Source organism: Bacillus sp. SCT118 (genome assembly GCF_058566435.1).
The window spans coordinates 1,210,761-2,133,506 of sequence record NZ_CP191225.1; the positions used below are offsets into that span (position 1 = coordinate 1,210,761).

A 922,746-nucleotide genomic window follows, 5' to 3' on the forward strand; every position below is an offset into this window, starting at 1 on the left:
TGAAGAGAAAACAGAAAGTGAAATTTTCATCAAGCAGGTAATGGTGGAAGGGATTATCGGTGTTCAATCCGGAAAAAACCCGCGCAACCTTGAAAGCCAGCTGGTCGTTTTCAGCTCACGGGAAGAATGGCAGAAGCAGCCAAAACAAGTAAAAACAAAAAAGGGATCTGTACATGAAGCTTAGAAGAGAACGTTTTGAAAGAAGGAATGGAAGCGGAAAAAACAGTCAATCTTCGTCCAGCTGGATGGTAACCTTTACAGATCTGATCACTTTGATCCTTGTGTTCTTTATTTTACTCTTTTCGATGTCCCAAATCGATCTGCAAAAATTCAAAGCGGCAGTGGACTCGATCCAGAAGGAAGGCAACGGGCTTCAGCCGGACCAAACATCCATAGAAAAAAAGAATACATCCCCATCTGATACGAAGAAGCAAGAGGATCAGCAGGATCAGCTTCTCAAGAAAGTAAATACATATATAAAAGACAATCATTTGAAGGCCCAAATGACAGCCAAACGGGATGAACGCGGTGTCGTGCTCGTTCTTCAGGAGGCTGTGCTGTTTGATACAGGTGAGGCAAAGGTGCTGAAAAATGCCGAAACACTTCTTCACCAAATTGCCGTTCTTCTTCAAACAATTCCAAATGACATTCAGGTGGAGGGGCATACAGACAGCCGAAACATTTCGACATACCGATACCCGTCGAATTGGGAGCTATCAGCAGCACGGGCGAGTGGAGTTATTCAATACTTCACGTCTAAAGAGAAGCTTCCCTCCAAGCGCTTTATTGCTGTCGGTTATGCGGATACAAAGCCGGTAAAGGATAACAAGACAAATGAACACATGAAGGAAAATCGGCGTGTGGAAATAGTGATTAAAAAATCAAAAACGACCTCTTCGTAAAGGTCGTTTTTTACTTTGTTCTTTGCTGTTCAGAACGTATCGCATATAATGCTTTGCTGACAGTTTGGGCATTTTTTTCTGTAATTTCAGGCTTGCGGGGAATCGGAGGATATAAATCAGCCGGATCGCTCCAGCTCGACGGAAGGGCCACGGGGCATTGTTTTTGCCATTTAGCAATCCATTCCGGCGGGATCTCGTGTCCCGGATCAATTCCCTTCATTTCAAGCCATATTCTGGCCCAGGCGCGGGGCACGACACGCCAAATATCATATCCGCCGCCTCCGACTGCAATCCATTTCCCTCCGCAATATTGATGAGCCAAAGTGTGTGCAAGACGGGGGATTTCTTCGTATATATTGATTGTTGCTGATAAATGCGTCAGCGGATCGTAGTAATGGGCATCGGCGCCGTTTTGGCTGATAATGACATCAGGCTCGAAATACGCGGCGACTTCTGAAGCTGCTGTCCGGTAAGCCTCAAGAAAAGAATCATCCTCTGTAAAAGCGTCAAGCGGGATATTAAAGGAATAGCCATATCCTTTTCCGCTGCCTTTTTCTTGGATCTGGCCGGTTCCAGGGAATAAATACCTTCCTGTTTCATGAATGGACAGCGTGCATACGTCAGGATTATCGTAAAATGTAAATTGCACACCGTCCCCGTGGTGGGCGTCCGTATCAATATAAAGCACTCTGGCGCTATATTTTTTCTGGATATATTGAATCGCCACAGCGCTGTCGTTGTATATGCAGAATCCTGATGCTCTCCCGCGAAAGCCATGATGAAGCCCTCCACCAAGGTTTGCCGCATGCAGGGCTTGTCCTGACATGACCCAGTCTGCGGCCGTTAAAGTGCCGCCGACCAAGAGGGATGCCGCTTCGTGCATGCCGGCAAAGACGGGTGTGTCTTCAGTGCCGAGCCCGTAGCTTTCTCCTTCTTCAGCGGGAAGCTTTCCGGCGCCCGCAAGCTTTACGGCCTGAATGTAATCGTCCGTGTGGACAAGGGAAAGCTCCTCTTCTGAAGCGAGTCTGGGGGTGACAATGTCTCCATCATCAAAGGCATTGATCATCTTAAGCAAATCATATGTTAACAGAACCCGCTGCTGATTAAAGGGATGCTCCTGATGAAACATATAGGTTTGGTAGGATGGAGAATAGATAAATACACTGTCTCTCATAGCAGATCCCTTTGCTCTGACGGCCATACGACGTGGTGTCCATTTCTTTGTAATGCCTGCAAAAACGGCAGCGGATTCATCGTTTTTACACGGAAGACAAGCACTTTTACACCGGGATCGTCATGCGGATAAACAAGCACGCTTAATATTTTCACTTGAAGGTCTTGGCAAAGACTGCTGATCTCAGCGAGGCTTTTGGTGATGTCGTTTACTTTTATCTCAATTTGCGATCCCGGCTGGTCAGCGCCTGTCAATTTGACAAACGTCCGCAGCAAATCGGTTTTTGTTAAAATGCCTATTAATTTTTGATGGTGTACCACTGGAAGGCAGCCGATGCCATGCTCGTAGAACACGGCTGATATTTCTTCGACAAAATCTAACGGATGGGCGCAGACAACATCTTTTTTCATAATTGAATCTACGCTTCGTGTGAGAAATAGGCTTCGTTTGTTTTCTTCAAAAATACTCGGGCTGGCCTGTTTCATGTCTCTGTCTGTAATCATGCCGATCACGTGTCGTTCTTCATCTACAACAGGCAGATGCCTGATATGGAATTCCTTCAATTTGCATATTGCTGTTTCAAGCGTATCCGTCTTCGTTAATGTAATGACATCTCTTTTCATGATTTGCTCAACAATCATTATTTTTTCCCCTTTGCCAGTGTCAGTTAATACATATAACGATGATAAAAACGGAGCCTGTCAAATTGCTCAATTGATTCTTGGCTGACGTTTTTTCCGATGCGGGCCATCAGACAGTTTGCAGGGTGGGAGCTGATCTCCGGCTCATCCGTTGCAAACCAGACCAATCCGCCTGCATTCATCATCTTTTCCATGATCTTTCTGTATTCCCACACATCTTTTTTCATCCCTTTTAAATCCCAATGCCAGTAATATTCTGTCGTCATCACAATGTAGTTTTCCATTTGTTCATCCATCATGCTGACGGTCAGGAGCGTCTTTCCGACAGCGCATCCCCGATAGTCCGGTGCTACTTCGATGGCTCCGAGCTCAATCAAATCCTCCATATTTCCTTCAGACCATCTTTCGAGCGGGTCAGGATATAAATACGTGACATAGCCGACAATGGTTCGGCCGTCTCTGGCAATAATAATGCGCCCTTCGGGAAGGCCTGCAATGTCGACTAGCGCTTCATGCTGCTCGCGAGGCGGACGAAATGCGGTTAAATCTTTATGAAACTCATAACCTGCCAAATCCTCTGGAGAGACAGGCCCTTCTATCAGTAAAGAGCCGGTTGCTGTTTTGATGTTTGCTGAATGGTATGTTTTATGATGTTCCACTAATTCACCGTCCCATCAATTCTTATAAAAATACATGCCTTCTTTAAGAATACCAAATTATAAAGCGTTTTCAACATGGTTTATATTTTAAAAATTGAGAAGAATATGAATATATACTATAATAATTGTGACAACTTCAGCAAAGGGGGATGTTTGGGCATGAATTTGAAAGCGTTACCAGCAATAGAGGGGGATCATAACTTAAAAAACTATGAAGAAACGTACCGGCATTTTGATTGGGCCGAGGCAGAGAAACATTTCTCTTGGCATGAGACAGGGAAACTGAATGCGGCGTATGAAGCGATTGACCGCCATGCCGAATCGTTTCGAAAAAACAAAGTAGCGCTTTATTATAAAGACGCAAAAAGGGATGAAAAATACACATTTAAAGAAATGAAGGAAGAATCAAACAGAGCCGGGAATGTGCTGAGACGGTATGGAAATGTGGAAAAAGGGGACCGCGTTTTTATTTTTATGCCGAGATCACCCGAGCTTTATTTTATTATGCTTGGTGCAATCAAAATTGGCGCTATCGCCGGGCCGCTGTTCGAAGCATTTATGGAGGGAGCGGTGAAAGACCGGCTTGAAAACAGTGAGGCAAAGGTTGTTGTCACAACGCCTGAGCTGCTGGAGAGAATACCGGTAGACAAACTGCCTCACTTGCAGCATGTCTTCGTAGTCGGGGGAGAGGCTGAGAGCGGCACGAATATCATCAATTATGATGAAGCAGCGAAACAGGAAAGCACAAGACTGGATATCGAATGGATGGATAAAAAAGACGGCTTTCTGCTTCACTATACATCAGGTTCCACTGGTACGCCAAAGGGCGTGCTGCATGTCCATGAAGCGATGATTCAGCAATATCAAACAGGAAAGTGGGTCCTTGATTTAAAGGAAGAAGACATTTATTGGTGCACGGCTGATCCAGGCTGGGTGACAGGTACGGTATATGGCATTTTTGCACCGTGGCTGAACGGAGCGACAAATGTCATCGTCGGCGGACGTTTCAGCCCGGAAAACTGGTATGGAACGATTGAACAGCTTGGCGTCAATGTCTGGTACAGCGCGCCGACCGCTTTTCGGATGCTGATGGGAGCGGGAGATGAAATGGCTGCGAAATATGATCTAACTTCACTACGGCATGTGCTCAGTGTCGGTGAGCCGCTAAATCCGGAAGTCATCAGATGGGGACATAAAGTTTTTAACAAACGAATTCATGATACATGGTGGATGACCGAAACGGGCAGTCAGCTCATCTGCAACTATCCTTGCATGGATATTAAACCGGGTTCAATGGGTAAGCCGATTCCAGGAGTGGAGGCAGCGATCGTTGACAATCAAGGCAACGAGCTACCGCCATACCGAATGGGCAATCTCGCCATCAAAAAGGGCTGGCCTTCCATGATGCATACCATTTGGAATAACGCTGAAAAGTATGAATCGTATTTCATGCCGGGCGGCTGGTATGTGTCTGGGGATTCTGCTTACATGGATGAAGAGGGATACTTTTGGTTCCAAGGCAGAGTTGATGACGTCATCATGACCTCCGGTGAGCGCGTCGGCCCATTTGAAGTGGAAAGCAAGCTTGTCGAACATCCGGCTATTGCAGAAGCAGGCGTAATCGGAAAGCCTGACCCGGTGCGTGGAGAAATCATTAAAGCCTTTATTGCACTCAGGGAAGGATTTGAGCCGTCTGATAAACTGAAAGAAGAGATCCGCCTATTTGTAAAGCAGGGTCTTGCAGCCCATGCGGCTCCGCGTGAGATCGAATTTAAAGATAAGCTTCCGAAAACCCGAAGCGGAAAGATCATGAGGCGCGTGCTGAAGGCATGGGAGCTTAATCTGCCGGCTGGAGATCTGTCAACAATGGAGGATTAAAAGGCGGCGTTGACACAGGATTTTATTTATGTTAAAAATGATATAGCTTCATATGAAAAGGTAAAGATTGAGACAAGTAGAATATCCTTACGTTCCAGAGAGCTGATGGCCGGTGAAAATCAGCACAGACGGATATATCGAATACACTCATGAACCGCTTTTGCAAACAAAGCCGGCCAGGCTTTCAGTAGTGAAAGAACGGACCTGATCCGTTATCAGGCAAAGTGATAAGACGAATGTTTGCATTCTCTTATTAGTAGGGTGGTACCGCGATAATCAATCGTCCCTTCGTGTAAACGAAGGGGCGTTTTTTATTTTAATCAAAAAAGGAGCTTTATCTTATGACTAACTTACTTGAAGACTTATCCTTCCGCGGATTGATTCAGCAAATGACAGATGAAGAAGGGTTAAATAAACAGCTGAATGAAGAAAAAATCCGCTTGTACTCAGGCTTTGACCCGACAGCAGACAGCTTGCATATCGGACACCTGCTGCCTATTTTAACACTTCGCCGTTTTCAGCTTGCAGGGCATCATCCGATTGCGCTTGTGGGCGGCGCGACGGGCCTCATCGGTGATCCAAGCGGAAAAAAAGCAGAGCGTACATTAAACACTGCTGACATCGTATCCGAATGGTCCCAAAAAATCAAAAACCAGCTGTCCAGATTTCTAGATTTTGAAGCAGCAGAAAACCCAGCTGTCATCGCGAACAACTTTGACTGGATCGGCAAAATGAATGTGATCGATTTCCTTCGTGACGTTGGTAAAAATTTCGGCATCAATTACATGCTGGCAAAAGATACGGTCAGCTCAAGAATTGAATCCGGCATCTCGTACACAGAATTCAGCTACATGATTCTTCAATCTTATGATTTCTTAAATCTTTACAGAGACAAAAACTGTAAACTGCAAATCGGCGGAAGCGATCAGTGGGGCAATATCACAGCGGGTCTTGAACTGATCAGAAAATCAGAAGAAGAAGGAGCAAAAGCGTTCGGCCTAACGATTCCGCTTGTCACAAAAGCAGACGGCACGAAGTTCGGAAAAACGGAAGGCGGCGCGATCTGGCTTGATAAAGAAAAAACATCGCCATATGAATTCTATCAATTCTGGATCAACACAGACGACCGTGACGTTGTCAAATACTTGAAATACTTTACGTTCCTTTCAAAAGAGGAAATTGAAGCATACGCTGAAAAAACAGAAACGGCGCCAGAAAAACGTGAAGCACAAAAACGCCTGGCAGAAGAAGTGACATCACTAGTTCACGGACGCGAGGCGCTGGAGCAAGCCATCAACATCTCCCAAGCGCTGTTCAGCGGCAATATTAAAGAGCTTTCTGCTCAAGACGTAAAAGTAGGCTTTAAAGATGTTCCTTCTATGGAAGCTGACAGCACCCAAGAGCTTTCACTTGTAGATGTGTTGGTGCAATCTAAATTATCTCCTTCTAAACGCCAAGCGCGTGAAGACATTCAAAACGGAGCTGTTTACATTAACGGTGAACGCCAGACGGAAATAAATTATACCCTATCAGCTGAAGACCGTATCGAAAATCAATTTACTGTTCTGCGCCGCGGGAAGAAAAAATACTTCCTTGTGACGTATAAATAAGAAAAAGATCCTTTGCCACTGAAGGCAAAGGATCTTTTTGTTTACCGCATAGGAATGAAAGGAAAAGAGTATATTAGATAGGGCAAACACGACCAATCACCACCTTTTAAATGAAAGGAGCGCTAAAGCGTGAATCTCATGTGTACGATTGCAAAAGAACGGCTGCAGCGGGATTATTGGGAGCAGCAGGCGCAGGATAGTGTTGGCCAGCAAGAGGCAAAAGACAAAATAGACGATAAAAAAACCCCGACCGCATAGCGGCAGGGGTTTTTAAAACGATTAACGAGAGTAGAACTCAACGATAAGCGCTTCGTTAATTTCCGGAGCAAGTTCAGAACGCTCAGGAAGACGAGTGAAAGTACCTTCAAGCTTTTCAGCGTCGAAAGTAAGGTATTCAGGAACGAAGTTGTTCACTTCAACAGATTCTTTGATGATAGAAAGGTTTCTTGATTTTTCGCGAACACCGATTGTTTGACCAGGTTTCACTAGGTAAGACGGGATATCAACGCGGCTTCCGTCTACAAGAATGTGACCGTGGTTAACCAATTGGCGAGCTTGACGGCGAGTACGTGCTAAACCTAGCTTGTACACAACGTTATCAAGACGAGAATCTAAAAGAATCATGAAGTTTTCACCGTGTTTACCAGCTAGTTTGCCAGCTTTGTCAAACAAAGTGCGGAATTGACGTTCGTTTACACCGTACATGTGACGAAGCTTTTGCTTTTCTTGCAATTGCAAACCGTATTCTGATAATTTTTTACGTTGTCCTGGGCCGTGTGGACCTGGAGCGTAAGGGCGTTTTTCTAATTCTTTTCCTGTACCGCTAAGAGAGATTCCTAGACGGCGAGACAGTTTCCAAGATGGACCTGTATAGCGAGCCATAATGTGACTCCTCCTTTGGTTTTATTTTTGTGGAAAATAAAAACCGTCTGCTCTATTCGACCATGCACATTTTGTTTTCATGTATCCTCGCTCCAGCAGCAGAGAGTTACACGATACACCTTATTGATAAGGAACAAAATGAAAACATAGAAGCTGAACAAAAAGGCTGCAATATTTCACACAAAGGTCATTATATAATTTATTTGTTTTGAAGTCAACCATTCCTCCATTATTGCTTCACCGTTTATGATATAATAAACAAAAATTAGTGGTAAACTTTTAGGTGATAAAAACATGGTAGAACAAACTAAAGATCAATTATCCGCCTTTCATTATCATATGCTCGATTTTTTATTAACCAAATCTGAAAAAGTCACATTCACCGACTCTTTAATATGGCTGACTTCGGCTATTCAAACCTATTTTTCAACCCTTTGTGTTTCGCTTACACCGTCATCATCAGACTTTGTGACAAAACTGGCAGATGGTGAAGCGCGTTTTTCCGCTTCAAAAATAAACGCTTCATGTTATCTGATTGAGGACGGCTCCGGCAGGCGTTTCCATCTTGCGTGCAGGCAGGATGAAGAGATTCCTGAAGGGCTTCCGGACGTGGTTGCTTCATTTTTAAACCAGTCGATGAAACAGGAAAGACTCTATAACAAAACGATCTACCAAAAAAAGATATACAAAATGACGGAGCTGTTCCATTCACTGCTTGATCAGACAGATGTGCTGAAGCAGCTTTTAGAAAGCTTGACCAGCACATTTTCTCTTTTTGAGTTTTCTTTATTTATATCGCACGATCAAGACCAATGTTTAGGGATTCCTGCAAAAGAGCTGTATATGGAAGGGGAAAAATCCGATTCCTTTGCGCTCAAAGTGTATTTGTCCGGGGACATTTTGCGGAAAAATGAATCTGCCGCCTATATTCCGATCAAAGGACAGCAGGGCACATACGGGGTGTTGAAGGCTGAGGGAACGGGTGACAGCTTTCTTACTGATGCCTGCCTTGATGAAATGTCGCTGTTAGCAAACGCCGCGGGAAAAGCGTTTGAAAATGCCCAGCTCTACGAACAATCCAAAGCAAGCATCGCAAATTTGGAATTGATTAATGAAACATCACGCCGCCTGAATCAGCGGCTGACACTGACTGATACAATGAATGATCTGGCTGTGAGAATGGCAGAATCGTTTCAGGCAGAAGAAGTGGGATTTTTTCATATAGACCATTTTGAAAACCTAACATTGCTCCCAGGCAGCACAGCATTTTTTAAAGAAGCGAAGCCGTCAGATTTTTATAATGAGCTGAAAGAAAAGCTGTATGAAGGTGAAAAAGGGGTTTTCATCGGGAATGGCCAGTCTGTTTTTGGGAAGGCGGGGTACGGCTCGCTGATGGCTGCTCCGATGATTCAAAACGACCGGCTTCTAGGTTTTGCGGTTTTATTGAAACAGGAGCTGTACGCTTTTACATTTGAAATGTACAAGCTGTTTCAGGCGCTGATTCATCACGCGACACTGGCTGTAACCAATTCAATGCTCCGCGACCGCCTTGAGCATCTCGTGAAAACAGATCAGCTGACTGAACTGTATTCACGAGCGTATTTAGATGAAAAAATTCAATACAGCATGAAAATCCACCAAAAGGGTGTTTTTATTCTTGTTGATATTGATAATTTTAAGAATGTAAATGATACGTACGGCCATCAGACTGGGGACGAGATTTTAATTCAAGTCGCTTCAGTGATTAAAAGCAACATCCGAAAGCATGATGTCGGTGCCCGCTGGGGAGGCGAGGAGCTGGCGATTTATTTGCCAAATGTGCCGGTTGCAGTGGGGAAACGGATTACCGAGCGACTGGTTTATGCGGTCAGAAAAAATACGAAACCCGAGGTAACCATTTCCTGCGGTATATCCTGCTGGACGACAGAAACAAAAAAGTCGCTGAAAGAGCTTGTGCATGAGGCAGATGAAGCGCTCTACAGCGCGAAACGGAGCGGGAAAAACCGTTTGATGATTCATGACTCAATAAAATAAAAAAAGCCCAAAACGATATCAGTTTTGGGCTTTTATATTACTGAGCTAACGCTTTTTCTAGCGTTTCGGCAAATTGAGTTAAGTATTTTTCATCAATTTCGTCGAAACGGTTTTTCACTGGGCTGTCGATGTCCAAGACGCCGACAATTTTTCCGTCTACACGAATCGGAAGCACAATTTCTGATTGAGACGCTGCATCGCAGGCGATATGTCCAGGAAACGCGTTTACATCCTCAACACGTTCCACTTTTCCGTTTGCGTACGCTGTGCCGCAAACCCCTCTGCCGAAAGGAATCCGAACACATGCCGGCAGGCCTTGGAACGGACCTAACACAAGCTGTCCATCCTCTTCTTTGGCAAAATAGAAACCCGCCCAGTTGACTTCAGGCAGCGAATGATACAGCAGCGCTGAGGCATTTGCATAGTTAGCTATTTGGTCTGTTTCGTCTTCGGTCATGGCTTCGAGCTGTTTTAGCAGAAGCTGATAGTCTTTTTCTTTATCTCCAGATTGTTTTTCGACATGGAACATGGAAAACCCTCACTTTTTCTATAATATAAAACAAAGTTCCGGCTTTTCTGCCGGCATTTGTCGATAAGTTCTTACAGGAACAGCGGCTTTCTGCTTGAATAGTATCAAGAGGAAGGAGTGAGCCGTATGAAAGTAAGCACCAAAGACAAAATTATTGAATCTGCTGTCATGCTTTTTAACCAAAAAGGATTTTCTGGCACGTCTGTCCGTGAAATCGCAAAGTCAGCTGATGTAAATGTTGCGCACATCTCCTACTATTTTAAAGGCAAAGGAGGCTTGATGGAACACTTAGTTTCAGAGTTTTACGAAGGCTACAGCAAAACGCTTGAAACAGCGGCAAGCAATATCTCTTCTCAAAGCACGCAGGAACATCTTCTTCAATTGGTTTTCGATATTTTATCCTATCAGCATAATCATCGTCAATTAACTCGTTTTGTCTACCGGGAAGTTACAATTGACTCCACATTAATCAGGGAAATTATGTCGACATATCTAATGAAGGAAAAGTATATCTTTCAGCTGATCATTGAGGAAGGAGAAAAACAGCGTGAATATTTAACGCTGCCGCTGCCTCATTTTATTCTCCAATTAAAATCTCTCTTGATGATGCCCTATCTCCAGCCTCAATATATTTCAGAAGTACTCTACATGCAGCCGCACGAGCCGTATTTTTATAAAATGTATTTTGAAGAAATCAAGATTTGGATCAGAAGCGTCTTCCGGACAGGAGACGTGGCGCTCACCAATTAGCACCGTTCCAAAAACGCCTCATACGCATATCCGACATCTCCCGCTTGATGGGCATCTGACCCAAACACAAGCGGGATCTTCTTTTGCTTCGCTTTATTCAGCATCCAATCCTCGATATAAATACCGCCAGCGTAAGTTTTTCTTAAGCCGGAAGTATTGAAGTCGAGCTCCATTCCGTTTTCTTCAATGGCATTCAGGCACAGGGAAACGAGGCCGCGAATATGCTCGGACATGCTGTATGGAAACAGCTTGATGAATTTTTGGACGAGTGTGATGTGACCGACTCTTTTTGGCTTATAAACGCCGAGAGATGCTACAATGGAAGAATAGATACTCCGGTAATATTGTTCGTATACAGCTTCAATGCTTCCGCAGGCTGAAATTAGCTCTTTGAAGGTATGCTCGTCATAATCAAGGCATAGATAGGAAGAGTCTGTGCGCAAAAAATGAACGGATAAGATGCTGTCATCTAAATATGGCCCGTATGTGTCCAGGAATAATGTAATTTCGTCTTCAAATTCAGCGATATAATCGACTTCAAGCCCTGTCCGTATGCTAAGCTGTCCGCGATATTCTTTTTTTAATCCGGAAATTTCATTGATATAGCGTTCCAAAGAAGCTTGCGCCATCGCGCTGTCTTTCAGCGGCGTGGGATCGGTAAAAGAGGGCGGCAATGGGGCGTGTTCGGTAAAAGTAATCGATTCAAACCCTTTTTTTAAGGCTTCTTCTGCATATTGTCTGAGTGTGTCATTGGAGCCGTGAGGGCAAAATGGTGTGTGAATATGTCCGTCTCGCTTTTGCATTGATGTCACCCCATGAAAAAATAGTCAAATCCTGCCGATTTTGCACAAAAAGTTTTTGATTTCTGGTCAAAAAATGTTTGTTACATGGTATCATAATAACAATGAAAACGACAGTTTTTCTCAATACATATCCTGAAATCTTTCTGAATAAATAAAACACCCTGACAGATTAAGGTAAACAGCAAGGGGGCTCATTATGGAGTTTGTCATTGGATTATTAATTGTACTGCTTGCGCTGTTTGCGGCAGGCTACTTTTTCAGGAAAAAAATCTACGCCGAAATCGACCGGCTGGAATCGTGGAAGATTGAAATTCTGAATCGGTCGATCGTGGAAGAAATGTCTAAAATAAAACATTTAAAAATGACGGGTCAGACAGAAGAGTTCTTTGAGAAGTGGCGTGAAGAATGGGATGAGATTGTCACAGCCCACATGCCGAAAGTTGAAGAGCTCCTTTATGATGCCGAGGAAAATGCAGACAAATACCGGTTTAAAAAGGCCAATCAAGTGCTCGTTCATATCGACGACCTGCTGACAGCGGCTGAATCAAGCATTGAAAAGATTCTTCGGGAAATCAGCGATCTTGTCACAAGTGAGGAAAAGAGCCGTGAAGAGATTGAACAGGTGAGGGAGCGCTATTCGAAATCTCGAAAAAACCTGCTGGCTTACAGCCACCTTTACGGGGAGCTTTATGACAGCCTTGAAAAGGATCTGGACGAAATTTGGAGCGGCATCAAACAATTTGAAGAAGAAACAGAAGGCGGAAACTATATTACTGCAAGAAAAGTACTGCTTGAGCAGGACCGCAATCTTGAGCGGCTTCAGTCATACATCGATGACGTGCCGAAGCTGTTAGCTGATTGTAAGCAAACGGTGCCTGGCCAGATTGCTAAGCTCAAGGACGGCTATGCCGAGATGAAAGAAAAAGGGTACAAGCTTGAGCATATCCAGCTTGATAAGGAATTAGAAAATCTGTCAAACCAGCTGAAACGAGCGGAACATGTCCTGATGACTGAGCTGGATATTGATGAAGCGTCCGCTATCCTGCAGCTCATTGACGAAAATATTCAATCTGTTTATCAGCAGCTGGAGGGCGAAGTTGAAGCTGGTCAATCCGTACTAAGCAAAATGCCTGAATTGATTATTGCTTACGACAAGCTTAAAGAAGAGAAAGAGCATACGAAGGCGGAAACTGAGCTGGTGAAGGAAAGCTACAGGCTGACAGCCGGTGAGCTCGGCAAACAGCAGGCTTTTGAAAAGCGCCTTGATGAAATTGGGAAGTTGCTATCATCCGTTAAAGATAAGCTTGATGCAGAGCATGTCGCCTACTCACTTTTAGTAGAAGAAGTTGCTTCAATAGAGAAGCAAATTGAAGAAGTGAAAAAAGAGCATGACGAGTATCGTGAAAATCTGCAAGCGCTGAGAAAAGAAGAGCTTCAGGCGAGGGAGACGCTCAGCAATTTGAAAAAAACAATTTCTGAGACAGCAAGACTGCTGAAGAATAGCAACATTCCAGGCATTCCGAGCCATATTCAAGAGATGCTGGAGAACGCGCATCATCATATTCAAGAAACGGTCAATCAACTAAACGAACTTCCATTAAATATGGAAGAAGCCGGAGCCCATTTGAAGCAAGCAGAAGATATCGTCAACAGGGCAAGCCGGGAATCAGAGGAACTTGTCGAGCAGGTCATCCTCATTGAAAAAATCATTCAGTTCGGAAACCGGTTCAGAAGCCAGAATCATATTTTATCTGAACAGCTGAAAGAAGCGGAAAGACGTTTTTATGCTTTTGATTATGACGACTCTTATGAAATTGCAGCTGCCGCTGTAGAAAAGGCTGCGCCAGGTGCAGTAGAAAAAATCAAAGCTGATATATCCGCTTAGATAATCACGACCATGAAAAAGAGCCCGCAGTGTAATGAGCAGGCTCTTTTTTTTCATTACAAAACGCCTGCGCAATAACGCAGGCGTTCTGTGACATTAACTTATTTCATTAAGCTGTTTGGATGGTCCGATGAATAAGGTAAGCACATAGCCGATAACCGCTCCGACGATTCCTGGAAGCACCCAGCCGATGCCGAGGCTGTAAAGAGGAAGATTCGCATTTAGAAACACATCTAAAGATCCAAGTGAAAAACCGGCTGCTTTGATACCGTCTAAAATACTGAAAAGTCCTGTACCGATCAAGCATGCGATGTACACTTCGCGTCTTTCTTTAAAGATCTTATCGATGAAGGAAAGAACGATAATGACAATGGCAAGCGGATAGATAGCTGATAAAATAGGAACAGAAAACGCGATAATTTGCGCGAGTCCGAAATTCGCAATGATCAAGCTGAATAACGTGACAATCGTAACGACAATTTTATATGATAATGCCGGAATAAGTTTTGAAAAATATTGGCCGCAAGATGTGACAAGGCCGATGCTTGTTGTTAAACATGCGACTGTAATCGCTGCTCCGAGTACGATGTTGCCTAATGAACCGAATAAATAATGGGAAGACGCAGATAAAATTTTAGCTCCTTCACCAACAGGACCAATGGCATTTGTGCTTGTTGCACCTAAATAAGCAAGGGATACATAAATGAAAGTCAGGCCTAAAGCGGCAATCACACCTGCTTTAATGCAGGCTGCAGCAAGAGCTTTAGACTGTGTAACGCCTTTGCTTTTTACAGCATTTACAACGACAACGCCAAATACAATTGAAGCAAGTGCGTCCATTGTTTTATAGCCTTCTAAAAATCCTTTAAAAACCGGTGTTCCTTTATATGCTTCTGTCACGGCGCCCAATCCGCCCATCGGCGTGAAGATGGCTTTGAGAACAATGATTAAAATAATTGTGAATTTGATGGGAGTCAGAATTTTTCCGACTCGATCCACAACCTTAGATGGGTTTAACGCTAAATAGTACGTAACGCCGAAAAAGATAAGTGTAAATATTAATAAAGAAAGTCTTTCTGGTACGCCAGTCAAAAACGGAACAGCGCCAATTTCATATGAAACAGTTCCTGTTCTCGGGATGGCGAATAATGGTCCGATTGATAAATAAAGCACGACAGTAAAGATTGTGCCGAAAACAGGGTGCGCTTTGTCAGCAAGGCCTTTAGCGTCCTTACCGGTTAATGCGATGGCGATAATGCCAAGAAGCGGCAGGCCTACCCCTGTCAGTAAAAATCCGCCGATGGCCTTCCAGACGTTGTGTCCGGCTGCTTGTCCAAGTTCCGGCGGATAAATCATATTTCCTGCTCCAAAGAATAACGCAAATAGCATGAAACCAATAATAATGGTATCTTTGACAGGCAGTGAGTGTTTCATGAAAAAAATCCTCCTAATAATTATGTTAAAATATTCTGTCAATTAATTGTCAGATAATATGACGAAACGAACAAATCTTATTATATGGTAAAAAAATTAGAAGTCAATACTAGTTTTTCGTAATTTTCTATTAAATTTTGTTATGGTAACATAAATATCATACCTTGTACCGCTTTCATAAAGGAGTAAAAAAGATGATATATTTAGATAATAGTTCAACGACGAAGCCTTACGATGAAGTCTTGAACGTATATGAACAGACAAGCAGCCGATACTTTGGCAATCCTTCATCTTTGCACCGATATGGAGCCGAAACGGAACAGCTGCTTCAAGCAGCCAAAAATCAAATCAAAAGGTCCTTAGGCCTAAAAAAATATGATATTGTATTTACGTCAGGCGCCACAGAAGCCAATAATGCGGCTTTAAAAGGAGCGGCTTTGTCAAAGATAAAAACAGGCAAACATATCATTGCCACTTCTATTGAACATCCATCTGTTACGGAATCGTTAGAACAGCTGAAAGAGTTGTTCGGGTTTGATATCACTTATCTTTCTGTGAATGAAGACGGATTTGTTTCTATTGAAGAACTAAAAGCAGCCATCCGTCCCGATACCGTGCTTGTCAGCATGATGCATGTGAACAATGAAGTCGGTTCCGTCCAGCCGATTGAAGCGGCAGGAGAAGTGCTGAAAGAGCACTCGAACATTTTGTTTCACGTCGATTATGTGCAGGGCATCTATAAAGTGCCCTTGGCAATTGAAAAGGCCGGCATTGATCTATGTTCAATTTCGGGGCATAAATTTCACGGCCTAAAGGGGACAGGCGCACTTATTGTAAAAGAAGGAACACGCCTTATTCCGCTCATAACGGGAGGCTCTCAGCAAAAAGGCATACGGGCCGGAACAGAACATACTGCTGGTGCGGTTTCGCTTGCCAAGGCCATTAATCTTGCCTCTGCTGATTTTGACACACGGCTTGACACGATGACTGCCACAAAGGAATTGTTTATGAAAAGGCTGAGTGAAATTGAGGGCGTCGTTATCAACACGCCTCAAATGAATAGCGCGCCGCACATTATTAATTTCTCTGTACCGGGGATTAAAGCGGAAGTGCTTTTACACATGCTTGAGGAACAGGATATATTCGTCTCCACAACATCGGCTTGCTCGGCAAAAGAACATAAGCCCAGTAAAGTTCTCTTAGAGATGGGCAAAGGAGAGCAGATTGCCGGAAGCAGCATCAGAATCAGTTTAAATTACAGCCAGACAAGCGATGTGGCAGATCCGTTTATGAACGCGCTTCGACCTGGCATCAAAAAATTAAGGAAAATGATGAGGTAGAAACATGAATTACGATCATATATTAATTCGTTTTGGGGAAATTTCGACCAAAGGCAAAAACAGAAAAAGCTTTATTGAGCGCTTAAAACAAAACATCAGACTCGTTTTGAAAGACTATCCGAATTTAAAATACTTTTCCAACAGGGATCGTATGACGATTACATTAAATGGAGAGGATCCTGAGGCTCTTTTTCCTCATTTAAAGCAAGTGTTTGGGATTCAAAGCTTCAGCCTGGCAATTAAATGTGACAGCCGCCTTGATGATATTAAGGCAACCGCACTAAAGGCCATCAAAGATCAATATAAACCAGGTGATACGTTTAAAGTCGCGACAAAGAGAGCGTATAAGCAATTTGAATTAGATACAAACCAGATGAACGCTGAAATCGGCGGCCATATTTTGCGAAATACAGAAGGATTGACGGTCGATGTTCGCAACCCAGACATCCCGCTCAGAATCGAAATCAGGGAAGAAGCAACATTTTTGACAATTCGTGATGAAAAAGGTGCAGGCGGGCTGCCAGTTGGTTCAGCAGGAAAAGCGATGCTGATGCTTTCTGGCGGCTTTGACAGCCCTGTGGCCGGTTTTTATGCGATGAAACGGGGATTGTCGGTAGAAGCTGTTCATTTCTTCAGCCCGCCATACACGAGTGAGCGCGCAAAGCAAAAGGTAATGGATCTGGCGAAATGTCTGTCCCGTTTTGGGGGAAGCATGACACTTCATATTGTTCCATTTACAAAAACGCAAGAGCTCATCCAAAAACAAATTCCTGAAAATTACACAATGACGGCAACCCGCCGCCTCATGCTTCAGATCGCCGACAGAATCAGAGAAAAGAGAAACGGGCTTGCCATTATTACGGGAGAAAGCCTCGGTCAGGTAGCGAGCCAAACGCTTGAAAGCATGTATGCAATTAATGCGGTGACGTCAACACCGATTTTGCGTCCGTTAATCGCCATGGACAAAACAGAAATCATCGAAAAATCACGGGAAATTGGCACATATGAGACAAGCATTCAGCCGTTTGAAGACTGCTGCACGATCTTTACACCGCCAAGCCCGAAAACACGCCCTAAAAAAGAGAAAATTGAACACTTTGAAAGCTTTGTTGATTTCGAGCCGTATATTCAAGAAGCGGTAGATAACATTGAGACAATGACCCTGTATAGCGAACAAGAAGCTAACGATAAATTCGATGAACTCTTTTAAATCAATTTTCAGCTCCTGTATACAATTACCAAAGTTTTTCTGAATGAAGCCATGTGTTTTGACACATTCTATACTCACAAGGAGGTGAGACACATGGCTAACAATAACTCAGGTAACAGCAACAACCTTTTAGTACCAGGAGCTGCTCAAGCGATCGACCAAATGAAATTAGAAATCGCTTCTGAATTCGGTGTAAACCTTGGAGCAGACACAACTTCTCGCGCTAACGGTTCTGTTGGAGGAGAGATCACAAAACGTCTTGTATCTTTTGCTCAACAAAACATGGGCGGAGGACAATTCTAATTTACAATTTCACATAATGGCTTAGGAGTGGGGGTATCCCCACTCCTTTTCATTTTTTACATATAAAAAAGGACCAGCGGCCTATAAAATCTATGTTTACAGAGGTTGCTTTTAGGCATATCCTTACGGAAAGAGCCTGTATTTATGTATAATGGGTGGAGAAAGTGAGGAGTTGTTCGTGTTAAAACGTGAAGATTTAATTGCCCCTATGCAATATAATTTAGTGAATGAAATGGAAAAGTTCAGTGCCGCTGGACAAAAAACCGCTCTTCTGTGGGAGGACGAGTCGGGCAAGCAAGAATCTTGGTCGTATGAAAAGCTGATGGAAGAAACAAATAAAATCGGAGCGGCCTTAGCTGATCTTGGATTTAAAAAGGGAGACAAGCTGATTGTAATGGTTCCGCGGGTGCTTGAAGCCTATGCTGTTTATTTGGCTATCCTGAAATCAGGAATGGTTGTCATTCCGTGCTCCGAAATGCTTCGCGCGAAAGATCTTGAATACCGGATTGAACATGCAGAGGTAAAAGGCGCCATCGTCTACTCAAAATTTATTGGCGCTTTCCGGGATGTCAGTACGGCTGATAAACTGATTACACTGTCTATTGGTGAAAATGATGCCGGCTGGAAAAACCTCTTATCAATTGAAGCGGACGGAAGCCAATTTAAAACAGCTGACACAACAAGAGATGATATGGCTTTCTTATCTTATACATCCGGGACAACAGGTCAGCCGAAAGGTGTTGTACATACACATGGATGGGCATTTGCTCATTTAAAAACTTCTGCCGGCGCTTGGCTTGATATTTCTGAAAAGGATATCGTCTGGGCAACTGCTGCCCCTGGCTGGCAAAAGTGGGTATGGAGTCCATTTTTAGCGGTGCTTGGCAGCGGAGCAACCGGTTTTGTGTACCACGGCAGATTCAAAGCAGAAAAATATCTAGAGCTTTTAAATCGCTACAAAATCAATGTTTTCTGCTGCACGCCGACAGAATACCGCTTAATGGCGAAGGTTGAAGGCTTGGACCGCTTTGATCTTTCTGCCCTGCACAGCGCTGTTTCCGCAGGTGAGCCGCTCAACCGTGAAGTCATTGATGTTTTCCAAAAGCACTTTGGCATTAAGGTACGGGACGGATATGGCCAAACAGAAAGCACGCTTTTGGTTGGTGTTTTGAAGGATACGCCTATTAAACCGGGAAGCATGGGAAAACCAACACCGGGAAATCAGGTGGAGATCATAAATGAAGACGGTGAAATCTGCAAACCTGGTGAGGTTGGCGATATCGCTGTTCACCTCAGTACGCCTGCGCTCTTTAAAGAGTATTTTAAAGATCCGGAAAGAATGAAAACACAAATTCGCGGCGATTATTTCCTAACGGGAGACAGAGCAAGAAAAGATGAGGAAGGTTACTTCTGGTTTGAAAGCCGAAATGACGATATTATTATCAGCTCCGGCTATACGATCGGGCCTTTCGAGGTGGAAGACGCGCTTGTTAAGCACCCAGAAGTAAAAGAATGTGCTGTTGTCGCAAGCCCTGATGAAATCAGAGGCTCCATCGTAAAGGCGTATGTAGTCCTGCAAAATCATGAAAAACGCAGTGATGAGCTTGTCAAAATGCTGCAAAACCATGTGAAGACGATTACCGCTCCATACAAATATCCTAGAGAAATTGAATTTGTGGAAAGCCTGCCGAAAACGGCTTCTGCAAAAATAAGACGAGTGGAATTAAGAAGACGTGAAGAACAGCTCAAAGCCAATAAAAAGGCGTAAAGAAAGAGAGTGAACGTGAATGAAGGCGATATGGCACGGCGGTTTCATTTATACGATGCTCAAAGAAGGTGATCGGACTGAGGCAGTTTATGTTGAGGATGGTGTCATAAAAGGCACCGGCAGCTATGAACGTTTGAAGGAAAAGTACGGGTCGCCGGAAACAGAAGAAATCAGCCTGAACGGAGCAGTGATGTTCCCCGGTTTTGTTGACAGCCATCTACATTTGATCGGCCACGGTGAGAAACAGCTTCAGCTCGATCTATCCGCACTGACGTCGAAAGATGCAATTTTACAGGCTGCGAAGGAAAGAGAGCGGCAGCTTCCTAAAAACGATTGGCTCATTGGAGAGGGCTGGAATGAAAATCAGTTTGAGACACCTGACTACTTGACTAAGCATGATCTTGATCGCCTGTTTCCTGACAGGCCCGTCTTGCTCAAGCGTATATGCCGGCATGCAATAGCTGTCAATTCTGCGGCTCTTCAAGCAGCGGGAATTTCAAGAAATACCCCTGACCCTGACGGCGGAGTCATTGTAAAAGATGCAAATGGAGAGCCGACCGGACTCCTGTTTGATAAGGCGCAGGATTTGATTCTGAAGGCTGTCCCGCCAGTCTCCCAGCACTATGTTGATGAGGCATTAACGGCTGCAATAAAGGATTGCTGGACAAAAGGCCTGACGGGCGGCCATTCGGAAGACTTGTCCTATTATGGTGATGTTTCGGTGCCGTTGAAAGCTTATGAGAAAGCTGCCGCTGGCGGAAAGTATCCGTTCCGCTGCCATTTGCTCGTTCATCATGAAGCGGTCGATCGATGGGAGCAGCTGGAGAAACCGTCCGGCCCGTATGTGGAGTTTGGTGCGATGAAAATCTTTGCGGACGGGGCGCTTGGCGGGCGAACGGCTTTATTGAAGGAACCATATCAGGATGATCCATCAACAAATGGTGTTCAGGTTCATGATGACAAAACCCTTGGCCGGCTCATTCGCAAAGCGAGAGAAAAAGGGATGGAGGTTGCTGTTCATGCAATCGGTGATCTTGCTTTTGAAAAAGTGCTGAACGCAATAGAAAAGCATCCGCCCAAAAACGGCCGGCATGATCGGCTTATTCATGCCCAAGTGCTTGATAACGAATTAATCGAGAGAGCAGCACGCATGCCGATCGCACTTGACCTTCAGCCGCACTTCGTTGCAAGCGACTTTCCGTGGGTCATTGACCGTCTCGGAAAAGACCGGATGAAGACTGCATTTGCCTGGAAAACTCTCATATCTAAAGGCATTTTATGCGCTGGTGGTTCAGATGCCCCGATTGAGCCTGTTGACCCGCTTCTAGGGATACAGTCCGCGGTTCTCAGGAAAAGCAGTCATGAGCAAAACGGGCCAAGCTATAATGAAAGTGAATGTTTACCTGTATATGAAGCGATAAAGCTTTATACAGAAGGTAGCGCCGGTATCATTTATAAAGAGAAGTCACGCGGAAAAATTGCGGAAGGCTATGACGCGGATTTTACAGTTCTCAGTGGTGATCCGTTTGCCATTGACCCCGCACAGCTTCATCTTTTAGATATTAAAAAAACCGTGATTAACGGCCAGATTGTATATGAGAAATCGTAAAAGGACAGGCAGCTGCCTGTCCTTTTAGTTTCTATAAAAAAGTACGCTTCACTTTTTCCCAAAATGAATTGTCCTTTAGTTTGACTGTTTTGATTTGCTTATTAGACAGTTTGATTTCGATCGTTTTCACATTTCTCGTGCTGAGTGCTTCATTGTCTAAGCCAATGATTGGGTGTTCGTTGCCGTCCTGCACCACACGAAGGGTCAGCTTTCGGTCAGAGCTGAGGACAAATGGCGAGCCGAGTGTCCGGTAGGTGTTATTGTTAAGAGAAGCAAGCTCAGATACCTGCATGCATGGGAGCAGCGGATCAACAACCGCTCCTGCAACAGACTTGTTATAGGCGGTGCTGCCTGTAGGCGTTGAGATGATCATTCCGTCACCTCTAAACGTTTCAAAGTGGAGATCATCAATCAGCACGTCCATCACAAAGGTTTTAATGATGCTTGAACGGATGGAAACCTCGTTTAAGCAATGAAAAGGACTGGCGTTATCCACTGTCACTTCAATCAGCGGATATTTTCTGACTTCAATTTGTTCAAACGTCATAGCATCGACCATTTTTTCACGCTCATCACTATGAAAGTCGCAATATAAATGAGCTTTCCCCTTTTTGGTAATGCCGACGTACAAGCAGTCGTCACGAAAATTTGTCTTTCTGACTGCCTGCAAAAATGTGCCGTCCCCGCCAATGCTAGCGATAATATTGGCGTCTGAGTGCTGGTTCACAACGGTAAATCCATGCTCTTCAGCCAATTGTGTTAACGAGCGGGCTTGTTCGTTTGTTTCCTGATCCTGTTTGTGAAAAAAATAAACATTACGGCGTTGATCGGTCATATCCCATTTCCCCTTTGCTGTCATATTTAAGTTTTTCTGCCATCCAGTATTTGTGATAAAATACCTTTGGCCATAAGTGTACCACGTTTGCCGGCAGCCCGTTAAGCCGGAGCTTTCTCATGAAGTGAAACATTTTTCATATTGAATCGTATAATGAGAGAGTTTAGGAAAAAGGAGGAGAAAAAATGAATGCAAAAAGATGGATTGCATTAGTGATTGCTCTGGGGATTTTCGGCGTGTCTATTATCGTCAGCATCTCTATGAGTTTCTTTGAAAGCGTCAAAGGCGCTCAAACGGATCTCACATCACTGACGGATGAATCGCAGGAAAAGACGCTGGAAAACGGCAGTCTCTCAAGTAAAATTGCCGTATTAGAGGTCAGCGGCACCATTCAGGATAATGGGGACTCAAGCAGTCTGCTTGGTGCAGACGGATATAACCACAGAACGTTCTTAAAAAACCTTGAGCGCGCAAAAGATGACAAGACGGTCAAAGGTATCGTTCTGAAGGTGAATTCTCCGGGTGGCGGAGTGTATGAAAGTGCTGAAATACATAAGAAACTGGAAGAAATCAAGAAAGAAACTAAAAAACCGATTTACGTGTCAATGGGTTCGATGGCAGCATCAGGAGGCTATTACATCTCAACAGCGGCTGATAAGATTTTTGCGACACCGGAAACCCTGACTGGGTCACTCGGCGTCATTATGGAAAGCGTCAATTATTCAAAGCTTGCCGATAAGCTTGGCATTTCTTTTGAAACGATTAAGAGCGGGGCCCATAAGGACATTATGTCTCCTTCCCGTGAGATGACGAAAGAAGAAAAAAACATCATGCAATCGATGGTTGATAATTCGTATGAAGGCTTTGTTGATGTCATTTCAAAAGGGCGCAGCATGCCGAAAGCAGAGGTAAAGAAAATTGCGGACGGCCGCGTGTATGACGGACGGCAGGCAAAAAAACTGAACCTCGTTGATGAGCTTGGTTTTTATGAGGATACCATTACGGCGATGAAAAAGGATCACAAGGATTTGAAAAACGCCTCTGTCATTTCTTATGAGGAAAGCTTCGGATTAGGCTCACTGTTTTCCATGGGCGCGAACAAAATGTTTAAAAGTGAAATTGATTTTTTGAATATGAGAGAAATTCTATCGCAATCCGGTTCGCCGAGAATGATGTATCTCTATGCGAAGTAGGAGGGAACAATAATGGACGCGACATATGAAGAGTTAGAGCGCAATGACATCAAAGGCCCGCAAGAAGCGGAGCAGCTGACACATGCCTATGCTGGCTTTTGGGTTCGTTTCTGGGCTTTCCTGCTTGATTGGCTCGTGATATGGGGATTAAACCATTTGCTCGTTTCTCCCCTCTTTACCGTATTGGATCTGCCGAAAACATCCGGCATGTTTACCTTCTCGGCTTACAGTGTGACAACGCTTATTGTGTATCTTGCCTACTTCGCACTAATGACTAAATACTTCAGGCAGACGCTTGGTAAAATGGTGTTCGGCCTCAAAGTGGTTTCTGTGAAGCAAGTTAGCAAGCTGACATGGAGTACAGTGATTTTTCGTGAAGTGGTTGGACGGTATATTGATAAGATTTGGATTTTATATATCGTTGTTGCTTTTTCACCTACAAAACAAGGGATTCATGATTACATCGCGGATACCACCGTGGTGCATGAAAAATTATACCGCAAATAACCGATAACCCGGACCTCTGTCCGGGTTTATTTTTTTAGGAATTGGCGATAATGCTCCTAGAGGAAGTGAAGAATATGGTGTATGTACTGACAGCCATTCTTATTCTCATAGGGATCGTACTGCTTCTCAGAATGAAAATCCATGTCGCGCTGGAGTATCTTCATGCCGCTGATAATGACAAATTGACTTTGAAGATTACGGCGCTGTTTGGCCTTATAAGGATCAAAAAAACAATCCCGGCGATTAAGGTGAACAAAGAAGACGGAACAGTGGATATCAAACAAAAAACTGAATCTAAAATGAAAAAAAGCAGCGGAAAGAAAAAAATTACACAAAACGATGTGCAGCAAAGCATTAATAAAATCGAAATGCTTTTGCATCAGGTCACCAGACTGCGGAAAATCAGCGCGTCTTTTCTCGCGCATTTACATATCACAAAACTAGAATGGGTTACAGTAATCGGAATTCAGGACGCGGCAGTGACAGGTGTGTTAACAGGTGCTGTATGGGGTGTGAAGGGCGGTATCGCAGCAATGCTCTACGACCACCTGGACTTTGTGAATAAACCTGTCTATGAGGTGATCCCGTCGTTTCAAGTCCCTGTTTCCAAGACCCATTTTCAGTGTATATTCTTTTTTCGCTTTGGACATGCTATGCTTGCAGCTTTCAAATTCGTCAAATACGGACGGGAGCTATCCGTATTAAAGAAGAATCCGTCGGCTAGAATGACTTCAAAGAATGATTCATCAGTTTAAGGAGGAAGCGTATATGGCAGACCATCCCATCCAAGGTTTAATGAAAACCGCAATGGAAAACTTGAAGGAAATGATTGATGTTAACACCATCATCGGAGATCCAGTAGAAACGCCTGATGGAAGTGTGATTTTAACTGTTTCTAAAGTTGGATTCGGATTCGCCGCAGGCGGAAGCGAGTTTGGCGGAAAGCCGGCCGAAAAGAAATCGGAAGACGATGAGACAAGAGAACAGAAACTTCCTTTCGGAGGCGGAAGCGGGGGCGGTGTGTCCATTACGCCGATCGCGTTTTTAATTGTCGGATCGTCAGGCATCAGAATGCTTCATTTAGATGAAAATACCCATTTAATAGAGAAAATTTTAGACGCAGCCCCTCAAACACTCGAACGCATCCAGCAAATGTTCAAGAAAAATAACAAGAACCAAGGCCAGGGCCAAAATCAAAACCAAATGAACAATATGAATTATTAAAAAAAGGTTAACTGCGCTGGCCGCAGTTAACTTTTTTTTGGCATAAACTTTGCAGTTTGCAGGAAACTTTACTATGATAGAGACATACATACAAAAGGGAGGAATTATAATGGCTGAAATTACATTCAAAGGCGGTCCGGTTACACTTGTCGGACAAGAAGTGAAGGTAGGAGATCAAGCTCCTGATTTCACAGTGCTGACTAACAGCCTTGAAGAAAAATCGTTAGCTGACATGAAAGGAAAGGTAACGATTATTTCTGTTATCCCTTCAATTGATACAGGTGTTTGTGATGCACAAACACGCCGTTTTAACGAAGAAGCTGCAAAGCTTGGAGATGTCAACGTCTACACAATCAGTGCAGACCTTCCATTTGCGCAAGCGCGCTGGTGCGGCGCTAACGGAATTGACAAAGTGGAAACACTGTCTGACCACAGAGATATGTCATTTGGCGAAGCGTTCGGTGTGTATATTAAAGAACTTCGTCTGCTTGCGCGTTCCGTATTTGTCCTTGATGAGAACGGAAAAGTCGTTTACGCTGAATATGTAAGCGAAGCAACAAACCACCCGAACTATGAAAAGCCAATTGAGGCTGCTAAGGCATTAGTGAAGTAAGCAGGGAAAAAAGCTCCAGGCTGCCGCCGGAGCTTTTTTTATGGCAAGGAGGAACACAATATGGAAAAAGACCATGTAGGTGCGGTGTATGAGCTGTTAAACGAAGCCGCGATTATGATAAAGAATGAATTGCAGATTTCATATATAGAGGCGCTGGCCGAAGCAGGAGAAATGTATTTTCTTGAAAAAACGGATCAGCTGAAACTGCCTGCTGATCAGAAAACCAAACAACTTCAGGCTCTGCTTGAAAAAGCGGAATTCGGCACGTATGAGCATGAGTGGGTACGCAAGGCTTTTCAGCTTGCCGTCCTTAAAGGAATGAAAGATATCTCCCATCCAAACAGACAAATGACGCCGGATACGATTGGGCTTTTCATCAGCTATTTGGTGAATAAGTTTATGGCGGACAAAAAGGAACTGGCCATTCTTGATCCAGCCTTGGGAACTGGGAACCTTCTGTTTACCGTGCTGAACCAGCTGTCTGAAAAAACGGCAAACAGCTTTGGCATTGAAATTGATGATGTGCTCTTGAAGATCGCCTATGCCCAAGCGAACCTTCTGAAAAAAGAGCTTGAGCTTTTTCACCAGGACAGCCTTGAGCCGTTGTTTATCGATCCAGTTGACACGGTCATTTGTGATCTGCCAGTCGGCTATTATCCGAATGACGAAGGAGCAGAAGCGTTTGAGCTCAAAGCTGACGAAGGCCATTCCTTCGCTCATCATCTGTTTATTGAACAGAGCGTCAAGCATACCAAACCAGGCGGCTACTTATTTTTTATGATTCCGAATCATTTGTTTGAGAGCTCCCAAAGCGGCAAGCTGAAACAGTTTTTCAAAGATAAGGTTCATATCAACGCACTGTTGCAGCTGCCAAAATCTATTTTTAAAGACGAAGCGCATGCCAAAAGCATCCTTGTGCTTCAGAAACAAGGAGAGAATACGAAATCGCCGGGGCAAATTCTGCTTGCGAATCTTCCGTCTTTCTCCAATCAAAAGGCGATGCTTGATATGATGGCTCAATTTGATGAATGGTTTAAAAAAGAAAAGTAAGTGTTTTAAAAGCAGCTTAGGCAGCCCTATGAGGTCGATGCCTAAGCTGCTTTTATTTGACCGGACTTGACGAATTGAATCCAGCTTTGAAACACAAAATACAGAGGGAAAAACCGCAAATTGTAAGCGTTCATCAATACAAAACTTATAGGGAATGTGTCTGAAAATAACGACTTCTTATTGTAAGCGTTATCAATACGCAAGTTGACTTGAAAAGCCGACATGACAATGTTTAAATGGAAAAGTCAGATATTTTTCGGAGAAGATGTTGATATTCACCGGGAAAAAAGTACGAAAAACGAAGTTGTTGATACAGAGTATAAAGGAGCGTCAATCATGTCCAAAATTATTGCAATTAACGCAGGAAGCTCGTCTTTGAAATTTCAGCTTTTCGAAATGCCTTCAGAAACCGTTTTAACGAAGGGTTTAGTTGAACGAATCGGTATCGCCGACAGCGTATTCACAATTTCTGTGAACGGCGAAAAAAATACAGAAGTAACTGATATTCCGGATCATGCGGTAGCTGTTAAAATGCTGCTGAATAAGTTGACGGAATTCGGCATTATTAAAGACTTGAATGAAATTGACGGAATTGGCCATCGTGTCGTTCACGGCGGAGAGAAATTCAGCGATTCTGTTTTATTAACGGATGAAACCATTAAGGAAATCGAAGATATTTCTGAATTGGCACCGCTTCACAATCCGGCAAATATCGTTGGAATTAAAGCGTTCAAAGAAGTGCTTCCAAATGTTCCTGCGGTAGCTGTATTTGATACGGCATTCCACCAAACAATGCCTGAGCAGTCTTACCTGTACAGCTTGCCGTATGAATACTATGAAAAATTCGGCATCCGTAAATACGGCTTCCACGGCACTTCACATAAATATGTAACTGAGCGTGCGGCAGAGCTTCTCGGCCGTCCGTTAAAAGACTTGCGCCTGATTTCCTGCCACCTTGGAAACGGAGCAAGTATTGCCGCTGTTGAAGGCGGAAAATCAATTGACACATCCATGGGCTTTACGCCGCTGGCCGGTGTAGCAATGGGCACACGCTCTGGAAACATCGACCCTGCCCTGATTCCATACATCATGGAGAAAACAGGCCAAACGGCTGACGAAGTATTGAATACATTAAACAAAAAAAGCGGACTGCTCGGCATTTCCGGTTTCTCAAGCGATCTTCGTGACATCGTTGAAGCAACGAAAGAAGGAAATGAGCGCGCGGAAACGGCTCTTGAAGTATTCGCAAGCAGAATCCACAAATACATCGGTTCTTACGCTGCAAGAATGAGCGGTGTCGATGCGATCATCTTTACTGCCGGTATCGGTGAAAACAGTGTGGAAGTCAGAGAACGCGTTCTTCGCGGTTTAGAATTCATGGGCGTATACTGGGATCCTGCGCTTAATAACGTGCGCGGCGAGGAAGCTTTCATCAGCTATCCGCATTCTCCGGTAAAAGTCATGATCATTCCGACTGATGAAGAAGTCATGATTGCGCGCGACGTTGTTCGTTTAGCAAAATAAATCGCATGAAAGCACATTCTCTTGAATGTGCTTTTTTGTTGATGCATGATAGTGACAGACAGAAAACATAAAAGAGGTGGGCCAATGAGCGTTCAAGAGCATAAACAAGAAGCTCCCGATATCGTTCGGTGCAAAGTGATTACTGTCAGTGACACGAGGACAGAGGAAACCGATAAAAGCGGCAAGCTGATGATCTCATTTTTAGAAGAAGCCGGTCATCATATTGCTGCATATGAAATTGTAAAAGACGAAAAGGATGCTTTGCAGCGGTCAGTGCTTGCGGGCTGCATGGATGAACAGACAGACGCGGTACTCTTAAACGGAGGGACAGGCATAGCAGATCGGGATGTCACAATTGAAGCCATTACGCCGCTGTTTTCGAAAGAACTGCCCGGCTTTGGAGAAATATTCAGGATGCTGAGTTATACAGAGGATATCGGCTCTGCCGCAATCATGTCGAGAGCAGCTGCCGGCGTCATTCAGCATACCGCTGTTTTCTCAACGCCAGGCTCAAGCGGCGCGGTAAAGCTGGCAATGAATAAGCTGATTATTCCCGAACTTGCACATGTGGTCAGAGAAATCAGAAAAGACAAGTAAATGAATAAATACTACGAAACTTCACCTGAAATTTAGGTGAAGTTTTTTTTATAAAAGGCTTGAAAAAACGAAACGTACTTGTTAAAGTGTATACATACAAAATGTATTTTTATTAAATATAATTTATTTTTATACAAAATAGTAACACGGTTGAGAGGGGATTATTATCATGTCAGAACAGAAAAAAGTCGTATTAGCATACTCAGGAGGTCTTGATACTTCCGTCGCAATAAAATGGCTTCAGGAGCAAGGATATAATGTAATCGCCTGCTGCCTGGATGTCGGTGAGGGCAAAGATTTGGCATTTGTTCAGCAGAAAGCGCTTGAAGTCGGCGCGACAAACTCCTACGTGATCGATGCAAAAGAAGAATTTGCACAGGACTACGCGCTTATTTCTTTGCAGGCCCACACGATGTATGAAGGAAAATACCCGCTTGTTTCGGCATTATCTCGACCGCTGATCGCGAAAAAACTGGTTGAAATTGCGGAAAAAGAAGATGCACAGGCGATTGCCCACGGATGCACAGGGAAAGGAAATGACCAGGTTCGTTTTGAAGTCTCCATTAAATCATTAAACCCTGATCTTGAAGTCATCGCGCCGGTTCGCGAATGGCAGTGGTCACGTGAAGAAGAAATTGAATATGCGGCTAGCCGCGGCATTCCGATTCCGATCAATCTTGACAGCCCGTATTCTATCGACCAAAACCTCTGGGGACGCGCCAATGAGTGCGGCATTTTAGAAGATCCATGGGCGGCGCCGCCAGAAGGTGCATACGATTTAACAGCTCCGCTGGAAAAAACGCCGGACACGCCGGAAGTGATTGAAATTGCATTTGAACAGGGCGTGCCTGTCTCCATTGACGGTGTTTCCTACTCGCTTTCTGAGCTGATCTTGAAGCTGAATGAAATGGCGGGCGCGCATGGTGTCGGACGTATCGACCACGTGGAAAACCGCCTCGTCGGCATTAAATCCCGGGAAGTATACGAATGCCCTGGTGCGATGACACTGATCAAAGCGCATAAAGAATTAGAAGATTTGACACTGGTGAAAGAGGTAGCCCACTTTAAACCGATCATCGAGCAAAAAATGTCAGAAATCATTTATAACGGCTTATGGTTCTCGCCGTTAAAAGACGCGCTGCACGCTTTCTTAAAAGAAACGCAAAAGCATGTCACAGGCATTGTCCGCGTGAAGCTGTTTAAAGGCCATGCAATTGTAGAAGGACGTAAATCGGAATACTCTCTATATGATGAAAAACTTGCAACATATACAAAAGACGATGCATTTGATCACCATGCAGCAATCGGATTTATCGAGCTTTGGGGACTTCCGACAAAAGTGAACAGCATCGTGAAAAAGAAGGAGCAGATTAAAGCATGAAGAAGCTTTGGGGAGGCCGATTTCAAAAAACACCGGAAAAATGGGTCGACGAGTTCGGCGCGTCCATATCATTTGACCAAAATTTAGTTGCTGAAGACATTACAGGGTCTCTCGCACATGCTGCCATGCTGAAAAAATGCGGTATTCTGACAGCAGAAGAAGAGCTGAAAATCCGAGAGGGCCTGAATACCCTTTTGCAAAAAGCAGAGGAGGGAGCATTGGAATTCTCAGTCGATTATGAGGATATTCATTTGAACATTGAGAAAATGCTCATTGACGAAATCGGTCCTCTTGGCGGCAAGCTGCATACCGGCAGAAGCCGGAATGACCAGGTGGCGACTGACATGCATTTATATTTGAAGAATCATGTCGGCCACATCATCGAGCTGATTGAGGCATTCCAAAGTGCGCTGATTGAAAAGGCGGAAGCGAACGTTGAAGCGATTCTGCCGGGCTACACACATCTGCAGCGCGCCCAGCCGATTTCATTCGCTCACCATCTGCTTGCGTATTTCTGGATGCTTGAGCGCGACAAGGAGCGTTTTCAGGATTCAATGAAGCGGATTAACAAATCTCCGCTCGGCTGCGGGGCGCTCGCGGGAACAACCTTCCCAATCGACCGTGATTATTCAGCGGAACTGCTCGGCTTTGATGCCATTTATGAAAACAGCTTGGACGGCGTCAGTGACAGAGACTTCATTTTGGAGTTTTTAAGCAACAGCAGTATGCTGATGATGCACCTATCCCGTCTCGCTGAAGAAATCATTTTATGGTGCTCGCAGGAGTTTAAATTCATCGAGCTTGACGATACGTACGCAACAGGAAGCAGCATGATGCCGCAAAAGAAAAATCCTGATATGGCGGAGCTGATCCGCGGCAAAACAGGACGCGTATACGGCGATATGATGGGACTGTTTACGATCATGAAAGGACTTCCGCTCGCTTACAACAAAGATCTGCAGGAAGACAAAGAGGGCATGTTTGACACGGTGAAAACGGTGGAGGGCAGCCTGCAAATCTTCACAGGCATGATCCAAACAATGACTGTAAACAAAGACGTCATGAAGCAAGCGACAAAACAAGACTTTTCAAACGCGACGGAACTGGCCGATTATTTAGCTAAAAAAGGAATGCCGTTCAGAGAAGCGCATGAAGTGGTCGGGAAACTTGTGTACACATGCATCGAAAGAGGGATCTATTTAAGCGATATGCCGTTTGGCGATTTTCAGCAGGCGAGCACACTATTCGAAGAAGATATTTACACTGTATTAGACCCTTACTACGCAGTTGAAAAAAGAATGAGCGCCGGGGGCACCGGATTCAAACAGGTAAAGCAGGCGCTTGAAAAAGCGAAAGCTTGCGTGGCAGCAGGAGTTTGTTAAAATTTCCTTCATAAAATCCCGTCATTATAGCCAACCTACCTCTATAATGATGGGAGGCAGAATGATGAAAAAAGAACCGGAACGCTATATTTATGATGAACAAGAAAGCCAGGAGACAACAAGGCTCATTTCAGAAGCATATCAAAGCGGTTATGTCGATATGCCTGATCAGGAGTCTTCATCTCCTGCAGAATAAGCTGTCTGTACAGGCAGCTTTTTTTGTATGCCAAAGTGTAAAAAGTGATATTGCAAGCCTTTTATAGTAAAGTAGAAGAAGAAACACTTTATTGAAAGCGGCGACGTTGCTTTGGGAGGTATTCATGTGCGACATGCTTTAATTACTGCCGGTTCGAAGGGTTTAGGCCGCAAAGTGACTGAAACGTTGCTTGCAAAGGGGTATTCAGTAACAGTCAATTACAGACAGGATGAGGAGGCAGTCGGCCGCCTGAAGGAAGCCTGTCCCGATTGTCTTGACCGGCTGCAATTTGTAAAAGGTGATGTCACCAAAAAAGAAGATCTGCTGCGTATTGCAGAGGCTGCCTTAAACCGCTTCGGAAGGATCGACTTTTTGATTAACAACGCGGGACCATACATATTTGAACGTAAAAAGTTAGCCGATTATACTGATGATGAATGGTATGGCATGCTGGAAGGAAATTTAAGCGCCGTCTTTCATTTATTCAAAGCGGTTATTCCTATTATGAGAAAACAGCAATTTGGACGCATCATTACGTACGGATTCCAAGGTGCGGCTCACGCGCCCGGCTGGCTTCACCGATCGGCATTTGGCGCTGCGAAAGTGGGCTTGGCTTCTTTGACGAAGACAATTGCCATTGAAGAAGCCGAATTCGGCATAACCGCCAACATGGTTTGCCCGGGAGACATTGTCGGCGACATGAAAGAAGCATCGATAGAGGAAGCCAGAATGCGAATCGGCAAAGAAAAAACGCCGATAGGAAGATCCGGTACAGGCGAGGATATCGCCCGGATTATCGCTTTCTTGTGTGAGGAGAACTCAGACCTTGTGACAGGGACTGTTATTGAAGCCACCGGAGGCCTCAATGTCATTAACAAGAATCAAACAACATAAGTTTTTCAGCTTTTTAAAAAGGGAAAATAAAAAAATCAAAATCATGTGACGAGGTGAAAGAAATGAAAGTGACATATCACGGACATTCTGTAATCACAGTGGAAACGAAGGACCATCATATTATTTTTGATCCGTTTTTAACAGGGAATTCATTAACGGATATAAAGCCGGAGGATGTAAAAGCGGATGTCATCTTACTAACGCACGGCCACAATGACCATGTCGGTGATACTGAACAAATCGCCAAGCAAAATAACGCGTTGGTTATAGCCCCAAACGAGCTCGCTGTGTACTTAGGCTGGAAAGGCTTGAATGTTCATCCAATGCATATTGGCGGCTCCCGCCAGTTCGATTTTGGAAAAGTGAAGCTCACACAGGCCTTTCATGGATCAGCCATCACAGATGAAGAAAACAAAACGATCACTTACACAGGCATGCCTGCCGGTATTTTGCTGACTGTAGAAGATAAAACGATTTTCCACGCGGGCGATACGGCTCTTTTCTCTGATATGAAACTCATTGGCGAATTGAATCATATCGACCTTGCTTTCCTGCCGATTGGCGATAACTTTACGATGGGGCCTGAAGACGCCAAGCTTGCCGCTGAATGGCTGCGCGCAAAACAGGTCGTGCCGGTGCATTACAATACATTCCCGGTCATCGAACAAGACCCAGAAGCATTCGCTGACAGCCTGCCGGGCGGAGTCGGCAAAGTCATGTCGGTCGGTGAGACGATCGAGCTTTAAACCGTGAAACCATCTCCTGATGAATCAGGAGGTGGTTTTTATTTTTTCAGTTATCCTGTAATGGTCTTATTAGAGGTTCCTTCCAATTCTTTGCTGTGCTGCTGAAAACGTTTGGTTATCCGGGCGATTAAGTCCTTCGTGGCGCGGTCAAAATGATTTTCTTTTTGATTTGTCAACAGCCCTATGGGCGGGGTGATATCCAGGTTCAGAATTGGAATGACTTTAGTGCCGTTGAACGGTTTAGAATGTGCAGTGCTGGTAAAGATTGAAATTCCGATGTTTTCACGTACGTAATATTCATGTGACATGCTGCTTGTGAGCTCCATTTTTTTGTAGCGATTCCCGAGTTCTCTATGTAAGTGCTGTTCAATTTGTAAGCGAATGGGGCAATTGGCGGGCGTAAATATGAAGCGCTCTTCTGCTAAATCAGACAAATGGACAGCCTTCTTCTCAGCGAGCGGATGTTGATCAGATACAATCACATTTAATGTGTCATAAAAAAATGGATGGTAGTAATTTTCAAGAATCAGCTCCGGCTCGCCGCAGACTGCAAAATCAATCGTCCCGTCTAAAAGCTTTTGACTGCAGGTATTGGCGTCATCAACCTTGATATTAACCGTTATCTTTGGGTAGTCCTTTAAGAAATCCTTTAAAATCTCGGGGAATATCAGACTGGCGGTTGGCTCTGAAACCCCTATGTTGATAATGCCTGCCTCTTCTTCCTTTAAGTCGGAGAGGTTGTGTTTAAGCGCCTCGTATTGCATCAAAAGATCTCCTGTTCGTTCATAAAAAAGTTTCCCTGCTTTTGTCAACTGCAGGTTTTTTCCTCTTTCAAACAGCAGTACGCCTAAATCCTGCTCTAATTGCTTCATACGCATCGATATCGTCGGCTGCGAGTAGTTGAGTATTTCTGCAGCTTTATAGAAGCTTCCAAATTTTACAATCGTATGAAACGTTTTGATTGAGCGTAACTCCAATGTGCTCCCTCCTGTTTTTCATCATTAAAAATACTGAAGTGAAGGTTTACTTTTTTTGATTAGTCAAAGATCAGAGTATGCTTTATAGTATAAATAATAAAAGCTTAGTAAACAAATAGGAATTATATATTTTGAGAAGAGGAGTGACAAAAATGAGTGAGGATATTTTTCGACTGGCAACTGTTGAAGATGCATCGGAGCTGTTGAAACTGGTTAACAGCGCATTTCAGCCCATTCGGCAGCTGGATATTGATTGGCCATCCACGAGAGCTGATATCCAAATGGTATCAGAAAATATTGAACATCATTCAGCGATTGTGCTGGAGCGGGATGGGAAGCTGATTTCAACGATTACAATCAGGTTCCCGTGGGAGAGTGAGACGCCTCCTTCAAAATATCCGTTTGTGTGGTGGTTTGCGACACTGCCGGAATATAAAGGGCAAGGCGCCGGAAGTAAGCTGCTTACGTATGTTGAAGAAAAAGTGCTTCGAGATATGCTGAAGGCTCCTGCGCTGACACTCGGCACATCGGCGCGCAAGCATCCTTGGCTTGCTGACATGTACAGAAGGAGAGGGTATGAAGTGTATTTTGAGCAGGAAAAAGACGGGGACATAGGTGTGATGATGCACAAGGTTTTGATTCCGGAACGATTTAACCCAACGCTTTTAGGTGCGCCCAGCTGGGCATGATGTGAGGCAGCCTATGAATAAGCGTAAAGGATTGGTTTTGCTGCTGTCAGTGTTTGCATTACTTGGCGGGGGATGTTCGCAAACAAATAACAAAACAGATCGTCAGGCTCAAACGGTCATAGTCGGCACTGGAACAGATTTTCCGAATATTGCGTTTTTAAATGAAAAAGGCGATTTGACCGGGTATGACATTGAAGTGATGAAAGCCATCGATAAGGAGTTGCCTCAATATACATTTGAATTTAAAACGATGGATTTCTCAAATTTGCTGACGAGTCTCGGAAATAAAAAAATTGATGTGATTGCGCACAATATGGCCAAAAATAAAGAACGAGAAAAGCGTTTTTTGTATCATAAAGTCCCATATAACTACTCGCCGATGTACATCACGGTGAAAGAGGATAATCACAAGATTCATACATTAAAAGACTTACACGGAAAAACAGTCATAGTTGGCGCCACGTCAAATGCGGCAGATTATATTACAAAGTACAACAAAACGCACGGCAGCCCGATTCATTTGAGATATGCGGGACAGGGAAGCAATGACACCGCCAATCAAATTGAAACCGGGCGCGCAGATGCAACAATAGCTACACCGTTTGCCGTCGATTTTCAGAATAAAACGCACGCCTTCCGCCAAAAGACAGTCGGTGACGTGTTATTAGATACCGAGGTGTACTTTATGTTTAATAAAGGCAGCCAAACCTTGGCGGATGACACGGATCAAGCGATTAAAAAGCTGGAGAAAAACGGAACGCTAAAAAAACTAAGCCGAAAATGGCTCGGGGCAGATTATTCAAAATCAAGTTTTGAAAAATAAATGGGGCGATGAGATGAAAACGAAAGCAGCATTCATGGCAATATTATTTTCGCTTATAACAGTTCTGTCAGCTTGCGGTGCAGGCAGTCAAACGACGGGAGCCGGGCAAAAGAAGGTACAGACGATCACGGTCGGAACTGGAACCCAATTTCCGAATATTTGCTTTATCGATGAAAAAGGCGATTTAACCGGTTATGATGTCGAACTGATCAAAGAGCTTGATAAGCGCCTGCCACATTATAAATTTACATTTAAAACGATGGAATTTTCCAACCTGCTTGTCAGCCTCGGACAGCATAAAGTCGATATCGTGGCACATCAAATGGAGAAAAGCAAAGAGCGTAAGAAAAAATTTCTGTTTAACAAGGTTCCTTACAACCATTTTCCTTTAAAAATTACTGTGCTTCAAAATAACGATACGATCCGTGGAATTGAAGACTTAAAAGGAAAACGGGTGATTACGAGTGCAACCTCCAACGGAGCGCTTGTACTGAAAAAATGGAATGAGGATAATGGACGGCCGTTTGAGATTGCCTATGAGGGCCAAGGCGCAAATGAGACTGCGAATCAGCTGAAATCGGGGCGTGCGGACGCAACGATCTCAACGCCTTTTGCAGTAGACTTTCAAAACAAGACGAGCGCTATTAAAGAAAAAACCGTCGGTCATGTGCTTTCAAATGCTAAAGTGTATTTTATGTTTAACAAAAATGAACAAACGTTAAGTGACGATATTGATAAAGCCTTACAGGAAATCATTGATGACGGAACGCTGAAAAGGCTCAGTTTGAAATGGCTTGGTGACGACTATTCCAAAGAGCAGTATTAGGTAAAAAGAGAGGGAGCAGTGATGGAAAAAGCGTTTGATATGAACATGATTGGAGATTTTGTGCCGACGTTAACCGCTTATTTACCGGTTACATTATACATTTTAACACTGTCCTTGCTTTTCGGTTTTGTATTAGGACTCTTTCTGGCACTGCCCCGCATCTACAATATGCCAATTGTAAATCAATTGGCAAAAGTGTATATCTCATTTTTCAGGGGAACGCCTATCATGGTGCAGCTTTTCATCGTGTTTTACGGAATCCCGGCGCTTACGGGGCTTATCGGGATTGATACAACAAAAATGGACCCGTTTTATGCTGCTGTCGCAACCTACGCGTTAAGCAATGCAGCGGCAGCCGCAGAAATCATTCGAGCGGGGGTGGGCAGTGTAGATAAAGGCCAAACGGAAGCGGCGTACAGTATTGGCTTAAGCGGTAGTCAGGCCTTCAGGCGAATCGTTCTGCCCCAGGCACTTGTCCAAGCGTTTCCGAATATGGGAAACATGGTGATCAGTTCTTTAAAAGATACATCTCTAGCTTTTTCAATAGGTGTTATGGATATGTCCGGAAGGGGCCAAACACTGATTACCTCAAGCAACCATTCTCTTGAAGTTTACATTGCGCTATCCATTGTTTATTATGCTGTAGCGATTTTATTCGAATGGTTCTTTCGAGTGGCAGAAAAACGAATCAAGAAGAATCAAACAAGGATTGTTACTGTTTTTGACATGAACATACATTGATATATTTCTTCGGATGAGGGGGGAGAAGATTGCAATTTGACTTTCCGTTTATCGTTTCCGCCATGAAAGAAATGGTAAAGACCATTCCTCTGACATTGATGATGGCTGTTTTGCCGATTGTGTTTGGATTTCTCGTGGCTCTTGGAAATATAATTGTTAGAATTTTTAGAATTAAGGGCTTGGTGGCTTGCTCAAGGTTTTATGTGTCTTTCTTTCGAAGTACACCTGCAATTCTTCACATTATGTTGATTTATTTAGGGATACCGCCTGTTGCAGATCAAGTCAGCAGTTTTTTTCATCTCGGCTGGTCCGCCAATGAGATACCGGTCTCCATGTTTGTCATCATAGCCTTGTCTTTAACTGCCGGAGCTTATCTGACAGAAATCATCCGGTCGGGCATTCTGGCGATGGATACCGGACAGGTCGAAGCGGCTTATTCAATCGGCTTGACACACAGCCAAACCTTTCGGCGTGTAATATTGCCGCAGGCGTTGATGGTTTCCATCCCAAACTTCACAAATTTGGGTATCGGCTTTTTGCATACCACCTCTATCGCGGCTATAGTGGCTGTCCCAGAGATTACAGGGACGGCGACTATCGTTGCTTCTGATAATTATGCATTTTTAGAAGCGTTTATCGGAGCAGCGATTATCTATTGGGTGCTGACTCTTATCCTAGAATCCGTAAATGGAGTATTAGAGAGAAAGGCAGCCAGATTTCAAGGAGGCACTTTATGATTGAGATTAAGAATATCCATAAACAGTTTGGCATCCACCATGTATTAAAAGGGATAAATCTCACGGTACGCAAGGGAGAAGTTGTGACGATTATCGGGCCGAGCGGATCAGGGAAAACCACCTTTTTACGGTGCCTGAATTTATTAGAACGTCCAGACGAAGGGATCATTTCTATACATGACAAAGTGATTAATTGCAGCTTTCCGTCCAAAAAAGAGGTTCACTGGCTCAGAAAACAGACGGCAATGGTATTTCAGCAATACCACCTGTTTGCTCACAAAACGGTAATTGAAAATGTCATGGAGGGCTTGACGATTGCCCGGAAAATGAGAAAACAAGACGCGTATGCCGTAGCGGAAAATGAACTGAGAAAGGTCGGGCTTCAAGATAAATTGAACGCTTATCCGAGTCAGTTATCGGGAGGACAAAAGCAGAGGGTCGGGATAGCAAGGGCGCTTGCCATTCATCCTGATGTGCTGCTGTTCGATGAGCCGACGGCAGCGCTTGACCCGGAGCTGGTCGGTGAAGTGCTTGAGGTAATGCTGGAAATCGTGAAAACCGGAGCCACCATGATTGTTGTTACACATGAAATGGAGTTTGCAAGAAGGGTCTCTGATCAAGTTGTTTTTATGGATGAAGGAGTCATTGTTGAGCAAGGAACCCCGGAGGAAGTCTTCCGCCATACCAAAAAAGACAGAACGAGGCAGTTTCTCCTCCGTGTTTCGCCGGAATATTTATTTGAACCAAAAGAACACATAAAGGAGCCGGTGATATGATCCGCTTAAGTATTTTAGACCAAAGCTTGATTGGTGAAGGGGAGACAGCAGCTGATACATTACAGCATACAGTGAAATTGGCGCAAATGGCTGAAGAGTGTGGATATTACCGATTTTGGGTGGCCGAACATCACAATAATGATGAGATTGCAGGGTCTGCACCCGAGGTTCTTTTAGGCTATCTTGCTGCAAGCACAAGAAAAATTCGTTTAGCATCAGGCGGAGTGATGCTGCAGCATTACAGCTCCTATAAAGTAGCGGAGCAATTCCATCTTCTATCAGCGTTAGCTCCCGGCCGTATAGATCTTGGAGTGGGCAAAGCGCCCGGCGGGTTTCAGCTGTCCACAGACGCGCTGCAGGCTGAATATAAAAAACCGGTGCGTCAGTTTGATGAAAAACTGGAGGAGCTTACTCATTTCGTTCGGGATGATTTTCCTGATACCCACCGCTATGCTGCATTGCGTCCTAGGCCGCAGGTTGATCGGAAGCCGGGTATTTTTCTATTGGGAGGAAGCGCAGAGAGTGCCATTTCGGCTGCAAAACTGGGAATCTCTTTTGTCTTTGCTTACTTTATTAACGGTGAAGAGGAAGTGCTGAAGGAAGCCCGCCGAGCATTTGACGCGCATCTCCCGCCAGGATCTGAGGCTGAATTTCATCTTGCCCCCGCTGTTTTTGCGGCACATACAAAAGAAGAAGCGGAAAAACATATTGTGTCGCGTGAATCGATAAAAGTGGTTTTGAAAGACGGGCGTAAGGTCAACGTCGGTTCCCGCGAACAGGCTGAGGCCTATCTGGAAAACGTCACAGAGCCCTATGACATCATCGTGCAAAAAACCGGGATTATTGCCGGAACAAAGGAAGAAGTGGCAGAAGAATTAACACGTTTATCAGGCACATACAAAATCAATGATTTTGTTATTTTTACACCGATCAAAAATGCTGAAGAAAAACAGCTGTCTTATCAGCTGCTGAGCGATGCAGTTTTAGCTGCAAAACGTTAAGGAGGGACAGAAGAATGAGTGATGTTTTGAACATTGTGGTTTGGAGTAAAAAAGGCTGTTCGTATTGTGAAGAAGTCAAGAATTATTTGAATGAAAAAGGGTTCCCGTTCCAAAATATCGATGTTTCAGAAAAAGAAAAGCTTAGAGATATTTTACAGGTGAAATATGGGGTACGCCATGTGCCTGTGGTTGAAATCGGGCGCGGCAATCACTATCAAGGGATAACTGAAATCGGCATTGAACACCTTGATCTTGCACTTGCGAATTATATCCAAAGATAAAGGAGGCAAAAAGATGACACGTTCAGATTTTATTCAGTTTGGAGCCATGATTCACGGTGTTGGGGGAACAACTGACGGCTGGCGTCATCCCGATATTGATCCCTCGGCCAGCACGAATATTGAATTTTACATGAAAAAGGCGCAAACAGCCGAAAAAGGCTTGTTTAGTTTTATTTTCATTGCAGACGGCTTATTTATTTCTGAAAAATCGATTCCTCATTTTTTAAACCGTTTTGAACCGATCACCATTTTATCTGCGCTGGCATCAGTTACCAAAAATATTGGTTTAGTAGGGACGTTCTCTACATCTTTTACTGAGCCATTCACTATCTCCAGACAATTGATGTCGCTGGACCATATCAGCGGGGGCAGGGCAGGCTGGAATCTTGTTACTTCTCCGCAGGAAGGAGCGGCGCGCAACCATAGTAAGTCTAATTTGCCAGAACATACTGAACGTTACGCGATCGCACAGGAGCATTTGGATGTTGTGCGCGGGCTGTGGAATTCCTGGGAGCATGACGCATTTATACACAATAAGAAAACAGGGCAGTTTTTCGATCCGGCGAAGCTTCATCGCCTGAATCATAAAGGAAAGTATTTTCAAGTAGAGGGGCCCTTGAATATCGGGCGCTCTAAGCAGGGAGAGCCTGTAGTGTTTCAAGCGGGTTCATCAGAAACAGGCCGGCAGTTTGCTGCTAAAAACGCGGATGCGATTTTTACCCATTCCAATTCATTAGAAGAGACAAAAGCGTTTTATGCGGATGTGAAAAGCCGAGCTGTTGATGAAGGGCGTGATCCTTCAAGTGTGCGGATTTTTCCAGGGATCAGCCCGATTGTGGCAGATACGGAAGAAGAGGCGGAAAAGAAGTATCGTGAGTTTGCAGAATTGATACCGATTGAAAATGCTGTTACTTATTTGGCCCGTTTTTTTGATGATTATGATCTGAGTGTTTACCCGTTGGATGAGCCATTTCCCGATATTGGCGATGTGGGAAAGAATGCGTTTCAAAGCACAACAGACCGGATTAAGAGAGAAGCAAAAGCCAGAAATCTGTCATTGCGGGAGGTAGCACAGGAAATGGCTTTTCCACGGCCTCTATTTATCGGCACACCAGAGCGTGTCGCATCCTTAATTGAAACTTGGTTCAACGCTGAGGCGGCGGATGGGTTTATCATTGGGTCGGATATACCGGGAACACTTGATGCTTTTGTAGAAAAGGTGATTCCGATTCTTCAAGAAAGAGGGCTTTATCGTCAAGATTATCGCGGCGGGACATTGCGGGAAAATCTCGGTCTTGGCATTCCGCAGCATCAATCCGTTTTACATTCATCACATCAATAGGTTTCGTCTGATCGAATGCGGAAGCTGAGAGGGGAGGCTGACTTTTTTTACGATCATTGCCGGTACGGTTGTGAAAGGAAAACAATTAGGCAGAACGCTTGGATTCCCCACGGCAAATGTAGATGCAAAAATGCATGGGCTGCGTAATGGAGTTTATGGAGTTCTGGCGACAGTCAATCATCAATTTCATTTAGGGGTTATGAATATCGGTGTGAAACCGACGGTGGGCTCTAACCTTAAAAGGACATTGGAGATTTTTTTGTTTGACTTTCATAGAGACATCTATGGAGAAAAAATCGAATGCAGCATTCTCTTTAAAATTAGAGAAGAAAGAAGGTTTGATTCTTTGGAGTCTTTAACAAAGCAAATTAAAAAGGATATTTCGTGCGTTGCAAAACGCTTTGAGCTGATTGGGATTATGGCACCGAACAAAAAAGAAAGCCTGCTTTCCCATCAGGAGTTAAATCTTCCGGATCTCTGCTTTTACAAGAAGTGTAACAACCTATATGGCATCAACCGAGGCGTATACAATGTTATTGATAACTGGTTTTTTGAGTACGGAATTACACAAGTAGCTTACAGGCGCATTTATATTTTATCTTTTTTAAGCTTTTTGAAAGAAGATAATCCGAAAGTTTCCAGCAAGTATATAAGATTTGGGGCGGGCGGTCTTGCTGATAAATTGAACCGATTTATTTCATCTTATGTTGAAGAGTCTGAAGAAAATATATTGGGATAGGGAAAGGAGCGGAACATATGTCTTTGGATTATTGGAGAAATATAGAAGGCTCCTATCCATATCAGACTACAGGAAATGACATCCTGAAGTTGAAAGAGGAGTATAATCCCGTAAATTTCTCAACGCTAGAAAAGCAGCTCATCGGCATTCGCCGGCACTTGCACCAATATCCTGAACTGTCAAAAGAAGAATTTGAAACAACTGCTTTTATAAAAAAATGCCTTAAAGAAAAGGGGATACAGATTCGCCCTACTGCTCTAAAAACGGGTGTGTTCGCAGACATAGCAGGGGAGTCAGAAGGTCCGGCGATTGCTTTGAGGGCTGATATTGACGCCTTGCCAATTGAAGAAAAAACAGGATTGCCTTATGCGTCTAAACATAAAGGAATCATGCATGCGTGCGGTCATGATTTTCATACGGCAGCGCTTCTTGGTGCGGCCTTTTTATTGAAGGAAAATCAAGACAGTCTGAAAGGGAAGATTCGTTTATTATTTCAGCCGGCAGAGGAAGCGGGTGCCGGCGCTGCAAAAGTGATAGAGGACGGCCAACTGGATGGCATTGGTGCGGTTATTGGACTTCACAATAAACCGGATATCGCGGTTGGGACTGTAGGGTTAAAAACAGGCCCGCTTATGGCTGCTGTTGACCGATTTAAAGTAGAGATAGAAGGGAAAGGCGCTCATGCAGCATTGCCGCATAATGGTTTTGATCCAATTGTCGGCGCCTCTCAGCTTATTGTCGCCCTGCAAACGATTGTAAGCAGAAATGTAAACCCGCTGCAAAGCGCGATTTTAACCATAGGGAAAATCAACGGTGGCAGCACTTGGAATGTCATTCCGGATACAGTTGTCATTGAGGGCACTGTTCGTACATTTGATTCAGAGGTTCGTGATCAAGTGAAACAGCGTTTTTTGGCAGTCACAGAGCAGATTTCTGTCGCTTTCTCGTTAAAGGCAAATGTGAAGTGGCATTCCGGACCGCCGCCGCTTTGTAATGATGAGGAAATTACGGGGCTGGTGCGAGACGCTGCGCATAAAGCGAAACTTCAAGTCATTGATCCCGCCCCATCAACCGCGGGGGAAGATTTTGCTTATTATCTTGAGCATATTCCGGGATCCTTTGCGTTTTTTGGAACAGACGGTGATCATGATTGGCACCACCCTGCATTTACAATTGATGAAACTGCCATTATCAAAGCCTCTTATTTTTTATATGAAAGCGCCAAGAGATTGTTAGATTCGAATGAAGAATCAAAAATATCTGATTGATATAGATGGGGTGTTCTGATGAAGAAATTAATCGTTTTTGCATTTATTGGTCTATTGTCGCAGTTAATAGACGGTTCGTTAGGTATGGCTTATGGGGTTACCTCAACTTCTTTGTTATTGGCGTTTGGCATCACACCTGCTGTGGCTTCGGCTTCTGTCCATTTAGCGGAAGTCGTAACGACTGCCGCATCGGGAGTGTCGCATATTAAATTTGGCAATGTTGACAAACAAACCGTTTATCAGCTTGTCATTCCCGGCTCTATAGGCGCTTTTTTAGGCGCGGCATTCCTCAGCCATTTACCTGGAGATGTAGCGAAACCCTATATTTCTTTGTTTTTGCTCCTTCTGGGCGGATATGTATTGATCAGGTTTTTATTTCAATATAAACCGGCTCTTGAGAAGAAGCATGTGCCGTTAAACCGAAAACAATCCATCCCATTGGGAGTGATCGCTGGTTTTGCAGATGCCACAGGCGGAGGCGGCTGGGGACCGGTGACCACTCCGATTTTATTATCCCGCAAAGGCTTGAGCCCGAGGAAAGTTGTCGGGACTGTAGACACAAGTGAATTTGCCATCGCCGTATCTGCAACTGCCGGTTTTCTTATTTCATTAGGATGGGAGGACGTCAATTGGCTATGGGTGTTTTCACTAATGGCCGGTGGAATTATTGCTGCCCCTATCGCAGCATGGCTGGTGCAGAAGTTTCATCCGCAATTGATGGGTGTGCTTGTAGGAGGATTTATTATTCTGGTAAATGCCAGAACATTAATAAATGAATGGATCGCAAACACAGCTGTTTATCCATTGATCTATACGGCCATAGGGGCGATATGGCTATCCGCAGTTTTATTTGTTTTATCTAAAATAGGGAATCGAAATATTGTTAAGACAGCGGTTGATGTCCATTTAAAAGAAAAATAAAGGTTTTTCCGCTTTACGATGTAAAAGGAATCACGAGGGCCTTGCGCTTGACTGGAACGAAATCAACGCTGTAAGAAGCCGGTCGGGCTTCTTTTTTATTTTCCAGCCTCATTGCGTATAAATCCTTTGAAACCTTATAATAAAAACAAGAAGACTGTCCTTAGAGGTGAAAGGCTTGGCAACGAAGCATGAACAAATTTTAACGTATATCGATTCACTGCCTGTCGGTGAAAAAATTTCTGTCCGAAGAATTGCAAAGGAAATGAAAGTAAGCGAAGGAACCGCGTACAGAGCGATCAAGGAAGCAGAGAATAAAGGGTTTGTCAGCACGATTGAACGTGTGGGCACAATCAGAATTGAACAAAAGAAAAAAGAGAACATTGAAAAGCTTACCTATGCAGAGGTTGTAAATGTTATAGACGGACAAGTGCTCGGAGGCAGGGCAGGGCTCCATAAGACCTTGAATAAATTCGTCATCGGCGCGATGGAGCTTGACGCGATGATGCGTTACACCGCAGCGGGGAATCTTTTGATTGTCGGAAACAGAATCAATGCACACAGGCAGGCGCTTGAAGCGGGTGCGGCCGTATTGGTGACCGGGGGCTTTAACACGGATGACAGCATTGTGCAGCTGGCAGATGAGCTTGAACTGCCGATTTTATCCACGAGCTATGACACCTTTACAGTTGCCGCGATGATTAACCGGGCAATTTATGACCAGCTGATCAAAAAAGAAATTGTTTTGGTGGAGGACATCCTAACACCTGCTGACCGCACGGTATATCTTTCGCCTAAGGATAAACTTGAAAAATGGTATGAGAAAAATTTTGAAACGGGGCACGGCCGCTTCCCGGTTGTCGACGATCAAATGAAAATCCATGGCATTCTGACATCAAAAGATATTGCTGGCCATGACCGAAATGCATCTATAGAAAAAGTCATGACCAAAAATCCCGTCACGGTTATTGGGAAAACATCTGTCGCTTCAGCTGCGCAAATGATGGTATGGGAAGGGATCGAAGTGCTTCCCGTCACTGACGGCCACCAAAAACTCATCGGCATGATCAGCCGCCAAGACGTATTGAAAGCTCTTCAAATGATTCAAAAGCAGCCGCAGGTCGGGGAGAAGCTTGATGATATCGTTTCAAGGGGGTTTAAAGATGAGGGTGATGATAAAGAAGATCGAACGGTTTACGAGTATGAAGTCACGCCGCAAATGACAAATCAGCTTGGAACCATTTCTTATGGCGTATTTACGACTATTTTGACGCAAGCGGCAAACCGATTTTTGCGCTCGAAAAAACGCGGCGAACTCGTCATAGAGAGCATCACCATTTTCTTTTTGAAGCCTGTGCAGATGGAATCAGTCATCGAAGTCAAACCTCGCATCTTGGAGGCCGGCAGAAAGTTTGGGAAAATGGAAGTGGAAGTGCACAGCCAAGGTCATATCGTGTCTAAAGCGATGCTGATGGTTCAGCTGATGGAAAGAAGCTAAGGGACGTTCAGGCGCCCCTTACGCGTGATCTCTTTCAGCTTCTTTGGCGTGAAGGGGATTGTAATGCCTAAAGGCTTTATAACCTGCCCAAGCGCTTCCTGCTCCTATGACGATAAAGATACCGCCGATTACTAACGTTAATACTGAATGGAATAATATCATTTGGTTAAGCCCGTAGAACAGGACTAGTGACCCTAAGGCCATGCTTGATTTTGCTGAACATATTTCTTTTGCCAAAGATGGCTTTGCCCGTACGCCTTTTACTTTATAGTACACATAAAAGCAGGCTGAAAGCCCAATCAAAAAAACAAGAACCAGCATAAATGAAATCCTCCATCGTAAAAGTTTACAAACCCATTTTATACAAAAACGGGCTTGGTTTTGACGTTATTTTTCTTTTCCGTCGGCAGAGAATGTGATTTAATGAATAAAAACAATAAAGGAGTATCAAATGAAAACAGAATTGATCAGAACCATATCATTATATGACACGATTATCTTACATAGACATGTGCGTCCTGATCCGGATGCCTACGGATCACAGTGCGGGCTTACGGAAATCCTGCGTGAAACATATCCTGAAAAAAATATTTTTGCGGTCGGCACGCCTGAACCGTCCCTCTCTTTCTTATATTCCCTCGATGAGGTGGACAATGAAACATATGAAGGCGCACTTGTCATTGTCTGCGATACGGCAAATCAGGAAAGAATCGACGATCAGCGTTATCCTTCAGGCGCCAAACTAATGAAAATCGACCACCATCCGAACGAAGATCCATACGGTGACCTTCTCTGGGTCGATACAAGCGCCAGCTCAGTAAGTGAAATGATTTACGAGCTGTATTTAGAAGGAAAAGAGCACGGCTGGAAGCTGAATACGAAAGCGGCAGAGCTGATCTACGCCGGCATTGTTGGAGATACCGGACGCTTTTTATTTCCGAATACCACGGAAAAAACATTAAAATATGCAGGCGAGCTCATTCAGTATCCATTCTCTTCCTCAGAGTTATTTAATCAATTGTATGAAACAAAACTGAATGTGGTGAAGCTTAACGGCTTTATCTTTCAAAATGTGTCTTTGTCCGAAAACGGGGCGGCTTCTGTTTTCATCAAAAAGGATACGCTTGAAAAATTCGGCACAACGGCTTCTGAAGCGTCGCAGCTTGTCGGGACGCTTGGCAATATCTCAGGTATTCGCGCCTGGGTGTTTTTCGTAGAAGAAGACGATCAAATCAGAGTCAGATTCCGTTCGAAGGGGCCTGTCATTAACGGACTTGCCCGGAAATATAACGGCGGAGGGCATCCGTTAGCTTCAGGCGCCTCTATTTACAGCTGGGATGAAGCTGATCGGATTTTAGCTGATCTGGAAACATTATGTAAAGAACACGAGTAGAGGGGAGACCCTCTCTCTTAGTGTTCATCTGTGACGGGGATGAACCAGCAGCCGAAATCAGTAAGGTCCTCGTAGACTTGGAGATTGTGTGATTGAAGTTCTTTTTTGATGAGGGAAGCGAGTGAGTTTGTTTCGGCATATGCAGAAAAACCTTGTCTGAGACGGGCTGCTTGATCTTTTGCTAACTGACGGTCACTGTAAACCTCCATTTCCCTTCCTCCTTCCTTTCGCCATTAAGCCTCACATATAGTTTATAAAAAAGAATGGGAAAAAGCGACAGAAGTTTGGAGAATTTGAAAAAAATCCATAATTATGTGGCGAAAGATATTTCAAGTTCCACTGTCAGCCTCGTATAAATAATCAATTCTCTGACGGTTGCCTCGTATTTTTTCTCATTGATCATATAGACTTTATTTTCAATTGTCCGCTTCAAGAGATCCTTTGTTTGATAGACGCTCTCTATGTCTTTTGTAATCACCTCTGAAATATCATCCTTTACATGCTCCTCGAATTTCGTTTTATCCGGCTGTGATATTTTATATTTATCCCCATTCAACAATTTGACGCTGACGCTTTGAATCAGCAGTTTTCTTTTATTATCTTCATTCAGTTTATGGAGGTCTTCCTGATAGATCGAAATTTGATTGTTCAAGTCTTTTACATGCTCTTTTTGCTTTTCGATGAGGCTGACCTGCTCCTCTTGGAATGTTCCGTAAGTAAACAGGAAAAAGAACCAGCTGATTACGGCCCCGCACATCATTCCCGCGAAAAAACGCTGCCATCCCGGTTTTTTGTAATGCTGGGGGACCCTCATGAAGAAAGATGCTCCTGGGTCAGCCATGATATAATAAGCCAGCCGCTTTGCGCGCCTCCCATGGCCGAAATAATTAAAAGAAGCTGTTTAAAGATATCTCTCGTATTGCCTTCGAGTATGCCGCGTTCAAAGCTGTATACCGCATCAAAGGTGCCTCCGATAGCTGCGACAAGCGCCCATATTTTTAACCGGTTGGCAAGCTTTGTAATGGCTGTAAGCGGGGGTTCGCCTGCCAAGTATGCTCCGAGCCCTCCAATGAGTGCGCCCCCGATCAGCACCCCTAACGCAATGAAGTAGCTATTGATAAAATTCACCATAAATCCTGCTTCCTGATCCATCTTTATCACCTCACCTTTTATATCATATTGAGCTTTCAGGACAAGTATGATGATGAGTCAAAAAAGAACATTTGTTTCTTTTGGAAACCGGCCTTATAATGAAGGAAGAAATGGATCGTAATGAGAAAGAGGTGATAGCATGTCTTTTGTTCACCTGCAAGTGCATAGCGGGTATAGCCTGCTAAACAGCGCCGCGGCTGTGGAAGAGCTCGTCAGTGAAGCTGACAGGCTCGGATATGCGTCTTTGGCGCTGACAGATGATCATGTCATGTACGGAGCTATTCAATTTTATAAAGCTTGCAAGGCGAGAGGGATCAACCCAATAATCGGTTTGACGGCTTCTGTTTTTACAGATGACAGCGAGCTTGAAGCATACCCGCTCGTCCTGCTGGCAAAATCAAATACAGGCTATCAAAACCTGCTGAAAATCAGCAGCGTTCTGCAATCTAAATCAAAAGGCGGACTGAAGCCGAAATGGCTTCACAGTTATCGAGAAGGGATTATCGCAATAACGCCCGGCGAAAAAGGATATATTGAAACGCTTCTTGAAGGAGGGCTGTTCGAACAGGCTGCTCAAGCCTCGCTGGAATTTCAGTCTATATTCGGAAAGGGAGCTTTTTATTTCTCCTATCAGCCTTTTAAAGGGAATCAAGTCTTGTCTGAGCAGATTCTAAAGCTGTCAGAAGAAACGGGTATCCCTGTTACGGCCACAGGCGATGTGCATTACATAAGGAAGGAAGATAAGGCTGCCTACCGTTGTTTGAAAGCGATTAAAGCGGGGGAAAAACTGACGGATGCACCCGCTGAAGATTTGCCTGATCTCGATTTGAAACCACTCGTAGAAATGCAAAACATTTATCGAGAGCATCCCGAGGCACTGCAAGCTTCTGTAGAGATCGCGGAACAATGCCGGGTTGACGTCAGTCTCGGGCAGACCCGTCTACCGTCTTTTCCGACCCCAGACGGAACGTCCGCTGATGATTATTTAACGGATATCTGTATGGAGGGACTCCGCAGCCGTTTCGGCAAGCCTGATGAACGATACCTTCGCCGTCTTCAATATGAGCTTGATGTCATCAAGCGGATGAAGTTCAGCGATTACTTTCTGATCGTGTGGGATTTTATGAAGCACGCCCATGAAAAAGGGATTGTTACAGGACCGGGAAGGGGTTCTGCGGCAGGTTCTCTTGTGGCATATGTCCTGTATATCACAGATGTTGACCCGATTAAGCATCACCTTCTGTTTGAAAGATTTTTAAATCCCGAACGCGTCAGCATGCCGGATATTGATATTGACTTTCCCGATACTAGAAGGGATGAAGTCATTCAATATGTTCAGCAGAAATACGGTGCAATGCACGTCGCACAGATTATCACCTTTGGAACACTTGCGGCAAAGGCGGCGCTCCGGGACGTCGGCAGAGTATTCGGCGTCAGCCCGAAGGAGGCAGATCAGCTTGCAAAACTCATTCCTTCAAGACCGGGCATGACGCTGGATGAAGCGAGACAGCAGTCACCGCAGCTGGATAAGCGGCTTCGGGAGTCAAGCCTGCTTCAGCAAGTCTATTCAATTGCCCGGAAAATAGAAGGGCTGCCAAGGCATGCATCAACCCACGCAGCGGGCGTTGTCCTGAGTGAAGAACCGTTAACAGATGTTGTTCCGCTTCAAGAAGGGCATGAAGGGATCTATTTAACGCAATACGCGATGGACCATCTTGAAGACTTGGGCCTTTTAAAAATGGATTTCTTAGGTTTGAGGAACCTGACACTTATTGAATCCATCACTTCAATGATTGAAAAAGAAGAAAATATTAAAATAGATCTTTCAAGTATTTCCTACAGCGATGACAAAACGTTCTCCTTGCTGTCAAAAGGGGATACGACAGGCATTTTCCAGCTTGAATCTGCAGGGATGAGAAGCGTCTTGAAACGGCTGAAACCTTCAGGCCTAGAAGATATTGTGGCGGTCAATGCACTGTACCGGCCGGGTCCGATGGAAAATATTCCGTTATTTATCGACCGTAAACACGGCCGGGCGCCTGTTCACTATCCTCATGAAGATTTAAGGAGCATTTTGGAAGATACATATGGCGTCATTGTGTATCAGGAACAAATTATGATGATTGCTTCCCGTATGGCGGGGTTTTCTTTAGGCGAAGCGGACCTATTGAGAAGGGCGGTCAGCAAAAAGAAAAAAGAAATCCTGGACAGAGAGCGAAGCCATTTTGTTGAAGGGTGCTTAAAAAAGGAGTATTCTGTAGACACTGCAAATGAGGTCTACGATTTAATCGTCAAATTCGCAAACTATGGCTTTAACCGAAGCCATGCGGTGGCATACAGCATGATCGGGTGCCAGCTTGCGTATTTGAAAGCTCATTATCCGTTATATTTTATGTGCGGATTGCTGACAAGCGTCATTGGCAATGAGGATAAAATCTCTCAATATCTTTACGAAGCAAAGGGGAGCGGGATTCGTATCCTTCCTCCGTCAGTGAATAAAAGCAGTTTTCCGTTTACAGTTGAAAACGGATCTGTCAGATACAGCCTCCGCGCGATAAAAAGTGTAGGCGTCTCAGCAGTCAAAGATATATATAAAGCAAGAAAAGAGAAACCATTTGAAGATCTTTTCGATTTCTGCTTTCGGGTGCCGTCAAAAAGCGTAAATCGCAAAATGCTTGAAGCACTTATCTTTTCTGGTGCGATGGACGAATTCGGCCAAAACCGGGCCACGCTGCTCGCATCCATTGATGTTGCTTTGGAACATGCTGAGCTATTCGCCGCGGACGATGACCAAATGGGATTGTTTTTAGATGAATCGTTTTCAATTAAGCCGAAGTATGTGGAAACGGAAGAGCTTCCGCTAGTGGATTTACTTGCATTTGAAAAGGAAACGCTCGGCATTTATTTTTCAAATCATCCGCTCTCCGCCTTCCGAAAACAGCTCACTGCGCATGGAGCAGTCTCCATTCTGCAGGCTCAGCGGGCAGTCAAAAGGCAGCTTTCACTAGGCGTTCTGCTGTCGAAGATCAAAACGATTCGGACGAAAACAGGTCAAAACATGGCGTTTTTAACGCTCAGTGATGAAACCGGCGAGATGGAAGCCGTAGTCTTCCCTGAACAATTCAGACAGCTTTCACCCGTTTTAAGAGAAGGCGCTCTTTTGTTCACAGCGGGGAAATGCGAAGTAAGACAAGATAAGATTCAATTCATCATGTCCCGGGCAGAATTATTAGAAAATATGGATGCAGAAAAAGCGCCATCGGTTTATATAAAAATAGAAAGCAGTCAGCACAGCCAGGAGATCCTGGCAAAGATTAAGCGCATTTTGCTGGAGCATAAAGGGGAAACAGGCGTTTATCTCTATTATGAAAGGCAAAAACAGACGATTAAGCTACCTGAGTCGTTCCATATCAATGCAGATCACCAGGTGTTATATCGCTTAAAAGAGCTGTTGGGTCAAAAAAACGTCGTTTTAAAACAGTGGTAACGATTCGCTTTTTGTTATACAATTGGAGCAATTATGTGATCCTGTTTAAATATTCAGATAGATTTACTCCGCAGAATGCAGCAATCAACGCAGCAGTATACGAATCAAAAAATATCCATAAGGAGTGTTTAGGAGAATGTCATTAAGAGAAGAAGCATTACACCTGCATAAAGTCAACCAGGGGAAACTGGAGTCTAAATCAAAAGTAGAGGTCAGAAATGCGAAAGATCTAAGCCTCGCTTATTCTCCGGGTGTTGCAGAACCGTGTAAGGATATTCATGAAGACATTAACAAAGTATATGATTATACAATGAAGGGGAACATGGTAGCAGTTGTAACTGACGGTACAGCTGTGCTTGGCCTTGGAAACATCGGCCCTGAAGCGGCGCTTCCTGTTATGGAAGGGAAAGCAGTTCTTTTCAAAAGCTTTGCGGGCGTAGATGCGTTCCCGATTGCTTTAAACACAAACGATGTTGATAAAATCGTTGAAACTGTAAAATTGCTGGAACCGACATTTGGCGGCGTCAACCTTGAAGATATTGCAGCGCCAAACTGCTTTATCATTGAAGAGCGCCTCAAAAAAGAAACAAACATCCCGGTTTTCCATGATGATCAGCACGGTACTGCCATTGTAACCGTAGCAGGTCTTGTGAACGCGCTGAAACTGTCTGGAAAATCCATGTCATCCATTAAAGTTGTCGCAAACGGCGCGGGTGCGGCTGGCATTGCGATTATCAAGCTTCTTCATCATTATGGCGTTCGCGACATTGTGATGTGCGATTCCAAAGGGGCCATTTATGAAGGGCGCCCGAACGGCATGAACGATGTCAAAAATGAAGTGGCGAAGTTCACGAACCAAGATCGCAAAGACGGTTCTCTGAAAGATGTCATCGTTGATGCTGACGTATTTATCGGTGTCTCTGTAGCAGGCGCGTTAACAAAAGAAATGGTTCAAAGCATGGCAAAAGATCCAATTATCTTTGCAATGGCAAATCCAAATCCGGAAATCATGCCGGAAGATGCGCGTGAAGCCGGAGCAAGCGTTATCGGAACTGGCCGTTCTGATTTCCCGAACCAAGTAAACAATGTTCTTGCATTCCCTGGTATTTTCCGCGGAGCGCTTGATGTGCGTGCCACTCATATTAACGAGGAAATGAAAATCGCAGCGGTTGAAGCCATTGCTTCACTGGTTTCAGAAGATGAGCTTAGCGCAGACTATGTCATCCCTGCACCGTTTGATAAACGTGTTGCGCCTGCTGTTGCGAAGGCTGTGGCAAAAGCTGCGATGGAAACAGGTGTTGCAAGAATCACTGTTGACCCTGAGGAAGTCGCAGAAAAAACAAGAAAACTTACGATTATTGGTGAATAATTAATTCATTCCAAAAATGGCAGCGCGTTGGCGGAGACCGGCGCGCTGTTCTCAAGTTAAACTGACGGCTGAAATTTTTTTAGGGGGTTAGCCTTAAAAAAATTTCAGCCGGGTTTAACATTATTTTTGAATGCGCTGTCAACCTTGTCGTTTCAACACCTTATCTGATTTCATACAAGCCTTTCCGAGCACGTCATCGAATAAAAAGTTGTCGAATTGAGGATGACAGCGTTTGACAAAAAAAGTACAATAGTTTCGGTAAAGTTATTAGCAAGTCTATCTGTTTGATGACATGCGGTGAAGAGAACCCTTCACAAAAGGGAGGTAATCATTTGTTAAAGGATATATTCACGAAAAAGAAAAAGTATGCTTCCGTACCATCTGATCAAGCGAAGCACGATGTTCCGGAAGGCATTATGACAAAATGTCCTAAGTGTAAAAAAATCATGCTCACTAAAGAGTTGGATAAAAATATGCGGGTATGCATGAACTGCGATTATCATTTCCCAATGAACGCAAAACAGCGTATCGAAAGCTTGATGGATGAACAATCCTTTGAGGAATTCAATCAGGGAATGCTCTCGGAAAATCCACTTGGTTTCCCGGGATATCTGGAAAAGCTTGAAAAAGATCGCGAGAAAACATCCTTAAACGAGGCTGTTGTGACAGGCAAGGGCACCATCGGCGGACACCCGGCTGTTGTCGCCGTCATGGACTCTTCATTCAGAATGGGCAGCATGGGTTCAGTCGTCGGTGAAAAAATCACGCTTGCGATTGAAAAAGCAAAAGCTGATAAAGTTCCGTTTATTATTTTTACGGCTTCAGGCGGCGCTAGAATGCAGGAAGGCGTATTAAGTTTGATGCAGATGGCTAAGACAAGCTCTGCGTTAAAACTGTTCAGTGAAGAGCAGGGTCTTATTATTTCAGTAATGACGCATCCGACTACCGGAGGCGTATCAGCAAGCTTTGCATCCCTTGGCGATTACAATTTCGCTGAGCCTGGCGCGCTGATCGGTTTTGCCGGAAGACGGATTATTGAACAGACAATAGGAGAAAAACTGCCTGAGGACTTCCAAACGGCTGAATTTTTATTAAAACATGGACAGCTTGATGCGGTTATTCATCGCGACGATATGAAAAAAACGTTAGAAAATCTGCTGGATATGCATCAAACAGGAGGTGACATTGAGTGGCTCCAAGATTAGAATTTGAAAAACCGGTGATTGAACTGCAATCCAAAATCGCCGAACTAAAAAAATTCACCCAAGATTCCGATATGGATCTAAGTGCGGAAATCGAACGGCTCGAAGACCGTCTCGCTAAGCTTCAGGATGATATTTACAAAAATCTGAAGCCATGGGACCGGGTTCAAATTGCGCGTCTGGCGGACCGTCCGACAACTCTTGATTATATCGAACACCTGTTTACCGACTTTTTTGAATGTCACGGAGACAGAGCGTACGGGGACGATGAAGCCATTGTTGGCGGGATTGCGAAGTTCCACGGCCTCCCTGTAACGGTAATCGGGCATCAGCGCGGCAAAGACACGAAGGAAAACCTAGTCCGCAATTTTGGGATGCCGCATCCTGAAGGCTACAGAAAAGCGCTTCGTCTGATGAAACAGGCTGACAAATTTAACAGACCGATTATCTGTTTTATTGATACGAAGGGGGCATACCCTGGAAGAGCAGCTGAAGAAAGAGGACAAAGTGAAGCTATTGCCAAAAACCTGTTTGAGATGGCCGGCCTTCGAGTGCCTGTTATCTGCATCGTCATCGGTGAAGGCGGAAGCGGCGGAGCCCTTGGTCTGGGAGTAGGCAATCACTTGCATATGCTGGAAAACTCTACTTATTCTGTTATTTCTCCGGAAGGTGCCGCGGCACTTTTATGGAAGGACTCCAGTCTTGCTAAAAAAGCAGCAGAAACAATGAAAATCACTGCGCCGGATTTAAAAGAATTAGGTATTATAGATCATATGATTAAAGAAGTAAAAGGCGGAGCGCACCATGATGTGAAGCTGCAGGCCAGCTATATGGACGAAACCCTTAAACAATCGTTAAAAACTTTGCTGAAGCTGAGCGAAGAAGAATTAGTTCAGCAGCGCTATGAAAAATATAAAGCAATTGGCAAAGTCTCGGTTGAAGATCAATATATCGGGGTAAACTAAATAAACGTGAAGCCTTTGGCTCACGTTTATTTTTTGTGACATTCCTTAAATTTTATTTAAAAACAATTTATTTAATTGTATAATAGGTAAGGTTTCATAGGGAGGATGGAGATCCCTTTTCATTGTTTTTAGGGCAATGATCATGTTATGTTTAATCATATATGTTGCTGAGGTGAATGGAGAATGAAACGTATAGGGGTATTAACGAGCGGCGGGGATTCCCCGGGAATGAACGCAGCAGTTCGCGCAGTAGTCAGAAAGGCGATCTATCATGACGTTGAAGTTTACGGTATTTACAACGGATACGCGGGATTGATCAGCGGAAAGATTGAAAAGCTTGAACTCGGATCAGTAGGCGATATTATACATCGTGGAGGAACTAAGCTTTATACGGCAAGGTGTCCTGAATTCAAAACAGTTGAAGGCCGTGAAAAAGGGATAGAAAACTTGAAGAAGCTTGGTATTGAAGGCCTTGTTGTTATCGGCGGAGACGGTTCATATATGGGTGCGAAAAAATTAACGGAACACGGGTTTCCATGTGTAGGTGTACCGGGTACAATCGATAATGACATTCCGGGCACTGATTTTACAATCGGTTTCGATACAGCTTTAAATACAGTAATTGACGCAATTGATAAGATTCGCGATACAGCGACTTCTCATGAACGTACATATGTAATCGAAGTAATGGGCCGTCATGCCGGCGATATTGCATTGTGGGCCGGTCTTGCAGGGGGCGCGGAATCGATCTTAATCCCTGAGGCAGACTATGACATGCACGAAATCATTGCTCGCTTAAAACGCGGCCACGAACGCGGCAAGAAACACAGTATTATTATTGTTGCCGAAGGTGTAGGCAGCGGTGTTGAATTCGGGAAACGCATCGAAGAAGAAACAAACCTTGAAACTAGGGTATCTGTATTGGGCCATATCCAGCGCGGAGGTTCTCCGAGTGCTGCTGACCGTGTGTTAGCAAGCCGTCTCGGCGCATATGCAGTTGAACTGCTGCTTGAAGGAAAAGGCGGACGCTGTGTAGGTATACAAAACAATAAGCTTGTAGACCATGATATTATAGAAATACTGGAGACAAAACACACAGTTGAGCAAAACATGTATCAGCTTTCAAAAGAACTGTCTATCTAATGTGCAGCTGAAGGCTGAAGATTTCAGAAGGAAGTGAACCAAATGAGAAAAACTAAAATTGTTTGTACCATCGGTCCGGCAAGTGAAAGTATTGAAATGCTTACGAAATTAATGGAGTCAGGAATGAACGTGGCTCGATTAAACTTTTCTCACGGAGATTTTGAGGAGCACGGTGCAAGAATTAAAAATATCCGCGAAGCAAGCAAAAAACTTGGCAAGAACGTTGGTATTCTGCTTGATACAAAAGGTCCTGAAATCCGCACACATACAATGGAAAACGGCGGTATTGAGCTTGAAACAGGCAAAGAGCTTATCATTTCAATGGACGAGGTTGTAGGAACAACAGATAAAATTTCAGTGACATATGAAGGTTTAGTCCATGACGTTGAACAAGGTTCAACGATTCTGTTAGATGACGGCCTTATTGGTCTTGAGGTACTTGATGTAGATGCCGCTAAACGCGAAATCAAAACAAAAGTATTAAACAACGGAACACTCAAAAATAAAAAAGGTGTTAACGTACCGGGCGTAAGTGTCAATCTTCCGGGTATTACTGAAAAAGATGCGCGAGACATCGTTTTCGGTATTGAGCAAGGAGTAGACTTCATCGCACCATCTTTCATTCGACGTTCCACGGACGTGCTCGAAATCCGTGAGCTTCTTGAAGAGCACAACGCTCAGGATATTCAAATCATCCCTAAAATCGAAAACCAAGAGGGCGTTGACAACATCGATGCAATTCTCGAAGTGTCTGACGGCTTAATGGTTGCACGCGGAGACTTAGGTGTGGAAATTCCAGCTGAAGAAGTGCCGCTTGTGCAAAAAGAACTGATCAAAAAATGCAACGCGCTGGGCAAACCTGTTATTACAGCAACACAAATGCTTGACAGCATGCAGCGCAACCCGCGTCCGACTCGTGCGGAAGCAAGTGACGTTGCAAACGCGATCTTCGACGGAACAGATGCGATCATGCTATCTGGTGAAACTGCTGCCGGAAGCTATCCGGTTGAAGCAGTTCAAACAATGCATAACATCGCGTCCCGTTCTGAAGAAGCTTTAAATTATAAAGAAATTCTCTCAAAACGCAGAGATCAAGTGGGCATGACAATTACAGACGCAATTGGACAATCTGTCGCGCATACGGCGATTAACCTGAATGCTGCTGCGATTGTAACGCCGACAGAAAGCGGCCATACAGCACGTATGATTGCAAAATACCGTCCGCAGGCTCCGATTGTTGCGGTTACTGTAAATGACTCTATTTCCAGAAAGCTTGCCCTCGTATCTGGCGTATTCGCAGAAAGCGGCCAAAATGCGAGCTCAACAGATGAGATGCTTGAGGATGCTGTCCAAAAATCATTGAACAGCGGAATTGTAAAACACGGCGATCTTATCGTTATTACAGCAGGCACTGTCGGTGAGTCCGGCACTACGAACTTAATGAAGGTTCATACTGTCGGCGATATCATCGCTAAAGGGCAAGGCATTGGACGCAAATCAGCTTACGGTCCGGTTGTCGTTGCACAAAATGCAAAAGAAGCTGAGCAAAAAATGACGGACGGTGCGGTACTTGTTACCAAAAGCACTGACCGTGATATGATTGCATCCCTTGAAAAAGCGTCTGCTCTTATTACAGAAGAAGGCGGCTTGACTAGCCATGCTGCGGTAGTCGGATTAAGCCTTGGCATCCCGGTTATCGTGGGTCTGGAAAATGCGACATCTATTTTGACAGATGGCCAGGATATTACAGTTGACGCTTCCAGAGGCGCAGTCTATCAAGGCCGTGCGAGCGTTCTTTAATTACAGGTGAAAACGGAAGGGGAATCCCTTCCTTTTCTCTTTATCATGCCTTTTGTTGAACAGAACGTGTTACACGTGTGGGGGGCTTGGATATGAGATTTTTGTTTTTGCTTTTTATTGTGTTTCCGGCAATAGAAATCGGCATATTCCTGTTTTTAGGCAAGCTGATTGGCATTTTGCCGACAGTTTTATTCATGATTCTGACGGGCATTATCGGCGCAGCAGCTGCAAAAAAACAAGGAACCGAAGTGTATTATAAGGTTCAGCGTGATCTTCAATATGGCAAAATGCCGGGGGAAGCGATTGCTGACGGTCTGTGCATTTTCATCGGCGGTCTATTGCTGATGCTTCCGGGCTTTTTATCAGATTTGGCCGGCGCCTGTCTTCTTATCCCGTTTACCCGCGGCTGGTGTAAGCCGATTCTGTTCAAATGGCTGAGAGGAATGTCGAAGAATAAGCGGATCATCTTCAAATAAAAAAACGGCAGCCATGTAAAAACGGCTGCCGTTTTATTTTTGCTGAACGGTGATATAGGACCATATCTCTTTTAATGCGCCTGTCGTGATGAAAGCTTGGATGATGACGAGAACAGCAGGTCCTGCAATCAGTCCTAAAAACCCGAATAATTTAAAGCCGGCAAACAGGGCGATGAGCGTTGCCAGCGGATCGATCCCGATAGATTTACTTAGTATCTTGGGTTCTGTCAGCTGCCGCTGAATAAGAACGATGAGGTACAGGATACCAATTCCGATCGCTTGGGGCAGCTGGCCCGTAATCGATAAATACAAAATCCAGGGTACAAATACGGAGCCGGCACCTAAGTAAGGGAGAAGATCTACAAGCCCGATTAAAAAAGCGATTGTTGCGGCGTGTTCAACCTTTAAGAGAGAAAGGCCGATAAATACAATCACCATCGTGATGAAAACGAGGACGGCTTGTGCTTTGATAAAACCAGTCATTGCTTTTTTTAATTCGCTGCTGATCGCTTTGCTGTTAGCTGTCACACGATCTGGCAGAATTAAAACAAGCATGGCTTTCAGCTTATGCCAATCCTTTGTCATAAAAAAGGTTGCCAGAAGAGAAAAAATCAGAACCGCCGCCGTATTGGGAAGAAGAGCGAAAAATCTCGGGATCATCTCTAGAATGTGGGACAGCAGGAGCCCGGCATTTTTAGCGGCAGAATCACCGAGTGTCTGGATATGAGTGACGATGGAAGCCTGCTGGTTCGTTTCCAATTCTTGAAACAAAAGAGTTAACTCGTTATAGAGCGGCTGAATATGAGTTGTAAACAATTTTTCGCAATATGAAATAAACGTGCTGATATGCGGAGGCAGCGTTTTTGCTAGATAGGCTGTTCCCGTTACGATTTCGGCTACCAGAATGGTGAGCACACCGAAGGCTGCGAACAGAAAAAAAGCAAGAACGCCCAGAACATTTATCGTTCGGGGGAATCCTGTCACTTTGTCCAAATAATCGACAACAGGATGAATCACTGATGAAAGAATAAGGGCGATCAGGAACGGATAAGTTAACGGAAACGAATAATAGGCCGCAGCTATCGACCCTGCGGTCATTGATATGACAAAGAGGGTTCTGAAAAAAATAGTGATATAAGATTGATTCACGAAAACGGTCCTCCTCTCGTCAGCATGTCCTATTTTTTATATGTATTCACGCTGTTGCTGAATATGAATACATTCATCTTAAAGGAGGGATGGCATGTGTTTACACAAGCGAATTTATTTTTAATTTTACTCTTGGCCATCGCACTTATCGCAAAAAACCAATCATTGCTCTTTGCTGTATCCGTCCTTTTGATCATCAAAATCGTTGGACTTGATCAGAAATTATTCCCGACCATCCAGTCAAAAGGCATTAACTGGGGTGTGACCATTATTACCATCGCCGTTCTTGTCCCGATTGCCACGGGAGAAATCGGATTTAAGCAGCTTGGAGAAGCAATGCGGTCTTCCTACGCATGGATCGCCCTTGGAGCGGGGATCGCAGTGGCGCTGATTGCAAAAAACGGCCTGACCCTGCTTGAAAATGATCCGCATATTACAACTGCTCTCGTGATCGGGACCATTCTTGCAGTCGCGCTTTTTGGAGGAGTTGCGGTGGGACCGCTGATCGGAGCGGGGATTGCTTATTTAGCTATGCAGATCGTAAAACTGTTCACTTCATAAAAAAAAAGCGGCCTTAAAGCCGCTTTTTTTTGTATGCAAAAACCCGCAAATAAAGGCGTTTTTTCGGGGAAATCACAGAATGAAAAAAAAAATTATAGGTAAACATTTAACAAATGTCTGATTATTGTTTATAATGAGAATAGGCTTAAACTTAAATAAGCTTATAAGAATTTGTTATGTTCTTTCATAAGCAAAGGGTTTTAGTACCAGCAGCCAGTAAAATGTAAGCATTTTCTTTTTGGGGGAGAGAAATACTTGCATCGTGCTTTTTAAGTAAGCCTCATGTTTTTACAACACTCTTAAAGGGGAAATTTATTGAAAAGGAGATGTTATATATGACAGCGACACGCGGTCTTGAAGGGGTTGTAGCAACAACATCATCTGTTAGTTCTATTATTGATGATACCCTTACATATGTGGGGTATGATATCGATGATTTGACAGAGAATGCAAGTTTTGAAGAAATCATCTACTTGCTTTGGCATCTAAGGCTGCCAAACAAAAAAGAGCTTGAAGAGTTAAAGCAGCAGCTTGCAAAGGAAGCTGCCGTTCCGCAAGAAATTATTGAGCACTTCAAATCTTATTCCCTCGAAAATGTTCATCCCATGGCTGCTCTTCGGACAGCAATTTCATTACTAGGCCTGCTAGACAGCGAGGCTGATACCATGAACCCGGAAGCCAACTACAGAAAGGCGATCCGCCTTCAGGCAAAGGTGCCTGGCCTGGTTGCAGCGTTTTCCAGAATTCGCAAGGGTCTTGAGCCTGTTGAACCGAGAGAAGATTACGGTATTGCGGAGAATTTTCTTTACACATTAAACGGTGAAGAGCCTTCACCAATTGAAGTTGAAGCCTTCAACAAAGCATTGATTTTACATGCTGACCATGAGCTGAACGCGTCAACGTTCACAGCGAGGGTCTGCGTCGCAACACTTTCTGACATCTATTCAGGCATTACTGCAGCAATCGGCGCGCTGAAAGGGCCTCTTCACGGCGGAGCGAATGAAGGCGTTATGAAAATGCTGACAGAAATCGGTGAAGTGGAAAATGCTGAGCCGTACATCCGCGCTAAACTTGAAAAGAAAGAAAAAATCATGGGATTCGGCCACCGTGTGTATAAGCATGGTGATCCGCGCGCGAAGCATCTGAAAGAAATGAGCAAGCGCCTGACCAACCTGACAGGCGAAAGCAAATGGTATGAGATGTCGATTCTTATAGAAGACATCGTCACATCAGAGAAAAAGCTTCCGCCTAACGTTGATTTCTATTCGGCTTCTGTATATCACAGCCTCGGTATTGACCATGATTTGTTTACACCGATTTTTGCTGTAAGCAGAATGTCCGGCTGGCTAGCTCATATTCTTGAGCAGTATGACAACAACCGTCTGATCCGCCCGCGTGCAGATTACACAGGCCCTGACAAACAAAAATTCGTTCCGATTGAAGAAAGAGCCTAAAGAACCATTGGAGGCTGGCTTGCGTCAATGAGGTTAGCCTCTTGTTCAGAACATCAAAATTGGGTTACACTTTAAATTGAATGTTGGGAAAAATCATTTTGTTTTCTATTTAAGAAAAATAAAATGTTTTCTAAATATGAATTACATACTGGGAGGTTTTTATTGTGGCACAAGGTGAAAAAATTACAGTCTCTAACGGAGTATTAAACGTACCAAACAACCCGATTATCCCATTTATCGAAGGAGACGGAACCGGTCCTGATATTTGGAACGCGGCTTCGAAGGTTTTGGAAGCAGCAGTAGAAAAAGCATACAAAGGCGAAAAGAAAATTACATGGAAAGAAGTTTACGCCGGAGAAAAGGCTTATAATAAAACAGGTGAGTGGCTCCCTGCTGAAACATTAGATGTGATCCGCGAATATTTCATCGCGATTAAAGGCCCGTTAACGACACCTGTCGGCGGCGGTATCCGTTCTTTGAACGTAGCGCTCAGACAAGAGCTTGACCTATTCGTCTGCTTAAGACCTGTAAGATACTTTACTGGAGTGCCGTCACCGGTAAAACGCCCTGAAGATACTGATATGGTCATCTTCCGTGAAAATACAGAAGATATTTACGCAGGCATCGAGTATGCAAAAGGCTCTGAAGAAGTGCAAAAGCTTATCAGCTTCCTTCAAAATGAGTTAAACGTCAACAAAATCCGTTTCCCTGAGACATCAGGTATCGGCATTAAGCCTGTTTCAGAAGAAGGAACAAGCCGCTTGGTCAGAGCTGCCATTGATTATGCGATCGAGCATGGCCGCAAATCTGTAACGCTTGTTCACAAAGGAAACATCATGAAGTTCACAGAAGGCGCCTTCAAAAACTGGGGCTATGAACTTGCTGAAAAAGAATACGGAGATAAAGTCTTCACATGGGCTCAATATGACCGCATTGCTGAAGAAGAAGGAAAAGACGCTGCCAACAAAGCGCAAAGCGAAGCGGAAGCAGCAGGAAAAATCATTATCAAAGACAGCATTGCTGACATTTTCCTTCAGCAGATCTTAACGCGTCCAAACGAGTTTGATGTCGTTGCGACAATGAACTTGAACGGAGATTACATTTCTGATGCTCTTGCTGCGCAAGTCGGCGGAATCGGCATTGCTCCTGGAGCGAACATCAACTACGAAACAGGACATGCGATTTTCGAGGCGACGCACGGAACGGCTCCTAAATATGCAGGCCTTGATAAAGTAAACCCATCTTCAGTTATTCTTTCAGGCGTTCTGCTTCTTGAGCATTTAGGATGGAACGAAGCGGCTGATTTGGTTATCAAATCTATGGAAAAAACAATCGCTTCCAAAGTCGTAACTTACGATTTTGCTAGATTAATGGACGGGGCGACTGAAGTGAAATGTTCAGAGTTCGGAGAAGAACTGATCAAAAACATGGACTAAGCAAGGAAAAAGCCTAAAACTAGCCATAAAGGAGAAGAGAGACATGGGAAATACTCGTAAAAAAGTTTCTGTTATCGGAGCAGGTTTTACCGGAGCTACAACTGCATTTTTAATCGCTCAAAAAGAGCTGGCAGACGTTGTTCTTGTTGACATTCCGCAATTGGAGAACCCGACAAAGGGAAAAGCGCTTGATATGCTTGAAGCAAGCCCAGTTCAAGGTTTTGACGCAAAAATTACGGGAACATCTAATTACGAGGATACAGCTGGCTCTGACATTGTTGTCATTACAGCCGGTATCGCAAGAAAACCTGGTATGAGCAGAGATGATCTGGTCTCTACAAACGAAAAGATTATGAGAAGCGTTACGCGGGAAATCGTGAAATATTCTCCTGACTCTATTATTGTGGTGCTGACAAATCCTGTTGATGCAATGACATACGCGGTGTACAAAGAATCAGGCTTCCCTAAAGAGCGTGTAATCGGCCAGTCCGGTGTGCTTGATACGGCAAGATTCAGAACATTTGTGGCAGAGGAATTAAACCTGTCAGTGAAAGATGTGACTGGTTTCGTACTCGGCGGACACGGTGACGATATGGTGCCGCTTGTGCGTTATTCTTATGCTGGCGGTATCCCGCTTGAAACTCTTATTCCGAAAGAACGGATTGACGCAATTGTGGAGCGCACTAGAAAAGGCGGAGGCGAAATCGTGAATCTTCTTGGAAACGGAAGCGCGTATTATGCGCCTGCGGCTTCTCTGACAGAAATGGTCGAAGCGATCTTGAAAGATCAGCGCCGCGTCCTTCCTACAATTGCTTATCTTGAAGGGGAATACGGCTATGAAGGCATCTACCTTGGTGTTCCTACAATTGTAGGCGGCAACGGTCTTGAGCAAATCATTGAACTTGAACTGACAGACTATGAAAGAGCGCAGCTGAATAAATCAGTTGAATCTGTCAAAAATGTCATGAAAGTATTATCCTAATAAAAAGAGAGAAAGGCTTGCTTAATACAGCCTTTCTCTTTTTACTATAAATGAAAGCGTTATCATGCACATCTATATTTCTTTTAAAAATGATGTAAAAGGCGAATTGTCGGAATGTCCTGCTTTCGCTAAAATAAAATCATGAAACATGTTAAGATGACATAAAATAGAGAAATAGGATGTCGGGGAATTATAATACTGGAGGCACAGCATGAACAAGAAAATTTTAGTTGTGGATGATGAAGAATCTATTGTTACTCTTTTACAGTACAATTTGGAACGGTCAGGCTATGATGTCATTACCGCCTCGGATGGGGAAGAAGCACTCAAAAAAGCGGAAACAGAGAAGCCTGATTTGATTGTGCTTGATGTGATGCTTCCAAAATTGGACGGAATCGAAGTATGCAAGCAGCTGAGACAGCAAAAACTGATGTTTCCCATTTTAATGCTGACAGCGAAGGATGAGGAATTCGACAAAGTATTAGGGCTTGAGCTCGGTGCTGATGATTATATGACCAAGCCGTTCAGTCCAAGGGAAGTAAATGCGAGAGTAAAAGCGATTTTAAGGCGTTCGGAAATGGCTGCGCCCTCTAGTGAGATGAAGAATGATGAAATGGAAGGCCAGATCGTAATTGGCGATCTGAAAATCCTGCCTGATCATTATGAAGCGTACTTTAAAGAAAGTCAGCTTGAACTGACACCGAAAGAATTCGAACTGCTGCTCTATTTAGGCAGACATAAAGGCAGAGTTCTGACGAGAGACCTGTTGCTGAGCGCAGTCTGGAATTATGATTTTGCCGGAGATACGAGAATTGTTGATGTGCACATCAGCCATCTTCGCGACAAAATTGAAAACAATACCAAAAAACCGATCTACATTAAAACGATTAGGGGATTGGGGTATAAACTGGAGGAGCCAAAAATGAATGAATAAATACCGTGTGCGCCTTTTTTCTGTATTCGTTGTCTGTATGATTCTGGTGTTTTGTGTCCTCGGGCTGTTTTTACAGCAGCTTTTTGAAACATCTGATCAAAGGAAAGCAGAGGAACACATTGAAAAAGAAGCAAAATACTTGGCTTCGCTTCTTGATGCCGGCAATCTGAATGATCAAGCAAATGAGAAAATCATTAAAGATGCAGGCGGCGCGCTTGATGTGAGCGCATCCGTTATCGATACAGACGGCAAGGTGCTGTATGGGTCAAACGGGAGAGCGGCTGATTCCCAAAAGGTGCAGGCGCTTGTTTCTGGCCATGAGGGGATTCTGTCAACAACAGATAACAAGCTTTATTACGGACTTTCACTTAGAAGCGAAGGTGAAAAAACAGGATATGTGCTGCTTTCCGCCTCTGGAAAAAGCGACGGCTTAAAAGGCGAATTGTGGGGGATGCTGACGGCCAGTCTTTGTACCGCATTTATCGTCATTGTTTATTTTTATTCCAGCATGACCTCACGTTATAAAAGGTCAATTGAGTCAGCCACAAATGTAGCCACAGAACTCTCTAAGGGCAACTACGATGCACGGACATACGGCGGCTATATTAGGCGTTCTGATAAGCTAGGACATGCGATGAACAGCCTTGCCATTGATCTGATGGAAATGACGCGAACGCAGGAAATGCAGCGGGATCGGCTGCTGACAGTCATTGAAAACATTGGCTCCGGGCTGATTATGATCGACGGAAGAGGCTTTATTAATCTCGTAAACAGGTCTTACGCCAAGCAGTTTCATATCAATCCGAATCATATGCTGCGCCGTCTTTATCACGATGCATTTGAACATGAAGAAGTGATCCAGCTTGTCGAAGACATTTTTATGACGGAGACAAAGAAATGCAAGCTGTTAAGACTGCCGATCAAAATAGAACGGCGTTATTTTGAAGTGGACGGCGTTCCGATTATGGGGCCGGACGATGAATGGAAAGGAATTGTGCTTGTTTTCCATGACATGACGGAAACAAAGAAATTAGAGCAGATGAGGAAGGATTTTGTGGCCAATGTTTCTCATGAGCTGAAAACGCCGATTACGTCTATAAAAGGGTTTACGGAGACGTTATTGGACGGGGCGATGGAGGATAAAGAGGCGCTTTCTGAATTTCTCTCTATTATTCTTAAGGAAAGCGAAAGGCTTCAGTCTTTGGTTCAGGATTTGCTCGATCTCTCAAAAATCGAGCAGCAAAATTTCACGCTCAGTATCGAAACGTTTGATCCGGCCAAAATGCTTGGTGAGATTGAAACGCTTCTGAAGCATAAGGCGGATGAGAAAGGCATCTCCTTGCAACTGAATGTCCCGAAAGACCCTCAATATGTATCTGGTGACCCGTACAGGCTGAAACAGGTATTTCTTAATCTCGTAAACAATGCGTTAACCTACACGCCTGAGGGGGGCTCCGTGGCTATCAATGTAAAGCCCAGAGAAAAAGACATTCAGATTGAGGTTGCCGATTCTGGAATCGGAATTCAGAAAGAAGAAATTCCGCGCATCTTTGAACGCTTTTACCGCGTAGATAAAGACAGAAGCAGGAATTCGGGCGGAACAGGGCTGGGCCTTGCGATTGTCAAGCATTTAATAGAGGCTCATGAAGGGAAAATTGATGTCACAAGCGAGCCTGGACGGGGAACTGTCTTTACCGTGACGTTGAAACGGGCCGCTGAAAAGTCCGCCTAATGTTTACAAAGGTTTAACAATATCTTCATGCACTGTTAAACCTATGCTGGTAGGATGTAGTAGAACCCCTTCATCCAAGGAGCCAATTTTGACGGCGGGAACCTATTTGTGTTCCCGTCCTTTTTTGTGTCTTCTCTTATAGTTCACGTATTTTCCTTTCAAATTGAACTTTGTTAAAATAAGAGGAGCTAATGACTATGTAAGAGATGAATGGAAGCCTGAGGCTTCTTAGGAGGAAATTGAATGACGGAACGAAAAAAATTAGTGCTTGTAGACGGAAACAGTCTGGCTTACCGGGCGTTTTTTGCATTGCCGCTGTTAAGCAATGATAAAGGTGTTCATACGAATGCTGTATACGGCTTTGCGATGATTTTGATGAAAATGCTTGAGGATGAAAAACCGACGCACATGCTGGTTGCGTTTGATGCCGGGAAAACAACATTTCGTCACGGCACATTTAAAGAATATAAAGGCGGCAGACAGAAAACTCCGCCTGAGCTTTCCGAACAAATGCCGTTTATCCGCGAGCTGCTGGATGCCTACCAGATCAGCCGCTATGAACTGGAACAATATGAAGCGGATGATATTATCGGCACACTGGCCAAATCGGCTGAAAAAGACGGATTTGAAGTTAAGGTTTTCTCAGGGGATAAGGATTTAACCCAGCTGGCAACGGACAAAACGACAGTTGCCATTACGAGAAAGGGAATTACCGACGTTGAATTTTACACACCGGAGCATGTCAAAGAGAAATATGGGCTTACGCCTGAACAAATCATTGACATGAAGGGTCTGATGGGCGATTCCTCAGATAATATTCCGGGTGTGCCCGGCGTCGGAGAAAAGACTGCGATTAAGCTTTTAAAACAATTTGATTCCGTTGAAAAGCTGCTGGAGTCCATTGACGAGGTGAGCGGAAAGAAATTGAAGGAAAAGCTTGAGGAGTTTAAGGATCAAGCATTGATGAGCAAGGAGCTTGCGACAATTATGACAGATGCTCCGATTGAGGTATCTGTTTCCGCTCTGGAATATCAAGGCTTTAATCGTGAACAGGTCATTGCCATCTTTAAAGATCTTGGCTTCAACACGCTTCTTGAACGGCTTGGAGAAGACAGTGCAGAAGCAGAACAGGATCAATCGTTGGAAGACATTAATGTCAAAACAGTCACAGACGTGACAAGCGATATATTGGTTTCTCCATCCGCATTTGTCGTTGAACAGATTGGCGATAATTATCATGAAGAGCCGATTCTCGGATTTTCGATCGTAAATGAAACGGGAGCTTATTTCATTCCGAAAGACATTGCCGTTGAGTCTGAGGTGTTTAAAGAATGGGTGGAAAATGACGATCAGAAGAAATGGGTCTTCGACAGCAAGCGGGCTGTTGTCGCTTTGCGCTGGCAGGGCATTGAGCTGAAAGGAGCCGAGTTTGATACGCTCCTTGCGGCTTATATCATCAACCCGGGCAATTCATATGACGACGTTGCGAGTGTGGCTAAGGATTACGGCCTGCATATCGTTTCAAGTGATGAATCAGTTTATGGAAAAGGAGCAAAACGAGCAGTGCCGTCAGAAGACGTACTGTCTGAGCACCTTGGCCGAAAAGCGTTAGCGATTCAAAGCCTTCGGGAAAAGCTCGTTCAGGAGCTGGAAAACAACGACCAGCTTGAACTGTTTGAAGAGCTGGAAATGCCTCTTGCGCTTATTCTCGGCGAAATGGAATCAACTGGCGTCAAGGTCGATGTTGACCGTTTAAAACGGATGGGTGAAGAACTGGGTGCGAAGCTGAAGGAATATGAAGAAAAAATCCATGAGATTGCGGGAGAGCCGTTTAACATCAATTCTCCGAAGCAGCTAGGCGTCATCTTATTTGAAAAGATCGGTCTTCCTGTCGTAAAGAAAACGAAAACAGGCTATTCTACGTCTGCCGATGTGCTTGAAAAGCTGGCTGACAAGCATGATATTGTCGACTATATTTTACAGTACAGACAAATTGGCAAGCTTCAATCAACATATATCGAAGGGCTTTTAAAGGTGACGAGACCGGATTCGCATAAAGTGCACACGCGATTTAACCAGGCCTTAACGCAAACTGGCCGTCTCAGCTCGACTGATCCGAACCTGCAAAACATTCCGATCAGGCTTGAGGAAGGGCGGAAAATTCGCCAAGCTTTTGTGCCGTCTGAAAAAGACTGGCTCATTTTTGCAGCCGATTATTCACAAATCGAGCTGCGGGTGCTTGCCCATATTTCAAAGGATGAAAATCTGATCGAAGCTTTTACAAATGATATGGATATTCACACGAAAACGGCAATGGATGTGTTCCATGTCGCTAAGGATGAAGTGACATCTGCGATGAGACGCCAGGCGAAAGCGGTCAACTTTGGCATTGTTTACGGGATCAGCGATTACGGTCTGTCACAGAACCTCGGCATTACTCGGAAGGAAGCGGGAGCATTTATCGACCGCTATCTGGAAAGCTTCCAAGGCGTAAAAGCGTACATGGAAGATTCAGTACAGGAAGCGAAACAAAAAGGATACGTAACAACGCTTATGCATCGCCGCCGCTACATCCCTGAGCTGACGAGCCGGAACTTTAATATCCGAAGTTTTGCGGAGCGGACGGCCATGAATACGCCGATTCAAGGAAGCGCCGCTGATATTATCAAAAAAGCCATGATTGACATGGCTGCCAAGCTGAAAGAAAAACAGTTGAAAGCAAGGCTTCTGCTTCAAGTACACGATGAATTGATTTTTGAGGCGCCAAAGGAAGAAATTGAAATTCTTGAAAAGCTTGTTCCTGAAGTGATGGAGCATGCGCTTGCATTAGATGTGCCGTTAAAGGTGGACTTTGCATCAGGCCCATCTTGGTACGATGCGAAATAAACAGAGATAGGAAGTGATGGATGTGCCGGAATTACCAGAGGTTGAGACAGTCCGGCGCACTCTGACCGGGCTTGTAAAGGGAAAAACAATCAAATCGGTAGAGATCAGATGGCCGAATATCATCAAACGGCCTGCCGAACCGGAGGAATTTGCGCGAAAACTAGCAGGAGAAACGATACAGTCCATCGGAAGACGGGGAAAGTTTTTACTGTTTCATTTAGATCATTATGTTATGGTTTCTCACCTTCGAATGGAAGGAAAATACGGTCTTCATCAAGCCGAGGAGCCTGACGATAAACACGTGCATGTCATATTCACGATGACGGATGGAACCCAGCTTCGGTACAGGGATGTGCGGAAATTTGGAACCATGCACTTATTTAAACCGGGAGAAGAAGCGGGCGAGCTCCCGCTTTCTCAGTTAGGTCCGGAGCCGGATGCAGAAGAATTTACGAGTGCGTATTTAAAAGAACGGCTTGCGAAAACAAACCGCGCTGTCAAAACTGCCCTACTGGATCAAAAAACGGTAGTTGGACTAGGGAACATTTATGTGGATGAGGCTCTTTTCAGAGCGGGTGTCCATCCCGAGACAAAAGCAAATCAATTATCAGATAAAATAATCAAAACCCTTCACGCTGAAATCAAAAACACTCTGCAGGAGGCGATTGATGCGGGCGGAAGCACAGTCCGTTCATATATCAACTCCCAAGGGGAAATCGGAATGTTCCAGCTGCAGCATTTTGTGTACGGAAAAAAAGACGAGCCATGCAAAAATTGCGGCACGATGATTTCGAAAATTGTCGTTGGAGGAAGAGGCACGCACTTTTGCGCAAAGTGCCAGAAAAAAAAGTAGCATAATGCTTCATCGTCCAAGCTGTCGGTGCATATATCAGTAACTCTGTAATGGAGGATGCCATTTTCGAAACACGGATTTTTCACTTTCCCATATATATGATTGTGATGAATCCCGGGCATTTCACATCTGATACAAGAGCACCAACAGAAAGGAAGAAACGGATATGCAAATGGTTTCTATACTGCTGCTGGCGTTGGCTGTCAGCTTGGACAGTTTTTCAGTCGGATTTACGTACGGATTGAGAAAAATGAAAATACCGTTTAAAGCGATTTTGGTTATCGCCTGCTGTTCCGGTGCTGTCATGTTTATATCCATGCTGATCGGAAGTTTTCTCACGAAGTTTTTTCCTGTATATGTGACGGAGAAGCTTGGCGGTTTGATATTGGTTGGAATCGGTGCGTGGGTTCTGTATCAATTTTTCAAACCGGCAAAAGATAAAGAATACCTCTTGCATGAAAAAACACTGCTTAATTTAGAGGTTCGGTCATTAGGGATTGTGATTCATATTTTGAGAAAACCCATGAGTGCGGATATCGACAAATCGGGTGTGATCAATGGAATTGAGGCGGTCTTATTGGGATTTGCCTTATCGATTGATGCCTTTGGAGCAGGTATAGGCGCAGCCATTCTCGGTTTTTCACCGATTGTGATGAGCATTGCCGTGGCAATCATGAGCTCGCTGTTTGTATCAATTGGAATCAATGCCGGCCATTTTCTGTCTAAGTGGAAATGGATCGATAAAATGGCGTTTTTGCCGGGGCTTCTATTAATCACGATTGGGCTCTGGAAATTGTAAAAAGGAGTGGATCTCTTGACCTTAGTCATTGGTTTAACGGGAGGAATAGCTAGCGGCAAAAGCACGGTAGCCAATATGCTGATTGAAAAAGGAATAACAGTTATAGATGCAGATATCATTGCAAAACAAGCGGTAGAAAAAGGGATGCCGGCCTACCGGCAAATCATTGACGAATTCGGTGAAGACATTCTGCTCCCAAATGGCGATATAGATCGGAAAAAGCTTGGGGCACTGGTATTTACAAATGAACAAAAGCGTCTCGCTTTAAATGCAATTGTTCATCCCGCAGTCAGGCAGGAAATGCTCAATCGCCGTGATGAAGCCGTTGCAAATCGGGAGACATTTGTTGTATTGGATATCCCGCTATTGTTCGAAAGCAAATTGGAATCATTGGTTGATAAAATTATTGTGGTCAGTGTGACAAAAGAGCTTCAACTGGAACGTCTGATGAAGCGCAATCAGCTGACGGAAGAAGAAGCAGTCAGCCGTATCCGCTCTCAAATGCCCTTAGAGGAAAAAACTGCAAGAGCAGATCAAGTCATTGATAACAGCGGCACGCTTGAAGAGACCAAAAGGCAGCTTGATGAAATCATGAACAGCTGGGCATAATCAAAAAACACCGTTCATATTGAACGGTGTTTTTTTGCCATTAAAAATCAAAGTTGTCCGGATCAGGACCGACGCGCAAGTTTTCATTCAGTGCATCGATTCGGTTCATGTCATCCTGCGTTAATTCAAAGTCAAATACGCTTGCATTTTCTTTAATGCGGTGTTCCTTCGTTGATTTAGGAATCGTAATGATGCCATGCTGCAGATCCCAGCGCAAAATAATTTGTGCGACAGATTTATTATATGTTTGAGCGATGTCAGCCAATACAGGATGATCCAGCAGCTGCCCCTGCATTAAAGGTGACCAAGCCTCCATCTGGATGCCCTGATTTTGGCAGTATCTTATCAACTCTTTTTGTGTAAGGCGCGGGTGAAATTCCACTTGGTTAATCATAGGCTTAATTTCAGCTGCCGTCATCAGATCTTCAAGATGGTGAATTTGGAAGTTGCTTACGCCAATCGCTTTGATACGGCCTTCTTTATACAGCGTTTCAAGCGCTCTCCAAGCTTCTTTATACTTTCCTTCTACAGGCCAGTGGATGAGGTATAGATCCAAATAATCCAGACCGAGTTTGGACAGGCTTGTTTCAAACGCGGCGAGTGTTTCCTCGTAGCCTAAATCCGCATTCCATACTTTCGATGTGATAAACAGATCATCTCTTGAAATGCCTGCTTCTTCAATGCCTTCCCGAATCCCTTCTCCGACTCCAGCTTCATTTCCATAGATTGCTGCAGTATCAATACTGCGGTACCCGTGAACAATGGCAGTTTTAACTGCGTTTATCAGTTCAGATCCTTCTTCCACTTGGAACACGCCGAGGCCGAACCAAGGCATTTCCACCCCATTATGAAGTGTTGCTTTTGCTTGTAAATGTGTTGTCATGATCATTTCCTCCTTTAAAATTGTCAGGCTTCCTGCCGATCTCGTTTTTCCATCAAGCGGCTCCAGCCTGTTAAAATGACTGCACCGACCACCATTAATCCGCCTATCCAAGCGGTATGAATCAATCCGATTGAATCGGTGATCACACCGCCAAGGTATGACCCAAGCGCGATCCCTGCATTAAAAGCAGCGATATTCATCGCGGATGCGACGTCAACTGCACTCGGGACAAAACGCTCAGCCAGCATGACGACATACACCTGAAGGCCGGGCACGTTCATAAAGGCCAGCAATCCCATACAGAGAATGGTAATGAGCCCAGCTGCTTGATACGGGGCTGTAAATGTCAGTACGAATAGAACAATTGCCTGTACGATAAACATATAGAATAAAGCGGCGATCGGATTTCGGTTTGACAGCTTTCCGCCAATCATATTGCCGATAGCAATAGCTATTCCGTATCCGAGCAGAATCACTGCAACAGTCCCGGCTTTGAAGCCTGTTACTTCCTGAAGCAGGGGAGACAGATACGTGAACACAACGAATGTTCCTCCGTATCCAAGCGCTGTAATGACAAATAAAAGCAATAACCGGCTGTTTGTCACAAGCTTCAATTGATCCCGCATCGTTGTTTTCGTCCCTTTTCGTAATTTGGACGGTACAAGAATGCCATTTGTAATGAAAGCAATGATTCCGACGGCGATAATGACCATAAAGGCGAAACGCCAGCCAAACTGCTGGCCGATAAATGTCCCAAAAGGAACTCCGGTTACAGTTGCCACAGTGAGGCCAGTAAACATAATTGAAATCGCGCTAGCCCTTTTATCTTCCGGGACAATATCCGCTGCGATTGTCGAACCGATCGACATAAACACACCGTGCGAAAATGCCGATATTACACGTGCAGCTAGTAAAATCCCGATGCTTGAAGCGGTTGCTGCCATCGTATTACCGGCAATAAAAATAAACATGATCCAAAGCAATAGTGTCTTACGTGACATGCTTGAGGTCAATGAAGTTAATATAGGTGCCCCAAATGTAACGCCGAGCGCATAAAGGGAAACGGTCAATCCTGCTGTCGTGACTGGAATATCCAGGTCATCAGCAATGAGCGGCAAAAGGCCGACACTGATAAATTCAGTTGTCCCTATTGCGAATGCACTTACGGCCAAAGCTAGTAGTGCAGGAATACTGCTTTTATTGGCTGAAGTCATGATGTTCCTCCTTTGTAAGATGTGTTGTATGATTGAAATTCTGCCGAGTAAGCTATATAAATAAAAAAGAGCAGATTCAAATCAGCCGGCAAATGTGATTATGAAACATATCGTTAAGAAATAAAAGTACGTACTTTTAAGTGCTATAGTCACTTTTTGGTGCCTGTGAGGAGAATGGATTGTATGGAGAAGAAAAAATATAACATTTCTGTTGAAGCGACCCTTGAAGTGATTGGAGGGAAATGGAAATGCGTCATTTTATGCCATCTAACGCACGGAAAAAAACGCACAAGTGAATTAAAACGCCTAATGCCCAATATCACGCAAAAAATGCTGACTCAGCAGCTGCGCGAGCTGGAAGCGGACGGTGTCATTAACCGAATCGTATATAATCAAGTTCCTCCCAAAGTGGAATACGAGCTCAGCGAATACGGCCGCAGCTTAGAAGGAATTTTAGATATGCTGTGTGCTTGGGGAGCGAATCATATTAACAGAGTGTACGGGGATACATTTTCTGTGCTAGAAGAAAGTGTGCTCAATGATAAGTTAAAACAGGAATCATAAAGCATGAGGGCAGTCAGTGCGGAGCGCTGGCTGCTTTTTGGTTCTTACGCCTGATATTCTGTGCAAGAAAACATAAGATGCATCATAAATTAGCGTTATAATCGTTGATTTTTATCAATATGTACTGGCGAATTTGTTTTAATGTGTTATACTAATTTTAGATAGTAACAAATTAGGATGGCATAATTGATAAGGGGTGTCCAACATGAAGGTAAAAGTAGCGATCAACGGGTTTGGAAGAATCGGAAGAATGGTTTTTAGAAAAGCGATGTTAGACGATCAAATTCAAGTAGTGGCCATTAACGCCAGCTATTCCGCAGAAACGCTGGCTCATTTAATAAAGTATGACACAATTCACGGCAGATACGATAAAGAGGTTGTGGCTGGTGAAGACAGCCTGATCGTAAATGGAAAGAAAGTGCTTTTGTTAAACAGCCGTGATCCAAAACAGCTGCCTTGGCGGGAATATGATATTGACATAGTCGTCGAAGCAACAGGGAAGTTTAATGCTAAAGATAAAGCGATGGGCCATATAGAAGCAGGCGCAAAAAAAGTGATTTTGACCGCTCCGGGAAAAAATGAAGACGTTACCATTGTGATGGGCGTAAATGAGGACCAATTCGACGCAGAGCGCCATGTCATTATTTCAAATGCGTCATGCACGACAAATTGCCTTGCGCCTGTTGTAAAAGTGCTGGATGAAGAGTTTGGCATTGAGAGCGGTCTGATGACTACAGTTCATGCGTATACGAATGACCAAAAAAATATTGATAACCCGCACAAAGATTTGCGCCGGGCGCGGGCTTGCGGTGAATCCATCATTCCGACGACAACAGGAGCGGCAAAGGCGCTTTCGCTTGTGCTGCCGCATCTGAAAGGAAAACTTCACGGCCTCGCCTTGCGTGTCCCTGTTCCGAACGTCTCATTGGTTGATCTCGTTGTTGATCTGAAAACGGATGTTACGGCTGAAGAAGTAAACGAGGCATTTAAACGCGCTGCCAAAACGTCGATGTACGGTGTACTTGATTACTCAGATGAACCGCTCGTTTCGACTGATTATAATACGAATCCGCATTCAGCGGTCATTGACGGGCTTACAACAATGGTAATGGAAGACAGGAAAGTAAAGGTGCTGGCGTGGTATGACAACGAATGGGGCTACTCCTGCAGAGTTGTTGATCTGATCCGCCATGTAGCGGCACGAATGAAACATCCGTCTGCTGTATAAAATAAGGTCATGGACACATTTTAAAGAAAAAACCCTTAACAACATATTTCTGAAAAAACGCACCTTGCAAATTAGACTTAAACACAGTATACTATTTTTCGTGAACTTCTTGCTTGAGACTGTTTCGGAATTACTTAAAGGGTTAGGACCTCTCCGGACTAACTTTCCCCCGTGGTAAATGGCCGACCCAGTTGTTGGAATTTCACTTTTTAATTCTTGTTAAGGGGGGTCCATGACTATGGAAACAATGGGGCGTCACGTTATCTCCGAGCTATGGGGATGCGATTTTGATAAGCTGAATGACATGGATTTTATTGAAAAAACGTTTGTAAATGCTGCTCTAAAATCAGGTGCTGAGGTGCGCGAGGTTGCATTTCACAAATTTGCACCGCAAGGCGTAAGCGGAGTTGTGATTATTTCTGAATCACACTTAACGATTCACAGTTTTCCTGAGCACGGATATGCGAGCATTGATGTTTATACTTGTGGAGACTTAGATCCTAATGTCGCTGCTGATTACATTGCAGAGGCATTACATGCTGATACAAGAGAAAACATTGAAATACCAAGAGGAATGGGGCCTGTGCAGATTAAACAGGCGCAAGCGAAAGTACTATAAAGTAAATTGCGAACACAAAGGGAGCTGAAGCTAGAAAGCCATTATGCGCTTTTTAGCTTATGCTCCTTTTATTTTTATAAAGAAACGAGAGTGTCAGCTTTTTCTTTTTTCATTTTTTTTGTAAAATAAGAAGGAGATTTTCACAAACCACCTAATGCTAAAGAAACAAATTTAACACCGGCTCTCCCGACAGATGCTGTCACATCTATTTTTAAAAGGCGGAGGCTGCCGAAAATACATTGCAGGGAACGATATAGTTGGGAGCTGATTTTATTGAAATGTCCTTCATGCCAGCATAACGGAACACGAGTCCTTGATTCACGGCCTGTGGATGACGGAAAGTCGATTCGCCGAAGACGCGAGTGCGAATCCTGCCACTACCGGTTTACGACCTTTGAGAAAGTGGAGGAAACCCCGCTCATCGTCGTGAAAAAAGAAGGTGTGCGTGAGGAATTCAGCAGAGAAAAAATGCTGCGCGGTCTCATAAAAGCATGTGAAAAAAGGCCTGTTTCACTCAAAACGCTTGAAGACATGTGCTTTGATATTGAAAAAGAGCTTCGCAATCAAGGCTGCTCCGAGGTGAAGAGTGAGCTCGTCGGAGAAATGGTCATGGACCGGCTGGCTAAGATTGACGAAGTCGCATATGTGCGGTTCGCGTCCGTCTATCGGCAGTTTAAAGATATAAACGTCTTTATCGATGAATTAAAAGACTTAATAAAGAAAGAGCGTTAAAAGAGCTAAGAGGATTCTTCTAGCTCTTTTCTCATGTGCAAAATTGGCATTTGATAGATATAAGAAACGGTGTAAAATGAAAGGTAGAAACAAATTCGGAAGGTTTGAGAATGTATGGCTGACTATTGGAAAGATGTACTGCCTGTAGACCCGTATGTGGTTAAAAGCAGATCGATGCTGCAGGATATCGACAGACAAATTATTACACAACTGTACCAGCCCTTAATCGGCCCTGTTGCATTCTCTCTTTATATGACATTGTGGGGAGAGCTTGAACAAAACCGTCTGTGGGGCGGAGAGTCCACACATAGACAGCTGATGGGGATGACACAGTCCAACTTAAAAACGATCCATCAGGAACAGGGGAAGCTCGAGGGCATCGGATTGCTGAAAGTATATATGAAAGAATCCGAGCGGCAGGAGCGCCTCTTTATATATGAACTCCTTCCGCCGCTCAGACCAAATGAATTTTTTGAAGACGGAATGCTGAATGTTTTTCTGTATAATAGAGTCGGAAAAACGAAATATCAGCAATTAAAACAATTTTTTACGCACCCGGCCATTACAGAAGATGCGAAGGACATTACGCGGCCGTTTAATCACGCGTTTGAATCGCTGCAGCCGAGTGAATGGAAGCTCACATCCGATATGGAGGAAACGGTAAGGCTTGCCGAGGGGTCCGAGTATACTTCTGTCGGACAGTCTCCGTCCTACACCATAACGGAGGATGTGTTTGATTTTGATTTGTTTTTAGCGGGACTTTCTGAGACGATGATACCGAGAAAAGCGATGACCCAGCAGGTGCGTGACACAATCAAAAAGCTTTCTTATCTGTACGGAATTGACCCTTTGCAAATGCAAAATGTTGTGATGAGCGCAATTGATGAGCGTGACGTCATTACGACGGAGGCATTAAGAAAAGCGGCGAGCGACTGGTATCAAATTGAAAGAAACGGACAGCTGCCTGATTTGGTGGAAAAAACACAGCCGGTGCATCTGCGTGAAGGCGAAAAACCGGCAGAAGAGGATTCTCTAGATGGGAAGCTGATCGCATTGCTGGAGGCGATTTCTCCGAAGAAGCTTCTGCAGGACATTGCTGACGGAACAGAGCCGTCAAAAGCTGATCTGAAGATCATAGAAGAAATTATGTTCGAACAGAAGCTCGAGCCAGGCGTCACAAATGTGTTAATTTATTATGTCATGCTGAAAACCGACATGAAGCTGTCGAAAAACTATATTCAAAAAATCGCTTCGCATTGGGCACGCAAAAAGGTAAAAACGGTCAGGGAAGCGATGAAGCTCGCAATAGAAGAAAACCGCCAGTATCTTGAATGGGCTGAAGGAAAAACAAAGTCTTCGAAACGAAACCAAAAAGTGATTCGTGAAGAAAAGCTTCCTGATTGGATGACAGAAAAGGAAACAGCGTCTGATTCAGAATCCGGACAGCAGAAGCTGCATCCGCAGGATTTGGAAGAACAGAAGAAAAAGATGATGGAAGAAATGCAAAAACTGAAAAAATACTCTGCCTATTAAAGACAGAGATGCGGGGTGAAGGAATAGATGGAACCAATCGGCCGTTCCCTGCAGGGCGTAACCGGCAGGCCGGATTTCCAAAAACGTCTTGAACAAATGAAGGAAAAAGTCATGAAAGATCAAGATGTTCAAGCATTTTTAAAGGAAAACGAAGAAGTGATTGACCAAAAAATGATCGAAAAGAGTTTAAATAAGCTTTATGAATATATCGAACAAAGCAAGAATTGCTCCTATTGTTCGGAAGATGAAAACTGCAACAATTTGTTGGAGGGCTACCATCCGAAGCTTGTTGTCAATGGGCGGTCTATAGATATCGAGTATTATGAATGTCCAGTCAAACGGAAGCTCGACCAGCAGAAGAAACAAAAGTCTCTTATGAAAAGCATGTATATCCAGCAGGATCTTCTCGGAGCGACGTTCCAGCAAGTTGATATCAGTGACCCGAGCAGGCTCGCGATGTTTCAGCATGTTACAGACTTCCTGAAAAGCTATAATGAGACGGGAAAAGGGAAAGGATTATATTTATACGGGAAATTCGGGGTAGGAAAAACGTTTATGCTCGCTGCGATTGCCAATGAGCTGGCGGAAAAAGAGTATTCCTCCATGATTGTCTATGTGCCTGAATTTGTGAGAGAGCTTAAGAATTCGCTGCAAGACCAGACATTGGAAGAGAAGCTCAATATGGTAAAGACCACACCCGTATTGATGCTTGATGACATCGGAGCAGAATCAATGACAAGCTGGGTAAGGGATGAAGTCATCGGAACGGTGCTTCAGCACAGAATGTCCCAGCAGCTGCCTACTTTCTTTTCTTCTAATTTCTCACCTGACGAGCTGAAGCATCATTTTACGTATTCGCAAAGGGGGGAAAAGGAAGAAGTAAAAGCGGCAAGATTAATGGAGCGGATATTATATTTGGCTGCTCCGATCCGCCTTGACGGAGAAAACCGCCGCCATCCGTAACTGCTGCGGTTCAAAGGGGAAGGAACTGAGGGTATGAATCGAAAAACCGCTTTTAAATGGCTGGCAGTGCTGGCAGGTGCAGGTTTAATCTTTTGGGGAAATAAAATATATTTGAATGTATCGCCGAAAGAGATCAGGGTATGGGTATTGTCGTTCGGAGTCTTTGCACCTCTGATGTTTATCGGGATATCCATCGTCAGGCCACTTGTTTTATTTCCGGTGTCTGTTATATCAATAGCTGGCGGACTTGCGTTTGGCCCGCTTCTCGGCACGTTTTATACGTTATTCGGTTCGATGTGCGCCTCAGCTGTTTCGTTTTTTGCGGCAGGTTTGTTTGCGGCGAAAAAGAACGGGCATTACGAAAGGCTTGAAGCCATACAGAAGCAAATGGAGGATAACGGATTTTTCTATATCTTTCTTTTGAGAATCCTGCCGATCAATTTTGATTTCGTCAGCTATGCGGCAGGCCTTTCCAATGTCAAAGCGCTGCCGTATTTTGCGGCGACGGCTGTAGGAATCATCCCTGGGACCATTGCGCTGAATGTTCTGGGAGCAAGCTTTTTGACTGGCAATCTGCCAGCTTTCTTTCTTGTCCTCGCTCTATATATCGTGTTTATCTCGCTGCCATTTATCTTCAGAAAGAAAATGCAAAACTTGTTTCAGGAATCAAATTAAGATTTGCCAATGACCTTTACGTCTATTTTAAAAACATCCCCCATATACTTTTAACAGATGCCGTAAGGGGGGACAAACATGCTTGAAATAATCTTTGAAGATGACCATGATGCAGCCGCTTTTTTACATCTCATTCAGCATTCGGACGATCGGAACAATATCATTGTCCGTGAAGGCATACGAAAAATCGGGATTGAAAAAGCGAATCCGGCTTTTCCTATTCAGCGTTTTATGGAGCCGATTCTGGTCAAATTTTTTTTGGAATGCAAAGAAGACGAGCATATGCTGTCATTGATTGAGGAAACGTATTGTTTCACGGACCAGGATGAACAGCAGCAAATCCTTCAGCTCGCACACAGTATTATTGAAGGTGAAGCAGACGATCTTCCGTTTGAGCCGCTGAAGCTTTCACGGAAACAATCAATTTTGGATGAACTCCAAACGATCTGTTTAGAGGAAGGAGTATTTTACATTCGCTCCTTTCAGACCTTCCGACTTGGATCATACTATAAGCAGCTGAGAGATATTACAGAAGCAGCGATTGATGAATATAAGATGGAACAGGAATATCAAAACTTTATTCAAACACTCAGAGACTATGTAAACGCCAAACAGCCGCGAATCAAAAAAGTGCATATTGTCCATGATGGTTCCTTTACATTATGGGAGCTGCGCTATGTGCCGGAACGGGAAAAAATGAAATACATAGACAGGAGATTTGTCCGGGATCATCCTATGTATATTGATTCTCATTTGCTCGCGCCGCTGATTTCTATTGCGCCTGATGAAGTCGTGCTTTATACCGACCAGCCCGAGCACATGATGGCAAGGACCATTCAAAACGTATTTCAAGAGAGAGTGGAAATGCTCCCGCTGCACGCTTTTTCAGATGCAGAAATACCGGTGAAGCACTCGGAAGGATGAGGGCCGGCAGCCTGTTTATATAAGGCTGTCGGTTTAAAAAAGGAAACGCGATCGTGTTGATTTTTTGGATTGAACAATTTATAATACATAGGAGATTAAGAAAGACACACGTATTGATAAGGACACGAAGGAATGATACCGGCTCAAAGAGAGGGAAGCCCTGGCTGCAAGCTTCCCAGCTAAGGACCATTCGCTTTACCGCCTTTGAACTTCAGCTGTGAACCTCTTGAAAAGGAACAGTAATGGCTGACGGGAACTCCCGTTACAGAGCTTAGAGCCGCAGGTGCCGTGTATTGGCTTTGCGGAAAAAAGGGTGGAACCACGATTCCGTTTATTCAACCTCGTCCCTTTCATAGGGGGCGGGGTTTTTATATGCAAAAAAAGGAGTGACAAAGATGTCAGATATGGTAAAAATCACATTTCCTGATGGAGCAGTCAAGGAGTTTGCGAAAGGAACAACAACAGAAGATATCGCGGCATCCATCAGTCCGGGATTAAAGAAAAAATCATTAGCCGGAAAACTGAACGGAAAAGAAATCGATTTGAGAACGCCGATCAATGAAGACGGTACAGTGGAAATCATTACAGAAGGCTCAGAAGAAGGTCTTCAAATTATGCGCCACAGTACGGCTCACTTGCTGGCTCAAGCGATTAAACGCATCTACAAGGATGTTAAATTCGGCGTCGGTCCGGTTATCGAAAACGGGTTTTACTACGATGTAGAAATGGACGAAGCGATTACACCGGAGGATCTGCCGAAAATCGAGAAAGAAATGAAAAAAATCGTTAATGCGAACCTTCCGATCGTTCGAAAAGAAGTCAGCCGTGAAGAAGCGAAAGCCCGTTTTGCGGAAATCGGCGACGACCTGAAGCTTGAACTATTGGATGCGATTCCTGAAGGAGAAACCGTTTCGATCTATGAGCAAGGCGAATTCTTTGACCTGTGCCGTGGCGTCCATGTTCCTTCAACCGGAAAAATCAAAGAATTTAAGCTGTTAAGCCTTGCTGGCGCATACTGGCGCGGCGACAGCAAAAACCAAATGCTTCAGCGCGTATATGGTACAGCTTTCTTCAAAAAAGCTGATCTTGAAGAGCATCTTCGTATGCTAGAAGAAGCGAAAGAACGCGACCACAGAAAGCTCGGCAAAGAATTAAAGCTGTTCGCGAACTCTCAAAAAGTCGGACAAGGCCTGCCGCTTTGGCTGCCAAAAGGCGCGACAATCCGCCGCGTCATCGAGCGTTACATTGTCGATAAAGAAATCAGCCTCGGCTATGAGCACGTATACACACCTGTGCTTGGCAGCAAAGAGCTGTATGAAACATCAGGGCATTGGGACCATTATCAGGAAGGCATGTTCCCTCCGATGGAAATGGACAATGAAACACTTGTATTGCGTCCGATGAACTGTCCGCACCATATGATGATTTACAAACAAGACATTCACAGTTATCGCGAGCTTCCGATTCGTATTGCGGAGCTTGGAACGATGCACCGCTATGAAATGTCAGGTGCGCTGTCAGGACTTCAACGGGTACGCGGAATGACGTTAAATGATGCACACATCTTTGTGCGCCCGGATCAAATTAAGGATGAGTTTATCCGTACAGTCCGTTTAATCCAGGATGTATATGAAGACTTCGGTTTAAGTGATTACACATTCCGTCTGTCTTACCGCGATCCGGAAGATACAGAGAAATATTTTGATGACGATGAAATGTGGAACAAAGCGCAATCCATGCTGAAAGAGGCAATGGACGAAATCGGCCACGACTATTACGAAGCAGAAGGTGAAGCGGCATTCTACGGCCCTAAACTTGATGTTCAGGTGAAAACTGCGATCGGAAAAGAAGAAACACTGTCTACGGTTCAGCTTGATTTCTTATTGCCGGAACGTTTCGACCTGACATACATCGGTGAGGACGGCAAGCAGCACCGTCCGGTTGTCATTCACAGAGGTGTCGTTTCAACAATGGAACGCTTTGTTGCCTTCTTAATCGAAGAACACAAAGGCGCGCTGCCGACATGGCTTGCGCCGGTTCAGTTCCAAGTCATCCCGGTTTCTCCGGCTGTGCATTTAGACTACGCGAAAAAAGTGCAGGAACGCCTGCAGCGTGAAGGCCTGCGTGTTGAAGTCGACAGCCGCGATGAAAAAATCGGCTACAAAATCCGTGAAGCGCAAATGCAAAAAATCCCGTACATGCTGGTGGTCGGTGACCAAGAAGCAGAAAACGGAGCGGTAAACGTGCGTAAATACGGAGAACAGAACTCTGAAACCATTTCACTTGATGAGTTTGTGAAAAAGGCAGTAGCTGAAGCGAAAAAATAAAATAAAAAGCATGATCTCATTGAAGAGATCATGCTTTTTTATTTCTCTAATATAGGAAACAAATCATGAAGGCTGCTGATGATGTAATCAGGCGTTACGTCAGTTTCGTTTTTCTTATCCGTCCGGTTGATCCAAACGGTTTTGATTCCGGCTCTTGAAGCGCCTAAAATATCAGTATTCAAATTATCGCCGACCATGATGGCATCGTCTTTTTCAATATTCATCAGCTTAAGGCAGTGTTCAAAAATTGAAACATCCGGCTTGCCCTTGCCGAATGCGCCCGAGATGACGATTTCATTGAAGTAAGGAGCGAGCTCAGGTACGCCGGCAAGCTTCTCCTTTTGCAGACTCGGATCGCCATTTGTCAAAAGCAATAATTCATACTTGCCTTTTAATTGATCGAGTACAGCAAAAGTTTCATCATATACAAACGGGCGTTTTCTACGCTCTGCCGCAAAAAACTCTCCCAAGTATTCGCCATATGCAGGATCATCGATCCCAAGCGCTTTCAGTCCGTTTGTCCATGCATTTCTTCTGTACTCCGGCACAATCTTGTTCAGCTTTTGAAAGCCTTCACTGATTGGCTCTGAGAAATTGGACCACAATCCTTCAAACGGGTTAATGCCGATCATCACTGTATATGGATACGTCTCATATGACATGTACAATTCTCTCGCAGCTTCGCGAACAGCTGCTTCGAATTCCTCAGGGGCAAGGCCATATTTTTTCTCCGCCTGTAAGCAAGTTTCTGCAAATGTTGTTCTGACGCTTTTCTCGTCCCAAAGTAGTGTATCATCTAAATCAAAAAATACGGCTTTCATGATCTTCTCCTCTGCTTCAGATTCAAATCTTTCTGCCAAAAGGCTCATGTTTTATTTTACAATAGATAAAAGCCTTGTGAAATATGTTTTCAGACGATTTTAAAAAAACAGTCAGCCGTAAAACGAAAACATGCTAGAATGAAAACGGAAAGAACAGGTGACATGAATGATTCATTTAATGATTATGATGCTGGAGAGAGTGGGGATTATTGTTATATTAGGGTTCATTCTCGCCCATACGAAACTTTTCAGACAAGCTCTTCAGAATCAGGACGGCTATAAAGGAAAAGCGATTTTAATTTCTATTTTTTCTCTTTTCAGCATCATCAGCAATTATACAGGCATCGAAATTCAAAGAAATATGATTGTAAACAATGACTGGGTGTTTACGATAGATCCATCGGGCTCTATCGCGAATACCCGTATTTTGGGCGTGGAAATCGGGGGCCTTCTCGGAGGTCCGTTTGTAGGGGCTGGGATCGGCATACTGGCGGGCCTGCATCGTTTTTCACTCGGTGGCAGCACGGCCTTAAGCTGTGCCGTATCATCTATTTTAGCGGGTGTTCTTGCAGGCTTGATCGGCAGGTATTTTACGAAGCGATATCGAATGCCGACACCGCGCATCGCCGCTCTTGTGGGAATCGGCATGGAGTCACTGCAAATGATCATTATTTTGCTGATGGCAAAGCCGTTCAGTGACGCTTGGGAGCTTGTCAGCATGATCGGAATTCCGATGATACTCATCAATGGAACAGGCAGTTTTATTTTTCTGTCTATTATTCAAGCGATCATTCGCAAGGAAGAACAGGCAAGGGCTCTCGAAACGCATCGAGTGCTGACGATTGCTGATCAGACACTTCCATTTTTTCGCCAAGGATTAAATGAAAACTCCTGTAAAAGTGTAGCGGCTATTATCCATAAGCTGACAGGAACAGATGCGGTGTCTCTCACTGACAAAGAAAAGATCCTTGCGCATGTCGGTGCGGGAATGGATCACCACATCCCATCGAAAAGCTTGATCACCGGCCTGTCCAAAAAGGTGATTAAAACAGGGCATATTATGAAGGCGATTTCGCAGGAAGAGATTGAATGCACGCATGCTGAATGCCCTTTGCACGCTGCAATTGTCCTGCCGCTGACATCGAACGGCAATACAATCGGCACCTTAAAAATGTACTTTAAAAGCCCGGCAGGCCTGAGTCAGGTAGAGGAGGAACTTGCCGAGGGGCTGGCCATGCTGTTTTCAACACAGCTTGAGCTTGGGGAAGCAGAGCTGCAAAGCAAACTTCTCAAGGATGCTGAAATTAAAGCGCTTCAAGCACAGGTGAATCCGCATTTTTTATTTAATGCGATCAACACGATTTCTGCGCTATGCCGTACAGATGTTGAAAAAACCCGTAAGCTCCTATTGCAGCTCAGTGTTTATTTTCGTTCAAACCTTCAAGGAGCGAGACAGCTGCTGATTCCGCTCTCAAAGGAGCTGAACCATCTTAACGCCTATTTGTCATTAGAACAGGCGCGTTTTCCCGGGAAATATAAAATTGAGCTTAATATCGACAGCAGACTGGAGCAGATTGATATCCCTCCGTTTGTTTTGCAGGTGCTTGTCGAGAACGCGCTTCGGCACGCGTTTCCGAAAAAACAAGACATATGCAAGGTTACAGTCTGTGTCTTATCTGATGATGCATCCGTCTATATGAAGGTGGCGGATAACGGACGCGGAATTCCGCCGGACGTCTTGTCGGAACTGGGAAAGAAACCGTTTCCGTCTAAGGAGGGAACCGGTACAGCGCTTTATAACCTAAATCAGCGGCTGATCGGTTTATTCGGACAGCAGGCTGCACTGCATATCAGCAGTGAGGTTCATAAAGGGACAGAGGTTTCCTTTCAAGTGCCAATGCAACAGATGAAAGAGGGAGAAGAACATGCTCAGGGTGTTAATAGTTGATGATGAGATGCTGGCAAGAGATGAACTGGCTTACTTGCTTAAGCGGACCAATGAGGAAATGGAAATCAATGAAGCGGAAAATATCGAATCCGCTTTTGACCAAATGATGGATCAAAAACCTGATTTGCTGTTTTTAGATGTTGATTTATCCGGAGAAAACGGTTTTGATATCGCAAAGCGATTGAAAAAAATGAAGCATCCTCCTGCTGTTGTGTTTGCGACAGCGTATGACCAGTATGCGCTCAAAGCGTTTGAGGTGGACGCTCTTGATTATTTAACCAAGCCTTTCGATGAAGAAAGAATTCAGCAAACGCTGAAAAAATATAAAAAAGTCAATCGGGATATTGTAGAAACAGAGCAAAACAGCCATGCTGGCCAGCACAAGCTCGCGCTATCTGTGGGGGAATCGATTGTGATTGTGGATACGAAGGACATTATCTATGCCGGAACAGAAGATGGTCATGTCAATGTAAAAACCTTCGATCATTCTTATACGGTCAGCGATACACTCGTTGTGATTGAGAAAAAGCTGCCGGATTCTGATTTTATCCGCGTCCATCGGAGCTTTGTCGTGAATACCGAATATATTAAAGAAATTCAGCCATGGTTTAATTCAACGTATAATCTGATCATGAAAGACGGATCGAAAATACCGGTCAGCCGGACATATGCGAAGGAATTGAAAAAGCTGCTCCATATTTGATGGGCGGCTTTTTGCATTTCAGCCATTTGATTCTGCAACTCAGACCCGCTATTCGGCAAGTTATCTTGTAAGCGCTTTATAACAGGGAATTCTTATTTATAATGAGGGTACCAAAGAGAAAGAGGTGAAGAAAATGAGTGCTAAAAAAGTGTACGGGTTTTTAACACAAGCATTTATTTTTGCCGTCATTATGCTGGTTTCGAATATGATTGCCGCTATTGTCCCAATACCTATCCCGGCATCGGTTGTAGGGTTGGTCTTATTATTTCTCCTATTATGTTTGAAAGTCATTAAACTGGAACAAGTGGAAACGCTCGGAACGTCTTTAACCTCTCTGATCGGATTTTTATTTGTTCCGTCAGGTATATCTGTTATGAATTCGCTTGGTGTGATGCAGCAATACGGCCTGCAAATTGTTCTTGTCATTCTGCTCGCAACGATTATTTTGCTGGGGGCTACGGGATTGTTTTCTCAGCTGATTCTTTCGCTGAGCGGAAAACGCAAAACCGCAGCGGACATGAAAACAAAAACAGTGCAAAGCCCGCAGAACAATAACGAACTCGTTCACCATTAAGGGAAACAGGAGGTTCTTCACATGGAAAGCACAATGAGTCCTTATTTTGGGATTGTCGTATCACTTGCTGCATTCGGCATCGGCACCTTTTTATTTAAGAAAACGAAAGGCTTCTTCCTTTTCACTCCTTTGTTTGTTGCCATGGTGCTGGGGATCGCATTTTTAAAAATCGGCGGTTTTTCCTACGCGGATTATAATAACGGGGGAGAGATCATTAAGTTTTTCCTTGAACCGGCAACGATCGCATTTGCAATTCCTTTGTACAAACAAAGAGATAAGCTTAAAAAATACTGGTGGCAAATCATGGCCTCCATTATTGCCGGCTCTATCTGCTCTGTCACGATTGTTTATTTGCTCGCTAAAGGCATTCATCTCGATTCGGCCGTAATGAAAAGCATGCTTCCGCAGGCGGCTACAACGGCAATTGCGCTTCCTTTATCAAAAGGCATCGGGGGCATCAGCGACATCACAGCCTTTGCGGTCATCTTTAACGCTGTCATCGTATATGCGCTCGGAGCATTGTTCTTGAAGGTGTTTAAAGTGAAAAATCCGATTTCTAAAGGATTGGCTCTTGGAACATCCGGACATGCACTTGGTGTAGCGGTCGGGATTGAGATGGGAGAAGTTGAAGCTGCTATGGCAAGCATTGCTGTTGTCGTAGTAGGAGTGGTAACGGTTCTGGTCATCCCAGTGTTCGTGCAGCTGATCGGAGGATAAGCCAAGGCTGAATGCCATGGCTTTTTTTATTTTATGGTGCGTCTTCGGGATCGATATACCCTTGTTTAATGCCCCATTCTACTTGATCGTCATGCCACTTTTTTCGTTCTTCATAACCATAACCATCGTCATCAGGAAGCTCTGAAGCTGGCTGTTGAATGGTTTTATCTGTCTGACTCGAGGAAGATGGTGGATTTTTACTATTAGATGAGGGTGCCTCGGTCTGCTGCCGTTGTGCCTGTGATTGCCGCTTTTTCTCAGCGTTCGCTTTCTGCTCTTTTTGGATTGCTGCCTGCCGCTGTCTTTCAAGTTCAGCTTGTCTTTCCGCTTCCGCTAATCGCTGTCTCTCTGCCGCCTGCTGCTCTGCTAATCTCTGTCTCTCAGCTTTTTCCTCCTGCTGTTTCTTTCGTTTCGCCTCCCGTTCTTTTTCAAGCTTTTTCTCGGCGGCGATTTGTCTTTGCTTTTCAGCTTCTTCTTTTGCCTTCCGTTTTCCTAACTCAGTAGCGAGTGGACTCTCGAACTTCATGTCTAATGAAACGGGTTTTAGTTTTTTTAGCTCTTTCTCCAGCTCCTTTTGAGGAAATGCTGCAGTTGTCTTAACAGTTTCGACTTTTGATTCGGAAGATGTGCTGCTATTCGAGCAACCGGTTAATATCAATGTGAAAAATAAAGCAAGCTGTATCAGTTTGTTCATGTGTCAGGCTCCCTTCTGCTTCTTATATCGGTCAGAGATTAACTTTGTTTTACATTTCTTCCTGTCGGTGGTTTTGTTGTAAATTGCGAAATAAGGGGGAATGGTTGGCTCTTTGCATTCTGGGTGGGGATGAAAGATTTTCTTTTTCTCTCTTGCGCTCATAGAAAACCCATGTTACAATGTAAAAGTTGTTCCGGATAAGTCGTCCTTGACTAAAGATCCGGTATTGTGTAGAATAGTTATTGAATTGAATATAAATCACAAGCAGAAGCACCCGCTTCTCACCTGATTGACACATGCATGTAGTTGGCAGGTTGACCGTACATTTTTATTGATACAGATGTTCGTAGTGTGGGTGTTTTATAATGCCCACACTTTTTGTTTGCCTGCAAAATGCATTCAAAATGAGTTGTGAATCAATTCGAAGAAACTATGGAGGTGGCTCATTATTAGCAAAGATCAATTGGTTAATGAGGGTATCCGTGCACGTGAGGTCCGTTTAATCGGACAAAATGGCGACCAGCTTGGAATCAAGTCCCGTCAGGAAGCACTTGAAATCGCCGGCCGCGCAAATCTTGACCTTGTGTTAGTTGCAGCGAATGCAAAACCGCCTGTCTGCCGAATCATGGACTACGGTAAGTTCCGATTTGAGCAGCAGAAAAAGGAAAAAGAAGCACGCAAGAATCAAAAAATCATTAACTTAAAAGAAGTTCGGTTAAGTCCGACAATCGATGAGCATGACTTTAACACGAAATTGCGCAATGCGATTAAATTCCTTGAAAAAGGCGATAAAGTGAAAGCTTCTATCCGCTTTAAAGGACGCGCAATCACTCATAAAGAAATCGGTCAGCGTGTATTAGACCGTTTCTCCGAAGCATGTGCTGAGGTTGCGACAGTCGAAACAAAACCAAAAATGGACGGCCGCAGCATGTTCTTAATGCTCGCACCGAAAAACGAAAAGCAATAAGGAGGAAATCCCATGCCAAAAATGAAAACTCACCGCGGATCTGCTAAACGTTTTAAAAAGACAGGTTCTGGGAAGTTAAAACGTTCTCACGCGTACACAAGTCACTTATTCGCCAACAAATCTCAAAAGCAAAAGCGTAAGCTTCGCAAGAGTGCTGTTGTAAGCGCAGGAGACTTCAAACGTATCAAACAAATGCTTGCTAACATCAAGTAATCGGATAAGGAACAATTAGGAGGGAAATTCAATGCCAAGAGTAAAAGGCGGAACTGTTACACGTAAGCGTCGTAAAAAGGTTCTTAAATTAGCAAAAGGTTATTTCGGTTCAAAACATACATTATACAAAGTAGCTAACCAGCAGGTCATGAAATCTGGAAACTATGCTTTCCGTGACCGTCGTCAGAAAAAACGTGATTTCCGTAAACTTTGGATCACTCGTATCAACGCAGCTGCTCGCATGAACGGCCTTTCTTACAGCCGTTTAATGCACGGTCTTAAGCTTTCTGGTATCGAAGTAAACCGTAAAATGCTTGCTGATCTTGCTGTAAACGATCTTACTGCATTCAATCAGCTTGCTGATGCTGCTAAAGCTCAATTAAACAAGTAATCATATAGAGCCGCTCTCCAGCAGAGCGGCTTTTTCTATATAAAGGATGAGGCAACATGATTATTGCAGCTTATTTGGTGTTAATTAATCTGTGCGGTTTTTGGGTGATGGGCATTGACAAACGCAAAGCGCAGCAGCACAAGTGGAGAATTTCTGAAGACCGGCTGTGGCTGATAGCCATCGTGTTTGGAGCGCTCGGTGTCTGGCTTGGCATGCAAACCTTCAGACATAAAACGAAACACGCTTCTTTTAAGTATGGAGTACCGCTTCTTCTGGTAATTGAAGCGATTCTCATCGCTATTTACTATAGCCCGTTTGATTTATAAAAAGCAGAAAAGCGTTTAACGCTCTTCTGCTTTTTTTGCGAGTTTAATGGGCTGGTCCCAGTCAATCTTACAATTTGGATATCGTTCCAGCACTTTTTCTTCAATGTTCTCAAAATCTTTTGCAGAGAAATGTTTCAGCTTCTCAGGAGATTCTGTCCAGACAAAGATCGTGTGAATAAACAGCGGATGATCCTTGGAAGGAATATGCTTTTCTCCCTCAAAAAGCACGCCTTTATACGTCAGCTGAAAATTCTTCCGGGTATTGTTTTGTTCATCAATAATATAAAAATGTTCTTTTGATTGGGCCAGCTTAAGCCTTCTCTTAGGATTCGCGACATATTTGACCACGGCATAAATACAATAAGCAAAAAGTGCAAGCAAAATAATCCTTAGAACCATGACAAACATTGTGTGAAGGCACCTCCCTTATTGTGATGATCTGATGTAATACGAAAAGCATAGAAAAAGGTTTCACTTTTTCTAAAAGAAAGCTGTAAAAACATATACCCGATTTTCAAGTGAAATAGTCGTATGGTTAGCGCCATGTTTTGTATAATAAGAATGCAGGACTGATGAAGGAGGGTTTGGAACATGGCAAAATTAGATGAAACATTGACCATGCTGAAAGATTTAACAGATGCAAAAGGCATACCGGGCAATGAAAGAGAAGTAAGGCAAGTGATGAAATCATACATAGAACCATTTGCTGATGAGGTGACAACAGATCGCCTGGGCAGTTTAATTGCCAAAAAAACTGGTGCAGAAAACGGCCCGAAAATTATGATCGCCGGACATTTGGATGAAGTCGGCTTTATGGTGACACAAATCACAGATAAAGGCTTTATCCGTTTTCAAACCGTTGGCGGCTGGTGGGCTCAGGTTATGCTTGCCCAGCGCGTCACCATTGTCACAAAAAAAGGAGAAATCACAGGGGTTATCGGATCTAAGCCGCCTCATATTTTGTCTCCTGAAGCAAGAAAAAAATCAGTGGAAATAAAAGACATGTTTATTGATATCGGAGCTTCAAGCCGGGAAGAAGCCTTGGAGTGGGGTGTACTTCCGGGAGATATGATCGTTCCGCATTTTGAATTTACGGTCATGAACAATGAAAAATTCCTACTCGCAAAGGCCTGGGACAACCGCATCGGCTGTGCGATTGCAATTGATGTGTTAAGAAACTTACAAAACACAGACCATCCAAATATAGTGTATGGCGTCGGAACCGTGCAGGAGGAAGTCGGCCTGAGGGGAGCGAAAACGGCTGCACACACCATTCAGCCTGATATTGCGTTTGGTGTTGATGTAGGGATAGCAGGAGACACGCCTGGCATTTCCGAGAAGGAAGCGCAGAGCAAAATGGGCAAAGGCCCGCAGATTATCGTTTACGATGCATCCATGGTCTCTCACAAAGGTTTGCGCGATGCAGTTGTAGCCACTGCGGAGGAAGCCGGCATTCCGTACCAATTTGATGCCATTGCCGGCGGCGGAACTGATTCGGGTGCCATCCATTTGACGGCAAATGGCGTTCCTGCGCTGTCCATTACTATTGCAACCCGCTACATTCATACGCACGCGGCCATGCTGCATCGTGATGATTATGAAAACGCGGTAAAGTTAATTACAGAAGTCATTAAGAAGTTAGACCGAAAAACGGTTGACGAAATTACGTACCGATAAAAAGATACGGAAGAATCCGCCTATTGAGGCGGATTCTATTTTTTTGTCTGTACAAATTACAGCATAGTGACTACAATAAAGAGGATACCGAAAATTTCCTGAACATGACGATATACGAGACGCAGCTCGATTTGACAGGAAGGGAGGGTAAACAATCTAATTTGTAAGCGCTCTCTAATATAAAGGAGGTTGAACAACATTGAAAAAGAAAAAAACATGGAAACGCTTCTTACACTTTTCGAGTGCCGCTCTGGCTGCAGGTTTGATATTCACTTCCGCTGCTCCTGCAGAGGCAGCATTTTGGGGTGCATCCAATGAGCTCCTTCATGATCCGACTATGATTAAAGAGGGGAGCTCATGGTATGCGCTTGGAACAGGGCTTACAGAAGAACGGGGACTGCGGGTGTTGAAGTCTTCAGACGCTAAAAATTGGACCGTACAAAAATCCATTTTTAGCACACCGCTATCGTGGTGGTCCAATTATGTGCCGAATTACGAGCCAAACCAATGGGCGCCGGACATCCAATACTATAACGGAAAGTACTGGCTGTATTATTCTGTTTCTACTTTTGGAAGCAATACATCTGCCATTGGCCTGGCATCTTCCACAAGCATTAGTTCGGGGAGCTGGAAGGACGAGGGCTTGGTGATTCGTTCGACAAGCTCAAATAATTATAACGCCATTGATCCGGAGCTGACATTCGACAAGGATGGCAACCCGTGGCTCGCGTTTGGCTCGTTTTGGACCGGCATTAAGCTGACCAAGCTTGATAAGAATACGATGAAGCCTACTGGCTCGCTCTATTCGATTGCAGCCAGACCGAATAATGGCGATGCCTTAGAAGCTCCTACTCTTACGTATCAAAATGGTTACTACTATTTAATGGTTTCATTTGATAAATGCTGTGCTGGAGTGAACAGTACGTACAAAATTGCTTACGGAAGATCTAAAAACATTACAGGCCCTTATCTTGATAAAAGCGGAAAAAGCATGCTCGAAGGCGGAGGCACCATTTTGGATTCGGGCAATGACCAATGGAAAGGACCTGGAGGCCAGGATATTGTAAATGGAAACATTCTTGTTCGCCATGCCTATGATGCCAATAACAACGGCATTCCGAAGCTTCTTATCAATGATTTGAATTGGAGCTCGGGCTGGCCGTCCTATTGAATCAAAAAGCCGGGGGGAGAGCCCGGCTTTTTTTAAAAGAAAAGATTGACAGTATAATAGTCAATTACTATAATGAAATTGTTCGTACAAATATTTATTTATAGGTTTATTATCTATCATTAGTACGTATCTTTTATAATTGAAAGCGTTTTATTTTATGAGAAAGGGGCAGTTTACATGCTTCAGACAAAGGATTATGAATTCTGGTTTGTGACAGGAAGCCAGCACCTATACGGGGAAGAGACGCTGGAACTGGTAGATCAGCATGCTAAAAGCATTTGTGAGGGGCTCAGCGGGGTTTCTTCCAGATATAAAATCACTCATAAGCCCGTCGTCACTTCACCGGAAACCATCAGAGAGCTGTTAAGAGAAGCGGAGTACAGTGAGACATGCGCTGGCATCATTACATGGATGCACACATTTTCCCCTGCAAAAATGTGGATAGAAGGCCTTTCCTCTTATCAAAAACCGCTTATGCATTTGCATACCCAATATAATCGCGATATCCCGTGGGGTACGATTGACATGGATTTTATGAACAGCAACCAATCCGCACATGGCGATCGAGAGTACGGTTACATCAACTCGAGAATGGGGCTTAGCCGAAAAGTCATTGCCGGCTATTGGGATGATGAAGAAGTGAAAAAAGAAATGTCCCAGTGGATGGATACGGCGGCTGCATTAAATGAAAGCAGACATATTAAGGTTGCCAGATTTGGAGATAACATGCGTCATGTCGCGGTAACGGACGGAGACAAGGTGGGAGCGCATATTCAATTTGGCTGGCAGGTTGACGGATATGGCATCGGGGATCTCGTTGAAGTGATGGATCGCATTACGGACGACGAGGTTGACACGCTTTATGCGGAGTATGACAGACTATATGTGGTCAGTGAGGAAACAAAACGTGACGAAGCAAAGGTAGCGTCCATTAAAGAACAGGCGAAAATTGAACTTGGCTTAACCGCTTTTCTTGAGCAAGGCGGATACACAGCGTTTACGACATCGTTTGAAGTGCTGCACGGAATGAAACAGCTGCCGGGACTTGCCGTTCAGCGCCTGATGGAGAAAGGCTACGGGTTTGCCGGTGAAGGAGATTGGAAGACAGCGGCCCTTGTACGGATGATGAAAATCATGGCTAAAGGAAAAAGAACTTCCTTCATGGAAGATTACACGTACCATTTTGAACCGGGAAATGAAATGATTCTGGGCTCTCACATGCTTGAAGTGTGTCCGACTGTCGCTTTGGATCAGCCGAAAATCGAGGTTCATCCGCTTTCGATTGGCGGCAAAGAAGACCCTGCGCGTTTTGTATTTAAAGGCATCAGCGGTTCTGCCATTCAAGCTAGCATTGTTGATATTGGCGGGCGTTTCCGCCTTGTGCTGAATGAAGTCAACGGCCAGGAAATTGAAAAAGACATGCCGAATTTACCGGTTGCCCGTGTTCTCTGGAAGCCGGAGCCGTCATTGAAAACAGCAGCGGAGGCATGGATTTTAGCCGGCGGTGCACACCATACCTGCCTGTCTTATGAACTGACAGCGGAGCAAATGCTTGATTGGGCGGAAATGGCGGGGATCGAAAGTGTTCTCATTTCCCGTGATACGACAATTCATAAACTGAAACACGAGTTAAAATGGAACGAGGCGCTTTACCGGCTTCAAAAGTAGAGGGGGATGTCACATGGCTTACACAATAGGGGTTGATTTTGGAACTTTATCAGGAAGAGCGGTGCTCGTTCATGTCCAAACAGGGGAGGAACTTGCGGCTGCTGTAAAAGAATACAGGCATGCTGTCATTGATACCATCCTTCCAAAAACGGGTCAAAAGCTGCCGCGCGACTGGGCGCTGCAGCACCCTGCTGATTACCTCGAAGTCTTGGAAACAACCATTCCGTCTTTACTCGAACAGACGGGCGTTGAACCGAAAGACATTATCGGGATTGGAATTGATTTCACGGCATGTACGATCCTTCCTATTGACAGCAGCGGGCAGCCGTTATGCATGCTGCCTGAATATGAAGAGGAGCCGCACAGCTATGTGAAGCTCTGGAAGCATCATGCGGCCCAAAAACATGCTGATCGGCTCAATCAAATCGCGGAAGAAGAAGGAGAGGCTTTTTTACAGCGGTACGGAGGAAAAATTTCATCAGAATGGATGATTCCAAAGGTCATGCAAATTGCCGAGGAAGCGCCTCACATTTATGAAGCGGCTGACCGGATCATCGAGGCTGCAGACTGGATCGTGTACCAGCTGTGCGGCTCGCTCAAGCGAAGCAATTGTACCGCAGGGTATAAAGCGATGTGGAGTGAAAAAGCGGGGTATCCGTCAGATGATTTCTTTGAGAAATTAAATCCTTCAATGAAAACGATTACAAAGGACAAATTGTCAGGTTCTATTCATTCAGTAGGAGAAAAAGCCGGCAGTCTGACTGAAAAAATGGCAAAGCTGACAGGGCTTCTCCCGGGAACGGCTGTTGCGGTTGCCAATGTGGACGCTCATGTTTCCGTACCGGCGGTCGGCATTACAGAGCCAGGGAAAATGCTGATGATTATGGGAACCTCAACGTGCCATGTTCTTCTTGGTGAAGAGGTGCATATCGTTCCAGGTATGTGCGGCGTTGTGGACAACGGAATTCTCCCGGGCTATGCGGGATATGAAGCCGGGCAGTCCTGTGTCGGCGATCATTTTGACTGGTTTGTGAAAACATGTGTCCCGCCAGCTTATCAAGAGGAAGCAAAGGAAAAAAACATTGGCGTTCATGAGCTGCTGAGTGAGAAAGCAAACCATCAAGCGCCAGGTGAAAGCGGCCTGCTTGCTTTAGATTGGTGGAATGGAAACCGTTCAACTCTTGTTGATGCAGATTTAACAGGGATGCTGCTTGGAATGACACTGCTGACGAAGCCTGAAGAGATTTATAGAGCGTTAGTTGAAGCGACAGCTTACGGAACCCGGATGATTATCGAAACATTCAAAGAAAGCGGTGTTCCGATTGAGGAACTGTTCGCAGCCGGCGGAATAGCTGAGAAAAACCCGTTTGTCATGCAGATTTATGCGGATGTGACAAACATGGACATTAAAATCTCTGGTTCACCGCAAGCCCCAGCCTTAGGATCTGCCATTTTCGGCGCGCTTGCAGCAGGCAAAGAAAAAGGCGGCTACGATGACATCAAAGAGGCAGCGGCGAACATGGGAAAACTGAAAGATATAACTTATTCGCCAAATGCCGAAAACGCCGCGGTTTATGAAAAATTGTACGCTGAATATAAAGAGCTGGTTCATTATTTCGGAAAAGAAAACCATGTCATGAAGCGGCTGAAAACGATCAAAAATCTTCAATTTTCATCTGCCGCCAAAAAGAATTGATAAAGGGTGATGGAGCATGCTTGAAACATTAAAAAAGGAAGTGCTGACTGCCAACCTGAAGCTTCAAGAGCATCAGCTGGTAACCTTTACGTGGGGAAATGTCAGTGGCATTGACCGTGAAAAAGAAAGAATTGTCATCAAACCTAGCGGAGTCGAATACAGCGACCTTACAGCAGATGACTTGGTTGTTTTGAACCTTGATGGAGAGGTCGTCGAAGGCTCGCTTAAGCCTTCTTCAGATACACCTACCCATGTTTATTTATATAAAGCCTTTCCGAATATCGGGGGAATTGTCCATACCCATTCTCAATGGGCGACAAGCTGGGCGCAATCGGGCAGAGACATCCCTCCGTTAGGCACGACCCATGCTGATTATTTTGACAGTGCGATTCCATGTACTCGAGAAATGTACGATGAAGAAATCATTCATGACTACGAACTGAATACAGGAAAAGTCATAGCGGAAACCTTTCAGCATCATAACTACGAACAGGTGCCGGGTGTGCTTGTGAATAATCACGGACCGTTCTGCTGGGGCACTGACGCCTTAAATGCCATTCATAACGCAGTTGTATTAGAAACGGTTGCCGAAATGGCCTATCACTCCATTATGCTGAACAAGGATGTAACCCCAATCAATACAGTCCTGCATGAAAAGCATTTTTATCGAAAACACGGAGCAAATGCGTATTATGGCCAGTCATGATACGCCTGTGTCACCGGCTGGCATTCTGATTGACTTGGACGGTACTGTATTCAGAGGAAATGAGTTGATCGAAGGAGCAAGAGAAGCGATCAAAACGCTTAGGAGAATGGGAAAGAAAATCGCCTTTTTAAGCAACCGGGGGAATATCTCCCGTGCCATGTGCAGAAAAAAACTTCTTGGCGCGGGGATTGAAACGGACGTAAACGACATTGTTCTGTCATCAAGCGTGACAGCGGCTTTTCTGAAAAAACATTATCGTTTTTCAAAGGTATGGGTGCTTGGGGAGCAAGGCTTGGTTGACGAGCTGAGGCTGGCCGGTGTGCAGAACGCGAACGAACCGAAGGAAGCGGATTGGCTCGTGATCTCCCTTCATGAAACGCTCACATACGAAGATTTAAATCAAGCCTTTCAAGCGGCTGCCGGCGGCGCTCGTATTATTGCTACAAACAAAGACCGCTCTTTTCCGAACGAAGACGGAAATGCCATTGATGTGGCTGGAATGATTGGGGCGATAGAGGCTTCCGCACAAGCGAAGACTGAACTTGTTGTCGGTAAGCCGTCATGGCTGATGGCGGAGGCTGCCTGTACAGCAATGGGGCTGTCCGCACATGAATGCATGATTATAGGAGACAGCATTGAATCTGACATTGCGATGGGGAAGCTTTATGGCATGAAAAGCGCCTTAGTGCTTACTGGTTCTGCGAAACAGGGCGAACAGCGTTTGTACACACCAGATTATGTGCTGGATTCTATTAAGGATGTAACCAAATTGGCTGAGGAGGGGATTCTGATATGAATCGTATCGCAGCTGACGTTCAGCGTGCTTTTGAACACGCCGGAGAAAAGACGTTTCCTATAAAAGTTGAAGAAATTGTTCTCGGTAAACAAGCAGCTGATTCGCTTTTGAATTATGTAAAACGAAAAAACAATAAACATATTGTCCTTGTCTGCGACGCGAATACACACCGCATTGCAGGAATTGATCTGGAAAATCAGCTAAATCAAGAAGGATTTCAGGCCGAGTGCCTGATCATTCCAGAAAATGAAGCCGGAGATGTGACAGCTGATGAACGATCGCTCATTCATGTGCTGATCCATACGAAACAAACAACGGATGTCATGATCGCAGTTGGTTCGGGCACGATTCATGATATCGTCCGCTTTGCGGCGTTTCAAAGAGATTTGCCGTTTATTTCTTATCCGACTGCTCCATCTGTAGACGGTTTTACATCAGCAGGGGCGCCGATTATTTTATACGGTACGAAAACAACCATTCAAACGAAGGCCCCTTCTGCACTGTTCGCTGATCTGGATCTATTAAAAGCCGCACCCCAGTCAATGGTGGCGGCTGGGTTTGGTGACATGCTCGGTAAAATAACGTCTTTAGCAGATTGGGAAATATCCCGGCATCTTGCCGGCGAGCCTTATTCGCCAGCAGGAGCTAAGATTGTTCAGGAGGCGCTTGCTGCCTGCATTGAACACACAGAAGACATTGCGATGAAAACGGAAACAGGCATACAGGTTTTGATGGAGTCTTTAATCGTATCGGGGCTTGTCATGCTGGCATTAGATCATTCCCGCCCGGCATCAGGCGGAGAACATCATATTTCACATTGGATTGAGATGGAATTAATGGAGAAAAAACGGCCACAGATTCTTCATGGGGCAAAGGTGGGCTGTGCAGCTGTTTTATTAACTGACACATACAGAAAGCTTGCTAAGGATGACGGGCTGAACGAATTTTCACCGAGCTGGCGGCAAGCCATCCAATCGGCTTATCAAACTCTCCCGGAAGGAGAAGTGCTGGCTGATTGGCTGAGATCAGCCGGAGGCCCTGCGTATTTTGACGAAATCGGTGTCGGGCAGGATTCCGTCAAGAATGCCTTCAGACACGCGCACACCTTAAGAGACCGCTGCACCGGATTAAGAATCATTAATGAAAACAAAACGCTGATCAACCATGGTCTATATGAATAGCCCGCACCTCGAATGGAAGGGGTAACGCAGATGAAAAAAATGACTGTCTGTTTTCTTGTGCTCATGATGCTGCTGACATTAGTCATTGCTGGGTGTTCAGCAGAAAGATCATCCGGGAAGTCGGGTGAAACCGAGCTGACCTTTTGGACATTTAACGGACTTCATGAGCAGTTCTATGTAGAAATGGTGAAGGAATGGAATGAAAAATATCCTGACCGCAAAATTAAGCTGAATACGGTCGTTTATCCGTATGGACAAATGCACGATAACTTGTCTATCTCCTTAATTGCAGGAGAAGGCGTCCCTGATATTGCCGATGTCGAATTGGCCCGTTTTTCAAACTTTTTGAAGGGCTCTGACATACCGCTTGCCGACTTGACTCCGCTGATTGAAAAGGACCGCGATAAATTCGTTGAGGCGCGGCTTACCCTGTACAGCAAAAACGGCAAGCTTTACGGACTCGATACGCATGTAGGAACAACAGTCATGTTTTATAACATGGATGTTATGAAGAAAGCCGGCGTCAATCCTGACAATATTAAAACATGGGATGATTACCATAAAGCCGGACAGAAAGTGCGCAAAGTGACCGGGAAGCCGATGGGAACGGTGGAAACAAATGATTCCGGAACGTTCTTATCTATGATTTCACAGCAAAACTCAGGCTATTTTGATAAAAACGGCAAGCTGATCCTCAATAATGACACCAACGTAAAAACACTTCAATATTTAAAAGACATGATCAATGATAAAACGATGATTCCTGCGCCGGGCGGCGGGCATCACAGTGAAGAATACTACGGCTTTATGAACCAAGGAGGAGCTGCTTCAGTCCTCATGCCGATTTGGTATATGGGAAGATTTATCGATTATATGCCTGATCTGAAAGGGAAGATTGCCATCAGGCCGCTCCCGGCATGGAAAGAGGGAGGCGACCGCTCGGCAGGTTTGGGCGGTACGGCAACCGTTGTGCCGAAGCAAGCCAAGCATGTTGAGTTAGCAAAAGAGTTTTTAGCCTTTGCGAAGGGCTCTAAAGAAGGAAACAAAAAGCTCTGGAGCGTACTTGGGTTTGACCCGCTTCGCTGGGATGTTTGGAGCTCCAAGGAATTGAAAGAGAAAAACAAATACACGGATTACTTCCAAAACGGAACAGGCATTTTTTCCGTGCTGCTCGATATCAAGGATGAAATCAATCCGATTTATTTACATGAGGATTTTGCCAAGGCTTCAGACCTTGTCAACAGAAGCGTGTTGTTCGACGCACTTAAATCTCAGCAAAAAACGCCTAAACAGGCCTTGGACAGAGCGGCAGGTGAACTGAAACAGAAATAGAATCCCATTCAAAAAGTGAAAGCGGGGAGGTTCTCATGAAACCTGTGAAAACAGGAACGGTTCATCCCGTTCCTTCAGCTGCGAAACAATCAGGCTGGCGAGATCTATTTTATTCAAAAAAAGCGGCGCCCTATCTGTTTACAGCGCCATTCGTTTTATCCTTTCTCGTATTTTTTCTATACCCCATCATTAGTGTCTTCATCATGAGCTTCCAAAGAATTTTGCCGGGAGAGGTGTCCTTTGTCGGATTGACTAATTATACAGCGCTAAACAACCCGACGTTCTATACCGCCCTTTGGAATACGCTGGAATACACCTTTTGGACGCTGATCGTGCTGATTCCTGTCCCATTGCTTCTGGCCATATTCCTGAATTCAAAGCTGGTCAAATTTAGAAATATATTTAAATCAGCGCTATTCATCCCGGCATTGACCTCCACCATTGTAGCGGGGATCATTTTTCGGCTGATCTTCGGAGAAATGGAAACGTCCCTGGCTAATTCCATCCTACTCAAACTCGGCTTATCACCTCAGAACTGGATGAACAATGAACATACCGGCATGTTTTTGATGGTGCTGCTTGCTTCGTGGAGATGGATGGGAATCAACATCCTTTACTTTTTAGCCGGTTTGCAAAATGTGCCGAAAGAGCTGTACGAAGCCGCTGATATAGACGGCGCGAATACAATGAAAAAATTTCTGCACATCACGCTGCCGTTTCTTAAGCCTGTAACTGTATATGTGCTGACCATCAGCATCATCGGCGGCTTCAGGATGTTTGAGGAAAGCTACGTCCTTTGGCAGAATAATTCCCCGGGTAATATTGGCCTGACGCTTGTCGGATATTTGTATCAGCAGGGGCTTGCCTACAACGAAATGGGGTACGGAGCGGCCATCGGCATCGTGCTTTTGATTGTGATCCTTGTTGTCAGCCTGATTTCATTAAAGCTGTCAGGCTCGTTTAAGGGGGAGGGATAAATGTTGCGGCACAGTCCTCAGTTCAGCGTTTATAGAATTGCGCTAACCCTGTTTTTTATCATGCTGAGCCTATTGTATCTTTTTCCGATTTTCTGTTTGCTTTTAGGATCATTAAAGCCGTCATCTGAGCTTTTGCGTGTGGGGCTCAATCTTGACATTGATCCTAAAGTAATGAGTCTTGATAATTATACATTTCTGTTTAACGGCGGAAGCATTTATTTCAAATGGTTTTTTAACAGTCTTGTACTTGGGCTTTTCACAACCGTGCTCACCCTGTTTTTTTCTTCGATGATCGGGTACGGGCTTGCGGTTTATGATTTTAAGGGCAGAAACATCATCTTTGTTCTTGTGCTGATTATCATGATGGTTCCGCTGGAAGTGATGATGCTTCCACTGTTTAAGCTTACCGTCGGACTGCACTTGATCGATTCATATACGGGTGTCATATTGCCGTTTATCGTTTCACCTGTTGCCGTTTTCTTTTTCAGGCAATATGCTCTTGGCCTTCCAAGAGATCTGCTGGACTCTGCAAGAATGGACGGCTGTACGGAATTCGGCATCTTTTTCAGGATTATGGCACCGCTGATGAAACCGGCTTTCGGCGCGATGATTATCCTTCAGTCCTTAAACAGCTGGAACAACTTCTTGTGGCCGCTGATTGTGCTTCGGTCGAAAGAAATGTTTACGCTTCCAATAGGGCTGTCCAGCTTGCTGAGCCCTTATGGAAATAATTACGACATGCTTATATCCGGCTCAGTATTTGCGATTTTGCCGGTGATTATCATTTTCTTGTTTTTCCAAAAGTACTTTATCTCCGGCCTGACGGTAGGGGGAGTCAAAGGTTAATGAAGGAGGAAACGTGTGATGAAAAAAGCGCGAATGATTGTAGACAAAGAATATAAAATCGGTGAAGTAGATAAACGAATTTATGGCTCGTTTATCGAACATATGGGTCGTGCGGTATATGAAGGCATATACGAGCCTGATCACCCTGAAGCGGATGAAGATGGGTTTAGAAAAGATGTTCAGTCGCTGATCAAAGAATTACAGGTTCCCATCATCCGCTATCCGGGCGGAAACTTTTTATCCGGATACAACTGGGAGGACGGTGTCGGACCAGTCGAAAACCGCCCGAGACGGCTTGACTTGGCATGGCAAACGACAGAAACCAATGAAGTGGGAACAAATGAATTTTTATCTTGGGCAAAAAAGGTGAACACTGAGGTCAATATGGCCGTCAACCTTGGTACAAGAGGCATAGATGCCGCCCGTAATCTCGTTGAATATTGCAACCATCCGAAAGGCTCTTACTGGAGTGATTTAAGAAGATCGCATGGCTATGAACAGCCGTATGGCATCAAAACATGGTGCTTAGGAAACGAAATGGATGGACCGTGGCAGATCGGCCACAAAACAGCTGATGAATACGGACGGCTAGCCGCAGAGACGGCAAAGGTCATGAAATGGGTTGATCCATCAATTGAACTTGTTGCCTGCGGCAGCTCAAACAGCGGCATGCCGACCTTTATCGATTGGGAAGCGAAGGTGCTGGAGCATACGTACGAGCATGTTGACTATATCTCTCTTCACACCTACTACGGAAACCGGGATAACAATCTGCCAAACTACTTGGCCCGTTCTATGGATCTGGATCATTTTATCAAATCAGTCGCAGCGACCTGTGACTATGTAAAAGCGAAAACACGCAGCAAGAAAACAATCAATCTTTCTCTGGATGAATGGAACGTCTGGTACCACTCAAATGAGGCTGATAAAAAAGTTGAGCCGTGGATCACTGCGCGTCCGATTTTAGAGGATATTTACAATTTTGAAGATGCCTTATTAGTCGGCTCTCTGCTCATTACGATGCTGCAGCACGCAGACCGTGTGAAAATTGCGTGTCTTGCACAGCTTGTCAATGTCATCGCGCCGATCATGACGGAAAAAGGCGGAGAAGCATGGAGACAGCCGATTTTCTATCCATACATGCATGCTTCTGTTTACGGAAGGGGCGAGTCACTGAAACCGCTTATTTCTTCTCCGAAGTACGACTGTTCTGATTTCACTGATGTGCCATATGTTGATGCTGCTGTTGTGTACTCTGAAGAGGAAGAAACACTCACTATTTTTGCGGTAAACAAGGCTGAGGATCAGATGGAGACGGAGATTTCGCTCAGAGGCTTTGAATCCTACCAAATCGCAGAACACATCGTACTTGAGCATCAGGATATCAAAGCGACAAACCAGCATAACAGAAAAAATGTCGTCCCGCATTCCAACGGAACATCGTCTGTCAGTGAAAATGGCTTAACTGCTCATTTCACGCCGCTTTCCTGGAATGTGATCCGCCTGAAAAAACAGTCATAAGAGAAGCTTGGCCGGAGATTTCTCTCCGGCTTGTCTTTCAACTGCCACGAGCCGGCCCGTTCAAGCCGGCTTTTTGTATAGGAAAAAATGACCGCTTTTCACCATGAAATTGTGATATATTTATGAAAAACAGCAAAGGGGATGGGAGAAAATGAATGCGGTTACAATTGTGATAGCATCAATGTGTATTTTGGCTATTGCCTATCGTTTATACGGAACATTTATGATGGTGAAGGTTCTCAAAGTGAATGATGACAAGCCAACACCTGCTCATGCGCTTGAGGATGGGAAAGACTATGTGCCTACAAATAAATGGGTTTCGTTCGGCCACCACTTTGCTGCGATCGCAGCGGCCGGGCCGTTGGTCGGACCCATTCTGGCGGCGCAGTTTGGCTATTTGCCGGGATTATTGTGGCTGTTAATCGGGGCGGTAATTGGGGGAGCCGTCCATGATATTGTGGTGTTGTTTGCATCGATGCGCAAAAACGGAAAATCGCTGTCAGAAGTGGCGAAGGATGAGCTTGGCCCTGTTGCAGGATTTTGTACAGGACTGTCCATGCTGTTTATCATCACGATCACAATGGCGGGCCTGTCGATGGTTGTCTTGCATGCGCTTGAACGTAATCCATGGGGAACATTTGCGGTAGGGATTACGATTCCGATTGCGATGGGTGTGGGCTTATTTTATAAGAAAACGGGAAATTTAAAGCTCGCTTCAACGGTCGGCTTTCTCTTTTTAATGGCAGGAGTCTTTATTGGTCCATGGGTACAGACTACCGCGCTCGGTGACTTTTTAATGCTAGATACGAAAACGCTTGCAATCGCGCTTCCTGTTTATGCGTTTTTTGCGGCTGCGCTTCCCGTTTGGCTGCTTCTTGCTCCGCGTGATTATTTAAGCAGCTTTATGAAAATCGGTGTTTTTATCGCTTTGATTGTTGGTGTGTTTGTCGTCAATCCGTCCATTCCGTTCCCTGCATTTACAGAATTCGTAAAAGGCGGCGGGCCGGTGCTGGCAGGACCTGTCTGGCCGTTCATCTCAATAACTATTGCCTGCGGGGCGATCTCTGGGTTCCATGCCTTTGTCGGTTCAGGAACGACACCGAAAATGCTGAATAAATGGAGTGACATGAAGCCGGTTGCGTTTGGCGCAATGCTTGTTGAGTGTCTTGTCGGCATCATGGCGCTGATTGCAGCGACCGCTTTACAGCCTGCTGATTACTTTGCGATTAACAGCACGCCTGAGGTTTTCCGTACGCTTGGCATGAATGTCGTACATTTGCCTGAATTGAGCAGGGAAATCGGTTTGGACTTAGAAGGAAGAACAGGGGGAGCCGTCACACTTGCGGTGGGAATGACTTATATTTTTACCGGAATGCCGTTTTTCAGCCAGTTGGCCTCATACTTTTTCCAATTTGTCATTATGTTTGAAGCGGTATTTATTTTAACAGCGATTGACGCCGGCACACGCGTGGCCCGTTATTTGATCCAGGATTTCTTCGGGGAGGTGTATAAACCGCTGAAGAAAACAGACTGGATTCCGGGCTCTGTATTTGCCAGCGCGCTTGCCTGTTTGATGTGGGGGTACTTGCTGTATTCAGGAGATATCGGTTCCATTTGGGCGCTGTTCGGCGTTTCTAATCAGCTGATGGCTTCAGTGGGGCTGATTATCGGAGCGACCATCGTGCTGAAAATCGCTGATAAACGCCGGTACATTCTGACTTGCCTTATCCCGCTTGCCTACTTATATGTCACTGTCAATTATGCGGGCTATTGGATGGTGCGCAATGTGTATCTCAATCCTGAAGCAGCAGGATATAGTGTATTGAATGGCGTATTATCTATCATCATGCTGGTGTTAGGCTTCATTATTATCGTGGCGGCTGTGAAAAAATGGGCGCAGATGTGGAAAGATCCGAGCTTAAGGATGGAAGCGTCTATACCGGGCTAGAAGGACTATTGAAAATGCTGAGGGGGTTGGCAATGAATCTATCAATGAAATATCTTATTCTATACGTATCGGACAGCAAGCGGGCTATTCATTTTTACCGGGATATTTTAGGACTGCCGATTCGTGCTGAACACGGAACGTATATCGAATTTGATACAGGGTCTACGATATTGGCGCTTAATACGCGGGAAAGCGCCAGAGACATCACGGCGCTGGACATTCCGGATACATCTGCTTCAAACACATTTGAAATCGGGTTTGTTACTGAAAATGTAGAAGCGGTCATCAAAAGGATGAGAGAACAAGGCGTATCGATTATCGGGGAGCCGAAAGTGAAACCATGGGGGCAGACGGTCGCCTATATCGCTGATCCGGATGGACATTATATCGAAATTTGCAGTCCGATGGAATAACGCACAAAAGCCCAAAACAATTTCTGTTTTGGGCTTTCTCATGATGTTTTGTGCCCGGCTGCTTCCAATAGCAGATCAGCCAGGTGAACGGCTCTGACTTTACCGCTTAGTCCTTCGCGTTCAATCCCGAGCTTCATCTGCAGCAGGCAGCCGGGATTTGCTGTTACAATGAGGATCGCTTCGGTTGCTTTGACGGCAGCCATTTTGCTGTCCAGTATTTTCATAGACATTTCAGCTTCGACGATGTTGTAAATTCCCGCTGACCCGCAGCAGCTGTCTGCTTTCTCCATTTCTTTGAATTCCGCCCCTTTGATGCTTTTAAGAAGCTGGCGGGGCTCAAGCGACGTATGCATTACATTTCTTAGGTGGCATGAATCTTGGTAGGTAACGACCTGAGGTGTCTCGAGCGCTAAGTCCATTTGATGGAAATCGAGTTCAACCAAAACGGAAGAAAAATCCTTCAGCTTTTGAACAAAAGCGGCGGCTCGCTCCGACCATTCCGGGTCATCCTTCAGCAAATGATCATATTCGGTAAGAAAGGCTCCGCATCCTCCTGCGTTTGTAATGACTGCATCCACGTCTAATGCTTCGAAAGCTTCGAAAGCAGCGATATTTTGTTTCGCGAGCTCTTTCCCTGTGTTTTTTTCACCGCTGTGTCCATGAAGCGCCCCGCAGCAAGCCTGTTCAGGCGGAATGACAATGTCGCAGCCTGCCAGCTGTAAAAGCTTCAATGTGGCGTTATTGGTCGGTAAAAACATTGTATCCATTAAGCAGCCGGAAAAAAAGGCAACCCGCTTTTTCATGGGGCCAATGGACGGCAGGAAACGCGGCCGATGTTTCATGTCTTTGCTTTTAGGAACATCAGGAAGAACGGCTTCCATCGTCTGCAAATGCTCAGGCAGGACCCGAAGCATGCCTGATTTTCGCACAGCGGTTTGCAGTCCTGACCGCTGATACAAACCGATAAGGCTTACAGCTGATCGCATGCGGTTTTGGTGCGGAAACAGCTCGTGAAAAGCCGTCTTTCGCATGACACGTGCGCCGAGCGAGTGTTTTTTGTTTTGGTGGATAATATCTCTGGCTTCCTCAAGCAGCTGTCCGTATTTCACGCCTGACGGGCATACAGGTTCACAGGCGCGGCAGCCGAGGCAAAGTGACAGCGACCGTTCGACATCTTCATCCGGTTCAATCATACCGTCGGCTACGGCTTTCATTAAGGCGATACGCCCACGCGGAGAGTGTGTTTCCTGAAATCCCGATTCGATATAGGTCGGACAGGAAGGAAGACAGAAGCCGCAACGCATACAATTCAAAAGCTCGCCTTCATCCATGCGCTCTTTAAACTCATTTTGGATCTGTTTCATTTCTTTTTCTGTTGTCATCTTTCCGCCACCACACGTTTTCTGGCATCTTTCGCAAACACTTTGCCCGGATTTAATATGTTCCGGGGGTCAAATGCCGCTTTCAACGCTTTCATCGCATCAACGCCTTCTTTTTTCAGCTTCATTTCCAAGTAAGGCGCTTTCATTGCCCCGACTCCGTGCTCTCCGGTTATCGTGCCGCCAAGTTCAATCGCTTTCTCAAAAATCTCGGCAAAGGCCTGTTCGACACGTTCCATCTCATCTTGATCTCTTATATCTGTCGTGCATGTCGGATGGAGGTTCCCGTCTCCCGCATGGCCAAAGGTGCAGATGGAAATATCATATTTAGCAGCAATATGATTAATCGCTTTAACCATATTGGCGATTTCTGAGCGAGGAACGGTCGCATCCTCTAAAATCGTCGTCGGCTTGAGACGGGCAAGGGCAGAAAGTGCAGAGCGCCGTGCTTCAGTCAGGGTGAATGCTTCCTCCTCCGTTTGTGCGGTCTGAACGGAAACGGCCTCGCCTTTTTTGCAAATCGCCTCAATCTTTTCCATATCCCGTGCCACGATTTCAAACGGTCCGTCTTGCTCAATTAATAGAACCGCCTTTGCGTTTGTCGGAAGTCCGATTTTGGCATAATCCTCAATCACCAATAGTGTAGGCTGATCGAGAAATTCAAGCGTGGCGGGTATAATTTTTGCGGCAATAATGTCCGATACCGTTTGAGCAGCGGCATCGATATTTTCATATAGGGCAAGCAGCGTCTTTTTTGTTTCAGGCTTTGGAACGAGCTTGACGATTGCCTCTGTCACAATGCCGAGTGTTCCTTCTGAGCCGACAAAAAGACGTGTGAGATCGTATCCGGCCACATCCTTTGCGAGTTTTCCGCCGGTGCGGATGATGTCACCATTTGCGAGCACAACCTCCAGTCCAATAACATAGTCGCGGGTGACGCCGTATTTTAATCCGCGGAGCCCGCCGGAATTTTCATTGATGTTTCCGCCCATGGTTGATATTTTCATAGAACTCGGGTCAGGCGGATAAAACAAACCTTTGCTTTCAACCGCGCGGATCATATCCAGCGTAATGACGCCCGGCTGAACTGTGGCAGTTAAATTTTCTTCATCAATCTCAAGAATCTGGTTCATGTGCTTAAAGAGAAGCACAAGTCCGCCTTCAGTCGGGCACGTGCCGCCGCACAGGTTTGTCCCTGATCCTCTTGGAACGATCGGCACTCGATGTTCGCTGCAAATTGTTAAAATGCGTGATACTTCATCAGTATTCCTCGGAGCAATCACGGCATCAGGCATAGACTGATACTGAGGCGTCGCATCATATGAATAGACGAGACGGCCGGCAGTCGAGTCATCAAAGTTTTCTGGTCCGGAGACCCGAATCAGCTGCTCCTTTACATCCTTGGTGATCATTTTACCCATCCCCCTGTCAAAAAACGCTTTCAATCTATTGTAAAAGAAAAAAAGCAAAGCCTTCCATGGAGAAACATACAAAAAATGAAACTGAAACTCTCTCTATTTTGTGTCTTGATCTAAAAAATAGAGGGCGACGTACATCGTGACGATGTCCTCGGTACGGTCAAAACGTAAACCCGTCAGCTGTTCAGCCTTAGCCAGACGATATCGCAATGTATTGATATGAATATGCATATCTTCTGCGGTTTGTTTCAAAGACAAATCGAGATGAAAGAAAGTCCGTAACGTATTCATAAGTTCCTGATGCTCTAGCGCCTCTCCTAATACTCTTTGCGGAAATTCGTTTCGGGTTCCCGGGCTGATCTCCGTCAGACACATATCAAGCTTCAGATCCTCTTCAAATATGGGCGTTTTTCGCTTAAGGCTGACAGCCAGCGCTTTTTCCGCTTGCTCGTATGAATCTGTCAGGCTGGAGCTTGCGACGGCCCTTCCGGCGCCAGCTGCTGTATATTGGCTGCTTGCGGTATTGGCAAACGAACAAATGTGAAGGATCTTCCGTAAAAGCTGATCCCTTTGTTCATGCTGCGGCACTTCATGATTAATCAAAATCCGTTCATTTCCCCACCTGATGAACAAATCCGCAGGGTACGAGGATTTCCAGCTGCGTGCCATTTGTTCAATATCATGACGTGACCACTCATACCCCTGAATCAGAATCATTTGGCGCCGGGAGGAAAGGTCAACACCAAGAAGCTGAGCTTTCTCAAGAAAACTGGGAGACCACTCCTTTAATTGCAGCCAATCGATCATAAAGGACTCCAGCATTCTCTCACGCCACTGGGATTGCTCTAAATGCCGCGATTCCTTAATGAACAGCTCTGTCATTTTTCGAAGCAGTTCTCCGAATGGCTGAATCTCTGCAGGCTCACCTGTCAGCCCGAAGACGGCGATCACATCATGGTCAAAAAATACAGGGAGGTTTATGCCTGCTTTCACTCCTTTTAACCTTGTTTCATCTTCTCTTGTAATAATCACGCTGCGTCTTTCTTTTGCGCAGATAAGCGCTCCCTCATGAAATTGTCCGACACGCTCATCGTTTGTGCCTGCCATAATAAGACCGTCCGTGTTTACAATAATGACTTCACGTTCGTACATTTTTTTAACTTCAGCAATAATTTTTTTCGCTAATAACGGCTGTAAAAACATGGCGTTCCCCCTCATCATGTTTTTATTATATAAGAAAAAAACCGGGCGCTGTCACCCGGTTTCATGTCTTATTCGGCGGGTTTTAATCCGTCTTCAAGCGTTTTCAGCATTTCGTTTTTCTCACTTTCAGATGCGTGCTGCCAAATGACTTCGAATAAAACGCCGAGCCCTGGAAGCATTTTTTCTTCACCGCTTTGAATCGCATCTACGATTGTATGCTCAAGCTGCTCCTGATTATTGCCGGTGACATTGGAGATGACGGCATGACGTAAATTAAGATCCATGTAAAACGCTCCTTTTTCTAAAATGTAATACGTATATTCTAACCCTGCACCTGGTTTATTATGTGCTGTTCTTGCGATATAATAACATCATGTTAAAAAAAGGAGCGCCACATAGACAGTGAAACAAATAGAATCGGCAAAAAACCAAAAAGTGAAGGATTGGAAAAAGCTTCACACAAAAAAAGAACGAACAAAAACAAATACATTTCTGATAGAGGGAGAACACCTCGTTGAAGAGGCGTTGAAAAGCCCGGGCATTGTGAAAGAAATCCTTGTAAAGGATGAAACGAAGATTCCTTCAGATCTTGAGACTGGTATCCAGTGCTATACGCTGAGTGAAGATGCGTTTTCAGCTGTGACTGAAACCGAAACGCCGCAGCAGATTGCCGCTGTGTGCCATATGCCTGAAGAAAAGCTGGCAACGGCACGCAAGGTGCTGCTGATTGACGCTGTTCAAGATCCGGGAAACCTTGGCACAATGATTCGAACGGCTGATGCGGCCGGTTTGGATGCGGTTGTACTCGGTGACGGCACGGCGGACGCCTTTAACGGAAAAACACTGCGATCTGCTCAAGGATCTCACTTCCATATTCCTGTTGTGAGAAGAAACCTGCCTTCATATGTGGACGAATTGAAGGCAGAGGGCGTAAAAGTATACGGCACGGCGCTGCAAAACGGAGCGCCTTATCAGGAGATTCCTCAGTCTGAATCCTTTGCGCTCATTGTAGGAAATGAAGGTGCAGGTGTGGATGCTGCATTGCTGGAAAAAACGGATTTGAACCTATACGTGCCGCTTTACGGACAGGCTGAATCACTAAACGTTGCGGTTGCGGCTGCCATCCTCGTGTATCACTTGCGAGGATAGTGTTGCGCCAAGCGTTGGATTTCTCTATAATAGAACATAATATTTCAAAAACCGTGACAGAGGACCTCAATTTCTGATCAACTGCTTTCCAGGGAGAAAATGCCGCTGACTGAGAGCATTTTTAACGCAGCCGGAAATTGGCTTCACCTCTTGAGTTGTCGCCGGGACCGCGTACACTGCGCGTAAAGGTGAACCGGAATCTGATTCCGTTATGTCAATGAAGCTGACGACAGCATCAGTCTGTCTGAAATAAGGGTGGTACCGCGGCCACAACTCGTCCCTTGTACAAGGGACGGGTTTTTTTTATTTTCCAAAGACATATGACGGTTTGTTTACATAAAAGGAGGATGCAAAATGGAAGAAAAGCTAAAACAGCTGGAACAAGAAGCTTTAGAACAAGTAGAAGCGGCAAGCTCATTGAAGGTTGTCAATGATATTCGGGTGCAATATCTCGGAAAAAAAGGGCCGATTACAGAAGTGCTGCGCGGAATGGGCAAGCTTTCTGCTGAGGAACGTCCAAAAATGGGGGCGCTCGCGAACGAAGTAAGGGAGCGTATTGCCAATGCGATTGCTGACAAAAACGAGAAGCTTGAAGAAGAGGAAATGAAGCAGAAGCTTGCAGGACAGACAATTGACGTCACGCTGCCGGGGAACCCTGTTGCAGTCGGCGGCCGCCATCCGCTCACTGTTGTCATTGAAGAAATTGAAGATTTATTTATCGGTATGGGCTACACAGTCGAGGAAGGGCCAGAGGTTGAAACGGATTACTACAACTTCGAATCGCTCAATCTTCCGAAAGAACACCCTGCGCGCGATATGCAGGACAGCTTTTACATCACAGAGGAGAATTTGATGAGAACGCAAACTTCTCCTGTCCAAACACGGACGATGGAAAAGCATGAAGGCAAAGGTCCCGTTAAAATCATTTGCCCGGGTAAAGTATATCGCCGTGATAACGATGATGCGACGCACTCTCACCAATTTATGCAAATTGAAGGGCTTGTCGTTGACAAAAACATCAGCATGAGTGATTTAAAAGGAACGCTTGAACTCGTTGCGAAAAAAATGTTCGGGCAAGACCGTGAAATCAGACTCCGCCCAAGCTTCTTCCCGTTTACTGAGCCTTCAGTAGAAGTGGATGTGACATGCTTTAAATGCGGTGGAAACGGCTGCTCAGTATGTAAAGGAACAGGCTGGATTGAAATCCTCGGTGCCGGAATGGTTCACCCGAACGTGCTTAAAATGGCTGGCTTTGATCCGAAGGAATATCAGGGCTTCGCATTCGGAATGGGTGTTGAGCGCATCGCCATGCTGAAATACGGCATTGATGATATCCGCCACTTCTATACAAACGATGTCAGATTTATTTCGCAGTTTAAACAGGCGTAAGAGGAGGATGCAAGGATGTTTGTTTCTTATAAATGGTTAGAGGATTATGTTGATTTAAAAGGCATGGACCCGGCTGTTCTTGCTGAAAAAATTACAAGAGCCGGTATTGAGGTTGAAGGAATTGAATACAAAGGAGAAGGCATCAAAGGCGTTGTCATCGGCCATGTGCTGGAGCGCGAGCAGCACCCGAATGCTGATAAGCTGAATAAGTGCCTTGTGGATATCGGTGCTGAAGCCCCTGTACAAATCATTTGCGGCGCGCCGAATGTGGATAAGGGACAAAAAGTCGCGGTTGCAACTGTCGGAGCGGTGCTGCCGGGCAATTTCAAAATCAAAAAAGCCAAGCTTCGCGGTGAAGAATCAAATGGCATGATCTGTTCCTTACAGGAGCTTGGTATCGAAAGCAAACTTGTGGCGAAGGAGTATGCAGAAGGCATTTTCGTATTCCCTAATGACGCTGAAACAGGAAGCGATGCCTTAGCGGCTTTACAGCTTGACGATGCGATTCTTGAGCTGGGTTTAACGCCAAACCGCGCGGATGCCATGAACATGCTTGGTGTTGCTTACGAGGTTGCCGCGATTTTAGACACTGAGGTAAAGCTTCCGCAAACGGATTACCCGGCTGCTTCAGAACAAGCGTCTGATTACATTGCAGTCAAAATTGAAGATCAAGAAGCGAACCCGCTGTACACTGCAAAAATCATTAAAAATGTCACGATTGCTCCATCACCGCTTTGGATGCAGACAAAGCTGATGAATGCAGGCATTCGTCCGCACAACAACGTCGTTGACATCACAAATTTTGTCCTGTTGGAATACGGACAGCCGCTTCATGCGTTTGATTATGACAGATTTGGCTCTAAGGAAGTCGTAGTAAGAAAAGCAGCTGAGAATGAAATGCTCGTCACTCTTGATGATCAAGAACGTAAGCTGTCCGCCGATCACCTTGTCATTACAAACGGAACGAAAGCGCAGGCTGTTGCGGGTGTCATGGGAGGAGCAGAGTCAGAGGTTCAGGAAGATACGAAAACGATTTTGCTTGAGGCTGCGTATTTCAATGGGCAGACGGTTCGCAAGGCTTCCAAAGACCTTGGTTTGAGAAGTGAATCAAGCGTAAGATTTGAAAAAGGAATTGATCCGGCGCGCGTACGTCTTGCAGCAGAACGGGCTGCGCAGCTGATCCATCTGTATGCCGGCGGTGAGGTGCTTGCTGGAACAGTTGAGGAAGATCACCTGACAATCGAAGCAAATAACATTCACGTATCTGCTGACAAAGTGAGCAGCGTTCTAGGCCTGACGATCAGTAAAGAAGAACTGATCAGCATTTATAAACGTCTCGGTTTTACGGTCGGTGAAGCGGGTGAACTTCTCGTTGTGACTGTCCCATCACGCCGCGGCGACATTACAATAGAAGAGGATTTAATCGAAGAAGCGGCAAGACTGTACGGCTACGATAACATTCCGTCTACGCTTCCTGAGACAGCGGGAACTACAGGCGGATTAACGCCATACCAGGCAAAACGCCGTAAAGTCAGACGCTTCCTTGAAGGCGCAGGCTTATCACAAGCCATCACTTACTCACTGACAAATGAGAAGAAAGCGGCAGCGTTTGCGATTGAAAAATCACTGAATACTGTGCTTGCGCTTCCAATGAGTGAAGAAAGAAGCATTCTCAGACACAGTCTTGTTCCGAATCTGCTTGATTCTGTTTCTTACAACCTTGCGAGGCAGACTGACTCAGTTGCACTGTACGAAGTCGGCTCCGTTTTCCTGACGAAGGAAGAGGACACAAAACCTGTTGAAACAGAACGCGTAGCAGGAGCTGTTACCGGATTATGGCGCAAGCAGCTATGGCAGGGTGAAAAGAAACCAGTTGATTTCTTTGTTGTCAAAGGAATTGTGGAAGGGCTGTTAGACAAACTCAACGTCCTAGACAGAATTGAATTTGTACAGTCTGAACGCAAACAGCTGCATCCGGGCAGAACAGCGAACATTTTATTGAATGGTTCTCTGATCGGCTTCATCGGCCAAGTCCATCCTTCATTGGAAAAAGAACTGGATATAAAGGAAACATACGTATTTGAGCTCGATCTTCATGCGTTGCTCGCAGCAGAAACAGCACCGCTTGTTTACAAGGCGATTCCGAAATATCCGTCTGTGACACGTGATATCGCCCTTGTAACAGATAAAACCGTCACAAGCGGCCAGCTTGAGAGCGTCATTAAAGAGGCTGGCGGCAAGCTTCTGAAAGAGGTAACTGTCTTTGACGTATACGAAGGCGAACATATGGAGGAAGGCAAGAAGTCAGTCGCTTTCTCACTCCAGTATGTCAACCCTGAACAAACACTGACTGAAGAAGAAGTGACAAAGGCGCACAGCAAAGTGCTGAAAGCGTTAGAAGACACATATCAAGCTGTTTTAAGAGGCTGATAAAAAAGCTTGCAGAGAAATCTGCAAGCTCAGCGTGTCGGCAACCCCCCGCATTCGTTGTCAGGTCTGCGCGTTGGTGCTCACGAATGAGAACATTCGCTGTGCTCCAATGCTCGCCTTTCCTAGACTTCTAGGGTTTTCAATCACGCTGAAAAGATGAAAAAAGCTTGCAGAGAAATCTGCAAGCTTTTTTCTATGAACGTTTTTTATCAGCAAGGCGCTGCGCTTTTTGCGTATTGGCGAAATGGAGTTTTGTAAAGGTTCTGAGTGCAGATGCCCCTTTTTTGAGGATCAGCTTGGCGGCCGCTTCATCGACGTGCGGACCGGCCCCTTTTGGAAGCGTCATTCCTGCCTCGCGTGATAGTTTATCCATTTCCATTAAAAACGAATATCTTGCAATGATTGAAGCAGCGGCGACAGCCAGGTGAATGCCTTCAGCTTTTGTGCTAAAATAGGTCCGCTCCTTCACAATGTCTCTGCCCTTTAAATGATTGAAGTAGACGCCTGGCTCAGCGAATTGGTCAATCAAAATGGCTTCAGGCTTTACTCCATCCAATTTTCTTAATAAATGGGTGATCGCTTGATTGTGCAGCAAAGCTTTCATTTTCCCTTGGCTCATGCCTTTTTCCTGCATGCTGTTATACTTTTCATTCTTTAAAACCAGCAGGCTATATGGAATAGTTTTGATCAGGTTTCGGGCAATCTCGATGATTTGCGGATCTTTTAAATCTTTAGAATCCTTAACACCGAGTTCCTTCATTAAAGGAAGCATGGTTTTGTCGACGTACGCACATACAACCGTCATTGGGCCAAAGTAATCTCCGGTTCCGACTTCGTCAGAACCGATAACAGACATTCCGGCGATATCTGCCGGAGGGGCATAGCGGGGATCAGCCGGCTTTTTGGCCGTTTTCTTCTTTTCCTGAGGCTCCGCTGTTCCCCAGCGCGCGGATTCTGCCGCTGCGTTTTTGCCTTGAAACAAGACCTTGCCTGATTTATATGCTGTAATGGTACAGCCGGGCGGTTTCGCCTGAAAAACGGCTCCCTGCGGAACAGAGGCTGTAAGCGAACCACTGTATGTCATTTTCATTTGGTCAATAGCAGACAACGATACTTTTATCACTGAATGGGACACGTAATAATCTCCTTTTTTTACACTTTTCGCTGTATATACCAGTGTATCATAACAGCGGGAGGCTCGTCTTTCCATTCATTTAATAAACGTGTTATGATAAGAACTAGGATTCTCGCGGAATGGAGGAGAAACGTTGTCTGACGGCAAAAAAACAAAAACAACCGTTGACATTTACGGCCAGCACTTCACGATTGTCGGTGAAGAAAGCAGAGCCCATATGAGGTATGTCGCCGGAATTGTTGATGATAAAATGAGAGAAATCAATGAAAAAAATCCATACCTTGATATAAATAAACTTGCAGTGCTGACAGCGGTAAATGTGGTGCACGATTATGTCAAATTACAAGAGAAATGTGAAAAACTGGAGCGTCAGCTTAAAGAAAAGGATTGAACAACTATGCTAGATATCATCATCTTAATCTTGCTCCTGATGGGGACTTTACTGGGGTTAAAACGCGGTTTTATCCTGCAGTTTATCCGCTTGACGAGCTTTATTTTATCAATTGCCTTTGCGGCTTTATTCTATAAAAACGTGGCACCGCATTTACATTGGATTCCCGCACCCGATTTTTCAGCGGGACAGCCGGCTCTTTCTTTTTTTACGGGGAATTTGGAAGCAGCGTACTATAATGCGATTGCGTTTATCGTTTTATTTATCATTGCTAAAATCTTACTGAGAATCATCGGCTCGTTCCTGAGTATTGTAGCCGGCATTCCGGTGATTAAACAAATCAACCAGATGCTGGGAGCCGTTCTCGGTTTTCTAGAAGTCTATTTATTTACATTTGTGCTGCTGTATGTCGCATCCGTTCTGCCGGTAGATGCACTGCAGCAAATGATGGGGCAATCGTCTCTCGCAAATGTGATCATTAACCATACACCGTACTTGTCAGGGCTTTTACAAGAGCTGTGGACACAGTACGGGGCATAAAAAAACTTCTCTTGTCCGGAGAAGTTTTTTTCAAGTATGATGGAAACATATGTGAACGTCTGGGGGTTATGATATGCATAAAAAAGATATTATCCGGCTGCTTGAAACCATTGCAGTCTATATGGAACTCAAAGGGGACAACCCGTTTAAAGTATCCGCCTTCCGAAAAGCGGCGGCAGCCCTGGAACAGGACGACCGAAGCTTATCAGAAATGGACGATATGATGTCGCTGTCCGGCATTGGAAAAGGAACGTACAGCGTCATTAAAGAGTATATAGATGAAGGAAAGTCAAGCACGCTCGAATCGCTTCAGAAAGAAGTGCCGGAAGGACTCGTGCCTTTATTGAAGCTGCCGGGGCTCGGCGGCAAAAAAATCGCAAAGCTGTATAAAGAGCTCGGCGTACACGATGCAGAATCTCTGAAGGAAGCCTGTGAGCAGCAAAAGGTCCAGGGTCTTGCGGGCTTCGGCAAAAAATCGGAAGAAAAAATATTACAGGCGCTCGGGGAAGCCGGAAAACAGCCTGAACGGTTCCCGATCGGCTACGCCCTCCGGATCGCGCGGGAAATTGAGGAGCATCTTTCTCAATTTACGCATATCATCAAATTTTCTCGTGCCGGAAGTCTCCGCAGAGCGCGGGAAACGGTGAAGGATCTGGATTATATCATTGCTACAGATCATCCGGCTGAAGTAAGAGAGCAGCTTCTTGAGCTGCCAAACATCAAAAGCGTGATCGCAAGCGGAGATACGAAGGTGTCCGTCATCCTTTCCTTTGAATATGAAACAAGCGTCGATTTCCGTCTTGTGACGGAAGAGCAGTTTCCGACAACACTCCATCATTTTACGGGATCAAAGGATCACAATATTAAAATGCGCCAAATCGCCAAAGAACGCGGCGAGCGGATCAGTGAATACGGCGTTGAGACAGTTGAAACCGGAGAGATCAAAACATTTCCGAGTGAACGTGAATTTTATGCGCACTTCGGCCTGCCGCTGATTCCGCCGGAAATTCGTGAAAGCGGACAGGAAGTGGAAACCTACAGCGACAGCATTGAACTGATAGAACCCGGGCAAATCAAAGGTGATCTCCACATGCACTCAACGTGGAGCGATGGTGCATTTTCGATCAGAGAGATGGCTGAAGCCTGCATCAAAAAAGGCTATCAATACATGGCGATCACCGATCACTCACAATATTTAAAGGTCGCCAACGGGCTTACTGCAGAAAGACTTAAGCAGCAGGCAAAAGAAATTGACGCACTGAATGCAGAGTTTGAAAACTTCCGTATTTTGAAAGGCGTTGAGATGGATATCCTGCCTGACGGTACGCTCGATTATGATGACGATGTGCTTGCGGAAATGGATATCGTTATTGCATCGATTCATTCCAGTTTTAATCAGCCGGAACACGTGATTATGAAACGGCTTGAGACGGCACTGACAAACAAGCATGTTGACATTATCGCACACCCGACCGGGCGCCTTATCGGCAGACGGGCCGGTTACGAAATCGATATTGATCAGCTGATTGAGCTTGCGAGGAAAACAAATACGGCGCTTGAACTCAACGCCAACCCTGCGCGCCTTGATCTGCGCACAGAGCATTTAATGAAAGCAAACGAACAAGGGGTTACATTGGTGATTAATACTGATGCCCATAATATTGAGATGTTAGACGATATGAAAACTGGCGTTACTGCCGCGCGCAAAGGATGGACGGAAACGAAAAACGTTCTGAATGCCCGGTCGCTTAAAGACGTAGAGGCATTTCTGAAGCGCAACGATTAAGTAAGGAGGCTCACACAATCGTGCAGCAAAAAGTATTATCAGCTCTTGAATTTCATAAAGTGAAAGAACAGGTTATTGGGCATGCCGCTTCATCGCTCGGAAAAGAAATGCTTCTCGAGCTTAAGCCTTCTGCTTCTATAGACGAAATCAAAAAACAGCTTGATGAAGTAGACGAAGCTTCTGACATTATCCGGCTGAGAGGCCAAGCGCCATTTGGCGGCCTTGTAGATATCAGAGGAGCGTTAAGACGGGCGGAAATCGGCAGCGTTCTCAGTCCTTCTGAATTCACTGAAATCTCAGGCCTGCTTTATGCAGTTAAACAAATGAAACATTTTATCACCCAAATGGCTGAAGACGGTGTCGACATTCCGCTGATCCATCAGCATGCTGAACAGCTTATCACGCTGTCCGATTTAGAGCGGGACATTAATTCCTGCATTGATGATCACGGAGAAGTGCTTGATCATGCATCGGAAACATTAAGAGGAATCCGCACACAGCTCAGAACACTCGAATCAAGAGTCAGAGACCGGTTAGAGTCGATGCTGCGTTCCTCTTCCGCTTCGAAAATGCTGTCTGATACGATTGTTACGATTCGGAATGACCGCTTTGTGATCCCGGTCAAACAGGAGTACAGATCCAGCTATGGAGGAATTGTGCACGACACCTCATCCTCTGGTGCGACACTATTCATTGAACCGCAGGCGATTGTAGATATGAACAATTCCCTTCAGCAGGCGAAAGTGAAAGAAAAGCAAGAAATTGAACGGATTTTGCGTGTGCTGACAGAGAAAACGGCAGAGCATACAGAGGAGCTATTTCTAGATTTGCAAGTGCTGCAGACGCTTGACTTTATTTTTGCAAAAGCTAGATATGCAAAAGCGGTTAAAGCGACAAAACCGATTATGAACGACACCGGCTTTATCCGTTTGAAAAAAGCCCGCCATCCATTGCTTCCGCCTGACCAGGTTGTTGCCAATGACATCGAGCTTGGCCGCGATTTTTCAACCATTGTCATCACAGGGCCAAACACCGGGGGGAAAACAGTCACCCTTAAAACGTTAGGCCTGCTAACCTTAATGGCGCAATCAGGTCTTCATATCCCGGCAGATGAAGGGTCAGAAGCGGCAGTATTTGAGCACGTATTCGCTGATATCGGTGATGAACAGTCGATTGAGCAAAGTTTAAGTACGTTCTCATCCCATATGGTGAACATTGTCGGCATTTTAGAACAGGTCAATGAAAACAGCCTTGTGCTTTTCGATGAACTTGGTGCAGGGACAGATCCGCAGGAGGGGGCGGCCCTCGCCATGAGCATCTTGGATGACGTGCATCGCACCAATGCACGAGTGTTAGCTACGACGCATTATCCGGAATTGAAGGCGTACGGCTATAACAGAGAAGGCGTCATGAATGCCAGCGTTGAATTTGACATTGAAACGCTGTCACCGACCTATAAACTTTTAATTGGTGTGCCGGGTCGAAGCAATGCTTTCGAAATTTCAAAACGCCTCGGGCTTCCGGACCATATCATCGGGCAGGCGAAGTCAGAAATGACGGCCGAGCATAACGAAGTCGATACGATGATTGCGTCGCTGGAACAAAGCAAAAAACGTGCGGAAGAAGAGCTTTCTGAGACAGAATCAATCAGAAAAGAAGCGGAAAAACTGCATAAAGAGCTGCAGCAGCAAATCATCGAGCTTAACAGCAAAAAAGACAAAATGCTTGAAGAGGCAGAACAGCAGGCTGCTGAAAAAGTAAAAGCGGCAATAAAAGAAGCCGAGGACATTATTCATGAATTGCGCTCCATAAAAGAAGAACACAAATCCTTCAAGGATCACGAGCTGATTAACGCGAAGAAACGGTTAGAAGGCGCTATGCCGGCTTTTGAAAAGTCCAAGAAACCGGAAAAGCCAAAAGCGCAAAAACGCGACTTTAAGCCTGGTGACGAGGTGAAAGTCCTCACTTTCGGGCAAAAAGGAACATTGCTCGAAAAAACAGGCGGCAATGAATGGAATGTTCAAATCGGTATTTTAAAGATGAAAGTAAAAGAAAAAGATCTGGAGTTTATCAAATCAGCTCCGGAGCCAAAAAAAGAAAAAATCATTACAGCGGTCAAGGGAAAGGACTATCACGTATCGCTTGAACTTGATCTCCGCGGCGAACGCTATGAAAATGCCCTCAGCCGGGTTGAAAAATACTTGGATGATGCGGTGTTAGCCGGATATCCAAGAGTGTCAATCATCCACGGAAAAGGAACCGGCGCTTTAAGAAAAGGCGTACAGGATCTTCTGAAAAACCACCGCAGCGTCAAAAGTTCCCGTTTCGGTGAAGCAGGTGAGGGAGGATCAGGCGTTACGGTTGTTGAACTAAAATAAAAGGGAGTATGGCCATGAGTGATTTTTGGGAAAACGAGCTTGTGGAAATCGCGGCATATTACAGTGTCGCGGTTCTCTGCCTCGTCCTCTTTTTGACTGTGTTTGAGCTGGTGACGGCTTATAAAAACTGGGAAGAGATTCAAAAAGGAAATCTTGCGGTGGCAATGGCGACCGGCGGAAAAATTTTGGGAATCGCAAACGTATTTCAGCATTCCATCTCCCAGCATAATTCGCTGCTGCAAATGATCGGCTGGGGCGTTTACGGGTTTGTTATGCTTCTGATCAGTTACTTTATTTTTGAGTTTTTGACTCCGCGGTTTAAAATTGATCAGGAAATCGAAAATGATAACCGGGCTGTCGGCTTTATTTCATTTGTCATTTCTGTCGGGCTTTCATTTGTGGTGGCAGCCGGAATATAAGGGGACGGAGAATAGATGGAAAAGCTTGCGAAAATACTGCTCGCCGCGGCGGGAATCTTTTTGTTAATTGGTCTTATATATCTGTTCATATTATGAGAAAAAGAAAGATTTACCTTTCTTTTTCTTTTTTTTGCCGTCCATCTGCTATAATGATAAGGTGGATCTCTAAAATCGAAAGGGGAGGTTTTATGCAGTCTCAAAAGCCGTGGCTTGCCGAGTATCCCAACGATATCCCGCATGAGCTTCCATTGCCGAATAAAACCCTGCAATCCATCCTGACAGACTCCGCCGCACGATTCCCTGATAAAACCGCAATATCGTTTTATGGAAAAAAACTCACCTTTCATGACATTCTGACGGATGCTCTTAAACTTGCAGCTTTTTTGCAGTGCAATGGCCTGCAAAAAGGAGACAGAGTGGCTGTTATGCTGCCCAATTGCCCGCAAACAGTGATTTCTTATTATGGCGTCTTGTTTGCCGGTGGCATCGTGGTGCAGACGAATCCGCTTTATACCGAGCATGAGCTTGAATACCAGCTTAGAGATGCTCAGGTAAGTGTGATCATCACCTTAGATTTGCTTTTCCCGAAGGCAATAAAAATGAAAACGTTATCAATAGTCGACCAGATTTTGATAACCAGCGTAAAAGACTATTTGCCTTTTCCGAAGAATATTCTTTACCCGCTGACGCAAAAACAAAAAGTGCATATCGATTTTGACAAAACAGCTAACATTCACACGTTTGCTTCCAGTATGAAGCAGGAAAAAACTGAACTCCTGACAATCCCGAAGATCGATCCTGAGCATGATATCGCTGTCCTCCAGTATACCGGAGGAACAACCGGAGCTCCAAAAGGGGTCATGCTCACGCACCAAAATATTTTGGCAAATACTGAAATGTGCGCCGCTTGGATGTATGACGTGAAAGAAGGCGCTGAAAAAGTGCTGGGCATCGTCCCGTTTTTTCATGTTTACGGACTGACGGCAGTCATGAACTATTCGATTAAACTAGGCTTCGAAATGATTCTTCTTCCTAAGTTTGATCCGCTCGAAACACTTAAAATCATCGACAAACACAAACCAACGCTCTTTCCTGGCGCACCGACAATTTACATTGGCCTTTTGCATCACCCCGAATTGCAGCATTATGATCTGTCATCCATTAAAAGCTGTCTTAGCGGATCAGCCGCGCTCCCCGTGGAGGTAAAGCAGAAATTTGAAAAGGTGACTGGCGGAAAGCTTGTGGAAGGCTATGGTTTGTCTGAGGCATCCCCAGTGACGCACGCTAACTTTATCTGGGGAAAAAACAAGCCGGGCAGTATCGGCTGTCCTTGGCCGAGTACGGACGCCGCGATCTATTCTGAAGAGACGGGTGAGCTTGCCGCTCCGTATGAGCATGGAGAAATCATTGTAAAAGGTCCGCAAGTCATGAAAGGATACTGGAATAAACCAGAGGAAACCGCAGCAGTGCTGAGAGATGGCTGGCTGTTCACCGGGGACATGGGCTATATGGATGAAGAAGGCTTTTTCTATATTGCTGACAGGAAGAAGGATATCATCATTGCCGGCGGTTACAATATTTACCCGCGTGAGGTAGAAGAAGCGCTTTATGAACATGAAGCCATCCAGGAAATTGTTGTCGCAGGCGTTCCCGATTCTTACAGGGGAGAAACAGTAAAAGCATTTGTAGTATTAAAGAAAGGCGCAAAAGCCGATACAGAAGAACTGGACACTTTTGCGAGATCACGTCTAGCTCCCTATAAGGTGCCCAAAGCCTATGAGTTCAGAAAAGAGCTGCCGAAAACGGCGGTGGGGAAAATTTTAAGAAGGCGTTTACTTGAAGAAGAAGCCGAAAATCATCATATCAAATAAAAAAGAGAACTCCTATGAATAAACTTGACAAACCTGAAAATCCTTCTTATCATGAAATTATGAATGAATAGTCATTCATTTTTATAGGGAGGAACGATGAACATTGAAGCAAAAACGGCCAAAGTATATGCAGATTATTGATGCAGCAGTAGAAGTCATTGCAGAAAACGGCTACCACCAGTCACAGGTATCCAAAATTGCCAAACAAGCCGGAGTAGCGGACGGCACCATCTATCTCTATTTTAAAAACAAAGAAGATATTTTAATTTCTCTTTTCAAAGAAAAAATGGGTCAATTTATTGAGCGGATGGAAGAGGACATTAAAGAAAAAGCAACAGCGAAAGAGAAATTGGCGCTTGTGATTTCAAAGCATTTTTCCCTTTTAGCGGGTGACCATAATCTCGCAATTGTCACGCAGCTCGAGCTCCGCCAATCCAACTTGGAGCTGCGCCAAAAAATCAACGAAATATTAAAAGGCTACTTAAATATTTTGGATGGCATTTTGACGGAAGGTATACAATCAGGCGAATTAAAAGAAGGCCTCGACGTCCGCCTCGCCCGGCAGATGATTTTTGGAACGATTGACGAAACCGTGACAACTTGGGTGATGAATGACCAAAAGTACGATCTCGCTGCGCTTTCAGACAGCGTTTTAGAATTATTGGTGTCTGGAATTCATAATAAGTAAAGGAGTTCTGTCCTATGAATGCAATATCACTGGCAGTTGATCAATTTGTGGCAGTTTTGACGATTCACAATCCGCCGGCAAATGCACTTTCCAGCCGGATATTAGAAGAGCTGTCTTCCTGTCTTGATCAATGTGAGACAGATGCAGGCGTACGAAGCATTATCATTCACGGCGAGGGAAGATTTTTCTCAGCCGGCGCTGATATTAAAGAATTTACATCGCTTAAAGGCAACGAGGATTCCTCACTGCTGGCTGAGCGCGGCCAGCAGCTGATGGAAAGAATCGAAAGCTTTCCAAAACCGATTATCGCGGCGATTCACGGCGCTGCTCTTGGAGGCGGGCTGGAGCTGGCGATGGCTTGTCATATCAGAATCGCGGCAGAAGACGCCAAGCTGGGGCTCCCGGAGCTTAATCTCGGTATCATTCCGGGTTTTGCGGGGACACAGCGCCTTCCGAGATATGTCGGTACAGCCAAAGCACTAGAGCTCATCGGATCAGGAGAACCGATATCCGGAAAAGAAGCGCTTGATCTCGGACTTGTCTCAATTGGAGCGAAAGATGAGGCAGAAGTGATTGAAAAAGCAAAAGCACTTGCCGCTAAGTTTGCAGAGAAAAGCCCGCAAACGCTGGCATCTTTGCTTGAACTTCTTTATTCCAACAAGGTGTATTCCTATGAAGGCAGCTTAAAGCTTGAAGCAAAGCGATTTGGGGAAGCATTTGAGTCAGAGGACGCCAAGGAAGGCATCCAGGCATTTCTCGAAAAAAGAAAGCCTCAGTTCAAAGGCGAATAAAAGGGGATATGATCATGAATCTATTTGTACTGATGAAACGGACGTTTGACACAGAAGAAAAAATCGTCATTGAAACAGGAAAGATTCAGGATGACGGAGCGGAATGGATCATTAATCCATATGATGAGTACGCGATAGAAGAAGCCATCCAGCTGAAGGAAAAGCATGGCGGCACGATCACCGCCGTCACGGTCGGCGGTGAAGAAGCGGAGAAAGAATTGCGTACGGCGCTTGCCATGGGTTGTGACCAAGCTGTTTTAATCAACATAGAAGATGATCTCGAAGAACCCGACCAATATTCCATTTCTCAAGTTTTATACCACTATATGAAGGATCAGGAGTTTGATTTGATTCTCGGCGGAAATGTTGCCATTGACGGAGGATCAGGACAAGTGGCGCCTCGGCTTGCCGAGCTACTGAACATTCCGTGTATCACTACGATCACCAAACTCGAAATCAACGGCACTGATGCAGAAGCAGAAAGGGACGTCGAAGGGGATGTTGAAAAAATCAAAACGACGCTCCCATTGCTTGTCACAGCTCAGCAGGGCTTAAACGAGCCGCGCTATCCATCGCTTCCGGGAATTATGAAGGCTAAGAAAAAGCCGCTTGAAGAGCTTGAACTTGATGATCTTGACCTGGACGAAGAGGATGCTGAACCAAAGCTGAAAACCATTGAGCGTTTTCTGCCGCCGAAAAAAGAAGCCGGGAAGCTTCTCCAAGGTGAGCCTGCTGAACAGGCAAAAGAGCTTGTCTCATTGCTCCGCAGCGAAGCTAAAGTCATTTAAAGCTTGGACATTCAAAGAAACAGGGGGATGTTAGAATGGGAAAAAAAGTGATCGTGCTTGGAGAAATACGCGATGGGGAATTGCGGAATGTCACCTTTGAAGCAATAGCTGCAGGAAGAACCATTTCAGGAGATGGAGAAGTCATCGGTGTTCTCATCGGTGAAAATGTACAAAGCATTGCACAAGAGCTTATTCATTACGGAGCAGATAAAGTTCTTACCGCTGAGGACCCGAAGCTGAAAACATACACGGCAGACGGGTACAGTCAGGTCATGAGAGGTGTTATCGAGCAAGAAAATCCTGATTCAGTCATCTTCGGGCATACGGCAATGGGCAAGGATCTTTCACCGAAGCTTGCTGCCCGGCTGCAAACAGGCTTAATTTCTGATGCTATAGATGTAAGCGTTACCGGAGGAAATGTTGTGTTCACACGGCCGATTTACTCGGGGAAAGCTTTTGAACGCGTCATTTCAACCGATCCGATGATCTTTGCAACAATTCGCCCCAATAACATTCAAGCTTCAGAAAAAGACACCAGCAGATCGGGGAGCATCGAAAGCATTGATGTTTCTCTTACTGACCTCCGCACTGTTATCCAAGAGGTCGTGAAAAAAACGGCGGACGGTGTTGATCTCTCCGAAGCGAAAATTATCGTTGCGGGCGGCCGAGGAGTCAAAAGTAAGGATGGATTTCAGCCGCTGCAGGAGCTTGCAGAGGTGCTAGGGGCCGCAGTCGGGGCTTCTCGCGGGGCATGTGACGCTGATTATTGCGATTACGCTCTCCAAATCGGGCAGACCGGGAAAGTCGTTACTCCGGATTTGTACATTGCATGTGGCATTTCCGGCGCCATCCAGCATTTGGCAGGCATGTCAAACAGCAAGGTGATCGTCGCCATCAATAAAGACCCCGAAGCCGATATCTTTAAAATAGCGGATTACGGCATCGTCGGTGATTTATTTGAAGTTGTCCCGTTATTAACTGAGGAATTCAAACAATTGAATATACACTCATAAAGGAAATCCCGGACTTTAAAAGTTCGGGATTTTTTCATATTTATAAATACATACGTACAAATATAAAAAACAATAGAAAATGTCGTTGACATGTACGAACATATATAATATGGTTACTTTAAAAGCGCTTACATTCATGCTGACTCCTCAGGCAAAAGACAGATCACATATTTGACTGTGGTGCTTTTCATATCCGTATGAAAGGAATGATCAGAGGCATGTCTGAACATCAAGCAGTGATTCAAACAGATATCGTAAAAGGAACCATTAACAAAAATATATACGGTCATTTTGCTGAGCATTTAGGAAGAGGGATTTATGAGGGAATCTGGGTCGGAACGGACTCAGACATCCCCAATATCAACGGGATACGAAAGGACGTGCTGGAGGCGCTCAAACAGCTGCACATTCCTGTCCTCAGATGGCCGGGCGGGTGTTTTGCGGACGAATACCATTGGGCAAACGGTGTCGGTGACCGTAAGACAATGCTGAACACTCACTGGGGCGGTACAATTGAATCAAATGAATTCGGAACGCATGAATTTATGATGCTTTGCGAGCTGCTTGAATGCGAGCCATATATTTGCGGCAATGTCGGAAGCGGAACCGTTCAGGAAATGGCGGAGTGGATTGAGTATATGACATTTGAAGAAGGCACGCCGATGTCAGACTGGAGAAAACAAAATGGAAGAGAAGAGCCTTGGAAGCTGAAATATTTCGGCGTGGGCAATGAAAACTGGGGCTGCGGCGGCAACATGCATCCCGAATACTACGCAGATCTGTACCGGCGTTTTCAGACTTATGTCCGCAATTACAGCGGGAATGACATTTATAAAATTGCCGGCGGCGCAAATGTGGATGATTTTAATTGGACGGATGTGCTTATGAAAAAAGCCGCTGGCCTGATGGACGGGTTGAGTCTTCATTATTACACGATTCCGGGGGATTTTTGGAAGGGCAAAGGATCAGCCACAGAATTCACGGAAGATGAATGGTTTATTACGATGAAAAAAGCCAAATACATCGATGAATTGATTCAAAAACACGGCACGATTATGGACCGGTATGATCCGGAGCAGCGGGTCGGGCTGATTATTGATGAATGGGGCACGTGGTTTGATCCCGAGCCAGGCACGAATCCCGGTTTCTTATATCAGCAAAATACCATTCGTGATGCGCTGGTGGCGGCTTCTCATTTCCACATCTTCCATCAGCATTGCCGCCGGGTGCAAATGGCCAATATCGCCCAAACGGTCAACGTTCTTCAAGCAATGATTTTGACTGAGGGAGAGCGGATGCTTTTGACACCGACGTACCATGTATTCAATATGTTTAAGGTGCACCAGGACGCTTCTCTTTTAGCCACAGAGACAATGTCTGCCGACTATGAATGGAACGGTGAAACGCTTCCGCAAATCAGCATTTCAGCGTCGAAACAAGCTGAAGGCGATATCAATATCACAATTTGCAACATCGATCACCAAAACAAAGCGGAGGCGGAAATCGAGCTGAGGGGCCTACACAAGGCAGCGGACCATTCCGGAGTCATTCTTACGGCAGAAAAAATGAATGCGCATAACACGTTTGACGATCCTCATCATGTCAAACCGGAATCCTTCAGACAATACACGCTCAGCAAAAACAAATTGAAAGTAAAACTCCCGCCAATGTCAGTCGTCTTACTTACGCTGCGTGCTGATTCTTAATTGCGCAAGAGCGCCGGAGCTTCATGCCGGCGCTCTTTTTCAGGTTTTAAAACAGCTCCGGCCGGGCATGGTAAAGTACATGACAGTGAAGAGGAGATGTGATCTTATGCTTCGTACCATTTTAATGATTATTGGGGCAATTGTAGTGATCGGGGCCATTATCAGATTTGTGTTTTAAAAAAAGAGCATATCCCATTCAACCATATAAAAATGAGTAAACCGGCTGTGATCAGGAAAAAATAATTTGTAAGCATTAAAATAGCGTGAACGAATGGGAGATGCTATACTAAAAATCATCATTTCACATTGGAGGAATTCAATAATGGCTATCGTAAAAGCAACTGATCAATCTTTCTCAGCTGAAACAAGCGAAGGCGTCGTACTGGCAGACTTCTGGGCTCCTTGGTGCGGACCTTGTAAAATGATTGCACCTGTTCTTGAAGAATTGGATCAAGAAATGGGAGACAAACTGAAAATCGTAAAAATCGATGTAGATGAAAACCAAGAAACTGCCGGAAAATACGGCGTTATGAGCATCCCGACTCTTCTTGTGTTAAAAGACGGCGAAGTAGTTGAAACTTCAGTCGGCTTCAAACCAAAAGAAGCGCTTCAAGAGCTTGTAAACAAACATCTTTAATTTTCCGCTGCTTACATGCCAGAGCGATTCCGATTGAGGGATCGCTTTTTTTATTCGCCAATTGTGAATCATAGAGAAAAACAAACGTTCGTGTTAAACTGGGAATAAAGGATTAAACATAAGGAAGGGTAACATATGAACAAACAACTGAAAGAAAAACTCGCCCTCCTTCCTGATCAACCGGGTTGTTATCTCATGAAGGACCGGCAGCAGACTGTGATCTACGTAGGGAAAGCAAAAGTGCTGAAAAACAGAGTACGCTCCTACTTCACCGGCTCTCACGACGCGAAAACCCAAAGGCTTGTGACGGAAATCGAGGATTTTGAATATATCGTGACGTCCTCCAATCTTGAAGCGCTTATTTTAGAAATGAATCTGATCAAAAAGCATGATCCGAAATACAACGTCATGCTCAAAGACGACAAAACCTATCCTTTCATAAAACTCACCCATGAACGCCACCCAAGGCTGATTGTCACCCGCAATGTCAAAAAAGACAAAGGGCGCTATTTCGGGCCGTATCCGAATGTACAGGCAGCAAGGGAGACAAAAAAACTGCTCGACCGTCTGTACCCTCTCAGAAAATGCTCCAAGCTCCCGGACAGAGTGTGCCTTTACTATCATCTGGGCCAATGCCTCGCTCCGTGCGTAAAGGATATTTCCGAAGAGACGAACAGAGAGCTGGTTGAAAGCATTACACGTTTCTTAAGGGGCGGCTATAATGAGGTCAAAAAAGATCTTGAAGAGAAAATGCATGAAGCTGCTGAGAATCTTGAGTTTGAACGAGCAAAAGAGCTTCGTGACCAAATTGCCCATATTGAATCAACGATGGAAAAACAAAAAATGACGATGAACGATCTAGTCGACCGTGATGTATTCGCGTACGCGTACGATAAGGGCTGGATGTGCGTGCAGGTTTTTTTCATCCGCCAAGGAAAGCTCATTGAACGCGATGTCAGCATGTTCCCGCTTTATCAGGAAGCTGATGAAGAGTTCCTCACGTTCATCGGGCAGTTCTATTCAAAAAACAACCACTTCCTTCCGAAGGAGATTTTAGTTCCGGACAGCGTAGATCAATCCATGATCGAGCAGCTGCTGGAAACAAACGTTCACCAGCCGAAGAAAGGCCCGAAAAAAGAACTGCTCATGCTGGCCCATAAAAATGCGAAAATCGCATTGAAAGAAAAATTCTCTTTAATCGAACGGGACGAGGAGCGTTCAATCGGGGCTGTGCAGAAACTAGGTGAGGCATTAAATATTTATACGCCGCACAGAATTGAAGCGTTTGATAACTCAAACATACAGGGGACAAACCCGGTTTCCGCGATGATTGTGTTTATCGACGGCAAACCATACAAAAAGGAATACCGCAAATATAAAATCAAAACTGTTACAGGGCCGGATGATTACGGTTCTATGAGAGAGGTTGTCAGAAGACGCTATACGAGAGTGCTTCGTGAGAATCTGCCGCTGCCCGATCTGATCATCATTGACGGAGGAAAAGGGCAGATCAACGCAGCAAGGGATGTCATTGAAAATGAACTCGGCTTGGATATCCCGATCGCCGGTTTAGCGAAAGATGAAAAACACAGAACCTCAAATTTACTGATCGGTGAGCCGCTGGAGGCGGTGTATCTGGAACGAAACAGCCAGGAATTTTACCTCCTGCAGCGCATTCAGGACGAGGTGCACCGTTTTGCAATCAGTTTTCACAGGCAAATCCGCGGAAAAAGCGCGTTTCAATCCGTTTTGGACGACATCCCGGGTATCGGAGAGAAAAGAAAGAAAATGCTGTTAAAGCATTTCGGTTCCGTTAAAAAAATGAAGGAAGCAAGCCTTGAGGACATCAAAAAAGCCGGTGTTCCCGCAGCGGCGGCTCAGCTCCTTTACGACAAATTGCAAAAATAATGTTGTCCTTTTAAATAAGATCTGATAAAATGTGAACTAATTTCATAGTTAGATCGTGTTATATGGTGAAGATAGAGGTGCGAACTTCAAGAGTATGCCTTTGGAGAAAGATGGATTCTGTGAAAAAGGCTGAAAGGGGAGCGTCGCCGAAGCAAATAAAACCCCATCGGTATTATTTGCTGGCCGTGCATTGAATAAATGTAAGGCTGTCAAGAAATCATTTTCTTGGAGGGCTATCTCGTTGTTCATAATCATTCATGATGATTAATTGATAAGCAATGAGAGTATTCCTCTCATTGCTTTTTTTATTGTGGACAAAGCGCTCTTTCTCCTCACCCGCACGAACCAAAATGTAAAGGGTGGTAATACATGGGTCTTATTGTACAAAAATTCGGAGGCACTTCCGTCGGCTCAGTCGAAAAAATTCAAAATGCGGCAAACCGCGCAATTGCAGAAAAACAGAAAGGCCATCAAGTCGTTATCGTCGTTTCAGCAATGGGAAAATCCACTGACGAATTGGTCAGCCTTGCAAAAGCTATTTCTGACCAGCCGAGCAAACGTGAAATGGATATGCTGCTGGCGACAGGCGAGCAGGTCACGATTTCACTCCTTTCAATGGCATTGCAGGAAAAAGGCTATGACGCTGTGTCTTATACTGGCTGGCAGGCGGGAATCCGTACGGAGGCCATTCACGGAAACGCCAGAATTACAGATATCGACACTTCGGTTTTAGCAGACCAGCTTGAAAAAGGAAGAATTGTCATTGTTGCAGGATTCCAAGGCATGACAGAGGATTGTGAAATTACGACATTGGGCCGGGGCGGTTCAGATACAACAGCAGTTGCTTTGGCTGCCGCTTTAAAAGCTGATAAATGTGACATATACACAGACGTGCCAGGCGTGTTTACAACCGATCCGCGCTATGTGAAATCAGCGAGAAAACTTGCGGGCATCTCATACGATGAAATGCTTGAGCTTGCCAATTTAGGCGCCGGTGTTCTTCATCCGAGAGCAGTTGAGTTCGCGAAAAATTACCAAGTGCCGTTAGAAGTGCGTTCAAGTACAGAAACCGAAGCGGGAACATTAATTGAGGAGGAATCATCCATGGAACAGAATTTAATTGTCAGAGGCATTGCATTTGAAGATCAAATCACAAGAGTAACCATTTACGGGCTGACTAGCGGCCTGACAACTTTGTCTACTATTTTTACAACACTTGCCAAAAGAAACATAAACGTAGATATCATTATCCAAACGCAGGCCGAGGACAAGACTGGAATTTCCTTCTCTGTCAAAACAGAAGATGCAGACCAAACCGTTGCGGTGCTTGAAGAGTATAAAGACGCGCTGGAATTTGAGAAAATCGAGACAGAAAGCAAATTGGCTAAAGTATCCATTGTTGGATCCGGCATGGTCTCAAATCCTGGTGTAGCGGCTGAAATGTTTGCTGTACTGGCGCAAAAAAACATTTTAATCAAAATGGTCAGCACTTCTGAAATCAAAGTGTCAACAGTCGTAAGCGAAAATGACATGGTGAAAGCAGTCGAGTCGCTTCACGATGCATTTGAGCTTTCAAAACACCCTTCAGCTGTGTAATGACAATCAAAAAGGCGGGACTATGCAGTCACCGCCTTTTTGATTACACTGGGTCTTTCATATCCCATTTCACAGTCAGAACCACTTTATCGGCTCTCTTTTTCACTTGTTCATATGATTCGGCAATCTGATCATTCATCAATTGAATTTGTTCAGCGATAAAACCAGCCTCCAGCTGAAAGCAAGGTTCTTTCTGATGTTTAAGCCGGTTGGAAATGATCGGCCCTTCAAGTTCAAATTCAAGCTCCTGTTTTTTAGCGCTTACGTTGGTGAGGGTTCCCCAGCCCGCTTCTTCAAAGAAGGCCGGAAATTCCTCCCATGATTCAAGAGGAAACTTACGGGCGAGATGTTTTCCTGCCCAATACATCATGGAAGAGTAATCTTGGCCAAGCATATCTGGGAGAACGATCTCTCGTATTAGTTCGTAGGCATAGGCGTTCATTTCAATTTCTTTTAGGTTGTCAATAGATGCTTCAAATTTAGACTTCATATCTGTCTCCCCTCTCTCCTGCGTATATTATAGCTCAAACAGGGGGGAGGATTACAGAATGATCCTGTAATTCTTATGAAAAATTAAGCAAGAAATATATATTGATAAAATAAAATTTTTCAATCAACTAATCAATTCGGAAAATTATAATTTATGTACGCGTTTTCTTGACGCCCTTTTGAGGGAGGAGTAAAATGAAATTGTCAATAAATCTTAATAAAGTGCTTACAATTGAAAGAAGTGGGGGAAGAGATTTAGCACATTTCGCACTTATCAAACAGGGGGTAAAGTAATGTCTGGGAACAGAGAGTTTTATTTTCGAAGATTGCATTCCTTGCTTGGCGTCATACCGGTCGGCATCTTTCTTATTCAGCATTTAGTCGTCAACCAGTTTGCCGCAAGGGGCGCTGAAGCATTCAATAGCGCTGCTCATTTTATGGATAGTCTGCCTTTCAGGTATGCCTTGGAAATTTTTATTATCTTCTTACCATTAATTTATCATGCAGTTTATGGTGTGTACATAGCGTTTACTGCGAAAAATAACGCAGGCCAATACAGCTACATGAGAAACTGGCTATTCGTCCTGCAGCGTGTAACCGGTATCATCACCCTCATTTTCGTCAGCTGGCACGTGTGGGAAACCCGCATTGCTGCACAAATGGGCGCTGAGGTCAATTTCGACATGATGGCGAATATTTTGAGCTCTCCGGCTATGCTTGGTTTTTACATTGTCGGTGTTTTATCAACAATTTTCCACTTCTCGAACGGTTTATGGTCTTTCGCTGTTACATGGGGCATCACGGTAACGCCTCGTTCTCAAAGAATTTCGACATACGTTACGCTGATTATTTTTGTTGCACTGTCATACGTAGGCTTAAAAGCGATTTTTGCATTTGTTTAAGAGTACTAGATTACTAGAGGGAGAGGGGCTATCATGAGTCAATCAAGCATTATCGTAGTCGGCGGGGGTCTTGCCGGCCTCATGGCGACAATTAAAGCAGCGGAATCAGGAATGGCGGTTAAGCTGTTTTCCATTGTTCCTGTCAAACGTTCTCATTCGGTTTGTGCGCAAGGTGGCATAAACGGAGCGGTCAATACAAAAGGGGAAGGTGACTCTCCGTGGGAACATTTTGATGACACGGTATACGGGGGAGACTTTCTTGCCAACCAGCCGCCGGTCAAGGCGATGTGTGAAGCGGCGCCTTCTATCATCCACTTATTAGACCGGATGGGCGTCATGTTTAACCGGACGCCTGAAGGCCTGCTTGATTTCCGCCGATTCGGGGGTACACAGCACCACAGAACTGCTTATGCTGGTGCGACGACGGGACAGCAGCTGCTTTACGCACTGGACGAGCAAGTCCGCAGATACGAAGTTGCGGGTCTGGTCACAAAATACGAAGGCTGGGAATTCCTTGGCGCTGTTTTAGATGATGACAGAACCTGCCGCGGAATTGTTGCACAAAACCTGACAAACATGCAAATTGAATCCTTCCGTTCAGACGCTGTCATTATGGCGACGGGCGGACCGGGAATCATTTTTGGAAAATCAACGAACTCCATGATTAATACAGGATCTGCTGCATCAATCGTTTATCAGCAGGGAGCGTATTATGCAAACGGAGAATTCATTCAAATCCACCCGACAGCCATACCGGGCGATGACAAACTAAGACTGATGAGTGAATCAGCGCGTGGAGAAGGCGGGCGCGTGTGGACATATAAAGACGGCAAACCGTGGTATTTCCTGGAGGAAAAATATCCGGCATACGGAAACCTGGTGCCGCGTGATATTGCGACACGCGAAATATTTGATGTGTGTGTGAACCAGAAGCTCGGCATTAACGGTGAAAACATGGTATATCTCGATCTGTCTCATAAAGATCCGAAAGAGCTTGATATTAAGCTTGGCGGCATCATTGAGATTTATGAGAAATTCATGGGAGACGACCCGCGGAAGCTTCCAATGAAAATCTTCCCGGCGGTCCATTATTCTATGGGCGGTTTATGGGTGGATTACGATCAAATGACAAACATCCCTGGACTGTTTGCGGCTGGGGAATGTGATTATTCTATGCACGGCGGCAACCGCTTGGGAGCGAACTCCCTGCTGTCTGCGATTTACGGAGGCATGGTGGCCGGACCGAATGCGGTGAAATATGTAAACGGCTTAGAATCTTCAGCGGAAGACATGTCTTCATCCCTATTCGACGCTCATGTTAAGAAAGAAGAAGAAAAATGGGCTGATATTATGAGTATGGACGGAACCGAAAATGCCTATGTTCTTCACAAAGAGCTCGGTGAGTGGATGACGGCGAACGTAACGGTTGTCCGCCATAATGACAAGCTTTTGAAAACGGATGACAAAATTCAGGAGTTAATGGAGCGCTTCAAAAAGATCAACATCAATGACACGACAAAATGGAGCAACCAGGGAGCGATGTTCACACGCCAGTTCTCGAACATGCTTCAGCTTGCGAGGGTGATTACCCTTGGCGCATACAACCGTAATGAAAGCCGGGGCGCCCATTATAAACCAGATTATCCTGAACGTAATGATGACGAATGGCTCAAAACAACAATGGCTAAACATGTAAGCCCGTATGAAGCGCCGGAATTTGAGTATCAGGATGTCGATGTATCACTGATAACGCCTCGGAAACGGGATTACTCGAAGAAGAAGGTGGCGAAATAATCATGATTGAACAAAAAACCATACGATTTATTATCACACGTCAAGATACAGCCGACAGCACGCCTTACGATGAAGAATTTGAGATTCCATACCGCCCGAATCTGAACGTCATTTCCGCTCTGATGGAAATCCGCCGGAATCCGGTTAATGTCAAAGGTGAGAAGACAACCCCTGTCACATGGGATATGAACTGTCTTGAGGAAGTATGCGGCGCATGTTCAATGGTCATAAACGGAAAACCCCGCCAGTCTTGTACGGCGCTTATCGACCAGCTTGAACAGCCGATCCGTTTAAAACCAATGAAAACATTCCCAGTCGTTCGTGATTTGCAGGTTGATCGCAGCAGAATGTTTGATTCATTGAAAAAAGTAAAAGCGTGGATACCGATTGACGGTACGTACGATTTAGGACCGGGGCCGAGAATGCCGGAAAAACGCCGTCAATGGGCATATGAATTATCAAAATGCATGACATGCGGCGTCTGCCTCGAAGCTTGCCCGAATGTGAACAGCAAATCGAAGTTCATGGGGCCTGCACCGATGTCGCAAGTCCGCCTGTTTAACGCACATCCGACAGGCGCCATGAATAAATCTGAACGATTAGAAGCATTAATGGATGAAGGCGGTCTTGCAGATTGCGGCAACTCGCAAAACTGTGTTCAATCCTGTCCAAAGGGGATTCCGCTTACCACTTCGATTGCAGCCTTGAATAGAGATACAAACTTACAAGCGTTCCGCAATTTCTTCGGAAGCGACAGAGTATAAGAAGAAAAAACCTCTTCCGCATGGGAGAGGTTTTTTTAAACAATAAGGAGATGAAAAAAGATGAAGCTTCCCGCTTATATTGATATGCCGTTTCAAGAATGGAAAACATCCTTTTCTTTTTTCAATGAGGTATCCGTAAGATTTTCCGAGACAGACATGTTTGGGCATATGAATAATGTAACCCCTTTTATATATTTTGAGGAGGCGCGGATTTCTTATTTTAAGAAGCTGAATATGATGAGTGAAAACAAACAGACCATGACAGTCGTGGCAAGCCAGCAATGCGATTATTTGCGCCAAGTCATGCCTTATGAAGAGTTGCGTATCTATGTGAAAACAAGCGCAGTCGGCAGTTCATCTCTTACCTTGCACTATCTCGGAGAGAACCTCGAAGGCGAGCCCTGCTTCACCGGGACAGTCGTGATGGTTCAAGTCTCAAAGGAAAGCGGCAAGGCTGTCAGCTGGACGGATGAGGAGAAAGAAACGCTTCTTCATACACGATAAACTAATTATCTTGTAAACGTCACCTCCTGCGCCCTTCTTACATATGATATCTCGACTATATCAAAACCCATTCGTTTCTGATTCGCTCTCACCTTAGCAAGGAGGGTTACAATACTTGAAGGAGAAAGAATTTCAATCGAAGCCGCTGCTAACGAAAAGAGAAAGAGAAGTGTTCGAATTGCTCGTTCAAGATAAGACAACAAAGGAGATTGCAAGCGAGCTATTTATCAGTGAGAAAACCGTTCGAAACCATATTTCAAATGCCATGCAGAAATTGGGTGTGAAAGGGCGTTCGCAAGCCGTTGTTGAGCTTCTTAGAATGGGTGAGCTAGAGCTTTAATCCTTGCCGGTATTCCTTCTTTTAAGAAGGAGCCGGTTATTGCTGTTTGTTGGAACATTCGAAACCATATTTGGAATGCTGTGCAAAACGTAGGCAAGTCATAAAATACATTTTATTACTTGATGTTGTTTGACTAAAGTCCTCTATTTCTCTCCTGCGAGTCTTGCATTTTCTTCAAAAAAGAAGGAAAATAGACACGGAACGCTTTTGTGCGTAAGAGATCCTTGAGTGAGGGATGGACAAATGACATCAAAACCTTTGGAGCATGTTGCGGATATTGAAAAGTCACTCCGCCACATTGCCGCGATCATTAAGCAAAAAGGACGAGAAATCCTTAACCAATATGCGATTACGCCGCCGCAATTTGTCGGCTTGCAATGGCTTTATGAATTAGGAGATATGACAATCGGTGAATTATCGGGCAAAATGTATCTGGCATGCAGCACGACAACGGACTTAATCGACCGCATGCAAAAAAATGAGCTTGTTGAGCGGGTCAAGGACCCGGCGGACAGACGTGTTGTCCGGATACATCTGCTGCCTGAAGGAGAACGTATTATCCAAGAGGTCATTACAAAAAGACAGGAATATCTGCGTGATATGTTCGAATCGTTTACAGATGAAGAAATAGCCATCTTCGAAAAATCTTTGATGAAACTGCAGCATGAAATGAAGAGAAAATGAGGCGATTTTGTTGGAACAACCAATAGGAGTCATTGATTCCGGGGTTGGCGGTTTAACCGTTGCGAAGGAAATCATGAGACAGCTACCTAAAGAAAATATTATCTACGTCGGGGATACGAAACGGTGTCCTTATGGGCCGCGCCCTGAAGAAGAGGTGCTTCAATATACGTGGGAGCTGACGAATTATTTACTCGAAAACCACCATATCAAAATGCTCGTGATCGCCTGTAATACAGCAACAGCGATCGCATTGGATGACATCCAGCGAAGCGTCGGTATACCGGTGGTCGGAGTGATTCAGCCTGGTGCGAGAGCAGCGATAAAAGTGACGGATAATCAGCATATCGGTGTCATCGGCACAGAGAATACGATTAAGAGCAATGCGTACGAAGAGGCGCTTTTGGCATTAAATCCTGATCTGAAGGTTGAAAACCTTGCCTGCCCGCTGCTTGTGCCTTTTGTGGAAAGCGGGAAGTTTCTTGACAAAACAGCAGACGAGATTGTCAAAACCTCGCTGTATCCGTTAAAAGATACATCGATTGATTCGCTGATTTTAGGCTGCACCCACTATCCCATTTTGAAAGAAGCCATTCAAAGATATATGGGAGAACACGTTAACATTATTTCGTCCGGCGATGAAACAGCCCGGGAAGTCAGCACGATTCTCTCGTATAAAGGGCTGCTGAACCAGTCTGCGAATGCCCCGGATCATCAGTTCTTGACAACAGGAGCGCGTGATCAGTTTGCGAAAATCGCAGACGATTGGTTTGGGCATGAGGTGGGCCATGTGGAATGTATCTCACTGCAAGAACCGATTAGAAGATAGTTTTCCCCGCAACGGTATGTTGCGGGTTTTTTTCTGTTTTGCCGGAATTCTTCGGTCTATTTCCTAAAGAGGCTCGTATACATAATAGTACAAACATCCTTAGGAGGGAAAAGTATGCTGAAAAAAGGACCTGCAGTCATTGGTGCCACTTGTCTCACCTCTGCCTTGCTTTTATCCGGATGCGGTTTGTTTCAATCTGATAAGGCAGCCGAGGAAATTGATCCGCCTCAAGACGTTACATTCGTGAACGATGAAGCGGGTGCCAATTCAAATACAACAGCAGCCAAAAAAACAGAAAGTGAAAAAAGCGATACCGCAAAAGCGGATCAAGCCTCATCTACTGTTATGAGGGAGCTTTATCTCATTGATAAAAACGGGTATGTTGTTGCGCAAACGCTGCCTCTTCCTAAAAGTGAGAGCACGGCTAAACAAGCGCTTGAATACCTCGTACAGGGCGGGCCTGTGTCTGAAATTCTTCCGAATGGCTTCAGAGCTGTATTGCCGGCTGACACCACCGTTAACGTTGACATCAAAAAAGATGGAACCGCGATAGCTGATTTCTCTAATGAGTTCAAAAATTATAAGAAAGAAGACGAACAGAAAATCGTTCAATCTGTGACGTGGACGCTGACGCAATTTAGTTCGATAGATAAAGTGAAGCTGAGAATAAACGGGCATGAACTGAAGGAGATGCCTGTAGGAGGGACGCCGATCTCAGATGATTTAAGCCGCAAAGACGGCATTAATTTGGAAACAGCCGGTGTAAATGATCTCACTGCTACCCATCCGCTGACAGTCTACTACTTGGCGGAAAACGAAGACAGTGAATACTACGTGCCGGTGACCAAACGAATCGACAATTCGGAAAAAGACGACATCACGGCAGCCATCAATGAATTGGCTAAAGGGCCAAGCAAGGTGAGCGGGCTGTTAACAGACTTCAGTGAAGATGTAAAGCTGGTCAGCAAACCGAAAATCAAAGACGGGCGCGTGACGTTGGATTTCAATCAATCTATATTCGGCAGCGCCGATGAGAAGACGAAAATGATTTCTTCAGAAGTGCTGAACAGCATTGTGCTGACGTTAACGGAGCAGCCGGATGTAAAAAGCGTCTCTGTTAAAGTGAACGGAAAATCAGAGCTTGTAAATGAAAAAGGCGAAAAGCTCACAGAACCGGTCTCCAGACCTTCTCAAGTGAATACGGGTAGTTTTTAAATTGGGATTTTTGATATACTAGAAAGAAAGAGGTTAGCGTTCCGGCTGCCTCTTTCTTTATTCAATTCCGGGACAAAAATGGTTTATGTACATACAATCGGAGGTAAAACATGAGACATGACGGAAGACAACACGATGAGCTGCGTCCAATCACATTCGATTTGGATTTTATCAGCCATCCGGAAGGTTCTGTTCTAATAACAGCGGGAAATACAAAGGTAATCTGCAACGCGTCTGTTGAGGACCGCGTACCGCCGTTTTTGCGGGGCGGAGGGAAAGGCTGGATTACAGCAGAGTACAGCATGTTGCCGCGGGCAACAAACCAAAGAACAATCAGAGAATCTTCTAAGGGGAAAATTTCCGGCAGAACAATGGAGATCCAACGCCTGATCGGCCGCGCGCTTCGAGCTGTTGTAGATCTGGAAAAGCTCGGTGAACGGACGATTTGGATTGACTGTGATGTCATTCAAGCTGACGGAGGAACTAGAACAGCTTCCATTACAGGCGCATTTCTTGCTATGGCGATTGCGATTGGCAAGCTGATCAAAGCAGGAACAATCAAGACAAATCCGATCACTGATTTTCTTGCTGCAATCTCTGTTGGAATTGATAAGGAACAGGGAATTTTGTTAGATTTAAATTATGAAGAAGATTCCTCCGCTGAAGTTGACATGAATGTCATCATGACAGGCAGCGGCCGTTTTGTGGAACTGCAGGGAACCGGGGAAGAGGCGACTTTTTCAAGAGAGGATCTGAACGGTCTTCTGGGTCTTGCGGAAAAAGGAATTCAAGAGCTGATTGACAAGCAAAAAGAAGTGCTGGGTGATTCTCTGCCAGAACTGAAATAAAGACAGAAAGGCTTGATCATCATGAAAGAAGCAATTATTGCGACACATAATCCGGGAAAAGTGAAGGAATTCAAAGAAATTCTTGAGCCAAGAGGCTATGATGTCAAATCTTTAGCTGAAATTGGATTCACAGAAGAAATTGAAGAAACAGGCCATACATTTGAAGAAAATGCCATTCTGAAAGCGGAAGCTGTTGCCAAAGCAGTGAACAAAATGGTGATTGCGGACGACTCCGGTCTATCAATCGATAATCTTGGCGGCAGACCCGGGGTTTATTCAGCCCGCTATGCAGGGGAACAGAAAGACGACCAGGCAAATATCGAAAAAGTGCTCAGCGAGCTGAAAGGTATCGAAAAAGAACAGCGCACCGCCCGTTTCCGCTGCGCACTGGCCGTGAGTATTCCCGGTGAGGAAACAAAAACAGTCGAAGGCCATGTTGAAGGGTATATTGCCGAAGAACCGAGAGGAGAATATGGCTTTGGCTATGACCCAATCTTTATCGTGAAAGATAAAGATAAGACAATGGCTGAACTGACAAGTGATGAAAAAAATAAAATCAGCCATAGGGCTGACGCGCTTAAAAAGCTGTCTAAGCTTTTGGAGGCATAAGGAGGAAGCTTGTACATGAACGTGCTGATTATCAGTGACAGCCATGGGCTTGAAGAAGAACTCCAAACCATTGCGAAACGGCATGAGGCAGAAGTTGATCTCATGATTCATTGCGGGGACTCTGAGCTTGAAACGAGGCATCCTGCATTGGAGCCTTATGCGGTTGTAAAAGGCAATTGCGATTTTGCCGGCGATTTTAAGGACGAGCTTCTACTGACTGCCGGTTCAAGAAAAATACTGGTCACACACGGCCACCTTCACGGTATAAAACAGACCTTGTTAAACGTATACTATCGTGCAGAGGAGCTCGGAGCGGATATTATCTGCTTCGGGCATTCGCACATCGCGGGAAGCGAAGTGCTGCGGGGCAAACTGATGATTAACCCAGGCAGCATCCGGCTTCCGAGGGTGCGCAGGACAGAAAGCTATGCTATACTGACATTAGAAAATGATGCTGCGACAGTCCGTTTTTACGACCAAGCAGGCAATGAAATTGAGGATCTGCAAAACCGAGTCACACTATGAAAATGTCATGAGGAAGAAAATTTTCTTCCTCATGAAAAAAATTCTAAAAAACCGTTGACTTATTATTGCATCCCATATATAATAAATCTTGTCGCTGATAGTTAAAGCGAAAAACAAAAAAACAAAAAACAAAACGTGTCCCAGTAGCTCAGCTGGATAGAGCAACGGCCTTCTAAGCCGTCGGTCGGGAGTTCGAATCTCTCCTGGGACGTACCAAAAGAAAAACCTCAAATCCATTTAGGATTTGAGGTTTTTTGTTGTCGTCTTATGATTTTCATTTGTTATTTAACGGATCATCATCCAAGCCGTCAACTTTTCCGTCTTTATTCAGACGAGGTTCTTCTTTTTTCACAGTTTCAGAAATATGTTCATTTTCTTCAACAGTGCGTTTACCGACAACCACTTCATCAGTGACAACTGGTTTTTTAGTCACTTCCAGCTTTTCCTCAACGATTGGCACTCTGATTTCTTCCGAATCGTTGACGGGAGAAGCATCCGTTTTATTTTCATCCACTGGACGGCGTTCGACATAAATTTCATCATGTCTCACCGGGATGTCCATATCTCTTTTTTCTGTTTTCACTTCTTTTCCTATTTCTACTTCGCCGGTTTGAACGTCTTCCTTATCGACTTTAAGCTGTTCTTCTCGGAGCGGCATCGTTTTTTCTTCTTTCGTTGTATAATCCAATTCATTTGTGCTTGAAAAGCCGCCTGAAAGGGCATTGCCGTTATCAATAGGAGCAATTACATCTGCATCTGTATCGACGGCCACCAGAAGTTTTCCGTCATCCAAATCTTCTTGATACTTGTCTATGTCCTCAGTTTTAATATCCAAGTCGGATAATGCTTTGCTGTGTGTAGCAGTATCATCCATTGTGAAATAATCTTTCAGTTTATCGAAAAAAGATTCAGATTCGTCCTGATGTGCATCGATAGCTTGATTGACTTCTGTTCCTGTACGTGACTCCAAATAATCTGTATCTCGCCGGCTTGTCACAACAGAAATGTCATCAGAATCATAGCCTTTTGTGAGTAAGCCTTCAATCGCTGCGATGGTTTCCTGCGGGGTATCGTATACACCAACTATGCTTTTCATATCAATCTCCTCCTTTATGAATTTGCATGATATCGTTCATGTCGTTTGTAATTCCCGCTGTTCTTTGAATTAAACAAAATTAAAAACATTGGCGTGTATCATAAAGGTGAAAAATGTGTGAATATAAAAAAAGATAGATAAGACAGACCTTCCCCTGCACCTATCTATCCTTATAAAGCAGTCTCACAATTCCTTCGTCATAAACACACTGTTTGGATCTTCAACATAGTCTGCAAACGGTTCACAGTACTGAAAATCGAAGCTTTCATACAACTTTCTTGCCGGCTCAAATGAAGCCATTGAACCCGTTTCTAAGCTTAACCGCTCATAGCCTCGCTTTCCAGCTTCTTCAATGATATGCTGGAGAATTTGTTTGGCAACGCCTTTTCTTAAATGTGATGCAGATGTTCGCATTGATTTGATTTCTCCGTGCCGGCTGTCCAGTTCTTTTAGCGCTCCGCAACCGGCTAGTTCATCACCCTCCCATGCACTCCAAAATGTTATTCCAGGGCCTCTTAGTTTCTCTAAACCTAAGGCATGGATGCTTTCCGGCGGGGACATAAGCGTCATGCTATGTAAATGCTCATTCGCCAGTGAAACCACCTGATGTCCAGTTAAATCATCTATTTTTATATACATTTTATTCCTCCTCAAACATTCATCTTAATCATATTCCATCCTGTTTCCAACTATAAAGACAGAAAATCTGACAGTATTGAAGCACTTTTGGAATGTATGAGTTGCAGAAGATGCTTGAAAGAAAAAAAGGCCGAAATCGTTGTTCGGCCCTTGTAGTTTTCTTTAATATCTAAAGCCTCCATGCACACCGGCTGTTCCGCTGAACCCGCCGACGTGTGTCGCCGGAATACTGAACCCGCCGCTATGGCCGCTGAAGCCAGTGCCTGAAAATTGCTGCCCGAAAAAATCTGAAGTGTATGGATAAGAGGAGTACATAGCAGAGGGAGTGGTCAACGGGCTATATGCCTGGCTGAACGGCTGTCCGTATCCGTAGCCTCCAAATGGCTGATGGCTTTGCTGGTAAAAGGCAGGGACAGCAGGATAGTACTGCTGCGGAAAGCTCGGGAAGCTTGGAAAGCCTGCAGGGAATCCTTGCATGTCTGCTAATGATTTATTCATCGTATCACCTTTTCTTTGCAAGATACCATTAATGTATGCCGGGGAATAATAGGGGTGCCTATCCGAAATTGAAATGGATTGCAATATGATCTGTCAGACTCAATCCATATACGAACCGTAGCGTGTTATAAAATCTTACATGTTTATATAAAATTAAATAATTCTGGTGTATTGTTGATAGATTAATAAAAAAATTATAAAAACTTTTAACATTTGCGATTCCTTTTGTACCAATCATGAAAGCGTATACAATATAGATTGATTAATCAAAATTGTCTAATAATTTTAAAAAATGCTGTTGACACTGCGTCCAAAGCGGCGTAATATGAGTTCAACAAAAGATAAACGCAAGCTTCACAAGCGAAAATCATCGCAGTATGATTCTAAAAAAATGAAAAACAAACGACCTTCTTGAACAGCTGGAAAGCCGTTCCGAAGGCTGAATATGAAAAGCGCAGATGAGGATAAGTAGCCTTGAAAAAGCTTTCCACAGAGAACCGGGGTAGCTGAGAACCGGCGAAGCTTTACAAGGTGAACTCGCCTCAGAGTGCCAGTCTGAAATGACAGTAGGACTTGGCCGGGTGAACTTGATTCACTCGTTACTAAAGCGGATAGAAATATCCATGAGACGGCCGATTAACAGGCCGTAAACAAGGGTGGTACCGCGGAAAGAAAAGCCTTTTCGCCCCTTTTAGCTATCGCAGTTACTGCGCGGCTGATTGTGGGCGGAAGGGCTTTTTTTATTGAATAATCAGCTATCTAGCTAATGAAAAGATGATCTTTAAAGGATGAAAATCCAAAAGGAGGAACTAAAATGGGGACTAATGTACAGGTGGATTCAGCATCTGCCAAATGTACACAGACGATGAGCGGAGCATTAATGCTGATTGAATCATTAAAAAAAGAGAAAGTAGAAATGATCTTCGGTTATCCGGGCGGGGCTGTGCTTCCGATTTACGATAAGCTATACAATTCAGGGTTGGTACATATCCTTCCCCGTCACGAACAAGGCGCAATTCATGCAGCGGAGGGATACGCAAGAGTCTCTGGAAAACCGGGTGTCGTCATTGCCACGTCAGGACCGGGAGCGACAAACCTTGTTACAGGCCTTGCTGATGCCATGATTGATTCATTGCCATTAGTCGTCTTTACAGGGCAGGTAGCAACCTCTGTAATCGGGAGCGATGCATTTCAGGAAGCGGACATTTTAGGGATTACGATGCCAGTAACAAAACACAGCTACCAGGTTCGCCAGCCGGAAGATCTGCCGCGCATCATTAAAGAAGCGTTCCATATTGCAACAACTGGAAGACCCGGACCTGTATTGATTGATATTCCGAAAGATGTAGCAACAATTGAAGGAGAATTCAGCTACGATCATGAGATGAATCTCCCGGGATACCAGCCGACAACAGAGCCGAATTATTTGCAGATCCGCAAGCTTGTGGAAGCCGTGAGCAGTGCGAAAAAACCGGTGATCCTGGCGGGTGCGGGCGTACTGCACGGAAAAGCGTCAGAAGAATTAAAAAATTATGCTGAACAGCAGCAAATCCCTGTGGCACACACCCTTTTGGGACTCGGAGGCTTCCCGGCTGACCATCCGCTTTTCCTAGGGATGGCGGGAATGCATGGTACTTATACAGCCAATATGGCCCTTCATGAATGTGATCTATTAATCAGTATCGGCGCCCGTTTTGATGACCGTGTCACAGGAAACCTGAAACACTTTGCCAGAAACGCAAAGATTGCCCACATCGATATTGATCCAGCTGAAATCGGAAAAATCATGAAAACACAGATTCCTGTAGTCGGAGACAGCAAAATTGTCCTGCAGGAGCTGATCAAACAAGACGGCAAACAAAGCGATTCAAGCGAATGGAAAAAACAGCTCGCCGAATGGAAAGAAGAGTATCCGCTCTGGTATGTAGATAATGAAGAAGAAGGTTTTAAACCTCAGAAATTGATTGAATATATTCATCAATTTACAAAAGGAGAGGCCATTGTCGCAACGGATGTAGGCCAGCATCAAATGTGGTCAGCGCAATTTTATCCGTTCCAAAAAGCAGATAAATGGGTCACGTCAGGCGGACTTGGAACGATGGGATTCGGTCTTCCGGCGGCGATCGGCGCACAGCTGGCCGAAAAAGATGCTACTGTGGTCGCGGTTGTCGGAGACGGCGGATTCCAAATGACGCTTCAAGAACTCGATGTTATTCGCGAATTAAATCTTCCGGTTAAGGTAGTGATTTTAAATAACGCTTGTCTCGGAATGGTCAGACAGTGGCAAGAAATTTTCTATGAAGAACGTTATTCAGAATCTAAATTCGCTTCTCAGCCTGACTTCGTCAAATTGTCCGAAGCGTACGGCATTAAAGGCATCAGAATTTCATCAGAAGCGGAAGCAAAGGAAAAGCTGGAAGAGGCATTAACATCAAGAGAACCTGTTGTCATTGATGTGCGGGTTGCCAGCGAAGAAAAAGTATTCCCGATGGTGGCTCCGGGGAAAGGGCTGCATGAAATGGTGGGGGTGAAACCTTGAAAAGAATTATCACATTGACTGTGGTGAACCGCTCCGGAGTGTTAAACCGGATCACAGGTCTATTCACAAAAAGGCATTACAACATTGAAAGCATTACAGTTGGACACACAGAAACAGCCGGCGTTTCCAGAATCACCTTCGTCGTTCACGTTGAAGGAGAAAATGATGTTGAACAGTTAACGAAACAGCTCAACAAACAGATTGATGTGCTGAAAGTCACAGACATCACAAATCAATCGATTGTCCAGAGGGAGCTGGCCTTAATCAAGGTTGTCTCCGCACCTTCAACGAGAACAGAGATTAATGGAATCATAGAACCGTTTAGAGCCTCTGTCGTTGATGTCAGCAGAGACAGCATCGTTGTTCAGGTGACAGGTGAATCTAACAAAATTGAAGCGCTTATTGAATTATTAAAACCTTATGGCATTAAAGAAATCGCGAGAACAGGTACAACGGCTTTTGCGAGGGGAACCCAGCAAAAGGCGTCATCCAATAAAACAATATCTATTGTATAAAACATAACAAGGGAGAGATTAAAATGGTAAAAGTATATTATAACGGTGATATCAAAGAGAACGTATTGACTGGAAAAACAGTAGCGGTTATCGGGTACGGTTCGCAAGGTCACGCACATGCCCTGAACCTTAAAGAAAGCGGAGTAGACGTGATCGTCGGTGTTAGACAAGGAAAATCTTTCACTCAAGCCCAAGAAGACGGACATAAAGTATTTTCAGTAAAAGAAGCGGCAGCCCAAGCCGAAATCATCATGGTTCTGCTTCCGGATGAGCAGCAGCAAAAAGTATACGAAGCTGAAATCAAAGATGAATTGACAGCAGGAAAATCATTAGTATTCGCTCATGGATTTAACGTGCATTTCCATCAAATTGTTCCTCCGGCGGATGTAGATGTATTCTTAGTGGCGCCTAAAGGCCCGGGACACTTGGTCAGAAGAACATATGAGCAAGGAGCTGGCGTACCTGCATTGTTCGCAATCTATCAAGATGTGACTGGAGAAGCAAGAGACAAAGCCCTCGCTTATGCTAAAGGAATCGGCGGCGCAAGAGCGGGCGTACTAGAAACGACATTTAAAGAAGAAACAGAAACAGATTTGTTCGGTGAGCAAGCAGTTCTTTGCGGCGGATTAAGCGCGCTTGTCAAAGCAGGATTTGAAACATTAACTGAAGCAGGTTATCAGCCTGAACTTGCATACTTCGAGTGTCTTCATGAGCTGAAATTAATCGTAGACCTTATGTACGAAGAAGGACTTGCAGGAATGAGATATTCAATCTCTGACACAGCACAGTGGGGAGATTTCGTATCAGGCCCTCGCGTTGTGGACGCTAAAGTAAAAGAATCTATGAAAGAAGTATTAAAAGATATCCAAAACGGTACATTCGCAAAAGAGTGGATCGTCGAAAACCAAGTAAACCGTCCTCGTTTCAACGCTATCAATGCAAGCGAGAACGAACATCAAATCGAAGTAGTGGGAAGAAAGCTTCGTGAAATGATGCCGTTTGTGAAACAAGGCAAGAAGAAGGAAGCGGTGGTCTCCGTTGCGCAAAATTAATTTTTTCGATACGACGCTTCGTGATGGTGAACAGTCCCCTGGAGTGAACTTGAATACACAGGAGAAACTTGCCATAGCTAAGCAGCTCGAAAGACTCGGGGCAGATATCATTGAAGCGGGATTTCCCGCTTCGTCCCGAGGTGACTTTTTAGCTGTTCAGGAAATCGCAAGAACCATTAAAAATTGTTCAGTAACTGGTCTGGCCCGTTGTGTAAAAGGTGATATTGATGCTGCTTGGGAAGCGTTAAAAGAAGGTTCTCACCCGAGAATTCATGTTTTTATCGCCACATCGGACATTCATTTGAAGCACAAGCTGAAAATGACACGTGAGCAAGTCATTGAAAGAGCGGTTGAAATGGTGAAATACGCAAAAGAACGTTTTCCGATTGTGCAATGGTCAGCTGAAGATGCCTGCCGCACTGAACTGCCGTTTCTAGCAGAAATCGTCGAGAAAGTGATTGACGCAGGCGCCAGTGTTATCAATCTTCCAGACACTGTCGGCTACCTGGCCCCGGCGGAATACGGAAATATCTTTAAATATATGAAGGAAAACGTTCCGAACATTCACAAAGCAAAGCTTTCAGCCCACTGTCATGATGATTTAGGAATGGCAGTCGCAAACTCTCTTGCTGCGATTGAAAATGGCGCTGATCAAATCGAATGCGCTGTGAATGGGATCGGTGAAAGAGCCGGAAACGCAGCATTAGAGGAAATTGCCGTAGCCCTCCATACCAGAAAAGATTTCTACCAAGTCGAAACAGGTATTACACTAAACGAGATTAAGAGAACAAGTGATTTAGTAAGCAAACTGACAGGCATGGCTGTCCCGCGCAACAAAGCGGTTGTTGGAGATAATGCATTTGCTCATGAATCAGGCATCCATCAGGACGGCTTTTTAAAAGAAAAATCGACTTATGAAATTATTTCACCGGAGCTTGTCGGCGTAACCGCAGATGCGCTTGTCCTAGGTAAACATTCCGGACGCCACGCATTTAAAGACCGGCTGACTGCTTTAGGATTCCAATTTGACAGTGAAGAGATTAATAAATTCTTTACGATGTTCAAAGAGTTGACTGAGAAGAAAAAAGAAATCACTGATGAGGATCTTGTTTCTCTTATTTTAGAAGAAAAAGTAACAGATCGCAAGATTGGGTATGAATTTCTTTCTCTGCAAGTACATTACGGAACAAGTCAGGTCCCTACGGCTACTCTTTCTTTGAAAAATCAAGAAAACGCAGAGTTTATTCAGGAAGCTGCAACTGGAGCTGGAAGCGTGGAAGCAATCTACAATACGCTTGAGCGCTGCATCGATAAGGATTTGGAGCTCTTAGACTACCGCATTCAGTCTAACAGAAAAGGCGAAGATGCATTTGCCCAGGTGTATGTAAGAGTTTTGGTGAACGGAAAAGAATCAGCAGGGCGGGGCATAGCGCAAGACGTATTAGAAGCATCAGCGAAAGCCTATTTGAACGCAGTCAACCGTCAATTGGTTTTCCAGTCGAATATGAGCGGATTGAAAAACCACACAGCTGTCGGATCATAAAAGAAAGGAGAACGGTTAACTTGAAGAAACGTATTGCTCTATTGCCCGGAGACGGGATCGGCCCTGAAGTATTAGAATCAGCGACAGACGTACTGAAAAGTGTTGCCGAACGCTTTAACCATGAATTTGAATTTGAATATGGCCTGATTGGAGGGGCGGCTATTGATGAACATCATAACCCCCTCCCGGAGGAAACCGTTGCTGCTTGTAAAAATGCAGACGCGATATTGCTTGGTGCTGTCGGCGGACCGAAATGGGATCAAAATCCTTCGGAACTGAGACCGGAAAAAGGGCTGCTCAGCATCAGAAAACAGCTTGATTTGTTTGCGAATTTGCGGCCTGTGAAGGTATTTGAAAGCCTTTCTGACGCTTCGCCTTTGAAAAAAGAATATATAGATAATGTTGATTTCGTTATCGTTCGTGAGCTCACAGGCGGCTTGTATTTCGGCCAGCCGAGCAAACGCTATGTAAACACTAAAGGTGAGCAGGAAGCAGTAGATACACTGTTTTATAAGCGAACGGAAATTGAACGAGTGATCAGAGAGGGCTTCAAAATGGCGGCAGCCAGAAAAGGCAAAGTGACCTCTGTAGATAAAGCGAATGTTCTTGAATCAAGCCGGCTGTGGCGTGAAGTGGCTGAGGACGTTGCACAAGAGTTTCCTGATGTGAAGCTTGAGCACATGCTTGTGGATAACGCGGCCATGCAGCTAATTTATGCACCGAATCAATTTGATGTCGTGGTGACTGAAAATATGTTCGGTGATATTTTAAGCGATGAAGCGTCCATGCTTACAGGCTCGCTCGGAATGCTCCCGTCAGCCAGCCTATCAAGCTCTGGTCTTCATCTGTTTGAACCTGTTCATGGCTCCGCGCCTGATATTGCCGGTAAAGGGATGGCAAATCCGTTCGCAGCCATATTGTCAGCGGCAATGCTTTTGAGAACATCTTTCGGGCTTGAAGAGGAAGCGAAAGCTGTAGAAGATGCGGTAAACAAAGTCTTGGCTTCCGGAAAAAGAACAAGAGACTTGGCACGGGGTGAAGAGTTCAGCAGCACTCAGGCCATTACAGAGGAAGTTAAGGCAGCAATCATGAGTGAAAATACAATTTCTAATGTGTGACAGCTTACGTTAAGCGGTCTTAGCTCTAGGTAGAGGGAGGAAATAAAAGATGATGCCTCGAACAATCATCGAAAAGATTTGGGATCAGCATATTGTAAAACATGGTGAGGGAAAGCCGGATCTTCTCTATATTGATTTGCACCTCATTCATGAGGTGACGTCTCCTCAGGCATTTGAAGGCTTGAGACAAAAGGGAAGAAAGGTCAGAAGACCCCAAAATACATTTGCGACAATGGACCACAACATCCCGACTGTCAATCGTTTTGAGATAAAGGATGAAGTTGCGAAACGCCAGGTAACGGCGCTTGAAAGAAACTGTGAGGAATTTGGCGTGCGCCTTGCCGATCTTCACAGTGTGGATCAAGGGATTGTTCATGTCGTCGGCCCTGAACTGGGCTTAACGCTTCCAGGGAAAACGATTGTGTGCGGTGACAGTCATACATCAACACATGGCGCTTTCGGCGCTCTTGCATTTGGAATCGGGACGAGTGAAGTTGAACATGTCCTTTCCACACAGACACTTTGGCAGCAACGTCCAAAAACACTTGAAGTGCGCGTAGATGGAACGCTTCAAAAAGGGGTAACGGCAAAGGATGTCATCCTTGCTGTCATCGGCAAATACGGTGTGAAATTCGGCACGGGCTACGTCATTGAATACACTGGGGAAGTATTCAGAAATATGACGATGGATGAACGAATGACTGTTTGTAACATGTCAATTGAAGCAGGAGCAAGAGCTGGTTTGATTGCACCTGACGAGGTGACGTTTGAATATTGCAAAAACCGCAAGTACACGCCAAAAGGCGAAGAATTTGACAAGGCCGTAGAGGAATGGAAGGCGCTGCGCACAGACCCGGGCGCTGTTTACGATAAATCTATCGTCCTTGACGGCAACAAAATTTCCCCTATGGTGACATGGGGCATTAACCCGGGAATGGTTCTTCCTGTCGATTCTGAAGTTCCTGCGCCGGAAAGCTTTTCTGCAGAAGATGACAAAAAAGAAGCGATTCGCGCTTATGAATATATGGGACTCACTCCTCATCAGAAAATTGAAGACATTAAAGTGGAGCACGTATTTATCGGTTCCTGCACGAATTCCCGCATGACTGACCTTCGCCAGGCTGCTGATATGATCAAGGGGAAGAAGGTAGCTGACAGCGTAAGGGCCATCGTCGTGCCCGGATCCCAAAGCGTGAAGCTTCAGGCTGAAAAAGAAGGGCTTGACCAGATTTTCTTGGAAGCTGGATTTGAATGGAGAGAGTCAGGCTGCAGCATGTGTTTGAGTATGAATAATGATGTTGTTCCTGAGGGAGAGCGCTGTGCATCAACCTCTAACCGCAACTTTGAGGGCAGACAAGGAAAAGGTGCAAGAACACATCTCGTCAGCCCGGCAATGGCTGCGATGGCTGCCATTCACGGACACTTCGTTGATGTCAGAAAGTTTTATCAGGAAAAAACAGTTGTGTAAGGAGTGCGCGAGATGGAACCTTTGAAATCACATACGGGGAAAGCGGCCGTATTAAATCGGATCAATGTGGATACAGACCAGATTATTCCTAAGCAATTTTTGAAGAGGATTGAAAGAACAGGCTACGGGCGTTTTGCATTCTTTGACTGGAGATATGATGCGAATGGTGAACCGAACCCTGAATTTGAATTAAACCAGCCTGTTTATCAAGGAGCTTCCATTTTAATAGCGGGGGAAAACTTCGGCTGCGGGTCATCGCGTGAACACGCTCCGTGGGCACTTGATGATTATGGGTTTAAAGTTATCATTGCACCGTCATTTGCTGATATTTTCCATCAGAACTGCTTTAAAAACGGCATGCTTCCGATCCGCATGCCATATGACAATTGGAAACAGCTTGTCGGCCAGTATGAAAACAAGTCATTGCAAATGACTGTTGACCTTGAAAATCAGCTGATTCATGACAGTGAAGGCAATCAAATTTCATTTGAAGTTGATCCGCATTGGAAAGAGATGCTGATCAACGGATATGATGAAATTTCATTAACGCTGCTGCTGGAGGATGAAATCAAGCAATTTGAATCACAAAGAAGCTCTTGGCTTCAAGCCTGAAAAAGCGGCCGGTATTTGTCCGGCGGCTTTTTTTGCCTAATGAAACCTTTCAATTCTTGTGTTTGTTCACAGGTGTTGATACACTTGAACAAAATAAATACCTGAAAGGAATATAGGTATGACGCATGACAAGAAGAACGCAAAAATTATTCCTTTTCCTCATCTGAAAGACCGCCTTGTGGAAAAAGGGATGTCATCACTAAAGGAAAAAAAGTATCAAGAAGCGCTTGAACTGTTTTCAGAAGCGATGAAATATGATGATACTGAATCCGATCTTCACTTAGGGATGGCCATCTGCTTTTTAGAACTGGGCGAGCTGGAAGAGGCAAAAAGCGTGTGCGAGAAGATGCTCAAAGAAGGTTATGGCCATTATTTTACGGTTTTGCAGGTGTACATGACCATCTTAATTCAGCTCAAAAAATATGAAGAAGTCAAAAGCACCATTGAAGCCGTTTTGGAAGAAAATCAGCTGCCGGCAGAAAGCGCCGAGCAATTTTATAAGCTGCTGGATTTCAGCCGGAAAATGACCGATCCGGATCGTGAGGACGAGGCTTGGGCCGAAGAATATGAGGATACAATTGACACCGAGAAAGTGCTGGCAAGCCCTGAGGAGCAAATGAATCTCATTCATTCCTTAAAAGACCGTAACGTAGCAAAGTATACAGGATTGCTCAAAACAATTCTCCAAGACCCCTCAGCCCATCCGATTATCAAAACGATGATTGTCATGCTGTTGGCTGAGCATGAGTACAGTAAACCTGTGCACATTAGTAAATTTGGCGAGTCGTTGACAATTGAACCGTCTGAGATTGTTCCGCCTGATGCCGCCCCGATTCTGCACCGTGTTCTCAGGGTGCTGGATGAGACACTTGGAAATGAAAATCCAACCTTATATGCGGCAGTAGAAGAATTGTGGAGAAGACATTTGTACGTTTTATATCCGTTCCAGCCGAAATTGCTGTCGGCTGACCTTTGGGCGGCTGCCCTTCATAAAGTCGGTTACGAGATGCACGGGATTGAAATTGAAAGCGAAGAACTTCATATGATGTATGAATTTACAGACAGAGAACTCGATGAAGCTTGCACAATGTTAAAAGATATTGAAGAAATTTCTTATTTGTAAATCGCGCCATATAGTTGAAAGCGCTATGTGTTATGTTATAATATAGTGGTTGTATTTGTGTATAACGGGTTATAAGAAATACGGTTGGACAGGCTTTGCAGTTCATTATTAACATCTATACATAATGATTCTGATCTTTGGCAGCTTTGTTTTTGTTGGACGAAGCCGAATGATTGCTTTAGAATGGAAGACCGACACAACCTGAATAGATTTTTGGAGGGAAACACATGTCTGTAAAATGGGAAAAACAAGAAGGCAACGAAGGCGTTTTAACGGTTGAAGTTGATGCTGAAACGTTTAAAACAGCACTTGATGATGCATTTAAAAAAGTAGTAAAACAAGTTTCAATTCCTGGATTCCGTAAAGGTAAAATTCCTCGCGGATTATTCGAACAGCGCTTTGGCGTAGAAGCTCTTTACCAAGATGCTTTGGATATTCTTCTTCCTGTAGAATACCCTAAAGCGGTTGAAGAAGCTGGAATCGAGCCTGTAGACCGTCCTGAAATCGATGTTGAAAAAATCGAAAAAGGCGAAAGCTTAATCTTCACTGCGAAAGTAACAGTAAAACCTGAAGTGAAGCTTGGCGAATACAAAGGTCTGGGCATTGAAAAAGACGACACAACTGTAACTGACGAAGATGTTCAAAACGAACTAAAAGCCCTTCAAGAGCGTCAAGCTGAGCTTGTTGTAAAAGAAGAAGGCGCCGTTGAAGAAGGAAACACAGTTGTTCTTGATTTCGAAGGATTCGTTGACGGCGAAGCTTTCGAAGGCGGAAAAGCTGAAAACTACTCTCTTGAAGTAGGATCTGGCTCATTCATCCCTGGCTTCGAAGATCAGTTAGTTGGTCTTGAAGCAGGCGCTGAAAAGGATGTTGAAGTGACATTCCCAGAAGAATACCACGCTGAAGAGCTTGCAGGCAAACCAGCTGTGTTTAAAGTGAAAATTCACGAAATCAAAGCGAAAGAGCTTCCTGAGCTTAACGATGAATTCGCAAAAGATATCGATGAAGAAGTGGAAACACTTGCTGAATTAACTGAAAAAACAAAGAAACGTCTGGAAGAAGCAAAAGAAAACGAAGCTGACGCTAAATTACGTGAAGAGCTTGTTCTGAAAGCTTCTGAAAATGCTGAAATCGACGTTCCGCAAGCAATGGTCGACACTGAGCTTGACCGCATGCTGAAAGAATTCGAACAGCGTCTGCAAATGCAAGGCATGAACCTTGAGCTTTACACTCAATTCTCAGGTCAAGATGAAGCTGCGCTTAAAGAGCAAATGAAAGAAGATGCTGAAAAACGCGTAAAATCTAACCTGACTCTTGAGGCGATTGCGAAAGCGGAAAACCTTGAAGTATCAGATGAGGAAGTTGATGCTGAGCTTACTAAAATGGCTGAAGCATACAACATGCCTGTTGAAAATATTAAACAAGCCATCGGTTCTACTGACGCGATGAAAGAAGATTTAAAAGTTCGCAAAGCAATTGATTTTCTTGTAGAAAACCGTTAATATGGTGCATAATAATAGTACTAATAAAACAGGGCGCGAATCATTCGTGCCTTGTTTTGTACAATTATGAGTTATCTCTTTTTCTTGGGGCAATATAGTTAATGCAGGGCTGTTTTTTGTCATACATATAGAATGTGCAAGTCAGAAACACATTGTTACCGTCTTTTTGGAAAGTATGGTAAAATGCAATACATACTCGTTCGTTTCAAGAATCATTTTCTTTTGCTCTGCCGGTAAAAGAAAAAGTGAGACAAGATTAAGGGGTGAAAGAATGTTTAAATTTAACGAGGAAAAAGGACAATTAAAATGCTCGTTCTGTGGAAAAACACAAGATCAGGTTCGTAAGCTTGTAGCTGGACCTGGTGTATATATATGTGACGAATGTATCGAACTCTGCACTGAAATTGTAGAGGAAGAACTCGGAACAGAAGAAGAAGTAGAATTTAAAGACGTACCAAAGCCTCAGGAAATTCGTGAAATTTTGAATGAATATGTCATCGGCCAAGATCAAGCGAAGAAATCACTTGCTGTGGCTGTGTATAACCACTATAAGCGCATTAACTCTAACAGCAAAGTTGATGATGTTGAGCTTTCAAAAAGTAATATTTCATTAATCGGCCCTACGGGAAGCGGTAAAACCCTTCTGGCGCAAACATTGGCTCGCATTTTAAATGTGCCGTTTGCGATTGCAGACGCTACATCTTTGACTGAAGCTGGATACGTGGGTGAAGATGTAGAGAATATTCTCTTGAAGCTCATCCAAGCTGCTGATTATGATGTGGAAAAAGCCGAAAAAGGCATTATCTATATTGATGAAATCGATAAAGTGGCTAGAAAATCTGAAAACCCGTCTATCACACGTGATGTGTCAGGTGAGGGTGTACAGCAGGCATTGCTTAAAATTCTTGAGGGTACAGTGGCAAGCGTACCGCCTCAAGGTGGACGTAAGCATCCTCATCAAGAATTCATTCAAATTGACACAACAAATATTTTGTTCATTTGCGGCGGAGCTTTCGATGGTATCGAACAAATCATCAAACGCCGTTTAGGCCAAAAAGTGATTGGATTCGGTGCCGACAATAAAGCTGCTGATCTTGAGAAAGAAGACCTTCTTTCAAAAGTGCTTCCTGAAGATTTGCTCCGTTTCGGGTTAATTCCTGAATTTATCGGACGTCTTCCGGTTATTGCAAGCCTTGAAAAGCTTGACGAAGAAGCATTGGTTGCGATCTTAACAAAACCGAAAAACGCTCTTGTTAAGCAATTCAAGAAAATGCTTGAGCTTGACAACGTTGAGCTTGAGTTTGAAGAAGAAGCGCTTTCTGAAATTGCTAAAAAAGCAATTGAACGCAAGACTGGAGCACGCGGACTCCGTTCCATCATTGAAGGCATCATGCTTGATGTGATGTTTGAGCTGCCTTCTCGTGATGACATTGAAAAATGTGTAATCACCGGGGCAACTGTGACACACGGAGAGCCTCCTCGCCTCTTATTAAAAGACGGCACTGAGGTAAGCCAAGATAAAACATCTGCATAAAGATAAGTACAAACCTCCTGAGTGGTAACACTCAGGAGGTTTTTTTGCATGCAACTCTTCTGGAAAAACGTTTATTCCCGTCTTCTATGGGAGATACTAGCAATCAGAGGAATGAATTGGATACATAAATTGTTTTTCAGGAGGGACCACCATGAGTTGGACAGGGATCGCGTTATTTATTCAGCTGTTTTTTGGGATCATCATCGGTTTGTATTTTTGGAATTTGCTTAAAAATCAAAGGACACAAAAGGTCACGATAGATAAAGAATCAAAGAAGGAAATGGAGCAGCTTCGGAAAATGCGCGCTATCAGCTTGTCCGAGCCATTATCTGAGAAGGTCCGCCCCAAAAGCTTTAAAGATATCGTCGGACAGGAAGACGGCATTAAAGCATTAAAGGCGGCTTTATGCGGGCCAAATCCTCAGCATGTGATTGTCTATGGGCCACCGGGAGTTGGGAAAACGGCTGCTGCGCGGCTTGTGTTGGAAGAAGCAAAAAAACATAAACAATCACCGTTTAAAGAGCAGGCTGTCTTTGTGGAACTCGATGCGACAACAGCCCGTTTTGATGAAAGAGGAATTGCCGATCCGCTCATTGGCTCTGTCCATGACCCTATATACCAAGGGGCCGGAGCGATGGGACAGGCTGGGATTCCGCAGCCGAAGCAGGGAGCTGTCACCCATGCCCATGGCGGTGTGCTGTTTATTGATGAAATAGGGGAGCTGCATCCTATTCAAATGAATAAAATGCTGAAGGTGCTTGAGGACAGAAAAGTCTTTTTAGACAGTGCGTATTACAGTGAGGAAAATACACAAATTCCGAATCATATTCATGATATTTTTCAAAATGGGCTGCCGGCTGATTTTCGCTTGATTGGCGCGACCACGAGAATGCCAAACGAAATTCCGCCAGCTATCAGGTCCCGCTGTTTGGAGGTTTTTTTCCGCGAGCTTGAAAAGGACGAGTTGAAAACGGTTGCTAAAACAGCAGCTGATAAAATTGAAAAAAATATCTCCGAAGAGGGCCTGGATCTTTTGACCAGCTACACACGGAACGGGCGGGAAGCCGTCAATATGATTCAAATCGCAGCGGGGATGGCTGTAACGGAGAATCGGAAGGACATTACGATTGAGGATATTGAATGGGTCATTCACTCCAGTCAGCTTACTCCAAAGCACGAGCAAAAAATCGGTGTTGAACCACAGGTTGGCATTGTAAATGGGCTTGCAGTCTACGGGCCTAACAGCGGATCGCTTCTGGAAATCGAAGTGAGTGTAACCTCGGCTCAAGATAAAGGATCAATTAACATCACAGGAATAGCTGAAGAAGAAAGCATCGGCAGCCAATCAAAATCAATCAGACGAAAAAGCATGGCGAAGGGTTCGGTTGAAAATGTATTAACCGTGCTCCGGACAATGGGAATGAAGCCTTCTGATTATGATATTCACATCAATTTCCCAGGAGGGATTCCAATTGATGGGCCGTCAGCAGGCATTGCGATGGCGGCGGGGATTTTCTCGGCGATACACAAAATTCCTATTGACAATACCGTTGCGATGACGGGCGAAATCAGCCTGAACGGTCTTGTGAAACCCATCGGAGGCGTCATTCCGAAAATAAAAGCGGCCAAGCAGTCCGGTGCGAAAAAGGTGATTATCCCATATGAAAATCAGCAGGCGATCTTAAAGCAGATTGACGGGATCAAGATTATTGCAGTGAAGACTTTCCAGGAAGTGCTTGATGAAATTTTAGTGAATCCGCCAACGGAACAAAAACCGTTTCATATTGAAATCAATAAAGAATCTGTTTAAACCCTATTTTGATAATAGGGTTTTTTTCATGAAGGACATCTTTTCCTTTTTCATATCAGAAAGAAAGGGTATACTACGAGGAGACTGTTTTATAGAAAATGGAACCATGCCGTTTATTGTACAAGGATGAAAAAGTTGTATTATAATGGTTCATACTAAAGTCACGGAGGTGTCAGTCACATGGCAGAAGAATTAAAACGCAGCATCCCGCTCCTCCCTTTAAGAGGTTTATTAGTGTACCCGACGATGGTTTTGCATTTAGATGTAGGACGTGACAAGTCGGTTCAGGCTCTTGAACAGGCAATGATGCATGATCATATGATATTTTTAGCCACTCAGCAGGATATTTCGATAGACGAACCTGGTGAAGACGAGATTTTCACTGTCGGCACCTATACAAAAATTAAGCAAATGCTGAAGCTTCCGAACGGTACGATTCGTGTGTTGGTGGAGGGCCTCAAGCGCGCCCATATCGTCAAATACAATGAACACGAGGATTACACGTCGGTAGACATTCAACTTATTCATGAAGATGATTCAAAAGATACAGAAGACGAAGCATTGATGCGGACTTTGCTAGACCACTTTGATCAGTACATAAAAATTTCTAAAAAAATCTCGGCCGAAACGTACGCCGCGGTTACTGATATCGAAGAGCCGGGGAGAATGGCAGACATCGTTGCTTCTCATCTGCCCCTTAAACTAAAGGATAAGCAGGATATTTTAGAAACGGCTGATGTCAAAGACAGGCTGAACAAGGTCATTGATTTTATTAATAATGAAAAAGAAGTGCTGGAGATTGAGAAAAAAATCGGCCAGCGTGTCAAACGTTCGATGGAGCGTACGCAGAAGGAATACTACTTGCGTGAACAAATGAAGGCGATCCAAAAAGAGCTTGGCGATAAAGAAGGCAAAACTGGCGAAGTTCAGACACTGACGGAAAAAATCGAAGAAGCAGGCATGCCTGAGCATGTGAAGGAAACAGCGCTTAAAGAATTGAACAGATATGAAAAAATTCCGTCAAGTTCTGCGGAAAGCTCCGTGATCCGCAACTATATCGACTGGCTGGTTGCTCTTCCATGGACGGATGAAACAGATGATAAGCTTGATTTGAAAGAAGCAGGACGTCTCTTGGACGAAGAGCACCACGGGCTTGAAAAAGTAAAAGAACGTATTTTAGAATATTTGGCTGTCCAGAAGCTGACCAAATCCCTGAAAGGCCCGATTCTCTGTTTGGCAGGACCTCCGGGTGTCGGAAAAACGTCTTTAGCCAAATCAATTGCAAAAAGCTTGGGACGCAAATTCGTCAGAATCTCACTCGGAGGAGTACGGGACGAATCAGAGATACGCGGACACAGACGGACCTATGTCGGAGCAATGCCTGGACGTATTATTCAAGGGATGAAAAAAGCGGGCAAGCTGAATCCGGTCTTCTTATTAGACGAAATTGACAAAATGTCATCTGATTTTAGAGGAGACCCATCATCCGCTATGCTTGAAGTGCTTGATCCAGAGCAAAACAGCAGCTTCAGTGATCACTATATTGAAGAAACCTTTGATTTATCCAAAGTGCTGTTTATCGCAACGGCGAACAATTTGGCCACAATCCCGGGCCCGCTCAGAGACAGAATGGAAATTATTAATATCGCAGGCTACACAGAAATAGAAAAACTTGAAATCGTAAAGGATCACTTGCTCCCAAAGCAAATCAAAGAACACGGGCTGAAGAAAAGCAACCTGCAGCTGCGTGATCAGGCGATTCTTGATATTATCCGCTACTATACGAGAGAAGCTGGTGTGAGAAGCCTTGAACGCCAGCTTGCCGCGATTTGCCGTAAAGCTGCAAAAGCCATTGTTGCTGAAGAGCGAAAACGGATTACGGTTACTGAGAAGAACCTTCAAGACTTTATCGGAAAACGTATTTTCAGATATGGACAAGCTGAAACAGAGGATCAGGTTGGTGTAGTGACAGGGCTTGCTTATACAACCGTTGGCGGAGATACGCTGTCGATTGAAGTATCGCTTTCTCCGGGGAAAGGGAAATTAATCCTGACAGGAAAGCTCGGAGATGTTATGAGAGAGTCAGCTCAGGCTGCATTCAGCTATGTGCGATCCAAAACAGAAGAACTTGGCATTGAACCTGACTTTCATGAGAAGTATGATATTCATATACATGTACCAGAGGGTGCGGTGCCAAAAGATGGTCCGTCAGCCGGTATTACGATGGCAACAGCGCTTGTTTCTGCTTTAACGGGACGGGCGGTTTCGCGTGAAGTCGGCATGACTGGGGAAATCACGCTTCGCGGGCGCGTGCTGCCGATCGGCGGCTTGAAGGAAAAAGCGCTTGGTGCACATAGAGCGGGATTAACGACCATTATTGCGCCTAAAGATAATGAAAAAGATATAGAGGATATTCCGGAAAGCGTCAGGGAGGGGCTGACATTTATATTGGCGTCCCACTTAGACGAGGTTTTGGAACATGCCTTAGTAGGAGAGAAGAAATGAAAGTCACAAAGTCAGAAATCGTGATCAGTGCAGTAAAACCGGAACAGTACCCTGAAGGGGGGCTTCCGGAAATCGCATTGGCCGGAAGATCGAACGTAGGCAAATCGTCTTTTATCAATTCATTAATCAATCGCAAAAATCTTGCGAGAACGTCATCAAAGCCAGGAAAAACACAAACGCTTAATTTCTATATTATCAATGATGAGCTGCATTTTGTGGATGTGCCGGGCTACGGTTTTGCCAAAGTGTCAAAGTCTGAGCGTGAAGCATGGGGCAGAATGATTGAAACCTACATCACGACACGCGAGGAATTAAAAGCTGTGGTGCAGATCGTTGATTTGCGGCATGCGCCATCTAATGATGATGTACAGATGTATGAATTCTTAAAGTATTACGGCATTCCTGTTATTGTTATCGCTACAAAGGCGGATAAAATCCCGAAAGGCAAATGGGACAAACACGCAAAGGTTGTCCGACAAACATTAAATATTGATCCGGAAGACGAGCTGATTCTCTTTTCCTCAGAAACGAAAAAGGGAAAAGACGAAGCTTGGGGAGCGATCAAAAAAATGATAAACCGGTAGAGAATCCTCTACCGGTTTTATTTATCGTATAGATTTTTTTCGTTTTATCAATAATAACAATAAACTGATTCCAATAAAGACAAACGGCCAATACTCCTTCAGAAGCGCTGTTGGAATATGCGCAGACTCAAGCCATGCCATAATTTGTTTAAAAAAGTACAAAAACAGGGAAAAACAAATCATCGACACAGCTTCATATACATATTCTTTTTTTTGAACGGCTGAAACGAGAAGTGAGAAGCCGATCATAAAGAGGAGCATTTCAAAATCATCCGGCCACCATACCCATTTCGGCTTGGCAAAAAAGTGTAAACCGATCCCGAAGAGAAGTAAACCAATAAAAAAATGAGGTGTAACGGCTTCTTTTTTTCCTTGATATACAAAGGCTGCGCCTAACAGCATGAGGAGAACAGGCCATTGATCCTGCCCTGAAAACAGTTCGGCTTGGCCGCTTTCTAGCCATGCATATACAGAAGCGGCAAGCAGCAGACAAGGGAATAAAATTGATTTTTGTTTCATGCATATCACCTTCTTGTTTTTTAGAGCTGATGTGTAGTAAATTTCTGCTGTTTTTGGTATTGTCAATAGGAATGCTTCTTTTCCCTGAAGCTTTTTCTAATATAGCATAAGAATTTTAAAATCTGTTCACATTTTGTGAAAGAAACTATGTTATAATTATTATAAATAATGAGTTCTATGTTAGAATGATTATAAATTAAGATTCGGTGTTGGGGGTGTAATTAGAGCGATGCATATACTTGTTGTGGGAGTAGATTATAAATCCGCCCCTATTGAGATACGTGAAAAAGTAAGTTTTCAGCCGAATGAGCTGGCAGAAGCAATGGTGCAGCTGAAAGAAGAGAAAAGCATTCTTGAAAACATCATTGTCTCAACCTGCAACCGCACTGAAATTTATGCGGTAGTCGACCAGCTCCATACCGGCCGTTATTATATAAAAAAGTTTTTAGCTGATTGGTTTCAATTAAGCAAAGAAGAGCTGTCACCGTTCTTAACGTTTTATGAGAGCGATGCCGCTGTTGAGCATTTATTCCGTGTAGCCTGCGGACTTGACTCTATGGTGATTGGCGAAACGCAGATTCTCGGACAGGTACGCGACAGCTTTAAAACAGCTCAGCAAGAAAAAACGATCGGGACTATTTTTAATGAGCTGTTTAAGCAGGCGGTTACAGTGGGCAAACGGACTCACGCCGAAACAGACATTGGCTCAAATGCGGTGTCAGTAAGCTATGCTGCAGTTGAACTTGCTAAAAAAATCTTCGGGAATCTTTCAAGCAAGCACATATTGATTCTCGGTGCGGGAAAAATGGGCGAGCTTGCTGCGGAAAACCTGCACGGACAGGGAATCGGCAAGGTCACTGTCATTAACCGAACATACTTGAAAGCGAAGGAGCTTGCAGACCGTTTCTCAGGTGAAGCGAGAAGCTTGAATCAGCTTGAAAGCGCGCTTGCGGAGGCTGATATTTTAATCAGTTCAACCGGTGCAAGTGAATTTGTCGTGTCCAAAGAGATGATGGAAAACGCGAATAAGCTTCGCAAGGGACGTCCGCTGTTTATGGTCGACATTGCCGTGCCTAGAGATCTTGATCCGGCGCTGAATGATCTTGAAGGTGTTTTTCTTTATGATATCGACGATCTGGAAGGCATTGTAGAAGCGAACATGAAAGAACGGAGAGAAACAGCTGAAAAAGTTGAACTGTTAATTGAAGAAACCATTGTGGAATTTAAACAATGGATGAATACACTTGGTGTTGTGCCGGTTATTTCTGCATTGCGCGAAAAGGCGCTTGCCATCCAGTCAGAAACGATGGACAGCATTGAGCGTAAGCTGCCTCACTTAAGCACAAGAGAGAAAAAACTGTTGAACAAACACACCAAAAGTATTATTAACCAAATGCTTCGTGATCCGATTTTAAAGGTGAAAGAGCTTGCGGCAGATGCTGATTCTGAAGAAAAGCTTGCGTTGTTTATGCAGATTTTTGATATTGAAGAAGCTGCGGGCCGTCAAATGATGAAAACCGTTGAAAGCAGCCAGAAGGTCCACTCTTTTAAGAAGGCTGAATCAAAAGCGGGCTTTAGCCCACTTGTAAGTGAGTGAAAGCTGAATGATTGATACTGCAATGGCAAGACTTAATGAGGGGACAATCGTCATTTACGCGTTAAGTGTACTCTTTTATTTTATAGATTTTCTTCAACACAACCGGAAGGCTGGAAAAATGGCCTTCTGGTTGCTTTCTATTGTCTGGACTCTGCAAACCGTGTATTTGGCCTATTTTATGTGGGTGACGGGGCGGTTTCCGGTATTAAATGTGACGGAGGCGCTTTATTTTTATGCCTGGGTGCTTGTCACGCTGTCACTTGTACTGACAAAGCTTTTACGTGTTGACTTTATCGTGTTTTTTACAAATGTTATAGGATTTTCTATGATCGCCATTCACACATTTTCACCGACAGAGCAGCAGTCAGCTGCTTTTTCCGGGCAGCTTGTATCCGAGCTTTTGGTGATCCATATTACAATGGCGATTCTTTCATACGGCGCTTTTTCCCTTTCTTTCGTTTTTTCTGTGCTATATATGTTTCAATATCATCTGCTGAAAAAGAAAAAGTGGGGAAAATGGCTGTTGAGAATAGAAGATTTATCTAAGCTTGATTATATGGCGTATGTTTTAAATGTCATTGGGGTTCCGATGCTGCTGCTGAGTTTGATTCTCGGCGTCATTTGGGCATATGTCTCACTAGAAACGCTGTATTGGTTTGACGCCAAAGTGCTTGGTTCGTTTGTCGTCCTGCTGCTGTACAGCTATTATCTATATATCAGGCTGATTAAAGAGCTGCAAGGAAAGGTCGCTGCACTGTGGAATACGGCTTGTTTTCTGGTGCTGATGATCAATTATTTCCTGCTTGGAAGCCTGTCGCAATTCCATTGGTTCAGTTAAACGATGTCCCAAGCAGATTCGGGAGGAAAGAAATGATGAGAACGATTAAAGTAGGTTCCAGACGAAGCAAACTCGCTATGACTCAAACAAAATGGGTTATTCAAAAACTGAAGGAAATCAATCCTTTGTTTGCTTTTGAAATTAAAGAGATCGTGACAAAGGGCGACCGGATTGTCGATGTTACACTCTCAAAAGTGGGTGGAAAAGGGCTGTTTGTCAAAGAAATTGAACAGGCGCTTTTAAACGAAGAGATTGATATGGCAGTGCACAGCATGAAGGACATGCCTGCTGTTTTGCCTGAAGGCCTTGTGATCGGCTGTATTCCTGAACGGGAAGATCCTCGTGATGCCCTTATTTCAAAGAATCGCGTAAAGCTTTCAGAAATGAAGGAAGGTGCTGTCATTGGCACAAGCAGTTTAAGAAGAAGCGCGCAGCTTTTGATTGAGCGCCCTGACCTTACAATTAAATGGATTAGAGGTAATATAGATACAAGACTTCAAAAGCTGGAAACAGAGGATTATGACGCGATTATTTTAGCGGCTGCCGGCCTTTCTAGAATGGGTTGGAAGCAAGATGTCGTAACCGAATTCCTAGAGCCTGAGCGCTGTTTGCCTGCTGTGGGGCAGGGAGCACTGGCGATTGAGTGCCGAGAATCGGATGAAGAGCTGTTGGCGTTGTTTTCTCAGTTTACAGATGAATATACAAAACGGACTGTCTTAGCGGAACGTGCTTTTTTAAACGCGATGGAGGGCGGCTGCCAGGTTCCGATCGCGGGCTACTCCGTGTTAAATGGACAGGATGAAATTGAAATGACAGGTCTTGTCGCTTCACCTGACGGCAAAATCATTTTTAAAGAAACCGTCACCGGAAACGATCCGGAGGAAGTAGGAAAGCGCTGTGCCGCTCTTATGGCTGACAAAGGAGCAAAAGATTTAATTGATCGTGTAAAACGGGAGCTTGATGAGGATGGAAAATGATTTTCCGTTGAAAGGAAAAACAGTGCTTGTCACCCGGAATAAGGCACAGGCAACATCATTTCAGCAAAAAGTGGAGGCGCTTGGCGGTAAAGCGGTTTTAACCTCTTTGATTACGTTTCGCCGCGCTTTGCCGAATGATGTTGCGGAACAAGTAAGAGAGGATCTTGCCGCGCCAGGCTGGCTTGTTTTTACAAGTGTGAACGGGGCAGACTTCTTTTTTTCTTATCTGAAGGAAAATCAGCTTATTCTCCCTGCGCATAAAAAAATTGCAGCCGTCGGTGAAAAAACCGCCCGCCGTTTAAAAACGCATAACGTATCGGTTGATGTGATGCCACAGGAGTATATTGCTGAACAATTGGCTGACGCTCTTAAGCAGCATGCTGAACCGGGGGAGCCCATTACCGTGATGAAAGGGAATTTGTCACGTGATGTGATAAAACAAGAGCTTGTCCCGCTCGGTTTTGAAGTAAAGGAATGGGTTCTCTACGAAACGATTCCGGATGAAGAAGGCATTGAGGCACTGAAAGACGCTGCGGGTCAATATTCCTTTGACTATGTAACATTTACGAGTTCATCAACCGTACATACGTTTATGCATGTCTTGGGAGAAGAATTAAAAAAGTGGAAGGCGAATGGGACGGCCTGTATCAGCATTGGGCCTTTAACAAGTGATGCCCTTCTGACGTACGGCATCACATCGCATACGCCTGATACATTTACAATAGATGGCATGCTTGAGTTAATGTGCAGCATGTCAAGAGAGGAAGAGAGAATATGAGTCAATCATTTAATAGACACCGCCGCCTGCGGACATCAAAAGCAATGAGAGAAATGGTAAAGGAAACACGTTTGCATCCATCAGATTTTATTTATCCGATTTTTGTCGTTGAAGGTCTGGAAGGCAAAAAAGCTGTTCCGTCAATGCCTGATGTTTACCATGTATCATTAGATTTATTGAAGGATGAAGTAGCGGAGCTGGTCAAACTGGGCATTCAATCTGTTATCGTGTTCGGCATCCCGGAAGAAAAAGATGATTGCGGAACACAAGCGTACCATGATCACGGAATTGTCCAAAAAGCCATCACAGAAATTAAAGAACACTTCCCTGAAATGGTTGTTGTCGCTGACACGTGCCTGTGCGAATATACAGACCACGGCCATTGCGGACTTGTCAAAGACGGGGTCATCCTCAATGATGAATCGCTGGAGCTTTTGGCGCAGACAGCTGTCAGCCAAGCGAAAGCAGGTGCGGATATCATTGCGCCATCAAACATGATGGACGGATTTGTTACAGTGATCAGAGAAGCACTTGATAAAGAAGGATTCGTCAATATTCCCATCATGTCTTACGCTGTGAAATATTCTAGCGAGTTTTACGGTCCGTTCCGTGATGCAGCAAACAGCACACCGCAATTCGGAGACCGCAAAACATATCAGATGGACCCTGCCAACCGTATGGAGGCACTCCGCGAAGCACAATCAGATGTCGAGGAAGGCGCGGACTTTTTGATTGTCAAACCTTCGCTTTCTTATATGGATATCATGCGTGACGTAAAAAATGAGTTTACTTTGCCGCTCGTCGCTTATAATGTAAGCGGAGAGTATTCAATGGTGAAGGCTGCAGCGCAGAACGGCTGGATCAAAGAAAAAGAAATTGTGTTGGAAATTTTGACAAGCATGAAGCGCGCGGGTGCCGACCTGATTATTACGTATCATGCGAAAGACGCAGCGAAATGGCTTGCGGAGTAATTTTATTCAGTTGACAGGAGTTGAGGCAGATGAGAAGCTATGAAAAATCAAAAACGGCTTTTAAAGAAGCGCAAAAACTCATGCCGGGCGGTGTGAACAGTCCCGTTCGCGCATTTAAATCGGTAGACATGGACCCGATTTTTATGGAACGCGGAAAAGGCTCGAAAATCTTTGATATTGACGGGAATGAATATATTGACTACGTCTTGTCATGGGGGCCTTTAATTTTAGGACATACAAATGACCGTGTCGTAGAAAGTCTCAAAAAAGTGGCTGAATACGGGACAAGCTTCGGTGCTCCGACTGAAGTGGAAAATGAACTGGCTAAGCTCGTCATTGATCGTGTGCCATCTGTAGAAATTGTACGAATGGTAAGCTCCGGAACAGAGGCTACAATGAGTGCCCTCCGTTTGGCAAGGGGCTATACAGGGCGCAACAAGATTTTAAAATTTGAGGGCTGCTACCACGGGCACGGCGATTCTCTCTTGATTAAAGCTGGTTCAGGTGTTGCCACTCTCGGTCTGCCTGACAGCCCGGGGGTGCCTGAAGGCATTGCGAAAAACACCATCACCGTTCCGTACAATGATTTAGAAAGTGTAAAGCTTGCTTTCCAGCAATTCGGTGAAGACATTGCGGGAGTCATTGTAGAGCCAGTTGCCGGAAATATGGGTGTTGTTCCGCCGCAAGAAGGTTTCCTGCAGGGTCTGCGTGATATCACTGAGCAGTACGGCTCCCTGCTGATTTTTGATGAAGTGATGACAGGCTTCCGGGTCGATTATAACTGCGCTCAAGGCTACTTCGGCGTAACGCCTGATCTGACTTGTTTAGGAAAAGTAATTGGGGGCGGACTTCCTGTCGGGGCCTATGGCGGAAAGGCAGAAATCATGGAGCAGATCGCTCCAAGCGGTCCGATCTATCAAGCTGGTACATTGTCAGGCAACCCGCTTGCAATGACGGCTGGCTTAGAGACATTGAAACAGCTGACACCTGATTCCTACAAGAATTTCATCAAAAAAGGCGACAGACTGGAAGAAGGAATTTCAAAAGCCGCCGAGGCACATGGCATTCCGCATACCTTTAACCGTGCAGGTTCGATGATCGGTTTCTTCTTTACAAACGAACCAGTCATCAATTATGAAACAGCGAAATCATCTGATTTGAAGCTGTTCGCAAGCTATTATAAAGGGATGGCAAATGAAGGGGTATTCCTTCCGCCATCACAATTCGAAGGTCTTTTCCTCTCAACGGCCCATACTGATGAAGATATTGAAAACACAATCCAGGCAGCTGAGAAAGTATTTGCTGAGATCAGCCGCAGATAAGAGTGAAAACCGGTATCAAGGACTACTTGTGCCGGTTTTTTCGTGCTCTCCCACTCATATTTTCTCCAGTTCATACATACACCTTTAGTGACATCTAATTTTAAGGATTAGATGAAAGGAGGATATGAACTTGCCGCAAAATCATCGATTGCAATTTTCTGTAGAAGAATCGATCTGTTTCCAAAAAGGACAGGAAGTTTCTGAACTGCTTTCTATTTCATTAGATCCTGATATTAGGGTTCAGGAAGTAAATGATTATGTATCAATCATAGGATCGCTTGAACTTACAGGTGAGTACAACATAGATCAAAACAAACATACCGAAGAGATTTATACAGATAAGCGGTTTGTTGAACAAGTTAGAAAGAGAGAGGATGGAAGTGCGGAACTGACTCACTGTTTTCCTGTGGATATTACCATTCCGAAAAATAAAGTGAGCCATTTACAGGATGTCTTCGTCTTTATTGACGCATTTGACTATCAATTGACGGATTCGCGCATTTTAACAATTCAAGCTGATTTAGCGATCGAAGGGCTTCTGGACGATACGCAAGACAAAGAGCAGGAGATACCTTTATATGAAGCTCCTGCGGCATTCAGGGAGGAAGAGCTTTCAGAGCCGCCGGCACATAGTGTAGTAGAAGAACCGGGTGCATCATCGGCAGAGGAAGCAGTTCTTCAGCATGAACCGCCAGCCGAACCGCCAGAACTTTTTATCTCGAAAGCGGGGCTCCGTGAAGAACTGGAGACAGAAAAAGCAAAATCTGAGCCGCCTGAATCGGTTGCTTCAGAACCAGAGGCCAGAGAAGATGTGAAAGAGGAAGAAGAGTCAGAAGAGCTTGCTGTGCCGGAAACGGAAGTTCGTGCTGAATCGGAAACAGAAGAATCTGAGCCAGAACCTGATCCTTCAGAAATAGAGATTCAAGAGATCGTTAAAGCAAAAAAAGAAACGGCAGAGCCGGCAGCTGCAATAGCGGATGTTCGTGAAGAAGCAGACGCTCCAGCGGAGACTGAGCTTCGTGAACACGCTGGAGCAGAAGAATCGCCTGCTTTGGAAGCTGAGCTTCATTCAGAGACTGTGATTGCTGAGGAAAAAACGGAAACAACAGTGTCTCCCAATCATGAATATGCGCTGCGCCAAGAGGCTCAAAATGAAGAAGCAGCTCAATCGGATCAGGCTGATCCTGCGCTTTGCCAAGAAGAGGCGGAACCGGATGAAGCTTTGGAGAGTGTATCAGAGGCCGCTCTCTCCGTAGAAGATAGCAGAGAAACAGCTTCAGCTGTATATGTGGAGAATGACAAAGCCGATTTACATTTCCATTTCAACCAAAAAACAAGCTCGGAGGAGGCATCTCAAGAAGAATTGCCTGAACCGGCATACCGTACCTTCCTGCCTGAACAAGAAGAGGAGGATTCTTTTTATTCAGCGCCTAAGCTGCTGGAGGAGGAAGAACAAGAGGAAGAGAGCTTCGAAATTGAAGTGAGAAAAACACCATCAGCTGAAGAGCCTAAGGAAGAAACACCTTTTCAATCCTTCCAGCTGCCTGAATCTTCTGAGACTGAAAGGAAGGAAACGGATGCTGTTCCTAGGGTTGCTCCTGCTGCTGAAACGAAGGAACCTCAAACAAAGGAAAGTGATAATTCTCTTTATTTAACCAAACTCTTTACAAAAGAAGCGGATGAGTTTTCAAGAATGAAAATTTGTATTGTGCAGCAGGAAGATACGATCGAGCGTTTATGCGAACGGTATGAAATTACATCCCAGCAGCTGATCAGGATGAATTCTTTAGCCTTGGATGATGAATTAAAAGCAGGACAGATTCTCTATATTCCTCAATATAAAAATAGCCATGCGTAAACCGTAAGTGATCGGAAAATGTGGTGAATGAAATGGAAGATACCCAATCGGTTCTTCAGGAATACGGACTGACTGCTCAATTTATTGAGCCTGTCAGTCCTCTTGTTTGGAAAGTGTATACAGACTACGGCATATTTGCCCTGAAAAAATTGAAAGAGGGTCGCGGCAAGCATTTTACAGATCATATGGTGGCGATTGAGGAAAAAGGCTTTCGTTCATTCGTTCCCGTTTACAGAACAAATAGCGGTGAGTTTTTCTCAGCAGGCATACAATACGGAGATACCTACTATTTAATGCCTTGGCTCCAATTTGACCAAGAGGAAGAGCGGGATCAGAAGCATGCTTATTTATTTAGAGAAACAGCCCGTCTTCACGAGAGAACCGCGCAGGAACTAAAGGTTAGACGTGATGAGATTGAACGTTATTACGGGCAAACGAAAAAAAAGTGGGAACAAGATAAAATTTTCTATGAGCAGTTTGTGGATAGAGCGGAGAAGGAGTGGTACCTTTCTCCTTTTGAACTCCAGGCCATAACCTATTTTTCAGAAACCATTTCCGCGGTGAATTTTGCGCTGGAACGGTTGGAGGACTGGTATGAGTCTGCAAAGGAAAAGGACGTTTCAAGGGTTGTAATGAACCACGGCAGCCTGTCTATACACCATTTTCTGTATAATGATGCCGGGACCGGATATTTTACAAACTTCGAAAGAGCATCTGTCGGTCCGCCGCAAAACGACCTGCTCGGCTTTTATACAAAAATGTTCAGAGGCTTTCCGAAAGCTTGTCCGGAATGCGTCGAATGGTTTTATGGATATACGAAATCATTCCCTTTGCGTGAAGCGGAAGTCAGCCTTTTTCTCAGCTATATGGCATATCCGGCAGCCATGTACAAGGTGCTGAACGGTTATCAAACTGGGAAAAGACAGCATGAAAAAGAGGAATGTACACAATTATTAAAGGCTTATTGGCAAATGAAAAATATAGAGCCGTTTGTGATGAAAATCCATCAGATTGAACAAGAGAAAAAATTTCAGGCTGAAAACGAGTCCACGTCTTAATGGCGCGGACTTGTTTGTTTATATCCATTCTAAATGAAGGGCGCAAGCTAAAAAGATTAGGATTGCGAGCAGCAAAACATCAAAGGTTGTCGGAAAGAAAATGGTTCTGATTCCTTGAAAAATCGTAATGGGAATAATCACTTGTGCGGATACAAGCCGAATTTGCCTTACCCATGGCGGCAGCGAATAAGAGCTGAAACGTTTCTTCACGGTGCATCCTCCTCTACGCATTTACAAGTATCATATGTAAACTTGGGCAATAGGTGCCTGCCCATCTGTATAGAAAGCGGTGTTTTTGGAAAAGATGATTGACGAATCAAAAACACTTTTACTATAATAAAGAACATAAATAATGTATACAATGAGCTGATAAATACACCTGCTTAGAACGGGAAGAGTACAAAAAAGGCGCATGCAGAGAGAGAAGCCGTTTGCTGAAAGGCTTCTTATGTTGTCTGATTGGAAGGTCGCCCGGGAGCATAATTTCTTGAAAGAAGAGTAGAGAAATTCGGGAAACACCCGTTATCCGTTATAAGTGCATGAACTGATAGAGTTCATGAAAAAAGGTGGTACCGCGAAAGAGCTTTTCGTCCTTTTACAGGGATGAAGAGCTCTTTTTTCGTTCTCAGCCATTTTTAAACATGCTGGAGGGTTATGATGGAAACGAATGAACAAACAATGCCGACGAAATATGATCCGGCAGCGGTTGAAAAAGACCGATATGATTTTTGGCTAAAAGGCAAATTTTTTGAAGCGGGCAGTGACCAGACAAAAGAGCCATACTCTGTTGTCATCCCGCCGCCAAACGTAACAGGAAGACTTCACCTTGGCCACGCATGGGACACAACGCTGCAAGACATTGTAACAAGAATGAAACGCATGCAGGGCTATGATGTGCTGTGGCTTCCAGGCATGGACCACGCCGGCATCGCGACACAGGCTAAAGTGGAGGCGAAACTTCGTGAAGAAGGCAAATCTCGCTACGATTTAGGCCGTGAAAAATTCCTCGAAGAAACGTGGAAGTGGAAGGAAGAATATGCTGACTTTATTCGCAGCCAGTGGGCGAAATTAGGTCTTGGCCTAGATTATTCCCGTGAACGTTTTACGCTGGATGAAGGCTTGAGCAAAGCGGTAAGGGAAGTATTCGTTAAGCTTTATGAAAAAGGCCTGATCTACAGAGGCGAATATATTATTAACTGGGACCCAGCGACAAAAACAGCCCTATCCGACATTGAGGTGATTTACAAGGATGTTAAAGGCGCGTTCTATCATATGAGCTATCCGCTTGCTGACGGTTCAGGCTCAATTGAAATTGCGACGACACGTCCTGAAACAATGCTCGGTGATACAGCTGTTGCCGTTCACCCTGAAGACGAGCGCTATAAACACCTTATCGGAAAAACGGTGATCCTGCCGATTGTAAATCGTGAAATTCCGATTGTCGGTGATGACTATGTTGATATGGAATTTGGTTCAGGTGCCGTGAAAATTACGCCTGCTCATGATCCGAACGACTTCGAGCTTGGCAACCGCCACAATTTAGAACGCATTCTTGTCATGAATGAAGATGGCACGATGAATGAAAATGCGCTGCAATATCAAGGTATGGATCGTTTTGAATGCCGCAAAAAGCTCGTAAAAGATTTACAGGAGGCGGGAGTTCTCTTCAAGATCGAGGATCATATGCACTCTGTCGGCCATAGTGAACGAAGCGGGGCTGTTGTGGAGCCTTATCTTTCTACACAATGGTTTGTGCGCATGCAGCCGCTTGCTGATGCAGCGATTGAGTTGCAAAAGAAAGAAGAAAAGGTCAACTTTGTGCCTGACCGTTTCGAAAAAACGTATTTACACTGGATGGAAAACATTCGCGACTGGTGTATCTCCCGTCAATTGTGGTGGGGCCATCGTATTCCTGCCTGGTATCATAAAGAAACAGGCGAGCTATATGTCGGGCTTGAAGCGCCGGAAGACAGCGAAATTTGGGAACAGGATACAGACGTACTGGATACATGGTTCAGTTCTGCGCTATGGCCTTTCTCCACAATGGGCTGGCCTGATGTAACGGCTGAAGACTTTAAACGCTACTATCCGACAGATGTTCTCGTGACAGGGTACGATATCATTTTCTTCTGGGTATCACGCATGATTTTCCAAGGCATTGAATTTACAGGCGAGCGCCCGTTCAAAGATGTTTTAATCCACGGCTTAATCCGTGACGAGCAAGGCCGGAAAATGAGTAAATCTCTTGGCAACGGTGTCGACCCGATGGATGTGATTGACAAGTACGGAGCCGATTCTCTGCGTTATTTCCTTGCGACTGGAAGCTCTCCTGGCCAGGATCTGCGCTTCAGCTATGAAAAAGTGGAATCGACCTGGAATTTTGCCAATAAAATTTGGAATGCCTCCCGTTTTGCATTAATGAATATGGATGGCATGACGTACGATGAGCTTGATCTGTCAGGCGAAAAGTCAGTCGCTGACAAGTGGATTTTAACGCGATTAAATGAAACGATCGAGCACGTGACCCAGCTTGCTGACCGATATGAATTTGGTGAAGTAGGACGCCATTTATATAACTTTATCTGGGATGATTTCTGTGATTGGTATATTGAAATGGCGAAGCTTCCGCTTTATGGAGAAGACGAAGCGGCTAAGAAAACTACCCGTTCCATCCTTGCTTACGTACTTGATCAAACGATGCGTCTGCTCCATCCGTTTATGCCATTCTTAACGGAGGAAATTTGGCAGCACCTTCCTCACCAAGGGGAATCGATTACAGTAAGTCAATGGCCTGTAGTAGTGCCGGAGCATACCGATACTGAAGCGGCAGCTGACATGAAGCTTCTTGTTGAGCTGATCCGTTCTGTGCGTAATATCCGCAGTGAAGTCAATACGCCAATGAGCAAGCAGGTTGAACTATATATTAAAACAAGCACAGACGAAATAGCGGCCCGCCTCGAAGCGAACCGTTCATATGTTGAACGTTTTACGAATCCGAGCGTGCTTAAAATCGGCACCGATATTGAGGCTGTTGATAAGGCGATGACGGCCGTTGTCTCAGGAGCAGAGGTTATTCTTCCGCTTGAAGGCTTAATCAATATTGATGAAGAAATTGCCCGTCTGCAAAAAGAATTTGATAAACTGACAAAAGAAGTTGAGCGTGTCCAAAAGAAACTTGGAAATGAAGGATTTATGAAAAAAGCGCCTGCACACGTAATTGATGAAGAACGTGAAAAAGAAAAAGATTATGTGGCGAAGCGTGACGCTGTTCAAAAACGAATGGCTGAGCTGAAGGGTTAATGAAAAGCCGGGGCGGTTTCTAGAGAAACCGCCTTGTCTTATAAAAGAGGGGATTATCATTGTTTACTGCATATCAAGATGCGCGCAGCTGGATTCACGGGAGGCTGAAATTCGGGGTGAAGCCCGGACTTGGCCGAATGAAACAGCTGATGGCGCGGTTAGGACATCCTGAAAAAAAAATCCGGGCGTTCCACGTCGCAGGAACAAACGGTAAAGGATCAACTGTCGCTTTTATCCGTTCTATGCTGCAGGAAGCCGGATATACGGTTGGAACATTTACATCACCTTATATTATTACGTTTAATGAACGGATCAGCGTAAACGGGATACCGATTTCAGATGAGGAATGGACAGCACTTGTCAATCAAATGAAACCGCACGTTGAAGCCCTTGATCAAACGGAATACGGACAGCCGACAGAATTTGAAATTATGACAGCTTGTGCATTTTTATATTTCGCAGAGTTTCATAAGGTCGATTTTGTTATTTTTGAAACAGGTCTGGGCGGTAGATTCGATTCTACTAATGTGGTTGAACCGCTCTTAACTGTGATTACAAGCATCGGACACGATCATATGAACATTTTGGGAAACACCATTGAAGAAATTGCAGGAGAAAAGGCCGGTATTATTAAAGAAGGTATTCCAATCGTTACAGCAGTTACCCAGCCGGAAGCTTTACAGGTCATCCGCCATGAAGCTCAACGGCATGCTGCGCCGTTCCAGTCATTGCATGATGCATGTGTTATTTTCAATGAAGAGGCTCTGCCTGCAGGAGAACAGTTTTCATTCAAAACGGAAGAGAAATGCTATGAAGATATTCGGACATCTCTGATTGGCACCCATCAAAGACAAAATGCTGCTTTGTCCATTTTGGCAGCGGAGTGGCTCAATAAGGAGAATATTGCCCATATCAGTGACGAAGCGTTAAGGAGAGGGCTTGTGAATGCTGCTTGGCCGGGACGGTTAGAGCTTGTTCAGGAGCATCCTCCGGTATATTTAGACGGTGCGCATAACGAAGAAGGTGTCGAAAAGCTGGCGGAAACGATGAAGCAGCGTTTCGCCAATTCACGCATTTCTGTGGTGTTTAGCGCGTTAAAGGACAAACCGTATCAGAACATGATTAAAAGACTGGAAATCATTGCTCATGCGATTCATTTTGCTTCTTTTGATTTCCCGCGTGCTTCTCTTGCAAAAGATCTCTATGATGCAAGTGAAATCAGCAATAAAAGCTGGAGTGAAGATCCAGACGATGTGATCAAATTCATAGAAAGTAAAAAGGGCTCAAATGAAATTGTGCTGATTACCGGATCTCTTTACTTTATTTCTGACATTCGCAAAAGGTTGAAATAAAAGCATCCGGCTCCGGCAGAATCAAAAAAAGATTCTGCCGTTTTTTTTATGTGTAAAATTGAATATCCCCAATTGGAGCTCAGGATGCTCATTTTGCTACAATCCATACCAGAACTCAATGAGTAAAGGTGTGTTGTCTATGCTATCCATTCTTTTTATCTTCGGGCTTATCCTTGGTTCTTTTTACTATACGGCCGGGTGCCGTATCCCCTTACATCTATCTATTATTGCGCCCCGTTCATCATGCCCGTTTTGCCGGCGGACATTAACTCCTGCAGAATTAATTCCCATCCTGTCATTCCTAATTCAAAAAGGTAAATGTAAAAGCTGCGGGCATATGATTTCTTTTATGTATCCCGCAGCAGAGCTTGTGACAGCGTGTTTATTTGCCGCCGCAGGAATACGCTTTGGCACGTCGCTGGAACTGTTTCCCGCTCTGGTGTTTATCTCTCTTCTCATTATTGTTGCAGTGACAGATCTTCATTTTATGCTGATTCCAAATCGAATATTGATTTTCTTTCTTCCCTTTTTGGCGGCCGCGAGATTGATTTCTCCGCTTGATTCCTGGTATGCAGGCCTGTTAGGTGCGGCAGCCGGATTTCTATTTCTGGCTGTAATTGCCGCAATCACCCATGGAGGAGTAGGGGGAGGAGATATTAAATTATTTGCGGTGATTGGCTTTGTGCTTGGTGTGAAGATGCTGGCAGCTGCCTTTTTCTTTTCTGTTTTGATAGGTGCATTATATGGAGCGGCAGCTGTTCTGACTGGTAGACTCGCTAAAAGGCAGCCGCTTCCCTTCGCCCCCGCTATAGCCGCAGGGAGCATTTTAGCCTATTTATACGGTGACTCTATCATTTCTTTTTATATCAAAATGGCATTGGGCTGACTGCTGAAAAATTTGACGAACGTTTTTTGGACAAGGCGACAAAAGTCTTGTTCTTTTTTTCTTTGCCTGTGCTAAAGTGTGTAGCATGAAAAGCCGACAAGAACGGTCAAGCAAATGAAGGGAGGAAGCGGAATTGAAAAAAAGAAAGAATAAAAAAAACAGTAAAGCCGCAGAAAAAGCCCTCAAGGTGACGATTAATGGAAAAGAAGAGACGGTTTACGAACAAGAGACACCAGATACAGAGGCAGATAAAAGCATGACATTCTCAAATTGGGAGGAAAAAAGACAGGCAGAACAAGAGGTTGCGGCATCCCAGGAACATCCTGATGAAGATGAATTTAATTGGGATTCCGAGGAGGACAAGGTGTTTAAAGAGGACCCCAAAGTTGTTCCTCCTTATCAAAAGAAAAAAACAAAGTCTTATGCAAAAGGAAAGACCGGGACTGCCAAACCAGTAAAAAGAGTGGCTGCGACGATTGCCTTCGCGGCTGTCATTGGCACTGGATTAGGGCTATTCGCGTTAAGCATATCGGGGAATAAAGAAGCGTCAGCACCGGCCTCTTTAGAGGATTCTCTGGGCAGCCAAACGGCAAAAGCCGGAGATACTTCTGCTGATAAACAAACCTCAGGCGCAGAAAAACAAGCAGCACAAACTGAAGGTACATACAAAACATACGCTGTGCAAGCCGGGAAATTTTCAAATGAAAAGGGTGCCGAAACGTTAACAGAACAATTGACCGAAAAGGGTTATTCCGCCGTGTCACTGTCAAAGGATGACGGGTATACGTATGTCATCGCGGGCTTAGCCAGTGATAAGAATGTCTCACAGCAGTTAGGACAGGTTTTAATCGACAGTGATTTTGAAGCCTGGGGAGGCAAGGAGCTTTCCTTATCAATAGAGTCAGATATGACAGATACTTTTAAGGAAACAGCGGAGCTTGCAGCAAAGGCGATTCTCGGTGAAGACATTACAAAAGCGAGTGTAGAGAAAATAGAAAAGTCGCTTGGTGAAACAAAAGCGTCAGAAACAGGAGAGAAAAAAGCGATTTTGCAGGCTTTAAAGGAATTAGAGGATCCAAGTGCTGAAGCCGGGTGGAAGGCTCAGCAGGAGCTGTTAGCCGTCGTAAAATAAGAGATAGTGCCCTGAGCCTTCGTCCTTTAGTGACAGGCTTTTTTTATTTTGTCATGAAAAAGTTATTTTTCTGAAATTGTGACAAGCCTCGTGATTTGGTAGGATAAACGAGTATCTTTTTTTCTTAAGCAAACCCTGAAAGGATGACGAACATGACAAAACCGCTAATACTTGCATCACAATCTCCGCGCAGGAAAGAACTCCTCGATCTTCTCCAGCTGCCCTACTCCATTATTGTCAGTGAAGTAGAAGAAAAATTAAATCGAAACTTTTCACCAGAAGAAAACGTCCAATGGTTGGCAAAACAAAAAGCTAAGGCTGTAGCTGATCTCCACCCGCATGCAATCGTTATCGGTGCTGATACAATGGTATGCCTTGACGGCGAATGTCTTGGCAAACCGCAGGATCAAGAAGAAGCTGCTTCTATGCTGCGGAGGCTTTCAGGCCGAAGTCACTCAGTAATAACCGCGGTCAGCATTCAAGCTGAAAATCACAGCGAGACTTTTTATGATAAGACAGAAGTTGCGTTTTGGTCCCTCAGTGAAGAAGAGATTTGGACGTATATTGAAACAAAAGAGCCGATGGATAAAGCAGGTGCATACGGCATCCAAGGAAGAGGCGCGCTTTTTGTAAAGAAAATAGACGGAGATTATTATTCAGTCATGGGCCTTCCTATATCAAAAACAATGAGAGCTCTTCGCCATTTTGATATAAGGGCATGACGGTTCTATAAACGGGAAGGGAAAGAAAAGGAGTGCTTGGTCATACACGATCTGCCATTAAAACTCAAAGATTTCCCAATCAAAGAAAAGCCAAGAGAACGGCTTCTGAAAGTCGGAGCCGAGAACTTAGCGAACCATGAACTTTTGGCTATATTATTGCGGACAGGGACTAAACACGAATCTGTTTTGGACCTGTCAAACCGGCTGCTGCGCTCATTTGATGGGCTGCGTCTGCTCAAGGAAGCATCGGTTGAAGAGCTGTCAAGCATCCCGGGAATCGGTATGGTAAAAGCGATTCAAATACTGGCTGCAGTTGAGCTTGGAAGCCGGATTCATAAATTAGCCAACGAAGAACATTTCGTTATTCGCTCCCCGGAAGACGGCGCTAATCTTGTCATGGAGGATATGCGCTTTTTAACCCAGGAGCATTTTGTCTGTTTATACTTAAATACAAAAAATCAAGTCATCCATAAACGCACCATATTTATCGGAAGCCTGAATTCATCTATTGTCCACCCGCGAGAGGTGTTTAAAGAAGCGTTTAAACGATCTGCCGCTTCCTTTATTTGTGTTCATAATCATCCTTCTGGAGATCCGACACCGAGCAGGGAAGATATTGAAGTGACAAGACGGCTGTTTGAATGCGGAAACCTGATTGGCATCGAGCTGCTTGACCATTTGGTGATCGGGGATAAAAAATTTGTGAGTTTAAAGGAAAAAGGATATTTGTAACACTTTTTTTTTCGTCGAATTAAGCTATAATAGAGTTTATGAGTTTTTCCCTTTAGGGTATTTTTGCTTTAAGAAAGGAAGATACATACATATGTTTGGAATTGGTGCTAGAGACCTTGGTATAGATCTTGGAACTGCGAATACGCTTGTTTTTGTAAAAGGAAAAGGAATTGTTGTGAGAGAGCCGTCAGTTGTCGCTTTGCAGACGGATACGAAATCGATTGTCGCTGTCGGAAATGATGCGAAAAATATGATTGGACGGACACCGGGCAACGTGGTGGCTCTTCGCCCGATGAAAGACGGCGTTATCGCTGATTATGAAACAACGGCGACGATGATGAAATATTACATCAATCAGGCCATAAAAAATAAAGGCATGTTTGCCAGAAAACCATATGTAATGGTATGTGTCCCATCAGGCATTACAGCTGTTGAAGAACGCGCTGTTATCGATGCGACAAGACAGGCTGGAGCGCGTGACGCGTATCCGATTGAAGAGCCTTTTGCCGCAGCAATCGGAGCCAATCTGCCAGTTTGGGAACCAACTGGAAGCATGGTTGTTGATATCGGGGGCGGTACGACAGAAGTTGCGATTATTTCCCTCGGAGGCATTGTAACGTCTCAGTCAATCCGTGTAGCCGGTGATGAGATGGATGACGCGATTATCAACTACATCAGAAAAACGTACAACCTGATGATCGGTGACCGTACGGCTGAAGCGATTAAAATGGAAATCGGATCTGCAGAAGCTCCTGAAGAATCCGACAACATGGAAATCCGCGGACGCGATTTGCTCACAGGTCTGCCGAAAACAATTGAAATTACAGGAAAAGAGATTTCTAATGCTCTACGCGACACTGTATCTACAATTGTCGAAGCAGTGAAGAGCACACTCGAAAAAACACCGCCTGAGCTTGCAGCAGATATCATGGACAGAGGTATAGTGTTAACCGGCGGCGGAGCGCTTTTGCGCAATTTGGACAAAGTCATCAGCGAAGAAACGAAAATGCCGGTCCTTATCGCCGAAGATCCGCTTGATTGTGTAGCGATCGGAACAGGGAAAGCACTGGAGCACATCCATCTTTTCAAAGGGAAAACTAGATAATCGGGAGTTCAATAGAAGAGGTGTAACACGATGCCGAATAAGCGGTTAATGCTATTACTTCTGTGTATTATCATATTGGTGGCTATGATTGGATTTTCGCTGAAGGGCGGCCGCAATACCACCTGGCCTGAGAAAGTGATCGGCGATACGACGGGAGTATTTCAAAATATTTTTCATACGCCTGCCGAATTTTTTGCAGGAATATTTGAGAACATCAATGATTTAAAAAACACATACAAAGAAAACGAGCGTCTAAGAGAAAAGCTTGACGGACAGACACAATATGAAGCCAAGCTTCAAGAGCTTGAAGAAGAAAACAAATCCTTGCGAGACGAGCTTGGCCATGTCAAATCGATTAAAGATTACAAGCCGATTTTAGCAACGGTCATCGCCAGAAGCCCTGATAATTGGGCGAAACAGGTCACCATTAACAAGGGGACTCAGCAAAACGTAGCGAAAGATATGGCCGTTACAAACGAAAAAGGCGCATTAATCGGCAAGATCAAAAGTTCCGGACTTAATAATTTTACGTCTACTGTTCAGCTTTTAAGCGATACTGACCGCAATAACAGAGTCGCGACGAAAATTTCCGGAAAAAAAGGAAGCAAAGGCTACGGCTTGATCGAAGGATATGACAAAGAGAAAAAACGTCTTAAGATGACAATTATTGAGCGTAAGGATAAACAAGACGTGAAAAAAGGCGATCTTATTGAAACATCAGGGACAGGCGGTGTTTTCCCAGAAGGGCTGACAATCGGTGAAGTGACTGATATCGAGTCAGATTCCTATGGACTAACGAAGGTTGCTTATGTAAAACCTGCTGCTGACCTTACCGATTTAAATAATGTGATCGTTGTTAACCGTGACGTGCCGACTGTCGATACAGAGGAGGAAGGATCGTGAAACGTTTCCTTCTCCCTTTCGTTATGATGCTTGTTTTTTCTGCGGAAAGCATTTTTACAGATTTGGTGCATTTTCCTTTCGTTACAGATGACCAAGTGCTCGCCCCGCGTTTTTTGATGCTTGTATTGATATTCATGTCGGCTTTTATCAACCAAAAACACGCGATGATTTACGGATTTATTTTTGGTTTTCTATATGACATGAACTATACAAGTCTATTAGGCGTTTACATGTTTGGTTTTGCAGGGTTATGCTATTTGGCTTCAAAAGCGTTTAAAGTGTTGCATACAAACGCATTTGTAGTGATATTGATAGCAGTTCTGGCTGTCTGTCTGCTCGAATTTTACGTATTCGGCATTCAGTCTTTGATTCATAAAGACATTATGACGTTTAACGGATTTGTGCTTGACCGGTTTATACCGACAATTTTATTAAATATTGCAGCAGCTCTTATTCTTGTTCTGCCATTTAGATTGTTTTTTATGAGTCTAAAGAAAGAATTGAGAGATGAGTAAAAAGGATTTTATCTTTTTTTGACGAAATGAGTATGTTGTTGAGGTGAATATTGTGAAGACCAAAAAGCAGCAATATGTAACAATAAAAGGAACAAAGAATGGACTAACATTGCATCTGGATGATGCGTGTTCTTTTGATGAGCTTCTCGATGGTCTTCAGAATATGCTGTCAATTGAACAATATACCGATGGAAAAGGCCAGAAAATCAGCGTTCATGTTAAGCTGGGAAATCGCTTTTTATATAAGGAGCAAGAGGAACAGCTGACCGAATTGATTGCGTCAAAGAAAGATTTGTTTGTTCATTCTATTGACAGTGAAGTCATTACTAAAAAAGAAGCACAGCAGATAAGAGAGGAAGCCGAAATTATTTCTGTTTCAAAAATTGTCCGTTCAGGCCAAGTGCTGCAGGTAAAAGGCGACTTGCTCCTGATCGGTGACGTGAATCCCGGCGGAACAGTCAGGGCCGGAGGGAACATTTTTGTTCTGGGCTCACTGAAAGGAATCGCGCATGCCGGATTTAATGGAAATAATCAAGCGGTCATCGCCGCCTCTGAAATGCTTCCGACACAATTAAGAATCAATCATGTGTTAAATCGCTCCCCAGACCACATTCAAAAAGGGAACGAAATGGAATGTGCTTATTTAGATACAGACGGAAATATGGTCATTGAACGCCTTCAACATTTGGCTCATTTAAGACCTGATCTAACAAGGCTTGAGGGAGGAATGTGAATTGGGTGAGGCTATCGTAATAACTTCGGGAAAAGGCGGAGTAGGTAAGACAACAACATCTGCGAACCTCGGTACCGCCTTAGCCATTTTAGGGAAGCGCGTATGCTTAGTAGATACTGATATAGGACTGCGCAACCTTGATGTTGTAATGGGTCTTGAAAATAGAATTATTTACGATCTGGTAGACGTTGTAGAGGGCAGATGCAAAATGCATCAGGCGCTCGTAAAAGACAAACGTTTCGATGATCTGCTCTATTTAATGCCCGCTGCTCAAACGAGCGATAAGACAGCTGTTGCTCCTGAACAAATTAAAAACATGGTCCAAGAGCTTAAACAGGAATTTGACTATGTCATCATAGACTGTCCTGCCGGAATCGAGCAAGGGTACAAAAATGCCGTTTCCGGAGCTGATAAAGCGATTGTGGTCACTACGCCTGAAATCTCAGCTGTTCGTGATGCTGACCGTATTATAGGACTGCTGGAGCAAGAGGAAAATATTGAACCGCCGCGGCTCGTTGTTAACAGAATCAGAAATCACCTGATGAAAAACGGTGATACGATGGATATCGACGAAATCGTACAGCATTTGTCGATCGATTTGCTAGGAATCGTGGCTGATGATGATGAAGTCATCAAAGCTTCCAACCATGGTGAACCGATTGCGATGGACCCGAAAAACCGCGCTTCTATTGCCTATCGCAATATTGCCCGCCGCATCTTAGGTGAATCTGTTCCTTTACAGGTGCTTGAAGAGCAAAACAAAGGAATGATGGCTAAGATTAAGTCATTTTTCGGAGTAAGATCTTAATGTGATAGAATCAAAGAGAAGAATCTGACAAAGCAAATGCTATGTCAGGTTTTTTTGTTTTTGCCTGCTTTGTTCTTGACTAAACCGAATATTTGCCATGGACAAGACATATGATGTACAAACCCAACGAATGCAAAGGATGATGGCAATGAGTCACAGAGCAGATGAAATCAGAAAACGATTAGAGAAAAGAAGAAAGCAGCTTTCCGGCTCAAAACGTTTCTCTACTCAGACAGTTTCTGAAAAGCAGAAACCCCCGTCCTGGGTGATGGTAACGGATCAGGAAAAGCATGGAACACTTCCGGTCTACGAAGATAACATGCCAACATTCAACGGAAAACACCCATTGGTGAAAACAGATTCAATTATCCTGAAATGTCTTCTGTCGGCCTGCCTTGTTCTCGTTTCAGCTATAGCCTATAAAACAAACATTGGACCCGTCAGTCAGATTAAACCCGCCGTAGCCAAAACCTTTGAAACTGAATTTCAATTTGCCTCAGCAAGCCATTGGTTCGAAACCAAATTCGGAAATCCGCTTGCTTTCCTGGCTCCTGAACACAAAAATAAGGAACAGCAGATTGAAGTAGGCAAAGATCTGATCGCGCCTGCATCCGGGAAAGTACAGCAGGATTTTCAGGACAATGGGGAAGGAATTAAAGTCGAAACAAGCAGCGATAAGATTGATAGTGTAAAAGAAGGCTATGTGGTTGAAGTCAGCAAAGACAGCCAGACGGGACTGACGGTTAAGGTGCAGCATGCTGACAACACCTATAGTATTTATGGCGAGCTCAAAGATGTGGATGTTGCTTTATATGATTTTGTTGATAAAGGCAAAAAGCTCGGTTCGATTAAGCTTGATGATCATAATAAAGGGGTCTATTATTTTGCCATGAAAGACGGCGATAAATTTATTGATCCGATTCAGGTGATTTCATTTGAATAAATGGCTCGACCTTATCTTAAAGATCCATGTGCATCCTTTTCTTTGGATTATCGCGGCATTGGGCTTGCTCACAGGCCATATGAAAGCATTATTATGTCTGCTCCTGATTGTATTGATTCATGAGCTGGGGCATGCTGCTCTGGCCGTGTTTTTTTCTTGGAGAATCAAGCGTGTTTTTTTGCTGCCGTTTGGGGGAACGGTCGAAGTGGAAGAGCACGGGAATCGGCCGTTAAAGGAAGAGTTTGCGGTTATTATTGCCGGCCCTCTTCAGCACATCTGGCTTCAGTTTGCCGCCTGGATGCTTGCAGAAGTCTCAGTGATTCATCAGCATACCTTTGAACTCTTCACCTTTTATAATCTTTCTATCTTATTTGTCAATTTACTGCCGATCTGGCCGCTGGATGGAGGAAAACTGTTATTTTTGTTGTTTTCCAAACAGCTGCCTTTTCAAAAGGCTCACCGGCTTAATCTAAAAACGTCGCTCTGCTTCTGCCTGTTGCTCGGGTGCTGGGTTTTATTCGTGATTCCTCTGCAAATCAGCGCATGGGTTTTGTTTGTCTTTCTGGCTGTTTCCTTGTTTGAGGAATATCGGCAAAGGCACTATACCCATGTGAGATTTCTCCTCGAAAGGTATTACGGAAAAAACAGGGAGCTTGAGAAACTTCTGCCGCTGACAGTAAGGGCGGAGGATAAAGTCTATCATGTGATGGCCGAGTTCAAACGTGGCTGTAAGCATCCGATTATTATAGAAAAATCAGGCCAAAAGCTCAGCCAGCTTGACGAGAATGAAGTGCTGCACGCTTACTTTGCCGATAAGCGGACGAATTCTTCCATGGAGGAACTGCTGCTGCCCTACTAAAACTGATTGACAAACGCCTTGTATTTTGGTATATTTTTTAATGTTATGGATGTAGCACCATTGCTACAACCGCTCAGTACAGGTGTTAAGAGCTTTTACAGCCCCCTGGTATCTGGCGAGTCTTAGTCTAATAGGAGGTGCAGAGAATGTACGCAATCATTAAAACAGGCGGTAAACAAATCAAAGTTGAAGAAGGCCAAACTGTTTACATCGAAAAACTTGCTGCTGAAGCAGGTGAAACAGTTACTTTTGAAGACGTTTTGTTTGTTGGCGGAGACAACGTGAAAGTCGGCAACCCTACAGTTGAAGGCGCAACAGTAACGGCTAAAGTTGAAAAACAAGGCCGCGCGAAAAAAATCACTGTTTTCAGATACAAACCAAAGAAAAACGTTCATAAAAAACAAGGTCATCGTCAGCCTTACACTAAAGTGACGATCGAAAAAATCAACGCGTAAGCATGATTCAGGCAACAATCAGAAGGTCTCATGATAAAGGCATATTGTCTTTTGAAATGACGGGCCATGCGAATTTTGCTGAACATGGACAAGATCTTGTTTGTGCCGGAGTGACAGCCGTTGTGTTTGGAGCCGTTAACGCGGTCATTGTGCTCGCGGGCTTCGAGCCGCTTCTTGATATAGGGGAGGACGGGGGTTATTTTTATTTTGAATTCCCTGAATCTCTTGATCCAGAGGCACGCCAAAAAGCTCAGCTGCTGATTGAAGGCATGATTGTTTCGCTGGAGACAATCGAACGGGATTACAAAGACAACTTGCGTGTGACCACAAACATAATATAGGAGGTGAGCTACATGCTTAGATTAGATCTTCAGTTTTTCGCTTCTAAAAAAGGAGTAGGTTCTACAAAGAACGGACGTGACTCTGAGGCTAAACGTTTAGGTGCTAAACGTGCTGACGGTCAATTCGTAACAGGCGGTTCTATCCTTTACCGTCAACGCGGAACAAAAATTTACCCAGGTGAAAACGTGGGCCGCGGCGGAGATGACACTCTATTTGCGAAAATCGACGGAACTGTTAAATTCGAACGTTTCGGCCGTGACCGCAAAAAAGTGAGCGTATATCCTGTAGCTCAATAATGATTCAAAAAACTCCGGTCGATGATGACTGGAGTTTTTTTTGCAATATGCGGAGTAAACACCTAGAATGAAATGCAGAGTATGTGCGAGCAGACCCCGCCAAGAATGAGAATAAACATCTCAAACCCACTGGATATGTTCCCCAAGCAGTAATACATAAAATGTTCTGCCTGGCTGCAAATCAACCAAAGCCAGAAAAAAGGAACATGATATTTCTGGGAAAAACAATTGTTTTTCTAACAAAGCCTTCTCTGTTATAATTCATAATACACACTTATACAGACTCCTAAATAAGAAATTAAATGATTGGGAGTGCGAAAATGAAGGATGTTTCAAAAAATCAAGAAGAAAATATAAGCGACGACACGGCATTAACAAACGAACTGATTCATCTGCTTGGCCATTCCCGGCATGATTGGATGAATAAGCTGCAGCTGATTAAAGGAAACTTAAGCTTGCAGAAGTATGACCGCGTCTTTGAAATGATTGAAGAAATGGTTATAGACGCAAAGCACGAATCAAAGCTCTCAAACCTGAAAACACCGCATTTGGCGTTTGATTTTCTTACGTTTAATTGGAAAACCCATTATATGACGCTTGAATATGAAGTTCTCGGAGAAATTAAGGATTTGTCGGCTTATGATCAAAAGCTGGCGAAACTGATGAGAAAGCTGTTTCATCTGTTTGATCAAGCAGTCAGCAGAGAGAGTGAAAATCATTTAACGGTTTCGCTTCAAACAGATCATCCTGACAGACAGCTGATTCTGTACCTTGATTTTCACGGCGCCTTTGCCGATCCATCTGCTTTTAATGATATTCGGCAGAATGGATATGAGGACATTGATATCATGCGTTTTGAAATCACGAGTCACGAATGTCTGATTGAAATTGGGTTGGACTAGCGGAGTTTTTAACGGTTTAGAACGGAGGACATTATGTTTGTAGATCAGGTCAAAGTATATGTAAAAGGCGGCGACGGCGGCAACGGTATGGTTGCGTTTCGCCGTGAAAAATATGTGCCGAAAGGCGGCCCTGCCGGCGGTGACGGAGGAAAGGGAGGAGACGTCGTTTTTGAAGTAGATGAAGGTCTCCGCACCCTGATGGATTTTAGATACAAAAAACACTTTAAAGCGATTCGCGGCGAGCATGGCATGTCCAAAAACCAGCACGGACGAAATGCTGATGATATGGTCATTAAAGTTCCGCCGGGCACCGTTGTGACAGACGATGATACGAAACAGGTCATCGCTGATTTAACAGAGCACGGACAGCGGGCTGTCATTGCAAGAGGCGGAAGAGGCGGAAGAGGAAATAGCCGCTTTGCTACACCGGCTAATCCCGCGCCTCAGCTTTCAGAAAACGGCGAGCCGGGAAAAGAACGCTACATTGTTCTTGAATTAAAAGTGCTTGCAGATGTCGGACTTGTCGGGTTCCCGAGTGTGGGAAAATCGACTTTGCTGTCTGTTGTCTCATCTGCAAAACCGAAAATTGCGGACTATCACTTTACAACGCTTGTCCCGAATCTCGGCATGGTTGAAACGGATGACGGACGCAGCTTTGTCATGGCTGATTTGCCAGGACTGATTGAAGGCGCACACCAAGGCGTCGGACTGGGCCACCAGTTTTTGCGCCATATTGAACGGACGAGGGTTATTGTTCACGTCATTGACATGTCGGGCTTAGAGGGCCGCGATCCGTATGAGGATTATCTTACGATTAACCAGGAGCTGAGCGAGTACAATCTGCGTCTCACTGAGCGTCCGCAAATTATCGTTGCAAATAAAATGGACATGCCGGAGGCTGCGGAAAATCTCGAAGCCTTTAAAGAAAAGCTGACGGATGATTATCCGGTATTCCCGATCAGTGCGGTGACAAGAGAAGGTCTGCGTGAGCTTCTGTTTGAGGTTGCCAATCAGCTTGAGAACACACCGGAATTCCCGCTGTATGACGAGGAAGAGCTTACACAAAACCGTGTCATGTACACGATGGAAAATGAAGAAGTGCCATTTAACATTACACGCGATCCAGACGGTGTATTTGTGCTTTCAGGAGACAGCCTTGAGCGGTTATTCAAGATGACTGATTTCTCACGTGATGAATCGGTTAAACGGTTTGCAAGACAGATGCGCGGAATGGGTGTTGATGAAGCACTCAGAGAACGCGGAGCCAAGGATGGAGATATAATCAGGCTTCTGGAATTTGAATTTGAATTTATTGATTAATGAATGTTGGCTGAAAAGAGAGCCTGGTGTCAGGCTCTCTATTTTAAAGGGGGGATGCAAATGAAAGAGGAGACATTTTATCTTGTCCGTGAAGATGTATTGCCCGATGCAATGAGAAAAACATTAGAAGTCAAAAAGCTGCTTGATCGAAAAAAAGCAGATTCAGTAGCAGATGCCGTTCAAAAGGTCGATTTAAGCAGAAGTGCGTTTTATAAATACAGGGATGCTGTTTTTCCATTCTACACCATGGTAAAAGAACAAATTATCACACTTTTCTTTCATTTGGAGGATAGGTCAGGTGCGTTATCTCAGCTTCTTCAGGCGGTAGCTGATTCTGGAAGCAACGTTCTTTCCATTCACCAGACCATTCCGCTTCAAGGCAGAGCAAATGTGACACTGTCTATCAGTACGTCGGCAATGGAAGAAGACATTCATACATTAATGAATAAGCTCAGGAAGTTTGATTTTGTAGAAAAGGTTGAAATATTAGGTTCAGGTGCATAAGGGAGAGAAAATCGTCATGAAAGTCGGTTATTTAGGTCCAGCAGCTACATTTACACATCTAGCAGTCAGTTCTTGTTTTCAAAACGGCGCCGAACATGTTGCTTACCGCACCATTCCGGAGTGTATAGATGCAACCGTTGCAGGCGAAGTTGATTTTGCTTTTGTTCCTTTGGAAAATGCATTAGAAGGATCTGTTAATCTAACAATAGACTATTTAATACATGAACAGCCCTTGCCAATCGTGGGTGAAATGACGTTGCCGATTCATCAGCACTTGCTCGTCCATCCCTCTAGAGAGAATGCATGGAAAGAGCTCGACAAAATTTACTCGCATTCACACGCGATTGCGCAATGCCATAAATTTCTCCATCGCCATTTTCCTTCCGTTCCATATGAATACGCCAATTCTACCGGGGCGGCAGCAAAGTTTGTCAGTGACCATCCCGAGCTGAATATCGGGGTCATTGCCAATGATATGGCAGCTTCTACATACGAATTAAAAATCGTGAAACGGGATATACAGGATTATAGGGACAATCATACAAGATTTGTTATTCTATCTCCTGATGAAAACATATCTTTTGAAGTGAATTCAAAATTGAGCTCTAGGCCCAAAACGACCTTAATGGTCATGCTGCCGCAGGATGATCAGTCCGGGGCGCTGCATAGAGTGCTGTCTGCATTTTCTTGGAGAAATTTAAACCTGTCAAAAATTGAGTCACGTCCGACTAAAACCGGATTAGGCCATTATTTCTTTATTATTGATATTGAGAAAGCGTTTGATGATGTATTGATTCCAGGGGCCATGCAGGAGCTTGAAGCGCTCGGCTGCAAAGTGAGGCTTCTGGGTGCATACCAGTCTTACCAATTATAAAAAAGCCCTCTAGAGGGCTTTTTTAGTCTTTAATTAAAATGCCGGCTTCTTCGAGGGCTTGGCAGGCTTGATCGATGCGATGTTCATCAGGTGCTGTCAGTGTATGCAGGTGCACGCCGTCGGTCAGCTGTGATAAGTAGGCAGCATTCGTAGAATTGATTTTTTTGATGAAATGGCTAACTTCCTTCCGGGTGCCTACTTGGATGGCTGCAGTTAAATCTCCGTATACGGGATGCTCGATTTTTACGTCTTTTACTGTAACGCCTTCGTCGACGATGAGCTGCAGTTCCTCTTCTGTCCGTTCAGGACCGTGCATACATGCTATGATTCTTTCTGCCTGCTGGTGCTGCTGAGCGGCTGCATCCATGTATACATATCCTTGGCTTGTGGCGATAATCGGTACATTTTTCGCTTTCAAGAGGGATATATCCTGTACAATAACCTGTCTTGAAACGTTCGCTTTTTTTGCGAGTTCTCCTCCTGTCAGCGGTGATTTAGATTCCTTTAGCCACAGAAGAAGCTGGTCACGCCTGTTGGCGCCCATTAGCTTTAATTCTTCGGTCAATATCGAATTCTCCTTTCTTTTGTTCCCAAAGCACTGTAAACGTATGTAATAACTGTTCCAGCTGTTCAGCTGTTGTATGCCTGCCAAAAGAGATGCGGATAAATTGCAGAGCTTCTTGTTCGGTTTTTCTTAATGCTTTCATTGTTTCAGACGGACCGTGGTAACCTACAGAACAAGCGCTGCCGGTTGAAATGCAAATATTACTCCGATTACATTCTAACATAACATATTGTCCTTCAAATGAGTGAAAAAAACACCCTATAATATGCGGAAGACATTCTGCTTGCGAAGTGTCTGCCGCAAGGGTTACAGGGAGAGACCGAATACGGATTTGGTCTAGAAAGTAAGTTCTTAATGCCTCATTGCGGGATATCTGTTTTTCCATTTCGCTTACGATCAATTCTGCAGCGGCAGTGAAGGCACCGATCCCGGGAACATTTACGGTGCCGGCTCTGAATCCGTATTCGTGAGTAGTCAGAGGATAAACGGGTTTCCAAGGGACATCCGGTCGGATATAGACCGCCCCTACTCCTTTAGGACCGTGGATTTTATGGCTGGACATTGAGAGTGCATCTACTCCCAGATTTTTTGTATTGATCGGGATCTTTCCAAACGTTTGAACAGCGTCGCAATGAAGAAGAATCCCCTTATTATGCAGGTATGAAGACAGGCGTTGAATGGGCTGAATGATCCCGGTTTCAGAATTTGCATGCTGAATAGATACAAGGCCTGTTTCCGGCCGGATATGGGCTAGTAATATTTCCTCGGTAATAAGCCCGTATTCATTCGGTTCAATGACTGTTACATCATATCCCTGCTGTTCCAAAAAAGCAGCACAATTATGAATGGACTGATGCTCCATGGCAGTCGTAATAAAATGTCTTTTCGTTTTTGGCAGACCGTTTAGCAATGATTGAATGGCCAGAAAGTTGGATTCAGTGCCGCCGCTTGTAAAATAGATGCCGCTTGCTTCTCCGCCAATGATGTTGGCGATTTTTTTACGGCAGTACTCCAGTATGTGCTTTGCTTTTCCTCCTGCATCATGCAGGCTGCTGGCATTTCCGTACACATCCATACTAAGCTTCTGATATACGGTAAGGGCTTCCTCACAAATAGGCGTTGTCGCTGCATAATCTAAATAAATCATCCGGTCTTCCTCCATCCGTTCTCCATAAAAAACTCTTGAGTTTATTTTATCCTTGTGTAAATATAGGTGTCAAGACAGGTGTAAATAACAGGAGGATGGCATATGTCTAAAAAGACGATTGCAGTCATCGGTTCAGGGGCGGCGGCACTTTCCTTAGCTGCAGCTTTCCCGCCATCATACGAAGTGACTGTTATCACAAAAAAAAGCGTCAAAAACAGCAATTCTGTCTATGCACAAGGCGGGATTGCTGCGGCCTATGCAAAAGATGACTCGATTGAAGCCCATCTGGAGGATACGTTATACGCAGGGTGCGGCCATAATAATCTAGCTATTGCAGCAGACGTTTTACATGATGGAAAAATGATGGTTCAAAGCCTATTGGAGCGTGGATTTCCATTCGACCGCAATGAACGAGGCGGTGTTTGTCTTGGAAGAGAAGGGGCCCACTCATACAACCGCATATTTCATGCAGGCGGAGACGCAACAGGCAGGCTGCTTATCGATTATTTGCTCAAAGGGATCAACAGCAAAATCAAGTTAATCGAGAATGAAATGGCAGCAGATTTGCTTATAGAGGACGGACGATGTATCGGCGTCATGACAAAAGACAGCAAAGGGCGGCTCAAGGTAAGGCACGCAGACGAAGTTGTGCTGGCTGCCGGCGGCTGTGGAAACCTGTTTCTTCACCATACGAATGATCCTACTGTCACAGGTGACGGTCTTTCTCTGGCTTACCGGGCCGGGGCGGAATTAACGGATTTGGAGTTTACTCAATTTCACCCGACACTGCTTGTGAAAAATGGTGTTTCCTACGGGCTTGTTTCAGAAGCTGTCAGAGGGGAAGGCGGATGTTTAGTAGACGAAAACGGCCGCAGGATTATGGCTGAACGGCATCCCTTAGGTGACCTGGCTCCAAGAGATATTGTCTCACGGGTTATTCACGAAGAAATGGCAAAAGGAAATCGCGTTTATATAGACTTCAGTGCGATTTCTGATTTTGAGACACGTTTCCCTACCATCACCGCCATTTGTGAAACAGCAGGGGTTGATATTCACAGCGGAAAAATTCCTGTTGCTCCGGGAATGCATTTCTTAATGGGAGGTGTTTCAGTTAATCGCTGGGGAGAAACGACAGTGCCGGGACTTTATGCGATTGGCGAGACAGCATGCTCCGGTTTACATGGAGCAAACAGGCTTGCAAGCAATTCTTTATTGGAAGCGCTGGTATTTGGAAAAAGGGCAGCAGAGCATATTATCCAAAAACCGGTTTATAACAGGCAATATCAATCAAGGCTAGAAACCAGTGTTGTCTACGAGGTGCCGGATATAGAGGTGCATGAACTGCAAAGCAAAATGACAAGCCACATGTCTATTCTGCGGGAACAAAGCAGTTTGATTGAGCTTAGCATCTGGCTTCATACGCTGCCTTTTCAGGAAGTGAATGTGAAGGATATCACAATTCGGCAGATGGAACTTTCTCATCTATGGCAAACTGCAAAGCTGATGACATTTTCTGCGCTTTTGCGGGAGGAAAGCAGAGGGGCTCACTTCCGCACCGATTTTCCTCATGCTGAGGTGAGCTGGCAAGGAAGACAAATTGTCCATACAAAAAAAGGAACGAAGATCAGAAAAAACGGGGGGATTTGGAACAATGAATCATTTACAGCTGAAAAAATTACTGAATCACTTTTTTCTTGAGGATATTGGGACAGGGGATCTTACATCGCAGTCTATTTTTGGAGAACAGAGCTGTGAAGCAGAGATTGTTGCAAAGTCAGAGGGTATCTTTGCAGGAGCAGCGATCATAAAAGAAGGCTTTTCGTTATTGGACGAAAGTGTTCGAACCATATTACGCAAATCAGATGGGGACATGTTGCATAAAGGTGAAGTGATTGCCGAGTTACAAGGTCCCGCAGCTGCGCTCCTTTCAGGAGAGCGGGTCGTATTAAATCTTATTCAGAGGCTGTCAGGAATTGCGACAATGACAAGAGAGGCTGTTCGTTGTCTGGATGATGAACAGATTAAAATTTGTGACACGAGAAAAACAACACCGGGGCTCAGAATGCTGGAGAAATATGCTGTCAGAGCCGGCGGCGGGTATAATCATCGATTCGGTTTGTATGACGGCATCATGATTAAAGATAATCATATCGCAGCATGCGGCTCTATTTTAGAGGCGTGCAAAAAAGCCCGTCAGGCCGCAGGGCACATGGCAAATATCGAGGTGGAAATTGAAACGGAGGAACAGCTGCGGGAAGCAATTGCAGCTGGCGCGGATGTTATTATGTTTGACAACTGTCCGCCTGATACGGTCCGTCATTTTGCAAAGCTCACACCGGATCATATAAAAACTGAAGCCTCCGGCGGGATTACGTTAGAATCTTTGCCTGCTTTTAAAGGGACGGGTGTGAATTATATTTCATTAGGATTTTTGACTCATTCCGTCAAAAGTTTAGATATCAGCATGGATGTTCCGTTATCAAATGAATCTGTGGAGGAATGCCGTTATGTCAATTCTTGATGTGATCAAACAATCGAATGATATGATGCCCGAAAGTTATAAAGAACTATCGAGAAAGGATATGGAAACGCGCGTTGCCGCCATTAAGAAAAAGTTCGGCAGCAGGCTCTTTATACCAGGCCATCATTATCAAAAGGATGAAGTGATACAATTTGCTGACCAAACAGGCGACTCCCTGCAATTGGCCCAAGTAGCGGAAAAAAACAAAGAAGCGGATTATATCGTATTTTGCGGCGTTCACTTTATGGCAGAAACCGCCGATATGCTGACAAGCGAGCAGCAAACGGTCGTCCTGCCAGATATGAGAGCTGGATGTTCTATGGCTGACATGGCTGACATGCAGCAGACCAATAGGGCATGGAAGAAGCTTCAGCATATATTTGGAGATACGATCATACCTTTAACTTATGTGAACTCCACTGCGGAGATCAAGGCATTCGTCGGAAAGCATGGCGGAGCAACTGTGACTTCTTCGAATGCGAAAAAAGTGCTTGAATGGGCGTTTACACAGAAAAAAAGAATTTTATTTTTGCCTGATCAGCATTTAGGGAGAAATACGGCTTATGATCTGGGCATTGCGCTTGAAGATATGGCTGTGTGGGACCCGATGAAAGATGAATTAGTAGCTGAATCCGGGCATACGAATGTGAAAGTGATTTTGTGGAAAGGGCATTGCTCTGTTCACGAGAAATTCACCACTAAAAATATCCATGATATGAGAGAGCGAGACCCCGACATTCAAATCATTGTGCACCCGGAATGCTCACACGAAGTCGTGACACTAAGCGATGATAACGGATCAACGAAATATATTATCGACACAATCAACCAGGCTCCGGCGGGAAGCAAGTGGGCAATCGGGACAGAAATGAATCTTGTTCAGCGGATCATTCACGAGCATACAGATAAACAAATTGAATCACTCAACCCTGACATGTGCCCTTGCCTGACAATGAACCGAATTGATTTGCCGCATTTGTTGTGGTCGTTGGAACAAATTGAAAAAGGAGAACCTTCAGGCGTCATCAAGGTGCCAAAAGCCATTCAGGAAGATGCACTCCTTGCCCTGAATCGAATGCTTTCGATCACGTAGATCAGAAATATTTTCCCTTCCTGTACTCATAACTTCTTTTGTTCAGTCATATGTTGTGAAGAAACATATTGTAATCACAGCTGAACTGTTCACGTTTTGCATAGGAGGGGAAAACGTTGAAAATCCATATCGTTCAAAAAGGCGATTCGCTCTGGAAAATAGCTGAAAAGTACGGAGTCGATGTTGAGGAAGTGAAAAAACTCAATACACAGCTTAGCAATCCAGACTTAATCATGCCTGGAATGAAAATAAAAGTGCCGTCAGAAGGAGTCCCGGTCAGAAAAGAGCCAAAAGCGGGCAAAAGTCCTGCGGCCGGGAGTGTGAAGCAAGAACATCCGTATGCGAAAGAGAAGCCTAAATCCGTTGTCGATGTAGAAGACACAAAGCCGAAAGAAAAGAAGTCCATGCCGTATGTCCCGCCGATGCCTAATTTGCAGGAAAATGTGTACCCTGAAGCTGATGTGAACGATTATTATGATATGAAACAGCTTTTCCAGCCTTGGTCGCCTCCTAAACCGGAGGAGCCGAAAAAACATCATGACGGAAATATGGATCATATGTATCATATGCAAGACCAATTTCCACAACAGGAGGCTATGAGTAATATGGAAAATGCAAATTATCCGAATATGCCTAATATGCCAAAGGCGCCAGAGGTAGGCGGTGTAGAAGAAGAAAACGTTCATCACACAGTTCCGAATATGCCGGCTGTTCAGCCTTATTATCATTATCCGGCTCATTTCGTACCGTGTCCGGTGCCTGTTTCGCCAATTCTTCCAGGATCAGGGTTATGCTATCCGTACTATCCGGCACAAGCTTATCCAATGCATCCGATGCATGGATACCAGCCAGGCTTTGTATCGCCTCAGTATGACCCGGGTTATGAAAACCAGCATCATGAAAACAGCCATCATGGACATTACGGTTCATACGGTGCGCCGCAATACGCATCTCCGGCTTATGGATCTCCGTATGGACATATGCCGTATGGCCCTTATTACGGCACTCCCCAAGTAATGGGAGCATACCAGCCTGCTGCGGCTCATGGTTACATGCCATACAAAGATCATGACGACTGCGGCTGTGACGGTGATCATCAGCCATATTTCTCTGCGCCTGGCCATTCGGGAATGGGAGCTTATGGAAGCCCTAATATGCCATATGGCACAGCTAACCCAAATCCAAACCCATATTCGGCAGGAGTTTCTATGCCAATGACGAACCAGCCTTCTGTAAACCAAATGTTTGGCCGGCCAGAAGAAGAAAATGAGTGATCGTTCGGAACGATGTAAATCGTTCCTTTTTTTGTTTTCAAGCAGATCACTGCCAAATGGAGAGAACTGACACGCTTAACATGCCCCCCATACGCACATGATAAAAGCGAGCAAACATGCTCAATTCGTCCACGGGGGGTTTTTCCATTGGGTAAAAAAATGACGATCGCTAGCCTGATTCTAATGACAGCCGGCTTAACAGCATGCGGAGCAAACGATAATGCTATGAATGATACGCGCAATAACGGCAATACCCGTCCAATCGGATATTATACAAATGAAAATGACGCCGATAGACAGGGAGACGGAATCGACCACGATGGTCCTGTTTCTGAATTAATGGAGGATCAGAACGACGGTAACCGAAACACCACGAATGTAAATAACCGTGACCGTGTTACCGCTGACGATCGTGTTCCTTTGGCAACTGACGGAACATATAACAACACGAATAACCGAAACATGAATCGGAATGCAGCGAACAACGGGTATGACAACCAAGAAAACAGAAGACTGGCTGCAAAAATTGCCAACCGTGTGAAACAAGTGAAAAACGTCAATGACACACAAGTTATGGTATCGGATGACCGAGTAGTTATCGCAGTCAAAAGCCACAGAGAGTTCACAAAGTCTGACAGAGATAATGTCGTAAAAGCAGCGCGCAACTATGCAAATGGCCGTGATGTCCAGGTATCAACAGATAAAGGGCTGTTCAGAAAACTTCATAAAATGAACAACCGCTAGGAAGGAAGGGCTGCCGGAAGTGATATTCGGCAGCCTTTTTCTTTGCATCAGCGAACAATTCCCATTAAAGTGTACATAGAAAATGTAAAAGAAGGTGAAAACATGGCAGGCCATTCCAAGTGGAAAAACATTCAAAAAAGAAAAAATGCACAGGATGCAAAGCGCGGGAAAATATTTATGAAGCTGGCAAAAGAAATCTATGTGGCAGCGAAAGAAGGCGGAGCGGATCCAGAAGCAAATTCAGCATTGCGTCTTGTCATCGAAAAAGCAAAAGGCGCCAATATGCCAAATGAAAATATAGATCGGGCCATTAAAAAAGCTGCGGGAGGCCAAGACGGAAGCAGCTATGAAGAAATCACCTATGAAGGCTACGGCCCTTCAGGGATTGCCGTCATGGTTGAATGCGTAACAGATAATAAAAACCGAACGGCGTCAAATGTGCGAACAGCCTTTAATAAAAATGGCGGAAGTCTGGGAGAAAGCGGATGTGTAGCCTTTTTATTTGAACGAAAGGGGTTCATTACGATAGACTGTACTGAACGGCAAATAGAAGAAGATGAGCTCATGCTTGATGTGCTTGAAGCAGGAGGAGAAGAGCTGCGAATTGAAGAAGACCTATATGAGGTTTTCACAGAGCCTGAGCATTTTGAAGAGGTGAAAACAGCCCTCGAATCGAAATATCTAATTTCTTCGGCGGAGGTGACCATGCTTCCCAATACCTATGCAGAAGCCGATGATCAGGCTGTTGAGAAGCTGGAAACATTAATAGACGTCCTTGAAGAGGACGATGATGTTCAAGAAGTGTATACAAACTATCGTTCATAAAAAACCGGCACGAGGTCATATCGGGCCGGTTTTAGTATGTTCAGGAGACACGTTCACTTTCATGAGTGTATTCTTTCTCCCAGAAATCAGCGTTTTTGATACCCAGCGCTTTTGGATCAAAGACCGGGTCTAAGCCCTGCTTCTTTTGGCGCTCATAATCCTTTAAAGCAAGAAGCGCCGGCTTGTTAAGCAGCACAATGGCAATGACGTTCAGCCATACCATAATGCCAAGCCCTGCATCCCCTAATGCCCAAGCAAGTGAAGCTGTTTTCACAGTACCATAGAACGTGGCGGCTAAAATAATCAGTTTTAAGCCAAGCATTGCCCATTTGCTTTCTCTGCCTCGTGCTAAATAGGCGATATTTGTTTCTGCGATGTAGTAATACGCCATAATTGTTGTAAAAGCGAAGAAGAATAAAGCGATGGCAACAAAGCCTGCACCGAATCCGGGAAGAACACTGTCAATTGCCGCTTGTGTGAAACCAGGTCCTGCTTCTACGCCTTTAAGCTGGTGAACGATAAAGGAACCATCTGCGGCCTGGGTATTATACATGCCGGTAAACAAGATCATGAAAGCTGTAGCGGAGCATACAAACAAGGTGTCAATATAAACAGAAAATGCCTGAACCAGTCCCTGCTTGACCGGATGAGAAACTTCTGCAGCAGCTGCCGGATGCGGGCCTGTTCCCTGGCCGGCTTCGTTTGAGTAAATGCCACGTTTAACGCCCCAGGAAATCGCCATGCCGATCAAGCCGCCAAAAGCGGAATCCAATGCAAAAGCACTTTTGAATATTAATGAGATCACAGCAGGCAATTCAGACACATTCATGACAATAATAATCAAAGACAGCAGGATATATCCAATGGCCATAAATGGAACAATCATTTGCGCCGCATTGGCAATTCGTTTGACGCCGCCAAAAATAATAAACCCTAATAATAAAACCAGACCACACCCTGTGACGAAAGGAGAAATGCCGAATGCATTTTGGATCCCAGCCGCAATGGAGTTGGACTGTACGCCCGGCATTAGAAAGGCCATTGCAATAAGGGCAGCAGCGGCAAATAAGACGGCAAACCACTTAATGCCTAAGCCTTTTTCTATATAATAAGCAGGACCGCCCCGATATTGACCGTCTTGTTTCACTTTGTAAATTTGAGCAAGCGTTGATTCTACAAAGGCACTCGCCGCCCCGATAAAGGCAATCGCCCACATCCAGAACACTGCACCGGGTCCGCCGAATGCAATTGCTGTCGCCACTCCCGCGATGTTTCCTGTGCCCACACGGCCGGACAGCGCAATCGATAACGCTTGGAAAGATGAAACGCCGGCTTCAGAGCTCTTGCCTTTGAACATCTGAACAATCATTTCTTTTAAATGTCGGACTTGTAAAAAACGGGTCATAATTGAAAAGGCGAATCCAATTCCCAATAAAATATAAATGACGGGCGTACTCCATAAGACCGCATTCAAACTAGCAACAAAATCTGCCATCAAGCTTCCCCCTCACTTCAAATTCGAATACATGTATAAAAAGGATTTTGGTCTAATCGAACTATTTCTACAATCGATTTGTCACATTATATGACCTGTAATTATCAATAAGAAGAGGAAGGGAAAAAGAAAAAACGCGGCGTATCGACTACGCTGCGTTTTTCTACAGAGGCAAACTTATGGCAATTGTTATAAAATTCTTTAGCAACAAATAGCCTAGTTCAGTCAAACCGTATATAAAGGATAAAGCAATCACAAAATGATTAAAATGCTTTTCATCATTTGTTCCGTTCATCTTATTCATGTTTCATCACCTCACTGACGCCTGCGGCGGTTCTTCTCGGATCCAATGATCATCTTTTCGCCAATCATACGTTTCATCAGTATCGAGATGTAAAGTCTGATTGCCGATTTTCACTGTATTGTGATTGATCCACGTCACTGCTGGGCGGCTGTCCGGGTAATTCCAGTAGATTGTTCTCTTGACAAGTGTTTTTTCATTTACAAGTTCACCTCTGGCTGCATCTAAGCTCAAGGTGTTTTCGGATACATAAGTGTTTAACGTATAGCTGCCGTCCGGCGATTCAACCGATTGGACGAGATTGCCTTTCGGAACGTTTTTTAGTGAAAATAACATCCAATAGATGGCGCCGCCGAAGAAGACCAGCAGGGCAAACATAATAAGCGGGATGTTGCTGCGTCTCTTAATGTGACTCTCTCCCTTTTTTTCTCTCATTTTACCATATATCGGATTCATATGATCTTTACATTTCTTTAAAATTACCTCAATAAAGCGATGATATGATGAAATAAAGCCAATAAAGGGTGGGGGGAGACAGAAATGGAAAAAACGTATTGTCATTCCGGCGAGAAGGACCCAGAAGCGGTCTACTTAACTGTGAGAGGCTATCGAATTAAGCTGTCGCCTGAACAAATGAAACTGATTTCTGCCGTCAGAAAGTAAAAAATACATGATAAAGGCAGCCGCTTGTGCGGCTGCCTTTTTGATTTAAGAATATTTTCTTTTCCGCTGTGCGAAATGCTTTTGAAACCAATCTTTCTTATATAAAAATGCGATGATCTCCAGCCAAAAACCCGGAATCTTTTTGGGGAATATCGGTTTTTTGTAGAGTGCATCATATGCGGATTTTAAGTCGTCCCACTGCGTGCATGTTTTTGTCTGCTCAAATCTCGCAACATCAATCACCCGCACCGCCCCGGTTTCTGTCAATATCAAATTCCGCAAATGAATATCTGACGGGTTCAGTCCGGCTGCCCGGGCGTCAGAAAGCGCTTCTTCAACCTGCTGAATCATGTCATCACTGATTGCAATGCCTTTCTTCAGACAGTTATAAAAGGTTTCACCTTTAATATATTCCATGAGAATAAATGAATCGCCAGTTTCGTAAATGTCAGGATAGAATGCGGACCCGGCTAATTTTTCATAGATCGCTGCTTCTTTGACTGCTGTCGCTTGATATTCCGGAAAAAATACTTTCAGCGCCATTTTTCGACCGCCTTCTGTTAAGGCAAACACATAGGCGCTTCTTCCCTTGCCGATTAGTGTTAATTCCTCGGATTTCTCTTTGACTTTATCAAATCTGCTGTTCTTGCGGTATATGACGGAATGGGCCAGTGCCTCTGCTTTTGTCAGCATTTCATTCACCTTCTTTGCTCTATTTTATGCAGCTGTTTATAGGAAAATCATAAACTGTTCAGGAAAAAGAGCCTAATTCTAGTGTATCTGGTCTTGAAGAAGAAGGCTACTTATAAGCATGAATTGTGATAAAAGAGACATAGAACGTTTAATTTCCATTCTTGAAAAGCGCTTACAAATGGGATAGTATTAATTTTAAATAAAGCGCTTTCGTGAATGATCAAGGGGGAAGAAGCCATGACAAAACAGATTGTGACAGGGATTATCGGTGCAGGCCGCATCGGCAAACTTCATGTTCAAAATATAAGCCGGATTCCTCACATGAAAATAAAAGCAGTCTCTGACATTCAGGCAAGCCGTATAAAAAGCTGGGCCGACAGTAATCAGATTGAATACATAACCTCTGATTATCGTGATTTATTACATGATCCTGATATTGATGCTATTTTTATTTGCTCTCCTACAGCCGTACATGCACAGATGATCAAAGAAGCAGCCGAGGCGAAAAAGCATATATTTTGTGAGAAGCCCGTTAGTTTCTCTCTGGACGAAACGAGTGAAGCGCTTGCGGCTGTCCGGAAACACGGGGTAACACTTCAAGTCGGATTTAACCGCCGCTTTGATCCTCATTTTAAGAAAATCAAAACGATTGTTGAAAATGGTGAAATCGGTACACCTCATTTATTAAGAATCACGTCCCGGGACCCAGAACCCCCGAATATAGATTATGTCCGTACGTCAGGCGGATTGTTTATGGATATGTCGATCCATGATTTTGATATGGCCAGATATATTATGGGAAGCGAAGTGACGGAAGTGTATGCCAAAGGGGCGGCTTTGGTGAATCCTTCTTTTGCGGAGCTGGGTGATATTGATACAGCTGTTATTACACTGACTTTTGAAAACGGTGCCATGGCTGTGATTGATAACAGCCGCCAAGCTGTGTACGGATATGACCAGCGGGTTGAGGTTTTCGGGACGAAAGGCTCTGCAGCGGCTGACAATAGCAGGCCGACAACGGTTGAGGTGTCAACAGCTGATTTTGTGATGAAGGATAAACCGCATTTCTTTTTCCTTGAACGCTATAAGGATGCATATGAGGAGGAGATTCTCCGTTTTGCAGAAGCGATCGGCACAAACCAGGAGACTCCCTGCACCGGCAATGACGGTTTACAGGCCGGAAGGATCGCCAGAGCAGCACAGCAATCGCTTGCTTTTGGCATGCCTGTCAGCATTGAGCACACTGAAAAAATCGCTTTTTAATCTAACAGGATTACAATTCAGCAAGCTTGGGTATATACTCCATTGATACTTTAAGTAGGCGGTGGAGAAAATGAATACAGTACATGCTAAAGGAAATGTTTTGAACAAAATCGGAATTCCTTCTCACATGGTTTGGGGTTATATTGGCGTTGTCATCTTTATGGTTGGAGACGGCCTCGAGCAAGGCTGGCTGTCTCCTTTTCTCGTTGATCATGGTCTCAGTATGCAGCAATCCGCATCGTTATTTACCATGTACGGCATTGCTGTCACCATCTCAGCTTGGCTTTCAGGAACGTTTGTCCAAACTTGGGGGCCGAGAAAAACGATGACTGTCGGATTGCTTGCATTTATCCTCGGTTCGGCCGCTTTTATCGGCTGGGCGATTCCTCATATGTATTATCCGGCTCTCTTGGGCAGCTATGCTCTTAGAGGCTTGGGATATCCGCTGTTTGCATACTCTTTTCTCGTATGGGTGTCATACAGCACCTCTCAAAATATTCTCGGCAAAGCCGTCGGCTGGTTTTGGTTTATGTTTACGTGCGGCCTTAACGTGCTCGGCCCGTTCTATTCCAGCTATGCAGTTCCGGCCTTTGGAGAAATCAATACGCTTTGGAGCGCTTTACTGTTTGTGGCGGCAGGCGGAATTCTTGCCTTATTTTTTAACAAAGATAAATTTACTCCGATACAAAAACAAGATCAGCCGAAATGGAAAGAACTGTCGAAGGCATTTACGATTATGTTTGAAAACCCAAAGGTAGGCATCGGCGGAGTGGTCAAGACGATTAATGCGATAGGACAATTTGGATTTGCCATCTTTCTTCCTACTTATTTAGCACGATACGGGTATTCGGTTTCGGAATGGCTGCAAATATGGGGGACGCTGTTTTTTGTGAATATTGTGTTTAATATCATTTTCGGTGCAGTCGGAGATAGACTTGGCTGGCGCAATACGGTCATGTGGTTTGGCGGTGTCGGATGCGGTATTTTTACGCTGGCGCTGTATTACACGCCTCAGCTGATCGGGCATCAGTATTGGGTGCTCATGATTATCGCCTGCTGCTACGGCGCGGCTTTAGCAGGGTACGTTCCATTAAGCGCGCTTTTGCCGACGCTTGCACCTGATAATAAAGGTGCTGCCATGTCAGTGTTGAATTTGGGATCTGGTTTATGTGCGTTTATCGCGCCGGGCATCGTGAGTCTTTTCATTGGGCCGCTCGGTGCAGGCGGCGTGATTTGGATCTTTGCGGCATTGTATTTTTTCAGTGCCTTTCTGACGCGATTCTTGACAATTTCTGAGCAAAGCACAGGTGTGTATACGGAGGAACGGTTTGTCAGGGAAAATGTGCAGACAAATTTTGATAAAACGGTTAAGCAGTAGCCTCTTTGGTCAAACTAATCATAAACGTGTGCAAAGAGGTGTAGAGGGTGAAACGATTCAGCACGGCGTATCTTTTGCTGGGCATTCTTTGCTCAGCGGCAGTATTTTTAATAGGAGCTCCTTCCCGCGCACTTGGCGCGGAAGTGGAGCACTATGAGCCGCTGCAGGTGCATGTGCAGCTTGAAAAGGTGTATTTGGACGGCGATGTCAGCATTGAGCATAAGCATGAAAAAGTGTTTTCTATGGATGATTTTTGGGCAGCTTATGCCGGATGGACGCTTGTGGAACAAAAAAAGGGATATGTGCTCTTCCGGAAGCAAATGGACGATATTTCTCCGCTCAGCAAGGTCAACGGGTATATCGGTGTATCGGATAATGGAGTGATTTCCACTTTTCATGGGCGGCCTGAGCCAGCTTCCGAACCAATTCAGTCTTTTTTTCAAATTGATTTAGAAAGGCTGGAAAGCCATATGCAAAAAAATCTGCTGAAAGGCATTCCATTTCGGACAAAAGCGGAGTTTGAGGATGTCATCGAACATATGAAGACATACAGCGGGTAGCGTCCGCTGATTGAAGACATGTATTCATGTCTTTTTTTTCGTGAAAGAATGAGAGAGAAGCGAACATATGTTAACTTTTCTATAAGACTTTGGCTGTTTTTATGGTACAATGAAGAACAGTCAAAGAGGTGAATTTGCGTGATTGAATTTGTTAAAGGGACGATTGATTATGTATCTCCCCAATATATTGTCATAGAGAACGGCGGCATCGGCTATCAGATTTTCACGCCGAATCCGTTTATATATAAGGAGAGAAGCCAAGAAACGATTTTTACATACCATCATATCAGAGAGGATGCTTTTTCGCTTTACGGTTTTTCAACAAGAGAGGAGAAGGCGCTCTTTACAAAGCTGTTAAACGTGACCGGAATTGGCCCGAAAGGAGCACTTGCCATCTTGGGCTCGGGTGATCCCGGAGCGGTCATCCAAGCAATTGAAAATGAGGATGAAGCTTTTTTGGTCAAGTTTCCTGGAGTAGGAAAGAAAACCGCACGCCAGATTATTCTAGATTTAAAAGGAAAGCTGGCAGATGTTGTGCCTGAAATGATTGAAAATCTGTTTAATCATGAAGAAAGGCTTGAAAAGCAAACAGCGGAAACGGCTCTTGAAGAAGCACTTGAAGCCCTCAGGGTTCTCGGATATGCTGAAAAAGAAATCAAAAAGGTGCTTCCTCACCTTAAAGAAGAAATTGGGCTGACAACAGACCAATATGTGAAAAAAGCATTACAAAAACTATTAAAGTAAGGTGATGTTCATGGATGAACGGCTCGTCTCAAGTGAAGCAGACAACCATGAATCAGTGATAGAGCAAAGCCTGAGGCCGCAAAATCTGGCACAGTATATCGGGCAGCATAAGGTAAAAGAAAATTTGCGCGTGTTTATAGATGCGGCGAAAATGAGACAGGAGACGCTGGATCATGTTCTTCTGTACGGGCCGCCCGGACTCGGAAAAACAACGCTTGCTTCCATTGTAGCCAATGAAATGGGAGTGGAATTGCGGACGACATCAGGGCCTGCGATTGAAAGGCCTGGTGATTTGGCTGCTATATTAACGGCGCTGGAACCGGGAGATGTATTATTTATTGATGAAATACATAGGCTGCACAGATCGATCGAAGAGGTGCTTTATCCTGCAATGGAAGACTTTTGCCTGGACATTGTGATTGGCAAAGGCCCATCTGCCCGCTCGGTTCGGCTCGACCTTCCGCCTTTTACGCTGGTGGGAGCCACGACGAGGGTGGGGCTTTTGACGGCTCCTTTAAGAGACAGATTCGGCGTGATGTCTCGCCTTGAGTACTATACACAAGAAGAACTGGCGGATATTGTCACAAGAACCGCTGATGTATTCGAGGTTGAGATTGATAAACCGTCGGCTCTTGAAATTGCAAGAAGATCGAGAGGGACGCCCCGCGTGGCGAACCGCCTGCTGAGAAGGGTGCGCGATTTCGCCCAAGTGCTGGGTGACAGCAGGATTACGGAAGACATTTCTCAGAATGCGCTGGAGCGGCTTCAGGTTGACCGCCTCGGTTTGGATCATATTGATCATAAGCTGCTGATGGGCATGATCGAAAAATTCAACGGCGGCCCAGTAGGCCTTGATACGATTTCAGCTACCATCGGCGAGGAATCGCATACGATTGAAGACGTATATGAACCATATCTGCTGCAAATTGGATTTATACAAAGAACGCCGCGTGGAAGGATCGTGACACCGGCCGTTTATCATCATTTCCAAATGGAGGCTCCCCGATATGACTGAATTTCCTAAGATCATTATGATTCTTGGTGCTGTTTTGCTTATTATCGGAGCAGTTTTGCATTTTGTCGGCAAGATGCCGGGAGATATTTTTGTAAAAAAAGGAAATGTCACGTTTTTCTTCCCGGTTGTCATTTGTATTATTATAAGTGTGGTATTATCAATTTTGCTTAATCTTTTTGGCAGAATGAAATAACAAAAGACTAGAATAAAGGTGAAATCATCATGAAAGTCGATTTATTTGATTTTGAACTACCAGAACGTTTAATTGCACAAGTACCGTTGGAGCAGCGTGATGCTTCAAGGCTGATGGTGCTCGATAAACATACAGGAGAGCTTACTGACAGCTCGTTTAAACACATTATCAGCTTCTTTAACGAAGGCGATTGTCTTGTCCTGAACAATACCCGGGTGCTGCCTGCGCGGTTATTCGGCACAAAAGAGGATACCGGCGCGAAAGTGGAACTTCTTTTGTTGAAACAGGAAACCGGTGATAAATGGGAAACACTTGCCAAACCGGCGAAACGGGTGAAAAAAGGAACTGTTGTCACATTTGGAGACGGAAGATTGAAGGCAATCTGCACGGAAGAGCTTGAGCACGGCGGCAGAAAGATGGAATTTCAATATGACGGTATTTTCTACGAGGTGCTCGAATCCCTTGGAGAGATGCCGCTCCCTCCATATATCAAAGAACAGCTTGATGACAAAGAGCGCTACCAGACAGTGTATTCAAAAGAAATCGGCTCTGCTGCTGCGCCTACAGCTGGCCTTCACTTCACGGAAGAAATCTTACAGCAGCTGAAAGACAAAGGCGTGCAAATTGAGTTCATCACACTCCACGTAGGCCTTGGAACGTTTCGCCCTGTGAGTGCCGATGAAGTGGAAGAGCATAATATGCATGCAGAGTTTTATCAAATGTCAGAAGAAACGGCTGCAGCCTTAAACAAAGTAAGAGAAAATGGCGGCAGAATCATTTCTGTCGGCACGACCTCGACACGCACGCTTGAGACGATTGCCGGGGAACATGACGGGGAATTTAAAGCATCAAGCGGCTGGACATCTATTTTTATTTATCCGGGCTATGAATTTAAAGCCATTGACGGAATGATTACAAACTTCCATTTGCCGAAATCGTCATTGATTATGCTGGTCAGCGCGCTTGCTGGAAGAGAAAACATTCTGCGTGCCTATAACCATGCAGTGGAAGAGGAATACCGTTTCTTCAGCTTCGGAGACGCGATGCTGATTATATAATTTGAGAACAGGAGGCCTCATCAAAAGTGGCTGAACAACCAATACGCTATGAATTTATAAAAGAATGCAAACAAACAGGAGCGCGGCTGGGCAAAGTGCATACGCCTCACGGCTCCTTCGAAACGCCGGTTTTTATGCCGGTCGGCACACTGGCGACAGTCAAAACAATGTCGCCTGAAGAGCTGAAAGCAATGGATGCAGGCATCATTTTGAGCAACACTTATCATCTATGGCTTCGTCCGGGCCAAGACATTGTCAAAGAAGCGGGCGGGCTCCATAAATTTATGAACTGGGACCGCGCAATTTTAACCGATTCAGGCGGTTTTCAGGTCTTTTCTTTAAGCAAGTTTCGTAATATAGAGGAAGAGGGTGTCCATTTCCGCAATCATCTAAATGGAGACAAGCTGTTTTTATCTCCGGAAAAAGCGATGGAGATCCAAAACGCACTCGGCTCTGATATTATGATGGCGTTTGATGAATGCCCGCCATACCCGGCGGAGTACGACTACATGAAGAGGTCAGTTGAACGGACAAGCCGTTGGGCGGAACGTTGCCTGAATGCCCACAATCGTCAGGATGAACAAGGGCTGTTTGGTATTGTACAAGGCGGAGAATATGAAGATCTGCGGACACAAAGTGCGAAGGACTTGATTTCCCTTGATTTTCCGGGATATGCTATAGGCGGATTGTCTGTAGGTGAACCGAAGGATGTCATGAACCGTGTACTCGAATTTACAACACCGCTCTTGCCGAAGGATAAACCGAGATATCTGATGGGAGTAGGTTCTCCGGATGCACTGATCGACGGAGCGATCCGCGGGGTCGATATGTTTGACTGTGTGCTGCCTACACGGATTGCAAGAAACGGCACAGTGTTTACTGCTGAAGGACGACTCAATATGAAAAATGCGAAATTTGAAAGAGACTTCCGTCCGATTGATGAAGAGTGTGATTGCTATACATGTAAAAACTACACTCGCGCGTACATTAGGCACTTGATTCGCTGCAATGAAACATTCGGCCTTCGATTAACAACTTACCATAACCTTCATTTTCTGTTACACTTAATGGAGCAGGTAAGACAGGCTATTCGCGAGGATCGTCTGGGTGATTTCAGAGAAGAGTTCTTTGAGCGTTACGGCTATAACAAGCCAAATGCGAAAAGCTTCTAAATAAACATAACAGGCTTACAGAAAGGGGTGAAAATGATGACTGGCACTTTAGGTACATTGGTTCCTATTATTTTAATGTTTGCGGTCCTTTACTTCTTGCTGATTCGTCCTCAGCAAAAGCAGCAAAAGGCTGTACGCCAAATGCAAGAGGAACTGAAAAAAGGCGATTCAGTAGTGACAATCGGGGGATTGCACGGTACTGTTGACTCTATCGACGAAAGCAAAGTCGTAATTAAGACTGGTGATAACACACGTCTTACGTTCGACCGCCGCGCGATCAGAGAAGTTTCTGCTGCTGAATAACAGCAGGAGCTATACATAGCAAACAAAAAAGAGCGGGCAAGTGAGCCCGCTCTTTTTTATGTGGAAGACCTGTTTCCCCTCATATTCACGCCGAAAATCCCGCCCAGCATGCACACCCCTAAAAATCCCAGATGGAAGATCAGCTGTTCTGCTGTAAATGTCTTTCCGAATCCTAAATACTGAAACAATAAGATAATCAGAGAAAAACTTAAGGCAGTCAATGCTCCAATCATCCAGCCTCTTTCCTTGCCTTTCCCGCCTGAAATGAACCCGCCGATAAATAAAGAGAGAAATGAGATAGCTGTGATCAGCCAGTTAAATGATGATTCTTCCAGCGAGGTTGCGGTCAATAAAAGTGAAACCGTCAAACTTGTCAGGAGCATGGCTGCAAATATGGCGATTAAGCCGTAAAGAATGCCTTTTCCAACTTGTTTCGTCTCCTCCATGATTGTCTCCTTTCTGCCTGTATTAAAAGGCTTCTGTTCTTTTTGCACAAAGCCGTCAGACATGCTGATGGCTCGTCTTTGTAAAAATGTATTCCCTTATCCCATGAATTAGACGTAAAAGCTTTGTGAAATGCAATCGGTTTTTCTTACATAAATTGATCATTTTGTTGCAACCTATAATGAGTTGGAGGTGCATGATGGAAGAGCTTCTCACTATTGCGTTTCGCACAGTCGTATTGTATTTTGTGATATTGATCATTTTTCGTCTCATGGGCAAGCGGGAGATCGGAGAGCTTAGTATATTAGATCTCGTTGTCTTTATCATGATGGCTGAAATTGCCGTTTTAGCCATAGAAAACGTAGACGATCATCTATTTCATACCATTTTGCCAATGCTTGTATTAATGATCATTCAAGTGACTTTGGCATACTTTTCTTTAAAAAACCGAAAAGTCCGCCAGCTTCTTGACGGTAAGCCGACCATAATTATCAAATATGGAAAAATTGACGAAGACGCCATGAAATCACAGCGTTATAATTTTGATGATTTAATGGTTCAGCTCAGAGAAAATAGCATCGACAGAGTAGCTGACGTATCATTTGCTATTTTAGAGCCGTCGGGCAAACTGACTATTGTTAAGAAAGAAAACAGCGGAGAGCATCGACAGCTCGAAATGCCGCTCATTATAGACGGCTTCATTCAAACAGAAAACCTGTCCAGAATCAGTAAAGATAAAAAATGGCTGCTCGAAAGTTTGCAAAAACACGGATACACAAACCCTTCAGATATTTCTTTTTGCTCGTTTACAGACGGAGAATTATTTATTGATGAAAAAGATGGGCACCGCCCGTAACCGTTATCGGACGATTAGACGTCCGATAATGGGAATGCGGCGAAGCTCATCTTTTTTAATTAAACGGAAAACGAGCAGGAGGATTATATAAATGGCGGCGCTCACCGCAATCCATCCGGCTAGATTGACAGCCTCAGATGCTCCAAAGCTTATATATTGTTTGATGGCGGAGCTGATAAATCCGCAAATTACAATAACAGCGAAGCTGAGCGCATACTCCTTGATTTTGATGCTGATCGGCAGCACTTTGCTTACGGTTGCTGCGTGCAATAGCGTGACGAGCACCATGCCTGTCACAATGGCTAATGCCGCGCCCATAATGCCAAGAGAAGGCCTTGTGGCAAGGACAAAAATAAGGCCTGTTTTGACAAGCGCTCCGATTAAGCTGTTCATCATCGCAGCTCCAGCCAAATTAAGCGCCTGCAGCACAGCTTGAAGCGGGCCTTGGAAATAATAAAGCAGAAAAAATGGGGCCATTACTTTTATAAATACAGCTGCGCCTGAGGAACCGTACATCACTCTCATCAGCTCATCTGCAAATACAAATAAAATAACAACTGAAATGCCTCCGCTGAGCAGACAGAGACGCATCGCCTGTTCCAAGCGGTATTCCACCACCTGCAATTTTTTCTGCTCCATTCCTTCACTGATCGCAGGAACAAGCGCGGTCGACAAAGAATATGTAATAAAGCTGGGCAGAGTCAGCAGCGTCATGGCAAAGCCGGTCAGTTCCCCGTATTGCTTTGTTGCGGCAACTGTTGCCACACCGGCGATGGCAAGGCTTTGAGCGACGACGATTGGCTCGAAAAACCAAGAGAGGTTTCCGATAAAGCGGCTCCCGGTTGTTGGAAGTGACACGCTCATTAATTGGGTAAAGGTTTGTTTTCCGTTTTTAATTGACTGGAAAAAATGCTTTCTGATTTTAATTGTCTTTTTATACTTAAAGCAAACGAATAAATAAAGAAGTGATGCCAGCTCCCCTGCCACTGAGGATAGCATTGCCCCCGCTGCAGCATATTCAATTCCGTAAGGGAGAAAAATCGTTGTGCAGACAGCCACGAGTGAAATGCGGACAACCTGTTCAAGGACTTGTGACATAGCAAGCGGGTTCATATTTTGTTTTCCTTGAAAGTATCCCCTCAGCACACTCGATATAGCAATAATCGGCACAACCGGCGTAATGGCCAAGAGCGGATACAGTGTTCGCTTATCTGTCAGCATCGTTTCAGCCATAACCGGGGCGAAAAACAGAAACAGCGGTGTAAAGATGAGGCTGAGCACTCCCGTAATGGTCAGAGACATGACTAAAATATTTTTCGTTTTTTGATGATCTCCGCGCGCACTAGCTTCAGCGACTAGCTTGCTGATCGCGACCGGCAGACCGAATTGAGTTAATGTAGTGGCCAAGAAGAAGGTGGGCGCTGCCATCATGTAAAGCCCGACTCCTTCTTCACCGATAAAACGGGCGATAACCACCCGGTTGACAAACCCGAGCATTCTTGTAACCATTCCTGCTGCGATAAGGATAAGAGTGCCCTTTAAAAACGTCTGTTTCGCCATTTTTACCCCCTGCCTTCTCAAACTACCTGGAATCATATACAATAAAGATATGCGTATATATCGTCCAAGCATGACAAGTCTTCTTGAAAAACAATAAAAAAGGAGCGTGGAATTCGTGGAGAAGCATCCAGCCGATCTATATAAAGACCACGTCAGGCCGTTTCTTTACAGCAAACTGGAAGAGTTTAAGATTCTCGGGTATGATGATGTTGAACTCGAAAGTTTGTGGTCATACTTAACAGATAAGAAGTGGAAAAAGAAAACGGAACTGAACATTTATGAACTGGCGAGTGATATTTTATCAGTGAAAATTGGCGAATTTATGAACTATGCAACCGTTGAGTCATTTAAAACGTCTAATTGGCTGGGCAGTGAAGAGGGCCAGGAAGCATTGGAAGAACTGCTGAGATAGCAGGTTGATTCGCACAGGTTTAAGGGAGGATATACATAATGAAAAAAGGACGCTTGATTGCGTTTTTCCTTTTCGTTCTATTGATCGGCACGGGCTTGGGCTACTTTACGAAGCCTGCCGCTAACAATATTACGTTAGGATTGGATTTGCAAGGCGGATTTGAGGTGCTGTATGATGTACAGCCTGTAAAAAAAGGTGACAAAATCACAAAAGACGTTCTGGTCAGCACAGTAGAGGCATTGAACCGCCGGGCCAATGTTCTCGGTGTCAGCGAACCGAACATCCAAATTGAAGGGAATAACCGGATTCGCGTTCAGCTCGCTGGTGTGACAAACCAAAACAGAGCGCGTGAAATTTTGGCGACTGAAGCGCAGCTTTCTTTCAGAGATGCAAATGATAAGGAACTGTTAAACGGTGCTGATCTAGTCGAAAACGGCGCTAAACAAACTTATGACAGCACAACAAATGAGCCAATTGTCACGATTAAGCTGAAAGACGCTGATAAATTTGGTGAAGTGACCAAGAAGGTCATGAAAATGGCGCCAAACAACCAGCTTGTCATTTGGCTGGATTATGATAAAGGTGATTCCTTTAAGAAAGAAGTTCAAAAAGAGCATCCTAAATTTGTATCCGCTCCAAATGTAAGTCAGGAGCTAAATACAACTGATGTAAAAATTGAAGGTCATTTCACAGCTCAAGAAGCAAAAGATTTAGCCAGCATTTTAAACGCAGGCGCACTTCCTGTGAAACTGACTGAAAAGTATTCGACATCAGTAGGCGCACAATTCGGCCAGCAGGCTCTCCATGATACGGTGTTTGCCGGTATTGTCGGTATTGCAATTATTTTCTTATTTATGCTTTTCTATTACCGTCTGCCGGGATTAATCGCGGTGATTACGCTATCTGTTTATATCTACATTACACTCCAGATCTTTGACTGGATGAATGCCGTACTCACGCTTCCGGGAATTGCCGCTCTCATTTTAGGTGTCGGGATGGCTGTTGACGCCAACATTATTACCTATGAGCGGATTAAAGAAGAGCTCAAGCTAGGAAAGTCAGTCCGCTCTGCCTTCCGTTCAGGAAACAGACGGTCATTTGCGACGATTTTTGATGCGAATATTACAACCATTATTGCAGCGGTTGTGCTCTTTATCTTTGGGACAAGCTCTGTTAAAGGGTTTGCGACAATGCTGATCCTATCGATTTTGACAAGCTTTATCACTGCCGTTTTCTTATCGAGATTTCTCCTCGCTCTCCTTGTGGAAAGCAGATGGCTTGATCGGAAAAAAGGCTGGTTTGGTGTCAATAAGAAACATATCATGGATATTCAGGATACGGATGAAAATACAGAGCCGCATACGCCATTCCAAAAATGGGATTTCACGAGCAAACGCAAATACTTCTTTATTTTCTCCAGTGCAGTCACGGTTGCCGGGATTATTATCCTGCTTGTGTTCAGGCTGAATCTTGGCATTGACTTTGCTAGCGGTGCACGGATTGAAGTACAAAGCGACCATAAGCTGACGACAGAGCAAGTTGAGAAGGATTTTGAATCTCTGGGTATGGACCCTGATACTGTAGTTCTGTCAGGCGAAAAGAGCAATATCGGTGTTGCCCGTTTTGTCGGGGTGCCAGATAAAGAAACCATAGCAAAAGTAAAAACGTATTTTAAAGACAAATACGGATCAGAGCCAAATGTCAGCACAGTTTCACCGACAGTCGGTAAGGAGCTGGCAAGAAATGCGCTGTACGCAGTTGCTATAGCTTCTATTGGCATCATTATTTACGTTTCAATCCGATTCGAATACAAAATGGCGATTGCTGCCATCGCTTCATTGCTATATGACGCATTCTTTATCGTCACGTTCTTCAGTATTACAAGGCTTGAGGTAGATGTTACGTTCATCGCGGCCATCTTGACGATAATCGGGTATTCCATTAACGATACAATCGTTACATTTGACAGGGTCCGCGAGCATATGAAAAAGCGTAAGCCGAAAACATTTGCCGATCTGAACCATATAGTAAACCTGAGCCTGCAGCAAACCTTTACACGTTCAATTAACACTGTATTAACTGTTGTGATTGTTGTTGTGACATTGCTGATCTTTGGAGCATCTTCTATTACTAACTTCTCAATTGCTTTATTGGTCGGGCTGTTAACAGGCGTTTATTCTTCTCTATACATTGCCGCACAAATTTGGCTTGCATGGAAAGGAAGAGAACTGAAAAAAGATTCGGCGCAATAAAAAATATCAGGCTGTCCTCTGCAGGGCAGCCTGTTTTTTGAAGTTTCATTGAACTTAAAATAGACATTTGCTATAATGACATACGCTTACATTTAAACATATATATGGTGTTAAAAGTGTTTATGACTGGTTTTCAGATATGTAGGAGGGTTTATATATGAGGGTTCGCGAATCAGAGCTGCCGGGCATAGGACAAAAAGTTGAAATGATTACTAGAAACCGTGATAAAATTTCAATTATCATTCATCATGACGGACGGAGAGAGCTTTACTATTTTGACGAAAACGACCATGAGGAATGTGTTGCCTCCGTGCAGTTTGATGACGCTGAAGCAAGGCAAATGTCTGCAATTCTTGGCGGAATGGCCTATAAACCGAAAGCATTAGAACAGGTCGAGTCAGCCCTTGATGATTTGATTATAGAGTGGTGTAAAGCAGAGGCGGGAGCGCCTGCTATTCATCAGACGATTGGTGAGTTGAATGTGGGTCAGGAATATCATGTGACGGTCATTGCAATTATTAAGAAGAATCAGGATAAACAACTGAATCCGAGCTCTGAAACAGTCATTGACGAAGGCGATACACTTGTGATTTCCGGTGAGGGAACCGGACTGAAGAGGCTGATCCGGGAAAAATTAACAGCAAAGGGGGCTTAACCTAGTGTTAAGCCATGTTTAAAACCAGTCTTGATGGGGAAAGTTACCTCAATAAGAAGTTTGGGGGAAAAGAGAATGAATAAACAATGGACCATTATTTTCGCACTTATTTTCACCTTAATTGTCGCTATTTTCGCAGTCATTAATGTTCGATCCGTAGAAGTTGATTACCTGTTTGGAAGATCAGAATGGCCGCTCATTCTTGTTATTTTGGGCTCAGTTTTAATGGGAGCGCTGATCGTATTTTCTGTCGGCATTTTTCAGGTAATGAAATTGAAGCGGGAAATAAAAATCTTGCGGAAAGAAAATAGAACGGCAATACATAAACAAGAGGATACTCATCTTGCTGATCAGACTGACACACAGGATGCATCAGCCATGATTGAGAAAAAAGACTAGTTTTCGAATATTATTTGAAACCCCTCAGCCTGCTCTAGTATAATAGGGTGGTTGAGGGGTGAATTTATGTTAGCGTCAAAAATGCGATGGGAAATCCAGCGACCAGATCAGGATAAGGTCAAATCACTCACAGAACAATTGCATATAACACCTCTTGTTGCGTCCCTGCTTGTAAAAAGAGGCTTTGATACGGCAGAAAGCGCTAGGCTGTTTTTACATACAAAGGATGCCGATTTTTATGATCCTTTTGAAATGAAAGGCATGAAAGAAGCGGCAGATCGAATAAAACAGTCGATTTCACAACAAGAAAAGATTATGATATATGGCGATTATGACGCCGATGGGGTTACAAGTACGTCAGTTATGCTTCACACGCTGCAAAAACTGTCGGCTCAAGTTGATTTTTATATACCTGACCGTTTTAAAGAAGGATATGGACCTAATGAACAGGCGTTTCGTTCGATTAAAGAACGGGGCTTCTCTTTGATCATTACGGTTGATACAGGAATTGCCGCTGTGCATGAAGCGAAGGTGGCAAAGGAACTTGGACTGGATGTCATCATTACCGATCATCATGAACCGGGACCGGAGCTTCCAGATGTCCATACGATCGTCCACCCGAAGCAGCCTGGCTGCACTTACCCGTTTAAGGAGCTTGCCGGGGTTGGAGTCGCGTTTAAGCTTGCCCACGCTTTATTGGGTGAACTTCCTGATGAACTGCTTGACCTGGCGGCTATCGGCACCATTGCCGATCTAGTCCCGCTGCATGACGAAAACAGATTAATTGCAACACTAGGACTTGAAAGGCTTCGACGGACAAATCGGCTCGGCTTAAAAGAGCTGATTAAGCTGTCAGGCGGAGACATCGGAGAAGCGAACGAAGAAACTGTCGGATTTCAGCTCGCACCAAGGCTGAATGCCGTTGGAAGAATCGAACAGGCGGATCCCGCTGTTCATTTGCTTATGTCAGAGGATTCGTTTGAAGCGGAAGAGCTTGCCGCAGAAATTGACCAGCTGAACAAAGAGCGCCAAAAAATGGTCAGCAAAATGACGGATGAAGCGATTGAAATGGTTGAACAGCAAGGGCTCGATCAAACTGCAATTGTCGTGGCCAAAGCCGGATGGAACCCGGGAGTCGTCGGGATTGTGGCTTCAAAGCTTGTGGACCGTTTCTACCGACCGGCCATTGTTCTTGGCATTGATGAAGAAAAGGGAATCGCTAAAGGTTCGGCCCGAAGCATCAGAGGATTTAATTTATTTGAGAGCCTTTCTGAATGCAGAGATATTCTTCCTCATTTCGGCGGCCATCCAATGGCTGCGGGGATGACGCTGAAAGCCGAAGATGTGCCGGATTTGCGAAGCAGGCTGAATGAAATAGCGGACAATACGCTTACGGAAGAGGATTTTATTCCCGTACAGGAAGTCGACCTTGTCTGCGGCGTCGAAGACATTACAGTTGAAAGCATCGCAGAAATGAACATGCTGTCTCCTTTTGGCATGCTGAACCCGAAACCGCACGTTCTCGTAGAAAACGCAGTACTGGAAGATGTCCGCAAGATAGGGGCAAATAAAACTCATGTCAAAATGACGATCAGAAACGAGTCGTCCCAGCTTGATTGCGTTGGTTTTAATAAAGGCGAGCTTGAAGAAGGCATCGTACCGGGTTCAAGAATTTCCATTGTCGGTGAGATGTCAATCAACGAATGGAACAATCGAAAAAAGCCGCAGCTTATGATAAAGGATGCCGCTGTTTCTGAATGGCAGCTGTTTGATTTAAGGGGAAAACGGACGTGGGAAGACACAGTTTCCGCCCTTCCATCTGCTAAACGGGCCATTGTCTCTTTCAAAGAAGACTCAACAACATTACTTCAAACTGAAGACCTTCGCCGAGAAGTGCACGTCATCAGTTCTAAAGATCAAGCAAAGGCGTTTGACCTCGATGGTGCATATATTGTATTACTGGATCCGCCGCCTTCGCTGGACATGCTCGCACGTTTGCTGGAGGGCAAAGCGCCTGAGCGGATATATTTTATTTTTCTTAATCATGAGGACCACTTCTTATCAACTTTTCCCGCAAGAGACCACTTTAAATGGTATTATGCGTTCTTGCTGAAAAGAGGCGCTTTTGACGTGAAAAAACACGGTTCAGAGCTTGCAAAACATAAAGGATGGTCCGTTGAAACAATCAATTTCATGACAAAGGTGTTTTTTGATCTCGGTTTTGTTAAAATAGAGAATGGTGTGCTGTCTGTTGTGAGCGGAGCAAAGAAACGCGACTTAACAGACTCACAAACATATCAGGCGAAACAGCAGCTGATGGAACTGGATCAAAAGCTGAATTATTCTTCTGCTGAAGAGCTGAAGGAATGGCTGAATAAGCTGATGAAACAAGATTCAGAGGCTTATGAAAGTACGAGGAGGACATAAAACAGATGGATTTAAAACAATACGTAACAATTGTACCGGATTACCCGAAAGAGGGCGTGCAATTTAAAGATATTACGACACTGATGGATAAAGGCGATGTATACCGCTATGCCACAGATCAAATTGTTGAATATGCGAAAGAAAAGCAAATTGATTTGGTCGTTGGCCCTGAAGCACGCGGCTTTATTATCGGCTGTCCCGTTGCTTACGCGCTTGGCGTAGGTTTTGCGCCGGTCCGCAAAGAAGGCAAGTTGCCTCGTGAAGTAATCAAAGTGGATTATGGCTTGGAATACGGAAAAGACGTATTAACGATCCACAAAGATGCGATTAAGCCTGGTCAGCGTGTGCTTATTACAGATGACCTGCTTGCGACAGGCGGCACAATTGAAGCGACAATCAAACTTGTTGAAGAACTTGGCGGCGTTGTTGCTGGTATCGCTTTCTTAATCGAGCTTTCTTACCTTGACGGCAGAAATAAGCTGGAAAATTACGACATCTTAACATTGATGAAATACTAAGGATAACCGCATAACGAAAAAGCACTCCATGTCAGGGTGCTTTTTTCCTATTGTTTTGCATTTATTTTATATAATATTTGGCTATTTGAACTTCTGCTCTTTACATCTTTCGTTTTTTTCTTGATAATAAACTACAATACAGTTTACATTTTAAAAAAGGTGATTCCATGGCGAACGAACAAGTATTGACTGCCGAGCAAGTTATAGATAAAGCGCGCAGCTATCTATCTGATGAGCATATCGCATTTGTCGAAAAAGCATATCTGTACGCTGAAGATGCTCATCGCGAGCAATACCGCAAATCGGGCGAGCCATATATTATTCATCCGATTCAGGTTGCGGGGATTCTCGTTGATCTTGAAATGGACCCTTCCACAATCGCGGGCGGATTTTTGCACGATGTCGTGGAAGATACAGATGTGACGCTCGATGACCTGAAAGAAGCATTTTCCGAAGAAGTGGCAATGCTTGTAGACGGCGTAACGAAACTCGGCAAAATTAAATATAAATCTCAAGAGGAACAGCAGGCGGAAAATCATCGCAAAATGTTTGTCGCTATGGCTCAAGATATCAGGGTCATATTGATCAAGCTGGCGGATCGTCTTCACAATATGCGGACACTGAAACATCTGCCTCAGGAAAAACAGCGGAGAATCTCCAATGAAACGCTGGAAATTTTTGCTCCTTTGGCGCATCGTCTCGGGATTTCAAAAATTAAGTGGGAATTGGAAGATACGGCGCTCCGTTATTTGAACCCTCAGCAATATTACAGAATTGTCAACCTCATGAAGAAGAAACGTGCGGAACGTGAGCTTTATGTCGATGAGGTTGTCAATGAAGTGAAGAAACGTGTCGAAGAAGTAAATATCAAGGCTGACTTCTCGGGACGCCCGAAACATATTTACAGCATTTATCGAAAAATGGTGCTGCAAAATAAGCAATTCAATGAAATTTACGATTTGCTGGCTGTCCGTATTCTTGTGAATAGCATAAAGGATTGCTACGCGGTGCTTGGCATCATTCACACATGCTGGAAACCGATGCCCGGCAGATTCAAAGATTATATCGCAATGCCGAAGCCGAATATGTATCAATCGCTTCATACAACGGTTATTGGGCCTAAAGGTGATCCGCTTGAAGTGCAGATCCGCACCTTTGAAATGCATGAAATAGCGGAATACGGGGTTGCGGCTCACTGGGCTTATAAAGAAGGGAAAGCAGCCACTGAAGGTGCAACCTTTGAGAAAAAGCTTTCTTGGTTCCGTGAAATTTTAGAATTTCAAAATGAATCGACAGATGCAGAAGAATTTATGGAATCGCTCAAAATTGATTTGTTCTCTGATATGGTGTATGTCTTTACCCCAAAAGGAGATGTGATCGAGCTTCCGTCAGGTTCTGTTCCGATTGATTTTTCTTACCGGATTCACTCTGAAATCGGCAATAAAACAATCGGTGCCAAAGTAAACGGAAAAATGGTTACGCTTGACCATAAGCTTCGGACAGGTGATATCGTTGAAATTCTCACCTCTAAGCATTCCTACGGCCCGAGCCAGGATTGGGTGAAGCTTGCCCAAACATCCCAAGCGAAGCATAAGATCCGTCAATTCTTTAAGAAACAGCGGCGTGAAGAAAATGTCGAAAAAGGCCGTGAACTGGTCGAAAAAGAAATTAAAAACCTGGATTTTGAATTGAAGGATGTTTTAACGCCGGAGAATATTCAAAAGGTTGCTGACAAATTTAATTTCTCAAATGAAGAGGATATGTACGCGGCGGTCGGTTACAACGGCATCACAGCTCTGCAGGTGGCGAACCGCCTAACAGAAAAAGAGAGAAAGCAGCGCGATCAGGAAGAACAGGAAAAGATCGTTCAGGAAGTTACTGGGGAACCTAAGCCATATCCGCAAGGAAGAAAACGGGAAGCTGGCGTTCGTGTCAAGGGCATCGACAACCTCCTTGTCCGTTTATCAAAATGCTGCAATCCTGTGCCAGGTGATGATATTGTCGGCTTTATCACAAAAGGCAGAGGGGTTTCGGTCCATCGCGAAGACTGTCCGAATGTCAAAACGAATGAAGCCCAAGAGCGGCTGATACCGGTAGAGTGGGAACATGAGTCACAGGTTCAAAAGCGCAAGGAATACAATGTTGAGATAGAGATTCTTGGGTATGACCGCCGCGGATTGCTGAACGAGGTACTCCAGGCAGTGAATGAAACGAAAACCAATATTTCATCTGTCTCTGGCAAATCGGATCGCAATAAAGTGGCAACCATCCATATGGCGATTTTTATCCAGAATATCAATCACTTGCACAAAGTCGTCGAGCGTATTAAACAGATTAGAGATATCTACTCTGTGCGCCGCGTCATGAACTAAAGGGGTTAGAAAATGAGATTAGTTGTTCAGCGAGTAACAGAAGCAAGCGTTACAGTGGACGAAGAGGTCGTCGGCCAAATTGGACAAGGCCTCATGGTGCTGGTCGGCATCACTCATGATGATACAGAAGATGATGCAGTTTATTTAGCCGATAAAGTTGTCAATCTCCGTATTTTCGATGACAGTGAAGGAAAAATGAATCTGTCTCTTGTAGATATAGGAGGAGAGATTTTATCCGTCTCACAGTTTACGCTTTATGGAGATACGAAAAAAGGGCGCCGGCCGAACTACATGAACGCGGCCAAACCTGATAAAGCTTTAGGTCTTTATGAAAAATGGAATGACCTGCTTCGTGAAAAAGGAATCAAAGTGGAGACCGGAACGTTTGGAGCAATGATGGATGTACAGCTTACAAACTCCGGACCGGTCACGCTCATTATGGATTCAAAATAAAAAAAGCTGCCAAAAGGCAGCTTTTTTTATTGGAAGTATTTCTCTAATCCGCTTTCGATCCCATCTGTTACTTTTTCCTGGTATGAATTGCTATGTACAATGGCTTCTTCCTGCGGATGGCTTACATATCCCAGCTCATACAGCATAGCGGGCTGTCTGTTTTCCCGGAGCACATAATAATCTCCGAATAATACGCCGCGGTCTGGAATGGAAGAACGCTTCACTACTTCTGAGTGGACATCTGATGCGAGTTCCTGATCTTTGGCAGGACTGTAGTAATATGCAGTACTGCCTCTTGTAGAGGTATCCGCATAGCTGTCATAATGAATGCTGATAAAGGCGTCAGCGTTGCGGTAGTGAGACGTAGAGACCCGTGACTGCAGGCTGACAAAGGTATCATCCTGGCGTGTCACATATACATCCGCTCCAGCCGATCTAAGTTTGCTGGCGAGCAGTTTTGCCGTTTTGATCGTCAGGTTTTTCTCGAATTTCCCCGAATACCCGATCGTTCCGCTGTCTTTTCCTCCATGTCCCGGGTCAACAATAATCGTTTTATTGTTTAGAGAGCCGTTTCCAGACGGGGAATCAGAGACTGGCGGTTCACCTGCTTCTTCTGCGCTTTTAGACGTTTGGACCACCCAATTGGCTACATAAGCAGTCTGCCCGTTATCAAGCTTTATTTCATACCAGCTTCCCTTTGAACCGGTAATGGTGTATGAATCTCCTTTGGCAGCACGCTCAACGATCGAAGCTGATGTTGACGCATCACTTCTTAGATTCGTTCCTCCGTACATGATATAGGCTTTTTTAGCGGAGGATGAGCTGCCGGCAGTTGCTGAATCATCAGCTGGAACAGAACTAGTCAAAAGGTAATGGCTTGCAACCCAGCCTTTTAGCCCGTTCACCTCAATGTGAGCCCAGCCATTTTTCTCGTTGAGAACCGTCAGTTTCGTTCCGCGATCAAGTTTTGTTATAATTGCCGCGTCATGTGAGGCGGAGGCTCTTACATTTAGCGAAGAAACACCGACTGTGCCCGTCGTTGACGCACCGGAATCCTCGGTTTGGTCACTCTCATCAGACGCTGAACTGCTGCCTCCTGACGTGACATATTCAGATGATACCCATCCGGTGGCACTGTGATAGGATATCTTGATCCAGCCCGAATCTTTATCAATGACAGATGCTTGGCTGCCTTGCGGGAATTTGCCGATGACTTCGTAGGAAGTGCCCGGACCGCTTCTCATCCGCAGATCGGGGTCTGTTGATGTCACAGTGCCACTGCTTCCTGAGGAGCTTGTGTTGGCCTGGTCTTCCTTTGTAATAAGCCAGGAGACTACCCAGCCCTTTTCTCCGGAACCAAGCTGTATCTGCACCCAGTCTCCATCTTCCTTTAAAATCGGATAGCGTTCTCCCTTTTTTACTTCCGCTGTAATGCCGTAGCTAAGCCCAGGGCCGCTTCTGACGTTCATTTCATCTGTTGCGATGACCGCTTCTCCTTGAGCAGCTGTAACGGATGAAAAGGTCGGGAATAGCGCTGCGGTGAAAATAATACATACAATAAGGACAAAGTATTTCTTGTTCATTGTGTCCTCCTTTCTGATGATCATTAAAAAAGCATTCTTGTTTAATATCGTAAAGTCCTTTCTGATTTTTAAATAAAAATAAAATGATTTGTTTATACTAAGCGTAAATACAATCAAAAAGGTGTGCAAATCATGAAATATCATCCAAAAATGGGACGTGCATTTCACGACGGTGAAGCGAATCTGCATTACAGCGATCACGCAGATCCCGATACGACTGGTTATCTTACGGAAACAGCATCTGAATTTGGTCTTATGTCCAAAGAAGCAGCGCTGAGGAAAAACAACCGGAATAAAGCTTGACAGAGAACCCCAATCCCATTATTATAATAGAAATTGAGTACATAGCAAATGATGAAAGATTTGAACCAATAATGGAGAAGAGTAGGTCAGATTGCATGATTAGAGAGGAACCCGCCCCAGGCTGAAAGCGGATCCCATTGCGTCTTTCTCGAAACAACACTCCGGAGGTTTCCTGCTGAACGCGTGAATAACGTCATTAGGCAGTGAACGTGAACCTGCGTTAAAGGATCGAGCGGGAATATGAACGTATTCCAACTAGGGTGGCACCACGGGTATAACTCTCGTCCCTACTATCATGTATAGTAGGGGCGGGAGTTTTTTCATTTTCATCATTAACGATCATTGGATATTTTATAAGGAATACATAAGGAGGTCTACCTATGGGATATAACATTCCGAGAGGAACACAGGATATTCTGCCTGGAGAATCAGATCGCTGGCAGTATGTTGAACAAATTATGAGAGACACTTGCCGCACTTATCAATATAAAGAAATCCGCACACCGATTTTTGAGCATACAGAACTGTTTGCCAGAGGCGTCGGAGAATCAACAGATATCGTACAAAAAGAAATGTATACCTTCGAGGACCGCAAAGGCAGAAGCCTGACGCTTCGTCCGGAGGGAACAGCTGCTACGGTTCGCGCTTTTAATGAAAACAAGCTGTTCGCAAATCCTGTACAGCCGACAAAGCTTTATTATGTCGGGCCGATGTTCCGTTATGAACGTCCTCAGACGGGCCGTTACCGCCAGTTTTATCAGTTTGGAATTGAAGCGATTGGTTCGAAAGACCCTGCAATCGACGCTGAAGTAATGGCGCTTGCGATGAGTATTTATCAAAAAGCGGGTCTGCAAAACGTTAAGCTTGTCATAAACAGTCTCGGCGATCAAGATAGCCGCAAAAGCTACAGAGAAGCGCTCGTGAAACACTTCGAGCCTCGCATCGAAGAATTTTGTTCAGACTGCCAGTCACGGCTGCACACGAACCCGCTTAGAATCTTGGACTGCAAAAAAGACCGAGATCATGAGCTGATGAAATCAGCGCCTTCAATTTTGACGTATTTAAACGATGAATCGGCCGCTTATTTTGAAAAAGTGAAACAATACTTAAATGATCTGGGCATTTCGTATGAAATCGATCCGAACCTTGTGAGAGGGCTGGATTATTACAACCACACCGCATTTGAAATTATGAGCAATGCGGAGGGCTTCGGCGCGATTACGACACTTGCCGGCGGCGGACGCTACGACGGGCTTGTCGAACAGATCGGCGGACCTGAAGCACCGGGCATCGGATTTGCGATGAGCATCGAACGCTTGCTTGCCGCAATTGATGCTGAAAAACGAGAGCTGCCTGTTGATAAGGGAATCGACTGCTATATCGTCACACTCGGCGAAAAAGCAAAGGATTATTCTGTTTCATTGGTGTACAAACTGAGAGAAGCAGGCATTTCCAGTGAAATCGATTATGAAAATAAGAAAATGAAAGGCCAGTTTAAAACAGCTGATCGCTTAAATGCCAGATTTATTGCGATTTTGGGTGAAGATGAGCTTGCCCAAAACAAAATCAATGTAAAGGATGCACAGACGGGCGAACAGATTGAAGTGGCACTTGATGAATTTATACATGTGATGAAGGCAAACCAAAAGGGATAAGGAGTGAAACGCATTGTTTGGAAGAACATATTATTGCGGTGATATAACTGAAAAAGCAATTGGCGAATCTGTAACGCTGAAAGGCTGGGTCCAAAAAAGACGAGACCTCGGCGGATTGATTTTTATTGACTTGCGTGACCGTACGGGCATTGTTCAAGTCGTTTTTAACCCTGATGTGTCAAAAGAAGCGCTTGCTATTGCGGAAGGCATCAGAAATGAATACGTGCTTGATATTCAAGGAAAAGTGGTGGCGCGTGAAGAGGGAACAGTTAATCCGAATTTGAAAACAGGCGCGATCGAAATACATGCTGATGGAGTGAACGTATTAAATGCTGCAAAGACACCTCCATTTGCGATTTCTGATCAAGCAGAAGAAGTGTCAGAGGACGTTCGTTTAAAACACCGTTACTTAGATTTGCGCAGACCGGCTATGTTCCAGACGATGCAGCTGCGCCATAACGTGACGAAAGCTGTTCGCAGCTTTTTAGATGAAAATGGGTTTCTTGATATTGAAACGCCGATTTTAACAGGAAGCACGCCTGAAGGCGCACGTGACTACTTGGTGCCGAGCCGTGTGCACGAAGGTGAGTTCTACGCGCTGCCGCAGTCCCCGCAGCTATTTAAACAGCTTCTGATGGTATCAGGCATTGAACGATATTATCAAATTGCCCGCTGTTTCCGCGATGAAGACTTGCGTGCGGACCGTCAGCCTGAGTTTACGCAAATTGATATTGAAATGTCCTTTATGAGCCAGGAAGACATTATGTCATTGGCTGAGGAGATGATGGCAAAGGTTATGCGTGAAACAAAAGGTGAGGAACTTAAGCTTCCTCTTCCTCGAATGACGTATGACGAAGCAATGAACAAGTACGGTTCTGATAAACCGGATACGCGTTTTGACATGCTTTTGACGGATGTGTCTGACATTGTAAAGGATACGGAATTTAAAGTGTTCTCATCAGCTGTAGCAAACGGCGGCGTGGTTAAAGCCATCAACGTAAAAGGCGGTGCCGGCGATTACTCCAGAAAAGACATCGACGCTCTTGGCGCTTTTGCTGCAAACTACGGGGCAAAAGGGCTTGCCTGGGTGAAGGTTGAGGCAGACGGAGTGAAAGGCCCGATCGCTAAATTCTTTGATGAAGAAAAGCAGTCTAAGCTGATTGAAGCACTTGATGCTGCTGAAGGCGATTTGCTGCTGTTCGGAGCGGATCAATTCGAAGTTGTGGCCGCATCACTCGGCGCCCTGCGCTTAAAGCTTGGGAAAGAACGCGGGCTGATTGACGAAAAATTGTTCAATTTCTTATGGGTCATCGACTGGCCGCTATTAGAGCATGATCCGGAAGAAGGCCGTTTTTACGCAGCGCACCATCCGTTCACAATGCCTGTCCGGGAAGACCTTGAGCTGATTGAAACAGCGCCTGAAGACATGAAAGCACAAGCTTATGACCTCGTCTTAAACGGCTATGAGCTTGGCGGCGGTTCAATCCGTATTTTTGAAAAGGATATTCAGGAAAAAATGTTTGCGCTTCTCGGCTTCTCACCGGAAGAAGCGGCTGAACAGTTCGGATTCCTGCTGGAAGCATTTGAATACGGCGCTCCTCCGCATGGCGGAATCGCACTCGGTTTAGACCGTCTCGTTATGCTTCTCGCTGGACGTACGAACCTGAGAGATACGATTGCATTCCCGAAAACGGCAAGTGCAAGCTGCCTGATGACAGAAGCGCCGGGAGAAGTAAGTGACGCCCAGCTTGACGAGCTTCATCTTTCTATCAAGAAAAAAGTTAAGAACTGATTGGGCAGTTCGATTCTTGAAAATCAAAATCGTCTGTGATATGATTTTGACAAGTTAAATAAAGTCCTGATGTGTTAGTTGTACACCTAGTTTTGACCGAACATTTTTTTGACTTGGGAGCCCGCATTTTTAAATGGCGTACATGCCTCTTTTCATTCGGTAAAGAGGACTTACAAGATTTAAAAGAGGGCACCCACCTGCTGAGAGCGGGTTCAAAACAAAGGAAAGCTGCAACGGCACTATTGGGACTTTATTTTTTGTGCGCAGAAAAAACGGCTGCTCATGGATCAGCCATTTTATAGATGAAACCAGAATACGAATGTGGAGTGAGGTTCTTGTTACACCAGTTTTCACGCAATGAATTAGCTATCGGAAAAGAAGGCCTTGAAACGCTGAAAAACAGCACAGTTGCTGTGCTTGGAGTCGGGGGAGTTGGGTCGTTCGCGGCGGAAGCTCTCGCGCGGTCAGGCGTCGGCCGCATTCTGCTTGTCGACAAAGATGATGTCGACATTACAAATGTAAACCGTCAGCTTCACGCGCTGCTTTCAACTGTCGGACAGCCGAAAGTTGATTTAATGAAGGCGCGGATCGCAGACATTAACCCGGAGTGTGAAGTGATCGCGTTAAAAATGTTCTATACGGAGGAAACGTATGAGCAGTTTTTTGATTATGATCTTGACTATGTCATTGATGCGTCAGACACCATTTATTATAAAATTCATTTAATGAAGGAATGTCTGAAACGGGATATTCCGCTCATCTCCAGCATGGGTGCAGCAAATAAAACGGATCCGACACGCTTCCAAATCGCTGATATCTCAAAAACGCACACTGATCCAATTGCGAAGGTCGTTCGTACGAAATTACGCAAAGAGGGGATCAAAAAAGGTGTTCAAGTGATTTTCTCTGATGAAAGCCCGATTGTCATTCGGGAAGATGTCAGAAAAGAAGTGGGAAATGACGAAGCGAAAATCCGTAAAGCAAAAATGCCACCTTCCTCTAATGCTTTTGTGCCGTCAGTTGCAGGTTTGATTATGGGCGGACATGTTGTCATGGATCTTTTGAAAGACATTGAAATCAAACGTGTGAAGGATAAATAATGCATAAAAACAGCCTTGATGATCAAGGCTGTTTTTGTTTTATTTTCTTTTCATTAAATTATCGTACACCTGCTTTAAGGCGGATTCGAATTTTCCTGTCTGTTTCGGCTTATAGTATTGCTTATTTTTCAGAGGATCAGGGAGGTATTGTTGTTCGACCCAACCGTTGTCGTAATTGTGCGGGTATTTATAGTCGATTCCTCTTCCTAATTCCTGAGCCCCTTTATAATGCGCGTCTTTTAAATGCTTCGGGACATCACCAATTTTTCCGGCTCTGATATCTGCCAGGGCCTCATCGATTGCCAGAATGGCAGAGTTTGATTTCGGTGAGAGGCAAAGCTCAATAACTGCGTTGGCCAGCGGGATTCGCGCTTCAGGAAACCCGACTCGCTCAGCGGTCTGAATAGCGTTCAGCACTCTAGGGCCGGCTTGCGGGCTTGCTAAACCGATATCTTCATAGGCGATAACAAGCAATCGTCTTGCGATGCTCTCCAGATCACCGGCTTCAATTAATCTAGCCAAATAGTGGAGAGCAGCGTTGGCATCAGAGCCACGTATCGATTTTTGAAAAGCGGACAGTACATCATAATGCGCGTCACCATCTTTATCGTGAGAAAAGCTTTTTTTCTGCAAGCATTCTTCCGCGGTTTCTAATGTAATGTGAATTTCACCGTCTGCTGACTCCTTCGTTGACAACACGGCAAGCTCAAGCGCATTTAAAGCGGAGCGGACATCTCCTCCGCATCCGTGGGCGAAATGCTCCATCGCCTGATCATCAATGGATACAGAATAGGTGCCAAGGCCCCGATGTTCATCATGGAGCGCACGTTCCAGTGCCTGTTTAATCAGATCGGGTGTTAACGGCTCAAGCTCAAAAATCTGGGTCCGGCTTCTGATCGCCGGATTAATGGCATGATACGGGTTAGCTGTGGTTGCTCCGATCAAAATGATCATCCCGTTTTCCAAATAGGGTAATAGAAAATCCTGTTTTCCTTTATCCAGCCTGTGGACTTCATCCAGAATCAAAATCACTTGGCCGGACATCTTGGCTTCCTGGGCTACAATTTCCATATCTTTTTTATTGTTAATGACAGCATTCAGCTTTCGAAAAGCAATACTTGTTGAACCGGCGATTGCTGTTGCGATTGATGTTTTTCCAATTCCGGGCGGCCCGTACAAAATCATGGATGACAAATGTTTTGCCTGGACCATTCTGCCAATAATTTTATCTTCAGCCACCAGATGCTGCTGGCCGATAATATCCTCTATTTTTGTCGGACGCATCCGATATGCCAATGGCTTCATCTATCATCTCTCCTTACTTAATTACAGGGTAACGGAAAACCGTACATTAGAAAAGGGGAAAGGCCCCTTTCCTTCTGCCTCAATGAAAATTCGCTGAAGGTATGTTATAATAACAGTTGGTCTATAAGATAATAAACGGACGAAACATATAGAAATTACCATTATAAATGTGGAAAATCATGAAATAACAGAGGTGTTCATGTTGAAAATATCAACTAAGGGAAGATACGGGCTCACCATTATGATCGAGCTTGCAAAAAAGCACGGTGAAGGCCCGACTTCATTAAAAAGCATCGCACAGACGAATAATTTGTCCGAGCATTATTTGGAGCAGCTGGTATCGCCGCTCAGAAATGCCGGTTTAGTGAAAAGCATCAGAGGCGCATATGGCGGATATGTATTAGGCAGTGAGCCGGATGCCATTACCGCGGGAGATATTATCCGTGTGCTTGAGGGGCCGATCAGCCCTGTTGAAGTGCTGGAAGATGAGGAGCCTGCCAAGCGTGAGCTCTGGATTCGCATCCGGGATGCTGTAAAAGAGGTTTTAGACAGTACGACATTAGAGGATCTTGCCAGCTATACAGACGGAGAGCAAGAAGCTTATATGTTCTATATTTAGATCAGAGGTGTAAACATAATGGAACGGATTTATTTAGATCATGCCGCAACGTCTCCGATGGATGAGCGCGTGCTGGAAAAAATGATACCGCACTTCTCCGGCAGTTTCGGTAATCCATCCAGTATTCATTCATTTGGCAGAGAATCTCGAAAATGGGTGGATGAAGCAAGAGCGCAGATCGCAGCAGAAATCGGAGCGGCAGAGCAGGAGATCATTTTTACAAGCGGGGGAACGGAAGCTGATAACTTGGCGATCATGGGAACCGCACTTGCAAGAAAAGATCTTGGCAGACATATCATCACAACAAAAATTGAGCATCACGCCGTGCTTCACACATGTGAAAAACTTGAGGAAGACGGATTTGACATAACGTATCTGGACGTTGACCAAAATGGAAGAGTCAGTGCAAAACAGGTGAAAGAAGCACTGCGTGATGATACAATCCTTGTGACAGTGATGTATGGAAATAATGAAGTTGGAACAGTGCAGCCGATCGAAGAAATCGGTGAGCTGTTAAAGGAACACAAAGCTTATTTTCATACCGATGCTGTTCAGGCATTCGGGTTGCTGCCAATTGATGTGAAAAACAGCCATATTGACCTTCTGTCTGTTTCCGGGCACAAGCTCAACGGGCCAAAAGGGACAGGCTTTTTATATGCTAGTAAAGATGTGAAGCTTTCACCGCTTTTATTCGGAGGAGAGCAAGAAAGAAAACGCCGTGCCGGAACGGAAAATGTTCCAGGCATTGTCGGGCTGAAAGAAGCGATTAAGCTGTCAAGTGAAGAACGGGACGAAAAAAACGAGAAGTATCAATCGTTTAAAGCAATCTTTGCCGACACGCTTAGAGATGCAGGTGTGTCATTCGAGATCAACGGGGACAAAGAGCATAGTCTGCCGCATGTTCTGAATCTTTATTTCCCCGGTGTGTCAGTGGAAGCCCTGCTGGTCAATCTTGATATGGAGGGTGTCGCTGTCTCCAGCGGTTCAGCGTGCACGGCCGGTTCAGTCCTGCCGTCACATGTTCTGACTGCTATGTTCGGAGAAGAGAGTGACCGGCTGACGTCCTCTATTCGAATCAGCTTCGGCCTCGGCAATACGGCTGAGCAAGTGAAAACTGCTGCCAAACATGTGGCCGACGTTGTCAAACGGCTGACACAATAAGGCGGCTTAGTAATTGGAGTGAATGAAATGGAAAAACGGCCGGAGGATACAAGAGTCGTCGTCGGCATGTCCGGCGGAGTAGACTCATCTGTGGCGGCCCTGCTGTTAAAAGAACAGGGCTATGATGTAATCGGAATCTTTATGAAAAACTGGGATGATACGGACGAAAACGGTTTTTGCACGGCGACAGAGGATTATGAAGATGTGATCCGCGTCTGCAACCAAATCGGAATTCCGTATTATGCCGTAAACTTTGAAAAGCAATATTATGAGAAGGTATTTCAATACTTCCTTGATGAATATAAAGCAGGCAGAACACCAAACCCGGATGTACTGTGCAACAAAGAAATTAAATTCAAGGCCTTTTTGGAGCATGCATTGTCACTTGGCGCCGACTATTTAGCGACTGGCCACTATGCAAGAGTAGACAGAAGCGGCGGAAAAGTCAGAATGCTGCGCGGCATTGATGAAAACAAGGATCAAACGTACTTCTTGAATCAGCTGACAGAAGATACGCTGAGCAAAGTCATGTTTCCGATCGGCGAACTTCAAAAAAGCCGTGTGCGTGAAATCGCCAAAGAAGCAGAACTTGCAACGGCGACGAAAAAAGACAGTACAGGCATCTGCTTTATCGGCGAACGCAACTTCAAAACGTTTCTCAGCCAATATCTCCCTGCACAGCCGGGCGATATGATGACGATGGACGGCGAAGTAAAAGGCCGCCACGACGGGTTGATGTATTACACGATCGGACAGCGTCACGGCCTTGGCATCGGCGGAAGCGGCGAGCCGTGGTTTGCGGTAGGCAAAGATCTTGAAAAGAACATCCTCTACGTGGATCAAGGGTTCCATAACCCGCTTTTATATTCTGACAAAATCACAGCAACAAATATCAGCTGGGTGCGTTCGGATATCATGAAGGGCAAAGAGATTTCCTGCACGGCTAAATTCCGTTACCGCCAAGAAGATCATAAAGTAACGGTGCGCATGACTGGCGAGGGTGAAGCGGAAGTCATCTTTGATGAACAAGTCCGCGCTGTAACGCCGGGACAAGCCGTTGTCTTCTATGACGGCGAAGAATGTCTTGGCGGCGGGACAATTGATGATGTGTACAAAGACGGAACAAAATTGTGGTACGTATAAAAGATGAAAAACCTCAACACTGAGTTGGGGTTTTTTAATGAAAGGAAGATGATCGGTGGATTATAATCAACTCGGTATAGAGGCGATGCAGGAAGGCGATTACGAGAAAGCGGCAGAGGCATTTACAAAAGCGATTGAAGAAAATAAAGAAGACGCGATTCCGTATATCAATTTTGCCAACCTGCTTTCATCCGTAAACGAGCTGGAACGAGCGCTTGCGTTTTATGATAAAGCGCTTGAATTAGACAGTAGCGCAGCCACTGCTTATTATGGAGCAGGAAATGTCTATGTTGTAAAAGAAATGTACAAAGAAGCCAAAGACATGTTTGAAAAAGCGCTACGTGCGGGGATGGAAAACGGTGACCTGTTTTACATGCTCGGAACGGTACTTGTCAAGCTCGAACAGCCTAAGCTTGCACTGCCATATTTACAAAGAGCGGTCGAACTGAATGAAAACGATACGGAAGCGCGTTTTCAATTCGGGATGTGCTTAGCCAACGAGGGCATGCTGGACGAAGCGCTCAGCCAATTCGCAGCTGTGACAGAGCAAGACCCGGGGCATGCAGATGCATTTTATAATGCCGGTGTCGCTTATGCTTATAAAGAAAACCGAGAAAAAGCGCTGGAAATGCTGGACAAGGCAATCGATATCCAGCCAGATCATATGCTTGCGCTTCATGCTAAAAAACTGATTGATCCATCATAACAGGCACAGGAGGAGGAACAGCTCGTGCAGCAGCATCCGGATCAGCTTAAACTGGAGGAAGAGCCCTATTTAAAAGGGACAGTCAACACAGTCATCTATCATAATGACACCAATTTATATACGGTTCTGAAAGTGAAAGTCACAGAGACCTCCGAAGCCATTGAAGATAAAGCCGTATCCGTGACGGGCTACTTCCCTGCGCTTCAAGAAGAAGAGACCTACACGTTTTACGGAAAGATCGTAACCCATCCAAAATTCGGGCTCCAATTTCAGGCGGAGCATTTCAAAAAAGAGATACCGACGACTAAGGAAGGCATCATTCAATATTTATCGAGTGATTTATTCGAGGGAATCGGCAAAAAAACTGCTGAAGAAATTGTGAAAAAGCTGGGCGACAGCGCCATTAATAAAATATTGGCTGACGCTTCAGTGCTTTATGATGTTCCCAGACTCTCAAAAAAGAAAGCCGACACGCTGGCTGGCGCATTGCAGCGGCATCAGGGACTGGAGCAAATCATGATTTCCTTGAATCAGTTTGGTTTTGGCCCGCAGCTGTCTATGAAAATCTATCAAGCCTATGAATCCGAGACGCTTGAAAAGATTCAGGAAAATCCTTATCAGCTTGTGAAGGATGTAGAAGGCATCGGGTTTGGGAAAGCGGATGAGCTGGGTAGCAGAATGGGTCTTTCGGGTAATCATCCTGAGCGGGTAAAAGCTGCTATTTTGTACACGCTTGAAACGACTTGTCTGTCAGAGGGGCACACGTACATAGAAACGGAACAGCTGATCATTGACACCCAATCTCTGTTAAACCAGTCAGCAAGGGAAGGGCAGCGCATCACAGAAATGGATGCCGCTAACGCGATTATTGCCCTTGGAGAAAATAAAGACATTGTCATAGAAGATGGCCGCTGTTATTTTCCATCGCTGTTTTACGCAGAACAAAACGTTGCAAAGCGTGTGAAACATATCGCTAGCCAAACCGAATATGAGAACCAGTTTCCCGAATCAGAGTTTTTGCTCGCGTTGGGAGAACTGGAAGAACGGATGAACGTTCAGTATGCCCCCAGCCAGAAGGAAGCGATTCAAAAAGCCCTTTCCTCGCCGATGCTTCTTTTAACAGGCGGTCCGGGAACAGGGAAAACGACGGTAATCAGAGGGATTGTCGAGCTCTATGGAGAGCTTCACGGTGTGTCACTAGACCCGTCAGCTTATAAAAAGGATGAAGCTTTTCCGATTGTTTTGGCCGCTCCGACAGGGAGAGCAGCAAAACGGATGAGTGAATCAACGGGACTCCCTGCAGTCACGATACACAGGCTGCTTGGCTGGAACGGCGCTGAAGGCTTTACTCATACAGAGGATCAGCCGATCGAAGGGAAGCTGTTAATTATCGATGAAGCTAGTATGCTTGATATATGGCTGGCGAACCATTTGTTCAAGGCGATCCCTGATCATATACAAATCATCATTGTCGGAGACGAAGACCAGCTGCCTTCCGTCGGTCCGGGACAAGTGCTCAGAGACCTGCTGGCATCCCAGGTGATTCCGACTGTGAGACTGACAGACATCTATCGTCAGGCGGAGGGGTCATCAATCGTCGAGCTTGCCCACCAGATGAAAAATGGATTGCTGCCGAACAATTTGACTGCCCCGACAAAGGACCGTTCCTTTATTCGCTGCGGAGGCTCGCAAATTAAAGAAGTTGTTGAGAAGGTTGTCGCCAATGCATTGAAAAAAGGCTATACGGCAAAGGACATTCAGGTCCTCGCTCCGATGTACAGAGGAAAAGCCGGCATCAATGAATTGAATGTGATGCTGCAGGACATTTTAAATCCTCCTAAAGAAAAACGGAGAGAATTGAAGTTCGGGGATGTTGTCTACAGAACCGGAGATAAAATTTTGCAGCTTGTCAATCAGCCGGAAAACAATGTGTTCAACGGAGATATTGGCGAAATCACGTCGATATTTTATGCAAAGGAAAATACAGAAAAAGAAGACATGGCCGTCGTTTCTTTTGACGGCAATGAAATGACATTTACGAAAAAAGATTTTAATCAATTTACCCATGCGTATTGCTGTTCTATTCATAAATCGCAGGGAAGTGAATTTCCGATTGTGGTTTTGCCTGTTGTGAAAGGCTATTATAGAATGCTCAGAAGAAACCTTCTTTATACCGCGATTACAAGAGCGAAGAAATTTCTCATTTTATGCGGGGAAGAGGAGGCGCTGGAGTGGGGCGTGAAAAATAATGATGCAACTGTCAGACAGACCTCCTTGAAAAACAGGCTGTCCGTACAGGTTGAGGAAATGGATGCCGAGCTTGAAGCTTTGCAAAAAGAGCTCCCGTTCAGCGTACACGACGCCAACATTGGCATGGAAGGCATTACACCATTCGATTTTATGAAAGAAGAACAGCAATAAAATGCTCCCGTGCAAGCGGGAGTTTTTTCATTTGCAGTGGAATTGATTTCATCGTATGAGTCTAAGGCGCAAAGCAAAACCTAAGCCTGTTCAACAAAAGGTGGTTGATCACACTTTGAGAACATGCCATGAAGTAGAAGGATTCCCAGTATACTCAGAACGAACTTCTTGTTATCTCGGGGCAATTTCTGATATTTGTTTTTCTATGAAGGGAGATTGTCTCGGGTTTATTCTTGCACAAAAACGCTTTTTGCATCATCATCATGCGCTATTACGGGCGTGTGATATCTCTTTCATTCTTGATGACCGCATATTGGCTTCGGTCAGTTCAGAACAGCTTCTGCCTCTTCCGAAAACATGCTTCACATACGAGCAGATGAAGATGAAGCTTGTGAAATCGCAAGAGGGGGATATATTGGGGATGCTGGAAGATGTATACTTTTGTTTGGACAGGGGCATAATCGTAGCATATGAACTCTCGGACGGTTTCTTTTCTGACCTGGCGGGAAGCAAGCGCCAGATCCAAAGAGCGGATTCGCTTGTCGAGGTGCGGAAAGACGAGATCGTTCTGAACGGATAGAGGTGTGAGGTATGCTTATATGCCCGAATTGCAAAAGTAAGGATATCGGCAAAATCGGCGTGAACCAATATTATTGCTGGGGCTGTTTTATTGAACTGACAGTGGCGAAAGGGAAGATTGCAACTCATCAGGTGGAAGAAGACGGAACGTTAAGCAGCTTGGATGATTTGTTTTCTGAGGATGAACGCAGCATCAATTTTTAATCATGAAAGGAGATGCGCAGGATGAATCGGACGATGACTTCTCTTTTGGCAATGGGAGCCGGAGCTCTCGTGTACCGAATGGCGACTCAATCTGACATGCTGAATAATCGAAGCATGAAGCGGATGAGAAGAAGAATTACGAAAATGTTTTAATGCAAAAAGGATACTCTCCAAAGAGTATCCTTTTCTATGTTTGCCGGACCTCGAGGCGTCTTGCTGCGAGTGAAAGGCTGTAGTTGACTGCGAAATACATAAGGGCCGCAAGTAAAAAGATCGGGAAAAAATAACTGCCGTCTGCGCTTTGGCCGTTAATAATTTGCGCGTTGTGAATCAGTTCAGGCAGGGCGATCACAACAGCGAGCGATGTATCTTTTAATAAAGAAATAAACTGGCTTACGATGGGCGGAACCATGCGGCGAAGCGCTTGCGGCATGACGATAAAGAACAGGGTCTGTGTATAGCTCAGCCCGGAGGAGCGGGCCGCTTCAATTTGTCCTTTGTCAATTGATTTCAGTCCGCTTCGGATAATTTCAGATAGCATAGCGGATTCAAAAATCGTTAGTGCTGTAATTGCAGCAGCTGTAATTTCAAGCTTAATACCAATTTCCGGAAGGGCAAAAAACGTAAAGAAAATAATTAACAGCAAGGGGAGGTTTCTGATCGTTTCAACGAGAACCGCAATCAATTGAGAAAGAACGGGAACTTTCGCATAACGCAGGGTGCCTGCGATTAAACCGAAGAAAAAGCTCAGAATGATGGAGATGAAAGCAACGTACAAGGTGACGAGAAAGCCATCCCATAAAAACGCTAAATGCTCCTGTGAATAAGCACCGATGAAATCCAATGTAACTCACTCCTTATCAATAACTTTTTTCCAGCCGTTTTTCCAGATAGTTAACACCGATGCTAAGCGGAATCGTCAGCACTAAGTAAAAAAGCGCCACAAAAATATAAACATCAAATACAACGAGTGTGCTCGACGAAACTAAATCGGCTTGGTACATAAGATCCAATCCGGCCACAACCCCAAGAATCGAAGAGTTTTTGACTAAGTTTAAAAATTGATTGCCTAAAGGCGGAATGACGATTTTGATTGCCTGCGGCAAAATGATATGGAGCATGGCTTGGCTGTAGGTAAAGCCTGACGAGCGTGCCGCTTCCATCTGCCCTTTTGAAACAGACTGGATGCCTGCTCTGATGGCTTCAGCGATAAACGCAGAGGTATAAATGGTGAGAGCAACCGTTCCCGCTTGAAAACCGTCAAGCCTCAGGCCTGCGTTTGGAAGTCCGAAATAGAAAACAAAGGTAATTAAAAGAAGAGGGATGTTGCGGATGAACTCTACATATGCGGTCCCGAGCCATTGCAGCGGCTTAAAGACTGTTATTCTCATAACCGCTACAGCAACGCCGAGGACAAAACTGCCGGCCAGCGCGATAACACTTGCGAGCAAGGTATGGTAAAAACCGTCCATATACATGTCAAAGTTATCGAAAAGAATTGACACATTCATCAGCCTATTCACTCCTTATCAAATTGGGATGAGCATCGCCTGCTCATCCCGGGATGGTTGTTATTCAGCTGGGTCTTCTTTAATCCATTTTTTATAAATTTCATCGTATCTGCCATCCGACTTCATCTTTTTAAGTGAAGCGTTGATTTCTTTCGCGAGAGCCGATTGCCCTTTTTTCACGGCGATCCCGTAAGGCTCATCTGTAAAAGGCTTTCCTGTTAATTGATAATTTTTATTTTCATCAGCCATTCCATATAAAATCGCATTATCTGTGGTGAGGGCATCGCCTTGCCCCGATTTAAGGGCTGTAAAGGCTTCTGCGTAGTTTTCAAATTCTAAAACCGATGCTTCAGGCGCCTTTTCACGAATGTTTTGAGAGGAGGTGGAGCCTTTTACTGCAAGAACTTTTGAGCCTTTGCCAAGATTCTCGACACTCTTGATTTTGCTGCCTTTTTTCACGAGAAGCGATTGCCCGGCCTCGAAATAGACATCAGAAAAGTCAACTTCCTTTTTTCGTTCATCAGTGATCGTCATTGTGGCGACAATGGCGTCGATATCCCCGTTTTGCAGCATAGGAATCCTTGTTTTTGAGGTGACCTCTTTAAATTCAGCTTTTTTCTCATCACCTAAAATGTCTTTAGCGATTTGTTTGGCAATATCAATATCAAAACCCTCAATCTCACCTGAGCTTGGATTTTTAAGACCGAACAGTCGAGTGTCCGTTTTTACGCCGAAGACAATTTTGTCATTGTCTTTAATGGCTGCTAGCGTATCTTTTTTGCTCTCCTTTGAGGCTTCTCCATTTGATCCCTTGCTGCCGCAAGCGGCAAGCAAGATGACAGCGAATAAAGAAATCAATGCTAAAGAAAAAATCTTTTTCATACAAGCTCCCCCATTTCTGTTTTAATGATTTAAAATACGGCTTAAGAATAAGCGGGCCCGTTCTTCCTTCGGGTTCGCGTAAAACTCAGCCGGCACTGCTTCTTCTAAAATTTTTCCTTCGTCAATGAAGACAATCCGGTCGGCAACTTCTTTGGCAAACCCCATTTCGTGTGTCACGACAACCATTGTCATGCCTTCTTTGGCGAGAGTTTTCATGACATCTAGCACCTCACCGATCATTTCAGGATCAAGTGCTGATGTCGGCTCGTCAAACAGCATGACCTCCGGCTTCATCGCCAGTCCTCTTGCGATGGCAACACGCTGCTGCTGCCCGCCGGAAAGCTGGGAAGGATAGGCGTCAGCCTTGTCTGGGATGCCGACTTTTTCAAGATAGTACCGCGCCGTTTCCTTTGCTTGTTCAGGTGATTGTCTAAGCACTTTTACCGGAGCCAGCATGATGTTCTGCAGCACTGTTTTATGCGGATATAAATGAAAGTGCTGAAACACCATCCCGATATTCCGCCGCACTTGATTGATATCAGTTTTTCTGTCGTTAATGGCGGTGCCGTTTACTGTGAGCACTCCCTCATTGATCGTCTCAAGTTTGTTGATGCATCTGAGCAATGTGCTTTTACCGGAACCGGATGGGCCGATGATAACAACGACTTCCCCTTTTTCGATTTGAAGATTAATTTGTTTTAACGCGTGAAAATCTCCGTAATGCTTGTTTACATTTTGAAATGTGATCATCGCAATCCTCCTATCAGAAATTTGACTAAAAAGTATACATGAAATCAAACTTTTCTGAAAATTAAATACGGAAAAATGTCCGTGACTTCTGGCTGACTAAAGAAACATAAAGAATAATTCCGTGTAAACCTCAAAAGATATAGGTGAGGTGAAAGCAGATGCTCCAAAAACCGGTGCAGCTTTTGTTGTGGGTGGCTATTTGTTTGCTGGTTCTGTTAACAGTCTATGTCTTTTTTATGCTTGATATGTTATGGTCACCCTTTTGGCTCGTCATAAAAACGATCTTTATTCCCTTGATCATTTCTATTTTTATATCTTATTTATTGCTTCCGGTCACGGAATGGCTGCATAGCAAAGGATTGCCTAGGACTTTGAGCATCTTGGTCATTTATGTTCTTTTTTTTGGCGGGATTGGCTGGGCGTTGTATAAAGGGGTGCCTGTTTTAATCGTGCAGCTGACGGATTTGTCAGAAAATATACCCATGTTTGCCGAAACGTATAACGGGCTTCTTCTTCATGTGCATAACCATACGGATGACTGGCCTGATGGTATGCATCACCGTATAGATAAAATGATCCGCCAGACGGAGGCGTTTTTTGCGGGAACGATCGAGGGTGCGATCAGCGGGATCCGCAATGTGCTTGATTACTTCTTAATTGCTGCAACAATCCCTTTTCTCGTGTTTTATATGGTGAAGGACATTGAGTTAATGAAAAAGACAGTATGGTACTTGACTCCGAAGTCGTGGAGAAAGCGGGGCAGCGCCTTTTTGCGGGATGTGGATGATTCGCTTGGCGATTATATCCGCGGCCAGCTTTTGGTCTGCTTGATTCTTGGCGTGATTGCAGGCATTTCGTTCTGGGTATTTGGGCTTCCATATCCGCTGATACTCGGCCTTATCTCTGGAGTAACGAATGTCATCCCGTATTTTGGCCCTTTCATCGGAGCTGTTCCTGCGTTGTTAATTGCGATGACGATCTCAGTCAAGGCTGTTCTTGTTGTGGTGATTACGGTGTTTATTCTGCAGTTTATGGAAGGAAATATCCTCAGTCCGTTCATTGTCGGCAGAAGCCTTAAAATGCATCCGGTCGTTATCATGCTTGCGCTCCTTGCCGGAGGGGAGCTTGCGGGAATCGTCGGGATGATTCTGGCTGTTCCTTCGACGGCTGTTTTAAAAGTAATGATGATCCATTTTTTGCGGATGAGGACGGAGCATTGACATCGGCGTGCCGCTTGTCTATAATTTCTCGTAGAATACATACGAATCTCGAGTGACGGATCTGAGTACGCCGAAGCCCTGTTAAAGAGAGAAGCTCCATAAGCTGAAAGGAGCTTTATCAGAAGATCGGAGGAAGCTAATCCTGAGTGCAGTTAATCACTGCCGCTTATCCTGCGTTACAGGGTTAAAGGTGACGGGCGCATGAATGCCCGTAATCAGGGTGGTACCGCGAGACAGCTCTCGTCCCTGTGTAAACGTTGGTTTGCATAGGGGGAGGGCTTTTTTGCTGTCACTGAAGAGAATTTCGATTTTTATAGAGGAGGAAATACAATGAAACACTTAACTTCTGCGGAAGTGCGTCAAATGTTTTTGGATTTCTTTAAAGAAAAAGGACATGCGGTAGAGCCAAGCGCGTCATTAGTGCCTCATGAGGATCCTTCACTGCTTTGGATCAACAGCGGTGTTGCGACGCTGAAAAAATATTTTGACGGCCGTGTCGTGCCGGAAAATCCAAGAATCGTAAACGCTCAAAAAGCGATCAGAACAAATGATATAGAAAATGTAGGTAAAACTGCGCGCCATCACACTTTCTTTGAAATGCTCGGAAACTTTTCCATCGGCGATTATTTCAAAGAAGAAGCCATTACATGGGCTTGGGAGTTTTTAACGAGCGACAAGTGGATTGGCTTCGACAAAGAGCTTCTCTCTGTTACGGTTCATCCTGAAGATGAAGAGGCATATGAGTTTTGGGCAAAAAAAATCGGTATTCCTGAAGAAAGAATTATCCGTCTGGAAGGGAACTTCTGGGATATCGGTGAAGGGCCGAGCGGACCGAATACGGAAATCTTTTACGACCGCGGTGAAGCATACGGTAATGATCCAGAAGATCCGGAGCTTTACCCAGGCGGGGAAAACGACCGTTACCTGGAAGTATGGAACCTTGTGTTCTCAGAGTTCAACCATAACCCTGACGGCACGTACACACCGCTTCCTAAGAAAAACATTGATACAGGCATGGGTCTTGAAAGAATGGTATCTGTCATCCAGAATGTTCCGACAAACTTTGACACCGATTTGTTTATTCCGATCATTAAAGCAACAGAATCGATTTCTGGTGAAACATATGGCAAAGACAATGTGAAAGACACTGCGTTTAAAGTGATTGCTGACCATATCAGAACGGTTGCCTTTGCTGTCAGTGACGGTGCGCTGCCGTCAAATGAAGGCCGCGGCTATGTATTAAGACGCTTATTACGCCGTGCTGTGCGTTATGCCAAAACGATCAACATCCATCGTCCGTTCATGTTTGATTTAGTGCCGGTTGTCGCAGAAATCATGGCTGATTTCTATCCTGAAGTGAAAGAGAAAGCGGATTTCATCGCAAAAGTCATTAAAACCGAGGAAGAACGCTTCCATGAGACCCTTAATGAAGGGCTTGCGATCCTGTCAGAAATGATCAAAAAAGAAAAAGACAAGGGCAGCAGCGTTATCTCAGGTGCTGATGTGTTTAAACTGTATGATACGTATGGATTCCCGGTTGAATTGACTGAAGAATACGCAGAAGACGAGAACATGACGGTTGACCATGAGGGCTTTGAGGAGGAAATGAACCAGCAGCGTGAACGGGCAAGAAACGCCCGCCAGGATGTCGGCAGCATGCAGGTGCAGGGCGGCGCACTGCGCGACGTAACAGATGAAAGCACATTTGTCGGCTACTCTCAAACCAAAGCTGATGCCAATATCATTGTGCTTCTTCAGGACGGCCAATTAATCGAAGAGGCTCATGAAGGAGAAAGCGTTCAAATCATTCTTGATGAAACACCGTTCTATGCAGAAAGCGGCGGCCAAATCGGCGATAAAGGCTATCTCCGAAACGAGCAGGCAGTTGTAAGAATTAAAGATGTTCAAAAAGCGCCGAACGGCCAGCATGTGCATGAAGGTGTTGTGGAGAGCGGTACTGTTCAAAAAGGCCTGCATGTTACGGCTGAAGTTGAAGACCATATGAGAAGCGGCGTCATTAAAAACCACACGGCAACGCATTTATTGCATCAGGCTCTAAAAGACGTTCTTGGAACTCATGTCAATCAGGCGGGCTCTCTTGTAACGGAAAACCGTCTTCGTTTTGATTTCTCGCACTTTGGCCAAGTGACAAAAGAAGAGCTCGAACAAATTGAAAGAATCGTAAACGAAAAGATCTGGGCGAGCATCCCGGTCAGCATTGATTTGAAACCGATCGCTGAAGCAAAAGAAATGGGTGCGATGGCACTGTTCGGCGAAAAATATGGCGATATTGTCCGTGTCGTTCAAGTTGGAGATTACAGCTTAGAGCTGTGCGGCGGCTGCCATGTCAGAAATACAGCAGAAATCGGCTTGTTTAAAATCGTTTCTGAATCTGGAATCGGAGCAGGCACAAGACGGATTGAAGCTGTAACGGGACAAGGCGCTTACGTCGAAATGAACAGCCAGATTTCTGTATTGAAAGAGGCTGCTGACGAGCTGAAAACAAATATCAAAGAAGTGCCGAAACGGGTCGCGGCTCTGCAGGCTGAACTGAAGGAAGCACAAAGAGAAAATGAATCTCTTCTTGCAAAACTAGGCAACGTGGAAGCAGGAGCAATCCTGTCGAAAGTAAAAGAAGTTGACGGCGTAAACGTGCTTGCGGAAAAAGTAAATGCAAAAGACATGAATCATCTCCGCACAATGGTCGATGAACTCAAAGCAAAGCTTGGCTCTGCGGTGATCGTGCTTGGTGCGGTACAAAACGATAAAGTTAATATCTCTGTCGGAGTCACAAAGGACCTCATCGACAAAGGCCTTCACGCTGGCAAGCTGGTTAAACAAGCTGCGGAAGTTTGCGGCGGAGGCGGCGGAGGCCGTCCGGACATGGCGCAGGCAGGCGGCAAACAGCCGGAAAAATTAGAAGAAGCTTTGGCTTCTGTAGAAGATTGGGTGAAATCCGTTTTATAATTCGCCCATGTAGTGTAGAATGATGGTAAGATTAGGACCCCAGGCTGAACTTTGCCTGCGAATTTGGGAAAGAGGTGCAAAACGGTGAGCTCGTTTGATAAAACGATGAAATTTAATTTCTCCGATGATTCTGCTGAGACTAACGTAAATGAGGTGCTGATTACAGTGTATGACGCGCTTCAGGAAAAGGGCTACAATCCAATCAACCAGATTGTCGGATACTTGCTGTCAGGTGATCCCGCTTATATTCCTAGGCATCGTGACGCTCGCAATTTAATTCGCAAACTTGAAAGAGACGAATTAATCGAGGAATTGGTGAAGTCTTATTTAGAACAGCATAAAGAGGCGTAAATAAAGAATGAGAATATTAGGACTCGATTTAGGAACCAAAACACTCGGTGTAGCTCTAAGCGATGAAATGGGCTGGACTGCTCAAGGCATTGAGACCATAAAGATAAATGAAGCAGAAGGCGATTATGGTTTATCCCGTTTATCTGAACTGATAAAGGACTATACTATAGATAAAATCGTGCTCGGCTTTCCTAAGAACATGAACGGAACAGTCGGCCCGAGAGGCGAAGCCAGCCAAACATTTGCGAAAGTGCTTGAAACAACGTACAATGTTCCTGTTGAGCTGTGGGACGAGCGTCTTACCACAATGGCGGCTGAAAAAATGCTGATTGCAGCTGACGTCAGCAGGCAGAAACGAAAAAAAGTCATTGATAAAATGGCGGCTGTTATGATTTTACAAGGATATCTTGACAGCTTAAATTAAAGCCAGAGGTGAAGAAAATGGAACACGGCGAAAAAAATATTACAATTGTTGACGATCAAGGAAATGAACAGCTTTGTGAAGTGCTGTTTACATTTGAAAACGAAGAGTTTGGCAAGTCTTATGTCTTGTACTATCCAATCGAATCAAAAGATGACGAAGAAGTAGAAATTCTTGCTTCCAGCTTCACGCCAAACGAAGACGGTGAAAACGGTGAGCTATTCCCGATTGAAACTGACGAAGAATGGGATATGATCGAAGAAACACTAAACACATTCTTAGCGGACGAAGACGAAGAATAAAACATCGCGCCAAACCAAAGCCGGAGCTATACTGCTCCGGTTTTTTTCTGCTTTATGCAGGCCTCTTTTTGTAATAAATTGCCGAAATACAATGAATCATGTAGTATAAGAGCTGATGGGAGGAGACCTAATGTATATCAATCAGCAAAAAAAATCGTTTTTTAATAAAAAAAGAATCATACTGTCTTCCATTGTTGTGCTGTTTCTCATCATTGGCGGGGCATTTTTATATGGGAAATCATTACTTGAACCTGTTGAAAAAGACAGTAAAACGACAGTTAATATTAACATTCCGAGCGGTTCGTCTGTTTCAGCCATCGCATCGATATTAAAGAAAAATGATGTCATAAAAAGCGAGAAGGCGTTTCAGTACTATGTGAAATATAAAGGTGCTTCCGGGTTTCAGGCCGGATTCTACCATCTGAATAAAGGTATGGATTTAGATGCCATTATTCAGAAGCTGACAAGCGGGGCTACAGGCTACGCTTTTCAAATCACAGTGACTGAGGGAGCACAGCTGACCCAAATCGCGGCTGCTATTGCTGATGAAACAAAATACTCTAAAAAACAAGTCATAGCGAAGCTGGACGATGAAACATTTATCAATCAGCTGAAGAAAGAATTCCCGGACACTGTGACAAATGATGTTTTCAATAAAAACATTAAGCACCCGCTTGAAGGGTACCTATTCCCGGCTACATACCCTTTTAACGATCCGGACACATCACTTGAAGACATTATCAAGGCAATGATAAAGCAGACAAATTCTTATGTGGAAACATATAAATCAGAAATGAAGAAAAACAAACTTTCTGTGCATAAGCTGCTGACGATGGCTTCTTTGATAGAAGAAGAAGCGACTGAAAAAGCCGACCGCCACAAAATTGCGAGCGTCTTTTATAACCGCCTGAAAAAGAAAATGCCGCTCCAAACAGATCCGACCGTGCTGTACGCGGCAGGCAAGCATAAAGATCGGGTTTTTTATAAGGATCTGGAAATCGATTCACCATACAATACGTATAAAAACACAGGGCTGACGCCAGGTCCGATTGCCAATGCCGGCATGTCGTCATGGGAAGCGGCGCTGCATCCGGATAAAACGGACTATCTGTATTTCTTGGCCAAATCAAATGGTGAGGTCGTATTTACAAAAACGCTAAAAGAGCATAATAAAGCAAAAGAAAAATACATTTCCTCAAAAAATGAGAAATAAAAGGAGAGCAAAAAGCTCTCCTTTTGTTCGCTTTCCGCAAGGTTTTATGATAAAATATATCGGGTTGTTTACCGATGTATCATGATGTATTCAGAGAGTGTCCTGCGCATAAGACTGGGGCACTCCTTTTTAGAACGGGAGGCTGTTTGTAGTGACTGACCGGTATGAACAAATAAATGACTATATAGAAGCATTATTAAAGCCTCGGCCGGATAACGTGAAGAAGCTTGAAGCATATGCAGAAGAACATCATGTCCCGATCATGGAAAAAGCGGGCATGGAGGTGCTGCTTCAAATTTTGTCTGTGAAACAGCCGAAAAAAATACTAGAAATCGGAACGGCCATTGGTTATTCAGCTATTCGAATGGCGCTGGAGCTGCCGTCTGCTGAAATATATACAATTGAACGCAATGAGAAACGGCATGAAGAAGCGGTAAACAATATCAAGGAATTTCAGCTTGATGACCGGATTCATGTTTTTTACGGAGATGCGCTTGAATTAGCCGACGCCGTTCATGTAACTGCGCCTTACGATGTCATTTTTATTGATGCTGCAAAAGGTCAGTATCAAAACTTTTTTCATTTATATGAACCGATGCTTTCACCGGACGGGGTGATTATAACAGACAACGTGCTGTTTAAAGGTCTGGTGGCAGAGGATTACAGCAAAATAGAACCGAAGAGAAGGCGCAGGCTTGTAACAAAAATTGATGAATATAATCATTGGCTGATGAATCATCCGGATTATCAAACTGCGATTATTCCTGTCGGAGACGGACTTGCGATTAGTAAAAAGAAGAGGTGAACGTCATGAAAAAACCAGAGCTCTTAGTGACGCCGACGAGTACAGCGGACATTTTGCCGCTCATACAGGCGGGGGCAACTGCGTTTTTAGTTGGGGAACAGAGATACGGCTTGAGATTAGCCGGAGAATTTTCTCGTGAAGATATAACAAAAGCCGTAGAGATTGCTCACAAAGAAGGGGCAAAAGTATACGTTGCTGTAAATGCAATTTTCCATAACGATAAAGTGGGTGAGCTTGGCGAATATCTGGCTTTCTTGGCAGAAGCCGGTGTCGATGCAGCGGTATTCGGCGATCCTGCCGTGCTGATGGCTGCCCGTGAATCTGCGCCTGCTCTGAAGCTTCATTGGAGCACAGAAACGACAGGCACCAACTATTATACATGCAACTACTGGGGACGCAAGGGTGCGGCGCGTTCTGTGCTTGCCAGAGAATTAAACATGGACAGCATTGTTGAGATTAAAGAAAATGCTGAAGTCGAAATTGAAATCCAGGTGCACGGAATGACGTGCATGTTCCAATCGAAGCGTTCTTTGATTGGAAACTATTTTGAATATCAGGGCAAAGTCATGGACATTGAAAGAAAGAAAAAAGAATCAGGCATGTTTTTGCACGATAAAGAACGTGATAATAAATATCCGATTTTCGAAGATGAAAACGGCACTCACATCATGAGCCCGAACGATGTGTGCATCATTGATGAGCTCGAGGAATTGATAGATGCCGGAATTGATTCTTTCAAGATCGACGGTGTTTTGAAAACGTCTGAATATCTAATAGAAGTCACCAAAATGTACAGAGAAGCAATTGATTTGTGCGTGGAAAACCGTGACGAATACGAAGCGAAAAAAGAAGACTGGATCGAACGCATTGAAAGCATCCAGCCAGTAAACAGAAAAATTGATACCGGATTCTTCTTCAAGGAAACGGTTTATTAATCAAAAGGAGGTTAAGCTATGACTGCCGTAAATGATAATATATCCACAATCGTTAATGGAAAGCGTGTGATTACGAAAAAGCCGGAGCTTCTCGCACCTGCGGGTAATCTTGAAAAGCTGAAAATCGCTGTTCATTACGGAGCGGACGCGGTCTTTATCGGGGGACAGGAATACGGGCTGCGCTCGAATGCCGATAACTTTACGATCGAAGAAATTGCAGAAGGCGTTGAATTCGCAAAGAAATATGGCGCGAAGATCTACGTAACAACGAATATTTTCGCTCATAATGAAAACATGGACGGGCTTGAAGACTATTTAAAAGCGCTTGGAGACGCCAACGTTGCCGGTATTATTGTGGCAGATCCGCTTATTATTGAAACATGCCGCAGAGTGGCGCCGAATGTTGAGGTTCACTTGAGCACACAGCAGTCTCTTTCAAACTGGAAGGCTGTCCAGTTCTGGAAGGAAGAAGGTCTCGACCGCGTCGTGCTGGCACGTGAAACAAGCGCTCTTGAAATCAGAGAAATGAAAGAAAAGGTAGATATCGAAATCGAATCCTTCATTCATGGCGCAATGTGTATTGCATATTCCGGCCGCTGCGTGCTAAGCAATCACATGACAGCGCGGGATTCCAATCGCGGAGGCTGCTGCCAGTCATGCCGCTGGGATTATGATCTCTATCAAACAGACGGTGCCAACGCCGTTGCTTTGTATGGTGAAGAAGATGCACCATTTGCGATGAGCCCGAAAGATTTGAAGCTGATTGAATCCATTCCAAAAATGATTGAAATGGGGATCGACAGCTTAAAGATTGAAGGCCGCATGAAATCCATTCACTATGTAGCAACTGTTGTCAGCGTATACCGCAAAGTAATCGATGCTTATTGCGCTGATCCAGAGAACTTTGTGATTCAAAAAGAATGGCTTGAAGAGCTTGATAAGTGCGCCAACAGGGACACTGCGACTGCTTTCTTTGAGGGAACGCCAGGCTATGAAGAGCAAATGTTCGGCGAACACGCCAAGAAAACGACATATGATTTTGTCGGCTTAGTGCTGAATTATGATGAAGATACACAAATGGTCACGCTTCAGCAGCGCAATTTCTTCAAAAAAGGCGACGAAGTGGAATTTTTCGGTCCAGAAATCGAAAACTTTACACATACGATTGAAACCATTTGGGACGAAGACGGAAATGAGCTAGATGCTGCCCGCCATCCCCTGCAAATTGTCAAATTCAAACTAGACAAAAAGATTTATCCGAGCAACATGATGAGAAAGGGGAAGTAACAGCCCATGGGTAAGAATCCAGTAGTCATTGGAATCGCAGGAGGTTCCGGTTCAGGAAAAACGAGTGTCACACGGTCCATTTATGAACAGTTTAAAGGACACTCGATTTTAATGATCCAGCAGGACCTTTATTATAAAGACCAAAGCCATCTTCCGTTTGAAGAAAGGCTGAACACAAACTATGATCATCCGCTTGCGTTTGATAATGACTATTTAATCGAGCATATTCAGGATCTATTGAATTACCGCCCGATTGAAAAGCCGATTTATGACTATAAGCTTCACACACGTTCAGAAGAAACGGTTCACGTAGAGCCAAAGGATGTTATTATCCTTGAAGGCATTCTTGTTCTTGAAGACAAAAGGCTTCGTGATCTGATGGATATCAAGCTTTACGTTGATACGGACGCTGACTTGCGTATCATCAGACGGATTATGAGAGATATTAATGAGCGCGGACGCTCTATTGATTCTGTCATTGAACAATATGTGTCAGTGGTCCGTCCGATGCATAACCAATTCGTCGAGCCGACGAAACGATACGCTGATATTATTATCCCGGAAGGCGGTCAGAATCACGTCGCAATTGATCTGATGGTCACAAAAATTCAAACCATTCTTGAACAAAACGCGATTTTGTAATACCATAGCATAGACATAAATAACTCTGACCATATTATGTATAGGCAGGAAGGGAATGTGCGAATTCCCTTCTTTCCCTGTTTATAAACGCGAAATATTTGCAGAACGACAAGATTCAGTTTAAGATAAACAGTACCTATATGGGAGAGAAGAACGAGGACTGCCCTGTGTTCTCATTCTTGTATTTTTTAGTTTATGCTCTCATACATAATCGAAGATGTTGAGGGACAACCAGAAGGAGTGAAGGGACATGGCACAAGAGAAAGTTTTTCCTATGACTGCAGAAGGAAAACAAAAACTTGAACAAGAATTAGAATATTTGAAAACGGTTAAACGAAAAGAAGTAGTAGAGCGCATCAAAATTGCGAGAAGCTTCGGAGACCTTTCCGAGAACTCTGAATACGATTCAGCGAAAGAAGAGCAGGCATTTGTAGAGGGCCGCGTGACGACTCTTGAAAATATGATTCGCAATGCGAAAATCATTGAAGATGACGGCGGCTCTAACGTTGTCGGTTTGGGTAAAACCGTCACTTTCGTCGAACTGCCTGACGGTGACGAAGAATCATATACGATCGTCGGAAGCGCGGAAGCTGACCCGTTTGAAGGGAAAATCTCAAACGATTCACCGATCGCAAAAAGCCTCTTGGGCAAAAAAGTAGATGAAGAAGTCACAGTACAAACACCGGGCGGAGAAATGCTCGTGAAAATTGTGAAAATTTCATAATATCTGTTTAGCAGCGAAACACCTCGTCCACAATGTGGGTGAGGTGTTTTTTTATGAAGATATCGAAACGAATGAAGCTGGCAGTCATCGCTTTTTTGATTGTATTTTTTCTGCTTCTGCTGAGGCTTGCAGAAATCCAGCTGTTTTTCACAGAATCATTTTCTAAAAAGAAAATTAATTTGATTCAAGAAAGTGTGAAACAGCGGACGGAGGAAGTGCTCATTTCAGATGGAAGAGGCTCTTTTTTAGATCGAAACGGGCGGGCGCTGACAGGACAAAGCGAGCCTGCGGTTGTTTTGTTCCCTTTTCTGCTGACGCAGGATTGGCCGATCAAAAAAGTTGCGGACATCCTCGGCATGTCTGAAGATGATTTGCGCCAGACACTAGGTAAGGCAAAAAAACCGGTCATTTTGCAGCAAAAGAAAATCAAAACACTTTCAAAACAATCTATCACAAAAATCAATTCTTTGAAATATCCCGGCATTTACGGCGTATATATGGAGAATGAAGACGAGCCCAGCCTTGCTTCACATACCATAGGGAGCACGAACCAAGATCCGGCGCTGCTTCGCAAGAAATATCCTGACAAGGAGAGCCTTCCGATTACAACAGAAATCGGAACAACCGGTTTAGAACGGACATTTGACGAGTTTTTGCTTCCGGAACAAGACACAAAGCTTTTATATCATGTGGACGGAAAAGGAAACCCTTTGTTTGGCATGGACGTCAAATATACAGCTGAAGCCAATACATTTTATCCGCTCCAGGTCAAAACAACGATCGATCAAAGCATTCAAAATGTGATGGAGGAGGTATTGGATGAACAGGGGCTGAAAAAGGGAGGAGCTGTGCTGCTGGACATCGAAAATAGCAGTGTTCTGGGAATTGTAAGCAAACCAGATGCGGATGTGTCCCGGCAAAACACACTTCAAAATTATATGCTGACGCCAATCTATCCCGGATCAGTTTTTAAAACAGTCATTGCCGCAGCTGCAATCGAAAATAATATGGTGAAGCCTAGTCAAACCTTTAATTGCAATTTAAATCTGTACGGGGAGCCGGGGGACGACAAAGGAACCTTGTCTTTTGATGAAAGTTTTGCCCAAAGCTGTAATTACACATTTACGAGCCTTGCAGAACAATTAATGAAAAAAGACAGCTCGGTTATTGAAGATATGTCCGAGAAGCTGGCTCTCACTGATCGGGCAGGCTGGGAGGGAAAACTGTACCACGAAACCGATTTCCGCCAGCTGTATAACGAAAAAAGCGGCGTGATTTGGGGGGATGAAAAAGACAAATCAGTCAAAAAAGCCATTGCGCAAACAGCAATCGGGCAGAAAAATGTAAAGGTAACGCCGCTGGAGGTAGCCAATATGATGGCGACAATCGCCCGCGGCGGAGAAAAACGGCAGGTGAAAATTGCCGAACAAATTGAGTATAAGAACGGCACAACGCTCGTTACGTTTAAAGATCAGAAGCTCAAAGGGGAAACGATAGACAAATATACGTCACAGCAGCTTCAAAAAATACTGCGGCGGGTGGTAGAATCTCCTTCCGGAACGGGCAGAAGGTTTCAAGATCTTCCGTATACTGTAGCAGGGAAGTCGGGCACAGCTCAGACAGGCAAGCTTTCAAAAGAGAAGGAAACACTCTATGAAAAATGGTTTGCCGGATATTTTCCCGCGGATAAGCCGAAATACGCTCTGGTTGTTTTACACATGGATACACCGGGAGATAAGGCTCTGACAAATTCGGTGTTTTATGATATTGTTAAAAAAGTACACGAAATTGAAATCAATCAGAAATAGAACAACTTCTCAGCACATGTTAAAATATATGCTGAGCCAAGAGGGATAAAGGAGTGCAGAATTATTGAGCAATAATCAATCTCGTTATGAAAATCGTGATAAACGCAGAAAAGCCAATTTAGTGCTTAACATTTTAATCGCAATCGTATCCATACTAATTGTCGTAGTAGCAGCGAATCTCTTCATTAACAGTCCTTCTAGCAAAGATGTCAGCAAGGATTCTGAAACGGCGCAAAAACAGGAATCTCCGGCTTCAGGAAAGACTGAAAAGAAATCGGATGAGGATATAAAAGACAGCAAGAAAGATACATCTGACAGCGAAAAGGATTCTGAGAAGTCTTCTGACTCTGATTCCAAAAAAGATGATTCTTCTTCTAAAAAAGATGACTCTGATTCAGATTCAAGCTCAGATTCAGCCGGTGACGGGCTTAAAGATGCAAAAGTAACAGAAGGCGGCTCATCGAACGATGTGGAAAAAACGTATGAAAATCCTGACTGGAAAGCAGTCGGAACTGAGCAGACTGGCGAGCATGCCGCTACTTATGATTCAAGCTCACAAGACTGGGCTGAGATGCTGAAAGCCATCTCGTACGCAACTGGTGTCTCAACAGATAACATGACGGTGCTCTGGCTTGGAAATAACGGCAGCCCTCAGGATGCCAAAGGCAAAATTTTGGACAAGGCGACTGGGAATAAATATCAAGTCACGATTACATGGGTCGATGAAAAAGGCTGGAAGCCGACAAAAGTAGAAAAGCTAAAATAAACAAAAGCAGCCGGATTACAACCGGCTGCTTTTGTTTTAGGCTTCAGCTGCGAAATGAACCACCGCGCTGTACAATATTCGTCCTTCTGCCACAGCAGTTTGGTGTGAAACAGATTTCACCCGGAGCATGATGGCTTTATTGTTTTCAATTTGTGTATTGATTTTCTTTTCAAGCTCCTGCAATGAAGCCGCTTCAAAAAATTCCACTTTGTCTTTAATCAGATCTAATTGAAAATTCATGTCTTGACCCTCCAGCTTTCACAAGTCATATGAAGTATAAGCTTTTTTGCGGTCAATGCGCAATATGAGATGGCATTAAATACACAAAGTGTTTTAGTACCTGCTTTTCAGAAGATGTGGTATTATAGGAACTGTTCCATCATTAATTCATAGTATGCTTATAGGAATTATTAAATATGGAGTGTGACAAATATGGGACGTGAATTTATCCCTCTCTTTGAAGATTGGGCAGCAACTTATGATCAAACAGTACAAGGTTTAGATATTCAGTATAAAGAAGCGTTCAGAGGCTACGATCATATCCTTGATGCCATCGTCAGCAAATCTGGAACTCATGTGTTAGAATTTGGCCCGGGGACCGGGAATTTGACAGCTAAGCTGCTCGATGCAGGCAAAACTGTATTTGGAATCGAACCTTCTCCAGCAATGCGTAAACTGGCTTCTGACAAGCTTTCAGGCAGGACGGAAATCGTTGATGGAGACTTCCTGACATTCCCTGAGCCGCCATTTCAGGCTGATACAATTGTCAGTTCATATGCTTTTCATCATTTGACTGACGAAGAAAAGCGGGCTGCCATAAAGCAATATGGCAAATACCTTCACTTGCATGATAAAATAGTGTTTGCCGATACCGTCTTTGAAGATGCGCAAGCGTATCAACAGGCTATCGATAAAGCCCGTTCTCAAGGCTTCTATCAGCTTGCAAATGATTTAGAGACAGAGCATTATCCTACATTGGATGCGTTGAAAGAAATGTTTACAGCTGAAGGTTTTGCAGTCCGATTCACTCAGCAAAACGACTTCGTGTGGATAATGGAGGCGATCAAACGGTAAAGTGAAGGGAATGTGAATAGATGAGACTAGCAGTCATCGGAGCAATGGAAGAGGAAGTTACCATCCTAAGAAACAAACTTGAAAATGCAAAAACAGAAACGATCGCACACTGTGAATTTACAACAGGCGAATATGAAGGAACTGAAGTGATTCTTTTAAAATCAGGAATTGGAAAAGTAAATGCTGCTATCAGCACGACGCTTCTGCTTGACCGTTACAAGCCTGATTATGTCATTAACACAGGCTCAGCCGGCGGATTTCATCATACATTGAATGTAGGAGATGTCGTCATTTCCACTGATGTTCGCCACCATGATGTAGACGTAACGGCTTTTGACTATGAATACGGCCAAGTGCCGGGCCTTCCGGCTGCTTATGCGGCGGATGAAAAGCTGATCAGCATCACTGAAGAAGCGGTATCTGAACTCGACGGTATTCAGGTTGCAAAAGGAACGATTGCAACAGGCGATTCTTTCATGAACGATCCGAAGCGGGTTGAAGAGGTGCGTGCGAGATTTTCTGATCTGTACGCGGTTGAAATGGAGGCTGCGGCAGTGGCTCAAGTGTGCCATCAATTTAAAACGCCGTTTGTCGTCATCAGAGCGTTATCTGATATCGCAGGAAAAGAATCACATGTTTCATTTGACCAATTTTTAGAGCAGGCGGCTGTCCATTCAACAGAGCTTGTGTTAAAGGTGATCAAACGAATTCATTAAAACGGGGAGAACGTTCTCCTCCGTTTTTCCTAAAAACAACCTCTATTAAGGAGGAGGACATATATGACAGTGATTACGGACATTACCGAGCTGATTGGGAATACACCGCTTCTCCGCTTGAAGAACTTTGATGTTCCAGAAGGAGTCGCGGTGTATGCCAAGCTTGAAATGATGAATCCCGGGGGTAGCATCAAAGACAGACTGGGAGATATGCTGATTCGTGATGCGCTCGATTCAGGCAAGGTGAAACCCGGCGGAGTGATTATAGAAGCTACGGCAGGCAATACAGGGATCGGCCTTGCGCTAAGTGCCAGAAAATATGGGTTGAAAGCGATTTTCTGTGTCCCTGAACATTTCAGCAGAGAGAAACAGCAAATTATGCAAGCGCTTGGCGCATCAATCATTCATACACCGCGTCAAGACGGAATGCAGGGCGCCATTCAAAAAGCCATTCAGCTGGAGACTGAAATTGAAAATTCTTATTGCGTTTTGCAATTTAAAAACCGAGTAAATCCATCGACTTACTATAAGACGCTTGGACCTGAAATGTGGGAAGCGCTTGACGGGAATATTCATACATTTGTCGCAGGGGCAGGATCAGGGGGCACGTTCGCAGGAACAGCTTCCTTCTTAAAAGAAAAAAATCCAGCAGTCAAAACGGTGATTGTTGAACCGGAGGGCTCGATTTTAAACGGAGGGGAACCCCACGCTCATAAAACAGAGGGCATCGGCATGGAGTTTATCCCTGATTATATGAATAAGAGCCACTTTGACGAGATCTACACCGTAACGGATGAGAATGCGTTTAGACTTGTGAAAGAAGCGGCAGAAAAAGAAGGACTGCTGATCGGAAGCTCTTCAGGTGCAGCGCTTTATGCAGCATTGGAGGAAGCGAAAAAAGCATCTGCTGGAACTAACATTGTCACAGTATTTCCTGACAGCAGCGATCGATATATCAGCAAACAAATATACGAAGGAGGCATCTGATATGAAGAAAAAAACATTGATGATACATGGCGGAATCACAGGTGATGAGAAAACAGGCGCAGTTTCCGTGCCGATTTATCAAGTAAGCACGTACAAGCAGCCGAAAGCAGGGCAGCATACAGGCTACGAGTATTCAAGAACGGCCAATCCGACTCGAACCGCTCTCGAAGCACTTGTGACAGAACTGGAAAGCGGGGAAGCAGGCTATGCGTTCAGCTCAGGAATGGCTGCCATTACAGCGGTTATGATGCTGTTTAACAGCGGAGATCATGTCGTGTTGACTGATGATGTGTACGGCGGAACATACCGCGTGATGACAAAGGTGCTTAACCGTCTTGGCATTGAATCAACATTTGTCGATACGAGCAGCAGAGAAGAAGTTGAAAAAGCGATTCGCCCTAATACAAAAGCCATTTATATTGAAACACCGACAAACCCGTTGCTCAAAATCACCGACTTGACGCTCATGGCTGATATCGCAAAAAAAGCGGGTGTTCTGCTTATTGTAGACAATACCTTTTACACTCCTTATTTTCAGCAGCCGCTTACTTTAGGCGCTGATATCGTACTTCACAGTGCGACAAAATATCTTGGCGGACACAGTGATGTCGTCGGAGGTTTAGTTGTGACAGCTTCGAAAGAGCTTGGAGAAGAGCTGCATTTTGTGCAAAACTCCACAGGCGGCGTGCTTGGCCCTCAAGATTCCTGGCTGTTAATGAGAGGAATCAAAACGTTGGGACTCAGAATGGAAGCGATCGATCAAAATGCGCGGAAAATCGCAAGCTTTCTTGAGAATCACCCTGCTGTCCAAACGTTATATTATCCTGGTTCTTCAAATCATCCCGAACATGAGCTTGCAAAAACGCAAGGATCTGGCTTCGGCGGCATGATCTCCTTTGATATTGGCAGTGAAGAACGGGTTGATGCGTTTTTAGGAAATCTGAAACTGTTTACCATTGCTGAAAGCCTGGGGGCGGTTGAAAGCTTAATTTCTGTTCCTGCAAGAATGACACATGCTTCTATTCCGAGAGAACGCCGGCTTGAGCTCGGCATTACGGACGGCTTGATCAGAATTTCTGTAGGAATTGAAGATGCGGAAGACTTGTTGGAAGATATCGGCCAAGCGCTTGAAAATATATAACAAATGGATAGAATTGCTTTCTCTGTAAGCCGCCGGATTATATTATAATAGTCGTATACTATGAATCTGGCAGGTGATTCTTTTGAACAAAAATAGAATGAAATCTTTAAAAGAAGACTACAAGCATTTTGCTTTTACATTGCTTGCAGTCAGCACTTTTTTATATATAGGCGCAGTTCTCCCTGATCAAGGCTTAACATTAGGCCAGAAATCGACGATGTTTTTAGCGGATTGCTTATTTTTAGCCGGTGCCTTCTTTTGCGCTGACCGTTCACTTATTTACAAGAAGCGTTTGGAAGAAGCCGACGAATAAAAAAACAGCCATCATCAGCGATGGCTGTTTTTCTGTTATTTTTCTCGAAGTTCTTTTCCCATGCCTTTTAAAAACTGAAGGCCGAAGCCGACGGCTCTGTTGATGTCAGGATCGTTCATTGCTTTTAACAGGTCGAGAATCCCGACTTTCTTGTCTTCTTTTAAAAAGCTTTGTGCCTGTTCAGTCCCAGCCATTACGCTTTCTAAAAGCTTTGCTGTAAACTCAGGATCGGCTTTTGTCAATGCGCCTCCGGCGGCCATCATCGTGTTGATGAGGTTGGTGACAGGCTCGCGGGAAACTTGGCCAAGCGCAATCTTGGCAATGTCTTCCTTCGCTCTGAGCATGCTTGTTGCCGCGTCAAAAATTCCAAGATCATTGAGTTCATTCATTAACGTCATCGTTTTAGAGACGGCGTCCTCATTTTCCGCCAGCAGCTCTTTCAGTTCTTCTATTTTTTCAAGCTTAATTTGCTCAGCTGTTTTTGTTTCTTTTTTGATCGTCGTAATCGGAGTGGCCATTCGTTTTCCTCCTATCGTTTAATCAGTCAGATGGACATAGCCAGGACGGTTCCATTTTCTTTCTGCTTCGACTCCGTTTTGCGGATGCCGTTTTTTGTTGCGCGGATTTGTTTTTGGAAGCGGCGCTGTTTCACAGCCGCCAAGCACTTCCATGCGGACCTTTGTCTGTTTATAAGCAGGCGTGTTCGTCCGTTTATCAGCTGCAGGGCCCGTCAAGAAGTTAATCGCTGACTCCTTGTCTGTCGAGTTCATTGGCAGATAGAGTTCATTTTTCCGTACCCGGTCTGTGATCAGCGCGTTCAATTTGACTGCTCCGAACGGAGAAACGAGCCGTACAAGCGAACCGTCACAAACACCTCGCTCTTGTGCAAGCTCAGGTGAGATCTCAACGAATACATTCGGCACTTTCGCTTGGATGCCTTTCGATTTATTTGTCATGTTTCCTTCGTGGAAATGCTCCAGCATCCGGCCGTTATTGATATGAAGGTCGTATTCCTCCGGAAATGCCGCTGGCTCGGTCCAATCAGAAAGGGCAAAGCGGGCTTTTTTGTCAGGGAAATTAAATCCGTCTTCATACAGAAGCGGTGTGCTTTCACCTGTGAAGCTGCCCCATAGGAAGCTGTTCCAGCCTTCAAGCACCTCATAGCTTGCTTTGGCAAACAGAGGAGAAAGACTCGCCATTTCAGAGAAAATGTCACTTGGATGGCTGTAAGTCCAATTCGCTCCTAAACGGTTTGCCACCTCTTGAATAATCCACCAGTCCGGTTTTGCGTCACCAAGCGTCGGAAGCGCCTGATACAATCGCTGGACACGGCGTTCTGTGTTGGTAAATGTTCCGTCTTTTTCAAGTGAAGGAGTGGCCGGCAAGACGACATCGGCATATTGAGCTGTTCTTGACAGGAAGATGTCCTGTACCACGAAGAAATCAAGGCTTGATAAAATATCATGCACATGGTTCGCGTTTGAATCGACCAGTGCCATATCCTCACCGACAAGATACATAGCTTTCATTTTTCCTTCTTCAATGGCATGAAGCATTTGAATATTATCTAAACCAGGCTTTCCATCTATCTCGACACCATATGCCTCTTCAAATTTAGCGCGGGCTTTGTCATCTGTAATATGCTGATATCCCGGCAGCCAGCCAGGCAATGTTCCCATATCACATGCTCCTTGCACGTTATTGTGTCCGCGCAGAGGATAAGCGCCGGCACCTGGACGGCGATAGTTGCCCGTAGCGAGAAGCAGGTTTGAAATGGCTGCTGATGTATCAGATCCGCCTGTATTTTGTGTGACACCCATTCCCCAAAGGACACAAGTGCCGTCAGCATCACGAATCATTTCAGCAATTTGAATGATGTTTTCTTTTGAAAGGCCTGTGATGCGTTCTGCATAATCAAGCGTATACGTTTTAAGGGTTTCTTTATAATCTTCAAAGTAATTGACGTTCTCCTCAATAAACGCCTGATCGTGCCAGCCTTGGTCGATCATATATTTCGTAACAGCCATCAGCCAAACTTGGTCTGTGCCTTGTTTAGGGCTGATGAACAGATCAGATCGCTCAGCCATCTCATTTTTACGCAGGTCGGCCACAATCAGTTTTTGACCGTGGAGCTTGTGTGCCCGTTTGACGCGTGTTGCGAGCACCGGGTGTCCTTCCGCCGGATTGGCACCGACAATGATGACGAGGCCTGCTTTGGCGATATCTTTAATCGTGCCGGCGTCACCGCCCATGCCGACAGTGCGGAACAATCCGTCTGTAGCAGGAGACTGGCAGTAGCGTGAGCAGTTATCGACGTTGTTTGTTTCAAATACCTGACGCGCTAGTTTTTGAATGACGTAGTTTTCTTCATTCGTAATTTTAGAAGAAGAAATAAACCCGACAGAGCCTTTACCGTACTGCTCTTTGATTGATCCTAATCTGCTTGCGACAAGATCGAGGGCTTCTTCCCAAGAAGATTCCACAAAGGCTCCGTTTTTACGGATTAAAGGCTTTGTGATCCGTTCTTTTGAATTGACGAAATCCCAGCCGAATTTCCCTTTGACACATGTGGAAATCGCGTTAACCGGAGCATCAGAAACAGGCTGGATCTTTAAAATATCCCGTCCTTTTGTCCATACTTCAAATGAACACCCGACACCGCAGAACGTACATACAGTTTTAGTTTTTTTCGTTCTTGTTTCACGCATTGCCGCTTCGACTTCAGAAATGGCAAAAATGCTGCCATACCCCGGTTCAACATTTTTCACGAGATCAATCATCGGTTCCATGACGTCCTCTTTAATGCCTGTCATAAAACCAGCCTGCCCGAGCATTGATTTTTCCATCAGTGCATTACATGGACATACTGTTACACACTGACCGCAGCTGACACAGGAAGATTCATTGATCGAAACTCCCTCATCCCAAATGACGCGAGGGCGTTCGCGTTCCCAGTCGATTGAGAGTGTTTCATTTACCTGAAGGTTTTGACAGACCTCAACACACTGGCCGCAGGCAATACATTGGTTTGGATCATAGCGGTAAAAAGGATGAGACATATCAACCGCGCAAGAAGGATCTTCTTTTGGCGTATATGGGTATTTTTGATGCTCGATCCCCATCATTTCCGCTGTATTATGCAGCGTACAGTTTCCATTGTTGTTATCGCAAACTGTACAATACAGCAAATGATTTTCAAGAAGGCGGTCCATCGCTTCGGTTTGCGCTTCTTTCACTCGATTTCCTGAAAGATCAATAGACATCCCGTTTTCTGCAACCGTCGCGCATGAACGAACCAGCTTGCCGTTTGCCTCTACTATGCAAGTATCACAAGTTTGAATCGGGTCAACCTCTGGTACGTGGCAAATCTGCGGGTACTCAATTCCGTTTTCATTTAAAATATCTAAAATTGTGGCCCCTGCTCGTGCTTGAATTTCTGTTCCGTCTACACGGACACTGATCGACTTAACGTCCATCATATTCATATTCCCCTCCATCTTTCTTTCAAGAAGTCAAAAAAAGCCATGTATAGATACACCTGCCCTTAATTCTAAGAAGGTGTAAACACACATGGCGGAATAGTTCACTAGCAAGTCTTACTAACAGACCAATCCTTGATTTTTATAAAACGATAGACTCATAACAAGATCCTATTACAAATCCATCAACACTGCTTTTATTATAATGTGATATTTATTATAATACAATATGGCAGGAAAATTTTAACCAAGTGAAATGTCCTGAGGGGAACCGGGAAAAGCCTTTATAAGGCAATATCGGAAGGGGTAATCAGCATGTCTAAAAAAATTCATGAATTCAATGATATTATTCGAAAACTTCGTAAAGAATTGTTCGGAAAAGGGCCTGAGAGAATTCATACTGTATTTGTAGAAAACATGGCAGTTTCAACACTATACGGAAATCTGAGTGCAAGCGAGCAGTTTATCGCCCGCACGCCTGAAGGAAGAGAGATGGTACATGCGGCCCGGACAAGCCTAATTCAAGACCTTTATTCCAAACAAACACCGGAAGGAATGGAGGAACTCATGGGAGCTAAGCTAGTCCATTTGTTTTCTGATATTAAAATTGAGGAAAACATAGCTGTATCTGTATTTGTTTTTGACCGAAAAATAGATGAGCAAAAAGAAGTTCTGCAAAGCTAGTATATTTGTCATTGACACAAATTTGTCACATTTGTTATGATGTTGCTACAGTTATAGAAGGCTAAAGCAATGGAATGTATGCACGAACTGTATATATTCTCTTTCAATATCTTATATACTGCTTGATATTGTTGTATGGGTATGCATACAAGTTAGGCAGCATTCAAACGCCTGGTTTGACACAGGTTATTTGAGTGCTGCCTTTTTTATTGCCTTTCTTGCATAACTGTGAGAAAAGAAGAAGTAATGGAGGCGTTTAATTATGGCTTTTCGAAAACCGGATGAAATAGCGGAAGCAGCAATTGAAGCAGGGATGAAAAAAATAAAGCTCCCGCTGCCGTCACTGCTTGTGCTGGGGTTTTTAGGCGGTGCATTTATCGCGCTTGGGTATTTGCTTGATATCAGGGTAATCGGCGATCTTCCGAAAGAATGGGGGAGCCTGTCCAGTTTGATTGGTGCAGCAGTATTTCCAGTCGGCCTGATCCTTGTCGTTCTCGCTGGCGCTGAACTGATCACAGGCAATATGATGTCAGTTGCGATGGCGTTATTTTCGAGAAAAATATCAGTAAAAGAGTTAGCGATTAACTGGGGAATCGTCACAATTATGAACTTAATCGGCGCATTGTTTGTTGCTTACTTTTTCGGGCATTTGGTTGGATTAACTGAAACAGGTCCTTATTTAGAAAAAACGATTGCCGTTGCCCAAGGAAAGCTTGATATGAGCTTTGGCAAGGTTCTCATTTCCGCCATCGGCTGTAACTGGCTTGTATGTCTTGCAGTGTGGCTTTCTTTCGGCGCCCAAGACGCAGCAGGAAAAATCCTTGGCATCTGGTTCCCAATCATGGCTTTTGTGGCTATCGGATTTCAGCACGTTGTCGCCAACATGTTTGTGATTCCTGCTGCCATTTTTGCAGGCTCATTCACGTGGGGGCAGTTCATCGGAAACATCATTCCGGCTTTTATCGGTAATGTCATCGGCGGAGCTGTATTTGTGGGTCTCATTTATTTTATTGCATATCATAAGAAAGACCGCTCCAGAAAAGAAATGAAGCAGGTGTCATGACCAACGGGCAAATCCATTCGATGATTTGCACAATTTCCGTCCATTTTTAGAAAAAGATGTTTACAAAATGGAATTTGGTGGATATACTTACAAAGTAAGAAAAAAGCAAAGGAGGCTGAACCAAAATGACAATGAGACAACGACGTCAACCTGTACGTGATACACATGTAAAAGTTCATGGTTTATTCAGCCTGTGGAAGAGTTCGTGTCCTTCCTTAACCGATGCTTATCGCACGCATTAAATTCGGAATAGTCGGACATACGCAACTCCCCGCAGGCAGTAGAGGCATTGGTGTCTTCTTTTGTCTGCGGTTTTTATTTGCCCGCAGCAGAAGGGGTGTGCCGCGGGTTATTTCGCTTGTGCGGACTTTGAAAGGGGGTGAGCGATATGACGATTAACCTATTCTTTTTAACGTTAACGCTTAAAAAACGGTTTAAAAGCCTGGAAGAACTCGAACGAGAACAGCAGATTGAGCAGATTTATGATGAAATGAAAGAGTCTCAGTTAAAGCATCTTTATTTAACAAACTGGCGCTAAAAGCAACGAAAAAAACTGAAGGGGGAATGGCATATGCTTAGAATGGAATTATTGATGCATTATACAATGGAGAAGGACCAAGTTTAGCGAAACAGCTGTCAAGAAAATGCCTGCCTGCATACAATAAATCAACGTTACTGTGAGGCAGGTGATGGCATGATGAACGATTATCAAAAAAGGCTGCCGTCGATTGGCCATGGTTATGCGTCCATGCCGCATTCCTTCAAACATGGTTATGGAAATCCATTCCGACAGCAGAGGCTGATGGCAATGCAGCAGCAAAGGCTGTATGTATTCCCTTATCATTGGCATTAGAAAGAGGGCAGAAAACATTTTGTTTTCTGCTTTTTTTGCGGAAAAAAATGAAAAAGTTTAGTTCTATTGAAACATTTTTCAATACATTGCCGTCTAGTTGGTACCTTCCTTCACTTTTAGAATGAAGATGATGTTTATTTTTTGAATATAATAAATAAACATAGGAAACCAAAAGCAGGTGTTTAAAATGCTAGAAAATAGACTCTATAAACGATCGGATTTTTGGAAATTATTTTCTCGGAAATATAAGCTAACCAAAACAATTGAGCATATGATGATTGACTCTATAGATATACAAGGAAATGACAGAATTTTAGAAATTGGAATTGGAAATGGCACTGTCTTTAAAAGCATAACCAAGAAACTAGAAAAGGGAAGCCTAAAAAGCATTGATCCTTCAAAACGAAAGGTAAGACAGATATCACGTGCGAATCGAAAGAACATGGGGAACGGGGAGGTTTGTCATGGCTATCCAGAGGACATTCCCTTTGATGACCGTACCTTTAATAAAGTCTTTTCTTTACATACGGTTCAAAGCTGCACCGATATTAGGCTTGCATTAAGAGAAATTTACAGGGTGCTTCAAATTGACGGCCGGTTTTATATCAGTATTGACACAAATACCGGTGAAAAAGAGAAAACGTATATTCAACTGCTGAAAGACCAGCATTTCAGGGATCTTTCTGTTATCCGGCGTGATTCCTGTCTATGTATTGTGGCTGTTAAATAAAAAATTTCTCGGGAAATATATCCAAGATCCTCGCTTTAGGATTTGGGTATATTTTCTTAATTTTTTATTTTTTGCATATACTTTATATTAAAAAAAGTTTTTTTCATATAAACTTATAACAGAAGAAAGAACAAAGAGGTGATTTCAGACAGGGCAGACATTCTTTGTGAACAAAAGGAATGAATATTCATTCCGCAAACGAATCGGAGGTTGTCAGATTACATGTTATCCGCATCCAGCAGTAAATACGACATGATTATGAAAGCGTCGGTCTCACTTTTTACGGAAAGGGGTTTTGACGCTACCACTATTCCTATGATAGCTGAACGTGCTCATGTAGGGACAGGAACGATCTATCGTTATTTTGACAGCAAAGAAACACTCGTCAACGTACTGTTTCAAGAAAGCATCCAGCGATTTACGGAAAAACTGAAGCAAGACGTTTCAGAATTGCCTGTCAGAGAAGGCTTTCACCACGTATTTTGCTGTCTCGTTCAGTTTACGAAAGAGAGCGACTATGCGCTTTTTTTTCTTGAAACCAAAAAAGATGCTCATTACTTAAATCATACAAGCAAAAAAATGATAGAAAATCTGACTCAAATGCTTGATGACTATTTTAATAAGGGAAAAGCGGAAGGCGTGATTCGCAACCTGCCCTCTAATGTGTTAATTGCGATTGTATTAGGGGCGTTTCTCAAGATATATCAGCTCGTCCAAACAGGTGATATAGAGATGGACACTGATTTAATTACTGAATTGGAACAATGCTGCTGGGACGCCATTAAGCTTCATTCATCACAAAAATAAGGAAAGGGAGATGTTAATGAAACAGGCAAGCGCAATACCTCAGCCCAAAACATACGGACCTTTAAAAAATCTTCCGCATCTGGAAAAAGAACAGCTTTCTCAATCCTTATGGCGGATAGCTGATGAATTGGGACCGATTTTCCGTTTTGATTTTCCGGGAGTATCCAGTGTTTTTGTCTCGGGCCACAATCTTGTGGCTGAAGTATGTGATGAAAGCCGCTTCGACAAGAACCTTGGCAAAGGCTTGCAAAAGGTGCGCGAGTTCGGGGGAGATGGCTTATTTACAAGCTGGACGCACGAACCGAACTGGCAAAAAGCCCACCGCATTTTGCTGCCGAGTTTTAGTCAAAAAGCGATGAAAGGCTATCATTCTATGATGCTGGATATCGCAACCCAGCTGATTCAAAAGTGGAGCCGCTTAAACCCTAATGAAGAAATTGATGTAGCGGACGATATGACACGTCTGACGCTTGATACGATTGGGTTATGCGGGTTTAACTATCGATTCAACAGCTTTTACCGTGATTCACAGCATCCGTTTATCACCAGTATGCTCCGTGCCTTAAAAGAGGCGATGAATCAATCGAAAAGACTGGGCCTGCAAGATAAAATGATGGTGAAAACGAAGCTGCAGTTCCAAAAGGATATAGAAGTCATGAACTCCCTGGTTGATAGAATGATAGCGGAGCGAAAGGCGAATCCGGATGAAGACATTAAGGATCTCTTGTCTCTCATGCTTTATGCCAAAGATCCAGTAACGGGTGAAACGCTGGATGACGAAAACATTCGATACCAAATCATCACATTTTTAATTGCTGGACATGAGACAACAAGCGGGTTGCTTTCCTTTGCGATTTATTGTCTGCTTACACATCCGGAAAAACTGAAAAAAGCTCAGGAGGAAGCGGATCGCGTGTTAACAGATGACACGCCTGAATATAAACAAATCCAGCAGCTCAAATACATTCGGATGGTTTTAAATGAAACCCTCAGACTGTATCCAACAGCTCCGGCTTTTTCTCTATATGCGAAGGAGGATACTGTTCTAGGCGGGGAATATCCGATCAGTAAAGGGCAGCCAGTCACTGTTTTAATTCCAAAACTGCACCGGGATCAAAACGCTTGGGGACCGGATGCGGAAGATTTCCGTCCGGAACGGTTTGAGGATCCTTCAAGTATCCCTCACCATGCGTATAAGCCGTTTGGAAACGGACAGCGCGCTTGTATTGGCATGCAGTTTGCTCTTCAAGAAGCGACAATGGTTCTCGGTCTTGTATTAAAGCATTTTGAATTGATAAACCATACTGGCTATGAACTAAAAATCAAAGAAGCATTAACGATCAAGCCGGATGATTTTAAAATTACTGTGAAACCGCGGAAAACAGCGGCAATCAATGTACAGAGAAAAGAACAGGCAGACATCAAAGCAGAAACAAAGCCAAAAGAAACCAAACCTATACACGGCACACCTTTACTCGTTCTTTACGGTTCAAACCTTGGGACAGCTGAGGGAATAGCCGGTGAACTGGCTGCTCAAGGCCGCCAGATGGGCTTTGCAGCTGAAACGGCTCCGCTTGATGATTATATCGGCAAGCTCCCTGAAGAAGGGGCAGTCGTCATTGTAACGGCTTCTTATAATGGGGCGCCGCCTGATAATGCTGCCGGCTTTGTAGAGTGGCTGAAAGAGCTTAAGGAAGGCCAATTGAAAGGTGTTTCCTATGCGGTATTCGGCTGCGGGAACCGGAGCTGGGCCAGCACGTATCAGCGGATTCCCCGCCTGATTGATGACATGATGAAAGCAAAGGGGGCATCGCGTTTAACAGAGATTGGGGAAGGTGACGCCGCCGATGATTTTGAAAGCCATCGCGAGTCTTGGGAAAACCGCTTCTGGAAGGAAACGATGGACGCATTTGATATTAACGAAATAGCCCAGAAAGAAGACAGGCCTTCATTATCGATTACTTTTCTCAGTGAGACGACGGAAACGCCGGTTGCTAAAGCATATGGCGCGTTTGAAGGGGTAGTGTTAGAGAATCGAGAACTCCAGACAGCTGACAGCACGCGTTCAACCCGCCATATTGAATTGGAAATTCCGGCTGGTAAAACATATAAAGAAGGCGATCATATCGGAATCATGCCGAAGAACAGCAGGGAGCTTGTTCAGCGGGTTCTCAGCCGATTCGGTTTGCAGTCCAATCATGTGATAAAAGTAAGCGGAAGCGCTCATATGGCTCATCTGCCGATGGATCGGCCGATAAAAGTAGTGGATTTATTGTCGTCCTATGTAGAGCTGCAGGAACCGGCATCAAGGCTTCAGCTTCGGGAGCTGGCCTCTTATACAGTTTGTCCGCCGCATCAAAAAGAGCTGGAACAGCTCGTTTCAGATGATGGCATTTACAAAGAGCAGGTACTTGCAAAACGTCTTACCATGCTTGATTTTTTAGAGGATTATCCTGCTTGCGAAATGCCGTTTGAACGGTTTTTAGCACTTTTGCCATCACTAAAACCGAGATACTATTCCATTTCAAGCTCACCGAAAGTTCATGCAAATATCGTGAGCATGACGGTAGGAGTTGTGAAAGCCTCAGCATGGAGCGGCCGAGGTGAATACCGGGGTGTCGCCTCTAATTATTTAGCAGAATTGAATACAGGTGATGCAGCAGCCTGTTTCATTCGTACTCCGCAGTCCGGATTCCAAATGCCGGATGAGTCTGAAACGCCTATGATTATGGTCGGGCCGGGCACAGGAATTGCGCCATTCAGGGGCTTTATTCAGGCAAGATCGGTTTTGAAGAAGGAAGGAAGCACCCTTGGTGAAGCACTTTTATACTTCGGCTGCCGCCGCCCGGACCATGACGACCTTTACAGAGAAGAGCTGGATCAAGCGGAACAGGACGGTTTGGTCACAATCCGCCGATGCTACTCGCGCGTCGAAAACGAACCAAAAGAATATGTCCAGCACTTGCTCAAGCAAGATACGCAGAAATTGATGACACTCATTGAAAAAGGGGCTCATATTTACGTATGCGGTGATGGATCGCAAATGGCTCCTGATGTAGAGAAAACTTTGCGATTGGCGTATGAAGCTGAAAAAGGAGCAAGTCAGGAAGAATCAGCTGAATGGCTGCAAAAGCTGCAAGATCAAAAACGTTATGTAAAAGACGTTTGGACAGGAATGTAAAACATAAAATCCCGCCAATCTGATTGGCGGGATTGCTTTGCATGTGAGAAAACCGGCACGATAATGAAATCTACTGAAAAGGATGTTATAGGGAGTATCGCGCCGGTCTTATTGTTAATATCGGCAAACAGGGACGAAAGTTTATGTTTTTTGCCTTATTTTTAAAAATAAATAGTCTTAAAGTCTCGTTTATTGCAATTTTAACATCATTTTTTTGCATTTTATCTTGTGATTCCTCGAGATCAGTCATCTGTTGAAGATTGATGCTTGAATTGCTGTTCCACATGCTTACGGTAATGAAAGTCATGAATCAGCCGGATCGTGGGCCTGATTAACAGCAGCAAGCTTCCGATCGCAAACAGCCAAATCCCTGCCGACATTAATCGGTCATAAAAAAAGAAAAAGCTCCCGACGAGAAACAAAGCACCAATAATAAAATCGTTTACTGTATAAAGAATCTTATATCGTTTTTTGAAAAAAAGCTCATATCGTTTCAGCTCTTTTTGGATGTCACGTTCTTCATTTACTGTCACCATCATCCCTCCATTCTATTTTGGCTTACCCTTACGTAAACGGAATGTAAACATAAGGGCTGCCTTGCTGAAAGGAGACATAATCAACGATTTTAAGCAGTTAGAATACTCTTCTGTTTGAATGTTTAGTTATAGTCGCAAGATCTTCCTTCAAAAACCAGAGGCAATTAGTAAAAAAGAGATCCCATAGAATCTCTTTTTTTACGATTTCATCGCCTGAACAATAAGAGCAGTCAAAGTTTTTGCCCCTTTAGGAATCAAGTGAACACCATCAGGGGTAAAATATTCTGGATGCTGAAGAGCTTCTGTATGCCAGTCAACTAACGTAACATTTTGATGTGCGCTTGCCTGGTGTTGTAAAGACTCATTAACCTTGCTTTCCCATTGGCGGGGAACCCGTGTATTGACAAGATAGATATGAGCTTTTGAGAAAGATTGAAGCAGTTGTTCGATTTGGCTGTTTGTAAAGTAGCCATTGGTTCCAAGCTCAATGATGACAGCCTTGTTCGGCTGATTAAAAGACTTGTACTCCCTTGCGAGTTCCAAAGCTTGAGACATTTGTCTTCCTACCTTTCCATCAATCGTCACATTTGAAAATGACTGACGCAGGTGTGAAGAAATATCAAGCATGACGGAATCTCCTATAGCTAAAACTTCTTTCGCAGTGTCTGCTGGTTTTTTCTGCTGTTGGGATTGCGTGTCTTTCTTTTTATGAGTCTCTTGCCCACTATCTTTGTTTTCCTTTTGACGTTGATCCGATTCTGTTGTCTTTTGTTCAGGATAGTGTTTTTTATTTGCTGCAGCGTTCTTTTTATCCCCAGAAGCCTGGCTGGAGTCAGCATTTGTTTCTTGTGAGCTATAGGTCCATTTGGTAGGGTGCTTTTGCTCGCCGGCTAGCCCTGACAGCCCGCCTGCAAAAATAAGTATAGCGAAAATAATGAAACCAATTGACAGTTTGCTGATGACAGATGTCGTTTTCCATTCCTTGATTCTATGTATAAAAACACGGCGGAAAAATGACCTAAACCCCTGTGTCCGTATCGGCTTCTCAATAAAATGATAGGAAAGCTCGGCAAGTATACATGTCAAAATGACCTTTAGCACGATATGCCAAAAAACAGGGTTTCCGATTTCTTGAACTGGCGTGCTTAACACAATAACAGGGTAATGCCAAAGATAAATTCCGTAAGACCTCGTTCCAAGCCACCGAAGCGGCCTCCATGAAAGCAGATTGCCTAAAAAGCTGCTCGGATGGCAAACACATGCAATAAGGATTGCGGCAGTCACGCTAATGAATAGCATTCCGCCTCTGTAAAGAAAAGGCTCGTATTCATCTGTGAAATAGACACACAACACTAAAATACAAAATGCCGAAAATTCAGTGGCGTGCAAAGTGTGCTTCAGTTTGCTTGGCAGCCTGTTGGAAGACAGCCTTTTCATCGGCCATACCAAAGCCAAGGCACATCCGATGAGAAGTCCAAACGAACGAGTGTCTGTGCCATAGTAAACGCGGCTCGGATCTCCGCCAGGTTCATACAGTACGCTCATCATCACGGCTGAACAAAGCGCAAGCAATGATATCACCGCAGCCAATCTGGCGCGGCTTTTCATTATGTACATTCCAACAACTAAGAACATCGGCCATATGATATAAAATTGTTCTTCAATCGCCAGCGACCAAAGGTTTTTTAGAGGTGATGGGGAACCGAAACTATCAAAATATGATAGCTTGTGAAAAATAAACCACCAATTGCTCATATAAAAGAGAGAAGAGATCGCATCTCCACGTAGAGTGTGCAATAGTTCTCGATCAAACAATACGACCCACACAACAGTGGAAAAGATCATAAGGTACGCTGCCGGCAGAAGCCGCCGAATGCGGCGCACCCAAAAGTCCCGAAAATCAAGATTGATATCATTTCCATATGCCGGTAATAGAATAGATGTAATCAAATATCCGGATAAAACAAAAAAGATATCAACTCCGATAAAACCTCCGTTAGCCCAATTGAAATTTAGATGATAAGCGATAACTGACAGGACGGCGAAAGCGCGAAGGCCATCAAGTCCAGGGATGTATCGATGATGCTGTGTCTTGTGATACATGGGTATTCCTCCAATAGTATGCAAATATTCTCGTTGTTTTTGATAGCGAGGTTACGACCTCGAATAGAGAAGAGAGAAAACATCCATGATCTTAGATGGATGTTTTTATTTTATCGAATATAACGTTCTCCCACGAGCAAGTTTGAAATGACGCTGGTTGGAATTGTAAACTCGGTAACGCCCATATAGCCGGGGGCGACTTCATATTCGTCAAATGAGATCACAAGTTTATGGTCTTCAGTAATGTAAAACGTCTGATCAGGAAGAATCGTTTTGAACGGTTCTGCATCTTCGTCAGTGAGCCAATATATTTTATTTGGATCTTCCTTCATTTGCTGTTTCATTTGTTCTTTGATGTTTTGACTGATGACTTTGATATAGCGCTCATCTTTGAATAAGCTTTTTAATGTAAGTAAAATATCATTCTTTTTGTCAATTGTAATATAACGGCTTTGTGTGTAGGAAGATGCTTGTGTTTTTTCAATATTGCGCCGGATAGAGAGTAAATCTGGCGTGTCTGTGACCGTCTCGTAATCACTGTAGATGCTGAGATGCCCTTTTTTGTTTTTGGATGTGGACTGTATAAACTCTTTATACAGCTGCTGGCTTTCTTTCAAGTATTTCTGGTTAATGCTGTTTTCAAGCTCTTTATTAGAAAGCCCGGACAAAGCAGGTGTTTTGACATCAATGCTTGATTGGTCTTTTTCCTCTTTGATTTCAATAAAGGTGATCGCTTTGACGATTTTGCCGATGACAGGGATCTTTGACATAGCCTGAGCAGCGTCAGGGTTGATATTAACAAGCGCAGTGAATAAAATAGCTGCAGCGATTGCTGCTGATGTCGGCCACATGACGATTCTTTTCTTTTTTGGTTCTTGCTGAAGGGCTTTTTCAACAATGATATCCAATTCTTTAGGAATCTGAACATTTTTATATTCTTCTCTTAATTGCTGTAATCTCTTATCCATTAAGAAAGATCCTCCTTCGTCAACTGAATGCGCATCAGCTTCAATGCTCTGTATAGGCGCGTTTTGACGGTATTCGTGTTTTCTCCTGTAATTTCCGCAATTTCTTCTAATTTGAGGTCTTCAAAAAAGCGTAAAATAATAATGGTTTTATAGCGGTACGGCAATTCGTCAAGCGCTTCATGGAGATCAGTATCCTTGTAATGGTCTTCCTTTCCTTTGCTTAAAAATTCTATCGTTTCGTCGTCCATCACTCTTATCTTTTTTTGTTTGCGCAAAAAATCAATGGCTGTCCGTACTAAAATTTTATAAAACCAGCTTTTTATCGTCTCAGGGTTTCTGACCGTTTCAACTGAGCTCAGCGCTTTTTTTATAGATTCCTGAACAATATCTAATGCGTCATCTTGATTTTTTACATAACTGAAAGCCAACCTGTAGAAATCTTGCTTATGGTCAGTTATACATGTGACAAGCAACGCTTTTGTTGTTTGTTTTTTCTTCATTGCAATAAAGGGCTCCTTTTTGAATATACGTATATCGTAGGCTGTTACCTAGGATAGACGCGGCAGGATGAAAAATAGTTTGCGCAGAATTGCATTTTTTTAAAAGAGAGAAGTAAATCAGCAAGGGGGAGTTTTATGCATAAAAAAACACGGCTTGTTTTGTACAAGCCATGTTTTTGGGGTAAGAGATGCGAAACATTATTCCAAATAATGTTTTTTGAAATCTGAATGGATAGAAAATTTACGGCGCAACTGGATGAGATTTTTCCCGAAGCTCTCTTCTAAAAGCTCTCTATGCTTTTTCAGAATTTCCATGAGGTACAGATCATGAATGATCACTTCAGTAATAGGCATGACTAAACCTACATGCATCGTCCATGCAGCACGGCTGTCGTTGCCAAGTGAGACAATGCCCGCTACTACTTCTGAATCATCTCCGCTATAGACAAGCCACCGTCCGTCATACTCTTCTGTAATTTCACTGCTCATATCATGAAGGTAAACATTGGCAAAATCAGATACGATGTCTCCGTACGCAATAATGGTGACAATAACGCCTTGATCTGCCGCATGTTTGAGCTCTGATTCTATCTCCTCAAAATCCTCTTTCCATATTTCTAAGAGGATTCTTTTTTTGGCAGATAAGATACAAGCCTTCACCTTTTCAAGAATTTCACTGCGGCCGGTGATATTCCAGATGTTTTCCCGGTCATTTGCGGTCTCCTCGAACTTTTCAAAATATTTCTCAGCCTGATCAAAATGCTCTTCCGCTTTGAGCCGGCGGTTTTTAATCAGTTCTTTTGCGGGGACTGGAACATACTGAGGCGTATTTCCATGACTGACAAAAACATCTCCCCTTATGACAAGGCTTTCCAAGACTTCATAAATTTTAGAACGGGGAACTCCGGATTTTTTGGCAACGGCATAGCCTGTTAAAGGTGATTCTTGCAATAATGCCAAATACGCTTTCGATTCATATTCTGTAAAATTGAGGTTTTTTAAAATGTCTAACATATTTTCTTTCATATATCCTCCAATATAAAGAGCAATCGCTGCCTTTGTAATCGCTATTTTAACAAACCATATTGATTTATTCCAAACTGATTGATACACTTTTATAAGTAGTTACTTTTGTAGTCACTAAATTATTGAGGGGATTTTTTAAAGGGGGAGAGAACAGTGCACAGCTTACTCGCATACATACCAATCGCTGCCATGATGGTTATCATGCCGGGGGCAGATACGATGCTTGTGATGAAAAATACGCTTAGGTATGGTCCGAAAGCCGGCCGTTATAACATTCTCGGATTGGCAACAGGACTTTCCTTTTGGACGGTGATTGCCATTTTAGGGTTATCAGTGGTGATCGCAAAGTCAGTGATTCTTTTCACAACGATCAAATATTTGGGAGCGGCATACTTAATTTATTTAGGTGTAAAAAGTTTTTTTGCTAAAAGTATGTTTTCGTTAGATGACATGCAATCCCAAGCAAAAAATATGGCAAGTTCTCCGAAACGGTATTATAAAACTTCCTTTATGCAGGGTTCACTCAGTAACATTCTCAATCCTAAAACTGTTTTGGTGTATGTTACAATCATGCCCCAATTTATCAATTTGAACGGAAATATAAACCAGCAGCTCATCATTTTAGCTTTAATCCTAACCTTATTAGCGGTGTTGTGGTTTCTGTTTCTTGTTTATATTATTGATTACGCGAAAAAATGGATGAAAAACTCGAAGTTCCAGAAAGTGTTTCAAAAAATTACCGGAATAATATTAGTAGGTTTCGGCATCAAAACTGGTTTGAGTTAACACTTAAATGAAGTGAATGAAATTTGAAACCAAAGTTTAATTTAGTGTTTGGCCCTATAAAAAAGACAAGGGAGTGAGTATCCCTTGTCTTTTTTTTTATTTCATCTTATGTCCTCTGCGGGTTTGCACCTTATACAAAATAATCAATAAAACAAACCAGACCGGGGTTACAAACAAAGCAATACGTGTATCATTCGCCAGTGCCAATATGACAAGAATGAACGCGAGAAATGCAAGTGTTAAATAGTTGGATAATGGGTAAAAAGGCATTTTAAATTTGTTTGCTTTCGCTTCATGCTGCCTTGTTTTTCGATATTTCAAATGGCAAATCACCGTGATGCCCCAAATAAAAATGAAGCATATTGTAGAAACACTTGTAATCAGTGTGAAGACTTGCTCGGGCATTAAATAATTCAGACTAACGCCAATCAGAATGGCGACGGATGAAAAGAACAGCGCATTGCTTGGCACGTTAGAAGAAGTTAATTTCTTTAATAGTCCAGGTGCGTGATGATCCTTTGCAAGTGAATAGACCATTCGGCTTGTGCTGAATAAAGCACTATTTGCAGCTGACGCGGCTGATGTTAATACAACAAAATTGATCAAACTGGCAGCCACAACGATGCCTACTGCAGAGAAGACCTGAACAAATGGGCTTTCGTTTGGATTCAACACATTCCAAGGATAGATACACATAATCACGAAAAGTGCGCCAACATAAAAAAGTAAAATCCGGACAGGGATTTGATTGATGGCTTTAGGGATCACTTTTTGGGGATTTTCTGTTTCACCTGCTGTCAGCCCAACAAGTTCAATACCCACGAAAGCGAAGACGACCATTTGGAACGATAGGATAAACCCATGCCATCCATTTGGGAACATGCCGCCGTGGCTCCAAAGGTTGGTGAGGCTGGCAGGGCCGGAAGCTGCGGAAAAACCTTTCGCAATCAGGAAAATACCAGTTACGATCAGAGCCAGTATGGCAATGACTTTGATCAATGCAAACCAAAATTCTAATTCTCCGAAAAGTTTAACGGTGGCAAGGTTCATGATCAGCAGGATAATAAGCGCAAGAAGACCCGGCAGCCATTGAGGCACATCGGGAAGCCAATATTGCGTATAAATGCCAACCGCCGTTAAATCAGCCATCGCGAGGGAAATCCAACAGAACCAGTAGGTCCACCCAGTGATAAACGCTGCCATGTTTCCTAAATAGTCCCTTACAAAATCAACAAAAGAGTGGTATCCCGCATTTGATAAGAGCAGTTCTCCGAGCGAACGCATAATGAAAAAGCAAAATACGCCGGTGATCAAGTAAGCAAATAAAATGGATGGTCCTGCAAAATGGATGGATTTACCTGAACCTAAAAATAAACCTGTACCGATTGCACCCCCAATCGCCATTAATTGTATATGCCTGTTTTTAAGGCCTCTAGACAATTTCTGTTGCTGGCCAAAATTGTCTTTGCTAGAATTGCCTATCAATTTTATTTTCCTCCAGTAATAAAAAGATGAGTAAAGTTTTATCGGATATTATAACATTTAAAAGAATAGATACTTTTATTTTTAAATTTTAAAACTATTTTAAGTGCTGTTACATGTCTTCTGGCTCTATTTTTCACTCGTGATTCTACCTGAATAGCAGAGTAAAACAGGAAAGTCATTTGGACAATCTGACAGACTAGATCGGTAACGATTTGTATAATTGCATACCCACTATGATTGAGGCCTGCAGGGGGGATCAAATCGAGAGAATCGAAGATAAAGTTTTTAAGCTTACAGATTCCTTAACCTTCAAGGTGGATTGCAAAAATGACGAAGTTTTGCAAATTGTAATACTGCGGCGGTCACATAGAGTGTCCGTCTTTTTAGTTGTGAACGAACTTAAGGGGTTATATTTGGGTAATTTGTCATGATCTATAAGATTCATTTTTTGTCATTGATGATTTTGACATCATTACATTCCCCGAGAATGATAAACTGTTTACTGATTATTACTTTTGAAGGGGACTGGCCATCCAGAACTGAGCATCTATCATACTAATATGAGATGCAAATGATTCAAAATGTAAACATATACGCATAAAAGCCAGCTTTGTCAATCTGCTATAGAGACCTTTTTAAACGTGTATCAGCAGATAATCTCAACGCGGACTATAAAGTTTCGAAATATTCTTGTTAATGGCTTATCTAATAAGGACAAAGGATGATAGACGTGAGAAGAATAGATAAAATATACCATCAGCTCAAGCATAATTTTCATGATTCAACCTTAGATCATCTTTTAAAAATACAAGGGAATTCAGCAAAGGAGATTGCCGAGCAGCTGAAAATGGAGCGGTCCAATGTCAGCTTTGAATTGAACAATCTCGTCCGGTCCAAAAAGGTCATCAAAATTAAAACGTTTCCTGTAAGATACATCCCAGTCGAGATAGCAGAAAAATTATTCAACAAGAAATGGGATACAGAGATGATGGAAGTGAAAGACCTTCAGGCGTTTTCCGAAAATTCAAAGCAAAATCATCAACACATTTCCACGAATCCCCTAGAGCTTATGATAGGGGCAAAAGGGAGTTTGAAGAAAGCGATCTCCCAGGCAAAAGCAGCTGTCTTTTATCCGCCGAACGGTCTGCATATGCTCCTCCTAGGGCCGACTGGTTCCGGTAAATCCCTTTTTGCGAACCGAATTTACCAGTTTGCCATTTACTCTGACATATTGAAGGCCGGCGCACCATTTATTACATTTAACTGTGCAGACTACTACAACAACCCTCAATTATTGCTTTCTCAATTATTCGGACACAAAAAAGGTTCATTTACAGGTGCTGCCGAGGATAAGGCAGGTTTAGTCGAACAAGCCAATGGGGGCATTCTTTTTATGGATGAAATCCACCGTCTCCCTCCCGAGGGACAAGAAATGCTGTTTTATTTTATTGACAGCGGTTCTTATAACAGGCTTGGAGAATCTGAACATAAACGAACATCGAATGTATTGTTTATTTGTGCGACTACAGAAAATCCGAGTTCTGCACTATTGAAAACATTTTTGCGAAGAATCCCAATGACCATTCATATTCCTTCGCTTGAAGAACGATCGCTTAAAGAAAGAGTAGATTTGACGACGTTTTTATTAGGGAAAGAAGCAGAGCGAATTAAGAAGAATCTGAGTGTGCATATCGATGTCTATAATGCGCTTATTCATTCTGCGAAATTTGGGAATGTCGGACAGCTGAAATCAAATGTCCAGTTAGTTTGCGCACACGGATTTTTGCATAACCTTGACAGAAATGAGGTTATTGAACTGACTGTTCGCGATCTGCCTGATGAAATCAAGCAAGAATGGATGTCCAGCAGCAAAAACATGCAAAGAAGCAAAGCCATTTCTGAATATGTCAATATTACAACGATTATCTCTCCGATTGTAGAAGATGAAACAACAAAAATTGACGAGGACCTCTCATTTAACTTATATCATTTGATTGAGGAAAAAGTGAAAACGCTTATGAAAGAAGGTTTATCCAAAAAGGATATTAACCAATACATCTTGACTGATGTCCATTTGCATGTCAGAAGTTTTTTTCATCATCAAGCTTTTCAAAAAGACAACCTGCTGACATTCGTTGAAGATGACGTGATTCAAATGACAAAACAGTTAAAAGAAATAGCTGAACATGAGCTGGATTGCACATTTGACCGTAAGTTTATTTATTTCTTGAGTATGCATATTGACGCATTTTTAAAGCGAGGAAAGCAAATTGATGTTTTGAATACACAGGAGACGGATGAAATTCGTGACACTCATGTGAAAGAATATCGGGTGGCGATGATTTTTAAAGATAAAATTCAGGAATATTTTAAAGTGGCTATTCCTGAAATAGAAGTCATCTACTTAACGATGTTAATCCATTCCATCAAATCGTTAAAGGAGAACAAAAGAGTCGGAATTATCGTGGCTGCTCATGGAAACAGCACGGCGAGTTCAATGGTTGAAGTTGCGACAGAACTGCTAGGGAGCACGCCGATTGCAGCAGTTGACATGCCGCTTTCTGTTTCACCTTCGGACATTATTGAATGCGTAGCAGAAAAAATGAAACAGGTTGATGAAGGTGAAGGTGTTTTAATGCTGGTAGACATGGGGTCGCTTGCAATGCTGGAAAGCAGGCTGGAGGAAAAGACAGGAATTTCCATTAAAACGATCAGCAATGTTACGACTTCAATGGTGCTGGATGCTGTCAGAAAGGTCAACTATTTGAATTTAAATTTGCATGCGATCTATCAATCGGTCACGAAGGATTTTATCGAGTTGTGGGAGCGTCAGCCAGCGGCACCCGGCAAAAAGAAGGCATTGGTATCCATCTGCACGACGGGCAGCGGAACGGCCAAAAAGCTGGAAGACATTCTAACCACGATCGTAAACAAGGCCTCCGATACCCCGATTCACATATTGACCGTATCATCGATTAAGCTGGCCAACAGCATAAAAGAAATCGAAAAAGAGTATGAAATCCTTGCGACAGTCGGAACGAAAGACCCTAAAATCAATGCTCCGCATGTATCTTTAGAAGTGTTAATTGAAGGTGAGGGAGAGAAGCTGATTCAACAGGCGATTACAAAAGGAAGCATCCCCTTGAGCAATGGATTGAACGAAGCAAATATGATTGTCAGGGAGCTTTGCGAGGATAGTCTGAAAAAATACCTTGTCTTCTTGAATCCTCATCATGTGATCGAAATGTTATTGGAGTGGCTGCAAACCGTTCAAGATGAGCTGGGAGTCATTTTCAATAATGCGGTTTTGATCAAAGTCATTATGCACACGGCTTTCGCCTTTGAAAGGGTAATTAAGCAGAATCCGATCGCTTTCTCGGAGGAAGAAGAGATCAATGATCAGCTGAAGGAAATGGTGTACGTGACAGAGCGGACATTAGCCCCTTATGAAGAAAAGCTCGGACTTCGCATAAGTGATGATGAAAAATTATTTATAGCCGCCATATTTGCTGAAGAAGTGCATGGTCAGCTGTTTTAAAAATAGTTTTTTTATATGAACCTGTATTAAATGGAACACCATTTTAATACAGGTTTATTTTTTTCGTTTTAAGTGTTTCAACAACAAATTGCTATTGGCTGAAATAACAATGAAAACGCTTAACACAACTGTGTTGGCACGATCCTTGCATTATATATGGATGTACAAAACAGGAAAGGAGCAATAGATATGATTTCAGTTATTATCAGCGGTCATGGAGATTTCCCCATAGCATTAAAAGAATCTTCAGGGATGATATTCGGTGAAGAAAATAACCTGATTGCAGTGCCGTTTTTTAAAGGGGAAGGAATACAAACGTTGCAAGAAAAATATCATCAGGCGCTCAAGGATATCCCGGAAGAACATGAAGTGCTTTTTTTAGTCGATATTTTTGGAGGGACGCCATATAACGCGGCAGCTTCCTTTATTGCTGAGGATCAAAGAATGGATATGGCAGCCGGCGTAAACCTGCCGATTCTGCTGGAGGTATTAAGCCTGAGAGAACATCTGGCTCTCAAAGATTTGCTGAACAACTTAAAAGCAATGAGTCAGCAAAGCTTTCAAGTGTGCAGTGAACATTTAGAAAAAGTAAAAACAGCCAATCAAGATACAAGAGAGGATGAATTATGATGAACATTGTGTTAGCAAGAATTGATGACCGCTTTATTCACGGCCAAATCCTGACAAGGTGGATAAAAGTCCATGCAGCCGACCGAATCATCGTTGTCTCCGACGATATTGCTCAGGACGAAATGAGAAAAACGCTGATCCTTTCTGTTGCGCCTTCAAATGTAAAGGCGAGTGCCGTCTCGGTTTCTAAAATGGCAAAAGCATTTCATAGTCCGCGCTACGAAGGGGTAACGGCAATGCTCCTGTTTGAAAATCCGTCCGATATTGTATCTCTTATAGAAGCAGGTGTACCGATCAAAACCGTAAACGTGGGGGGAATGCGTTTTGAAAATCATCGCAGGCAAATCACAAAATCAGTCAGTGTCACAGAACAAGATATAAAGGCATTTGAAACATTAAGTGACAAGGGCGTGAAACTGGAATTGAGGCAGCTGCCTTCAGATGCCAGTGAGGATTTTGTACAGATTTTACGGAACGTAACAAAATAATCAAGGGGATGAGAATATGTCTTCATTACAAATTATTTTGTTGTTAATCATTGCAGCAATCACCGGAATCGCAAGTGTATTGGATGAAGGGCAGACACACCGGCCGCTTGTGGCCTGTACGTTAGTTGGCTTGGTGCTCGGGGACTTAAAAACGGGAATTATTCTTGGAGGCACACTGGAGCTGATGGCGCTCGGCTGGATGAACGTCGGGCTTGCCATGGCACCTGATACAGCGATCGCCTCTGTCATCTCAACCATTTTAGTTATTACCGCTGATCAGGGAATTGGCGAAGGGATTGCTGTCGCTGTTGCTTTAGCAGCTGCGGGTCAGGCGCTGACGATTTTTGTTCGGACGATCACTGTCTTTTTCATCCACCGCGCTGATCAATATGCAAAAGCGGGAAATATAAAAGGAATTGAAATTATGCATATTACCGCGATGGTGTTTCAAGCTTTGCGCGTCATGATTCCTACATTGATTGTTGCTTTGATTAGTGTCAGCGCTGTTCAGGCGTTCCTGGGAAATATTCCTGATGTCATTACAAAAGGACTGCAAATAGGCGGAGGCATTATTGTAGTTGTCGGGTATGCCATGGTGATCAATATGATGAATATTCCTTATTTAAAGCCATTTTTCTATATTGGTTTCTTATTAGCGGCGTTTACCGATTTTAACTTAGTGGGATTTGGAGCCCTTGGTCTCTGTCTGGCGCTTTTATACCAGCAGGTGATGCAAAAACAAAGCGCTCACGGAGTAGTCGCGGCCGCATCAGACAGTGGCAGTGTTGCTGTTTATGATGACGATGATGATGATCTTGATGCCTAAACGATGAGGGGGGAAGAAAAATGGAGAAAGAAAAACGATTAACGAAAAAAGAAATTTTCAGCATGTTTATTCGTTCAAATTTTTTACTCGGTTCCTTTAACTTCGAACGTGTGCAGGCAATGGGATATTGTTATGTCATGATACCGGCGATCAAAAAATTGTACGGTCCCGGAGCGAAAAGAAACGAAGCCTTGCAGCGGCATTTGGAATGGTTTAATACACATCCGTGGCTGACAGCGCCTATATTTGGCGTGACGGCAGCCATGGAAGAAGAAATGGCGAACAATAAAGGAATTGACGGAAAAGCGATAAGCGGAATGAAAATCGGTTTGATGGGACCAATAGCGGGCGTAGGCGACCCGATTTTCTGGGGAACGATTCGTCCTGTCTTAGCTGCGCTAGGAGCCTCCCTTGCTTTAGGAGGAAACATTGCCGGTCCTTTGCTATTCTTTTTCTTGCTGAATGCCATAAGATTAAGCACAAAATATTACGGATTAAAGTATGGCTATGTGAAAGGAATGGAGATTCTTCAGGATTTAGCGGGGAATCGCATTCAAAAGCTTACAGAGGGCGCTTCGATTCTCGGATTATTTGTTATGGGGGCTCTCGTGTCCAAATGGACCACCATCAACATTCCAATCGTTGTATCCAGGATTAAGGATGAAAGCGGAAAAGTAGATGTTCAAACTGTACAAAACGTGTTAGACAGCATTATGCCGGGTGCGCTGCCTCTCGGATTAACGTTATTGGTGGCATGGATGCTTCGCAAAGGGGTGAATCCTCTTCTCATTATTTGCGGCATCTTTGTCATCGGGATTCTCGGGTATTGGGCTGGATTCTTAGCATAAGCTGTGTGAAGGAAAAAGAGAGAAACTGCAGCAGTCTTTTCATATATAAATCATTCGGATAACAGCGAAACAGAGGAGAATTGCCAGAAACGGACCAGCTTGCTTAGCAGTCTCTCTTGAAAGTGTTCAAACATGAAGAGAGGAGCGAAGGAACAAATGAAAAAGAGACTTATTCAAGTCATGATCATGTTCACCCTGCTGTTGACTATGGCATTTTCGGCAGATGCAGCCGATTCAAGCTACTATGATGAGGATTACCGTCCTCAATATCACTTCACACCGGAGGCAAACTGGATGAATGACCCAAACGGAATGGTATATTATGCCGGGGAATATCACTTGTTCTATCAATACCATCCATACGGGCTTCAGTGGGGGCCCATGCATTGGGGGCATGCCGTCAGCAAAGATTTGGTTACATGGGAACACCTTCCTGTTGCGCTGTATCCGGATGAAAAAGGCACGATCTTTTCTGGAAGCGCAGTTGTAGATAAAAATAACACAAGCGGTTTTCAAACAGGCAAAGAGAGGCCGCTTGTGGCCATTTATACACAGGATCGGGAAGGCCATCAAGTGCAAAGTATTGCCTATAGCAACGACAAAGGAAGAACATGGACGAAATACGCTGGCAACCCTGTCATTCCAAACCCGGGTAAAAAAGATTTTCGCGATCCAAAAGTCTTTTGGTATGAGAAAGAAAAAAAGTGGGTAATGGTGCTTGCGGCCGGTGACCGAATCCTCATTTATACATCAAAAAATCTGAAGCAGTGGACGTATGCAAGTGAATTTGGACAGGGTCAAGGAAGCCACGGGGGAGTATGGGAATGCCCGGATTTATTTGAGCTTCCGGTAGACGGCAATCCGAATCAAAAGAAATGGGTCATGCAGGTCAGTGTCGGAAACGGAGCGGTCTCGGGAGGATCAGGCATGCAATATTTTGTAGGGGACTTTGATGGAACTCATTTTAAAAATGAAAACCCGTCAAACAAAGTTCTCTGGACGGATTACGGCAGAGACTTTTATGCCGCTGTATCCTGGTCCGATATTCCAGCCACAGATAGTCGGAGACTATGGTTAGGGTGGATGAGCAATTGGCAATATGCGAATGATGTTCCGACATCCCCATGGAGAAGTGCAACGTCCATTCCAAGAGAGTTAAAATTGAAAGCGTTTACCGAAGGGGTTAGAGTGGTCCAAACACCAGTGAAAGAGCTGGAAACCATTCGCGGGACCTCTAAGAAGTGGAGGAATCTGACCATATCGCCTGCAAGTCATAATGTGTTAGCAGGGCAATCTGGAGATGCCTATGAAATAAATGCAGAATTTAAAGTAAGCCCTGGTTCATCTGCTGAATTTGGTTTTAAGGTCCGAACAGGTGAAAATCAATTTACGAAGGTCGGCTATGACCGAAGGAACGCCAAATTGTTCGTTGACCGGAGCGAGTCGGGCAACAACACCTTTAATCCGGCCTTTAACACCGGAAAAGAAACAGCCCCATTGAAGCCGGTAAATGGGAAGGTTAAGATGCGCATTTTTGTTGACCGCTCCTCGGTTGAAGTATTTGGGAATGACGGAAAGCAGGTCATAACGGATATCATTCTCCCAGACCGATCAAGCAAAGGGCTTGAATTATATGCTGGAAATGGCGGTGTAAAGGTAAAATCTTTAACCATACACCCTTTAAAAAAGGTATGGGGAACGTCACCTTTTATGTCCAATATGACTGGCTGGACGACTGTAAATGGCACGTGGGCCGACACGATTGAGGGGAAACAAGGGAGGTCGGACGGAGATTCCTTTATCTTGTCTTCAGCATCCGGGTCAGACTTCACTTATGAATCTGATATCACCATTAAGGATGGAAACGGAAGAGGGGCAGGAGCACTAATGTTTCGCTCTGACCAAGATGCCAAAAACGGTTATCTTGCCAATGTGGACGCGAAGCATGACCTGGTGAAATTCTTTAAATTTGAGAACGGTGCTGCTTCTGTCATTGCTGAATACAAAACACCGATAGACGTTAATAAAAAGTATCATCTGAAAACAGAGGCCGAGGGCGATCGCTTTAAAATCTATTTAGATGATCGTCTTGTGATTGATGCAAATGATTCCGCATTTTCAGAAGGCCAATTTGGCTTGAATGTGTGGGACGCGACTGCTGTCTTTCAGAATGTAAAGAAGGAGTCTTAATTTTAAAAAAGGCACAGACCCGAACAGTCTGTGCCTTCTCGTTATTTTAACAAATTTAAAGATTCGCGGTTAAATGCTTCCAAATCATCAGGTGTTCTGCTTGTGACAATGTTGTGGCTGACGACTACTTCTGCATCTTTGTAGTTTGCACCGGCATTGATTAAATCTTTGCGGATGCTGCGGTAGCCTGTGATATCTTTGCCTTTTAGAAGATCCGTATCAATCAGTACTTGCGGGCCGTGGCAAATTGCGAAAACAGGTTTTTTGTTTTCGACAAATGCTTTTGCGAATTCACCCGGACGGTCATCTGCACGAAGCAAATCCGGAGAGAATCCCCCAGGAATTAAAAGTGCATCAAAGTCACTTGCATCCACATCAGAGATGGCTTTGTCAATCTTTACTTTCTCGCCATGCTTACCGGTCACTTCTTTGCCGGCTTCCAAATCGATAGCCACAACACTGTAGCCAGCTTCTTCGTATGCTTTTACCGGACTTGTATATTCGATGTCTTCGAATTGGTCTGTAACAAGAACTGCAATTTTTTTGCTCATAAAAAACCCTCCTAATAACTCTCTATTCATAGAATAACAGGAAGATTGACCGGCCTTCAAAATATTTGCTTAACCAGATCGTTTTTCGTGAGTTTCAATAAAAGCGGGTCAGCCCATATAAGGACTTACCTATTACAATGTGGAAATATCAATCACAAATCGATAACGGACATCGCTTCGGAGGATACGTTCGTATGCTTCGTCCACTTGGTCAGCTCGGATGACTTCGATTTTAGGTTCGATGCCATGCTCAGCTGCGAAATCCAGCATCTCTTGAGTTTCTTGAATTCCGCCGACTAGAGAACCTGCAATGCTGCGGCGCCCCATGATTAGGGAAAACACACTGTATGTGTCCGGCTTGGCAGGAGCTCCAACGTTTACAAGTGTCCCGTCTATACGAAGCATTGATAAATAGGCATCCACATCAAGATTCGCCGATACCGTATTTAAGATCACATCAAAACGCCCGGCCAATGCAGTGAATGTAGCTGGATCACTTGTTGCAAAGTAATGATTTGCACCGAGTTCCAGAGCTTCTTCTTTCTTATTCATGGAACGGCTCAGGACGGTTACCTCTGCACCCATCGCATGTGCAAATTGAATCGCCAAATGTCCAAGGCCACCCACGCCTACAATCGCAACCTTTTTACCAGGGCCAACATTCCAGTGTTTCAGCGGGGAATACGTTGTGATACCTGCACACAACAGCGGACTGGCAACATCCATTTCCAAACGGTCTGGTATGCGAACAACAAATCTGTCAGTGACAACGATTTTTTGGCTGTACCCGCCATAAGTGGGGTTTCCGTCGTAGTCTACTGAGTTATAAGTTTGAACAACACCCTTCGTGCAGAATTGTTCCTCTCCGTTGAGACAGTATTCGCATTCTCCGCAAGAGTCAACAAAACAGCCGACACCAACGCGGTCTCCGACAGCAAACTTGGTGACTTCTGCTCCAACGGCTGTTACGACACCGGCTATTTCATGTCCTGGCACCATTGGGAAGATGCCACCGCCCCATTCATCAAAAGCACTATGAATGTCTGAATGGCAAATACCGCTGAATTTAATATCGATTAAGACATCGTGCGGCCGTAATTCTCTTCGCTCAATCGTCGTTTGTTCAAATTTGGCTTTTGCATGTGACACGCTTAATACACGGGTTTGATGTTGATTACACATATGAACCTATCCTTTCTTCATCATAAGTGTTGTAAATAAAAACATGCACTTATTTATGTTTTATGGTGTCTTCAACATAACGATAAACCTTAAAGTCTGCTTTAAGGCAAGGGTTTTTTTAAAATAACATTTAAAATGAACCTGATTTATAAGGTGAGCTACAGTCAGCAATTGACGCAGAAACTGTAATCATGCTGCGATCCCGGGGTGAAAGTTCTTCCTCTCTTGCCCAAATGTCACCGAATAGAACATCATCATGAAGTTCAGCAAACTTTGGCGCAAATTCTCCTAATTGTTCTCTTCCGGCAGTTTGTTTATTTGCCATTCAGCAATCCCTCCATCTAAACTGTTTTTATTGCATGGAGAAGTATAGAGCTTAAAGTGTGCTTTAAGGCAAGTCCCGAATATATAAACCCAGATTCAGCAGCTAACCACTTGTTTTGAGCTTGACTTAAAGTTAACTTTAAGTGTTACCTTCACAACATGCAGGATAGAGAGGTGAAGATCATGAATATTGCGCAGGTGGCAAAGCAGTTTGGCCTGACAGCCGCAACACTCCGTTATTACGAACGTGTAGGATTAATCCCGCCTGTAAAACGAAAAGACAGCGGCATTCGCGACTATGATGAAGAAGATATCAAATGGATTGAATTCATTAAATGCATGCGAAATGCGGGACTATCGATAGAAGCGCTAATTGAATATACAACATTATTTACCGAAGGTGACCGTACGGTAGAAGCTCGAAAAAATATCCTGTCTGACGAACGACAGCGGCTGATAGAGAAGCGGAAAGAAATTGATGAAACAATTAAGAGATTAGACACAAAAATTAAAGATTATGATGGGAAATTGCGCGAAAATGAGGCAAAGCTCAAAAGCAGGCCTAAAACGGAAAGTCTTCACGGATCAGTGGAGCAAAGAAGGTAGCATTCTTTGCGTGTGAAGAGGGCAGGTTAAAGTTTTCTCCATCAAGAAATCGCATAAAAAGAGGTGGTTACGATTCCTTATTTGGATTGGAGAATTTGCAAACATTATCGGAGAACAGATGGAGAAATGCGGTTAATCTATTTACGGTCATAGGACCCGAACAACAGTGCTCATTTTGAAGCTGAGGAACAGTTGTGCCCAATCAATACTGTTCCTCAGCAAATCACTCATTGTATGTTAAAGGGTTGGCAATTGAATGGCTGTATCAATATTTTTTAAATGTAGCTTGACTTGTTCGTCTGTGTTCCAAGGATGGTACCAGCCTTTTTCCATCATATAGCTTGAGAGTTGTTCGTGCATATCGAGTGCTTCTTCCAAATGACGGACAAGGACCTCCTTCACTTCAGGCGTTCCGGCTTCAGTTGCTGCCATCGCATAATTTCTGACTCCGTTTTTTGCTGCAATTAATAAGTCCATAGCAATGATTTGGTCTGTTAGAACATTCATGCCGGTCAGATATTCAATGATAGGATTCATTATTCAATCATCTCCTCATTCATGCTTTGCATTAGATAAAATAGAGGCGAATTCCTGCAGCTGCCGTGTGGTGATGTCAACGTCTTGCTGCATGATTTCTTTAAGCTTCGGATCAGATACCAGTGCTTTCATTGTTTTAGATTTCGTCAAACAAAGTGTCTTGAAAGCAGTCATTTCCTGAACCTCAAGCACTTCATGTAAGGCGTATCCCATTTCTGTAACCTCCGTTTTTTTAAGGTTTTAACACAACTTTTATACAATCATCCATTTTGGAATCAAAAATGTCATAGCCATGCTTGGCTTCACTAAGCGGTAGGACATGGCTGACAACATCTCCCGGATCAATTTTGCCTGTCGATACTAGTTCAAACATGTACGGCATATAGTGGATCACCGGAGCCTGTCCAGAGCGTATGTTGACGTTTCGCTGCATAATATCTCCTAACGGAAAACCGTTATATCTGCCTCCATACACACCTGTAATTTGTATGGTTCCTCCTTTGCGAACAGCTTGGGAAGCAATGACCAATGCACTCATCGTTCCGCCATGAAGCTTTAATCCGCTGGCAAGGAACTCGAGATCGCTCATTTTACCATCCATCCCAACAGCGTCAATGACTACATCCGCTCCGCCTTTCGTGATTTCCTTTAAATAATTCCCTGTATTCTCATGGTCTTCAAAATTAACGATTTCTACTTTGTTTGTACGTTTCGCATGCTGTAAGCGATAGTTTACATAGTCAACTGCTATGACGCGTTTTGCGCCTTTTAGCCAACAAAACTTTTGAGCAAACAGGCCGACTGGTCCGCAGCCGAGAACGATAACAGTATCGCCGTCTTTTACACCGGCATTGTCCACACTCCAAAAGCCGGTGGTCATGGCATCGGCAATCACGCTTAATTTCTCATCGGGTTCCTCACAAGATTCAGGGATTTTAAAATGGGTAAAATTCGCAAATGGCACTCTTAAATATTCAGCTTGCCCGCCTGGATAACCGCCAGTTTGCCCTGAATAACCGAAATAAGCACCCATTTCTCCGTTGTCATTCGATTGATCACATTGGCTTTCCAGCTGGTTTTTACAAAAAAAACATTCACCGCAGGCGATCGTAAAAGGGATAATGACGCGGTCTCCTTTTTTTAACTTTGTAACCCTTGGCCCAACTTCTTCAACAATTCCCATCGGTTCATGGCCAATGACATAGTCTTCTTGCATATTAGGAATGAATCCATGGATTAAGTGTAAATCTGATCCGCAAATGGCTGTACTGGTGACTTTGATAATCATGTCATCGGATTTTTCAATCTTTGGATCGGGGACATCTTTGACAACAACATTTTTAATGCCTTGATACGTTACTGCCTTCATGCTTAAAACCTCCAGTGTTAGTGTTCATCAGGTGTCCGGTCAAACATCCCTTTGCGATTTGTTTCATCAGGAAAGAGGTTCATATTGCCGACCATGATCGTGTTTTTTGCAGAGAGCTGATCCAGCTTATACTGTTCGCTCAGCTCATATGGATGGAACCATTTTTTGCTGATCATCAGTTCCGTAATCTCTTGGTGCATCGCAATTCCTTGCATCAGCTGTTTCCGCAGCAAGGCTCTTACATCTGGTGAAGCGGTTTCTGTCAAAGCTACAGCAGTATTCCTTACGCCTTCCTTAGCTCGTATAAGAAAATCCATCGCGAATGTAGTGTCTGCTAGTTCAGGCACATTCAGCGAATTAATGGGGTCTAAATGATCATTATTCAAAGAGGCTTACCTTCCTTTCAATTGATGATTGGCGTTGGGCGGCTTTGAGGGACAGGGGCCTGAAATGAGGCACGCTCATACACCGCCTGTAATTCAGTAAGGTCTTGAATGGATTGCTGCACATCTTTTTGCATCAAGTCCTTCAGTTCTTGGTCAAACACAAGCCCTTGCATTAACTTTGATTTCGCTATACAAAGTGTTTTAAAGTTCACGATTTCATGTAAGTCAACAGCCTCATGAGCTGCCAATGTTTGATGATCCATATTGATGTAACCTCCTTTTATCAACGTTACATTTCCCGAAATGACGTTGAAGCATACAGAAAGTACACTCGGTATCATTTTTTGTTTTAAGAATCGCTGTTTTTGCTCGTTAGCGTACATTTCTTATGACATGGAATAAACGGCACTTAAATCTGAAATAAGGTGAAGTATGGAAATTTATTTATGTAAACTTGACATAGTGCTGTCAGGTTTCCTTTTGTATCATTAAATTGGATGACCAGTAAAAAGTATGGTTTTATAGGAGGCACTCGATATGAAGCTGTTACAAATTAGACTTTTGGTGAATGATTTTAAGAAAAGCGTCGAGTTTTACAAAGATTCATTAGGACTTCCAATAAGTTGGTTAGAGAATGAAATGGAATATGCACTCTTTGATAATGGGGAAACGAAAATAGAGCTTTTATCTCGAGAAACGATGGCTGAAATCGTTGGAGAGGAAAAAAAGTCCTTGGAAGGAGAAGCTCAATCAAAATTTTTGCTTCAGTTTAAGGTAGAAGATGTTGATAAAACATATGACGATTTACACGAAAAAGGAGTTAAATGTGTGAATAAACCGCATGATCGCAAGGAATGGAGTGCCCGAGTTGCTCACTTCAGAGATCCTGATCATAATCTGATTGAAATATATAAAATGTTATGATTTTTCGACTCGCAAAATCATAGAATAACGTTTGATAACGTACCTCATCATTTTTATACGCCCTGGTAAAAGAAAGCAAAGTCATAATAGGTTGCGGACACTGAACTTGCAGCATTTACGCTGATTTGTTTGGTGTCCGTTTTTGATTGGTGAAAAAGGTGGAGTATCCATGAATCGAGGAGAAGCGTGGATACAAGGAAGCAGTACACTGATTGAGTTAATTGGTGGGCACGAAGCCGCTTAATCCATGTCCTTTTTCCTGATTGTCAATCGTGATTACCGACTGGAGAAATGATTAAGAGCCAAATGTAACACACCATCAATATCAAGCCTGAATACCATTTATTTTGTATCCTTAATTGTCGAAAACATAGGAATAATTCCACTTTTGAAAGATCTAGTTTATGGTACATTGATAAATATATGGGAGGGGAGGGGGCATGGTATCTGAAAGTAAATCCTTAACTGGATGTAAGAAAGTCAAACGTACGGCATTTATAAGGGGAGGGTATAAGGTGAATAAGTTAAAGAGGCTAAGTATGCTAACGGTGATGATTGCATCTGTGTTCATTTTTTCTAGCCATGCACTTGCAGCTCAGTATTATACGGTTTCAACAAGCAGCGGTGCTCCTGTCAATATGCGCAGCGGCCCAGGTACAAGTTGGGGAATTGTAACGACCATTCCGAGTGGAACCCGCATCCCGATCTATTGCTACAAAACCGGTACAACTGTAACTGGAAAGTATGGAACGAGTAATATTTGGAATTACACAGAGCGGACGCTTGCCAGCGGGGAGATCGTTCCTGGATTTGTCTCTGATACATATATGTATACAGGCTCAGACGGTCCGGTTGTTCCTAAATGCAGCTGGTAGCCTATGTTCTATCGTTTCTTAAAATGAAGGAATTGAAGAAAGAGGGATGACATTGACTAAACTGAAAATGCTGAGTATGTTAACCGTTATGATTGCATCATTATTCATTTTTTCCAGTCAGGCACTTGCCGTTCAGTACTTTACTGTCTCAACAAGCAGCGGTGCGCCTGTCAATATGCGCAGCGGTCCTGGTACAAATTATCCTATTATGCTTTCCATTCCGAGCGGCTCCCGTGTTCCTTATTATTGTTACGCTTATGGAACGACTGTTACAGGGAAGTATGGAACGAGTAATATCTGGGACCAAATCCAGTGGAAAGATTCCCGGGGTGTCGTGAATATTGGATATGTTTCTGACACATATGTGTACACAGGTTCAGACGGCCCTGTCGGTTACAAATGCAATTAGCTAAATACTCCGTACAATAGAATCTCTTCTTAAGGGCCTATCTAGGACGAACCATACCAACAACAATAGTTGGTATGGTTTTTGCTGCGATGAAGTCTTCCATACCTGCATTTGTAGTGATTTTCAAAAGAGATTCATGATGTTAGACACTGGTTGTTGTTGAGGCCAAAATAACGAGCCGCTTTAGAGTTGTATCTAATGGTATAAAATACGGAATTAAGATAGGAAATAATCAATAGGAGAACGTAATGTACAAACCTATTTTTCGATGAAATCCCTAATATCACTTTGGTTAAACATCTCACATTGCGTTCTCGTTAGTGAAAAGTTCTTTTTACGCTTCGTGAAATCTTCTCCAATTCCATAGTTAGTTTTATCTGTCCTATTATGAAAATTTTAATCAATCCTTAACACGTATGTTTCTATTCTTTTTCTAACATGTCGTGTAACCTCTCAGAAAATTTTTTATGATGCATTGTGTACCCCGTATGATTTCCGGGGAATTCAACCAATTCTGTTTCCAATAGTTCCGCTAGGGCGTTCGCGCAACGATAAGGAAAAAGCTCCCGAGAAGCACTTCCGCCAGCTGGGAGTACCTTCATCGGTGAAGATGTAAACACAGTTTTTAATGCTTCGAAATCTAATGTATAGCTGAGAATTCCTTGAATTTCATACTCAGTGAAATACGTTGAATTTCCGAGAAGCCGCTTTGTCAGCACAGCCTTTGATTGTTCGTCTGTCTCTAATCTTGACATTAACTTAATGACTTCACTTCGATGATTTTTCTTAAGGTCTTCCATAAATTGCTCGGCTTGTTTCAGCTCATTTCCATGCAGAAGCTGCAATAAGATTGGTTCGTGTGGGATCATGACATGTACTTGTTCGGGATGGCGTATGCACAGATCAAGCCCGATAACAGCCCCGGAGCTGCTTCCAAATACGTATGCCGGCTTATTGGTGATTTTGGCTAGAAGACGGTGAGCATCGTCACTGTGTGTTTCCACACGGTAATCCTCAATCTGATTGGCGAGATTGCTGCGGGAATGGCCGCGGCGATCATAAGTAACAACCGTGTACCAGTTAGCCAGATGATTGGCAACATGATGGAACTTGTCGGCATCACCGCCTCCGCCGTGGACCAAAAGAATGATGGGACCTGAGCCACGCACCTGATAGTGGATGTTCGCGCCGGGTACTTGCAACGTTCCATTGTTTATCGTCATTTGTAGGACCTTCCTTTCTTCTCATCTCCCTTAACTTTACTCAATTGGCCAATTGTATCATATGCAGGAATTAACTAAGAAACAAACCCGCCATATAAAAAGCACTGATTATATTTCATCAGTGCTTCCGTTTTGTTTATTTAGAGTAGACAATTTTTTTTATTGTTTCATCAGAGAGGTGATATTCATCAGATAATTGATGAATGGTTTTGCCGTTTTTAAATGCTTTTTTAATAGAAGCGTTTCTGTCATCGATCAGCTTTCTTGTTCCTGAACACGCACCCCATTTTTGATGAGAGGATTCAGGTTTAGGGATATATATTGTTTTTCCTTGAACATACTTTTGAATTTCCGATATCAGCTTTTCAGGTAAAATAGCGGTTGCTTTTACATATGCCATTTCTGCCAGCTCCTTATTTTTTTATGTCAAATAAGGTGCAAAGCCACTATATCAGAAAAGCTTACTTGGGCGATCTTTTAGAAAGTCTACCCCATGCAAAGTATCGCCTTCCCAATAATAGGCTTTGCATGGGACGTTGCGGAATCTGGCATTCTCATCTTGCTTGCCATTTACATCACCTCCCTAACGATTTTCGATGATCATTTCCATTATAAAATAGAGTAAAGCCTTATGGCATCTTGTTAATTAAAGTTGAAGCAGTATGAAAATCAAGGGACCTTCCAAGTGAGAGGGGCTAAGGCTGATTGGCAATCAAAAGAGTAAGATTCAAGCTATATTACTTTAGGTTCAAAATATTGACAAATTGATGTATTTTCAACAATAGGGCAGTCTCTTCATGTATACTGAGTCTGTATTTACAATATTTAGAAAGGGGAAGTGCAATGAAAATCAGTATGCAAACAGCAGATTTTTGGAAAAAAACAGCGATCTCATTACTTGTTTTCACCATGTTTTTTACCCTGATGATGAGCGAAACGGTTTTTGCGGCGGGACTGAATAAAGATCAAAAGCGCCGGGCGGAACAGCTGACAAGTATCTTTGAAAACGGCACAACGGAGATCCAATATGGATATGTAGAGCGATTGGATGACGGGCGAGGCTATACATGCGGACGGGCAGGCTTTACAACGGCTACCGGGGATGCATTGGAAGTAGTGGAAGTATACACAAAGGCAGTTCCGAATAACAAACTGAAAAAGTATCTGCCTGAATTGCGCCGTCTGGCCAAGGAAGAAAGCGATGATACAAGCAATCTCAAGGGATTCGCTTCTGCCTGGAAGTCGCTTGCGAATGATAAGGAATTTCGCGCCGCCCAAGACAAAGTAAATGACCATTTGTATTATCAGCCTGCCATGAAACGATCGGATAATGCCGGACTAAAAACAGCATTGGCAAGAGCTGTGATGTACGATACGGTTATTCAGCATGGCGATGGTGATGACCCTGACTCTTTTTATGCCTTGATTAAACGTACGAACAAAAAAGCGGGCGGATCACCTAAAGACGGAATAGACGAGAAGAAGTGGTTAAATAAATTCTTGGACGTACGCTATGACGATCTGATGAATCCGGCCAATCATGACACCCGTGACGAATGGAGAGAATCAGTTGCCCGTGTGGACGTGCTTCGCTCTATCGCCAAGGAGAACAACTATAATCTAAACGGACCAATTCATGTTCGTTCAAACGAGTACGGTAATTTCGTAATCAAATAAGCATTAAATGAATAAAGCGGCAGCATTTTTGTCGATGTTTAGCCAGCATTTTCAGCATGATGCGGAAAAGACAAGAGACAAACAAGCTCTTGTCTTTCCTAATATGATAGTTCAGTATAAATATTTAAGAAAAATGTCAGTATTGAGTAATGTATCACCAGGCGTATGCCTCAGGTGTCTCTCCTCCGGGTCCGGGAAAGATATTATTTAACATGCGGAGAATCTCCTCATCCAGACTGATTTCAACGGCTTTAATCGTATCACGCAGCTGCTCAACCGTTCGTGGCCCGATGATCGGAGCAGTTAAAACTGGATTTGCCAGCACCCATGCCAAAGCCACATTTGCTTCTTTTTCTCCTAGTTCTTTGCATAAATCTGAAAATTTCTCGAGTTGCAAACGATGTTTTTCAATTAAATCTGCTCTTTTTGCTGTACGAGTTCCGGCATTGCTTTTCAATGCCTTCCCGCCAAGAAGCCCTCCTGCAAGGGGACTCCACGCCACTACTCCTAAACCAAGATCCCGTGCAGCCGGCAGCACTTCCATCTCAGCTGTTCGTTCTAATAAACTATACTTGTGCTGTTCAGTGACGAGTCCCATGAATCGCCGTTTTTCAGCTTCAGCTTGCGCTTTAACTAAATGCCAGCCTGCAAAGTTACTGGATCCAATATAGTCTACTTTGCCGGAGCGAACCTGAGTCTCAAAAGCTTCCCATATCTCATCCCACGGTGTCCGCCTATCGATATGATGCATTTGGTACAATTCGATATGATCTGTCTGAAGCCGTTTCAGTGATCCTTCCAGATGACGTCTGATTTTGTATAGAGACAAGCCCCTCATATCATTTGGTCCGTCATTCGGATCAGAAATCGGTTCATATACTTTTGTCGCCAGAACAACTTTCTCGCGGCGCTGTCCTCCTTGTGCAAACCATTTTCCAATGATGCTCTCTGTCAATCCTGCGTTTTCGCCCCAGCCGTAAATATTGGCAGTATCAAAAAATTGAATGCCGTTATCAAGCGCTTCATCCATGATACGGAACGCAGTCTTTTCGTCTGTATCAACTCCAAAATTCATCGTGCCTAAACATAAACGGCTCACCCGCAATCCTGTCCTCCCTAAATAGGTATACTCCACAACAAACCTCTCCTTTATCATTATTTTTTGCAACAGCTGCAATACAATTGATTCAACAATTGTTTCGCTCTTTGTTACGATTAAAAAGACGAAGCAAATGTAAAACAGACGCAAAATTATAGGAGATTTTTTCAAATGAATATAGAGGATCTATGGGATCAATTTCATCAGCCGTTAAAAACATATATTTCACATAGGGTTAACGATCAATCTAACGTTGATGATCTCTTGCAAATCGTATTTATGAAAATACAAGTGCATCTCCCAAATCTGATCGATGAACAAAAGATCGACAGCTGGATTTATCGGATCACTAGAAATACGATTATTGATTTTTACCGTACAAAAAAAACAAGCGAAATATTGCCTGATGTTCTACATTTTAATGACAGTGCAGAGGAAGAAAATTTCACCAAGGAAGCAGCTGTGTGTATTCGATCGACCATCAAACGGTTGCCTGAAAAGTATCGAGAGGCGCTCGAGTTAACTGAATTTCAGGGGTTATCACAAAAAGAGTTGAGTGAAAAGCTCGGCATTTCTTACTCGGGAGCAAAATCAAGGGTACAACGCGGACGGGGAAAATTAAAACAGCTGCTTGAGGGGTGCTGTCATATTGAAGCGGATCGATATGGAAATATCGTAGACTTTCGCATTTTAAAGGAATAACTGATGAACATAGTCAGTTATTCCTTTAAAATAGGCCATCCGCATGAAAAGCATTTTCCCTTTGATGTTTGCAAGAGATGCATGTATAATATAAATCGTAATGTTTTCGATTTAATAAAAAAGGAGTGTTGGAATGAACATTTTATTTTCAAAGCGGCTAGGCATATTAACGATTGGTTCATTACTAGTTTTGGCAGGATGTCAGACTTCCGGTTCTTCTGCAGGTGAGTCTAATCAAACAACATCATCCTCAGCAGTTGAAGAAGACTCTTCCAAAACGCAAGAGCAAACATCTGACAGTCATACACACGAACATTCTCACGATCATAGTCATGCGCATGATGAAGAAACAGAAAAAATATATGAAGGCTATTTTAAAAACAGCCAAGTAAAGGATCGCTTACTTTCTGATTGGGAAGGAGATTGGCAATCTGTATATCCATACCTGCAAGATGGTACTCTTGACGAAGTGTTTTCATATAAATCAGAATACGAAGGCGGCAAGACAGCTGAAGAATATAAAGAGTATTATAAAAAAGGCTATCAAACAGATGTTGACCGTATTGTAATCCAGAAAGATACTGTAACGTTCTTCAAAAATGGAAAAGAATATTCTGGTAAGTATACGTATGACGGATACGAAATTCTAACCTATGATGCGGGCAATAGAGGGGTAAGATACATATTCAAACTAGCTAAAAAAGCAGAAGGGCTGCCTCAGTATATTCAGTTTAGTGATCATAGTATTTACCCGACTAAAGCTAGTCATTACCATCTCTATTGGGGGGACGACCGTGAAGCTTTACTTGATGAAGTCAAAAACTGGCCTACCTACTACCCGTCAAAAATGGATGGACACGATATTGCCCATGAGATGATGGCTCATTAAATGATGATTACTCTATGAAAGTTGTTCTGCCATAGCCATTTTTTTCTGTGGAGAATTGATAGAATGGGTAAAAAACTGATTGAGACCATTCAGGATCCGCCACATTATTGTGACGTGCATACCTTGAGTTCATCCCACATGAAGAGTAGAAGAAACCTATTTCAAAATAAAATCATTGGATGTATGGCAGTGGATTCCGCTTGAAATCTATAGGCTTATACAAAGCAAAAAAGAGACCCAAAGACCGCAAAGCTTCTTCAAGAAAGCTTTGCGGTCTTTTATATGATTCATCTCACCATAAAAAGGTATTTCAACTTTCTCTTTTGATCGACAATAGTCCATAAAGAGAAGAACATTTCCCTCACAAAGAAGTCGTGGCAGTAATCTCCATAGGTGTGTTTGCATGGCCCCACTTTAATGGTTTTGTTTAAATCTAATAAAAACAGACGCCATAAAGATTTCTTATGGCGTCTGATGGATATGAGGTAAGGTGTGTTCTTAATAGCCACCAAAGAAAGATGTCCCAACGATGATTAATAGGATGAATAGAACTACAATTAATGGAAATGACCTCATAACATCACCTTCCTTAAAAGAGGATAGTACATGATATGCAGATCGAGCTTATTCGATAGTGATACTAGTTTAATTGATGTAAAAATATTTTTTAGCCTAAGGCTGGACTGCTAACTGATCTATATTAGTTATGGGATCATACTTATCATTTTGGAATGAATCCGTTTCAAAGTGATGTGTTGTTCTCGGCCAATCGCTGGCTAATCTTCCTGATGCAATCGAGCTATATGAAGACATCCCTCTTTTATGGAATTACACCCAAAACTTCTCTCTCTTGCAGACCCTTAATCATTTGACTTGCATATCGAGCGTAAGCATGCCTCATCTAATAATAAAGTGCACCATCTGCCATTTGTTTTAACATTTTTAAGACAGTGATGCACACCTTTTGCGTTGAGCAAATGGAACAGGTTCAGAAGGGGCGAGCTGCTTCTTACTTTACCCAGATAAAAGACGGAGATAGACGGCATGTACCGAAGCTAACTGAAAGTTAAATTGAAATGAAAAAAGGGGCATGTTAAGCCCCCTTTAAGACTATCGAGAGCTTCTCAATAGCCTAACGCATTGTATGTTTAACATGTTTTAATTTTTCACAACGGATAAACTGACACTGTTGCCTGAGACAGTTACTTTTGCGAAGTCTTGTGTATCAATTACAGGTGTTATTGCTTTGTTGTCGATGGTGATGTTTGTAAAAGATGTTGAAAAATTTGATTTGATAGATTGGCGTGAACCTGTTGTTGCAACTGTAGCGAGCGCTTTCCATTTTGAGATGGAGCCGACATTTGTTTTGCTGATTTCTGAAATGAGACGGCCGTTGTATCCCGCATTGTTCGTGCCCCAGTATGTAGCGCGGGTATTGCCGTTAAGGTTTTTGTAGATGGTAAGTTGTACGGTGCTGCCGGGACGGAAGCCTTTCGTATTCGTGAATTGGCTTCCTCCTTCGAGGTACTGAACCTGATCCTGCCCTTTTGAACCAACTTTCATATATGGTTTCCATACATTATATTTATCACTGTACTGAAACCCGATATCGGATTCTGTGCCTCCGCTAAAGCCAGAGTAGATGTAGGCTGTCCCATTTGAAACCTGAATGGAGCTAGGAAGCTGGATTTTCGTAACAAAAATTGCACCAGTGCTGTTCAAGTAAGCCCTCCCGCCGATTCCATCAGTTAGCTGTGATGCAGCTTCTGCGGTTTTTGGGCTAATAATACCCGGCACATCTACTGCACATGTGCCAAAAAGCACAGTTGCCGTAAGCGCACCCGCAAGCAGTCCTTTTTTCATCATCATTATTTCCCCCTATTATTATAATTAAAAAACGCTATCATCTTGTATTATAAAACATTATGAAAATAATTCCATAATTAACATGCAAATAGACACAGGATTTACACATTATGACTTTTTATATCTGGCAAACGGTCGATTCGCAATCTCGAAAAATGTCCTGTGAAGTGTACATGTTACGATAACTTTTCAATCGATACTTGTGCTTTATTGAAATAGAAAAGCTATAGAGATGGGGGAGAAATAAGAGGGGAAAGAGCGAAAACACTGTAATCAGAGATGTGTGCATAACTCAATTGTATGTTAGAAAAAAAGTGGGCTTTTTAAGCCCGCTTCTTAGTTCATGTTTCCCTTCAGGAGACTGTCTTTTTCATTTACATTGGATAACAAACCCGAGAATTCATACTTCTCTCTTTTGTAAATTTACTGAAAAATTGTTTATAACCAGAGCCCCTTACATTCAATGTCCAACATGACTCTTTTGAGTTTCATCTAATATTTCAAACAATCTTTTGTACTTTGATATGACTTCTTGGTCTACAATTTTATGGCCAGAATTGAAAAAGGTGATTGAGCCCGATCCTTTACCAAGCTGATTACGATCTGCAAGAACTTTTTTCAACTGTTTTGCAGTACCGACACTGCCTGAAATAATATCAACTTTTATCCCAAACAGTTTTTCAAAACTGTTTTTGAAAAACGGAAAATGAGTGCATCCTAACACAATCGTTCCGTATTGTTTCAAATCAAAAGAAGATAGTTCGTTCTTTAGATATTTAATGATTTTGTCTTCACTAAAATCAAAGTTCTCAGCAAATTCAACTAGTCCTGGAAGAGCTAAGCAATCAACAAGGTCATGGTGATCAATTTCTTTAACTAGATTATGAAATTTCTCTTCTTTAAGCGTCAAATTAGTAGCAACTACGAGAACTCTTTTTCTTTCCTCTGTACATTTATTTATAGCAGGCTTTACAGCGGGTTCGATTCCGATTATCGGAAAGTCGAAGTTTCTCCGAAGATCCTCTATCGCAATGCTAGTAGCTGTATTACACGCAATAACAAGAGCTTTGATATTTTGACTGGCCAGGAATTCAGCTGCATTGAAAATATATTCTTTAACTTTACCCTTTGATTTTTCACCGTATGGAACGTTTAACGTATCTGCATAAAAAATGTAATCTTCATAAGGAAGAACTTTTATGGCCTCATACAATACAGTCATGCCACCAATTCCAGAATCTAAAAATCCTATTTTCATCACTTCTCACGCTTTCTGTCTCATTCTTTTTTTATCATATGACTTTATATCATCTGAATCAAACGAAAAACAACCATTTTACTATTCGAATGTAATATGGGAGCTATCGATTTTTCGAATAGCTAGCAAAACTTGAGAAGAGGAGATAAGATCGAAATGTTGGTGATGTATTGTGGTTGTGGTGAAATCATTAAGATCGCATCGTATCAATGGGATGATTGATAACCCGAATCAATTAGCTTTGAAAATGTAGGAGTATTGAGATTTCCAGAGTCAGAGGATGAAATTACGAAAAAAAAGCAAACTGCCTGTCGAAGTTTGCTTTTTGCTCTATCAATGAGGTGCGCCTATATTTTTATATCCTCTTGGCAAAGCTGATTTAAAAGCTGCTTAACCGACATTTCCTCAGTCAATGACCGTATCCCTTGACCTGCCCATAAAGACATCTGATCATGGTTATTTTGAAGTGAAGCCTTCTGTCTCATTGCCTTCGTTAGTGTATTTTGATAAGGGTACGGAAGGGTTTGTGTCTCAAACTGTTCTTTTTCTTCCATCCATTTATTTACGATTCCTCTGGCCTCTTTACCTGAAAATAATGTCGTAAGCTTTGTATCTGCTTCGTTTGCTTCTAGTATTTTCTGTTTATGTACTGGATGTGCGTTACTCTCGTGACAAATTAAAAAGGCAGAACCGATTTGAGCTCCTTGGGCTCCAAGGGTTAAAGCTGCTTTTACTCCTCTGTGGTCCATAATTCCACCAGCAGCTATGACAGGTATGCTCAGTGCATCTGCTGCTTGTGGAATCAGAGCCATTAAACCTACGGCAGATTCACCTTTGGAAGGTAAGAATGCTCCGCGATGTCCACCGGCTTCACTTCCTTGAAGGACTACTATATCCATTCCCCGTTCTTCCATTAACAATGCTTCTTCTACTGTTGAAGCGGTTCCTATTAAACAGCATCCAGCGGTTTTTAGCTCCTTTACTGCGTCTTCAGGCGGCAGATCAAAAGTGAATGAGCAAGCCTTAACCTTGTATTTTAAAATAAGATCAATTTTTTGATAGAAGTCATCCCACTCTTCTTGTACAGATGTGAATTGATTTACTTGATTAGCTAACGGTATGTTTTCTTTCCACTTTTTAATCTGATCTTTTGGTGGCATCTCTAGACCTAGCGGAACAAACACATTAATTTGAAAAGGAGCGTCTGTCAGCTCAAACATTTCTTTTATTTGTTGTTCTAGCAGGTCTGGTGTAAGATACCCCGATGCTAAGCTGCCAAGAGCACCTTGATTCGAAACTGCAGATGCAAGTCGGGGCTTTGTAATACCGCCAGCCATTGGAGCTTGAATAATCGGTTTTGTTAAGGAAAACTTCTTCATAAATTCATTCATACCGAATCCCCCCATTTAGACATGATTTTTGAAAAAAGTGTCATTTTAAAATTTACTCAAAAACTCGTATTCGCTTAAATATATCGTTTTCCTTCTTTTTGTCAATCTCTCATACCAGTTAACATGACGATAAAGCAGGGGGGGATTAAAGTGTGTCAAAGATAGTGTCGTCCCATGGCGGCTCTACAAAAAACTGAATATTTATGTAGTCCTTCATAGTTGATATCTTATTTTGAGATGTCTTGCATCTTAATTTTGAATGATATATAGGAGAACTTCATGTAAAATAAAGCTTAGAAGAATACATCACATTCAAGAGTAAAAAAATCTATAAGACGTACAGATCAATATTCGGTTTTACAGTTAGATATTAAGGCTGAAACGGAGGAACATGTAATGCGAAGTGAGCAGGAAATGATGGACATTTTCTTGGACTTTGCTTTGAACGATGAGAGAATCCGATTGGTCACTTTGGAAGGGGCGCGTACAAACAGAAATATCCCTCCTGACAACTTCCAAGATTATGACATCTCGTATTTTGTAACTGATGTAGATTCTTTTAAAGAAAATGATCAGTGGCTCGAAATCTTTGGGAAGCGCATTATGATGCAAAAACCAGAAGATATGGAGCTTTTTCCTCCCGAATTAGGTAATTGGTTTTCATACATCATTCTTTTTGAGGATGGCAACAAATTAGATCTAACCCTTATTCCAATTCGTGAAGCAGAAGATTATTTTGCTAATAACGATGGTTTGGTTCAGGTCTTGCTCGATAAGGATTCGTTCATCAACTATAAAGTGACCCCAAATGATCGCCAATACTGGATGAAAAAGCCGACTGCAAGGGAATTTGATGATTGCTGTAATGAGTTCTGGATGGTTTCGACTTACGTAGTAAAAGGACTAGCAAGAAATGAAATCCTTTTTGCCATTGACCATTTAAATGAAATTGTACGTCCTAATTTATTGAGAATGATGGCCTGGCATATCGCATCTCAGAAAGGGTATTCATTTAGTATGGGGAAGAACTATAAATTTATGAAACGGTACCTTTCAAATAAAGAATGGGAGGAACTCATGTCTACATATTCTGTGAATGGGTATCAGGAAATGTGGAAGTCTTTATTTACTTGCTATGCATTATTTAGAAAGTATTCAAAAGCTGTATCAGAAAGTCTTGCATATCAGTATCCTGATTACGATGAAGGCATCACTAAGTATACGGAAGGTATTTATTGCTCAGTAAAGTGATAAGAATATAGGATTGTCTTCATATGATATTTGATTCTCGCTGACAATGGAGACCAAGGAGTCACCATGTTTGTAAAAAGATGCGTAAATCATTACGTTTAAGAATGTCTACGCATTTTACTATGATTATTCTTGTCCAAAATTTTTGTTCTTTTTAACGAAAAGAGGCATTATAATTAACCTATAGGTACATTGAAAAAACAAAAGAATAAAAAGGAGGATTTTTGTGTTTCAAACCTTAGACCATTTTTTGAAATCTTGGGAGTTCGAAGCAGATGCTACACAGAAACTATTAAATAGTCTAACTGATGAATCACTTAAACAAGAAATAACTTCACAAAATTGGACTCTAGGCCGTATTGCTTGGCATACTGTTGCTGCCATTCGCATCATTACCTCAAACACAGACTTAACGTTCCATGCCCCAGCTGAAGATTATCCTGTTCCAACTTCAGCTCAGTTTATAGCTGACAGCTATCATCAAGCCAGTAATGCATTTGTACAAGCATTAAAAACCCAATGGACTGACCATACACTTCAAGAATGTATCAACTTTATCGGACAACAATTGCCTAATGGTTCACTTTTGATGTTTTTAATTCAACATCAAAATCACCATCGAGGACAAATGACTGTTCTTATGAGACAAGCAGGTTTAACTGTTCCAGGTATTTATGGTCCAGCAAAAGAAGAATGGGCAAAATTTGGTTTGGAAGCCCCGAAAATGTAATCAACCTTTTTATAAAAAAGTTACGCTATGACAACATATAAGAAGATGTTTTGATCTATCTTTTTTCAAAACATGTTCTTTTTTTGTTCGTTTACCAATGATAAGAACATATTCGAATCATTTTTATTCCAAACACTTCAAATGACAACGTTCTTCCGCTTTATTGTTGGCCTATTCCCAACGATGTAAGTATAATTTTTAATGCTGTCAAATCTTCTAGATACACATATCTATAGATTCCTCTCTAACAAAACCCCCACTTTTTCTGCCATCACTCGAGGTGGGTAAGGCATTTCGTTTTTCAACCACCATTCGACTAATCCTACGTATGCATTTGCAACAAATTCAGCAACGATCTATGGTTCAGAAATTCCAATGAAACATTCAGGTGTTGCTCAATTTGGAATAGAAGCAGCTGCGCCAAAAGGAGAAAGAGTCTAGCTGAGTTGCAACAAATGGATATAAGAGAGGAACGTCTTCTCAAAAGGGAAGGCAGATTATTACTGTAATTCATACAATGAGTAAAGCCTCCCAGCGATAAGCGAGGTCAACATTCAGCTTTTATGGTATATTCATTACTTCGTTCGACAAATTCTGCAAATTGTAGACAACTTCCTGATTATTTGGATAATTAACTGGATAGGAGGGGAAAAGTTGTCATATTTCATTATACTTATCATCGTTCTATTAATCGGAGCATTGGTAACAGCAGCAGTCGGTATCATCTCTTCAAAAGTAGAGGTAATCTCGCCGAAAACTACAATAGAATCTAAAGAGGAAGAACAGAAAAGTTTTTATACGCTGAAATAAAGCAGAGAAAGAGCATCTCCTACGGGGGTGTTTTTTATAGAGGAGTTGGAAAAACTGAATCAGACTAATTTACTTTTAAGATTCACCCTTGAAATCGCTGCACTAATCTCCTTAGGGGTGTTTGCTTGGATAAGCTTTAATGGTTATTTTAAATATGTTTTAACTTTGGTTTTACCTATTGCAGTTATGATTGTCTGGTCTGTATTTGCAGTACCTAATGATCCTAGTCGAAGTGGACAAACTGTAATAGCTGTAAAAGGGATAACAAGGTTAGTTATTGAATTATTGATCTTTGCAATGGCTGTTGCAGCGCTTTATTTTAGTCATTTAAAACCAGTTGGTATTGTCTTTTTATGTCTAATAATACTCCACTACATCTTTTCAGCTGAGCGTATCAAATGGCTTCTAAATCAATAGTTTCTAATTTCGGCACTCGTTATTAGAGTGCTTTTTATCATTCTCTGTAGAGCCAGTGATTCTCAGATTAGATTATTGAAGGTTAACGGCTTGGGCACAGTTGCAGTTTAGAACGCATTTTCCAATAAAGAGGGCGCTTATTTGAAATTCATCATTAAACAATTGTACAAAAGTAAAATTTGTATTTAAAATGTAGTAATAAATAGAAATTCTACGTAGGAGGCTATCTTGTGGAAGAAAAGAAAAAAGCTTTAATCATTGTGGATGTGCAAAAAGCCTTTGATGATAAAAAATGGGGGGAACGAAATAACGTAAAGGCGGAAGAAAACATTAGTAAAATACTAAAATTATGGAGAGAAAAAGGATGGACAGTCATATACATACAACACACTTCTGATAAACCTCATTCTTTATTCCATCCAAAGAATGAAGGGTTTGCGATAAAGGAAATAGTTAAGCCTATGGATGAAGAAGTCATTATAACCAAGACAGTAAATAGCAGCTTTATTGGAACGAATTTAGAAGAATTCTTAAAATTAAATGAAATAACAACTGTAGTCATAACTGGTTTAACCACGCCTCACTGTGTATCAACAACCACAAGAATGAGTGGTAATTTAGGGTTTGATACATACCTGATTTCAGATGCAACAGCAGCCTTCGGAATGAGAGACCAAAATGATACATATTATGATGCGGCGACTATTCATAATATATCTCTAGCTACATTGCATGATGAATTTGCCACAATATTGACAACTGATCAATTAATAAATGATTTTATAAAAACTCACTGATGAAAAACATTTTGCACAGTAAAACGGCAGGCGCCTTTCCAATAGGAAGGGCGCTTTAATTCGCCTGCTTTACTTGCTCAAAGGAGATGTATCAATGTTTCTTTATCGACAAGCAAGGGCAGATGAATGAAGCAAAGTGGCAAAGCTATTCCATGAATCTTTCAATCAATATCCTTTTATGGATTTACTCGTAAAACGCGAAAAAAAGATCATTCATTTATTTTTCAAATGCATAAAGTACTGACAAGAGCATATTTTAAAAAGCATTTCTTTTTTGTTGACATTCAGAATGGTGAAATTGTTGTTGCCGCTCTATTAAAAACATCGTGATAAACCCGACATTAACTTGATCGATTATATAGCAGCAGGGGGGGAACATTAATCAAAATGAGGCTAAAAAAATCTTCCAAATCCTTAAAAGAGCCGGCATGGTATTTAGAAGTATTAGGAGTTTCGCCATTTTATCAAGGAAAGAGTTTGGGCAGCAAAATGATTAATGACTGTCTGATATCTTTTATTTCAAAATGCGGGGGCGGCATTTTGGCACTTATCATGAATAATGATCTCAATAGATCATTTTACAAATCGTACTGATTTTATATTTAAAGATTAACATAACCTTTCATAAAGATGGAGGTCGAATGAATGTCTTCAAAAGAAAAAAATAGTGTAACCATTTTGACGGAAAGTCAATTGTCTTCGAGAGCATTTAAAGATGAAGCGTATGAATTTTATAAAGAATTGCGAAAATCACAGCCTCTCTACCCATTATCTTTAGGAGCTCTGGGGAAAGGCTGGCTCATATCGAGATATGATGATGCAATACATTTATTAAAGAATGAAAAATTAAAGAAAAACTATGAAAATGTAATAACCGCAAAAGAAGAGAACCGTCCTGTTCTGTTGAAGAATGAAGAGCCTTTAACAAAGCATATGCTTAATTCAGATCCCCCGGATCACAATCGTTTGCGAACTCTTGTTCAGAAAGCATTTACTCATCGGATGATTCTGCAGTTGGAAGACAAAATCCAACATATAGCAGATTCTTTATTGGATAAAGTACAACCCAACAAACTCATGAACCTAGTAGACGATTATGCGTTTCCTTTGCCGATTATCGTGATAAGTGAAATGCTTGGCATTCCCCTAGAAGATCGTCAAAAATTCAGAGTGTGGTCGCAAGTAATTATTGATTTTTCAGATGCCCCTGAAAGACTTCAGGAGAATGACCACTTGTTGGGAGAATTTGTTGAATATCTGGAATCCTTAGTTCGCAAAAAAAGGAGCGAACCTTCAGGAGATTTAATCAGTGCATTAATTCAAGCGGAAAGTGAAGGCGCACAATTAAGTACAGAAGAATTGTACTCGATGATTATGCTGCTTATCGTTGCAGGTCATGAAACAACCGTAAACTTAATCACCAATATGACATATGCTCTGATGTGTCACGGTGATCAATTTGAAAAGCTCCGCCAGCAGCCGGACCTGATGAATTCAGCCATAGAAGAAGCATTGCGGTTTCACAGCCCTGTTGAGTTAACGACTATTCGCTGGACGGCTGAACCGTTTATACTGCATGGGCAGGAGATTAAACGGAAAGACGTGATCATCATTTCTTTAGCATCAGCAAACCGTGATGAAAAGATATTTCCAAATGCCGACATATTTGATATTGAAAGAAAGAACAACCGCCATATTGCTTTTGGCCATGGCAATCATTTTTGCCTTGGTGCACAGCTAGCCCGTTTAGAAGCAAAGATTGCGATTTCCACCTTATTACGCCGCTGTCCAAATATACAGTTAAAAGGCGAAAAGGAACAAATGAAATGGAAAGGGAATTTTCTGATGAGAGCACTCGAAGAACTGCCGCTTAGTTTTTAATTTTTTGGGGGATATGTGATTTTCAAACATATCTCGTTTTACTCCTCAAATTAGATTAAACGATAGTAAAAGCTGTAACATAAAAATTTGATATGATAGCTTTTCAAAAACAAAGTTTAGCATTATTTATGCCTACCGGGCATGAAAATGTCTTGCAAACACCAATAGTTTCCCCCTATCGGTGTTTTTTATTTGTTTTCAGCCTCATTTGGACAAACAGCTGTTACATAGAAAACGTTTGTTAAGATAAAATAATGGAGGGCATAGTTTCTGATGAGAAAAATAATGATAGATGGAAAAGACTTTGAAAATATAGAAGTTTTACATGATGTTTTAAAAGATAAACTAGACTTCCCAAACTACTATGGGAGAAATTTAGACGCTTTATGGGATTGTCTGACAGGGTGGGGGATTTGCCGCTCACTTTAGTCTTGATACATTTTGAGTTCAGCAATACATTTTTAGGTTCATACGCTGATGATGTATTAGAAGTTTTACAAGAGGCTCAAGAGGAACTAAAGGACGAGTTTAAAATAATAATAGAGTAGACCTTCTTTTCTGATTTTTTGGAATTGAATACATAGGCCAGCAATAGATATTCCATGTTATTCCTAGGAGGGACATGCATTTTTTTATTGTGGTTTACATAATTCTCCCATGACTTCTTTCTGATGTAAGTTAATTTAATTATGAGTTAATCGAGAGTAATTTTATTCTGTAAATAATCATTTAGAAGGATTTAAATTTAAATAATATTTGATTAACGAATAAAAATTCGTTATGATTTAAATCATATGAAATATAATTCTATTGAAGGTATTGGGGGTTATGAAATGGGTATTACGCTTGACGAAACTGATAAGGCCATTTTAAGAGAATTGCAGGAAGATGCTTCAATATCAAATTTAAATTTATCTAAGAAAATTGGGCTTTCACCATCAGCTTGCCTTGCAAGAACAAAGAACCTATTAGAAGCAGGTATAATTAAAAAGTTTACGACTATTGTTGATGAGAAAAAACTTGGAATCGAAGTCACAGCACTAGCTCTCATCAACTTATCACCTTTAAATAGGGAGACAATTCATTCATTTTTAGAGGATATAAACAAATTCCCACAGGTTCAAGAATGCTACACACTCACAGGAAGCCATGACTATATGCTTAAGATTGTGGCGAAGGACATGGAGAGTTATCGGAATTTTATCATTGATTCATTAATGCAGAACCCTGCTATTAGTGGAGTTGACACAAGCATTGTGATGAGTACAGAAAAAAGAACTGTCAGTGTGCCAATTGATGAAATGTAGGAGGTTGTTGATTTGAATAAAAATAAAGAATCGTTACATTTAAGCTCTCCTGCTATAAATACTCATATGAATAAGAGAAGTCAAATATGGGCTGCATTTCGTTCTGCATTCCCATATACAATTCCGATTTTTGCGGGGTTTTTGTTTTTGGGGATAGCTTATGGAATCTTTATGCATTCTTTGGGATTTAGCGCAATCTATCCAATCATCATGAGTTTTATGATATTTGCGGGCTCAATGGAGTTTGTTGCAGCGAATTTTTTACTTGGTGCGTTCAACCCTATGAATGCTCTTTTTTTGACGTTAATGGTCAATGCCCGGCATTTGTTTTATGGAATTTCCATGTTGGATAAGTACAAGGGGACTGGAAAGAAAAAGCTTTATCTGATTTTCGGAATGTGCGATGAATCATTTTCTATTAATTATACCGCTAATGTTCCGGCGAATGTTGACAAGGGCTGGTTTATGTTTTTTGTGACACTGCTTAATCATTTATATTGGGTCGCGGGGGCAGCGATAGGAGGTATTTTTGGGTCGTACGTGAAGTTTAATACCGAAGGGCTTGATTTTGTGATGACTGCTCTGTTTATTGTGATATTCATAGAACAATGGATGAAAGAGAAAAAGCATTACAGTGCTCTCACAGGGCTTGGACTTTCAGTAGCCAGTCTTATCCTTTTTGGCGGAAACCAATTTATTATTCCTGCTATGCTCGCCATTTTAGGGGTACTGACTGTTCTGAGAAAACCATTGGAGAAAGCTGAGGTTTCCGTATGACGATGACTATGATGCAGCAAATGATTACCATTGCAATGGTCGTGCTTGGAACAATGCTGACACGGTTCCTTCCATTCATGATTTTCCCGTCTGGCAAACCGACACCGAAATATGTACAGTATCTTGGTAAAGTGCTGCCATCAGCGGTAATCGGGCTTTTGGTCATTTATTGTTTAAAAGATGTGAGTCTGCTTTCTGGAAGTCATGGTATTCCTGAATTGGTTGGGGCAGCTGCAGTTGTACTGCTTCACTTGTGGAAGAAAAATATGCTTCTTTCCATAGCGGGGGGAACCGTTGTTTATATGGTTTTGGTGCAATTGGTTTTTTAACCGATATCAGAAACTATCAACATGATCATGCTTTTTATTGAACTTGATAAAAATATATAAACTGACACAAGCTTATTTTGGAATCAACACTGTGCCAGTGCAAATAGCATCTGTAATGTTTCCTGGCTATTCAAGAAGTGTCTACTTTAATCGGAGGATGTATAATGTCAAAAAAAGTGTCTGCTTCCTATATCATCATTATAGGATTAATGCTATTTGCATTGTTTTTTGGAGCAGGAAATCTCATTTTTCCGCCTATGCTTGGTCAAATGGCTGGGAAAAATGTATGGATCGCTAATGCAGGTTTCTTAGTGACCGGAGTTGGATTGCCATTACTGGCTATAACAGCATTTGTTTTTTCGGGTAAACAAAACTTACAGTCGTTAGCCAGCCGTGTTCACCCGGTGTTTGGCATTGTATTTACGACGATTCTCTATTTGGCAATCGGGCCTTTTTTCGCTATCCCGAGATCAGGAAACGTATCGTTTGAAATTGGGGTAAAACCTTTTTTATCAAATGATGCAGGCCCTGTCTCATTGATCATATTTACAATATTATTTTTCGCATTGGCATGCTTGTTATCACTTAATCCTTCAAAAATCATTGATATAGTTGGAAAATTTTTGACGCCAATTAAGCTGACATTTATCGGATTGCTTGTAGTGGTAGCTCTTATTCGCCCAATTGGAACCATTCAAGCACCATCAAAAGGGTACACATCACAAGCGTTTTTTAAAGGATTTCAGGAAGGATACCTCACTCTGGATGCCCTTGTAGCATTTGTTTTTGGAATTATCATTGTGAATGCATTGAAAGAACAAGGAGCTTCTACCAAAAAACAGCTGATGGTTGTTTGTGCAAAAGCAGCCGCGATTGCAGCTGTACTCTTAGCAGTTATGTATACAGCCCTTTCCTATATGGGGGCTTCCAGCGTTGAAGAACTGGGGATTTTAGAAAATGGAGCAGAGGTTTTGGCTAAGGTTTCATCCTATTATTTTGGATCTTATGGTTCAATCTTATTGGGCTTAATGATTACAGTGGCGTGTCTGACGACAAGTGTCGGACTGATCACAGCGTGTTCTTCATTTTTTCATGAATTATTTCCGAACATTTCTTATAAAAAAATTGCTGTCGTTTTATCAGTGTTTAGTACGCTTGTCGCAAATATAGGATTAACCCAGCTCATTAAGGTGTCAATGCCTGTCTTACTGACGATGTATCCTATCGCAATTTCCTTAATATTTTTAACGTTTTTGCATTCTGTATTTAAAGGGAAGACAGAAGTGTATCAAGGCAGTTTATTATTCGCATTCATCATCAGCTTATTTGACGGTTTGAAGGAGGCGGGAATAAAAATTGAAGTTGTGAATCATATTTTCACTCAGATTCTTCCTATGTATAACATAGGGCTGGGGTGGCTCATTCCAGCTATTGCAGGCGGAATATGCGGCTATATACTGAGTATATTCCGAGCAAAAACAAGTTGATCAATCAACAGCAATATCACTCAGATCTGCAGGAAGGATAAAGTGCTTGTTCGCCGGTTGCATTGCTTATTAAATGTGTTCAACTAAATTTACAATCATCCTTCCTCTTGCTTCGCCTCTTCGTAAGGTAGGAAGAACATCCGGTAATTGATCAAGGAGTTTACAACCACGAATACTATTCGAAATACGAGAAAGACCTCTCCCTAGCAAAGGCGTTAAACCCAAACGTATTAATAGCTTTGGAAATTACAATGAGCCCTTTAACTGTAGAGAGGGGTGGTCCTGTTCGGCTTGTTGTTTCCGGCTATTATGGAACTAATTCTACAAAATGGCTGACTCATTTGACTGTTTCAGGTTCCCGAAGCAACAGTGCTTTCACTGCCAAATATTATGTTGACTGAGAAGTAGTAGATGGACAACTAAAAGAGTCACCGGTATGGGCTGTTAGCCCAAACAGTATTATTGTACATCCGCAGAATGGACAATTGGTTAAACTCGAAGAGATTGATATTTTCGGTTGGGCATGGGCAGAACATCCAATTGTAACAGTTGAAGTATCCACTGATGGAGGAGAGAGTTGGAAAGAAGCTCAAGTTAAAGGTCGTAAGAGTGTTGAGTGGCAGAAATTCTCTTTCCGTCGGCACCCGAAATCTGTAGGTGAATATTTAATAGTTGTGAGAGCGATTGACTCTTTAGGAAATAGTTAGCCTTTAACTTCAAGACGCAACCAAGTGTCTAGGGCAATGATCTTCGTTCAAAATTCTTTGAATGAGGAAAATCTACATTCTAATGTCGACTAGGTTTCACAATTCAGAGTGCAAAATCACGAAGAAAAAGCAAACTACATACCGAAGTTTGCTTTTTTGCTCTATACAAACAATGAGATGCGCCTATATTTTTATATCAGACAACTGATCAGAGGTATTTTGAGGCGAAGCCTGCCTTCCATCCATTTATTTACGATTAATCTGGCCTCTTTACCTGAAAATGATCCCTCATATGCGTTAAAAAAGCAGATAAAGCAGGGGTAATTAAAGTGTCTTTCCGCCTTATAAACATGGTTGATACGAAAGAATATTTGTCAGAGATAGTGTGGCTGCGGATGCGGCCTTCTTTTTCATGCGAAGCAATGATTGAACGAGGCAGCAGTGAAATCCCCAAGCCGGCGCTTACACAGCCAATGATCGCTTCAAGTATGCCAAATTCCATTAATTTTATAGGTAATAAACCTTCTTCTTGCAGGATATGATTGAGCTTTGCTCTGTAAGAGCATCCTTCACGGAATACAAGCATTGTTTGTGTTTGAACATCCTGAATGGAAGAAATCACAGGGTGTGAAGCGCTTGTAACAAGAACCATCTCTTCATCCAATACCTTTTCTTGAACTAAATCAGGGTGTTCAATAGGCCCTGAAATAAAAGCGCCGTTTAACTCATAATGTAAAACTGCTTGTATTTGTTGTTCCGTAGGACCGGTTACTAGGTTCAAATCAACATTTGGATAGAGGTTATTATAATGTGCAAGGAGTTGAGGAAGCCAAACTGCAGCTGTTGTTTCCATTGATCCTATACGCAGTGGCCCAGAAGGCGCGGATGATTCGCCCATGGCTGCTCTAGCTTCTTCAATCGTATGTAGAATTTTCTCTGAGTAAGAAACAAGAATTTGCCCTGGGGGAGTAAGTGTGATTCCTCGACTATGGCGATAGAATAATTTTGTCTGTAAATCGTTTTCTAGTTGTTGTATCTTATTCGTTACATTCGATTGTGCATAATTTAAAGTCTGAGCAGCCTTGGAAATACTGCCTTCACGAGCAGTAGTGAGAAAAACCTGTAACAACTGAATATTCATGTAGTCCTCCATAGTTGATATCTGATTTTGAGATGTCTTCCATCTTAATTTTGAATTATATATGATAGCAGAGCTTCATGTAAACTAAAGCTTAGAAGAATAAATGATTTCTAGAGTAAGTGATAAGGTTATTTCAAAAAATGGTTAATTACTCGAAGTTGATTCTGTATATTGCCTATGGAAATACACATCATAACATAGGCTTGACTAACAACAGAATGAAGGGGTTATTGGAAAATTATTTTATTCTAATGTAGTAAGAATAAAAATGAACACATTTTATAGCAGCTGCTTGGAAATAGCTGACACATAACGAATGAAATTAAAAAGACTGTTGTAGTAGAAGGAGGAAATTTTATGCCATTACTTCGTTTTGACTTAATAGAAGGGCGAGATCAATCAAGTTTGAAAAAACTTTTAGATGTCGCTCACAATGTTGTAGTAGAGGCTTTTGATGTGCCTCAACAAGACCGTTATCAAATTGTTCATGAACATCCAGAAAATCATATGATTATTGAGGATACTGGGTTAGGATTTAACCGAACTAAAAATCTTGTTGTTCTTTCAGTTACAAGTAAATCCCGACCAAAAGAGAAGAAACAAAAATTTTACAGGCTGTTAGCCGAAAGACTGGAATCGGAGTGTGGTATCGCATCAACTGATTTAATTGTATCTATTGTTGAAAATGATAATGCTGACTGGAGTTTTGGACTTGGTGAGGCCCAATTTTTAACAGGTAAATTGTAGTTGAATACTACTTTCAAATGCTTGATTGAAGAAAAGGATAGAGAAACTAGGTTAGCGGAGCAAACCATGGGTTTGCTCCGCTTTTTTATGTTTATAAGAGAATAATTAAGGAGGTATTGTGGATTTCTATAAAAAATATTTTGACATTTCAGTAAAGAGCAGATATATTTATATATGAACACATGCTCATATATAAATATTATTTGCACCATGTTAGAATGCTTCATAACAGATTTGAAATAATAAATACATATGTATCAATAAACTTTAGTTAAGGAGGAGTTTTTTATGGGGCACAATCATAGTCACAATCATAATGAAGGAGCAAATAAAAAGGTTTTATTGATCTCTTTTATCATGATTACAGGTTATATGATAATAGAAGCTATAGGTGGATTTTTAACAAATAGTCTGGCGCTTTTATCAGATGCAGGCCATATGCTGAGTGATTCAATTTCATTAATGGTTGCCCTGATTGCTTTTACATTAGCTGAAAAAAAGGCAAATCACAATAAGACATTCGGCTATAAACGATTTGAGATTCTTGCAGCTGTGATAAACGGTGCTGCCCTAATTCTTATTTCTCTTTATATCATTTATGAAGCAATCGAACGCTTCTCTAATCCACCAAAAGTAGCAACAACCGGCATGCTTACAATTAGTATCATCGGGTTAGTTGTGAATCTATTGGTCGCTTGGATTATGATGAGTGGCGGAGATACAAAGAATAATCTGAATATAAGAGGAGCTTATTTACATGTAATAAGCGATATGCTCGGCTCTGTAGGTGCCATTTTAGCAGCCATACTTATCATCTTCTTTGGATGGGGCTGGGCAGACCCATTGGCTAGTATCATTGTGGCTATTCTTGTTCTAAGAAGCGGTTACAATGTGACTAAAGATTCCATTCACATATTAATGGAAGGAACTCCAGAAAATATCGATGTCTCTGATATCATTCGAACAATTGAAGGGACAGAGGGAATTCAAAACATTCATGATTTACACATATGGTCTATCACAAGTGGATTGAATGCTCTTTCTTGCCACGCAGTTGTTGACGATCAACTGACCATTTCAGAAAGTGAAAATATTTTACGCAAAATTGAACATGAACTTGAGCATAAAGGCATTACGCACGTAACCATTCAAATGGAAACCGAAGCGCATAATCACGACAATGCGATCCTTTGTCAGGCCAAAATGGAGAAGCCGCATGACCACCATCACCATTAAATTTTTTATCTAACTTTATAGTGAGGAGATCAACTAGCATTTTGCAGATTCTGTCTACTGACAATTTGAAATTGGCGGGGTGATAATGTGTACGACACTATAGTAATCGGGGCTGGTCAAGCAGGGATCTCGATAGGATATTATCTTAAGCAGTCCGATCAAAAGTTTATCATTTTGGATAAAAGTCATGAGGTGGGGGAGAGCTGGAAAGATCGGTATGACTCATTAGTTTTATTTACTTCTCGAATGTATAGCTCTTTGCCTGGAATGCATCTTGAAGGAGAAAAACATGGATTTCCTTCAAAAAATGAAATTGTTGCTTATCTAAAGAAGTACGTTAAAAAATTTGAAATTCCAATCCAATTACGGACAGAAGTAATAAGTGTCCTAAAAATAAAGAATCATTTCTTAATAAAAACAAATCGGGAAGAATATCAAACGAAGAATCTTGTCATTGCTACAGGTCCTTTTCATACCCCTAATATTCCATCAATATCAAAGGATTTAGCTGATGATATTAATCAACTACACTCATCACAATATAAGAATTCAAAACAATTGGCATATGGAAATGTACTAGTAGTTGGTGGTGGGAATAGTGGTGCTCAGATAGCTGTTGAATTATCCAAAGAAAGAGTTACATATTTAGCCTCTAGTAATAAACTAGTTTATTTCCCTTTAATGATCGGAAAAAGAAGCATCTTTTGGTGGTTTGATAAATTAGGAGTTTTAAATATAAGTCATACATCAATAGTAGGCAAATTCATTCAAAAGAAAGGTGATCCAATATTTGGGCATGAATTAAAACATGCAATAAAACAGAAGGAGATCATCTTAAAAAAAAGAGTCATTGCCGGAAAGCAAAATGAAATCATTTTTAAAGATTCATCTACATTAGAAGTAAACAATATTATTTGGGCTACGGGTTTTAGGAATCCCCTATGTTGGATAAATATAAAAGGTGTTTTGAATAAAGAAGGCCGAATCATACATCATAGAGGTGTTTCACCTGTAGAAGGATTGTACTTTATAGGTTTGCCTTGGCAGCATAAGCGAGGTTCAGCGTTGCTTCAAGGCGTAGGAAATGATGCTGAATACATTGTAAAACAAATGAACGGTGAATAAACGAAGCAGAGCAGTAACTCACATGTTTACTGCTCTATTTTATTGTGAATAAGGGTAGCGAAGTGGAGATGCGCCTTCTCTTTTATTTAAGAAGGTAGAACATAGAAAGAGAAAAAGCACTTTAAGACATACTCATATTTTTATGTTCAACAATGGTCTTAAGGAGGCTGCGCATTGAATTTGTCAGGTATGCATCTTTATGGCGTATAAAGATTGTTGAGATACAGCTGTCTTTCTCAGGTAATGGGTGACAATAAACCTTACCTTGTGCAGCAAGATGCATAACAGCAGATTCCGGTACCACTGTTATACCGAGTCCAAGTGCAACACTATTTAAGATTGTCTCCAGGATGTTAAACTCCATCATTCTGTTTGGGAGCACGCCTTCATCTTTGAGCCATTGTTCAAGCCTAGACCGATACCCGCACCCCTGATTAAAAACAAGAATCGGAGTCGTTGAAAAATCCTCTATATTAAACGTTTTGTTACTGGTTACAAGAGTAAGTTTTTCAGTATAAACATCATACTGTTCCAGAATAGAATGTTTCAAAGGGCCTGAAATAAAAGCTCCGTCTAATTCGTGATTCATGACCTTTTTAATAAGTTCCTCTGTTAGACCAGCCTGCAATGATAAATCCACATTAGGATACTTTTTATAATAGGAAGCTATGATGGTCGGCAGTATCCTCACTGTTTCCACTGTACCGATTTTTAATATTCCAGACGGTATATCAGTATCTAGAAAGACTTGCTCCAGTTCTTCAACATCTTTCAAAATTTTGTTAACGTATTCAATCATTTTTCGGCCCTCTGGGCTTAGTGAAACCCCTTTTTTATGGCGATTGAAAAGAGGTGTTTTGAGCTCATTCTCTAATTGCTTAATCCGCGCAGTTACATTAGATTGTACATAATTTAACTCTTTTGCAGCACCGGTAATACTCTTGTGATGGGCTACGCATTTGAAAATTTGTAAGTCTCGCAGTTCCATGAAGATCCCCCCTTCATTAAAGTATCATTATTAATGATGTTTTTCATCACTTTTGTTCATTTTACTTGATGCTTACTTCTTTTTATAATTCTCATTGTAATTTTAAAGAAAAGGAGGGGAATTCAATGAAAAAAGGTCAATTATTCATTGGTGCCCTTACATGTTTAGTAGCAAGTATGTCTTGGGGCGCGATGTTTCCAGTTGCAGATCATGCATTAGAATTTATTGATCCGTTTTATTTTTCATTTATTCGCTACGGTGTGGTAACGATTATGTTAGTGATTTTATTATTGGTGAGAGAAGGAAAAAAATCATTTCATTTAGAGGGTAAAGCAAAATGGATCATTTTATTTGGGGTGATGGCGTTTACTGTATACAATGTTCTTATTTTTTTAGGTCAAAGGTTGATGGGGAAGTCTGGAATTATGACAGCATCCATTGCCGAGGCACTCATGCCGATGCTTTCAATTGTTATTCTATGGGGATATAAACATGTGAAACCTAAAAAATACACAATGATCAGTATATTGATTGCCTTTTTGGGGGCTTCGATGGTCATAACCAAAGGTAATATAAGTTTCTTTTTTTCATTAGGGGATCATCTATTCTCGCTACTCTTTATATTAATTGGTGTTTTAGGATGGGTTGTCTACACAATGGGGGGACAGTTATTCCAAGAGTGGTCCACACTTCGTTATTCAACATTGACATGTTTACTCGGCACAGCTATAACAGGAATCATGACAGCTATACTTACCGCGCAAGGTTACGTGTCGGTACCGAGTATTAAAGTGATTGCAGCAATTAAGTATGATTTTTTATTTATGATTACTTTACCAGGTATCATAGCGCTCCTTGGTTGGAACTATGGCATTAAAATCCTATCATCCATTAATGGGATTTTATTTATTAACTTTGTCCCCATTACTACATTGTTAATCATGGTGATCAAAGGATATAACATAACTGCATTTGATATAGTAGGAACACTGTTTGTGATTATTGGACTCATTTTAAATAACATATATCAGCGTAAGGAAGATTATAAGCAGGTATTACAAAAAGAAAAAACAAATTTGACTATCACTTAGACGGTGGGGGATTTAAAATGTTTGAAGGTTTATTGTTTTTTATTTCAGCTGGAATTGTCTGTGAACTTGCTGCAATTAATAGAAATGGCCGCAAAAATATAAAGCAACAGGCGGAATTGATTCAAATTTTAAAAGAAAACCTTAATAAAGACATTAAATAAATCAAGACGGTTGGATATTATTGAAACACACCAGAAAATTCAGGTGTGTTTTTATTTTGCTTTTTATTTTAAGTCTTAAAACGTCACCAATCGCTAGTTGAATACTATGGGAACCACTCTCCATACGGAAAAGATGATTATTTACATCATTCAGAGTTGATTTTAGGCTCTTTTGAACTTATAATGTTACATATACTGTTTTTTGTTTATTCAGAAAAAACGGACGTTATAAAAATAAAAGAAAATATTTACATCGGAGGTGTACGCCTTACTAGGTAAGGCAAATCATTGACAACCATTAACCTTATCATCTTTACTCTTTTAATTGTCTTAACAGCATTTTTTGTTGCGACTGAATTTGCGATAGTAAAGATCAGGTCATCAAAAATTGACCAACTCATATTAGAGGGAAAAAAAGGTGCCGTATCAGCCAAAAAGGTCATTACTCATTTGGACGAATATTTGTCAGCTTGTCAATTAGGGATCACGGTTACAGCGTTGGGAATTGGCTGGGTTGGAGAATCGACTTTTGAAGTGATTTTGCACCCCTTATTTGTTCATTTTCATGTAAGTGAAACAGTCTCACATGTATTGATCTTAGTGATCGCTTTTGTGATGGCGACTTTTTTGCATGTTGTAGTTGGAGAACTTGCTCCTAAAACACTCGCTATCCAAAAAGCGGAAACCATCACTCTTTTGACTGCAAAGCCAATTATTTGGTTTTACCGCATCCTGTTCCCTTTTATATGGTTTTTAAATGGTTCAGCCCGGTTTATAGTAGGACTCTTCGGTTTGAAACCTGCATCAGAACATGAACTTGCTCATTCTGAAGAAGAACTGCGCATCTTACTGTCTGAAAGCTATAAGAGCGGTGAAATCAATAAAAATGAGTTGAAATATGTAAATAATATTTTTGAATTTGATGAAAGAATCGCCAAAGAAATTATGATTCCGAGAAGAGAGATCGTAGCGATTTCTAGTGAGGATTCTTATGAAACTATTGTTAAGACCATTAAGACAGAGAGCTATACAAGGTACCCCGTCCTAAATGGAGATAAAGATTCAATCATTGGTTTTATCAATGCTAAAGAGTTCTTGTCAGCTTATATTGACACAGACCAGAAGATAAAAGAGAATTTCAAGTTAGAAAATCATATCAATCCTGTTATCCATGTTATTGAATCCGTTCCAATTCATGATTTATTGGTAAAAATGCAAAAAGAGCGAACACATATCGCTATTCTTGTGGATGAATATGGCGGCACTTCAGGTTTAGTCACTGCTGAAGATATTCTTGAAGAAATTGTTGGGGAAATCAGAGATGAATTTGATGAAGATGAAGTGCCTGATATTAGAAAAGTAAATGATAATCACTATATCTTAGATTCGAAAGTGCTCATTGAGGATGTAAATGATTTATTGGGAACGACGTTAGCAAGTGACGAAGTGGATACAATAGGCGGCTGGTTTATGACTCAACAAATAGACGCTGCAGTTGGGTCCGTTATAGAAGCCGATGGGTATATTTTTAAAGTGCACAAAACAGTTGGCCGGCATATTAATTATTTAGAAATTGTCCGGAAAAAAGAATAACATCTGGATAAAACACATGAGATTTTGACTAATAAGATGCTTAAAGCCTGAGATGAAAATTTCATCCAGGCTTTTTTAAACAATGATCTTGCAGTTTAAGCAGGTAATCATTATCGAGGTTCAAACGTTTCTCAGCAAACAAGGAGGCTTGGATATCTATAGCTCTTTTACCATTACCTTCTCGCCATTAAAGTCGAGTTCACCATTAAATCGAAAACCAAACCTTTGATAAAGGCGTAGAGCATGAATATTATTTTCAAATATACTCAAATAAATTCTCTTGCATTTATATAGCTCAGCAAGGTGCTGAATGAGGGCTTTAAGCATTTTCTTCCCTAATCCTTTTCCCTGATAGCGTTCGTCAATAAAAAATCGGTCAAGCCAGATTCGTCCATTTTTATTATCTTCATCATACTCTGGAAACAATCCATACATTGCAAAACCGACTAGATCTCCTTCATAGTAAAGCCCGACAGGTTTATAATAGTGACATTCTTTTGCATCCTCTAAACATACTTTTGTAGATTCAATATATGATAATTGATTCTGGCTGACATGCAGATCAAGAATTGCAGCACGATTATCATCAGTTACTGCTTTTATGTTTATACTCATACTACCTTCTCCTTTTTTCTTAACCCGGTATCCTGATATTGCTAAAACTATATTCATGTCAAGCAACATGTAGCCTATCAAATTAAGTACCTTTTCTTATTGTGCCTAACCAGGGGCATTCCCTGCATCCAAATGACTTGACTTTATAGAAAATGAATTAATTCAAAGCTGCAGCATCATTCTTTTTTTCTTTCCAAACCATTGTAAGACCAAGGCCGACAATCATAACGAAACCTGCAAAAAGGAAAGGATAATGAATGTTAAGATCAAATAGTATACCGCCTAAAGCAGGTCCAAATATATTTCCCAGGCTGGTGTATGTGGAGTTCATGCCTGCTGCGAAACCCTGCTGGTTACCGGCCATATTGGATAAATGAGCGGTTAAGGCCGGGCGTAGCAAATCGAACGCCAGAAAAATAAAACAAGTTACAAGCAAAACAGTTAAAAATCCTGACATAACAGTAGACACGAAAGCCAAGATCGCTCCGGTTATTAAGCACAGCTGAATCATTCTTTTCTCTCCAAGTTTGTTGACCAATTTCCCGAATAGTAAAACTTGAATAACTACCGCAACAATGGAACTTATCGTAATAATGGTTGCGATATCTTTTGGTGTGAAGCCAAATTTATGATCAGAAAACAAGCTGAATACCGTTTCATAAGCTGATAAACCAAAAGCCATTACAAAGACGATAATAAATGCAATGAAATAGACAGGATGAATGGATCTCTTCAAGTCTTTAATGAAATTTGATTCCTTTGTATGAGATGAGAGTTGATGGCGTTCTTCTATCGACAATGACTCTTTTAGTATAAAAACGGAAGTGACAGCTGCTATTAACGCGATGGCGGAGGCGAAGAAAAACGGCATGCGGATACCAAAGCCGGCAATAAATCCTCCCGCACCAGGCCCAATAATAAAGCCTGTGCTAATTGCAGCAGAAACATACCCCATAGCCTTTGACCTTTCCTTTAGGGTTGTAATATCAGCTACATATGCTGTTACCGCGGGCATGATAAAAGCCGCACTTATACCACCCAATATCCTCGAGAAATAAAATATTGAAACATGGGTCCCTAATCCGAAAATCAACTCAGATAAACTGAATATAAGCAACCCGAGAATAATCATTTTTTTTCTGCCAAATCGGTCAACCCACCTACCTGCAAAAGGTGACGCAATTAACTGAGAAATGGAAAAAGCCGCAACAAGATAACCCATTGTGCTGCCGGATAAATGCATGATTTTCATAAAAGAAGGCATAACTGGAATGATTAAACCGATACCAAGAAATACTACGAAGATGTTGCTTAATAGTATAATGAATATCGTTTTTTGCTCATTTATTGATTTTTTCATCTGAATTCCCCTTTAACTCAATTGAACCCTTTTTACCTATCCTTTTCGCTTGAAGCTTTTTTCAAGTACAATCAAATCATAAGGTATATGGTTACCGTATAGTCAAGGAGGTTTTTATGAGCGAAGATGTTAAGAAGTATTTCACAACAGGGGAGTTTTCGAAGCTCTGCCGTGTAAAAAAACAAACCTTATTTCATTATGATGAGATTGGTCTTTTCTCGCCGGAAATAAAAAAAGAAAATGGGTATAGATATTATTCCTATCATCAATTTGAGATTTTTCAAGTCATCAGTCTATTTAAAGAGCTTGGGGTTCCATTAAAAGAAATAAAGTGTCTAATAAAAGGAAAAACACCAGACAAGATCCTGCATGTTCTAAAAGAAAAGTCTATTGAGATTGATAAAAAAATAAATGAGCTTATGCAGTTGCAAACGATCTTACAAACAAAAGTGACGCTTACAGAACAAGCACTTGAGACTGATTTTTCCTCAATTTCTTTTGAATATTTAAATGAAGAAACATTCATGTTAAGCCGAAAAACATTAAACTTACCGGAACGAAAATATGTGGCAGCCATTTCAGAACTCATTCATGAAGTTCAGCAATATGAATTAGATGAAGGATATCCGATAGGCGGAATCTTTGCACGGGAACAAATCTTAGAAAAAGACTTCTACAATTACAGTTACTTTTATATAAAAGTAAAAGATGGGGCAGAGAACATAAATTATCATGTACGGCCAAAGGGCCTGTATGCAGTTGGATATGAAATAGGCGGAAATACTGAAGAGGCATACCGGAGAATCATTGAGTTCATTGAAAAGAATGGAATGCAAATAGGGCAAAATGCATATGAGGAATATATGCTGGATGAGATGGTAGTTGACGGGTATGAAAATACATATGCCAAAATCCTCCTTCAAGTTAAAGAGGTGTAAGATTACGAGATTTTCATATGGAAAAAGCTTCTATAGTATGCCCAAAAAAGAATATAAACTGGTTTACTAAAAACGAGCCCACAGCCGAACTTCAAAACTGCACCATTGAGTAAAAAGCAATGACAACCTGTAATTATTTATAAATTATTAAAATGTCTAGTGAAAGGGGCAAGGAGAATAAAATGGACTTCAAAGGGGCTTAATCATGAAAATGAATTATAAAATGAAAGAAGTTCAAAGAAAATACCAAAATGGATTGTGAAACGCGGGGCTTGCTTGTTGGTGGGGGTTAAATATCAATAACAAGTTGGTAAAAGGTTAATGATGGTGCCAATTTTATTCATCTGTTATGTTTTATTTTTAAATCCTGAAATTATACTTGAAGAGCAATGTCCTATTAAGCCTTACAGCCAAAGGGGAGGACATTTTATTTATTTTTAAAGAGTGCATTAATTACTGAATTTAAAGACATAAGGAAAATAAAATAGTAATCTAGTATGGAAATTCAGTTATCTTCTAAAAAAGATATTGATATTTATTCCAACTCTGTGGTATTTAATTGTTGTCAATATTCTTAAAAGGAGTTGGAATAATGAACAAATTTTTCTTGGCTCTCTTTTTATTTGTAATCACTTCTGTTAGCACGGTTTCAACAGCAAATGCAGCTGTAATCGATCATGATAAAGTTGTGGGTTTTAGAGAGGTGGTGCCTACCACTGTTACTCAAAAAGCGGCGAAACGTTTTCAACCATATCTAAAGGTTTATAGCGGCTGTGTGCCTTTTCCTGCAGTAGATGCGCAAGGTAATACAAGTGGCGGTTTAGAGCCGACTGGAGCGCCTGAAGGACATTGCAGCAAAAATACTGGACAAGTATATTCACGTTCTGCATGGTACAATGGGGTTTGGGCAATCATGTATTCTTGGTATTTTCCTAAAGATGAAGCCTCTCCAAGCTTAGGTCACAGACATGACTGGGAAGGAATCGTTGTATGGATTGATAATCCAGCGAATCAAAATCCAAAGGTTTTATCAATTGCATATTCCGGACATGGAAAATTCACAAATGTAGCACCAAGCGGAACCAACATGAAAGATGGCACTCATCCTTTGATTGCCTATGACAGCACGTGGCCACTTAACCACGAATTGATGATGAGCGATCGTGTTGTAGGTGGAACTCAACCGTTGATCGGTTGGGATGATTTAACTCCTGCCGCAAGGAATGCATTAAATACAGCAGATTTCGGTAAAGCAAACGTTCCTTTTAATGATAGTAATTTCACCAACAATTTAAAGAAAGCTTGGTTTAAATAAAAATTCATAATTCTAAATTGAGAAGAGTCCTTACTAAAAGAAGGGCTCTTTTTTCTCCTTACTTCAAGACGACATTTATGGACCGAAAACAAAAGCAAAACTTAAATCCCTAATAAAAGAGAAGCCCTTCTTGTTATGAGAAGGACTTTCCACATATATAATATGATTCCTTAAATTTTGCTTTCTGCAAATTCTGCCTTAGTTTTTTGTTATTTACTTAAAATCAGCTAGAGACAAAGTTCATTCTATTCAAGTTTGTTCATTAACTCTGTGAATGAATCACAAACATAGCTAATGGAACTTTCCTTATCTTCATAAGCGATGTCATGATCCCAAAATACAATAGAAGGACTTTTGAGTCCTTTTCTAAAATCGAAGCAGATTTCATTGCCAAACACATCATCGGCAATCGGTTTTACTTTATCTGGCATTCTGCCGTCTCAATAACGATTAGAAACGTTAACTATATATGACTCACTTTCTTTATGGAAGCTATGTAAGTATCCAAATGCAATTCCTTCCCTATCTTCAAGATCAAAAGTTTCAGGAGAGGGGGTAGCACCAGAATAGGTTTTGACATATTCTAAATAATCTTTTGGGAACTTTACTTGTAACGTTTTCTACTTCAATAATTTCCTCGTTACTAACAGGATGCTCTCCGAAATCCCATTCAACCATATGAATCCCGCCTTGATCTGTAACATCCTTCTTTATGTAACAAGAGGGTGTTGATTTTTCTAATCTTTAAATATATCTGGAATTTTTTCTCACCATATTAATAGCAATTCTCTAAATTGATTAGTTTCAATTGAGTTTTCATAGGGTTCTTCTTCCTAAAAGAGGTTTCAACAATTGCCACATCTTTTTTGATTAGAACACTTGTAGCATTTAACTCAATCTCAAAATCTTCATATATCCCTTCTGAAACCTTCTCAATGTAATCTATATACTCGTTGGCTTGTTCTTCTGTAGTGATGTTTTCAATAAAGTCAGAGAAAATACTGATTTCTTCTGGCAATACTATTCCTAAATCACCAAATGGATCTTCTTCAAATTTATATGAATACTTCATATGTTATTTCACCTTAAATATTATTATTTATATAACGGATAAGCAGTTTTATTTATACCTTAATATCATACTTTTCCTTAATTCTTTTCATGTAGTTCTCTACCTCGGGTTTATTTTCTGGGTGTCGTTCTACATATTGACCAACAATTTCATTTAAATATTTATAGAAATTTTCGTAATCTAATATGACTTCTTCATCTTCCGCGACTGCTGGGTAATCGAAATAAAAAGCTATACCCTCATCTCCAAAGTAATCTTCTTCCCACTTTTCGTAGTCATCAGCAAATACACACCAGACATTCTCTATACCATAACCCTCTCCGTTGGAGAATTTCTCTAAAATGCGTAAAAAACGTTCATCACCCATAACTTGAAAAAAATAGTTAATTAAATCTTTGTTTTTATTATCCATTTCACTTTCACTCCGAATTATTTAATCATTTAAGGTAGGGAAAAAATTTGTTATTTCTCCAGTAGCTTCATCAATATAACCTTCAAACTTGAGACCATTTTTAGCGTATCCAGTTACTTTTCTCCCGACTACTTCACCATTTTTCATTGCTTCTTCTCCCCACTGCAACATTTGTTCGTTTGAGATCTTCTCGGGATCATAAACTGTCTTTGGAGTACGGACTTTTTTCAGTTCTCCAGATTTGATATTTCCTTCTCTATCTAATGCAGGTAAACCATATTCAATTTCATAGATACCATCAATTGTGGGGTGTTCTCTTTTTGAAATTATACAACTCTCTAAATCCCAACCTTTATCAATAAATGCCTTTTCAAAATTCTGTAGATTGTGACCGCCGACAATTCCTTTATTTTTCTTTCTAACTATATCTTCTACCTCAACTAAATGGGTATCATAACCTTGCCTAAAAGTAACATTTATTTTGTGAAAAGCATTATTTTTTTCTTCTTCAATTATACTTTTTAACAGTGGTGTGTTTTTAACGTTATGAGTATTCTCAACATCTTGTGCAATTCCTACAAGTGCAGGTTCATATCTGTTTTTAAAAAAGGGATTAATAAGGTTGTTTCCTTTTGTAATTCCTTTATTCACATGAGAAGCTGCTGTTCCACCGTCAACCACTTTACCCACTTTTGAGAGCTTAGTAGTGGTTTGCACTGCAGCACCTGCACCTTTTGGACCAACGATATTACCGACCGCATAACTGATATAATGTGCTCTTGTATATGCATCGCCATTTATCATTTTATCATTCCATGAATCGACGATGTTTGTCCAAATTATTTTAGGGTAGGAGGGGACACTTAAGACTGTTGTAATTGTTTTTGCAAGTTTTAGTTCCATAGGGAGCTGTGAAAATTCCCATGCGCCTACAACCAAGTCCTTGATGCCATATATCGTATCATCAATCGCATCGTTAAGCCCATCATTAACCCCATCGATGATATCCAATGCCGTTTTACCTGCATTGATTACACTTTCACCGACGGACTTCAGCTGTTTTGCTTGTTCTAGCTGCACCACATACTGTAACTGTGCAGGTTCAAGGTTCTCATACCCGATCTTCTTCGCAATTTCTAAATACTCATCCGGATCTGAGACACCATTCGCAAGCTTTTTCTTTAAGTCTTTTATCTCGCGTTCCTTCGCTTCTTCTTTCTTGATCTTCAAATAAGCTTCTGTACGTTTCTCAATATCGCCCTTTTTCTTATGTATATCACTCTCACGGTACGCCTTGGCGTTGTAGTGAAGAGGTGTAGCGTTTTTGCCTTTGCCCGTTGCTTCTTGGAGCTTTTGAAAATCTGACTTGATGAATTGTTCATTTGGTACTGACATAGCATATTCTGTCAGTAAGTCCTCGTCAAGATCACCTAGTTTTTCAATTGTTTTTTTGCGTTTGTCATTAGCATCCGCAAGCTCATCCTTGAAGGTTTCTGTTGAAAACAGGTCGAGCGGAAGGATGTCGTCAATGTCATTTAGGATATCTTTCATGGCTTTTTTCTGTTCAGACATGATGGATTTGGATTTTTTATGGGCGTTAGCCAGTTCATGTTCTAAAAAAGACTCTTCAATATAAGCATCAGACAAGCCTTTGTCCTCGACAGCTCCGGCAATGCTGTTAAAAAATGCGATCTTCATGTCAATGTAGTCGATCCATTGATCAGTGACACCTACATGATCGTGATAGAATGCTTTAATGTTATTAGCGCCTTTACCTGAGAATTCGCTGTCGTCCAGTTCAGCGACGCTTTGTAAAGCTTTTCTCAAGTTGACCATTTGCGTCCTTAGTTCTTTATATTCTTTGGCGCGGTCTGTAGCTTCAGACATAAGTGTTTTAGCTTCAAAGACTTTCATAATCATACCCTTTCATTTAATTATATATCAAAATATTACCATGGAAGAAAGAGGAAACGAACCTAAAATTAACTTGATTGATCATATCAAAGATAGCGAATAAAAAGTTTGCGGTTTTTTTGCGGTCTGAACACTTTTTGGAAATGTTAGAATATTACATAAAAAGACATAAAAGGAGGGGTCCTGTGAATCTGGTTTTATCATCGTCAGAAGTTGGCGTAAAGATCAATGAATGGTATAAAATGATACGTCAATTTAGTGTCCCGGATGCAGAGATTTTAAAGGCAGAGGTCGAGCAAGAAATCCAACGGATGGAGGAAGATGAGTATTTACTCATTTACTTCTCCCTAATGAAATTCCGTCATCAGCTCATGTTAGATTATTTGGAACCCGTAACAACACGTATAAGACCAACTATTGAGGAACTTCTTGAAAAAATTGAGACTTCAAATAAAGGCATATCTGGCCTGTTATCGTATTATTCTCTATTTTTCAGAGGGATGTACGAGTTTGATAAGAAGCAATACATGAAAGCTATCTACTATTATAGAGAAGCCGAAAAGCAGCTTATACATGTCCCAGATGAGATCGAAAGGGCAGAGTTTCATTTTAAGTTAGCTGAAGCATATTATGGTATGAAGCAAAGTCATGTGTCTATGCATCACGTTAAACAAGCATTGGATATTTATAATCAATATGAACTTTATAAGGTGCGAAAAGTTCAATGTATGTTTGTTATCTCAGGGAATTATACTGATTTTAAACATTACGAAAAAAGTCAGCCGCATCTTGAAAAGGCATTAGAGTTATCTAGGGAATTGAATAACAAAAGGTTGATTAGTTCTGCACTATATAATTTAGGCACTAATTTTGCTGACAGTGGTGATTACGAGCAGGCGGAAGTATACATAAAGCAAGCAGTGGAGATTACAGAAAAAGAAAAGCTCACAAACTTGCCACATTCTTTATTTTCTTATGCAAAAATCCTTTTTAAACAAGGAAAAATGAATGAGGCTATCCAAGTAAGTAAGAAAGGTTTGTCAGCAGCTCTTTATCAAGGTGATGAGCTTTTCGCAAAATTACAGGGATATTTAAAAGCTCTTTATGTCGATGCAGTGGACCAACAAGGTGTTAATCAAACAATAGAATACTTAGAAAAAAATAAGAACTATTCATATATTGAAGACATTGCCTGTGAGACCGCAGCTGCTTACGCAAACTCAAAAGAATTTGAAACATCCTATGTATATCATCAGAAAATGCTTGAGACTCAAACACAAATTCAAAGGGGAGAATGCCTGTATGACTTTTAAAAAGAAGGTATGCCTAATCCTGGGTTTGTCACTTGTTTTAGTGTGTGGTTTCGGATCCAACTTAACAGAAGATCAAACTCAAAACACATTTCATATTGCCTCTGATCGTTTTCAAACTTGATAATATTACATTCAACCTCCTTCAGAAATGGAGGTTTTTTTATTTGATATTAACAGAAACAATGGAATCAAATGCTACATAAATAGTATCCCCTTTTAAATCCTTGAGGCATAACCTTATTTTTTGGGGAGAGAAAAAGGCAATAGTGCACCGCAAATTAAATTTTCGGTGAGACCACAATAGCTTTTTGGTTCTCATGGAAAATCTCTCAATGGGGATTTAAGTGTTTTTGCTAATTAGCTCATTAAAAAAGCACTTAGTAGCTGAAGAAAGTGCTTCTAATGGTGGTTTCGGAATAGCTTAGAGTTTGAATCTTTTCTTCATGTGATAAATGGTTAATTTTAAAACTTGTTGAATCAGGATGCAAAGAGTAACAAGTCAAAGATATATAAGAAAGTTTTAAGGAGATTAGAATATTCTAATCTCCTTAAGCATCGACCATTTTTTTTGCAATTAGCTTAAAATCTTTTTCACTTATCTCAAAATGTCCAAATCGAAAAGAATACCCCCAACGCTGCTCGTCATTAATGAAAGAAAGCTTTGGGATTAATGGGCGTATCGGTGTTTCTGTGGAATGAATAAAACTTATTTTTCTCCGGAAAGGTTTGAAGTCATCTCCCATTTCAAACTGAAAAATATGATTATCTACTACTTTGCCTAAAGCAGTAAATTTTTGATGTGGGGTGCTTTCCTTAAAATTCATCTTGGGGGAGTAATAAATAATCCAATCACCAGTATTCATCTTTTTTAAAGGTGCCTCTTTGCCATGACAAAGTTGAGCAAAACCACCTTGGACAGCTCTCATTACATGATCTTGAGAAGCAACCCCAATCCAGTATCTTTTATCTTGCACTAAGTCAACACCCACAATTATCAGGTATATTATTGCCTTGATCTGAGTTTGTGACAGGAAAGTTCATTTCTTTCCATGCTGCAATACCACCGGTTAATTCTTTGACTTTATATCCATTTTCTAATAAAAACTTAGCAACTTTGGCAGCTGTATTGCACCATACATCCCAACAGTAAACAATAATTTCTTTATCCTTTGGTATTTCATTTAAACGAGATTGCAGTTCTTGTTCAGGAATAGCATTAGCATCCTTAATTGTTACACTCCTTACATGAGTTGGACCGTTTCTGACATCGATTAAGAAGTATTTCTCGGGACTCATTTGCTTCGCTTTTAAATAATCCATAGGGCTTATCGTTGCTTCGAGACGTGCATTAAAATAATCGAGAGCATGCATATTATGAAACCTCCTGTTTTTTATAGTGACTTCCAAATCTTAATAAGAAAATCTTTGAATAATTGTCTTTCTTGTTGATTTAAAGGATCTAATACTTCTAATTCCGTCTTCGTTAAAAACTCCCAGCGCGAATCCAATACATCGTTACCCTTTTCCGTAATTTTAAGGCTATAGGATCTTCTGTCATTAGGATTTTTTGTTCTCTCAACAAATCCTAAAGTTTCGAGATGGTCGATATGACCTACCATAGTAGTCCGATCTATTTGCAGATTTTCAGAAATATCTTTTTGTGATGAGTAAGGGTTTCCTTTGATAAACAATAGAACTCCGTATTGTCTAGCATTAATCTCATAGGGGTTAAGCCCTTCAGCAAATTTACTTTCCATTCGTTGAAGAACTTTTCCGAGTAAAAAACCGTAAGATTGATTCCATATCTCCAATTAAGTTTGCACCTCCTATTAATCAGTTTAACATATAATCAGTTTAACTGATTATTTTTCGGGACACAAGGTTTAAGTTCAATTTTATAAAAGTGTGTCTAACAGGAATTGTCTATTTAAGTAGTAGTATTTATACATTTGGCTTTTTTAATAGATATGCCACCAACAACACGTTATTGCACATATAAATAAGAAGCAACTACTAAGGCAGATTCTTCTCTCTTTTAACACCATATCCAATCAGCCTCAAATGTAATATAATGTTGCCAAACCATATTGGTTGTGGCACCGAGGAGGAAATGATAGGTGGTTTATTTCGTAGCATTTTTTTGTTTTGCTATTACACTGCATAATATTGAGGAAGCTATTTGGTTACCTGAATGGTCACAACAATCTTCAAAGTTTCAAAAGCCAGTAACCTCAAATGAATTTCATTTTGCTGTCAGTGTTATAACTATGTTGGCTTATTTATCTGCATTTGGTTTTTTATATATGCCAGAATCAGATATTGCAAAATGGATTTTCATTGGCTTTCTAGGTTCTATGGTTATCAACGCTATTTTTCCACATCTTATCGCAACTGTTGTAATGAAAAAGTATGCACCTGGACTTCTTACGGGCTTATTGCTTAACATTCCAGTAAACTCATTAGTTATTTATCAAATGTTTTTAAAGAATTTGATTGTATGGAAGGAGTTAATAATATCTACGTTGGTTGTAGGAATTATTTTATTAGCACTTATTCCATTATTATTTAAAGTTGGTGATACAGTATCTCCTTAATGAGTTTAAATTGGTAAGGATTGAGGAAAAAGGTGGGAATTTTCTAAATAAGGGATTATTCTGTTATATCGGATTTCTACAAAACAATGTCTTAAGTCATCATTGATTTTGGTGCCCAATTAGTTGCCCTGAATTCATGAAAAAGGATAAAATAGTTGTAAATAAAGTTACTATTTTAAAATTAGAATCAATTCATTATCGTAAAAGCAATAATAACTACTCGGCGAAGAAAGGATAATCAGTCAAATGAAAACATTAGTTATCGTTATACACCCTAATTTGGAAACGTCTGTTGTCAACAAAACCTGGATGAATCGTTTAAAGCAAGAGAATGACATTACGGTTCATGACCTGTACGGTGAATACCCTAATTTTATCATTGATGTAGAAAAAGAGCAGCAGCTCCTGTTAGATCATGAGCGTATCGTTTTTCAGTTCCCAATGTATTGGTATAGCAGTCCCGCGTTACTCAAACAATGGGAAGATGATGTGTTAACACATGGCTGGGCTTATGGAACTGGAGGAACTAAATTGCATGGAAAAGAACTACTCTTAGCTATCTCCTTAGGCGCACAGGAATCTGATTATCAAGCAGGCGGAGAATATAATATCACGATCAGCGAGCTTATCAGACCGTTTCAAGTCACTGCTAACTATATAGGAATGCGTTTTCTTCCTGCGTTTACACAATATGGGACACTTCATCTTTCAAAAGAAGATGTTAAGAACAGTGCGGAGAGATTGGTTGACTATCTTAAAGCCGAGCATTAATCCGGTATTCGCGAGGGAAGCTGAAACAAATTATGTGTTATGAAAATAAGGGTTTGTGACAGATTTTAATAAACTTAATTTCAAAAGTTACATCGAATACTTAATTCAGAGGGGCATAGAGCGAGGGCTTAAAATTAATTAAAGCAGGGCAATGAGTACGTATTTCTTAATGAAATGTAGAGTTCCTTGGTCTCTAATAGGTGCCCGATTTGTGCCCAGAATTCTGAAAAATGATGAAAATAAGTATAAATAAAATAAACAGATGCTTTGAATAAAAGCTTTTGTAACTCATGATATGTTTTTACTATGTTGAGGGACTAGTGGGCGTGGTATATGTCAGAAAAGAAACCGATGATTCAAACCATCGGTTTTTTTATTTGTTTTCATACTCATTGAAAATCACCTCATTAGGACAAACAGTTATTACATAGCATTACCCAAGGGGTGATGCATTTTATGAAGGTGATAATTATCGAGGGACCGCAAGCTGACAAATGCATGAACGATTGCTATCATTATTTAATAAAACTTTATAGGAAGGAGATCCAGGGTGATAACAATATACCGAGGAACAAGTGATCAAGGGATCGAGCATCGACAGCCAGATCGAGGCCTGCATAAAGAAAGCAGAGACTAAGGATGTGCTGAAGTATGCCGATGAAGGATTTTATGTGGAGCTTTTAGAACGTCCGGCTTTGAATGCTTGAGGTAGGGAGTTTATCAGCGATGAAAAAATGATTTTCATATTCTTCCGCTTTTCCTTCTCTGCCCGATAAAACTCATGAAACATCTTCATCAGCGCCCGCTTTTTAATCCGCGATACATAGCTGCGTGAGATACCGAGTTCTTTGGCAATCTCTCGCTGCGTTTTTCCTTCTTCAAATCAAGTCCAAACCGCCCGACAATCACTACCTTCTCACGGTCATCTAAAATGTCAATGTATTGTTTCACTTTTTCAAGCTCGATATTGAGCTGGATCGTATCTATCACGTCTTCGTTTTCTGATTTCAAAACGTCAATCAGGCTTATTTCATTCCCTTCCTTATCCTGCCCGATCGGATCGTGAAGGGAGACGTCTTTTTTTGTTTTTTTCAATGCGCGCAAATGCATGAGGATTTCATTATTCATTACAAAAGGGGGGGTGCATAAATTTCCCGTAACAGTTTGACTAAATAAATGTTGAGTCAGTTTCCTGTAATAAATGCTTAAACGGTTCTTAGCGAATGAAGGGGATACCTTAAATAACCAAGCTGCATTTTCAATTGCATGTGATTGTATGTACGAAAGATTAATATTACGCAACATGAAAGTTGGAATGCAAAGGTGATATGTAAAATAATTGGACTGCCACTCTAAATAATCAGTCCAGGTTGCGGGCATAGTTTTTTTATCGCCTTCATGTCTATATATATGGCAAAATTCATGAGCGAAATCGTACCATTGTTCAGTTCGGTTTTTTCGGCTGTCCAAGCGTATATTATAAATGCCGCTGGGCTTAAGTGCGAAGCTTGTAACAGGTTTAAACGAAAGCCTGATATCTAATGACTCAGCAATCCGTTCAAAATTAATTTGTTCAGGTTCTGTAATATCAATCTTTCTGTATAAGTTTTCAATCCAATCCTCTAAATGACTGTTTGTATACCTCAAGATAAAAAACCTCCTTAAAGACGACAATCTAAAAATTAAATTCGTTTAAATATTATAGGGAAATCAAGACTTTTTTTATAGGAAAAAGCGTCTAAGGAGATGGAATATGAATCCGTTTGATAATGGCTGTTTTCGTAAGTATGATGATTTTAACACGCATCTGGATTTCTCTAGAAAAGTAAAGGTCTTTAGGGATTTATGTCAAAATAATAGTAAGTACCTTATGCGACAAACAGGGAGTTTGGTTGCTTAATAAGGAGGGGGAAGTATGAAAAAAAATATTCACATATTGGGAGCCTCTGGTGTCGGAACTTCAACATTGGGTGCTGCATTGTCAAAGTGTTTGCCTCATACGCATCTTGATACTGATAATTACTATTGGTTAGATAAATTAACTAAAAAAAGAGAAATTCCTGAAAGAAGAAAGTTGCTTGAAAAAGACTTAACAATAAATGAGAAATGGATTCTTTCTGGTGCAGTGTGTGGCTGGGGCGATAATCTAAAAAGTTATTTTGACCTTGTCGTCTTCTTATGGATTCCACAGGAAATACGGCTTGAGAGATTAAGGCATAGGGAATTTCAGCGTTATGGAAATGAAGTGTTAGCCGGTGGCAGTAAATATGAACAATCAAAAGCATTTTTAGAGTGGGCTTCTTTATATGATAATGCTGGAATGGAAGTTAGAAGTAAAGCTTTGCATGAACATTGGATGGAAGATTTATCTTGTCCAGTGTTAAAAATTGAAGGCGATTGCTCAGTCAATGAAAGAGTTGACCGTGTCTTGGATTTTTTGAATTCTAATTAAACTAACGGCTAGTGATTGAAAAAGAAGAACACGCAGCAGATTCGCTTGCTCTTGTTGGGGGCAAGTGTTGACAACCCTATTACTGGTTTAATTAAAGAAGGAGTATAAAACCTGTATCAAAGATGTTACTAGATATCTACGACACAGGTTTTATATTTAGGTAACTAATGTTCTTATATTTAACTTTGCATTTTTTTATTCTGCAATAGTTGATTCTATTTCTGTTTTCAATTTTTCAAACCACTCTAAATTAACCAAGTGATGTGAACGGGAATTTTCGTTCATACGGCGAAAGTAATCGATTGTGCCGGGAATTTCTTGAGTGATGGACAGGTATTCATCAAGGAGCTCGATTCGAGTTTTAGTCTGATCGATTTGTGATTGGATCAGATCCAGTAATTTATTTTTGTCGAATTCATCGGCAAAGAGTAACGCCCCATAAAATTGCAGGTTCACATATTCCGATTTGGTGCCGTATTTGATCATTAATTTTTCGAATTCTGCCCTTCCCGAATCTGTGACTTTGTAGTTACGGATTTCACGCCCGCTGGTTGAGGGTTTTTGCTGAATCTGTTCAATAAAGCACTTTTCTTCAAGTTGCTGAAGATTGTAATAAAATGAACCTTTCGTGAAGTTAACAATGTATTTGTAATGACGCTTTTCCATTAAGGCCAGAAGTTCATAGCCGTGAGCTCCGGGGTTTTGGATTAGCAAGCCAAGGATAAGTAAGGGAATCATGGTTTCATCACCTTCGCCATCCGCGCCTCAAATTCCGCGTACGTAATTTTACCCGAAGCCAAATCCATACTATGAAGGTAAATCTGTTCTGTTTTAGAATAGTCACCATTCACTTTCAGCGATTGCTCCTCTCCCGAAATGGGTTTCAGGATATGGTGCTTTTTCGAAAAAGCCTCGAAATAGCGGTAACCGAATTTGCGTTGTGAAGCTGCGTCTAAATGAATGCCATCAGGATTCGCAGTCAAACCTGCTGCAGTAACAAAATAACAATTCTGTTGTTCATTAGCAAAACGCAGCAATTGTTCATTAACCTGTCGAAATTCAGTCGCGTGCTGTCCAAAACCGGTCTTTCCAAGAAAGTCACCAAGCCCTCCAATAATCAACGGTACCTCATCAAGTTCCAACTCGTTTCTTAGCGTCTCGATGATAAGGGTTAATTTCTCGTAATAAGTTTCATGTAGCGAACGATAACTGTCACTCTCACCTTGGTGCCAAAGGATTCCACAAATTTGACTGGACCGGAGGGCGAAGCGGGCTTCGGACAAAGCATGCTGAAAAAGGATGCCTTCCGGATGCCAGTCATTCAATGAACTGCCACCTTCCGCACAAGGGATCAAGCCAATTTCTTCATCGGGATGAGCTTTCGACCATGCATCTGCAAAAGATGCCGCCAGGCCAACGCCGGAAACCGGACGGTCGTAATTAATCGGCTCTGTCATCATCTGCCACTGTCCATTGCGCAGCATTTTTATTTTTTCATTATAGATAGGGTCTACTTCATTCAAAAATCCACGGCCCGCCATATTCGACTGCCCCAACATTAAAAAAGACTTTATCATCTCATTTTTCACTTCTGTACATTAATATTTTAGTCTAATTAGACTATAGTCAATTCAGTTTGTCTTGTAAAGTTTTTAACAAGGTTTTATTTTTTTATTAGTATGTATGAACAACAAACTAACATTGAAAATTTGGTGGATGTATTTGAGAAATAGCAAGTTCTTTTGCTTTTTCTTATCCAACTATCGGGGGCTTTCGTTCAATAACGATCTTCCACAATCGGGCAAGTGAATTGAAGTTCTGGGGTAAATCATTATCGGGAACAAAAAGAGCCCTTAGAGGACAGAAAGTGGATGACGGAACATTTGCCATTAGCACAAAAGGGAAATCTGAAGCCCGGTCTTTTGATATTACCGGCTTTAAAGAAATCGTTAGGGAGCTTACAGCTTTAACAAATGGAAACTTTTCAGTTAGAGGGACGGCCGTCTCATAAGATCCGGCTGTCCTTTTTTAATTGCCTCGGAGGAGGTGACTAGAAATGGAGGAGACAAGTTTGTTTATCAATTTTGAAACATTAGATTTTGCAAGAGTATATTTATTTGGAGGGGTGAAGTACCTTGATTTACTTCTAGTTCTTAGCATAATTGACGTTTTAACAGGAGTAATTAAGGCATGGAAATTCAAGAAACTGCGAAGCCGAAGCGCATGGTTTGGCTATGTCCGCAAGCTACTCAATTTCTTTGCGGCCATTTTAGCAAACGTTATTGATACAGTACTCAATTTGAACGGTGTCTTAACCTTTGGTACCGTTCTTTTTTATATTGCTAATGAAGGCTTATCAATAACTGAAAATTTAGCACAGATCGGTGTTAAAATCCCTTCAACGATAATAGATCGATTACAAACAATTGAGAACGAAAAAGAACAGAGTAAGAATAACGCAGACAAAGCTGCTGGCTAAGCCAGTGGCTTTTTTTATTACACAGACAGAAGGAGAGAGGATATATGGCCATTAAAGTTGTAAAGAATTTAGTCTCTAAATCAAAGTATGGATTGAAATGTCCTAACCCTATGAAAGCTGATATATCACTATTCACAACACTGCAAATGATGCTTCAGCAGCCAATGAAATTTCATATATGAAGAATAACTCTAGCTCAACAGCTTTCACTTTGCAGTAGACGATAAACAAGTCATTCAAGGAATTCCAACTAATCGAAATGAATGGCACACAGGAGATGGAACAAACGGTACAGGGAATCGTAAGTCGATTGGTGTCGAAATTTGTTATAGCAAGTCAGGAGGGTCACGATATAAGGCAGCGGAAAACCTCGCTATTAAGTTTGTGGCGCAGCTACTTAAAGAACGGGGATGGGGCGTTGATCGTGTCCATAAGCACCAAGACTGGAACGGTAAGTATTGTCCACATCGTATTTTGTCAGATGGAATCAAGTTAAGGCTGCCATTGAAAAAGAATTAAAGACGCTAGGTGGAAAAACAAGCTCAAGCAAAACAAGTGCAACCAAAAAGAAAACAAACTCAATCAGCAAAAAAACGTCATATGCGCTACCTTTCGGTATTTTTAAAGTGAAGAACCCAATGATGAGAGGGGAAAGGGTAACACAAATTCAAAAAGCACTGGCAGCTCTATATTTCTACCCGGACAAAGGGGCGAAAAATAACGGCATTGATGGCGTTTATGGTCCGAAAACAGCAAATGCAGTCAAGCGATTCCAGTCAGTGAATGGTCTGACTGCTGATGGCATTTATGGTCCTAAGACAAAAGCGAAAATTGAAGAGAAATTGAAGGATAACAGAAATTGAAAATACCCTTTATAATCCTATTGTGTCAAATTTATGAAGTTTAATCCGGGTGGGAGGATTTGTTAAATGAAGAGAAGTATTATTACAGTGACTTAAATTTAAAAGGGGGAAATGTGAAATGAAAAAGTCGTTAGTATCAATGTTTTTTGTTCTGATTTTAATGTTTACTGCTATGGGAAGTGCTTCAGCCTATGAATTTAAAGGTATGCTGCCTCTTAATGACAAGGTAAGTGGATCTTTTGCTGATGCTGCTGCTGCTAAAGAAGGGCATGAGTGGCAATTCCATCCAGGATCAGCTACAAAAGTAAAGTTTTATTTGTCCAAAGATAGTACAACAACTCCGTTAAAAGTTAGTATTTACAAAACGGATGTAAATGGTGGTGGGACAACTTTTGTGAATTCTTATGATTCCTCAGAATTATCGAAACATACTATTGCAGTCAGTAAAAGCTATACTTATAGCATAAGGGTTGCTGGATATAGTACTGCAAAAACTGGCGGATCATACACATTAGAAAGTTCTGTAATTCAGTGAACAAAAGGGAGCGATGGCTCCCTTTTAAAGTTACTACATTAGGGTAAACAGCAGGAACAATGATTCCTCGTTTGCTATTGTTCTCGTCAAGAATGTACCAACCGCCTCGATATGTAAAACCCTTCTTTATGTAGGAAGGGTTTTAATTTTATTCAACCTTTAAATATATCTGGAATCTTATCTCGCCATATTAATAGCAATTCTATAAATTGATCGGTTTCAATTGAGTTTTCATAGGGCTCTTCTATCCTAAAAGAGTTTTCAACAATTGTCACATCTTTCTTGATGAGAACACTTGTAGCATTTAACTCAATCTCAAAATCTTCATATATCCCTTCTGAAACCTTCTCAATGTAATCTATATACTCGTTGGCTTGTTCTTCTGTAGCGATGTTTTCAATGAAATCAGAGAAAATACTGATTTCTTCTGGCAATACTGTTCCTAAATCACCAAATGGATCTTCTTTAAATTTGTATGAATATTTCATATGTTATTTTTTTTATAACGGATAGCAGTTAACGCTTTCTCCTCAAAAAGAAAGGGGAAAGGTCTTATCCGTTTATTCTTCGTATAGTTTATTAACCAACTCTGTAAATGAATCACATATATGACTCAAAGCTTTATCAGGATCTTCATATGCAATCTCGTGATCCCAGAAAACTACGGACGGATTCTCTTTGTTCAGACGATAATCGAAGCAGATTTCGTTACCAAAAGAATCACATGCAAAAGGAACTATCCCAGGAAGCATCCTTCCATCCTGGTAATCTTCAAAGACCTCTAAAATAAAACTTGAACTATCTTCAGTTAAACCATGTAATCGATTAAAAACCTCGCCTTTTGTATTTTCAAAGTCAAATATCTTTTTACTTGGGCGCGCCCCATTGTTGTTTAATATAGTTGTAATGTAGTCGTTTGGAAACTTAATATCTAATGCCTTTTCGACTTTTTTAACAGTTGTTTCCCCAATTGGCTCTTCGCAAATCTCCACTCTGTCATATTGACCAACTCCTATCTGTTCTTACTTCCTCCACCTCAAAGGTGTCGGCCTCCTGTATGGCCTGTTTTCCGATGCACCTTTTGGTCAACTAATTGCATTCTCCCTGGATCTTGGTGATGGTGCCAAGTATAACCGTCTGGTGTTTCACCTGCTTTTATCATTTTGATTTGAAGGTCATTGAATTGATTTTTAAGTAAAGGATCTTTAAAATTCATCTTGGGGGAGTAATAAATAATCCAATCACCAGTATTCATCTTTTTTAAAGGTGCCTCTTTGCCATGACAAAGTTGAGCAAAACCACCTTGGACAGCTCTCATTACATGATCTCGAGAAGCAACCCCAATCCAGTATCTTTTATCTTGCACTAAGTCAACACCCACAATTATCAGGTATGTTATTGCCTTGATCTGAGTTTGTGATAGGAAAGTTCATTTCTTTCCATGCTGCAATACCACCGGTCAATTCTTTGACTTTATATCCATGTTCTAATAAAAACTTAGCAACTTTGGCAGCTGTATTGCACCAGACATCCCAACAGTTAGAAGTTCAATTGAATCACATTAAAAAGACGATCAGATTTTTTAAAATGACATTTACTACAACAGAAAATTGTATTGTTGTAAAGCACCCGTTACTTTAAGTACATTTATTCACAAAGTAATCTTTTTTACAGGTCATTTAGTGGTAGCCCCAGGAAAATGCGAATTTACAACGTTAATCAAATTCAAACATAAAAAAGTCGAATTCCCTGTCCTTTAAGGAAAACGACTTTTTTATACGACTTCTTCAAGTAAATCCCCATTAACCTTTTTTGGTGACTATTTGTAATCTCTGCGCATGAAATTATACCTGTGCTAGCCCGCCATCTACGAACAATTCAACACCCGTCAAGTAACTGCTTTCGTCTGAAGCAAGGAAAGATACAGCGTTTGCTACTTCTTCTGGTGTCCCAACTTTTCCAGCTGGAACAGTATTTCTGGTATTTTCCATTGTTCCTTCAAGTGCATCACCAAAAAGCTCATCGTATGCAGGTGTAAGAATAACTCCTGGACTAACCACATTTACACGGATTTCAGTACCTTTTAGGTCAAGAATCCAGTTGCGAACTAGTGCTCTTAAAGCTGCTTTAGATGCTCCATATACACTAAACGCTGGGTTGCCAATTGATCCAGCAGTAGAGCCCGTTACAATAATAGAACCTACTTTGTCCGGGAATAGTGATAACGCTTTTTGAACAGTAAAGATGGTTCCTTTAACGTTAATGTCGAACGTTCTATCAACCTGCTCTTCAGTAATTTCACCTAATGGAAGGAAGTTGCCGATCCCTGCATTAGCAAAAAGAATGTCCAACTTACCTTTTTCCTGCTTTATAATGTCATATAGTTTGTCTAAGTCTTCAAGCTTAGAAATATCACTTTGAACACCGGTTACGTTCTTGCCAATTTGGTTAACAGCTTTATCAAGTTCGTTTTGTCTACGTCCTGTGATATAAACATATGCACCTTCGTTTACAAACTTTTGTGCTGTAGCAAGACCAATTCCACTTGTTCCACCCGTTACAAGCGCTATTTTACCTTCAAATTTACCCATACTTAACACTCCTTTAGAATTAATATTATTTTATGTCTAGTACCTTTAAGTACTTGAAGAACAACTTACAAGATATAGTATCCTTCAGTAAGCACATTATCGGAAGTACCCACTTTTTTGTGATATAGTAACTAAAAAGTAATAAATGTGGAATGGAGAGCTTTAGACATGAAAACATTTAGCTGTGGGTTTGAAGTGACAAAGGAAGTTATTGGCGGAAAATGGAAAGGCCTTGTATTATACTTTTTAATGAATGGACCAAAGAGAACGAGTGAATTAAAGCGCATTATCCCAAATATAACTCAGAAAATGCTGATTCAAACACTTAGAGAGCTTGAAGCCAGTGGACTTGTGAGCAGAAAGATGTATAATCAAGTACCGCCGAAGGTTGAATATTCATCCACTGAACTTGGAGAATCTCTTAAACCTATCTTGCAGGAGCTCTGTCAATGGGGAGTGCATTATGCGGAGCAAGAGTATGCAGAAGGTGAATATGAAATTGTACAACCAGAACAAGTTTATTAAAGATAATATAATTTCATAGAGATCTAAAGGTATTAGTCATCTTAATCAATACCTTCATAATAAGGTTTAGGAATACTTGAACGCACTATCAAGATATAATATACATAATGTAATACAGCTTTACCTAAAACACGGAGGACTACTTTAGATTAGATGAATCTTATTATTATTTTAACTTACTTAATTACTATAGTATTTGTAGTTTGGTATCTGATATATTTTCTAAAATTACAAAAAGAGAAAAGTGGGCGTGGTATATGTCAGAAAAGAAACCGATGATTCAAAGGGGGACTGACCCCTGTTTTTGAGACAGGGATCAAAACACTTTTTAAACATCAACTCTCTGCGGCATCTCGCCGTGTTCAATTGTTTAGTCCTTTTTTTTCATAATCTTTACAAATCTGAAAAAGTCATCATCATTCGGCAGGGGCTTGTCATCTTCGCGTCCATTGCGATGCATATGCGGATCAGAGTGATGTTCATTGTAGAACTCTACGATATGAAATCCACACTTATTCACATAGAAGTTGATATTTCGCTTTTCGAAATAAGGTGTCACGGTTTCCCAAAGCACAGTATCCGGATACTGTGCTTCAATGGCTTTCCAAGCAGAAAGACCAATCCCTTGGCTGTGATATTCTGGAGATACATAGAATAAATCTAGCGAATTATGATGTGTTTCGCTGTTGATACGTACTACTGCACCACCGACATTCTTACCATCCTGAAGAATATGATATACCACTGCTCCGGGAGCATTGAAAGACTCCTGAACATCATTGTCCGATGGAATCGGCCCATCTTCGCAATCACCGAACGCTTCAATCACGGCGATCGCAAAGGCTTCTTGTAATTTTTTTTGGAATTCTGGCAGATCAGATTCCTTTGCTAGTTCCAGAATAACTTTTGGTTCCTTTTTTGTTTTCATGATTGTTCACTCCCTCAGTTGCTGAAATATCGAGTTCAGTCGTTCAGTAAAACATTCGAGCTGCTCTGCGAGGCCTTTTCACAAAAAAGTGATTCCATCGCTCTTTCTTCCGCGGTAAATTTGGCGTTAAAATACTTCAAAAGCTTTCTCCTGTCTTTTTGTATGATTCTTTTTCTTTGTTTCATTGGAAAACAAGCTGCATGTAACCCTAATTTACTATCGTTCACTACCGTATTAAGTGTCGTATGCGGGATTTGTCATCATTCTCGAATTTTTTCTGCGAAAAGTTACAAAAATAGTCGAAAGCGCCTTTGACTATGAACATGCGTAAAAGATTCAATTTAGATTCGATCATGAGCAATGCACATTGAGTAAACTCTGGTGGATTTATTAGCCCAAAGAAGCCTAAATGATATAAAAATAACTAGTCCATATATCAAATCTGTCCGTTTAATGCCCGCTCCATTCAACAACACTAATTTGACATGCAATCTGTGCAAGGGGGTTATTTCTGAATAGATTTTTCCGAATGCAGCGGAGTTGCTTTAGGACTCCCGTTTACTTTGCCGTACGTCAGCTTGCGCCATACTAATTCCATCGGACCGTACCTAAACCGTTTCAACCACAATGTACTAAAGCTCATAAGCACGAAGTACACGGCCAGACTGAACATGAACGTGCCGGCGGATTGAATATGATCCGCAAGCCCGAATCCGTACCTGAGGAACAGAACTGTTCCAATGATAGAGTGAAGCAGATAACAGGTCAATGACATCCGTCCGACTTTGGTGAATATCATCATAGGGCCTCGCAGCTGAGGAACGTATAGAAACAGCATTGCAAAAGTGCTCATATAAAACATACTTCCGGTTAAGCCGCCATTTTGACCCAAGACAGAGGAAATGTCCTTCCACAGCATATTCTCAGAAAGATTAAACATGTCTAGTAATATACTGCTTTGTGTTATTAGAAAAGCGATTGTGCTAATGATCCAGATACGCTTCCATATAGGCTTTTTCGCTTCCATGTCTTTGAAAAATTCCATCTTAACAAAGTACACGCCCAGCAGAAACATGAGAAACATGGAATAGATCATAGAGAAAGAGCCAGCAGCCATCGTGACCATATCTGTCCACCGAGTGCTGATGGATTCCATGTAGGTAAGGCTGCTGTGGCTAAACAAAGTAAACTCTGAAAAATTCGGGTTTTTTGACCCTGCAGTATTGATGACATTGTACAACATTGTGAAAACAGGAGTCAGGAATTGAAGCACGATAAGTGCGATAATCCATCTAAGCACCGTTTTGGCCGTGCGTTTATAGAAGGCGAGTAACAGGAAGCCACTTACGGCGTAAAAGGCCAATATGTCACCGACCCAAACAAATGTGATGTGCAAAATGCCAAATCCCAACAGGATAGATAACCTGCGGGCAAACAGCTTGTTGGGACTATCTACCTTCTGCGCGGCTCGATCCATAAAGATCATAAACCCGACTCCGAACAGGAAGGAGAATAACGTAACGAATTTCCCTTCGGCAAACCAGGAAACCAGCTTATGCAGTACGTCATTGGAGGCCATTTCGAATCCCTTTACTGAATCTACGATCAGAAAATAATTGACAATAATAATGCCAAGCAAGGCAAATCCGCGTACGATGTCCAGAAAATGAACCCGTTCCCGCAGACTCACCGGTTGCCCGCGTCCTTCTTTTTGTACAATCATATCAATACTCCTTTCCCATTTATCACGGCAATGTGTAGTGCGGATCTGAAAAACTTGAGTCTTACAATGGATAAATATAAAGACCGAATCTTAACAATTTATGAAGAGTCATCATTTTTTTTAAAAAATGCGACAAATTTGTGGCGAGCATCAACTTTCATAAATTGTTAAGATTTACGTAGTATCTTATAACGTACTTATTACTATGAACGATATATAGTAAGGACACACGAGAAATAACAACAAGAATCATGAGGTGAGAGAGACATGACCCATCAAATATTAGTCGTAGAGGATGATGAGGATATTGGTGATCTTTTGGAGGAATCCCTTACACGTGCAGGCTACGAGGTGCTAAGAGCCAAGGATGGAAAGCGAGCATTGCAACTTGTGAATGACTCGCTTGATTTGGTTATTTTGGATATTATGATGCCAGGCATTTCGGGAATTGAAACATGTCAGCACATCAGGAAATCCTCTAACGTCCCGATTCTGTTTCTGACGGCCAGATCGAGTACACTCGATAAAACTGAGGGATTACTCGCCGGCGGCGATGATTATATGACTAAACCATTCTCGGAAGAGGAACTTCACGCTAGAGTGATTGCTCAATTACGCAGATATACTATCTATCAGGAAAAGAAGGAACAGGAAGAAACATTTCTTATCGGGGGCAAACTAAGAGTGAGCGAAGAATTTAATGAGGTGTGGAAAGAGGAGAAGCAAATCAAGTTGTCAGATCTGGAGTATCGTATCCTGAAACTTCTGATGAGCAAACGCAACAAAATATTTTCTGCCCAAAATATATATGAGAGTGTGTGGGGACAGCCTTACTTTTACTGTTCCAACAATACGGTGATGGTGCATATTCGGAAGCTGCGCTCCAAAATTGAGGATGATCCGGCACGTCCGGTTTATATAAAAACTGAATGGGGAAGAGGATATCGATTTGGTGCATCGTAAATTTACGCTAACTAAAAAACTGGCTTTGCTGATCGTGGTTGCTGCGATTGTGAGTGGTGTGATCTTTCTGACGTTGCAAAAGATCACAGATGACCTGATCGAGGGATATCTGAGTTCGGAAGAGTATTATCACGAGGAGTCAGCAAGATACATTCAAAAATTCAGCAAGTACGTTTCAGAAAATGAGTTGTCTACATCAGATAGAAAAGCGTTTGGCGAGTGGGTCAAAAAAGAAAATTACATTAACCTCACCATATTCAAGGATCAGGAGCTGCAATATGATTCTATTTATTCCGAATCGGATTATGGAAAGGAAAAGCTGACTCAGTACGCTCAAAATCATTCACATCCTGTCAAGTTTAGCGATGGTGAAGGACGAGTCATTATCGACGGTTTCTACTCTTCCCGATATTATGATCTGGCCTTCGCATTGGATTTGCTCGGGGCAACCCTCATCTTTTTAATCATTGTTCTCTTCGGAATTCGCCAAAGTCTTCGCTACCTTAAAACGATTCACCAAGAGATTCATATTCTTGAAGGGGGCGAACTGGACTACGAGATGACGATAAAAGGGCATGATGAATTAGCGATGATTGCAAAGAGCATTGAGGATCTGCGGAAAGCTTTCCTGGATAAACTTAAAGCTATCGAGGAATTGCAAGCTGAGAGCCGCAGCCTGGTTACCGAAATGTCGCACGATATGCGCACACCGCTGACGTCGCTGATCATGAATCTGGAGTTTGCCAAAAAAGAGGGAGGCGAAGCGGGTACCAGCAAAGATCGGTATGTAGCCAATGCTTATGGTAAAGCACTGCAATTAAAAAGCTTGTCTGACAATCTGTTTGCGTATTTCCTGCTGGACAAGGAATATGAGGCCGATCTGGAGACCGTTGCAGTGAAAGAAGTGATCTACGATCTAATATCAGATCAGATTGCTATCCTTCATCAGGAGCATTTTCGGGTCCATATTTCAGGCGAGCTGCCGGAAACCTATATTAACGTGAATTTGGAGGAGCTTGGTCGTGTATTTGATAATGTGATGTCAAACTTATTGAAATACGCAGATCCGGAAGAAGAAATCAGCATCACGTTTGTATCGGATCAAGAGATATTTGAGATCCATGTTAGCAATACGATTAAACTTGCAGATATAACACCGGAAAGCAACGGACTCGGTGAAAGAAGCATTGCGCGAATGATGTCCCGCATGCAGGGACAGTTTCACAGTATACAAAAGAATTCTAAGTACTACATTGTGCTACGATTTTGGAACACCAAGATGTAGGCTGAGAATAAAAACCACGAATATATTGAAATAGGAGACAACATGATGAGATTTTCTAACAAATTCAAAAAGGTGCCTTACCTGTTACAAGCGCTTCTCAATGTCTGTCTGTTCTTCCTGGCGTTAGCCTTAAGCGCACTTCTGATCAGCGAGACTTGGTACATTGTGCTATTCGTATACAAGTCACTGTTCAACAAAGTGGACAGCTATTATGAGATGCTTGGAGAACTGCTTATATTCTTCATGTACTTTGAGTTCATTGCTTTGATTATCAAATATTTTAAATCAGACTTTCATTTTCCGCTTCGCTACTTCATTTATATTGGCATCACAGCTGTCATTCGTTTGATTATCATCGATCATGATCAGGCGATCTCAACGTTCTGGTGGGCGATGGCCATTCTTGCAATGATTTGTGGATTCTTTATTGCCAATAGACGAAATTCTGTTGTTGAACATTAATAAATTAGTTCGCTTTATGCCGATACGCCGCCGAAATGTCCTAATTGTGAAAGGGAACTGGTACAGATTTTTATAAGTCTATCTGTTTAACAGCTCAGAAATCTGTAGTGGATCAAATTGAATCGTGGTTGTAAGTGGATATCTGAATGTATTTATTGGCTGCTTTAACAGACATGTCCCGATGAAATAGCATTAACTGTCTGGAGATGAAAATCGCTTCTTTATTTTACAAGGAAGAGGTTAAAATCTTAATAAATAAGATGATAAAGTTAGGATGGACGTTTATTGGTTTTTGTCACCATTTTTTACCACAATTGATATAAACGTATAGAAATGATAACAAATAAATATAGAGTGTGTAATGAAAATAAGCTTTCATAACCAATGAGCTAGATTTACTATATTGAGGGCCCAGTGATATAGAAAACAGATCGATGGTTCAAACCATCGGTTTTTTTATTTGTTTTCATACTCATTGAAAATCACCTCATTAGGACAAACAGTTATTACGCAGCATTACCCAAGGGGGTGATGCATTTTATGAAGGTAATAATTATCGAGAGACCGCAAGCTGACAAATGCATGAACGATTGTTATCATTATTTAATAAAACTTTATAGGAAGGAGATCCAGGGTGATAGCAATATACCGAGGAACAAGCGATCAAGGGATCGAGCATCGACAGCCAGTTCGAGGCCTGTATAAAGAAAGCAGGGACTAAGGATGTGCTGAAGTATGCCGATGAAGGATTTTCTGGGGAGCTTTTAGAACGTCCGGCTTTGAATCGCTTGAGGGAGGATGCAGGCAAAGGACTTATAAGTCATTTGTTACGATCAGACCGTCTTTCTCGGAGAGCTTATCAGCGATGAAAAAAATGATTTTCATAACTCTTTCAAATAGAGAAAGCCGGAATATGAGATCCGGCCTCTTCTGCATTATTTCCCCTTCGCCTTCTTCCGCTTTTCCTTCTCAGCCCGATAAAACTCATGAAACATCTTCATCAGCGCCCTCTTTTCAATCCGCGATACATAGCTGCGCGAGATCCCGAGTTCTTTGGCAATCTCTCGCTGCGTTTTTTCCTTCTTCAAATCAAGTCCAAACCGCCCGACAATCACTTCCTTCTCACGGTCATCTAGAATGTCAATGTATTGTTTCACTTTTTCAAGCTCCATATTGAGCTGGATCGTATCTATCACGTCTTCGTTTTCTGATTTCAAAACGTCAATCAGGCTTATTTCATTCCCTTCCTTATCCTGCCCGATCGGATCGTGAAGGGAGACGTCTTTTTTTGTTTTTTTCAATGCGCGCAAATGCATGAGGATTTCATTTTCAATACACCTCGCAGCATACGTCGCCAGCTTTGTCCCTTTTCCGGCGGAATAGCTTTCAATACCTTTAATAAGCCCGATCGTTCCGATGGAGATTAAGTCCTCTGCATCCTCACCTGTATTTTCAAACTTTTTCACAATATGGGCGACCAAGCGAAGATTATGCTCAATCAGCATGTTTCTGGCATGTTCATCCCCTTTAGCCATGAGCTCTAAGTATTTTTTTTCTTCGCTGCTTGAGAGCGGTTGTGGAAAGGCATTGTTTTTCACGTAAGATACTAAAAAGACAAGCTCTTTAACAACAAAGCCGAGCGCTGCGAAAACACCTGTCACCATCGTCACCTCCACAAAAGTATGTAGGCAAAAGCCTATATGTAAATGTATGTGACCGGGAGGCTGTCTGTGTCTGTACCGGGAAATTTCTCGCGGGGGAGTCCGGCTTTTGTAAGCAGCATACGAACTTCAAATGTTAAAAATAATCTTTATTAAGCGCCCATACACTGAAATGAACAAAGGTATGGGGGGATGGGAATGAAAAAATGGATGGCAGGCCTGTTTCTTGCTGCAGCAGTTCTTCTTTGTTTAATGGTTCCGCAACAGATCCAAGGCGCATCTTCGTATGACAAAGTGTTATATTTTCCGCTGTCTCGTTATCCGGAAACCGGCAGTCATATTAGAGATGCGATTGCAGAGGGACATCCAGATATTTGTACCATTGACAGAGATGGAGCAGACAAAAGGCGGGAGGAATCTTTAAAGGGAATCCCGACCAAGCCGGGCTATGACCGGGATGAGTGGCCGATGGCGGTCTGTGAGGAAGGCGGCGCAGGGGCTGATGTCCGATATGTGACGCCTTCTGATAATCGCGGCGCCGGCTCGTGGGTAGGGAATCAAATGAGCAGCTATCCTGACGGCACCAGAGTGCTGTTTATTGTGCAGTAGTAAAGAAGAGGCTCTTTCTTGAGCCTCTGTTGTTACAATCCTTCGCCGTGCTGAATTTTCGGGGGATAGGGTTCTGCTTTTCGCCAATATTGGCGTGTGCCTTCGTCCCGTACAACGATGCCCAGCTGTGCCAGTTCGAGACGGAATTCTTCAATATCGTCTTTTTCTTCGTCCTGCAGCGCTTTGTGACGAGCTTTTAATAAGGCATGGGCGCCTTGTGATAGGTCTGGTGCATCAGGAATCCATCGGCGAAATCGATCTTTAAACGGATCACCATCTGTTGCCCATTCGTAATGATGCTGTCTAAAGGCCTTCTCAACGTTTACTGGTTTTTCATCAATTTCTTCCCGTACCAATTCATATCCGGCTGTTCCCAGGAGGACAAGCCGTTTGTGATCCATAAATACAAAAGCGATGTCATCGGAATGAATTGTTTGCACTTTTTTTCCTTTGATGAATTCCACTGTGTGATCTGTAATTTTGACAGACAGCAGCATTGCAATAACAGAATGAGCGAACCAAATCCCCGCACACATACCGAGAAGAGCAGTGATAAATGCAGCTGTAGATCCCTGAAAAGAGGTGATGAGCCGAAGCGGTCCTTCAAGAGGGATCCAGGGGAGGGATAATGCCCATTTCGCAATCTGCGGGATAAAATACCCGATTGCAAAACCGATGATTGCAAGTGCAGCGTATAAAAAGGATACAGCGGTTTTCGTAACTCCAATAAGAGTATGAGATTGATTCTGCAACATGTCACCTTCTTTTTACTGAAAAAATCGAATTCCTTCCCATATTTTAACTTAAACTGATGGTAAATCAAGGATAAAGTGATAATTATGGATATAAAGAGATTCAGTAATAGAACTGGCAGGCGCAGTCGGTCATGAAAAATAAAATTTACATGCGTAGACGATGTAAGCCCCATTTGTTTTCAGCGTATCACAATACAATCCAAAGGGAACATAAAGAGTGAAGGCTTTTTAGACAATCAGGAGGAACAGATATGAAAATCGGATTAATCGGCTTAGGGAAAATGGGCATAAACATAGGAAAGCAATTCATTGACCGCAATCATCAAGCGGTTGGATATGATGTAAATCAAGCGGCTGTTGATGAACTGAAAGCATACGGGGCTGAGGGGACAACGAATCTTAAAGAGTTAATTTCTTTATTAGACCCGCCGCGTATCCTATGGGTTATGATACCGCATGGTATTGTCGATGCTGTTTTGCGTGATGTATCACCTTTATTAAGTAAAGGCGATATGATTATCGAAGCTGGAAACTCTCATTATAAAGAATCAATTCGCCGCTACAATCAAATGAAAGAAGCGGGTATCCATTATCTCGATGCCGGAACGTCGGGCGGAATGGAAGGCGCACGGCATGGAGCCTGTTTTATGGTGGGGGGCGATCATGAAGCATGGGAGATTGTGGAACCGCTTTTTCGTGATACCGCCGTCGAAAATGGTTATCTATACGCTGGTGAAGCGGGAAGCGGACATTTTTTAAAAATGATCCATAATGGAATTGAGTATGGAATGATGGCCGCGATTGGTGAAGGATTTGAAGTGCTTGAAAACAGCCAATTTGATTTTGACTATGAGAAGGTTGCCAGAGTGTGGAATCATGGTTCTGTCATTCGTTCTTGGCTTATGGGACTGACTGAGCGAGCTTTCTCTAAGGATGCGAAACTGGATCAGATCAAGGGCATTATGCATTCCTCAGGTGAAGGAAAATGGACGGTGGAAACCGCGCTTGATCTGCAGACGGCAACTCCGGTCATCGCCATGTCACTGATGATGAGATACCGTTCTTTAACAGACGATACGTTTACAGGAAAGGTGGTCGCTGCGCTTCGAAATGAATTTGGAGGCCATGCGACAGAAAAAAAGTAAGGGGGCCAACAAGCCTCCTTACTTTTTTGGCACCTTCAGAAGATGAGGGAACTTTTTATAAATGACCACCATGATGATCAGAATATATGCACCGTAAATGCTGATAGACAATAATTTATTGCTGGTGAAATTGGCACCTGCAATAGTGACAACAACAATATTGGGGATTTTCCCTATTAAAGACGCAAAGAAAAAAACATGCCAGCGAACCTGGCTCAGCCCGCAGATCACGTTCATTACAAGTGAAGGTATGACAGGTATCAGCCTTCCTAATAAAACAGCGGTAAAAGCGTTTTTGTTGAAGGAAGCCTCGTAGCTTTGTATGGCAGGATAGGCCTGAACTTTTTTTCTGGCCCAATCTCTAAAACTGTACCTGGCGAGAAAAAACAGCAATATTGTACCAAGCATTGAGCCGGTCAGTGTAATCCAAATTCCATTTGCAGTCCAGAACACTGCGCCGTTTAAAGCAGCAACCAAAGCAAACGGCACTATTGGGAAAAAAACATCGGCAGCAATCAGCAGCATACTAAATAAAACGGAAAACATCCCTCCTGCTTTGATTGCATCAAGCCAAGCTTCTTTCTGAAAAAAACCGACTGCAATGATAGCAATAATCACAAGTATACCTATTACTTTTTTTAACATGTCTATGGTCACTCCCAACTTAGGTGATGTCAGGAGCCAAAACCTCCGTCATCTAAATTAGTATAACTGTTGCCATTTCAGCGGTTCAACTGAAAACCAGGTTAAGAACACAATTCTTTTTTACCTCATAAAAAAGGCTGTCCATCTCTCTGTTTTCTGCATTCTTAATAATAGGGAGGGATAGAAATGGTAACCATAAAAAAGGATTTTATACCGCTATCAAATGATAATCGTCCTGGCTATTCGATGACGCCTGCTTATATTACGGTGCATAATACAGCGAATACAGCAAAAGGCGCTGATGCGAAAATGCACGCCAATTTTGTGAAAAACCCGAGCACATCCGAAAGCTGGCATTTTACAGTTGACGATTCAGTCATTTATCAGCATCTCCCGATAGATGAAAACGGCTGGCATGCGGGAGACGGTACAAACGGGACAGGAAATCGCAAATCGATCGGGATTGAAATCTGCGAAAATGCTGATGGCGATTTTGAAAAAGCAACATCAAATGCCCAGTGGCTGATCAGAAAGCTGATGAAGGAAAACAATATTCCGTTAAATCGTGTTGTTCCCCACAAAAAATGGTCTGGGAAAGAATGTCCGCGGAAACTCTTGAACCACTGGAACTCTTTTATAAACGGAATTTCTTCCTCGGATACACCTCCAAAAGAATCTTCACCATCATATCCCCTGCCGTCTGGGGTTATAAAGCTCACTTCGCCTTATCGAAAGGGCACAAACATTCTCCAGCTGCAAAAGGCTTTAGCTGCACTTCACTTTTACCCTGATAAGGGAGCCAAAAACAATGGCATAGATGGAGTTTACGGACCGAAAACAGCGAATGCCGTCAAGCGTTTTCAGCTCATGAACGGATTAACTGCAGACGGGATTTATGGGCCAAAAACAAAGGCCAGGCTTAAATCGAAGTTAAAGTAAATGCAGGATTTAACGGATAACCTGTTTCCGGTGCGGATTCAGGTTATTTTCTTTTCTTTGGTTTGTGTGTTTTTCAGATTGGAAAGAAGGGAATTTTAAAAAATCATCAGCTGCGCCGCAATGAAAGCAGAATGATATTCACTGAGAGGGACACGTTAACTATAGGAAAAAACAGTGATAGCGAAAAACTCTTCATTGAACGAAGAGAAACAGAGGTATAACATTAAGGTGAGGCTTTTGGGGGTGTAAAAATGAAACATTTTATCATCCTTTTCCTTCTGCTGTTCGTTACAGCAGGATGCGAGGGAAGGGGATACGAAGACGTTGTAGCATTTGGTGACAGCAATACGCGTGGTTCTAACTGGGATTATCGCGATTATCCAAAAGCACAGCAGTGGGTCAATATATTAAAAACAGCTGAGCGCGGTAACCTTGATATACTCAATGCGGGAATCGGCGGACAGACGACAGAGGATGCCCGTCTCCGATTTCAGACAGATGTGCTGGATCAAAAACCGAAGTATTTGTTTATTATGTTCGGCACCAATGACGCTGCCATACTGACTGAGGGGAAACCGAGAGTGTCGAAGCAGCGTTTTAGAGAAAATCTGGTTTATTTTATTGAAGAAAGCAGAAAACACGGGATCAAGCCTATCTTAATGACGTGTATCCCAATTATAGAAGGTAATGGGAAGCATCATCTGTTTTACTATTCCAGATACCAAGCAGCTGCTTTTGAACCAAAAGGCGGAGCAAGGAAATGGCACAACTCATATAACGATATTACAAGAGATGTGTCGAAGCGCCTGGATGTCCCTCTTGTAGATAACTGGAAGCATTTTATAGAAGCAGACGGCGGAAAAGCAACTGATGAAGCGCTTATCCAATCTGGTTTAATAGATCCTTCTGGAAATCATATGACACCTAAAGGGGCAAGGATCGTATATGAAGGAATACAAGATGGGCAGATCCTGCAGCGTTGAGCCGGACAACCGCCTAGTCCGATTTATTTCTCCTACATAGGCTGTTATAAAACCTTATTAAGGAGGCGCTTCACATGTATGGCGCAGGCAGAGCATATGGATACGCTTTTATTGTTGTTTTAGTTGTTGTTCTCCTGGTTGTGGGCGGGATATACTGGTTAGCATAATAACCGGCCCTTTAAAACACCTCTTTTTAGGGGTGTTTTTTGCTGAAAATAGTAGTAAAGCGCGCAGCCAAAGTGATATAATATCAGTCATCTGAGTAAAAAAAGGAAATACGCCCGGAAAAAATAGACAAATTCCTATTAAGAAGATACGGAAATAATATGTCCGAGCGATCTTCTTTTTATTTCGTTTTCAATTAACTCGATAAAGTCACGGTTTAAATTCATTTCGGTGGCTTTGAAATAAGATTCTATTAGTAATTCATCAGACAGTTTTCTCATGCTAGGAACCCAATTAATGGGAGAGGCACCTCCTTAAAAGTTGGAATCATTCATGATTTTAACGCATACAATGATAAGTTGCGTTCATCTGAGGTTGAAGTTATCTTTAATCTACCATGAAATGCATATAAGAACAATCGTTCTGTTATCCACACCAAAAAGTGGATAACTTGTGAGTATCGTGTTTATAATTTGTCTAAAGAGTGATGTAATAAGAGTGGATAGTGTGTGTAAATTTATCCACACCTGGTGAAGAAACCCAATTTTTGTCGAAATTTTTTTGCTCAGTTTTTCTTTAGGCGCAAGTTCGATTTTTTTCGACAATCATTTTGAGAGAAAGAAAAAGGGAAGGGTGCGGGTTTTGTTAAAAAAGTTTTTTTTACCTGACGAGTTTGTAAAAAATATTTTTCATATTACACCTGAGAAATTAAAGGAACGAAATGTAAAAGGAATTATTACTGACCTGGATAATACGCTTGTTGAATGGGACAGACCGAACGCGACACCGCGATTGATCGAGTGGTTTGAAGAAATGAAGGAACACGGCATTAAAGTGACAATTGTCTCTAATAATAATGAAAGAAGAGTGAAACTTTTCTCAGAACCGCTTGGAATCCCATTCATCTATAAAGCAAGAAAACCGATGGGTAAAGCCTTTAATAGAGCGGTGCGCAATATGGAGCTAAAAAAAGAGGACTGCGTTGTCATCGGAGACCAGCTGCTGACCGATGTACTCGGGGGAAACCGAAACGGCTACCATACGATTTTGGTCGTGCCAGTCGCTTCCTCTGACGGATTCATTACGCGCTTTAACCGCCAGGTCGAACGCAGAATACTGAGTGCTCTCAAACGAAAAGGGCACATTCAGTGGGAGGAGTAAGAAATGGAAAAGGTTGTTTGTATCGGGTGCGGAGTTACGATCCAAACCGAGGACAAAACAGGTTTGGGGTACGCGCCGCCTGCATCACTTACGAAAGAAAATGTGATTTGCCAGCGTTGCTTCAGACTGAAAAACTATAATGAAATACAAGATGTCTCCTTAACTGATGATGATTTTTTAAACATTCTTCACGGTATTGGAGAAACGGACTCTCTTGTCGTAAAAATTGTTGATATTTTTGATTTTAACGGCAGCTGGATTAATGGGCTGCAGCGCTTGGTGGGGGGAAACCCTATCTTATTAGTTGGCAATAAAGCGGATATTTTGCCTAAGTCACTGAAAAGAGAGCGTCTGATCCAATGGATGAAGCGTGAAGCGAAAGAGCTTGGCTTAAAACCGGTTGACGTATTTTTGGTCAGTGCGGGACGCGGCCAGGGAATCAGAGAAGTAATTGACGCGATTGAGCATTACCGCAACGGAAAAGACGTCTATGTTGTCGGATGTACAAATGTAGGAAAGTCAACCTTTATTAACCGGATTATTAAAGAAGTGTCAGGTGAAGAAGATATTATTACAACATCCCAATTTCCTGGCACAACCCTTGATGCGATTGAAATCCCGCTGGATGACGGTTCATCGCTTTATGATACACCGGGAATTATCAACAACCATCAAATGGCGCATTATGTCAATAAAAAGGATCTGAAAATATTATCTCCTAAAAAGGAGCTGAAGCCTCGCACATTCCAGCTTAATGATCAGCAAACACTGTATTTTGGCGGACTTGCAAGGTTTGATTATGTGTCTGGGGAAAGATCTCCTTTTATTTGCTATATGCCGAATGAGCTGATGATTCATAGAACAAAACTTGAAAATGCAGACGCGCTTTATGAAAAGCATGCAGGGGAATTGCTCACACCTCCGGGTAAAGATGAAATGGATGAGTTTCCGGAATTGGTCGCCCATACGTTTACGATAAAAGACAAAAAGACAGATATCGTTTTCTCTGGGTTAGGCTGGGTTACTGTCCATGACGCCGATAAAAAGGTAACTGCATACGCTCCAAAAGGCGTTCATGTATTTGTTCGGCGTTCATTAATTTAAGAAAAGGGGAGAGGAGTATGAAAAAGCTGTACGGGGTTATCGGAAATCCGATTGGCCATTCTATGTCACCTGATATTCATAACGCATCATTGAAAGACCTCGGGCTTGACGGACATTATCATGCCTTCAAGGTAGAAGAGAATGATCTGGAGAATGCGGTAAAAGGAATAAGAGCTCTAGGCGTACAAGGAATCAATGTGACTGTTCCGCACAAGGTTTCCATTATGGATTATCTGGATCATATTGATGAGAGTGCAAAAGTGCTCGGTGCCGTAAACACGGTCAGAAGAGAGGGAGATAAGCTTGTCGGATACAATACCGATGGGGAAGGCTTCGTGAAGTCATTAATGAAGGTATTAGACAAGCCCATCTCTGAACTGTCATTCTTAATGATCGGCGCTGGCGGAGCGGCGAGAGCCATTTTTACAACAATTGTCCGAAATACCCCGAAAAAATTTGATATTTGCAACCGGACGTTAGAAAAAGCAAAGCGGCTTACAGAAGCTACTCCCTCGTTTCACAATAAAGAAGTATTAAGCATAAAAGAAGCAGAAGAACGTCTTGAGCAGTATGATGTTATCATCCATACAACGTCTGTGGGCATGTATCCGAACGTGGACGATGTGCCGCTTTCATTACAGCGTGCCGCGAGCAGTGCCGTCGTATGTGATATCGTGTATAATCCAATACAGACGGCCCTTTTAAAAGAAGCAAGCCAAAAAGGCTTGAAAACACTTGACGGTGTGGGCATGTTTGTTGAACAGGCAGCATTGTCTTTCCAATTGTGGACTGGACAAGAGCCTGATATTGAAAAAATGAGATCCATTGTAATAGGAAAATTAGGAGGAACAGAATGTTAACAGGTAAACAAAAACGTTTTTTGCGTTCAAAAGCGCATCATTTAACGCCGATTTTTCAAGTAGGTAAAGGCGGAGTAAACGACAACATGATTAAACAAATTGCTGAGGCGCTTGAAGCGAGAGAGCTGATTAAAGTCAGCGTGCTTCAGAATTGCGAAGAGGATAAAAACGATGTAGCGGAAGCTCTTGTAAAAGGAAGCCGCTCTCAATTGGTGCAGACAATCGGCAATACGATTGTGTTATATAAGGAATCAAAGGAAAATAAACAAATCGAGCTTCCTTAAAGGTGGTTGAAATGAAGAAAATCGGAATTTTCGGAGGCACGTTTGACCCTCCGCATAATGGTCACCTTTTAATGGCGAATGAGGTGCTGTACCAAGCGGGGCTTGATGAAATTTGGTTTATGCCTAATCAAATTCCGCCGCATAAACAGAACGAAGACTATACCGACAGCTTTCATCGCGTGGAAATGCTAAAGCTTGCAATTCAATCTAATCCGTCCTTTAAGCTGGAGCTTGTTGAAATGGAAAGAGAAGGACCGTCATATACCTTTGATACCGTTTCTTTACTGAAGCAGCGTTATCCAAATGATCAGCTGTTCTTTATTATCGGTGCTGATATGATTGAATATTTGCCGAAATGGTATAAGCTGGACGAGCTGCTGAACCTCATTCAATTTATTGGCGTAAAGCGCCCCGGTTTTCATGTTGAAACCCCTTATCCGCTTCTCTTTGCAGACGTTCCGGAATTTGAGGTATCATCAACTATGATAAGGGAACGGTTTAAAAGCAAGAAGCCCACTGACTACTTAATCCCTGATAAAGTGAAGAAGTATGTAGAGGAGAATGGTTTATATGAATCGTGAGGAGGCACTTGCATGCGTGAAGCAGCAATTGACCGAACACCGATATATCCATACGGTTGGCGTGATGAACACGGCGATCGAACTTGCGGAGCGTTTTGGAGCCGATTCTAAAAAAGCGGAAACAGCGGCAATCTTTCATGATTACGCCAAATTCCGCCCTAAAGAAGAAATGAAACAAATTATTGCGCGCGAAAAAATGCCTGCGCATTTATTGGATCATAATCCGGAGCTCTGGCACGCTCCGGTCGGCGCTTATTTGGTCCAAAGAGAGGCAGGGGTTCAAGATGAAGACATTCTTGACGCCATTAGGTATCATACCTCAGGGCGCCCCGGCATGTCACTTTTAGAAAAAGTCATTTACGTTGCCGATTACATTGAGCCAAACCGGGCATTTCCCGGTGTCGATGAGGTGCGTAAGCTTGCTGAGACAGATTTGAATCAAGCGCTGATTCAGTCCATTAAAAATACAATGGTTTTTCTTATGAAAAAAAATCAACCGGTTTTTCCAGACACATTTTTAACGTATAACTGGCTTGTGTCTGGCAGCTGAACAGGAGGAATTTGTGAATGAACCAAAAGTCCATTTTAAAGATCGCAGCTGCGGCTTGCGACGATAAACGGGCAGAGGATATTTTAGCACTGGATATGGAAGGTATTTCTCTGGTTGCTGATTATTTTCTGATCTGCCACGGAAATTCAGATAAACAGGTACAGGCGATTGCCCGTGAAATCAAGGATCAGGCTGATGAAAACGGCATTCAAGTCAAAAAGATGGAAGGCTTTGATGAAGCAAGATGGGTTCTCGTTGATCTAGGCGATGTGATTGTCCATGTCTTCCATAAGGACGAAAGAAGCTACTACAACCTTGAAAAGCTGTGGGGAGACGCTCCGCTCGCAGATCTTGATCTTGGAATGAATCAATGATTTATCAAGGCTTTGCAAGCGTGTATGACGAGTTAATGTCACACGCGCCTTACGATCAATGGACAAAATGGATTGAAGCATCTCTCCCGGAAAAAGGCCGTATTCTCGATCTGGCATGCGGCACGGGGGAAATCTCCATCCGGCTTGCCGAAAAAGGCTTCGAGGTTACAGGCATCGATCTCAGCGAAGAGATGCTTTCTTTCGCCCAGCAAAAGGTATCGAGTAGCCAGCCTATTTTATTTCTTCAGCAGGATATGAGAGAGATTACCGGCTTTGACGGTCAGTTTGACGCTGTTGTGATATGCTGTGACTCATTAAATTATTTAAAAACAAAAAATGATGTGATCGAAACCTTTAAAAGTGTATTTCGGGTATTAAAGCCTGAAGGCATTTTGCTGTTTGATGTTCATTCATCTTATAAAATTGCGGAAGTCTTTCCGGATAGCACATTTGCTGACCAGGACGAAGATATCAGCTATATTTGGCAGAGCTTTGCCGGAAGTGACGAGCTTTCTGTCATTCATGATATGTCGTTTTTTGTGTGGAACGGAGAAGCGTATGATCGTTTTGATGAGACACACGAGCAAAGAACGTTCCCGGTGGAAGAGTACGAAGAAATGCTTAAGAACTGCGGCTTTCAGCTCCATCGCGTGACAGCTGATTTTACGGATACCGAGCCATCAGCACAATCAGAACGACTATTTTTCAAGGCACAGAAATCAAAAACCATCGTTTCCTAAAACGATGGTTTTTTAAAATGCTTTTTTATGCTTTTGCAGTACAGACGAAAGTATGACATACTCGTCTACACATGAAACTGCTTTTTCACTGCGGAAATATCCTCCTCGTACTTCATATGAGTATTTTGAAATACCCGGTGAAACATATCCTGCACACCGCTTTCCAGCGCTTTAATGCCTTCTCCTGTTACACCGCCTTTAACGCAAACCTTTTCCTGTAATGCAGGCAGGGTATACAATTCGGTTTCTAACAGTTTTCCCATTCCGACAAGCATTTCCTTACACATCAAAATCGCGTCCTGTTTAGACACTGATGTTTCCGAAACAGCTGCATCTATAAACCGCTGAATCAGATAGCTCATAAAAGCGGGGCCGCAGCTTACGATGTCTGATGCAACCCTCGTGATGTCACTTTCAATTTGCAGCGGATGAGAGATATGCTGCATCAGCTCATTGATTTTCGCTTTTGCAGATTCGCCGCAGCTTGTGCCGAAAGTGACGAGAGAAACACCTGCCAGCGCTCTGTTCGTAATACTTGGGATCACTCGTGCCACTTGACACGGCACATATTGTTCGAGCTGTTCGGTTTGAACGGGGCTTGTAATTGAAATGAGAATATGATCTTTTCTTAAATAAGGTAGCGCTCTTGCCAGTAAAGGATATATATCAAGCGGCTTAACACAAATAAAAATCATCTCATTTTCAGAAACGAGCTTTTCGAGACTTTCGGTAACGTTGATGCTGTTGTAGCGGTTTTTTATGTGCAACGCTTTTTCAATTGTGCGGTTTGTGATTGTCATGTTTGAGGGATCGGCCGCTTTTGATTCAATAAATGATTCGATAAGGATCGTACCCATATTTCCTGTGCCGATAAAGCCTATCTTCAATGGTTTCCCCTCCTTTGAGCTTTTATCCTCTAAACCATATGTGTTATGAAAATAAAATATGACGAAAGTGGGGAACATGCACGATGAATTGGTTGAATCAGCATAAGAAAGCAATTGTTTTAGCGGCTTCTGCGGCTGTTTTCACAGCGATTATGATCTTTCTGGCCACAGGGAAAAATAAAGACCTGGTGAAGCAAGCTATACCAACAGAGACAGAAAATACAGTGGTAAAGCAGGAAGCAAACAACGACGAGTCAAGCGAAACAATTGTGATAGACATCAAAGGTGCTGTTCAGCATCCTGGCGTTTATGAAATGCGAACAGGGGACAGAGTATCTCAGGCAATTGAGAAAGCGGGCGGGACCAGTGAACAAGCAGACGAAGCGCAAGTAAATTTGGCGGAGATTTTGCAGGACGGGACAGTGGTGTACATCCCGAAAAAGGGAGAGGAAACAGCAGTGCAGCAAGGTGGCGGAGGGTCTGTCCAAAGCGATGGAGGGAAGGGAGCGCTGGTGAATATCAATACAGCAACCTTAGAGGAGTTACAAGGCATCTCAGGGGTGGGGCCATCCAAAGCTGAAGCTATTATTGCATACCGGGAAGAAAACGGGCGTTTCCAAACAATTGAAGATATCACTAAGGTTTCAGGAATAGGTGAAAAGTCATTTGAGAAAATAAAGTCCTCCATTACAGTAAAGTGATTTGACGGTCATGCATTATGATAGGTAAACTAAAGGTCAGGCAACACAACATTTGGAGGGAACAACGTGGAACGAATTTCATGGAATCAATACTTTATGGCTCAAAGCCATTTATTGGCGCTGCGCAGCACATGTCCGAGATTATCTGTCGGCGCTACTATAGTCAGAGACAAACGCATGATAGCAGGAGGCTACAACGGGTCAATCGCGGGCGGCGTACATTGTGCAGATGAAGGATGCTTAATGATAGATGATCATTGCGCAAGAACCATTCACGCTGAAATGAATGCGATTCTTCAATGCTCTAAGTTTGGGGTGCCGACTGATGGAGCGGAGATTTATGTGACGCATTATCCGTGCATTCAATGCTGCAAATCTATTATTCAAGCTGGTATCAAAACGGTTTATTATGCTGAGGATTACAAAACACATCCGTATGCGCAGGAATTATTTGAACAGGCGGGTGTAACTGTTGAACAGGTTGAACTCGATGAAATGATCGTTGATCTGAAAAACAGAGAAAAGCTTTCATTTGTAGCGGGTCTTATAGGGAAATTGGCCGATGCCGGTTTAGCGGAGGAAGAATTGAAAAAGATACATGAACAGGCGAATACACTTTTCACGAGCTACGTGTGATGAATGCGTAATTCGCGATTGTTATTGCCTATGGCGGCAGCTTCGGCAACGGCTGGAATTACTGCCGCCGCTTATTTCCCCGCTATTTTTCTTTTCATCCTCTTTCTCCTCATCATTTTAATCAAAACGAGGCACGCTTTTCTTATTATTGTTTGTTTCTTCTCTTTTATATTGTTTTTTGTACTGTATGCAGTCACAGATTCTCAGAATGTCTCTTCCTATCGGCAGGGAACTTATCAATTCAAGGCAGTGATTGACAATATTCCTAAAATTGACGGCGACCGTATGTCTATGATGGTTGAGACACCTGATAAGGAAAAATGGGCTGCTGCGTATCGCATTCAGTCTGCTGGTGAAAAAGAACAGCTGTTATACATAGAACCAGGAATGTCATGTGAGTTGACTGGTACATTGGAAGAACCGAATCACGCAACTGTGCCGGGTGCATTTGATTATAACGAGTATCTTTATCGGCAGCATATTCATTGGAACTACTCTGTCACGTCTATCCAAAACTGCAGCGAACCTGAAAATTTCAAGTACAAGGTGCTCAGCTTGAGAAAACATATCATATCATTCACAAACAGCCTTCTGCCTCCTGATTCGGCAGGGATTGTACAGGCACTTACAGTTGGTGACAGATTTTATGTGGAAGATGAAGTGCTTACTGCGTATCAAAAGCTTGGTGTTGTCCATCTCTTGGCAATATCAGGGCTCCACGTGGGGATTTTGACAGCAGGTTTGTTTTATATCATGATACGCCTTGGTATAACAAGAGAAAAGGCGTCAATTCTGTTGCTGTTATTTCTGCCGCTCTATGTGATGTTGACCGGCGCTGCTTCTTCAGTGCTACGCGCCGCTCTCATGTCGGGTGTTTACTTAGCTGGAAGCCTTGTCAAATGGCGTGTCCACTCTGCAACTGCAATTTGCCTTTCATACATCGTCCTTCTGCTCTTCAATCCTTATCATCTCTTTGAAGCCGGTTTTCAGCTATCGTTCGCCGTCAGTTTTTCTTTAATTCTATCCTCTTCTATTTTTCAGCAGGTTAAAACCTCCTTGGGGCAGCTGACAATTGTATCACTCATCGCTCAGCTGGGCTCGCTTCCGATTCTCCTATATCATTTTCATAAGTTTTCTATCATCAGCGTACCGATGAATATGTTGATGGTACCATTTTATACCTTCTGTATTTTGCCGGGAGCTGTAGCAGGTGTTCTTCTATTAAGTCTTTCCGCTTCGTTTGGGAGATTGTTTTTCAGCTGGTTTGATTTATTGATAAGCTGGACCAATAGGCTAATCACAAACATTGCTGATGTTGATGTATTCACGATTATGATCGCACATCCTGCACCTGTTTTGCTTTTTTTATTCACGGTCACGATCCTCCTATTGCTTATGGCGATTGAAAAACGCTCCTTGTCGCAGTTGATGGTAACTGGAGGCATTTGCTGCACGGTGCTGTTTCTGCTCTTTATATATCCGTGTCTTAGTTCCGAAGGAGAAGTGGATATGATAGATATTGGACAGGGTGACAGCATGTTTGTAGGTGCTCCGCATCAGCGGGGTCGTGTCTTAATTGATACCGGCGGCACTTTGTCTTACTCGTCAGAGCCTTGGCGCGAAAAACAGCATCCGTTTTCACTGGGGGAAAAGGTGCTGATTCCGTTTTTAACTGCTAAGGGAATCAAACAGCTTGACGCTTTAATTCTGACGCACGCTGACCAAGATCATATCGGAGAGGCGGAGACTCTGCTGAAGTATCATAAAGTAAAGCGCCTCGTGATTCCGAAAGGGTTCGTTTCTGAACCTAAAGATGAGAAAGTGCTGCAGACAGCCAGAGAAGAGGGAGTGACAATTGAAGAGGTGAAGCGAGGCGATGTATTGCAAATAAAGGATTTGCAGTTCCATGTACTGTCACCTGAAGCACCTGATCCGGCAAGCAAAAATAATTCCTCTCTCGTTCTGTGGATGGAGACGGGCGGTATGAGCTGGATCTTGACGGGTGATCTGGAGAAAGAAGGGGAACAGGAGGTGATGGACGTGTTTCCAAATATTAAAGCAGATGTCTTAAAGGTGGGGCACCATGGGAGCAAAGGCTCTACCGGTGAAGAATTCACCCAACAGCTTCAGCCGGAAACGGCCATTATCTCAGCTGGGAAAAACAATCGGTACCATCATCCTCATCAAGAAGTTCTGCAACTATTACAGAGACATTCTATCCGCGTGCTGCGAACAGATCAAAACGGAACGATCCAATATAGATACAAAAACAGAGGTGGAACCTTTTCTGTCTATCCTCCATATGATACATCAGATATAACAGAGACGAACTAAAAAAGACTGCCGAGAAATCAGCAGCCCGGGCAGTCGCTGTTATGAACCAACTAGGTGAATAACCGTTGCCATGACAAACAAGAAGGCGAAAAATCCGAAGGACACAACAAAACCAACAGCTGAATCTACAGCATCATTTCGTTTGCTTTGAACGTTTTTTTCAAAATCATTCAACTTTATCCCTCCTGACTGATTTAAGTATAATGGAATTGTTTTGAAAAATCTAGAAGCTAAGGTAACGTTTTCTGTTCTGGTGATTATCGCCTTTTTACAAGCTGTCCCGGGGGCTTGCGAACAGGCGTTTAATATAAATGGGGAAGCAGCAGTCAGGCTTCCTCTTTACTATTTTGCAAACTCAATTTAGGATAGAAGGGGATGATGAAAGAGAGGAAGTCGTACAACAATGGTATTTGATGTGTGGAAAAGCCTGAAAAAAGGAGATGTCCATCCGGTTTATTGTTTATACGGAAAAGAGACATATCTGCTGCAAGAAACCGTCAGCAGGATCAGACAGACGGTCGTTGATCAGGAGACAAAGGATTTCAATCTGTCCGTTTTTGATCTGGAAGAGGACCCGCTGGATCAAGCAATTGCAGATGCTGAAACGTTTCCGTTTATGGGGGAGCGGCGTCTTGTCATCTTGAAAAATCCATATTTTTTAACAGGTGAAAAGAAAAAAGAAAAAATTGAGCACAACGTCAGTGCGCTTGAATCATATATACAATCACCTGCGCCTTACACAGTCTTTGTCCTGCTTGCTCCGTATGAAAAGCTTGATGAGCGGAAAAAGCTGACGAAAGCGTTAAAGAAGCACGCGTTTATGATGGAGGCGAAGGAATTAAACGCAAAGGAAACGACGGACTTTACTGTCAACCTTGCAAAAACAGAGCAGAAAACAATCGGCACGGAAGCGGCGGAGCATTTGGTTCTGCTTGTGAACGGGCATCTGTCATCGATTTTTCAGGAGATTCAAAAGCTCTGCACGTTTATTGGAGATCGTGAAGAAATTACGCTGGATGATGTGAAAATGCTTGTTGCTAGAAGCCTTGAACAAAATATTTTTGAGCTGATCAATAAAATCGTCAACAGAAAACGAACAGAGAGTCTGCAAATTTTTTATGATTTGCTTAAACAAAATGAAGAACCGATCAAAATTATGGCGCTGATTTCGAACCAGTTCCGGCTGATTCTGCAGACAAAGTACTTCGCGGAACAGGGATACGGACAAAAACAAATCGCTTCTAATCTAAAAGTTCACCCATTTCGGGTAAAGCTGGCGATGGATCAAGCAAGGCTTTTTTCAGAGGAGGAGCTCCGTTCAATTATTGAACAGCTTGCCGTCATGGACTATGAGATGAAAACCGGGAAAAAGGACAAGCAGCTCCTGCTCGAACTGTTCCTTTTACAGCTGTTAAAAAGAAATGAAAAAAACGATCCCCATTATTGAGGATCGTTTTTATATTATGCAGAAAGTCCGTTCACTTTTTTCGCTAGTCTTGATTTGTATCGAGCTGCGGTATTTTTGTGTACAAGACCTGTTTTCACTGCTTTATCAATACGTTTAGCTGCTTCAGTAAGAGCAGTTTTCGCTTTGTCAGCTTCGTTGTTGGCAACAGAAGCTTCAACTTGTTTGATTGCAGTACGCATAGCAGATTTGATTGTCGCGTTATGAACGCGGCGTTCGTTGTTTGTTTTTGTACGTTTAATCGCTGATTTAATGTTTGGCATGTGTTTCACCTCCTAAGATACAACCTGTAGCACAGTGTCTTAAGGTTAAATCTTCTTCACAATAGAACAAATTGTATTCTATCAAACACACCTTTAGATTGCAATATAAATGTAAAGTATTTTTCATTGAAGGTTCTCTTTTTAGCATGATTCATTCAGCAAATGGCAACAATATAGGTACTTAATGTGAAGGAGGCCCCTGTATGAAAAAGAGTGAGCTGGATGTGAATCAGTATTTGATACGGACCGATTTGGCAGTAGAAACGAAGGAAGCAATGGCCAATCAGCAGGCTGTGCCGACAAAAGAAATTAAAGGCTTTATTGAAAAAGAGCGTGATCACGGCGGCATTAAAATCCGCACAGTTGATGTTACAAAGGAAGGCGCAGAGCTTTCGGGAAAAAAAGAAGGGCGCTATTTAACGCTTGAAGCACAGGGAATCAGGGAGAATGATTCGGAAATGCAGGAGAAGGTCTCTGCTGTCTTTGCGGAGGAATTCTCAGCTTTTCTTGAAAACCTTAATATCTCAAAAGATGCGAGCTGTTTGATCGTTGGGCTCGGCAACTGGAACGTGACACCTGACGCGCTTGGACCGATGGCAGTAGAAAATCTGTTGGTAACAAGGCACTTGTTTAAGCTTCAGCCGGAAAACGTACAGGAGGGGTACAGGCCTGTCAGTGCATTTGCACCGGGTGTAATGGGGATAACAGGAATCGAAACAAGTGACATTATTAAAGGTGTGATTGAGCAATCGAAGCCTGATTTTGTCATCGCCATTGATGCGTTGGCGGCGCGGGCGGTGGAAAGGGTCAACACAACCATTCAAATATCGGATACAGGCATTCACCCGGGATCTGGAGTGGGGAATAAACGAAAAGATTTAAGCAAAGACACGCTTGGTGTTCCGGTGATTGCTATCGGTGTTCCGACAGTAGTTGATGCCGTGACAATTGCCAGTGACACGGTGGACTACATATTAAAACATTTTGGCAGAGAAATGAAGGATAACAGGCCATCAAGATCGCTTGTTCCGGCAGGCATGACGTTTGGGAAAAAGAAAGTGCTCACTGAAGAAGATCTTCCCGATCAAAAGCAGCGCCAATCGTTCCTAGGGATTGTCGGAACCCTTCAAGAAGATGAAAAACGGCAGCTCATTCACGAGGTGCTTTCGCCTTTAGGGCACAACTTAATGGTTACGCCGAAGGAAGTCGATTCATTTATCGACGATATGGCAAATGTTTTAGCGAACGGATTAAACACAGCGCTTCATGAAAAAGTGTCACAAGAAAACAAAGGCTCCTACAATCACTAAACAGTTCTACTTCCTCTAGCTTGTTCATAGAGTAATTACTAGACAAGCGCTGGAGGGATTCAATGAGAAATAAACGCAGAAACAGACAAATTGTTGTTGCGGTAAATGGAGGGAAAGCGGTAAAAGCCATCTTTCTATTTATCGTAAGCCTTATCGTGATTTTTGTTCTATCCGGTGTGCTGACGTCTCTCCGGCCGGAACTTAGGCCGTCGTATGACTCTTTTTATGGGATTGCTGAAGAATTGCCGGGTGACGTGTTTGCACACTTGCTGCGGATGGAAAACCATTATTTCGCTTCTGACCTCTCTCAAACAGACAGCTCATTTCATCTTTCTCGTCTTTCTTTAAAGCTGGCGACGAGCATTAACCTCGAAGATCCGCGGAGCTTTCTCGGTCGGGAGCTGCCGGGGTTTGCACAATTTGATACCGAGATTTTGTTAGCTGGACAAGGGACGGATTATACGAATATGCCTGCGGAATCGCCGCCGCCGTCTAAGGTGATGGAGGAAGAAAGAGAAGCGAATTTGGCAGAGATTGAAAAACAGCAAACGCAATCAGATAATGCGCAAAAAGATCCGCCCAAACAAACAACAGGTGATAAAAAGGTCGTGTTTATCTATCACACGCACAATACGGAATCATATCTCCCTCTATTAAAAGGCGAGACCGATCCTGACATGGCGCGCCATTCTAAAGCCAACGTCACGCTTGTAGGAGATATGTTCGGACAAGCGCTTGAATCCCAGGGAATCGGAGCCACAGTGAATAAAACCGATATACAGTCAAAATTGAATAAAAAAGGCTTAAACTATGCCAGGTCCTACGATGAATCAAGGCCGGTCGTGAAAGACGCCCTCGCTTCAAACAAAAATCTGCAATATATCATTGACATCCACAGAGACTCACGGCGCAAAAAAGACACAACCGCAACGATTAAAGGAAAAAGCTATGCCAGGGTAGCCTTTGTCGTCGGGAAAAAAAGCAAAAACTTCGAAGAAAACTATAAAATTGCGAGTGAGCTTCATAAACTGATGGAGAAAAAATACCCCGGACTTAGCACAGGTGTCTTTTCCAAAGGCTCGCCAGGCGATAATGGTGTTTACAATCAGGATTTAACCGATAGAGCGCTTTTGCTCGAGTTTGGCGGGGTAGATAATAATCTCGAAGAGCTGCAGCGTGCGGCTAACGCGGCCGCGGACGTATTCAGCGAAATGTACTGGGATGCTGAAAAGGTCAACGCAGCGAGCGGGGAGACGAAAAAACAATAAGAAATAGGTGGTTGATTTGATTGCATATTTTGGAAAATGCTTACTGCTTGTCACGATCATGTTTTTAGGCGTGCTGTTCGGCATGCAGCAGGCAAACAACGGGATGCTGAGTATGAAAGGCTATCATGATCCTTCACTGAAGGGGGCGTTTACGCTCACCGACGGAAAAGATAATGAAAAAGAAGCCTCAATCCTAGGAGAAACAGTCACGGCAAAAGATTTAGAAGAAAAACAAAAAGAGCTGGAAAAGGTGGAGACCTTCAATATGTTTTCGAAAGCCGGAAAAGCGCTTTCAGACACCGTAACCAATACTGCCCAGTCAATGTATGAATGGATACGGGATATGAATCAATAAGTACGTGAAAGAGAAAAGCAGCCCAGATATGACAGGGAACTTTTCTCTTTCTTGTTTTACATTGAATCTTTACAATCCTATTGATATAATCTAAGCTAGTGTATTTTGCGTTTAATAGTAGGAGTGATAGATTGTGACAGATAAAGAAAAGCGTTTAGAGAGGCAATCGAGAATACGGAATTTCTCTATCATTGCCCATATTGACCACGGAAAATCGACCTTAGCGGATCGTATTTTAGAAAAAACGTCGGCAATCACTCAACGAGAAATGAAAGAACAATTGCTCGATTCTATGGATCTTGAACGTGAGCGGGGCATAACCATTAAATTAAACTCTGTTCAGCTTAAATATAAAGCAAAAGACGGAGAAGAATATATCTTTCATCTAATCGATACGCCGGGACACGTCGACTTCACGTATGAAGTATCCCGAAGCCTTGCTGCCTGCGAGGGAGCGATTCTTGTCGTGGATGCAGCCCAGGGGATTGAAGCGCAGACGCTCGCCAATGTCTACTTAGCGCTTGACAACGATCTTGAAATCCTTCCGGTCATCAATAAAATCGACCTTCCGAGCGCCGAGCCTGAACGTGTGCGCCAAGAGGTAGAAGACGTTATCGGCCTTGACGCATCAGAAGCCGTGCTTGCTTCGGCAAAAGCCGGTATCGGGATTGAGGAGATTTTAGAACAAATCGTAGAAAAGGTGCCAGCTCCGACCGGAGATCCGGAGGCACCGCTCAAAGCGCTGATTTTCGACTCGCTTTATGACGCCTACCGCGGTGTCGTGGCTTATATCAGAGTCGTTGAAGGAACGGTAAAGCCGGGACAAAAAATCAAAATGATGGCAACCGGCAAAGAATTCGAAGTAACAGAGGTGGGCGTGTTCACGCCGAAAGCAACTCCGACAAATGAACTGACGGTCGGTGATGTAGGCTTCCTGACTGCCTCAATCAAAAATGTCGGTGACACACGTGTCGGTGATACAATAACGAGCGCTGCCAATCCTGCAGAAGAAGCGCTGCCGGGATACCGCAAGCTAAACCCGATGGTGTACTGTGGTTTGTATCCAATTGATACAGCGAAGTATAATGATTTAAGGGAAGCTCTTGAAAAGCTTGAGCTGAATGATTCCTCCCTTCAATATGAAGCGGAAACTTCGCAAGCGCTTGGATTCGGGTTCCGCTGCGGATTTTTAGGCATGCTTCACATGGAGATCATTCAGGAGCGAATTGAGCGTGAGTTCAACATCGACCTGATTACGACAGCGCCAAGCGTTATCTATGACGTGTATATGACAGACGGCGAAAAGGTCGTTGTCGACAACCCGTCCAACATGCCGGATCCTCAAAAGATCGAACGGGTTGAGGAGCCATACGTAAAAGCGACGATGATGGTGCCGAATGACTATGTCGGCGCTGTAATGGAGCTTTGCCAAGGAAAACGCGGCAATTTTATTGATATGCAGTATTTAGACGCAAACCGTGTCAGCATCATTTATGATATGCCATTAGCGGAAATCGTATATGAGTTTTTTGATCAGCTGAAATCAAGCACTAAAGGCTATGCGTCCTTTGATTATGAACTGATCGGCTACAAACCGTCCAAGCTTGTGAAAATGGACATTATGCTGAATGGTGAAAAAATCGATGCCCTTTCCTTTATCGTGCATCGTGATTACGCATATGAACGCGGAAAAGTGATCGTTGAAAAACTGAAAGAACTCATTCCGCGCCAGCAGTTTGAAGTTCCGGTACAAGCCGCAATCGGCCAGAAAATCGTTGCCCGCTCCACCATAAAAGCAATGCGTAAAAACGTATTGGCTAAATGTTACGGAGGGGACATCTCACGTAAACGGAAACTTCTTGAAAAACAAAAAGAAGGAAAACGCCGGATGAAGCAGGTCGGCTCAGTTGAAGTGCCGCAAGAAGCATTTATGGCAGTTCTGAAAATGGACGACAGTCCGAAAAAACAATAGAAGCCGCCGCAGTCTTGTACTGCGGCTTCTTTCTGTAAAGAAGGTGAATCCGTTGAAATCAGCTTATATCCATATTCCATTTTGTGAGCATATTTGCCACTACTGCGATTTCAATAAATATTTTATTCAAAGTCAGCCAGTCGACGAGTATTTAAACGCACTCGAACAGGAAATGATAAATACAATAGCAAAAACTGGGCAGCCTGATCTTAAAACAATCTTTATCGGAGGAGGCACGCCAACCTCCCTGTCTGAGGAACAGCTCAAAAAGCTGATGGACATGATCAACCGTGTGCTGAAGGCCTCAAGCGACTTATCGGAATTTGCGGTTGAAGCGAATCCGGACGACTTGTCCGCAGAGAAATTAAAAATATTAAAAGAAGCAGGCGTCAATCGCCTCAGCTTTGGTGTGCAAACGTTCGAAGACGATCTGTTAGAAAAAATCGGCCGAGTGCACAAGCAAAAAGATGTATTCACCTCTTTTGAAAGAGCGCGGGAAATCGGTTTTGAGAATATCAGTCTTGATCTCATGTTCGGGCTTCCGGGGCAAACCCTCAAGCATCTGGAACATTCCATAAACACTGCTTTATCACTGGATGCCGAGCATTATTCCGTTTACTCCCTTATTGTAGAACCGAAAACGGTATTTTATAATTTGATGCAAAAAGGGCGGCTTCATCTTCCGCCGCAGGAGCAGGAAGCTGAAATGTATGAAATGGTGATGAGCCAGATGGAAGCTCACGGCATTCATCAATATGAAATCAGCAACTTTGCTAAGGCAGGCATGGAATCTAAGCACAATCTAACGTATTGGAGCAACGAACAATATTTCGGTTTCGGAGCCGGCGCTCACGGATATATCGGCGGCACACGAACAGTGAACGTCGGACCTGTTAAGCATTACATTGACCTGATAGCTGAAAAGGGTTTTCCGTACAGAGATACACATGAAGTGACAACAGAAGAACAGATTGAAGAAGAAATGTTTTTAGGTTTGAGAAAAACAGCCGGTGTCAGCAAAAAACGATTCGCAGAAAAATACGGCCGTTCCCTGGATGGACTTTTCCCAAGCGTATTAAAAGACCTCACTGAAAAAGGGCTGATTCACAATTCGGAGTCTGCCGTTTATTTGACTCATCAAGGGAAATTATTAGGCAATGAAGTTTTTGGCGCTTTTTTGGGTGAGTTATAATTGACATTTTTCTTGTGGTTTGATACTTTTGTTATAGAATTAGCACTCGCTTATTGAGAGTGCTAACAGAGGTGATGATGATGTTAACAAATCGTCAGCTGCTGATCCTTCAGGTTATAATCAACGATTTTATTAAATCGGCACAGCCGGTGGGATCAAGAACTCTTTCGAAAAAAGATGAAATCACATTTAGCTCTGCAACAATAAGAAACGAGATGGCTGACTTGGAGGAATTGGGCTTTATTGAAAAAACCCATTCATCCTCAGGACGTGTTCCGTCAGAAAAAGGGTATCGGTACTATGTTGACCATTTGCTGTCACCCGTCAAACTGACGAAAAGCGACCTGGACCAAATCCACTCGATCTTCAAAGAGAAAATTTTCGAGCTGGAGAAGACAGTTCAAAAATCAGCGCAAATTTTGTCCGATCTGACGAATTACACATCCATCGTACTCGGGCCGAAGCTGAGTGAGAATTACCTTAAACAGATTCAAATCATTCCGATTCAGCCTGATATGGCGGTAGCGATTCTCGTTACCAATACGGGGCATGTGGAAAACAAAACGATTAACTTTCCGACCAAAATGGATCTGTCTGATATTGAAAAACTGGTAAATATACTGAACGACCGTTTAAGCGGCGTTCCAATGGATGAACTGAATGAGCGCATATTTAAGGAAGTTGTCATGTACCTAAGACAGCACATTAAAAACTATGACAATATACTCGACGCGCTTCGTTCAACCTTTCATTCCACAAATCACGTTGAAAAGTTGTTTTTTGGCGGGAAAATCAATATGCTGAACCAGCCTGAGTTCCATGATATCACCCGAGTTCGGTCGCTCCTTTCATTAATTGAGAAAGAACAGGATGTTTTAAAGCTGGTTCAATCCCCGCACACGGGAATTTCGATTAAAATCGGAAAAGAAAACGACTATGAAGAGATGGAAAATTGCAGTCTGATTACGGCTTCTTATTCCGTAGACCAGAAGCAGATCGGCTCAATTGCGATCATCGGCCCGACCCGCATGAATTATTCCAGGGTTGTCAGCCTGCTTCAGCACGTGACTTCGGACTTGTCAAAAGCATTAACAAGTCTGTATGATGAATAAGGGAATTTTGGCAAATTTTATCGAAGGGCAGCACCTGTCCTTCTCCTTACACTTTGAGGGAGGTGAACACAATGTCAGAAGAAAAACAAACCGTTGAACAAAACGAAACAGAAGAGCAAGAAATCATTGAAGAACAAGCTGCCGCTGATGAACAGCAGGAAGAAACAAATGAAAGCGAACTTCTTCAAAACCAAATTAACGAATTGCAAGGTTTGCTTGAGGAAAAAGAAAACAAACTTTTGCGTGTTCAAGCAGACTTTGAAAACTATAAACGACGCAGCCGTTTAGAGATGGAAGCGTCCCAAAAATACCGTTCTCAAAATATCGTGACTGATTTGCTGCCGGCTCTTGACAGCTTTGAACGAGCGCTTCAGGTTGAAGCCGACAATGAACAGACGAAAAGTTTGCTCCAGGGAATGGAAATGGTCCACCGTCAGCTCGTAGAAGCCTTGAAAAAAGAAGGCGTCGAAGCCATCGAAGCTGTAGGGCAGGAATTTGATCCTAATCTGCACCAAGCTGTTATGCAGGCTGAAGACGAAAACTACGGCTCCAACATTGTTGTTGAGGAAATGCAAAAAGGCTATAAGCTGAAGGATCGCGTCATTCGCCCTTCCATGGTCAAAGTGAATCAATAATTACATAGCAGGAGGTTATTCAAGTGAGTAAAGTTATCGGAATCGACTTAGGAACAACAAACTCATGTGTGGCAGTGCTTGAAGGCGGCGAGCCTAAAGTGATTGCTAACGCTGAAGGAAACCGCACAACGCCATCAGTTGTTGCGTTTAAAAACGGCGAACGTCAAGTAGGGGAAGTGGCTAAACGCCAATCTATTACAAACCCTAACACAATTATGTCAGTCAAACGTCATATGGGTACTGATTATAAAGTGGAAATTGAAGGAAAGGATTACACTCCACAAGAAGTGTCTGCTATCATCCTTCAACACCTTAAATCATACGCTGAAAGCTATCTTGGCGAAACAGTATCAAAAGCAGTTATCACAGTTCCTGCATACTTTAACGATGCTGAGCGTCAAGCAACAAAAGACGCTGGTAAAATTGCAGGTCTTGAAGTAGAACGTATCATCAACGAGCCAACTGCAGCAGCGCTTGCATACGGACTTGATAAAACAGATGAAGATCAAACGATCCTAGTATACGACCTTGGCGGCGGTACATTCGACGTTTCCATCCTTGAGCTTGGCGACGGTGTATTCGAAGTTCGTTCAACTGCCGGCGACAACCGTCTGGGCGGGGACGATTTTGACCAAGTTATTATCGATCATCTTGTGTCTGAATTCAAAAAAGAAAACGGCATTGATTTATCAAAAGACAAAATGGCGCTTCAGCGTTTGAAAGACGCAGCTGAAAAAGCGAAAAAAGATCTTTCCGGCGTATCTTCTACGCAAATTTCTTTACCGTTTATCACAGCTGGAGAAGCAGGACCGCTTCACCTTGAACTTACATTAACTCGCGCTAAATTCGAAGAGCTTTCTTCTCATTTAGTAGAGCGCACAATGGGTCCTGTCCGTCAAGCGCTTCAAGATGCAGGACTTTCTGCAAGCGAAATCGACAAAGTCATCCTTGTCGGCGGATCAACTCGTATCCCTGCCGTACAAGAAGCAATCAAAAAAGAAACTGGAAAAGAAGCGCATAAAGGCGTAAACCCGGATGAAGTTGTAGCGCTTGGTGCTGCAATTCAGGGCGGCGTTATCACAGGTGACGTAAAAGACGTTGTTCTTCTTGACGTTACACCGCTTTCTCTCGGTATCGAAACAATGGGCGGCGTGTTTACAAAACTGATCGACCGCAACACGACGATCCCGACAAGCAAATCTCAAGTGTTCTCAACTGCTGCTGATAACCAAACAGCTGTTGATATCCATGTTCTTCAAGGTGAGCGCCCAATGTCTGCCGACAACAAAACACTCGGCCGCTTCCAGCTTACTGATATCCCGCCAGCACCGCGCGGCGTGCCTCAAATCGAAGTTTCTTTCGATATTGACAAAAACGGTATCGTAAACGTAAGAGCAAAAGACTTAGGCACAGGAAAAGAACAAAACATTACAATCAAATCTTCTTCAGGTCTTTCAGATGAAGAGATCGAACGCATGGTTAAAGAAGCGGAAGAAAATGCTGACGCTGATGCGAAGAAAAAAGAAGAAATCGAAGTCCGCAACGAAGCAGATCAGCTTGTTTTCCAAACTGAGAAAACATTAAAAGATCTTGAAGGCAAAGTGGATGAAGAACAAGTGAAAAAAGCCAACGATGCCAAAGACGCTTTAAAAGCAGCGATTGAGAAAAACGAATTTGAAGAGATCAAAGCGAAAAAAGATGAGCTTCAAACAATCGTTCAAGAGCTTTCTATGAAGCTTTATGAAGAAGCCGCTAAAGCACAGCAAGCTCAAGGCGGAGCAAACGCTGAAGGCAAAGCGGATGACAACGTTGTCGACGCTGAATACGAAGAAGTAAACGACGACCAAAACAAAAAATAAGTTCTTTTTAGGGTCAGTCCCGCTTCAGGAGCTGACCGAAAAGAACACATTTCATAATCTGATTCAATGATTAGAAAGTCAAAGTCAGGCATCTCTTGGCTTTGACTTTTTTTCTTGCCCGGGATAAAAGGAATTGAAAAATCATAATTCAAAATGATACAATCTAATTTATGTGAGAAATTCGGGAGAGTGAAGCGAGATGAGTAAGCGTGATTACTATGAAGTGCTGGGAGTAAGTAAGAGCGCTTCAAAGGATGAAATTAAAAAAGCTTATCGGAAGCTGTCAAAAAAATATCATCCTGATATTAACAAAGAAGCCGGATCAGATGAAAAATTTAAAGAGGTAAAAGAAGCGTACGAAACGCTGTCAGATGACCAAAAACGAGCGCATTACGATCAATTTGGTCACACTGATCCTAACCAAGGCTTCGGCGGCGGAGGTTTTGGCGGCGGCGATTTCGGCGGTTTTGGTTTCGATGATATTTTCTCAAGTATTTTCGGCGGAGGCACAAGACGAAGAGATCCAAATGCTCCGCGCCAGGGTGCTGATTTACAGTATACGATGACCCTGTCGTTTGAGGATGCGGCTTTCGGTAAAGAAACAACCATCGAAATTCCCCGCGAGGAAACGTGCGAAACATGTAAAGGCTCAGGCGCGAAACCTGGAACAAATCCAGAAACATGCTCCCACTGCGGAGGCTCCGGCCAGTTAAACGTGGAGCAAAATACACCGTTTGGAAAAGTCGTTAACAGACGGGTCTGCCACCACTGTGAAGGTACAGGCAAAATCATTAAAAACAAATGTGCGGACTGCGGCGGCAAAGGAAAAATCAAAAAACGCAAGAAAATCAACGTGACAATTCCAGCCGGTGTAGATGACGGGCAGCAGCTTCGTCTCTCGGGACAGGGTGAACCAGGAATAAACGGCGGCCCTGCCGGGGATTTATTTGTCGTGTTCCATGTACGCGCACACGAGTTCTTCGAGCGTGACGGCGATGATATTTACTGTGAAATGCCGTTAACGTTTGCTCAGGCTGCTCTTGGAGATGAGGTAGAAGTGCCGACGCTGCATGGAAAAGTGAAATTGAAAATTCCGGCCGGTACACAAACAGGAACGAAATTCAGATTAAGAGGCAAAGGCGTTCAAAATGTCAGAGGCTATGGACAGGGTGACCAGCATATCGTCGTCCGCGTCGTTACGCCGACAAATCTGACTGATAAACAAAAAGACATTATCCGCGAATTTGCCGAAGTCAGCGGAAACCTGCCTGACGAACAGGAAATGAGTTTCTTTGACAAGGTAAAACGCGCGTTTAAAGGCGATTAATTATTGGATGAGGAGTTGGTAGTTTTGAAATGGTCCGAATTAAGCATTCACACAACACATGAAGCGGTCGAACCTATCTCAAATATATTGCATGAAGCTGGTGCAAGTGGGGTTGTGATAGAGGACCCGCTTGATTTAATTAAAGAACGTGAGAATGTGTACGGGGAAATCTACCAGCTCGACCCCAATGATTACCCAGATGAGGGTGTCATTGTCAAAGCATATCTGCCTGTTAACAGTTTTCTGGGCGAAACTGTAGACGGCATTAAAGAAACGATTAATAATCTCCTTCTTTACAATATTGATTTGGGCAGAAACCACATCACTATTTCTGAAGTAAATGAAGAAGAGTGGGCGACTGCCTGGAAAAAGTATTATCATCCTGTGAAAATTTCTGAAAAGTTTACAATTGTGCCGACGTGGGAGGAATATACGCCGGTCCATACTGATGAACTGATTATTGAAATGGACCCGGGAATGGCTTTCGGCACAGGGACACATCCGACAACCGTACTCTGCATTCAGGCGCTTGAACGCTTTGTGCAAAAGGGTGATAAGGTGATTGATGTCGGCACTGGTTCGGGAATTTTAAGTATTGCGGCTGCAATGCTTGAGGCTGAATCGGTTCATGCCTACGATCTTGATCCCGTGGCTGTAGAAAGTGCACGCCTCAATCTCAAGCTGAACAAAGTCAGCGATATTGCTCAAGTGAAGCAAAACAATTTGTTAGACGGGATTGAAGGGGAACATGATGTGATTGTGGCCAACATTTTGGCTGAAGTCATTCTTCGCTTTACTTCACAAGCGTACAGCCTGTTAAAAGAAGGCGGCCACTTTATTACGTCAGGAATCATCGGTCATAAAAAACAAGAAGTAAAAGAAGCACTGGAACAAGCTGGCTTTACCATTGTAGAAATCCTTTCAATGGAAGATTGGGTCAGCATTATTGCGAAAAAATAACAGTTAGTAGGTGTCACAGCGTATGCAACGATATTTTATCGAGCTCACGAAGCAGCAAATAGAGGAAGCGCCGGCTTTTTCGATTACCGGCGAAGATGTTCATCATATTGTGAACGTGATGAGAATGAATGAGGGAGATCAGATTATCTGCTGCTCTCAAGACGGCTTCGAGGCAAAATGTGAACTTCAATCTGTTTCCAAAGATAAAGTGTCCTGCCTTGTGATAGAATGGACGAATGAAAACAGAGAGCTTCCGATAAAGGTCTATATTGCGAGCGGCCTTCCGAAAGGAGATAAGCTTGAATGGATTATCCAAAAGGGGACTGAGCTCGGAGCTCATGCCTTTATTCCTTTCCAAGCCGCGCGTTCTGTTGTCAAGCTGGATGACAAAAAGGCAAAGAAAAAGCGGGAAAGATGGACGAAAATTGCAAAGGAAGCGGCTGAGCAATCGTACCGTAACGAAGTGCCGCGAGTGATGGATGTCCATTCTTTTCAGCAGCTTCTTCAAAGGATGCAGGATTTCGATAAATGTGTCGTTGCATACGAGGAGTCATCGAAGCAAGGGGAAATAAGCGCATTCAGCGCGATTGTAAGCAGCCTTCCGAAAGGATCATCTCTATTGATCGTATTTGGTCCCGAAGGCGGTTTAACAGAAGCGGAGGTTGAACGGCTCACAGAGCAAGACGGTGTGACGTGCGGCCTTGGACCGAGAATTTTAAGGACAGAAACCGCTCCGCTATACGCGTTAAGCGCGATTTCTTATCAAACAGAGTTATTAAGAGGTGATCAGTAATGGCAACTGTTGCTTTCCATACGCTTGGCTGTAAAGTCAACCATTATGAAACAGAAGCAATCTGGCAGCTTTTCAAAGAAGCGGGCTATGAAAGAAGAGATTTTGAACAAACAGCTGATGTATATGTCATTAATACATGTACGGTTACAAATACGGGAGATAAAAAAAGCCGCCAAGTGATCAGACGCGCCATTCGTCAAAATCCTGACGGTGTCATCTGTGTCACAGGCTGCTACGCGCAAACCTCACCTGCTGAGATTATGGCGATCCCCGGTGTCGACATTGTAGTCGGAACACAGGACCGTGAAAAAATGCTTGGCTACATTGACCAATACCGAGAAGAACGCCAGCCGATTAATGGCGTCAGCAACATCATGAAAGCAAGAGTATATGAAGAGCTTGATGTGCCTGCTTTCACGGACCGGACAAGAGCGTCATTGAAAATACAGGAGGGCTGCAATAATTTCTGCACATTCTGTATCATTCCGTGGGCGAGAGGCCTGCTCCGCTCCCGCGACCCTGAAGAAGTCATTAAACAAGCGCAGCAGCTTGTCGATGCCGGATATAAGGAAATTGTTCTTACGGGTATTCATACAGGCGGCTACGGCGAAGATATGAAAGATTACAACTTCGCGAAGCTTTTGAGCGAATTAGACACCCGTGTGGAAGGCGTGAAACGGATCAGAATTTCTTCAATCGAAGCCAGCCAAATCACTGACGAAGTGATCGAGGTCTTAGACCGCTCAGATAAGATAGTGAATCATCTGCATATTCCTATCCAATCCGGATCAAACACAGTGCTTAAACGGATGAGACGCAAATATACAATGGAATTCTTTGCAGACCGTTTAAATAAATTGAAAAAAGCACTGCCAGGCTTAGCTGTTACTTCTGATGTCATCGTCGGGTTCCCTGGAGAAACAGAAGAAGAATTTATGGAAACCTATAACTTTATTAAAGAACATAAATTCTCTGAACTGCATGTTTTCCCTTACAGTAAGCGTACAGGAACACCAGCTGCGCGAATGGAAGACCAAGTGGATGAAAACGTGAAAAACGAACGTGTGCACCGCCTGATTGCTCTTTCTGACCAGCTTGCAAAAGAATACGCTTCTCAGTATGAAAATGAAGTGCTTGAGATTATCCCTGAGGAAGCGTTTAAGGAAACAGAAGAAGAAAATATGTTTGTCGGTTACACAGACAATTATATGAAGGTTGTTTTCAAAGGTACGGAAGATATGATCGGCAAAATCGTAAAAGTCAAAATCCTAAAAGCAGGTTATCCTTACAACGAAGGACAGTTTGTCCGTGTGGTTGAGGATGAAATAACTGAACACATGCGTTTGTCTTCTTAACCTAAAAAATCGGTGCATTAAAATGTACCGGTTTTTTTATTTAGCCGGGATAAGAAAGTGAATCAATCGGTAAAACAAGTTTGTAAGCGGAAGGAATAAAAGAGCTGTTACTACATTAAATAAAAGACTGAAATGAGCAATCCTTTGGGTAGGATCGGGTGATAAATGCTCTACAAAGCCGGTCGCTGCGGTCAGAAAAGGCAATACTAGAGCCACCCCTAGCACGTTAAATACCACATGGGCATACGCTGTCTGTTTCGCCGCATATCCGCCGGATACAGCAGCCATGACAGCTGTAATGCATGTCCCGATATTGGATCCGAGTACGACGCTCATCGCCTGTGTCAGTCCGATAATCCCTTCATTCATAAAACTCATCAAAATGCCGATACAGACAGAACTGGAGTGAATGATGGCAGTTAACACCATCCCGATGAGCAAAGCGGACCAGTTTGAATCGTTAACATGGTATAGAACGTCGGCTCCCGTTTTCAGCTTCGTCAGCGGCCCGGCAAGGTGGCTGAATCCGCTGATGCAAAAGAAGATGATGCCCAGTCCAAGGAAGCTTGTTCCCAGCTGTTTCAAAGGATACCTGCCAGTCAGAAAAAACAATAAACCTCCTATTAAAAGAACCCAAATCAAAATATCCATTTTGATAGCAATAAATTCAGTTGTAAAAGTAGAGCCAACATTCGTCCCCAGAATCATCGGTATCGTCCGCTTAAAAGAAAGAACGCCCGCACTTACAAAGCCGATGACAATGACCATAAAGGCTGAACTGCTCTGAAGTATCCCCGTAAATACAATGCTGATAAGAAACGCTTTTAACGGATGGTCCGTAAATAAAAGCAAACGATCTTCAATTTTTGAGTACGCCATAGAAATTAAGCCTTTTCGAAGCATGTTCATGCCTGCGAGAAAGAATAATATAAGAGCAGTAAAGCTAATCAGAATTAACATCCTATTCACCAACCCCTTTCTATCATTATATAGACAGGCAGTCGCACTCATGACGGAAAAGTGAACTCACTTAGTTGACCTGACTGATGGCTTATATTATAATGTCAAAGTACATGTTTATATGTGTAACTTAAAGGTAGTCGATTGGTGTATTCGGAGGGAGGGAAAGAGAATGTCAAAAACGGTCGTTAGAAAAAACGAATCGCTTGAAGATGCTCTTCGTCGCTTCAAACGCAGTGTATCAAAGACAGGTACTTTGCAAGAAGCAAGAAAGCGTGAATTTTATGAAAAACCTAGCGTAAAGCGCAAGAAAAAGTCTGAAGCTGCTAGAAAACGCAAATTCTAAAAGAGGGTGGATTTATGAGTCTTCTTGAGCGTCTCAACCAGGATATGAAGCTGTATATGAAAAACCGTGAGAAAGACAAACTGACTGTCGTTCGAATGGTTAAGGCTTCACTTCAAAATGAAGCAATTAAGCTTAAGAAAGACAGTTTGACCGAGGATGAGGAACTCACTGTCCTTTCTCGTGAACTTAAGCAACGTAAAGACTCCCTCCAGGAATTTTCAAACGCTAATCGTTTAGATTTAGTAGATAAAGTTCAAAAAGAGCTGGACATTTTAGAAGTTTATTTACCTGAGCAGCTGTCAGAAGAAGAGCTGCGTACAATCGTAAATGAAACCATCGCGGAGGTCGGTGCGAGCTCAAAAGCGGACATGGGCAAAGTGATGGGGGCAATTATGCCTAAAGTAAAAGGTAAAGCTGACGGAAGTTTAATTAATAAGCTTGTGAGCAGTCAACTGTCTTAAATGGCAAAGAAAAGGACATCTTTCTAAGAGAGATGTCTTTTTTTATACATAAAAAAATGAAACCTTTGATACATTTGTTACGTATGAAGAGAAGGCACTTATTATAAAAGGAAGGAGGGATACACCGCCCTTGCTTCAAATCAAAGGATTCCGTGCTGCTCTTTTGAGTATATTTTTGCTTTCTTTATTAGGCGTACAACTGAACGCAAAAGCAGAAAAACAAACTGTTTATGTGATTCCGGTTGAAAAAAATGTCGAACAGGGTCTCGCCTCGTTTTTGTCCCGTTCGTTACAAGACGCAAAGGATGCACATGCAGACCATATTATTCTTGATATCAATACCCCGGGGGGATTGGTCAAATCTGCTATTGATATGGCCGATTTGATAACCGAAAGCGAGATCCCCGTAACTGCATATGTCAACAAACGCGCGTTGTCTGCTGGTGCATATATTGCACTGCAAGCAGATCACATTTATATGGCGCCTGGCGGAAAAATGGGAGCCGCCGCGATTGTTGATGGCCAAGGCAATGCCGCTGACCAAAAAGCTCAATCACTTTGGCTGGCAGAGATGGAAGATGCCGCAGTGAAAAATAACCGCGATCCAAAATATGCGCTCGCAATGGCTGACCCGGATATAGATGCCAAGGAAGTCGGCGCGCCTAAGGGAGATCTGCTGACACTTAACGCAGACAAGGCAATTGAGGTAGGCTATTCAGAAGGCACTGCTGACAATTTGTCCACGCTCGTAAAGAAGCTTGGGTTCGAAAAAGCGCAGATCAGCTACGCAAAGGAGAGCTTTGCGGAAAAGACGGCAAGGTGGCTGACGAATCCGGTCATTGTCCCTATTCTGCTGACAATCGCTTTTTTAGGTCTGACGGTGGAGCTTTTTTCACCGGGTGTCGGCCTCCCTGGAACGGCTGGACTTATTGCGTTATTGCTGTTCTTTTACGGGCATCTTGCAGCCGGCCTTGCCGGGTATGAGACGGTTCTCCTCTTTATAGCAGGGGTGATCCTCATCCTGCTTGAGATTTTTCTTCCCGGAGGAATCATTGGATTACTGGGCTTGGGAGCGATTATTGCGAGCCTGTTTTTAGCCGCGGGGAGCTTCACTGTCATGGCGGTTTCTCTCTTGATCGCCTCAGCTGTTTCGATTACAGCTTTTATTTTACTGACAAGGGTGTTGGGAAAGCGTATGAAATTCTTTAAGAAATTGATATTAAATGATTCTACAAATACGGAGAGCGGCTACGTTTCAAATCAAACGCGCACGGACTTAATGGGAAAAGTGGGTATAACCTTTACACCGCTGCGTCCTTCCGGTACCGTCATTATTGATGATGAACGCCTTGACGTCGTTTCAGAGGGATCGTTTACAGAAAAAGATAAGAAAGTAAAGGTGATTAAAGTAGAAGGCTCCCGCATTGTCGTGCGAGAAATTTAAACAGAAACGAGGAGAATAGATATGGATCCATCAACACTTATGATTCTGGCTATTATCGTAGTAGGGATCATTGTTTTAGCTGTATTTTTTACATTTGTGCCTGTGATGCTATGGATTTCAGCATTAGCAGCCGGAGTTAGAATCAGCATTTTCACTCTTGTAGGGATGAGGCTTCGCCGCGTCATTCCGAATCGGGTTGTTAACCCGCTGATTAAAGCGCATAAAGCCGGACTCGACGTTGGAACAAACCAGCTTGAAAGCCACTATCTTGCCGGAGGAAACGTTGACAGAGTTGTCAATGCTCTGATCGCTGCTCAGCGAGCCAACATTGAACTCACATTCGAACGCTGTGCTGCTATTGATCTTGCCGGCCGTGACGTATTGGAAGCCGTGCAGATGAGTGTTAACCCTAAGGTGATTGAAACACCATTTATTGCCGGTGTTGCCATGGACGGGATTGAAATGAAAGCGAAAGCGAGAATCACAGTAAGAGCGAATATCGAACGCCTCGTCGGGGGAGCAGGGGAAGAAACCATTGTAGCCCGTGTCGGCGAAGGGATTGTCTCTACAATCGGTTCATCAGATAATCATAAAAAAGTGCTTGAAAACCCTGATATGATTTCTCAGACAGTCCTTGGAAAAGGATTGGACTCAGGAACTGCGTTTGAAATTCTCTCAATTGATATTGCAGATGTAGATATCGGCAAAAACATCGGTGCAATTTTACAAACCGATCAGGCCGAGGCTGATAAAAACATCGCGCAGGCAAAAGCGGAAGAACGACGTGCGATGGCTGTCGCTCAAGAACAGGAAATGCGCGCCCGCGTAGAAGAAATGCGCGCGAAAGTGGTAGAAGCCGAAGCGGAAGTGCCGCTTGCGATGGCAGAAGCTTTACGTGAAGGGAATATTGGCGTCATGGACTACATGAATATCAAAAACATCGATGCTGACACAGAAATGCGTGATTCATTCGGCAAACTGACGAAAGATTCGTCTGATGAAGACCGCAAATCATAATCTCTCTAAGAAGGGAGAACTCTGATGGAAGATATACTGACCAATCCGCTTATTATTGCAGCGATTATCGGAATCATTTCTGCGATTTTCGGCAAAAAGAACAAAGAAGAAAAGCAAAACAGCCAAAAAAGAAAAAAACCTCAACACGTGCAATCTGCTTCTCCTCAAAAGAAGCAGTCAAAAGAAGACGCCCCTGCACCTATCCCTAACCGTATGGAACAGGCAAGACGGGAAGCGGAAGAAAGACGCAGGGAAACAGCAAGAAACTTGAAAGGGCTGGAACGAGATCTTGCTGCTGCCAAACAAAAAACAGTATACACAAAACAAAAAATGCTTCAGGTGAATAAAGACACTGTCGTACAGGGGATCGTTCTAGGAGAGGTGTTCGGACCTCCACGGGCGAAAAAACCTCACCGTACGATGCGCCCAGCCCGTAAAAATTAAAGTGTTAGAACCTCCTTTCAAATCATACATATGAGATGAAAGGGGGTTCTTTTTGTATGGGGCAAAGAAAGAATCGTATGAAAGCTTGGCTGACAAGAGCATTGGAAATTCCCCCGGACGTTATGATGGATCTGCCGAGGATTACAATGGTTGGCAGACTTCATATCTACATAGAAAACCACAGAGGTCTTTTGCTTTTCAGTGAGAATGAAGTGAGGCTGATGCTGAAGCAGGGCCAGTGCATCATATCTGGTAAAAATTTTGTCATCAAGGCGATTCTTCCGGAAGAGATACTTTTGGAGGGTACGATTGATGTCGTTCGATATGTTGAGTCATAAAGCCGAGGGGGAAATGTTGTGAAAAATAAATGGCTGTCTTTTTTTTCGGGTAAGGTCCAGCTTGAATTGACGGGAAGAGGGATTGAGCGGCTCCTTAATGAATGCACAAGACAGGGGATTCCGGTCTTTCATGTCAAAAAAAAGAAAGAAGCCGTATCGTTATATATACAGCTTCAGGATGTACATGCCTTTCGGCGGGTGAGAAGTAAATTTAAATGTAAAGCCCGATTTATCAATCGGAAGGGTTTTCCCTTCCTGTTGCTGAAATCAAAGCTGAATATAGGGTTTACGATCGGTTTTGCGATTTTTTTCATCCTTTTGTTTTTGCTGTCCAATATGGTGTGGAAAATTGATGTGACAGGCGCTAAGCCTGAAACAGAACATCAAATGAGGCAGCATCTTAATGAAATCGGCGTCAAAAAGGGCCGTCTGCAGTTTTTAATGATGTCGCCCGAAAAAATACAGAAATCATTAACCAATGGAATAGACAATATCACTTGGGTCGGAGTTGATCTGAAGGGGACGACCATTCACATGAAAGTTGTGGAGAAAAATGAGCCCGAAAAAGAAAAGTATGTTAGCCCGCGCAATATTGTCGCCAAAAAGAAAGCAACCATTACGAGAATGTTTGTGCAAAAAGGACAGCCCATGGCTGCCATACACGATCATGTTGAAGAGGGTCAGCTGCTTGTTTCGGGACTGATCGGCAGCGAAGACCATCAGCAAGAAGTTGCCTCAAAAGCAGAAATTTACGGAGAAACCTGGTATAGATCAGAAGTGACAGTCCCGCTTGAAACATTATTTAACGTCTATACGGGCAAAGTAAGGACAAAGCACAAGCTTTCTTTTGGTTCTTTGGCAATCCCGATCTGGGGGATGACGTTTAAAAAAGAGGAATTGAAGCATCCAAAAACAGAACAAGAAAAGCATTCGCTTCATTTTCTCGGATTTAAGCTCCCTGTATCCTATGTCAAAGAGCAAACGAGAGAAAGTGAAGAGGCTTTACGAAAATATACGAAAGAAGAAGCAGTTCAAGAAGGCATTAAATTGGGTAAACAGGATGTAGAGGATAAAATAGGCGAAAACGGCGAGGTGAAAAGTGAAAAAGTTTTGCACCAGACTGTTGAGAATGGTAAAGTAAAGTTGATTATTCTCTACCAAGTTATAGAAGATATCGTTCAAACCACACCTATTGTCAGGGAGACTGAAGAATGACAGAACATTTACTTGCGATGAATCAAAAACTGAAAAACCCGGACGAGGCGCTTTCACTCTTCGGGAACCAAGATTCTTTTTTGAAATTGATGGAGAAAGATCTGAATGTAAATATCATTACGCGCGGCGAGACGATTTATGTTTCAGGCGATGATGAATCGTTTCAGATTGCAGACAGGCTGCTGGGATCGCTCCTCGCTTTAATTCGCAAGGGGATAGAGATCTCTGAACGTGATGTGATTTACGCCATCAAAATGGCAAAGAAGAATGAACTTGAATACTTTGAAAGCATGTATGAAGAAGAAATTACAAAAAACGCAAAAGGCAAATCAATCCGTGTAAAAACAATGGGGCAGCGGGAATACGTGGCCGCTATGAAGCGGAATGACCTTGTATTCGGCATTGGTCCGGCGGGAACCGGGAAAACGTACCTGGCTGTCGTAAAAGCAGTCCATGCTTTAAAAAACGGACATATCAAAAAAATCATTTTAACAAGACCTGCCGTGGAAGCTGGTGAAAGCCTTGGTTTTCTCCCAGGTGACCTAAAAGAAAAAGTAGATCCTTATTTGCGCCCGCTGTATGACGCTCTCCATGATGTGCTTGGGGCAGATCATACAGAACGTCTGATGGAAAGAGGCATCATTGAAATTGCTCCGCTCGCATATATGAGGGGACGGACGCTCGATGATGCTTATGTTATACTTGATGAAGCACAGAATACCACGCCTGCTCAAATGAAAATGTTTTTGACGAGACTGGGTTTTGGCTCTAAAATGATCATTACAGGTGACGTTAGCCAAATTGATCTGCCGAAAGGCGTCAAATCGGGACTTGCAGTAGCGAAGGAGATGCTGAAAGGAATAGACGGCATTTCTATGATTGAGCTAGACCAGACAGACGTGGTCAGACATCCGCTTGTTGCGAAAATTATTGAAGCATACGATAAGCAAAATTAATGCTGAATGACCCGATCGCGCGTTATCGGGTCATTTTTATGATTGCTTATGGGCTTGATGTTTCAAGAGGAGGTTCTTGTGTTGAAAAAGAAGGCTAAGACCAAAAGCAGCTCAAAAAAATGGAGCAGTTTTAAAAATGCCCGCTCCATGCATGTACTGCTGTATCTTCTGCTGGCTGCCATTATGTTTGCTTTGCTCTTTGTACATGTTAAGCCGGAAACACTTGATTTAGACCTGTTTTCAGTCAGCGACAAGACCATTTACGCTCCGGCAACCGTAGAAGATCAAAAAGCCACAGAGGAAAAAAAGCAAGCCGCTGAGGACGCGGTTGAAGATCAATATACATTAAAAAAAGAATATACAGACAATCGGATTGACCTTGTGTCATCAATATTCGACAGTATTAGTGAAGTGAAAAAATCATCGGAAGAAGGCAGCAAATCACCATCGGAAAAATCAATGGTCAAATCCGTAAAGGATAAATTGACGTCAGATGTGAATGATTCCATATCCGAGGATTCCATCAAGACATTGCTGAAAGCAGACAGTGAAGACTTTTCTTTTGTCAGAGATACGGTCATTACCGCAGTAAATACGGTCATGAGCAGTGAAATCCCTTCGGATAAACTATCTGATGCAAAGGATAAGGTAGAAAAAGAGCTAAAGAGCAATTCTATTCCGTCTAAATACTTGGGAGCCGCGACAGAAATCGGGCGTTTTGCTATTATTCCGAATTACGTCTTCGATCCGAAAGCAACAGAGGCAAAACGGCAGGAAGCCTCAGATAATGTCCAGCAGGTTCAAATCAAACAGGGACAAGTGCTCGTGGAAGAAAATGACCTCATTGATCGGGAAGTGTACAGGAAACTTGAGCTGACCGGGTTATTAAATAACTCAAATCTCTTTAAACCGATCAGCGGGCTATTGATTATGATCGGACTTTTCATTGCAACACTTGTATATTATTTTGAAAAACAGAAACAAAATCTGAAGTTTAAAAATCAATCCATTCTGTTATTCTCGATTATCACAACACTTTTGCTTGTGATCATGGAGGTTGTCAGTTTGTTTCAGAAGATGGAGTATAATAATATCGGCTATCTGGTCCCCATTGCGGCCGGCGCCATCTTAATCAAACTGCTGATGAATGAACGCATTGCCATTTTGGGAAGTATCATTCTTGCGATTTGCGGAAGTATGATGTTTAATCAGGGTGTGACAGGAACATTCAATTATGTCATAGGGATTTATTATTTGATCAGCGGCATTTCAGGTGTATTATTTTTAGGAAAACACAATGCAAGATCAAAGATTTTGCAGACCGGACTTTTCGTGGCGTTTATTAATATGGTTGTCGTTCTATCCTTATTATTGATCCAGAACACTGCGCTATCGGGTCTTGAAATCGGCACGTTAATGCTCATGGGGGTTGTGTCGGGGTTTGCTTCATCTGTATTGATCATCGGCCTGATGCCGTTTTTTGAGACGGGCTTTGGCATTTTATCCACCATGAGGCTGCTCGAGCTGTCTAATCCTAACCATCCGCTATTGCGCAAAATACTGACGGAAACACCAGGTACATATCATCACAGTGTAATGGTTGCCAATTTATCAGAGGCAGCCTGTGAAGCGGTTGGGGCTAATGGTTTGCTTGCAAGAGTCGGCGCATATTATCACGATCTCGGAAAAACAAAGCGCCCGCAATATTTTATTGAAAACCAAATGAATATTGACAATCCGCATGACAAGCTGTCACCTCAGTTGAGTAAAAATATTATTATCTCGCATACGACAGACGGTGCGAATATGCTGAGAAGCTATAAATTTCCGAAAGAGCTTGTCGATATTGCTGAGCAACATCATGGAACCTCGCTTTTAAAGTTTTTTTACTATAAAGCGAAGGAAAAAGGCGACCAGATTACAGAGGAAGAGTTCCGTTATCCGGGGCCGAAGCCGCAGTCAAAGGAAGCCGCAATTATATCAGTGGCCGACAGTGTTGAAGCGGCCGTCAGATCCATGCATAATCCCAATCCTGAACGAATTGAAAAGCTTGTCCGGGGTATTATATCCGATAAGCTTCAGGACGGACAGTTCAGTGAGTGCGATTTGACATTTAAAGAGCTGGATACAATCGCAAAAACGCTCTGTGCAACATTAAAAGGAATTTTCCACTCCCGGATTGAATATCCGGAGGCTACTAAGAAGGTGAAATAGATGAGTTTACTGATTGATATCGTTGATGAAACAGGAAGCGTCTCAGAAGAGATGCTCAAAGAAGTAGAAAATCTGCTTCAATTTGCCGCTGAGCGTGAAGGCGTTCAGGATCAGGCTGAAGTTTCTGTCACGATTGTTTCCAATGATGACATACATCAGATTAACAAAGAATACCGGGGAAAGGATGCTCCGACAGATGTCATCTCATTTGCTCTTGAAGAAGAGGGAGAAGGCGAGATCGAAATCGTGGGCGCTGAAATGCCTCCGGTTTTAGGTGATATTATCATTAGTGCCGATCGCACAAGAGAGCAGGCAGAGGAGTATAATCATTCTTTTAAAAGAGAGCTCGGATTTCTAGCTGTACACGGATTTCTGCACCTTTTAGGATATGACCATATGACGAAAGAGGAAGAAGAGGAGATGTTTACTAAGCAAAAGGAATTGCTGGACGCTTATGGACTCAAAAGATCATAGAAATGAGCTGAAGCGATTCTTCAAAAGCTTCGTGCATGCAGGCCGGGGCATCTGGGAAACAGCGCGGACGGAGCGGAATTTCCAATTTCATGCCGCAGCCGCCTGCGCTGTTCTCATTTGCGGCTTCCTTGTAGAGCTCAGCATGATTGAGTGGATGATTATATTCCTTTTGATTGGCGGTATGTTTTCGCTTGAGCTTTTAAATACAGCCATTGAACATACGGTTGATTTAATAACTGACAAACATCACCCTCTTGCTAAAGCGGCCAAGGACGCTGCCGCCGGGGCTGTTTGCGTTTTTGCCGTGATTTCGTGTATCATTGGTTTACTTATTTTTTTGCCAAAGCTGTAATGGCTGAAAATTCTTACATTTATTTTACATTTTTAGAAATGGGCGTGAAAAAAAGCGCGCGATTATGTAAAATATAAAGTGATAGCGGTACCATTATAGGTAAGAGAGGAATGTACACATGAACAGACAAGAATTAATAACAGAAGCTTTAAAAGCGCGTGATATGGCATATGCGCCGTATTCCAAATTCCAAGTAGGAGCCGCTCTTCTTACCAAGGATGGAAAAGTGTACAGAGGCTGCAACATTGAGAACGCGGCATACAGCATGTGCAATTGCGCCGAGCGTACGGCTTTATTTAAAGCTGTTTCTGAAGGGGATACAGAGTTTCAGATGCTGGCCGTTGCGGCTGACACCCCTGGACCGGTATCTCCGTGCGGAGCCTGCCGCCAGGTGATTTCTGAGCTTTGCACAAAAGACGTTATTGTCGTACTAACTAATTTACAAGGACAAATAAAAGAAATGACTGTGGAAGAATTATTGCCAGGCGCATTTTCATCGGAGGATTTACATGACGAACGAAAGCTTTAAATCAGGATTTGTATCCATTATTGGAAGACCAAACGTAGGAAAATCTACATTTTTGAACAGAGTCATTGGACAAAAAATCGCGATCATGAGCGATAAGCCCCAAACGACGAGAAACAAGGTGCAAGGAGTACTGACGACAGGCACATCACAAACCATTTTTATTGACACACCAGGGATTCATAAACCTAAGCATAAACTTGGGGACTTTATGATGAAAGTGGCGCAAAATACATTAAAAGAAGTCGATTTGATCTTGTTTATGATCAATGCTGAGGAAGGCTACGGGAAGGGCGACGAATTTATCATTGAGAAATTGCAGACGATGTCTACGCCTGTATTCTTAATCGTAAACAAAATTGATAAAATTCATCCCGACCAATTGCTTCTGCTAATTGACGAATACCGCAAACGTTATCCTTTTAAGGAAATTGTTCCGATTTCTGCTTTAGAAGGAAATAACATCGAAACATTGCTCGCTCAGATTGAAGCGTATTTGCCGGAAGGGCCGCAATTCTATCCGAGTGACCAGGTAACTGACCACCCTGAACGATTTATCATTTCTGAATTAATCAGGGAAAAGGTGCTGCATTTGACGAGAGAAGAAATCCCGCACAGCATTGCGGTGGCCATCGAATCCATCAAAGGGCAGGACAACGGTTCTGTGCACGTAGCGGCAACGATTGTGGTCGAGCGGGATTCCCAGAAAGGCATCGTGATCGGTAAAAAAGGAAGCCTTCTAAAAGAGGTTGGAAAAAGAGCGAGAGCGGATATTGAAGCACTGTTGGGCTCCCGTGTCTACCTTGAATTGTGGGTGAAAGTGCAGAAAGACTGGCGTAATAAAATGTCCCAGCTTCGCGATTTTGGCTTTAAAGAGGACGAATATTAATCTCTTGCTGTGTGTGTCATTATCTCACAGGAACAGGGATACATTAGCAAATTTTGTTTAACATGAAATGGAGGACATCTGGTCAAGATAAAGGTAAGAATTTGGAGTTTAGGTAAGCTAGTTTAACTACAGAAAGGTGGGTTTCTTGTGTTGAATTTTACCTGGAACGTATTTTCTCAAACAGGAAATGTTGATACGTATCTTCTTTTTAAAGAACTGGAAAAAGAGAACATGGAAAGACCCGAAGAACTAGAAGATGAGCTAGCCCGATTTGATTATCCAATTTTATAAACCTCTTGGCCGCTCCTGCTTGAGGAAGGTGCGGAAATGCTGACAAAATGTGAAGGAATCGTTCTTCGCACAAATGATTACGGAGAGACGAATAAAATCGTAACTTTATTGACAAGAGAACACGGAAAAATAGGTGTTATGGCACGAGGCGCCAAAAAACCGAACAGCCGTTTATCAGCAGTCAGCCAGCCCTTTTTGTATGGTTCTTTCTTAATGCAAAAAACATCGGGCCTCGGAACGCTTCAGCAGGGGGAAATGATCCTCAGCATGAGAGGCATCAGGGAAGACTTGTTTTTAACAGCATATGCTGCCTATATTGCTGAGTTAGTCGACAGAGGCACAGAAGAAAAAAAGTCAAATCCTTATTTATTTGAATTCATACTAGAATCATTAAAACAGCTGAATGAAGGAACAGATCCGGATGTTATCACCTTCATTGTTCAAATGAAGATGCTCGGTGTCATGGGCCTGTATCCTGAGCTGAATCATTGTGTACATTGTAAAAGCCAAGACGGAACCTTTCATTTCTCTGTTCGTGATAATGGTTTTATATGCCACCGCTGTTTTGAAAAAGATCCTTACAGGATACCGATTAAACCGCAAACGGCAAGGCTGTTAAGACTCTTTTACTATTTTGATCTGTCGAGACTCGGCAATGTGTCCTTAAAAGAGGAAACAAAAGCTGAATTAAAGCAAGTGATTGATTTATATTACGAAGAATATTCGGGATTGTATTTAAAATCAAAGCGCTTTTTAGATCAAATGGAAAGCATGAAACATCTTATGGGTGAAAACAAAAGTTGACATTTGGTCCATCTTTTTATATGATCATTTATTATAAAATATGTTGCAGTGAGAGAAAGAAGTACTTGCGTTTACCTCATGAAAGCGACCTTAGGGCGGTGTAAGCTAAGGATGAGCACGCAACGAAAGGCATTCTTGAGCAATTTTAAAAAAAGAGGCTGGGATTTTGTTCTCAGCAACTAGGGTGGAACCGCGGGAGAACTCTCGTCCCTATGTTTGCGGCTGGCAAGCATAGAGACGGGAGTTTTTTGGTTGCTGCCGCAGTCAACTTATGAAAGAAAAGTGGAGGTGCTTGAAATGAATATTCAAGACATGATTCTAACCTTGCAAAAGCATTGGTCCAGTCAGGGCTGTGTGCTTATGCAGGCTTACGATGTAGAAAAAGGAGCCGGCACGATGAGCCCGTATACATTTTTGCGCAGTATCGGCCCTGAACCGTGGAAAGTGGCTTATGTAGAGCCTTCCAGACGTCCTGCAGACGGCCGCTACGGGGAGAACCCGAACAGACTGTATCAACATCATCAGTTTCAGGTCATTATTAAACCGTCTCCTGATAACATTCAAGAGTTGTATTTGGATTCCTTGCGTGCTCTTGGAATTGATCCGCTTGAGCACGATATTCGCTTTGTTGAAGACAACTGGGAGAATCCGTCTTTAGGCTGCGCGGGTCTAGGCTGGGAAGTTTGGCTTGACGGAATGGAAATAACACAATTTACGTATTTCCAGCAGGTCGGGGGATTAGAGTGTAAACCCGTTTCTGTAGAGATTACGTATGGAATTGAGCGTCTCGCGTCTTATATCCAGGATAAAGAAAACGTGTTTGACTTGGAATGGACGTCAGGGTTTACAGTAAAAGATTTATTCATGATGGCCGAATATGAGCATTCTGTTTATACGTTTGAAACATCAGACGTCGATATGCTGTTCCAATTGTTCAGCACATATGAAAAAGAAGCGATCAAGCAAATGGATAACGGACTTGTTCATCCAGCATATGACTATGTGCTGAAATGCTCGCACACCTTCAATCTGCTTGACGCCAAAGGTGCGATCTCTGTTACCGAGCGGACGGGCTATATCGCAAGAGTGCGGAATTTAGCTAGAAAAGTAGCAAAAACCTATTATGAGGAACGAGAAAAACTAGGGTTCCCAATGCTTAAAGGGGAGGGTTCTTCTCATGAGTAAACAGGATTTACTTTTAGAGATCGGATTAGAGGAAATGCCGGCGCGCTTTTTGAATGAAAGCATGGTTCAGCTTGGCGACAAGCTGACAGGCTGGCTTAAAGAAAAAAATATTACTCACGGTGAAGTGAAACTATTCAATACACCGAGACGTCTTGCTGTGTTCGTTAAGGATGTCGCAGAAAAGCAGGATGATATAAAAGAAGAAGCAAAAGGGCCTGCGAAAAAAATTGCCCTTGATGCGGACGGGAACTGGACAAAAGCGGCAATCGGCTTTTCAAAAGGCCAAGGCGCGAATGTGGAAGACCTGTACATCAAAGAAGTAAAAGGCATAGAGTATGTATTCGTGCAAAAATTCCAAGCTGGCCAAGAAACGAAGTCGCTTCTGCCAGAATTGAGCGGTTTAATTACAAGCTTGCATTTCCCGAAAAACATGCGCTGGGGAAATGAAGATTTGCGTTATATCCGACCGATCAAATGGATTGTCGCATTATTTGGACAGGATGTCATTCCATTTTCGATCACAAACGTTGAGTCTGGACGGACAACACAGGGACACCGTTTCCTCGGACATGAAGTGTCAATTGAATCACCTTCAGCTTATGAAGAGCAGCTGAAAGAACAGCATGTTATTGCTGATCCTAGCGTCCGAAAGCAAATGATTCAATCTCAGCTGGAAACAATGGCTGATGAAAACAATTGGAGCATTCCAGTTGACGAAGACCTTCTTGATGAAGTGAATCATTTAGTAGAATACCCGACAGCTCTTTACGGTTCATTTGAATCCGAGTTTCTGTCAATTCCTGAAGAAGTGCTTGTCACGACAATGAAAGAGCATCAGCGCTACTTCCCTGTCAAAGACAAAAACGGTGACCTGCTGCCTCACTTTATCACAGTCCGAAACGGCAACAGCCACGCGATTGAAAATGTGGCCCGAGGCAATGAAAAAGTGCTGCGCGCACGTTTATCTGATGCTTCATTCTTCTACAAGGAAGATCAGAAACTAAACATTGATGCAAATGTGAAGAAGCTTGAAAATATCGTTTTCCATGAAGAGCTTGGTTCTCTTGCTGATAAGGTTAGAAGAGTCACATCAATCGCAGAGAAACTTGCCGTTCGTCTTCAGGCTGATGAAGATACATTAAAACATGTGAAGCGGGCTGCTGAAATTTCTAAATTCGACCTTGTGACGCATATGATATATGAATTCCCTGAACTTCAAGGAATTATGGGCGAAAAGTATGCGAGAATGCTTGGCGAAGATGAAGCTGTGGCTGCGGCAGTCAATGAACATTATATGCCTAGATCAGCGGGCGGAGAAACACCTTCTACTTTCACCGGAGCTGTTGTAGCAATGGCGGATAAGCTTGACACAATCGCTTCATTCTTCTCTATCGGCGTAATTCCGACCGGTTCCCAGGACCCTTACGGACTGCGCCGCCAAGCAAGCGGTATTGTTGCGATTCTTCTTGACCGCAACTGGGGAATTTCATTTGAAGAGCTGCTTACTTTCGTACAAACCGATAAAGAAAATGAACTGCTGGATTTCTTCACTCAGCGCTTGAAATATGTCTTGAATGCTGAACAAATCAGACATGATGTCATTGACGCCGTGCTGGAAAGCTCTGAGCTTGAGCCGTACTCTGCGCTGCATAAAGCACAAGTACTGGAGCAAAAGCTTGGTGCACCTGGTTTTAAGGAAACAGCCGAAGCGTTAGGCCGAGTGATCTCTATCAGCAAAAAAGGAGTCCGCGGAGACATTCAGCCTGATCTGTTTGAAAATGAATACGAAGCAAAACTGTTTGATGCCTACCAAACAGCGAAGCAAAATCTGCAGGAAAACTTCAGCAAAAAAGATTATGAGGCGGCGCTTGCTTCACTTGCAGCCTTAAAAGAACCGATCGATGCTTACTTCGATCATACAATGGTTATAGCGGATAATGAGTCATTAAAGGCAAATCGTTTAGCGCAAATGGTAAGCTTGGCGGATGAGATCAAGTCCTTTGCGAATATGAATGCCCTTATTGTAAAATAAAGAGAGAAAAGGCGGTTGCTGTGTGATCGGTAATCGTCTTTTCCCCATTTATAAGTTTTTTGTTTGATTACAAGATATTTACGTTATAATATGGATTATTATTTCTTTACATAGCTATGAAGTGAAAAGGTGGTGAGTACGATCGAACTAAATAAACGGCAAGAACATATTTTGCAGATTGTAAAAGAAAACGGGCCGATTACAGGGGAGCATATTGCAGAAAAGCTGAACCTAACCAGGGCGACATTGCGCCCGGATTTAGCCATACTCACCATGTCAGGATTCCTCGAGGCGCGCCCGAGAGTCGGTTATTTCTATACGGGAAAAACCGGCACGCAGCTTTTGGCGGATAAACTCAAAAAGCTTCAGGTGAAAGACTTTCAATCTATCCCCGTAGTGATTCACGAAAACGTTTCTGTGTACGATGCGATTTGCACCATGTTTTTAGAAGATGTAGGTACTCTGTTTGTGGTGGACCGCGATGCTGTTTTAGTCGGGGTGCTTTCACGAAAAGACTTGCTCAGAGCGAGCATTGGCCAGCAGGAGCTTACATCGGTCCCTGTTCACATCATCATGACAAGGATGCCGAACATTACGGTGTGCAGACGCGAGGATTATGTGATGGACATTGCAAAGCACTTAATAGAAAAACAAATTGATGCACTTCCTGTCATCAAAGACACCGATAAAGGCTTTGAAGTGATCGGCAGAGTGACAAAAACAAATATGACCAAAATACTTGTCAGTTTATCTGAAAATGAAATCCTATAAGATTGCAAACTAACGGGGGGATAATATGAATAACCGCATCATCTATGTTGTATCGGATTCCGTCGGTGAAACGGCTGAATTGGTAGTAAAAGCAGCACTCAGCCAATTTAACGGATCGGCGGATGATACTCATGTAAGAAGAATTCCTTATGTTGAAGATATAGGCACTATCAATGAAGTGATTTCACTTGCAAAGGCAGACGGGGGCATTATCTGTTTTACACTCGTGGTGCCCGAAATCAGAGAATATTTGATAGCCGAAGCGGAAAAAGCAAATGTTTTATATTATGATATTATCGGCCCGTTGATTGATAAAATGGAAACAGCCTACGGTTTAACAGCGAAATACGAACCGGGGCGGGTGCGCCAGCTTGATGAAGATTATTTCAAAAAAGTGGAGGCCATCGAGTTTGCAGTTAAATACGATGATGGACGTGATCCAAGAGGGATTTTAAAAGCTGATATCGTTTTGATCGGCGTGTCAAGAACGTCTAAAACACCGCTGTCTCAATATCTCGCACACAAACGCCTGAAGGTTGCCAATGTTCCGATTGTACCGGAGGTTGATCCGCCGGAAGAACTCTTTAACGTTGATCCGAAAAAATGCATCGGTTTAAAGATTAGCCCTGATAAACTGAATCATATCAGAAAAGAACGCTTAAAATCACTCGGGCTTAATGATAAAGCGATTTATGCAAATATCAATAGAATCAAAGAGGAACTCGAGTATTTTGAAAAGATTGTGGATCGGATCGGCTGCCAGGTTGTTGATGTTTCAAATAAAGCGGTTGAGGAAACAGCAAATATTATCCATCATCTCAAAACAAAAAACATATAACTCAGGACGCTCTATCCTGGGTTTTTGGCTGTGCCAAAAGGGAATAATGAAAAACAATAGCATCTTTGTGAAGTTTGTATTATAATAAAAAATTGTGATAAAATGATTAATTTTAGGTTTAAGGATCGTGTGATACGAATAAACTATTATGGGTAAGATGTCAAGAATTTCTCCCGGAAATTTTTCGACAAATTCATATACATCCACAATAATAAAGGATGTGCGATTTTGCTTGCTTTTATGCAGGAGTTTAATGGAGGGATGGAGAATTACTCTTCTTAATGAACAAGAAAAGACGATTTTTGTCGATGCTGATGCTTGTCCGGTAAAAGATGAAATTTTACAAACAGCATCCGAGTATGAAGTTCAAGTTCTTTTTGTCGCTTCATTTGAACATTATCAGCTTTCCAGAAGCAATGAAGAAAAATGGAAGTATGTTGATCCTCATAAAGAAGCTGCTGATTTATATATTGCAAATCACGTAAAACCGGGAGATATCGTTGTGACGCAGGACATCGGATTAGCATCTCTGCTGTTGAACAGAAATGTCTCTGTTATGTCGGAAAGAGGTCGTCTTTACAAAGAAGATGCGATTGATTTTGCTCTAGAGGGCCGTCATTTTTCCGGCAAACAAAGAAGAAAAGGCGTATATGCCAAAGGGCCTAAAAAATTGAATAAAGAAGATCGAGAACGATTTATTACACTGCTGCAAAAAATCCTGTCGAACGATGAAGGGATTTTGCACTAAAGCATCGAATAATGTACGACGGAGTGTTATAAGATGGGAAATCGGATACCAGATGAAATTGTGGATCAGGTGCAAAAGTCGGCAGATATCGTTGAAGTCATAGGTGATTATGTTCAATTAAAGAAGCAAGGCCGAAACTACTTTGGACTCTGTCCTTTTCATGGAGAAAGCACACCTTCGTTTTCCGTATCGCCCGACAAACAGATTTTTCATTGCTTTGGCTGCGGAGCGGGCGGCAATGTTTTCTCTTTTTTAAGGCAGATGGAAGGCTATTCTTTTGCCGAGTCGGTTTCTCACCTTGCTGACAAATACCAAATTGATTTTCCAGATGATATAACAGTCCATTCCGGAGCCCGGCCAGAGTCTTCTGGAGAACAAAAAATGGCTGAGGCACATGAGCTCCTGAAGAAATTTTACCATCATTTGTTAATAAATACAAAAGAAGGTCAAGAGGCACTGGATTATCTGCTTTCTAGGGGCTTTACGAAAGAGCTGATTGATGAATTTCAGATTGGCTATGCTCTTGATTCTTGGGACTTTATCACGAAATTCCTTGTAAAGAGGGGATTTAGTGAGGCGCAAATGGAAAAAGCGGGTCTCCTGATCAGACGCGAAGACGGAAGCGGATATTTCGACCGCTTCAGAAACCGTGTCATGTTTCCGATCCATGATCATCACGGGGCTGTTGTTGCTTTCTCAGGCAGGGCTCTTGGCAGCCAGCAGCCTAAGTATATGAACAGTCCTGAAACCCCGCTCTTTCATAAAAGTAAACTGCTTTACAATTTTTATAAGGCCCGCCTTCATATCAGAAAGCAGGAAAGAGCAGTCTTATTTGAAGGGTTTGCTGATGTCATATCGGCCGTAAGCTCGGGTGTAAAAGAAAGCATAGCCACGATGGGAACGTCTCTTACAGATGATCATGTCAAGATCCTGAGAAGAAACGTCGAAGAAATCATTCTTTGCTATGACTCTGATAAAGCCGGTTATGAAGCCACCTTAAAAGCTTCGGAGCTTCTGCAAAAAAAAGGCTGCAAAGTCAGAGTTGCAATGATTCCTGACGGATTGGACCCTGATGATTACATCAAAAAATTCGGCGGGGAAAAATTTAAAAACGACATTATTGACGCCAGTGTCACCGTAATGGCGTTCAAAATGCAATTTTTCCGAAAAGGAAAGAACCTGTCCGATGAAGGCGACCGACTAGCTTACATTAAAGACGTACTGAAAGAAATCAGCACGCTTTCAGGGTCTCTAGAGCAGGAAGTCTATGTAAAGCAGCTTGCTTCAGAGTTTTCGCTTTCACAGGAGTCTTTAACTGAGCAGCTGTCTGTTTTCAGCAAGCAAAACAAACCAGCTGACAATAGCGGTGAAACAAAAATGCGGCGAGCGCATCTGACGACAAAAGCAAGGCAAAAACGTTTGCGTCCGGCGTATGAAAATGCAGAAAGGCTGTTACTCGCTCACATGCTTCGAGATCGGAGCGTCATCAAAAAAGTGATTGACCGGGTAGGGTTTCAATTTAATATTGATGAGCACCGGGCATTAGCCGCCTATCTTTATGCTTTTTATGAAGAGGGAGCCGAGCTGACGCCTCAGCATCTGATGGCCAGGGTGACGGATGATCATATAAGCCAGCTCTTGTCTGATATATTAATGCTTCAGGTTAATCAAGAGCTTAGCGAAGCCGAGTTATCAGATTATGTAAAAAAAGTGTTGAATCAAAGAAATTGGTCAATGATAAAAGAAAAAGAGGCGGAAAGAGCCGAAGCCGAAAGGCAAAAAGATTTTTTAAGAGCTGCTTCTCTGGCTCAAGAAATCGTTACATTGAACCGATCTTTAAAATAACTGGAGAACTGATGAGGAGCATTTATTGGCAATGATTCCTTGCGGAGGAGCAAATAGATCGCTTAACCTCATCATGAATTGTCATTTCATTATTCGCACATTGTTAAAGGCAGTTCACATAGAAAACGCCTGAATGGACCGAATAAGAATCATACCGCTTATAGAATTCGTTGCAAGCTTTGGAAGGAGGGATCCATAATGGCTGATAAACAAACCCACGAGACAGAATTAACATTCGACCAAGTAAAAGAGCAATTAACAGAGTCAGGTAAAAAACGTGGCGTTTTGACATATGAAGAAATTGCTGAGCGTATGTCCAGCTTTGAAATTGAATCAGACCAAATGGATGAGTATTATGAATTTTTAGGTGAACAAGGTGTTGAATTAATTAGTGAGAATGAAGAAACAGAAGATCCTAATATTCAGCAGCTTGCCAAAGCCGAAGAAGAATTTGACCTTAATGACCTAAGTGTACCGCCTGGCGTTAAAATCAATGACCCAGTTCGTATGTATTTAAAGGAAATCGGTCGGGTTAACCTTCTTTCTGCAAAAGAAGAAATCGCCTACGCTCAAAAGATTGAAGAAGGTGACGAAGAATCTAAACGCAGATTGGCTGAAGCGAACCTGCGGCTTGTTGTCAGTATCGCAAAACGGTATGTCGGACGCGGTATGCTGTTCCTTGACCTGATCCAGGAAGGAAACATGGGACTGATGAAAGCCGTTGAAAAATTTGATTATCGCAAAGGTTATAAATTCAGTACGTATGCTACGTGGTGGATCAGACAGGCGATTACACGCGCCATTGCCGATCAGGCGAGAACGATCCGGATTCCCGTTCATATGGTTGAAACCATTAATAAATTAATCCGTGTGCAGCGTCAATTACTGCAAGACTTAGGCAGAGAACCAACACCTGAAGAAATTGCGGAAGATATGGATTTAACGCCTGAAAAAGTACGCGAAATCTTAAAGATTGCTCAAGAACCAGTATCGCTGGAAACACCAATCGGTGAAGAGGATGACTCGCACCTTGGTGATTTCATTGAAGACCAAGAAGCAACTTCACCTTCTGACCACGCCGCATACGAGCTATTGAAAGAGCAGCTGGAAGATGTGCTTGATACGTTAACTGATCGTGAAGAAAATGTATTGCGTCTTCGATTCGGTCTTGATGACGGCCGTACAAGAACATTAGAAGAGGTCGGCAAAGTATTTGGAGTAACGAGAGAGCGTATTCGACAAATCGAAGCCAAAGCGTTGCGGAAACTAAGACATCCTAGCAGAAGTAAACGTTTGAAAGATTTCCTCGAATAAGATGGAACGGGTCTTGAAGATCCGTTCTTCTTTTTTTAAAAAGATATATGGATAATATGCCTTTATTTTACTGAAAAATGATGTCATTTGCAAATGGACATTGTGGTGAAAAATTTCAAAATCTAATTCCATATTTTCTATTGTAAGCGTATACAATACATTATACAATAGAATAAAAAGGATATTAGAGATTTAGGCATGTTTCTATTCAATTTTGTATAAAGTGTGAATAAAAAACTTTTGTATAGCAATCCATTTACTTTTTGTAAAAATAAGTTAGAATTAGAAGTGTTTACATAGGGGGAAGGATCAAAAAGGGGGAAGGGAAATGAAATGGAACCCGCTTATTCCATTTTTGCTGATCGCTGTTTTAGGAATTGGTCTAACTTTCTTTTTATCAGTAAAAGGACTTGATGACTCTCGGGAGATTGCGAGCGGAGGAGAAAGCAAATCTGCTGAAAAGAAAGATGCAAACGCTTCACCAGAAGAAATTTACAAGGCAAACTGCATCGCATGCCACGGTGAAAATTATGAAGGTGTTTCGGGTCCTAGCTTAAAAGGTGTAGGGGATAAGAAAGATGTCGCTGAAATTAAAACAAAGATCGAAAAAGGCGGTAATGGAATGCCTTCCGGTCTTGTTCCGGCCGATAAGCTGGATGATATGGCAGAGTGGGTGTCAAAAATTAAATAAAAGAACCATTTTTCTCTTTATACATTCACAGGCCGCCGAGATGTTCTCGACAGCCTTTTATTTTTGACTGCCGCGTGCAGACCCGCATCAAAAGAAATAATCTCAAAATCATTTGCTTCAGCTTGGATTCCGGGCTGATTTTTTATATGATAGTAAAGGAAAAAATGATTGAGAAAAGTTGTGATGACAAGTGAACGAATTAAAATTATCTAAACGATTGCAAACAGTAGCGGAGTACATACCGAATGGAGCGGTGATGGCCGATATCGGCTCTGATCACGCATACCTTCCTTGTTATGCGGTGCTGAATCATAAAGCCAGCGGGGCGATTGCCGGAGAAATAACAGACGGCCCATTTTTGTCTGCAAAGCGGCAGGTTGAAAAATCAGGCTTAAACTCGCACATTTCTGTAAGGCAGGGAGACGGACTGGAAGTGATTAAAAAAGGTGAAGCTGATGCCATTACGATTGCCGGAATGGGCGGGGCTTTGATCGCTCACATTTTAGAAGCGGGCAAAGACAAATTAACGGGGAAGGAACGGCTCATTTTACAGCCGAATATTCATGCTGTTCATATCAGGGAGTGGCTTTATAAAGAAGGATATGCGCTGATAGATGAGGTAATCCTTGAAGAGGACGGAAAGTGCTATGAGGTGCTGGTAGCAGAAGCGGGAGACAGGGATGCGGCTTATGACGGTATTTCTTTATCAGCCGGGATGCTCGTCGGCCCTTTCTTGGCAAAAGAAAAAAATGCTGTCTTTTTGAAAAAGTGGACACAAGAGCTTCAGCACACTCAAAGCATTTATGAACAGATTAGCCAAGCGGCGGATACAGAGCAAAACAAACAAAAATTAAAGGAGCTCTCCGATCGAATGGAGTTGTTAAAGGAGGTAATCGATCATGGCTAAAAGTGTAAATGGGCAGCAGATCATCCAGCTGTTTGAACAATTTTCCCCGAAAGCCTATGCGGTTGAAGGAGATAAAATCGGCCTGCAAATCGGCACTTTAAACAAACCAATTAAAAATGTGATGGTTACACTTGATGTGTTAGAGAGCGTTATCGATGAAGCGATTGAAAAAGAGGTTGACTTGATTATTGCACATCATCCTCCTATTTTCCGGCCGCTAAAGCATATTTCAACAGATCAGCCTGCCGGAAGGTTAATTGAAAAGTGTTTGAAGCATGATATTGCTGTTTATGCAGCTCATACAAATTTAGACGTTGCGGACGGCGGCGTGAATGATTTGCTTGCTGAAGCATTAGAGCTGAGTGAGACGGAAGTGCTGGCACCTACTTATACGGATCCTCTGAAAAAGCTGGCAGTATACGTGCCGAAGGAATATGAAGAGCAGGTCAGAGCCGCGCTCGGAAATGCGGGGGCCGGCCATATCGGTGAATACAGCCATTGCGCGTTTTCATCTGAAGGGATCGGCAGCTTTAAGCCATTGGATGGAGCCAAGCCTTTTATCGGTGAAGTGGGAGAGCTTGAGCTTGTTCATGAAGTAAGACTTGAGACTGTATTTCCTAAAAGCATCGAAAAAGCTGTTATCAATGCAATGATAAAAAGCCATCCATATGAAGAAGTCGCTTACGATATCTATCCTGTCGAACAGACTCCCGCCGAAAAAGGGCTCGGCCGTGTCGGAACCCTTAAAAATGAGATGACGCTCAAGGAATTCGCTTTATTTGTGAAAGACAAGCTTGACGTCAATGGTGTCAGAATGGTGGGGGATGCTGACAGCATGGTGAAAAAGGTAGCTGTTCTTGGAGGAGATGGAAACAAGTATATTCATCATGCAAAACGAAAGGGAGCCGATGTTTACGTCACAGGGGATTTATACTTCCATGTGGCCCATGATGCGATGATGCTTGGCCTAAATGTGGTTGATCCGGGCCATTACGCGGAAAAAATCATGAAAGAAGGCGTCACGGGAAAACTGACATCAATGTGTAATGATAAAAAGTTTGACGTGAATATCTTTGTTTCTGAAACAGATACAAATCCATTTACATTTCTATAAAAAAACTGAGGCTTTTACAGCCTCAGTTTTTTGCTTTTACTTTTGGAAGTATTTTTTTGAGCGGTATATTATGTTCAGTTGTCCAAGTTGATGGATCTTCGTGATCAAACTGCTCTAAAAAGCGAATGACTTCTTTTGTGATCGGCGTCGGTGTTGAAGCTCCCGCTGTAACTGCAACGGTATTAACGCCTTTCAGCCATTCGAGCTTCAGTTCGCTTAAGTCGCCGATCCGGTATGCTTTTGTCCCGGCTATTTCCTCTGACACTTGAGCAAGCCTATTTGAATTGTTGCTTTTCGGGTCTCCGACAACGATTGTTAAGTCCGCTTTTTTTGCCTGCTCTGATACAGCTTCCTGCCGCACTTGAGTAGCGAGGCAAATCTCTTGGTGATATTCGACATGAGGATATTTTTCTTTGACAAGCTCCATAATGTCGTGAACATCCCATTGAGACATTGTTGTTTGATTCGTCACGATTAACTTCTCTGCTTGGATATCAAGGTTCTTTACATCTTCTTCTGTTTCAACTAAGTGAACGATCTCTGGCGCTACGCCAACGGCTCCCTCAGGCTCTGGATGCCCTTTTTTGCCGATATAGATCACGTGATATCCTTTTTCTTTCATCTCTAAGATTAGATTATGAGTTTTCGTCACATCCGGACATGTAGCATCAATTGCGACTAACCCTTTTTCTTCTGCGATTCTTCTGACTTCGGGAGAAACACCGTGCGCAGTGAAAATGACAGTTCCTTTGTCAACCTGCTTTAAGATGTCCAGACGGTTAGAGCCGTCCAATGTAAAAATCCCTTCCTCTTCAAACGCATCAGTGACGTGTTTATTATGAACAATCATCCCGAGTATATAGATGGGTCTTGGCAAGCTTTTATCTAGTGACGCATTTTTGGCAATGACCATAGCATCAACAACACCATAGCAATAGCCGCGCGGTGAAATTTTAATTACGTCCATTTTCGGTTGTCCTCCAATACTGAAGTGAGTAAAGGCAATATAAAAAGCCGTAATCAAACGGCTCTATTCTTGCATTCTTCTGATCTCATTATAGCCAATCTCACTTCAGATATCAAAGAATGTTAAATATATAATCTCGGTTTTGAACTGCCTGATGTTCTTTTCGGAGCAGGAGAGGCAGCTTCCTTTTTCTTCGGGGCAGATGTTTTTGATTCTTGTTCTTTATTGTCAGTTGTTTTAGATTTCTTTGGGAGAGAAGAACTTTTTGGTTTTGATTTTTTGTTCCCATCTGAGGTTTTTGTTTCAGTCTCTTTTTCTGATGATTCTTCTGAAACGGATTGTTTTTCACTTTCCTCATTGGCCTCTGTCTCAGTTTCATCACTTTTACTTAATTGGCTGTACAGCTTCATCATTGCTGGCAGATTGCGGACTAATGGGCCGTACTGCTGGATCATAGGGGTGACTTGCTGCGCCATGCCGAGTACTTTTTGCACATTTCCAAGCATACTGGATAATGATGCAGGATTGGCGATATTTTGAATGCCTTGCAGGCCAGCACCTCCGCTCGCTACGGCACCTGCTCCTGGAATTCCAGGAACTCCGGCGCTGCCAGCGCCTCCTCCGCCGGGTAGGAACCTTGACAGCATTCCTTTTAAGCCTCCGCCTGCACCTGCACCTGCACCATTTCTCGCTCCGGCATTTGCCTGAGGAAGAAATTGTCCGGCTTGCTGAAAACCTTGCTGCTGTGCTCCAAATGAAGGTCCTCGCATATTAGGCGGTCTTCTGCCCATCATTCGCTGATTTGGCATGGGGCGGGGCGGTCCGGGCTGTGGGTAATTTCTCATTGGCTGCTGCGGTGAAAACATACTTGTACCTCCTTTCAGCTCTCTCTGCTATTAGAATATGCATGGGCTGCGGTATTTGCTTTACATAACTGAATAAAACAAACGCCTTGCAAACGTGGTGTTTTTAAGCAAAATCGGGTATAATGTGATGATGGACACATAATGTGCCGCTTTAAGGAGCTGGGAAAAATGAAAGAAACGAAATTTGAACTTTATGAATTGAAACCATTTATTATAGATGCAGTACATCGCCTTGGTTTTTACGAACCGACTGATATCCAGAAAAGGCTGATTCCTGCAGTGTTAAAAAAAGAAAGCGTCATCGGCCAGTCTCAGACGGGTACCGGAAAGACTCACGCTTATTTACTGCCTTTATTAAACAAAATCGATCCTGCTAAGGATGTCGTTCAGGTAGTCATTACGGCTCCGACAAGAGAGCTAGCCAACCAGATTTATCAGGAAGCGCTTAAAATCACACAAGGTGAGGAAGGCAGTCAGATTCGCTCGAAATGTTTTATCGGAGGCACTGATAAACAAAAATCAATTGATAAATTGAAAATACAGCCGCATCTTGTTGTCGGTACACCCGGACGGATTGCTGACTTGATCAAAGAACAGGCGTTAAGTGTTCATAAAGCGGAATCTCTTGTTATTGATGAAGCGGATTTAATGCTGGACATGGGATTCCTTGCAGATGTAGATTACATCGGTTCCCGCATGCCTGAGGATCTGCAAATGCTTGTGTTCTCAGCGACCATACCGGAAAAGCTGAAACCATTTTTGAAGAAATACATGGAAAATCCGAAATACGCCCATGTGGAGCCAAAACAGGTGACTGCTGCGAAAATCGAGCATATCCTTATTCCTTCGAAACATCGTGACAAGGACAAGCTCCTTTTTGACATCATGTCGCATCTGAATCCATACCTGGGGATTGTGTTTGCCAACACGAAAAATACGGCTGACCATATTGCCCAGTATCTGACTGGCAAAGGCATGAAAATCGGCTTGCTGCACGGCGGATTAACACCACGTGAGCGGAAAAAAGTCATGAAGCAGATCAATGATTTGGAATTCACTTATGTCATTGCAACTGACCTTGCCGCAAGAGGTATTGATATTAAAGGTGTCAGCCATGTTATCAACTATGAGCTGCCGGATGATCTCGATTTCTATGTTCACCGTGTGGGCAGAACGGCTCGTGCCGGCTCATCAGGACAAGCGATGACCATTTATGAACTTACTGATGAGGATGCATTAGTAAGACTTGAAAAAATGGGCATCGAATTTGATTACTTAGAGCTTGAAAAGGGCGAATGGAAAAAAGGCGATGACCGTCAGCGCCGCAAAAAGCGTAAAAAAACGCCGAATGAAGCGGATGAAATTGCTCATCGTCTCGTGAAAAAGCCTAAGAAGGTTAAGCCTGGGTATAAAAAGAAAATGAGCTATGAGATGGAGAAAATCAAGAAAAAACAGAGAAGAAACCAATCTAAGAAAAGAAAGTAGGGGAACCTGTTGTTGAGAATAGGCTCACACGTCTCTATGAGCGGAAAACATATGCTTCTGGCTGCAAGCCAGGAAGCAGTCTCTTATGGGGCGAATACGTTTATGATCTATACAGGCGCACCGCAAAATACGCGCCGAAAGAAAATTGAAGACTTAAATATAGAAGCAGGCCGGGCACATATGCAAGAAAACGGCATTGACGAGATTATCGTACACGCGCCTTATATTATTAATATTGGCAACACGACAAATCCGTCCACTTTTGAGCTGGGTGTTGATTTTCTTCGTTCAGAAATTGAACGGACAGCGGCCATCGGAGCGAAGCAAATTGTCCTTCATCCTGGCGCTCACGTAGGGGCAGGAGCTGAAGCCGGCATCAAAAAAATTATTGAAGGCTTAAATGAAGTGATTGATCCGAATCAAAATGTCCAGATTGCATTAGAAACAATGGCTGGAAAAGGATCAGAATGCGGCAGAAGCTTTGAGGAGCTTGCACTGATTATCGAAGGCGTTACACACAATGAGCAGCTGTCAGTGTGCTTTGATACATGCCATACACATGATGCCGGGTATAACATTGTTGAAGACTTTGACGGAGTGCTGAATGAGTTCGATAAAATCATTGGCATTGACCGTATTAAAGTGCTTCATATCAATGACAGCAAAAATGTCAAAGGTGCGAGAAAAGACCGCCATGAAAATATTGGCTTTGGTGAAATTGGTTTTGACGCACTGCAATATGTTGTTCACCATGAGCAGTTAAAAGACATTCCAAAAATTCTTGAAACACCATATGTCGGTGAAGATAAAAAGAACAAAAAACCGCCATACCGTTTTGAGATTGAAATGCTGAAAGAAAAACAATTTGATGATACATTGCTCGAAAAGATTTTACAGCAATAAAAAATGGGGGATAACACCCCCATTTTTTAGCTTGTAAATTGTTTGAATAGTTCATTAACTGTTTGAGCTGTTTCTTTCGATGTAATCGTCTCTACTTGTTTCAGCAGCCGCATTCGTTCACTTTCATTAAAGATGTTTACATTTTTCCCGTATAACAGGTTCGCTACTTCAACGGCCTGTGACCTTGTTAAGCTGATTCCGTATTGTTTTGAGTACTTCAGCAAATCGTCAGCAGTAGCCTGATTAAGCCGCTGTAAAATAATTCTTTGAAATAAAATCATCGGTCATTCCACCTCCAGACTTAATGTATGGGCAAATCAGTAAAATGTGTCAGTGTTTAATGGTAAAATAGATTTATAATGTATTTAAAATAGTTATTGCAGGAAAGGAGATTTTATGACCCCAACAAAACAACATAAGAAAGAAACATTTACCCATTTTATTTTCAGGGTCTTTATGATTCTGGTAGGAGCTGCATCTGCGGCTGTAAGTATTGAATTATTTTTAATCCCCAATGATTTTATTGATGGCGGGATTATCGGTGTATCACTTATTTTAGACCACCTCTTTATGTCAAACCCCTTTCTGAATTTCGCTTTTTTCGTTGTCATATTAAATATTCCTTTTATGATCTTCGGATATAAATATATCGGTAAGACCTTTCTAGTCTCTACGTTTATAGGGATTGTCGGGCTTGCCGTTATTGAATCCTCACTTCACCATGTAGAAGCCATTACAACCCAGCCTATTTTGGCTACTGTGTTCGGAGGTCTTTTACTCGGCTTTGGCGTCGGGCTTGTTATTCGAAACGGAGGTTCAATGGATGGTACAGAAATTCTCGGTATTTTGCTGACCAAAAAACTCCCGTTTTCAGTAGGTGAGTTCGTTATGTTCATCAATGTGTTCATTTTCATTTGGGCAGTTTTTGTGTTCGGTCCTGAGCAAGCGATGTACTCATTCATGACTTATTATATTGCGATGAAAACGATTGATGCCGTGATCCAAGGGCTTGATGAAACAAAAGCTGTCATTATTGTGTCTGAGCAGTATGATGAGATTTCCGACGCGATTTTGCACCGTCTTGGTCGGGGCACAACGAAGCTGAAGGGGAAAGGCGGGTATACGGACGAAGAAAAAGACGTAATTTACGCGGTTGTCACAAGGCTGGAAGTGACAAAGCTCAAATCGATCGTGTTTGAAGTTGATCAAAATGCATTCATAACAATTATGAATACTCATGAAACGAGAGGCGGAAAATTCAAAAACGCAATCCACTAGGCTTTCATTTACTTTTATTCATTTTATGGGTATAATTTTATCTGCAGTAAAGACAATGGCTTGCTGGACAGACAGCTGCCATTTTCTTTTTCATACATGTGATACGTTCTTAAGCAAAGCGAAAAGGGGGACCCTTCATGAACGTACAAGAAGCGCTGAACCTATTAAAAGAAAACGGATATAAATATACAAACAAACGGGAGGATATGCTGCAGCTTTTTGCTGATTCAGACAGATATCTTACCGCTAAAAACGTACTGTCTGCACTGAATGATGATTATCCAGGCTTAAGCTTTGATACAATCTACAGAAATCTTTCTTTATATGAAGAACTTGGGATTTTGGAAACAACTGAGCTGTCCGGTGAAAAGCTCTTCCGATTTAAGTGTTCATTCACCCATCACCACCATCATTTTATTTGTCTTGCCTGCGGCAAAACAAAGGAAATTGAATCATGTCCGATGGACAAGCTTTGTGATGATTTAGATGGCTATCAGGTCAGCGGGCATAAATTTGAGATTTACGGCACATGCCCTGATTGTACAGCGGAAAACCAAGAAAACACTACTGGGTAAAATGCGTATATATGAAAAAGGGGCCCGGTTTGGGCTCCTTTTTCAGTTATTGACACGTATAAAGTGATGCTTGTTGTTGTTCATCCATTGAACGGCTTCTAGCCAGTTGTTTACTCTGATGATGTTTGAATCAATCGGAAGCTGATTATAAGGTGAATTGAACAAAATCACCGGTATCCCGGCTTCTTTCGCAATCATCATGGCGTTCCCGTGATGATCCTCAAAAAACAGGTCAATGTTACGATTCTTGACCGCTTCAACTTTGTGATGACCGCCAACGAGTTCGATGTGGTCATAATGAATGTTTTGTCTGTCAAACCATTCATAGGTAATATCAGTTAAATGAGTCCGTCTCGCTGTAATATAAATAAGCTTGTGCTCCTCTTTGAGAAGATCAAGTGACTGTTTCGCATGCTGTGCAAGCAATGCTTCCTTATATATGATCGCTTCATTTTGATTCATCCAATCCCAAAATTCTTCCTGGGTAATGTTTAACAGCTTTGTTAAATCATAATCCGTCATATCGTTTAATGAAATGGAAAGATTAAACGAACGGTTCAAATAAGGGACGAATGTATCCTGAGCCGTGATTGTGCCGTCAATATCTATTCCTAAGCGTAACATGCCCACACTCCTTCAGTTTCATCCCTTCAAGTGTAACATAAACAATTGACATTAACAGAAAAGTTTAGCAAACATGAATCAGGCAAAATGGATCAAACTATAAAAGCTCCTTTAATAAAACAGAAGGGGGAATTGAAGGTGGCAAACGATTACGAAAAGCGTGATAACAACAGTTACTATGTTGATCATGGATCTGAAGGGACAAATATTACCCGCGACAATGACGGTTTTTTTGAGGAAACAGCTGCTGAAATCGCAGAGCCTTATCGTGCTGCTGACCGCAGCAATGACCAAGACAATGATCGCAGCGGCGGCAATGTCAATGAAGGACGGGGAATAGGATATATCGCTTTAGCCTTGTCCATCATTTCATTGTTTGTACTGCCTGTTTTATTGGGAGCTGCTGGTATTATTGTCGGCTATATCGCAAGAAGAAGAGGTGCTCAAGGCCTTGGAGCCTGGGCAATGGGTATCGGTGTCGTTTCATTAGTGCTTGGAATATTTATTATTCCATTTTTCTAACACAAAAAAGCTTGACGGGTTCCCGTCAAGCTTTTTGTGTTTCTTCTTTTAATTTTGCTTTTTCAGCTTCAAGTTTTGCGTAGTGTTCCTCAGCAAGAATGTCAATTTCTTTTTTGAGTTCTTCTACCATCGTTTCCTCTGGAACCTTACGGACAATTTTCCCTTTCCGGAACAGCAGTCCTTCACCGCGTGCGCCGGCGATTCCAATATCAGCTTCTCTCGCTTCACCAGGTCCGTTTACAGCGCAGCCGAGAACAGCAACTTTAATCGGCGCTTTTATCTTAGAAATATACTCTTCCACTTCATTGGCAATGCTGATTAGATCAATCTCAATACGGCCGCAAGTCGGACATGAGATGAGCGTGGCAGCATTGGAGGCTAAGCCGAAAGATTTCAGAAGCTCCCTTGCTACTTTTACCTCTTCTACAGGGTCTGCGCTTAGTGAAATGCGCATGGTGTTCCCGATGCCTTTGCTTAAAATGGCGCCGAGTCCTGCTGCGCTCTTTACTGTGCCGGCAAACAGCGTTCCTGACTCGGTGATCCCGAGGTGAAGCGGGTAGTCAAACGCTTTCGCCGCTTTTTCATAAGCCTCGATTGCAAGGTTCACGTCAGAGGCCTTCATGCTGACAATAATATCGTGAAAATCAAGATCCTCAAGAATTTTAATGTGATGAAGTGCGCTTTCTACCATTCCATCGGCAGTCGGATAACCGTATTTTTCTAAAATGCGTTTTTCCAATGAACCGGCGTTTACTCCGATTCTGATCGGAATGCCTTTGTCTTTGGCCGCTTTAACAACCGCTTCAACTTTTTCGCGTCGGCCGATGTTGCCGGGGTTGATGCGGATTTTATCTGCGCCGCCTTCAATGGCTTTCAACGCAAGTTTATAATCGAAATGTATGTCAACAACGAGAGGAATGGAAATGCGCTTTTTAATATCCGCAATGGCGTTTGCTGCCCGTTCATCCGGACATGCTACCCGAACGATTTGGCATCCGGCTTCAGCCAAACGGTTAATTTCCGCAACCGTTGCTTCTACATCATGTGTTTTTGTTGTTGTCATGCTTTGGATGACAACTTCATTGTTGCCGCCTATTGTTAAAGGTCCCACTTTGACGGGACGAGTTTTTGTACGATGTGTGATTTCACTCACTTGCAATCGCTCCTTAATTGTAGTTGCCGCTTCTAGATATAACAATTCTAGTATGGTTTATGTGAATTTATTTTACAAATTACATTGTAACAGTGTCTTCGCCGAACTGACAAGAAATTAACGTTAAATTAAGGGTAGACCGGGAATTTGTACGCTGTTCCCGCTTGAATGGCATTGGCTTTCACATTTGGATTCAGTGCTTCAAAATCCTTTACAATGTCATCCGGAGAACCTGCTGATCCGACTATCGACATAACCGTATCACCCGGCTTTACCTTCACCGTTTTATAAGCCGGTTCTTGTGCAGCCGTTTTTGCTGATGCTTCATAGACAGGGAGGTCCTGAATGGGTATGGTTCCAATTTTAAGGTCATAAAAAAGAATAAAAAGAATAAAAACAATGCTGCATACTAAGGTGAGACGCTTCATCGCTTTTCCTCCCGCATACGAAATTTTATACCATAGTATGCTTGTCCATTTCGATTCATGACAAAAGAAAAGAGACTGCGAATGCAGCCTCGGTTTATACAGCAGCTTTTTTGGACGGAATCTCTTTTAAAACGAGAAACAGGATGACAAAATTGACGAACCAGTTCAGCAAAAATTCACTTGGTACGGTTGCTTCTAATGCCCGCATGATTGTAAAGAATACAGTTGAAAGGGTGATGGAATAAGCAGAAAGCTTCCAGAGCTGATGATAGGATAAATGTTTTTTCTGCGAATTCTTAATGATTAACCCGATAAGCGCTAAAAACGATACTTCAATAAATTTTCCTGCTGCTGTTACGAGAAAAATAAGAGCTGAGAGAACAGTGACAATCATCGCTTTATTTTGGTTTAACCCTGCAATGACATCTTTTTTCTGTAACTCTGACGGCATCATTGAGTAAGACATTTCTTGGGCTTGTCCGTCAATGGCCAAAACAAATTTGTTCTGAAGGATGCCGATCGCGTTTTGCTTTGCTTCAATTTGTTCAGTGCCATAGGAGTCTGTCGGATCGAACACGATAACGAAACCATTTGCTTGAGATTCCGTGGCTTTTTTCTCATCCGTTTGAAGTTTGCCGTTTGAAATTGTGAAATCAGGGAAATCTTTGTTTAAAACAGTTTTAAAGCCGTTCATTGATTTTACGGTCCCTGTACTTACATAATAAGCGGTAGGGATTGCAAACAGGACAGAGAGCAAAAATACATAAAGAATCGCTTTTCCGATTCCTTGAAATCTTGTTTTTGCAATATCACGGGGAGAGTATGTACTTTTAATGAAAAGCTGAAACACATTCACTATCTTCACTTCCTAGCTAAACTAATATATGTTGCTTATTGTATCGTTGCATGCGTGTGAATACAAGGAAGACATGAAGAAGACAGAGTAAAATGGGAGGATGGAAGCTATGGATATGTTGTATTGGCTGTTGATTGCAGCGGTTTTTATCATTGCCTTTATCGGGCTGGTGTATCCTGTTATTCCGAGCGTAGTATTTATTGTTGCCGGATTTGTATTGTACGGATTTTTATTTTCATTCAGTCCGTATTCTTATATGTTCTGGCTTGTTGAGGCAGTTTTTGCCGCAGTATTATTCGCAGCAGATTACGTGTCGAATCTGCTTGGAGTAAAAAGGTTCGGAGGAAGCAAAGCTGCCATATGGGGAAGCACGATCGGTTTATTAGTCGGGCCTTTTGTCATTCCGGTTGCAGGGATCATATTGGGTCCGTTTATCGGGGCTGTTTGCGCAGAACTTATCGTCCATCAGAAGGACTTAAAGTCAGCGTTTAAAATTGGCCTCGGCTCACTCATTGGTTTTTTAACAGGGGTTATTGCCAAGGGCATCATACAGCTTTTGATGATCGGATACTTTTTATGGACGGTCCTATAAGAAATGCTGGCGGCAGGTTTAATGGGGCAGATTATCGGTTAAAGTGAAGTATGTCCGCTGAAATGAGCCAAATCGTGAGCTTTTTCATTGATTACAAAGCATTCTTTTGTTACATTGAATGAAGAAAGGCTCGCTGTGAAGCGGCATTTCAGTACATATATACTAAGGAGGAATTATCATGGCTTACGAACTTCCAGAATTACCTTATGCGTACGATGCTTTAGAACCGCATATCGACAAGGAAACTATGACTATTCACCATACGAAACACCACAACACATACGTGACAAATTTAAACAAAGCGGTTGAAGGAAACACTGCTCTTGCCAACAAATCAGTTGAAGAGCTTGTTGCAGATCTTGATTCTGTTCCTGAAAACATCCGCACTGCAGTCCGCAACAACGGCGGCGGACACGCGAACCACAAATTATTCTGGACACTTTTATCTCCAAACGGCGGAGGCGAACCGACTGGCGCGCTTGCTGAAGAGATCAACAGTGTATTTGGAAGCTTTGACAAATTCAAAGAGCAATTCGCAGCAGCTGCAGCTGGACGCTTCGGTTCTGGCTGGGCATGGCTTGTTGTGAACAACGGTAAACTTGAAATCACAAGCACGCCAAACCAAGATTCTCCGCTTTCAGAAGGCAAAACGCCTATCTTAGGTCTTGACGTTTGGGAGCATGCTTACTACCTTAACTATCAAAACCGCCGTCCTGATTACATTTCAGCTTTCTGGAATGTTGTAAACTGGGACGAAGTGGCTCGTCTATACAGCGAAGCAAAATAATGGCACAAACAAGGTCCTCATTATGGGACCTTGTTTTTTTATGTCTTCTTTTTACATATCTCGGTTTGAGTGAGACAGACTAAGGGATAGTAAAGGGGAGTCAGTAATGAGCAAACTAAAAAAAGTGATAGGCGATGTAGACGTAAACAAAGGGTTACTCTTTCTGCTGACCATTGGCGGGCTTTACTCGCTGGGAATTGCACTGTCCAATACATTTGTTAATGTGTATCTTTGGAAGCAGTCAGGGAAATTTATTGATTTGGCGATATATAATTTATCCATTGTGACAATGCAGCCGATAACCTTTTATTTGGCTGGACGGTTAGCCAAAAAAATAGACAGGGTATTTATTTTAAGGTTCGGCGTCATTTTTTTAGCTGCCTTTTATTTAAGTGTGCTTTTAGCCGGAGAAACGGCGGCCAGCCGCCTCGTGCTAATAGGCGCGGTGCTCGGAGTGGGCTATGGCTTTTATTGGCTAGCGTTTAACGTGCTGACCTTTGAAATAACAGAGCCGGATACGCGAGACTTTTTCAACGGGTTTATGGGCATTCTGTCTTCCTCTGCAGGAATGATCGGCCCGATTGTAGCCGGATTCGTGATCTCAAGGCTTGAAAATAATACGGGTTATACAGTGATTTTCAGTCTCTCCCTCAGTTTATTTGCCCTGGCTGTCGTGATGAGCTTTTTCTTAAAACGGAGAGAATCAAAGGGCCGTTTTATGCTGAGCAAAGTATTTGGAGAGCGCCATAGCAATATGAATTGGCGGAGAATCACGAATGCGCATTTTTTTCAGGGTTTGAGAGAAGGGATTTTTGTCTTTTTAATCAGTGTGTTTGTATTTATTGAGACAAACAGCGAACTTGCTCTCGGTACATTCGGTCTTGTCAATTCAGCTGTTTCCTTCTTTGCCTACTACTTTGCATCCAGGCTGATTAAGAAAAAGGCAAGAAAAAAATCGATTTTGCTGGGCGGACTTATTTTGTATGGCGCGCTGTTTTTGATTTTGTTTCATATGAGCTTTTCGACATTATTAACGTACGGCGTTTTTATTGCCATCGGCTATCCTCTGTTGCTTGTGCCATATGTATCACTTACATATGATGTGATAGGGCGGGCGAGGCATGCAAGAAAAGCAAGAATTGAATATATCGTGCTTAGAGAAATGTTCTTGAACGCCGGCAGAATTGTTTCCATTTTGTGCTTTCTCCTGATCGTGGCCCTTCTGAAAGAGGATGTGGGAATTCCTTTGTCACTTGCGATATTGGGTATAGGACATCCTTTGATTTATTACTTTGTCAAGGATATCCGTTTTAAGGAGAAAGAAGGGGAAAATGAAACCATGGAAGAAGACGGCCAAAAACGGGTAACAGAACCGACCCTGTTAAAAGGCGAGAGATAATTTTTTTGCCAAAAAGGGGTTATCTGTAGAAAAAAGTCGAAAAAACCTTTAAAATGAAAACTGGCACTCTTACTTGAGTGTCTTTTCTTTCTGTAAATAGAAAAGGTGATGTTATGAGGAGAAATAAACCAAAAAAGCAAAATCATAAAGAGAAAAAGAAGTCGCTTCCGATCCGGCTGAATATTTTATTTTTAGCTGCCTTTGTTATATTTACCTGGATTATTGTGGAACTGGGCATCAAGCAGATCGTGCAAGGCGATGATTACAAAAACCAAGCGAATAAGCAGGAACAAAGTGAAGTCAGCTCAGCGGTACCACGCGGGAAAATTTATGATCGAAACTTTAATGCCATTGTGACAAATAAGGCTTTAAATGCAATCACATACACGAGATCTAAATCGACCACGCAAGAACAGCGCTTAAAGATCGCAAAAAAGCTGTCTGACATGATCAAAGTCGATACAAAAAAAGTAACAGAACGGGATAAAAAAGATTATTGGATTTTGACTAGACCGAAAGAAGCGAAAAAGCTCATTAGCTCTAAAGAAAGACAGCAGGTTGAAGACAAAAAAATATCCGATGACGATTTATACCAGCTTCAGCTAAAACGGATTACTGATAAGCAGCTGAATGAATTAACGGATAAAGATATGCAGATCCTCGCTATCAAAAGACAGATGGATTCGGGCTATGCATTGACCCCTCAATATATCAAAAACGAAGATGTATCAGCGAAGGAAATGGCAGTGGTAAGTGAACATTTAGACGAACTGCCAGGTGTTGATGTCACGTCCGATTGGGAACGTGAATATCCGTATAAAAACCTTCTTCGCTCAGTGCTCGGAAGTGTTTCCAGCTCTAATGAAGGGTTGCCGTCCAACTTGCTCGACCATTATCTGTCGCTTGGCTACAGCCGTAATGACAGGGTCGGAAAAAGCTATTTGGAATACCAATATGAAAGCCTTCTGCAGGGCCAAAAAGCCAAAGTCGAAAATATCACAGATTCAAACGGCAATGTCACGGGAACAAAAACGGTATCTGAAGGCAAAGCCGGTAAAGATCTCGTGCTTACGATTGACATTGATTTGCAAAAAGAAGTGGAAAAAATCATTGAGAAGAACCTCAAATCTGCTAAAGCAAGACCAAGCACGCAATTGTTAGACCGTGCATTCGTTGTCATGATGGACCCAAGAAACGGTGAAGTGCTTTCAATGGCGGGCAAGCAGATTAAACAAGAAAATGGGAAATATAAAATTGATGATTACGCTTTAGGTACAATGACGTCATCTTATGCCATGGGATCAGCGGTCAAAGGCGCAACAGTCTTGACAGGCCTTCAAACCGGAGCTATTAATCTGAATACTGTTTTTCAAGATGAACCATTGTATATCGGCAGTCAGGATAAACGCGGTAAAAAGTCATGGACTAACTTAGGACCGGTCAATATTCAAAGAGCCTTAGAGCAGTCTTCCAACGTATTTATGTTTAAAACTGCGATCGCGCTCGGAAAAGGTGAATATAAACCGCACCAGGCTTTACCGATTGATACGACGGCCTTTGATACGTTCCGTAATTACTTCAGCCAATTTGGACTGGGTGTCAAAACTGGAATTGATCTTCCGAATGAAATGACAGGCTATAAAGGAACAGACAGATTGACGGGATTCTTGCTTGACTATGCGATCGGCCAATACGACACGTATACACCGCTGGAACTCGCGCAATACGTATCAACGATTGCAAACGGCGGATATCGCTTAAAGCCTCAGCTTGTAAAGGAAGTCAGAGAACCTGATGCTAAAAGAGGGATCGGTGCTGTCGTACAATCCGTTCAGCCGGAAGTGCTGAATAAAATCGACATGAAGAGTGAATACATTAAAGAGGTTCAGGCCGGATTCAGACGGGTGATGACAAAAGGGACAGCTGCCAGCCAATTTGCTTCAGCGTCATATCAGCCTGCCGGTAAAACAGGAACAGCACAATCGTTCTATGATGGACCTGATAAATCAAAAACAGGAACATCGACTTATAATACGACACTTGTCGCCTATGCACCGGCTGATAATCCTGAGATTGCAATCTCTGTAGTAGTCCCTTGGGCTTATATTGATTACAGCGCTAAATATACCATTACAAACGAAATCGGCAGGGAAGTAATGGATAAATATTTTGAGCTGAAATCGAAGCAGGACAAAGAAGATACTCAGCAAAAGAATAAAGACAAAATTGAAGAAAATGCAGAAAACACAACGTCTTCTGATAACTAAAAAGAAACGCTCACATGATGTGGGCGTTTTTTTTATACAAAAAAACGCACTGATTTACAAAACCTTAACATTCGGTTCAAACCCTTTTTACATAGAACCTTTACTCTATACGTGTAGGACAAATTACACATTATACGCAGGGGGAATTCAGGAAATGAAAAAAAACAAATTGATGCTTATGCTTCTGATGGCTGCTTTTATGATGATTGCAGCTGCATGCGGAAATGCAGGAGAAAGTAAAAAATCGAATAGCGATTCTGCAAAAGGAGAAGAAAAGGCATCAGGTTCTTTAACCATTTCTGGTTCATCGGCTATGCAGCCACTAGTACTTGCAGCCGCGGAAAAATTTATGGAAGAAAACCCTGATGCTGATATACAGGTACAAGCTGGCGGTTCTGGAACAGGGCTTTCTCAAGTCTCTGAAGGTGCTGTTCAGATCGGGAATTCAGACGTTTTTGCTGAAGAAAAAGAAGGCATCGATGCAAAAGCGCTTGTCGATCATCAAGTCGCTGTAGTTGGTATGGCAGCAGCTGTAAACCCTGATGCTGGTGTGAAGGATATTTCAAAAGAAGAATTGAAAAAAATCTTCACTGGCAAAATTAAAAACTGGAAAGAGCTCGGCGGCAAAGACCAAAAGATTACACTTGTAAACCGTCCTGATTCTTCTGGCACACGTGCTACATTTGTGAAATATGCGCTTGACGGAGCGGAGCCTGCAGAAGGCATTACTGAAGATTCCTCCAACACGGTGAAAAAGATCATTGCTGATACTCCGGGAGCGATTGGATATCTTGCATTCTCATATTTAACAGATGACAAAGTAACTGCTCTATCTATTGACGGTGTTAAACCTGAAGCGAAAAATGTAGCAACTGGCGAGTATCCGATCTGGGCTTATCAGCATTCTTATACAAAAGGTGAAGCGACAGGTTTAGCTAAAGAATTTCTTGATTATCTAAAGAGTGAAGACATTCAAAAAAGCATTGTTACTGACCAAGGCTACATTCCGGTTACTGATATGAAAGTGACACGCGATGCCAACGGGAAGCAAAGCTGATCTTAATAAAAAGAGGAGTGCGGGGACAACCGTTTCTCCTCTTAACACATTCATAGGAGTGTAAAACAATGATAAACAATAGAGAAAATATGTCTGTGAGCGAGCGTCTAATCAGCTCAAGGCAAAATCGGCAATTGGATGAAGTTCGGGGAAGAATGATTGTGACAGCATGTGCGCTGATTATGATTGCGGCATCTGTTGCAATCACCATTTTCCTCGGCGTGAAGGGGCTGCAATCTTTTCTTGTAAATGGTGTAAGCCCAATTGAATTCTTAACGAGCTTAAATTGGAATCCTACAGATAGTGATCCGAAATACGGAGTGCTGCCATTTATTTTTGGCTCATTTGCAGTAACGATTCTTTCTGCTCTAATCGCTGCGCCGCTTGGCATTGCAGGTGCGATTTTTATGACAGAGATTGCCCCGAATTGGGGAAAGAAAGTGCTGCAGCCGGTAATTGAGCTTTTAGTCGGTATTCCATCTGTTGTTTATGGATTCATAGGTCTTACAGTATTGGTGCCGTTTATCGCCCAGTTCAAATCGAGCGGAACAGGGCACAGTTTATTGGCGGGAACGATTGTCCTTTCCGTCATGATTCTGCCGACGATCACATCGATTTCTGCTGATGCAATGGCTTCTCTTCCGAAGAGTTTACGAGAGGGTTCTTACGCGCTTGGTGCGACAAGATGGCAGACGATCAGAAAAGTACTTGTGCCTGCAGCTTTTCCAACATTGATGACAGCTGTTGTGTTAGGCATGGCTCGGGCGTTCGGCGAAGCTTTGGCTGTTCAGATGGTCATTGGAAATACAAGAGTATTGCCGGAAAGCCTGTTTGACACTGCGGGAACGCTGACAACGATCATCACGCTGAATATGGGCCACACCACATACGGAAGCGTTGAAAACAATACGCTTTGGTCAATGGGGCTTGTGCTTCTGGTGATGTCATTCTTGTTCATCCTGCTTATTCGCTACTTGTCATCTAGGAGGAAAGTGTAATGAACCGCAAAATAACAGATAAACTGGCGACCGGAATGTTTGGTTTGTGTGCAGCCATTATCGCTGCCATTTTAGTAGGTTTGTTTTCCTATATTATTATAAACGGTGTTTCTCAGCTCAGTTTTCAATTTATTACAACAAAATCGAGCGCCATTGCAGCTGGAGGAGGCATACGAGATCAGCTGTTTAACTCCTTTTATATTTTGTTTATTACAATGCTGATTACAATCCCGCTCGGTGTGGGCGGCGGAGTCTTCATGGCTGAGTACGCGCCTAATAACAAAGTGACTGACTTCATCAGAACATGTATAGAGGTGCTTTCATCTCTTCCGTCTATTGTCATTGGGATGTTTGGATTATTGATGTTTGTCAACTTAACAGGCTGGGGATATACGATCATAGGCGGGGCGCTTGCGTTAACTGTTTTTAACCTTCCTGTCATGGTGCGTGTGACAGAAGACGCGATCCGTTCAGTCCCTAAAGATCTGAAGGAAGCCTCTCTCGCTTTAGGTGTATCACGCTGGCATACCGTAAAAACGGTTTTGATTCCAAGTGCGATTCCTTCTATTATCACAGGAGCAATTTTAGCGTCAGGAAGGGTGTTCGGGGAAGCGGCCGCATTATTATTTACGGCAGGCCTGACAACACCGCGTCTTAATTTTACGGAGTGGAACCCGTTTTCGGAAACATCACCGCTTAATATTTTCAGGCCCGCTGAAACACTTGCGGTCCACATTTGGAACGTCAATACACAAGGAATGATTCCGGATGCTGAAGCGATTGCCAACGGTGGTTCTGCCGTGCTGGTGATTTCTGTTCTTGTGTTTAATCTCGCAGCGAGATGGCTTGGCACGATGATCTACAAAAAGCTTACGGCTAATTAGAACGGAAAGAGGCGAAAAACATGTCTGAACAAATGGTAAAAGAAAAACCTGAGCGAGCTGTTATTGTTCCGAAGCAGAACCACGTGCTTGAAGTCAAAGATCTGTCTATTTTTTACGGAAATAAACAAGCGGTTCATCATGTAAACATGGATATTGAAAAGAATGCGGTGACTGCTTTAATTGGGCCGTCGGGATGCGGAAAATCCACTTTTTTGAGAAATATTAACCGAATGAACGATTTAATTCCATCTGCAAGAGCGGAAGGTGAAATCCTTTATGAGGGATTAAATATATTGGGCGGCAATATTAACGTTGTCAGCTTGAGAAGAGAAATCGGAATGGTTTTCCAAAAACCAAATCCATTTCCGAAATCGATCTATGCGAATATCACACATGCATTGAAATATGCCGGAGAGCGGAATAAAGCCGTTTTAGATGAAATTGTGGAAGAAAGTTTAACAAAAGCAGCGCTCTGGGATGAGGTGAAGGATCGTTTACATTCATCAGCACTCTCGTTATCCGGCGGCCAGCAGCAGCGTTTATGCATCGCGAGAACGCTTGCGATGAAGCCGGCTGTTCTTCTGCTTGATGAACCAGCTTCAGCGCTTGATCCGATTTCAAATGCAAAAATAGAGGAATTAATTACAGGATTGAAAAGAGAATACTCAATTATTATTGTCACGCACAATATGCAGCAGGCTCTGCGGGTTTCTGACCGGACGGCATTCTTTTTAAACGGAGAGCTTGTAGAGTACGGACAGACCGAACAGATTTTCACGAGTCCGAAAAAGCAAAAGACAGAGGATTATATTAACGGGAAATTCGGATAGGAGGGCGGCAATGAGTATTGCTACCGAAGCTGTAATGAAACAGGAAGTCTATCAAGTCAATGGAATGAACTTATGGTATGGACAGCATCATGCTTTAAAAAATATCAATTTGAGCATTTATGAAAATGAGGTTACGGCGATTATCGGGCCATCCGGATGCGGGAAATCGACCTTTATCAAGACATTGAATTTAATGATTCAAATGACGCCGAATGTAAAGCTTGCAGGTGAGCTGAACTATAATGGCAGCAACATTTTAAAGGATAAAGTGGACATCGTGGATTTGCGAAAAAATATCGGCATGGTATTCCAAAAAGGGAATCCGTTTCCGCAATCTATTTTTGATAATGTGGCTTACGGACCGAGAGTCCACGGCACCAAAAATAAAAAGAAGCTTCAAGAAATTGTGGAAAAGTCATTAAAAGACGTGGCATTATGGGATGAGGTGAAGGATCGATTGCATACGTCCGCTCTTTCGCTGTCAGGGGGCCAGCAGCAGCGTCTTTGCATCGCCAGAGCACTTGCGACCAATCCTGATATTTTGTTGATGGATGAACCGACATCTGCACTAGATCCAATCTCAACGAGAAAAATTGAAGAACTCATTCTAGAGCTGAAAAATAAATACACAATTGTCATTGTCACGCATAACATGCAGCAGGCAGCAAGGGTTTCTGATCAAACCGCCTTTTTCTACATGGGCGAGCTTGTTGAATGCGACAATACGAATAAAATGTTCTCTAACCCGAAGGACCAAAGAACGCTCGATTACATTTCAGGAAAGTTTGGATGAAAAAAAACAGGCTGAGTCAGCCTGTTTTTTTATCGTGTTAACGTTTTTACGATCTTTTTGAAACTCATGTCTGATTTTACTTTAAACTCGCCGGCACGAATTTCTTTGTGATAGCCGGCATCAATGACATAGTCATTAAAGTCTTGAGCCGAAGAGATAATGCCCTCTTTTTCAAGAATAGCAGATACATCCGCAGTGCTCATGCCATCTTTAATTTTGAGCTTGTACGTTTTGACTTTGTCTGTTTTCGTGTCTGAGCTGCTGTCATCGGTCAACGATTTCTCTTTTGAATCAAGAAGTTTTTGATATTCATCACGGTTCACAGAAACCATTTTTTTAGAATCAAGGTAATTGTTCACGTCTTGTTCAGTTACTGTTTTATTATCTTTTACAGCAGCGGCCTGGTCTTCGTCAGTCAGATAAAAAACAGCTGCAAGAACGGCTGTCGCTAAAATGATGCCGCCAGCAAATGCCTGAATGCCCCGTTTTGTCATACGAGCACCTTCTCATTATCTTTGATAATCGTATTCACGTCTTCCACTGATACATGCTCAGCTTTAGCAATCGCTTCAGCTGACATACCGTTATTATATTTAGAAAGTATTTGTTTAGCGATTTTTTGATTGATGTCGTTCTGCTTTGATTTGCGAATGACAAGGTTTGTTTCCAGTAATTCTTCCTCAAGCACTGTCATTTTCTTTTTGAGCTTGTAAATTTCCTGCATCGCAGAAAGCTGCAGTGTTTCGAGCTCCTGTTCTACATCTTTCATCGGGTCTCTTTGAGAATATGAGAATGCAATTAGCGCTATACTGACGATAAACAACGCAATAATAGCAATTTCCACGTTTCATCACCTTCTATTCTTTTTTTATCCTTCTTTTTTATACCATAAAACCAATAGTTTCTAAAGGAATTCGCGAAAAAAACGAGATTTTGTCGAGAAATCTTTCTTTGCTTCTTCTTTATGTAATGGTTTAATAGGAACACGAAGTGAACGATTGGAAAGGAGAATGTTAGGAGTCCATGGATAAACACCCATTTCCCTATAATATACGACATAAGCTTTCCTTTTTTAGGGACACATTCGACATGATCATTCAAAACGCTCACACCTTGACCGTAAGCTGGGAAATCTCAGAAGAAACAATGCGGCTGGCTGAAGCGGTCCTTTTCGAAAAAACGCAGGATATGATAAAAGAATTGCGCATTGTCATCAAAAGAAAAGACATTGAAGCTGTCAGGACAAAACGCACAACGTATGATAAAGGCGAATGGACGATTAGACAGGCGGCTGGTGATGCTGTATATCGGGCTGAATACAGAATTGTGAATTCAATGAATGTCTCTCTCAAGCTTGCCGGTACAGACGACATCTATCTTGATGAAAATGGGATTCGTCATATAAGCAGCTTTCAGATTGAGGAAGCGCACACCAGATGGGAGGAGCAATTTTCTGCATACACCTGTTATGGGAGAGGGGAGAGAGAACGGTGAACATTCTCATGCTTTCACCCGAACATCCCGATGAGCCGAAAAGTGGGCTCGGTGTGCATTTAAACCGCCTCATTTCCTATTTAAACCCTCAAATCAACATTACGGTTTGTACTCCGAGCGGGCAGCTGTTTTCGTATGCGAAGTTTGAAGATTACATAGCTGATGCTAACTTTACAATGGTTCGCCATGTGTTATCACGCAATGAACGCTTTGATCTGATTCATGCCCATGATGACACAACAGCCCCTGCCGCCCAGTATTTGAAACAACGGCTTGGTCTTCCGCTTGCTGCGACAATCCACGGCCTTGAAAGCGAAAGGAAGAAGGTGTGCCGAGAAGCCCCACACCCATACAGGCTCAAGACCGAACGGCTCCTTATTGAATCCGCTGATGCATTGATCGTATTAAGCACATTTATGAAGCGGTCTCTTGATAAGGCGGCACATAAAAAATTAACCGTTATCCCGAGTCCTGTATCGATGGAGGAAGAGAAGGGGAAAATCCCAAGAAGCATGAATAGAAGATTTCTCTTTTCATATGGAAGGTTTGTTCCGGAAAAAGGATTTTCGCAGCTGTTAAAGGTGTTTGCCATCTTGAAGCAGCGTCAGCCTGACCTCTATCTTGTGCTGGCTGGGGAGGGGCCGTCGCTGTCCTGCTATGAGAAATTGGCTGCGGCATATAACCTGAAGGATCGCGTCATGTTCCTGCCGTTTCTCAATAGGAAAGACATCAGAACGTTACTGTCTCAATGTGAAATGGCTGTTTTCCCTAGTTCTTATGAACCGTTTGGGCTTGCCGCGCAAGAAAGCATGGAACAAGGTGTGCTGACTGTCGTTTCTCAGTCGGGTGGTTTTTGTGATTATGCCGTTCATGACAAAACGGCAATCATCGCTGATTTTACGCTCGTACAGGAAGCGGCTGATCTGCTGGACAGTTTTTTTAAAGACCGGGAAAAAGCCCGCCGGATAAAAGAAGCTGGCAGACAACAAGTGTTCAAGCTCCACCACCCCCGACTCATTATGTCATCATATTTGCAGCTTTATGAGCGTATCTTCAATAATTCAGCAATTCATTGAAAAACAGCCTAGCATTCCGTCCATTATAGTGGTATTATATATAAGTCTGAATAAGTAAATGATTTTAGTTTGGAGGGAAAATAATGCGCGTTAATATTACTTTGGCTTGCACTGAATGTGGTGAGCGTAACTATATTTCTAAAAAGAACAAACGCAACAATCCAGACCGCGTTGAATTTAAAAAATATTGCCCACGTGATAAAAAATCTACGTTACACCGTGAAACAAAATAACAGCCTTGCTGTTTGAGGTGTAAGAAAAAAGCCAGAGCTTTGAAAAAGGTTCTGGCTTTTTTTCTATTCCGAGGGGGATGAGAGATGAAATCACAATTAAGAAAAAAGACGCTGGAGGCACTGTCTGCTTTATCAAATGAAGATCTGCTTCAAAAAACGGAACGTATGTATAAGTACTTGTTTTCTCTGCCGGAGTGGCAAAATGCCGGCACCATTGCCGTCACTATTTCCAGAGGATTAGAGATACCGACGCGTCCTGTCATTGAGCAGGCTTGGGAAGAAGGGAAACAAGTTTGCATCCCAAAATGCCATCCGGACACGAAGAAAATGCAATTTCGCACATATCAGACCGATGATCAGCTCGAAACCGTTTACGCCGGACTGCTCGAGCCGGTAATTGAAAAAACAAAAGAAGTAAACCCATCACAAATTGACTTGATGATCGTTCCAGGTGTTTGTTTTGATGTTAACGGGTTTAGGGTCGGCTTTGGAGGCGGCTATTATGATCGCTATTTAAGTGAATATGAAGGGAAGACAGTCTCTTTGCTTTTGGAGTGCCAGTTGTTTGCGCACGTACCCAGTCTGCCGCATGACATCCCGGTACATAAGCTGATAACAGAGGATCGGATTATTTCTTGTTTTTCATAACTTTCATGTCCCTTATTCGAGAATAAATAAGGTAGAATAACAAACCCTATTGGCAGGAGGGATATAATGAAAAAACTTTTGATATATGCCATTTTCGCGGTTTCTGCCGTCATGTTTTATCAAAATCGCTACCGTCTTATGAATACTGTACTCAGCCAGCCAGGAATCAGGCGGTCTTTTATCCATTTGTTTTTAAGAATTCCATTTATCCGCAATAAGTTTATACAGCAAGCTTTCTAAAATCCCGTGAAAAACGGGATTTTTTGCTTTCAGTAGGCGTTTCGGAGCGCCAGCTGTTATAATGAAAAAAAACTATTGGAGCGGTAAACATGTTTTTGCTGGAGTATACATATTGGAAAATTGCGGCGCACCTGGTGAATAGCGGGTATGGCGTCATACAAGCCGGTGAGTCAGATGAAATATGGCTGGAAGCTCCGGACAAGTCCTCTCATGATCTAGTTCGTCTATATAAGCACGATCTTGATTTCCGTCAAGAAATGGTTAGAGACATCGAAGAGCAGGCCGAACGAGTAGAACGAGTCAGACATCAATTGGGCAGACGAAGGATGAAGCTGCTGAATGTGTTTTTTTCAACGGAAGCCCCTGTTGATGACTGGGAAGAGATTGCAAAAAAAACTTTTGAGAAGGGAACTGTGTCAGTTGAGCCGGCAATCGTTAGAGGAACGATGCTTCGAGATGATCTTCAAGCGGTTTTTCCATCATTTCGTACAGAAGATTGTACAGAGGAACACATTTCGTTTGAAGACTCGCAAATGGCGCGAGAACGCTTCCTTTCGCTAGTGCTGAAACAAGAAGAACAGAGAAAAACTGAAGCGGCGGTTTTTCAAAACGGAAAACCGATTTTTACATATTTATTTATTGCGCTTCAGATCCTGATGTTTTTCTTGCTCGAAATAAACGGAGGCAGCACTAATACGGAGACGCTGGTCGCTTTTGGAGCAAAAGAAAACAGCCTGATTGCACAAGGAGAATGGTGGCGGCTTCTGACACCCATTGTGCTTCACATCGGCATAGCGCATTTAGCTTTTAATACGCTGGCTTTATGGTCGGTTGGTACAGCGGTTGAGCGGATGTATGGATCGGGCAGGTTTTTGCTGATTTATCTGGCTGCTGGCATTACGGGTTCGATTGCGAGTTTTGTGTTCAGCCCGTATCCTTCGGCAGGCGCATCAGGAGCCATATTCGGATGCTTAGGCGCATTACTGTATGTTGCTTTGTCTAATCGAAAAATGTTTTTAAGAACCATAGGGACCAATATTATTGTCATTATTATCATCAATCTGGGCTTTGGTTTTGCGGTTTCGAATATTGATAATTCAGGACATATCGGCGGCTTGATTGGCGGCTTTTTCGCTGCAGCAGCATTGGGGTTGCCCAAAGCCAGAGCCTTTGGAAAAAGATTGTTGTCAGCGGTTTTGCTGATTGCTTTGGCTGCCGGATTTTTATATTACGGATTGCATTCGCCTTCACACCAGGAGTCAGCGCTGATTCAGCAGGCAAGCGAGCTGTATCAGGAAGGAAAGTATGAAGAAGTAACAGAATTGCTGAACGGAGAAGCAGAACAAAAAGATGCCTCTGCCGATCTTTTGAAAATTCTTGCTGTATCTGATATTAAAATCGGCGAATATGATCAGGCGGTTTCCCTTTTGGAACTAGCAGTGAAAAAAGAACCTAAAGACCATGCCTCATATTACAATTTAGCCTTATTGTATGTGGAAAAAAATGAGCTTGCACAAGCAGAAAAGGCTATCAGGCTGGCTTTAAAATTGGAGCCGAAGGAGCAGCGCTACAAGGAGCTTCAGCAACAAATTGAAAACAATAAAGAATCATAAAGGTGGAATATGGAAAGGAGGCTGGCTTTTTTGTCAGCGTTTTCTTCTTGACTGACCGCTTCCTTATGAATACGCTTATGATAGTTAAGTTCAAGAAATGGTGAGGAAAATGAATACATTTTATGATGTGCAGCAGCTGTTAAAAACGTTTGGCCACATTGTTTATTTTGGAGACAGAGAGCTTGAAATTGAGTTTATGCTGGATGAATTAAAGGAATTATACATGAACCACATGATTGAAAAGGAGCAGTGGGCCAGAGCGGCAGCTGTCCTTCGAAAAGAATTGGAACAAACAAAAAACGGAAGAGATTTTTATAAAGGCTAAGGTGATAAAAATGGACGAGATATGGTTTGCGGGCATTGACCTGGGAGGAACGACGATTAAACTCGCTTTTATTAATCAATATGGCGAAATTCAGCATAAGTGGGAAGTTCCGACTGATAAAACCGGCGACACGATTACTGTCACAATTGCAAAAACAATCGACAGCAAGCTGGATGAGCTGCAAAAACCGAAGCACATCATCAAATACATCGGAATGGGTGCACCAGGCCCTGTAGATATGGCGGCAGGAGTTGTTTATGAAACAGTAAATCTAGGGTGGAAAAATTATGCTTTAAAAAACCATCTGGAGACAGAAACCGGCATCCCAGCTGTTATAGAAAATGACGCGAATATTGCTGCGCTCGGGGAAATGTGGAAGGGAGCGGGTGATGGCGCAAAAGACGTCATTCTCGTGACGCTTGGCACAGGAGTTGGCGGCGGCATCATTGCAAATGGTGAAATTGTACATGGCATAAATGGCGCCGGCGGAGAAATCGGCCATATTTGCAGCATCCCTGAAGGCGGAGCGCCCTGCAACTGCGGCAAAACGGGCTGTATCGAAACAATTGCTTCAGCAACCGGAATTGTAAGAATTGCAAAAGAAAAAATAGCAAATGCTAAAAAGACGACACGTTTAAAAGCAACCGAACAATTGTCAGCGCGGGATGTGTTTGAAGCGGCGGGTGAAAATGATGAAATTGCCCTTGAGGTGGTTGATTATGTAGCCAAGCACCTTGGTTTGGTGCTCGGAAATTTGGCAAGCTCGCTTAATCCATCCAAAATCGTTCTTGGCGGCGGCGTATCGAGAGCCGGAGAACTGCTGAGATCAAAAGTTGAGAAAACATTCCGCAAATGCGCGTTTCCGCGGGCGGCCCAAGCTGCTGATATTTCAATCGCAGCACTTGGAAATGATGCCGGCGTTATCGGAGGCGCTTGGATCGCTAAAAATGAATGGCTGAAACATCAAAATTGTTAAAATTGTGTAAATGAAATTGATTTTTTGTTGTGCTCAGGTTAAGATTTAATTTGATGTGTTAATGAGAATGTTGGGAATAGACTGATTTTTTGAGCGTGCTGCATAGGAGGTTGAAATGCGAAAAACGTTTTTTTCGAAGATTTCATTTATGCTGATTGCCATTTTATTGATGTGGCTGAAAACGTATGCTGTTTACAAAACCAGTTTTCATATTAAAATCGACAATCTAACACAGGAATTTATTCTGTTTATCAACCCATTGAGTTTTTTGTTGCTTATTTTTGGCCTCAGCCTGTTTTTAAAAGGCAAAAACAGAAATCGCTACATTATCGCGATGAGCTGTCTTGTCACGTTTGTATTGCTGGCAAATATGGTTTTTTACCGTTTTTACAATGATTTCTTAACAATCCCTGTTCTTTTTCAAACGAGCAATATGGGTGATCTCGGAAGCAGCATCGGAACACTTCTTGAGCCGACAGACCTCCTATTAGCTGTAGATATTGCGGTTTTAATATGGCTTCACATCCGGCAAAAAGCTTTTCAATCGGACATTCCCTCAACGAAAAATGAACGGGCGGCTTATTTTTTGTTCGTTGCTTCTGTTTATTTCTTCAACCTGGGCTTGTCTGAGGCGGAAAGACCTCAGCTATTGACACGCTCATTTGACAGAGAAATGCTTGTTAAAAACATTAGCCTGTTTAATTTTCATATTTATGATGGCGTTCTTCAGTCAAAGCAATCTGCACAGAGAGCGTTGGCAGACAGCAACAGCCTGACGGAAATTGAAAACTACGTAACCGCTAATGCGAAGGATGCCAACAAACGCTTATTCGGCGCTGCAAAAGGAAGGAACGTCATTCTCGTATCCTTAGAGTCGACGCAAAGCTTCGTGATTAATGAAAAATTGAATGGAGAAGAAATCACGCCTTTTCTGAATGACTTTATAAAACAGAGCTACAACTTTAATAATGTTTACCACCAAACAGGCCAGGGGAAAACCTCGGATTCTGAATTTATCGTGGACAATTCACTGTATCCGCTTGGACGAGGTGCCGTGTTTTTTACGAATGCGGGCAATCAATATATGGCCGCTCCTGAAATTTTGAAAAACAGCGGATACTATTCAGCGGTGCTCCACGCTAATAATAAGAGCTTTTGGAATCGTGATTTAATGTACGACTCATTTGGAAATGATTCGTTTTTTGATATTAACTCGTATGATGTAACTGACGAAAATTCAGTCGGCTGGGGACTGAAGGATAAAGAGTTTTTTGAGCAGTCTTCAGAGCTGATGAAAAATCTGCCTCAGCCGTTTTACTCGAGGCTGATTACACTGACGAACCACTTCCCGTTTGATCTTGATGAAGAGGATCAATTGATTGATGAATATGATTCAAGCAGCCAGACGCTAAATAAATATTTTCCGACAGTGCGTTATCAGGATGAGGCGCTAAAACGGTTTATCGAAAAGCTGAAGGAAGACGGATTATACGACAACTCTGTTATTGTATTATATGGTGACCATTATGGTATATCAGAAAACCATAATGAAGCGATGGGGCAGTTTTTAGGAAAAGAAATAACCCCATTTGAAGAGGTACAGCTCCAAAAAGTGCCGCTGGTCATTCATATTCCGGGTATTACTGATAAAAAGCCGCAAACCATTGAAACAGTAGGCGGGCAGATTGATATCAGGCCGACGCTGATGAATCTTTTAGGGATTGATACGAAAGATCAAATTCAATTCGGCAACGATCTGCTTTCAGACGAAAAACTGGACTTTACGGTGCTCCGGGACGGGAGTTTTATCACAGATCAGGTTGTTTATACAGACGGTGCGTGTTATGACAAAGAGACGGGAAAACCGTTAGAAGAGACAAAACAATGTGAAGCATTTGCTGATAAAGCAAAACAGGAGCTATCACTTTCTGATGAAATCATTTATGGGGATTTGTTGCGATTTTATGACCAGAAAAGGCTGGACAATTCGTCAAAACGGAAAGAAAAACAAATGCTTGATCAGGCATCGTAATCACAATGTCTCCCGCGTCAAAGTGAGCGGGAGGCTTTCTTTTTTTAAATACGCTGTCATATAGTAACAAAAAAGGGGGATGATGATGGCGTTTATTACGGTGAAACCTGCGATCAAGAACAATTTGGCCAGAGTGGCGAAAGAACTGAAGATAGACGAGGAATTGCTTAAAAGTGCAAATCGCTCCGAACAAAAACATCAATTGTATTGCCCTGGTTATGTGATAGAGGAGCATAGCGGCAAAGAGCTTCAAACCATTCAGGACATAAAGCGCTTTTTACAGCCTCGGCAGCTGGAACTTTCTGATAGCTGGATTGAGCAAGAGAAAATCTATGATGATTCAGCTGTTGAAAAGGAAATAAAGAAGATTATTGATGTTTTTCCGTTTGTCTCATGCCGGGAAATTGGCCGTTCTGTACTCGGCAGGCCTATCTGGGAGCTGAAGGCTGGTGGGGAGCATGCCGTAAAAAAGGTCCATATGAACGCGTCATTTCATGCGAATGAGTGGATTACAACGTCTGTCCTGCTAAAATGGTTTAAGGAATACTGTATGTCATTATGCTGCAATTCGCCTTTCTTTGGCTTTTCTCCCATAAAGCTGTTTAACAGCACATCCTTATCCCTCGTTCCTTTTGTCAATCCGGATGGCGTTGATCTTGTTTTAAACGGATCAGAAGTCATGGGAGCCAGAAGAGATGAGCTCGAAAGGCTAAATGAACATCGTCCGAATTTTAATGAATGGAAGGCGAATATAAACGGGGTTGATTTAAATAAACAATTTCCATCATTATGGGAAATTGAAAAATACCGAAAACCGACAGCACCCAGCTACCGCGATTTTCCGGGAATCTCTCCACTTACGGAGCCGGAATCTATTGCGATGTACCGGCTGATCACGGAGAATCCGCCTGACAGACTGCTGGCTCTTCATACTCAAGGAGAAGAAATTTATTGGGGCTATAAAGGCCTTGAGCCTGAGGAATCTGCTGCCGTCATAAAGGATTTTGAGGAGTTAAGCGGGAACATTTATAAGGGAGTAAGGGATATAGACAGCTATGCTGGATTTCGTGATTGGTTTATTCACCATTATTTTAAGGAAGGGTATACGGTGGAACTTGGAAAAGGCCAAAATCCTTTGCCGTTTCAGCAGTTTTCACACATATATAACGCCACAAACGGCATCTTGTGGAGGGCGTTATTTTTTCATGAGTAACTGAAACTTTTTCTTTTTTCTGCCGAAGCAAATATGAGAGAATAAAGATGATCGGAGGGGAATGCTGATGAGATCAGTTTGTTTTATTCTGCTGACGGTATTGCTGTTTAGTCTATCGGCATGCGAACCATCTCATCAGCAGCAAAAACAGGCATCGGCGGCAAAAGATGAGAAAAAAGACATCATACCGCTTTCCGCGGAAAAAGCGGATGGGGCGGAAGGCTGGCTGAATAACAGCACAATATTATATACTGCGTCTAATCCGACGAAAACAGAGCTTTTTGCGTACCGCATCTTTACAGGCAAAGCGAAAAAGCTCTATCAAACGGATGGTCAAATCGTTGATGTTCAAATCAATGCGAGGGAGCAGATGATTCTGCTGCAAATCACACATAGCCAAAAGACGGCAGTGGTTTTGCTTAATGCAGAAGGGGAGACGCTTTACGAAAAAGATTACGAAACGTATGAGCTTGAGGCTGCTTGGAATCAGTATGATCCTTATCAAATGATGGTTACGGAATTCAATGAGAACTGGGATTTCCATACATATCAGGTGAATGCTAAAAAAGACGAATCTTTCTTAAGTCCAGTACAGGTTCCGTTCATTCATTGGACATCCAAAAATACATTTGATTATGTAAAAGAGGGAAGAGACGATAAAGCAGGGCCTTTATATACGTTCGATACAGCTTCTAAGACGGAACAGAAGCTTGAGGATGACGTTCTATTCTTCGATTCTTTCCATCAAATGAGTTTTACTGTCAAATCAGCTTCCGGAGGAAAAGGGACGTATCAGTTTAAAACGCCGCAATCAACATCACCTGTTACAGCGAAATGGCCGCTCCAAGCGAAATATACAAGTTTGGCTCCAATGGAGTATGACTATGATGAAGCAGAAGGCCTGTTTTATACATTCAAACAAAGCGGCGATGCATATAAGCTCGCAGCAGTTAATGTAGCATCGGGAGAGACAAAAGATCTTGTGTCTCTGCGGGAAATGGAGCCGATTCAAATATCTCCGAACGGGAAATATGCGTTATACGGCTTTCATTTTGAGCAAATTATTTTATTGAAATCACATGAAACGAAGCAACTTATCATTGATCAAAAGGAGATGGAATAACGATGGCTATCGCAGATGTAACCATTATCCCAATCGGTACGGAAACACCCAGTGTCAGTGCTTACGTAGCCGATGTGCAAAAGATATTAGAAGGATATCAAGCAGAAGGGAAAATCAAATATCAGCTGACACCGATGAATACGCTGATCGAGGGAGAACTCAGTGACCTTTTTGCAGTCATTCAGGCAATTCACGAAGCGCCATTTCAAAAAGGATTGCACAGAGTGGCAACGAATATCCGTATCGATGACAGGCGTGACAAAAAAACGACGCTTGAGAGCAAAATAGAAAGTGTCAATAAACATTTACAGCCATAAAAATAAACCTGTATCCGATCGGATACAGGTTTTAATGTGCGGTTGGATACCCGCTGTTTATTACGGTCATCACGGTAAACCATCCAAAGACAAATAAGGTGGCACCGGCTAATAAAAACCCGAGTATATTTTTATTTCTAACAGAACGCAAGACTCCCCATAAAGCGAAAAGAGCGACAAGGCCGAAAATCACGACAAGTAACATAACACAGCCCCCTTTACATTGAAAAACCTGCAATTCTTTCCAGTTTTATTCTACCTGTTTTTTATAGGTTTGTCGATAGCGTTTTCAATGCGATTGTTTGAATCTTTTTTAAAAAAACCTCATAATAAGAGCATAAAAAAGAAAGAGGTGATAATAGTGAAATGGAGACGAATGCCAGTAGGGCCGATTCAAGCGAACGCATATTTTCTTATCAGTGATGATCAATGCCTGATTTTTGATCCGGGCGGCGAGGGACATAAAGTCAATCAATACATAAAAGAAAAAGGGCTGACGCCTTTAGCCATTTTACTTACACATGCCCATTTTGACCATATTGGGGCGCTTGATGAAGTGAGAGAAAAATGGGATATCCCTGTTTACCTGCATCAAAATGAAAAAAATTGGCTTACGGATGCTTCTTTAAACGGCTCCGGCATGCTGCGAGGGATAGAAGTCACAGCTAAGCCTGCAGATCATCTAATTGAAGGTGACGGTGAGTTGAATATCGGGCCGTTTCATTTGGAAACATTATTTACGCCGGGACATTCACCAGGCAGTGTGTCTTACTACATGAAAGATGCAGACTTGGTCATCTCCGGTGATGTTTTGTTCCAAGGCGGTATAGGACGTACGGATTTAATAGGCGGCGATCAAGAGACGCTGCTGACGTCCATTCATGAAAAACTGCTTACGCTTCCGGAACACACGCTGGTGTTAAGCGGCCATGGACCTGAAACAGACGTACTGACTGAGCAGGACCAAAATCCGTTTTTAAATGGTTTTTCATTGTAAAAAAAGAGACAAACCGATAAGGTTTGTCTCTTTCTGCATTTAATGGCCTCCGCCGCCGGGCACCATAATAAAAATTGAGTAATATGTAAAGCCGGCGAAGAAAATTGTTAAATAAGCGCCAAAAATATAAATATACATGCGTTCGGTTAAGTTCAAATACGATAGAAACACAAATAAGATCGTCTGTCCAAAAAATAAAAGGGAAGCATCTTTCATATCACCTAAATAAAACATGACTGCAAAAATTCCCGTCCAAAATCCTAACACCCGGAACATGCGATTCATTTTTATCCCCTCCCGAGAGTCCCTCTGACTGTTATTATAATAGATCACACCTAGAAATGTAAACATTTTCATTATTAATATACAAATGGAATTTGTCCCTTTGATTGTGTTTTCTATTGTATGAATGTTTTTTAAAAAATAATCCGAAAAAAGTTCTGTAAATGGTTTAAATGAAAAATGATCCGGGTAGTTATTCTACAAAGAGATGGTTAACTGAGGAGGAAAAAACGAATGGAACAACAATTAACTTTTTACTCATATCCAAGCTGCACGTCATGCCGAAAAACAAAACATTGGCTTAAAGCACATCAAATTGAATTTAACGAACGGCACTTATTCAGAGAAACCCCGACAAGAGAAGAATTAAAGTACATTTTATCGTTAACGACAGAAGGAATTGATGAAATTTTGGCGACAAGAAGCCAGACTTTCAAAAATTTAAATTTAAACATTGAAGAAATGACGGTAAATGAGGTGCTGGAACTTTTAATCGAGAAGCCGAAGCTTTTGCGACGCCCGATTCTAGTAGACAACAAAAAGCTGGTGATTGGTTATAACCCGGGAGAACTGTTGAAGTTATCGAAGAAGAAAACGGTTCATCAATCTGCATGATGAAAAACCGAAGATCCGCTGATTTATACGAATCAGCTTATCTTCGGTTTTTCACCTGTTCAGAAACTGGGCTAGCTGGATTCGAACCAACGATCACGGAGTCAAAGTCCATTGCCTTACCGCTTGGCTATAGCCCATTGAATGTAAACATAGTATGTGTAAAGGCAGACGCGTTATACATATATAGCGTACATTTTTCAAAAACAGGAGGTAACTCATTAAGATGATAGCTCTTGATCAGCACTTAACAGAGCACAAAGAAGATATCACGCAACAATGGCTGGAAGTTTGTACGTCAAAAGGCAGCTGGCTGTATTCAGCGAAAGATCAGCAAAAACTAGAACAAAAGTTAAAAGACCAGCATGAATTATTGGTGACCATCGTAGCAAAATCCCTTAGAAAAGAAGACGTAGAGGATGAGCTCAACCGGTGGTCTCTTCAATGCGCCAGAGACCGTGCCGTTCATGAAGTGACGGTAACAGAAAGTGTCGGCCAGTTTAACACCTTCAGGCATATCATGTTTGAATGGATTCAGAAATTCAGCGAAGCTTCTTCTCAAGACATCAGCATTCAGGATTTTTATGAGTGGAGCCGGATCTTGAATCAAAACATTGATGAGATCATCGAAGTGTTTACGGAAGAATATCACCAGGTGACCATGATACAATTAAACGCGCAAAAAGAAATGATTAATGAATTGAGTGCGCCGATTATGCCGATTACTGATGGAATTGGGATTCTTCCGCTTGTCGGTGAGATTGATACGTACAGAGCGAGGACGATTTTGGAGTCTGTGCTGGAGCAGTGCTCAGCGTTAAAGCTCTCGTATTTATTTTTAGATATTTCGGGCGTTCCTATCGTTGATACCATGGTAGCCTATCAAATTTTTAAAGTGATTGACAGCACCAAATTGCTCGGCATTGAGACGATTATTTCAGGAATCAGGCCGGAAATTGCCCAAACTGTCGTGAAGCTGGGTCTAGATTTTTCGAATGTGAAAACCGAGCAAAGTCTTGCTAAAGCCCTGGCCAATAAAGGGTTTAAAATAAAAGAGTGTTGATGCCTTTGCCATGTTGATCTTGAAAGATAGCAGCTGAACAGCCTTTCACGGGCTATTCAGCTTTTTTAACTTCTATAAATAAAATGTGATGGCTGTTGATGTCTTTTACCTTAAAAGAGTAGCCATCATATTCTATGGTACTTTCAGGCTCAGCGTCTATGTTTTGTGTCAAAAACCAGCCGCCCAAGGTGTCTACTTCTGCGTCTGATAAATCGGTTCCAAGCAGGCTGTTAACATCGCTGATTAATAATTTTGCATTTAACAAGTAGTGATCCTTTCCAAGTTCGCGGATATGAGGCACTTCATCCGCATCAAATTCATCACGGATTTCTCCTACAATTTCCTCGATAATATCTTCGACAGTGACCAAACCGGACGTCCCGCCATATTCATCTATGAGGATCGCCATATGAGTGCGTTCCTTTTGCATTTTCAGCAATAGTTTATAAATAGGAATCGTCTCAATGACATGGATAACGGGCTGTACGAAAGGTTCAATTTGATGCTTCTTGATTGAAAAATCTTTCGTCAGCATGGAAAACAGCACTTCTTTCATATTAATCACGCCAATGACGTTATCTTTATCCTCTCTTACAACCGGGTACCGGGTATATTTTGTTTGCTTGACTGTTTCCTGAAGATTTGAAATGGAGTCTTCATCTAGTGACAAACTAACCATTTCATTTCGCGGCACCATAATTTCCTTTGCCATTCGTTTATCAAAGGTGAAGATATTATTCATGTACTTTAATTCACTTTTTCTGATCTCGCCGCTTTTATAGCTTTCAGCCAATAGGACCCGAAGTTCTTCCTCTGTATAAGCCAGCTCGTGCTCTGATGCCGGCTTCAGCCCAAACACTCCTGTAATCAATCGGGCAGAGTGGTTCAACAGCCAAATGAATGGAAACATGATCTTATAAAACCAAATAAGCGGTTTAGCGAACAACAAGGTAATGCTTTCTGCTTTTTGAATGGCGAAACTCTTTGGCGCCAGTTCCCCAATAACGACATTTAAATACGTAACCGCTAAAAATGCGATGACGAGTGAAAGCAGGTGGGTAAGCGATTCATTTAAGCCTGCTTTATGAAAAAGCGGTCGAAGCAGAGTTTGCACAGTCGGTTCCCCAAGCCATCCCAGTCCTAAAGCTGCGACTGTGATGCCTAACTGACAGGCTGATAAATATTCATCAAGGTGAGTGATGACATGCTTTGCCGCTTTAGCACCTTTCTTTCCTTTTGCGACAAGCTGATCAATTTTGGACCGCCGCACTTTTACGATTGAAAATTCTACGGCAACAAAAAATCCTGTTAACAAAATGAGAATAGCGACTGCTAGTAAATTGACAAATTCCAAAACAACTGCCTTCTCCAAGGAAGGCATGCACCTCCCTTTTCCGATGTCTTTCTACATTCCATACCACCTGAAAATGCTCATAAAACATGTGTTGAAGCGGCAGACTGGTTTAGTGACGCGGTTATTGGGCAATTAAAGAATAAAGAACAAAAGTTTGGAGGATCTTGACATGAAGGCACATACAGGAAAGGATTGGTTTTGGTACCAAATGGGGCCTCAAGAAAGAAGTAAGGCAAGGGATCTAATCCATTTTTCTCACTGGCCTCAGTGTGAAAAGTGGTTTGAAAATAACCATCACGTTAATTTTTTGAGAGTAGATACAACTGAGACGGAAAATGAAGCGGTATTTGGGTCGATTGTTTATGATCAGGGGCTTGGTGAAGAAAAAGACCATACTGTTTTTCACTTTTATATCACCAGACAATATTTTTTTACAATCAACTTTGACTTTTCGATTTTGAGAGAGATTAAAGGAAAAGAAGTTGTCCGGCAAATGGAAAGAGCGGACAATGCGATAGAGGGGTTTTTAATTCTTCTCGGCGAGCTAATGAATGCGTATTTAATCGGTGTTGATGAATTTGAAGTAAAGCTGAGAAAGCTTAGATGGCAGATTAAAGACGACAATAGCAAAAGCATTTTAAACCGCGTCCATCTCCTGCGCCATGAACTGATGATTTGGAAAAACTTGATATTAAGCGCTAAAAAAATTGAAATGGCGTTGAAAGAAACCTTTTTACCTCAAAATGAAGAGAAAAAGGATTATCAGCGGACACAACTGAAAATTGACAGGGGATTTACATACATCAGCGAATTTGAAGGAGAGCTTAACAATCTGCTGCATTCAGAGGAAGTCATTACCTCACATAGGGGGAATGAAATTGTAAAAGCACTGACCATTTTCACGACGCTTTTTACGCCGATTACAGCTCTGGGTGCCTTATGGGGGATGAACTTTTCAGTGATGCCGGAACTGAATTGGAAATACGGATATCTCTTTTCTCTCTTATTGATTGTCACATCTACAGTTCTGATCTACCTCTATTTGAGGAAAAAAGGCTGGACGGGAGATATGCTGCAGGAACGGAAGAAGAAAAAGAAACCTCGGAAAAGGCGGACTCTATAGGATGTTTCATATTTTGTGCAGCGTGCCCCGCTTTTTCACCAGACATATCAGGGTGACCGGATACGATGTCAAGGCGCTTATGGCAGAGCATTAAATCCACAGTTTATCGATTCTTGAAAATGACCAAATGACCGGTATTGTTGCATTAGGCGACCTTTCCGTTGAAAAAGATACTGGTCAAAAAGCGAAAACAGCATAATGAAAATGGAATCAAGCAGGCATGGTGACCATGTCTGCTTTTTTATTATTGGGAAAATTGTAATGAAAGGGGCACATTCAGTTGAAAGTTTTTTTCTTGCCAGAAAGAATTGGTTTTTCAGCATATAACATCTCACAAAATCACGTTTTCCCTGTTTGATTACCGTTTCTTCTTTTTCTACAATATGCGTTGAAAGGAGAGGGAATCAAATTGGATTCAATAGAAAAGGTAAGCAAAAACTTGATTGAAGAGGCATATCTAACAAAGGCTTCTGATATTCACATCGTGCCGAGGGAGCGGGACGCTATCATTCATTTTCGTGTCGATCATGCCTTGCTGAAAAAAAGGGACATGAAAAAAGAAGAGTGCGTAAGGCTGATTTCACATTTTAAATTTCTTTCAGCAATGGATATAGGTGAAAGGCGAAAGCCGCAAAACGGTTCGCTTACGTTAAAGCTGAAAGAGGGAAATGTTCATTTAAGAATGTCAACGCTGCCCACAATTAATGAAGAAAGCCTCGTGATCAGAGTGATGCCCCAATACAATATCCCTTCGATTGATAAATTGTCGCTATTTCCGAAGACAGGAGCCACATTACTCTCATTTTTAAAACATTCCCATGGCATGCTCATTTTTACCGGGCCGACTGGTTCAGGGAAGACTACCACATTATACTCTCTCGTTCAATATGCAAAAAAACACTTTAATCGAAATATTGTCACATTAGAGGACCCTGTTGAAACAAGGGACGAAGATGTTCTTCAGGTTCAGGTGAATGAAAAAGCCGGTGTAACTTATTCCGCAGGTCTGAAAGCAATTTTGCGCCATGATCCCGATATGATTATTTTAGGTGAGATCAGAGACGCGGAAACAGCTGAAATTGCGGTGCGGGCAGCGATGACGGGACATCTGGTACTGACGAGCCTTCATACGAGAGACGCAAAGGGCGCAATTTACAGACTGCTTGAATTCGGTATCAATATGAATGAAATCGAACAGACTGTCATTGCAATAGCGGCTCAGCGCTTAGTTGATTTGGCTTGCCCGTTTTGTGAAAACGGATGTTCATCAGTGTATTGCCGCCAGTCACGAAATACCAGGAGAGCTAGCGTTTATGAGCTTCTTTACGGGAAAAATCTTCAGCAATGTATCCAGGAGGCAAAAGGAAATCATGCAAATTACCAATATCAAACGCTTCGTCAAATTATCAGAAAAGGAATTGCGCTCGGCTATATAACGACAAACAACTATGACCGGTGGGTTTATCATGAAAAAGATTAGAAAAGTCTGGTCGTTAAAGGATCAAGCCAGGTTATTAAAGCGGCTTGGTGAAATGACTGCGGGCGGATATACGCTTCTGGATGGATTACGCCTGATGGAACTTCAGATGAATAAGAGGCAGGCTGCTGACTTGACTGATACGGTCACTTGTTTGAGGGAAGGGGCTCCGTTTTATCAAGTACTAAAGAGTTTGTCATTTCATAAGGAAGCCGTAGGTATTTGTTATTTTGCTGAAACACATGGTGAACTGCCCGCTTCCATGATCCAGAGCGGAGAGCTGCTGGAACGAAAAATTGCACAGTCAGACCAGCTGAAAAGAGTGCTGCGCTATCCGCTTTTCCTCATTTTTACGGTCGCTGTCATGTTTTATATGTTACAGTCCATCATCATTCCTCAGTTTTCCGGTATCTATCAATCGATGAATATGGAAACCTCACGTTCAACCGATATGCTTTTTGCTTTTTTTCAGCATATTGATCTTGTGCTCATTTTGTTGGCTCTTTTTACAGCAGGTATCGGGATTTATTATTGGCTTGTGTTTAAGAAAAAATCACCTGCCCGGCAAATGCTGATTTGTGTCAGGATTCCTTTGATTGGAAAGCTTGTCAAGCTGTTTAACAGCTACTTTTTTTCTTTGCAGCTAAGCAGCCTTTTAAAATCGGGCCTCTCAATTTATGACAGCCTTAATGCATTTAAACATCAAACGTTTCTCCCTTTCTACCGCTGCGAGGCTGAACAATTGATTGAACGGCTAAAAGCCGGTGAGTCAATTGAAGCCGCTATTTGTGGAAGCCCTTTTTATGAAGTTGATTTTTCAAAAGTCATATCTCACGGCCAGCTGAGCGGCCGATTGGATCGAGAGCTTTTCACATACAGTCAGTTCATATTGCAGCGGCTGGAACACAAAGCGCAAAAATGGACAGGCATCCTTCAGCCGATGATTTATGGATTTGTTGCAGCGATGATCTTACTTGTGTATTTATCTATGCTTGTGCCTATGTATCAGATGATGAATCAAATGTGAAAGGAAGAGGCTGATGAATGAGAAAGGATTTACACTTGTTGAAATGTTAATTGTGCTCTTTATTATTTCGATCTTGCTTTTAATTACGATACCGAACGTCACGAAACATAATCAAACCATTCAAAAAAAGGGCTGTGAAGGCCTACAAAACATGGTTAAGGCACAAATGACCGCATTTGAGCTTGATCATGAAGGACAAACTCCGAGCCTTGCCGATTTACAGTCAGAGGGCTATGTGAAAAAGGATGCTGTCTGTCCAAATGGGAAGCACATTATCATCACCGGCGGAGAAGTTAAGGTTGAACATTAAATTAAACGAGGAGGAGGGGTTTACCCTTTTAGAAAGTTTGCTTGTGTTAAGCCTTGCCTCTATCCTCCTGGTGGCCGTCTTCACTACACTTCCTCCTGCTTATGACAATACAGCTGTCCGACAGGCAGCAAGGCAGCTGAAAAATGATATTATGCTCACACAGCAGACTGCTATTTCCCGTCAACAAAGAACAAAAATTCTCTTTCATAAAAAAGAATATCAATTAGTCATTGGTGATACGGTCATTGAACGTCCGTATGCAACGGGACTATCTATAGAACTGCTGACATTAAAAGACCGTTTGGAATTTAATGAGAAAGGGCACCCGAATGCAGGCGGAAAAATACGAGTAAATGGCCATGCCGTTTATGACATAACAGTTTATCTAGGGAGCGGGAGAGTCAATGTGGAGAGAAAATAAAGGTTTTTCTACAATAGAAACAATGTCAGCGCTAAGCCTGTGGCTGTTTGTGCTGCTGACAGTCGTCCCCTTGTGGGACAAGCTGATGTCTGATGAAAAAATGGCGGAATCACGAGAAATTGGCTATCAGATGATGAATGAGAGCATTAGCAAATATGTCATGAGTGGTGAAGGAGCCGCGTCAAAAACGATTACAAAGAACAATCATATCTATGCAATGAAGTGGAAGGAGGAGGGTGAATATCAAAACGTATGTATCAAAGCCACAGCTTATAAAGAAAAATCATATTGCCTCAGCATCCTGCAGACAGAATGGCTACACGCTTCTTAACGTATTATTTTCGCTCTCAGTCTTTTTGCTCATATCAGGATCGTTAGCTGCGATTTTCCATCTGTTTTTGTCTCGACAGCAGGAACATGACGGTTTCACACAGCAAGAATGGATGATTTCGATAGAACAGATGATGAATGAATGCAAGGAGTCACAGGCAGTTAAGACAGCCGAGGATGGGAGCGTGTTAATCTGCACCAATCTTTCCGGACAAGACATCCGTTTTGACATTTATCACTCAATGATAAGAAAAAGAGTGGATGGCAAAGGGCATGTTCCGATTTTAGATCATATTACTGCCATGAAAGCTGATATTGAAAATGGTGTTGTTTTGCTGAAAATTGAGAGTGAGGACCAAAAAGTGTATCAAACTGCTTTTCCAGTCTATTCGTATTTAGGAGGGGGGTGAATGTACCGTACAAGAGGGTTTATTTATCCAGCTGTTCTTTTTGTGTCAGCGCTTGTGCTGTTAATCGTGAACTTTGCTGCTGCTCAATATATTTCACGCTGCATGTTTGAGAAGGAAACAAAAGAGTTATACATAGGAGAGAACTTGCTTCAAAATGGGGTGCTTCTTTCGATTCGGCATGTTCTAGAGGAACGGAAAGGCCAGGAGGGTACGCAGCAATTTCCATATGGACGGGTTTCTTATTACATTCATGATACATCGATAAAAGAACAAAAAGAAATCAACTTAAGAGTGTCAACGGAGTCGGGAACAGAAAGAACTGCACAGATCGTGTTTGATCAAAAACAGAAAAAACTGCTGAGATGGACAGAATAAAACAGTGTAAAGGGTATAAAAAAAGTCATGTGAGACAACACTTCATAATAATTGAATGATGAGGTGATCACGTGAAAACGAATGATTATGTTAAATATATGACGCAGCAATTTGTCAAATATATAGATACTCCGAGAGATGAGCGAAAAGAACGAAAAGAGGTGCGGAAAGAAACAAAAACGCCTGTTTCCCAGCAGTGGTTCGGTATTTTACCCTATGGCTTCCGACTTTGGCTGAAACGGAAAAAATAACCGCAAATAAACGAATAAGGTCCTTCAAAAAATGGAGGACCTTATTGATATTCTTCTAATATGGCAATTTTATTGACCTTTTGGCTATAAGGATCAAATGAAATCGTCACAAAAACGCCGAATTCTTTTGACCCTTCCCTCAGAGTTAAATGGTATTGCTTCACTGCTTCATCTTTTCTTTTACGGTCCCATACTTTTTGTTTGAACAGTACCTGTGCGAGCGGGTACCTTTTTTTTGCTTCTTTTACAGCAATCTCTTCCCATTTGGACATGTGGCGGGCGGTTACAAGCGGTATTTCTTCTGCGTGAGCGGCTGTGGTGCCAAAGACGAGAAGAGGTAGACAAATCACACATTGTTTGATCATCATGCTGTCACCCTTTCTTTATTTATTATTACCAAATAATAATTGGATATGCATTTAAATTCTCACATAACAATCCCAAAAATTTCAAAAAATGAAAAGATGAGCAATACTGAGCAAGACTTTGTAATATGACGAAAACATTCTTTTAAACGAACAAAATGAGCGATTTCGGTGTTTTAAAATCTATAAATCGTTGATTATACTCTACTTGTGCGGTTCTTTAAAGAGAACGACTGTCATATCAAGTTACAGTGTTTTACAGGAGGTAAGATATGTTTCGATTGTTTCACAATCAGCAAAAGACGAAGACGAAACTGAAAGTTCTGCTTATCTTTCAGCTTTCAGTCATTTTCAGTCTGACTGCCGCAATATGCTTACAATTTTCCGATGATACAAGCGCTGCTTTTCATGATATTGAAACATTTGATTTCTCACTTCAAACGTGTAAAGACTTTCAGCATACAGATAAAAACTGCCATTATGATAAACGCTGGGATCAAAGTGATTTGCACATATCAGATCAAACAGATACGAAAGGCACTGTATGCTCACCTTTCGCCTTATTTGCTGTGCTCGAAAATACAGGTGAGAAACTTAAGAAATCAAAGTGGAAGTGGGAGCTTCATAAGCTTAAAAATGCCCGCAAACCGTTAGAGGATGGGAACGTGATCGAAAAAGGATTTGTCTCCAATCAAATTGGCGATTCACTTTATAAAATTGAGACGAAGAAAAAAAAGAAACCCGGCATTTATGCATTTAAAGTATATAAACCGGCAGGCTACCCGGCAAACGGCAGTACATTTGAGTGGTCGGAGCCTATGACGCTTGCAAAATGCGATGAAAAACCGACAGTCCCTAAAAAAGAAACAAAGTCGGACGTCAAAAAGGAGAATGAAACAACACAAAAGGATATACAGGAAAAAACAATGAAAGAAGAAACATCTCAAGAAGCTGTAACCAAAGAAAATGAAACTCAATCAGACCAGAAGGAAAGCGGGGAAGAGGATGAAAAAAGCAATGAAGCTGATCAGTAATATTTTATACGTGATCATCTTTACTCTTATTATTGTGCTGACACTTGTCGTGATTTCAACACGTTCATCCGGGGGAGAGCCGGCGGTGTTTGGGTATACGCTGAAATCAGTTCTGTCAGGTTCGATGGAGCCGGAGTTCAATACAGGTTCCTTAATATTGGTAAAAGAAATCGCTGATGTGAAAGAGCTCCAAAAAGGAGACGTTATTACATTTATGCAGGATGCAAATACGGCAGTCACCCACAGAATAGTTGACATAACAAAGCAAGAAGACCATTTGTTATTTAAAACAAAAGGTGATAATAATGCAGCAGCTGATTCAGCCCCTGTATCGGACGAAAATGTTCGCGCGCAATACACAGGTTTTCAGCTTCCATATGCAGGCTATATGCTTCATTTTGCCAGCCAGCCGATTGGAACGGCTGTATTATTGATTGTTCCCGGCGTGATGCTGTTAGTGTACGCTTTTGTGACGATCAGCAGCGCCATTAGAGAAATTGAAAGAAAGACAAAAGCCTTGGAAACAGATACAAAGGACAGCACCATGTCTACTTAACTTCAGTTGTAAACCTGGCAACAGGTTTCGATATAAAATCATTCAATAAAAGGGGAGTTTACCATGGGTATGAAAAAGAAATTGAGTTTAGGAGTTGCTTCTGCAGCACTAGGATTAGCTTTAGTTGGAGGAGGAACATGGGCAGCATTTAACGACATTAAATCAAAGGATGCTACTTTTGCATCAGGTACGCTTGATTTATCTGCTAAAGAGAATTCAGCGAGTGTGAACCTATCAAATCTAAAGCCGGGAGATAAGTTGACAAAGGATTTCCAATTTGAAAATAACGGATCACTTGCGATCAAAGAAGTTTTAATGGCGCTTAATTATGGAGATTTTAAAGCAAACGGCGGCAGCAATACATCTCCAGAAGATTTCCTCAGCCAGTTTGAAGTGACATTGTTGACAGTTGGAAAAGAGGGCGGCAATGGTTACCCGAAAAACATTATTTTAGATGATGCCAACCTTAAAGACTTGTATTTGATGTCTGCTAAAAATGATGCAGCGGCTACTGAAAAAATCAAAAAACAAATTGACCCTAAATTCTTAAATGCAAGCGGTAAAGTCAATGTAGCAACAATTGACGGTAAAACCGCTCCTGAATATGATGGTGTTCCAAAAACACCAACTGACTTCGATCAGGTTCAAATGGAAATCCAATTCAAAGATGATAAAACAAAAGATGAAAATGGGCTTATGGTTCAAAATAAATATCAAGGCAACTCCATTAAGCTTCAATTCTCGTTCGAAGCTACACAGTGGAACGGCTTGACAATCAAAAAGGACCATACTGATAAAGACGGTTATGTGAAAGAAAATGAAAAAGCGCACAGCGAGGATAAAAATTAATAACAGCCATAAAAAGAGACGGCCCAGTATTCATATACTGGGCCGTCTCGATGTTTATTGACAAAAGAGGAGTTAGTGCCTCTGCTCAGGCACTACTCCTCTTTTTGAGATTTTCTCCATTTTTGATAATCTAAAAATTCACGAAATTGTTTTTTCGATACCCCGGATGTCATCGCATCGCGAACCAATTTCTCCCATTCACTATCTAATTGACCATCGTATTCGGTTTCATGTTTCTCATCGAGCAAAGTATGAACCGAGACGTCCAGAACAGCGGAGACTTTTTCGAGAAATTGAATGGAGGGGTTCGTTTGTAGATTTCGTTCTATTGAGCTTAAATAAGACTTCGCTACCCCAGCTTTTTCAGCTAGTTCTGATAGTGAGTAGCCTTTTTCTTTACGGTATTGTTTAATACGCTGGCCAATCAATGTCATCACCTTCCTTGTGATATTATAGCACATTCAGAAAGGATTTACGGTATGACTTCTGGCTGCCGGACCAGGATGAGCAGACTTTTTGTTTAAAAGTAAATATTTTCGTATTTCTTCCGGGCTGATATTTGCCTCTTTGGCTTCCACCATTAATTCAACCCATTCTTGATCCAATTCAAAGTGCTCTTGTTTTGCATTCTTCATGCAGTTTCTCCTCCTAAAATACTTGTTTATGTATTTCAGCCAGTCCGGCCATGACTTATTGTATGCTTCATTAGTCTCTGGAAGTCATTTGCCATTAAATCGCCAGAATTTTTTTCCAATATACCTTTATTATAATCGTATTTTCTCAAAAAAAACGAGAATGATGTCGAATGGTAAAAAAGTTAGCTTGAAATATTATTTTGCAGATAAAACAATCCGCCATTTTCAATTTCAACTGATATCTTTGGTTGATACAAGGTTTTCAGCGCCTGTTTTTCTAGATGGTATTCTTCTGGTTTTTCTTCTATATGCTCGTAAAACTTATCAAGCAATGTCATATCATTCTTCCACCTGTTAACCGCCTGTTCCGCCCAGTCGGACGGCTCCTGCATAGCGGATTTTGAAATATAGTTTTCCATACGCTTAAGTCCGCTTTCTGGTTTGATCATAGGTGAAATGGTGAAGCAATAGTCACATATTTGAGACGTCAGTGAAAACTGGGTCAGCTTGCTTTGAAAATCTTCAATTATCGTTCCAGAGACTAGGTGAAGACCTAGTGACAATAACTTATCCTTTTTCATGTCGGACTGGTATGAAATCGTGACATTTATACCAAGCCAAGGCTGAAGTGGGACTTTAGCTCCGGCTGATTCAATTTTCTCATACATTCTGGTAAATCTCCCATTTTGTTTAACAGCTTTAAATATTTGAAAAAGACGCGGGGCCCCAAAATATATAAATTCACCATCTAGGTCTTTTGGTGCATTTTCTTTATCTGTAATAAAAGTGATTTTCATTGGATTCGGATCACCGCCTGTCTTCTCGCGCCAATGCCAGTAGAAAGGGCGGTTCATGATTTGTTTGTCCATTTCAACTGTAAGCTGCACTGTCATATAGCCTAAGCCTTGATCGACGATTTGGCAGCTGTTTGCTTGAAAAAAACGCAGCAGAAAATCGTGAACCTCTTGCTGTCTCACTAATAAAACCTCCTTACAGGCTAAGATCCTCTTTTTTCAGCAGGCAGCTGTTTTTTATAAGACAAAAATGAGGTTAAGTTATCCATTTTTATTTTCATTTCTTCTTCTGTTGCTGAGTGATACAAAATGTCATGAAGGTGCTCTTCAAAATTGTTCACTTGAATTTTCGTTAAAATATCATCAAGTTCACCGACCACTTTTTCAAACAAATGAATTTTTTCATATAAAAGCTTTAGAATATGCTCTTCCACCGTATGTTTTGTCGCCATGTTATAAATATGCACGTCACGCTCCTGCCCGAGTCTGTGAATTCTTCCGATTCTTTGCTCAAGTCGCATCGGGTTCCATGGCAGGTCATAGTTGATCATGTGATTGCAAAATTGCAGGTTAATCCCCTCACCGCCTGCTTCAGTTGCAATAAGGACTTGGATTTTTCCGCGGAAAAGATCCTTCATCCAGTCTTTTTTTCCACGTTTAAATCCGCCTCTAAACGGCACAGAACTGATGCCGTTTTGCTGAAGAAACCACTGCAGATAAATCTGGGTTGCACGGTATTCTGTAAAAATGATGACCTTATCGTCGATCTTTTTGATCAAGTCAACAACTTGAAGCGCTTTAGAGTTTTGTGTCACTTGATTGATGCGATCTATTAAAACTGAAATCGTATCCTCATCAATGGCAGGTGCTTGTTTCTCTTTTTGATCAAGCATCTTTTTCAGCGTCATATACACCGCTTCTCTGCTCGAACAGCATTCTCTTTGCAAGGTCATAATCGAGAACATGCTGGCTGGTTTATTGATACTTTCCTTCAAGCGAGAAATTTCATCATAAAGCGCCTGCTCTGATGGAGAAAGTTGAATCGGCACTGTTTCAACATGGCGCTGTTTCCAATTCAGCCCTGTATCATGCCGCCTGTTACGGATCATGACTTTATTCACAAGATCTTTTAAATGTTCATGCGTTTCTAAACTGGATTTCTTCTTGGCGAACTCCTCCTGAAAGTGATTCTGACTGCCTAAATGGCCGGGTTTTAATAAGGACACCAAATTGAAAATCTCTTCGATACGGTTCTGGATTGGCGTTGCGGTAAGAAGCAGGCAATATTTTTTTACGAGATTCCGGACAAATTCATAGTTCTTCGTTTTGCTATTTTTCAGTTTGTGTGCCTCATCAATAATGACAAGATCATATGGGATAGACAGAACGATTTCTCGATGGGGCGAACGCTTCGCGGTGTCTATTGATGAGACGACAATATCGCATTGCTCCCACACATAGCTTTTCTTTTGTTCAACAGCCGGAATCAAAAATTTTTCCTGAAGCTCTTTGACCCATTGTGACACAAGGGAAGCGGGCACAAGGATCAAAATTTTTTTTGCTAACCCGCGAATCATATATTCTTTTAGAATCAGTCCTGCTTCAACCGTTTTCCCGAGACCAACCTCATCTGCTAAAATTGCTTTCCCGTTCATTTTTTCAACCACTTTTTGCGCCACTTCAAGCTGGTGGGGGAGCGGCGTAAAGGAAGGCAGATATAAAGGAGCCCGTAAGCCTTCAAACTCTGGAATTGCTAATGTTTTCTGGATTTCTGCAGAGAGCTTGTACAGTTCCCAGTTTGCCCAAGGGCCATCGTTTTTCAGTCTTTCAGCAAATTCTTCAGGCCATTTTGCATCGTAGATCATTTCTGTATTCATTGCTTTGAAACCGCCTTTCTTATTCTTCGATTCTTAAGATGAATAATATAAGAAAAATCTGCCCAAATTGCTGTTGCCCAGCATATAGTGATGATGGTAGGATATGAGTATGTATTTGATGTAAGATATTGCTATAGTATGTCCATAACAGCATGAAAATATGAGCGAATGACAGCAAGGGGAGAGACCTGACCGAAAACCTCGGGATACAGGCGCCGAAGGAGCAAACTGCGGAGTGAATCTCTCAGGCAAAAGAACTCTTGCTCGACGCAACTCTGGAGAGTGTTTGTGCGGATGCGCAAACCACCAAAGGGGACGTCTTTGCGTATGCAAAGTAAACTTTCAGGTGCCAGGACAGAGAACCTTCATTTTACATGAGGTGTTTCTCTGTCCTTTTTTGTATGTTTTTTAGCTGCGCCGTTGAAAAAGGGGAGGAATTAGATGCTGAAAAGAACGCCGTTATTTGACCTGTATAAGGAATATGGAGGAAAAACGATTGATTTCGGAGGCTGGGAGCTTCCTGTTCAATTTTCTTCTATAAAAAAAGAACACGAGGCTGTCCGAACTGCAGCCGGTTTGTTTGATGTATCTCATATGGGAGAAGTCGAAGTGTCAGGGAACGACTGTCTGTCTTTTTTGCAAAGATTGATGACAAATGATGTTTCCGCGTTAACGCCAGGCCGTGCTCAATATACAGCGATGTGTTACCCGGATGGCGGAACCGTCGATGATTTGCTTATCTATCAAAAAGGAGAGAACCGCTATCTGCTTGTCATTAATGCTTCTAATATAGATAAAGACTTGGCTTGGATGAAAGAACATGCAGCAGGTGATGTGCAGATTGACAATCAGTCAGACCAAATCGCGCTCTTGGCTGTACAGGGACCGAAAGCAGAAGCGATCTTGAAAAATCTGACAGATGCAGATGTGTCTGCATTAAAGCCGTTTGCGTTTATTGATGAAGCCGATATCAGCGGACGCAAAGCACTTATTTCACGCACTGGCTATACGGGAGAAGACGGGTATGAAATTTACTGCCGCAGTGATGATGCTATGCATATTTGGGAAAAAATTATCGATGCAGGGGATGCATACGGATTGATTCCATGCGGTCTCGGTGCACGTGATACACTCCGGTTTGAAGCGAAGCTCCCGCTCTACGGTCAGGAGCTGACCCGGGATATTACACCGATTGAAGCAGGTATAGGCTTTGCTGTAAAGCACAAAAAGGAGTCTGACTTTTTTGGTAAGTCAGTATTGAGTGAACAAAAAGAAAACGGAGCAAAGCGCAAACTTGTCGGTCTCGAAATGATTGAAAAAGGGATACCGCGGCACGGATATGAGGTTTTCCAAAATGGCAGGTCTGTCGGAAAGGTGACAACCGGCACGCAGTCACCGACATTAGGGAAAAACGTCGGCCTTGCCTTAATTGATTCGGAAACGAGTGAGATCGGGACTGTTGTAGATGTAGAGATTCGCAAAAAATTAGTGAAAGCAAAAGTTGTCAAAACACCATTTTATAAACGCTAATATTTTTTCTTGGAGAGAGGAGACAACACATGAAGCACCGTTATTTGCCCGCAACAGAAGAGGATAAACAGGAGATGCTTGCCACTATCGGCGTAAGCAGCATCGATGATTTATTTGCTGATATACCGGAAAACGTCAAATATAAAAAAGAGTATCAAATCAAAAAAGCGAAATCAGAAACAGAATTAACAAGAGAACTGACAAAGCTGGCCTCTAAAAATCGTGATACCGTTCAATACGCTTCTTTCTTAGGAGCGGGTGTATATGACCACTATCAGCCTGTCATTGTGGATCATGTCATTTCGCGCTCTGAGTTTTATACCGCATATACGCCTTATCAGCCAGAGATTTCACAAGGAGAGCTCCAGGCTATTTTTGAATTCCAAACGATGATCTGTGAACTGACAGGCATGGATATCGCCAACTCCTCGATGTATGACGGCGGAACAGCCTTGGCAGAAGCAGCAATGCTTGCTTCAGGCCACACGAAAAAGAAAAAAATCGTTGTGTCAAAAACCGTGCATCCTGAATCGCGAGAGGTGCTGAAAACGTACGCAAAAGGTCAGTATATTGATGTTGTTGAAGTACCCGCTGCGGATGGCGTTACGGATCTTGATGCATTGCGCCAAACCGTTTGCGAGAACACAGCCGCAGTGATCGTTCAGTACCCGAATTTTTTCGGCCGGATCGAGCCGCTAAAGGATATTGAGCCTATCGCTCATCAAGGGAAATCCATGTTTATTGTTTCAGCCAACCCGCTGGCGCTAGGTCTTCTCACTCCGCCGGGCAAGTTTCAGTCTGATATCGTCGTCGGTGATGCGCAGCCTTTCGGCATTCCTTCAGCGTACGGCGGCCCGCATTGCGGCTTTTTTGCCGTTACTAAAAAATTAATGAGAAAGGTGCCGGGCCGTCTCGTCGGACAAACGGAAGACGAAAACGGAAAAAGAGGCTTTGTGCTTACCCTGCAAGCCAGGGAGCAGCATATCCGCCGGGATAAAGCAACATCAAATATATGCTCGAACCAAGCTTTAAATGCGCTGGCAGCATCAGTGGCCATGACTGCTCTCGGAAAAAACGGCGTAAAAGATATAGCCCGCCAAAATCTCTTAAAAGCCAACTATGCAAAGCAAGAAGCAAAAAAAGCAGGCCTTACCGTTATGTTTGACGGGCCGATGTTTAATGAATTTGTCATCAAACTGGATGAGCCGGTGAGAGCTGTGAACAAGCGTTTGCTGGCAAAAGGCATGATTGGCGGATATGATCTTGGGCTGACGTATCCGGAGCTGGACTGCCATATGCTGATTGCTGTAACGGAGCTGAGAACAAAAGAAGAAATTGACGCACTCATTCAGGAATTGGGGGATCGCCATGAGTAATCAGGACCAGGCACTTATTTTTGAACTTTCAAGAGAAGGCCGAATCGGCTATAGTCTGCCGGAGCTCGATGTACCGGAAATCGAATTGGGGCACCTCTTGTCAGACACCTATATTCGTGACGAAGACGCAGCGCTGCCGGAGGTTTCAGAGCTGGACATCATGCGCCATTATACAGCGCTGTCCAAACGCAATCACGGGGTGGATTCCGGTTTTTATCCTCTCGGTTCTTGTACGATGAAATACAATCCGAAAATCAATGAAAAAATCGCGCGTATACCTGGTTTTGCTGCGATTCATCCCCTTCAGGATGAAGACACGGTGCAAGGCGCATTAGAACTTTTATATGATTTAAGCAAGCACCTTGAAGAAATAACGGGAATGGATGAGGTTACGCTTCAGCCTGCTGCCGGAGCGCACGGCGAATGGACGGGGCTGATGATGATCCGTGCCTATCATGAAGCTTGCGGGGATTTCAAGCGGACGAAGGTCATTGTCCCTGATTCCGCGCACGGGACGAATCCTGCATCAGCGACAGTAGCAGGCTTTGAAACCGTTACGGTGAAATCGAATGAAAATGGGCTTGTTGATTTAGAGGATTTAAAAAGAGCAGTGAATGAAGAAACTGCAGCTCTTATGCTGACGAATCCAAACACGCTCGGCTTGTTTGAGGAGCAGATTACAGAGATGGCGGAAATTGTACACCAAGCGGGGGGGAAACTGTATTATGACGGCGCTAATTTAAATGCTGTTTTAAGCAAAGCGAGACCTGGTGATATGGGATTTGACGTGGTGCACCTCAACCTGCATAAAACATTCACAGGCCCTCATGGCGGCGGAGGCCCCGGCTCAGGCCCTGTCGGCGTAAAACAAGATCTGATTCCTTATTTGCCAAAGCCAGTTATAGTCAAAAAAGAAGGGCGCTTTACGTTTGATTATGACCGCCCTCATGCGATCGGCCGTGTGAAGCCGTATTACGGCAACTTTGGCATTAATGTGAGAGCGTATACGTATATTCGCTCCATGGGGCCTGACGGATTAAAGGCTGTTACTGAGAACGCAGTGTTAAACGCCAATTATATGATGAGAAAGCTCGCGCCTTATTACGATCTTCCGTTTGACCGCCATTGCAAGCATGAATTTGTATTATCAGGGAAGCGGCAGAAAAAGCTGGGAGTGCGTACGCTTGATATTGCAAAACGGCTCCTTGATTTCGGCTATCATCCGCCGACGATTTATTTCCCGCTTAATGTTGAAGAATGCATCATGATCGAGCCGACAGAGACAGAATCAAAGGAAACACTGGATGCGTTTATTGATGCTATGATTCAAATCGCAAAAGAAGCGGAGGAGAATCCGGAGCTTGTTCAGGAGGCCCCGCATACAACGATTGTAAAAAGAATGGATGAAACAAAAGCGGCGAGACACCCGGTGCTCAGATACGAGGCGGTAGAAAGATAAATAAAAACAGCTGTCTACCAGACAGCTGTTTGCTTTATTTCTTCGCTTTAATCTTTCCGCCCCATTTTTTAAAGCCGCCTTTTAGGTTGTAAATCTCAGTGCAGCCGTTTTTGCGCAGGGTTTGTGCCGCGCGTCCGCTGCGGACACTGTTTTGGCAGTACAGGTAAACAGGCTTGTCCGTACGGATCTCATTTTTTCTCTGTTTCAGCTGGGAAAGCGGGATGTTGCGGGCGCCTAAAATATGTCCGCCCTCAAACTCATTTGGTTCACGAACGTCAATAAGCTGCGCTTTGCGGTAACCCGCGCGGAATTCTTCTTCGGTAAGTGTTTTCATAATTCGCTGCTGATAGACATATGAAGCAATCATATAGATGATAAACGCAGCAAAAATAATCAAAACGATCATATTAGACAATGTGATTCTACTCCTTTAGCATATAAAATCAAAACCCTGCTTCATAAAACAAGGTCATAGAGCCGTTTTCGACAAATACTATTATAGTAAAGCACAGCGTGATTGTCATCTATAATGGAACTAAAATATTTTTCATTTTCCCGACAGTTTGATAAACTGATTCTATTAAAACGGTAAGGAAGGTCTTAAAATGCAAAAAGAAACTTGGCGGTTTATAGACTCAGGCAATGCAAGTCCTGCATTCAATATGGCGCTTGATGAAGCGCTTTTATATTGGCACAGCGAAAAGAAAATCCCCCCGGTTATCCGTTTTTACGGCTGGAATCCGGCGACACTTTCTGTAGGGTATTTTCAAAATATTAAAAAGGAAATCAATTTTGAAGCAGTACATAAATATAATCTCGGATTCGTCAGACGCCCGACCGGCGGGAGAGGTGTGCTGCACGATCAGGAACTGACATACAGCGTAATTGTTTCGGAAGAGCACCCCGAGATGCCGGCGACTGTTACTGAGGCTTACCGGGTTATTTCAGAAGGCATACTTCAAGGCTTTAGAAATCTCGGTCTGGACGCTTACTTTGCCATCCCGAGAACTGAAAAAGAAAAAGAAAGCTTAAAAAATCCGCGGTCATCTGTTTGTTTTGACGCGCCTTCGTGGTATGAGCTAGTAGTTGAGGGGCGCAAGGTGGCGGGAAGCGCGCAAACGAGACAAAAAGGCGTGATTCTTCAGCATGGCTCCATTCTGCTTGATTTGGATGAGGACAAGCTGTTCGATCTGTTCTTATATCCGAGTGAAAGAGTAAGAGAACGGATGCAGCGCAATTTCAAAAATAAAGCGGTTGCCATTAATGAACTCACTGAAAAGCGGGTGACGATGGATGAGGCTCGTAAAGCCTTTAAAGAAGGATTTGAAACAGGTCTTAACATTCATTTGGAGCCATATGAACTTTCTCAGGAAGAGCTTGATTTTGTTCATCACTTGGCTGAAACAAAGTACGCTTCAGATGAATGGAATTATAAGCGGTAAACAGGGCTTTTGACCCGCGGAGCATCCTTGTTTTTTCAAGTTCATTAGTGTAAACTTGTAATGGTTTATAAAGTTAAGGTGCTTTTTGGGAGGGTTTCGATGACAACACCAAGTATGGAAGATTATATTGAACAGATTTATATGCTGATTGAAGAAAAAGGATATGCACGAGTTTCCGATATCGCGGAAGCATTGGCAGTCCATCCCTCCTCTGTAACAAAAATGGTTCAAAAACTAGATAAAGACGAATATTTAATTTATGAAAAATATCGCGGTCTCGTGTTAACGTCTAAAGGGAAAAAAATAGGCAAACGGCTGGTATACAGACATGAATTGCTTGAGCAGTTTTTAAGAATCATTGGTGTTGATGAAGAGAAAATATATAACGATGTCGAAGGAATCGAACATCATTTAAGCTGGAACAGTATTGATCGCATCGGGGATCTTGTTCAATATTTTGAAGAAGATGATGCCCGTAAAAAAGATCTGAAATCAATCCAAAAGAAAACAGAACATCATAATCAGTAAAAAGGCGGTCTCGAAGGAGGCCGTCTTTTTTGATACGCTGACGCCACCCGTCATTCGTTGGTCTATTTCTTCGCGTGTTTTCTTAAAATGGTAATAAACGATCGGATGGAGGGGGAGGGAAGAGATGTATATTGACGGTGTGTTTTCCGGCGGAGGAGTAAAAGGCATTGCGCTCGCAGGCGCTTATGAAGTGCTTGAGGAAAAAGGCTTCCGCTTTAGAAGAGTTGCGGGTACAAGCGCCGGCGCCATTATTGCCGCTTTCATTGCGTCAGGTTACACCAGTAAGGAAATCCACGCTTTAATTGAAGAAGTGGACGGAGAGAAATTGCTGGACCAGAGGTACTCATTTCTCCCCTTAAAGATGCTCCAGTGGGTGTCCATCTATTGGCGTCTTGGCTTATACAAAGGCGATACGATAGAAAAATGGATTGCTGATCTGTTAAGAGCGAAAGGCATAAGGGTTTTCGGCGATTTGCAGAAAGGGTCTCTGCGCCTTATTGCTTCTGATCTGACAAACGGCACCATGATTGTTTTGCCGGACGATTTGGCCCGTTACGGGTTAAATCCTGATATGTTCCCGGTTGCCAGAGCGGTCAGAATGAGCTGCAGCATTCCGTATTTCTTTGAACCGATAAAATTAAAAACGGACACAGGCACCGCCACGGTTGTCGACGGAGGCGTGTTAAGCAATTTTCCAATCTGGCTGTTTTCAAAGGAAAGAAAGCGCCCTGTGATCGGTGTCACGCTTGCGCCGCGTGAAAGAGAGCGTCCGAAAAAAAATATCCGCAACGCTTTTGAACTGTTCGGCGCCCTGTTTGAAACGATGAAGGATGCTCATGACGCAAGGCACATTGCGTCACGCTATGAACAAAATATTATTTTTCTCCCTGTCGATGACGTAATGGCCACTGATTTTCATTTAACACAACAAAAAAAACTAGCCCTGATTGAGCTAGGTAAAAGACGGACAGAGCTGTTTTTAAAGCAGTGGACCTATTAAAAAAGCGCTCTGTTTTTCTTTTTATTTTTTTTCCCTTCTATAACAGTCAGCTGAGTCTGGCTTTTTTTCTTGAGAATCATCGGCTTAGGCTTGCTGGCGCTCGGAACGCTTCGCAGGTGGCTGACACGTCCCTTATGTCCGGCGCGGTGTTTTGCTTTTTGTTCTTTCATCCGGCGCCGCGATTGTTTCGCCGCTTTTTTGAAGGCTGCTCCTTCGCTGCCCGCATTTCGATTCATTACATATTTCACAATAAAATAAATAATGATACCTGCCACAATGACGGTTACCGCCATTTTTGCCATTTCTCCGGGATTGGTTACCAGCACATAGAGGAAACCGAACGCTCCCAGCGCAATTAATACAGCAATAATAGGTTGTACACGATGATTCATAACTGTCCACCTCCGAAAGTAATAGCAGGGCAACGGATTTTAGATGACGTTGTGAGAAGGCTTCTGATTTTGCTCAGACAATGCTTCGAGTCTGAGAAGTTCGTTAAAGCTTTCGATGGCAACTTCAACCTGTTCATCCTTAGGTTCCTTTGTGGTTAACAGCTGAAGCCAAAGACCCGGGTATCCAAGTAATTTCAGACCGGGAATGTCACGCACTTTGTTTGTCAGCTGCAGAACTTCAAAGGATATACCAAGCACGACCGGTATCAGTGCGACACGATCTATAACACGCAGCCAAAGCGGATCTGTCGGAACGAGCAAATAAACAAACATGCCGACAATAATCGTAAATAAAATAAAGCTTGATCCGCAGCGGTAATGAAGCCGAGATTGGTTTTGGACATTCTCCACAGTAATTGGCAAATTCTGTTCATAACAGTTTATGACTTTATGTTCGGCTCCATGATATTGAAACACTCTTTTAATAAGCGGTGTCATGGACAAAAAATAGATGTAACCGAGCAGCAAAATCAACTTAAACAGGCTTTCAACCGCGATTTGCGCCGTGTCCGAGGAAAAAATCGGCCTTGTCAGTTCAGCTAAGAAAACTGGAACCAATGTAAATACGAATTTACTGAACAAAAATGATAGGACGCCTATAACTGCGAGGCTGAGATACATAGACAGCCCGGAGGATTTTTTTTCTTCCTGCTCAAGTGTCTCGTCTTCAGATGGATCGAGCCCGTAACGTTCGCTTGAAAAATTCAAATGCTTTGTGCCGTTTGCACTCGCTTCGATAATGGCCGCGATCCCCCGTAAAAACGGTATCTTTTTCACGATGTTCAGTTTCGGGTTGTGTTTGCGTGGAAGCTTAAAAAAGTCAATGCTTCCATCCGTTCTTCTGATGGCTGTAACGTAATGATGCTTTCCGCCAAACATAACGCCTTCCACAACAGCCTGCCCGCCGTAAGCGGGCGGAACTTTATGTTTTGACATATTATCAACCTGCCTATTTCTTTAGGATTGCTAACCATTTCCTTTCACTCTATTGTACAGGAAACAGCGCTAAACCTCTAGATTGACAGGCTGAAAAAATTGCCATAGCCTTGCTTTTTCTACATGCATTATACCCGTTATTTTCAAATTTTACTCGCAGCTGTCAAAAAGTGTGAGCTTTTTTATTGACATTTCATTTTTTGGGCACACTTTAACTGGAGGTGCCATGATGACAAGCGAAAAAGATACAGAACAAAATGAAGAATTGAATGAGAAGCAACAGCCGCCTGTTTCAATGGCCGGCAGGGTGGCGGCAACAGGTTTTTGCGGAGGCGTACTTTGGAGTTTCGTTGCTTATATCGCATATTTGTTCCATTTTTCCGAAATCAGCCCGAATATGATATTGCAGCCGTTTGTGCTCGGAGAGTGGAAAAAACATGGGCTGGGAACGGTAATCAGCATCATTTTGATTGGAGTAATTTCAATTGGCGCAGCGTTTCTTTATTTTCTTCTATTGAAACGTTTAAAAACAATGTGGCCGGGTATTTTATACGGCTTGGTGCTTTGGCTGCTCGTGTTTTTTGTTTTTAATCCGATTTTTCCAGATGTGCGCACGGTGACCGAACTGACATCAGATACAATTATTACGACCATTTGCATTTATTTGCTTTACGGGCTGTTTGTCGGGTATTCCATTTCATTTGAATACAATGAGCTGAATTCGGAAAAGCTTGCACGTGCGCTGGGAATGCATAGAGAATAGTGTATAATCCTTTTCCAGTATGATAAAATGTTCACGAGAAGTGAACATTTTTTACATGAGAAACCCTCGCGAAAAGGAGAGATTATGTGCCTCATTTTTTGATTTTGAACGGACCGAATGTTAACCGGCTGGGGAAGCGTGAGCCTGAAGTATTCGGCCGCCAGACACTGACCGATATTGAAACAGATCTTTTTCAGTTTGCTGAAGCCTTACATATCCAGCTCACTTTCTTCCAGTCTAATCACGAAGGTGATTTGATAGATGCGATACATGAGGCTGAGGAGCAATACAGCGGGATTGTTCTGAACCCTGGCGCCCTGAGTCATTACAGCTATGCGATCAGGGATGCTGTTTCAAGTATCAGTCTTCCTGTGGTAGAGGTGCATTTATCAAACTTATACGCCAGGGAAGAATTCAGGCATCAGTCGGTTATCGCTCCTGTTGCGAAAGGGCAGATTGTCGGTCTTGGAGCTGAAGGCTACAAGCTTGCTGTTCGCTACTTATTAAGCCAGCAAGGGGGAGAATCAAGATGAAGCTAGAGAAATTAAGAAACCTGTTTGGACAGCTGGGAATTGACGGCATGCTGATTACAAGCAGCACGAATGTACGCTATATGACAGGGTTTACAGGTTCAGCGGGTTTGGCTGTTATATCGGGTGACAAAGCAGCGTTTATTACGGATTTTCGTTATACTGAGCAGGCGAAGGTTCAGGTAAAGGGTTTTGAGATCATTGAACATGGCGGCAGCCTGATTCAGACCACTGCCGACACTGTTGAATCGTTTGGCATCAAGCGTCTCGGCTTTGAACAGAACAGCTTGACATATGGCACTTACGCTTCATACAGCGCCGTTATCAGTGATGCCGAATTAGTGCCTGTGGCTGAATCCGTGGAAAAGTTGCGCTTGATTAAGTCTAGTGAAGAGATTAAGATATTAGAGGAAGCTGCGAAGATTGCAGATGATGCCTTCAGACATATCTTGACGTTTATGAAACCCGGCATTTCTGAAATCGCTGTTGCCAATGAGCTGGAGTTTTATATGAGAAGCCAGGGAGCAGACAGCTCTTCTTTTGATATGATTGTCGCCTCAGGCCTTCGTTCAAGCCTTCCGCACGGTGTGGCCAGTGACAAACTGATTGAAAGCGGAGACCTTGTTACGCTTGATTTTGGCGCTTATTATAAAGGATATTGTTCTGATATTACCCGGACGGTCGCTGTAGGTCAGCCCAGTGATCAATTGAAGGAGATCTATCAGGTTGTATTTGATGCTCAGGCGCTCGGCGTCGCACATATTAAGCCGGGAATGACAGGAAAAGAGGCTGACGCCCTCACAAGGGATCATATTGCTGCAAAAGGCTACGGTGACTATTTCGGCCATTCAACCGGGCACGGGCTCGGCATGGAAGTTCATGAATCGCCGGGATTATCCGTCAGATCTTCAGCTATCCTTGAACCGGGTATGGTGGTCACAGTGGAGCCGGGCATTTACATACCAGAAACAGGCGGTGTCCGCATTGAAGATGACATCGTGATTACAGAAAACGGCAACCGGACAATCACCCATTCCCCAAAAGAACTTATTATTTTGTGATTGGAATATAGGAGGACATTAAACATGATTTCAGTTAACGATTTCCGTACAGGATTAACAATTGAAGTAGATGGCGGCATTTGGCGCGTCGTTGACTTCCAGCACGTAAAACCTGGAAAAGGTGCGGCATTTGTCCGCTCTAAACTCCGCAACCTTCGCACTGGCGCGATTCAGGAAAAAACATTCCGCGCTGGTGAAAAAGTAGCGAAAGCGCAAATCGAAACCAAAACAATGCAATATCTATATGCAAACGGAGATCAGCACGTATTTATGGATACTTCTTCCTATGAGCAGCTTGAACTGAGCGCAACTCAAATCGAAGAAGAATTAAAATACCTGCTAGAAAACATGTCTGTGCATATCATGATGTACCAGGATGAAACACTTGGTATCGAACTTCCAAACACAGTTGAGCTGAAAGTTGTTGAAACTGAACCTGGTATTAAAGGTGATACAGCGTCAGGCGGTACAAAACCTGCGAAAACTGAAACCGGGCTTGTTGTAAACGTGCCGTTCTTTGTGAATGAAGGCGACACACTTGTTGTCAATACATCAGACGGTTCTTACGTTTCAAGAGCATAGAAAGAAAAAAGAAGTCTGTTCCCAAATGGGAGCAGGCTTTTTTTGTGCCCAAAAACAGAATCTTTCTTTTATACGAAAATGACAAGACTACTTCAGCAAGCTAGAGCATATCATATAAAAAAATGGGAGGTTGGGAGAGTGCTATGAAATTTTTACTTGGAAATATCAATTCTACTGTTTTAACAATGGCGGGATTACGAGTTTTATCCTCTATGATTGAGCTGACGGCAGCAATTGTCATGCTTGTGACCAACGATGTCCGGAAGGCGGTTGTGGTTAACAGCATTCTCGCTATTGTCGGTCCGTTGATTTTTATCATTACGATGACTGTCGGAATCTACCAAATTGCAGGGCAGCTTTCGTATGCAAAGCTGATTCTGATTTTTACGGGTGTTGTTTTGATTTTGGCGGGTGTTCATAAATAAAGAGAGGCTTGTCATAAAGTCTGCCTCACATCATACATTTTAAAGAAGCCAATCGGTAGAAAGGAGGAGGCTCTGTTGAATGAAATCGCTGAGGTTCTCCCTGAATCCATGAAAAACGCCCTTTCTGAAATACCGGAACAACAATGGCTGGAAATCGAAGAAGTCAGAATTCGGATCAACCGTCCTGTTGAATTGATTCGAAGAGGACAACCTGTTTATTTGTCCTATGCGGGCACGGCCGAGGATGCTCATCTGATCCTGAGCCGGCTCAGCAACTATAGTATGTATACACTAGAAGAAGAGCTGAAGAAAGGGTATGTCACGATCAGAGGCGGCCACAGAGTCGGACTGGCGGGCAGAGTCATTACGGAAAACGGAGGTGTGAAAGGCCTCCGTGACATCGCATCTTTTAATATACGAATTGCCCGGCAAAAGCTGGGGATTGCGGAGCCGCTGCTTCCATACTTATATCAAAACAGCTGGCTGAATACGCTGATTATCGGACCGCCCCAAACAGGCAAAACAACACTTCTCCGGGACCTTGCGAGGCTCTCAAGCACCGGCAAAAAAAACATGCTGCCCGTAAAGACAGGAATCGTCGATGAACGGTCAGAAATTGCCGGATGTCTTCGCGGCATTCCGCAGCATCAATTTGGTCAGAGAATTGACGTGTTAGACGCCTGTCCAAAAGCTGAAGGGCTGATGATGATGATTCGATCCATGAGCCCTGAGGTGATGATTGTCGATGAAATCGGGCGTATGGAAGATACAGATGCACTTCTGGAGGCACTGCATGCTGGTGTTTCAGTAATCGTATCAGCGCATGGCTGGAGCATATCCGACCTGATGAAGCGGCCTTCATTGAAGCGTTTGTGGGAAGAAAGAGCCTTTGACCGCTATTTGGAATTATCAAGAGCAAAAGGGCCGGGCACAGTGAGCCAAATTTATGACAAAGACGGAAATGTGCTGTCTAGGACGACGGGCGTGAAAACATGCTGAAGCTGCTGGGCGCTGTATTCATTGTGGTAGCGACAACATGGACAGGTTTTGAGATGGCGAAGATTTATACAGAACGGCCGCGGCAAATCCGCCAGCTGCGTGCGGCGCTTCAATCCCTCGAGGCTGAAATCATGTACGGCCATACACCGCTTCATACTGCTTCACAGCAGATTGCCAAACAGCTCGCACAGCCTGTTTCAGCTCTTTTTTCCGCATTCAGTGATCAGCTGGACAAGGGAAGTGATTCCGCGAAAACGGCGTGGGAGCAAAGCTTAAAGAAGGTATGGGACACCCTGTCTTTGAAAAAAAGCGAATACGAAGTACTGAAGCAGTTTGGCGAGACGCTCGGGATTCATGATCGAATCTCTCAGCAAAAGCACATCAAGCTGGCGCTGACACATTTGGAAGCCTCGGAAGCGGATGCTGAGCAGGCGCAAGCGAAAAATGAAAAGATGATAAAAAGTTTGGGCTTTTTAGCGGGCTTGTTACTCATTCTTCTATTGATGTAAACGTGAGGGGAGCAAAAATAAAATGGGAGTAGACGTGAATGTCATATTTCAAATCGCCGGAGTGGGAATCGTGGTCGCTTTTTTACACACGATATTGGATCAGATGGGCAAGAAAGAATACGCTCAGTGGGTGACGCTGTTAGGTTTTATCTATATTTTATTTATGGTCGCCACGATTGTAGATGACCTATTTAAAAAGATAAAAGCTGTGTTTTTATTCCAAGGATAGGGGGGCTTGCAGATTGACATTGTTCAAATTGTAGGTTTAGGGCTGATCGCCACCTTCCTTTCTTTAATTGTAAAAGAACAAAAGCCGACTTTTGCGTTTTTAATCGTCGTTTTTGCCGGATGTGCCATTTTTCTTTATTTGGTAGACCAAATCTACGACATTATTCGAATGATAGAAAAAATTGCGATTAATGCAAATGTCAACATGGTCTATGTTGAAACCATTTTAAAGATCATCGGAATCGCCTATATTGCTGAATTCGGGGCACAGCTCACAAAAGATGCCGGTCAAGGAGCCATCGCCTCGAAAATAGAATTGGCGGGGAAAATTTTAATACTCGTTATGGCTGTGCCTATTTTAACCGTCATTATCGAAACGATTCTCGGACTTATACCTTCTATGTCATAACCGAAAGGAGGCGGTAGATTGAAGCGCTTTCAATGGGTTTTGCTTTTGGCCGTCCTGATCATAGCAGGCCGTGCAGAAATTGTACAAGCAGCTGGTAATGCAGAACAAACGGAAGACCATGCTGAAACAGCCGAGCAATTAGCGGAAAGGACAGCAGCCTCGCTTGAAACAGATAAGATCGGGGAATTTTGGAATGACATTATGACAGAATACGGCGGACTGCTGCCGGAAAGCCAAAAAGGCAGCTTAATGGAGTTTATCAATGGCGATAAATCATTCTCACCGCAAGAATGGCTGAAAGCTCTCTTTTCTTATTTGTTTCATGAAGTGCTTGCCAACGGAAAGCTGCTGGGCACATTGATTTTGCTCACGATTTTTTGCGTCATTCTGCAGCTTCTGCAAAATGCTTTTCAGCAAAGCACCGTCAGTAAGGTCGCTTACTCAATTGTGTACATGGTGCTGATTATTCTTGCTCTTAATAGCTTTCATGTGGCAATTAACTATGCAACTGAGGCGATTCAGACGATGACCAGCTTTATCCTGGCGCTCATTCCGCTCCTCTTGGCGCTTTTGGCTTCCTCAGGCGGAGCTGTATCTGCTGCCTTCTTTCATCCTGTTATCCTCTTTCTGATGAACACGAGCGGTCTCTTGATTCAGAATATCGTCATGCCGCTGATTTTTTTATCAGCGATTCTGAGCATTGTCAGCACGATGACCGAACAATACAAAGTAACGCAGCTGGCCAACCTGCTCAGAAATATCGCCATCGGAGCACTGGCTGTTTTTCTTACCATCTTTCTCGGCGTCATCTCTGTTCAGGGAGCCTCGGCTGCAGTGACAGACGGCATTACGCTCAGGACGGCTAAATTTATAACGGGAAATTTTATTCCTGTGCTTGGCCGAATGTTCACAGACGCAACAGATACAGTAATCAGCGCCTCTTTACTGCTGAAAAATACGGTAGGGATTCTCGGTGTTGCTATTTTGATCTGTATCGCGGCATTTCCGGCAATCAAAGTGCTTTCCCTCGCTTTTATTTATAAGCTGGCAGCCGCGATTCTTCAGCCGCTTGGAGGCGGGCCCGTCATCACCTGCCTCGACGTCATCAGCAAAAGCGTCATTTATATTTTTGCAGCTCTCGCCATTGTGTCTCTCATGTTTTTTTTAAGCCTTACTGTCATAATCACAGCCGGAAACCTCACGATGATGATGAAATGAAGGAGGCAGGCGAATGAGTTTTTTAACGGAATGGCTTACCACCATCGTGTTGTTTATCCTATTTGCAATTGTGATTGATATGCTGCTGCCGAGCTCCAGCATGCAAAAGTACGCAAAAATGGTAGTCAGCCTGCTCTTGATTGTCGTCATGCTTACGCCGATTTTTAAACTTTTCAAGACAGACCCCGAAGTCATCTTTGAATATCTCACAAAAAACGGGCAGTCAGAGTCTGCCGACATAAAAAATCAAATCAATTCAAAAAAAATAGAAATACAAGCTTCCCAGCGCGCATATATTCTAGAAGAAATGGCTGTCCAACTAAAAAAGAAAGCGGAGGAGAGATTCAGTCATGATGAATATAAAGTAGGCCGCATCAAACTCACGGCAGGAGAAAAGGTAGATTCAGAAGAGGATATTAAAACAATCAGCGTGTATATGGCCCCGTCTTCTGAAAAAACGGTCCAAACGGTCGCGCCGGTCCACATTGATACAGATCATGCATACGTAACGAAAGAAGCAGCCGAACAAAAAGAAGCCAAACAGATACAAACGCAGCTCGCGGACATTTGGGAAATCGGAAGTGAGAAAATTACGGTTCATATGGAAGGCGGGGAGAATGTCGGCAATGAATAAAAACGGATTATGGAATGTATTGAAAAAGCAGTTTCTTCCGGGACAAACGAAGGACGGCGAAAAGCCGAAGCTGACCAAATATCATTACTTTCTATTCGTTTTTGTTCTCGGAGTTTCCTTTATGCTTGTCAGCCAGCTGTTTTCTTCACCTGAGAAAACAGAAAACGCCAAAACGATAACGGCCGTATCATCGCAACATTCCGCAGACAGCAAAGAGAAAACAGCTGAAGTGTTTAAAGCCTCAAAATCTGATAAACCTAAAGACTCGATCGATGACTATGAAAAAGAATACGAAAATCAGCTGAAAGAAATTCTTGAAACAATCATTGGTGTGGACGATGTCTCGGTTGTCGTGAACGTAGATGCAACGTCGCTGAAAGTATACGAAAAAAACAAATCAAACAAAAATACAACCACTGAAGAAACTGACAAAGAAGGCGGAACAAGAAGCGTTACAGACCAAACATCGGAGGAAGAAATCGTCATGATCAAAAACGGCGATAAAGAAACACCTGTCGTCGTCCAAACGAAAAAACCTGATATACGCGGTGTACTCGTTGTTGCTCAAGGAGTGGACAACGTTCAAATAAAACAAACCATTATCGAAGCGGTGACACGGGTCCTGGATGTTCCAAGCCACCGGGTTGCGGTTGCCCCTAAAAAAATAAAGGAGGATTCATAAATGCTTAAAAAACAAACCGTTTGGCTATTAACAATGCTCAGTCTTGTCGTGGTGTTAAGCGTCTACTATATCATGTCGCCGGAAAGCAAAAACGCCGTGCAGATGCAAAGTGAAAAAAGCGCGTCTGACAGCGGAGAGGTCGCAACTGAAAAAGCGCCTGCCAAGCAAGACACGAAGGAAAAAAGCGGTACAGAAACTGAAAAAGGAAAAGAAGATGGAACAAAGGGAACGAAAGATTCATCAGCAGACAAGGAAACATCCGCTGAAGCCAGTGAAAAAGGAACTGTTGTTACGGAAACAGCCGATGATGATTTGTTTACGACGTACCGTCTTGATTTAGAAGATGCCAGAAGCAAAGAAAGAGAAGAGCTGAATGCCATTGTGTCAAGCGATGATGCAACAGCCAAGGAGAAAAGTGAAGCATACGATAAAATGACGGCTCTCAGTGAAGTGGAAGGAACAGAAAAACAGCTGGAAACGCTGATTAAAACACAAGGTTACGAGGATGCGCTCGTTAATGCTGAAGGAGATAAAATCAATATTACAGTCAAATCAGACAAACACTCCAAATCGAAGGCGACAGCCATTATAGACCTTGTCGCAAAAGAAATCAAAACAATGAAAGATGTCGCTGTCACATTTGAACCATCCAAGTAAGAAAGAGGAAAAAGAAGCCCGCTAAACAAGCGGGCTTTTTGCGTTGCTGTCATATTAGAGTTGAATTCAAAAGTCCGCTCCTGTAAGATGAACATAGTATGTACTTTTAGTAGTAACCTATAAAAAAAGAAATTTCATACATAGGAGTGCGATTGAATGTTAAATATCAAAGAAATCCACGAGCTGATTAAAGCAATTGACGAGTCTACAATTGACGAATTCGTATATGAAAATGAAGGTGTATCCTTAAAACTGAAAAAACACGAAGCAGGCACGGTTCAAGTCATGCAGCAGGCACCGGCAGCACCTGTACAAGCACAGGCTCCGCAGGCAGTTCAGCCGCAAGCGCAGCAAGCAGCGGCACCTGCCCAAGAAGCACCAAAACAAGATGAGAATCTGCATAAAATCACTTCACCAATGGTAGGAACATTTTATGCTTCTTCATCACCGGAAGCTGGCCCGTATGTAACAGCCGGTTCAAAAGTAAATGAAAACACAGTTGTCTGCATTGTAGAAGCGATGAAGCTTTTCAACGAAATCGAAGCAGAAGTGAAAGGCGAAATCGTTGAAGTATTAGTAGAAAACGGCCAGCTGGTCGAATACGGACAACCTCTATTTCTTGTAAAAGCGGAGTAAGGAGACTTAACATGATTAAAAAGCTATTGATCGCCAACAGAGGAGAAATTGCTGTCAGAATCATCAGAGCCTGCAGAGAGCTCGGAATTGAGACTGTCGCTGTTTATTCAGAAGCTGATAAAGATGCCCTTCATGTTCAAATGGCCGATGAAGCTTTTTGTATCGGACCGAAAGCATCAAAAGACAGCTATTTAAACGTTACAAATATTGTGAGTGTTGCAAAGCTGACTGGCACGGACGCCATTCATCCGGGATACGGATTTTTAGCTGAAAATGCTGATTTCGCTGAATTATGTGAAGAAGTTAATGTCACGTTTGTCGGTCCGAGCGCTGACGCCATTTCAAAAATGGGAACAAAAGACGTTGCGCGGGAAACGATGAAACAGGCCGGCGTGCCAATCGTACCGGGTTCACAGGGAATTATAGAAAATGTGGAAGAAGCGGTTTCGCTTGCTAATGAAATTGGGTATCCTGTAATTATAAAAGCCACCGCAGGCGGAGGCGGAAAAGGAATTAGGGTTGCCCGCACTGAAGAGGAACTGATTAATGGCATTAAGATTACACAGCAGGAAGCGGCAACTGCATTTGGGAATCCAGGTGTATACATCGAAAAATACATAGAAGATTTTCGCCATGTTGAGATCCAAGTGCTTGCTGATAACTACGGAAATACGATTCATTTGGGCGAACGCGACTGCTCGATCCAAAGACGCCTGCAAAAGCTTTTGGAAGAATCACCATCTCCTGCCCTTGATTCAGAAATCAGGGAGCAAATGGGAGATGCAGCGGTAAAGGCTGCAAAAGCGGTTGGCTATACAGGTGCTGGAACAGTTGAATTTATCTATGACTACAATGAACAGCGCTATTACTTCATGGAAATGAACACGAGAATTCAGGTAGAGCACCCAGTCACAGAAATGGTGACGGGAACTGACCTGATCAAGGAACAAATCAAAGTGGCATCAGGAATGGAACTGAGCCTCAAGCAAGAAGATGTTGAATTTGAAGGCTGGGCAATCGAATGCCGAATCAACGCAGAAAACCCAAGTAAAAATTTCATGCCGTCACCTGGTGAAATTAAAATGTACCTGCCTCCTGGCGGTCTTGGTGTCCGTGTCGATTCAGCTGCGTACCCTGGCTATTCCATCCCACCGTACTATGACAGCATGATTGCAAAGGTAATCACATACGGAAAAACGAGGGATGAAGCGATTGCTCGCATGAAGCGCGCATTGGGCGAATTCGTCATCGAAGGCATTGAGACAACAATCCCTTTCCATTTAAAACTGCTTGAACACGAAACATTTGTGAGCGGAGAGTTTAATACGAAATTTTTAGAAACATATGATGTAATGGGCTCATAATTTTTACGGAGGTGAATTGAATGAAAGACAACAGCTTGCTTAAAATGGATCACGAAGATACGCATTTGGGTAAGGTTGAGATTGCACCGGAGGTCATTGAGGTCATTGCCGGCATTGCAGCATCAGAAGTTGATGGTGTTGCCGAAATGCGCGGAAACTTTGCGACAGGCGTCGTCGAGCGTTTTGGCAAAGTGAATCATGGCAAAGGTGTCAAAGTCGACCTGGCGGATGACGGAATTACGATCGATGTATACTGTGTCGTTACATTTGGCGTTTCGATTCCGAAAGTTGCAGCATCCGTTCAGGAAAACATTCGTCAAACCTTATTAAATATGACGTCTCTTTCGATTAACGAGATCAATATTCACATCGTCGGCATTCAATTTGACACAAAAGCCCAAGAAGTCCAAATCGACGAAGAAATGTAAATGGCTTAACACGAAACCAAGGGGAGGGCGGCCCTTTGGTTTTTTTACACGTTACCCTTTATTTCAAAGCATGAAGAAAGCCGGCTTAAATAGCCGAGTTTCTTCATGATCGTGAAATCCGAATGATCATATTAAGGTGTGTGAAAATATTCGGTAATAGGGTAAAAAAACCTTGATTTCAATATGCGGATACGAAAAAAATATGTTATGATCTCTTTGTGGCTTAACGACAAGCGGATAAAGAGGATCAAAGGAGAAAGAAAATGAAAAGAAGAACAGCAAGAGAAAAAGCTTTGCAGGCACTATTTCAAATTGATGTCAGCGATATTGCAGTGAATGAAGCCATAGAACACGCACTGGATGAAGAAAAAACAGATCCTTTCTTTGAACAGCTTGTACACGGGGTATTGGAACACCAAGACCAGCTGGATGAAATGATCTCCAAGCATCTGGTGAATTGGAAGCTCGATCGGATTGCCAATGTTGACCGTGCGATTTTGCGCTTGGCAGCATATGAAATGGCATATGCCGAAGACATTCCGGTGAATGTCTCCATGAACGAAGCGATTGAGCTGGCAAAACGGTTTGGTGATGACAAAGCGACAAAGTTTGTAAACGGGGTTCTTTCTAACATTAAATCTGATATTGAACAATCATAGGAGGAAAGAAAATGACTGCAACAATCATCGACGGAAAAGAAACGGCTAGAGAAAAACGCGAACAATTGGCAAAAGAGGTAGAAGAGCTTAAAAAGCAAGGCGTCACTCCCGGACTGGCGGTTATATTGATTGGAGATGACCCTGCTTCTCACTCTTACGTGCGAGGAAAGAAAAAAGCAGCAGAAACAATGGGAATGAATTTCAAGCTCGATCAATTTGACAGCAGCCTCACAGAAGCTGAACTGCTTTCCGTTATTGATCAATATAACCAAGACCCTGAGTTTCATGGCATTCTCGTTCAGCTTCCGCTCCCAGACCATATTTCTGAAAAAGCGGTGATCGAACGTATCTCTCCTGATAAAGATGTAGACGGTTTTCATCCGTTAAACGTAGGGAAAATGCTGCTTGGCGAAGATACGTTTCTTCCTTGCACGCCTCATGGAATTGTTGAGCTTTTGAAGAAAACCAATATTGACCTTTCCGGTAAAGAGGTTGTTGTAGTCGGCCGAAGCAACATTGTCGGCAAACCTGTCGGCCAGCTTTTATTAAATGAAAACGCGACGGTTACTTACTGTCATTCAAGAACAGAAAATATTACTGAACATACGAAAAAAGCGGACATCCTGGTGGTGGCAGTCGGCAGAGCCAACTTCATCAGTGCAGACCAGATCAAAGAGGGCGCTGTTGTCATTGACGTTGGCGTTAACCGTCTGGAAAACGGAAAGCTTTGCGGAGACGTTGAATTTGAAGGGGCGAAGGAAAAAGCGTCCTTCATCACGCCGGTTCCGGGCGGAGTAGGTCCGATGACCATCACGATGCTTGCGCATAATACTGTTAAATCTGCGAAACGTACGTTATCATAGATAATTGGAGATATTCACAGGCGAAATGTTTACCCGCCTTGAATATGAGCACGATACCCGCTTCTTCAGGCTCCTAAAGCCAGGGCGGGTTTTCTTTAGTTATGGTGCAGGAATGCTTAGGAGAGGAGTTTTTAGACATGGGTGAAGCAGCGTATGTGACCGTCTCAGCGCTGACAAAGTATATAAAACGAAAATTCGATGTAGATCCTCACCTTGAAAATATTTGGATTAAAGGCGAATTGTCGAATGTAAAGATACACACACGAGGGCATATTTATTTCACTTTAAAAGACGAAAACGCAAGAATGCAGTCGGTGATGTTCGCGAGACAAAGCGAGCGTCTGCCTTTTAAACCTGAAAACGGAATGAAAGTGCTGGTAAGAGGCGGAATTTCCGTATATGAACCGAGCGGAAACTATCAATTATATGCCAAAGAAATGCAGCCTGACGGGGTTGGAGCGCTTTATTTAGCGTACGAAGAATTAAAAAAGAAGCTTGCCGGAGAAGGTTTATTTGACGACCGCTACAAAAAACAAATCCCCGCATTTCCAGCCACAATCGGGGTTGTGACATCTCCAACGGGTGCCGCTGTCAGAGACGTTATTACAACTCTAAAAAGAAGATATCCCCTTGTAAAAGTCATTGTTCTTCCAGCGCTCGTACAAGGTGAAAATGCGAGCAGATCCATCGTTACGCGCATTGAAGAGGCAAATGAAAAAGAGATTTGCGACGTATTAATTGTCGGGAGAGGCGGCGGTTCGATAGAAGAACTGTGGGCGTTCAATGAAGAAATTGTAGCACGCGCCATCTTTGCTTCCAATATTCCGATTATATCGGCAGTCGGACATGAGACGGATTTTACGATCAGTGATTTTGTCGCCGATATCAGAGCCGCGACGCCGACAGGAGCAGCTGAGATTGCTGTGCCTCATACCACTGATTTAATCGAACGGACAAAAACAGCGGAAGTCAGAATGACAAGAGCAATGCAGCAGCATCTCGGCCAGAAAAAAGAACGGATTCAAACGCTGCAATCGTCCTATGCCTTTCGTTTTCCAAAGCGTTTGTATGCGCAAAAAGAGCAGCAGTTTGACCTCGCGTACCAGCAGTTTCAAGCACAGCTGACCGCTCTTTTAGATCGGAAAAGCAGACAGCTGGAGCGTGAAACGTACAGATTAGAGGCACTGCATCCTCATGAACAGCTGAAACAAGCGAGAACACGATACCAGGAACAAACAAATCAGCTGAGAAAAAATATGAATATCCAAATGAAGCAGCTGCATTCCCAATTTCAAACCGTTCTTGGCAAGCTGAATGCACTAAGTCCTCTTCAAGTGATGGAAAGAGGATACAGCTTGGCTTATAAAGAAGATAAACTCATTAAAAGTGTCAGTCAGATAGAAGAGCAGGACCGGCTTGAAGTCAAGCTGAAGGATGGCGTGCTGACCTGTGAAGTATTAGAAAAGAGAGGGGAAGAAAAATGACAGACGTGAAAAAAAATGAAAACATGACATTTGAAGAGGCGATGAAAGGGCTTGAGAGCATCGTATCAAAGCTTGAAGAGGGAGATGTGCCTCTAGAGCAAGCCATTAACTATTTCCAAGAAGGCATGGCTCTGTCAAAAATGTGCCATGAAAAGCTGCAAAAAGTCGAAAAGCAAATGGATTTCATTTTAAAAGAAGACGGCGAACTGGCACCTTTCAGTGTTCAGGAGGAAGACGAAGGTGACAAATAAATTAACGAGCTTTCTGGCGGACCGGAAAAAAACAATTGAAAATCAGCTTTCTGTCTATACAGAAAAGCTGGATATGCCGGACTCATTAAAGAAATCTATGCTGTATTCTCTAGAGGCCGGCGGAAAGCGGTTGCGGCCTCTGATTGTACTGGCTGTTTTAAACGCATATGGAAAAAGCGAAAAAGACGGCATTCCGGTCGGCTGTGCTGTCGAAATGATTCACACGTATTCGTTAATTCACGATGATCTTCCATGCATGGATGATGACGATTTGCGCCGCGGGAAGCCGACAAACCATAAAGTGTTTGGTGAAGCGACGGCAGTATTAGCGGGTGACGGGCTGCTCACAGAAAGCTTTAAGCTGATTACCTCCCACGTGTCAGACGAGGTGTCAGCAGAAAAGCGCCTGCGGCTTGTGAATGAACTGATTTCAGCGGCAGGCACCGAAGGCATGGTCGGTGGGCAAGTAGCTGATATGGAAGCGGAAAACCGACAAGTCACGCTTGAAGAGCTCGAATCCATTCATGAACGGAAAACTGCCAAGCTCCTTGGCTTTTGTGTAATCGCTGGTGCTATTTTGGCTGATGCGCCTGAGGAAGACATTGAAACACTGCGTACCTTCAGCAGCCACATTGGAATCGGATTTCAAATCAGAGACGATATTTTAGATTTAGAAGGCAGTGAAGAGAAAATCGGCAAACGTGTCGGCTCGGATACCACAAATGACAAATCGACATACCCGTCGCTTCTTTCATTGGAAGGGGCCAAACATAAATTGGATGTTCATATAAAAGAGGCGAAGCGATTGATCGGCGGACTCTCTCTTCAAAAAGACCTTTTATATGAGCTTTGTGATTTAATTGCGGCAAGAGATCACTAAAACGATCCTAATTTGAAGCGGCTGCACGAGATATGGTAAAATGTAAGCAGTTTATATGAAAAATGAAAAGGAAAAGCGCGTTTGTCTTTTTTTATGTCTGAGATTATTGTCAGCTCGGCATGCAAAAGACATGTATCATTGCAGAAATTCATGCTGAAAGTGAGTTGATCCGCTTTGGATCTTTTATCAATACAGGACCCGTCGTTTTTAAAAAACATGTCCATTGATGAATTAGAGAAATTAAGTGATGAAATCCGTCAGTTTTTAATTACAAGTTTATCCGCTTCCGGCGGCCACATCGGCCCAAACTTAGGTGTCGTAGAGCTTACTATTGCTCTGCATAAGGAATTTAACAGCCCGAAAGACAAATTTTTATGGGATGTAGGCCATCAATCGTATGTCCATAAGCTGCTGACAGGACGCGGAAAAGAATTTGCGACGCTTCGCCAGTACAAAGGGCTTTGCGGATTTCCAAAGCGGAGTGAAAGCGAGCACGATGTTTGGGAAACCGGGCACAGCTCGACTTCTCTGTCAGGCGCGATGGGAATGGCAGCTGCCCGTGATATTAAAGGAACGGATGAATATATTATTCCGATCATTGGTGACGGCGCGCTGACCGGCGGAATGGCGCTCGAAGCCCTTAACCACATCGGCGACGAGAAAAAAGACATGATTGTCATCCTTAATGATAATGAAATGAGTATTGCGCCGAATGTCGGTGCCATTCACTCTATGCTCGGACGGCTCCGTACTGCGGGGAAATACCAGTGGGTCAAAGATGAGCTTGAATACTTATTTAAAAAGATTCCGGCAGTTGGGGGCAAGCTTGCCGCCACGGCGGAACGGGTCAAAGACAGCCTGAAATACATGCTCGTCTCCGGAATGTTTTTCGAGGAGCTCGGTTTTACGTATTTGGGCCCAGTGGACGGACATTCTTATCATGAGCTGATTGAGAATCTTCAATACGCCAAAAAAACGAAAGGCCCTGTTCTTCTGCACGTCATCACGAAAAAAGGGAAGGGGTACAAACCGGCTGAGACCGATACGATTGGGACATGGCATGGTACCGGACCATATAAAATTAATACCGGCGACTTTGTAAAGCCGAAAGCCGCAGCTCCTTCGTGGAGCGGCCTTGTCAGCGGAACTGTGCAGCGAATGGCGCGCGAGGACGGACGCATTGTAGCCATTACGCCGGCTATGCCTGTCGGTTCAAAGCTTGAAGGTTTCGCAAAGGAATTCCCTGACCGGATGTTCGACGTAGGAATCGCAGAACAGCATGCCGCAACGATGGCGGCAGCTATGGCAATGCAGGGTATGAAGCCGTTTTTGGCGATTTACTCAACCTTCCTGCAAAGGGCATATGACCAAGTTGTTCATGACATCTGCCGCCAAAACGCCAATGTGTTTATTGGAATTGACCGTGCAGGACTCGTCGGCGCTGATGGAGAGACACATCAAGGCGTGTTTGATATTGCGTTTATGCGCCACATTCCAAACATGGTCTTAATGATGCCGAAAGACGAAAATGAAGGCCAGCACATGGTTCATACAGCACTTAGCTATGACGAAGGCCCGATAGCGATGCGTTTTCCGCGCGGAAACGGACTCGGCGTAAAAATGGATGAACAGTTGAAAACGATTCCGATCGGTACGTGGGAGGTGCTGCGTCCAGGGAACGATGCTGTCATCTTAACATTCGGCACAACAATCGAAATGGCGATTGAAGCAGCCGAAGAGCTGCAGAAAGAAGGCCTTTCCGTGCGCGTGGTGAATGCGCGTTTTATTAAGCCGATTGATGAAAAGATGATGAAGAGTATCCTAAAAGAAGGCTTGCCAATTTTAACAATTGAAGAAGCGGTCTTAGAAGGCGGTTTCGGAAGCTCGATTTTAGAATTCGCTCATGATCAAGGTGAATATCATACTCCGATCGACAGAATGGGTATACCTGATCGGTTTATTGAACACGGAAGCGTAACGGCGCTTCTTGAGGAAATTGGACTGACAAAACAGCAGGTGGCAAATCGTATTAGATTACTGATGCCGCCAAAGACACACAAAGGAATTGGATCATGACGTCAAAGAAAGAACGATTAGATGTATTATTAGTGGAAAGAGGGCTGGCGGAAACGCGTGAAAAAGCCAAAAGAGCCATTATGGCGGGGATCGTCTATTCAAACGAAAACCGCTTGGACAAGCCTGGAGAAAAAATTGATCGCGACCTTCCGCTAACAGTCAAAGGAAACCCACTGAAGTATGTGAGCAGGGGCGGCTTAAAGCTCGAAAAAGCGCTGAAGGAATTTCCCGTCTCTGTCAAAGATAAAATTATGATTGATATTGGCTCCTCCACCGGCGGTTTTACGGACTGCGCTTTGCAAAATGGAGCTAAACAGTCATACGCTGTGGATGTAGGCTATAATCAGCTTGCGTGGAAGCTTAGACAGGATGAACGGGTCGTCGTGATGGAACGGACGAACTTTCGTTATGCAACACCGGCAGACTTTACAAAGGGCATGCCGGAGTTTGCCACAATTGATGTGTCCTTTATTTCACTGCGGCTCATCCTGCCTGTCCTAAGGACTTTACTCGTACCGGGTAGCGACTGCATGGCTCTAGTTAAGCCTCAGTTTGAAGCGGGACGGGAATCCGTCGGCAAAAAAGGGATTGTCAGAGATCCTAAAGTGCATGCTGATGTGCTCAAGCGAATGATCAGTTTTTCTGCCGCTGAAGGCTATATCTGTAAAGGCTTGTCATTTTCTCCAATCACGGGAGGAGACGGAAATATTGAGTTTCTCCTTCATTTGCATTGGCCGGGAGAGGGACAGGAAGGCCAGGAGCTGCCGGAAGAAGAGATCATGCGCGTTGTAGAAGAAGCACATAAGACGTTAAAAGAAAAAAAAGCAGATGTACCGGAATAATAGGGCGCTATTATTCCTTTTTTCTGCATTCATGTACAATGTGCAGAGAATCATATAACATAAAAGAACAGATAAGCTTGGAAATAGAGGTGCTTACATGAACAAAGGCCAGAGGCATATTAAAATCAGAGAGATCATTACAAGCAATGAAATCGAAACGCAGGATGAATTGGTCGACATGCTAAAGCAGGATGGATACAAAGTAACGCAGGCCACGGTATCACGGGATATTAAAGAACTTCACCTTGTAAAAGTGCCTACAAATAATGGTTCTTATAAATACAGTCTTCCGGCGGACCAGCGTTTCAATCCGCTGTCTAAGCTAAAGCGGGCATTGATGGACGCATTTGTGAAAATAGACTCTGCAAGCCATATGATCGTACTGAAAACGATGCCGGGCAATGCTCAGGCAATCGGGGCGCTGATGGACAATTTGGACTGGGATGAAATTATGGGAACCATTTGCGGAGATGACACGATTTTAATTATTTGCCGGACTCCTGGAGATACAGACGGTGTAAAAAACAGGCTGCTTGAACTGCTGTAACAGAAAATCTAACAAAGATAAGAGGTGTAATGCTGTTTGTTAGCTGAACTATCGATTAAAAACTTTGCCATTATTGAGGAACTGACGGTTTCTTTTGAACGCGGGCTTACGGTTTTAACAGGAGAAACCGGAGCCGGCAAATCCATTATCATAGATGCCATTTCTCTTTTAGTCGGAGGCCGCGGATCATCTGAATTTGTTAGATATGGGGAAGCAAAAGCCGAACTTGAAGGGCTGTTTCTGTTGGAGAGCGGCCATCCCGTTTTAGACGTATGCGCTGAGCAGGGAATCGACGTTTCAGACGAAATGATCGTCATGAGAAGGGATATCAGCACGAGCGGGAAAAGCGTTTGCCGTGTCAATGGCAAGCTTGTCACGATTGCTTCGCTAAGAGAGATCGGCAGGCTTTTATTAGATATTCACGGACAGCACGATAACCAGCTGTTAATGGAAGACGAAAATCATCTCCAGCTTTTGGACAAGTTTGCCGGGGCCGAAGTGGAAAGCGCGCTCAAAACGTATCAGGAAGGGTACCAGCGGTATATGAAGCTGCTCAAAAAGCTTAAGCAGCTTTCTGAAAGCGAACAGGAAATGGCCCATCGCCTTGATCTTATTCAATTTCAGCTCGAAGAAATCGAATCGGCAAAGCTTGAGCTTAACGAAGATGAACAGCTCCAAGAAGAGCGCCAGCAAATTTCAAACTTTGAGAAGATATATGAGTCGCTGCAAAATGCATATAACGCGCTTCGCAGTGAGCAGGGCGGATTGGACTGGGTCGGAATGGCATCAGCGCAGCTAGAAGATATATCTGATATTAACGAACCGCTGAAAAAAATGTCTGAAAGTGTTTCGAACTCCTACTATTTGCTTGAGGATGCCACATTTCAGATGAGAAATATGCTGGATGAGCTTGAATTTGATCCGGAACGCCTGAACTATATTGAGACGCGACTTAATGAAATCAAACAGCTGAAACGAAAATATGGTGCCACTGTTGAAGACATTTTGGAATATGCTTCTAAAATTGAAGAAGAGATTGACCAAATTGAAAACAGGGACAGCCACCTTCAAAGCTTGAAAAAGGAGCTTGACTCCGTCGGCAAAGATGTCGCAGTGGAAGCGGCAAATGTGTCACAAATCCGAAAAACATGGGCGAAAAAGCTGGCTGATGAGATTCATCGGGAATTAAAAAGCCTGTACATGGAAAAATCAACTTTTGATACGGAATTTAAGGTCAGAACAGCGTCACGCAATGAAGAGGCTCCGCTTGTTAACGGCCAGCCCGTTCAGCTGACTGAACAAGGGATTGACCTGGTGAAGTTTTTAATTTCAACCAATACAGGCGAGCCGCTGAAATCTCTTTCAAAAGTCGCTTCAGGTGGAGAGCTGTCACGGGTGATGCTTGCCATAAAAAGCATTTTTTCCTCACAACAGGATGTGACATCGATCATTTTTGATGAGGTTGATACCGGTGTAAGCGGGAGGGTCGCACAGGCAATCGCTGAGAAGATCCATAAGGTGTCAATAGGATCACAAGTGCTTTGTATTACACACCTCCCTCAGGTGGCTGCCATGGCCGATACGCATCTTTATATTGCGAAGGAGTTAAAAGACGGCAGAACGACGACACGTGTCAAGCCGCTCTCTAAGCAGGAAAAGGTAGCGGAAATCGGGCGCATGATTGCAGGTGTCGAAGTAACCGATTTAACGAAACGCCATGCGAAAGAACTTTTAAAACAAGCGGATCAAGTCAAAACAACTGGGTAAGCTGCGTGAGAAGCGCAGCTTATTTTTTTCGTGCACATCCATTCGTTCATCAGTATATCCAATGTTTTTCTTCATATGACAGTTATAAATAAGCCGTCAGAAGGCAAAATTAAATGATGTAGCAGCAAGTCATAAAGAAGGTGTGGGATAGGAGCGAGGAGAGTGAAGTAGTGAATGCCCGATAACATCAGAAAAGCAGTAGGTTTAATTCTCCTTGTTTCGTTATTAAGTGTAGGTTTATGCAAACCGCTAAAAGAATATTTACTGATTCCAACGCAAATGAGAGTATTTGAAACCCAAACACAAGCGATTGAAACGAGTTTATCGGTAAACGCTCAGACATCAGAATCCTCAGAAGCGTTTACAGTAAAGAAAGATCCGCATGAAATCAAGGTGACGGGCAAAAAATCTGGTGAGTCAGAATTAGTATACGATCTTGCCGGATTTCCAATTAAAAAAACAAAAGTGCACGTTCTTCCTGATTTAAAAGTTATACCTGGCGGACAATCAATCGGCGTAAAACTTCATTCCGTCGGTGTTCTTGTCGTCGGATTTCATCAAATCAATACAAGTGAAGGCAAAAAATCTCCGGGAGAAACGGCCGGAATTGAAGCGGGCGACATCATTATTGAGATGAATGGACAGAAAATTGAAAAAATGAATGATGTAGCCCCATTTATTCAAAAGGCTGGGAAAACTGGTGAATCTTTAGACTTACTGATCAAACGTGATAAACAGAAAATCAAAACGAAGCTGATCCCAGAAAAGGATGAAGGAGAAGGCAAATACAGAATCGGGTTATATATCAGAGATTCTGCTGCCGGCATCGGCACTATGACCTTTTATGAACCGAAAACAAAAAAATACGGAGCACTTGGCCACGTGATTTCCGATATGGACACAAAGAAACCAATTGTAGTGGAGAATGGAGAAATCGTTAAATCCACTGTAACATCAATTGAAAAAGGGACAGGCGGTAATCCGGGAGAAAAACTGGCGCGATTTTCCTCAGAACGCAAAACGATCGGGGATATTAACAGAAACAGCCCATTTGGGATTTTCGGCACGCTGCATCAGCCGATTCAAAACAACATATCAGATCAAGCACTGCCGGTTGCGTTTTCTACCGAAGTCAAAAAAGGACCGGCTGAAATTTTAACGGTTATTGATGATGACAAAGTAGAAAAATTCGATATTGAAATCGTCAGCACAACGCCGCAAAAATTCCCTGCGACAAAAGGAATGGTGTTGAAAATTACCGATCCAAGGCTTTTGAAAGAAACAGGAGGCATCGTACAGGGGATGAGCGGAAGCCCGATCATTCAAAATGGAAAAGTGATCGGCGCTGTCACCCATGTGTTTGTAAATGACCCGACAAGCGGCTACGGTGTTCATATTGAATGGATGCTGTCAGAAGCAGGAATCGATATTTACGGAAAAGAAAAAGCAAGCTGACTGCCGGAGTTTCCGGCAGTTTTTTATTTTGATCCCTCTTCACTTCTCAGAATACATACGGTAAAATATACAAAAGAAGATTTTTCGACAAATTCACGTTTCCTTGTTTGTCAAATTTCATTTTTAGTCGAAAAACATAGAATAACAAAGATATGCCACTAATATTGGGGATTATGATTTTTTTAGAGGGTATATAGCGGTTTTGTCGAATGTAAACATGTAGCAAGGGTGAATCCTGTTAACTACATTTGGGGAGGAAGAAACGTGGAGAAAATTAAAGTTTGTGTTGCTGATGATAATCGAGAGCTGGTAAGCCTGTTAAGTGAATATATAGAAGGACAGGAAGACATGGAAGTGATCGGCGTTGCTTATAACGGACAGGAATGCCTGTCGTTGTTTAAAGAAAAAGATCCCGATGTGCTCGTATTAGATATTATTATGCCGCATTTAGACGGACTTGCGGTTTTAGAGAGGCTGAGGGAATCAGATCTCAAAAAACAGCCGAATGTCATTATGCTGACAGCCTTTGGACAGGAAGATGTCACGAAAAAGGCCGTCGATTTAGGCGCGTCCTACTTTATTCTCAAACCGTTTGATATGGAAAACCTTGTCGGCCATATCCGCCAGGTCAGCGGAAATGCCAGCAGTGTGACGCATCGTGCGCCATCATCGCAAAGCAGTATTATACGCAGCAGCCAGCCTGAACCAAAGAAGAAAAATCTCGACGCGAGCATCACAAGCATTATCCATGAAATCGGCGTCCCAGCCCATATTAAAGGCTATCTCTATCTGCGCGAAGCAATCTCAATGGTATACAATGACATCGAATTGCTCGGCAGCATTACAAAAGTCCTCTATCCGGACATCGCCAAAAAATTCAACACAACCGCAAGCCGTGTAGAAAGAGCGATCCGCCATGCAATTGAAGTGGCATGGAGCAGAGGAAACATTGATTCCATTTCCTCGTTGTTCGGTTATACTGTCAGCATGACAAAAGCTAAACCGACAAATTCGGAATTCATTGCAATGGTTGCGGATAAGCTGAGATTAGAACATAAGGCTTCTTAAACATGAGCTTATTAAGTGGTCATTAAATCAAACGTCTTTTATTTATTAGTTTGCGCTGATAAATAGGAGGCGTTTTGTTTTGGGGACATTTGTTAGTATGGGAGAAGAATAGTAAGTATCCGCATATAGTAAAGGATAGGTTTGAAAAGTAAGGAAAGCAAATGGGGGTATTACCTGCACTCTTGGTCCATTCATACATCTTATAGGATCACGAAGCATGATCGACTCTAGATGTTTCCGTTATAAAATGAAACCTTTCTCCTGCAAAATCGTAAGTAAGGCGTATTCATGTAAAAAGGAGACGTACGAATGAAAAAGAAAAAAGTAAGAAAGCGTGAGGGGTTTTTCCTAGATTTTCTTTTCGAAGTAGGTGGGGAGCTCTTTCTTTTGCTGTTTAGATGTGTACATAAACTATTTATATAAAGGGAAAAAAGACTGCCGAATCGGTACGGCAGTCTTTGCATATTAATCTTTATAAGGCACCCAGCCTGGCGTGTTCACAATTGCTTGCCATAGCGGTTCAGGCAAATGATATTTTTCTTTATCTGTGCCTTTGATCACTGTTTCGATTTGCTTTTCACGGCCTTCTTTTACTTTTACCGTCCAGTCAGGGTCAACTAGAATTTCGCGTCCCATAGCGACTAGCGGAATACCGTTTTCGATGACGGCAAGCGCGTCATCAGCGGAATGGATGGAACCGACGGCGATCAGCGGCACTTTGTTTCCGACACGTTCATTCAATAAGTCCATGCGTGTGCGAGTCGGATCTGCACCGCGGCGCGCTTTTGAGTTCACGTCCATCAGTGAGATATGAAGATAATCCAATTCTTTATCCCCTAAAGCATCAACAAGCGTATAAGTTTCAGTCATTGTCAATCCCGGTGTCTCAGGTTCTTCCGGAGACAGACGGTATCCGACTAGGAACGCACCCTTCGCATGTTCTGAAGCGGCTTTTTTCACTTCATCGACAATAGCGAGCGGGAAGGCTAATCGTTTTTCATCGCTTCCTCCCCAGCGATCCGTGCGCTGATTGGTTTTCGGAGAATAAAACTGCTGAATCAAGTAGCCGTTTGCCCCGTGAATTTCGACACCGTCAAAGCCGGCTTCAATGGCGCGTCTTGTCGCTTCTCCAAACGCCTTTACAATGTTTTCCACTTCTTCTTCTTTTAATGCGCGAGCAATTTGTTTGCCGTTATCAAACACGTCACTTGGCCCCACAACATCCTGTTGAGGAACGAGCTCAGACGGGCATTCGATGCCGCCGTGATGAATTTGTACAACGGCTTTAGCGCCTTGTGCCTGAATGGCTTGTGCTAATTTTTTTAAACCTGGAATGTTGGAATCGTCATGGATGGCCGGCTGCCCGGGGAATGCTTTTCCGTCCGGTGTAACATTTGCGCAGGCTGTAATCACCATTCCCATCTCTTTTGAACGGGGGATGATGTAGTCGAGCTCCGCTTCAGATATTGTACCGTCTTTATTAGAAGCGTAATGAGTCATCGGTGCTACCGCGATCCGGTTGTCGATTGTAACGCCGCTTTTAAACGTAAATGGTTCAAACAGTGGCTTATACTTAGGATTCATTTGATCATCTTCTTTCGTTTGGATTCGCACATATTCTAGCCTATATGTAAAAATTAATGCAATTGATCTGCTTTACCGACTGAATATCTTGAATGCAGAGTGATGTTTTCGCCGCTCTTTTTCGGGACCTTTGTAGCCGCCGCTGATTTGGTGGCCGATGGAGCATGTGATGACAGCTGCCGCCAGCAGCAGAACGAATTTTTTCATGGCTTTAACTTCTTTCAATAAAGTAAATATCCTTTAAAAGGTTACGCTTGGCTGACCCACCCGTCAAACGATTTGCTCACCCTATTCTCAAATTTTTTAAAATGAATAAAAAGTTGCTTCTTTCCGCTAATTTTTTCTAATTGGCGCCTCAATTAGAGCCATCCTCATAGACAAATCTGCTCGTTATCTTTCTAACAACAGGAAATGATCGGGTCGTATAGCCCTTTTGAAAATCATGGAACTTGCTCGCCTGCATTCGCGTTGTCTTTACAAATTCGCCATTCTGGTCAAAGATAAAAGCCAAACATCAGGAAGAGGTGGTCATGTGAAACAAGCGGTTCCTTTGCTGTTTACTGCGCTCTTTCTTTCGGGGTGCAGTGTTGCAAGTGCGGATGACTCAGTGCCAAGGTTTACCGAAGAGGGAAAATACATTGGCTCGGCTGATCCTCATACGATTGCGGTTTCTCTTAATGGAGAAGAAACCATGATACAAGTTCCGAAGGATAAACGTGATGAATGTGAATCACTGCCAGATCAGACACATGTCCTGGTGAAATATACAAAGAAGGATAATGGAACTTTACAGCTGGAAGATATTCAGCTGCGAAAGAACTCGTCATAAAAAGACCGGAGGGAGTAAGTTGAGAATGTTATGGAGGAGCTTGGCGCTGTGCGGATTGGCTTTGACGCTCGCGCCTTGTGCACAGGCAGCAGAGCCGATAGAAGGGAAAACGGTGTATATTGATGCCGGACACGGCGGTGAAGATAGTGGAGCGGTCGGAAACGGGCTCTTTGAAAAGGATATTAATTTGGCTGTCTCAGAGCATGTGACAGACAAACTAAAAGAGGAGGGAGCCAATCCTGTTGCATCCCGGTCTGACGATCATTTTCTGACCTTGGAGGAAAGAGTGGCTAAGGCAAGTGCCAATCAGGCTGACCTTTTTGTCAGCATTCATGTGAATTCTGGGGTTGCTTCAGCTTCAGGAACAGAAACGTATTTTCAATCTGATTATGAAGGGGAGAACAGCCGGCGTCTGGCATCCGATATTCAGTCAGAGCTCGTTTCTTCCTTACAAACGAGAGACAGGGGCGTGAAAGAATCAGACTTTTACGTCATTACATATTCACAAATGCCAAGCGTGTTGGCGGAGCTTGGGTTTATCACTAACAGCTCTGATGCGGACAAGCTGGGAAGTGAAGAATACCAGCAAAAGGCCGCAGATGCGATTGTCAACGGCATTGATTCTTATTATGATCAGTAGATTGCCTTAATCCTAGAGTGGAGCCGACAAAATAAGTATAATGGAGAAAACTTTAGGGTTTGAGGTGAAACGATGACAAAGATTTTTGCCCACCGGGGGGCATCAGGTCAATTTCCCGAAAATACAATGCTTGCATTTGAAAAAGGAATTGAAGCCGGAGCAGATGGGATAGAGCTTGATGTACAGCTGACGAAAGACGGACGCATTGTTGTGATTCATGATGAAAGACTTAACCGCACGACATCACTTAAAGGATTCGTGAAGGATACAACCTATGATGAGGTAAAGACTGCGAATGCGGCCGCTGGTCACGATCAAGCGTACAGCGATATAAAAGTGCCGCTGCTAGAAGATGTGCTCTCGTGGGCGGTAAAAAAGGATTTTCTCATCAACATTGAATTAAAAAACAGCGTGATCCGCTATGAGGGAATGGAAGAAAAAGTGCTGGAGGCAGTGAAGCGTTTCAATGTAGAGGAGAGAGTCATCCTATCCACCTTTAATCATGACAGCTTGGCGCTATGCGCCCGGCTTGCGCCCCATATCGAACGGGCGGTATTAACTTCAGATGTGCTTTATCAGGCAGATCGATATATCGCGTCTATTCCGGCTTCCGGCTATCACCCGAAGTTAAACAGCCCAGGGGTCACAGATGAAGTGCTGAAGAAAATGAGAAACAGTTCGATTAAGGTAAGGCCGTATACAGTCAATCGTCCGGAAGATATGAAGCGTCTCATTGAAGCGGGAGCAGACGGCATGTTTACCGACTTTCCAGAAAAGGCTGCGGCATTGCTGAAAAATGAATAGTTGTTTAGAAGGAGGCTGTTTGACGCAGCCTTCTTTTTTCATTCATTCATGCCCGTTTCAAAGCATACATTCATAGAAGACAACTAGAAATTGTAAGCGCTGTCTATCTTCTGAATGAGGTGAAACCATGAGGAAAACAGTCATTGTAAGTGCTGCAAGAACGCCATTTGGCAAATTCGGCGGAGTATTGAAAGAGGTGAAAGCTGCTGAGCTTGGGGGCATTGTGATGAAGGAGGCGCTGCAACGGGCTGGAGTCTCTGGAGATGATGTAGAAGGAAACGTTATGGGCATGGTTGTCCAGGCCGGCTCAGGGCAGATACCTTCCCGTCAAGCTGCCCGTCTGGCGGGAATGCCTTGGAGTGTGCCGTCAGAAACACTGAATAAAGTCTGCGCTTCCGGCCTTCGCGCTGTCACTTTATGTGATCAAATGATTCGGGCGCAGGATGCGGACATACTTGTTGCCGGGGGAATGGAAAGCATGAGCAATATCCCGTATGCCGTTCCCGCCGGGCGCTGGGGAGCACGGATGGGGGACGGCGAGCTTAGGGACTTAATGGTGTATGACGGATTAACGTGCGCGTTTGACGAGGTGCACATGGCTATTCACGGAAATACAGCGGCCAAGGATTATGCAATCTCACGAAGAGAGCAGGACGAATGGGCGTTGAGAAGTCACGCAAGGGCAGCTAAGGCAGCCGATGAAGGGAAGTTTCAGGATGAAATTGTTCCCGTCAACTGGATCGGTCGAAAAGGAAAACCAAACGTTGTTCATAAAGATGAAGCGATTCGCCGTGACACAAGTCTGGATCAGCTCGCGAAACTTGCTCCGATTTATGCAAGTGACGGTTCTATCACAGCCGGCAATGCTCCTGGGGTCAATGACGGAGCCGGCGCGTTTGTGCTGATGTCTGAGGAAAAAGCTGCTGAGCTTGACAAACGGCCTCTGGCTACAATTCTTGGTTTTTCAACTGTGGGAATGCCAGCGCACGAGCTGGCGGCAGCGCCGGGGTTTGCAATTAACAAGCTCCTGAAAAAGAACGGTTTAACTGTCCAAGATATTGACTTGTTTGAAGTAAATGAAGCTTTTGCTTCAGTTGTTTTGACATGTGAAAAAATCGTAGGTTTCGATCTTGAAAAAGTAAATGTAAATGGCGGTGCGATCGCGCTCGGCCACCCGATCGGCGCGAGCGGGGCAAGAATTCTCATGACGCTTGTTTATGAATTAAAGCGACGGGGAGGGGGTCTGGGCGTTGCCGCTATTTGCAGCGGGGCAGCACAGGGAGACGCCGTCTTAGTGCAGGTTCATTAAAACATGATGAAAAAGGGGATTTGAATGGAAATCAAACAAATCATGGTAGCTGGCGCAGGTCAGATGGGAAGCGGAATTGCTCAAACAGCTGCCGACGCGGGCTTTTATGTACGGATGTACGATGTGAATAAAGAGGCTGCGGAGGCAGGATTGAAACGGCTGAAGAAACAGCTGGCCCGTGATGCTGAGAAAGGAAAAAGGACCGAGACGGAAGTGAAGAGCGTAATCAGCCGCATTTCGATTTCTCAAACGCTTGAGGAGGCAGAGCATGCGGACATTGTGATTGAGGCTATCGCAGAAAACATGGCGGCAAAAACTGAGATGTTTAAAACACTTGATCGCATGTGCCCGCCTCATACGATTTTGGCCAGCAATACATCTTCCTTGCCTATTACAGAAATCGCTGCTGTAACAAACCGTCCTCAACGGGTTATTGGCATGCATTTTATGAATCCCGTCCCTGTAATGAAGCTGGTTGAAGTGATTCGCGGCTTGGCTACATCAGAAGAAACGGCCTTAGATGTTATGGCATTAGCGGAAAAGATGGGGAAAACAGCGGTAGAAGTCAATGATTTTCCTGGGTTTGTTTCCAACCGTGTGCTTCTTCCAATGATTAATGAAGCCATCTATTGCGTGTATGAGGGAGTGGCGAAGCCGGAGGCGATAGACGAAGTGATGAAGCTGGGCATGAATCATCCGATGGGGCCGCTTGCATTAGCGGATTTTATCGGACTGGATACGTGTTTATCAATTATGGAAGTTCTTCACTCAGGCCTTGGCGATTCCAAATACCGTCCTTGCCCGCTGCTCCGCAAGTATGTCAAAGCAGGCTGGCTTGGCAAAAAGAGCGGACGCGGTTTTTATGACTATGAGGAGAGAACTTCCTGAAGTCTATTCCATCCGGGGGTGGCCGAGTTGCATGTAACCCAAGAGCAAGTCATGATGCGAAAAATGGTGCGTGATTTTGCACGAAAAGAAATTGCTCCTGCTGCGGAAATCATGGAGAAAACGGACGAATTTCCCTTTCAGCTGATCAAAAAAATGGGCGAACACGGCCTGATGGGAATACCGGTGCCGGAACAATACGGCGGTGCCGGGGCGGACGTTGTTTCTTATATTTTGGCGATTCATGAGATTTCTAGAATCAGCGCGGCTGTCGGCGTGATTCTCTCCGTTCATACCTCAGTCGGCACAAATCCGATTCTGTATTTCGGAAACGAAGAACAGAAGATGAAATATATACCAAAGCTCGCGTCAGGAGACCATTTGGGCGCATTTGCACTAACGGAGCCTCACTCGGGGTCGGATGCCGGGAGCCTTCGCACAACAGCAATCAAAAAGAACGGCAAATATCTATTAAACGGATCGAAAATATTCATAACGAATGGCGGAGCAGCTGATATCTATATCACATTTGCTTTAACAGCTCCAGATCAAGGCAGGCACGGGATTTCGGCTTTTATTGTTGAAAAAAACACACCCGGTTTTACCGTTGGAAAAAAAGAAAGAAAGCTGGGGCTTTATGGTTCCAATACTACGGAACTGATTTTTGATAATGCAGAAGTGCCTGAAGCCAATTTGCTTGGCAAAGAGGGGGATGGCTTTCACATTGCTATGGCGAATTTAAATGTCGGCCGGATCGGCATTGCGGCACAGGCGCTCGGAATTGCAGAGGCGGCTCTTGAGCATGCCGTTAATTATGCGAAGCAGCGAGTGCAATTTGGAAGACCGATCGCAGCCAATCAAGCCATTTCATTTAAGCTGGCTGATATGGCGACTAGGGCTGAGGCGGCAAGACATCTTGTCTACCACGCTGCAGACCTCCATAACCGTGGCCTAAATTGTGGAAAAGAAGCGTCTATGGCTAAACAATTTGCTTCCGATGCAGCCGTGAAGGCGGCGTTAGACGCCGTTCAAATTTATGGGGGATATGGCTATATGAAGGATTATCCGGTTGAGCGCTTGCTTCGCGATGCAAAGGTGACGCAAATCTATGAAGGGACGAATGAGATTCAAAGACTGATTATTTCCAAGTATTTGCTTGGCGGAACCTGATAGACAAAAAACGCAAAAACGGAGGTTGAGGATATGGAGAAGAAACAGCAATATTCTCCAGGGTTGGACGGTGTGATTGCGGCAGAAACTCATATTTCTTATCTTGACACCCAGTCCAGCCAGATTTTGATACGAGGCTATGATTTAATAGAACTTTCTGAAACAAAAAGCTACCTGGAGCTTGTCCATTTATTGCTGGAGGGCAGGCTGCCAGAAGAAAGTGAAATGGAGACGCTGGAACATAAAATAAACAGTGCCTCAAGCCTGCCTGCTGATCATCTCCGTCTGCTTGAGCTGCTCCCTGAGGACACTCATCCAATGGATAGTCTGCGTACCGGCCTGTCGGCACTTGCTGGCTATGATCGGCAAATTGATGATCGGTCTCCTTCCGCAAACAAAGAACGCGCCTATCAGCTTCTTGGGAAAATGCCTGCCCTCACTGCTGCCAGCTACAGGATCATTAATAAGAAAGAGCCGATTCTTCCGCTTCAAACCCTATCCTACAGTGCGAATTTTCTATACATGATGACAGGGAAACTGCCGTCTTCATTGGAAGAACAGATTTTTGACCGGTCGCTCGTCCTGTACAGTGAGCATGAGATGCCGAATTCAACCTTTGCGGCCAGGGTCATTGCATCTACACATTCAGATCTTTATGGGGCTTTGACTGGGGCTGTCGCTTCCCTGAAAGGGAATCTTCACGGAGGAGCAAACGAAGCTGTGATGTATTTGCTTTTGGAGGCAAAAACGACATCTGATTTTGAGCAGCTTCTGCAAACAAAACTGAAAAGAAAAGAAAAAATCATGGGCTTCGGCCACCGGGTGTATATGAAAAAAATGGACCCGAGAGCACTCATGATGAAAGAGGCGCTGCAGCAATTATGCGATAAAGCCGGTGACCATCGTTTATATGAGATGTGCGAAGCGGGTGAGCGGCTGATGGAGAAGGAAAAAGGGCTTTACCCGAATTTGGATTACTATGCTGCCCCAGTGTATTGGATGCTCGGCATACCGATTCCTTTATATACGCCGGTCTTTTTCAGCGCGAGAACGTCCGGTTTATGCGCTCATGTGATCGAACAGCATGCCAATAATCGGCTCTTCCGTCCCCGTGTCAGTTACATGGGCCCGCGATATCAAACAAAATCATGAAAGGAGCTGGTAGAATGCCGAAAACGGATCGTGTTATCGAAGAAATCACAGACTATGTGCTTGAAAAAGAGATTACAAGTGCCGAAGCGTATACAACAGCGGGGCATGTATTACTGGATACCCTGGGCTGCGGGATCTTGGCGCTACGGTATCCGGAATGCACAAAGCTGCTTGGCCCGATTGTTCCAGGAACGACTGTGCCGAATGGAAGCAAAGTGCCGGGAACGTCATATGTTCTCGATCCTGTGAGGGCAGCGTTTAATATCGGCTGCATGATTCGCTGGCTCGATTACAACGATACGTGGCTGGCGGCGGAGTGGGGGCATCCATCCGATAACTTGGGAGGAATCCTTGCCGCTGCTGATTATGTATCAAGAGTGAGGCTGTCTGAAGGAAAAGAGCCGTTAACGGTACGCGACGTACTTGAGATGATGATCAAAGCGCACGAGATTCAAGGTGTGGTGGCGTTAGAAAACAGCTTAAATCGAGTTGGCCTTGACCATGTGCTGTTTGTCAAAGTTGCGACAACCGCTGTTGCGGCAAAGCTTTTGGGCGGCGGAAGAGAAGAAATCAAAAATGCGCTTTCGAATGCATGGATTGACAATGCAGCATTGAGGACATACCGCCATTCACCGAATACAGGCTCGCGTAAATCATGGGCGGCAGGAGATGCAACGAGCAGAGGTGTTCATTTGGCGCTGATGTCGTTAAAAGGGGAAATGGGTTATCCGACAGCCCTGAGTGCACCGGGTTGGGGGTTCCAAGACGTTTTATTCAATAAGAAAGAGATCAAGCTTGCCCGACCGCTCGACGCTTATGTCATGGAAAATGTGTTATTTAAAGTGTCTTATCCTGCGGAATTTCACGCCCAGACAGCGGCGGAGTGCGCCGTCATTCTTCACCCGCAGGTAAAGAACCGGATTGACGAGATTGACCGAGTTGTCATCAGAACGCATGAATCCGCTATCCGAATCATTGATAAAAAAGGCCCGCTCCACAATCCGGCAGACCGTGATCACTGCCTCCAATACATTACAGCAATCGGTTTGCTTTTTGGTGATATCACCGCACAGCATTATGAAGCTGAAACAGCGAGTGATCCGAGAATAGATAATCTTCGTGATAAAATGGAAGTGACTGAAAATAAAACATATACCGAGGATTATTTGAAACCTGATAAACGTTCCATCTCAAATGCCGTTCAGGTTCATTTTAAAGACGGAACGAGCACGGAAATGGTGGAATGTGAGTTTCCCCTCGGCCATCGTTTTCGAAGAGAGGAAGCAGTGCCGAAACTGCTGGAAAAGTTTTCTGACAATCTCAAAACCCATTTTCCTGATAAACAGCACAAACACATTTATGAGCGCTGTACCAGCTATGAGACATTACAAACGATGCGCGTAAATGAATTCGTAGACATGTTCTGCATGTAAAAGGGGGATTTGTTTCATGTCGTGGATCGTCAATAAGCAATCGTCACAAGAGGAGCTTGCCGGGCGTTTCCGCAAGCTGATGTCAGCACCGGACATTCTTCAAATTCCCGGCGCCCATGACGGGATGGCCGCTTTGCTTGCGAAAGAAGCCGGTTTTTCTGCTATTTATTTGTCCGGTGCTGCCTATACAGCCAGCAGGGGGCTGCCTGATTTAGGGATCATCACATCGGCAGAGATAGCTGAACGGGCCAAAGATCTTGTGCGTGCAGCTGATCTGCCTCTGCTTGTGGATATCGATACGGGATTTGGCGGTGTCTTAAATGCCGCCCGAACAGCCCGGGAGATGCTTGAAGCCAGGGTAGCAGCCGTTCAAATAGAAGACCAGCAGCTCCCAAAAAAATGCGGACATTTAAATGGCAAACAGCTAGTTCCGATAAAGGAAATGGCGCAAAAAATAAAAGCCATTAAACAAACGGCACCCTCCCTTATTGTTGTTGCCCGTACTGATGCCAGGGCGCAGGAAGGGCTTGATGCCGCAATAAAACGTTCAGAGGCTTACATTGAGGCGGGAGCGGACGCAATTTTCCCGGAAGCGCTACAGGCGGAGAATGAATTCCGCCAGTTTGCTGAGCGTATCCCCGTTCCGCTCCTTGCGAATATGACTGAATTTGGGAAAACGCCGTATTATCGTGCCGATGAATTCGAAGATATGGGGTTTCACATGGTGATATATCCTGTCACCTCGCTTCGGGCGGCGGCAAAAGCTTGTGAGCGGATGTTTGGTTTGATGAAGGAGCACGGGTCACAAAAAGAAGGACTTCAAGATATGCAGACACGAAAAGAACTGTACGATACGATTTCTTATTATGATTATGAAGCGTTAGACAAAACGATTGCCAAGACCGTTTTGCCTGACGAATAGTGCAACAAAAAAGCCGGAGCATTCTCCGGCTTTTTTTCAGCTATCGTTTTCTGAATCGCGGGCTGACTTGATTGCGTTTTCTGTCTCTGTATAAAATGAACCCGGCCAGCACATAGAGGCCGATCGCAAAAAAGATGAATCCTGACAACCCTTGGAGCCAAAGAGCTGAAAATGGCTTGATTGTATGGCCGAAAAGTGTATCTCTCATCAGTTTAATGCCTAAAGCAGAAATAGCCCCGGGGATGACTAATATTAAAAGCGCAAGAAGTCGGCTCATCTTCAGAAAACCCCTTTATCTTTTCATTTCCTTTATTGTCCAGCGGAAAAAATATTTTGTCAAGAGAAGAAAACGTGGTAACATAGGGTTGTGCAAATTATTGCAACGGAATAAATAGGTGTGCAAATTTTTTCATACAAAGGGGTATCGGGATGCAAAAGGTACTGATAGTAGGTGCCGGCAAAAGGGGAACGGCGTTATTACATATTCTGATTAAAACAGCCATCATAGATATCATTGCCGTAGTTGACAAAGACCCCGAGGCGCCGGGATTGAAAGAAGCAGAACAGTATGGGATTGCCGTTTCATCTGATTGGAAACCTTACATACAACAAAAACCGGATATCGTCATTCATACCACCGGCGATCAAGCCGTGTTTGACGAGCTCCTTCAAAAAAAGCATAAAGATACCATTGTCATGCCGGGAAAAATGGCATACATCGTTTTTCAGCTGATGGAAGAAAAGCAGCACCTGATTCAAATGCTAAAAGAGCAAACCTATAAATATGACAGAATTTTTAATTCCACCCATGATGGAATGATTTTTATTGATATCAATGAAGAAATCATTCTCTTTAACCATATGGCCGAAAAAATGGTCGGGAAAAAACGTGAGGAAGTCATTGGGCGCCCAATAAAAGAAGTGATTCCGAGCACTAAGATGCCGCGGATTTTAAAAACAAGAGTGCCTGAATACAACCAGAAGCAGCTGTTAGGCGATCATTTGCAAATTGTGACCACAAGACTGCCGATTATTGATGAAGGCGGACGTCTGCTCGGGGCTCTTTGTGTGTTTAAAGATATCACTGATGCGGTCGAGCTGGCAGAGGAAGTGACCAACTTAAAGCAGGTCCGTACGATGCTGGAGGCAATTATTCAATCCTCCGATGAGGCGATTTCTGTCGTTGATGAAAACGGCATCGGCCTGCTAATCAATAAAGCGTATACGAAAATGACGGGGCTTTCTGAAAAAGAAGTCATCGGCAAGCCTGCAAACACTGATATTTCCGAAGGCGAAAGCATGCATTTAAAGGTGCTTGAAACAAGACGTCCTGTCCGCGGTGTCAGAATGAAGGTCGGCCCGAATGAAAAAGAGGTCATCGTTAATGTAGCACCAGTGATTGTGGACGGGATTTTGAAAGGCAGCGTCGGCGTGATTCACGATGTTTCCGAAATTAAAATGCTGACAGCGGAGCTTAATCGCGCCAGACAAATTATTCGCACGCTTGAAGCGAAATACACGTTTGACGACATTATCGGCAAAAGCGAGCAAATGCTGGTTGCGCTTGAGCAGGCGAAGCTCGGTGCGAAAACACCGGCAACCATCTTGCTGCGCGGGGAATCAGGAACAGGAAAAGAACTGTTCGCCCATGCCATCCATAACGAAAGCGACCGGAAATACAATAAATTTATTCGCGTGAATTGTGCAGCCCTTTCTGAAAACCTGCTCGAATCAGAATTGTTCGGCTATGAGGATGGTGCGTTTTCAGGAGCGAAGCGCGGCGGTAAAAAGGGTTTATTTGAGGAAGCAAATAACGGCAGTATTTTCTTAGATGAAATCGGTGAACTGACACAAAATATGCAGGCCAAATTGCTACGCGTCCTTCAAGAAAAGGAAATCGTCAGAGTGGGCGGCACGAAAGCGATCCCTGTCAACGTCAGAGTGATCGCGGCAACAAATGTAAATATTGAAAAGGCGATGGCGGATGGAAAGTTTCGCGAAGACCTGTATTACCGGATCAACCGCTATCCCATCTCCATTCCGCCTTTGCGTCAGCGGTTGGAGGACATTGAAGCACTAAGCGTCAGACTTATCCAAAAGATCAACCGGGATTACGGCAGGAATGTAAAAGGGCTCTCGCAGCAAGCCTTGCGCGCCTTATCTGCTTACCATTGGCCTGGGAATGTCCGCGAGCTTGAAAATGTCCTTGGACGAGCCATGATTTTTCTCAATCCGCATATGGAATGGATTGAAAAAGATCATTTGCCTATATTTGAACTTGAGCAAAAAGAAAATGACACAGATCAGGGGACAGGTTTTGATTTTCCGGATATTGAAGGGGAAAAGCTGTCTGTCGCAGTAGAAAAATTTGAAGCGCATTTGATCCAGCAAACGCTCGAAAAGCATCATTTTAACCGGACAAAAACAGCGAAAGCCCTCGGTGTCAGCATTCGGAATTTATATTACAAAATGGATAAATATGGCCTTGCAAATGAAGGCATGCAATAATTTGCAGAATAAACGCAAACATCTGCACGAATGTTTCAATATATCTGGTGTGACAGCACCCTTAAGAGCTGGCACGGAACTTGCATAATAAAAGGCGGAGTCGAAACAAGAAAGGTGGTAGCAGATGAAGCTGAAAGATTTAATCGGCAAAGCGTCGATGCACAAAAACAAGACTATTGCGGTTGCTCATGCTGAGGATGAGGAAGTGATCCGGGCTGTAAAGCTGGCTGCCGAGCACCTATCCGCCCGTTTCTTGTTAACGGGCGACAGCAAAAAACTGAACGAGCTGACATCATCCATGCAAGGGCATCAAGTGGAAATCGTCCATGCCGATACACCTGAGGAGTCGGCGAAATTAGCGGTTCGTGCTGTACATCATAAAACAGCGGACGTTTTAATGAAAGGGAATGTGCCGACTTCTGTTTTGCTTAAAGCGGTATTGAACAGACAGGAGGGGCTTCGGTCATCAAGTGTCCTTTCCCACGTGGCTGTGTTTGATATACCGGATTTTGACAGAATGATGTTTGTAACAGATTCGGCAATGAATATTGCCCCTTCGCTGGAAGAGCTTCGGCAGATTTTGCAAAATGCAGTTCATGTGGCCCATGCAGTAGGGAACAATATGCCAAAAGCAGCTGCTCTGGCAGCGGTTGAAACGGTGAACCCAAAAATGGAAGCGACCGTGAATGCAGCTGCTCTAGCTCAAATGTACAAAAGGGGCCAGATCAAAGGCTGCATTGTTGATGGACCGCTTGCTTTGGATAACGCAGTTTCACAAATTGCCGCGGCCCAGAAAAAAATTTCGGGAGACGTAGCGGGCAACGCAGATATCCTTCTCGTCCCAACAATTGAGGCCGGCAATATTTTATATAAATCACTGATTTATTTTGCCAAGGCCAGCGTGGCGGCTGTCATTACAGGAGCAAAAGCACCGATTGCTTTAACAAGCAGAGCGGACTCTGCTGAAAATAAACTGTATTCCATTGCGCTGGCAATATGCGCATCTGAAGAATACACACATTAGGAGGAACGAACATGGAACTTTTTAAATATATGGAGAAATACGATTACGAACAATTGGTATTCTGCCAGGATGAACAATCTGGATTAAAAGCGATTATCGCGATTCATGATACAACGCTTGGTCCGGCGCTTGGCGGAACGAGAATGTGGACATATGAAAATGAAGAAGCGGCAATTGAAGATGCGCTCAGATTGGCTAGAGGCATGACCTATAAGAACGCGGCGGCAGGCTTAAACCTTGGCGGCGGAAAAACAGTCATTATCGGCGATCCGCGCAAAGACAAAAATGAAGAAATGTTCCGCGCGTTTGGCCGCTATATTCAAGGGCTGAACGGCAGATACATCACGGCTGAAGATGTGGGTACAACGGTCGAGGATATGGATATCATTCATGATGAGACAGACTATGTCACAGGCATTTCTCCTGCTTTCGGCTCTTCTGGAAATCCTTCTCCAGTCACAGCGTACGGGGTGTATAGAGGAATGAAGGCAGCAGCTAAAGCTGCTTTCGGAACCGACTCTCTTGAAGGAAAAACCATTGCTGTACAGGGTGTTGGGAACGTAGCCTATAACCTTTGCCGCCACCTGCATGAAGAAGGAGCAAACTTAATCGTTACGGATATCAACAAACAATCTGTACAGCGTGCAGTTGAAGATTTTGGCGCCCGTGCTGTAGATCCTGATGACATTTATTCACAAGACTGCGATATTTATGCGCCGTGTGCCCTTGGTGCGACTATTAACGACGACACCATTAAACAGCTGAAGGCGAAAGTGATCGCAGGTGCGGCTAACAACCAATTAAAAGAAACCCGCCATGGTGATCAAATTCACGAAATGGGCATCGTTTATGCACCGGATTACGTGATTAACGCGGGCGGTGTTATCAACGTGGCAGATGAGCTTTACGGCTATAATGCAGAACGTGCATTGAAAAAAGTCGAAGGCATTTACGGCAATATCGAGCGTGTACTTGAAATTTCTCAGCGTGACGGCATTCCTGCATATTTAGCGGCTGACCGCTTAGCAGAGGAACGGATTGAACGCATGCGCCGCTCAAGAAGCCAGTTTTTGCAAAACGGCCACAGTGTATTAAGCAGACGTTAAGAAATTGATCTGGAGGTTATGAAAGTGCTACATGACGAAAAACGCATTCTCACAATTAATCCAGGCTCAACTTCAACGAAAATCGGTGTTTTTCATAACGAAAGAAGCATTTTTGAAAAAACATTGAGACACAACATAGAAGAGCTGCAGCGATTTGACCGAATTATTGATCAGTATGAATTTCGTAAAAACCATATTCTCGAAACGCTTCATGAACAGGGAATCAATATCTCAAAGTTTGATGCAGTCTGCGCAAGAGGCGGCCTTCTTCGGCCAATTGAAGGCGGGACCTACGTAGTGAATGATGAAATGATTGAGGACTTGAAAAGCGGTTACGCCGGTCAGCATGCTTCTAATCTCGGCGGCATTATCGCGAGGGAAATCGCTGACGGCCTGAATATCCCTTCGTATATCGTCGACCCTGTTGTCGTAGACGAAATGTCAGTGCTTGCGAAAGTTTCAGGCATGCCTGAAATTGAACGGAAAAGCATTTTCCATGCGTTAAACCAAAAAGCTGTCGCTCGTAAAGCGGCAGCCTCCCTTGGCAAACGATATGAGAACATGAAAATGATTATTACCCATATGGGCGGAGGTATTACAATTGGCGTCCATGACCGCGGGCGAGTGGTAGATGTCAATAACGGCCTACACGGCGAGGGACCATTCAGTCCTGAACGAGCAGGAACAGTGCCTGCGGGAGATCTTGTTGATCTATGTTTTTCAGGGGAATATACAAAAGAAGAAATCATGAAAAAGCTTGTTGGCACCGGCGGACTTTTAGGCTATCTCGGTACAAATGATGCAGTAAAAGTGGAACAGATGATTCAAGGGGGCGATGGAAAAGCCCGCTTCATTTATGATGCCATGGCATATCAGGTAGCAAAGGAAATCGGGGCAGCCAGCGCGGCGTTAAAAGGCGAAGTTGAAGCGATTGTGCTGACGGGAGGCCTTGCGTACGGCAAAAGCTTTGTTTCTGCTATCAGATCATACATAGATTGGATTTCAGACGTTTTAGTCTATCCGGGTGAAAATGAACTGCAGTCTCTTGCCCAAGGGGCGCTCAGAGTATTGCAGGGCGAAGAGCAATCCAAACAATATCGTATTGAATAGACAGACAGGAGTGAGTCACCATGGCAACTGAGTATGACGTAGTCATTCTGGGCGGCGGTACCGGCGGTTATGTTGCGGCCATCAGAGCCGCTCAGCTCGGCTTAAAAACAGCCGTTGTGGAAAAGGAAAAACTCGGGGGAACATGTCTGCATAAAGGCTGTATCCCGAGTAAAGCGCTGCTTAGAAGCGCAGAGGTATACCGGACAGCTCGTGAAGCCGATCAATTCGGGGTGGAAACGGCTGGCGTGTCCCTCAACTTTGAAAAAGTGCAGCAGCGTAAGCAAGCCGTTGTTGATAAGCTTGCAGCGGGTGTAAATCATTTAATGAAAAAAGGAAAAATTGACGTATACACCGGATATGGACGTATCCTTGGACCGTCAATCTTCTCTCCGCTGCCGGGAACAATTTCTGTTGAGCGGGGAAATGGCGAAGAAAATGACATGCTGATCCCGAAACAAGTGATCATTGCAACAGGATCAAGACCGAGAATGCTTCCGGGTCTTGAAGCGGACGGTAAGTCTGTACTGACTTCAGATGAGGCGCTCCAAATGGAGGAGCTGCCACAATCAATCATCATCGTCGGCGGAGGTGTTATCGGTATCGAATGGGCGTCTATGCTTCATGATTTTGGTGTGAAGGTAACGGTTATTGAATACGCGGATCGCATATTGCCGACTGAAGATCTAGAGATTTCAAAAGAAATGGAAAGTCTTCTTAAGAAAAAAGGCATCCAGTTCATAACAGGGGCAAAAGTGCTGCCTGACACAATGACAAAAACATCAGACGATATCAGCATACAAGCGGAAAAAGACGGAGAAACCGTTACCTACTCTGCTGAGAAAATGCTTGTTTCCATCGGCAGACAGGCAAATATCGAAGGCATCGGCCTAGAGAACACCGATATTGTTACTGAAAATGGCATGATTTCAGTCAATGAAAGCTGCCAAACGAAGGAATCTCATATTTATGCAATCGGAGACGTAATCGGTGGCCTGCAGTTAGCTCACGTTGCTTCACATGAGGGAATTATTGCTGTTGAGCATTTTGCAGGTCTCAATCCGCATCCGCTTGATCCGACGCTTGTGCCGAAGTGCATTTACTCAAGCCCTGAAGCTGCCAGTGTCGGCTTAACCGAAGACGAAGCAAAGGCGAACGGGCATAATGTCAAAATCGGCAAGTTCCCATTTATGGCGATTGGAAAAGCGCTTGTATACGGTGAAAGCGACGGTTTTGTCAAAATCGTGGCGGACCGAGATACAGATGATATTCTCGGCGTTCATATGATCGGCCCGCATGTCACCGACATGATTTCTGAAGCGGGTCTTGCCAAAGTGCTGGACGCAACGCCGTGGGAGGTCGGGCAAACGATTCACCCGCATCCAACGCTTTCTGAAGCAATTGGAGAAGCAGCGCTTGCCGCAGATGGCAAAGCCATTCATTTTTAAAAGCATAAAGGAGGGGCTTGAATGAGTACAAACCGACATCAAGCACTAGGGCTGACTGATCAGGAAGCCGTTGATATGTATAGAACCATGCTGTTAGCAAGAAAAATCGATGAAAGAATGTGGCTGTTAAACCGTTCTGGCAAAATTCCATTTGTAATCTCTTGTCAAGGGCAGGAAGCAGCACAGGTGGGAGCGGCTTTCGCACTTGACCGTGAAATGGATTATGTATTGCCGTACTACAGAGACATGGGTGTCGTGCTCGCGTTTGGCATGACAGCAAAGGACTTAATGATGTCCGGGTTTGCAAAAGCAGCAGATCCGAACTCAGGAGGCCGCCAGATGCCGGGACATTTCGGACAAAAGAAAAACCGCATTGTGACGGGATCATCTCCGGTTACAACGCAAGTGCCGCACGCAGTCGGTATTGCGCTTGCGGGACGTATGGAGAAAAAGGATATCGCAGCCTTTGTTACATTTGGGGAAGGGTCTTCAAACCAAGGCGATTTCCACGAAGGGGCAAACTTTGCCGCTGTCCATAAGCTGCCGGTTATTTTCATGTGTGAAAACAACAAATACGCAATCTCAGTGCCTTACGATAAGCAAGTCGCATGTGAGAACATTTCCGACCGTGCCATAGGCTATGGGATGCCTGGCGTAACTGTGAATGGAAATGATCCGCTGGAAGTTTATCAAGCGGTCAAAGAAGCACGCGAAAGGGCACGCAGAGGAGAAGGCCCGACATTAATTGAAACGATTTCTTACCGCCTTACACCACATTCCAGTGATGACGATGACAGCAGCTACAGAGGCCGTGAAGAAGTAGAGGAAGCGAAAAAAAGTGATCCCTTGCTTACTTATCAAGCTTACTTAAAGGAAACAGGCCTGCTGTCCGATGAGATAGAACAAACCATGCTGGATGAAATTATGGCAATCGTAAATGAAGCGACGGATGAAGCGGAGAACGCCCCATATGCAGCTCCTGAGTCAGCGCTTGATTATGTGTATGCGAAGTAGGGAGGAAGAACAAATGTCAGTAATGTCATATATTGATGCAATCAATTTGGCGATGAAAGAAGAAATGGAACGAGATTCTCGCGTTTTCGTCCTTGGGGAAGATGTAGGAAGAAAAGGCGGTGTGTTTAAAGCAACAGCCGGACTCTATGAACAATTTGGGGAAGAGCGCGTTATGGATACGCCGCTTGCTGAATCTGCGATCGCAGGAGTCGGTATCGGAGCGGCAATGTACGGAATGAGACCGATTGCTGAAATGCAGTTTGCTGATTTCATTATGCCGGCAGTCAACCAAATTATTTCTGAGGCGGCTAAAATCCGCTACCGCAGCAACAATGACTGGAGCTGTCCGATTGTCGTCAGAGCGCCATACGGCGGAGGCGTGCACGGAGCCCTGTATCATTCTCAATCAGTCGAAGCAATTTTCGCCAACCAGCCCGGACTGAAAATTGTCATGCCATCAACACCATATGACGCCAAGGGTCTATTAAAAGCCGCAGTTCGTGACGAAGACCCAGTGCTGTTTTTTGAGCACAAGCGGGCGTACCGTCTGATAAAGGGAGAGGTTCCGGCTGATGATTATGTCCTGCCAATCGGCAAGGCTGACGTAAAACGGGAAGGCGACGACATCACAGTGATCACATACGGCCTGTGTGTCCACTTCGCCTTACAAGCTGCAGAACGTCTCGAAAAAGATGGCATTTCAGCGCATGTGGTGGATTTAAGAACAGTTTACCCGCTTGATAAAGAAGCCATCATCGAAGCTGCGTCCAAAACTGGAAAGGTTCTTTTGGTTACAGAAGATACAAAAGAAGGCAGCATCATGAGCGAAGTAGCCGCAATTATATCCGAGCATTGTCTGTTCGACTTAGACGCGCCGATCAAACGGCTTGCAGGTCCTGATATTCCGGCTATGCCTTATGCGCCGACAATGGAAAAATACTTTATGGTCAACCCTGATAAAGTGGAAGCGGCGATGAGAGAATTAGCGGAGTTTTAAAGACGTAAGGGAGGATACAATCATGGCAATTGAACAAATGACGATGCCGCAGCTTGGAGAAAGCGTAACAGAGGGGACGATCAGCAAATGGCTTGTCGCCCCCGGTGATAAAGTGAACAAATACGATCCAATCGCGGAAGTCATGACAGATAAGGTAAATGCAGAGGTTCCGTCTTCTTTTACTGGTACGATAACAGAGCTTGTGGGAGAAGAAGGCCAAACCCTGCAAGTCGGAGAAGTGATTTGCAAAATTGAAACAGAAGGCGCGAATCCGGCTGAACAAAAACAAGAACAGCCAGCTGCTTCAAAAGCAGCTGAGACGCCTGCTGCAAAAAGTGCCGAAGCAGCTGATCAGCCCAATAAAAAGCGCTACTCGCCAGCTGTACTCCGTTTGGCCGGAGAGCATGGCATTGATCTTGAACAAGTAACAGGAACAGGTGCCGGCGGGCGCATCACACGAAAAGACATTCAGCGCTTAATTGAAACAGGCGGCGTGCAAGAACAGAATCCTGAGGAGCCGAAAACAGCAGCTCCTGCACCGAAGTCTGCATCAAAACCTGAGCCAAAAGAAGAGACGTCATATCCTGCGTCTGCAGCCGGTGATAAAGAAATCCCTGTCACAGGTGTAAGAAAAGCAATTGCTTCCAATATGAAACGCAGCAAAACAGAAATTCCGCATGCTTGGACGATGATGGAAGTCGACGTCACAAATATGGTTGCATATCGCAATAGTATAAAAGATTCCTTTAAGAAGACAGAAGGCTTTAATTTAACGTTCTTCGCCTTTTTTGTAAAAGCGGTCGCTCAGGCGTTAAAAGAATTCCCGCAAATGAATAGCATGTGGGCGGGGGACAAAATTATTCAGAAAAAGGATATCAATATTTCAATTGCAGTTGCCACAGAGGATTCTTTATTTGTTCCGGTGATTAAAAACGCTGATGAAAAAACAATTAAAGGCATTGCGAAAGAAATTACCGGTCTTGCCAAAAAAGTAAGAGACGGAAAACTCACTGCAGATGACATGCAGGGAGGCACGTTTACCGTCAACAACACAGGTTCGTTCGGCTCTGTTCAGTCAATGGGCATTATCAACTACCCTCATGCTGCGATTCTTCAAGTAGAATCCATCGTCAAACGCCCGGTTGTCATGGAGAATGGCATGATTGCTGTCAGAGACATGGTTAATCTGTGTCTGTCCTTAGATCACAGAGTGCTTGACGGTCTCGTGTGCGGACGATTCCTGGGACGTGTGAAACAAATTTTAGAATCGATTGACGAGAAGACATCTGTTTACTAAATAAGCAAAAAGAGCATTTTTTGAAGTTTTGTTTCAAAAAATGCTCTTTTACTATTATTCAGCGATTCGTATTTTCATTTCGACACGATATTCTTCTTGTTTTTTCGGGGAGTAATGAATCGGTATGATTAACTCGTAAACATCACTGACTACTGTTAATTGGCAGTCCGCGATATATTTGATAAGCTTCTGTAAGTTGAGAAAATAATGTTCAGGCGAAAAATTATACGCGATACACGCATACCTCCCTTTAGGGATTGTTGTGATTTCCATATCCGGCGTAATTGATGAAATCTGTTTATTCGTCAATACAGGCGTGAAAATATGACGGTAAGTCATTTCATCAATGCTGGTGTAGGGCTGAAAAGAGAAAGTAGCGCCGTAGCTATTGTTCGTAAATCCATCTGCTGACTCGATAAATTTTTTTAATTTGCTGTAGGAGGCGTTGAGCACGTTTTCAGGCCCGATTCCTTCTGCCTCTGTCCGAATAATCCGTGTTTCTTCTTCATCTAAAACAAACACCTCACCGAGCGCGGGATATTCCATCTGCCGTTTCATCCTCTTTTTCACCAATGAAATGGTTTGCTCCAGTGCTGATAAAAAGTCTAATTTCTCCCTGATTTGCCTTTCCTGCTCGGTATAAAAAGCAAACAGTTCTTCCATCTCTAAGTCCTGTGCTTTTTTCATTTCCTCTAAAGGTGTGCCGATATATTTCAATGATTTGATCAAATCCAGATGAATGAGCTGAGAATCTGTATAATAGCGGTAGCTGGTATCCGGGTCGACGTAGGCTGGTTTAAATAAATCAATTTTATCGTAATAACGGAGCGCTTTAATCGACACGTTTGCCAGTTTTGAAACTTCCCCAATTGAGTAATACGATTCCTTCATGCCATCACTCCTTCTATCCTCAGTATAAAGAAGAAGCGCGTTCTTTGCAGTACACAAAGAATGCGCTTCTTATCACGTGCTGGCTTTAAGATGTGCAGGCGCTTTCCAAGCAATGGTCAGTGCAATCCCTATGGCTAAGGTGACCGTTGCAAAGTAGAAGGGATAGTTTACATCAATATCGAACAGCATTCCGCCGATAATAGGCCCGAATACATTGCCGATACTTGTAAACATTGAATTCATACCGCCGGCAAACCCTTGTTCATTTCCCGCAATCTTTGACAGGTAAGTCGTTACCGCAGGCCGCATGAGATCAAATCCGACAAATACGGTGACTGTAACCAGCAGAATCGCAACATATGAATGTACCGTTGTCAGCAAGAATACCAGACTCGTCGAGAGAATTAAGCTGTACCGAATTAAATGGATTTCGCCAAACCATCTTGTGAAGCGGTCGAATAAGACGACTTGCGTAATGGCGCCAACAATCGCTCCTCCTGTAATCATAATGGCAATGTCGCTGGCCGTAAAACCGAATTTATGATCCACGAATAATGCAAATAAAGATTCAAATGATGCTAAACCAAAAGACGAAATCAAGATAATGAGAAAAGCTATGAAATACATGGGGGCAAAAATCCGTTTAAAGCCTGTCTTCTGCCCTTTTATTTCCTGGTTTTCAGGGTTTCGTCCCGGCTCGCGCAGCGTGAGGATTGATAAAATGGCTGCTATCAGTGCAAAAGCTGCCGCAAAGAAAAAAGGCAGCCGGGAATGGACTTCTGCTAAAAATCCCCCGATGCCGGGGCCGATAATAAATCCTGTTGAAATGGCGGCTGACATATAACCGAGCGCTTTTGGACGTGTTTTAATGGTCGTGATATCTGCGATAAAAGCCGTGACCCCGGGCATAATGAAGGCTGCGCTGATACCGCCAAGCATACGGGAGATAAATAACATCTCAACTGTTTTTCCAATGCCGAATAAAAACTCCGACACACTAAAGAACAACAGGCCGATCACGATCATGATCTTGCGCCCGAAGCGATCAACCCATCGTCCGGCTATTGGTGAGACAATGAGCTGTGTAATAGCGAAGCAGGCAACCATATAGCCGACCGCGGTCCCCGATAAATGCAATTCATTCATAATGGTCGGCGTTACTGGAATCACAAGCCCTATCCCCAAAAAAGCAATAAATAAATTGGTTAATAATATAGTTAAGGTAATATTTTTCTTCTCCATATGACTTCCCCTTTTTCAAGTGTGTATCCCTTATACTGTAAGACCTCCTCCTAGGGGAGAGTCAACGGATTTGCAAAATCTTTCTAAAGCCTTATGACAGTTATTCATTTGCGGGAACAAGCATGTCGATATGCTGCGGCAGGACCTGAATGACTGCGGGTGTATGTGTATAAACTTCTCCATCCATATCCGCCTTTTTGGCAGTGTCTGTTTCAATCTCGATACGGGAGGCCTGGACATAGGACAGCTCTCCGGTAAAACGATCAATTGAGCCCTGTTCCATGCTCATCAGCTCCCGCAGCGCGGTGAGGTTGGTGTTGCGGCATATGAGAACATCAAGTAAGCCGTCTTCAATACTGGCATCGGGCAGAGGAATTCGATTCGTTCCAATGTATTGGCCATTCATCACAAGCAGCATAACGGCTTCTTCTTTAATTTCTTCTCCATCAATTTTTAATGTCATCGGAAACGATGCAGCGGATGAGACGGTTCGCAATGCACTTGTAAAATAGCTGATTTTTCCCAATAATGCTTTTTCCGTTTCGTTGATTTGATTCGACGTTTCTGCAATTAAGCCGATCCCCCAGAAATTCAAAAAATAACGGTCATTCATCTGACATACGTCTACGCTGGTTTTTTTTCCTGACATAAGTGCTTCCGCGGCCTTTGCAAGATTTTGAGGGATGCCAAGCACTCTTGAAAAGTCATTGCATGTGCCGCCGGGCAAAATTCCGACAGCGGGTTTTCTTTCTAGAGCGCTGATAGCATTTATGCATTGATGGATCGTGCCGTCGCCGCCGAGAATGAAGACGGTGTCGACAGAATCATCAATGGATTGGCAAAAATGATACGCATCATCCTTTTTCTTTGTCTGCTTAATAATCACCTCATCTAAATGGTGAGATAAAACCGGCACCACAGCACCAAGTGCTTTTTCTATATTTTTGTTGCCGGCATTTCCGTTATGAATCAGTAACGCTTTCCGGTGGCTCATATACAACTGCTCCTTTATTTTACTTCTGGTTATATAATCCCCTTTTTCTGTAAGCAGTAAACGAAGAGCAAAAAAAGTGCACGGCGAAGCAAAGTCATTTGCCGATATGGACGTTTCCTTGCTATCATAAGAACAGATGATGAAAAAGGAGAGGTCTTCATTGAACATGGACTTTAATTTATTTATGAATGATATTGTCCGCCAAGCGAGACAAGAAATAACAGCTGCCGGATACACCGAGCTTAAAACAGCCGAAGAGGTGGATGAGGCACTTACGAAAAAAGGAACGACGCTCGTCATGGTAAACTCTGTTTGCGGATGCGCCGGAGGAATTGCAAGACCGGCAGCCTACCATTCCGTTCACTATGATAAAAGACCTGATCAGCTCGTCACCGTTTTTGCCGGACAGGATAAAGAAGCGACAGCGCGTGCGCGTGACTATTTTGAAGGTTATCCGCCATCTTCTCCGTCCTTTGCGATTTTGAAAGACGGAAAGATCATGAAAATGGTAGAGCGCCATGAAATTGAAGGCCACGAGCCGATGGCCGTAGTGGCAAAGCTGCAGGAAGCCTTTGAAGAATATTGTGAAGAAGTATAAGACGAACAACCCGGATGCCCAAGCGGCCCGGGTTTTTTTGTGCATAAATTTCCAAGGGTATATGAATAAATATTAAAAGATTATTCAATCGGATTGTACAGTGATTTTATTTTTATCTAGTAATATCAAAAAGAGATCACTGGAAAGATAAGCTTGAAGATAATTTTTAAAAATAGTATTGCATAAAAATAAGAAACTGTTTAAAATACAAATTAACGAATAAATATTCAAATACACCAAAAGTAATGAATACGGGGGAAATGGATCATGAAAAAATGGCTCTTATTACTTGTAGCTGCCTGCATTACCTTTGCATTATCTGCTTGCGGCTCAAGCAATTCAGGATCAGAAGGCGGCAAGAAAAAATTAATTATGGGTACTTCCGCGGATTACAAACCGTTTGAATATAAAGAAGGCGATAATATTGTCGGCTTTGATGTAGAGTTGGCAAAATCTCTGGCGAAGAAGGCAGGCTATGAAATTGAAGTGCAGGATATGGACTTCAACAGCTTAATTACAGCGCTTAAATCAAAACAGGTGGATCTCGTTCTGTCAGGAATGACACCAACGCCTGAGCGTAAAAAACAAGTTGATTTTTCAGATGTGTATTATACAGCGAACCATATGATTGTCAGCAAAAAAGACAGCGGCATTCAATCTTTGAAAGACCTGAAAGGAAAAACAGTTGGCGTTCAGCTTGGCTCTATTCAGGAAGAGAAGGGGAAAGAGCTTTCTCCGGAATATGGTTTTAAAACAGAAGACCGCAACAGAATTTCTGATTTGGTGCAGGAAATCAAATCTGACCGCTTCGATGCCGCGATTATTGAAGACATTGTTGCAGAAGGGTATTTCAAATCAAATGATGACCTGCAAGGCTTTGTGATTCCTGATGCGAAAGCGGAAGAAGCCGGTTCAGCAATTGCTTTCAGAAAGGACAGTGAACTGACAGACAAATTCAATAAAGCGCTCAAGGAAATGGAAGATAACGGAGAGCTTGAGAAATTGAAGAAAAAATGGTTCACTGGCGAGAAGTAAAAAAAGCGGCTCAACTTTTTCGTTGAGTCTTTTTATTGAATAGGAAATCTTTTTTCCTGTAAGAAAAGGAGACAAAGGCTATGAATTTGGATTTTTCAGCAACGATCCCCCAAATTCCTTTTATATTAGAAGGCTTGGCAATTACATTAAAAATTGTTGTTGTATCTGCTATTATCGGACTTATACTCGGTATTGTGCTAAGCTTATGCAAGATCAGCACATTCCGCCCGTTTATCTGGATCGCTGATTTTTATACATCAGTGTTCCGAGGCACGCCTTTAGTGCTGCAGCTTATGATTGTCTATTTTGGCCTTCCTCAGCTGCTCGGATTTCAAATTGACCAGTTTTGGGCTGCGGTTGTCGCATTGTCTTTGAATTCCGCCGCTTATGTATCGGAAATTATCAGAGCCGGAATCAATGCCATTGATAAAGGGCAAAAAGAAGCTGCTGTTGCTCTCGGAGTCCCGTATGGAAAAATGATGAAGGATCTGCTGCTGCCGCAGGCCTTCAAAAATATATCACCTGCAATTGTGAATGAATTAATTACGTTAACAAAAGAATCGGCGATCGTCACCGTCATCGGGCTTGGTGATGTCATGAGACGCGCATATCAAGCTGGCGCCGCCACTTACAATTACCTTGAGCCGCTCATTATCGCGGGATTGATTTATTATGTGCTTGTCCTGATTTTAACGTTTATCGGCAAGGCTGTAGAAAGGAAGCTGAAATCCAATGATTAAGGTTGAAAAGCTGTCAAAATCATTTGGGAAACACGAAGTATTAAAAAACATTTCAACAACAATCGCTGAGGGTGAGGTTGTGGCCGTGATCGGTCCTTCAGGCTCAGGCAAATCAACGTTCCTACGCTGTTTAAACCTGTTGGAAAAGCCTAACGGCGGAACCATTACAATAAAAGACACAGAGATTACGAAGCCGAAAACCAACACATTAAAGGTCCGGGAAAACATCGGGATGGTTTTTCAGCATTTTCATCTCTTTCCGCACAAAACGGTTCTCGAAAACATCATGTACGCGCCTGTCAATGTAAAAAAAGAATCAAAACAGGCTGCACAGGAGAAAGCTGAGGACCTGCTCCGCAAAGTTGGTTTGTTTGAAAAGCGAAATGACTATCCAAACCGTTTGTCTGGCGGACAAAAACAGCGTGTCGCGATTGCCAGGGCTCTTGCGATGAATCCGGACATCATGCTGTTTGACGAGCCGACATCTGCCCTTGATCCGGAGATGGTCAAAGAAGTGCTACAGGTGATGAAAGAGCTGGTCGAAACCGGCATGACCATGGTGATTGTCACACATGAAATGGGCTTCGCAAAAGAAGTGGCAGACCGTGTGCTGTTTATGGACCAAGGAATGATTGTCGAAGACGGCAATCCGAAGGAATTTTTTATGTCGCCAAAATCCAAAAGAGCGCAGGACTTTTTAGAGAAAATATTATAGAATATAAAAAAGAAGAAGGCTGGCCGCCTCTTCTTTTTTATTGAAGAAACAAATAGAAATGGAGTCCGACATGTTTAAAATTGGTTACCGCACAATAAAGACCGCGCTTGGAACAGCTTTGGCTATTTATATAAGCCAGTTATTGCATTTGCAAAACTTCGCATCAGCAGGAATCATCACCATTTTGTGCATACAAATCACACAAAAACGGTCGCTTCAGGCCTCATGGGCCCGCTTTGCGGCATGCTGTCTGGCAATTGTTTTTTCTTATCTCTTTTTCGAGCTTATTGGCTACCACCCGTTTGTGATCGGAGCGCTTCTTTTGATATTCATTCCGATAACGGTTCTGTTAAAAATTAACGAGGGTATTGTCACCAGTTCCGTTATTATCCTTCATTTATACATGTCCGGCGGCATTACGCTTGCTTTCATCTGGAATGAAGTTCAGCTGATTACGGTTGGCATCGGCGTCGCTCTATTGATGAACTTGTATATGCCTAGTCTTGATCGGAAACTGATTGCCTACCGCAAAAAGATAGAGGATAACTTTGCTGTCATTTTTGCAGAAATCGAACGGTATTTGTTAACTGGTGAGCAAGATTGGTCAGGAAAAGAAATTCCGGAAACGCACCAGCTCATTACGGAGGCTAAAAACCTGGCATATCGAGATGTGCAAAACCACATTTTGCGTTACGAAAATCTGCATTATCATTATTTTAAAATGAGAGAAAAGCAATTTGAAATTATCGAACGCCTTCTCCCTAAAGTGACATCGATCTCCATTACGGTAGATCAGGGAAAAATGATCGCTGAATTTATTCATGATTTGCGGGAGGCGATACACCCTGGGAATACAGCGTACAAATTTCTGAAAAGACTTGCTGACATGAGAAAAGAATTTGAGGAGATGCCGCTTCCGGCGACTAGAGAGGAATTTGAAGCGAGGGCCGCTCTCTTCCATCTTCTCGGCGAAATGGAACAATATTTAGTGATTAAAAGTTATTTTAAAGGAATAAAAGCGCAAAAATCACTCGGATGATTCGCATGAGCTCTTCCTTCATTGGTCAACCTAATGAAAAAGGAGGAGCTTATGCGTTTTTTCTTATGTTCGATTTTTATGATGATTTCACCGATTTGGCCTCTCGGCGAAAATCCGTTGCCGGGTGATCCGTATGTTATTGTCAACAAGCGAACAAATGAACTTGCTGTTATCCTCGACAACAAAGTAGAAGGCGTGTATAGTGTGGCGACTGGAAAAACAGATGATTTGACGCCTGAAGGAGAGTTTTCGGTAACGGTAAAAGCGGAAAATCCTTACTACAGAAAGAAAAATATTGAAGGGGGATCTCCTGACAACCCGCTTGGGGCCAGATGGATCGGATTTGACGCGAAAGGAACGGACGGGCGGATTTATGGAATTCATGGGACAAACCGAGAGGAATCAGTAGGAAAATTTGTGTCTAACGGCTGTATACGTATGCATAACGATGAGGTCGTTCATTTGTTTCAAACGATACCAGTAGGAACGAGAGTGCTGATCACGGACGACAACCGCTCTTTTGAGGAGATTGCCATCGAGCATAAAGCTCTGATAAAAAAGCAGGATATTCCCATTGAATAAGGCGCCTGCTTTTTTATCGTTATAGAAACATGACGATTCCTGAGAGTACAGTTGAAAGAATAAAAACTCCCAAAATCACGATCAAAACGCTTTTCATCAGTTTTTGAGACATGATTTTCACTCCTTAAACAATCTGTCTATATTTTAGCGCGTTTTGAATGGGCGGACAAGCGATATCTATTAGCGAAAGCAGGGATGCAAATGAACAGGCTTGACCATATCGGGATAGCCGTTTTTTCGATAAAAGATGCAAGAAGCTTTTATGAAAATGTATTGGGGCTTGCATTTCTTCATCAAGAAACGGTTGAAGAGCAAAAGGTGAATGTTGCTTTTTTTCAAGCGGGTAGCGTCAAACTTGAGCTGATAGAGCCGTTGACAGCTGACAGCCCCGTCCGTTTATTTTTGGAGAAGAAAGGGCAGGGACTGCATCATATTGCGTTTTTGTGCAACGGCCTATCTGAACAGCTTCAAGCATTGTCTGACCGGCATGTTCAATTGATTGACAGGTATCCAAGACAGGGGGCAAATGGGAAAAAGATCGCGTTTATTTCCCCTCGGGAAACAAACGGTGTTCTTGTAGAGCTTTGTGAACCGAAAGGAGACCAACACAATGAACATGAATGAGCACATGGATCATTTATACACGAAACGCAAGCAGGCAGAAGAAGGCGGAGGACAGGAAAAGCTGGCTCAGCAGCGGCAAAAGGGCAAGCTCACTGCTCGGGAAAGGATCATATTTCTTCTAGATCAGGACAGCTTTATCGAATTACATCCCTTCATGGAAAGTCAAGTGCTAACAAGAGAACAGCGCATGTTAGGGGATGGGGTCGTGACAGGGTACGGCACAATTGACGGCCGCTCAGTTTATGTATTTGCACAAGACTTCACAGTGTTCGGAGGGGCGCTTGGCGAAACCCATGCCAGGAAAATCTGCGCTTTGATGGATCTGGCAGCAAAAAATAAAGCGCCGATTATCGGGCTGAATGACTCAGGTGGTGCGAGAATTCAAGAGGGTGTGGTATCATTAGATGGATACGGTCACATATTTTACCGAAACGTCTTATATTCCGGAGTCATTCCGCAAATATCGGTTATTTTAGGGCCGTGCGCTGGAGGCGCTGTATATTCTCCGGCACTCACAGATTTTATATTTATGGCTGAACAGACCGGCCGGATGTTTATTACCGGCCCGAAGGTGATTGAAAAAGTGACAGGGGAACAGGTTGATGCGGAGAGCTTAGGCGGAGCGGGGATACATAATGCCGTCAGCGGAAACGCCCACTTTTCCGGGCATACGGAGAAGGAGGTTCTGACAGGGGTGAGAAAACTGCTGTCTTATTTGCCGCTGAATGGCCGGACAACAGAGCCGAAGCTAGAGAAAGAGGCGTCCAGACCGTTATTAAACCATCTTGTCCCTGCTGATACGACAAAGCCTTATGATGTTCGGAAGGTGATTAGGGAGCTGGCCGACCCGCAGTCTTTTTTTGAGATTCAGCCATTTTTTGCGAAGAACATTGTCATTGGGTTTGCAAGGCTGGGTGAAAAAGCAATCGGCATCGTGGCGAGCCAGCCGAAGCATCTGGCGGGAAGCCTGACGATTGACGCTGCTGATAAAGCAGCAAGGTTCATCCGTTTTTGTGATGCATTTGATATCCCGCTATTGACTGTCGAAGATGTCCCAGGGTTTCTGCCGGGTATTCAGCAAGAGCACAATGGAATCATCAGGCATGGAGCAAAATTATTGTTTGCTTATGCTGAAGCGACTGTCCCAAAAGTCACACTCATCATTAGAAAAGCGTACGGCGGCGCCTATGTGGCCATGAACAGCAAAGCGATCGGAGCGGACCTTGTGTTTGCATGGCCGAATGCTGAAATCGCAGTGATGGGTCCAGAAGGTGCGGCATCGATTTTGTATGAAAAGGAAATCAAAGCTTCAGCTGACCCGCAAAAGACGAAACGCGAAAAAACAGCTGAATACAAAAAGCAAAACGCCGGCCCATACAAAGCGGCCGCTTGTGGAATGGTCGATGACATCATTTTGCCGGAAGAATCAAGGGGAAGACTGATACAAGCTTTTCATATGCTTGCACATAAGACAGAAGAGAGACCGAAAAAAAAGCACGGTAACATACCGCTTTAATATGGAGGGACTTACAAATGGTGAATGAAAAACGCCTGCTGGAAGAATTTTTAGAGCTTGTCCAAATTGATTCAGAAACAAAGCACGAAGCTGAAATCTGCAAAGTGCTGAAACAAAAATTTTCTGATTTAGGTGTGGACGTTAAAGAAGACGATACAATGGATATCACGGGCCACGGAGCCGGTAATCTGATTTGCACGCTAAAAGGGACAAAACAAACAGATACGATCTATTTTACATCTCATATGGACACAGTTGTACCCGGAAACGGCGTAAAACCAGTTGTAGAGAACGGTTACGTCAAAACTGACGGCACGACGATTTTAGGCGCTGATGATAAAGCGGGATTGGCTGCAATGTTTGAGGCGATTAAGGTGCTGAAAGAAGAAAACATTGAACACGGCACGATTGAATTCATCATCACAGTAGGGGAAGAATCGGGTCTGATCGGAGCGAAGGCTCTTGACCGTTCTATGATCACTGCATCCTACGGCTATGCTCTTGATTCAGACGGAAAAGTCGGAAATATCATTGTGGCCGCGCCGACACAGGCGAAGGTAAGAGCGGCAATTTTCGGGAAAACCGCTCACGCCGGGGTTGAACCTGAAAAAGGTATTTCAGCGATTACAATCGCTAGCAAAGCCATCTCAAAAATGCCATTGGGACGTATCGATGAAGAAACAACAGCTAATATCGGCCGGTTTGAAGGCGGCACACAGACAAACATTGTGTGCGACGAAGTTCATATTCTTGCTGAAGCGCGCTCTTTAGTTCCTGAGAAAATGGAAGCTCAGGTTCAAAAAATGAAAGCTGCTTTTGAAGAGGCAGCTGCTGATATGGGCGGACGCGCAGAAGTCGAAATTGAGGTTATGTATCCGGGCTTTAAATATCAAGACGGCGACCAAGTTGTTGAAATCGCGAAAAAAGCGGCTGCTAAAATCGGACGTCCAAGCGAGCTGCAAACGAGCGGCGGCGGAAGCGACGCGAACGTAATCGCTGGTCATGGCATTCCGACGGTCAATCTAGCTGTCGGTTATGAGCAAATCCATACAAAAAATGAAAAAATGCCGATCGAAGAGCTCGTTAAAACGGCAGAAATGGTTGTTGCCATTATTGAAGAGGCGGCAAAATAAAAAAGAAAACCCGAGTGCGATTTCCCGCATCGGGTTTTTTTAACTACTCCATTTCCTAAGCGGCCAAAATAACACATCCTGTTTTTTAGCGTAATGAAGCAAGGGGTCTGACTCTGGCAATGTAATGCCGTGAGCATCAGCCACCGTATTGACGGAAAACTCGGCCTCGGCATGTTGCAGCAGCCAAGGATGATGATGGATGTCTTCGTAATAGAGTTTATTGCGATAAGTGGTGTAGAGCCTGTATCGTTCTGTCAGCCAGTAATCGAGCGAATCCTTTTCTGCTGTAAAAGGCGCTGAAATGGGCCGGTATGCGGCGTGGAATGCTGCTTCTTTGTCATTTTTCCGCTTGCTGACATAGTCAATGCGATCACCGTTTTTTTCGGCTTTCATATCCGCGTAAAAATAAGGCAGATGAAAGAATGTGCGAGCGCCAAGGACCGCCAGCCGATGATCGGCATCTAAGCTGAAAAAATAAATGCCGGGCTTGCCTTTATACGTGACATAGGTGCGGAGGTTAAGCTCAGGAAATGCACGCGCACCGGGAATGGCAGGAAGATAACGCGCCCTCAGGTTCGTGAGCATAAAGGGAAGCATGCTGATCCAAGCTTGACCGTTATATGTATCTAATTCTAAAGCGGACGGTACCAAAGCGCGAAGGATAGAAACATCAACAGGCCAGTGAGCAAATAAGACATCATTCCAGGTTTGTCTCATGATCCAGATTCCTTCAGGTATAGAAATGTTTTTTTGCTGAAAGTGTTCCGTCAACGTATATGCTCCTTTCGGTTGGAGGTGAGTAAAGGTATTCCCGATTTCCTTCTTTTTAAACGATACGGCTGTTTTTTAGGATGGCCATTTCTGCTTCAGCCATGATAAACAAGACTGTTTGGTATGCTTTGCAAGTAACAAAAAAACAACCCCGGCTTTTCGCGCGGGGTTGCTTTTTTATTTCACCGGCTCAGTAAGAGCGGCTGTTTTTTTACTTTTATGATGCGTCATCTGAAGGACGATGTTTTGCACTGTCAAAAACAGTCCGCTTGTAAACCAGTACAGCGGAAGGGCTGCCGGAACATTAAGCGAGAAAATCGTCATCATCACTGGGAAGATGAACACCATCAATTTTGCGGATTGCTGTGCCGCAGGGTTTTGCGGGACAGCGGAATATTTCGCGCTCAGTTTTTGAGCGACATAGGCCTGGATAAAGTACATTGCTCCCGCACTAAGAGACACGAGAATGTCAGATTGTCCTAAACTGAACCATAAAAACGAGTGTGACGCAATTTCAGGTGTAGAGCGAATCGCGTAATAAAGCCCAATCATAATCGGAAACTGAATCAGCATTGGGAGGCATCCCATAGCAAGCGGATTGATGTTGTTCTCTTGATACAGCTTCATCATTTCCATTTGCAGCTCTTTTTGTTTTTCAGGGTCCTTCGTTTTTTTCAATTTGGCCTGAATGCTGTCAACCTGAGGTTTAATAACGGCCATTTTCTCTTGGAACACGCGCTGTTTTTTGAACTGATTAACAAACAAAGGCAGCACAACCATACGCACAATAATGGTTACGAGAATAATAGAGAGTCCGTATTCACCGTGAAACAGCCCGGCAACACCCTTAAGCAGAGCGGAAAACGGTTCGATTAAATAGTCGTGGAAAAAACCGACGTTGCTGAGGCCTCCCACCTGATTAGTCGCGGCAAATGCAGCATTGCCCGAGCATAATACGATCAAAAAGATACCCATAGCCAAAAGTTTTTGATATGTTTTTAACAATTTGTTCTCCTCCTTTTTATAAATGCGGTTTATAAAAGAAGAGAACTGGCGTCTTCATCATCGTTCACAGGCGAATTCATGCGGAAGACTTTACGTATCCAAGTTGTAATGCGATGATATATAATAATAAGAAAGTCTGTTCGGTTAATGTGAAAGACCGTCTGATGTTCATCTGTTCGTTTTGATTTCCATTGCTCGCCGGCACGGCACTCTCGTAAGAGGAATGCAATCCCGATTGCCGTCAGAGTCGGAAGAATAATTGTGAAAAAATCGACTAAGAATAAAACGTCATTTATCGATTCCACAAACATTGTCATCACATCCATTCAATACCTTCATTTTACTATATGTACAAGCCGTTGTCTAATGAACGAAAAGGAGATTTATTTATGCTGGGAAAGGGCCGAATTATTTTCCATATTGATATGAATAGTTTTTACGCATCGGTGGAAATGGCATATGACCCGGCTCTCCGAGGGAAGCCGGTTGCAGTTGCCGGAAACGTAAAGGAGCGAAAGGGCATCGTGGTGACATGCAGCTACGAAGCAAGAGCGCGCGGCGTCAAAACAACGATGCCGGTTTGGCAAGCGAAGCGCCATTGCCCTGAACTTATCGTTCTTCCGCCGAATTTTGACCGATATAGAAGCTCTTCAAGAGCGATGTTTACCATTCTTCGTGAATATACTGACCTGGTGGAGCCTGTCTCCATCGACGAAGGCTATATGGACATGACCGATACACCATACAGCAGCCGGGCGCTGGAGACGGCAAAAGAAATCCAAAGCAGGCTGCAAAAAGAGCTGCTGCTCCCATCAAGCATAGGGATTGCGCCGAATAAATTTCTCGCTAAGATGGCGTCTGATATGAAAAAACCGCTTGGAATTACGATTTTAAGAAAGAGGCAAGTACCTGATATCCTGTGGCCGCTTCCTGTTGGAGAGATGCACGGAGTCGGCAAAAAGACAGCGGAAAAACTGAAGGGACTCGGCATCCATACAATCGGAGAGCTAGCTGCAGCTGATGAACACTCGCTGAAGCGCCTGCTTGGCATCAACGGTCCGCGCCTTAAAAATAAAGCAAATGGCATTCACCATGCGCCGGTTGACCCGGAGCGCATTTACGAATTTAAAAGCGTCGGCAACTCATCGACACTTTCCCATGATTCCAGTGATGAAGAAGAGCTGTTAGGCATCTTTAGAAAGCTTGCGGCTTCTGTGAGTGACCGTTTACAGCGCAAGGAAGTCATGGCTTTGAAGCTTTTTATTATGATTAGATATGCGGATTGGAAAACCATCACAAGAAGCACCACGCTGAGAAACCCGATTGATCAAAAAAATGACATTTTGAAAGAAGCGGAGCACCTCTTTTTTAAACATTGGAATAAAAATCCTGTCAGGCTGCTTGGCATTACCGGAACGGATTTAGTAGAAAAAGAGCAGGCATATAAACAGCTCGATTTGTTCAGCTTTAATGAAGATGCGAAGGATGAGCCCATTCAGCAGATGATGGAAAAGCTGAATAAAAAGTACGGTACCAAACTGATCAGAAAAGGGGCAACGTTAAAAAAAGAGGAGAGCAAAACAAAGGGAACAAGCTTTAATAAAGATTTTTTTCAAGATGAAAAGAAAAGCTGAATCGCTTGAAAAAAAGGGTGAATGTATGGTAATTTCTTTATTATAAATATCATTTTATTTTAATTTAAATTTTAAAATGATTAAACGTTTGCAGAAGGGACGTTAGAATATGTCAAAACAACAAATCGGCGTTATCGGACTTGCGGTCATGGGTAAAAATCTGGCATTAAATATCGAAAGCCGGGGATTTTCTGTTTCTGTTTACAACAGATCAAGCAGTAAAACTGAGGAGTTTTTACAGGAGGCAAAAGGAAAAAATGTTGTTGGCACATACAGCATTGAAGAATTTGTCCAATCCTTGGAAACACCGCGCAAAATCTTATTAATGGTTAAAGCGGGAACTGCAACAGATGCGACAATTCAATCTCTTCTTCCTCATCTAGAGAAGGATGATATTTTAATTGACGGCGGTAATACATACTATAAAGATACACAGCGCCGTAACAAAGAACTCGCTGAAAGCGGCATTCATTTTATCGGAACAGGCGTTTCCGGCGGAGAAGAAGGAGCGCTTAAAGGACCTTCTATCATGCCTGGCGGACAAAAAGAAGCACATGAGCTTGTAAAACCGATTCTTGAAGCCATTTCTGCAAAAGTTGACGGAGAACCTTGTACGACATATATCGGTCCGGACGGCGCCGGCCATTACGTAAAAATGGTGCACAACGGAATTGAATACGGAGATATGCAGCTGATCTCTGAATCATATTTCATTCTGAAACAGGTGCTGGGCCTTTCTGCTGATGAGCTTCATGAAGTTTTCGCTGAATGGAATAAAGGCGAGCTTGACAGCTACTTGATTGAGATTACGGCTGACATCTTCACAAAAAAAGACGAAGAGACAGGCAAACCGCTTGTTGATGTGATTCTTGATAAAGCAGGGCAAAAAGGAACAGGAAAATGGACAAGCCAAAGCGCACTTGACTTAGGCGTTCCGCTTCCGATTATTACTGAATCTGTATTCGCACGCTTTATCTCAGCTATGAAGGAAGAGCGTGTGAAAGCAAGCGGACTTCTTTCAGGACCAGAAGTGAAGCCTGTTACAGAAAATAAAGAAGAGCTGATTGAAGCGGTCAGAAAAGCGTTGTTTATGAGTAAAATCTGCTCATACGCGCAAGGATTTGCCCAAATGAAAGCTGCTTCTGAAGAATACAACTGGGACCTGAAATATGGTGAAATCGCTATGATCTTCCGCGGTGGCTGCATCATTCGCGCGGCATTCCTTCAGAAGATCAAAGAAGCTTACGATCGCGAGCCTGAGCTTGACAACCTGCTTCTTGACAGCTATTTCAAGAATATTGTAGAAAGCTATCAAGGAGCGCTTCGCCAAGTGATTTCACTTGCAGTTGCCCAAGGTGTGCCGGTGCCATCATTCTCAAGCGCATTAGCCTACTATGACAGCTACCGCACAGCCGTACTGCCTGCAAACTTAATCCAAGCACAGCGCGACTACTTTGGCGCTCATACATATGAGCGTACCGACAAAGAAGGCATCTTCCATACTGAATGGATGAAGTAATCAATAGAAACCCCCGAAGCTTTAGAGCTTTGGGGGTTTTGTTATTAAAGAGAGTGCTATACCTCTGTGATAGCTGAAAAAAGCCGAAAATGCTTGTGAGCATTTTCGGCTTTTTTCTTACTTATATATTCCACCAGTGCAAGCCGTCTTTCGCCAAAAGATCATCTGATTCTTTTGGTCCCATTGAGCCTGATTCGTAGTTAGGAGATAAGGTTTTGTTTGCTGCCCATGTTTCAGAAATGGAGTCGACAAAGCTCCAAGAAAGGGCAACTTCATCCCAGTGTGCAAAGTTTGTTGCATCGCCAAGAAGACAGTCGTGAATAAGTTTTTCATATGCTTCAGGGGTGTTCAACTCGTCATTGCAATTGCTGCAATAATCGAGTTTGATTGGCTGTGCGTGTGCTGCTCCGCCAAGCTTTTTAGCATTTAAGTAAAGCGTAATGCCTTCGTCAGGCTGAATATGAATGACAAGCAAGTTCGGATTCATGTTGTTTTCATTACCGTAGTACAGGTTCATCGGAATGTCCTTAAATTGAACGACAATTTTTGTGGATTTTTCTTTCATTCGTTTTCCGGTTCTGATGTAGAATGGAACACCAGCCCATCTGAAGTTGTCGATCAAGAGCTTGCCGGCAACAAAGGTTTCTGTATTGGAGTCAGGAGCGACATTATCTTCATCTGTATAAGAAGGAACAGGCACACCGTCAATTTCACCAGCTTGATATTGTCCGCGCACAAAGTATTCATCCACTTCGTCTTTTGCAATAGGACGCAGTGCTCTCAGCACCTTCACTTTTTCGCTGCGGATTTCTTCTGTGTTCAATTTGATAGGCGGCTCCATTGCAAGAAGGGCAACCATCTGCATAATATGGTTTTGTACCATGTCGCGAAGGGCGCCTGATTTTTCGTAATATCTTGCGCGGTCTTCAACGCCTAGTGATTCGCTAGATGTGATTTGAATGTTTGAAATGTAGCGGTTTGTCCAAAGCGGTTCGAAAATCGCATTGGCAAATCGAATCACTTCAATATTCTGAACCATTTGTTTGCCTAGATAATGGTCGATTCTGTAAATTTGATCTTCCGTAAATGCTTCGCGGATTTCTTTATTCAATGCCTGTGCGCTTGGCAGATCATGGCCGAACGGCTTTTCGATGACAAGTCGGGACCAGCCGGTTGTAGCTGTTACACCCTCTGATTTTAATGTTTTTGCAATCGTTCCGAAGAATTCAGGAGCCATTGCCAAGTAGAACATTCTGTTGTTAGGAATTTGATATGTATCTTCCAGCTGGTTAAGCAATACGTTAAGCTCTTGATAAGAGCCAGGGTTTGTCACGTCAAACGGGTGATAGTAAAAATGAGACGTGAAATCATCTATATGCTTATCTGCAGCTGAGGAAATGGATGTTTTAACAGTTTGGCGAAGATCCTCATTAGACCAAGGTCTTCTTCCAACTCCTACCACTGCAAACTCTTCTCCGATTTGTCCGTTTTGATATAAACGGTGAATAGACGGATACAATTTTCGTTTTGCTAAATCTCCAGTTGCACCGAATATGACAATTACTGCTTTTGGTTGTTGGTTTGTTTTCACTAAAAGTACCTCACTTTATTCGAAGCTTTATTTTAGTACACCCCGTATATTTCCTTCATTTTAAATCTAAAATTCAACGAAAGCAAACATTTAAGCCCTTTTTTAAGCAGAATGCTGAAAAAATGTTTCTAGCACGAAAGGATTGTTCTTTTCAGAGGCAAGATTCACATTTTGCGCTTGATCCTGTATTCTTGTAGGTATCTGGTTCTAGTAGGAGGAAGGAAACGTGGAATTACTTTTTTTAGGGACAGGAGCCGGCATTCCCGCCAAGGCGAGAAATGTAACGTCGGTGGCATTAAAATTGCTTGAAGAAAGGCGTTCGGTATGGCTTTTTGACTGCGGGGAAGCCACACAGCATCAAATTTTACATACAACGATTAAACCTCGTAAAATAGAGAAAATCTTTATTACACACATGCACGGCGATCATGTATACGGACTTCCGGGGCTTCTGGGGAGCCGTTCCTTTCAAGGCGGAGAGGACGAGCTGACAGTGTACGGACCTAAAGGGATCAAGGCGTTTATTGAAACAAGCCTTGCCGTCACGAAGACCCATTTGACATATCCGCTTGCGATCCAGGAAATTGAAGAAGGAATCGTGTTTGAGGACGATCAGTTTATTGTCACAGCGGTATCTGTTATTCATGGAGTGGAAGCTTTCGGGTACCGTGTGCAGGAAAAAGACGTACCGGGTTCCTTGAAGGCTGATGTATTAAAAGAAATGAACATCCCGCCCGGACCTGTATATCAGAAAATCAAAAAAGGCGAAACGGTAACGCTTGAAGACGGACGAATCATCAATGGAAATGATTTTCTGGAGCCTCCCAAAAAGGGAAGATCTGTTGTGTTCTCCGGTGATACGAGAGTAAGTGACAAACTAAAAGAGCTTGCGAGGGATTGTGATGTGCTTGTTCATGAAGCAACCTTTGCTAAGGAAGACCGTAAACTTGCTTATGATTATTATCACAGTACAACGGAACAAGCGGCTGTAACAGCGAAAGAAGCAAGGGCGAAGCAGCTCATTTTAACCCATATCAGCGCAAGATATCAGGGAGATGCTTCTTTGGAGCTTCAAAAAGAAGCGGTTGACGTTTTCCCCAATAGCGTGGCGGCATATGATTTCTTAGAGGTAAACGTCCCGCGAGGCTGAAGGCGGAGCTCTTATTTGACAATTTGTGATGATGTTGTATAATAAAACGTAATCATTACGCTTTATAAGGAGATGTTAATTATGAGAGTAAATGTTACTTTAGCCTGCACTGAAACGGGAGACCGAAATTACATCACAACAAAAAATAAACGCACCAATCCAGACCGTTTGGAGCTGAAAAAATATTCACCGCGTTTAAAGAAATATACCCTTCACCGTGAAACAAAATAATATAAAAGACCGGGAATCCCTTACGGCCCGGTCTTTTTTTACGTTAATTGACTGCCTGGTAAAGAGGAGCGGCCTGCTGGCACGCTGCGCACCATACGTCATAAATAGCCAAGTGAACGATATGAGGTTCATCATGATGGATGTTGTGGGAGCTGTTTTTAGCTTGAATCCAGCCGCTTTGGTTAGATAGAGACAATATGCTGCTGTGCAAGTTTTGCCACTCCTGTTCAGCAGCGAATTTCTCAGTCCGTTCTCCTGATGACAACACAAGAAGAGGCATGTTTCCTAAGTGGACTTGCCGCTTTTTGAGCTCCTGCAGACTTTTTGAAAACTCTGCATGTGTGCCCTCAAGCATCATCTTTCTCGTATGTGATTTGTGCATTTCTTCGGGTATAAAGGTAAAGCTGGCGCAATCGCCTAAAGCTGGGTCAAGAAGGACCATGCCGATAATATCATACTTGTTTTTGCAGGCCCATAAACCGGTGATGACAGCTCCGTATGAGTGTGAAACAGCCAAATAAGGAGGTTTTACATCAGCTGCTTTAAGCAAACTCTCCAATTCTTTCACTTGTTGATCAGCTGTTCGTTTAGCTCTGCTTTGCCCGCTTTTTCCTATGCCTGCCCGATCATATGTGAAAATGCCAAATTCATCATCAATGTCCGCCATTAATGGTTTCCACGTCTCAGAAGAAGTACCATAGCCGGCCTCAAAGACAATCGTTACACCGCTTGATCCTTTCCGGTGCTGTGTATGAAACGCACATCCGTCAATTGTATATGTCTTTTCCATCCAAGCTGATTTCATTGGAGTCATCTCCTCTAATTGGTTCTACTAGGGAGACGGAGAACCTTAGCCGATCGTTTCTCTAAAAATAAAAAAAGAGATATCCTCAACAGGATATCTCTTATGGGCATTACCAGCCTCTTTCGTATTGAACAGGGGCCGGAATCTCTGTATTGAGCTGTTTCGCGGCAGTTCTTGCAAAGAATGGATCCCGCAAAAGCTCTCTGCCGATAAAGATGAGGTCGGCACGTCCGTTTTGCAGAATTTCTTCAGCCATTGAACCGTCTGTAATCATGCCGACGGCACCAGTAGCCATGTCCGCCTGTTCACGGATTTTCTCAGCGAAGCTGACTTGATAGCCAGGGAATACGTTAATGTTTGCGTGAACAAGGGCGCCTGAGCTGCAGTCAATTAAGTCAACACCCTGCTCCTTCATCCATTTTGCAAAACCGATGTGATCGGCAATGTCTAAGCCTTTATCAGTGTAGTCAGAAGCAGATACACGGACAAATAAAGGACCGTCCCATACTTGTTTGACTTCATCAATGATCTCTCTCAAGAAACGATAGCGGTTTTCAGGTGAGCCGCCGTATTCATCTGTGCGATGGTTGGAAAGCGGAGACAAAAATTCATGAATTAAATATCCGTGCGCCGCATGAATTTCAATCACATCAAAGCCGGCTTCTTTTGCGCGGGCAGCCGCTTGCTTGAACTCCTGAACTGTTTCTTTTACTTTTTCTGCTGACATTTCTACAGGTGTTGCTGATTGTTCGTCAAACGCAATCGCCGATGGAGCGAAGATATCTCCTTCAAGCTCAGCTTTACGTCCGGCATGGGCAAGCTGAATGCCGATTTTTGAACCTTGTTCTTTGACCTGCTCAGTCAGTTTTGCAAAGCCTTCAATATGCTCGTCGCTCCAAATGCCTAAGTCTTGGTCAGTGATTCGTCCTTGAGGGTTAACCGCTGACGCCTCTACAATAATCAGTCCGACCTGGCCGATTGCGCGCGATATGTAATGTGCCATGTGGAACGGTGTTAATTTTCCGTCCTTTTCATGAGAAGAATACATGCACATTGGCGACATGACAATGCGGTTTTTTAACGTCATATCTTTAATTGTAATAGGTGTAAATAATTTTCTGGCCATTTCTTTCGCCTCCCGTAAGGTTTTTAGAGATTGATTATATCAAGTCATTTCTTTCCCGTCATATAAACTGCTCAAAAGAACCGCTTTTGTCAAACATTTCTGTATAATAGACGAGAAATCAGTTTATTTTTCAGTATAGAAGCATTTTTATTCATAGGAGGGGCGGAATCAATGAATTGGCAGACGAAGGACGAATTGCTGGCACTTTTAACTTCTCTTGTGCAATACGAAAGCATCACCGGTTCAAAGGGCGAGGCAGCACTTGCAGAGTATCTTTATTTTATTTTGAAGGACAAGCCCTATTTTCAAAAGCACCCTGATGATGTAACACTTCATCCGATGGACGATGGCAGATCTTTTCTTACGGCTCTAGTCAAAAAGAAGAATGTCAAAAAGACAGTGCTTCTGCTGAGTCATTTTGATGTCGTTGACATAGAAGATTACGGCGAATTTAAACATATGGCTTGCAAGCCTGCTGAGCTTTTGAGCTCCTTTTTAGAGAAAAAAGAGCTGCTCCCGGAACGTGTGAGAAGAGATGCCGAAAGCGGAGACTGGCTGTTCGGAAGAGGGACGATGGATATGAAAGCGGGGCTTTGTGTTCAACTGTCGATGCTGGAGAGGGCAATGAACGGATATTTTGAGGGCAATCTGCTGTTGATAACGGTTCCGGACGAGGAAGTGAATTCTAGAGGCATGATTGAAGCGGTTCCTGCATTGAAGGAAATGGAGAAAAAGCATGATATCACATTAACCGCTTGCCTGAATGCCGAACCGATGTTTGAAAAATTTCCCGGCGATCAGCAGCAATATTTTTATACAGGAAGCATTGGCAAGGTGCTTGCGGGTTTTTTCTGCAAGGGGATTGAGACACATGTTGGAGAGCCGTTTTCAGGCCTAAACGCAAATTTAATGGTATCTGAGATTAACCGTTTGCTTGAACTGAATGCTGATTATTGCGAAAAGGTTGATGGCGAGGTCACTCCGCCGCCGGTAAACTTAATGCAAAAGGACTTGAAAGAGGCATATTCAGTCCAGTCACCGCATACAGCTGTCACATTATTTAATGTGCTGTCAATGAAACGCTCAGCTAGTGAGCTGCATCAGATGCTGCTTAAAACAGCAGAACAGGCGGCGGAGAAAATCATGTCGAACGTTCGGAAGAAAACACAGGATTTTCAACAATTTGCGCCATTTCAGCCGATTGAGCGGGACGTCACTGTTTTGCCATTTGATGAGCTGGTCTCGCGTGCAAAAAAGCGTGCGGGGATCTCGGAAACAGAGCGGGCTCTAAATTATGCCTTTGCTAACAGGGGGGAGCTGGGAGACAGGGATTTTTCGACGAAAATTGTTTCTGAGCTTGCTTCGCTTTGTAAGGAGGATGCGCCGCTCATCGTTCTGTTTTATAGTCCGCCGCTTTATCCAGCTGTTTCTTCAAAGGATGATCAATTGATCAGAAATACAGCAGATCAGTTAAAGCATTATGCGGCTGAGCGATACGGCATTGCATTACGGGAGGTTAAGTACTTCCCCGGACTTTCGGACTTGAGTTATCTTCAGCTGGAAAAGCAGGAGGTTGATGCATACACAAGCAATATGCCGCTCTTTAAGAGAGGATATTCATTGCCAAGCGGTAAAAATCAGGCTTTATATGTCCCGGTTTTAAATGTCGGTCCGGCTGGTAAAGACCCGCATAAATGGACGGAAAGATTGTATATGCCTTATTCCTTTGAAGTGCTTCCCGATTTGCTTTCATTTACGATCTCCGCGTTATTAAAGCAATCAGAATCTGCCGGCCAGCTGTTGCGGGAAAAATAAAAAACAGAAGGCACTATGCCTTCTGTTTTTGTCTTGCAGCTAAGAATGTCTCTCTAAGGCGGCACCGGCAAACTGTTCTTTGATTTCTGCGCTCCGTTTAGCTGTTTCTTCAATACAGTGAATAATTGCTTCTTCAAAGCGGGAGTCCTGTAAAGCGCGAAGACCTGCCTCTGTAGTGCCCCCAGGACTGGTGATTTCTTTACGCAGCTTTTCCGGCTGTTTGCCGCTTTGAAGGAGCATATCTGTTGCCCCTGCCATTGTCTGCAAAATGAGTGCTTTTGCCGTTTCTTTATCTAATCCTACTTTTTGTGCCGCTTTTTCCATCGCCTCAATATAACGATACACGTAGGCCGGGCCGCTGCCTGCGATTGCAGTGACAGCGTCAAGATGCCGCTCCTCAACCAGTGTTGCATCACCGATTGTTTCCAATAGAGCTTTTGCGGCAATAATATCATTCTTGCTTGCTTCCGTGCTTACGGAAAATCCGGTTGCTGATTTTCTGATTGCCGCTGATGTATTAGGCATGACGCGAATGACCGCGAGCTTTCTGCCAAAATAATGCTGAATGGTTTCGATGGTAAGGCCTGCAAGTACTGAAATTACAAGCTGGTCCTTGATATACGGCCGGATGCTGTCGATGCTTTCCGCCGCGTCTTTCGGTTTGAAAGCGAGGATAATGATATCGGTGTGAGTGAAAAACTCATTTTTATCTCTGCATGGACGCACGCCGTACGTTTCCTTTAATTCAATCAGGCGCTCGTCATTTGAGCGATTTGTAATATAGATATGTTCTGGTTTTGTGATGCCGCTTTGCAAAATGCCGTTGATCATTGCTTCTGCCATTGACCCGGCGCCGACAAATCCTATCTTTTTCATTGATATCCTCCTTCTATCAGAACAACAAAAAACCTTTTCATCACGTAAAGGACGAAAAGGTTCGCGGTACCACCCTCATTAGCACAAATTGTGCTCAGCTCAAATCCCGTAACGCGGGAAACGTTTAGGTTTTCCTAACCGCGACTTGAGGGCAGGTTCTACAAACAAGCGGGCCGCAACACCTTTCAGCCGGGGGTATCGCTCTCTTAGGCCATTGCCTTGTATACTATTCCTCGTCATAGCGTTCCAATGGTTCTCGTTTTAGTTTGTTGTTCATTATGCAATGGCGGATAAGCTAATGTCAATAGCTTTTTCAAAAAGGTTTGTTCTCATTCTGCAATAATGACACAAGACCGAGAAAAAGCTAAAATATGAATAATGAATGAAGACAAGGAGCGAAAGGATGACAACTGAAGATGTAATTGCGATCCGCGTCCCGACGCCGTTTGCTGTCGGCGATGTTATCGTTTACCTCGTAAAAGGTGATGCACTGACACTTATCGATGCCGGGCCGAATACAAAAGAGGCTGCCAGAGTCTTACAAGAGCAGCTTGCCGCTGTAAATGTGAAAATGTCAGATATCGAGCAGGTTGTACTGACTCACCATCATGCTGATCATGCAGGCTTGCTTGATGTCTTTTCAGATGAAATCGAAGTGATTGGGCATGCATTCAACGAACCTTATATCAGCCGAAATCAAGCCTTTATGGATTGGCAAAAACGTTTTTTTCAAAAGCTGCTGCCTGAATTAGGCGTTCCATTTGATACGGGGAAGGCGGAAAAGCTGATTCGATCAGCGTACGCATTTTCCTGTACGAGATCTCTGACAAAATCAATCAGAGAAGGTATGGGCATAGATGGGCTTGAGGGCTGGTCTGTGTTGGAGATGCCTGGACATGCTGAATCGCATATCGTTCTGTTCCATGAAAAAAGCGGAAGGATGCTTGGCGGCGATCTACTGCTGGCCAACAGCTCGTCTAATCCGATTTTGGAAGCGCCGAAAACGGGAGACGTCAGGTCAAAGCCTTTAGTGGATTATCAGCGGTCATTGCGAAGGCTGTCTCAACTTGATCCAACAATCGTATTTCCTGGTCACGGCGAGCCTATCACCAGTGTACAAGCGCTGATTGAGAAGCGTTTTGACAAGCAGAGGAACAGGACGGAGGATGTGCGTCGCATGCTGGATGAAAAGCCGATGACCGCTTTTCAGGTCTGTCAGCAGCTTTTTCCTGCTGTATATGAAAAGGAATTGTTTTTAACGATGTCAGAAACGGCAGGTCACCTTGATGTGTTGGAGGCTGAAGAAGCCATCACGTCATATTGGGAAGGAAATACCGCATACTTTAAAACAATGAAGAGGTGAAATGGGTGAAACATATAGCGGGAAAAAGGATTTGGATAACCGGCGCTTCAGGAGGGCTTGGTGAAAGAATCGCATATTTATGCGCGGCTGAAGGAGCCCATGTCCTGCTGTCGGCTAGACGCGAGGATCGTTTGATAGAAATCAAAAGGAAAATAACCGAGGAATGGAGCGGACAATGTGAGATTTTTCCTCTGGATGTCGGCCGCCTAGAGGATATCGCCCGGGTCCGCGATCAGATCGGCTCGGTTGATGTACTGATTAACAATGCGGGCTTCGGTATATTTGAAACGGTTTTAGACTCTACATTGGATGACATGAAAGCGATGTTTGATGTGAATGTCTTCGGCCTGATCGCCTGTACAAAAGCGGTGCTTCCGCAAATGCTTGAGCAAAAAAAGGGCCATATCATCAATATCGCCTCTCAAGCGGGGAAAATCGCAACACCGAAGTCGAGCCTGTATTCCGCGACCAAACATGCCGTGTTAGGTTACTCAAACGCTTTGCGGATGGAGCTTTCGGGAACCGGCATTTATGTGACAACAGTCAATCCGGGACCGATTCAGACGGACTTTTTTTCCATTGCTGATAAAGGCGGGGACTACGCCAAAAATGTCGGCCGCTGGATGCTTGATCCTGATGACGTGGCAGCTCAAATTACAGCTGCAATTTTTACGAAAAAGCGGGAGATCAATCTTCCGCGTTTAATGAATGCCGGCACTAAGCTGTATCAGCTGTTTCCAGCTCTTGTAGAAAAGCTGGCAGGACGCGCGCTCATGAAAAAATAATGATGGAACTGCCTGTGGTGGAGTGGCTTGTTTCTCACGAGGCAGTTTTTGATAGTGGAAGGGAGAGATTGTTGAATGTCAGTTCATTCAGAAGTCCTTCATGCTCTGCTTAAAGATCCGTTTATTCAGAAACTGATTGATGCAGAGCCTGTATTCTGGGCAAATTCAGGCAAGAAAGAGGGGCCATTACCCCGTGCAGATGAGTGGGCAACCGAGATAGCGGAAGCGGAAAAAAGAATGCGGCGGTTTGCACCTTACATTGCCGAGGTGTTTCCTGAGACGAAAGGCGCTAAAGGAATCATCGAGTCTCCGCTTTTTGAGGTTCAGCATATGAAGGAAAAGCTGGAAGCGGCATATCAGCAGCCATTTCCGGGAAGATGGCTTTTAAAGTGCGACCATGAGCTTCCGATTTCAGGATCGATTAAAGCGAGGGGCGGGATTTATGAAGTGTTAAAGCATGCTGAAAATCTCGCGCTTCAAGAAGGAATGCTTCGGGAAACCGATGATTACCGCATCTTACAGGAAGAGCGGTTTACCGGGTTTTTCTCCCGCTATTCGATTGCTGTCGGTTCGACAGGAAATCTAGGTTTAAGCATCGGCATCATCGGCGCGGCACTCGGGTTTCGTGTGACAGTGCATATGTCCGCCGATGCTAAGCAGTGGAAAAAGGATCTCCTCCGCCAAAAGGGAGTCACTGTTATGGAGTACGAAACAGATTACAGCGAAGCAGTGAACGAAGGGAGACGGCAGGCGGAACAAGATCCATTCTGTTATTTTATTGATGATGAATATTCTCGACAGCTGTTTTTAGGATATGCTGTTGCCGCAAGCCGATTAAAAACACAGCTTGACTGTATGAATATAAAGCCAAGTCTTGAGACGCCCTTGTTTGTGTATCTGCCGTGCGGAGTCGGCGGAGGACCGGGCGGTGTAGCATTTGGGCTGAAGCTTTTATACGGAGATGATGTTCATGTGTTTTTCGCAGAACCAACTCATTCACCTTGTATGCTGTTAGGGCTTTATTCAGGACTTCACGAGAAGATCTCCGTCCAGGATATCGGCCTGGATAATCAGACGGCTGCTGACGGACTTGCCGTAGGGAGGCCGTCAGGATTTGTCGGCAAGCTGATTGAACCGCTTCTGAGCGGCTGTTATACGGTAGAGGACAATACGCTTTATACTTTGCTTCATATGTTGGCTGTATCTGAAGATAAATATTTAGAGCCTTCTGCTCTTGCCGGCATGTTCGGGCCGGTTCAGCTTTTTACGACAGAAGAGGGAAGGCACTATGCTCAGAAATATAAGATGGAACATGCCGTACATGTCGTCTGGGGAACGGGAGGAAGCATGGTTCCAAAAGATGAAATGGCTGCGTATAACCGAATCGGTGCTGATTTGCTAAAAAAACGAAATGAAAAATAAGCAGACAGTGAAAAGGTTTTCCGTTACAATCTTTGTAAGGGTTTTAACCTACAGAGAGTCAGGTGTAAACAGTGAAAAATAAAGAACTTAACCTACATACTTTATATACACAGCACAATCGGGAGTCTTGGTCTGGTTTTGGGGGGCATTTGTCGATTGCTGTATCTGAAGAAGAGGCAAAAGCTGTGGAAGGATTGAATGATTATCTATCTGTTGAAGAAGTGGAGACGATCTATATTCCGCTTGTTCGCTTGCTTCATTTACATGTCAAGTCTGCGGCTGAACGCAATAAGCATGTCAATGTTTTTTTGAAGCACCCACATTCAGCCAAAATTCCGTTTATTATCGGCATTGCCGGCAGTGTCGCAGTCGGAAAAAGCACGACGGCGCGGATCTTGCAGAAGCTGCTTTCGCGTTTGCCTGACCGTCCAAAAGTGAGCCTTATCACGACAGATGGTTTTTTATTTCCTACTGCCGAGCTGAAAAAGAAAAATATGATGTCTAGAAAAGGGTTTCCTGAAAGCTATGATGTAAAGGCGCTGCTTGAGTTTTTGAATGACTTAAAATCAGGAAAGGACAGCGTAAAGGCCCCGGTGTATTCCCATCTAACCTATGACCGCGAGGAAGGTGTGTTCGAGGTTGTAGAACAGGCGGATATTGTGATTATTGAAGGCATTAATGTTCTTCAGTCGCCCACCTTGGAGGATGACCGGGAAAACCCGCGTATTTTTGTTTCCGATTTCTTTGATTTTTCGATTTATGTGGATGCGGAGGAAAGCCGGATTTTCACTTGGTATTTAGAGCGTTTTCGCCTTCTTCGGGAAACTGCTTTTCAAAATCCTGATTCATATTTTCATAAATTTAAAGACTTGTCCGATCAGGAGGCTGACGAGATGGCAGCCTCGATTTGGGAGAGTGTCAACCGGCCGAATTTATATGAAAATATTTTGCCGACTAAATTCAGGTCAGATCTCATTTTGCGTAAGGGAGACGGGCATAAGGTCGAGGAAGTGCTGGTAAGGAGGGTATGAAATTGTGCATCATATTGAACTGTATGTCTCTGATTTGGAGGCGTCTAGGCGGTTTTGGGGCTGGTTCTTAAAAGAACTTGGCTATAAAGAGTATCAAAAATGGAGCTCAGGCATCAGCTGGAAGAAAGATCGTTTTTACCTAGTGATTGTGCAGGCGAAAGAGTCATTTCTAGAGCCGGAATACCATAGATGCCGAGTCGGTCTGAACCATCTCGCATTTCATGCTGAATCCAAGCTTCAAGTCGATCAGATGACTGAAAAATTGACGGCAAAAGGCTATCGTGTGTTGTACCGAGACAGGCATCCTTTTGCCGGAGGAGACGGGCATTATGCAGTCTTTTGTGAGGATCCAGACCGGATTAAGGTAGAGCTCGTTGCCCCAAGCTGTTAATCGTGATCTTCGGACAGGCTGTTCAGCTTTTTCTCAATGCGATCCAGCTGCGCTTTTCGGTTTTTCGCATACTTGAAGCCTGTAACAGCCGCAAAGATGACAGCGGCAAATATAATAAATACAAACAGCTGAAACATCACATCACCTATATTCATGTTCTTCACCTCATGTTTGCGGGAGAGATTCATTCTCTTCCGTTTTTTATGTAAAGCGGCTTTTCCAGACGGGAACGGTGTTTTGTGGTCTCCATTTTCATTTGCCGATAGGCGAACGCTAAAAATGGCAGGCCGAGCAGGGTAATGCCGCTCAGGACAGAAAAAATAAAAATCGGCCTGTCAGCGCCAAACAGGTCTATACAGATCCCCCCGATCCAAGGGCCGATGACGTTTCCGAGCTGTGAAAAACCGATTGCCCCGAAATAAGTGCCTTTTAATCCTGGTTTTGCAATCTGGTCTACATACAAATCCATCATAGAGAATAAAAGAACTTCGCCGATTGTAAATGTGATGACAATCATCACAATTGATGGAACACCGTGCGATACGGTGAAAATGGCCATGCTGATACTAACCATCACATTACCGAGCATCAGAGAACAAAGCGGCGAAAACCGTTTTGCAAAATGGACAATGGGAAATTGCGTCGCCAACACAACGATTGCGTTTAATGTCAGCATCAGCCCATACAGCTTCGTTCCATTGCTGATCAAGGGGTTCTGTGCCATATACTGAGGGAATGTGGAACTGAATTGTGAGTAGCCGAAGGTGCATAGCGTAATGCCGACCAAAGCAATGGTAAAAAGATAATCCTTTTGCGTGACCATAAACGCTTCCCGCACGCTCATATTTCGGGACTGGGCTGGTGCTGATAAGGATGGATGTTTTTTAAATTGGAGGGCAAGCACAATTCCGTATAGTCCGTAAATGACTGCAGGCACCAAAAAGGGCGTAGTCGATTGCGATGAGCCGAAATATAGGCCAAGCACAGGTCCGAAGACAACGCCGATATTAATAGCTGCATAGCGTAAATTAAAAACTAGCAGTCTCGTTTTTTCTTCTGTCATATCAGACAGCAAGGCCTTTGAAGCGGGCTCAAACAGTGATTTGCAAAGACCGTTTAATGCGTTAACTACAAAAAACACCCAGAGATGAGATGCCGCCGCAAAGCCTGCAAATACCAGCATCCATCCGAAAATCGATACAAGCATCATGTTTTTTCTGCCGAATTTATCTGAGATATATCCGCCGTAAAAGCTTGCGAGGATGCCGACTGATGAGCTCGCGGCAATGACCAGCCCTGCATAGGAAGCTGATGCGCCTTGGACGGCTGTCAAATAAATCGCTAAAAAAGGAATGCTCATCGATGTTGCCATTCTGCCGAAAATGGTTCCGATTATAATTGTCCAGCTGATCGGGTGGATATCTTTCCATTTCTTCATGAATTATATTCTCTCCTGTCTATCATATATGAAAAAATTTCCTTCTCCAATAGATCATTCAAAATATTTCGTTTTTGACATGTAGTATGCCTGATTGTATGGATGGCAATATACTATGCGTTGAGGATGCGTGTGGCTGACGGGGTTTACATCTTGAAATTGAAGAAGGAAAATGACGGGATGTCCGATGAAAAGCAAAGCGATTGGTCTGTGAGAGTGTGTTAGTTTAAGCCGCCAGGACGTAGATCATATCGGCAGTGAAACCGGCTATGAGATCAAGATGTAAGCTGAAAACCGATGGACCGCATGACAGAACAAGAGAGCACATCTCTTCGAAAAAGTGTATACGCGTGATCATGGACAGCTTATTCCGTTTTGCGCGAACATTGAGGGAAATTTTATGGGCCATATGAATCTATGGAGCGTGAGAAAATCCTGCTTTTTCTGTAAGCCTGAGACTGTTTATTTGTTTCAGGCGGTGTTTTCAAAGGGAAGCCGCATCAGCGGCTGAAAGAACTGACAGTCATGCGTTTAAGAGAACAGGCCTTGGTTTGTGACATAGTCATAAATGATATCTTCTATATGCGCATGCAAATCCTCATCTGGTTCTTCATTCCGTCTCTCTTGTAGAGCCGCTTTCAGGCTTTGTTTTTCATACGGGCTTAACGGATCTATAGCAACGTTTCTGCCGTATTGCCGCAATGCCTGTTCCATCATTTTTTCGACAAATTTCTCCATCATGACTCTCCTATCCTTATGCTTCGCTTTTATTCTACTAAATGTTTTTCTTCTCTCAAACCCTTGGATCATATTTTCTGTCAGACAAGAATCATTTACCAGTATAAAACGAACATACTTTCGCATATAATGAAAAACGAACATAAGTTCTTTTTAGAGGTGTGTATGATGAAAGAAAAAGTGATTTTTCTCGTTGACATGCAATCGTTTTATGCATCTGTAGAGAAAGCGGAAAATCCACATTTGAAAAATAGGCCCGTCATTGTTTCGGGTGACCCTGAAAAAAGGGGCGGAGTCGTATTGGCTGCCTGCCCGCTGGCGAAACAAAAGGGTGTGGTGAATGCTTCACGGCTGTGGGAGGCGCAGGAAAAGTGTCCTGAGGCTGTTGTGCTCCGGCCGCGTATGCAACGGTATATTGATGTATCACTGCAAATTACGGCCATTCTAGAGGAGTATACAGACCTTGTGGAGCCTTATTCTATCGATGAACAGTTCATGGACATTACAGGCAGCCAGAAGCTGTTTGGGACGCCGATGGAGATCGCGAAAAGCATTCAGGGCAGAATCATGCGGGAGATCGGCGTTTATGCACGGGTCGGAATCGGCCCTAACAAAGCGCTGGCCAAAATTGCGTGTGACAATTTTGCAAAAAAGAATACGAACGGTATTTTTACCTTAACGAAAGAAAATATGAAAACCGAAATGTGGCCGCTCCCGGTGGGCAGCATGTTTGGCGTCGGGAGCCGCATGAAGCATCATTTAAATCGAATGGGCATCAGCACGATCGGCGGGCTCGCGGCTTTTCCGCTCGATCTTTTAAAAAAGAAATGGGGCATTAACGGCCACGTGCTGTGGATGACGGCAAACGGAATCGACTATTCCCCTGTGTCAACTTCGTCTCTGGACGGGCAAAAGGCGATAGGCCATGGAATGACTCTCCCGAGAGACTACGAACACTTTGACAAAGAAATCAAGGTCGTATTGCTTGAGCTGAGTGAAGAAGTGTGCAGGCGAAGCCGAAACGCCGGGGTCATGGGGCAGACGGTGTCAGTGAGCTGCCGGGGTGCTGATTTTGATTGGCCGACGGGCTTCAACCGGCAAGTGAAGCTGGCAGAGCCGACTAATTCTACGCAGGATGTATATGAGGCTGTACGCCGGCTGTTTCTTACATTTTGGGACGGGAAACCTGTCCGCCGTCTCGGTGTCAATCTGTCTCAGCTCTCATCTGATGACATATGGCAGCTCAATTTATTTCAGGATTATGCAAAGAAAATGAGCCTAGGCTATGTGATGGACGGCATTAAAAATCGATTCGGCGACACAGCAATCATCAGGGCGGCGTCACTGACAGCGGCAGGCCAGGCATTTGAACGTGCGGCTAAAATAGGGGGGCATTATAAATGAACGATCATTTAAAAAGGGGCAACCTGCTGTGGGAAGGGAGCAGGATGTTTCTGCCGGAACATAAGCAAAGCCTGCTGGAGAGAAAGCGACTTAAACAGAAGCTGCAAAAGCCGATCCTTGACCCCGATAAGCTGGAAGAGATGAATCAAACGCTTTGCGCCGCGATGGAGTTCGCTCAGGATATCACTGTCAGCTGCTTTCAGGACGGTGAGATTGTCCGCTGCACCGGGAAGATCTGCCGGTATGAAGAGTTTGAAAAAGCAGTATGGATAAAAGGAGACGAGGATCAGCTTTATAAGCTGAGACTTGATCAAGTGCTTGATATTGTGCTGTAAAGTCTCTCCTCCTGCTTGGGGGAGAAATAGGCTAAAATGATGAAACATTGTTCCCTCGGCAGTCTGGAAACGTATGATAAAGGAAAGAAGGCATTTACAATTCCAGCCAGGCAAAATATAATTTTTATATTGTGAGAAAAAGAGCTGACATTCGTTTTGCCAGACGGAGGGAGATCAAATCGTAATGGATATTCGAACAATCACGTCTTCAGATTATGAAATGGTAACGTCTGTACTGAATGAATGGTGGGGCGGCAGACAGCTGAAAGAAAAATTGCCGAGACTATTTTTTGAGCATTTTCAGGACACAAGCTTTATTACATCCGAACATAACAGCATGACGGGATTTTTAATCGGATTTCAATCGCAATCGGATTCTGAAACGGCGTACATTCATTTTTCCGGTGTGCATCCAGATTTCAGAAAAATGCAAATTGGGAAACAATTGTATGATGTATTTATCGAAACAGTAAAACAAAGAGGCTGCACCCGGGTAAAGTGCGTCACTTCACCTGTGAATAAGGTATCAATCGCATATCACACAAAATTGGGGTTTGATATTGAAAAGGGCACCAAGACGGTAAATGGCATCTCAGTGTTTGCAAACTATGATGGCCCAGGCCAAGACAGGGTACTGTTTGTCAAAAACATATGAGGGGGAAATATGATGAATTTTTTATCAAAAACACCTGAGCCTCCTTACTATGCAGTCATTTTTTCTTCTGTCAAAAGCGAAAATGACACAGGATATGGAGAAACAGCGGAGCGGATGGTATCGCTTGCGGCGGATCAGCCTGGATTTTTAGGCGTGGAAAGCGTACGTGAAGCGGATGGAAGGGGCATCACAGTTTCCTATTGGGACAGTATGGACGCAATTAACCATTGGAGGCATCACACTGAACATCAAGCAGCAAAAGAAAAAGGAAAAAGCGTTTGGTACGAGTCGTATGCAGTCCGCGTCGCAAAAGTCGACAGACAGCGGCTGTTTCAGGAGAACACGAATGATTGAATTTCTCCAGCATAAGGAAGATACGATAGCGCGTGAGATTTTAGCCGTACAGATCCCCGCCTACATAAAGGAAACAGAGATTATCGGTTTTGACGGTATTCCCGCTTTACAAGAGAAGGTGAAGGATATTCAAGCATCCCATGAACGGTTTGCGGGATATCGGAAAAACGGCAAGCTGATCGGTGTCATTTCATATGAGAAAAACATGCATCATCTCACCATTTGCAGGCTTGTTGTGCATCCTGACGGTTTCAGAAAAGGAATTGGACGAGCACTTCTGCAATTTGTCATTGATTATAATGAAGACACTGAGAAAATCGAAGTAGTCACAGCCGAGAACAATACCCCGGCCGTGTCACTCTATACACAGGCTGGATTCCAAAAGGCAGAAACCGTCAAAGCAGCGCAGGGTCTATTGCTGTCGGTCTTTCATTTGTATCCGAAAAGAAAAGTTGAGGTCATTCTCTACAACGAAAAATGGGCAGAATGTTTCGATGAAGAAAAAGAACGGCTGAAACTTGTGTTCGGGCCGGAGATTATCGCTGTTCATCACATCGGAAGCACATCAATACCGAACATGGCAGCGAAGCCAATCATTGATATGTTAATTGAAGTCAGAAGCATTGAAGCCGTGAGCCAATTTGATGAACAAATGAAGGCTAACGGCTATACACCAAAAGGTGAGAACGGCATAGCGGGCAGGCGTTATTTCCAAAAGGGCGGAAATAAACGCACTCATCATGTCCATATGTACGAACAGGGAAACCCTGCTATTGAAAGGCATCTGTTATTCAGAGATTATCTCAGAGCTCATCCAAACATAGCGAAAGAATACGCCGTTCTCAAAAAACGGCTGGCGGCCCAGCATCCTGACAGCATCAATCAGTACATACAAGGGAAAGATGAGTGGATCAAGACTGCAGAAGAAAATGCGAAGCGGTGGAAAAAAGGCAGAAACAATGCGAATGGCAGTGTTGTATGCTACAATAGCGAAAATGATGAAAACGGGGGTTTCACCTTATGAACATACATGTGACAGATGTAGCAAAACAGGCACTGCAGCAGGCGTTTGACGCCAACCCGGGGAAAAAAGCCCAGCTTCGTTACGATGCAGAAGGATGCGGCTGCGCGGTAAGCGGTGTCCCGACAATCTGGCTGGCAGAAGAATTAACGGGACAGTGCGAGCAGCTGGAAACGAACGGCATTCCGCTGTATATCCAATCGTCACAAAAAGTGTTTTTTGACGATCAAATGACGATCGATTACAATGAAAAAGCCAAAACATTGGCGCTGAAAAGCCCGGCTGAAATGCTCAGCCCCAGAATGAGCATATTAGTAAAGTAGGAGACGCGAAACGTGGAACAAAAGCTGAAGGCAATGAAGAACACAGCACAAAATAAAACGTGGGTATCCTTCCTGAATCAAAACCATCCCTATACCTTGCTTCACTGGTCAATTGGAGGAGCAGAGTCCATCAAGAAAGATGTCTGGCTATTGCAGGATGAAATGACCTTCGAGACGCAGGAGTTTACAACGATAGATCTTGCGATTGAATGGATCAGAGAAAATATGGATGGCATTACCGACGTTCTGTAACATAAAAAAGCGAAAGAGCCGAAGAGGCCTTTCGCTTTTTTATTCTGTTGAATCATTCATGTTGTCTAAAAACTCCTGCACTGTTTTTCGGTACGTATCCCGATTTTTGGTATATGACATGGCGTGTTCACCGTTCTCGGCAATGTACAGCGCTTTCGGCCCGCGTTTCTTTTCATAAAGCCGCTTGGTTGAAGAAACAGGAATGTAGTCATCATCCTTACTGTGAATAAAGAGGACCGGCTTTTCGATTTTATCAATGACAGCAAGCGGAGATACTTCACGTGCGCGATAGCCGCCTCTCAGCTTCAAAAAGAAGTCGGCGATAGGAAGCAGGGGCCAAGACGGGAGCCTGTATTCCGCTCTCAGCCGGTAGGCAAGCTGTTCATCAAAACATGCGAACGGACAATCGGCAATATAAAAATCAGCGCCATCGCTGCAGTGTGCACCAGCATAAAGCAGGGCGGTCACAGCTCCCATCGACTCACCGTGAATTCCGATCAATCCGCGATGATTTGTTTTGTTTTTGAGCCAGCTGACAACCTTATTGAGATCATCCTTTTCGTAAAACCCGTAGCTGGTCGTCTTTCCGCCGCTTTGGCCATGCCGGCGATGGTCATAAATGAGCACATTCCAGCCGAGACCAAGAAATAAATGCATATACTTAAGAGAATTCAGCACATTCATGGTTACCCCGTGGCAGATGATGATGGTATTTGGTGTGTCATGCGGTGCGACATGGTATCCTTTTATGTCGTACCCGTAAGCGGATGGTATCACAAAAGCGGTTTTCTCCATTTGTTCAAATGATTCAAACACATCATGTCCGTCGTCTGTCTCTCTTTTGATAATGTCTTCATCCGTTTTTTTCTTGATGTATAGAATCATATTCGAAAAAACAATTCCGATTGCGATGACAGCTGTTACGAGAGCGCCAATGGCCAAAAAGATTTTCTTCAACAAGTCACAGCACCTTTCAACTAAATATAGGTAATTCGTGTTTAAAATCATTATACCTAAACACTGCTTCGCTGAGAAAGTAATCAGAAGAGAGTCTGCTTGTTCAGTGTATATGCTCCGTGATAAACTGTCTTCAAAACAAAACATGGGGGAAGTCTGAATGAAAAAACAAAAATCCGCTGACAAACACCAGCTAAAAGACGGCCTTCAATCCGATATCAAAGCAAAGCTTATGGAGATGAAGAGCCAATTGAAGGAAGAGGATGAAAAGAGGCAGGAAAGAGAAAAAGCAGAACAGATCAGAAAGAAAAAAGAGATCGAAAAAAATAAGAGCTTTGAAGAACTCCTAAATGAAAGCCAAATGGATTGGCATCAATATAAATAAACCAGCACCCGTACAGGTGCTGGTTTTTCTGCTATGAGCGATGAGCTTTGTAAATGTCTTGTTTCGTATGAGATTGGAGCGCTTTGATTTCCTCTTCGGTTAAACGCCGTGCATTTGCTGCCTGAATATTTTCCCGTAACTGCTCAATCTTACTGGCGCCTGTAATCACTGAAGCGACAGCCGGCTGTGCTAGCAGATACTGCAGCGACTTTTCTGTCATGGAAAGATCGGGAGCCACTTCCTCCATTGCCTTGCGGGCATTTGTCAGTTCCTCGAATGAATAGGACAAGTACCCGTTTTGTTTCATACTGTCTGAAGCTTGATCAAGCGGTTTTTCAGTTAAGAGCCCTTTGGCAACAGGACCTCTGGCGACTACGCTGATTTGATGTTCCTCTAAAAGCGGGAGCCATTCCTCAGGGCGTCTGTCAAACAGGCTGAATTGCATCATAATGCTGACGATGTTTGATTTTTTTACATATTCTTTCATCACATTCGGGCGGATGGAAGAAATGCCGTAGTAGCGGATGACACCTTCTTGTTTTAATTCCTCAAACGCTTCAATCGTTTCATCAATGTTGTCCTCTATCGTGCCGCCGTGAAGCTGATAAAGGTCGATATAATCTGTTTTCAGCCGTGTAAGGCTCTTTTTTACCGCCTCTTTTATGTAAGCTTTTGAAGGGTCCCAATACCAGCCCTCGCTTCCGTCATCCCAACGGTTTCCCGCTTTTGTTGCCAGAATAATATCCTGGCGTCTGTTTTGGATCGCATCACCGACAATTTCTTCATTGCGTCCTCGGTCATACAAATCCGCTGTGTCCAAATAGTTGATGCCAAGCTCGATCGCTTCATCCAAAATGGACAATGCTTTGTTTTTTTCAGTTCCAAGAGACATACAGCCGAGTCCGACTTCACTAATGTCTAAATCAGATGTACCCAATTTGCGCTTTTTCATGTGCACACTCCTTTTTTAGGCTTTGTATTGACCGTAATATAAAGGAGCTAAAGTTTCAACTTTTATGGCTTTGAGATCCAATCTTTCACATATTGAAATGTGCGTCCATACTCTTTTAACTTCGCCCGAATTTCCCATGCTTTTCCGACTAAGACAACACCTTTTGGCATGCGGTGCACTTTCACGAAGAAGCCCCCTTTTGCTCTAGTATGATAAAATGTATGGGGCATCATATAGAGACAGAACGGGAGATGAAGAAATGAAATCATTAGAAGAAAAAACAATTGCCAAAGAACAGATCTTTTCGGGTAAAGTCATTGATCTTTATGTCGAGGATGTAGAGCTGCCAAACGGCAAAGCCAGTAAACGTGAAATTGTGAAACACCCTGGAGCTGTAGCGGTACTAGCCGTCACAGATGAAGGGAAAATCATCATGGTCAAACAATTCCGTAAGCCGCTTGAGCGGATGATCGTTGAAATTCCGGCCGGTAAGCTTGAAAAAGGTGAGGAGCCGGAGTATACGGCACTTCGGGAACTTGAAGAGGAAACCGGTTATACAGCAAAAAAACTGACAAAAATAACTGCGTTTTATACATCACCCGGATTTGCAGATGAAATCGTTCACGTTTTTCTTGCTGAGGAGCTTTCTGTGCTTGAAGAGAAACGGGAGCTTGATGAGGACGAGTTTGTTGAAGTGATGGAGGTGACGCTTGAAGATGCGCTAAAGCTGGTTGAATCGCGTGAAGTATACGATGCTAAAACAGCCTACGCGATTCAGTATCTTCAGCTGAAAGAAGCGCTCCAAGCACAAAAATGAAAAAGATTTACGCGGATTTGCACATTCATATCGGCCGGACCTTTACAGGAAGGGCTGTCAAAATAACAGGCGCCAAAACATTAACGCTGGACAGAATTTTGGTTGAAGCCAGTGAACATAAAGGAATTGAACTCCTCGGCATTATCGACTGTCATTCTCCGGAAGTCATTCTAGAGCTTGAGGAAGGCATTGCATCTGGAAAATATCGCGAGCTTGACGGGGGAGGAATCCGTTATCGCAGCACGACTCTTTTATTGGGGAGCGAGCTGGAGATTTATGATGAAGCCTGCAGCGGACCGATCCATGTGCTCGTATTTATGCCGACGCTGGCTGCTATGAAACAGTTTTCAAACTGGCTGTCAGCCCGGCTGAAAAATATTCATTTAAGCTCGCAGCGGATTTATGAAACGGGCTTAAACCTGCAAAAAAAAGTGCAGGGAATGGGCGGCCTGTTTATCCCCGCCCATATCTTTACGCCGCATAAAAGCTTATATGGAAAAGGGGTTAAATCAAGCTTAACTGAGGTTTTTGATCCATCTATGATAGACGCGGTGGAGCTTGGATTAAGCTGTGATACAGACATGGCATCACACGTTTCTGAATTGAATCCGTATCCTTTTTTAACAAATTCTGATGCGCATTCGTTAGGGAAAATCGGCAGAGAATATAATGAACTATATGTGCAGTCAGCTGATTTTACTGAATTTGCTCTTGCATTAAAGGGACAAGATGACAGGAAAATTATCGCAAATTACGGCTTGGACCCGTTATTGGGGAAATATTATCAGACGGCTTGCGAAGCGTGCGGAGAGCCTGCTATAAGCGGGGAAACAGCGTGCGCGAATTGCGGAAATGCCAGATTTACCAAGGGAGTCAGCGAAAGATTGCATGAATTGAGTGATCAGCTTGAAGTTCGCGTCCCGCGTCCGCGATATGTACATCAGATCCCGCTGCAATTTGTTCCGGGTGTAGGCCCGAAAACGCTGGACAAACTAAAAAAAGCCTTCGGAACAGAAATGGCTGTTCTTCACGAGGCTGCAGAAGAAGATTTGGCTCGCGTTGTCCCGCCGAAAACCGCGGCGCTTATCGTAAAAGCGAGATCCGGAAAACTGGAATTGAAAGCCGGAGGAGGAGGAACCTACGGTAAAATTAAACCGTGAGCTAAAGATTAACTCAGTTCCTCCTGTACTTTTCTTTTTGTGCGTATAAAGGTAATCAGCTGGATGATTTCATCTTCACTCAGCGGCTGGCCATCAACAGAAATGGTAAAGTCAAGGCTGCTCCACGTGGCCAATTCTATGGCCTGAGGAGCAGTCTGCTTTTGTTTCTCGCGGCCTAAAAGTTCATCGCAGGTTGTGTCAAAGAGGTCAGCCAGCATGGCAAGCGCTTCAAGTGAAGGCCGTCGGTAGCCTGACTCGTAGCCGGCATATGTGCTTTTTGCGATACCGAGAAGGTCAGCTGTATATTGAAGCGACCAATTTTTCTTTTTTCTCAATTCAGTTAAACGATCTAGATTCATGAACTTCCGCTCCTTTTTCACCTTGAGCTGATTATATCATATAGGTATTAGGAAGTGTACGCGAATTGAATAATAATGTCTTGCGTATTTTATTTTCCGTGTCTATAATTGCATTAAAAGTATGCGAAAAGCGAATACCTTCTCGCAACCCATCTTTAGATACAGTGAAGAGGTGCATGGTATGAAAAAATTATTGATGTTGACAACTGGGGGAACGATTGCTTCAGTTGAAGGGGAAAATGGGCTGGCTCCCGGAGTCAAGGCTGATGAATTATTAAGTTACGTATCAAAACTTGATAACGATTACACAATGGAAACTCAGTCGCTTATGAATATAGACAGCACCAATATGCAGCCTGAATACTGGGTGGAAATAGCGGAAGCCGTTAAGGAAAATTATGATGCCTATGACGGGTTTGTTATTACTCACGGTACAGATACAATGGCCTATACATCTGCCGCACTATCGTATATGCTGCAGCATGCCAAAAAGCCGATTGTCATCACCGGCTCGCAGATTCCGATCACGTTCCAAAAAACCGATGCTAAAAAAAATATTACAGATGCCATTCGATTTGCCTGTGAAGGCGTGGGCGGCGTTTATGTTGTATTTGACGGCAGAGTCATTCAGGGAACGCGTGCGATCAAATTAAGAACGAAAAGCTACGACGCATTTGAAAGCATCAATTACCCATATATCGCTTTTATCAATGAAGACGGGATCGAATACAACAAACAAGTAACGGAACCTGAGAACGACACCTTCACAGTTGACACTTCACTATGCACAGATGTATGTCTGCTGAAGCTGCATCCAGGCTTAAAGCCCGAAATGTTTGATGCCCTTAAAAGCTTGTATAAAGGGATTGTCATTGAGAGTTATGGCAGCGGAGGGGTGCCGTTTGAAGGCAGGGACATTTTGTCAAAAGTGAATGAGCTGATCGAAAGCGGCATTGTCGTCGTCATTACGACCCAATGTCTTGAAGAAGGCGAAGACATGAGCATTTACGAAGTTGGCCGCAGAGTCAACCAAGACTTAATTATCCGATCAAGAAATATGAACACAGAAGCAATTGTGCCAAAATTGATGTGGGCGCTAGGTCAGTCTTCGGATCTTCCTGTCGTCAAGAGAATTATGGAAACGCCGATAGCTGATGACGTTGTCCTGTAAAATGTAAAAACGATAACCAGCAAAGAGAAAGAAGGTTAAAGATTATGTTAAACGGCCAAAAAGAATATCGCGTGGAAAAAGACTTCCTTGGGGAAAAACAAATTGAAGCAGATGTTTATTACGGAATTCAGACGCTCCGTGCTTCTGAAAATTTCCCGATCACAGGATACAAAATCCATGAGGAAATGATTAACGCACTGGCGATTGTAAAAAAAGCCGCGGCTCTTGCCAACATGGACGTGAAACGGCTGTATGAAGGAATTGGCCAAGCTATCGTACAAGCCGCTGACGAGATTCTGGAAGGCAAGTGGCACGATCAGTTTATCGTCGATCCGATTCAGGGCGGTGCCGGAACTTCTATGAACATGAACGCGAATGAGGTTATCGGAAACCGGGCGCTTGAAATCATGGGCCATAAAAAGGGAGATTATATCCATTTAAGTCCAAACACACATGTGAACATGTCACAGTCTACGAACGATGTGTTCCCGACTGCTATTCATATTTCCACATTGAAGCTCTTGGAAAAACTGCTGAAAACAATGGAAGATATGCATAGTGTGTTTAAGCAAAAAGCACAGGAGTTTGACTCTGTTATTAAAATGGGCCGGACACACCTTCAAGATGCGGTTCCGATCCGTCTTGGCCAGGAATTCGAAGCTTACAGCCGTGTTCTCGAGCGAGATATCAAACGAATCAAGCAATCGCGCCAGCACCTGTATGAAGTCAACATGGGCGCAACTGCTGTTGGTACAGGGCTGAACGCTGATCCTGAATATATCAAACAGGTAGTAAAGCACCTTGCTGATATTAGCGGGCTTCCTCTTGTCGGCGCTGATCATCTTGTTGATGCGACACAAAATACAGATGCCTATACAGAGGTATCAGCTTCATTAAAAGTCTGCATGATGAACATGTCGAAGATCGCAAACGACCTGCGCTTAATGGCGTCGGGACCGCGCGCCGGACTTGCGGAAATTTCTCTGCCTGCACGTCAGCCGGGTTCATCTATTATGCCGGGGAAAGTCAATCCGGTTATGGCGGAGCTGATCAACCAAATTGCGTTCCAGGTTATCGGAAACGACAATACAATCTGCCTTGCTTCAGAAGCCGGCCAGCTTGAGTTGAACGTCATGGAGCCCGTGCTTGTCTTTAATTTGCTTCAATCCATCAGCATCATGAACAACGGCTTCCGTTCGTTCACTGATCATTGCTTAAAAGGCATCGAAGCTAACGAAAAGCGGTTGAAGCAATATGTAGAAAAAAGCGCTGGAGTGATCACTGCAGTCAATCCGCATCTTGGGTATGAAGCGGCAGCCAGAATTGCCCGGGAAGCAATTATGACAGGGCAATCTGTCCGGGATCTTTGTCTGCAGCATGATGTGCTGACTGAAGAAGAATTGGATATTATTTTAAACCCATATGAGATGACCAAACCAGGTATCGCAGGGAAAGAACTATTAGAAAAATAAAATTTGTGCAAAATACAGCTTATTCATCTCCGAATAGTCGGATGAATAAGCTGTTTACAACATAGGGATGAGGAAGTATAGTATACGTGTTGCACTATATATTGAAAGCGTTTTAGCTTTTACATGAAGGGGGACTTCTTTTGAAGGATGTAAGATTGCCAACACTATTTGAAATTATTATTGTACTAGGAGTATTTTTAGCACTTGTTCTATCGTTTACAGTCTTTCTCGACTTGCCGATACAGCTGGCGCTTTTTGTTTCATGGTTTATTGCAATGCTTTTAGGTATAAGACTCGGTTATTCTTATAAAGATTTGCAAAATGCGATTGTACATGGGATATCAAATGGCCTTGAAGCCGTACTGATTCTCGTTTCAGTTGGTGCGCTCATCGGAACATGGATTGCCGGAGGCGTTGTGCCGACTTTGATTTATTACGGACTGGAATTTATTCACCCAAGTATCTTTTTACTGGCAACGTTAATTATTTGTTCCATTATGTCTGTGGCAACAGGAACGTCATGGGGAACAGTCGGAACTGCCGGCATTGCCATGATCGCAATTGGAGAGGGTTTAGGCATTCCGCTTCCTCTTGTAGCGGGAGCTATTCTTTCAGGTGCTTATTTCGGGGACAAGCTGTCTCCGCTGTCTGACAGTACAGTTCTAGCTTCTTCACTATCAAAAGTCGATGTATTGGCTCACGTGAGAGCAATGCTTTATTTATCAATACCTGCTTATGTCATTACAGCTATACTCTTTACAGTTGTTGGATTTATGTACGGCGGGAAAAATATCGATCTTGATAAAGTTGAATTCTTAAAATCATCTTTGCAAAACACGTTTGACATTCATATTTGGATGCTGATCCCGGCAGTTGTCGTCATAGTCTTATTGGCGATGAAAAAGCCATCTATGCCGGTTATCGTAATTGGCGCTTTACTCGGTGCAATCTGGGCTGTTGTTTTCCAAGGAATGGATATTGCCCATGCGATTGCAACTGCGTACAACGGCTTCTCTATTAAAACTGATGTTGAATTTTTGAACGGCTTGTTAAACCGCGGTGGAATTGTCGGTATGCTTGATTCTCTTGTCGTCATTATCTTTGGCCTTGGTTTTGGCGGTCTGCTTGAGAAACTCGGCGTGTTAAAAGTCATTGTTTCAACGTTTGAAAAGAAATTAACTTCAGCCGGCAATGTCACATTATCTACGCTGATCGTAGCGTTTTTAGCAAACATCTTCGGCTGTGCGATGTATGTATCCCTTATTTTGACTCCGAAAATTATGGAAGACAGCTATGATCGCTTACATCTGGACAGAAGAGTGTTATCACGTAACTCAGAGGTCGGGGGAACATTGACTTCGGGGATGGTTCCTTGGTCTGATAATGGGATTTACATGGCTGGTATTTTAGGTGTTTCTACCTTCTCTTATCTGCCGTTTATGTGGCTCAGTTTTGTAGCAATAGGTCTTGCAATTATCTATGGTTATACAGGAAAATTTATATGGTATACGAAAAACAATACAGTTAAAGCCGAAAAACTAGGCTAATAGGGGAGGATCACTGAATGATAGCGAAACACATGATTCGGACACTGATGATCGAAACGCCTTCGGTTCCCGGAAATCTTGGAAGGGTGGCTACGGCAATCGGCCTTCTGGGCGGAGATATTGGTGAAGTGGAGACGGTAAAAGTCGGACCCAATTACACAATGCGGAATATTACCGTTCAAGTGGAGAATGAAGAACAGCTTCAGGAAGTGATCGCGGCTGTACAGGCACTCGGAGAAGGGATCAGGCTTCACACCGTATCTGATGAAGTCCTGTCCGCACATGAAGGCGGAAAAATTCAAATGAAAAGCAAAATGCCGATCCGTTCACTGGCAGAGCTGGGACGTGTCTATACACCAGGTGTTGCAGACGTGTGCCGACTGATCGAAAAAGAACCTGAAAAAGCTTCTATTTATACAACGATCAGCAATTCTGTTGCAATTGTAACAGATGGAACCGCAATTTTAGGCCTTGGAAATATCGGCTCTGTGGCTGGCATGCCTGTCATGGAAGGAAAGGCTGCTTTGTTTGATCAGCTGGCGGGTATTAGCGGCATTCCGATACTGCTTGATACGAGTGATCCTGAAGAAATCATCAAAACAGTAAAACATATTTCTCCGGGCTTTAGCGGCATCCTTCTTGAGGATATCGGTTCGCCGCATTGTTTTGAAATCGAGGATCGCCTAAAAGAGGAGCTGAACATTCCTGTTATGCACGATGACCAGCATGGTACAGCTGTAGTGACGCTGGCAGCTGCCATCTCGGCATGCAGGAGTGCGGGGGTTGACCTGAAGGAAGCGAAAGTGGGGCAAATCGGCCTTGGCGCAGCAGGCGTGGCCATCTGCCGGATGTTCATGGCTTATGGTGTGAATGCTGTATACGGAACAGACAAATCAGAGTCAGCAATGAACCGTCTCGAACAATACGGCGGACAGGCAGTTTCCAGTATTGAGGAGCTCATGAAAACATGTGATATTGTCATTGCTACAACGGGCGTTCCGGGTTTAATAAAACCGGCATTTGTACGTTCTGGTCAAGTGATTTTGGCTTTATCGAATCCGAAGCCGGAAATTGAGCCGGAGGCCGCACTGCAGGCTGGCGCCGCATATGCAGCTGACGGGCGTTCTGTCAATAATGTACTCGGTTTTCCGGGAATTTTTAGAGGAGCGCTTAATGCAAAAAGCAGGGAAATTAATCATGATATGCTTGTAGCAGCAGCAGAGGCTATCGCAGCTTGCACAAAACAAGGTGATGTGGTCCCTCAGCCGCTTGATTCAAAAGTCCATCATGCGGTAGCAGCAGCTGTCGAGCATGCAGCTCTTACAGCAGTGAAATAAATGTAGCTAAACAGCACCTGTCATAGCAGGTGCTGTTTTTTTCTTATCATTGCTCAATTTTGTTATCATTACTATGAAAATAAAAAAGGGAGTGATCACATGGCAAAAAGTCAAGCGAAAAAGAAGCGGGAGCATCGATTGAGAAACGGCGGACGTGACGTCTTATTATCAAGAGGCAGCACACCATCTTTTAGCACACATGAAAGAATGACAAAAAGCAAAAAAGAGATTTTGAATAAACGGAAGCATAAGAATCCTTATGATCATACAGCAGTTGATGATAAGGATTTTTTTGTGCCCCAAAAAGCCGCCTAGCATTCGTCTCTATCGTTTCTTTTTGAAAAAGGGCATGTTTTTCTGTTTCTTTCATACAATCTATTAAATCAAATCACTAGAGCGGGCGGGAGGAAACGGTATGCGAAAAATCTCTTATAAGGACATGTTTCTCAGGCATGTTAAAGATCATCTCTCTCTTTATATATTTGTGTCAGTGCTGTTTTTCATGGGTGTCATCTTTGGCGCGATTATTGTCAACAGTATGACCATCAGCCAGAAAGAAGATTTATACTACTACTTAAGTCAATTTTTTGGACAGCTTTCGGATGGAAAACAGGCAAGTTCAGCTGATATGTTTGGGCAAAGTATCTTTCATAATGCAAAGTATTTAGGCCTGATGTGGATACTGGGAATTTCCGTCATTGGGATGCCGATTATTTTCATTATGATCTTTCTGAAAGGGATCGTCGTCGGCTTTACTGTCGGGTTTTTAGTCAATCAGATGGGAGTAAGCGGGTTTTTCCTATCATTTGTCTCCGTTTTGCCGCAAAATGTGCTGCTGATTCCGGCTTATCTCATTATGGGCACATGTGCAATTGCGTTTTCATTAAAGTTAATCAGACAGCTGTTCGTGAAACGAAGCCTGCATGACGCGCCAATTCAATGGTTCGGGCGGTATGCCTTTGTGCTGCTGGTCATTCTGTTTTTAGCACTGATCTCATCTCTCTTTGAAGCATACTTATCTCCTGTTTTAATGGAAAAGCTTACATCTAGACTTTTTTAAAATCATTATTAAAAGAAAACCGTTTTATTTATCAGTTTATAATAATTATAGTTGGAACTCTGCGCGTATTTTGTTATAATGAGTCATGGAATGCGGCGTAGGAGGGAAAGACATGGAAAACCGTATTGATCGAATTAAGAAACAACTGCACTCATCCAGCTATAAACTTACGCCACAGCGTGAAGCGACAGTAAGAGTGCTGCTTGAAAACGAAGAAGACCATTTAAGCGCAGAAGATGTATACCTCCTCGTAAAAGAGAAATCTCCTGAGATCGGTCTCGCTACAGTATACCGTACGCTTGAATTATTAACTGAATTAAAAGTCGTAGATAAAATTAACTTTGGAGACGGTGTGTCCCGTTACGACCTTCGGAAAGAGGGCGCAGCTCACTTTCATCACCACTTGGTGTGCATGGAGTGCGGAGCCGTTGATGAAATTGAAGAAGATTTGCTTGAAGACGTGGAAGAAATCATTGAACGTGATTGGAAATTTAAGATTAAAGATCATAGATTGACGTTTCACGGCATTTGCCACCGCTGTAACGGAAAAGAAACTGAATAGACGGTGCCGAGCGCGAACCTTTTCTCATGGGGAAAGGGTTTTTTGCTGTTTCTATGTATAAAACCTTTCTGATTTGGCATATGGTTTATATAACTGGAACCATAGGAAAGGATCGATTAGGACATGGGAAGATTCCTGAAAACAGCTGTCGATGCATTGAAAGTTTTCATCCTGTTTACCGGTTTTACCGCTTTGTTCTATTATGCTATGATATGGGTGAATCAAGAGTATGAAAACTATCATCGGTATGATAAACCGGAAGGCTCCGCTGTAAAAGTTGTTGAAATGGATCAGGATGAAAAAGGCGGATGGTTCGACCGGTTGATCTTTTTTTACCAAAACGGGGAGTAGATCAAGAGTGAAAGATCAAATAAAGGATTTCATCCACTACGTTATGGTAGAGAGAGGGCTCTCTCAAAATACGATCGTATCCTATGAACGTGACTTGAAAAGCTATTCTCTCTACTTAACAGAAACCCTTCATGTTACGGATTGGAATCACGTTACCCGCATACATATTATCCAGTACTTAAAGCATTTGAAGGACTCGGGGAAATCCGGCAAGACATCGGCGCGGCATTTGGCATCCATTCGCTCTTTTCATCAATTTCTGCTCAGAGAAAAAGTAACGGATAAGGACCCTTCCGTTCATATCGAAACACAAAAGACGGAACGGGCGCTTCCGAAGGTGCTCGCACTCAATGAAGTCGAGCGATTATTGGACACGCCTAAGCTGACGAGCCCATTCGGCTATCGGGATAAAGCAATGCTGGAGCTGCTTTATGCGACAGGCATACGAGTCAGTGAAATGATTGAGTTGAAAACGGCAGATGTTCATTTATCTATGGGGTTTATCCGATGCTTTGGCAAAGGAAGAAAAGAACGGATTGTGCCAATTGGTGAAGCCGCCGCTTCCGCCATTGAGGAATATATGACAAAAGCCAGGGGAAAACTGTTAAAGAACAATGTGTCTGACGCCCTCTTTTTAAATCATCACGGCAAACAGATCAGCCGCCAGGGATTTTGGAAGAACCTGAAAAAAATCGCGTTGGAAGCCGGCATTAAGAAAGAGCTGACTCCGCATACGCTCAGGCATTCCTTTGCGACGCATCTGCTTGAGAACGGGGCAGATTTAAGAGCGGTGCAGGAAATGCTCGGTCATGCGGATATATCCACGACGCAAATTTATACGCATGTGACGAAAACAAGGCTGAAGGATGTGTACAAGCAGTTTCATCCGCGAGCATAGCCGCAGGTGGCTGCGGCTTTTTTGTTTAGAGCGACAGAAAATATTGAAGTTTCTCATTATTTTCAAATACATTGTCAACGGGAATGAAAACGGTTTATACTTGAGTTGTCAGACCTCTTAGCGATACAATAGACGTATAGAAAAAAAGGAGGCTTTCAAGATGCCTGCATACAAATATAATCGTGTGTTTTTAATTGTGATGGACTCAGTCGGAATCGGCGAAGCGCCGGATGCCGCTGACTTTAATGATGAAGGCGCTCATACGCTCGGTCATATTGCCGAGCATATGAACGGATTACATATGCCGAATATGGCAAAGCTCGGCCTTGGTCTTATCGAAGATATCAAAGGTGTAGAAAAAACAGAACATCCGCTTGCCTACTATGGAAAAATGCAAGAAGCGTCAAACGGAAAAGATACGATGACCGGCCATTGGGAGATTATGGGTTTATACATTGATAAACCATTTAAAGTGTTCCCGGAAGGCTTTCCTGATGAATTGCTTCAAGAGCTGGAAAAGAGATCTGGCCGCAAAATTATTGGAAACAAGCCGGCTTCCGGCACAGCGATTTTGGATGAGCTTGGTCAGGAGCACATGGAGACAGGGGCTTTAATTGTTTACACGTCTGCTGACTCTGTTCTGCAAATTGCCGCTCACGAAGAGGTTGTGCCGCTTGAGGAGCTGTATCGCATTTGCGAAACGGCGAGAGAGCTGACGCTTGATCCGAAATATATGGTTGGCCGCATTATTGCACGGCCGTTCGTCGGAGAGCCGGGTCAATTCAAACGGACGCCAAACCGCCATGACTATGCCCTTAAACCGTTTGACCGTACTGTCATGAATGAATTGAAAGACAGCGGCTTAGATGTGATTTCAATCGGTAAAATCTCTGATATTTACGACGGAGAAGGCATTACTTCTTCACGCAGAACGGTTTCTAATATGGACGGAATGGACAAGGTGATCGATACGCTGGGAGAAGACTTTACGGGTCTGAGCTTTGCGAACCTTGTTGATTTTGACGCGTTATTCGGACACCGCCGTGACCCTGAAGGCTACGGACGCGCGCTTGAAGAATTTGATGCGCGGCTTCCGGAAGTGTTTGAAAAAATGAGAGAAGACGATCTGTTAATTATTACAGCCGACCACGGCAATGATCCGATTCATCATGGGACTGACCATACACGCGAGTATGTGCCGATTCTCGCCTACAGCAAAAAACATAAGAAAGCGCAAATGCTGCCGCTTGCTGATACATTTGCTGATATCGGCGCAACGATCGCTGATAATTTCCAAACGAATAAACCGAAATACGGGAAAAGCTTTTTATCTTTATTACAATAGGGGGACTGTTTCTTGAAGGACAGAATTGAACGCGCAGCCGCTTTTATTAAACAAAACCTGCCGGAATCTCCGAAGATTGGCCTTATTTTAGGCTCAGGTCTTGGCATTTTGGCGGACGAAATCGAAAATCCGGTCAAGCTGAAATATGAAGACATACCTGAATTCCCGGTATCTACTGTTGAAGGGCATGCCGGACAGCTTGTGCTTGGCACTCTTGAAGGAGTTTCCGTCATTGCAATGCAGGGCCGCTTTCATTTTTATGAAGGCTATTCAATGGAGAAAGTCACATTCCCTGTACGCGTGATGAAAGCGCTCGGTGTGGAAGCGTTGATCGTGACAAATGCCGCAGGCGGTGTCAACACTGAATTCCGTGCGGGAGACTTAATGATTATTACCGATCATATCAACTTTATGGGAACAAACCCGTTAATCGGGCCAAACGAAGCTGATTTCGGCGCCAGATTTCCAGATATGTCTTCAGCCTATGACAAAGATCTATCCAGCCTGGCTGAAAAGATTGCGAAAGACCTTAATATCCCAATTCAAAAAGGCGTGTACACTGCTGTGACAGGACCTTCTTACGAAACACCGGCAGAAGTCCGTTTCTTAAGAACGATGGGCTCTGATGCTGTCGGCATGTCTACTGTTCCGGAAGTCATTGTGGCGAATCATGCGGGAATGCGGGTTCTTGGCATTTCCTGCATCTCTAACGCGGCAGCCGGAATTCTGGATCAGCCTTTAAGTCACGATGAAGTTATGGAAGTGACCGAAAAAGTAAAAGCTGGATTCTTGAAGCTTGTTAAAGCGATCGTCGCTCAGTACGAATAAATATGAATCAATGCAGGATCAAAAGACAGCTGTGTCTGATATCACACAGCTGTCTTTTTTTATGCCCAAAATTCGAAACATTTTCCATCAGTGGCGTATAAAACCATCCCGCTTGGAAAAAATAAAAAGGATTATGAAATGGAGGGCTTTTGAGATGAAACGTCTTTTATCCACTTTGTTGATTGGTATAATGCTGCTTACATTTGCACCGTCTGCATTTGCAAAACAAGACGGAAAACGTACATCGGAGCTTGCTCATGAAGCGAAGTCTGCGGTGCTGATAGAACGTGACACGGGAAAAGTGCTTTACAACAAGAACAGCAATGAGAGACTGGCGCCTGCAAGCATGACGAAAATTATGACGATGCTTTTGATTATGGAAGCTTTAGATAAAGGCAAAATCAAAATGAGTGATAAAGTCCGTACAAGCGAGCATGCGGCGTCAATGGGCGGCTCACAGATATTCCTTGAGCCCGGCGAAGAAATGACTGTCAAAGAAATGCTGAAAGGCATCGCAATCGCTTCGGGAAATGACGCTTCCGTCGCCATGGCTGAATTTATTTCCGGCTCTGAAGAAGAATTTGTGAAGAAAATGAATAAAAAAGCAAAAGAGCTGGGATTGAAAAATACATCCTTTAAAAACCCAACAGGACTGACCGAGGAAGGACACTACAGCTCTGCTTATGACATGGCAATCATGGCTAAGGAATTATTGAAATACGAATCAATTACGAAGTTTACCGGCACGTATGAAGATTATCTGCGTGAAAATACAGATAAAAAGTTTTGGCTTGTGAATACAAATCGCCTTATCAAATTTTATCCTGGTGTAGACGGCGTAAAAACAGGCTATACAGGCGAAGCGAAATATTGTCTGACTGCTTCGGCTAAAAAAGGAAACATGCGGGCCATAGCGGTTGTATTCGGAGCGAGCACGCCTAAAGAAAGAAACGCGCAAGTGACAAAAATGCTTGACTTCGCCTTTAACCAGTATGAAACGCATCCTTTATATAAACGAAATGAAACAGTAGCAAAAGTAAAGGTCAAAAAAGGGAAACAAAAATTTATCGAACTCACTACATCTGAGCCGATTTCAATATTGACGAAAAAAGGCGAGGATATGAACGATGTGAAAAAAGAAATCAAGATGAAGGACAATATTAGTGCTCCGATTCAAAAAGGCCAAGAGCTTGGCACTCTTGTTCTGAAAAAGGATGGAGAAGTACTCGCTGAAAGTCCTGTTGCTGCAAAAGAAGATATGAAGGAAGCCGGGTTTATCACATTCTTGAAGCGGACGATGGGAGACTGGACAAAATTTAAGTAATTATGCCGAATGACCACTAGTTTTGTCACGGTGAAGGAATTCATTCCGTCGAAATCGAAACACTCATTATCCGATCATATCAAGGAGGAATGAGCATGAGCCTTGGAATTGACATGCATGTCAAAGAATCTGTGCTTTGTATTCGATTAACAGGCGAACTCGATCACCATACGGCTGAAACCCTGAAGCAAAAAGTGACTCAATCATTGGAGAAGGATGATATTCGCCATATCGTGCTGAACTTGGAGGACCTTTCCTTTATGGACAGCTCGGGGCTTGGCGTTATTTTAGGAAGATACAAGCAAATTAAGCAAATTGGCGGGGAAATGGTCGTTTGCGCTATCTCTCCTGCGGTGAAGCGATTGTTTGATATGTCGGGCCTGTTTAAAATTATCCGATTTGAACAATCTGAACAGCAGGCGCTCCTGACACTGGGGGTGGCATCATGAAAAATGAAATGCACATTGAGTTTTCTGCCCTCAGTCAGAATGAATCGTTCGCCCGTGTGACAGTTGCTTCATTTATAGCTCAGCTGGACCCGACAATGGATGAACTGACTGAAATCAAAACAGTCGTGTCAGAGGCTGTCACGAATGCGATTATCCATGGATATGAAGAGAACTGTGAAGGGAAAGTTTACATTTCAGTGACGCTGGAAGATCATGTCGTATATATGACTATTCGTGATGAAGGCTTAGGCATTACAGATCTTGAAGAAGCCCGTCAGCCTCTATTTACGACTAAGCCTGAGCTTGAGCGCTCTGGAATGGGCTTTACCATTATGGAAAATTTCATGGATGATGTCAGTATCGATTCATCGCCTGAAATGGGAACAACGATTCGCTTAACAAAGCACTTATCAAAAAGCAAAGCGCTTTGTAATTAAGGAGATTTGTTATGGATGTGGAGGTTAAGAAAAACGGCAAAAACGCTCAGCTGAAGGATCATGAAGTAAAGGAATTAATCAAACAAAGCCAAAATGGCGACCAGCAGGCAAGAGACCTCCTCATAGAAAAAAACATGCGTCTTGTTTGGTCTGTCGTACAGCGGTTTTTAAACAGAGGATATGAGCCTGACGATCTCTTCCAGATCGGCTGCATCGGGCTGTTAAAATCTGTTGACAAATTTGATTTAACCTATGATGTGCGTTTTTCAACGTATGCAGTGCCGATGATTATCGGAGAAATCCAGCGGTTTATCCGTGATGACGGAACCGTAAAAGTATCAAGGTCATTAAAAGAGCTCGGAAACAAAATCCGGCGGGCGAAGGATGAGCTTTCGAAAACACTGGGCAGAGTGCCGACGGTGCAGGAGATCGCTGACCATTTGGAGATTGAAGCTGAGGATGTTGTACTGGCCCAAGAGGCGGTAAGGGCTCCATCTTCGATTCACGAAACCGTTTATGAAAATGACGGAGATCCGATTACCCTGCTTGATCAAATCGCTGACAACTCAGAAGAAAAATGGTTTGACAAAATTGCGCTGAAAGAAGCGATCAGCGATTTGGAGGAAAGGGAAAAACTAATCGTCTATCTCAGATATTATAAAGACCAGACACAGTCCGAGGTGGCTGAGCGGCTCGGGATCTCTCAGGTTCAGGTTTCCAGGCTTGAAAAGAAAATATTAAAACAGATCAAGGTTCAAATGGATCATACGGATGGCTAGTCTGCAGTGCAGGCTAGCTTTTTTGTGTGCAAAAGCGTGGTAATTTATGGTCTTTTCGAGCGGATGAATGAGAACAAAATCGAACCACATACTACATATATAACCACCGAAAGATGGTGATCAATGATGGAACGACGAATATTTATCCGGCTTCGCCACCGGGTGCTGGCACATCCAGGGGATATTATTACCGTTGGAGATGCCGCACAAATAGAAGGGCAGCTTCAGCTGAAAAAGAAACTTTCGGCTATGCCGCTTTATCAGGTGAGCGAAAAAGATAAAAATATCGTAATTCTGGATATCATACAAGTCCTCAGAGCCATTCATTTACAAGATCCGGCACTTGATGTTCAAACCGTAGGCGGAGCAGAAACCATTGTTGAAATTCAGTATCGAAAGCGAAATTTATCAACGGTTCTATTTATCGGTGTCTGGCTGCTTCTGTTTATTGGATCGTGTCTTGCCATCATGAACTTTCATGAGGATGTAAGCATGAGAGATGTTCATATCGCACTATATGAAATCATAACCGGAGAGAGGAATGACTATCCATATTTGCTTCAAATCCCATACAGCATCGGTTTGGGACTGGGGATGATCGTGTTTTTTAACCACATATTTAAAAAGCGCCTAAATGAAGAGCCCAGCCCGCTGGAGGTTGAGATGTTTAACTATCAGCTTGATCTCGATCAATATGTGGCCATGCATGAGAATCAAGAAACCATAAAGGATCTGCATGATCGTTAGTGTATTGTTCATTATTTTTGTTGGGCTCGGCGGAGGCATAACGGTGGGGGCGGGTTTCGTTGCTTTTTTAACCGTAATGGGAATCATTCCGCGGCTGATGCAGCTCACCAAAACAATGAGATTTGTTCAGGCTTATGAAGCGGCTGTTATTCTTGGCGCGGTTTGCGGGGGATGGGAGACGCTTCATATGAATCATCTTTATCTAACAAAATGGATAGCTGTGCCGGTCGGGCTTCTGGCAGGTTTGTTCGTCGGGATGCTAGCGGCTGCTCTTACAGAGGTTTTAAATGTCCTGCCGATTTTGGCGAAACGAATCGGGCTCAGAAGTAAAATCATTATTTTATTAATGGCCATCGTGATTGGGAAAATCGCGGGATCTTTATTTCACTGGCTGTACTTTATTGACCATTCATAAGGAGGTTTCAAGATGACAAACATAAAAGAAAATTACAAATCAAAAGTGAAAACATATCAGCCTAAGCCGCCTTACGTCTGGAACTGTGTAAAAGCCTTTTTAGTGGGCGGACTGATTTGTGCAATCGGGCAAGGTCTGCAAAATTTTTATATCCATTTTTTTGATTTCAATGAAAAAACTGCGGGGAATCCAACAGCTGCAACGCTGATACTAATTTCTGCCCTGCTTACAGGGTTCGGCATCTATGACAGAATCGGACAATTCGCAGGAGCAGGTTCAGCCGTACCTGTCACAGGTTTTGCCAACAGTATGGCAAGCGCGGCTCTTGAATATAAAAGCGAAGGATTAGTGCTTGGAGTAGCGACAAATATGTTTAAACTGGCAGGAAATGTTATTGTTTTCGGAGTTGTAGCTGCATACATCGTTGGAATGATTCGGTTTGCTTTTGAGAAACTGATGTCATAGGAGGAGAAGAAAATGAAATTAACAGGAAAGCAAACCTGGGTATTTGAACATCCCATATTTGTCAACTCAGCGGGAACGGCAGCAGGACCAAAGGAAAAAGACGGACCGCTCGGCTCTTTATTTGATAAAACCTATGACGAAATGCATTGTAATCAAAAAAGCTGGGAGATGGCGGAACGGCAGCTGATGGAAGACGCTGTTAATGTTGCGCTTCAAAAAAACAATCTGACAAAAGATGATATTGACCTATTGCTGGCAGGCGACTTGCTGAACCAAAACGTGACGGCTAACTATGTGGCAAGACACTTGAAAATCCCATTTCTTTGTATGTTTGGCGCCTGTTCAACATCAATGGAAACAGTGGCTGTCGCATCAGCCTTAGTTGATGGCGGGTTTGCCAAAAGGGCACTCGCTGCCACCAGCAGTCACAATGCAACTGCGGAAAGACAGTTTCGCTATCCGACAGAATACGGAGGGCAAAAACCGGACACTGCTACCTCCACTGTAACCGGAAGCGGTGCAGTTGTCATCAGTCAGACACCGGGTGATATCCAAATCACAAGTGCGACTGTCGGAAAGGTTTCTGATTTAGGAATTACAGATCCTTTTGATATGGGATCGGCTATGGCTCCGGCTGCAGCTGATACGATTAAGCAGCACTTTAAAGATCTCAACCGGACAGCGGATGATTATGATCTAATCCTGACAGGTGACCTGTCAGGCGTCGGTTCTCCAATCGTAAAAGACATTTTAAAAGAAGATGGATATCCAGTCGGCACAAAGCATGATGATTGCGGGCTTCTGATTTACACTCCGGATCAGCAGGTCTTTGCCGGGGGGAGCGGCTGTGCTTGTTCAGCGGTTGTCACCTACTCTCATATTTTTAAGCAGCTGAGAGAAGGAAAATTAAACCGTGTATTTGTCGTGGCGACCGGGGCGCTATTAAGCCCGACGATGATCCAGCAAAAAGAAACCATCCCGACTATCGCCCACGGGGTTGTATTTGAGCGTGCAGGAGGTGCATCTTAACATGGACTACCTTTTGGCTTTTGTCTGCGGCGGGGCCATTTGTATCGTCGGCCAGCTGCTCTTGGATATTTTTAAATTGACGCCAGCTCATGTCATGACATCATTTGTTGTAATCGGTGCAATATTAGATGGTTTCGGCATTTACGATAAATTTATTGAATTTGCCGGAGGAGGCGCCACCGTTCCGATCGTCAGCTTCGGTCACAGTCTTCTGCACGGTGCCATGCATCAGGCGCATATACACGGATTTATCGGAATCGGCATGGGGATTTTTGAGCTGACCTCGGCCGGTATCTCAGCCGCTATTCTCTTCGCCTTTATCGTAGCTGTTATTTTCAAACCGAAAGGATAATGCCGACATGACGACAAAACGCAAGGTCATACTGGTAACAGACGGGGATGTTTATGCCGCTAAAACAATTGAATACGCCGCAAGCAAAGTGGGAGGTCGGTGTATTTCACAATCAAAAGGGAATCCTTCCACCCGCAGCGGCGCCGAGCTTGTCAAGCTGATCGCCTCAGCACCGTATGATCCTGTATTTGTCATGTTTGACGACTCAGGCCTTCAAGGAGAGGGTCCGGGAGAAGCCGCTCTAACCTATGTCGCAACCCATCCGTCTATTGAAGTGCTCGGTGTGATTGCGGTCGCGTCAAAAACACATCAGGCTGAATGGACCAGGGTCGATGTAAGCATTGACCGCAATGGAGAAATAACTGAATACGGCGTCGATAAAGTTGGGGAAAGAGAATTTGATGACCACAGAATGAGTGGAGATACAGTCTATTGCCTTGATAAACTTGATCTCCCGCTTATTGTCGGTATCGGGGATATCGGCAAAATGGGCAGAAAAGACGATATCTCAAAAGGGTCGCCAATCACCATGAAAGCGGTCGAGTTTATTTTAGAAAGGAGCGGGTATCATGCCGGACCACAAGGAAGAGAAAATTCGGGTTTATCGGAATCCAGCTAAAAATGAAGAGTACTTCAAAAACCGTGTCGGGATGGGGACAAGCTATGATGTAGGTGTTCGCAAGCTCACGATTTTAGATAAAGAGATCCAGCTTTACTATCTAAATGGATTATGCGATACAGCCTATATTATTCATTTAATGAGAGAGCTTGTTGCCATTAACAATCGGAAAGAAGACCCTGATGAGCTGGTCGACATCGTCGAAAACAGGCTGCTTAACGCCCAAGTCGAAAAAGTAAAAACCTTGGATGAAACCACCGACCAAGTGCTGTCCGGGCTCGTCGCGGTCATTGTTGAAGGTGCAGGTTTCGCATTTATAATTGACGTCAGAAGCTATCCGGGCAGAAACCCGGAAGAACCTGATACGGAAAAGGTAGTCAGGGGAGCCAGAGACGGATTTGTTGAAAATATCGTCGTCAATACGGCCCTTCTCAGAAGGCGGATCAGAGACGAACGCCTTCGAGTCAAGATGACTAAAGTTGGTGAGCGGTCAAAGACGGATTTAAGCATTTGTTATATAGAAGATATAGCTGATCCGGATCTGGTTGAGATCGTAGAAAAAGAAATTGCATCCATTGATGTCGATGGATTAACAATGGCAGACAAAACTGTCGAGGAATTCATTGTGAATCAAAGCTATAATCCTTTTCCGCTCGTGCGCTATACAGAAAGACCGGATGTGGCCGCAAATCATGTTCTAGAAGGCCATGTTATCATTATAGTGGACACATCGCCGAGTGTAATCATTACCCCGACGACTTTATTTCACCATGTGCAGCATGCTGAAGAATATAGGCAGGCGCCTTCAGTCGGGACCTTTTTAAGATGGGTAAGATTTTTCGGTATTCTTGCTTCTACTTTATTTCTTCCGATCTGGTTTCTCTTTGTGCTTCAGCCTGATCTGCTCCCGGACAACATGAAATTTATCGGATTAAATAAAGATACGCATATCCCGATCATCCTGCAGATATTTTTAGCTGACTTAGGAATCGAGTTTCTCAGAATGGCTGCCATTCACACCCCGACGGCTTTATCGACAGCAATGGGTTTAATTGCCGCTGTTCTGATCGGGCAGATTGCGATTGAGGTCGGCCTTTTTTCTCCTGAGGTGATTCTGTACGTCTCACTTGCGGCGATTGGAACCTTTACGACGCCTAGTTATGAATTAAGCTTGGCAAATAAAATGAGCCGTCTTGTCCTCATGATACTCGTTGCCTTATTTCATATAAAAGGTCTCGTCATCGGATTTACAGTGCTAATTATTGCCATGGCAAGCATCAAATCCCTTCAGACACCGTACTTATGGCCGCTGATTCCCTTTAACGGAAAGGCGCTGTGGCAGGTTCTTGTCCGCACAGCGAAACCTGGCGCAAAAGTAAGACCCAGTATCGTTCACCCCAAAAATCGCTTAAGACAGCCTACCAATTCATAATCGCATTGAAACTGACTGAAGAGTATGATAATGTATGTCTTAATTATGAAGGGACAGTCCATAAAACTGTCCTTTCATCCATAAGCGGAGAAAGAGGGAATGACATTGTTCTTACACGGCACAAGCAGACAAAATCAACATGGTCATTTAGAAATCGGAGGTGTGGATGCTCTCTATTTAGCGGAGAAATATGGAACACCTCTTTACGTATATGATGTGGCTTTAATACGTGAGCGTGCTAAAAGCTTTAAGCAGGCGTTTATTTCTGCAGGGCTAAAAGCACAGGTGGCATATGCGAGCAAAGCATTCTCATCAGTCGCAATGATTCAGCTCGCTGAGGAAGAGGGACTTTCTTTAGATGTCGTATCCGGAGGAGAGCTATATACGGCTGTTGCGGCAGGCTTTCCGGCGGAACGCATCCACTTTCATGGGAACAATAAGAGCAGGGAAGAACTGCGCATGGCGCTTGAGCACCGCATCGGCTGCATTGTTGTGGATAATTTCTATGAAATTGCGCTTCTTGAAGACCTATGTAAAGAAACGGGTCACTCCATCGATGTTCTTCTTCGGATCACGCCCGGAGTAGAAGCGCATACGCATGACTACATTACAACGGGCCAGGAAGATTCAAAGTTTGGTTTCGATCTTCATAACGGACAAACTGAACGGGCCATTGAACAAGTATTACAATCGAAACACATTCAGCTGCTGGGTGTCCATTGCCATATCGGCTCGCAAATTTTTGATACGGCCGGTTTTGTGTTAGCAGCGGAAAAAATCTTCAAAAAACTAGACGAGTGGAGAGATTCATATTCATTTGTATCCAAGGTGTTGAATCTTGGAGGAGGTTTCGGCATTCGTTATACGGAAGATGATGAACCGCTTCACGCCACTGAATACGTTGAAAAAATTATCGACGCTGTGAAAGAAAATGCTTCCCGTTACGGTTTTGACATCCCGGAAATTTGGATCGAACCGGGCCGTTCTCTCGTGGGAGACGCAGGCACAACCCTTTATACGGTTGGCTCTCAAAAAGAAGTGCCGGGTGTCCGCCAATATGTGGCAGTAGACGGAGGCATGAACGATAATATTCGTCCTGCGCTTTACCAAGCTAAATATGAAGCTGCGGCAGCCAACAGGATCGGAGAAGCGCATGACAAAACGGTATCGATTGCCGGAAAGTGCTGTGAAAGCGGAGATATGCTGATTTGGGATATTGACCTGCCGGAAGTAAAAGAAGGCGATCTACTTGCCGTTTTTTGTACAGGCGCTTATGGATACAGCATGGCCAACAATTATAACCGTATTCCGAGACCCGCCGTTGTATTTGTCGAAAACGGTGAGGCTCATTTAGTCGTGAAGCGAGAAACATACGAAGATATTGTAAAACTTGATCTGCCATTTAAAACGGGTGTAAAGCAATAAAAGAAAGCGCCGATTTTTCGGCGCTTTTCCTATTTGAATATAGATACAATCGCATTCCAGATAGATACGAAGAAATCAATGACTTTCTGGATGAAGTTTTTGCCTTCATCTGATTCTATGAATTTCGTAATCTTATCTTTCGCTTTATCTAGCTGGTCACTGACCTGTCCCCAGTCAATGTTAGCGTTTTTCATCTTATTGAATAGGGAGACAAGCTGATTCTTTTGGCTGTCAGTAAGTGTGACGTTTAAATCAGAAGCTGCGTCATCCACTTGTTTTTCGATGTCAGCTTTATTATCAGGCACCCCGTTTTTAGCAAACTCTTCTTTGATTTTTGCAATCAGGGCTGCCGCATTTTCGTTACCAATTTTGTCTCCAAGCTCTGATGTCGTGACAAGCTCTTGGTTGGCGACCTGCTTAACATCCTCCGAGATCGCTTCGTCAGAAGAAACTTCATACGCCTTAATCAATCCAGTTAAAGCCGCAGTCCCAGATACTTCAAACGGTGCTGTAACATACACCTTCGCATCTTTAACACCGGCTGTCATCAGTGCATTCAGGTACATTTCATCCGTGATGCCGCTGATATTATGGGTCTCAACATTCAATCCGGAGCCTTTTTTGGCAATGGTGATTGAGGATGAAGAAATCGCTCTCGATCCGATTTGTGCGTTCGATATATATTTTCCTAAATATTCATGTTCTTCCTTATTGGTCACGGTTACCGTTGTGGCATTATCAGGGACATTCATTTCATCAAGCACTTTTTGTTTGTCGGATTCTGACAAATCAGCACCAAGTGTTACAATGACATCTCCAACTGCGGCATCCGCGAGACTGACCTTCGGAACCGTCAGCAGCAAAACGGCCGCTGCCAGCATTCCAATCCAAATTTTCTTCAAAGCAGTTTGACCTCCTTCAATTTCACAAGCAGCTGGATAGTGCTGCTTTGTGAGGACCTGAATCATGAAAAATACAGTTCCGTTAGGTTAGACGGAGATAAAGAGATTCAGGTTTCATTTTTATTTTTTAGTAAAGCCGGGAGATTCGTTTTCCCCCGAAAGGTGTGGTATAATAGCCGCGACAAGGAGAGACAGGCTATAACCTATCATACATAATCTCCTTTGAAAATTAAAATAAAGAAAGTAGGCATACAATTGAAAACAGGTTACTTTTTATTAGAAGACGGGAACAAAATTGAATTTGAACTTTATCCTGAAGCTGCACCTGGAACTGTTGCAAACTTTGAAAAGCTTGCGAACGAAGGCTTTTATGACGGGCTTACATTCCACCGAGTGATCCCTGGCTTCGTCAGCCAAGGCGGATGCCCGCACGGAACTGGTACTGGCGGTCCGGGATACACAATCAAATGTGAAACAGAAGGAAACCCGCATACACATGAGGCGGGCGCACTTTCTATGGCACATGCCGGAAAAGACACTGGCGGCAGCCAATTTTTCATCGTTCATGAGCCACAGCCTCATTTGAACGGTGTTCACACTGTATTCGGTAAAGTAACAAGCGGATTAGAATTCGCGAAAAACATGTCTAACGGCGATGTCATGAAAGAAGTTCGCGTAGAAGGCTAATCGGCAGGCAAAAGGCTTCCTCTTAAAGAGGAAGCTTTTTTTATTGGCCAAAAATGTTCAATAAAAAACCGCCGAATGCTGATGGCGGTTGGTAAACCGGGTTTTTAAGGAAGGAGATTTCTCAATCCCTAAATAAATACATTAAAAAGTTTTGGTGACGTTTTGATCAGTAAATTGATGATTAATCATTTTAGCCTTGCTTACAAAGTTATTTTCAAAGACAATTCCTGTGTTTAAACCTCCGGAGCCAAACACAGATTTGGACAAAGTTAAAGGCCTGATCATAAAAGCGCCGCCTACGTTAATTACACTGTTCCCGGAAACGTTGTTTATATTAATAGGATAATCAATCATACTATCAAGTCTCCTTTCATATCATTCTATTTTTTATATGTATTAGTGCTAGAGTTGATTAGCGTAAACTTAATGGCAAAAATATTTAGGAGATGCCTGTTCATTGGGGTTGGTATTTTGTGGTAAAATAAATCAAATAAACGTGATGTAATGAAAAGGAGATCGCGATATGGACAACAAAGGCTGTATAAAATGCGGCAGTACTGAAGCCGGACAAAAAGAAATAGCCACAACCGGTACGGGATTATCAAAGCTGTTTGACGTGCAGCATAACCGATTTCTAGTGGTTTACTGTAAGAACTGCAGATATTCAGAGTTTTATAATAAAGAGTCTTCAACTGCCGGGAATATATTGGATTTATTTTTTGGAGGCTGATCCATGTTTTCGAGCTTGAATGATTTTAAACATATTATGAAAGCAAAAAACGGGGTGCGATTATCACCTGTGAAATAGGTTGCCGCAAACATTCCAGTAACCTTCATGACGTGAATTGTTTTGTCAAGTGCCATGGGTATCATGGACTGGGAGATCAATGGAATGCAGTAAATGAACAAACTGTTCGTAACCTCATGCCTTATATACGATCTAAAGATTTAGCATATGAGAACTCTCTTTCTTCTGAGTCCATCGCTTCTGAATTATGCGATTCATTTCCTTCAATATTTGCAGGCCTGGTTATGATCGACAAGAAAAAAATAGGCATGATGTGGGAAGAAGATGAAGATTAACAGTTTGTAAAATCACTTCAATGGTCCTAATGGGATTTTTTTTTGATTCGTGATAACATAAATTGAAGACCGTTGTTTATTGGAGGAAATCAGTTGAAATCAGAAAATGTTTCGAAGAAAAAAACAATATTAGAATGGGCAAAAGCAATTGTGATTGCTGTCGTTCTTGCTTTGCTCATTCGCAACTTTATTTTTGCGCCGTATGTCGTTGATGGTGACTCTATGTATCCTACACTTCACAACCGTGAAAGGGTCTTTGTTAATATGACAGTCAAATACATCGGCGAGTTTGATAGAGGAGACATCGTCGTGTTAAACGGAGATGATGTTCACTATGTCAAACGTATTATTGGCCTTCCCGGCGATACGGTTGAGATGAAAAATGACCAGCTCTATATCAACGGGAAAAAGGTGGACGAACCTTATTTGGCGGCTAATAAAAAGAGAGCGAAACAGGACGGTTTTGACCATTTGACCGATGATTTCGGTCCGGTTAAAGTGCCTGATAACAAGTATTTTGTGATGGGTGACAACCGTCGGAATTCCATGGACAGCCGTAACGGACTTGGCCTCTTCACGAAAAAACAAATTGCGGGTACGTCAAAGTTTGTTTTCTACCCGTTTAACGAAATGCGCAAAACAAATTAGGATCAAGCAGTTTCCCATTGGGGCTGCTTTTTTTATATCTTTTTTACGGTCATCCCCTAAAAACAGAACATAAATTCGTATATCTATAGAAAAGAAATTTTTGCAGAAATGTGAAACATATTCCCGTTATGCATCGTTATATTAATAATTTACGAGAATTTACGGTTTTTTATTCATGAAAAAAAGGAATAACTCATATGAATGAATAGATTCATATTGGCTGGAGGTTTAGAAATGGGAAGAATAAAAACCAAGATTACCATTCTGTTAGTGCTTTTGCTTTTACTTGCAGGCGGTTATATGTACATAAATGATGTTGAGCTGAAGGATGTTCCGACAGCAATTGGACAAACCTTGTCCTCGGAAGAAGAGGAATACACCATCCAGGAATATAAAGTGACGAAAATTGACGGCTCAGAGTATCATGGAGTAGCAGAAAACGGAACGAAAATCATCTTCAACGGAAAAAAATTAAATCAGGATTTATCTGATATAAAAGAAGGTGACAAGATTAAGGCATACTTCAGCAAATCAAAGCGGATCGACGGATTAATCAAGGTTGCAAAAGTGAATGATTAACAAAACATCACCTTTCGGATCGAAGGGTGATGTTTTGTTTTTCTCAAATTGTAAGTTTATTTCATTGCGTACTTTAAAAAGGATCGCTATAATAGCCAATAAGGACAAATGAATAAAGATTGTATCCTTCGGGGCAGGGTGGAAATCCCGACCGGCGGTAGTAAAGCACATTTGCTTTAGAGCCCGTGACCCGTGTGCATAAGCACGCGGTGGATTCAGTTTAAGCTGAAGCCGACAGTGAAAGTCTGGATGGGAGAAGGATGATGAACCGCTATGCAAATGGTTCAAAAATGCATAGTGTTATTTCCTATTGCGTAAAATACCTAAAGCCCCGAATTTTTTATAAATTCGGGGCTTTTTTGACGGTAAATAACAAAAGAGGGGAGGGAACCAAATGGAAGAGTATTATATGAAGCTGGCATTAGATCTTGCGAAGCAGGGCGAAGGACAGACCGAATCCAATCCGCTCGTCGGTGCTGTTGTCGTAAAGGACGGACAAATTGTCGGAATGGGCGCCCATTTAAAATATGGTGAAGCTCATGCAGAAGTTCATGCCATCCATATGGCTGGAGCACATGCAGAGGGTGCCGACATTTACGTTACACTCGAACCGTGCAGCCATTACGGAAAAACACCGCCATGTGCAGAATTGATTATCAACTCTGGCATCAAAAGAGTGTTCGTGGCGATGAGAGATCCTAATCCGCTTGTGGCTGGAAGAGGGATCAGCATGATGAAAGAAGCCGGCATTGAGGTAAGGGAAGGCATCCTGGCAGACCAGGCGGAGAGGCTGAATGAAAAATTTCTGCACTTTATGAGGACAGGCCTTCCGTACGTCACGCTAAAAGCGGCTGCCAGCCTTGACGGCAAGATAGCTACCAGCACGGGTGACAGCAAATGGATCACGTCAGAGGCTGCAAGACAGGATGCTCAGCAATACAGGAAAACACACCAATGCATTTTAGTCGGAGTTGGCACAGTGAAAGCCGACAATCCGAGCTTAACCTGCAGACTGCCGAATGTAACAAAACAGCCGGTTCGGGTCATACTTGATACCGTACTCTCGATTCCTGAGGACGCTAAAGTGATTTGCGATCAAATAGCGCCGACATGGATTTTTACTACGGCACGCGCAGACGAGGAAAAGAAAAAACGGCTTTCAGCTTTCGGAGTGAACATATTTACACTTGAAACCGAGCGCATTCAAATTCCCGATGTTTTGAAGATCCTAGCGGAAGAAGGCATCATGTCGGTGTATGTGGAAGGCGGTTCAGCTGTTCACGGAAGCTTTGTCAAAGAAGGCTGTTTTCAAGAAATCATCTTCTATTTTGCCCCTAAACTAATCGGAGGAACGCATGCTCCCAGCTTAATCTCCGGTGAAGGTTTTCAATCAATGAAAGATGTCCCCTTATTACAATTCACTGATATAACCCAAATCGGCCGTGATATCAAACTGACGGCAAAACCGACAAAGGAATAGGATGGTGACCATGTTTACAGGAATTATCGAAGAAACAGGCACAATCGAATCCATGAAAAAAGCAGGGCATTCAATGGCCTTAACAATTAAATGCTCAAAGATTTTAGAGGATGTTCATCTTGGCGACAGCATTGCAGTGAACGGCATTTGTCTAACTGTCACTGATTTTACAAAAAATCAATTCACAGTGGATGTTATGCCTGAAACAGTCAAAGCTACGTCTCTGAATGATTTAACAAAAGGAAGCAAAGTAAATCTGGAAAGAGCGATGGCGGCAAACGGCCGTTTCGGAGGCCATTTCGTCTCAGGCCATGTCGACGGAACTGCGGAAATCACACGAATTGAAGAGAAAAGCAACGCAGTTTACTATGATTTAAAAATGGACCCGTCATTAACAAAAACATTGGTTTTAAAGGGATCAATTACTGTGGATGGCGTGAGCTTAACCATATTCGGCCTGACAGATGATACTGTGACGATTTCTTTAATCCCGCACACCATCAGCGAAACAATTTTTTCCGAAAAAACGATCGGCTCTAAAGTGAATATCGAATGCGATATGATCGGAAAATATATGTATCGATTTTTGCATAAAGCCAATGAAAATAAGACCCAACAAACCATAACAAAAGCCTTCTTAAGCGAAAACGGCTTTTAGAGAGGAAGATTTGCATGTTTCATCCGATAGAAGAAGCACTGGACGCTTTAAAAAAAGGCGAAGTCATCATCGTTGTAGATGATGAAGACAGAGAAAATGAAGGAGACTTTGTGGCTCTTGCCGAGCATGCAACGCCGGAAGTCATTAACTTTATGGCGACACATGGGAGAGGACTGATCTGCACGCCGCTCAGTGAGGAAATCGCAGACAGGCTTGATCTTCACCCTATGGTGGAGCATAATACAGATTCTCACCATACTGCATTTACCGTAAGCATAGACCATCGTGAAACGAAAACAGGTATCAGCGCTCAAGAAAGATCTTTTACCGTTCAAGCATTGCTGGACAGCACATCCGTGCCATCTGATTTTCAGCGTCCGGGGCACATTTTTCCGCTGATTGCGAAAAAAGGAGGTGTCCTGAAAAGAGCGGGCCATACAGAAGCTGCTGTTGATCTTGCTGAAGCCTGCGGATCTCCAGGAGCCGGCGTCATTTGTGAAATTATGAATGAAGACGGAACGATGGCGAGAGTGCCTGAGCTCATTGAAATTGCGAAAAAGCATCAATTAAAAATGATCACCATTAAGGATTTGATTCAATACCGTTACAATCTGACAACACTTGTCGAGCGTGAAGTTGACATTACGCTGCCTACTGATTTTGGGACATTTAAGGTTTATGGATACACAAATGAGGTAGATGGAAAAGAGCATGTCGCATTTGTGATGGGAGAGGTGCCGTTCGGAGAAGAACCGGTATTGGTCCGGGTGCATTCAGAATGTCTCACAGGTGACGTGTTTGGCTCTCATCGCTGTGACTGCGGACCGCAGCTGCACGCCGCGCTGAACCAAATTGCCGCAGAAGGCCGTGGAGTTCTCCTTTACTTGCGCCAAGAAGGACGAGGCATCGGTTTAATCAATAAATTAAAAGCTTATAAGCTTCAGGAACAAGGTTATGACACCGTAGAAGCCAATGAGGCGCTTGGATTCTTGCCGGATCTTCGCAACTATGGCATCGGAGCACAAATTTTACGCGATCTCGGTGTCCGGAATATGAAGCTTTTGACGAATAATCCGCGAAAAATCGCAGGCCTTGAAGGCTACGGACTCAGTATTTCAGAAAGAGTGCCGCTTCAAATGGAGGCGAAAGAACACAATAAAAAATACTTGCAAACCAAAATGAACAAGCTAGGTCATTTACTTCATTTCTAATCACAAATATCACAAAAAAGGATGGGAATCATATGAATATCATACAAGGAAATTTAGTTGGTACAGGTCTTAAAATCGGAATTGTAGTAGGAAGATTTAATGATTTTATTACGAGCAAGCTGCTGAGCGGAGCAGAAGATGCGCTGCTCAGACATGGCGTAGACACAAATGATATTGATGTGGCTTGGGTTCCAGGCGCATTTGAAATACCGTTTGCTGCGAAAAAAATGGCGGAAACAAAAAAATATGATGCTATTATCACATTGGGCACTGTCATCAGAGGCGCGACGACACATTACGATTATGTCTGCAATGAAGCTGCAAAAGGCATCGCGCAAGCAGCAAATACTACTGGTGTACCTGTCATCTTTGGAATTGTAACAACTGAAAACATCGAACAGGCTATCGAGCGTGCCGGCACAAAAGCGGGCAACAAAGGTGTAGATTGTGCTGTTTCTGCCATTGAAATGGCAAATTTAAACCGCTCATTTGAATAATTTGCTGAAAACAGTTTAAAAATATGGCGAAAATGATATAATGTGAGAAAACGGATCACCTATTCGTATCCGTTAATAGCAGACTGGACATTTTGGATATAGAGGGGTTTTTATGTTAATTCGTTATAAAAAATCGTTTGAAAAGATTGCGATGGGGCTTCTTTCGTTTATGCCGAATGAAAAAGACCTTAAGCAGCTTCAGCAGACAATTAAGGACTACGAAACGGATACAGACCGCCAGCTCTTTCTTTGGAAAGAGGACGAGGATATCGTCGGAGCAATCGGAGTCGAAAAAAAGGATTCTGAGGTTGAGATCCGGCATATCAGTGTGAATCCTTCTCATCGCCATCAAGGAATCGGAAAACAGATGATGGATGCTTTAAAGCATTTATTCAAAACGCAAGTACTGGTTCCAAATGAATTAACGCAGAGCTTTTTCGAACGTTGTCAAGGTCAGCAGGATCAAGACATTTCATACAATAATTAAGCAGAGGCTGTGATTAGCCTCTGCTTTTTTTTCTGCGTTCTATTTCTTTTTCACGTTCACGGATGACGTCAGTCCGATCCCGCAAACGGTGTTTGTCGATAAGAAATATGTTCCTGAGTGCACTGGGCTGCCCCCATGTATACTTTTTTTTCCTGCATTCGATCCTGCATGCTTCCTCCAGTTTCTCATCTTTGATTGGCAGCATAATGCTTTTATAGGCAGAGCCCGTCTCAATTTGTTCGTAAACCGATTGCATAAGTTCGAGCAAACGGCCATGATCAAGCCCTAAGTCTTCGACTGCCCGGTGTTCTGCTTGAAGAATCCGGATGCTGTTCGCCATCAGTCTTTTTGCCCCGGCTGTATTCTGCCTTCTGTGATGATATAAAGCCACTGCAAGCTGAATAAAGCCCACCCAATAGCGTTTTCGTTTCTTTGGCGGATCTTCCTTCCAAAATTCTTCTAATATTTCATGGCATTCAAAATAATCTCGTGTCGCGTGAAACTCAACGAGATACTCTATATAAGCTTTCGGATACAAGGTGTTTCCTCCTTTAATGTGCTTTTAGTGTACCATAGAAGGGATAAAAGGAAAAAAGAACGCTCGGCCTCTAGTACTTCTTAGAAAGGAAAACCAGAAGCTAAGGCTTTTTCTCCCGCTTCTGCGCTCCGAGCAAACACCTCTCGTGTTTTGAATATTCTGTACCAACTTGTTCAAAACAGGAAATGAAATAGTATTGGACGAGAGCTTTTTGGTGGCTTATACTATAGGGTAGCCAGTTTTTCCGGCAATGAGAGTGATACTTGAAAATGGTGAGAAGATGGAAGAATATCAAGTGAAAATTGATACGTTTGAGGGCCCATTGGACCTGCTGCTTCATTTAATCAATCGTCTTGAAATTGACATATATGATATACCTGTGGCGAAGATCACTGAACAATATTTATTATATGTACATACGATGCGTGTGCTTGAGCTCGATATTGCCAGCGAGTATTTGGTTATGGCTGCCACGCTGCTCAGCATTAAAAGCAGAATGCTGCTCCCGAAGCAAGAGGAGGAGCTTTTTGAAGATGAATTACTTGAAGAAGAAGATCCGCGGGAGGAACTGATTGAAAAGCTGATTGAGTATCGAAAATATAAAGATGCGGCGAAGGATTTAAAAGAACGGGAAGAAGAAAGACAAAAATCGTTCACGAAACCGCCGAGTGATTTGAGTGAATATGCAAAAGAAGTAAAACAGTCTGAGCAAAAGCTCTCTGTCACGGTCTATGATATGATCGGAGCTTTTCAAAAAGTGCTGAAACGCAAAAAAATTAACAGGCCGATGGAAACAACAATTACAAGACAGGACATACCAATCGAAGCCAGAATGAACGAAATCGTGCACAGCTTGAAATCTAGAGGAACGAGAATCAACTTTATGGATCTGTTTCCATATGAGCAAAAAGAACATTTAGTAGTGACCTTTCTAGCTGTTCTCGAGCTGATGAAAAATCAGCTGGTCCTCATTGAACAGGAGCGCAATTTTTCAGATATTTACATTACGGGGAGTGAATCCATTCATGGGGCTTGATATCGTGAATTGGAAAGCTATTGTGGAAGCCCTTCTTTATGCGGCAGGCGATGAAGGGCTTACAAAAAAGCAGCTGTTAACAGTGCTTGAAATCGAAGAGCCTGAACTGAACACGATCATGGCGGATGTGGCGGACGAATACCGCGGAGATACACGAGGGATTGAACTTATTGAGTATGCAGATACGTACATGCTCTCTACCAAAAAAGACTTTGCGCCTTACTTGAAAAAACTGATTGAAGTGCCGTCAAAGGGCCTTTCTCAAGCATCTTTAGAAGTACTGGCCATTGTTTCATACAAACAGCCAATTACGAGAGCAGAAATTGAAGAAATCAGAGGAGTAAAATCAGAGCGGATTTTACACAGTCTTGTCGCGAAGGCGCTATTGTGTGAAGTAGGGCGTGCCGATGGTCCGGGGCGGGCCATTTTATACGGTACTACGCCGACTTTTCTTGAACAATTCGGTCTGAAAACGCTGGACGAGCTTCCGCCGCTGCCTGAAAATGCGGAAGAAGACGTTCTTCAAGAAGAAGCAGATTTATTTTTTGAAAACTTTAACCAAACCTTCGAAGATATAAAATAGAAGTTTAATGAATCGCGCTTTTTCATCATCATAAGATATAAGGAAGAAGCTATCATGAAAGAAGCAAAATGTGAGAGACAAAGACATGAGGGGAAGATACCAAACGAAATGGGACATTCGATTGTGCGAGCGCAGACTCAAAAAACAGGCGAATTCTTATCAATGGTTGTCAATACCGTGAACGATTACCTAAATCAAACGACGCTTGAGTCCTTACAGGCTGAATTGCCTATTGAAAAAGGATACTGCTGTGATGTGCTGAGCACTCTGAGAAGAATGGCAGTATTTTGTGAAGGAGGCGCAGAAGCGTGCCGCCGTCTCCTGATGCAGGAGCCTTTTCAGGAAGCCAGAGCGGAAAAAACACTTTATAATGTGTATCACCAATGCATTGAAGAGTTCTTTATGCCGAAAAAAGACACGTGGTGTGAAAATAGCCGGGCGTCTTATACAGGGGTCAGCGCAATTGAGTTTTATCATGCTGTTCCTGCGTCGCTTGAGCAATTATTATTGCCGTTGAGCGCTGCCTTTCTGAAAATGAGGGAAGAGCTGGCTCATTACGAAGCGTCCGGATCAAGCATGGCGCCAATCAGATAACGTTTACTCTCCCTTTTTCAGGGAGAGTTTTTTTATGTTTGCTTCCAGAAATATAATTGTTATTCATAACTGATGGACATGCGCATAAACTTGTACAAACCACCACAAGGACGTGAGCAAACATGCGCATTTTCAAAAAAGCAGTATTCGTGATCATGATTTCTTTTCTTATTGCAACCGTAAATGTGAATACAGCACATGCTGCTATAGATGTCAGTGCAAAGAGCGCGATCATTATTGACGGTGCGTCAGGCAGAGTGTTATATGCCAAGGATGAGCATCAAAAAAGGCGGATCGCGAGCATCACAAAAATTATGACCGCCGTCCTCGCCATCGAATCCGGCAAAATGGATCAAACGGTGACGGTTTCGGCAAATGCTGTCAGAACAGAAGGCTCCGCCATTTATTTAACAGAAGGTCAAAAAGTGAAGCTAAAAGATCTTGTGTATGGCCTGATGCTAAGATCAGGAAACGATGCCGCTGTCGCGATTGCTGAGCATGTCGGTGGGAGCCTCGATGGGTTTGTTTATATGATGAATCAAAAAGCCGAGCAGCTTGGTATGAAGAACACCCGTTTTCAAAACCCGCACGGATTGGACGACCATGAAAATCATTATTCAACAGCTTATGACATGGCCATTTTAACTAAATATGCTATGAAGCTGAAAGACTATCAAAAGATTTCAGGCACAAAAATATACAAAGCGGAAACGATGGAAAGCGTATGGAAAAACAAAAATAAACTGCTGACCATGCTTTATCCGTACAGCACAGGAGGAAAAACAGGCTATACAAAACTTGCAAAACGGACACTGGTCTCTACGGCTTCAAAGGACGGCATTGACCTGATAGCCGTCACCATTAATGACCCTAATGATTGGGATGACCATATGAAGATGTTTAACTATGTGTTTGAGCATTATCAAACCTATTTAGTTGCAAAAAAAGGGGATATTCCAAAGCTGAAAGGCACATTTTATGAATCGAAGGCTTTTATCAAACGTGATATCACCTATTTGCTGACCGAAGAGGAAAAAGAAGATGTGAAAATTAATACCACACTGCTCAAGCCGAAAAAAGCATGGGAAAAAGATGCCTCGAAAATCCCTGACATCGTAGGGCACATGGAGATCATGTTCAACGATGCAACCATCGCAAAAGTGCCGATCTATTATGAAAATGAGCGGCATCAAAAACCGAAGAAACAATTTTTTGAAACGTTTAAATCAATCTTTCTGAATGCGGCAGGCGGAGCAAAATGGTCAATATAATTTGGGTCAGTTTAACCGTGATCGGACTCGTTTTTGCGATGTGCAACGGAACTCTGCAAGATGTAAATGAAGCCGTGTTTAAGGGTGCGAAAGAAGCGATTACGATCTCATTTGGATTGATGAGCGTGCTTGTTTTCTGGCTTGGCTTAATGAAAATCGCCGAGCAGTCAGGGCTTTTGGATATTTTCAGCCGGATGTGCAGGCCTTTTATATCTAAACTGTTTCCTGATATACCGCCGGATCACCCGGCGATGGGCTATATTTTATCTAATCTTATGGCGAATTTCTTCGGCCTCGGAAATGCAGCAACTCCGCTTGGCATTAAAGCAATGGAACAAATGAAAAAGCTGAACGGAAACCGATCGGAAGCAAGCCGGTCGATGATTACTTTTTTAGCTGTTAATACGTCCTGCATCACACTCATCCCGACAACGGTGATCGCTGTCCGAATGGCTTATTCCTCCAAAACGCCGACAGATATCGTCGGGCCAAGCATTTTGGCAACGCTTATTTCTGGAATCGGTGCCATTATCATTGATCGGTATTTTTATTACCGCCGCAAAAAGAAGGGAAGGTGAGCGGATGGAAATCATCAACTGGCTGTCTTTAGCCATGATTCCAATCATTATTGCCGGAATTCTTCTTTATGGAACGATCAAAAAGGTTCCGACATATGAATCGTTTGTCGAAGGCGGAAAAGAGGGGATAGAAATCGCCTTTTCCATTATCCCTTATTTAGTCGGAATGCTTGTCGCTATAACTGTTTTCAGATCATCAGGCGCGCTTGATTTTATAATGGATCTTTTAAAACCGGTTTTCTCCGCTATCGGCATCCCTGCTGAAGTAGTGCCGCTTGCTCTGATCCGCCCGATCTCCGGTACGGCCGCACTCGGAATGACGACCGATTTAATTGCAGTATACGGGCCCGATTCCTTTATCGGCAGGCTGGCTTCCGTCATGCAGGGATCTACAGATACAACGCTTTACGTACTGACTGTGTATTTCGGAGCAGTCGGCATTAAAAAAATGGGTGATGCATTAAAGGTGGGACTTCTTGCAGATTTAATCGGCGTAGTTGCATCTATCATCATCGTTACGTTATTATTTGGGAGCGCCTGAAAACGGCGTTTTTTTTAGATTAGGCATAGGAATTTGAAAAAGCTTGTTTGTTAAGGTTGAAAAAAGTAAGATAATACTTGAGGTGAAAGACATGGAAAGACTGCAAAAAGTGATTGCTCATGCCGGAGTTGCGTCGCGCAGAAAGGCAGAAGAGCTGATTAAAGAAGGAAAAGTAAAGGTGAATGGCAAAGTAGTAACAGAGCTAGGTGTTAAGGTCACCGGTTCTGATCAGATTGAGGTAAACGGGTTAAAGGTTGAACGCGAAGAGCCGGTTTACTTTCTCTTATATAAACCAAGAGGCGTTATTTCCGCAGCGCAAGATGATAAAGGACGCAAAGTGGTGACGGACTTTTTTAAAAATATTCCGCAGCGCATATATCCGATTGGGCGTCTGGACTATGATACGAGCGGTCTTTTGCTTTTAACCAATGATGGCGAATTCGCCAATAAGCTGATGCACCCTAAGTATGAAATAGACAAAACATACGTGGCGAAGGTGAAAGGAATCCCGCCTAAAGAGCTGCTCAGAAAGCTGGAGCGCGGAATTAGGCTGGAAGAAGGCAAAACAGCGCCTGCTAAAGCGAAGCTGCTGTCCTTGGATAAGAAAAAGCAGACAAGCATTATTCAACTGACCATCCATGAGGGACGCAACAGACAGGTGCGCCGCATGTTTGAAGCGATCGGACATGAGGTAATCAAGCTGAAGCGTGAGGAATACGCGTTTTTAAACCTGCGTGGCCTGCACACGGGCGATGCCAGAGAGCTTACGCCTCACGAAGTAAAAAGGCTCAGAGCACTGGCAGATCACGGTAAAAACGCTTTCTAAATTTCACATAACCTTCAAAAAGTAAGAAATGTGAAATGAACGTGCAATGATATAATTGAATGGATCTGCAATAGGGGGAAGGGGGCAGTGGACAATGAAGAAAAAAAGGCGTTTATTCATTCGGACCGGCATCCTTCTCGTTTTAATCTGCGCACTCGGCTATACCATTTACAACGCTGTATTTGCCGGCAAAGAGAGTATATCCGAAGGGTCCGACGCACCGAATTTTGTCCTTGAGGATACGAATGGGAAACGTATCGAGCTCAGTGACTTAAAAGGGAAAGGTGTTTTTTTGAATTTCTGGGGTACATGGTGTGAACCGTGCAAAAAAGAATTTCCTTATATGGCAAACCAATATAAGCATTTTAAAAGCCAAGGTGTTGAAATTGTCGCAGTAAATGTTGGGGAGTCAAAGATAGCAGTACATAATTTTATGAAATCCTACGGAGTCAATTTCCCGGTTGTTCTGGATACAGATCGCCAAGTGCTTGATGCCTATGACGTATCTCCGCTTCCGACAACCTTTTTGATCAATCCGGAAGGAAAAGTTGTCAAGGTGGTGACCGGCACTATGACAGAAAGCATGATACACGATTATATGAATCTCATAAAACCCGGAGAGACTTCGGGATGAAGCAAGTCAAATGTGAATGCGGACATATAAACCCGGTCGGAACCGTTTTATGCGAATCGTGCGGAAGAGCTCTTCAGGAAACTCAACCTCCGCTCGCTGATATGAGATATGACGGAAGCGCAAGACGTTCACAAACCTATAACAAAACGATCATCGACAAAATTTGGAATTTCTTTTCCTCGGTTAAGGTGGGAATATGGCTTATCGTCATAACCCTTGCCGCATCAGCGTTCGGCACCATTTTTCCCCAGGAAGCCTATCTGCCTCCGGGCGCACAGGCTGATACTTATTACAAGGAGCAGTACGGCACGTTCGGCCAGCTTTATTATTTGCTCGGGTTTCATCATTTATATGGTTCTTGGTGGTATTTGCTGCTCATTGCCTCGATCGGCATTTCACTCGTGATTTGCAGCCTTGATCGGGTCATTCCGTTGTACAGAGCGTTAAAAAACCAAGGCGTCAGAAGGAGCCCGGCTTTTTTAAGAAGGCAGCGCTTGTTCAGTGAAACGGTTACTGTACTGAACGGGGAATCGAAAGAAAAGATAGTTGCTCTATTAAAGAAAAAACATTATAGAATCAGAGAAAAAGAGGGAAGCATTCTTGCTGAAAAAGGACGCTTTTCCCGCTGGGGCCCGTATGTCAACCATATTGGATTGATCATCTTTCTGATTGGTGCGATGCTGAGATTTGTGCCTGGCATGTACGTCGATGAGACGCTTTGGGTCAGAGAAGGCGAAACCGCAGCAATTCCGGGTACAGACGGAAAATATTATTTGAAAAACAATCAATTCAGCGTAGAGACCTATAACAGCAAAACGGAAAAAAAGGTATTTGCAGATGCCATTGACAGAGTCGGGGACGGTAGAGTGGCAAAGAACTTTCAAACCGATGCCGTACTCTACAAGAGAGAAGGAAAAATTGTTTATGGCGAGAAGCCGAAGCTGAAAAAAGTAACAGAAGAAGACATCCGTGTCAATCAGCCGCTGCGTTTTGATTCTTTTTCCGTTTACCAAGTGGATTACAAAGAGAATCAGCTTGACCAAATGGTGTTCCAGCTGATTGATAAAAAAACAAAAAAATCCTTTGGGAGCCTGAAGATCAACCTTCTGGATCCAGATTCGGTCTATGATCTTGGCAACGGTTACAAGGTGGAAATCGCCAGCTACCTGCCAGACTTCTATTTTAATCAGGACGGAGAGCCGAGCACAAAAACAAAGATCCCTAACAATCCGGCTTTTGTCTTTAATATCATAACGCCGGACAAACCGAAAGGCGAAAAGAGCTTTGTCGCCATCCAAGAAACCATCGAAGGATCAGGCAATAATAAATACAAGCTGAAATTTGACCATGTCGAAACGAAAAACATTACTGGACTTACAGTCAGAAAGGATCTGACACTCTGGGTGCTTGCTGTCGGCGGAGCCATTTTTATGATCGGTGTCATTCAAGGTATGTACTGGCAGCATCGAAGAATTTGGCTGCACTCACAGGACGGCGCAGTTATGGTAGCGGGGCATACCAATAAAAACTGGTTTGGCCTGAAGAAGGATTTAGCATTTATATTGGCTGATTCCGGACTGACTGAACCGGCGGACCAAAAAGAATTAATCAAAACACAGAAATAGGCGAAAAGGGAGTGATGTCATGGCAGAGCTGAGCGGAAATTTTCTTTATGCGGCCTTTCTTGTGTATTTAATCGCTGTCCCGATTTTCGGCGGGGCCATACGCGGGAATAAAGATAAAAAGGGCAGGCCAAACAGATGGGCCACCATTGGAATCACCCTTTCTATTGTCGGTTTTTTCTGCCACCTTGGATATTTCATCACAAGGTGGGCTGCCAGCGGCCATGCGCCGGTCAGCAATATGTTTGAATTCACCACCGCTTTTGGTATGATGCTTGTTTTGGCGTTTATCATTCTTTATTTTCTCTATAGATTGCCTTCATTAGGCCTGTTTACGCTGTCAATTGCTTTATTGCTGATTGCCTACGCCAGCATGTTTCCGACAGATATCTCGCCTTTAATTCCTTCGCTCCAAAGCAACTGGCTGTATATTCATGTAACAACGGCCGCGCTTGGGCAAGCTATACTTGCCATCAGCTTTGTCGCTGGTGTCATCTTTCTTTTGAAGCATGTAGACCAGACAAAGCCAAGCAAAAAGACCTTCTGGCTTGAAGCGATTATGTTTATCCTGGTCACAACCGTCGCCTTTATTGCAATCACATCAGCATTTCGTCTTGCAGGCTATGAAGCGGAGTTTAACTGGGTGGACAAAAGTAAAGAAAAAAGCGTGATGGTGTACGAAATGCCCGCGCTTGTCGGTCCACATCAGGGAGAGCTTTTGACCGAAGGAAGAATGGAACCGCTTGTTGATCTTCCCGCGCTTTTCTCAGGCAGAAAAGTGAACACTATCATTTGGTCATTTGGAGCAGGTCTTGTGTTGTATGGGGCTCTCCGTCTGATCATCAGAAAAAGAATCAGCGCTCTATTACATCCGCTGGTGAAAAACGTCAATCTTGATCTGGTGGATGAGGTTGGGTACAGGGCCGTATCAATCGGATTTCCGATCTTTACACTCGGCGCGCTGATCTTTGCAATGATTTGGGCTCAGCTCGCGTGGACCAGATTTTGGGGCTGGGACCCTAAGGAAGTATGGGCGCTGATCACATTTTTGTTCTATGCTGCCTACTTGCATTTAAGACTGTCAAGAGGCTGGCACGGTGAGAAGTCAGCATGGCTGGCCGTAATCGGTTTTGCTATTATTATGTTTAATTTAATATTCGTAAATCTTGTGCTTGCCGGACTTCATTCTTATGCATAGTCCTTTGAAAGCGACACAGTTCTCAAACTTTCTCACGATTTGATAAAATGAAAGTAACAGAAGGAAAGCAGGGGGAAAACATGGACCAAACGAACGAAACAAAAATATTAGTAGTTGATGACGAAGCCAGAATTCGCCGCCTTTTAAGAATGTATCTTGAACGTGAAAATTATGCTATAGATGAAGCTGAAAATGGTGATGAAGCCATTGCCAAAGGGCTAGAAGCCAATTATGACTTAATTTTGCTTGATCTGATGATGCCGGGGACTGATGGAATTGAAGTGTGCCGGCAAATTCGCGAAAAAAAAGCGACACCCATTATCATGCTGACCGCAAAAGGAGAAGAAGCAAACCGGGTGCAGGGGTTTGAAGCGGGAACAGATGATTATATTGTTAAGCCGTTCAGCCCGAGAGAAGTCGTGCTGCGTGTAAAGGCCCTTTTGAGAAGAGCATCCCAAACCTCTTATTTCAATGCCAATACACCGACGAAAAATGTGCTCGTGTTTTCACATCTGTCCATAGACCATGATGCTCACCGCGTAACAGCTGATGGAACAGAAGTGAGCCTGACGCCAAAAGAGTATGAGCTTCTATATTTCTTAGCGAAAACGCCTGACAAGGTGTATGATCGGGAAAAGCTTCTGAAAGAAGTGTGGCAATATGAGTTTTTTGGTGATTTACGGACAGTGGACACTCACGTCAAACGCTTGAGAGAGAAGCTGAACAAGGTATCTCCGGAAGCTGCGAAAAAAATTGTCACCGTATGGGGTGTAGGTTATAAATTTGAGGTCGGCGCTGAATGAAATTTTGGAAAAGCGTAGTAGGTAAGCTGTGGTTTACGATCCTTTCACTCGTCTTGATCGTATTGTTCATTTTAACGGTTCTTTTGCTGGAGTTTATTGAAAACTACCATGTGGAAGAAGCCGAGAATGATTTAACACAGCTTGCGAATAAAGTTGCTGTCATCCTAGAAAATCACGAGGACCAGGCACTGGCAAGGTCAATCACTTGGGAGCTCGCTGATAACTTAACAAGCATTGCCATCATTCAGGATGAGAAGAACCACTGGTATTCCCCGAATGATAAAAATCGCCTGTCGTCTATTACGGTTGAGCAAATACAGCATGACAAAGACTTAAATAAAGCTCTCCAAGACCATAAAAAAGTAAGCAAACGGACGGGACTGAGCGATACAGACACGGATAATGAACGCCTGATTGTAGGTGTCCCGTATGAAAAAGACGGAAAGAAAGGCATGGTCTTTTTATCCCAGTCTTTGCTTGCCGTTAAAGATACAACAAAACATACGACCCGCTATATTTTTCTTGCCGCTGGGATTGCAATTGTGCTGACCACATTTTTCGCATTCTTTTTATCAAGCAGGGTCACGTACCCTCTCCGCAAAATGAGAGAAGGCGCGCAGGATTTGGCGAAGGGCAAGTTCGATACAAAAATTCCGATTTTAACTCAGGATGAAATCGGTGAACTGGCGACCGCTTTTAATCAAATGGGCCGGCAGCTTAACTTTCATATCAATGCGCTCAATCAAGAAAAAGAGCAGCTTTCTAACATTTTGAGCAGTATGGCTGACGGGGTTATTACCATTAATATTGACGGTACGATTCTTGTGACCAACCCGCCAGCTGAACGTTTTCTTCAGGCTTGGTATTATGAACAGAACATGAATATCAAAGAAGGCGACAACCTTCCGCCTGAAGCAAAAGAGCTGTTTCAAAACGCTGTCAGCACTGAAAAAGAACAAATGATTGAGATGACGCTTCAAGGCAGATCATGGGTGCTTTTGATGTCGCCGCTTTATGCGGAATCGCACGTCAGAGGAGCGGTTGCCGTACTGCGTGACATGACAGAAGAACGCCGCCTTGATAAGCTGCGGGAGGACTTTATCGCAAATGTCAGTCATGAGCTGAGAACACCGATCTCCATGCTTCAGGGATACAGTGAAGCAATTGTCGATGACATTGCAAGCTCTGAAGAAGACCGGAAAGAAATTGCCCAAATCATTTATGACGAATCGCTCCGAATGGGCCGTTTAGTTAATGATTTGCTTGATTTAGCCCGAATGGAATCAGGCCATACAGGCTTACATTATGAAAAAATCAATGTGAATGAGTTTTTAGAAAAGATCATTCGGAAGTTTTCCGGTGTTGCGAAAGAAAAAAATATAGCTTTACATCATGACATTTCTCTCACAGAAGAGGAATTTATGTTTGATGAAGACAAGATGGAGCAGGTATTTACCAATTTGATCGATAACGCGCTGCGGCATACTTCATCCGGTGGCAGTGTCTCCATTTCAGTCCATTCTGTGAAGGATGGATTGAAAATTGATATCAAAGACTCCGGGTCCGGCATACCGGAAGAAGATCTGCCATTTATCTTTGAGCGGTTTTATAAGGCAGATAAAGCGCGGACAAGGGGCAGAGCAGGAACCGGGTTAGGGCTGGCTATCGTTAAAAATATCGTGGAAGCCCACAACGGATCAATTACTGTGCACAGCCGAATAGATAAAGGAACAACATTTACTTTTTATATTCCGACAAAACGGTAAAATCGAGTCTGAATTTGCCGAAGAATCTTGTTCCATAAGAAACACCCGCTGACTGAGCGGGTGTTTTTTTAATAGCTAACATTAATAAAATTTAAGGATATGTTAATATAAATTCCCTTCCAAATTCCAGTTACTCGTAATATAGTTGTAATGTAACTTTTCAAGCTATTCATACGACAAAAAAGTGAACGGAGGGGTTTCAAATGGAAGAAACCTTTCAATTATTATATGATACATATCATCAAGATTTGTACCAATTTTTATTTTATATGGTAAAGGATAAAAACCAGACAGAAGACCTTCTTCAAGAGGTTTATATCCGGGTATTAAATTCTTATCATACGTTTGAAGGAAGAAGCAGTGAAAAAACATGGCTTTTGTCTATCGCACGCCATGTTGCGATAGACTGGTTCCGTAAACAGCAAACAATCAGACAGCGTATACTCGGTACATTTGACTGGGATACACAGGATGTCAGGGATCAGCAATTGCTACCGGACGAACTTGCGGTTCAACATGAAAATGTCCGGGAAATTTATGCTGCGCTTGATCAATGTACAATCGATCAAAGAGCTGTGATTATCTTGCGGTTTATTCAGGGATATTCAATACAGGAAACAGCCAAGGCTCTGCGCTTCTCGGAAAGCAAAGTAAAAACGACCCAACACAGAGGGCTCAAAGTACTTCGGAAACATATGGAGCTTTTGAGGGAGGAGCTAATGGATGATGAAGTCAGAATGGAACGAAGAACAGATAAAGGAGTTGTTAAGTCAACTTCCGGCAGTTAAAGACCATCGTTCGCCTCAGGATATTTACAAGCGGCTGACGATGGCAAAGCGTAAAAATAAGCCCGCTGTCAGGTGGATTGGCCCCGCGTGTGCCGCTGCAATTGCGGTTTATATCGCCTTCATTATTTCTCCTCATTTCTTTGATCAGGCACAGCCTCAACAAAAAGAAGCGTCCCAAGAGAACGCAGTAACAAAAACTGAGACAGAAGACAGCCCAAAAGCTGCATCATCCCTGGATCATACATCGTTTGTTGTACCTGAAAAGGAACAAGACAATTACATCACTGTAGCAGTTGCTGATGCCGATACATCCGCAATCATACCCGTCAGCATTCAAAAAACAAATGCATACCAAACGATCCAGGACATGCTGACTGTAAGTGGTGAATTGGATATCTTGGATCATGCCATTACAATTCCATCCTTCATAGATGAAGTAGAAATAAAAGAAAAACCAAAGCAGAAGGAATTAAGTATACGAGTCCATCAGCCAGCTACGGCATTTTCTGTAAAAGATGATACACTGTTAAAAAAATTGCTTAAAGAATCCTTAAAATGGAGTCCTTATGAAAAAGTCAAATTTTTATCGGATCAAAATGAGACTGGGGTTCGGATTGGCTCATATGGCACTTTTACGGAAATTTCGATTCCCAAACAGTCAAAACGATCCTACTACTTGTACCAAAATAAACAAGGACAAGACTTTCTCGTTCCGTCAAATAATTCTTTTGATACAGTAAAAGAAGCGATTAAGGAAATGGAATCGAGCAGCCAAGAAGATACGACACCTCTTATTCAAGCGGGTGATGTCCAATCTGTAACGAAGAAACAGAAACACTTATATATCCGCTTTTCAAAGGACTCAGAAGTTGATGATTCTATTGCCGGTATTTTAATGATTGAGGGACTACTTTTAACGGCAAAAGAGTTTGGCTTCACAGAAGTGACCTTTACGGAAACCAGAACGAAAAAAATCGGCAAATATGACGTATCAGATGCAATTCCGGTACCGGCTGCTCCAAATCCGATTTTTTTAAACTAAAATGGGCCCTTTGAGGCTCTTTTTTAGTTGCTATTCATATAATAGAAATTTTCAAAAAAAAGTTGTACGTGTATAATAAAACAAGGTCACGATTGAAAGGATTTGAGATGAGTGAACGTGTTAACAATTAAAGGAGTTTCCATCGGGGAAGGAATGCCGAAAATCATCGTTCCGCTGATGGGAAAGACGGAAAAACAAATTCTGAATGAAGCAGAGGCAGTAAAATTACTGAATCCGGACATTGTTGAATGGAGAGTCGACGTATTTGAAAAAGCGAATGACAGAGAAGCGGTCATAAAGCTCATTTCTAAGCTTCGTAAATCTTTAGAAGACAAGCTATTTCTATTTACATTCAGAACCTACAAAGAGGGCGGGAGCATGGAGATGGACGAAAGCTCCTATCTTGCTTTGCTGGAATCGGCAATCCAAACAAAAGACATCGATCTGATAGACATCGAATTATTTTCAGGAGATGCAAATGTAAAGGCGTTAGTATCGCTGGCGGAAGAAAACAACGTCTATGTGGTGATGTCAAATCACGACTTTGAAAAAACGCCTGTAAAAGATGAGATTCTTTCCAGACTTCGAAAAATGCAGGACTTAGGCGCGCATATTCCAAAAATGGCTGTCATGCCGAATGATACTGGAGATCTCCTAACACTGCTTGATGCGACGTATACAATGAAAACAAAATATGCAGACCGCCCCATTATTACAATGTCAATGGCTGCAACAGGGCTCATCAGCAGGCTGAGCGGTGAGGTTTTTGGATCGGCTTGTACTTTTGGAGCTGGAGAAGAGGCGTCCGCACCAGGCCAAATACCTGTTTCTGAGTTAAGGTGTGTCTTAGATATTTTGCATAAAAACACACGGGGATAGAACAATAAAAAACTCAAGCTATATAGCTTGAGTTTTTTTGATTATGGCAGATCAATGAGCTTCACAGACACAATATCAGGGACATTTGTTAGTTCTTTCACAATTTTAGCTTCCAGATGTCTGTCAAAGGAAAGCATCATGATGGCTTCTCCGCCTTTTTCCTTACGGCCAACCTGCATGGTTGCAATGTTAATATCATTATCTCCGAGAATACGTCCTACTCGGCCGATGACACCTGTTGTATCTTGATGCTGGATATACACCAAGTGACCTGTCGGATAAAAATCAATATTAAATCCATTGATCTCGACAATTCGTTCTCCGAAATGAGGAATATACGTAGCCGTTACAGTAAAGGTGCTGCGGTCTCCTGTCACTTTTACGCTGATGCAGTTATCGTATCCAGATTCAGAAGAGGAAATTTTTTCACTGAAGCTGATGCCGCGTTCTTTTGCGACACCCCCGGCATTGACCTCGTTAACAGTAGAGTCAACGCGCGGTTTTAAAAAGCCTGATAGAAGGGCTTTTGTAATGAACGATGTTTCAAGTTTAGCAATTGTGCCTTCATATTGAATGGCAACATCCTGTACTGGTTCTTTCATGCACTGTGATACAAGGCTGCCAATTTTTCCTGCAATTTGATGGTAGGGCTTAATTTTAGCAAATTCATCTTTTGTCATGGCAGGCAGGTTGATAGCTGACATGACAGGCAGGCCTTTTGCGAACTGCAGAACTTCTTCTGACACTTGGGCGGCGACATTGAGCTGTGCTTCTTTCGTTGATGCTCCCAAGTGAGGAGTGGCAATGACTAATGGATGATCAACAAGTTTGTTGTCAACTGGCGGTTCAACTTCGAAAACGTCAAGCGCTGCTCCCGCAACATGCCCGTTTTCCAAAGCTTCGAGAAGTGCTGCTTCATCGATAATTCCGCCTCGCGCACAGTTAATTAAGCGAACGCCTTTTTTCGTTTTTGCAATCGTTTCTTTATTCAATAAGCCTTTTGTTTCTTTTGTTAAAGGCGTGTGAACGGTAATGATATCCGCACTTTCAAGCACTTCTTCAAATGTACGGCTGTTTACGCCGATTTTTTTCGCTCTTTCTTCCGTTAAGAACGGATCAAAAACGTGCACAGTCATACCGAATGCTCTCGCACGCTGTGCAATTTCACTTCCGATTCGGCCTAATCCTACAATACCAAGCGTTTTTCCATAAAGCTCTGAACCGACGTAAGCTGTGCGGTTCCACTCTCTGGATTTCACTGAGATATTAGCCTGCGGAATGTGTCTCATTAAAGAAGAGATCATTGCAAATGTATGCTCAGCTGTCGAAATGGTGTTGCCGTTCGGAGCATTGATCACGATTACCCCGTGTTTCGTAGCCTCATCAATATCGATATTATCGACACCGACACCGGCCCTTCCGACAATTTTTAAAGAAGTCATTTTGTTGAAAAGGTCTTCTGTTACTTTTGTCGCGCTTCGCACCAAAAGAGCATCAAAAGTATGTAATTCATCTTCTGCATCTGCTACGTTTTTTTGAACGATTTCAATAAAGTCTGATTCAATAAGTGGCTGTAAACCGTCGTTGCTCATTTTGTCTGAGACCAATACTCGAAACATCGTTAGATTTCCTCCTAAATTGACAAACTAAATATCTGATAATTTAACATATTCTCAAAAGAGTGTCAACGTGTATTGACGCAGTAAAGGATAAAAGTAAAGCCTAATAAATCAATGATCTGACAGCTTGCAGGTAATATATATAATTTGAAGCAATTCTCTATACAGCCAACCAGTTATCGTTTATAATGTAATTAAATTTCATATGATCAATCTTCGGGGCAGGGTGAAATTCCCTACCGGCGGTGATGAGCCAATGGCTCTAAGCCCGCGAGCTGTCTTTACAGCAGGATTCGGTGAGATTCCGGAGCCGACAGTACAGTCTGGATGGGAGAAGATGGAGGTTCATAAGCGTTTTGAAATTGAATTTTTCAAACGTTTCTTTGCCTAGCCTAATTTTCGAAACCCCGCTTTTATATATGAAGCGGTTTTTTTATTGGCTGGAAAAGAACCTTTCCGTTTTCGAGTAAGATGTGATCGAAAAGGAGAGAATGAAGTGAGAGTAAAAAAATTAGTTGTGGTCAGCATGCTGAGCAGCATTGCATTTGTTTTGATGCTGTTAAATTTCCCGTTTCCGGGTCTTCCGGATTATTTAAAAATCGATTTTAGCGACGTTCCCGCTATTATTGCCATTCTGATTTACGGACCTTTGGCGGGTATTGCCGTAGAAGCGATAAAAAATGTTCTTCAGTATATCATTCAGGGAAGCATGGCCGGAGTTCCTGTAGGGCAAGTTGCGAATTTTATTGCAGGAACACTCTTTATATTGCCGACTGCTTTCTTATTTAAAAAACTCAACTCAGCAAAGGGCTTGGCTGTTAGCCTGCTTTTGGGAACTGCAGCGATGACCATTTTAATGAGTATTTTAAATTATGTTCTGATACTTCCGGCATACACGTGGTTTTTACATTCACCGGCATTATCCGACAGCGCGCTAAAAACAGCAGTCGTCGCAGGTATCCTGCCGTTTAACATGATAAAAGGTATTGTAATTACGGTTGTATTCTCACTAATTTTTATCAAGCTTAAGCCATGGATTGAGCAGCAGCGAAGTGCACATATCCATTAAATAAAAAAGCTCCCGTTCGGGAGCTTTTTTTAGTTACTTCTATTCAAATTTAAGCGGGTCGCCTTCAAATGGCTCATCCGCCACTTTGATGGAATCAGTAGGGCATCCTTCAAATGCGTCAATCATATCTTCTTCCAGTACCTCAGGAACTTCGACAACACCTTTGTTTTCATCAAGCGTTACGAACGCGATGCCTTCATCATCGTAATCGTAAATGTCTGGTGCAGCAGCTCCGCAAGCGCCGCATGCAATACATGTATCTTTGTCTACGATTGTGTACTTTGCCATGAATAAAACCTCCCAGATTGTTCTTGGTGGAACAAATGGATCAATCTTTATATTTAATCAATTTAACACCTATTCCTCTTACTTATTGTAATGATGTTGCTGCCACATTTCAACAGAAAAATGATTGAGAATGCTTATCACATAAGGGGTTATCTACATAACATCCCCCTTAATGATGACTTTAAACGTCGATTTCTGTTTGAAATCTGTTAAAATAAAAGGAGCAAATCAACGATTTTTGTCAGGAAGAATGTAGGTGGATAGGTTGTCATTAAATTACTTCGATATTATGGTTCTCGATTGCCTTTGCAAAATAAACGGGGAACGGTCGGGAAGCGCTGTTTTTCACCTATTCAAAGGCAAGAGATCGTCACAAACCATTCAAGATGCCGGCTTATTTCAGACTGCAAAATACTTTGGAATGGCGGCGCAATGTTCGAGAAGCGATGTTTCTGAGTCGCTTGACAAGCTTGAAAAGCATTCATATCTCTCGCCAATGTCTGAAACTGATACATACAAAGTGACAGCCAGCGGCGCAGCAGTTTTAAGGCATGCCCTTAGCGAGCGGCCTTGGCCCGTTCATTGTCACGGCGCTCATTATCAGCAGGCTGCCGGTGTGCTTTGGAAAAGGCTTTCGCTGCTTGTGCAGGTCCTATCCCATAAACAGCAAGGGAGCAGGCAGTATATCCCTGTCACTAAGGATCATAAGACACTTCACTGGGTAAAGAAATACCTGTCCCGGCATACGGATCATATAGAGATGGCAAAAAGCCTTTTTGCCATGCTTGAGGCGCATTTAAAAAAGATTGAAAACAAAGCAGCGCAAATTTTTGTCTACTCCTTAACCTCGCACCATCGGATCGGTTATACGAGCAGGCAGCTTGCTGATACGCTGAAAGAAGATGAATGGTATGTCTATATCATGTTTTGGGCTTCGGTACATTATTTTATTCATTCTCTTCCGGAGTGTGAAGATGCTTTGTTAAAGGATCTCCTTTCTGATGTGCATTTAGATAATGCCCTGACAGAGTCGACGAGGAAAACATGGCAGATGGTCAAACAAGGGTTTCCGATACAGCGAATTGCTGAAATCAGAAAGCTGAAAACAGCGACGATTGAAGACCACATTGTCGAGATTTCTCTCCATGAGCCTACGTTTATGATTAATGATTATGTATCAGCAGAAGACCAGCTCCGAATCGCAGAGTTTGCCAAACGGATGCGGACGAATAAAATCAAACAAATTCGCGACGGGCTGGAACAGCGGTTCAGCTACTTTCAAATCAGACTGGCATTGACAAAGCAGGTGCAGCAATATGACTAAATTACAGCAAACGTTATATCAGTTTTTTGGTTTTACTTCCTTTAAAAAAGGGCAGCAGGACATTATTGAAAGCATACTCAGCGGGAAGGATACCATTGCAATGCTCCCGACTGGGGGAGGGAAATCGCTTTGCTACCAGCTGCCTGGTTATATGCTTGACGGCATGGTATTAATCGTTTCTCCGCTGCTTTCTTTAATGGAGGATCAGGTGCAGCAGCTGAAAGCCCGGGGGGAAAAGCGTGCTGCAGCTTTGAACAGCATGCTAAACAGGCAGGAAAGACAATTTGTTTTAGAACATATTCATCGATATAAATTTTTGTACTTGTCTCCTGAAGCTTTACAGTCTCCATATGTATTGGAAAAATTGAAAAGCGTCCCGATCAGCCTATTTGTTATTGACGAAGCGCATTGTATTTCTGAATGGGGACACGACTTCAGGCCTGATTATTCAAAGCTCGGACAGCTGAGAAAAAAACTTGGACACCCGCCCGTTCTGGCATTGACCGCCACGGCTACAAAGGAAACGCTGCAAGATGTCATGAACCTGCTGGAGCTGCAGCATGCTGTACGCCATCTCAACTCAGTCAACCGCCCAAACATCGCACTGAGGGTTGAAAATGCGGCGGATACTGCCGAAAAAATAGATAGGGTCATTCAGCTGGTTGAAAACCTGCAAGGTCCGGGAATTGTTTATTGTCCGACACGGAAATGGGCTGAGGAATTAGCGGGTGAAATTAAAAGCAAAACGAGCAGCAGAGCCGACTTTTACCATGGCGGTTTGGAGTCAGGGGACAGGATTTTAATTCAGCAGCAGTTTATTCATAACCAGCTTGATGTGATATGTTGTACGAATGCGTTTGGAATGGGTGTCGATAAACCCGATATCAGATATGTGATTCATTTTCACCTCCCGCAGACGGCAGAAGCTTTTATGCAGGAAATCGGTAGAGCGGGCCGCGATGGAAAGCCGAGTGTCAGCATTTTGCTGCGGGCGCCAGGGGATTTTGAATTGCAGGAACAGATTATCCAGATGGAGAGTGTCACAGCTGAAGAAATCGCCGACGTGATCCGTGTGCTAGAGAAGACGGAGGAGCGGGATGAGAGAAGGCTGCGTGACGTATTACTTCAGTATGGCGTCGGAGAGACACAGGCCCGTATGATGATTCATCTCTTTATGCAGGGAAAAACATCAGTTGAACTGATGAAGAAAGAAATTTCATATCGCATGGAGCTGAAGCTGGAAAAAATGCACCGTGTATCATTTTTGCTTCAGCGTGACGGCTGTTTAAGGCAGGCACTGTTAACCTACTTTGATGAATCATACGAGCCTGATGACGGAAACCACCCGTGCTGTTCACATTGCGGTTTTGATTTATCCTTGTATGAACAAAAAGGGGAACGGAGTAAAATGGCGCCATTAGACAGCTGGAGTTCGGAATTGCACCGGATATTCAGCTTGCAGACTGTAGGTGAGCTGAACTGAAACAGCAAAAAGATTATATTCAGCATATGTCTGACCGTGATATGCTGAAGCAGTTATATTTGACGCAGCTACTCATCATCTTTGCCGCTGCTGCAGCAGGACTGTTCTTTTTTGAGGATGTACGGGACGTATTAAAGCTCTGGGACATTCGCGATATGCGAATCATCTGGTATGGTGTTTCTATAGCTGTTATTGTTATTTTAGCCGATATGGCAGTAATGAAATGGTTTCCGTCTCATTTATATGATGACGGCGGAATCAATAAAAAAATATTCAGTAAGAGGTCAATCCCTCATATTATATTTTTAACGCTTCTGATTGCTTTCGCGGAAGAAATGTTATTCAGAGGAGTGCTGCAGACTCATATCGGTTTATGGGCGGCCAGCCTTATATTTGCCGCTCTGCACTTTCGGTATTTGTCAAAATGGCTGTTATTTATTATGGTGACAGCAATCAGCTTTTTGCTCGGTCTGATGTATGAATGGACCGGCAACTTATTTGTTCCGATGACGGCGCATTTTATCATTGATGCCGTGTTTGCCTGTCAGATTCGTTTTGAACATGTGAGGAGGGATAAACATGACGAACATGTCGAGAGTAGAGAGAAGAAAGGCCCAGAATCTTTATGAAGATCAAAACGCCGCATTGGCGGACGATTATGTCGATGATGGAGAAAGCCTTCCGACAAGACAATCTGTAAAAAATCAAAGAGAACAGAAAAAAAAGCAAGGCAAAACAAAAACGCCATTATTCACAGTGCTCGCAGTAATATTTGTATTTGTGCCGGTTATCGTTTTAGTCACCTTATTTTATCTAAAGAGCCACCCGGATAATCATGACGATTATGAAGATGTCTTTATTGACAGCAGCCAAAGCAAATATGAGGTTGTCCCGAAATCAGAGGATAAAAACGATACCGCAGACACTATAGAAACCGCACTGCAGAAGGAGTCAAAAAAAGAGCCAGAAGATTCCAAGCCAAAAGAGCCGGCAAAAACAGCTGCTGATAAGAAACAGACTGCTGTAGCGGAAAAAGACTCGGCAAATAAGGAGGAAGCAACCGCCGCGGCTGCTTCCTCTTCCCAATCAACAGTACAACAGCAAGAACAGCAACAGCAGCCGGCTGAGCCAGTTCAAAATGTGCCGAATCGCGTTGTCAAGCACACCGTCCAAAAGAAAGAAACGCTATACCGCATTTCCATGAAGTATTATAAAAGCCGGACAGGAGAAGAAAAAATTCGAGCGTATAATCATCTGAATGGAAATGATGTTTACACCGGACAAGTTTTGGACATCCCCTTAATGGATGAATAGGGTATTATTTTTATTTTACGTTCATATATTGTAGCAATGAAAATGGACAAGGTGTGAAGCGTATGGAATCCTTATGGAATCAGCTGGATCAGTTTACAGACGCGCCGACCAAACAGATGCTCCAAGCGCTGGTAAAACGAAAACAAAAATTCGAAAATTATGCAGCACAATGCCGCAGATGGCGATGGGCTTCACTTATCTGCCTAGGCTTATTATGTGTTATGATCATGATCAAAAGCCCGGAGCCTCAGCTTATACTTCAAGAAATACTTAGCCATACCTTTTATTTATTTTGGATGCTGGCAACCGCTTTTGCCTACTGCACTTCATATTATTTCAAGAAAAAGGAAGAAAAATCCGAGATTGATTTCCATAAACTGAGATGTGAAATTATTCAGAAAAGCACTGATCTCTGGCCGCAGCCTGATAAATGGAAGGCGAGAGAGTCTGTTTTTCACATGATGAAGCACAAATATGACATTAATCTATATTTTGAAAGTAAATAAAATGGGGCGTTTTCTCAAACGATAGAAACGTCTTTTTTTTATTGTCCGTCTTATTGATAAGTTCTAAAAAGAATGGAGAGTTTTTATGAAGCTATCAGTGAAAATTGCCGGTGTTCTAACTGTTGCGGCAGCGGCAATGACGGCAAAAATGTATGCAACAGCAAAAGGCAATCATTTGAAGACACATACGTTTCCTTTATCAAAGATGAAGGGCAAGCCGCCTCTGACAATCTTTTTTATTTCAGACATTCACAAACGTCTCATCGATCAAGACCTTTTAGAAAAAGCGCGAAGCCATGCCCCCCACTTGGTTATAATCGGCGGTGATTTAGCTGAGGGCGGGGTGCCCAGTGCGAGAATCGAGGAAAACATCAAAAGGCTCGTACATTTCGGGGTCCCTATCGTGTTTGTGTGGGGGAATAATGATTATGAAGTCAGGCAGCATAAGCTGTATTCCATATTTAAAGCGCACGGCGTCATCACTCTGAGAAATGAGTCAGTCCCGTTTTCATACAATGGACATACGATTGCGATTGCGGGGGTGGATGATATCAGGATGGAGATGGATCATTATGAGGAAGCCATCAAAGAACTTGATGAAAACCAGCTGAATATTCTGGTTTGCCATAATCCGGAGATTCATGAACAAATCAATGAAGATGACGGTATTGATGTGATATTCAGCGGACATACCCATGGAGGCCAGATTAGGTTTGGAAAATTCGGCCCTTATGAACTGGGGAAAACAGGTATTGTTAAAAATGCGGCATATCTGATCAGCAACGGCTACGGCACGACAAAAGTGCCTCTTCGTTTAGGTGCTGAGCCTGAAACACACATTGTGACTCTTTGCGCGCCAGAATAACTTCTAAAAAGCAAAAATCCATATGGCAATAAAAACTGCATTGTGCTTGTCTTACTAGTGAACTCAGTGTAAACTGATAACAATTAAGAACCTATGACTCATCATCTCATATAATGTGTTATATGATTTGTGTGCAAGTAGAGGCAGGAGGGAACGTTATGCGGCTTGAGCGTCTGAATTATAATAAGATCAAAATCTTTTTAACCCTCGATGATTTGACAGACCGGGGATTGACAAAAGAAGACCTCTGGAAGGACTCATTTAAAGTCCACCAGTTATTTAAAGATATGATGAATGAAGCAAATACAGAGCTCGGCTTTGAAGCGAATGGACCGATTGCAGTGGAAGTGTATTCTCTCCAAGCACAAGGGATGGTCGTGATTGTAACAAAGAACCAAGACGCCGATTCAGAAGACGATGAGTATGATGATGATTACATCGAAATGCAAGTCAAGCTTGATGAAAGCGCGGACATCATATATCAATTCCATTCCTTTGAAGATATCATTCAGCTTTCAGAAAGCTTACAGCGAATCGGTATCACAGGGGGAACTGTCTACCACTATGACGGGCAGTACTTTTTAAGCCTTGAAGATCTAGGGTCACATACGGCTGAAGGGGTTGTGGCGGTTCTGGCTGAATACGGCAATCCGACAACTTTAACGATTTATCGCCTGCAAGAGTATGGTAAGCTCATTATGGACGGTAATGCCGTAGAGACGATACAAACTCATTTTTCATAAGAATGCAACGGAAAACTGCTGATTTCAGCAGTTTTTTTTCGTTAAAAAACATGGAAAAACATAACGTTTATTCTATGCACAGATCATATGAAGGTGTATACTATTCTCTGAAAGGGAGCATGTGAGAAACAGAAGATTCTAGGAGGTTAACTCAAATGGCAGCCGATCGAAACACCGGTCATACAGAAGAGGACAAACTTGATGTATTAAAATCAACCCAAACCGTAATACATAAGGCTCTGGAAAAATTGGGATATCCCGAAGAGGTATACGAATTGTTAAAAGAGCCGATGAGATTATTAACGGTAAAAATACCTGTTCGTATGGACGACGGTTCAGTAAAGATTTTCACAGGATATCGTGCGCAGCACAATGACTCTGTCGGTCCAACGAAAGGCGGGATACGTTTTCACCCGAACGTAACAGAAAAAGAGGTGAAGGCGCTTTCAATTTGGATGAGTTTAAAATGCGGCATAATTGATCTTCCATATGGCGGTGGTAAAGGCGGAATTGTTTGTGATCCAAGGGATATGTCGTTTAGAGAGCTGGAGCGTCTGAGCAGAGGGTATGTCAGAGCGATCAGCCAAATTGTCGGCCCGACAAAAGACGTGCCGGCACCGGATGTATTTACAAACTCACAAATCATGGCTTGGATGATGGATGAGTATTCAAGAATTGATGAATTTAATTCGCCTGGATTTATTACAGGCAAACCGCTTGTGCTTGGCGGATCTCACGGGAGAGAATCTGCGACAGCAAAAGGTGTTACCATCTGTATTAAAGAAGCGGCTAAGAAGAGAGGCATCGATATTAAAGGTGCGCGTGTCGTTGTCCAAGGCTTCGGAAACGCGGGAAGCTATTTGGCAAAATTTATGCATGATGCGGGGGCAAAAGTTGTCGGCATCTCAGATGCGTATGGCGGACTTTATGATCCGGAAGGCCTTGATATCGATTATTTACTCGACCGACGCGACAGCTTCGGTACTGTAACAAAGCTTTTCAACGATACCATTACCAACCAAGAGCTGCTGGAGCTGGATTGTGATATTCTCGTTCCTGCTGCTATTGAAAATCAAATTACAGAAGAAAATGCCCATAATATCCGGGCTAAAATTGTCGTTGAAGCAGCGAACGGACCAACAACGCTTGAAGGAACAAAAATTCTTTCAGACCGGGACATTCTGCTTGTACCAGACGTGCTGGCAAGTGCCGGTGGCGTAACAGTTTCTTATTTTGAATGGGTTCAGAATAACCAAGGCTTCTACTGGAGTGAAGAAGAGGTAGAAGAAAAATTAGAAAAAATGATGGTCAAATCATTTAACAATATTTATGAAATGGCTAACAACCGAAGAATTGACATGAGGCTCGCTGCATATATGGTCGGCGTTCGCAAAATGGCTGAAGCTTCGCGTTTTAGAGGCTGGATATAAGTTGATGATTTGCATAAAAATAAAAAATCTCCTATGATAAAATAGGAGATTTTTTTATTCGGAAATAGAAAATATAAAGTGAAATGCCAATCGCAGGAGTTGACAGAAATGATTCAAGAAAAAGCAATTATTATAGGCGGAGGGCCTTGCGGACTATCTGCTGCCATTCACCTAAAACAAATTGGCATTGATGCCCTCGTCATCGAAAAAGGCAATGTCGTTAACAGTATTTACAATTATCCGACGCATCAAACCTTTTTCAGCTCTAGTGAAAAGCTCGAAATCGGAGATGTGGCATTTATTACGGAAAACAGGAAGCCTGTCAGAATTCAGGCTTTATCGTATTACCGGGAAGTCGTCAAACGGAAAAACATACGTGTTAACGCATTTGAAATGGTGCATAAAGTGACGAAAACGGAAAATGATACATTCGTTATTGAGACGTCAAAAGAGACCTACAAGACGCCATATTGTATCATCGCTACAGGCTATTATGATCATCCAAACTATATGAATGTACCCGGTGAGAATTTGCCGAAAGTATTTCATTATTTTAAAGAAGGCCACCCGTATTTTGATAAAGATGTTGTTGTCATCGGCGGGAAAAATTCAAGCGTGGATGCTGCCCTTGAACTCGTGAAATCTGGGGCGCGTGTCACAGTTTTATATAGGGGCAATGAGTATTCTCCAAGCATTAAGCCGTGGATTCTGCCGGAATTTGAAGCCCTCGTCAGAAACGGTACAATCCGTATGGAATTTGGCGCTTGTGTCGAAAAAATTACCGAGGATGAAGTTGTGTTTCGCTCCGGAGAGAAAGAACTCATTACCATTAAAAATGATTTTGTATTTGCCATGACAGGCTATCATCCCGATCATCAATTTCTTGAAAAAATTGGTGTTGAAATTGATAAAGAAACAGGGCGTCCATATTTCAACGAAGAAACGATGGAAACGAACGTTGAAGGAGTCTTTATTGCTGGTGTTATTGCTGCGGGAAACAATGCAAATGAAATATTTATTGAAAACGGCAGGTTTCACGGGGGGCATATCGCAGCGGAAATCGCCAAAAGAGAAAACCATTAAAGATAAGGAGCATATGATGCATTCGTATGCTCTTTTTGTTTTTTTAAGTGCAGACAGATGTAAAATTTTAAACAACATGGTAGGATAGACGTAGGAATATAAAGGAAAGAGGTTGCCTGATGTTTGCAATCATCTCTGCAGGAATTGCCCCCGGCATCGCGTTATTAAGTTATTTTTATTTAAAAGATCAGTATGATAATGAACCTGTACATATGGTGCTTCGGTCGTTTTTTCTCGGGGTTGTTCTTGTATTTCCCATAATGTTTATCCAGTATGTACTTGAAAAAGAGAATGTAGGAGGCGGAAGTTTTTTCGTTTCTTTTTTATCTTCGGGGTTTTTGGAGGAATCATTAAAATGGTTTATACTGATGATCAGTGTTTACCCGCACGCCCACTTTGATGAGCATTATGACGGGATTGTGTACGGTACAAGTGTATCACTCGGTTTTGCAACCCTCGAAAATATTCTTTACTTAATTGGCCACGGCGTGGAGCATGCGTTTGTCAGGGCGCTGCTGCCTGTTTCATGCCATGCCTTGATTGGCGTTATAATGGGATTTTACCTTGGAAAAGCCCGTTTTTCCGCTGATAAGGCGCGTGTAAAGTGGCTTACTCTTTCTTTAGTTGTCCCATCCCTTTTGCATGGATCATATGATTTTATCCTAACAGCGCTTAGCAATTGGATTTATTATATGCTTCCATTTATGGTATTTTTATGGTGGTTTGGTTTGCGTAAAGCGAAAAAAGCCCGTTCCGTTAATATGATGCAAGTATAGAAGCCGCACAGCAACCGTGCGGCTTTTTTGTGTGCAGTTTTTATGTTCTGAGGGATAACAAGGAAAGAGTGTATAAAAATAACCTCGTTACAGAAAATACGATTACACTTAAAAATTTGCAGTAGGAGGCTTGAAAAGATGAAGTCCAAAGGATCGATTATGGCATGTATCATCCTTTTTTCCTTTACAATAACGACGTTTATTAATACTGAAACGATCTCTGCCTTTTCGAATCAGGTCATTCAAAGAGGGGCAACAGGGGATGATGTGGTCGAACTTCAGGCGCGTCTTCAATACAACGGATATTATAACGGAAAAATTGACGGGGTTTATGGATGGGGGACGTACTGGGCAGTTCGAAATTTTCAGGATCAATTCGGGTTAAAAGAGGTTGACGGCCTTGTAGGAGCTAAAACAAAGCAAACCTTAATATGTAAATCAAAATACTATCGTGAATATGTCATGGAACAGCTCAATAAAGGGAATACATTCACGCATTACGGAAAAATTCCGCTGAAGTATCAGACGAAACCGTCAAAAGCAGCAACACAAAAGGCAAGACAACAAGCAGAAGCACGGCAGAAACAGCCTGCTGAAAAAACAACGCAGCAGCCTAAAGCGAATGCGAATAAACAGCAAAACAATACACCAGCAAAAGCAAGAAAACAGGATGCGGTAGCAGCGAACATGCCTGGTGGATTTTCCAACAACGATATCAGGCTGCTTGCTCAAGCGGTTTATGGCGAAGCCCGGGGCGAGCCGTACGAGGGGCAGGTTGCTATTGCAGCAGTCATTTTAAACCGTTTGAACAGCCCGTTATTTCCAAATTCAGTAGCGGGGGTTATTTTTGAGCCGCTTGCCTTCACAGCAGTAGCCGACGGACAAATTTACATGCAGCCGAATGAAACGGCACGAGAAGCAGTGCTGGATGCCATCAATGGCTGGGACCCATCAGAGGAAGCACTTTACTACTTTAATCCGGATACGGCTACAAGTCCGTGGATTTGGGGGCGTCCGCAGATTAAAAGAATCGGTAAACACATTTTCTGTGAGTAGCAGATATGAGAAAGCATAAAAAGAGGTGTGATAAATGATCAGAGGAATTTTAATCGCCGTGCTTGGTATTGCAATAGTCGGTACAGGCTACTGGGGATACAAAGAACACCAGGAAAAAGACGCAGTTCTTCTTCATGCTGAAAATAACTATCAGCGGGCGTTTCATGAGCTTACCTATCAGGTGGATCAGCTTCATGATAAAATCGGAACAACACTTGCCATGAACAGCCAAAAATCACTGTCGCCTGCATTGATCGATGTGTGGAGGATTACATCAGAAGCTCATAACAGCGTCAGTCAGCTGCCGCTTACATTAATGCCGTTTAATAAAACTGAAGAGCTATTATCAAAGATCGGCGATTTCAGCTATAAAACGTCAGTCAGAGATTTGGACCAAAAGCCGCTTGATAAAAACGAGTATACATCACTAAATAAGCTATATCAGCAGTCCGAAGATATACAAAATGAATTGCGTCATGTTCAGCACCTTGTCATGAGCAAAAACCTTCGTTGGATGGACGTAGAAATGGCCCTGGCTTCTGACGAAAAACAAAGTGATAATACGATTATCAACAGCTTTAAAACAGTCGAAAAAAATGTTGGTGCATTCTCCACTGGCACTGATCTTGGCCCGAGTTTCACCAGCACGAAAAAAGAAGAGAAAGGCTTCAGCCATCTGAAGGGAAAACAAATTTCCGAACAGGAAGCAAAACAAATTGCTGAGCGCTTTGCCCCAGATGACAATTATTCAATTAAAGTGGTAAAGAGCGGAAAAAAAACAAATCGCGATGTATATAGCATCAGCATGAAAGATCCAGACCATAAAGCAGTGATTTATATGGATATTACGAAGAAGGGCGGGCATCCGGTATATTTGATCCAAAACAGAGAAGTGAAAGATCAGAAAATCAGTTTAAATGACGGATCGAACCGAGCGCTTGCATTTTTGAAGAAAAACGGATTTGAAACAGATGATTTGGAAATTGATGAAAGCGCCCAATATGATAAAATCGGTGTATTTTCATATGTTCCTGTTGAAAATAAAGTCCGGATGTACCCGGAGGCAATTCGTATAAAAGTGGCCTTGGATGACGGTGAGGTTGTCGGCTTTTCAGCAAGAGACTTCCTCACATCTCACAGAAAAAGAACCATACCTAAGCCTGCAATTACTGAAGCAGAGGCAAAGTCTAAATTAAATAAAAATGTACAAGTGAGAGAAACAAGGCTCGCTTTGATTACAAATGAACTAGGTCAAGAAGTGTTATGCTACGAAATGCTTGGAACAATTGAAAATGACACATTCAGAATGTATATCAATGCCAAAGACGGATCGGAAGAAAAGGTTGAAAAACTAAAAAATGCAGAACCTATATATAAAGACCTATAAAAAACAGGAGGAAAGGACTAAATGTCTTTTCCTTTTTTTCATTACGTGCTTTAATAAAAACGTGAGTATATTGAATGCGAAAGAGTGAAGTCAATGATAGAGATTGGAGAAAATGTACTTTTAGAATATATAGAAGAAAATGAATTGAAAAAGGCAAAAAGCAAGGCGGTCAGCATCGAAAACAATGAACTTTTGATCGCGTATCCTGTTGATGTAGTTACAGGGCGAACTGTGATTTTACATAACGATATGGAAGTAACGGTAGAGTTTGTGGGAAAAGACGAAGTTCCTTATCGCTTTACAAGCCGTATAAAAGGTAAAGTGAAGGACAAACTTCAAATGATCTGTCTTGAAGTGCCTCCCCGTGAAAAAATGAAAAGAATCCAGCGCCGCCAATATGTAAGAACTGATGCGGTATTAGATGTGCAAATTCAGCCGGGAAATGAAGAAGAGTTCCGCACACTATCCTATAACGTCAGTGCAGGCGGCATCGCCGTGGTTTTAGCTCATGGCCTTTCTTTTCAATCGGGGGAATCATTGCGCCTGATCATCCGTCTTCCTGAAGAGGAGCACACACGTCAAATAGAAACAGAAGCAGTTGTCAGACGAATCTTTGATGACCCCAAGTCAGGAAAACGCAAAATGACTTTAGAGTATTCAGAAATTGCAGCAGGTGACCAGCAGGCTTTGCTTCAATACTGCATCCGGCGCCAGTTAAATAAGAGAAGAAAGGCCCGAATGGAATAAACATCGGCAAACACTTCCATACTATTTGTAATGGAGGTGCTCCAATGAAAACATTTGAACGGCTGCTGATCAAATTATTGTTCATTCAGGCCATCATTTTACTTGGTGTCCAATTTCTCTTTCACTATCAGCATATTGAACCATACGTATCAAAAGTGATTCAATATGAAGGGGTGGATAAAATGGAGGAAAACAATAGGATTGAAACCTTCAAACATTAATTATTCATCAATTTTTCACCCTTTTTCATAAAGTTCGTGATACAATCCATAGAGGAGAAAAGAGCAAGGAGAGGAATTATGGAAAAGAAATTATCGATTGCAATTGACGGCCCGGCAGCTGCGGGGAAAAGCACCGTTGCCAAAATTGTGGCTGAGAAAAAATCGTACATATATATTGATACAGGAGCAATGTATCGGGCGATAACATACGCGGCTTTACAGGAAAACGTTGAGCTTACAAATGAAGAAAAACTGGCTGAGCTGCTAAAGCGGACAGACATTGAGCTGATTACAACAAAAGATGGACAAAAAGTGCTTGTAAACGGCACCGATGTAACTGAGGCGATCAGAACAGATGAAGTCAGCAACCAAGTTTCAATTGCGGCCAAGCATAGAAGTGTCAGAGAAGAAATGGTGAAACGCCAGCAGCAGCTTGGGGAAAAAGGCGGCGTCGTCATGGATGGTCGTGACATCGGGACGCATGTGCTGCCAAATGCAGAAGTAAAGATCTTTCTTTTGGCATCTGTTGAAGAGAGAGCGAAACGCCGTTATGAAGAAAATGTGAAAAAAGGCTTTGATGTCAACTACGAAACATTAATTGAGGAAATTGCAAGAAGAGACAAGCTTGATTCAGAGCGTGAAGTATCTCCGCTGCGTAAAGCAGAAGATGCTCTTGAAATCGACACGACATCGCTTTCCATTCAAGAGGTAGCTGATAAAATCCTCGAGGCTGTGGAGCAAAAGTCCCGCTGAGGATGTCAAATGCCACTTTTTTTGAATTTTTCAACGAAGATAGAATGTTATTGCTTGACAAACCTGTCCTTTTATTAGAAGTTAATACTAATAAAACTTTTTATTGATCATTCAAAAAACTTTTTTGGATGATTCTTTAATACATATTCGGCTAAAAGCGGGCATGTTATATGTTCAGCTTTCAAACCGTTTTAATTAAGCTGTGTAGGTTTGGACCAAGGAGGTTATTCAAATGACAGAGGAAATGAATCAAATTGATGTTCAAGTGCCAGAGGTTGGAGATGTAGTTAAAGGGATTGTGACAAAGGTAGAAGACAAACATGTAGATGTAGAAATTATCAATGTCAAACAATCCGGTATTATTCCAATCAGTGAATTATCAAGTCTTCATGTAGAGAAAGCATCGGATGTTGTTAAAGTAGACGACGAGCTTGACCTGAAAGTAACAAAAGTGGAAGACGATGCTTTGATTTTATCTAAACGTGCTGTTGATGCAGACCGCGCTTGGGAAGACCTTGAGAAAAAATTTGAAACAAAAGAAGTGTTTGAAGCTGAAGTGAAAGATGTCGTGAAAGGCGGCCTTGTCGTTGATATCGGCGTTCGCGGTTTTATTCCGGCATCACTTGTTGAAGCACATTTCGTTGAAGACTTCACTGACTATAAAGGAAAAACACTGTCACTGCTCGTTGTAGAGCTTGACCGTGATAAAAACCGCGTGATCCTTTCACACCGTGCTGTTGTTGAAAGTGAACAAGCGAATAAAAAACAAGAATTTCTTCAGTCTCTTGAAGTTGGAAGTGTACTTGATGGCAAAGTACAGCGCCTGACTGACTTTGGCGCGTTTGTTGATATCGGCGGCATCGACGGACTTGTACACATTTCACAGCTTTCCCACTCTCATGTAGAGAAGCCGTCTGACGTTGTTGAAGAGGGACAAGAAGTAAAAGTGAAAGTGTTATCGGTTGACCGTGACAATGAACGTATTTCTTTATCAATCAAAGATACACTGCCTGGACCTTGGAGCCAAATCGGCGAAAAAGTGAAGCCTGGCGATGTGCTTGAAGGAACTGTACAGCGTCTTGTAAGCTTCGGTGCCTTTGTTGAAATCCTTCCAGGTGTTGAAGGTCTCGTTCATATTTCTCAAATTTCCAATAAACACATCGGCACGCCGCATGAAGTCCTTGAAGAAGGACAGACTGTAAAAGTGAAGGTTCTTGATGTGAATGAAAATGAGGAGCGCATTTCATTAAGCATGCGTGAACTTGAAGAAACGCCTAAAGCTGATCAGGAAGATTACCGTCAATATCAAGCGAAGGAAGAAACAAGCACTGGCTTCCAGCTTGGAGATCTGATCGGAGATAAGCTGAATAAACTAAAATAATTGGTGATAAACGTGACTCGAGCAGAACGAAAAAGACAACACATCAATCATGCCTTGTCCACCGGCCAGAAGCGGGAAACAGGTCTTGATGATATTACGTTTGTTCACGTCAGTCTGCCCGATCTTGCATTAGAACAAGTAGATATTTCCACAAAAATCGGCGAACTTTCAAGCAGTTCGCCGATTTTTATCAATGCAATGACTGGCGGCGGCGGAAAACTTACATATGAGATTAATAAATCGCTTGCGCGAGCGGCTTCTCAGGCTGGAATTCCCCTTGCTGTGGGATCGCAAATGTCAGCATTAAAAGATCCATCAGAGCGTCTTTCCTATGAAATTGTTCGAAAGGAAAACCCAAACGGGCTGATTTTTGCCAACCTGGGAAGCGAGGCAACGGCTGCTCAGGCAAAGGAAGCCGTTGAGATGATTGGAGCAAACGCACTGCAGATCCACCTCAATGTGATTCAGGAAATTGTGATGCCTGAAGGAGACAGAAGCTTTAGCGGCGCACTGGAACGTATTGAACAAATTTGCAGCCGGGTCAGTGTACCAGTCATTGTGAAAGAAGTCGGATTCGGTATGAGCAAAGAATCAGCAGGAAAGCTGTATGAAGCTGGTGCTGCAGCTGTTGACATTGGCGGTTACGGGGGAACAAATTTCTCGAAAATCGAAAATCTCCGAAGACAGCGGCAAATCTCCTTTTTTAACTCGTGGGGCATTTCGACAGCTGCAAGTTTGGCGGAAATCCGCTCTGAGTTTCCTGCAAGCACCATGATCGCCTCTGGCGGTCTGCAAGATGCACTTGACGTGGCAAAGGCAATTGCGCTTGGGGCCTCTTGCACCGGAATGGCAGGGCATTTTTTAAAAGCGCTGACTGACAGCGGTGAGGAAGGACTGCTTGAGGAGATTCAGCTGATCCTTGAGGAATTAAAGATGATTATGACCGTGCTGGGTGCCAGAACGATTGCCGATTTACAAAAGGCGCCCCTTGTGATCAAAGGTGAAACCCATCATTGGCTCACAGAGAGAGGGGTCAATACATCAAGCTATAGTGTGCGATAAATGATAAAAGCCCAAAACCATATGTGGTTTGGGCTTTTTGTATTATGATTTTCGCTTTTTGAATCTTCCGTTTTGTTCAAGGCTTGTCGCTCCGTCATAGTGAATGGACTGGTCGCGGTCTGATTCGACTCTGCCTGAAGCTTTGAGTTTTTTCTCTTGCCTGTCTTTTCCCATGATCATACTCCTTAATGTGAGATCGATTGTTTAAAAAATGTGCTTGAACTCCATACTGGGAATATGGAGGAAGTAAAATGGAACAATTTTATTACTATTGGTCAATGTGGTTTCTTTGGGTTTTGACAACATTTATTTTTGAAAAGACGAAAAGACGAATTGCCGTCTCTGTCTTTATTTTAACTAATATTATTCTAAGCATACATGACATCGTTTTATATTTTTCCCTGAATGCTGCATATATGATGTTTTTCGTTTGCGGATGTGTCTATGCCGCGTATTTGGGAATGTATCGTTTTCGTTACATCATGGTCTATCTGACGCTTGTTGCCGCGTATGCGTTTGTTTATCTTTTTGCATTATATGACCCTGTTTGGTTCATCATAAAACCTGAGTGGGCTGCTGTTATATTAATAGTGCTTTTAACAGCTTCTGTTGAAAGGAATTTTGAGAAGCAGCTTGTCTTATTTGTCCTAGGGATGTGCCAAGGCGAACTGGTGTATTCATTTGTGATCCAGAAGTTGGCCGGGGCTATGGCTGTCGGCGGCTTTCAATGGCTGAATGCGTGTTCTGCGGGGATGATATTGCTGTTTGGCATATCTAAATACGAACACCTCGCAAGCCAGATTGGTCAGAAAAGCAAAAGATCAAACAAAGGAGCTACCAAAATGTCATGAGTGATTACATCTATCCGATTATTGCTGGGGTCATTGCCGGAATTGCGACAAGGCTTTATATGCTGAAAACGGATTACCGCCAGTATCCGACCTATGTTCATGGGAAAGTGATTCACATCGCACTGGGGTTGATAGCGGCTGGTTTAGGTGCAATTATTATGCCGGCGCTTTTGCAGGAGGAATTTACGGCCATCACATTTTTAACATTGGCAGCGACGCAATTTAGAGATGTCCGAAACATGGAGCGGAACACATTGACGCAAATGGATTCGTATGAGCTTGTCTCAAGAGGAAGCACATATATTGAGGGGATTGCCATTGCGTTTGAAAGCAGAAATTATATTGTGATCTTTACAGCGCTTTTGACAACCTCTGCGTATGTGTTTTTATCCATCTGGGCTGCTGTCATAGCGGCTGTCGTTTGTTTTTTACTGGCCATGAAATTTATGTCGGGCAGTGTGTTGAAGGATATTGTAGACATCGAGTACATAAAGCCGCGCTTTGACGGTCCGGGACTGTTTGTTGATAATATTTATATGATGAATATCGGGCTTCCAGAGAAACAGGAACTGATTTTAAAGCATGGCATGGGCTTTATTTTAACGCCAAAAAACTTTAATTCAGCAGCGACGATAGCAAATTTAGGGCAGCGTCAGGCCATTTTATTTGATGTTTCCAATGTGCTCGGGGTTTATCGGGATTCAGGAGAGCCATCTTTGACACCAATTGCAAAACGGGATTTAAATGATGGAAGAGTGGCAGTATTTGTTCTCCCGCAAATTCACCATCCCGAAACGGCTGTTCAAATTATTAGCAATGTTCCAACCCTGGAAAATGCGATTAGAATGCCGACTGAATTTATCAAAAATCAGGATAAGGTGATAGGATGAGTGAATCTCTTACGAAAGTGATTTTGTCTGTAATCACGACAAATCGAAACCGGGTTGCAGGGGGAGCACCTGTCTTTTTTTGCAATGACCAAAAGGAGATGGAGCTTTTCGCTAAAAATCTTGAGGCGATCCTTGATGGAATAGCTCACAGAATCGGAGATGACGTGTATTTGATCGTGAAACATTTTTAAGAATAGTTGTGATCCCAGTAAAAACTGATATAATAAATGAGTTAAGCCCTTCCTCTGAAGGGTTTCTTTTCATAAAAGTGAATGGAATGATTTTAATAACCGGTTGAAAATTTATGTAAAAATGAAAGCGGCTGGATTGAAAGGAAGGGTACTATGGGTAAACCTGTCGTAGCCATTGTCGGGAGACCAAATGTAGGAAAATCCACAATCTTTAACCGGATTGCGGGAGAAAGAATTTCAATAGTAGAAGATACCCCTGGCGTGACAAGGGATCGGATATACAGCTCGGCTGAATGGCTGAATTATGATTTTAATTTGATTGATACGGGCGGTATTGATATCGGTGATGAGCCGTTCTTAGCGCAGATTCGCCAGCAGGCTGAAATCGCCATGGATGAAGCGGACGTGATTATTTTTATGGTGAACGGCCGTGAAGGCGTGACAGCTGCTGATGAAGAAGTGGCGAAAATTTTATACCGCACAAAAAAGCCTGTTGTTTTAGCGGTTAATAAACTGGATAACACAGAAATGAGAGCGAATATTTATGATTTTTATTCGCTAGGCTTTGGCGAGCCGTATCCAATTTCGGGAACACACGGACTCGGACTGGGTGATTTACTGGATGCCGTTGCAGAGCATTTTAAAAACATTCCAGAAACGAAATACAATGAGGAAGTTGTTCAATTCTGTCTGATCGGACGTCCGAATGTCGGAAAGTCTTCACTTGTGAACGCAATGCTCGGCGAAGAACGCGTTATTGTCAGCAACGTGGCTGGAACGACAAGAGATGCTGTTGATACGTCATTTACTTACAACCAGCAGGAGTTTGTCATTGTCGATACTGCAGGTATGCGAAAAAAAGGGAAAGTCTATGAAACGACTGAGAAGTATAGTGTACTGCGGGCGCTGAAAGCGATTGACCGCTCAGAAGTCGTGGCGGTTGTGCTGGATGGCGAAGAAGGCATTATTGAACAGGACAAGCGTATCGCCGGTTATGCACACGAAGCGGGCAAGGCCGTCGTCATCGTCGTAAACAAATGGGATGCTGTTGACAAAGATGAGAGCACGATGAAAGAATTTGAAGAAAATATTCGCGATCATTTTCAATTTCTGGATTATGCACCAATCCTATTTATGTCTGCCTTAACGAAAAAACGGATCCATACGCTGATGCCTGCGATTATCAAAGCAAGTGAAAATCATTCACTTCGAGTTCAAACGAACATCTTAAATGATGTCATCATGGATGCTGTGGCAATGAACCCGACACCGACTCATAACGGTTCTCGTTTGAAGATTTACTATGCGACTCAAGTGTCGGTAAAGCCGCCAAGCTTCGTTGTGTTTGTAAACGATCCGGAATTGATGCATTTTTCATACGAACGGTTTTTAGAAAACCGAATCAGAGACGCGTTCGGTTTTGAGGGGACACCAATCAAAATATTTGCAAGAGCTAGAAAATAAAAAGGTGTGAAGCAAATATGAAAAAAGTCACAATGCTCGGAGCAGGGAGCTGGGGAACAGCACTGGCTTTAGTGTTAGCTGATAATCATCACGATGTAACCATGTGGGGGCACCGTGCAGATCTGATCCATCAAATCAATGATCAGCATGAAAATAAAGATTATTTGCCGAACGTCAAGCTTCCAGAATCTATTGAGGCAACAACGGATATGAAGACAGCTGTTTCAGACGCGGATTTCATTATCGTTGCTGTTCCAACAAAAGCAATTCGTGAAGTGCTGAGACAGGCTGTCCCTTTTATAACGAAAAAGGCAGTCTTTGTTCATGTCAGCAAGGGTATCGAGCCAGATTCACTTCTGCGTATTTCTGAAATTATGGAAATTGAGCTCCCGAGTGATGTCAGAAAAGATATCGTTGTCCTTTCCGGCCCGAGTCATGCGGAAGAAGTAGGGCTGCGGCACCCCACAACTGTTACTGCATCTTCAAAGAGCATGAGGGCAGCAGAAGAGGTGCAGGATCTATTTATTAATCACAATTTTCGGGTGTACACAAATCCTGACATTATCGGAGTTGAAATCGGAGGGGCTTTAAAGAATATTATTGCCCTTGCTGCAGGAATTACAGATGGTTTAGGGTACGGCGACAATGCCAAAGCTGCTTTGATTACACGCGGACTTGCCGAAATCGCGAGACTCGGAACGAAAATGGGCGGAAATCCCTTGACGTTCTCTGGATTGACAGGAGTAGGCGATCTGATTGTGACGTGCACAAGTGTTCATTCCAGAAACTGGCGTGCGGGCAATTTGCTCGGAAAAGGGTACAAGCTTGAAGATGTTCTTGAAGAGATGGGAATGGTAGTCGAAGGCGTCCGCACGACGAAAGCGGCTTACCAGCTTTCGAAGAAATATGATGTTAAAATGCCGATTACAGAAGCTCTCCATCAGGTCCTATTCAACGGACAAAAAGTGGAAACCGCTGTTGAATCTTTAATGGCGAGAGGGAAAACCCACGAGATGGAGGATTTGGTAAATACGTTTGAAAATCAAGTGAAGTAAAAGTGTCAATCGTATGGTGAAACGCATATCTTAATTGAACGAAAGCCCGAAAAACAGAAGAACACCCAAGTCTTGGGATCTCCTGAAACATTTTGCCGATTTAGGCAATAGAGGATGCATCTGTATTCCATGTCGCATACTATAGCATCGAAGTCCAAGAGAGTGTTTCTTAAACGTGCAGGTGAATATAGTCAAGTTGACTGAAGCGAAGGTCCCCCTCTTTGCTTCAGTTTTTTTTTGTTCTATCAAAGGATGGAAAATCTGGTTGATCTTTTCCGGCGCTGTATATTAAAATATAATATAACGCTTACATCATACATATCGGGGAGGCGCACGTCATTGAATCTGGCATTGATGAAAATGTGGTTTGCTCTAGGGTCCATGGGTCTGATGTTTCTGGCTGTAGCTTCCATCTATTTAAGCCGCTTTAAATGCCAAAACCGTTTTTTGAAGATTGCAATTTCATCATTCGCATACATGTGTATGCTCATATCTGGAATTATTGTGTTTGTCGTGGTTTTTAGCGGCCCTGTCAATGAATAAAGCTGTAAAAGGAAGTGCTGTATGGGTAAACTGAAGTGCGCAATCATTTTTGCGGCAGTCGTGTTTTTATCCGGATGTTTATATCCAAATGAACGGAAAAGCAGTGTGCATGCCATTCCTTATCAAGACCAGCTAAAGCAGGTTCAGTCTGCTGTTGATGAATTTCAAAAGGCAAATGGAGGGCTGCTTCCCATTCAAACCAAAGATATGTCGACACCGCTATATCAAAAATATCCGATAGACTTTAACCGGTTAGCGCCAAGATACATAGCTGAACCTCCAAGTACGGCATTTGAAAGCGGGGGAGACTATCAATACGTGCTTGTTGACGTAGAGAACGATCCGACTGTTAAATTAATTGATCTAAAGATGGCAGAAAAAATTCGCGATGTGAAATTGCGCATCCAAATGTATCGTCAGGAGCATCAATATCCGCCTTACAAGGATGTGCTATCTCGTGATTTATTTACTCTCGATGGGAAGAAGCTTGGGGATGGAAGCTCTCTTACAGTGACAAGCCCAATCTCAGGGAATTCCTTGCCGCTTATGATTGACGGAGACGGAGAAATATATGCTGATTACCGGACTGAGCTGGCTTCTTGCCTCAAAAAAAGCAAGAAAACGTTTAAACCCGGGACTGAAATCCAGGATATGATTTGGCAGGAAACCCCCTTTGTCCCCGCGTTTTCTGTAACATATACGGTAAATGACAAACAGGAACCTGTTTTTTTAGAAAATGATATGAAAAAGGAATGAACCTTTCTCTCTTGCATACAAATAGGGAGAAAGGTTTTTTTATATTAATAGATTGAGGATGAGAAATTTTCTAAAGATGTCATATTCAAATAGGACAACGTCATACACATATAGTGTCCTGTGTTTGATTGAAAGAGCTTAATAAAATTGAAAAGGATAGGAAGTCCGGGAGGGGATCACTTGGAAAAGGTCGATATTTTCAAGGATATCGCTGAACGAACAGGAGGCGATATATACTTAGGAGTCGTAGGTGCTGTCCGTACAGGAAAATCCACGTTCATTAAAAAATTTATGGAGCTTGTGGTGCTCCCGAATATCAGTAACGAAGCAGACCGGGCCCGAGCGCAGGATGAACTGCCGCAGAGCGCAGCCGGCAAAACCATTATGACTACAGAGCCTAAATTTGTTCCGAATCAGGCGATGTCTGTTCATGTGTCAGACGGACTCGATGTGAATATAAGATTAGTAGATTGTGTAGGTTACACAGTGCCCGGCGCTAAAGGATATGAAGATGAAAACGGGCCGCGGATGATCAATACGCCTTGGTACGAAGAACCGATCCCATTTCATGAGGCTGCTGAAATCGGCACTCGAAAAGTCATTCAAGAACACTCGACCATCGGAGTTGTCATTACGACAGACGGCACCATTGGAGATATCGCCAGAAGTGACTATATAGAGGCTGAAGAAAGAGTCATTGAAGAGCTGAAAGAGGTTGGCAAACCTTTTATTATGGTCATCAACTCAGTCAGGCCGTATCACCCGGAAACGGAAGCCATGCGCCAGGATTTAAGCGAAAAATATGATATCCCGGTATTGGCAATGAGTGTAGAGAGTATGCGGGAATCAGATGTGCTGAATGTGCTCAGAGAGGCCCTCTACGAGTTTCCGGTGCTTGAAGTGAATGTCAATCTCCCAAGCTGGGTAATGGTGCTGAAAGAAAACCATTGGCTGCGTGAAAGCTATCAGGAGTCCGTGAAGGAAACGGTTAAGGATATTAAACGGCTCCGGGACGTAGACAGGGTTGTCGGCCAATTCAGCGAGTTTGAATTCATTGAAAGTGCCGGATTAGCCGGAATTGAGCTGGGCCAAGGGGTGGCAGAAATTGATTTGTACGCGCCGGATCATCTATATGATCAAATCCTAAAAGAAGTTGTGGGCGTCGAAATCAGAGGTAGAGACCATCTGCTTGAGCTCATGCAAGACTTTGCCCATGCGAAAACAGAATATGATCAAGTGTCTGATGCCTTAAAAATGGTCAAACAGACGGGATACGGCATTGCAGCTCCTGCTTTAGCCGATATGAGTCTCGATGAGCCGGAAATTATAAGGCAGGGCTCGCGATTCGGTGTAAGGCTGAAAGCTGTCGCTCCGTCGATCCATATGATCAAAGTCGATGTCGAAAGCGAATTCGCCCCGATTATCGGAACGGAAAAACAAAGTGAAGAGCTTGTACGCTATTTAATGCAGGACTTTGAGGATGATCCGCTCTCCATCTGGAATTCCGATATTTTCGGAAGGTCGTTGAGCTCAATTGTGAGAGAAGGGATTCAGGCAAAGCTGTCATTAATGCCTGAAAACGCACGGTATAAATTAAAAGAAACATTAGAAAGAATCATAAACGAAGGCTCTGGCGGCTTAATCGCCATCATCCTGTAATACCGGTAGACCTCTTTATAGAATAGGAGGTCTTTTTTCTTTGCTCTTAATAATGGAAAAGGATCAAGGAATAGGATGAAAAAAGGAAAAAAAGGAATATTTGTTCGGTAAATCACCTTAAATCCTTGACGAGCAAGGGATTGACGCTTTAAAATGCTTGATATGGCTTTTTATATGTGTTACTCTACATACAGAAATTCTTCACTTTGTTGGACAAACATTCCTCAGAGTGCAGTTTTTCTTAAAAAGCCGTTTAATTGTCTTTCTCTTACTTGCTCTCATTTTTTTCTGAGACAGGTTTAGAATCAGACTGAACTGTGAAGAAATGATAATAAACGAACTGAATGTATCCTTTTGGGAGGAGGTGAAAGGCATGAACAAAACAGAACTTATCAATGCGGTTGCAGAAGCAAGCGAATTGTCTAAAAAAGACGCTACAAAAGCAGTTGACTCTGTTTTTGATACGATCTTAGATGCACTTAAAAACGGTGATAAAATCCAACTGATCGGTTTTGGTAACTTCGAGGTGCGTGAACGTTCTGCACGTAAAGGACGCAACCCTCAAACAGGTGAAGAAATCGAAATTCCAGCAAGCAAAGTACCTGCTTTCAAACCAGGTAAAGCGCTTAAAGACGCAGTTGCCGGAAAATAATTGTGAATATAGATCGTGTATGCATCTAGCTTACATACACTTTATTTCTTCACAGAAAAGCCCCTTTCTAAGGGGCTTTTCATATTTCAAGAGCATGGGCTTCCTGACAGGGCATTCACTTTGCTTTTAGCGGGGCATATGTGCTAGAATCGAAATTAAATGTATTCATTGGTGGAGGACATAGAACATGAAAGAAGTTAATAAAGAGCAAATCGAACAAGCTGTTCGTCAAATTTTAGAAGCGATCGGAGAAGACCCGAATAGAGAAGGGCTTCTTGATACTCCGAAAAGAGTCGCAAAGATGTATGCCGAAGTATTCTCCGGCTTGAATGAAGATCCAAAAGAACATTTCCAGACTATCTTCGGTGAAAACCATGAGGAGCTTGTTCTTGTAAAAGATATCGCGTTTCATTCTATGTGTGAGCATCACCTTGTTCCCTTTTATGGAAAAGCACATGTTGCATATATCCCGCGAGGCGGAAAGGTCACAGGACTCAGCAAACTGGCACGTGCCGTTGAAGCCGTTGCAAAGCGCCCGCAGCTTCAGGAACGCATCACTTCTACAATTGCAGAAAGCATCGTAGAAACGCTTGATCCGCATGGCGTAATGGTAGTGGTTGAAGCGGAACACATGTGCATGACGATGCGCGGTGTAAGAAAACCGGGTGCGAAAACTGTGACTTCAGCAGTCAGAGGCGTTTTTAAAGATGATGCCGCTGCCCGTGCAGAAGTATTGGAACATATTAAACGCCAGGACTAATAAAGATAGAGGGTGCTATAAATGAACCAAAAGCATTCAAGTGATTTTGTCGTCATTAAAGCCGTTGAGGACGGAGTGAATGTGATCGGCCTGACAAGAGGAATAGACACAAAGTTTCACCATTCTGAAAAACTCGACAAGGGAGAAGTGATCATCGCTCAGTTTACAGAGCATACTTCTGCCATTAAAGTCAGAGGAGAGGCACTGATTCAAACCGCGTACGGAGAAATGAAAAGCGAAAAAAAATAAGCTGGCTGTCCCCGCTGTTAAAAGCAAATGCTCGCAAACAGCGGGAGGATACAGCCAATTTCTTTTTTTTATGCTATAATGATACCTGCGTAAGCGAATGAAAAGATAAAACTCATACATAGATTAAGAAATAAATGTGAATTTGGGGACAAGGGTGATATTTTTGCAAGACATCTACGGAACTTTAGCCAATCTGAACACGAAATTAAAACAAAAGCTGTCTCATCCTTATTTAGCGAAGCATATTTCTGCGCCGAAAATTGATGAGGATAAGCTTCTTCTTTTTCATGCTTTATTTGAAGAAGCTGCCATAAAAAACAACGACAGAGAAAATTATATTGTAACAGCGATGCTTGTACAAAGCGCCCTTGATACCCATGATGAAGTGACGACAGCTAGAGTCATAAAACGAGACGAAAACAAAAACCGCCAATTGACTGTTCTCGCGGGCGATTATTTCAGCGGGCTGTACTACTCTTTACTATCTGAAATGAAGGATATCTACATGATTCGGACGCTTGCTACAGCCATTAAAGAAATCAACGAACATAAAATTCGTCTATATGACCGTTCTTTCAAGGACGAAAACGATTTTTTCGAAAGTGTCGGCATCGTTGAATCAGCTTTATTCCATCGTGTGGCGGAACACTTCAACCTCCCGCGCTGGAAAAAGCTGTCGAGTGATTTTTTTGTATTTAAGCGGCTTATGAACGGAAATGATGCATTTCTGGATGTGATCGGCAGTTTTATACAGCTGGGAAAAACAAAAGAAGAGATATTAGAAGATTGTTTTAAAAAAGCGAAAAACAGCATTGAGTCACTTCTGCCTCTAAATTCACCTATTCAGAACATTTTAATAAACCGTCTGAAGACAATCAGCCAAGATCAAACCTATCATCAGAAAGTGGAAGAAGGGTAAACCATTATGCAGGACTCAAAAGAACAGCGCGTACACGGAGTATTTGAAAAAATATATAAAAACTATGACCAAATGAACTCTGTCATCAGTTTTCAGCAGCATAAAAAATGGCGCGACAAAACGATGCGCATCATGAATGTAAAAGAAGGCGCAAAAGCACTTGATGTCTGCTGCGGAACGGCTGACTGGACGATCGCTCTTGCAAAAGCGGCCGGCAAAAGCGGCGAGATCAAGGGCTTGGATTTCAGTGAAAATATGCTGAGTGTCGGCGAGCAGAAAGTAAAAGACGGCGGATTCAGCCAAATTGAACTGCTGCACGGAAATGCGATGGAGCTTCCTTTTGATGATGATACATTTGATTATGTCACCATTGGCTTCGGACTCCGCAATGTCCCTGATTACTTGACTGTACTGAAAGAGATGAGACGTGTAGTGAAGCCGGGCGGGCAGGTGGTATGTCTGGAAACGTCCCAGCCGGAAATGTTCGGATTCAGACAGGCTTACTTTATGTACTTTAAGTACATTATGCCGTTTTTCGGGAAACTGTTTGCGAAGAGCTATAAAGAATATTCTTGGCTTCAAGAATCAGCCAGAGACTTCCCTGGAATGAAGGAACTGGCAGGCCTGTTTGAAGAGGCGGGCCTGAAAAATGTTAAATATCATTCGTTTACTGGCGGAGTCGCTGCCACGCATATCGGATGGAAATGAAAACACAGATGTTTGGGTGAATGATATGAAATTTAAAATGGCCTACTCTTTTTTAAATGACGATATTGATGTAATCGAGAGAGAACTTGAACAAACCGTACGTTCCGATTACCCGCTTTTAAGCGAGGCAGGTCTTCACTTGCTGCAGGCCGGAGGGAAACGTATTCGGCCTGTTTTCGTACTGCTTTCCGGCATGTTTGGCGATTACGATATTAATAAGATTAAATATGTCGCCGTCACTCTGGAAATGATTCACATGGCATCTTTGGTTCATGATGATGTTATTGATGATGCGGAGCTTCGCCGAGGGAAACCGACAATCAAAGCAAAGTGGGACAATCGTATTGCGATGTACACAGGCGATTATATGCTTGCGGGATCTCTTGAAATGATGACGAGAATTAACGAACCGAAAGCCCATAGGATTTTGTCACAGACGATCGTTGAAGTTTGTCTAGGGGAAATTGAGCAGATCAAAGACAAATACAACATGGAACAAAACCTCAGAACGTATCTCCGCCGTATCAAAAGAAAAACGGCTCTCTTGATCGCGGTCAGCTGCCAGCTCGGTGCTATTGCGTCTGGGGCTGATGAGAAGATTCATAAGGCATTGTACTGGTTTGGGTATTACGTCGGCATGTCTTATCAGATTATTGATGATATTCTTGATTTTACTTCAACTGAAGAAGAGCTGGGTAAACCCGTTGGAGGAGATTTGCTTCAAGGAAACGTCACATTGCCAGTGCTGTATGCCCTGAAAAATCCTGCATTAAAAAACCAGCTTAAATTGATTAACAGTGAGACAACGCAGGAACAGCTTGAACCAATCATTGAAGAAATCAAAAAAACAGATGCAATTGAAGCATCTATGGCAGTAAGCGAAATGTATCTGCAGAAAGCTTTTCAGAAATTAAACACGCTTCCTCGAGGGCGCGCACGCTCGTCTCTTGCAGCCATCGCAAAATATATCGGTAAAAGAAAATTTTAATTTTTGTAGATATTAAGAAATTTCTCCGCCCCGGATTGATTAATTATCAGAAAGATGTTACGATTTCGGTGTGCAGTGTGAAAGCCTATACATACATAATGATGGGGTGGAGAATATGATGGAAAAGACTTTTATCATGGTGAAACCAGACGGTGTCCAACGTCAGCTCATTGGGGACATTTTATCTAGATTCGAACGTAAGGGCTTACAATTAGCTGGCGCCAAGTTAATGAGAGTGACTGAACAAATGGCTGAGAAACACTACGCCGAACATCAAGGAAAGCCTTTCTTCGGAGAGCTCGTTGAGTTTATTACTTCAGGACCTGTATTCGCAATGGTGTGGGAAGGCGAAAATGTCATTGAAGTGACGAGACAGCTGATCGGGAAAACAAACCCTAAAGAAGCTTTACCTGGTACGATTCGTGGGGATTATGGCATGTTTGTCGGAAAAAACATCATCCACGGCTCTGATTCTCTCGAAAGTGCAGAACGCGAGATTAACATTTTCTTTAAGAATGAAGAATTAGTATCATATCAACAGCTTATGGCAGGCTGGATCTATTAATCATTGTGAAAATAAGTAACAGAGCCGGCATCATATAATGCCGCCGGTTTTTGATCTGTTTTGTAAAGGTTTACATTAAAGTGAATAAAGGGTTGAATGGCAGTGTGCATCAGACCTCTGCCTTTCCCAACGATCTAAAATCAGCTGAAAAGCTGATTTTTTTATTGAAACAATACAATTTCCTGATAAAACAAGCTATACTAGGACAAAAAGACAGCGAGACTGGGAGAGTAGAGATGGATACATACAGCGTATTTACAACGAAATGGAAACAATTAACCGGAGTCGATTTAACACTATATAAAGAAGCACAAATGAAGAGAAGGCTAACGTCACTTTATGAGAAAAAGGGGTTCCAAAGCTTTAAGGACTTTGCGGCGGCATTGGAAAAGGATCAAGCTCTCTTAAATGAAACATTGGACAGAATGACGATCAATGTTTCAGAATTTTATCGTAATTATAAAAGATGGGAAGTTCTTGAGACTGCAATTCTGCCGTTAATCAAAACCTCTAGGCCTTTAAAGATTTGGAGTGCCGCCTGCTCAACGGGGGAGGAGCCATACACGCTTGCCATGCTTTTGGACCAGCAAAAAGGTCTTCCGGGCTATCAGATTTTGGCGACGGATATTGATGAAAAAGCATTGGAAAAAGCGAAAAAAGGCGTTTATCAGGAGCGGTCTTTACAGGAAGTGCCGCTCTCTGTGAAAGATCGTTATTTTACGCAAAACGCAAATAGAAGTTATGAAGTGAAACCGGAAATCAAAAAGAATATTACATTCAAAAAGCACAATTTGCTGGCGGATCGTTATGAACAAGACTTTGATTTAATCGTGTGCCGCAATGTATTTATTTATTTTACAGAAAGCGCGAAGGAAGAGCTGTATTTAAAAATGGCACATAGCTTGAAGAAGAATGGAGTTCTTTTTGTCGGCAGCACCGAGCAAATCTTCAACCCCGAGAAATTTGGCCTAGTACCAGCCGATACATTCTTTTATCAAAAAAGATAGACTGACTTTTTGCTGAAAAATATGTTATAGTAGTCTTACTTAAAAGCGTTAATGCGATGAAGGGAGAAGAAGTCATGAGATATTTAACAGCCGGAGAATCACACGGCCCCCAACTGACAACCATTATTGAGGGTGTACCTGCCGGGCTTTACATAACGGAGGAAGATATCAATTTTGAGCTTGCCAGACGCCAAAAAGGACACGGCCGCGGCCGCCGCATGCAGATCGAAAAAGACCAGGCCAAAATTATGAGCGGGGTGCGCCATGCACGTACACTCGGTTCACCAATTGCTCTCGTAGTTGAAAATAACGATTGGAAGCATTGGACAAAAATCATGGGCGCCGCTCCGATTACAGAAGATGAAGAAAAGGAAATGAAGCGCCAGATTTCCAGACCGAGACCCGGGCACGCTGACTTAAACGGTGCAATTAAATATAATCATCGTGATATGAGAAATGTGCTTGAGCGTTCTTCAGCAAGGGAAACAACTGTCAGAGTGGCGGCAGGGGCTGTAGCTAAAAAGATTCTTTCTGAGCTTGGCATTAAGGTGGCGGGCCACGTGTTGCAAATTGGCGCTGTTAAAGCTGAAAAAACAGAATATACGTCGATTGAAGACCTGCAGCGCGTAACGGAAGAGTCTCCTGTCAGATGCTACGATGAAGAGGCAGGCAAAAAAATGATGGCTGCCATTGATGAAGCAAAGGCAAACGGAGATTCCATCGGCGGAATAGTAGAAGTCATTGTCGAGGGAATGCCGGTAGGCGTGGGCAGCTATGTCCATTATGACCGCAAGCTGGATAGCAAGCTTGCTGCCGCTGTTCTGTCAATTAACGCATTTAAAGGTGTGGAATTCGGCATCGGATTTGAGGCGGCAGGGCGAAATGGAAGCGAAGTCCATGACGAGATCATTTGGGACGAGGAAAAAGGATACACCCGTGCTACTAACAGACTTGGAGGACTGGAAGGCGGCATGACGACAGGAATGCCAATCGTTGTCCGCGGAGTCATGAAGCCGATTCCGACTTTGTATAAACCGCTGAAAAGTGTCGATATTGAAACGAAAGAACCGTTTTCCGCCAGCATAGAACGTTCAGACAGCTGTGCTGTTCCTGCGGCAAGTGTAGTCGCTGAAGCGGCTGTCGCTTGGGAAATTGCGAACGCAGTCGTTGAACAATTCGGATTAGATCAAATTGACCGCATTAAAGAAAATGTGGAGAATATGAGAAAACTGTCGAGGGAATTTTAATGAAGACACTGCATGTTCAAACTGCTTCCTCGTCATATCCTGTTTTTATCGGACAAGGTATCAGAAAAAAGGCTTGTGAACTATTAACCTCGCTAAACAGGCCATTAACACGCATTATGCTTGTTACCGATGAAGAAGTGGATCGCCTGTACGGTGATGAACTGCTTCACCTGCTCGAAGAAAAATGGCCTGTGAAAAAAGTGACGGTGCCGAGCGGAGAGCAGGCGAAATCAATGGATATGTACACGAAGCTGCAGAGTGAAGCGATTCGATTTCATATGGATCGCTCCTCATGCATCATCGCATTCGGTGGCGGTGTTGTAGGGGATCTTGCCGGTTTTGTGGCTGCCACTTTTATGCGGGGCATTGATTTCATTCAAATGCCTACGACGCTCTTGGCGCATGACAGCGCAGTCGGAGGAAAAGTAGCCGTGAACCATCCGCTTGGAAAAAATCTAATCGGTGCGTTTTATCAGCCGAAAGCCGTGCTCTATGATACAGATTTCCTGCGTTCTCTGCCTGAAAAAGAGCTTCGGTCCGGAATGGCAGAAGTGATCAAACACGCTTTTATCTATGACAGAGCGTTTCTGGAGGAGCTGCTGAATATCCACTCACTGCGTGATATCACAAGTGATCAGCTGAATGACATGATTTTTAAAGGTATTTCAATTAAAGCGTCTGTCGTTCAGCAGGATGAAAAAGAAGAGGGGATAAGAGCTTACTTAAACTTCGGGCATACGCTCGGTCATGCCGTTGAGGCGGAATATGGATACGGGCAGATCACTCACGGTGATGCCGTAGCCCTCGGAATGCAGTTTGCTTTATATATAAGCGAAAAGACTGTAGGCTGTGAAATGGACAGAAAACGTTTGGTCAGCTGGCTAAAAAGCCTGGGTTATCCAAGTCAAATCAGAAAAGAGACGGAAACTTCGGTTCTCTTGGACCGTATGATGAATGATAAGAAAACCCGTGGCGGGAAGATTCAGTTTATTGTGCTCAACGAATTAGGGAAAGTTGCTGATCATACCTTTTCCAGAAATGAACTTGAGTGCTGGCTGAACAAATGGCGATTGGAGGAGACATCATGATGATTCGCGGAATTCGCGGAGCAACTACAGTTGAACGGGATACTGAAGAAGAAATTTTACAAAAAACAAAACAGCTGTTAGAGAAAATCATAGAAGAAAATCATACAAAACCGGAAGATGTTGTTCAAATCCTTCTTTCGGCTACACCTGACTTGCACGCTGTTTTCCCGGCAAAAGCTGTTCGCGAGCTTTCAGGATGGCAGTATGTACCGGTAACATGTATGCAGGAAATGGACGTAACAGGCGGTCTGAAAAAGTGCATAAGAGTCATGATGACGGTCCAGACAGATGTCCCTCAGGATCAGATCAGACATGTATATTTAGAAAAAGCCGTCGTATTGAGGCCCGATTTATCATTGACAAAAAATACTGAATTGTAATACGATAAGAATAGCTTAGAAATACACAAGAGTGTGTATAAAGCGATTAGAATGAGTTGAGTTAGAGAATAGGGTAGCAGAGAATGAGTTTAGTTGAGCTGAGACATGTATGTTTATTCTACCCAAAAGAAGTCTTTCTTTTGGGTTTATTTGTTATATAGTATTTTATCCTCTCATGCCATCTTCTCATTCTCCTTGCCATAAGGAGTGAGAGCAATGAATTTCCAATCAAACATTTCCGCATTTTTAGAGGACAGCTTGTCCCACCACACGATACCGATTGTGGAGACCTTCACAGTCGATACACTGACACCCATTCAAATGATAGAGAAGCTTGACAGGGAGATTACGTATCTTCTTGAAAGCAAGGACGATACATCCACTTGGTCCAGATATTCGTTTATCGGCCTGAATCCATTTCTCACAATTAAAGAAGAGCAGGGCCGTTTTTCGGCCGCTGATCAGGACAGCAAATCTCTTTACACAGGAAATGAACTAAAAGAAGTGCTGAACTGGATGAATACCACATACAAAATCAAAACACCTCAGCTTGGCATTCCTTTTGTCGGCGGAGCTGTCGGGTACTTAAGCTATGATATGATCCCGCTGATTGAGCCTTCTGTTCCTTCGCATACAAAAGAAACAGACATGGAAAAGTGTATGCTGTTTGTTTGCCGGACATTAATTGCGTATGATCATGAAACCAAAAACGTCCACTTTATCCAATATGCAAGACTCACTGGAGAGGAAACAGAAAACGAAAAAATGGATGTGTTCCATCAAAATCATCTAGAGCTTCAAAATCTCATTGAAAAAATGATGGACCAAAAAAACATAAAAGAGCTGTTTCTCTCTGCTGATTCATACAAGACGCCCAGCTTTGAGACGGTATCTTCTAATTATGAAAAATCGGCTTTTATGGCTGATGTAGAAAAAATCAAAAGCTATATAAAAGCAGGCGATATCTTTCAGGGCGTTTTGTCACAAAAATTTGAGGTTCCGATAAAAGCAGATGCTTTTGAGTTATACCGAGTGCTTAGGATCATCAATCCTTCTCCGTATATGTATTATATGAAACTGCAAGACAGAGAAATAGTCGGCAGCTCTCCGGAACGGTTAATACACGTTCAAGACGGGCACTTAGAAATCCACCCGATTGCCGGTACGAGAAAACGCGGTGCAGACAAAGCTGAAGATGAGAGACTGAAGGTTGAGCTCATGAAGGATGAAAAAGAAAAAGCGGAGCATTACATGCTCGTTGATCTTGCCCGAAACGATATCGGCAGAGTAGCAGAGTATGGTTCTGTTTCTGTGCCGGAGTTCACAAAAATTGTTTCCTTTTCACATGTCATGCACATTATCTCGGTGGTTACAGGCCGATTGAAAAAAGGGGTTCATCCTGTCGATGCACTGATGTCTGCTTTCCCGGCGGGGACCTTAACAGGCGCACCCAAAATCCGTGCCATGCAGCTTTTGCAAGAGCTCGAGCCAACACCGAGAGAGACATACGGAGGGTGTATTGCCTACATTGGGTTTGACGGGAATATCGACTCTTGTATAACGATTCGCACGATGAGTGTAAAGAACGGTGTTGCATCGATACAGGCAGGTGCTGGCATTGTTGCTGATTCTGTTCCGGAAGCCGAATACGAAGAAAGCTGTAATAAAGCCGGTGCGCTGCTGAAAACGATTCATATTGCAGAAGACATGTTTCATAGCAAGGAGGGTAAAGCTGATGAACAGATTTCTACAATTGTGCGTTGACGGAAAAACCCTTACTGCCGGTGAGGCTGAAACGCTGATGAATATGATGATGGCAGCGGAAATGACTCCTTCTGAAATGGGTGGTATATTGTCTATTCTTGCTCATCGGGGAGAGACGCCAGAAGAGCTTACAGGTTTTGTGAAGGCAATGCGGGCACACGCTCTTACAGTCGATGGACTTCCTGATATTGTTGATACATGCGGAACAGGGGGAGACGGTATTTCCACTTTTAATATCTCAACGGCCTCGGCAATTGTTGCCTCGGCAGCTGGCGCGAAAATCGCTAAGCATGGCAATCGCTCTGTCTCTTCTAAAAGCGGAAGCGCTGATGTTTTAGAGGAGCTAGAGGTTTCTATTCAAACCACTCCCGAAAAGGTCAAAAGCAGCATTGAAACAAACAATATGGGATTTCTTTTTGCGCCGCTTTACTATTCGTCTATGAAACATGTAGCAGGTACTAGAAAAGAGCTAGGTTTCAGAACGGTATTTAATCTGCTTGGGCCACTCAGCAATCCTTTACAGGCGAAGCGTCAGGTGATTGGGGTCTATTCTGTTGAAAAAGCTGGACTGATGGCAAGCGCACTGGAGACGTTTCAGCCGAAGCACGTCATGTTTGTATCAAGCCGTGACGGTTTAGATGAGCTTTCAATTACAGCACCGACCGACGTGATTGAATTAAAGGACGGAGAGCGCCGGGAATATACCGTTTCACCCGAAGATTTCGGTTTCACAAATGGCAGACTTGAAGATTTACAGGTGCAGTCACCGAAAGAGAGCGCTTATCTCATTCAGAATATTTTTGAAAATAAAAGCAGTAGTTCCGCTTTATCTATTACGGCTTTTAATGCGGGTGCTGCGATTTACACGGCGGGAATTACCGCCTCACTGAAGGAAGGAACGGAGCTGGCGTTAGAGACGATTACAAGCGGAGGCGCTGCCGCGCAGCTTGAACGACTAAAGCAGAAAGAGGAAGAGATCTATGCTTGAAAAAATCATCAAACAAAAGAAAGAAGAAGTGAAAACACTGGTTCTGCCGGTAGAGCAGCCTTTCGAGAAACATTCATTTAAGGAGGCGCTGGCAAGCCCGAATCGGTTTATCGGGTTGATTGCTGAAGTGAAGAAAGCATCGCCGTCAAAGGGGCTTATTAAAGAGGATTTTGTGCCTGTGCAGATTGCAAAAGACTATGAGGCTGCGAAGGCAGATGCGATTTCTGTTTTAACAGACACCCCGTTTTTTCAAGGGGAAAACAGCTATTTATCAGACGTAAAGCGTGCTGTTTCGATTCCTGTACTTAGAAAAGATTTTATTATTGATTCTCTTCAAGTAGAGGAATCAAGAAGAATCGGAGCGGATGCCATATTGTTAATCGGCGAGGTGCTTGATCCCTTACACCTGCATGAATTATATCTAGAAGCAGGTGAAAAGGGGATGGACGTGTTAGTCGAGGTTCATGATGCATCAACGCTAGAACAAATATTGAAAGTGTTCACACCCGACATTCTCGGCATAAATAATCGAAACCTAAAAACGTTTAAAACATCTGTAAAGCAGACAGAACAAATCGCATCTCTCGTTCCGAAAGAATCCTTGCTTGTCAGCGAAAGCGGAATCGGTTCTTTAGAACATTTAACATTTGTCAATGAACATGGGGCAAGAGCTGTACTTATCGGTGAATCATTGATGAGACAAACTTCTCAGCGTAAAGCAATCCATGCTTTGTTTGGGGAGTGAGGTTGTGAAGAAACCGGCATTAAAATATTGCGGTATTCAGTCACTAAAGGATTTGCAGCTTGCGGCGGAATCACAGGCTGATTACCTAGGCTTTATTTTTGCTGAAAGCAAACGAAAAGTATCTCCGCAAGATGTGAAAAAATGGCTGAACCAAGTTCGTGTCGAAAAACAGGTTGCAGGTGTTTTTGTTAATGAATCAATAGAGACGATGTCACGTATTGCCAAGAGCTTGAAGCTCGACGTCATTCAGCTTCACGGTGATGAAAAACCGGCGGATGCTGATGCGCTTCGCAAGCTGACAGGCTGTGAAATATGGAAGGCGCTTCACCATCAGGATAACACAACTCAAGAAATAGCCCGCTTTAAAGATAATGTTGACGGCTTTGTGATTGATTCATCTGTAAAAGGGTCTAGAGGCGGAACTGGTGTTGCATTTTCTTGGGAATGTGTGCCGGAATATCAGCAGGCGGCTATTGGTAAACGCTGCTTTATCGCTGGCGGCGTGAATCCGGATAGCATCACAGGCCTATTGAAATGGCAGCCAGAAGGAATTGACCTTGCCAGCGGAATTGAAAAAAACGGACAAAAAGATCAGAATCTGATGAGGCTTTTAGAAGAAAGGATGAACCGATATGTATCCATATCCGAATGAAATAGGCAGATACGGTGATTTTGGCGGAAAGTTTGTTCCGGAAACACTCATGCAGCCGTTAGATGAAATAGAAACAGCATTTAAACAAATCAAGGATGATCCCGCTTTTCGTGAAGAGTATTATAAGCTGTTAAAGGACTATTCCGGACGGCCGACTGCATTAACATACGCTGATCGAGTCACTGAATACTTAGGCGGCGCGAAAATCTATTTGAAACGAGAAGATTTAAACCATACAGGTTCTCATAAAATCAATAATGCGCTAGGTCAAGCGCTGCTTGCTAAAAAAATGGGCAAAACGAAAATCATTGCTGAAACCGGTGCCGGCCAGCATGGCGTTGCCGCTGCAACAGTTGCAGCCAAATTCGGCTTTTCCTGTACTGTGTTTATGGGTGAAGAGGATGTTGCCCGCCAGTCTCTGAACGTTTTCCGCATGAAGCTTCTTGGAGCGGAGGTAGTGCCTGTAACAAGCGGAAACGGAACATTGAAGGATGCCACAAATGAGGCGATCCGGTACTGGGTTCAGCATTGTGAGGATCACTTTTATATGATTGGATCAGTTGTCGGCCCGCATCCTTATCCGCAAGTGGTCCGTGAATTTCAAAAAATGATCGGAGAGGAAGCGAAGGATCAGTTGAAACGTATTGAAGGCACTCTGCCTGATAAAGTAGTGGCATGTGTAGGCGGAGGAAGCAATGCGATGGGTATGTTTCAGGCATTTTTAAATGAAGATGTTGAACTGATCGGCGCTGAAGCAGCAGGAAAAGGAATTGATACGCCTCTTCATGCCGCCACTATTTCGAAAGGAACCGTAGGGGTTATTCACGGTTCATTGACTTATCTCATTCAGGATGAGTTCGGCCAAATTATTGAGCCCTACTCTATTTCAGCCGGTCTCGACTATCCTGGAATCGGTCCGGAGCATGCATACTTGCATAAGAGCGGCCGTGTCACTTATGACAGTATCACCGATGAAGAAGCGGTGGATGCATTAAAGCTTTTGTCAGAAAAAGAGGGGATTTTGCCGGCAATCGAATCTGCCCATGCGTTAGCGAAAGCATTCAAACTCGCCAAAGGAATGGATCGCGGTCAACTCATTCTCGTCTGTTTATCAGGGCGGGGAGACAAGGATGTCAACACATTAATGAAGGTATTGGAAGAAGAGGTGAAAGCCCATGTTTAAATTGGATCTTCAACCATCAGAAAAATTGTTTATCCCGTTTATTACGGCGGGCGATCCAGTTCCTGAGGTTTCGATTGAACTGGCGAAGTCACTCCAAAAAGCAGGCGCCACTGCATTGGAGCTTGGTGTTGCATACTCTGACCCGCTTGCAGACGGTCCGGTGATCCAGAGGGCTTCAAAGCGGGCACTTGATCAAGGAATGAATATCGTAAAGGCAATCGAATTAGGCGGAGAAATGAAAAAAAACGGAGTGAATATTCCGATTATCCTCTTTACGTATTATAATCCTGTGTTACAATTGAACAAAGAATACTTTTTCGCTTTACTGCGGGAAAATCATATTGACGGTCTGCTTGTTCCGGATCTGCCACTAGAAGAAAGCAACATCCTTCAAGAGGAATGTAAAAGCCATGAGGTGACGTATATTTCTTTGGTTGCGCCGACAAGCGAAAGCCGTTTGAAAACCATTATTGAACAAGCCGAGGGCTTCGTCTACTGTGTGTCTTCTCTGGGTGTGACCGGTGTCCGCAATGAGTTCAATTCATCCGTGTACCCGTTCATTCGGACAGTGAAGAATCTCAGCACTGTTCCGGTTGCTGTAGGGTTCGGTATATCAAACCGTGAACAAGTCATAAAGATGAATGAAATTAGTGACGGTGTCGTAGTGGGAAGTGCGCTCGTCAGAAAAATAGAAGAATTAAAGGACCGGCTCATCAGCGCTGAAACGAGAAATCAGGCGCTGCAGGAGTTTGAGGATTACGCAATGGCGTTTGGCGGCTTGTACAGTTTAAAATGAGGTGACTGATTTGCGTATCAAAGAACATTTAAAACAGCTGAAGCCTTATCAGCCTGGAAAGCCGATTGAAGCAGTGAAATCAGAATATGGCTTGGATAAAGTGGTGAAGCTTGCTTCAAACGAGAATCCTTACGGCTGTTCAGAGGCTGCAAAAGAGGCGCTTCATCATGAGATTCAACAGCTAGCCCTTTACCCGGACGGGTATAGCGCCGCTTTGCGGACAAGGCTCAGTAAGCACCTCAATGTCAGCGAAACATCACTTATTTTCGGCAACGGTTCTGATGAAATCATTCAGATCATCTGCCGGGCATTTTTAAACGATAAAACAAACACGGTTACTGCTGCCCCCACTTTTCCGCAATATAAACATAATACGGTCATTGAAGGGGCTGAAGTACGTGAAATTGCACTTCGTCCCGACGGCTCACATGATTTAGACGCCATGTTAGAAGCCATCGACGAACAGACACAAGTCGTTTGGATATGCAGCCCGAATAATCCGACTGGCACTTATACATCTGAAGGAGAATTACTCGCATTTCTGGAGCGCGTTCCTTCACGTGTCCTTGTTGTTCTTGACGAAGCATATTATGAATATGTAACAGCAGAGGATTACCCAGAAACCGTGCCGCTCTTAAGCAAGTATTCCAATTTGATGATTTTGCGCACATTTTCAAAGGCATACGGTCTGGCAGCGCTCAGAGTCGGATACGGAATTGCTGACGAGAACCTGATTCGCCAGATTGAGCCGGCGAGAGAGCCGTTTAATACGAGCCGTCTGGGCCAGGCTGCGGCGATTGCCGCACTTGATGATCAAGCGTTTATTGCTTCCTGTGTCGAGCAAAATAATGCAGGCCTTCAGCAGTATTATGATTTTGCGAAAACTCATGGTTTAAAGTGCTACCCTTCACAGACAAATTTTGTGTTAATTGACTTTAAACGTCCTGCTGATGAACTGTTTCAGGCTCTGCTGGAAAAAGGCTATATCGTCCGGTCAGGAAATGCATTAGGTTTCCCGACATCACTCCGGATTACGATCGGAACAAAAGAGCAAAATGAAGAAATACTTGCCATTTTAGCTGAAATTTTATAAGAGGTGATCAAATATCACCTCTTTAGTCTATAAACCAGGTGATGACGTATGAATCAAATGAAAGATACAATATTGCTCGCCGGTCTCGGATTGATAGGCGGTTCGATTGCCCTAGCCATCAAAAAAAATCATCCCGGCAAACGGATTATCGGAATCGACATCTCTGATGAACAGGCGGTAGCGGCATTAAAATTAGGTGTGATAGACGATCGTGCTGATTCGTTTATTAGCGGTGCGAAAGAGGCAGCTACAGTAATCATTGCGACACCTGTCGAACAAACACTGGTTATGCTTGAAGAGCTGGCTCATTCAGGAATTGAACATGAGCTTTTGATTACGGATGTAGGAAGCACAAAGCAAAAAGTGGTTGATTACGCTGATCAAGTGCTGCCTAGCCGCTATCAATTTGTCGGAGGACATCCGATGGCGGGTTCACATAAATCAGGAGTGGCCGCTGCGAAGGAGTTCCTGTTTGAAAATGCATTTTATATTTTAACCCCAGGCCAGAAAACGGACAAACAAGCTGTGGAACAGTTAAAAAACCTGCTGAAGGGGACGAATGCCCATTTTGTGGAAATGTCGCCAGAGGAGCATGATGGCGTTACAAGTGTAATCAGTCATTTTCCGCATATTGTAGCAGCTAGTCTTGTTCACCAAACCCATCACTCGGAAAACCTGTATCCGCTTGTTAAGCGTTTTGCTGCCGGCGGGTTCAGAGATATTACAAGGATTGCATCAAGCAGCCCGGCAATGTGGCGGGATATTTTATTACATAATAAAGATAAAATCTTAGACCGTTTTGATGAGTGGATTCGTGAAATTGACAAGATCCGTACATATGTAGAACAAGAAGATGCGGAAAATCTATTTCGTTATTTTAAAACCGCCAAGGATTATCGTGACGGGCTGCCGCTTCGGCAGAAGGGAGCGATACCTGCATTTTATGATTTATACGTGGATGTACCCGATCATCCGGGTGTAATATCCGAGATAACAGCGATCTTAGCTGCGGAGCGCATCAGTATCACGAATATCCGCATTATCGAAACACGAGAAGATATTAACGGGATTTTAAGGATCAGTTTTCAGTCTGATGACGACCGCAAAAGGGCAGAACAATGCATTGAAGCCCGGGCGGAATATGAAACTTTTTATGCTGATTGAGGTGGAAAAAATGAAACGAGAAAAGGTGCAGGCCTTACATGGAGAAATACATATTCCCGGTGATAAATCCATTTCTCACCGCTCTGTTATGTTTGGCGCGCTAGCGGCAGGCACAACAACAGTTAAAAACTTTCTGCCGGGAGCAGATTGTCTGAGCACGATTGATTGCTTTAGAAAAATGGGTGTTCACATTGAGCAAAGCGGCAGCGATGTCGTGATTTACGGAAAAGGAATCGATGCCCTGAAAGAGCCAGAAAGCCTTTTAGATGTCGGAAATTCAGGTACAACGATTCGCCTGATGCTCGGAATATTGGCGGGCCGTCCTTTTTACAGCGCGGTAACCGGAGATGAGAGCATTGCGAAGCGCCCAATGAAGCGTGTGACTGAGCCTTTGAAAAAAATGGGGGCTAAAATCGACGGCAGAGCCGGTGGAGAGTTTACACCGCTGTCAGTGAGCGGCGCCTCATTAAAAGGAATTGATTATGTATCACCTGTTGCAAGCGCGCAAATTAAATCTGCTGTTTTGCTGGCCGGATTACAGGCTGAGGGCACAACAACTGTCACAGAGCCCCATAAATCTCGGGACCACACTGAGCGGATGCTTTCTGCTTTTGGCGTTAAGCTTTCTGAAGATCAAACGAGTGTTTCCATTGCTGGTGGCCAGAAACTGACAGCTGCAGATATTTTTGTTCCTGGAGACATTTCTTCAGCCGCATTTTTTCTTGCTGCTGGCGCGATGGTTCCAAACAGCAGAATTGTATTGAAAAACGTAGGTTTAAATCCGACTCGGACAGGTATTATTGACGTCCTTCAAAACATGGGGGCAAAACTTGAAATCAAACCATCTGCTGATAGCGGTGCAGAGCCTTATGGAGATTTGATTATAGAAACATCATCTCTAAAAGCAGTTGAAATCGGAGGAGATATCATTCCGCGTTTAATTGATGAGATCCCTATCATCGCGCTTCTTGCGACTCAGGCGGAAGGAACCACCGTTATCAAGGACGCGGCAGAGCTAAAAGTGAAAGAAACAAACCGTATTGATACTGTTGTTTCTGAGCTTCGCAAGCTGGGTGCTGAAATTGATCCGACAGCAGATGGAATGAAGGTTTATGGCAAACAAACGTTGAAAGGCGGCGCTGCAGTGTCCAGCCACGGAGATCATCGAATCGGAATGATGCTTGGTATTGCTGCTTGTATAACGGAGGAGCCGATTGAAATCGAGCACACGGATGCCATTCACGTTTCTTATCCAACCTTCTTCGAGCATTTAAATAAGCTTTCGAAAAAATCCTGAAGTTTTACTTCAGGATTTTTTATGCAGATCATAATTCGAGGCGAAAAAACATAGCTTGTCTTATAGAGGGGATAGAAAAACGAAAAGGGGGGATGTGCTTTACTTACAAGCCGGCAGGTCAAAGAGCTGCTTTACTGTACAGAGGGCGATCTTCCTTTTTTCATTTTCTATCTCAAGATCTTTTGGTAAACTAATAAGACTCAATAATTCCCTTCCGTACAGAAGCATCTTATTTGCCGGGGGCATTCGTCTGAATTATGATAAGATTAACCCGAACAAATAAAGCTTTTTTGTATGGTTGATGTTGTATAGGAAAAGAAAGGACCGGTCCGATTTGAATACATTGATTCAAGAAGCCATAAAATTAGTTGAAGCAGGTGAAACAGAAAAAGGCCTCAACACGCTCTCGAAGGCTGAAAAACAGCTGCATGATGAAGATAAAGCCATTGCAGCCCAGCTTTATTACGAGTGGGGCGATGTAGAAAAAGCAATTTCACTGATTAGTGATCTACATGATTTATATCCAAATGAAACAGAACTGACGAATTTCTACGCTGAACTTTTAATAGATATTGACGAAGAAGAAAAAGCCCTCGCTGTGCTGGAGACTATTCCGGAAACAGATCCATCATATCCGGAAAGTTTGCTGCTTATGGCGGATCTTTATCAGATGCAGGGGTTATTCGAAGTCAGTGAACAAAAGCTTTTACAGGCAAAGTCCATTCTGGACAATGAACCGGTTATTGATTTTGCACTGGGAGAACTTTACTTTACACAGGGAGCCTATGCAAAAGCGGTTCAATATTTTAAAACAACGGCTGAGGAGCAGAGTGAGATCGGAGGCGTTAATGTCCATCAAAGACTGGCAGAATCGTTAAGCGCCTCAGGTGAATTTGAGGATGCCATTCCATGTTACGAGAAAGCTGTCGATGAGAATCCTGATCCTAATACGATTTTCGGCTATGGTTTTACAGCCTTACAGGCGGGGCTTGTGAAAACAGCTATTAAGCAGTTGTCTGATTTAAAGGAGCTTGATCCATCTTATACTTCACTTTATATGCCGCTCTCGAAAAGCTATGAAGCTGAAGGGATGTATGAAGAGGCATTAAAAACGGCAAAAGAGGGGATCAGATATGATGAATATAACAAAGAACTTTTCCTTTATGCCGCCAAAATGGCCTTAAAAATCGGGAAGTCAGAAGAGGGGAAAAAGCTGCTTCAGGAGGCGCTTGCGCTTGATCCGGGCTATGTCGAGGCGCTTCATACACTTCTTGCCGTGTATCACAAAGAAGAGGATTATGATCAGATCATTGATCTTATTCAAGAGGTTCGAAGCTACGGTGAAGAAGATCCGAAATACAATTGGTATCTTGCAAGCGCATATACTGAATTAGAGCAATACGAGGAAGCAAAACAATCCTTTGAGGCTGCCTATCTTCATTACCGGGAGGATAGAGATTTCTTATATGAATACGCAAGCTTCCTATTAGAAGAAGGCCTTCAAAAAGAAGCGCTGCCGCTTTTGAAAAAGGTTCTTGAAATGGACGGAGCCAATGAAGAGCTTGAAGAAACGATTTTGCGAATCGAGGATGAATTTTCTAGATAAGCAGGAATATTAACCATTCATGTGGAACATATAAGTATATAGATTATACGAACGATAGAGGAGGGAATTACATGCAGACCCCTGTTTCTGTCAATGAGAAAAAAGATTTTATCCGTTGGTTTTTAAACCATTATCAGTTAAAGCGCCGAGAGTGCGTTTGGATCTTGAACTACTTAATGAGCCATGATTCTCTCATGGAGAAGGTTCATTTTGTGGAGCAGGCTGAATTTTGCCCGAGAGGCATTATAATGTCAACACATTGTGTTGAAGAAGTTCCGTTCCGGTTCTATAAAGAGAATGTCATGACTACCGACGCGGAAAAATCTTTTCATGATATTAGATTAAATAAACAGCAGGATTTGTTTATCCAGCTTAATTTCCGTTCGGCTTACAGCTCACCTGAATATGCGGCGGTGCTGGAGTCCAACCCGCATATTCCGAAAAACCTTTTTGAGAATAAAAAAGATCAGGGATTGGCGGAACAGATTTTAGAGCACGCTATTTCCACATTCCAAAGAGAAAAATTATTAAAAGACATTGACGACGCGTTAGATCGTCATGATAAAGAGGCATTTGAACAATTATCGCGCCAATTAAATCAGCTCACATAATATGACCAGCCTTGCAGTGAATTGCAAGGCTTGTTGCCGTAAAGGGGGAGAACGATGAGGTGGAGAATCACTGATGCCAAGGACTATTTACAAGCTAAGGATTACATTGATACCGCTGTCATTCCATTAATTAGCATAAGGGTTAATAACCATTTTAAAATGGCGGCGGAGAAAGGCGAGTTTACGCAGCTTCTCTCAGAAGAACTTGAAAGGCAGTTAAAGGGACGGGTATATTTACTTCCTCCTTATACATATGTTGATAGAAATGAAATAACCGTTCAAGGGCTTAAGGATTTGCGGGAAGAGCTGATAACGGAATTTCCGCATGTTGTCCTGCTCACATCTGACGAAAGTTGGAGAGCTGAGGATGCGTTAGGCAAAATGATTGTTACACCGTCTGTTCCATTAGAGCATTTAAATGACTCTTTAAAAAGAAAAATATTGGATGAACGCACTGCTGAAATTTTGAACGTTTTGTTACAGTTATGGAGCACTCCATAAAAACACTTACATTTCCTTATAAACAATATTTTGGCTATATTGACCTTGCTGAGAGATTCATATATTATGAGGGTGTCTAGAGTTATTGCAATATTTTCTATTTTAGTCAGTTTGCAGGGGTGACCTAGAGGGGGGAGAAGAGATGGGCGGAAAACATGATATATCCAGACGTCAATTTTTGAATTACACGCTCACAGGCGTAGGAGGTTTTATGGCGGCTAGTATGCTCATGCCTATGGTTCGCTTCGCACTCGACCCGGTATTAAAATCGACGGGGAAGCAGGATATGGTTCAGGTTGTCAGCGTTGATGAGTTGACAAAAGAGCCGCAGCGCTTTGATTTTAAAATTAATCAAGTCGATGCCTGGTATGAGTCAGAAGAGTCAAGATCAGCCTGGGTCTTCAAAAACGGGGATGAAATTGTAGCACTTTCGCCAATTTGTAAACATTTAGGGTGTACGGTGAACTGGAATAGTGATCCTAAAAACCCGAATAAATTCTTTTGTCCATGCCATTACGGACTCTATGAAAAGGACGGCACCAATGTCCCTGGCACGCCGCCGCTTGCGCCTCTTGATCATTATGAGCAAGAAGTAAAAGACGGCTTCCTGTATCTTGGAAAAGCAAAGCCTAAGGGGGAAGGGTGACATGCTGAACAAAATCTATGACTGGGTAGACGAGCGGCTTGATATTACACCGATGTGGAGGGATATTGCCGATCACGAAGTACCGGAACATGTGAATCCCGCCCATCATTTCTCTGCGTTTGTGTATTGCTTTGGGGGACTGACGTTTTTTGTAACCGTTATCCAAGTATTATCTGGAATGTTTTTAACGATGTATTATGTGCCTGATATCAAAAATGCCTGGGAATCGGTATATTATTTGCAAAATGAAGTGGCATTCGGCCAGATTGTCAGGGGGATGCACCACTGGGGTGCGAGCCTGGTCATTGTGATGATGTTTTTACATACGCTGAGGGTCTTTTTCCAAGGCGCGTATAAAAAACCCCGCGAGCTGAACTGGATTGTCGGTGTGCTGATCTTTTTTGTTATGCTCGGTCTTGGCTTTACAGGCTACTTGCTTCCTTGGGATATGAAGGCTCTGTTTGCAACAAAAGTCGGGCTGCAGATCGCCGAAGCCACGCCTTTGATCGGAACGCAAGTTAAAACGCTCCTTGCAGGGCATCCGGATATTGTAGGCGCCCAAACGCTGACTAGGTTTTTTGCGATCCATGTATTTTTTCTTCCTGCCGCATTGTTCGGGCTGATGGCTGCACATTTTATTATGATCCGGAAGCAGGGGATTTCAGGACCGCTTTAAACTCTTGATCTGCGAATAAAAGGGAGGGGATGACATGCACCGGGGCAAAGGGATGAAGTTTGTAGGCGACTCAAGGATACCGGCTGAAAAAAAGCCGAATATACCGAAGGATTATTCGGAGTATCCCGGTAAAACAGAGGCTTTCTGGCCAAATTTCTTGTTAAAGGAATGGATGGTTGGAGCTGTCTTTCTCATCGGTTTTCTCGTTTTGACGATTGTGCATCAGCCGCCTTTGGAGCGAATGGCGGACCCGACTGATACTGGTTATATTCCGCTGCCGGATTGGTATTTTCTTTTCTTATACCAGCTGTTGAAGTATGAATACGCCGCCGGAAGCTTTACAGTGGTCGGCGCCATGATTATGCCAGGTCTCGCTTTTGGGGCCCTGCTTTTGGCTCCATTCCTAGACAGAGGGACAGAAAGAAGGCCGTGGAAGCGTCCGGTCGCTGTCGGTATGATGCTTCTGGCCATTTCCGCTGCTGTATTTTTGACGTGGCAGTCAGTTGCTACTCATGACTGGGCCAAGGCAGAAGAACAGGGGAAAATCACAAAAGAAGCCGACATTGACACCAATGCAGAAGGATATAAGGTCTTTAAGGAACAGGGCTGTATTTCTTGCCATGGGGATAACCTTCAGGGAGGAGCGGCTGGGCCTTCATTGGTTGACAGCGGGCTGAAACCGGAAGAAATCAAAAAAATCGCTGTAGAAGGGAAAGGCAAAATGCCGGCGGGTGTGTTCAAAGGAAATGATAAGCAGCTCGAAGAACTTGCAAAATTTATTTCTGAAACAACCGCAAAATAACGTATTGTGAATTGTCAAATGGAAGGATATACTTTTATTATCAAAAGCTGACCCGGCGTCAGCTTTTTTATATGGACATATTATTTTTACAGACTGAGAGTTGATTCGATGTGAAATGGTTTCAATATGTATTAGGGCAGCGGCCGATGCTTATTCTTGTCTTAGCCATTAATTTTCTGGGAACGGTTTACGGCTACTATTGGTACTTGCCGCAGCTTTTGGAGACACCGGCCCCTTTCCAGATTTTTGTTCCGGACAGTCCGACAGCAACGTTTTTCTTTCTGTTTGTGCTGCTTGCCTTTCTCTTGAAACGGAATGCTCCCCTCTTTGAGGCGCTTGCGCTAGTTACCCTTGTAAAGTATGGTCTATGGGCGGTGGCTATGAATTTTCTTGTGCTTGCAGTAACTGGTGACTTGCCGTGGGAGGGCTACATGCTAATTGCTTCGCATTTTGCAATGGCAGTTCAAGGCGTATTATACAGTCCGTATTTTCGTTTTTCATTTTGGCATCTTGCAATTGCTGCAGTTTGGACACTGCATAACGATGTCATTGACTACTTGTTTGATATGATGCCGCGGTATTCTATGCTTTCTGATTATATGACTGAAATAGGATACGGAACATTTTGGCTAAGCATCTTTTCAATCGCGCTCGCTTACTTTCTTGTGGTCTCAAAAAAGCAAACGAAGCTTGAGCTGATGTAAAGACAATGTTGGTCTATCCTTGTCCCTTTCTTCATATTCTGTAAGGAGAGAGAGTGGGAGGGACCTGCATGAAACGAAAGCTGACGATCTGTTTGTTGATTGCACTTATTTTTTATAATGGAAATGCCAAGGCTGCAGAGCGGGGAAGCCTCGAGGAATTGAATGATTTATCCGACACAGTCTTTCAAATGACCCGACAGGCGAAATATGAAGAGGCGCTTCAAGTCTTGGAGTATTTTGAAAAAACATTAAAATCCGCTGAGAAAAAACAGCAAGACCCCATGCTAACGGGAGCCCAAATTCGGCAAATCACATTGGGCTATAATGATATGGTTCGGAGTTTAAAGCAAGCTGATACATCAGACACACAAAAACTCAGAGCAGCCGCGCAGTTCAGAATGCTGATGGATGCGGTTGACAATCGGTCTGACCCGCTTTGGGGCTCACTGGAAAAACCGATTATGGAAGCTTTTACTGAGCTGAAGCGAGATGTCCAAAAGAATGGAAGCACAAGCTTTCATGAAAAATGGAATGAATTTATCAGTTTATATGACTTGATTTACCCCAGTCTTACAATCGATGTATCAGAGGATCAGCTTGAAACAGTCGGAAAACATATAGATGTTATTGAGCGAGAGGAATTTCAGCAAATGACAGAGAGCACAAAGCTTGAACGGCTTTCCCTTCTTCAGCATGACCTGAAAAATGTGTTTGACAGGGTGGAGGAGGATGATGCCGATCCGTCTTTACTCTGGGTGATGATTACAACCGGCAGTATCATCATTACTGCTCTTACCTATGTCGGTTACAGAAAGTACAAGGCGGAAAAAAACAAGCTGAAAAAAAGGGACTACCCTAAATAAGGATGAGGGGCGGCGGTCAGCCGCCTTTTTTCTATTACATGTCAGCGCGGAAGCGGATTTTTATTTTCATCAAGCGTAAATCCTTCTCCGAGCACATCGTGAACATCGCTTACCGCTACAAAGGCATGGGGATCAATGGAGTTAATCACGCTTTTCAGCATCACCAATTCGTTTTTCGGCACCACACAATAAAGTACATCTATATCCTCTTTTGTGTAGGAACCTTGTCCTTTCAAAATGGTGACGCCCCGTTCCATTTCTTCAAGAATCTTTTTCTGAATCAGGTCGTTTTTCGAAGAGATGATCGTAGCGCCTTTAGCAGCGTATCCGCCTTCCTGAATAAAATCGATTAATCTTGCCGCTACAAATACAGCTACCAGCGTATACATCGCTTCTTTATAGGAGAGATAAGTAAGCAAAGACAAAATGATGACGCAGGCATCGAAAGCAAACATCGTTCTGCCCATCGGGATCCCAAAATACTTATTCACTAAACGTGCGATGATATCGACACCGCCTGTCGTACCGCCGAACTTAAAAATAATACCCAGTCCGGCTCCGATGAATACGCCGGCAAATAAAGCGGCGAGCGCTAAGTCGTGCTGAAGGGGCATATGGATTTCATATCGCTGAAAGATGCTGAGGAACAAAGACAAGGCTACAGTGCCGACAAGGGTATAAACAAACATTGTCCTGCCGAGCAAACGCCAGCCAATAAAAAAAATCGGAATGTTCAACACCAGGTTCGAGATAGAGGGGCTGATGTGGAAAAGGGCATAAAGCAAAAGTGTAATACCTGTAAAACCGCCCTCAGCCAGATTGTTCTGCATATTGAAATGAACCAAGCCAAATGAAAAAATTGCCGCTCCGATTAAAATAAAAAATATGTTTTTTAATCTAATTTCTCCAAGCATCACACAAAACCCCTTTTCCTTCCATTAGATAGCGTTTATATTATAGTGGATGAAAAAGAAAACAGCAAACGTGCTTAAACATTTGTCAAACGTATCTGAATTAGCTAACATGTAAGAGGATGATAGGAGGTTTCGTTCAGTGAGTGATAAAACAATGAAAGACATACAGGCTGAAGTAGACCGTTACATCGGCCAATTTAAAGAAGGATATTTCAGCCCGCTGGCCATGATGGCGAGGCTGACTGAAGAACTGGGCGAGCTTGCCAGAGAAGTGAATCACCGTTATGGAGAAAAACCAAAAAAAGCGACTGAAGATGATAAAAGCATGGAAGAGGAAATGGGCGATGTGCTATTTGTATTGGTTTGTTTAGCCAACTCTCTTGATATCTCTTTAGAGGAAGCCCACGACAGAGTCATGCATAAATTTAATACAAGAGATAAAGATCGCTGGACCAGAAAAGAAGAAGGAAAGTAGAGGAGATCAAGATGTCAAACGAAACAATTAAAGTAGTCATTGCGGGACCGCGTGGAAGAATGGGGCAGGAAGCTGTTAAATTGGCAGAACGAACACCTCATTTTGACCTTGTCGGGGCCATAGACCATACATACGATCAGCAAAAATTATCTGATGTGATGCCTGTTGAGTCAGATGCTTTAATTTATACAGATATCCATACCTGCTTTACAGAAACACAACCGGATGTCTTGATTGATTTAACAACGCCCGAAATCGGAAAAGTACATACAAAAATTGCATTAGAGCACGGAGTCCGTCCAGTTGTCGGAACAACCGGCTTCTCAGAAGCTGATTTAAAAGAGCTCACGTCTTTAACAGAAGAAAAAGGGATCGGAGCCATCATCGCGCCAAATTTTGCGCTCGGTGCGATACTGATGATGAAATTTTCAAAAATGGCTGCCAACTATTTTGAGGATGTTGAGATTATTGAGCTTCATCATGACCAGAAGCTTGACGCACCAAGCGGAACTGCGCTTAAAACAGCGGAAATGATTTCAGAAGTCCGTAAAGAAAAGCAGCAAGGACATCCGGATGAAAAAGAAATTCTCCCAGGAGCAAGAGGAGCGGAGCAAAACGGCATTCGCTTGCACAGCGTCCGTCTTCCGGGCCTGATCGCGCATCAGGAGGTCATGTTCGGCATGGATGGCCAAACGCTTCAGATACGCCATGATTCTTATAACCGTGCTTCTTTCATGTCAGGCGTTAAACTGTCAGTCGAACAAGTCATGAAGATTGATCAGCTTGTGTACGGTTTAGAAAATATCATTGATTAGACGGGGGGATAAACAATGAAAATTGCTTTGATCGCGCATGACAAGAAAAAACAGGACATGGTTCAATTTACGACTGCCTATCGGGATATTTTAAAGAATCATGATTTATACGCAACCGGAACCACAGGGTTGAAAATTCAAGAGGCGACAGGTCTTCAAATTGAACGTTTTCAATCCGGTCCTTTAGGGGGAGACCAGCAAATCGGTGCACTGATCGCTGCCAATGCACTCGATCTTGTCATTTTTTTGCGCGACCCGCTGACCGCGCAGCCGCATGAACCGGATGTCTCGGCATTAATCCGGTTATGTGATGTGTATTCCATTCCGCTCGCCACAAATATGGGTACTGCGGAAATTCTCGTCCGTACACTTGATGAAGGTGTTTTCGAATTCCGTGACCTTCTTCGGGGAGAAGAGCCGAATGTATAATGCTGACGTTCTTGCTTTTGGCGCCCACAGTGATGATGTCGAGATCGGAATGGGCGGCACAATAGCGAAGTTTGTCAAACAGGAAAAAAAAGTAATGATATGCGATTTGACAGAAGCGGAACTCTCTTCTAACGGTACGGTCAGTTTACGTAAAGAAGAAGCAGCTGAAGCAGCCCGCATATTAGGCGCAGATAAAAGAATTCAGCTAACGCTTCCAGACCGCGGCCTAATAATGAGTGATCAGGCAATTCGGTCGATTGTCACTGTCATCAGAACCTGCCGCCCAAAAGCGGTTTTTATGCCGTATAAAAAGGATCGCCATCCGGATCACGGCAATGCGGCTGCACTGGTGGAAGAAGCGATCTTTTCCGCGGGAATCCATAAATATAAAGACGAAAAAAGCCTTCCGGCGCATAAAGTCAGCAAGGTTTACTATTATATGATAAATGGTTTTCATCAGCCGGATTTTGTCATTGATATCTCGGATACAATAGAGGCAAAGAAACAAAGCCTCAACGCCTACAAAAGCCAGTTTATCCCGTCAAAGGATTCCGTTTCTACTCCTCTGACGAATGGGTATATTGAGATCGTTGAAGCGAGAGAAAAGCTTTACGGTAAAGAAGCGGGCGTGGAGTATGCCGAAGGTTTCTTTTCCAAACGGATGCTGATGCTTGATCATGATGTGCTTGGGGGCGAACAATGAGAAAACTAAAAATAGGAATCACATGCTATCCGAGCGTTGGAGGCTCAGGTATCATTGCGACAGAACTGGGGAAGCAGCTTGCTGAAAAGGGACATGAAATCCATTTCATCACATCAAGCATTCCGTTTAGACTGAATACATATCATCCTAATATTCATTTTCATGAAGTTGAGGTTAATCAATATGCTGTTTTTAAGTATCCTCCGTATGATTTGACATTGGCAAGCAAAATCGCAGAGGTGGCGGAACGGGAGAATTTAGACATTATCCATGCTCACTATGCTCTCCCGCATGCCGTTTGCGCCTATCTTGCAAAACAAATGCTGAAACGCAATATCGGCATTGTTACAACTTTGCATGGCACGGATATCACAGTGTTAGGTTATGATCCGTCTCTAAAAGATCTGATCCGTTTTGCTATTGAGTCATCAGACAGGGTGACTGCCGTCTCCTCAGCGCTTGCGGCTGAAACGTACGATTTAATTAAACCGGAGAAAAAAATTGAAACGATTTATAACTTTATAGACGAGCGCGTGTATCTGAAGAAAAACACAGAGGCGATTAAAGAGAAACATGGAATTTTACCAGATGAAAAAGTCGTCATCCATGTGTCCAACTTCAGAAAGGTTAAACGCGTGCAGGATGTCATCCGTGTGTTCCGCAATATCGCTGGCAAAACGAAAGCGAAGCTGCTTTTAGTCGGAGACGGTCCGGAGAAATCGACAGCCTGCGAGCTTATCAGAAAATATGGCTTGGAAGACCAAGTCTTAATGCTTGGAAATCAAGACCGTGTTGAAGAGCTTTATTCTATTAGCGATTTGAAGCTGCTGCTATCTGAAAAAGAAAGTTTCGGCCTTGTCCTGCTTGAAGCGATGGCTTGCGGAGTGCCTTGTATCGGAACAAACATTGGCGGTATCCCTGAGGTTATTAAAAACAATGTGAGCGGATTTTTGGTGGACGTCGGTGATGTTGGGGCCGCAACAGCCCGCGCGATGAGCATTTTAGAAGATGAACAGCTAAGCAATCGTTTTACAAAGGCGGCAATAGAGATGCTTGAAAATGAATTTTCTTCCCAAAAAATTGTCAGCCAGTATGAACAGATTTATGCCGATTTAGCAGAACCGGAGTGATCACATGGAAAAAGTTTTTATCAAAGCACTTCCCGTGCTCCGCATCTTAATCGAAGCGGGCCATCAGGCTTATTTTGTCGGGGGCGCAGTTCGTGACAGCTATATGAAACGAACGATCGGAGATGTCGATATCGCGACAGATGCGGCACCTGATCAAGTAGAACGGCTGTTTCAGCGGACTGTTGATGTAGGCAAAGAGCACGGGACCATTATTGTGCTCTGGGAGGATGAAACCTATGAAGTCACGACATTCCGGACTGAATCTGATTATGTTGATTTCAGAAGACCGTCAGAAGTGCAATTTATCTCATCATTAGAAGAGGATCTAAAACGCAGAGATTTAACGATCAATGCGATGGCCATGACAGCGGATGGGAAGGTGCTTGATTATTTTGGCGGCAAGAAAGATATTGATCAGAAAGTGATTCGAACCGTTGGAAAGCCTGAGGATAGATTTCAAGAGGATGCGCTTCGTATGCTGAGAGCCGTACGCTTTATGAGCCAGCTTGGCTTTACGCTTTCACCGGAAACAGAAGAAGCCATTGCGAAAGAAAAATCACTCCTCTCCCATGTTTCAGTCGAACGAAAAACGATAGAGTTCGAGAAATTGCTGCAGGGAAGAGCTTCTCGCCAGGCGCTTCAAACGCTCATTCAAACGAGATTGTATGAAGAGCTTCCTGGTTTTTATCATAAACGAGAAAACCTGATTTCAACGAGTGAGTTTCCATTCTTCTCTTTAACATCCCGTGAGGAGCTTTGGGCTGCTCTTTTAATTAACCTTGGCATAGTTTTGAAAGACGCGCCCCTTTTCCTGAAAGCCTGGAAGCTCCCGGGAAAAGTGATCAAGGAAGCCATTCACATTGCCGGTACGTTTGGCCAGAGCCTTGACGCAATGACAATGTACAGAGCTGGGGAAAAAGCACTGCTCTCAGCGGCCAAAATATCGCAGCTTCGGCAAAACGAAAAACTGGATGAAAAGAAACTGAAGGACATTCAGTACACTTATCAAAACCTGCCGATCAAAAGCCTTAAGGACCTTGATATCACGGGTAAGGACTTGCTTGCGCTTCGAAACCGGCCGGCCGGAAAATGGGTGTCGGAAGAATTACAGCGGATCGAGCAGGCTGTTGTGACAGGGAAGCTCTCCAATCAAAAGAAACACATAGAGGAGTGGCTGAAGACATGCGGTCAACATTAAGAAAAGACCTTATTGAATTATTTTCTCAGGCCGGCAATGAATTTATTTCCGGCCAAAAAATCAGTGATGCTCTCGGCTGTTCAAGAACTGCTGTGTGGAAGCATATTGAAGAGCTTCGGAAAGAGGGTTATGAAGTAGAAGCCGTTAGAAGAAAAGGATATCGGCTCATCAAAAAGCCCGGAAAACTCAGTGAAAGCGAAATTCGTTTTGGATTAAAAACGGAAGTGATGGGCCAGCATCTTATTTACCATGACGTTCTTTCAAGCACGCAAAAAACGGCTCATGAGCTCGCGAATAATAACGCACCGGAAGGCACCCTCGTGGTAGCTGACAAACAAACAGCCGGAAGGGGCCGAATGTCTAGGGTATGGCATTCTCAAGAAGGAAACGGTGTTTGGATGAGCCTGATTTTGCGGCCTGACATTCCGCTCCAAAAAACACCGCAGCTGACTCTGCTTGCTGCAGTAGCTGTTGTGCAGGGAATAGAAGAGGCAGCAGGCATCCAAACGGATATTAAATGGCCAAATGATATTTTGATTAACGGAAAAAAAACAGTTGGCATCCTAACGGAAATGCAGGCTGAAGAAGACCGCGTACGTTCAGTGATCATTGGGATCGGCATTAACGTTAACCAGCAGCCTAATGATTTTCCAGATGAATTGAAGGACATCGCGACAAGCCTCAGCCAAGCTGCTGGGGAAAAAATTGATCGGGCCGGCGTCATCCAGCATATTTTACTATGCTTTGAGAAACGGTACCGGGATTATATGACGCACGGATTTACGCCGATTAAGCTTTTATGGGAAAGCTATGCGCTCGGTATTGGCACTAATATGAGAGCCAGAACGTTAAACGGAACCTTTTACGGTAAGGCGTTAGGTATAAATGATGAAGGCGTTCTGCTTTTAGAAACGAACGAAGGCATTAAAAAAATCTATTCTGCCGATATCGAATTGGGCTAATGTGTTGGTACAAGCCCGTTGATTTTGGTATACTTCCATTGGGCAGTATCGCCTGCGAACTGCACCTATTATTAAAATAGATAGACATTGCAGCAGTCTGCCTTGATCCAAAAAAGGACTGGGACAGAGGGATGAAACTCGCCGAACTTTAGAAAGTGAAGAATCCTTCTCGTTGTAACGGAAGGTTTTTTGGCTTGCAGAAGAAAACGGCAGATCATCTCCTCTAAACATGAGGAGGAGAAAACATGAAAACAAAACTGGATTTTCTAAAAATGAAGGAGTCTGAAGAACCGATTGTCATGCTGACCGCTTATGATTATCCGGCAGCTAAACTTGCTGAACAAGCGGGAGTTGACATGATTTTAGTCGGTGATTCACTCGGAATGGTCGTCCTCGGCCTTGATTCAACTGTCGGTGTGACAGTTGCGGACATGATCCATCATACAAAAGCCGTTAAAAGGGGTGCGCCGAATACCTTTATTGTGACAGATATGCCGTTTATGTCTTATCACCTGTCCAAGGAAGATACGCTAAAAAATGCAGCGGCTATCGTTCAGGAAAGCGGAGCTGACGCACTGAAGCTTGAGGGCGGAGAAGGCGTGTTTGAATCCATTCGCGCATTAACGCTTGGAGGCATTCCAGTAGTCAGTCACTTAGGTTTGACACCGCAGTCAGTCGGCGTACTGGGCGGCTATAAAGTACAGGGCAAAGACGAACAAAGCGCCAAAAAATTAATAGAAGACAGTATAAAATGCGAAGAAGCAGGAGCTATGATGCTTGTGCTGGAATGTGTGCCGGCAGAACTCACAGCCAAAATTGCCGAGACGCTAAGCATACCGGTCATTGGAATCGGGGCTGGTGTGAAAGCAGACGGACAAGTTCTCGTTTATCATGATATTATCGGCCACGGTGTTGAGAGAACACCTAAATTTGTAAAGCAATATACGCGCATTGATGAAACCATCGAAACAGCAATCAGCGGATATGTTCAGGATGTAAGACATCGTGCTTTCCCTGAACAAAAGCATTCCTTTCAAATGAACCAGACAGTGCTGGACGGCTTGTACGGGGGAAAATAAGATGAGACAGATTACTGATATTTCACAGCTGAAAGAAGCCATAAAACAATATCATTCAGAGGGCAAGTCAATCGGATTTGTTCCGACGATGGGGTTTCTGCATGAGGGGCATTTAACCTTAGCAGACAAAGCAAGACAAGAAAACGACGCCGTTATTATGAGCATTTTTGTGAATCCTGCACAATTCGGCCCTAATGAAGATTTTGAAGCATATCCGCGCGATATTGAGCGGGATGCAGCTCTTGCAGAAAACGCCGGAGTTGATATTCTTTTTACGCCAGATGCTAAGGATATGTATCCCGGTGAAAAGAATGTCACGATTCATGTAGAAAGACGCACAGACGTGTTATGCGGGCGCTCAAGAGAAGGACATTTTGACGGGGTCGCGATCGTACTGACGAAGCTTTTCAATCTAGTCAAGCCGACTCGTGCCTATTTCGGTTTAAAAGATGCGCAGCAGGTAGCTGTTGTTGATGGGTTAATCAGTGACTTCTTCATGGATATTGAATTGGTTCCTGTCGATACGGTCAGAGAGGAAGACGGCTTAGCCAAAAGCTCTCGCAATGTATACTTAACAGCTGAGGAAAGAAAAGAAGCGCCTAAGCTGTATCGGGCCCTTCAAACAAGTGCGGAGCTGATCCAAGCCGGTGAAAGAGATCCTGAAGCGGTGATAAAAGCTGCAAAAGAAATCATTGAAACGACTAGCGGAACCATAGACTATGTAGAGCTTTATTCCTATCCGGAACTCGAGCCTGTGAATGAAATTGCTGGAAAGATGATTCTCGCTGTTGCAGTTGCTTTTTCAAAAGCGCGTTTAATAGATAATATCATTATTGATATTCGAGAAATGGAGAGAATATAATATGTATCGAACAATGATGAGCGGCAAACTTCACAGGGCAACTGTTACGGAAGCAAACCTAAACTATGTGGGAAGCATTACAATTGATGAAGATCTCATTGATGCTGTGGGAATGCTTCCTAATGAAAAAGTACAAATTGTGAATAATAATAATGGAGCACGTCTTGAAACGTATATTATTCCTGGTAAACGGGGAAGCGGCGTCATATGCTTAAACGGTGCAGCCGCACGCCTTGTGCAGGAAGGAGATAAGGTCATTATTATTTCCTACAAAATGATGTCTGATCAAGAAGCGGCAAGCCACGAGCCGAAAGTGGCTGTTCTGAATGATCAAAACAAAATTGAACAAATGCTGGGGAACGAACCAGCCCGTACAATTTTGTAGAAGAAAAGCCCCCTTTATCGGGGGTTTTCTTTTAAGATTTTGAGAGTAAAACGGTTTTGCCGCTCCATTTCCGTACAAAACGTGTTACACTTTTGTCGTATGCAAGAATTGAGGTGTCCATTTTAATGAATAAGCAACGGTTCGTTGTTATAGATGTAGAGACAACAGGGAATTCGCCGAAGAAAGGCGATAAAATCATACAAATCGCAGCGGTTGTAATCGAAAATGGACAAATTACTGAGCGGTTTTCAAAATACATTAATCCAAATAAATCAATCCCTGCTTTTATTGAGCAGCTTACTGGAATCTCTAATCAAATGGTTGAGAATGAACAGCCATTTGAAGCAGTTGCTGAAGAAGTATTCCAATTGCTTGACGGCGCTTATTTTGTCGCCCACAATATCCATTTTGACCTTGGATTTGTCAAGTATGAGCTACATAAGGCGGGCTTTCAGCTCCCAGATTGTGAAGTGCTTGATACTGTCGAGCTCTCACGCATTGTTTTTCCGGGATTTGAAGGGTATAAGCTGACGGAATTAAGCGAGGAGCTTCAGCTGCGGCATGATCAGCCGCACCGGGCTGACAGCGATGCTGAAGTGACAGGGCTTATTTTTTTGGAAATCCTTGAAAAGCTGCGGCAGCTTCCTTATCCGACATTAAAGCAGTTAAGAAGGCTTTCGCAGCATTTCATCAGTGATCTGACGCATTTGTTGGATATGTTCATTAATGAAAACAGACATACCGAGATACCGGGCTATACGCGCTTTTCTTCGTTTTCTGTCAGAGAACCTGAAGCTATCGATGTTCGTATAAATGAGGACGAGAACTTCTCATTTGAGATCGAAAGCTGGGAAGCGGGAAATGAAAAAGCGCTGTCAGAGTTAATGCCTGGGTATGAAAAAAGAGACGGCCAAATGATGATGATGAGAGAGGTGGCTGATGCGTTTGCCAATCGTGAGCATGCGCTGATTGAAGCTCCTCCGGGCATCGGAAAAACGATTGGCTATCTTATTCCGGCTGCGCTTTTTGCCAAGAAATCAAAAAAGCCGGTCATAATCAGCACGTATTCGACGCTTTTACAGCAGCAGATTCTCACAAAGGATTTGCCGATTGTCCAAGATCTGTTTCCATTTCCGGTAACAGCGGCGATTTTAAAAGGGCAATCGCATTATTTATGCCTGTATAAATTTGAACAGGTGCTTCATGAAGAAGATGATAATTATGATGCCGTACTGACGAAGGCACAGCTTCTCGTTTGGCTGACAGAGACAGATACAGGAGATGTAGCGGAACTGAATTTGCCTTCAGGCGGAAAATTGCTGTGGGACAGATTGGCTTATGACGATGACTCCTATAAAAGAAGTCGCAGTGAGCATGTGATCGGTTTTTACGAGCGGGCCAAACAGATTGCTATGCGCTCCGATTTGGTGATCACTAATCACTCCCTTTTGCTGACCGATGAAGGCAGTCAGAAAAAAAGGCTTCCCGAAAGCGGCACATTTATTATTGATGAAGCACACCATTTTGAACGTGCGGCAAGCGAACATTTAGGGAAAAGAGCCACGTACATAGAATTGCATACGAAATTGAGCAGAATCGGCACTCTGAAGGAGCAGGGACTTCTAAAAAAGATGAGACAGCTATTCCAGCGAAACAGCCTGCCGGTTGATTCATTTTTCGAATTGGAAGAGTGGCTTCAGCACGTTCAAGCAGAAAGTGATGCTTTCTTCAGCTCTGTACATTCTTTTGTCAAACGAAGAAAACCTAAAGAAGACTTGAACCGTCTAGTGTTTAAGGTGAACAAAGAAAGCCAGGATAAAAGCTGGTCGATCTTAACGGATGGTGCGGAGAGGCTTTGTTCCATGCTGACACATTTGCAGCAGCTTTTTGAGGCGCAGTCATCTCTGATGGAAAAACATTTGAAGGGTATGAAGAGCAAAACCGTCTTTTTAGCCGATGAATACCAAAGAAGCATGAAAGGCTTGCAGCATTACTGTCAGACGTTGCAGAAGCTCTTCTTTAGGTCTGATGACGATGAAGCGGTTTGGATTGAAATAGATGCAAAGGGTGCGAAAAATGCAGTGGCCATTTACGCACAGCCTCTTGAACCTGGTGAACTTCTGGCTGATCAGTTTTTCGCGCGCAAAAATAGTGTGGTGCTGACATCTGCAACCCTTACAGTCGAAGGTTCTTTTCAATTTATGATTGAACGACTGGGACTGAGTGACTTTTTCCCGCGGACAATGAGAATTGAGTCACCCTTTTCTTACGATGAGCGTATGCAGGTGATGATTCCAAAGGATATGAAATCAATTCAGGATACAGGGCAACCTGAATTTATACAGGATACAGCCCGTTATATCGAACTGATGGCCAAGGAAAAACAGCCTAAAATCCTTGTGCTGTTTACATCCCATGATATGCTGAAAAAGGTTCACCAGGAGCTTAAGCATAACATGAGTGCTTCCGGCATTCAGCTCTTGGCACAAGGGATTACAGGCGGAAGTCCCGGCAAACTGATGAAGACTTTTAAAACATCCAATCAGGCGATCCTGCTCGGAACAAATCATTTTTGGGAAGGCGTTGATTTCCCTGGTGATGAGCTGACAACAGTAATGATCGTGAGGCTCCCATTCCGGTCCCCTGATCACCCGCTTCATGCTGCAAAATGTGAGCTTGCCCGCAAAAAAGGAAAGAATCCGTTTCAAACAGTGTCATTACCGGAAGCTGTGCTGACCTTCAGGCAAGGAATCGGACGCTTGCTGCGTTCTGCGGGAGACAAAGGAACGATTATTATATTGGACAGACGGATTAAGACCGCTGGTTACGGCCGGCTGTTTCTTGATGCCTTGCCGACAACCTCAGTATCCGAAATGACTGACAGCGAGCTTGAAGCTTATGTTGCAGGGGAAAAAGATTAAAAGCCGCTTAAAGCGGCTTTTGCGGTGTGGGAGTAGGATGGTGTTTTATTTAAAAGCGGATTTCCCGCTCTGTGATACTAGTATGGCGTGTCCTGAAATGGAGTATGACTAACAATATTTGTTCAAACTGGAGGATGAAAAAATGGAAAGTAAAATCGAAATTCTTTCAACAATTAATGTAGAGCATTCTGATGATCTGTATAAAATTGTGGACACATTGAATCGTACACTGAAAAGAGATAATCTGATGTTCGGCCTTGCGCTGGATGAAGAAAACAAAAACCAAGCCGTTTTTACCATTTATCGTACGTAGGTGAGAAGATGAGAAAAAAAGCATTAATATTTACCGTCATTTTTGGTATTATTTTTTTAGCAGTACTTCTTGTCTCGGCAAGCATTTATAAATCAGCCATGGCACAAAAGGAAGAGGGGCATGAAGCAGCAGCAGCTGAAGCTAAAAAAGAAACCGATCTCGCCAATGTTGATCAAGTCGAAACATTTGTCGGAAAAGAAAAATATTATGTTGTAAAGGGAACGGATAAAAAAGGCACTGCAATATATGTCTGGGTTCCTGCTGATAAAAAAGCAAAAATTCTCTCAAAAGAAGCGAAAGAGGGAATCTCTGAAGACAAAGCGGCGAAAATCATAAAGGATGAAGGGCTGGTTTCAAAGCAAAAAGAGGTTCATCTGGCAAGAGAAGGAAACGTCCTGCTTTGGGAAGTGACGTACTTAGACAAAGAAGGGCAATACAGTTTAAGTTATGTGGACTTTACAACTGGAAAGATTCTTAAAAATATCACGCCTTAAGACGAATTAGGGGGAGTTCAAGTTGAAACTGGCAAAAAGAGTATCCGCATTAACACCATCAACCACACTGGCAATCACAGCGAAAGCGAAAGAACTGAAAGCCGCAGGCCATGATGTCATCGGCTTAGGAGCAGGAGAACCTGACTTCAATACACCGCAGCATATTATTGATGCCGCTGTACGTTCGATGAACGAGGGCCATACGAAATACACGCCTTCCGGTGGTTTGGCTGAACTGAAAAACAGCATTGCAGAGAAATTTAAACGCGACCAGAATATTGAATACAAACCGTCTCAAATTATTGTCTGCACTGGTGCCAAACATGCTCTGTATACCCTTTTCCAAGTGATTTTGGATGAAGAAGATGAAGTTATTATTCCAACGCCTTACTGGGTAAGCTATCCGGAGCAGGTGAAACTCGCTGGCGGAAAGCCTGTTTATGTAGAAGGGCTTGAGGAAAATCACTTCAAAATTTCGCCTAAGCAGCTGAAAAATGCAATTACGGAAAAAACAAAAGCAATCGTTATTAACTCTCCAAGCAACCCGACTGGTGTCATGTATACGGAAGAAGAACTATCTGCACTCGGTGAAGTGTGCCTTGAACATGATATCTTGATTGTGTCAGATGAAATTTATGAAAAACTTACATACGGCGGAAAGAAACATGTTTCCATTGCACAGCTGTCAGACAGACTGAAAGAACAAACGGTCATTATAAACGGCGTATCGAAGTCCCACAGCATGACAGGCTGGAGAATCGGTTATGCGGCAGGCTCTGAAGACATTATTAAAGCGATGACGAACCTTGCAAGCCACAGCACGTCAAACCCGACATCAATCGCACAGTACGGAGCGATTGCGGCTTATAACGGGCCTTCTGAGCCATTGGAAGAAATGAGAGAAGCATTTGAACATAGATTAAATACGATCTATGCAAAGCTCATAGAAATCCCAGGGTTCAGCTGTGTGAAGCCGGAAGGTGCTTTTTACTTGTTCCCGAATGCAAAAGAGGCAGCTCAATCTTGCGGTTTCAAAGATGTAGATGAATTTGTTAAAGCGCTTCTCGAGGAGGAAAAAGTTGCGATTGTTCCAGGATCCGGATTTGGCTCTCCTGAGAATGTCCGTCTTTCTTATGCAACATCGTTAGATCTTCTTGAAAAAGCCATTGAAAGAATCAAGCGTTTTGTAGAAAAACATAGCTAACAGATCAAAAAGCGGCTGACAGAAAAGCCGCTTTTTATCTGCATTGACCCGGTTAGTTAAAAGCGGGTATAATAAAGTGATGATAAAAGAGTTCGCGGGGCATTGAGCTTCCGAATGTCTTTCTTGTTTTGGAGGGAAATATGTTGAAAACAACAATCAACCAAGTGTACAAGCACGTAGGTGAGGAAGTAACGATCGGAGCTTGGGTCGCTAATAAGCGTTCAAGCGGGAAAATTGCGTTTTTACAGCTTCGGGACGGTACCGGTTTTATTCAGGGTGTCGTAGTAAAAGCGGAAGTGGAAGAAAGCATTTTCCAAACAGCTAAATCAGTGACGCAGGAAACGTCGCTCTATATAAAAGGGATTGTCAAAGAGGACGAGCGTTCTCCGCTTGGATATGAACTTGCTGTGACAGATATTGAAGTCATTCACGAAGCGACCGATTATCCAATTACACCAAAAGAACACGGAACGGAATTTTTGATGGATCACAGACATTTATGGCTGCGTTCAAAGCGCCAGCATGCGATCATGAAAATCCGTAATGAAATCATTCGCGCGACTTACGAATTCTTTAATAACGAAGGCTTCGTAAAAGTGGATCCGCCGATTCTGACTGGAAGCGCACCTGAAGGAACAACAGAACTCTTTGCGACAAAGTACTTTGATGAAGATGCATATCTGTCTCAAAGCGGCCAGCTCTACATGGAAGCTGCGGCAATGGCTTTAGGAAAAGTATTCTCTTTCGGACCGACATTCAGAGCGGAAAAGTCTAAAACAAAGCGTCACTTAATCGAATTCTGGATGATCGAACCTGAAATGGCGTTTGTAGAATTTGAAGAAAACCTTCAAGTACAGGAAAATTACGTTTCTTTCATCGTGCAATCAGTTCTTAAAAATTGTAAAATTGAATTAAACACATTGGGAAGAGACACGTCAAAACTTGAGCAAATCAAAGCCCCGTTCCCAAGAATCACGTATGATGAAGCGATTGAATTTCTGAAAGAAAAAGGCTTTGACGATATCGAGTGGGGAGATGATTTCGGAGCGCCTCATGAAACAGCGATTGCTGAACACTATGACAAACCGGTATTCATCACTCGCTATCCGACGTCCTTAAAACCGTTCTATATGCAGCCGGCTTCTGATCGTGAGGACGTTGTGCTTTGCGCTGACTTGATTGCGCCGGAAGGCTATGGAGAAATCATCGGCGGGTCTGAACGGATTCACGATATGGAACTTTTGGAATCGCGTCTTAAAGAACATGGACTGGATTCTGACGCATATAAATGGTATGCTGAACTTAGAAAATATGGATCAGTTCCTCATTCCGGCTTCGGCCTTGGATTAGAGCGGACAGTAGCTTGGATCAGCGGAGCACCTCACGTTCGTGAAACGATTCCGTTCCCAAGACTGTTAAACCGTCTGTATCCGTAATACATTCAAATGAAACAAAAAAGAGTCTCCTGTAAGGGAGACTTTTTACAGTAAAGGGGCAATACAATCCTTTACAGTAAGAGGTGTGACGATGAAAAAACAGCAATTTATTGATATGCAGGAGCAGGGAACATCAACCATTCCCAATCTTCTGCTCACGCATTATAAACAGCTTGGGCTTAATGAAACAGAACTTATTCTGCTGTTAAAAATTAAAATGCATTTAGAAAAAGGATCATATTTTCCTACACCGAATCAACTGCAGGAAGGTATGTCAATTTCTGTTGAAGAATGCACAAACAGATTGCGGATGTTTATTCAAAAAGGCTTTCTGTTTATTGAAGAATGCGAGGATCAAAACGGCATCAAATTTGAGAAATATTCTCTTCAGCCTTTATGGGGGAAGCTGTACGAGTATATTCAGCTTGCACAGAATCAAACACAGGAAAGAAAAGCAGAAGGGGAACAAAAAAGCCTTTATACCATTTTTGAGGAAGAGTTCGCAAGGCCGTTATCGCCTTTGGAGTGTGAAACGCTGGCGATCTGGCAGGACCAAGATCAGCATGATGCACAACTGATCAAACACGCGTTAAAAGAGGCTGTACTATCAGGAAAACTCAGTTTCCGCTACATTGACCGCATTTTGTTTGAATGGAAGAAAAACGGGCTTAAAACTGTGGAGCAGGCAAAAATACACAGCCAAAAATTCCGGCGTGTACAAGCAAAGCAGAATGAACCGCAAAAAGAGTATAAAAGGCAGGTTCCTTTTTACAATTGGCTTGAACAATAAAGTGAAAAGGTGACAATCGTGTTAAATCTAAAACAAATTGAATTCTGTTTAGACAAGATAGGTGACATGTTTCCTCATGCGGAGTGTGAACTGGTTCATTCCAATCCTTTTGAATTAGTGGTGGCTGTTGCTTTATCTGCGCAATGTACAGATGCACTTGTAAACAGAGTGACCAAAACATTATTCCAAAAATACAAACGGCCGGAAGACTATTTGGCTGTTCCGCTGGAAGAGCTTCAGCAGGATATTAAATCAATCGGTTTATATCGTAATAAAGCGAAAAATATTCAAAAGCTGAGTAAAATGATTATTGAAGATTACGGCGGAGAAGTACCGAGAGACCGCGATGAGCTTGTCAAACTGCCAGGGGTCGGGAGAAAGACCGCAAACGTAGTGGTATCCGTTGCGTTTGGCGTGCCGGCCATTGCCGTAGATACCCATGTGGAGAGAGTCACCAAACGATTGGGCATTTGCCGGTGGAAGGACTCGGTGCTGGAAGTTGAAAAGACGCTGATGCGCAAGGTTCCCAAAGAAGACTGGTCCGTTACGCATCACCGGCTTATTTTCTTCGGCAGATATCACTGTAAAGCCCAATCTCCGCGCTGTGCGGAGTGCCCGCTGCTTTCTTTGTGCAGAGAAGGGCAGAAGAGGGATAAAAAAGGACTGGTGAAACGATGACGCAAGCAAAAGAAGTGTTGGCTTCCTATGAGCAATACTTGCGCAGTCTTGACCAGAAGAGTTCCTCGGATATGAAGAAAACCTTGCAGACCAATCCCGTGTATTTTGATTTCTGCACGGAATTACAAGGCGATTTGCCATGGGAAGACAGCGGGAAATACGTTCCGCTTTTATTTGAAGTGTGGGATGACATCAAAGCATCACTTCTCCCAGTCTTTCAAACACGAAAATCGAGATGTGACCAAAACGAAATGTTAAAGGGCATTGTGTGTTTGCTGGCTTCGTTACATTGGACAGCAGGTGAGCCGGTGAAATCACTCGATTGGCAAGAACTGAGGGAGAAATCATATCCCGCAAAGCCGATTAATTGGGCTGAACGAGTGGAATTTATTCTTCTTAAGCCGACCCAATACCATTGCTTTATTCAGCTTGATGAGCTGATTACCGAAATGAAAAAGCATTTTTATAAATATCATGCGATGAATCGATAAAACCTCCTCTTAAAACGGGAGGTTTTTTATTGTGTACCAAAAAAGCCATCACCCCAAAGGTGACGGCTTTTTTGTTTAATTTGTTTTTTCAATTGATGATGAGTTTGTTTGTGTTTTATTAGATGTGTCTGTTTTATTTTTATTCGTGTCAGAACCTGTTGAATCATTCTTGCCAGAGTTCGAATCACCATCCGACGTATCCTGGTTGTTACTGTTGTCGTTATCGTTATCGTTTGATTGGTCTTGGTTATTGTTGTCGGACGGATTGGTGTTCGTATTGTCTTGTTTTTTGTCTTGATCTTTTGTTGAATCATCTGTCTGATCTTGATCCGTCTGACCGTCATCTTTTTGAGAATCATCAGTTTGTGTATCATCCTGAGTCTTCTCATCATCTTGTTTTTCATCATCCGTTTGTTGCTGGTCTTTTTTATCTTCATCGTCTTCAGCTTTTGGCACCTCATAGGATGTGGAAGCTGTACTTTTGCCATCATCACTGACGGCTGTTACTTCGAATTTGTACACAGATCCTGGCTGCACACCCGAAATGACTGCCTCTTTTGCAGAGCTGTTTTGAATTTCTGAGTAGCTGCCGCCATCAACAGATTGCTTAACAGCAAAGGTCGCATCTCCGTCGTAATTCCAGCTTAACGTTAAAGATTGATTGTCTTTATCGTATTTCACGTTTAAACCAGACAATTTAGCTGTTTCCTCTTTTTCTTCTTTCTCATATGTTTTAGAAACAGTAGAAGGAGCTGTGCCTTTAACAAAGTACTCTGTGAGCTTCTTATCGCTTGGCGTATTTGGCCCTGCCAGTTTTGCAGGATTTGAGCCTTTTTCTACAGAGGCTTCCACTACGCTGTCAGGTTTCTCAAATGATCCACTTCCGTCATCGACATCGGCGATGAGCTGGGCGAAGATGCGCTTTGCAATCTGTTGCTCTGTTTTATTTAAAGATTTTTTTCCTATCTTATTTTGAGAATCTACACCTGTCCAAACAGCAGCGGTATATTGAGGTGTATATCCTACAAACCAAGAATCTGGTACCCCGCCTTGTGCGATATTGTATTTTTGCATATCCGCTTCATCAAAGTTTGTTGTACCTGTTTTACCTGCAACTTCCACTCCCGGAACTTGTGCAAGCTGTCCAGTACCTGTTTTAACAGCTGTTTTCAGCATATCTGTAATCATAAACGCAGTATAATCGCTCATTGCTGACTTTGATTTTGGTGTTAAATCAAGCTTTGTGCCATCGTTAAATTCAATAGACTTTACAAAATGCGGTTCGTTATATGTTCCGTTATTTCCGAATGCACTGTATGCTCCAGCCATAGTTAGAGTAGAGACACCGGGATTACCTTCTCCGAATCCTCCGATAGAATATGATTCATACACTTTTTCTTTATTTAATCCGAGCCCCAGTCCATTAGCAAAATCAACTGCTGCATCTTTTCCGACTGCTTGGAATGCTTTTAGAGCCGGAATGTTACGTGATTGGGCGAGGGCTTCACGCATAGACATGACCCCTTTATAGGAACGGTCAAAGTCTCGAATAGATGTTCCATCTGAATACGTGTAAGCTGAGTCATCAATTTGCTCGTAAGTTGACCATTTTTTATTTTCAATCACTGGACCGTAGTCGAGAATAGGTTTAATGGTAGACCCAGGCTGTCGCTGGGCTTGGGTCGCGTAATTATAGCCACCAACCGTAGAATCTCTTCCGGAGCCAATCGCCCGCACTTCTCCGGTTTTCGTATCGAGAAGGGTAACGCCGCCCTGCATGCCTTCAGTAAATCCGACGGTGTCTCCGTCCATTAATTCATCTAGTTTATCTTGTGCTTTTGTATCTAATGTCGTATAGATCTTTAATCCGTCAGCAGATGGATCGACATCAGATTTTTCATCAATTTCCTTCATAACCTCTTCAACAAATGCGCTGTATTTGTTTGTACTTGCTTTTTCATATTCCTTCTGTGACACGACGCCTTCGTCTTTCACTGCCACTTTTTTCGCTTTGTTATATTGAGAATCAGAAATAAATCCTTGTTTTTTCATCAGACTGAGTACGATGTTCCGTCGTTTTTCCGCTTTATCCGGGTTTTTAACGGGATTGTACGCTGTCGGGCTTTGCGGCATTCCTGCAAGCGTCGCAGCCTGTTCGACAGTCAATTTGCTTAAATCTGTAACGCCGAAAAATTCTTCCGCCGCTTTTCCGATACCGTATGCTCTAGGAGAAAAATAAATCCGGTTTAAATACATTTCTAAAATTTCATCTTTAGAGTAATTGCGCTCCAGCTGAATCGAAAGCCATACTTCCTGCACCTTCCGTTTCAACGTCTTCTGATGTGAAAGAAGGGAGTTTTTGACGACCTGCTGGGTGATCGTACTTCCGCCTTCAGCCCCGAAGCCGTCTTTAAAGTTGGCAACTAAAGCACCGCCGATACGGACAGGGTCAATCCCGTGGTGCTCATAAAAACGAGCGTCTTCTGTCGCGATAAAGGCTTCTTTTACAACATCGGGAATTTCATCTATCGAGACGTAGGTACGTTTTTCGGCGCCGACTTCGGCGATCTCTTTTCCATTTTTATCATAAATCGTTGATGAATAAGGCGTCTTCAATTTGCTTTCATCAAGGGACGGCGCATCAGAAACCATGACGGCAAATGTAACAGCACCGCCGACTACGCCTAAAACAAACAGAATGAGTAAAGTGAAAAGGGTCTTTTTAAACAATCCGCCCTTTTTTCGTTTCTTGCCTTTTTTCGGTGAAGGACTCGACTTGCTGTTCGCTTTTCGTCGAGCTTCACGGCTGTTAAATTGATCTGACATAACATCTCAACCTTTCGTTAATCAACCTTTCGCACCAGATGATGGCGAAAAATAAAGCTGTTCAATAATACTAATATAATCAATTCTGGGTGCGTATCCAAGAGAAATCGGATAAGCTGTTTCTTCCAACTCATCTTTTCGAATTGATTTTCTGCCGTTTTTTTCTTTTCTGTCCCAGAAATAAAACAGCTTATCGGCTTCCAAAAAATAAACCTGGTCGAAAGCGGATATAATAACAAAACAAATACCGTCTTGAGCCTTTACCTGCTTCATATGCTCGATTTGATGGTCATGAAAATTCTGCAGGGGGAAAGAGGTCTTGTTTTTCGTTTCTTTCGCCTCAAAATCAATATACCGCCCTTTGTAAATCCCATTGTAGTCTGTTGTCGATGATTGTTTAAAGTAAGCTTCTTTAATCACTGCGGCACTTCTTTTTGGATAATGGACATTTACAATTTGAACAGGTGTCGGCTTTTTGTGTATAACGGCAATTTGGTTTGTCAGATAATACTTATTCGTTTCGTTTAAGTCATCTTCGAGGGTCATTCCGCGATTACTGTAAGACGGGGCCCTTTTCTGACTGTTTTGGGATGAAACCGAATGTTTCGGCTGAAATGTTTTTCCGTTAGGATACCGAATCACTTTCTCATCCTCCTTATTAAACTAATCATGACGGAAGTGAATGAACGTGCAAGAACAACAGACCATCAGAAAGCTTCTGAGCCGGATTGAGCGGCAGACAAAAATAAAAAACGCGGATAACATTTCAAGAACAAATGCTTATAAAGCATTTTACGACCGTCATCCGGAAATCAAATGGTCGCTTTTGGCTTCTTTCGTTTCTCGTAATGCCGGCTGGTCAATGACTGACTTAAAAGGCAGTCTGTTTCAGCTTGGACTCCGTGAGAGACAGCAAGAATGGTTCTTTTTAGCCTATGAAAGAGCGAACTGGCTTATTTTTTCGGATGCCTATCCGCAGCTTCTTTTATACCACTGGTCAAAAAGAGTCGGGAAACCGCTGTTTCATCTTCTGCATGTGTTTGGCGTCTCACAATTTATGTCGGAAGAATGGACCCGTTTTTGGCATGAGCGAAATACGGAGCGGCTAATGTATGCCCTCATTATAAATGAACAAAACACTATCCAAACACCTATTATACAAAATCCTTCGTTTAAAAAGAATGTTTTTGACACGATTCCTTTTTATTTAAGTGACTGGTTTCATTTTAACACCGTTATTTTTCCTTCCTCAAATGGGTTTCTTTACGGCATTTCAGTGAAACGCTTTTCAAAGGCGGAGGAAAGGATAAGGCTGGGAAAGCAGCTGTCTCAATTGCTGTTCAAGCCAGAATTGTTCTCCTCTTTTTATCACTTTTTGCACACAGTGCCGCACTCAGGTTCACGTTTTGATATGGAAAAGATGATCGGGATTACAAAAAGAACATCTCCTATGCTAAGGACATGCTACCCTGAGTTAATCCACTCATTAGACGGAACGAAAACAGATTGGTTTCATGGAAAGATAAAGAAAACGTTCTTTAGGCGCGAGGAATTGCCGAAGCAGATTGAATTGACAGACTGGTATTTACATAAAAAGCGCCAGCTTCATGCGCTTTTCGCGGTGGAGCAGTGGCTGAAAAAATAAAGAAGCAAGGAAATTCCTTGCTTCTTACGTAGAAGGGCGGTTCGGGCCGCCTAATTTTTTATCTAAAGAATCGATTGCCTTTGATTCAGTCTTTTTTTGCTGGCCGGCTTTTTTCGGTCTTGTTTTCATACGGCACCTCCTCACAAGTATCGTTTGCATTAAGGAGGAGGATCATACAATTTTTGCGGGTGTTTTTGTCGAAAACTTCAGCTTTTCGTGGAATACCTGTTTGTTTGGCGATTTGCTTCTAGTTTTGTCATGAGGAAGGAAAGAGCCTTGAGAGCAAAGAATGTTAACCGGGAGAGACAAGAAAGGGAGGTACACGAATGTCCGGTTATGTATGCAAGACAGATATTCTCCGTATGCTTTCTGATATAGAAGATGAATTAACGCGAGCTGAGCAAAGCCTGAATCATTCTGTAAATGCATTAGAGGCTGAGATGCGGGAAACGGAAAACGATCGCCTAAGTGTGCTTGAAGAAGAAATCATAGATCTTCATATTTGTATAAATGAGCTGTATCAATCGCCTGAACACAGGTATGCGTTTGAGAAGGTATACCGCATCGGCTGAATTTGTGAGTGAAATTTGGTACGATAGGCATTGAGGTGAAAGGTATTGCTATCACAAACATTGCTGGAAATGACCGAGCAAATGATTGAAGTTGCTGAAAAAGGCGCTGATCGGTATCAGGAAGGAAAAGACAGTAATCATTCTTATGATTTTTTTGAGACGATAAAGCCTGCAGTTGAAGAGAATGATGAACTGGCGGCTCGCTGGGCAGAGGGTGCTCTTGAATTGATAAAAGTCCGCCGGCCAAAATATGTGCATAAAGAGCAAATTGAGGCCTTAAAGGATAATTTCCTGGAATTGGTCCTTCAATCATATGTTCATCATATTCATAAAAAACGGTTTAAGGACATCACTGAATCAGTCCTTTATACATTGCACGCAGTAAAGGATGAAATTGCAAGAGAAGACAGCCGGTAAAAGGCTGTCTTCTTTTCGTTTTTATAGGGGGCCGGACGTTAATTCATCTCATATGCCGGGCTTTCTGCTCCATTTGCTTCGAGAACCTTCATACTGTTACGAAACTCAGTTATGCTGAGATGTCCTTGAATATAGAGGAACTTGGCAAAGTCCATCAGTTTATTCATACAGTCTGTTTCATATTTCTTCATTTCTGCAAAACGTTTGCTTAAGTATGATACGTTCATTATGGTGCATCCCCTCTCATCTGTATTGAAAATATGGTACCATAATGATTCGACTTTTTTCTGTTTTTAAAAAATTTAAACTTTCGACACAATTTGACAAATGCTAATCATCACTTGTGACACAAACAATAGAAGTCATTCATACATATATAGAAGAGAAATATGTTGTGTTTAGGGGGAATCGCAATGAACAGGAGCTCTCGAAGCTATCCTCGGCAAATGGGCTATTATTATCCTCAGCAAATGCAAGGATATTATCAGCAGGCTGCACCCGGTTATTTAGAGCAACAACTGCCTCAGCAGCATTATGGACAGCAGGATTATTATCAGCCCTATGCTCCGATCCAGCCTATGCCTATGCAGCCGCCTGTATTTTCTAACCCTTATCCTATCCCAAGGCCTAATCAACAGCAGCCTTCGCAATTTCAAAGCATTATGTCGCAGTTCAAAAAAGCCAATGGGCAATTTGATTTTAATAAAATGATGGATACGACAGGTCAAGTAATGAGTGCAATGAATCAGGTCGGATCTTTAATAAAGGGATTTACCAGCTTTTTTAAATGATAGAAGCATGAATGAATCGTTCATTCATGCTTATTTTTTGGAAAGAAAAGTGTCATTGTCTGCTCGTTCCAAGACGTTTCCATATCTTCTTGGCGAACTTCATAAGGCAGCTGAACCGTTCTTGTCATGCTTGTAAAGGTAGCCTCATTTTGGTGTTTCTGTTTTTCTTGGAGGGTTACATGGAGATACCTCGATTTAACATCAACGACGATCTCGCCATCTCGAAACGTCGCCGGAATGGTAATATCGATATACAGACCAGTATCTTTTTCTCTGACATGTATGGTCGTCTGCACATCCTTTAAACTCGAGTTGATCAGGTTCTGAAATCCGTTTATAAGGTTGCCGAACGCTGAGGATTGAAAAAGAGTGTCGATTGCCTCCGTTATGATTTCTTCTTTCTTTTGCAGTTCGTTCTTTTTGTCATCATGGAATTCCAATTTCGCCACCGCCTTTTTTAAACAGATTATGCGTCTATGCCAGATGTTGTTATAAATTGAAGCAAAATTGAAAGTGTGGTTAAATAGTGGTGAATGAAGGGATAACGGTTGAAGTGAATGAGAAGGGAGAAAATACATTGCTGAAAAAATTATTCGGAATGGGCAAAACTCAGGAAAAGGTGACAGAAGAGGTTATTTATTCTCCGGCAGACGGTACAGTAATGGACCTGTCAGATGTGCCGGACCCTGTTTTTTCACAGAAAATGATGGGAGAAGGAATAGCGGTGGAACCTTCTAGCGGTGAAATCGTTTCTCCCGCTGAAGGTGAAGTCATTCAGATTTTCCACACCAAACACGCCGTTGGCATTCGGACTCGCTCGGGAATTGAGCTTTTAATTCATGTCGGGCTGGAGACAGTCAATATGAACGGAGAAGGATTTACTGCCCACATTAAAGAAGGGGATAAAGTGAAGGTCGGTGATCCGCTGATTACATGTGATTTGGAATTAATAAAAGAAAAAGCGAGCAGCACAGTCATCCCAATCGTTATAATGAATGGTGAGGCTGTAGGATCAATTGTACCGGCAGGCGAAAAGGCTGCTCGTAAAGGCGAATCAAAGCTCCTTACAATAAAAGCGAAATAAGCAGGGCGTATGCCTTGCTTTTTTTATTCAACTGTATAAAATTTGCACCTAGCCATGCAAACAAATATTCGGTAAACTGTACTTGACAAAGAGGTGTAAAGAATGAAAAAGAAATCACTGACTGAACTCATTTCTGATTTAAAAGGAAATGAAAACGTTGTGAATTGGCATGAAATTGAGCCTCGGGAAGCAAAAACAAGGCCTATGCCCGAAAGTATAGACGAGAGAATCAAAGCGGCCCTTTCGAAAAGGGGCATTGATGAACTATATACTCACCAATATTCCGCTTTTCAATATGTGCAAAAAGGAGAAAGCATCGTTACCGTAACGCCAACAGCATCAGGAAAAACGTTATGCTACAACCTCCCAGTCCTGCAGTCCATCGCCCAAGATGAAACAAACCGGGCGTTATATTTATTTCCGACTAAAGCGCTGGCACAAGACCAAAAGAGCGAGCTAAATGAAATTATTGATGAAATGGGCATTGATATTAAAAGCTTTACATATGACGGGGATACGTCTCCGGCAATCAGACAAAAGGTGAGAAAAGCAGGTCATATTGTCATTACAAACCCCGATATGCTGCATTCTGCCATTCTACCGCATCATACGAAATGGGTCAGTTTGTTTGAAAACCTTAAGTATATCGTCATCGATGAGCTTCATACGTATCGAGGTGTGTTCGGCAGCCATGTGGCAAATGTGATCCGGCGGCTAAAGCGGATCTGCCGGTTTTATGGAAGTGATCCGGTTTTTATTTGTACTTCCGCAACAATTGCCAACCCAAAGGAATTGGGAGAGCAGCTGACAGGCAAACCGATGCGGCTGGTCGATGACAACGGCGCACCGAGCGGACGCAAGCATTTTGTGTTTTACAATCCGCCAATTGTGAACAAACCGCTGAATATTAGAAGGAGCGCAACCGCAGAAGTGAATGAACTGGCGAAAGAGTTCCTTAAAAACAAAGTGCAGACCATTGTTTTTGCCAGAAGCAGAGTTCGGGTGGAAATTATTTTAAGCCATATTCAGGAGCTTGTGAAAAAAGAGATTGGAACAAAATCAATCAGAGGCTATCGGGGAGGCTATCTGCCGAAAGAGCGAAGAGAAATCGAAAGAGGCCTGAGAGAAGGCGACATTTTAGGAGTGGTCAGTACGAATGCCTTAGAGCTTGGTGTTGATATCGGCCAGCTGCAAGTGTGTGTAATGACGGGGTATCCAGGAAGTGTTGCAAGTGCTTGGCAGCAGGCCGGACGAGCCGGCAGAAGACACGGTGAATCTTTGATTATCATGGTAGCCAATTCAACACCGATTGACCAATATATTGTGCGGCATCCTGAATATTTCTTTAATCGTTCGCCGGAATCTGCAAGAATCAATCCGGAGAATTTGATTATTTTAGTAGACCACTTAAAGTGTGCGGCTTATGAGCTTCCTTTTAGAGCTGATGAAGAATTTGGAGCCATGGAAGTCAGTGATATTCTTGAGTATCTTCAGGAAGAGGCTGTTCTTCACCGCAACGGCGAACGGTACCATTGGGCAAGTGAGTCGTTCCCTGCTTCAAACATCAGTTTGCGTTCCGCCTCCCAGGAAAATGTCGTTATAGTTGATCAGTCGGATATTGCAAATGTAAGGATTATCGGTGAAATGGACCGTTTTAGTGCGATGACGCTTTTACATGATGAAGCAATTTATTTGCATGAAGGCGTTCAGTATCAAGTTGAGAAACTCGATTGGGACCATAAAAAGGCGTATGTCAGAAAAGTCGATGTCGAATATTATACGGATGCAAACCTGGCAGTTCAGCTGAAGGTATTAGAAACCGATAAAACGAAAGAAAAAAGCCGTACGTCATTGCACTACGGAGACGTCACTGTCAATGCCCTGCCGACCATTTTTAAAAAAATAAAAATGACCACTTTTGAAAATATTGGGTCTGGACCTATTCATTTGCCGGAAGAAGAACTGCATACAAGTGCAGCTTGGCTCGAAATCAAAACAGCGGATGAAGATATCGGGGAAAAGACACTGGAACAGCTGCTTCTTGGCATCTCGAATGTGCTGCAGCATATTGTCCCTGTGTATATCATGTGTGATCGAAATGATGTTCATGTTGTTTCTCAAATTAAAGCAGCCCATACCGGATTGCCAACCATATTTTTATATGATCATTATCCGGGCGGTATCGGTTTGGCGGAGGAAGTCTTTAAACGTTTTTCAGACATTAATGAAGCGGCGAAACAACTGATTGCACATTGTCCTTGTCATGACGGCTGTCCGTCTTGTATAGGTACGGAAATAGAAGGGATAAAAGCAAAGGAAAGAATTTTGCAGCTGTTGGATCAAATGTCGTAAGGAGGGAGGCCGGATATGTCATTAAAAGGGAAACTCCAGCGGATGAAAAAGCACATGGTGCTCGACGAAGGAGAACAAAAAATAGAAGCAGGCAAACAAGAAAACCACATTGATGACATCCCGTTTTTAGAAGAGTGGGAGGCTTTTGGCATGAAGCCTTTCATCTTCGAAGATGAATATTGCCTCATCAGAGAAGTAGAATATCCGCTTTCTCACCGCCATGGGTTATACAGCTTTTCTGAACTTGAGGAAGTGATCACACTGTGGAATCAAAGCGGCCTATCGCATACATTGTCAGCAAAAGGGTATAACAAAAACAACCTCTTTTTCTTTGATACAGAAACAACCGGTCTTGGGGGTGGAGCTGGGAATACCATTTTTTTGCTTGGGCATGCGAGAGTATATGAAGACCGAGTGACAGTCAAACAGCATCTTTTGCCCAAACCGGGGAACGAAGTCGCCTTGTACCAAAGCTTTTTAAGCGAGGTTGACATTACATCACTTGTGACCTACAACGGCAAAGCTTTTGATTGGCCGCAGGTGAAAACAAGGCACACCTTGATCCGTGACAGACTTCCGAAGCTTCCGGAGTTTGGCCACTTTGATCTTTTGCATGGAGCTAGACGCCTGTGGAAACACAAAATGGACCGCGTATCTCTTGGCACGGTTGAAAAAGAGGAGCTCGGCATCCGCAGACTAGAAGACACACCGGGCTACTTGGCGCCAATGCTTTACTTTCATTTTATAAAGGCGCAAGAGCCGGATCTTTTAAAAGGTGTCCTGCATCATAATGAAATGGATGTGTTATCACTCATTTCATTGTACATCCATATGTCTAAAAAAATCCTTTCAGAATCACATGCGCCAAAAGAACACAGTGAAGCCTATGCTATGGCGAAATGGTTTATGGCTCATAAAGAAACGGACCAAGCGATCAAGCAGTTGGAAAGGCTTATAGAAAAATCGTTTGAGGACCAGGATAGTGCACGGCTAGATTTATCGCTCCTGTACAAAAAACAAAACCGCTTGGAAGAAGCAGTGGCGCTTTGGGAAAACCTGTCCCGCTCGCAAAACCAGAAGTGCAGATACGCTGCTGTAATAGAGCTCGCGAAATATTTTGAGCATAAGAAAAAAGCATTCGGAAAAGCATTGCAAATAGCAGAACAATTGCTTAGCGATGCGGCATGCTTAACAGAGAAAGAAACTGAAAAACTGGATGTGAGAATTGCCCGGCTTAAGAGGAAATATTCCTCTTAAATATTCCCCGGGAAAGCGCAAAAGACGACTTGTTTCGCCATGGATTTTTTTTGCTGAATTCACATTGATTTTGTTGTAGAATAGCGGCGAATCCTGTAAAATGACGTTAGTTATTTTTAAAGGGAGAGTTGGTATGTATAAGGGTGTTTTTTACTTGTTCTTTGTTGTGGTATTTTTGATTGCTTTTGTGTTTTCAAACTTTAAAGACAGCTTAATTGCACACTTTTAAAATAGGTCTTTGCATCAGAACATGTACCCCTTATTTTTCATAGCTTAGTATTGTAATAAAGTTTATGGAAAGGGGATTTTATCATGCATCACTGCAGACCGCATATGATGGCGCCAATTGTCCATCCTACTCATTGCTGTGAACACCATACGTTTTCGAAGACTATCGTGCCGCACATTCACCCACAGCATACAACAAACGTAAACCACCAGCATTTTCAGCACGTTCACTACTTTCCACACACTTTCTCAAATGTTGACCCGGCTACGCATCAGCATTTTCAAGCAGGAAAACCTTGCTGCGACTACTAGTATGGAAAACGTGCAGCTTGATGGTGTAAACAATGCAGCACAACAAATGGGGCCCACGGGAGCCCCATTTTTTAAAGCAGGTGAAATGATGAAAGTATTGGCAATAACGGGCTATAAACCGTTTGAACTCGGGATATTTAAGCAGGATGACAAGGCACTGTATTACATAAAAAAAGCCATTAAGAACCGGCTGATTGCTTTTTTGGATGAAGGATTAGAATGGATTTTAATTTCGGGCCAGCTTGGAGCGGAGCTGTGGGCGGCAGAAGCTGCATATGATTTGCAGGAAGAATACCCTGACTTAAAGGTAGCTGTCATCACACCATTTTACGAGCAGGAAAAGAACTGGAAAGAACCGAATAAGGAACAGTATGAAGCAGTTCTGGCTCAGGCAGACTATGAAGCAAGCCTGACTCACCGTCCTTATGAAAGCCCGCTTCAATTCAAACAAAAAAATCAGTTCTTCATTGATAAGTCCGACGGGCTTCTGCTTTTATATGACCCGGAAAAGGAAGGCTCCCCTAAGTATATGCTTGGGACAGCGGAAAAAAGGCGCGAAAAGGATGGCTATCCCATCTACTTTATTACAATGGATGACTTGAGAGTGACAGTAGAGGAAGACAGCTACTCATAGCAATAAGAGAAATTTGACAACCGTACAGATTTCTGAAAAAATATATGTGATGATTCACGATACGAGGTGAAAAAGATGCTTGCTGATAAAGTAAAGCTTTCTGCGAAAGAAATTTTGGAAAAAGAATTTAAAACAGGCGTTAGAGGCTACAAGCAAGAAGACGTTGACAAATTTTTAGATATGATTATTAAGGATTATGAAACCTTCCATCAAGAAATTGAAGAACTGCAGCAGGAAAATCTGCAGCTGAAAAAACAGCTTGAAGAAGCCAGCAAAAAACAGCCTGTGCAATCTAACACAACAAACTTTGATATTTTAAAACGGCTGTCTAACTTAGAAAAACACGTTTTTGGCAGCAAGCTTTATGATTGATCACGCTTGAAAAAAATGGCGCTTGTAAATTGTAATCAGTTGTTATATAATAATTCATGTTCTTAACGTTCGGGTAATCGCTGCAGATCTTGAATCTGTAGAGGAAAGTCCATGCTCGCACGGTGCTGAGATGCCCGTAGTGTTCGTGCCTAGCGAAGTCATAAGCTAGGGCAGCCTTTAGAGGCTGACGGCAGGAAAAAAGCCTACGTCCTTCGGATATGGCTGAGTATCCTTGAAAGTGCCACAGTGACGAAGTCTCACTAGAAATGGTGAGAGTGGAACGCGGTAAACCCCTCGAGCGAGAAACCCAAATTTTGGTAGGGGAACCTTCTTAACGGAATTCAACGAAGAGAAGGACAGAATGCTTTCTGTAGATAGATGATTGCCGCCTGAGTACGAGGTGATGAGCCGTTTGCAGTACGACGGAACAAAACATGGCTTACAGAACGTTAGACCACTTACATTTAAAATGATGAAAACAAGCTCTCCCGTATAAGGAGAGCTTTTATCTTGAAAAGAGAAAAGTTTTAAAAGACAGGGTGATACGATGAAGAAGTATACACTAATTGCAACGGCGCCAATGGGCATTGAAGCTGTTGTCGCAAAGGAAGTACGAGATTTAGGATACGAATGCAAGGTTGATAACGGGAAAGTTATTTTTGAAGGTGATGCACTTGCCATCTGCCGTGCGAACCTTTGGCTTAGAACAGCCGACCGCATAAAGGTTCAGGTTGCTTCTTTTAAAGCGAAAACATTTGATGAACTGTTTGAAAAAACGAAAGCGATTAACTGGCGCTCATTTATACCTGAAAACGGGAAATTCCCTGTCATTGGAAAATCGGTAAAATCAACACTTGCAAGCGTTCCCGACTGTCAGCGGATTGTCAAAAAAGCAATTGTCGAAAAGCTCAAGCTGCAGTCCGGCAAAGCCAATGATTGGATTGAAGAAACAGGTGCCGAGTATAAAGTCGAAATTTCTTTATTGAAAGATCAGGCTTTGATTACACTGGACTCATCAGGGACAGGCCTTCACAAACGAGGTTACCGTGTCGATCAGGGCGGTGCGCCGATTAAAGAAACACTTGCTGCCGCTTTGGTGCAATTAACCAATTGGACGCCGGACCGCCCGTTTGTTGATCCTTTCTGCGGCTCCGGAACAATCGCGATAGAAGCGGCGCTAATCGGCCAAAACATCGCCCCGGGATTCAACCGCGATTTTGTATCAGAGGATTGGGAATGGATCGGTAAAGATCTGTGGAACAAAGCGCGGCTTGAAGTCGAAGAAAAGGCAAATTATGACCAGCCGCTTACAATTTTCGCAAGCGACATAGACCACCGCATGGTTGAAATCGCAAAAGAAAATGCAGAGGAAGCAGGGTTGGGAGATTTAATCCAGTTCAAGCAGATGCAGGTCAAAGATTTTACCACCAATCTGGAGTTTGGCGTAATTGTCGGCAACCCGCCATATGGAGAGCGTCTCGGCGAGAAAAAAGCCGTTGAGCAGATGTACAAAGAAATGGGGAAGGCGTTCGAGCCGCTTGATACTTGGTCTGTGTATATGCTGACATCAAATGAAAACTTTGAGGAAGCATATGGCAGAAAAGCAACGAAGAAACGAAAGCTCTTTAACGGGTTTATTAAAACGGATTATTATCAATATTGGTCAAAAGTAAGGCCGCAGCGAAAGAAAACAGAAAACGCATAAAAAGAAGACGCTCTGCATGCGTCTTCTTTCATCTTTCAGCCATATTCTATCGTTACCAACGGTGAGCTTTCGCGTTGCTTCTCAATATAATGTTGGTTTGGGACATTTCAGTGTGACCGTTTACTTGAGACTTAGAACGTTTAGGCCGCGTCCAATTGTGATGAAACAGTTCAGAATGCTGATCTAATCGGTTTCTATAACTCATGTCAACATCACTCCCTGATAGAATATTGTTGATAAGACGGATAATCCGGAGACGGAATATCAAGTGTAGTTTGTGCATGTTTCGGTGATAACATGCGGTAAAGCATGTATATAAAATGAAAAGTTCGCATACAATGATGATTATTTCCATCAGAGGTGATCTCATGCTGAACAGCGAACATTTTAATCTTATTCAAAGGGCGCTTGACGCAACAGCAAACGAGCTGAAGGAGCTCGGGACTGATTCGTCTCCGTCTGTGATTTCGCATGCGCAAACTGATTTAGAAAAAGCGGTAGAACATATTTATTCAACAGACCATCCTTTTTTATCGTCGCATGTGATCAATCGTAAGTAAACTGCAAAAAACTTGGCATTGCCAAGTTTTTTTATTGTATTCATCAGCGGAAAATGATATTATTGGTGGTCTGAATGTCGAATAGTTGGGGGTTGGAACTAGGTGACAACATCACGTTTGCCTTTTTCTTTAACGAAAACAAAGAATTTTTATGAAGAATTGAACAATTGGATTGGTGACGTGTTTTACGATATCCTTCCCGAAAAAGGGTTTGATCTTCGGGACGAGCAAGTATTTATGGCTTTTCAGCTGGAGCGGGCGTTTAAAGAGAAAAAAGTCATGTTCGCCGAAGCTGGAGTGGGAACGGGGAAAACGCTGGTTTATCTTCTTTTTGCAATCAGCTATGCAAGGTATGTCGGCAAACCCGCCATCATCGCTTGTGCAGATGAAACATTAATTGAACAGCTGGTGAAAAAAGAGGGCGATATTTCTAAGCTGGCTGAGCATCTTGATCTGAAAATTGATACAAGGCTGTCAAAATCACATGAGCAATATTTATGCTTGAAGAAGCTTGAAAAAACAATGCAGCGTTCTGATGATGATAAATGGCTGGATCTTTATGAGTCGTTACCGTCATTTGTCCACGAGTCACAGGCGATGCAGCGCTTTTATCCGTATGGCGACCGTAAGCAGTACGCAAATCTATCGAATGAAGAGTGGTCTGACGTAAGCTACGACTCGTTTCAGGACTGTCTGACTTGTGATATGAGACACAGATGCGGTCTGACACTTTCCAGAGATTACTACCGCAAGTCAACGGACTTAATCATTTGTTCCCATGATTTTTATATGGAGCATGTGTGGACGGAAGAATCACGCAAACGAGAGGGCCAGCTGCCGCTCTTGCCTGATCATAGTGCAGTTGTATTTGATGAGGGGCACTTGTTAGAGTTTGCTGCGCAAAAAGCGCTAACCTATAGAGTGAAGCAGTCTACTCTTGAATTGTTTTTAGAACGATTGCTGCAAAATGACATCAGAGAAGAGTTTGCAGAATTGATTGAAGATGCGCTTCTCGCAAACGACGAATTTTTCTATGTTCTTTCTGAAGAATCAAAGGAAGTAGCCGGTTCACACCGTTTAGAAATAAAAAATGACCAGCGTGTCAAAAAGGCGGCGGACGAGCTTTGCCGTTTACTTGATAAAATCGGTGAGGCACTTGTATTTGAGTCTGAAATGTATACGATTGATCAATACGAGCTGTCAGTAGTGGAAGAATATGTTGAACAAATGGCGTATTCATTATCTCTATATCAAAAGGATGCGATCAGCTGGCTGGAGAAAAAGGAAGCAGAATCAACTTTTGTCGTGATGCCGAGAACGGTAGCAGAAGTACTTGGCGAAAAAGTGTTTTCTAAGAAAATTCCTTATATCTTCTCTTCTGCTACGCTGTCAGAAGGCGGTTCGTTTGATTATATTGCCGACAGTCTTGGGATTCATGATTATTTGTCATTAACTGTTGATTCCCCTTATGATTATGACGAGCAAATGAGTATTAATTTATACGCAAAAACAGATATGGCCGCTGAACAAAAAACGGCTGAAACGATTGAAACAATCAAACGATACAAAGGAAGAACGCTGGTGCTTTTCCCTTCTTTTGAAGAATTAAACGAGTTTAAAGAGCTGTCGGCGGCATGGGAGCTGCCGTATCCAATTTTCTTCGAAGGTGATGAGGAAATCAGCAGCTTAGTAGAGAAATTCCAAGAGGAAGAAGAAACAGTACTTTGTTCAGTTCACTTATGGGAAGGACTCGACATTCCCGGTGACGCATTGAAGAATGTTACCATTTGGTCATTACCGTTCCCGCCACACGATCCTGTATTTACAGCGAAGCGCAACGGAGCGAAAAAAGATCCGTTCGAAGAAGTTGATCTGCCATATATGTTGTTACGTGTACGGCAGGGCATCGGGCGCCTGATTCGCTCGAATCAAGACAGCGGCTCGATTCACATTTACGCTGGCGGAGAAAATGAACGCATCATTGATGAGGTCAAAAAGGTCTTGCCTGTTGAACCGCACATGATGTAATGGAAAAAAGCTGACGATCGTTCGTCAGCTTTTTTTATTTGTCAGCGGGATAGCCAGCCGCCATCAACTGCTAAAATATGTCCATTTACATAATCTGAAGCACGTGATGCCAAAAAGACTGCAGTCCCCCCGATATCATCCGCTTGGCCCCAGCGGCCGGCAGGAATTCTCTTTAAAATGTCCTCATTTCGCTTTTCGTCATCCCGAATAGGCTTTGTATTCGCAGTAGAAATATAGCCTGGGGCGATTGCGTTGACCTGAATACCTGACGCTGCCCACTCATTTGCAAATGATTTTGTCAAACCGGCAACAGCGTGTTTGCTCGCGGTGTAAGCCGGAACGAGGATGCCGCCTTGAAAAGACAGGAGAGAGGCAATATTAATAATCTTTCCATGACCTCTTTTCAGCATGTGCCTGCCAGCAAGCTGTGTCAGAATAAACAGGCTGTGCAGATTGACATTCAGTACGTGCTGCCAGTTCTCTTCTGAAAAATCTTCCGCTTTTTCCCGATGAATAATGCCGGCATTATTGACAAGGATGTCGATCTGCCTGTTTTCAAACAGCTCAGCTGCAGAATCCTTTATCGCTTCCGGCTTGCTCATGTCCAATGTAAAAGATGTAAATGTCCGGCCTTCCTGTTCCACAAGCTGCTGTGTTTCAGACAGGCTGCTTTTATGTGATGTGCCGATAATATCAGCGCCAGCTCCGGCTAGGGCTTTGGCAATTCCTTGACCGATCCCTGTTCCCGGGCCTGTCACCAGCGCTGTTTTTCCTTCTAATGAAAAGGCGTCATGTAGATAACCCATCTTATTTCAGCCCATCCATCGGAATGAGATCCATGTCCGTAAATGTGTAATTTTCTCCAGCCATCGCCCACACAAAGCTATAGTTTGATGTTCCTGCGCCAGAATGAATAGACCAAGCGGGAGAAAGGACAGCCTGTTCATTTCCAACAACAAGATGGCGTGTTTCGTCCGGCTGGCCCATGAAATGAAATACCTTTGAGTCCTTTTCAAGATCCAGGTAAAGATAAGCCTCCATCCGACGGTCATGAACGTGTGCTGGCATGGTATTCCAGTTGTTGTTTTGATCTAACATCGTTATTCCCATCATCAGCTGACAGCTTTTAATGCCATCCTGATGAATGACTTTGTACAGACTTCTGACATTAGACGCTGCATCATCACCAAGGCGGTCCGGCGTCAGTTCAGCTAGGGCGGCTTTTTGTGTCGGATAGCTTTTGTGGGCGCAAGCGGAGACGAAGTAAAACTTCGCTTTTTCCCCGTTCAGGCTTGAAAACGATACATCCTGATTGCACATTCCAATATAGAGAAAATCCTTTGTTTGAAGCACATATTCATCATCGCCGACTCTAACGGCACCAGGCTGGCCGACATTAATAATCCCGATTTCACGCCGTTCCAAAAAGAAGTCTGTTTTTAGAAAATCACCTGCATCAAGCTTCAGTTCACTTTGCCCTGGGGCCGCTCCGCCGATGACAACCCGGTCTTCATGTGAGTAATACATCGTAAGTTTGTTTTCTGTAAATAAAGGATCCATTAAGAAATGACTGCGAAGCTCCTCTGTTGTAAAGCGTTTTACTTGTTCAGGATGTACAGAATAACGATTTTCCATTATATTTCCCCCTTGGTTAGGATTTCAGCATCACTTGAATGAAAATATTTTGGTAACGGTTTCAAAGAAAATTTTAGGATAAATAGTGAAAAGAGTCAACGAAAAAATAATGAATTGACACATTATTAAAAAAACTCTTTCCAAATTTTAAAATTATGGTATCCTTTTGTTGTAACGGTTTTGAAATCGGTTTCAAATATATGAGATACAGGAGCACTTGAATGAAAAAGAAAACAACAGGCCATACAACCATCAAAGATGTAGCTGAATGTGCAGGAGTTTCGAAATCGACAGTTTCCCGCTATATTAACGGAAAAATTGACGCGATTTCTCCTGAAAAAGTGAAAAACATTAAAAAGGCAATCGCAGAATTGAATTATCGGCCGAGTAAAATGGCACAAGGTTTGAAAATAAAAAAAAGCAAGTTAATCGGATTTGTTGTGGCTGACATTACAAATCCTTTTTCGGTCGCTGCTTTCAGGGGAGTCGAAGAGGTTTGTGATCAATATGGATACAGCATTATGGTGTGCAACACAGATAACAGTCCTGAAAAAGAGCGGGAAATGCTCTTAAAGCTAGAAGCCCATTCGGTTGAGGGCCTGATTTTAAACGCAACAGGGGAAAACAAGGATGTACTGCGCGCTTTTGCTGAACAGCAAATTCCAACAATCTTAATTGACCGGAAACTGCCGGATCTGAAACTGGATACCGTAACGACTGACAACAGATGGATCACAAAAGAGATTCTTCAGAAGGTGTACAGCAAAGGGTATACTGATGTCGCGCTGTTTACCGAACCGATTTCCTCTATCAGCCCTCGTGCAGAAAGAGCAGCTGTGTATCAGGAAATGGCTTCGGTTCAAAATGTGAACGGGCTTGTTAGATTGCATGAAATTGACGTAAAGGACAAGGAGCAGCTTAAGGCGGCGCTTCGTTCTTTTCACAAGGAAATGCCGGAGCAAAAAAAAGCGATTCTGGCTTTGAATGGCTTGATTATGCTGAAAATCATCAGCTGTATGGAAGAGCTTGGCCTGCGCATCCCTCAAGATATAGGGATTGCAGGATTCGATGATACGGAGTGGTACAAACTGATCGGTCCAGGCATTACAACGATCGCCCAGCCGTCACATGATATGGGCAGGACGGCGATGGAACGTGTATTAAAAAGGATTGAAGGTGACAAAGGAGCGCCTCAAACTATTGAATTAGAGGCAAAAGTCATCATGAGAAAGTCACTTTAATCCTAGGTGCCCTCAACTAAGAGGAGGTTGGGAAGAGATGAAGCTTGATGCGGTGACATTCGGGGAATCAATGGCCATGTTTTACGCAAATGAGTATGGAGGCCTTCATGAAGTATCCACTTTTTCTAAAGGGCTTGCCGGAGCAGAAAGCAATGTCGCCTGCGGCCTTGCTAGACTCGGATTCCGAATGGGATGGATGAGCAAGGTCGGTAATGATCAGCTCGGAACGTTTATTGTACAGGAACTTAAAAAAGAGGGAGTGGATGTGTCCCGCGTGATCCGCTCGCAGGACGAAAATCCCACCGGGCTGCTGCTGAAGTCAAAAGTGAAAGAAGGCGACCCGCAAGTTACCTACTATAGGAAAAACTCAGCTGCAAGCACATTAACTTCAGCTGAATATCCGAGAGATTATTTTCAATGCGCAGGCCATTTGCATGTGACAGGCATTCCGCCTGCTTTATCAGCCGAGATGAAAGACTTCACGTATCATGTCATGAACGACATGAGAAACGCAGGGAAGACCATTTCATTCGACCCTAATGTAAGACCTTCGCTTTGGCCTGATCAAGCAACAATGGTACACACAATCAATGATCTGGCTGGGCTTGCAGACTGGTTTTTCCCGGGTATCGCAGAGGGAGAGCTATTGACCGGAGAAAAAACACCTGAAGGCATTGCCGACTATTATTTGAAAAAAGGTGCCAGCTTTGTCGCTATTAAACTCGGAAAAGAAGGCGCTTACTTTAAAACGGGGACAAGTGAAGGATTTCTAGAAGGCTGCCGGGTCGACCGGGTGGTTGATACGGTCGGCGCCGGAGACGGATTTGCAGTCGGTGTAATCAGCGGTATCCTAGACGGTTTGTCGTACAAGGATGCGGTGCAAAGGGGAAATGCGATTGGCGCTTTGCAAGTGCAGGCACCGGGGGATATGGACGGTTTGCCGACTAGGGAGAAATTAGCTTCTTTTTTATCTGCTCAAAGAACGGTTCACCAAAAGAAAGGGGATTATTAATATGGAGTCCAAAGTCGTTGAAAACCGTCTGAAAGAAGCAAAGCTGATTGCAGTCATTCGTTCAAAGGATAAGCAGGAGGCCTGTCAGCAGATTGAGAGTTTATTAGATAAAGGGATTCGTGCAGTTGAAGTGACGTATACGACCCCCGGGGCATCAGATATTATCGAATCCTTCCGTAATAGGGAAGATATTTTAATTGGCGCGGGCACGGTCATCACCGCGCAGCAAGCTGGGGAAGCTGCTGAGGCTGGCGCGCAGTTTATTGTCAGTCCGGGTTTTTCAGCTGATCTTGCTGAACATCTATCTTTTGTAAAGACACATTATATCCCCGGCGTCTTGACTCCGAGCGAAATTATGGAAGCGCTGACATTCGGTTTTACGACATTAAAGCTGTTCCCAAGCGGTGTGTTTGGCATCCCGTTCATGAAAAATTTAGCGGGTCCTTTCCCGCAGGTGACCTTTATTCCGACAGGCGGGATACATCCGTCTGAAGTGCCGGATTGGCTTAGAGCCGGAGCTGGCGCCGTCGGAGTCGGCAGCCAGCTGGGCAGCTGTTCAAAAGAGGATTTGCAGGCTGTTTTCCAAGTGTAAGTGGAATTGTTTTTTCATAACCGGAGGATGGGAGAATCCACAATATGAAAATCAAGGCGACAATTGAACGGGTACCTGGCGGAATGATGATTATTCCGCTATTTCTTGGAGCGGCGCTCAACACGTTTGCCCCTGGAACAGCGGAGTTCTTTGGAGGGTTTACGGGTGCTTTGATTACCGGAACGCTGCCGATACTGGGTGTTTTTATCTTTTGCGTAGGAGCAACGATTGATTTTCGTTCTTCAGGCTATATCGCAAGAAAAGGAATCACGTTATTATTGGGAAAGGTCGGATTTGCGGCGCTGCTCGGCGTGATCGCAGCGCAATTTATACCTGACGAAGGCATACAATCCGGCTTTTTTGCAGGCCTTTCTGTTTTAGCAATTGTCGCGGTAATGAATGAAACGAACGGCGGACTGTATTTGGCGCTCATGAATCACATGGGAAGAAAAGAGGATGCGGGCGCTTTCGCCTTTATCAGTACAGAATCTGGTCCTTTTATGACCATGGTGACGTTTGGTGTGACGGGACTTGCCGCATTCCCATGGGAAACGCTGGCAGCGACAGTCATCCCGTTTTTACTTGGATGTATACTTGGAAATCTGGATCACGATCTCAGAGACTTATTCAGCAAGGTTGTGCCGGCGATCATTCCATTTTTCGCCTTTTCGCTCGGCAATACCTTGAATTTTGGAATGCTGATCCAATCAGGGCTGCTCGGCATTTTTATCGGAGTTTCTGTCGTCATTTTATCGGGCAGTTCTTTGTTTTTGCTTGATCGTTTTATTGCGCGGGGAGATGGTGTCGCGGGAGTGGCCGCTTCTTCTACGGCGGGGGCTGCTGTAGCTGTGCCATACGCATTAGCTGAAGCGAATGCATCATTTGCGCCAGTTGCTGAATCGGCAACTGCAATCATCGCGACAAGTGTTATTGTCACCTCGCTCTTAACCCCGCTGGCAACAGTGTGGGTAGATAAAAAAATCAAGAAGAAAAAGCGGAGAACACCTCCGCCAAAAAATCAAATGACGATCAACTGAATAAAAAGGCTGCCGCCAAACATACCGGCAGCCTTTTATACAAACAATTTGACTTTCATACCCCCTTCCATTAGCCTGTAATGGAACGGCTAGAATAGGGAGGGAATGGATATGGAGATACATACATATGAAAAAGAATTTTTTGATCTTTTAAAAAGAATCTCACATTACAGCGAAGCAGTTGCGTTAATGCACTGGGACTCCAGAACAGGCGCGCCGAAAAACGGCTCAGAGGATCGTGCCGAAAGTATCGGCCAGCTTTCAACAGATATATTCAATATCCAAACATCAGATCGAATGAAGGAGCTTATCGATGTCCTGTATGAACGATTTGATGACTTGTCGGAAGATACGAAAAAAGCAGTGGAACTGGCGAAAAAAGAGTATGAAGAGAATAAGAAAATCCCTGAGGCTGAATACAAAGAATACGTGATTCTGTGTTCAAAGGCAGAAACAGCGTGGGAGGAAGCGAAAGGAAAATCTGATTTCAGCTTGTTTTCTCCTTATTTAGAACAGCTGATTGAATTCAATAAACGTTTTATTACGTATTGGGGATATCAAGAGCATCCTTATGATGCATTGCTTGATTTGTTTGAGCCCGGCGTCACGGTAAAGGTGCTTGATCAGCTGTTTACTGAGCTGAAGGAAGCGATTATCCCTCTTGTTAAACAGGTGACAGCTTCCGGAAATAAACCAGATACAAGCTTTATTACAAAAGCGTTCCCGAAAGAAAAGCAAAAAGAGCTCAGTCTGTATTTTTTACAGGAGCTTGGCTACGATTTTGATGGCGGAAGACTTGATGAAACCGTTCATCCGTTTGCAACTACGCTGAACCGAGGAGACGTTCGGGTCACGACGAGATATGATGAAAAAGATTTCCGGACGGCGATCTTTGGCACCATTCATGAGTGCGGGCACGCGATATACGAGCAAAATATTGATGAAGCACTCAGTGGCACGAATTTGTCAGACGGCGCATCAATGGGAATCCATGAATCGCAATCATTATTTTACGAGAATTTTATCGGCCGCAACAAGCATTTTTGGACACCGTACTATAAGAAGATTCAAGAAGCATCACCTGAACAGTTCAAGGACATCTCCCTGGATGATTTTGTCCGGGCAATCAATGAATCAAAACCTTCATTTATCAGGGTCGAAGCGGATGAATTGACGTATCCTCTTCATATCATCATCCGTTATGAAATTGAAAAAGCGATTTTCAGCAATGAAGTGTCTGTGGAAGATCTGCCGTCGCTTTGGAATCAAAAATACCAAGATTATTTAGGGATTACACCGCAGACCGACGCAGAGGGGATTTTACAGGACGTCCATTGGGCAGGGGGAGATTTCGGCTACTTCCCATCCTATGCGCTCGGCTACATGTATGCGGCTCAGCTGAAACAAAAAATGCTTGAGGATCTCCCTGAATTTGACGCTCTCTTGGAAAGAGGAGAGTTCCATCCGATAAAGCAATGGCTGACGGAAAAGGTGCACATTCACGGAAAACGGAAAAAGCCGTTAGACATTATTAAAGATGCAACAGGAGAAGAGCTGAATGTTCGCTATTTAATTGATTATTTATCAAACAAATATTCAAATCTCTATCTGTCATAATCAAAAGCCTGGCGGCGCGGTCGTCAGGCTCTTTTATATCGGATTCCCTTGAAATACGAATGATATCTAAAAAAACAAAAATAAAGTTCGTGAATTTTTATTTTCAGCCTATGCAAGGGATTAGAATCTTGATATAATTTATTACAATATAATAGGAACACTCATATAATCGCGTGGATATGGCACGCAAGTTTCTACCGGGCACCGTAAATGTCCGACTATGGGTGAGCAATGGAACCGCACGTGTACGGTTTTTTGTGATATCAGCATTGCTTGCTCTTTATTTGAGCGGGCAATGCTTTTTTTATTCTCATAACGGAGGTAAGACAAGATGGAAGCACTGAAACGGAAAATAGAGGAAGAAGGCGTCGTATTATCTGATCAGGTATTGAAAGTGGATTCTTTTTTGAATCACCAAATTGATCCGCTGCTTATGCAGAGAGTTGGTGACGAATTTGCGTCCAGGTTTGCAAAAGACGGTATTACCAAAATTGTGACAATCGAATCATCAGGTATCGCTCCCGCTGTAATGACGGGCTTGAAGCTGGGTGTGCCAGTTGTCTTCGCGAGAAAGCATAAATCGTTAACACTCACCGACAACTTGCTGACAGCGTCTGTTTATTCCTTTACGAAGCAAACAGAAAGCCAAATCGCAGTGTCTGGGACCCATCTGTCGGATCAGGATCATGTGCTGATTATCGATGATTTTTTGGCAAATGGACAGGCAGCGCACGGGCTTGTGTCGATTGTGAAGCAAGCGGGAGCTTCTATTGCGGGAATTGGCATTGTTATTGAAAAGTCATTTCAGCCGGGAAGAGTTGAACTTGTGAAACTGGGCTATCGAGTGGAATCTTTGGCAAGAATTCAGTCTTTAGAAGAAGGAAAAGTGTCCTTCGTACAGGAGGTTCATTCATGAGAAATGGATTCGGCAAAACGCTGTCTTTAGGGATTCAGCATGTTCTTGCCATGTATGCCGGCGCCATTGTTGTTCCTCTGATTGTCGGAAAAGCAATGGGACTGACCGTCGAGCAGCTGACTTATTTAATATCAATTGATATTTTTATGTGCGGTGTGGCTACACTTCTGCAAGTGTGGAGCAACCGATTTTTTGGGATCGGGCTTCCGGTAGTGCTTGGCTGTACCTTTACAGCTGTATCGCCGATGATAGCGATTGGATCTGAATATGGGGTTTCAACTGTTTACGGCAGCATTATCGCTTCAGGCATTCTTGTCATTCTTATTTCATTTTTCTTTGGAAAGCTCGTATCGTTTTTTCCGCCGGTCGTGACAGGCTCTGTTGTTACGATTATCGGTATTACACTGATGCCGGTTGCCATGAATAACATGGCCGGCGGAGAAGGAAGTGCAGATTTCGGAGATCTCTCCAATCTTGCTCTTGCTTTTACCGTGTTGAGTATCATTGTGCTTCTATACCGTTTTACAAAAGGCTTTATCAAGTCCGTCTCGATTTTGATCGGTATTTTGATTGGCACCTTCATCGCATATTTTATGGGAAAAGTTCAATTTGATAATGTTTCGGACGCGGCAGTTGTTCAAATGATTCAGCCATTTTACTTCGGAGCGCCGTCTTTTCATGCAGCGCCTATCATTACGATGTCCATCGTTGCAGTTGTCAGCCTTGTGGAGTCAACTGGTGTTTACTTTGCTTTAGCTGACCTGACAAACCGCCGTTTGACAGAGAAAGATTTGTCTAAAGGCTATCGAGCTGAAGGACTGGCTGTGCTTCTGGGCGGTATTTTTAACGCTTTTCCTTACACGGCATTCTCTCAAAATGTCGGGCTTGTTCAGCTCACAGGGATCAAAAAAAATACCGTCATTGTGGTCACAGGTGTGATCCTAATGGCATTTGGGCTGTTTCCAAAGATCGCTGCTTTCACGACCATTATTCCATCCGCTGTTTTGGGCGGTGCAATGGTGGCGATGTTTGGAATGGTGATCGCTTACGGAATTAAAATGCTCAGCCGCATTGATTTTGCGAAACAGGAAAATCTGCTGATTGTTGCCTGCTCAGTGGGATTGGGGCTCGGTGTGACCGTTGTGCCGGATATTTTCAAACAGCTTCCGAGTGCCTTAACGCTGCTTACAACGAATGGCATTGTGGCGGGCAGCTTTACTGCAGTCGTCTTAAATATTGTATATAACGTTTTTTCTAAAGCCAAAAAAACAGAACAAGAAGCTGACCTCGCTGAACAAAAAACAGCAGTCTAACTCCGCCGCGGCGGAGTTTTTTGCATATAAAAAAGATTGTTGCGGCACAATGTATGCAAAGAGGTGATCGCATGGCGTTTATTTTATCCATTGGAACAAGTCTTCCTGCGTATAATGTAAACCAAGAGAAAGCGGCCGAGTTCGCCCGCTATATGTTTCAGCATTCTTTTAAGGATATTGACCGGCTGTTATCCTCCTTCAAAAACGGGCAAATCCATTCGAGACAGTTTGTTAAGCCGATTGAATGGTATAAAGAGGGGCACAGCTTTGAAGAAAAAAATCAAATATACATAGAAGAAACACTTAAACATAGCAGAGAGGCTGTTCGTGAGTGCCTTTCTCATCCGGAATTTTTTCAAGAAGCCATTCCTTATGAGAAAGTGGAAGCTGTTTTTTTCGTCTCCAGTACAGGTCTTTCCACACCGAGTATCGAGGCGCGGCTTATGAATGAACTTCCGTTTTCTCCATATACGAAGCGGATTCCGATTTGGGGGCTTGGCTGTGCAGGAGGAGCCAGCGGACTTGCGCGTGCAGCCGAATATTGCAAAGCGTATCCTGAGGCTTTTGTGCTTGTCATTGCTGCCGAGCTGTGCAGCCTGACATTCCAGCCGGAAGATAAAACAAAAAGCAATCTGATCGGCACCTCGCTTTTTGGTGACGGCATTGCCGCAGCTTTATTATGCGGAGAGAAGGCGGACCGCAGGATGTCAAAGCTGAAGCTTGCGCCGAAGATAATGGACGCCCAATCTGTTTTGATGAAACAATCAGAAGATGTCATGGGCTGGGACTTTACCGATCAAGGATTCAAAGTCATTTTCTCACGAGACATTCCGACCTTGGTGGAAAAATGGCTCAAAACAAATGTACAGATTTTTTTGGACAAACATAAGCTGTCATTCCATGATATCAGTGTTTTTTTGGCTCATCCAGGCGGAAAAAAAGTGATCGATGCATACATCAAAAGTCTCGGGCTGTCGTCAGAAAAGCTTTCATCTGCGCAAAGCATTTTGCAAAAGCACGGAAATATGTCTTCAGCCACAATCTTGTATGTGATAAAAGACCATCTGCAGAACGGACATAAAAAGGAAGCTGAACGAGGAATGATTGGCGCATTAGGGCCGGGTTTCTCATCAGAGTTGCTATTATTCAGCTGGGAAAAGGGGGCCTGACTCATGTTTTGGTTGTTGATCGCCATTCTCATTGTTCAAAGAGCAGCAGAAATGGCAGTGGCCAGGCAAAACGAACAAAAGGTAAAGAAGCAAGGAGCAATTGAATTTGGCGAGAGCCACTATCCGTATATCATTACGATGCATATCCTTTTTTTCCTGTCCTTAATTGCCGAAGTGCTGCTGATGAATAAACAGCCGTCCAGCTGGTGGCTCGGTATCGCTGCAGTTATTTTAAGCGTACAGATCGTACGGTATTGGGCGCTTTGTTCCTTAGGGGCATATTGGAATACGAAAATCCTTGTTGTTCCAGGTGTAGAGCTTGTAAAAAAAGGTCCATATAAATGGATGAAACATCCAAACTATGCCGTTGTTATACTCGAAATTTTGTTGATTCCGCTGCTTTATCAAGCATACGTCACCATGTGTCTGTTTTCCATTTTCAATGCCGTGTTGTTAAGCGTCAGAATTCGCGCAGAAGACAAAGCATTACAGGAATACAGCGTAAAATAGCGATTGAAAATCATTCTCAACCATGTTAAAATGAATTTGAAAAAGATTCTCAATCAGGATGGTGAAGCAAATGACAATGCTGTTTTTGCTTGGAGCGGTTTGTACATATAGTGTATTAATTGGTTTTGTATTAAAAGGAATCTCTAATAAATCTGTTTGATGAATCTGGAACTTGTAAAAGTTGCAGATTTTCTTTTATAGAAGCTGCCGTAATGGCGGCTTTTTTCTATTCTCCTAAAGAAATTTGGTTTATTCTTGTGTAAAATGAAAAGGGAATGAATTCAGATCTTTCGAAAAAGGTTCACAATTGAAACGGCACAAAGGGGTTCAGACTTATGACAGATCAAAACAGAAAAGAGCTTTTGCATAAAACTGGGGAACTTTATAAGCAATTTATTGAGAATCAAGATGAACAAAGGGCTGCTAAACTGGCTGCGGTCATGAAAAAAGCGGCTGATGAAGAGGTTTATATCGCGTTTACCGGGCATTATTCAGCGGGGAAATCGTCACTGCTGAACTGCCTGTTAATGGAGAATATTTTGCCGACAAGCCCGATTCCGACAAGCGCTAACCTTGTTGTGATCAGAAACGGGGAAAAGCGAGTTCGGCTTCATACAACAGACGGAGCGTGTGCTGAGCTGGAAGGGGCTTACCAGAAAGACAAGGTGCAGCAATATTGTAAAGACGGGGAACAGATTGAAAGCGTCGAAATTTTTGACAGGTATCCTGAGATCGATTCCGGGGTTGCGTATATTGATACACCAGGGATAGATTCAACTGATGATGCGCATTTTCTATCGGCTGCTTCTATTCTTCACCAGGCGGATGCGCTGTTTTACGTCGTTCACTATAATCACGTGCACTCTGAGGAAAATGTAAAGTTTCTCAGATCAATAAAAGAAAGCATTCCGAATGTGTATTTTATCGTCAATCAAATTGACCGCCATGATGAGACGGAAACGAAATTTGGAGACTATAAAGCGCAGGTAGTGGAGATGCTCTGCAATGAAGGGATTTCAAGAGAAGCGCTCTATTTTACATCAGTAACAGAACCGGATCACCCGTTCAATCAGATGGGGGCCCTGAGAGAAGAGTTAAGAAGAATAGAACAGCAATCAAAAAGCAATATGCAGGCTTTAACCGAACAAAAAGTCCGTAATCTGCTAAAGGAACATACGGAAATGCTGAAGAAAGACGAAACAGGCGCTCCGAGTTTCGCTGAACAGCTTAATATCCAAACTGGACTGGTCCAATCGCTGCGTGATCAATTGGATGAGGCCGAAAAACAAACGACTGAGGCAGAGCAGAGGATGCAGGAAGAAATCAATCGTATTTTAAAAAACGCCAACCTGACGCCTTTTGAAATGCGTGAATTGGCGGCTGCATTTTTAGAATCACAAGAGCCTTCTTTTAAAACCGGCTTTTTCTTTTCTAAAGCGAAAACTGCACAGGAAAGAGATAAAAGGCGGAATGCTTTTTTCTCTGATGTGGCAAAACGAACAGAGGCCGAAGCGGATTGGCATATGATAGACACGCTTCATAAACTCGCCAAGGCATTTGATGTCTATACCGCTGAAAGTGAAAAGCTGATTCAGGCCTATCGCACACCGCTTGATATAAGCATCATTGAACGCGCGGTCAAGCATGGTGCAGCCTTTTCTTCTGAATATGTATTGCAATATACAAAAGACTTGGCAGAGCTCATCCGGAAAGAGGCGAAAAGAGAAGCCGCAGACATCATAAAGGTGCTCTCCGCTATGGTGAAAGAGCGTGTTTCCAAAGACATGCAAACGATTAACGACCGGCTCGTCCAAGAATCAGAAAAACTTGTCTTTCTTCAAGAACAAGCTCGTTTAGAGAATCATGCCCGAGAGAAAACCGATCGCCTGTGGGCCATTTGGGAAGAAGAGTCCGCATGCCCAATGCATATAGACACAGAATGGTTTAAATCGAAGAAAACAAGAGTGGCGGCTCCAGAGCAGAAACAAGGCCGAAGCCAGCTGACGGCGCAGCCGATGCCGAAATCAGAAATCAAAATGGAACAAGAAATGCCGCTTCAAGACCAAATCAAACGCTTTTACACTTTGTCTGACCTTTTAGGCGAATGCAGCATGTTGTTAAAGCAAACTTCAGCGTTTCGTGAAAGGGTGAAAAGGCTTGAGGAACGGAAATTTACACTCGCTCTTTTTGGAGGCTTCAGCTCGGGGAAATCATCATTTGCCAATGCGCTTGTCGGCGAAAGAGTGCTGCCATCCTCACCAACGCCAACCACAGCGACAATTAACAAGATCACAATGCCAATCAATGGCAACTTAAACAAAACAGCGGATGTAGTGTTTAAGACAGAGGATGACATAACGGCTGAAATTTTGCAGCTCACCGGAATACCAAAGGAACCGGCAGGCCGTTCCTTCACAGAGAAGTGGGAAAAGGCAGTCAAAAAAAACAGGCTGCAGGAAGAACACGTGAAATTGATCAGCAATTTCCTGCTTGCATATGAGAAGTATCAGCAGTATATACAGGAACAGAAGAAATTAACGATTCCGCTCTCTGAATTAAAGCCGTATGTAGCAGAGGAAACAACGGCCTGTGCTGTGAAAGAGGTAACGGTCTACTATACATGTCCGCTTACTGAAAAAGGGATTACGATCGTTGATACACCCGGCGCGAGCAGCATGAATAAACGGCATACAGAACTGGCATTCCAATATATCAAAGATGCTGATGCATTTTTTTATATGACTTACTATCAGCACTCTTTTTCAAAAGGAGACCGTTCATTTTTGCGAAAGCTTGGACTTGTGAAAGAATCGCTTAGCATGGATAAAATGTTTTTTATTATTAATGCTTCAGACCTTGCAAAAGATAAAACAGAGCTCGAAACAGTGACCGATTATGTCAGCGCAGAGCTTGTAAAAGAAGGGGTTTATGAGCCGCAGCTCTTTACCGTATCAAGTAAGGAGGAACTGGTGGGAAAATCGGAGTCATTTTACAATCAGTTCTCGAAAGTAAGAAAACACTTAGACCGGTTTATCGAAGTGGATGTAAAAAAAGCGTCAGCAGCGCAGCTCAGTTCGGAGGCAGACAAACTATGCGAAACTGTTTTTCAGCTTCACCAATCCCAGCATCAGTCCCGAGAAGAGAAGGAAGCGCAGAAACAGCGCCTTATGCTGTCATTTGAGCGGACAGCGGCCGATATCGAGAAACGGCGGAACTCAGAAACCATCATTGAAAAAGTAAAAAAAGATACAAGAGAGCAGCTATATCACATTACACAGCGATTATCATATTTTGCAAATGATTTATTAAAATCGGCATTTCATCCCGGGCTGCAAAACGGGGATTGGAAAAAGAACGTCAGTAAGGCGATGACAACAGCCTTACATGAATATCAATTTGAATATATTCAGGAAATCAAAACGCTTGATGTTCGCATGAGCGGTTTCATCGAAAGGCATATCAATGAAGAATGGCTGGATCAATTTCAAAAAACATTAAACGAGGACGGTTATTTTTCCGTTTATGCGGGTGATCAGCATTCGAACGGCATACAGTTGAAGGAAGTTGAACCAGAAATAGAAGAACGTGCTTTTGAGCAGGAACTAAAAGAGGTCAAATCACCGAAGCAGTTTTTTGAGCAGAAAGGAAAATCGGCCTTTATCGAAGCTGTACGGATGAAACTTACGAAAATCACAGAGGCATGGATAAAAAATGAAGAAGAAAGCCTGATCTCTCATTACACTGCTCACCTCAGACGCTTACAGGAAGATATGGGTGAAAAAGCAATCGCGCAAATAACCGATCAAAAAGAGACATATTTAAGAGGATATGCGGAAGGGGAACATGCGAAAGAGATTGAAATGGCGTACCAGGCGTGCATCTCCTGGAAAAATTCAGACAATACAATAAAAATGTAAAATTCAGTTGGCTTGTATTTCAAGTCATGATAGACTAAATAGAAAAAAGCGAGATGAACGATTAATGTCAGAGGTACATAAAGCAATTTCAGCACATTCATCAAAACAGCACGAGCATATCAAAGCATTTATGCGTCTTGAAAATTTGCGTGAATTGGCGATTGAAGAAGCTGTTGCTAAATGCAAAAACGATGAGCCTTATACTACAGATGCAATTAATGAAATTACCGAGCAAATGAATCAGCTCGCTAAAAAAGGCATCGTCCCGACAAGACGGCTTGTATCAAAAGAAATGGTCAGAGAATACGTAAGCCGCATGTAAGCTGGATGATCCTGTCGCGAGTGAACCTCCTGCCGGAAGCATATACTATATGCATCCGACGTAAGGGGGGATTCATGTTGGGCAGAACAAAGCTCGGAAACAGAAATGCACAGGCGAATAACAATGCCAAAAAGAAAAACGGATTTCAAACCCATTTTGACTCTTACGCAGGACGCGAAGCTGAAAAGCTGATCGCCAGCAACAAAAGACACAACGATTGATAAATATCCAAACAGTATCTCTCATTAAAGAGATACTGTTTTTTATTTTTGGGCTGCTTTATGATAAAATAGAAGTAATGAAAGAAAAGGGAGTTATCTGATGAATAATAATAAACTATTGCTGGTTGACGGCATGGCTCTTTTATTCCGGGCCTTTTTTGCCACGGCCGTACATCGCAACTTTATGATAAATGACAGCGGGGTGCCGACGAACGGCGTCAACGGCTTTTTAAAGCATTTGATTACAGCTGTGGAAACATTCCAGCCGACACACGTCGTCTGCTGCTGGGACATGGGGAGCAAAACGTACCGAAATGACTTGTTCCAAGATTATAAGGCCAACCGCAGCGCGCCGCCTGTGGAGCTGATTCCGCAGTTTGATTTGGCAAAGGAAGCAGCCGCAGAGCTTGGAATCATGAATATTGGCTTTGCCGGCTATGAAGCGGATGACTGTATCGGTACTCTTGCCGATTTATTTGCGAATGAAGCGGACATTACGGTCGTAACAGGGGACAGAGATTTACTTCAGCTGTTAACGGATAAAGTAAGCGTTGCTTTGCTTCAAAAAGGAATCGGAAATTATAAAGTCTATACAAAAGAGATTTTTTATGAAGAAACAGGCGTAATGCCGAAGGCTTTGATTGATATTAAAGCGCTTATGGGAGATTCCAGTGATAACTATCCCGGAGTCAAAGGGATTGGAGAAAAAACAGCCTACAAACTGATTCGTGAATACGAAACGATTGACCGTTTATTGGAAAATCTTGCTCTTCTTCCAAAAGGACAGCAGGGAAAAATTCAGCAAGGTTTAAGCGATTTGGAGATGTCGAGGAAGCTTGCGGAAATTCATTGCTCAGTGCCGCTGGCCTGCACACTGAAAGACGCTTTATTTAATTTGCAAATGGAGCAGGCGGCTGACATGCTTCGCCGCCACCAAATCAAAGGAATTGAGCGTATGCTTGAAAAGCTGAACGCTAGAGAAATCGTTTAGATTTTCTCTAGCGTTTTGTATTGCTTTTTTTTGCTCTTTCCTCAAGCTCTGTTTTAGGGTCATTATGTGTATTGCCTTCCAGGTCGCCTTGCGGAGTAACACCGCCGGTCAGCCGGCCTTTATCTTTCTTTTTCATGTTAGTTCACCTCGCCATTAGGATGAACCAATGATCAAGATTTAATTCTTTTCATTCAGCCGAATCGCTTCTTTTGCCAGAAGATCGGCTTTTTGGTTTTGCTTGCCCGGTATCCATTTGATGAAAAAAAGAGGGAATGCCGCTTTTAATCGGATAATTTCTTCTACGAACGGTTGAAACGTTTTATTTTTAACCATTTCAAGCTCAGTGGCGCGTTCCACAATATCTGAATCGGTTCGAAAGGAAACCGATTGATACCCGCGCGTTGCACATAGCTTCATCCCTTCAATTAATGCAAGAAATTCCGCTTCCTGATTTGTATGCACTCCGATTGGAATAGAGAAGGATTCTGCTATTCCCTCATGTTTGATAAAAATGCCGATACCGGAAGGCCCGGGATTACCAGCGCTTGCTCCGTCTACGTATATTTCTGTAGGCATTATGAACTCCTTTCATCTTTAGGTATCATTTTTTTGGCTGCATATGCATAAGGCAATGAAATCAAAGATACCGCAAACTTAATCAAATATGTAGAAATAAAAATATGAAGCCACACGCCTGCCGGATAAATGCCGAGAAAGGCGACTGCAGTGAATATGAATGTATCAAACAGCTGGCTGACTGCTGTACTGCCGCCGTTTCTGAGCCATAAAAGCCGATCAGAAGGAAATATCCTTCTAATTGCCGAATATACATAAACATCCAGCGTTTGGCTGAAGATAAAGGCAAGCAGACTTCCTAACGCAACTCGCGGAAGGAATCCGAAGATCGTTTCCAGCGCTGGTTGTGATATGTCGCTGGAAGCCGGTTCGAAAAGCAGCACGCCCTGCATGACAAATGTCAGCGTCAGGAGCGTTGAGAATCCGAGCCATACCGCTTTTCTGGCTTCAGCTGGTCCGTATTTTTCATTCAGCACATCTGTCGCAAAAAAGATTGTGCCATACATCACATTCCCGAGTGTCGCTGTTAAGCCAAACAGTTCGACTGTTTTGACGACTTGGAGGTTGGCGCAGACTGTCGCAAAACCGATCCAAACAAACAGTCCCATTTTGCCAAATCCTTTATAAAATAAAAGAACAATGATAAAATTAATGATCGCAAAAAAGATCCAAAACGAATTATTAAACAAGATGAAAAAGCTTCCTTTCCGGGGTAAGATTGGTTTGATTATAGCATAAGCCCGGCAACTAATGAATGGTAAGGTGATTGTAATGAAGCTCAGACCGCATTTGAAAATAGAAGCAAAAGGAACGGGATCCGTCTCATTTTTTAGCGAAGACTGGCTGACAGCACAGCAGGCACGTATGCTCGCCAGAGAACTTGGCCGTTTTCCATACATGAAGGAGCTAGAGTTCGAAGACGAGAAAGGCGGCAGCTGGACGCTGAAGGAATTGGAAAAGCTGACAGAGGAGCTTGCTCAAGAACCTGATGACATTACTGTTTATTTTGACGGCAGTTTTGATAAGGAGAGCGAACTGGCCGGTCTCGGGATCGTCATCTATTATTCATTGGGAGGAACCCGGCATCGCTTGAGAAAAAATAAAAGCTTCCGGCTGAAAACCAATAATGAAGCTGAATACGCAGCGCTTTATGAAGCAATAAGAGAAGTAAGAGAGCTTGGGGCAAGCAGAAATTCAATTACAATCAAAGGGGACTCGCTTGTTGTACTGAATCAGCTTGACGGCAGCTGGCCTTGTTATGATCCATCTCATAATGAATGGCTGGACAAAATAGAAGCACTCCTTGAATCGCTGAAGCTTACTCCAACCTACGAAACGATACAACGAAAAGACAATCAGGAAGCTGACGGCCTCGCTAAAAAAATTCTATCCCATCAATTCGTAGAAAGCCACACGAAATTAGACCGTAACGGAGATGACGAAATTGGATAAGAAAATGATCTTTAAAGAACTGACAGAACTGCACGATGAATATTGCAAGGACTGTTTTATTAAGAAGCAGTTTCGCAAAGAATTTGGCAAAACTTATGCGCATTCATTTTGTATCAATAAATGTACGGTTGGTGAAAAGCTGAAACAATACGGAGATGTCTTAACCAGCCACTAAAAATAAAAACCGCAGAAGCTGCGGTTTTTATTCTTTGAATTCATCGAGCTGATGCTCGCTGTCATCTAGCAGCTGCTGTTGCTGCTTTACAAATTCAGGATCATCGAGAGCTGCCAGCTCTTCAGATTGTGACAGTTCTCTAGCATCCTCAATGACTTGGTATGCAGAGTCGACTAATGTTTTGCTTTGGCCTCTCGTCGCAGCTCCTGTTGTTTTCTGCGCTGTTTCCACCGCTAGTTCCAGCTGCCGCTTATCCGTAAAGCCAGTCTGATCCTCATTATGAAATTCTGAAGTCACCAAAAACACCTCCGCCATTATTTTGCAGAGTTTTTTTGAAATTTATGTACCAAAATAGAAAAGAAAATAAAAATAAGCCGATATAACTATTGAACCAGAATAAATAGGACTGTTTTACTATTTGAGGTATCTTGATAGAGAAGGGGTACGCAGCTATGGATGATAAAGACTTGAAGTTGATCCTTCACAAAACATTTATAGAAATATACAGTGATTTAGAAGAACTGGCGGATATCGCGAAAAAAGGAAAACCGTCAATGGAAAAGTATGTTGAAGAGATTGAACAGAGGTGCAAACAAAACATTTTGGCGATTGAAATCCAGATGAAAATCAAATAGGAGAGGCGAATGCCTCTCCTCTATTTGTCATCTCATCATCATGTATTGAGTTTAGAGTTTTACAACATTAGAAGCTTGAGGTCCACGATTACCTTCGACAATTTCAAAAGAAACTTCTTGTCCTTCTTCTAATGATTTGTATCCATCTCCTTCGATAGCTGTGAAGTGAACAAATACATCGTCTCCGCCTTCAACTTCAATGAAGCCGAATCCTTTTTCGTTGTTGAACCATTTTACTTTACCGTTTTGCATATTGCTTAATTCCTCCTAGTACTGTAGCACCCGTGTGCTAAAAAAAATTTTGTCACCATTTAACGTTGATTCATTGTTAAATGATGGTTCAACTATACACCATCTGGGAGCACCCGTCAAGTTGTGAAACGGCTTATTTTTCAAAAGAAGGGCAAGTTTCATAAAAAAATGTAACCGCTTTTATTAATGGCTGAATATAAATAAAAAGAGCACACGATTTTCGTATGCTCTCTAGTACGCCATTAAGATAGTGCTTTGGCTTTTTGTTTGGCAGTCATCATTTCTGATTCCTTCAGGATATCCTCTAAAATCACTTCAGAGGAGTTTGCTAAATGAAGGTCCTTAATGTTTTTCTTCATGCGATGCAAGGTATCTTCATCTGCAAGAAGGGAAGTGACTGACTCGAGAATCTCTTCATGGCGGTTCACGACGATGGCAGCTCCGCGGTCTTCAAAGAAGTTTGCATTTTCTTTTTCCTGGCCAGGCACGGGTTTGTACAGAATGACAGGCACACCGATGGCTGTGGCTTCTGTCAAAGTAATGCCGCCAGGCTTGGTAATCATGCAATCTGTGATCCGGAATAGCTCATCAATGCGCTCCACATAGCCCAGAACTTTTAATTTGTCACCATTTTCCGCCTCAAGCGCACTCAAAGATTCTTTTAAAGCCGTATTTTTCCCGCACACGACAACCACTTGCACTTGGTCATCTTTGACAAGGTTTTCGCACAGCTCTTTTACGTTCTTTAATACACCGTGAGCACCTGCCATGATCAGAAGCACTTTTTTGTTTGGTGAAAGATTGTACTTTTTATATATCGGGCCAACCGGCATGGATTCTTCAAATTGCGGCCTGATTGGAATTCCTGTGATTTTTACGTTGCTTGGATGAGTGCCGATCTCCAGCAGTTTTTCCTTCACGTAATCTGTCGCCACATAATATTTATCCACGTTTTCGTGAACCCAAATTTTATGAAGACAAAAATCAGTCATAACGTTGAAGGTAGGAATGACTCTTCCAGTTCGGCGTCTGTATTCAGGCACGACGATCATCGGAAATGTATTAATAATAATATCGGGCTGATGTTCATCGACAAGTTCGCCCAATCTTTTATTACCCATTTTAAAGTAAATATTGAATTTGCGTTTATTATAGATTTTGTCAACTCCGTAATAAAACAAACGATAAAACTGTTTCCCGATTGAGAAGCTTTTTAAATAAAGGTATTGAGTTACCTCTGAAACAATCGGATTTGACTCTTGGTACAAATTAGAAACTGTTACATGCTGAAAGCCGAGCCGTACACATTGTTCATAAAGTGTTTTGGCTACCTGCACATGTCCATTTCCGTAATTTGCAGTCAAAATTAATACTCTTTTATTGGTATTCAAGTAAATTCACCTCAATGTAATCAACAACAAGCAAGCTTCATGCATCGTAAGGAGTTATTGTCTATACATAAACATAACACAAATACATAATCGAATTATTAATGCAGTGAAAAAGTTAAGCTAATTTTAAATGATTTGGATTCCAGTATTTTAAATTTTTGTTATACGCAGACTGAATCAGATGTATTTTATCATATTTTTTGCTCAGCGTATCACTAAAAAAGAAAAATTAGTCCCATTCATAAGGAGTTTCTTGGTAAACGTAATAATTCAGCCAATTCATAAACAATAATGTGGCATGCGCTTTCCAGCGATTCACTGGCTCGTTGCTGCCTTTTGCAAAATAATGTTTAGGTGCCTCGACAGTAGAAAGGTTTCGTTCCAAATCTCTTTCATACTCTTGAAGGAGCGTATTTGTATCATATTCAGGGTGCCCTGTCAAAAAGACTTGTTTTTCGTCTTTAGACACAATTAAGCAAACCCCGGCTTCCTTTGATGCGGTAAGAATGTTTAACTCGGGCACTGCTTGAAGCTGTTCCATATTTATATCTGTATGCCGGGAATGCGGCACGTAGTATAGCTCGTCAAAACCTCTTACCAATCTTTCGTGTTTTGAAAGAACGGTATGTTCGAACACACCGAAGATTTTTTTCGGCATTTGAATTTTTTCCACACCGTAATGGTAATACAAACCTGCTTGAGCACCCCAGCAAATATGCAAGGTTGAAGTGACATTTGTTTTGCTCCACTCCATAATTTCCTTGAGCTCTTCCCAATATGAAACCTCTTCAAACGCCAAATGCTCGATCGGCGCACCGGTGATAATCATGCCGTCAAACCTCTTGTGACGGATATTGGAAAAAGTCGTGTAAAATTCGTCAAGGTGTTCTCTCGCAGTATTTTTCGGCGTGTGTGTGCTTGGGATTAAAAATGTGAAATGAACCTGTAAAGGCGAATTTCCAAGCAATCTGAGAAGCTGAGTCTCTGTTTGGATTTTTTTCGGCATCAAATTTAATATAATAATTTTTTGCGGCCGGATATCCTGATGAAATGCTCTGCTTTCATCCATTACAAATATATGTTCACTTTCAAGCACCTGTTTTGCCGGCAGGTGTGTAGGTATATTAATAGGCAACGTGCCACCTCCATTATTTCCCCGTTTAATTTTCTTCATTATAGGAATTTTCACGCCAATTTTCAATCTATCTATACGTGTTGAGGGGGAAACAACAGAAAACTCTTTAAATAAAACGCACTGACATGCCTTTTGGTTTCACAGTAAAATGATTTTCAAAGATGTCAGAGGGAATTGTAATGTTTTATAGAATGATAAGATAAAAAATGAGCCATATGAATTGATAATGAACGGACGCTCATATCGTTAAGTTTCTTATGAGTTCTTAATTGATGTTTACATTTTGAATTGCGATTTAAAAAAGGTAAAATAATCAGCACCAGGGAATAGGAGGGACTTACATGTCTATTTATCATATGAAGGTACGTACCATCACAGGGAAAGACATGACACTTCAGCCTTTCGCGGGAAAGGTACTGATGATCGTGAATACAGCAAGTAAGTGCGGTTTTACTCCCCAATTGAAGCAGCTGCAGGAATTATATGATACATATCAGCAGGAGGGGCTGGAGATCTTAGGGTTCCCCTGCAATCAATTCATGAACCAAGAGCCTGGTGAAGAGGCTGACATACAGGAATTTTGTGAAACAAATTACGGTGTTACATTTCCTATGTTTTCAAAAGTGGATGTAAACGGGAAAAACGCCCACCCGCTGTTTGTGTATTTGACAGAACATGCGAAAGGGATGCTGGGAACTAAGGCGATCAAGTGGAATTTCACGAAATTTATAGTGGATAGAAATGGAGAAATCGTTGGCCGTTATTCACCAAATACAAATCCGAAAGAGCTGGAAGACGATATCGTGAAGCTATTAGAGCAATAAAAAGAGGGTGCTTTTATGAAGGAATTGAAGCAGGAAGAGCAAATCAGGGCATGGGTTCAATCTATCCTGACTAAGGAAAGCTCTGGACATGACTGGCATCATGTATCAAGAGTAGCAGATCTTGCAGCGTATATTGGAGAAAAGGAAAAAGCGGATTTGTTCATTGTTGAAACGGCGGCTTTGGTTCATGATTTAATTGATGTGAAGCTGCCTGACACGGTCAGGCTTTCTGTGAGCGAAGTATATGATCAGCTCGTTTTTTTCGGAGTAGGAAAAGAGAATGCAGACAGAGTGATTCATATTATAACAAGGATGTCCTTTCGAGACAGGGAAAAGCTGGCGAACGAGCCGCTCTCAATTGAGGGAAAAGCCGTACAGGATGCTGACAGACTTGATGCGATTGGTGCTGTCGGCATTGCGAGAGCTTTCATGTTTGCGGGCGCAAACGGGCATGGCCTTTATGGAGATGATCGAAGCGCCTACGCTCATTTTTTTCATAAGCTGCTGCGGCTGAAAGATATGATGAATACAGACACTGCACGGGAACTGGCAGAAGAAAGACACAATTTTATGCTTCAGTTTGTCCGCCAATTAGAAAAAGAAATACCCGGGATTGATGCCAAAACGTCGTAATAGAAGGCTTGGAGCGACTATGATAGAATAAGTCACAGATATGCTATAGGAGGACGATCATGAAGATAAAATCAATTGAACCTACACCAAGCCCGAATACAATGAAAGTCATCTTAACGGAAGAGCTTCCGGCGGGTAAAAGCAATAACTATAAACCTGAGCAAGCAGAAGGCGCACCGCCTGTTATAGCGGAAATCCTTAAAATAGATGGAGTTAAAGGGGTATATCACGTCGCAGATTTTCTTGCTGTTGAACGGAATGCAAGATACGACTGGAAAGACATTTTACCGCAAGTCCGCACTGCATTTGGGATGGAAAGTGCTGAAAGCGCAGAAGAAAATCGTTCTGATCAAGAATCTTTTGGAGAGGTAAAAGTTTTTGTGCAGATGTTCAGCGGCATTCCTATGCAAGTTAAATTAACCGATGGAGAGCGGGAAGAACGCTTCGGCTTACCTGAACGCTTTCAGCAGGCGATCTTAAAACTGAGATCTGAAGCTTCCAATGTTGTGTTTGAGCGGGCTTGGAAAGAACAAGGTGTCAGATTCGGTGACTTTGATGAAATCGGCCATGACGTGACAGAAGAGCTTCAGGCGGCATACAGTGATGAACGGCTGAAACGACTGACTGAAGCAGCCGCTCAAGGAAAGGGCGAAGCAAAACAAGCTGTACAGCGCAAAGCGTATAAAGTAACGCTTGACATGCTGGATGATGAGGACTGGAAAAAGCGTTATGCACACTTGGAACAGATGGATCCGAAAGAAGAGGATATCCCGATTTTACAGAAGGCATTGGATGATCCAAAGGTGTCCATCAGAAGACAGGCTGTTGTGTACTTAGGAATGATTGAAACACCTGATGTTCTTCCTCTATTGTATAAAGCACTTGAGGACAAAGCTGTATCAGTCAGAAGAACGGCCGGAGACTGCCTGTCTGATATCGGCGATCCTCAAGCCATTCCTGCTATGATCAAGTCGTTAAGCGACTCCAGCAAGCTTGTTCGCTGGCGTGCGGCCATGTTCCTGTACGAAGTCGGCGATGAAAGTGCAATTGAAGCTTTGCGCGCTGCCGAAGATGACCCCGAATTTGAGGTCAGCCTTCAAGTCAAAATGGCGCTTGAACGTATTGAGCATGGAGAAGAAGCAAAAGGTTCTGTTTGGAAACAAATGACGGAAAGCAGAAAAAAAGGCGAATAAAGATAAAAAAGGTGCAGATCATGCACCTTCAGCTTGTAGAGAAAACGATGTTTTTTCTACAAGCTTTTTTGTTGTGTGCTGTTTCTTTAGATTTTCAGCTGATTTCAAAAACAGAAAAAGAGCTCCCACATACCTAGCTCTGCTTGGCTAGGTATGTGGCAATCTTCTTCATGTTCTGGCATGCGGCTGTGAGGAGAACTTGTTCGCTCACATTCCGTTTTCCCCTCAACCTGCAATAGCGAAGCCCGTGCAGTTGTTTTGAATCTGCAAAGCTTCGCTCTATTTTTTCTTTTCTTTTTTTGTAGAGGTTTTTTCCTGAAACAGACAAGCGATTTTGCCTGATCTTTTCTTTGTGGTCTTCCCATACATGCCGGGTGATGACTTTCTGATGTTTTTTTGATTTTGTGCAGTTTTCAAGAAAAGGGCATGAGGAACATGTTTCAGGATTTGATTTATATGACCTGTATCCTTTTCGGTCAGTTGTTGAGTATGTGAGTGTTTGCTGGTTCGGGCAAATGTACCTGTCTTTTTCAATGTCGTAATGAAATTTCCATTTTGGAAACAAGCCTCTAGTAGGGTGATATCGTCTGTGGGCAATGACGCCAAAAATATGACGGTCAGATAATCCTTTACAGATAGGAGCTGTTAAATATCCGGAATCAAGGGCGACAGCTTCTACTTGAAAACCAAATCGTGCGATTTGGTGATCTAATCGGTCAAGATAAGGCACAGAATCATGGAGATTTCCCGGTGTGACGTGGGCATCGGTGATAATGTTGTATTTCATATCCGTTGTGCGGTGATCTAAATAGAAAAAACCTTCTGGTTTGTTTTCGCGATACAGATATCCACTTTCGGGATCAGTTGTACTGTGGCGGATCTCTTTTTCAGCTTTCACCTCCTCTTTGACTATTAGTGGCTTTTTTCCGTGTTCCTCTCGATCTTCTTGGATGGCTTCATTTAAATCTTTGATATAGTTTTGTGTATCCTGTTCAATCGTTTTTCTTGTGTATTTATGCTTGTTGGCATTGGCTTTAAGGTGAGTGGAATCGGTGAATAGGACACGTCCGCCCACCATGTCATGATTGATGGCCTGAAGAACGATCTCATCAAAAATATCTTGGAAGATGGTTGTATCTTTAAAACGTGTGCGTCTGTTCCAGCTGATGGTGGAGTGGTGCGGAACTGGATCGTTTATGTTCAATCCGAGAAACCATCTGTACGCCATATTGTAGTAAATTTCTTTTTCGAGCTGTCTTTCTGAACGGATACCATAGAGGTATCCGATAAACATCATTTTGAATAAAATCAGCGGATCAAGTGAGGGGCGGCCTTTGTTTTCACTGTAGTAAGGCTTAACCTTTTCAATGATAAAAGAGAAGTCTATGTATTTATCGATTTTTCGAAGCAGATGATCCTCTTCGACAAGTTGGTCGAGAAGAACAAATTCGGCTGCGTTTTGAGAAGAATTTCTTGTGTGGAACATGGGAAAGACACCGTCCTTTTGAAGTCTTTCTTTTATTTTATTACAGAAGAATGGATATTTTAAGAAAAAATAAAGGCTGTCGAGATTTTCTCGACAGCCTGAAGGTGCAGATCATGCACCTTTTTTATGTGAATTCACTTTTTATAAAAATTATTTCGAATATTGTTGAAAAATATCCGAAAACTATTTATAGTAAGTAACAATATTAATAGTTGGAGGGTTCAAATCGAAAGAAAGCTATATAAATATAAAAACATGAAAGAACAAAACAAGGTGAGGGCGGCCTGTATTTATCTTATTTGCAAAAACAGCCCATAAATAAACTGAAAATTGTCAAAATAAAATCCAATCAAACAATTGAAAGAATTTAGGAGGATCACCATGGCAGAATTACGCAGTAATATGATCACACAAGGAATCGATAGAGCTCCGCACCGCAGTTTGCTTCGTGCAGCAGGGGTAAAAGAAGAGGATTTCGGCAAGCCGTTTATTGCGGTGTGTAATTCATACATTGATATCGTTCCCGGTCATGTTCACTTGCAGGAGTTTGGGAAAATCGTAAAAGAAGCAATCAGAGAAGCAGGGGGCGTGCCGTTTGAATTTAATACCATTGGGGTAGATGATGGCATCGCAATGGGGCATATCGGTATGAGATATTCGCTGCCAAGCCGTGAAATTATCGCAGACTCTGTGGAAACGGTTGTATCCGCACACTGGTTTGACGGAATGGTCTGTATTCCGAACTGCGACAAAATCACACCGGGAATGCTTATGGCGGCAATGCGCATCAACATTCCGACGATTTTTGTCAGCGGCGGACCGATGGCGGCAGGAAGAACAAGTGACGGGCGAAAAATCTCCCTTTCCTCAGTATTCGAAGGGGTAGGCGCCTACCAAGCAGGGAAAATCAACGAAAACGAGCTTCAAGAACTAGAGCAGTTCGGATGCCCAACGTGCGGGTCTTGCTCAGGCATGTTTACGGCGAACTCAATGAACTGTCTGTCAGAAGCACTTGGTCTTGCCTTGCCGGGTAATGGAACCATTCTGGCGACATCTCCGGAACGCAAAGAGTTTGTGAGAAAATCGGCTGCGCAATTAATGGAAACGATTCGCAAAGATATTAAACCGCGTGATATCGTTACAGTAAAAGCGATTGATAACGCGTTTGCACTCGATATGGCGCTCGGAGGTTCTACAAATACCGTTCTTCATACGCTTGCCCTTGCAAACGAAGCCGGCGTTGAATACTCTTTAGAACGCATTAACGAAGTCGCTGAGCGCGTGCCGCACTTGGCCAAGCTGGCGCCTGCATCGGATGTGTTTATTGAAGATCTTCATGAAGCGGGCGGCGTGTCAGCGGCTCTGAATGAGCTTTCCAAGAAAGAAGGAGCGCTTCATTTAGATGCGCTGACTGTTACAGGGAAAACTCTTGGAGAAACCATTGCCGGACATGAAGTAAAGGATTATGACGTCATTCATCCGCTGGATCAACCATTCACTGAAAAGGGTGGCCTTGCTGTTTTATTCGGTAATCTAGCTCCGGACGGCGCTATCATTAAAACAGGCGGCGTACAGAATGGGATTACAAGACACGAAGGGCCGGCTGTCGTATTCGATTCTCAGGACGAGGCGCTTGACGGCATTATCAACCGAAAAGTAAAAGAAGGCGACGTTGTCATCATCAGATACGAAGGGCCAAAAGGCGGACCTGGCATGCCGGAAATGCTGGCGCCAACATCCCAAATCGTTGGAATGGGACTCGGACCAAAAGTGGCATTGATTACGGATGGACGTTTTTCCGGAGCCTCCCGTGGCCTCTCAATCGGCCACGTATCACCTGAGGCAGCTGAGGGCGGGCCGCTTGCCTTTGTGGAAAACGGAGACCATATTATCGTTGATATTGAAAAACGTATCTTGGATGTACAAGTGCCAGAAGAAGAGTGGGAAAAACGAAGAGCGAACTGGAAAGGTTTTGAACCGAAAGTGAAAACCGGCTACCTGGCACGTTATTCTAAACTTGTGACAAGTGCCAACACCGGCGGTATTATGAAAATCTAGATAGCTGGGGACACTTTCTTTTATTTTAAGGCGTGAACATTTGAAATCCGGCCCTCTCTATAGTATCCTTTACTTCAGATGAAGGATACTAGAGGGGGCTTTTTTTATGTCAATGGCTTATGAAGAATACATGCGCCAGCTTGTCGTACCGATGCGCCGCGAGCTGACTGGAGCAGGTTTTGAAGAGTTAACAACAGCGGAAGAAGTAGAAAACTTTATGGAAAAGGCAGAGGGCACAACTCTTGTAGTCGTTAACTCTGTATGCGGCTGCGCGGCAGGCCTTGCGCGTCCTGCGGCTACGCAGGCAGTCCTCCAGAATGACAAAACACCTGACAATACGGTGACTGTTTTTGCGGGCCAAGATAAAGAAGCTACTGCGAAAATGCGTGAGTATTTTACTGGCCAGGAGCCTTCTTCACCATCAATGGCTCTTTTGAAAGGCAAAGAAGTCGTACATTTTATTCCGCGTCATGAAATTGAAGGACACGATATGGAAGAAATTATGAAAAACCTGACTGCTGCCTTCGATGCGCACTGCTAAATGCCCGTTTTCCGGGCATTTTCTTTTTGGGAGTACAGAAGATGATAACAACAAGCTATAGACCGTCTGAACACACCATAAAAACCGCAAAGCAGCTTTCTAAAGAGCTAAATATGCCATACTGCGGCCGGAATAAACAAACGGTTGAACACCTGCTGAAGTCAGCTGAACGTGATTTGCTTGTGGTCGGCAAAGAGCGGTTTGAGCTGTATACGAAACAAGGTGCCAAATTCTTTTTTCATCCGAATACAGCGATGTTCAGAGCCAAACGCTTTTTACGGGGCGAGCAAGAGCCTATGCTTCGGGCTGCCGGCTTATCTGAAGGAGATACGTTTTTAGATTGCACACTCGGGATGGGGTCAGATGCCATTATCGCAAGTATGGCGGTAGGCGAAACGGGTTCTGTTGTTGGGATTGAAAAAAACCATCTTGTGTCTGTTTTAGTGAGGATGGGGCTGCATTCATGGGAAACAGGTATAGAAGAGCTTCAAGCTGCGATGAGAAGAATCCAGGTGAAGAATGGTGATTGCTTAGAATACATCAAGCAGCTTCCTGACAACTCTGTTGATGTGGTTTATTTCGATCCAATGTTTCATGAACCTGTAGAGACCTCTGACGGCATCGCGCCTTTACGTGATTTGGCAGAGGGTTCCGTTTTGCACGAAGGATGTATCAATGAAGCGGTACGAGTCGCCAGAAAAAGCGTTGTGCTAAAAGACCACTGGAAAAGCCCGCGGTTTGAACAGTTTGGTTTTAACGTCATGAAAAGAAAGACAGCACTGTTCCATTATGGCGTCATTCAAACAAGCCCGTGATTCATATCACGGGCTTTCTGTTAATCGGTGACCTCCATGACGACAAAGTATAACAATGTTAAGAGTGAAACTGTGGCAAACAGAGCGTCAATCATGCGGAAAGCCTCCTTTCATGGAATATTGTAAGCGTTTTTACACAAAGTGCATAGCAACGAATCTCCTAATTTGCATTTCAGTTTCATATAGTACATGACTTGCATGTTTTGGATGTGCTAAAATAAGAGAAACATGACAATAAAATAGAGAGGAATAAGCAGTCATGAAATTGTGGATGAGAAAGACCCTTGTGGTTTTATTTACCATTGTAACGTTCGGGCTCGTATCTCCTCCGGCTGCCCTTATGGCGGACAAGCCTTCCGGACAGCCGAGCAGTCTTGAGCAGAATGATTACACCGCTTTTTATGATGAGCATGACCTGTACGATGATGAGTCGGATGACAGGCGAGATCCTGAACTGCTTTTTCAATCGTACAAGGAACAGCTCCTTGACAGCGCTGAGGATCAGTCCTTTTTAAAATTCGGCAGCAGAATCGCTCCGGTCATTGAGGATGACTATCGGAAAGAGATCCTGCCAAAAATCGAAAATGTGATTAGTGATTATTTAGCGACATTGCAAGATGATGAGGCGTACCAAGATGTTGTGATCTCAAGCATGCCTTCAGCGGGCAAAACGGAAAAAATTTTCAACGTTTACAATCGGACAACTGGAGAAGATCTTCTCAGGTTCCATGTGCGAAGAGACCACCCGCCTCATGACGGCTACTGGTTTAATTTTCATTATCATACAGCAGAAGATGGATTTCAATCACATCATGAGCTTGGGAGCATTTACTGGGACCGCAACACGCCTCCCAACTGGATGAGTGCCTAAAGGAGATGCCATTAGACATGAAAAAGTACACAATGAAAGAAATGGTCGATATAACAAAGGATATGCTGAACAAACGGGGCGTTATGATAGAAGATATTGCGCGGATTGTTCAAAAACTTCAGGAAAAATACAATCCAAATCTGCCGCTCAGTGTTTGCATGGAGAATGTAGAAAAAGTCCTGAACAAACGTGAAATTATTCATGCTGTTTTGACAGGCCTTGCACTCGATCAGCTTGCAGAACAGAAGCTTCTCCCCGAGCCCCTGCAGCACCTTGTTGAAACGGATGAACCGCTTTACGGCATAGATGAAATTATCCCGCTTTCAATCGTTAATGTGTACGGGTCGATCGGTTTGACCAATTTCGGTTATTTGGATAAAGAGAAGATTGGAATTATTAAGGAACTTGATGAAAGTCCAGACGGTATTCATACCTTTTTGGATGATATTGTGGCAGCTCTTGCTGCAGCAGCGGCGAGCAGAATTGCACATACGCATCAGGATCTGCAAGATGAAGAAAAAGAACAGGATGAAAAGCCTGTCGTCAGCTGACTATAAAAAAATCATTTCTGGGTTCAGAAATGATTTTTTATTGTGTTACACTACTAGAAGACTACTTTTAAAGGATGAAAAAAATGAAACAGTATAAGGATTTATGCAGACATGTTTTAGAGCATGGTGAGAAAAAGGGAGACCGGACAGGGACCGGAACAATCAGCACTTTCGGATATCAAATGAGATTTAATTTACGGGAAGGCTTTCCGATGCTCACCACTAAAAAACTCCACTTTAAATCAATTGCGCATGAACTGCTGTGGTTCTTAAAAGGAGATACGAATGTACGCTATCTGCAGGAAAACGGAGTGCGGATCTGGAATGAGTGGGCTGATGAAAACGGTGAACTTGGACCTGTATATGGCTCCCAATGGCGTTCTTGGCGGGGAGCTGATGGAGAAACCATTGATCAAATTTCCCGTCTTATTGAAGATATTAAGACAAATCCGAACTCCAGACGCTTAATCGTCAGCGCCTGGAATGTTGGTGAAATTGATAAAATGGCGTTGCCGCCGTGCCATTGCCTGTTCCAATTCTATGTGTCTGACGGCAAGCTGTCCTGTCAGCTTTATCAGCGCTCTGCCGATGTTTTCTTAGGTGTGCCGTTTAATATTGCATCTTATGCCCTGCTAACCAAGATGATTGCTCATGTGACTGGGCTTGAACCGGGCGAGTTCATCCATACATTTGGTGATGTTCATATCTATCAAAATCATATTGAACAAGTCAATTTGCAGCTGGAAAGAGATGTTAGACCGCTTCCGAAGCTTCGTTTCGCCAGAAAGGTTGATTCTATTTTTAACTTTGCATTTGAGGACTTTATCATCAAGGATTATGATCCGCATCCTCATATAAAAGGGGCGGTCAGCGTATGATTTCATTCATTTTTGCGATGGATGCCAACAGGCTTATCGGCAAAGACAATGATTTGCCGTGGCATTTGCCCAATGATCTTGCATACTTTAAGAAAGTAACATCGGGCCATTCAATCATTATGGGCCGGAAAACATTTGAATCGATCGGACGTCCGCTTCCAAATCGGAAAAATATTGTCGTTACCTCAGCGCCGGCTTCAGAATTTCCGGGATGCACGGTTGTCAGTTCATTAAAGGATGTACTGGACATTTGTTCAGGCCCTGAAGAATGCTTTGTGATCGGAGGAGCTCAGCTCTATACGGACCTGTTCCCTTATGCGGACAGACTGTATATGACGAAAATTCATCACGAGTTTGAGGGTGACCGTCACTTCCCTGAATTTGATGAATCCAATTGGAAGCTGGTTTCTTCTGAGCAGGGGATCAAAGACGAAAAAAACCCGTATGATTACGAATTTCTAATGTATGAAAAAAAGAATTCTTCTAAAGCGGGAGGATTTTAATTGGTTCGCTACAGCCTTCTAGTGGTTTATATTGTGTATATGCTGTTAAAAAATATGAAACAATTATTTAATCAAACAATGCTCGATCCCCGTCTGTCATACAAAAAACAGATGACTCTTGTGTACGAACAGCCAAAGGCGTTTTTGGAAGGCTGTATCGGCATCTCCGGTTCAGTTGTGACGATCCATCAGCCAGAGCCAATACCACACGGTCCTGTTTTGTATGTGCATCCCCGTTTGCGTTTGGCTGAACTGGCCTTAATTGCTGGATATATTGAGGAACCGGCCGGCTTTATCGCCAACCCAAAAGTGTTCCGCTTGCCTTTTATCGGGCAATGGCTGGATCGGATGGATGTGATTTCAGACGGTGATTCAGAAAAGGTATATGAAGATGTGAAAAAACAGCTGGAAAAGGGACAAAGCCTGATTCTTTCACTAGATGGTTCTATTGATCCTGTAGAGCTTGCGGCCCGCTATCATCTTCCGTTGGTGATGGTGGAAACGAAAGGAACAGATAACATGCAAAAGGGCTCGTTTTTTAAACGCTTAAAACCGGCAGACATTGAATTGTCCTTTTCAAAAGCTTATATACCTGCCAATGAAAAACAATTACGTGCATAAAAAAAGCGCAGTCGTGAAGACTGCGCTTTTCTGTTACTGTTACGAAAGGAACGGCACTTTTACACAATAGAAGAGCACGCAGAAAAACATAGCAGCGCTTCCGCCCAATACAAAGCTGTGCCAAATGGCATGATGGAAGGGGATCTTTTTCCAAATGTAAAAGATGGTTCCGACAGAGTATAAAATGCCGCCGAGAAAAAGGAGGCTGAATCCTGCTCCGCTCAGTGAAGCATATAAAGGTTTAACTGCAATAATCATCAGCCACCCCATGACTAAATACACGAAGGTTGACAATAGGATAAACCGTTTCACGAAGAAAATTTTAAAAACGATTCCGCCTAGGGCAAGTGACCATACGATAACCAACAGGGTAAAGCCGAGTGTGCCTTTCAGCGGCCCAAGCAAAAAAGGCGTGTAGGTTCCGGCGATGAGTACGTAAATCGCGCTATGATCAATAATCTCCAAAATGTCCTTCGTTTTTTTATGTGTGATGCTGTGAAGCAGGGTGGAGCTCAAATATAACAGCAGCATAGAGACACCGAATATTGTAAAGCTGACAATGTCCCATGCAGACCCGTAATTAGCCGCAAATATGATTAGAAACACTAATGCTGGGATGGATAAGAGGACACCGATGCCGTGTGTAATCGCATTGGCGATCTCTTCTTTGATTGTAAACAAGTACATTCTCCTTTCGATCGCTAGATCATTTGATTTTTTAACGTCTCTATAAAGCTCAAGCCCTCAAAGGTAATTTTTGTGCCTGCGCGTCCGCGGCTTTTGGTGACATAATCTTTTTTCTCCAAATAGTCGAGACGGCTTCTGACCTGCTGAGGAGTTAACGAGGTTTGGGTATTTTTGCTGTGTTCAGAAATGATCCGTCTGCTGGCAGGTTCTCCTTTTTCGTTCAATACTTTTATTGTTTCCAAAATAAATAAAAACTCAGCTTTTTCCATTAAAGTCAGCAGCTTCGCTTTTTTCTTCGACGTTTTTCCGTCTATCGCGCCTCTAATATATGGCGGCAGGTCATATGGCTGAATCGTTCCTCCGCTTGATACTGCCGCCATATAATCTGCAGCGTTTTTTAATTCCCTGACATTGCCTTCAAATGTATGCTTCTCAAGCACCTGAAAAACGGAGGGATCGATTAACATTTGCTGATCGGAATTTGAGAGAAAATGCTGTGTCAAAAGCGGAATATCGCTTTTTCGTTCCGATAATTCGGGCAGTGTGAGCGTTAAAATGTTCAGTCTGTAGAATAAGTCTTGCCTGAAGGTATGTTCCACGGATCGGTCTGCAGAAGCACAGATCATTCGCGGTTTCTCCGTGTCTGAATCAAGCGCTTTTAACAGCTGAGCTTGTACAGAAGCAGGCATGCACCATATATCATCAAGAAAAAGGGTTCCTCGTACCGCTTTTTGAAAAACACCTGTGTTTCCGTTAGGGCCAAAAAGCTCATGAATAAGGGTTTCTTCCGAATGGGTGCTGCAATTGACGATTATAAACGGTTCATTGCTTCTCGAAGATTCCAAGTGTATGGCATGTGCGAAGTGATTTTTGCCTGTTCCGATTTTTCCTGTTATTAAGACAGGAAGCTCTGATAACGAGAACTGCTTGGCGATTCGCTTCGCTTCCAGGAAAGTTTGATGTTCTCCGATTAGATGTTGAAATGTATTGAGTTTTGGTGCACTATTCATCAATTGGCTCCTTTTGGTTCTAATTGGTTTCATTATATCATGCCTTTTGGTTGAAAACACCCTTTATTTTACGATCATCTTTTTTCTTGGCTCTGCAGGATAATGGTTGAACAGAAGTTACCACAAGATGTGGTGGACATAGTCTGTATTTTTTTAATTATTAAATAAAAATAATTGTCTTATTTTTTGAATATTCGTGTTATAATGGCATATTAAATAGGGATTTAAAACAAGAAAGGAATCTGTACATGAAACCGTTGCTTAAAGAAAACTCTCTCATCCAAGTGAAAGACATTTTGAAGGCTCACCAAAACGTAAAGGACGTTGTCATTCACACACCTTTGCAGAGGAATGACAGACTTTCTGAGAGATATGAATGCAATATTTATTTAAAACGTGAAGACTTGCAAGTTGTCAGATCTTTTAAGCTCAGAGGGGCTTATCATAAAATGAAACAGCTTTCCAGCGAGCAGACAGAGAACGGGGTTGTGTGTGCAAGTGCCGGAAACCACGCTCAAGGTGTGGCATTTTCGTGTAAACATCTTGGAATTCACGGGAAAATTTTTATGCCGTCTACTACACCGAGACAAAAAGTATCTCAAGTTGAACTATTCGGAAAAGGATTTATCGATATTATTTTGACAGGCGATACGTTTGACGATGCGTATAAAAGCGCTGTTGAATGCTGTGAGGCGGAATCTCGGACGTTTATCCATCCGTTCGATGATCCGGATGTGATGGCCGGACAGGGAACGCTCGCGGTCGAGATTTTAAACGACATTGATACAGAACCGCATTTTCTTTTTGCAAGTGTCGGAGGCGGCGGCCTTCTCTCTGGGGTAGGTACATATTTGAAAAACGTGTCCCCTGATACAAAGATAATTGCTGTTGAGCCGGCGGGAGCGGCATCCTATTTTGAATCAAATAAAGCTGGGCATGTCGTCACACTTGATAAAATTGATAAGTTTGTAGATGGGGCGGCTGTTAAAAAAATTGGCGAGGAAACCTTCCGGACGCTGGAATCTGTCGTTGATGACATTCTCCTTGTGCCTGAAGGAAAAGTATGTACATCCATTCTTGAATTATATAACGAATGTGCGATTGTTGCTGAACCGGCTGGAGCTCTTTCTGTCGCAGCGCTTGATTTGTACAAGGATGAAATTAAAGGGAAAAACGTGGTGTGTGTGGTAAGCGGGGGCAATAACGATATCGGAAGAATGCAGGAAATGAAGGAGCGTTCCTTGATTTTTGAAGGTCTTCAGCATTATTTTATCGTCAACTTTCCGCAAAGAGCGGGGGCGCTCCGCGAATTTCTTGACGAAGTCCTCGGGCCGAATGATGACATTACAAGGTTTGAATATACGAAGAAAAATAATAAAAGCAACGGACCTGCTCTTGTCGGCATCGAGCTGCAGAACAAAGCCGATTATGGGCCGCTGATTGAACGGATGAACAAAAAACCGTTTCATTATGTAGAGGTGAACAAGGATGAGGACTTGTTCCATTTGCTAATCTAATTTTTTTACACAACCGCGCAAAATGACAGACAGCCCGGCTGGCATCATATATAATAGAAGAAAAACAAAAAAGAGGATTGATAGCTTGTTACTCAAAAGCCTAGAGTTCAAACGCGGTGACGGGATTCAGGTGAAAGTGACAGAAATACCTGTATTAAAGGAAGATGAGCACTATTTCTTTATGTTACATCACCATTTGCAATTCTACTTAAAAGAAGTGTTTTCATCAAACAGCAGGGCAAAAGTGTATTCTTTCCGACATTATATGAAGCGCCGGATGAAGTGGGCAGATTATCAGGCTGTATTTCATCAAGAGGTGTTAAAGCACAACGCGTAACATGCCGTTTTTTACCTGCATGCCCTCCTTTGTAATCGTTAATGGGGAGGCATGCAGGATTTTTTTTGCTCAGTATCGAATACAAACATGGGACAGTAAGGACGGTTTTAGAAAGCGTTTTTATGTTGGCTGGAAAGGGTGGATGTCATGAAGGTTATCAAGGGGTTAACGGCTGGGCTGTTTTTTCTGTTTTTGTGTGCATGCGGAGGACAGCAGATTAAAAATCCGCTTAATTACGAGGTGGAGCCTTTTACATTTCAAAACCAAGACGGCAAGAACGTTTCTTTAGAGAGTTTAAAAGGAGAAGTATGGCTGGCGGATTTTATTTTTACCAATTGTGAAACTATATGTCCGCCAATGACCGCTCATATGACTGATCTGCAAAAAAAACTGAAAGCCGAAAATATAGATGTCCGCATCATATCATTTAGTGTTGACCCAGAAAACGATAAGCCGAAACAGCTGAAGAAATTTGCCGCAAATTATCCATTATCTTTTGATAACTGGGATTTTCTCACGGGATACAGCCAGAGTGAGATTGAGGAGTTTGCACTTAAGAGCTTTAAAGCGATCGTAAAGAAGCCGGAGGGAGAGGACCAAGTGATTCATCAATCTTCTTTTTATTTGGTAGGTCCGGACGGTAAGGTGCTGAAAGATTACAATGGAGTAGAGAATACACCGTACGATGATATCATTTCCGATGTGAAGTCAGCCAGTACACTCAAGTAAGCTAGAAGACTAGGCATTTGCAAATCTTCTAAAACATGATACACTTTCCACTAGTAGAATGGGAAGGAGCAACAAGATTGAAGCTGCGCATTTTTTCAATCATGGCCAGTTTGATTTTGCTTCTTACTGCGTGTACGAGCATACGTACATCATCTGAGGGAAAACAAAAAGCCCATGAAACGAAAACAAAAGAACACATTGTCATAGCGGCTGTCGGAGATTCGCTGACAGAAGGAGTCGGAGATCCCGACGAAAAGGGATATGTCGGCAAGGTGGCGGATTCTATCCGGTCAGATAAACAAGTCAAAACGGTCGACGTGAAAAATTATGCTGTAAAAGGGAACCGTTCGGATGATTTATTAGAAAAACTAAAAGATAAAAAGGTTCAAAAAGGCATAAAGGACGCAGATTATGTCTTTTTTACAATTGGCGGTAATGATTTGATGAAAATCCTTCGCCAAAACTTTCTGCAATTAACCGTTGAACCGTTTCAGGAAGCGGAAAAACCGTACGAAAAGCGCTTTGAAAAAATCATTTCTGAAATTCGCGAGCTGAATGATCACGCTGAGCTGATTTATGTCAGCATGTACAATCCGTTTACGTTTACATTATCAGAACTAAATGAAATAAATGGTGTCGTCACGGATTGGAACCATATTGCTGAAAAAGAGCTGAAAAAAGATAAACATGCAAAAATCATTCATATCGAAGATTTGTTCAATCAAAAAAGTGACAGCAGCCGAATTTCTGAGGAAGATGATTTTCATCCTAATGGTACGGGTTATTCTCTTATCGCAAAGCGCGTCTATCAAGCCATTAAAAAAGAAGGATTACCGAAAGAGTAGGGTGACAGCATGAATAAGTGGAAGCGACTGTTTTTTATATTGCTTGCAATCAATTTTATCCTCGCCGCCGGGTTTTTGGCACTTGTTTTGCTCCCGGGGGAACAGGCTCAGGTGAAGGATTCATCTGAGAGCGAGTATGGATTTCAAGTGACAAGCACAAAAGAATCATTAGCTGCGTTTGTTAACTCATATTTAAACGACAAAGCATCAAACAAGCTTGATTATAAAGTAGAGATTGATGATGATGTTCATGTCGCAGGGAAAATCAAGGCATTTTCCACGTCTATTGATGCGTTTATCGCTTTTGAGCCGACCGTGAAAAAAAACGGTGATGTAGAGCTGAATGTCACGAAATTTTCGTTAGGGAAATTGAGTATACCAATTAGCTTTGTGTTAAATTATATGGACAGCTTTTATGAATTGCCGTCATTTGTCCATGTTCACCCCGGAGATAAAAGCATTGAAGTGCGTTTGTCAGAAATGCCTTTAACGAATGGAATGTATGTCAAAGCGGATAAGATAAATTTAGAAAAAGATGAAATTGAGTTTTCCTATTACCATCCTAAACAATAGAGGTGACTGAAAATGAAACGGATTTACCAGTATTTCAGTTTATTATCCTTTACATTTTCCCTGTACTTCGGCTGGCTTGCTTATCATCATCTGGCCGCTGAAGACATGGATCAAATGTATTTGAATGTTTCCTATTGTGCCTTGTTTCTAAGTGTGATGGTGTTTACATTCGGTATGCGAGACCGAAAAAAAACCGATAAGTCATGAAAAAAGAGACATGAAACAACGTCTCTTTTTTCGTGCGGTCCGAAGAAAATTTGAGAACACAAGGAGAAAAGATGAAAGCATACGATTTTACACAGGGGAACGTGCTGAAACAGCTTGTACTGTTTTCAATGCCTATTATGCTTGGAAACGCATTGCAGGTTTCCTTTCAATTTATAGACAGCTTGTGGATCGGCAATTTACTGGGGGCAAAAGCCCTTGGGGCAGCCGCGGTATCAAGCACGATTGTTTTGACCGTGCTGTCTTTTATTTTGGGTCTTAACAATGCGACGTTAACAATTTTATCTCAGCAAAAAGGAAAAGATGATGTAAAAGGAATGGCGTCGTATATTAACGCTTTTGTTGTTTTATTAACAGGCCTAAGCATTGGATTTGGCGTTGCCGGTTTTTTTCTCTCAGAGCTTCTGCTGCGTCTTCTAAAAACGCCGGAGTCAATGATACCGCTTGCTGAGGCGTATTTACAGATTCAATTTATCGGCATTTTATTTTTGTTTGGTTATAACTTTATCAGTACTGTGCTTCGTGCGCTGGGCGACAGCAAGACACCTCTCCGGTTTATTGCGTTTGCTGTTGTACTGAATACAGTGCTTGCGCCGCTCTTTATTTCTGTGTTCCGCATGGGAATAGCGGGAGCAGCTTATTCAACGATTTTGTCACAGGGCATTGCGTTTCTGTATGGGTTGTTTTATGTCATCAAACACAAGCTTGTGCCATTCTCGATTCCGAGAATGCCCAAGTGGGAAGAGTCCGCGCTGATTTTGAAACTCGGGATTCCGGCAGGTCTGCAGATGATGGTGATTACAGGCGGTATGATGGCGATTATGAGTGTTGTCAACTCATACGGGGATCACGTGGTATCAGGCTTTGGCGCGGTGCAGCGGCTTGATAGCATCATCACGCTTCCAGCAATGGCTGCCGGTACGGCCGTCAACAGTATGGCAGGGCAAAATATTGGAATCGGAAACGAAAAAAGAGTGGGAACAATTGCAAGGCTGGGTGTGATGGCTGTTATTTCCTGCATGCTGGTGATTGCGGTTATGATTTGGGTATTTGGTAAATATCTCATAAGGTTATTTATCAGTGAGCCTGATGCGGTCGCATTTGGTGAACAATATTTGAAGTGGATCGCATTTTTCTACCCTTTTATTGGGATTAATTTTGTGCTGAACGGAATCGTCAGGGCCGCGGGAGCGATGTTGCAGGTTCTGGTATTAAATTTGATCTCGTTTTGGGTGTTGAGATATCCTTTCACAGCTCTATTTTCAGCTTGGCTTGGACAAAAAGGAATCGGGCTTGGAATCGGAATGAGTTTTTTATTTAGCAGCTGCGCGGCATTTTTGTATTATAGATATGGCCGCTGGAAAGCAATGAAGCTGTTTACTGAAAAATAAGTGAAGCACTGCGAAAAGCACATACCTATATATCGGTATGTGCTTTTTTTTACCGTTTTTTATCAAGTTTGCTGAAGAGCTCGATTAACGTGGCAAGTTCAGCATCAGTGTAGCAGTCAAAGCGTTTAAAGAAATATTCCGTTTTTTTCTCGTTAAAGTGCTGAAGGACTTTTTCGCCCGCTTCAGTGATATGAATGCGGATGATGCGTCTGTCTTCCTTCGATCTGATTCTCGTAATCCATTCCTTTTCTACCAGCGCATCGGTCACAGCCGTAATGTGGCTTGCCGATACCTCTAAAATAGGCGCAAATTCAGTGACTTTTTTAGGCCCTTGTTCACTGAGGATCCGAAGAATGGTGAATTCATTCCGCGACAGCTCTTTATCTAAAATTTCATTGATTTCATTGCGTATTTGTTTAAAGACTTTACGGAGTAAAGTTTCCATATCGTACATCATCTGTGTTCTTACTTTCAAATTTGTGAACCTCCATTACATAAGCATATTGCTTAAAACCTATAGATTTTATTGAAAAGCAGAATCATTTTCATTCTATTTTTACATGCTATAATATAATAATACCACGTATTAACAAAGGAGGCACCAGTATGTCTGAAAAAAAAGAAATCGCCACATTTGCAGGAGGCTGTTTTTGGTGTATGGTTAAACCTTTTGACGAACAGCCGGGAATTGAAAAAGTGGTGTCCGGGTATACAGGCGGCCATACTGAAAACCCTACGTATGAAGAGGTGTGCAGTGAAACGACGGGACATCGTGAAGCCGTTCAAATCACGTTTAATCCTGATGTATTCCCTTATGAAAAACTGCTTGAATTATTTTGGCAGCAAATCGATCCGACAGATGCCGGGGGGCAGTTTGCTGATCGCGGCAGCTCCTATCGCGCAGCCATTTTTTATCATAATGATAAACAAAAGGAGCTTGCGGAAGCTTCCAAGCAACGTCTGGCGGAAAGCGGCATCTTTAAAGATCCGATTGTAACGGACATTTTAAAAGCTGAACCTTTCTATGAAGCGGAAGGCTACCATCAGCATTTTTATAAAAAGAATCCAGCACATTATCAGCGCTACCGGACAGGTTCCGGACGAGCGGGATTTATCAGCGAGCATTGGGGGGCTAAATAAATGGCGTACAATAAAGAAGAAAAAATAAAATCATTAAATCGTATGCAATATGAAGTAACGCAAAATAACGGCACGGAGCCGCCATTTCAAAATGAATATTGGGATCATAAGGAAGAAGGCTTGTATGTAGACATTGTGTCAGGCAAGCCATTGTTTACATCCAAGGATAAATTTGATTCCCACTGCGGCTGGCCAAGCTTTACAAAGCCGATTGAAGAAGAAGAAGTGGAAGAAAAACTGGACACGAGCCACGGCATGATTCGCACAGAAGTAAGAAGCCGAACTGCTGATTCTCATCTTGGCCACGTATTTAATGACGGACCGGGGCCAAACGGACTTCGTTACTGCATAAATTCAGCAGCGCTGCGGTTTGTTCCGAAGCATAAGCTAAAAGAAGAAGGATACGAAAGCTATCTGCATCTCTTTAATAAATAAAGTGTTAAAAACAGGCCTGCCTAATGGATAGACAGGCTTGTTTTTATGCCTTTTTCTCTTGATGCAATTCTTCAATAATCTGAGCAATTCTTTCTTTCGTAATAAGCGGGGCTTGATCTGATTGATACCCAGGCAGATTGACTTTGCGAAAGTCAGGATGTTTTTCCGGCTCTGGAAGGATCGCATAAAGATTGCCCCATTCATACAGTGATTCAATTTCATGTGGAGATGTTAATTCTTCGTGAAGCTTTTCACCTGGACGCTTGCCCACTTCTACTGCAGCCGGCCGCGGGAGCCCGTGCTGCGATGCATATTCTTCAAACCCATGAATCAGTTCTTCAAGTTTCAGTGATTCCATCTTGAAAATAAAGGTTTCTCCGCCTTTTGTAATAGCAGCCGATTGTAATGTTAATGTAGCTGCATCGTCTATTGACATGAAAAATCTGGTCATGTTTTTGTCTGTGATGGTCAGAGGTTCACCCTCCATCATCTGTTCAAATAATATGGGGATGACCGAACCTCTGGAACCGAGAACATTTCCAAAGCGGACCGAACAAAACAAGGTTCCTTTGTTTTGGACGTGGCGGTTTGCTTGATGAAACAGCTTTTCAGATAACAGCTTGGTGGCCCCCATTGTGTTCACAGGAGATACAGCTTTATCCGTACTGATATTAATGACATGCTGCACTCGGTGTGAAAGGGCAGCTTCCACCACATTTTGTCCGCCGATGAGATTGGTCTGGATCGCTTCAAATGGATGGTCCTCACATGTCGGAACCTGTTTCAGCGCAGCCGCGTGAAAGACGATATCGACGCCTTTCATCACCTGATTCACCCTTCTGTGATCGCGTACATCTCCGAGTACAAATAATAGCCGCTTATCCTCCGCATACTTTTGGCTCATGACATACTGTTTACTGTCGTCTTTGCTGAATACAATCACCTGTTTAGGTGTAAGCAGCAAAAGGCGTTTGACAATTTGACTCCCGATTGAACCCGTTCCGCCAGTGACTAAAACTGTTTTGTTATGGAAAAATGGTTTTAGTTCTGCTGTTTGCTGTTTAGGCATGGCTTATCCTCCAACTCTCGTTTCTCTACCATGCATCATATGTTCAACTTTGTAATCGAATTAATGAAAGCAACCAATAAAACAAAATTTAGGGGAATGATCATGTCACAAAGTGTTCTTTTTTAATAGAAAATGGAAAAACGGACGTAACTAGGGAACAACAAAACTAAATAAACAATGTACTAAATATTCAACATATTTTTATTTCGCTCCTCAAAAGCAAACCAGACAAAGTCCATCTCACGTACCACTTTGGGGAAAAGTTGTTTGAGTCAGAAACCCTATAAAAAAAGGTTCATTTTCCTCACGGTAATCACCTGTATATATTTTACAATAGTAGTGATGGTGATAAAAGAGGAGGGTACCAAATGAAGGTTTCAAAAACAATGCTGCTAAGCACTGCCGCGGGTTTATTGCTTAGCCTGACAGCAACCTCGGTGTCGGCTCATTATGTGAATGAGGAACATCATTTCAAAGTGACTGCACACACGGAGACAGATCCGGTCGCATCTGGCGATGACGCAGCAGATGACCCGGCCATTTGGGTTCATGAAAAACACCCGGAAAAAAGCAAGTTGATTACGACAAATAAGAAGTCAGGGCTCGTCGTGTATGATTTAGACGGAAAACAGCTTCATTCTTATGAGTTTGGCAAGCTCAATAATGTCGATCTGCGCTATGATTTTCCATTGAACGGCGAAAAAATTGATATTGCTGCCGCATCCAACCGGTCCGAAGGAAAAAACACAATTGAAGTATATGCAATAGACGGGGATAAAGGAAAATTGAAAAGCATTACAGATCCGAAACATCCTATTTCCACCAATATTTCTGAGGTTTATGGATTCGGCCTGTATCACAGCCAGAAAACAGGAGCATTTTACGCATTAGTGACAGGCAAACAAGGGGAATTTGAGCAGTATGAAATTGTTGATGGTGGAAAGGGTTATGTAACAGGGAAAAAGGTGCGTGAATTTAAGTTGAATTCTCAGACCGAAGGCCTTGTTGCGGATGATGAGTATGGGAACCTATACATAGCAGAGGAAGATGAGGCCATCTGGAAATTTAACGCTGAGCCCGGCGGAGGGTCAAAGGGGCAGGTTGTTGACCGTGCGACAGGAGATCATTTGACAGCTGATATTGAAGGACTGACAATCTATTATGCACCAAATGGCAAAGGATATCTCATGGCTTCAAGTCAAGGAAATAACAGCTATGCAATGTATGAACGGCAGGGGAAAAATCGCTATGTAGCCAACTTTGAGATTACAGATGGCGAGAAGATAGACGGTACTAGTGACACGGATGGTATTGATGTTCTCGGTTTCGGACTTGGCCCAAAATATCCGTACGGGATTTTTGTGGCGCAGGACGGCGAAAATATCGATAACGGACAAGCCGTCAATCAAAATTTCAAAATTGTATCGTGGGAACAAATTGCACAGCATCTCGGCGAAATGCCTGATCTTCATAAACAGGTAAATCCGAGGAAGCTGAAAGACCGTTCTGACGGCTAGAATAGAAAGCAGCTTGTACAGCTGCTTTTTTCTATGAATAAAAAAATCGTTCATAGCAATGAACGATTTTTCAAGAAAGCGCCAGATGAATCGCTTTTAGTTTTGCAGGAAGCTCATCAAACGTAAATGCGGGTACGGTCTCTTTATAATTGGCTGCTGCAGCTTTTTGCCGTTCTTCAGGGTGGTTGATATAGAAAGCGGCTTTTTCCTTAAAGTCGTTCATGCCGTGATAAGAAATAAAGGATGAAAAAGGATGCGCCGCGGGTAAATCTGTTAATTGAAATGCTTCGCATGCAGCGATATCAAACGTTCGGTTATTAAAACTGGCATTTTTGATGCGCATAGTATTTTGGTTGAAAGCAAAATGATAGGGACGATGCGCATTAATTACGATGTCTGCCCCATTATAATAATGAACGGCCTGTTCGGGTGGAACCCATGTGCTGACGATATCAATATGCGGCTGTTTGAGCACTTTTTTAGGCAGATATTTTCTCCATTCCTTGCCGATTACCCGAACCGTGAATGGCAGATGGACCGCTTCTTTCATAAGCTGAACCCGATTAGGGTAAGGGTAGCCGATGATTAACAGATTTGAATGATAGGAATGTTCGGTGCCCATTTTTTTAAACAGCCGATGATTAACTGGTATCGGAACATAATAGACGTGCTGGTAGCCGAGCCCTTGATAATAGAGAGCGGCATTTTGTTCAATCGTTAATATGGCGTCAGCGAGCTTGATTACCTGTAGGCTGATATCCATATAAAATGGGTCTTCGGTCAGCCAAACATATACGGGGATACCCTTACCCTTTAACCAGGTCAGCCAGTCGTGAGGAACGCGGTCTCCAACCATCAAGAGTGCGAAGTCCGGCTGAAACGTTTCGATCTTCACCAAAGTTTCTGCTTCAAGTGTATCTGCAGACATATACTCTGTATGAGTGTTCCGAAAACATTCTTCAGCCCAGCGATTAAAATAACAATATATTCCTCCGTATCCCGACTGGATATACAACACTTTCATCGGATGTTATGAAAAGAACGTAACGCTTTCTACTTTGTCTACATCAATTAATGTTGTAGCTTGGCCTGCTGGAGTGACGGAGCTTTCCTGTGTTACAAATACGATCCCGTGAACCTGATCGAAAGCAACGAAGACAACCGGCCCGATCATGTCTCCCGAATCGGTTACAATGCTGATTGTCGTGCCTGGCGTAACTCTGGCGAAAATCCATCTTGCCGGAAGGGAAGGGTCTAAAAGAGATTCTGCCGTAACCGTCTCACTTTCATCTACTCTTTGATCGATGGCAGCTTCAAGCAAGTCTTTAAGATTACTATCCATGTTTTCTCCTCCTTCTGTTGCAGTTGGAAATAAAGGGCTTAAAACGGCTTTAATTAAATCCTTTTTTAACTGTGCATTTTTAGAGCTCATTACACACACCTCCTATTCGATAGTGAACTCACGTTAATCATATTCTTCCGGCTGTTATTTGGTATGAGTCGAACGCCGTACCTGATCTATTTTTCATCTATTTAAGGAAAATGCTGATTTTTTAATGGAGTGGACATAGCCTATACCATAAATCGAAGTCGCACATATTGTGAAACAGAGATAAGGATAAGGGAGAGGGATGATTTGGATTTAGAGAAACAAGTGGATCGAGAAGAAAACCAAGATGAACTGCATTTTATTTTGCTTTTGCTGATTCTGCTGATACGTCAATCGTCTTCTGAAGGAAATCCATCTGACCTCAGACGCCAGCTTGTTTTTGCAAAAGAGCTGGGCGTACCGGTTTCAAAAGTCAATTTGATCAACGGAGATACACTTCAAAATGTCATCGTAAAAGAAGTTCTGACTGATTTGGTTATTTTCCAAAACCCGTTAAATAACACGAGATCTCATGTTTCACTCTCAAGTGTTGTAAGCTGGGGTGCTTTTTAAATGATGCCAGAGGCTCTGCTTGCTGCGGAGCCGTTTTTATGTTTGACGGCGGGAGGCGGTATAGATGGGAGAGAAAGTGTCTATTATTTTAACAAGTTACAACAAACCCGATTATTTGCAAAAAGCGATCGAAAGCGTGATACAGCAAACGCATGATCTTTGGGAGCTTTTTATCATGGATGATCATTCGAATGCAGAAACAACTGCGGTGATTCACAAGTATCTCCATGACCGGCGCATTCAATACCATAACAGTTTCGTGCATCCTGCAGATCGATTAAAAACAGCCCGTTATGCCACATTAATTAACAGTGCGCTCCCATTTACAGACGGCGATTACATTTCCTATCTTACTGACGACACTGTTTATCATCCTGAGCGGCTGAGCCGTATGGTGCAAGAGTTTTCACATAAGCCTGAAGCGCAGGCGGTCTTTTCAAAACAAAAAGTTGTACATGTAAACGAAAGGGGAGAGGAAATCTCACATTTCTACAGAAATGCCAATGCAGTGCTTGATCAGGCCGCTTTTCAAGTTGATCATTGCTCCGTCATGCATCGCCGTTCGTTACTTAATCTCATCCACCATAAATTTGGAGGATATTGGGATGATGATATGAAGCATTGGAATCATGGCGACGCAATTTTTTGGGCGAGACTCAACAACTTTACCCCATTTCTGCCGATAAATGAAGTATTAGACACAACCTATAAAACCCCAGATTCATTTCAAAATGCATATCGGTTTCTGCCCGCCGATTTGATTGACGGCTCTTTTGTAAAAGGTTCAGATCAAAATGTGTATTTTTTTGATCAGGGTGTAAGGCATCCTGTTGGAGAAAAGTGGGGTTTTTTGTATCTAAATCGGACTGTCGCTGTTCCAGACCCATATTTATTCCAATATAGGATTGGCAAAATTTTAAACATTCCGAATTATATTTTAGTAAAGGAAGCTGACCATCCTGCAATATTTTATATCGAGGCCGGAAAAAAAAGGCGAATTGTGGACCAGTATGCGTTGCAATTTTATCAATTTCAAAGAAAAGACATAGTGACAATTGGAAAAGAAGAGATGGAGACGCTTCCGGAAGGGCCGCCGATTACGTGGAAACGATCTGAATTGATCAAAAATCCGCCTGGCCGACGTCTGTTTTTCATCGAACGCGAGCCGTTTTTGTTTCTAAACGGCGTCTTTCACCCGATTAGTGAACAAGTAACAAGGAAGTTTTTTTTACATCAGAAGCCAATCTCCGCTTCTTTCCGAAATATTCAGCAATTTCCAATTGGAAAGCCGTTTTATCCGGTGTACGATGAGATTATAAAGAAATTGAATATTGCAACAGAGTAAAGGTATAGGTCATAAAAAGGAGACGTTCATGACAGGACATTATTCAAAAACGGAACATCAATATATATTGTTAACGTCTGAATCGGCATCGTTTGATCATTACAGCGTATACAGAGATCCGCAGCTTCCGCAAATTTTTTCTCATAACTTTGTTCAGCTCCATGATACGTTTCCATTGGAGCGGTTACTTAACTTTTTACCCTCCGTACCAAAGCTGCTTGATGCGAATTATCTCCATTTAAAAGCGTCGCCGCAGCATGTTTTTCCGCTCGGTTTGAAGCAGTCGCTTGTAAAAAGCGGTTTTGTCGTCGAGGATGAGCTACTATATGACATGAAGCTTAGTGACTGGAAGGGGCAGATGGGACATCCTTTAACCGCATGGGGGACGGCGAAAAGTCTTAGCGACGGATCTTCTATTATGAAAATTTACGATTCCATTTATATTGGAGAAGCAATCGCTGAACAAAAATTAAAAAGAAAATATCCTTTCTATGAAGCAGGTATAATCATTCTTGTTGTTTGTTACAGCGACCAGGCACAGAAAGTTCCCATTGGGTGCGGCGAGCTGTTTATCGATCATCAAGAGAAAACGGCTAAAATCGAAGAAGTGGCAATTTTAGATCAGTTTCAAAGGAAGGGCTACGGCAGTATCTTAGTGAAAGAAATGCTGTCCATCGCCAAATCACTAGGAATGGAAGCAGCCTACTTAGTGGCTGCAAGCACTGACGGTGCAACTCAGTTTTACGAAAAGCTGACGTTTAAAAAATATGAGCGGGTGCATACTGTATTTCATTATTTCCTTACATGAAATAGGCGTTTGCACAAACCATTTGGGACTTGGCCCGCATAAAATGCCGTATATCGTGATAAGAAAGGATGAAAACAGTATGTATGGATACTCTGGGTACGGTTACGGATTTGGCTGCGGGACAAATACATTTGTGTTAATTGTTGTCTTGTTCATTTTATTAATTATTGTTGGAGCCGCTTTTATTTGCTAGATGCTGAAATTCCAAAAGAGCCTTCCCTATTAGGAAGGCTCTTTTTATGTGAAAAAGTTTTTGCGGGGAACGTCATGCCGCCATTTGGACACTCATACAATATGGTAAAAGAGGTTTTGAGGTGGGAGCATGAGCAGTTATTTGATTAAGCCAGAGCTTAGCTCGGCCTATCCGGTTGTCAGTTATGCGAAGGGTTCATATGTTTATGATCAGACCGGAAAAAAATATCTCGACGGCTCGTCAGGTGCGGTGACATGTAATATCGGCCACGGAGTTCGTGATGTGACTGAGAAGCTGAAAGAACAGCTTGATCAGGTGTCTTTTGCTTACCGCTCACAGTTTACGAGTGAGCCCGCCGAGCAATTAGCCGCTCTCTTGGCACAGGAGCTGCCTGGAGACGTGAATTGGTCTTTTTTTGTCAACAGCGGATCAGAAGCGATAGAAACAGCTATGAAAATCGCCATTCAGTATTGGCAGGAAAAAAAGCAACCACAAAAATCCATCTTTTTGTCTCGATGGAGCAGTTACCACGGAATAACTTTGGGAGCGCTTTCATTGTCTGGTTTTTATGAAAGGAGATACCGGTTCACCCATCTCATTGAGCGGTATCCAGCTATCTCAGCTCCACATATTTATCGGCTGAATCATGAGACGGAAGAAGACTTTGTTCAGACTGCAGCTGATGAACTGGACACTATGATCAAAAGAATCGGAAGCCAATTCATCGCCGGCTTTGTGGCTGAGCCTATTATTGGTGCTGCAGGAGCAGCGATTACTCCGCCTCCGGGATATTATGAGAGATTAAGTGAGGTATGCCGCACACACGATGTGCTTTTTATTGCAGATGAAGTGATGACGGGGCTTGGGAGAACAGGAAGGATGCTCGCGACAGAGCATTGGGACACCGTACCTGATATTGCTGTACTGGGGAAGGGACTCGGTGCGGGGTATGCGCCTATTGCAGCTGCCGTCGTATCTGATTCTATTATTGAAACGATAAAACAAGGGTCAGGTGTGATTATGAGCGGTCACACATATAGTGCACATCCCTATTCAGCCAAAGCTGCTCTTGAAGTTTTGCGATATGTGTTAAAGCACGGCTTGATCAAACAATCAGAAAAAAAGGGCGCTGTGCTGAAGAAAACGCTTGATGAGGCGGCATCTCAAAGCGGCATTATAGGTGATGTGCGCGGAAAAGGACTGCTATTAGGCGTTGAATTTGTAGCAGACCAAAAAAAGAAGAAAATATTCCCGCCAGAGCAGGCGGTAACTCAGATTATTGTCAGCGAGGCGAAAAAACGCGGGCTGATTGTTTATCCTTCCAAAGCTGGAATAGACAGTGGAGAAGGAGATGCTGTCATTATTGCTCCTCCTTTTACCATTTCAGACGGTGAAATGGAAGAGCTTATCTCTATTTTTTCAGAAACTGTTGCAGCGGTCGAAAAAAACTTAAAAAAGGATTGACATTAAATGGCGCCATTTCAAAAAGCAATCAGCATGGACACAGCAATTGCAGATGTTCGGGATGGATCGGTTCTGATGTTTGGCGGTTTTGGGGGAGTCGGGTCGCCTCCTTCATTGATTGAAGCGATATTGGACAGCGGTGTAACGGATTTAACTGTGATTTGCAATGACGCCGGTTTCCCGGATATCGGGATCGGCCCGCTTATTGTTAATCAACGGGTCAAAACCCTGATCGCCTCGCATATCGGTTCCAATCCTGTAGCCGGAAAACAGATGACAGAGGGGACGTTAGAGGTTCAATTTTCACCTCAGGGAACGCTTGCGGAACGGATTCGCGCCGGCGGAGCGGGGCTTGGCGGTATTTTAACCGATGTGGGCATTGATAATCCAATGGTTTGCGAAAAAAAGGACATCGTAACAGTGGCGGGAAAACGATACTTGATTGAAGAGGCGTTGACGGCTGATTTTGCTTTCATCAATGCTTACATTGCAGATGAATTCGGCAATCTAACGTATGACAAAACCGCGCGCAATATGAATCCGCTTATGGCAATGGCCGCCAGGAGAACCTTTGCCGAAGCTGAGCGTATCGTTCCGAAAGGTGAGATTTCTGAAGAAATGATTGTCACACCGGGGGTTTTTGTTGAGGGGGTTGTACGAAGCGAGGGAGTGAAGTGGAAATGGGCTTGGGAGTAGCAGAAAGAGAACAGATTGCAAAACGGGCTGCTACTGAAATTAAGCAGGGCATGATTGTGAATCTCGGTATCGGTATCCCATCCTTGGTACCGAACTTTTTGCCGCCTGACATGCAGGTCATGTTTCAAGCGGAAAACGGTGTCCTTGGCATTGGAGAAAGTCCCGAAAAGGGAGAAGAGGATGCGCATTTATGCAACGCTGCGGGATATCCTGTCCGCGCTGTAAAAGGGGCGTCTTATTTTGATACAACCATGTCTTTTGCGATGATCAGAAAAGGCAAAATTGACATTACGATTTTAGGCGCCCTGCAGGTGAGCCAATCAGGAGATTTGGCAAATTGGCTTGTTCCGGGAAAAAAGGTGCCTGGTATGGGCGGGGCGATGGAGCTTGCCCAAAAAGCGAAAAAAGTGGTTGTCGTCATGAGTCATACAGATCAAAAGGGAAGGCCTAAATTAACAGAAAGATGTACGCTGCCATTAACTGCTGCAGGCTGTGTAGATTTGATTATTACCGAAAAAGCGGTTCTTGAGGTCGATAGCCATCACTTCATTTTAAAAGAGCTGATGAATGGCTCGACAATTGATGAGGTGACGAGGCTGACAGAAGCTGAAATCAAAATAGATATGCCTTTTTCTTAAAAGGGGGAATGAGGATGCAAGACATTGAAAGAAAAGTAATCGGGTGGCTTGATCAGCATTCGGCCAAAGCCATTCGTCTTCTCAAAAGGCTGATTGGGGAAAAAAGCACATTGGGGTCAGAGTTTAACGCCCAAGCTGTTGTGCTTGAAAAGCTGCGGCAATTTCATATGGACATTGATGTATGGGAGCCAAGCATAAAGCAATTAAAACAGCATCCCTACTTTAAATCTAACCGATCCGATTTTCATGAGAGCCCGAATATCGTGGCTAAAAAAACGGGAGCCGGCGGAGGCAGGTCCCTGATTTTGAACGGCCATATCGATGTTGTGCCTGAAGGAAGCGTAAAGGATTGGAAGTATGAACCGTATCAAGCTGTCGAAGAAAACGGTAAAATATACGGCCGCGGCTCAACGGATATGAAGGGAGGCAATACAGCCCTTCTTTTTGCTTTAGAAGCCCTGCACGCCTGCGATGTCAAACTGAAGGGAGATGTATTGTTTCAGAGTGTTGTAGATGAAGAGTGCGGCGGCGCCGGTACACTGTCCGCCATCATGAGAGGCTATCGTGCTGACGGGGCGCTGATTCCTGAACCGACGAATATGAAACTATTTATTAAGCAGCAGGGTTCGATGTGGTTTCGGATCACTGTGAAGGGATTATCCGCACATGGGGGCACACGCTACGAAGGGGTAAGCGCGATTGAAAAAAGCATGCACGTTATCACAGCGATACAAGAGCTGGAGAAAGTCCGCAATGCGAGAATTTCAGATCCGCTGTATGACAATATCCCAATACCGGTACCGGTGAATATCGGCACCATCTCGGGCGGTGCCTGGCCATCTTCAGTTGCAGACCGTGTCGTCATAGAAGGGAGATGCGGAATTGCTCCCCATGAGAAACCAGAAGCTGTAAAACTTGAATTGGAAAACTGGCTGAAGGATTTAGAATACCATGACGAATGGTTTAAACGCCATCCCGTACAAGTCGAATGGTTTGGGGCTCAATGGCTGCCGAATGATTTACCTGATAATCACCCTTTAATTTCTGTGCTGCAATCAGCCTATCAAAAAATGAAACAGACAGAGCCGATTATTGAGGCTTCTCCGTGGGGAACGGATGGGGGGCTTTTGTACCATGCAGGAGATACACCAGTAATCGTTTTCGGGCCGGGGGAAACAAAAACGGCTCATCAGGCCAATGAATACATTGAGGTTGAAGCCATGATAGAATCTGCTAAAATTATTGCACTTTTTGTCATGGATTGGTGCGGGCTTCATACAGATGGGGAGGATGCGGATGCTCAAGTCAATAAAGAGTAGCGGTGTCACAGCAGTTTTGGACCATGACGGCTTTAATAAACGAATCAGAGTGGTCCGTTATGACGGAGCCATTGAGAAGGCCCTGCCGGATATCGTGGCAGCGGCAAAAGAAGAGAATGCAGAAAAAATCATTGTCTATGCGAAGCAGCATGATGAGTCAATCCTTGCCAAGCAATTATTTACGCCGGAGGGTTATCTAAAGGGCTATTATCTCGGCTATTCGGCTTGTGTCATGGTACGTTACCTTTCAGAAAGCCGGAGACAAACAGATTCTTATACAGAGGAACAGGAGATCATCGAAGCCATATATCGCACAGCGCCCCGTCTTCACAACGACAGTACACCCGTTTTTACGATGAGAAAAGCAGAAACAAACGACATGTACCAGCTATCGATGCTGTATAAAAAAGTATTCCGCACGTACCCAACCCCGGTATTTGACCCCGCTTATATTGAAAAGACGATGAATGCAAATACGGTGTATTATATCATGCTTGATCATGACCGCCTGATCAGCGCAGCAAGCGCAGAAATCAATCCAGAGCTTGGGCATGCAGAAATAACCGATTGCGCTGTGCTGCCGGAATATCGCGGCCATTCGTTAACAAGCTTTTTAATCGAGGCGTTAGAAAAAGAAATGGCTGGAAAGGATATCTTTCATGTGTTTTCTCTCGCCCGTGCTTCGTCTTTTGGGATGAATGCTGTGTTGTACCATTCAGGTTATCAGTATGGCGGAAGGCTGATCAATAATTGCTTTATAGCCGAAGGCCTTGAAAACATGAATATTTGGTGCAAGCAACTGTAAGTCAAAATATGCGCGAGGAGGAGTTCGTTTGAAAAACAAATGGTATAAACCGAAACGGCATTGGAAGGAGATCGAGTTATGGAAGGACGTTCCGGAAGAGAAATGGAACGATTGGCTTTGGCAGCTGACACACACTGTAAGAACGTTAGATGATTTAAAGAAAGTCATCAATCTGACCGAGGATGAAGAGGAAGGCGTCAGAATTTCTACCAAAACGATCCCCTTAAATATTACACCTTACTATGCTTCTTTAATGGACCCCGACAATCCGAGATGCCCGGTACGCATGCAGTCTGTACCGCTTTCTGAAGAAATGCACAAAACAAAATACGATCTGGAAGACCCGCTTCATGAGGATGAAGATTCACCGGTACCCGGTCTGACACACCGCTATCCCGACCGTGTGCTGTTTCTTGTCACGAATCAATGTTCCATGTACTGCCGCTACTGCACAAGAAGGCGCTTTTCCGGACAAATCGGAATGGGAGTCCCCAAAAAACAGCTTGATGCTGCAATTGCTTATATCCGGGAAACACCTGAAATCCGCGATTGTTTAATTTCAGGCGGTGATGGGCTGCTCATCAACGACCAAATTTTAGAATATATTTTAAAAGAGCTGCGCAGCATTCCGCATCTGGAAGTCATCAGAATTGGAACAAGAGCGCCCGTCGTCTTTCCGCAGCGCATTACCGATCATCTGTGCGAGATATTGAAAAAATATCATCCGGTCTGGCTGAACACCCATTTTAACACAAGCATCGAAATGACAGAAGAATCCGTTGAGGCATGTGAAAAGCTGGTGAACGCGGGAGTGCCGGTCGGAAATCAGGCTGTCGTATTAGCAGGTATTAATGATTCGGTTCCAATTATGAAAAAGCTCATGCATGACTTGGTAAAAATCAGAGTCCGTCCTTATTATATTTACCAATGTGATCTGTCAGAGGGAATCGGGCATTTCAGAGCTCCTGTTTCCAAAGGTTTAGAGATCATTGAAGGGCTGAGAGGTCATACCTCAGGCTATGCGGTTCCTACCTTTGTCGTTGACGCACCAGGCGGCGGCGGTAAAATCGCCCTGCAGCCAAACTATGTACTGTCACAAAGTCCTGACAAAGTGATCTTAAGAAATTTTGAAGGTGTGATTACGTCATATCCGGAACCAGAGAATTATATCCCCAATCAGGCAGACGCCTATTTTGAGTCTGTTTTCCCTGAAACCGCTGACAAAAAGGAGCCGATCGGGCTGAGTGCCATTTTTGCTGACAAAGAAGTTTCGTTTACACCTGAAAATGTAGACAGAATCAAAAGGAGAGAGGCATACATCGCAAATCCGGAGCATGAAACATTAAAAGATCGGCGTGAGAAAAGAGATCAGCTTAAAGAAAAGAAATTTTTGGCGCAGCAGAAAAAACAGAAAGAGACTGAATGCGGAGGGGATTCTTCATGAAAACATGCGAGTGGTGCGGCGAGCTTGAAGCGGTGCCCGGCAGGAACACGGTGTACTGGGAGCTCCCTGATGGAACGAGGGCTATAGAACTGACAGACACCCCTGCCATGGTATGTTCTTCCTGCGGTATGACTTATCAAGAGGAAAACACGGTTAAGGAGATTGAGGATCAGCTGCTTTTAATTCAAACAAAAAAACTACCTGAAAGCCTGACATATCAACAGCTCATGGAGACAGAAAGAATTTTGAAACGCAACTATTTTGACTTCTCCTGAGTCATGTTTCAGTATTCTTTTGTTGTAATTTTACACTTGAACTGTATAATAGAACAACAAAAGACAGACACCAGGAGGGGAAACCCATGAAATCCTTTTATCACTATTTATTGAAATACAGACACCCTAAGCCGAAGGACAGCATCAGTGAATTTGCCAATCAGGCGTATGAGGATCACAGCTTTCCAAAAACATCAACCGATTATCATGAAATCAGTTCATATTTGGAGCTGAATGCTGATTACCTTCACACGATGGCGACGTTTGATGAAGCTTGGGATCAATACGAGTCTGAAGTGCACGGCAGATAATAGCTGTTTCATCCGCAGATCACTGCGGATTTTTTATGTCTCCCATGCCATAATTGGATATTTCCTTTGGTTTTCATGCCCATGCGAATTGGCTTCACCCGGCATACGATAGCGTATGAGAAATGTTGCGGCGAGGGGGAGACACCATGAAGCAAAATAAACCGAAATTCCAAGTAGGGGATATCGTAGTCGTCATTATGTATGGAACAGTCGGCACCATCACAAAAGTACACCAAATTGATAAACACTATCTTTATGAAGTCAATCATAACGAAGTTTTATACTTTGAATCATCTATTCAGCTTTATAAAGATTATGAGGGTGTCATTGTCGACATGGAGAAGCTTGATATTGAGTATGAATTCCTTATTGGGGACGTTGTTTATGTAAAAGACTATGGAAAAGAACTCTTTCGCATTATCGGCCATAGAACAGAAATTTGGAGATATTTAGAAGATGGCTGGGAAGATATCATTTATGAGCTGACCCGTTTAAAGGATGGAGAGTGGCTTGAAACGGAGGAAGAGGATCTCACGCTGGTGCTTAGAAAATATGAAATGGACCAGTTTGTGCATCAGCTGTTGTTTGTCCATTATGTCGGAGAAACTGGCCATGAGATCGGCGAAGATATCGCATCGTCTGCTCTTCTTCAGTTTGAAGGCGATGATGAAGATCAAGATACCCTTCACATCCTTGCTGTGTCAATTGTTGATGAGCTTCTGGATATTTATAATGACTACAAAATTCTGTACGAAATGTTTCAGGATGAAGAATATAAAGACATGATGATGTTTGTTTTGGAAAGTTTAAAAGAGCATTTCAGTTAGTTTGTGAACATACGGATCAAGACATATAAAAAATATGGCAGACAGCCCCAAATCATCACACGCGTCATTCCTTTGAGCGTTTTTTCCATTATGATATCAAATCTTTCTCCGTCCAGTGCTTCCATCATTTTAGCAATCATAGCGTCAGCCTCCCATGGCTCGTTTTTTATTCAATATATGACTGAAAGAATTGTTTAGAACACCGGGTATAATTCAGCCTGTTTTTTCATAAAACATAAAAAAGGAGGCGGTACGGAGATGAAAGAAATAGATCTTGTGATTGATACGGAAGAAATCGCTGAATTTTTTTACAGAGAGCTTGCAAGACGGGGCTACATACCGAGTGAGGATGAGCTGTTTGAAATCGCTGATATTACCTTTGATTATTTGATAGAAAAATGTATGATAGATGAAGAGCTGGATGAAGATGAGTGAGGCTTAAAACCGGAGCGGTCAGCTCCGGTTTTATTATTCATGTTCTATGACTTTTGAAAAAATTGAGGTGGTTGAAATTGTACAAGCCCGTTAGTTTGTTTCTTTTCTTTCTCATTCTAGCTGCGGCCATTCATACAAATGCTGTTCAATCTGCAGATGAAGCAATAAGCAGGGCAGCTGTTTTGATCCGTCAGCCATGGCTTAATGAAGTCATGACGGGGATCACGCATCTTGGTGCTTCTTCTTTTCTGCTCCCTCTAATTGTCATCATTGGAGCAGGCCTGTTTTTCTACAGAAAAACATGGGACGGCCTGTTGATGCTCTTAGTATTCGGCACAGATCGGCTGTTAAACAAAGTCTTAAAAGAATGGATCGAAAGAGTGAGGCCTGATTTTGCACCGCTGGTTCATGAATCATCCTTCAGTTTTCCGAGCGGCCATTCCATGAATGCTGCTTGTGTCTATCCTGTTATTGCTTACTTTTTAGTGAAACATCTCCCGTTTTTGTCCAAGCATAAAAAAATGGTATATATCATAGCCGGTGTAATTACTGTTTTAGTCGGCATAAGCAGAGTGTATCTGGGGGTTCATTTTGTGACAGATGTGTTAGGAGGCTTTAGCCTCGGCTTGCTTCTGTTTTTCCTAGTAAAAGGTTTTGACGAAAAGATTAAGCGGTTTCGACAAAAATAGAGAGAGGAAAACACAGCAAAAACGCCAATATGTTAAAGAAATAAAAGGGAGGGGATCTTGATGATGTTATCCGTGTTTAAAAAGAAGTCTTGTTCCTATGACGTGACAATATTTCAGACACCCCGGTTTGGCGAAAAAAAGGGCTACAGAGCCGTCTATCGAACTGAACTGAACGGGAGCGATCATCAAGACGTGCTGAAAAGAGCATTCTCTTTGTTTAATGTATTCGACACTGTTCCGAGTGATTATGATGCAAGATTCATGGCCACAGGGGACGTGATCTTGATTGATGAAGGCAGAAAAGGGAAAACATACTATCAACTGCTTCCCGCCGGCTGGAGGAAAATCAATCGTCTGATTGTACAAACGACATAATGAAAAGAAAACTGCGGAAACCCGCAGTTTTCTGCAGTTTTAAGGCTTGCGTTTGGCAGCAGAATATTCTTTCCCGTGTGCTTCTTCAGCTGCAATGATATCTTTTTCAGGTATATGATTGTTCTTTTTTTGGCCGGTGATCCGGTTGCGATGTTTTTTACCCATGTCCCACCCCTCCTTCCTGCGGTTAGGTTTTCAAATTAACACCCCGATTATCCGTTTTTCTGAGGAAGTGCCTAACAGATCCTCGAACATTTCTTTTTTCGACATATTCCTTTATAATCAATGCTGAAGTTTGTTTCATCATGACATTCGTTGTAAAATGGACGGGCTGGATGATAATTTAGATTTACAGGAGGATATGAGATGAGTGTACATATAGGTGCTGAAAAAGGACAAATTGCGGATACAGTGCTTTTGCCGGGAGATCCTCTCAGAGCAAAATTTATTGCAGAAACGTATCTTGAAAATGTAGAATGCTACAATGAAGTCAGAGGCATGTATGGATTTACGGGTACATATAAAGGTAAAAAAATCTCAGTACAAGGCACGGGAATGGGCGTTCCGTCTATTTCAATTTATGTGAATGAATTAATTCAAAGCTACGATGTGCAAAATCTAATAAGAGTCGGTTCTTGCGGCGCTATTCGAAAAGATGTCAAAGTGCGAGACGTCATTTTGGCGATGACCTCCTCAACTGATTCACAAATGAACAGAGTCGCTTTTGGAAGCATTGATTTTGCGCCTTGCGCAGATTTCGAACTTTTAAAAAATGCCTATGATGCCGCAAAGGATAAAGGTGTGCCGGTGACTGTAGGAAGCGTATTTACAGCTGACCAGTTCTACAACGACGATTCGCAAATTGAAAAACTTGCAAAATACGGTGTGCTTGGCGTTGAAATGGAAACAACTGCATTGTATACATTAGCAGCGAAGCACGGAAGAAAAGCCCTGTCAATTCTCACCGTGAGTGATCACGTATTAACAGGAGAAGAAACGACAGCGGAAGAGCGTCAAACGACATTTCATGATATGATAGAAGTGGCTTTACATTCCGTATCACAATAAAATATATCAAGAGGCGTGCTGGGTGCCGGCAGCCTCTTCTTTATGAATGCGGAAACGATTGATAAAAGGAAGGTAATGTAATATGAAAAAGTCCGGTAAATGGTTCTCACTGGCTGCCGCTCTGAGTGTAACGGCAATAGTCGGAGCCGGCTGCAGCATGTCGAACGGTGATGCTCAAAAGGATACGAAAACCACAGCAGAAACAAAGCAAACAGAACAAAAAACAGCTGACAGCAAAAAATCAAACACTCAAAACAGTGAGTTTTCATTGGAAAGCCAGTATTTCAATGATATTAAAAAAGTCGATGGTCTGGAAACCATTCAAAATCCAGAAAATGTACTCGCGCTTGTCAATAAACAATATGCACTGCCCGGAAACTATGAACCTAGCGATCTTGTCATACCTGATGTAGAGTTTTCTTTTGAAGAAAAGATTCAAAAACGTTACATCAGAAAAGAAGCGGCCGACGCATTAAAAACAATGTTCGATGCTGCCAAAAAGGAAGGCTATGAACTGGCAGCTGTCTCAGGGTACCGTTCGTATGACAGACAGAAAGTCATTTTTGACAATGAAGTAAGCCTAAAAGGGGAAAAGAAGGCAAAGGAAGCGGTCGCTTACCCGGGTGAAAGCGAGCATCAAACAGGCCTTGCGATGGACATTTCGAGCCGGAGCAATGGCTTTGAGCTAAATGAAGCGTTCGGAAGCACGGCAGACGGGAAATGGGTGCAGGACAATGCTTATAAATATGGCTTTATCATTCGCTATCCGAAAAATAAAGAAGATATCACGAAATATGAATATGAGCCATGGCATCTGCGCTATGTAGGCAAAAAAGCCGCAAAGGTCATCCAAGATAATGATTTAACGCTTGAAGAGTACTTTGAAAAAGTGAAGAAAATTTAAAATGAAAAGCCCGCTTATACTAGATAAGCGGGCTTTATTGTGTCTGGTGAATCTAGCATTTGTTCTATGCTTACCAGAAGAATAAACCAGCAAGAGCGACCCCTGTAATTAAACCGAGGGAAATACCGTAAGCTGCTCCGTATCCCCAATAACCGCCCCAATATCCGTAACCGAAACCTCTTGGCCCTCCGCCGGTCGGAGCTATAAAAACTCTGTCTCTTGTTACACGGGTAATTCTGCCGACGTGAACTCTCCCGCCTCTCTCTGTAATTCTGACGACTTTACCTTGATGGTTTTTGCAAAGATGATAATATCTCTCCAATATTGTTCCCCTCCTATCCTGACTTTCTATCAGCATATGATAGATAGGAAAAAAAGGTTGGACGAAAACAGGGGGCGATACGCCGTTTTACTTGTACGCGATAAAAATACAATGACCCATGTACTCACTATATAACTGCATGAGCTGATAATGTGTTTGAAGCGTATCGTAATAGATGGGATCAATCGTTTGCGATAAATCCATTTCTGTGGTTGGTTCAAATTCCATGTCTTCCGGAAGAAGTGTCATCGCTTCTGTTTTTTGAAAGCCATAGGATCTTAGGAGTTTATGCCATTCGCTTTCTTCATGTAAGCAAGTAAATCCGTAAAAATCCATCATTTGCTTCTTTTCTGCAGGGGGCATCGGTTTTTTTAAAGCAGCTTCGATACCAATCAGCATCCCGACGGGTTTTAAAACTCTTGAAATTTCTTGAAGAGAGGATGTCAGTCGTGAAAAACTGAGGACCGATTCTGACAGGACGCAGGAAAAGGACTCAGAAGAAAACGGGAGATGTTCCAGCTCCGCCTGATATGCAGGGATGGCAAGCCCTTCATTCGCAAATCTTTTTTTCGCTTTCTCAAGCATAATAGGATCTTTATCAACGACTGTTACAGGATACAGCAAATGTCCTAAATAAGCCGCCGTTTGCCCTGTTCCGCATCCGGCATCAAGAATCGGCTGATCCGGGGAGGGCGCAGCCTTTTGCAAGACCGCTTTTGAAAAAGCCAGCCCGCCTGGGTGCGCCCCTGCGACACCGAATAAGGACAGCATTTCTAAATATCGGCTCAATATCGAATCCTCCTTTTTCCTTATCATATGTCGTATAAAGACATAGGTTTATGAAAAGCAAAAGAAGGGCGTTTCTCTTTCATTTCTGCTCCGAGTTGACGAATAAGAATTCGTCCATGATAATAATGTAAGAAGAAAAAGGTGGTGTTTAATTGAAACGGCAATTAAAACTGTTTTTTATTGTGCTGATCACTGCAGTTGTCGCTTCGGCGCTTACTTTATTTATTACGGGCAATTCCAGTATCCTGGGCCAAAAATCAGCAAGCACAGGAGACAGCAAGTTCGACAAATTAAATAAAGCGTATGAGCAAATCAAAAGTGATTATTACCAAAAAACAGATGATGACAAATTAGTAGACGGAGCAATTAAAGGAATGATTCAATCACTGGATGATCCGTATTCTACATATATGGATCAAGAGCAAGCGAAATCATTCGACGAGACGATTTCAGCATCTTTTGAAGGAATTGGAGCCCAAGTAGAGGAGAAAGACGGAGAAATCCTTATTGTATCCCCAATTAAAGGTTCACCTGCTGAAAAAGCCGGTATCAAACCGAGGGACCAAATCATTAAGGTGAATGGAAAAAGCGTAAAAGGCATGAATGTAAATGAAGCCGTCGCTTTAATCCGAGGCAAAAAGGGCACAAAGGTGAAGCTTGAACTGAACAGAGCGGGAGTGGGGAATATCGATTTTTCCATTAAGCGCGATACCATTCCTGTAGAGACTGTCTATTCAGAGATGAAAGACAACAACATCGGAGAAATTCAAATCACTTCTTTCTCTGAAACAACAGCTAAAGAGCTGACAGATGCGATTGACAGTTTAGAGAAAAAAGGCGCCAAAGGCTATATTTTAGACTTGAGAGGCAACCCGGGCGGCTTAATGGAACAGGCGATTACGATGAGCAACCTGTTCATTGATAAAGGGAAAAACATCATGCAGGTTGAATACAAAAACGGTTCAAAAGAAGTCATGAAGGCCGAAAAAGAACGGAAAGTGACCAAGCCGACCGTCGTTTTAGTAAATGACGGTACAGCAAGCGCAGCCGAAATTATGGCCGCTGCCCTTCATGAATCGTCAAACGTACCGTTAATCGGCGAGACGACATTCGGCAAAGGTACAGTACAAACGGCAAAAGAATATGATGATGGCTCTACCGTCAAACTGACAGTTGCCAAATGGCTGACTGCTGACGGCGAATGGATTCACAAAAAAGGCATCAAGCCTCAAGTGAAAGCAGAGCTGCCTGATTACGCGAAGCTGCCGTATTTGGACGCAGATAAAACGTACAAATCAGGTGATACAGGCACAAACGTCAAAGTGGCTCAGAAAATGCTCAAAGCACTTGGTTACAAGGTAAAGATTAACAGTACGTATGACCAGGACTTTGTATCTGTCGTCAAACAGTTCCAGAAAAAAGAGAAGCTGAAAGAAACAGGCATACTGACTGGCGATACAACAACGAAATTAATGATAGAACTTCAAAAGAAGCTGTCTGATAATGATACGCAAATGGAAAAGGCAATTGAAACACTGAAAAAAGAAATGTAAAAAAACCATACGCGGCTGCCGCGTATGGTTTTTTTATGCACCCTTTTGATTTGGATTAGCGTCTTGTTTTTTGCCAAATAAACCTTCAATGACAGGATTGGATCCCGCGTTTTTAACGAACAGCGGATTCAGGATCACCACAGCGATCATGTTGGCGGCCAATCCCCAGAATCCTTCATAAATGCCATGTGCGGATTGAGTGGTATACACAATAAACGTAACCGCTAGGCCGACTAATAATCCGATAACTGTCGCTTCTTTCGTTTGGTTTTTCCAGAACAGGCTGACAGCGATCGCAGGGAAGATTTGCACCATACCGGATACACCTAATAGCTGGAGTGTCACTAAGGCAGTCGGGAACAGCATTCCAAACAGCAGCGCAAGACCGATGACAACAAAGACCATTGAACGTGTGACGAGGGTCAGCTTGCTTTGCGACACATTCGGATGAATCAAATCCCGGTATAGGTTGTTGGCGAATAAATTCGATGCGCCGATTGCCATAATGGAACAAGGTATTAATGAAGCAAGAGCGATAGTGGCATATGCAAAACCTTGTGCCACGCCGCCGTAAGATGTTTGAATCAAATGCAGCAGCGCCAGCCTTGGATTTGTATCTTCCGGCAGGACAAGAAAGGCGATAAAGCCAAGAAAAATAACCAAAATTAACACGATATTATAAAGCGGCAAAAACATGCTGTTTTTTCTTACTGCATCAGCGCTTTTCGCCGTGAAAACACCTGTAGCGGCATGTGCCCACATAAAAAGTGCCAGAGCGGAAACAATAGATGCTGTGATAAACCAAGGAATGCCTTTTGGCCCTTCTGCCGGTATCGTCAGCATTTGAGGCGCTTCCTTCACTAACGTGTCAATCATCGGTGTCCAGCCGTTAAAATGAATGAGAGGGAGGGACACCACCATAAACAGCATAATGACCCATACTAAAATGTCCTTAATGATGGCTGTATATGTAGGCCCTTTAATCCCGCTGAAGAATGTGTAAAGAGCAACAAGAATAAATGAAATGATCACAACGAATTTTACGTTAATATATCCGGTACCGGCAACCTGAAGCGTGTCTTGAATGCCGCTCAGCTGAAGGCATATGTACGGAATAAGCATGAGTACCCCAACGATGGCAACGAGGCTTGCCAAAAGCTTACTGTTAAAACGTTCCCGGGCATAATCCGCGAGTGTTGTTAATTTATGAATTTTCGCAACTTTCCAAAGTTTTGGCAAGAAGAAGTAGGCGATAAAGTAGGCCAACACAGAATAAGGAATGGCGAAAAATGCAACACTTCCGCCTGTAAAAGCAGTACTGGTCAACCCTAAGAAAGTATAGGCCGTATAAAGGTCAGCGCCTACTAAAAACCAGACGAGAAGACCGCCGAAGCGTCTGCCGCCGACAGACCATTCTTCCACAGAAGTGCGCGAGGATTTGTCTCTTCCGGCGAGAAAGCCGATACAGACAACGGTTAAAACAATAATAGAAGTAATGAGAAGTGCAGTCAGATTCCCTTGCATTATTCAAGTCCTCCATCTTTTTTTTGCATCTGATAAATGCCAAACGAGCATAACGGCGTAATAATAATCCACAACAGCAGCCAAAAGTGGAAAAACGGCAGGCCGAACATAATCGGTTCTTTTCGATTCACAAGCGGCAAAAGCGCGAGCTGAACGAATGGCAAAAGAATGAGAATAACAATAAGTGCTTTTTTAACCATTTACTTTCCTCCTGAAACATGATAATGCTCACTATAATAGCAGTTGTAAGAAAAGATCACAAGATAATTATTAGAAAAAAATGATTTTTTCAATTATTTAATCAAAACACATGGTTTGCATCCTTTTGAATAAAGGTTTAAAATAATGAATATCTTGAAATCGAGATAAATAGGAGTGAGAAAATGAAAACAGAAGGATTGCACCATGTCACAGCATTCGCCAGAGATCCGCAAGAAAACTTGCGATTTTATACAGAAGCGCTTGGACTCAGGCTTGTTAAAAAAACAGTAAACTTTGATGATCCCGGAACGTATCATTTTTACTTTGGGAATCAAAACGGAGATCCCGGTACAATAATGACCTTTTTTCCGTTCCAAGGAAGCGGACAGGGAACGGTAGGAAAAGGCCAAGCGGGCCGGGTGTACTTTTCAGTTCCCTCAGGCTCCCTGTCTTTTTGGAAGGAGCGTCTTGAGAAAAGCGAGCTGAGCCTAGAGGAAAAAACGTTGTTTGGTGAAAAAGGTCTTATTTTTGATGATACAGAAGACCTTCCGCTGGCGATCATGGAGGATGCGAAAAGCGGCAAAAGCGAGTGGACGCCTGACGGGATCACAACAAATGAAGCAATTACGGGAATGAAAGGTGTGCTGCTATATTCCTACGACCCGCAGGCGACCATACAATTGTTAACGGAAAGCCTTGGATATACCAAAGTGGCCGAAGAAGACCAGATTGTCAGACTGGCAACCTCAGCGGCCGTCGGCGGTGTCATTGATGTCCATTTACACCCTGAAAAAAGAGGAGTCGGAGGATATGGTACGGTACACCATGTAGCGTTTCGGACAAAGAAAAAGGAACAGGCGAAATGGCTGCCGATTATTGCTGAAAACCATCTGCCTTCGTCAGAAATTCTCGACAGGGAATACTTTACATCAGTTTATTTCAGGGAGAAAGGCGGTATCTTATTTGAAATTGCCACAGATGAACCGGGCTTTATGACAGATGAAACGTTTGCTGAGCTAGGGACTTCCTTAAAACTGCCTGAATGGCTGGAGAAACATAGACAACAAATTACAGACATTTTACCTGAACTTTAAAAGGGGGAATTTATAATGAAGCATATTTATGAAAAAGGAACATCTGACAACGTACTTTTGCTGTTGCATGGCACGGGCGGTAATGAACACGATCTGCTTTCATTGGGGCGGTTTATAGACCCTGATGCTCATTTGCTTGGTGTCAGAGGATCGGTGCTTGAAAATGGAATGCCGCGATTTTTCAAACGTCTGAGTGAAGGAGTTTTTGATGAAAAGGATCTTGTGGTGCGGACAAGAGAATTGAAAGATTTTATCGACGAGGCTGCAGAAACGCATCAGTTTAATCGCGACCGAGTGATTGCAGTCGGTTATTCAAACGGCGCAAACATTGCGGCAAGCCTGCTTTTTCATTATAAAGATGTGTTAAAAGGGGCTATTCTGCATCATCCAATGGTTCCGATTCGGGGTATCGAGCTGCCTGATATGGCAGGGCTCCCTGTTTTTATCGGTGCCGGGAAATACGATCCTCTTTGCACGAAGGAAGAATCAGAAGAGCTTTACTGCTATTTACGTGACAGCGGGGCATCAGCCTCTGTTTTCTGGCAGGACGGGGGCCATCAGCTGACTCAGCATGAAGCTGAACAGGCTCGTGAATGGTACAAAGAGGCGATTGTATAAAAAAACCTTAGTCCGGATTTCGGACTAAGGTTTTTCATATTCTTACAGCCAAGTTGATACTTTTGAAAGCGGCAGACGGTTGCTTTGATGTGCAGGCTTCACTGCTTTGCCGATTGAAATTAGCATAACCGGAACATAGCGCTCACTGATATCAAATTGCTTTTGGAACTGCTCTTTGTTAAATCCGCCGATTGCGCAAGTGTCATAACCTTTTGCTTTTGCGGCAATCATAAGCTGCATAGCAGCTAAAGAAGCATTTAAGAAAGCGGAATCACGTGCGAATTGCTCGCTTTGGTAAGCACCGTTGATTTGGCCGAGCAATGTTTGTTTGATTTCATCCGTAATATAGCCTTGGCTTGCTAATTCAGCATAAACTTCTTCACCGTTTTCATTTGCCTTTAAATCGCCTAAAATGGCAACAACAGCAGAAGACTCAACGATTTGTTTTTGATTATACGCTACAGGAAGAAGCTCCGCCTTTGATTCATCGCTGTGGAATACTGTAAAATGCCAATGCTGAAGGTTCCAAGCGGAAGGCGCTTTAGCGGCAAGGTCTAATAGCTCAGTCAGCTCCTCCTTAGAGATCGGGGCATTTGTATCATATTCCTTTACAGATGCACGTGCTTTTAAAACATCCAGAGTATTCGTCATAGTGTTTCCTCCTTCGGATAAACGTGGTATGATAATAGAAAAGTTAGAAGCTTACTAAATGTAACTTGAAAGATTATTGTAATGGATCATTGAATACATGTCAATCAATAGATGAAGGGATGAAGACTTGTGGGAAATACGATGTGCCCTAAAATGGAATCCGCATTTTCATTGCTGGGAAAACGATGGAACGGTCTGATCATCCATGTGCTAATGGATGGGCCGAAACGGTTTAAAGAGATAACGGAAACAATACCGATGATCAGCCAAAAAATGTTGGCAGAGCGCTTGAAGGAGCTTGAACAAAACGAGATTATCGAACGGCAGGTTCTCCCTGAAACGCCGGTCAAAGTCATCTACACGCTAACTGAAAAAGGAACAGCGCTTCAAGCTGTATTTCAAGAGATGCAGGCATGGGCCGATCAATTTTGCGAGCCTGGTGACACAGTGTGTGAAGAAGAGAAATAAGGAAAGCGGCACCTGAAAAAGAGCCTTTGTTTCCATGGTGAGTCATGTAAGTACGGTTCACACCCGTTTACATGACTTTTTATATTTGACAGACTGACATTTCCGGATTGGCAAAAGTGTCATGTTCATATGAAGGGGATATATAAAATAGGAAATGATCAATAAGTGTTATAGCATCCAGCCTGTTGTAAATGAGGATAATGATTTATCTTGTTATGCAAATCTTATTTTACGCCAAAACCCATTCATCTTCCAATTGGCATTTAAACCGGATCTAAAAGGAGATCCAGGTTTTTCGTATTGCTGGATGCTTCTATACTGATGACTTCCGCATTTATGAAAAGAAGAGAGAGCTTCTTTGGAGCTCTCTCTTCTTTTTTATGGGGAGACGAAATCTTATAGTTTTCCATTCAAAAATTGCGCCTCACCGAGACCGAAACTCCAGTCTGCGTCACCATTCTCAGTAATAGATACCATGAGGTCTTCAGGGGAAATTCCGCATTTTTCTTTTAGCCTTTCAGCAAGCAGAGCATACAATTTTTCCTTTTGGCTTTCGGTTCTTGCTTTGCTTGTCATGCTAATGATGACCAGGTCCTTGGTTCTCTGAAACCCTAATCCCGTATCTTGGATTATAAGCTCGTTTGCGGGATGCTGATGGACAATTTGATAACGGTCTCTTTCCGGAACACCAAACGCTTCAACCATCGCTTGGTGAGCAGTATCTAATAACAATTGCAGCGATTTTTCATCACGGCCCTCAATTACATCAAAACGCAATAATGGCATGTGTACTCCTCCTCTTGTGAAGTTGTTATCCGTCTGTTCTCATATTGTCTCATTTGCTTCCTGACTATGGATAAATATAATGATTGGCAGTCAACTTTAAAAAACATAACATATAACCAAAAGTTAATCAACATATAACTAATACATCATTGGGTTAGGCGGTAGATAATCGAGACAAGCTCATAAAAACGATTGACAGTCATTGATTAGGAGATTAGTATGAACATATTAGTTGATCAAAAGATAACAATCATATAACCAAGACGTTTTTAGTTATTAATGAAAACGTTTTCTGTTCATCTAGGCATGAAAAGCGCCAAAACATTGTCGCGAGAATCATATAAAACACTTTTGGAGGGGTACCATGCCGATTTTAATTGTAGCTGTCGGAGTGCTGATTCTGTTATTTCTCATTATTAAAGTAAAATTAAATACCTTTGTCTCACTGATTGTCGTTTCATTTTTAGTAGCCATCGGACTTGGAATGGATATCAATAAAATTGTTCTTTCAATTGAGACTGGAATTGGCGGGCAGCTGGGGCATTTAGCTTTAGTGTTTGGACTTGGCGCGATGCTCGGGAGGCTTGTCTCAGATGCTGGGGGCGGCTACCGGATTGCCATTACGCTGATTGATAAATTCGGGAAGGAACGAATACAGGCGGCGGTTGTGGTTGCCTCTTTTATCATCGGTATTGCGCTGTTTTTTGAAGTGGGTCTTGTTCTGTTGATACCGATTGTTTACGCGATTGCTAAAGAATTAAAAATGCCTTTTCTGTATCTGGGAATCCCGATGGCCGCCGCCTTAAATGTTACTCACGGATTTTTGCCCCCGCATCCTGCTCCAACTGCTATCTCAGTTGCATACGGTGCCCATATTGGCCAGGTGCTGCTTTTTGGAATCACTATCGCTGTTCCGACAACTGTGATTGCCGGGCCTTTATTTAATAAATTTGCGATGAAACGGTTTCCTGGTGCATATCAAAAGCATGGAAACTTATCGGGGTTAGGACCGAGGAAAGAATTTCAGCTGGATGAAACACCGGGCTTTGCGATCAGTGCTGTCACGTCTTTATTCCCGGTTATCTTTATGGCAATGGCAACAGTTTTTTCTTTATTATTGAGTGAACATTCAAAAGGAAAAGACATTATAGAATTTATCGGCACTCCGGGAACGGCAATGCTCATTTCGCTGTTGCTTGCACTCTATACGATGGGATATGCCCGTAAAATATCTATGCAGGAAATTAGCAGATCTATTTCAGAATCAATTTCGCAAATTGCGATGATGCTGCTCATCATAGGAGGGGGAGGAGCGTTTAAACAGGTGCTGATTGACGGCGGGGTCGGCGATTATGTCGCTGATTTTTTCCGTCAAACAAACATGTCGCCGCTATTCGTTGCATGGACCATCGCCGCGGTTCTGCGTCTGTGTCTAGGCTCTGCTACCGTGGCTGCGCTTACCACCGCGGGAATGGCAGCTCCGCTTATGGAGGCTGGCAGTGTAAACCCCGCGTTAATGGTGCTTGCAACAGGAGCCGGCAGTGTCATTGCGTGTCATGTAAATGATGCAGGATTTTGGATGGTAAAGGAATTTTTCGGCTTGAGCATGAAAGAAACATTTCAAACCTGGACGCTGCTTACAACAGTTCTTTCGGTTACAGGGCTAGGCTGTGTGTTATTGGCAGGGCTTGTGATGTAACAATCATAGACAGTCCGTAGCCCAATCGTTTTTCTTCTTTGTTGAATACTTTACGTATAGGCAGACATAAAGGAGGAAAAAATCATGTACCCTCATCATTCGTATTATCGCGGAATCCCAAGTCCAGCCGGATATCCGGCGCGTAGTCCTTTTTTGTTTGGCGCTCCTCTAGTCGGCGGTTTATTAGGCGGTTTTCTCGGGAGTGCGCTGTTTAACTATTCTCGTCCCTATGCCTATCCTCCTGGCCCTTATGGATACGGAGGCGGACCGTACGGTTTTGGTGCCGGCGGGCCATACGGGGGATATCCCGGCTTCTATTAATAAAAACGGCCTGCATCGATTGCAGGCCGTTTTTTATCGGATGATTTCTACCTCGGACATATTGTAGTCTTGCTGCTTTTGAAACATGACTTCCAGAAGGCCATCCTTATAGACGGCTTTTGTTCCTTTGCGTTTGACTAAACAAGGAAGGTTTACTTTTTTCGGATGATCTGCTCTTGGGAAGTTTTCCAACCATAATTCGTGAGATGTGTGTTTGATTCTCACTTGTTCCAGCCATTCTTCGCTGATTGGCACCTTTACAAACACATGGTCTGCAGTTTCGAATATATCAATATCAGGTTTGACATCAGGTTTTGCATCAGGTTTGGCGGGCTGTTCTTTTTGGGGGAGAGGATCGCGGAAAGGAAATTGAGCCGCATAATCACTGCCGAACACACTTTCCATCACACGATTGACATACGTTTCAACTTCTTTCGGATCAGCTTTTTTTAATGCTTCTTTAGAAAATTGATTGTGGAAAGGAAAGTACTTGTTCCACTCAAACATTGTCTTCACATCCTTTCTTCACGGACAAAATAGTATATGCCCGCCAGATCTTTCACGTGATATAATATAAGATGCTCTAAAGAAAGGCAGGGATATAAATGCAATATTCAGAAACAAAAAAAGGCGTTATTTACACAGCCGTTTCCTTTATCATGTGGGGCCTGTTTCCGCTCTATTGGAAGCTTCTCGAACAGCTGCCGGCTCTTGATATTTTGGCTCATCGTATTATATGGTCTTTTGTTTTTATGTGTATCGTACTTTTTTTCTTGCGGCAATGGAAAATAGGATGGCAGGAGCTGCGCTCTCTGAAAAAGAACGGAGGGATCCTCTCTTTATTTCTTGCCTCTATCCTGATTTCGATCAACTGGTTTGTATACATATGGGCTGTCAACCATGGCTTTTTGCTTGAGGCTAGTCTTGGCTATTACATTAATCCGCTTGTATCAGTGCTCCTTGGGATTTTATTTTTAAAGGAAAAACTGAATCGCCTGCAATTAGTGGCCGTTTCGATTGCGGCAGCCGGTGTCATCATCTCGGCGTTCCAATACGGCTCCATTCCTTATGTTGCGCTTCTGCTGGCATTCAGTTTTGGGCTATACGGGTTAAGCAAAAAAAGAACAAGCCTGCCGAGCGCCATCGGCTTAACGCTGGAAACATTCATGATTATGCCCATTGCATTGGGGTATTTGCTGTTCAGCGGACATGTTCAGCCAGCGGGTGCAGAAAGCGGAGGGACGTGGCTGCTTCTCTTTTTGGCCGGTGTGTTTACGGCTTTGCCGCTCTTATTGTTTGCGGAAGGAGCGAAACGGCTGCCGCTGTATCAAGTCGGTATCTTACAATATATTGCGCCGACCATTACCCTGCTGATCGGGCTGTTTGTTTACCATGAGCCATTTTCAAGCTCGAAGGCTTTTACATTCAGCTGTATATGGGCTGCGCTGCTCTTGTTTACGTTTTCACAAGTGAAGTGGAAACGGGCGTCAAAAAGCCATTGAGGCCTTTGGCTTTTCAGCTGATGCATATATTATGTATAATCATTTCATGTATGTAAGACATAAAGGAGCAAGACGATGGACAATGATAAAGAGATAGTGAAAGCCTATGCTTCACTTTGGAATAACCGATCTCTCGCACATAATGACGCAGAAGCGGTAGCAGAGGCGATTGATCTTGAGCTCTTGGATAGACGAACACATCCAAGACTCCGAAAACCGATGCTGGAAAAATATTTTGCCGCGATTCAGCGCATTGTGAATTCACAGCTCGAACCGGCTGTGAAATATCAGCTGGTCAAATTACATACAGAACGTGCAGAGTATTTAAAAGAAGAAAGAGGGGAGCAATCATGAAAGCGATCATAAAAGAAGATGTGCAAGCATCTTTAGAACGATATGCGGACCGCCCTGTATATATCCATTTAGAAACCACCACAGGTTCTTATTCAGCGCATTTAAATGAAAAGAACATGACAGTTGTTGCGTATATCCGCAATGCAAAAGTCACTTATCATCAGGCAAAAATCAAAGGTAACGGGCCTTACCGCGTTGGCTTGAAAACAGAAGAAGGCTGGATTTATGCTGAAGGCTTGACTGAATACACGGTAGATGAAGAAAACCGTTTATTAATGGCGGGACATCTGCCGGGCGGTAAACTGGCTATTTCTCTGCAAATCAGCGAAAAACCGTTCACAGTTTAAAGAAAAGGGTGAATAATAATGAAAGAACATGTACTAGTAATCCTGCCTCACCCTGATGATGAATCATATGGAGTGGCAGGTCTAATTGCCTTAAACAGAAAAAAAGACATTCCCGTTACGTATGCCTGCGCCACTTTAGGTGAAATGGGCAGAAATATGGGCGATCCATTTTTCGCTAATCGTGAAACGTTGCCGCTGCTAAGAAAACAAGAGCTCATCAACGCTTGCAAAGAAATGGATATCAATGACCTTCGTATGCTTGGACTCCGTGACAAAACGCTCGAATTTGAAGACGATGAGTATTTAGCTGATATCATGGAAGAGATCATAGATGATGTAAAACCAAGTTTAATTGTCACATTTTATCCCGGACACGGTGTGCACCCTGACCATGATGCATGCGGGGAAGCGGTTATCCGTGCATTATATCGCAAAAAGAAAGAAGACCGTCCGCGTACAATCTGCATGGCCATTACCCGCAACAGAGAAGAGGTTCTCGGCGAAGCTGATGTCGTACTTGATATCAAAGAAGTAGCTGATATTAAAATGAATGCGTTAAGAGCTCACCGCACACAAACAGAAGGCATGCTCAGAGAGCTTGAAGAGAAATTGAAAAATAATGAACCTGTTATGGCAACATGGTTTGAAGAAGAAATATATTGGACGTATCAATGGAATGATTAATCAAAAAGGTATAAGGCCTTAAGCCTTATACCTTTTTTAATTTTAAGTCCGATGCAATTGCTGAAGCGAGAGTGGATCTCAAGGAAATACCTTCGAAAGACAAACCTAGCTGAACCGCTGTTTGCGCGATTTCCGGACGGATTCCAGACAAAGTTGAAGAAACACCGATTAAACGAAGCGCCTCAATCAGACTGAACAGCTGATGGGCAACCATCGTATCAATCACAGCTACTCCTGACAAATCAATATACAGTTGTGTCACCTTTTTTTTCGCACATTGATGCAGTGTGTTTTCCATAATCAGCTTGGCGCGGACTGTATCAATATCTCCGATTAAAGGCAGCAGTCCGACGCTGTGAAACAGCACGATGACCGGAGCGCTCAATTCAGTAATCATATCTTTTTGGGCCTGAAGCTGAAGGCTTGTGTTTTTGTACATTTCTTCTATAAAAATATGAATCACAAGATCAAACGCTTTTATAAGGGCGTGATACAGGTCTTCGGCTTCTTCGCTTTTCACAGTATCCTGATTGAGATGGACAAATTCTTTCACATAGGAAACATATAAATCTCTCACTCTGACAAACTCCCGAATAATATAGTGGATAGGAGTTTTTAAATGCTCTTGATCCTGTGTGACTTCAAAGGCCCATTCTTTCAGTATAGGCAAGTATACGTCCTCATCATCTATAAAAATACGGTTTATTTTATAGTTAAAGGCAAGATTCTGGCTCTTTAAATTGTGAATGACAACAGGGTCTGTTGAGGCATAAATGGAATTGGGATCAGTCTCCTCGATTGTTTCATACCACGTTGAACTGATGGTTTCCGCATGCTGGGAAAGATACTCGAATAATTTTTTGTTTTTTGCCATGATTGATCACCTCTTTTAAATGTGTTGTTTTTGAGAATAACGTTTTTGCAGTTTTGCCAGCCTGAAAAACAGCCCAACTGCTCCGGCGGCGAGTCCTGCTATTAATCCAATCCAATAGCCGAATGCACCGAGGCTTGTAAACGTACCGACCATATAACCGACCGGAAGGCCAATGACCCAGTAAGAGACAAAAGCGGCCGCAAGCGTATAGTTCACATCTTTGTACCCTCTGAGTGCTCCCTGGATCGGTGCGGCAACAGCATCGGAAAGCTGAAAAAATAGCGCATAAATTAAAAAGTGCTGTGTCAGCCGGAGCACATCGGGGTCAGAGGTGTACATGCCCGCAATTTGCTCTCTGAATAAAAGGATACAGGCGGCAGTGAACAAAGAAAAGCCGATCGCCATCATGATGCCGATTAAGCTATATGAGCGTGCATCCTTAAAACGGGCTGCACCAGCTTCAAACCCGACAACAATTGTTAAAGCCATGGATACGCTGAGCGGCAGCATATATAAAAGAGACGCAAAATTCATGGCTGCCTGGTGGGACGCGATGGTCACTGTATGAAAATGGCTCATGAGAAGCGTGACAGCTGCGAAAATGCTCGTTTCAAAAAACACGGCGAACCCAATAGGCAGCCCGATTTTGAGCAAGTTTTTGCATGCTTTCCAAGAGAACTTATACATGGTAAGGAAAATCCCATATTCAGAAAACGGTGCGTTTTTATGAATAATGAAAAAACTGATGATGCAGATACACCAATAAGTTAACGCGGATGCCAGCCCCGCGCCGACACCCCCAAGTGCCGGCATTCCGAACTTCCCGAAGATAAATACATAATTCAATACAAAATTGATCGGAAGAGAACTGAGTGTAATCATCATGGTGACTCTCGTTTTTCCTAATGAGTCGATGAATGATCTCAACACGGTGTAAACAAATAAAGGGAAAATTCCCAGTGATAAAAAGCCTAAAAAGTGTTTAGCAATCTGATGCACGTGAATATCAAGGTTCAATCGGCCAAGAATAAGGTCAACTGCAGCATATCCAATCACTAAAACGGCGATGCTAAGAAGCGCGGCCACGTATACAGCCTGTAAAACAGTAAAGGGGATCTTCTGTTTTTTCTCGGCGCCTAATAACTGAGCGACAATCGGGGTGACCGCCATTAATATACCTGCCAGTCCTGTGTAAACAGGGGTCCAAAGGCTTGAGCCAATCGCGACACCCGCTAAATCAGCGGGGCTGACTTTCCCTGACATCACCGTATCTAGAAAAGTCATTAGAGAAAGCCCCGCTTGGGTAATGAATATCGGTATTAAAATGTGCAAAAGCTGTTTGATTTTTTCCCGGGCGTTTTGAGTTTCTATCATACATTGATCTCCGTTTCTTTTTCATAACGAGAGAAATTATAACATTTTATGTATAAAAAGCAATGAACGCCGGGCCTATTCTTTTTTTGTCGGTTTCGTTTTTCTAAACATTTGGGCATAAATAAAAGAAAGCGAAATCACGCCTAAAAAGGTGCAAATATACTGAATGATTCTTTCGATTTCCATTCTTTACATCCCTCCTTTACCAATAGAATGTGCATCAATAAGATAAGCATTCGTGAAAAGTTGGAAATTTGAACAGGAGATGAAGGCTATGCGCTATGAGCAGATATCAGAAAATGCGTTCAAGGGGAAAATACAGGTGTACTTAGAGCAAATATTAGGTGATGCATCTCTAATCTTGAAAACGCTTCACGAAAAAGACCAGTGCCTTCTTTGTGAATTAGATGATTTGGGGCACGTTTTTCAGGACATGCAGGGGATTGCATCCTCCTTTTATTTGCAATCATACATTGAGGAATTTACGCCGGCATTTATTGAGCTGGCCAAGGCGATTAAAGCCTTATCGGAACATAAGCATGGAGCTTTAATTGTGATTGAAAGAGCAGACCCGGTTGAACATTTTATTCAAAAAGGCACCTCCCTACACGCCGAGATCAGCTCTTCATTAATTGAAAGCATCTTTTTTCCCGGAAACCCTCTTCATGACGGCGCTTTATTGGTGAGGGAAAATAAACTTGTGTCAGCAGCCAATGTGCTCCCTTTGACGACGAAGGAAGTGGATATCCATCTGGGAACCCGGCACCGGGCGGCTCTTGGTATGTCGGGATATACGGATGCACTGGTGCTCGTGGTTTCAGAGGAAACAGGGAAGATGTCGTTTGCCAAAGACGGTGTATTATATCCGTTAATTTCACCAAGAACGTAAAAATAATAAAAAGGGCCTGATTAAGAATCCTATCATGAGACAAAATGACTGAATTCGCATCTTTATTAAAGCATTCGCTTCAAGCTGAATGCTTTTTGTCTTGAAGACAGGAAATATAAACTGGTAGAAAAGTTATATGTGATGAATATTAATTAAGTGAAATACTTTACCTGTTTATGTATTTATAGTACCGTATAGAATATTACATAAATTTTTAAAGGAAGGGTGGCTGCCGCATGGCTAATGTATTAATGATCGGTTTCCCCGGTGAAGGGCATATTAATCCATCTATCGGTGTGATGAAGGAGCTGAAATCCCGGGGAGAAAACATTACGTACTACGCAGTGAAGGAATATAAAGAAAAAATCACAGCTCTTGATATAGAGTTTCGTGAGTATCATGATTTCAGGGGAGATTACTACGGGAAAAACGCAACCGGCGATGAAGAAAGAGATTTCACAGAAATGCTCTGCGCTTTTTTGAAAGCCTGTAAGGATATCGCGACTCATATTTATGAGGAAGTCAAACATGAATCGTATGATTACGTCATATATGATCACCATCTTCTCGCGGGTAAAGTCATTGCCAACATGCTGAAGCTGCCAAGATTTTCATTGTGTACAACCTTTGCGATGAATGAGGAATTTGCGAAGGAAATGATGGGAGCGTACATGAAAGGATCACTTGAAGATTCGCCTCATTATGAATCATACCAGCAGCTTGCAGAAACGTTAAATGCTGATTTTCAAGCAGAGATCAAGAAGCCATTTGATGTTTTTTTAGCTGATGGTGACTTGACAATCGTCTTTACATCAAGGGGATTTCAGCCACTGGCTGAGCAATTTGGCGAGCGATATGTATTTGTCGGTCCTTCCATTACAGAAAGAGCCGGAAACAATGATTTCCCATTTGATCAGATTGACAATGAAAACGTGCTGTTTATTTCAATGGGAACCATTTTTAATAATCAAAAGCAGTTTTTTAATCAATGCCTTGAAGTGTGTAAGGACTTTGACGGTAAAGTTGTGCTCTCCATCGGCAAGCATATTAAAACAAGTGAGTTAAACGACATTCCGGAGAATTTCATTGTACGCCCGTATGTCCCTCAGCTTGAGATATTGAAAAGAGCCAGCTTATTTGTGACCCATGGCGGAATGAACAGTACAAGTGAAGGTTTGTATTTTGAAACCCCGCTCGTTGTCATTCCGATGGGAGGCGACCAATTTGTTGTCGCAGATCAGGTGGAAAAAGTCGGTGCAGGAAAAGTGTTAAAAAAAGAAGAATTATCTGAAAGCCTTCTGAAAGAGACGATACAAGAAGTAATGAATAATCGTTCGTATGCTGAAAAGGCAAAAGAAATTGGACAATCACTGAAAGCGGCAGGCGGCTCTAAAAAAGCGGCCGATAGCATTCTTGAAGCTGTAAAACAAAAAACTCAATCAGCAAATGCATAGTGTAAAAGCCTGTTCTTATCGAAAGAACAGGCTTTTTGCCATTTCATAAGAATGCAGAGGAAGGGATTTGACACGCCGATAGAGAATTGATTAGAAAAATAGACAAGAAAGGAGGAGAAACTGCTTCGTTCATCAATAGAAAACCATCATTTTTACCCTCGCTTAAATAGTTCCTTAGACTTTCGAAAAACATATCCTCCTTATGTAAAATGTGAGGTGTTTATTTAAAGGTTAAAAGGTCGAATGATGCTGAAAATGCTGCCAAATGTTTGAAAAGGGTTTAACTTGCTGAAAAATTGACGATAAAACAGTTGTGTGCCATTTTTGGAAACAAAATACTAGCTGTTTTTGCAAAAAAAACAGTTTAGGAGGTTGAATGAATGAAAAAGAAGATTGTAGCCGGTTTGGCTGTTTCTGCAGTTGTTGGGTCGTCGATGGCCGCAGCACCCGCGGAAGCAAAAACGATAAAAGTAAAAAGCGGTGACTCTCTTTGGAAACTTTCCCGCCAGTATGATACGACAATATCAGCTCTGAAATCCGAAAACAAATTGAAATCAACAGTGCTTTATGTCGGACAAAGCCTTAAGGTTCCTGAAAGCAGCAAAAAAAGCACGACATCCCCATCTAACTCAAGCAAAACATCAACATACACAGTTGCATATGGTGATTCCCTATGGATGATTGCTAAAAATCATAAAATGAGTGTTTCTGAGCTTAAAAGCTTAAACAGCCTGAGCAGTGACCTGATTCGTCCGGGGCAAAAGCTTAAGATCAAAGGGACAAGCAGTTCAAGCGGATCAAATGGATCAAAGAAAAACAGCGGTTCCAATTCTTCAGGTTCTTCAAAAAGTACATATACGGTTAAGCTTGGTGACTCACTGTGGAAAATCGCAAACAGCTTAAATATGACTGTAGCTGAATTAAAAACCTTAAATGGCTTAACATCAGATACACTTTATCCTAAACAAGTGCTCAAAATAAAAGGAAGCAGTTCACCTAAGAACGGAAACAGCGGTTCCAAAAAGCCGTCAAACTCCAATCCCTCAAAAACAACGACGTACAAGGTAAAAGCAGGCGATTCGCTGTGGAAAATTGCAAATCGGCTCGGAGTCACTGTCCAAAGCATCCGTGATAAAAACAATTTATCATCGGATGTGCTGCAAATCGGGCAGGTTCTGACTATTTCGGGAGCATCAAAATCTAATCCTTCAAATCCGACAAAGCCAACAAAGCCAAAAGATAACTCAGGGTCAAACATTCAAATAGGTTCGAAGATTGACAGAATGATAACGGAAGCGAAAAAATATGTCGGAGTGCCTTACCGATGGGGCGGAAACACGCCTGCCGGTTTTGATTGCAGCGGCTTCATTTATTACCTCATTAATAATGTATCATCTATATCAAGATTGAGTACGGCAGGATATTGGAATGTCATGCAGAAAGTCAGCCAGCCGTCAGTAGGAGACTTTGTCTTCTTTACCACATATAAATCCGGCCCGTCTCACATGGGGATTTATCTAGGCGGCGGTGATTTTATTCATGCAAGCTCATCGGGCGTCGACATTTCCAATCTCAGCAATTCGTATTGGAAACAGCGGTACTTGGGCGCAAGAAGTTATTTTTAAAAATGAGTATGACAAAAAGCCTTTTATAGGCTTTTTTGTTTATACCAGACCATGATTGACCACACTGTTAGAAAAAACAAGGGGGAGACAGTATGTACCGTCTCTTGCTGTTGATGATGCTGACGGCACTGGGAGTTGCCGGATGCGGACAAAAAAAACCTCCAGACCCTCCTAACCGGGTGCCGGAAAAAAAAGTGGTTGAAACGTCAGCGTTTGGTCATCATGTCCAGCTGGTCAATCGTGAAGGGAAAGCAGTCGGTTTTATAGAGATCAAAGAATCAGATGATGAAGGCCTCGATATTCATATTTCCGCAAACAGCCTGCGTCCAGGTGCTTCTCTCGGTTTTCATATTTATGAGAAAGGTTCTTGTGTCAGGCCAGATTTTGAATCAGCGGGCGGTCCCTTTAATCCACTGAACAAAGAACACGGCTTCAACAATCCGATGGGGCATCATGCCGGAGATCTGCCGAACCTTGAAGTCGGTGCTGATGGAAAGGTAGATGTCATTATGAATGCGCCTGACACTTCACTGAAAAAAGGAAGTAAACTAAATATTCTCGACGAGGACGGAAGTGCATTTATTATTCATGAACAAGCCGACGATTATCTGACAAACCCAAGCGGCAATTCCGGTGCGCGTATTGTCTGCGGAGCCCTTTTGGGAAATAACGAGAAGCAGTAATATCATCCAAGCCCTTTTGTATTGAGCATACAGGGGCTTTTTTAGTATACTCGTTAATGGAATATGAATAGGAAAGGGAATCTGTCTATGACAACTCAACTACAGCACTTAACATTGCCGGAAGATATACAACAAAAGCTTTTATCATATAAAGAGCAGCCTATTTCCCCAGAGTTTCAATCGCTTATAGGAACATCAGGCTATGAGGCGGAGGATGAAGCCATTTTATTTGACGCTATTATTGCATTAGCCATGGGAAAAAATGTCCTGCTGAAAGGGCCTACAGGTTCAGGAAAAACAAAGCTGGCAGAAACATTGTCCAGCTATTTTCATAAACCGATGCACAGCGTCAACTGTTCAGTCGACTTGGACGCTGAGGCATTGGTCGGTTATAAAACGATTGAAAATCAATCTGGCCAGGCGACAATCGAGTTTGTTTCAGGACCTGTTACAAAGGCAATGAAGGAAGGCCATTTTCTTTATATAGATGAAATCAATATGGCGAAGCCGGAAACACTGCCTATTTTAAACGGTGTATTAGATTACAGAAAAATGATGACAAATCCGTTTACAGGCGAGGTCATACGGGCTAAAAGCGGTTTCGGAGTCATTGCAGCCATCAATGAAGGCTATGTCGGAACTGTTCCTCTGAATGAAGCGTTGAAAAACCGTTTTGTCATCATTGATGTGCCTTATATTAAAGGCGAGCTGCTGAAACAAGTGCTCATGTCTCAGTCAGCCTTGAAAGACGAGAAATTGATTGACAGATTTATCACGCTTTCCTCTGACTTGATCGTTCAGGCCAATAACGGACAGGTGTCTGAAGAAGCGGCATCCATCAGAGCTTTAATCGATACATGTGATTTAGCTGCTTATATTCCGCCGCGTCGTGCCATTGAGCGGGGAATTGTAGAAAAGCTTGATGATGATCGGGAAAAAGCGGCCGTCCGAAATATTGCAGAAACTCTGTTTGAATGAGGGGGCTGCGATGAAATTTATCAAATTTAACGACAGCACGATTGATTCATTTTTATTTATGATGCTGACTGATTTGGCCAAAACACTCACCAAGAGTGAAGCGGTAGAAGTGGAGTATGGCGTTCAGTCCTATTACAATCCATTTGAAAAGAAAATCTATATGAGCCACTTTTGGAAAGACAGGGCAGCTGAGGACATGGAAGCGGGTCTGAAAAGCGACGTCTACCTGCGTTCAGTCGGAACAAGATATAGCTCGCTGCATGAGTATTCGAACTTTTTGAATGATATCCATCGCCATCTTACGTTTAAAAGTTTTGCCAAGCAGCTCTTTATGCTGCTTGAAGACATTAGAATCGAAGAATGCATCAAACGTGAGCGCCCGGGTACGAAACAAGTATTTGCGAAGCGAAAAGACATGTACAGAAAACATTTCTCAACTCAGCTGACCTTAAATTTGGAACGAAGCATTTTTACCGATGCGCTCTTTTGCGCGATCTATGTCAAGCTCACAGCGGAATCGCCGCTTGAGACCCTTCCGTCCATGCGTGAAGATATCGATCTGATGCGCCCGTTTATTGAGCAGCAGCTCTTGCGTGTGTATGAAGCAGATTCGACACGGCAGGTTCTGAAAATTGTTGAGGACCTCATGGATGGGCTTGAAGAGGTGCTCGATAAAGACATGTTGAACACCTACTTCTTTTTGCCTGAGCTTGACTACGCAAAAGCTGCAGAACAGCCGTTATTTGAAGAAGAGAAAAAAGCGCCGAAGCTGAGTGATGACATCACGCTTCCAAAACAATCAGACGGTGATGAGGATATCCATGAAGAAGAAATGCCGACATGGCACCGGGAAACAGAAGCACCGTCTAAAAGCTTCCTTCAATTTGATATTGAACACGGCGCAAAATCAGATTTAGGAAAAGATGCTTCAAGGGAAGGCGACGATGGAGATCAGGCCCTTGGCTCTGTTCAAGGATCAGCCAGACAAACGAAACGGAAAGACTATTCCAAGCTGGAAGCGCTGGAGTCCCAAAAAGACCAGCCGAACGGAGCGGGTATGGCTGACGGCAAAGAAAATAAATATGCATTTCCAATTTATAAAGAACCGCAGCCGGCAACCAGTGAAGAAGAGCTTTCTTATAAACAGCAGGCAAAAACGATTGAATCGTATCAAAAGCGTTTGAAACAAATGATTCAAAAAACGCTGGAGCATAAAAAAACATTGCCGAGAACAGACCTTCATGCCGGGAGACTGAACAATAAGCTTCTTCGTTACTTCACTGAGCGAAATCCGCGCCTGTTCTACAAAAAGCAAGAACCGTCTTCAGAAATCGACGCAGTTTTTACATTGCTGGTCGATTGTTCAGCCAGCATGTTCGACAAAATGGACGAAACAAAACGAGGGATCGTGCTGTTTCACGAAGCGTTGAAATCGGTAGCGGTTCCGCATCAGATTGTCGGTTTCTGGGAGGACACAAATGATGCGACCGAAACAAGCCAGCCAAACTATTTCAATACGGTTATTCCCTTCCAATCATCATTAAGACAAGAATCTGGACCGGCGATTATGCAGCTTGAGCCAGAGGAAGATAACCGTGACGGGTACGCAATTAGGCAGATGACGAAAAAAATGCTGCACCGCAGCGAGGCGCAAAAGTTCTTAATTGTTTTCTCAGATGGAGAGCCGGCCGCATTTGGCTACGAACAAAATGGGATCGTCGATACAAGTGAGGCGGTTATCGAAGCCCGAAAAAGAGGAATAGAAGTGATAAATGTTTTTCTCTCCAACTCAGAAATAGAAGAATCGCAAATGAAGACGATCCAGGATATGTACGGAAAATTCAGTATATTTGTCCCGGATGTTGATCAGCTACCGGATGTTTTGTATCCGCTGCTGAAAAAACTGCTTCATAAAAGCATAGGATAGCCCTTAATCCTATGCTTTTTGGCGTTTGTTTTTTCGAATGATTAAATTTTTTGTTTTTTATAAAGGTTTTTTACTATTTTGTGAACAATCAAGGTAGAATCAAATTGCAAACAGTGGTAAAATATCGTTGGAAGCGTTTTTATTACATAATTTTGGACACAGCGTTCGAAAGTTATTTCAAGATAGTGAATCAATCACTTGATTATTTAAGTTGGGGGTAATATTCATATGTTTCAAAATAGTATGAAACAACGAATGAATTGGGAAGATTTTTACGGTCCGAACCTCGGCTATGCGCTGGAGCTTTACGATCAGTATACCCAGGATCCGAACAGCATTGACCCGGATTTGAAGGAAATGTTCGACGAGCTCGGTGCTCCGCCAAGCGATATAAAAGAGGCCTCGGGAACAAAAGAAAAGGGACGTGTTACAGCCGATCTGATTCAAAAGATCGCATCCGCAGTCAGACTTGCAGAAGATATCCGAACCTATGGCCATTTGAACGCTTCCGTCAATCCGCTCAGAAAGGATGAGAAAAAGAGCGAACTTTTTCCATTATCCGATTACGGGCTAACAGAAGAGGAAATAAAAGCAATACCTGCGTCAGTCATCTGCAAAGACGCTCCTAAAAACATTACGAACGGTTTAGAAGCCATTCAGTATTTACGAAATACGTATAAAAGAACCATCTCTTTTGAATTTGACCATGTGCATGACTTCAAAGAGCGCGAGTGGCTGACAAGAAAGATTGAATCTGGCGAGCTGTTCCAGAAGAACTCAGCTGAAAAGCTGTCAGCTGTGCTGGAAAGATTGACAGAAGTAGAGGGCTTTGAGCAGTTTTTACACCGCACATTCGTCGGGCAGAAGCGCTTTTCCATTGAGGGTCTGGACGCTCTTGTTCCAGTTCTTGATGACATTATTGCACAATCTGTCAAATCAGGCACGACAAGTGTCAACATCGGGATGGCGCACAGGGGACGCCTGAATGTCTTGGCACATGTGCTCGGCAAACCGTATGAAATCATCTTCTCTGAATTCCAGCATGCGCCGAATAAAGATCTTGTTCCGTCTGAGGGATCAATTGGAATCAGCTACGGATGGACAGGGGATGTCAAATACCATTTGGGGGCGAATCGGGAGCTTCAAGACGCTGAAACAAAATCAGCGCGCATTACGTTAGCGAACAACCCGAGCCACTTGGAATTTATCAATCCGATTGTTGAAGGCAGCACAAGAGCGGCACAGGAAACGCGAACACAAAGCGGATACCCGGTACAAGATGAAACAAAATCGCTGGCCATTTTAATCCATGGAGACGCTGCATTCCCTGGGGAAGGAATTGTAGCTGAAACATTGAATTTAAGCTCTTTAAAAGGGTATCAAGTAGGCGGTGCGATTCATATTATCGCCAATAACATGATCGGATTCACAACAGAAAGCGCTGAATCCAGATCGACAAAATATGCCAGTGACCTGGCCAAGGGTTATGAAATTCCGATTGTTCACGTGAATGCGGACGATCCTGAAGCTTGTCTTTCAGCTGTTAAGTTTGCGGTCGAATACCGAAAAACATTCAACAAAGATTTTCTGATTGATTTGATCGGGTACAGACGCTATGGACACAACGAAATGGATGAACCGTCAACCACTCAGCCAATGCTGTATGATGCTGTCAGAAAGCATCCGACCGTCAAACAAATTTTCGCTGAAAAGCTGGTAAAAGAAGGCGTGCTTACCGAGGAAGTTGTTCAAAACATCGAAAAATCGGTAACGAAGCGCATTGAGGATGCATATCAGAAAGTTCCGTCTAAAAAGGAACACACTGCCTGTGAAATTGAACTTCCAGAGCCTGTATCAAACGGTTTCCCAGATGTGGACACTTCGATTGATTTTGATGTGCTCCGCAAGCTGAATGGCGAATTGATCAACTGGCCGGAGTCATTTAATGTTTTCGGCAAGCTAAAGCGCATTTTAGAAAGACGCGCCAAGGCGTTCGATGATGACAGAAAAGTGGAATGGTCTTTGGCAGAATCACTCGCGTTTGCTTCAATTTTGAAAGACGGAACACCGATTCGTTTAACAGGACAAGATTCCGAGCGCGGAACGTTCGCCCAAAGAAACCTTGTGCTTCATGACAGTGAGACGGGCAAAGAATTTGTGCCGCTTCATCACTTATCTGACTGCAGCACATCATTTGCTGTTCATAACAGCCCGCTGTCTGAAGGATCGGTTCTCGGTTTTGAATACGGCTATAACGTGCATTCACCGGAAACGCTTGTTTTGTGGGAAGCACAGTACGGAGATTTTGCCAACGCTGCTCAAGTGTATTTTGACCAATTTATTTCTGCCGGACGCGCGAAATGGGGCCAAAAATCCGGATTAGTCATGCTGCTCCCGCACGGTTACGAGGGACAGGGGCCTGAGCACTCAAGCGGAAGAATCGAGCGATTCCTGCAGCTTGCAGCGGAAAACAACTGGACGGTTGCCAACCTGACAAGCGCGGCACAGTATTTCCATATTTTAAGAAGGCAGGCTAAAATGCTGCTTCGTGAAGAAATCAGACCGCTTGTCATTATGACGCCGAAGAGCCTTCTTCGCAACCCAAATACGGTGTCGGAAGTGCAGGAGCTCAGCGAAAGCCGCTTCCAGCCTGTTTATGAACAGTCGGGACTTTCTCATGACTATGAAAAAGTAACCAGACTTGTATTATCCAGCGGTAAAGTGTCTATAGACATTAGCGATCATTTTAATAAGTTAGAAGACGGTAAAGAGTGGCTTCACATTGCGAGAATCGAACAGCTGTATCCATTCCCGGCAAAAGGAGTCAAAGAATTATTTGCAAAACTTCCGAACCTGAAAGAAATCGTTTGGGTGCAGGAAGAGCCGCAGAACATGGGGGCTTGGGGTTATATCAGCCCGTATTTGACAGAGATTGCACCAGAGGGAGTAAGCGTTCAATATATTGGACGCAGAAGACGATCCAGCCCTGCAGAGGGAGATCCGACAGTTCATAAAAAAGAACAGGAACGTATTGTATCTGATAGCTTGACTCGCAAAAACTAAGGGGGAAATGAAAAAATGGCGGAAATTAAGGTACCTGAATTAGCAGAATCAATCTCAGAAGGAACAATAGCCCAATGGTTAAAGCAGCCTGGTGACTATGTAGAACAGGGTGAATATCTGCTTGAACTAGAAACGGATAAAGTGAATGTTGAATTGACAGCAGAAGAATCGGGTGTACTTCAAGAGGTATTGAAAGATTCGGGTGATACCGTCCAGGTCGGAGAAATTATCGGTACGATTTCAGAAGGCGCGGGTGAAAGTTCTGCCCCTGCTCCTACAGAGAAAGCAGAAAGCAAGGAAAGCATAAAAGAAGAGAAACAGGCTGAACCAGCTGCACAAGAGGTGAGCGAGGAAGCACAATCTGAAGCAAAATCAAGAACGATTGCTTCTCCGTCGGCCCGTAAGCTGGCGAGAGAAAAAGGAATTGACCTGTCTCAAGTTCCAACTGGAGATCCGCTTGGAAGAGTGCGCAAGCAGGATGTCGAAGCGTACGAAAAACCGGCATCAAAACCGGCTCCTCAGCAAAAGCAGCAGCCTCAGGCTCAAAAAGCACAGCAAAGCTTTGACAAACCTGTTGAAGTGCAAAAAATGTCACGCCGCAGACAAACGATTGCAAAACGCCTTGTAGAGGTACAGCAAACATCAGCGATGCTGACCACATTTAATGAAGTGGACATGACGGCTGTCATGAATCTCAGAAAACGCCGCAAAGATCAATTCTTTGAGCAAAATGAAGTGAAGCTCGGCTTTATGTCTTTCTTCACGAAAGCGGTCGTGGCTGCATTGAAAAAATATCCGCTGTTGAATGCAGAAATTCAAGGCGATGAGTTGATCGTTAAAAAATTCTACGATATCGGAATCGCTGTTGCTGCTGATGAAGGCCTTGTCGTTCCGGTTGTGCGGGATGCGGATCGCCTGACATTTGCAGGAATCGAAAAAGAGATCGGCGAGCTTGCGAAAAAAGCAAGAAACAATAAATTAACCCTTAGCGAGCTTCAGGGAGGCTCCTTCACGATTACAAACGGAGGGACTTTCGGTTCATTGATGTCAACTCCAATTTTAAACAGCCCGCAAGTCGGTATACTGGGCATGCATAAGATTCAGCTGCGTCCTGTAGCCATTGATGAAGAGCGTTTCGAAAACCGTCCGATGATGTATATCGCTTTATCTTATGATCACCGAATTGTAGACGGTAAAGAAGCGGTTGGTTTCCTCGTGACAATCAAAAATTTACTGGAAGATCCTGAACAGCTTTTATTAGAAGGATAATAAAAAAGGGTACATCACGATAAAGTGATGTACCTTTTTTGATGCATATTTAAAGTGATAGATTGCTGCTTTTGGATCCAGCTTGTTTCTTTTTCACTTTTTTTGACCAATATGTTGCAAGCATAGAACCTGAAAGGTTATGCCACACACTGAATATTGCGCTTGGTACGGCAGATAGCGGTGAGAAATGAGCCGTGGCAAGTGCAGCCCCAAGCCCGGAGTTTTGCATGCCGACTTCGATTGCAATCGCTTTTTGAGACGGGTAATCCATTTTTAAAAGCTTTGCACAAAGAAACCCAAGTAAATAACCGATACCGTTATGCAGGATAACAACTGAAAAAATGAGCAACCCCGATTGAAGCAGATTTTCCTGATTGCCGCTGACGACAGCTGAGACAATCGCAACGATGCCAATGACAGAAACAAGCGGAAGGGCATGTACGGCTTTTGCCACTTGTTTTCTGAAAAACATTTTGACAATCAGACCTGCAATGATCGGAAATAAAACCGCCTGTAAGATTGAGATAAACAAAGACCCCGGCGAGACAGGAAGCCATTCTTTGGCAAACAGCATAATCAACAACGGTGTTACAACAGGTGCCAATAAGGTAGAAATTGTTGTAACCGCAACAGAAAGGGCAGTATTTCCTTTTGCTAAGAATGTCATAACATTAGATGCAGTTCCCCCGGGACAGCAGCCGACAAGAATAACGCCAACTGCGATTTCAGCTGGAAGATGAAGCCCAAATGCGAGGCCGAAAGCAACGAGCGGCATGATCGTATATTGAGCTATTACTCCAATAATAACTTGCCAAGGCTTTCTGACCAGCTCTTTGAAATCATCGGCTTGCAGTGTAAGGCCCATCCCAAACATGATAATGCCAAGAAAAATCGTAATATAAGAACTGATCCACGTAAATAAAGATGGGAAAGAAAATCCCAGCACTGCAAAAACAATGACCCATATGCCAAAGGTTTGTCCTGCAAAATGACTTATTTTTCTAATGATGTCCATAAAAACACTCCTAACACACTTATCAAGAACTTCAGCAGAAATTCTTACAAATTTCATAACATTCTCTTATTATAAATAATTTTCTGAATAATTCAATATTAGTTTTTGGCAGATGTCTATAGATATATGATGTAAACTAATCAAAATGTTCTTGACTATATAGGAAGATATTCTTACAATGAACCTTTATAATGGTTAGATCAAATAGGAGTGATACGGTGAAGGAAGCAAATCAATGGTCTTCGAAGCTCGGCTTTATTTTAGCCGCGGCAGGATCAGCTATCGGGCTTGGTGCGATATGGAAATTCCCATATGTTGCCGGAACCAGCGGAGGAGGCGCATTTTTACTTATTTTTATTTTATTTACGGTTTTAATCGGACTGCCTTTATTGTTAGGTGAATTCATCATAGGCAGAAGAACACAGAAAGATGCCGTTCAGTCCTATAAAACACTTGCTCCAGGAACGAAGTGGCATTGGATCGGTTATTTAGGCATGGTGACATGCTTTATTCTTCTATCTTTCTACAGTGTCGTCGGCGGATGGATTTTAATTTATATTATAAAAGGCTTCACTGGCGGTTTATCGCAAACATCTGGTTTTGATACGATATTTGCAAGTACCATTTCAAATCCTTATTTGGCTGTAGGAGGCCAGCTGCTCTTTATGGTGGTAACAATTTTAGTTGTTGCAAAAGGGGTAAGCAGCGGAATTGAAAAAGCAAGCCAAGTATTAATGCCGGCGCTTTTTCTATTATTCATCATTTTAATGGTGCGTTCGGTTACACTTGATGGCGCGATGGAAGGAATCAAATTTTTCCTGATGCCTGATTTAACTGCAATTAATGCCAATACCATTTTATATGCAATGGGACAATCCTTTTTCTTATTAAGTGTCGGTGTATCTGTCATGGTAACGTATAGCGCTTATTTAGAGAAACAGGAAAATCTGGTACAGTCCGCTGTATCTGTAACTGTTATGAACATGCTTGTTGCTGTAATGGCCGGAATTGCGATTTTTCCAGCTGTCTTTTCATTCGGCCTCAAACCAGACCAAGGCCCGGTTCTGTTATTTAACGTGCTGCCGACTGTGTTTAATCAAATGCCGTTCGGAATTATCTTTTTATTAGCATTTTTACTTCTATTTTTATTTGCTGCATTGACATCTGCTTTTTCAATGCTGGAAATTTTGGTCGCAGTACTTTCGAAAGGCGATGTCAATAAGAGAAAACGATTCGCTTGGTTAGGCGGAATTGCTATTTTTATTGTCGGTGTGCCGTCTGCATTATCATACGGTGTCTTAAGTGACGTCACTATATTTCATCTGTCTATTTTTGATGCGGCCGACTATCTTGTGAGCAATATTTTAATGCCGTTAGGTGCGTTACTGATTTCGATTTTTGTTCCGCTAAAAATACCGAAACAGGATTTGTTTGACGAGCTGAAAAGCGGTTCCAATCTCAAACGAAAGTGGTTTGCGGTTTGGCTGCTGCTCATTAGATATCTATCTCCTGTTGCCATCATCATCGTGTTTTTGCATGTGGTAGGGATTTTTTAAAACACGAAGCCCCCGGGGAAAGGGGGCTTTTTTTAATAGAGCTTCCAAACGACTTCTTTTGCCTGCTCAAAACGTTTTTCTGCCTCGCGCCAATCCACGACATTCCACCAGTGGTCGACATAGCTGGCCCGGTCATTTTTATATTGCAAATAGTAGGCATGTTCCCATACGTCAAGCGGTAAAAGGGGGATTACATCCCATTGGCTGAAGAGCTGGTGTTTTTCTGCCGTTAAAATCTCCAGCCGTCCTGATCGAGGTGCCCAGACCAGAATGGCCCAGCCGACGCCTTCCACTTTTTTAGCGGCTTGGGTAAAATGTTCTTTAAAAGCGGAATAGCTTCCAAATGAAAGGTCTATCATTTGGAACAATGCCCCTGTAGGACGCCGTTTTCCGTTTGGATGCATAGAAAACCAAAAAATACTATGCAAATAATGGCCTGCTCCATGGAACGCAAGCTCTCTTTCCCAATGAGTGATTAAGTCATAATTCTTTGTTGCTCTCGCTTTTTTAAGCTCTGATTCTGCTTTGTTCAGGCCATCGACATAGCTTTGATGATGTTTTGTATGATGAAGGACCATAATATCGCGTGAAATATAAGGTTCTAAGGCGGAGTATTTGTAAGGAAGCTTTGGCAGCACGTGTTTCCCTATAGGAACATAAGCGCGTCTTTCACTTGTATCATCTGATTCTGTAATATCCCGATAAAGGGCAGCGGCCTGTTTATACCAATCTTCTTCTGTTGTTTGGTCATCTTCCAGAGCCTCAATCATCTTGTCGATTTGATCTTCAAACTGGTCAAGCTGACCTCGCTTTTGAATCTGATCTTTCAGGGCTTCACACCAATTGAACATCTCCGTTTGATAAGATTCACGTTTCATTTGCTGTCTCCTTTTCAATAGAATCTAAATACTTCCCGACAGCCAGCAAAGAGAATACATATGGATAACTGTGATAGCGAATATAAAATTGCTTCGGCAATCCGATCCCTGCTGGATACGCGAGGCTATCGGCGCTATGCGAACTGCTGTCGGTAAGGTATTGCATGCCTTTCACAACTGACGGGTGTTCGGAATTTTCATATGTGAGCAAAGCGTCTAAAGCCCAGGCCGTTTGTACAATGGTTCCTCTATGAAGCGGTACATATGTTTTGATTTCGGCGCTTTTGCAGGATTCTCCCCAGCTTCCCTCATCATTTTGTATGGATTTGAGCCAACGCAGAGCCTTTTGTATACCGGGATGCTTTCGGTCAACCCCGCATGCATGCATACCAGTAAGAGCAGCCCAAGTGCCGTAAATGTAGCAAACACCCCATCTGCCGTACCATGACCCATTTTGTTCCTGATGTTCGAAAAGCCACTTCACTGCGCGTTGAATATGTTGATGTTTTTCTGTGAAGCCAACTTTCTCGCCTAAAAAGTGCAGTACACGTCCGGTGAGGTCGGCGGTTGAAGGGTCAACTGCAGCGTCCTCGGCGGATTCAAGCGGCAGAAGGCGGATCAGTGGATGGTTCACATTTTTTTCGAAAGCAGAAAATCCGCCGTCATTGTTTTGCATCGATAAAAGCCAAGATACCCCTCGCTCCCATGCTGCAGGAGAATGATTGCGGGGAATTGCCTTTAAAACGGCTGCTGTGTCGTCACAGTCAGGGTTATTTGTATTAATGTTTGAAAACCCCCAGCCGCCAGAAACTGAATTAGGATTTTTGACAGACCAATCTGCTATTTTGGTATGCTGGCGTTCTAGCAAAAAGTCGGCTGCTTTTGTAACAGAGCCATCCGTTTCGGTCACACCATTTTTTTGAAGGGCATAGCTGATTAGAGCTGTATCCCAAACAGTTGAAGTAGAGTTTTCCAGATAAGGAATCCCGTTGCATTTAGTCACCAGTGATTTAATGCCGGTAATCGCCCTCCTGATAACAGGAGAGTAGCGTGACACACCAAGTGACAGAAGGCTGTAAACCATAAATATGGTTGCGCTCGCATAGCTGTATAATGTTCCGTCTTTTTCAATCCGGTCCAGCATATACGTTTTAGCTGTCTGTAGGCCCAGCTGCTGAAAAGCAAATGGTGCATGAAAAACGCGTTTCCAATGTGACAAAATAGACGTGAGATCTCTTTCTTCGAAAGCATCAGACCGAAGCCAAGTGAAAGGATTTTTTGTCATATGCGGATCGAGATGGTGAAGAGATGAAATATTGCGGTTAATAAGGACAAATCGCTGATTGAGTGTTACAGCCATAGGAGCAAAATGAATACGGGCATATGAGCTGAACTGATAGAAATGAATCGGCAATGTTGGGGGGAGCGCCATGAGTGATAATGGTAAATACAAAGCAGGCCAAGGATAAAGCCCGTTCGCGGCAAGCATCCATTTTGTCATAAAATGAACATGTCTCAAACCGCCATGTGAGATGATAAATTGTTCAGCTTTCTTCATGTGCGGCTCAGATCTGTGAAAACATCCTGAAGCCAGCATCCCGACATATCCTTGGACGGTAGCCGTTAGATTTCCGCGCGTTTCATCGGGATAGTTGATAAATGTTCCGTCGGGCTGCTGTTTTGTATGAATGCCGGCCGCAAGGGATGATATCAGTTCTTTTTCATTTTCGCCTTCATCTAGTGAGGTAAGGAGCAAAATAAAAAAGGAATTTGTCATGATTGGTCCTTCAAAGCAAAATGTCCATGAACCATCAGCATTTTGCCTGTTTCTTAACTCCGTAATGGTTTTCTTTTGAAAACGCCTCACTTTCTCCTGAAGTGTGCCCATCACGTTCAACTCCTTCAGAAGCATATATATTCAGCGTCTTTTACTGCCATTACAGAAAGAAAAAAACTGCTGGCAGGCAGCAGTTTTTTAAACATACATGTTAGTCTTCAAGGTTTATCCATACACTTTTGACTTCTGTGTAATTATCCAAGGCATATGATCCCATTTCTCGTCCGAGTCCTGACTGTTTATAACCGCCAAATGGAGACGCCGCGTCAAACACATTATAGCAGTTCACCCAAACGGTTCCGGCTTGAAGTCGGTCCGCGATATAGTGTGCCTGCTTGACGTTCTCTGTCCATAGTCCGGCCGCAAGCCCATATTCTGAATGGTTTGCCCGTTCAATAACTTCATCGACTGTTTCGTACGGAATTGCAGTCAGCACGGGTCCGAAAATTTCTTCTTTTGCAATGGTCATTTCGTCTTCAACATTCGCAAACACAGTCGGTGCGACAAAATATCCTGCTTCAAAAGGACAGCTTCCGCCGGTCACTGCTTTTGCTCCTTCATCTTTTCCTTTTTGAATATAAGAAAGAACGCGCTCATGCTGTTCCTTGCTTACGAGAGGCCCGATTTGAGTATCTTTATGAAGTCCCGCTCCTTGGCGGAGTGACTCAGCATAGGACGCCATTTCATCAACAACTTCATCATATTGGTCTTTATGAATGAAGACACGTGAGCCCGCACAGCAGACTTGGCCCTGGTTAAACATCACACCGTTTAAAGCGCCCGGGATGGCTTTTTTCAAATTCGCATCCGGCAGAAGAATATTAGGCGATTTTCCGCCCAGCTCCAATGTAACACGCTTAATGCTTTTCGCTGCGGTGGACATGATTTTCTTTCCGATTTCAGTGGAACCGGTAAAGGCAATTTTATCAACCGCTTCGTGGTTCGTCAGCGCTTCTCCCGCATCTTCACCGAATCCTGGAATGATGTTGATTACACCGGCAGGGAAACCGGCTTGGTCAATTAATTCTGCCAAATAAAGAGCTGAAAGCGGTGTTTGTTCAGCCGGTTTGAGGACGATTGTACAGCCTGTTGCAAGTGCCGCGCCCATTTTCCACATCGCCATCAGGAGCGGGAAATTCCATGGAATGATCTGGCCGACGACACCGACAGGCTCATGACGCGTATAATTAAAATAAGCGCCGGAAACCGGAATCGTCTGTCCTGTTATTTTTGTACACCAGCCGGCGTAATAGCGCATATGCTCAATAGCCAGCGGAATATCTCCATTAGTCGTTTCATTGATCGGTTTCCCATTATCAAGTGTTTCAAGCTGAGCAAGCTCAGTTTTATGCTCTTCCATTAAGTCCGCCAGCTTATACATCAGTCTGCTTCTCGAAGCTGGAGACATTGTTCTCCATTCACCTTGGTCAAAGGCTTTCCGGGCAGCTTTAACCGCTTTGTCCACATCCGCAGCCTGGGCTTCATACAGCGTCATCAAGGTTGCGCCGGTCGCCGGGTTTGGAGTGTCAAAGGTTGCCCCTGAGGCACTCGGAACAAACTTTCCGTCAATATAAAGCTTCTTCGTTCCCTGTAAAAATGTCTCCAGCCTTTTCGTCACTTGCATCGTTAAAGAACTCATCCGTAACAAACCTCCAGTCATTTTTTATGGTCTGTTCTGAGATTCTTGGTGATAGCACATTGATTCCTGGATTGAATAGCAGAAATAAGCTGTGATAGTTGCTTCAAACGTAAGCGTATACAAACATTCTATAATAGAAATCAAGGCAAAATCAATGAATAACCGATATTGCAATTTACAAAAGAAAAAAGCTACAATAAGCTTATAGATAAGAAAAGGAGATTTCATCATGATTCATAAAAATTGGCTTGAAAAAGAAACAATTAAAAAAGTAAAGTGTGTGCAGACAAACGCAAAAAAATATATCGTAAACCGCGTTTTAACGCCGGGAAAAGAATATGAAGTAAAAAATGAAACAGAGGAGTTTCTCTTTGTGGTCGACAATACGAATAAAGTCGGCGGCTATTATAAAGAATACTTCGAAGAGATGTAATGCTTCCTTGAAGCATCAGACAGATTTTGTTAAAACATCGATACATAATCCGCAGCTCAGCTGCGGTTTTTTTGTGGTTAAAACAGGAAATATAAAACAAAATTAAAAAAATCATTAAAAACCACTTTTTTATAAAAACATTGCTGAATATTGAAACTTTTTTCTCTATATGTGCGTATTACTTGATGACAACAGCTTAAAAGCCAAAAAACAAATCAAAAATTTGAAAAATGTAATCTGTTCGTAATGGTTTAAATGTCTTCTATGTCGTATTCTTATATAGGGATAAAGGACTTATTTTTATGTAGTGAATGATAAAACAAATAGATAAATGCAGAAAGAGGGGTTCTTCATTGGGTATTTTTTCTGTTAGCAGATCAACGGACGCAAAGAAGCTTGAGGCTTTGCTCGTTGAAGGGGAAAGAATAGAATCGATTTATAAGCTCCGAGTGGACCAAATTTGCTTTACAAATAAGCGGATCATTTTCTTTGACAATAAAATGTTTTCTAAAAAGAAGGTTCGTGTATTTCTTCCATATAAAACAATTGAAAGCTTTGCCATCCAAGAAGCGGGAATGTTTGATCCGGACACTGGGCTTTTATTGATGACAAGAAGCAAAACGTTCGAATTAGAATTTGCGAAAGACACCGATTTAAGCGAGGTTCAGGCGGTGCTGACAAAGCATTTGTGCAGCTGAATATTTGATGAGCCAGCCGTTCAAAAAATGGTTAGGCTTTTTTTTATATAAAAACAAGAACAGGGCATGTGCGCCCTGTTCTTATTACACCACACTGTTTTTCGCTGAGTTCGAATCAACAAGATCTGCATCTAATACATTTGAAATCGGTACGACAAGAGGAGTAAAGTCGCCATTTTCTTCTCCAAACCCTTGATTTATTTTAGCTGATAAAAAGTAATCGACCTGCTGATACGGACCGAGTGTTAAAGAGGAACCACGGTCCATCGTATTGATTTTAAATCCGCCGACATTCACGACGGAGGGAGAAAAGAACATCTCATCACTTCCTTTTGATTGAGGAGTTAACCGCTTCACTTTCAAAAGAGGCCGGAGAATCAATTTGGTCTCTGTCATCCACATGGCTTCTCGTGCCCATAAATCCGCTCGCATCTCCAAAATTCTGTCCGTAGCCTTGATTTTTTTTATCTGAATTTTGCCATTCTGCCAATAAATTTTGTCCTACGTTAACCGCTGAAGCATTTTCAAAGGAATTAATTTTCAGCATGAAAATATTAATATTGATATACGGAGTTGGTTGAACCACAGGCAAACCTCCTTTCTATAGTTGTATGCTGGCGGTTATAAAGTATGTTAAGACAGGGGGCTTCAAATGGATTTCGAAAAGATGAAGCAGTGGATGGAATTCGCACAGCAGATGTACGGCGGTGACTTTTGGAAACAGGTATTTGATGAAGACCAAAAAACCCCTTTTATGACAAATGGCCAATCTCCGTTTCCGTTTGCGCAGCAAGATCAGCGAGGGAAAGGAGATGCTTCATTTCCGAGCATGGATATTGTAGATACTGTTGCGGAAGTGCAGTTTTTAATTTATCTTCCAGGCTACCGTAAACAAGACGTTCACATATTATCGTACGGAGATTATTTAGTGGTGAAGGGGCAGCGCTTTTCCTATTTTAATGAACAGGACTTTCGCCAAAAAGAAGGGAAATACGGAAGTTTTGAAAAGAAAATTCCGCTTTCCGATCATCTTCATGGAAAGATGAATGCCATTTTTAAAGACGGAATCCTATACATCACTATTCAAAAAGACGAAGGTCAAGCGAAAACCATTGTTATTGATGATTGATTTTCATACTGAGTGCATCTGCCCCATCACGGTCATCAATTGATTCAATCGGAATGACCATGACAATAACATCTGCATTTTGTTCCCCAAAACCGTTATTTCTTTTGATAGCAGAGCACCTGTTCCTTAACTCCGCAGAACCAAAGGTAAGGGATGAGCCGGTGCCTATCGAGTTAGTCTTGAGATGAGAAATATTGATGTTAGTCGGAAGCATGAAAACCTCTCCTTTCTATGGGATATACCTCATTATATATGTAGACGAAAGAGGAGTATGCAAAGGGTCGTGATGTCATGAAAAAAATGTTCCGGTCGCTGATCAGGCATTGCTTGAAACCAGAACTTGACAAACTGCGTGAATGTGAAGAAAGACTCTCAGTGATTGAGAAACAAAAACAAAGCAGCAAACAGGAGTCTGAAGAAACCTATATACATATTGAAACGCTGAATGTCGAAAAAATTGACTATCATCTTGAATTCGGCGAGCTGACCATTGATGAACTGAGCGGCAGATTAAATATAGGCGCAACCTATTATATACCGCCAGAAGAGAAGGACAAAAAGTGCCAACGAAAATCCGAAGCACCATCGACGCCAGCGGTCACGATCCGTTCAAAAAGGCAGTAGCTCATCTTTCCATCGATGTTCCCATGTTTGACAGAAGGCAAAACGGGAAACAGGATAGAAAGGAGAGGATATACATGGCACTGACAAAAGAACAAACACAGCATCTCTATCATAAATTGCTCGATATGCAAAAAGAATTGTCTGGCGAGAAAAAGGAAACAGAATCAATGACGGAAGAAGTGGGGGAGCTTTCCAATGGGGTTGACAACCATATGGCAGACCACGGGACGCTCGTCACAGACCGGATGACAGACCAAACAGTGAGAGAGATTGACCGGGAGCTGTTAGAGGAGGTCAACCGTGCATTACAAAAGATGAAAGACGGAACTTACGGCGTGTGTGAAAAAACCGGCCAAGAGATTCCTTACGAAAGACTTGAAGCTGTTCCTTATGCAAGAATGACAGTTGAGGCCCAAGCTGATGTGGAGGATGATCTGGAGACAGATGCTCCTTCTTATGAAAGAGAGTTTCATGAACAGGTAAAAGATTTATCCAACAAAGAAACAATTGATCAAAAAAGCTCGCAGACGTATGAAATCTTGGATCGTGAACAAGATTCGAAGTAAAAATGGCAAGCAAGTACACCGATATTAGATGTACTTGCTTTTTTTTGAAAAAAAATCTCATATTCAAAATAAAGTGATTGACTTTGCGTAAAAAAGAAAGTAACATACTATTTGTAAGTAAATATAAAAAGTTTACCGGGAGGAATACAAATGTCTACAGTTTTATTTGTAAAATCAAGCGACCGTACAGCTGAAGAAGGCGTTTCAACTAAACTTTACGAAGCTTTCTTAGCTGCTTATAAAGAAAACAACCCTAATGATGAAGTGGTTGAATTAGATCTTCATAAGGAAAACCTTCCTTACCTTGGCAGAGATATGATTAACGGAACATTTAAAGCAGGTCAAGGAATGGAAATGACAGAAGATGAGAAAAAACAAGCAGCAATTGCTGACAAATATCTGAACCAGTTTGTAAAAGCTGACAAAGTTGTTTTCGCATTCCCGCTTTGGAACTTCACAGTGCCAGCAGTGCTTCATACTTATGTTGATTATCTGTCTCGCGCAGGCGTTACATTCAAATACACACAAGAAGGACCAGTCGGTTTAATGGGCGGCAAAAAAGTTGCGCTTCTTAACGCTCGCGGCGGTGTCTACTCAGAAGGACCAATGGCTGCACTTGAAATGTCATTAAACTTCATGAAAACAGTTCTTGGTTTCTGGGGTGTTCAAGACTTGCACACAGTTGTCATCGAAGGACATAATGCAGCACCTGATCAAGCGCAAGAAATCGTTGAAAAAGGTTTACAAGAAGCAAAAGATCTTGCTGCAAAATTCTAATAAAGCCAAGACTCCTATCGTTACAAATAGGAGTCTTTTTGTATATACACATTAATATAGAAGAAAATAATTATTCGCTTTTAGCGAAAAAGGCTGTTTTTTTTATTGTAATATATTTTTTGTTTGTCGAATTGTCAGGTATTTTGGAGAAAAAACAGTTTTATTCACTGGAAAAAGTTTTTCTAAACAATTGTTCTGACCTCTTGATTAAAACCGCCTGATGGTGTACTATATTAAAGAAGCTACTTTGTGCGTATTGTTAATTAAGTTTTAACCTTTAAGCTGTAATAGGGAGTTTTATATCGAAGCCGGAATGTCATGCCTCCATTGCAGAGGACGACAGGAACGTTTCTGCAAACACCCACTTTGAGGAGTGGTGGTTTAAAACTTTCTTACTTGCATACGGCAAGACGTAGCGAAAGCCATTTCCTTTTCGGAAATGGCTTTTTATTTTATCTAAAAAGGTTTGGTATAGTGAATATTCCATTTTTGTGTGAAAGAAATGAAGGCCGCTTTTTTATGATATGATGGGAGAAATTCAAGGAAAAGCGAGGTTTACACGTTATGTTACATAGAGCCCAATCCCTTCTGGCTCATTATTTTGGTTATGAGAAGTTTCGGAACGGCCAAGATGAAGCGATCCGCTTGGTGACGGAAGCGAGGCAAAATACGGCCTGCATTATGCCGACGGGAGGCGGCAAATCGATTTGCTATCAAATTCCGGCATTAATGTTTGAAGGGACGACGATCGTCATTTCACCGTTGATTTCCTTGATGAAGGATCAAGTTGATGCGTTAGAAGAAGCGGGAATTAACGCCGCCTACATTAACAGCACACAATCCAATCAGGAAATATATGAGAGGCTGAACGGACTCAAAGAAGGGGCTTATAAGCTTTTTTACATTACACCAGAGCGACTAACGTCCACAGAGTTTATCCGGATTTTGCAGGGTATAGTTGTTCCTTTGGTCGCAATAGACGAGGCGCACTGTATTTCTCAATGGGGCCATGATTTTAGGCCAAGCTACAGGAATATTGAAATCTTGTTCCGTGAATTACACGACAAGCCTGTCATCATGGCGTTAACAGCAACAGCCACACCCGAGGTTCATGATGATATTTGCAAACAGCTGCATATTCAAAAAGAAAACACGGTATATACCGGATTTTCCAGAGATAATTTAACCTTTAAAGTAGTAAAAGGAGAAAATAAAGATCGGTTTATAGACGAATATGTGCAAAACAACAGGCATGAAGCAGGAATTGTCTATACAGCGACCAGAAAAGAAGCTGATCGGATATATGAGAGATTGAAACGAAATCAGGTCAGGGCAGGCCGGTATCATGGAGGTTTGGCTGATGATGTGAGAAAAGAGCAGCAGGAAAGGTTTCTTAATGATGAGCTTCAAGTTATGGTGGCAACCTCTGCTTTTGGAATGGGTATTGATAAATCAAATATCAGATTTGTTCTGCATGCACAAATTCCGAAAGATATGGAAAGCTATTATCAAGAGGCAGGACGAGCTGGACGGGACGGTCTTGCCAGTGAATGTGTTCTCCTGTTTTCACCGCAGGATATTATGGTGCAGCGCTTCTTAATTGAGCAATCAGAACATGAAGAGAAACAAAAGCAGGATTTAAAAAAGCTGAGACAAATGGTCGACTACTGTCATACGGAAGATTGTCTGCAGCGTTTTATCCTTATGTATTTCGGAGAAAAGGAGCCTGATGCGTGCGGACATTGCGGAAACTGTACCGATACAAGAGCGGCCCATGACGTGACGCGGGAGGCGCAAATGGTCTTATCTTGTATCATTCGCATGAAAGAACGGTTTGGCAAGACGATGGTTGCCCAGGTGCTTGCCGGCTCCAAAAATAAAAAAGTTCTTGAAAATGGCTTTTCCGACCTTTCAACATACGGGATATTAAAACACCAATCCGTTGGCGAAATCAGTGATTTTATCGAATTTCTTATTTCTGACGACTTCATCAGGATGTCAGACGGAACGTTTCCGACTCTTTTTGTCAGCAGTAAAGGAAGGAATGTGCTGAAAGGAGAATTATCAGTAGCGAGAAAAGAAGCGTTAAAAGCGGCAGCGATTACTGAAAATGACGAGCTATTTGAACGATTGCGCATGGTTCGGAAAGAAATTGCGGCTGAGCAGGGTGTTCCGCCATTTGTTGTTTTCTCTGACCAAACGTTAAAAGAAATGTCAGGAAAACAACCCGTAAATGATGATGAACTTTTGTCTATAAAAGGAGTCGGAGAACAAAAAAGAGCAAAATACGGCCGGCTTTTTTTACAAGAAATACAAGCTTATGCAAGGATGACAGACTAAAAAAACAGAAAAACAATCTTTTTTTCTATAAAAAACACATTTTATTTTCTCTGTTTCGCCTCAAAATAAAAAGACCTGCGAAGCCTATTATATCAAGGGTTCAGCAAGTCTTTCCATCAGAGAGAAATCCTTCATGTAAAGGAACTGTAATCTAAATCATATCTTTTTGTTATTGATTTGACATTTACGTGTGTTACGATATCACCTGTTAGCCGCCAATAAAAAGCTAACAAGGGAGGATTTACTTATGAAGAAGACGATTATGTCCTTTGTGGCAGTTGCTGCACTTTCAACAACTGCATTCGGAGCTCACGCTTCTGCAAAAGAAATTACGGTGCAAAAGGGTGATACGCTCTGGGGAATCTCTCAGAAAAATGGAGTGAACCTAAAGGACTTAAAAGAATGGAACAAGTTAACTTCTGATAAAATCATTGCAGGAGAAAAACTGACCATTTCTTCAGAAGAAACAACCACGACTGGGCAATATACAATTAAAGCGGGAGATACGCTTTCTAAGATTGCTCAAAAATTCGGCACGACAGTCAACAACCTGAAAGTTTGGAATAACTTAAGCTCTGACATGATCTATGCTGGATCAACTCTTTCAGTAAAAGGTCAGGCAACAGCAGCAAACACAGTTGTTGAGAATGCGCAAACAAACGCACCTCAAGCTGCGCCAAAACAAGAGGCTGTGCAAAAAGAGCAACCTAAACAAGAAGCTGTACAACAGCAACCTAAACAAGAAACAAAAGCTGAGGCAGAAACTTCTGTTAACACAGAAGAGAAGGCTGTTCAATCAAATACAAATAATCAAGAAGCTTCAAAAGAACTAACAGTTACTGCTACTGCTTACACTGCTAACGACGGCGGCATTTCCGGCGTTACAGCTACAGGCATTGACTTAAATAAGAACCCGAACGCGAAAGTTATTGCGGTTGATCCTAATGTGATTCCGCTAGGTTCTAAAGTCTATGTTGAAGGCTACGGGGAAGCAACAGCAGCAGACACTGGCGGCGCTATTAAAGGAAATAAAATCGACGTATTTGTACCAAGTAAAAGTGATGCTTCTAATTGGGGCGTCAAAACTGTAAGTGTTAAAGTCTTAAACTAAAAATATAGATTGTGATAAAAGACATGAGCTTTTGGCTTGTGTCTTTTTTTGTTCTGCTTAGAGCTGTTTATATCATATGCTGATAAAAGAAAGTGGTCCCGTTTTTCTCTTTATGTGCGATTCAGGGGCTCTCGGGTAAATGATTGATTCCACATGACAGAGACATTCGGCATCATGACATTTATAGCTGGTTGTTACTATCTTTGATCAGCGAAATGTTGTATCTTTTTTGGCAGATAATAAGCAGTTGGATGTAGCAGATGCCATTTACGGAATCGGATTGATTTCAGACGGTTTTTTATTGTGTTATTAGGCTCTTGCAGTGGGGCATGGCAGCTTCGTGAGCGAAGTGGCACAACTTTGTCATACTGAAAATACAATATAATCAATATCAGAAATTCTGCTGATGTGCAATGGCCGACCATTTTAACAGGGATATCATTCAATCCTGTCTTTTATTGGGCTGTTAACCAAACAATCGTTCCGCGGGCATTAGGAGCGAGGATATGGATCAGTTTAATTCTGGTTGCGACGAGGTTCTCAAACGGGAATTTCAGGTTAAAAAAAGGATCCTGGCAGATGCCAAGATCCCTTTTTATTTAAACCAGCCTTTTTCCTTTGAACGGGTAATGGCTTCAATTCGATTTTTCACTTCAAGCTTTTCTAGAATCATTGAGATATAATTCCGCACCGTCCCGCTTTTGATGCTGAGTTCCTGAGCGATTTCTTTTGTGTTTTTACCGTCAGCCACAAGTTCAAGCACTTCTTTTTCTCTATCTGTAAGAGGGTTAGCTTCGCTGTATAAGTCCTCCATCAGCTCAGGTGCATAGATGCGTTTTCCGTTCATGACGCTACGGATGGCGTTGGCCAGCTCTTCACTCGGACTGTCTTTTAACAAATAGCCTTTAACGCCAGCTTTAATAGCTCTCTGAAAGTAACCGGGTCTGGCGAAGGTGGTTAAGATGATAATTTTGCAGCCTGTATCTTTTAGCTCCTCAGCAGCTTCAAGCCCTGTTTTTCCGGGCATTTCAATGTCCATAATACATACATCAGGCTGGCGTTTTTTGACAAAATCAACAGCATCTTGGCCGGTTGTACCTTTGCCTACGACTTCCATATCGTCTTCGAGATTTAGAAGTGATCCTAAAGCGCCCAGCAGCATTTGCTGATCTTCTGCAATAAATATACTAATCATATAAGCCATCCTTTATGTTTATTTTGAATTATTAGGAATTGTCATGGTAAGCTTGGTTCCGTTTTTGGCATCGATGTGAAGGCTTCCGTTTGCAAACTCAAGCCGTTCTCTCATCCCGAGTAAGCCATGTCCTTTTGAAAAGGAATTTTCTCCTCCTTTGAATGTTCCATCGTCAGACACTGTAATCACAACTTCCTTCCAGAGCTGCTGAATGTCAACTCGGCAAGTTTTAGCCTGGCTGTGTTTGACGACATTTGTGACAGCTTCCTTTAAGCACATGCTCAAAATGTTTTCATTCAGCAATGAGATATTTTCGGGCCATTTCTCTTCTTCATAGATAAACATAATGTCAGCTGCTTCGAGAATTTGTTTGATGTTGATCAATTCATCCTTGAGCCGGATGCCCTTCATAGAGGAAACGATTTTTCTTACTTCATTTAAAGAAGTTCGCGCTGTTTGCTGAACACTTTTCAGTTCACGAGCTGCTTGTTCGGGATCTTTGTATATCAATTTTCTTGCTAAGTCACTTTTTAACCCGATAAGAGAAAGCTTTTGCCCAAGCGTGTCATGGAGATCGCGGGCAATTCGCTGACGTTCTTCTAATTTTACTAGTTCTGCAATCCGTTCATTTGCATCCTCGAGCTTTTCTTCAAGCCGTTCGCGCTCCTTGCGGCTTCTTATACTAAAGGGCAATAAAATTGCGCTGATGAGGGTAATGACGACAAAAGGAATTTGTGTCAGAAAGAATTCCTTTTTTAATACGAGACTGAAATTGGCTGCGACGGCTGCGCTTATTAAATGGACATAATATAAAATATGAAAAGGGACGCGTTCCTTAATGTTTCCAATAAAATACGCGATAAAAAAAGCAAAATAAATATAACTGAACAGGGTAATGGAGGCGGTTGAAATGCCAATTAATAAAAATCCCCACAAATAAATGGTCCAGCCTTTTGAGACAAAAGCAAATCGATATACCGAAAAAAATAAAAGCGTCAAAATGATGCCGACAATAATAACAAATGTAGATGATGATTTCCATATAAAGTAGAAGGGGAGGATGAAAAATATCGTCCATATATAGGGCGTAATCCCGTTTAGTTTTTGAAATGTAAAATGATTTTTAATCATGATCTTACCTCATTTTCAGCTTTTCATCTTACTTGTAACTTTATCATTGTGAAAGCCAGAATGCACCCTCCAACAATAAAAAGGAAGCCTTCTAGTATATTAGAAGACCTCCTTTAACATCAGGCGTTCTTCCGCAGCTTCTGTTTTTCTGGTGAATCAGGCGGAAGGCTTACAGGTATATGTTTTATAGCCCGAAATGACACAAACTGTTTGTTATCTTCATCCCAAAGACGGAACGCGAGTGATTGCAGGCTTGTTTTTAAGGTGATTGTCGGTACGTTTTTTAAAGGTTCGTGATGTTCATGAGCAACTTCAAGCTTATAGTTAGGCACCTTTGGACTCAAATGATGAACGTGGTGGTAACCAATATTGCCTGTTAGCCATTGAAGCAGTTTCGGGAGTTTATAAAATGAACTGCCTTCAACAGCAGCCTGAACGTAGCTCCAGTTTTCATCCGCTTCAAAATAAGAATCTTCAAAGGTATGCTGCACATAAAACAGCCAAACACCGATTGAACCTGAAATCAGAAATATCGGGCCTTGCACCAGTAAAAACGATTGCCAGCCAAAGATCAGACAGCAAGCGGCAGCCAACGCGACAATTGCCAGATTCGTAAGGTATGTGTTTACACGTTCCTTGCGTCTTGCTCCTTTTTTGTTAAAACGGTTCGTGATCAGAAAAACATAAATCGGTCCGAGAATAAACATGATAAACGGGTTTCTATAAATTCTGTATGCAAGCTTTGTTCGTCTGGATGCAGCTTTATATTCGTTTACTGTTAACATCCAGATGTCTCCTGTTCCGCGTTTATCCAGATTGCTGCTAGTCGCATGATGAATCGAATGGCTGTGCTGCCATTGAAGATACGGGAATAAAGTCAGGACACCTGTCAGAAAACCGAGAATATGGTTATAGCGTTTTTGTTTGAAAAAAGATTGATGGCAGCAGTCATGGAAGATGATAAAAATTCTTGTCAGAAAACCTGCGGCAATCACCGTTAATGCTAACGTAAGAAGATAGGAGACATCGAGGCTGAGATAAGCAAGAAACCATAGGCCGAAGAATGGGATAAACGTGTTTAAAAGCTGAATCAGGCTGTTTTTTGTTTCAGGCTGAGCAAATGCAGCGACTTGCTTTGTCAGCTGTTTTTGTTTATGTGCAATGGTTTGTTCAGTCATAGTAAGTATCCTCTCATTGTGTGTCTCGGTTCAGTATACGCTAATGAGAGAAGTCTTTTGTAGTAGCACACATCATGCCTCCTATATGACATTTGTCATGTCTCGTGCGGCATGTATAACTGATTGCGCTAAAAAAGCTTGTAAAAAAATTTACAAGCTGATTAATGTTTATCAATCCATATTCGTGATGTGCCCGAAATAGCTTCAATCCTGCATGTTCCTCCTATAGGGAACGTGGCAATTGGCGAGGTATGTCCGGCATTTATATTTGCGATGATCGGGATGCCGGATAATTCTTTTTTTGTTTCGATCATGGCTTTTACAAGATCCATTGATACGTTTGATGTATTCTGAAATCTGCCGATCAAAATCGCCTTTACATGTGAAAAAGCGGGGAGGTGGATGAGTGATTGCAGATCGCGGTCAAACATATGGATGTCTGACATATAATCATCTTCAATCAATAAAATAGTATGTTCTGTTTCAGGAAAATACTCCGTTCCCTGCAGCAAATTAAGCGTGCATAAGTTTCCGCCAATTAAATTGCCTTCCGCATAACCTTCTTGGATTACAACAGGGCCGTTATTAGGATAAAAACGCCTGTTTTCTTGATCCAAAAACCAGCGATCATCGCTCCACTCACTTGAGGGGTGAATTTCAAACGGATCGTCTGAAGCGCAGCAAGAAAGAAAATACTCCTCTGTATAATCGAGTCCTTTTTTCATTGCAAATGTTGAAAAGAAGGGGCCTGAATACGTAACAAGACCCGTTTTTCGATAAATTGCGTTGCAAAGAGCGGTTATATCGGAATAGCCGCACAGAATTTTTGGATGTCGTTTGATTTTCTCGTAATCAAGATAACGCAGCAGCTGATTTGAATTAAACCCTCCGAGTGTCGTTAAAATCGCTTTGACGCCTGGATCAAAAAAGGCATCGTGCAGATCATGGACTCTTGACTCGATAGAGGATGAATCAAATTCGTTACATTCATTTGCGTGTTCAGCGACGGTTACCCGATAACCTAAGCGTTCTAACGCCGTTTTTGCTTGGATTTTTGCTTCATTTGATAATATAGACATGCTGGTCGCGGGAGACACGATCCGGATTTCGTCTCCCTTTTTCAGTTTTGAGGCGTACATAAAACCCTCCATCAATGGTTTTATACCATTACAGCATATCTTGGCTCTTTCTTCCAGACTTTTTTACAAATCAACCCACTTAATGCTGCCGGATTGGGTATCATGATCGATACATACTTTGAATTGATGTTTTTCATAAAAGTGAATCAGCCGGTCTACATGATTCCAATCCCGTTTGGCGATGTCTCCGGTGACTTTCGGTATATTGTGGTCTCTTGCAATATCTTTTAAATATTTCATGCAAATGGAGCCAAACCCGTGATTCGGAGGGCCTGTTATATCCCCTATATGAATGGCATCGTCCTTGTAAGACGCTACAAGTGAAAAACAGCCTTTTCCTCGGTAAGCCGTTTTACAATCAGTTAGCATAATTTTGCATGTTTGGCCATCATCAATCGAGGAAACAATCATCCACTCATCATGTTTCGATTGATCAATACCAAGCACTTTGGCATCTTTAGATAAATCCTTCATATTCTCCTGCATGCGATAAATTTGAAATTCTAAATCATTTAGTTCTTCCTCAAGCTCTTGACGATTTTTTTCTTTTATAGTAAACAAGACCAAACTCCTTTCAAAAATCAGCTTAGAAACACAGTTACCAATTGTATTAGAAGAGAGGCGTATTGTAAACAACAATTCCATTATTACTAGAAATTAGCGGAAAGTCAGGTTTGATCGTTTTTAAGAGAGGAAAAAGAAAACTAACCTGTGAAAAAGGAGGAATCGGAATGGCGATTGATTCATTGATTAACAAATTACAGTATGTCCAATTGGAACCGCCGGATAAAATTCTCTCTCTGTATCTCAATACAGACATGAGAGATCCAGAGCAGCAGGGGGGAGAATGGAAGATTGCCCTAAAGTCAGGATTCAGCCGATTAAAAGAGTATTTGGCAGCTAGTGATCCAGAGGAGGAAAAGTGTCTGGATGGAATCAGGGCTAAAATGAATCAATACTTGAATGCAATGGGAAAAGACATGCCCCGCAGTCTCGTGTTTTTTGTTTCCGACAGCGGCATATGGGAACCTATTAAGCTTCAAGTCCCTGTAGATACAAGATTTTACTGGGAAGAAACAGCTGTCCTGGATCAGCTAAAGGGTTTGCGTCAGGCATACCCAAGTACGGCGTTTATTTTAACTCAGCAGCATGAAGTGAAAATTATTGAAACCGTTTTAGGGAAAATTGAGGCGGTGGAGCGTTATGAGTATGATATGATCAATGAATCTTGGAAGAATTGCCATTCCGCTGTAGACAAAGCGGCACCATTTGAAGAGAAGCGGATGAGGGAACATATAACAGAGAACCAATCGAGACTGTATAAGCGGCTGGCTGCCAGCCTTGATCAAAAAGCTGCCGTGAAAAGATGGGAACGAATGGTTATTGCCGGGGATAAAGAAACGGCAGATATCTTGGATCAGCATATGAATAAACCCATTCATTCGAAAATTCAAAAGAACCTGCTGAATGAAAATGAACATAAGGTCATTGAACATTTGATAAAAGAGGCGTAAACCTAACAGGCCGGGGCTAATAGCCCCCGGCCTTTGAAGTGTGTCTAATTTCTGACGAAGCAATCGAAACCGTTGACATCTTCTTTGAATTTGCATACGATTTGGATAGCCAGTACAAATTAGGAGAGGTCACCAAATGAACCAAACAGAAAATAAACCGAAAAATTACACGGGGATTGTCCTTACGCTGACAGTTCTGATTAACGGTTTAATCGCAGTGCTGTTTTTTATGCCTAAATTAGATCAGTTCAGCCATGCGAATATTCACATTTTGCCAATGCTTAATGCGATATTCAACAGCTTTACGTTTATCTTCTTATTGGCCGCGCTGATTATGATTAAACAGAAAAATATCAAAGCTCACAAACGCTTTATTTTAGCCGCATTCACAACAACATTACTATTTTTGATTTGCTATGTGACGTACCACTCAATTGCGGAAAACACGCTCTATGGCGGAGAAGGTATTATGCGCCCGATTTATTTCTTTATTTTAATTACACATATCTGCCTTTCTGCAATCATTGTACCGCTTGCGCTGTTTACGCTGATCAGAGGCTTCAGCATGCAGGTAGAGCGCCACAAAAAAATTGCGAGATGGACAATGCCTCTATGGCTGTATGTAAGCCTTACAGGCGTTATTGTATATTTGATGATTTCACCGTATTATTAAAAGCCATACTCAGTATGGCTTTTTTACATGTAAACATGGCAAAAGCCCAAATTCATTTTTGGGCTTTTGTCAGTAAATTGATAGACTCTTATTCATGAGCCTTGGATTCCATGGTTTCAAGTGTTGCAACCTGCAAAGATTCTTCAACAGTTTTTGTTTTTTCTTTTACTTTTTCTGCATACGTATAATCACCGTAGCAATACGGATAGCGGAAATTTTTCGCATTTCCCCCGCAAGTATACAGATCAGGATTTTTTTTGACTTGCTGCTCGGAGTATTGTTTTGCCAATTCCTCAGTATGCGTTCCTCCATGTTCAGCTACAAAATCAATGTAACCTGCCCCCATGTTGTAGCTTTGAATAATGGTATCCAAATCCACGCCTTTTTCCTTACCGGTCTTGTACATGAGGGTAAATTGCTTGATGCCTTGTTTAACACTGAGTTGAGGGTCTGTTATCTCATTGCGTTTTAACCCCAGAGATTCAGAGGACTGCATGGGATCATTGCCTTTTCCTTTTGACTCCTGATACATCATGCCTAATATGAGTGATGTATAATTAGAGAGTCCTTGGCTTTCAAGCTCTTCTTCCACCAAGGGTTTGTAATCGGTTAAACGTTCCAAAACAATGGTTTTCGTATCGATCGGAAGTTTTTTGATTAAATCCCGGTTGAAAAAAAGCAGGACCAATAAAAAAGAGGCGATGACAAAGACAAAAATCATCATAAAACCCGCAGCAGCGAAACAGCCTTTTCTCTTTTTCTTCACTGTGTTTCACCCTCAATGTTTGGAGCAGTATGACCTTTTTTATTATGACATAAGACGGTATATCAGACCAAGTAAAAACCTGATTTGAAACATAAATTTAAACTATGAGATTGAAATGGAATACAAGCAGGCTGGTTTGCACTCAAGCGCATTTGTTATAAGATAAAACTATGAATAAAGAAAGGTGATACATATGACTGAATTTAGAGAAACGGAACAATCGGCTGCTGATCTGGACGAGGAGACGCTGTTTCTAGTCGCGCAAACATTCAAAGCGCTTTCTGATCCAACCCGAATCAGGATTCTCCATTTATTGTCCCAGGGTGAGCATGCTGTAAACGGAATTGCAGAAAAGCTGAATTTACTGCAATCCACCGTGTCCCACCAGCTTAGATTTTTAAAAAATCTCCGGCTTGTCAAATCGCGCAGAGAAGGAACATCGATTTATTACTCTCCGGAGGATGAACATGTTTTAGATGTTCTTCAGCAAATGATCCATCATACACAGCATGATTGAAAAAGACATCCTTGCTTAACTCGCTGTTAGCGGGCAAGGATGTCTTTTTCTTTATTGTGTTCGTGCTGTTCGAGTTCGTTTCTGCTGAGCTTGATGACAAAAGAAGAAAAACCGATATAATAAACGGCTATCAGAAAACAGACGCCAATTGTCAGAGGGTCCGTTCCGATTGACTGACTGTATGATCCAAGGCGGTATAGATCAGGCGAGGTAAGATAAAGCTCTGTCACTCGATATAGAAATCTTGACAGGAATAAGGTTAAGAGAATCATTTCTACCCAAATATGAGTCCGAAAATAGATCTTTCCTCTGCGTTTTTCAAAGGAGATGTTTTTCTTAGCGAAAAAGACAAGGAGCCATCCGCCAAGAATGCCCAAAATGAGATATCCATATAAAAAAGGGTGAATGGCGCTGAAGATTGAAAGGCCAAAAGCAAACAGCGAGAAAAGAATGACGCGGGTGAACAGCCAGCGGGGCTTCAGCGGCTGGTATCCGATGGACCTTTTAATTTTTTTATACAGAAAAAAGATGATGATCATGGCAGGATAAACGCTCTGAAGTGTAAGATGCATGATGTGAAATCCCCTCCGTTGAGAAGTGTATGCTTATCCGGTTGGAAATAGTAGCTGAAATAAAATACTGAACGACAAAAAAGAAGGGGAAACCCCTGTTTTCATAGCATATGCGAGGTGTATTCCGCCGCATAATAGATATGCCCAAGCTTTATCAAAATGTTATGATGGTTTTGTTGGAAAATACAAGAAGAAAAGGTGCGCAGAATGAAACTGGAACGTTTGTTAGCGATGGTTGTGTTATTGATCAGCAAAAAACAAGTGCAGGCTGCAGAGCTTGCTGAGCTGTTTGAAGTATCTGTCAGAACAATTTACCGTGATATTGAGACGATCAATAGGGCTGGTATTCCGATTGTGACCTCACAGGGTTCCGGGGGCGGTATTGGCATCATGGAAACGTACCGGCTTGAAAGAGAATGGCTGAAGGAAGAGGAATTGTTTGCAATTGCTTCCGCTTTGCAGAGCGTTTCATCTATGTATGAACCCGTTTCTCACAGCACAGCCTATCAAAAAATCAAACATCTTATACCGGAGCACTCTGCTCAAGCATTTAAGCACCAAACAGAAAAATGGTTTATTGACATGACGGCATGGGGCCATACCGAGGATCAAAAGGCGCTTCGTGAGAAAATCAGCGCCGCCATCGATCGATTGTCAACGATATCTTTTACATATACAAGCGCAAACGGGGAAACACTACTTCGGGAAACTGAACCTTATACATTGGTTTGCAAGGCGGGGCGCTGGTATTTATATGCCTACTGCCTGGTAAGAAATGATTTTCGTTTTTTTAAACTAAACCGGATGAAAGATCTGGCCATCTTACATCAGACCTTTATCAGAAAAGACATTCAGCTGGACACTTTGCCATGGGATAAGAGTTGGTACCAAAAGGACCGTTTAACTGAATTGGTTATTCTTGTTCAGCCGGCAGCACGTCAGCGCATAGGTGAATGGTTCGGATATAATGTCCTTCACTGTGATGAAGATGAAATTTGCCGGGCAGTGATTTCGCTTCCAGAAGATCAATGGCTGATCGGTTTTTTACTGCAGTTCGGAAAGGATATTGAGGTTCTGCAGCCTCTTCATATACGGGAGAAAGTAAAAGAAACCATTCATCACATGCAAAAAATATATGAAACCTGACACACTGCTGTCAGGTTTCTTTGTCTATAATCTTAGTAAAAAGGAGGGGATCGTATGGGCTTTTCACATATGACACACTTAGACAGGAAACGATTTGCCGGACTGTCACAACGGACAAGCAACGCACTGGAAATGACAGAAGAAAGGCGGATTCCGGCCCTGTGGGACCAATTCTGGAAGCAGGATATGAGCGCTCTTTTATCACAGTCTGAAAAAGACAAGAGCATTATTGCCTTATATTCGAATTATGAACAAGAGACGAATGGGTTATATACGTTTTCAGTCGGAACATTTCAGGAATACGACGACATTCTTCCGGGACCATATGAAAACATTGATTTGCCGGCTTCCGCTTACGCCGTTTTCACTTCCAGAATCGGCCCTATTGAAGAGATTGTGCTTGAAACATGGAAGGAAATTTGGACTTGGGATAAGCGGCATCTGCGCACGTTTACAGGTGACTTTGAGATGTATGATCAAAGTGCCGCAGTGCCACAGCGGGCACAAGTTAACATTTATGTAGCGATTAAAAAATAATAAACTCTTGAAAAACTAATGGTGTTAGTTAATAATAAAACTAACACCATTAGTTTTTGTTAGGAGGAATAAAAAGATGAGGATTACTCAGAACCAAACGGTTTGGCAGCTGACTTTTTTTCCAGCATTGTTTCCAGTCAATTGCTATTTAGTAGAGGAAGAAAACGAAGTCATCCTTATTGATGCTGCGCTTCCAGGCAGCTATAAAGGAATCATTCAAGCCGTGAATCAGCTTGGAAAACCGCTTCAGCATATTTTACTGACTCATGCACATGGGGACCATGTTGGATCATTGGATACATTGGCACAAACATTTCCGCATGCAAAGGTCATGATCTCGGAACGGGATTCATTCTTGCTTCAAGGTGACACATCCTTGCGGCAAGATGAGCCGCAGACGCCTATAAAAGGAGGTATTCCGAAACACATACAAACAAAGCCTCACCAACTGCTGACGGGCGGTGAAACAATTGGTTCTCTGCTTGCCATCCCTACACCGGGACATACACCAGGCAGCATGTCATTTATTGATACTAGAAACGGCACTTTAATAGCAGGGGATGCGCTCCAGTTGCGCGGAGGAATCGCTGTATCAGGTCAGATAAAATGGGCGTTTCCTTTTCCCGCCTTCGCTACATGGAATAAGGAGGAGGCCATCAAAAGCGCACAATTGCTCGCCGATAAGGCGCCTTCCTGTCTTGCTGTCGGACATGGAAATTTCCTGAGATCACCCGCAGAGCGGATGTTACAAGCAATCCAAAAAGCAAAGAAAGGATGATGAGCATGTCACCGAGAATAGGATTGAGCCAAAAAATGATTGTAGACGCCGCAGCAGAGATTGCCGATCAGGAAGGATTGAATAGTGTCACCCTTGCCGCTCTGTCTAAAAAAATGAATGTGCGCTCTCCGTCGCTGTATAATCATATCAACGGGCTGCAAGCGATCAGAACAGAGCTTGCTGTCAGCGGGCTGACAAAGCTTTATGAACAAATGGCAGCCTCCGTAGCTGAACAAAAGGGAGATGCCGCTATGTTTTCTTTAGCTCATGCATATGTTGATTTTGCAGTTGAAAATCCCGGCTATTATGAGGCGTCTTTGCTTAAGGTTCAGGACGAAAGGGCGGAAATCGCCGCAGAACAAATTGTCCGTCTTGTGACGAAGCTGCTCATTGAAAACGGCTATGCAAGTGAAAAGACTGCCATTCATGCGACAAGGGGGCTCAGAAGCCTGCTGCATGGCTTTACTGCTTTAATCGCAAAAGAAGCATTTGAACGTGAGGAGGACATTTTAGAAAGCCTGTCATTTTCAATTAGGACATTTTTGTCAGGATTATTAAATAAACAATAAAAATATTATGTAAACAAATGAATGGATGTCTTATATTTCTGAATATTGTATAATATCAAGGGAGTATACATAGGGGAGAGGCATTATGCAATGGATGACATTCACAAGATTGAACGGTTAGCGGCAGCTTCATGGCCGGCTTATTTTCAAAAAAGCATAGGGCAATGGCTTCTCAGAGCGAAGTTTGGCGTAACCAAAAGGGCAAATAGCGTATGGACTTCTGCGGGGATATGCCTAAAAGGGATTTTTACCTATATCTGAACATCATTACCAGATCAAAAGATAATCAGAGGAAGGGGGTTGCTGATGAGTTCGCTTCAAGAGATTATTTGCGAAAAACGGACATACACACGCCTTTATCATTCACATAACCACGCATACAGCCAATTTCTTTTTCCGCTTGAAGGGAGTATAGATCTTGAGACTGAGGGGCGCCAGGTGAAATTAAATCCGGATCATTTTTTATATATTCCGCCGCAGTGCGAGCATCGCTTCCGTTCTATCGGAAGAAATGAATGTCTTGTACTGGATGTTCCGCTTCATGCAATGAAAATTGATGAGTATCGTGCAGGATCGGGAATTGAAGCTGCACTCGATCCTTTCTGGTCTTCGATCAGGTACTTGCTGACAGAGGAAGCAAAGGCCAGAACAGCCAACTCGCTTCATATGCTAGTACAATACATAAAAGAAAAGCTTCAATCCCATAGCTATGCCTCAATTGCATACATTCACAGCCATTTATTTGAGCGGCTGACGATTAAGAAGCTGGCAGAAATCGAGCATTATCACCCAGCTTACTATTCAAGCTGGTTCAAAAAACAGACAGGGAAGTCCCCGCAGCACTATATTGCCGACCTTCGCCTTGAGGAAGCAAAACGAATGCTGATGGAGAGAAATGAATCCCTTACCGTCGTGAGCGAGGCGCTGGGCTTTCAAAACCTTTCTTCTTTTACAAGATGGTTCACGAAAAGCACAGGAATGCCACCCCGCCTGTATCGAAACACCTTATATTCGGATAAAAAATGATGGCTCTTTAGTTAAAAGAAAATTGTATATCTCCTTTACAATAGGAGAAAAAGGAGTTATTGATATGGCAGTTATTGAAGACTTTGAAAAATTGGATATCAGAACGGGAACAATTGTAAAAGCGGAAGAATTTCCTGAAGCAAGAGTACCGGCAATCAAGCTTGTGATAGATTTTGGGACTGAAATCGGCATAAAACAATCGAGCGCGCAGATCACGAAGCGTTACCAGCCGGAAGGTCTCGTCAACAAGCAAGTCATAGCAGTCGTGAACTTTCCGCCCCGCCGGATCGCCGGATTTAAATCGGAAGTCTTGGTCCTCGGTGGCATACCCGGCCAAGGCGATGTCGTCCTTTTGCAGCCGGATCAGCCTGTCCCAAACGGCACAAAAATCGGATAACGCAAAAAAGACGTTTGCCTAAGGCAAACGTCTTTGCGTATTGAGGCGATGCACCACACGCCACATTCGTGTGTGCCGTAAAGGCATGTACATCGGCTTACACAATTCAGCTCATCGCTATATGAATATAGCATGGAGGGCGAAGGAATGCAAGGGTTACTTTGTTAATGTGATGAATTTGTCCGTCTAATCAAGATCTTATTATATGAAATGTAATAATCTTTTAGTACAAAAGGTGAGCATGATCTAAGGTAAGCGATTGACCTCATAAGCAACACGTATTCCAGATTCAATCGCGCCTTGCATCCACGCATGAGTGAGTGAGGCGTGTTCTCCGGCGAAATGAATTCTGCCCTCAGGGACAGGAATATAGGGATACAGCTCTAATTCTTGTCCTGGTTCGAAAGCTGTAAAACCTCCCGCAGAATACGGGTATTGGCTCCAGCTAAAAGAAGTGCCAGACACAAATTCAGACCATACAATATCGCCATAGATTTCAGATAAATTCAGTAAAGTATACTGGATTCGCTCTCCTTCTGAAAGACTGTCCCATATCAGTGCCTCATCGGCCCATGTATAGCTGGCCAGAATGACAGCATGTCCATTTGCTCCAATATTTCTGCTTGGATAATATGAAAAACGAATCGGAAGATCAGTAATAGATTTGCCGCCGCGCTGACCGGCTTTTTCCCAAAATCGGCTTTTAAACTCTATGCCGATTTTTGTTGCACTGATATAGTTTAACTCACGGATTGCCCTTCGTTTATAGTAAGAGAAAGAATGGTATGGTTCAACTTTTACAAATCGCAACGTTGAAAAAGGAATGGTTACAATAGCGAGATCAGCTGTGAATGATGTGAATTCTGCCGTTTGTTGATGCTGACAATGGATCGTAACACTATTTTCACCCTGAGACATTTTCATCATTTTTTGATGGTATAGAATGTTTGTTTTTAATTGAGGAAGAAACGCGTGAGGCAGCAGATCCATGCCGCCAGTTATCTCATAGAAGTGAGCGGGCGATGAAAAAAAGATAGATTCCCGCAATACTTCAACAAGGGACATCCCCATATACGCTTCCATATCCAAAAGTACACCGATCATATCGATCGCGCCATAGGAAAAATACCTGTTCAAATAAGAACTTAACGACTCATTTTTGTATTGTTCTTCGACAATCCGCCAATTTCTCGCTGGATTTTGATTGATAAAATTTAGAATAGGCTGCAGTAAAGAAAGCATCAGCTCTTCAGACGTTTTCCCTTGTTCATTTGGTGCAACTGGGTATCTCAATATTCCAGGAGCTCGTTCAAAAACTTGGAGACGTGTTTTGATTCCATTTGCATAAATGATGTCCATAGGGGTTCTGTTGAGAAATACATTTGTTGGCAATTTGAATTTTTTGATATATTCTAAGGTTAACGAATGGTTATTCGGTATGCGCATCGGGCCAACGTTAAAATACAAATCATCACTAAAGGGAGCTCTCAAAGTGCAGACACGGCCGCCCGCTCTGCCGCTCGCTTCGAGAATCGTTACTCTGTGACCGGCATTTTTCAGCAATGATGCTGATACAAGCCCGGACAATCCAGCTCCTATAACAAGAATGCGCTTTGGATGCTGCGATGCGCTAAGGCCATTTCGAATGATCTTTACCATGTCATCATTCATTAGAGAATTCACTTTTTGAAGGCACCTCTTTTTAGAATTTATTGCATTATATTCACTGAAAAGAGCGCCTATCACGATCTGTTCATATCTTTTGGAATTTGAAAGGGTTATTGTTAAAAGGAAATAAAGGGGTGATGTATGTGACTAACTTTGTTCATAAGACGGTAAATGGCTTGAAAAGTCTTTTAGATGAAAAAGGAGCCATTCAATTGTTTTGTTCTGAAGGGGATATCATGGAGTTCCTTGTTACATTTTCACAGGACAAAGCAACCCTTAACGACATTCAAAGCTTTGAAGCTAAACATCAGATTACCCTTCCAGAGGATTATCAGAAGTTCATGACACTGCATAACGGTGCGAAAATTTTTGAGATTCTTTCTGATGGGGAGAATATAGGTGGAGGACTTCAGCTATTTAGCCTTGAAGAGATTGAAGAGGAGTTAAAATATGAGGATTTGTTTGAAGATATCAATGGTATTCCAATTGGCTACTTATTGGAAGAATGCCATTTAATGATCGATAAAGATAAAGTGAACCAAGGTGATCCCAACTATCTCTATATATTTGAAAGTGGTTTAGAATATAATCCATTAAATGTAAACTTTGAAATATTTTTAGACCGGTATATATTGGCCAATGGGGAACCTTTTTGGGATTGGCGCTACTATACCGCAGAAAATTATTATAGAACAAGATAGTGTGATGTATAAGACAGTCATTTTGGCTGTCTTTTTCTGTTATTCAAATAGATTACTGTGGTAAAATTTACATAGAGTAGTCTAGGAAGGAGAAATGATATGAAGGTATTTGAGGCTGATTCATTACTCTTTGAGGCCGATAAAAGAACCAAAGAGTATAAGGAACTAAGGTCGCAAATGGTGAAGCTAAGAAAAGCTTTTCAAAACGTAGCTACCCTAGATGACAGTGAGTTTTCAGGCAAGGGTGCTGACAACATTAAAGCATTTTATCATGATCATGTCGGTGTTACTGATCAATGGATTGATTTAATTGACATGAAGATTGCTTTCTTAAGCAGAATGTCTGCAAAACTTGAAGATGCTAAGATGTCTGATGCTTACATAGAAGAATCCTTTTTAGAACACGAGTTGGCTAACGCCTATACAAAATCAAAATCCATTATGTCTGAACAGAAAAAAGCAATGAAAGACATATTAAACGACATCAATGATATTCTTCCCCTTGAAATATTTTCAACAGAAGACTTCAAAGACAAACTTTCTTCTGCAGATGACAAACGTGAAAAAACAATCGATAAGCTAAACAAGCTTGATGAGGATTTAAAAACAGAATACGTCGAAACAGAGCCTAACGAACAGTTCATCCAGCAAGATTTTAAAAAGCTGCAGGAATCAACAGGCAAAGGGAAGAACGCCACTCCGATTCACTATAACGCCAAAGCGTATAGAGAAAGTGACATACATAAGAAAAAAGGCGATATTGAGAAGCATTCTGAATCTTATTTAAGCGTGAAGAAAGAAGAAGCTAAAGAACGTGAAATAAAGGAATTGAAAAAGAAGCTTAATGACGGTGTATCTGACCCAGATGAATATTTAGAGATTGCTAAGAAAGTAGGCTACGAGAATCTCGAGCCAGCTCAAGTACAGCTTGCAGTGCAAATTGAACAAGCGAAGCAGCTAGAAGAGGCAGGAGAAGTCACCTGGGATATTGTAAAAGGTGTAGGAGTAGGCTTATATGATGTAGGAAAAGACACTGTAACTGGCATATGGGATTTCATCACCGATCCGGGAGAAACACTCTCAGCACTGGGGAATGCAGTTATTCATCCAGTGAAAACCTATGACGCTATTTCAGCAGCAATAGAAGAGTCATATCAAAAAGATATGGTGAATGGGGATGCCTATTCTAGATCAAGGTGGGTAACCTACGCTGTTGGTTCAGTGGCTGTAGCTGTTTTTGGAACAAAAGGTGCAGGAGCCATTAACAAGGCAGATGCAGCGGGCAAAGTAATAAACAAAGCAAGTCAGGCAGGAAAGAAAATTAAGGACGTCAAAATTCCAGATTTGCTGCCTTATAATCCTAAGTACGACTTTGCTCTAGCCGATAATGTGCCATACAATGTGGTTGATAGCCAAAGCCTTAAGAATGAACTTTTGACTAATGCGAAGAAAATACCGGATGGAACAAGAAAACCGTTTACTGGTCAAAAGATAAGCCCTCCTTGGCTAAATAAAGAAAAGTATGAAGCATATGAAATAGAGGGGAAGGTAAAGGCGAAGGGGAAAGTTAAAGATGTAAGCCGTAGAGTGTATACTATGAAAGATATTGATATTAATCAAAAAACAGAATTCGGTGTTACAAATCTTCAGCTTATGAAAAACGGGAATGCCCCTTATGCAAAAGACGGTACACAGATTAATTTACATCACTTGATTCAAGAAGAACCTGGCCCAATGCTTGAAATCCCGAACAGCTTACATACAAAATATAGTGATGTCATTCATCAGCTTAAGTCTGATGGTGAAAGTTTTAGAAATGATAAGGTTTTAAAAGCACAATACGAGAGCTTTAGAAAGAGATATTGGAAGTGGAGAGCGAAACAATTTGAAAATGAGAATTGAGGTGTCTATATGATTTATTCGAAGGTTGAGAACTTTATTAATGAAAATAAACAAAATGCTATATTTACAGAAGGCGCAAGTCATGAAAACATTGGTCGCATTGAAGAAAACCTCCAATGCGATCTCCCCAACAGTTATAAATGGTTTTTAGAAAAATACGGTGCTGGTGGTTTATTCGGTGTTTTAGTTTTAGGCTACAACTTTGATCATGCATCAGTTGTAAATAGAACTAATGAATATAAAGAACACTATGGCCTTACTGATGGACTTGTGGTTATTGAAGATGTTGATTACTTTGCTTACTGCCTAGATACGAATAAAATGAAAGACGGAGAATGCCCAGTAGTTGAATGGGATAGGGTAATTGGTTATCAAGATACTGTTGCAGAAAGCTTTATTGAATTTTTTTATAATAAGATTCAGGAAGCGAGAGATGATTGGGAAGAGGAGGAAGACTGGGACGATTAAGTAAAAATATTGCAATTGCTCAATACCCCGTCTCTGTACAAAAGCTACCCAGTAAAGGGCTTGCTCGATGTGATTTCTTGGTAGACCTATCCCTTCAGGTTCTTAGGCTCAAGGGAGGTCTATTTTTTATTTATATATGTCAACAGGGCAATTATAAATGACCCGAATACAAGCATTAGCATTATTGCCTGGATGTTGACATAGCCTCACCCTCTTTCATAGGGGATGAGCAAGACTCCCTCGAGTGAGCAAACTTAATGTACAGGAAATACTATACTAAATTCCCTTGACGTTATAAATTCAAACAATATATTGACAACAGCATTTAATAGAATTTCTATTAACATCATTTACATTTGAAATGACAGACACATATGGTAGTTTGCGACTCGCAAAATTCAAGGCGTAGTCCTAATTCAGCTATTGAGTAGGATTGTTAAAAAGTGTTGATTTGTTGTTTTCAAAATGAAAAGTGAGGATTGTATATGAAGATTGTTAGCCAAGAAATTCAAGATTTGTCCATTAAATCCTTGGAATCAACTTTTAGTAAACTTTCAAATGCTTATAAAAGCACGACAGAAAAAGGTTCAAACACATCTCTTGTCAAAAAGAGACTGAACGCTGTAAAAATTGGTTTAGAAAGCCTAAAAGGTACTTGGAATGGTGAAGATTTTTGCTATGAGCAAGAAATCATATTGACTCATAAAGAAGTTCTACAAGATGTCATTCCATCTATTGAAAAACAAATAGCAAAAGCAAAAGAAGGCAGTTCTCAAAAAACATTAAATGAGCGTCGCTTAACTGCACTAAAGCTGGCAATCGAATCTTTAGAGAGCCGTCTTATATAAGAAGTTAACTGTTCCAGAATTGGGCGCGTTACATAAACAAGATTGAAGGAAACCCTATTTACTATGGTTTCCTTTTATTTTTGCGTAATTATCAACATTAAAATTTAACAGAGCCTTATTAAATCATTTGAATGATTGTCGATATTTAACATGTGTAAAAATGGAAAAGGTGCTATCTTTGTTAACCATGCCTAAGTTGTAAGCTTTTTTGATAATATCTAATACCTGAGAATCTAACGCCGAAAGATTACCGGCTGGATTAAATCTTGATTTCCAATAATCTAAAGAATTATTTAGGTCAAGTGAGCTTTTTTTGTTCTCGGGTTTAACTACTTCATTTATGCTGTTGCGAAACGAAGCAGTTAATGCTTACAAAAATTCAATTTGAATTTGAAATAGAGCCCAGCTTAGTAAAAGTGCTGGGCATTTTATTTATTAGAGTTATTTGCTTTCAGATACTCTCGATGTTCTTTGTTCAACTTTTCAATATCATCTTTAAATATATAGATCTTATATTTTTCCTTTGCTTCTCTTGACAGATTATGTTCTAAATATTCACGGAGCTTTGCTTCACTTTTGGTTTGATCCATGCCAATTGTAATTGCCGGATCTGTTATTCCAATTTGAAAACTAAATAAACCAAATTCATCCCAAGCACTTTCTAAAACTTCTTCAGGTGCTTTTTTGTTTGATTCGATTAAAGTAATACCCGATATAATCAAAACAGGAACTAAAATCAAAAATCCAATTAACCTCTTCTTCATTCACCATCTCACTCTCCCTTGTCGATAAGAATCTCTCCTTTATTAATACTACGTATATCATTATTGACCTTTATATTTTATATCTAACATACATCGAACCTTTGTTCTGATTTGCGTTAAAACGGGAACGATCGTTCTATTAGTATTAGATCAATAAAGGAGTGAGTCAATATGTTTAGGGATCGAGGAACAATCAATGGATATCAATGATGCTCCAGAACATTTAATACAGCTTAAACAAGATTTGATTGATGGATCAAAAATTGAGATGATCAACAAATTGAAGAGATGGGCGTTTTCGTTTCTGAAGCACTTGAATTTTTTTGAAATTCAAACTTTTAAACTATGGATTTGTTTGAAAATGCCGCCGGTAGAGTTCATTACATTAATTTTGAACAACACAAGCTTCACGTTAAAGATCAACATAACAACACAGTATATATCAACATGAATAACATCATAGGAGTTACATACAATGATTGATTACTCACAATTTCCACTTAAGAATATACTTTGTGTTTTATGCTTCTGTATCGGCTGTTGCAATGGGGCTTATTCCTTTAACATAGTATCTTGCTGTTGGAGAAAATACGGAGAGACAGGGAAGTGTAGTGTTAGCTGCGTCTCCTGCATTTAAAAAAGATTTTGGAATCAAAAACAGGCTCGAGACTTTTTGAGATGCCTGAAGGTCAAGAGTGCCATTTACAGTTCACAAAAAACCATTGTCCACTGTAATATCATAAGCTGATTTCTTTTCTTTGGCCAGATTAAAGTAAGCTAATTCGTTTCCTTGCAGGCCTTCAATAACAAATACATTATTATGGTCAAGGTTGAGATCTAAAAGCATGTTTTTGCGTTCACTGAGGGGCTTATTAGCGATTGGAATGCCCATCAAATTACATCAAAGACACAGTAAACTACCTTATGGACTGATTTTTTGGACATGAAACGTTGCATTACAGCTTCAAAGTCAAGAGCACCACCTGGGTCAGCTACAATGATTTCACAATCTCTAATGCATATCTCCTTTGTACGAAATGGACCGAATGGTAATTGATTACAGATATTGCTCCATCAGATTTAGAAACAAGAATTGTGATCCTGCGAAAAAAGAATCAGGATATGGCAGGACAAAACCATTTATTATGTGATTTTTAGGTATTTGTAATTAAATTACAAATACTTTTAATATTCACTCGTGAATTCGTGTTATTATACTGAAGGGAACGATCAAAAGCTTTGGCGTTAGTAATTAAGAATGTTTTAAATATATACGAGTGCTACCTCAAAGTCGGAAAAAATATTATAGGAGGTAACATATGTTTAAGTTTAAAAAGAATTTCTTAGTTGGATTATCGGCAGCTTTAATGAGTATTAGCTTGTTTTCGGCAACCGCCTCTGCAGCTAGCACAGACTACTGGCAAAATTGGACTGATGGGGGCGGTATAGTAAACGCTGTCAATGGGTCTGGCGGGAATTACAGTGTTAATTGGTCTAATACCGGAAATTTCGTTGTTGGTAAAGGTTGGACTACAGGTTCGCCATTTAGGACGATAAACTATAATGCCGGAGTTTGGGCACCGAATGGAAATGGATATTTAACTTTATATGGTTGGACGAGATCACCTCTCATAGAATATTATGTAGTGGATTCATGGGGTACTTATAGACCTACTGGAACGTATAAAGGTACTGTAAAAAGTGATGGGGGTACATATGACATATATACAACTACACGTTATAACGCACCTTCCATTGATGGCGATCGCACTACTTTTACGCAGTACTGGAGTGTTCGCCAAACGAAGAGACCAACCGGAAGCAACGCTACAATCACTTTCAGCAATCATGTTAACGCATGGAAGAGCCATGGAATGAATCTGGGCAGTAATTGGGCTTACCAAGTCATGGCGACAGAAGGATATCAAAGTAGTGGAAGTTCTAACGTAACAGTGTGGTAACAGATCATCTTTAATCAGGGGTAGCTAACGGGCTGCTGATCGTTCCTTGAGAAGTTTTATAATCAATGATTATTAAAATCGTTAGTAATGGTTAAAGGTTGTTTTCTACTAGGTGAACGGCCTTGGAATTGCTGGAGGTAGGGTATTCTCCATCTGTTCTATAACTTTCCCTATAGGTTAATAGAATGGTATTTAAATGAGAATGCTATCAATCTTTTGTAGTCAGCGCTTGCTCACAACAGATACCTTTACATAACCCTTATTCAAAATAAAAATATCTGGTAGTTAACCAGATCCTCATAACTTTATACTAGTTAAAGGTGGGACTGTTAAGAACAAAAAGTCTAATTTATATATAGGGACCTACGAATAAAGCAGGTTAGTTCCAAAAAGAACCCAACTTTAGGATTTCCTAAGAGGATTATGCTGTAATCGAATCAGCTCGAACCAAGTTTTTTTAATGCGACTAGCTATGGAAATTAAGAAAGAACCTGGGGAAATTGCCCAGGTTCTTTTTATATTGCACAAAAACAGACACGGTGATATAATCACACTACGTGCGCTTTCTAGTTAAAAAGTTATATATATCCATCTTATAATTTTATTATATCCTGCTAGGAAGCTCTTGTCAATATTTTTTTTGAAGGGGAGATGTAGAATGAGTTCTTTGGTTCTCGGTTTACATGAAATTGAAAAAACACAGCTTTCGCTCGTTGGAGGAAAAGGGTTACATTTAGGGGAATTATCAAAAATTCAAGGTATACAAGTACCAGAAGGATTTTGTGTCACAACAGTAGGATATCAAAAAGCCATCGAACAAAACGAAACGTTACAAGTGTTGTTGGATCAATTGACCATGCTAAAAGTTGAGGACCGAGATCAAATTGGTAAAATCAGCAGGAAGATTCGGCAAATCATTATGGAAGTAGACATTCCTTCCGATGTTGTGAAAGCAGTGGCTCAATATCTCTCCCAGTTTGGCGAGGAACATGCCTATGCCGTGCGTTCTAGTGCGACTGCTGAAGATTTACCACATGCTTCTTTTGCCGGTCAACAAGACACCTATTTAAATATCATCGGCGTCGATGCAATCTTGCAGCATATCAGTAAATGCTGGGCGTCCCTATTTACGGATCGCGCGGTTATTTACCGTATGCAAAATGGATTTGGCCACAGCCAAGTCTATTTATCCGTTATCGTTCAAAGGATGGTTTTCCCTCAGGCTTCGGGAATTTTATTTACCGCTGATCCGATTACCTCCAACCGAAAGGTGTTATCCATCGATGCCGGTTTTGGACTTGGTGAAGCACTGGTTTCTGGCTTGGTATCTGCCGATTGTTATAAAGTACAGGATAGGCAAATCATCGATAAGAGAATAGCAACTAAAAAATTGGCTATCTACGGACGAAAAGAAGGCGGAACAGAAACACAGCAGATCGATTCTGATCAGCAAAAGACTCAAACACTGACTGATGAACAAATTTTACAGCTGGCACGCATTGGAAGAGAGATCGAAGCTCATTTCGGCCAGCCGCAAGATATCGAATGGTGTTTGGCCCGCGATACTTTTTATATTGTACAGAGTCGTCCAATCACAACTTTATTCCCCATCCCTGAAGCGAGTGACCAAGAAAATCACGTCTATATTTCTGTTGGTCATCAACAAATGATGACGGATCCCATAAAACCACTGGGATTGTCTTTTTTTCTGTTGACGACTGCTGCACCCATGCGTAAAGCCGGTGGAAGGCTATTTGTTGATGTCACACATCATCTGGCATCTCCTGACAGCAGAGAAGTTTTCTTAAAAGGCATGGGGCAGCACGATCAGCTCTTAAAAGACGCACTTATGACCATAATAAAGCGACGAGATTTCATAAAGTCGATACCAAATGATAAAACAGCACCAAATCCAAGCAAAGGCAATGCAGATATGCCGGCTCAAGTTGAAAACGATCCGACAATCGTGTCAGATTTGATAAAGAGCAGTCAAACATCGATAGAAGAGTTAAAACAAAACATCCAAACGAAATCAGGATCAGATTTATTTCGTTTTATTCAGGAAGATATCCAGGAATTAAAGAAGATTTTATTTAACCCAAAAAGTTCGGTTGTGATTCGCACTGCTATGAATGCCTCATTATGGATTAACGAAAAAATGAACGAGTGGTTAGGTGAAAAAAACGCAGCAGATACGCTTTCTCAATCTGTACCCCATAATATTACTTCAGAAATGGGTCTTGCGCTATTAGACGTCGCAGATGTGATTCGTCCTTATCCAGAGGTAATTGATTACTTACAACATGTAAAAGATGATAACTTTTTGGATGAACTGGCTAAGTTTGATGGCGGAAGCAAAACCCGAGACGCGATCTATGATTATCTCAGCAAATACGGAATGCGATGTACCGGAGAAATTGATATTACAAGAACTCGATGGAGCGAAAAACCAACTACACTTATCCCAATGATTCTTAATAATATCAATAACAGTGGGCCTAATGCCAGCCATCGGAAATTTGAGCAAGGGCGACAGGAAGCTTTGAAGAAAGAACAAGAGTTATTAGATCGATTGAAGCAATTACCGGATGGTGAACAAAAAGCCAAAGAAACAAAACGAATGATAGATATCATCCGGAATTTCAGCGGGTTTAGGGAATATCCAAAATACGGCATGGTTAATCGATACTTCGTTTATAAGCAGGCTTTACTGAAAGAAGCCGAACGACTCGTAGAAGCGGGTGTTATTCAAGAAAAAGAAGATATATACTATCTCACTTTTGAAGAACTTCATGAAGTCGTACGCACACATAAACTGGATTATCAAATCATCAGCACACGAAAAGACGAGTACACATTATATGAAAAACTATCTCCACCACGTGTTATCACGTCTGATGGTGAAATCGTTACAGGTGAGTATAAACGAGAAAATCTCCCAGCCGGAGCGATTGTAGGTTTACCTGTTTCCTCCGGAGTTATAGAGGGGCGAGCGCGTGTCATTTTAAACATGGAAGATGCTGATTTAGAAGATGGAGATATATTAGTTACCTCCTTTACCGATCCAAGCTGGACACCATTGTTTGTATCCATAAAAGGCCTAGTCACCGAAGTTGGGGGACTGATGACCCATGGAGCTGTTATAGCCCGTGAATATGGCTTACCTGCAGTTGTTGGCGTTGAAAATGCTGCCAAGCTGATAAAAGATGGGCAACGAATTCGCGTTCATGGTACAGAAGGCTACATTGAAATCTTATAATGTCTGATGTGTGTAGAGAGCCATCAGATATTCCGCCATCAGCCCTAACTAGAAGCTGGGAGGCTGCATTTGTACCGAATGATTAAGTTCCCGTTGAACTAACGAAGATCGATAGCACATTAAGAAAAGCTGGAACCTCTTGGAGGAGGTCTGGCTTTTCTATATAAAATTGGCGTAGTGTGCAAAAGCCGCATTTTGCGGGCGGCGCTTCTTTAAAGTGAATTTTTTATTACCAGCATTTAAACTTGTATTTGTGCTTAAAACAAGAGAAAAAGGAGCTAAAAAGCTCCTTTATAAATTTAAACAACTTTTGTATAAATAGCCGTGTAAAACCCGATTGAGTAATCAAAATAATGACGTGTAAGCGTATAAGTATAACCGTTGTATTCTATTGTTGGCTGGAAGTCCATTGGCAGAGGACTAATGCGGTATATAGTGTCATAATCATACTCATCACTTTTTACTGCAACCTCAGACGAAGTGCCAGCAGCCAATGCGGGAACCGCGGATATGAGCATGCCAAAGGATAAAGCAGAACTCAATAAGATTTTCCTCATGTTCAATTATACCAACTCCATTTACAATTAATACATATATTATGTAGCGGTTGGAAGTTGTTTTGGAAGTGAATAATGGATCATAAAATGTGAAAATTTTGATTTTGATGGAAGTTGCGATAGTAAACGACAGTAAGGATAAGTATATTTATGCTGGAATCCAGAAAGAAGCGGCCTTCAATAATATATTTGAAAGCGCAAAAATGAGTAAGGGGATAATATCGAGGGCTACCACATGCAAATATTTGAGAAAGAATAAGTTGAGGAATTGGAGAATGGAGTATGCTGTTATGAATTGCAAAAAGAAGTAGATGGGTTGGGTGATATCCTGTTGTTTATTTTAAAGATCAAAAAGAGTTTAAAGAGGAGGGAGAAAGATGCCGAAAATCGGAGTAAGCTTGATAGTGCTCATTATACTCATTATTTTCCTAGCAGGCTGCAATAAAAATGAACAACACGGAGAAGAAACAAAGATGCAGAGCCTAGTAGGCTATGTCGTGCTTAAAGACAATGAAAGGGCAATTCTCATTACCGATACAAAAGCTCCAGTAAAAGAAGATTACAATCTTTCTGAAGGACAACTTATGAACAAGTTTAAAAATAACATAATAATTGTAGGATTAAGTGAGATTGATAACACAGAAGATCTCAAAAGAGGTGAAAAAATAAAAGTGTGGTTCCATACACGAAAAGAGTCAAATCCACCAAGTGCAACGATACAACAATATAAATTATTACAAAAAAAATAATTGAATTCTCGTATAGATAACCTCTGATGGTCTGTTTCAAACTTTACTTGGTTTCATAAATGAAAACTTGCCATTCATGTTAACGATTCGTGTTTTAAGATACTTAAAGAAAGAGAGGTATTAGTGAGAATATGAAAAAACCGTTCATTAAAAATGAACGGCGGGGTTTACAAAAGTAATGTCTTTTTTCCTTTATGGCAAAAGGATAAAGGAATTCGCAATATTGTGCTTCGAATTTTTTATTTGAGATCGTTAAGGACGACTTTTGCAGCCTCAGCGATAAGAGCATTATCATAATTAGCATTTTTCGTAAAGCGGTTTGACAGAATTGCCAAAACAATAGGAGCTCTGTTAGGCGGCCAAACGATAGCAATGTCGTTTCGTGTCCCGTAACTTCCGGCTCCGGATTTATCGCCGACTTCCCATCCTATTGGAGCGCCTGCCCGAATCAGTTCGTCACCAGTAGCATTGCCTCGCATCCAATCGGTTAAGATCGTGCGTTTGTCAGTCGTGAGAGTGTTATCTAAAGTGAAAGCTTTAAGATCGGTTGCCAGTGCTTTTGCGGTGCTGGTGTCACGAATATCACCAGGAATCGCAGAGTTTAGATCCGTCTCGAATCGTTTAGCTTTCGTTACATGATCCCCAATCTGTTTCAGTGACTTTTCAAAACCTTTAGGGCCGCCAAGCTGTTGCAACAAGATGTTCCCAGCGGTATTATCGCTGTAACGGATAGCCGCTTCCGAGATTTCTTTTAGGCTCATGCCTGTATCTAGGTGTTTCTCTGTGATTGGAGAATATGTAACAAGATCGTCCTTGCTGTAGTGGATGACTTCATTAAGTTTTTCAATTGAGTTTTTCTTCAGGACAGCAGCTGCGGCTAGAACTTTATAGGTTGATGCGTAAGCAAATCGTTCATTCGGCCGATAGGCGATTGTCTTGTTTGAACCTGTATCAATTGCATAAACACCAAGCCTGGCATCAAATTTTTTCTCAAGTTGAACAAATTTTTTATTCGTTATACAGCTTGCCATGTTTGTGTCTTCTATGGATTTTGCTTCGGCATGTGTTGAGTTGAAAAAAGGTGTGAAACCAGTAATGCTTAAACATAAAAGCCCAACACATATTCCGAATTTTATTGACGCTTTATTTTTCAACTTCATCAGGCCTCCTCATTCAAATGATTTTGTATTACCTTCTAATTCACATCGCAGGAATGAAATTGAGATATTTCCAATGAAATGTTTCCCATGACAGTTAGTGTAACAAACCCCTTTGCGCTAGTAAACATAGAATCAATTTATCTTATATTTTTAATAAGTTGGGAGAACAAGGGTAATTGCCACCTACATGGTATTATATAAGAATAGGCAAATCAGATTACATATCAACAACAAAAAAGCTGACAATGGCTGTCAGCGAGGTCATCTATTAGAAAGCTTTATCAATTGTGATTGGAGTGTTATTGGATGCAAACGAGAAAAGTTTATCTCTACGTATTTCACACAATGTCAGACTGGGAATATGGATATTTAATTGCTGAACTAAACTCAGGGAGATATTTTAAACAAGATGCAGCATCTTTAAAAGTAGTTACAGTAGGGGCTAATAAAGAAATGATAACTACGTTGGGAGGATTAAGCATAAAACCAGATATTTCTCTTGATGAGTGTACTCTTGGGAGTCAAGATCTTATCATTTTACCCGGAGGAAACACTTGGGGAGAAGATATTCATCAGCCGATCTTAAAAAAAGTTGGGGACGCTTTAAAGCTTGGCACGACTATTGCTGCAATTTGTGGGGCAACCCTGGGGCTCGCGAATGAAGGATATTTAGATTCGAGAAAGCACACAAGCAATGACCTAGACTATATGAAAATGGTCTGCCCTAATTACAAAGGAGAAACATTATATGAAAAGGAACCTGCAGTATCTGATAAAAATTTGGTTACTGCATCAGGAATTGCTCCTCTGGAATTTGCGGTGGAAGTATTAAAAAAATTAGGTGTATTTGCACCAGATACATTGCGTTCATGGTATAAGCTAAATAAGACTCAAAAGCCTGAATACTTCTTTGAGCTAATGAATACAATAAATCGATAGAAAACACTTTAGCAGTTTTTTGTAGTGCTCCTGAACTTATAGGAGCATTTTTTATATGTGTCTAGGAGATATATAAAGAAATGCAGAAACTCTAAAAAAAAATATAGATTGGTAGGCCTTATTTCGAATAGAGTTTGATTTGGGTTAAAACTGTTCTTATTATGGCTCATTTCATGGTGCTAAAGATTCATTTGGAGAAGACTGTCTTGATCAGAAAAGACCCTTCCAATATATTGAAGTAAAAGATATCGGGAGGAACTCTTTTGAAAAAGATATTGATGTTAGCTTTTACATTTCTTTTGGCTTTGACTATCCATGTAGGGGAAGCTTCGGCCGTTATCGTGAAAGATGAGGAGAAAGTGAGTTTTACAATGACAGAAAATGAAAAATGGTTTATGAAGTCTGATGACCTAAATTCAAACCATTGGACATCTCACTTTGGGTACAGATTCACCATTTTTGATACTGAAGGATGTACAATTAATGCAAGAATCATGCGAATGACTTTGTCAGGATATGAAATAACCGTTAGTGAAAAAAACTTCTCAGGGGATCATTTTGATTTGAGTGCAACTGATCGAGTTGAGACGATGCCTTATAAGACTCATTATTTGATTTTGACAAAAGATCCAGATTGCGGAGATGTTAAAGTAAAAGGTCTATACGGTTTTCAGTTTGATCAGCCAGAATGGTAATAAAAAAGAATCTAGATTCTCACCAGCCTAAACGCCAGCCAAGCTAATGTCTACATGCAGACATTAGCTTTTTTCATTGTTTAATAGGCTGTCGTCAGGATTCTAGAAGACTTTCTCATAATAGTCGTCTCCTGTCACATGAAGCCCAAATGACAGGGGAAATGTATATCATTCACACTTTCCGTCGTGAAAATGTAAATGTATTCATAAAAATCCCGCAGCATATAAGCAGTGCGCCGAGGATAATGTTGATGGTGATCTGTTCGTGCAATTGCAGCCATCCAAAGAATAGGGCCAATACGGGAACAAACATTAATGCCATGGATGCTTTTGATGCTTCGATTTGATTGAGCACCCAAAACCATACGACAAATGTAAAGCCGGTGGAAAGCAAGCCATTAAACAGCAATGACCACACCGCCTGATATGTCCACTCGGCTGAAGGGACCGGCTCAAATATAGAGGAAAACACCAATAACATGACAGCTCCCATCATAAGGTGCCAGGCATTCATGTGAATAATATCGATATGCTTGAATTGTAGCTTGCTGAACACATTCGCGATTCCCCAGCTAAGCGCTGCCGCAAGGACGCACAGTTCCCCAAATAAAGCGCTTTGATCGATATTGAGCATTTCCTTTCCAAATATAAATAACAGTCCGAAGAGGCCGCAGACCAGTCCCATCGTTTTATACACATTCATTTTCTCGTTTAATGTAAAATGGCTGATCACCGTAACAAATATAGGCATTGTATATACCAAAACAGAGGTTTTCCCTGAATCGACAAACTGCATTCCATACGTCAAGATCCCCATATAGCCCAGCCCCATCAACAGGCTCATGATGATATAGCTTTTGAGATGTTCTTTTTTAATTGAAAGCTTTTTTCTTTGGATGAAGAGAATGAGAAATAAAGGAACTGCTCCGATGAACAGGCGCAAACCCGAAAATAAAAGCGGGGGGATGTCATGAATTCCTACTTTCATCGCAACCCAAGTATAACCCCAAATAAGTGTGACAGATATGATTCCCAGCATAACTTTTACCATAATGAAGCCGCCTTTCTTGTTTAAATATCGTGCTGGTTTCTATCATATGTTACATTTATGTATAACTGAAATACATTTTTATTATTGGGGGTATAACCAAATGGTTATGAACATGAACCATCTTCACATATTTGTAAAAGTCGGGGAGAAATTAAATATTACAGAAGCGGCAAAAGAATTGTTCATCTCTCAGCCGGCGGTAAGCAAAGCGATAAAAAACCTGGAGAACTCACTGCAGCTCAAATTATTGATCAGGGATAAACATCATGGTTTAATGCTGACTGACATCGGAAAAGAAATATTGCTGCTGGCGAGGCAAATGAAGGGAATTGAAAGCAAAATATATCAAGTAGCCAACCGGGAAAACAAGCTGTTAAACGGGAAGGTGAAAATTGGTTCATTTCCTGCAGTTTCAACAAATATCATGCCACAGGCGATTGCGGCATTCAGATCAAACTACCCGCTGATCCGCATAGAATTGATCGAAGGAACCTCTGACCAAATAAAAGGATGGGTTGAAGATCGGACGGTTGATATCGGGATCGCAGCATCTCCATTTGAACCGTTTGAAAATCAGCTATTGTGTAACGACTATATGGTGGCCGTCATCCCGCCGCAGCGTGACGAATTAAAACTTGAAAAGCATGTCGACCTTGAAACATATCAAGATGACCTCATTTTTTGTAAAGGCGGTCATGAAATCGCGATGTCAAACGCATTTTCGCAATACAACATCGAATTAAAGGAAAACTTAACTGTGCAAAATGCCGAAACCTTGATTAATATGGTCAAAAATAACTTGGGTATCGGCATCATTTCAAACTTTACACTTTCATCCGTCCCGCATCAATTGATTAAAAAGGACATCTTTCCTAGAGTCACACGCGATATTGGCGTCATCGCACATTCATTTGAAGAGATAACGCCGGCGGCGCATGAGTTTGTCAAAGTGTTGAAAGCAGTTGTAATCTGAATCAGTTATCGTGTTGCGATGAAATTTGAAGAAGATGAATACTCACCGGCAGAGTTACATAAAAGAAAAAAGCAACCATTTGAACGTTGCTTTTCACTCTATTTGGGACCTTGTACGCTAAGAAAAAGATTCACCCATCTCAGCCTTTGTGGGACTCTGCTCCTTAACTTGTTTTAATGATGCTACTATAAGAAAGCTAACAATCACTAGCAAGAGCCATGAACTTACCTTTCCAAGGTGTACGAGACTCCATGTATCGATTTGGTTTGGATATTTCCAAGCTCCAAAAAACGTAGCGATATTTTCCGCTATCCATATAAAAAATCCGATAAGTACAAAAGAAAGTGCGAGCGGCATACGGTAACGAGCTCCATTCACCTCGTATGTAACCCATGTTTGCCAAAAGACAATGATGACAAGCCCAGATAACCACCATCGAATGTCTATAGAAAAATGGTGGGTGAAAAAATTCAAATAAATCGCTGCGGCAAGCGGAACAACTGCAAAAAAAGGCGGCCACTTAATCAGTTCAACCTTAAGCCTTCTCCATGCCTGGCACAAATAACTGGCTACACTTGCGTACATAAAGCCGCTATACAAAGGTACTCCAAATATTTTGGAGTATCCTTCTTCTGGATAAGACCAGGAGCCCATATGGACTTTAAAAAGTTCCAGAGCAAGCCCAATAAGGTGGAATAATGTGATCACTTTTAATTCATCCCGTGTTTCAAGACCGGAACGCACCATCCACAATTGCATGAGAACGCAGATAATGAGCAGCCAGTCATACCGCGGCAAGAAGGGCAGTGGGATGATTTGCGTAATAGCCAAAGAGGCAAAAATAACGGCAGGAAACAAACATGAAAGGGCTTGTTCCCAGCCAAAATGAACGAATTGTTTTATGGCTCTCATGATGTATGCCTCCTCCATAGTTGTGTTCTTCGTGTATGAAAGGGACGCTTAGTATAGCAGCTAGATGGATATAAGTTTATGTCCATAAGCTCACCGCCAATCACTTTATTTTAATGTTGATCCTACATATTTTTTTACGAATCCTGTGTGTCTTCATCACTTCGGTATTCCAATATATCCCCGGGCTGACATTCTAAAGCCTTGCAAATCGCTTCTAAAGTTGATAATCGAATAGCCTTTGCTTTTCCGTTTTTCAATATCGAAAGATTAGCCATGGTGATGCCAACTCTCTCTGAAAGCTCTGTTACGCTCATTTTCCTCTTAGCAAGCATCACATCAATGTTGATAATAATCGCCATGTCATCACCTCAGACCGTTAAGTCATTTTCTGATTTTATATCTATCGCTTCTTTTAACAGTTTTTGAAGAACAGCAGCAAAGACCGCAATCACCATGGAAGCAAAAATAATAATCAATCCGATCACAATGATACCCGGGGCGTCGTCTATCTCGGCCATCAGATAAAAGACAGGCATGCCTGCTGCGTAAAAGATACTGATAGTGACTGCGCAGTATTTTATATTCTTCAAAGCTCTTACAGACAAACCCGAGAAAGCTTTGTTTTTGTCAATATAGCTTAAAAGTTTGAACGCTTGATAAAGAGCAAAGTAAAAAGGTACCGCCGTTATATACAAATAGATGAAAACGAGATATTTTATATAAGCGATATTTGAAAATAATTCTGCTGAATAGTTGGCTATTTTAGGCACTAAAAAAATGCATAAAGCAAGAATTGGAATTCCAATAAGAACCAAAGCTATTTTTAAAAAAATTGTCGACATTCGATTCATAACAAGCACCTCATTTATTTGTTGTCTAATTGAATGTAACAAAAAATTTATCGTTTCTCAATAAAAAAATATTGAAATGGGTTGATTTGTTGTTGTTATAGGGGACCCCTTTCATTTTTGACAAGACAAAAAAGCATCCCTCATCACTGGGAGATGCTCAACTATTTTAAACTTTGCCGACTGAATGAACCGTGTGCCTCAGTGAGCTCAGGGATCGGTGTGAACATTAAGCTATAGCTCTTTTATGAAGACTTTTATCAACATCTAAAGATTCAAACAAACGATGGGAAGAAATACATCAAAGGATAAGCGGCTGTTCATACTAAAATCGGGAGGTAAACCGACTTATGATACAAATTTTGATCACTGGTCTTTTTTTATTGGCTCAGCCGAGTGAGCCGCAGGACAGTTTAACGGTCACACAGCAAGGACGGACGATTGCCACTGTTAACCGTGAAGAATTTACAATGCCTCTTCCCGGCACTCCAATGGTTGACTATGAAAAATACAGTAAATTCATCAAACAGCTTGATCAGAAAGTGTACCGGGAGCCGATAAATGCTGTCCTTAACGATCATGGAAGCATCGTCCCGGGCAGGGTTGGCTACAAACTGTATCAACAGGCGTTTATGGAAAAATTTTATGCGTATTTTTATGGCCAAGGTCCCTCCAAGATAGAAGTGCCGGAAATGAACATTTATCCGAAAGTTGACAGCGAGCTGCTAGCTCACATCAGTACGCAGCAGCTTGGTCAGTACGTGACGTATTTTAACTCAAGCAATAAAAGCCGTTCACACAATATTTCTCTTTCTGCAAAAGCAATCGACAATCACGTTGTTTTCCCTAATGAGACGTTTTCGTTTAACCAAGTTGTGGGAATGAGAACTCGGAACAAAGGATATAAAAGTGCACCCATTATTGTAAAAGGGGAGTTGTCTGAAGGTGTAGGAGGAGGAATTTGTCAGGTGTCCTCAACTCTATTTAATGCAGTCGATCGTGCAGGACTGCAGATCGTTCAGCGCTATTCTCATACTAGAAGTGTACCATATGTACCGCCCGGACGGGATGCGACGGTAAGCTGGGGAGGCCCTGACTTTCGCTTCCAAAACCAATATAACCAACCAATCTTAATTCGGGCAAAAAGGTATGGGGGAAGGATGATTATTACACTATACTCTTCTGATGTGATTAACAGCAAATTGAGAAAAATCCCCAAAGCTCCATCTCGGATACCGAAAGAAATAAATGCTGAGCAGTAAAGACAAAACCTTAGGTAAGGTTTTGGTTAAGAGAGCTTGTAGATTGCTCAAAATCAATTCTTTAAGGAGCGGCCAGCGAAAAGGAAGGAGGGATAAATGAAGTGAAAAGGGTATTATTTTCTGTAATTGTTTTTACAGCAGTTGGATTTACGTTTTGCCAATCAAAAGCGCATGCCCTGACTTTTACGGTGTTGCCTATTACACAAAAAACAGACCAGTGGTCAGTAAAAGTAAGTGAAGCAAAAAATGTAAAGGAATTTGCGAGACCTCAAAAAGGAGAATATCAAGTATATTCCTTGGAAGTCAAAAATATAGGGGAAAATGCAGCTACAGTGGATGTGCAGTTGTATAGAAATGATCCTGATTCAATCACAAGATTTTCACTTTTTGGATGCCTCGATGAAAATTGTGACAAACCAAAAGAAGATTCTAAAATGTTAGCTGAAAGTTTAAATGATGGCTCACCGCTGAAGTTCAATCATTTTATGCTGGCAGATAAGGCCTCTGAATTAGAGGTTGTTATAATTTGGACACAGAAGGGGCAAGAAGGTCGCAATTTAAAACAGACCTTTAAATTCACTGAAGATGGCGGTAATTAGACAGTAAAGATGGAATGGCTTTGATGATTCGATCTCTTACTTTGCCTGAGGAAAAAACGAAAATAATTGTTGGAAAACCAATCATAGCTGAGTCAAATGTCAAAGTGACTGTGATTTATGACTATAGAGAAGAACCAGAGGAGGCCTTTTGGATACATTATCCGATGGGAGTGAAATGTTTGTCGATGATCACAAAGTCTTTATTGAATACGAATAGAGACTTTGTGACTGACTGCGCATTTCAACTTAACATTTTACTGATAATGACAGTAACACCTAAACAAGTGCAGCCCGTTCATTATTAAAAAACTCTAATTTCGAAATTTTCAGAGTTCAATTTCAGTCAATTCAGTTATCATCGAAAGAAGAGGTACAAAAGTCACCAGCTATTTGGACAACTTTTAGCGTTTTTTTTGATGGGAGATTTGTGACTCACGAGATCATGAGTATAAATAAATTTGAAAAGTTACTTAATACACTAGCTTGATTTTTAATAATAAAAAGCCATTTTAAGGTTCTTGACTCAATGAAACAAAAAATGCATTTAAGAGCTGTTATACGTTTTAATCTTGTCTTTAGAGAGCACTTTAATTTAAGTCAAAAGTTTAGACAGCCATCTGTTAGATCATTAGCCCTTTTTTATTTTCTTTTCGGTAACATTTTGATCATATTTTCCTACTAAAGAGTTAGGAAAGTGGGGAAAAACATGAGAAAAAAGAACAACATTAAGAAATGGCTATTGATCATTGCTGGATTCTTGATCATCTGCATCATCACATTATTTGTAATGGTGTCAGGAAACAAAGTGAAATATGAGGGCAGCGGGAAAAGCGGACTGTGGATGTCTAACCTTGAAAAATCAGACAAAACTTCAATTGGACCTAATTATTTTCTAAATCTGTATTGGCAGGGGAGTAAGAAGGAAGAAAAGAGGGCTGTTGTTGAAAGAATTACTCTGTATGTAGATGGCGAAAAGTATCAAGATGATAATGTAGATGAGTACGACTTATCAGAGTACACAGGTGATGAAATGCCGGGTGGGGGATGCATGGAGGACCATATCGCCACCTTTGATTATATGCCTGAAGATGAAGTGATAGGACATGATGTATTAGTGAAAGTGGAGTGGAAGACAGGCCAGAAAAAACAGACAGAAGAAATCAAATTACATAAGAAGCCATGGTATAAAAAATAGCTTATTCGCTGTATTTGTGATCACATTGGTGGTCACTTTTTTATTTGCGGATTCCTAGGCACAGCAATCTAAGATTCTGCATAGGCTGAAATAAAATCATGTTCATTTTTAAAACGAGGTGCATGCTGTTGGAACAACAACCAATCAACCATGAAGACAGAAACGTGCCGCAGCCTATTCGAAGTGATGGAGCTGGAGCTATTGATGCAGGCCCGCGAAATATAATGCGGGATATTCAAAATCCGAATATACTTGTTCCGCCTGTTACAGATGAGGGTATGATTCCTAACTTGAGATTTTCATTCTCAGACGCTCCTATGAAATTAGATCATGGCGGCTGGTCAAGAGAAATCACCGTAAGACAGCTTCCGATTTCGACTGCGATTGCAGGTGTAAACATGAGCTTAACTGCGGGAGGCGTCCGCGAGCTTCATTGGCATAAGCAAGCGGAGTGGGCTTATATGCTTTTGGGACGGGCACGTATCACCGCTGTTGACCAAGACGGACGAAATTTCATTGCTGATGTTGGTCCCGGCGACCTTTGGTACTTCCCAGCAGGAATTCCGCATTCCATACAGGGATTGGAACACTGCGAGTTTCTGCTCGTATTCGATGATGGAAACTTTTCTGAGTTTTCAACGTTAACCATTTCAGATTGGCTTGCACACACACCAAAAGACGTTCTGTCTGCAAATTTTGGTGTCCCAGTGAATGCTTTCAACTCTCTTCCGTCTGAGCAAGTCTATATCTACCAAGGGAATGTGCCGGGATCAGTCGCCAGTGAAGACATTCAGTCACCATATGGAAAAGTCCCCATGACCTTTAAACACGAGCTGTTAAATCAACCCCCAATTCAAATGCCAGGGGGGAGTGTACGAATTGTGGATTCTTCTAACTTCCCAATTTCAAAAACGATAGCCGCTGCACTTGTTCAGATTGAGCCTGGCGCGATGAGAGAGCTTCATTGGCATCCCAATAGCGATGAGTGGCAATATTATCTAACAGGACAGGGACGAATGACGGTATTTATCGGAAATGGGACTGCCCGCACATTTGATTATAGAGCAGGCGACGTTGGATACGTGCCTTCTAATGCCGGCCACTATATACAAAATACTGGTACAGAAACATTATGGTTTTTAGAAATGTTCAAAAGTAACCGCTATGCAGATGTGTCACTCAATCAGTGGATGGCATTGACGCCTAAAGAATTAGTGCAAAGCAACTTGAATGCTGGATCAGTCATGCTTGATTCTCTGCGTAAGAAGAAAGTGCCTGTTGTGAAATATCCCGGTACGTAAAGACGTAACAGATCACACAGCTGCCCTTCATATCTTTTTAAAGTAAATAGAGCTGAATTTTGGCCTGTAATTTATCAAATCCCTATATATACGTTATGTAGGGTTTTTCTGCTTGAATCGTATTGTAATGAGCTTTAAAATGTTAATGTGGAAATGATAACCACCCGCTAATGGAAATTCAATGGCCGATTTCTACCAGTTTGATTGGCTTTAAAGGAGGACAAGATTGAAAGCACTCATATTTTTATCCAGTTTGACTGCTATTGGGAGCTCTATATTAGGGCGATGGTTAGGGATGCTGGATGATTCTTATTCTGTTGGCGATGCTTGGTTTATAGGTGTTTTAGCTGGATTGATTTCACTTCTAATATTGATTGACAGTCAAACGATGACAAAGAATTACATAGTAAGTTTAAGTACAATACTAGGCATTCTTGGAGTGGGATTGATATATTTTCCAGCTGCTTTAATGTGGTTCAGTTTTTTTGCTGACAAAATAGAAAAGTGAAGCGATTTTATAAAAATGTAAACTATTTTATATGAAAGGGATAACATTGCTTATTTAAGTTTACATAATAAAATTATTTCAAACTGATGCTAAAAATAACTAATTGATCTATGTACTAAATATTCATAATTACTAGAAGGATTGGCACCTAAGGAACAAAGCTATTTGACAAGTTCTTGCTAGAGAATTTCAATCACTACATATGATTTTCTGCATCAAGAAGCTCAGCTGAATTATTTTTAGGTGAATTTACTAATGATGAAACCTGGTATGCTTCCATGTCATCAGCATCATAAGGCAGCAGCAAACTTTGCAGATAATCAGGGTTTGTATTTTTGGGGTTAAGCCACTCCTTTTCATGATCATGGGCCAATATAACCGGCATTCGGTCGTGTATATCTTTCATGAACTCATTAGGCTCAGTTGTTATGATGGTGCAGGTATAAAGAGGATCTCCTTGATGTGTGCTCCACTTTTCATATAAGCCAGCAAACGCAAAAAGAGCAGATGATTTCAATTTGATCCGCATTGGGATTTTGGTTTTGGAATCAAGCCGTTTCCATTCATAAAAACTGTCTGCTGGTATGATGCAGCGTTTGCTGACAAGCGGTCTTCGAAAGGCCGGTTTCTCGGTAATTGTTTCGGCTCGAGCATTGATCATTTTATAACCGATCTTTTCATCTTTTGCCCAAGGTGGAATAAGTCCCCATCTAAGCTTGCCTAAGCGATTATTTGATCCATCATTGATGATCGCAAGGATGTTTTGTGATGGTGCGGCATTATAGCTTGGCTGGGACGAACGTTCATTTAATACAGGTTCAGAACAATGATTTCTTTTTACTTGCGATAAACTGGTATAATAAGAAAGCCATTTAAGAAGTTATTGTGGAAAAAAACATATGCTTTTTGGTTGGACCGATGCTGGATCTTGATGGAGTTACAAGGATCGCTTAAAAATAGCCTATAAGTATAAAAAGAGGCACAGCGTTTTTAACGCAGGGCCTCTTTTTATATCAGTAGCCAAATACCAGAGTTGTACTTTGTGATCCGGCATATTTCGTGACAAATTCCTTTGTATATTCCGGCGTTTGGACACGATAGCTATAGTTTGACCCGGGATTCCAAGAAGTCAGCGGAGAGGTTTGCTTGTTGAGTGATGGATAGCTGCCTATGTCTTTGAAATAACCAGTGCCCTTGTCGTCAAGGATGCCGCCTTTTTCACTGCCTTTCCCAAAGTAATTATATTCGGAATATATTTTTGCTTTTGTAGCAATTGTAATCGCCTGGTTAAAATTGTTGCTGTAATTGTTTTTAACATGAAAGTAACCGTATCTCATCAGACCTGGGCCTCTAACATACAAGTTCTCAAAATAATTATTGGCGATTGTCATGTGAGGGTAGCCGTCATATTGATGCTGAGAATCATCCGGGTATCCTAAAATCAAACCGTATTTATGATTCGCAAATTTTGAGTTGCTGATCGTGATATAATCTGCGGATTTTCCGATATACAGGAGTTTGTCCAAATCACTTCCGCTTGCACTATAGCTATGTCCTGAGAATGTGACGTGATCAATCCAATAGTTCATACCGGAATCTAAATAAAGCTGGATATCATTATTTCCGTTAATCTGCGGACTGTGTTCAAACGTTAAATTTTGAAAAATGACATTTCCAGAAGCTGATGAAGTTGTTAAATAAATATTTTTCAGCGTTTTTTTCGCGTAAGAGCCCACGAGTGTTTTATTTGAGCCAATGGTAACTGTTGTTTTCGCAGATGCGGAAAGATCATTTTGAAGCACTAAAATTTTCGGAGTGGATCCTCCTAGATGGGTTTTTAAATCATTTACGCTTTGAATGTAAACAATCTGCCCGTTTTTTCCACCCGTTGTGCCCGTTTTAGAAATGCCTTTTTCATTTTTGGCATTTCCGGCAAAACCTAAAAGGCCATTTGTTGAGGTATTCGGAAAATCGACTGCACCTAATGCTTTTCCAGGCAAGAGAACCAAAAACAAACTAAAGACGGTGAACCATAAACAAAGTCGTTTCATCATAATATGCTTCCTTTCAATTTTAATAATTTCCTTGCGGGGATTATTATTACAGTTAATGGAAAGGAATGATAGGTTCTATCTTCCTAATTAATGTTGGGTTACTTAAAAAATACAGATTGCGCCAAAAGACATACTAACAATTAAAATAAAAGAAAGGATTGATACACCGTTGACTGCAGCAGCTTATCGAAACACCTTGCTATCACTTTTATGTTTAACAGCTGGAATCGTGGATGTAATCGGGTATTTAAGCCTGGGACATGTGTTCACAGCTAATATGACTGGAAACATTGTATTATTGGGGTTAGCTATCGGCAAATCCATTCAGGTCACTGTTTTTAATTCCTTGACTGCGCTAATCGGATTTATATGCGGCGTGATCATTGCCACATTGATGGTAGGGAAGGCGGAAAATACCCTTTGGCCTTCTGCTGTGACAAAAGCCCTCGCACTTGAAGCATTCATTTTGTTTGTCTTTGCTTGTCTTTCCTTTTACCGGGCATTTGTTCCTGTGCACATTCTAATTATACTCATGAGCATTTCTATGGGGATTCAAACTACAGCAGCAAAAAAACTGGGGATCGCAGGTATTTCTTCAACTGTGTTGACCGGCACTTTGGCTTCTCTTTTAGAGGATATATCCGGCCGTTTGTTTTTTAAGAAGCAGAAGAAGACTTTCTTAAGAGATACTGTGTTAAGAGCACTGGCTATTATTTTGTATTGTGTGGGGGCTATTATTGTTGCTCTGGCTGAGCCTGATTTTTATCACTTCATTATTTGGGTTCCGATTGTGCTGATATTTGGCATTATGATGACAGCTAAGTGGAAACTGAGCGGGGAAAAATAGCTTATCCTGTATAGCTGTTATCAGGCCAACAGCCTGTCTCATTTCGTTATTGTTATGCGAATTTTGAGAGGGAAAAATAAGACATTCGGCTGAAGTGCACATTCGTTCATTTGTATTGCCTTTTTCATAAGTACGCTACATTTGATATATGAATGATAGTGAATTTGCCTTAAAATCATCTATGAATCTATTTCCTCTTTCAAACCAGATGGATTGAGTCTTATAATGATAATGATTCTCATTTGAAGTCTGGTTTGAGGAGGACCAAATATGAAAAAGATCATGAGTGCATTTGTTGGTATGGTTTTGTTGACGATCTTCTGTTTTTCCCCGCAAGCTTCGGCAGCATATGACGACCTGCATGAAGGTTATGCAACGTATACAGGGTCAGGTTATTCAGGAGGAGCTTTCCTGCTGGATCCCATTCCTTCCGATATGGAGATTACTGCAATAAATCCGGCGGATCTCAATTACGGTGGAGTAAAAGCGGCACTTGCCGGCTCTTATTTGGAAGTTGAAGGGCCAAAAGGGAAAACAACCGTATATGTTACTGATCTTTATCCCGAAGGCGCTCGGGGAGCTCTTGATCTGTCACCTAATGCCTTCCGTAAAATCGGCAATATGAAAGACGGAAAAATCAATATTAAATGGCGTGTTGTCAAAGCCCCAATCACCGGCAATTTCACGTACCGGATCAAAGAAGGCAGCAGCAGGTGGTGGGCAGCAATCCAAGTCAGAAATCACAAGTATCCTGTGATGAAAATGGAATATGAAAAGGATGGTAAGTGGATCAACATGGAGAAAATGGACTATAACCATTTTGTGAGTACAAATTTAGGGACAGGCTCTCTCAAAGTCAAAATGACTGACATCCGCGGAAAAGTTGTGAAAGACACCATTCCAAAGCTGCCTGAAAGCGGAACGTCCAAAGCCTATACAGTACCGGGCCATGTTCAGTTTCCTGAATAAAAAATACGAAACAGCGGATCTTTTCCCGCTGTTTTTTCATTGTTCTGTATCTGCATGTAAAAATGTTTTAATCATGTTCAACTGCTCCTGCTTTGGATAACTGGTATACAGCCTGCTTGAAATCCGAATAGGATCTCCGAAAAAATATCTTTCGTAGTGAGTTTGTCTAGTTCCGAATGAACTCATTGTTAAATCCCATGCCAAACGGAAAATTTTCACACGTTCTTCAGCATTTGTATTGGTTGCTTGAAGATATTGGTCAAGATCTTCCCGTATCTCTGAGTCAAATGCATTTTCGGTAGGCAGTGTCACCATTCCGCTAGCTCCAATTAATTGTATGATTTCAGTAAATCGAGGATATAGCTTAGGAATGATCGTACTGATGACTTGGAGAGGAATTAAACAGGGGCGCATATAGCCGAATTCATCTAACTGAGCATCATTTTCCGATTTGTCAATGAGCGCTTTGATTGTTTCCAATCCCACAATGATTTCTGAGAGCTTTTCTTGGATGTGCTGATATTCGGAAACATTAATGGTGTCGACAAGAAGCTGTGCAACACCTAATAGAAATTCAATTTTTATCATTTGCCTAATGACAACCTGGTGAAAGGTAAAGGCATGAAAGGAGCTTTTTGTCATAAAATCTTTAGCTGCTTCCACATTATCGTAAAAAAACACACGATTCCACGGCACTAACACATGATCAAAAACCACAATTGAATCCATTTCTTCATACCTTGAGCTTAAGGGATGATTAAAGGAAGAGTCGCTTAATACAAATGATTCTCTTGTGATGAATTTTACGCCTTTTGTATTAGAAGGGATTGAAAAAGCATAAGCTTCATCTGTTTCAAAGAAAAATTTAGGCGCTGAAAAAACCAAGATTTCATCGGTCAGCCCGCCTTGTGTTGCAAGCAGTCGTGCGCCATGAATCATTAAACCTTTTTCGGTTCTATCAATGACTTTAGCAGATATCGGTTTTTCACTTAGCCCAAAATAGGACTGTGACCGGTTCACTTGCGGAGTAATGAATGTATGGGTAAAGGAAAGGTCATGCTTAGCAGCTTGTTCATACATATCTAGTATATGGTCAGGAAAGCAATTCTCTTTATCTTTGAGAAGCTCCGCTGACGAAGCAAAGCTCATCATAACCGTATTCATGTAATCCGGACTTCTCCCCATCATTCCGTGAGTATGTCTAGCCCAATGTTCAATCATGTGCCTTCTTTTTTTAAAATCATTTTTGGTTTTAGGCTGGAGATAGGAAATGCCGATTCGATCATCATCTCCAGGAAGGCAATAAGTCATTTCATGTATTAACTCATCCTTTGTTTGCAATTCATAAAGTGAGCTTTTTGTTTTGATTATTCCTTTAAATGCAGGATGCTCAGAAATGTTACCCTTTATTTTTTCGCCATCATACCATATTTCGTTTTCTAGTTTATTCAATCGGTCAATGAATTCTTTACCATTGATGATCCCCATTAAAGTTCGCTCCTTCATATTATGCTGCGTATTGTATTATATTTTCTAGAAAACAGCCGGTTCAGCCAATTTGAGGTGGGAAAAGCCTTTTTTGTATGCCTAATAGAAAATGAGAAGAGTGACTTATACGACAAAAGACAGCCAATTTTTCTTGAAGCCTTTCTGAAGATTCAGAGCCGTAAAGAATTTGCTTATTCATATGAAAATAGCACTATAAAACTTGATAACACGTGTCGATATTATGGACATGAGCGTAAGCGAATTGGATTCAAACGCGCTTGAACATATTTTATTTCAGCCATTACATCGTGCGGAAAGGGAAAACGACACATGAAAGTGAAAACAAAATTGCTGGGGATTATATCAATATTAGTTGTTTCAATTATTGGAATTGGAGGCTCCTCAGTATTTATGATTTCTTCTACTGTGAAAAAGAATGAAGAACTTAAAGACAAAATGGAATTCCAAAAAGAGATAAAACACATCCAATATGAATTGACCGGGTTATCAAATGATGAAAGAGGCTTCTTGATTACCGGAGACAAAGAATACGACGAGGGTATGAAGGAAAAAGCAGACGATGTCTTAAAGAGCCTTGATCGGGTTAATGACTTGATTGATGAAGAGAAGTATCAATCCAATATTGAAGACATTAAGACAAGTTTTACTCAGTATAGAGCTTTGAATCAGCAAGTAGTAACAGCCTACTCTTCAAATCCTAAAAAAGCAGAAACCATCCATTTTGGAGAAGAAAGAACATTAAGAAAAGAAGTCGTAGATCCGGCTGTCAATAAGCTGTCTGATCGCCTGGATCAAGAGGTGGAGGATCTAAAGGATGAAATACGAGGCAATGGGAAAATGAGTCAATCGCTCATTATCATTGTCACAGGGATATCAGTAATATTAGGCATTGTTCTAAGCATAATGCTGTTAAAGTCCATTATGGTGCCACTAAGAAGCATGAATAAGCAGCTAGAGGAAATTGCTCATGGCGAGGCTGATTTAACTAAAAAAGTCATAGTGAAAAATAAAGATGAATTTGGCCAGCTTGCCCAATCGTTTAATTCTTTTACTCACTCATTAACTCAAATTGTGAAGCAGATCAGCAGCTCATCTGAACAAGTTGCCGCTTCCTCCGAAGAATTATCGGCAAGCGCGGAAGAATCGAAATCAACATCTGAACATATTTCCCGCGCCATGCAGATGGCTGCCGAAAGCAATGTGAAGCAAAGCTCAATGACAGAAAAGAGTGCGGAATCCATTACTGAATTATTAGACAGTATATCATCTGTTGCTTCAAATACAGGGAACATAGCAGATCTTTCTTCTTCGATGAGAGACAAGGCTGAAATAGGCTCTAAGTCCGTCAACAAGATGTTAGATCAGATGAAATTCATTGATAAATCTGTAGATTCAGCCGGCAATGGATTGCAAACATTGGTAGCGAGCACAGCAGAAATCAGCAATATCTCTTCGCTTATCACGACGATTTCAGAGCAGACAAATTTGTTGGCACTAAATGCAGCGATCGAGGCGGCCAGAGCCGGAGAGCAAGGAAAAGGATTTGCTGTGGTGGCAGAAGAAGTTCGGAAGTTGGCGGATGAAACAAATAAATCTGCAAACCACATCCAATCGGTGGTAGCGACCATCCAAAATGAATCGATAGAAACGGTAAACAATATTAAGGTTGTTCAAGAAAATGTGAGCTCAGGTATTGTTCTTTCTCAAGAGGCAACAGGAAATTTCAATGAAATACTGAACCTTGTGGAACAGGTCACTTCTCAAATACAAGAAGTCGCAGCGGCAACTCAACAGCTTACATCAGGCGTTGAAGTGATTCAGCACACAGTTCATACATTGGCCGCTGGAACAAAAGAAACGTCTGCAAATACAGAAGCGGTTGCAAATTCATCACAGGAACAGCTTCATTCAATGGGGGAAATCTCCTATGCCGCAGAATCTCTATCTCAGTTGGCAGAAGAACTTCAAACCGTCATTAATCGTTTTAAATATTAAACAGGCTACTTACGTGCAACCCCCATCCTATTCGGTGGGGGTTTGCTACTTTACTGTGGTTGTTTCTACAAATAGAGCTAACTGACTTCTTTTAAGTTAGCTCCGTTTGTATGGCTAGTTCAAATTTTGATCGATTGTCCCTTCAAAATAGTCATCGCTGACCTGTTCATGAGTTTCAGCCAATCCTTTTTCTAATTGCGTGCTTCCATTATAATCTGAGGGCTCAAAGTATTTCCCGGCAACATCTGTTGTGTCATTTTTGTTTTCTTTGTTATGAGTTTGTGTTTCAGTGTTTACACTTTCTGTCTCAGTATTGCTGCTTATAGATTGCTGAAAATCATATTCCTTGTCTAATGAAGAAAATCTTTTATAATCATCAGGTCTGTCGGCTCCATTTTTTTGAGTCACTTTTCTTCCTCCAGATTATTGATATTTTAGTGCGGGTAAGAACTTATTTCGTTCTTTTAGGCTCAGAACCATGTTTTTTAGGATTATCTGCTTTAAAAGCTGTTTCAGTCTCATGGTCATTTCTCATTTGTTCAATACTTGAATTTTGAATTCCCTTTTTACTCATTGGTTTCACTCCTTTACGAAAAGTGTTGAATATCAACTCTTCTTATTTTGTCTGTTGATCAGGTATTCATGCACTTTTTTCATTCGCGCTTTGGTCAATCAGGAGAGGCATTTTCATGCCAGTCGTATTATTTAATAAAAAGTCGTATTTTTGAAACTTTTTATCATCGCATTGTTGGGGAAGACATCTCGATAAAAGAAATACAAAGGTTGTGAATTTATACTAACAGCACTGTGAATAAATCAAACAAGGAGGGTGAAAAGCGCATCATATTATTTAATGACATTAGGGCTATCCAGCCTTACATTTGGTTTGTTTTTAGGGTTTTATTCTTTTGTTATGTATGGCGATATGATAATTGCATTGTTTACGGCAGCAATTGCTTTATTATACGGTTTTGTGGTGTATGGCCTTTTTGCTGTTCCGCTTCAAATGAAGTTGCAGAAAAAAGCGAGAACATTCAATGTCATGTACCTATTGATTTACAGTGTGGTTTCTTTTATCGCAGCTTTCCTGTTTTTGTTATCAATGAACCTGCATCAATAGCATGGATATTGCCATTGTACTTTTATAATATGTTAAGTGTTGCAACTGCAGTGATTTACTGGTTATGGGATTCTCTGATCCTTTATAAACGTACAGCTTCCGGTATATAGGTTAAATTTTACCAATCGGAGAAATATGGAGGTTCAATAAAAATTCAGGGTATTGCACTAACATTGCTGCATGAATCTAAAAACTTTAGGTTTCATATTTTTTAAAAAAATCCTCCGCAGATAAAGGCGCAGTATGGGGACATAATGAGAGCACACATTCAAACCGAATAGGTTTTCTAAGTGTTTTACGATACATACGTTCATCAAGAACATCACGTCATCAATGGAATATAAAAACTATTGTTGTGGAACGGGCATCTCGAGCCGTTTGAGGAAACCACATAGATGGTGGTTTATCGTTTTATCAGCGCTTATGGAACAAAGTTTTGGTGGCGGTCAATCCATACAGCTAAACAGAGGAGAGCGTGACAATGAATCTCGCTCTCCTCAGATTTGTTTTATTCACCCTGATGTTTTTCAACTAATGTGAATGTCCAATCTTTTAACATATGTTTCTGTACATATTTTTTTCCGTTTATTTCGATGTAAGGCAGGTCTGCCATGTCTCCAGCTAACTGTTTTGCTTCAGACCTTGTTATTCCTAAAAAAAGTCCGATGTAAAAGTAAATATCCCGTTCTTTTATAAGCAAGATATCATTTTGTTCATTACCTTTTGTATGGTTCATCTGCTTTAAGCCTTCACCGATAAAATATCCAGCCAAAGCAATACCAATTCCTAAAAAAACGTCCATGTGTATGCCTCCATTATGTCGATGTTATGTTATACGGGCTTGGCATACTCCGGGTTTCATTATTTTTCAAACCTTTTCAATCTGTACACGGCCTGAAAAAAAGGTGGCGCCGCCGCCCATATCGGACAATCGGTCTGGGGTTAGCGCGTTTACAAGCTGTTTTTTTCCTTGTTCATCCGCCCATAATCCTTGGCTGACAACGACACCTGGCAGTACTTGTTCTCCAACTGCAGCGGTCAGCTGGCATTCTCCCCGGCTGTTCCAAATTCGTACAGGTGCCCCATCAACGATTCCGTGTTCTTCAGCATCTTTTGTGTTGATAAAGAGCTTTGGCGTCTTTTCAAGTTTGATGTGTTTTTCATTATTGGAAAATGTTGAGTTTAAGAAATTATGGTTTGGCCCCGGAACATACATAAACGGATGTTCATTATCGGTTACAAGAGGTGTATATGTCGGTAAAGCCGGGAAGCCGTCTTGTTTCATTTTTTCTGAATATAATTCTATTTTTCCGCTTGGCGTTGGAAGTTCGCCCGGAAACAGTGGCTTTTCGCGTTTCGCTTTCATAAATGAATGCTTAGCAAGTGCATCGTAATCAATCTCTGCCAAATGCGGATTATCTGGATGGTCAAGCGCCTGGCGGATTAATTCTTCATCTGAATCTTTAAGCTCCTGGTCTGTGAATCCCATTGCTTCAGCCAGTAATCGGAACACCTCAGTGTTAGACTTGCTTTCCCCATATCTCTTGATCACCGGCTGCTGAAGCTGAATGTAATGGTGCCAGTAGGAGGTGTAAAAATCAGTATTTTCAAAAGCGGATGTTGCAGGCAGTACAATGTCCGCATATGCAGCCGTTTCCGTTAAAAACAAATCATGAACCACAGTAAACAAGTCTTCCCGCAGCAAGCCCTGTCTGACCTTGTTTGCTTCCGGCGCAACGACGGCCGGGTTTGTTCCGTAAATAAAAAGAGAGCGAATCGGCGGGTCTGTTTCCAAAAGCACCTTGCCAAGCTGATTCATATTAAACGACCTCGGTGTGCGCCCTTGCAATAAGTCGGGCCGCTGCAAGGCATTTGTGTTATATTCTAAAATTCCGCTGTTATGCTTAATTGCGCCGCCCCCTGTGTGCAGCCATTGGCCGGTGATCGCCGGAAGACAGGCAATCGTCCTTACAATCATCCCGCCGTTATCGTGATGCTGGGGTCCGTTTCCGATTCTGATAAAAGAAGGGGAGGTTTCCCCGTACATTTTTGCCAGTCGGTAAATATCTTTGGTACTGACACCGGTGATCGTCGACACCTTTTCAGGATCATATTGTTTCACGTGTTCACGGAGCTCTTCATAGCCAACCGTGTACTCGGACAGAAATGCTTCATCATGAAGGTTTTCTTTAAATAAAATGTGCATGATGCCAAGAGCAAGTGCACTGTCGGTTCCAGGCTTTATTGGAATAAACCAATCTGCGAGACGTCCTGTTTGATTTTTATGCACATCGATCACTACAATTTTGGCACCTTGTTTTCGCGCTTTTTGGGCGATTGTAATTTGGTGCATGTTTGTGCTGACCGCATTGATTCCCCAAAAAATAAATAGTTTTGTATGAATAGTTTCCTCAGGATCGATTCCCGCGCTTATGCCCATTGTATATTTATAGCCTTCAGATCCCGCTTTGCTGCAAATCGTCCGTTCAAGCTGGCTTGACCCCATGCGGTAAAAAAAGCGGCGGTCCATTCCTTCAGCTGTCAATTTCCCCATGTTTCCGTAAAAGCTGTAAGGAAGTATGCTTTCAGCTCCCTCTTCATCAATCAGCTGTTTCCAGCGGGAGGTGATCGTATCGATTGCCTCTTCCCAGGAAATCGGTTCAAATATCGCTTGGCCTTTCGCACCTGTTCGTTTGAGCGGTGTAGTCAGCCGCTTTTCATCATAGATGCGCTCCGTCATATTCCGGACTTTGTTGCATATGTTTCCAGCTGTGACAGGATGATCAGGGTCTCCTTGCACTTTTACGATTTTCCCGTCTTTTTTATGTATTAACAATCCGCACTGATCCGGGCAGTCCAGCGAGCAAACGGATTTGAAAATGCCGTTTTGTTGTGTGGCAAAAGATTTCATGGCCCAGTTCCTCTCTCTAGTTAGATATTTTGTAAGAATTATAACATTTCCGATGATAACGTCAATTCTGAAAAAAGAGATTGACATCAATATGAGACTTCTTTATGATAAACGTATTCTTTATTCTGAAAATTACATACTCAACATTTTCTATCCAGAGAGGTGGAGGGACTGGCCCTATGAAACCTCGGCAACATTATTGTGCCAATTCCAGCAAGCGACAGCTTGAAAGATAGGAAAGCAAGGTTTATACCGGCGTCTGCCTGTAACAGAGCGCGCCTATATATGAATCTCTTTCCATCTTCGGAAAGAGATTTTTTTTATGAAAAATACGATGAAAAGGATGTTTTGCACCATGACGGTTTTGGTTACAGCACCGTACAACGAAGAAGGACGAAAAGAGCTAGAAAACTTGTTTGGCTCAGTTGCTTATCAATCTTGGAAGGAACAAGGCCGGGCATATCGGGAAGATGAACTCATTCAGCTGCTAAAAGCAACAAATGCGACAGGCTTGATTACTGAGCTTGATCAGGTAACAGACAGCGTATTTGCTTCTGTTCCCGAACTTTCATTTGCCGGTGTTTGCAGGGGAATGCCCTCCAATGTGGATGTGGCAGCTGCCTCAAAAAGAGGCATACCTGTTTTTTATACACCAGGGCGGAATGCACAAGCCGTTGCTGAAATGTTTATTGGAAATGTGATTACCTTTCTCCGCCATACCAGCGTCTCGAATCAATGGCTGAAGGATGGAAAGTGGGACAGTGATTACCTACAGGCTTATGTCAAATTTAAAGGAAATGAATTATCAGGAAAAACGGTTGGCATGATTGGGTTCGGGGCGGTTGGTCAAAGGATTGCAAAACTGCTGACTGCATTTGACTGTAAAATAAAGTATTACGATCCATACATTCAAGACGATCATCCGCTGTATGAAAAAGTATCTCTTAAAACGGTGTTTTCAGACAGTGATATCGTTTCTGTCCATCTGCCTCGTACTGAGGAAACACTTGGACTTATTGATCGGAAGTATTTTGATCTGATGAAAGAGAGTGCGATTTTCGTCAACACTTCAAGAGCAGTTGTTGTAAACCGTGAAGATCTTTTATCTGTATTAAAAGAACATAAAATCAGAGGTGCGATATTAGACGTTTTTTATCATGAACCTCCAGAGGAATCAGATTATGAATTGATTTCATTGCCTAATGTTCTGGCAACACCGCATCTCGCTGGAGCAACATTTGAAGTGGAGGATCATCACGTGACGATACTGAATGAAGCCCTCAAAAAGTGGAAGGGTGAAAAAACTCTTAATATTCCGACAGTGTATAACAAGGACGAACTGAAAACAGGGGGATAAGAAAGGAGGCTAAGAGAATGAAAAAACAAAAAGGCTATCTCGTTTTTGATATTGGCACAGGCAATGCGAGGGTAGCGGTCGTGAGTGTAACTGGCAGTGTTCTAACAGTTGAACGGGAGGACATTGTGTATTCCACAGAGACGCTTTACCCGGACAGCCGTTATTTTTCTCCTCAGGTGCTGTGGAAGCAGGTGATGAATTTGGCAAAACGTGCGCTATCCCGTTCGCATGATATTGACATCATTGGTTTGACATCGACGAGCCAAAGACAGGGAATTGTTCTGATCGATCAAAACGGCAATCCTTTTCTCGGGTTGCCGAACATCGATAATCGCGGTCGAGAGTGGGAGGCGAGCATTCCCGATCGGGAAGAGATATACAGCCGCACAGGCCGCCTGCCAACCGCACTTTTTTCTGCGCTCAAGCTTTATGGATTAAAACAGCGCCAGCCCTCTTTATGGGAAAAGACTGCAAGCTTTACTAGCATCAGTGATTGGGTGACGTACCAACTGAGCGGAATATTAACATATGAACCATCACAGGCAACAGAAACCCTGTTGTTTGATGTGAAGCAAAACACTTGGTCAGTAGAGATGTGCGACATATTTGGCTTTTCTCCATCTATCCTTCCGCCTCTTGTTAGAGCGGGGACAGCAATTGGAACGATAGCAAATGAATATGCATCCGAATTAGGCCTTTCAATAAATGCTAAGGTTATAGCAGGGGGCGGGGATACACAGCTGGCTGTCAAAAGCACCGGAGCTGGACTTGAGGACATTGTCATTGTATCAGGGACAACAACGCCAATAACCAAAATTACTGCGAATCATGGCGACACAAAACATAAAGCCTGGCTGAACTGTCACACAGATCAAGGGCATTGGCTTGTGGAAACGAATCCGGGAATTACCGGCTTGAATTATCAAAAATTAAAACAGATTTTTTATCCGAATGAAACGTACGAAGTAATGGAGGAGGAGATTTCTGCACTTGCAAAAGAAGACCATGCATGTGTAGCGGCTCTCGGCTCTTATTTATCGGCTGAAAAGAATGCATTAACGAGAGGCGGTTTTCTTTTTGATGCCCCGCTGTCAGCACATTTAAAGAGGGCACATTTTGTACGTGCAGCGCTAGAAGAGATCGCATTTTCAATCAAATGGAACTTTGACATTTTAACAGAGGTTACTCCGTTTGAACGTGACTATGTTTGGGTGTGCGGAGGGGGATTCCAAAGCAAAGCGCTCACTCAATATATCGCGGACCTTCTTCAAAAAAAGGTCTATGTCCAAGAGGGATATCATCAGGCATCTGTTGTTGGAGCTGCAGTCATTTGCAATGAAATCTTTCAATTAACGGAGGAGATGTCAGCAAATGTCCGGGTGATCGAACCGAAGGACTGTCAGACAGAATTGGCTTTATATGAGAAATGGAAGCGAACACAGCGCTTTTTTTCAGGTTCAGAAAGCAAAGTATTAATTTAAGGCGGCATTTCTGCTGTTTTGAGGAATCATTTAATTTTCAACTTTAATAAGGTAATACGGTAATTGATTGATATGAGCATCTAAGGAGGAGACAGATATGTTGGATAAAATAGGAATACCGAAGCGGCTTGCCTGGGGATTTTTAGGGGTTGTTTTGTTTATGATGGGAGATGGCCTTGAACAAGGCTGGCTCAGTCCTTTTTTGATCGAAAACGGGCTCACCGTTCAGCAGTCCGCTTCCATTTTTAGTATATATGGAATTGCGCTTGCCATAGCTTCCTGGTTTTCGGGTGTATGTCTCGAAGCATTTGGCGCAAAACGAACGATGTTTATGGGGCTGTTGTTTTATGTGATCGGTACAGCTGCTTTTATCGTATTTGGATTTGAACAGCTGAACCTGCCAGTGATGTATGTGACTTACTTCGTAAAAGGGTTAGGTTACCCGCTTTTTGCTTATTCTTTCTTGACATGGGTCATTTACAGAACACCGCAAAGCAAACTGAGCACTGCTGTCGGCTGGTTTTGGATTGCATATTGCCTCGGCATGTTTGTGTTCGGCGCTTGGTACTCAAGCTACGCGATCAAAGCGTTCGGTTATTTGAATACGCTTTGGAGCTCTATTTTCTGGGTATGTCTCGGTGCATTTTTTGCATTGTTTATCAATAAAGACCGTTTTGAAAAGAAGAAAAGAAAAAGATCAGAAACAGCCGAGGAGCTTTTAAAAGGGGTTACGATTCTAATTACAAATCCGCGCGTGCTTACAGGCGGAATCATCAGAATCATCAACAGCATTGGTACATATGGTTTTCCAGTCTTTTTGCCGATGCACATGGCCCAGCATGGAATTTCAACCAATGTGTGGCTGCAAATTTGGGGAACGATTTTTCTGGGGAACATTGTGTTTAACCTTATCTTTGGTATTGTCGGCGATAAATTCGGCTGGAAAAATACTGTTATTTGGTTCGGCGGAGTCGGCTGCGGCATTTTCACCCTCTTATTATACTACGCACCTGTTTTCTCCGGCGGAAGCTTAGCGGTTGTCAGCGTGATCGGCTTTATTTGGGGCGGTTTGCTGGCAGGCTATGTGCCTATTGGTGCAATTGTGCCGACGGTGGCAGGAAAAGATAAAGGGGCAGCCATGTCTGTATTGAATTTGGCTGCAGGTTTATCAGCGTTTGTCGGCCCCGCACTCGCTTGGCTGTTCATCGGTCTCGTCGGCGCGCAAGGCGTGGTCTGGATCTTTGCGGCCCTTTACCTTGCAAGTGCGGTCTTGACAAAATGTATTCATATACCTGAGGAAAAAGCAGTTAAGGAGGAAACATCTCCTCAATATGCATCTTAATTAGAAAGCGCCCTGTTTGAGGGCGTTTTTTATCTTTTTAAAGGAAAAGGGATGTGCGCACAGACCAAGAGAATGCCGTCATTCTCTTGGTTTTACAATAGAGTACACATTTGTATCATATGGTGTCCCATTTTGATACATGTACTGTCTTAAAACGCCTTCTTTTTGAAAACCCATTTTTAGAAGCAGACGATTTGATGCTTCATTAGCGGTAAATACAACTGCGCCAATACGCGTCAGTCCAAGGGCAGAAAATCCGTAAGATACGACCTTTGAAATGACTTCTGATGCAAATCCGTTTCGCCAATGCGCCGGGATGATTTCATAACCGATTTCCGCGCGCCTATGTTTTTGGGCCAGAGCGTGAAAGCCAATTGTTCCGATCAGTTCTTTAGTGTCCCGTCTTTCAATTCCCCACCGTATACCGCGTTTTTCTTGATAGAGGGCCGCAAACGTTTGAATCATTGAAATGGCCTGTTCTATAGATTCCATGTTTTCAAGCCCATAATAGCGTGTCACCTCATCGTTTGAGAAACAAGCAAAAATGGCTTCCGCATCCTGATCTGTGATTTGCCTAAGTATAAGCCGATCCGTTTCTAATATAGGAAACATTCAACCACTCCCCACGTTTGTGTTTTTGTTTATCATATCCCTTTTATTTCCTCTTTTCTATAGCGAAATCAACCAATGCAGCAAAGGAACGAATTTGTGTTTCTAGTTGCTCTTTGTTTTTGCTGAATTGTTTCAAACGATGGCCGTTCGCGCCTGATGGATGGGGAAAGCCGTTAAGGCAAATCAAATTCTGGAGGCTGTGCTGTCTGATCAATGTTTCACATACTGTTTCGGCCGCTTTTCCTAACGGAATGAGAAGAGCTGGTCCCGTCACATGGTTAAGCTCCGCAGGGAAGTGCCCAAAAGCATAAGTGCTTAGAATAGGAGAATGAGTGATAGCCGGTTTGTATCCGGTATAGTTTTTTTGCTGGATAAAGACAGGATATTTAATAACGGAAGTTGTATGGAGCATAAGCCGTAATTCTCCAAAAAGCTTTGCGGCGCTTTGAATGCCAAAAGCTTGCGGCAGCCCGCATAAATCCAGCATGGTGATAAGGTTATGTCTCATCGACCCGGAGAAACCCGCTGCTATTTTTGTATCTACCGCCATTTGCTCAAGAGTGCGGCCTTGCCGCAGACTTTCGACTGCTGTTTCGTACGCTGTTTTCATCTGGGAAAAACCCGGCGTGATCCCGGCAATCACAATCGTAGCAGTCCGATTGATATATTCATTATGAGGTGAATAGTAGATGTCAAGTTCATTTTCTTGATGGAGATGGAATGGAGAAATAAGTAAATCCGACTTTGTAAGTGAAGAGGGAAGAGAATGTAGTTTTTCTGCGAACTCCTTTAAGCAACTGTGGTTTACAATCATGCGAAAGCCTCCTCAAAAAATGATATCCCATTGTCCATTCTGATCGAAACAACGGGATATCATTCATCATGACCTGCTATTTAAATGGCCAGCCTGCCACACCTCTTTAACAGCTTTAGGAACTTCTTTTACTTCAGCTGCGGTCTGCTGAAACGCGGATTTTTTCATTTGGACATCCTGCTGCATCTTCTTTTGTTTTTGCGTCAGCAGCTCTGTTTCTGTTTTTAATCCTTCGATTTGTTTTTGCATAGCCTGCGTAACAGAGGAAAGCTCCTTTAGTGCAGGGTCCATTTTTTTCTTGTTTTGAATCACGGTAACTCCTAAGAAGATAATAGAAACTGCTAATACTGCAAGACTGATATAAACTATAATCATATGTTCACTCCTTTTCTTATGTCATTACCCTGTATCCGTTTTTTTAATCAGAAGAAATGATATTTACACAGTTCGTTTGATTTGCGTATTGGATGTATTGTACTTATAATGTGATATCGTACATATGTAAACAAAGAAAGGGTGCTTCAATTGCAAAATTTACAACATAAAACTGCACTAATCACAGGCGGAGGCAGAGGAATTGGCCGCGCTACTGCTTTGGCGCTTGCCAAAGAAGGCGTGAATATCGGGTTAATTGGCCGGACTTCCGCTAATGTAGAAAAAGTGGCTGAAGAAGTCAAAGCGCTTGGTGTAAAAGCTGCATTTGCTGCTGCAGATGTAAAAGATGCCGATCAGGTTAACCAAGCTGTAGCTCAAGTGAAGGAACAGCTCGGTGATATCGATATTCTCATTAATAATGCCGGCATCAGCAAATTTGGCGGTTTCTTAGATCTGTCAGCCGATGAGTGGGAAAATATTATTCAAGTCAACCTAATGGGTGTGTACCATGTGACTCGCGCGGTGCTTCCGGAAATGATCGAACGCAAAGCCGGAGACATCATTAATATTTCGTCTACAGCGGGTCAAAGAGGAGCTGCTGTAACAAGTGCTTACAGCGCTTCTAAATTTGCCGTTCTCGGGTTAACAGAGTCTCTTATGCAAGAAGTGAGAAAACATAATATCAGAGTCAGCGCGTTAACGCCGAGCACTGTTGCTAGTGATATGTCTATCGAATTGAACTTAACAGACGGTAATCCTGAAAAAGTGATGCAGCCTGAGGATCTTGCTGAGTACATGGTGGCACAATTGAAATTAGATCCTCGTATTTTCATCAAAACAGCGGGATTATGGTCAACAAATCCTTAAAAATGAAAACCTGTCTTTCGACAGGTTTTTTTAGTTGAAGAAATCCGTACCGGTAAAATGCGATATGTAAACCTGACAATCGTTTAAATTGAAGATAGCAGTGAATGCAGGCTATAATAGAACTAAGAAAACTATGTACCAAATGTTCAGTTGGAATTTATTTTTTCCGCTACACCTATAATCAGTAAACATAGAATGACTGGACTATCAGTCTTTAATATAAAGAAGGAAAACATTAAAAGAAAATTGAATATTTAGTACATAGTGTTGTCAGTGACAGAAGAAGGAGTGCATATGATGAAAGAAGAAAAAAGGAGTTCAACAGGCTTTTTAGTGAAACAGCGCGCATTTTTGAAGCTTTATATGATAACGATGACAGAGCAAGAGAGACTCTATGGGTTAAAGCTGCTTGAAGTACTTCGGTCTGAATTTAAAGAGATTGGTTTTAAACCAAATCATACAGAAGTATACCGGTCTTTGCATGAGCTTCTTGATGACGGGATACTAAAACAAATTAAAGTAAAAAAAGAAGGGGCTAAGCTCCAGGAAGTCGTCCTCTATCAATTTAAAGATTACGAAGCTGCCAAGCTGTATAAAAAACAGCTGAAGGTAGAGCTGGATCGCTGTAAAAAACTGATTGAAAAAGCTCTCTCAGATAATTTTTAATAGAAACAAACACCCGGCGCAGCAGTGTGAACCGGGTGTTTTCTGCTTTTCATTATACATATTTGTCGAAAAGAAACAATACAAATCAATAATGGCCTTCAAACTTGACATCATTTCCTCACGTGGTAACATTTTAAACGTGTGAAAATGCGAACAAAAAAGCGAACAAAGGAGATGTTACCGATCTTTGATCAAAAGAAAGTAGCCTTTATAGGAGCAGGATCTATGGCGGAAGGAATGATATCAGGTATCGTTCGTGCCAACAAAATCCCGAAACAAAACATCTGCGTTACAAACCGCAGCAATACAGAGCGATTAACTGAACTTGAACTTCAATATGGAATCAAAGGCGCCTTGCCGAACCAACTATGTATTGAAGACATGGATGTACTCATTTTGGCAATGAAGCCAAAAGACGCCGAAAACGCTCTGTCATCACTAAAATCACGTATTCAACCCCATCAATTAATATTGTCGGTCCTTGCCGGCATAACCACCTCTTTTATTGAACAATCATTGCTTAATGAACAGCCGGTTGTCAGAGTGATGCCCAACACTTCCAGTATGATTGGCGCTTCTGCAACAGCTATTGCCCTTGGCAAATATGTGTCGGAAGACCTGAAGAAGCTGGCCGAAGCATTGCTCGGATGCATGGGCGAAGTCTATACAATCCAAGAAAATCAAATGGATATATTCACCGGAATTGCAGGCAGCGGACCCGCGTATTTTTATTATTTAATGGAATTCATTGAAAAGACAGGCGAGGAAGCGGGCCTCGATAAACAGTTATCTCGAAGCATCGGCGCACAGACACTTTTAGGTGCCGCAAAAATGCTCATGGAAACAGGAGAACATCCTGAGATCTTAAGAGATAATATCACGTCACCGAACGGAACGACAGCAGCAGGGCTGCAAGCCTTGAAAAAGAGCGGCGGCGGAGAAGCGATTTCTCAAGCAATAAAGCATGCGGCTAAGCGTTCAAAGGAAATCAGCGAAGATATCGAAAAAACTGCAGCGCCGCTATCAGGAGTGATAAAGTGACGCCTGATACAAGCATGAAAAGAGTCGTTGTGAAGATTGGAAGCAGTTCATTAACAAGCCTTCATGGAGAAATCAGCATTCGAAAATTAGAAGCGTTGGTCGACCAGGTCGTCAAACTCAAAGACGCCGGTTATGAAGTGATTTTGGTTTCCTCAGGCGCAGTGGCGGCAGGATATCGGAAGCTCGGATTTATCCAAAGGCCCGAGAAGCTTCCAGAAAAACAAGCATCAGCTTCAATCGGCCAGGGATTGCTGATGGAGGCTTATTCAAAGCTGTTTTTGGCACACGGCTATGTCGCATCCCAAATTTTAATTACGAGAAGCGATTTTTCTGATGAATATCGATACAACAATGTCAGGAATACAATGAATGTACTGCTCGAGCGCGGCATTATCCCGATCATAAACGAGAATGACACAGTTACTGTCAATCGGCTCAAGTTTGGCGACAATGATACGCTCGCGGCAAAAGTCGCAGGTTTGATTGATGCAGATATGCTTGTGATTTTATCAGATATAGACGGATTATATGACGGCAATCCGCGCACAAATCCAGAAGCGAAAAGGATACAGCGGGTAAGTGAAATAACACCTGACATCGAAGCATGCGCAGGTGACACTGGAAGCATCGTTGGCACCGGCGGCATGCGTTCTAAGCTTGATGCGTTTAAAATCGTAATGGCGTCTGGCATTAAAGGTTTCCTAGGTCAGGCAGATGCCGGCGATATTTTATACCACGCCGTTCATGAACAGGCGGAAGGCACCTATTTTGAAGCAGAAGGAACGCTTCCGTTGAATCAAAAGGAGCAATGGATCGCTTTTAATTCCGGCCCGGAAGGTGAAATGTTTTTATCAGATGATTGTTCACGAAAAATAACAAACGGCCAATCGAGTTTATACCTGGACGGTGTACAGAAGATTAAAGGGAAATTCAAAAGCGGTTCAGTTGTTCGGCTGATGGATTCAAAAGGGACGGAAATCGGCCTTGGAATCGTCAATTACTCTTCTGTACAGCTTCAAGAACCGGAAAAGAAAAAGGAATTGACAAACAGAGCTCTAATTGATCAAGAAGCATTTGTTTGCCATGTGGATTTTTCTTTACCTGTAAATTAATTTGCAGAAAAAAACCCGAAGCTTCTATATAGAAGCTCGGGTTCATTTTTTTATTGATACTGCTCCAGCTTAGAGAAAAATTGAATGACAAACTCATAAAAATCATTCGCAGAAGGCGCAAGCTCTCTATTTTTCGGTTTAATGATTCCAACAGTCCGTTTTACTTGAGGGAACTCAATTGGAATTTTCACAGTAAAACGAGGTGTTGTTTCAGCAAAAGTACTTTCAGGCAGAAGGGTAACGCCCATTCCTGCGGACACTAACCCTTTGATAGCATCCAAATCCTCACCCTCCGTGGAAACGAGAGGAGCAAAGCCTGCTTGTTTGCAAGTATCAATTGCCATCTCTCTAAGTACAAATCCTTCCGGGAACAATACAAATTGGTCGTTGCGCAAATCGATTAAATGAACCGTTTTTTGTTTAGCAAGCGGATGATTTAATGGAACAAGCGCGTAAATTTTTTCAGTAAATAATATTTTTCCCGTTATGTCAGAGAAATTCGTCGGCACCGGCCCTAATAAGGCCAGATCAATATCGCGGTTTCTGACAGCTTCAATCAGAAACTTATAGGAGCCTTGGCGCAGCAAAAATTCGACGTGCGGATATTCTTCTTTAAACGCTGAAATGACAGTCGGCAAAAGCTGGCTGGCGAGGCTTGTAGGAAAGCCGATCTTTACCGTTCCGCGATGCGGGTCAAGATACTCATCAATTTGTTCTTTCGCATAATCAATGGCTTTCATCGCCGTTTTTACATGAATCAAAAATTCTTTTCCGATTGGCGTGAGTTTGATATTTCTCCCTTCACGCTCAAATAAGGTCACATTTAATTCTTCTTCAAGATTGGCAATTTGTCTGCTGATTGCTGATTGGGCCACATGCAAATGATCAGCGGCTTCTGAAACGTGTTCTCTTTCAGCCACCTCCATAAAATAACGCAGTTGGCGCAGCTCCATGTTTGTCTCACATCCATCTATCTCATTTTGAGATTCTTTTGATCTAAATTATATATTGTTTATATCGTTTTGAAAACCTACAATGATTATAGAGTTGTTAGATTTTATGACCGGTATTATCGGAAATTGATCGGGGGAGAGGAATTATGACGTACAATCAAATGCCAAAAGCTCAAGGTCTCTACCGTCCTGAATTTGAACATGATGCATGCGGAATCGGCCTATATGCACACTTAAAGGGCAAGCAGACTCACGACATTGTCAAACAAGGACTTAAGATGCTTTGCCAGCTAGACCATAGAGGAGGGCAAGGCAGTGATCCGGATACAGGAGACGGAGCCGGCTTACTGGTTCAAATCCCTGATGCTTTCTTTAGAAAAGAGTGCAAAGACATCAATCTGCCAGAAAAAGAACGTTACGGGGTAGGAATGGTCTTTTTCTCACAGAAAGAAGATGAAAGAAAAAAAATTGAAAAGCAAATCAATGCACTGATTGAACAAGAAGGCCAAGTCGTTCTTGGATGGAGAACTGTACCTGTAAATGTCGGAAAAATCGGAACAGTGGCGCAAAAAAGCTGTCCGTTTGTCCGTCAGGTATTTATCGGCGCAAGTTCTGATCTAAAGGACAATTTATCTTTTGAACGAAAATTGTATGTCATTCGTAAACAGGCTGAAAATTGGGGAGTAACGGAAGGTCTTGATTTTTATTTTGCCAGTCTTTCAAGCCAGACCATTGTTTACAAAGGCCTTTTAACACCTGAACAGGTTGATGCATTTTATTCTGATCTGCAAGACGAAGCATTCGTTTCTGCTTTTGCGCTCGTTCATTCACGCTTCAGTACCAACACATTCCCTACATGGGAAAGAGCGCATCCTAACCGCTATTTGGTTCACAATGGTGAAATTAACACCCTTCGCGGAAATATCAACTGGATGAGAGCACGTGAGCAGCAATTTGTTTCTGAAAGCTTCGGTGAGGACTTAAACAAGATTTTGCCGATTCTCAATGCTGATGGCAGTGACTCTTCCATTTTGGATAACGCATTTGAGTTTTTTGTGATGGCTGGACGCAAACCGGCACATACGGCAATGATGCTCATTCCAGAGCCTTGGACGGAAAATACGCATATGTCCAAGGAAAAAAGGGCGTTCTACGACTACCATAGCTCCCTGATGGAGCCTTGGGACGGACCGACAGCTATTTCATTTACTGACGGTAAACAAATCGGGGCGATCCTTGATCGGAATGGTCTCCGTCCGGCCCGTTATTATGTCACAAAAGATGATTATATTATTTTCTCATCTGAAGTAGGCGTTATTGAAGTTGAACAGGAGAACGTTTTATATAAAAACCGCCTTGAGCCTGGGAAAATGCTTTTAATCGACTTGGAAGAAGGCCGTATTATCTCCGATGAAGAAGTCAAAACACAAATTGCAACTGAGTATCCGTACCAAAAATGGCTTGAAGAAGAGCTCGTACAAGTGAATCCTGATCCGGAGTCAAGAGAAGAAGAACAATTTAGTGATCTTCTTACTCGCCAGAAGGCATTCGGATACACATATGAAGATATCCAAAAGTATCTAATTCCTGTTATTAAAGAAGGCAAAGATCCCCTTGGTTCAATGGGGAATGACGCGCCGCTTGCTGTACTTTCTGACCGAGCGCAATCACTGTTTAACTACTTTAAACAGCTGTTTGCACAAGTAACGAACCCGCCAATCGACGCGATTCGTGAGCAGCTTGTCACTTCAACGATGACTTGGCTCGGTGCGGAAGGCGATCTTCTTCATCCGAGTGAACGAAATGTTCGCCGGATTAAACTGTATACACCTGTTTTATCTAATGAACAGTTCTACGCATTGAAAACGATTGTTCATCCTGATTTAAAAAGCCAAAAAATTGATGTGCTGTTTTCAGAGGATCTTGAACGCGGATTAAAGGACATGTTCACACAGGCAGAGAAAGCCATCAGCCAAGGCGTAAGTTTGTTAATTTTATCAGACAAAAAGATGAACGAACGACTGACACCAATTCCGCCGCTTCTGGCAGTAAGCGCGCTGCACCAGCACTTAATCCGCAAAGGGCTGCGTACGAAGGTCAGCATTATTGTGGAATCGGGAGAAGCACGTGAAGTGCATCACTTTGCAGCGTTAATCGGTTATGGCGCAGATGCGATTAACCCTTATCTCGCTTATGCGACCTACAAGCAGGAAATTGATGAAGGCCGTTTGGATATCAGCTATGAAGAAGCGGTCAGCAAATATGGAAAAAGCATTACTGAGGGCGTCGTAAAAGTGATGTCCAAGATGGGAATTTCAACTGTGCAAAGCTACAGAGGCGCCCAAATCTTTGAGGCGGTAGGAATCAGCCGCGATGTGATCGACCGCTATTTCACAGGTACTGCATCACAGCTCGGCGGCATCGATTTACAAACAATTGCAGAAGAGGCACAGCGCCGCCACCGGGAAGCGTATCAGGATGATTACAGCAAAACGCTTGAACCGGGAAGTGACTTCCAATGGAGAAATGGCGGAGAGCATCATGCGTTTAATCCGAAAACGATTCATACTTTGCAATGGGCGTGCCGCAGAAATGATTACAATCTGTTTAAACAGTATACAAAAGCGGCTGATGAAGAACGCATCGGATTTTTGCGGAACTTGTTCGCATTTGACGGAAACCGCAAGCCTTTGAAGTTGGAGGAGGTTGAATCCGCTGAATCGATTGTCAAACGTTTTAAAACGGGTGCGATGTCATTCGGGTCCTTGAGTAAGGAAGCGCACGAAGCTTTAGCAATCGCAATGAACCGTCTTGGAGGAAAAAGCAACAGCGGTGAAGGCGGAGAAGATCCCAAACGCTTTGTTCCAGATGAGAACGGCGATGATAGAAGAAGTGCGATCAAACAAATTGCATCCGGACGGTTTGGTGTCAAAAGCCATTACCTCGTCAATGCTGATGAGCTGCAGATTAAAATGGCTCAAGGTGCTAAGCCGGGTGAAGGCGGGCAGCTTCCTGGCAACAAGGTATATCCATGGGTTGCCGATGTCCGCGGGTCAACGCCAGGTGTCGGATTAATCTCACCTCCGCCACACCATGACATTTATTCGATTGAGGATTTAGCCCAGCTGATCCACGATTTGAAAAATGCCAACCGTGACGCAAGAATCAGCGTAAAGCTGGTGTCAAAAGCAGGTGTAGGAACAATCGCTGCAGGTGTTGCCAAAGCGACTGCAGATGTCATTGTGATCAGCGGCTATGACGGAGGTACAGGCGCTTCTCCGAAAACCAGTATTAAACATACAGGGCTTCCGTGGGAGCTTGGCCTTGCAGAAGCACATCAAACACTAATGCTGAACGGACTTCGTGACCGTGTTGTATTAGAAACAGACGGAAAGCTCATGACGGGCCGCGACGTTGTGATGGCTGCCTTGCTCGGCGCCGAAGAATTTGGTTTCGCAACGGCTCCGTTAGTTGTACTCGGCTGTGTCATGATGCGTGCCTGCCATTTGGATACATGCCCTGTCGGTGTAGCGACACAAAACCCAGAGCTTCGCAAAAAGTTCATGGGAGATCCTGACCATATTGTGAACTATATGCTGTTCATTGCTGAAGAGGTTCGTGAGTACATGGCTGCGTTAGGCTTCAAGACATTTGATGAAATGATCGGCCGCACTGATGTACTTCATGTAAGTGAACGGGCGAAGGGGCACTGGAAAGCAAGCCAGCTTGATTTGTCTACACTTCTTTATCAGCCTGAAGGGGTGCGGACGTTCCGATCGCCGCAAAATCATAAAATTGATCAATCACTTGATATTACAGCGATTCTCCCGGCCGTACAAGAAGCCATCGAGTCTGGAAAAGAAGCGGAAGTTTCTATCGAAATCAACAATACAAACCGTGTAGCCGGAACGATAACCGGCAGTGAAATCTCAAAGTACTACGGAGAAGAAGGGCTTCCTGAAGATACAATCAAGCTGCACTTTACCGGATCAGCCGGCCAAAGCTTTGGAGCTTTCGTTCCTAAAGGGATGACGCTTTATTTGGACGGAGACTCAAATGATTACGTCGGAAAAGGGCTTTCTGGCGGAAAAATCATCGTCAAGTCACCAGAAGGATTCAACTCTGCTTCGGATGACAATGTCATTATCGGCAACGTGGCTTTTTACGGTGCGACAAGCGGAGAAGCATATATTAACGGACGTGCTGGTGAACGCTTTGCCGTTCGAAACAGCGGTGTGAACGTAGTTGTAGAAGGTATTGGCGACCACGGCTGTGAATACATGACTGGCGGCAGCGTTGTCGTTCTCGGTGATGTAGGCAAAAACTTTGCGGCAGGTATGTCCGGCGGAATCGCTTATGTACTGGCCGAAGATGTCAAAGCGTTTAAACGCAAATGCAACCTTGAGATGATTTTATTTGAATCATTAGAGGATGAGAAAGAAATCCAGCAAATCAAAGCAATGCTTGAAAGACATACTGCGTATACAAACAGCCAAAAAGCAGAAGATCTGCTTGATCAATGGGAAGACAGTGTGAAAAAATTCGTCAAAGTCATTCCGAAAAACTATAAACAAATGCTCGCAAGCATCCAAGAGCAAAAAGCTGCAGGTTTATCAGATGAAGAAGCCATCATGTTCGCTTTTGAGGCCAACACGAAGCCAAAGCAGAATACAGCAGCATCGGGACAAAAACAAGCGGTAGTACAGTAAGGAAGGGGAGAGGAACATGGGGAAACCAACTGGATTTATGGAGATCAAACGAGAAAAACCTGCGGAGCGGGACCCTCTCACTCGCTTAAAGGATTGGAAAGAATATTCTGCTCCTTTTTCAGAAGAAGCATCGAAACGGCAAGGGGCGCGGTGCATGGATTGCGGTACACCGTTTTGCCAGATCGGTGCTGACATTAACGGATTTACATCCGGCTGTCCGATTTACAACTTAATTCCTGAATGGAATGATCTTGTCTACCGGGGCAGATGGAAGGAAGCATTGGAACGTCTGTTGAAAACAAACAACTTTCCTGAATTCACAGGGCGGGTATGCCCTGCTCCTTGTGAAGGATCATGCACTTTAGCGATTTCAGATCCGGCCGTATCAATTAAAAACATCGAGCGGACCATTATCGATAAAGGATTTGAGAACGGCTGGATTCAACCTAGAATTCCAAAAAAACGAACAGGCAAAAAAGTGGCCATCGTCGGGTCAGGTCCAGCCGGACTGGCGAGTGCTGACCAGCTGAATCAAGCGGGACATTCCGTCACTGTTTTTGAACGAGCAGACAGAGCGGGCGGCCTTTTAACATACGGCATTCCAAACATGAAGCTTGAGAAGGGCATTGTAGAACGCCGAATTAAATTGCTGACGCAAGAGGGAATTGATTTTGTCACGAACACAGAAATCGGTGTTGACATTACAGCTGATGAGCTAAAGGAGCAATTTGATGCTGTGATCCTATGCACAGGCGCTCAAAAACAGCGGGACCTCTTAATTGAAGGACGCGACTCAAAAGGAGTCCATTACGCGATGGACTACCTGACACTTGCAACAAAAAGCTATTTAGATTCTAATTTTAAAGACAAGCAATTCATTGATGCCAAAGGGAAGGATGTCATCGTAATCGGAGGCGGAGATACAGGAGCTGACTGTGTGGCTACTGCTCTGCGTCAAAAAGCCAAAAGCGTGCACCAATTCGGCAAACACCCGAAACTTCCGCCAGCCCGCACGAATGACAATATGTGGCCTGAACAGCCACACGTCTTTACGCTTGAATATGCATACGAGGAAGCAGAAGCAAAATTCGGAAGAGATCCGAGAGAATACTCCATTCAAACGACAAAAATGGTTGCGGATAAAAACGGAAAGCTGAAAGAGCTTCATACCATCCAAATGGAAAAAGTGAAAAATGAGCATGGAAAATACGAGTTCCGCGAGCTGCCTGGAACGGAAAAAGTATGGCCTGCTCAGCTTGTCTTTATCGCTATCGGCTTTGAAGGCACAGAACAGCCGCTGTTGAAACAGTTCGGTGTTGATTCAGTAAATAACAAAATCAGTGCAGCATATGGGGATTATCAAACAAATATCGATGGTGTATTCGCCGCAGGGGATGCAAGAAGAGGCCAAAGCTTAATCGTATGGGCGATTAATGAAGGCCGTGAAGTGGCGCGTGAAGTGGATCGATATTTGATGGGGAGTTCAGTTCTTCCGTAAATAAAGGGGATTATCATATAAGAGAAACCGGTCTGGCTGCCAGGCCGGTTTCTTTTTTTATTCCATTACGATCCCGATGTTTCCAAACTGTCTGCCTTCCTGCATTCTTTTATATGCTTCACATGCTTTTTCTAAAGGGTATATCCGGTCAATTACAGGCCGCAGCTTATGTTTGTCAATGAAAGCGAGCATAGCTTGAAATTCCTCACCGCTTCCCATCGAGGTTCCCAAAACATTGACCTGAGGAAAGAATAGAGAACGCACCGGAAAACTGAGATTATCCCCTGAGCTTGCCCCAAAGCTGACAATACGGCCATTTGGTTTTACATGGCGGAAGTATTCCGAAAAGAGAGCAGGTCCTATGCTGTCAAGAACAACATCCGCCTTTTTTCCCTGCAACTGCTCATCCCAATTGCTGTAGCTGTCAAATGCGTAATCAGCACCTAATTTCAGCGCCTTTTTTCTTTTCTCCTCACTGCGGGAGGTCACGCTTACTGTTGCCCCAATCGCCTTAGCCATCAATAAAGCGTAGGTTGCCACACCGCTGCCGATGCCGGGTATCAATAGATGCTCGCCTTTTTTTAATTGCCCCTTTGTAAACAGAGCCCGATATGCAGTTAATGCGGATAAAGGTAGAACGCCCGCTTCTTCCCAAGATAAATAAGCAGGTTTTTTGATTGCATTTTGTGAAGGAATGATCACATATTCAGCAAGTGTTCCGTCCGAAGGACCTCCCAGAATCTCAGGTACAGGTGGTACATTCTCTGTCAAATCCCAGTTCAATGTCGGGAAAATGACTACTTCTGTCTGAACAGTAACATTTTTCACGCCTTCACCAATCTCTTCGATGATACCCGCGCCGTCAGAACCCAGTATCATGTGAGGATCTTGTTCAGATTTGTTTTTCATAAGAAACAAGTCACGATGATTCAGGCCCGCGGATTTTAATTTAACCTTTACCTCTCCGTATCCAGGCTTTGTTGATGGAACGTCCTGAACTGATAACCCCAGAAGACCGGCTTTTCCGTTGTGAATTACAGCTTTCATGCTGTCTGCCTCCTCATTGAATTGTATTTTCATATCTTTACATATTTTACATAGCGGTTTTCTTCGAGTAAAATGAACAAATATGATAGCTAATATCACTTTTCATCATAGCAAGCAGGTGAGAGCGCGTGGAAAGCGGAGATTTAAAGATTTTTCAGGCTGTTGCCCGCGAAGGAAGCATAACGAAAGCAGCCCAAATGCTGAATTATGTTCAGTCGAATGTGACAGCCAGAGTGCATAAGCTTGAGGAAGATTTGAATATCAGGCTTTTTCATCGAACGAATCGGGGGATGAAGCTGACTGCTGCAGGAGAAAATCTTTTACAATATGCAGATCAAGTATTATCGCTGTTAGACAAAGCTGAAAAATCGACCCGAATGAGCAGGCAACCAAAAGGGCCTTTGCGGATCGGATCACTGGAAACGACGGCGGTAACGCATCTGCCTGAGCATGCAGCATCCTTCCTCAGGCGTTTTCCTGAAGTGGATTTATCAGTGAACACAGCTAATACGCATCATTTGATTCAACAGGTTCTTGATCATAAAGTTGATGGCGCTTTTGTATATGGGCCGGTTGAACACGCTGCAGTTAGACAACTCCATGTTTCCCATGATGAATTAGTTTTGATTTCATCACGAGAAGGGACGGCAGAAGACATGCTTCAGCAGCCGATGCTCCTTTTTGGGGCTGGCTGTTCTCATCGTGACAGGGTCAAAAGATTACTAGAGGAAGCAGGCATACACAATCAAAAAATCATAGAGTTTGGCACATTGGAGGCCATTATAAAAGGTGTTTCCGCCGGGATGGGTACGGCGCTGCTCCCAAAGTCCGCTGTTGACTGCTCCGAGCATCGTACAAATGTGTGGATTCATCAACTGCCACCAGCATATCAAGACTTAGAGATCGTCTTTATATACAGGAAAGACTTTTTTATTACGAGTGCGTTTCAGACATTTCTTGATGAGATAAACGAAATGAAAAGATGAAGATAGACGGGCATTAGCAGAATAAAGACGTTTGTCAAAGAAGCAGTCATCATTCTGTCATTTTGGATTGCAATCAGGGATACAGAGCATCAGCAATGCCCGTTGTTATTAAAGATCTGCATAAAAAACTGTACTCATTTGAAGCGAGTACAGTTTTTTCTTTTTATTTGCGTTTTAAATTAATGCCGATCGCTGCGCCATTTCTGCTTGAATCAGCTACGCCTTTAAAGGTGCCGTTTTCATGGTCGATCGATATGCTTTGTACGTTTCCGATTTCCACCGGACTTGTGCCGAATTTGTGGCCCATGCCGTTTAGCTTGCTGAGGACATCTTTAGGAACTCCGTCCTCGTAACGGTAAGAGCTCATGCTGTTTGTGTAAATTCTCGGCTCTTCAACAGCTGCTTTTAATTCCATACCATATTCAATGTGGTAGAGAATGGTTTGCAAAACGGATGAAATAATCGTGGCCCCGCCAGGAGATCCAACAGTGAGGACAGGCTTGTCATCCTTAAATAAAATCGTCGGGGTCATGCTGCTTAAAGGCCGTTTGTTTGGCTGTACTTCGTTAGCTCCGCCTGGTATCGCATCAAAATCCGTTAATTCATTGTTTAGGATGACTCCGTAATCAGGGACCATAATACCCGTTCCGAACAGCTGTTCGATTGTTGTTGTATAGGAAACAACATTTCCCCAACGGTCAGCAACTGTAAAGTGGGTTGTTTGGCCTTCTACTTTGTCTTTCGGCTGTTCAACTTGTTTATAGTTTGCTGATCCTTCTTGGTATTTCCAAGGGTCACCGGCTTTCGGTTTTTTATTCACTTGATCTAGGTTGATTAATTGCTGGCGTTCTTTAATATAATCGGGGTGAAGCAGGCCTTTGAGAGGAACATTTACAAATTCGGGATCACCTGCGTAAGACGCACGGTCGGCATATGACAAATGCATCGTTTCAGCAAGCAGCTGATATTTTTCCCATGAGCGGACATCGTATTGTGAAAGGTTAAAATCATCAAGGATTTTCAGCATTTGCAATAAGAAAATACCGCCGGAGCTTGGAGGAGGAGTAGTAACGATTTGATAGCCTTGATAGTCTCCCCAAATCGGTTCATCAATTGTAATGTCGTAATTTTCTAAATCTTTTTTTGTCATTGATCCGCCGAAATCCTGGACAGTGTCAGAAAGCGCCTTGGCGAATTTTCCTTTATAAAAAGCGTCAGTGCCTTTGGAGCGAATAAGCTTAAATGTTTTAGCCAAATCCTTTTGAATAAGGGTATCTCCTTCTTTAAGCGGTTCGCCATTTGGCAAAAATACATCTTTTGCGGCAGTCCGTGAAAGTTTTTCCTGATAATCAGAAATGGCATCTGCCAACACTGAATCAATCGGAAAGCCTTTGTCAGCGAGTTTAATAGAAGGGGTAATTAATTGCTTCATTGAACGGGTTCCCCATTTATCCAAGGCTTCTTCCAACCCTTTCAGCGTGCCTGGAACACCAACGGCAGTACCTTTTGTCACACGTTCAGAGAAGGGAATTGCTTTGCCGTTTTCATCCAAAAACATGTCAGGGGTTGCGCCTGCTGGAGCACGCTCACGGCTGTCGATTATCGTTGTATCCTTCGTTTTTCCGTCATACACCATCATAAAACCGCCGCCGCCAATACCTGACATCATCGGCTCTGTTACATTGAGTGCAAATTGAATGGCAACCGCTGCGTCAATAGCATTTCCTCCTTTTTTCAGCACATCAGCACCGATTTCAGAAGCAAGAGGATGTGCGGTCGCAACCATGCCGTCTTTTCCAACATCTACTTGTTTGTACTCATCGTAGCTTTTGGGCGGTTTTTTAGCTTCCGCGTGAAAAGGGACACTTCCAGCGACTAACAGAACACTAAGCAGAGCTGTTAAACAGACGTTCCACGTTCTTTTCATGTTCTCCCTCCTATATGAAGCTGTATTGTTACAATCTTAGCGTAAAAAAATTACAGCGTTTTCACAAGTGACAAATGGTATATTATATAGTACATAAAGCCGTTTTTCTGTGCAAAATTGATTATATTGATATGAGCCATGTGCTATATTAGAATCAGCATACGGATTAAGAAGGGACTGCTATATGTATTTAACGATTGAAGAAACAGCAGAATATACAAATCTTTCAGAGGATTATATTAAAAGCTTGGTGCTCGAAGGGAAAATCAGAGCCGTTCATGACGGGGAGCAATTTTTGATTTATAAGGAGCAGTTCAAAACACATCTCGAACAGCTGGAGAATTACAAAGCACAGGTGCAGGAAATATTAAATGAACCAATCCCGGAAGATATTGATGTAAAGGATGAAGATTAGGACACAATTTGAAATTGTGTCTTTTTTTGTATGTTTTTTGCGGAAGCTCCAGAAAATTAGGAGCGTCAGATTTCGTTTTAAGAGTTTTTTTGATGATTAGTAGGGGGATAAGTATCCAAGAGGTTAAAAGCTTTATAAGAGGCTTTAAAGCTTATTTTATAGGGTGAAGGTTTGAGGAAGCTTTTTTAAAAGCTTATGTAACACTATGTATATTATGTTACATAAACGCCGCCGCACTTTGACATTCAACGTTTTTCAGCTATAATAGTAACATAGACCTCAAAACGTTACATAACGGTTTTTAAGGAGTTTTTTGATGCATATTGTACAGCCGATTCGCAGTCTAGAGAAAATCCAAGAAGTCAAACAGTATTTGCTTAACAAAAACAAGCGGGATTATTTTCTGTTTATTTTCGGCATCAACAGCGCGCTCCGCATTTCTGATATTCTGCCGCTGCAAGTGAAGGACGTTCAAAATAAAGATCATTTATGGGCGACTGAAAGCAAAACGAAAAAGAAAAGAAAGATTCTTATTTTAGAATCGCTGAAACAGGAAATATACGAGTATACGAAAGACATGAAGGAAAACGAATATCTTTTTAAATCAGTGCGGACCAGGAAGCCGATTTCCCGCATTCAGGCCTACAGAATTTTAAGAGAGGCTGCTGCGGCGTGCGGACTTGAGGAGATAGGGACACATACACTCCGGAAAACGTTTGGCTATCATTTTTATCAGCGAACGAAAGACATCGCCGAGCTGCAGAGAATACTGAATCATTCATCACCATCAATTACAATGCGGTATATCGGTATTGATGAAGATACGACAAGAGCCGCATATAAGGTTTTTGGAGGGCTTTAATACAAATCGCTTGAAAATATTGATCATCAGAGCTACTATATAAATACCAAAAGCTCTAGTAGCACAGCGGATAGTGCAGCAGTTTCCTAAACTGCAGGTCGGGAGTTCGAATCTCTCCTAGAGCGTTATATTCAAAAGACAACAGGCACTTTTTGCCTGTTGTCTTTCTTTATGCAAACCAAATAAAAACGCCCGCTTATACCGGGCGTTTTTCTTATATAACTGCGTCAAATTGATTGACTTTCCATTTTTTATTTTCTTTCACGAATGTCACTTTCCGTTTTGCAGAAGGGGATCCGTCTAAAGTAGGGACGGTAAATTCGTATGTGATTGTGCCGCCTTTTTTAGAGACCAGTTTAGCAGTTGATTTTTTCCAATTCAAAAGATTGTCTCCGTCACCGATTGGAACAGCAAGTTTTCCTTTTGAAACAGTGAAATGATAATCTTTAAAGCCTTTTTCGATTGCTGTTTTTGTAAAAATAGGAGTTAAGTAATTCACCGCTTTTGCTTTAGTGCCTAGATCACTGCACATGTATACATATTGAAGATTTTGATACTCGAATGTGCCTGATGGGCAAACTGCTTTTTTCACCTTCGGATTGTGGCCGCTCATGGTGTTCCAAAAATGTTCTCTAGCGGATAATGCCAACTGTAATGCTTGTTTTTGTGATAAATCGCCTGATGTATTTTTCGCAAATGCATTTGTGCTTAATGACAGAATAAGTGCAATGGTTGTTAGAAATAGAAGACATTTTTTCATTATCGCTCTCTCCTTCAAAATCTCTTTCTCTTATATTACAAATGTTACAATGATTACGGGTAGATTACAATACTTTTGCATAAATTATTTTTTATTCTTTTACTCACAAAAAATACGCCATTACTTGCTAGTTTATTCTTCATAAGCTAAAAAGATGTGTAAAATTAGAAGAATCGGGAAGGGTTTCATATGTGCAATGATGAATAATAACATGTTACATATCCTGTTTTTGTCAAAAAATGAGGGCATGTTTAAAAACGATTTCAAATAAAGGAGTCCTTTAATATGGAAACATCACAAGAACCTCTTGTAACTCAAAAGAAAAGCAAATCATCAGTTTGGCGGTCGATGTCACTCTTTTTGGTGCCGCTTCTGCTGAGCAATGTGCTGCAATCAGTCGGCCAGCTAGTCGGGATGATGGCTGTAGGCAGATGGCTCGGTGTTGATGCAGTGGCAGCTGTATCATCCTTTTTCCCGTTATTTTTTCTTTTAATCTCATTTACGATTGGGATCGGTTCAGGAAGTTCGATTCTGATCGGACAAGCTTACGGAGCGAAAAATGAGGAACGGCTAAAGGCTGTTGTCGGAACGACGCTCACGTTTACATTTTTATTAGGCGTTGTGTTAGCCGTCATCGGCAGTATTTTCACCCTGGATATCCTTCGTTTAATGGGCACGCCTGAAAATGTCATTCATGTCAGCGCTAACTATGCACGTATTTTATTTTATGCTATGCCGTTTATGTTTTTATATTTTGCATATACTACCTTTTTGCGCGGAACAGGAGATTCCAAGACACCGTTTTATACGCTGATTGTGAGCACGGTCATCAACATCGCGCTTTTGCCTGTTTTAATCCTTGGCATGTTTGGTTTTCCGAAACTGGGCATATACGGCTCGGCATATGCAACTGTCATTTCCACGATTGCGACTTTTCTCGTGTTAATGGTGTATTTACGAAAGCGAAAACACCCGCTGCAATTTGATAAAACAGTGCGTCGTTATTTGAAAATGGATAAGGAACTGCTGGTTCTCCTGCTGCGTCTTGGGGTCCCAGCAAGCATCAATATGATTCTTGTCTCATTATCAGAAATAGCGGTTATTTCATTCGTCAATCATTACGGCTCTAATGCAACAGCTGCATACGGAGTGGTCAACCAGGTGGCCAGCTATGTACAGATGCCGGCCGTCAGCCTTGGTATTGCGGTTTCTATTTTCGCTGCGCAATCGATCGGGGCAAACGAGTTTGACCGCTTAAAGCAGGTCATTCGCGTGGGGATTTGGCTGAATTATATCATTGGCGGCGTACTGATCATTCTGATCTATGTTTTTTCACATCAGATTTTATCGTTATTTTTAACCGAGCAAGAGACGCTTTACATTGCGCACCGTCTTTTGATGATTACATTGTGGAGCTATTTGCTGTTTGGAAATGCCCAAATTATTTCTGCAACGATGCGGGCAAGCGGAACGGTTTTATGGCCGACCGTCATCAGTATTTTTGCAATCTGGGGAGTAGAGGTGCCTGTCGCTTTCGTCCTTTCTCACTATACAAAGCTTGAAATACTCGGCGTCTGGGTTGGTTATCCAGCTGCGTTTGCCGTCAGCTTGCTGTTGATTTATGGGTATTATCAATTCGTCTGGAAAAAGAAACAAATCACACGTCTCATCCAATAGCCTCCGAATCACACCGTTCATAAGTTTGAACGGTGTTTTTTTATTTGATAGGGGAAAATATAAAATGGAGGAAATATGGTACAGTACATTGAATTCTTATACTAGCAATGAATCAAGGAGAGGTTGAGTAAACATGGCAAACTTTATTGAGAAAATCACGTATTTGGGAACGCCGGCCATCAAAGCGGGCAACGAACATCTAGAAATGATTGTTGTCCCTGAGTGGGGGAGCAACGTCATTTCTCTCGTGGACAAAACAACAAAAGTCCAGCTTTTGCGTGAACCGGAAACAGCAGAAAGTTTTCACGACACACCAACATTGTACGGCATTCCAATCCTGTTCCCGCCTAACCGCATAAGTGACGGTACATTCAGTTTCCGGGGCAGAACGTATCATTTTGATATCAACGAGAAGGATAAACACAACCATCTTCATGGGTTTCTTTACCATGAAAAGTGGAACGTAGTGACCGCGAAGAAAACTGATGAAGAAGTGATTGTTGAAACAGAAATTGATCTTTCTGAGCTCCCCCATGTGTATAAGCAATTTCCTCACCATGCCGTCGTTCGGATGACATACATGATCAAGGGGAATACCCTGTTTAAACATGCGACGGTCATGAACAAAGGAAAGGAAGCGTTTCCTTGGGGAATTGGTTATCATACTACATTTGTGTTTCCGGCAGAAAGCTCGTTATTCTCCCTGACAGCAGATCAGCAATGGGAGTTAAATGAACGCCTGCTGCCGACCGGGAAACTGATGGATGTACCGAATAAAGAAGCTTTGCATGAAGGAATGGATTTGCGCCACAAGCAGCTGGATAATGTCTTTTTATCTTCTTATCAGAAGAGGGGCGGAGAAAACCAGGCAGTCATTTATCATCAGCATGCACATATCAGCATTATTTATAAGGCAGATGAACAGTTTAAACATTGGGTTGTATACAATGCGGACGGAAAACAAGGGTATTTATGCCCTGAACCTTACACATGGGTGACAAACGCAGTGAATCTTGATTTACCTTCGTCACTCACTGGTTTACAAGTGCTGGAGCCGGGAGAAGAAACGACAGCTAAAAGCAGTATCACCATTGAACTGAATCATCAATAGCCAATGATGAAGCGCAGAGAGGCGGGGAAATTAATGAAAAAAAGCATAAAGCTTTATGTTGCTGTTTTACTGCTTTTCGTCGTTGCTTCGGTGCCTTATATGCATCAGGCTGCGCTTGCCGCTGAAAAACAAGATGCACTTTCCGGGCAGATCGATAAGATTTTAGCTGATCATCCTGCCCTCGAAGGCGCAATGGCCAGCATCACCGTTCGCTCTGCGGAAACAGGTGCTGTTCTATATGAACATTCAGGAGACACCCGAATGAGGCCTGCCTCTTCTCTAAAGCTTTTGACAGCGGCCGCGGCACTTTCTGTCCTTGGCGAGAACTATTCTTTTACAACCGAGGTCCGGACGGATGGAATACTGAAAGGGAAAAAGCTGAATGGTAACCTTTATTTGAAAGGGAAAGGCGATCCGACACTTTTACCATCTGATTTTGACAAAATGGCTGAGAAATTGAAACATTCCGGCGTAAAAGTAATTAAAGGCAATCTGATCGGTGATGATACGTGGTATGATGACATGCGATTATCACCTGATATGCCTTGGAGCGATGAATACACATATTATGGCGCGCCAATCTCCGCTCTAACAGCGTCTCCAAACGAAGACTATGATGCAGGCACTGTGATTGTTGAGGTCACCCCAAATCAAAAAGAAGGGGAAAAGCCTGCCGTGTCTGTCTCTCCGAAAACCGATTATATAACGATAAAGAACGATGCTAAAACGACTGCTGCCGGTTCAGAGAAAGACCTCACAATCGAAAGAGAGCATGGAACAAACACGATTACAATTGAAGGGAGCGTACCGGTTGACGCAAACAAGACAAAGGAGTGGATTTCTGTCTGGGAGCCTGCCGGATATGCCTTAGATTTATTTAAGCAGTCACTAAAAAAACAAGGAATTACTGTGAAAGGGGACATCAAGACGGGTGAAGCACCTAGTTCTTCAGATGTGCTGCTCTCTCTTCGCTCAATGCCTTTATCGAAACTTTTTGTGCCGTTCATGAAATTAAGTAATAACGGACATGCCGAAGTCCTCGTAAAAGAGATGGGGAAAGTGAAAAAAGGAGAAGGGAGCTGGGAAAAGGGGCTCGAAGTGTTAAACAGTACGCTTCCGGAATTTGGTGTTGATTCTAAATCACTCGTCTTAAGGGACGGATCAGGAATCTCACATATTGATGCTGTATCCTCAGATCAACTTTCACAGCTGTTATATGACATTCAGGATCAGAGTTGGTTCTCGGCTTATCTAAATTCTTTACCTGTTGCGGGCAATCCTGACAGAATGGTGGGCGGAACGCTGAGAAACCGCATGAAAGACACTCCTGCACAAGGAAAAGTAAGAGCAAAAACCGGATCGCTCAGTACGGTAAGCTCTCTATCTGGGTACGCAGAAACAAAGAGCGGAAAAAAACTTGTTTTCTCTATTCTTCTAAATGGATTGATTGATGAAGAGGATGGAAAAGATATTGAGGATCAAATCGCTGTCATTTTGGCGAGTCAATAATAGCGGCAGACCTGTTTTCCAAGAGAAAACAGGTTTTTTTATGTCTGTAATAACGCTTTGTCGAACCTTCCAACAATTAGAAGAATGATGCACAAAAGCAAATTAGTTCGATTAAAAAGTAGTGTATAAGACCTTATGTAAAACAATACTTTTATCACTTTATATCCGGAAATTTGATAAAAAAAGAAACGAAAAATAAAGAAATAATACTATATTCAAAAAAATGTTATAAAAATTTAATGTTTTTTATTGTACTTTAAAAAATATCCGTTAATATAGTGCATATATGGATTATATAGTCATATAATTTCTTTTATTGTCATTTTTCTGCTTTTTTCTACTTTTTCTTATCCTCTTATTATGAGAACTGGAGGGAATCCGTTGAGCGAACATACTTATTCTTTAACCCATGCCCAAAGGAGAGTGTGGTTTACCGAACTGCTGGAGCCAAATACCAGCATTTGCAATCTCACAGCCTGTGTGAAATTCAAAGGCAATATTGAGCTTGATACTCTGGAGGGAGCGCTGAATCATTCCATCTCCCGCAACGACGCCATTAGATTTCAGCTGTTAGAAGGAGAAGAGCTTGAGCCGCGATTGCACCTTACTGAATATAAATATTATCCACTTAGAATAATTGATTTTTCAAATGTTGAAATGATAGAAATAGAGCAATGGATTCAGGATCAAGCGAGCATTCCATTTAAACTGATCAACTCGCCTCTTTATCAATTTTACCTCCTTAGAATTGACTCTCATGAAGTTTGGCTATTTGCGAAATTCCATCATATCATAATGGATGGAATCTCTTTAAACGTGATGGGAAATCAAATTATAGATCTTTATCAAAAAATGAAAAAGAAAGATCCTTTACCTGATCAGCCGGAACCTTCTTACTTGAGCTACATCGAAAAAGAGAGTCAATATCTACAATCTCCGCGGTTTGCAAAGGACCGTTTATTTTGGACGCAAACCTTTGAGCACCCGTTGGAATACCACTCGTTAGCCGACCAGACGTCCTTACAAAAACAGAGCACATCTGCATCCAGAGACACCATCATTCTTTCACCTGATCTAGAGCAAACGATTCGAATCTTCTGCGAAGAACACAAGATCAATATCATTTCCTTATTTATGGCTTCATTTTACATATGCATCAGCCGAATCACTTCTAAAAAAGATCTTGCCATTGGCACCTACTATGGCAACAGAGGGTCAAAGGCTGAAAAAGAAATGCTTGGCATGTTCGTTAGTTCTCTTCCAATCAGAATAACGGTTGATCCTGACACAGATTTTCTTTCCTTTGTCCGCACAATAGGCAGGGAACAGCTTTCTGTTATGCGTCATCAACGGTTTCCTTATAATTTGCTTGTAAATGAATTAAGAAATGAACAGAAGGATTTACACAACCTTATCGGTATATCTATGCAGTATCAGCCACTTCAGTGGCATAATGCAGATGATTTTGACTATGAAACAGCGCTTTATTTCAGCGGATACACCGCGAACGAGCTTTCAGTTCAAATACAAGAACGGATAGACAATGGAACCATTCAATTAAATTTCGACTATCAAAATACCTTGTTTTCTCTTGAGGATATTAAACGAATACAATCTCATCTGCTTACCATACTGGAAAACGCCCTTCACCATCCGCACAGCTTTATAAAAGAATTAGATATGACGAATACAAGAGAAAAGCAAAAATTGTTGTGTGAGTTTAACAAGACGGAAGCTGTTTCGCCTAAAGCTTTCACCCTGCATGGGCTGTTTGAGCGACAGGCAGCTTTCACACCGGAGCGGCTGGCCATTCGCTTTTCAGGCGGTTCGCTGACATACGCTGAGCTTGACATGTACGCCAGCCGGCTGGCTGCGCACCTTGCGGCACGCGGCATCACAAACGAAAGTATCGTCGGTGTCCTGTCTGAACGCTCACCTGAAATGCTGATCGCTGTCCTTGCTGTCTTGAAGGCAGGAGGGGCCTATTTGCCGCTTGATCCTGCGTATCCAAAGGAGCGGCTGAGCTACATGCTGAAAGACAGCGGGGCATCGCTCTTGCTGACACAGCCGGGATGCTCCGCACCGAACTTTTCTGGCGAAACGCTTGAAGTGGACATGACATCTCTTGCGAGCGAAAAAGCAGAAAACCATGAGTTTACTCCTGCTGACGGCGGTTCACTCGCCTATGTCATCTATACATCGGGCTCTACCGGGCAGCCGAAAGGAGTGGCCGTTGAGCACCGCCAGGCTGTTTCCTTTCTGACCGGCATGCAGCACCAATTTCCGCTTTCGGAAGATGACATTGTCATGGTGAAAACCTCTTTTTCCTTTGATGCGTCTGTGTGGCAGCTGTTTTGGTGGGCTCTTTCCGGTGCTTCGGCGTATCTGCTTCCGCCCGGCTGGGAAAAAGACCCCGCATTGATCATACAAGCCATTCATCAGGAAAAAGTGACAACGGCTCATTTTATTCCGGCTATGCTGAACAGCTTTCTCGATCAAGCGGAAATGTTAGCGCTCGGTGACGGGACAAGCCTGAAGCGTGTATTCGCCGGAGGTGAACCGCTTGCGCCGCGTACGGCAGCCCGTTTTGCTTCTGTATTGCCGCAGGTATCATTAATCCATGGTTACGGGCCGACAGAAGCCACGGTAGACGCGGCATTTTACGTGTTGGATCCAGAACGGGACAGGGACCGTTTGCGGATTCCGATTGGAAAGCCCGTACCCGGTGCGCGTTTGTATGTTTTAGATCCGCATTTAGCCGTACAGCCTTCTGGTGTCGCCGGCGAACTGTACATTGCCGGAGCGGGTGTTGCCAGAGGTTATTTGAATCGTCCGGCATTAACGGAGGAGCGTTTTCTTGAGGACCCGTTTTACCCGGGGGAACGCATGTATAAAACCGGGGATGTGGCGCGCTGGCTCCCTGACGGGAATGTTGAATTCCTCGGGCGGTTGGATGATCAGGTGAAAATCCGCGGCTACCGGATTGAGCCGGGAGAAATTGAAGCGGCACTAAGAAGTATAGAAGGTGTAAGAGAGGCGGCCGTTACCGTACGGACAGACAGCGGGGAGCCGGAATTATGCGCTTATGTAGAAGGGCTCCAAAGAAACGAAGTCCGAGCGCAGCTTGAGAGACTGTTGCCGGGCTACATGGTCCCAGCCTATATGATAGAAATGGAACAGTGGCCGGTTACACCAAGCGGAAAGCTCGACCGAAACGCCCTGCCAGCTCCTGGCGGAGCGGCAGATGCGGAGACCTACACGGCGCCGAGAAACGTGACTGAGATGAAGCTTTCTCAGCTGTGGGAGGACGTGCTGAAAAATGGCCCTGTCGGGATTCACGACAACTTTTTTGACCGCGGGGGGCATTCCTTAAAAGCAACAGCGCTTGTCTCACGGATCGCCAAAGAATTCGATGTACAGGTGCCGCTAAAAGATGTGTTTGCCCATCCGACAGTAGAAGGACTGGCTACCGTTATCCGTGAAGGAACGGACAGTCCATATGAAGCGATTAAGCCCGCTGAAAAACAGGAAACCTATCCGGTTTCCTCTGCCCAAAAGCGGATTTATGTCCTTCAGCAGCTGGAGGACGGAGGGACAGGCTACAATATGCCGGCTGTGTTAGAGCTCGAAGGGAAGCTCAACCCTGAAAGGATGGACAGAGCTTTCAAAGAGCTGATCAAGCGCCACGAGTCGCTTCGTACCTCCTTCGAACAGGACGCAGGAGGCGATCCGGTGCAGCGCATCCATGACGAGGTGCCGTTTACGTTACAGACTACAGTTCTCGGCGAACGAACCGAACAGGAGGCCGCAGCCGCATTTATCAAACCGTTTGATCTCAGCCAAGCGCCGCTGTTCCGTGCCCAAATCGTAAAGGTATCAGATGAGCGGCACCTGTTGCTGGTTGATATGCATCACATCATTTCAGACGGTGTTTCCGTCAACATTCTGATTCGGGAATTCGGCGAGCTGTACAATAATCGGAATCTTCCGGCGCTGCACATTCAATATAAAGATTATGCCGTATGGCAAGAAGGATTCAAAACAGGAGACGCGTACAAAACGCAGGAGGCGTACTGGCTGAAGCAGCTCGAGGGCGAGCTGCCTGTGCTGGATCTTCCGGCTGATTATGCCCGCCCGCCGGTGCGAAGCTTCGCGGGTGACAAGGTCTCATTTACGCTGGATCAAGAGGTTGCATCAGGCCTTCACAAGCTGGCACGAGAAAACGGAAGCACACTGTACATGGTGCTCCTTGCGGCTTACACCGCGTTCTTGTCACGCTTAAGCGGACAGGAAGATATCATCGTCGGCTCGCCAATTGCCGGCCGGCCGCACAAGGATCTTGAGCCGATACTCGGCATGTTTGTGAACACGCTGGCGCTTCGGACGCGCCCGGAGGGCGGGAAGCCGTTTGTACAGTATTTGCAGGAAGTGCGTGAGACAGCATTGGAAGCCTTTGAGCATCAGGATTACCCGTTCGAAGAGCTTGTCGATAAGCTTGAATTGACACGGGATATGAGCCGGAACCCAGTGTTTGATGCGATGTTTATCCTTCAAAATGTGGAAAAACAAGACATAGATCTGAGAGAAATAAAAGTCCGGCCTGCCAATTTCGCACATCACATATCTTTATTTGATATCACATTAATAGCTACTGAAATAAATGGATCTATTTGCTGCGAAATGGAATTTAGTACAGAAGTATTCCTGAAAGCTACAATTGAACGCTGGGCTGATCATTTTATCGAATTTCTGCATGCGGCACTTTCAACCCCTGAAACAAGTCTTGCACAAATAAACATACTTAGTGATAAAGAAAAACAAAAAATAGTCTTTGAATTTAACAAAACTCAAGTTGAATTTGCTCAAAAAGATGTTCCTTTTCATCGCATATTTGAAGCGAAAGCTGAAGAAATTCCAGAACATATAGCTGTTATTGATAACGAAATAGAGATTAGCTATCGATTTCTAAATGAAAGAGCCAATCGTCTGGCACGAACATTGCAAAACAGAAAAGGACCGAAGCCAACTGTGGCTGTTTTAGCCAAGCGGTCCATCGATGCAATTGTTGGAGTGCTGGCAGTGATGAAAGCTGGCGGAGTGTATATCCCGATCGATTCACATTATCCAAAAGCTCGTATTGAATACATTCTTCGTGATAGCGGGGCAGATATTCTTCTTTTACAGCAGGAGTTGAAGCATTTGATTTCAAACTTGCCTGAATCTGAGATGTCTCATATCTGCCTTGACGATGAAAGCTCTTATGAAGAAAATAGCTGCAACCTTAACTTATCTCCTGCTCCTGAAGAGCCGGTATATATCATTTATACGTCAGGAACGACGGGTGCGCCTAAAGGCGTCATTGTCACCTATCGGAACTTTACTCATGCTGCTCTTGCTTGGCGTCAAATTTATGAGCTGGATCGGAAGCCTGTCAGACTGCTTCAAATCGCGAGCTTTTCATTCGATGTCTTCTCAGGAGATTTGGCGAGAACATTGACCAACGGCGGGACTCTAATCGTTTGCCCAGATGAAACACGGCTGGAACCTGCTGAAATATATAAAATCATGAACTCTCAGAGAATCACGGTGATGGAGTCGACACCGGCTCTCATTATCCCGGTGATGGAGTATGTATACCGTAACCAGTTCAAGCTTCCTGACTTAGACATACTGATTCTTGGCTCCGACATGGTGAAAGCTCAAGATTTCAAAACATTGACAGATCGCTTTGGCCAAAGCATGCGCATTATTAATAGCTATGGTGTCACAGAGGCAACCATTGATTCGAGCTTTTATGAAACCAGTATGGGTGGAGAGTGTACGGGAGATAACGTACCAATCGGCAGCCCGCTGCCGAATGTACACATGTACGTACTCAGCCAGACTGATCAAATTCAGCCGATCGGTGTTGCCGGCGAGCTGTGCATCGGCGGGGCAGGTGTTGCGAAAGGCTATCATCAGAAACCTGACTTAACGCAAATGAAATTTACAAAAAATCCATTTGTCTCTGGAGAAAGGCTGTACAGAACCGGTGATCGAGCATGCTGGCTTCCAAACGGAACGATCCGGCTTCTTGGCCGAATGGATTATCAAGTAAAGATAAATGGATACAGAATTGAAACAGAAGAAATTGAAAGTGTTCTGCTTCAAACGGGGCTTGTCAGAGAAGCTGCTGTTGCCGTTCAGCATGATAAAAATGGACAGGCTGGTTTGGCAGCATATATTGTGCCTTCAGACGTCAATACGAATGCTCTCCGTGCTGCTTTAACAAAGGAGCTGCCAGCGTATATGATTCCTGCACATCTGATTCCTTTAGAAAACATGCCGCTGACCCTAAACGGAAAGCTGGACAGAAATGCCTTGCCGGTTCCAAATAATGTGTTATCGCGTCCATATACCGCACCAGTTAACGACATACAAAAAACGATGGCGTATATATGGGAAGATGTACTGAGCATGTCACGAGTCGGCATTCACGATTCCTTTTTTGAGCTTGGCGGAGACTCAATTAAAGCATTACAAGTGGCAGCACGTCTGGCAGCTGAAGGCTGGAGCATGACAATACGCGACTTATTCCGTTATTCAACGATTCAGGAACTATGCGGACATATCACACCATTGGCATCTCAAGCGGACCAGGGACCTGCGGAAGGTGAAGCTGAACTCACCCCGATTCAGCGAAGATTTTTCGGACAGGTTCATGCTTTTCACAATCATTACAACCAGTCCGTCATGCTTTTCAGTGAAAAAGGATTCAATGCTAACGCGCTTCATCTAGCGCTGCGTAAAATAACCGAGCATCATGATGCCATTCGCATGATTTTCCAACGTGACCAAAACGGCCATGTCATTCAGTTTAATCGCGGAATCAATCACAAGGATCATGAACTGTTTGGCCTTTATATTTCAGATTGGACAAAAGCATCGCTGGAAAGGACTCACCTTGATGAAAAACTTGCCGCTGAGGAAACCGTCATTCAAAGCAAAATGAATGTAGAAAAAGGGCCTTTGCTGCAAGCAGGTTTGTTTAAAACGGCAGAAGGGGATCATTTGCTGATTGCACTTCATCATCTTGTGATAGATGGCGTTTCTTGGAGAATTCTGCTTGAGGATTTAGCTGCAGCATATCAACAGGCCTTAGAAAAGAAAGAAATCCAATTACCGCCAAAAACGGATTCTTATTTATCCTACGCCGATGGTCTTACCCAAATAGCTGAAAGTAAGCAATTGCTTTCAGAGAAAACGTATTGGCAAACGATTTTAGACGCTCACACTGCTTTTCTTCCTAAGGACATAGAAAATGTGCCGGACAGACTCCAAATGAACAGCGACGCAGCAGCGTTTGTACTATCTGGGGACTGGACTGAAAAATTGCTGTTTGAAACCCAGCAAGCCTATGGCACTGATGCCAACGAACTTTTGCTTACGGCTTTAGGAATGGCGCTTTCTGAATGGGCTGGGCATGACCAAATCGTGATCAGCACTGAGGGACACGGTAGAGAAGGGCATGTGCCAAACATTGATATTTCAAGGACAGTTGGATGGTTTACTTCCATTTATCCTATTCTGCTAGACATGGGTATTCCCGAGCCTTTCGAGGATCAGCTCGCATACCGAATTAAGACGACAAAAGATATGCTGAGAAGAGTACCGAACAAAGGAACTGGATACGGATTGTTAACACACATAGGAGAACTGCGGCATAAAGAGCCTGAGGTCAGCTTTAATTATCTCGGTCAATTTAGCGAAGAGAAGGAAGCTGAAACGTTTCAATTATCATATTACCAGCCCAGTTACGAAATAGCGGGTGAGAGAGAACGAGAGTATGAGCTGGACATCAATGCTCTCATTACGGACGGACGGCTTCAAGTAAAAGCGGTATACACCCAAGTGTTCAGCAAACACTCAATTGAGTGCTTTATGGATCGTTTTCACAGGCATCTTATCGAGACGATTGAGCATTGTTCGCAGAAAAAAGCACGCGAAAAAACACTGAGCGATTTCAGCAATAAGGAATTAACGTTGTCTGCATTATCTAGCATCGAAGATCTCGTGAAAGATCTTTAACTTTTGAAAAGGTGTGTGGAATTGATGGCACAATCGGCACAAATTCAAGATATTTACCCGTTATCGCACATGCAGGAAGGAATGCTGTTTCATTCACTAATGGATTTCAGCTCGAAAGCATATATCGAACAGACCTCGTTTACGATCACAGGGAATCTATGCGTCGACTCGTTTCAAAAGAGCTTAAACCTTCTTGTTTCTAGATATGATATTTTCAGAACGATTTTCATTAAAGAAGTACCAGATCTTACAGGTCCGCAGCAGGTAGTCTTATCAAACCGGGAATTGACAGTATATAGAGAAGATATTTCTCGCCTGGCTGATCAAGAACAGCAGACGCTGATTGATGCTTTTATGACTAAGGATCGGGAAAAAGGATTTGATTTGCAAAAAGATCCTTTAATGCGTCTTGCCCTTTTTGATAGAGGAGACAGCCAATATACATGTGTCTGGACACATCACCATATCATCATGGATGGCTGGTGTCTCGGTATTATTCTTAAAGAGTTTTTCAGCATGTATGATTCGCTCAAAAATAACTCACCTGTACAGCTTGGCAGCACGGTGCCGTACAGCCGTTATATTGAATGGCTCGGAGAACAAGATCAAGAAGAGACTGCTGCCTACTGGAGCGAATATTTGAAGGAGTACGGCAATACTGCTTCTATTCCCCGGATAAAGCGCTGCACGGCAGACGGGGATTATAAAGCCGACCAGGTCAGCTTTTCATTAGCGCCGGAAATGGTTGAGAAACTGACAGAGGCTGCCCAAAACTGGGGAGTGACATTAAACACGCTGTTTATGAGTATTTGGGGCGTGCTGCTCCATCGATATAATGCTGCAGATGATGCCGTTTTTGGCTCCGTCATTTCGGGACGCCCGTCAGCGATTGACGGGATTGAATCAATGGTCGGCTTGTTTATCAATACTGTTCCAGTGCGAATCCGATCTGCGGAAGGCATAACGTTTTCTTCGCTGGTCAAAGCCGTGCAGGAGGATATTTTATCATCTGAACAGCATGGGTATTATCCGCTTTATGAGATTCAAAACCATAGTCCATTGAAGCAAGGGTTGATCGATCATATTTTTGTTTTTGAAAATTACCCTGTACAGCTTCATCAGGCATTAAGCGTGGAGAGTGAAAATGACGAAGGCGCTCTGAAGCTGAGTGACATTTCAATGTCGGAACAAACCAATTACGACTTTAATATCGTTATCGTTCCGGGAGAATCATTTTATATCAAATTCAGCTACAACGCAGCCGTTTATGAACGGGAAGAGATGCTGAGGATTCAGGGGCATCTAAAACAAGCACTAGATTGCATTTTGGCACATCCCGATATTGCCGTCAGTGACATCAATATCGTCCCGCCGGAGGAGCAACAGGTTATCCAATTGTTTAACGAAACTGAGCGTCCTTATGTGAACAAAACGATATCCCAATTGTTCGAGGAACAAGCCCGCAAAACACCTGAAGCGGCTGCATTAAAAATGGGAGACGATTGCTGGACCTATCGCCAATTAAATATAAGAGCTAATCAGATTGCGCACGCCCTGATAGAAAAAGGCGTTGGATCTGGAGATATCGTGGCTGTGATGATGAACCGGTCAATGGAAATGCCTGCAGCTCTACTTGGGATTTGGAAAGCAGGCGGCGCTTATATGCCGCTTGATCCACATTTTCCAGCAGAACGTCTTTCTTTCCTGCTGAAGGATAGTCAAGCGGCTCAATTGCTGATAGAAGAAGACCTTATTTCCTTGATCCCTCCGTCCTATGAAGGAAATACGATAACGATAGAACATACAGAAAGTTACCAAACAGAAACTCCAAATATGCCGCCAGGTGACCTGGCCTACTTGATCTATACGTCGGGAACGACGGGGCGCCCTAAAGGGGTTTTAGTTGATCATCACGGTATTGCAAATACATTGCAATGGAGACGAGAAGAGTATGGCATGACCGAACAGGATATATCCCTCCATTTGTTTTCGTACGTGTTTGACGGCTGTGTAACGAGCTTATTTACCCCGCTTTTGTCTGGTGCGTGCGTACTACTGACAACAGATGACGAAGCGAAGGATGTGCTGGCCCTTAAGCGAAAAATAGCCCGTTATAAGGTCAGCCACATGATCATTGTTCCTTCCCTGTACCGGGTGTTATTGGAAGTGATGACTGCTGACGATGCAAAAAGTCTTCGTATTGTGACATTTGCGGGTGAAGCGGTCACGCCTGATCTGCTTGAGTTGAGTCAAATGATTTGTCCTTCTGCTGAACTGGCAAATGAATACGGGCCCACAGAAAACAGTGTGGCAACAACAATATTGCGGCATCTGAATGAAAAAGAGAGGATTACGATCGGACACCCAATCAGAAACACAAAAGTATTTGTTTTGCACGGAAATCAAATGCAGCCGATCGGCGCGGCGGGTGAACTGTGTATTTCCGGCGCGGGTCTTGCGAGAGGATACTACAAACAGCAAGAGCTGACACAGAAAGCATTCTCCGATCATCCATTCCTTGAAGGGGAGCGTTTATACCGAACAGGTGATACAGGCCGCTTTTTGCCTGATGGAACGATTGAATATATTGGACGTTTTGATGATCAAGTAAAAATTAGGGGTTACCGTATTGAACTGAGAGAGATTGAAACAGTTCTTCGACAAGCACCGGGGGTAAAAGAAGCAGCGGTACTGGCCCGTGATGTTTCTGCTGAGGAAAAGGAGCTCGTTGCTTATATCGTTCCAGAAAAGGGAAACAGCCTCCCAGATTTGTATCAGCATCTTGCCGGGACATTGCCGTCCTATATGATCCCAGCAAGTATTATCAACATCAGCCGGATGCCATTAACATCCAGCGGCAAGCTTGACAGGTTTGCGCTTCCTGAACCAGAAAACAATACGAGTGTCACATATATGGCGCCCCGAACCTTAATCGAAGCTGATCTCGCACATATTTGGGAAGATGTGCTGAATAAACAGCACATCGGCATTCGTGATGATTTCTTTCAGTTAGGCGGACAGTCCTTAAAAGCGGCCGCACTAGTATCAAGAATACATAAAAAGCTTAATGTCGAGCTGCCGCTCAGTGAGGTGTTTTCATATCCGACAGTTGAAAGCATGGCGGGCAAATTGATGAGCTTAAAAGAACACGCTTTTACACAGATTGAACCTGCGGATCAAAGAGATGTCTATCCGCTGTCTTTCTCGCAAAAACGATTATATGCTCTTCATCAGCTGGCAGATGACAGCACAGGCTACAACATGCCAGCTGTACTTGAATTACGCGGAAATCTGAATCGCCAGCGGTTGAGAAGCGTTCTCACAGAACTTGTAAATCGGCATGAAGCATTACGGACTGTTTTTGTGCTTGACAGAGACGAGCCTGTGCAGATCATTTATCAAGAGATAGCTTTTGATCTAAAAGAGCTTGAAATGGAATCAGAACAAATGCTTGAGTCTGCAATCGAGACCTTTATCAAACCGTTTGATCTATCATCCGGTCCGCTTTTTAGAGCATGTGTCATTACAATGGGCAATCACCGCGGCTTTTTGCTGCTCGATATGCACCATATTATTGCCGACGGTGTCTCGATGAGCACTCTTGTCCAAGAATTTACTGACTTATATTGCGGAAAGGAGCTGCCGGTTTTAAATCTGCATTATAAGGATTTTGCTATTTGGCAGCAAGAGAACTACCCGAAAGAGCTATACAAAAAACAGGAGGCCTACTGGCTTGATCAGCTTGGCGGGGATCTTCCTATATTAGAATTACCGCTTGATAAAACAAGGCCGCGCCTCCCTGATTTCAGCGGTGGAACAATTGAAGTCAGCATTGATAAAGACACGGCTGATGAGCTGCACCGTTTAATGGCTGAAACGGGAACAACATTGTATATGATTCTTCTGGCTGTCTATTCTATTTTGTTATCTAAGCTAAGCGGGCAAGAGGATATTGTTGTCGGTTCGCCTGCTGCCGGAAGACCACACGCCGATCTGGAGCGCGTCATCGGGATGTTCGTCAATACATTGGCGATGCGCAGCAAGCCCGAGGGCCACAAAACGTTCAGCTCCTATTTGCAGGACATTCGCCACCTGGCTCTGACCGCTTACGAGCATCAGGATTATCCTTTTGAGGAGCTGGCAGATAAGCTCGATACAAATCGAGAGGTAAATCGCAACCCGCTGTTCGATGCGATGCTTGTGCTTCAAAGCAGTGAAGATTTCCGGTTCGAAGTGCCTGGTCTGTCGATTTCGTCTGTCACTCTTAAACATGATATTTCTAAATTCGATTTAACGTTACACGCTGAGGAGCATCCGAGTGGAATACGCTGCCGTTTTGAATACAGCACTGCTCTTTTTGAAGAAGAAACCATTACGCGGTGGGCATCCTGTTTTATTGAATTGGTCAAAGGGGTAACGGCGGATACCGAGATGAGAATTTCGGACATGCAATTGCTTCCTGCTGCAGAGCGTAGGTTGCTCCTTGAAAAAATGGGGCAGTATGCGGCTTATCCCAGAAATGAAAACATAGTAAGCTTATTTGAAAAGCAAGCCGCTCAGCATCCGGAGCATATCGCAGTGGTGTGCGGCCATTCTCAGCTTACGTATCGAGACCTGAATGAAAAAGCCGAGCGGGCAGCTGCTATGCTGATCAAACAAGGAGTCAGCACTGGGGATATCGTCGGTCTGATGCTCGATCGGTCACCTGATATGATCATTGGCATTTTATCGATTTTAAAAGCTGGAGGGGCCTATTTGCCGATTGATCCTGAATATCCTCAGGAGCGTATTAGCTTTATGCTCAATGACAGCGGAGCAAAACGGCTGCTGACAGAGCGCGGTCAAAACAAACCTGCAGACTACACCGGACATATTTTGTATATCGATGAATGTGAAAACGACTCAATTCCGGCTAATGTAAACATTCAAGAAATAGTAACGGATCAGCCCGCATACGTGATATACACATCTGGAACGACTGGCCAGCCAAAGGGCGTCATTGTCGAGCACCGCAATGTGATCAGTCTTTTAAAACATCAAAACCTGCCTTTTGAATTTAACCATGAAGACGTCTGGACGTTATTTCATTCTTATTGCTTTGATTTCTCTGTATGGGAGATGTTCGGTGCACTATTGAACGGAGGTACATTAATCGTGGTCTCTAAAGAAACAGCCCGTGACCCCCATGCATTCCGTTTATTGTTAAAAAAAGAGCGCGTCACTGTACTCAACCAGACCCCGACTGCTTTTTACGGCTTGATGCTTGAAGACCAAAATCATACAGATCATTTAAACATCCGCTACGTGATTTTTGGCGGCGAAGCCTTACAGCCCGGATTGCTTCAAAGCTGGAATGAAAAATATCCTCATACTGATTTGATTAATATGTACGGTATTACAGAAACAACGGTCCATGTAACATTCAAAAAATTGTCTGCTGCAGACATTGCAAAAAATAAAAGCAATATCGGCCGGCCTCTTTCTACTCTGCAGGCTCATGTGATGAATGCCCATATGAACCTGCAGCCGACCGGAGTTCCAGGGGAGCTGTATATAGGCGGCGAAGGTGTGGCACGGGGATATCTCAACAGAGATGAGCTGACCGCTGACCGTTTTGTATCCAATCCTTATCTTCCGGGAGACAGATTATACCGAACAGGAGATCTTGCTAAGCGCCTGTCAAATGGCGAGCTGGAATACTTAGGCCGCATTGATGAGCAGGTGAAAGTCAGAGGGCACCGAATTGAGTTAGGCGAAATCCAAGCGGCACTTCTTCAGTATCCAATGATTAAAGAGGCGGCTGTCATTACCAGAGCAGACGAGCAAGGGCAAACAGCTATATATGCTTATATGGTGATAAGAGATCAACAGGCTGCGAATATATCAGACATCCGGGCTTCCTTAAAAAACGCCTTGCCTGACTTTATGCTGCCTGCCCGTATGATACAAATTGACAGCATCCCGGTGACTGTTAATGGAAAGCTCGATCAGAAAGCCCTGCCAGAACCTGAAAAACACGCTTATACAGCTGATGATATCAGTCCTAGAAATGAGATTGAAACGGTCATGGCTGAAATTTGGGAGGAGCTCCTTAATGTAGATGAGCTGGGTGTAAGCGCCAATTTCTTTGAGCTTGGCGGAGACTCTATTAAAGCGCTGCAGGTTTGTGCCAGACTGAAGCAGCGCGGATTTGAAACGACAGTACGTGAGATGTTTGAACATCAGACTCTTGGTGAACTGTCCGCCCGGGTTCGAAAAAACGTACGCGCCATTGATCAAGGCCCGGTCGAAGGCGAGATTACTTGGACACCTATCCAGCAGTGGTTTTTCTCGCAATCTCTGGAAAGCCATCATTTTAACCAGTCCGTTATGATCTACCGGGCTGAACGATTTGATGAGGCTGCGCTTAGAAAAGTACTAAAAAGCCTTGTGACTCATCATGATGCACTGAGAATCGTATGCCGGCATGAAGATGGCAGGCAGGTGCAGATAAACAGAGGGATAGATCTTTCAGATGAGGAGCTATATGCACTTGAACTGTTTGATGTAAAGGATAGCCTAACAGAAGCACGGAACACGATTGAGGAAGCAGCCAGCCGGATGCAAGAACATATTCGTTTGGAAACCGGCCCCTTGCTTCACGCTGGATTGTTTAGAACCGAGAATGGTGACCATTTATTTCTGACGATTCATCACTTAGTTGTTGATGCGGTTTCCTGGCGAATTTTGTTCGAGGATTTTTCAGGTGCTTACAAACAGGCAGTCTCAGGAGAATCTATTAAAATGCCGCAAAAAACAGATTCATATTTAACGTATTCACAAAGAATAGCTGACTACTCTAAAAGCCGCCAGGTGCAACGCGAAGCAGCGTACTGGGATGAGTGCGAGAACCGTCACATCCAGCCTATTCCAAAAGATAATGACGCTGCATCTAACACATTCAAAGATACAGAAGTGATTGATTTTGAGCTATCTCGCCATCACACAGAATTACTATTAACGGCTGCACATAAAGCTTACAGCACGGAGATGAATGATATCCTTCTGACAGCTTTAGGTCTTGCTTTGCAGAAATGGACGGGAAATAACCAATTTAAAATCAGCATGGAGGGCCATGGAAGGGAATCATATCTTGAGGACATCGATATTAGCAGAACTGTTGGCTGGTTCACCTCCATTTATCCTGTGTGGCTTGATATGAGAGATTCCGATCATAAGGACAAAGAAGAGCGGCTGGGCCACCTTATTAAACAGACAAAAGATATGCTGCACCGTATACCGCATAAAGGCGCGGGCTACGGCGTGCTGAAATATATCAGCAAAAGATGGGGCTCTGAGAAAAACAGCCCAGAAATCAGCTTTAATTATTTAGGCCAGTTTGATCAGGATATTCAATCAAATGCCTTTGAGGTGTCTGAAATCAAGCCAGGAAATGAGATCAGCCCGAACTGGGAGCGTCCTTATGCACTGGATATCAGCGGCGCCGTTTCTTCGGGGTGCCTGAACATGCACATCATCTATAACAGGCATCAATTTGAGGAAGAAACCATTCAAACATTTTCCAGGCATTTTAAACAAACTCTGGAAAATATCATTGAGCATTGTACGGGCAAAGAAAACCGAGAGTGGAGCGCATCTGATTTCACTGATGAAGACTTAACGCTTGATGAATTGAGTGAGATTATGGGAGCCGTCAACAAACTATAGGGAGAGGAGATTCACTGATGCCGCAGCAACCTGAAATACAGGATATATACCCTTTGTCATTTATGCAGGAAGGGATGCTTTTTCACTCATTGTATGATGAACAGTCGAGAGCTTATTTTGAACAGGCTTCTTTTACGATCAATGGACAGCTTGACTTGGAGCGTTTCCAGAAAAGCATGGATGCTGTTTTTGACAGGTACGATATCTTTCGAACAGCATTCATCTATAAAAATGTAGCCAAACCTCGTCAAGTCGTGCTCAAGCAACGTCATTGCCATGTTCATGTTGAAGATATTTCTCATCTCAATGAAAAAGATAAAGAACATTGTACCGAGGCATTCAAAGAGCAGGATAAATCCAGGGGCTTCGATCTCCAAACGGATGTACTGATGAGAATATCTATTTTAAAATGGGCGCCTGATCATTATGTCTGTATCTGGAGCCACCATCATATTTTAATGGATGGCTGGTGTTTAGGCATCGTCATTAAAGACTTTCTCCATATTTATCAAGCGCTTGGAAAAGGGCAGTTTCCTGATTTGCCTCCCGTACAGCCGTACGGGACGTATATTAAATGGCTGATGCAGCAAGACCGGGAAGAAGCAGCTGAGTATTGGAAAAAGAGGCTTCAGCATTTCGAAAAAGCTTCGCCTCTGCCTAAAAGAACAGATCAAATGTCGGATGGGACATTACAGCAGATCACGTTTACCATTCCTGAAAAAGAAACCTCCGAATTACAGAAAATCGCTGCAGCATGTGGTGCGACACTTAACACTGTTTTCCAAGCTTTATGGGGAATCATGCTCCAAAAGTTCAATCGTCGCGACGATGCTGTATTCGGATCAGTTATATCAGGCAGACCTTCTGAGCTAAAAGATGTGGAAAATATGGTCGGACTTTTTATCAATACTATTCCTATTCGAGTCCAAAGTGATTTTCTGTCTTTTTCTGACCTAGTCAGCAGAATGCAAAAAGACATGACTGAGGCAGAAGCTTATAGTTACTTTCCCTTATATGATATTCAGGCGCAGAGCGCTCTTAAACAAGAGCTGATCGATCATATTATCGTATTTGAAAATACACCTACTCAACAAGAGATTGAAGAGCTGAATCAAGCTGGATCATTTGATTTCTCCGTGAAAGATTTTGAGATGGAAGAGGTAACTAATTATAGATGCAGTGTCAAAGTGATCCCAGGGCGTACTTTGTACGTTCGGATTCATTTTCATACAGGCGCTTATCAACCAAATATGATGTCTGAAATAAAAGATTATTTACAGCACATGATCTCTGACGTCATCTCTGATCCATCTCTTCCTGTGTCAAAGATGACATTGTTAGATGAGGACAAAACATGGAAAATCGTTTCTCAAAATAACAGGACAGTATCTGTTTCACCTGAAGCCCCAGCCTTGCATGGGCTGTTTGAACGACAGGCGGCAGTCACACCGGAGCGGCCGGCTATCCGCTTTTCCGGCGGTTCGCTGACATACGCTGAGCTTGACATGTACGCCAGCCGACTGGCTGCGCACCTTACGGCACGCGGCGTCACAAACGAAAGTATCGTCGGGATCCTGTCTGAACGCTCACCTGACATGCTGATCGCTGTCCTTGCTGTCTTGAAGGCCGGAGGGGCGTATTTGCCGCTTGATCCTGCGTATCCAAAGGAGCGGCTGAGCTACATGCTGAAAGACAGCGGGGCATCACTCTTGCTGACGCAGCCGGGATGCTCCGCACCGAGCTTTTCTGGAGAGACGCTTGAAGTTGACATGACATCTCTTGATCGTGAAGAAGTAAAACGTCATGTGTCTGCTTCTGTTAGCGACGGATCTCTCGCCTATGTCATCTATACATCGGGCTCTACCGGGCAGCCGAAAGGAGTGGCCGTTGAGCACCGCCAGGCTGTTTCCTTTCTGACCGGCATGCAGCACCAATTTCCGCTTTCGGAAGATGACATTGTCATGGTGAAAACCTCTTTTTCCTTTGATGCGTCTGTGTGGCAGCTGTTTTGGTGGGCTCTTTCCGGTGCTTCGGCGTATCTGCTTCCGCCCGGCTGGGAAAAAGACCCCGCATTGATCATACAAGCCATTCATCAGGAAAAAGTGACAACGGCTCATTTTATTCCGGCTATGCTGAACAGCTTTCTCGATCAAGCGGAAATGTTAGCGCTCGGTGACGGGACAAACCTAAAGCGTGTATTCGCCGGAGGTGAACCGCTTGCGCCGCGTACGGCAGCCCGTTTTGCTTCTGTATTGCCGCAGGTATCATTAATCCATGGTTACGGACCGACAGAAGCAACGGTAGACGCGGCATTTTACGTATTGGATCCAGAACAGGACAGAGATCGTTTGCGGATTCCGATTGGGAAGCCCGTACCCGGTGCGCGTTTGTATGTTTTAGATCCGCATTTAGCCGTACAGCCTTCTGGTGTCGCCGGCGAAATGTACATTGCCGGAGCGGGTGTTGCCAGAGGTTATTTGAATCGGCCGGCATTAACGGAGGAGCGTTTTCTTGAAGACCCGTTTTACCCGGGGGAACGCATGTACAAAACCGGGGATGTGGCGCGCTGGCTCCCTGACGGGAATATTGAATTCCTCGGGCGCACGGATGATCAGGTGAAAATCCGCGGCTACCGGATTGAGCCGGGAGAAATTGAAGCGGCATTAAGAAGCATAGAAGGTGTAAGAGAGGCGGCCGTTACCGTACGGACAGACAGCGGCGAGCCGGAATTATGCGCTTATGTAGAAGGGCTCGAAAGAAACGAAGTGCGGGCACAGCTTGAAAGACTGTTGCCGGGCTACATGGTCCCAGCCTATATGATAGAGATGGAACAGTGGCCGGTTACACCAAGCGGAAAGCTCGACCGAAACGCCCTGCCAGCTCCTGACGGAGCGGCAGATGCGGAGACCTACACGGCGCCGAGAAACGTGACTGAGATGAAGCTTTCTCAGCTGTGGGAGGATGTGCTGAAAAATGGCCCTGTCGGGATTCACGACAACTTTTTTGACCGCGGGGGACATTCCTTAAAAGCAACGGCGCTTGTCTCACGGATCGCCAAAGAATTCGATGTACAGGTGCCGCTAAAAGATGTGTTTGCCCATCCGACAGTAGAAGGACTGGCTACCGTTATCCGTGAAGGAACGGACAGTCCATATGAAGCGATTAAGCCCGCTGAAAAACAGGAAACCTATCCGGTTTCCTCTGCCCAAAAGCGGATTTATGTCCTTCAGCAGCTGGAGGACGGAGGGACAGGCTACAATATGCCGGCTGTGTTAGAGCTCGAAGGGAAGCTCAACCCTGAAAGGATGGACAGAGCTTTCAAAGAGCTGATCAAGCGCCACGAGTCGCTTCGAACCGCCTTCGAACAGGACGCAGGAGGCGATCCGGTGCAGCTCATCCATGACGAGGTGCCGTTTACGTTACAGACTACAGTTCACGGCGCACGAACCGAACAAGAGGCCGCAGCTGCATTTATCAAACCGTTTGATCTCAGCCAAGCGCCGCTGTTCCGTGCCCAAATCGTAAAGGTATCAGATGAGCGGCACCTGTTGCTGGTTGATATGCATCACATCATTTCAGACGGTGTTTCCGTCAACATTCTGATTCGGGAATTCGGCGAGCTGTACAATAATCGGAAGCTTCCGGCACTGCGCATTCAATATAAAGATTATGCCGTATGGCAAGAAGGATTCAAAACAGGAGACGCGTACAAAACGCAAGAGGCGTACTGGCTGAAGCAGCTCGAGGGCGAGCTGCCTGTGCTGGATCTTCCGGCTGATTATGCCCGCCCGCCGGTGCGAAGCTTCGCGGGTGACAAGGTCTCATTTACGCTGGATCAAGAGGTTGCATCAGGCCTTCACAAGCTGGCACGAGAAAACGGAAGCACACTGTACATGGTGCTCCTTGCGGCTTACACCGCGTTCTTGTCACGCTTAAGCGGACAGGAAGATATCATCGTCGGCTCGCCAATTGCCGGCCGTCCGCACAAGGATCTTGAGCCGATACTCGGCATGTTTGTGAACACGCTGGCGCTTCGGACGCGCCCGGAGGGCGGGAAGCCGTTTGTACAGTATTTGCAGGAAGTGCGTGAGACAGCATTGGAAGCCTTTGAGCATCAGGATTACCCGTTCGAAGAACTTGTCGATAAGCTTGAATTGACACGGGATATGAGCCGGAATCCGCTGTTTGACGTAATGTTTGTTCTTCAAAACATGGATCAGGAATCGTTGGAGCTGGATGAACTTTGTCTCAAACCTGCAGCAAACAATGGGCATCAAACGTCCAAATTTGATTTAACCCTATATGCCCAGGAACAGTCCCACGGTTTGCTGACGTTCCAAATGGAGTTTAGTACTGACTTATATAAGAAAAAAACGATAGAAAAGTGGCTTCAATACTTCATCAATATGTTACTCTCCATCATCAAAGACAACAAAGCCGCTCTCGGAACAATAAATATCCTGAATGAGGATGAGACCCATTACCTTATCCACGAGCTCAATCGTACAAAAATAGATTATCCAAGAAATGAAACCATCAGCAGACTCTTTGAAATGCAGGCTGAACAAACACCTAATGCTGTAGCAATTGTCAGCGACACCCAAGTATTCACTTACGAGGACCTGAACAGCTGGGCAAATCAAATTGCCTCAGTTCTACAGATTAAGGGCGTAGGGCCTGATAGTGTTGTAGCCTTGTTGACAGGCAGAACACCAGAACTCATTGCAGGAATGCTGGGCATTCTGAAAGCCGGGGGAGCCTATCTGCCTATTGCTTCTGATCTGCCTGTTGAACGAATAGCTTATATGCTGTCAGACAGCGGGGCGGCTTTACTCCTTCAATCTGAAAAAACAGAAAAACAACTATTAGACATTGAATGTGAACAAATCATAATCGAAGATATTCAAAAGCAAGGAGAAACGAAGAACGTTGATTCTTCAGCAGGGTCACATTCACTTGCATATATCATTTATACCTCTGGATCAACCGGTAAACCAAAGGGTGTCATGATTGAGCAGCGAAGTGTAATTCGTCTTGTTAAAAACAGCAATTATATTACATTTACACCTGAAGACCGCCTTCTGATGACATCTTCAATCGGTTTCGACGTTGGGTCATTTGAAATTTTCGGACCGCTGCTAAATGGTGCCGCTTTGCATCTGTCCGATCAACAAACATTTCTCGATTCCCATCAGCTTAAGAGGTACATAGAACATCAAGGAATCACAACGATTTGGCTGACATCTTCTCTATTCAATCATTTGACAGAGCAAAATGAACAAACATTTTCACAGCTGAAACATTTGATTATAGGCGGAGAAGCTTTGTCGCCGAGCCACGTCAATCGAATCAGAAATGTCTGCCCTGAAGTATCTATATGGAATGGATATGGCCCTACCGAAAATACAACTTTTTCGACATGCCTTCACATTCAAAAAACATATGAACTTTCCATTCCGATCGGGCGGCCGGTTGGTAATTCCACCGCTTATATCTTAAATCAATGGGGAGTGCTGCAGCCGGTCGGAGCTGTCGGTGAACTTTGTGTCGGCGGAGATGGCGTCGCCAGAGGATATTTGGGCCGTCCTGATTTAACGAAAGAGAAATTTGTCCCACATCCATTTGCACCTGGCGATCGACTGTATCGCACAGGTGATCTGGCGCGCTGGCTTCCTGATGGCACAATTGAGTACGTTGGCCGTATTGATGATCAAGTAAAAGTCAGAGGCTATCGGGTGGAGCTGGGTGAAATCGAATCAGCACTTCGTCAAATAGACGGGGTCAAAGAAGCCGCAGTGTTAGCACGTACAGCCCAGACCGGGAGCAAAGAGCTGTTTGGCTATATCAGCGTAAAAGCAGGCACGAATGCTGAACAAGTGCGTTCACTTCTCGCGCGTTCGCTGCCAAACTATATGATCCCGGCGTACATTATTGAAATGGAGACTCTTCCGCTCACATCAAACGGCAAATTGAACCGAAAAGCACTTCCTGAACCAAATTTCACATCTAAACAAACGTACGCTCCACCTCGAAATGACCTTGAAGACCAACTTGTGTTGATCTGGCAGGAGGTTCTCGGCATCCAGAGGATCGGAATAGAGGATTCGTTTTTTGAATTGGGCGGAGATTCAATCAAAGCCCTTCAAGTTTCTGCACGCCTTGGGCGCTATGGACTAAGCTTGCAGGTAAGTGATTTATTCCGTCATCCAAAGATAAAGGACTTATCACCATTTATCCGTAAGTCAGAGAGAATCATAGAGCAAGGACCCGTTCAGGGAGACGTTCCTTGGACGCCTGTTCAGCAATGGTTTTTTTCACAAGATATTGAAGAAAGACACCATTTCAATCAGTCTGTCATGCTATTCCATTCTGGACGTTTGTCTGAAAACGCCATTAGACCAGTCTTGAAAAAACTGGCGGAGCATCATGATGCGCTTCGGATGGTTTATCGCAAAGATGACAGGCGATGGATTCAAATCAACCAAGGCATTCATGAGTCACAGCTATACAGCTTAAGAATCTCTGATCTTTCACAGTCAGAAAGCGGCTGGGAGACGAAAATCAAACAAGAAGTTGCAGATCTTCAGCAAAGCATCAATTTGCAGGAAGGACCATTGTTGCACGCCGCTTTGTTTAAAACACTGACCGGAGATTACTTGTTCCTTGCGATCCATCACCTTGTCGTTGATGGTGTCTCATGGCGGATTTTGCTGGAGGATTTGTCAGCCGGATATCAACAAGCTGCTGCAGGCCAGACGATCCAGCTTCCGCCTAAAACGGATTCCTACCAGGAATACGCAAGACGCATACAGGAATATGCCCAAAGCAGTAAGCTGATTCGCGAAGAGGCGTATTGGCGAAGTGTAGAAGAACAGCAAGCCGCAGAACTGCCCTATGAAATACCGCATCATGTGAACATCGACTTCAGCAAAAGGGACTCATTAAGCTTTTCACTGACTGAAGCAGACACCGCCGTCTTGCTGCAAAACGTCAATCACGCCTATGGCACAGATACACAAGATATTCTGTTAACCGCAGCATCCTTGGCGATTTGTGAATGGACAGGAGGAAGCAAGCTCCGTATCGCTATGGAAGGACACGGGAGAGAACACATTCTGCCAGAGTTAGATATCAGCAGGACGGTCGGCTGGTTTACATCCATGTACCCGGCCCTCATAAGCTTTGAACATCATAGGGATGAGCTCGGAACCTCAGTAAAAACCGTTAAAGATACACTGGGCCGGATACCAAACAAAGGGGTAGGTTACGGTATGCTGAAATACCTTACACACCCTGAAAATAAAAGCATTACGTTTTCAAAAACACCTGAAATCAGCTTTAACTATTTGGGCCAGTTCAACGACATCGAAAGACAGGACACCTTCCGCCCATCAAGCCTTGGGAGCGGAAAGGATATCACTCATACATGGAAGCGTGAGCAAATCATCGAGATGAGTGCAATGGCAGCAGACAAAAAGCTCCATTTCAATCTTAGTTATCCGCCAGCCCGCTTTCATAGAAACACAATGGAGCAGCTTATTAACAGGATTGAACACTTTTTGCTGGACATTATGAAACACTGCGCCGGTCAACAGAAAGCTGAAAAGACACTGAGCGATTTCAGCAGTCAATCATTAACGGCAGAGGATCTGGACAGCATATCCAGCTTGGTGGAAGAATTGTAGAAAATCGTGACAGGGAGACATGAACATGACAAAAGCGAATTCAATTCAGGATATTTATCCGCTGTCTTACATGCAGGAAGGGATGCTTTTCCATTCCCTCCTGCAAAAAGATTCACAGGCGTATGTTGAGCAAGCTTCTTTTACAATAGAAGGGAAAGTCAACCCGCAGTTTTTTCAAAACAGCATCAATGCTCTTGTAGAAAGACATGATATTTTCAGAACGATTTTTATCAGCCAAAATGTTTCCTCTCCCCAGCAGGTTGTTCTGAGAGAACGAAATGTCATCGTACTGGAAGAAGACATTACTCATTTAAACGAGGCGGAGCAATCACAGTTTATCGAGCAATGGAAAGAAAAGGACCGGGACCGGGGGTTTCATTTGCAAAAGGATGTACTCATGCGCATCGCTCTGATTCAAACAGGAGAGAGCCAGTACTCTTGCATTTGGACCTTTCATCATATCATGATGGACGGTTGGTGCCTCAGCATTGTGCTAAAGGAGTTTCTGCATATTTACGCATCTTATGTAAATGCATCCCCTATAACATTGGAGCCGGTCCAGCCATACGGAAAGTATATCAAATGGCTGATGGAGCAAGACAAAGAGCAGGCAGTTTCTTATTGGGACCATTATCTTTCCGGCCACGAACAGCAAACCGTGCTCCCGAAGCAGAAAAAAACAAAGGGAAAAAGCAGGCAGGAACACGTTACATTTTCATTCTCTAAGGAAGAAAGCAGCAGGCTTTCAGAGCTTGCTGCTAGAGAAGAAGTGACACTCAGTACGATTTTTCATACCATTTGGGGCATTCTGCTACAAAAATATAATAATAACGATGACGCCGTATTCGGTTCTGTCATTTCAGGAAGGCCTGCGGAAATCGAAGGCATTGAACATATGGTAGGTCTTTTCATTAATACGATGCCGGTTCGGGTGCAGGGAGCAAAAACGCCATTTCTTCAACTTCTAAAAGATATGCAAAAAGACCGTCTTGCCGCTGAAGCGTACAGCTACCACCCTTTATATGAGATTCAATCCCGCTCAGCTGTTAAGCAAGGGCTGATTGATCATATTCTCGTATTTGAAAACTATCCGGTGCAGCAAGAGATTCAAATGCTGAACAAACAGGAACATGCTTCTGATCTTTTTCAGATTCATAATTTCACTGTCGCAGATGAAACCAACTACAGCTTTTATCTTATGGTGGCGCCAGGGGAAGAAATTCATATCAAAATGAACTATGATGCGGAGCAGCACGATCGGTCTTTTGTGCTTTCTGTCAAAGAGCATCTTCTGAATGCTGTATCACAAATCTTAAATAATCCGAATCTTCCACCTGAAGAAATCGATATCACGACAGATACTGAAAAGCGGCAGCTGATTGGAGAAATCACAGATCGAACACCAGTTTACGAAACCATCCATGCCATGTTTGAAAAACAGGTGGAAAAGACACCAGATGCTCATGCTGTAAAGGATCAATTCTGCTCGTTAACATACAAAGAACTGAATAAATCGGCTAACAGATTGGCACGGCATTTACGAATGAAAGGCGTTGTGAGACAGGAACCCGTTGCGATTATGATGGATCGCTCTGCGGCGTTTATCACCGGCGTTCTTGGAATCTTAAAGGCAGGCGGCGCCATTGTTCCGGTTGATCCGCATTACCCGGCTGACAGAATCCGTTATATTCTGCATGATTGCGGCTGTTCGCATGTTGTTTCACAAGCGCATCTCTCCTCATCGTTAGAAGACAATTACATTATCACTCATCCAGAAGATATCGAAAGCAAAGTAGACGGGAGTAACATAAAGTCAGTCAACAATGCTGACGATCTGCTGTATATGATTTATACATCAGGCACAACAGGTAAACCAAAGGGTGTTCAATTTGAGCATCGAAACATGGCTAACTTGCTGAAGTTCGAATATACTCACTCTGGAATTGACTTTGAAGCAGATGTTCTGCAATTTGCGACACCTGCCTTTGACGTCTGCTATCAAGAAATATTTTCTGCGCTTCTGAAAGGCGGCACACTCCACATCGTGCCAGAAGCCATAAAAAGAGATGTGCCTCAGCTGTTTGCATTTATAAACAAGCATCAGACGAATATTGTGTTTCTCCCAACTGCTTTTATCAAAATGATTTTCAGCGAGCGTGAACTAGCGAACTCGTTTCCTGATGGCGTCAAACACCTGATCGCAGCCGGGGAACAATTAATGATTTCAGACCTTTTCCAAGATGTATTGCGTGAACGCGGCATACACCTGCACAATCATTACGGACCTTCAGAAACTCATGTGGTATCTACGTATACCATTCATCCTGGAGACCCTATTCCTGAGCTTCCGCCAATCGGTAAACCGATAGGCTGTACTGATATATATATTTTGAATCATCAAAAACAGCTTCAGCCATGCGGCGTACCAGGCGAACTCTATATTTCCGGCGCAAGTGTTGCCAGAGGATATGTCAATCACGATAAACTGACAAGCGACAAATTTTCATCCGACCCATTCAGGCCTGGTGTGATCATGTACCGTACAGGTGATTTGGCCAAACGGCTTGAAGACGGCAACATCGAATATATCGGACGGGCAGACAATCAAGTGAAAATCAGAGGTTATCGAATCGAGCCGCAAGAAATCGAAGTCACGTTAATGAATCATCCGGACATTAGTGAGGCTGCCATTCTCATCTGGCAAGATCAAAACGGTGAACATGAATTATGCGCTTACTATTGCAGTGTACAAAAGCTGAATGCAATAGATTTACGCAGTTATATGGCTAGTGAGCTCCCAGAATACATGATTCCGGCGAAATGGATATGGGTTGACAGCATACCTCTTACCCCAAACGGAAAAGTAGATCGCGCAGCACTTCCGGGGCCAGATGCTTCAATCAGCGGAAACCCATATACTGCCCCTCGAAATCTGTTAGAGGCAAAGCTTTCGCAACTATTTGAAGATGTGCTAAAGAATGGACATATAGGCATCCAAGACAACTTTTTTGACAATGGCGGCCACTCGTTAAAAGCAACAGTGCTTATGTCACGGATCGCAAAGGAATTCCATGTGCAAGTTTCGCTTAAGGATATCTTTGCCCATCCGACTGTTGAAGGATTAGCTTTAATCATTCGAGAGGCAGAACAAAATCCGTATGCAGCAATTGAACCAGCAGAAAAAAGGGATACATATCCTGTATCTTCGGCCCAAAAACGAATCTATGTGCTTCAACAGCTTGATGAGGGTGTCGCCTATAACATGCCTGCGGTCTTAGAACTGGAAGGTGCACTGGATGTCGCCAAACTGTCTGCTGTATGTAAAGAACTGATCAATCGGCATGAGCCGCTTCGAACTTCCTTTGTATCCGGAGCTGATGACGAGCCGGTTCAGCGTATCCACACCGAAGTGCCGTTTACGTTAAGTAAAGAGACCACTATCGAGGGATTTGTCCGTCCCTTTGATCTTAGCCAGGCGCCATTATTTAGAGCAGGCCTTATAGAAGTGTCAAACGAGAAGCATGTATTGCTGGTGGATATGCACCATATCATTTCAGATGGCGTATCCGTTCAGCTCCTAATCCGAGAATTTACCGATCTTTATGCAAACCGGCAGCTTAAGCCATTGCGGATCCAATATAAAGATTACGCCGTATGGCAGCAGAAATTTAAAAAGGGAGACTCGTACCAAAAGCAGGAGACTTACTGGCAGCAGCAGTTTAGCGGGGACCTTCCTATACTGGAGCTTCCAACAGATAAACGACGTCCGGCAGAACGGCAATTCATAGGCGGAAAAGTAACCTTTCAATTGGACAAAGAGATCACGGCCCGCATAAATCGGCTCGCCCATAAAAACAGAAGCACGCTTTATATGACGCTTCTCGCTTTGTATTCAGCCTTTTTGTCTCGGTTAAGCGGTCAGGATGATATCGTGATTGGTTCACCTATCGCCGGACGGCCCCATGCCGACTTTGAAGCTGTTCTTGGGATGTTCGTCAATACATTGGCTCTCCGCACACGCCCGGCGGGTAATAAGACATTTGAGGAATTTCTGAAAGAAGTCAGACAGACGGCACTAGAAGCGTATGAGCATCAGGATTACCCGTTTGAAGAGCTTGTGGACAAACTCGGTGTGCAGCGGGAAATGAGCCGGAATCCTTTGTTTGACACAACGCTAGTCCTTCAGAATATGGAACAGCAAAAGCTAAAAATGAATGATGTACAGCTTCAGTGGAACGACTTGGAGCACCCGATATCAAAATTTGATATTTCCCTATACGTTACAGAGCATGATTCCGAGCTTTTCTGTCAGTTTGAATACAGTACAGCTTTGTTTGAGAAAGAAACCATCCAAAGGTGGGCCAGCCTTTTCACCACGCTTATGGAACATACAGCTGCCAGCCCTGAAACAGAATTGGACGATATTCCAATCTTAACAAAAGAAGAAGAGAGAGATTTCATTGAATCATGCCATCCGTTTGAGGAGACGGGCTATTCAATGAATCAAACTCTCTACTATGCACTCGAACAGCAGGCAGCAAAAACGCCTGATCAGACGGCCGTTATCTTTGAAGATGGAGCGATGACCTATAAAGAATTGAACGAACAGGCTAACCGTATCGCCTGGGAGCTGATCGGACGAGGAGTAAAATCTGAAACGACTGTTGCCATTATAGGCCGGCGTTCGCCTGAAATGCTGATCGGCATTTATGGCATTCTTAAAGCTGGCGGCGCTTATCTGCCCATTGACCCGGATTATCCGGAAGAACGAATCAGCTTTCTGCTGGAGGACAGCGGTACAAACATTCTCCTCCTTCAGTCTGCCAGCCTTCATATTCCGGCATTTACAGGAGAGATTGTCTATCTCAATCAGACAAATAGCGGACTGGCACATCGTTTGTCCAATCCGAATGTGAACGTTCTTCCGCAATCTTTAGCCTATGTCATCTATACATCCGGCTCTACCGGGATGCCTAAGGGTGTTGAAATTGAACATCGATCAGCGGTGAATTTTTTGAATTCCCTACAGTCCCGCTATCAGCTAAAGCATTCAGATATGATTATGCACAAAACATCCTATTCATTCGATGCTTCAATATGGGAGCTGTTTTGGTGGCCTTATGCCGGAGCTTCTGTTTATCTGCTTCCTCAGGGAGGCGAAAAAGAACCTGAAGTGATCGTGAAGGCCATAGAAGAACAAAAGATCACAGCTATGCATTTTGTGCCTTCAATGCTCCATGCATTTTTAGAACATATAAAATATCGCTCTGTACCGATTAAGACAAACAGACTCAAGCGAGTGTTTTCTGGGGGAGAACAGCTGGGGACCCATCTTGTCTCCCGATTTTACGAGTTGCTTCCAAATGTTTCAATAACCAATTCCTATGGGCCAACGGAAGCAACCGTTGAAGCTGCATTCTTTGATTGTCCGCCGCATGAAAAACTTGAACGGATTCCAATTGGAAAACCTATTCATCATGTCAGATTATATATCCTGAATCAGAATCAGCAGATGCTGCCTGCTGGATGTATCGGCGAACTGTACATTGCCGGAGCGGGTGTTGCCAGAGGTTATTTGAATCGGCCGGCATTAACGGAGGAGCGTTTTCTTGAAGACCCGTTTTACCCGGGGGAACGCATGTACAAAACAGGAGACGTGGCGCGCTGGCTCCCTGACGGGAATGTTGAATTCCTCGGCCGCGCGGATGATCAGGTGAAAATCCGCGGCTACCGGATTGAGCCGGGAGAAATTGAAACGGCACTAAGAAGTATAGAAGGTGTAAGAGAGGCGGCCGTTACCGTACGGACAGACAGCGGGGAGCCGGAATTATGCGCTTATGTAGAAGGGCTCGGAAGAAACGAAGTCCGAGCGCAGCTTGAGAGACTGTTGCCGGGCTACATGGTCCCAGCCTATATGATAGAAATGGAACAGTGGCCGGTTACACCAAGCGGAAAGCTCGACCGAAACGCCCTGCCAGCTCCTGACGGAGCGGCAGATGCGGAGACCTACACGGCGCCGAGAAACGTGACTGAGATGAAGCTTTCTCAGCTGTGGGAGGACGTGCTGAAAAATGGCCCTGTCGGGATTCACGACAACTTTTTTGACCGCGGGGGACATTCTTTAAAAGCAACGGCGCTTGTCTCACGGATCGCCAAAGAATTCGATGTACAGGTGCCGCTAAAAGATGTGTTTGCCCATCCGACGGTAGAAGGGCTGGCGGCCGTTATCCGTGAAGGAACGGACAGTCCATATAAAGCGATAAAACCGGCTGAAAAGCAGGAAACCTATCCGGTTTCCTCTGCCCAAAAGCGGATTTATGTCCTTCAGCAGCTGGAGGACGGTGGGACAGGCTACAATATGCCGGCTGTATTAGAGCTCGAAGGGAAGCTGGATCCTGAAAGGATGGACAGAGCTTTCAAAGAGCTGATCAAGCGCCACGAGTCGCTTCGGACCTCCTTCGAACAGGACGCAGGAGGCGATCCGGTGCAGCGCATCCATGACGAAGTGCCATTCATATTACAGACTACAGCTCTCGGCGAACGAACCGAACAGGACGCCGCAGCAGCCTTTATCAAACCGTTTGATCTCAGCCAAGCGCCGCTGTTCCGTGCCCAAATCGTAAAGGTATCAGATGAGCGACACCTGTTGCTGGTTGATATGCATCACATCATTTCAGACGGTGTTTCCGTCAACATTCTGATTCGGGAATTCGGGGAGCTGTACAACAACCGGAAGCTTCCGGCACTGCGCATTCAATATAAAGACTACGCCGTATGGCAAGAAGGATTCAAAACAGGAGACGCGTACAAAACGCAAGAGGCGTACTGGCTGAAGCAGCTCGAGGGCGAGCTGCCTGTGCTGGATCTTCCGGCTGATCATGCCCGCCCGCCGGTGCGAAGCTTCGCGGGTGACAAGGTCTCATTTACGCTGGATCAAGAGGTTGCATCAGGCCTTCACAAGCTGGCACGAGAAAACGGAAGCACACTGTACATGGTGCTCCTTGCGGCGTACACCGCGTTCTTGTCACGCTTAAGCGGACAGGAAGATATCCTTGTGGGATCGCCAATCGCCGGCCGTCCGCACAAGGATCTTGAGCCGATACTCGGCATGTTTGTGAACACGCTGGCTCTGAGGACACGCCCGGAGGGCGGGAAGCCGTTTGTGCAGTATTTGCAGGAAGTGCGCGCCACTGCATTAGAAGCTTATGAGCATCAGGATTATCCGTTCGAAGAGCTTGTCGATAAGCTTGGAGTGACGCGGGATATGAGCAGAAACCCGCTATTTGATACCATGTTAGTTGTCCAAAATAATGATTATGAGCCATTACATCTGCATGATTTGCAAATGAAGCCGGCAGAAGTTTCTCATCTCGTTTCTAAATTCGATTTGACACTACAGGCATCTGAGGGCGACGGAAACATTCATTTCCTTTTTGAATATTCAACCGCATTGTTCGAGAAAACCACCATTGAACGCTGGGCATCGCATTTAACAAATGTACTTAGCATCATCGGTAAAAACCCGGAGGTGACACTCAACCATATCGACATCCTGACCCAAGAAGAGCGGCACCAGCTGCTTAATGAGTTTAACACCGGGCAAGCGAATCAATACGGAGTTCAAACAATCAGTCAATTGTTTGAGCAGCAAGCCGCACGAACACCAAAAGCTTCTGCACTTGTCAGCGGAGACAAAACACTGACGTATCAAGAGTTGGACGAGTGGTCCAATGGAATCGCACGTGCATTGCGCAGCCGAGGTGTTAAGCCGGACACACCAGTAGGCATCATGATGCATCGTTCGTTCAGTATGATAGCATCCATACTTGGTGTGTGGAAAGCCGGAGGCTGTTACGTTCCCATTGATCCTGAATACCCGACAGAACGGAAACGCTATATCCTCAGCGACAGCGGAACGAAACTGCTGATGACAATAAATGAAGCGGATCGGGGAGTACTTGCTGACTTTGAAGGAGAGATCTTGACGATAGAAAGCGTAGAGGCAGACGACAAATCGCCGCTGCCGCAAATGTCATCTGCCCATCATTTGGCTTATATCATTTATACCTCTGGAACGACGGGCCGTCCAAAAGGGGTAATGGTCGAGCATAAAGGTATTGCCAACACTCTTCAGTGGCGGCGAAACGCTTATGCATTCAACGAGACAGATACCATCCTGCAGCTCTTTTCTTTCTCATTTGACGGCTTTTTAACTAGTATGTTTACACCGCTTTTGTCAGGTGCAAAAGCTGTTTTGCTTCATGAAGAGGAAGCGAAGGATATTCTGGCCATTAAGGCTCAGCTGTCTCGTCAACGGATTACACATATGATTATTGTGCCTGTTTTATATCGAGCGCTTTTGGACGTAGTGCAGCCGGAAGATGTAAAGACACTTAGAGTCGTCACACTGGCGGGAGAAGCGGCTGACCGCGAATTGATCGACCGCAGCTTAGCTATATGTCCGCATACCGAACTCGCCAACGAATATGGACCGACAGAAAACAGCGTGGCGACTACCGTCATGAGACATATGGAAAAGCAGGCATACGTAAGCATCGGCCAGCCGATTGACGGGACTCAAGTGCTGATTTTAAATAGCAATCATCAGCTTCAGCCAATCGGTGTTGCGGGAGAGCTTTGTATAGCAGGAACAGGACTTGCAAGAGGGTACGTCAATCTTCCAGAACTGACAGAGAGAGCATTCACGCAGAATCCATTTAAACCCGAAACACGAATGTACCGAACAGGAGACGCCGCCAGATGGATGGCCGACGGAACACTCGAATATCTCGGAAGAATCGATGATCAAGTCAAAATCAGAGGATACCGTGTAGAAACGAAAGAAATTGAATCGGTCATCCGGTGTATAAATGGTGTAAAAGACGCCGCAGTAGTTGCTCATGTAACAGCGTCAGGACAAACCGAATTAAGTGCTTATGTGGTGACAAAACCAGAGTTGAGCACAAGTGCTGTACGCTCAGAATTACAAAACAAGCTGCCGGTGTTTATGCACCCTGCGTTTATTGAAAAACTGGACTCACTTCCATTGTCACCAAATGGCAAGCTGGATCGCGGAGCTCTTCCAAAACCTGTATACAACCACGAAGGTGAACGTCCATTCCTCCCGCCAGCCAGCAAAATGGAACAAATACTGGCAGATATATGGAAAGAAGTACTGGGGGCAGAAAAGATCGGAACAGCTGATTCGTTCTTTGAACTTGGCGGAGATTCGATCAAAGCGTTACAGGTATCTGCGCGGCTTCACCGGATAGGCAAGCAAATGGCAGTGAAAGATTTGTTTAGCCATCCGACCATTCAAGAATTGGCAGCTTATATCCGTGATTCAGATACAAGTTCCAGCCAAGCTGCGGTTGAGGGAGATGTACAATGGTCGCCTGTTCAAAAATGGTTTCTTTCTCAAGATATAAAAGAAAAACACCATTTTAATCAGTCCGTAATGCTGCATCGAAGCACCTCTGTACAAGAAGACGCACTGCGAAAAACGTTAAAAGCAATAACGTGTCATCATGATGCGCTGCGAATGGTGTTTACACAGAATGAACAAGGAAAGTGGGATCAATATAATCGGCCGCTCAGTCATTCGGACGACGCGTTGTACGGCCTTCAGATGATTGATTTATCAGCTCCGGACGGCACTGATGGAAATAGAGCGTATGAGCCTATTATCAAACGCCATGTACTTGATATTCAGCAGAAAATGGATTTGAAGAATGGTCCGCTGCTGCAAGCCGGTCTTTTCCACACAATTGACGGTGATTTCTTATTTTTATCTGCTCATCACCTCGTCGTTGACGGCATCTCATGGCGGGTTCTGCTTGAAGATTTGGCTTTAGGGTATCGCCAAGCTGCTGGCGGGGAGGATATCAAACTGCCGCCTAAAACAAGCTCGTTTAAAGCGTACGCGAAAAAGCTCTCTGACTACGCTGAAAGCCAGCAGCTAATGAAACAGCTCAAGTATTGGCGCGAAGCCGAAGAGTATCAAACAGAGGCATTGCCTTTTGATCAAATCGATGGAACTAGAGCACACGAGGGACAACGGTCCACAATTTCGTTTACCTTAAACGATATAGAGACAGCAGCACTCTTAAAAGACGCCAACAGCGCATATAACACTGATACGCAGGACATGCTGCTCGCTTCTGTCATTCTTGCGCTGCGCCATTGGACCAATCAATCCGCCTTCAAACTATCATTAGAGGGCCACGGGCGAGAGGATGTATTAGAAGGAATAGATGTGAGCCGGACGGTTGGATGGTTTACCGCCATTTATCCGTTATTGATTAAACTGAACGCAGACTTGCCAGACTCGGAAGAATACATGGTTCATGTGCTAAAAACAACAAAAGATACAATGAGACGTGTACCTGACAAAGGATTCGGCTACGGTGTCATCAAATATTTGACGCCGCCTGGCAAAAAAGACATCGATTTCATAGGGGCACCAGAAATCAGCTTCAATTATCTTGGTCAATTTGAAAGCGGCCGCACAGCTGAAGTACCTGAGGAGGACGCCTTCTCATTCTCTCCGCTGGGTGCCGGAGGTGATATCAGCACAACATGGAACCGTGAACAGTCGCTGGATATCAGTGCAATCGCTGCAGAAGGAAAATTGACTGTCAATATGACTTATGACAATGCCCGCTTTCAGCGCAAAACCATCGAACAGCTTAGCGAAACATGCCGTCAATTTTTATTACAGCTGATCGAACACTGCCAGAACAAAAGCGAAACAGAAAAGACGATCAGCGATTATGATGATCAAGAACTGACCGAGGACGCGCTGCAAGAGATCGCTGATATGCTCAGTTTTCACTAATGAATCCGTGAAGAAAGGTGCAGACACTATGGATAACATTAAAAAAATCAAGAACATTTATCCTCTGAGTCACATGCAGGAGGGGATGCTGTTTCATTCCTTCCTCCGTAAAGAGGAGGGGGCGTATGTTGAGCAGTCGCTCTTCACCATTAAAGGAAGCCTCAGCTATGACTGGTTCCAGCGCAGCATTCAAGCCATTATCGACCGCCATGATATTTTCAGAACCGTGTTTTTGCCGCACGTCCCGCATTTGTCGGGACCTCGGCAAGTCGTGATGACAGAACGTGAATTCCATTTGTACAGCGAAGACATTTCTCATCTGCCAACAAACGACCAGAATGAGTATATTGAACGCTTTAAAGAGAAGGACAAGCAAAAAGGCTTTGATCTGCAAAAAGACATGCTGATGCGGATTTCTCTATTCAAAACAGCTAAAGATGAACATGTCTGTATCTGGAGTCACCATCATATTTTAATGGACGGATGGTGCCTAGGTATTGTTATGCAGGAATTTATGCAAATTTATCAATCGATTCATGCAGGAAAACCGCTTTCATTAGACCCTGTCCGTCCGTACAGCACCTATATTTCCTGGCTGACAAACCGAGACAAAGAAAAAGCAGCGGCCTACTGGGATACCTATTTAAAAAACTACAGCACCCCATCACCTCTGCCTCGGGTGTCTGATAAAGAAACAAAAGAAGGTTATCACCGTGAAGATTTGATATTTTCATTAAATAAACCACTGACAGACAAGCTGAAAGAGGCTGCCAAACAACATGGCGTCACGCTCGCTACCCTTATTCAAACGGTCTGGGGTGTGATGCTGCAGCAATATAACCGCACAGACGACGTTGTGTTTGGCGCAGTTGTATCAGGAAGACCGTCAGAAATCCCGGGCGTGGAGCAAATGATAGGGTTGTTTATCAATACCATACCGATTCGAATTAAAACACATCAAGACGAAACGTTTCAAGGACTGCTCATACGATGCCAGAAAGAAATGCTGGAAGCTGAGCCGTTTACCTGCCAGCCTTTATTTGATATTCAGGCAAACACCGCATTAAAACAGGAACTGATTGATCACATTATCGTCTTTGAAAACTATCCGTTACAGCAGAAAATCGCCGATTCCGCTGATCAAACCGATTCACCGCTGCAAATCGATCAAGTTCAAGTATCCGAGCAATCAGGATATAACTTTAATCTTGTCGTTGCTCCCGGCGAAGAGCTTGTCGTCAAGTTCAGCTATAATGCGTTCGTTTACGATGCTGCCTGGATCAGCTGTATCAAGAGGCAATTTACGCAAGCGCTTAGCACAGCGGCACAGCACCCTCATATGCCAATTGCTGATTTTTCTTTTCTTGATGCAACAGAAAAAGTGCAGATTGTCACACAGTTCAACAATACAAAAACGGAGTATCCAAAGAATCATACAATTATCGATTTATTTCGCGAACAAGCAGAAAAGACGCCAGACCATACCGCACTTGTGTATGGCAATATGTCTATTTCGTATAAAGAGCTTGATAAACGCTCTAATGCGCTCGCCAGAGAGTTAATTCAAAAGGGATTTCGGCAAAACGAGACAGCCGGAATATTGGCTGCACATTCTCCCGAATTCATGATCAGTGTGCTTGCCGTTTTAAAAGCAGGGGGAGCATACCTCCCGCTTGATGCGGAGCTTCCTCCTGAACGAGTCAGCTTTATGCTTGAGGAAACGCAAGCAAAAATGTTGATTGTTCAAAAGGGGCTGGAGCAAAATGCTGTGTTCTCAGGGACATGTATCATTTCAGATGCGCAGGCATTGTCAGAAGAGAACGATATCCCAATCAATATCACCTCCAGCCCGGACGATCTTGCATACATCATGTATACCTCAGGATCAACAGGCCGGCCGAAAGGGGTCATGATTACGAATCGCAATGTCGTGTCCCTTGTCAGAAACAGCAATTACACGTCTGCGTCCGGTGATGACCGGTTTATTCTTACTGGATCTATCAGCTTTGACGCCGTCACCTTTGAAATGTTCGGGTCACTTTTAAATGGCGCAAGCCTTCATATCATTGATAAATCGACAATGCTGACACCTGATCGGTTTGGGGCGTATTTGCTTGAAAATGACATCACAGTGCTATTTTTAACTACAGCTCTTTTTAATCAGCTGGCACAGGTACGAGCTGACATGTTTCGCGGACTCCATACGTTATATGTCGGAGGAGAAGCACTCTCTCCTGCCCTGATGAATGCCGTCAGACACGCCTGTCCAGATCTCGCGCTTCATAATATTTACGGGCCTACGGAAAACACGACTTTTTCAACCTTTTTTGAAATGAAGAGAGACTATGCGGGGCCGATTCCGATTGGAAAACCAATCAGCAATAGCACCGCTTACATCTTAGATACAAAAGGACGTCTTTTGCCAATAGGCGTTCCCGGCGAGCTTTGTGTTGGCGGTGATGGGGTCGCTAAAGGCTATTTGAACAGAGATGACCTGACAAATGCTGTTTTTTCTCCTCATCCTTTCTTGTCTGGAGAAAGAATATACCGTACCGGTGATTTGGCGCGCTGGCTGCCTGATGGAAACTTAGAATACATCAGCAGAATTGACAGGCAAATGAAAATCCGCGGAAAACGAATTGAGCCTGCCGAAATAGAAGCGCGCCTGTTAGAAATGGAAGGCGTGCAGGAAGCAGCAGTGACATTGAGAGAAAAAGATGGAGAGGCGCAGCTGTACACTCATTACGTCGGTGATCACAAAAAAACAGATACGGATTTTCGCGCCGATTTGGCGCGTGTGCTTCCAGACTATATGATCCCGCAGCACTGGGTGCGTGTGGAGCGGATGCCGCTTACCGGAAACGGAAAAATAGACCGCAGCGCGCTGCCTATTCCAGAAAATAAGCCTGCCAAACGACAGAACATCATATTGCCAAGAAACTTGGTTGAAGAAGAATTGGCGAACATTTGGAAGCAAGTCCTCGGTGTTAACACAATCAGTATTGATGATGACTTCTTTGCTATTGGCGGACATTCACTAAAAGCACTGCAAGTCATACATACACTAAAACATCAGCAGAACATTGACATACCGATTGATTTCTTGTTCGAACATCCGACAATCGCTCAGCTTGCCGAAAAACTTTATTCTAAACAGCTGAGAGCGGCAGATGAACAGCATGTGATCAAACTGAACCAGCACGGCGCGCAAAAACTTTTCTGCTTCCCGCCGATATCAGGATTTGGCATTTATTTTAAAGACCTTGCTTTATTGCTGAATGAGAAGGCAGCCGTATACGGGTTTCACTTTATTGAACAAGACACCCGCATTGAACAATATGTTAATTGCATGACGGACATACAGCCTGAGGGCCCATACGTTTTATTAGGCTACTCTGCAGGCGGAAACCTGGCTTTTGAAGTGGCACAGGCTATGGAGCGCAAAGGATTGGAAGTCAGCGACTTCATTATTGTGGACGCTTATCTAAAGGAACAGTCTTTGCCTATCGATACCGGTAATGACGAATCTGCAGCATATCTGCCTGAAGCAGTCAGAGAAAAGGTGATGAAGAAAAAAAGAAACTATCAGGCATATTGGGCACAATTGCTGAATGAAGGGCACATCAAAGCAAGCATTCATTTCATCGAAGCTGGAATCCACCCCGAAACCAGCGAGAATACAGGCTTAACGAAATGGGAAGGCGCCTGTGGAAACTATAGTGAGTACTCGGGTTTTGGCGCTCATAAAGACATGCTGGAAGGAACATATGCTGAAAAGAATGCTGACATCATCCTCGACATTTTAGAAAAGATCACTTCAAATAAAGCAATCCCGCACAAACAATAGAGCGGATTCGCGGACAGAGGCATTCTCTGTCCGCTTCTTTTTGTATCAAAGAATGGATCGATGACACTAGGGAATGATAACATCATCCTTTTTCTTGGAGGCTTGTCATGGATCATCTATCTTTTCTTACGTTTATCATGCTGATTCTAGCCAGTTACAGGCTGACACATTTGATTGTATTTGATAAAATCACAGAATTTATCCGAAAACCTTTTATGAAAAAGAAAAGGATTGTTGATCAAAACGGGCATGTAGATGAAAAAAGCGTGCCGGCTTCTAACTTTGGATACATGCTCAATTGCTACTGGTGTGCCGGTGTTTGGTGTGCCATCTTGATCGGACTCGGCTATCTTTTTTCGCCTCGTATTGCAATACCGGTGATATTTATTTTAGCCATTGCCGGAGCACAAGCGATCCTTGAAACGGCTGTCGGTGTCGGCGTAAAACTTATTGACGTGTTAAAAAGTCTGCAAACCATGATTAATGATAAAAAGTCCTAAAAGCGGTTCACAACATGCTTTAGGACTTTTTTCGTTTATTTAGTGAGATAGACATTCTGTTAATCACCCTTTTATAGCCCGGGAATACCGTAATAGCGAATAGTGAAAGTGATGTAATGGGGGAGAAGAAACAGAATGAAGGTTTGCCAAAAGTCGATTGTCCGTTTCCTTGTCAGCTTGATCATCGGAACGTTTGTCATTTCCGTTCCGTTTATGGCCAATGCGCAGTCTGACAGGGAGCTGAGAGCCGTATGGATTGCTTCCGTATTAAATATTGATTGGCCGTCCAAAAAAGGGTTATCTGTGAAAGAGCAAAAACAGGAGTATATCAAACTGCTGAACGATGTGCAAAAAATGGGAATGAATGCCGTTATCGTTCAGATTAAACCGACGGCTGATGCCTTTTATCCGTCAGCCTACGGGCCTTGGTCGGAATACTTAACCGGTGTCCAAGGGAAGGACCCGGGCTATGATCCTCTTGCATTTATGATTGAAGAAACCCATAAACGAAATTTGGAATTTCACGCGTGGTTTAATCCTTACCGTATTACAATGAATCATACAGATCTTAATAAATTGTCTGAGGATCACCCGGCAAGAAAACATCCAGATTGGGTTGCCGCCTATGGAAACCAGCTGTATTATCATCCAGGCATTCCAGAAGCGAGAGATTTTATCGTCAAAGGCATTGAAGAAGTCGTAAAACATTATGATATCGATGCTGTTCATATGGATGATTATTTTTACCCTTATAAAATAGCAGGACAGGAATTTCCTGATCAAGCACAGTACGATCAATACGGAAAAGACGCTTTTTCTAATATCGATGACTGGCGGCGGGACAATGTGAACCAGCTTGTCAAACAAATCAACCAAACAATTAAAGCTGCAAAACCGTATGTCAAATTCGGCATCAGTCCCTTTGGAGTATGGAGAAACGCCGCAGATGACCCGACCGGATCGAATACAAAAGCAGGCGTCAGAAATTATGACGATCTATATGCAGACACAAGACATTGGATCCAAGAAGGCGACATCGATTATATTGCTCCGCAAATTTATTGGAGTATCGGCTTTAACGCAGCGGCTTACGACGTGCTGGCTGATTGGTGGAGCAATGAAGTCAAAAATAGGCCTGTTCACTTATATATTGGCCAGGCAGCATATAAAATCAATAACAATTTTGATCCGCCTTGGTCTGACCCTGAGGAATATGTGCGGCAAATCACTTTGAACCGCCAGCTTGAACTGGTGAAAGGAAGCATGCATTTCAGCCTCAAGGACCTCAACAAAAATCCGCTTGGCATCAAAGACAGGCTCAGCACCGATCTTTACAGCAAGCCGGCACTGGTTCCGCAAATGCCTTGGCTTGACAATACCGCCCCAAAAAAACCGAAGCTTACGAAAGTCACCGAAGACAAAAACGGCAATCTTCTGCAGATTAAAGATCACCCATCAAATCAAAAAACGAAAGAAACAGCCTATTATGCGATATACAGAGCCGAAGGGAAAAAGCAGAAAACATTGCTGGCAACACAAAGAAAAACACATGAGCAGCAAACCTTCTTAGATAACACGGCAGATCCTAACAAGAAATATACGTATTATGTCACTTCAGCAGACCGGCTTCATAACGAAAGCAAGGCTTCCAAACGAACAACAAAATAAGAAATGAGAAAGACGGCTTTCTAAGTCGTCTTTTTTTAAAAAGTGATTTTGGAGACAGGAAACGATGGTAAACCGCTGTAGGCGGTGTTTGGACATTTTCCATTATTGGAATCTGAGAAGCTAGTACTAAGTAAATTCGAAGAGAAACACGTACAGGACGTGTTTTACGTTTTCATTTCTAGTCTGGTTAGTTGCCACATTATTTTTTGTGCTGTTCGGAGATGCTGTGTTGACTGATCCGGCTGAAGAAGCCTTTTTGCCGAACTTTCTTCTCTTGGGAGCGGGCACCGCTCTTGTTTTATGCCTTGTGTTCTTTCTCTATCAAAAACTCGATCAATCACAGTTCGCGGTGATCAAGCTAGGTATATGGGGATCAGCGGTCGGTTTATTGATGGATACGATTTCCCTTTGGAATCATCCCCTCATCCTCCCGGCTTTATCAAAGGGCCAAGTTATTGTGTTTGCGATATGGATGGTATGCGCCTACGGATTCAGTTTTAATTTTCAGACTTTTCTTGTCAGGGAATGATTATAGAACTCGCCTAATAGGATGTTACAAAGATGTGAAGGAGGAAACGATGTGAATTTTGAGCTGACAAAAGAACAACAAATGGTGCGTGAAATGGTAAAAGATTTTGCGAAAAAAGAAATTGCTCCTCACGCTGAACATGTAGATCAAACAGGCGAGTTCCCGATGCAAACATTTGAAAAAATGGGTGAACTCGGTCTGATGGGTATTCCATTTCCAGAAGAATACGGCGGATCTGGCGGTGATACGATTTCATATGCCTTAGCGGTTGAAGAAGTCGGCAAAGCCTGCGGCAGTACTGGATTAAGCTATGCTGCAGCGGTCTCGCTAGGCGCAAGCCCTCTTTACTACTTCGGAACAGAAGAACAAAAACGGATGCATTTGACGCCGCTGGCTTCAGGCACAGCACTCGGATCATTCGGCCTGACGGAACCAAATGCCGGCTCAGATGCAGGAGGCACTCAAACAAAAGCGATTTCAAATGGTGACGAGTATGTAATCAACGGCGAAAAGTGCTGGATCACTAATGCAAGCTACGCACGCACAGTTATTGTAACCGCCGTAACAGGCAAAAACAAAGACGGAAAAAACATCATCTCCGCATTAATCGTGCCAACTGACACACCAGGACTTACGATTACGAGCCCGTACGATAAAATGGGCGTCCGCGGTTCGAATACAGCGGAAATTTTGCTTGAGGATGTAAGAGTGCCTGCGGCCAACTTACTTGGCGATCCAACAAAAGGGTTTAAACAGTTTCTATATACGCTGGACGGAGGGCGAATCTCCATCGCTGCTCTTGCAGTCGGCATTGCCCAAGCGGCCCTTGACGCATCATTGGCATATGCGAAAGAACGAAAGCAGTTTGGACAGCCGATTTCTTCCTTTCAAGCGATTCAATTTAAGCTTGCTGACATGGCGATGGAAATTGATCTGGCACGGCAAATGGTGTTAAAAGCCGCCTGGCTGAAAGACCATAACCACCCGTTCACCAAAGAAGCGGCGTACGCCAAGCTATTCGCATCTGAAATGGCGACAAGAGCTTGCAATCAAGCCATTCAAATCCATGGAGGTTCAGGCTATATGAAAGAGTATGGGGTGGAACGGATGCTGCGGGACGCAAAATTAATGGAAATCGGTGAAGGCACATCTGAAATTCAGCGTCTCGTGATCGCCAGACAGCTTTTAAAATAAAAAATGTAAACGCTTTCCGATCATTAAGAAAGGAGGAGCAATGAATGGCTGAACTCATCCATTCCACAATCGGCAGGCTGCTGGAACAAACAGCTGATACGTATCCCGATCGAGACGCTGTTGTGTATCCAGACCGAAATATCCGCTATACGTACGCCGAATTTGACAGTCTGTGCCGTCAAACCGCTAAAGGGCTCATGCGAATTGGGATTGGAAAAGGAGACCACGTCGCCATATGGGCTTCTAATATCCCTGAATGGCTTGCCGTCCAGTTCGCAACTGCGAAGATCGGAGCCGTGCTCGTGACCGTCAATACCAATTATCAAGCACACGAGCTGGACTACTTGTTAAAGCAATCGGATGCCTCCGCGCTTATTATCATGGATTCATACAGGGGCACTTCTTATCCAGACATCGTGAGCAGTTTAATTCCAGAACTGCAAGAAGCAAAGCCCGGCCAACTGAAATCAGAACGCTATCCCTTTTTAAAAACGCTGATCTATATTGGCAATAAACGGTTGCCTGGCATGTATCATTGGGACGATACAGAGATATTGGCGAAAACAGTGACAGATGCTGAGCTTGAAGAGAGAATGAACAGCCTGGATAAAGACGATGTGATTAATATGCAATACACATCAGGAACGACAGGGTTTCCAAAAGGCGTGATGCTGACCCATTTTAATGTCATCAATAACGCTGCCAATATCGCTGAATGTATGGTTTTAACTTCTCAAGACCGCATGTGCATCCCGGTTCCGTTTTTTCACTGCTTTGGATGCGTGCTTGGGGTTTTGGCATGTGTATCCGTCGGGGCAGCCATGATACCCGTGCAAGAATTTGATCCTGTTACCGTCCTTAAAACGGTAGAAAAAGAGAAATGCACAGCCCTCCATGGTGTGCCTACCATGTTTATCGCCGAGCTGCATCATCCGGATTTTGATGCATATGATCTATCGACGCTCCGAACAGGAATCATGGCCGGCTCTCCTTGTCCAAGTGAAGTGATGAAAGCTGTGATTGAAAGGGTGGGCATGAAAGACATTACGATCGCCTATGGACAAACCGAAGCCTCGCCAGTCATTACACAAACGAGAGCAAATGATTCCTTCATAAGAAGAGTCGAAACAACCGGCCGCGCCCTGCCACATACTGAAGTGAAAATTGTAGAACCCGGGACATGTCAAGAAGTTCAAAGAGGCGCGCAGGGAGAACTGTGCACCCGCGGCTATCACGTCATGAAAGGCTATTATAAAGACAAAGAAGCGACCAGAAAAGCAATCAATCATGACGGATGGCTGTTTACCGGAGATCTTGCTGTCATGGATGAAGACGGGTACTGCCGCATCACTGGAAGATTAAAAGATATGCTCATCAGAGGCGGCGAGAACATTTATCCGCGGGAAATTGAAGAATTTTTATACCGGCATCCCGCTGTTTTAGATGTACAGGTCGTTGGTGTGCCTGACGCCAAATTCGGGGAGGAAGCTGCAGCCTGGATTAAACTGAAAGACGGTAAAAGCGTTTCACCTGATGAGCTTAAAGCCTATTGCAAAGGGAAAATCGCCCGCCACAAAATTCCGCGTTATGTTATTTTTACGGATGACTATCCGATGACGGCCTCAGGCAAAATTCAAAAATATAAACTGCGAGAAAAAACGATTGAAATGTTCAACCTATCATCAAGTCAATGAGGTGAAATCATGTTTACAAAAGTACTGATCGCCAACCGCGGAGAAATTGCAATGAGAATTATCCGAACATGCAGCCGTCTCGGCATTAAAACGGTCGCGGTTTATTCAGAAGCAGACAAGGACGCGCCCCATACAAAAGCCGCTACAGAGGCTTATTTGATCGGGGAATCGAGAGTCAGTGAAAGTTATTTAAATATAGAGAGAATCATAAACACGGCGAAAAAAGCAAATGCCGACGCGATCCACCCTGGATATGGATTGTTATCAGAAAACAGCCGATTCGCTGAACGCTGCAAGCAAGAAAACATCGTGTTTATCGGACCTTCCCCTGATATCATCGCAAAGATGGGCAGCAAAATTGAAGCGCGAAAAGCAATGGAGGCTGCAGGTGTCCCTGTGGTGCCGGGCGTTTCTGAATCCCTCGGAGATATAGAGGCAGCCTGCCGCACCGCAAGTCAAATCGGCTATCCTGTCATGCTGAAAGCTTCAGCGGGCGGAGGCGGCATCGGAATGCAGCGTGTTGAAAATGAAGAAGCATTAAAAAAAGCGTACGAGGGAAACAAAAAGCGCGCAGCAGATTTTTTCGGTGACGGGTCGATGTATATAGAAAAAGTTATTGAACATGCGCGTCACATCGAGGTTCAGCTTTTGGCCGATCAACACGGCCATACAGTACATCTGTTTGAACGTGATTGCTCTGTTCAGAGGCGCCACCAAAAAGTCATTGAAGAAGCACCGTCTCCATTTGTAGACGATGAACTAAGAATGAAGATCGGGCAAACAGCGGTAAAAGCAGCGAAGGCAATCGGCTATACGAACGCAGGCACCATCGAATTTATAGTTGACCAGAAGCAAAATTTTTATTTCCTCGAAATGAATACGAGACTGCAAGTTGAACACCCCGTGACTGAAGAAATAACAGGCCTGGACTTAGTGGAGCAGCAGCTGCGGATTGCTGCGGGCCATACACTCACATTCTCCCAAAAAGACATCCAACGGAACGGGCATGCGATAGAGGTTCGAATATACGCGGAAGATCCCAAGACCTTCTTTCCGTCACCAGGTACGATCACTGCGTTTTCACTTCCTGACCAAAAAGGAGTCAGACACGAATGTGCGGTAGCAAAAGACAGCACCGTTACCCCTTTTTATGACCCGATGATCGCTAAGATGATTGTCAAAGGCCAAACCAGAACAGAAGCAATTGAAAAACTAGAGACAGCGCTTCGCGACTATCGTGTAGAGGGAATCAAAACAAATCTTCCGCTTCTCATACAGGCTGCGGCAACAAAGGCATTTAAAGAAGGGGATGTCACGACTGACTTTTTGAAACAACACCTATAAAGGAGGCAGTTGTCATGACGGTTAGCATACAAATGGCAGGAAACCTGTGGAAAGTCCACGTCAAAGCCGGCGACCAAATCGAAAAGGGCCAGGAGGTAGCCATTTTGGAATCGATGAAAATGGAAATCCCGATCGTTGCAGATAGAAGCGGAATCGTAAAAGAAGTCAAAAAAAATGAAGGCGACTTTGTAAATGAAGGAGACGTACTGCTCGAACTGAGCGATTCCACTCAATAATTTGGAGGAAGACCATGTCATATCCTAAAAAAGTGACAATCAAAGAAGTCGGCCCGCGTGACGGCTTACAAAACGAGCCCGTATGGATCGCAACAGAGGATAAAATAACCTGGATCAACCAGCTTTCCCGGACAGGGCTGTCGTATATTGAAATCACATCCTTCGTTCACCCGAAATGGATTCCGGCGCTTCGAGATGCTATCGACGTAGCAAAAGGCATCAACCGTGAAAAAGGGGTAACGTACGCGGCACTTGTCCCGAATCAAAGAGGACTGGAGAATGCGCTTGAAGGAGGCATTAACGAGGCTTGCGTTTTTATGTCCGCCAGCGAGACGCACAACAGAAAAAACATCAATAAATCCACTTCTGAATCCCTTCATATACTCAAACAGGTAAACAACGACGCACAAAAAGCAAACCTCACAACAAGAGCCTACCTCTCGACTGTTTTCGGCTGTCCGTACGAAAAAGATGTCCCCATTGAACAAGTCATTCGCCTTTCAGAAGCTCTATTTGAATTTGGAATTTCTGAACTGTCGCTTGGAGATACGATTGGAGCGGCTAATCCCGCCCAAGTGGAAACTGTACTTGAAGCTCTTTTGGCACGATTCCCGGCTAATCAAATTGCCCTGCATTTTCATGATACGAGAGGAACAGCTCTGGCCAACATGGTCACAGCACTCCAAATGGGCATCACGGTGTTCGACGGCTCGGCAGGCGGGCTTGGGGGATGCCCATATGCGCCAGGTTCATCAGGAAACGCCGCAACTGAGGATATCGTGTACATGCTTGAACAGATGGATATCAAAACAAATGTAAAGCTCGAAAAACTGCTATCTGCGGCCAAATGGATTGAAGAAAAAATGGGCAAACCGCTGCCGAGCAGAAATTTACAGGTGTTTAAATCATCTTGATAAAAGGGAGGACGCATACAATGGGAGACTCTATTCTTTTTACTGTTAAAAATGAACATATTGCGTTGATCACCTTAAACAGGCCTCAGGCAGCAAATGCTCTTTCAGCGGAAATGCTTAGAAACCTGCAAATGATTCTTCAGGAAATTGAATTCAACTCAAACATCCGCTGCGTCATCCTCACAGGCACCGGTGAAAAAGCGTTTTGTGCAGGGGCAGACCTGAAGGAACGGATAAAACTGAAAGAAGATCAGGTTCTGGAAAGTGTATCTCTCATTCAAAGAACGACGGCTTTACTTGATGCCTTGCCGCAGCCGGTCATAGCTGCGATAAATGGAAGCGCATTAGGCGGCGGACTAGAATTGGCATTGGCATGCGACCTTCGAATCGCAGCTGAATCAGCTGTGCTGGGACTTCCGGAAACAGGGTTAGCTATTATCCCTGGCGCTGGAGGGACCCAAAGGCTGCCCCGGCTGATTGGCAGAGGAAAAGCAAAAGAATTAATTTATACAGGCAGACGCGTGACCGCACACGAAGCAAAAGAAATCGGCCTTGTAGAGCATGTCACGGCTCCTTGTGACCTTATGCCAAAAGCAGAGGAACTGGCCGCAGCCATTTCTGCCAACGGGCCGGTCGCTGTCCGTCAGGCTAAATTTGCAATCAATAAAGGATTGGAGACAGATCTCGCTACAGGCCTTGCGATTGAACACAAAGCGTATGAACAAACCATCCCGACAAAAGACAGGAGAGAAGGGCTTCAGGCCTTTCAAGAAAAAAGACGGGCCGTATACAAGGGAATATAAAAGGGAGGCAATGCTCATGGATTATGAAAAGGAACGAACAGAACGGGCTGAACGGATTCGAAAAGGCGGAGCGGAAAAGTATCATCAAAGCAATCGGGAAAAAGGCAAGCTCTTTGTCAGAGAGCGGCTTTCCCTTCTCTTTGACGATGACATTGAGCTAGAAGACGCTTTTTTTGCGGAATGTATGTCAGACGGGCTTCCCGCTGATGGAGTTGTAACCGCTATCGGCAAAATCGGCGGCCAAACCGTTTGCGTCATGGCGAATGATTCAACAGTGAAAGCGGGGTCATGGGGAGCAAAAACAGTTGAAAAAATCATCAGAATTCAAGAAACCGCCGAAAAATTAAACTGTCCGCTCATTTATTTAGTCGATTCGGCAGGCGCCCGAATTACCGACCAAATCAATGTCTTTCCAGGGAGACGCGGTGCAGGAAGAATTTTTTACAATCAAGTCAAATTATCAGGACGCATTCCGCAAATCTGTCTGCTTTTCGGACCATCTGCAGCAGGTGGCGCTTATATTCCGGCCTTCTGTGATATCGTCGTTATGATAGACGGTAACGCCTCCATGTATTTAGGCTCGCCAAGGATGGCGGAAATGGTTATTGGCGAAAAAGTGTCTCTCGAAGAAATGGGTGGCGCCCGTATGCATTGCTCAATCTCCGGCTGCGGAGATATTCTTGCAGAAACTGAAGAAGAAGCCATACAGCTGGCGCGGGCTTATTTGTCTTACTTTCCGGCAAATTTTCAAGAAAAAGCGCCCATTCATGAGAAATGCCCGCCAAAACACTTCGACACTCCGCTTGCCGACGTCATTCCGCAAAATCAAAACGCACCTTTTGATATGCATGAGCTGATTGAGCGGGTCATAGATGAAGACTCATTTTTTGAGATCAAAGCCTTATTTGCACCGGAATTATTGACGGGCCTCGCACGAATCCACGGACAGCCTGTCGGCATTGTTGCAAACCAGCCGAAGGTAAAAGGAGGCGTCTTATTCCACGATTCAGCAGACAAAGCGGCTAAGTTTATTACCTTATGTGACGCTTTTCATATCCCATTGCTGTTCTTAGCGGATATCCCCGGTTTTATGATTGGCACAAAAGTAGAACAGGCTGGGATTATCAGACACGGAGCGAAAATGATTTCTGCGATGTCGGAGGCAACTGTTCCAAAACTCTCTGTCATTGTCCGAAAAGCTTACGGGGCGGGGTTGTATGCAATGGCAGGGCCGGCATTTGAACCGGATTGCTGTCTAGCGCTCCCAACCGCCCAAATCGCCGTCATGGGCCCTGAGGCAGCTGTAAACGCTGTCTACGCTAAAAAAATCGCCGAGCTGCCAGAAGAAGAGAGAGCCGCATTTATCAGCAGCAAACGGGAGGAATACAAAGAGGACATCAATATCTACCGTCTGGCTTCAGAAATGATCATTGATGCTGTTATCCCAGCCAATTCGCTGCGTGATGAGCTGGCCAAACGGCTCAAGGCATACATGACAAAAGAAATGACATTTACCAATCGAAAACATCCGGTTTATCCGGTGTAAAAGCAAGAACTTAGGAGCGCAAAAATAGCGCTCCTTTATATATTTACAATAACAACATTATGTCAACTAATTACCTTTGCATAAAACGCTTGGTTTTTTAGAATAGTAAATAAAGGCTGCCGCACCTCTAGCGGCAATTGTCAGTTTATCATAAAAAGGGGCCTACATTATGTATCATTTATATTCACATAACGACTTGGACGGAGTAGGGTGCGGAATCGTAGCAAAATTGGCATTCGGAAAAGACGTAGAGGTCCGGTATAACTCTGTCAACGGCTTAAACGCACAGGTGCAGTACTTTTTAGAAAAAGCGAAGGAGAGCAACAGACAGGACACGTTATTCATCACCGATCTCGCCGTCAATGAAGAAAACGAAGAGAGATTGAATGAGTACGTTCATACAGGGGGCAAAGTGAAGCTCATAGACCATCATAAAACAGCCCTTCATTTGAATGAGCATGAATGGGGATTTGTCCAGGTGGAATACGATGATGGAAGGCTCACATCCGCGACATCGCTGTTATATGGCTATCTCGTTGAAAATGGCTTCATGAAACCGACAAATGCCTTAGATCAATTCACAGAGCTCGTCCGCCAATACGATACATGGGAGTGGGAGCGGTACGATCAAAAACAGGCGAAGCGGCTTAATGATCTTTTCTTTTTGCTGTCAATCGATGAATTTGAAGCAAAAATGATCCAGCGCCTTTCCACGCATGACGAATTTTTCTTCGATGATTTTGAAGAAAAACTGCTTGATTTAGAAGACGAAAAAATCGAGCGCTACCTCCGCAGAAAGAAAAGGGAAATGGTACAAACCTTTGTTCATGAGCACTGTGTAGGCATCGTTCACGCTGAATCGTACCATTCAGAGCTGGGGAACAGGCTAGGGAAAGATAACCCGCACCTCGATTACATTGCGATTTTGAGCATGGGGTCAAAACGAGTCAGTCTCCGCACCATTCATGATTATATCGATGTGTCAGAAATCGCCGGCCGATATGGCGGCGGAGGGCATGCAAAAGCGTCCGGCTGTTCAATAACCGATGAAGTATACGAGTTGTTTGTAGCTGAAGCTTTCCGTATTGACCCTGTACGGCCGGATGCCTTCCGTAACATCTATAATCTAAAGGGATCTGCGAATGGATCATTATATGAAAATCGCGCACAAATGAGATTTTTTCTTTTCCCTTTAGACAACGAATGGAATATTCAAATTAACGGAGAAACCCAAGACGAAACATTCGCAGCGTTTGAAGAGGCAGAATGGTTTATTAAGAGAAATTATGCCGCATCGCTCGTGCGGGATGAAGTGTTTGTCGCATTTTTAGCGGAGAATCTGAAGCTGGCAAATCAACATCGCAAGTAAAAAAATATGCATAGGGGAGCGTCAGTCACCCTATGCATATCCGCTAGCTATCGTTTAAATATGGCTGTACGTTTCTTAATCACAAAATAAAGGGCTATCACGACAACAGCCAATATCATAATCGGTGTTGTATAAGTGCCCGCTATATTCTCAACATCATCCCACTGGCTTCCTAGCTGTATGCCTAAATAAACAAACAGAATAGACCATGGAATGATAGCAAGCACAGTCAGTACCACAAATTTGAGAAAAGGCATTCTGGCAATACCTGCCGGAATGGATATGGCATGTCTGACAACCGGTATAAAACGAGCCGAGAAGACAACTCCGGCGCCGTATTTCTGAAACCAGTTCTCCGACATGTCGATATGATGCTTTTTAATCAATAAATACTTCCCGTATTTGTCCAGAAATGGCCTGCCGCCATAGCGGCCGATCCAGTAAATAAAGATCTGGGCAATGGTGCCCCCGATAACACCCGCAATAATTGCGCCAATAAATCCAATCGTGCCTTCCGATACCATATAGCCGCCATAAGCTAATACAATCTCACTCGGAATGATTTCAATCATTAACCCAATCGCAATACCCGCATATCCCATGTTTGTCAGCCATGTTAAAATTTCGCTTATCAAACTGCCCACATTCTTCACAACCTGTCCTAATCTTTTTCACTATTATATGACTGATTGACGAGCAAGATGGTTACAATTTTTTTACCGCAGCATTTCTTTCGATTCCCGTTTGATCACATCTTCTAAATAGGCCAAAAGCTGAGATCTCATTTCGGAACGCATTAAGCCGATTTCGGTGCTCGCTTTAAAACAGCCTAGCTTATCGCCAATGTCATATCGATTTCCTTCCAGCAGCCGGGCGTGGATCGGCTCCTTACGGCAAACCTCACGAAGCGCATCTGTCAGCTGAATTTCGTTGCCCGCGCCTCTGCCAATTGTCTTCAAAACGGAGAAGATCGAAGAATTCAGCACATAACGTCCCATTACTGCGATTTCCGAAGGTGCTTCTTCAGGAGAAGGCTTTTCCACTAAATCGTTCACTTCGTATACATGCCCTTGAGACCCTGATGTATTTATAATACCATATTTGCTGACATCCTCAGGGAGAACTGACTGTACACCGACAACCTCTGTGCCATAAACGGCATATACATCCATTAATTGCCGAAGAGCCGGTGTTTCAGACACCATAATATCATCACCTAAGAGAACGGCAAAAGGCTCATCTCCGATAAAATGCTCCGCACACAGCACCGCATGGCCTAATCCGAGCGGTTCTTTCTGGCGGATGTAATGTATGTTGGCCAAATCGGCAATCTGCTGCATTTCCTTAAGTGTCTCCGTCTTGCCTTTTTCCCGGAGATTGAATTCCAATTCCGCCGACCGATCAAAATGATCTTCAATCGAGCGTTTGTTTCTCCCTGTAATAATCAGTATATCTTCAATTCCTGACTCTGCGGCCTCTTCTACAATATATTGGATTGCCGGTTTGTCGACGATTGGGAGCATTTCTTTAGGCTGCGCCTTTGTTGCCGGCAGAAATCTCGTTCCTAAACCCGCTGCGGGAATAACCGCTTTTCTCACTTTTTTTCTCATGCATCCTCACTCCTGATCCTGTATGTTTTTCATTGAATCTCCAAATACCCAGATTCGGTTTCCGATAAAATTCATCATCATTCCGCCGATAGTGGCGGCGAGCTTGCTTACCAATAGCGAACAGCCGCAGTTTTGAAACAAATAAAGCAGCAAAAAGGTGATCCCTGACGCGGCAATATTAATCATGAGAAAACGCACGATCTCTTTCCCGTCAGCCTTACGTTTCACACAAAACGTCCAATTCCGGTTCCACACATAGCTGTTGACGATACCTGCAGTATAGGAGCAGATCTGCGCCGGCAGATAAGAGACATGACAAGCGGTAAGAAGAAAGAAGACACCAAAATCTATCAGCGTATTGCCGACGCCTACGGTGCAAAAACGGCCTAATGTCTTTATTTTTTCTTTCAGCGTAACGAACCTCCCTTCATAAAAGATGCGAGTGGCAGTCATATTTGTTGATATGGATTACTATAGCGGACAGTGTTGAATAAACAATTAATAAAATATGAACAAAACATGAAAAAGCGGGTATACCGCTCAATAGTTCTTATAGTCTTGAAAAAAAACAGCCGCATTGAACGGTCGTTTTTTTGTGTCTGAAAACATACAAATATAAACGGAGTGTTAGCCCCATCTTATCAATGAATAAATGTATCCAGTTCCTTTGTAGAATCGAAAAACTAACTCCTCCAAAAGTTTCTATACACAATTTTTTTAATGATGTAGGATGTTAGATAAAGGGATATCTTGGATAATGATGTAATCTCCGTTCAATGTGATTAGTGGGAGGCCATGAACAATCCTGTCTTTTTATTTTCTGGACAATGGTCGCTAGGAATGGGGAAATTTTTTCGAACAATTTTGAAGGAGTGGTGCGATCTCCTCGAAGAATGGAGACACATGAAGATGAGCTTTCAGAACAAGAACTGGGAACATTGCTAAACAGCTTCCGGCTACCTTATGCGTGCGATCTTCATGACCTGTTGTCATCAAATTCCAAAAGAAAATCCCCCATTTTAAGGAAAAAGGAGGATGTGAAGTGATGAGGAAAAAGTGTAGCGTATGTTTATGGATTCTAGTTTTATTATTGAGCTGCTTATCTGGGAATTCTGCGTATGCTGCCACAGGTACTACAATTGCAAAACATATAGGGAATTCAAACCCGCTTATCGACCATCATTTGGGAGCGGATCCGGTTGCGCTGACCTATAACGGAAGAGTCTATATCTATATGTCAAGTGATGACTATGAATATAATAGCAACGGAACAATTAAAGATAATTCATTTGCCAATTTGAATAGAGTATTCGTCATATCTTCAGCGGATATGGTGAACTGGACAGACCACGGAGCCATTCCGGTAGCAGGTGCCAATGGAGCTAATGGAGGCCGCGGAATTGCAAAATGGGCAGGTGCGTCATGGGCACCGTCAATCGCAGTTAAAAAAATTAATGGCAAGGATAAATTCTTCCTTTATTTCGCAAACAGCGGCGGAGGTATCGGGGTTCTCACCGCAGACAGCCCGATTGGTCCATGGACCGACCCAATCGGAAAACCGCTCGTAACGCCAAGTACGCCAGGAATGTCTGGTGTTGTATGGCTTTTTGATCCGGCAGTATTTGTAGATGATGACGGCACCGGTTACCTGTATGCCGGGGGAGGCGTTCCTGGCGGTTCAAATCCAACGCAGGCACAATGGGCCAATCCTAAAACGGCAAGGGTCATAAAATTAGGGCCTGATATGACGAGTGTTGAGGGAAGTGCATCTACAATTGATGCGCCTTTCATGTTTGAAGATTCGGGATTGCACAAGTATAACGGAACATATTATTACTCCTATTGCATCAATTTCGGCGGCACGCACCCGGCCGATAAACCCCCGGGTGAGATCGGCTACATGACCAGTTCAAATCCCATGGGTCCCTTTACATATAGAGGGCATTTCCTGAAAAATCCGGGTGCATTTTTCGGAGGCGGCGGAAACAACCATCATGCTGTTTTCAATTTTAAAAACGAGTGGTATGTGGTGTACCATGCGCAAACTGTCAGTTCCGCTCTGTTCGGGGCCGGCAAAGGATACCGTTCTCCCCATATTAATAAGCTGGTGCATAACCCAGATGGATCCATCCAAGAGGTAGCAGCAAATTATGCAGGTGTAACACAGCTTTCCAATTTGAATCCTTATAACCGGGTAGAAGCTGAAACGTTTGCCTGGAATGGACGCATTTTGACAGAGAAATCGACAGCACCCGGCGGGCCAGTAAATAATCAGCATGTAACAAGCATTCAAAATGGAGACTGGATTGCTGTAGGAAATGCAGACTTCGGGGCGGGCGGCGCCAGAACGTTTAAAGCAAATGTAGCATCCACTATAGGCGGGAAAATAGAAGTGCGCCTCGACAGTGCAGACGGTCAACTTGTAGGAACCCTAAATGTACCTTCCACAGGTGGAGCGCAAACGTGGAGAGAAATAGAAACTGCGATAAGCGGGGCAACCGGCGTGCACAAAGTATTCTTTGTATTTGCCGGAACAGGTACAGGAAACTTGTTTAATTTTGATTACTGGCAGTTTACGCAAAGATAGTACTCGTAATGGGACCGCTTAAAAACGAGGCGGGTGAAGTCCGGAACAGCCCGCCATTATGGATATGCCATGCAGATTTTTTAATACCGTAAAAGACACATGACGAAGGAGAGAAATAAATGATTCCACGCATAAAAAAAACAATTTGTGTACTATTAGTATGTTTCACTATGCTGTCAGTCATGTTAGGGCCAGGCGCTACTGAAGTTTTGGCAGCAAGTGATGTAACAGTTAATGTATCTGCAGAGAAACAAGTGATTCGCGGTTTTGGAGGGATGAATCATCCGGCTTGGGCTGGGGATCTTACAGCAGCTCAAAGAGAAACTGCTTTTGGCAATGGACAGAACCAGTTAGGATTTTCAATCTTAAGAATTCATGTAGATGAAAATCGAAATAATTGGTATAAAGAGGTGGAGACTGCAAAGAGTGCGGTCAAACATGGAGCAATCGTTTTTGCTTCTCCTTGGAATCCTCCAAGTGATATGGTTGAGACCTTTAATCGTAATGGTGACACATCGGCTAAACGGCTGAAATACAACAAGTACGCAGCATACGCACAGCATCTTAACGATTTTGTTACCTTCATGAAGAATAATGGTGTGAATCTTTACGCGATTTCGGTACAAAACGAGCCTGATTACGCTCACGAGTGGACGTGGTGGACGCCGCAAGAAATACTTCGCTTTATGAGAGAAAACGCCGGCTCGATCAATGCCCGCGTCATTGCGCCTGAGTCATTTCAATACTTGAAGAACTTGTCGGACCCGATTTTGAACGATTCGCAGGCTCTTGCCAATATGGATATTCTCGGAACCCACCTGTACGGCACTCAGGTCAGCCAATTCCCTTATCCTCTTTTCAAACAAAAAGGAGCGGGGAAGGATCTTTGGATGACGGAAGTATACTATCCGAACAGTGATAACAACTCAGCGGATCGATGGCCCGAGGCATTGGATGTTTCACAACATATTCACAATGCGATGGTAGAGGGGGACTTTCAAGCTTATGTATGGTGGTACATCCGAAGATCATATGGACCTATGAAAGAAGATGGTACGATCAGCAAACGCGGCTACAATATGGCTCATTTCTCAAAGTTTGTGCGTCCCGGCTATGTAAGGATTGATGCAACGAAAAACCCTAATGCGAACGTTTACGTGTCAGCCTATAAAGGTGACAACAAGGTCGTTATTGTTGCCATCAATAAAAGCAACACAGGAGTCAACCAAAACTTTGTTTTGCAGAATGGATCTGCTTCAAACGTATCTAGATGGATCACGAGCAGCAGCAGCAATCTACAACCTGGAACGAATCTCACTGTATCGGGAAATCATTTTTGGGCCCATCTTCCAGCTCAAAGCGTGACAACATTTGTTGTAAATCGTTAAGGACACCAAGGCAAGCGGTACCGCATTGGAGCGGATACGGATCTAAACGCCGTAGTCATAACCGCCAAGGGTGCATCAAATAAACCTGCACGGAAATAAAAAAGTCGAAGTCTGAAAAAAGCGATTTTCCGATCAGAAAATCGCTTTTTTTCGTCATTTTCTGCTTGAAGATTATAAATTTTTTTGAAATTTTTAGCGCTCATAGCGCAATGTATATACTTCACATTCGCCACTTTTATTAATTAAGGGGGAGCAAGAAAATGAAAACTTATGACGCATTTCCAGAACCAATTGGCTGCTATACTGTCGGTCGAACCCAGATGGACTTTGAGTATACGGCATCAGATCACTCAAAAAGAGAACTGACGGTGTTTGTGTACTATCCGTCCGACAGTAGCGAAGGTAAGACTATATCAACGTACATGTTTCCTGAAGTCTACGAGATGTTGAATGAGCAGCCGCTTCTCACAGCGTTGAAGGATGCTTACTCTATCGATATCAAGACCCAGTGTTACGACGACCTTGCTCTCTCCGGGAAGGAAAAGCGCTATCCGGTATTATTCTATGTTTGCGGCGGAGGAGGTTCTCCAGAATGGGGTACTGTGATCTGTACAGACTTGGCAAGCATGGGATATGTAGTGGTAAGCATCGGCCATCAGAATAGCACGATGTATAAGCGTAAAGATGGGCGCCTGTTTAATGTATCAAAGGATTTTTCGGATGCCATTATGGCGTTTTCTGAAGATCCGGAGATGGTGGAGTTGGCTGGTAGGATGGAGCTGCGTCCTGATGATGAAACGGCCATTGAGATGTGTCAAAACGTGCTTACACTGCCGATACTTGCCAAGTTAACAGAGTATAGCGAATTACAGGCAGAAGATGTAAGGTATGTAGCCGATTATCTTTACAAACTGGACTCTGGAGAGCTGAATTCCATCTTTAAGGGCAGATTGTTGCTTGACATCGGCATGGGCATAGTCGGACATTCTTATGGAGGGCCTACGACGGCGATAGTTTGCCGGGACGACGAACGGTTCGCCTGCGGGATTGGCTTGGATAGCGGTGCGTTCGGTCTTCTCGGCAGCAACCTTAAGAAACCCTTCTTGCTACTGTTTTGTGAACCTAACTATAATATGAATGCGATAATTGGCGCTAACAATAGCATGGAAACCTATTATTTCTCTGTTGATCGTGCTGCGCATTTAGATTACTGTGACATCGTGTTTACCAATGTTAAGGAGGAACTCAGAGGCGAACGGGATGCTATGGAAATGCGAAATCTTGTTACAGACTATACGAAAAGCTTTTTTGATCATTACTTACTGCAGAAGGCTGCAAGTGTGGAAAGTCTTGCATACGATGGCGTGGACTTGATCAAGAAGACCAGCAACAAGTGACATAACCGAGAGGCTGTGATAAACGCATATCAAAGAGTTAGCCGTTGAATCCAACGTCACATAAGAACACGCGGTTAATTCAATTAAGGAGGGCTTTAGTACAAAAAGAGCTTGTATCTAAGTGATACAAGCTCTTGTCTATTTGTGGCGAATTTATTAGTATACAAGATATTTTAGATACAAGTACGGCAGCTGGTAAAGCAATCGAGTTTGAACGGGCCATTCGTGAACGAACATTGTCTGGGCTTAAATCAGCTAGAGCTAGAGGAAGAATAGGTGGAAGGCCAAGAGTTAATAACTATCAAAAGAATCCGCTTTTTAGTTTACATAATATATATTCTAGGAAGTAAGTGGAATAAATAAATTTCTGTCTCAATATCAAAGTATACTTAAGTTAGTGAGACAGAAATTGAAATTTTACTGCTGAATGACAAATCAAAAAAATGGTGTTGTCAATCCATAATAAACGGCTTCTAAATCTTCCAGCGTCATATCGCCGTATGCGCATTTGATAACAGAATCAGCAAATACATCGTAGTCATAATCTGTAGAAAATCCTTGCTGCAGCTGTTTTTCGTAAACTTCGATCTGATCTTTTTGATGCTGGATGTCTTTTTCCTTACCTGGATAGTCCGGACCATTTATCATATTACTCATTTTTTTGTACAGCACCATATACTGTTTCAGTATTTCATCCACAACGCAAACCTCCTATTAGATGATAAAAACGGACATCGTTACTGATGTCCGCCAAAAAAAGCTTAACTAATTTGGTTCCGTTCCCCAAATCAGTTTTCCTTGATCATATAATGTGATTTTTTTCGTTGTTTTAAACGTATTTGATTTGAAAAAGGAATAATCGCCGCTTTGTGCATAATTGCTCCAGTCATCATTGTGAAGACGAAGCTGAATATTCCCTGTGCTTGCTCCCGGTGCCAACGTTCCGTTTTTAAATCCAAGTTCCAGATAGGTATCTGCACCTTGCTTTGGTTTATGCAACGTCACAAACTTGTATGTCACATTGCCGCATCCAATCTGCGCGTAGTCACAGTCAACGTTTTGGCCTTTGTTTTTCGCTTTATACCAGTAACGGGCATTGACATCTTTTAAATCAACCGTGGTATTGCCGTTATTTTTTATTTGAAGCTGCGGACGGATTTGGTTGCTGTTCATACTCCCATCCCCAGCTCTGTATTGTACAGAAATACCATTTTCCTGTGTGGGTTTATCTTTTGCTGGCGTTTCAGGAATGTCCCTCGTAGAATCTTTGGTGCCGAGAATGTTTTCTCTAACGAATGTTCCTGAAGCAGATAAATCTGACAACCGCCAGCCGCCTGTTTTAGATGCCCCCGGCTTTAAAGCTGAGGATGATTCCTGCTTATCAGAAAGATTCCAGTTCACCCAGCTAATGGTCTTGCTGTCGAGATATTTCAGCCATTCCCTCGATTGATCAAGGAATACACCGCCATTTCCAGACGCGTCGCTTGTTCCCCATTCTGTCACAAAAATAGGTGCTCCTTTGCTGAGTGCATAGTTTGCTTTATCCCGTAAAAATTGGCCGTGTGTGCCGGCATAAAAATGAAGTGCGTACATAACGTTTGCATCTTTTAGCTGGTCATCGGCAGCATCATTCACATCCTGGCTCCATGTACCGGTTCCGACAATGATGATGTTGTCTGGATCATTTTTGCGGATAACGGAAATCACTTCTTCCGCATACGGTTTAATATCACGCTTCCAGTTCACATCACCGTTTGGTTCGTTTGCAATTTCATAAATGACGTTTGGCGTGTTTCCGTAAAGACTTGACATTTCCTTGAAGAATTCTTTTGCCTTCTCTTTATTTTGGTTTGGATTACCGTCATTTAAAATATGCCAGTCAATGATGACATATATCCCAAGCTCTTTTGCCGCTTCAACCGCTTCTTTTACTTTATTTTTCACGGACGGGTTGTCAATATAACCGCCATCTGCCGTATACATCGCTGCACGGAAAACGGTGATACCCCAATCGTCCCTCAGCCATTTTAAGCTGTCTTTATTGACATATTCTCCATACCATTGCAATCCGTGTGAACTGATCCCCTTCAGCTGTACCGCTTTACCGTCTCGGTTAACGAGCTGTGTACCTTTTATGCTAAGCTGGCCATTCTTGGCTACTGGCGTTTTTGTCCCTGCTGCTGATGCCGGCGAAGCCATCATGCCGCCCATTGTCAATAACGTAATCAATAAACACGTAATAAAAATAGAGATTGACCGTTTCATATCTGATCTTTTCCTCCTTCGCATCATTTTGGCTCTTCACTTCTTATGAGCACGAACTCATTGTAAAAATCTTTCTCATGATTGTCTATCAACCTAATTTCTTGTTTTTGGGAGGTTTAAAAGCCTGTCAATTTGCTCTATCTCCATTGAATAAGACACACATGACACATATAGAACAAAGAAAACTGGACTGAATAGGGACTTTACACGTCATTTTTCATTCGAGTCGAAAAATTAAATTTATTTCCAATAATGAAAAAGCTGCATTCAACTATTGAATGCAGCTTTGTTTTATATTTATATTATGCTTCTTGTTTCTCATCTTCCCATGTTTCAGCGTTTTTCAGCCCAGGGATGTTTTTCGCTTTAAACACAGGATCAAGTCCTTGCTTACGCTGTTTCGCGTAATCTTTATACACTTTGTAAGCAACGTTTGACAGCAGCGTAATCACAATTAAGTTGATCAGCGCCATGATACCCATAAAGAGGTCCGCCATATCCCAAACGATTTGGAAGCCTGATAAAGATCCATACACAACCATAGCAATTACAGCGATACGGTAAATGTTCAGCCATGTTTTGCTTGTTTTAATAAATTCAATGTTTGTCTCGCCATAATAATAGTTGCCGACAACTGAACTGAATGCAAACAAGAACATTGCGACTGCGATGAAAGTCGGCGCCCAGCCTCCAATGTGATGGTTAAGAGCAGCCTGTGTTACTTGGATGCCGTCGCCTTTTGGAGTTACACTGTACAGCAAAATAATAAATGCTGTGGACGTACATATAATAAATGTATCGAAAAATACGCCTAATGTTTGAATAAAGCCTTGCTTTGCCGGATGGGATACATGAGCCGTCGCAGCCGCGTTTGGTGCGCTCCCCATTCCTGCTTCGTTTGAAAAAAGTCCGCGCTGCGCACCGATAACGATGATGCCGCCTATTCCGCCGCCGACGACTTGTTCAAAACCTAAAGCATTTTTAACAATTGTAGCGATAACGCCAGGGAAAGCTGTAATATTCGTGATGACAACAAATAAAGCGATAAGGATATAAATGCCTGCCATAACCGGCACAATTAGCTGTGAAACAGCGACAACACGTTTTAAACCGCCGAAAATGATAAACGCAGTTAAAACCGCCAGAACTATGGCTACAACTATTTTATTCACATGGAATGCGCCATCCAATGCTCCAGCAATTGTATTTGTTTGAACAGCGTTAAAAATCAAGCCGAATGAGACGGTAATTAAGATTGCAAAAACGATACCAAGCCATCTGGCACCAAGACCCTTTTGAATATAGTAGGCCGGCCCTCCGCGGAAATCCTCCCCGTCTCTTACCTTATAAAGCTGCGCTAATGTACTTTCGACAAAGCTTGAAGCCATGCCTACTGCAGCCACTACCCACATCCAAAATACAGCGCCTGGTCCGCCTGTCGCAATTGCTAAGGCTACACCAGTCAAATTCCCTGTGCCGACTCGGGATGCGGCCGAAATAAAGAATGCCTGCATAGATGAAACACCTTTATTTCCTTCCGGCTTCTCCCCTACTATTCTGAACATTTCAATAAAATAACGGAATTGGATAAAACCAAAACGTATGGTAAAAAATAATCCAAGCCCTATTAAAATATAAAATAGGTAATTCCAGATGAAATCACTTGGAATATTAATTAAACTATTGAAAAAAGACTCCATATTTACCTCCCGTTTTCATCAATTCAACACGAATTCGATTTTGATGTTAGATTTTTTAACATAACGAGTTTTATTATATCACAATATGACGAATTAGGAAGTTTTTTCGAGAAGAATATTGTCATAGCCAGATGTTACTCTGTCGACCCCTTCTCTATTATTTTCCTACGAATAAAAACATTCCTTGCAAGCTGGCTTTTAAAAAAGAGTACCCTATTAACAATGTAATCATTTCTTCCCATTCTCTTGCCTTTCTCTTTGATTTAGCACATAAATAAAGTAATAAACCCTAAACAACAAACATATCATTTAAAATATGTTTTTATTCACACCATAAACCGGGTATACATACGCTAATAAAAGAAGTTTTCTCTTTCAAAAATAAGCAAAAAGATATATACTTAACAAGGTTAAATTTATTTTTAAATTTAATAAATCAGGTTTACTTTTAGGATGGATTGGGGTATTATTATAAAAATATTCAGTAATATTAAAGGAGGGGGAGATCATTTGAAAAAAGTAACGATATTGAAAGCATCCATCTTATTCTTGGCGATTGCCAGTTTTCATTTGTTCTCAATTCCCCACGCCTTTGATATCGGCCATCATTATAAAGCCGTAGCCGACCAGCAGGAAATGCATGAAATGAAAGCCGGCCAAAATGCTGATGATGAGAAGAAATCCATCACAGGGGCATTTACGCTGACCGCTTTATGGGCAATGGCTGTTCTGCTGCTGACCGCTGAAAGCAAAAGTACGGGATACTCCCGCAGACGTCAGCGGAAAAAAAGCTTTATACTGGCCAAATTTTATCAATCGTCTTATTTCGGCAAACTTCATGTTCAACATCACCCGATTATGTAACGAAAATATGAGGAGGCTGTTTAACATGTTGTTTATCTTAAGAATGGTGATTTTAGGCTTATTTTCTTTCACAGCGCTGAATTTATTTGTATGGCAGGGGATTGAAGTCATTCATGCTGTAACAGATCTATTCACCAACCATGAAAGCTGATAAAAAACAAACGAAACCCGCTCATATAGTATGAGCGGGTTTTTTATTATTGTTCTGTATGAAGGCGCCAAACAGCTGTAACCTTACCTGATTCCTCTTCATCAAAAAAGAAAGAGCCATTGCTGTATCTGTCGTTTGTCCGCAACTCTTTTGCCTGCAGTTCTCTTCTGTCGCCTTTTTCTGTTTCTGCCATTAGTCGCTGTTCAAGATCGCAAGCGAACAGTGCTACAACACGGTGAGGATTCTTTTTCAGTTCCCTTAGCATTACGACACCGCGTTTTGCGCGGGATGTCTTCTCGAACTCAGAAAGACTCATGCGTTTTACCGCTCCCCGCTGTGTGAACAAGACAATTGAATCAGATTGCTGAAGAATCTCACCGGAGACAACAAAGTCATCCTCTTTTAAGTTAATCCCTTTGACACCTGCCGCACGCGCGCCAACTACATTCACTTCGTCTTCTCCAAACCATAGACCGTACCCTAAGTGAGTGGCCATAAAGATCTGGCTTTCCCCATTTGTTACATGTACATCAATCAGTTCATCTTCACCCTTCAGATTTAAGGCCACAAGCGCCTTAGAATAACGCTGTGCTTTATAATGGGTGAGCTCTGTCTTTTTCACCATGCCGTTTTTCGTAAAGAATAGAAGATATGCCGACGGATCAAATTCTTTTATCGGTATGGCCTTTACAATCGTTTCATCACGGTCAATAGTGATCAGGTTTGAAAAATGCTGGCCCATGTCCTTCCATCTGATATCAGGCAGCTGGTGAACAGGACAATAGATGTAGCTTCCTTTGTTCGTAAAGAGTAGCAGCACGTCCGTCGTATTCATTTCAAACTGATGCAGCATCCTGTCCGTATCTTTCATTCCGAAGTCCTGACCGTTGGAAGCGGCAAATGAGCGCTGGCTCGTCCGTTTTAGGTAACCATCCTTCGTAACGGTTACATATACATCCTCAGATGCAACCATGACTTCGAGATTGATTTTAATTTCTTCAATTTTTTCTTCAATCACGGAGCGTCTTGTATCTGCATATTTCTTTTTCAGTGCTTTTAAGCTGTTTGTAATCACTTTTAGCAGTTTTTTATCATTGCTCAGAATAGATTCGAGCTCTTCAATTTTTTTACCGAGCTCTTCTGCCTCTTCCTTAAGCGCTGTGATATCTGTATTGGTTAAACGATATAGCTGCAATGACACGATGGCTTCAGCCTGAGGCTCTGTAAATTCATATTTGGCGATCAAATTGTTTTTAGCGTCACGTTTATCGCTAGAAGAACGGATTGTTGCAATCACTTCATCCAAAATAGACAAAGCTTTCATGAGCCCTTCTACGATATGATGTCTGTCTTTTGCTTTTTGTAGCTCGTAAACGGACCGGTTTGTGACAACTTCCTTTTGGTGTCCGATATATGCATCCAAAATAGACGGCAGGCTCATCAGCATCGGACGGCGGTTATGGATAGCCACCATATTGAAGTTATATGTGATCTGCAAATCAGTGTTTTTGTATAAGAAATTCAAAATGCCTTTGGCATCAGCTTCTTTTTTCAGTTCAATGACCACTCTCAGCCCTGTTCGATCCGTTTCATCACGAACCTCTGAGATGCCTTCAACCTTTTTATCAATACGGAACTCGTCCATTTTTTTTACAAGGTTTGCTTTATTTACTTCAAATGGAATTTCAGTAATGACAATTTGTTCTCGTCCGCCTCTAATTGTTTCAATTTCAGCCTTTCCGCGGATAATGATTTTTCCTTTTCCGGTTTCGTAAGCTTTTCTTATCCCGTCAACGCCCTGAATAATACCGCCTGTCGGAAAATCAGGCCCTTTAATGACTTCCATGAGTTCATCAACAGAGCAAGATGGCATTTGAATACGCTTAATGACAGCATCAATGACTTCTCCCAGATGATGAGGGGGAATGTCGGTCGCGTATCCTGCTGAAATCCCGGTAGATCCGTTGACCAATAGGTTAGGAAACATCGCCGGGAGTACGACAGGCTCCTTGCTTGTATCATCAAAGTTCGGCACAAATTCAACCGTGTTTTTGTCAATATCCCGAAGAAGCTCAGATGCAATCGGAGATAATCGTGCCTCTGTATAACGCATGGCTGCCGGGGGATCTCCGTCGATGCTTCCATTGTTTCCATGCATTTCGATTAACACATTACGAACTTTCCAATCCTGGCTCATCCGCACCATTGCTTCATAAACCGAGCTGTCACCGTGCGGATGATAGTTACCGATGACGTTACCGACCGTTTTGGCCGCTTTTCTGAAGTTTTTATCAAACGTGTTTCCATCTGTATGCATCGCATACAGAATTCTGCGCTGTACCGGCTTTAATCCGTCTCTCGCATCGGGCAGCGCCCTGTCTTGAATAATATATTTACTGTAGCGTCCAAAACGGTCGCCGATCACCTCTTCTAATGGTAAATCATGAAATAATTCTGGCTGTGACAATCATTAAACCTCCTCAGCGACCGATAAGTTTTCATTTTCTAAAATATTGCTTTCTTCATCTAAGCCGAAAGCGACGTTTTTCTCAATCCACTTTCTGCGCGGCTCTACTTTGTCTCCCATTAACGTCGTCACACGTCTCTCTACACGTGCCGCATCGTCAATTTTGACCCTAACAAGTGTGCGGGACTCCGGATTCATCGTCGTTTCCCACAGCTGGTCTGCGTTCATCTCTCCAAGACCCTTATATCGTTGAATGGTATAGCCTTTGCCGACTTTTTTCAGGACATCACCCATCTCTTCATCAGACCATGCATATTCAATGATTTCCTTCTTCCCGCTTCCTTTACTGACCTTATATAAAGGTGGCAATGCAATGAACACCTTGCCATGCTCAATGAGCGGTTTCATATAGCGATAGAAAAAGGTAAGAAGCAGCACTTGAATATGGGCGCCGTCAGTATCGGCATCGGTCATAATGATGATTTTGTCGTAGTTGATGTCATCGATTGAGAAATCTGCTCCGACTCCCCCGCCGATCGCATGAATGATCGTATTGATCTCTTCATTTTTAAAGATATCAGCAAGCTTAGCTTTTTCTGTATTAATGACTTTACCGCGTAAAGGCAGAACCGCTTGGAATCTGCGGTCTCTTCCCTGCTTGGCTGACCCGCCTGCTGAATCTCCCTCAACGAGATACAATTCATTTTTTGCCGGGTTTCTTGAACCCGCAGGCGTCAGTTTTCCGCTTAAAGTCGCTTCTGATTTTTTCCGTTTTTTGCCACTTCTTGCTTCTTCACGGGCTTTGCGTGCCGCTTCGCGCGCCTGGCTCGCCTTGATTGCTTTTTTGACAAGAAGCGTTGCGGTGTCCCGATTTTCCTCTAAAAAGTAAGCAAGCTGCTCTGAAACAATCGCATCAACCGCTGATCTTGCTTCACTGGTACCGAGCTTTCCTTTTGTTTGTCCCTCAAATTGAAGAAGCTCCTCAGGAATGCGGACAGAAATAATGGCTGAAAGCCCTTCCCTTATATCGGTGCCTTCAAGGTTCTTATCCTTTTCTTTCAGCAAAGCCACTTTTCGCGCATATTCATTAAAAGCACGCGTCATCGCAGTTTTTGCACCTGACTCATGCGTCCCGCCGTCTTTTGTTCTGACATTGTTGACAAACGACAAAATATTTTCAGAATAACCATCGTTAAACTGGAACGCAAAGTCCACTTCTATAGAATGATGCTCACCCTCAAACGAGACCACTTCAGACAAGACGTCTTTTTCTTCATTTAAGTAAGCAACAAACGCTTCTATACCGTTTTCATAATAAAAGACCTCATGCTGGTCATTGCGTTCATCAATCAGCTCAATTTTCAGTCCTTTTAACAAAAACGCAGACTCTCTTAAGCGCTCAGAGAGCGTTTCAAAATTATAAGTGGTTGTGCTGAACATCGTTGGATCTGGCTTAAAGTGTGTAAGAGTTCCCGTCTTTTTTGTTTTGCCGATCTTTTCGAGAGATGTAACCGGTTTTCCTCCATTTTCAAATCGCTGCTGATAGACAAAACCGTCCCGCTCAATGGTAACCGTCAGCCATTCAGATAAAGCATTCACGACTGATGCACCAACTCCGTGGAGCCCGCCGCTTGTCTTATAGCCGCCTTGGCCGAATTTTCCTCCGGCATGAAGCACCGTTAAAATCACTTCAGGGGTTGGTTTGCCGAGCTTATGCATTCCGGTCGGCATGCCGCGACCTCTATCCTGTACAGAAATACTATTGTCTTTATGTATTTTGACGATTATGTGATCTCCATGGCCGGCAAGCACCTCGTCGACAGAGTTATCTACAATTTCATAAACCAAGTGGTGCAAACCCCGCGCGTCAGTAGAGCCAATATACATACCCGGCCTTTTCCTGACAGCCTCAAGGCCTTCGAGCACCTGTATGGCATCTTCGTTGTAATCAAATTGCTGTTTTCTAGCCAAACGTACAAACCCCTTTCAAAAACTAACATTGTCTTTCTCTTTTTCAGTGTTACACATCATTTGTATATAAGATATTTTTTATAAACCTCGCCTCGAGCCAGTACTGCCTTGGACTCCTCATTATAACCAATATGTTTGCAATCGCAACATAGAGCTAACGAATCAGTTCTTCTCAAAACATCGGCTAGTGCTGTTTTCACACCATGAGAACGTATGTTTGTTTATTATATATAAAGCAGCAGACCTTCGCAAATCGAACGGCCGAAACCCAGCTGGACAAGGTATTCAAAAAAAGCTGTTCAAGCTTTATTGTATCTGTTTCACCGTAATACGCAAACAATATCTTAAAATTAAAAAGCAAAAATCCTTGAATTTACAAGGATTTTTGCAGTTCTGCACCTATTTTGTTACAGCGTGTGCCACTTTTATGCACAGATCCATGATAACCGTTCTGCCTTTTTCTTTTAGCATCTGGTATGCTTCCTCATTAACTAGCCCTTGCTGTGCCCAAAATACTGGCGCATCTGTCTCTAAAAACTCTTCCGCCACTCCAGGAAGCTGTTCTGAGCGCCGGAATACATTTACGATGTCAATCGGACCGTCAATCTCTTTTAAAGATGAAACGGCTTTGACACCTAGCGCCTCATCAATTGTCGGGTTCACAGGGATAATTTCATAACCCGCGTCCTGCATTGCTTTTGAAACCATATGTGACGTTCTATCCGGACGGTCTGAAAGCCCTACTACCGCTATACGTTTGCTTCTTTGAAGAATCTCTTTAATTTCCGCTTTAGAAGGGTTTTGCATCGTGTGTCACTCCTTTTCCACTTATTTTACACGATCAAAACAGGAGAAATCAAAATATGATGCATGTTTGATTGGATTTGTAAGCAAACTTTACAAAAAAACTTATCATCAGATCATGACATCTCATGTTAAAATAAAAAGAAGGGAATTTGAAAAAGGAGAAATGTAGATGTTAATTGCTTTATTGATTATTTTGGCCTACTTGATAGGCAGCATTCCATCTGGCTTAATTGTGGGCAAGCTTGCCAAGGGAATTGATATTCGGGAGCACGGAAGCGGCAACTTAGGCGCTACCAATGCATTCCGTACATTGGGTGTAAAAGCTGGTTCGGTCGTCATAGCCGGAGATATTTTGAAAGGGACACTGGCAACTGCATTGCCTTTTCTCATGCATGTTGATATTCACCCGCTTCTTGCAGGAGTCTTTGCGGTTTTAGGCCACGTGTTTCCCATCTTCGCCAAATTTAAAGGCGGTAAAGCCGTGGCGACATCAGGAGGCGTTTTGCTATTTTACGCACCCCTGTTATTTATCACGATGGTTGCGGTATTCTTCATCTTTTTATACTTGACTAAATTTGTTTCTCTCTCATCGATGTTAACAGGGATCTATACTGTTATATATAGTTTCTTTGTCCATGATACGTATTTATTGATTGTCGTTACCCTGCTCACTATTTTTGTGATATACAGACACCGGGCGAACATTAAACGAATTATCAATAAAACAGAACCTAAAGTAAAATGGCTATAAGCTTAAAAAACTTCTCTTTTGACACAGAATAGCCTAATACGTTTATAATAGAGAAAATTCAAATGAAGAACAAAGGGGTGTTCTGTTATGAATATGACAATTAACGAAGACGCATTGAACTGGTATAAAGAAGAACTCGATTTGGAAAGCGGAGACCAGGTTCGCTTTTTCGTCCGCTATGGAGGCTGCAGCAATGTTCAAAAGGGTTTTTCTCTCGGTGTAGCGAAAGATGCGCCACAAGAGGCTGGAGTCACTGCAGAAGCTGATGGCATTACCTTCTTTATTGAAGAAAGTGATTTATGGTACTTTGATAACCACGACCTTCTCGTCAGCTATTCAGAAGACGCTGATGAACCGGTTTTTGAATACCAATAAAAAAGAACGCACATCATGTGCGTTCTTTTTTTACAAATGAAATCGTATAAGATGATCGGTTAGGTTTTCTTGTTCCAAAATATATTTTTGGGTCTCACCCAATAGATCAAAGTGAGGAAATTCACTTTTCTTATGGAGCCATTCTTTTTTTAACCCGTACGCCGCTCCCCACTGAACCAGCTTATCAATGTCTGCACAGCCGGCTTTTGTCACAGTCCTTGCTTCTGGAAATCGGTCATCCAGCCAGTAATGTGTTAAAAATGCGATTTCTCCTCTTTTCACTGCTTGTTTCCACCGGTTAAGTTCCTCCCGTTTCACACCAAACGCCATATCCCGTTCACTTCCCTATTTTTTGGCCTTTTCATATGCTGTGTGCCAATCAGGAAAAGCTTTGCGGAATTGAATTGGCTTAAAGCTTTCTTTATCCACACAAATATGAGATGAGGTGGCTTTGATGGAAAGCTCACCGGCCGGATTATAAATGTGATAACCATAGACGGTTTTAAAGCCGTTATATTCCTCTATCCATGTATGTATAACCGCGGTTTCTCCGTAATGAAGCGGCTTTTTATAGGAAATGTTGATATCAACGACTGGGGATAGAACGCCTCTTTTTTCCATATCACTATATAAAAAGCCTAAGTCCTTAATCAAGGCCGTTCTGCCGACCTCCATCCACACAAGATAATTTGCGTGATAGACAATTCCCATTTGATCTGTTTCTGCATAACGCACTTCTATTTCTTTTTTTGATACATGCAAGATTACTCTGCTCCCTTAACGTCAATTTAGCCCCATTTTACCATAATCAAATCAGAAAGAAAAAAACCAGGTTTCCCTGGTTTTTTAAGAACGGTATCCGTTTTGTCTCGCTGCAGATTCGTCCTGTATTTCATTACGAAACGCTTCGATGCTCTGTTCGCGCCTTGCATTTTTTTCTTTGATACGCTGTTTATCTTCTCCTGAAGCAAACTCCATTGATGCTTCTGCTTCTTCTATATTTTCAATTGTATTTTGAACCATATCCTGCAATTTTTCCACATTGTCAGAACGATCATCAGGATTAGGCTGCTGATATTGATTTTGGTTCTTTGTCATTCGGATGTACCTCCTAGAAATAAACTCGATTTTTCGCTACTCGCCTTTTGTCTGCATGATGATCGGCCGCTGACCTGAAGTATCATGCATTTTTTCCCCTTTATTGGCTTTATATTTTACAGGCTTTGTACCCAAGTGGCTTGGAGCATATTGAGGCTGACCGTTTTTCTTGTTGTTTCCCATGTTTATCCCTCCTCAACAGATAGGTTTCTCAAAAGGAGGGGTAAACATGAATACAAATTAAAGGTTATTTTTGCTTAAATCGCTGTTCAAGCTTTTCCTCAAGCTGATTTAAATACTCTGTATTGGTCATCAGCTCTTTTTTGTTTTCCATGACGAGCTCATGAAAAGAACGTTTTCTCATCTTCTTCACGCTTCTCACCTCCGCATATTCTTTTATTTTTTCCAATTCTGAAAACTTGTAAGCATATCTGAGCATAAAAAAACTGAATCTAATCAAGATCCAGTTTTTGTTCCATTTCTTTTTTTGTCATGGTGCCAACGTGTATGTCTTGGATAACACCTTTTTCATCTAAGATATATGTCGTTGGATATGACATCACGTTATAGTCAGCATTGATCCCTTTTTTATCAATCAGAATGGGGAACGTTAAATCATACGTATCAGCAAACGCTCGGACCTGTTTCTCACTTTTCTCAGCTGAAGTGAAATTTACCGCAACAACCGCAAGTTTGTCGGCGTACTCTTTTTGTAACTTTTCCATTGCAGGCATTTCCTGACGGCACGGCTTACACCAAGTTGCCCAAAAATTGAGCAGCACTTTTTTGCCTTTTGCATCCTGTAAAGAGCTTTTCTCTCCTGACAGCGTTTTCAAAGAAAAATCAGGTGCTTGTTTCCCCTCTTGAATTCCGACTTCTTTTTTGCTGTATGTTTGATATAAATTCCATCCCGTATAACCGGCAAGCATGATAAGCAGGATCCCTGCGAGCCATTTTTTCAGCATATGCCACCTCCGCAGCACATTGTGTCATAAATTGTGTCATAAAAAGAAGAGAAAGCGAAATGCCTTCTCTTCCTATTGATTCATCAGGACTGCTTCATTTTTTCACGAAGCACCATTTGAAGGATGCCGCCATGGCGGTAGTAATCAATTTCAACTTCACTATCAAAGCGGACGACTGCTTCAAAAGTTGTTACATTGCCGTCTTCATTGATTGCTCTTACCGTCACAAGGTCACGAGGACGAACTGTTTCATCAACATCTACCTCGATGACTTCTTTACCCGTTAAGCCGAGTGTATCCGCATTTTCACCTTGTTTAAACTGAAGCGGCAGCACACCCATGAATACAAGGTTGCTTCTGTGAATTCTTTCGAAGCTCTCGGCAATGACCGTTCTGATGCCAAGAAGGTTTGTTCCTTTTGCAGCCCAGTCACGTGAAGATCCCATACCATAGTCTTTTCCTGCTAATACGACAAGACCAGTTTTATCTTCTTTGTATTTCATGCACGCATCATAGATGGATGTTACTTCACCAGTCGGCCAGTACGTCGTAAATCCGCCCTCTGTACCCGGTGCAATTTGGTTTTTGATGCGAATGTTTGCAAATGTTCCTCTCATCATGACTTCATGGTTTCCGCGGCGGGAACCGTAGGAGTTAAAGTCACGAGGAGAAACACCTTTTTCTTGCAAGTACTTTCCGGCAGGCGTATCTTTTCCGATTGCCCCCGCAGGAGAAATATGGTCAGTTGTGACTGAATCGCCGAATTTACCGACAACACGCAAACCTTTTAATGGTTCAACCTTGCCTGGTTCAACAGACATCTCTTCAAAGAATGGTGGGTTTTGGATGTAAGTTGACTCATTATCCCATTTATATAACGCTTCATCTGTTGTTTCAATCTCGTTCCAGCGCTCGTTGTCATCAAATACCGTTTCATACTCTTTACGGAAGAGCTCAGGCGTAACAGTTTGCTTAACAAGTGAATTGATTTCGTCTGTTGACGGCCAAATATCGTTAAAGTATACGTTTTGACCATCTTTACCCACACCGATTGGATCGGTTTTCAAGTTAATGTTTACCGTTCCAGCCAGCGCATATGCCACAACAA

Annotated in this window: 952 protein-coding genes, 3 tRNA genes, 3 other RNA genes, 30 pseudogenes, 6 riboswitches and 7 other annotated features (2 of these 1001 running past the window's edge); of the genes and pseudogenes, 747 read left to right on the top strand and 241 right to left on the bottom strand. The window is 43.1% G+C overall.

Features of this window, described 5'->3' with window-relative positions:
- On the top strand, window positions 1-184 hold the 3' end of the coding sequence (gene motP, locus ACQVGT_RS06115; protein ID WP_014477672.1) for a flagellar motor protein MotP. 635 nt of this gene lie to the left of the window's left edge; 184 of the gene's 819 nt are visible here — the last part of the coding sequence; the start codon falls outside the window, past its left edge; it ends in the stop codon at window positions 182-184.
- The gene (motS, locus tag ACQVGT_RS06120; RefSeq protein ID WP_003229290.1) at window positions 174-902 is read left to right on the top strand and encodes a flagellar motor protein MotS; all 729 of its coding nucleotides are present in this window, start codon (window positions 174-176) and stop codon (window positions 900-902) included. The genes motP and motS overlap by 11 nt, the downstream gene beginning before the upstream one ends.
- Before the next feature lie 10 nt (window positions 903-912).
- On the opposite strand, the gene ACQVGT_RS06125 is transcribed toward motS, so the two are convergent.
- From ACQVGT_RS06125 to acuA, 3 genes are read right to left on the bottom strand one after another with little or no spacing between them, the layout of a single operon-like run.
- Window positions 913-2,076: an acetoin utilization protein AcuC gene (locus ACQVGT_RS06125; RefSeq protein ID WP_015483569.1), complete on the bottom strand. Its 1,164-nt coding sequence runs from the start codon at window positions 2,074-2,076 to the stop codon at window positions 913-915.
- Complete coding sequence (locus ACQVGT_RS06130; protein ID WP_003229294.1) at window positions 2,073-2,717, bottom strand: acetoin utilization AcuB family protein; 645 nt, start codon at window positions 2,715-2,717, stop codon at window positions 2,073-2,075. Before ACQVGT_RS06130 ends, ACQVGT_RS06125 begins: the two co-directional genes overlap by 4 nt.
- Window positions 2,718-2,743: 26 nt before the next feature.
- Window positions 2,744-3,376, bottom strand: a complete 633-nt coding sequence (acuA, locus tag ACQVGT_RS06135) for an acetoin utilization protein acetyltransferase AcuA (RefSeq protein ID WP_003229296.1) — start codon at window positions 3,374-3,376, stop codon at window positions 2,744-2,746.
- A gap of 159 nt (window positions 3,377-3,535) precedes the next feature.
- Between acuA and acsA the strand changes: the two genes are divergently transcribed.
- The 3 genes from acsA to sr7p all read left to right on the top strand — a co-directional run bounded on the left by acsA (window position 3,536) and on the right by sr7p (window position 7,122).
- A complete protein-coding gene (gene acsA / locus ACQVGT_RS06140; protein ID WP_015483567.1) occupies window positions 3,536-5,254 on the top strand; it encodes an acetate--CoA ligase in 1,719 nt (572 codons plus the stop codon).
- A 54-nt stretch (window positions 5,255-5,308) separates the two neighbouring features.
- Window positions 5,309-5,545, top strand: a binding site (T-box leader).
- A gap of 50 nt (window positions 5,546-5,595) precedes the next feature.
- A complete protein-coding gene (gene tyrS / locus ACQVGT_RS06145; RefSeq protein WP_015384385.1) occupies window positions 5,596-6,864 on the top strand; it encodes a tyrosine--tRNA ligase in 1,269 nt (422 codons plus the stop codon).
- Between the two features lie 129 nt (window positions 6,865-6,993).
- Window positions 6,994-7,122, top strand: a complete 129-nt coding sequence (gene sr7p, locus ACQVGT_RS06150) for a small protein SR7P (protein WP_015483566.1) — start codon at window positions 6,994-6,996, stop codon at window positions 7,120-7,122.
- 21 nt (window positions 7,123-7,143) lie between these two features.
- Here sr7p and rpsD read toward each other — a convergent pair whose 3' ends face one another.
- The gene (rpsD, locus tag ACQVGT_RS06155; RefSeq protein ID WP_003229304.1) at window positions 7,144-7,746 is read right to left on the bottom strand and encodes a 30S ribosomal protein S4; all 603 of its coding nucleotides are present in this window, start codon (window positions 7,744-7,746) and stop codon (window positions 7,144-7,146) included.
- 294 nt (window positions 7,747-8,040) lie between these two features.
- Between rpsD and ACQVGT_RS06160 the strand changes: the two genes are divergently transcribed.
- Complete coding sequence (locus tag ACQVGT_RS06160) at window positions 8,041-9,780, top strand: diguanylate cyclase domain-containing protein (protein ID WP_015384382.1); 1,740 nt, start codon at window positions 8,041-8,043, stop codon at window positions 9,778-9,780.
- A gap of 37 nt (window positions 9,781-9,817) precedes the next feature.
- Here ACQVGT_RS06160 and ACQVGT_RS06165 read toward each other — a convergent pair whose 3' ends face one another.
- Window positions 9,818-10,309: a GAF domain-containing protein gene (locus ACQVGT_RS06165; RefSeq protein WP_014477664.1), complete on the bottom strand. Its 492-nt coding sequence runs from the start codon at window positions 10,307-10,309 to the stop codon at window positions 9,818-9,820.
- A 126-nt stretch (window positions 10,310-10,435) separates the two neighbouring features.
- Between ACQVGT_RS06165 and refZ the strand changes: the two genes are divergently transcribed.
- Window positions 10,436-11,059 (top strand): transcriptional regulator RefZ, encoded by a 624-nt coding sequence (refZ, locus tag ACQVGT_RS06170; protein WP_015384381.1) that lies wholly within the window; start codon window positions 10,436-10,438, stop codon window positions 11,057-11,059.
- On the opposite strand, the gene hisJ is transcribed toward refZ, so the two are convergent.
- Window positions 11,056-11,862, bottom strand: a complete 807-nt coding sequence (hisJ, locus tag ACQVGT_RS06175) for a histidinol-phosphatase HisJ (protein WP_015384380.1) — start codon at window positions 11,860-11,862, stop codon at window positions 11,056-11,058. The two genes, refZ and hisJ, sit on opposite strands and share 4 nt — an antisense overlap.
- Window positions 11,863-12,058: 196 nt before the next feature.
- Between hisJ and ezrA the strand changes: the two genes are divergently transcribed.
- Window positions 12,059-13,747, top strand: a complete 1,689-nt coding sequence (gene ezrA / locus ACQVGT_RS06180; RefSeq protein ID WP_015384379.1) for a septation ring formation regulator EzrA — start codon at window positions 12,059-12,061, stop codon at window positions 13,745-13,747.
- 96 nt (window positions 13,748-13,843) lie between these two features.
- Here ezrA and brnQ (ACQVGT_RS06185) read toward each other — a convergent pair whose 3' ends face one another.
- Window positions 13,844-15,181 (bottom strand): branched-chain amino acid transport system II carrier protein, encoded by a 1,338-nt coding sequence (gene brnQ, locus ACQVGT_RS06185; RefSeq protein ID WP_003229322.1) that lies wholly within the window; start codon window positions 15,179-15,181, stop codon window positions 13,844-13,846.
- Window positions 15,182-15,375: 194 nt separating this feature from the next.
- Here brnQ (ACQVGT_RS06185) and ACQVGT_RS06190 point away from each other — a divergent pair, with 194 nt between their 5' ends.
- From ACQVGT_RS06190 to ACQVGT_RS06210, 5 genes are all read left to right on the top strand, one after another.
- Window positions 15,376-16,521 carry a cysteine desulfurase family protein gene (locus ACQVGT_RS06190; protein WP_015483565.1) on the top strand — a complete coding sequence of 382 codons (1,146 nt, stop codon included), beginning with the start codon at window positions 15,376-15,378 and terminating at the stop codon, window positions 16,519-16,521.
- Window positions 16,522-16,525: 4 nt separating this feature from the next.
- A complete protein-coding gene (thiI, locus tag ACQVGT_RS06195; RefSeq protein ID WP_015384377.1) occupies window positions 16,526-17,731 on the top strand; it encodes a tRNA uracil 4-sulfurtransferase ThiI in 1,206 nt (401 codons plus the stop codon).
- A gap of 93 nt (window positions 17,732-17,824) precedes the next feature.
- Window positions 17,825-18,034, top strand: a complete 210-nt coding sequence (gene sspA / locus ACQVGT_RS06200; RefSeq protein ID WP_003223491.1) for an alpha type acid-soluble spore protein SspA — start codon at window positions 17,825-17,827, stop codon at window positions 18,032-18,034.
- Window positions 18,035-18,212: 178 nt separating this feature from the next.
- A complete protein-coding gene (mbcS, locus tag ACQVGT_RS06205; RefSeq protein WP_015483564.1) occupies window positions 18,213-19,802 on the top strand; it encodes an acyl-CoA synthetase MbcS in 1,590 nt (529 codons plus the stop codon).
- 19 nt (window positions 19,803-19,821) lie between these two features.
- A complete protein-coding gene (locus tag ACQVGT_RS06210; RefSeq protein WP_015384375.1) occupies window positions 19,822-21,411 on the top strand; it encodes an amidohydrolase in 1,590 nt (529 codons plus the stop codon).
- 31 nt (window positions 21,412-21,442) lie between these two features.
- Here the strand turns inward: ACQVGT_RS06210 and ACQVGT_RS06215 are convergent, their stop codons facing one another.
- On the bottom strand, window positions 21,443-22,246 hold the full coding sequence (locus ACQVGT_RS06215) for an NAD kinase (protein WP_015384374.1): 804 nt from the start codon (window positions 22,244-22,246) through the stop codon (window positions 21,443-21,445).
- Window positions 22,247-22,431: 185 nt separating this feature from the next.
- On the opposite strand from ACQVGT_RS06215, the gene sppA reads away from it, so the two are divergent.
- From sppA to ACQVGT_RS06285, 14 genes and pseudogenes are all read left to right on the top strand, one after another.
- The gene (gene sppA / locus ACQVGT_RS06220; RefSeq protein ID WP_015384373.1) at window positions 22,432-23,439 is read left to right on the top strand and encodes a signal peptide peptidase SppA; all 1,008 of its coding nucleotides are present in this window, start codon (window positions 22,432-22,434) and stop codon (window positions 23,437-23,439) included.
- Window positions 23,440-23,451: 12 nt separating this feature from the next.
- Window positions 23,452-23,946, top strand: coding sequence for an RDD family protein (locus tag ACQVGT_RS06225; protein WP_015483562.1), 495 nt, complete (start codon window positions 23,452-23,454; stop codon window positions 23,944-23,946).
- Window positions 23,947-24,020: 74 nt separating this feature from the next.
- Window positions 24,021-24,701: a DUF2953 domain-containing protein gene (locus ACQVGT_RS06230; RefSeq protein WP_015483561.1), complete on the top strand. Its 681-nt coding sequence runs from the start codon at window positions 24,021-24,023 to the stop codon at window positions 24,699-24,701.
- Window positions 24,702-24,714: 13 nt separating this feature from the next.
- Window positions 24,715-25,170, top strand: a complete 456-nt coding sequence (ytfJ, locus tag ACQVGT_RS06235; RefSeq protein ID WP_015483560.1) for a GerW family sporulation protein — start codon at window positions 24,715-24,717, stop codon at window positions 25,168-25,170.
- Window positions 25,171-25,279: 109 nt separating this feature from the next.
- Window positions 25,280-25,783: a thiol peroxidase gene (tpx, locus tag ACQVGT_RS06240; RefSeq protein ID WP_003223506.1), complete on the top strand. Its 504-nt coding sequence runs from the start codon at window positions 25,280-25,282 to the stop codon at window positions 25,781-25,783.
- A gap of 60 nt (window positions 25,784-25,843) precedes the next feature.
- The gene (locus ACQVGT_RS06245; protein ID WP_015384371.1) at window positions 25,844-26,833 is read left to right on the top strand and encodes a class I SAM-dependent methyltransferase; all 990 of its coding nucleotides are present in this window, start codon (window positions 25,844-25,846) and stop codon (window positions 26,831-26,833) included.
- Window positions 26,805-26,997, top strand: a pseudogene (locus ACQVGT_RS06250) (hypothetical protein). The gene ACQVGT_RS06245 and the pseudogene ACQVGT_RS06250 overlap by 29 nt, the downstream one beginning before the upstream one ends.
- Before the next feature lie 172 nt (window positions 26,998-27,169).
- Window positions 27,170-28,357 (top strand): acetate kinase, encoded by a 1,188-nt coding sequence (locus ACQVGT_RS06255; protein ID WP_003223511.1) that lies wholly within the window; start codon window positions 27,170-27,172, stop codon window positions 28,355-28,357.
- Window positions 28,358-28,441: 84 nt separating this feature from the next.
- Window positions 28,442-28,954 (top strand): MogA/MoaB family molybdenum cofactor biosynthesis protein, encoded by a 513-nt coding sequence (locus tag ACQVGT_RS06260; RefSeq protein WP_015384370.1) that lies wholly within the window; start codon window positions 28,442-28,444, stop codon window positions 28,952-28,954.
- A 169-nt stretch (window positions 28,955-29,123) separates the two neighbouring features.
- Complete coding sequence (locus ACQVGT_RS06265; protein ID WP_003229357.1) at window positions 29,124-30,335, top strand: argininosuccinate synthase; 1,212 nt, start codon at window positions 29,124-29,126, stop codon at window positions 30,333-30,335.
- Entirely contained in the window at window positions 30,332-31,717 is a 1,386-nt protein-coding gene (gene argH, locus ACQVGT_RS06270; RefSeq protein ID WP_015384369.1) for an argininosuccinate lyase, read from the top strand. The genes ACQVGT_RS06265 and argH overlap by 4 nt, the downstream gene beginning before the upstream one ends.
- 61 nt (window positions 31,718-31,778) lie before the next feature.
- Window positions 31,779-31,913 carry a hypothetical protein gene (locus tag ACQVGT_RS06275; protein WP_004399018.1) on the top strand — a complete coding sequence of 45 codons (135 nt, stop codon included), beginning with the start codon at window positions 31,779-31,781 and terminating at the stop codon, window positions 31,911-31,913.
- 126 nt (window positions 31,914-32,039) lie between these two features.
- Window positions 32,040-32,807 carry an SDR family oxidoreductase gene (locus tag ACQVGT_RS06280; protein WP_015384368.1) on the top strand — a complete coding sequence of 256 codons (768 nt, stop codon included), beginning with the start codon at window positions 32,040-32,042 and terminating at the stop codon, window positions 32,805-32,807.
- 62 nt (window positions 32,808-32,869) lie between these two features.
- Window positions 32,870-33,553, top strand: a complete 684-nt coding sequence (locus tag ACQVGT_RS06285; protein ID WP_003245964.1) for a metal-dependent hydrolase — start codon at window positions 32,870-32,872, stop codon at window positions 33,551-33,553.
- A gap of 50 nt (window positions 33,554-33,603) precedes the next feature.
- Here the strand turns inward: ACQVGT_RS06285 and ytlI are convergent, their stop codons facing one another.
- Entirely contained in the window at window positions 33,604-34,530 is a 927-nt protein-coding gene (ytlI, locus tag ACQVGT_RS06290) for a LysR family transcriptional regulator YtlI (RefSeq protein ID WP_015483558.1), read from the bottom strand.
- 152 nt (window positions 34,531-34,682) lie between these two features.
- On the opposite strand from ytlI, the gene snaA reads away from it, so the two are divergent.
- The 13 genes and pseudogenes from snaA (at window position 34,683) to ACQVGT_RS06355 (ending at window position 46,169) form a co-directional block, all read left to right on the top strand.
- Window positions 34,683-35,219: an N-acetyltransferase SnaA gene (gene snaA, locus ACQVGT_RS06295; RefSeq protein ID WP_015251464.1), complete on the top strand. Its 537-nt coding sequence runs from the start codon at window positions 34,683-34,685 to the stop codon at window positions 35,217-35,219.
- A 13-nt stretch (window positions 35,220-35,232) separates the two neighbouring features.
- Entirely contained in the window at window positions 35,233-36,042 is an 810-nt protein-coding gene (gene tcyJ, locus ACQVGT_RS06300; RefSeq protein ID WP_015384366.1) for a sulfur-containing amino acid ABC transporter substrate-binding protein TcyJ, read from the top strand.
- A gap of 13 nt (window positions 36,043-36,055) precedes the next feature.
- Window positions 36,056-36,868: a sulfur-containing amino acid ABC transporter substrate-binding protein TcyK gene (gene tcyK, locus ACQVGT_RS06305; RefSeq protein ID WP_015384365.1), complete on the top strand. Its 813-nt coding sequence runs from the start codon at window positions 36,056-36,058 to the stop codon at window positions 36,866-36,868.
- A 21-nt stretch (window positions 36,869-36,889) separates the two neighbouring features.
- The gene (gene tcyL / locus ACQVGT_RS06310; RefSeq protein ID WP_015384364.1) at window positions 36,890-37,609 is read left to right on the top strand and encodes a sulfur-containing amino acid ABC transporter permease TcyL; all 720 of its coding nucleotides are present in this window, start codon (window positions 36,890-36,892) and stop codon (window positions 37,607-37,609) included.
- 29 nt (window positions 37,610-37,638) lie between these two features.
- Window positions 37,639-38,346: a sulfur-containing amino acid ABC transporter permease TcyM gene (gene tcyM, locus ACQVGT_RS06315; protein ID WP_015384363.1), complete on the top strand. Its 708-nt coding sequence runs from the start codon at window positions 37,639-37,641 to the stop codon at window positions 38,344-38,346.
- Entirely contained in the window at window positions 38,343-39,122 is a 780-nt protein-coding gene (gene tcyN / locus ACQVGT_RS06320) for a sulfur-containing amino-acid ABC transporter ATP-binding protein TcyN (protein WP_015384362.1), read from the top strand. Before tcyM ends, tcyN begins: the two co-directional genes overlap by 4 nt.
- Complete coding sequence (locus tag ACQVGT_RS06325; RefSeq protein WP_015384361.1) at window positions 39,119-40,123, top strand: LLM class flavin-dependent oxidoreductase; 1,005 nt, start codon at window positions 39,119-39,121, stop codon at window positions 40,121-40,123. The genes tcyN and ACQVGT_RS06325 overlap by 4 nt, the downstream gene beginning before the upstream one ends.
- 14 nt (window positions 40,124-40,137) lie before the next feature.
- Window positions 40,138-40,421 (top strand): annotated as a pseudogene (locus tag ACQVGT_RS06330) (glutaredoxin family protein).
- Complete coding sequence (locus ACQVGT_RS06335; RefSeq protein ID WP_015384359.1) at window positions 40,418-41,746, top strand: LLM class flavin-dependent oxidoreductase; 1,329 nt, start codon at window positions 40,418-40,420, stop codon at window positions 41,744-41,746. The pseudogene ACQVGT_RS06330 and the gene ACQVGT_RS06335 overlap by 4 nt, the downstream one beginning before the upstream one ends.
- A 37-nt stretch (window positions 41,747-41,783) precedes the next feature.
- The gene (gene ribR, locus ACQVGT_RS06340) at window positions 41,784-42,485 is read left to right on the top strand and encodes an RNA-binding riboflavin kinase RibR (RefSeq protein ID WP_041517997.1); all 702 of its coding nucleotides are present in this window, start codon (window positions 41,784-41,786) and stop codon (window positions 42,483-42,485) included.
- A 17-nt stretch (window positions 42,486-42,502) separates the two neighbouring features.
- The gene (gene sndA, locus ACQVGT_RS06345) at window positions 42,503-43,753 is read left to right on the top strand and encodes an S-alkyl-N-acetyl-metabolite deacetylase SndA (protein ID WP_015384357.1); all 1,251 of its coding nucleotides are present in this window, start codon (window positions 42,503-42,505) and stop codon (window positions 43,751-43,753) included.
- 18 nt (window positions 43,754-43,771) lie between these two features.
- Window positions 43,772-44,674, top strand: coding sequence for a sulfite exporter TauE/SafE family protein (locus ACQVGT_RS06350; protein ID WP_015384356.1), 903 nt, complete (start codon window positions 43,772-43,774; stop codon window positions 44,672-44,674).
- Window positions 44,675-44,849: 175 nt separating this feature from the next.
- The gene (locus tag ACQVGT_RS06355; protein WP_015483557.1) at window positions 44,850-46,169 is read left to right on the top strand and encodes a CBS domain-containing protein; all 1,320 of its coding nucleotides are present in this window, start codon (window positions 44,850-44,852) and stop codon (window positions 46,167-46,169) included.
- A gap of 18 nt (window positions 46,170-46,187) precedes the next feature.
- On the opposite strand, the gene ACQVGT_RS06360 is transcribed toward ACQVGT_RS06355, so the two are convergent.
- The gene (locus ACQVGT_RS06360) at window positions 46,188-46,490 is read right to left on the bottom strand and encodes a YtpI family protein (RefSeq protein WP_003229401.1); all 303 of its coding nucleotides are present in this window, start codon (window positions 46,488-46,490) and stop codon (window positions 46,188-46,190) included.
- Between the two features lie 130 nt (window positions 46,491-46,620).
- Between ACQVGT_RS06360 and nrnA the strand changes: the two genes are divergently transcribed.
- Window positions 46,621-47,562, top strand: coding sequence for a bifunctional oligoribonuclease/PAP phosphatase NrnA (nrnA, locus tag ACQVGT_RS06365; RefSeq protein ID WP_004398971.1), 942 nt, complete (start codon window positions 46,621-46,623; stop codon window positions 47,560-47,562).
- Window positions 47,563-47,579: 17 nt separating this feature from the next.
- Here the strand turns inward: nrnA and ACQVGT_RS06370 are convergent, their stop codons facing one another.
- The 3 genes from ACQVGT_RS06370 to ytrH form a co-directional block, all read right to left on the bottom strand.
- Entirely contained in the window at window positions 47,580-47,771 is a 192-nt protein-coding gene (locus ACQVGT_RS06370) for a YtzJ family protein (RefSeq protein WP_003229407.1), read from the bottom strand.
- Between the two features lie 101 nt (window positions 47,772-47,872).
- Complete coding sequence (gene ytrI, locus ACQVGT_RS06375; RefSeq protein ID WP_003229408.1) at window positions 47,873-48,376, bottom strand: sporulation membrane protein YtrI; 504 nt, start codon at window positions 48,374-48,376, stop codon at window positions 47,873-47,875.
- A complete protein-coding gene (gene ytrH / locus ACQVGT_RS06380; protein WP_003229410.1) occupies window positions 48,373-48,714 on the bottom strand; it encodes a sporulation membrane protein YtrH in 342 nt (113 codons plus the stop codon). Before ytrH ends, ytrI begins: the two co-directional genes overlap by 4 nt.
- Before the next feature lie 139 nt (window positions 48,715-48,853).
- Between ytrH and dnaE the strand changes: the two genes are divergently transcribed.
- The 7 genes from dnaE (at window position 48,854) to ACQVGT_RS06415 (ending at window position 59,156) form a co-directional block, all read left to right on the top strand.
- On the top strand, window positions 48,854-52,201 hold the full coding sequence (dnaE, locus tag ACQVGT_RS06385; protein ID WP_015483556.1) for a DNA polymerase III subunit alpha: 3,348 nt from the start codon (window positions 48,854-48,856) through the stop codon (window positions 52,199-52,201).
- A 136-nt stretch (window positions 52,202-52,337) separates the two neighbouring features.
- Window positions 52,338-53,570 carry an NADP-dependent malic enzyme gene (gene ystJ, locus ACQVGT_RS06390; protein WP_014664951.1) on the top strand — a complete coding sequence of 411 codons (1,233 nt, stop codon included), beginning with the start codon at window positions 52,338-52,340 and terminating at the stop codon, window positions 53,568-53,570.
- Between the two features lie 332 nt (window positions 53,571-53,902).
- Entirely contained in the window at window positions 53,903-54,775 is an 873-nt protein-coding gene (gene accD, locus ACQVGT_RS06395; RefSeq protein WP_003223544.1) for an acetyl-CoA carboxylase, carboxyltransferase subunit beta, read from the top strand.
- Complete coding sequence (gene accA / locus ACQVGT_RS06400; protein WP_015384352.1) at window positions 54,760-55,737, top strand: acetyl-CoA carboxylase carboxyl transferase subunit alpha; 978 nt, start codon at window positions 54,760-54,762, stop codon at window positions 55,735-55,737. Before accD ends, accA begins: the two co-directional genes overlap by 16 nt.
- A gap of 183 nt (window positions 55,738-55,920) precedes the next feature.
- Window positions 55,921-56,880: a 6-phosphofructokinase gene (pfkA, locus tag ACQVGT_RS06405; RefSeq protein ID WP_003237788.1), complete on the top strand. Its 960-nt coding sequence runs from the start codon at window positions 55,921-55,923 to the stop codon at window positions 56,878-56,880.
- Window positions 56,881-56,922: 42 nt separating this feature from the next.
- Entirely contained in the window at window positions 56,923-58,680 is a 1,758-nt protein-coding gene (pyk, locus tag ACQVGT_RS06410; RefSeq protein WP_004398560.1) for a pyruvate kinase, read from the top strand.
- A 92-nt stretch (window positions 58,681-58,772) separates the two neighbouring features.
- Window positions 58,773-59,156 carry an FxsA family protein gene (locus ACQVGT_RS06415; RefSeq protein ID WP_015483554.1) on the top strand — a complete coding sequence of 128 codons (384 nt, stop codon included), beginning with the start codon at window positions 58,773-58,775 and terminating at the stop codon, window positions 59,154-59,156.
- 33 nt (window positions 59,157-59,189) lie between these two features.
- Here ACQVGT_RS06415 and ytvI read toward each other — a convergent pair whose 3' ends face one another.
- Entirely contained in the window at window positions 59,190-60,305 is a 1,116-nt protein-coding gene (ytvI, locus tag ACQVGT_RS06420) for a sporulation integral membrane protein YtvI (RefSeq protein WP_015483553.1), read from the bottom strand.
- Window positions 60,306-60,401: 96 nt separating this feature from the next.
- On the opposite strand from ytvI, the gene ACQVGT_RS06425 reads away from it, so the two are divergent.
- The 10 genes from ACQVGT_RS06425 (at window position 60,402) to coaE (ending at window position 72,551) form a co-directional block, all read left to right on the top strand.
- On the top strand, window positions 60,402-60,866 hold the full coding sequence (locus tag ACQVGT_RS06425) for a DUF441 domain-containing protein (RefSeq protein WP_004398695.1): 465 nt from the start codon (window positions 60,402-60,404) through the stop codon (window positions 60,864-60,866).
- Window positions 60,867-61,201: 335 nt separating this feature from the next.
- On the top strand, window positions 61,202-62,320 hold the full coding sequence (citZ, locus tag ACQVGT_RS06430) for a citrate synthase (protein WP_015483552.1): 1,119 nt from the start codon (window positions 61,202-61,204) through the stop codon (window positions 62,318-62,320).
- A 164-nt stretch (window positions 62,321-62,484) separates the two neighbouring features.
- Window positions 62,485-63,756 (top strand): NADP-dependent isocitrate dehydrogenase, encoded by a 1,272-nt coding sequence (gene icd / locus ACQVGT_RS06435; RefSeq protein ID WP_014477637.1) that lies wholly within the window; start codon window positions 62,485-62,487, stop codon window positions 63,754-63,756.
- Window positions 63,757-63,799: 43 nt separating this feature from the next.
- A complete protein-coding gene (gene mdh / locus ACQVGT_RS06440) occupies window positions 63,800-64,738 on the top strand; it encodes a malate dehydrogenase (RefSeq protein ID WP_003237775.1) in 939 nt (312 codons plus the stop codon).
- A 211-nt stretch (window positions 64,739-64,949) separates the two neighbouring features.
- Complete coding sequence (gene phoP, locus ACQVGT_RS06445) at window positions 64,950-65,672, top strand: two-component system response regulator PhoP (protein WP_014477634.1); 723 nt, start codon at window positions 64,950-64,952, stop codon at window positions 65,670-65,672.
- Window positions 65,665-67,404 carry a sensory box histidine kinase PhoR gene (gene phoR / locus ACQVGT_RS06450; protein ID WP_015483551.1) on the top strand — a complete coding sequence of 580 codons (1,740 nt, stop codon included), beginning with the start codon at window positions 65,665-65,667 and terminating at the stop codon, window positions 67,402-67,404. Before phoP ends, phoR begins: the two co-directional genes overlap by 8 nt.
- A 243-nt stretch (window positions 67,405-67,647) precedes the next feature.
- The gene (polA, locus tag ACQVGT_RS06455) at window positions 67,648-70,290 is read left to right on the top strand and encodes a DNA polymerase I (RefSeq protein WP_015384345.1); all 2,643 of its coding nucleotides are present in this window, start codon (window positions 67,648-67,650) and stop codon (window positions 70,288-70,290) included.
- Between the two features lie 22 nt (window positions 70,291-70,312).
- A complete protein-coding gene (gene mutM / locus ACQVGT_RS06460; protein WP_015483550.1) occupies window positions 70,313-71,143 on the top strand; it encodes a DNA-formamidopyrimidine glycosylase in 831 nt (276 codons plus the stop codon).
- Between the two features lie 166 nt (window positions 71,144-71,309).
- On the top strand, window positions 71,310-71,942 hold the full coding sequence (ytaF, locus tag ACQVGT_RS06465) for a sporulation membrane protein YtaF (protein ID WP_003229449.1): 633 nt from the start codon (window positions 71,310-71,312) through the stop codon (window positions 71,940-71,942).
- Between the two features lie 15 nt (window positions 71,943-71,957).
- Window positions 71,958-72,551, top strand: coding sequence for a dephospho-CoA kinase (coaE, locus tag ACQVGT_RS06470; RefSeq protein ID WP_015483549.1), 594 nt, complete (start codon window positions 71,958-71,960; stop codon window positions 72,549-72,551).
- Window positions 72,552-72,591: 40 nt separating this feature from the next.
- Here the strand turns inward: coaE and ytbE are convergent, their stop codons facing one another.
- Together ytbE and ACQVGT_RS06480 are read right to left on the bottom strand one after the other, a co-directional pair.
- Window positions 72,592-73,434: an aldo/keto reductase YtbE gene (gene ytbE, locus ACQVGT_RS06475; protein WP_015483548.1), complete on the bottom strand. Its 843-nt coding sequence runs from the start codon at window positions 73,432-73,434 to the stop codon at window positions 72,592-72,594.
- Between the two features lie 23 nt (window positions 73,435-73,457).
- Entirely contained in the window at window positions 73,458-74,648 is a 1,191-nt protein-coding gene (locus ACQVGT_RS06480; RefSeq protein WP_015483547.1) for an MFS transporter, read from the bottom strand.
- Window positions 74,649-74,831: 183 nt separating this feature from the next.
- Between ACQVGT_RS06480 and ACQVGT_RS06485 the strand changes: the two genes are divergently transcribed.
- The 9 genes from ACQVGT_RS06485 to thrS all read left to right on the top strand — a co-directional run bounded on the left by ACQVGT_RS06485 (window position 74,832) and on the right by thrS (window position 84,213).
- A complete protein-coding gene (locus ACQVGT_RS06485) occupies window positions 74,832-75,212 on the top strand; it encodes a winged helix-turn-helix transcriptional regulator (RefSeq protein WP_003229458.1) in 381 nt (126 codons plus the stop codon).
- 205 nt (window positions 75,213-75,417) lie between these two features.
- The gene (locus tag ACQVGT_RS06490; RefSeq protein ID WP_003229459.1) at window positions 75,418-76,440 is read left to right on the top strand and encodes a glyceraldehyde-3-phosphate dehydrogenase; all 1,023 of its coding nucleotides are present in this window, start codon (window positions 75,418-75,420) and stop codon (window positions 76,438-76,440) included.
- A 238-nt stretch (window positions 76,441-76,678) separates the two neighbouring features.
- Window positions 76,679-77,059 (top strand): adenosylmethionine decarboxylase, encoded by a 381-nt coding sequence (gene speD / locus ACQVGT_RS06495; protein ID WP_003223584.1) that lies wholly within the window; start codon window positions 76,679-76,681, stop codon window positions 77,057-77,059.
- 273 nt (window positions 77,060-77,332) lie between these two features.
- Entirely contained in the window at window positions 77,333-77,791 is a 459-nt protein-coding gene (gene nrdR / locus ACQVGT_RS06500; RefSeq protein WP_003223586.1) for a transcriptional regulator NrdR, read from the top strand.
- Between the two features lie 114 nt (window positions 77,792-77,905).
- A complete protein-coding gene (dnaB, locus tag ACQVGT_RS06505; RefSeq protein WP_015384339.1) occupies window positions 77,906-79,324 on the top strand; it encodes a replicative helicase loading/DNA remodeling protein DnaB in 1,419 nt (472 codons plus the stop codon).
- A 27-nt stretch (window positions 79,325-79,351) separates the two neighbouring features.
- Window positions 79,352-80,287, top strand: coding sequence for a primosomal protein DnaI (gene dnaI / locus ACQVGT_RS06510; protein WP_014480531.1), 936 nt, complete (start codon window positions 79,352-79,354; stop codon window positions 80,285-80,287).
- Between the two features lie 33 nt (window positions 80,288-80,320).
- On the top strand, window positions 80,321-80,962 hold the full coding sequence (locus ACQVGT_RS06515) for a TVP38/TMEM64 family protein (protein ID WP_015384338.1): 642 nt from the start codon (window positions 80,321-80,323) through the stop codon (window positions 80,960-80,962).
- Window positions 80,963-81,040: 78 nt separating this feature from the next.
- Complete coding sequence (ytxC, locus tag ACQVGT_RS06520; RefSeq protein WP_015384337.1) at window positions 81,041-81,886, top strand: putative sporulation protein YtxC; 846 nt, start codon at window positions 81,041-81,043, stop codon at window positions 81,884-81,886.
- A 395-nt stretch (window positions 81,887-82,281) separates the two neighbouring features.
- Window positions 82,282-84,213, top strand: a complete 1,932-nt coding sequence (gene thrS / locus ACQVGT_RS06525) for a threonine--tRNA ligase (RefSeq protein ID WP_014480529.1) — start codon at window positions 82,282-82,284, stop codon at window positions 84,211-84,213.
- Window positions 84,214-84,251: 38 nt separating this feature from the next.
- Here thrS and ACQVGT_RS06530 read toward each other — a convergent pair whose 3' ends face one another.
- The gene (locus tag ACQVGT_RS06530; RefSeq protein ID WP_015251491.1) at window positions 84,252-85,034 is read right to left on the bottom strand and encodes an HAD family hydrolase; all 783 of its coding nucleotides are present in this window, start codon (window positions 85,032-85,034) and stop codon (window positions 84,252-84,254) included.
- Window positions 85,035-85,200: 166 nt separating this feature from the next.
- Here ACQVGT_RS06530 and lytS point away from each other — a divergent pair, with 166 nt between their 5' ends.
- The 4 genes from lytS (at window position 85,201) to lrgB (ending at window position 88,976) form a co-directional block, all read left to right on the top strand.
- The gene (gene lytS / locus ACQVGT_RS06535) at window positions 85,201-86,982 is read left to right on the top strand and encodes a two-component system sensor histidine kinase LytS (RefSeq protein WP_015384334.1); all 1,782 of its coding nucleotides are present in this window, start codon (window positions 85,201-85,203) and stop codon (window positions 86,980-86,982) included.
- Window positions 86,960-87,685 (top strand): two-component system response regulator LytT, encoded by a 726-nt coding sequence (gene lytT, locus ACQVGT_RS06540; RefSeq protein WP_015251493.1) that lies wholly within the window; start codon window positions 86,960-86,962, stop codon window positions 87,683-87,685. Before lytS ends, lytT begins: the two co-directional genes overlap by 23 nt.
- 133 nt (window positions 87,686-87,818) lie before the next feature.
- Window positions 87,819-88,259 (top strand): antiholin-like murein hydrolase modulator LrgA, encoded by a 441-nt coding sequence (lrgA, locus tag ACQVGT_RS06545; protein ID WP_014477620.1) that lies wholly within the window; start codon window positions 87,819-87,821, stop codon window positions 88,257-88,259.
- Window positions 88,260-88,280: 21 nt separating this feature from the next.
- A complete protein-coding gene (gene lrgB / locus ACQVGT_RS06550; protein WP_003229482.1) occupies window positions 88,281-88,976 on the top strand; it encodes an antiholin-like protein LrgB in 696 nt (231 codons plus the stop codon).
- Between the two features lie 31 nt (window positions 88,977-89,007).
- Here lrgB and ACQVGT_RS06555 read toward each other — a convergent pair whose 3' ends face one another.
- Complete coding sequence (locus tag ACQVGT_RS06555; RefSeq protein WP_015384331.1) at window positions 89,008-89,670, bottom strand: lipoprotein; 663 nt, start codon at window positions 89,668-89,670, stop codon at window positions 89,008-89,010.
- Between the two features lie 256 nt (window positions 89,671-89,926).
- Window positions 89,927-90,057, top strand: a sequence feature (ribosomal protein L20 leader region).
- 58 nt (window positions 90,058-90,115) lie between these two features.
- Between ACQVGT_RS06555 and infC the strand changes: the two genes are divergently transcribed.
- From infC to ACQVGT_RS06575, 4 genes are read left to right on the top strand one after another with little or no spacing between them, the layout of a single operon-like run.
- Window positions 90,116-90,637, top strand: a complete 522-nt coding sequence (gene infC, locus ACQVGT_RS06560) for a translation initiation factor IF-3 (protein WP_010886591.1) — start codon at window positions 90,116-90,118, stop codon at window positions 90,635-90,637.
- A gap of 12 nt (window positions 90,638-90,649) precedes the next feature.
- The gene (rpmI, locus tag ACQVGT_RS06565) at window positions 90,650-90,850 is read left to right on the top strand and encodes a 50S ribosomal protein L35 (protein WP_003222418.1); all 201 of its coding nucleotides are present in this window, start codon (window positions 90,650-90,652) and stop codon (window positions 90,848-90,850) included.
- Window positions 90,851-90,881: 31 nt separating this feature from the next.
- A complete protein-coding gene (gene rplT / locus ACQVGT_RS06570; RefSeq protein WP_003222420.1) occupies window positions 90,882-91,241 on the top strand; it encodes a 50S ribosomal protein L20 in 360 nt (119 codons plus the stop codon).
- 56 nt (window positions 91,242-91,297) lie between these two features.
- Entirely contained in the window at window positions 91,298-91,567 is a 270-nt protein-coding gene (locus tag ACQVGT_RS06575) for a DUF1294 domain-containing protein (protein ID WP_003229490.1), read from the top strand.
- A gap of 15 nt (window positions 91,568-91,582) precedes the next feature.
- Here ACQVGT_RS06575 and ysdB read toward each other — a convergent pair whose 3' ends face one another.
- Window positions 91,583-91,975 carry a sigma W pathway protein YsdB gene (ysdB, locus tag ACQVGT_RS06580; RefSeq protein WP_003229493.1) on the bottom strand — a complete coding sequence of 131 codons (393 nt, stop codon included), beginning with the start codon at window positions 91,973-91,975 and terminating at the stop codon, window positions 91,583-91,585.
- 183 nt (window positions 91,976-92,158) lie between these two features.
- Between ysdB and ACQVGT_RS06585 the strand changes: the two genes are divergently transcribed.
- The 14 genes and pseudogenes from ACQVGT_RS06585 (at window position 92,159) to ACQVGT_RS06650 (ending at window position 107,499) form a co-directional block, all read left to right on the top strand.
- A complete protein-coding gene (locus ACQVGT_RS06585; RefSeq protein WP_015483545.1) occupies window positions 92,159-93,244 on the top strand; it encodes a M42 family metallopeptidase in 1,086 nt (361 codons plus the stop codon).
- A gap of 199 nt (window positions 93,245-93,443) precedes the next feature.
- Complete coding sequence (abnA, locus tag ACQVGT_RS06590) at window positions 93,444-94,415, top strand: arabinan endo-1,5-alpha-L-arabinosidase AbnA (protein ID WP_015384330.1); 972 nt, start codon at window positions 93,444-93,446, stop codon at window positions 94,413-94,415.
- A gap of 177 nt (window positions 94,416-94,592) precedes the next feature.
- Window positions 94,593-96,083, top strand: a complete 1,491-nt coding sequence (gene araA, locus ACQVGT_RS06595) for an L-arabinose isomerase (RefSeq protein WP_015384328.1) — start codon at window positions 94,593-94,595, stop codon at window positions 96,081-96,083.
- Window positions 96,084-96,096: 13 nt separating this feature from the next.
- On the top strand, window positions 96,097-97,779 hold the full coding sequence (araB, locus tag ACQVGT_RS06600) for a ribulokinase (RefSeq protein ID WP_015384327.1): 1,683 nt from the start codon (window positions 96,097-96,099) through the stop codon (window positions 97,777-97,779).
- Window positions 97,780-97,795: 16 nt separating this feature from the next.
- Window positions 97,796-98,485, top strand: a complete 690-nt coding sequence (gene araD, locus ACQVGT_RS06605) for an L-ribulose-5-phosphate 4-epimerase (RefSeq protein WP_015384326.1) — start codon at window positions 97,796-97,798, stop codon at window positions 98,483-98,485.
- Window positions 98,463-99,281 carry a sugar-phosphatase AraL gene (gene araL, locus ACQVGT_RS06610; protein ID WP_080030743.1) on the top strand — a complete coding sequence of 273 codons (819 nt, stop codon included), beginning with the start codon at window positions 98,463-98,465 and terminating at the stop codon, window positions 99,279-99,281. Before araD ends, araL begins: the two co-directional genes overlap by 23 nt.
- Window positions 99,278-100,462 (top strand): sn-glycerol-1-phosphate dehydrogenase, encoded by a 1,185-nt coding sequence (egsA, locus tag ACQVGT_RS06615; protein WP_015384324.1) that lies wholly within the window; start codon window positions 99,278-99,280, stop codon window positions 100,460-100,462. The genes araL and egsA overlap by 4 nt, the downstream gene beginning before the upstream one ends.
- Before the next feature lie 30 nt (window positions 100,463-100,492).
- Window positions 100,493-101,794, top strand: coding sequence for an arabinooligosaccharides ABC transporter substrate-binding protein AraN (araN, locus tag ACQVGT_RS06620; protein WP_015483543.1), 1,302 nt, complete (start codon window positions 100,493-100,495; stop codon window positions 101,792-101,794).
- A 35-nt stretch (window positions 101,795-101,829) separates the two neighbouring features.
- Window positions 101,830-102,771: an arabinooligosaccharides ABC transporter permease AraP gene (araP, locus tag ACQVGT_RS06625; protein ID WP_015384322.1), complete on the top strand. Its 942-nt coding sequence runs from the start codon at window positions 101,830-101,832 to the stop codon at window positions 102,769-102,771.
- Complete coding sequence (gene araQ / locus ACQVGT_RS06630; protein WP_015251504.1) at window positions 102,772-103,617, top strand: arabinooligosaccharides ABC transporter permease AraQ; 846 nt, start codon at window positions 102,772-102,774, stop codon at window positions 103,615-103,617.
- 18 nt (window positions 103,618-103,635) lie between these two features.
- Entirely contained in the window at window positions 103,636-105,138 is a 1,503-nt protein-coding gene (abfA, locus tag ACQVGT_RS06635) for an alpha-L-arabinofuranosidase AbfA (RefSeq protein WP_003222445.1), read from the top strand.
- A 151-nt stretch (window positions 105,139-105,289) separates the two neighbouring features.
- Entirely contained in the window at window positions 105,290-107,086 is a 1,797-nt protein-coding gene (gene cstA, locus ACQVGT_RS06640; RefSeq protein WP_015483541.1) for a carbon starvation protein CstA, read from the top strand.
- Window positions 107,029-107,216, top strand: a pseudogene (locus ACQVGT_RS06645) (hypothetical protein). Before cstA ends, ACQVGT_RS06645 begins: the two are co-directional and overlap by 58 nt.
- Complete coding sequence (locus ACQVGT_RS06650; RefSeq protein WP_015384319.1) at window positions 107,131-107,499, top strand: VOC family protein; 369 nt, start codon at window positions 107,131-107,133, stop codon at window positions 107,497-107,499. Before ACQVGT_RS06645 ends, ACQVGT_RS06650 begins: the two are co-directional and overlap by 86 nt.
- Before the next feature lie 38 nt (window positions 107,500-107,537).
- Here the strand turns inward: ACQVGT_RS06650 and ACQVGT_RS06655 are convergent, their stop codons facing one another.
- The 4 genes from ACQVGT_RS06655 to sspI all read right to left on the bottom strand — a co-directional run bounded on the left by ACQVGT_RS06655 (window position 107,538) and on the right by sspI (window position 111,783).
- Window positions 107,538-108,881, bottom strand: a complete 1,344-nt coding sequence (locus tag ACQVGT_RS06655) for a (Fe-S)-binding protein (RefSeq protein ID WP_015384318.1) — start codon at window positions 108,879-108,881, stop codon at window positions 107,538-107,540.
- Window positions 108,878-110,290: a glycolate oxidase subunit GlcD gene (gene glcD / locus ACQVGT_RS06660; RefSeq protein WP_015483540.1), complete on the bottom strand. Its 1,413-nt coding sequence runs from the start codon at window positions 110,288-110,290 to the stop codon at window positions 108,878-108,880. Before glcD ends, ACQVGT_RS06655 begins: the two co-directional genes overlap by 4 nt.
- 102 nt (window positions 110,291-110,392) lie before the next feature.
- Window positions 110,393-111,499 (bottom strand): CdaR family transcriptional regulator, encoded by a 1,107-nt coding sequence (locus ACQVGT_RS06665; protein ID WP_015483539.1) that lies wholly within the window; start codon window positions 111,497-111,499, stop codon window positions 110,393-110,395.
- 68 nt (window positions 111,500-111,567) lie between these two features.
- Window positions 111,568-111,783: a small acid-soluble spore protein SspI gene (gene sspI / locus ACQVGT_RS06670; RefSeq protein WP_015384315.1), complete on the bottom strand. Its 216-nt coding sequence runs from the start codon at window positions 111,781-111,783 to the stop codon at window positions 111,568-111,570.
- Window positions 111,784-111,901: 118 nt separating this feature from the next.
- On the opposite strand from sspI, the gene ACQVGT_RS06675 reads away from it, so the two are divergent.
- Window positions 111,902-112,648: a TrmH family RNA methyltransferase gene (locus ACQVGT_RS06675; protein WP_015384314.1), complete on the top strand. Its 747-nt coding sequence runs from the start codon at window positions 111,902-111,904 to the stop codon at window positions 112,646-112,648.
- A gap of 66 nt (window positions 112,649-112,714) precedes the next feature.
- Here the strand turns inward: ACQVGT_RS06675 and ACQVGT_RS06680 are convergent, their stop codons facing one another.
- Complete coding sequence (locus tag ACQVGT_RS06680; RefSeq protein WP_004398812.1) at window positions 112,715-112,921, bottom strand: hypothetical protein; 207 nt, start codon at window positions 112,919-112,921, stop codon at window positions 112,715-112,717.
- A gap of 81 nt (window positions 112,922-113,002) precedes the next feature.
- On the opposite strand from ACQVGT_RS06680, the gene pheS reads away from it, so the two are divergent.
- Both pheS and pheT read left to right on the top strand, forming a co-directional pair.
- Complete coding sequence (gene pheS / locus ACQVGT_RS06685; protein ID WP_015384313.1) at window positions 113,003-114,037, top strand: phenylalanine--tRNA ligase subunit alpha; 1,035 nt, start codon at window positions 113,003-113,005, stop codon at window positions 114,035-114,037.
- A gap of 15 nt (window positions 114,038-114,052) precedes the next feature.
- Window positions 114,053-116,467, top strand: coding sequence for a phenylalanine--tRNA ligase subunit beta (pheT, locus tag ACQVGT_RS06690; protein ID WP_015384312.1), 2,415 nt, complete (start codon window positions 114,053-114,055; stop codon window positions 116,465-116,467).
- Window positions 116,468-116,660: 193 nt separating this feature from the next.
- Here the strand turns inward: pheT and rnhC are convergent, their stop codons facing one another.
- Entirely contained in the window at window positions 116,661-117,602 is a 942-nt protein-coding gene (gene rnhC, locus ACQVGT_RS06695; protein WP_015483536.1) for a ribonuclease HIII, read from the bottom strand.
- A gap of 133 nt (window positions 117,603-117,735) precedes the next feature.
- Between rnhC and zapA the strand changes: the two genes are divergently transcribed.
- The 14 genes from zapA (at window position 117,736) to ACQVGT_RS06765 (ending at window position 134,114) form a co-directional block, all read left to right on the top strand.
- On the top strand, window positions 117,736-117,993 hold the full coding sequence (gene zapA, locus ACQVGT_RS06700) for a cell division protein ZapA (protein WP_003229534.1): 258 nt from the start codon (window positions 117,736-117,738) through the stop codon (window positions 117,991-117,993).
- A gap of 6 nt (window positions 117,994-117,999) precedes the next feature.
- Window positions 118,000-118,533, top strand: coding sequence for a CvpA family protein (locus tag ACQVGT_RS06705; RefSeq protein ID WP_003229537.1), 534 nt, complete (start codon window positions 118,000-118,002; stop codon window positions 118,531-118,533).
- Window positions 118,534-118,606: 73 nt separating this feature from the next.
- The gene (gene polX, locus ACQVGT_RS06710; RefSeq protein ID WP_015384310.1) at window positions 118,607-120,319 is read left to right on the top strand and encodes a DNA polymerase/3'-5' exonuclease PolX; all 1,713 of its coding nucleotides are present in this window, start codon (window positions 118,607-118,609) and stop codon (window positions 120,317-120,319) included.
- 20 nt (window positions 120,320-120,339) lie between these two features.
- Complete coding sequence (locus tag ACQVGT_RS06715; RefSeq protein WP_015384309.1) at window positions 120,340-122,697, top strand: endonuclease MutS2; 2,358 nt, start codon at window positions 120,340-120,342, stop codon at window positions 122,695-122,697.
- Between the two features lie 14 nt (window positions 122,698-122,711).
- Window positions 122,712-123,116: a DUF350 domain-containing protein gene (locus tag ACQVGT_RS06720; protein ID WP_003237674.1), complete on the top strand. Its 405-nt coding sequence runs from the start codon at window positions 122,712-122,714 to the stop codon at window positions 123,114-123,116.
- Between the two features lie 188 nt (window positions 123,117-123,304).
- Window positions 123,305-124,987, top strand: coding sequence for a long-chain-fatty-acid--CoA ligase LcfA (gene lcfA / locus ACQVGT_RS06725; protein WP_015384307.1), 1,683 nt, complete (start codon window positions 123,305-123,307; stop codon window positions 124,985-124,987).
- Window positions 124,988-125,090: 103 nt separating this feature from the next.
- A complete protein-coding gene (gene fadR / locus ACQVGT_RS06730) occupies window positions 125,091-125,675 on the top strand; it encodes a fatty acid metabolism transcriptional regulator FadR (protein WP_014477593.1) in 585 nt (194 codons plus the stop codon).
- Window positions 125,676-125,689: 14 nt separating this feature from the next.
- Window positions 125,690-126,466: an enoyl-CoA hydratase gene (locus tag ACQVGT_RS06735; protein ID WP_003229549.1), complete on the top strand. Its 777-nt coding sequence runs from the start codon at window positions 125,690-125,692 to the stop codon at window positions 126,464-126,466.
- 14 nt (window positions 126,467-126,480) lie between these two features.
- A complete protein-coding gene (gene etfB / locus ACQVGT_RS06740; RefSeq protein WP_015483535.1) occupies window positions 126,481-127,254 on the top strand; it encodes an electron transfer flavoprotein subunit beta in 774 nt (257 codons plus the stop codon).
- Window positions 127,255-127,289: 35 nt separating this feature from the next.
- Complete coding sequence (etfA, locus tag ACQVGT_RS06745; RefSeq protein ID WP_015384304.1) at window positions 127,290-128,267, top strand: electron transfer flavoprotein subunit alpha; 978 nt, start codon at window positions 127,290-127,292, stop codon at window positions 128,265-128,267.
- Window positions 128,268-128,485: 218 nt separating this feature from the next.
- Window positions 128,486-129,973 (top strand): alpha-L-arabinofuranosidase AbfB, encoded by a 1,488-nt coding sequence (gene abfB, locus ACQVGT_RS06750; RefSeq protein WP_015483534.1) that lies wholly within the window; start codon window positions 128,486-128,488, stop codon window positions 129,971-129,973.
- A 322-nt stretch (window positions 129,974-130,295) separates the two neighbouring features.
- Complete coding sequence (gene trxA / locus ACQVGT_RS06755; protein WP_003222500.1) at window positions 130,296-130,610, top strand: thioredoxin; 315 nt, start codon at window positions 130,296-130,298, stop codon at window positions 130,608-130,610.
- A gap of 135 nt (window positions 130,611-130,745) precedes the next feature.
- Complete coding sequence (gene uvrC, locus ACQVGT_RS06760) at window positions 130,746-132,518, top strand: excinuclease ABC subunit UvrC (protein ID WP_015384301.1); 1,773 nt, start codon at window positions 130,746-130,748, stop codon at window positions 132,516-132,518.
- 64 nt (window positions 132,519-132,582) lie between these two features.
- Window positions 132,583-132,762: riboswitch (Lysine riboswitch) on the top strand.
- A 125-nt stretch (window positions 132,763-132,887) separates the two neighbouring features.
- The gene (locus ACQVGT_RS06765) at window positions 132,888-134,114 is read left to right on the top strand and encodes an aspartate kinase (RefSeq protein ID WP_015384300.1); all 1,227 of its coding nucleotides are present in this window, start codon (window positions 132,888-132,890) and stop codon (window positions 134,112-134,114) included.
- A 43-nt stretch (window positions 134,115-134,157) separates the two neighbouring features.
- On the opposite strand, the gene ACQVGT_RS06770 is transcribed toward ACQVGT_RS06765, so the two are convergent.
- A complete protein-coding gene (locus ACQVGT_RS06770; protein WP_003222508.1) occupies window positions 134,158-134,604 on the bottom strand; it encodes a YslB family protein in 447 nt (148 codons plus the stop codon).
- Window positions 134,605-134,896: 292 nt separating this feature from the next.
- On the opposite strand from ACQVGT_RS06770, the gene sdhC reads away from it, so the two are divergent.
- The 12 genes from sdhC to ACQVGT_RS06830 all read left to right on the top strand — a co-directional run bounded on the left by sdhC (window position 134,897) and on the right by ACQVGT_RS06830 (window position 143,825).
- A complete protein-coding gene (gene sdhC / locus ACQVGT_RS06775) occupies window positions 134,897-135,505 on the top strand; it encodes a succinate dehydrogenase cytochrome B558 (protein ID WP_003222512.1) in 609 nt (202 codons plus the stop codon).
- 33 nt (window positions 135,506-135,538) lie between these two features.
- Window positions 135,539-137,299: a succinate dehydrogenase flavoprotein subunit gene (gene sdhA / locus ACQVGT_RS06780; RefSeq protein ID WP_003229567.1), complete on the top strand. Its 1,761-nt coding sequence runs from the start codon at window positions 135,539-135,541 to the stop codon at window positions 137,297-137,299.
- 2 nt (window positions 137,300-137,301) lie between these two features.
- Window positions 137,302-138,063, top strand: a complete 762-nt coding sequence (gene sdhB / locus ACQVGT_RS06785) for a succinate dehydrogenase iron-sulfur subunit (protein WP_015384297.1) — start codon at window positions 137,302-137,304, stop codon at window positions 138,061-138,063.
- Between the two features lie 60 nt (window positions 138,064-138,123).
- Window positions 138,124-138,567: an acyl-CoA thioesterase gene (locus ACQVGT_RS06790; protein ID WP_015384296.1), complete on the top strand. Its 444-nt coding sequence runs from the start codon at window positions 138,124-138,126 to the stop codon at window positions 138,565-138,567.
- A 115-nt stretch (window positions 138,568-138,682) separates the two neighbouring features.
- Window positions 138,683-138,907, top strand: a complete 225-nt coding sequence (gene gerE, locus ACQVGT_RS06795) for a spore germination transcription factor GerE (protein WP_003184172.1) — start codon at window positions 138,683-138,685, stop codon at window positions 138,905-138,907.
- A gap of 243 nt (window positions 138,908-139,150) precedes the next feature.
- A complete protein-coding gene (locus tag ACQVGT_RS06800; RefSeq protein WP_003229573.1) occupies window positions 139,151-139,591 on the top strand; it encodes a MarR family winged helix-turn-helix transcriptional regulator in 441 nt (146 codons plus the stop codon).
- 7 nt (window positions 139,592-139,598) lie between these two features.
- Window positions 139,599-140,417: a glutamate racemase gene (racE, locus tag ACQVGT_RS06805; RefSeq protein ID WP_015251521.1), complete on the top strand. Its 819-nt coding sequence runs from the start codon at window positions 139,599-139,601 to the stop codon at window positions 140,415-140,417.
- Between the two features lie 114 nt (window positions 140,418-140,531).
- Window positions 140,532-141,632, top strand: coding sequence for a spore germination protein GerM (gene gerM, locus ACQVGT_RS06810; protein WP_003229578.1), 1,101 nt, complete (start codon window positions 140,532-140,534; stop codon window positions 141,630-141,632).
- A 110-nt stretch (window positions 141,633-141,742) separates the two neighbouring features.
- Window positions 141,743-142,480, top strand: coding sequence for a ribonuclease PH (gene rph, locus ACQVGT_RS06815; protein ID WP_003246039.1), 738 nt, complete (start codon window positions 141,743-141,745; stop codon window positions 142,478-142,480).
- 12 nt (window positions 142,481-142,492) lie between these two features.
- Window positions 142,493-143,089 (top strand): XTP/dITP diphosphatase, encoded by a 597-nt coding sequence (locus ACQVGT_RS06820; RefSeq protein WP_015251523.1) that lies wholly within the window; start codon window positions 142,493-142,495, stop codon window positions 143,087-143,089.
- Window positions 143,090-143,104: 15 nt separating this feature from the next.
- Window positions 143,105-143,614, top strand: coding sequence for a metallophosphoesterase (locus tag ACQVGT_RS06825; RefSeq protein WP_015384295.1), 510 nt, complete (start codon window positions 143,105-143,107; stop codon window positions 143,612-143,614).
- 137 nt (window positions 143,615-143,751) lie between these two features.
- Window positions 143,752-143,825: transfer RNA gene (locus ACQVGT_RS06830), tRNA-Arg, on the top strand.
- Between the two features lie 63 nt (window positions 143,826-143,888).
- Here the strand turns inward: ACQVGT_RS06830 and ACQVGT_RS06835 are convergent.
- The 3 genes from ACQVGT_RS06835 to cotQ form a co-directional block, all read right to left on the bottom strand.
- Window positions 143,889-144,710 carry a YsnF/AvaK domain-containing protein gene (locus tag ACQVGT_RS06835; RefSeq protein ID WP_015384294.1) on the bottom strand — a complete coding sequence of 274 codons (822 nt, stop codon included), beginning with the start codon at window positions 144,708-144,710 and terminating at the stop codon, window positions 143,889-143,891.
- A gap of 183 nt (window positions 144,711-144,893) precedes the next feature.
- Entirely contained in the window at window positions 144,894-145,349 is a 456-nt protein-coding gene (locus ACQVGT_RS06840; protein ID WP_015384293.1) for a GNAT family N-acetyltransferase, read from the bottom strand.
- A gap of 162 nt (window positions 145,350-145,511) precedes the next feature.
- The gene (gene cotQ, locus ACQVGT_RS06845) at window positions 145,512-145,847 is read right to left on the bottom strand and encodes an inner spore coat protein CotQ (RefSeq protein WP_015483533.1); all 336 of its coding nucleotides are present in this window, start codon (window positions 145,845-145,847) and stop codon (window positions 145,512-145,514) included.
- Between the two features lie 446 nt (window positions 145,848-146,293).
- Window positions 146,294-146,540: a binding site (T-box leader), on the top strand.
- A 121-nt stretch (window positions 146,541-146,661) separates the two neighbouring features.
- On the opposite strand from cotQ, the gene ilvB reads away from it, so the two are divergent.
- The 13 genes from ilvB to yihA all read left to right on the top strand — a co-directional run bounded on the left by ilvB (window position 146,662) and on the right by yihA (window position 163,752).
- Complete coding sequence (gene ilvB / locus ACQVGT_RS06850) at window positions 146,662-148,386, top strand: acetolactate synthase large subunit (protein ID WP_015251528.1); 1,725 nt, start codon at window positions 146,662-146,664, stop codon at window positions 148,384-148,386.
- Window positions 148,383-148,901: an acetolactate synthase small subunit gene (ilvN, locus tag ACQVGT_RS06855; RefSeq protein WP_004399096.1), complete on the top strand. Its 519-nt coding sequence runs from the start codon at window positions 148,383-148,385 to the stop codon at window positions 148,899-148,901. Before ilvB ends, ilvN begins: the two co-directional genes overlap by 4 nt.
- 23 nt (window positions 148,902-148,924) lie before the next feature.
- The gene (ilvC, locus tag ACQVGT_RS06860) at window positions 148,925-149,953 is read left to right on the top strand and encodes a ketol-acid reductoisomerase (RefSeq protein WP_015384289.1); all 1,029 of its coding nucleotides are present in this window, start codon (window positions 148,925-148,927) and stop codon (window positions 149,951-149,953) included.
- A complete protein-coding gene (locus ACQVGT_RS06865; RefSeq protein ID WP_041517979.1) occupies window positions 149,940-151,496 on the top strand; it encodes a 2-isopropylmalate synthase in 1,557 nt (518 codons plus the stop codon). The genes ilvC and ACQVGT_RS06865 overlap by 14 nt, the downstream gene beginning before the upstream one ends.
- Window positions 151,497-151,516: 20 nt before the next feature.
- A complete protein-coding gene (leuB, locus tag ACQVGT_RS06870) occupies window positions 151,517-152,614 on the top strand; it encodes a 3-isopropylmalate dehydrogenase (RefSeq protein ID WP_015384287.1) in 1,098 nt (365 codons plus the stop codon).
- A 49-nt stretch (window positions 152,615-152,663) separates the two neighbouring features.
- On the top strand, window positions 152,664-154,082 hold the full coding sequence (leuC, locus tag ACQVGT_RS06875; protein WP_003229604.1) for a 3-isopropylmalate dehydratase large subunit: 1,419 nt from the start codon (window positions 152,664-152,666) through the stop codon (window positions 154,080-154,082).
- A 12-nt stretch (window positions 154,083-154,094) separates the two neighbouring features.
- Complete coding sequence (leuD, locus tag ACQVGT_RS06880) at window positions 154,095-154,694, top strand: 3-isopropylmalate dehydratase small subunit (protein ID WP_015384286.1); 600 nt, start codon at window positions 154,095-154,097, stop codon at window positions 154,692-154,694.
- Between the two features lie 118 nt (window positions 154,695-154,812).
- The gene (ddcA, locus tag ACQVGT_RS06885) at window positions 154,813-155,817 is read left to right on the top strand and encodes a DNA damage checkpoint antagonist DdcA (protein ID WP_015483530.1); all 1,005 of its coding nucleotides are present in this window, start codon (window positions 154,813-154,815) and stop codon (window positions 155,815-155,817) included.
- 227 nt (window positions 155,818-156,044) lie between these two features.
- Complete coding sequence (gene tig, locus ACQVGT_RS06890; RefSeq protein ID WP_015384284.1) at window positions 156,045-157,319, top strand: trigger factor; 1,275 nt, start codon at window positions 156,045-156,047, stop codon at window positions 157,317-157,319.
- 271 nt (window positions 157,320-157,590) lie between these two features.
- Entirely contained in the window at window positions 157,591-158,853 is a 1,263-nt protein-coding gene (gene clpX / locus ACQVGT_RS06895) for an ATP-dependent protease ATP-binding subunit ClpX (protein ID WP_003229613.1), read from the top strand.
- A gap of 151 nt (window positions 158,854-159,004) precedes the next feature.
- Window positions 159,005-160,663, top strand: coding sequence for an ATP-dependent protease LonB (gene lonB, locus ACQVGT_RS06900; RefSeq protein WP_015483529.1), 1,659 nt, complete (start codon window positions 159,005-159,007; stop codon window positions 160,661-160,663).
- A gap of 180 nt (window positions 160,664-160,843) precedes the next feature.
- On the top strand, window positions 160,844-163,168 hold the full coding sequence (lon, locus tag ACQVGT_RS06905) for an endopeptidase La (RefSeq protein ID WP_015384282.1): 2,325 nt from the start codon (window positions 160,844-160,846) through the stop codon (window positions 163,166-163,168).
- Window positions 163,165-163,752, top strand: a complete 588-nt coding sequence (yihA, locus tag ACQVGT_RS06910; protein ID WP_003229621.1) for a ribosome biogenesis GTP-binding protein YihA/YsxC — start codon at window positions 163,165-163,167, stop codon at window positions 163,750-163,752. The genes lon and yihA overlap by 4 nt, the downstream gene beginning before the upstream one ends.
- Before the next feature lie 21 nt (window positions 163,753-163,773).
- Here the strand turns inward: yihA and ACQVGT_RS06915 are convergent, their stop codons facing one another.
- Window positions 163,774-164,271 (bottom strand): hypothetical protein, encoded by a 498-nt coding sequence (locus ACQVGT_RS06915; protein ID WP_014477563.1) that lies wholly within the window; start codon window positions 164,269-164,271, stop codon window positions 163,774-163,776.
- Window positions 164,272-164,500: 229 nt separating this feature from the next.
- On the opposite strand from ACQVGT_RS06915, the gene hemA reads away from it, so the two are divergent.
- The 8 genes from hemA (at window position 164,501) to cotN (ending at window position 173,670) form a co-directional block, all read left to right on the top strand.
- On the top strand, window positions 164,501-165,868 hold the full coding sequence (gene hemA / locus ACQVGT_RS06920) for a glutamyl-tRNA reductase (protein ID WP_004399038.1): 1,368 nt from the start codon (window positions 164,501-164,503) through the stop codon (window positions 165,866-165,868).
- Between the two features lie 7 nt (window positions 165,869-165,875).
- Entirely contained in the window at window positions 165,876-166,706 is an 831-nt protein-coding gene (locus ACQVGT_RS06925) for a cytochrome c biogenesis protein (RefSeq protein WP_003222575.1), read from the top strand.
- A gap of 32 nt (window positions 166,707-166,738) precedes the next feature.
- On the top strand, window positions 166,739-167,683 hold the full coding sequence (gene hemC / locus ACQVGT_RS06930; RefSeq protein ID WP_080030685.1) for a hydroxymethylbilane synthase: 945 nt from the start codon (window positions 166,739-166,741) through the stop codon (window positions 167,681-167,683).
- Window positions 167,673-168,461 carry a uroporphyrinogen-III synthase gene (hemD, locus tag ACQVGT_RS06935; RefSeq protein ID WP_015483526.1) on the top strand — a complete coding sequence of 263 codons (789 nt, stop codon included), beginning with the start codon at window positions 167,673-167,675 and terminating at the stop codon, window positions 168,459-168,461. The genes hemC and hemD overlap by 11 nt, the downstream gene beginning before the upstream one ends.
- Complete coding sequence (gene hemB, locus ACQVGT_RS06940; RefSeq protein WP_015483525.1) at window positions 168,458-169,432, top strand: porphobilinogen synthase; 975 nt, start codon at window positions 168,458-168,460, stop codon at window positions 169,430-169,432. Before hemD ends, hemB begins: the two co-directional genes overlap by 4 nt.
- Window positions 169,433-169,461: 29 nt before the next feature.
- The gene (gene hemL, locus ACQVGT_RS06945; RefSeq protein ID WP_015384279.1) at window positions 169,462-170,754 is read left to right on the top strand and encodes a glutamate-1-semialdehyde 2,1-aminomutase; all 1,293 of its coding nucleotides are present in this window, start codon (window positions 169,462-169,464) and stop codon (window positions 170,752-170,754) included.
- 130 nt (window positions 170,755-170,884) lie between these two features.
- Window positions 170,885-172,612, top strand: coding sequence for a spore coat morphogenetic protein SpoVID (gene spoVID / locus ACQVGT_RS06950; RefSeq protein ID WP_015483524.1), 1,728 nt, complete (start codon window positions 170,885-170,887; stop codon window positions 172,610-172,612).
- A gap of 32 nt (window positions 172,613-172,644) precedes the next feature.
- Window positions 172,645-173,670 carry a spore coat protein CotN gene (cotN, locus tag ACQVGT_RS06955; RefSeq protein ID WP_014480462.1) on the top strand — a complete coding sequence of 342 codons (1,026 nt, stop codon included), beginning with the start codon at window positions 172,645-172,647 and terminating at the stop codon, window positions 173,668-173,670.
- 18 nt (window positions 173,671-173,688) lie between these two features.
- On the opposite strand, the gene ACQVGT_RS06960 is transcribed toward cotN, so the two are convergent.
- Window positions 173,689-173,880, bottom strand: a complete 192-nt coding sequence (locus ACQVGT_RS06960; protein ID WP_003222590.1) for a YszA family small membrane protein — start codon at window positions 173,878-173,880, stop codon at window positions 173,689-173,691.
- Between the two features lie 165 nt (window positions 173,881-174,045).
- Window positions 174,046-174,268 (top strand) — a binding site (T-box leader).
- 59 nt (window positions 174,269-174,327) lie between these two features.
- Here ACQVGT_RS06960 and valS point away from each other — a divergent pair.
- The 16 genes from valS (at window position 174,328) to rpmA (ending at window position 188,753) form a co-directional block, all read left to right on the top strand.
- Window positions 174,328-176,970, top strand: coding sequence for a valine--tRNA ligase (gene valS / locus ACQVGT_RS06965; RefSeq protein WP_015483523.1), 2,643 nt, complete (start codon window positions 174,328-174,330; stop codon window positions 176,968-176,970).
- A 59-nt stretch (window positions 176,971-177,029) separates the two neighbouring features.
- Window positions 177,030-178,322: a bifunctional folylpolyglutamate synthase/dihydrofolate synthase gene (locus tag ACQVGT_RS06970; protein WP_015384275.1), complete on the top strand. Its 1,293-nt coding sequence runs from the start codon at window positions 177,030-177,032 to the stop codon at window positions 178,320-178,322.
- Window positions 178,323-178,461: 139 nt separating this feature from the next.
- Window positions 178,462-179,208 carry a prepilin peptidase gene (locus ACQVGT_RS06975; protein ID WP_015384274.1) on the top strand — a complete coding sequence of 249 codons (747 nt, stop codon included), beginning with the start codon at window positions 178,462-178,464 and terminating at the stop codon, window positions 179,206-179,208.
- A gap of 133 nt (window positions 179,209-179,341) precedes the next feature.
- Window positions 179,342-180,340 carry a stage II sporulation protein SpoIIB gene (gene spoIIB, locus ACQVGT_RS06980; protein ID WP_015384273.1) on the top strand — a complete coding sequence of 333 codons (999 nt, stop codon included), beginning with the start codon at window positions 179,342-179,344 and terminating at the stop codon, window positions 180,338-180,340.
- Between the two features lie 152 nt (window positions 180,341-180,492).
- The gene (locus ACQVGT_RS06985; protein ID WP_004398496.1) at window positions 180,493-181,062 is read left to right on the top strand and encodes a Maf family nucleotide pyrophosphatase; all 570 of its coding nucleotides are present in this window, start codon (window positions 180,493-180,495) and stop codon (window positions 181,060-181,062) included.
- Between the two features lie 36 nt (window positions 181,063-181,098).
- Window positions 181,099-181,794 carry a RadC family protein gene (radC, locus tag ACQVGT_RS06990; protein WP_015384272.1) on the top strand — a complete coding sequence of 232 codons (696 nt, stop codon included), beginning with the start codon at window positions 181,099-181,101 and terminating at the stop codon, window positions 181,792-181,794.
- 91 nt (window positions 181,795-181,885) lie between these two features.
- A complete protein-coding gene (gene mreB, locus ACQVGT_RS06995; protein WP_003229650.1) occupies window positions 181,886-182,899 on the top strand; it encodes a cell shape-determining protein MreB in 1,014 nt (337 codons plus the stop codon).
- A gap of 30 nt (window positions 182,900-182,929) precedes the next feature.
- Window positions 182,930-183,802 carry a rod shape-determining protein MreC gene (gene mreC / locus ACQVGT_RS07000; RefSeq protein ID WP_003222609.1) on the top strand — a complete coding sequence of 291 codons (873 nt, stop codon included), beginning with the start codon at window positions 182,930-182,932 and terminating at the stop codon, window positions 183,800-183,802.
- The gene (gene mreD / locus ACQVGT_RS07005) at window positions 183,799-184,317 is read left to right on the top strand and encodes a rod shape-determining protein MreD (RefSeq protein ID WP_004398811.1); all 519 of its coding nucleotides are present in this window, start codon (window positions 183,799-183,801) and stop codon (window positions 184,315-184,317) included. Before mreC ends, mreD begins: the two co-directional genes overlap by 4 nt.
- Window positions 184,318-184,369: 52 nt before the next feature.
- On the top strand, window positions 184,370-185,050 hold the full coding sequence (gene minC, locus ACQVGT_RS07010) for a septum site-determining protein MinC (protein WP_004398901.1): 681 nt from the start codon (window positions 184,370-184,372) through the stop codon (window positions 185,048-185,050).
- A 1-nt stretch (window position 185,051) separates the two neighbouring features.
- Window positions 185,052-185,858, top strand: a complete 807-nt coding sequence (gene minD / locus ACQVGT_RS07015) for a septum site-determining protein MinD (protein ID WP_004398624.1) — start codon at window positions 185,052-185,054, stop codon at window positions 185,856-185,858.
- 148 nt (window positions 185,859-186,006) lie between these two features.
- The gene (gene spoIVFA / locus ACQVGT_RS07020) at window positions 186,007-186,801 is read left to right on the top strand and encodes a stage IV sporulation protein SpoIVFA (protein WP_004398684.1); all 795 of its coding nucleotides are present in this window, start codon (window positions 186,007-186,009) and stop codon (window positions 186,799-186,801) included.
- Window positions 186,794-187,660 (top strand): stage IV sporulation intramembrane metalloprotease SpoIVFB, encoded by an 867-nt coding sequence (gene spoIVFB / locus ACQVGT_RS07025; RefSeq protein ID WP_015483522.1) that lies wholly within the window; start codon window positions 186,794-186,796, stop codon window positions 187,658-187,660. The genes spoIVFA and spoIVFB overlap by 8 nt, the downstream gene beginning before the upstream one ends.
- Window positions 187,661-187,717: 57 nt before the next feature.
- Window positions 187,718-187,793, top strand: a sequence feature (ribosomal protein L21 leader region).
- 13 nt (window positions 187,794-187,806) lie between these two features.
- On the top strand, window positions 187,807-188,115 hold the full coding sequence (gene rplU / locus ACQVGT_RS07030; protein ID WP_003229668.1) for a 50S ribosomal protein L21: 309 nt from the start codon (window positions 187,807-187,809) through the stop codon (window positions 188,113-188,115).
- A 2-nt stretch (window positions 188,116-188,117) separates the two neighbouring features.
- A complete protein-coding gene (locus ACQVGT_RS07035; protein WP_003229669.1) occupies window positions 188,118-188,456 on the top strand; it encodes a ribosomal-processing cysteine protease Prp in 339 nt (112 codons plus the stop codon).
- 12 nt (window positions 188,457-188,468) lie between these two features.
- On the top strand, window positions 188,469-188,753 hold the full coding sequence (gene rpmA, locus ACQVGT_RS07040; RefSeq protein ID WP_003222623.1) for a 50S ribosomal protein L27: 285 nt from the start codon (window positions 188,469-188,471) through the stop codon (window positions 188,751-188,753).
- Window positions 188,754-188,873: 120 nt separating this feature from the next.
- Here the strand turns inward: rpmA and ACQVGT_RS07045 are convergent, their stop codons facing one another.
- Complete coding sequence (locus ACQVGT_RS07045) at window positions 188,874-188,996, bottom strand: hypothetical protein (protein WP_003229671.1); 123 nt, start codon at window positions 188,994-188,996, stop codon at window positions 188,874-188,876.
- Window positions 188,997-189,073: 77 nt separating this feature from the next.
- Here ACQVGT_RS07045 and spo0B point away from each other — a divergent pair, with 77 nt between their 5' ends.
- The 4 genes from spo0B to pheA are packed head-to-tail and all read left to right on the top strand — an operon-like array spanning window position 189,074 to window position 192,353.
- On the top strand, window positions 189,074-189,655 hold the full coding sequence (gene spo0B / locus ACQVGT_RS07050; protein WP_015483521.1) for a sporulation initiation phosphotransferase Sop0B: 582 nt from the start codon (window positions 189,074-189,076) through the stop codon (window positions 189,653-189,655).
- A 33-nt stretch (window positions 189,656-189,688) separates the two neighbouring features.
- Window positions 189,689-190,975 carry a GTPase ObgE gene (gene obgE, locus ACQVGT_RS07055; protein WP_003229675.1) on the top strand — a complete coding sequence of 429 codons (1,287 nt, stop codon included), beginning with the start codon at window positions 189,689-189,691 and terminating at the stop codon, window positions 190,973-190,975.
- Window positions 190,976-191,035: 60 nt separating this feature from the next.
- Window positions 191,036-191,479 (top strand): transcriptional regulator ThrR, encoded by a 444-nt coding sequence (gene thrR, locus ACQVGT_RS07060; protein ID WP_003222630.1) that lies wholly within the window; start codon window positions 191,036-191,038, stop codon window positions 191,477-191,479.
- 16 nt (window positions 191,480-191,495) lie between these two features.
- Window positions 191,496-192,353, top strand: coding sequence for a prephenate dehydratase (gene pheA, locus ACQVGT_RS07065; RefSeq protein WP_015483520.1), 858 nt, complete (start codon window positions 191,496-191,498; stop codon window positions 192,351-192,353).
- A 22-nt stretch (window positions 192,354-192,375) separates the two neighbouring features.
- Here the strand turns inward: pheA and ACQVGT_RS07070 are convergent, their stop codons facing one another.
- Complete coding sequence (locus tag ACQVGT_RS07070) at window positions 192,376-192,918, bottom strand: transcription repressor NadR (RefSeq protein WP_015483519.1); 543 nt, start codon at window positions 192,916-192,918, stop codon at window positions 192,376-192,378.
- Window positions 192,878-194,065 carry a cysteine desulfurase NifS gene (gene nifS / locus ACQVGT_RS07075; RefSeq protein WP_015483518.1) on the bottom strand — a complete coding sequence of 396 codons (1,188 nt, stop codon included), beginning with the start codon at window positions 194,063-194,065 and terminating at the stop codon, window positions 192,878-192,880. Before nifS ends, ACQVGT_RS07070 begins: the two co-directional genes overlap by 41 nt.
- Window positions 194,066-194,167: 102 nt before the next feature.
- Here nifS and nadB point away from each other — a divergent pair, with 102 nt between their 5' ends.
- The 6 genes from nadB to ACQVGT_RS07105 all read left to right on the top strand — a co-directional run bounded on the left by nadB (window position 194,168) and on the right by ACQVGT_RS07105 (window position 200,522).
- Entirely contained in the window at window positions 194,168-195,763 is a 1,596-nt protein-coding gene (gene nadB, locus ACQVGT_RS07080; RefSeq protein ID WP_015384263.1) for an L-aspartate oxidase, read from the top strand.
- The gene (gene nadC, locus ACQVGT_RS07085) at window positions 195,717-196,586 is read left to right on the top strand and encodes a carboxylating nicotinate-nucleotide diphosphorylase (RefSeq protein WP_015483517.1); all 870 of its coding nucleotides are present in this window, start codon (window positions 195,717-195,719) and stop codon (window positions 196,584-196,586) included. The genes nadB and nadC overlap by 47 nt, the downstream gene beginning before the upstream one ends.
- Complete coding sequence (gene nadA, locus ACQVGT_RS07090) at window positions 196,573-197,679, top strand: quinolinate synthase NadA (RefSeq protein WP_015384262.1); 1,107 nt, start codon at window positions 196,573-196,575, stop codon at window positions 197,677-197,679. Before nadC ends, nadA begins: the two co-directional genes overlap by 14 nt.
- Window positions 197,680-197,795: 116 nt before the next feature.
- Complete coding sequence (safA, locus tag ACQVGT_RS07095; RefSeq protein WP_015384261.1) at window positions 197,796-198,953, top strand: spore coat assembly protein SafA; 1,158 nt, start codon at window positions 197,796-197,798, stop codon at window positions 198,951-198,953.
- A 147-nt stretch (window positions 198,954-199,100) separates the two neighbouring features.
- Window positions 199,101-199,697: a spore germination protein SgpA gene (sgpA, locus tag ACQVGT_RS07100; RefSeq protein WP_003245996.1), complete on the top strand. Its 597-nt coding sequence runs from the start codon at window positions 199,101-199,103 to the stop codon at window positions 199,695-199,697.
- A 102-nt stretch (window positions 199,698-199,799) separates the two neighbouring features.
- Window positions 199,800-200,522, top strand: a complete 723-nt coding sequence (locus ACQVGT_RS07105; protein WP_015483516.1) for a YebC/PmpR family DNA-binding transcriptional regulator — start codon at window positions 199,800-199,802, stop codon at window positions 200,520-200,522.
- 40 nt (window positions 200,523-200,562) lie between these two features.
- Here ACQVGT_RS07105 and ACQVGT_RS07110 read toward each other — a convergent pair whose 3' ends face one another.
- The 3 genes from ACQVGT_RS07110 to ACQVGT_RS07120 form a co-directional block, all read right to left on the bottom strand.
- Window positions 200,563-202,017: an alanine/glycine:cation symporter family protein gene (locus ACQVGT_RS07110; RefSeq protein ID WP_015384259.1), complete on the bottom strand. Its 1,455-nt coding sequence runs from the start codon at window positions 202,015-202,017 to the stop codon at window positions 200,563-200,565.
- 163 nt (window positions 202,018-202,180) lie between these two features.
- Window positions 202,181-202,321 carry a hypothetical protein gene (locus ACQVGT_RS07115; RefSeq protein WP_015483515.1) on the bottom strand — a complete coding sequence of 47 codons (141 nt, stop codon included), beginning with the start codon at window positions 202,319-202,321 and terminating at the stop codon, window positions 202,181-202,183.
- A 6-nt stretch (window positions 202,322-202,327) separates the two neighbouring features.
- Window positions 202,328-202,879: a DUF5412 family protein gene (locus ACQVGT_RS07120; protein WP_311765818.1), complete on the bottom strand. Its 552-nt coding sequence runs from the start codon at window positions 202,877-202,879 to the stop codon at window positions 202,328-202,330.
- Here ACQVGT_RS07120 and ACQVGT_RS07125 point away from each other — a divergent pair.
- Window positions 202,859-202,981 (top strand): hypothetical protein, encoded by a 123-nt coding sequence (locus tag ACQVGT_RS07125; protein ID WP_003229707.1) that lies wholly within the window; start codon window positions 202,859-202,861, stop codon window positions 202,979-202,981. The genes ACQVGT_RS07120 and ACQVGT_RS07125 overlap by 21 nt on opposite strands.
- Window positions 202,982-203,026: 45 nt before the next feature.
- Here ACQVGT_RS07125 and ACQVGT_RS07130 read toward each other — a convergent pair whose 3' ends face one another.
- The gene (locus ACQVGT_RS07130) at window positions 203,027-203,674 is read right to left on the bottom strand and encodes a phosphotransferase (protein WP_015483514.1); all 648 of its coding nucleotides are present in this window, start codon (window positions 203,672-203,674) and stop codon (window positions 203,027-203,029) included.
- Window positions 203,675-203,911: 237 nt separating this feature from the next.
- Here ACQVGT_RS07130 and iolG point away from each other — a divergent pair, with 237 nt between their 5' ends.
- From iolG to yajC, 9 genes are all read left to right on the top strand, one after another.
- A complete protein-coding gene (gene iolG, locus ACQVGT_RS07135; protein ID WP_015483513.1) occupies window positions 203,912-204,937 on the top strand; it encodes an inositol 2-dehydrogenase in 1,026 nt (341 codons plus the stop codon).
- A 70-nt stretch (window positions 204,938-205,007) separates the two neighbouring features.
- Window positions 205,008-206,315, top strand: coding sequence for an MFS transporter (locus tag ACQVGT_RS07140; protein ID WP_015483512.1), 1,308 nt, complete (start codon window positions 205,008-205,010; stop codon window positions 206,313-206,315).
- A 47-nt stretch (window positions 206,316-206,362) separates the two neighbouring features.
- Window positions 206,363-206,875: a sporulation cell-cell signaling protein BofC gene (gene bofC, locus ACQVGT_RS07145; RefSeq protein WP_003229715.1), complete on the top strand. Its 513-nt coding sequence runs from the start codon at window positions 206,363-206,365 to the stop codon at window positions 206,873-206,875.
- A 138-nt stretch (window positions 206,876-207,013) separates the two neighbouring features.
- Window positions 207,014-207,619 carry a Holliday junction branch migration protein RuvA gene (gene ruvA / locus ACQVGT_RS07150; protein WP_003229717.1) on the top strand — a complete coding sequence of 202 codons (606 nt, stop codon included), beginning with the start codon at window positions 207,014-207,016 and terminating at the stop codon, window positions 207,617-207,619.
- Between the two features lie 10 nt (window positions 207,620-207,629).
- Complete coding sequence (ruvB, locus tag ACQVGT_RS07155) at window positions 207,630-208,634, top strand: Holliday junction branch migration DNA helicase RuvB (RefSeq protein ID WP_003229718.1); 1,005 nt, start codon at window positions 207,630-207,632, stop codon at window positions 208,632-208,634.
- On the top strand, window positions 208,627-208,827 hold the full coding sequence (locus ACQVGT_RS07160) for a DUF2905 domain-containing protein (protein ID WP_015384252.1): 201 nt from the start codon (window positions 208,627-208,629) through the stop codon (window positions 208,825-208,827). Before ruvB ends, ACQVGT_RS07160 begins: the two co-directional genes overlap by 8 nt.
- 29 nt (window positions 208,828-208,856) lie before the next feature.
- Window positions 208,857-209,885 (top strand): tRNA preQ1(34) S-adenosylmethionine ribosyltransferase-isomerase QueA, encoded by a 1,029-nt coding sequence (queA, locus tag ACQVGT_RS07165; RefSeq protein ID WP_015483511.1) that lies wholly within the window; start codon window positions 208,857-208,859, stop codon window positions 209,883-209,885.
- Window positions 209,886-209,911: 26 nt separating this feature from the next.
- Window positions 209,912-211,057 carry a tRNA guanosine(34) transglycosylase Tgt gene (tgt, locus tag ACQVGT_RS07170; protein ID WP_003229725.1) on the top strand — a complete coding sequence of 382 codons (1,146 nt, stop codon included), beginning with the start codon at window positions 209,912-209,914 and terminating at the stop codon, window positions 211,055-211,057.
- Between the two features lie 36 nt (window positions 211,058-211,093).
- Window positions 211,094-211,360 (top strand): preprotein translocase subunit YajC, encoded by a 267-nt coding sequence (gene yajC, locus ACQVGT_RS07175; protein ID WP_004398708.1) that lies wholly within the window; start codon window positions 211,094-211,096, stop codon window positions 211,358-211,360.
- Window positions 211,361-211,416: 56 nt separating this feature from the next.
- On the opposite strand, the gene ACQVGT_RS07180 is transcribed toward yajC, so the two are convergent.
- On the bottom strand, window positions 211,417-211,806 hold the full coding sequence (locus tag ACQVGT_RS07180) for a TIGR04086 family membrane protein (RefSeq protein WP_015483510.1): 390 nt from the start codon (window positions 211,804-211,806) through the stop codon (window positions 211,417-211,419).
- A gap of 197 nt (window positions 211,807-212,003) precedes the next feature.
- On the opposite strand from ACQVGT_RS07180, the gene ACQVGT_RS07185 reads away from it, so the two are divergent.
- Window positions 212,004-212,660, top strand: a complete 657-nt coding sequence (locus ACQVGT_RS07185; protein WP_015483509.1) for a DUF421 domain-containing protein — start codon at window positions 212,004-212,006, stop codon at window positions 212,658-212,660.
- A gap of 3 nt (window positions 212,661-212,663) precedes the next feature.
- On the opposite strand, the gene spoVB is transcribed toward ACQVGT_RS07185, so the two are convergent.
- The gene (gene spoVB / locus ACQVGT_RS07190) at window positions 212,664-214,220 is read right to left on the bottom strand and encodes a stage V sporulation protein B (protein ID WP_015251562.1); all 1,557 of its coding nucleotides are present in this window, start codon (window positions 214,218-214,220) and stop codon (window positions 212,664-212,666) included.
- 115 nt (window positions 214,221-214,335) lie between these two features.
- Here spoVB and comN point away from each other — a divergent pair, with 115 nt between their 5' ends.
- From comN to dtd, 8 genes are all read left to right on the top strand, one after another.
- On the top strand, window positions 214,336-214,632 hold the full coding sequence (gene comN / locus ACQVGT_RS07195; protein WP_003229735.1) for a post-transcriptional regulator ComN: 297 nt from the start codon (window positions 214,336-214,338) through the stop codon (window positions 214,630-214,632).
- A gap of 38 nt (window positions 214,633-214,670) precedes the next feature.
- On the top strand, window positions 214,671-216,884 hold the full coding sequence (gene secDF / locus ACQVGT_RS07200; RefSeq protein WP_015251564.1) for a protein translocase subunit SecDF: 2,214 nt from the start codon (window positions 214,671-214,673) through the stop codon (window positions 216,882-216,884).
- A 157-nt stretch (window positions 216,885-217,041) separates the two neighbouring features.
- Window positions 217,042-217,539, top strand: a complete 498-nt coding sequence (locus ACQVGT_RS07205; RefSeq protein ID WP_015384249.1) for a cation:proton antiporter regulatory subunit — start codon at window positions 217,042-217,044, stop codon at window positions 217,537-217,539.
- Window positions 217,540-217,614: 75 nt separating this feature from the next.
- On the top strand, window positions 217,615-217,938 hold the full coding sequence (locus tag ACQVGT_RS07210; protein WP_015384248.1) for a LapA family protein: 324 nt from the start codon (window positions 217,615-217,617) through the stop codon (window positions 217,936-217,938).
- A 66-nt stretch (window positions 217,939-218,004) separates the two neighbouring features.
- Complete coding sequence (gene recJ, locus ACQVGT_RS07215; protein WP_015483508.1) at window positions 218,005-220,365, top strand: single-stranded-DNA-specific exonuclease RecJ; 2,361 nt, start codon at window positions 218,005-218,007, stop codon at window positions 220,363-220,365.
- Between the two features lie 5 nt (window positions 220,366-220,370).
- The gene (locus ACQVGT_RS07220; protein WP_015384246.1) at window positions 220,371-220,883 is read left to right on the top strand and encodes an adenine phosphoribosyltransferase; all 513 of its coding nucleotides are present in this window, start codon (window positions 220,371-220,373) and stop codon (window positions 220,881-220,883) included.
- A 167-nt stretch (window positions 220,884-221,050) separates the two neighbouring features.
- Window positions 221,051-223,255, top strand: a complete 2,205-nt coding sequence (gene relA / locus ACQVGT_RS07225; protein WP_015483507.1) for a GTP diphosphokinase — start codon at window positions 221,051-221,053, stop codon at window positions 223,253-223,255.
- A gap of 12 nt (window positions 223,256-223,267) precedes the next feature.
- A complete protein-coding gene (dtd, locus tag ACQVGT_RS07230; RefSeq protein WP_015384244.1) occupies window positions 223,268-223,708 on the top strand; it encodes a D-aminoacyl-tRNA deacylase in 441 nt (146 codons plus the stop codon).
- A gap of 26 nt (window positions 223,709-223,734) precedes the next feature.
- On the opposite strand, the gene ACQVGT_RS07235 is transcribed toward dtd, so the two are convergent.
- Entirely contained in the window at window positions 223,735-225,291 is a 1,557-nt protein-coding gene (locus ACQVGT_RS07235; protein ID WP_015483506.1) for an N-acetylmuramoyl-L-alanine amidase family protein, read from the bottom strand.
- Between the two features lie 132 nt (window positions 225,292-225,423).
- Here ACQVGT_RS07235 and ACQVGT_RS07240 point away from each other — a divergent pair, with 132 nt between their 5' ends.
- From ACQVGT_RS07240 to ACQVGT_RS07260, 5 genes are all read left to right on the top strand, one after another.
- The gene (locus ACQVGT_RS07240; RefSeq protein ID WP_004399157.1) at window positions 225,424-225,594 is read left to right on the top strand and encodes a YrzK family protein; all 171 of its coding nucleotides are present in this window, start codon (window positions 225,424-225,426) and stop codon (window positions 225,592-225,594) included.
- A 59-nt stretch (window positions 225,595-225,653) separates the two neighbouring features.
- Window positions 225,654-225,886: a binding site (T-box leader), on the top strand.
- 88 nt (window positions 225,887-225,974) lie between these two features.
- Window positions 225,975-227,249, top strand: coding sequence for a histidine--tRNA ligase (gene hisS / locus ACQVGT_RS07245; RefSeq protein ID WP_015384242.1), 1,275 nt, complete (start codon window positions 225,975-225,977; stop codon window positions 227,247-227,249).
- 13 nt (window positions 227,250-227,262) lie between these two features.
- On the top strand, window positions 227,263-229,041 hold the full coding sequence (aspS, locus tag ACQVGT_RS07250) for an aspartate--tRNA ligase (RefSeq protein ID WP_015384241.1): 1,779 nt from the start codon (window positions 227,263-227,265) through the stop codon (window positions 229,039-229,041).
- A 60-nt stretch (window positions 229,042-229,101) separates the two neighbouring features.
- Window positions 229,102-229,294: non-coding RNA, 6S RNA (gene ssrS, locus ACQVGT_RS07255), on the top strand.
- Between the two features lie 82 nt (window positions 229,295-229,376).
- Entirely contained in the window at window positions 229,377-230,141 is a 765-nt protein-coding gene (locus tag ACQVGT_RS07260; RefSeq protein ID WP_015384240.1) for a tRNA threonylcarbamoyladenosine dehydratase, read from the top strand.
- A 39-nt stretch (window positions 230,142-230,180) separates the two neighbouring features.
- On the opposite strand, the gene ACQVGT_RS07265 is transcribed toward ACQVGT_RS07260, so the two are convergent.
- A complete protein-coding gene (locus ACQVGT_RS07265) occupies window positions 230,181-231,446 on the bottom strand; it encodes a replication-associated recombination protein A (RefSeq protein WP_015483504.1) in 1,266 nt (421 codons plus the stop codon).
- 202 nt (window positions 231,447-231,648) lie between these two features.
- On the opposite strand from ACQVGT_RS07265, the gene cymR reads away from it, so the two are divergent.
- From cymR to ACQVGT_RS07305, 8 genes are all read left to right on the top strand, one after another.
- Window positions 231,649-232,065: a cysteine metabolism transcriptional regulator CymR gene (gene cymR / locus ACQVGT_RS07270; protein WP_003225879.1), complete on the top strand. Its 417-nt coding sequence runs from the start codon at window positions 231,649-231,651 to the stop codon at window positions 232,063-232,065.
- A gap of 18 nt (window positions 232,066-232,083) precedes the next feature.
- Window positions 232,084-233,226, top strand: coding sequence for a cysteine desulfurase family protein (locus ACQVGT_RS07275; protein ID WP_015384237.1), 1,143 nt, complete (start codon window positions 232,084-232,086; stop codon window positions 233,224-233,226).
- A gap of 27 nt (window positions 233,227-233,253) precedes the next feature.
- Window positions 233,254-234,369, top strand: a complete 1,116-nt coding sequence (mnmA, locus tag ACQVGT_RS07280) for a tRNA 2-thiouridine(34) synthase MnmA (protein WP_015483502.1) — start codon at window positions 233,254-233,256, stop codon at window positions 234,367-234,369.
- Window positions 234,370-234,454: 85 nt separating this feature from the next.
- Window positions 234,455-235,075 carry a tetratricopeptide repeat protein gene (locus ACQVGT_RS07285; RefSeq protein ID WP_206697897.1) on the top strand — a complete coding sequence of 207 codons (621 nt, stop codon included), beginning with the start codon at window positions 234,455-234,457 and terminating at the stop codon, window positions 235,073-235,075.
- 24 nt (window positions 235,076-235,099) lie between these two features.
- The gene (gene recD2 / locus ACQVGT_RS07290) at window positions 235,100-237,496 is read left to right on the top strand and encodes an SF1B family DNA helicase RecD2 (RefSeq protein ID WP_014477509.1); all 2,397 of its coding nucleotides are present in this window, start codon (window positions 235,100-235,102) and stop codon (window positions 237,494-237,496) included.
- 55 nt (window positions 237,497-237,551) lie between these two features.
- Window positions 237,552-238,076 carry a PRC-barrel domain-containing protein gene (locus tag ACQVGT_RS07295; RefSeq protein ID WP_080030684.1) on the top strand — a complete coding sequence of 175 codons (525 nt, stop codon included), beginning with the start codon at window positions 237,552-237,554 and terminating at the stop codon, window positions 238,074-238,076.
- Window positions 238,077-238,087: 11 nt separating this feature from the next.
- A complete protein-coding gene (locus ACQVGT_RS07300; RefSeq protein WP_003225893.1) occupies window positions 238,088-238,279 on the top strand; it encodes a YrzR-like zinc ribbon domain in 192 nt (63 codons plus the stop codon).
- A gap of 21 nt (window positions 238,280-238,300) precedes the next feature.
- Entirely contained in the window at window positions 238,301-238,432 is a 132-nt protein-coding gene (locus tag ACQVGT_RS07305; RefSeq protein WP_003229780.1) for a YrzQ family protein, read from the top strand.
- A gap of 34 nt (window positions 238,433-238,466) precedes the next feature.
- Here the strand turns inward: ACQVGT_RS07305 and ACQVGT_RS07310 are convergent, their stop codons facing one another.
- Genes ACQVGT_RS07310 through ACQVGT_RS07325 form a run of 4 tightly spaced genes read right to left on the bottom strand, consistent with a single transcriptional unit; the run spans window position 238,467 to window position 241,422 of the window.
- The gene (locus ACQVGT_RS07310) at window positions 238,467-239,123 is read right to left on the bottom strand and encodes an amino acid ABC transporter permease (RefSeq protein ID WP_003229784.1); all 657 of its coding nucleotides are present in this window, start codon (window positions 239,121-239,123) and stop codon (window positions 238,467-238,469) included.
- A 16-nt stretch (window positions 239,124-239,139) separates the two neighbouring features.
- Entirely contained in the window at window positions 239,140-239,790 is a 651-nt protein-coding gene (locus tag ACQVGT_RS07315) for an amino acid ABC transporter permease (RefSeq protein WP_015483500.1), read from the bottom strand.
- Between the two features lie 60 nt (window positions 239,791-239,850).
- Window positions 239,851-240,672, bottom strand: a complete 822-nt coding sequence (glnH, locus tag ACQVGT_RS07320) for a glutamine ABC transporter substrate-binding protein GlnH (protein WP_015384233.1) — start codon at window positions 240,670-240,672, stop codon at window positions 239,851-239,853.
- A gap of 21 nt (window positions 240,673-240,693) precedes the next feature.
- Window positions 240,694-241,422, bottom strand: a complete 729-nt coding sequence (locus ACQVGT_RS07325; protein ID WP_015384232.1) for an amino acid ABC transporter ATP-binding protein — start codon at window positions 241,420-241,422, stop codon at window positions 240,694-240,696.
- A 158-nt stretch (window positions 241,423-241,580) separates the two neighbouring features.
- Between ACQVGT_RS07325 and ACQVGT_RS07330 the strand changes: the two genes are divergently transcribed.
- The 13 genes from ACQVGT_RS07330 to ACQVGT_RS07390 all read left to right on the top strand — a co-directional run bounded on the left by ACQVGT_RS07330 (window position 241,581) and on the right by ACQVGT_RS07390 (window position 254,863).
- On the top strand, window positions 241,581-242,642 hold the full coding sequence (locus tag ACQVGT_RS07330; protein WP_015483499.1) for an AI-2E family transporter: 1,062 nt from the start codon (window positions 241,581-241,583) through the stop codon (window positions 242,640-242,642).
- Window positions 242,643-242,972: 330 nt separating this feature from the next.
- Complete coding sequence (gene alaS, locus ACQVGT_RS07335; protein ID WP_015483498.1) at window positions 242,973-245,609, top strand: alanine--tRNA ligase; 2,637 nt, start codon at window positions 242,973-242,975, stop codon at window positions 245,607-245,609.
- A gap of 84 nt (window positions 245,610-245,693) precedes the next feature.
- On the top strand, window positions 245,694-245,960 hold the full coding sequence (locus tag ACQVGT_RS07340) for an IreB family regulatory phosphoprotein (protein WP_003225903.1): 267 nt from the start codon (window positions 245,694-245,696) through the stop codon (window positions 245,958-245,960).
- 7 nt (window positions 245,961-245,967) lie between these two features.
- The gene (gene ruvX / locus ACQVGT_RS07345; RefSeq protein WP_491798052.1) at window positions 245,968-246,384 is read left to right on the top strand and encodes a Holliday junction resolvase RuvX; all 417 of its coding nucleotides are present in this window, start codon (window positions 245,968-245,970) and stop codon (window positions 246,382-246,384) included.
- A 17-nt stretch (window positions 246,385-246,401) separates the two neighbouring features.
- A complete protein-coding gene (locus ACQVGT_RS07350; protein ID WP_003246199.1) occupies window positions 246,402-246,683 on the top strand; it encodes a DUF1292 domain-containing protein in 282 nt (93 codons plus the stop codon).
- 130 nt (window positions 246,684-246,813) lie between these two features.
- A complete protein-coding gene (gene mltG, locus ACQVGT_RS07355) occupies window positions 246,814-247,896 on the top strand; it encodes an endolytic transglycosylase MltG (protein ID WP_015384229.1) in 1,083 nt (360 codons plus the stop codon).
- A 151-nt stretch (window positions 247,897-248,047) separates the two neighbouring features.
- A complete protein-coding gene (locus ACQVGT_RS07360; protein WP_015384228.1) occupies window positions 248,048-248,701 on the top strand; it encodes an O-methyltransferase in 654 nt (217 codons plus the stop codon).
- Between the two features lie 5 nt (window positions 248,702-248,706).
- Window positions 248,707-249,636 (top strand): peptidase U32 family protein, encoded by a 930-nt coding sequence (locus ACQVGT_RS07365; RefSeq protein WP_015483497.1) that lies wholly within the window; start codon window positions 248,707-248,709, stop codon window positions 249,634-249,636.
- Window positions 249,637-249,654: 18 nt separating this feature from the next.
- Complete coding sequence (locus tag ACQVGT_RS07370; protein WP_015384226.1) at window positions 249,655-250,923, top strand: peptidase U32 family protein; 1,269 nt, start codon at window positions 249,655-249,657, stop codon at window positions 250,921-250,923.
- A gap of 6 nt (window positions 250,924-250,929) precedes the next feature.
- Window positions 250,930-251,565, top strand: a complete 636-nt coding sequence (gene udk, locus ACQVGT_RS07375) for a uridine kinase (protein WP_003225916.1) — start codon at window positions 250,930-250,932, stop codon at window positions 251,563-251,565.
- 250 nt (window positions 251,566-251,815) lie between these two features.
- Window positions 251,816-252,289: a transcription elongation factor GreA gene (gene greA, locus ACQVGT_RS07380; protein ID WP_004399078.1), complete on the top strand. Its 474-nt coding sequence runs from the start codon at window positions 251,816-251,818 to the stop codon at window positions 252,287-252,289.
- A 53-nt stretch (window positions 252,290-252,342) separates the two neighbouring features.
- The gene (locus ACQVGT_RS07385; protein WP_015483496.1) at window positions 252,343-254,097 is read left to right on the top strand and encodes a peptidoglycan D,D-transpeptidase FtsI family protein; all 1,755 of its coding nucleotides are present in this window, start codon (window positions 252,343-252,345) and stop codon (window positions 254,095-254,097) included.
- A gap of 64 nt (window positions 254,098-254,161) precedes the next feature.
- Complete coding sequence (locus ACQVGT_RS07390) at window positions 254,162-254,863, top strand: YrrS family protein (protein WP_015384224.1); 702 nt, start codon at window positions 254,162-254,164, stop codon at window positions 254,861-254,863.
- A gap of 36 nt (window positions 254,864-254,899) precedes the next feature.
- On the opposite strand, the gene ACQVGT_RS07395 is transcribed toward ACQVGT_RS07390, so the two are convergent.
- Window positions 254,900-255,103, bottom strand: a complete 204-nt coding sequence (locus tag ACQVGT_RS07395) for a YrzA family protein (RefSeq protein ID WP_014477495.1) — start codon at window positions 255,101-255,103, stop codon at window positions 254,900-254,902.
- Between the two features lie 192 nt (window positions 255,104-255,295).
- Between ACQVGT_RS07395 and ACQVGT_RS07400 the strand changes: the two genes are divergently transcribed.
- From ACQVGT_RS07400 to ACQVGT_RS07420, 5 genes are all read left to right on the top strand, one after another.
- Entirely contained in the window at window positions 255,296-255,937 is a 642-nt protein-coding gene (locus tag ACQVGT_RS07400; protein WP_015384223.1) for a class I SAM-dependent DNA methyltransferase, read from the top strand.
- A 20-nt stretch (window positions 255,938-255,957) separates the two neighbouring features.
- Window positions 255,958-256,653 carry a 5'-methylthioadenosine/S-adenosylhomocysteine nucleosidase gene (gene mtnN / locus ACQVGT_RS07405; protein ID WP_009967881.1) on the top strand — a complete coding sequence of 232 codons (696 nt, stop codon included), beginning with the start codon at window positions 255,958-255,960 and terminating at the stop codon, window positions 256,651-256,653.
- Between the two features lie 63 nt (window positions 256,654-256,716).
- On the top strand, window positions 256,717-257,640 hold the full coding sequence (locus tag ACQVGT_RS07410; protein WP_015384222.1) for an O-acetylserine dependent cystathionine beta-synthase: 924 nt from the start codon (window positions 256,717-256,719) through the stop codon (window positions 257,638-257,640).
- Window position 257,641: 1 nt separating this feature from the next.
- The gene (locus ACQVGT_RS07415) at window positions 257,642-258,781 is read left to right on the top strand and encodes a bifunctional cystathionine gamma-lyase/homocysteine desulfhydrase (protein ID WP_015384221.1); all 1,140 of its coding nucleotides are present in this window, start codon (window positions 257,642-257,644) and stop codon (window positions 258,779-258,781) included.
- Between the two features lie 82 nt (window positions 258,782-258,863).
- On the top strand, window positions 258,864-259,094 hold the full coding sequence (locus ACQVGT_RS07420; RefSeq protein ID WP_015483495.1) for a YrhC family protein: 231 nt from the start codon (window positions 258,864-258,866) through the stop codon (window positions 259,092-259,094).
- Window positions 259,095-259,129: 35 nt separating this feature from the next.
- Here the strand turns inward: ACQVGT_RS07420 and ACQVGT_RS07425 are convergent, their stop codons facing one another.
- Together ACQVGT_RS07425 and fdhF are read right to left on the bottom strand one after the other, a co-directional pair.
- Complete coding sequence (locus ACQVGT_RS07425; protein WP_014477490.1) at window positions 259,130-259,612, bottom strand: helical membrane plugin domain-containing protein; 483 nt, start codon at window positions 259,610-259,612, stop codon at window positions 259,130-259,132.
- Between the two features lie 18 nt (window positions 259,613-259,630).
- Window positions 259,631-262,573, bottom strand: coding sequence for a formate dehydrogenase subunit alpha (fdhF, locus tag ACQVGT_RS07430; RefSeq protein WP_080030742.1), 2,943 nt, complete (start codon window positions 262,571-262,573; stop codon window positions 259,631-259,633).
- A 315-nt stretch (window positions 262,574-262,888) separates the two neighbouring features.
- On the opposite strand from fdhF, the gene ACQVGT_RS07435 reads away from it, so the two are divergent.
- From ACQVGT_RS07435 to cypB, 7 genes are all read left to right on the top strand, one after another.
- Window positions 262,889-263,257, top strand: a complete 369-nt coding sequence (locus tag ACQVGT_RS07435) for a Na-translocating system protein MpsC family protein (protein ID WP_003229814.1) — start codon at window positions 262,889-262,891, stop codon at window positions 263,255-263,257.
- 262 nt (window positions 263,258-263,519) lie between these two features.
- Entirely contained in the window at window positions 263,520-264,320 is an 801-nt protein-coding gene (locus ACQVGT_RS07440) for a formate/nitrite transporter family protein (protein WP_003229815.1), read from the top strand.
- Window positions 264,321-264,708: 388 nt separating this feature from the next.
- On the top strand, window positions 264,709-264,858 hold the full coding sequence (locus ACQVGT_RS07445; protein ID WP_015384217.1) for a YrzI family small protein: 150 nt from the start codon (window positions 264,709-264,711) through the stop codon (window positions 264,856-264,858).
- Between the two features lie 156 nt (window positions 264,859-265,014).
- On the top strand, window positions 265,015-265,173 hold the full coding sequence (locus ACQVGT_RS07450) for a hypothetical protein (protein ID WP_003229817.1): 159 nt from the start codon (window positions 265,015-265,017) through the stop codon (window positions 265,171-265,173).
- A gap of 187 nt (window positions 265,174-265,360) precedes the next feature.
- Window positions 265,361-265,903 (top strand): class I SAM-dependent methyltransferase, encoded by a 543-nt coding sequence (locus ACQVGT_RS07455; RefSeq protein ID WP_015483492.1) that lies wholly within the window; start codon window positions 265,361-265,363, stop codon window positions 265,901-265,903.
- Between the two features lie 222 nt (window positions 265,904-266,125).
- Window positions 266,126-266,710 (top strand): transcriptional regulator FatR, encoded by a 585-nt coding sequence (gene fatR / locus ACQVGT_RS07460; RefSeq protein WP_015483491.1) that lies wholly within the window; start codon window positions 266,126-266,128, stop codon window positions 266,708-266,710.
- Between the two features lie 16 nt (window positions 266,711-266,726).
- Window positions 266,727-269,891: a bifunctional cytochrome P450/NADPH--P450 reductase CypB gene (cypB, locus tag ACQVGT_RS07465; RefSeq protein WP_015483490.1), complete on the top strand. Its 3,165-nt coding sequence runs from the start codon at window positions 266,727-266,729 to the stop codon at window positions 269,889-269,891.
- Between the two features lie 242 nt (window positions 269,892-270,133).
- Here the strand turns inward: cypB and ACQVGT_RS07470 are convergent, their stop codons facing one another.
- From ACQVGT_RS07470 to ACQVGT_RS07490, 5 genes are all read right to left on the bottom strand, one after another.
- Window positions 270,134-270,424 carry a YrhK family protein gene (locus tag ACQVGT_RS07470; protein WP_015483489.1) on the bottom strand — a complete coding sequence of 97 codons (291 nt, stop codon included), beginning with the start codon at window positions 270,422-270,424 and terminating at the stop codon, window positions 270,134-270,136.
- A gap of 201 nt (window positions 270,425-270,625) precedes the next feature.
- On the bottom strand, window positions 270,626-272,530 hold the full coding sequence (gene oatA, locus ACQVGT_RS07475) for a peptidoglycan O-acetyltransferase OatA (protein ID WP_015384211.1): 1,905 nt from the start codon (window positions 272,528-272,530) through the stop codon (window positions 270,626-270,628).
- A gap of 110 nt (window positions 272,531-272,640) precedes the next feature.
- Window positions 272,641-273,498 carry an anti-sigma-V factor RsiV gene (gene rsiV / locus ACQVGT_RS07480; protein ID WP_015384210.1) on the bottom strand — a complete coding sequence of 286 codons (858 nt, stop codon included), beginning with the start codon at window positions 273,496-273,498 and terminating at the stop codon, window positions 272,641-272,643.
- Window positions 273,498-273,998: an RNA polymerase sigma factor SigV gene (gene sigV / locus ACQVGT_RS07485; protein ID WP_004398891.1), complete on the bottom strand. Its 501-nt coding sequence runs from the start codon at window positions 273,996-273,998 to the stop codon at window positions 273,498-273,500. Before sigV ends, rsiV begins: the two co-directional genes overlap by 1 nt.
- Before the next feature lie 198 nt (window positions 273,999-274,196).
- The gene (locus tag ACQVGT_RS07490) at window positions 274,197-275,024 is read right to left on the bottom strand and encodes a TrmB family transcriptional regulator (protein WP_015483488.1); all 828 of its coding nucleotides are present in this window, start codon (window positions 275,022-275,024) and stop codon (window positions 274,197-274,199) included.
- A gap of 153 nt (window positions 275,025-275,177) precedes the next feature.
- On the opposite strand from ACQVGT_RS07490, the gene ACQVGT_RS07495 reads away from it, so the two are divergent.
- Window positions 275,178-275,810: a LysE family transporter gene (locus ACQVGT_RS07495; RefSeq protein WP_015384208.1), complete on the top strand. Its 633-nt coding sequence runs from the start codon at window positions 275,178-275,180 to the stop codon at window positions 275,808-275,810.
- Window positions 275,811-275,906: 96 nt separating this feature from the next.
- Here ACQVGT_RS07495 and ACQVGT_RS07500 read toward each other — a convergent pair whose 3' ends face one another.
- Window positions 275,907-277,295 carry an amino acid permease gene (locus ACQVGT_RS07500; RefSeq protein WP_015483487.1) on the bottom strand — a complete coding sequence of 463 codons (1,389 nt, stop codon included), beginning with the start codon at window positions 277,293-277,295 and terminating at the stop codon, window positions 275,907-275,909.
- A gap of 38 nt (window positions 277,296-277,333) precedes the next feature.
- A complete protein-coding gene (locus tag ACQVGT_RS07505) occupies window positions 277,334-277,474 on the bottom strand; it encodes a hypothetical protein (protein WP_121517033.1) in 141 nt (46 codons plus the stop codon).
- 551 nt (window positions 277,475-278,025) lie between these two features.
- Between ACQVGT_RS07505 and levR the strand changes: the two genes are divergently transcribed.
- The 7 genes from levR to sacC all read left to right on the top strand — a co-directional run bounded on the left by levR (window position 278,026) and on the right by sacC (window position 285,815).
- On the top strand, window positions 278,026-280,833 hold the full coding sequence (levR, locus tag ACQVGT_RS07510; RefSeq protein ID WP_015384206.1) for a transcriptional regulator LevR: 2,808 nt from the start codon (window positions 278,026-278,028) through the stop codon (window positions 280,831-280,833).
- Window positions 280,834-281,022: 189 nt separating this feature from the next.
- Window positions 281,023-281,463, top strand: a complete 441-nt coding sequence (gene levD / locus ACQVGT_RS07515) for a PTS fructose transporter subunit IIA (protein ID WP_003246144.1) — start codon at window positions 281,023-281,025, stop codon at window positions 281,461-281,463.
- A complete protein-coding gene (gene levE / locus ACQVGT_RS07520) occupies window positions 281,463-281,951 on the top strand; it encodes a PTS fructose transporter subunit IIB (protein ID WP_004399158.1) in 489 nt (162 codons plus the stop codon). The genes levD and levE overlap by 1 nt, the downstream gene beginning before the upstream one ends.
- Window positions 281,952-281,967: 16 nt before the next feature.
- Complete coding sequence (gene levF, locus ACQVGT_RS07525) at window positions 281,968-282,777, top strand: PTS fructose transporter subunit IIC (protein ID WP_015384204.1); 810 nt, start codon at window positions 281,968-281,970, stop codon at window positions 282,775-282,777.
- Between the two features lie 20 nt (window positions 282,778-282,797).
- Window positions 282,798-283,625 (top strand): PTS fructose transporter subunit IID, encoded by an 828-nt coding sequence (levG, locus tag ACQVGT_RS07530; protein WP_003229834.1) that lies wholly within the window; start codon window positions 282,798-282,800, stop codon window positions 283,623-283,625.
- Window positions 283,626-283,741: 116 nt separating this feature from the next.
- Window positions 283,742-283,873, top strand: a complete 132-nt coding sequence (locus ACQVGT_RS07535; RefSeq protein ID WP_223497671.1) for a hypothetical protein — start codon at window positions 283,742-283,744, stop codon at window positions 283,871-283,873.
- A complete protein-coding gene (gene sacC, locus ACQVGT_RS07540) occupies window positions 283,812-285,815 on the top strand; it encodes a levanase SacC (protein WP_236822446.1) in 2,004 nt (667 codons plus the stop codon). The genes ACQVGT_RS07535 and sacC overlap by 62 nt, the downstream gene beginning before the upstream one ends.
- A gap of 41 nt (window positions 285,816-285,856) precedes the next feature.
- Here sacC and yraA read toward each other — a convergent pair whose 3' ends face one another.
- The 3 genes from yraA to ACQVGT_RS07555 form a co-directional block, all read right to left on the bottom strand.
- Complete coding sequence (gene yraA / locus ACQVGT_RS07545; RefSeq protein ID WP_003229836.1) at window positions 285,857-286,366, bottom strand: cysteine protease YraA; 510 nt, start codon at window positions 286,364-286,366, stop codon at window positions 285,857-285,859.
- Window positions 286,367-286,498: 132 nt separating this feature from the next.
- Window positions 286,499-287,548 (bottom strand): NAD(P)-dependent alcohol dehydrogenase, encoded by a 1,050-nt coding sequence (locus ACQVGT_RS07550; protein WP_015483485.1) that lies wholly within the window; start codon window positions 287,546-287,548, stop codon window positions 286,499-286,501.
- A 130-nt stretch (window positions 287,549-287,678) separates the two neighbouring features.
- Window positions 287,679-287,873 carry a carboxymuconolactone decarboxylase family protein gene (locus ACQVGT_RS07555; protein WP_015384200.1) on the bottom strand — a complete coding sequence of 65 codons (195 nt, stop codon included), beginning with the start codon at window positions 287,871-287,873 and terminating at the stop codon, window positions 287,679-287,681.
- Window positions 287,874-288,055: 182 nt separating this feature from the next.
- Here ACQVGT_RS07555 and adhR point away from each other — a divergent pair, with 182 nt between their 5' ends.
- Window positions 288,056-288,478 carry an aldehyde stress transcriptional regulator AdhR gene (adhR, locus tag ACQVGT_RS07560; protein WP_015483484.1) on the top strand — a complete coding sequence of 141 codons (423 nt, stop codon included), beginning with the start codon at window positions 288,056-288,058 and terminating at the stop codon, window positions 288,476-288,478.
- A gap of 237 nt (window positions 288,479-288,715) precedes the next feature.
- On the opposite strand, the gene ACQVGT_RS07565 is transcribed toward adhR, so the two are convergent.
- The 5 genes from ACQVGT_RS07565 to ACQVGT_RS07585 are packed head-to-tail and all read right to left on the bottom strand — an operon-like array spanning window position 288,716 to window position 291,033.
- Complete coding sequence (locus ACQVGT_RS07565) at window positions 288,716-289,015, bottom strand: spore coat protein (protein ID WP_015384198.1); 300 nt, start codon at window positions 289,013-289,015, stop codon at window positions 288,716-288,718.
- A gap of 15 nt (window positions 289,016-289,030) precedes the next feature.
- Window positions 289,031-289,228, bottom strand: coding sequence for a hypothetical protein (locus tag ACQVGT_RS07570; protein ID WP_015384197.1), 198 nt, complete (start codon window positions 289,226-289,228; stop codon window positions 289,031-289,033).
- Between the two features lie 19 nt (window positions 289,229-289,247).
- Complete coding sequence (locus ACQVGT_RS07575; protein WP_015384196.1) at window positions 289,248-290,384, bottom strand: zinc-dependent alcohol dehydrogenase; 1,137 nt, start codon at window positions 290,382-290,384, stop codon at window positions 289,248-289,250.
- A gap of 17 nt (window positions 290,385-290,401) precedes the next feature.
- Entirely contained in the window at window positions 290,402-290,770 is a 369-nt protein-coding gene (locus ACQVGT_RS07580; protein ID WP_009967868.1) for a spore coat protein, read from the bottom strand.
- A gap of 17 nt (window positions 290,771-290,787) precedes the next feature.
- Entirely contained in the window at window positions 290,788-291,033 is a 246-nt protein-coding gene (locus ACQVGT_RS07585) for a hypothetical protein (RefSeq protein WP_014477469.1), read from the bottom strand.
- Window positions 291,034-291,307: 274 nt separating this feature from the next.
- Between ACQVGT_RS07585 and ACQVGT_RS07590 the strand changes: the two genes are divergently transcribed.
- The 4 genes from ACQVGT_RS07590 to ACQVGT_RS07605 all read left to right on the top strand — a co-directional run bounded on the left by ACQVGT_RS07590 (window position 291,308) and on the right by ACQVGT_RS07605 (window position 292,978).
- A complete protein-coding gene (locus tag ACQVGT_RS07590; protein ID WP_015251599.1) occupies window positions 291,308-291,694 on the top strand; it encodes a VOC family protein in 387 nt (128 codons plus the stop codon).
- Between the two features lie 142 nt (window positions 291,695-291,836).
- The gene (locus ACQVGT_RS07595; protein WP_144052044.1) at window positions 291,837-291,938 is read left to right on the top strand and encodes a hypothetical protein; all 102 of its coding nucleotides are present in this window, start codon (window positions 291,837-291,839) and stop codon (window positions 291,936-291,938) included.
- 271 nt (window positions 291,939-292,209) lie between these two features.
- Window positions 292,210-292,569: an SH3 domain-containing protein gene (locus ACQVGT_RS07600; protein WP_004399021.1), complete on the top strand. Its 360-nt coding sequence runs from the start codon at window positions 292,210-292,212 to the stop codon at window positions 292,567-292,569.
- Between the two features lie 52 nt (window positions 292,570-292,621).
- Entirely contained in the window at window positions 292,622-292,978 is a 357-nt protein-coding gene (locus tag ACQVGT_RS07605; protein WP_004398671.1) for an SH3 domain-containing protein, read from the top strand.
- Window positions 292,979-293,400: 422 nt separating this feature from the next.
- Here the strand turns inward: ACQVGT_RS07605 and ACQVGT_RS07610 are convergent, their stop codons facing one another.
- Together ACQVGT_RS07610 and ACQVGT_RS07615 are read right to left on the bottom strand one after the other, a co-directional pair.
- On the bottom strand, window positions 293,401-294,201 hold the full coding sequence (locus ACQVGT_RS07610; protein ID WP_015483483.1) for an alpha/beta hydrolase: 801 nt from the start codon (window positions 294,199-294,201) through the stop codon (window positions 293,401-293,403).
- A gap of 136 nt (window positions 294,202-294,337) precedes the next feature.
- Window positions 294,338-294,601 carry a CD3324 family protein gene (locus tag ACQVGT_RS07615; protein ID WP_015384191.1) on the bottom strand — a complete coding sequence of 88 codons (264 nt, stop codon included), beginning with the start codon at window positions 294,599-294,601 and terminating at the stop codon, window positions 294,338-294,340.
- A 443-nt stretch (window positions 294,602-295,044) separates the two neighbouring features.
- Here ACQVGT_RS07615 and csn point away from each other — a divergent pair, with 443 nt between their 5' ends.
- Window positions 295,045-295,878, top strand: coding sequence for a chitosanase (gene csn, locus ACQVGT_RS07620; protein ID WP_015483482.1), 834 nt, complete (start codon window positions 295,045-295,047; stop codon window positions 295,876-295,878).
- A gap of 154 nt (window positions 295,879-296,032) precedes the next feature.
- Here the strand turns inward: csn and ACQVGT_RS07625 are convergent, their stop codons facing one another.
- Entirely contained in the window at window positions 296,033-297,013 is a 981-nt protein-coding gene (locus tag ACQVGT_RS07625; RefSeq protein WP_015483481.1) for an aldo/keto reductase, read from the bottom strand.
- A gap of 135 nt (window positions 297,014-297,148) precedes the next feature.
- On the opposite strand from ACQVGT_RS07625, the gene sigZ reads away from it, so the two are divergent.
- The 3 genes and pseudogenes from sigZ to ACQVGT_RS07640 all read left to right on the top strand — a co-directional run.
- Window positions 297,149-297,679, top strand: a complete 531-nt coding sequence (gene sigZ / locus ACQVGT_RS07630; protein WP_015384188.1) for an RNA polymerase sigma factor SigZ — start codon at window positions 297,149-297,151, stop codon at window positions 297,677-297,679.
- A 133-nt stretch (window positions 297,680-297,812) separates the two neighbouring features.
- The gene (locus tag ACQVGT_RS07635; RefSeq protein WP_015384187.1) at window positions 297,813-298,568 is read left to right on the top strand and encodes a metal-binding protein ZinT; all 756 of its coding nucleotides are present in this window, start codon (window positions 297,813-297,815) and stop codon (window positions 298,566-298,568) included.
- Between the two features lie 63 nt (window positions 298,569-298,631).
- Window positions 298,632-298,788: pseudogene (locus ACQVGT_RS07640) on the top strand (hypothetical protein); the annotation flags it as partial.
- 278 nt (window positions 298,789-299,066) lie between these two features.
- Here ACQVGT_RS07640 and ACQVGT_RS07645 read toward each other — a convergent pair.
- The 4 genes from ACQVGT_RS07645 to ACQVGT_RS07660 all read right to left on the bottom strand — a co-directional run bounded on the left by ACQVGT_RS07645 (window position 299,067) and on the right by ACQVGT_RS07660 (window position 303,083).
- Complete coding sequence (locus tag ACQVGT_RS07645; protein ID WP_072175780.1) at window positions 299,067-299,144, bottom strand: YjcZ family sporulation protein; 78 nt, start codon at window positions 299,142-299,144, stop codon at window positions 299,067-299,069.
- Between the two features lie 582 nt (window positions 299,145-299,726).
- Complete coding sequence (locus ACQVGT_RS07650) at window positions 299,727-300,434, bottom strand: YrpD family protein (RefSeq protein WP_015483480.1); 708 nt, start codon at window positions 300,432-300,434, stop codon at window positions 299,727-299,729.
- A 460-nt stretch (window positions 300,435-300,894) separates the two neighbouring features.
- Window positions 300,895-301,692 (bottom strand): glutamate racemase, encoded by a 798-nt coding sequence (gene murI / locus ACQVGT_RS07655; protein WP_015483479.1) that lies wholly within the window; start codon window positions 301,690-301,692, stop codon window positions 300,895-300,897.
- A gap of 347 nt (window positions 301,693-302,039) precedes the next feature.
- Window positions 302,040-303,083: a nitronate monooxygenase gene (locus tag ACQVGT_RS07660; RefSeq protein ID WP_015483478.1), complete on the bottom strand. Its 1,044-nt coding sequence runs from the start codon at window positions 303,081-303,083 to the stop codon at window positions 302,040-302,042.
- Window positions 303,084-303,479: 396 nt separating this feature from the next.
- Between ACQVGT_RS07660 and aadK the strand changes: the two genes are divergently transcribed.
- Window positions 303,480-304,334: an aminoglycoside 6-adenylyltransferase AadK gene (aadK, locus tag ACQVGT_RS07665; protein WP_015384183.1), complete on the top strand. Its 855-nt coding sequence runs from the start codon at window positions 303,480-303,482 to the stop codon at window positions 304,332-304,334.
- A 226-nt stretch (window positions 304,335-304,560) separates the two neighbouring features.
- Entirely contained in the window at window positions 304,561-305,064 is a 504-nt protein-coding gene (locus tag ACQVGT_RS07670) for a DinB family protein (RefSeq protein WP_015384182.1), read from the top strand.
- A gap of 230 nt (window positions 305,065-305,294) precedes the next feature.
- On the opposite strand, the pseudogene ACQVGT_RS07675 reads toward ACQVGT_RS07670, so the two are convergent.
- Window positions 305,295-305,420: pseudogene (locus ACQVGT_RS07675) on the bottom strand (TetR-like C-terminal domain-containing protein); the annotation flags it as partial.
- On the opposite strand from ACQVGT_RS07675, the pseudogene ACQVGT_RS07680 reads away from it, so the two are divergent.
- From ACQVGT_RS07680 to ACQVGT_RS07745, 14 genes and pseudogenes are all read left to right on the top strand, one after another.
- Window positions 305,419-305,552 (top strand): annotated as a pseudogene (locus ACQVGT_RS07680) (sigma-70 family RNA polymerase sigma factor); the annotation flags it as partial. The pseudogenes ACQVGT_RS07675 and ACQVGT_RS07680 overlap by 2 nt on opposite strands.
- Before the next feature lie 166 nt (window positions 305,553-305,718).
- Window positions 305,719-305,874 (top strand): hypothetical protein, encoded by a 156-nt coding sequence (locus ACQVGT_RS07685; RefSeq protein ID WP_014477443.1) that lies wholly within the window; start codon window positions 305,719-305,721, stop codon window positions 305,872-305,874.
- Between the two features lie 45 nt (window positions 305,875-305,919).
- Window positions 305,920-306,291, top strand: coding sequence for a YrdB family protein (locus ACQVGT_RS07690; RefSeq protein WP_080030741.1), 372 nt, complete (start codon window positions 305,920-305,922; stop codon window positions 306,289-306,291).
- A gap of 230 nt (window positions 306,292-306,521) precedes the next feature.
- Window positions 306,522-307,088, top strand: coding sequence for a cysteine hydrolase family protein (locus ACQVGT_RS07695; protein ID WP_014480365.1), 567 nt, complete (start codon window positions 306,522-306,524; stop codon window positions 307,086-307,088).
- Between the two features lie 387 nt (window positions 307,089-307,475).
- Window positions 307,476-307,682, top strand: coding sequence for a GNAT family N-acetyltransferase (locus ACQVGT_RS07700; protein WP_015384181.1), 207 nt, complete (start codon window positions 307,476-307,478; stop codon window positions 307,680-307,682).
- Between the two features lie 51 nt (window positions 307,683-307,733).
- Entirely contained in the window at window positions 307,734-308,969 is a 1,236-nt protein-coding gene (locus ACQVGT_RS07705; protein WP_015384180.1) for a cytochrome P450 family protein, read from the top strand.
- A gap of 273 nt (window positions 308,970-309,242) precedes the next feature.
- A pseudogene (locus ACQVGT_RS07710) lies at window positions 309,243-309,517 on the top strand (barstar family protein).
- Between the two features lie 285 nt (window positions 309,518-309,802).
- Window positions 309,803-310,276: an azlBCD operon transcriptional regulator AzlB gene (gene azlB, locus ACQVGT_RS07715; protein ID WP_015483475.1), complete on the top strand. Its 474-nt coding sequence runs from the start codon at window positions 309,803-309,805 to the stop codon at window positions 310,274-310,276.
- Window positions 310,277-310,288: 12 nt separating this feature from the next.
- Window positions 310,289-311,053, top strand: a complete 765-nt coding sequence (gene azlC / locus ACQVGT_RS07720; protein ID WP_015483474.1) for an azaleucine resistance protein AzlC — start codon at window positions 310,289-310,291, stop codon at window positions 311,051-311,053.
- Window positions 311,050-311,382 (top strand): branched-chain amino acid transporter AzlD, encoded by a 333-nt coding sequence (gene azlD, locus ACQVGT_RS07725; RefSeq protein ID WP_041517953.1) that lies wholly within the window; start codon window positions 311,050-311,052, stop codon window positions 311,380-311,382. Before azlC ends, azlD begins: the two co-directional genes overlap by 4 nt.
- A 164-nt stretch (window positions 311,383-311,546) precedes the next feature.
- Window positions 311,547-312,869, top strand: a complete 1,323-nt coding sequence (gene brnQ, locus ACQVGT_RS07730; RefSeq protein ID WP_015384175.1) for a branched-chain amino acid transport system II carrier protein — start codon at window positions 311,547-311,549, stop codon at window positions 312,867-312,869.
- A 146-nt stretch (window positions 312,870-313,015) separates the two neighbouring features.
- Complete coding sequence (locus ACQVGT_RS07735) at window positions 313,016-313,270, top strand: molybdopterin-dependent oxidoreductase (protein ID WP_080030682.1); 255 nt, start codon at window positions 313,016-313,018, stop codon at window positions 313,268-313,270.
- Between the two features lie 84 nt (window positions 313,271-313,354).
- Window positions 313,355-313,441 (top strand): annotated as a pseudogene (locus ACQVGT_RS07740) (hypothetical protein); the annotation flags it as partial.
- 57 nt (window positions 313,442-313,498) lie between these two features.
- A pseudogene (locus tag ACQVGT_RS07745) lies at window positions 313,499-313,669 on the top strand (hypothetical protein); the annotation flags it as partial.
- A gap of 163 nt (window positions 313,670-313,832) precedes the next feature.
- Here the strand turns inward: ACQVGT_RS07745 and gltR are convergent.
- On the bottom strand, window positions 313,833-314,717 hold the full coding sequence (gene gltR / locus ACQVGT_RS07750) for a glutamate biosynthesis transcriptional regulator GltR (protein ID WP_041517952.1): 885 nt from the start codon (window positions 314,715-314,717) through the stop codon (window positions 313,833-313,835).
- 357 nt (window positions 314,718-315,074) lie between these two features.
- Here gltR and ACQVGT_RS07755 point away from each other — a divergent pair, with 357 nt between their 5' ends.
- The 3 genes from ACQVGT_RS07755 to ACQVGT_RS07765 all read left to right on the top strand — a co-directional run bounded on the left by ACQVGT_RS07755 (window position 315,075) and on the right by ACQVGT_RS07765 (window position 317,825).
- Window positions 315,075-315,464, top strand: a complete 390-nt coding sequence (locus ACQVGT_RS07755; protein WP_015384173.1) for a tautomerase family protein — start codon at window positions 315,075-315,077, stop codon at window positions 315,462-315,464.
- Window positions 315,465-315,752: 288 nt separating this feature from the next.
- Window positions 315,753-316,700 (top strand): CDF family zinc transporter CzcD, encoded by a 948-nt coding sequence (gene czcD / locus ACQVGT_RS07760; protein ID WP_015384172.1) that lies wholly within the window; start codon window positions 315,753-315,755, stop codon window positions 316,698-316,700.
- 87 nt (window positions 316,701-316,787) lie between these two features.
- Window positions 316,788-317,825, top strand: a complete 1,038-nt coding sequence (locus tag ACQVGT_RS07765; protein WP_015384171.1) for a flavin-containing monooxygenase — start codon at window positions 316,788-316,790, stop codon at window positions 317,823-317,825.
- A 121-nt stretch (window positions 317,826-317,946) separates the two neighbouring features.
- Here the strand turns inward: ACQVGT_RS07765 and czcR are convergent, their stop codons facing one another.
- Entirely contained in the window at window positions 317,947-318,813 is an 867-nt protein-coding gene (czcR, locus tag ACQVGT_RS07770) for a LysR family transcriptional regulator CzcR (protein ID WP_015384170.1), read from the bottom strand.
- A 125-nt stretch (window positions 318,814-318,938) separates the two neighbouring features.
- Between czcR and ACQVGT_RS07775 the strand changes: the two genes are divergently transcribed.
- The 3 genes from ACQVGT_RS07775 (at window position 318,939) to ACQVGT_RS07785 (ending at window position 321,658) form a co-directional block, all read left to right on the top strand.
- Window positions 318,939-319,904 (top strand): DMT family transporter, encoded by a 966-nt coding sequence (locus ACQVGT_RS07775; protein WP_015483470.1) that lies wholly within the window; start codon window positions 318,939-318,941, stop codon window positions 319,902-319,904.
- A gap of 17 nt (window positions 319,905-319,921) precedes the next feature.
- A complete protein-coding gene (locus tag ACQVGT_RS07780) occupies window positions 319,922-320,065 on the top strand; it encodes a YrzO family protein (protein WP_014477437.1) in 144 nt (47 codons plus the stop codon).
- A gap of 288 nt (window positions 320,066-320,353) precedes the next feature.
- Window positions 320,354-321,658 (top strand): hemolysin family protein, encoded by a 1,305-nt coding sequence (locus tag ACQVGT_RS07785; protein ID WP_046340255.1) that lies wholly within the window; start codon window positions 320,354-320,356, stop codon window positions 321,656-321,658.
- Between the two features lie 156 nt (window positions 321,659-321,814).
- Here ACQVGT_RS07785 and bltD read toward each other — a convergent pair whose 3' ends face one another.
- Together bltD and blt are read right to left on the bottom strand one after the other, a co-directional pair.
- Window positions 321,815-322,273, bottom strand: coding sequence for a spermine/spermidine acetyltransferase (gene bltD, locus ACQVGT_RS07790; RefSeq protein ID WP_015384167.1), 459 nt, complete (start codon window positions 322,271-322,273; stop codon window positions 321,815-321,817).
- Window positions 322,274-322,430: 157 nt separating this feature from the next.
- A complete protein-coding gene (blt, locus tag ACQVGT_RS07795) occupies window positions 322,431-323,633 on the bottom strand; it encodes a multidrug efflux MFS transporter Blt (RefSeq protein WP_015384166.1) in 1,203 nt (400 codons plus the stop codon).
- 116 nt (window positions 323,634-323,749) lie between these two features.
- Here blt and bltR point away from each other — a divergent pair, with 116 nt between their 5' ends.
- Both bltR and ACQVGT_RS07805 read left to right on the top strand, forming a co-directional pair.
- Window positions 323,750-324,571, top strand: a complete 822-nt coding sequence (bltR, locus tag ACQVGT_RS07800) for a multidrug efflux transcriptional regulator BltR (protein ID WP_015384165.1) — start codon at window positions 323,750-323,752, stop codon at window positions 324,569-324,571.
- Between the two features lie 592 nt (window positions 324,572-325,163).
- Window positions 325,164-325,886 carry an NPP1 family protein gene (locus ACQVGT_RS07805; RefSeq protein WP_015384163.1) on the top strand — a complete coding sequence of 241 codons (723 nt, stop codon included), beginning with the start codon at window positions 325,164-325,166 and terminating at the stop codon, window positions 325,884-325,886.
- A 245-nt stretch (window positions 325,887-326,131) separates the two neighbouring features.
- On the opposite strand, the gene ACQVGT_RS07810 is transcribed toward ACQVGT_RS07805, so the two are convergent.
- The 4 genes and pseudogenes from ACQVGT_RS07810 to ACQVGT_RS07825 all read right to left on the bottom strand — a co-directional run bounded on the left by ACQVGT_RS07810 (window position 326,132) and on the right by ACQVGT_RS07825 (window position 329,284).
- A complete protein-coding gene (locus ACQVGT_RS07810; RefSeq protein ID WP_015384162.1) occupies window positions 326,132-326,317 on the bottom strand; it encodes an SMI1/KNR4 family protein in 186 nt (61 codons plus the stop codon).
- Between the two features lie 336 nt (window positions 326,318-326,653).
- Window positions 326,654-326,958: pseudogene (locus ACQVGT_RS07815) on the bottom strand (tRNA-Val4).
- Window positions 326,959-327,010: 52 nt separating this feature from the next.
- A complete protein-coding gene (gene cdiI / locus ACQVGT_RS07820) occupies window positions 327,011-327,370 on the bottom strand; it encodes a ribonuclease toxin immunity protein CdiI (RefSeq protein ID WP_015384160.1) in 360 nt (119 codons plus the stop codon).
- A 21-nt stretch (window positions 327,371-327,391) separates the two neighbouring features.
- Window positions 327,392-329,284: a T7SS effector LXG polymorphic toxin gene (locus ACQVGT_RS07825; protein ID WP_015483468.1), complete on the bottom strand. Its 1,893-nt coding sequence runs from the start codon at window positions 329,282-329,284 to the stop codon at window positions 327,392-327,394.
- A gap of 185 nt (window positions 329,285-329,469) precedes the next feature.
- On the opposite strand from ACQVGT_RS07825, the gene ACQVGT_RS07830 reads away from it, so the two are divergent.
- On the top strand, window positions 329,470-330,597 hold the full coding sequence (locus tag ACQVGT_RS07830; RefSeq protein ID WP_015483467.1) for a Rap family tetratricopeptide repeat protein: 1,128 nt from the start codon (window positions 329,470-329,472) through the stop codon (window positions 330,595-330,597).
- Window positions 330,598-331,145: 548 nt separating this feature from the next.
- On the opposite strand, the gene ACQVGT_RS07835 is transcribed toward ACQVGT_RS07830, so the two are convergent.
- The 3 genes from ACQVGT_RS07835 to ACQVGT_RS07845 are packed head-to-tail and all read right to left on the bottom strand — an operon-like array spanning window position 331,146 to window position 332,408.
- Window positions 331,146-331,571 (bottom strand): EVE domain-containing protein, encoded by a 426-nt coding sequence (locus ACQVGT_RS07835; protein WP_046340254.1) that lies wholly within the window; start codon window positions 331,569-331,571, stop codon window positions 331,146-331,148.
- A gap of 4 nt (window positions 331,572-331,575) precedes the next feature.
- Window positions 331,576-331,968, bottom strand: a complete 393-nt coding sequence (locus tag ACQVGT_RS07840; protein ID WP_046340253.1) for a rhodanese-like domain-containing protein — start codon at window positions 331,966-331,968, stop codon at window positions 331,576-331,578.
- 20 nt (window positions 331,969-331,988) lie between these two features.
- Window positions 331,989-332,408: a MarR family winged helix-turn-helix transcriptional regulator gene (locus tag ACQVGT_RS07845; protein ID WP_015483464.1), complete on the bottom strand. Its 420-nt coding sequence runs from the start codon at window positions 332,406-332,408 to the stop codon at window positions 331,989-331,991.
- 306 nt (window positions 332,409-332,714) lie between these two features.
- Here ACQVGT_RS07845 and ACQVGT_RS07850 point away from each other — a divergent pair, with 306 nt between their 5' ends.
- From ACQVGT_RS07850 to ACQVGT_RS07865, 4 genes and pseudogenes are all read left to right on the top strand, one after another.
- Window positions 332,715-333,191, top strand: coding sequence for an HXXEE domain-containing protein (locus tag ACQVGT_RS07850; RefSeq protein ID WP_015483463.1), 477 nt, complete (start codon window positions 332,715-332,717; stop codon window positions 333,189-333,191).
- A 246-nt stretch (window positions 333,192-333,437) separates the two neighbouring features.
- Window positions 333,438-333,962, top strand: a complete 525-nt coding sequence (locus ACQVGT_RS07855) for an NAD(P)H-dependent oxidoreductase (RefSeq protein ID WP_015384155.1) — start codon at window positions 333,438-333,440, stop codon at window positions 333,960-333,962.
- 456 nt (window positions 333,963-334,418) lie between these two features.
- Complete coding sequence (locus tag ACQVGT_RS07860; RefSeq protein ID WP_015483462.1) at window positions 334,419-334,541, top strand: hypothetical protein; 123 nt, start codon at window positions 334,419-334,421, stop codon at window positions 334,539-334,541.
- Window positions 334,538-334,663 (top strand): annotated as a pseudogene (locus ACQVGT_RS07865) (recombinase family protein); the annotation flags it as partial. The gene ACQVGT_RS07860 and the pseudogene ACQVGT_RS07865, both read left to right, overlap by 4 nt.
- Before the next feature lie 38 nt (window positions 334,664-334,701).
- On the opposite strand, the pseudogene ACQVGT_RS07870 reads toward ACQVGT_RS07865, so the two are convergent.
- Together ACQVGT_RS07870 and ACQVGT_RS07875 are read right to left on the bottom strand one after the other, a co-directional pair.
- Window positions 334,702-335,090 (bottom strand): annotated as a pseudogene (locus ACQVGT_RS07870) (sigma-70 family RNA polymerase sigma factor); the annotation flags it as partial.
- Window positions 335,091-335,609, bottom strand: a pseudogene (locus ACQVGT_RS07875) (ImmA/IrrE family metallo-endopeptidase); the annotation flags it as partial.
- A gap of 268 nt (window positions 335,610-335,877) precedes the next feature.
- On the opposite strand from ACQVGT_RS07875, the gene ACQVGT_RS07880 reads away from it, so the two are divergent.
- Complete coding sequence (locus ACQVGT_RS07880; protein WP_015384154.1) at window positions 335,878-336,414, top strand: ATP-binding protein; 537 nt, start codon at window positions 335,878-335,880, stop codon at window positions 336,412-336,414.
- Window positions 336,415-336,609: 195 nt separating this feature from the next.
- Here ACQVGT_RS07880 and ACQVGT_RS07885 read toward each other — a convergent pair whose 3' ends face one another.
- On the bottom strand, window positions 336,610-337,152 hold the full coding sequence (locus ACQVGT_RS07885; RefSeq protein WP_015483459.1) for a PadR family transcriptional regulator: 543 nt from the start codon (window positions 337,150-337,152) through the stop codon (window positions 336,610-336,612).
- Window positions 337,149-337,991, bottom strand: coding sequence for a sialate O-acetylesterase (locus ACQVGT_RS07890; protein WP_015483458.1), 843 nt, complete (start codon window positions 337,989-337,991; stop codon window positions 337,149-337,151). The genes ACQVGT_RS07885 and ACQVGT_RS07890 overlap by 4 nt, the downstream gene beginning before the upstream one ends.
- A gap of 224 nt (window positions 337,992-338,215) precedes the next feature.
- On the opposite strand from ACQVGT_RS07890, the pseudogene ACQVGT_RS07895 reads away from it, so the two are divergent.
- The 4 genes and pseudogenes from ACQVGT_RS07895 to ACQVGT_RS07910 all read left to right on the top strand — a co-directional run.
- Window positions 338,216-338,425, top strand: a pseudogene (locus ACQVGT_RS07895) (phage portal protein); the annotation flags it as partial.
- Window positions 338,426-338,470: 45 nt separating this feature from the next.
- Complete coding sequence (locus tag ACQVGT_RS07900) at window positions 338,471-338,893, top strand: phage holin family protein (protein WP_015483457.1); 423 nt, start codon at window positions 338,471-338,473, stop codon at window positions 338,891-338,893.
- 44 nt (window positions 338,894-338,937) lie between these two features.
- Window positions 338,938-339,756, top strand: a pseudogene (locus ACQVGT_RS07905) (peptidoglycan recognition protein family protein).
- Window positions 339,757-339,874: 118 nt separating this feature from the next.
- Window positions 339,875-340,291, top strand: coding sequence for a hypothetical protein (locus ACQVGT_RS07910; protein ID WP_015483456.1), 417 nt, complete (start codon window positions 339,875-339,877; stop codon window positions 340,289-340,291).
- Between the two features lie 152 nt (window positions 340,292-340,443).
- On the opposite strand, the gene ACQVGT_RS07915 is transcribed toward ACQVGT_RS07910, so the two are convergent.
- From ACQVGT_RS07915 to ACQVGT_RS07935, 5 genes and pseudogenes are all read right to left on the bottom strand, one after another.
- Window positions 340,444-340,779, bottom strand: a complete 336-nt coding sequence (locus ACQVGT_RS07915; protein ID WP_015384150.1) for a hypothetical protein — start codon at window positions 340,777-340,779, stop codon at window positions 340,444-340,446.
- 72 nt (window positions 340,780-340,851) lie between these two features.
- Window positions 340,852-341,291, bottom strand: a pseudogene (locus tag ACQVGT_RS07920) (SMI1/KNR4 family protein).
- Window positions 341,292-341,327: 36 nt separating this feature from the next.
- Window positions 341,328-341,507: an HNH endonuclease gene (locus ACQVGT_RS07925; RefSeq protein WP_015384148.1), complete on the bottom strand. Its 180-nt coding sequence runs from the start codon at window positions 341,505-341,507 to the stop codon at window positions 341,328-341,330.
- Window positions 341,492-341,609, bottom strand: a pseudogene (locus ACQVGT_RS07930) (EVE domain-containing protein); the annotation flags it as partial. The gene ACQVGT_RS07925 and the pseudogene ACQVGT_RS07930, both read right to left, overlap by 16 nt.
- A gap of 526 nt (window positions 341,610-342,135) precedes the next feature.
- Window positions 342,136-342,882, bottom strand: a complete 747-nt coding sequence (locus ACQVGT_RS07935; RefSeq protein WP_015384147.1) for an SDR family NAD(P)-dependent oxidoreductase — start codon at window positions 342,880-342,882, stop codon at window positions 342,136-342,138.
- Window positions 342,883-343,050: 168 nt separating this feature from the next.
- Between ACQVGT_RS07935 and ACQVGT_RS07940 the strand changes: the two genes are divergently transcribed.
- Entirely contained in the window at window positions 343,051-343,407 is a 357-nt protein-coding gene (locus tag ACQVGT_RS07940) for a winged helix-turn-helix transcriptional regulator (RefSeq protein ID WP_015483454.1), read from the top strand.
- Window positions 343,408-343,777: 370 nt separating this feature from the next.
- Here the strand turns inward: ACQVGT_RS07940 and ACQVGT_RS07945 are convergent, their stop codons facing one another.
- Complete coding sequence (locus tag ACQVGT_RS07945) at window positions 343,778-344,335, bottom strand: GNAT family N-acetyltransferase (RefSeq protein WP_015384145.1); 558 nt, start codon at window positions 344,333-344,335, stop codon at window positions 343,778-343,780.
- A gap of 505 nt (window positions 344,336-344,840) precedes the next feature.
- Complete coding sequence (locus ACQVGT_RS07950) at window positions 344,841-346,058, bottom strand: DUF418 domain-containing protein (RefSeq protein WP_015384144.1); 1,218 nt, start codon at window positions 346,056-346,058, stop codon at window positions 344,841-344,843.
- Between the two features lie 267 nt (window positions 346,059-346,325).
- Here ACQVGT_RS07950 and yrkP point away from each other — a divergent pair, with 267 nt between their 5' ends.
- The 5 genes and pseudogenes from yrkP to ACQVGT_RS07975 form a co-directional block, all read left to right on the top strand.
- Window positions 346,326-347,021 (top strand): two-component response regulator YrkP, encoded by a 696-nt coding sequence (gene yrkP, locus ACQVGT_RS07955; RefSeq protein ID WP_015384143.1) that lies wholly within the window; start codon window positions 346,326-346,328, stop codon window positions 347,019-347,021.
- The gene (gene yrkQ / locus ACQVGT_RS07960) at window positions 347,008-348,306 is read left to right on the top strand and encodes a two-component system sensor histidine kinase YrkQ (RefSeq protein WP_015483453.1); all 1,299 of its coding nucleotides are present in this window, start codon (window positions 347,008-347,010) and stop codon (window positions 348,304-348,306) included. The genes yrkP and yrkQ overlap by 14 nt, the downstream gene beginning before the upstream one ends.
- A gap of 45 nt (window positions 348,307-348,351) precedes the next feature.
- A complete protein-coding gene (gene psiE, locus ACQVGT_RS07965) occupies window positions 348,352-348,768 on the top strand; it encodes a phosphate-starvation-inducible protein PsiE (RefSeq protein ID WP_003246154.1) in 417 nt (138 codons plus the stop codon).
- A gap of 540 nt (window positions 348,769-349,308) precedes the next feature.
- Window positions 349,309-349,473: a hypothetical protein gene (locus ACQVGT_RS07970; protein ID WP_015483452.1), complete on the top strand. Its 165-nt coding sequence runs from the start codon at window positions 349,309-349,311 to the stop codon at window positions 349,471-349,473.
- Window positions 349,431-349,622 (top strand): annotated as a pseudogene (locus tag ACQVGT_RS07975) (recombinase family protein); the annotation flags it as partial. The gene ACQVGT_RS07970 and the pseudogene ACQVGT_RS07975, both read left to right, overlap by 43 nt.
- An 81-nt stretch (window positions 349,623-349,703) precedes the next feature.
- Here the strand turns inward: ACQVGT_RS07975 and sigK are convergent.
- Window positions 349,704-350,432 (bottom strand): RNA polymerase sporulation sigma factor SigK, encoded by a 729-nt coding sequence (gene sigK, locus ACQVGT_RS07980; protein ID WP_013308023.1) that lies wholly within the window; start codon window positions 350,430-350,432, stop codon window positions 349,704-349,706.
- 195 nt (window positions 350,433-350,627) lie between these two features.
- On the opposite strand from sigK, the gene nucB reads away from it, so the two are divergent.
- Window positions 350,628-351,038, top strand: a complete 411-nt coding sequence (gene nucB / locus ACQVGT_RS07985) for a sporulation-specific Dnase NucB (RefSeq protein ID WP_009967785.1) — start codon at window positions 350,628-350,630, stop codon at window positions 351,036-351,038.
- Window positions 351,039-351,070: 32 nt separating this feature from the next.
- Here the strand turns inward: nucB and ACQVGT_RS07990 are convergent, their stop codons facing one another.
- Window positions 351,071-351,793 carry a YqeB family protein gene (locus ACQVGT_RS07990; RefSeq protein WP_015384139.1) on the bottom strand — a complete coding sequence of 241 codons (723 nt, stop codon included), beginning with the start codon at window positions 351,791-351,793 and terminating at the stop codon, window positions 351,071-351,073.
- 251 nt (window positions 351,794-352,044) lie between these two features.
- Between ACQVGT_RS07990 and gnd (ACQVGT_RS07995) the strand changes: the two genes are divergently transcribed.
- Entirely contained in the window at window positions 352,045-352,938 is an 894-nt protein-coding gene (gnd, locus tag ACQVGT_RS07995) for a phosphogluconate dehydrogenase (NAD(+)-dependent, decarboxylating) (protein WP_015384138.1), read from the top strand.
- Between the two features lie 18 nt (window positions 352,939-352,956).
- Here gnd (ACQVGT_RS07995) and ACQVGT_RS08000 read toward each other — a convergent pair whose 3' ends face one another.
- Window positions 352,957-353,583: a TVP38/TMEM64 family protein gene (locus ACQVGT_RS08000; protein ID WP_015384137.1), complete on the bottom strand. Its 627-nt coding sequence runs from the start codon at window positions 353,581-353,583 to the stop codon at window positions 352,957-352,959.
- Between the two features lie 186 nt (window positions 353,584-353,769).
- On the opposite strand from ACQVGT_RS08000, the gene cwlH reads away from it, so the two are divergent.
- A complete protein-coding gene (gene cwlH, locus ACQVGT_RS08005; protein ID WP_015483449.1) occupies window positions 353,770-354,522 on the top strand; it encodes an N-acetylmuramoyl-L-alanine amidase CwlH in 753 nt (250 codons plus the stop codon).
- A 251-nt stretch (window positions 354,523-354,773) separates the two neighbouring features.
- Window positions 354,774-355,505, top strand: coding sequence for an SGNH/GDSL hydrolase family protein (locus tag ACQVGT_RS08010; RefSeq protein ID WP_003229964.1), 732 nt, complete (start codon window positions 354,774-354,776; stop codon window positions 355,503-355,505).
- 305 nt (window positions 355,506-355,810) lie between these two features.
- Here the strand turns inward: ACQVGT_RS08010 and ACQVGT_RS08015 are convergent, their stop codons facing one another.
- Window positions 355,811-355,951 (bottom strand): sporulation histidine kinase inhibitor Sda, encoded by a 141-nt coding sequence (locus tag ACQVGT_RS08015; protein ID WP_003226124.1) that lies wholly within the window; start codon window positions 355,949-355,951, stop codon window positions 355,811-355,813.
- A 361-nt stretch (window positions 355,952-356,312) separates the two neighbouring features.
- Here ACQVGT_RS08015 and ACQVGT_RS08020 point away from each other — a divergent pair, with 361 nt between their 5' ends.
- The 8 genes from ACQVGT_RS08020 to ACQVGT_RS08055 are packed head-to-tail and all read left to right on the top strand — an operon-like array spanning window position 356,313 to window position 361,324.
- Window positions 356,313-356,831, top strand: coding sequence for a YqeG family HAD IIIA-type phosphatase (locus tag ACQVGT_RS08020; RefSeq protein WP_003226126.1), 519 nt, complete (start codon window positions 356,313-356,315; stop codon window positions 356,829-356,831).
- Between the two features lie 3 nt (window positions 356,832-356,834).
- Window positions 356,835-357,935 (top strand): ribosome biogenesis GTPase YqeH, encoded by a 1,101-nt coding sequence (yqeH, locus tag ACQVGT_RS08025; protein ID WP_003229966.1) that lies wholly within the window; start codon window positions 356,835-356,837, stop codon window positions 357,933-357,935.
- A 17-nt stretch (window positions 357,936-357,952) separates the two neighbouring features.
- Window positions 357,953-358,795 (top strand): shikimate dehydrogenase, encoded by an 843-nt coding sequence (gene aroE / locus ACQVGT_RS08030; protein WP_015384136.1) that lies wholly within the window; start codon window positions 357,953-357,955, stop codon window positions 358,793-358,795.
- The gene (gene yhbY, locus ACQVGT_RS08035; protein ID WP_003226133.1) at window positions 358,789-359,079 is read left to right on the top strand and encodes a ribosome assembly RNA-binding protein YhbY; all 291 of its coding nucleotides are present in this window, start codon (window positions 358,789-358,791) and stop codon (window positions 359,077-359,079) included. Before aroE ends, yhbY begins: the two co-directional genes overlap by 7 nt.
- An 11-nt stretch (window positions 359,080-359,090) precedes the next feature.
- Window positions 359,091-359,660, top strand: coding sequence for a nicotinate-nucleotide adenylyltransferase (locus ACQVGT_RS08040; protein ID WP_004398676.1), 570 nt, complete (start codon window positions 359,091-359,093; stop codon window positions 359,658-359,660).
- The gene (gene yqeK / locus ACQVGT_RS08045) at window positions 359,650-360,210 is read left to right on the top strand and encodes a bis(5'-nucleosyl)-tetraphosphatase (symmetrical) YqeK (protein WP_015483448.1); all 561 of its coding nucleotides are present in this window, start codon (window positions 359,650-359,652) and stop codon (window positions 360,208-360,210) included. Before ACQVGT_RS08040 ends, yqeK begins: the two co-directional genes overlap by 11 nt.
- Before the next feature lie 17 nt (window positions 360,211-360,227).
- Window positions 360,228-360,584 carry a ribosome silencing factor gene (gene rsfS / locus ACQVGT_RS08050; RefSeq protein WP_014480315.1) on the top strand — a complete coding sequence of 119 codons (357 nt, stop codon included), beginning with the start codon at window positions 360,228-360,230 and terminating at the stop codon, window positions 360,582-360,584.
- Window positions 360,581-361,324 carry a class I SAM-dependent DNA methyltransferase gene (locus ACQVGT_RS08055; protein WP_015384134.1) on the top strand — a complete coding sequence of 248 codons (744 nt, stop codon included), beginning with the start codon at window positions 360,581-360,583 and terminating at the stop codon, window positions 361,322-361,324. The genes rsfS and ACQVGT_RS08055 overlap by 4 nt, the downstream gene beginning before the upstream one ends.
- Window positions 361,325-361,389: 65 nt before the next feature.
- On the opposite strand, the gene comER is transcribed toward ACQVGT_RS08055, so the two are convergent.
- Entirely contained in the window at window positions 361,390-362,211 is an 822-nt protein-coding gene (gene comER, locus ACQVGT_RS08060; RefSeq protein WP_004398597.1) for a late competence protein ComER, read from the bottom strand.
- An 83-nt stretch (window positions 362,212-362,294) separates the two neighbouring features.
- On the opposite strand from comER, the gene comEA reads away from it, so the two are divergent.
- From comEA to ACQVGT_RS08075, 3 genes are all read left to right on the top strand, one after another.
- Window positions 362,295-362,912, top strand: a complete 618-nt coding sequence (gene comEA / locus ACQVGT_RS08065; protein ID WP_015384132.1) for a competence protein ComEA — start codon at window positions 362,295-362,297, stop codon at window positions 362,910-362,912.
- A 66-nt stretch (window positions 362,913-362,978) separates the two neighbouring features.
- Window positions 362,979-363,548: a ComE operon protein 2 gene (locus ACQVGT_RS08070; protein ID WP_003229978.1), complete on the top strand. Its 570-nt coding sequence runs from the start codon at window positions 362,979-362,981 to the stop codon at window positions 363,546-363,548.
- A gap of 3 nt (window positions 363,549-363,551) precedes the next feature.
- The gene (locus tag ACQVGT_RS08075; protein ID WP_041517945.1) at window positions 363,552-365,882 is read left to right on the top strand and encodes a DNA internalization-related competence protein ComEC/Rec2; all 2,331 of its coding nucleotides are present in this window, start codon (window positions 363,552-363,554) and stop codon (window positions 365,880-365,882) included.
- A 39-nt stretch (window positions 365,883-365,921) separates the two neighbouring features.
- Here the strand turns inward: ACQVGT_RS08075 and ACQVGT_RS08080 are convergent, their stop codons facing one another.
- The gene (locus ACQVGT_RS08080; RefSeq protein ID WP_003229983.1) at window positions 365,922-366,056 is read right to left on the bottom strand and encodes a YqzM family protein; all 135 of its coding nucleotides are present in this window, start codon (window positions 366,054-366,056) and stop codon (window positions 365,922-365,924) included.
- A 40-nt stretch (window positions 366,057-366,096) separates the two neighbouring features.
- Here ACQVGT_RS08080 and ACQVGT_RS08085 point away from each other — a divergent pair, with 40 nt between their 5' ends.
- Complete coding sequence (locus ACQVGT_RS08085; RefSeq protein WP_003229985.1) at window positions 366,097-366,246, top strand: hypothetical protein; 150 nt, start codon at window positions 366,097-366,099, stop codon at window positions 366,244-366,246.
- 39 nt (window positions 366,247-366,285) lie between these two features.
- Window positions 366,286-367,329, top strand: coding sequence for a DNA polymerase III subunit delta (gene holA, locus ACQVGT_RS08090; RefSeq protein ID WP_015384130.1), 1,044 nt, complete (start codon window positions 366,286-366,288; stop codon window positions 367,327-367,329).
- 14 nt (window positions 367,330-367,343) lie between these two features.
- Here holA and rpsT read toward each other — a convergent pair whose 3' ends face one another.
- Complete coding sequence (gene rpsT / locus ACQVGT_RS08095; protein ID WP_003229989.1) at window positions 367,344-367,610, bottom strand: 30S ribosomal protein S20; 267 nt, start codon at window positions 367,608-367,610, stop codon at window positions 367,344-367,346.
- A 203-nt stretch (window positions 367,611-367,813) separates the two neighbouring features.
- Here rpsT and gpr point away from each other — a divergent pair, with 203 nt between their 5' ends.
- The 12 genes from gpr (at window position 367,814) to mtaB (ending at window position 381,748) form a co-directional block, all read left to right on the top strand.
- Complete coding sequence (gpr, locus tag ACQVGT_RS08100; RefSeq protein ID WP_014480309.1) at window positions 367,814-368,920, top strand: GPR endopeptidase; 1,107 nt, start codon at window positions 367,814-367,816, stop codon at window positions 368,918-368,920.
- Window positions 368,921-368,982: 62 nt separating this feature from the next.
- On the top strand, window positions 368,983-370,188 hold the full coding sequence (gene spoIIP, locus ACQVGT_RS08105; RefSeq protein ID WP_015384129.1) for a spore autolysin SpoIIP: 1,206 nt from the start codon (window positions 368,983-368,985) through the stop codon (window positions 370,186-370,188).
- 16 nt (window positions 370,189-370,204) lie between these two features.
- Complete coding sequence (locus ACQVGT_RS08110) at window positions 370,205-370,543, top strand: YqxA family protein (RefSeq protein WP_014477382.1); 339 nt, start codon at window positions 370,205-370,207, stop codon at window positions 370,541-370,543.
- Between the two features lie 133 nt (window positions 370,544-370,676).
- Window positions 370,677-372,515 (top strand): translation elongation factor 4, encoded by a 1,839-nt coding sequence (gene lepA, locus ACQVGT_RS08115; protein ID WP_003229999.1) that lies wholly within the window; start codon window positions 370,677-370,679, stop codon window positions 372,513-372,515.
- Between the two features lie 52 nt (window positions 372,516-372,567).
- Window positions 372,568-373,707 (top strand): radical SAM family heme chaperone HemW, encoded by a 1,140-nt coding sequence (gene hemW / locus ACQVGT_RS08120; RefSeq protein WP_015483447.1) that lies wholly within the window; start codon window positions 372,568-372,570, stop codon window positions 373,705-373,707.
- Window positions 373,708-373,787: 80 nt separating this feature from the next.
- Complete coding sequence (hrcA, locus tag ACQVGT_RS08125) at window positions 373,788-374,819, top strand: heat-inducible transcriptional repressor HrcA (RefSeq protein ID WP_003246126.1); 1,032 nt, start codon at window positions 373,788-373,790, stop codon at window positions 374,817-374,819.
- A gap of 71 nt (window positions 374,820-374,890) precedes the next feature.
- On the top strand, window positions 374,891-375,454 hold the full coding sequence (gene grpE, locus ACQVGT_RS08130) for a nucleotide exchange factor GrpE (RefSeq protein ID WP_003230005.1): 564 nt from the start codon (window positions 374,891-374,893) through the stop codon (window positions 375,452-375,454).
- 23 nt (window positions 375,455-375,477) lie between these two features.
- On the top strand, window positions 375,478-377,313 hold the full coding sequence (gene dnaK / locus ACQVGT_RS08135) for a molecular chaperone DnaK (protein WP_014477380.1): 1,836 nt from the start codon (window positions 375,478-375,480) through the stop codon (window positions 377,311-377,313).
- 199 nt (window positions 377,314-377,512) lie between these two features.
- Complete coding sequence (dnaJ, locus tag ACQVGT_RS08140; RefSeq protein WP_003230010.1) at window positions 377,513-378,640, top strand: molecular chaperone DnaJ; 1,128 nt, start codon at window positions 377,513-377,515, stop codon at window positions 378,638-378,640.
- 24 nt (window positions 378,641-378,664) lie between these two features.
- Window positions 378,665-379,600, top strand: coding sequence for a 50S ribosomal protein L11 methyltransferase (prmA, locus tag ACQVGT_RS08145; protein WP_004398884.1), 936 nt, complete (start codon window positions 378,665-378,667; stop codon window positions 379,598-379,600).
- Window positions 379,601-379,622: 22 nt separating this feature from the next.
- A complete protein-coding gene (locus ACQVGT_RS08150; RefSeq protein ID WP_015384126.1) occupies window positions 379,623-380,393 on the top strand; it encodes a 16S rRNA (uracil(1498)-N(3))-methyltransferase in 771 nt (256 codons plus the stop codon).
- On the top strand, window positions 380,393-381,748 hold the full coding sequence (mtaB, locus tag ACQVGT_RS08155) for a tRNA (N(6)-L-threonylcarbamoyladenosine(37)-C(2))-methylthiotransferase MtaB (RefSeq protein ID WP_003230017.1): 1,356 nt from the start codon (window positions 380,393-380,395) through the stop codon (window positions 381,746-381,748). Before ACQVGT_RS08150 ends, mtaB begins: the two co-directional genes overlap by 1 nt.
- A gap of 36 nt (window positions 381,749-381,784) precedes the next feature.
- Here mtaB and ACQVGT_RS08160 read toward each other — a convergent pair whose 3' ends face one another.
- Window positions 381,785-382,708: a Na/Pi symporter gene (locus ACQVGT_RS08160; protein ID WP_015384125.1), complete on the bottom strand. Its 924-nt coding sequence runs from the start codon at window positions 382,706-382,708 to the stop codon at window positions 381,785-381,787.
- 172 nt (window positions 382,709-382,880) lie between these two features.
- Here ACQVGT_RS08160 and rpsU point away from each other — a divergent pair, with 172 nt between their 5' ends.
- The 25 genes from rpsU (at window position 382,881) to ACQVGT_RS08285 (ending at window position 405,924) form a co-directional block, all read left to right on the top strand.
- Window positions 382,881-383,054, top strand: coding sequence for a 30S ribosomal protein S21 (rpsU, locus tag ACQVGT_RS08165; RefSeq protein WP_003152957.1), 174 nt, complete (start codon window positions 382,881-382,883; stop codon window positions 383,052-383,054).
- A 14-nt stretch (window positions 383,055-383,068) separates the two neighbouring features.
- Complete coding sequence (locus ACQVGT_RS08170) at window positions 383,069-383,515, top strand: GatB/YqeY domain-containing protein (RefSeq protein WP_003230022.1); 447 nt, start codon at window positions 383,069-383,071, stop codon at window positions 383,513-383,515.
- A gap of 130 nt (window positions 383,516-383,645) precedes the next feature.
- Complete coding sequence (locus tag ACQVGT_RS08175; RefSeq protein ID WP_014477376.1) at window positions 383,646-384,959, top strand: NfeD family protein; 1,314 nt, start codon at window positions 383,646-383,648, stop codon at window positions 384,957-384,959.
- A gap of 21 nt (window positions 384,960-384,980) precedes the next feature.
- On the top strand, window positions 384,981-385,976 hold the full coding sequence (floA, locus tag ACQVGT_RS08180; RefSeq protein ID WP_003237085.1) for a flotillin-like protein FloA: 996 nt from the start codon (window positions 384,981-384,983) through the stop codon (window positions 385,974-385,976).
- Window positions 385,977-386,000: 24 nt separating this feature from the next.
- Window positions 386,001-386,420, top strand: coding sequence for a YqfB family membrane protein (locus tag ACQVGT_RS08185; protein WP_015384123.1), 420 nt, complete (start codon window positions 386,001-386,003; stop codon window positions 386,418-386,420).
- Between the two features lie 56 nt (window positions 386,421-386,476).
- Window positions 386,477-386,758 carry a sporulation protein YqfC gene (yqfC, locus tag ACQVGT_RS08190; RefSeq protein ID WP_003226191.1) on the top strand — a complete coding sequence of 94 codons (282 nt, stop codon included), beginning with the start codon at window positions 386,477-386,479 and terminating at the stop codon, window positions 386,756-386,758.
- Between the two features lie 18 nt (window positions 386,759-386,776).
- A complete protein-coding gene (gene yqfD, locus ACQVGT_RS08195; RefSeq protein ID WP_015384121.1) occupies window positions 386,777-387,973 on the top strand; it encodes a sporulation protein YqfD in 1,197 nt (398 codons plus the stop codon).
- Entirely contained in the window at window positions 387,970-388,929 is a 960-nt protein-coding gene (locus ACQVGT_RS08200; protein ID WP_014477373.1) for a PhoH family protein, read from the top strand. Before yqfD ends, ACQVGT_RS08200 begins: the two co-directional genes overlap by 4 nt.
- A 78-nt stretch (window positions 388,930-389,007) precedes the next feature.
- Complete coding sequence (gene pgpH / locus ACQVGT_RS08205) at window positions 389,008-391,143, top strand: cyclic-di-AMP phosphodiesterase PgpH (RefSeq protein WP_010886570.1); 2,136 nt, start codon at window positions 389,008-389,010, stop codon at window positions 391,141-391,143.
- A complete protein-coding gene (ybeY, locus tag ACQVGT_RS08210) occupies window positions 391,144-391,617 on the top strand; it encodes an rRNA maturation RNase YbeY (RefSeq protein WP_003230039.1) in 474 nt (157 codons plus the stop codon). It abuts the gene before it with no gap.
- Window positions 391,598-391,969 carry a diacylglycerol kinase family protein gene (locus ACQVGT_RS08215; RefSeq protein ID WP_015384119.1) on the top strand — a complete coding sequence of 124 codons (372 nt, stop codon included), beginning with the start codon at window positions 391,598-391,600 and terminating at the stop codon, window positions 391,967-391,969. The genes ybeY and ACQVGT_RS08215 overlap by 20 nt, the downstream gene beginning before the upstream one ends.
- Before the next feature lie 118 nt (window positions 391,970-392,087).
- Window positions 392,088-392,498 (top strand): cytidine deaminase, encoded by a 411-nt coding sequence (locus ACQVGT_RS08220; RefSeq protein WP_003230049.1) that lies wholly within the window; start codon window positions 392,088-392,090, stop codon window positions 392,496-392,498.
- On the top strand, window positions 392,479-393,384 hold the full coding sequence (gene era, locus ACQVGT_RS08225) for a GTPase Era (protein ID WP_003230051.1): 906 nt from the start codon (window positions 392,479-392,481) through the stop codon (window positions 393,382-393,384). The genes ACQVGT_RS08220 and era overlap by 20 nt, the downstream gene beginning before the upstream one ends.
- 147 nt (window positions 393,385-393,531) lie before the next feature.
- The gene (locus ACQVGT_RS08230) at window positions 393,532-393,675 is read left to right on the top strand and encodes a YqzL family protein (protein WP_003230053.1); all 144 of its coding nucleotides are present in this window, start codon (window positions 393,532-393,534) and stop codon (window positions 393,673-393,675) included.
- Between the two features lie 36 nt (window positions 393,676-393,711).
- Window positions 393,712-394,479 (top strand): DNA repair protein RecO, encoded by a 768-nt coding sequence (gene recO / locus ACQVGT_RS08235; protein WP_015384118.1) that lies wholly within the window; start codon window positions 393,712-393,714, stop codon window positions 394,477-394,479.
- 39 nt (window positions 394,480-394,518) lie between these two features.
- Window positions 394,519-394,694 (top strand) — a binding site (T-box leader).
- Window positions 394,695-394,776: 82 nt separating this feature from the next.
- Complete coding sequence (gene glyQ, locus ACQVGT_RS08240; RefSeq protein ID WP_003226213.1) at window positions 394,777-395,664, top strand: glycine--tRNA ligase subunit alpha; 888 nt, start codon at window positions 394,777-394,779, stop codon at window positions 395,662-395,664.
- Entirely contained in the window at window positions 395,657-397,696 is a 2,040-nt protein-coding gene (glyS, locus tag ACQVGT_RS08245; protein ID WP_015384117.1) for a glycine--tRNA ligase subunit beta, read from the top strand. The genes glyQ and glyS overlap by 8 nt, the downstream gene beginning before the upstream one ends.
- Before the next feature lie 132 nt (window positions 397,697-397,828).
- On the top strand, window positions 397,829-398,467 hold the full coding sequence (gene ccpN, locus ACQVGT_RS08250; RefSeq protein ID WP_003237058.1) for a transcriptional regulator CcpN: 639 nt from the start codon (window positions 397,829-397,831) through the stop codon (window positions 398,465-398,467).
- 25 nt (window positions 398,468-398,492) lie between these two features.
- A complete protein-coding gene (locus ACQVGT_RS08255) occupies window positions 398,493-399,305 on the top strand; it encodes a pyruvate, water dikinase regulatory protein (protein ID WP_003230064.1) in 813 nt (270 codons plus the stop codon).
- Between the two features lie 253 nt (window positions 399,306-399,558).
- Window positions 399,559-400,053 carry a YaiI/YqxD family protein gene (locus ACQVGT_RS08260; protein ID WP_015384116.1) on the top strand — a complete coding sequence of 165 codons (495 nt, stop codon included), beginning with the start codon at window positions 399,559-399,561 and terminating at the stop codon, window positions 400,051-400,053.
- Between the two features lie 33 nt (window positions 400,054-400,086).
- Complete coding sequence (gene dnaG / locus ACQVGT_RS08265) at window positions 400,087-401,898, top strand: DNA primase (RefSeq protein ID WP_015384115.1); 1,812 nt, start codon at window positions 400,087-400,089, stop codon at window positions 401,896-401,898.
- 198 nt (window positions 401,899-402,096) lie between these two features.
- On the top strand, window positions 402,097-403,212 hold the full coding sequence (gene rpoD, locus ACQVGT_RS08270) for an RNA polymerase sigma factor RpoD (RefSeq protein WP_003226225.1): 1,116 nt from the start codon (window positions 402,097-402,099) through the stop codon (window positions 403,210-403,212).
- Between the two features lie 328 nt (window positions 403,213-403,540).
- Entirely contained in the window at window positions 403,541-403,903 is a 363-nt protein-coding gene (gene cccA, locus ACQVGT_RS08275) for a cytochrome c550 (RefSeq protein WP_003230068.1), read from the top strand.
- Between the two features lie 256 nt (window positions 403,904-404,159).
- Complete coding sequence (gene trmK, locus ACQVGT_RS08280; protein ID WP_014480286.1) at window positions 404,160-404,810, top strand: tRNA (adenine(22)-N(1))-methyltransferase TrmK; 651 nt, start codon at window positions 404,160-404,162, stop codon at window positions 404,808-404,810.
- Complete coding sequence (locus ACQVGT_RS08285; protein WP_015384113.1) at window positions 404,803-405,924, top strand: Nif3-like dinuclear metal center hexameric protein; 1,122 nt, start codon at window positions 404,803-404,805, stop codon at window positions 405,922-405,924. Before trmK ends, ACQVGT_RS08285 begins: the two co-directional genes overlap by 8 nt.
- A 22-nt stretch (window positions 405,925-405,946) precedes the next feature.
- Here the strand turns inward: ACQVGT_RS08285 and ACQVGT_RS08290 are convergent, their stop codons facing one another.
- Window positions 405,947-406,891: a 4-hydroxy-3-methylbut-2-enyl diphosphate reductase gene (locus tag ACQVGT_RS08290; RefSeq protein ID WP_014477361.1), complete on the bottom strand. Its 945-nt coding sequence runs from the start codon at window positions 406,889-406,891 to the stop codon at window positions 405,947-405,949.
- 122 nt (window positions 406,892-407,013) lie between these two features.
- Window positions 407,014-407,757 carry a YqfQ family protein gene (locus ACQVGT_RS08295; protein ID WP_015483444.1) on the bottom strand — a complete coding sequence of 248 codons (744 nt, stop codon included), beginning with the start codon at window positions 407,755-407,757 and terminating at the stop codon, window positions 407,014-407,016.
- A gap of 168 nt (window positions 407,758-407,925) precedes the next feature.
- Here ACQVGT_RS08295 and cshB point away from each other — a divergent pair, with 168 nt between their 5' ends.
- Together cshB and ACQVGT_RS08305 are read left to right on the top strand one after the other, a co-directional pair.
- Window positions 407,926-409,242, top strand: coding sequence for a DEAD-box ATP-dependent RNA helicase CshB (gene cshB, locus ACQVGT_RS08300; protein WP_015483443.1), 1,317 nt, complete (start codon window positions 407,926-407,928; stop codon window positions 409,240-409,242).
- Between the two features lie 9 nt (window positions 409,243-409,251).
- A complete protein-coding gene (locus tag ACQVGT_RS08305; protein WP_015483442.1) occupies window positions 409,252-410,145 on the top strand; it encodes a deoxyribonuclease IV in 894 nt (297 codons plus the stop codon).
- 26 nt (window positions 410,146-410,171) lie between these two features.
- On the opposite strand, the gene ACQVGT_RS08310 is transcribed toward ACQVGT_RS08305, so the two are convergent.
- Window positions 410,172-410,426, bottom strand: coding sequence for a DUF2624 domain-containing protein (locus tag ACQVGT_RS08310; RefSeq protein ID WP_003230076.1), 255 nt, complete (start codon window positions 410,424-410,426; stop codon window positions 410,172-410,174).
- Window positions 410,427-410,541: 115 nt separating this feature from the next.
- On the opposite strand from ACQVGT_RS08310, the gene ACQVGT_RS08315 reads away from it, so the two are divergent.
- The gene (locus ACQVGT_RS08315; RefSeq protein ID WP_003230077.1) at window positions 410,542-411,423 is read left to right on the top strand and encodes a YitT family protein; all 882 of its coding nucleotides are present in this window, start codon (window positions 410,542-410,544) and stop codon (window positions 411,421-411,423) included.
- Between the two features lie 137 nt (window positions 411,424-411,560).
- Window positions 411,561-411,998: a zinc uptake transcriptional repressor Zur gene (gene zur / locus ACQVGT_RS08320; protein ID WP_015384109.1), complete on the top strand. Its 438-nt coding sequence runs from the start codon at window positions 411,561-411,563 to the stop codon at window positions 411,996-411,998.
- A 42-nt stretch (window positions 411,999-412,040) separates the two neighbouring features.
- Here zur and ACQVGT_RS08325 read toward each other — a convergent pair whose 3' ends face one another.
- Window positions 412,041-412,622: a nucleotidase gene (locus ACQVGT_RS08325; RefSeq protein WP_015384108.1), complete on the bottom strand. Its 582-nt coding sequence runs from the start codon at window positions 412,620-412,622 to the stop codon at window positions 412,041-412,043.
- A 132-nt stretch (window positions 412,623-412,754) separates the two neighbouring features.
- Between ACQVGT_RS08325 and ACQVGT_RS08330 the strand changes: the two genes are divergently transcribed.
- Window positions 412,755-413,144 (top strand): DUF308 domain-containing protein, encoded by a 390-nt coding sequence (locus ACQVGT_RS08330; RefSeq protein ID WP_010886568.1) that lies wholly within the window; start codon window positions 412,755-412,757, stop codon window positions 413,142-413,144.
- A gap of 25 nt (window positions 413,145-413,169) precedes the next feature.
- Here ACQVGT_RS08330 and ispG read toward each other — a convergent pair whose 3' ends face one another.
- The 3 genes from ispG to ACQVGT_RS08345 all read right to left on the bottom strand — a co-directional run bounded on the left by ispG (window position 413,170) and on the right by ACQVGT_RS08345 (window position 415,581).
- On the bottom strand, window positions 413,170-414,303 hold the full coding sequence (gene ispG, locus ACQVGT_RS08335; RefSeq protein ID WP_010886567.1) for a flavodoxin-dependent (E)-4-hydroxy-3-methylbut-2-enyl-diphosphate synthase: 1,134 nt from the start codon (window positions 414,301-414,303) through the stop codon (window positions 413,170-413,172).
- A 122-nt stretch (window positions 414,304-414,425) separates the two neighbouring features.
- On the bottom strand, window positions 414,426-414,725 hold the full coding sequence (locus ACQVGT_RS08340) for a LysM peptidoglycan-binding domain-containing protein (RefSeq protein WP_014477356.1): 300 nt from the start codon (window positions 414,723-414,725) through the stop codon (window positions 414,426-414,428).
- A gap of 94 nt (window positions 414,726-414,819) precedes the next feature.
- Window positions 414,820-415,581 carry a DUF1189 domain-containing protein gene (locus tag ACQVGT_RS08345; protein WP_015384107.1) on the bottom strand — a complete coding sequence of 254 codons (762 nt, stop codon included), beginning with the start codon at window positions 415,579-415,581 and terminating at the stop codon, window positions 414,820-414,822.
- A 109-nt stretch (window positions 415,582-415,690) separates the two neighbouring features.
- Between ACQVGT_RS08345 and ACQVGT_RS08350 the strand changes: the two genes are divergently transcribed.
- The 9 genes from ACQVGT_RS08350 (at window position 415,691) to pstB (ACQVGT_RS08390) (ending at window position 425,188) form a co-directional block, all read left to right on the top strand.
- Complete coding sequence (locus tag ACQVGT_RS08350) at window positions 415,691-416,173, top strand: DUF456 domain-containing protein (RefSeq protein WP_015483441.1); 483 nt, start codon at window positions 415,691-415,693, stop codon at window positions 416,171-416,173.
- Window positions 416,174-416,351: 178 nt separating this feature from the next.
- The gene (gene sodA, locus ACQVGT_RS08355) at window positions 416,352-416,960 is read left to right on the top strand and encodes a superoxide dismutase SodA (protein ID WP_004398583.1); all 609 of its coding nucleotides are present in this window, start codon (window positions 416,352-416,354) and stop codon (window positions 416,958-416,960) included.
- Between the two features lie 106 nt (window positions 416,961-417,066).
- Window positions 417,067-418,359, top strand: a complete 1,293-nt coding sequence (locus ACQVGT_RS08360) for an MFS transporter (RefSeq protein ID WP_003230095.1) — start codon at window positions 417,067-417,069, stop codon at window positions 418,357-418,359.
- 113 nt (window positions 418,360-418,472) lie between these two features.
- Window positions 418,473-420,626, top strand: coding sequence for a penicillin-binding protein 2A (gene pbpA / locus ACQVGT_RS08365; protein WP_015483440.1), 2,154 nt, complete (start codon window positions 418,473-418,475; stop codon window positions 420,624-420,626).
- Between the two features lie 154 nt (window positions 420,627-420,780).
- Window positions 420,781-421,683, top strand: coding sequence for a phosphate ABC transporter substrate-binding protein (locus ACQVGT_RS08370; RefSeq protein WP_015384104.1), 903 nt, complete (start codon window positions 420,781-420,783; stop codon window positions 421,681-421,683).
- Window positions 421,684-421,751: 68 nt separating this feature from the next.
- The gene (gene pstC / locus ACQVGT_RS08375) at window positions 421,752-422,681 is read left to right on the top strand and encodes a phosphate ABC transporter permease subunit PstC (RefSeq protein ID WP_014477352.1); all 930 of its coding nucleotides are present in this window, start codon (window positions 421,752-421,754) and stop codon (window positions 422,679-422,681) included.
- Window positions 422,681-423,565, top strand: coding sequence for a phosphate ABC transporter permease PstA (gene pstA, locus ACQVGT_RS08380; protein ID WP_003230103.1), 885 nt, complete (start codon window positions 422,681-422,683; stop codon window positions 423,563-423,565). Before pstC ends, pstA begins: the two co-directional genes overlap by 1 nt.
- Before the next feature lie 20 nt (window positions 423,566-423,585).
- A complete protein-coding gene (gene pstB / locus ACQVGT_RS08385) occupies window positions 423,586-424,395 on the top strand; it encodes a phosphate ABC transporter ATP-binding protein PstB (protein WP_015384102.1) in 810 nt (269 codons plus the stop codon).
- Window positions 424,396-424,405: 10 nt separating this feature from the next.
- Window positions 424,406-425,188 carry a phosphate ABC transporter ATP-binding protein PstB gene (gene pstB, locus ACQVGT_RS08390; protein ID WP_014480273.1) on the top strand — a complete coding sequence of 261 codons (783 nt, stop codon included), beginning with the start codon at window positions 424,406-424,408 and terminating at the stop codon, window positions 425,186-425,188.
- A 29-nt stretch (window positions 425,189-425,217) separates the two neighbouring features.
- On the opposite strand, the gene ACQVGT_RS08395 is transcribed toward pstB (ACQVGT_RS08390), so the two are convergent.
- Complete coding sequence (locus tag ACQVGT_RS08395) at window positions 425,218-425,682, bottom strand: endolytic transglycosylase MltG (protein WP_014480272.1); 465 nt, start codon at window positions 425,680-425,682, stop codon at window positions 425,218-425,220.
- Window positions 425,679-426,032, bottom strand: a complete 354-nt coding sequence (locus ACQVGT_RS08400; RefSeq protein ID WP_003245993.1) for a hypothetical protein — start codon at window positions 426,030-426,032, stop codon at window positions 425,679-425,681. The genes ACQVGT_RS08395 and ACQVGT_RS08400 overlap by 4 nt, the downstream gene beginning before the upstream one ends.
- A gap of 179 nt (window positions 426,033-426,211) precedes the next feature.
- Here ACQVGT_RS08400 and ACQVGT_RS08405 point away from each other — a divergent pair, with 179 nt between their 5' ends.
- The 12 genes from ACQVGT_RS08405 (at window position 426,212) to ACQVGT_RS08460 (ending at window position 436,478) form a co-directional block, all read left to right on the top strand.
- Window positions 426,212-426,682 carry a hypothetical protein gene (locus tag ACQVGT_RS08405; protein WP_041517938.1) on the top strand — a complete coding sequence of 157 codons (471 nt, stop codon included), beginning with the start codon at window positions 426,212-426,214 and terminating at the stop codon, window positions 426,680-426,682.
- Window positions 426,679-427,758 (top strand): glycosyltransferase family 4 protein, encoded by a 1,080-nt coding sequence (locus tag ACQVGT_RS08410; protein WP_015384100.1) that lies wholly within the window; start codon window positions 426,679-426,681, stop codon window positions 427,756-427,758. Before ACQVGT_RS08405 ends, ACQVGT_RS08410 begins: the two co-directional genes overlap by 4 nt.
- An 83-nt stretch (window positions 427,759-427,841) precedes the next feature.
- Window positions 427,842-427,991, top strand: a complete 150-nt coding sequence (gene rpmG / locus ACQVGT_RS08415) for a 50S ribosomal protein L33 (protein WP_003153056.1) — start codon at window positions 427,842-427,844, stop codon at window positions 427,989-427,991.
- An 84-nt stretch (window positions 427,992-428,075) separates the two neighbouring features.
- Window positions 428,076-428,639 (top strand): 5-formyltetrahydrofolate cyclo-ligase, encoded by a 564-nt coding sequence (locus ACQVGT_RS08420; protein WP_015483437.1) that lies wholly within the window; start codon window positions 428,076-428,078, stop codon window positions 428,637-428,639.
- A gap of 66 nt (window positions 428,640-428,705) precedes the next feature.
- A complete protein-coding gene (yqgO, locus tag ACQVGT_RS08425; RefSeq protein ID WP_003230126.1) occupies window positions 428,706-428,879 on the top strand; it encodes a protein YqgO in 174 nt (57 codons plus the stop codon).
- 89 nt (window positions 428,880-428,968) lie between these two features.
- Window positions 428,969-430,492 carry a rhomboid protease YqgP gene (yqgP, locus tag ACQVGT_RS08430; protein ID WP_015384098.1) on the top strand — a complete coding sequence of 508 codons (1,524 nt, stop codon included), beginning with the start codon at window positions 428,969-428,971 and terminating at the stop codon, window positions 430,490-430,492.
- 109 nt (window positions 430,493-430,601) lie between these two features.
- Complete coding sequence (locus tag ACQVGT_RS08435) at window positions 430,602-430,817, top strand: YqgQ family protein (RefSeq protein ID WP_004399107.1); 216 nt, start codon at window positions 430,602-430,604, stop codon at window positions 430,815-430,817.
- Between the two features lie 10 nt (window positions 430,818-430,827).
- Complete coding sequence (glcK, locus tag ACQVGT_RS08440; protein WP_003230132.1) at window positions 430,828-431,793, top strand: glucose kinase GlcK; 966 nt, start codon at window positions 430,828-430,830, stop codon at window positions 431,791-431,793.
- Window positions 431,794-431,908: 115 nt separating this feature from the next.
- Window positions 431,909-433,825: an LTA synthase family protein gene (locus ACQVGT_RS08445; protein ID WP_015384097.1), complete on the top strand. Its 1,917-nt coding sequence runs from the start codon at window positions 431,909-431,911 to the stop codon at window positions 433,823-433,825.
- An 82-nt stretch (window positions 433,826-433,907) separates the two neighbouring features.
- On the top strand, window positions 433,908-435,038 hold the full coding sequence (locus ACQVGT_RS08450; RefSeq protein ID WP_080030677.1) for a M14 family metallopeptidase: 1,131 nt from the start codon (window positions 433,908-433,910) through the stop codon (window positions 435,036-435,038).
- A gap of 67 nt (window positions 435,039-435,105) precedes the next feature.
- Complete coding sequence (locus ACQVGT_RS08455) at window positions 435,106-436,161, top strand: YqgU-like beta propeller domain-containing protein (protein WP_015483435.1); 1,056 nt, start codon at window positions 435,106-435,108, stop codon at window positions 436,159-436,161.
- Window positions 436,162-436,163: 2 nt separating this feature from the next.
- Complete coding sequence (locus ACQVGT_RS08460) at window positions 436,164-436,478, top strand: MTH1187 family thiamine-binding protein (protein WP_003230139.1); 315 nt, start codon at window positions 436,164-436,166, stop codon at window positions 436,476-436,478.
- 31 nt (window positions 436,479-436,509) lie between these two features.
- Here ACQVGT_RS08460 and ACQVGT_RS08465 read toward each other — a convergent pair whose 3' ends face one another.
- Window positions 436,510-436,683, bottom strand: a complete 174-nt coding sequence (locus ACQVGT_RS08465; RefSeq protein ID WP_003230141.1) for a DUF2759 domain-containing protein — start codon at window positions 436,681-436,683, stop codon at window positions 436,510-436,512.
- 156 nt (window positions 436,684-436,839) lie between these two features.
- On the opposite strand from ACQVGT_RS08465, the gene ACQVGT_RS08470 reads away from it, so the two are divergent.
- The gene (locus ACQVGT_RS08470; protein WP_015483434.1) at window positions 436,840-437,475 is read left to right on the top strand and encodes an MBL fold metallo-hydrolase; all 636 of its coding nucleotides are present in this window, start codon (window positions 436,840-436,842) and stop codon (window positions 437,473-437,475) included.
- Between the two features lie 39 nt (window positions 437,476-437,514).
- Here the strand turns inward: ACQVGT_RS08470 and ACQVGT_RS08475 are convergent, their stop codons facing one another.
- On the bottom strand, window positions 437,515-437,760 hold the full coding sequence (locus ACQVGT_RS08475) for a DUF2626 domain-containing protein (protein WP_003226300.1): 246 nt from the start codon (window positions 437,758-437,760) through the stop codon (window positions 437,515-437,517).
- 231 nt (window positions 437,761-437,991) lie between these two features.
- On the opposite strand from ACQVGT_RS08475, the gene mgsR reads away from it, so the two are divergent.
- Entirely contained in the window at window positions 437,992-438,372 is a 381-nt protein-coding gene (gene mgsR, locus ACQVGT_RS08480) for a transcriptional regulator MgsR (RefSeq protein ID WP_003230147.1), read from the top strand.
- Window positions 438,373-438,438: 66 nt separating this feature from the next.
- Here the strand turns inward: mgsR and ACQVGT_RS08485 are convergent.
- Window positions 438,439-438,509, bottom strand: a tRNA-Gln gene (locus tag ACQVGT_RS08485).
- A gap of 86 nt (window positions 438,510-438,595) precedes the next feature.
- Between ACQVGT_RS08485 and rsbRD the strand changes: the two genes are divergently transcribed.
- Window positions 438,596-439,432: an RsbT co-antagonist protein RsbRD gene (gene rsbRD, locus ACQVGT_RS08490; protein WP_015384093.1), complete on the top strand. Its 837-nt coding sequence runs from the start codon at window positions 438,596-438,598 to the stop codon at window positions 439,430-439,432.
- A gap of 52 nt (window positions 439,433-439,484) precedes the next feature.
- Here rsbRD and ACQVGT_RS08495 read toward each other — a convergent pair whose 3' ends face one another.
- On the bottom strand, window positions 439,485-440,813 hold the full coding sequence (locus ACQVGT_RS08495) for a hemolysin family protein (RefSeq protein WP_003230150.1): 1,329 nt from the start codon (window positions 440,811-440,813) through the stop codon (window positions 439,485-439,487).
- 142 nt (window positions 440,814-440,955) lie between these two features.
- Between ACQVGT_RS08495 and corA the strand changes: the two genes are divergently transcribed.
- The 9 genes from corA to ACQVGT_RS08540 all read left to right on the top strand — a co-directional run bounded on the left by corA (window position 440,956) and on the right by ACQVGT_RS08540 (window position 446,510).
- The gene (gene corA, locus ACQVGT_RS08500; protein WP_015483432.1) at window positions 440,956-441,909 is read left to right on the top strand and encodes a magnesium transporter CorA; all 954 of its coding nucleotides are present in this window, start codon (window positions 440,956-440,958) and stop codon (window positions 441,907-441,909) included.
- A 409-nt stretch (window positions 441,910-442,318) separates the two neighbouring features.
- Entirely contained in the window at window positions 442,319-443,389 is a 1,071-nt protein-coding gene (gene comGA, locus ACQVGT_RS08505; protein ID WP_015483431.1) for a competence protein ComGA, read from the top strand.
- Entirely contained in the window at window positions 443,376-444,413 is a 1,038-nt protein-coding gene (comGB, locus tag ACQVGT_RS08510; RefSeq protein ID WP_015483430.1) for a comG operon protein ComGB, read from the top strand. The genes comGA and comGB overlap by 14 nt, the downstream gene beginning before the upstream one ends.
- 13 nt (window positions 444,414-444,426) lie before the next feature.
- Window positions 444,427-444,723, top strand: a complete 297-nt coding sequence (comGC, locus tag ACQVGT_RS08515) for a comG operon protein ComGC (protein ID WP_014477332.1) — start codon at window positions 444,427-444,429, stop codon at window positions 444,721-444,723.
- The gene (gene comGD / locus ACQVGT_RS08520) at window positions 444,713-445,144 is read left to right on the top strand and encodes a comG operon protein ComGD (protein ID WP_015384089.1); all 432 of its coding nucleotides are present in this window, start codon (window positions 444,713-444,715) and stop codon (window positions 445,142-445,144) included. Before comGC ends, comGD begins: the two co-directional genes overlap by 11 nt.
- Complete coding sequence (gene comGE, locus ACQVGT_RS08525; protein WP_015384088.1) at window positions 445,128-445,475, top strand: ComG operon protein 5; 348 nt, start codon at window positions 445,128-445,130, stop codon at window positions 445,473-445,475. The genes comGD and comGE overlap by 17 nt, the downstream gene beginning before the upstream one ends.
- Window positions 445,381-445,884, top strand: coding sequence for a competence type IV pilus minor pilin ComGF (gene comGF / locus ACQVGT_RS08530; RefSeq protein ID WP_464097236.1), 504 nt, complete (start codon window positions 445,381-445,383; stop codon window positions 445,882-445,884). Before comGE ends, comGF begins: the two co-directional genes overlap by 95 nt.
- Window positions 445,885-446,259 (top strand): competence type IV pilus minor pilin ComGG, encoded by a 375-nt coding sequence (comGG, locus tag ACQVGT_RS08535; protein WP_014480253.1) that lies wholly within the window; start codon window positions 445,885-445,887, stop codon window positions 446,257-446,259.
- A gap of 71 nt (window positions 446,260-446,330) precedes the next feature.
- On the top strand, window positions 446,331-446,510 hold the full coding sequence (locus tag ACQVGT_RS08540) for a YqzE family protein (protein ID WP_003230176.1): 180 nt from the start codon (window positions 446,331-446,333) through the stop codon (window positions 446,508-446,510).
- A gap of 41 nt (window positions 446,511-446,551) precedes the next feature.
- Here the strand turns inward: ACQVGT_RS08540 and ACQVGT_RS08545 are convergent, their stop codons facing one another.
- Window positions 446,552-446,878 (bottom strand): YqzG/YhdC family protein, encoded by a 327-nt coding sequence (locus ACQVGT_RS08545; RefSeq protein ID WP_015384086.1) that lies wholly within the window; start codon window positions 446,876-446,878, stop codon window positions 446,552-446,554.
- 269 nt (window positions 446,879-447,147) lie between these two features.
- On the opposite strand from ACQVGT_RS08545, the gene tapA reads away from it, so the two are divergent.
- The 3 genes from tapA to tasA all read left to right on the top strand — a co-directional run bounded on the left by tapA (window position 447,148) and on the right by tasA (window position 449,314).
- Window positions 447,148-447,909, top strand: coding sequence for an amyloid fiber anchoring/assembly protein TapA (gene tapA / locus ACQVGT_RS08550; protein WP_015384085.1), 762 nt, complete (start codon window positions 447,148-447,150; stop codon window positions 447,907-447,909).
- The gene (sipW, locus tag ACQVGT_RS08555) at window positions 447,893-448,465 is read left to right on the top strand and encodes a signal peptidase I SipW (protein ID WP_080030740.1); all 573 of its coding nucleotides are present in this window, start codon (window positions 447,893-447,895) and stop codon (window positions 448,463-448,465) included. The genes tapA and sipW overlap by 17 nt, the downstream gene beginning before the upstream one ends.
- A 63-nt stretch (window positions 448,466-448,528) precedes the next feature.
- Window positions 448,529-449,314: a biofilm matrix protein TasA gene (tasA, locus tag ACQVGT_RS08560; RefSeq protein ID WP_003230183.1), complete on the top strand. Its 786-nt coding sequence runs from the start codon at window positions 448,529-448,531 to the stop codon at window positions 449,312-449,314.
- Between the two features lie 92 nt (window positions 449,315-449,406).
- On the opposite strand, the gene sinR is transcribed toward tasA, so the two are convergent.
- The 4 genes from sinR to ACQVGT_RS08580 form a co-directional block, all read right to left on the bottom strand.
- A complete protein-coding gene (sinR, locus tag ACQVGT_RS08565) occupies window positions 449,407-449,742 on the bottom strand; it encodes a transcriptional regulator SinR (protein WP_003226345.1) in 336 nt (111 codons plus the stop codon).
- A 33-nt stretch (window positions 449,743-449,775) separates the two neighbouring features.
- Window positions 449,776-449,949 carry an anti-repressor SinI gene (gene sinI, locus ACQVGT_RS08570; RefSeq protein ID WP_003230187.1) on the bottom strand — a complete coding sequence of 58 codons (174 nt, stop codon included), beginning with the start codon at window positions 449,947-449,949 and terminating at the stop codon, window positions 449,776-449,778.
- 182 nt (window positions 449,950-450,131) lie between these two features.
- On the bottom strand, window positions 450,132-450,926 hold the full coding sequence (locus ACQVGT_RS08575; RefSeq protein ID WP_003230200.1) for a YqhG family protein: 795 nt from the start codon (window positions 450,924-450,926) through the stop codon (window positions 450,132-450,134).
- 20 nt (window positions 450,927-450,946) lie between these two features.
- On the bottom strand, window positions 450,947-452,620 hold the full coding sequence (locus ACQVGT_RS08580; protein WP_015384082.1) for a DEAD/DEAH box helicase: 1,674 nt from the start codon (window positions 452,618-452,620) through the stop codon (window positions 450,947-450,949).
- Window positions 452,621-452,788: 168 nt separating this feature from the next.
- Window positions 452,789-452,890, top strand: a riboswitch (glycine riboswitch).
- A 171-nt stretch (window positions 452,891-453,061) separates the two neighbouring features.
- Between ACQVGT_RS08580 and gcvT the strand changes: the two genes are divergently transcribed.
- From gcvT to gcvPB, 3 genes are read left to right on the top strand one after another with little or no spacing between them, the layout of a single operon-like run.
- Window positions 453,062-454,150 carry a glycine cleavage system aminomethyltransferase GcvT gene (gcvT, locus tag ACQVGT_RS08585; protein WP_015384081.1) on the top strand — a complete coding sequence of 363 codons (1,089 nt, stop codon included), beginning with the start codon at window positions 453,062-453,064 and terminating at the stop codon, window positions 454,148-454,150.
- Between the two features lie 29 nt (window positions 454,151-454,179).
- The gene (gene gcvPA / locus ACQVGT_RS08590) at window positions 454,180-455,526 is read left to right on the top strand and encodes an aminomethyl-transferring glycine dehydrogenase subunit GcvPA (protein WP_015384080.1); all 1,347 of its coding nucleotides are present in this window, start codon (window positions 454,180-454,182) and stop codon (window positions 455,524-455,526) included.
- Entirely contained in the window at window positions 455,519-456,985 is a 1,467-nt protein-coding gene (gene gcvPB / locus ACQVGT_RS08595; protein ID WP_015384079.1) for an aminomethyl-transferring glycine dehydrogenase subunit GcvPB, read from the top strand. The genes gcvPA and gcvPB overlap by 8 nt, the downstream gene beginning before the upstream one ends.
- A gap of 34 nt (window positions 456,986-457,019) precedes the next feature.
- Here the strand turns inward: gcvPB and ACQVGT_RS08600 are convergent, their stop codons facing one another.
- Window positions 457,020-457,400 (bottom strand): rhodanese-like domain-containing protein, encoded by a 381-nt coding sequence (locus ACQVGT_RS08600; RefSeq protein WP_004398485.1) that lies wholly within the window; start codon window positions 457,398-457,400, stop codon window positions 457,020-457,022.
- Between the two features lie 190 nt (window positions 457,401-457,590).
- On the opposite strand from ACQVGT_RS08600, the gene lipM reads away from it, so the two are divergent.
- The 3 genes from lipM (at window position 457,591) to ACQVGT_RS08615 (ending at window position 459,955) form a co-directional block, all read left to right on the top strand.
- A complete protein-coding gene (gene lipM / locus ACQVGT_RS08605; protein WP_014664579.1) occupies window positions 457,591-458,427 on the top strand; it encodes an octanoyltransferase LipM in 837 nt (278 codons plus the stop codon).
- A 99-nt stretch (window positions 458,428-458,526) separates the two neighbouring features.
- Window positions 458,527-458,955 carry a transcriptional regulator MntR gene (mntR, locus tag ACQVGT_RS08610; RefSeq protein ID WP_003236923.1) on the top strand — a complete coding sequence of 143 codons (429 nt, stop codon included), beginning with the start codon at window positions 458,527-458,529 and terminating at the stop codon, window positions 458,953-458,955.
- A gap of 124 nt (window positions 458,956-459,079) precedes the next feature.
- Window positions 459,080-459,955 (top strand): patatin-like phospholipase family protein, encoded by an 876-nt coding sequence (locus ACQVGT_RS08615; protein ID WP_015384078.1) that lies wholly within the window; start codon window positions 459,080-459,082, stop codon window positions 459,953-459,955.
- Here the strand turns inward: ACQVGT_RS08615 and ACQVGT_RS08620 are convergent.
- Both ACQVGT_RS08620 and ACQVGT_RS08625 read right to left on the bottom strand, forming a co-directional pair.
- Entirely contained in the window at window positions 459,952-460,347 is a 396-nt protein-coding gene (locus tag ACQVGT_RS08620) for an SA1362 family protein (RefSeq protein ID WP_003226367.1), read from the bottom strand. The genes ACQVGT_RS08615 and ACQVGT_RS08620 overlap by 4 nt on opposite strands.
- Before the next feature lie 39 nt (window positions 460,348-460,386).
- The gene (locus tag ACQVGT_RS08625; protein WP_015384077.1) at window positions 460,387-461,343 is read right to left on the bottom strand and encodes a DUF1385 domain-containing protein; all 957 of its coding nucleotides are present in this window, start codon (window positions 461,341-461,343) and stop codon (window positions 460,387-460,389) included.
- A gap of 226 nt (window positions 461,344-461,569) precedes the next feature.
- Between ACQVGT_RS08625 and ACQVGT_RS08630 the strand changes: the two genes are divergently transcribed.
- From ACQVGT_RS08630 to spo0A, 27 genes are all read left to right on the top strand, one after another.
- Window positions 461,570-462,106, top strand: coding sequence for a YqhR family membrane protein (locus tag ACQVGT_RS08630; RefSeq protein WP_080030676.1), 537 nt, complete (start codon window positions 461,570-461,572; stop codon window positions 462,104-462,106).
- A gap of 86 nt (window positions 462,107-462,192) precedes the next feature.
- Window positions 462,193-462,639 carry a type II 3-dehydroquinate dehydratase gene (aroQ, locus tag ACQVGT_RS08635; protein WP_015384075.1) on the top strand — a complete coding sequence of 149 codons (447 nt, stop codon included), beginning with the start codon at window positions 462,193-462,195 and terminating at the stop codon, window positions 462,637-462,639.
- Window positions 462,636-463,697 carry an aminopeptidase PapA gene (gene papA, locus ACQVGT_RS08640; RefSeq protein ID WP_015384074.1) on the top strand — a complete coding sequence of 354 codons (1,062 nt, stop codon included), beginning with the start codon at window positions 462,636-462,638 and terminating at the stop codon, window positions 463,695-463,697. Before aroQ ends, papA begins: the two co-directional genes overlap by 4 nt.
- Before the next feature lie 24 nt (window positions 463,698-463,721).
- The gene (gene efp, locus ACQVGT_RS08645) at window positions 463,722-464,279 is read left to right on the top strand and encodes an elongation factor P (protein WP_003226377.1); all 558 of its coding nucleotides are present in this window, start codon (window positions 463,722-463,724) and stop codon (window positions 464,277-464,279) included.
- Window positions 464,280-464,422: 143 nt separating this feature from the next.
- Complete coding sequence (locus ACQVGT_RS08650; protein WP_004398639.1) at window positions 464,423-464,704, top strand: YqhV family protein; 282 nt, start codon at window positions 464,423-464,425, stop codon at window positions 464,702-464,704.
- 75 nt (window positions 464,705-464,779) lie between these two features.
- Window positions 464,780-465,703, top strand: coding sequence for a stage III sporulation protein AA (spoIIIAA, locus tag ACQVGT_RS08655; protein WP_003230226.1), 924 nt, complete (start codon window positions 464,780-464,782; stop codon window positions 465,701-465,703).
- Window positions 465,697-466,212 (top strand): stage III sporulation protein SpoIIIAB, encoded by a 516-nt coding sequence (spoIIIAB, locus tag ACQVGT_RS08660; RefSeq protein WP_014477309.1) that lies wholly within the window; start codon window positions 465,697-465,699, stop codon window positions 466,210-466,212. Before spoIIIAA ends, spoIIIAB begins: the two co-directional genes overlap by 7 nt.
- A gap of 22 nt (window positions 466,213-466,234) precedes the next feature.
- Window positions 466,235-466,441, top strand: coding sequence for a stage III sporulation protein AC (spoIIIAC, locus tag ACQVGT_RS08665; protein ID WP_003153142.1), 207 nt, complete (start codon window positions 466,235-466,237; stop codon window positions 466,439-466,441).
- A gap of 6 nt (window positions 466,442-466,447) precedes the next feature.
- Entirely contained in the window at window positions 466,448-466,849 is a 402-nt protein-coding gene (gene spoIIIAD / locus ACQVGT_RS08670; protein ID WP_003230228.1) for a stage III sporulation protein AD, read from the top strand.
- 18 nt (window positions 466,850-466,867) lie between these two features.
- Window positions 466,868-468,067: a stage III sporulation protein AE gene (gene spoIIIAE, locus ACQVGT_RS08675; protein WP_003230230.1), complete on the top strand. Its 1,200-nt coding sequence runs from the start codon at window positions 466,868-466,870 to the stop codon at window positions 468,065-468,067.
- Window positions 468,068-468,080: 13 nt separating this feature from the next.
- Window positions 468,081-468,701 (top strand): stage III sporulation protein AF, encoded by a 621-nt coding sequence (gene spoIIIAF, locus ACQVGT_RS08680; protein ID WP_015483425.1) that lies wholly within the window; start codon window positions 468,081-468,083, stop codon window positions 468,699-468,701.
- Window positions 468,694-469,383: a stage III sporulation protein AG gene (spoIIIAG, locus tag ACQVGT_RS08685; RefSeq protein ID WP_014477307.1), complete on the top strand. Its 690-nt coding sequence runs from the start codon at window positions 468,694-468,696 to the stop codon at window positions 469,381-469,383. Before spoIIIAF ends, spoIIIAG begins: the two co-directional genes overlap by 8 nt.
- Window positions 469,384-470,040: a stage III sporulation ratchet engulfment protein SpoIIIAH gene (gene spoIIIAH, locus ACQVGT_RS08690; protein WP_003230250.1), complete on the top strand. Its 657-nt coding sequence runs from the start codon at window positions 469,384-469,386 to the stop codon at window positions 470,038-470,040. It begins immediately after the preceding gene.
- Between the two features lie 156 nt (window positions 470,041-470,196).
- On the top strand, window positions 470,197-470,676 hold the full coding sequence (accB, locus tag ACQVGT_RS08695) for an acetyl-CoA carboxylase biotin carboxyl carrier protein (protein ID WP_003230252.1): 480 nt from the start codon (window positions 470,197-470,199) through the stop codon (window positions 470,674-470,676).
- Between the two features lie 11 nt (window positions 470,677-470,687).
- The gene (accC, locus tag ACQVGT_RS08700) at window positions 470,688-472,040 is read left to right on the top strand and encodes an acetyl-CoA carboxylase biotin carboxylase subunit (protein ID WP_014477306.1); all 1,353 of its coding nucleotides are present in this window, start codon (window positions 470,688-470,690) and stop codon (window positions 472,038-472,040) included.
- Between the two features lie 20 nt (window positions 472,041-472,060).
- The gene (yqhY, locus tag ACQVGT_RS08705) at window positions 472,061-472,468 is read left to right on the top strand and encodes a fatty acid biosynthesis protein YqhY (RefSeq protein WP_003230254.1); all 408 of its coding nucleotides are present in this window, start codon (window positions 472,061-472,063) and stop codon (window positions 472,466-472,468) included.
- A 263-nt stretch (window positions 472,469-472,731) separates the two neighbouring features.
- Window positions 472,732-473,127, top strand: coding sequence for a transcription antitermination factor NusB (gene nusB, locus ACQVGT_RS08710; protein WP_003230256.1), 396 nt, complete (start codon window positions 472,732-472,734; stop codon window positions 473,125-473,127).
- An 11-nt stretch (window positions 473,128-473,138) separates the two neighbouring features.
- Window positions 473,139-473,990 carry a bifunctional methylenetetrahydrofolate dehydrogenase/methenyltetrahydrofolate cyclohydrolase FolD gene (folD, locus tag ACQVGT_RS08715; protein ID WP_015384072.1) on the top strand — a complete coding sequence of 284 codons (852 nt, stop codon included), beginning with the start codon at window positions 473,139-473,141 and terminating at the stop codon, window positions 473,988-473,990.
- Between the two features lie 137 nt (window positions 473,991-474,127).
- On the top strand, window positions 474,128-475,474 hold the full coding sequence (gene xseA / locus ACQVGT_RS08720) for an exodeoxyribonuclease VII large subunit (protein WP_015251733.1): 1,347 nt from the start codon (window positions 474,128-474,130) through the stop codon (window positions 475,472-475,474).
- A complete protein-coding gene (locus ACQVGT_RS08725; RefSeq protein WP_003226409.1) occupies window positions 475,471-475,725 on the top strand; it encodes an exodeoxyribonuclease VII small subunit in 255 nt (84 codons plus the stop codon). Before xseA ends, ACQVGT_RS08725 begins: the two co-directional genes overlap by 4 nt.
- Window positions 475,715-476,605 carry a polyprenyl synthetase family protein gene (locus ACQVGT_RS08730; protein ID WP_015483424.1) on the top strand — a complete coding sequence of 297 codons (891 nt, stop codon included), beginning with the start codon at window positions 475,715-475,717 and terminating at the stop codon, window positions 476,603-476,605. Before ACQVGT_RS08725 ends, ACQVGT_RS08730 begins: the two co-directional genes overlap by 11 nt.
- 174 nt (window positions 476,606-476,779) lie before the next feature.
- A complete protein-coding gene (gene dxs / locus ACQVGT_RS08735) occupies window positions 476,780-478,681 on the top strand; it encodes a 1-deoxy-D-xylulose-5-phosphate synthase (protein ID WP_015384069.1) in 1,902 nt (633 codons plus the stop codon).
- Entirely contained in the window at window positions 478,678-479,523 is an 846-nt protein-coding gene (locus ACQVGT_RS08740) for a TlyA family RNA methyltransferase (protein ID WP_015384068.1), read from the top strand. Before dxs ends, ACQVGT_RS08740 begins: the two co-directional genes overlap by 4 nt.
- A 97-nt stretch (window positions 479,524-479,620) precedes the next feature.
- The gene (gene argR, locus ACQVGT_RS08745) at window positions 479,621-480,070 is read left to right on the top strand and encodes an arginine repressor ArgR (RefSeq protein ID WP_015384067.1); all 450 of its coding nucleotides are present in this window, start codon (window positions 479,621-479,623) and stop codon (window positions 480,068-480,070) included.
- 36 nt (window positions 480,071-480,106) lie between these two features.
- Window positions 480,107-481,837, top strand: coding sequence for a DNA repair protein RecN (gene recN, locus ACQVGT_RS08750; RefSeq protein ID WP_014477300.1), 1,731 nt, complete (start codon window positions 480,107-480,109; stop codon window positions 481,835-481,837).
- A gap of 174 nt (window positions 481,838-482,011) precedes the next feature.
- Window positions 482,012-483,292: a SpoIVB peptidase gene (spoIVB, locus tag ACQVGT_RS08755; RefSeq protein ID WP_004398697.1), complete on the top strand. Its 1,281-nt coding sequence runs from the start codon at window positions 482,012-482,014 to the stop codon at window positions 483,290-483,292.
- Between the two features lie 264 nt (window positions 483,293-483,556).
- Complete coding sequence (spo0A, locus tag ACQVGT_RS08760) at window positions 483,557-484,360, top strand: sporulation transcription factor Spo0A (RefSeq protein ID WP_003226427.1); 804 nt, start codon at window positions 483,557-483,559, stop codon at window positions 484,358-484,360.
- A gap of 465 nt (window positions 484,361-484,825) precedes the next feature.
- Here the strand turns inward: spo0A and ACQVGT_RS08765 are convergent, their stop codons facing one another.
- Complete coding sequence (locus ACQVGT_RS08765) at window positions 484,826-485,944, bottom strand: NADH-dependent flavin oxidoreductase (protein WP_015483421.1); 1,119 nt, start codon at window positions 485,942-485,944, stop codon at window positions 484,826-484,828.
- 72 nt (window positions 485,945-486,016) lie between these two features.
- Window positions 486,017-486,169, bottom strand: coding sequence for a hypothetical protein (locus ACQVGT_RS08770; protein WP_015384065.1), 153 nt, complete (start codon window positions 486,167-486,169; stop codon window positions 486,017-486,019).
- Window positions 486,170-486,476: 307 nt separating this feature from the next.
- On the opposite strand from ACQVGT_RS08770, the gene yqiH reads away from it, so the two are divergent.
- From yqiH to prpB, 9 genes are all read left to right on the top strand, one after another.
- On the top strand, window positions 486,477-486,773 hold the full coding sequence (gene yqiH, locus ACQVGT_RS08775) for a lipoprotein YqiH (RefSeq protein WP_015384064.1): 297 nt from the start codon (window positions 486,477-486,479) through the stop codon (window positions 486,771-486,773).
- Window positions 486,774-486,792: 19 nt separating this feature from the next.
- Window positions 486,793-487,413, top strand: a complete 621-nt coding sequence (locus ACQVGT_RS08780; protein WP_072173938.1) for an N-acetylmuramoyl-L-alanine amidase family protein — start codon at window positions 486,793-486,795, stop codon at window positions 487,411-487,413.
- A 72-nt stretch (window positions 487,414-487,485) separates the two neighbouring features.
- Window positions 487,486-488,217: a glycerophosphodiester phosphodiesterase gene (locus tag ACQVGT_RS08785; RefSeq protein ID WP_015384062.1), complete on the top strand. Its 732-nt coding sequence runs from the start codon at window positions 487,486-487,488 to the stop codon at window positions 488,215-488,217.
- A 127-nt stretch (window positions 488,218-488,344) separates the two neighbouring features.
- Window positions 488,345-489,526 (top strand): acetyl-CoA C-acetyltransferase, encoded by a 1,182-nt coding sequence (locus tag ACQVGT_RS08790; protein ID WP_015384061.1) that lies wholly within the window; start codon window positions 488,345-488,347, stop codon window positions 489,524-489,526.
- Window positions 489,527-489,550: 24 nt separating this feature from the next.
- Window positions 489,551-490,414 (top strand): 3-hydroxybutyryl-CoA dehydrogenase, encoded by an 864-nt coding sequence (locus ACQVGT_RS08795; protein WP_015384060.1) that lies wholly within the window; start codon window positions 489,551-489,553, stop codon window positions 490,412-490,414.
- Between the two features lie 27 nt (window positions 490,415-490,441).
- Window positions 490,442-491,581 (top strand): acyl-CoA dehydrogenase, encoded by a 1,140-nt coding sequence (locus tag ACQVGT_RS08800; RefSeq protein ID WP_015483419.1) that lies wholly within the window; start codon window positions 490,442-490,444, stop codon window positions 491,579-491,581.
- Between the two features lie 33 nt (window positions 491,582-491,614).
- Window positions 491,615-492,733 carry a citrate synthase gene (gene mmgD, locus ACQVGT_RS08805; protein ID WP_015384058.1) on the top strand — a complete coding sequence of 373 codons (1,119 nt, stop codon included), beginning with the start codon at window positions 491,615-491,617 and terminating at the stop codon, window positions 492,731-492,733.
- Between the two features lie 14 nt (window positions 492,734-492,747).
- Complete coding sequence (locus tag ACQVGT_RS08810) at window positions 492,748-494,166, top strand: bifunctional 2-methylcitrate dehydratase/aconitate hydratase (RefSeq protein WP_015384057.1); 1,419 nt, start codon at window positions 492,748-492,750, stop codon at window positions 494,164-494,166.
- A 16-nt stretch (window positions 494,167-494,182) separates the two neighbouring features.
- Window positions 494,183-495,088 (top strand): methylisocitrate lyase, encoded by a 906-nt coding sequence (prpB, locus tag ACQVGT_RS08815; protein ID WP_015384056.1) that lies wholly within the window; start codon window positions 494,183-494,185, stop codon window positions 495,086-495,088.
- Between the two features lie 40 nt (window positions 495,089-495,128).
- On the opposite strand, the gene ACQVGT_RS08820 is transcribed toward prpB, so the two are convergent.
- Window positions 495,129-495,365 (bottom strand): DUF2627 domain-containing protein, encoded by a 237-nt coding sequence (locus tag ACQVGT_RS08820; protein WP_003230304.1) that lies wholly within the window; start codon window positions 495,363-495,365, stop codon window positions 495,129-495,131.
- A gap of 152 nt (window positions 495,366-495,517) precedes the next feature.
- Here ACQVGT_RS08820 and ACQVGT_RS08825 point away from each other — a divergent pair, with 152 nt between their 5' ends.
- The 8 genes from ACQVGT_RS08825 (at window position 495,518) to bfmBB (ending at window position 505,589) form a co-directional block, all read left to right on the top strand.
- Window positions 495,518-497,596 (top strand): sigma-54 interaction domain-containing protein, encoded by a 2,079-nt coding sequence (locus tag ACQVGT_RS08825; protein WP_046340248.1) that lies wholly within the window; start codon window positions 495,518-495,520, stop codon window positions 497,594-497,596.
- 124 nt (window positions 497,597-497,720) lie between these two features.
- Window positions 497,721-498,620, top strand: a complete 900-nt coding sequence (gene yqiS / locus ACQVGT_RS08830; protein ID WP_015384054.1) for a phosphate butyryltransferase — start codon at window positions 497,721-497,723, stop codon at window positions 498,618-498,620.
- Between the two features lie 11 nt (window positions 498,621-498,631).
- Window positions 498,632-499,726, top strand: coding sequence for a branched-chain amino acid dehydrogenase (gene bcd, locus ACQVGT_RS08835; protein ID WP_003230309.1), 1,095 nt, complete (start codon window positions 498,632-498,634; stop codon window positions 499,724-499,726).
- 18 nt (window positions 499,727-499,744) lie between these two features.
- Window positions 499,745-500,836, top strand: coding sequence for a butyrate kinase (gene buk, locus ACQVGT_RS08840; protein WP_015384053.1), 1,092 nt, complete (start codon window positions 499,745-499,747; stop codon window positions 500,834-500,836).
- 20 nt (window positions 500,837-500,856) lie between these two features.
- Entirely contained in the window at window positions 500,857-502,281 is a 1,425-nt protein-coding gene (lpdA, locus tag ACQVGT_RS08845) for a dihydrolipoyl dehydrogenase (RefSeq protein ID WP_015384052.1), read from the top strand.
- A 21-nt stretch (window positions 502,282-502,302) separates the two neighbouring features.
- Window positions 502,303-503,295, top strand: a complete 993-nt coding sequence (gene bfmBAA / locus ACQVGT_RS08850; protein WP_004398565.1) for a 3-methyl-2-oxobutanoate dehydrogenase subunit alpha — start codon at window positions 502,303-502,305, stop codon at window positions 503,293-503,295.
- 13 nt (window positions 503,296-503,308) lie between these two features.
- The gene (gene bfmBAB, locus ACQVGT_RS08855; RefSeq protein WP_004398638.1) at window positions 503,309-504,292 is read left to right on the top strand and encodes a 3-methyl-2-oxobutanoate dehydrogenase subunit beta; all 984 of its coding nucleotides are present in this window, start codon (window positions 503,309-503,311) and stop codon (window positions 504,290-504,292) included.
- A gap of 22 nt (window positions 504,293-504,314) precedes the next feature.
- Entirely contained in the window at window positions 504,315-505,589 is a 1,275-nt protein-coding gene (gene bfmBB / locus ACQVGT_RS08860) for a branched-chain alpha-keto dehydrogenase complex dihydrolipoyllysine-residue (2-methylpropanoyl)transferase (RefSeq protein ID WP_015384051.1), read from the top strand.
- Between the two features lie 54 nt (window positions 505,590-505,643).
- Here bfmBB and bmrR read toward each other — a convergent pair whose 3' ends face one another.
- The 3 genes from bmrR to ACQVGT_RS08875 all read right to left on the bottom strand — a co-directional run bounded on the left by bmrR (window position 505,644) and on the right by ACQVGT_RS08875 (window position 508,716).
- Window positions 505,644-506,480, bottom strand: a complete 837-nt coding sequence (gene bmrR, locus ACQVGT_RS08865) for a multidrug efflux transcriptional regulator BmrR (RefSeq protein WP_015384050.1) — start codon at window positions 506,478-506,480, stop codon at window positions 505,644-505,646.
- A 72-nt stretch (window positions 506,481-506,552) separates the two neighbouring features.
- The gene (bmr, locus tag ACQVGT_RS08870) at window positions 506,553-507,722 is read right to left on the bottom strand and encodes a multidrug efflux MFS transporter Bmr (RefSeq protein ID WP_015384049.1); all 1,170 of its coding nucleotides are present in this window, start codon (window positions 507,720-507,722) and stop codon (window positions 506,553-506,555) included.
- Between the two features lie 100 nt (window positions 507,723-507,822).
- Window positions 507,823-508,716, bottom strand: coding sequence for a diacylglycerol kinase family lipid kinase (locus ACQVGT_RS08875; RefSeq protein WP_015483414.1), 894 nt, complete (start codon window positions 508,714-508,716; stop codon window positions 507,823-507,825).
- A gap of 160 nt (window positions 508,717-508,876) precedes the next feature.
- Between ACQVGT_RS08875 and brxB the strand changes: the two genes are divergently transcribed.
- The 6 genes from brxB to ACQVGT_RS08905 all read left to right on the top strand — a co-directional run bounded on the left by brxB (window position 508,877) and on the right by ACQVGT_RS08905 (window position 513,425).
- Complete coding sequence (gene brxB / locus ACQVGT_RS08880) at window positions 508,877-509,314, top strand: bacilliredoxin BrxB (protein WP_003226477.1); 438 nt, start codon at window positions 508,877-508,879, stop codon at window positions 509,312-509,314.
- Window positions 509,315-509,581: 267 nt separating this feature from the next.
- A complete protein-coding gene (gene artP / locus ACQVGT_RS08885) occupies window positions 509,582-510,349 on the top strand; it encodes an arginine ABC transporter substrate-binding protein ArtP (RefSeq protein ID WP_015384047.1) in 768 nt (255 codons plus the stop codon).
- 80 nt (window positions 510,350-510,429) lie between these two features.
- Window positions 510,430-511,089 (top strand): arginine ABC transporter permease ArtQ, encoded by a 660-nt coding sequence (gene artQ, locus ACQVGT_RS08890; RefSeq protein WP_003230340.1) that lies wholly within the window; start codon window positions 510,430-510,432, stop codon window positions 511,087-511,089.
- Window positions 511,082-511,804, top strand: coding sequence for an arginine ABC transporter ATP-binding protein ArtM (artM, locus tag ACQVGT_RS08895; RefSeq protein ID WP_004398740.1), 723 nt, complete (start codon window positions 511,082-511,084; stop codon window positions 511,802-511,804). The genes artQ and artM overlap by 8 nt, the downstream gene beginning before the upstream one ends.
- A gap of 70 nt (window positions 511,805-511,874) precedes the next feature.
- On the top strand, window positions 511,875-512,843 hold the full coding sequence (locus ACQVGT_RS08900) for an aromatic acid exporter family protein (protein WP_014480207.1): 969 nt from the start codon (window positions 511,875-511,877) through the stop codon (window positions 512,841-512,843).
- A 51-nt stretch (window positions 512,844-512,894) separates the two neighbouring features.
- Window positions 512,895-513,425 carry a L,D-transpeptidase gene (locus ACQVGT_RS08905; protein ID WP_004398604.1) on the top strand — a complete coding sequence of 177 codons (531 nt, stop codon included), beginning with the start codon at window positions 512,895-512,897 and terminating at the stop codon, window positions 513,423-513,425.
- A 19-nt stretch (window positions 513,426-513,444) separates the two neighbouring features.
- Here the strand turns inward: ACQVGT_RS08905 and prli42 are convergent, their stop codons facing one another.
- A complete protein-coding gene (gene prli42, locus ACQVGT_RS08910) occupies window positions 513,445-513,537 on the bottom strand; it encodes a stressosome-associated protein Prli42 (RefSeq protein WP_003226489.1) in 93 nt (30 codons plus the stop codon).
- Window positions 513,538-513,626: 89 nt separating this feature from the next.
- On the opposite strand from prli42, the gene mce reads away from it, so the two are divergent.
- From mce to ACQVGT_RS08925, 3 genes are read left to right on the top strand one after another with little or no spacing between them, the layout of a single operon-like run.
- Window positions 513,627-514,049 carry a methylmalonyl-CoA epimerase gene (mce, locus tag ACQVGT_RS08915; RefSeq protein ID WP_014477275.1) on the top strand — a complete coding sequence of 141 codons (423 nt, stop codon included), beginning with the start codon at window positions 513,627-513,629 and terminating at the stop codon, window positions 514,047-514,049.
- Window positions 514,042-515,565, top strand: coding sequence for an acyl-CoA carboxylase subunit beta (locus tag ACQVGT_RS08920; protein WP_080030739.1), 1,524 nt, complete (start codon window positions 514,042-514,044; stop codon window positions 515,563-515,565). Before mce ends, ACQVGT_RS08920 begins: the two co-directional genes overlap by 8 nt.
- Before the next feature lie 17 nt (window positions 515,566-515,582).
- Window positions 515,583-516,698: a tripeptidase T gene (locus tag ACQVGT_RS08925; protein ID WP_044445375.1), complete on the top strand. Its 1,116-nt coding sequence runs from the start codon at window positions 515,583-515,585 to the stop codon at window positions 516,696-516,698.
- Between the two features lie 39 nt (window positions 516,699-516,737).
- Here ACQVGT_RS08925 and ACQVGT_RS08930 read toward each other — a convergent pair whose 3' ends face one another.
- The 3 genes from ACQVGT_RS08930 to mifM form a co-directional block, all read right to left on the bottom strand.
- Complete coding sequence (locus ACQVGT_RS08930; protein WP_015384042.1) at window positions 516,738-517,469, bottom strand: YqjF family protein; 732 nt, start codon at window positions 517,467-517,469, stop codon at window positions 516,738-516,740.
- Between the two features lie 177 nt (window positions 517,470-517,646).
- Entirely contained in the window at window positions 517,647-518,474 is an 828-nt protein-coding gene (locus ACQVGT_RS08935; RefSeq protein ID WP_015384041.1) for a membrane protein insertase YidC, read from the bottom strand.
- A gap of 29 nt (window positions 518,475-518,503) precedes the next feature.
- The gene (mifM, locus tag ACQVGT_RS08940; protein WP_080030738.1) at window positions 518,504-518,791 is read right to left on the bottom strand and encodes a membrane protein insertion/folding monitor MifM; all 288 of its coding nucleotides are present in this window, start codon (window positions 518,789-518,791) and stop codon (window positions 518,504-518,506) included.
- A gap of 72 nt (window positions 518,792-518,863) precedes the next feature.
- On the opposite strand from mifM, the gene ACQVGT_RS08945 reads away from it, so the two are divergent.
- Together ACQVGT_RS08945 and gnd (ACQVGT_RS08950) are read left to right on the top strand one after the other, a co-directional pair.
- On the top strand, window positions 518,864-520,108 hold the full coding sequence (locus ACQVGT_RS08945) for a DNA polymerase IV (protein WP_015483410.1): 1,245 nt from the start codon (window positions 518,864-518,866) through the stop codon (window positions 520,106-520,108).
- A gap of 109 nt (window positions 520,109-520,217) precedes the next feature.
- Window positions 520,218-521,627 carry an NADP-dependent phosphogluconate dehydrogenase gene (gnd, locus tag ACQVGT_RS08950; protein WP_003230365.1) on the top strand — a complete coding sequence of 470 codons (1,410 nt, stop codon included), beginning with the start codon at window positions 520,218-520,220 and terminating at the stop codon, window positions 521,625-521,627.
- 121 nt (window positions 521,628-521,748) lie between these two features.
- On the opposite strand, the gene zwf is transcribed toward gnd (ACQVGT_RS08950), so the two are convergent.
- A complete protein-coding gene (zwf, locus tag ACQVGT_RS08955; protein ID WP_015384038.1) occupies window positions 521,749-523,218 on the bottom strand; it encodes a glucose-6-phosphate dehydrogenase in 1,470 nt (489 codons plus the stop codon).
- A gap of 226 nt (window positions 523,219-523,444) precedes the next feature.
- Here zwf and rnz point away from each other — a divergent pair, with 226 nt between their 5' ends.
- Together rnz and rpmG (ACQVGT_RS08965) are read left to right on the top strand one after the other, a co-directional pair.
- Window positions 523,445-524,368: a ribonuclease Z gene (rnz, locus tag ACQVGT_RS08960; protein WP_004398681.1), complete on the top strand. Its 924-nt coding sequence runs from the start codon at window positions 523,445-523,447 to the stop codon at window positions 524,366-524,368.
- An 81-nt stretch (window positions 524,369-524,449) separates the two neighbouring features.
- Window positions 524,450-524,599 (top strand): 50S ribosomal protein L33, encoded by a 150-nt coding sequence (gene rpmG / locus ACQVGT_RS08965; RefSeq protein ID WP_003226511.1) that lies wholly within the window; start codon window positions 524,450-524,452, stop codon window positions 524,597-524,599.
- Window positions 524,600-524,642: 43 nt separating this feature from the next.
- Here the strand turns inward: rpmG (ACQVGT_RS08965) and ACQVGT_RS08970 are convergent, their stop codons facing one another.
- On the bottom strand, window positions 524,643-525,404 hold the full coding sequence (locus tag ACQVGT_RS08970; protein WP_014477266.1) for an alpha/beta fold hydrolase: 762 nt from the start codon (window positions 525,402-525,404) through the stop codon (window positions 524,643-524,645).
- A 109-nt stretch (window positions 525,405-525,513) separates the two neighbouring features.
- Window positions 525,514-526,530, bottom strand: coding sequence for an NADPH dehydrogenase NamA (namA, locus tag ACQVGT_RS08975; RefSeq protein ID WP_015384036.1), 1,017 nt, complete (start codon window positions 526,528-526,530; stop codon window positions 525,514-525,516).
- A 171-nt stretch (window positions 526,531-526,701) separates the two neighbouring features.
- On the opposite strand from namA, the gene ACQVGT_RS08980 reads away from it, so the two are divergent.
- The gene (locus ACQVGT_RS08980; protein WP_015384035.1) at window positions 526,702-528,345 is read left to right on the top strand and encodes a M20/M25/M40 family metallo-hydrolase; all 1,644 of its coding nucleotides are present in this window, start codon (window positions 526,702-526,704) and stop codon (window positions 528,343-528,345) included.
- A 39-nt stretch (window positions 528,346-528,384) separates the two neighbouring features.
- Here ACQVGT_RS08980 and proC (ACQVGT_RS08985) read toward each other — a convergent pair whose 3' ends face one another.
- Window positions 528,385-529,221, bottom strand: a complete 837-nt coding sequence (gene proC, locus ACQVGT_RS08985; RefSeq protein ID WP_014477264.1) for a pyrroline-5-carboxylate reductase — start codon at window positions 529,219-529,221, stop codon at window positions 528,385-528,387.
- Window positions 529,222-529,624: 403 nt separating this feature from the next.
- Between proC (ACQVGT_RS08985) and ACQVGT_RS08990 the strand changes: the two genes are divergently transcribed.
- From ACQVGT_RS08990 to ACQVGT_RS09010, 5 genes are all read left to right on the top strand, one after another.
- Window positions 529,625-530,584 carry an MBL fold metallo-hydrolase gene (locus ACQVGT_RS08990; RefSeq protein ID WP_015384034.1) on the top strand — a complete coding sequence of 320 codons (960 nt, stop codon included), beginning with the start codon at window positions 529,625-529,627 and terminating at the stop codon, window positions 530,582-530,584.
- 5 nt (window positions 530,585-530,589) lie between these two features.
- Window positions 530,590-531,369 (top strand): SDR family oxidoreductase, encoded by a 780-nt coding sequence (locus tag ACQVGT_RS08995; protein WP_015483409.1) that lies wholly within the window; start codon window positions 530,590-530,592, stop codon window positions 531,367-531,369.
- Between the two features lie 75 nt (window positions 531,370-531,444).
- A complete protein-coding gene (dsdA, locus tag ACQVGT_RS09000; RefSeq protein WP_015384032.1) occupies window positions 531,445-532,791 on the top strand; it encodes a D-serine ammonia-lyase in 1,347 nt (448 codons plus the stop codon).
- A gap of 71 nt (window positions 532,792-532,862) precedes the next feature.
- Complete coding sequence (coaA, locus tag ACQVGT_RS09005; RefSeq protein WP_003245966.1) at window positions 532,863-533,822, top strand: type I pantothenate kinase; 960 nt, start codon at window positions 532,863-532,865, stop codon at window positions 533,820-533,822.
- Window positions 533,823-533,826: 4 nt separating this feature from the next.
- Entirely contained in the window at window positions 533,827-534,213 is a 387-nt protein-coding gene (locus tag ACQVGT_RS09010) for a VOC family protein (protein ID WP_015384031.1), read from the top strand.
- Here ACQVGT_RS09010 and ACQVGT_RS09015 read toward each other — a convergent pair.
- The 3 genes from ACQVGT_RS09015 to ACQVGT_RS09025 all read right to left on the bottom strand — a co-directional run bounded on the left by ACQVGT_RS09015 (window position 534,210) and on the right by ACQVGT_RS09025 (window position 536,389).
- Complete coding sequence (locus tag ACQVGT_RS09015; protein ID WP_014477259.1) at window positions 534,210-534,368, bottom strand: hypothetical protein; 159 nt, start codon at window positions 534,366-534,368, stop codon at window positions 534,210-534,212. The two genes, ACQVGT_RS09010 and ACQVGT_RS09015, sit on opposite strands and share 4 nt — an antisense overlap.
- 29 nt (window positions 534,369-534,397) lie before the next feature.
- On the bottom strand, window positions 534,398-535,651 hold the full coding sequence (locus tag ACQVGT_RS09020; protein WP_015384029.1) for an MDR family MFS transporter: 1,254 nt from the start codon (window positions 535,649-535,651) through the stop codon (window positions 534,398-534,400).
- 531 nt (window positions 535,652-536,182) lie between these two features.
- Window positions 536,183-536,389 carry a YqzH family protein gene (locus tag ACQVGT_RS09025; RefSeq protein ID WP_014477257.1) on the bottom strand — a complete coding sequence of 69 codons (207 nt, stop codon included), beginning with the start codon at window positions 536,387-536,389 and terminating at the stop codon, window positions 536,183-536,185.
- A gap of 165 nt (window positions 536,390-536,554) precedes the next feature.
- Here ACQVGT_RS09025 and ACQVGT_RS09030 point away from each other — a divergent pair, with 165 nt between their 5' ends.
- The 7 genes from ACQVGT_RS09030 to ACQVGT_RS09060 all read left to right on the top strand — a co-directional run bounded on the left by ACQVGT_RS09030 (window position 536,555) and on the right by ACQVGT_RS09060 (window position 540,733).
- The gene (locus ACQVGT_RS09030; protein ID WP_080030675.1) at window positions 536,555-537,793 is read left to right on the top strand and encodes a DNA polymerase IV; all 1,239 of its coding nucleotides are present in this window, start codon (window positions 536,555-536,557) and stop codon (window positions 537,791-537,793) included.
- Window positions 537,790-538,128, top strand: coding sequence for a YolD-like family protein (locus ACQVGT_RS09035; RefSeq protein WP_003230403.1), 339 nt, complete (start codon window positions 537,790-537,792; stop codon window positions 538,126-538,128). The genes ACQVGT_RS09030 and ACQVGT_RS09035 overlap by 4 nt, the downstream gene beginning before the upstream one ends.
- Before the next feature lie 184 nt (window positions 538,129-538,312).
- A complete protein-coding gene (locus ACQVGT_RS09040) occupies window positions 538,313-538,783 on the top strand; it encodes a GNAT family N-acetyltransferase (RefSeq protein ID WP_015384025.1) in 471 nt (156 codons plus the stop codon).
- A 9-nt stretch (window positions 538,784-538,792) separates the two neighbouring features.
- Window positions 538,793-539,137, top strand: coding sequence for an antibiotic biosynthesis monooxygenase family protein (locus ACQVGT_RS09045; protein WP_003230407.1), 345 nt, complete (start codon window positions 538,793-538,795; stop codon window positions 539,135-539,137).
- Window positions 539,130-540,161: a bifunctional GNAT family N-acetyltransferase/GrpB family protein gene (locus ACQVGT_RS09050; RefSeq protein WP_015384024.1), complete on the top strand. Its 1,032-nt coding sequence runs from the start codon at window positions 539,130-539,132 to the stop codon at window positions 540,159-540,161. Before ACQVGT_RS09045 ends, ACQVGT_RS09050 begins: the two co-directional genes overlap by 8 nt.
- Entirely contained in the window at window positions 540,158-540,481 is a 324-nt protein-coding gene (locus ACQVGT_RS09055) for an iron-sulfur cluster biosynthesis family protein (protein ID WP_015384023.1), read from the top strand. The genes ACQVGT_RS09050 and ACQVGT_RS09055 overlap by 4 nt, the downstream gene beginning before the upstream one ends.
- Before the next feature lie 12 nt (window positions 540,482-540,493).
- Window positions 540,494-540,733 carry a YqkC family protein gene (locus tag ACQVGT_RS09060; protein ID WP_003230411.1) on the top strand — a complete coding sequence of 80 codons (240 nt, stop codon included), beginning with the start codon at window positions 540,494-540,496 and terminating at the stop codon, window positions 540,731-540,733.
- Window positions 540,734-540,772: 39 nt separating this feature from the next.
- Here ACQVGT_RS09060 and ACQVGT_RS09065 read toward each other — a convergent pair whose 3' ends face one another.
- Window positions 540,773-541,690 carry an alpha/beta hydrolase gene (locus tag ACQVGT_RS09065; protein WP_015483406.1) on the bottom strand — a complete coding sequence of 306 codons (918 nt, stop codon included), beginning with the start codon at window positions 541,688-541,690 and terminating at the stop codon, window positions 540,773-540,775.
- Window positions 541,691-541,850: 160 nt separating this feature from the next.
- Here ACQVGT_RS09065 and ACQVGT_RS09070 point away from each other — a divergent pair, with 160 nt between their 5' ends.
- Window positions 541,851-542,075, top strand: a complete 225-nt coding sequence (locus ACQVGT_RS09070) for a YqkE family protein (protein ID WP_003230416.1) — start codon at window positions 541,851-541,853, stop codon at window positions 542,073-542,075.
- A 31-nt stretch (window positions 542,076-542,106) separates the two neighbouring features.
- On the opposite strand, the gene ACQVGT_RS09075 is transcribed toward ACQVGT_RS09070, so the two are convergent.
- Complete coding sequence (locus tag ACQVGT_RS09075; protein ID WP_015384021.1) at window positions 542,107-543,027, bottom strand: aldo/keto reductase; 921 nt, start codon at window positions 543,025-543,027, stop codon at window positions 542,107-542,109.
- A gap of 62 nt (window positions 543,028-543,089) precedes the next feature.
- Window positions 543,090-543,212: a Z-ring formation inhibitor MciZ gene (mciZ, locus tag ACQVGT_RS09080; RefSeq protein WP_003230420.1), complete on the bottom strand. Its 123-nt coding sequence runs from the start codon at window positions 543,210-543,212 to the stop codon at window positions 543,090-543,092.
- Window positions 543,213-543,286: 74 nt separating this feature from the next.
- On the opposite strand from mciZ, the gene nudF reads away from it, so the two are divergent.
- Window positions 543,287-543,844: an ADP-ribose pyrophosphatase gene (gene nudF / locus ACQVGT_RS09085; protein WP_015483405.1), complete on the top strand. Its 558-nt coding sequence runs from the start codon at window positions 543,287-543,289 to the stop codon at window positions 543,842-543,844.
- Window positions 543,841-545,004 carry a TIGR00375 family protein gene (locus ACQVGT_RS09090; protein WP_015483404.1) on the top strand — a complete coding sequence of 388 codons (1,164 nt, stop codon included), beginning with the start codon at window positions 543,841-543,843 and terminating at the stop codon, window positions 545,002-545,004. Before nudF ends, ACQVGT_RS09090 begins: the two co-directional genes overlap by 4 nt.
- Window positions 545,005-545,012: 8 nt before the next feature.
- On the opposite strand, the gene ansR is transcribed toward ACQVGT_RS09090, so the two are convergent.
- Window positions 545,013-545,363, bottom strand: coding sequence for an HTH-type transcriptional regulator AnsR (gene ansR, locus ACQVGT_RS09095; RefSeq protein WP_004399024.1), 351 nt, complete (start codon window positions 545,361-545,363; stop codon window positions 545,013-545,015).
- Window positions 545,364-545,544: 181 nt separating this feature from the next.
- Here ansR and ansA point away from each other — a divergent pair, with 181 nt between their 5' ends.
- The 23 genes from ansA to lysA all read left to right on the top strand — a co-directional run bounded on the left by ansA (window position 545,545) and on the right by lysA (window position 565,407).
- Window positions 545,545-546,534: an asparaginase gene (gene ansA, locus ACQVGT_RS09100; RefSeq protein ID WP_015384018.1), complete on the top strand. Its 990-nt coding sequence runs from the start codon at window positions 545,545-545,547 to the stop codon at window positions 546,532-546,534.
- Between the two features lie 44 nt (window positions 546,535-546,578).
- A complete protein-coding gene (gene aspA, locus ACQVGT_RS09105; protein ID WP_014480179.1) occupies window positions 546,579-548,006 on the top strand; it encodes an aspartate ammonia-lyase in 1,428 nt (475 codons plus the stop codon).
- 140 nt (window positions 548,007-548,146) lie between these two features.
- Window positions 548,147-549,553 (top strand): malate-H+/Na+-lactate antiporter MleN, encoded by a 1,407-nt coding sequence (gene mleN, locus ACQVGT_RS09110; protein WP_014480178.1) that lies wholly within the window; start codon window positions 548,147-548,149, stop codon window positions 549,551-549,553.
- Window positions 549,554-549,570: 17 nt separating this feature from the next.
- The gene (locus tag ACQVGT_RS09115; RefSeq protein ID WP_015384017.1) at window positions 549,571-550,890 is read left to right on the top strand and encodes a malic enzyme-like NAD(P)-binding protein; all 1,320 of its coding nucleotides are present in this window, start codon (window positions 549,571-549,573) and stop codon (window positions 550,888-550,890) included.
- Window positions 550,891-550,989: 99 nt separating this feature from the next.
- Window positions 550,990-551,205, top strand: a complete 216-nt coding sequence (brfA, locus tag ACQVGT_RS09120; RefSeq protein WP_015384016.1) for a ribosome rescue factor BrfA — start codon at window positions 550,990-550,992, stop codon at window positions 551,203-551,205.
- Window positions 551,206-551,305: 100 nt separating this feature from the next.
- Window positions 551,306-551,950: a stage II sporulation protein M gene (gene spoIIM, locus ACQVGT_RS09125; protein ID WP_004398593.1), complete on the top strand. Its 645-nt coding sequence runs from the start codon at window positions 551,306-551,308 to the stop codon at window positions 551,948-551,950.
- A 112-nt stretch (window positions 551,951-552,062) separates the two neighbouring features.
- The gene (gene fur, locus ACQVGT_RS09130) at window positions 552,063-552,512 is read left to right on the top strand and encodes a ferric iron uptake transcriptional regulator (protein ID WP_003223972.1); all 450 of its coding nucleotides are present in this window, start codon (window positions 552,063-552,065) and stop codon (window positions 552,510-552,512) included.
- A gap of 123 nt (window positions 552,513-552,635) precedes the next feature.
- The gene (locus tag ACQVGT_RS09135) at window positions 552,636-552,863 is read left to right on the top strand and encodes a YqzK family protein (protein ID WP_003230440.1); all 228 of its coding nucleotides are present in this window, start codon (window positions 552,636-552,638) and stop codon (window positions 552,861-552,863) included.
- 7 nt (window positions 552,864-552,870) lie between these two features.
- Window positions 552,871-553,761 (top strand): site-specific tyrosine recombinase XerD, encoded by an 891-nt coding sequence (gene xerD / locus ACQVGT_RS09140; RefSeq protein ID WP_004398985.1) that lies wholly within the window; start codon window positions 552,871-552,873, stop codon window positions 553,759-553,761.
- Between the two features lie 160 nt (window positions 553,762-553,921).
- Window positions 553,922-555,106: a phosphopentomutase gene (gene deoB / locus ACQVGT_RS09145; protein ID WP_015251776.1), complete on the top strand. Its 1,185-nt coding sequence runs from the start codon at window positions 553,922-553,924 to the stop codon at window positions 555,104-555,106.
- Window positions 555,107-555,118: 12 nt separating this feature from the next.
- On the top strand, window positions 555,119-555,934 hold the full coding sequence (locus ACQVGT_RS09150; RefSeq protein ID WP_003230447.1) for a purine nucleoside phosphorylase I, inosine and guanosine-specific: 816 nt from the start codon (window positions 555,119-555,121) through the stop codon (window positions 555,932-555,934).
- 154 nt (window positions 555,935-556,088) lie between these two features.
- Window positions 556,089-557,258 (top strand): D-alanyl-D-alanine carboxypeptidase DacF, encoded by a 1,170-nt coding sequence (gene dacF / locus ACQVGT_RS09155; protein ID WP_015483403.1) that lies wholly within the window; start codon window positions 556,089-556,091, stop codon window positions 557,256-557,258.
- A 95-nt stretch (window positions 557,259-557,353) separates the two neighbouring features.
- The gene (gene spoIIAA / locus ACQVGT_RS09160; protein WP_003223957.1) at window positions 557,354-557,707 is read left to right on the top strand and encodes an anti-sigma F factor antagonist; all 354 of its coding nucleotides are present in this window, start codon (window positions 557,354-557,356) and stop codon (window positions 557,705-557,707) included.
- Window positions 557,704-558,144 (top strand): anti-sigma F factor, encoded by a 441-nt coding sequence (gene spoIIAB, locus ACQVGT_RS09165; RefSeq protein ID WP_014477237.1) that lies wholly within the window; start codon window positions 557,704-557,706, stop codon window positions 558,142-558,144. The genes spoIIAA and spoIIAB overlap by 4 nt, the downstream gene beginning before the upstream one ends.
- An 11-nt stretch (window positions 558,145-558,155) precedes the next feature.
- Window positions 558,156-558,923, top strand: a complete 768-nt coding sequence (gene sigF / locus ACQVGT_RS09170; RefSeq protein ID WP_003230458.1) for an RNA polymerase sporulation sigma factor SigF — start codon at window positions 558,156-558,158, stop codon at window positions 558,921-558,923.
- 126 nt (window positions 558,924-559,049) lie between these two features.
- Window positions 559,050-559,670 (top strand): stage V sporulation protein SpoVAA, encoded by a 621-nt coding sequence (gene spoVAA, locus ACQVGT_RS09175; protein WP_015483402.1) that lies wholly within the window; start codon window positions 559,050-559,052, stop codon window positions 559,668-559,670.
- Window positions 559,660-560,085: a stage V sporulation protein SpoVAB gene (gene spoVAB / locus ACQVGT_RS09180; protein WP_003230463.1), complete on the top strand. Its 426-nt coding sequence runs from the start codon at window positions 559,660-559,662 to the stop codon at window positions 560,083-560,085. The genes spoVAA and spoVAB overlap by 11 nt, the downstream gene beginning before the upstream one ends.
- Before the next feature lie 12 nt (window positions 560,086-560,097).
- Complete coding sequence (spoVAC, locus tag ACQVGT_RS09185; RefSeq protein ID WP_003223947.1) at window positions 560,098-560,550, top strand: stage V sporulation protein AC; 453 nt, start codon at window positions 560,098-560,100, stop codon at window positions 560,548-560,550.
- 12 nt (window positions 560,551-560,562) lie between these two features.
- On the top strand, window positions 560,563-561,579 hold the full coding sequence (gene spoVAD / locus ACQVGT_RS09190; protein WP_003230465.1) for a stage V sporulation protein AD: 1,017 nt from the start codon (window positions 560,563-560,565) through the stop codon (window positions 561,577-561,579).
- A 1-nt stretch (window position 561,580) separates the two neighbouring features.
- Window positions 561,581-561,931 (top strand): stage V sporulation protein AE, encoded by a 351-nt coding sequence (spoVAE, locus tag ACQVGT_RS09195; protein ID WP_003230467.1) that lies wholly within the window; start codon window positions 561,581-561,583, stop codon window positions 561,929-561,931.
- A 7-nt stretch (window positions 561,932-561,938) separates the two neighbouring features.
- Window positions 561,939-562,550 (top strand): stage V sporulation protein SpoVABEA, encoded by a 612-nt coding sequence (gene spoVAEA, locus ACQVGT_RS09200; RefSeq protein WP_003230469.1) that lies wholly within the window; start codon window positions 561,939-561,941, stop codon window positions 562,548-562,550.
- On the top strand, window positions 562,501-563,982 hold the full coding sequence (spoVAF, locus tag ACQVGT_RS09205; RefSeq protein WP_003230471.1) for a spore germination protein SpoVAF: 1,482 nt from the start codon (window positions 562,501-562,503) through the stop codon (window positions 563,980-563,982). The genes spoVAEA and spoVAF overlap by 50 nt, the downstream gene beginning before the upstream one ends.
- Window positions 563,983-564,087: 105 nt before the next feature.
- Window positions 564,088-565,407 carry a diaminopimelate decarboxylase gene (gene lysA, locus ACQVGT_RS09210; protein WP_015483401.1) on the top strand — a complete coding sequence of 440 codons (1,320 nt, stop codon included), beginning with the start codon at window positions 564,088-564,090 and terminating at the stop codon, window positions 565,405-565,407.
- Between the two features lie 29 nt (window positions 565,408-565,436).
- Here the strand turns inward: lysA and ACQVGT_RS09215 are convergent, their stop codons facing one another.
- Window positions 565,437-566,309 carry a DUF1002 domain-containing protein gene (locus ACQVGT_RS09215; protein WP_015483400.1) on the bottom strand — a complete coding sequence of 291 codons (873 nt, stop codon included), beginning with the start codon at window positions 566,307-566,309 and terminating at the stop codon, window positions 565,437-565,439.
- A gap of 255 nt (window positions 566,310-566,564) precedes the next feature.
- Between ACQVGT_RS09215 and ACQVGT_RS09220 the strand changes: the two genes are divergently transcribed.
- A complete protein-coding gene (locus ACQVGT_RS09220) occupies window positions 566,565-566,996 on the top strand; it encodes a peptidylprolyl isomerase (protein WP_003223931.1) in 432 nt (143 codons plus the stop codon).
- Between the two features lie 141 nt (window positions 566,997-567,137).
- On the opposite strand, the gene ACQVGT_RS09225 is transcribed toward ACQVGT_RS09220, so the two are convergent.
- Window positions 567,138-567,350, bottom strand: coding sequence for a spore germination protein (locus ACQVGT_RS09225; RefSeq protein ID WP_003230479.1), 213 nt, complete (start codon window positions 567,348-567,350; stop codon window positions 567,138-567,140).
- Window positions 567,351-567,519: 169 nt separating this feature from the next.
- Here ACQVGT_RS09225 and ACQVGT_RS09230 point away from each other — a divergent pair, with 169 nt between their 5' ends.
- Window positions 567,520-567,726 (top strand): zinc ribbon domain-containing protein, encoded by a 207-nt coding sequence (locus ACQVGT_RS09230; protein WP_015483399.1) that lies wholly within the window; start codon window positions 567,520-567,522, stop codon window positions 567,724-567,726.
- On the opposite strand, the gene ACQVGT_RS09235 is transcribed toward ACQVGT_RS09230, so the two are convergent.
- Complete coding sequence (locus ACQVGT_RS09235) at window positions 567,669-567,905, bottom strand: hypothetical protein (RefSeq protein WP_069703885.1); 237 nt, start codon at window positions 567,903-567,905, stop codon at window positions 567,669-567,671. The two genes, ACQVGT_RS09230 and ACQVGT_RS09235, sit on opposite strands and share 58 nt — an antisense overlap.
- Window positions 567,906-568,172: 267 nt before the next feature.
- Between ACQVGT_RS09235 and sipS the strand changes: the two genes are divergently transcribed.
- The 7 genes from sipS to ribT all read left to right on the top strand — a co-directional run bounded on the left by sipS (window position 568,173) and on the right by ribT (window position 573,639).
- Window positions 568,173-568,727 (top strand): signal peptidase I sipS, encoded by a 555-nt coding sequence (gene sipS / locus ACQVGT_RS09240; RefSeq protein WP_015483398.1) that lies wholly within the window; start codon window positions 568,173-568,175, stop codon window positions 568,725-568,727.
- Between the two features lie 234 nt (window positions 568,728-568,961).
- The gene (locus tag ACQVGT_RS09245; protein ID WP_003230488.1) at window positions 568,962-569,306 is read left to right on the top strand and encodes a hypothetical protein; all 345 of its coding nucleotides are present in this window, start codon (window positions 568,962-568,964) and stop codon (window positions 569,304-569,306) included.
- Between the two features lie 120 nt (window positions 569,307-569,426).
- A riboswitch (FMN riboswitch) is annotated at window positions 569,427-569,571 on the top strand.
- Between the two features lie 129 nt (window positions 569,572-569,700).
- Window positions 569,701-570,786 (top strand): bifunctional diaminohydroxyphosphoribosylaminopyrimidine deaminase/5-amino-6-(5-phosphoribosylamino)uracil reductase RibD, encoded by a 1,086-nt coding sequence (ribD, locus tag ACQVGT_RS09250; RefSeq protein ID WP_015384006.1) that lies wholly within the window; start codon window positions 569,701-569,703, stop codon window positions 570,784-570,786.
- Window positions 570,787-570,796: 10 nt separating this feature from the next.
- Window positions 570,797-571,444, top strand: a complete 648-nt coding sequence (gene ribE, locus ACQVGT_RS09255; protein ID WP_015483397.1) for a riboflavin synthase subunit alpha — start codon at window positions 570,797-570,799, stop codon at window positions 571,442-571,444.
- 14 nt (window positions 571,445-571,458) lie between these two features.
- Window positions 571,459-572,655 carry a bifunctional 3,4-dihydroxy-2-butanone-4-phosphate synthase/GTP cyclohydrolase II gene (locus tag ACQVGT_RS09260; RefSeq protein ID WP_014480160.1) on the top strand — a complete coding sequence of 399 codons (1,197 nt, stop codon included), beginning with the start codon at window positions 571,459-571,461 and terminating at the stop codon, window positions 572,653-572,655.
- A 32-nt stretch (window positions 572,656-572,687) separates the two neighbouring features.
- Entirely contained in the window at window positions 572,688-573,152 is a 465-nt protein-coding gene (gene ribH, locus ACQVGT_RS09265) for a 6,7-dimethyl-8-ribityllumazine synthase (protein ID WP_003223915.1), read from the top strand.
- A gap of 112 nt (window positions 573,153-573,264) precedes the next feature.
- A complete protein-coding gene (gene ribT / locus ACQVGT_RS09270; RefSeq protein WP_003223910.1) occupies window positions 573,265-573,639 on the top strand; it encodes a GNAT family N-acetyltransferase RibT in 375 nt (124 codons plus the stop codon).
- Window positions 573,640-573,652: 13 nt separating this feature from the next.
- On the opposite strand, the gene ACQVGT_RS09275 is transcribed toward ribT, so the two are convergent.
- Window positions 573,653-574,177 (bottom strand): DUF309 domain-containing protein, encoded by a 525-nt coding sequence (locus ACQVGT_RS09275; protein WP_015384004.1) that lies wholly within the window; start codon window positions 574,175-574,177, stop codon window positions 573,653-573,655.
- A gap of 280 nt (window positions 574,178-574,457) precedes the next feature.
- On the opposite strand from ACQVGT_RS09275, the gene ACQVGT_RS09280 reads away from it, so the two are divergent.
- The 15 genes from ACQVGT_RS09280 to aroD all read left to right on the top strand — a co-directional run bounded on the left by ACQVGT_RS09280 (window position 574,458) and on the right by aroD (window position 588,338).
- Window positions 574,458-575,213 (top strand): segregation/condensation protein A, encoded by a 756-nt coding sequence (locus ACQVGT_RS09280; RefSeq protein ID WP_015483396.1) that lies wholly within the window; start codon window positions 574,458-574,460, stop codon window positions 575,211-575,213.
- Window positions 575,203-575,796 carry an SMC-Scp complex subunit ScpB gene (gene scpB, locus ACQVGT_RS09285; protein WP_003223904.1) on the top strand — a complete coding sequence of 198 codons (594 nt, stop codon included), beginning with the start codon at window positions 575,203-575,205 and terminating at the stop codon, window positions 575,794-575,796. Before ACQVGT_RS09280 ends, scpB begins: the two co-directional genes overlap by 11 nt.
- Window positions 575,797-575,850: 54 nt before the next feature.
- Window positions 575,851-576,390, top strand: a complete 540-nt coding sequence (locus tag ACQVGT_RS09290; RefSeq protein ID WP_014477219.1) for a YpuI family protein — start codon at window positions 575,851-575,853, stop codon at window positions 576,388-576,390.
- A 122-nt stretch (window positions 576,391-576,512) separates the two neighbouring features.
- Window positions 576,513-577,661, top strand: a complete 1,149-nt coding sequence (gene dacB / locus ACQVGT_RS09295) for a D-alanyl-D-alanine carboxypeptidase DacB (RefSeq protein WP_015384002.1) — start codon at window positions 576,513-576,515, stop codon at window positions 577,659-577,661.
- The gene (spmA, locus tag ACQVGT_RS09300) at window positions 577,649-578,239 is read left to right on the top strand and encodes a spore maturation protein SpmA (RefSeq protein ID WP_004398980.1); all 591 of its coding nucleotides are present in this window, start codon (window positions 577,649-577,651) and stop codon (window positions 578,237-578,239) included. The genes dacB (ACQVGT_RS09295) and spmA overlap by 13 nt, the downstream gene beginning before the upstream one ends.
- A 4-nt stretch (window positions 578,240-578,243) precedes the next feature.
- Window positions 578,244-578,780 carry a spore maturation protein SpmB gene (gene spmB, locus ACQVGT_RS09305; protein WP_003223896.1) on the top strand — a complete coding sequence of 179 codons (537 nt, stop codon included), beginning with the start codon at window positions 578,244-578,246 and terminating at the stop codon, window positions 578,778-578,780.
- Window positions 578,781-578,871: 91 nt separating this feature from the next.
- A complete protein-coding gene (rluB, locus tag ACQVGT_RS09310; protein ID WP_004398815.1) occupies window positions 578,872-579,606 on the top strand; it encodes a 23S rRNA pseudouridine(2605) synthase RluB in 735 nt (244 codons plus the stop codon).
- 94 nt (window positions 579,607-579,700) lie between these two features.
- The gene (gene resA, locus ACQVGT_RS09315; RefSeq protein ID WP_003230513.1) at window positions 579,701-580,240 is read left to right on the top strand and encodes a thiol-disulfide oxidoreductase ResA; all 540 of its coding nucleotides are present in this window, start codon (window positions 579,701-579,703) and stop codon (window positions 580,238-580,240) included.
- Complete coding sequence (resB, locus tag ACQVGT_RS09320; protein ID WP_014477216.1) at window positions 580,237-581,865, top strand: cytochrome c biogenesis protein ResB; 1,629 nt, start codon at window positions 580,237-580,239, stop codon at window positions 581,863-581,865. The genes resA and resB overlap by 4 nt, the downstream gene beginning before the upstream one ends.
- Before the next feature lie 19 nt (window positions 581,866-581,884).
- Complete coding sequence (gene resC, locus ACQVGT_RS09325; protein WP_015483395.1) at window positions 581,885-583,060, top strand: cytochrome c biogenesis protein ResC; 1,176 nt, start codon at window positions 581,885-581,887, stop codon at window positions 583,058-583,060.
- 80 nt (window positions 583,061-583,140) lie between these two features.
- Window positions 583,141-583,863, top strand: a complete 723-nt coding sequence (gene resD / locus ACQVGT_RS09330; RefSeq protein WP_003246107.1) for a DNA-binding response regulator ResD — start codon at window positions 583,141-583,143, stop codon at window positions 583,861-583,863.
- The gene (gene resE / locus ACQVGT_RS09335; protein ID WP_014477214.1) at window positions 583,860-585,629 is read left to right on the top strand and encodes a sensor histidine kinase ResE; all 1,770 of its coding nucleotides are present in this window, start codon (window positions 583,860-583,862) and stop codon (window positions 585,627-585,629) included. The genes resD and resE overlap by 4 nt, the downstream gene beginning before the upstream one ends.
- A 203-nt stretch (window positions 585,630-585,832) precedes the next feature.
- Window positions 585,833-586,417 carry an RNA polymerase sigma factor SigX gene (gene sigX, locus ACQVGT_RS09340; protein WP_003230521.1) on the top strand — a complete coding sequence of 195 codons (585 nt, stop codon included), beginning with the start codon at window positions 585,833-585,835 and terminating at the stop codon, window positions 586,415-586,417.
- Entirely contained in the window at window positions 586,353-587,459 is a 1,107-nt protein-coding gene (gene rsiX / locus ACQVGT_RS09345) for an anti-sigma-X factor RsiX (RefSeq protein ID WP_015483393.1), read from the top strand. Before sigX ends, rsiX begins: the two co-directional genes overlap by 65 nt.
- 111 nt (window positions 587,460-587,570) lie before the next feature.
- The gene (aroD, locus tag ACQVGT_RS09350; protein WP_015483392.1) at window positions 587,571-588,338 is read left to right on the top strand and encodes a type I 3-dehydroquinate dehydratase; all 768 of its coding nucleotides are present in this window, start codon (window positions 587,571-587,573) and stop codon (window positions 588,336-588,338) included.
- A gap of 41 nt (window positions 588,339-588,379) precedes the next feature.
- Here the strand turns inward: aroD and serA are convergent, their stop codons facing one another.
- Window positions 588,380-589,957, bottom strand: a complete 1,578-nt coding sequence (serA, locus tag ACQVGT_RS09355; protein ID WP_015483391.1) for a phosphoglycerate dehydrogenase — start codon at window positions 589,955-589,957, stop codon at window positions 588,380-588,382.
- A 208-nt stretch (window positions 589,958-590,165) separates the two neighbouring features.
- A riboswitch (FMN riboswitch) is annotated at window positions 590,166-590,300 on the top strand.
- A 153-nt stretch (window positions 590,301-590,453) separates the two neighbouring features.
- Here serA and fmnP point away from each other — a divergent pair.
- Window positions 590,454-591,026: a riboflavin transporter FmnP gene (gene fmnP / locus ACQVGT_RS09360; RefSeq protein WP_015383996.1), complete on the top strand. Its 573-nt coding sequence runs from the start codon at window positions 590,454-590,456 to the stop codon at window positions 591,024-591,026.
- Window positions 591,027-591,065: 39 nt separating this feature from the next.
- Here fmnP and ACQVGT_RS09365 read toward each other — a convergent pair whose 3' ends face one another.
- A complete protein-coding gene (locus ACQVGT_RS09365) occupies window positions 591,066-591,314 on the bottom strand; it encodes a ferredoxin (RefSeq protein ID WP_003225461.1) in 249 nt (82 codons plus the stop codon).
- Between the two features lie 265 nt (window positions 591,315-591,579).
- On the opposite strand from ACQVGT_RS09365, the gene ACQVGT_RS09370 reads away from it, so the two are divergent.
- From ACQVGT_RS09370 to fni, 17 genes are all read left to right on the top strand, one after another.
- On the top strand, window positions 591,580-592,638 hold the full coding sequence (locus ACQVGT_RS09370) for a YpbB family protein (RefSeq protein ID WP_015483390.1): 1,059 nt from the start codon (window positions 591,580-591,582) through the stop codon (window positions 592,636-592,638).
- A complete protein-coding gene (locus tag ACQVGT_RS09375) occupies window positions 592,631-594,121 on the top strand; it encodes a RecQ family ATP-dependent DNA helicase (protein WP_015383993.1) in 1,491 nt (496 codons plus the stop codon). Before ACQVGT_RS09370 ends, ACQVGT_RS09375 begins: the two co-directional genes overlap by 8 nt.
- Before the next feature lie 26 nt (window positions 594,122-594,147).
- Window positions 594,148-594,750 (top strand): CPBP family intramembrane glutamic endopeptidase, encoded by a 603-nt coding sequence (locus tag ACQVGT_RS09380; protein WP_015483389.1) that lies wholly within the window; start codon window positions 594,148-594,150, stop codon window positions 594,748-594,750.
- A complete protein-coding gene (locus tag ACQVGT_RS09385; protein ID WP_015483388.1) occupies window positions 594,701-595,435 on the top strand; it encodes a LysM peptidoglycan-binding domain-containing protein in 735 nt (244 codons plus the stop codon). The genes ACQVGT_RS09380 and ACQVGT_RS09385 overlap by 50 nt, the downstream gene beginning before the upstream one ends.
- A 62-nt stretch (window positions 595,436-595,497) precedes the next feature.
- Entirely contained in the window at window positions 595,498-595,941 is a 444-nt protein-coding gene (locus ACQVGT_RS09390) for a YpbF family protein (RefSeq protein WP_015383991.1), read from the top strand.
- An 85-nt stretch (window positions 595,942-596,026) separates the two neighbouring features.
- Window positions 596,027-596,806, top strand: a complete 780-nt coding sequence (locus ACQVGT_RS09395) for a metallophosphoesterase (RefSeq protein WP_015383990.1) — start codon at window positions 596,027-596,029, stop codon at window positions 596,804-596,806.
- A gap of 158 nt (window positions 596,807-596,964) precedes the next feature.
- A complete protein-coding gene (locus tag ACQVGT_RS09400; RefSeq protein ID WP_003230533.1) occupies window positions 596,965-597,549 on the top strand; it encodes a genetic competence negative regulator in 585 nt (194 codons plus the stop codon).
- Between the two features lie 155 nt (window positions 597,550-597,704).
- Window positions 597,705-598,979, top strand: coding sequence for an NAD-specific glutamate dehydrogenase (gudB, locus tag ACQVGT_RS09405; RefSeq protein ID WP_003230536.1), 1,275 nt, complete (start codon window positions 597,705-597,707; stop codon window positions 598,977-598,979).
- A 108-nt stretch (window positions 598,980-599,087) separates the two neighbouring features.
- Window positions 599,088-600,062, top strand: a complete 975-nt coding sequence (locus tag ACQVGT_RS09410; RefSeq protein WP_015483387.1) for a YpdA family putative bacillithiol disulfide reductase — start codon at window positions 599,088-599,090, stop codon at window positions 600,060-600,062.
- A 119-nt stretch (window positions 600,063-600,181) separates the two neighbouring features.
- Window positions 600,182-600,838 carry a glutamic-type intramembrane protease PrsW gene (gene prsW, locus ACQVGT_RS09415; RefSeq protein ID WP_014480144.1) on the top strand — a complete coding sequence of 219 codons (657 nt, stop codon included), beginning with the start codon at window positions 600,182-600,184 and terminating at the stop codon, window positions 600,836-600,838.
- 138 nt (window positions 600,839-600,976) lie between these two features.
- Entirely contained in the window at window positions 600,977-601,894 is a 918-nt protein-coding gene (gene sleB, locus ACQVGT_RS09420; protein WP_015483386.1) for a spore cortex-lytic enzyme, read from the top strand.
- Window positions 601,895-601,928: 34 nt separating this feature from the next.
- Window positions 601,929-603,281, top strand: coding sequence for a germination protein YpeB (gene ypeB, locus ACQVGT_RS09425; protein ID WP_015383986.1), 1,353 nt, complete (start codon window positions 601,929-601,931; stop codon window positions 603,279-603,281).
- A 93-nt stretch (window positions 603,282-603,374) separates the two neighbouring features.
- Window positions 603,375-604,028, top strand: coding sequence for a cyclic di-GMP receptor DgrA (gene dgrA / locus ACQVGT_RS09430; RefSeq protein ID WP_015383985.1), 654 nt, complete (start codon window positions 603,375-603,377; stop codon window positions 604,026-604,028).
- Between the two features lie 44 nt (window positions 604,029-604,072).
- The gene (locus ACQVGT_RS09435; RefSeq protein ID WP_003230553.1) at window positions 604,073-604,249 is read left to right on the top strand and encodes a YpfB family protein; all 177 of its coding nucleotides are present in this window, start codon (window positions 604,073-604,075) and stop codon (window positions 604,247-604,249) included.
- A gap of 78 nt (window positions 604,250-604,327) precedes the next feature.
- The gene (cmk, locus tag ACQVGT_RS09440) at window positions 604,328-605,002 is read left to right on the top strand and encodes a (d)CMP kinase (protein WP_015383984.1); all 675 of its coding nucleotides are present in this window, start codon (window positions 604,328-604,330) and stop codon (window positions 605,000-605,002) included.
- Window positions 605,003-605,234: 232 nt separating this feature from the next.
- The gene (rpsA, locus tag ACQVGT_RS09445; RefSeq protein ID WP_015383983.1) at window positions 605,235-606,383 is read left to right on the top strand and encodes a 30S ribosomal protein S1; all 1,149 of its coding nucleotides are present in this window, start codon (window positions 605,235-605,237) and stop codon (window positions 606,381-606,383) included.
- Between the two features lie 12 nt (window positions 606,384-606,395).
- A complete protein-coding gene (gene fni / locus ACQVGT_RS09450; protein ID WP_015483385.1) occupies window positions 606,396-607,445 on the top strand; it encodes a type 2 isopentenyl-diphosphate Delta-isomerase in 1,050 nt (349 codons plus the stop codon).
- 42 nt (window positions 607,446-607,487) lie between these two features.
- On the opposite strand, the gene ACQVGT_RS09455 is transcribed toward fni, so the two are convergent.
- Window positions 607,488-607,619, bottom strand: coding sequence for a YpzI family protein (locus tag ACQVGT_RS09455; RefSeq protein WP_003225499.1), 132 nt, complete (start codon window positions 607,617-607,619; stop codon window positions 607,488-607,490).
- Between the two features lie 77 nt (window positions 607,620-607,696).
- Here ACQVGT_RS09455 and ACQVGT_RS09460 point away from each other — a divergent pair, with 77 nt between their 5' ends.
- The 36 genes from ACQVGT_RS09460 (at window position 607,697) to ypjB (ending at window position 639,508) form a co-directional block, all read left to right on the top strand.
- Complete coding sequence (locus tag ACQVGT_RS09460; protein WP_015383981.1) at window positions 607,697-608,296, top strand: YphA family membrane protein; 600 nt, start codon at window positions 607,697-607,699, stop codon at window positions 608,294-608,296.
- Entirely contained in the window at window positions 608,293-609,186 is an 894-nt protein-coding gene (locus ACQVGT_RS09465; protein ID WP_003230562.1) for a YIEGIA family protein, read from the top strand. The genes ACQVGT_RS09460 and ACQVGT_RS09465 overlap by 4 nt, the downstream gene beginning before the upstream one ends.
- The gene (locus ACQVGT_RS09470; RefSeq protein WP_003230563.1) at window positions 609,183-609,377 is read left to right on the top strand and encodes a capping complex subunit for YIEGIA; all 195 of its coding nucleotides are present in this window, start codon (window positions 609,183-609,185) and stop codon (window positions 609,375-609,377) included. The genes ACQVGT_RS09465 and ACQVGT_RS09470 overlap by 4 nt, the downstream gene beginning before the upstream one ends.
- 153 nt (window positions 609,378-609,530) lie before the next feature.
- On the top strand, window positions 609,531-610,841 hold the full coding sequence (der, locus tag ACQVGT_RS09475) for a ribosome biogenesis GTPase Der (RefSeq protein ID WP_015383980.1): 1,311 nt from the start codon (window positions 609,531-609,533) through the stop codon (window positions 610,839-610,841).
- Window positions 610,842-610,858: 17 nt separating this feature from the next.
- The gene (locus ACQVGT_RS09480) at window positions 610,859-611,896 is read left to right on the top strand and encodes an NAD(P)H-dependent glycerol-3-phosphate dehydrogenase (RefSeq protein WP_015251807.1); all 1,038 of its coding nucleotides are present in this window, start codon (window positions 610,859-610,861) and stop codon (window positions 611,894-611,896) included.
- Window positions 611,897-612,235: 339 nt separating this feature from the next.
- Complete coding sequence (locus ACQVGT_RS09485) at window positions 612,236-612,439, top strand: DUF2768 domain-containing protein (protein ID WP_004399143.1); 204 nt, start codon at window positions 612,236-612,238, stop codon at window positions 612,437-612,439.
- A gap of 21 nt (window positions 612,440-612,460) precedes the next feature.
- Entirely contained in the window at window positions 612,461-613,195 is a 735-nt protein-coding gene (locus tag ACQVGT_RS09490; protein WP_015383979.1) for a YphF family lipoprotein, read from the top strand.
- A gap of 180 nt (window positions 613,196-613,375) precedes the next feature.
- Window positions 613,376-614,854 carry a stage IV sporulation protein A gene (gene spoIVA, locus ACQVGT_RS09495; RefSeq protein WP_014480131.1) on the top strand — a complete coding sequence of 493 codons (1,479 nt, stop codon included), beginning with the start codon at window positions 613,376-613,378 and terminating at the stop codon, window positions 614,852-614,854.
- Between the two features lie 373 nt (window positions 614,855-615,227).
- Complete coding sequence (gene hbs, locus ACQVGT_RS09500; RefSeq protein WP_003153447.1) at window positions 615,228-615,506, top strand: non-specific DNA-binding protein Hbs; 279 nt, start codon at window positions 615,228-615,230, stop codon at window positions 615,504-615,506.
- A 187-nt stretch (window positions 615,507-615,693) separates the two neighbouring features.
- Window positions 615,694-616,266, top strand: coding sequence for a GTP cyclohydrolase I FolE (gene folE, locus ACQVGT_RS09505; protein ID WP_003225516.1), 573 nt, complete (start codon window positions 615,694-615,696; stop codon window positions 616,264-616,266).
- A gap of 21 nt (window positions 616,267-616,287) precedes the next feature.
- Window positions 616,288-616,515 carry a trp RNA-binding attenuation protein MtrB gene (gene mtrB / locus ACQVGT_RS09510; RefSeq protein ID WP_015383978.1) on the top strand — a complete coding sequence of 76 codons (228 nt, stop codon included), beginning with the start codon at window positions 616,288-616,290 and terminating at the stop codon, window positions 616,513-616,515.
- Window positions 616,516-616,678: 163 nt separating this feature from the next.
- Window positions 616,679-617,434 carry a heptaprenyl diphosphate synthase component 1 gene (gene hepS, locus ACQVGT_RS09515; RefSeq protein WP_015483384.1) on the top strand — a complete coding sequence of 252 codons (756 nt, stop codon included), beginning with the start codon at window positions 616,679-616,681 and terminating at the stop codon, window positions 617,432-617,434.
- A 6-nt stretch (window positions 617,435-617,440) separates the two neighbouring features.
- Window positions 617,441-618,142 carry a demethylmenaquinone methyltransferase gene (menG, locus tag ACQVGT_RS09520; RefSeq protein ID WP_003230580.1) on the top strand — a complete coding sequence of 234 codons (702 nt, stop codon included), beginning with the start codon at window positions 617,441-617,443 and terminating at the stop codon, window positions 618,140-618,142.
- A gap of 25 nt (window positions 618,143-618,167) precedes the next feature.
- On the top strand, window positions 618,168-619,130 hold the full coding sequence (gene hepT / locus ACQVGT_RS09525) for a heptaprenyl diphosphate synthase component II (protein WP_003246013.1): 963 nt from the start codon (window positions 618,168-618,170) through the stop codon (window positions 619,128-619,130).
- Window positions 619,131-619,245: 115 nt separating this feature from the next.
- Window positions 619,246-619,695 carry a nucleoside-diphosphate kinase gene (gene ndk, locus ACQVGT_RS09530; protein WP_010886554.1) on the top strand — a complete coding sequence of 150 codons (450 nt, stop codon included), beginning with the start codon at window positions 619,246-619,248 and terminating at the stop codon, window positions 619,693-619,695.
- A 236-nt stretch (window positions 619,696-619,931) separates the two neighbouring features.
- A complete protein-coding gene (gene cheR, locus ACQVGT_RS09535; protein WP_014477188.1) occupies window positions 619,932-620,702 on the top strand; it encodes a protein-glutamate O-methyltransferase CheR in 771 nt (256 codons plus the stop codon).
- 74 nt (window positions 620,703-620,776) lie between these two features.
- Window positions 620,777-621,949 (top strand): chorismate synthase, encoded by a 1,173-nt coding sequence (gene aroC, locus ACQVGT_RS09540; RefSeq protein WP_015483382.1) that lies wholly within the window; start codon window positions 620,777-620,779, stop codon window positions 621,947-621,949.
- Entirely contained in the window at window positions 621,949-623,037 is a 1,089-nt protein-coding gene (gene aroB, locus ACQVGT_RS09545) for a 3-dehydroquinate synthase (RefSeq protein WP_015383974.1), read from the top strand. The genes aroC and aroB overlap by 1 nt, the downstream gene beginning before the upstream one ends.
- A complete protein-coding gene (gene aroH / locus ACQVGT_RS09550) occupies window positions 623,034-623,417 on the top strand; it encodes a chorismate mutase (protein ID WP_015483381.1) in 384 nt (127 codons plus the stop codon). The genes aroB and aroH overlap by 4 nt, the downstream gene beginning before the upstream one ends.
- Before the next feature lie 216 nt (window positions 623,418-623,633).
- Window positions 623,634-625,181: an anthranilate synthase component I gene (gene trpE / locus ACQVGT_RS09555; RefSeq protein WP_046340247.1), complete on the top strand. Its 1,548-nt coding sequence runs from the start codon at window positions 623,634-623,636 to the stop codon at window positions 625,179-625,181.
- Window positions 625,153-626,169, top strand: a complete 1,017-nt coding sequence (trpD, locus tag ACQVGT_RS09560; RefSeq protein ID WP_015483379.1) for an anthranilate phosphoribosyltransferase — start codon at window positions 625,153-625,155, stop codon at window positions 626,167-626,169. The genes trpE and trpD overlap by 29 nt, the downstream gene beginning before the upstream one ends.
- Window positions 626,162-626,914 carry an indole-3-glycerol phosphate synthase TrpC gene (gene trpC / locus ACQVGT_RS09565; RefSeq protein ID WP_015383970.1) on the top strand — a complete coding sequence of 251 codons (753 nt, stop codon included), beginning with the start codon at window positions 626,162-626,164 and terminating at the stop codon, window positions 626,912-626,914. The genes trpD and trpC overlap by 8 nt, the downstream gene beginning before the upstream one ends.
- 4 nt (window positions 626,915-626,918) lie before the next feature.
- Window positions 626,919-627,566 carry a phosphoribosylanthranilate isomerase gene (locus ACQVGT_RS09570; RefSeq protein ID WP_015383969.1) on the top strand — a complete coding sequence of 216 codons (648 nt, stop codon included), beginning with the start codon at window positions 626,919-626,921 and terminating at the stop codon, window positions 627,564-627,566.
- Window positions 627,547-628,749, top strand: a complete 1,203-nt coding sequence (gene trpB, locus ACQVGT_RS09575) for a tryptophan synthase subunit beta (RefSeq protein ID WP_015383968.1) — start codon at window positions 627,547-627,549, stop codon at window positions 628,747-628,749. Before ACQVGT_RS09570 ends, trpB begins: the two co-directional genes overlap by 20 nt.
- Complete coding sequence (gene trpA, locus ACQVGT_RS09580) at window positions 628,742-629,545, top strand: tryptophan synthase subunit alpha (RefSeq protein WP_015383967.1); 804 nt, start codon at window positions 628,742-628,744, stop codon at window positions 629,543-629,545. Before trpB ends, trpA begins: the two co-directional genes overlap by 8 nt.
- A gap of 10 nt (window positions 629,546-629,555) precedes the next feature.
- Window positions 629,556-630,638 (top strand): histidinol-phosphate transaminase, encoded by a 1,083-nt coding sequence (gene hisC, locus ACQVGT_RS09585; protein ID WP_015483377.1) that lies wholly within the window; start codon window positions 629,556-629,558, stop codon window positions 630,636-630,638.
- Between the two features lie 48 nt (window positions 630,639-630,686).
- Window positions 630,687-631,802, top strand: coding sequence for a prephenate dehydrogenase (locus tag ACQVGT_RS09590; RefSeq protein WP_014480118.1), 1,116 nt, complete (start codon window positions 630,687-630,689; stop codon window positions 631,800-631,802).
- 10 nt (window positions 631,803-631,812) lie between these two features.
- On the top strand, window positions 631,813-633,099 hold the full coding sequence (gene aroA / locus ACQVGT_RS09595) for a 3-phosphoshikimate 1-carboxyvinyltransferase (RefSeq protein ID WP_015483376.1): 1,287 nt from the start codon (window positions 631,813-631,815) through the stop codon (window positions 633,097-633,099).
- Between the two features lie 334 nt (window positions 633,100-633,433).
- On the top strand, window positions 633,434-634,705 hold the full coding sequence (locus tag ACQVGT_RS09600) for a tetratricopeptide repeat protein (protein ID WP_015483375.1): 1,272 nt from the start codon (window positions 633,434-633,436) through the stop codon (window positions 634,703-634,705).
- 71 nt (window positions 634,706-634,776) lie between these two features.
- Window positions 634,777-635,316, top strand: coding sequence for a ReoY family proteolytic degradation factor (locus ACQVGT_RS09605; protein WP_004399171.1), 540 nt, complete (start codon window positions 634,777-634,779; stop codon window positions 635,314-635,316).
- Window positions 635,317-635,370: 54 nt separating this feature from the next.
- Window positions 635,371-635,817: a YpiF family protein gene (locus tag ACQVGT_RS09610; protein ID WP_015383963.1), complete on the top strand. Its 447-nt coding sequence runs from the start codon at window positions 635,371-635,373 to the stop codon at window positions 635,815-635,817.
- A gap of 142 nt (window positions 635,818-635,959) precedes the next feature.
- Window positions 635,960-636,463, top strand: coding sequence for a Rieske (2Fe-2S) protein (locus ACQVGT_RS09615; protein ID WP_003230627.1), 504 nt, complete (start codon window positions 635,960-635,962; stop codon window positions 636,461-636,463).
- A 1-nt stretch (window position 636,464) separates the two neighbouring features.
- Window positions 636,465-637,139 carry a menaquinol-cytochrome c reductase cytochrome b subunit gene (gene qcrB, locus ACQVGT_RS09620; protein WP_003225560.1) on the top strand — a complete coding sequence of 225 codons (675 nt, stop codon included), beginning with the start codon at window positions 636,465-636,467 and terminating at the stop codon, window positions 637,137-637,139.
- Between the two features lie 34 nt (window positions 637,140-637,173).
- On the top strand, window positions 637,174-637,941 hold the full coding sequence (locus ACQVGT_RS09625; protein ID WP_004398051.1) for a menaquinol-cytochrome c reductase cytochrome b/c subunit: 768 nt from the start codon (window positions 637,174-637,176) through the stop codon (window positions 637,939-637,941).
- Between the two features lie 110 nt (window positions 637,942-638,051).
- Window positions 638,052-638,645 (top strand): lipoprotein heptaprenylglyceryl N-acetyltransferase LhaT, encoded by a 594-nt coding sequence (gene lhaT / locus ACQVGT_RS09630; protein ID WP_015383962.1) that lies wholly within the window; start codon window positions 638,052-638,054, stop codon window positions 638,643-638,645.
- 68 nt (window positions 638,646-638,713) lie between these two features.
- Window positions 638,714-639,508: a sporulation protein YpjB gene (ypjB, locus tag ACQVGT_RS09635; protein WP_015383961.1), complete on the top strand. Its 795-nt coding sequence runs from the start codon at window positions 638,714-638,716 to the stop codon at window positions 639,506-639,508.
- 41 nt (window positions 639,509-639,549) lie between these two features.
- Here ypjB and ACQVGT_RS09640 read toward each other — a convergent pair whose 3' ends face one another.
- Window positions 639,550-640,422 (bottom strand): YitT family protein, encoded by an 873-nt coding sequence (locus ACQVGT_RS09640; RefSeq protein WP_003230635.1) that lies wholly within the window; start codon window positions 640,420-640,422, stop codon window positions 639,550-639,552.
- A gap of 139 nt (window positions 640,423-640,561) precedes the next feature.
- On the opposite strand from ACQVGT_RS09640, the gene ACQVGT_RS09645 reads away from it, so the two are divergent.
- The 18 genes from ACQVGT_RS09645 to ACQVGT_RS09730 all read left to right on the top strand — a co-directional run bounded on the left by ACQVGT_RS09645 (window position 640,562) and on the right by ACQVGT_RS09730 (window position 656,787).
- Window positions 640,562-640,897, top strand: coding sequence for a nucleotide pyrophosphohydrolase (locus ACQVGT_RS09645; protein WP_004398044.1), 336 nt, complete (start codon window positions 640,562-640,564; stop codon window positions 640,895-640,897).
- Between the two features lie 11 nt (window positions 640,898-640,908).
- Window positions 640,909-641,712: a 4-hydroxy-tetrahydrodipicolinate reductase gene (gene dapB, locus ACQVGT_RS09650; RefSeq protein WP_015383959.1), complete on the top strand. Its 804-nt coding sequence runs from the start codon at window positions 640,909-640,911 to the stop codon at window positions 641,710-641,712.
- Window positions 641,713-641,727: 15 nt separating this feature from the next.
- Window positions 641,728-642,141 carry a methylglyoxal synthase gene (mgsA, locus tag ACQVGT_RS09655; RefSeq protein WP_014477171.1) on the top strand — a complete coding sequence of 138 codons (414 nt, stop codon included), beginning with the start codon at window positions 641,728-641,730 and terminating at the stop codon, window positions 642,139-642,141.
- The gene (gene bshB1, locus ACQVGT_RS09660; protein ID WP_015383958.1) at window positions 642,134-642,844 is read left to right on the top strand and encodes a bacillithiol biosynthesis deacetylase BshB1; all 711 of its coding nucleotides are present in this window, start codon (window positions 642,134-642,136) and stop codon (window positions 642,842-642,844) included. The genes mgsA and bshB1 overlap by 8 nt, the downstream gene beginning before the upstream one ends.
- Window positions 642,841-643,974: an N-acetyl-alpha-D-glucosaminyl L-malate synthase BshA gene (bshA, locus tag ACQVGT_RS09665; RefSeq protein ID WP_015383957.1), complete on the top strand. Its 1,134-nt coding sequence runs from the start codon at window positions 642,841-642,843 to the stop codon at window positions 643,972-643,974. The genes bshB1 and bshA overlap by 4 nt, the downstream gene beginning before the upstream one ends.
- Window positions 643,975-643,978: 4 nt before the next feature.
- Window positions 643,979-645,172 carry a CCA tRNA nucleotidyltransferase gene (locus ACQVGT_RS09670; protein WP_015383956.1) on the top strand — a complete coding sequence of 398 codons (1,194 nt, stop codon included), beginning with the start codon at window positions 643,979-643,981 and terminating at the stop codon, window positions 645,170-645,172.
- Window positions 645,157-646,134 carry a bifunctional biotin--[acetyl-CoA-carboxylase] synthetase/biotin operon repressor gene (locus tag ACQVGT_RS09675; protein ID WP_046340246.1) on the top strand — a complete coding sequence of 326 codons (978 nt, stop codon included), beginning with the start codon at window positions 645,157-645,159 and terminating at the stop codon, window positions 646,132-646,134. Before ACQVGT_RS09670 ends, ACQVGT_RS09675 begins: the two co-directional genes overlap by 16 nt.
- Before the next feature lie 245 nt (window positions 646,135-646,379).
- Window positions 646,380-647,213 carry a 3-methyl-2-oxobutanoate hydroxymethyltransferase gene (gene panB / locus ACQVGT_RS09680; RefSeq protein WP_003230652.1) on the top strand — a complete coding sequence of 278 codons (834 nt, stop codon included), beginning with the start codon at window positions 646,380-646,382 and terminating at the stop codon, window positions 647,211-647,213.
- 1 nt (window position 647,214) lies between these two features.
- Complete coding sequence (gene panC / locus ACQVGT_RS09685; RefSeq protein ID WP_015383954.1) at window positions 647,215-648,075, top strand: pantoate--beta-alanine ligase; 861 nt, start codon at window positions 647,215-647,217, stop codon at window positions 648,073-648,075.
- A gap of 1 nt (window position 648,076) precedes the next feature.
- Complete coding sequence (gene panD, locus ACQVGT_RS09690) at window positions 648,077-648,460, top strand: aspartate 1-decarboxylase (RefSeq protein ID WP_003225586.1); 384 nt, start codon at window positions 648,077-648,079, stop codon at window positions 648,458-648,460.
- A gap of 125 nt (window positions 648,461-648,585) precedes the next feature.
- Window positions 648,586-651,381: an ATP-dependent DNA helicase DinG gene (gene dinG / locus ACQVGT_RS09695; protein WP_015483373.1), complete on the top strand. Its 2,796-nt coding sequence runs from the start codon at window positions 648,586-648,588 to the stop codon at window positions 651,379-651,381.
- A 142-nt stretch (window positions 651,382-651,523) separates the two neighbouring features.
- Window positions 651,524-651,694 (top strand): YpmA family protein, encoded by a 171-nt coding sequence (locus ACQVGT_RS09700; RefSeq protein ID WP_003225588.1) that lies wholly within the window; start codon window positions 651,524-651,526, stop codon window positions 651,692-651,694.
- An 8-nt stretch (window positions 651,695-651,702) separates the two neighbouring features.
- Window positions 651,703-652,188, top strand: a complete 486-nt coding sequence (tseB, locus tag ACQVGT_RS09705; RefSeq protein ID WP_015383951.1) for a cell wall elongation/penicillin-binding protein regulator TseB — start codon at window positions 651,703-651,705, stop codon at window positions 652,186-652,188.
- A gap of 22 nt (window positions 652,189-652,210) precedes the next feature.
- Entirely contained in the window at window positions 652,211-653,392 is a 1,182-nt protein-coding gene (gene aspB / locus ACQVGT_RS09710) for an aspartate transaminase AspB (RefSeq protein WP_015383950.1), read from the top strand.
- A 143-nt stretch (window positions 653,393-653,535) separates the two neighbouring features.
- Window positions 653,536-654,828 carry an asparagine--tRNA ligase gene (gene asnS / locus ACQVGT_RS09715; protein ID WP_004398777.1) on the top strand — a complete coding sequence of 431 codons (1,293 nt, stop codon included), beginning with the start codon at window positions 653,536-653,538 and terminating at the stop codon, window positions 654,826-654,828.
- A 91-nt stretch (window positions 654,829-654,919) separates the two neighbouring features.
- Complete coding sequence (gene dnaD, locus ACQVGT_RS09720) at window positions 654,920-655,618, top strand: DNA replication protein DnaD (RefSeq protein ID WP_004398499.1); 699 nt, start codon at window positions 654,920-654,922, stop codon at window positions 655,616-655,618.
- Between the two features lie 18 nt (window positions 655,619-655,636).
- Window positions 655,637-656,296: an endonuclease III gene (nth, locus tag ACQVGT_RS09725; RefSeq protein ID WP_015483371.1), complete on the top strand. Its 660-nt coding sequence runs from the start codon at window positions 655,637-655,639 to the stop codon at window positions 656,294-656,296.
- A complete protein-coding gene (locus ACQVGT_RS09730; RefSeq protein WP_015383948.1) occupies window positions 656,293-656,787 on the top strand; it encodes a YpoC family protein in 495 nt (164 codons plus the stop codon). The genes nth and ACQVGT_RS09730 overlap by 4 nt, the downstream gene beginning before the upstream one ends.
- A gap of 75 nt (window positions 656,788-656,862) precedes the next feature.
- Here ACQVGT_RS09730 and ACQVGT_RS09735 read toward each other — a convergent pair whose 3' ends face one another.
- Both ACQVGT_RS09735 and recU read right to left on the bottom strand, forming a co-directional pair.
- A complete protein-coding gene (locus ACQVGT_RS09735; protein WP_015383947.1) occupies window positions 656,863-659,613 on the bottom strand; it encodes a transglycosylase domain-containing protein in 2,751 nt (916 codons plus the stop codon).
- Between the two features lie 21 nt (window positions 659,614-659,634).
- Window positions 659,635-660,255 (bottom strand): Holliday junction resolvase RecU, encoded by a 621-nt coding sequence (gene recU, locus ACQVGT_RS09740; protein ID WP_004399067.1) that lies wholly within the window; start codon window positions 660,253-660,255, stop codon window positions 659,635-659,637.
- A gap of 40 nt (window positions 660,256-660,295) precedes the next feature.
- On the opposite strand from recU, the gene ACQVGT_RS09745 reads away from it, so the two are divergent.
- Window positions 660,296-661,258, top strand: a complete 963-nt coding sequence (locus tag ACQVGT_RS09745) for a DUF2515 domain-containing protein (protein ID WP_015383945.1) — start codon at window positions 660,296-660,298, stop codon at window positions 661,256-661,258.
- Between the two features lie 24 nt (window positions 661,259-661,282).
- Here ACQVGT_RS09745 and sspM read toward each other — a convergent pair whose 3' ends face one another.
- Window positions 661,283-661,387, bottom strand: coding sequence for an acid-soluble spore protein SspM (gene sspM, locus ACQVGT_RS09750; protein WP_003225606.1), 105 nt, complete (start codon window positions 661,385-661,387; stop codon window positions 661,283-661,285).
- Window positions 661,388-661,584: 197 nt separating this feature from the next.
- Between sspM and ACQVGT_RS09755 the strand changes: the two genes are divergently transcribed.
- Window positions 661,585-661,830, top strand: coding sequence for a YppD family protein (locus tag ACQVGT_RS09755; protein ID WP_004398488.1), 246 nt, complete (start codon window positions 661,585-661,587; stop codon window positions 661,828-661,830).
- A 45-nt stretch (window positions 661,831-661,875) separates the two neighbouring features.
- Entirely contained in the window at window positions 661,876-662,247 is a 372-nt protein-coding gene (locus ACQVGT_RS09760; protein WP_015483369.1) for a YppE family protein, read from the top strand.
- A gap of 38 nt (window positions 662,248-662,285) precedes the next feature.
- Here ACQVGT_RS09760 and ACQVGT_RS09765 read toward each other — a convergent pair whose 3' ends face one another.
- Window positions 662,286-662,474, bottom strand: a complete 189-nt coding sequence (locus ACQVGT_RS09765; protein WP_003230690.1) for a YppF family protein — start codon at window positions 662,472-662,474, stop codon at window positions 662,286-662,288.
- A gap of 186 nt (window positions 662,475-662,660) precedes the next feature.
- On the opposite strand from ACQVGT_RS09765, the gene ACQVGT_RS09770 reads away from it, so the two are divergent.
- Window positions 662,661-663,038 (top strand): YppG family protein, encoded by a 378-nt coding sequence (locus ACQVGT_RS09770; RefSeq protein ID WP_014477159.1) that lies wholly within the window; start codon window positions 662,661-662,663, stop codon window positions 663,036-663,038.
- Between the two features lie 20 nt (window positions 663,039-663,058).
- Here the strand turns inward: ACQVGT_RS09770 and ACQVGT_RS09775 are convergent, their stop codons facing one another.
- A complete protein-coding gene (locus ACQVGT_RS09775; protein ID WP_014477158.1) occupies window positions 663,059-663,478 on the bottom strand; it encodes an Hsp20/alpha crystallin family protein in 420 nt (139 codons plus the stop codon).
- A 137-nt stretch (window positions 663,479-663,615) separates the two neighbouring features.
- On the opposite strand from ACQVGT_RS09775, the gene ACQVGT_RS09780 reads away from it, so the two are divergent.
- The 9 genes from ACQVGT_RS09780 to ACQVGT_RS09820 all read left to right on the top strand — a co-directional run bounded on the left by ACQVGT_RS09780 (window position 663,616) and on the right by ACQVGT_RS09820 (window position 670,982).
- A complete protein-coding gene (locus ACQVGT_RS09780) occupies window positions 663,616-664,122 on the top strand; it encodes a PTS sugar transporter subunit IIA (protein WP_015483368.1) in 507 nt (168 codons plus the stop codon).
- A 102-nt stretch (window positions 664,123-664,224) separates the two neighbouring features.
- Window positions 664,225-666,474 (top strand): ATP-dependent helicase MrfA, encoded by a 2,250-nt coding sequence (mrfA, locus tag ACQVGT_RS09785; protein WP_015383941.1) that lies wholly within the window; start codon window positions 664,225-664,227, stop codon window positions 666,472-666,474.
- Window positions 666,475-666,489: 15 nt separating this feature from the next.
- A complete protein-coding gene (gene mrfB / locus ACQVGT_RS09790) occupies window positions 666,490-667,731 on the top strand; it encodes a metal-dependent exonucleaseMrfB (RefSeq protein WP_015383940.1) in 1,242 nt (413 codons plus the stop codon).
- 100 nt (window positions 667,732-667,831) lie between these two features.
- The gene (locus ACQVGT_RS09795; RefSeq protein WP_003230707.1) at window positions 667,832-667,960 is read left to right on the top strand and encodes a hypothetical protein; all 129 of its coding nucleotides are present in this window, start codon (window positions 667,832-667,834) and stop codon (window positions 667,958-667,960) included.
- An 83-nt stretch (window positions 667,961-668,043) separates the two neighbouring features.
- Window positions 668,044-668,271: a spore coat protein CotD gene (gene cotD / locus ACQVGT_RS09800; protein WP_010886551.1), complete on the top strand. Its 228-nt coding sequence runs from the start codon at window positions 668,044-668,046 to the stop codon at window positions 668,269-668,271.
- A gap of 88 nt (window positions 668,272-668,359) precedes the next feature.
- Window positions 668,360-668,905 carry an SLOG family protein gene (locus tag ACQVGT_RS09805; protein ID WP_015483367.1) on the top strand — a complete coding sequence of 182 codons (546 nt, stop codon included), beginning with the start codon at window positions 668,360-668,362 and terminating at the stop codon, window positions 668,903-668,905.
- 75 nt (window positions 668,906-668,980) lie between these two features.
- Window positions 668,981-669,277, top strand: coding sequence for a cell division regulator GpsB (gene gpsB / locus ACQVGT_RS09810; protein WP_003225629.1), 297 nt, complete (start codon window positions 668,981-668,983; stop codon window positions 669,275-669,277).
- 65 nt (window positions 669,278-669,342) lie between these two features.
- An RNA gene (rnpB, locus tag ACQVGT_RS09815) (RNase P RNA component class B) lies at window positions 669,343-669,724 on the top strand.
- A gap of 100 nt (window positions 669,725-669,824) precedes the next feature.
- Complete coding sequence (locus tag ACQVGT_RS09820) at window positions 669,825-670,982, top strand: THUMP domain-containing class I SAM-dependent RNA methyltransferase (protein WP_015483366.1); 1,158 nt, start codon at window positions 669,825-669,827, stop codon at window positions 670,980-670,982.
- Window positions 670,983-671,034: 52 nt separating this feature from the next.
- Here ACQVGT_RS09820 and ACQVGT_RS09825 read toward each other — a convergent pair whose 3' ends face one another.
- Window positions 671,035-671,187 carry a YpzG family protein gene (locus ACQVGT_RS09825; RefSeq protein ID WP_010327933.1) on the bottom strand — a complete coding sequence of 51 codons (153 nt, stop codon included), beginning with the start codon at window positions 671,185-671,187 and terminating at the stop codon, window positions 671,035-671,037.
- 163 nt (window positions 671,188-671,350) lie between these two features.
- On the opposite strand from ACQVGT_RS09825, the gene ACQVGT_RS09830 reads away from it, so the two are divergent.
- Both ACQVGT_RS09830 and ACQVGT_RS09835 read left to right on the top strand, forming a co-directional pair.
- Entirely contained in the window at window positions 671,351-671,542 is a 192-nt protein-coding gene (locus ACQVGT_RS09830) for a hypothetical protein (RefSeq protein WP_003246090.1), read from the top strand.
- Window positions 671,543-671,644: 102 nt separating this feature from the next.
- Entirely contained in the window at window positions 671,645-673,570 is a 1,926-nt protein-coding gene (locus ACQVGT_RS09835; protein WP_014477152.1) for an ATP-dependent DNA helicase, read from the top strand.
- Window positions 673,571-673,611: 41 nt separating this feature from the next.
- On the opposite strand, the gene kduD is transcribed toward ACQVGT_RS09835, so the two are convergent.
- Together kduD and kduI are read right to left on the bottom strand one after the other, a co-directional pair.
- Window positions 673,612-674,376: a 2-dehydro-3-deoxy-D-gluconate 5-dehydrogenase KduD gene (gene kduD, locus ACQVGT_RS09840; protein ID WP_015383937.1), complete on the bottom strand. Its 765-nt coding sequence runs from the start codon at window positions 674,374-674,376 to the stop codon at window positions 673,612-673,614.
- Window position 674,377: 1 nt separating this feature from the next.
- Window positions 674,378-675,205 carry a 5-dehydro-4-deoxy-D-glucuronate isomerase gene (gene kduI, locus ACQVGT_RS09845; RefSeq protein ID WP_015383936.1) on the bottom strand — a complete coding sequence of 276 codons (828 nt, stop codon included), beginning with the start codon at window positions 675,203-675,205 and terminating at the stop codon, window positions 674,378-674,380.
- 221 nt (window positions 675,206-675,426) lie between these two features.
- On the opposite strand from kduI, the gene kdgR reads away from it, so the two are divergent.
- The 14 genes from kdgR (at window position 675,427) to exnP (ending at window position 690,063) form a co-directional block, all read left to right on the top strand.
- Window positions 675,427-676,446: a pectin utilization transcriptional regulator KdgR gene (gene kdgR, locus ACQVGT_RS09850; RefSeq protein WP_015383935.1), complete on the top strand. Its 1,020-nt coding sequence runs from the start codon at window positions 675,427-675,429 to the stop codon at window positions 676,444-676,446.
- Window positions 676,447-676,483: 37 nt separating this feature from the next.
- Window positions 676,484-677,458 carry a 2-dehydro-3-deoxygluconokinase gene (gene kdgK / locus ACQVGT_RS09855; RefSeq protein WP_015383934.1) on the top strand — a complete coding sequence of 325 codons (975 nt, stop codon included), beginning with the start codon at window positions 676,484-676,486 and terminating at the stop codon, window positions 677,456-677,458.
- Between the two features lies 1 nt (window position 677,459).
- A complete protein-coding gene (eda, locus tag ACQVGT_RS09860) occupies window positions 677,460-678,050 on the top strand; it encodes a bifunctional 4-hydroxy-2-oxoglutarate aldolase/2-dehydro-3-deoxy-phosphogluconate aldolase (protein WP_015383933.1) in 591 nt (196 codons plus the stop codon).
- A gap of 44 nt (window positions 678,051-678,094) precedes the next feature.
- The gene (gene kdgT / locus ACQVGT_RS09865) at window positions 678,095-679,087 is read left to right on the top strand and encodes a 2-keto-3-deoxygluconate transporter (RefSeq protein WP_015483365.1); all 993 of its coding nucleotides are present in this window, start codon (window positions 678,095-678,097) and stop codon (window positions 679,085-679,087) included.
- A 111-nt stretch (window positions 679,088-679,198) separates the two neighbouring features.
- Window positions 679,199-680,704 (top strand): carboxypeptidase, encoded by a 1,506-nt coding sequence (gene ypwA / locus ACQVGT_RS09870; protein ID WP_041517908.1) that lies wholly within the window; start codon window positions 679,199-679,201, stop codon window positions 680,702-680,704.
- Between the two features lie 141 nt (window positions 680,705-680,845).
- Window positions 680,846-680,945, top strand: a riboswitch (purine riboswitch).
- Between the two features lie 90 nt (window positions 680,946-681,035).
- The gene (gene xpt, locus ACQVGT_RS09875; RefSeq protein WP_015383930.1) at window positions 681,036-681,620 is read left to right on the top strand and encodes a xanthine phosphoribosyltransferase; all 585 of its coding nucleotides are present in this window, start codon (window positions 681,036-681,038) and stop codon (window positions 681,618-681,620) included.
- Window positions 681,617-682,933: a xanthine permease PbuX gene (gene pbuX, locus ACQVGT_RS09880; protein ID WP_015383929.1), complete on the top strand. Its 1,317-nt coding sequence runs from the start codon at window positions 681,617-681,619 to the stop codon at window positions 682,931-682,933. The genes xpt and pbuX overlap by 4 nt, the downstream gene beginning before the upstream one ends.
- A 71-nt stretch (window positions 682,934-683,004) precedes the next feature.
- Window positions 683,005-684,102 (top strand): type III polyketide synthase BpsA, encoded by a 1,098-nt coding sequence (gene bpsA / locus ACQVGT_RS09885; RefSeq protein ID WP_015383928.1) that lies wholly within the window; start codon window positions 683,005-683,007, stop codon window positions 684,100-684,102.
- A gap of 3 nt (window positions 684,103-684,105) precedes the next feature.
- Complete coding sequence (bpsB, locus tag ACQVGT_RS09890) at window positions 684,106-684,612, top strand: alkylpyrone methyltransferase (protein WP_004398552.1); 507 nt, start codon at window positions 684,106-684,108, stop codon at window positions 684,610-684,612.
- Between the two features lie 70 nt (window positions 684,613-684,682).
- Complete coding sequence (fbpC, locus tag ACQVGT_RS09895) at window positions 684,683-684,772, top strand: Fur-regulated basic protein FbpC (protein ID WP_100069434.1); 90 nt, start codon at window positions 684,683-684,685, stop codon at window positions 684,770-684,772.
- A 175-nt stretch (window positions 684,773-684,947) separates the two neighbouring features.
- Window positions 684,948-688,529, top strand: a complete 3,582-nt coding sequence (gene dynA, locus ACQVGT_RS09900) for a dynamin GTPase (protein ID WP_015383926.1) — start codon at window positions 684,948-684,950, stop codon at window positions 688,527-688,529.
- A gap of 64 nt (window positions 688,530-688,593) precedes the next feature.
- Window positions 688,594-688,851, top strand: coding sequence for a YpbS family protein (locus ACQVGT_RS09905; protein ID WP_015383925.1), 258 nt, complete (start codon window positions 688,594-688,596; stop codon window positions 688,849-688,851).
- Window positions 688,852-688,925: 74 nt separating this feature from the next.
- Window positions 688,926-689,072, top strand: coding sequence for a hypothetical protein (locus ACQVGT_RS09910; protein WP_003230761.1), 147 nt, complete (start codon window positions 688,926-688,928; stop codon window positions 689,070-689,072).
- A gap of 100 nt (window positions 689,073-689,172) precedes the next feature.
- Window positions 689,173-690,063: a 5'-3' exonuclease ExnP gene (gene exnP / locus ACQVGT_RS09915; protein ID WP_015383924.1), complete on the top strand. Its 891-nt coding sequence runs from the start codon at window positions 689,173-689,175 to the stop codon at window positions 690,061-690,063.
- A 7-nt stretch (window positions 690,064-690,070) separates the two neighbouring features.
- Here the strand turns inward: exnP and sspL are convergent, their stop codons facing one another.
- The 3 genes from sspL to ACQVGT_RS09930 are packed head-to-tail and all read right to left on the bottom strand — an operon-like array spanning window position 690,071 to window position 691,328.
- The gene (sspL, locus tag ACQVGT_RS09920) at window positions 690,071-690,199 is read right to left on the bottom strand and encodes a small, acid-soluble spore protein L (RefSeq protein ID WP_003218255.1); all 129 of its coding nucleotides are present in this window, start codon (window positions 690,197-690,199) and stop codon (window positions 690,071-690,073) included.
- A 41-nt stretch (window positions 690,200-690,240) separates the two neighbouring features.
- Window positions 690,241-690,639: a reverse transcriptase-like protein gene (locus ACQVGT_RS09925; protein ID WP_015383923.1), complete on the bottom strand. Its 399-nt coding sequence runs from the start codon at window positions 690,637-690,639 to the stop codon at window positions 690,241-690,243.
- Window positions 690,639-691,328 (bottom strand): queuosine precursor transporter, encoded by a 690-nt coding sequence (locus ACQVGT_RS09930; RefSeq protein WP_015383922.1) that lies wholly within the window; start codon window positions 691,326-691,328, stop codon window positions 690,639-690,641. Before ACQVGT_RS09930 ends, ACQVGT_RS09925 begins: the two co-directional genes overlap by 1 nt.
- 82 nt (window positions 691,329-691,410) lie before the next feature.
- Between ACQVGT_RS09930 and ACQVGT_RS09935 the strand changes: the two genes are divergently transcribed.
- Window positions 691,411-692,091, top strand: a complete 681-nt coding sequence (locus ACQVGT_RS09935; protein ID WP_015483362.1) for a ribonuclease H family protein — start codon at window positions 691,411-691,413, stop codon at window positions 692,089-692,091.
- The gene (locus tag ACQVGT_RS09940) at window positions 692,084-692,266 is read left to right on the top strand and encodes a zinc-finger domain-containing protein (protein ID WP_015483361.1); all 183 of its coding nucleotides are present in this window, start codon (window positions 692,084-692,086) and stop codon (window positions 692,264-692,266) included. The genes ACQVGT_RS09935 and ACQVGT_RS09940 overlap by 8 nt, the downstream gene beginning before the upstream one ends.
- A gap of 27 nt (window positions 692,267-692,293) precedes the next feature.
- On the opposite strand, the gene ACQVGT_RS09945 is transcribed toward ACQVGT_RS09940, so the two are convergent.
- Window positions 692,294-692,563 (bottom strand): DUF2564 family protein, encoded by a 270-nt coding sequence (locus ACQVGT_RS09945; RefSeq protein ID WP_015483360.1) that lies wholly within the window; start codon window positions 692,561-692,563, stop codon window positions 692,294-692,296.
- Window positions 692,564-692,718: 155 nt separating this feature from the next.
- Here ACQVGT_RS09945 and degR point away from each other — a divergent pair, with 155 nt between their 5' ends.
- On the top strand, window positions 692,719-692,901 hold the full coding sequence (degR, locus tag ACQVGT_RS09950) for a transcriptional regulator DegR (RefSeq protein ID WP_003230774.1): 183 nt from the start codon (window positions 692,719-692,721) through the stop codon (window positions 692,899-692,901).
- A gap of 51 nt (window positions 692,902-692,952) precedes the next feature.
- On the opposite strand, the gene cspD is transcribed toward degR, so the two are convergent.
- The 4 genes from cspD to metA all read right to left on the bottom strand — a co-directional run bounded on the left by cspD (window position 692,953) and on the right by metA (window position 695,679).
- Window positions 692,953-693,153, bottom strand: a complete 201-nt coding sequence (gene cspD / locus ACQVGT_RS09955; protein ID WP_003230776.1) for a cold-shock protein CspD — start codon at window positions 693,151-693,153, stop codon at window positions 692,953-692,955.
- A 15-nt stretch (window positions 693,154-693,168) separates the two neighbouring features.
- Entirely contained in the window at window positions 693,169-693,315 is a 147-nt protein-coding gene (locus ACQVGT_RS09960; protein ID WP_144052042.1) for a hypothetical protein, read from the bottom strand.
- Between the two features lie 80 nt (window positions 693,316-693,395).
- On the bottom strand, window positions 693,396-694,544 hold the full coding sequence (locus ACQVGT_RS09965) for a diglucosyl diacylglycerol synthase (protein ID WP_015483359.1): 1,149 nt from the start codon (window positions 694,542-694,544) through the stop codon (window positions 693,396-693,398).
- Window positions 694,545-694,773: 229 nt separating this feature from the next.
- On the bottom strand, window positions 694,774-695,679 hold the full coding sequence (gene metA, locus ACQVGT_RS09970) for a homoserine O-acetyltransferase MetA (RefSeq protein ID WP_004398721.1): 906 nt from the start codon (window positions 695,677-695,679) through the stop codon (window positions 694,774-694,776).
- 341 nt (window positions 695,680-696,020) lie between these two features.
- Here metA and ACQVGT_RS09975 point away from each other — a divergent pair, with 341 nt between their 5' ends.
- The 3 genes from ACQVGT_RS09975 to ACQVGT_RS09985 are packed head-to-tail and all read left to right on the top strand — an operon-like array spanning window position 696,021 to window position 698,329.
- Complete coding sequence (locus ACQVGT_RS09975) at window positions 696,021-696,503, top strand: glutathione peroxidase (protein WP_015383916.1); 483 nt, start codon at window positions 696,021-696,023, stop codon at window positions 696,501-696,503.
- A gap of 15 nt (window positions 696,504-696,518) precedes the next feature.
- Entirely contained in the window at window positions 696,519-697,136 is a 618-nt protein-coding gene (gene hdhQ / locus ACQVGT_RS09980; protein WP_015383915.1) for an Mn(2+)-dependent (deoxy)ribonucleoside pyrophosphohydrolase, read from the top strand.
- A 59-nt stretch (window positions 697,137-697,195) separates the two neighbouring features.
- On the top strand, window positions 697,196-698,329 hold the full coding sequence (locus tag ACQVGT_RS09985; RefSeq protein WP_015383914.1) for a conserved virulence factor C family protein: 1,134 nt from the start codon (window positions 697,196-697,198) through the stop codon (window positions 698,327-698,329).
- Window positions 698,330-698,462: 133 nt separating this feature from the next.
- On the opposite strand, the gene ACQVGT_RS09990 is transcribed toward ACQVGT_RS09985, so the two are convergent.
- Window positions 698,463-699,815, bottom strand: coding sequence for an IS1182 family transposase (locus ACQVGT_RS09990; RefSeq protein ID WP_015483356.1), 1,353 nt, complete (start codon window positions 699,813-699,815; stop codon window positions 698,463-698,465).
- A 381-nt stretch (window positions 699,816-700,196) separates the two neighbouring features.
- Between ACQVGT_RS09990 and ilvD the strand changes: the two genes are divergently transcribed.
- From ilvD to ACQVGT_RS10030, 8 genes are all read left to right on the top strand, one after another.
- Window positions 700,197-701,873 (top strand): dihydroxy-acid dehydratase, encoded by a 1,677-nt coding sequence (gene ilvD / locus ACQVGT_RS09995; protein ID WP_015483355.1) that lies wholly within the window; start codon window positions 700,197-700,199, stop codon window positions 701,871-701,873.
- Between the two features lie 106 nt (window positions 701,874-701,979).
- A complete protein-coding gene (gene brxA, locus ACQVGT_RS10000) occupies window positions 701,980-702,414 on the top strand; it encodes a bacilliredoxin BrxA (protein ID WP_003230794.1) in 435 nt (144 codons plus the stop codon).
- Window positions 702,415-702,455: 41 nt separating this feature from the next.
- Complete coding sequence (locus tag ACQVGT_RS10005; protein ID WP_015383912.1) at window positions 702,456-703,229, top strand: class I SAM-dependent methyltransferase; 774 nt, start codon at window positions 702,456-702,458, stop codon at window positions 703,227-703,229.
- Window positions 703,230-703,488: 259 nt separating this feature from the next.
- Window positions 703,489-704,100, top strand: coding sequence for a YpjP family protein (locus ACQVGT_RS10010; RefSeq protein ID WP_009967559.1), 612 nt, complete (start codon window positions 703,489-703,491; stop codon window positions 704,098-704,100).
- A gap of 17 nt (window positions 704,101-704,117) precedes the next feature.
- Window positions 704,118-704,651, top strand: a complete 534-nt coding sequence (locus tag ACQVGT_RS10015) for a phosphatidylglycerophosphatase A family protein (protein WP_015483354.1) — start codon at window positions 704,118-704,120, stop codon at window positions 704,649-704,651.
- Between the two features lie 83 nt (window positions 704,652-704,734).
- A complete protein-coding gene (locus ACQVGT_RS10020; RefSeq protein WP_015483353.1) occupies window positions 704,735-705,529 on the top strand; it encodes a thymidylate synthase in 795 nt (264 codons plus the stop codon).
- The gene (dfrA, locus tag ACQVGT_RS10025) at window positions 705,526-706,032 is read left to right on the top strand and encodes a dihydrofolate reductase DfrA (RefSeq protein WP_015383909.1); all 507 of its coding nucleotides are present in this window, start codon (window positions 705,526-705,528) and stop codon (window positions 706,030-706,032) included. Before ACQVGT_RS10020 ends, dfrA begins: the two co-directional genes overlap by 4 nt.
- Complete coding sequence (locus ACQVGT_RS10030; protein ID WP_015483352.1) at window positions 706,033-706,653, top strand: lysophospholipid acyltransferase family protein; 621 nt, start codon at window positions 706,033-706,035, stop codon at window positions 706,651-706,653. It begins immediately after the preceding gene.
- A gap of 39 nt (window positions 706,654-706,692) precedes the next feature.
- On the opposite strand, the gene trhA is transcribed toward ACQVGT_RS10030, so the two are convergent.
- Together trhA and ACQVGT_RS10040 are read right to left on the bottom strand one after the other, a co-directional pair.
- A complete protein-coding gene (gene trhA / locus ACQVGT_RS10035; RefSeq protein WP_004398522.1) occupies window positions 706,693-707,334 on the bottom strand; it encodes a PAQR family membrane homeostasis protein TrhA in 642 nt (213 codons plus the stop codon).
- A 20-nt stretch (window positions 707,335-707,354) separates the two neighbouring features.
- Window positions 707,355-708,350 (bottom strand): sigma 54-interacting transcriptional regulator, encoded by a 996-nt coding sequence (locus ACQVGT_RS10040; RefSeq protein WP_015483351.1) that lies wholly within the window; start codon window positions 708,348-708,350, stop codon window positions 707,355-707,357.
- 248 nt (window positions 708,351-708,598) lie between these two features.
- On the opposite strand from ACQVGT_RS10040, the gene ilvA reads away from it, so the two are divergent.
- From ilvA to ACQVGT_RS10075, 7 genes are all read left to right on the top strand, one after another.
- Window positions 708,599-709,867, top strand: coding sequence for a threonine ammonia-lyase IlvA (gene ilvA, locus ACQVGT_RS10045; protein WP_015383907.1), 1,269 nt, complete (start codon window positions 708,599-708,601; stop codon window positions 709,865-709,867).
- Between the two features lie 85 nt (window positions 709,868-709,952).
- The gene (locus ACQVGT_RS10050) at window positions 709,953-710,204 is read left to right on the top strand and encodes a YpmP family protein (protein ID WP_004399020.1); all 252 of its coding nucleotides are present in this window, start codon (window positions 709,953-709,955) and stop codon (window positions 710,202-710,204) included.
- Between the two features lie 147 nt (window positions 710,205-710,351).
- Window positions 710,352-710,933, top strand: a complete 582-nt coding sequence (scuA, locus tag ACQVGT_RS10055; protein WP_014477121.1) for a cytochrome c oxidase assembly accessory protein ScuA — start codon at window positions 710,352-710,354, stop codon at window positions 710,931-710,933.
- 77 nt (window positions 710,934-711,010) lie between these two features.
- Window positions 711,011-711,778 (top strand): SGNH/GDSL hydrolase family protein, encoded by a 768-nt coding sequence (locus tag ACQVGT_RS10060; protein WP_015383905.1) that lies wholly within the window; start codon window positions 711,011-711,013, stop codon window positions 711,776-711,778.
- 9 nt (window positions 711,779-711,787) lie between these two features.
- Window positions 711,788-712,351 carry a YpmS family protein gene (locus ACQVGT_RS10065; protein ID WP_015383904.1) on the top strand — a complete coding sequence of 188 codons (564 nt, stop codon included), beginning with the start codon at window positions 711,788-711,790 and terminating at the stop codon, window positions 712,349-712,351.
- A 12-nt stretch (window positions 712,352-712,363) separates the two neighbouring features.
- Window positions 712,364-712,558, top strand: a complete 195-nt coding sequence (ypmT, locus tag ACQVGT_RS10070; protein WP_003230808.1) for a protein YpmT — start codon at window positions 712,364-712,366, stop codon at window positions 712,556-712,558.
- Between the two features lie 71 nt (window positions 712,559-712,629).
- A complete protein-coding gene (locus ACQVGT_RS10075; protein WP_015383903.1) occupies window positions 712,630-713,967 on the top strand; it encodes an MATE family efflux transporter in 1,338 nt (445 codons plus the stop codon).
- A gap of 49 nt (window positions 713,968-714,016) precedes the next feature.
- Here the strand turns inward: ACQVGT_RS10075 and ACQVGT_RS10080 are convergent, their stop codons facing one another.
- Window positions 714,017-714,442 (bottom strand): MarR family transcriptional regulator, encoded by a 426-nt coding sequence (locus ACQVGT_RS10080; RefSeq protein ID WP_004398634.1) that lies wholly within the window; start codon window positions 714,440-714,442, stop codon window positions 714,017-714,019.
- Window positions 714,443-714,573: 131 nt separating this feature from the next.
- Between ACQVGT_RS10080 and msrA the strand changes: the two genes are divergently transcribed.
- Window positions 714,574-715,107: a peptide-methionine (S)-S-oxide reductase MsrA gene (msrA, locus tag ACQVGT_RS10085; RefSeq protein WP_014477117.1), complete on the top strand. Its 534-nt coding sequence runs from the start codon at window positions 714,574-714,576 to the stop codon at window positions 715,105-715,107.
- Entirely contained in the window at window positions 715,108-715,542 is a 435-nt protein-coding gene (gene msrB / locus ACQVGT_RS10090) for a peptide-methionine (R)-S-oxide reductase MsrB (RefSeq protein ID WP_014480061.1), read from the top strand.
- Window positions 715,543-715,585: 43 nt separating this feature from the next.
- Here the strand turns inward: msrB and ACQVGT_RS10095 are convergent, their stop codons facing one another.
- Entirely contained in the window at window positions 715,586-716,611 is a 1,026-nt protein-coding gene (locus ACQVGT_RS10095) for an SDR family NAD(P)-dependent oxidoreductase (RefSeq protein ID WP_014477115.1), read from the bottom strand.
- 368 nt (window positions 716,612-716,979) lie between these two features.
- On the opposite strand from ACQVGT_RS10095, the gene ACQVGT_RS10100 reads away from it, so the two are divergent.
- The gene (locus ACQVGT_RS10100) at window positions 716,980-718,128 is read left to right on the top strand and encodes a phytase (protein WP_015483350.1); all 1,149 of its coding nucleotides are present in this window, start codon (window positions 716,980-716,982) and stop codon (window positions 718,126-718,128) included.
- A 70-nt stretch (window positions 718,129-718,198) separates the two neighbouring features.
- Here the strand turns inward: ACQVGT_RS10100 and cgeB are convergent, their stop codons facing one another.
- A complete protein-coding gene (gene cgeB, locus ACQVGT_RS10105) occupies window positions 718,199-719,152 on the bottom strand; it encodes a spore maturation protein CgeB (protein WP_041517905.1) in 954 nt (317 codons plus the stop codon).
- A gap of 6 nt (window positions 719,153-719,158) precedes the next feature.
- Window positions 719,159-719,560, bottom strand: coding sequence for a spore crust protein CgeA (cgeA, locus tag ACQVGT_RS10110; RefSeq protein WP_015383900.1), 402 nt, complete (start codon window positions 719,558-719,560; stop codon window positions 719,159-719,161).
- 204 nt (window positions 719,561-719,764) lie between these two features.
- Here cgeA and cgeC point away from each other — a divergent pair, with 204 nt between their 5' ends.
- The 14 genes from cgeC to yodN all read left to right on the top strand — a co-directional run bounded on the left by cgeC (window position 719,765) and on the right by yodN (window position 730,195).
- A complete protein-coding gene (gene cgeC / locus ACQVGT_RS10115; protein ID WP_014477111.1) occupies window positions 719,765-720,070 on the top strand; it encodes a spore maturation protein CgeC in 306 nt (101 codons plus the stop codon).
- Window positions 720,071-720,134: 64 nt separating this feature from the next.
- Window positions 720,135-721,415, top strand: a complete 1,281-nt coding sequence (cgeD, locus tag ACQVGT_RS10120) for a spore maturation glycosyltransferase CgeD (protein WP_015383899.1) — start codon at window positions 720,135-720,137, stop codon at window positions 721,413-721,415.
- 28 nt (window positions 721,416-721,443) lie between these two features.
- A complete protein-coding gene (cgeE, locus tag ACQVGT_RS10125) occupies window positions 721,444-722,223 on the top strand; it encodes a spore maturation N-acetyltransferase CgeE (RefSeq protein WP_015383898.1) in 780 nt (259 codons plus the stop codon).
- A gap of 43 nt (window positions 722,224-722,266) precedes the next feature.
- The gene (locus ACQVGT_RS10130; protein ID WP_015251877.1) at window positions 722,267-722,416 is read left to right on the top strand and encodes a YjcZ family sporulation protein; all 150 of its coding nucleotides are present in this window, start codon (window positions 722,267-722,269) and stop codon (window positions 722,414-722,416) included.
- Window positions 722,410-722,565, top strand: coding sequence for a hypothetical protein (locus tag ACQVGT_RS10135; RefSeq protein WP_015483349.1), 156 nt, complete (start codon window positions 722,410-722,412; stop codon window positions 722,563-722,565). Before ACQVGT_RS10130 ends, ACQVGT_RS10135 begins: the two co-directional genes overlap by 7 nt.
- Entirely contained in the window at window positions 722,546-723,880 is a 1,335-nt protein-coding gene (locus ACQVGT_RS10140) for an aspartate aminotransferase family protein (RefSeq protein WP_015383897.1), read from the top strand. Before ACQVGT_RS10135 ends, ACQVGT_RS10140 begins: the two co-directional genes overlap by 20 nt.
- A gap of 6 nt (window positions 723,881-723,886) precedes the next feature.
- Window positions 723,887-724,576, top strand: coding sequence for a CoA transferase subunit A (locus ACQVGT_RS10145; protein ID WP_015383896.1), 690 nt, complete (start codon window positions 723,887-723,889; stop codon window positions 724,574-724,576).
- Window positions 724,561-725,214, top strand: a complete 654-nt coding sequence (locus tag ACQVGT_RS10150) for a 3-oxoacid CoA-transferase subunit B (RefSeq protein WP_015383895.1) — start codon at window positions 724,561-724,563, stop codon at window positions 725,212-725,214. The genes ACQVGT_RS10145 and ACQVGT_RS10150 overlap by 16 nt, the downstream gene beginning before the upstream one ends.
- Before the next feature lie 8 nt (window positions 725,215-725,222).
- Complete coding sequence (locus ACQVGT_RS10155; RefSeq protein ID WP_080109043.1) at window positions 725,223-726,533, top strand: peptidase; 1,311 nt, start codon at window positions 725,223-725,225, stop codon at window positions 726,531-726,533.
- Window positions 726,511-727,338, top strand: a complete 828-nt coding sequence (ablB, locus tag ACQVGT_RS10160) for a putative beta-lysine N-acetyltransferase (protein WP_015483347.1) — start codon at window positions 726,511-726,513, stop codon at window positions 727,336-727,338. The genes ACQVGT_RS10155 and ablB overlap by 23 nt, the downstream gene beginning before the upstream one ends.
- 28 nt (window positions 727,339-727,366) lie before the next feature.
- A complete protein-coding gene (kamA, locus tag ACQVGT_RS10165) occupies window positions 727,367-728,782 on the top strand; it encodes a lysine 2,3-aminomutase (protein WP_004399420.1) in 1,416 nt (471 codons plus the stop codon).
- Window positions 728,779-729,057: a YokU family protein gene (locus ACQVGT_RS10170; RefSeq protein WP_004399539.1), complete on the top strand. Its 279-nt coding sequence runs from the start codon at window positions 728,779-728,781 to the stop codon at window positions 729,055-729,057. The genes kamA and ACQVGT_RS10170 overlap by 4 nt, the downstream gene beginning before the upstream one ends.
- An 86-nt stretch (window positions 729,058-729,143) precedes the next feature.
- Window positions 729,144-729,368, top strand: coding sequence for a YozE family protein (locus ACQVGT_RS10175; RefSeq protein ID WP_003231160.1), 225 nt, complete (start codon window positions 729,144-729,146; stop codon window positions 729,366-729,368).
- A gap of 146 nt (window positions 729,369-729,514) precedes the next feature.
- Complete coding sequence (yodN, locus tag ACQVGT_RS10180) at window positions 729,515-730,195, top strand: germination protein YodN (protein ID WP_014477102.1); 681 nt, start codon at window positions 729,515-729,517, stop codon at window positions 730,193-730,195.
- Here the strand turns inward: yodN and ACQVGT_RS10185 are convergent.
- A complete protein-coding gene (locus ACQVGT_RS10185; RefSeq protein WP_003231164.1) occupies window positions 730,192-730,335 on the bottom strand; it encodes a hypothetical protein in 144 nt (47 codons plus the stop codon). The genes yodN and ACQVGT_RS10185 overlap by 4 nt on opposite strands.
- A gap of 118 nt (window positions 730,336-730,453) precedes the next feature.
- On the opposite strand from ACQVGT_RS10185, the gene ACQVGT_RS10190 reads away from it, so the two are divergent.
- The 3 genes from ACQVGT_RS10190 (at window position 730,454) to yodL (ending at window position 731,694) form a co-directional block, all read left to right on the top strand.
- Window positions 730,454-730,630 (top strand): YozD family protein, encoded by a 177-nt coding sequence (locus ACQVGT_RS10190; RefSeq protein ID WP_003231166.1) that lies wholly within the window; start codon window positions 730,454-730,456, stop codon window positions 730,628-730,630.
- 77 nt (window positions 730,631-730,707) lie between these two features.
- Entirely contained in the window at window positions 730,708-731,319 is a 612-nt protein-coding gene (pgpB, locus tag ACQVGT_RS10195) for a phosphatidylglycerophosphatase PgpB (protein WP_015483346.1), read from the top strand.
- A 60-nt stretch (window positions 731,320-731,379) separates the two neighbouring features.
- Window positions 731,380-731,694: a shape determination protein YodL gene (gene yodL / locus ACQVGT_RS10200; protein WP_004399431.1), complete on the top strand. Its 315-nt coding sequence runs from the start codon at window positions 731,380-731,382 to the stop codon at window positions 731,692-731,694.
- Window positions 731,695-731,733: 39 nt separating this feature from the next.
- On the opposite strand, the gene ACQVGT_RS10205 is transcribed toward yodL, so the two are convergent.
- Complete coding sequence (locus ACQVGT_RS10205; RefSeq protein WP_003231174.1) at window positions 731,734-731,859, bottom strand: hypothetical protein; 126 nt, start codon at window positions 731,857-731,859, stop codon at window positions 731,734-731,736.
- 201 nt (window positions 731,860-732,060) lie between these two features.
- On the opposite strand from ACQVGT_RS10205, the gene deoD reads away from it, so the two are divergent.
- Window positions 732,061-732,762: a purine-nucleoside phosphorylase gene (gene deoD, locus ACQVGT_RS10210; RefSeq protein ID WP_003241589.1), complete on the top strand. Its 702-nt coding sequence runs from the start codon at window positions 732,061-732,063 to the stop codon at window positions 732,760-732,762.
- Between the two features lie 82 nt (window positions 732,763-732,844).
- A complete protein-coding gene (ldcB, locus tag ACQVGT_RS10215) occupies window positions 732,845-733,666 on the top strand; it encodes an LD-carboxypeptidase LdcB (protein WP_046340243.1) in 822 nt (273 codons plus the stop codon).
- A gap of 70 nt (window positions 733,667-733,736) precedes the next feature.
- Here ldcB and ACQVGT_RS10220 read toward each other — a convergent pair whose 3' ends face one another.
- Both ACQVGT_RS10220 and ACQVGT_RS10225 read right to left on the bottom strand, forming a co-directional pair.
- The gene (locus tag ACQVGT_RS10220; protein ID WP_014477099.1) at window positions 733,737-733,988 is read right to left on the bottom strand and encodes a hypothetical protein; all 252 of its coding nucleotides are present in this window, start codon (window positions 733,986-733,988) and stop codon (window positions 733,737-733,739) included.
- An 87-nt stretch (window positions 733,989-734,075) separates the two neighbouring features.
- The gene (locus ACQVGT_RS10225) at window positions 734,076-734,777 is read right to left on the bottom strand and encodes a class I SAM-dependent methyltransferase (RefSeq protein ID WP_015483344.1); all 702 of its coding nucleotides are present in this window, start codon (window positions 734,775-734,777) and stop codon (window positions 734,076-734,078) included.
- Between the two features lie 152 nt (window positions 734,778-734,929).
- On the opposite strand from ACQVGT_RS10225, the gene ctpA reads away from it, so the two are divergent.
- Complete coding sequence (ctpA, locus tag ACQVGT_RS10230) at window positions 734,930-736,330, top strand: carboxy-terminal processing protease CtpA (protein WP_015383887.1); 1,401 nt, start codon at window positions 734,930-734,932, stop codon at window positions 736,328-736,330.
- A gap of 33 nt (window positions 736,331-736,363) precedes the next feature.
- On the opposite strand, the gene ACQVGT_RS10235 is transcribed toward ctpA, so the two are convergent.
- Complete coding sequence (locus tag ACQVGT_RS10235; protein ID WP_015383886.1) at window positions 736,364-737,854, bottom strand: sodium:solute symporter family protein; 1,491 nt, start codon at window positions 737,852-737,854, stop codon at window positions 736,364-736,366.
- On the bottom strand, window positions 737,854-738,054 hold the full coding sequence (locus ACQVGT_RS10240) for a DUF3311 domain-containing protein (protein WP_015383885.1): 201 nt from the start codon (window positions 738,052-738,054) through the stop codon (window positions 737,854-737,856). The genes ACQVGT_RS10235 and ACQVGT_RS10240 overlap by 1 nt, the downstream gene beginning before the upstream one ends.
- A 183-nt stretch (window positions 738,055-738,237) precedes the next feature.
- Between ACQVGT_RS10240 and ACQVGT_RS10245 the strand changes: the two genes are divergently transcribed.
- Together ACQVGT_RS10245 and ACQVGT_RS10250 are read left to right on the top strand one after the other, a co-directional pair.
- Entirely contained in the window at window positions 738,238-739,149 is a 912-nt protein-coding gene (locus ACQVGT_RS10245) for a ring-cleaving dioxygenase (protein WP_015483343.1), read from the top strand.
- Between the two features lie 15 nt (window positions 739,150-739,164).
- On the top strand, window positions 739,165-739,767 hold the full coding sequence (locus tag ACQVGT_RS10250; protein WP_015383883.1) for an alpha/beta hydrolase: 603 nt from the start codon (window positions 739,165-739,167) through the stop codon (window positions 739,765-739,767).
- A 42-nt stretch (window positions 739,768-739,809) separates the two neighbouring features.
- On the opposite strand, the gene ACQVGT_RS10255 is transcribed toward ACQVGT_RS10250, so the two are convergent.
- Window positions 739,810-740,418 (bottom strand): nitroreductase family protein, encoded by a 609-nt coding sequence (locus tag ACQVGT_RS10255; RefSeq protein ID WP_014477092.1) that lies wholly within the window; start codon window positions 740,416-740,418, stop codon window positions 739,810-739,812.
- A 129-nt stretch (window positions 740,419-740,547) separates the two neighbouring features.
- Between ACQVGT_RS10255 and yodB the strand changes: the two genes are divergently transcribed.
- Window positions 740,548-740,886, top strand: coding sequence for a transcriptional regulator YodB (yodB, locus tag ACQVGT_RS10260; protein WP_015483342.1), 339 nt, complete (start codon window positions 740,548-740,550; stop codon window positions 740,884-740,886).
- A gap of 396 nt (window positions 740,887-741,282) precedes the next feature.
- On the opposite strand, the gene ACQVGT_RS10265 is transcribed toward yodB, so the two are convergent.
- Window positions 741,283-741,672 carry a tautomerase family protein gene (locus ACQVGT_RS10265; RefSeq protein ID WP_015383881.1) on the bottom strand — a complete coding sequence of 130 codons (390 nt, stop codon included), beginning with the start codon at window positions 741,670-741,672 and terminating at the stop codon, window positions 741,283-741,285.
- A gap of 364 nt (window positions 741,673-742,036) precedes the next feature.
- On the opposite strand from ACQVGT_RS10265, the gene ACQVGT_RS10270 reads away from it, so the two are divergent.
- Window positions 742,037-743,371 carry a gluconate:H+ symporter gene (locus ACQVGT_RS10270; protein ID WP_015383880.1) on the top strand — a complete coding sequence of 445 codons (1,335 nt, stop codon included), beginning with the start codon at window positions 742,037-742,039 and terminating at the stop codon, window positions 743,369-743,371.
- Window positions 743,372-743,455: 84 nt separating this feature from the next.
- A complete protein-coding gene (locus ACQVGT_RS10275; protein WP_015483340.1) occupies window positions 743,456-743,692 on the top strand; it encodes a hypothetical protein in 237 nt (78 codons plus the stop codon).
- 33 nt (window positions 743,693-743,725) lie between these two features.
- Here the strand turns inward: ACQVGT_RS10275 and ACQVGT_RS10280 are convergent, their stop codons facing one another.
- On the bottom strand, window positions 743,726-744,199 hold the full coding sequence (locus ACQVGT_RS10280; RefSeq protein ID WP_015383878.1) for an Hsp20/alpha crystallin family protein: 474 nt from the start codon (window positions 744,197-744,199) through the stop codon (window positions 743,726-743,728).
- Window positions 744,200-744,297: 98 nt separating this feature from the next.
- On the opposite strand from ACQVGT_RS10280, the gene rarD reads away from it, so the two are divergent.
- From rarD to bshB2, 4 genes are all read left to right on the top strand, one after another.
- The gene (gene rarD / locus ACQVGT_RS10285) at window positions 744,298-745,194 is read left to right on the top strand and encodes an EamA family transporter RarD (protein WP_015383877.1); all 897 of its coding nucleotides are present in this window, start codon (window positions 744,298-744,300) and stop codon (window positions 745,192-745,194) included.
- A 75-nt stretch (window positions 745,195-745,269) separates the two neighbouring features.
- Window positions 745,270-745,548 carry a protein YoyC gene (yoyC, locus tag ACQVGT_RS10290; protein WP_015383876.1) on the top strand — a complete coding sequence of 93 codons (279 nt, stop codon included), beginning with the start codon at window positions 745,270-745,272 and terminating at the stop codon, window positions 745,546-745,548.
- On the top strand, window positions 745,545-745,895 hold the full coding sequence (locus ACQVGT_RS10295; protein WP_003231213.1) for a YojF family protein: 351 nt from the start codon (window positions 745,545-745,547) through the stop codon (window positions 745,893-745,895). Before yoyC ends, ACQVGT_RS10295 begins: the two co-directional genes overlap by 4 nt.
- Before the next feature lie 18 nt (window positions 745,896-745,913).
- Window positions 745,914-746,579 (top strand): bacillithiol biosynthesis deacetylase BshB2, encoded by a 666-nt coding sequence (gene bshB2, locus ACQVGT_RS10300; RefSeq protein WP_003231215.1) that lies wholly within the window; start codon window positions 745,914-745,916, stop codon window positions 746,577-746,579.
- A 25-nt stretch (window positions 746,580-746,604) separates the two neighbouring features.
- Here the strand turns inward: bshB2 and rsbRC are convergent, their stop codons facing one another.
- Complete coding sequence (gene rsbRC, locus ACQVGT_RS10305) at window positions 746,605-747,453, bottom strand: RsbT co-antagonist RsbRC (RefSeq protein WP_014480032.1); 849 nt, start codon at window positions 747,451-747,453, stop codon at window positions 746,605-746,607.
- A gap of 15 nt (window positions 747,454-747,468) precedes the next feature.
- Window positions 747,469-748,827, bottom strand: coding sequence for an MATE family efflux transporter (locus tag ACQVGT_RS10310; protein ID WP_015383875.1), 1,359 nt, complete (start codon window positions 748,825-748,827; stop codon window positions 747,469-747,471).
- A gap of 265 nt (window positions 748,828-749,092) precedes the next feature.
- Here ACQVGT_RS10310 and cdaS point away from each other — a divergent pair, with 265 nt between their 5' ends.
- The 8 genes from cdaS to odhB all read left to right on the top strand — a co-directional run bounded on the left by cdaS (window position 749,093) and on the right by odhB (window position 760,715).
- The gene (gene cdaS / locus ACQVGT_RS10315) at window positions 749,093-749,716 is read left to right on the top strand and encodes a cyclic di-AMP synthase CdaS (protein ID WP_080030734.1); all 624 of its coding nucleotides are present in this window, start codon (window positions 749,093-749,095) and stop codon (window positions 749,714-749,716) included.
- Window positions 749,717-749,952: 236 nt separating this feature from the next.
- Complete coding sequence (locus ACQVGT_RS10320; RefSeq protein ID WP_015383874.1) at window positions 749,953-751,170, top strand: macrolide family glycosyltransferase; 1,218 nt, start codon at window positions 749,953-749,955, stop codon at window positions 751,168-751,170.
- Between the two features lie 380 nt (window positions 751,171-751,550).
- On the top strand, window positions 751,551-752,795 hold the full coding sequence (cwlS, locus tag ACQVGT_RS10325; protein WP_004399265.1) for a D-gamma-glutamyl-meso-diaminopimelic acid endopeptidase CwlS: 1,245 nt from the start codon (window positions 751,551-751,553) through the stop codon (window positions 752,793-752,795).
- Window positions 752,796-752,887: 92 nt separating this feature from the next.
- Entirely contained in the window at window positions 752,888-753,478 is a 591-nt protein-coding gene (locus tag ACQVGT_RS10330) for a superoxide dismutase family protein (RefSeq protein ID WP_015251895.1), read from the top strand.
- Between the two features lie 63 nt (window positions 753,479-753,541).
- Window positions 753,542-754,456 carry an AAA family ATPase gene (locus ACQVGT_RS10335; RefSeq protein ID WP_010886530.1) on the top strand — a complete coding sequence of 305 codons (915 nt, stop codon included), beginning with the start codon at window positions 753,542-753,544 and terminating at the stop codon, window positions 754,454-754,456.
- Between the two features lie 10 nt (window positions 754,457-754,466).
- Entirely contained in the window at window positions 754,467-756,383 is a 1,917-nt protein-coding gene (locus tag ACQVGT_RS10340) for a nitric oxide reductase activation protein NorD (RefSeq protein ID WP_015483338.1), read from the top strand.
- Window positions 756,384-756,611: 228 nt separating this feature from the next.
- Window positions 756,612-759,446, top strand: coding sequence for a 2-oxoglutarate dehydrogenase E1 component (sucA, locus tag ACQVGT_RS10345; RefSeq protein WP_015483337.1), 2,835 nt, complete (start codon window positions 756,612-756,614; stop codon window positions 759,444-759,446).
- A gap of 15 nt (window positions 759,447-759,461) precedes the next feature.
- Window positions 759,462-760,715 carry a 2-oxoglutarate dehydrogenase complex dihydrolipoyllysine-residue succinyltransferase gene (gene odhB / locus ACQVGT_RS10350; protein WP_015383870.1) on the top strand — a complete coding sequence of 418 codons (1,254 nt, stop codon included), beginning with the start codon at window positions 759,462-759,464 and terminating at the stop codon, window positions 760,713-760,715.
- A 49-nt stretch (window positions 760,716-760,764) separates the two neighbouring features.
- On the opposite strand, the gene ACQVGT_RS10355 is transcribed toward odhB, so the two are convergent.
- On the bottom strand, window positions 760,765-761,730 hold the full coding sequence (locus ACQVGT_RS10355) for a bile acid:sodium symporter family transporter (protein WP_015383869.1): 966 nt from the start codon (window positions 761,728-761,730) through the stop codon (window positions 760,765-760,767).
- 218 nt (window positions 761,731-761,948) lie between these two features.
- On the opposite strand from ACQVGT_RS10355, the gene ACQVGT_RS10360 reads away from it, so the two are divergent.
- Complete coding sequence (locus ACQVGT_RS10360) at window positions 761,949-763,286, top strand: sodium-dependent transporter (protein ID WP_015383868.1); 1,338 nt, start codon at window positions 761,949-761,951, stop codon at window positions 763,284-763,286.
- Window positions 763,287-763,318: 32 nt separating this feature from the next.
- On the opposite strand, the gene ACQVGT_RS10365 is transcribed toward ACQVGT_RS10360, so the two are convergent.
- The 3 genes from ACQVGT_RS10365 to dhaS all read right to left on the bottom strand — a co-directional run bounded on the left by ACQVGT_RS10365 (window position 763,319) and on the right by dhaS (window position 767,640).
- Complete coding sequence (locus ACQVGT_RS10365; RefSeq protein ID WP_015251901.1) at window positions 763,319-764,164, bottom strand: superoxide dismutase; 846 nt, start codon at window positions 764,162-764,164, stop codon at window positions 763,319-763,321.
- A complete protein-coding gene (gene sqhC, locus ACQVGT_RS10370; RefSeq protein ID WP_015483336.1) occupies window positions 764,154-766,052 on the bottom strand; it encodes a sporulenol synthase in 1,899 nt (632 codons plus the stop codon). Before sqhC ends, ACQVGT_RS10365 begins: the two co-directional genes overlap by 11 nt.
- A 100-nt stretch (window positions 766,053-766,152) precedes the next feature.
- The gene (gene dhaS, locus ACQVGT_RS10375) at window positions 766,153-767,640 is read right to left on the bottom strand and encodes an aldehyde dehydrogenase DhaS (RefSeq protein ID WP_015483335.1); all 1,488 of its coding nucleotides are present in this window, start codon (window positions 767,638-767,640) and stop codon (window positions 766,153-766,155) included.
- Window positions 767,641-767,869: 229 nt separating this feature from the next.
- Here dhaS and ACQVGT_RS10380 point away from each other — a divergent pair, with 229 nt between their 5' ends.
- Both ACQVGT_RS10380 and ACQVGT_RS10385 read left to right on the top strand, forming a co-directional pair.
- Window positions 767,870-768,073 carry a DUF6501 family protein gene (locus tag ACQVGT_RS10380; RefSeq protein ID WP_003231245.1) on the top strand — a complete coding sequence of 68 codons (204 nt, stop codon included), beginning with the start codon at window positions 767,870-767,872 and terminating at the stop codon, window positions 768,071-768,073.
- Window positions 768,074-768,426: 353 nt separating this feature from the next.
- Entirely contained in the window at window positions 768,427-768,771 is a 345-nt protein-coding gene (locus ACQVGT_RS10385; protein ID WP_003220141.1) for a PH domain-containing protein, read from the top strand.
- A gap of 84 nt (window positions 768,772-768,855) precedes the next feature.
- Here ACQVGT_RS10385 and ACQVGT_RS10390 read toward each other — a convergent pair whose 3' ends face one another.
- On the bottom strand, window positions 768,856-769,089 hold the full coding sequence (locus ACQVGT_RS10390; RefSeq protein WP_003231251.1) for a hypothetical protein: 234 nt from the start codon (window positions 769,087-769,089) through the stop codon (window positions 768,856-768,858).
- A 4-nt stretch (window positions 769,090-769,093) separates the two neighbouring features.
- A complete protein-coding gene (locus ACQVGT_RS10395) occupies window positions 769,094-769,357 on the bottom strand; it encodes a hypothetical protein (protein ID WP_004399338.1) in 264 nt (87 codons plus the stop codon).
- Window positions 769,358-769,423: 66 nt separating this feature from the next.
- Between ACQVGT_RS10395 and yocM the strand changes: the two genes are divergently transcribed.
- On the top strand, window positions 769,424-769,900 hold the full coding sequence (gene yocM / locus ACQVGT_RS10400; RefSeq protein WP_003231255.1) for a salt stress-responsive protein YocM: 477 nt from the start codon (window positions 769,424-769,426) through the stop codon (window positions 769,898-769,900).
- Here the strand turns inward: yocM and ACQVGT_RS10405 are convergent.
- Window positions 769,887-770,114 (bottom strand): hypothetical protein, encoded by a 228-nt coding sequence (locus ACQVGT_RS10405; protein WP_015383862.1) that lies wholly within the window; start codon window positions 770,112-770,114, stop codon window positions 769,887-769,889. The genes yocM and ACQVGT_RS10405 overlap by 14 nt on opposite strands.
- Before the next feature lie 77 nt (window positions 770,115-770,191).
- Here ACQVGT_RS10405 and ACQVGT_RS10410 point away from each other — a divergent pair, with 77 nt between their 5' ends.
- The 6 genes from ACQVGT_RS10410 (at window position 770,192) to ACQVGT_RS10435 (ending at window position 775,318) form a co-directional block, all read left to right on the top strand.
- Window positions 770,192-770,524, top strand: a complete 333-nt coding sequence (locus tag ACQVGT_RS10410) for a hypothetical protein (RefSeq protein ID WP_015383861.1) — start codon at window positions 770,192-770,194, stop codon at window positions 770,522-770,524.
- A gap of 74 nt (window positions 770,525-770,598) precedes the next feature.
- Entirely contained in the window at window positions 770,599-771,090 is a 492-nt protein-coding gene (locus ACQVGT_RS10415) for a TraR/DksA family transcriptional regulator (protein ID WP_014477068.1), read from the top strand.
- A 150-nt stretch (window positions 771,091-771,240) separates the two neighbouring features.
- The gene (azoJ, locus tag ACQVGT_RS10420; RefSeq protein ID WP_003231260.1) at window positions 771,241-771,867 is read left to right on the top strand and encodes an FMN-dependent NADH-azoreductase AzoJ; all 627 of its coding nucleotides are present in this window, start codon (window positions 771,241-771,243) and stop codon (window positions 771,865-771,867) included.
- Window positions 771,868-772,103: 236 nt separating this feature from the next.
- Window positions 772,104-772,290: non-coding RNA, 6S RNA (ssrS, locus tag ACQVGT_RS10425), on the top strand.
- Window positions 772,291-772,431: 141 nt separating this feature from the next.
- Complete coding sequence (gene recQ / locus ACQVGT_RS10430; protein WP_015383859.1) at window positions 772,432-774,207, top strand: DNA helicase RecQ; 1,776 nt, start codon at window positions 772,432-772,434, stop codon at window positions 774,205-774,207.
- 247 nt (window positions 774,208-774,454) lie between these two features.
- Complete coding sequence (locus tag ACQVGT_RS10435) at window positions 774,455-775,318, top strand: LysM peptidoglycan-binding and 3D domain-containing protein (protein ID WP_015383858.1); 864 nt, start codon at window positions 774,455-774,457, stop codon at window positions 775,316-775,318.
- Between the two features lie 595 nt (window positions 775,319-775,913).
- Here the strand turns inward: ACQVGT_RS10435 and desR are convergent.
- The 5 genes from desR to ACQVGT_RS10460 form a co-directional block, all read right to left on the bottom strand.
- Complete coding sequence (gene desR, locus ACQVGT_RS10440; RefSeq protein WP_004399356.1) at window positions 775,914-776,513, bottom strand: two-component system response regulator DesR; 600 nt, start codon at window positions 776,511-776,513, stop codon at window positions 775,914-775,916.
- Window positions 776,514-776,531: 18 nt separating this feature from the next.
- The gene (gene desK / locus ACQVGT_RS10445; protein WP_015383857.1) at window positions 776,532-777,644 is read right to left on the bottom strand and encodes a two-component sensor histidine kinase DesK; all 1,113 of its coding nucleotides are present in this window, start codon (window positions 777,642-777,644) and stop codon (window positions 776,532-776,534) included.
- 119 nt (window positions 777,645-777,763) lie between these two features.
- On the bottom strand, window positions 777,764-778,822 hold the full coding sequence (gene desA, locus ACQVGT_RS10450) for a Delta(5) desaturase DesA (RefSeq protein WP_015383856.1): 1,059 nt from the start codon (window positions 778,820-778,822) through the stop codon (window positions 777,764-777,766).
- Window positions 778,823-778,983: 161 nt separating this feature from the next.
- A complete protein-coding gene (locus ACQVGT_RS10455) occupies window positions 778,984-779,961 on the bottom strand; it encodes a S66 family peptidase (protein ID WP_015483333.1) in 978 nt (325 codons plus the stop codon).
- 63 nt (window positions 779,962-780,024) lie between these two features.
- A complete protein-coding gene (locus ACQVGT_RS10460) occupies window positions 780,025-780,522 on the bottom strand; it encodes an N-acetyltransferase (RefSeq protein ID WP_015483332.1) in 498 nt (165 codons plus the stop codon).
- A 170-nt stretch (window positions 780,523-780,692) separates the two neighbouring features.
- On the opposite strand from ACQVGT_RS10460, the gene ACQVGT_RS10465 reads away from it, so the two are divergent.
- Both ACQVGT_RS10465 and ACQVGT_RS10470 read left to right on the top strand, forming a co-directional pair.
- On the top strand, window positions 780,693-781,475 hold the full coding sequence (locus ACQVGT_RS10465) for a VLRF1 family aeRF1-type release factor (RefSeq protein ID WP_015483331.1): 783 nt from the start codon (window positions 780,693-780,695) through the stop codon (window positions 781,473-781,475).
- Between the two features lie 136 nt (window positions 781,476-781,611).
- Window positions 781,612-782,148 (top strand): DUF420 domain-containing protein, encoded by a 537-nt coding sequence (locus ACQVGT_RS10470; RefSeq protein WP_003231280.1) that lies wholly within the window; start codon window positions 781,612-781,614, stop codon window positions 782,146-782,148.
- Window positions 782,149-782,236: 88 nt separating this feature from the next.
- Here the strand turns inward: ACQVGT_RS10470 and ACQVGT_RS10475 are convergent, their stop codons facing one another.
- Window positions 782,237-782,914, bottom strand: a complete 678-nt coding sequence (locus tag ACQVGT_RS10475; RefSeq protein ID WP_003231283.1) for a lysozyme family protein — start codon at window positions 782,912-782,914, stop codon at window positions 782,237-782,239.
- Window positions 782,915-783,107: 193 nt separating this feature from the next.
- Here ACQVGT_RS10475 and czrA point away from each other — a divergent pair, with 193 nt between their 5' ends.
- A complete protein-coding gene (czrA, locus tag ACQVGT_RS10480) occupies window positions 783,108-783,431 on the top strand; it encodes a Zn(II)-responsive metalloregulatory transcriptional repressor CzrA (RefSeq protein WP_003231284.1) in 324 nt (107 codons plus the stop codon).
- Between the two features lie 26 nt (window positions 783,432-783,457).
- Here czrA and csk22 read toward each other — a convergent pair whose 3' ends face one another.
- Window positions 783,458-784,003, bottom strand: coding sequence for a mother cell-specific sporulation protein Csk22 (gene csk22 / locus ACQVGT_RS10485; protein ID WP_015483329.1), 546 nt, complete (start codon window positions 784,001-784,003; stop codon window positions 783,458-783,460).
- A gap of 207 nt (window positions 784,004-784,210) precedes the next feature.
- On the opposite strand from csk22, the gene ACQVGT_RS10490 reads away from it, so the two are divergent.
- The 7 genes and pseudogenes from ACQVGT_RS10490 (at window position 784,211) to csaA (ending at window position 788,456) form a co-directional block, all read left to right on the top strand.
- Window positions 784,211-785,149: a helix-turn-helix transcriptional regulator gene (locus ACQVGT_RS10490; protein WP_015383851.1), complete on the top strand. Its 939-nt coding sequence runs from the start codon at window positions 784,211-784,213 to the stop codon at window positions 785,147-785,149.
- 54 nt (window positions 785,150-785,203) lie between these two features.
- Window positions 785,204-785,686, top strand: a complete 483-nt coding sequence (locus tag ACQVGT_RS10495) for a GyrI-like domain-containing protein (protein WP_015383850.1) — start codon at window positions 785,204-785,206, stop codon at window positions 785,684-785,686.
- Window positions 785,687-785,762: 76 nt separating this feature from the next.
- Window positions 785,763-786,464, top strand: a complete 702-nt coding sequence (locus ACQVGT_RS10500; RefSeq protein WP_015383849.1) for an MBL fold metallo-hydrolase — start codon at window positions 785,763-785,765, stop codon at window positions 786,462-786,464.
- 5 nt (window positions 786,465-786,469) lie between these two features.
- A pseudogene (locus ACQVGT_RS10505) lies at window positions 786,470-787,046 on the top strand (TetR/AcrR family transcriptional regulator).
- Window positions 787,047-787,123: 77 nt separating this feature from the next.
- A pseudogene (locus tag ACQVGT_RS10510) lies at window positions 787,124-787,311 on the top strand (GNAT family N-acetyltransferase, cg3035/Rv0428c family); the annotation flags it as partial.
- A 22-nt stretch (window positions 787,312-787,333) separates the two neighbouring features.
- The gene (locus tag ACQVGT_RS10515; protein ID WP_015383846.1) at window positions 787,334-788,059 is read left to right on the top strand and encodes an AraC family transcriptional regulator; all 726 of its coding nucleotides are present in this window, start codon (window positions 787,334-787,336) and stop codon (window positions 788,057-788,059) included.
- Between the two features lie 64 nt (window positions 788,060-788,123).
- Complete coding sequence (gene csaA / locus ACQVGT_RS10520; RefSeq protein ID WP_014477051.1) at window positions 788,124-788,456, top strand: chaperone CsaA; 333 nt, start codon at window positions 788,124-788,126, stop codon at window positions 788,454-788,456.
- 246 nt (window positions 788,457-788,702) lie between these two features.
- On the opposite strand, the gene ACQVGT_RS10525 is transcribed toward csaA, so the two are convergent.
- Window positions 788,703-790,139: a flavin monoamine oxidase family protein gene (locus ACQVGT_RS10525; RefSeq protein ID WP_144052041.1), complete on the bottom strand. Its 1,437-nt coding sequence runs from the start codon at window positions 790,137-790,139 to the stop codon at window positions 788,703-788,705.
- 128 nt (window positions 790,140-790,267) lie between these two features.
- Here ACQVGT_RS10525 and ACQVGT_RS10530 point away from each other — a divergent pair, with 128 nt between their 5' ends.
- The 3 genes from ACQVGT_RS10530 to yobK all read left to right on the top strand — a co-directional run bounded on the left by ACQVGT_RS10530 (window position 790,268) and on the right by yobK (window position 793,195).
- The gene (locus ACQVGT_RS10530; protein ID WP_032726556.1) at window positions 790,268-790,825 is read left to right on the top strand and encodes an SMI1/KNR4 family protein; all 558 of its coding nucleotides are present in this window, start codon (window positions 790,268-790,270) and stop codon (window positions 790,823-790,825) included.
- 99 nt (window positions 790,826-790,924) lie between these two features.
- Entirely contained in the window at window positions 790,925-792,727 is a 1,803-nt protein-coding gene (yobL, locus tag ACQVGT_RS10535; protein WP_041517894.1) for an LXG family T7SS effector ribonuclease toxin YobL, read from the top strand.
- Window positions 792,728-792,736: 9 nt separating this feature from the next.
- Window positions 792,737-793,195, top strand: coding sequence for a type VII secretion system immunity protein YobK (gene yobK, locus ACQVGT_RS10540; protein WP_015383841.1), 459 nt, complete (start codon window positions 792,737-792,739; stop codon window positions 793,193-793,195).
- A 108-nt stretch (window positions 793,196-793,303) separates the two neighbouring features.
- On the opposite strand, the pseudogene ACQVGT_RS10545 reads toward yobK, so the two are convergent.
- Window positions 793,304-793,377 (bottom strand): annotated as a pseudogene (locus ACQVGT_RS10545) (putative holin-like toxin).
- A 303-nt stretch (window positions 793,378-793,680) separates the two neighbouring features.
- Between ACQVGT_RS10545 and ACQVGT_RS10550 the strand changes: the two are divergent.
- Window positions 793,681-794,043 (top strand): hypothetical protein, encoded by a 363-nt coding sequence (locus ACQVGT_RS10550; RefSeq protein ID WP_015483323.1) that lies wholly within the window; start codon window positions 793,681-793,683, stop codon window positions 794,041-794,043.
- Window positions 794,044-794,166: 123 nt separating this feature from the next.
- Here ACQVGT_RS10550 and ACQVGT_RS10555 read toward each other — a convergent pair.
- Together ACQVGT_RS10555 and ACQVGT_RS10560 are read right to left on the bottom strand one after the other, a co-directional pair.
- Window positions 794,167-794,382, bottom strand: a pseudogene (locus tag ACQVGT_RS10555) (hypothetical protein); the annotation flags it as partial.
- An 89-nt stretch (window positions 794,383-794,471) separates the two neighbouring features.
- Window positions 794,472-794,807 (bottom strand): YolC/YozM family protein, encoded by a 336-nt coding sequence (locus ACQVGT_RS10560; protein ID WP_015383839.1) that lies wholly within the window; start codon window positions 794,805-794,807, stop codon window positions 794,472-794,474.
- A gap of 171 nt (window positions 794,808-794,978) precedes the next feature.
- On the opposite strand from ACQVGT_RS10560, the pseudogene ACQVGT_RS10565 reads away from it, so the two are divergent.
- Window positions 794,979-795,290, top strand: a pseudogene (locus tag ACQVGT_RS10565) (YolD-like family protein).
- A pseudogene (locus ACQVGT_RS10570) lies at window positions 795,283-795,512 on the top strand (UV damage repair protein UvrX); the annotation flags it as partial. The pseudogenes ACQVGT_RS10565 and ACQVGT_RS10570, both read left to right, overlap by 8 nt.
- A gap of 46 nt (window positions 795,513-795,558) precedes the next feature.
- Here ACQVGT_RS10570 and ACQVGT_RS10575 read toward each other — a convergent pair.
- Window positions 795,559-795,824 (bottom strand): annotated as a pseudogene (locus tag ACQVGT_RS10575) (ATP-dependent DNA ligase); the annotation flags it as partial.
- Window positions 795,825-796,126: 302 nt separating this feature from the next.
- Between ACQVGT_RS10575 and xynA the strand changes: the two are divergent.
- Window positions 796,127-796,768 (top strand): endo-1,4-beta-xylanase XynA, encoded by a 642-nt coding sequence (gene xynA / locus ACQVGT_RS10580; RefSeq protein ID WP_015251938.1) that lies wholly within the window; start codon window positions 796,127-796,129, stop codon window positions 796,766-796,768.
- Window positions 796,769-797,426: 658 nt separating this feature from the next.
- Window positions 797,427-800,027 carry a phosphoenolpyruvate synthase gene (gene ppsA, locus ACQVGT_RS10585; RefSeq protein ID WP_015383837.1) on the top strand — a complete coding sequence of 867 codons (2,601 nt, stop codon included), beginning with the start codon at window positions 797,427-797,429 and terminating at the stop codon, window positions 800,025-800,027.
- Between the two features lie 299 nt (window positions 800,028-800,326).
- Here the strand turns inward: ppsA (ACQVGT_RS10585) and ACQVGT_RS10590 are convergent, their stop codons facing one another.
- On the bottom strand, window positions 800,327-800,590 hold the full coding sequence (locus ACQVGT_RS10590; RefSeq protein WP_015483321.1) for a hypothetical protein: 264 nt from the start codon (window positions 800,588-800,590) through the stop codon (window positions 800,327-800,329).
- Window positions 800,591-800,961: 371 nt separating this feature from the next.
- Between ACQVGT_RS10590 and ACQVGT_RS10595 the strand changes: the two genes are divergently transcribed.
- On the top strand, window positions 800,962-801,333 hold the full coding sequence (locus ACQVGT_RS10595) for a DUF3221 domain-containing protein (protein WP_015383836.1): 372 nt from the start codon (window positions 800,962-800,964) through the stop codon (window positions 801,331-801,333).
- A gap of 239 nt (window positions 801,334-801,572) precedes the next feature.
- On the opposite strand, the gene bla is transcribed toward ACQVGT_RS10595, so the two are convergent.
- Window positions 801,573-802,493 (bottom strand): class A beta-lactamase, encoded by a 921-nt coding sequence (gene bla, locus ACQVGT_RS10600; RefSeq protein ID WP_015383835.1) that lies wholly within the window; start codon window positions 802,491-802,493, stop codon window positions 801,573-801,575.
- Between the two features lie 306 nt (window positions 802,494-802,799).
- Between bla and ACQVGT_RS10605 the strand changes: the two genes are divergently transcribed.
- Window positions 802,800-803,432 (top strand): type 1 glutamine amidotransferase family protein, encoded by a 633-nt coding sequence (locus ACQVGT_RS10605; protein ID WP_015383834.1) that lies wholly within the window; start codon window positions 802,800-802,802, stop codon window positions 803,430-803,432.
- A 263-nt stretch (window positions 803,433-803,695) separates the two neighbouring features.
- Entirely contained in the window at window positions 803,696-804,127 is a 432-nt protein-coding gene (locus tag ACQVGT_RS10610; protein WP_015483318.1) for a hypothetical protein, read from the top strand.
- 172 nt (window positions 804,128-804,299) lie between these two features.
- Here the strand turns inward: ACQVGT_RS10610 and ACQVGT_RS10615 are convergent, their stop codons facing one another.
- Window positions 804,300-805,178, bottom strand: a complete 879-nt coding sequence (locus ACQVGT_RS10615; protein WP_015483317.1) for a DMT family transporter — start codon at window positions 805,176-805,178, stop codon at window positions 804,300-804,302.
- A 100-nt stretch (window positions 805,179-805,278) separates the two neighbouring features.
- On the opposite strand from ACQVGT_RS10615, the gene ACQVGT_RS10620 reads away from it, so the two are divergent.
- Entirely contained in the window at window positions 805,279-806,151 is an 873-nt protein-coding gene (locus ACQVGT_RS10620) for a LysR family transcriptional regulator (RefSeq protein WP_015383831.1), read from the top strand.
- Between the two features lie 117 nt (window positions 806,152-806,268).
- On the opposite strand, the gene ACQVGT_RS10625 is transcribed toward ACQVGT_RS10620, so the two are convergent.
- The 3 genes and pseudogenes from ACQVGT_RS10625 to ACQVGT_RS10635 form a co-directional block, all read right to left on the bottom strand.
- Window positions 806,269-807,063, bottom strand: coding sequence for a DUF817 domain-containing protein (locus ACQVGT_RS10625; protein ID WP_015483316.1), 795 nt, complete (start codon window positions 807,061-807,063; stop codon window positions 806,269-806,271).
- A gap of 105 nt (window positions 807,064-807,168) precedes the next feature.
- A pseudogene (locus ACQVGT_RS10630) lies at window positions 807,169-807,422 on the bottom strand (helix-turn-helix domain-containing protein).
- A 9-nt stretch (window positions 807,423-807,431) separates the two neighbouring features.
- The gene (locus tag ACQVGT_RS10635) at window positions 807,432-807,914 is read right to left on the bottom strand and encodes a DUF2975 domain-containing protein (protein WP_015483315.1); all 483 of its coding nucleotides are present in this window, start codon (window positions 807,912-807,914) and stop codon (window positions 807,432-807,434) included.
- Between the two features lie 347 nt (window positions 807,915-808,261).
- Here ACQVGT_RS10635 and ACQVGT_RS10640 point away from each other — a divergent pair, with 347 nt between their 5' ends.
- The 8 genes and pseudogenes from ACQVGT_RS10640 (at window position 808,262) to ACQVGT_RS10675 (ending at window position 812,776) form a co-directional block, all read left to right on the top strand.
- On the top strand, window positions 808,262-809,173 hold the full coding sequence (locus ACQVGT_RS10640; protein ID WP_015383828.1) for a VanW family protein: 912 nt from the start codon (window positions 808,262-808,264) through the stop codon (window positions 809,171-809,173).
- A gap of 101 nt (window positions 809,174-809,274) precedes the next feature.
- A complete protein-coding gene (locus ACQVGT_RS10645) occupies window positions 809,275-809,772 on the top strand; it encodes a YozF family protein (RefSeq protein WP_015383827.1) in 498 nt (165 codons plus the stop codon).
- Between the two features lie 104 nt (window positions 809,773-809,876).
- Window positions 809,877-810,109, top strand: a pseudogene (locus tag ACQVGT_RS10650) (hypothetical protein); the annotation flags it as partial.
- Window positions 810,104-810,259, top strand: a pseudogene (locus ACQVGT_RS10655) (YoaP domain-containing protein); the annotation flags it as partial. The pseudogenes ACQVGT_RS10650 and ACQVGT_RS10655, both read left to right, overlap by 6 nt.
- A 39-nt stretch (window positions 810,260-810,298) precedes the next feature.
- Window positions 810,299-810,454: a hypothetical protein gene (locus ACQVGT_RS10660; protein ID WP_144052040.1), complete on the top strand. Its 156-nt coding sequence runs from the start codon at window positions 810,299-810,301 to the stop codon at window positions 810,452-810,454.
- Between the two features lie 24 nt (window positions 810,455-810,478).
- Window positions 810,479-810,967 carry a DUF4944 domain-containing protein gene (locus tag ACQVGT_RS10665; RefSeq protein WP_041518239.1) on the top strand — a complete coding sequence of 163 codons (489 nt, stop codon included), beginning with the start codon at window positions 810,479-810,481 and terminating at the stop codon, window positions 810,965-810,967.
- Window positions 810,968-811,089: 122 nt separating this feature from the next.
- Window positions 811,090-812,268 carry an oxalate decarboxylase gene (gene oxdD / locus ACQVGT_RS10670; RefSeq protein ID WP_041518236.1) on the top strand — a complete coding sequence of 393 codons (1,179 nt, stop codon included), beginning with the start codon at window positions 811,090-811,092 and terminating at the stop codon, window positions 812,266-812,268.
- Between the two features lie 226 nt (window positions 812,269-812,494).
- Window positions 812,495-812,776, top strand: a complete 282-nt coding sequence (locus tag ACQVGT_RS10675) for a hypothetical protein (protein ID WP_015483312.1) — start codon at window positions 812,495-812,497, stop codon at window positions 812,774-812,776.
- A 196-nt stretch (window positions 812,777-812,972) separates the two neighbouring features.
- On the opposite strand, the gene ACQVGT_RS10680 is transcribed toward ACQVGT_RS10675, so the two are convergent.
- A complete protein-coding gene (locus tag ACQVGT_RS10680) occupies window positions 812,973-813,536 on the bottom strand; it encodes an SOS response-associated peptidase (RefSeq protein WP_041517891.1) in 564 nt (187 codons plus the stop codon).
- Window positions 813,537-813,789: 253 nt separating this feature from the next.
- Window positions 813,790-814,827, bottom strand: a complete 1,038-nt coding sequence (locus ACQVGT_RS10685) for a polysaccharide lyase family 1 protein (RefSeq protein WP_015483311.1) — start codon at window positions 814,825-814,827, stop codon at window positions 813,790-813,792.
- A 172-nt stretch (window positions 814,828-814,999) separates the two neighbouring features.
- Here ACQVGT_RS10685 and ACQVGT_RS10690 point away from each other — a divergent pair, with 172 nt between their 5' ends.
- Window positions 815,000-815,677 (top strand): YoaK family protein, encoded by a 678-nt coding sequence (locus ACQVGT_RS10690; RefSeq protein ID WP_015483310.1) that lies wholly within the window; start codon window positions 815,000-815,002, stop codon window positions 815,675-815,677.
- Between the two features lie 270 nt (window positions 815,678-815,947).
- Window positions 815,948-816,646: an expansin ExlX gene (gene exlX / locus ACQVGT_RS10695; RefSeq protein ID WP_015383820.1), complete on the top strand. Its 699-nt coding sequence runs from the start codon at window positions 815,948-815,950 to the stop codon at window positions 816,644-816,646.
- A gap of 36 nt (window positions 816,647-816,682) precedes the next feature.
- On the opposite strand, the gene hpaB is transcribed toward exlX, so the two are convergent.
- Complete coding sequence (gene hpaB / locus ACQVGT_RS10700) at window positions 816,683-818,134, bottom strand: 4-hydroxyphenylacetate 3-monooxygenase, oxygenase component (protein ID WP_015483309.1); 1,452 nt, start codon at window positions 818,132-818,134, stop codon at window positions 816,683-816,685.
- Between the two features lie 330 nt (window positions 818,135-818,464).
- On the opposite strand from hpaB, the gene ACQVGT_RS10705 reads away from it, so the two are divergent.
- Window positions 818,465-820,150: a methyl-accepting chemotaxis protein gene (locus tag ACQVGT_RS10705; RefSeq protein ID WP_015383818.1), complete on the top strand. Its 1,686-nt coding sequence runs from the start codon at window positions 818,465-818,467 to the stop codon at window positions 820,148-820,150.
- 114 nt (window positions 820,151-820,264) lie between these two features.
- Here the strand turns inward: ACQVGT_RS10705 and ACQVGT_RS10710 are convergent, their stop codons facing one another.
- Both ACQVGT_RS10710 and ACQVGT_RS10715 read right to left on the bottom strand, forming a co-directional pair.
- Window positions 820,265-820,558 carry a YozQ family protein gene (locus tag ACQVGT_RS10710; protein ID WP_015483308.1) on the bottom strand — a complete coding sequence of 98 codons (294 nt, stop codon included), beginning with the start codon at window positions 820,556-820,558 and terminating at the stop codon, window positions 820,265-820,267.
- Window positions 820,559-820,601: 43 nt separating this feature from the next.
- Window positions 820,602-820,724: a hypothetical protein gene (locus ACQVGT_RS10715; RefSeq protein ID WP_015483307.1), complete on the bottom strand. Its 123-nt coding sequence runs from the start codon at window positions 820,722-820,724 to the stop codon at window positions 820,602-820,604.
- Window positions 820,725-820,792: 68 nt separating this feature from the next.
- Between ACQVGT_RS10715 and ACQVGT_RS10720 the strand changes: the two are divergent.
- Together ACQVGT_RS10720 and ACQVGT_RS10725 are read left to right on the top strand one after the other, a co-directional pair.
- Window positions 820,793-820,919, top strand: a pseudogene (locus tag ACQVGT_RS10720) (hypothetical protein).
- 84 nt (window positions 820,920-821,003) lie between these two features.
- Window positions 821,004-821,293 (top strand): annotated as a pseudogene (locus ACQVGT_RS10725) (UPF0715 family protein); the annotation flags it as partial.
- Between the two features lie 485 nt (window positions 821,294-821,778).
- On the opposite strand, the gene ACQVGT_RS10730 reads toward ACQVGT_RS10725, so the two are convergent.
- Complete coding sequence (locus ACQVGT_RS10730; protein WP_015383814.1) at window positions 821,779-822,072, bottom strand: hypothetical protein; 294 nt, start codon at window positions 822,070-822,072, stop codon at window positions 821,779-821,781.
- A 66-nt stretch (window positions 822,073-822,138) separates the two neighbouring features.
- Window positions 822,139-824,181 carry a molybdopterin oxidoreductase family protein gene (locus ACQVGT_RS10735; RefSeq protein WP_015383813.1) on the bottom strand — a complete coding sequence of 681 codons (2,043 nt, stop codon included), beginning with the start codon at window positions 824,179-824,181 and terminating at the stop codon, window positions 822,139-822,141.
- Between the two features lie 147 nt (window positions 824,182-824,328).
- A riboswitch (SAM riboswitch) is annotated at window positions 824,329-824,420 on the top strand.
- Between the two features lie 83 nt (window positions 824,421-824,503).
- On the opposite strand from ACQVGT_RS10735, the gene ACQVGT_RS10740 reads away from it, so the two are divergent.
- The 3 genes from ACQVGT_RS10740 (at window position 824,504) to ACQVGT_RS10750 (ending at window position 828,361) form a co-directional block, all read left to right on the top strand.
- Window positions 824,504-825,538, top strand: coding sequence for a 2-hydroxyacid dehydrogenase (locus ACQVGT_RS10740; RefSeq protein ID WP_015383812.1), 1,035 nt, complete (start codon window positions 824,504-824,506; stop codon window positions 825,536-825,538).
- A gap of 17 nt (window positions 825,539-825,555) precedes the next feature.
- The gene (locus ACQVGT_RS10745) at window positions 825,556-827,019 is read left to right on the top strand and encodes an FGGY-family carbohydrate kinase (protein WP_015383811.1); all 1,464 of its coding nucleotides are present in this window, start codon (window positions 825,556-825,558) and stop codon (window positions 827,017-827,019) included.
- A 97-nt stretch (window positions 827,020-827,116) separates the two neighbouring features.
- Window positions 827,117-828,361 carry an MFS transporter gene (locus ACQVGT_RS10750; RefSeq protein ID WP_015383810.1) on the top strand — a complete coding sequence of 415 codons (1,245 nt, stop codon included), beginning with the start codon at window positions 827,117-827,119 and terminating at the stop codon, window positions 828,359-828,361.
- Window positions 828,362-828,439: 78 nt separating this feature from the next.
- Here the strand turns inward: ACQVGT_RS10750 and ACQVGT_RS10755 are convergent, their stop codons facing one another.
- From ACQVGT_RS10755 to ACQVGT_RS10765, 3 genes are all read right to left on the bottom strand, one after another.
- Window positions 828,440-828,973, bottom strand: coding sequence for a GNAT family N-acetyltransferase (locus tag ACQVGT_RS10755; RefSeq protein WP_015483304.1), 534 nt, complete (start codon window positions 828,971-828,973; stop codon window positions 828,440-828,442).
- Between the two features lie 43 nt (window positions 828,974-829,016).
- Window positions 829,017-829,787: a hypothetical protein gene (locus ACQVGT_RS10760; RefSeq protein ID WP_015383808.1), complete on the bottom strand. Its 771-nt coding sequence runs from the start codon at window positions 829,785-829,787 to the stop codon at window positions 829,017-829,019.
- Window positions 829,788-829,853: 66 nt separating this feature from the next.
- A complete protein-coding gene (locus ACQVGT_RS10765) occupies window positions 829,854-830,162 on the bottom strand; it encodes a DUF948 domain-containing protein (protein ID WP_015483303.1) in 309 nt (102 codons plus the stop codon).
- Between the two features lie 150 nt (window positions 830,163-830,312).
- On the opposite strand from ACQVGT_RS10765, the gene ACQVGT_RS10770 reads away from it, so the two are divergent.
- The 4 genes from ACQVGT_RS10770 to proB all read left to right on the top strand — a co-directional run bounded on the left by ACQVGT_RS10770 (window position 830,313) and on the right by proB (window position 833,848).
- Window positions 830,313-831,029 (top strand): 3-ketoacyl-ACP reductase, encoded by a 717-nt coding sequence (locus tag ACQVGT_RS10770; RefSeq protein WP_015483302.1) that lies wholly within the window; start codon window positions 830,313-830,315, stop codon window positions 831,027-831,029.
- A gap of 297 nt (window positions 831,030-831,326) precedes the next feature.
- The gene (rtp, locus tag ACQVGT_RS10775; protein ID WP_003220337.1) at window positions 831,327-831,695 is read left to right on the top strand and encodes a replication termination protein; all 369 of its coding nucleotides are present in this window, start codon (window positions 831,327-831,329) and stop codon (window positions 831,693-831,695) included.
- A 147-nt stretch (window positions 831,696-831,842) separates the two neighbouring features.
- A complete protein-coding gene (gene proC / locus ACQVGT_RS10780) occupies window positions 831,843-832,736 on the top strand; it encodes a pyrroline-5-carboxylate reductase (RefSeq protein ID WP_010886524.1) in 894 nt (297 codons plus the stop codon).
- Window positions 832,733-833,848 (top strand): glutamate 5-kinase, encoded by a 1,116-nt coding sequence (gene proB / locus ACQVGT_RS10785; RefSeq protein WP_015383806.1) that lies wholly within the window; start codon window positions 832,733-832,735, stop codon window positions 833,846-833,848. Before proC (ACQVGT_RS10780) ends, proB begins: the two co-directional genes overlap by 4 nt.
- 50 nt (window positions 833,849-833,898) lie before the next feature.
- Here the strand turns inward: proB and gltC are convergent, their stop codons facing one another.
- Window positions 833,899-834,801 carry a glutamate biosynthesis transcriptional regulator GltC gene (gltC, locus tag ACQVGT_RS10790; protein ID WP_004399246.1) on the bottom strand — a complete coding sequence of 301 codons (903 nt, stop codon included), beginning with the start codon at window positions 834,799-834,801 and terminating at the stop codon, window positions 833,899-833,901.
- A gap of 146 nt (window positions 834,802-834,947) precedes the next feature.
- On the opposite strand from gltC, the gene gltB reads away from it, so the two are divergent.
- Both gltB and gltD read left to right on the top strand, forming a co-directional pair.
- Window positions 834,948-839,510: a glutamate synthase large subunit gene (gltB, locus tag ACQVGT_RS10795; protein WP_015483301.1), complete on the top strand. Its 4,563-nt coding sequence runs from the start codon at window positions 834,948-834,950 to the stop codon at window positions 839,508-839,510.
- Between the two features lie 16 nt (window positions 839,511-839,526).
- Window positions 839,527-841,008, top strand: coding sequence for a glutamate synthase small subunit (gene gltD / locus ACQVGT_RS10800; RefSeq protein WP_014476983.1), 1,482 nt, complete (start codon window positions 839,527-839,529; stop codon window positions 841,006-841,008).
- 57 nt (window positions 841,009-841,065) lie between these two features.
- On the opposite strand, the gene ACQVGT_RS10805 is transcribed toward gltD, so the two are convergent.
- Entirely contained in the window at window positions 841,066-842,055 is a 990-nt protein-coding gene (locus tag ACQVGT_RS10805) for a zinc-binding dehydrogenase (protein WP_015483300.1), read from the bottom strand.
- Window positions 842,056-842,183: 128 nt separating this feature from the next.
- Here ACQVGT_RS10805 and yofA point away from each other — a divergent pair, with 128 nt between their 5' ends.
- A complete protein-coding gene (gene yofA, locus ACQVGT_RS10810) occupies window positions 842,184-843,041 on the top strand; it encodes a LysR family transcriptional regulator YofA (RefSeq protein ID WP_015483299.1) in 858 nt (285 codons plus the stop codon).
- Between the two features lie 163 nt (window positions 843,042-843,204).
- On the opposite strand, the gene ggt is transcribed toward yofA, so the two are convergent.
- The gene (gene ggt, locus ACQVGT_RS10815) at window positions 843,205-844,968 is read right to left on the bottom strand and encodes a gamma-glutamyltransferase (protein ID WP_015383800.1); all 1,764 of its coding nucleotides are present in this window, start codon (window positions 844,966-844,968) and stop codon (window positions 843,205-843,207) included.
- A 184-nt stretch (window positions 844,969-845,152) separates the two neighbouring features.
- Here ggt and ACQVGT_RS10820 point away from each other — a divergent pair, with 184 nt between their 5' ends.
- The 3 genes from ACQVGT_RS10820 to ACQVGT_RS10830 all read left to right on the top strand — a co-directional run bounded on the left by ACQVGT_RS10820 (window position 845,153) and on the right by ACQVGT_RS10830 (window position 846,370).
- Window positions 845,153-845,383, top strand: a complete 231-nt coding sequence (locus tag ACQVGT_RS10820) for an excisionase family DNA-binding protein (RefSeq protein WP_015383799.1) — start codon at window positions 845,153-845,155, stop codon at window positions 845,381-845,383.
- A gap of 316 nt (window positions 845,384-845,699) precedes the next feature.
- Window positions 845,700-846,245 carry a site-specific integrase gene (locus tag ACQVGT_RS10825; protein ID WP_003231473.1) on the top strand — a complete coding sequence of 182 codons (546 nt, stop codon included), beginning with the start codon at window positions 845,700-845,702 and terminating at the stop codon, window positions 846,243-846,245.
- Window positions 846,246-846,297: 52 nt separating this feature from the next.
- Window positions 846,298-846,370, top strand: a tRNA-Arg gene (locus tag ACQVGT_RS10830).
- Between the two features lie 89 nt (window positions 846,371-846,459).
- Here ACQVGT_RS10830 and iseA read toward each other — a convergent pair.
- Window positions 846,460-847,005, bottom strand: a complete 546-nt coding sequence (gene iseA, locus ACQVGT_RS10835; RefSeq protein ID WP_014479968.1) for a DL-endopeptidase inhibitor IseA — start codon at window positions 847,003-847,005, stop codon at window positions 846,460-846,462.
- A gap of 285 nt (window positions 847,006-847,290) precedes the next feature.
- Between iseA and ACQVGT_RS10840 the strand changes: the two genes are divergently transcribed.
- The 20 genes from ACQVGT_RS10840 (at window position 847,291) to nrnB (ending at window position 901,242) form a co-directional block, all read left to right on the top strand.
- On the top strand, window positions 847,291-848,682 hold the full coding sequence (locus tag ACQVGT_RS10840) for an MATE family efflux transporter (RefSeq protein ID WP_015483298.1): 1,392 nt from the start codon (window positions 847,291-847,293) through the stop codon (window positions 848,680-848,682).
- Window positions 848,683-848,815: 133 nt separating this feature from the next.
- Entirely contained in the window at window positions 848,816-849,793 is a 978-nt protein-coding gene (gene galM, locus ACQVGT_RS10845; protein WP_015383798.1) for an aldose 1-epimerase, read from the top strand.
- 33 nt (window positions 849,794-849,826) lie between these two features.
- On the top strand, window positions 849,827-851,302 hold the full coding sequence (gene dacB / locus ACQVGT_RS10850) for a D-alanyl-D-alanine carboxypeptidase/D-alanyl-D-alanine endopeptidase (RefSeq protein WP_015483297.1): 1,476 nt from the start codon (window positions 849,827-849,829) through the stop codon (window positions 851,300-851,302).
- Between the two features lie 381 nt (window positions 851,303-851,683).
- Window positions 851,684-859,369 carry a plipastatin non-ribosomal peptide synthetase PpsA gene (gene ppsA, locus ACQVGT_RS10855; protein ID WP_015483296.1) on the top strand — a complete coding sequence of 2,562 codons (7,686 nt, stop codon included), beginning with the start codon at window positions 851,684-851,686 and terminating at the stop codon, window positions 859,367-859,369.
- Window positions 859,370-859,393: 24 nt separating this feature from the next.
- Window positions 859,394-867,076 carry a plipastatin non-ribosomal peptide synthetase PpsB gene (gene ppsB, locus ACQVGT_RS10860; protein WP_015483295.1) on the top strand — a complete coding sequence of 2,561 codons (7,683 nt, stop codon included), beginning with the start codon at window positions 859,394-859,396 and terminating at the stop codon, window positions 867,074-867,076.
- A 17-nt stretch (window positions 867,077-867,093) separates the two neighbouring features.
- Window positions 867,094-874,761: a plipastatin non-ribosomal peptide synthetase PpsC gene (gene ppsC / locus ACQVGT_RS10865; RefSeq protein WP_060588603.1), complete on the top strand. Its 7,668-nt coding sequence runs from the start codon at window positions 867,094-867,096 to the stop codon at window positions 874,759-874,761.
- 25 nt (window positions 874,762-874,786) lie between these two features.
- On the top strand, window positions 874,787-885,598 hold the full coding sequence (ppsD, locus tag ACQVGT_RS10870; RefSeq protein WP_060588605.1) for a plipastatin non-ribosomal peptide synthetase PpsD: 10,812 nt from the start codon (window positions 874,787-874,789) through the stop codon (window positions 885,596-885,598).
- A gap of 7 nt (window positions 885,599-885,605) precedes the next feature.
- Window positions 885,606-889,445 carry a plipastatin non-ribosomal peptide synthetase PpsE gene (gene ppsE, locus ACQVGT_RS10875; RefSeq protein WP_080030672.1) on the top strand — a complete coding sequence of 1,280 codons (3,840 nt, stop codon included), beginning with the start codon at window positions 885,606-885,608 and terminating at the stop codon, window positions 889,443-889,445.
- Between the two features lie 107 nt (window positions 889,446-889,552).
- Window positions 889,553-889,945, top strand: coding sequence for a DUF1360 domain-containing protein (locus tag ACQVGT_RS10880; RefSeq protein ID WP_015383792.1), 393 nt, complete (start codon window positions 889,553-889,555; stop codon window positions 889,943-889,945).
- A gap of 135 nt (window positions 889,946-890,080) precedes the next feature.
- Window positions 890,081-891,613 carry a glycoside hydrolase family 10-like protein gene (locus tag ACQVGT_RS10885; RefSeq protein WP_015383791.1) on the top strand — a complete coding sequence of 511 codons (1,533 nt, stop codon included), beginning with the start codon at window positions 890,081-890,083 and terminating at the stop codon, window positions 891,611-891,613.
- An 84-nt stretch (window positions 891,614-891,697) separates the two neighbouring features.
- Complete coding sequence (locus ACQVGT_RS10890; RefSeq protein WP_144052039.1) at window positions 891,698-891,850, top strand: hypothetical protein; 153 nt, start codon at window positions 891,698-891,700, stop codon at window positions 891,848-891,850.
- A complete protein-coding gene (locus tag ACQVGT_RS10895; RefSeq protein ID WP_046340239.1) occupies window positions 891,840-892,142 on the top strand; it encodes a DUF5367 family protein in 303 nt (100 codons plus the stop codon). The genes ACQVGT_RS10890 and ACQVGT_RS10895 overlap by 11 nt, the downstream gene beginning before the upstream one ends.
- Before the next feature lie 51 nt (window positions 892,143-892,193).
- Window positions 892,194-893,336, top strand: a complete 1,143-nt coding sequence (locus ACQVGT_RS10900) for an acyl-CoA dehydrogenase (RefSeq protein WP_015483292.1) — start codon at window positions 892,194-892,196, stop codon at window positions 893,334-893,336.
- A 44-nt stretch (window positions 893,337-893,380) separates the two neighbouring features.
- Entirely contained in the window at window positions 893,381-895,030 is a 1,650-nt protein-coding gene (locus ACQVGT_RS10905) for an AMP-binding protein (RefSeq protein ID WP_015383788.1), read from the top strand.
- Between the two features lie 9 nt (window positions 895,031-895,039).
- Window positions 895,040-896,374, top strand: coding sequence for an acetyl-CoA carboxylase biotin carboxylase subunit (locus ACQVGT_RS10910; protein WP_015383787.1), 1,335 nt, complete (start codon window positions 895,040-895,042; stop codon window positions 896,372-896,374).
- 14 nt (window positions 896,375-896,388) lie between these two features.
- The gene (locus ACQVGT_RS10915; RefSeq protein WP_014476962.1) at window positions 896,389-896,610 is read left to right on the top strand and encodes an acetyl-CoA carboxylase biotin carboxyl carrier protein subunit; all 222 of its coding nucleotides are present in this window, start codon (window positions 896,389-896,391) and stop codon (window positions 896,608-896,610) included.
- Between the two features lie 14 nt (window positions 896,611-896,624).
- Entirely contained in the window at window positions 896,625-897,524 is a 900-nt protein-coding gene (gene ldeG, locus ACQVGT_RS10920; RefSeq protein ID WP_015383785.1) for a hydroxymethylglutaryl-CoA lyase, read from the top strand.
- 20 nt (window positions 897,525-897,544) lie between these two features.
- A complete protein-coding gene (locus tag ACQVGT_RS10925) occupies window positions 897,545-898,327 on the top strand; it encodes an enoyl-CoA hydratase (RefSeq protein WP_015383784.1) in 783 nt (260 codons plus the stop codon).
- Between the two features lie 10 nt (window positions 898,328-898,337).
- Entirely contained in the window at window positions 898,338-899,873 is a 1,536-nt protein-coding gene (locus ACQVGT_RS10930) for an acyl-CoA carboxylase subunit beta (protein WP_080030671.1), read from the top strand.
- Window positions 899,874-900,042: 169 nt separating this feature from the next.
- Window positions 900,043-901,242 (top strand): oligoribonuclease NrnB, encoded by a 1,200-nt coding sequence (nrnB, locus tag ACQVGT_RS10935; RefSeq protein WP_015383782.1) that lies wholly within the window; start codon window positions 900,043-900,045, stop codon window positions 901,240-901,242.
- 47 nt (window positions 901,243-901,289) lie between these two features.
- Here the strand turns inward: nrnB and uptA are convergent, their stop codons facing one another.
- From uptA to ACQVGT_RS10950, 3 genes are all read right to left on the bottom strand, one after another.
- Window positions 901,290-901,886, bottom strand: coding sequence for an undecaprenyl phosphate transporter UptA (uptA, locus tag ACQVGT_RS10940; RefSeq protein ID WP_003231529.1), 597 nt, complete (start codon window positions 901,884-901,886; stop codon window positions 901,290-901,292).
- A 72-nt stretch (window positions 901,887-901,958) separates the two neighbouring features.
- Window positions 901,959-902,852, bottom strand: a complete 894-nt coding sequence (gene galU / locus ACQVGT_RS10945) for a UTP--glucose-1-phosphate uridylyltransferase GalU (protein ID WP_015383781.1) — start codon at window positions 902,850-902,852, stop codon at window positions 901,959-901,961.
- 6 nt (window positions 902,853-902,858) lie between these two features.
- Window positions 902,859-903,305 carry a GtrA family protein gene (locus ACQVGT_RS10950; RefSeq protein WP_015383780.1) on the bottom strand — a complete coding sequence of 149 codons (447 nt, stop codon included), beginning with the start codon at window positions 903,303-903,305 and terminating at the stop codon, window positions 902,859-902,861.
- Window positions 903,306-903,897: 592 nt separating this feature from the next.
- On the opposite strand from ACQVGT_RS10950, the gene xynD reads away from it, so the two are divergent.
- From xynD to ACQVGT_RS10965, 3 genes are all read left to right on the top strand, one after another.
- Entirely contained in the window at window positions 903,898-905,439 is a 1,542-nt protein-coding gene (gene xynD / locus ACQVGT_RS10955; RefSeq protein ID WP_041517882.1) for an alpha-L-arabinofuranosidase, read from the top strand.
- Window positions 905,440-905,558: 119 nt separating this feature from the next.
- Window positions 905,559-906,827 (top strand): glucuronoarabinoxylan endo-1,4-beta-xylanase XynC, encoded by a 1,269-nt coding sequence (gene xynC / locus ACQVGT_RS10960; protein ID WP_015483288.1) that lies wholly within the window; start codon window positions 905,559-905,561, stop codon window positions 906,825-906,827.
- Between the two features lie 260 nt (window positions 906,828-907,087).
- Window positions 907,088-908,224: an alpha/beta hydrolase gene (locus ACQVGT_RS10965; RefSeq protein WP_015383777.1), complete on the top strand. Its 1,137-nt coding sequence runs from the start codon at window positions 907,088-907,090 to the stop codon at window positions 908,222-908,224.
- 435 nt (window positions 908,225-908,659) lie between these two features.
- Here ACQVGT_RS10965 and ACQVGT_RS10970 read toward each other — a convergent pair whose 3' ends face one another.
- The 3 genes from ACQVGT_RS10970 to ACQVGT_RS10980 all read right to left on the bottom strand — a co-directional run bounded on the left by ACQVGT_RS10970 (window position 908,660) and on the right by ACQVGT_RS10980 (window position 912,189).
- A complete protein-coding gene (locus ACQVGT_RS10970; protein WP_003231535.1) occupies window positions 908,660-908,923 on the bottom strand; it encodes a YnfE family protein in 264 nt (87 codons plus the stop codon).
- A 66-nt stretch (window positions 908,924-908,989) separates the two neighbouring features.
- Entirely contained in the window at window positions 908,990-910,489 is a 1,500-nt protein-coding gene (eglS, locus tag ACQVGT_RS10975; protein WP_015383776.1) for an endo-1,4-beta-glucanase EglS, read from the bottom strand.
- Between the two features lie 302 nt (window positions 910,490-910,791).
- Window positions 910,792-912,189: an alanine/glycine:cation symporter family protein gene (locus ACQVGT_RS10980; protein WP_015383775.1), complete on the bottom strand. Its 1,398-nt coding sequence runs from the start codon at window positions 912,187-912,189 to the stop codon at window positions 910,792-910,794.
- Between the two features lie 510 nt (window positions 912,190-912,699).
- Here ACQVGT_RS10980 and ACQVGT_RS10985 point away from each other — a divergent pair.
- Entirely contained in the window at window positions 912,700-913,053 is a 354-nt protein-coding gene (locus ACQVGT_RS10985) for a hypothetical protein (protein WP_003245190.1), read from the top strand.
- 25 nt (window positions 913,054-913,078) lie between these two features.
- On the top strand, window positions 913,079-913,204 hold the full coding sequence (locus tag ACQVGT_RS10990) for a hypothetical protein (protein ID WP_003231548.1): 126 nt from the start codon (window positions 913,079-913,081) through the stop codon (window positions 913,202-913,204).
- Window positions 913,205-913,250: 46 nt separating this feature from the next.
- On the opposite strand, the gene parC is transcribed toward ACQVGT_RS10990, so the two are convergent.
- From parC to ACQVGT_RS11005, 3 genes are all read right to left on the bottom strand, one after another.
- Entirely contained in the window at window positions 913,251-915,671 is a 2,421-nt protein-coding gene (parC, locus tag ACQVGT_RS10995; protein ID WP_015383774.1) for a DNA topoisomerase IV subunit A, read from the bottom strand.
- A gap of 3 nt (window positions 915,672-915,674) precedes the next feature.
- On the bottom strand, window positions 915,675-917,642 hold the full coding sequence (gene parE / locus ACQVGT_RS11000) for a DNA topoisomerase IV subunit B (RefSeq protein WP_014479944.1): 1,968 nt from the start codon (window positions 917,640-917,642) through the stop codon (window positions 915,675-915,677).
- Window positions 917,643-918,041: 399 nt separating this feature from the next.
- Window positions 918,042-918,449: a CoA-binding protein gene (locus tag ACQVGT_RS11005; RefSeq protein ID WP_003245606.1), complete on the bottom strand. Its 408-nt coding sequence runs from the start codon at window positions 918,447-918,449 to the stop codon at window positions 918,042-918,044.
- A gap of 169 nt (window positions 918,450-918,618) precedes the next feature.
- Here ACQVGT_RS11005 and plsY point away from each other — a divergent pair, with 169 nt between their 5' ends.
- Both plsY and ACQVGT_RS11015 read left to right on the top strand, forming a co-directional pair.
- Complete coding sequence (gene plsY, locus ACQVGT_RS11010) at window positions 918,619-919,200, top strand: glycerol-3-phosphate 1-O-acyltransferase PlsY (protein ID WP_003231560.1); 582 nt, start codon at window positions 918,619-918,621, stop codon at window positions 919,198-919,200.
- An 87-nt stretch (window positions 919,201-919,287) separates the two neighbouring features.
- The gene (locus ACQVGT_RS11015; RefSeq protein ID WP_003231562.1) at window positions 919,288-919,575 is read left to right on the top strand and encodes a HesB/YadR/YfhF family protein; all 288 of its coding nucleotides are present in this window, start codon (window positions 919,288-919,290) and stop codon (window positions 919,573-919,575) included.
- 30 nt (window positions 919,576-919,605) lie between these two features.
- Here ACQVGT_RS11015 and ACQVGT_RS11020 read toward each other — a convergent pair whose 3' ends face one another.
- From ACQVGT_RS11020 to acnA, 7 genes are all read right to left on the bottom strand, one after another.
- Complete coding sequence (locus tag ACQVGT_RS11020) at window positions 919,606-919,905, bottom strand: hypothetical protein (protein WP_015383773.1); 300 nt, start codon at window positions 919,903-919,905, stop codon at window positions 919,606-919,608.
- 15 nt (window positions 919,906-919,920) lie between these two features.
- Complete coding sequence (locus ACQVGT_RS11025) at window positions 919,921-920,337, bottom strand: YbgC/FadM family acyl-CoA thioesterase (protein ID WP_015383772.1); 417 nt, start codon at window positions 920,335-920,337, stop codon at window positions 919,921-919,923.
- Between the two features lie 84 nt (window positions 920,338-920,421).
- The gene (gene tlp, locus ACQVGT_RS11030; RefSeq protein ID WP_003231568.1) at window positions 920,422-920,673 is read right to left on the bottom strand and encodes a small acid-soluble spore protein Tlp; all 252 of its coding nucleotides are present in this window, start codon (window positions 920,671-920,673) and stop codon (window positions 920,422-920,424) included.
- A gap of 36 nt (window positions 920,674-920,709) precedes the next feature.
- On the bottom strand, window positions 920,710-920,856 hold the full coding sequence (sspN, locus tag ACQVGT_RS11035; RefSeq protein ID WP_003231569.1) for an acid-soluble spore protein SspN: 147 nt from the start codon (window positions 920,854-920,856) through the stop codon (window positions 920,710-920,712).
- Window positions 920,857-920,920: 64 nt separating this feature from the next.
- Window positions 920,921-921,046 (bottom strand): FbpB family small basic protein, encoded by a 126-nt coding sequence (locus tag ACQVGT_RS11040; RefSeq protein ID WP_003244964.1) that lies wholly within the window; start codon window positions 921,044-921,046, stop codon window positions 920,921-920,923.
- A 79-nt stretch (window positions 921,047-921,125) separates the two neighbouring features.
- On the bottom strand, window positions 921,126-921,638 hold the full coding sequence (locus ACQVGT_RS11045; protein WP_003231571.1) for a redoxin domain-containing protein: 513 nt from the start codon (window positions 921,636-921,638) through the stop codon (window positions 921,126-921,128).
- Between the two features lie 83 nt (window positions 921,639-921,721).
- Window positions 921,722-922,746 carry the 3' end of an aconitate hydratase AcnA gene (gene acnA, locus ACQVGT_RS11050; protein WP_015383771.1) on the bottom strand. 1,705 nt of this gene lie beyond the right edge of the window, so the window shows 1,025 of its 2,730 coding nt (coding positions 1,706-2,730); the start codon falls outside the window, past its right edge; its stop codon occupies window positions 921,722-921,724.

Coding starts and splice junctions, on each gene's coding strand:
- motS (WP_003229290.1), top strand. CDS start 174: ATGAAGCTTAGAAGAGAACGTTTTGAAAGAAGGAATGGAAGCGGAAAA.
- ACQVGT_RS06125 (WP_015483569.1), bottom strand. CDS start 2,076: ATGAGAGACAGTGTATTTATCTATTCTCCATCCTACCAAACCTATATG.
- ACQVGT_RS06130 (WP_003229294.1), bottom strand. CDS start 2,717: ATGATTGTTGAGCAAATCATGAAAAGAGATGTCATTACATTAACGAAG.
- acsA (WP_015483567.1), top strand. CDS start 3,536: ATGAATTTGAAAGCGTTACCAGCAATAGAGGGGGATCATAACTTAAAA.
- tyrS (WP_015384385.1), top strand. CDS start 5,596: ATGACTAACTTACTTGAAGACTTATCCTTCCGCGGATTGATTCAGCAA.
- rpsD (WP_003229304.1), bottom strand. CDS start 7,746: ATGGCTCGCTATACAGGTCCATCTTGGAAACTGTCTCGCCGTCTAGGA.
- ACQVGT_RS06160 (WP_015384382.1), top strand. CDS start 8,041: ATGGTAGAACAAACTAAAGATCAATTATCCGCCTTTCATTATCATATG.
- ACQVGT_RS06165 (WP_014477664.1), bottom strand. CDS start 10,309: ATGTTCCATGTCGAAAAACAATCTGGAGATAAAGAAAAAGACTATCAG.
- refZ (WP_015384381.1), top strand. CDS start 10,436: ATGAAAGTAAGCACCAAAGACAAAATTATTGAATCTGCTGTCATGCTT.
- hisJ (WP_015384380.1), bottom strand. CDS start 11,862: ATGCAAAAGCGAGACGGACATATTCACACACCATTTTGCCCTCACGGC.
- ezrA (WP_015384379.1), top strand. CDS start 12,059: ATGGAGTTTGTCATTGGATTATTAATTGTACTGCTTGCGCTGTTTGCG.
- brnQ (WP_003229322.1), bottom strand. CDS start 15,181: ATGAAACACTCACTGCCTGTCAAAGATACCATTATTATTGGTTTCATG.
- ACQVGT_RS06190 (WP_015483565.1), top strand. CDS start 15,376: ATGATATATTTAGATAATAGTTCAACGACGAAGCCTTACGATGAAGTC.
- thiI (WP_015384377.1), top strand. CDS start 16,526: ATGAATTACGATCATATATTAATTCGTTTTGGGGAAATTTCGACCAAA.
- sspA (WP_003223491.1), top strand. CDS start 17,825: ATGGCTAACAATAACTCAGGTAACAGCAACAACCTTTTAGTACCAGGA.
- ACQVGT_RS06210 (WP_015384375.1), top strand. CDS start 19,822: ATGAAGGCGATATGGCACGGCGGTTTCATTTATACGATGCTCAAAGAA.
- ACQVGT_RS06215 (WP_015384374.1), bottom strand. CDS start 22,246: ATGACCGATCAACGCCGTAATGTTTATTTTTTTCACAAACAGGATCAG.
- sppA (WP_015384373.1), top strand. CDS start 22,432: ATGAATGCAAAAAGATGGATTGCATTAGTGATTGCTCTGGGGATTTTC.
- ACQVGT_RS06225 (WP_015483562.1), top strand. CDS start 23,452: ATGGACGCGACATATGAAGAGTTAGAGCGCAATGACATCAAAGGCCCG.
- ACQVGT_RS06230 (WP_015483561.1), top strand. CDS start 24,021: ATGGTGTATGTACTGACAGCCATTCTTATTCTCATAGGGATCGTACTG.
- ytfJ (WP_015483560.1), top strand. CDS start 24,715: ATGGCAGACCATCCCATCCAAGGTTTAATGAAAACCGCAATGGAAAAC.
- tpx (WP_003223506.1), top strand. CDS start 25,280: ATGGCTGAAATTACATTCAAAGGCGGTCCGGTTACACTTGTCGGACAA.
- ACQVGT_RS06245 (WP_015384371.1), top strand. CDS start 25,844: ATGGAAAAAGACCATGTAGGTGCGGTGTATGAGCTGTTAAACGAAGCC.
- ACQVGT_RS06255 (WP_003223511.1), top strand. CDS start 27,170: ATGTCCAAAATTATTGCAATTAACGCAGGAAGCTCGTCTTTGAAATTT.
- ACQVGT_RS06260 (WP_015384370.1), top strand. CDS start 28,442: ATGAGCGTTCAAGAGCATAAACAAGAAGCTCCCGATATCGTTCGGTGC.
- ACQVGT_RS06265 (WP_003229357.1), top strand. CDS start 29,124: ATGTCAGAACAGAAAAAAGTCGTATTAGCATACTCAGGAGGTCTTGAT.
- argH (WP_015384369.1), top strand. CDS start 30,332: ATGAAGAAGCTTTGGGGAGGCCGATTTCAAAAAACACCGGAAAAATGG.
- ACQVGT_RS06275 (WP_004399018.1), top strand. CDS start 31,779: ATGATGAAAAAAGAACCGGAACGCTATATTTATGATGAACAAGAAAGC.
- ACQVGT_RS06285 (WP_003245964.1), top strand. CDS start 32,870: ATGAAAGTGACATATCACGGACATTCTGTAATCACAGTGGAAACGAAG.
- snaA (WP_015251464.1), top strand. CDS start 34,683: ATGAGTGAGGATATTTTTCGACTGGCAACTGTTGAAGATGCATCGGAG.
- tcyJ (WP_015384366.1), top strand. CDS start 35,233: ATGAATAAGCGTAAAGGATTGGTTTTGCTGCTGTCAGTGTTTGCATTA.
- tcyK (WP_015384365.1), top strand. CDS start 36,056: ATGAAAACGAAAGCAGCATTCATGGCAATATTATTTTCGCTTATAACA.
- tcyL (WP_015384364.1), top strand. CDS start 36,890: ATGGAAAAAGCGTTTGATATGAACATGATTGGAGATTTTGTGCCGACG.
- tcyN (WP_015384362.1), top strand. CDS start 38,343: ATGATTGAGATTAAGAATATCCATAAACAGTTTGGCATCCACCATGTA.
- ACQVGT_RS06325 (WP_015384361.1), top strand. CDS start 39,119: ATGATCCGCTTAAGTATTTTAGACCAAAGCTTGATTGGTGAAGGGGAG.
- ACQVGT_RS06335 (WP_015384359.1), top strand. CDS start 40,418: ATGACACGTTCAGATTTTATTCAGTTTGGAGCCATGATTCACGGTGTT.
- sndA (WP_015384357.1), top strand. CDS start 42,503: ATGTCTTTGGATTATTGGAGAAATATAGAAGGCTCCTATCCATATCAG.
- ACQVGT_RS06350 (WP_015384356.1), top strand. CDS start 43,772: ATGAAGAAATTAATCGTTTTTGCATTTATTGGTCTATTGTCGCAGTTA.
- ACQVGT_RS06360 (WP_003229401.1), bottom strand. CDS start 46,490: ATGCTGGTTCTTGTTTTTTTGATTGGGCTTTCAGCCTGCTTTTATGTG.
- nrnA (WP_004398971.1), top strand. CDS start 46,621: ATGAAAACAGAATTGATCAGAACCATATCATTATATGACACGATTATC.
- ACQVGT_RS06370 (WP_003229407.1), bottom strand. CDS start 47,771: ATGGAGGTTTACAGTGACCGTCAGTTAGCAAAAGATCAAGCAGCCCGT.
- ytrI (WP_003229408.1), bottom strand. CDS start 48,376: ATGAGGGTCCCCCAGCATTACAAAAAACCGGGATGGCAGCGTTTTTTC.
- ytrH (WP_003229410.1), bottom strand. CDS start 48,714: ATGGATCAGGAAGCAGGATTTATGGTGAATTTTATCAATAGCTACTTC.
- dnaE (WP_015483556.1), top strand. CDS start 48,854: ATGTCTTTTGTTCACCTGCAAGTGCATAGCGGGTATAGCCTGCTAAAC.
- ystJ (WP_014664951.1), top strand. CDS start 52,338: ATGTCATTAAGAGAAGAAGCATTACACCTGCATAAAGTCAACCAGGGG.
- pfkA (WP_003237788.1), top strand. CDS start 55,921: ATGAAACGTATAGGGGTATTAACGAGCGGCGGGGATTCCCCGGGAATG.
- pyk (WP_004398560.1), top strand. CDS start 56,923: ATGAGAAAAACTAAAATTGTTTGTACCATCGGTCCGGCAAGTGAAAGT.
- ACQVGT_RS06415 (WP_015483554.1), top strand. CDS start 58,773: ATGAGATTTTTGTTTTTGCTTTTTATTGTGTTTCCGGCAATAGAAATC.
- citZ (WP_015483552.1), top strand. CDS start 61,202: ATGACAGCGACACGCGGTCTTGAAGGGGTTGTAGCAACAACATCATCT.
- mdh (WP_003237775.1), top strand. CDS start 63,800: ATGGGAAATACTCGTAAAAAAGTTTCTGTTATCGGAGCAGGTTTTACC.
- phoP (WP_014477634.1), top strand. CDS start 64,950: ATGAACAAGAAAATTTTAGTTGTGGATGATGAAGAATCTATTGTTACT.
- phoR (WP_015483551.1), top strand. CDS start 65,665: ATGAATAAATACCGTGTGCGCCTTTTTTCTGTATTCGTTGTCTGTATG.
- polA (WP_015384345.1), top strand. CDS start 67,648: ATGACGGAACGAAAAAAATTAGTGCTTGTAGACGGAAACAGTCTGGCT.
- ytaF (WP_003229449.1), top strand. CDS start 71,310: ATGCAAATGGTTTCTATACTGCTGCTGGCGTTGGCTGTCAGCTTGGAC.
- ytbE (WP_015483548.1), bottom strand. CDS start 73,434: ATGACAACACATTTACAAGCAAAAGCAACACTTCATAATGGGGTGGAA.
- ACQVGT_RS06480 (WP_015483547.1), bottom strand. CDS start 74,648: ATGACTTCAGCCAATAAAAGCAGTATTCCTGCACTACTAGCTTTGGCC.
- ACQVGT_RS06485 (WP_003229458.1), top strand. CDS start 74,832: ATGGAGAAGAAAAAATATAACATTTCTGTTGAAGCGACCCTTGAAGTG.
- ACQVGT_RS06490 (WP_003229459.1), top strand. CDS start 75,418: ATGAAGGTAAAAGTAGCGATCAACGGGTTTGGAAGAATCGGAAGAATG.
- speD (WP_003223584.1), top strand. CDS start 76,679: ATGGAAACAATGGGGCGTCACGTTATCTCCGAGCTATGGGGATGCGAT.
- dnaB (WP_015384339.1), top strand. CDS start 77,906: ATGGCTGACTATTGGAAAGATGTACTGCCTGTAGACCCGTATGTGGTT.
- dnaI (WP_014480531.1), top strand. CDS start 79,352: ATGGAACCAATCGGCCGTTCCCTGCAGGGCGTAACCGGCAGGCCGGAT.
- ACQVGT_RS06515 (WP_015384338.1), top strand. CDS start 80,321: ATGAATCGAAAAACCGCTTTTAAATGGCTGGCAGTGCTGGCAGGTGCA.
- ytxC (WP_015384337.1), top strand. CDS start 81,041: ATGCTTGAAATAATCTTTGAAGATGACCATGATGCAGCCGCTTTTTTA.
- thrS (WP_014480529.1), top strand. CDS start 82,282: ATGTCAGATATGGTAAAAATCACATTTCCTGATGGAGCAGTCAAGGAG.
- ACQVGT_RS06530 (WP_015251491.1), bottom strand. CDS start 85,034: ATGAAAGCCGTATTTTTTGATTTAGATGATACACTACTTTGGGACGAG.
- lytS (WP_015384334.1), top strand. CDS start 85,201: ATGATTCATTTAATGATTATGATGCTGGAGAGAGTGGGGATTATTGTT.
- lytT (WP_015251493.1), top strand. CDS start 86,960: ATGCTCAGGGTGTTAATAGTTGATGATGAGATGCTGGCAAGAGATGAA.
- lrgA (WP_014477620.1), top strand. CDS start 87,819: ATGAGTGCTAAAAAAGTGTACGGGTTTTTAACACAAGCATTTATTTTT.
- lrgB (WP_003229482.1), top strand. CDS start 88,281: ATGGAAAGCACAATGAGTCCTTATTTTGGGATTGTCGTATCACTTGCT.
- ACQVGT_RS06555 (WP_015384331.1), bottom strand. CDS start 89,670: ATGAACAAACTGATACAGCTTGCTTTATTTTTCACATTGATATTAACC.
- rpmI (WP_003222418.1), top strand. CDS start 90,650: ATGCCAAAAATGAAAACTCACCGCGGATCTGCTAAACGTTTTAAAAAG.
- rplT (WP_003222420.1), top strand. CDS start 90,882: ATGCCAAGAGTAAAAGGCGGAACTGTTACACGTAAGCGTCGTAAAAAG.
- ACQVGT_RS06575 (WP_003229490.1), top strand. CDS start 91,298: ATGATTATTGCAGCTTATTTGGTGTTAATTAATCTGTGCGGTTTTTGG.
- ysdB (WP_003229493.1), bottom strand. CDS start 91,975: ATGTTTGTCATGGTTCTAAGGATTATTTTGCTTGCACTTTTTGCTTAT.
- ACQVGT_RS06585 (WP_015483545.1), top strand. CDS start 92,159: ATGGCAAAATTAGATGAAACATTGACCATGCTGAAAGATTTAACAGAT.
- araA (WP_015384328.1), top strand. CDS start 94,593: ATGCTTCAGACAAAGGATTATGAATTCTGGTTTGTGACAGGAAGCCAG.
- araB (WP_015384327.1), top strand. CDS start 96,097: ATGGCTTACACAATAGGGGTTGATTTTGGAACTTTATCAGGAAGAGCG.
- araD (WP_015384326.1), top strand. CDS start 97,796: ATGCTTGAAACATTAAAAAAGGAAGTGCTGACTGCCAACCTGAAGCTT.
- araL (WP_080030743.1), top strand. CDS start 98,463: ATGCGTATTATGGCCAGTCATGATACGCCTGTGTCACCGGCTGGCATT.
- egsA (WP_015384324.1), top strand. CDS start 99,278: ATGAATCGTATCGCAGCTGACGTTCAGCGTGCTTTTGAACACGCCGGA.
- araN (WP_015483543.1), top strand. CDS start 100,493: ATGAAAAAAATGACTGTCTGTTTTCTTGTGCTCATGATGCTGCTGACA.
- araP (WP_015384322.1), top strand. CDS start 101,830: ATGAAACCTGTGAAAACAGGAACGGTTCATCCCGTTCCTTCAGCTGCG.
- araQ (WP_015251504.1), top strand. CDS start 102,772: ATGTTGCGGCACAGTCCTCAGTTCAGCGTTTATAGAATTGCGCTAACC.
- abfA (WP_003222445.1), top strand. CDS start 103,636: ATGAAAAAAGCGCGAATGATTGTAGACAAAGAATATAAAATCGGTGAA.
- cstA (WP_015483541.1), top strand. CDS start 105,290: ATGAATGCGGTTACAATTGTGATAGCATCAATGTGTATTTTGGCTATT.
- ACQVGT_RS06650 (WP_015384319.1), top strand. CDS start 107,131: ATGAAATATCTTATTCTATACGTATCGGACAGCAAGCGGGCTATTCAT.
- ACQVGT_RS06655 (WP_015384318.1), bottom strand. CDS start 108,881: ATGACAACAGAAAAAGAAATGAAACAGATCCAAAATGAGTTTAAAGAG.
- glcD (WP_015483540.1), bottom strand. CDS start 110,290: ATGATCACCAAGGATGTAAAGGAGCAGCTGATTCGGGTCTCCGGACCA.
- ACQVGT_RS06665 (WP_015483539.1), bottom strand. CDS start 111,499: ATGTTTTTACAGCCGTTATTAGCGAAAAAAATTATTGCTGAAGTTAAA.
- sspI (WP_015384315.1), bottom strand. CDS start 111,783: ATGGATCTTAATTTACGTCATGCCGTCATCTCCAATGTCACCGGCAAT.
- pheS (WP_015384313.1), top strand. CDS start 113,003: ATGGAAGAAAAGCTAAAACAGCTGGAACAAGAAGCTTTAGAACAAGTA.
- pheT (WP_015384312.1), top strand. CDS start 114,053: ATGTTTGTTTCTTATAAATGGTTAGAGGATTATGTTGATTTAAAAGGC.
- ACQVGT_RS06705 (WP_003229537.1), top strand. CDS start 118,000: ATGCTAGATATCATCATCTTAATCTTGCTCCTGATGGGGACTTTACTG.
- polX (WP_015384310.1), top strand. CDS start 118,607: ATGCATAAAAAAGATATTATCCGGCTGCTTGAAACCATTGCAGTCTAT.
- ACQVGT_RS06720 (WP_003237674.1), top strand. CDS start 122,712: ATGAGTGATTTTTGGGAAAACGAGCTTGTGGAAATCGCGGCATATTAC.
- lcfA (WP_015384307.1), top strand. CDS start 123,305: ATGCAGTCTCAAAAGCCGTGGCTTGCCGAGTATCCCAACGATATCCCG.
- ACQVGT_RS06735 (WP_003229549.1), top strand. CDS start 125,690: ATGAATGCAATATCACTGGCAGTTGATCAATTTGTGGCAGTTTTGACG.
- etfB (WP_015483535.1), top strand. CDS start 126,481: ATGAATCTATTTGTACTGATGAAACGGACGTTTGACACAGAAGAAAAA.
- etfA (WP_015384304.1), top strand. CDS start 127,290: ATGGGAAAAAAAGTGATCGTGCTTGGAGAAATACGCGATGGGGAATTG.
- abfB (WP_015483534.1), top strand. CDS start 128,486: ATGTCTGAACATCAAGCAGTGATTCAAACAGATATCGTAAAAGGAACC.
- trxA (WP_003222500.1), top strand. CDS start 130,296: ATGGCTATCGTAAAAGCAACTGATCAATCTTTCTCAGCTGAAACAAGC.
- uvrC (WP_015384301.1), top strand. CDS start 130,746: ATGAACAAACAACTGAAAGAAAAACTCGCCCTCCTTCCTGATCAACCG.
- ACQVGT_RS06765 (WP_015384300.1), top strand. CDS start 132,888: ATGGGTCTTATTGTACAAAAATTCGGAGGCACTTCCGTCGGCTCAGTC.
- ACQVGT_RS06770 (WP_003222508.1), bottom strand. CDS start 134,604: ATGAAGTCTAAATTTGAAGCATCTATTGACAACCTAAAAGAAATTGAA.
- sdhC (WP_003222512.1), top strand. CDS start 134,897: ATGTCTGGGAACAGAGAGTTTTATTTTCGAAGATTGCATTCCTTGCTT.
- sdhA (WP_003229567.1), top strand. CDS start 135,539: ATGAGTCAATCAAGCATTATCGTAGTCGGCGGGGGTCTTGCCGGCCTC.
- sdhB (WP_015384297.1), top strand. CDS start 137,302: ATGATTGAACAAAAAACCATACGATTTATTATCACACGTCAAGATACA.
- ACQVGT_RS06790 (WP_015384296.1), top strand. CDS start 138,124: ATGAAGCTTCCCGCTTATATTGATATGCCGTTTCAAGAATGGAAAACA.
- ACQVGT_RS06800 (WP_003229573.1), top strand. CDS start 139,151: ATGACATCAAAACCTTTGGAGCATGTTGCGGATATTGAAAAGTCACTC.
- gerM (WP_003229578.1), top strand. CDS start 140,532: ATGCTGAAAAAAGGACCTGCAGTCATTGGTGCCACTTGTCTCACCTCT.
- rph (WP_003246039.1), top strand. CDS start 141,743: ATGAGACATGACGGAAGACAACACGATGAGCTGCGTCCAATCACATTC.
- ACQVGT_RS06825 (WP_015384295.1), top strand. CDS start 143,105: ATGAACGTGCTGATTATCAGTGACAGCCATGGGCTTGAAGAAGAACTC.
- ACQVGT_RS06835 (WP_015384294.1), bottom strand. CDS start 144,710: ATGAAAAGCATAGTTGGTGTATACGATACCCCGCAGGAAACCATCGCA.
- ACQVGT_RS06840 (WP_015384293.1), bottom strand. CDS start 145,349: ATGTATATAAAAATAGATGATTTAACTGGACATCAGGTGGTTTCACTG.
- cotQ (WP_015483533.1), bottom strand. CDS start 145,847: ATGAATAAATCATTAGCAGACATGCAAGGATTCCCTGCAGGCTTTCCA.
- ilvB (WP_015251528.1), top strand. CDS start 146,662: ATGGGGACTAATGTACAGGTGGATTCAGCATCTGCCAAATGTACACAG.
- ilvC (WP_015384289.1), top strand. CDS start 148,925: ATGGTAAAAGTATATTATAACGGTGATATCAAAGAGAACGTATTGACT.
- leuC (WP_003229604.1), top strand. CDS start 152,664: ATGATGCCTCGAACAATCATCGAAAAGATTTGGGATCAGCATATTGTA.
- leuD (WP_015384286.1), top strand. CDS start 154,095: ATGGAACCTTTGAAATCACATACGGGGAAAGCGGCCGTATTAAATCGG.
- ddcA (WP_015483530.1), top strand. CDS start 154,813: ATGACGCATGACAAGAAGAACGCAAAAATTATTCCTTTTCCTCATCTG.
- tig (WP_015384284.1), top strand. CDS start 156,045: ATGTCTGTAAAATGGGAAAAACAAGAAGGCAACGAAGGCGTTTTAACG.
- clpX (WP_003229613.1), top strand. CDS start 157,591: ATGTTTAAATTTAACGAGGAAAAAGGACAATTAAAATGCTCGTTCTGT.
- lonB (WP_015483529.1), top strand. CDS start 159,005: ATGAGTTGGACAGGGATCGCGTTATTTATTCAGCTGTTTTTTGGGATC.
- lon (WP_015384282.1), top strand. CDS start 160,844: ATGGCAGAAGAATTAAAACGCAGCATCCCGCTCCTCCCTTTAAGAGGT.
- yihA (WP_003229621.1), top strand. CDS start 163,165: ATGAAAGTCACAAAGTCAGAAATCGTGATCAGTGCAGTAAAACCGGAA.
- ACQVGT_RS06915 (WP_014477563.1), bottom strand. CDS start 164,271: ATGAAACAAAAATCAATTTTATTCCCTTGTCTGCTGCTTGCCGCTTCT.
- hemA (WP_004399038.1), top strand. CDS start 164,501: ATGCATATACTTGTTGTGGGAGTAGATTATAAATCCGCCCCTATTGAG.
- ACQVGT_RS06925 (WP_003222575.1), top strand. CDS start 165,876: ATGATTGATACTGCAATGGCAAGACTTAATGAGGGGACAATCGTCATT.
- hemC (WP_080030685.1), top strand. CDS start 166,739: ATGATGAGAACGATTAAAGTAGGTTCCAGACGAAGCAAACTCGCTATG.
- hemD (WP_015483526.1), top strand. CDS start 167,673: ATGGAAAATGATTTTCCGTTGAAAGGAAAAACAGTGCTTGTCACCCGG.
- hemB (WP_015483525.1), top strand. CDS start 168,458: ATGAGTCAATCATTTAATAGACACCGCCGCCTGCGGACATCAAAAGCA.
- hemL (WP_015384279.1), top strand. CDS start 169,462: ATGAGAAGCTATGAAAAATCAAAAACGGCTTTTAAAGAAGCGCAAAAA.
- cotN (WP_014480462.1), top strand. CDS start 172,645: ATGGAAGATACCCAATCGGTTCTTCAGGAATACGGACTGACTGCTCAA.
- valS (WP_015483523.1), top strand. CDS start 174,328: ATGGAAACGAATGAACAAACAATGCCGACGAAATATGATCCGGCAGCG.
- ACQVGT_RS06975 (WP_015384274.1), top strand. CDS start 178,462: ATGCTATCCATTCTTTTTATCTTCGGGCTTATCCTTGGTTCTTTTTAC.
- ACQVGT_RS06985 (WP_004398496.1), top strand. CDS start 180,493: ATGACAAAACCGCTAATACTTGCATCACAATCTCCGCGCAGGAAAGAA.
- mreB (WP_003229650.1), top strand. CDS start 181,886: ATGTTTGGAATTGGTGCTAGAGACCTTGGTATAGATCTTGGAACTGCG.
- mreC (WP_003222609.1), top strand. CDS start 182,930: ATGCCGAATAAGCGGTTAATGCTATTACTTCTGTGTATTATCATATTG.
- spoIVFA (WP_004398684.1), top strand. CDS start 186,007: ATGAGTCACAGAGCAGATGAAATCAGAAAACGATTAGAGAAAAGAAGA.
- rplU (WP_003229668.1), top strand. CDS start 187,807: ATGTACGCAATCATTAAAACAGGCGGTAAACAAATCAAAGTTGAAGAA.
- ACQVGT_RS07035 (WP_003229669.1), top strand. CDS start 188,118: ATGATTCAGGCAACAATCAGAAGGTCTCATGATAAAGGCATATTGTCT.
- rpmA (WP_003222623.1), top strand. CDS start 188,469: ATGCTTAGATTAGATCTTCAGTTTTTCGCTTCTAAAAAAGGAGTAGGT.
- spo0B (WP_015483521.1), top strand. CDS start 189,074: ATGAAGGATGTTTCAAAAAATCAAGAAGAAAATATAAGCGACGACACG.
- obgE (WP_003229675.1), top strand. CDS start 189,689: ATGTTTGTAGATCAGGTCAAAGTATATGTAAAAGGCGGCGACGGCGGC.
- thrR (WP_003222630.1), top strand. CDS start 191,036: ATGAAAGAGGAGACATTTTATCTTGTCCGTGAAGATGTATTGCCCGAT.
- pheA (WP_015483520.1), top strand. CDS start 191,496: ATGAAAGTCGGTTATTTAGGTCCAGCAGCTACATTTACACATCTAGCA.
- nifS (WP_015483518.1), bottom strand. CDS start 194,065: ATGATTTATTTAGATTATGCAGCGACAACGCCTATTTGTGAGGAAGCC.
- nadB (WP_015384263.1), top strand. CDS start 194,168: ATGTCTAAAAAGACGATTGCAGTCATCGGTTCAGGGGCGGCGGCACTT.
- nadC (WP_015483517.1), top strand. CDS start 195,717: ATGAATCATTTACAGCTGAAAAAATTACTGAATCACTTTTTTCTTGAG.
- nadA (WP_015384262.1), top strand. CDS start 196,573: ATGTCAATTCTTGATGTGATCAAACAATCGAATGATATGATGCCCGAA.
- ACQVGT_RS07105 (WP_015483516.1), top strand. CDS start 199,800: ATGGCAGGCCATTCCAAGTGGAAAAACATTCAAAAAAGAAAAAATGCA.
- ACQVGT_RS07110 (WP_015384259.1), bottom strand. CDS start 202,017: ATGGCAGATTTTGTTGCTAGTTTGAATGCGGTCTTATGGAGTACGCCC.
- ACQVGT_RS07115 (WP_015483515.1), bottom strand. CDS start 202,321: ATGAATAAGATGAACGGAACAAATGATGAAAAGCATTTTAATCATTTT.
- ACQVGT_RS07125 (WP_003229707.1), top strand. CDS start 202,859: ATGGAAAAAACGTATTGTCATTCCGGCGAGAAGGACCCAGAAGCGGTC.
- ACQVGT_RS07120 (WP_311765818.1), bottom strand. CDS start 202,879: ATGACAATACGTTTTTTCCATTTCTGTCTCCCCCCACCCTTTATTGGC.
- ACQVGT_RS07130 (WP_015483514.1), bottom strand. CDS start 203,674: ATGCTGACAAAAGCAGAGGCACTGGCCCATTCCGTCATATACCGCAAG.
- iolG (WP_015483513.1), top strand. CDS start 203,912: ATGACAAAACAGATTGTGACAGGGATTATCGGTGCAGGCCGCATCGGC.
- ACQVGT_RS07140 (WP_015483512.1), top strand. CDS start 205,008: ATGAATACAGTACATGCTAAAGGAAATGTTTTGAACAAAATCGGAATT.
- ruvB (WP_003229718.1), top strand. CDS start 207,630: ATGGATGAACGGCTCGTCTCAAGTGAAGCAGACAACCATGAATCAGTG.
- ACQVGT_RS07160 (WP_015384252.1), top strand. CDS start 208,627: ATGACTGAATTTCCTAAGATCATTATGATTCTTGGTGCTGTTTTGCTT.
- queA (WP_015483511.1), top strand. CDS start 208,857: ATGAAAGTCGATTTATTTGATTTTGAACTACCAGAACGTTTAATTGCA.
- yajC (WP_004398708.1), top strand. CDS start 211,094: ATGACTGGCACTTTAGGTACATTGGTTCCTATTATTTTAATGTTTGCG.
- ACQVGT_RS07180 (WP_015483510.1), bottom strand. CDS start 211,806: ATGGAGGAGACGAAACAAGTTGGAAAAGGCATTCTTTACGGCTTAATC.
- ACQVGT_RS07185 (WP_015483509.1), top strand. CDS start 212,004: ATGGAAGAGCTTCTCACTATTGCGTTTCGCACAGTCGTATTGTATTTT.
- spoVB (WP_015251562.1), bottom strand. CDS start 214,220: ATGGCGAAACAGACGTTTTTAAAGGGCACTCTTATCCTTATCGCAGCA.
- secDF (WP_015251564.1), top strand. CDS start 214,671: ATGAAAAAAGGACGCTTGATTGCGTTTTTCCTTTTCGTTCTATTGATC.
- ACQVGT_RS07205 (WP_015384249.1), top strand. CDS start 217,042: ATGAGGGTTCGCGAATCAGAGCTGCCGGGCATAGGACAAAAAGTTGAA.
- ACQVGT_RS07210 (WP_015384248.1), top strand. CDS start 217,615: ATGAATAAACAATGGACCATTATTTTCGCACTTATTTTCACCTTAATT.
- recJ (WP_015483508.1), top strand. CDS start 218,005: ATGTTAGCGTCAAAAATGCGATGGGAAATCCAGCGACCAGATCAGGAT.
- ACQVGT_RS07220 (WP_015384246.1), top strand. CDS start 220,371: ATGGATTTAAAACAATACGTAACAATTGTACCGGATTACCCGAAAGAG.
- relA (WP_015483507.1), top strand. CDS start 221,051: ATGGCGAACGAACAAGTATTGACTGCCGAGCAAGTTATAGATAAAGCG.
- dtd (WP_015384244.1), top strand. CDS start 223,268: ATGAGATTAGTTGTTCAGCGAGTAACAGAAGCAAGCGTTACAGTGGAC.
- ACQVGT_RS07235 (WP_015483506.1), bottom strand. CDS start 225,291: ATGAACAAGAAATACTTTGTCCTTATTGTATGTATTATTTTCACCGCA.
- ACQVGT_RS07240 (WP_004399157.1), top strand. CDS start 225,424: ATGAAATATCATCCAAAAATGGGACGTGCATTTCACGACGGTGAAGCG.
- hisS (WP_015384242.1), top strand. CDS start 225,975: ATGGGATATAACATTCCGAGAGGAACACAGGATATTCTGCCTGGAGAA.
- ACQVGT_RS07265 (WP_015483504.1), bottom strand. CDS start 231,446: ATGAAGCCATTGGCATATCGGATGCGTCCGACAAAAATAGAGGATATT.
- ACQVGT_RS07275 (WP_015384237.1), top strand. CDS start 232,084: ATGGAACGGATTTATTTAGATCATGCCGCAACGTCTCCGATGGATGAG.
- mnmA (WP_015483502.1), top strand. CDS start 233,254: ATGGAAAAACGGCCGGAGGATACAAGAGTCGTCGTCGGCATGTCCGGC.
- ACQVGT_RS07285 (WP_206697897.1), top strand. CDS start 234,455: ATGCAGGAAGGCGATTACGAGAAAGCGGCAGAGGCATTTACAAAAGCG.
- ACQVGT_RS07295 (WP_080030684.1), top strand. CDS start 237,552: ATGAGTCTAAGGCGCAAAGCAAAACCTAAGCCTGTTCAACAAAAGGTG.
- ACQVGT_RS07300 (WP_003225893.1), top strand. CDS start 238,088: ATGCTTATATGCCCGAATTGCAAAAGTAAGGATATCGGCAAAATCGGC.
- ACQVGT_RS07305 (WP_003229780.1), top strand. CDS start 238,301: ATGAATCGGACGATGACTTCTCTTTTGGCAATGGGAGCCGGAGCTCTC.
- ACQVGT_RS07315 (WP_015483500.1), bottom strand. CDS start 239,790: ATGAATGTGTCAATTCTTTTCGATAACTTTGACATGTATATGGACGGT.
- glnH (WP_015384233.1), bottom strand. CDS start 240,672: ATGAAAAAGATTTTTTCTTTAGCATTGATTTCTTTATTCGCTGTCATC.
- ACQVGT_RS07325 (WP_015384232.1), bottom strand. CDS start 241,422: ATGATCACATTTCAAAATGTAAACAAGCATTACGGAGATTTTCACGCG.
- ACQVGT_RS07330 (WP_015483499.1), top strand. CDS start 241,581: ATGCTCCAAAAACCGGTGCAGCTTTTGTTGTGGGTGGCTATTTGTTTG.
- alaS (WP_015483498.1), top strand. CDS start 242,973: ATGAAACACTTAACTTCTGCGGAAGTGCGTCAAATGTTTTTGGATTTC.
- ruvX (WP_491798052.1), top strand. CDS start 245,968: ATGAGAATATTAGGACTCGATTTAGGAACCAAAACACTCGGTGTAGCT.
- ACQVGT_RS07350 (WP_003246199.1), top strand. CDS start 246,402: ATGGAACACGGCGAAAAAAATATTACAATTGTTGACGATCAAGGAAAT.
- mltG (WP_015384229.1), top strand. CDS start 246,814: ATGTATATCAATCAGCAAAAAAAATCGTTTTTTAATAAAAAAAGAATC.
- ACQVGT_RS07365 (WP_015483497.1), top strand. CDS start 248,707: ATGAAAAAACCAGAGCTCTTAGTGACGCCGACGAGTACAGCGGACATT.
- ACQVGT_RS07370 (WP_015384226.1), top strand. CDS start 249,655: ATGACTGCCGTAAATGATAATATATCCACAATCGTTAATGGAAAGCGT.
- udk (WP_003225916.1), top strand. CDS start 250,930: ATGGGTAAGAATCCAGTAGTCATTGGAATCGCAGGAGGTTCCGGTTCA.
- greA (WP_004399078.1), top strand. CDS start 251,816: ATGGCACAAGAGAAAGTTTTTCCTATGACTGCAGAAGGAAAACAAAAA.
- ACQVGT_RS07385 (WP_015483496.1), top strand. CDS start 252,343: ATGAAGATATCGAAACGAATGAAGCTGGCAGTCATCGCTTTTTTGATT.
- ACQVGT_RS07395 (WP_014477495.1), bottom strand. CDS start 255,103: ATGAATTTTCAATTAGATCTGATTAAAGACAAAGTGGAATTTTTTGAA.
- ACQVGT_RS07400 (WP_015384223.1), top strand. CDS start 255,296: ATGGGACGTGAATTTATCCCTCTCTTTGAAGATTGGGCAGCAACTTAT.
- mtnN (WP_009967881.1), top strand. CDS start 255,958: ATGAGACTAGCAGTCATCGGAGCAATGGAAGAGGAAGTTACCATCCTA.
- ACQVGT_RS07410 (WP_015384222.1), top strand. CDS start 256,717: ATGACAGTGATTACGGACATTACCGAGCTGATTGGGAATACACCGCTT.
- ACQVGT_RS07415 (WP_015384221.1), top strand. CDS start 257,642: ATGAAGAAAAAAACATTGATGATACATGGCGGAATCACAGGTGATGAG.
- ACQVGT_RS07425 (WP_014477490.1), bottom strand. CDS start 259,612: ATGGCCACTCCGATTACGACGATCAAAAAAGAAACAAAAACAGCTGAG.
- fdhF (WP_080030742.1), bottom strand. CDS start 262,573: ATGATGGACGTTAAGTCGATCAGTGTCCGTGTAGACGGAACAGAAATT.
- ACQVGT_RS07435 (WP_003229814.1), top strand. CDS start 262,889: ATGTCTAAAAAAATTCATGAATTCAATGATATTATTCGAAAACTTCGT.
- ACQVGT_RS07440 (WP_003229815.1), top strand. CDS start 263,520: ATGGCTTTTCGAAAACCGGATGAAATAGCGGAAGCAGCAATTGAAGCA.
- ACQVGT_RS07445 (WP_015384217.1), top strand. CDS start 264,709: ATGACGATTAACCTATTCTTTTTAACGTTAACGCTTAAAAAACGGTTT.
- ACQVGT_RS07450 (WP_003229817.1), top strand. CDS start 265,015: ATGATGAACGATTATCAAAAAAGGCTGCCGTCGATTGGCCATGGTTAT.
- ACQVGT_RS07455 (WP_015483492.1), top strand. CDS start 265,361: ATGCTAGAAAATAGACTCTATAAACGATCGGATTTTTGGAAATTATTT.
- fatR (WP_015483491.1), top strand. CDS start 266,126: ATGTTATCCGCATCCAGCAGTAAATACGACATGATTATGAAAGCGTCG.
- cypB (WP_015483490.1), top strand. CDS start 266,727: ATGAAACAGGCAAGCGCAATACCTCAGCCCAAAACATACGGACCTTTA.
- oatA (WP_015384211.1), bottom strand. CDS start 272,530: ATGTATCACAAGACACAGCATCATCGATACATCCCTGGACTTGATGGC.
- rsiV (WP_015384210.1), bottom strand. CDS start 273,498: ATGGATAAGAGATTACAGCAATTAAGAGAAGAATATAAAAATGTTCAG.
- sigV (WP_004398891.1), bottom strand. CDS start 273,998: ATGAAGAAAAAACAAACAACAAAAGCGTTGCTTGTCACATGTATAACT.
- ACQVGT_RS07490 (WP_015483488.1), bottom strand. CDS start 275,024: ATGAAAGAAAATATGTTAGACATTTTAAAAAACCTCAATTTTACAGAA.
- ACQVGT_RS07505 (WP_121517033.1), bottom strand. CDS start 277,474: ATGACTTTCCTGTTTTACTCTGCTATTCAGGTAGAATCACGAGTGAAA.
- levD (WP_003246144.1), top strand. CDS start 281,023: ATGATTTCAGTTATTATCAGCGGTCATGGAGATTTCCCCATAGCATTA.
- levE (WP_004399158.1), top strand. CDS start 281,463: ATGAACATTGTGTTAGCAAGAATTGATGACCGCTTTATTCACGGCCAA.
- levF (WP_015384204.1), top strand. CDS start 281,968: ATGTCTTCATTACAAATTATTTTGTTGTTAATCATTGCAGCAATCACC.
- levG (WP_003229834.1), top strand. CDS start 282,798: ATGGAGAAAGAAAAACGATTAACGAAAAAAGAAATTTTCAGCATGTTT.
- sacC (WP_236822446.1), top strand. CDS start 283,812: ATGTTCACCCTGCTGTTGACTATGGCATTTTCGGCAGATGCAGCCGAT.
- yraA (WP_003229836.1), bottom strand. CDS start 286,366: ATGAGCAAAAAAATTGCAGTTCTTGTTACAGACCAATTCGAAGACATC.
- ACQVGT_RS07550 (WP_015483485.1), bottom strand. CDS start 287,548: ATGTGTAATCAACATCAAACCCGTGTATTAAGCGTGTCACATGCAAAA.
- ACQVGT_RS07555 (WP_015384200.1), bottom strand. CDS start 287,873: ATGGCAAATAAACAAACTGCCGGAAGAGAACAATTAGGAGAATTTGCG.
- adhR (WP_015483484.1), top strand. CDS start 288,056: ATGAATATTGCGCAGGTGGCAAAGCAGTTTGGCCTGACAGCCGCAACA.
- ACQVGT_RS07565 (WP_015384198.1), bottom strand. CDS start 289,015: ATGAATCCTATCATTGAATATCTGACCGGCATGAATGTTCTAACAGAC.
- ACQVGT_RS07570 (WP_015384197.1), bottom strand. CDS start 289,228: ATGGGATACGCCTTACATGAAGTGCTTGAGGTTCAGGAAATGACTGCT.
- ACQVGT_RS07575 (WP_015384196.1), bottom strand. CDS start 290,384: ATGAAGGCAGTAACGTATCAAGGCATTAAAAATGTTGTTGTCAAAGAT.
- ACQVGT_RS07585 (WP_014477469.1), bottom strand. CDS start 291,033: ATGGATCATCAAACATTGGCAGCTCATGAGGCTGTTGACTTACATGAA.
- ACQVGT_RS07590 (WP_015251599.1), top strand. CDS start 291,308: ATGAAGCTGTTACAAATTAGACTTTTGGTGAATGATTTTAAGAAAAGC.
- ACQVGT_RS07610 (WP_015483483.1), bottom strand. CDS start 294,201: ATGACGATAAACAATGGAACGTTGCAAGTACCCGGCGCGAACATCCAC.
- ACQVGT_RS07615 (WP_015384191.1), bottom strand. CDS start 294,601: ATGGCATATGTAAAAGCAACCGCTATTTTACCTGAAAAGCTGATATCG.
- csn (WP_015483482.1), top strand. CDS start 295,045: ATGAAAATCAGTATGCAAACAGCAGATTTTTGGAAAAAAACAGCGATC.
- sigZ (WP_015384188.1), top strand. CDS start 297,149: ATGAATATAGAGGATCTATGGGATCAATTTCATCAGCCGTTAAAAACA.
- ACQVGT_RS07635 (WP_015384187.1), top strand. CDS start 297,813: ATGAACATTTTATTTTCAAAGCGGCTAGGCATATTAACGATTGGTTCA.
- ACQVGT_RS07645 (WP_072175780.1), bottom strand. CDS start 299,144: ATGAGGTCATTTCCATTAATTGTAGTTCTATTCATCCTATTAATCATC.
- ACQVGT_RS07650 (WP_015483480.1), bottom strand. CDS start 300,434: ATGATGAAAAAAGGACTGCTTGCGGGTGCGCTTACGGCAACTGTGCTT.
- murI (WP_015483479.1), bottom strand. CDS start 301,692: ATGAAAATAGGATTTTTAGATTCTGGAATTGGTGGCATGACTGTATTG.
- ACQVGT_RS07660 (WP_015483478.1), bottom strand. CDS start 303,083: ATGAATGAATTTATGAAGAAGTTTTCCTTAACAAAACCGATTATTCAA.
- aadK (WP_015384183.1), top strand. CDS start 303,480: ATGCGAAGTGAGCAGGAAATGATGGACATTTTCTTGGACTTTGCTTTG.
- ACQVGT_RS07700 (WP_015384181.1), top strand. CDS start 307,476: ATGAGGCTAAAAAAATCTTCCAAATCCTTAAAAGAGCCGGCATGGTAT.
- ACQVGT_RS07705 (WP_015384180.1), top strand. CDS start 307,734: ATGTCTTCAAAAGAAAAAAATAGTGTAACCATTTTGACGGAAAGTCAA.
- azlB (WP_015483475.1), top strand. CDS start 309,803: ATGGGTATTACGCTTGACGAAACTGATAAGGCCATTTTAAGAGAATTG.
- azlD (WP_041517953.1), top strand. CDS start 311,050: ATGACGATGACTATGATGCAGCAAATGATTACCATTGCAATGGTCGTG.
- brnQ (WP_015384175.1), top strand. CDS start 311,547: ATGTCAAAAAAAGTGTCTGCTTCCTATATCATCATTATAGGATTAATG.
- gltR (WP_041517952.1), bottom strand. CDS start 314,717: ATGAATATTCAGTTGTTACAGGTTTTTCTCACTACTGCTCGTGAAGGC.
- ACQVGT_RS07755 (WP_015384173.1), top strand. CDS start 315,075: ATGCCATTACTTCGTTTTGACTTAATAGAAGGGCGAGATCAATCAAGT.
- czcD (WP_015384172.1), top strand. CDS start 315,753: ATGGGGCACAATCATAGTCACAATCATAATGAAGGAGCAAATAAAAAG.
- czcR (WP_015384170.1), bottom strand. CDS start 318,813: ATGGAACTGCGAGACTTACAAATTTTCAAATGCGTAGCCCATCACAAG.
- ACQVGT_RS07775 (WP_015483470.1), top strand. CDS start 318,939: ATGAAAAAAGGTCAATTATTCATTGGTGCCCTTACATGTTTAGTAGCA.
- ACQVGT_RS07780 (WP_014477437.1), top strand. CDS start 319,922: ATGTTTGAAGGTTTATTGTTTTTTATTTCAGCTGGAATTGTCTGTGAA.
- bltD (WP_015384167.1), bottom strand. CDS start 322,273: ATGAGTATAAACATAAAAGCAGTAACTGATGATAATCGTGCTGCAATT.
- blt (WP_015384166.1), bottom strand. CDS start 323,633: ATGAAAAAATCAATAAATGAGCAAAAAACGATATTCATTATACTATTA.
- bltR (WP_015384165.1), top strand. CDS start 323,750: ATGAGCGAAGATGTTAAGAAGTATTTCACAACAGGGGAGTTTTCGAAG.
- ACQVGT_RS07805 (WP_015384163.1), top strand. CDS start 325,164: ATGAACAAATTTTTCTTGGCTCTCTTTTTATTTGTAATCACTTCTGTT.
- ACQVGT_RS07810 (WP_015384162.1), bottom strand. CDS start 326,317: ATGCCAGATAAAGTAAAACCGATTGCCGATGATGTGTTTGGCAATGAA.
- cdiI (WP_015384160.1), bottom strand. CDS start 327,370: ATGGATAATAAAAACAAAGATTTAATTAACTATTTTTTTCAAGTTATG.
- ACQVGT_RS07825 (WP_015483468.1), bottom strand. CDS start 329,284: ATGAAAGTCTTTGAAGCTAAAACACTTATGTCTGAAGCTACAGACCGC.
- ACQVGT_RS07840 (WP_046340253.1), bottom strand. CDS start 331,968: ATGCATGCTCTCGATTATTTTAATGCACGTCTCGAAGCAACGATAAGC.
- ACQVGT_RS07855 (WP_015384155.1), top strand. CDS start 333,438: ATGAAAACATTAGTTATCGTTATACACCCTAATTTGGAAACGTCTGTT.
- ACQVGT_RS07860 (WP_015483462.1), top strand. CDS start 334,419: ATGAAGGTGATAATTATCGAGGGACCGCAAGCTGACAAATGCATGAAC.
- ACQVGT_RS07880 (WP_015384154.1), top strand. CDS start 335,878: ATGAAAAAAAATATTCACATATTGGGAGCCTCTGGTGTCGGAACTTCA.
- ACQVGT_RS07885 (WP_015483459.1), bottom strand. CDS start 337,152: ATGATTCCCTTACTTATCCTTGGCTTGCTAATCCAAAACCCCGGAGCT.
- ACQVGT_RS07890 (WP_015483458.1), bottom strand. CDS start 337,991: ATGATAAAGTCTTTTTTAATGTTGGGGCAGTCGAATATGGCGGGCCGT.
- ACQVGT_RS07900 (WP_015483457.1), top strand. CDS start 338,471: ATGGAGGAGACAAGTTTGTTTATCAATTTTGAAACATTAGATTTTGCA.
- ACQVGT_RS07910 (WP_015483456.1), top strand. CDS start 339,875: ATGAAAAAGTCGTTAGTATCAATGTTTTTTGTTCTGATTTTAATGTTT.
- ACQVGT_RS07915 (WP_015384150.1), bottom strand. CDS start 340,779: ATGAAATATTCATACAAATTTAAAGAAGATCCATTTGGTGATTTAGGA.
- ACQVGT_RS07925 (WP_015384148.1), bottom strand. CDS start 341,507: ATGAATTTTAAAGATCCTTTACTTAAAAATCAATTCAATGACCTTCAA.
- ACQVGT_RS07935 (WP_015384147.1), bottom strand. CDS start 342,882: ATGGGTAAATTTGAAGGTAAAATAGCGCTTGTAACGGGTGGAACAAGT.
- ACQVGT_RS07940 (WP_015483454.1), top strand. CDS start 343,051: ATGAAAACATTTAGCTGTGGGTTTGAAGTGACAAAGGAAGTTATTGGC.
- ACQVGT_RS07945 (WP_015384145.1), bottom strand. CDS start 344,335: ATGAAAACAAAAAAGGAACCAAAAGTTATTCTGGAACTAGCAAAGGAA.
- ACQVGT_RS07950 (WP_015384144.1), bottom strand. CDS start 346,058: ATGATTGTACAAAAAGAAGGACGCGGGCAACCGGTGAGTCTGCGGGAA.
- yrkP (WP_015384143.1), top strand. CDS start 346,326: ATGACCCATCAAATATTAGTCGTAGAGGATGATGAGGATATTGGTGAT.
- psiE (WP_003246154.1), top strand. CDS start 348,352: ATGAGATTTTCTAACAAATTCAAAAAGGTGCCTTACCTGTTACAAGCG.
- ACQVGT_RS07970 (WP_015483452.1), top strand. CDS start 349,309: ATGAAGGTAATAATTATCGAGAGACCGCAAGCTGACAAATGCATGAAC.
- sigK (WP_013308023.1), bottom strand. CDS start 350,432: ATGGTGACAGGTGTTTTCGCAGCGCTCGGCTTTGTTGTTAAAGAGCTT.
- nucB (WP_009967785.1), top strand. CDS start 350,628: ATGAAAAAATGGATGGCAGGCCTGTTTCTTGCTGCAGCAGTTCTTCTT.
- ACQVGT_RS07990 (WP_015384139.1), bottom strand. CDS start 351,793: ATGTTGCAGAATCAATCTCATACTCTTATTGGAGTTACGAAAACCGCT.
- gnd (WP_015384138.1), top strand. CDS start 352,045: ATGAAAATCGGATTAATCGGCTTAGGGAAAATGGGCATAAACATAGGA.
- ACQVGT_RS08000 (WP_015384137.1), bottom strand. CDS start 353,583: ATGTTAAAAAAAGTAATAGGTATACTTGTGATTATTGCTATCATTGCA.
- cwlH (WP_015483449.1), top strand. CDS start 353,770: ATGGTAACCATAAAAAAGGATTTTATACCGCTATCAAATGATAATCGT.
- ACQVGT_RS08010 (WP_003229964.1), top strand. CDS start 354,774: ATGAAACATTTTATCATCCTTTTCCTTCTGCTGTTCGTTACAGCAGGA.
- ACQVGT_RS08015 (WP_003226124.1), bottom strand. CDS start 355,951: ATGAGAAAACTGTCTGATGAATTACTAATAGAATCTTATTTCAAAGCC.
- yqeH (WP_003229966.1), top strand. CDS start 356,835: ATGGAAAAGGTTGTTTGTATCGGGTGCGGAGTTACGATCCAAACCGAG.
- aroE (WP_015384136.1), top strand. CDS start 357,953: ATGAAAAAGCTGTACGGGGTTATCGGAAATCCGATTGGCCATTCTATG.
- yhbY (WP_003226133.1), top strand. CDS start 358,789: ATGTTAACAGGTAAACAAAAACGTTTTTTGCGTTCAAAAGCGCATCAT.
- ACQVGT_RS08040 (WP_004398676.1), top strand. CDS start 359,091: ATGAAGAAAATCGGAATTTTCGGAGGCACGTTTGACCCTCCGCATAAT.
- yqeK (WP_015483448.1), top strand. CDS start 359,650: ATGAATCGTGAGGAGGCACTTGCATGCGTGAAGCAGCAATTGACCGAA.
- rsfS (WP_014480315.1), top strand. CDS start 360,228: ATGAACCAAAAGTCCATTTTAAAGATCGCAGCTGCGGCTTGCGACGAT.
- ACQVGT_RS08055 (WP_015384134.1), top strand. CDS start 360,581: ATGATTTATCAAGGCTTTGCAAGCGTGTATGACGAGTTAATGTCACAC.
- comEA (WP_015384132.1), top strand. CDS start 362,295: ATGAATTGGTTGAATCAGCATAAGAAAGCAATTGTTTTAGCGGCTTCT.
- ACQVGT_RS08075 (WP_041517945.1), top strand. CDS start 363,552: ATGCGTAATTCGCGATTGTTATTGCCTATGGCGGCAGCTTCGGCAACG.
- holA (WP_015384130.1), top strand. CDS start 366,286: ATGGTATTTGATGTGTGGAAAAGCCTGAAAAAAGGAGATGTCCATCCG.
- rpsT (WP_003229989.1), bottom strand. CDS start 367,610: ATGCCAAACATTAAATCAGCGATTAAACGTACAAAAACAAACAACGAA.
- gpr (WP_014480309.1), top strand. CDS start 367,814: ATGAAAAAGAGTGAGCTGGATGTGAATCAGTATTTGATACGGACCGAT.
- spoIIP (WP_015384129.1), top strand. CDS start 368,983: ATGAGAAATAAACGCAGAAACAGACAAATTGTTGTTGCGGTAAATGGA.
- hrcA (WP_003246126.1), top strand. CDS start 373,788: ATGTTAACAAATCGTCAGCTGCTGATCCTTCAGGTTATAATCAACGAT.
- grpE (WP_003230005.1), top strand. CDS start 374,891: ATGTCAGAAGAAAAACAAACCGTTGAACAAAACGAAACAGAAGAGCAA.
- dnaJ (WP_003230010.1), top strand. CDS start 377,513: ATGAGTAAGCGTGATTACTATGAAGTGCTGGGAGTAAGTAAGAGCGCT.
- ACQVGT_RS08150 (WP_015384126.1), top strand. CDS start 379,623: ATGCAACGATATTTTATCGAGCTCACGAAGCAGCAAATAGAGGAAGCG.
- mtaB (WP_003230017.1), top strand. CDS start 380,393: ATGGCAACTGTTGCTTTCCATACGCTTGGCTGTAAAGTCAACCATTAT.
- ACQVGT_RS08160 (WP_015384125.1), bottom strand. CDS start 382,708: ATGTTAATTCTGATTAGCTTTACTGCTCTTATATTATTCTTTCTCGCA.
- rpsU (WP_003152957.1), top strand. CDS start 382,881: ATGTCAAAAACGGTCGTTAGAAAAAACGAATCGCTTGAAGATGCTCTT.
- ACQVGT_RS08170 (WP_003230022.1), top strand. CDS start 383,069: ATGAGTCTTCTTGAGCGTCTCAACCAGGATATGAAGCTGTATATGAAA.
- floA (WP_003237085.1), top strand. CDS start 384,981: ATGGATCCATCAACACTTATGATTCTGGCTATTATCGTAGTAGGGATC.
- ACQVGT_RS08185 (WP_015384123.1), top strand. CDS start 386,001: ATGGAAGATATACTGACCAATCCGCTTATTATTGCAGCGATTATCGGA.
- yqfC (WP_003226191.1), top strand. CDS start 386,477: ATGGGGCAAAGAAAGAATCGTATGAAAGCTTGGCTGACAAGAGCATTG.
- ACQVGT_RS08200 (WP_014477373.1), top strand. CDS start 387,970: ATGACAGAACATTTACTTGCGATGAATCAAAAACTGAAAAACCCGGAC.
- ybeY (WP_003230039.1), top strand. CDS start 391,144: ATGAGTTTACTGATTGATATCGTTGATGAAACAGGAAGCGTCTCAGAA.
- ACQVGT_RS08215 (WP_015384119.1), top strand. CDS start 391,598: ATGGACTCAAAAGATCATAGAAATGAGCTGAAGCGATTCTTCAAAAGC.
- ACQVGT_RS08220 (WP_003230049.1), top strand. CDS start 392,088: ATGAACAGACAAGAATTAATAACAGAAGCTTTAAAAGCGCGTGATATG.
- era (WP_003230051.1), top strand. CDS start 392,479: ATGACGAACGAAAGCTTTAAATCAGGATTTGTATCCATTATTGGAAGA.
- recO (WP_015384118.1), top strand. CDS start 393,712: ATGCTGACAAAATGTGAAGGAATCGTTCTTCGCACAAATGATTACGGA.
- glyQ (WP_003226213.1), top strand. CDS start 394,777: ATGAATATTCAAGACATGATTCTAACCTTGCAAAAGCATTGGTCCAGT.
- glyS (WP_015384117.1), top strand. CDS start 395,657: ATGAGTAAACAGGATTTACTTTTAGAGATCGGATTAGAGGAAATGCCG.
- ACQVGT_RS08255 (WP_003230064.1), top strand. CDS start 398,493: ATGAATAACCGCATCATCTATGTTGTATCGGATTCCGTCGGTGAAACG.
- ACQVGT_RS08260 (WP_015384116.1), top strand. CDS start 399,559: ATGGAGGGATGGAGAATTACTCTTCTTAATGAACAAGAAAAGACGATT.
- dnaG (WP_015384115.1), top strand. CDS start 400,087: ATGGGAAATCGGATACCAGATGAAATTGTGGATCAGGTGCAAAAGTCG.
- rpoD (WP_003226225.1), top strand. CDS start 402,097: ATGGCTGATAAACAAACCCACGAGACAGAATTAACATTCGACCAAGTA.
- cccA (WP_003230068.1), top strand. CDS start 403,541: ATGAAATGGAACCCGCTTATTCCATTTTTGCTGATCGCTGTTTTAGGA.
- trmK (WP_014480286.1), top strand. CDS start 404,160: ATGGCCGATATCGGCTCTGATCACGCATACCTTCCTTGTTATGCGGTG.
- ACQVGT_RS08285 (WP_015384113.1), top strand. CDS start 404,803: ATGGCTAAAAGTGTAAATGGGCAGCAGATCATCCAGCTGTTTGAACAA.
- ACQVGT_RS08290 (WP_014477361.1), bottom strand. CDS start 406,891: ATGGACGTAATTAAAATTTCACCGCGCGGCTATTGCTATGGTGTTGTT.
- ACQVGT_RS08295 (WP_015483444.1), bottom strand. CDS start 407,757: ATGTTTTCACCGCAGCAGCCAATGAGAAATTACCCACAGCCCGGACCG.
- cshB (WP_015483443.1), top strand. CDS start 407,926: ATGAAAGAAACGAAATTTGAACTTTATGAATTGAAACCATTTATTATA.
- ACQVGT_RS08310 (WP_003230076.1), bottom strand. CDS start 410,426: ATGATTTTATTTCAAAGAATTATTTTACAGCGGCTTAATCAGGCTACT.
- ACQVGT_RS08315 (WP_003230077.1), top strand. CDS start 410,542: ATGACCCCAACAAAACAACATAAGAAAGAAACATTTACCCATTTTATT.
- zur (WP_015384109.1), top strand. CDS start 411,561: ATGAACGTACAAGAAGCGCTGAACCTATTAAAAGAAAACGGATATAAA.
- ACQVGT_RS08325 (WP_015384108.1), bottom strand. CDS start 412,622: ATGTTACGCTTAGGAATAGATATTGACGGCACAATCACGGCTCAGGAT.
- ACQVGT_RS08340 (WP_014477356.1), bottom strand. CDS start 414,725: ATGAAGCGTCTCACCTTAGTATGCAGCATTGTTTTTATTCTTTTTATT.
- ACQVGT_RS08350 (WP_015483441.1), top strand. CDS start 415,691: ATGGATATGTTGTATTGGCTGTTGATTGCAGCGGTTTTTATCATTGCC.
- sodA (WP_004398583.1), top strand. CDS start 416,352: ATGGCTTACGAACTTCCAGAATTACCTTATGCGTACGATGCTTTAGAA.
- ACQVGT_RS08360 (WP_003230095.1), top strand. CDS start 417,067: ATGAGCAAACTAAAAAAAGTGATAGGCGATGTAGACGTAAACAAAGGG.
- pbpA (WP_015483440.1), top strand. CDS start 418,473: ATGAGGAGAAATAAACCAAAAAAGCAAAATCATAAAGAGAAAAAGAAG.
- ACQVGT_RS08370 (WP_015384104.1), top strand. CDS start 420,781: ATGAAAAAAAACAAATTGATGCTTATGCTTCTGATGGCTGCTTTTATG.
- pstC (WP_014477352.1), top strand. CDS start 421,752: ATGATAAACAATAGAGAAAATATGTCTGTGAGCGAGCGTCTAATCAGC.
- pstA (WP_003230103.1), top strand. CDS start 422,681: ATGAACCGCAAAATAACAGATAAACTGGCGACCGGAATGTTTGGTTTG.
- pstB (WP_015384102.1), top strand. CDS start 423,586: ATGTCTGAACAAATGGTAAAAGAAAAACCTGAGCGAGCTGTTATTGTT.
- pstB (WP_014480273.1), top strand. CDS start 424,406: ATGAGTATTGCTACCGAAGCTGTAATGAAACAGGAAGTCTATCAAGTC.
- ACQVGT_RS08395 (WP_014480272.1), bottom strand. CDS start 425,682: ATGACAAAACGGGGCATTCAGGCATTTGCTGGCGGCATCATTTTAGCG.
- ACQVGT_RS08405 (WP_041517938.1), top strand. CDS start 426,212: ATGGATAAACACCCATTTCCCTATAATATACGACATAAGCTTTCCTTT.
- rpmG (WP_003153056.1), top strand. CDS start 427,842: ATGCGCGTTAATATTACTTTGGCTTGCACTGAATGTGGTGAGCGTAAC.
- ACQVGT_RS08420 (WP_015483437.1), top strand. CDS start 428,076: ATGAAATCACAATTAAGAAAAAAGACGCTGGAGGCACTGTCTGCTTTA.
- yqgO (WP_003230126.1), top strand. CDS start 428,706: ATGAAAAAACTTTTGATATATGCCATTTTCGCGGTTTCTGCCGTCATG.
- yqgP (WP_015384098.1), top strand. CDS start 428,969: ATGTTTTTGCTGGAGTATACATATTGGAAAATTGCGGCGCACCTGGTG.
- ACQVGT_RS08435 (WP_004399107.1), top strand. CDS start 430,602: ATGAATACATTTTATGATGTGCAGCAGCTGTTAAAAACGTTTGGCCAC.
- glcK (WP_003230132.1), top strand. CDS start 430,828: ATGGACGAGATATGGTTTGCGGGCATTGACCTGGGAGGAACGACGATT.
- ACQVGT_RS08445 (WP_015384097.1), top strand. CDS start 431,909: ATGCGAAAAACGTTTTTTTCGAAGATTTCATTTATGCTGATTGCCATT.
- ACQVGT_RS08450 (WP_080030677.1), top strand. CDS start 433,908: ATGATGGCGTTTATTACGGTGAAACCTGCGATCAAGAACAATTTGGCC.
- ACQVGT_RS08455 (WP_015483435.1), top strand. CDS start 435,106: ATGAGATCAGTTTGTTTTATTCTGCTGACGGTATTGCTGTTTAGTCTA.
- ACQVGT_RS08460 (WP_003230139.1), top strand. CDS start 436,164: ATGGCTATCGCAGATGTAACCATTATCCCAATCGGTACGGAAACACCC.
- ACQVGT_RS08465 (WP_003230141.1), bottom strand. CDS start 436,683: ATGTTACTTGTCGTGATTTTCGGCCTTGTCGCTCTTTTCGCTTTATGG.
- ACQVGT_RS08475 (WP_003226300.1), bottom strand. CDS start 437,760: ATGAATCGCATGTTCCGGGTGTTAGGATTTTGGACGGGAATTTTTGCA.
- mgsR (WP_003230147.1), top strand. CDS start 437,992: ATGGAACAACAATTAACTTTTTACTCATATCCAAGCTGCACGTCATGC.
- rsbRD (WP_015384093.1), top strand. CDS start 438,596: ATGATAGCTCTTGATCAGCACTTAACAGAGCACAAAGAAGATATCACG.
- ACQVGT_RS08495 (WP_003230150.1), bottom strand. CDS start 440,813: ATGCCTTCCTTGGAGAAGGCAGTTGTTTTGGAATTTGTCAATTTACTA.
- corA (WP_015483432.1), top strand. CDS start 440,956: ATGAAGGCACATACAGGAAAGGATTGGTTTTGGTACCAAATGGGGCCT.
- comGB (WP_015483430.1), top strand. CDS start 443,376: ATGAAAAAGATTAGAAAAGTCTGGTCGTTAAAGGATCAAGCCAGGTTA.
- comGC (WP_014477332.1), top strand. CDS start 444,427: ATGAATGAGAAAGGATTTACACTTGTTGAAATGTTAATTGTGCTCTTT.
- comGE (WP_015384088.1), top strand. CDS start 445,128: ATGTGGAGAGAAAATAAAGGTTTTTCTACAATAGAAACAATGTCAGCG.
- comGG (WP_014480253.1), top strand. CDS start 445,885: ATGTACCGTACAAGAGGGTTTATTTATCCAGCTGTTCTTTTTGTGTCA.
- ACQVGT_RS08545 (WP_015384086.1), bottom strand. CDS start 446,878: ATGATGATCAAACAATGTGTGATTTGTCTACCTCTTCTCGTCTTTGGC.
- tapA (WP_015384085.1), top strand. CDS start 447,148: ATGTTTCGATTGTTTCACAATCAGCAAAAGACGAAGACGAAACTGAAA.
- sipW (WP_080030740.1), top strand. CDS start 447,893: ATGAAGCTGATCAGTAATATTTTATACGTGATCATCTTTACTCTTATT.
- tasA (WP_003230183.1), top strand. CDS start 448,529: ATGGGTATGAAAAAGAAATTGAGTTTAGGAGTTGCTTCTGCAGCACTA.
- sinI (WP_003230187.1), bottom strand. CDS start 449,949: ATGAAGAATGCAAAACAAGAGCACTTTGAATTGGATCAAGAATGGGTT.
- ACQVGT_RS08580 (WP_015384082.1), bottom strand. CDS start 452,620: ATGAATACAGAAATGATCTACGATGCAAAATGGCCTGAAGAATTTGCT.
- gcvT (WP_015384081.1), top strand. CDS start 453,062: ATGCTGAAAAGAACGCCGTTATTTGACCTGTATAAGGAATATGGAGGA.
- gcvPA (WP_015384080.1), top strand. CDS start 454,180: ATGAAGCACCGTTATTTGCCCGCAACAGAAGAGGATAAACAGGAGATG.
- gcvPB (WP_015384079.1), top strand. CDS start 455,519: ATGAGTAATCAGGACCAGGCACTTATTTTTGAACTTTCAAGAGAAGGC.
- lipM (WP_014664579.1), top strand. CDS start 457,591: ATGCAAAAAGAAACTTGGCGGTTTATAGACTCAGGCAATGCAAGTCCT.
- mntR (WP_003236923.1), top strand. CDS start 458,527: ATGACAACACCAAGTATGGAAGATTATATTGAACAGATTTATATGCTG.
- ACQVGT_RS08615 (WP_015384078.1), top strand. CDS start 459,080: ATGTATATTGACGGTGTGTTTTCCGGCGGAGGAGTAAAAGGCATTGCG.
- ACQVGT_RS08620 (WP_003226367.1), bottom strand. CDS start 460,347: ATGAATCATCGTGTACAACCTATTATTGCTGTATTAATTGCGCTGGGA.
- ACQVGT_RS08625 (WP_015384077.1), bottom strand. CDS start 461,343: ATGTCAAAACATAAAGTTCCGCCCGCTTACGGCGGGCAGGCTGTTGTG.
- ACQVGT_RS08630 (WP_080030676.1), top strand. CDS start 461,570: ATGATGACAAGCGAAAAAGATACAGAACAAAATGAAGAATTGAATGAG.
- papA (WP_015384074.1), top strand. CDS start 462,636: ATGAAGCTAGAGAAATTAAGAAACCTGTTTGGACAGCTGGGAATTGAC.
- efp (WP_003226377.1), top strand. CDS start 463,722: ATGATTTCAGTTAACGATTTCCGTACAGGATTAACAATTGAAGTAGAT.
- ACQVGT_RS08650 (WP_004398639.1), top strand. CDS start 464,423: ATGAAATTTTTACTTGGAAATATCAATTCTACTGTTTTAACAATGGCG.
- spoIIIAB (WP_014477309.1), top strand. CDS start 465,697: ATGCTGAAGCTGCTGGGCGCTGTATTCATTGTGGTAGCGACAACATGG.
- spoIIIAC (WP_003153142.1), top strand. CDS start 466,235: ATGGGAGTAGACGTGAATGTCATATTTCAAATCGCCGGAGTGGGAATC.
- spoIIIAF (WP_015483425.1), top strand. CDS start 468,081: ATGAGTTTTTTAACGGAATGGCTTACCACCATCGTGTTGTTTATCCTA.
- spoIIIAG (WP_014477307.1), top strand. CDS start 468,694: ATGAATAAAAACGGATTATGGAATGTATTGAAAAAGCAGTTTCTTCCG.
- spoIIIAH (WP_003230250.1), top strand. CDS start 469,384: ATGCTTAAAAAACAAACCGTTTGGCTATTAACAATGCTCAGTCTTGTC.
- accB (WP_003230252.1), top strand. CDS start 470,197: ATGTTAAATATCAAAGAAATCCACGAGCTGATTAAAGCAATTGACGAG.
- accC (WP_014477306.1), top strand. CDS start 470,688: ATGATTAAAAAGCTATTGATCGCCAACAGAGGAGAAATTGCTGTCAGA.
- yqhY (WP_003230254.1), top strand. CDS start 472,061: ATGAAAGACAACAGCTTGCTTAAAATGGATCACGAAGATACGCATTTG.
- nusB (WP_003230256.1), top strand. CDS start 472,732: ATGAAAAGAAGAACAGCAAGAGAAAAAGCTTTGCAGGCACTATTTCAA.
- folD (WP_015384072.1), top strand. CDS start 473,139: ATGACTGCAACAATCATCGACGGAAAAGAAACGGCTAGAGAAAAACGC.
- xseA (WP_015251733.1), top strand. CDS start 474,128: ATGGGTGAAGCAGCGTATGTGACCGTCTCAGCGCTGACAAAGTATATA.
- ACQVGT_RS08725 (WP_003226409.1), top strand. CDS start 475,471: ATGACAGACGTGAAAAAAAATGAAAACATGACATTTGAAGAGGCGATG.
- ACQVGT_RS08740 (WP_015384068.1), top strand. CDS start 478,678: ATGACGTCAAAGAAAGAACGATTAGATGTATTATTAGTGGAAAGAGGG.
- argR (WP_015384067.1), top strand. CDS start 479,621: ATGAACAAAGGCCAGAGGCATATTAAAATCAGAGAGATCATTACAAGC.
- spoIVB (WP_004398697.1), top strand. CDS start 482,012: ATGCCCGATAACATCAGAAAAGCAGTAGGTTTAATTCTCCTTGTTTCG.
- ACQVGT_RS08765 (WP_015483421.1), bottom strand. CDS start 485,944: ATGAATCCTAAGTATAAGCCACTGTTTGAACCATTTACGTTTAAAAGC.
- ACQVGT_RS08785 (WP_015384062.1), top strand. CDS start 487,486: ATGACAAAGATTTTTGCCCACCGGGGGGCATCAGGTCAATTTCCCGAA.
- ACQVGT_RS08790 (WP_015384061.1), top strand. CDS start 488,345: ATGAGGAAAACAGTCATTGTAAGTGCTGCAAGAACGCCATTTGGCAAA.
- ACQVGT_RS08795 (WP_015384060.1), top strand. CDS start 489,551: ATGGAAATCAAACAAATCATGGTAGCTGGCGCAGGTCAGATGGGAAGC.
- mmgD (WP_015384058.1), top strand. CDS start 491,615: ATGGAGAAGAAACAGCAATATTCTCCAGGGTTGGACGGTGTGATTGCG.
- ACQVGT_RS08810 (WP_015384057.1), top strand. CDS start 492,748: ATGCCGAAAACGGATCGTGTTATCGAAGAAATCACAGACTATGTGCTT.
- prpB (WP_015384056.1), top strand. CDS start 494,183: ATGTCGTGGATCGTCAATAAGCAATCGTCACAAGAGGAGCTTGCCGGG.
- ACQVGT_RS08820 (WP_003230304.1), bottom strand. CDS start 495,365: ATGAGCCGACTTCTTGCGCTTTTAATATTAGTCATCCCCGGGGCTATT.
- ACQVGT_RS08825 (WP_046340248.1), top strand. CDS start 495,518: ATGCAAAAGGTACTGATAGTAGGTGCCGGCAAAAGGGGAACGGCGTTA.
- yqiS (WP_015384054.1), top strand. CDS start 497,721: ATGAAGCTGAAAGATTTAATCGGCAAAGCGTCGATGCACAAAAACAAG.
- bcd (WP_003230309.1), top strand. CDS start 498,632: ATGGAACTTTTTAAATATATGGAGAAATACGATTACGAACAATTGGTA.
- buk (WP_015384053.1), top strand. CDS start 499,745: ATGAAAGTGCTACATGACGAAAAACGCATTCTCACAATTAATCCAGGC.
- lpdA (WP_015384052.1), top strand. CDS start 500,857: ATGGCAACTGAGTATGACGTAGTCATTCTGGGCGGCGGTACCGGCGGT.
- bfmBAA (WP_004398565.1), top strand. CDS start 502,303: ATGAGTACAAACCGACATCAAGCACTAGGGCTGACTGATCAGGAAGCC.
- bfmBAB (WP_004398638.1), top strand. CDS start 503,309: ATGTCAGTAATGTCATATATTGATGCAATCAATTTGGCGATGAAAGAA.
- bfmBB (WP_015384051.1), top strand. CDS start 504,315: ATGGCAATTGAACAAATGACGATGCCGCAGCTTGGAGAAAGCGTAACA.
- bmrR (WP_015384050.1), bottom strand. CDS start 506,480: ATGAAGGAATCGTATTACTCAATTGGGGAAGTTTCAAAACTGGCAAAC.
- bmr (WP_015384049.1), bottom strand. CDS start 507,722: ATGGAGAAGAAAAATATTACCTTAACTATATTATTAACCAATTTATTT.
- ACQVGT_RS08875 (WP_015483414.1), bottom strand. CDS start 508,716: ATGAGCCACCGGAAAGCGTTACTGATTCATAACGGAAATGCCGGCAAC.
- artP (WP_015384047.1), top strand. CDS start 509,582: ATGAAAAAATGGCTCTTATTACTTGTAGCTGCCTGCATTACCTTTGCA.
- artQ (WP_003230340.1), top strand. CDS start 510,430: ATGAATTTGGATTTTTCAGCAACGATCCCCCAAATTCCTTTTATATTA.
- artM (WP_004398740.1), top strand. CDS start 511,082: ATGATTAAGGTTGAAAAGCTGTCAAAATCATTTGGGAAACACGAAGTA.
- ACQVGT_RS08900 (WP_014480207.1), top strand. CDS start 511,875: ATGTTTAAAATTGGTTACCGCACAATAAAGACCGCGCTTGGAACAGCT.
- ACQVGT_RS08905 (WP_004398604.1), top strand. CDS start 512,895: ATGCGTTTTTTCTTATGTTCGATTTTTATGATGATTTCACCGATTTGG.
- prli42 (WP_003226489.1), bottom strand. CDS start 513,537: ATGTCTCAAAAACTGATGAAAAGCGTTTTGATCGTGATTTTGGGAGTT.
- mce (WP_014477275.1), top strand. CDS start 513,627: ATGAACAGGCTTGACCATATCGGGATAGCCGTTTTTTCGATAAAAGAT.
- ACQVGT_RS08920 (WP_080030739.1), top strand. CDS start 514,042: ATGAATGAGCACATGGATCATTTATACACGAAACGCAAGCAGGCAGAA.
- ACQVGT_RS08925 (WP_044445375.1), top strand. CDS start 515,583: ATGGTGAATGAAAAACGCCTGCTGGAAGAATTTTTAGAGCTTGTCCAA.
- mifM (WP_080030738.1), bottom strand. CDS start 518,791: ATGACAATGTTTGTGGAATCGATAAATGACGTTTTATTCTTAGTCGAT.
- ACQVGT_RS08945 (WP_015483410.1), top strand. CDS start 518,864: ATGCTGGGAAAGGGCCGAATTATTTTCCATATTGATATGAATAGTTTT.
- gnd (WP_003230365.1), top strand. CDS start 520,218: ATGTCAAAACAACAAATCGGCGTTATCGGACTTGCGGTCATGGGTAAA.
- rpmG (WP_003226511.1), top strand. CDS start 524,450: ATGAGAGTAAATGTTACTTTAGCCTGCACTGAAACGGGAGACCGAAAT.
- ACQVGT_RS08970 (WP_014477266.1), bottom strand. CDS start 525,404: ATGAAATCAGCTTGGATGGAAAAGACATATACAATTGACGGATGTGCG.
- namA (WP_015384036.1), bottom strand. CDS start 526,530: ATGGCCAGAAAATTATTTACACCTATTACAATTAAAGATATGACGTTA.
- ACQVGT_RS08980 (WP_015384035.1), top strand. CDS start 526,702: ATGAATTGGCAGACGAAGGACGAATTGCTGGCACTTTTAACTTCTCTT.
- proC (WP_014477264.1), bottom strand. CDS start 529,221: ATGAAAAAGATAGGATTTGTCGGCGCCGGGTCAATGGCAGAAGCAATG.
- ACQVGT_RS08990 (WP_015384034.1), top strand. CDS start 529,625: ATGACAACTGAAGATGTAATTGCGATCCGCGTCCCGACGCCGTTTGCT.
- dsdA (WP_015384032.1), top strand. CDS start 531,445: ATGTCAGTTCATTCAGAAGTCCTTCATGCTCTGCTTAAAGATCCGTTT.
- ACQVGT_RS09015 (WP_014477259.1), bottom strand. CDS start 534,368: ATGAATATAGGTGATGTGATGTTTCAGCTGTTTGTATTTATTATATTT.
- ACQVGT_RS09020 (WP_015384029.1), bottom strand. CDS start 535,651: ATGAAGAAATGGAAAGATATCCACCCGATCAGCTGGACAATTATAATC.
- ACQVGT_RS09025 (WP_014477257.1), bottom strand. CDS start 536,389: ATGGAGAAATTTGTCGAAAAAATGATGGAACAGGCATTGCGGCAATAC.
- ACQVGT_RS09030 (WP_080030675.1), top strand. CDS start 536,555: ATGATGAAAGAAAAAGTGATTTTTCTCGTTGACATGCAATCGTTTTAT.
- ACQVGT_RS09035 (WP_003230403.1), top strand. CDS start 537,790: ATGAACGATCATTTAAAAAGGGGCAACCTGCTGTGGGAAGGGAGCAGG.
- ACQVGT_RS09040 (WP_015384025.1), top strand. CDS start 538,313: ATGGATATTCGAACAATCACGTCTTCAGATTATGAAATGGTAACGTCT.
- ACQVGT_RS09045 (WP_003230407.1), top strand. CDS start 538,793: ATGATGAATTTTTTATCAAAAACACCTGAGCCTCCTTACTATGCAGTC.
- ACQVGT_RS09050 (WP_015384024.1), top strand. CDS start 539,130: ATGATTGAATTTCTCCAGCATAAGGAAGATACGATAGCGCGTGAGATT.
- ACQVGT_RS09055 (WP_015384023.1), top strand. CDS start 540,158: ATGAACATACATGTGACAGATGTAGCAAAACAGGCACTGCAGCAGGCG.
- ACQVGT_RS09070 (WP_003230416.1), top strand. CDS start 541,851: ATGAAAAAACAAAAATCCGCTGACAAACACCAGCTAAAAGACGGCCTT.
- ACQVGT_RS09075 (WP_015384021.1), bottom strand. CDS start 543,027: ATGAAAAAGCGCAAATTGGGTACATCTGATTTAGACATTAGTGAAGTC.
- nudF (WP_015483405.1), top strand. CDS start 543,287: ATGAAATCATTAGAAGAAAAAACAATTGCCAAAGAACAGATCTTTTCG.
- ACQVGT_RS09090 (WP_015483404.1), top strand. CDS start 543,841: ATGAAAAAGATTTACGCGGATTTGCACATTCATATCGGCCGGACCTTT.
- ansR (WP_004399024.1), bottom strand. CDS start 545,363: ATGAATCTAGATCGTTTAACTGAATTGAGAAAAAAGAAAAATTGGTCG.
- ansA (WP_015384018.1), top strand. CDS start 545,545: ATGAAAAAATTATTGATGTTGACAACTGGGGGAACGATTGCTTCAGTT.
- aspA (WP_014480179.1), top strand. CDS start 546,579: ATGTTAAACGGCCAAAAAGAATATCGCGTGGAAAAAGACTTCCTTGGG.
- ACQVGT_RS09115 (WP_015384017.1), top strand. CDS start 549,571: ATGATAGCGAAACACATGATTCGGACACTGATGATCGAAACGCCTTCG.
- brfA (WP_015384016.1), top strand. CDS start 550,990: ATGGCAAAAAGTCAAGCGAAAAAGAAGCGGGAGCATCGATTGAGAAAC.
- spoIIM (WP_004398593.1), top strand. CDS start 551,306: ATGCGAAAAATCTCTTATAAGGACATGTTTCTCAGGCATGTTAAAGAT.
- fur (WP_003223972.1), top strand. CDS start 552,063: ATGGAAAACCGTATTGATCGAATTAAGAAACAACTGCACTCATCCAGC.
- ACQVGT_RS09135 (WP_003230440.1), top strand. CDS start 552,636: ATGGGAAGATTCCTGAAAACAGCTGTCGATGCATTGAAAGTTTTCATC.
- deoB (WP_015251776.1), top strand. CDS start 553,922: ATGCCTGCATACAAATATAATCGTGTGTTTTTAATTGTGATGGACTCA.
- dacF (WP_015483403.1), top strand. CDS start 556,089: ATGAAACGTCTTTTATCCACTTTGTTGATTGGTATAATGCTGCTTACA.
- spoIIAA (WP_003223957.1), top strand. CDS start 557,354: ATGAGCCTTGGAATTGACATGCATGTCAAAGAATCTGTGCTTTGTATT.
- spoIIAB (WP_014477237.1), top strand. CDS start 557,704: ATGAAAAATGAAATGCACATTGAGTTTTCTGCCCTCAGTCAGAATGAA.
- sigF (WP_003230458.1), top strand. CDS start 558,156: ATGGATGTGGAGGTTAAGAAAAACGGCAAAAACGCTCAGCTGAAGGAT.
- spoVAA (WP_015483402.1), top strand. CDS start 559,050: ATGGAACGACGAATATTTATCCGGCTTCGCCACCGGGTGCTGGCACAT.
- spoVAB (WP_003230463.1), top strand. CDS start 559,660: ATGATCGTTAGTGTATTGTTCATTATTTTTGTTGGGCTCGGCGGAGGC.
- spoVAC (WP_003223947.1), top strand. CDS start 560,098: ATGACAAACATAAAAGAAAATTACAAATCAAAAGTGAAAACATATCAG.
- spoVAD (WP_003230465.1), top strand. CDS start 560,563: ATGAAATTAACAGGAAAGCAAACCTGGGTATTTGAACATCCCATATTT.
- spoVAE (WP_003230467.1), top strand. CDS start 561,581: ATGGACTACCTTTTGGCTTTTGTCTGCGGCGGGGCCATTTGTATCGTC.
- spoVAEA (WP_003230469.1), top strand. CDS start 561,939: ATGACGACAAAACGCAAGGTCATACTGGTAACAGACGGGGATGTTTAT.
- spoVAF (WP_003230471.1), top strand. CDS start 562,501: ATGCCGGACCACAAGGAAGAGAAAATTCGGGTTTATCGGAATCCAGCT.
- ACQVGT_RS09225 (WP_003230479.1), bottom strand. CDS start 567,350: ATGATTGATTATCCTATTAATATAAACAACGTTTCCGGGAACAGTGTA.
- ACQVGT_RS09230 (WP_015483399.1), top strand. CDS start 567,520: ATGGACAACAAAGGCTGTATAAAATGCGGCAGTACTGAAGCCGGACAA.
- ACQVGT_RS09245 (WP_003230488.1), top strand. CDS start 568,962: ATGGGAAGAATAAAAACCAAGATTACCATTCTGTTAGTGCTTTTGCTT.
- ribD (WP_015384006.1), top strand. CDS start 569,701: ATGGAAGAGTATTATATGAAGCTGGCATTAGATCTTGCGAAGCAGGGC.
- ribE (WP_015483397.1), top strand. CDS start 570,797: ATGTTTACAGGAATTATCGAAGAAACAGGCACAATCGAATCCATGAAA.
- ACQVGT_RS09260 (WP_014480160.1), top strand. CDS start 571,459: ATGTTTCATCCGATAGAAGAAGCACTGGACGCTTTAAAAAAAGGCGAA.
- ribH (WP_003223915.1), top strand. CDS start 572,688: ATGAATATCATACAAGGAAATTTAGTTGGTACAGGTCTTAAAATCGGA.
- ribT (WP_003223910.1), top strand. CDS start 573,265: ATGTTAATTCGTTATAAAAAATCGTTTGAAAAGATTGCGATGGGGCTT.
- ACQVGT_RS09280 (WP_015483396.1), top strand. CDS start 574,458: ATGGAAGAATATCAAGTGAAAATTGATACGTTTGAGGGCCCATTGGAC.
- scpB (WP_003223904.1), top strand. CDS start 575,203: ATGGGGCTTGATATCGTGAATTGGAAAGCTATTGTGGAAGCCCTTCTT.
- ACQVGT_RS09290 (WP_014477219.1), top strand. CDS start 575,851: ATGAAAGAAGCAAAATGTGAGAGACAAAGACATGAGGGGAAGATACCA.
- dacB (WP_015384002.1), top strand. CDS start 576,513: ATGCGCATTTTCAAAAAAGCAGTATTCGTGATCATGATTTCTTTTCTT.
- spmA (WP_004398980.1), top strand. CDS start 577,649: ATGGTCAATATAATTTGGGTCAGTTTAACCGTGATCGGACTCGTTTTT.
- spmB (WP_003223896.1), top strand. CDS start 578,244: ATGGAAATCATCAACTGGCTGTCTTTAGCCATGATTCCAATCATTATT.
- rluB (WP_004398815.1), top strand. CDS start 578,872: ATGGAAAGACTGCAAAAAGTGATTGCTCATGCCGGAGTTGCGTCGCGC.
- resA (WP_003230513.1), top strand. CDS start 579,701: ATGAAGAAAAAAAGGCGTTTATTCATTCGGACCGGCATCCTTCTCGTT.
- resB (WP_014477216.1), top strand. CDS start 580,237: ATGAAGCAAGTCAAATGTGAATGCGGACATATAAACCCGGTCGGAACC.
- resC (WP_015483395.1), top strand. CDS start 581,885: ATGGCAGAGCTGAGCGGAAATTTTCTTTATGCGGCCTTTCTTGTGTAT.
- resD (WP_003246107.1), top strand. CDS start 583,141: ATGGACCAAACGAACGAAACAAAAATATTAGTAGTTGATGACGAAGCC.
- resE (WP_014477214.1), top strand. CDS start 583,860: ATGAAATTTTGGAAAAGCGTAGTAGGTAAGCTGTGGTTTACGATCCTT.
- sigX (WP_003230521.1), top strand. CDS start 585,833: ATGGAAGAAACCTTTCAATTATTATATGATACATATCATCAAGATTTG.
- rsiX (WP_015483393.1), top strand. CDS start 586,353: ATGATGAAGTCAGAATGGAACGAAGAACAGATAAAGGAGTTGTTAAGT.
- serA (WP_015483391.1), bottom strand. CDS start 589,957: ATGTTTCGAGTATTGGTCTCAGACAAAATGAGCAACGACGGTTTACAG.
- ACQVGT_RS09365 (WP_003225461.1), bottom strand. CDS start 591,314: ATGGCAAAGTACACAATCGTAGACAAAGATACATGTATTGCATGCGGC.
- ACQVGT_RS09375 (WP_015383993.1), top strand. CDS start 592,631: ATGACTAAATTACAGCAAACGTTATATCAGTTTTTTGGTTTTACTTCC.
- ACQVGT_RS09380 (WP_015483389.1), top strand. CDS start 594,148: ATGTCTGACCGTGATATGCTGAAGCAGTTATATTTGACGCAGCTACTC.
- ACQVGT_RS09385 (WP_015483388.1), top strand. CDS start 594,701: ATGACGAACATGTCGAGAGTAGAGAGAAGAAAGGCCCAGAATCTTTAT.
- ACQVGT_RS09390 (WP_015383991.1), top strand. CDS start 595,498: ATGGAATCCTTATGGAATCAGCTGGATCAGTTTACAGACGCGCCGACC.
- ACQVGT_RS09395 (WP_015383990.1), top strand. CDS start 596,027: ATGAAGCTATCAGTGAAAATTGCCGGTGTTCTAACTGTTGCGGCAGCG.
- ACQVGT_RS09400 (WP_003230533.1), top strand. CDS start 596,965: ATGCGGCTTGAGCGTCTGAATTATAATAAGATCAAAATCTTTTTAACC.
- gudB (WP_003230536.1), top strand. CDS start 597,705: ATGGCAGCCGATCGAAACACCGGTCATACAGAAGAGGACAAACTTGAT.
- ACQVGT_RS09410 (WP_015483387.1), top strand. CDS start 599,088: ATGATTCAAGAAAAAGCAATTATTATAGGCGGAGGGCCTTGCGGACTA.
- prsW (WP_014480144.1), top strand. CDS start 600,182: ATGTTTGCAATCATCTCTGCAGGAATTGCCCCCGGCATCGCGTTATTA.
- sleB (WP_015483386.1), top strand. CDS start 600,977: ATGAAGTCCAAAGGATCGATTATGGCATGTATCATCCTTTTTTCCTTT.
- ypeB (WP_015383986.1), top strand. CDS start 601,929: ATGATCAGAGGAATTTTAATCGCCGTGCTTGGTATTGCAATAGTCGGT.
- dgrA (WP_015383985.1), top strand. CDS start 603,375: ATGATAGAGATTGGAGAAAATGTACTTTTAGAATATATAGAAGAAAAT.
- ACQVGT_RS09435 (WP_003230553.1), top strand. CDS start 604,073: ATGAAAACATTTGAACGGCTGCTGATCAAATTATTGTTCATTCAGGCC.
- cmk (WP_015383984.1), top strand. CDS start 604,328: ATGGAAAAGAAATTATCGATTGCAATTGACGGCCCGGCAGCTGCGGGG.
- rpsA (WP_015383983.1), top strand. CDS start 605,235: ATGACAGAGGAAATGAATCAAATTGATGTTCAAGTGCCAGAGGTTGGA.
- ACQVGT_RS09455 (WP_003225499.1), bottom strand. CDS start 607,619: ATGGGAAAAGACAGGCAAGAGAAAAAACTCAAAGCTTCAGGCAGAGTC.
- ACQVGT_RS09460 (WP_015383981.1), top strand. CDS start 607,697: ATGGAACAATTTTATTACTATTGGTCAATGTGGTTTCTTTGGGTTTTG.
- ACQVGT_RS09465 (WP_003230562.1), top strand. CDS start 608,293: ATGAGTGATTACATCTATCCGATTATTGCTGGGGTCATTGCCGGAATT.
- ACQVGT_RS09470 (WP_003230563.1), top strand. CDS start 609,183: ATGAGTGAATCTCTTACGAAAGTGATTTTGTCTGTAATCACGACAAAT.
- der (WP_015383980.1), top strand. CDS start 609,531: ATGGGTAAACCTGTCGTAGCCATTGTCGGGAGACCAAATGTAGGAAAA.
- ACQVGT_RS09480 (WP_015251807.1), top strand. CDS start 610,859: ATGAAAAAAGTCACAATGCTCGGAGCAGGGAGCTGGGGAACAGCACTG.
- ACQVGT_RS09490 (WP_015383979.1), top strand. CDS start 612,461: ATGGGTAAACTGAAGTGCGCAATCATTTTTGCGGCAGTCGTGTTTTTA.
- hbs (WP_003153447.1), top strand. CDS start 615,228: ATGAACAAAACAGAACTTATCAATGCGGTTGCAGAAGCAAGCGAATTG.
- folE (WP_003225516.1), top strand. CDS start 615,694: ATGAAAGAAGTTAATAAAGAGCAAATCGAACAAGCTGTTCGTCAAATT.
- mtrB (WP_015383978.1), top strand. CDS start 616,288: ATGAACCAAAAGCATTCAAGTGATTTTGTCGTCATTAAAGCCGTTGAG.
- menG (WP_003230580.1), top strand. CDS start 617,441: ATGCAGGACTCAAAAGAACAGCGCGTACACGGAGTATTTGAAAAAATA.
- hepT (WP_003246013.1), top strand. CDS start 618,168: ATGAAATTTAAAATGGCCTACTCTTTTTTAAATGACGATATTGATGTA.
- ndk (WP_010886554.1), top strand. CDS start 619,246: ATGATGGAAAAGACTTTTATCATGGTGAAACCAGACGGTGTCCAACGT.
- cheR (WP_014477188.1), top strand. CDS start 619,932: ATGGATACATACAGCGTATTTACAACGAAATGGAAACAATTAACCGGA.
- aroC (WP_015483382.1), top strand. CDS start 620,777: ATGAGATATTTAACAGCCGGAGAATCACACGGCCCCCAACTGACAACC.
- aroB (WP_015383974.1), top strand. CDS start 621,949: ATGAAGACACTGCATGTTCAAACTGCTTCCTCGTCATATCCTGTTTTT.
- aroH (WP_015483381.1), top strand. CDS start 623,034: ATGATGATTCGCGGAATTCGCGGAGCAACTACAGTTGAACGGGATACT.
- trpE (WP_046340247.1), top strand. CDS start 623,634: ATGAATTTCCAATCAAACATTTCCGCATTTTTAGAGGACAGCTTGTCC.
- trpD (WP_015483379.1), top strand. CDS start 625,153: ATGAACAGATTTCTACAATTGTGCGTTGACGGAAAAACCCTTACTGCC.
- trpC (WP_015383970.1), top strand. CDS start 626,162: ATGCTTGAAAAAATCATCAAACAAAAGAAAGAAGAAGTGAAAACACTG.
- trpB (WP_015383968.1), top strand. CDS start 627,547: ATGTATCCATATCCGAATGAAATAGGCAGATACGGTGATTTTGGCGGA.
- trpA (WP_015383967.1), top strand. CDS start 628,742: ATGTTTAAATTGGATCTTCAACCATCAGAAAAATTGTTTATCCCGTTT.
- ACQVGT_RS09590 (WP_014480118.1), top strand. CDS start 630,687: ATGAATCAAATGAAAGATACAATATTGCTCGCCGGTCTCGGATTGATA.
- aroA (WP_015483376.1), top strand. CDS start 631,813: ATGAAACGAGAAAAGGTGCAGGCCTTACATGGAGAAATACATATTCCC.
- ACQVGT_RS09605 (WP_004399171.1), top strand. CDS start 634,777: ATGCAGACCCCTGTTTCTGTCAATGAGAAAAAAGATTTTATCCGTTGG.
- ACQVGT_RS09610 (WP_015383963.1), top strand. CDS start 635,371: ATGAGGTGGAGAATCACTGATGCCAAGGACTATTTACAAGCTAAGGAT.
- ACQVGT_RS09615 (WP_003230627.1), top strand. CDS start 635,960: ATGGGCGGAAAACATGATATATCCAGACGTCAATTTTTGAATTACACG.
- qcrB (WP_003225560.1), top strand. CDS start 636,465: ATGCTGAACAAAATCTATGACTGGGTAGACGAGCGGCTTGATATTACA.
- ACQVGT_RS09625 (WP_004398051.1), top strand. CDS start 637,174: ATGCACCGGGGCAAAGGGATGAAGTTTGTAGGCGACTCAAGGATACCG.
- ypjB (WP_015383961.1), top strand. CDS start 638,714: ATGAAACGAAAGCTGACGATCTGTTTGTTGATTGCACTTATTTTTTAT.
- ACQVGT_RS09640 (WP_003230635.1), bottom strand. CDS start 640,422: ATGCTTGGAGAAATTAGATTAAAAAACATATTTTTTATTTTAATCGGA.
- dapB (WP_015383959.1), top strand. CDS start 640,909: ATGTCAAACGAAACAATTAAAGTAGTCATTGCGGGACCGCGTGGAAGA.
- mgsA (WP_014477171.1), top strand. CDS start 641,728: ATGAAAATTGCTTTGATCGCGCATGACAAGAAAAAACAGGACATGGTT.
- bshB1 (WP_015383958.1), top strand. CDS start 642,134: ATGTATAATGCTGACGTTCTTGCTTTTGGCGCCCACAGTGATGATGTC.
- bshA (WP_015383957.1), top strand. CDS start 642,841: ATGAGAAAACTAAAAATAGGAATCACATGCTATCCGAGCGTTGGAGGC.
- ACQVGT_RS09670 (WP_015383956.1), top strand. CDS start 643,979: ATGGAAAAAGTTTTTATCAAAGCACTTCCCGTGCTCCGCATCTTAATC.
- ACQVGT_RS09675 (WP_046340246.1), top strand. CDS start 645,157: ATGCGGTCAACATTAAGAAAAGACCTTATTGAATTATTTTCTCAGGCC.
- panB (WP_003230652.1), top strand. CDS start 646,380: ATGAAAACAAAACTGGATTTTCTAAAAATGAAGGAGTCTGAAGAACCG.
- panC (WP_015383954.1), top strand. CDS start 647,215: ATGAGACAGATTACTGATATTTCACAGCTGAAAGAAGCCATAAAACAA.
- panD (WP_003225586.1), top strand. CDS start 648,077: ATGTATCGAACAATGATGAGCGGCAAACTTCACAGGGCAACTGTTACG.
- dinG (WP_015483373.1), top strand. CDS start 648,586: ATGAATAAGCAACGGTTCGTTGTTATAGATGTAGAGACAACAGGGAAT.
- ACQVGT_RS09700 (WP_003225588.1), top strand. CDS start 651,524: ATGGAAAGTAAAATCGAAATTCTTTCAACAATTAATGTAGAGCATTCT.
- tseB (WP_015383951.1), top strand. CDS start 651,703: ATGAGAAAAAAAGCATTAATATTTACCGTCATTTTTGGTATTATTTTT.
- dnaD (WP_004398499.1), top strand. CDS start 654,920: ATGAAAAAACAGCAATTTATTGATATGCAGGAGCAGGGAACATCAACC.
- ACQVGT_RS09730 (WP_015383948.1), top strand. CDS start 656,293: ATGACGCAAGCAAAAGAAGTGTTGGCTTCCTATGAGCAATACTTGCGC.
- ACQVGT_RS09735 (WP_015383947.1), bottom strand. CDS start 659,613: ATGTCAGATCAATTTAACAGCCGTGAAGCTCGACGAAAAGCGAACAGC.
- ACQVGT_RS09745 (WP_015383945.1), top strand. CDS start 660,296: ATGAACGTGCAAGAACAACAGACCATCAGAAAGCTTCTGAGCCGGATT.
- sspM (WP_003225606.1), bottom strand. CDS start 661,387: ATGAAAACAAGACCGAAAAAAGCCGGCCAGCAAAAAAAGACTGAATCA.
- ACQVGT_RS09755 (WP_004398488.1), top strand. CDS start 661,585: ATGTCCGGTTATGTATGCAAGACAGATATTCTCCGTATGCTTTCTGAT.
- ACQVGT_RS09765 (WP_003230690.1), bottom strand. CDS start 662,474: ATGAACGTATCATACTTAAGCAAACGTTTTGCAGAAATGAAGAAATAT.
- ACQVGT_RS09770 (WP_014477159.1), top strand. CDS start 662,661: ATGAACAGGAGCTCTCGAAGCTATCCTCGGCAAATGGGCTATTATTAT.
- mrfA (WP_015383941.1), top strand. CDS start 664,225: ATGAAAAAGAAATCACTGACTGAACTCATTTCTGATTTAAAAGGAAAT.
- mrfB (WP_015383940.1), top strand. CDS start 666,490: ATGTCATTAAAAGGGAAACTCCAGCGGATGAAAAAGCACATGGTGCTC.
- ACQVGT_RS09795 (WP_003230707.1), top strand. CDS start 667,832: ATGACGTTAGTTATTTTTAAAGGGAGAGTTGGTATGTATAAGGGTGTT.
- cotD (WP_010886551.1), top strand. CDS start 668,044: ATGCATCACTGCAGACCGCATATGATGGCGCCAATTGTCCATCCTACT.
- ACQVGT_RS09805 (WP_015483367.1), top strand. CDS start 668,360: ATGAAAGTATTGGCAATAACGGGCTATAAACCGTTTGAACTCGGGATA.
- gpsB (WP_003225629.1), top strand. CDS start 668,981: ATGCTTGCTGATAAAGTAAAGCTTTCTGCGAAAGAAATTTTGGAAAAA.
- ACQVGT_RS09820 (WP_015483366.1), top strand. CDS start 669,825: ATGAAGAAGTATACACTAATTGCAACGGCGCCAATGGGCATTGAAGCT.
- ACQVGT_RS09825 (WP_010327933.1), bottom strand. CDS start 671,187: ATGAGTTATAGAAACCGATTAGATCAGCATTCTGAACTGTTTCATCAC.
- ACQVGT_RS09830 (WP_003246090.1), top strand. CDS start 671,351: ATGCTGAACAGCGAACATTTTAATCTTATTCAAAGGGCGCTTGACGCA.
- kduD (WP_015383937.1), bottom strand. CDS start 674,376: ATGGGTTATCTACATGACGCCTTTTCATTAGAAGGAAAAACAGCGCTG.
- kduI (WP_015383936.1), bottom strand. CDS start 675,205: ATGGAAAATCGTTATTCTGTACATCCTGAACAAGTAAAACGCTTTACA.
- kdgR (WP_015383935.1), top strand. CDS start 675,427: ATGAAAAAGAAAACAACAGGCCATACAACCATCAAAGATGTAGCTGAA.
- kdgK (WP_015383934.1), top strand. CDS start 676,484: ATGAAGCTTGATGCGGTGACATTCGGGGAATCAATGGCCATGTTTTAC.
- eda (WP_015383933.1), top strand. CDS start 677,460: ATGGAGTCCAAAGTCGTTGAAAACCGTCTGAAAGAAGCAAAGCTGATT.
- kdgT (WP_015483365.1), top strand. CDS start 678,095: ATGAAAATCAAGGCGACAATTGAACGGGTACCTGGCGGAATGATGATT.
- ypwA (WP_041517908.1), top strand. CDS start 679,199: ATGGAGATACATACATATGAAAAAGAATTTTTTGATCTTTTAAAAAGA.
- xpt (WP_015383930.1), top strand. CDS start 681,036: ATGGAAGCACTGAAACGGAAAATAGAGGAAGAAGGCGTCGTATTATCT.
- pbuX (WP_015383929.1), top strand. CDS start 681,617: ATGAGAAATGGATTCGGCAAAACGCTGTCTTTAGGGATTCAGCATGTT.
- bpsA (WP_015383928.1), top strand. CDS start 683,005: ATGGCGTTTATTTTATCCATTGGAACAAGTCTTCCTGCGTATAATGTA.
- bpsB (WP_004398552.1), top strand. CDS start 684,106: ATGTTTTGGTTGTTGATCGCCATTCTCATTGTTCAAAGAGCAGCAGAA.
- fbpC (WP_100069434.1), top strand. CDS start 684,683: ATGACAATGCTGTTTTTGCTTGGAGCGGTTTGTACATATAGTGTATTA.
- dynA (WP_015383926.1), top strand. CDS start 684,948: ATGACAGATCAAAACAGAAAAGAGCTTTTGCATAAAACTGGGGAACTT.
- ACQVGT_RS09905 (WP_015383925.1), top strand. CDS start 688,594: ATGTCAGAGGTACATAAAGCAATTTCAGCACATTCATCAAAACAGCAC.
- ACQVGT_RS09910 (WP_003230761.1), top strand. CDS start 688,926: ATGTTGGGCAGAACAAAGCTCGGAAACAGAAATGCACAGGCGAATAAC.
- exnP (WP_015383924.1), top strand. CDS start 689,173: ATGAATAATAATAAACTATTGCTGGTTGACGGCATGGCTCTTTTATTC.
- sspL (WP_003218255.1), bottom strand. CDS start 690,199: ATGAAAAAGAAAGATAAAGGCCGGCTGACCGGCGGTGTTACTCCGCAA.
- ACQVGT_RS09925 (WP_015383923.1), bottom strand. CDS start 690,639: ATGCCTACAGAAATATACGTAGACGGAGCAAGCGCTGGTAATCCCGGG.
- ACQVGT_RS09935 (WP_015483362.1), top strand. CDS start 691,411: ATGAAGCTCAGACCGCATTTGAAAATAGAAGCAAAAGGAACGGGATCC.
- degR (WP_003230774.1), top strand. CDS start 692,719: ATGGATGATAAAGACTTGAAGTTGATCCTTCACAAAACATTTATAGAA.
- cspD (WP_003230776.1), bottom strand. CDS start 693,153: ATGCAAAACGGTAAAGTAAAATGGTTCAACAACGAAAAAGGATTCGGC.
- ACQVGT_RS09960 (WP_144052042.1), bottom strand. CDS start 693,315: ATGAAACTTGCCCTTCTTTTGAAAAATAAGCCGTTTCACAACTTGACG.
- ACQVGT_RS09975 (WP_015383916.1), top strand. CDS start 696,021: ATGTCTATTTATCATATGAAGGTACGTACCATCACAGGGAAAGACATG.
- hdhQ (WP_015383915.1), top strand. CDS start 696,519: ATGAAGGAATTGAAGCAGGAAGAGCAAATCAGGGCATGGGTTCAATCT.
- ACQVGT_RS09985 (WP_015383914.1), top strand. CDS start 697,196: ATGAAGATAAAATCAATTGAACCTACACCAAGCCCGAATACAATGAAA.
- ACQVGT_RS09990 (WP_015483356.1), bottom strand. CDS start 699,815: ATGTTCCACACAAGAAATTCTTCTCAAAACGCAGCCGAATTTGTTCTT.
- ilvD (WP_015483355.1), top strand. CDS start 700,197: ATGGCAGAATTACGCAGTAATATGATCACACAAGGAATCGATAGAGCT.
- brxA (WP_003230794.1), top strand. CDS start 701,980: ATGTCAATGGCTTATGAAGAATACATGCGCCAGCTTGTCGTACCGATG.
- ACQVGT_RS10005 (WP_015383912.1), top strand. CDS start 702,456: ATGATAACAACAAGCTATAGACCGTCTGAACACACCATAAAAACCGCA.
- ACQVGT_RS10010 (WP_009967559.1), top strand. CDS start 703,489: ATGAAATTGTGGATGAGAAAGACCCTTGTGGTTTTATTTACCATTGTA.
- ACQVGT_RS10015 (WP_015483354.1), top strand. CDS start 704,118: ATGAAAAAGTACACAATGAAAGAAATGGTCGATATAACAAAGGATATG.
- ACQVGT_RS10020 (WP_015483353.1), top strand. CDS start 704,735: ATGAAACAGTATAAGGATTTATGCAGACATGTTTTAGAGCATGGTGAG.
- dfrA (WP_015383909.1), top strand. CDS start 705,526: ATGATTTCATTCATTTTTGCGATGGATGCCAACAGGCTTATCGGCAAA.
- ACQVGT_RS10040 (WP_015483351.1), bottom strand. CDS start 708,350: ATGAATAGTGCACCAAAACTCAATACATTTCAACATCTAATCGGAGAA.
- ilvA (WP_015383907.1), top strand. CDS start 708,599: ATGAAACCGTTGCTTAAAGAAAACTCTCTCATCCAAGTGAAAGACATT.
- scuA (WP_014477121.1), top strand. CDS start 710,352: ATGAAGGTTATCAAGGGGTTAACGGCTGGGCTGTTTTTTCTGTTTTTG.
- ACQVGT_RS10065 (WP_015383904.1), top strand. CDS start 711,788: ATGAATAAGTGGAAGCGACTGTTTTTTATATTGCTTGCAATCAATTTT.
- ypmT (WP_003230808.1), top strand. CDS start 712,364: ATGAAACGGATTTACCAGTATTTCAGTTTATTATCCTTTACATTTTCC.
- ACQVGT_RS10075 (WP_015383903.1), top strand. CDS start 712,630: ATGAAAGCATACGATTTTACACAGGGGAACGTGCTGAAACAGCTTGTA.
- msrA (WP_014477117.1), top strand. CDS start 714,574: ATGTCTGAAAAAAAAGAAATCGCCACATTTGCAGGAGGCTGTTTTTGG.
- msrB (WP_014480061.1), top strand. CDS start 715,108: ATGGCGTACAATAAAGAAGAAAAAATAAAATCATTAAATCGTATGCAA.
- ACQVGT_RS10095 (WP_014477115.1), bottom strand. CDS start 716,611: ATGCCTAAACAGCAAACAGCAGAACTAAAACCATTTTTCCATAACAAA.
- ACQVGT_RS10100 (WP_015483350.1), top strand. CDS start 716,980: ATGAAGGTTTCAAAAACAATGCTGCTAAGCACTGCCGCGGGTTTATTG.
- cgeB (WP_041517905.1), bottom strand. CDS start 719,152: ATGAAAGTGTTGTATATCCAGTCGGGATACGGAGGAATATATTGTTAT.
- cgeA (WP_015383900.1), bottom strand. CDS start 719,560: ATGAGCTCTAAAAATGCACAGTTAAAAAAGGATTTAATTAAAGCCGTT.
- cgeD (WP_015383899.1), top strand. CDS start 720,135: ATGGGAGAGAAAGTGTCTATTATTTTAACAAGTTACAACAAACCCGAT.
- cgeE (WP_015383898.1), top strand. CDS start 721,444: ATGACAGGACATTATTCAAAAACGGAACATCAATATATATTGTTAACG.
- ACQVGT_RS10130 (WP_015251877.1), top strand. CDS start 722,267: ATGCCGTATATCGTGATAAGAAAGGATGAAAACAGTATGTATGGATAC.
- ACQVGT_RS10140 (WP_015383897.1), top strand. CDS start 722,546: ATGAGCAGTTATTTGATTAAGCCAGAGCTTAGCTCGGCCTATCCGGTT.
- ACQVGT_RS10145 (WP_015383896.1), top strand. CDS start 723,887: ATGGCGCCATTTCAAAAAGCAATCAGCATGGACACAGCAATTGCAGAT.
- ACQVGT_RS10150 (WP_015383895.1), top strand. CDS start 724,561: ATGGGCTTGGGAGTAGCAGAAAGAGAACAGATTGCAAAACGGGCTGCT.
- ACQVGT_RS10155 (WP_080109043.1), top strand. CDS start 725,223: ATGAGGATGCAAGACATTGAAAGAAAAGTAATCGGGTGGCTTGATCAG.
- ablB (WP_015483347.1), top strand. CDS start 726,511: ATGCTCAAGTCAATAAAGAGTAGCGGTGTCACAGCAGTTTTGGACCAT.
- ACQVGT_RS10170 (WP_004399539.1), top strand. CDS start 728,779: ATGAAAACATGCGAGTGGTGCGGCGAGCTTGAAGCGGTGCCCGGCAGG.
- ACQVGT_RS10175 (WP_003231160.1), top strand. CDS start 729,144: ATGAAATCCTTTTATCACTATTTATTGAAATACAGACACCCTAAGCCG.
- yodN (WP_014477102.1), top strand. CDS start 729,515: ATGAAGCAAAATAAACCGAAATTCCAAGTAGGGGATATCGTAGTCGTC.
- ACQVGT_RS10185 (WP_003231164.1), bottom strand. CDS start 730,335: ATGATTGCTAAAATGATGGAAGCACTGGACGGAGAAAGATTTGATATC.
- ACQVGT_RS10190 (WP_003231166.1), top strand. CDS start 730,454: ATGAAAGAAATAGATCTTGTGATTGATACGGAAGAAATCGCTGAATTT.
- yodL (WP_004399431.1), top strand. CDS start 731,380: ATGATGTTATCCGTGTTTAAAAAGAAGTCTTGTTCCTATGACGTGACA.
- ACQVGT_RS10205 (WP_003231174.1), bottom strand. CDS start 731,859: ATGGGTAAAAAACATCGCAACCGGATCACCGGCCAAAAAAAGAACAAT.
- deoD (WP_003241589.1), top strand. CDS start 732,061: ATGAGTGTACATATAGGTGCTGAAAAAGGACAAATTGCGGATACAGTG.
- ldcB (WP_046340243.1), top strand. CDS start 732,845: ATGAAAAAGTCCGGTAAATGGTTCTCACTGGCTGCCGCTCTGAGTGTA.
- ACQVGT_RS10235 (WP_015383886.1), bottom strand. CDS start 737,854: ATGCAAGGGAATCTGACTGCACTTCTCATTACTTCTATTATTGTTTTA.
- ACQVGT_RS10240 (WP_015383885.1), bottom strand. CDS start 738,054: ATGGTTAAAAAAGCACTTATTGTTATTCTCATTCTTTTGCCATTCGTT.
- ACQVGT_RS10245 (WP_015483343.1), top strand. CDS start 738,238: ATGAAAACAGAAGGATTGCACCATGTCACAGCATTCGCCAGAGATCCG.
- ACQVGT_RS10250 (WP_015383883.1), top strand. CDS start 739,165: ATGAAGCATATTTATGAAAAAGGAACATCTGACAACGTACTTTTGCTG.
- ACQVGT_RS10255 (WP_014477092.1), bottom strand. CDS start 740,418: ATGACGAATACTCTGGATGTTTTAAAAGCACGTGCATCTGTAAAGGAA.
- ACQVGT_RS10265 (WP_015383881.1), bottom strand. CDS start 741,672: ATGCCATTATTGCGTTTTGATGTAATTGAGGGCCGTGATGAAAAATCG.
- ACQVGT_RS10270 (WP_015383880.1), top strand. CDS start 742,037: ATGCCGATTTTAATTGTAGCTGTCGGAGTGCTGATTCTGTTATTTCTC.
- ACQVGT_RS10275 (WP_015483340.1), top strand. CDS start 743,456: ATGTACCCTCATCATTCGTATTATCGCGGAATCCCAAGTCCAGCCGGA.
- ACQVGT_RS10280 (WP_015383878.1), bottom strand. CDS start 744,199: ATGTTTGAGTGGAACAAGTACTTTCCTTTCCACAATCAATTTTCTAAA.
- rarD (WP_015383877.1), top strand. CDS start 744,298: ATGCAATATTCAGAAACAAAAAAAGGCGTTATTTACACAGCCGTTTCC.
- yoyC (WP_015383876.1), top strand. CDS start 745,270: ATGGACAATGATAAAGAGATAGTGAAAGCCTATGCTTCACTTTGGAAT.
- ACQVGT_RS10295 (WP_003231213.1), top strand. CDS start 745,545: ATGAAAGCGATCATAAAAGAAGATGTGCAAGCATCTTTAGAACGATAT.
- bshB2 (WP_003231215.1), top strand. CDS start 745,914: ATGAAAGAACATGTACTAGTAATCCTGCCTCACCCTGATGATGAATCA.
- rsbRC (WP_014480032.1), bottom strand. CDS start 747,453: ATGGCAAAAAACAAAAAATTATTCGAGTATCTTTCCCAGCATGCGGAA.
- ACQVGT_RS10310 (WP_015383875.1), bottom strand. CDS start 748,827: ATGATAGAAACTCAAAACGCCCGGGAAAAAATCAAACAGCTTTTGCAC.
- cdaS (WP_080030734.1), top strand. CDS start 749,093: ATGAAGGCTATGCGCTATGAGCAGATATCAGAAAATGCGTTCAAGGGG.
- ACQVGT_RS10320 (WP_015383874.1), top strand. CDS start 749,953: ATGGCTAATGTATTAATGATCGGTTTCCCCGGTGAAGGGCATATTAAT.
- cwlS (WP_004399265.1), top strand. CDS start 751,551: ATGAAAAAGAAGATTGTAGCCGGTTTGGCTGTTTCTGCAGTTGTTGGG.
- ACQVGT_RS10330 (WP_015251895.1), top strand. CDS start 752,888: ATGTACCGTCTCTTGCTGTTGATGATGCTGACGGCACTGGGAGTTGCC.
- ACQVGT_RS10335 (WP_010886530.1), top strand. CDS start 753,542: ATGAATAGGAAAGGGAATCTGTCTATGACAACTCAACTACAGCACTTA.
- ACQVGT_RS10340 (WP_015483338.1), top strand. CDS start 754,467: ATGAAATTTATCAAATTTAACGACAGCACGATTGATTCATTTTTATTT.
- sucA (WP_015483337.1), top strand. CDS start 756,612: ATGTTTCAAAATAGTATGAAACAACGAATGAATTGGGAAGATTTTTAC.
- odhB (WP_015383870.1), top strand. CDS start 759,462: ATGGCGGAAATTAAGGTACCTGAATTAGCAGAATCAATCTCAGAAGGA.
- ACQVGT_RS10355 (WP_015383869.1), bottom strand. CDS start 761,730: ATGGACATCATTAGAAAAATAAGTCATTTTGCAGGACAAACCTTTGGC.
- ACQVGT_RS10365 (WP_015251901.1), bottom strand. CDS start 764,164: ATGAAACGTGAATCTTATCAAACGGAGATGTTCAATTGGTGTGAAGCC.
- sqhC (WP_015483336.1), bottom strand. CDS start 766,052: ATGGGCACACTTCAGGAGAAAGTGAGGCGTTTTCAAAAGAAAACCATT.
- dhaS (WP_015483335.1), bottom strand. CDS start 767,640: ATGAGTTCTTTAACGATGCAAGTGACGAAAAGGCTGGAGACATTTTTA.
- ACQVGT_RS10380 (WP_003231245.1), top strand. CDS start 767,870: ATGATTCATAAAAATTGGCTTGAAAAAGAAACAATTAAAAAAGTAAAG.
- ACQVGT_RS10390 (WP_003231251.1), bottom strand. CDS start 769,089: ATGTTCTTTTCTCCCTCCGTCGTGAATGTCGGCGGATTTAAAATCAAT.
- yocM (WP_003231255.1), top strand. CDS start 769,424: ATGGATTTCGAAAAGATGAAGCAGTGGATGGAATTCGCACAGCAGATG.
- ACQVGT_RS10405 (WP_015383862.1), bottom strand. CDS start 770,114: ATGCTTCCGACTAACATCAATATTTCTCATCTCAAGACTAACTCGATA.
- ACQVGT_RS10410 (WP_015383861.1), top strand. CDS start 770,192: ATGAAAAAAATGTTCCGGTCGCTGATCAGGCATTGCTTGAAACCAGAA.
- ACQVGT_RS10415 (WP_014477068.1), top strand. CDS start 770,599: ATGGCACTGACAAAAGAACAAACACAGCATCTCTATCATAAATTGCTC.
- azoJ (WP_003231260.1), top strand. CDS start 771,241: ATGTCTACAGTTTTATTTGTAAAATCAAGCGACCGTACAGCTGAAGAA.
- recQ (WP_015383859.1), top strand. CDS start 772,432: ATGTTACATAGAGCCCAATCCCTTCTGGCTCATTATTTTGGTTATGAG.
- ACQVGT_RS10435 (WP_015383858.1), top strand. CDS start 774,455: ATGAAGAAGACGATTATGTCCTTTGTGGCAGTTGCTGCACTTTCAACA.
- desR (WP_004399356.1), bottom strand. CDS start 776,513: ATGATTAGTATATTTATTGCAGAAGATCAGCAAATGCTGCTGGGCGCT.
- desK (WP_015383857.1), bottom strand. CDS start 777,644: ATGATTAAAAATCATTTTACATTTCAAAAACTAAACGGGATTACGCCC.
- desA (WP_015383856.1), bottom strand. CDS start 778,822: ATGACTGAACAAACCATTGCACATAAACAAAAACAGCTGACAAAGCAA.
- ACQVGT_RS10455 (WP_015483333.1), bottom strand. CDS start 779,961: ATGTACGCCTCAAAACTGAAAAAGGGAGACGAAATCCGGATCGTGTCT.
- ACQVGT_RS10465 (WP_015483331.1), top strand. CDS start 780,693: ATGGCGATTGATTCATTGATTAACAAATTACAGTATGTCCAATTGGAA.
- ACQVGT_RS10470 (WP_003231280.1), top strand. CDS start 781,612: ATGAACCAAACAGAAAATAAACCGAAAAATTACACGGGGATTGTCCTT.
- czrA (WP_003231284.1), top strand. CDS start 783,108: ATGACTGAATTTAGAGAAACGGAACAATCGGCTGCTGATCTGGACGAG.
- csk22 (WP_015483329.1), bottom strand. CDS start 784,003: ATGCATCTTACACTTCAGAGCGTTTATCCTGCCATGATCATCATCTTT.
- ACQVGT_RS10490 (WP_015383851.1), top strand. CDS start 784,211: ATGAAACTGGAACGTTTGTTAGCGATGGTTGTGTTATTGATCAGCAAA.
- ACQVGT_RS10495 (WP_015383850.1), top strand. CDS start 785,204: ATGGGCTTTTCACATATGACACACTTAGACAGGAAACGATTTGCCGGA.
- ACQVGT_RS10500 (WP_015383849.1), top strand. CDS start 785,763: ATGAGGATTACTCAGAACCAAACGGTTTGGCAGCTGACTTTTTTTCCA.
- csaA (WP_014477051.1), top strand. CDS start 788,124: ATGGCAGTTATTGAAGACTTTGAAAAATTGGATATCAGAACGGGAACA.
- yobL (WP_041517894.1), top strand. CDS start 790,925: ATGAAGGTATTTGAGGCTGATTCATTACTCTTTGAGGCCGATAAAAGA.
- yobK (WP_015383841.1), top strand. CDS start 792,737: ATGATTTATTCGAAGGTTGAGAACTTTATTAATGAAAATAAACAAAAT.
- ACQVGT_RS10550 (WP_015483323.1), top strand. CDS start 793,681: ATGAAGATTGTTAGCCAAGAAATTCAAGATTTGTCCATTAAATCCTTG.
- ACQVGT_RS10560 (WP_015383839.1), bottom strand. CDS start 794,807: ATGAAGAAGAGGTTAATTGGATTTTTGATTTTAGTTCCTGTTTTGATT.
- xynA (WP_015251938.1), top strand. CDS start 796,127: ATGTTTAAGTTTAAAAAGAATTTCTTAGTTGGATTATCGGCAGCTTTA.
- ppsA (WP_015383837.1), top strand. CDS start 797,427: ATGAGTTCTTTGGTTCTCGGTTTACATGAAATTGAAAAAACACAGCTT.
- ACQVGT_RS10595 (WP_015383836.1), top strand. CDS start 800,962: ATGCCGAAAATCGGAGTAAGCTTGATAGTGCTCATTATACTCATTATT.
- bla (WP_015383835.1), bottom strand. CDS start 802,493: ATGAAGTTGAAAAATAAAGCGTCAATAAAATTCGGAATATGTGTTGGG.
- ACQVGT_RS10605 (WP_015383834.1), top strand. CDS start 802,800: ATGCAAACGAGAAAAGTTTATCTCTACGTATTTCACACAATGTCAGAC.
- ACQVGT_RS10615 (WP_015483317.1), bottom strand. CDS start 805,178: ATGGTAAAAGTTATGCTGGGAATCATATCTGTCACACTTATTTGGGGT.
- ACQVGT_RS10620 (WP_015383831.1), top strand. CDS start 805,279: ATGGTTATGAACATGAACCATCTTCACATATTTGTAAAAGTCGGGGAG.
- ACQVGT_RS10625 (WP_015483316.1), bottom strand. CDS start 807,063: ATGAGAGCCATAAAACAATTCGTTCATTTTGGCTGGGAACAAGCCCTT.
- ACQVGT_RS10635 (WP_015483315.1), bottom strand. CDS start 807,914: ATGAATCGAATGTCGACAATTTTTTTAAAAATAGCTTTGGTTCTTATT.
- ACQVGT_RS10640 (WP_015383828.1), top strand. CDS start 808,262: ATGATACAAATTTTGATCACTGGTCTTTTTTTATTGGCTCAGCCGAGT.
- ACQVGT_RS10660 (WP_144052040.1), top strand. CDS start 810,299: ATGAAACAAAAAATGCATTTAAGAGCTGTTATACGTTTTAATCTTGTC.
- ACQVGT_RS10665 (WP_041518239.1), top strand. CDS start 810,479: ATGAGAAAAAAGAACAACATTAAGAAATGGCTATTGATCATTGCTGGA.
- oxdD (WP_041518236.1), top strand. CDS start 811,090: ATGCTGTTGGAACAACAACCAATCAACCATGAAGACAGAAACGTGCCG.
- ACQVGT_RS10685 (WP_015483311.1), bottom strand. CDS start 814,827: ATGAAACGACTTTGTTTATGGTTCACCGTCTTTAGTTTGTTTTTGGTT.
- exlX (WP_015383820.1), top strand. CDS start 815,948: ATGAAAAAGATCATGAGTGCATTTGTTGGTATGGTTTTGTTGACGATC.
- hpaB (WP_015483309.1), bottom strand. CDS start 818,134: ATGGGGATCATCAATGGTAAAGAATTCATTGACCGATTGAATAAACTA.
- ACQVGT_RS10705 (WP_015383818.1), top strand. CDS start 818,465: ATGAAAGTGAAAACAAAATTGCTGGGGATTATATCAATATTAGTTGTT.
- ACQVGT_RS10715 (WP_015483307.1), bottom strand. CDS start 820,724: ATGAGTAAAAAGGGAATTCAAAATTCAAGTATTGAACAAATGAGAAAT.
- ACQVGT_RS10730 (WP_015383814.1), bottom strand. CDS start 822,072: ATGGACGTTTTTTTAGGAATTGGTATTGCTTTGGCTGGATATTTTATC.
- ACQVGT_RS10735 (WP_015383813.1), bottom strand. CDS start 824,181: ATGAAATCTTTTGCCACACAACAAAACGGCATTTTCAAATCCGTTTGC.
- ACQVGT_RS10740 (WP_015383812.1), top strand. CDS start 824,504: ATGAAAAATACGATGAAAAGGATGTTTTGCACCATGACGGTTTTGGTT.
- ACQVGT_RS10745 (WP_015383811.1), top strand. CDS start 825,556: ATGAAAAAACAAAAAGGCTATCTCGTTTTTGATATTGGCACAGGCAAT.
- ACQVGT_RS10750 (WP_015383810.1), top strand. CDS start 827,117: ATGTTGGATAAAATAGGAATACCGAAGCGGCTTGCCTGGGGATTTTTA.
- ACQVGT_RS10755 (WP_015483304.1), bottom strand. CDS start 828,973: ATGTTTCCTATATTAGAAACGGATCGGCTTATACTTAGGCAAATCACA.
- ACQVGT_RS10760 (WP_015383808.1), bottom strand. CDS start 829,787: ATGATTGTAAACCACAGTTGCTTAAAGGAGTTCGCAGAAAAACTACAT.
- ACQVGT_RS10765 (WP_015483303.1), bottom strand. CDS start 830,162: ATGATTATAGTTTATATCAGTCTTGCAGTATTAGCAGTTTCTATTATC.
- rtp (WP_003220337.1), top strand. CDS start 831,327: ATGAAAGAAGAAAAAAGGAGTTCAACAGGCTTTTTAGTGAAACAGCGC.
- proC (WP_010886524.1), top strand. CDS start 831,843: ATGCGAACAAAAAAGCGAACAAAGGAGATGTTACCGATCTTTGATCAA.
- gltC (WP_004399246.1), bottom strand. CDS start 834,801: ATGGAGCTGCGCCAACTGCGTTATTTTATGGAGGTGGCTGAAAGAGAA.
- gltB (WP_015483301.1), top strand. CDS start 834,948: ATGACGTACAATCAAATGCCAAAAGCTCAAGGTCTCTACCGTCCTGAA.
- gltD (WP_014476983.1), top strand. CDS start 839,527: ATGGGGAAACCAACTGGATTTATGGAGATCAAACGAGAAAAACCTGCG.
- ACQVGT_RS10805 (WP_015483300.1), bottom strand. CDS start 842,055: ATGAAAGCTGTAATTCACAACGGAAAAGCCGGTCTTCTGGGGTTATCA.
- ggt (WP_015383800.1), bottom strand. CDS start 844,968: ATGAAAAGAACGTGGAACGTCTGTTTAACAGCTCTGCTTAGTGTTCTG.
- ACQVGT_RS10820 (WP_015383799.1), top strand. CDS start 845,153: ATGTATTTAACGATTGAAGAAACAGCAGAATATACAAATCTTTCAGAG.
- ACQVGT_RS10825 (WP_003231473.1), top strand. CDS start 845,700: ATGCATATTGTACAGCCGATTCGCAGTCTAGAGAAAATCCAAGAAGTC.
- iseA (WP_014479968.1), bottom strand. CDS start 847,005: ATGAAAAAATGTCTTCTATTTCTAACAACCATTGCACTTATTCTGTCA.
- ACQVGT_RS10840 (WP_015483298.1), top strand. CDS start 847,291: ATGGAAACATCACAAGAACCTCTTGTAACTCAAAAGAAAAGCAAATCA.
- galM (WP_015383798.1), top strand. CDS start 848,816: ATGGCAAACTTTATTGAGAAAATCACGTATTTGGGAACGCCGGCCATC.
- dacB (WP_015483297.1), top strand. CDS start 849,827: ATGAAAAAAAGCATAAAGCTTTATGTTGCTGTTTTACTGCTTTTCGTC.
- ppsB (WP_015483295.1), top strand. CDS start 859,394: ATGGCACAATCGGCACAAATTCAAGATATTTACCCGTTATCGCACATG.
- ppsC (WP_060588603.1), top strand. CDS start 867,094: ATGCCGCAGCAACCTGAAATACAGGATATATACCCTTTGTCATTTATG.
- ppsD (WP_060588605.1), top strand. CDS start 874,787: ATGACAAAAGCGAATTCAATTCAGGATATTTATCCGCTGTCTTACATG.
- ACQVGT_RS10880 (WP_015383792.1), top strand. CDS start 889,553: ATGGATCATCTATCTTTTCTTACGTTTATCATGCTGATTCTAGCCAGT.
- ACQVGT_RS10885 (WP_015383791.1), top strand. CDS start 890,081: ATGAAGGTTTGCCAAAAGTCGATTGTCCGTTTCCTTGTCAGCTTGATC.
- ACQVGT_RS10905 (WP_015383788.1), top strand. CDS start 893,381: ATGGCTGAACTCATCCATTCCACAATCGGCAGGCTGCTGGAACAAACA.
- ACQVGT_RS10910 (WP_015383787.1), top strand. CDS start 895,040: ATGTTTACAAAAGTACTGATCGCCAACCGCGGAGAAATTGCAATGAGA.
- ACQVGT_RS10915 (WP_014476962.1), top strand. CDS start 896,389: ATGACGGTTAGCATACAAATGGCAGGAAACCTGTGGAAAGTCCACGTC.
- ldeG (WP_015383785.1), top strand. CDS start 896,625: ATGTCATATCCTAAAAAAGTGACAATCAAAGAAGTCGGCCCGCGTGAC.
- ACQVGT_RS10925 (WP_015383784.1), top strand. CDS start 897,545: ATGGGAGACTCTATTCTTTTTACTGTTAAAAATGAACATATTGCGTTG.
- ACQVGT_RS10930 (WP_080030671.1), top strand. CDS start 898,338: ATGCTCATGGATTATGAAAAGGAACGAACAGAACGGGCTGAACGGATT.
- nrnB (WP_015383782.1), top strand. CDS start 900,043: ATGTATCATTTATATTCACATAACGACTTGGACGGAGTAGGGTGCGGA.
- galU (WP_015383781.1), bottom strand. CDS start 902,852: ATGAGAAAAAAAGTGAGAAAAGCGGTTATTCCCGCAGCGGGTTTAGGA.
- ACQVGT_RS10950 (WP_015383780.1), bottom strand. CDS start 903,305: ATGACTGCCACTCGCATCTTTTATGAAGGGAGGTTCGTTACGCTGAAA.
- xynD (WP_041517882.1), top strand. CDS start 903,898: ATGAGGAAAAAGTGTAGCGTATGTTTATGGATTCTAGTTTTATTATTG.
- xynC (WP_015483288.1), top strand. CDS start 905,559: ATGATTCCACGCATAAAAAAAACAATTTGTGTACTATTAGTATGTTTC.
- ACQVGT_RS10965 (WP_015383777.1), top strand. CDS start 907,088: ATGAAAACTTATGACGCATTTCCAGAACCAATTGGCTGCTATACTGTC.
- eglS (WP_015383776.1), bottom strand. CDS start 910,489: ATGAAACGGTCAATCTCTATTTTTATTACGTGTTTATTGATTACGTTA.
- ACQVGT_RS10980 (WP_015383775.1), bottom strand. CDS start 912,189: ATGGAGTCTTTTTTCAATAGTTTAATTAATATTCCAAGTGATTTCATC.
- ACQVGT_RS10990 (WP_003231548.1), top strand. CDS start 913,079: ATGTTGTTTATCTTAAGAATGGTGATTTTAGGCTTATTTTCTTTCACA.
- ACQVGT_RS11005 (WP_003245606.1), bottom strand. CDS start 918,449: ATGCAAAACCCTTCTAAAGCGGAAATTAAAGAGATTCTTCAAAGAAGC.
- plsY (WP_003231560.1), top strand. CDS start 918,619: ATGTTAATTGCTTTATTGATTATTTTGGCCTACTTGATAGGCAGCATT.
- ACQVGT_RS11015 (WP_003231562.1), top strand. CDS start 919,288: ATGAATATGACAATTAACGAAGACGCATTGAACTGGTATAAAGAAGAA.
- ACQVGT_RS11020 (WP_015383773.1), bottom strand. CDS start 919,905: ATGGCGTTTGGTGTGAAACGGGAGGAACTTAACCGGTGGAAACAAGCA.
- tlp (WP_003231568.1), bottom strand. CDS start 920,673: ATGACAAAGAACCAAAATCAATATCAGCAGCCTAATCCTGATGATCGT.
- sspN (WP_003231569.1), bottom strand. CDS start 920,856: ATGGGAAACAACAAGAAAAACGGTCAGCCTCAATATGCTCCAAGCCAC.
- ACQVGT_RS11045 (WP_003231571.1), bottom strand. CDS start 921,638: ATGCTGAAAAAATGGCTCGCAGGGATCCTGCTTATCATGCTTGCCGGT.